At 33.3% G+C, this 922746-nt stretch carries 780 protein-coding genes, 15 tRNA genes, 5 pseudogenes and 3 riboswitches (2 of these 803 cut by a window edge); of the genes and pseudogenes, 404 read left to right on the top strand and 396 right to left on the bottom strand.

Features of this window, described 5'->3' with window-relative positions; translation table 11 throughout:
* Positions 1-722, top strand: the end of a protein-coding gene (lysS, locus tag FN795_RS11120) for a lysine--tRNA ligase (RefSeq protein ID WP_142450653.1). 982 nt of this gene lie to the left of the window's left edge; only the last 722 of its 1704 coding nucleotides appear in the window; the start codon falls outside the window, past its left edge; the stop codon is at positions 720-722.
* Between the two features lie 69 nt (positions 723-791).
* Here the strand turns inward: lysS and FN795_RS11115 are convergent, their stop codons facing one another.
* From FN795_RS11115 to FN795_RS11105, 3 genes are all read right to left on the bottom strand, one after another.
* Positions 792-1388 (bottom strand): hypothetical protein, encoded by a 597-nt coding sequence (locus FN795_RS11115; protein WP_142450652.1) that lies wholly within the window; start codon positions 1386-1388, stop codon positions 792-794.
* 67 nt (positions 1389-1455) lie between these two features.
* On the bottom strand, positions 1456-2469 hold the full coding sequence (locus FN795_RS11110) for a 2-hydroxyacid dehydrogenase (protein ID WP_142450651.1): 1014 nt from the start codon (positions 2467-2469) through the stop codon (positions 1456-1458).
* Between the two features lie 95 nt (positions 2470-2564).
* Positions 2565-3041 carry a DUF6985 domain-containing protein gene (locus tag FN795_RS11105; protein ID WP_142450650.1) on the bottom strand — a complete coding sequence of 159 codons (477 nt, stop codon included), beginning with the start codon at positions 3039-3041 and terminating at the stop codon, positions 2565-2567.
* Positions 3042-3357: 316 nt separating this feature from the next.
* Here FN795_RS11105 and FN795_RS11100 point away from each other — a divergent pair, with 316 nt between their 5' ends.
* The gene (locus FN795_RS11100; protein ID WP_142450649.1) at positions 3358-3798 is read left to right on the top strand and encodes a hypothetical protein; all 441 of its coding nucleotides are present in this window, start codon (positions 3358-3360) and stop codon (positions 3796-3798) included.
* Between the two features lie 56 nt (positions 3799-3854).
* Here the strand turns inward: FN795_RS11100 and FN795_RS11095 are convergent, their stop codons facing one another.
* The 6 genes from FN795_RS11095 to FN795_RS11070 all read right to left on the bottom strand — a co-directional run bounded on the left by FN795_RS11095 (position 3855) and on the right by FN795_RS11070 (position 10292).
* Positions 3855-6323: a zinc-dependent metalloprotease gene (locus tag FN795_RS11095; RefSeq protein WP_142450648.1), complete on the bottom strand. Its 2469-nt coding sequence runs from the start codon at positions 6321-6323 to the stop codon at positions 3855-3857.
* A gap of 168 nt (positions 6324-6491) precedes the next feature.
* Positions 6492-7778 carry a glutamate-1-semialdehyde 2,1-aminomutase gene (gene hemL, locus FN795_RS11090; protein ID WP_142450647.1) on the bottom strand — a complete coding sequence of 429 codons (1287 nt, stop codon included), beginning with the start codon at positions 7776-7778 and terminating at the stop codon, positions 6492-6494.
* A gap of 40 nt (positions 7779-7818) precedes the next feature.
* Positions 7819-8070, bottom strand: coding sequence for a hypothetical protein (locus FN795_RS11085; RefSeq protein WP_142450646.1), 252 nt, complete (start codon positions 8068-8070; stop codon positions 7819-7821).
* A 20-nt stretch (positions 8071-8090) separates the two neighbouring features.
* Complete coding sequence (locus FN795_RS11080; protein WP_142450645.1) at positions 8091-8990, bottom strand: glucosaminidase domain-containing protein; 900 nt, start codon at positions 8988-8990, stop codon at positions 8091-8093.
* The gene (locus FN795_RS11075) at positions 8983-9891 is read right to left on the bottom strand and encodes a 1-aminocyclopropane-1-carboxylate deaminase/D-cysteine desulfhydrase (RefSeq protein WP_142450644.1); all 909 of its coding nucleotides are present in this window, start codon (positions 9889-9891) and stop codon (positions 8983-8985) included. The genes FN795_RS11080 and FN795_RS11075 overlap by 8 nt, the downstream gene beginning before the upstream one ends.
* Before the next feature lie 59 nt (positions 9892-9950).
* Entirely contained in the window at positions 9951-10292 is a 342-nt protein-coding gene (locus tag FN795_RS11070; protein ID WP_142450643.1) for a hypothetical protein, read from the bottom strand.
* Positions 10293-10405: 113 nt separating this feature from the next.
* On the opposite strand from FN795_RS11070, the gene FN795_RS11065 reads away from it, so the two are divergent.
* The 4 genes from FN795_RS11065 to ilvA all read left to right on the top strand — a co-directional run bounded on the left by FN795_RS11065 (position 10406) and on the right by ilvA (position 14922).
* The gene (locus FN795_RS11065) at positions 10406-10591 is read left to right on the top strand and encodes a DUF5522 domain-containing protein (protein WP_142450642.1); all 186 of its coding nucleotides are present in this window, start codon (positions 10406-10408) and stop codon (positions 10589-10591) included.
* 337 nt (positions 10592-10928) lie between these two features.
* On the top strand, positions 10929-12905 hold the full coding sequence (locus FN795_RS11060; RefSeq protein WP_142450641.1) for a urocanate hydratase: 1977 nt from the start codon (positions 10929-10931) through the stop codon (positions 12903-12905).
* A gap of 44 nt (positions 12906-12949) precedes the next feature.
* The gene (locus FN795_RS11055; RefSeq protein ID WP_035651920.1) at positions 12950-13495 is read left to right on the top strand and encodes a DUF4136 domain-containing protein; all 546 of its coding nucleotides are present in this window, start codon (positions 12950-12952) and stop codon (positions 13493-13495) included.
* Positions 13496-13677: 182 nt separating this feature from the next.
* The gene (gene ilvA / locus FN795_RS11050; protein WP_142450640.1) at positions 13678-14922 is read left to right on the top strand and encodes a threonine ammonia-lyase IlvA; all 1245 of its coding nucleotides are present in this window, start codon (positions 13678-13680) and stop codon (positions 14920-14922) included.
* A 79-nt stretch (positions 14923-15001) separates the two neighbouring features.
* Here the strand turns inward: ilvA and FN795_RS11045 are convergent, their stop codons facing one another.
* The gene (locus FN795_RS11045) at positions 15002-17410 is read right to left on the bottom strand and encodes an RICIN domain-containing protein (RefSeq protein WP_142450639.1); all 2409 of its coding nucleotides are present in this window, start codon (positions 17408-17410) and stop codon (positions 15002-15004) included.
* A gap of 388 nt (positions 17411-17798) precedes the next feature.
* Between FN795_RS11045 and FN795_RS11040 the strand changes: the two genes are divergently transcribed.
* The 3 genes from FN795_RS11040 to FN795_RS11030 all read left to right on the top strand — a co-directional run bounded on the left by FN795_RS11040 (position 17799) and on the right by FN795_RS11030 (position 20651).
* Positions 17799-18209 (top strand): group III truncated hemoglobin, encoded by a 411-nt coding sequence (locus FN795_RS11040; RefSeq protein WP_142450638.1) that lies wholly within the window; start codon positions 17799-17801, stop codon positions 18207-18209.
* Positions 18210-18312: 103 nt separating this feature from the next.
* On the top strand, positions 18313-18756 hold the full coding sequence (locus tag FN795_RS11035; RefSeq protein WP_142450637.1) for a hypothetical protein: 444 nt from the start codon (positions 18313-18315) through the stop codon (positions 18754-18756).
* Between the two features lie 137 nt (positions 18757-18893).
* Entirely contained in the window at positions 18894-20651 is a 1758-nt protein-coding gene (locus tag FN795_RS11030) for an aromatic amino acid hydroxylase (RefSeq protein ID WP_142450636.1), read from the top strand.
* A gap of 185 nt (positions 20652-20836) precedes the next feature.
* Here FN795_RS11030 and FN795_RS11025 read toward each other — a convergent pair whose 3' ends face one another.
* The 5 genes from FN795_RS11025 to FN795_RS11005 form a co-directional block, all read right to left on the bottom strand.
* Positions 20837-21466, bottom strand: a complete 630-nt coding sequence (locus tag FN795_RS11025) for a DUF4230 domain-containing protein (protein WP_142450635.1) — start codon at positions 21464-21466, stop codon at positions 20837-20839.
* A 210-nt stretch (positions 21467-21676) separates the two neighbouring features.
* Positions 21677-23971, bottom strand: coding sequence for a translocation and assembly module lipoprotein TamL (tamL, locus tag FN795_RS11020; RefSeq protein WP_142450634.1), 2295 nt, complete (start codon positions 23969-23971; stop codon positions 21677-21679).
* 4 nt (positions 23972-23975) lie between these two features.
* Positions 23976-29078 carry a translocation/assembly module TamB domain-containing protein gene (locus tag FN795_RS11015; RefSeq protein WP_142450633.1) on the bottom strand — a complete coding sequence of 1701 codons (5103 nt, stop codon included), beginning with the start codon at positions 29076-29078 and terminating at the stop codon, positions 23976-23978.
* A gap of 174 nt (positions 29079-29252) precedes the next feature.
* The gene (locus FN795_RS11010; RefSeq protein WP_142450632.1) at positions 29253-30212 is read right to left on the bottom strand and encodes a GSCFA domain-containing protein; all 960 of its coding nucleotides are present in this window, start codon (positions 30210-30212) and stop codon (positions 29253-29255) included.
* 105 nt (positions 30213-30317) lie between these two features.
* Positions 30318-31094 carry a hypothetical protein gene (locus FN795_RS11005; RefSeq protein WP_142450631.1) on the bottom strand — a complete coding sequence of 259 codons (777 nt, stop codon included), beginning with the start codon at positions 31092-31094 and terminating at the stop codon, positions 30318-30320.
* Positions 31095-31468: 374 nt separating this feature from the next.
* On the opposite strand from FN795_RS11005, the gene FN795_RS11000 reads away from it, so the two are divergent.
* Positions 31469-33214, top strand: a complete 1746-nt coding sequence (locus tag FN795_RS11000) for an ABC transporter ATP-binding protein (protein ID WP_142450630.1) — start codon at positions 31469-31471, stop codon at positions 33212-33214.
* Positions 33215-33477: 263 nt separating this feature from the next.
* On the opposite strand, the gene FN795_RS10995 is transcribed toward FN795_RS11000, so the two are convergent.
* Positions 33478-34299, bottom strand: a complete 822-nt coding sequence (locus FN795_RS10995; protein WP_142450629.1) for a hypothetical protein — start codon at positions 34297-34299, stop codon at positions 33478-33480.
* Between the two features lie 180 nt (positions 34300-34479).
* Entirely contained in the window at positions 34480-37119 is a 2640-nt protein-coding gene (gene alaS, locus FN795_RS10990) for an alanine--tRNA ligase (RefSeq protein WP_142450628.1), read from the bottom strand.
* Between the two features lie 286 nt (positions 37120-37405).
* On the opposite strand from alaS, the gene FN795_RS10985 reads away from it, so the two are divergent.
* The 8 genes from FN795_RS10985 to FN795_RS10950 all read left to right on the top strand — a co-directional run bounded on the left by FN795_RS10985 (position 37406) and on the right by FN795_RS10950 (position 44876).
* The gene (locus FN795_RS10985; protein WP_142450627.1) at positions 37406-38383 is read left to right on the top strand and encodes a M23 family metallopeptidase; all 978 of its coding nucleotides are present in this window, start codon (positions 37406-37408) and stop codon (positions 38381-38383) included.
* Between the two features lie 46 nt (positions 38384-38429).
* Positions 38430-38762, top strand: a complete 333-nt coding sequence (locus tag FN795_RS10980; protein WP_142450626.1) for a MerR family transcriptional regulator — start codon at positions 38430-38432, stop codon at positions 38760-38762.
* A gap of 34 nt (positions 38763-38796) precedes the next feature.
* A complete protein-coding gene (locus tag FN795_RS10975) occupies positions 38797-39381 on the top strand; it encodes a LemA family protein (RefSeq protein WP_035651882.1) in 585 nt (194 codons plus the stop codon).
* Between the two features lie 45 nt (positions 39382-39426).
* Positions 39427-39864 carry a TPM domain-containing protein gene (locus tag FN795_RS10970; protein WP_142450625.1) on the top strand — a complete coding sequence of 146 codons (438 nt, stop codon included), beginning with the start codon at positions 39427-39429 and terminating at the stop codon, positions 39862-39864.
* A gap of 3 nt (positions 39865-39867) precedes the next feature.
* Positions 39868-40683: a TPM domain-containing protein gene (locus tag FN795_RS10965; protein ID WP_142450624.1), complete on the top strand. Its 816-nt coding sequence runs from the start codon at positions 39868-39870 to the stop codon at positions 40681-40683.
* Positions 40684-40761: 78 nt separating this feature from the next.
* Positions 40762-41175: an RrF2 family transcriptional regulator gene (locus FN795_RS10960; RefSeq protein WP_053470541.1), complete on the top strand. Its 414-nt coding sequence runs from the start codon at positions 40762-40764 to the stop codon at positions 41173-41175.
* A gap of 250 nt (positions 41176-41425) precedes the next feature.
* Positions 41426-43972, top strand: coding sequence for a TonB-dependent receptor (locus tag FN795_RS10955; protein ID WP_142450623.1), 2547 nt, complete (start codon positions 41426-41428; stop codon positions 43970-43972).
* 166 nt (positions 43973-44138) lie between these two features.
* Positions 44139-44876 carry a DUF2490 domain-containing protein gene (locus FN795_RS10950; RefSeq protein WP_142450622.1) on the top strand — a complete coding sequence of 246 codons (738 nt, stop codon included), beginning with the start codon at positions 44139-44141 and terminating at the stop codon, positions 44874-44876.
* A 179-nt stretch (positions 44877-45055) separates the two neighbouring features.
* Here FN795_RS10950 and FN795_RS10945 read toward each other — a convergent pair whose 3' ends face one another.
* From FN795_RS10945 to era, 3 genes are all read right to left on the bottom strand, one after another.
* Positions 45056-47812, bottom strand: a complete 2757-nt coding sequence (locus FN795_RS10945; protein ID WP_142450621.1) for an outer membrane beta-barrel protein — start codon at positions 47810-47812, stop codon at positions 45056-45058.
* 123 nt (positions 47813-47935) lie between these two features.
* Positions 47936-49243 (bottom strand): ribosome biogenesis GTPase Der, encoded by a 1308-nt coding sequence (gene der, locus FN795_RS10940; protein WP_035651868.1) that lies wholly within the window; start codon positions 49241-49243, stop codon positions 47936-47938.
* A 322-nt stretch (positions 49244-49565) separates the two neighbouring features.
* Complete coding sequence (gene era / locus FN795_RS10935; RefSeq protein WP_142450620.1) at positions 49566-50447, bottom strand: GTPase Era; 882 nt, start codon at positions 50445-50447, stop codon at positions 49566-49568.
* Between the two features lie 149 nt (positions 50448-50596).
* Here era and FN795_RS10930 point away from each other — a divergent pair.
* Positions 50597-50669, top strand: a tRNA-Met gene (locus FN795_RS10930).
* Here the strand turns inward: FN795_RS10930 and FN795_RS10925 are convergent.
* From FN795_RS10925 to FN795_RS10905, 5 genes are all read right to left on the bottom strand, one after another.
* Positions 50629-52185, bottom strand: coding sequence for a recombinase family protein (locus tag FN795_RS10925; protein WP_142450731.1), 1557 nt, complete (start codon positions 52183-52185; stop codon positions 50629-50631). The two genes, FN795_RS10930 and FN795_RS10925, sit on opposite strands and share 41 nt — an antisense overlap.
* Positions 52142-52351: a DUF2624 family protein gene (locus FN795_RS10920; protein WP_142450619.1), complete on the bottom strand. Its 210-nt coding sequence runs from the start codon at positions 52349-52351 to the stop codon at positions 52142-52144. The genes FN795_RS10925 and FN795_RS10920 overlap by 44 nt, the downstream gene beginning before the upstream one ends.
* A gap of 130 nt (positions 52352-52481) precedes the next feature.
* Positions 52482-52838, bottom strand: a complete 357-nt coding sequence (locus FN795_RS10915) for a hypothetical protein (protein WP_142450618.1) — start codon at positions 52836-52838, stop codon at positions 52482-52484.
* Positions 52828-53661 carry a hypothetical protein gene (locus FN795_RS10910; protein ID WP_142450617.1) on the bottom strand — a complete coding sequence of 278 codons (834 nt, stop codon included), beginning with the start codon at positions 53659-53661 and terminating at the stop codon, positions 52828-52830. Before FN795_RS10910 ends, FN795_RS10915 begins: the two co-directional genes overlap by 11 nt.
* An 11-nt stretch (positions 53662-53672) precedes the next feature.
* Positions 53673-54524, bottom strand: a complete 852-nt coding sequence (locus FN795_RS10905) for a hypothetical protein (protein ID WP_142450616.1) — start codon at positions 54522-54524, stop codon at positions 53673-53675.
* A 173-nt stretch (positions 54525-54697) separates the two neighbouring features.
* On the opposite strand from FN795_RS10905, the gene FN795_RS10900 reads away from it, so the two are divergent.
* Positions 54698-55105, top strand: a complete 408-nt coding sequence (locus tag FN795_RS10900; RefSeq protein WP_142450615.1) for a helix-turn-helix domain-containing protein — start codon at positions 54698-54700, stop codon at positions 55103-55105.
* Between the two features lie 74 nt (positions 55106-55179).
* Here the strand turns inward: FN795_RS10900 and FN795_RS10895 are convergent, their stop codons facing one another.
* Positions 55180-55527, bottom strand: a complete 348-nt coding sequence (locus FN795_RS10895; protein WP_142450614.1) for a hypothetical protein — start codon at positions 55525-55527, stop codon at positions 55180-55182.
* A gap of 416 nt (positions 55528-55943) precedes the next feature.
* Between FN795_RS10895 and FN795_RS10890 the strand changes: the two genes are divergently transcribed.
* The 4 genes from FN795_RS10890 to FN795_RS21545 all read left to right on the top strand — a co-directional run bounded on the left by FN795_RS10890 (position 55944) and on the right by FN795_RS21545 (position 57945).
* A complete protein-coding gene (locus FN795_RS10890) occupies positions 55944-56192 on the top strand; it encodes a hypothetical protein (RefSeq protein WP_142450613.1) in 249 nt (82 codons plus the stop codon).
* Between the two features lie 573 nt (positions 56193-56765).
* The gene (locus tag FN795_RS10885) at positions 56766-57140 is read left to right on the top strand and encodes an ArsR/SmtB family transcription factor (protein ID WP_142450612.1); all 375 of its coding nucleotides are present in this window, start codon (positions 56766-56768) and stop codon (positions 57138-57140) included.
* A complete protein-coding gene (merTP, locus tag FN795_RS10880) occupies positions 57137-57739 on the top strand; it encodes a mercuric transport protein MerTP (RefSeq protein ID WP_142450611.1) in 603 nt (200 codons plus the stop codon). The genes FN795_RS10885 and merTP overlap by 4 nt, the downstream gene beginning before the upstream one ends.
* The gene (locus tag FN795_RS21545; RefSeq protein WP_142450610.1) at positions 57739-57945 is read left to right on the top strand and encodes a GDCCVxC domain-containing (seleno)protein; all 207 of its coding nucleotides are present in this window, start codon (positions 57739-57741) and stop codon (positions 57943-57945) included. Before merTP ends, FN795_RS21545 begins: the two co-directional genes overlap by 1 nt.
* Before the next feature lie 183 nt (positions 57946-58128).
* Here the strand turns inward: FN795_RS21545 and FN795_RS10870 are convergent, their stop codons facing one another.
* Together FN795_RS10870 and FN795_RS10865 are read right to left on the bottom strand one after the other, a co-directional pair.
* Positions 58129-58527, bottom strand: a complete 399-nt coding sequence (locus FN795_RS10870; RefSeq protein WP_142450609.1) for a GIY-YIG nuclease family protein — start codon at positions 58525-58527, stop codon at positions 58129-58131.
* 229 nt (positions 58528-58756) lie between these two features.
* Positions 58757-59710, bottom strand: coding sequence for a hypothetical protein (locus FN795_RS10865; RefSeq protein WP_142450608.1), 954 nt, complete (start codon positions 59708-59710; stop codon positions 58757-58759).
* An 853-nt stretch (positions 59711-60563) separates the two neighbouring features.
* Between FN795_RS10865 and FN795_RS10860 the strand changes: the two genes are divergently transcribed.
* The 4 genes from FN795_RS10860 to FN795_RS10845 all read left to right on the top strand — a co-directional run bounded on the left by FN795_RS10860 (position 60564) and on the right by FN795_RS10845 (position 68752).
* On the top strand, positions 60564-61016 hold the full coding sequence (locus tag FN795_RS10860) for a T9SS type A sorting domain-containing protein (protein ID WP_142450607.1): 453 nt from the start codon (positions 60564-60566) through the stop codon (positions 61014-61016).
* 3 nt (positions 61017-61019) lie between these two features.
* Positions 61020-67676 carry an FG-GAP-like repeat-containing protein gene (locus FN795_RS10855; protein ID WP_142450606.1) on the top strand — a complete coding sequence of 2219 codons (6657 nt, stop codon included), beginning with the start codon at positions 61020-61022 and terminating at the stop codon, positions 67674-67676.
* Between the two features lies 1 nt (position 67677).
* Positions 67678-68388 carry a hypothetical protein gene (locus FN795_RS10850; protein WP_142450605.1) on the top strand — a complete coding sequence of 237 codons (711 nt, stop codon included), beginning with the start codon at positions 67678-67680 and terminating at the stop codon, positions 68386-68388.
* A 109-nt stretch (positions 68389-68497) separates the two neighbouring features.
* Positions 68498-68752, top strand: a complete 255-nt coding sequence (locus tag FN795_RS10845) for a GIY-YIG nuclease family protein (protein ID WP_142450604.1) — start codon at positions 68498-68500, stop codon at positions 68750-68752.
* Between the two features lie 253 nt (positions 68753-69005).
* Here FN795_RS10845 and FN795_RS10840 read toward each other — a convergent pair whose 3' ends face one another.
* Positions 69006-69803, bottom strand: a complete 798-nt coding sequence (locus FN795_RS10840) for an SDR family NAD(P)-dependent oxidoreductase (protein ID WP_142450603.1) — start codon at positions 69801-69803, stop codon at positions 69006-69008.
* Between the two features lie 21 nt (positions 69804-69824).
* Positions 69825-70628, bottom strand: a complete 804-nt coding sequence (locus FN795_RS10835; RefSeq protein ID WP_142450602.1) for a helix-turn-helix domain-containing protein — start codon at positions 70626-70628, stop codon at positions 69825-69827.
* A 262-nt stretch (positions 70629-70890) separates the two neighbouring features.
* Between FN795_RS10835 and FN795_RS10830 the strand changes: the two genes are divergently transcribed.
* A complete protein-coding gene (locus tag FN795_RS10830) occupies positions 70891-72069 on the top strand; it encodes a hypothetical protein (RefSeq protein ID WP_142450601.1) in 1179 nt (392 codons plus the stop codon).
* Between the two features lie 143 nt (positions 72070-72212).
* Here FN795_RS10830 and FN795_RS10825 read toward each other — a convergent pair whose 3' ends face one another.
* The 6 genes from FN795_RS10825 to FN795_RS10800 form a co-directional block, all read right to left on the bottom strand.
* Entirely contained in the window at positions 72213-72764 is a 552-nt protein-coding gene (locus FN795_RS10825; protein WP_142450600.1) for a GNAT family N-acetyltransferase, read from the bottom strand.
* Between the two features lie 67 nt (positions 72765-72831).
* Entirely contained in the window at positions 72832-74844 is a 2013-nt protein-coding gene (locus tag FN795_RS10820) for a M13 family metallopeptidase (RefSeq protein WP_142450599.1), read from the bottom strand.
* A gap of 208 nt (positions 74845-75052) precedes the next feature.
* Positions 75053-75700: a hypothetical protein gene (locus FN795_RS10815; protein ID WP_142450598.1), complete on the bottom strand. Its 648-nt coding sequence runs from the start codon at positions 75698-75700 to the stop codon at positions 75053-75055.
* 48 nt (positions 75701-75748) lie between these two features.
* The gene (locus FN795_RS10810; RefSeq protein WP_142450597.1) at positions 75749-76138 is read right to left on the bottom strand and encodes a hypothetical protein; all 390 of its coding nucleotides are present in this window, start codon (positions 76136-76138) and stop codon (positions 75749-75751) included.
* Positions 76139-76176: 38 nt separating this feature from the next.
* Complete coding sequence (locus tag FN795_RS10805; RefSeq protein WP_142450596.1) at positions 76177-76635, bottom strand: SRPBCC domain-containing protein; 459 nt, start codon at positions 76633-76635, stop codon at positions 76177-76179.
* Positions 76636-76723: 88 nt separating this feature from the next.
* Positions 76724-77215 (bottom strand): hypothetical protein, encoded by a 492-nt coding sequence (locus FN795_RS10800; RefSeq protein WP_142450595.1) that lies wholly within the window; start codon positions 77213-77215, stop codon positions 76724-76726.
* A 461-nt stretch (positions 77216-77676) separates the two neighbouring features.
* Here FN795_RS10800 and FN795_RS10795 point away from each other — a divergent pair.
* Positions 77677-77748 (top strand) — tRNA-Glu (locus tag FN795_RS10795).
* Positions 77749-78053: 305 nt separating this feature from the next.
* The gene (locus FN795_RS10790; protein ID WP_244289966.1) at positions 78054-79247 is read left to right on the top strand and encodes a Ppx/GppA phosphatase family protein; all 1194 of its coding nucleotides are present in this window, start codon (positions 78054-78056) and stop codon (positions 79245-79247) included.
* A 66-nt stretch (positions 79248-79313) separates the two neighbouring features.
* Here FN795_RS10790 and FN795_RS10785 read toward each other — a convergent pair whose 3' ends face one another.
* Entirely contained in the window at positions 79314-80576 is a 1263-nt protein-coding gene (locus tag FN795_RS10785) for a MutS-related protein (RefSeq protein ID WP_142450594.1), read from the bottom strand.
* Positions 80577-80913: 337 nt separating this feature from the next.
* Between FN795_RS10785 and FN795_RS10780 the strand changes: the two genes are divergently transcribed.
* Positions 80914-81465, top strand: coding sequence for a DUF4494 domain-containing protein (locus FN795_RS10780; RefSeq protein ID WP_142450593.1), 552 nt, complete (start codon positions 80914-80916; stop codon positions 81463-81465).
* 81 nt (positions 81466-81546) lie between these two features.
* Here the strand turns inward: FN795_RS10780 and FN795_RS10775 are convergent, their stop codons facing one another.
* A complete protein-coding gene (locus FN795_RS10775; protein ID WP_142450592.1) occupies positions 81547-81966 on the bottom strand; it encodes a hypothetical protein in 420 nt (139 codons plus the stop codon).
* Between the two features lie 232 nt (positions 81967-82198).
* On the opposite strand from FN795_RS10775, the gene FN795_RS10770 reads away from it, so the two are divergent.
* From FN795_RS10770 to FN795_RS10755, 4 genes are all read left to right on the top strand, one after another.
* Positions 82199-83725: an ArnT family glycosyltransferase gene (locus FN795_RS10770; protein WP_142450729.1), complete on the top strand. Its 1527-nt coding sequence runs from the start codon at positions 82199-82201 to the stop codon at positions 83723-83725.
* On the top strand, positions 83726-84250 hold the full coding sequence (locus FN795_RS10765) for a DUF4269 domain-containing protein (protein WP_142450591.1): 525 nt from the start codon (positions 83726-83728) through the stop codon (positions 84248-84250). It abuts the gene before it with no gap.
* Positions 84251-84378: 128 nt separating this feature from the next.
* Positions 84379-84451 (top strand) — tRNA-Met (locus FN795_RS10760).
* Positions 84452-84685: 234 nt separating this feature from the next.
* A complete protein-coding gene (locus tag FN795_RS10755) occupies positions 84686-85300 on the top strand; it encodes a hypothetical protein (protein ID WP_142450590.1) in 615 nt (204 codons plus the stop codon).
* Positions 85301-85696: 396 nt separating this feature from the next.
* On the opposite strand, the gene FN795_RS10750 is transcribed toward FN795_RS10755, so the two are convergent.
* Entirely contained in the window at positions 85697-86056 is a 360-nt protein-coding gene (locus FN795_RS10750; RefSeq protein WP_142450589.1) for a hypothetical protein, read from the bottom strand.
* Between the two features lie 340 nt (positions 86057-86396).
* On the opposite strand from FN795_RS10750, the gene FN795_RS10745 reads away from it, so the two are divergent.
* Entirely contained in the window at positions 86397-87749 is a 1353-nt protein-coding gene (locus FN795_RS10745) for a TlpA family protein disulfide reductase (protein WP_142450588.1), read from the top strand.
* 88 nt (positions 87750-87837) lie between these two features.
* Here FN795_RS10745 and FN795_RS10740 read toward each other — a convergent pair whose 3' ends face one another.
* Positions 87838-88431, bottom strand: a complete 594-nt coding sequence (locus FN795_RS10740; RefSeq protein WP_142450587.1) for a hypothetical protein — start codon at positions 88429-88431, stop codon at positions 87838-87840.
* 172 nt (positions 88432-88603) lie between these two features.
* On the opposite strand from FN795_RS10740, the gene FN795_RS10735 reads away from it, so the two are divergent.
* Positions 88604-89368, top strand: coding sequence for a ThuA domain-containing protein (locus FN795_RS10735; protein ID WP_142450586.1), 765 nt, complete (start codon positions 88604-88606; stop codon positions 89366-89368).
* A 69-nt stretch (positions 89369-89437) separates the two neighbouring features.
* Positions 89438-90517, top strand: coding sequence for an acyltransferase family protein (locus FN795_RS10730; protein WP_142450585.1), 1080 nt, complete (start codon positions 89438-89440; stop codon positions 90515-90517).
* Between the two features lie 79 nt (positions 90518-90596).
* Here the strand turns inward: FN795_RS10730 and FN795_RS10725 are convergent, their stop codons facing one another.
* Complete coding sequence (locus tag FN795_RS10725) at positions 90597-90902, bottom strand: hypothetical protein (protein WP_142450584.1); 306 nt, start codon at positions 90900-90902, stop codon at positions 90597-90599.
* 233 nt (positions 90903-91135) lie between these two features.
* Positions 91136-91990, bottom strand: coding sequence for a leucine-rich repeat domain-containing protein (locus FN795_RS10720; protein WP_142450583.1), 855 nt, complete (start codon positions 91988-91990; stop codon positions 91136-91138).
* A gap of 178 nt (positions 91991-92168) precedes the next feature.
* On the opposite strand from FN795_RS10720, the gene FN795_RS10715 reads away from it, so the two are divergent.
* Both FN795_RS10715 and FN795_RS10710 read left to right on the top strand, forming a co-directional pair.
* Complete coding sequence (locus tag FN795_RS10715) at positions 92169-92657, top strand: DUF1761 domain-containing protein (RefSeq protein WP_142450582.1); 489 nt, start codon at positions 92169-92171, stop codon at positions 92655-92657.
* A gap of 118 nt (positions 92658-92775) precedes the next feature.
* Positions 92776-93921: a peptidogalycan biosysnthesis protein gene (locus tag FN795_RS10710; RefSeq protein WP_142450581.1), complete on the top strand. Its 1146-nt coding sequence runs from the start codon at positions 92776-92778 to the stop codon at positions 93919-93921.
* A gap of 30 nt (positions 93922-93951) precedes the next feature.
* On the opposite strand, the gene FN795_RS10705 is transcribed toward FN795_RS10710, so the two are convergent.
* Both FN795_RS10705 and FN795_RS10700 read right to left on the bottom strand, forming a co-directional pair.
* Positions 93952-94491 carry a hypothetical protein gene (locus FN795_RS10705; protein ID WP_142450580.1) on the bottom strand — a complete coding sequence of 180 codons (540 nt, stop codon included), beginning with the start codon at positions 94489-94491 and terminating at the stop codon, positions 93952-93954.
* Positions 94492-94518: 27 nt separating this feature from the next.
* Entirely contained in the window at positions 94519-95388 is an 870-nt protein-coding gene (locus tag FN795_RS10700; protein WP_142450579.1) for a diacylglycerol/lipid kinase family protein, read from the bottom strand.
* Between the two features lie 62 nt (positions 95389-95450).
* Here FN795_RS10700 and FN795_RS10695 point away from each other — a divergent pair, with 62 nt between their 5' ends.
* The gene (locus FN795_RS10695) at positions 95451-96413 is read left to right on the top strand and encodes an App1 family protein (protein ID WP_142450578.1); all 963 of its coding nucleotides are present in this window, start codon (positions 95451-95453) and stop codon (positions 96411-96413) included.
* Between the two features lie 226 nt (positions 96414-96639).
* Here the strand turns inward: FN795_RS10695 and FN795_RS10690 are convergent, their stop codons facing one another.
* The 18 genes from FN795_RS10690 to FN795_RS10600 form a co-directional block, all read right to left on the bottom strand.
* Positions 96640-98553: an ABC-F family ATP-binding cassette domain-containing protein gene (locus FN795_RS10690; protein WP_142450577.1), complete on the bottom strand. Its 1914-nt coding sequence runs from the start codon at positions 98551-98553 to the stop codon at positions 96640-96642.
* A gap of 222 nt (positions 98554-98775) precedes the next feature.
* Complete coding sequence (locus FN795_RS10685) at positions 98776-99774, bottom strand: TerC/Alx family metal homeostasis membrane protein (protein WP_142450576.1); 999 nt, start codon at positions 99772-99774, stop codon at positions 98776-98778.
* Positions 99775-99806: 32 nt separating this feature from the next.
* Complete coding sequence (locus tag FN795_RS10680; RefSeq protein ID WP_142450575.1) at positions 99807-101318, bottom strand: helix-hairpin-helix domain-containing protein; 1512 nt, start codon at positions 101316-101318, stop codon at positions 99807-99809.
* A gap of 2 nt (positions 101319-101320) precedes the next feature.
* On the bottom strand, positions 101321-102730 hold the full coding sequence (locus FN795_RS10675) for a PP2C family serine/threonine-protein phosphatase (protein WP_142450574.1): 1410 nt from the start codon (positions 102728-102730) through the stop codon (positions 101321-101323).
* Positions 102731-102735: 5 nt separating this feature from the next.
* Positions 102736-103788: a TerY-C metal binding domain-containing protein gene (locus FN795_RS10670; protein WP_142450573.1), complete on the bottom strand. Its 1053-nt coding sequence runs from the start codon at positions 103786-103788 to the stop codon at positions 102736-102738.
* A 249-nt stretch (positions 103789-104037) separates the two neighbouring features.
* On the bottom strand, positions 104038-104499 hold the full coding sequence (locus tag FN795_RS10660) for a hypothetical protein (protein WP_142450571.1): 462 nt from the start codon (positions 104497-104499) through the stop codon (positions 104038-104040).
* Positions 104500-104507: 8 nt separating this feature from the next.
* Positions 104508-105143: a vWA domain-containing protein gene (locus FN795_RS10655; protein WP_142450570.1), complete on the bottom strand. Its 636-nt coding sequence runs from the start codon at positions 105141-105143 to the stop codon at positions 104508-104510.
* A 102-nt stretch (positions 105144-105245) separates the two neighbouring features.
* Positions 105246-105884: a vWA domain-containing protein gene (locus FN795_RS10650; RefSeq protein ID WP_142450569.1), complete on the bottom strand. Its 639-nt coding sequence runs from the start codon at positions 105882-105884 to the stop codon at positions 105246-105248.
* An 11-nt stretch (positions 105885-105895) separates the two neighbouring features.
* Positions 105896-106312: a hypothetical protein gene (locus FN795_RS10645; RefSeq protein WP_142450568.1), complete on the bottom strand. Its 417-nt coding sequence runs from the start codon at positions 106310-106312 to the stop codon at positions 105896-105898.
* Complete coding sequence (locus FN795_RS10640; protein ID WP_142450567.1) at positions 106312-106971, bottom strand: TerD family protein; 660 nt, start codon at positions 106969-106971, stop codon at positions 106312-106314. The genes FN795_RS10645 and FN795_RS10640 overlap by 1 nt, the downstream gene beginning before the upstream one ends.
* Before the next feature lie 18 nt (positions 106972-106989).
* Positions 106990-107541, bottom strand: a complete 552-nt coding sequence (locus tag FN795_RS10635; protein WP_142450566.1) for a TerD family protein — start codon at positions 107539-107541, stop codon at positions 106990-106992.
* A gap of 9 nt (positions 107542-107550) precedes the next feature.
* Positions 107551-108516, bottom strand: coding sequence for a hypothetical protein (locus tag FN795_RS10630; RefSeq protein ID WP_142450565.1), 966 nt, complete (start codon positions 108514-108516; stop codon positions 107551-107553).
* Between the two features lie 34 nt (positions 108517-108550).
* The gene (locus FN795_RS10625; RefSeq protein WP_142450564.1) at positions 108551-109636 is read right to left on the bottom strand and encodes a toxic anion resistance protein; all 1086 of its coding nucleotides are present in this window, start codon (positions 109634-109636) and stop codon (positions 108551-108553) included.
* A 6-nt stretch (positions 109637-109642) separates the two neighbouring features.
* Positions 109643-110251 carry a TerD family protein gene (locus FN795_RS10620; protein WP_142450563.1) on the bottom strand — a complete coding sequence of 203 codons (609 nt, stop codon included), beginning with the start codon at positions 110249-110251 and terminating at the stop codon, positions 109643-109645.
* A gap of 5 nt (positions 110252-110256) precedes the next feature.
* Positions 110257-110811 (bottom strand): TerD family protein, encoded by a 555-nt coding sequence (locus tag FN795_RS10615; protein WP_142450562.1) that lies wholly within the window; start codon positions 110809-110811, stop codon positions 110257-110259.
* Between the two features lie 3 nt (positions 110812-110814).
* A complete protein-coding gene (locus tag FN795_RS10610) occupies positions 110815-111621 on the bottom strand; it encodes a phosphoribosyltransferase family protein (protein ID WP_142450561.1) in 807 nt (268 codons plus the stop codon).
* Between the two features lie 2 nt (positions 111622-111623).
* A complete protein-coding gene (locus FN795_RS10605; protein WP_142450560.1) occupies positions 111624-112289 on the bottom strand; it encodes an HAD family hydrolase in 666 nt (221 codons plus the stop codon).
* 74 nt (positions 112290-112363) lie between these two features.
* Complete coding sequence (locus FN795_RS10600; RefSeq protein WP_142450559.1) at positions 112364-112939, bottom strand: TerD family protein; 576 nt, start codon at positions 112937-112939, stop codon at positions 112364-112366.
* A 465-nt stretch (positions 112940-113404) separates the two neighbouring features.
* Between FN795_RS10600 and FN795_RS10595 the strand changes: the two genes are divergently transcribed.
* The gene (locus tag FN795_RS10595; RefSeq protein WP_142450558.1) at positions 113405-113788 is read left to right on the top strand and encodes a DUF983 domain-containing protein; all 384 of its coding nucleotides are present in this window, start codon (positions 113405-113407) and stop codon (positions 113786-113788) included.
* Here FN795_RS10595 and FN795_RS10590 read toward each other — a convergent pair.
* The 8 genes from FN795_RS10590 to topA form a co-directional block, all read right to left on the bottom strand.
* Positions 113754-114842 carry an NAD(P)/FAD-dependent oxidoreductase gene (locus FN795_RS10590; RefSeq protein WP_142450557.1) on the bottom strand — a complete coding sequence of 363 codons (1089 nt, stop codon included), beginning with the start codon at positions 114840-114842 and terminating at the stop codon, positions 113754-113756. The two genes, FN795_RS10595 and FN795_RS10590, sit on opposite strands and share 35 nt — an antisense overlap.
* 75 nt (positions 114843-114917) lie before the next feature.
* Positions 114918-115907 carry a type IX secretion system ring subunit PorN/GldN gene (porN, locus tag FN795_RS10585; RefSeq protein ID WP_142450728.1) on the bottom strand — a complete coding sequence of 330 codons (990 nt, stop codon included), beginning with the start codon at positions 115905-115907 and terminating at the stop codon, positions 114918-114920.
* A gap of 166 nt (positions 115908-116073) precedes the next feature.
* On the bottom strand, positions 116074-117063 hold the full coding sequence (gene porN / locus FN795_RS10580; RefSeq protein ID WP_035651814.1) for a type IX secretion system ring subunit PorN/GldN: 990 nt from the start codon (positions 117061-117063) through the stop codon (positions 116074-116076).
* A 44-nt stretch (positions 117064-117107) separates the two neighbouring features.
* Positions 117108-118646 carry a type IX secretion system motor protein PorM/GldM gene (gene porM, locus FN795_RS10575; RefSeq protein WP_035651812.1) on the bottom strand — a complete coding sequence of 513 codons (1539 nt, stop codon included), beginning with the start codon at positions 118644-118646 and terminating at the stop codon, positions 117108-117110.
* A gap of 52 nt (positions 118647-118698) precedes the next feature.
* On the bottom strand, positions 118699-119346 hold the full coding sequence (gene porL / locus FN795_RS10570; protein WP_142450556.1) for a type IX secretion system motor protein PorL/GldL: 648 nt from the start codon (positions 119344-119346) through the stop codon (positions 118699-118701).
* 57 nt (positions 119347-119403) lie between these two features.
* The gene (porK, locus tag FN795_RS10565) at positions 119404-120807 is read right to left on the bottom strand and encodes a T9SS ring complex lipoprotein PorK/GldK (protein ID WP_035651809.1); all 1404 of its coding nucleotides are present in this window, start codon (positions 120805-120807) and stop codon (positions 119404-119406) included.
* A 262-nt stretch (positions 120808-121069) separates the two neighbouring features.
* A complete protein-coding gene (locus FN795_RS10560; RefSeq protein ID WP_142450555.1) occupies positions 121070-122221 on the bottom strand; it encodes a formimidoylglutamase in 1152 nt (383 codons plus the stop codon).
* Positions 122222-122235: 14 nt separating this feature from the next.
* Positions 122236-124752, bottom strand: a complete 2517-nt coding sequence (gene topA, locus FN795_RS10555) for a type I DNA topoisomerase (protein ID WP_142450554.1) — start codon at positions 124750-124752, stop codon at positions 122236-122238.
* 371 nt (positions 124753-125123) lie between these two features.
* On the opposite strand from topA, the gene miaB reads away from it, so the two are divergent.
* The 8 genes from miaB to FN795_RS10515 all read left to right on the top strand — a co-directional run bounded on the left by miaB (position 125124) and on the right by FN795_RS10515 (position 133914).
* The gene (gene miaB / locus FN795_RS10550) at positions 125124-126569 is read left to right on the top strand and encodes a tRNA (N6-isopentenyl adenosine(37)-C2)-methylthiotransferase MiaB (RefSeq protein ID WP_142450553.1); all 1446 of its coding nucleotides are present in this window, start codon (positions 125124-125126) and stop codon (positions 126567-126569) included.
* Between the two features lie 146 nt (positions 126570-126715).
* On the top strand, positions 126716-127972 hold the full coding sequence (locus FN795_RS10545) for a sigma-54 interaction domain-containing protein (RefSeq protein ID WP_035651801.1): 1257 nt from the start codon (positions 126716-126718) through the stop codon (positions 127970-127972).
* A gap of 100 nt (positions 127973-128072) precedes the next feature.
* Positions 128073-128591 carry an LptE family protein gene (locus FN795_RS10540; RefSeq protein WP_142450552.1) on the top strand — a complete coding sequence of 173 codons (519 nt, stop codon included), beginning with the start codon at positions 128073-128075 and terminating at the stop codon, positions 128589-128591.
* 93 nt (positions 128592-128684) lie between these two features.
* Positions 128685-130082, top strand: coding sequence for a tetratricopeptide repeat protein (locus FN795_RS10535; RefSeq protein ID WP_142450551.1), 1398 nt, complete (start codon positions 128685-128687; stop codon positions 130080-130082).
* Between the two features lie 3 nt (positions 130083-130085).
* Complete coding sequence (secG, locus tag FN795_RS10530; RefSeq protein WP_142450550.1) at positions 130086-130421, top strand: preprotein translocase subunit SecG; 336 nt, start codon at positions 130086-130088, stop codon at positions 130419-130421.
* Positions 130422-130562: 141 nt separating this feature from the next.
* Positions 130563-130838, top strand: a complete 276-nt coding sequence (locus FN795_RS10525) for a co-chaperone GroES (protein WP_012023920.1) — start codon at positions 130563-130565, stop codon at positions 130836-130838.
* A gap of 86 nt (positions 130839-130924) precedes the next feature.
* A complete protein-coding gene (groL, locus tag FN795_RS10520) occupies positions 130925-132553 on the top strand; it encodes a chaperonin GroEL (RefSeq protein WP_035651793.1) in 1629 nt (542 codons plus the stop codon).
* A 158-nt stretch (positions 132554-132711) separates the two neighbouring features.
* Positions 132712-133914, top strand: coding sequence for an alkaline phosphatase family protein (locus FN795_RS10515; protein WP_142450549.1), 1203 nt, complete (start codon positions 132712-132714; stop codon positions 133912-133914).
* A 193-nt stretch (positions 133915-134107) separates the two neighbouring features.
* On the opposite strand, the gene FN795_RS10510 is transcribed toward FN795_RS10515, so the two are convergent.
* The 4 genes from FN795_RS10510 to FN795_RS10495 form a co-directional block, all read right to left on the bottom strand.
* Positions 134108-134947, bottom strand: a complete 840-nt coding sequence (locus FN795_RS10510; protein ID WP_142450548.1) for an oxidoreductase — start codon at positions 134945-134947, stop codon at positions 134108-134110.
* 90 nt (positions 134948-135037) lie between these two features.
* Positions 135038-135946, bottom strand: coding sequence for a helix-turn-helix domain-containing protein (locus FN795_RS10505; RefSeq protein WP_142450547.1), 909 nt, complete (start codon positions 135944-135946; stop codon positions 135038-135040).
* 146 nt (positions 135947-136092) lie between these two features.
* Positions 136093-137622 carry a SulP family inorganic anion transporter gene (locus FN795_RS10500; protein ID WP_142450546.1) on the bottom strand — a complete coding sequence of 510 codons (1530 nt, stop codon included), beginning with the start codon at positions 137620-137622 and terminating at the stop codon, positions 136093-136095.
* A 60-nt stretch (positions 137623-137682) separates the two neighbouring features.
* Positions 137683-137895 (bottom strand): hypothetical protein, encoded by a 213-nt coding sequence (locus FN795_RS10495; RefSeq protein WP_142450545.1) that lies wholly within the window; start codon positions 137893-137895, stop codon positions 137683-137685.
* 677 nt (positions 137896-138572) lie between these two features.
* Between FN795_RS10495 and FN795_RS10490 the strand changes: the two genes are divergently transcribed.
* From FN795_RS10490 to FN795_RS10480, 3 genes are all read left to right on the top strand, one after another.
* Positions 138573-139811 (top strand): DUF3754 domain-containing protein, encoded by a 1239-nt coding sequence (locus FN795_RS10490; protein ID WP_142450544.1) that lies wholly within the window; start codon positions 138573-138575, stop codon positions 139809-139811.
* Positions 139812-139912: 101 nt separating this feature from the next.
* Positions 139913-140377: an Mpo1 family 2-hydroxy fatty acid dioxygenase gene (locus FN795_RS10485; RefSeq protein ID WP_142450543.1), complete on the top strand. Its 465-nt coding sequence runs from the start codon at positions 139913-139915 to the stop codon at positions 140375-140377.
* Between the two features lie 76 nt (positions 140378-140453).
* On the top strand, positions 140454-141200 hold the full coding sequence (locus FN795_RS10480) for a DUF998 domain-containing protein (RefSeq protein WP_142450542.1): 747 nt from the start codon (positions 140454-140456) through the stop codon (positions 141198-141200).
* Positions 141201-141207: 7 nt separating this feature from the next.
* Here the strand turns inward: FN795_RS10480 and FN795_RS10475 are convergent, their stop codons facing one another.
* Positions 141208-142002 carry a zinc-dependent peptidase gene (locus FN795_RS10475; protein WP_142450541.1) on the bottom strand — a complete coding sequence of 265 codons (795 nt, stop codon included), beginning with the start codon at positions 142000-142002 and terminating at the stop codon, positions 141208-141210.
* 132 nt (positions 142003-142134) lie between these two features.
* Between FN795_RS10475 and FN795_RS10470 the strand changes: the two genes are divergently transcribed.
* The 9 genes from FN795_RS10470 (at position 142135) to FN795_RS10430 (ending at position 150384) form a co-directional block, all read left to right on the top strand.
* On the top strand, positions 142135-142326 hold the full coding sequence (locus tag FN795_RS10470) for a hypothetical protein (RefSeq protein ID WP_142450540.1): 192 nt from the start codon (positions 142135-142137) through the stop codon (positions 142324-142326).
* Positions 142327-142771: 445 nt separating this feature from the next.
* Positions 142772-143242 (top strand): carboxypeptidase regulatory-like domain-containing protein, encoded by a 471-nt coding sequence (locus FN795_RS10465; RefSeq protein ID WP_142450539.1) that lies wholly within the window; start codon positions 142772-142774, stop codon positions 143240-143242.
* A gap of 176 nt (positions 143243-143418) precedes the next feature.
* Positions 143419-144510, top strand: coding sequence for an acyltransferase family protein (locus FN795_RS10460; RefSeq protein WP_142450538.1), 1092 nt, complete (start codon positions 143419-143421; stop codon positions 144508-144510).
* A 491-nt stretch (positions 144511-145001) separates the two neighbouring features.
* Positions 145002-146303, top strand: coding sequence for a phage integrase SAM-like domain-containing protein (locus FN795_RS10455; protein ID WP_142450537.1), 1302 nt, complete (start codon positions 145002-145004; stop codon positions 146301-146303).
* Positions 146304-146315: 12 nt separating this feature from the next.
* On the top strand, positions 146316-147212 hold the full coding sequence (locus tag FN795_RS10450; protein ID WP_142450536.1) for a hypothetical protein: 897 nt from the start codon (positions 146316-146318) through the stop codon (positions 147210-147212).
* A gap of 111 nt (positions 147213-147323) precedes the next feature.
* Positions 147324-147587, top strand: coding sequence for a helix-turn-helix domain-containing protein (locus tag FN795_RS10445; RefSeq protein ID WP_142450535.1), 264 nt, complete (start codon positions 147324-147326; stop codon positions 147585-147587).
* Between the two features lie 5 nt (positions 147588-147592).
* Positions 147593-148690, top strand: coding sequence for an AAA family ATPase (locus FN795_RS10440; protein ID WP_142450534.1), 1098 nt, complete (start codon positions 147593-147595; stop codon positions 148688-148690).
* A 144-nt stretch (positions 148691-148834) separates the two neighbouring features.
* Complete coding sequence (locus FN795_RS10435) at positions 148835-149740, top strand: DUF6371 domain-containing protein (RefSeq protein WP_142450533.1); 906 nt, start codon at positions 148835-148837, stop codon at positions 149738-149740.
* Between the two features lie 62 nt (positions 149741-149802).
* Positions 149803-150384, top strand: coding sequence for a YozE family protein (locus FN795_RS10430; protein WP_142450532.1), 582 nt, complete (start codon positions 149803-149805; stop codon positions 150382-150384).
* A gap of 73 nt (positions 150385-150457) precedes the next feature.
* On the opposite strand, the gene FN795_RS10425 is transcribed toward FN795_RS10430, so the two are convergent.
* Positions 150458-150700: an XRE family transcriptional regulator gene (locus tag FN795_RS10425; protein ID WP_142450531.1), complete on the bottom strand. Its 243-nt coding sequence runs from the start codon at positions 150698-150700 to the stop codon at positions 150458-150460.
* A gap of 120 nt (positions 150701-150820) precedes the next feature.
* Here FN795_RS10425 and FN795_RS10420 point away from each other — a divergent pair, with 120 nt between their 5' ends.
* On the top strand, positions 150821-151609 hold the full coding sequence (locus FN795_RS10420; protein WP_142450530.1) for a hypothetical protein: 789 nt from the start codon (positions 150821-150823) through the stop codon (positions 151607-151609).
* 86 nt (positions 151610-151695) lie between these two features.
* Here FN795_RS10420 and FN795_RS10415 read toward each other — a convergent pair whose 3' ends face one another.
* Positions 151696-153861 (bottom strand): KAP family P-loop NTPase fold protein, encoded by a 2166-nt coding sequence (locus FN795_RS10415; RefSeq protein ID WP_142450529.1) that lies wholly within the window; start codon positions 153859-153861, stop codon positions 151696-151698.
* A 32-nt stretch (positions 153862-153893) separates the two neighbouring features.
* Positions 153894-156743, bottom strand: a complete 2850-nt coding sequence (locus FN795_RS10410) for an HD domain-containing protein (protein WP_142450528.1) — start codon at positions 156741-156743, stop codon at positions 153894-153896.
* Between the two features lie 203 nt (positions 156744-156946).
* Here FN795_RS10410 and FN795_RS10405 point away from each other — a divergent pair, with 203 nt between their 5' ends.
* Positions 156947-157978 carry a hypothetical protein gene (locus FN795_RS10405; protein ID WP_142450527.1) on the top strand — a complete coding sequence of 344 codons (1032 nt, stop codon included), beginning with the start codon at positions 156947-156949 and terminating at the stop codon, positions 157976-157978.
* A gap of 193 nt (positions 157979-158171) precedes the next feature.
* Here FN795_RS10405 and FN795_RS10400 read toward each other — a convergent pair.
* The 15 genes from FN795_RS10400 to FN795_RS10330 form a co-directional block, all read right to left on the bottom strand.
* Positions 158172-158245 (bottom strand) — tRNA-Arg (locus FN795_RS10400).
* An 80-nt stretch (positions 158246-158325) separates the two neighbouring features.
* Positions 158326-158775, bottom strand: coding sequence for a GatB/YqeY domain-containing protein (locus FN795_RS10395; RefSeq protein ID WP_091492577.1), 450 nt, complete (start codon positions 158773-158775; stop codon positions 158326-158328).
* A gap of 203 nt (positions 158776-158978) precedes the next feature.
* Positions 158979-160961, bottom strand: a complete 1983-nt coding sequence (ftsZ, locus tag FN795_RS10390; RefSeq protein ID WP_142450526.1) for a cell division protein FtsZ — start codon at positions 160959-160961, stop codon at positions 158979-158981.
* Between the two features lie 94 nt (positions 160962-161055).
* Complete coding sequence (gene ftsA / locus FN795_RS10385; protein ID WP_035651770.1) at positions 161056-162477, bottom strand: cell division protein FtsA; 1422 nt, start codon at positions 162475-162477, stop codon at positions 161056-161058.
* Between the two features lie 6 nt (positions 162478-162483).
* Positions 162484-163206: a cell division protein FtsQ/DivIB gene (locus FN795_RS10380; RefSeq protein ID WP_142450525.1), complete on the bottom strand. Its 723-nt coding sequence runs from the start codon at positions 163204-163206 to the stop codon at positions 162484-162486.
* Complete coding sequence (gene murC / locus FN795_RS10375) at positions 163193-164542, bottom strand: UDP-N-acetylmuramate--L-alanine ligase (protein WP_142450524.1); 1350 nt, start codon at positions 164540-164542, stop codon at positions 163193-163195. The genes FN795_RS10380 and murC overlap by 14 nt, the downstream gene beginning before the upstream one ends.
* A gap of 54 nt (positions 164543-164596) precedes the next feature.
* A complete protein-coding gene (gene murG / locus FN795_RS10370) occupies positions 164597-165685 on the bottom strand; it encodes an undecaprenyldiphospho-muramoylpentapeptide beta-N-acetylglucosaminyltransferase (RefSeq protein WP_142450523.1) in 1089 nt (362 codons plus the stop codon).
* A gap of 45 nt (positions 165686-165730) precedes the next feature.
* Entirely contained in the window at positions 165731-167041 is a 1311-nt protein-coding gene (locus FN795_RS10365; protein ID WP_142450522.1) for an FtsW/RodA/SpoVE family cell cycle protein, read from the bottom strand.
* 77 nt (positions 167042-167118) lie between these two features.
* On the bottom strand, positions 167119-168450 hold the full coding sequence (gene murD, locus FN795_RS10360) for a UDP-N-acetylmuramoyl-L-alanine--D-glutamate ligase (protein ID WP_142450521.1): 1332 nt from the start codon (positions 168448-168450) through the stop codon (positions 167119-167121).
* The gene (gene mraY / locus FN795_RS10355; protein WP_142450520.1) at positions 168451-169683 is read right to left on the bottom strand and encodes a phospho-N-acetylmuramoyl-pentapeptide-transferase; all 1233 of its coding nucleotides are present in this window, start codon (positions 169681-169683) and stop codon (positions 168451-168453) included.
* A gap of 79 nt (positions 169684-169762) precedes the next feature.
* The gene (locus FN795_RS10350) at positions 169763-171226 is read right to left on the bottom strand and encodes a UDP-N-acetylmuramoyl-L-alanyl-D-glutamate--2,6-diaminopimelate ligase (RefSeq protein ID WP_142450519.1); all 1464 of its coding nucleotides are present in this window, start codon (positions 171224-171226) and stop codon (positions 169763-169765) included.
* Positions 171223-173232 (bottom strand): penicillin-binding protein, encoded by a 2010-nt coding sequence (locus FN795_RS10345; RefSeq protein WP_142450518.1) that lies wholly within the window; start codon positions 173230-173232, stop codon positions 171223-171225. The genes FN795_RS10350 and FN795_RS10345 overlap by 4 nt, the downstream gene beginning before the upstream one ends.
* Positions 173223-173570, bottom strand: coding sequence for an FtsL-like putative cell division protein (locus FN795_RS10340; RefSeq protein ID WP_035651754.1), 348 nt, complete (start codon positions 173568-173570; stop codon positions 173223-173225). Before FN795_RS10340 ends, FN795_RS10345 begins: the two co-directional genes overlap by 10 nt.
* A gap of 13 nt (positions 173571-173583) precedes the next feature.
* The gene (rsmH, locus tag FN795_RS10335; RefSeq protein ID WP_193745235.1) at positions 173584-174492 is read right to left on the bottom strand and encodes a 16S rRNA (cytosine(1402)-N(4))-methyltransferase RsmH; all 909 of its coding nucleotides are present in this window, start codon (positions 174490-174492) and stop codon (positions 173584-173586) included.
* Positions 174467-174940: a division/cell wall cluster transcriptional repressor MraZ gene (locus FN795_RS10330; RefSeq protein ID WP_026730580.1), complete on the bottom strand. Its 474-nt coding sequence runs from the start codon at positions 174938-174940 to the stop codon at positions 174467-174469. Before FN795_RS10330 ends, rsmH begins: the two co-directional genes overlap by 26 nt.
* Before the next feature lie 377 nt (positions 174941-175317).
* On the opposite strand from FN795_RS10330, the gene FN795_RS10325 reads away from it, so the two are divergent.
* Entirely contained in the window at positions 175318-176082 is a 765-nt protein-coding gene (locus tag FN795_RS10325; RefSeq protein WP_142450517.1) for an alpha/beta fold hydrolase, read from the top strand.
* A gap of 44 nt (positions 176083-176126) precedes the next feature.
* On the top strand, positions 176127-176747 hold the full coding sequence (gene yihA / locus FN795_RS10320) for a ribosome biogenesis GTP-binding protein YihA/YsxC (RefSeq protein ID WP_142450516.1): 621 nt from the start codon (positions 176127-176129) through the stop codon (positions 176745-176747).
* 99 nt (positions 176748-176846) lie between these two features.
* On the opposite strand, the gene gldC is transcribed toward yihA, so the two are convergent.
* Positions 176847-177182, bottom strand: coding sequence for a gliding motility protein GldC (gene gldC / locus FN795_RS10315; RefSeq protein ID WP_035651749.1), 336 nt, complete (start codon positions 177180-177182; stop codon positions 176847-176849).
* Positions 177182-178138, bottom strand: a complete 957-nt coding sequence (gene gldB, locus FN795_RS10310; protein ID WP_142450515.1) for a gliding motility lipoprotein GldB — start codon at positions 178136-178138, stop codon at positions 177182-177184. Before gldB ends, gldC begins: the two co-directional genes overlap by 1 nt.
* 99 nt (positions 178139-178237) lie before the next feature.
* Between gldB and nadE the strand changes: the two genes are divergently transcribed.
* Both nadE and FN795_RS10300 read left to right on the top strand, forming a co-directional pair.
* Positions 178238-179044 (top strand): NAD(+) synthase, encoded by an 807-nt coding sequence (gene nadE, locus FN795_RS10305; protein WP_142450514.1) that lies wholly within the window; start codon positions 178238-178240, stop codon positions 179042-179044.
* Between the two features lie 94 nt (positions 179045-179138).
* Positions 179139-179768 (top strand): response regulator transcription factor, encoded by a 630-nt coding sequence (locus FN795_RS10300; RefSeq protein WP_026730588.1) that lies wholly within the window; start codon positions 179139-179141, stop codon positions 179766-179768.
* 84 nt (positions 179769-179852) lie between these two features.
* Here the strand turns inward: FN795_RS10300 and dnaG are convergent, their stop codons facing one another.
* The 4 genes from dnaG to FN795_RS10280 form a co-directional block, all read right to left on the bottom strand.
* Positions 179853-181922 carry a DNA primase gene (dnaG, locus tag FN795_RS10295; protein ID WP_142450513.1) on the bottom strand — a complete coding sequence of 690 codons (2070 nt, stop codon included), beginning with the start codon at positions 181920-181922 and terminating at the stop codon, positions 179853-179855.
* Positions 181923-182051: 129 nt separating this feature from the next.
* Positions 182052-183101, bottom strand: coding sequence for a hypothetical protein (locus tag FN795_RS10290; RefSeq protein WP_142450512.1), 1050 nt, complete (start codon positions 183099-183101; stop codon positions 182052-182054).
* 102 nt (positions 183102-183203) lie between these two features.
* Positions 183204-183938 carry a hypothetical protein gene (locus FN795_RS10285; protein WP_142450511.1) on the bottom strand — a complete coding sequence of 245 codons (735 nt, stop codon included), beginning with the start codon at positions 183936-183938 and terminating at the stop codon, positions 183204-183206.
* A complete protein-coding gene (locus FN795_RS10280) occupies positions 183925-184485 on the bottom strand; it encodes an RNA polymerase sigma factor (RefSeq protein WP_035651736.1) in 561 nt (186 codons plus the stop codon). The genes FN795_RS10285 and FN795_RS10280 overlap by 14 nt, the downstream gene beginning before the upstream one ends.
* A gap of 201 nt (positions 184486-184686) precedes the next feature.
* Between FN795_RS10280 and FN795_RS10275 the strand changes: the two genes are divergently transcribed.
* Complete coding sequence (locus tag FN795_RS10275) at positions 184687-185820, top strand: DUF4062 domain-containing protein (RefSeq protein WP_142450510.1); 1134 nt, start codon at positions 184687-184689, stop codon at positions 185818-185820.
* 27 nt (positions 185821-185847) lie between these two features.
* Here FN795_RS10275 and FN795_RS10270 read toward each other — a convergent pair whose 3' ends face one another.
* Complete coding sequence (locus FN795_RS10270) at positions 185848-186825, bottom strand: polyprenyl synthetase family protein (RefSeq protein WP_142450509.1); 978 nt, start codon at positions 186823-186825, stop codon at positions 185848-185850.
* A 157-nt stretch (positions 186826-186982) separates the two neighbouring features.
* Here FN795_RS10270 and FN795_RS10265 point away from each other — a divergent pair, with 157 nt between their 5' ends.
* The gene (locus FN795_RS10265) at positions 186983-187843 is read left to right on the top strand and encodes a hypothetical protein (RefSeq protein WP_142450508.1); all 861 of its coding nucleotides are present in this window, start codon (positions 186983-186985) and stop codon (positions 187841-187843) included.
* A gap of 83 nt (positions 187844-187926) precedes the next feature.
* Here FN795_RS10265 and rlmN read toward each other — a convergent pair whose 3' ends face one another.
* Complete coding sequence (gene rlmN, locus FN795_RS10260) at positions 187927-188970, bottom strand: 23S rRNA (adenine(2503)-C(2))-methyltransferase RlmN (RefSeq protein WP_142450507.1); 1044 nt, start codon at positions 188968-188970, stop codon at positions 187927-187929.
* Between the two features lie 290 nt (positions 188971-189260).
* Here rlmN and FN795_RS10255 point away from each other — a divergent pair, with 290 nt between their 5' ends.
* The 4 genes from FN795_RS10255 to FN795_RS10240 all read left to right on the top strand — a co-directional run bounded on the left by FN795_RS10255 (position 189261) and on the right by FN795_RS10240 (position 191962).
* Entirely contained in the window at positions 189261-189854 is a 594-nt protein-coding gene (locus FN795_RS10255) for a YceI family protein (RefSeq protein ID WP_142450506.1), read from the top strand.
* Between the two features lie 196 nt (positions 189855-190050).
* Entirely contained in the window at positions 190051-190416 is a 366-nt protein-coding gene (locus FN795_RS10250; RefSeq protein WP_142450505.1) for a hypothetical protein, read from the top strand.
* A 110-nt stretch (positions 190417-190526) separates the two neighbouring features.
* Positions 190527-191168 (top strand): O-methyltransferase, encoded by a 642-nt coding sequence (locus tag FN795_RS10245; RefSeq protein WP_142450504.1) that lies wholly within the window; start codon positions 190527-190529, stop codon positions 191166-191168.
* A gap of 71 nt (positions 191169-191239) precedes the next feature.
* Positions 191240-191962 carry a phytanoyl-CoA dioxygenase family protein gene (locus tag FN795_RS10240; protein WP_142450503.1) on the top strand — a complete coding sequence of 241 codons (723 nt, stop codon included), beginning with the start codon at positions 191240-191242 and terminating at the stop codon, positions 191960-191962.
* A gap of 177 nt (positions 191963-192139) precedes the next feature.
* Here FN795_RS10240 and FN795_RS10235 read toward each other — a convergent pair whose 3' ends face one another.
* The 7 genes from FN795_RS10235 to FN795_RS10205 all read right to left on the bottom strand — a co-directional run bounded on the left by FN795_RS10235 (position 192140) and on the right by FN795_RS10205 (position 198204).
* A complete protein-coding gene (locus FN795_RS10235; protein ID WP_142450502.1) occupies positions 192140-192703 on the bottom strand; it encodes a phosphatase PAP2 family protein in 564 nt (187 codons plus the stop codon).
* A 1-nt stretch (position 192704) separates the two neighbouring features.
* Positions 192705-193052, bottom strand: coding sequence for a Sec-independent protein translocase subunit TatA/TatB (locus FN795_RS10230; protein ID WP_026730602.1), 348 nt, complete (start codon positions 193050-193052; stop codon positions 192705-192707).
* Positions 193053-193157: 105 nt separating this feature from the next.
* The gene (locus FN795_RS10225) at positions 193158-195404 is read right to left on the bottom strand and encodes a M1 family metallopeptidase (protein WP_142450501.1); all 2247 of its coding nucleotides are present in this window, start codon (positions 195402-195404) and stop codon (positions 193158-193160) included.
* A 66-nt stretch (positions 195405-195470) separates the two neighbouring features.
* Positions 195471-195977, bottom strand: a complete 507-nt coding sequence (locus FN795_RS10220; protein ID WP_142450500.1) for a DUF6702 family protein — start codon at positions 195975-195977, stop codon at positions 195471-195473.
* Complete coding sequence (locus tag FN795_RS10215; RefSeq protein WP_142450499.1) at positions 195974-196729, bottom strand: hypothetical protein; 756 nt, start codon at positions 196727-196729, stop codon at positions 195974-195976. The genes FN795_RS10220 and FN795_RS10215 overlap by 4 nt, the downstream gene beginning before the upstream one ends.
* The gene (locus tag FN795_RS10210) at positions 196719-197447 is read right to left on the bottom strand and encodes a carboxypeptidase-like regulatory domain-containing protein (RefSeq protein WP_142450498.1); all 729 of its coding nucleotides are present in this window, start codon (positions 197445-197447) and stop codon (positions 196719-196721) included. Before FN795_RS10210 ends, FN795_RS10215 begins: the two co-directional genes overlap by 11 nt.
* Positions 197434-198204 (bottom strand): carboxypeptidase-like regulatory domain-containing protein, encoded by a 771-nt coding sequence (locus FN795_RS10205; RefSeq protein ID WP_142450497.1) that lies wholly within the window; start codon positions 198202-198204, stop codon positions 197434-197436. Before FN795_RS10205 ends, FN795_RS10210 begins: the two co-directional genes overlap by 14 nt.
* 164 nt (positions 198205-198368) lie before the next feature.
* Here FN795_RS10205 and pepE point away from each other — a divergent pair, with 164 nt between their 5' ends.
* Positions 198369-199076, top strand: a complete 708-nt coding sequence (gene pepE / locus FN795_RS10200; protein ID WP_142450496.1) for a dipeptidase PepE — start codon at positions 198369-198371, stop codon at positions 199074-199076.
* A 130-nt stretch (positions 199077-199206) separates the two neighbouring features.
* Here the strand turns inward: pepE and FN795_RS10195 are convergent.
* Both FN795_RS10195 and FN795_RS10190 read right to left on the bottom strand, forming a co-directional pair.
* Positions 199207-199279 (bottom strand) — tRNA-Gly (locus FN795_RS10195).
* Positions 199280-199350: 71 nt separating this feature from the next.
* Positions 199351-199423: transfer RNA gene (locus FN795_RS10190), tRNA-Gly, on the bottom strand.
* 135 nt (positions 199424-199558) lie between these two features.
* Here FN795_RS10190 and FN795_RS10185 point away from each other — a divergent pair.
* Positions 199559-199996 (top strand): GNAT family N-acetyltransferase, encoded by a 438-nt coding sequence (locus tag FN795_RS10185; RefSeq protein ID WP_142450495.1) that lies wholly within the window; start codon positions 199559-199561, stop codon positions 199994-199996.
* A gap of 1 nt (position 199997) precedes the next feature.
* Entirely contained in the window at positions 199998-201590 is a 1593-nt protein-coding gene (locus tag FN795_RS10180) for a L,D-transpeptidase family protein (RefSeq protein ID WP_142450494.1), read from the top strand.
* Here FN795_RS10180 and FN795_RS10175 read toward each other — a convergent pair.
* Entirely contained in the window at positions 201579-202301 is a 723-nt protein-coding gene (locus tag FN795_RS10175; protein WP_142450493.1) for a murein L,D-transpeptidase catalytic domain family protein, read from the bottom strand. The genes FN795_RS10180 and FN795_RS10175 overlap by 12 nt on opposite strands.
* Positions 202302-202623: 322 nt before the next feature.
* Here FN795_RS10175 and FN795_RS10170 point away from each other — a divergent pair, with 322 nt between their 5' ends.
* Entirely contained in the window at positions 202624-205053 is a 2430-nt protein-coding gene (locus FN795_RS10170; protein WP_142450492.1) for a DUF5916 domain-containing protein, read from the top strand.
* A gap of 139 nt (positions 205054-205192) precedes the next feature.
* Positions 205193-206710, top strand: coding sequence for a 2,3-bisphosphoglycerate-independent phosphoglycerate mutase (gpmI, locus tag FN795_RS10165; RefSeq protein ID WP_142450491.1), 1518 nt, complete (start codon positions 205193-205195; stop codon positions 206708-206710).
* A gap of 89 nt (positions 206711-206799) precedes the next feature.
* Here the strand turns inward: gpmI and FN795_RS10160 are convergent, their stop codons facing one another.
* The gene (locus tag FN795_RS10160) at positions 206800-208053 is read right to left on the bottom strand and encodes a DUF445 domain-containing protein (RefSeq protein WP_142450490.1); all 1254 of its coding nucleotides are present in this window, start codon (positions 208051-208053) and stop codon (positions 206800-206802) included.
* 217 nt (positions 208054-208270) lie between these two features.
* On the opposite strand from FN795_RS10160, the gene map reads away from it, so the two are divergent.
* From map to pruA, 6 genes are all read left to right on the top strand, one after another.
* Positions 208271-209089 (top strand): type I methionyl aminopeptidase, encoded by an 819-nt coding sequence (map, locus tag FN795_RS10155; protein ID WP_142450489.1) that lies wholly within the window; start codon positions 208271-208273, stop codon positions 209087-209089.
* A gap of 24 nt (positions 209090-209113) precedes the next feature.
* Positions 209114-209887, top strand: coding sequence for a class I SAM-dependent methyltransferase (locus tag FN795_RS10150; protein WP_035651697.1), 774 nt, complete (start codon positions 209114-209116; stop codon positions 209885-209887).
* Positions 209888-210001: 114 nt separating this feature from the next.
* A complete protein-coding gene (locus FN795_RS10145) occupies positions 210002-212905 on the top strand; it encodes a DEAD/DEAH box helicase (protein WP_142450488.1) in 2904 nt (967 codons plus the stop codon).
* Positions 212906-212987: 82 nt separating this feature from the next.
* Complete coding sequence (locus FN795_RS10140) at positions 212988-214247, top strand: type IX secretion system plug protein (RefSeq protein ID WP_142450487.1); 1260 nt, start codon at positions 212988-212990, stop codon at positions 214245-214247.
* 79 nt (positions 214248-214326) lie between these two features.
* On the top strand, positions 214327-214713 hold the full coding sequence (gene apaG, locus FN795_RS10135; protein WP_012023834.1) for a Co2+/Mg2+ efflux protein ApaG: 387 nt from the start codon (positions 214327-214329) through the stop codon (positions 214711-214713).
* A gap of 222 nt (positions 214714-214935) precedes the next feature.
* Positions 214936-216561: an L-glutamate gamma-semialdehyde dehydrogenase gene (pruA, locus tag FN795_RS10130; RefSeq protein ID WP_142450486.1), complete on the top strand. Its 1626-nt coding sequence runs from the start codon at positions 214936-214938 to the stop codon at positions 216559-216561.
* Between the two features lie 93 nt (positions 216562-216654).
* Here the strand turns inward: pruA and FN795_RS10125 are convergent, their stop codons facing one another.
* The 3 genes from FN795_RS10125 to FN795_RS10115 are packed head-to-tail and all read right to left on the bottom strand — an operon-like array spanning position 216655 to position 220184.
* On the bottom strand, positions 216655-218394 hold the full coding sequence (locus tag FN795_RS10125; RefSeq protein ID WP_142450485.1) for a CocE/NonD family hydrolase: 1740 nt from the start codon (positions 218392-218394) through the stop codon (positions 216655-216657).
* A 12-nt stretch (positions 218395-218406) separates the two neighbouring features.
* A complete protein-coding gene (locus FN795_RS10120; protein ID WP_142450484.1) occupies positions 218407-219126 on the bottom strand; it encodes a LytR/AlgR family response regulator transcription factor in 720 nt (239 codons plus the stop codon).
* Positions 219123-220184 carry a sensor histidine kinase gene (locus FN795_RS10115; RefSeq protein WP_142450483.1) on the bottom strand — a complete coding sequence of 354 codons (1062 nt, stop codon included), beginning with the start codon at positions 220182-220184 and terminating at the stop codon, positions 219123-219125. Before FN795_RS10115 ends, FN795_RS10120 begins: the two co-directional genes overlap by 4 nt.
* Before the next feature lie 318 nt (positions 220185-220502).
* On the opposite strand from FN795_RS10115, the gene FN795_RS10110 reads away from it, so the two are divergent.
* Positions 220503-221234, top strand: coding sequence for a hypothetical protein (locus FN795_RS10110; RefSeq protein WP_142450482.1), 732 nt, complete (start codon positions 220503-220505; stop codon positions 221232-221234).
* 80 nt (positions 221235-221314) lie between these two features.
* On the opposite strand, the gene rsmG is transcribed toward FN795_RS10110, so the two are convergent.
* Entirely contained in the window at positions 221315-221944 is a 630-nt protein-coding gene (gene rsmG / locus FN795_RS10105) for a 16S rRNA (guanine(527)-N(7))-methyltransferase RsmG (RefSeq protein ID WP_142450481.1), read from the bottom strand.
* Between the two features lie 107 nt (positions 221945-222051).
* Between rsmG and FN795_RS10100 the strand changes: the two genes are divergently transcribed.
* The 8 genes from FN795_RS10100 (at position 222052) to FN795_RS10065 (ending at position 230348) form a co-directional block, all read left to right on the top strand.
* Positions 222052-223149, top strand: coding sequence for a fatty acid desaturase family protein (locus FN795_RS10100; RefSeq protein ID WP_142450480.1), 1098 nt, complete (start codon positions 222052-222054; stop codon positions 223147-223149).
* 76 nt (positions 223150-223225) lie between these two features.
* Positions 223226-224416, top strand: coding sequence for a pyridoxal phosphate-dependent aminotransferase (locus FN795_RS10095; RefSeq protein WP_142450479.1), 1191 nt, complete (start codon positions 223226-223228; stop codon positions 224414-224416).
* A gap of 364 nt (positions 224417-224780) precedes the next feature.
* Positions 224781-225236, top strand: coding sequence for a ferritin-like domain-containing protein (locus FN795_RS10090; protein ID WP_142450478.1), 456 nt, complete (start codon positions 224781-224783; stop codon positions 225234-225236).
* Between the two features lie 141 nt (positions 225237-225377).
* Complete coding sequence (locus FN795_RS10085) at positions 225378-225779, top strand: hypothetical protein (RefSeq protein WP_142450477.1); 402 nt, start codon at positions 225378-225380, stop codon at positions 225777-225779.
* 129 nt (positions 225780-225908) lie between these two features.
* Complete coding sequence (locus FN795_RS10080; RefSeq protein WP_142450476.1) at positions 225909-227777, top strand: peptidase U32 family protein; 1869 nt, start codon at positions 225909-225911, stop codon at positions 227775-227777.
* A gap of 512 nt (positions 227778-228289) precedes the next feature.
* The gene (purT, locus tag FN795_RS10075) at positions 228290-229450 is read left to right on the top strand and encodes a formate-dependent phosphoribosylglycinamide formyltransferase (RefSeq protein ID WP_142450475.1); all 1161 of its coding nucleotides are present in this window, start codon (positions 228290-228292) and stop codon (positions 229448-229450) included.
* 2 nt (positions 229451-229452) lie between these two features.
* On the top strand, positions 229453-229773 hold the full coding sequence (locus FN795_RS10070; RefSeq protein ID WP_142450474.1) for a DUF6370 family protein: 321 nt from the start codon (positions 229453-229455) through the stop codon (positions 229771-229773).
* Complete coding sequence (locus FN795_RS10065) at positions 229773-230348, top strand: Crp/Fnr family transcriptional regulator (protein WP_142450473.1); 576 nt, start codon at positions 229773-229775, stop codon at positions 230346-230348. Before FN795_RS10070 ends, FN795_RS10065 begins: the two co-directional genes overlap by 1 nt.
* Positions 230349-230429: 81 nt before the next feature.
* Here FN795_RS10065 and aceA read toward each other — a convergent pair whose 3' ends face one another.
* The gene (gene aceA, locus FN795_RS10060) at positions 230430-231710 is read right to left on the bottom strand and encodes an isocitrate lyase (protein ID WP_142450472.1); all 1281 of its coding nucleotides are present in this window, start codon (positions 231708-231710) and stop codon (positions 230430-230432) included.
* 262 nt (positions 231711-231972) lie between these two features.
* Positions 231973-233574: a malate synthase A gene (gene aceB, locus FN795_RS10055; RefSeq protein WP_142450471.1), complete on the bottom strand. Its 1602-nt coding sequence runs from the start codon at positions 233572-233574 to the stop codon at positions 231973-231975.
* 207 nt (positions 233575-233781) lie between these two features.
* On the opposite strand from aceB, the gene FN795_RS10050 reads away from it, so the two are divergent.
* From FN795_RS10050 to FN795_RS10030, 5 genes are all read left to right on the top strand, one after another.
* The gene (locus FN795_RS10050) at positions 233782-235263 is read left to right on the top strand and encodes a helix-turn-helix domain-containing protein (RefSeq protein ID WP_142450470.1); all 1482 of its coding nucleotides are present in this window, start codon (positions 233782-233784) and stop codon (positions 235261-235263) included.
* A 6-nt stretch (positions 235264-235269) separates the two neighbouring features.
* A complete protein-coding gene (locus FN795_RS10045) occupies positions 235270-235629 on the top strand; it encodes a hypothetical protein (RefSeq protein ID WP_142450469.1) in 360 nt (119 codons plus the stop codon).
* Between the two features lie 416 nt (positions 235630-236045).
* Complete coding sequence (locus tag FN795_RS10040; protein WP_142450468.1) at positions 236046-236762, top strand: pirin family protein; 717 nt, start codon at positions 236046-236048, stop codon at positions 236760-236762.
* 171 nt (positions 236763-236933) lie between these two features.
* Complete coding sequence (locus FN795_RS10035) at positions 236934-237164, top strand: (4Fe-4S)-binding protein (protein ID WP_142450467.1); 231 nt, start codon at positions 236934-236936, stop codon at positions 237162-237164.
* A gap of 162 nt (positions 237165-237326) precedes the next feature.
* Positions 237327-237860 (top strand): YceI family protein, encoded by a 534-nt coding sequence (locus FN795_RS10030; RefSeq protein ID WP_133526339.1) that lies wholly within the window; start codon positions 237327-237329, stop codon positions 237858-237860.
* 93 nt (positions 237861-237953) lie between these two features.
* On the opposite strand, the gene FN795_RS10025 is transcribed toward FN795_RS10030, so the two are convergent.
* Positions 237954-238817, bottom strand: coding sequence for a helix-turn-helix domain-containing protein (locus tag FN795_RS10025; RefSeq protein WP_142450466.1), 864 nt, complete (start codon positions 238815-238817; stop codon positions 237954-237956).
* Positions 238818-238912: 95 nt separating this feature from the next.
* On the opposite strand from FN795_RS10025, the gene FN795_RS10020 reads away from it, so the two are divergent.
* A complete protein-coding gene (locus tag FN795_RS10020; RefSeq protein ID WP_035651659.1) occupies positions 238913-239275 on the top strand; it encodes a DUF983 domain-containing protein in 363 nt (120 codons plus the stop codon).
* Positions 239276-239347: 72 nt separating this feature from the next.
* Positions 239348-240223, top strand: a complete 876-nt coding sequence (fabD, locus tag FN795_RS10015) for an ACP S-malonyltransferase (RefSeq protein ID WP_142450465.1) — start codon at positions 239348-239350, stop codon at positions 240221-240223.
* An 89-nt stretch (positions 240224-240312) separates the two neighbouring features.
* On the opposite strand, the gene FN795_RS10010 is transcribed toward fabD, so the two are convergent.
* From FN795_RS10010 to FN795_RS09990, 5 genes are all read right to left on the bottom strand, one after another.
* A complete protein-coding gene (locus FN795_RS10010) occupies positions 240313-240630 on the bottom strand; it encodes a hypothetical protein (RefSeq protein WP_142450464.1) in 318 nt (105 codons plus the stop codon).
* The gene (locus tag FN795_RS10005) at positions 240618-240818 is read right to left on the bottom strand and encodes a hypothetical protein (RefSeq protein ID WP_142450463.1); all 201 of its coding nucleotides are present in this window, start codon (positions 240816-240818) and stop codon (positions 240618-240620) included. The genes FN795_RS10010 and FN795_RS10005 overlap by 13 nt, the downstream gene beginning before the upstream one ends.
* A 48-nt stretch (positions 240819-240866) precedes the next feature.
* A complete protein-coding gene (locus FN795_RS10000) occupies positions 240867-241775 on the bottom strand; it encodes a DMT family transporter (protein WP_142450462.1) in 909 nt (302 codons plus the stop codon).
* A 76-nt stretch (positions 241776-241851) separates the two neighbouring features.
* A complete protein-coding gene (galE, locus tag FN795_RS09995) occupies positions 241852-242868 on the bottom strand; it encodes a UDP-glucose 4-epimerase GalE (protein WP_142450461.1) in 1017 nt (338 codons plus the stop codon).
* A gap of 45 nt (positions 242869-242913) precedes the next feature.
* Positions 242914-244044, bottom strand: a complete 1131-nt coding sequence (locus FN795_RS09990; protein WP_142450460.1) for a DegT/DnrJ/EryC1/StrS family aminotransferase — start codon at positions 244042-244044, stop codon at positions 242914-242916.
* Positions 244045-244178: 134 nt separating this feature from the next.
* Here FN795_RS09990 and FN795_RS09985 point away from each other — a divergent pair, with 134 nt between their 5' ends.
* Positions 244179-245420, top strand: coding sequence for a 3-deoxy-D-manno-octulosonic acid transferase (locus FN795_RS09985; protein ID WP_142450459.1), 1242 nt, complete (start codon positions 244179-244181; stop codon positions 245418-245420).
* A gap of 340 nt (positions 245421-245760) precedes the next feature.
* Positions 245761-245973, top strand: coding sequence for a PG1828 family lipoprotein (locus FN795_RS09980; RefSeq protein WP_035651649.1), 213 nt, complete (start codon positions 245761-245763; stop codon positions 245971-245973).
* Between the two features lie 129 nt (positions 245974-246102).
* Here FN795_RS09980 and FN795_RS09975 read toward each other — a convergent pair whose 3' ends face one another.
* From FN795_RS09975 to mutS, 4 genes are all read right to left on the bottom strand, one after another.
* A complete protein-coding gene (locus FN795_RS09975) occupies positions 246103-246477 on the bottom strand; it encodes a DUF1508 domain-containing protein (RefSeq protein WP_142450458.1) in 375 nt (124 codons plus the stop codon).
* A gap of 137 nt (positions 246478-246614) precedes the next feature.
* Positions 246615-246700 (bottom strand) — tRNA-Leu (locus FN795_RS09970).
* A gap of 14 nt (positions 246701-246714) precedes the next feature.
* A tRNA-Gly gene (locus FN795_RS09965) sits at positions 246715-246787 on the bottom strand.
* A gap of 162 nt (positions 246788-246949) precedes the next feature.
* Positions 246950-249556, bottom strand: a complete 2607-nt coding sequence (gene mutS / locus FN795_RS09960) for a DNA mismatch repair protein MutS (protein WP_035651646.1) — start codon at positions 249554-249556, stop codon at positions 246950-246952.
* Between the two features lie 157 nt (positions 249557-249713).
* On the opposite strand from mutS, the gene FN795_RS09955 reads away from it, so the two are divergent.
* The 5 genes from FN795_RS09955 to FN795_RS09935 all read left to right on the top strand — a co-directional run bounded on the left by FN795_RS09955 (position 249714) and on the right by FN795_RS09935 (position 255519).
* A complete protein-coding gene (locus FN795_RS09955; protein ID WP_142450457.1) occupies positions 249714-250142 on the top strand; it encodes a DUF1573 domain-containing protein in 429 nt (142 codons plus the stop codon).
* Between the two features lie 81 nt (positions 250143-250223).
* Entirely contained in the window at positions 250224-250766 is a 543-nt protein-coding gene (locus FN795_RS09950; protein WP_142450456.1) for an RNA methyltransferase, read from the top strand.
* Positions 250767-250871: 105 nt separating this feature from the next.
* On the top strand, positions 250872-252947 hold the full coding sequence (locus FN795_RS09945; RefSeq protein WP_142450455.1) for an Ig-like domain-containing protein: 2076 nt from the start codon (positions 250872-250874) through the stop codon (positions 252945-252947).
* A gap of 56 nt (positions 252948-253003) precedes the next feature.
* A complete protein-coding gene (locus tag FN795_RS09940; protein WP_142450454.1) occupies positions 253004-255166 on the top strand; it encodes a T9SS type B sorting domain-containing protein in 2163 nt (720 codons plus the stop codon).
* A gap of 2 nt (positions 255167-255168) precedes the next feature.
* Positions 255169-255519: an MmcQ/YjbR family DNA-binding protein gene (locus FN795_RS09935; RefSeq protein WP_142450453.1), complete on the top strand. Its 351-nt coding sequence runs from the start codon at positions 255169-255171 to the stop codon at positions 255517-255519.
* A gap of 95 nt (positions 255520-255614) precedes the next feature.
* Here FN795_RS09935 and folK read toward each other — a convergent pair whose 3' ends face one another.
* The gene (folK, locus tag FN795_RS09930; RefSeq protein WP_142450452.1) at positions 255615-256748 is read right to left on the bottom strand and encodes a 2-amino-4-hydroxy-6-hydroxymethyldihydropteridine diphosphokinase; all 1134 of its coding nucleotides are present in this window, start codon (positions 256746-256748) and stop codon (positions 255615-255617) included.
* A 170-nt stretch (positions 256749-256918) separates the two neighbouring features.
* On the opposite strand from folK, the gene sppA reads away from it, so the two are divergent.
* The 3 genes from sppA to FN795_RS09915 all read left to right on the top strand — a co-directional run bounded on the left by sppA (position 256919) and on the right by FN795_RS09915 (position 262402).
* Positions 256919-258676 carry a signal peptide peptidase SppA gene (sppA, locus tag FN795_RS09925; protein ID WP_142450451.1) on the top strand — a complete coding sequence of 586 codons (1758 nt, stop codon included), beginning with the start codon at positions 256919-256921 and terminating at the stop codon, positions 258674-258676.
* A 15-nt stretch (positions 258677-258691) separates the two neighbouring features.
* Positions 258692-259639, top strand: coding sequence for an alpha/beta hydrolase (locus FN795_RS09920; RefSeq protein WP_142450450.1), 948 nt, complete (start codon positions 258692-258694; stop codon positions 259637-259639).
* Between the two features lie 162 nt (positions 259640-259801).
* Positions 259802-262402 carry an AsmA-like C-terminal region-containing protein gene (locus tag FN795_RS09915; protein WP_142450449.1) on the top strand — a complete coding sequence of 867 codons (2601 nt, stop codon included), beginning with the start codon at positions 259802-259804 and terminating at the stop codon, positions 262400-262402.
* A 48-nt stretch (positions 262403-262450) separates the two neighbouring features.
* Here the strand turns inward: FN795_RS09915 and FN795_RS09910 are convergent, their stop codons facing one another.
* On the bottom strand, positions 262451-263533 hold the full coding sequence (locus FN795_RS09910) for a glycosyltransferase family 9 protein (protein WP_142450448.1): 1083 nt from the start codon (positions 263531-263533) through the stop codon (positions 262451-262453).
* 262 nt (positions 263534-263795) lie between these two features.
* Positions 263796-264590 carry a DUF2797 domain-containing protein gene (locus tag FN795_RS09905; protein ID WP_142450447.1) on the bottom strand — a complete coding sequence of 265 codons (795 nt, stop codon included), beginning with the start codon at positions 264588-264590 and terminating at the stop codon, positions 263796-263798.
* 239 nt (positions 264591-264829) lie between these two features.
* Here FN795_RS09905 and FN795_RS09900 point away from each other — a divergent pair, with 239 nt between their 5' ends.
* Both FN795_RS09900 and FN795_RS09895 read left to right on the top strand, forming a co-directional pair.
* A complete protein-coding gene (locus FN795_RS09900) occupies positions 264830-266338 on the top strand; it encodes a GH3 auxin-responsive promoter family protein (protein WP_142450446.1) in 1509 nt (502 codons plus the stop codon).
* Between the two features lie 89 nt (positions 266339-266427).
* Complete coding sequence (locus FN795_RS09895; protein ID WP_142450445.1) at positions 266428-266886, top strand: hypothetical protein; 459 nt, start codon at positions 266428-266430, stop codon at positions 266884-266886.
* A gap of 233 nt (positions 266887-267119) precedes the next feature.
* Here FN795_RS09895 and serB read toward each other — a convergent pair whose 3' ends face one another.
* From serB to FN795_RS09860, 7 genes are all read right to left on the bottom strand, one after another.
* Positions 267120-268349, bottom strand: coding sequence for a phosphoserine phosphatase SerB (gene serB / locus FN795_RS09890; protein WP_035651620.1), 1230 nt, complete (start codon positions 268347-268349; stop codon positions 267120-267122).
* A gap of 157 nt (positions 268350-268506) precedes the next feature.
* A complete protein-coding gene (locus FN795_RS09885) occupies positions 268507-268944 on the bottom strand; it encodes a VOC family protein (protein WP_142450444.1) in 438 nt (145 codons plus the stop codon).
* A 55-nt stretch (positions 268945-268999) separates the two neighbouring features.
* Positions 269000-269437, bottom strand: coding sequence for an SRPBCC family protein (locus FN795_RS09880; protein ID WP_142450443.1), 438 nt, complete (start codon positions 269435-269437; stop codon positions 269000-269002).
* Between the two features lie 2 nt (positions 269438-269439).
* Entirely contained in the window at positions 269440-269847 is a 408-nt protein-coding gene (locus FN795_RS09875) for a VOC family protein (RefSeq protein ID WP_142450442.1), read from the bottom strand.
* A 125-nt stretch (positions 269848-269972) separates the two neighbouring features.
* Entirely contained in the window at positions 269973-270377 is a 405-nt protein-coding gene (locus FN795_RS09870; RefSeq protein ID WP_142450441.1) for an SRPBCC family protein, read from the bottom strand.
* A gap of 18 nt (positions 270378-270395) precedes the next feature.
* The gene (locus FN795_RS09865; RefSeq protein ID WP_142450440.1) at positions 270396-270800 is read right to left on the bottom strand and encodes an SRPBCC domain-containing protein; all 405 of its coding nucleotides are present in this window, start codon (positions 270798-270800) and stop codon (positions 270396-270398) included.
* 19 nt (positions 270801-270819) lie between these two features.
* Positions 270820-271230 carry a VOC family protein gene (locus FN795_RS09860; protein WP_142450439.1) on the bottom strand — a complete coding sequence of 137 codons (411 nt, stop codon included), beginning with the start codon at positions 271228-271230 and terminating at the stop codon, positions 270820-270822.
* 140 nt (positions 271231-271370) lie between these two features.
* Between FN795_RS09860 and FN795_RS09855 the strand changes: the two genes are divergently transcribed.
* Complete coding sequence (locus FN795_RS09855; RefSeq protein WP_142450438.1) at positions 271371-272336, top strand: GlxA family transcriptional regulator; 966 nt, start codon at positions 271371-271373, stop codon at positions 272334-272336.
* Between the two features lie 154 nt (positions 272337-272490).
* Here the strand turns inward: FN795_RS09855 and FN795_RS09850 are convergent, their stop codons facing one another.
* The 7 genes from FN795_RS09850 to FN795_RS09820 form a co-directional block, all read right to left on the bottom strand.
* Positions 272491-273144: a murein L,D-transpeptidase catalytic domain-containing protein gene (locus tag FN795_RS09850; RefSeq protein WP_142450437.1), complete on the bottom strand. Its 654-nt coding sequence runs from the start codon at positions 273142-273144 to the stop codon at positions 272491-272493.
* Positions 273145-273275: 131 nt separating this feature from the next.
* Positions 273276-274508, bottom strand: a complete 1233-nt coding sequence (gene clpX / locus FN795_RS09845) for an ATP-dependent Clp protease ATP-binding subunit ClpX (RefSeq protein WP_142450436.1) — start codon at positions 274506-274508, stop codon at positions 273276-273278.
* Positions 274509-274673: 165 nt separating this feature from the next.
* Positions 274674-275348, bottom strand: a complete 675-nt coding sequence (clpP, locus tag FN795_RS09840) for an ATP-dependent Clp endopeptidase proteolytic subunit ClpP (RefSeq protein ID WP_142450435.1) — start codon at positions 275346-275348, stop codon at positions 274674-274676.
* Between the two features lie 316 nt (positions 275349-275664).
* Positions 275665-276987, bottom strand: coding sequence for a trigger factor (locus FN795_RS09835; RefSeq protein WP_142450434.1), 1323 nt, complete (start codon positions 276985-276987; stop codon positions 275665-275667).
* Between the two features lie 113 nt (positions 276988-277100).
* The gene (locus FN795_RS09830) at positions 277101-277445 is read right to left on the bottom strand and encodes a phage holin family protein (protein WP_081909381.1); all 345 of its coding nucleotides are present in this window, start codon (positions 277443-277445) and stop codon (positions 277101-277103) included.
* Between the two features lie 53 nt (positions 277446-277498).
* On the bottom strand, positions 277499-278263 hold the full coding sequence (locus FN795_RS09825; protein WP_142450433.1) for an alpha/beta fold hydrolase: 765 nt from the start codon (positions 278261-278263) through the stop codon (positions 277499-277501).
* A gap of 23 nt (positions 278264-278286) precedes the next feature.
* A complete protein-coding gene (locus tag FN795_RS09820) occupies positions 278287-279000 on the bottom strand; it encodes a pyridoxine 5'-phosphate synthase (protein WP_142450432.1) in 714 nt (237 codons plus the stop codon).
* 117 nt (positions 279001-279117) lie between these two features.
* Between FN795_RS09820 and FN795_RS09815 the strand changes: the two genes are divergently transcribed.
* From FN795_RS09815 to murI, 8 genes are all read left to right on the top strand, one after another.
* On the top strand, positions 279118-279777 hold the full coding sequence (locus FN795_RS09815) for a CBS domain-containing protein (RefSeq protein WP_142450431.1): 660 nt from the start codon (positions 279118-279120) through the stop codon (positions 279775-279777).
* A 99-nt stretch (positions 279778-279876) separates the two neighbouring features.
* A complete protein-coding gene (locus FN795_RS09810; protein WP_142450430.1) occupies positions 279877-280761 on the top strand; it encodes an NAD kinase in 885 nt (294 codons plus the stop codon).
* Positions 280762-280934: 173 nt separating this feature from the next.
* Positions 280935-281618 carry a type IX secretion system protein PorG gene (gene porG / locus FN795_RS09805; protein WP_142450429.1) on the top strand — a complete coding sequence of 228 codons (684 nt, stop codon included), beginning with the start codon at positions 280935-280937 and terminating at the stop codon, positions 281616-281618.
* 4 nt (positions 281619-281622) lie between these two features.
* Positions 281623-282363, top strand: coding sequence for an isoprenyl transferase (locus FN795_RS09800; RefSeq protein ID WP_142450428.1), 741 nt, complete (start codon positions 281623-281625; stop codon positions 282361-282363).
* Complete coding sequence (locus FN795_RS09795) at positions 282296-285049, top strand: BamA/OMP85 family outer membrane protein (protein WP_167498071.1); 2754 nt, start codon at positions 282296-282298, stop codon at positions 285047-285049. Before FN795_RS09800 ends, FN795_RS09795 begins: the two co-directional genes overlap by 68 nt.
* Before the next feature lie 41 nt (positions 285050-285090).
* The gene (locus tag FN795_RS09790; RefSeq protein WP_142450427.1) at positions 285091-286116 is read left to right on the top strand and encodes an OmpH family outer membrane protein; all 1026 of its coding nucleotides are present in this window, start codon (positions 285091-285093) and stop codon (positions 286114-286116) included.
* Between the two features lie 14 nt (positions 286117-286130).
* Positions 286131-286634: an OmpH family outer membrane protein gene (locus tag FN795_RS09785; protein ID WP_193745234.1), complete on the top strand. Its 504-nt coding sequence runs from the start codon at positions 286131-286133 to the stop codon at positions 286632-286634.
* 150 nt (positions 286635-286784) lie between these two features.
* On the top strand, positions 286785-287561 hold the full coding sequence (gene murI, locus FN795_RS09780) for a glutamate racemase (RefSeq protein ID WP_142450426.1): 777 nt from the start codon (positions 286785-286787) through the stop codon (positions 287559-287561).
* A gap of 2 nt (positions 287562-287563) precedes the next feature.
* Here the strand turns inward: murI and FN795_RS09775 are convergent, their stop codons facing one another.
* Positions 287564-288799, bottom strand: coding sequence for a PorV/PorQ family protein (locus tag FN795_RS09775; protein ID WP_142450425.1), 1236 nt, complete (start codon positions 288797-288799; stop codon positions 287564-287566).
* Positions 288800-290131, bottom strand: a complete 1332-nt coding sequence (locus FN795_RS09770; protein ID WP_244289965.1) for a DUF4270 family protein — start codon at positions 290129-290131, stop codon at positions 288800-288802.
* Positions 290132-290412: 281 nt separating this feature from the next.
* On the opposite strand from FN795_RS09770, the gene FN795_RS09765 reads away from it, so the two are divergent.
* The 5 genes from FN795_RS09765 to FN795_RS09745 all read left to right on the top strand — a co-directional run bounded on the left by FN795_RS09765 (position 290413) and on the right by FN795_RS09745 (position 294508).
* Positions 290413-291195 (top strand): DUF6268 family outer membrane beta-barrel protein, encoded by a 783-nt coding sequence (locus tag FN795_RS09765; protein ID WP_244289964.1) that lies wholly within the window; start codon positions 290413-290415, stop codon positions 291193-291195.
* Positions 291196-291211: 16 nt separating this feature from the next.
* Positions 291212-292219, top strand: a complete 1008-nt coding sequence (locus FN795_RS09760) for a Kelch repeat-containing protein (RefSeq protein ID WP_142450423.1) — start codon at positions 291212-291214, stop codon at positions 292217-292219.
* On the top strand, positions 292209-292541 hold the full coding sequence (locus tag FN795_RS09755) for a DUF4907 domain-containing protein (RefSeq protein ID WP_142450422.1): 333 nt from the start codon (positions 292209-292211) through the stop codon (positions 292539-292541). Before FN795_RS09760 ends, FN795_RS09755 begins: the two co-directional genes overlap by 11 nt.
* Entirely contained in the window at positions 292542-293648 is a 1107-nt protein-coding gene (locus tag FN795_RS09750; protein ID WP_142450421.1) for a sensor histidine kinase, read from the top strand.
* Between the two features lie 143 nt (positions 293649-293791).
* On the top strand, positions 293792-294508 hold the full coding sequence (locus FN795_RS09745; RefSeq protein ID WP_142450420.1) for a LytR/AlgR family response regulator transcription factor: 717 nt from the start codon (positions 293792-293794) through the stop codon (positions 294506-294508).
* Between the two features lie 64 nt (positions 294509-294572).
* On the opposite strand, the gene FN795_RS09740 is transcribed toward FN795_RS09745, so the two are convergent.
* Together FN795_RS09740 and FN795_RS09735 are read right to left on the bottom strand one after the other, a co-directional pair.
* Positions 294573-295091 carry a gamma carbonic anhydrase family protein gene (locus FN795_RS09740; protein ID WP_035651550.1) on the bottom strand — a complete coding sequence of 173 codons (519 nt, stop codon included), beginning with the start codon at positions 295089-295091 and terminating at the stop codon, positions 294573-294575.
* Positions 295092-295097: 6 nt separating this feature from the next.
* On the bottom strand, positions 295098-296087 hold the full coding sequence (locus FN795_RS09735; RefSeq protein WP_142450419.1) for a PorP/SprF family type IX secretion system membrane protein: 990 nt from the start codon (positions 296085-296087) through the stop codon (positions 295098-295100).
* A gap of 143 nt (positions 296088-296230) precedes the next feature.
* Here FN795_RS09735 and FN795_RS09730 point away from each other — a divergent pair, with 143 nt between their 5' ends.
* The 3 genes from FN795_RS09730 (at position 296231) to FN795_RS09720 (ending at position 298577) form a co-directional block, all read left to right on the top strand.
* Positions 296231-297130: a NifU family protein gene (locus tag FN795_RS09730; protein WP_142450418.1), complete on the top strand. Its 900-nt coding sequence runs from the start codon at positions 296231-296233 to the stop codon at positions 297128-297130.
* 157 nt (positions 297131-297287) lie between these two features.
* On the top strand, positions 297288-297671 hold the full coding sequence (locus FN795_RS09725) for a YtxH domain-containing protein (protein WP_142450417.1): 384 nt from the start codon (positions 297288-297290) through the stop codon (positions 297669-297671).
* A gap of 99 nt (positions 297672-297770) precedes the next feature.
* On the top strand, positions 297771-298577 hold the full coding sequence (locus FN795_RS09720; RefSeq protein WP_035651528.1) for a mechanosensitive ion channel family protein: 807 nt from the start codon (positions 297771-297773) through the stop codon (positions 298575-298577).
* Between the two features lie 6 nt (positions 298578-298583).
* On the opposite strand, the gene tsaB is transcribed toward FN795_RS09720, so the two are convergent.
* The 8 genes from tsaB to FN795_RS09680 all read right to left on the bottom strand — a co-directional run bounded on the left by tsaB (position 298584) and on the right by FN795_RS09680 (position 306684).
* Positions 298584-299258, bottom strand: coding sequence for a tRNA (adenosine(37)-N6)-threonylcarbamoyltransferase complex dimerization subunit type 1 TsaB (gene tsaB, locus FN795_RS09715; protein WP_142450416.1), 675 nt, complete (start codon positions 299256-299258; stop codon positions 298584-298586).
* 24 nt (positions 299259-299282) lie between these two features.
* Entirely contained in the window at positions 299283-299549 is a 267-nt protein-coding gene (locus FN795_RS09710; RefSeq protein ID WP_142450415.1) for a hypothetical protein, read from the bottom strand.
* Positions 299550-299555: 6 nt separating this feature from the next.
* The gene (locus FN795_RS09705; RefSeq protein ID WP_142450414.1) at positions 299556-300848 is read right to left on the bottom strand and encodes an efflux RND transporter periplasmic adaptor subunit; all 1293 of its coding nucleotides are present in this window, start codon (positions 300846-300848) and stop codon (positions 299556-299558) included.
* Between the two features lie 6 nt (positions 300849-300854).
* Positions 300855-302237 (bottom strand): TolC family protein, encoded by a 1383-nt coding sequence (locus FN795_RS09700; protein ID WP_142450413.1) that lies wholly within the window; start codon positions 302235-302237, stop codon positions 300855-300857.
* Positions 302238-302316: 79 nt separating this feature from the next.
* Positions 302317-303438 carry an efflux RND transporter periplasmic adaptor subunit gene (locus tag FN795_RS09695; RefSeq protein WP_142450412.1) on the bottom strand — a complete coding sequence of 374 codons (1122 nt, stop codon included), beginning with the start codon at positions 303436-303438 and terminating at the stop codon, positions 302317-302319.
* A gap of 39 nt (positions 303439-303477) precedes the next feature.
* Positions 303478-304743: an ABC transporter permease gene (locus FN795_RS09690; RefSeq protein WP_142450411.1), complete on the bottom strand. Its 1266-nt coding sequence runs from the start codon at positions 304741-304743 to the stop codon at positions 303478-303480.
* A 2-nt stretch (positions 304744-304745) separates the two neighbouring features.
* Complete coding sequence (locus FN795_RS09685) at positions 304746-305990, bottom strand: ABC transporter permease (protein WP_142450410.1); 1245 nt, start codon at positions 305988-305990, stop codon at positions 304746-304748.
* On the bottom strand, positions 305983-306684 hold the full coding sequence (locus FN795_RS09680; protein WP_035651510.1) for an ABC transporter ATP-binding protein: 702 nt from the start codon (positions 306682-306684) through the stop codon (positions 305983-305985). The genes FN795_RS09685 and FN795_RS09680 overlap by 8 nt, the downstream gene beginning before the upstream one ends.
* 177 nt (positions 306685-306861) lie before the next feature.
* On the opposite strand from FN795_RS09680, the gene FN795_RS09675 reads away from it, so the two are divergent.
* On the top strand, positions 306862-308268 hold the full coding sequence (locus FN795_RS09675; protein ID WP_142450409.1) for a DUF4403 family protein: 1407 nt from the start codon (positions 306862-306864) through the stop codon (positions 308266-308268).
* A gap of 18 nt (positions 308269-308286) precedes the next feature.
* On the opposite strand, the gene FN795_RS09670 is transcribed toward FN795_RS09675, so the two are convergent.
* The 30 genes from FN795_RS09670 to FN795_RS09525 form a co-directional block, all read right to left on the bottom strand.
* Positions 308287-308556 carry a hypothetical protein gene (locus FN795_RS09670; RefSeq protein ID WP_142450408.1) on the bottom strand — a complete coding sequence of 90 codons (270 nt, stop codon included), beginning with the start codon at positions 308554-308556 and terminating at the stop codon, positions 308287-308289.
* Positions 308546-309130, bottom strand: coding sequence for a DUF420 domain-containing protein (locus tag FN795_RS09665; RefSeq protein ID WP_142450407.1), 585 nt, complete (start codon positions 309128-309130; stop codon positions 308546-308548). The genes FN795_RS09670 and FN795_RS09665 overlap by 11 nt, the downstream gene beginning before the upstream one ends.
* A gap of 1 nt (position 309131) precedes the next feature.
* Positions 309132-309821, bottom strand: coding sequence for an SCO family protein (locus FN795_RS09660; RefSeq protein ID WP_142450406.1), 690 nt, complete (start codon positions 309819-309821; stop codon positions 309132-309134).
* An 11-nt stretch (positions 309822-309832) separates the two neighbouring features.
* Complete coding sequence (locus FN795_RS09655) at positions 309833-310474, bottom strand: hypothetical protein (RefSeq protein WP_142450405.1); 642 nt, start codon at positions 310472-310474, stop codon at positions 309833-309835.
* A gap of 79 nt (positions 310475-310553) precedes the next feature.
* On the bottom strand, positions 310554-310910 hold the full coding sequence (locus tag FN795_RS09650) for a cytochrome C oxidase subunit IV family protein (RefSeq protein ID WP_035651494.1): 357 nt from the start codon (positions 310908-310910) through the stop codon (positions 310554-310556).
* A 19-nt stretch (positions 310911-310929) separates the two neighbouring features.
* Positions 310930-311925 (bottom strand): cytochrome c oxidase subunit 3, encoded by a 996-nt coding sequence (locus FN795_RS09645; RefSeq protein WP_142450404.1) that lies wholly within the window; start codon positions 311923-311925, stop codon positions 310930-310932.
* Positions 311926-311967: 42 nt separating this feature from the next.
* A complete protein-coding gene (locus FN795_RS09640) occupies positions 311968-312555 on the bottom strand; it encodes a cytochrome c oxidase subunit 3 (protein ID WP_142450403.1) in 588 nt (195 codons plus the stop codon).
* 2 nt (positions 312556-312557) lie between these two features.
* Positions 312558-313460 carry a heme o synthase gene (gene cyoE / locus FN795_RS09635; RefSeq protein WP_142450402.1) on the bottom strand — a complete coding sequence of 301 codons (903 nt, stop codon included), beginning with the start codon at positions 313458-313460 and terminating at the stop codon, positions 312558-312560.
* Positions 313461-313617: 157 nt separating this feature from the next.
* Entirely contained in the window at positions 313618-315741 is a 2124-nt protein-coding gene (locus FN795_RS09630; RefSeq protein WP_142450723.1) for an energy transducer TonB, read from the bottom strand.
* A gap of 21 nt (positions 315742-315762) precedes the next feature.
* Positions 315763-316506 (bottom strand): deoxyribose-phosphate aldolase, encoded by a 744-nt coding sequence (gene deoC, locus FN795_RS09625; protein WP_142450401.1) that lies wholly within the window; start codon positions 316504-316506, stop codon positions 315763-315765.
* 109 nt (positions 316507-316615) lie between these two features.
* Positions 316616-317008: a VanZ family protein gene (locus FN795_RS09620; protein WP_142450400.1), complete on the bottom strand. Its 393-nt coding sequence runs from the start codon at positions 317006-317008 to the stop codon at positions 316616-316618.
* A complete protein-coding gene (gene gcvH / locus FN795_RS09615) occupies positions 317001-317381 on the bottom strand; it encodes a glycine cleavage system protein GcvH (protein WP_035651485.1) in 381 nt (126 codons plus the stop codon). The genes FN795_RS09620 and gcvH overlap by 8 nt, the downstream gene beginning before the upstream one ends.
* Positions 317382-317466: 85 nt before the next feature.
* Positions 317467-324732 (bottom strand): T9SS outer membrane translocon Sov/SprA, encoded by a 7266-nt coding sequence (gene sov, locus FN795_RS09610; protein ID WP_142450399.1) that lies wholly within the window; start codon positions 324730-324732, stop codon positions 317467-317469.
* A gap of 23 nt (positions 324733-324755) precedes the next feature.
* On the bottom strand, positions 324756-325337 hold the full coding sequence (ruvA, locus tag FN795_RS09605) for a Holliday junction branch migration protein RuvA (protein ID WP_035651481.1): 582 nt from the start codon (positions 325335-325337) through the stop codon (positions 324756-324758).
* A 61-nt stretch (positions 325338-325398) separates the two neighbouring features.
* Positions 325399-327690 (bottom strand): NADP-dependent malic enzyme, encoded by a 2292-nt coding sequence (locus tag FN795_RS09600; RefSeq protein ID WP_142450398.1) that lies wholly within the window; start codon positions 327688-327690, stop codon positions 325399-325401.
* A 159-nt stretch (positions 327691-327849) separates the two neighbouring features.
* Positions 327850-328275: a CBS domain-containing protein gene (locus FN795_RS09595; protein ID WP_142450397.1), complete on the bottom strand. Its 426-nt coding sequence runs from the start codon at positions 328273-328275 to the stop codon at positions 327850-327852.
* A gap of 257 nt (positions 328276-328532) precedes the next feature.
* A complete protein-coding gene (locus FN795_RS09590) occupies positions 328533-330536 on the bottom strand; it encodes an OmpA family protein (RefSeq protein WP_142450396.1) in 2004 nt (667 codons plus the stop codon).
* A 13-nt stretch (positions 330537-330549) separates the two neighbouring features.
* Positions 330550-331464, bottom strand: a complete 915-nt coding sequence (locus tag FN795_RS09585) for a PorP/SprF family type IX secretion system membrane protein (protein WP_142450395.1) — start codon at positions 331462-331464, stop codon at positions 330550-330552.
* Between the two features lie 49 nt (positions 331465-331513).
* The gene (locus FN795_RS09580) at positions 331514-339727 is read right to left on the bottom strand and encodes an Ig-like domain-containing protein (RefSeq protein WP_142450394.1); all 8214 of its coding nucleotides are present in this window, start codon (positions 339725-339727) and stop codon (positions 331514-331516) included.
* Positions 339728-340735: 1008 nt separating this feature from the next.
* Positions 340736-341662 (bottom strand): tRNA epoxyqueuosine(34) reductase QueG, encoded by a 927-nt coding sequence (gene queG / locus FN795_RS09575; RefSeq protein ID WP_142450393.1) that lies wholly within the window; start codon positions 341660-341662, stop codon positions 340736-340738.
* Positions 341659-343005 carry a cytochrome P450 gene (locus FN795_RS09570; protein WP_142450392.1) on the bottom strand — a complete coding sequence of 449 codons (1347 nt, stop codon included), beginning with the start codon at positions 343003-343005 and terminating at the stop codon, positions 341659-341661. Before FN795_RS09570 ends, queG begins: the two co-directional genes overlap by 4 nt.
* Before the next feature lie 10 nt (positions 343006-343015).
* Positions 343016-344038 (bottom strand): Holliday junction branch migration DNA helicase RuvB, encoded by a 1023-nt coding sequence (gene ruvB, locus FN795_RS09565; RefSeq protein ID WP_142450391.1) that lies wholly within the window; start codon positions 344036-344038, stop codon positions 343016-343018.
* A gap of 106 nt (positions 344039-344144) precedes the next feature.
* On the bottom strand, positions 344145-345947 hold the full coding sequence (locus FN795_RS09560; RefSeq protein ID WP_035645262.1) for a cytochrome c oxidase subunit I: 1803 nt from the start codon (positions 345945-345947) through the stop codon (positions 344145-344147).
* A 30-nt stretch (positions 345948-345977) separates the two neighbouring features.
* The gene (locus FN795_RS09555; RefSeq protein WP_142450390.1) at positions 345978-347174 is read right to left on the bottom strand and encodes a cytochrome c oxidase subunit II; all 1197 of its coding nucleotides are present in this window, start codon (positions 347172-347174) and stop codon (positions 345978-345980) included.
* A gap of 19 nt (positions 347175-347193) precedes the next feature.
* Positions 347194-348588: a DUF4779 domain-containing protein gene (locus FN795_RS09550; RefSeq protein ID WP_142450389.1), complete on the bottom strand. Its 1395-nt coding sequence runs from the start codon at positions 348586-348588 to the stop codon at positions 347194-347196.
* Between the two features lie 27 nt (positions 348589-348615).
* A complete protein-coding gene (locus FN795_RS09545; protein WP_035645270.1) occupies positions 348616-349161 on the bottom strand; it encodes a c-type cytochrome in 546 nt (181 codons plus the stop codon).
* A gap of 8 nt (positions 349162-349169) precedes the next feature.
* Positions 349170-349694: a DUF3341 domain-containing protein gene (locus FN795_RS09540; RefSeq protein WP_142450388.1), complete on the bottom strand. Its 525-nt coding sequence runs from the start codon at positions 349692-349694 to the stop codon at positions 349170-349172.
* The gene (gene nrfD / locus FN795_RS09535) at positions 349687-351090 is read right to left on the bottom strand and encodes an NrfD/PsrC family molybdoenzyme membrane anchor subunit (RefSeq protein ID WP_035645274.1); all 1404 of its coding nucleotides are present in this window, start codon (positions 351088-351090) and stop codon (positions 349687-349689) included. Before nrfD ends, FN795_RS09540 begins: the two co-directional genes overlap by 8 nt.
* A gap of 33 nt (positions 351091-351123) precedes the next feature.
* Positions 351124-354177: a TAT-variant-translocated molybdopterin oxidoreductase gene (locus FN795_RS09530; RefSeq protein ID WP_142450387.1), complete on the bottom strand. Its 3054-nt coding sequence runs from the start codon at positions 354175-354177 to the stop codon at positions 351124-351126.
* Between the two features lie 32 nt (positions 354178-354209).
* A complete protein-coding gene (locus FN795_RS09525; RefSeq protein WP_142450386.1) occupies positions 354210-355544 on the bottom strand; it encodes a c-type cytochrome in 1335 nt (444 codons plus the stop codon).
* Positions 355545-355762: 218 nt separating this feature from the next.
* Between FN795_RS09525 and FN795_RS09520 the strand changes: the two genes are divergently transcribed.
* Positions 355763-356152, top strand: coding sequence for an SPOR domain-containing protein (locus FN795_RS09520; protein ID WP_142450385.1), 390 nt, complete (start codon positions 355763-355765; stop codon positions 356150-356152).
* A gap of 85 nt (positions 356153-356237) precedes the next feature.
* On the opposite strand, the gene FN795_RS09515 is transcribed toward FN795_RS09520, so the two are convergent.
* From FN795_RS09515 to rimP, 4 genes are all read right to left on the bottom strand, one after another.
* Positions 356238-356747, bottom strand: coding sequence for a DUF4920 domain-containing protein (locus FN795_RS09515; RefSeq protein ID WP_142450384.1), 510 nt, complete (start codon positions 356745-356747; stop codon positions 356238-356240).
* Positions 356748-356881: 134 nt separating this feature from the next.
* Positions 356882-359767 (bottom strand): translation initiation factor IF-2, encoded by a 2886-nt coding sequence (gene infB, locus FN795_RS09510; protein WP_142450383.1) that lies wholly within the window; start codon positions 359765-359767, stop codon positions 356882-356884.
* 59 nt (positions 359768-359826) lie between these two features.
* Positions 359827-361080 carry a transcription termination factor NusA gene (gene nusA, locus FN795_RS09505; RefSeq protein WP_035645285.1) on the bottom strand — a complete coding sequence of 418 codons (1254 nt, stop codon included), beginning with the start codon at positions 361078-361080 and terminating at the stop codon, positions 359827-359829.
* A gap of 13 nt (positions 361081-361093) precedes the next feature.
* Positions 361094-361558, bottom strand: coding sequence for a ribosome assembly cofactor RimP (gene rimP / locus FN795_RS09500; RefSeq protein ID WP_035645287.1), 465 nt, complete (start codon positions 361556-361558; stop codon positions 361094-361096).
* Positions 361559-361734: 176 nt separating this feature from the next.
* Between rimP and FN795_RS09495 the strand changes: the two genes are divergently transcribed.
* The 3 genes from FN795_RS09495 (at position 361735) to FN795_RS09485 (ending at position 365012) form a co-directional block, all read left to right on the top strand.
* Entirely contained in the window at positions 361735-362559 is an 825-nt protein-coding gene (locus FN795_RS09495; protein ID WP_142450382.1) for a universal stress protein, read from the top strand.
* A gap of 161 nt (positions 362560-362720) precedes the next feature.
* Entirely contained in the window at positions 362721-364142 is a 1422-nt protein-coding gene (locus tag FN795_RS09490; RefSeq protein ID WP_142450381.1) for an aldehyde dehydrogenase family protein, read from the top strand.
* Between the two features lie 63 nt (positions 364143-364205).
* Positions 364206-365012: a helix-turn-helix domain-containing protein gene (locus tag FN795_RS09485; RefSeq protein WP_142450380.1), complete on the top strand. Its 807-nt coding sequence runs from the start codon at positions 364206-364208 to the stop codon at positions 365010-365012.
* A gap of 59 nt (positions 365013-365071) precedes the next feature.
* Here FN795_RS09485 and FN795_RS09480 read toward each other — a convergent pair.
* Together FN795_RS09480 and FN795_RS09475 are read right to left on the bottom strand one after the other, a co-directional pair.
* Positions 365072-365142 (bottom strand) — tRNA-Gln (locus FN795_RS09480).
* A 109-nt stretch (positions 365143-365251) separates the two neighbouring features.
* Positions 365252-365322, bottom strand: a tRNA-Gln gene (locus FN795_RS09475).
* 245 nt (positions 365323-365567) lie between these two features.
* Here FN795_RS09475 and FN795_RS09470 point away from each other — a divergent pair.
* Positions 365568-368849: a glycosyltransferase family 117 protein gene (locus tag FN795_RS09470; RefSeq protein ID WP_142450379.1), complete on the top strand. Its 3282-nt coding sequence runs from the start codon at positions 365568-365570 to the stop codon at positions 368847-368849.
* Positions 368850-368946: 97 nt separating this feature from the next.
* Positions 368947-369585: a polysaccharide deacetylase family protein gene (locus FN795_RS09465; RefSeq protein WP_142450378.1), complete on the top strand. Its 639-nt coding sequence runs from the start codon at positions 368947-368949 to the stop codon at positions 369583-369585.
* A 24-nt stretch (positions 369586-369609) separates the two neighbouring features.
* Here the strand turns inward: FN795_RS09465 and FN795_RS09460 are convergent, their stop codons facing one another.
* The 7 genes from FN795_RS09460 to FN795_RS09430 form a co-directional block, all read right to left on the bottom strand.
* Entirely contained in the window at positions 369610-369912 is a 303-nt protein-coding gene (locus tag FN795_RS09460; RefSeq protein WP_026728605.1) for a thioredoxin family protein, read from the bottom strand.
* Between the two features lie 73 nt (positions 369913-369985).
* On the bottom strand, positions 369986-371221 hold the full coding sequence (locus tag FN795_RS09455) for a metallophosphoesterase (protein WP_142450377.1): 1236 nt from the start codon (positions 371219-371221) through the stop codon (positions 369986-369988).
* A 180-nt stretch (positions 371222-371401) separates the two neighbouring features.
* Positions 371402-371587: a hypothetical protein gene (locus tag FN795_RS09450; RefSeq protein WP_035645306.1), complete on the bottom strand. Its 186-nt coding sequence runs from the start codon at positions 371585-371587 to the stop codon at positions 371402-371404.
* A gap of 108 nt (positions 371588-371695) precedes the next feature.
* Positions 371696-373033: a sensor histidine kinase gene (locus FN795_RS09445; RefSeq protein ID WP_244289963.1), complete on the bottom strand. Its 1338-nt coding sequence runs from the start codon at positions 373031-373033 to the stop codon at positions 371696-371698.
* Positions 373034-373043: 10 nt separating this feature from the next.
* The gene (locus FN795_RS09440; RefSeq protein WP_142450376.1) at positions 373044-373718 is read right to left on the bottom strand and encodes a response regulator transcription factor; all 675 of its coding nucleotides are present in this window, start codon (positions 373716-373718) and stop codon (positions 373044-373046) included.
* A 192-nt stretch (positions 373719-373910) separates the two neighbouring features.
* Positions 373911-374099 carry a hypothetical protein gene (locus FN795_RS09435; protein ID WP_142450375.1) on the bottom strand — a complete coding sequence of 63 codons (189 nt, stop codon included), beginning with the start codon at positions 374097-374099 and terminating at the stop codon, positions 373911-373913.
* 50 nt (positions 374100-374149) lie between these two features.
* Positions 374150-374347 (bottom strand): hypothetical protein, encoded by a 198-nt coding sequence (locus tag FN795_RS09430; RefSeq protein WP_142450374.1) that lies wholly within the window; start codon positions 374345-374347, stop codon positions 374150-374152.
* Positions 374348-374662: 315 nt separating this feature from the next.
* Here FN795_RS09430 and polA point away from each other — a divergent pair, with 315 nt between their 5' ends.
* A complete protein-coding gene (polA, locus tag FN795_RS09425) occupies positions 374663-377503 on the top strand; it encodes a DNA polymerase I (RefSeq protein ID WP_142450373.1) in 2841 nt (946 codons plus the stop codon).
* 71 nt (positions 377504-377574) lie between these two features.
* Here polA and FN795_RS09420 read toward each other — a convergent pair whose 3' ends face one another.
* Positions 377575-378603 carry a LacI family DNA-binding transcriptional regulator gene (locus tag FN795_RS09420; RefSeq protein ID WP_142450372.1) on the bottom strand — a complete coding sequence of 343 codons (1029 nt, stop codon included), beginning with the start codon at positions 378601-378603 and terminating at the stop codon, positions 377575-377577.
* 196 nt (positions 378604-378799) lie between these two features.
* On the opposite strand from FN795_RS09420, the gene FN795_RS09415 reads away from it, so the two are divergent.
* The 6 genes from FN795_RS09415 (at position 378800) to tsf (ending at position 383459) form a co-directional block, all read left to right on the top strand.
* Positions 378800-379546 (top strand): ferritin-like domain-containing protein, encoded by a 747-nt coding sequence (locus FN795_RS09415; RefSeq protein ID WP_142450371.1) that lies wholly within the window; start codon positions 378800-378802, stop codon positions 379544-379546.
* Between the two features lie 26 nt (positions 379547-379572).
* Positions 379573-380385, top strand: coding sequence for a ferritin-like domain-containing protein (locus FN795_RS09410; protein ID WP_142450370.1), 813 nt, complete (start codon positions 379573-379575; stop codon positions 380383-380385).
* A 193-nt stretch (positions 380386-380578) separates the two neighbouring features.
* A complete protein-coding gene (gene rplM, locus FN795_RS09405) occupies positions 380579-381034 on the top strand; it encodes a 50S ribosomal protein L13 (RefSeq protein WP_035645324.1) in 456 nt (151 codons plus the stop codon).
* Positions 381034-381420: a 30S ribosomal protein S9 gene (gene rpsI, locus FN795_RS09400; protein ID WP_035645327.1), complete on the top strand. Its 387-nt coding sequence runs from the start codon at positions 381034-381036 to the stop codon at positions 381418-381420. The genes rplM and rpsI overlap by 1 nt, the downstream gene beginning before the upstream one ends.
* Positions 381421-381593: 173 nt before the next feature.
* Positions 381594-382358, top strand: a complete 765-nt coding sequence (gene rpsB, locus FN795_RS09395; protein WP_035645329.1) for a 30S ribosomal protein S2 — start codon at positions 381594-381596, stop codon at positions 382356-382358.
* A 138-nt stretch (positions 382359-382496) separates the two neighbouring features.
* Positions 382497-383459, top strand: coding sequence for a translation elongation factor Ts (gene tsf / locus FN795_RS09390; protein WP_142450369.1), 963 nt, complete (start codon positions 382497-382499; stop codon positions 383457-383459).
* Between the two features lie 155 nt (positions 383460-383614).
* On the opposite strand, the gene FN795_RS09385 is transcribed toward tsf, so the two are convergent.
* Positions 383615-385732: a M3 family metallopeptidase gene (locus tag FN795_RS09385; protein ID WP_142450368.1), complete on the bottom strand. Its 2118-nt coding sequence runs from the start codon at positions 385730-385732 to the stop codon at positions 383615-383617.
* A gap of 245 nt (positions 385733-385977) precedes the next feature.
* Between FN795_RS09385 and FN795_RS09380 the strand changes: the two genes are divergently transcribed.
* The 15 genes from FN795_RS09380 to FN795_RS09310 all read left to right on the top strand — a co-directional run bounded on the left by FN795_RS09380 (position 385978) and on the right by FN795_RS09310 (position 403205).
* Entirely contained in the window at positions 385978-389640 is a 3663-nt protein-coding gene (locus FN795_RS09380) for a TraB/GumN family protein (RefSeq protein WP_167498070.1), read from the top strand.
* 57 nt (positions 389641-389697) lie between these two features.
* Positions 389698-390360, top strand: coding sequence for a queuosine precursor transporter (locus FN795_RS09375; protein WP_142450366.1), 663 nt, complete (start codon positions 389698-389700; stop codon positions 390358-390360).
* Positions 390361-390467: 107 nt separating this feature from the next.
* Complete coding sequence (locus FN795_RS09370; RefSeq protein ID WP_142450365.1) at positions 390468-391052, top strand: hypothetical protein; 585 nt, start codon at positions 390468-390470, stop codon at positions 391050-391052.
* Entirely contained in the window at positions 391052-391621 is a 570-nt protein-coding gene (locus FN795_RS09365) for a DNA-3-methyladenine glycosylase I (RefSeq protein ID WP_142450364.1), read from the top strand. Before FN795_RS09370 ends, FN795_RS09365 begins: the two co-directional genes overlap by 1 nt.
* Before the next feature lie 141 nt (positions 391622-391762).
* Positions 391763-391860: riboswitch (TPP riboswitch) on the top strand.
* 64 nt (positions 391861-391924) lie between these two features.
* On the top strand, positions 391925-392131 hold the full coding sequence (gene thiS / locus FN795_RS09360) for a sulfur carrier protein ThiS (RefSeq protein ID WP_142450363.1): 207 nt from the start codon (positions 391925-391927) through the stop codon (positions 392129-392131).
* A gap of 108 nt (positions 392132-392239) precedes the next feature.
* On the top strand, positions 392240-394063 hold the full coding sequence (gene thiC, locus FN795_RS09355; protein WP_142450362.1) for a phosphomethylpyrimidine synthase ThiC: 1824 nt from the start codon (positions 392240-392242) through the stop codon (positions 394061-394063).
* A gap of 74 nt (positions 394064-394137) precedes the next feature.
* Positions 394138-394740, top strand: coding sequence for a thiamine phosphate synthase (locus FN795_RS09350; protein WP_142450361.1), 603 nt, complete (start codon positions 394138-394140; stop codon positions 394738-394740).
* Complete coding sequence (locus tag FN795_RS09345; RefSeq protein WP_142450360.1) at positions 394707-395462, top strand: hydroxymethylpyrimidine/phosphomethylpyrimidine kinase; 756 nt, start codon at positions 394707-394709, stop codon at positions 395460-395462. The genes FN795_RS09350 and FN795_RS09345 overlap by 34 nt, the downstream gene beginning before the upstream one ends.
* On the top strand, positions 395452-396090 hold the full coding sequence (locus FN795_RS09340) for a thiamine phosphate synthase (protein WP_142450359.1): 639 nt from the start codon (positions 395452-395454) through the stop codon (positions 396088-396090). The genes FN795_RS09345 and FN795_RS09340 overlap by 11 nt, the downstream gene beginning before the upstream one ends.
* On the top strand, positions 396071-396847 hold the full coding sequence (locus FN795_RS09335; protein WP_142450358.1) for a thiazole synthase: 777 nt from the start codon (positions 396071-396073) through the stop codon (positions 396845-396847). The genes FN795_RS09340 and FN795_RS09335 overlap by 20 nt, the downstream gene beginning before the upstream one ends.
* Positions 396848-396999: 152 nt before the next feature.
* Complete coding sequence (locus FN795_RS09330; RefSeq protein WP_142450357.1) at positions 397000-397377, top strand: GxxExxY protein; 378 nt, start codon at positions 397000-397002, stop codon at positions 397375-397377.
* A 41-nt stretch (positions 397378-397418) separates the two neighbouring features.
* The gene (gene thiH / locus FN795_RS09325; protein ID WP_142450356.1) at positions 397419-398546 is read left to right on the top strand and encodes a 2-iminoacetate synthase ThiH; all 1128 of its coding nucleotides are present in this window, start codon (positions 397419-397421) and stop codon (positions 398544-398546) included.
* A 53-nt stretch (positions 398547-398599) separates the two neighbouring features.
* Positions 398600-399310 (top strand): HesA/MoeB/ThiF family protein, encoded by a 711-nt coding sequence (locus tag FN795_RS09320; RefSeq protein WP_142450355.1) that lies wholly within the window; start codon positions 398600-398602, stop codon positions 399308-399310.
* Positions 399311-399429: 119 nt separating this feature from the next.
* Positions 399430-401316, top strand: coding sequence for a transglutaminase domain-containing protein (locus FN795_RS09315; RefSeq protein ID WP_142450354.1), 1887 nt, complete (start codon positions 399430-399432; stop codon positions 401314-401316).
* Positions 401313-403205, top strand: coding sequence for a DUF3857 domain-containing protein (locus FN795_RS09310; protein ID WP_142450353.1), 1893 nt, complete (start codon positions 401313-401315; stop codon positions 403203-403205). Before FN795_RS09315 ends, FN795_RS09310 begins: the two co-directional genes overlap by 4 nt.
* Here the strand turns inward: FN795_RS09310 and FN795_RS09305 are convergent.
* The 4 genes from FN795_RS09305 to FN795_RS09290 all read right to left on the bottom strand — a co-directional run bounded on the left by FN795_RS09305 (position 403202) and on the right by FN795_RS09290 (position 406053).
* A complete protein-coding gene (locus FN795_RS09305; protein ID WP_142450352.1) occupies positions 403202-403999 on the bottom strand; it encodes an MOSC domain-containing protein in 798 nt (265 codons plus the stop codon). The genes FN795_RS09310 and FN795_RS09305 overlap by 4 nt on opposite strands.
* Before the next feature lie 2 nt (positions 404000-404001).
* Positions 404002-404646 (bottom strand): leucyl/phenylalanyl-tRNA--protein transferase, encoded by a 645-nt coding sequence (gene aat, locus FN795_RS09300; RefSeq protein WP_142450351.1) that lies wholly within the window; start codon positions 404644-404646, stop codon positions 404002-404004.
* 128 nt (positions 404647-404774) lie between these two features.
* The gene (locus FN795_RS09295) at positions 404775-405146 is read right to left on the bottom strand and encodes a DUF3127 domain-containing protein (RefSeq protein WP_035645378.1); all 372 of its coding nucleotides are present in this window, start codon (positions 405144-405146) and stop codon (positions 404775-404777) included.
* 31 nt (positions 405147-405177) lie between these two features.
* On the bottom strand, positions 405178-406053 hold the full coding sequence (locus tag FN795_RS09290) for a flavin reductase family protein (protein WP_142450350.1): 876 nt from the start codon (positions 406051-406053) through the stop codon (positions 405178-405180).
* 159 nt (positions 406054-406212) lie between these two features.
* Between FN795_RS09290 and FN795_RS09285 the strand changes: the two genes are divergently transcribed.
* Positions 406213-407364 (top strand): sensor histidine kinase, encoded by a 1152-nt coding sequence (locus tag FN795_RS09285; protein ID WP_142450349.1) that lies wholly within the window; start codon positions 406213-406215, stop codon positions 407362-407364.
* 42 nt (positions 407365-407406) lie between these two features.
* Here the strand turns inward: FN795_RS09285 and FN795_RS09280 are convergent, their stop codons facing one another.
* Both FN795_RS09280 and greA read right to left on the bottom strand, forming a co-directional pair.
* Positions 407407-407796: an HIT family protein gene (locus FN795_RS09280; protein ID WP_142450348.1), complete on the bottom strand. Its 390-nt coding sequence runs from the start codon at positions 407794-407796 to the stop codon at positions 407407-407409.
* 71 nt (positions 407797-407867) lie between these two features.
* Entirely contained in the window at positions 407868-408344 is a 477-nt protein-coding gene (gene greA, locus FN795_RS09275; RefSeq protein ID WP_029271926.1) for a transcription elongation factor GreA, read from the bottom strand.
* Positions 408345-408499: 155 nt separating this feature from the next.
* Here greA and FN795_RS09270 point away from each other — a divergent pair, with 155 nt between their 5' ends.
* Positions 408500-408913, top strand: coding sequence for a Rieske (2Fe-2S) protein (locus tag FN795_RS09270; RefSeq protein ID WP_142450347.1), 414 nt, complete (start codon positions 408500-408502; stop codon positions 408911-408913).
* 42 nt (positions 408914-408955) lie between these two features.
* Here the strand turns inward: FN795_RS09270 and FN795_RS09265 are convergent, their stop codons facing one another.
* The 5 genes from FN795_RS09265 to FN795_RS09245 form a co-directional block, all read right to left on the bottom strand.
* Positions 408956-411118 carry a TonB-dependent receptor gene (locus FN795_RS09265; RefSeq protein WP_142450346.1) on the bottom strand — a complete coding sequence of 721 codons (2163 nt, stop codon included), beginning with the start codon at positions 411116-411118 and terminating at the stop codon, positions 408956-408958.
* Positions 411119-411377: 259 nt separating this feature from the next.
* Positions 411378-411782: an alternative ribosome rescue aminoacyl-tRNA hydrolase ArfB gene (arfB, locus tag FN795_RS09260; RefSeq protein WP_142450345.1), complete on the bottom strand. Its 405-nt coding sequence runs from the start codon at positions 411780-411782 to the stop codon at positions 411378-411380.
* On the bottom strand, positions 411782-413896 hold the full coding sequence (locus tag FN795_RS09255) for a DUF4301 family protein (protein ID WP_142450344.1): 2115 nt from the start codon (positions 413894-413896) through the stop codon (positions 411782-411784). The genes arfB and FN795_RS09255 overlap by 1 nt, the downstream gene beginning before the upstream one ends.
* A complete protein-coding gene (gene pnuC / locus FN795_RS09250) occupies positions 413857-414480 on the bottom strand; it encodes a nicotinamide riboside transporter PnuC (RefSeq protein WP_035645401.1) in 624 nt (207 codons plus the stop codon). The genes FN795_RS09255 and pnuC overlap by 40 nt, the downstream gene beginning before the upstream one ends.
* 22 nt (positions 414481-414502) lie before the next feature.
* A complete protein-coding gene (locus tag FN795_RS09245) occupies positions 414503-415231 on the bottom strand; it encodes a geranylgeranylglyceryl/heptaprenylglyceryl phosphate synthase (protein WP_142450343.1) in 729 nt (242 codons plus the stop codon).
* A gap of 94 nt (positions 415232-415325) precedes the next feature.
* Between FN795_RS09245 and FN795_RS09240 the strand changes: the two genes are divergently transcribed.
* The 3 genes from FN795_RS09240 (at position 415326) to FN795_RS09230 (ending at position 416687) form a co-directional block, all read left to right on the top strand.
* A complete protein-coding gene (locus FN795_RS09240; RefSeq protein WP_142450342.1) occupies positions 415326-415922 on the top strand; it encodes a Crp/Fnr family transcriptional regulator in 597 nt (198 codons plus the stop codon).
* Positions 415923-416004: 82 nt separating this feature from the next.
* A complete protein-coding gene (locus FN795_RS09235) occupies positions 416005-416292 on the top strand; it encodes a hypothetical protein (RefSeq protein WP_035645408.1) in 288 nt (95 codons plus the stop codon).
* Entirely contained in the window at positions 416289-416687 is a 399-nt protein-coding gene (locus tag FN795_RS09230) for a group III truncated hemoglobin (protein ID WP_142450341.1), read from the top strand. Before FN795_RS09235 ends, FN795_RS09230 begins: the two co-directional genes overlap by 4 nt.
* A gap of 27 nt (positions 416688-416714) precedes the next feature.
* Here the strand turns inward: FN795_RS09230 and FN795_RS09225 are convergent, their stop codons facing one another.
* A complete protein-coding gene (locus FN795_RS09225) occupies positions 416715-417365 on the bottom strand; it encodes a 4'-phosphopantetheinyl transferase family protein (RefSeq protein ID WP_142450340.1) in 651 nt (216 codons plus the stop codon).
* A 306-nt stretch (positions 417366-417671) separates the two neighbouring features.
* Here FN795_RS09225 and ahcY point away from each other — a divergent pair, with 306 nt between their 5' ends.
* The 9 genes from ahcY (at position 417672) to FN795_RS09180 (ending at position 425661) form a co-directional block, all read left to right on the top strand.
* Positions 417672-418988, top strand: coding sequence for an adenosylhomocysteinase (ahcY, locus tag FN795_RS09220; RefSeq protein WP_142450339.1), 1317 nt, complete (start codon positions 417672-417674; stop codon positions 418986-418988).
* 164 nt (positions 418989-419152) lie between these two features.
* Positions 419153-419626 carry a hypothetical protein gene (locus FN795_RS09215; protein ID WP_142450338.1) on the top strand — a complete coding sequence of 158 codons (474 nt, stop codon included), beginning with the start codon at positions 419153-419155 and terminating at the stop codon, positions 419624-419626.
* Positions 419627-419811: 185 nt separating this feature from the next.
* Positions 419812-422130 (top strand): patatin-like phospholipase family protein, encoded by a 2319-nt coding sequence (locus FN795_RS09210; protein ID WP_142450337.1) that lies wholly within the window; start codon positions 419812-419814, stop codon positions 422128-422130.
* A gap of 167 nt (positions 422131-422297) precedes the next feature.
* Positions 422298-422582: a hypothetical protein gene (locus FN795_RS09205; RefSeq protein ID WP_142450336.1), complete on the top strand. Its 285-nt coding sequence runs from the start codon at positions 422298-422300 to the stop codon at positions 422580-422582.
* A 52-nt stretch (positions 422583-422634) separates the two neighbouring features.
* Complete coding sequence (locus FN795_RS09200) at positions 422635-422967, top strand: DMT family transporter (RefSeq protein WP_142450335.1); 333 nt, start codon at positions 422635-422637, stop codon at positions 422965-422967.
* 151 nt (positions 422968-423118) lie between these two features.
* On the top strand, positions 423119-423967 hold the full coding sequence (locus tag FN795_RS09195; RefSeq protein WP_142450334.1) for a bifunctional helix-turn-helix domain-containing protein/methylated-DNA--[protein]-cysteine S-methyltransferase: 849 nt from the start codon (positions 423119-423121) through the stop codon (positions 423965-423967).
* Between the two features lie 10 nt (positions 423968-423977).
* Positions 423978-424691 (top strand): 2OG-Fe(II) oxygenase, encoded by a 714-nt coding sequence (locus tag FN795_RS09190; RefSeq protein WP_142450333.1) that lies wholly within the window; start codon positions 423978-423980, stop codon positions 424689-424691.
* 129 nt (positions 424692-424820) lie between these two features.
* On the top strand, positions 424821-425066 hold the full coding sequence (locus FN795_RS09185) for an Ada metal-binding domain-containing protein (protein WP_142450332.1): 246 nt from the start codon (positions 424821-424823) through the stop codon (positions 425064-425066).
* The gene (locus FN795_RS09180; RefSeq protein ID WP_142450331.1) at positions 425053-425661 is read left to right on the top strand and encodes an alpha-ketoglutarate-dependent dioxygenase AlkB family protein; all 609 of its coding nucleotides are present in this window, start codon (positions 425053-425055) and stop codon (positions 425659-425661) included. Before FN795_RS09185 ends, FN795_RS09180 begins: the two co-directional genes overlap by 14 nt.
* A 1-nt stretch (position 425662) precedes the next feature.
* Here the strand turns inward: FN795_RS09180 and FN795_RS09175 are convergent, their stop codons facing one another.
* Both FN795_RS09175 and FN795_RS09170 read right to left on the bottom strand, forming a co-directional pair.
* Entirely contained in the window at positions 425663-425986 is a 324-nt protein-coding gene (locus FN795_RS09175; RefSeq protein ID WP_142450330.1) for an MmcQ/YjbR family DNA-binding protein, read from the bottom strand.
* A gap of 29 nt (positions 425987-426015) precedes the next feature.
* Entirely contained in the window at positions 426016-426771 is a 756-nt protein-coding gene (locus FN795_RS09170; RefSeq protein WP_142450721.1) for an NUDIX hydrolase, read from the bottom strand.
* Between the two features lie 254 nt (positions 426772-427025).
* Between FN795_RS09170 and FN795_RS09165 the strand changes: the two genes are divergently transcribed.
* The gene (locus tag FN795_RS09165; protein WP_142450329.1) at positions 427026-427283 is read left to right on the top strand and encodes a hypothetical protein; all 258 of its coding nucleotides are present in this window, start codon (positions 427026-427028) and stop codon (positions 427281-427283) included.
* Positions 427284-427332: 49 nt separating this feature from the next.
* On the opposite strand, the gene FN795_RS09160 is transcribed toward FN795_RS09165, so the two are convergent.
* From FN795_RS09160 to FN795_RS09110, 11 genes are all read right to left on the bottom strand, one after another.
* The gene (locus FN795_RS09160; RefSeq protein WP_035646784.1) at positions 427333-429561 is read right to left on the bottom strand and encodes a glycoside hydrolase family 3 N-terminal domain-containing protein; all 2229 of its coding nucleotides are present in this window, start codon (positions 429559-429561) and stop codon (positions 427333-427335) included.
* A 14-nt stretch (positions 429562-429575) separates the two neighbouring features.
* Positions 429576-431000, bottom strand: a complete 1425-nt coding sequence (locus tag FN795_RS09155) for a glycoside hydrolase family 30 protein (RefSeq protein ID WP_142450328.1) — start codon at positions 430998-431000, stop codon at positions 429576-429578.
* Position 431001: 1 nt separating this feature from the next.
* Complete coding sequence (locus FN795_RS09150) at positions 431002-431841, bottom strand: endonuclease/exonuclease/phosphatase family protein (RefSeq protein ID WP_142450327.1); 840 nt, start codon at positions 431839-431841, stop codon at positions 431002-431004.
* Between the two features lie 61 nt (positions 431842-431902).
* On the bottom strand, positions 431903-432976 hold the full coding sequence (locus FN795_RS09145; RefSeq protein WP_142450326.1) for a glycoside hydrolase family 16 protein: 1074 nt from the start codon (positions 432974-432976) through the stop codon (positions 431903-431905).
* A 30-nt stretch (positions 432977-433006) separates the two neighbouring features.
* Positions 433007-434749, bottom strand: a complete 1743-nt coding sequence (locus FN795_RS09140; RefSeq protein WP_142450325.1) for a cellulase family glycosylhydrolase — start codon at positions 434747-434749, stop codon at positions 433007-433009.
* A 27-nt stretch (positions 434750-434776) separates the two neighbouring features.
* The gene (locus FN795_RS09135; RefSeq protein ID WP_142450324.1) at positions 434777-436252 is read right to left on the bottom strand and encodes a glycoside hydrolase family 30 protein; all 1476 of its coding nucleotides are present in this window, start codon (positions 436250-436252) and stop codon (positions 434777-434779) included.
* Between the two features lie 27 nt (positions 436253-436279).
* Positions 436280-437749 (bottom strand): glycoside hydrolase family 30 protein, encoded by a 1470-nt coding sequence (locus FN795_RS09130; protein ID WP_142450323.1) that lies wholly within the window; start codon positions 437747-437749, stop codon positions 436280-436282.
* 90 nt (positions 437750-437839) lie between these two features.
* The gene (locus FN795_RS09125; RefSeq protein WP_142450322.1) at positions 437840-439291 is read right to left on the bottom strand and encodes a glycoside hydrolase family 30 protein; all 1452 of its coding nucleotides are present in this window, start codon (positions 439289-439291) and stop codon (positions 437840-437842) included.
* A 141-nt stretch (positions 439292-439432) separates the two neighbouring features.
* The gene (locus tag FN795_RS09120) at positions 439433-440311 is read right to left on the bottom strand and encodes a hypothetical protein (RefSeq protein ID WP_142450321.1); all 879 of its coding nucleotides are present in this window, start codon (positions 440309-440311) and stop codon (positions 439433-439435) included.
* Positions 440312-440335: 24 nt separating this feature from the next.
* The gene (locus tag FN795_RS09115; RefSeq protein ID WP_142450320.1) at positions 440336-441844 is read right to left on the bottom strand and encodes a RagB/SusD family nutrient uptake outer membrane protein; all 1509 of its coding nucleotides are present in this window, start codon (positions 441842-441844) and stop codon (positions 440336-440338) included.
* Positions 441845-441858: 14 nt separating this feature from the next.
* On the bottom strand, positions 441859-444972 hold the full coding sequence (locus FN795_RS09110) for a SusC/RagA family TonB-linked outer membrane protein (RefSeq protein WP_142450319.1): 3114 nt from the start codon (positions 444970-444972) through the stop codon (positions 441859-441861).
* 345 nt (positions 444973-445317) lie between these two features.
* On the opposite strand from FN795_RS09110, the gene FN795_RS09105 reads away from it, so the two are divergent.
* Positions 445318-448188 (top strand): helix-turn-helix and ligand-binding sensor domain-containing protein, encoded by a 2871-nt coding sequence (locus FN795_RS09105; protein WP_142450318.1) that lies wholly within the window; start codon positions 445318-445320, stop codon positions 448186-448188.
* Between the two features lie 36 nt (positions 448189-448224).
* Here FN795_RS09105 and FN795_RS09100 read toward each other — a convergent pair whose 3' ends face one another.
* Both FN795_RS09100 and gldJ read right to left on the bottom strand, forming a co-directional pair.
* Positions 448225-449511, bottom strand: coding sequence for a UDP-N-acetylmuramoyl-tripeptide--D-alanyl-D-alanine ligase (locus FN795_RS09100; protein WP_142450317.1), 1287 nt, complete (start codon positions 449509-449511; stop codon positions 448225-448227).
* Positions 449512-449629: 118 nt separating this feature from the next.
* The gene (gldJ, locus tag FN795_RS09095) at positions 449630-451315 is read right to left on the bottom strand and encodes a gliding motility lipoprotein GldJ (protein ID WP_142450720.1); all 1686 of its coding nucleotides are present in this window, start codon (positions 451313-451315) and stop codon (positions 449630-449632) included.
* A gap of 214 nt (positions 451316-451529) precedes the next feature.
* Between gldJ and porU the strand changes: the two genes are divergently transcribed.
* From porU to FN795_RS09050, 9 genes are all read left to right on the top strand, one after another.
* Complete coding sequence (gene porU / locus FN795_RS09090) at positions 451530-455366, top strand: type IX secretion system sortase PorU (protein ID WP_142450316.1); 3837 nt, start codon at positions 451530-451532, stop codon at positions 455364-455366.
* A 42-nt stretch (positions 455367-455408) separates the two neighbouring features.
* A complete protein-coding gene (gene porV / locus FN795_RS09085; protein WP_142450315.1) occupies positions 455409-456614 on the top strand; it encodes a type IX secretion system outer membrane channel protein PorV in 1206 nt (401 codons plus the stop codon).
* A gap of 76 nt (positions 456615-456690) precedes the next feature.
* On the top strand, positions 456691-457173 hold the full coding sequence (cdd, locus tag FN795_RS09080) for a cytidine deaminase (protein ID WP_142450314.1): 483 nt from the start codon (positions 456691-456693) through the stop codon (positions 457171-457173).
* Positions 457174-457331: 158 nt separating this feature from the next.
* Positions 457332-458330: a pyruvate dehydrogenase (acetyl-transferring) E1 component subunit alpha gene (gene pdhA, locus FN795_RS09075; protein ID WP_035645485.1), complete on the top strand. Its 999-nt coding sequence runs from the start codon at positions 457332-457334 to the stop codon at positions 458328-458330.
* A 4-nt stretch (positions 458331-458334) separates the two neighbouring features.
* Positions 458335-459981: a pyruvate dehydrogenase complex dihydrolipoamide acetyltransferase gene (locus tag FN795_RS09070; RefSeq protein ID WP_142450313.1), complete on the top strand. Its 1647-nt coding sequence runs from the start codon at positions 458335-458337 to the stop codon at positions 459979-459981.
* A 92-nt stretch (positions 459982-460073) separates the two neighbouring features.
* A complete protein-coding gene (locus FN795_RS09065) occupies positions 460074-461921 on the top strand; it encodes a hydrolase/aminopeptidase (protein WP_142450312.1) in 1848 nt (615 codons plus the stop codon).
* 504 nt (positions 461922-462425) lie between these two features.
* Positions 462426-462956, top strand: a complete 531-nt coding sequence (locus tag FN795_RS09060; protein WP_142450311.1) for a carboxymuconolactone decarboxylase family protein — start codon at positions 462426-462428, stop codon at positions 462954-462956.
* A 91-nt stretch (positions 462957-463047) separates the two neighbouring features.
* Positions 463048-463461, top strand: coding sequence for a nuclear transport factor 2 family protein (locus FN795_RS09055; protein ID WP_142450310.1), 414 nt, complete (start codon positions 463048-463050; stop codon positions 463459-463461).
* Positions 463462-463472: 11 nt separating this feature from the next.
* Positions 463473-464351, top strand: a complete 879-nt coding sequence (locus FN795_RS09050) for a helix-turn-helix domain-containing protein (RefSeq protein WP_142450309.1) — start codon at positions 463473-463475, stop codon at positions 464349-464351.
* Here FN795_RS09050 and FN795_RS09045 read toward each other — a convergent pair.
* Positions 464348-465592, bottom strand: coding sequence for a glycosyltransferase (locus FN795_RS09045; RefSeq protein ID WP_142450308.1), 1245 nt, complete (start codon positions 465590-465592; stop codon positions 464348-464350). The two genes, FN795_RS09050 and FN795_RS09045, sit on opposite strands and share 4 nt — an antisense overlap.
* A gap of 113 nt (positions 465593-465705) precedes the next feature.
* Between FN795_RS09045 and miaE the strand changes: the two genes are divergently transcribed.
* Both miaE and FN795_RS09035 read left to right on the top strand, forming a co-directional pair.
* On the top strand, positions 465706-466287 hold the full coding sequence (gene miaE / locus FN795_RS09040; protein WP_142450307.1) for a tRNA-(ms[2]io[6]A)-hydroxylase: 582 nt from the start codon (positions 465706-465708) through the stop codon (positions 466285-466287).
* A gap of 51 nt (positions 466288-466338) precedes the next feature.
* On the top strand, positions 466339-469095 hold the full coding sequence (locus FN795_RS09035; RefSeq protein WP_142450306.1) for an AsmA-like C-terminal region-containing protein: 2757 nt from the start codon (positions 466339-466341) through the stop codon (positions 469093-469095).
* A 281-nt stretch (positions 469096-469376) separates the two neighbouring features.
* On the opposite strand, the gene rpmA is transcribed toward FN795_RS09035, so the two are convergent.
* The gene (rpmA, locus tag FN795_RS09030; protein WP_012023622.1) at positions 469377-469637 is read right to left on the bottom strand and encodes a 50S ribosomal protein L27; all 261 of its coding nucleotides are present in this window, start codon (positions 469635-469637) and stop codon (positions 469377-469379) included.
* Between the two features lie 24 nt (positions 469638-469661).
* Positions 469662-470099: a 50S ribosomal protein L21 gene (rplU, locus tag FN795_RS09025; protein WP_142450305.1), complete on the bottom strand. Its 438-nt coding sequence runs from the start codon at positions 470097-470099 to the stop codon at positions 469662-469664.
* Between the two features lie 275 nt (positions 470100-470374).
* Between rplU and FN795_RS09020 the strand changes: the two genes are divergently transcribed.
* Together FN795_RS09020 and FN795_RS09015 are read left to right on the top strand one after the other, a co-directional pair.
* Positions 470375-471697 (top strand): M16 family metallopeptidase, encoded by a 1323-nt coding sequence (locus FN795_RS09020; RefSeq protein ID WP_035645514.1) that lies wholly within the window; start codon positions 470375-470377, stop codon positions 471695-471697.
* Positions 471698-471710: 13 nt separating this feature from the next.
* A complete protein-coding gene (locus FN795_RS09015) occupies positions 471711-473759 on the top strand; it encodes an insulinase family protein (RefSeq protein ID WP_208743576.1) in 2049 nt (682 codons plus the stop codon).
* A 211-nt stretch (positions 473760-473970) separates the two neighbouring features.
* On the opposite strand, the gene FN795_RS09010 is transcribed toward FN795_RS09015, so the two are convergent.
* Positions 473971-474837, bottom strand: a complete 867-nt coding sequence (locus tag FN795_RS09010) for a DMT family transporter (protein ID WP_142450304.1) — start codon at positions 474835-474837, stop codon at positions 473971-473973.
* 100 nt (positions 474838-474937) lie between these two features.
* Here FN795_RS09010 and FN795_RS09005 point away from each other — a divergent pair, with 100 nt between their 5' ends.
* Positions 474938-475315: a heavy-metal-associated domain-containing protein gene (locus FN795_RS09005; protein ID WP_142450303.1), complete on the top strand. Its 378-nt coding sequence runs from the start codon at positions 474938-474940 to the stop codon at positions 475313-475315.
* A gap of 57 nt (positions 475316-475372) precedes the next feature.
* Here the strand turns inward: FN795_RS09005 and gldD are convergent, their stop codons facing one another.
* Genes gldD through mutY form a run of 4 tightly spaced genes read right to left on the bottom strand, consistent with a single transcriptional unit; the run spans position 475373 to position 478777 of the window.
* Positions 475373-475933 (bottom strand): gliding motility lipoprotein GldD, encoded by a 561-nt coding sequence (gldD, locus tag FN795_RS09000; protein WP_142450302.1) that lies wholly within the window; start codon positions 475931-475933, stop codon positions 475373-475375.
* A 1-nt stretch (position 475934) separates the two neighbouring features.
* Positions 475935-477230: a gliding motility-associated protein GldE gene (locus FN795_RS08995; RefSeq protein ID WP_142450301.1), complete on the bottom strand. Its 1296-nt coding sequence runs from the start codon at positions 477228-477230 to the stop codon at positions 475935-475937.
* Between the two features lie 23 nt (positions 477231-477253).
* Complete coding sequence (locus tag FN795_RS08990) at positions 477254-477694, bottom strand: single-stranded DNA-binding protein (RefSeq protein ID WP_026983816.1); 441 nt, start codon at positions 477692-477694, stop codon at positions 477254-477256.
* Between the two features lie 36 nt (positions 477695-477730).
* The gene (gene mutY / locus FN795_RS08985) at positions 477731-478777 is read right to left on the bottom strand and encodes an A/G-specific adenine glycosylase (protein ID WP_142450300.1); all 1047 of its coding nucleotides are present in this window, start codon (positions 478775-478777) and stop codon (positions 477731-477733) included.
* A gap of 140 nt (positions 478778-478917) precedes the next feature.
* Here mutY and FN795_RS08980 point away from each other — a divergent pair, with 140 nt between their 5' ends.
* Both FN795_RS08980 and FN795_RS08975 read left to right on the top strand, forming a co-directional pair.
* On the top strand, positions 478918-479208 hold the full coding sequence (locus FN795_RS08980; protein WP_007805026.1) for an HU family DNA-binding protein: 291 nt from the start codon (positions 478918-478920) through the stop codon (positions 479206-479208).
* Positions 479209-479592: 384 nt separating this feature from the next.
* Positions 479593-481137, top strand: coding sequence for an Rne/Rng family ribonuclease (locus FN795_RS08975; protein WP_142450299.1), 1545 nt, complete (start codon positions 479593-479595; stop codon positions 481135-481137).
* A 147-nt stretch (positions 481138-481284) separates the two neighbouring features.
* On the opposite strand, the gene pbpC is transcribed toward FN795_RS08975, so the two are convergent.
* From pbpC to FN795_RS08960, 3 genes are all read right to left on the bottom strand, one after another.
* Entirely contained in the window at positions 481285-483660 is a 2376-nt protein-coding gene (gene pbpC / locus FN795_RS08970; RefSeq protein WP_142450298.1) for a penicillin-binding protein 1C, read from the bottom strand.
* Between the two features lie 127 nt (positions 483661-483787).
* Positions 483788-489457, bottom strand: a complete 5670-nt coding sequence (locus FN795_RS08965; RefSeq protein WP_142450297.1) for an alpha-2-macroglobulin family protein — start codon at positions 489455-489457, stop codon at positions 483788-483790.
* Between the two features lie 218 nt (positions 489458-489675).
* Positions 489676-490119 (bottom strand): nucleoside deaminase, encoded by a 444-nt coding sequence (locus FN795_RS08960; protein ID WP_142450296.1) that lies wholly within the window; start codon positions 490117-490119, stop codon positions 489676-489678.
* Between the two features lie 61 nt (positions 490120-490180).
* Between FN795_RS08960 and FN795_RS08955 the strand changes: the two genes are divergently transcribed.
* From FN795_RS08955 to FN795_RS08940, 4 genes are read left to right on the top strand one after another with little or no spacing between them, the layout of a single operon-like run.
* The gene (locus tag FN795_RS08955) at positions 490181-490945 is read left to right on the top strand and encodes an energy transducer TonB (protein WP_142450295.1); all 765 of its coding nucleotides are present in this window, start codon (positions 490181-490183) and stop codon (positions 490943-490945) included.
* A complete protein-coding gene (locus tag FN795_RS08950; RefSeq protein ID WP_244289961.1) occupies positions 490938-491795 on the top strand; it encodes a hypothetical protein in 858 nt (285 codons plus the stop codon). The genes FN795_RS08955 and FN795_RS08950 overlap by 8 nt, the downstream gene beginning before the upstream one ends.
* A gap of 51 nt (positions 491796-491846) precedes the next feature.
* Positions 491847-493634, top strand: a complete 1788-nt coding sequence (locus tag FN795_RS08945; protein ID WP_142450294.1) for a 1-deoxy-D-xylulose-5-phosphate synthase — start codon at positions 491847-491849, stop codon at positions 493632-493634.
* 39 nt (positions 493635-493673) lie between these two features.
* Positions 493674-494675, top strand: a complete 1002-nt coding sequence (locus tag FN795_RS08940; protein ID WP_142450293.1) for a DUF3078 domain-containing protein — start codon at positions 493674-493676, stop codon at positions 494673-494675.
* A gap of 75 nt (positions 494676-494750) precedes the next feature.
* Here the strand turns inward: FN795_RS08940 and FN795_RS08935 are convergent, their stop codons facing one another.
* Together FN795_RS08935 and FN795_RS08930 are read right to left on the bottom strand one after the other, a co-directional pair.
* Positions 494751-496097 (bottom strand): deoxyguanosinetriphosphate triphosphohydrolase, encoded by a 1347-nt coding sequence (locus FN795_RS08935; protein ID WP_035645548.1) that lies wholly within the window; start codon positions 496095-496097, stop codon positions 494751-494753.
* Positions 496098-496172: 75 nt separating this feature from the next.
* Positions 496173-496634 (bottom strand): Lrp/AsnC family transcriptional regulator, encoded by a 462-nt coding sequence (locus FN795_RS08930; RefSeq protein ID WP_029271860.1) that lies wholly within the window; start codon positions 496632-496634, stop codon positions 496173-496175.
* Positions 496635-496791: 157 nt separating this feature from the next.
* On the opposite strand from FN795_RS08930, the gene metE reads away from it, so the two are divergent.
* Entirely contained in the window at positions 496792-499116 is a 2325-nt protein-coding gene (gene metE, locus FN795_RS08925) for a 5-methyltetrahydropteroyltriglutamate--homocysteine S-methyltransferase (protein WP_142450292.1), read from the top strand.
* A 336-nt stretch (positions 499117-499452) separates the two neighbouring features.
* On the opposite strand, the gene FN795_RS08920 is transcribed toward metE, so the two are convergent.
* From FN795_RS08920 to FN795_RS08910, 3 genes are all read right to left on the bottom strand, one after another.
* Complete coding sequence (locus FN795_RS08920) at positions 499453-500046, bottom strand: outer membrane beta-barrel protein (protein ID WP_142450291.1); 594 nt, start codon at positions 500044-500046, stop codon at positions 499453-499455.
* A 181-nt stretch (positions 500047-500227) separates the two neighbouring features.
* On the bottom strand, positions 500228-500818 hold the full coding sequence (locus FN795_RS08915; RefSeq protein WP_167498069.1) for an outer membrane beta-barrel protein: 591 nt from the start codon (positions 500816-500818) through the stop codon (positions 500228-500230).
* Positions 500819-501006: 188 nt separating this feature from the next.
* On the bottom strand, positions 501007-501588 hold the full coding sequence (locus tag FN795_RS08910; protein ID WP_142450290.1) for an outer membrane beta-barrel protein: 582 nt from the start codon (positions 501586-501588) through the stop codon (positions 501007-501009).
* A gap of 146 nt (positions 501589-501734) precedes the next feature.
* Here FN795_RS08910 and gldA point away from each other — a divergent pair, with 146 nt between their 5' ends.
* Positions 501735-502631, top strand: a complete 897-nt coding sequence (gene gldA, locus FN795_RS08905; RefSeq protein WP_142450289.1) for a gliding motility-associated ABC transporter ATP-binding subunit GldA — start codon at positions 501735-501737, stop codon at positions 502629-502631.
* Between the two features lie 326 nt (positions 502632-502957).
* On the opposite strand, the gene FN795_RS08900 is transcribed toward gldA, so the two are convergent.
* From FN795_RS08900 to FN795_RS08830, 15 genes are all read right to left on the bottom strand, one after another.
* On the bottom strand, positions 502958-504367 hold the full coding sequence (locus FN795_RS08900; RefSeq protein WP_142450288.1) for a pyridoxal phosphate-dependent decarboxylase family protein: 1410 nt from the start codon (positions 504365-504367) through the stop codon (positions 502958-502960).
* Between the two features lie 88 nt (positions 504368-504455).
* Complete coding sequence (locus tag FN795_RS08895) at positions 504456-505679, bottom strand: dicarboxylate/amino acid:cation symporter (protein WP_035645564.1); 1224 nt, start codon at positions 505677-505679, stop codon at positions 504456-504458.
* A 78-nt stretch (positions 505680-505757) separates the two neighbouring features.
* Positions 505758-506411, bottom strand: coding sequence for a class I SAM-dependent methyltransferase (locus tag FN795_RS08890; protein WP_142450287.1), 654 nt, complete (start codon positions 506409-506411; stop codon positions 505758-505760).
* 217 nt (positions 506412-506628) lie between these two features.
* Positions 506629-507585 (bottom strand): methylenetetrahydrofolate reductase [NAD(P)H], encoded by a 957-nt coding sequence (metF, locus tag FN795_RS08885; protein WP_142450286.1) that lies wholly within the window; start codon positions 507583-507585, stop codon positions 506629-506631.
* A 91-nt stretch (positions 507586-507676) separates the two neighbouring features.
* A complete protein-coding gene (gene metH / locus FN795_RS08880) occupies positions 507677-510352 on the bottom strand; it encodes a methionine synthase (protein ID WP_142450285.1) in 2676 nt (891 codons plus the stop codon).
* 239 nt (positions 510353-510591) lie between these two features.
* A complete protein-coding gene (locus tag FN795_RS08875; RefSeq protein WP_167498068.1) occupies positions 510592-510900 on the bottom strand; it encodes a YbbC/YhhH family protein in 309 nt (102 codons plus the stop codon).
* A gap of 36 nt (positions 510901-510936) precedes the next feature.
* Positions 510937-511941, bottom strand: coding sequence for a homocysteine S-methyltransferase family protein (locus tag FN795_RS08870; protein ID WP_142450283.1), 1005 nt, complete (start codon positions 511939-511941; stop codon positions 510937-510939).
* A gap of 317 nt (positions 511942-512258) precedes the next feature.
* Positions 512259-512375, bottom strand: a riboswitch (SAM riboswitch).
* Positions 512376-512593: 218 nt separating this feature from the next.
* Positions 512594-513646, bottom strand: a complete 1053-nt coding sequence (locus FN795_RS08865; RefSeq protein WP_142450282.1) for an NAD(P)/FAD-dependent oxidoreductase — start codon at positions 513644-513646, stop codon at positions 512594-512596.
* 96 nt (positions 513647-513742) lie between these two features.
* Positions 513743-514324: a precorrin-2 dehydrogenase/sirohydrochlorin ferrochelatase family protein gene (locus tag FN795_RS08860; protein ID WP_142450281.1), complete on the bottom strand. Its 582-nt coding sequence runs from the start codon at positions 514322-514324 to the stop codon at positions 513743-513745.
* A 138-nt stretch (positions 514325-514462) separates the two neighbouring features.
* On the bottom strand, positions 514463-515236 hold the full coding sequence (gene cobA, locus FN795_RS08855) for a uroporphyrinogen-III C-methyltransferase (protein ID WP_142450280.1): 774 nt from the start codon (positions 515234-515236) through the stop codon (positions 514463-514465).
* The gene (locus tag FN795_RS08850) at positions 515229-517319 is read right to left on the bottom strand and encodes a HEPN domain-containing protein (RefSeq protein WP_142450279.1); all 2091 of its coding nucleotides are present in this window, start codon (positions 517317-517319) and stop codon (positions 515229-515231) included. The genes cobA and FN795_RS08850 overlap by 8 nt, the downstream gene beginning before the upstream one ends.
* A gap of 162 nt (positions 517320-517481) precedes the next feature.
* Positions 517482-518726 (bottom strand): sulfate adenylyltransferase subunit 1, encoded by a 1245-nt coding sequence (locus FN795_RS08845; RefSeq protein ID WP_129053185.1) that lies wholly within the window; start codon positions 518724-518726, stop codon positions 517482-517484.
* A 157-nt stretch (positions 518727-518883) separates the two neighbouring features.
* Positions 518884-519783 (bottom strand): sulfate adenylyltransferase subunit CysD, encoded by a 900-nt coding sequence (gene cysD, locus FN795_RS08840; protein ID WP_035645595.1) that lies wholly within the window; start codon positions 519781-519783, stop codon positions 518884-518886.
* Positions 519784-519913: 130 nt separating this feature from the next.
* Positions 519914-520624 carry a phosphoadenylyl-sulfate reductase gene (locus FN795_RS08835; protein ID WP_142450278.1) on the bottom strand — a complete coding sequence of 237 codons (711 nt, stop codon included), beginning with the start codon at positions 520622-520624 and terminating at the stop codon, positions 519914-519916.
* A 28-nt stretch (positions 520625-520652) separates the two neighbouring features.
* Positions 520653-521540, bottom strand: coding sequence for a sulfite exporter TauE/SafE family protein (locus tag FN795_RS08830; RefSeq protein WP_142450277.1), 888 nt, complete (start codon positions 521538-521540; stop codon positions 520653-520655).
* Between the two features lie 309 nt (positions 521541-521849).
* Here FN795_RS08830 and FN795_RS08825 point away from each other — a divergent pair, with 309 nt between their 5' ends.
* Complete coding sequence (locus tag FN795_RS08825; protein ID WP_142450276.1) at positions 521850-522632, top strand: sulfite exporter TauE/SafE family protein; 783 nt, start codon at positions 521850-521852, stop codon at positions 522630-522632.
* Between the two features lie 57 nt (positions 522633-522689).
* On the opposite strand, the gene FN795_RS08820 is transcribed toward FN795_RS08825, so the two are convergent.
* The 12 genes from FN795_RS08820 to FN795_RS08765 all read right to left on the bottom strand — a co-directional run bounded on the left by FN795_RS08820 (position 522690) and on the right by FN795_RS08765 (position 536878).
* Positions 522690-523100, bottom strand: a complete 411-nt coding sequence (locus tag FN795_RS08820; RefSeq protein WP_035645602.1) for an RrF2 family transcriptional regulator — start codon at positions 523098-523100, stop codon at positions 522690-522692.
* A gap of 133 nt (positions 523101-523233) precedes the next feature.
* Complete coding sequence (locus FN795_RS08815) at positions 523234-523734, bottom strand: RDD family protein (RefSeq protein ID WP_142450275.1); 501 nt, start codon at positions 523732-523734, stop codon at positions 523234-523236.
* Positions 523735-523804: 70 nt separating this feature from the next.
* Complete coding sequence (locus tag FN795_RS08810; protein WP_142450274.1) at positions 523805-524320, bottom strand: alpha/beta hydrolase; 516 nt, start codon at positions 524318-524320, stop codon at positions 523805-523807.
* Between the two features lie 94 nt (positions 524321-524414).
* Positions 524415-525587, bottom strand: coding sequence for a trans-sulfuration enzyme family protein (locus tag FN795_RS08805; RefSeq protein WP_142450273.1), 1173 nt, complete (start codon positions 525585-525587; stop codon positions 524415-524417).
* 114 nt (positions 525588-525701) lie between these two features.
* Positions 525702-526127, bottom strand: coding sequence for an OsmC family protein (locus tag FN795_RS08800; RefSeq protein WP_026728534.1), 426 nt, complete (start codon positions 526125-526127; stop codon positions 525702-525704).
* A 62-nt stretch (positions 526128-526189) separates the two neighbouring features.
* Positions 526190-528604: a bifunctional aspartate kinase/homoserine dehydrogenase I gene (gene thrA, locus FN795_RS08795; protein ID WP_142450272.1), complete on the bottom strand. Its 2415-nt coding sequence runs from the start codon at positions 528602-528604 to the stop codon at positions 526190-526192.
* 1 nt (position 528605) lies between these two features.
* On the bottom strand, positions 528606-529589 hold the full coding sequence (locus tag FN795_RS08790) for an alpha/beta fold hydrolase (RefSeq protein ID WP_244289960.1): 984 nt from the start codon (positions 529587-529589) through the stop codon (positions 528606-528608).
* Positions 529590-529668: 79 nt separating this feature from the next.
* A riboswitch (SAM riboswitch) is annotated at positions 529669-529777 on the bottom strand.
* 188 nt (positions 529778-529965) lie between these two features.
* A complete protein-coding gene (locus tag FN795_RS08785; RefSeq protein WP_142450270.1) occupies positions 529966-530169 on the bottom strand; it encodes a hypothetical protein in 204 nt (67 codons plus the stop codon).
* 559 nt (positions 530170-530728) lie between these two features.
* Positions 530729-531817, bottom strand: a complete 1089-nt coding sequence (locus tag FN795_RS08780) for a homoserine dehydrogenase family protein (protein WP_142450269.1) — start codon at positions 531815-531817, stop codon at positions 530729-530731.
* 193 nt (positions 531818-532010) lie between these two features.
* On the bottom strand, positions 532011-533315 hold the full coding sequence (locus tag FN795_RS08775; protein WP_142450268.1) for an O-acetylhomoserine aminocarboxypropyltransferase/cysteine synthase family protein: 1305 nt from the start codon (positions 533313-533315) through the stop codon (positions 532011-532013).
* A 78-nt stretch (positions 533316-533393) separates the two neighbouring features.
* The gene (locus tag FN795_RS08770) at positions 533394-533579 is read right to left on the bottom strand and encodes a hypothetical protein (RefSeq protein ID WP_142450267.1); all 186 of its coding nucleotides are present in this window, start codon (positions 533577-533579) and stop codon (positions 533394-533396) included.
* Positions 533580-534031: 452 nt separating this feature from the next.
* On the bottom strand, positions 534032-536878 hold the full coding sequence (locus tag FN795_RS08765) for a TonB-dependent receptor plug domain-containing protein (protein WP_142450266.1): 2847 nt from the start codon (positions 536876-536878) through the stop codon (positions 534032-534034).
* Positions 536879-537410: 532 nt separating this feature from the next.
* On the opposite strand from FN795_RS08765, the gene metK reads away from it, so the two are divergent.
* Positions 537411-538661: a methionine adenosyltransferase gene (metK, locus tag FN795_RS08760; protein WP_035645622.1), complete on the top strand. Its 1251-nt coding sequence runs from the start codon at positions 537411-537413 to the stop codon at positions 538659-538661.
* Between the two features lie 71 nt (positions 538662-538732).
* Here the strand turns inward: metK and FN795_RS08755 are convergent, their stop codons facing one another.
* From FN795_RS08755 to FN795_RS08740, 4 genes are all read right to left on the bottom strand, one after another.
* On the bottom strand, positions 538733-540199 hold the full coding sequence (locus FN795_RS08755) for a M28 family metallopeptidase (RefSeq protein WP_142450265.1): 1467 nt from the start codon (positions 540197-540199) through the stop codon (positions 538733-538735).
* A gap of 145 nt (positions 540200-540344) precedes the next feature.
* Complete coding sequence (locus FN795_RS08750) at positions 540345-542594, bottom strand: hypothetical protein (protein ID WP_142450264.1); 2250 nt, start codon at positions 542592-542594, stop codon at positions 540345-540347.
* 92 nt (positions 542595-542686) lie between these two features.
* On the bottom strand, positions 542687-545374 hold the full coding sequence (locus FN795_RS08745; RefSeq protein WP_142450263.1) for a carboxypeptidase-like regulatory domain-containing protein: 2688 nt from the start codon (positions 545372-545374) through the stop codon (positions 542687-542689).
* A gap of 30 nt (positions 545375-545404) precedes the next feature.
* Positions 545405-546319, bottom strand: a complete 915-nt coding sequence (locus FN795_RS08740) for a GLPGLI family protein (RefSeq protein ID WP_142450262.1) — start codon at positions 546317-546319, stop codon at positions 545405-545407.
* 235 nt (positions 546320-546554) lie between these two features.
* Here FN795_RS08740 and FN795_RS08735 point away from each other — a divergent pair, with 235 nt between their 5' ends.
* Both FN795_RS08735 and FN795_RS08730 read left to right on the top strand, forming a co-directional pair.
* Positions 546555-547370, top strand: coding sequence for a hypothetical protein (locus FN795_RS08735; RefSeq protein WP_142450261.1), 816 nt, complete (start codon positions 546555-546557; stop codon positions 547368-547370).
* Positions 547370-547984 (top strand): deoxynucleoside kinase, encoded by a 615-nt coding sequence (locus FN795_RS08730; RefSeq protein ID WP_035645628.1) that lies wholly within the window; start codon positions 547370-547372, stop codon positions 547982-547984. The genes FN795_RS08735 and FN795_RS08730 overlap by 1 nt, the downstream gene beginning before the upstream one ends.
* Before the next feature lie 118 nt (positions 547985-548102).
* Here the strand turns inward: FN795_RS08730 and FN795_RS08725 are convergent, their stop codons facing one another.
* From FN795_RS08725 to FN795_RS08705, 5 genes are all read right to left on the bottom strand, one after another.
* Entirely contained in the window at positions 548103-550655 is a 2553-nt protein-coding gene (locus tag FN795_RS08725) for a sodium-translocating pyrophosphatase (RefSeq protein WP_142450260.1), read from the bottom strand.
* A 112-nt stretch (positions 550656-550767) separates the two neighbouring features.
* On the bottom strand, positions 550768-551298 hold the full coding sequence (locus FN795_RS08720) for an inorganic diphosphatase (protein ID WP_035645638.1): 531 nt from the start codon (positions 551296-551298) through the stop codon (positions 550768-550770).
* 111 nt (positions 551299-551409) lie between these two features.
* On the bottom strand, positions 551410-552009 hold the full coding sequence (locus FN795_RS08715; protein ID WP_142450259.1) for a DNA-3-methyladenine glycosylase family protein: 600 nt from the start codon (positions 552007-552009) through the stop codon (positions 551410-551412).
* Between the two features lie 133 nt (positions 552010-552142).
* Entirely contained in the window at positions 552143-554647 is a 2505-nt protein-coding gene (locus FN795_RS08710) for a DUF5686 family protein (protein WP_154275310.1), read from the bottom strand.
* Between the two features lie 64 nt (positions 554648-554711).
* On the bottom strand, positions 554712-555689 hold the full coding sequence (locus FN795_RS08705) for a pyruvate dehydrogenase complex E1 component subunit beta (RefSeq protein ID WP_142450258.1): 978 nt from the start codon (positions 555687-555689) through the stop codon (positions 554712-554714).
* A 492-nt stretch (positions 555690-556181) separates the two neighbouring features.
* Between FN795_RS08705 and FN795_RS08700 the strand changes: the two genes are divergently transcribed.
* The 4 genes from FN795_RS08700 to FN795_RS08685 all read left to right on the top strand — a co-directional run bounded on the left by FN795_RS08700 (position 556182) and on the right by FN795_RS08685 (position 559713).
* On the top strand, positions 556182-556928 hold the full coding sequence (locus FN795_RS08700; protein ID WP_035645648.1) for an electron transfer flavoprotein subunit beta/FixA family protein: 747 nt from the start codon (positions 556182-556184) through the stop codon (positions 556926-556928).
* 74 nt (positions 556929-557002) lie between these two features.
* On the top strand, positions 557003-557971 hold the full coding sequence (locus FN795_RS08695; protein ID WP_142450257.1) for an electron transfer flavoprotein subunit alpha/FixB family protein: 969 nt from the start codon (positions 557003-557005) through the stop codon (positions 557969-557971).
* 162 nt (positions 557972-558133) lie between these two features.
* Positions 558134-558757: a bifunctional nuclease family protein gene (locus FN795_RS08690; RefSeq protein WP_012023551.1), complete on the top strand. Its 624-nt coding sequence runs from the start codon at positions 558134-558136 to the stop codon at positions 558755-558757.
* A gap of 104 nt (positions 558758-558861) precedes the next feature.
* Positions 558862-559713 (top strand): thymidylate synthase, encoded by an 852-nt coding sequence (locus tag FN795_RS08685; protein ID WP_142450256.1) that lies wholly within the window; start codon positions 558862-558864, stop codon positions 559711-559713.
* A 38-nt stretch (positions 559714-559751) separates the two neighbouring features.
* On the opposite strand, the gene FN795_RS08680 is transcribed toward FN795_RS08685, so the two are convergent.
* Positions 559752-560048: an isoamylase early set domain-containing protein gene (locus tag FN795_RS08680; protein ID WP_142450255.1), complete on the bottom strand. Its 297-nt coding sequence runs from the start codon at positions 560046-560048 to the stop codon at positions 559752-559754.
* 245 nt (positions 560049-560293) lie between these two features.
* Between FN795_RS08680 and FN795_RS08675 the strand changes: the two genes are divergently transcribed.
* The 4 genes from FN795_RS08675 to porT all read left to right on the top strand — a co-directional run bounded on the left by FN795_RS08675 (position 560294) and on the right by porT (position 563159).
* The gene (locus FN795_RS08675; protein WP_035645659.1) at positions 560294-560632 is read left to right on the top strand and encodes a 2TM domain-containing protein; all 339 of its coding nucleotides are present in this window, start codon (positions 560294-560296) and stop codon (positions 560630-560632) included.
* An 18-nt stretch (positions 560633-560650) separates the two neighbouring features.
* Entirely contained in the window at positions 560651-561133 is a 483-nt protein-coding gene (locus FN795_RS08670; protein ID WP_142450254.1) for a dihydrofolate reductase, read from the top strand.
* 585 nt (positions 561134-561718) lie between these two features.
* The gene (gene ubiE / locus FN795_RS08665; protein WP_142450253.1) at positions 561719-562450 is read left to right on the top strand and encodes a bifunctional demethylmenaquinone methyltransferase/2-methoxy-6-polyprenyl-1,4-benzoquinol methylase UbiE; all 732 of its coding nucleotides are present in this window, start codon (positions 561719-561721) and stop codon (positions 562448-562450) included.
* Between the two features lies 1 nt (position 562451).
* The gene (porT, locus tag FN795_RS08660) at positions 562452-563159 is read left to right on the top strand and encodes a type IX secretion/gliding motility protein PorT/SprT (protein WP_142450252.1); all 708 of its coding nucleotides are present in this window, start codon (positions 562452-562454) and stop codon (positions 563157-563159) included.
* 9 nt (positions 563160-563168) lie between these two features.
* On the opposite strand, the gene FN795_RS08655 is transcribed toward porT, so the two are convergent.
* The gene (locus FN795_RS08655) at positions 563169-563897 is read right to left on the bottom strand and encodes a TrmH family RNA methyltransferase (RefSeq protein ID WP_142450251.1); all 729 of its coding nucleotides are present in this window, start codon (positions 563895-563897) and stop codon (positions 563169-563171) included.
* 37 nt (positions 563898-563934) lie between these two features.
* On the opposite strand from FN795_RS08655, the gene tamL (FN795_RS08650) reads away from it, so the two are divergent.
* The 4 genes from tamL (FN795_RS08650) (at position 563935) to FN795_RS08635 (ending at position 569298) form a co-directional block, all read left to right on the top strand.
* The gene (tamL, locus tag FN795_RS08650; RefSeq protein WP_142450250.1) at positions 563935-566508 is read left to right on the top strand and encodes a translocation and assembly module lipoprotein TamL; all 2574 of its coding nucleotides are present in this window, start codon (positions 563935-563937) and stop codon (positions 566506-566508) included.
* 60 nt (positions 566509-566568) lie between these two features.
* A complete protein-coding gene (fbaA, locus tag FN795_RS08645; RefSeq protein ID WP_035645669.1) occupies positions 566569-567636 on the top strand; it encodes a class II fructose-bisphosphate aldolase in 1068 nt (355 codons plus the stop codon).
* 110 nt (positions 567637-567746) lie between these two features.
* Positions 567747-568601 (top strand): acetyl-CoA carboxylase, carboxyltransferase subunit beta, encoded by an 855-nt coding sequence (gene accD, locus FN795_RS08640; protein WP_026983883.1) that lies wholly within the window; start codon positions 567747-567749, stop codon positions 568599-568601.
* A gap of 82 nt (positions 568602-568683) precedes the next feature.
* On the top strand, positions 568684-569298 hold the full coding sequence (locus tag FN795_RS08635; RefSeq protein WP_142450249.1) for a hypothetical protein: 615 nt from the start codon (positions 568684-568686) through the stop codon (positions 569296-569298).
* 44 nt (positions 569299-569342) lie between these two features.
* On the opposite strand, the gene FN795_RS08630 is transcribed toward FN795_RS08635, so the two are convergent.
* Both FN795_RS08630 and FN795_RS08625 read right to left on the bottom strand, forming a co-directional pair.
* Complete coding sequence (locus FN795_RS08630) at positions 569343-570230, bottom strand: cupin-like domain-containing protein (RefSeq protein ID WP_142450248.1); 888 nt, start codon at positions 570228-570230, stop codon at positions 569343-569345.
* A gap of 89 nt (positions 570231-570319) precedes the next feature.
* On the bottom strand, positions 570320-571567 hold the full coding sequence (locus FN795_RS08625) for an ABC transporter permease (protein ID WP_142450247.1): 1248 nt from the start codon (positions 571565-571567) through the stop codon (positions 570320-570322).
* Between the two features lie 166 nt (positions 571568-571733).
* On the opposite strand from FN795_RS08625, the gene purH reads away from it, so the two are divergent.
* The 6 genes from purH to rodA all read left to right on the top strand — a co-directional run bounded on the left by purH (position 571734) and on the right by rodA (position 578990).
* A complete protein-coding gene (gene purH / locus FN795_RS08620) occupies positions 571734-573260 on the top strand; it encodes a bifunctional phosphoribosylaminoimidazolecarboxamide formyltransferase/IMP cyclohydrolase (RefSeq protein ID WP_142450246.1) in 1527 nt (508 codons plus the stop codon).
* Positions 573261-573316: 56 nt separating this feature from the next.
* Positions 573317-574345, top strand: a complete 1029-nt coding sequence (locus FN795_RS08615) for a rod shape-determining protein (protein ID WP_008466528.1) — start codon at positions 573317-573319, stop codon at positions 574343-574345.
* Positions 574346-574454: 109 nt separating this feature from the next.
* The gene (gene mreC, locus FN795_RS08610) at positions 574455-575279 is read left to right on the top strand and encodes a rod shape-determining protein MreC (protein WP_035645686.1); all 825 of its coding nucleotides are present in this window, start codon (positions 574455-574457) and stop codon (positions 575277-575279) included.
* A complete protein-coding gene (locus FN795_RS21540) occupies positions 575272-575778 on the top strand; it encodes a rod shape-determining protein MreD (RefSeq protein WP_133523327.1) in 507 nt (168 codons plus the stop codon). Before mreC ends, FN795_RS21540 begins: the two co-directional genes overlap by 8 nt.
* A complete protein-coding gene (mrdA, locus tag FN795_RS08600) occupies positions 575775-577739 on the top strand; it encodes a penicillin-binding protein 2 (protein WP_142450245.1) in 1965 nt (654 codons plus the stop codon). The genes FN795_RS21540 and mrdA overlap by 4 nt, the downstream gene beginning before the upstream one ends.
* A gap of 15 nt (positions 577740-577754) precedes the next feature.
* Positions 577755-578990, top strand: coding sequence for a rod shape-determining protein RodA (rodA, locus tag FN795_RS08595; RefSeq protein ID WP_142450244.1), 1236 nt, complete (start codon positions 577755-577757; stop codon positions 578988-578990).
* A 208-nt stretch (positions 578991-579198) separates the two neighbouring features.
* Here rodA and FN795_RS08590 read toward each other — a convergent pair whose 3' ends face one another.
* The 6 genes from FN795_RS08590 to xrtF form a co-directional block, all read right to left on the bottom strand.
* Positions 579199-579882 carry a DedA family protein gene (locus tag FN795_RS08590; protein ID WP_142450243.1) on the bottom strand — a complete coding sequence of 228 codons (684 nt, stop codon included), beginning with the start codon at positions 579880-579882 and terminating at the stop codon, positions 579199-579201.
* A gap of 138 nt (positions 579883-580020) precedes the next feature.
* Positions 580021-580362, bottom strand: a complete 342-nt coding sequence (locus FN795_RS08585) for a heavy-metal-associated domain-containing protein (protein WP_035645699.1) — start codon at positions 580360-580362, stop codon at positions 580021-580023.
* A gap of 41 nt (positions 580363-580403) precedes the next feature.
* A complete protein-coding gene (locus tag FN795_RS08580) occupies positions 580404-582410 on the bottom strand; it encodes a TonB-dependent receptor plug domain-containing protein (RefSeq protein WP_142450242.1) in 2007 nt (668 codons plus the stop codon).
* 104 nt (positions 582411-582514) lie between these two features.
* On the bottom strand, positions 582515-582913 hold the full coding sequence (locus FN795_RS08575; protein WP_142450241.1) for an HYC_CC_PP family protein: 399 nt from the start codon (positions 582911-582913) through the stop codon (positions 582515-582517).
* A gap of 45 nt (positions 582914-582958) precedes the next feature.
* Positions 582959-583405 (bottom strand): exosortase F system-associated membrane protein, encoded by a 447-nt coding sequence (locus FN795_RS08570; protein ID WP_142450240.1) that lies wholly within the window; start codon positions 583403-583405, stop codon positions 582959-582961.
* Positions 583395-583931, bottom strand: a complete 537-nt coding sequence (gene xrtF, locus FN795_RS08565) for an exosortase family protein XrtF (RefSeq protein ID WP_142450239.1) — start codon at positions 583929-583931, stop codon at positions 583395-583397. Before xrtF ends, FN795_RS08570 begins: the two co-directional genes overlap by 11 nt.
* Before the next feature lie 71 nt (positions 583932-584002).
* Here xrtF and FN795_RS08560 point away from each other — a divergent pair, with 71 nt between their 5' ends.
* The 25 genes from FN795_RS08560 (at position 584003) to rpe (ending at position 616904) form a co-directional block, all read left to right on the top strand.
* The gene (locus FN795_RS08560; RefSeq protein ID WP_142450238.1) at positions 584003-584458 is read left to right on the top strand and encodes a GAF domain-containing protein; all 456 of its coding nucleotides are present in this window, start codon (positions 584003-584005) and stop codon (positions 584456-584458) included.
* Positions 584459-584577: 119 nt separating this feature from the next.
* Positions 584578-585186, top strand: coding sequence for a toxin-antitoxin system YwqK family antitoxin (locus FN795_RS08555; protein WP_244289959.1), 609 nt, complete (start codon positions 584578-584580; stop codon positions 585184-585186).
* Positions 585187-585283: 97 nt separating this feature from the next.
* Positions 585284-586234, top strand: a complete 951-nt coding sequence (locus FN795_RS08550; RefSeq protein WP_142450236.1) for an energy transducer TonB — start codon at positions 585284-585286, stop codon at positions 586232-586234.
* 178 nt (positions 586235-586412) lie between these two features.
* Positions 586413-586679 carry a 30S ribosomal protein S15 gene (gene rpsO, locus FN795_RS08545; protein WP_007804772.1) on the top strand — a complete coding sequence of 89 codons (267 nt, stop codon included), beginning with the start codon at positions 586413-586415 and terminating at the stop codon, positions 586677-586679.
* A 167-nt stretch (positions 586680-586846) separates the two neighbouring features.
* Positions 586847-588982 carry a polyribonucleotide nucleotidyltransferase gene (locus tag FN795_RS08540; RefSeq protein WP_142450235.1) on the top strand — a complete coding sequence of 712 codons (2136 nt, stop codon included), beginning with the start codon at positions 586847-586849 and terminating at the stop codon, positions 588980-588982.
* A gap of 263 nt (positions 588983-589245) precedes the next feature.
* Positions 589246-590049 carry a hypothetical protein gene (locus FN795_RS08535; RefSeq protein ID WP_167498067.1) on the top strand — a complete coding sequence of 268 codons (804 nt, stop codon included), beginning with the start codon at positions 589246-589248 and terminating at the stop codon, positions 590047-590049.
* Between the two features lie 19 nt (positions 590050-590068).
* On the top strand, positions 590069-592831 hold the full coding sequence (locus FN795_RS08530) for a TonB-dependent receptor (protein ID WP_142450233.1): 2763 nt from the start codon (positions 590069-590071) through the stop codon (positions 592829-592831).
* An 18-nt stretch (positions 592832-592849) separates the two neighbouring features.
* Positions 592850-594022: a DUF4249 domain-containing protein gene (locus tag FN795_RS08525; protein ID WP_142450232.1), complete on the top strand. Its 1173-nt coding sequence runs from the start codon at positions 592850-592852 to the stop codon at positions 594020-594022.
* Positions 594010-595698 (top strand): hypothetical protein, encoded by a 1689-nt coding sequence (locus tag FN795_RS08520; RefSeq protein WP_142450231.1) that lies wholly within the window; start codon positions 594010-594012, stop codon positions 595696-595698. The genes FN795_RS08525 and FN795_RS08520 overlap by 13 nt, the downstream gene beginning before the upstream one ends.
* A gap of 327 nt (positions 595699-596025) precedes the next feature.
* Complete coding sequence (locus FN795_RS08515) at positions 596026-596421, top strand: hypothetical protein (protein WP_035645729.1); 396 nt, start codon at positions 596026-596028, stop codon at positions 596419-596421.
* A 292-nt stretch (positions 596422-596713) separates the two neighbouring features.
* Positions 596714-598255 carry a tetratricopeptide repeat-containing sensor histidine kinase gene (locus FN795_RS08510; protein ID WP_142450230.1) on the top strand — a complete coding sequence of 514 codons (1542 nt, stop codon included), beginning with the start codon at positions 596714-596716 and terminating at the stop codon, positions 598253-598255.
* Positions 598248-598994, top strand: a complete 747-nt coding sequence (locus FN795_RS08505) for a LytR/AlgR family response regulator transcription factor (RefSeq protein ID WP_142450229.1) — start codon at positions 598248-598250, stop codon at positions 598992-598994. The genes FN795_RS08510 and FN795_RS08505 overlap by 8 nt, the downstream gene beginning before the upstream one ends.
* Positions 598995-599185: 191 nt before the next feature.
* On the top strand, positions 599186-599437 hold the full coding sequence (locus FN795_RS08500; protein WP_142450228.1) for a hypothetical protein: 252 nt from the start codon (positions 599186-599188) through the stop codon (positions 599435-599437).
* Between the two features lie 177 nt (positions 599438-599614).
* Positions 599615-600388 carry a hypothetical protein gene (locus FN795_RS08495; protein ID WP_142450227.1) on the top strand — a complete coding sequence of 258 codons (774 nt, stop codon included), beginning with the start codon at positions 599615-599617 and terminating at the stop codon, positions 600386-600388.
* Positions 600389-600390: 2 nt separating this feature from the next.
* Positions 600391-603153: a TonB-dependent receptor gene (locus FN795_RS08490; RefSeq protein ID WP_142450226.1), complete on the top strand. Its 2763-nt coding sequence runs from the start codon at positions 600391-600393 to the stop codon at positions 603151-603153.
* Positions 603154-603165: 12 nt separating this feature from the next.
* Positions 603166-604389, top strand: a complete 1224-nt coding sequence (locus tag FN795_RS08485) for a DUF4249 domain-containing protein (RefSeq protein ID WP_142450225.1) — start codon at positions 603166-603168, stop codon at positions 604387-604389.
* Positions 604390-604409: 20 nt separating this feature from the next.
* The gene (locus FN795_RS08480; RefSeq protein ID WP_142450224.1) at positions 604410-606128 is read left to right on the top strand and encodes a hypothetical protein; all 1719 of its coding nucleotides are present in this window, start codon (positions 604410-604412) and stop codon (positions 606126-606128) included.
* A gap of 209 nt (positions 606129-606337) precedes the next feature.
* Entirely contained in the window at positions 606338-607057 is a 720-nt protein-coding gene (locus FN795_RS08475; protein WP_142450223.1) for a hypothetical protein, read from the top strand.
* Between the two features lie 19 nt (positions 607058-607076).
* Positions 607077-609815, top strand: a complete 2739-nt coding sequence (locus tag FN795_RS08470) for a TonB-dependent receptor (protein WP_142450222.1) — start codon at positions 607077-607079, stop codon at positions 609813-609815.
* A gap of 5 nt (positions 609816-609820) precedes the next feature.
* Positions 609821-611059 (top strand): DUF4249 domain-containing protein, encoded by a 1239-nt coding sequence (locus FN795_RS08465; protein WP_142450221.1) that lies wholly within the window; start codon positions 609821-609823, stop codon positions 611057-611059.
* Complete coding sequence (locus FN795_RS08460; protein WP_142450220.1) at positions 611047-612762, top strand: hypothetical protein; 1716 nt, start codon at positions 611047-611049, stop codon at positions 612760-612762. The genes FN795_RS08465 and FN795_RS08460 overlap by 13 nt, the downstream gene beginning before the upstream one ends.
* A 159-nt stretch (positions 612763-612921) precedes the next feature.
* Positions 612922-613473 (top strand): RNA polymerase sigma factor, encoded by a 552-nt coding sequence (locus tag FN795_RS08455; protein ID WP_142450219.1) that lies wholly within the window; start codon positions 612922-612924, stop codon positions 613471-613473.
* The gene (locus FN795_RS08450) at positions 613463-614926 is read left to right on the top strand and encodes a hypothetical protein (protein WP_142450218.1); all 1464 of its coding nucleotides are present in this window, start codon (positions 613463-613465) and stop codon (positions 614924-614926) included. The genes FN795_RS08455 and FN795_RS08450 overlap by 11 nt, the downstream gene beginning before the upstream one ends.
* Positions 614927-615009: 83 nt before the next feature.
* Positions 615010-615873, top strand: a complete 864-nt coding sequence (locus tag FN795_RS08445) for a sigma-70 family RNA polymerase sigma factor (protein ID WP_007804760.1) — start codon at positions 615010-615012, stop codon at positions 615871-615873.
* A 368-nt stretch (positions 615874-616241) separates the two neighbouring features.
* Positions 616242-616904 carry a ribulose-phosphate 3-epimerase gene (gene rpe, locus FN795_RS08440; RefSeq protein ID WP_142450217.1) on the top strand — a complete coding sequence of 221 codons (663 nt, stop codon included), beginning with the start codon at positions 616242-616244 and terminating at the stop codon, positions 616902-616904.
* Here rpe and FN795_RS08435 read toward each other — a convergent pair.
* Positions 616881-617669 carry a DNA/RNA non-specific endonuclease gene (locus FN795_RS08435; protein WP_142450216.1) on the bottom strand — a complete coding sequence of 263 codons (789 nt, stop codon included), beginning with the start codon at positions 617667-617669 and terminating at the stop codon, positions 616881-616883. The genes rpe and FN795_RS08435 overlap by 24 nt on opposite strands.
* A gap of 93 nt (positions 617670-617762) precedes the next feature.
* Positions 617763-619946 (bottom strand): carboxy terminal-processing peptidase, encoded by a 2184-nt coding sequence (locus tag FN795_RS08430; protein ID WP_142450215.1) that lies wholly within the window; start codon positions 619944-619946, stop codon positions 617763-617765.
* 213 nt (positions 619947-620159) lie between these two features.
* On the opposite strand from FN795_RS08430, the gene surE reads away from it, so the two are divergent.
* The 5 genes from surE (at position 620160) to FN795_RS08405 (ending at position 624968) form a co-directional block, all read left to right on the top strand.
* A complete protein-coding gene (surE, locus tag FN795_RS08425) occupies positions 620160-620939 on the top strand; it encodes a 5'/3'-nucleotidase SurE (RefSeq protein WP_142450214.1) in 780 nt (259 codons plus the stop codon).
* The gene (locus FN795_RS08420; protein ID WP_142450213.1) at positions 620932-621204 is read left to right on the top strand and encodes a hypothetical protein; all 273 of its coding nucleotides are present in this window, start codon (positions 620932-620934) and stop codon (positions 621202-621204) included. The genes surE and FN795_RS08420 overlap by 8 nt, the downstream gene beginning before the upstream one ends.
* A 67-nt stretch (positions 621205-621271) precedes the next feature.
* Positions 621272-622390: a lipid-A-disaccharide synthase gene (lpxB, locus tag FN795_RS08415; protein ID WP_142450212.1), complete on the top strand. Its 1119-nt coding sequence runs from the start codon at positions 621272-621274 to the stop codon at positions 622388-622390.
* A gap of 11 nt (positions 622391-622401) precedes the next feature.
* A complete protein-coding gene (locus FN795_RS08410) occupies positions 622402-622887 on the top strand; it encodes a C40 family peptidase (protein WP_142450211.1) in 486 nt (161 codons plus the stop codon).
* Positions 622888-623015: 128 nt separating this feature from the next.
* Positions 623016-624968, top strand: a complete 1953-nt coding sequence (locus tag FN795_RS08405; protein ID WP_317131761.1) for a ComEC/Rec2 family competence protein — start codon at positions 623016-623018, stop codon at positions 624966-624968.
* 6 nt (positions 624969-624974) lie between these two features.
* Here FN795_RS08405 and FN795_RS08400 read toward each other — a convergent pair whose 3' ends face one another.
* The 6 genes from FN795_RS08400 to FN795_RS08375 form a co-directional block, all read right to left on the bottom strand.
* On the bottom strand, positions 624975-625424 hold the full coding sequence (locus FN795_RS08400) for a thioredoxin domain-containing protein (protein ID WP_142450209.1): 450 nt from the start codon (positions 625422-625424) through the stop codon (positions 624975-624977).
* Positions 625425-625673: 249 nt separating this feature from the next.
* Positions 625674-626126, bottom strand: coding sequence for a thioredoxin domain-containing protein (locus FN795_RS08395; RefSeq protein WP_035645787.1), 453 nt, complete (start codon positions 626124-626126; stop codon positions 625674-625676).
* 224 nt (positions 626127-626350) lie between these two features.
* Positions 626351-626818: a thioredoxin family protein gene (locus tag FN795_RS08390; protein ID WP_035645789.1), complete on the bottom strand. Its 468-nt coding sequence runs from the start codon at positions 626816-626818 to the stop codon at positions 626351-626353.
* A gap of 52 nt (positions 626819-626870) precedes the next feature.
* Positions 626871-628355 (bottom strand): peptide MFS transporter, encoded by a 1485-nt coding sequence (locus tag FN795_RS08385; RefSeq protein ID WP_142450715.1) that lies wholly within the window; start codon positions 628353-628355, stop codon positions 626871-626873.
* Between the two features lies 1 nt (position 628356).
* Complete coding sequence (locus FN795_RS08380) at positions 628357-630033, bottom strand: peptide MFS transporter (protein ID WP_142450208.1); 1677 nt, start codon at positions 630031-630033, stop codon at positions 628357-628359.
* A 34-nt stretch (positions 630034-630067) separates the two neighbouring features.
* Positions 630068-632239, bottom strand: coding sequence for a S9 family peptidase (locus FN795_RS08375; protein ID WP_142450207.1), 2172 nt, complete (start codon positions 632237-632239; stop codon positions 630068-630070).
* A gap of 180 nt (positions 632240-632419) precedes the next feature.
* On the opposite strand from FN795_RS08375, the gene FN795_RS08370 reads away from it, so the two are divergent.
* Positions 632420-633733 carry a hydroxymethylglutaryl-CoA reductase, degradative gene (locus FN795_RS08370; protein WP_142450206.1) on the top strand — a complete coding sequence of 438 codons (1314 nt, stop codon included), beginning with the start codon at positions 632420-632422 and terminating at the stop codon, positions 633731-633733.
* 99 nt (positions 633734-633832) lie between these two features.
* Complete coding sequence (locus FN795_RS08365) at positions 633833-634741, top strand: GYDIA family GHMP kinase (protein WP_142450205.1); 909 nt, start codon at positions 633833-633835, stop codon at positions 634739-634741.
* Between the two features lies 1 nt (position 634742).
* On the opposite strand, the gene FN795_RS08360 is transcribed toward FN795_RS08365, so the two are convergent.
* The 7 genes from FN795_RS08360 to FN795_RS08330 form a co-directional block, all read right to left on the bottom strand.
* Positions 634743-635099 carry a hypothetical protein gene (locus FN795_RS08360; RefSeq protein WP_244289958.1) on the bottom strand — a complete coding sequence of 119 codons (357 nt, stop codon included), beginning with the start codon at positions 635097-635099 and terminating at the stop codon, positions 634743-634745.
* Between the two features lie 371 nt (positions 635100-635470).
* Positions 635471-637570 (bottom strand): peptidylprolyl isomerase, encoded by a 2100-nt coding sequence (locus FN795_RS08355; protein ID WP_142450203.1) that lies wholly within the window; start codon positions 637568-637570, stop codon positions 635471-635473.
* A 108-nt stretch (positions 637571-637678) separates the two neighbouring features.
* Positions 637679-638938: a hemolysin family protein gene (locus tag FN795_RS08350; RefSeq protein WP_142450202.1), complete on the bottom strand. Its 1260-nt coding sequence runs from the start codon at positions 638936-638938 to the stop codon at positions 637679-637681.
* 2 nt (positions 638939-638940) lie between these two features.
* Entirely contained in the window at positions 638941-639135 is a 195-nt protein-coding gene (locus FN795_RS08345) for a hypothetical protein (protein WP_142450201.1), read from the bottom strand.
* Positions 639136-639140: 5 nt separating this feature from the next.
* Positions 639141-639692 (bottom strand): LPS export ABC transporter periplasmic protein LptC, encoded by a 552-nt coding sequence (lptC, locus tag FN795_RS08340; RefSeq protein WP_035645811.1) that lies wholly within the window; start codon positions 639690-639692, stop codon positions 639141-639143.
* Positions 639693-639742: 50 nt separating this feature from the next.
* On the bottom strand, positions 639743-640972 hold the full coding sequence (locus tag FN795_RS08335) for a hypothetical protein (protein ID WP_142450200.1): 1230 nt from the start codon (positions 640970-640972) through the stop codon (positions 639743-639745).
* Positions 640965-641699: a type III pantothenate kinase gene (locus FN795_RS08330; RefSeq protein WP_142450199.1), complete on the bottom strand. Its 735-nt coding sequence runs from the start codon at positions 641697-641699 to the stop codon at positions 640965-640967. Before FN795_RS08330 ends, FN795_RS08335 begins: the two co-directional genes overlap by 8 nt.
* A gap of 104 nt (positions 641700-641803) precedes the next feature.
* On the opposite strand from FN795_RS08330, the gene FN795_RS08325 reads away from it, so the two are divergent.
* The 3 genes from FN795_RS08325 (at position 641804) to FN795_RS08315 (ending at position 643929) form a co-directional block, all read left to right on the top strand.
* Positions 641804-641879: transfer RNA gene (locus FN795_RS08325), tRNA-Phe, on the top strand.
* Between the two features lie 314 nt (positions 641880-642193).
* Positions 642194-643690 (top strand): MFS transporter, encoded by a 1497-nt coding sequence (locus tag FN795_RS08320; protein ID WP_142450198.1) that lies wholly within the window; start codon positions 642194-642196, stop codon positions 643688-643690.
* 14 nt (positions 643691-643704) lie between these two features.
* Complete coding sequence (locus FN795_RS08315) at positions 643705-643929, top strand: DUF6814 family protein (protein ID WP_142450197.1); 225 nt, start codon at positions 643705-643707, stop codon at positions 643927-643929.
* Positions 643930-644072: 143 nt separating this feature from the next.
* On the opposite strand, the gene FN795_RS08310 is transcribed toward FN795_RS08315, so the two are convergent.
* Genes FN795_RS08310 through FN795_RS08295 form a run of 4 tightly spaced genes read right to left on the bottom strand, consistent with a single transcriptional unit; the run spans position 644073 to position 652653 of the window.
* Positions 644073-646946 (bottom strand): alpha-amylase family glycosyl hydrolase, encoded by a 2874-nt coding sequence (locus tag FN795_RS08310; RefSeq protein ID WP_142450196.1) that lies wholly within the window; start codon positions 646944-646946, stop codon positions 644073-644075.
* 60 nt (positions 646947-647006) lie between these two features.
* Complete coding sequence (locus FN795_RS08305; protein WP_142450195.1) at positions 647007-648080, bottom strand: SusE domain-containing protein; 1074 nt, start codon at positions 648078-648080, stop codon at positions 647007-647009.
* 21 nt (positions 648081-648101) lie between these two features.
* Positions 648102-649700, bottom strand: a complete 1599-nt coding sequence (locus FN795_RS08300) for a RagB/SusD family nutrient uptake outer membrane protein (RefSeq protein ID WP_142450194.1) — start codon at positions 649698-649700, stop codon at positions 648102-648104.
* Positions 649701-649716: 16 nt separating this feature from the next.
* Entirely contained in the window at positions 649717-652653 is a 2937-nt protein-coding gene (locus FN795_RS08295; protein ID WP_142450193.1) for a SusC/RagA family TonB-linked outer membrane protein, read from the bottom strand.
* Between the two features lie 235 nt (positions 652654-652888).
* Between FN795_RS08295 and FN795_RS08290 the strand changes: the two genes are divergently transcribed.
* The 15 genes from FN795_RS08290 to FN795_RS08220 all read left to right on the top strand — a co-directional run bounded on the left by FN795_RS08290 (position 652889) and on the right by FN795_RS08220 (position 670983).
* A complete protein-coding gene (locus FN795_RS08290) occupies positions 652889-653920 on the top strand; it encodes a LacI family DNA-binding transcriptional regulator (RefSeq protein WP_035645827.1) in 1032 nt (343 codons plus the stop codon).
* Between the two features lie 175 nt (positions 653921-654095).
* Positions 654096-655616 (top strand): MFS transporter, encoded by a 1521-nt coding sequence (locus tag FN795_RS08285; RefSeq protein WP_142450192.1) that lies wholly within the window; start codon positions 654096-654098, stop codon positions 655614-655616.
* Positions 655609-656265, top strand: coding sequence for a beta-phosphoglucomutase (gene pgmB, locus FN795_RS08280; protein WP_142450191.1), 657 nt, complete (start codon positions 655609-655611; stop codon positions 656263-656265). Before FN795_RS08285 ends, pgmB begins: the two co-directional genes overlap by 8 nt.
* A 142-nt stretch (positions 656266-656407) precedes the next feature.
* Positions 656408-658711, top strand: coding sequence for a glycoside hydrolase family 65 protein (locus tag FN795_RS08275; RefSeq protein ID WP_142450190.1), 2304 nt, complete (start codon positions 656408-656410; stop codon positions 658709-658711).
* A gap of 20 nt (positions 658712-658731) precedes the next feature.
* Positions 658732-660846, top strand: a complete 2115-nt coding sequence (locus FN795_RS08270) for a glycoside hydrolase family 97 protein (RefSeq protein WP_142450189.1) — start codon at positions 658732-658734, stop codon at positions 660844-660846.
* Positions 660847-661013: 167 nt separating this feature from the next.
* Positions 661014-662876, top strand: a complete 1863-nt coding sequence (locus tag FN795_RS08265; RefSeq protein WP_142450188.1) for a glycoside hydrolase family 13 protein — start codon at positions 661014-661016, stop codon at positions 662874-662876.
* Between the two features lie 127 nt (positions 662877-663003).
* Positions 663004-664665 carry an alpha-amylase family glycosyl hydrolase gene (locus FN795_RS08260; RefSeq protein WP_142450187.1) on the top strand — a complete coding sequence of 554 codons (1662 nt, stop codon included), beginning with the start codon at positions 663004-663006 and terminating at the stop codon, positions 664663-664665.
* Positions 664666-664830: 165 nt separating this feature from the next.
* Positions 664831-665508: a glycerophosphodiester phosphodiesterase gene (locus tag FN795_RS08255; protein ID WP_142450186.1), complete on the top strand. Its 678-nt coding sequence runs from the start codon at positions 664831-664833 to the stop codon at positions 665506-665508.
* Positions 665505-666713 carry a BaiN/RdsA family NAD(P)/FAD-dependent oxidoreductase gene (locus FN795_RS08250; RefSeq protein WP_142450185.1) on the top strand — a complete coding sequence of 403 codons (1209 nt, stop codon included), beginning with the start codon at positions 665505-665507 and terminating at the stop codon, positions 666711-666713. The genes FN795_RS08255 and FN795_RS08250 overlap by 4 nt, the downstream gene beginning before the upstream one ends.
* A 6-nt stretch (positions 666714-666719) precedes the next feature.
* Positions 666720-667367 carry an HAD family hydrolase gene (locus FN795_RS08245; protein ID WP_142450184.1) on the top strand — a complete coding sequence of 216 codons (648 nt, stop codon included), beginning with the start codon at positions 666720-666722 and terminating at the stop codon, positions 667365-667367.
* Between the two features lie 3 nt (positions 667368-667370).
* Positions 667371-667943, top strand: coding sequence for a Crp/Fnr family transcriptional regulator (locus FN795_RS08240; protein ID WP_142450183.1), 573 nt, complete (start codon positions 667371-667373; stop codon positions 667941-667943).
* 59 nt (positions 667944-668002) lie between these two features.
* Positions 668003-668683: an MBL fold metallo-hydrolase gene (locus tag FN795_RS08235; RefSeq protein ID WP_167498065.1), complete on the top strand. Its 681-nt coding sequence runs from the start codon at positions 668003-668005 to the stop codon at positions 668681-668683.
* Positions 668684-668756: 73 nt separating this feature from the next.
* Positions 668757-669509, top strand: coding sequence for a hypothetical protein (locus FN795_RS08230; protein ID WP_142450182.1), 753 nt, complete (start codon positions 668757-668759; stop codon positions 669507-669509).
* Between the two features lie 10 nt (positions 669510-669519).
* On the top strand, positions 669520-670269 hold the full coding sequence (locus FN795_RS08225; protein ID WP_142450181.1) for a hypothetical protein: 750 nt from the start codon (positions 669520-669522) through the stop codon (positions 670267-670269).
* A 6-nt stretch (positions 670270-670275) separates the two neighbouring features.
* Positions 670276-670983 carry a hypothetical protein gene (locus FN795_RS08220; RefSeq protein ID WP_142450180.1) on the top strand — a complete coding sequence of 236 codons (708 nt, stop codon included), beginning with the start codon at positions 670276-670278 and terminating at the stop codon, positions 670981-670983.
* Here FN795_RS08220 and FN795_RS08215 read toward each other — a convergent pair.
* Both FN795_RS08215 and FN795_RS08210 read right to left on the bottom strand, forming a co-directional pair.
* Positions 670967-671947: a tetratricopeptide repeat protein gene (locus FN795_RS08215; RefSeq protein ID WP_142450179.1), complete on the bottom strand. Its 981-nt coding sequence runs from the start codon at positions 671945-671947 to the stop codon at positions 670967-670969. The genes FN795_RS08220 and FN795_RS08215 overlap by 17 nt on opposite strands.
* A gap of 55 nt (positions 671948-672002) precedes the next feature.
* On the bottom strand, positions 672003-672479 hold the full coding sequence (locus tag FN795_RS08210) for a TspO/MBR family protein (protein ID WP_142450178.1): 477 nt from the start codon (positions 672477-672479) through the stop codon (positions 672003-672005).
* A 152-nt stretch (positions 672480-672631) separates the two neighbouring features.
* Between FN795_RS08210 and FN795_RS08205 the strand changes: the two genes are divergently transcribed.
* The 5 genes from FN795_RS08205 (at position 672632) to FN795_RS08185 (ending at position 677587) form a co-directional block, all read left to right on the top strand.
* A complete protein-coding gene (locus tag FN795_RS08205; RefSeq protein ID WP_142450177.1) occupies positions 672632-673732 on the top strand; it encodes a diphosphomevalonate/mevalonate 3,5-bisphosphate decarboxylase family protein in 1101 nt (366 codons plus the stop codon).
* Positions 673733-673779: 47 nt separating this feature from the next.
* The gene (locus FN795_RS08200; RefSeq protein WP_142450176.1) at positions 673780-674718 is read left to right on the top strand and encodes a mevalonate kinase family protein; all 939 of its coding nucleotides are present in this window, start codon (positions 673780-673782) and stop codon (positions 674716-674718) included.
* 72 nt (positions 674719-674790) lie between these two features.
* Positions 674791-675381, top strand: coding sequence for a DUF502 domain-containing protein (locus FN795_RS08195; protein ID WP_142450175.1), 591 nt, complete (start codon positions 674791-674793; stop codon positions 675379-675381).
* Positions 675382-675444: 63 nt separating this feature from the next.
* Entirely contained in the window at positions 675445-676401 is a 957-nt protein-coding gene (locus tag FN795_RS08190; protein WP_142450174.1) for a geranylgeranylglycerol-phosphate geranylgeranyltransferase, read from the top strand.
* Between the two features lie 277 nt (positions 676402-676678).
* Positions 676679-677587 carry a pseudouridine synthase gene (locus tag FN795_RS08185; protein WP_035645879.1) on the top strand — a complete coding sequence of 303 codons (909 nt, stop codon included), beginning with the start codon at positions 676679-676681 and terminating at the stop codon, positions 677585-677587.
* A gap of 64 nt (positions 677588-677651) precedes the next feature.
* Here FN795_RS08185 and FN795_RS08180 read toward each other — a convergent pair whose 3' ends face one another.
* Positions 677652-678254: a DUF937 domain-containing protein gene (locus FN795_RS08180; protein WP_142450173.1), complete on the bottom strand. Its 603-nt coding sequence runs from the start codon at positions 678252-678254 to the stop codon at positions 677652-677654.
* A 284-nt stretch (positions 678255-678538) separates the two neighbouring features.
* Complete coding sequence (locus tag FN795_RS08175) at positions 678539-679039, bottom strand: DUF456 domain-containing protein (RefSeq protein ID WP_142450172.1); 501 nt, start codon at positions 679037-679039, stop codon at positions 678539-678541.
* 45 nt (positions 679040-679084) lie between these two features.
* On the opposite strand from FN795_RS08175, the gene FN795_RS08170 reads away from it, so the two are divergent.
* Both FN795_RS08170 and FN795_RS08165 read left to right on the top strand, forming a co-directional pair.
* Entirely contained in the window at positions 679085-679468 is a 384-nt protein-coding gene (locus FN795_RS08170) for a hypothetical protein (protein ID WP_142450171.1), read from the top strand.
* 49 nt (positions 679469-679517) lie between these two features.
* Positions 679518-680003, top strand: coding sequence for a hypothetical protein (locus FN795_RS08165; RefSeq protein WP_142450170.1), 486 nt, complete (start codon positions 679518-679520; stop codon positions 680001-680003).
* Positions 680004-680035: 32 nt separating this feature from the next.
* Here the strand turns inward: FN795_RS08165 and FN795_RS08160 are convergent, their stop codons facing one another.
* The gene (locus tag FN795_RS08160; protein WP_142450169.1) at positions 680036-681139 is read right to left on the bottom strand and encodes a glycosyltransferase family 2 protein; all 1104 of its coding nucleotides are present in this window, start codon (positions 681137-681139) and stop codon (positions 680036-680038) included.
* Positions 681136-682080, bottom strand: coding sequence for a lysylphosphatidylglycerol synthase domain-containing protein (locus FN795_RS08155; protein WP_142450168.1), 945 nt, complete (start codon positions 682078-682080; stop codon positions 681136-681138). The genes FN795_RS08160 and FN795_RS08155 overlap by 4 nt, the downstream gene beginning before the upstream one ends.
* A gap of 83 nt (positions 682081-682163) precedes the next feature.
* On the opposite strand from FN795_RS08155, the gene ruvC reads away from it, so the two are divergent.
* From ruvC to FN795_RS08110, 9 genes and pseudogenes are all read left to right on the top strand, one after another.
* Positions 682164-682718: a crossover junction endodeoxyribonuclease RuvC gene (gene ruvC, locus FN795_RS08150; protein WP_142450167.1), complete on the top strand. Its 555-nt coding sequence runs from the start codon at positions 682164-682166 to the stop codon at positions 682716-682718.
* A 38-nt stretch (positions 682719-682756) separates the two neighbouring features.
* Positions 682757-683611 carry a hypothetical protein gene (locus tag FN795_RS08145; protein WP_142450166.1) on the top strand — a complete coding sequence of 285 codons (855 nt, stop codon included), beginning with the start codon at positions 682757-682759 and terminating at the stop codon, positions 683609-683611.
* A 73-nt stretch (positions 683612-683684) separates the two neighbouring features.
* Positions 683685-684821 (top strand): radical SAM family heme chaperone HemW, encoded by a 1137-nt coding sequence (gene hemW / locus FN795_RS08140; RefSeq protein ID WP_142450165.1) that lies wholly within the window; start codon positions 683685-683687, stop codon positions 684819-684821.
* Positions 684822-684930: 109 nt separating this feature from the next.
* Positions 684931-685309: pseudogene (locus FN795_RS08135) on the top strand (GxxExxY protein).
* Between the two features lie 55 nt (positions 685310-685364).
* The gene (locus tag FN795_RS08130) at positions 685365-686129 is read left to right on the top strand and encodes a cyclase family protein (protein WP_142450164.1); all 765 of its coding nucleotides are present in this window, start codon (positions 685365-685367) and stop codon (positions 686127-686129) included.
* 56 nt (positions 686130-686185) lie between these two features.
* Positions 686186-686587 carry a GNAT family N-acetyltransferase gene (locus tag FN795_RS08125; protein WP_142450163.1) on the top strand — a complete coding sequence of 134 codons (402 nt, stop codon included), beginning with the start codon at positions 686186-686188 and terminating at the stop codon, positions 686585-686587.
* Positions 686584-686934: a DUF4260 domain-containing protein gene (locus FN795_RS08120; RefSeq protein WP_142450162.1), complete on the top strand. Its 351-nt coding sequence runs from the start codon at positions 686584-686586 to the stop codon at positions 686932-686934. The genes FN795_RS08125 and FN795_RS08120 overlap by 4 nt, the downstream gene beginning before the upstream one ends.
* A 6-nt stretch (positions 686935-686940) precedes the next feature.
* On the top strand, positions 686941-687312 hold the full coding sequence (locus FN795_RS08115) for an MmcQ/YjbR family DNA-binding protein (protein WP_142450161.1): 372 nt from the start codon (positions 686941-686943) through the stop codon (positions 687310-687312).
* A gap of 71 nt (positions 687313-687383) precedes the next feature.
* Positions 687384-688085, top strand: a complete 702-nt coding sequence (locus FN795_RS08110) for a PH domain-containing protein (RefSeq protein ID WP_142450160.1) — start codon at positions 687384-687386, stop codon at positions 688083-688085.
* A 134-nt stretch (positions 688086-688219) separates the two neighbouring features.
* Here the strand turns inward: FN795_RS08110 and FN795_RS08105 are convergent, their stop codons facing one another.
* Positions 688220-689320, bottom strand: coding sequence for a DUF4407 domain-containing protein (locus tag FN795_RS08105; RefSeq protein WP_142450159.1), 1101 nt, complete (start codon positions 689318-689320; stop codon positions 688220-688222).
* 235 nt (positions 689321-689555) lie between these two features.
* On the opposite strand from FN795_RS08105, the gene FN795_RS08100 reads away from it, so the two are divergent.
* Together FN795_RS08100 and FN795_RS08095 are read left to right on the top strand one after the other, a co-directional pair.
* Positions 689556-692366 (top strand): TonB-dependent receptor, encoded by a 2811-nt coding sequence (locus tag FN795_RS08100; RefSeq protein WP_142450158.1) that lies wholly within the window; start codon positions 689556-689558, stop codon positions 692364-692366.
* Between the two features lie 73 nt (positions 692367-692439).
* Positions 692440-693498: a phytase gene (locus FN795_RS08095; RefSeq protein ID WP_142450157.1), complete on the top strand. Its 1059-nt coding sequence runs from the start codon at positions 692440-692442 to the stop codon at positions 693496-693498.
* A gap of 126 nt (positions 693499-693624) precedes the next feature.
* On the opposite strand, the gene pckA is transcribed toward FN795_RS08095, so the two are convergent.
* Both pckA and FN795_RS08085 read right to left on the bottom strand, forming a co-directional pair.
* Complete coding sequence (gene pckA, locus FN795_RS08090) at positions 693625-695229, bottom strand: phosphoenolpyruvate carboxykinase (ATP) (RefSeq protein WP_142450156.1); 1605 nt, start codon at positions 695227-695229, stop codon at positions 693625-693627.
* 300 nt (positions 695230-695529) lie between these two features.
* Positions 695530-695916, bottom strand: a complete 387-nt coding sequence (locus FN795_RS08085; RefSeq protein WP_142450155.1) for a DUF423 domain-containing protein — start codon at positions 695914-695916, stop codon at positions 695530-695532.
* Positions 695917-696107: 191 nt separating this feature from the next.
* Between FN795_RS08085 and FN795_RS08080 the strand changes: the two genes are divergently transcribed.
* Entirely contained in the window at positions 696108-697472 is a 1365-nt protein-coding gene (locus tag FN795_RS08080; RefSeq protein ID WP_142450154.1) for a saccharopine dehydrogenase family protein, read from the top strand.
* Between the two features lie 203 nt (positions 697473-697675).
* Here the strand turns inward: FN795_RS08080 and FN795_RS08075 are convergent, their stop codons facing one another.
* From FN795_RS08075 to FN795_RS08045, 7 genes are all read right to left on the bottom strand, one after another.
* Positions 697676-699361: a M56 family metallopeptidase gene (locus tag FN795_RS08075; RefSeq protein ID WP_142450153.1), complete on the bottom strand. Its 1686-nt coding sequence runs from the start codon at positions 699359-699361 to the stop codon at positions 697676-697678.
* Positions 699358-699729 (bottom strand): BlaI/MecI/CopY family transcriptional regulator, encoded by a 372-nt coding sequence (locus FN795_RS08070; RefSeq protein ID WP_142450152.1) that lies wholly within the window; start codon positions 699727-699729, stop codon positions 699358-699360. Before FN795_RS08070 ends, FN795_RS08075 begins: the two co-directional genes overlap by 4 nt.
* A gap of 77 nt (positions 699730-699806) precedes the next feature.
* A complete protein-coding gene (locus FN795_RS08065) occupies positions 699807-700769 on the bottom strand; it encodes a DUF6624 domain-containing protein (protein ID WP_142450151.1) in 963 nt (320 codons plus the stop codon).
* Positions 700770-700786: 17 nt separating this feature from the next.
* Positions 700787-701209: a hypothetical protein gene (locus FN795_RS08060; protein ID WP_142450150.1), complete on the bottom strand. Its 423-nt coding sequence runs from the start codon at positions 701207-701209 to the stop codon at positions 700787-700789.
* Positions 701210-701312: 103 nt separating this feature from the next.
* Positions 701313-701750: an energy transducer TonB gene (locus FN795_RS08055; RefSeq protein ID WP_142450149.1), complete on the bottom strand. Its 438-nt coding sequence runs from the start codon at positions 701748-701750 to the stop codon at positions 701313-701315.
* Positions 701751-702054: 304 nt separating this feature from the next.
* Positions 702055-702651 carry a hypothetical protein gene (locus FN795_RS08050; RefSeq protein WP_142450148.1) on the bottom strand — a complete coding sequence of 199 codons (597 nt, stop codon included), beginning with the start codon at positions 702649-702651 and terminating at the stop codon, positions 702055-702057.
* 4 nt (positions 702652-702655) lie between these two features.
* Positions 702656-704044, bottom strand: a complete 1389-nt coding sequence (locus FN795_RS08045; protein ID WP_035645934.1) for a dipeptidase — start codon at positions 704042-704044, stop codon at positions 702656-702658.
* Between the two features lie 109 nt (positions 704045-704153).
* Here FN795_RS08045 and FN795_RS08040 point away from each other — a divergent pair.
* From FN795_RS08040 to FN795_RS08025, 4 genes are all read left to right on the top strand, one after another.
* Positions 704154-704235 (top strand) — tRNA-Leu (locus FN795_RS08040).
* Between the two features lie 305 nt (positions 704236-704540).
* Complete coding sequence (locus FN795_RS08035; protein WP_142450147.1) at positions 704541-705341, top strand: hypothetical protein; 801 nt, start codon at positions 704541-704543, stop codon at positions 705339-705341.
* A gap of 798 nt (positions 705342-706139) precedes the next feature.
* Positions 706140-706793: a 3-keto-disaccharide hydrolase gene (locus FN795_RS08030; RefSeq protein WP_142450146.1), complete on the top strand. Its 654-nt coding sequence runs from the start codon at positions 706140-706142 to the stop codon at positions 706791-706793.
* Between the two features lie 75 nt (positions 706794-706868).
* The gene (locus FN795_RS08025; protein ID WP_142450145.1) at positions 706869-707816 is read left to right on the top strand and encodes a WD40/YVTN/BNR-like repeat-containing protein; all 948 of its coding nucleotides are present in this window, start codon (positions 706869-706871) and stop codon (positions 707814-707816) included.
* A gap of 212 nt (positions 707817-708028) precedes the next feature.
* Here the strand turns inward: FN795_RS08025 and FN795_RS08020 are convergent.
* A pseudogene (locus FN795_RS08020) lies at positions 708029-708556 on the bottom strand (HAD family hydrolase); the annotation flags it as partial.
* Positions 708557-708847: 291 nt separating this feature from the next.
* Between FN795_RS08020 and FN795_RS08015 the strand changes: the two are divergent.
* The gene (locus FN795_RS08015) at positions 708848-710281 is read left to right on the top strand and encodes an MBOAT family O-acyltransferase (protein WP_142450143.1); all 1434 of its coding nucleotides are present in this window, start codon (positions 708848-708850) and stop codon (positions 710279-710281) included.
* 2 nt (positions 710282-710283) lie between these two features.
* A complete protein-coding gene (locus FN795_RS08010; protein ID WP_142450142.1) occupies positions 710284-711225 on the top strand; it encodes a hypothetical protein in 942 nt (313 codons plus the stop codon).
* Between the two features lie 4 nt (positions 711226-711229).
* On the opposite strand, the gene FN795_RS08005 is transcribed toward FN795_RS08010, so the two are convergent.
* The 4 genes from FN795_RS08005 to FN795_RS07990 form a co-directional block, all read right to left on the bottom strand.
* On the bottom strand, positions 711230-712813 hold the full coding sequence (locus tag FN795_RS08005; RefSeq protein WP_142450141.1) for an MFS transporter: 1584 nt from the start codon (positions 712811-712813) through the stop codon (positions 711230-711232).
* A gap of 1 nt (position 712814) precedes the next feature.
* The gene (locus FN795_RS08000) at positions 712815-713867 is read right to left on the bottom strand and encodes an HlyD family secretion protein (protein ID WP_142450140.1); all 1053 of its coding nucleotides are present in this window, start codon (positions 713865-713867) and stop codon (positions 712815-712817) included.
* Between the two features lie 78 nt (positions 713868-713945).
* A complete protein-coding gene (locus tag FN795_RS07995) occupies positions 713946-715295 on the bottom strand; it encodes a TolC family protein (protein WP_142450139.1) in 1350 nt (449 codons plus the stop codon).
* A gap of 178 nt (positions 715296-715473) precedes the next feature.
* Positions 715474-716295 carry a helix-turn-helix transcriptional regulator gene (locus FN795_RS07990; RefSeq protein WP_142450138.1) on the bottom strand — a complete coding sequence of 274 codons (822 nt, stop codon included), beginning with the start codon at positions 716293-716295 and terminating at the stop codon, positions 715474-715476.
* Between the two features lie 12 nt (positions 716296-716307).
* On the opposite strand from FN795_RS07990, the gene FN795_RS07985 reads away from it, so the two are divergent.
* Entirely contained in the window at positions 716308-716487 is a 180-nt protein-coding gene (locus FN795_RS07985; protein WP_142450137.1) for a hypothetical protein, read from the top strand.
* A gap of 182 nt (positions 716488-716669) precedes the next feature.
* Here the strand turns inward: FN795_RS07985 and FN795_RS07980 are convergent, their stop codons facing one another.
* From FN795_RS07980 to trxA, 6 genes are all read right to left on the bottom strand, one after another.
* Positions 716670-716906 (bottom strand): GIY-YIG nuclease family protein, encoded by a 237-nt coding sequence (locus FN795_RS07980; protein ID WP_142450136.1) that lies wholly within the window; start codon positions 716904-716906, stop codon positions 716670-716672.
* A 63-nt stretch (positions 716907-716969) separates the two neighbouring features.
* A tRNA-Asp gene (locus tag FN795_RS07975) sits at positions 716970-717043 on the bottom strand.
* 429 nt (positions 717044-717472) lie between these two features.
* Positions 717473-717546 (bottom strand) — tRNA-Asp (locus FN795_RS07970).
* A gap of 86 nt (positions 717547-717632) precedes the next feature.
* Positions 717633-718559 carry a DUF58 domain-containing protein gene (locus FN795_RS07965; protein ID WP_142450135.1) on the bottom strand — a complete coding sequence of 309 codons (927 nt, stop codon included), beginning with the start codon at positions 718557-718559 and terminating at the stop codon, positions 717633-717635.
* Entirely contained in the window at positions 718556-721129 is a 2574-nt protein-coding gene (locus FN795_RS07960) for a M1 family metallopeptidase (protein ID WP_142450134.1), read from the bottom strand. The genes FN795_RS07965 and FN795_RS07960 overlap by 4 nt, the downstream gene beginning before the upstream one ends.
* Positions 721130-721277: 148 nt before the next feature.
* Positions 721278-721595 (bottom strand): thioredoxin, encoded by a 318-nt coding sequence (trxA, locus tag FN795_RS07955; protein ID WP_012023423.1) that lies wholly within the window; start codon positions 721593-721595, stop codon positions 721278-721280.
* A 264-nt stretch (positions 721596-721859) separates the two neighbouring features.
* Here trxA and FN795_RS07950 point away from each other — a divergent pair, with 264 nt between their 5' ends.
* The 6 genes from FN795_RS07950 (at position 721860) to FN795_RS07925 (ending at position 728056) form a co-directional block, all read left to right on the top strand.
* A complete protein-coding gene (locus tag FN795_RS07950; RefSeq protein WP_142450133.1) occupies positions 721860-724325 on the top strand; it encodes an AsmA family protein in 2466 nt (821 codons plus the stop codon).
* Positions 724326-724497: 172 nt separating this feature from the next.
* Positions 724498-724719 carry a helix-turn-helix domain-containing protein gene (locus FN795_RS07945; protein ID WP_116753808.1) on the top strand — a complete coding sequence of 74 codons (222 nt, stop codon included), beginning with the start codon at positions 724498-724500 and terminating at the stop codon, positions 724717-724719.
* A complete protein-coding gene (gene dcm / locus FN795_RS07940) occupies positions 724716-725939 on the top strand; it encodes a DNA (cytosine-5-)-methyltransferase (protein WP_142450132.1) in 1224 nt (407 codons plus the stop codon). Before FN795_RS07945 ends, dcm begins: the two co-directional genes overlap by 4 nt.
* Positions 725920-727092, top strand: a complete 1173-nt coding sequence (locus FN795_RS07935) for a type II restriction endonuclease (protein ID WP_142450131.1) — start codon at positions 725920-725922, stop codon at positions 727090-727092. The genes dcm and FN795_RS07935 overlap by 20 nt, the downstream gene beginning before the upstream one ends.
* Before the next feature lie 101 nt (positions 727093-727193).
* A complete protein-coding gene (locus FN795_RS07930) occupies positions 727194-727640 on the top strand; it encodes a very short patch repair endonuclease (protein WP_142450130.1) in 447 nt (148 codons plus the stop codon).
* A 101-nt stretch (positions 727641-727741) separates the two neighbouring features.
* Positions 727742-728056 (top strand): HPF/RaiA family ribosome-associated protein, encoded by a 315-nt coding sequence (locus tag FN795_RS07925; protein WP_142450129.1) that lies wholly within the window; start codon positions 727742-727744, stop codon positions 728054-728056.
* A gap of 138 nt (positions 728057-728194) precedes the next feature.
* On the opposite strand, the gene FN795_RS07920 is transcribed toward FN795_RS07925, so the two are convergent.
* A complete protein-coding gene (locus tag FN795_RS07920; RefSeq protein WP_142450128.1) occupies positions 728195-728854 on the bottom strand; it encodes a hypothetical protein in 660 nt (219 codons plus the stop codon).
* A 176-nt stretch (positions 728855-729030) separates the two neighbouring features.
* On the opposite strand from FN795_RS07920, the gene FN795_RS07915 reads away from it, so the two are divergent.
* From FN795_RS07915 to FN795_RS07895, 5 genes are all read left to right on the top strand, one after another.
* The gene (locus tag FN795_RS07915) at positions 729031-729519 is read left to right on the top strand and encodes a nuclear transport factor 2 family protein (RefSeq protein ID WP_142450127.1); all 489 of its coding nucleotides are present in this window, start codon (positions 729031-729033) and stop codon (positions 729517-729519) included.
* 262 nt (positions 729520-729781) lie between these two features.
* Entirely contained in the window at positions 729782-731164 is a 1383-nt protein-coding gene (locus FN795_RS07910) for an ammonium transporter (RefSeq protein ID WP_142450126.1), read from the top strand.
* A gap of 140 nt (positions 731165-731304) precedes the next feature.
* Positions 731305-731982: a tRNA (guanosine(46)-N7)-methyltransferase TrmB gene (gene trmB / locus FN795_RS07905; RefSeq protein WP_142450125.1), complete on the top strand. Its 678-nt coding sequence runs from the start codon at positions 731305-731307 to the stop codon at positions 731980-731982.
* A gap of 41 nt (positions 731983-732023) precedes the next feature.
* Complete coding sequence (locus tag FN795_RS07900) at positions 732024-732662, top strand: LysE family transporter (protein WP_142450124.1); 639 nt, start codon at positions 732024-732026, stop codon at positions 732660-732662.
* Positions 732663-732746: 84 nt separating this feature from the next.
* Entirely contained in the window at positions 732747-733073 is a 327-nt protein-coding gene (locus tag FN795_RS07895) for an MGMT family protein (protein WP_142450123.1), read from the top strand.
* On the opposite strand, the gene FN795_RS07890 is transcribed toward FN795_RS07895, so the two are convergent.
* Together FN795_RS07890 and FN795_RS07885 are read right to left on the bottom strand one after the other, a co-directional pair.
* Positions 733070-734395 carry a sensor histidine kinase gene (locus FN795_RS07890; protein WP_142450122.1) on the bottom strand — a complete coding sequence of 442 codons (1326 nt, stop codon included), beginning with the start codon at positions 734393-734395 and terminating at the stop codon, positions 733070-733072. The genes FN795_RS07895 and FN795_RS07890 overlap by 4 nt on opposite strands.
* Before the next feature lie 163 nt (positions 734396-734558).
* Positions 734559-735905, bottom strand: coding sequence for a sigma-54-dependent transcriptional regulator (locus tag FN795_RS07885; RefSeq protein WP_142450121.1), 1347 nt, complete (start codon positions 735903-735905; stop codon positions 734559-734561).
* A 158-nt stretch (positions 735906-736063) separates the two neighbouring features.
* On the opposite strand from FN795_RS07885, the gene FN795_RS07880 reads away from it, so the two are divergent.
* The 7 genes from FN795_RS07880 (at position 736064) to FN795_RS07850 (ending at position 743534) form a co-directional block, all read left to right on the top strand.
* A complete protein-coding gene (locus FN795_RS07880; protein WP_142450120.1) occupies positions 736064-737308 on the top strand; it encodes an efflux RND transporter periplasmic adaptor subunit in 1245 nt (414 codons plus the stop codon).
* Positions 737309-737447: 139 nt separating this feature from the next.
* Entirely contained in the window at positions 737448-738155 is a 708-nt protein-coding gene (locus FN795_RS07875) for an ABC transporter ATP-binding protein (protein ID WP_026727034.1), read from the top strand.
* 126 nt (positions 738156-738281) lie between these two features.
* Positions 738282-740714 carry an ABC transporter permease gene (locus FN795_RS07870; RefSeq protein ID WP_142450119.1) on the top strand — a complete coding sequence of 811 codons (2433 nt, stop codon included), beginning with the start codon at positions 738282-738284 and terminating at the stop codon, positions 740712-740714.
* Positions 740715-741014: 300 nt separating this feature from the next.
* Complete coding sequence (locus FN795_RS07865) at positions 741015-742142, top strand: Mrp/NBP35 family ATP-binding protein (protein WP_142450118.1); 1128 nt, start codon at positions 741015-741017, stop codon at positions 742140-742142.
* Between the two features lie 81 nt (positions 742143-742223).
* Positions 742224-742463 (top strand): NifU family protein, encoded by a 240-nt coding sequence (locus tag FN795_RS07860; protein WP_035646036.1) that lies wholly within the window; start codon positions 742224-742226, stop codon positions 742461-742463.
* 213 nt (positions 742464-742676) lie between these two features.
* Positions 742677-743159, top strand: coding sequence for a hypothetical protein (locus tag FN795_RS07855; protein ID WP_142450117.1), 483 nt, complete (start codon positions 742677-742679; stop codon positions 743157-743159).
* A gap of 57 nt (positions 743160-743216) precedes the next feature.
* The gene (locus FN795_RS07850) at positions 743217-743534 is read left to right on the top strand and encodes a 2Fe-2S iron-sulfur cluster-binding family protein (protein ID WP_035646041.1); all 318 of its coding nucleotides are present in this window, start codon (positions 743217-743219) and stop codon (positions 743532-743534) included.
* 50 nt (positions 743535-743584) lie between these two features.
* Here the strand turns inward: FN795_RS07850 and FN795_RS07845 are convergent, their stop codons facing one another.
* Positions 743585-744268, bottom strand: coding sequence for a DUF6058 family natural product biosynthesis protein (locus tag FN795_RS07845; protein ID WP_142450116.1), 684 nt, complete (start codon positions 744266-744268; stop codon positions 743585-743587).
* A gap of 281 nt (positions 744269-744549) precedes the next feature.
* On the opposite strand from FN795_RS07845, the gene FN795_RS07840 reads away from it, so the two are divergent.
* Together FN795_RS07840 and FN795_RS07835 are read left to right on the top strand one after the other, a co-directional pair.
* Positions 744550-745071 (top strand): hypothetical protein, encoded by a 522-nt coding sequence (locus FN795_RS07840; RefSeq protein ID WP_142450115.1) that lies wholly within the window; start codon positions 744550-744552, stop codon positions 745069-745071.
* Between the two features lie 42 nt (positions 745072-745113).
* A complete protein-coding gene (locus FN795_RS07835) occupies positions 745114-745653 on the top strand; it encodes a hypothetical protein (RefSeq protein WP_142450114.1) in 540 nt (179 codons plus the stop codon).
* Positions 745654-745752: 99 nt separating this feature from the next.
* Here FN795_RS07835 and FN795_RS07830 read toward each other — a convergent pair whose 3' ends face one another.
* The 3 genes from FN795_RS07830 to FN795_RS07820 form a co-directional block, all read right to left on the bottom strand.
* Positions 745753-746742, bottom strand: a complete 990-nt coding sequence (locus tag FN795_RS07830; protein WP_142450113.1) for an aspartate-semialdehyde dehydrogenase — start codon at positions 746740-746742, stop codon at positions 745753-745755.
* A gap of 175 nt (positions 746743-746917) precedes the next feature.
* Positions 746918-747292 carry a large conductance mechanosensitive channel protein MscL gene (gene mscL, locus FN795_RS07825; RefSeq protein ID WP_035646047.1) on the bottom strand — a complete coding sequence of 125 codons (375 nt, stop codon included), beginning with the start codon at positions 747290-747292 and terminating at the stop codon, positions 746918-746920.
* A gap of 66 nt (positions 747293-747358) precedes the next feature.
* Positions 747359-749830, bottom strand: coding sequence for a bifunctional UDP-N-acetylmuramoyl-tripeptide:D-alanyl-D-alanine ligase/alanine racemase (locus tag FN795_RS07820; protein ID WP_142450112.1), 2472 nt, complete (start codon positions 749828-749830; stop codon positions 747359-747361).
* 132 nt (positions 749831-749962) lie between these two features.
* Here FN795_RS07820 and FN795_RS07815 point away from each other — a divergent pair, with 132 nt between their 5' ends.
* Positions 749963-750568 (top strand): hypothetical protein, encoded by a 606-nt coding sequence (locus FN795_RS07815; RefSeq protein WP_244289957.1) that lies wholly within the window; start codon positions 749963-749965, stop codon positions 750566-750568.
* Here the strand turns inward: FN795_RS07815 and FN795_RS07810 are convergent.
* Complete coding sequence (locus FN795_RS07810) at positions 750563-751297, bottom strand: porin family protein (protein WP_244289956.1); 735 nt, start codon at positions 751295-751297, stop codon at positions 750563-750565. The two genes, FN795_RS07815 and FN795_RS07810, sit on opposite strands and share 6 nt — an antisense overlap.
* Before the next feature lie 226 nt (positions 751298-751523).
* On the opposite strand from FN795_RS07810, the gene FN795_RS07805 reads away from it, so the two are divergent.
* From FN795_RS07805 to FN795_RS07790, 4 genes are all read left to right on the top strand, one after another.
* Positions 751524-751844 (top strand): hypothetical protein, encoded by a 321-nt coding sequence (locus tag FN795_RS07805; protein ID WP_244289955.1) that lies wholly within the window; start codon positions 751524-751526, stop codon positions 751842-751844.
* 158 nt (positions 751845-752002) lie between these two features.
* On the top strand, positions 752003-754210 hold the full coding sequence (locus FN795_RS07800; protein WP_142450110.1) for a TonB-dependent receptor: 2208 nt from the start codon (positions 752003-752005) through the stop codon (positions 754208-754210).
* Between the two features lie 171 nt (positions 754211-754381).
* Positions 754382-756490 carry a prolyl oligopeptidase family serine peptidase gene (locus tag FN795_RS07795; protein WP_142450109.1) on the top strand — a complete coding sequence of 703 codons (2109 nt, stop codon included), beginning with the start codon at positions 754382-754384 and terminating at the stop codon, positions 756488-756490.
* Between the two features lie 102 nt (positions 756491-756592).
* Entirely contained in the window at positions 756593-757588 is a 996-nt protein-coding gene (locus FN795_RS07790; RefSeq protein ID WP_142450108.1) for a Gfo/Idh/MocA family protein, read from the top strand.
* Positions 757589-757683: 95 nt separating this feature from the next.
* Here the strand turns inward: FN795_RS07790 and FN795_RS07785 are convergent, their stop codons facing one another.
* Positions 757684-758652 carry an outer membrane beta-barrel protein gene (locus tag FN795_RS07785; RefSeq protein WP_142450107.1) on the bottom strand — a complete coding sequence of 323 codons (969 nt, stop codon included), beginning with the start codon at positions 758650-758652 and terminating at the stop codon, positions 757684-757686.
* A gap of 178 nt (positions 758653-758830) precedes the next feature.
* Positions 758831-763369: a DNA polymerase III subunit alpha gene (gene dnaE, locus FN795_RS07780; protein WP_142450106.1), complete on the bottom strand. Its 4539-nt coding sequence runs from the start codon at positions 763367-763369 to the stop codon at positions 758831-758833.
* A 492-nt stretch (positions 763370-763861) separates the two neighbouring features.
* Between dnaE and FN795_RS07775 the strand changes: the two genes are divergently transcribed.
* From FN795_RS07775 to leuB, 7 genes are all read left to right on the top strand, one after another.
* Positions 763862-764665, top strand: coding sequence for an SDR family oxidoreductase (locus FN795_RS07775; RefSeq protein ID WP_142450105.1), 804 nt, complete (start codon positions 763862-763864; stop codon positions 764663-764665).
* Between the two features lie 73 nt (positions 764666-764738).
* Positions 764739-765659, top strand: a complete 921-nt coding sequence (locus FN795_RS07770) for a helix-turn-helix domain-containing protein (protein WP_142450104.1) — start codon at positions 764739-764741, stop codon at positions 765657-765659.
* 518 nt (positions 765660-766177) lie between these two features.
* The gene (leuC, locus tag FN795_RS07765; RefSeq protein ID WP_035646080.1) at positions 766178-767572 is read left to right on the top strand and encodes a 3-isopropylmalate dehydratase large subunit; all 1395 of its coding nucleotides are present in this window, start codon (positions 766178-766180) and stop codon (positions 767570-767572) included.
* Positions 767573-767721: 149 nt separating this feature from the next.
* Entirely contained in the window at positions 767722-768318 is a 597-nt protein-coding gene (leuD, locus tag FN795_RS07760; protein ID WP_142450103.1) for a 3-isopropylmalate dehydratase small subunit, read from the top strand.
* Between the two features lie 92 nt (positions 768319-768410).
* Complete coding sequence (locus FN795_RS07755; RefSeq protein WP_142450102.1) at positions 768411-768983, top strand: O-methyltransferase; 573 nt, start codon at positions 768411-768413, stop codon at positions 768981-768983.
* A gap of 47 nt (positions 768984-769030) precedes the next feature.
* A complete protein-coding gene (locus tag FN795_RS07750; RefSeq protein ID WP_142450101.1) occupies positions 769031-770551 on the top strand; it encodes an alpha-isopropylmalate synthase regulatory domain-containing protein in 1521 nt (506 codons plus the stop codon).
* 156 nt (positions 770552-770707) lie between these two features.
* Entirely contained in the window at positions 770708-771769 is a 1062-nt protein-coding gene (gene leuB, locus FN795_RS07745) for a 3-isopropylmalate dehydrogenase (RefSeq protein WP_035646087.1), read from the top strand.
* A gap of 121 nt (positions 771770-771890) precedes the next feature.
* Here the strand turns inward: leuB and FN795_RS07740 are convergent, their stop codons facing one another.
* Together FN795_RS07740 and FN795_RS07735 are read right to left on the bottom strand one after the other, a co-directional pair.
* Positions 771891-772241, bottom strand: coding sequence for an RNA recognition motif domain-containing protein (locus tag FN795_RS07740; RefSeq protein WP_035646091.1), 351 nt, complete (start codon positions 772239-772241; stop codon positions 771891-771893).
* 132 nt (positions 772242-772373) lie between these two features.
* Positions 772374-772856 carry a DUF6252 family protein gene (locus FN795_RS07735; protein ID WP_142450100.1) on the bottom strand — a complete coding sequence of 161 codons (483 nt, stop codon included), beginning with the start codon at positions 772854-772856 and terminating at the stop codon, positions 772374-772376.
* Positions 772857-773051: 195 nt separating this feature from the next.
* Here FN795_RS07735 and FN795_RS07730 point away from each other — a divergent pair, with 195 nt between their 5' ends.
* The 3 genes from FN795_RS07730 (at position 773052) to FN795_RS07720 (ending at position 774952) form a co-directional block, all read left to right on the top strand.
* Positions 773052-773621: a 30S ribosomal protein S16 gene (locus FN795_RS07730; RefSeq protein WP_035646095.1), complete on the top strand. Its 570-nt coding sequence runs from the start codon at positions 773052-773054 to the stop codon at positions 773619-773621.
* Positions 773622-773636: 15 nt separating this feature from the next.
* The gene (rimM, locus tag FN795_RS07725; protein ID WP_142450099.1) at positions 773637-774161 is read left to right on the top strand and encodes a ribosome maturation factor RimM; all 525 of its coding nucleotides are present in this window, start codon (positions 773637-773639) and stop codon (positions 774159-774161) included.
* A gap of 83 nt (positions 774162-774244) precedes the next feature.
* The gene (locus FN795_RS07720) at positions 774245-774952 is read left to right on the top strand and encodes a tRNA1(Val) (adenine(37)-N6)-methyltransferase (protein ID WP_142450098.1); all 708 of its coding nucleotides are present in this window, start codon (positions 774245-774247) and stop codon (positions 774950-774952) included.
* A gap of 37 nt (positions 774953-774989) precedes the next feature.
* Here the strand turns inward: FN795_RS07720 and FN795_RS07715 are convergent, their stop codons facing one another.
* The 9 genes from FN795_RS07715 to FN795_RS07680 form a co-directional block, all read right to left on the bottom strand.
* Complete coding sequence (locus tag FN795_RS07715) at positions 774990-775361, bottom strand: hypothetical protein (protein WP_142450097.1); 372 nt, start codon at positions 775359-775361, stop codon at positions 774990-774992.
* A gap of 64 nt (positions 775362-775425) precedes the next feature.
* Entirely contained in the window at positions 775426-777078 is a 1653-nt protein-coding gene (locus FN795_RS07710; protein ID WP_142450096.1) for a S41 family peptidase, read from the bottom strand.
* A gap of 41 nt (positions 777079-777119) precedes the next feature.
* Entirely contained in the window at positions 777120-778415 is a 1296-nt protein-coding gene (locus tag FN795_RS07705) for an HlyD family secretion protein (RefSeq protein ID WP_142450095.1), read from the bottom strand.
* A 3-nt stretch (positions 778416-778418) separates the two neighbouring features.
* On the bottom strand, positions 778419-780611 hold the full coding sequence (locus tag FN795_RS07700; RefSeq protein ID WP_142450094.1) for a peptidase domain-containing ABC transporter: 2193 nt from the start codon (positions 780609-780611) through the stop codon (positions 778419-778421).
* A gap of 218 nt (positions 780612-780829) precedes the next feature.
* Positions 780830-781024: a hypothetical protein gene (locus FN795_RS07695; protein ID WP_142450093.1), complete on the bottom strand. Its 195-nt coding sequence runs from the start codon at positions 781022-781024 to the stop codon at positions 780830-780832.
* Between the two features lie 150 nt (positions 781025-781174).
* A complete protein-coding gene (locus FN795_RS07690; RefSeq protein ID WP_142450092.1) occupies positions 781175-781357 on the bottom strand; it encodes a hypothetical protein in 183 nt (60 codons plus the stop codon).
* 364 nt (positions 781358-781721) lie between these two features.
* Positions 781722-781913 (bottom strand): hypothetical protein, encoded by a 192-nt coding sequence (locus tag FN795_RS07685; protein ID WP_142450091.1) that lies wholly within the window; start codon positions 781911-781913, stop codon positions 781722-781724.
* Positions 781914-782002: 89 nt separating this feature from the next.
* Positions 782003-782134: a hypothetical protein gene (locus FN795_RS21610; protein ID WP_262711385.1), complete on the bottom strand. Its 132-nt coding sequence runs from the start codon at positions 782132-782134 to the stop codon at positions 782003-782005.
* 136 nt (positions 782135-782270) lie between these two features.
* Positions 782271-783827 (bottom strand): vitamin K epoxide reductase family protein, encoded by a 1557-nt coding sequence (locus tag FN795_RS07680; RefSeq protein WP_142450090.1) that lies wholly within the window; start codon positions 783825-783827, stop codon positions 782271-782273.
* A gap of 260 nt (positions 783828-784087) precedes the next feature.
* Here FN795_RS07680 and FN795_RS07675 point away from each other — a divergent pair, with 260 nt between their 5' ends.
* Together FN795_RS07675 and FN795_RS21420 are read left to right on the top strand one after the other, a co-directional pair.
* Positions 784088-784228, top strand: a complete 141-nt coding sequence (locus FN795_RS07675) for an rSAM-modified peptide (RefSeq protein WP_142450089.1) — start codon at positions 784088-784090, stop codon at positions 784226-784228.
* Between the two features lie 39 nt (positions 784229-784267).
* Entirely contained in the window at positions 784268-784405 is a 138-nt protein-coding gene (locus FN795_RS21420; RefSeq protein WP_154275308.1) for a hypothetical protein, read from the top strand.
* Positions 784406-784525: 120 nt separating this feature from the next.
* Here the strand turns inward: FN795_RS21420 and FN795_RS21645 are convergent.
* Positions 784526-784768: pseudogene (locus tag FN795_RS21645) on the bottom strand (helix-turn-helix domain-containing protein); the annotation flags it as partial.
* Positions 784769-785353: 585 nt separating this feature from the next.
* Positions 785354-785521, bottom strand: a pseudogene (locus FN795_RS21640) (tetratricopeptide repeat protein); the annotation flags it as partial.
* A 918-nt stretch (positions 785522-786439) separates the two neighbouring features.
* Here FN795_RS21640 and FN795_RS07665 point away from each other — a divergent pair.
* The 6 genes from FN795_RS07665 to FN795_RS07640 all read left to right on the top strand — a co-directional run bounded on the left by FN795_RS07665 (position 786440) and on the right by FN795_RS07640 (position 792670).
* The gene (locus tag FN795_RS07665) at positions 786440-787621 is read left to right on the top strand and encodes an acyl-CoA dehydrogenase family protein (protein ID WP_142450087.1); all 1182 of its coding nucleotides are present in this window, start codon (positions 786440-786442) and stop codon (positions 787619-787621) included.
* A gap of 85 nt (positions 787622-787706) precedes the next feature.
* Positions 787707-788489 carry a DUF3050 domain-containing protein gene (locus FN795_RS07660; protein WP_142450086.1) on the top strand — a complete coding sequence of 261 codons (783 nt, stop codon included), beginning with the start codon at positions 787707-787709 and terminating at the stop codon, positions 788487-788489.
* Positions 788490-788555: 66 nt separating this feature from the next.
* Positions 788556-789317 carry an SGNH/GDSL hydrolase family protein gene (locus FN795_RS07655; RefSeq protein WP_142450085.1) on the top strand — a complete coding sequence of 254 codons (762 nt, stop codon included), beginning with the start codon at positions 788556-788558 and terminating at the stop codon, positions 789315-789317.
* A gap of 203 nt (positions 789318-789520) precedes the next feature.
* A complete protein-coding gene (locus FN795_RS07650) occupies positions 789521-790342 on the top strand; it encodes an AraC family transcriptional regulator (RefSeq protein WP_142450084.1) in 822 nt (273 codons plus the stop codon).
* Positions 790343-790411: 69 nt separating this feature from the next.
* The gene (locus FN795_RS07645) at positions 790412-791371 is read left to right on the top strand and encodes a nitrilase family protein (protein WP_142450083.1); all 960 of its coding nucleotides are present in this window, start codon (positions 790412-790414) and stop codon (positions 791369-791371) included.
* Between the two features lie 195 nt (positions 791372-791566).
* Positions 791567-792670 (top strand): sensor histidine kinase, encoded by a 1104-nt coding sequence (locus tag FN795_RS07640; protein ID WP_142450082.1) that lies wholly within the window; start codon positions 791567-791569, stop codon positions 792668-792670.
* 39 nt (positions 792671-792709) lie between these two features.
* On the opposite strand, the gene FN795_RS07635 is transcribed toward FN795_RS07640, so the two are convergent.
* The 3 genes from FN795_RS07635 to FN795_RS07625 form a co-directional block, all read right to left on the bottom strand.
* Positions 792710-793300: a hypothetical protein gene (locus FN795_RS07635; RefSeq protein ID WP_142450081.1), complete on the bottom strand. Its 591-nt coding sequence runs from the start codon at positions 793298-793300 to the stop codon at positions 792710-792712.
* A 74-nt stretch (positions 793301-793374) separates the two neighbouring features.
* Positions 793375-793461 (bottom strand) — tRNA-Ser (locus tag FN795_RS07630).
* 56 nt (positions 793462-793517) lie between these two features.
* Positions 793518-794387: a LysR substrate-binding domain-containing protein gene (locus tag FN795_RS07625; protein WP_142450080.1), complete on the bottom strand. Its 870-nt coding sequence runs from the start codon at positions 794385-794387 to the stop codon at positions 793518-793520.
* A gap of 90 nt (positions 794388-794477) precedes the next feature.
* Between FN795_RS07625 and FN795_RS07620 the strand changes: the two genes are divergently transcribed.
* A complete protein-coding gene (locus FN795_RS07620; protein ID WP_142450079.1) occupies positions 794478-795713 on the top strand; it encodes an MFS transporter in 1236 nt (411 codons plus the stop codon).
* A gap of 167 nt (positions 795714-795880) precedes the next feature.
* Here the strand turns inward: FN795_RS07620 and FN795_RS07615 are convergent, their stop codons facing one another.
* The 7 genes from FN795_RS07615 to FN795_RS07585 all read right to left on the bottom strand — a co-directional run bounded on the left by FN795_RS07615 (position 795881) and on the right by FN795_RS07585 (position 803830).
* Positions 795881-796909, bottom strand: a complete 1029-nt coding sequence (locus FN795_RS07615; protein WP_035646142.1) for an asparaginase — start codon at positions 796907-796909, stop codon at positions 795881-795883.
* Positions 796899-798035, bottom strand: coding sequence for a 1-acyl-sn-glycerol-3-phosphate acyltransferase (locus FN795_RS07610; RefSeq protein ID WP_142450078.1), 1137 nt, complete (start codon positions 798033-798035; stop codon positions 796899-796901). The genes FN795_RS07615 and FN795_RS07610 overlap by 11 nt, the downstream gene beginning before the upstream one ends.
* A gap of 63 nt (positions 798036-798098) precedes the next feature.
* Entirely contained in the window at positions 798099-798878 is a 780-nt protein-coding gene (locus FN795_RS07605; RefSeq protein WP_142450077.1) for a TatD family hydrolase, read from the bottom strand.
* Between the two features lie 193 nt (positions 798879-799071).
* Positions 799072-800736 (bottom strand): S41 family peptidase, encoded by a 1665-nt coding sequence (locus tag FN795_RS07600; protein ID WP_142450076.1) that lies wholly within the window; start codon positions 800734-800736, stop codon positions 799072-799074.
* Positions 800737-800760: 24 nt separating this feature from the next.
* A complete protein-coding gene (locus FN795_RS07595) occupies positions 800761-802407 on the bottom strand; it encodes a S41 family peptidase (protein ID WP_142450075.1) in 1647 nt (548 codons plus the stop codon).
* A 112-nt stretch (positions 802408-802519) separates the two neighbouring features.
* Positions 802520-803242 (bottom strand): tetratricopeptide repeat protein, encoded by a 723-nt coding sequence (locus FN795_RS07590; RefSeq protein WP_142450074.1) that lies wholly within the window; start codon positions 803240-803242, stop codon positions 802520-802522.
* A gap of 6 nt (positions 803243-803248) precedes the next feature.
* Complete coding sequence (locus FN795_RS07585) at positions 803249-803830, bottom strand: RNA polymerase sigma factor (RefSeq protein ID WP_035646154.1); 582 nt, start codon at positions 803828-803830, stop codon at positions 803249-803251.
* A gap of 126 nt (positions 803831-803956) precedes the next feature.
* Here FN795_RS07585 and FN795_RS07580 point away from each other — a divergent pair, with 126 nt between their 5' ends.
* The 6 genes from FN795_RS07580 to FN795_RS07555 all read left to right on the top strand — a co-directional run bounded on the left by FN795_RS07580 (position 803957) and on the right by FN795_RS07555 (position 816715).
* Positions 803957-804256, top strand: a complete 300-nt coding sequence (locus tag FN795_RS07580) for a hypothetical protein (RefSeq protein ID WP_142450073.1) — start codon at positions 803957-803959, stop codon at positions 804254-804256.
* 187 nt (positions 804257-804443) lie between these two features.
* Positions 804444-805427: a hypothetical protein gene (locus FN795_RS07575; protein ID WP_142450072.1), complete on the top strand. Its 984-nt coding sequence runs from the start codon at positions 804444-804446 to the stop codon at positions 805425-805427.
* 111 nt (positions 805428-805538) lie between these two features.
* Entirely contained in the window at positions 805539-807491 is a 1953-nt protein-coding gene (locus FN795_RS07570; protein ID WP_142450071.1) for a PKD domain-containing protein, read from the top strand.
* 31 nt (positions 807492-807522) lie between these two features.
* Positions 807523-810183, top strand: a complete 2661-nt coding sequence (locus FN795_RS07565) for a CHAT domain-containing protein (RefSeq protein ID WP_142450070.1) — start codon at positions 807523-807525, stop codon at positions 810181-810183.
* On the top strand, positions 810135-810572 hold the full coding sequence (locus FN795_RS07560; RefSeq protein WP_142450069.1) for a retropepsin-like aspartic protease: 438 nt from the start codon (positions 810135-810137) through the stop codon (positions 810570-810572). The genes FN795_RS07565 and FN795_RS07560 overlap by 49 nt, the downstream gene beginning before the upstream one ends.
* Before the next feature lie 104 nt (positions 810573-810676).
* On the top strand, positions 810677-816715 hold the full coding sequence (locus FN795_RS07555) for a T9SS type A sorting domain-containing protein (protein ID WP_142450068.1): 6039 nt from the start codon (positions 810677-810679) through the stop codon (positions 816713-816715).
* A gap of 52 nt (positions 816716-816767) precedes the next feature.
* Here the strand turns inward: FN795_RS07555 and FN795_RS07550 are convergent, their stop codons facing one another.
* The 6 genes from FN795_RS07550 to FN795_RS07525 form a co-directional block, all read right to left on the bottom strand.
* Positions 816768-818018, bottom strand: coding sequence for a TCR/Tet family MFS transporter (locus FN795_RS07550; protein ID WP_142450067.1), 1251 nt, complete (start codon positions 818016-818018; stop codon positions 816768-816770).
* Positions 818019-818126: 108 nt separating this feature from the next.
* Complete coding sequence (locus tag FN795_RS07545) at positions 818127-821303, bottom strand: efflux RND transporter permease subunit (RefSeq protein WP_142450066.1); 3177 nt, start codon at positions 821301-821303, stop codon at positions 818127-818129.
* 139 nt (positions 821304-821442) lie between these two features.
* Positions 821443-822510 (bottom strand): efflux RND transporter periplasmic adaptor subunit, encoded by a 1068-nt coding sequence (locus tag FN795_RS07540; RefSeq protein WP_142450065.1) that lies wholly within the window; start codon positions 822508-822510, stop codon positions 821443-821445.
* A gap of 9 nt (positions 822511-822519) precedes the next feature.
* A complete protein-coding gene (locus tag FN795_RS07535; RefSeq protein WP_142450064.1) occupies positions 822520-823851 on the bottom strand; it encodes a TolC family protein in 1332 nt (443 codons plus the stop codon).
* 20 nt (positions 823852-823871) lie between these two features.
* Positions 823872-824471 (bottom strand): TetR/AcrR family transcriptional regulator, encoded by a 600-nt coding sequence (locus FN795_RS07530; protein WP_142450063.1) that lies wholly within the window; start codon positions 824469-824471, stop codon positions 823872-823874.
* Between the two features lie 107 nt (positions 824472-824578).
* The gene (locus FN795_RS07525) at positions 824579-825100 is read right to left on the bottom strand and encodes a YceI family protein (protein ID WP_142450062.1); all 522 of its coding nucleotides are present in this window, start codon (positions 825098-825100) and stop codon (positions 824579-824581) included.
* A gap of 265 nt (positions 825101-825365) precedes the next feature.
* On the opposite strand from FN795_RS07525, the gene FN795_RS07520 reads away from it, so the two are divergent.
* The 3 genes from FN795_RS07520 to FN795_RS07510 are packed head-to-tail and all read left to right on the top strand — an operon-like array spanning position 825366 to position 827489.
* Positions 825366-826340 carry a polyprenyl synthetase family protein gene (locus FN795_RS07520; protein WP_142450061.1) on the top strand — a complete coding sequence of 325 codons (975 nt, stop codon included), beginning with the start codon at positions 825366-825368 and terminating at the stop codon, positions 826338-826340.
* Positions 826341-826354: 14 nt separating this feature from the next.
* Entirely contained in the window at positions 826355-827125 is a 771-nt protein-coding gene (locus tag FN795_RS07515; RefSeq protein ID WP_142450060.1) for a hypothetical protein, read from the top strand.
* 10 nt (positions 827126-827135) lie between these two features.
* Complete coding sequence (locus FN795_RS07510) at positions 827136-827489, top strand: hypothetical protein (protein ID WP_142450059.1); 354 nt, start codon at positions 827136-827138, stop codon at positions 827487-827489.
* 29 nt (positions 827490-827518) lie between these two features.
* Here FN795_RS07510 and FN795_RS07505 read toward each other — a convergent pair whose 3' ends face one another.
* Together FN795_RS07505 and FN795_RS07500 are read right to left on the bottom strand one after the other, a co-directional pair.
* Positions 827519-828085: a hypothetical protein gene (locus FN795_RS07505; RefSeq protein WP_142450058.1), complete on the bottom strand. Its 567-nt coding sequence runs from the start codon at positions 828083-828085 to the stop codon at positions 827519-827521.
* Between the two features lie 51 nt (positions 828086-828136).
* On the bottom strand, positions 828137-828688 hold the full coding sequence (locus tag FN795_RS07500) for a hypothetical protein (RefSeq protein WP_035646188.1): 552 nt from the start codon (positions 828686-828688) through the stop codon (positions 828137-828139).
* 116 nt (positions 828689-828804) lie between these two features.
* On the opposite strand from FN795_RS07500, the gene FN795_RS07495 reads away from it, so the two are divergent.
* From FN795_RS07495 to FN795_RS07465, 7 genes are all read left to right on the top strand, one after another.
* Positions 828805-831579 (top strand): 2-oxoglutarate dehydrogenase E1 component, encoded by a 2775-nt coding sequence (locus tag FN795_RS07495; RefSeq protein ID WP_142450057.1) that lies wholly within the window; start codon positions 828805-828807, stop codon positions 831577-831579.
* Between the two features lie 79 nt (positions 831580-831658).
* On the top strand, positions 831659-832900 hold the full coding sequence (gene odhB / locus FN795_RS07490) for a 2-oxoglutarate dehydrogenase complex dihydrolipoyllysine-residue succinyltransferase (protein ID WP_142450056.1): 1242 nt from the start codon (positions 831659-831661) through the stop codon (positions 832898-832900).
* Between the two features lie 217 nt (positions 832901-833117).
* On the top strand, positions 833118-835598 hold the full coding sequence (locus FN795_RS07485) for a TonB-dependent receptor (RefSeq protein ID WP_142450055.1): 2481 nt from the start codon (positions 833118-833120) through the stop codon (positions 835596-835598).
* A gap of 57 nt (positions 835599-835655) precedes the next feature.
* A complete protein-coding gene (locus FN795_RS07480; protein WP_142450054.1) occupies positions 835656-835988 on the top strand; it encodes a hypothetical protein in 333 nt (110 codons plus the stop codon).
* Positions 835989-835999: 11 nt separating this feature from the next.
* Positions 836000-836302, top strand: a complete 303-nt coding sequence (locus FN795_RS07475; protein WP_142450053.1) for a hypothetical protein — start codon at positions 836000-836002, stop codon at positions 836300-836302.
* A 3-nt stretch (positions 836303-836305) separates the two neighbouring features.
* Positions 836306-837856 carry a PepSY-associated TM helix domain-containing protein gene (locus FN795_RS07470; protein ID WP_142450052.1) on the top strand — a complete coding sequence of 517 codons (1551 nt, stop codon included), beginning with the start codon at positions 836306-836308 and terminating at the stop codon, positions 837854-837856.
* 64 nt (positions 837857-837920) lie between these two features.
* Positions 837921-839030, top strand: a complete 1110-nt coding sequence (locus tag FN795_RS07465) for a PepSY-associated TM helix domain-containing protein (protein ID WP_142450051.1) — start codon at positions 837921-837923, stop codon at positions 839028-839030.
* 54 nt (positions 839031-839084) lie between these two features.
* Here FN795_RS07465 and FN795_RS07460 read toward each other — a convergent pair whose 3' ends face one another.
* Together FN795_RS07460 and FN795_RS07455 are read right to left on the bottom strand one after the other, a co-directional pair.
* Entirely contained in the window at positions 839085-839432 is a 348-nt protein-coding gene (locus FN795_RS07460) for a toxin-antitoxin system YwqK family antitoxin (RefSeq protein WP_035646207.1), read from the bottom strand.
* Positions 839433-839643: 211 nt separating this feature from the next.
* Complete coding sequence (locus tag FN795_RS07455; RefSeq protein WP_142450050.1) at positions 839644-840642, bottom strand: TlpA family protein disulfide reductase; 999 nt, start codon at positions 840640-840642, stop codon at positions 839644-839646.
* 159 nt (positions 840643-840801) lie between these two features.
* Here FN795_RS07455 and aspS point away from each other — a divergent pair, with 159 nt between their 5' ends.
* The 18 genes from aspS (at position 840802) to FN795_RS07365 (ending at position 861132) form a co-directional block, all read left to right on the top strand.
* Positions 840802-842553, top strand: a complete 1752-nt coding sequence (gene aspS, locus FN795_RS07450) for an aspartate--tRNA ligase (protein ID WP_142450049.1) — start codon at positions 840802-840804, stop codon at positions 842551-842553.
* A 307-nt stretch (positions 842554-842860) separates the two neighbouring features.
* Positions 842861-843055 carry a cold-shock protein gene (locus tag FN795_RS07445; RefSeq protein WP_007137066.1) on the top strand — a complete coding sequence of 65 codons (195 nt, stop codon included), beginning with the start codon at positions 842861-842863 and terminating at the stop codon, positions 843053-843055.
* A 243-nt stretch (positions 843056-843298) separates the two neighbouring features.
* Positions 843299-843664, top strand: a complete 366-nt coding sequence (locus FN795_RS07440) for an NADH-quinone oxidoreductase subunit A (RefSeq protein ID WP_035646215.1) — start codon at positions 843299-843301, stop codon at positions 843662-843664.
* Between the two features lie 148 nt (positions 843665-843812).
* Entirely contained in the window at positions 843813-844361 is a 549-nt protein-coding gene (locus tag FN795_RS07435; protein ID WP_116751528.1) for an NADH-quinone oxidoreductase subunit B, read from the top strand.
* A gap of 1 nt (position 844362) precedes the next feature.
* A complete protein-coding gene (locus FN795_RS07430) occupies positions 844363-844884 on the top strand; it encodes an NADH-quinone oxidoreductase subunit C (protein WP_142450048.1) in 522 nt (173 codons plus the stop codon).
* Positions 844885-844909: 25 nt separating this feature from the next.
* The gene (locus FN795_RS07425) at positions 844910-846148 is read left to right on the top strand and encodes an NADH-quinone oxidoreductase subunit D (RefSeq protein WP_142450047.1); all 1239 of its coding nucleotides are present in this window, start codon (positions 844910-844912) and stop codon (positions 846146-846148) included.
* A 193-nt stretch (positions 846149-846341) separates the two neighbouring features.
* Positions 846342-846872, top strand: coding sequence for a complex I 24 kDa subunit family protein (locus FN795_RS07420; protein ID WP_142450046.1), 531 nt, complete (start codon positions 846342-846344; stop codon positions 846870-846872).
* 1 nt (position 846873) lies between these two features.
* On the top strand, positions 846874-848244 hold the full coding sequence (nuoF, locus tag FN795_RS07415) for an NADH-quinone oxidoreductase subunit NuoF (RefSeq protein ID WP_142450045.1): 1371 nt from the start codon (positions 846874-846876) through the stop codon (positions 848242-848244).
* A 171-nt stretch (positions 848245-848415) separates the two neighbouring features.
* Positions 848416-849447 (top strand): 2Fe-2S iron-sulfur cluster-binding protein, encoded by a 1032-nt coding sequence (locus FN795_RS07410; RefSeq protein WP_035646230.1) that lies wholly within the window; start codon positions 848416-848418, stop codon positions 849445-849447.
* Positions 849447-850505, top strand: coding sequence for an NADH-quinone oxidoreductase subunit NuoH (gene nuoH / locus FN795_RS07405; protein ID WP_208743575.1), 1059 nt, complete (start codon positions 849447-849449; stop codon positions 850503-850505). The genes FN795_RS07410 and nuoH overlap by 1 nt, the downstream gene beginning before the upstream one ends.
* 84 nt (positions 850506-850589) lie before the next feature.
* On the top strand, positions 850590-851135 hold the full coding sequence (locus FN795_RS07400) for a NuoI/complex I 23 kDa subunit family protein (protein ID WP_035646235.1): 546 nt from the start codon (positions 850590-850592) through the stop codon (positions 851133-851135).
* Positions 851135-851674: an NADH-quinone oxidoreductase subunit J family protein gene (locus tag FN795_RS07395; RefSeq protein WP_035646238.1), complete on the top strand. Its 540-nt coding sequence runs from the start codon at positions 851135-851137 to the stop codon at positions 851672-851674. Before FN795_RS07400 ends, FN795_RS07395 begins: the two co-directional genes overlap by 1 nt.
* A complete protein-coding gene (gene nuoK / locus FN795_RS07390; protein ID WP_012023318.1) occupies positions 851674-851994 on the top strand; it encodes an NADH-quinone oxidoreductase subunit NuoK in 321 nt (106 codons plus the stop codon). The genes FN795_RS07395 and nuoK overlap by 1 nt, the downstream gene beginning before the upstream one ends.
* Before the next feature lie 6 nt (positions 851995-852000).
* Complete coding sequence (gene nuoL, locus FN795_RS07385) at positions 852001-853884, top strand: NADH-quinone oxidoreductase subunit L (RefSeq protein WP_142450044.1); 1884 nt, start codon at positions 852001-852003, stop codon at positions 853882-853884.
* Between the two features lie 10 nt (positions 853885-853894).
* Complete coding sequence (locus tag FN795_RS07380) at positions 853895-855334, top strand: complex I subunit 4 family protein (RefSeq protein ID WP_142450043.1); 1440 nt, start codon at positions 853895-853897, stop codon at positions 855332-855334.
* Positions 855335-855391: 57 nt separating this feature from the next.
* Entirely contained in the window at positions 855392-856783 is a 1392-nt protein-coding gene (locus FN795_RS07375; RefSeq protein WP_142450042.1) for an NADH-quinone oxidoreductase subunit N, read from the top strand.
* 163 nt (positions 856784-856946) lie between these two features.
* Positions 856947-857717 carry a Bax inhibitor-1/YccA family protein gene (locus FN795_RS07370; RefSeq protein WP_035646250.1) on the top strand — a complete coding sequence of 257 codons (771 nt, stop codon included), beginning with the start codon at positions 856947-856949 and terminating at the stop codon, positions 857715-857717.
* 568 nt (positions 857718-858285) lie between these two features.
* Entirely contained in the window at positions 858286-861132 is a 2847-nt protein-coding gene (locus FN795_RS07365; RefSeq protein WP_142450041.1) for a pectate lyase family protein, read from the top strand.
* Positions 861133-861226: 94 nt separating this feature from the next.
* Here the strand turns inward: FN795_RS07365 and FN795_RS07360 are convergent, their stop codons facing one another.
* Complete coding sequence (locus FN795_RS07360; RefSeq protein ID WP_142450040.1) at positions 861227-861970, bottom strand: hypothetical protein; 744 nt, start codon at positions 861968-861970, stop codon at positions 861227-861229.
* Positions 861971-862082: 112 nt separating this feature from the next.
* Complete coding sequence (gene amaB, locus FN795_RS07355; RefSeq protein ID WP_142450039.1) at positions 862083-863636, bottom strand: L-piperidine-6-carboxylate dehydrogenase; 1554 nt, start codon at positions 863634-863636, stop codon at positions 862083-862085.
* A gap of 182 nt (positions 863637-863818) precedes the next feature.
* On the opposite strand from amaB, the gene FN795_RS07350 reads away from it, so the two are divergent.
* Entirely contained in the window at positions 863819-864775 is a 957-nt protein-coding gene (locus FN795_RS07350) for an MBL fold metallo-hydrolase (RefSeq protein ID WP_142450038.1), read from the top strand.
* Positions 864776-864884: 109 nt separating this feature from the next.
* Here FN795_RS07350 and FN795_RS07345 read toward each other — a convergent pair whose 3' ends face one another.
* Positions 864885-865424 (bottom strand): 3-hydroxyanthranilate 3,4-dioxygenase, encoded by a 540-nt coding sequence (locus tag FN795_RS07345; protein WP_142450037.1) that lies wholly within the window; start codon positions 865422-865424, stop codon positions 864885-864887.
* A 106-nt stretch (positions 865425-865530) separates the two neighbouring features.
* Positions 865531-866625 carry an endonuclease/exonuclease/phosphatase family protein gene (locus FN795_RS07340; protein WP_142450036.1) on the bottom strand — a complete coding sequence of 365 codons (1095 nt, stop codon included), beginning with the start codon at positions 866623-866625 and terminating at the stop codon, positions 865531-865533.
* A gap of 210 nt (positions 866626-866835) precedes the next feature.
* Here FN795_RS07340 and FN795_RS07335 point away from each other — a divergent pair, with 210 nt between their 5' ends.
* The 11 genes from FN795_RS07335 to FN795_RS07285 all read left to right on the top strand — a co-directional run bounded on the left by FN795_RS07335 (position 866836) and on the right by FN795_RS07285 (position 882585).
* Positions 866836-867735, top strand: coding sequence for a S66 peptidase family protein (locus tag FN795_RS07335; RefSeq protein ID WP_142450035.1), 900 nt, complete (start codon positions 866836-866838; stop codon positions 867733-867735).
* Between the two features lie 165 nt (positions 867736-867900).
* Entirely contained in the window at positions 867901-868272 is a 372-nt protein-coding gene (locus FN795_RS07330) for a YraN family protein (RefSeq protein ID WP_142450034.1), read from the top strand.
* A gap of 119 nt (positions 868273-868391) precedes the next feature.
* Positions 868392-869048, top strand: coding sequence for a hypothetical protein (locus FN795_RS07325; RefSeq protein ID WP_008466087.1), 657 nt, complete (start codon positions 868392-868394; stop codon positions 869046-869048).
* Positions 869049-869434: 386 nt separating this feature from the next.
* Positions 869435-869998: an RNA polymerase sigma factor gene (locus FN795_RS07320; protein ID WP_142450033.1), complete on the top strand. Its 564-nt coding sequence runs from the start codon at positions 869435-869437 to the stop codon at positions 869996-869998.
* Between the two features lie 230 nt (positions 869999-870228).
* Positions 870229-871416: a FecR family protein gene (locus FN795_RS07315; RefSeq protein WP_142450032.1), complete on the top strand. Its 1188-nt coding sequence runs from the start codon at positions 870229-870231 to the stop codon at positions 871414-871416.
* Positions 871417-871608: 192 nt separating this feature from the next.
* Positions 871609-874821, top strand: a complete 3213-nt coding sequence (locus tag FN795_RS07310) for a TonB-dependent receptor (protein ID WP_244289954.1) — start codon at positions 871609-871611, stop codon at positions 874819-874821.
* A gap of 8 nt (positions 874822-874829) precedes the next feature.
* Positions 874830-876338 carry a RagB/SusD family nutrient uptake outer membrane protein gene (locus tag FN795_RS07305; RefSeq protein ID WP_142450030.1) on the top strand — a complete coding sequence of 503 codons (1509 nt, stop codon included), beginning with the start codon at positions 874830-874832 and terminating at the stop codon, positions 876336-876338.
* Between the two features lie 14 nt (positions 876339-876352).
* Positions 876353-877432, top strand: a complete 1080-nt coding sequence (locus FN795_RS07300) for a SusE domain-containing protein (protein WP_142450029.1) — start codon at positions 876353-876355, stop codon at positions 877430-877432.
* A gap of 105 nt (positions 877433-877537) precedes the next feature.
* Positions 877538-878920, top strand: coding sequence for an alpha-amylase family glycosyl hydrolase (locus FN795_RS07295; protein ID WP_142450028.1), 1383 nt, complete (start codon positions 877538-877540; stop codon positions 878918-878920).
* Between the two features lie 48 nt (positions 878921-878968).
* Complete coding sequence (locus FN795_RS07290) at positions 878969-881149, top strand: glycoside hydrolase family 97 protein (protein WP_142450027.1); 2181 nt, start codon at positions 878969-878971, stop codon at positions 881147-881149.
* Positions 881150-881301: 152 nt separating this feature from the next.
* Positions 881302-882585 carry an IPT/TIG domain-containing protein gene (locus FN795_RS07285; protein WP_142450026.1) on the top strand — a complete coding sequence of 428 codons (1284 nt, stop codon included), beginning with the start codon at positions 881302-881304 and terminating at the stop codon, positions 882583-882585.
* A gap of 204 nt (positions 882586-882789) precedes the next feature.
* On the opposite strand, the gene mfd is transcribed toward FN795_RS07285, so the two are convergent.
* Entirely contained in the window at positions 882790-886155 is a 3366-nt protein-coding gene (mfd, locus tag FN795_RS07280) for a transcription-repair coupling factor (protein ID WP_142450025.1), read from the bottom strand.
* Positions 886152-886751: a hypothetical protein gene (locus FN795_RS07275; protein ID WP_142450024.1), complete on the bottom strand. Its 600-nt coding sequence runs from the start codon at positions 886749-886751 to the stop codon at positions 886152-886154. Before FN795_RS07275 ends, mfd begins: the two co-directional genes overlap by 4 nt.
* Before the next feature lie 321 nt (positions 886752-887072).
* On the opposite strand from FN795_RS07275, the gene FN795_RS07270 reads away from it, so the two are divergent.
* Positions 887073-888011: an L-threonine 3-dehydrogenase gene (locus FN795_RS07270; RefSeq protein ID WP_142450023.1), complete on the top strand. Its 939-nt coding sequence runs from the start codon at positions 887073-887075 to the stop codon at positions 888009-888011.
* A gap of 75 nt (positions 888012-888086) precedes the next feature.
* On the opposite strand, the gene FN795_RS07265 is transcribed toward FN795_RS07270, so the two are convergent.
* Positions 888087-889967, bottom strand: a complete 1881-nt coding sequence (locus FN795_RS07265) for a M1 family metallopeptidase (RefSeq protein ID WP_142450022.1) — start codon at positions 889965-889967, stop codon at positions 888087-888089.
* 61 nt (positions 889968-890028) lie between these two features.
* On the bottom strand, positions 890029-891663 hold the full coding sequence (locus FN795_RS07260; protein WP_142450021.1) for a S8 family peptidase: 1635 nt from the start codon (positions 891661-891663) through the stop codon (positions 890029-890031).
* A gap of 292 nt (positions 891664-891955) precedes the next feature.
* Between FN795_RS07260 and FN795_RS07255 the strand changes: the two genes are divergently transcribed.
* The 4 genes from FN795_RS07255 to FN795_RS07240 all read left to right on the top strand — a co-directional run bounded on the left by FN795_RS07255 (position 891956) and on the right by FN795_RS07240 (position 904220).
* Positions 891956-898960, top strand: a complete 7005-nt coding sequence (locus FN795_RS07255) for a leucine-rich repeat domain-containing protein (RefSeq protein WP_142450020.1) — start codon at positions 891956-891958, stop codon at positions 898958-898960.
* Between the two features lie 165 nt (positions 898961-899125).
* Entirely contained in the window at positions 899126-902365 is a 3240-nt protein-coding gene (locus FN795_RS07250) for a leucine-rich repeat domain-containing protein (RefSeq protein WP_142450019.1), read from the top strand.
* A 2-nt stretch (positions 902366-902367) separates the two neighbouring features.
* A complete protein-coding gene (locus FN795_RS07245) occupies positions 902368-903063 on the top strand; it encodes a fibronectin type III domain-containing protein (protein WP_142450018.1) in 696 nt (231 codons plus the stop codon).
* A gap of 137 nt (positions 903064-903200) precedes the next feature.
* On the top strand, positions 903201-904220 hold the full coding sequence (locus FN795_RS07240; RefSeq protein ID WP_142450017.1) for a DUF481 domain-containing protein: 1020 nt from the start codon (positions 903201-903203) through the stop codon (positions 904218-904220).
* Positions 904221-904290: 70 nt separating this feature from the next.
* Here FN795_RS07240 and FN795_RS07235 read toward each other — a convergent pair whose 3' ends face one another.
* The 4 genes from FN795_RS07235 to FN795_RS07220 all read right to left on the bottom strand — a co-directional run bounded on the left by FN795_RS07235 (position 904291) and on the right by FN795_RS07220 (position 909244).
* The gene (locus FN795_RS07235; RefSeq protein ID WP_142450016.1) at positions 904291-905934 is read right to left on the bottom strand and encodes a hypothetical protein; all 1644 of its coding nucleotides are present in this window, start codon (positions 905932-905934) and stop codon (positions 904291-904293) included.
* 6 nt (positions 905935-905940) lie between these two features.
* On the bottom strand, positions 905941-907095 hold the full coding sequence (locus FN795_RS07230) for a hypothetical protein (protein WP_142450015.1): 1155 nt from the start codon (positions 907093-907095) through the stop codon (positions 905941-905943).
* A gap of 288 nt (positions 907096-907383) precedes the next feature.
* Entirely contained in the window at positions 907384-908241 is an 858-nt protein-coding gene (locus FN795_RS07225; RefSeq protein WP_142450014.1) for an MBL fold metallo-hydrolase, read from the bottom strand.
* 82 nt (positions 908242-908323) lie between these two features.
* Complete coding sequence (locus FN795_RS07220; protein WP_142450013.1) at positions 908324-909244, bottom strand: hypothetical protein; 921 nt, start codon at positions 909242-909244, stop codon at positions 908324-908326.
* Between the two features lie 363 nt (positions 909245-909607).
* Here FN795_RS07220 and FN795_RS07215 point away from each other — a divergent pair, with 363 nt between their 5' ends.
* From FN795_RS07215 to FN795_RS07185, 7 genes are all read left to right on the top strand, one after another.
* A complete protein-coding gene (locus FN795_RS07215) occupies positions 909608-909937 on the top strand; it encodes a HesB/IscA family protein (RefSeq protein ID WP_026727150.1) in 330 nt (109 codons plus the stop codon).
* 84 nt (positions 909938-910021) lie between these two features.
* A complete protein-coding gene (sufB, locus tag FN795_RS07210; protein ID WP_026727151.1) occupies positions 910022-911470 on the top strand; it encodes a Fe-S cluster assembly protein SufB in 1449 nt (482 codons plus the stop codon).
* Positions 911471-911477: 7 nt separating this feature from the next.
* On the top strand, positions 911478-911966 hold the full coding sequence (locus tag FN795_RS07205; protein WP_142450012.1) for a flavodoxin family protein: 489 nt from the start codon (positions 911478-911480) through the stop codon (positions 911964-911966).
* Positions 911967-911977: 11 nt separating this feature from the next.
* A complete protein-coding gene (sufC, locus tag FN795_RS07200; protein ID WP_008466070.1) occupies positions 911978-912724 on the top strand; it encodes a Fe-S cluster assembly ATPase SufC in 747 nt (248 codons plus the stop codon).
* Between the two features lie 85 nt (positions 912725-912809).
* On the top strand, positions 912810-913199 hold the full coding sequence (locus FN795_RS07195) for a four helix bundle protein (RefSeq protein ID WP_142450011.1): 390 nt from the start codon (positions 912810-912812) through the stop codon (positions 913197-913199).
* A 108-nt stretch (positions 913200-913307) separates the two neighbouring features.
* Positions 913308-914624: a Fe-S cluster assembly protein SufD gene (gene sufD, locus FN795_RS07190; protein ID WP_142450010.1), complete on the top strand. Its 1317-nt coding sequence runs from the start codon at positions 913308-913310 to the stop codon at positions 914622-914624.
* Positions 914625-914642: 18 nt separating this feature from the next.
* Positions 914643-915191 (top strand): hypothetical protein, encoded by a 549-nt coding sequence (locus FN795_RS07185; protein WP_142450009.1) that lies wholly within the window; start codon positions 914643-914645, stop codon positions 915189-915191.
* 259 nt (positions 915192-915450) lie between these two features.
* On the opposite strand, the gene FN795_RS07180 is transcribed toward FN795_RS07185, so the two are convergent.
* Positions 915451-916800, bottom strand: a complete 1350-nt coding sequence (locus FN795_RS07180; RefSeq protein ID WP_142450008.1) for a serine hydrolase domain-containing protein — start codon at positions 916798-916800, stop codon at positions 915451-915453.
* 220 nt (positions 916801-917020) lie between these two features.
* Between FN795_RS07180 and FN795_RS07175 the strand changes: the two genes are divergently transcribed.
* The 6 genes from FN795_RS07175 (at position 917021) to FN795_RS07150 (ending at position 921121) form a co-directional block, all read left to right on the top strand.
* Positions 917021-918235: an aminotransferase class V-fold PLP-dependent enzyme gene (locus tag FN795_RS07175; RefSeq protein ID WP_142450007.1), complete on the top strand. Its 1215-nt coding sequence runs from the start codon at positions 917021-917023 to the stop codon at positions 918233-918235.
* A gap of 11 nt (positions 918236-918246) precedes the next feature.
* Complete coding sequence (locus tag FN795_RS07170; protein ID WP_142450006.1) at positions 918247-918672, top strand: protein kinase family protein; 426 nt, start codon at positions 918247-918249, stop codon at positions 918670-918672.
* A gap of 2 nt (positions 918673-918674) precedes the next feature.
* The gene (locus FN795_RS07165; RefSeq protein ID WP_035646333.1) at positions 918675-919100 is read left to right on the top strand and encodes a SufE family protein; all 426 of its coding nucleotides are present in this window, start codon (positions 918675-918677) and stop codon (positions 919098-919100) included.
* A 78-nt stretch (positions 919101-919178) separates the two neighbouring features.
* Positions 919179-919502, top strand: coding sequence for an SUF system Fe-S cluster assembly protein (locus FN795_RS07160; protein ID WP_017494560.1), 324 nt, complete (start codon positions 919179-919181; stop codon positions 919500-919502).
* Positions 919503-919581: 79 nt separating this feature from the next.
* The gene (locus tag FN795_RS07155) at positions 919582-920091 is read left to right on the top strand and encodes a DUF2480 family protein (protein WP_142450005.1); all 510 of its coding nucleotides are present in this window, start codon (positions 919582-919584) and stop codon (positions 920089-920091) included.
* A 79-nt stretch (positions 920092-920170) separates the two neighbouring features.
* Entirely contained in the window at positions 920171-921121 is a 951-nt protein-coding gene (locus tag FN795_RS07150) for a DUF3078 domain-containing protein (protein ID WP_142450004.1), read from the top strand.
* Between the two features lie 172 nt (positions 921122-921293).
* Here the strand turns inward: FN795_RS07150 and FN795_RS21415 are convergent, their stop codons facing one another.
* From FN795_RS21415 to hflX, 3 genes and pseudogenes are all read right to left on the bottom strand, one after another.
* Positions 921294-921449: a hypothetical protein gene (locus tag FN795_RS21415; RefSeq protein ID WP_167498064.1), complete on the bottom strand. Its 156-nt coding sequence runs from the start codon at positions 921447-921449 to the stop codon at positions 921294-921296.
* A pseudogene (locus FN795_RS07145) lies at positions 921436-922019 on the bottom strand (zeta toxin). Before FN795_RS07145 ends, FN795_RS21415 begins: the two are co-directional and overlap by 14 nt.
* A gap of 120 nt (positions 922020-922139) precedes the next feature.
* A protein-coding gene (gene hflX, locus FN795_RS07140) for a GTPase HflX (RefSeq protein WP_035646341.1) crosses the window boundary here: on the bottom strand, positions 922140-922746 show its end. 623 nt of this gene lie beyond the right edge of the window; only the last 607 of its 1230 coding nucleotides appear in the window; its start codon lies beyond the right edge, outside the window; the stop codon is at positions 922140-922142.

Here is a 922746-nt window from a genome sequence, read left to right as displayed (position 1 = left end):
AACATTTTACTGGTTTTGATATTTCTGGAAAAACTGAACAGGAATTGTTTGAAGCTGCAAGAGGAATGGGAATCGAGGTTGACGAAACAATGGGTAAAGGAAAATTAATTGATGAGATTTTTGGAGCAAAATGCGAAGGAAATTATATTCAGCCAACTTTTATTACTGATTATCCAAAAGAAATGTCGCCGCTTTGTAAAGAGCACCGTGATAATCCAGATTTGACTGAGCGTTTTGAATTAATGGTTTGCGGTAAAGAAATTGCAAATGCATATTCTGAATTAAATGACCCAATTGACCAAAGAGAACGTTTTGAAGATCAAATGCGTTTGGCTGCAAAAGGTGATGATGAAGCAAACGGAATTATCGATGAAGATTTCTTAAGAGCGCTTGAATACGGTATGCCCCCAACTTCTGGAATGGGAATTGGAATGGATCGTTTGATTATGTATTTGACAAACAACGCTTCTATTCAGGAAGTTTTATTGTTCCCGCAAATGCGTCCGGAGAAAAAATTAGCTCAGATTGAATTGTCTGACGAAGAAAAAATTATCATTACTTTATTGAAAGGAAATGAAAATAAAATGGAATTAGGACAACTTAAAGTTACGGCTAACTTAAGCGGTAAAAAATGGGATGCATCTATGAAAAACCTATCAAAACATGGTTTGACTAAAGTTATCGTTGACGGCGAGTTTAAATTTGTGGAATTGGTCGGATAATTTAAAAAAAATCCAAATTAACTAATATTCAAACCCGACAGCTTTTAAAAACCTGTCGGGTTTTGTATTTTAAAAAGAATATTTCTCCATTTTTTTATCTGTAATATCCAGAACCTTTGCACTTTCTTTTGGAGTTACTCCTTTCCAAATTTCCTGAACTGATGGATTTGATGGGTATTTCCCGTCTTTCATTCTTACAATATGAAACTCACGGTTGCTTTCTATTATTAAATCAAAAAAATTTTCAGTGGATGTATTCGCTATAAGAATTGGATAATCCGTTACTGAAAAGCGATTTATTAGACTTCCATCATTATTTAAAATATAACCAGAACAGCCGCCGCTTCCGCAGAAATACGAATTTGAAAAGCCAACAAAATATTCATTTTTATCATCATTGTTTAAATCAAAAGCTTGATAATAAAAAAATCGGTCTGCTTTTGTCATCGCAGGCAAATCTTTCTCCAGCAAAATATTCAACTGCTTTCTGATCAATTCAACTGCTTTATCATCTCTTGAAGGCGCATCGCTTAAATTAGCTGTTCCGCCAACAGTTTTTGACAAAGTATCCTGAACAATAGTTTTAATTATATTTTTTGATTCGTTTTTATTTTGGCAGGAATAAAATGCCAGAATTCCGATTAAAATTAGAATTTTACTTTTCATAATCTGAAATTTTTAAAATCTACATTTTCCTTAACAACTAATTAAATTACGAAAAATATTTGACAATTTAAACCAACAATGCAGCTTTGTTTTCAATGTCATTTTTCTCCAATAGCGATTTTATATTATTAAAAGTCACTAAAGCAATTTGTGTCAAAGCCTCGTTGGTAAAAAATGCCTGATGCGCTGTTACCAAAACATTCGGGAAGCTCATTAATCGCTGAATCGCATCATCCTGTATAATGTCTGCTGATAAATCTCTGAAAAACAGTTTTTCTTCCTGTTCGTAAACATCAATTCCTAAATAACCAATTTTTCCTTCTTTTAAACCTTCAATAACAGATGACGTTTCAATTAATCCGCCACGGCTGGTATTGATTATCATCACGCTTTCTTTCATAAAAGAAATTGAAGTTTTATTGATTACATGCTTCGTCTGATCGTTTAACGGACAATGAAGCGAGATAATATCACTTGATCTAAAAATCTCTTCTAAACTAACAAACGAAACTCCATCTTTAATCATTTCATCATTTTCGACAATATCATATGCCAAAACTTTACAGCCAAAACCTAATGCAATTTTAGCAAATGCCTTACCGATATTTCCCGTTCCAATAATTCCGATTGTTTTTCCGAACAAATCAAAACCTAACAAACCGTTTAATGAAAAGTTTTGCTCCCGAACTCTGTTATAAGCTTTATGAGTTTTTCGGTTTAAAGTTAAAATCATTGCCATTGCGTGTTCGGCTACAGCCTGCGGTGAATAAGCCGGAACACGGCAGACTTTTATGTTGTATTTTTTTGCCGCTTCTAAATCGACATTGTTAAAACCAGCGCATCTCAGAGCAATAATTTTTACGTTTTTTTCTGCCAATTGTTTGATTACGGCTTCGTTTACAATATCATTAACAAAGACACAAACTATTGTAGCATTTTCAATTAAAATCACAGTTTGCGGATTCAATTGTGTTTCGAAGAAATCTAATTCAAAACCAAAATCGGCATTGTATTTATTGAAAAACGCTTTATCGTAAGGCTGTGTGGAAAAAAAGGCGATTTTATTGTTGGATGAAGTCATGAAATCTGATTTTGAATAGTTTCTTAAAATTAAGGAATTATTTCAAAAAAGGTTTCATAAAAATTACTTTTATCCGTGTACCTGTTTTAATCGATTTACAAAACAATATCTTGAAGACCAGTTTCCACAACTTTTTCATTTTCAATTTTAATTCCTAATCCATGTTCTGTTTCCCAAGTACAATCGCATAAAATACCTATTCTTCTAATATCATCCCCAAAATCATATTGAATTAATATAGATAGTGGAATCACCAATTTTTTCAATTCTTCAATTGTCGAAATTTTAGGAGCGACTTTATCGGCATCATCAATACTTGTTCTCATCGCCCGATAATCTTCAATGTTTTGTAAATAATATTTAAAAATATGACTTTCAACTTGCCTCATAATTTCTGGCATTTTTTCGGTAAACTTTACAAATGCTTCCTTTTGTATAAAATCTATTTCCGCATCTTCTTCTCCGTAAATATCCAAACTCACCTTGTAAACTTCATCAAACATGCTTATTTGAGTGAATCCTTTCCAAAGTTCATCATACATAATTTCACCAAATATTTCATCTTTTTTCATTTTCATCTAATTTTTTTTTTGCAATTTTAAATTAATGAACTTAATCTAATAACATCAATAAGTCATAAATATGGCATTTTAAGTTTTAATTATTTGATTATATTTCTAAACTGCCATTTGAAAACAATAAAATTATCCATAAAAACAACAAAAAATCAAAGCGTTTAAAATCAGACTTTTTCATAATTATTTTTTTATTTGATTTCATTATTTGCTCTTTCTCAATTTGTTAAATAAACTATAATTCTCACAATCCAATTAAACCTATTTAATTTCAAAAAGTCTTATTCCTATAAACAATTAAAAAAACTTAATCATGAAAAAACTATTTATCGCCGCTATGTTATTTGTTGGAGTAGCATCTTTTGCACAAGACATGGATCAAAAGCCAGCACGTGACCAAAGAGAAAGAATGACGCCTGAACAGCGTAATGAAAAACAACTGAAAAAATTAACTTCTGAATTAAACTTAGATGCTAATCAGCAAACTCAGGTGAAACAGCTTTTAGCTGACAGAAGCGCTAAAGCAGAAAAACTAAGAGAAGCTCGTCAGGCAAATAAAGAAAATGGAACTAAACTAACCGCTGCTGAAAGAGAAACCTTTAAAAAAGATATGTTAGCTGAAAGAGACGCAAACGACGCTAAAATGAAATCGATCCTAAATGCTGACCAATACACTAAATGGAAAAAAATTCAGGAGGAAAACAAAGACAAGGCAAGAGAAAAAATGAGAGAATACAAAGAGGAAAGCAACTAATTTACTTTCATAAAAAAAGAGGCTTTAAAAGCCTCTTTTTTGTTTTTATATTATAATTATTTAATTGGATTTAAAATCAAATCAATTCGCTTGATGCAATCCTCATAATGGTATTTTGTTTCTGTATTTACTGCTGTCGCTTTTGCCGTTACAAGTGATTTTTTCAAAGCATTTAATTCTCCTCTAACCAAAGCTCTAAGATCAGATTGTGCAGCATTATAATAGGTTGCAGATCGATCATTTGGCTTAATTTCTTCTGTCATTAAGCCGCCCATTCGATCAATATAAGCTCTTTGCAGATTTCTGCGATAAATAGTGACATTGGTTGATGAAGCAGCTTCTTTCCAAATTCCTTTTCGAAGATCTTTGAAGAAATCCAAAGCTTTATAAGTATCCGCGCCAAGAATTTCATTATCCATTAATCTTCCAATACGAGGCAGACTCAGCAAATTGTTCAAATGTCGAACCTGAATATTTCTAAAAGTCTCCGTATAACCTGCATATCCTGTATTTTTTAATGTATTGATATTGACAATCCAAGTTGGTGATGCAAAAGCATTTGCCTGAAGCCAGTTCATTGCTTCAATTTGTTTTGCTTTTGGAACAACTTCATATACATTTCCTGTCTGATTTGGGTTTTTCGTATTTTCATAAACACCTCCAACATTGGTTACAACATGCCCGACATATCTTCCCCAAACATCTAACATTTCTTTGTATAACTCGCTTAAATCTTCATAATCATTTGTCACTTTACTAGTCCATTCACTCAAATGATTTGCCACATATTCCAGATTTTTCATTCCGTATGTGCTGGCTTTCATTGAATTATTTCCGATATCTTCTGTTTGAGAAGAAGGATCAAACGTACTGCTCTGCTTTCCAAATTTATAAATTGGATTTCCGGCTTTGTCTAAAATCCATTTATCTAAAGTTGCTTTTTCATCTTGAGGAGATTTCGCATTCGGAATTACTCTGTACCCCCAATTAAGCGCATAATGATCATAAGCCCCCATTTTACGAATAAAACGAATATTTTGATCTCCAGGCTGTGCAATATAATTATAGCGTGCATAATCCATTATACTTGGAGAAATACCATTTTCCTGTGTGAAAGCTCCGTTTCTGTAACTTTCACAATCATATGATGAACTTGCTCCCATATTGTGTGGAAAACCTAGTGCGTGACCTACTTCGTGCGCAATTACCATTCGCATCATTTCGCCCATTTCTTCATCGCTTGTCTGCAAAGTTCTTGCCGATGGATTTGCCGCTCCAGTTTCAAGCAAATAACGGTTTCTGTATGAACGTAAATGGTTGTGATACCAAATTACATCACTTTCGATAATTTCGCCTGTTCTAGGGTCGGAAACGCTTGGTCCGACTGCATTTCTTGTCGTGCTTGCCACATAACGAATCACAGAATAACGAATATCTTCTGGACTAAAATCTGGATCTTCTTCTTTTGTCGGTGCGTCTTTTGCAATAATCGCATTTTTAAATCCAGCAGTTTCAAAAGGTTTTTGCCATTCTTCAATTCCTTGTTTGATATATTTTTTCAATTTTTCAGGAGTTGCAGGATCTAAATAATAAACAATTGGTTTTATTGGTTCAACCAATTCTCCTCTTGCGTAAGCTTCTGGATCTTTTGGTTCTAATCTCCAGCGTCTAATATAGGTTTTAAGATCCGATTTCAATTCATTGCTTCCATAATCGTATTGGCTAACTGTAAAGAAGCCCACACGAGGATCGGCTAATCTTGGTTGCATTGGAACTTCTGGCAATAAAATCATCGATTGATTCATCTGAATGCTGATTGATTCTGTATCCTCCAACATTGATGGTTTTGAAGCATTATAAGTCATATCCTGAATGACTTCAATATTCATCGGAAAGCTTTTAATTTTATTGATAAAACTTCTCGAATCATCCAATCCTTTTACCTTGTACGTTTCGCGCATTTCCGCTGAAATTCCGCTGATTGCTTTCACATCTGTACTGTAAAATTTGGTTACATCAATTACAGTATTAGCCGAATCTTTGCTGAAAGCTACAATATCAAAAGCAAATAATGTTGGTTCATAATTGTTTGACTTTACTGAAATACTTATAGGCAAAGCATCATTTGCAACCGAATTATATGATTTTGATTTGATTAGAATCTTATCTTGAAAACGTTGCCAAACAATTAATTGCTCATTCGTTTCAGATCCAGCATTTACATAACCTCCTCCTAAATTCGAAGGTAGTTTCGCTAATCTGCTTACCAAGAGCATATCTTTATCTAAATATTTATTCGGAATTTCGAAGTAGTATTTTTTATCCACTTTGTGAACCGTAAAAAGTCCTTCATCAGAAACAGCATCTTTTGTAATTACTTTGCTGTATTCTTTAATTGTTGATTCCGGTTTCTTTTCTGGCGGAGCAGTTTGAGTTTCGTCTTTTTTCTTTTTCGATTGGGCAAATTGGTTTGTTGGAAATAGCGCAAATGCCGCTATTGTAGATAAAATGAAAAATTTCTTCATTTATTGCAGGTTTTATGGTTATTTGATAAACAAAAATAATTTTTGATTACAATAACACAAGACAATACAGCTTCATTAACTTTTTATTAACTACAAAATAAGTATTATAATAATAAAAAAAGGTTCAGCTGATAAAACTGAACCTTTGATAAATATTTTTTAATTGATTTAAAATGTTTTCGAAACTTTGTCGATTGCATTAATTGTAAAATCTAAATCTTCATACGTCAAAGCATCTGTAATAAACCAAGTTTCGTATGCTGATGGCGCAATATATACTCCTTCCTGCAACAATCCGTGAAAGAATTTCTTAAACGTTTCGTTATCTCCTTTTGCAGCAGTTTGAAAATCTGTAACTGGATTTGCATCAAAGTGAACAGAAATCATAGAACCTACTCTATTGATCGTAAAAACAACATTATTGGCTTTCAAAACTCTGTCGATTCCTGCTTCTAAATACGCTGTTTTTTCTTCTAAACGGGTAAAAATTTCACGATCATTATTTAAAGCCTGCAACATCGCTAATCCCGCAGCCATTGCAAGCGGATTTCCAGATAATGTTCCTGCCTGATAAACAGGTCCAAGAGGCGCTAAATAATTCATGATTTCTTCACGTGCAGCAAAAGCTCCAACCGGAAGTCCTCCTCCAATTACTTTTCCGAAAGTTACAATATCTGCATTGATATTATACAATTCCTGAACTCCTCCGCGCGCTAAACGGAAACCGGTCATAACCTCATCAAAAATCAATAAGATTCCGTTTGCTGTACACAATTCTCTCAAACCTTCTAAGAAACCTTTTGCAGGCGGAATACATCCCATATTTCCTGCAACTGCTTCGATAATAATTGCAGCAATTTCGCCTTTATTAGCTTCGATTAACGTTTTTACGTTTTCTAAATCATTGTATTTTGCCAATAAAGTATCTTTTGCAGTTCCTTCGGTAACACCTGGACTATTTGGCGAACCAAAAGTTACGGCTCCACTTCCTGCCTGAATCAAAAATGAATCAGAATGTCCATGATAACATCCTGCAAATTTGATAATTTTATCTCTTTTTGTAAAGCCACGAGCCAAACGAATCGCACTCATACAAGCTTCTGTACCTGAATTTACAAATCTGATTTTATCAATATTCGGAACCATAGAAACTGCTAAAGCTGCGATTTCTGTTTCCAATTCTGTTGGCATTCCAAATGAAGTTCCTAGTTTTGCTTTTTCGATTACGGCATCAACAACTGGCTGATAAGCGTGACCTAAAACCATTGGTCCCCAAGAGTTGATATAATCTATTAATTTATTTCCGTCTTCATCATACAAATAAGCACCTTTCGCACTTTTTACAAAAATTGGAGTTCCGCCAACTGCTTTAAATGCTCTTACTGGTGAATTTACTCCTCCCGGAATTACTTTTTCTGCTTCAGCAAAAAGCTGACTACTTCTTTTATATAACATTCTTAATTTTTGATTTTAGAGTTTAGATTTTAGATTTAATTTATCGACTTAAACCTTGTTCTAAAACAAACTCATTAAAATATTTTTGTTCTCTTTTTTCTTCTTCTGAAAGCTCTTCAATCTTTTTATCCGACATTCCAATTGGCGAATAAAAAGTCCATTTCCAAGTTGGCCTATGTTTTATAAAAAAATGTTTTTCAGGAAATTCATCATGCTGATAGATTCCACAAAAACATCTAATTGTTGCAACTATTACCAAAATAAAAATTCCAATTGAGATTTTGCTTTTCATTAATAATTAACAATGAATAATTATTTCACCTTAAGCCTCTGTCCAATTGAAATCGCATTATCAGTGAGATTGTTTTTTTGTTTTAAATCATCGACCAATAAATTGAATTTTTTTGAAATTGAATATAGTGTATCTCCTTTTTGAACTTCGTATAAATTCGGGTCGTTTGAGTCTAAATTTATCTTTGGATCAGAATTCACATCATAAGATGATTTTCTTGGTGGAGCCGTTTTATTGATTGCAACATAATTTTTTCCCGTAATCTGGCAGTCATATTGATGCAGATTATAACGCTCAATATAACTTATCAATTTGTCAGGATAATTTGGATCTGTTGCATAACCACAAGCTCGAAGTCCTTTTGCCCAAGCTTTGTAATCGTCTTTTTCATAAGTAAACAAAGATTCATATCTCTTTTTTCCAACTAAAAACAAAGCGTGATCGCGATACGATTCTGAGGCTTCTTTATATTTTCTGAAACATTCTTGTTCTGCATCGTCATCATGGCGAACACTTTCTCCAAGCCAATCTTTATGACATTTAATTCCGAAATGATTATTGGCATCGACAGCCAAATCTCCTTTTCCTGCACCCGATTCTAATATTCCCTGAGCCAAAATTATACTCGCAGGAATACCATATTTTTGCATATTTCCCATTGCAATATCTTTATATTGCAAGATGTAAGAATTCACTAAATCGCTGGTTACGACTGTTTTTGAAGTCGATTGAATAACTTCAGTTGTATTATTTGTAGAAGGATAATTTTTTCCGATTGGCTTGGCAGGAGTATTTCTTTTAACTGAAGCTGTTCTGGCTTGAACTGCTGCCGCTTTTTTAGTCGTCGCTATGGCAGGCTTGCTAGATGAGCAGCTTGCTAAGGCTAATATTACGAGAAGTAATACAGTTTTTTTAATCATTGGTTATGAGTATTGGTAATTTCTTCTGCTTCAACTTCATATTCATTCCATCAATTCCCTGTAATCCGCCGGTGTGAATGAGTAAAATTTTTGAATGTGCAGGAAAATAATTTTTGCTTATTAAATCTATAACGCCAAAAACCATCTTTCCTGTATAAATTGGATCTAATGGCACTTTTGTTTCTTCAAAAAAAGCATTTATAAATTCGATTAATTCCAAATTTATTTTGCCATAACCTCCAAAATGATAGTCAGAAATTAAATCCCAGTTATCTTTTTTTGCAAAAATACGAATTTCATCGTTTAAAAAGTCACCTTTTAGCGCCGGAAACCCTAAAATTTTCTGATTTGGCAACGCACTATTTATTAATCCGGAGATTGTGCCGCCCGTTCCAACAGCGCAGCAAACATAATCAAAAACCGAATCTTCATTGGTTAAAATCTCTTCACAGCCTTTCACAGCGAGTTCATTTGTGCCGCCTTCGGGAACTAAATAAAAGTCTCCAAACTTGTCTTTTAGTTTTTCAATAAAGAAATCTTCGTTTTTTAAACGATACTCTTCTCTTGAAACAAATTCAAATTGCATTCCGTTTTCCTGAGCGAATTTCAGCGTTGGATTTTCTTCGATTTTATCAAAAAGTTCATCCCCACGAATGATTCCGATAGTTTTAAAACCTTGTTCTTTTCCCGCAAATGCTACTGCTGCAATATGATTCGAAAATGCCCCTCCAAAAGTCAGTAAAATGTCTTTTTTTTGGGCTTTCGCCTGAAGCAAATTGTATTTTAATTTTCGGAATTTATTTCCCGAAACAAAAGGATGAATAAGATCTTCCCGTTTTATTGTCAGTGAAATATCATTCGGAAAATCAATCGAAATATGTTGATTGAAAACTGGATTCATTTTTTAAAGTTGAAAGTCGAAAGTCAAAAGTCGAAAGTGATAATTCATGTCTTGATATCTTAAAGCTTATTGTGTTTGATATATTTCAGAAACTGAAAAAATGATCGGTTTTTCAAATAATTTAAATCATTTTCTTTGGCGTAAGCTTCTCTTTCAAAACTGATATTCCGATACGCCAAAGCGCCATTTTTATATTGAATTAGACGAATTAGATATTCTAAAAAATACCAGATAAAAAACGGAATTACCAAAAGTTCTAATTGCTGCTTTAAATGGATTTTTTCATGATTGACAAAAACTCCATTTGTTTTATCAAAATCATATTTTACCAAAACAAACGGAAAAACAGCCATCCCGCGATATCCTTTCGGAATTAAATATTTGGCAACAATCAGAAACATTGGCTGTAAAATTTATAAATTTGTAGCTATAAAATTATTTGATTTCATTAAAATCTCAATCAAATACTTATTTTTGATTTTTGAATAATGAAACAAAAACCCGAAGCAGATTTATGAAAGAGCAAAGTAATGAAAATAAATTAATCGAAGGAGAAGATTTTTACTATACGTCTGAAGGTTACAAGTGCTTTACTGAAAAACACCACTTAAAACGTGGTTACTGCTGCAAAAGCGGCTGCCGTCATTGTCCTTACGGATTTGATAAAAGAACAGGAGAAATAAGAAAAAAAGCAAATTAGATAATTTGGCAATTTGAAAATGTGTCAATCAGATAATTCTAAAATCTAAAATATCATATGGATATCCATTCACGAAAATTCAGGATTAAAATCCACAAGTCTTATCATAGGTCGGATATCCGTTATCCCTAGTTTTTTAATTAGAAAATGTGCCAATTTGAAAATTAGATAATTTAAAAAAAAATCCCATTTCCAATTGCACTCAATAAAATGTTGGTCACATTTGAGCACCAGTGGAACGACAAAATCTAAAAAAAACAAAAAATTAATCTGTTGTTAATCTAAGCACAATACCTTAGTAGCTTAGAATCTCAGCATCTTAGAATCTTTAAAAAAAATGACTTTCAAAGAACAAATACAACAAGGAATTCCAAATATATTACCTCAAAAGGCAGCGTATGATCCTGCTATTAATCACGCTCCAAAGAGAAAAGAAATTCTTTCGACAGAAGAGAAAAAACTTGCTTTAAAAAATGCGTTACGCTATTTTGATCCAAAACATCATGCTGAATTAATTCCCGAATTTTCAGAAGAATTAGAAAAATACGGACGAATTTATATGTATCGTCTTCGTCCTGATTACAGAATGTACGCGCGTCCTATCGACGAATATCCAGGAAAATCTTTGCAAGCGAAAGCAATCATGCACATGATTCAGAACAATTTGGATTATGCTGTGGCACAACATCCACATGAATTGATTACTTATGGAGGAAACGGAGCCGTTTTCCAAAACTGGGCTCAATATTTATTGACGATGCAATATTTGTCTGAAATGACAGATGAGCAAACTTTAACGATGTATTCAGGACATCCGATGGGACTATTTCCTTCGCATTCAGAAGCTCCAAGAGTTGTCGTAACAAATGGAATGGTTATTCCGAATTATTCTAAACCGGACGATTGGGAAAAAATGAACGCTTTAGGAGTTTCACAATACGGACAAATGACAGCCGGAAGTTATATGTACATTGGCCCGCAAGGAATTGTACACGGAACTACGATTACAGTTTTGAACGGTTTCAGAAAAATAAAACAAAATCCTGAAGGAAGCTTATTTGTGACTTCTGGATTGGGCGGAATGTCAGGCGCGCAGCCAAAAGCAGGAAATATTGCAGGTTGTATTACGGTCTGCGCCGAAGTAAATCCGAAAATCACTAAAATCCGTCACGAACAGGGATGGATAAATGAAATTGTTACTTCGACTGAAGAATTGGTTGCCAGAGTAGCTTTGGCGAAAGCCAATAAAGAAACGGTTTCCATTGCTTATTTAGGAAATGTAGTTGACGTTTGGGAATGTTTCGATAAAGAAAACATCAAAATTGATTTAGGTTCAGATCAGACTTCACTACACAATCCTTGGGCTGGTGGCTATTATCCAGTTGGGATTTCATTTGAAGAAGCCAATGAAATGATGGCAAATAATCCTGATTTATTTAAAGAAAAAGTTCAGGAATCATTGCGCAGACAAGCTTTGGCAATCAACAAACACACCGCAAAAGGAACTTACTTTTTTGATTACGGAAATGCCTTTTTGTTAGAAGCTTCCCGTGCAGGCGCTGATGTTATGGCCGAAAATAAAATTGATTTCAGATATCCAAGTTATGTTCAGGATATTATGGGACCAATGTGTTTTGATTATGGTTTTGGACCTTTTAGATGGGTTTGTGTTTCTGGAAAGCCTGAAGATCTGCAAAAAACCGATGCTATTGCTTCTCAAATTTTAGAAGAAATGGCAAAAACAGCACCAAATGAAATTCAGCAACAAATGCAGGATAATATCAAATGGATTAAAGGTGCGCAGGAAAACAAACTTGTCGTAGGCTCTCAAGCTAGAATTCTTTACGCTGATGCAGAAGGAAGAATTAAAATCGCTGAAGCATTCAACCAAGCAATTGCAAAAGGGGAAATTGGTGCAGTTGTTTTAGGACGTGATCATCACGACGTTTCAGGAACTGATTCACCTTACAGAGAAACTTCAAACATTTACGATGGATCACGTTTTACAGCCGATATGGCAATCCATAACGTAATTGGAGACAGCTTTAGAGGTGCTACTTGGGTATCGATTCACAACGGCGGTGGAGTTGGCTGGGGAGAGGTTATAAATGGCGGATTTGGTATGGTTCTTGATGGTTCTAAAGAAGCTTCAAAACGTTTAGCATCAATGCTTTTTTGGGATGTCAACAACGGAATTTCAAGAAGAAGCTGGGCTCGAAATGATGAAGCTATTTTTGCCATAAAAAGAGCCATGCAAGTTGAGCCTTTACTAAAAGTAACTTTACCTAATATTGTTGACGAAAGTCTGCTGTAAACAAAAGTTACTCATAAAACAGAGAACATTAAATTTCTAATAACATGAAAACATTCAAATTAATTCCGATTTTTTTGCTTTTGATACTTGCTGCGTCGTGTGACACGGTTAGTGCTTACTCTGACTACGATAAAACCGTAGATTTTACGCCTTATAAGACTTATGCTTATTTTAAGCCCGGAATTGATAAGGTTGAAATATCTGATTTGGACAAAAAAAGAATTCTTCATGCAATTGACGATCAAATGCAAGCTAAAGGTTTTACCAAAAGCGAAAATCCTGATATCCTAATAAACATTTTTACCAAAGCCAAAGAACAAGTTGATGTAAATCAATTTTACGCTGGATACGGTTATGGATGGGGTTACGGATGGGGATGGGGATACAGTCCTTATATGTACGGAGGAACATCAGTATCAAGATACACCGAAGGAACTTTGTTCATTGATTTCATTGATGCTAAAAAGAAAGAAATGATCTGGCAAGGCCAAGGCATTGGTACTTTATACAAAAACATAGATAAAAAAGATGCCAGAATTACTGAATTTGTGACCAAAATTTTAGCACAGTATCCACCAGTAAAAAAATAATTAATTACATTTGCTTTTCAATCAGCTAAAGAATGACAAATTTTAATAACATTATTATCGCTATTATCAGCATTATTGCAATTCAGCAATAATGGCGAGGTGTTATATAAATAAGTAAAATATATTTTATGAAAACCTCCCAAAACGGGAGGTTTTTTATTTTAAGAAAAAAAACAGCTATTATGGATTTATTTAATGAAGTACTTAATGCGAAAAAGCAACTTGGAGATGTAGTTGCCGCAACTCCGCTTACGCAAAATTTGAATCTTTCAGACGAATTCAAATCTACGATTTTATTAAAACGAGAAGATTTACAAATTGTTCGTTCGTATAAAATCAGAGGCGCTTACAATAAGATTTCTTCATTAAACGAAAAAGAAAAATCAAACGGAATTGTTTGTGCCAGCGCAGGAAATCATGCTCAGGGTGTTGCTTATTCTTGTAATCTTCTTAAAATAAACGGCAAAATTTATATGCCGAAAACCACTCCGAAACAAAAAGTAAAACAAGTTCAATTATTCGGAAAATCATTTGTTGAAATTGTTTTGACCGGAGATACTTTTGATGATGCTTACGCTTCGGCAACTGCAGATGCTATCAAAAATCACAAAACATTTATTCATCCTTTTGACGATGAAAAAGTAATTGCCGGACAAGGAACTGTTGGCTTGGAAATTCTCGAAAGTTTTAAAGAACCAATCGATTATGTTTTTGTTCCAATTGGCGGTGGCGGACTGGCTTCTGGCCTATCCGAAGTTTTTAAACATTTAAGTCCGCTTACAAAAATCATCGGCGTTGAGCCAAAAGGAGCTCCTTCAATGAAAACTTCAATAGAAGAAAATAAAAATACAGCTTTAAAAACAATCGACAAATTTGTTGACGGTGCCGCTGTAAAACAAGTTGGTGATAAAACTTTTGAAATCTGTCGTTATAATTTAGAAGATATTATTCTGGTTCCTGAAGGAAAAGTTTGTACCACAATTTTGCGATTATACAATGAAGAAGCCATGGTTGTAGAACCTGCCGGCGCTTTGACAATTGCCGCTTTGGATTTTTATAAAGACAAAATAAAAGGTAAAAATGTAGTTTGCATTGTCAGCGGAAGCAATAACGACATTGAAAGAACTGCCGAAATAAAAGAACGCTCATTGCTTTACGAAGGCTTGATGCATTATTTCATGATCCAATTTCCACAACGTCCTGGAGCATTGAAAGAATTTGTAAACAATATTTTAGGTCCAGACGACGATATCACCTATTTTCAATTTGCAAAGAAAAACAGTCGTGAAGTTGGTTCGGTAGTTGTTGGTTTGGAATTAAAAAACAAAAACGACATTATGCCAATTAAATTAAAAATGACTCAAAACGGCTTTGAATTTCAATATTTGAATGATAATCAGGATTTATTCACACAATTGATTGGATAAAAATAAAAGGCTGTCTATTAACCGTAGACAGCCTTTAAAATCAAATATAAAATTACTAATTGAATTCTAGATTTGTAATTTATTGTTTCAACACTTTCTTAGAATACGATCCAGTGTTGTCATTTACCCGCACTACATAAATGCCTTTTGGTAATCTCGAAATTTCAATTTCAGATTGACGACCTTCAAAATTTACGCTTTTCTTCAGCACATTTTGACCTTCAAGCGAGTACACTTCAACCTCAGCACTTCCTTTATGATTAGTATCAATTTTTAAATAATCATTCGACGAATTAATAAAAATCACCATATCATTTGGATTTTCTTCTTCTGCCGAAACTGTTGGTGCCAACGCTTTTTTTGCAGTTGATTCTACCTGAACAAATTGCCATTGCTGATTTAATCCGCCAGTATAATCCCAAACCTGGATATTAGCACCATTTGCTGTCGAAACATTTTCGACATCAAGAGACTTTCCGGTATTTACATTGGTAATTTTATAATATCCGCCACTAAGACTTGCAACCGTCCATTTAAATTCATTAGAATTAACAAAAGTTCTTTGCTGTACTTTTAGTCCATTTGCAGTTCCATTATTTTCAACTGCCAGATACATTCCCGTTGATTTTACAATAATGTAATAATTTCCACTTCCGTCTGAAACAAATTTCCATCTTTGGTTGCTTCCTCCTCCGCTGGTAACATCGTATTGCTGAATTCTTCCTCCGCTAGTTGTGGAATTATCAGCCACATCTAGACCTTTATTACTGTTTCTTGAAATGATATTATAATATCCCGGAAATCCAGTACTTGATGCATTTACTGTAATTGTACTTGTCGCCGTTTTTGCTCCGTCTACAGTTGTAACAGTAATTGTTGCATTTCCTGCAGCTACTCCTGTAACCAAACCGTTTGAGTTTACAGTTGCAACCGAAGTGTTGCTTGAACTCCAATTTACAGCTGTATTTGTCGCATTACTTGGAGAAACTGTCGCTGTCAACTGCTGTGTTTGTCCTGCTGTAATTGTTGCCGAAGTCGGGCTTACACTCACTCCCGTTACAGCAACCGTACCTCCTGTTCCCCAAGTAAAAGTAACCGCAGATGATCCTGGAACTGCATAATTAAATGCCGATGATCCTGAAACCACTTTTATCGTATTTGATGATCCAGAAGTATTATAAAGCACCAAAGCAATTGATCCATCAGGGTTTTTAAATCCAACTGATACAATACTTCCGCTTGTGCTAGAAGAACTAATTCTTACTGCACCCGGCTTCACATATTTAGAAATTTGGCCAATAATATAATACGCTACATTTTTAGTATAGCTTGTACTATTATTTACTGTAATCGCTCCTAAACAGCTGTTACAACCGCCAGGCGTATGCGGTCCCATGCTTGAATTATTGGCAGCATTCCATTCCAAAACTGTTTTTGACCAGTTATTTGTACTACCAATAACAACGTTTTGCATGTGCCAACCAAAATCTCCAGCGAAACTTCCTCCAGAACCTGTATATTGCTCTGTAAAATAAACGTTTTTATTGGTCTGTGTTTTTACAGTTGACATTGCAGAGATATTTCCTAAATACAAATGAAACGCTGCGCCATCTACATAACTACTGTTGTTTAAAACATCAATTGGATATGCTGTATTGTCGCAATTGTGGTCAAAAGCAATAATTTTAACACCACCGTATCCAGCAGCAGCCAATTGAGGTCCAAGTTGTTGATTGATAAAATTCTTTTGCTCTGTAGAATTCATCAGCATACTTGGCTCGTTGTTTGGATTTTCAGGTTCGTTTTGTGGCGTGATAGCCCAAATCGAAATTCCCTGCGCCTGCATAGCTTGAATGTATTTTACAAAATATTTGGCGTAAGCTGCATAATATTGTGTTTGTAAACTTCCGCCAACCCAAGAACCATTGGTTTTCATCCATCGTGGTGCTGTCCAAGGAGTTGCCAATATTTTAATATTCGGATTGATCAACTGAATCTTTTTGATAATCGGAATCAAATAAGTCAAATCCGGACCGTTTAAACTGAAGTTATTCATATTAGTATCTCCCGAAGTTTCATTATAACTATAAGAAGAGCTGCTCAAATCTGAAGCCGCTATACTAATACGAATCACACTTGCATTTAATCCTGTAGTTGGATTATACAAATCATTCAATAACTGGTTTTGCTGTGTTGCTGCCATTCCGCTTATCACTTCGGCACTACCTTCTGTAAGCGTATAACCGAAACCGTCCATTGTTTGATAGGTTGTTCCTGCATTAACTGTAACTGTAGATGGATTTGTTCCTGAGTTTGTTCCGAAACTTACAGTTGCCTGCTGTTGAAGTAATTTTGTCTGATCGCCTGATGTTATAAAAGGCGTAACCGTCTGAGCATTTGTTTTTGTAATACATAAAAGCATTATTATAATGACTTGTGTCATAAAAGCTTTTACCTGATTTGTAGGTTTTTGAGTAGTTTTGTGCATTTTTTTTGTGGTTTTTGAGGTTTGTTGATAGTTAAATTTTTCTCATTTTATTATGATTATTTTTATTAAAACGCATCAAAAATATATCAATTTTAACGAAATCGATATAATTGAAACTTTACAAATACACATCATTTGTAAAATTTACCTTAACAAAAACTTATCTAATCAAAATTCAAAATATTGATTATCAAATAATTAATTAAAAATAAAGCACAAAAAATCTTACTTTTTATTTTACTGCATCTACAAAATTTCAAAAACACGTATTTTACAACCTAAATTTGATTGTTTTTAGGGTTGAAAAACCACTTGTTAAATGACAAATATCATGGATTAGTCAAGAAGTTATATCGTATTTTTGCAATTCATTTTAGAAAGAAAAACAATGAATCCCCTTAAAGATATTTCGACTTTAGAAGATATTAAACAAATGGTGAACAGCTTTTATGACAATGTTAGAAAAGATGATCTCATAGGTCCAATATTTAATGATAAATTACAAGATCGATGGGAACCTCATTTGCAAAAAATGTACGGTTTTTGGCAAACCATTTTATTTGATGTCCGTGCCTATTCTGGAACTCCGTTTCCTCCTCACAAACAATTACCAGTCGATAAAACTCATTTTGATCGTTGGATCGAAATTTTCAACACAACAATTGATTCCCAATTTGCAGGTCCATTGACAGAAGAAGCAAAAATGCGTGCTACAAATATGGCTTTTATGTTCAATCATAAAATTGAATATTTCAGAAATGCTGAAAATGAATTGAGAAATTCGATCAAGAAATCTTAAAAGTAAATTTCAAAATTTAGATGATGTTGTTATTTTTTAAATAAATTTGGTTCAGCACAAACCCTATCTTAACCAAATTAAAAACCTACTAAAAGTTTTTCGAATGAAAAAAATAATGCTCTTCTTTATAATTTGTTTCTCTTTTTTGAATACAATTCAAGCTCAAACGGCTCCAACATCAAATCTATACAAAGGAACTGTGGATGGAAAAACGCCAATAACGGTTTACATCAAAACAGAAGAAAATCCATGCACAGCCGATTTAATGTACACTTCAATGTATCGTTACAACAAATCAAAGAACTGGATTCAGTTGAATATCACTCAGAATAGAAAGGCTGAAAATGAATTTGTTCTTGTAGAACATGGTTTTAGCGGCTTATTAATTTTGAAGAAAATCGAAAATACTTTTTCCGGATTATGGATAAGTCCTGACACTAAAAAACAATTAAAAGTTGAATTGAAAGAAGCTCCAATGACAAAAAAAGAGTTGGCTGACTTTGAAAAAACAATGGAAAAAGTCAATTACGAGAATAACGACTGTTAAAATCCATTTTCTTGCTAAGCTCTAAAAAACTATAAAAACGCAATAAAACACACTTTCGAATAAAAATTTTGTGATGAATAGCAAAAATTAGCAGTCTAAATTCGTAATTTTACATTCTAATCTACAACGTTTTCGAAATGAATGCATCTATAGAAACAAACCCATTATTAGAGCGATTGCCTAAACATTTAAAGCAATTTATTAAACCTCAGGATTATAGCGATTACACACCTATTAATCAAGCGGTTTGGCGCTATGTAATGCGTAAAAATGTAGATTATCTTTCTAAAGTTGCTCATCACTCCTATTTAGAGGGATTGAAGAAAACCGGAATCGAAATTGATTCTATTCCGAGTATGTACGGAATGAACCGTATTCTTACCGAAATTGGCTGGGCTGCCGTAGCCGTTGACGGATTTATTCCGCCAAATGCCTTTATGGAATTTCAGGCTTATAATGTTTTGGTTATTGCTTCGGATATCAGACAATTAGAACATATTGAATACACGCCCGCTCCGGATATTATTCACGAAGGTGCCGGCCACGCTCCTATTATTGCTAATCCTGAATATGCAGAATATTTAAGACGTTTTGGCGAAATTGGATGCAAAGCGATTTCTTCGCATAAAGATTACCAAATGTATGAAGCGATTCGTTTGCTTTCGATTTTGAAAGAAGCCGAAGATACGCCTCAAGAAAAAATTGACAAAGCTGAAAAAGCCGTTGCCGATTTACAAAACAACATGGGCGAATTATCTGAAATGGCTCAAATTAGAAATTTACATTGGTGGACAGTTGAATACGGATTAATTGGAACTGTTGAAAATCCAAAAATATACGGCGCCGGATTACTTTCTTCTATTGGTGAAAGCGCTCACTGTATGACTGATAATGTAAAAAAAATCCCTTATGATATTTCGGCAGCAAATCAGAATTTTGATATTACACAATTACAACCTCAATTATATGTAACGCCAACTTTCTCTTATTTGAGTTTAATTTTGGAAGAATTTGCCAATAAAATGGCTTTACGTACTGGAGGGCTTTCTGGAATTCAGAAATTAATCCAGTCGAATGCTTTGGGAACAATTGAATTAAGTACTGGCTTGCAGATTTCGGGCGTTTTCACGAATGTAATTGAAGAAGAAGGAAAACCGGTTTACATTCAGACAACTGGAAAAACAGCTTTGGCATACCGCGAAAAAGAATTAGTTGGCCATGGAACTTTAACACATCCACACGGATTTGGAAGTCCGATTGGGAAACTGAAAGGCTTTAATTTAGCGATTGAAGACATGAGTCCGAAGGATTTACAGGCTTATAGTATCGTTGAAAATGAAACAGTAAAACTGGAATTTGAGGGAAATATTATTGTTGAAGGTGAAATCATTACAGGTTCAAGAAACTTACACGGAGAAATTATCTTGATTAGTTTTAGAAATTGTACCGTAACGCATGGCGAAACAATTTTGTTTCAGCCTGATTGGGGAAATTACGATATGGCAATTGGTAAAAAAGTGGTTTCCGCTTTTTCGGGTCCAGCCGATGTGAATAGTTTTGATTTGATCAATATTGTTCCGTCAACTAAAACTATTAAAGCAAAACATACTGACGAACGCGATGAATTAGAAATTCTATACGCTACTGTTCGAAACATCCGAAATAATAAAGATTCTAAAACGGAATTAAAATCTGTTTTTGGAAAATTAAAAAACAATCACCCAAATGATTGGCTTTTAACCGTTGAAATTGCTGAACTTTTGAAAGATTCTGACGATAAACAATTACTGCAAGAAGTATTGGTTCATTTGGATCAATTGAAAATAAAACGTCCTGAAGTGGCGCATTTAATTTCTGGCGGTTTGGATTTGATTTTTGATAAAGAAATAGTTTAGTTTTTAAGTTTCAAAGTAACAAAATGACAAAGGTTACTCCTCATTTTATGTCATTTCGAGGAACGAGAAATCTCCGCGAGAAGCTCTACAAAGATTGGATTCTCGTTGCGGAGTTACTTGCGGAGATTTCTCGTTCCTCGAAATGACAAGATTGTAAAAAAAACTTTGTTCCTTTGAACCTCAATCTACAATTTCAGATCTTGGTTCAACTCAGTCTCTGACTCAATAGTTTTCCCGTTATACTGCAGTTTCCAGCCCATTGAATTTGTCATAATTAAAATCTTAGACAATTCGCTGATTAAACGGTTTTCGGCGTTTGTTTTTAATGAAGATGTTTCGATTTTCTTAGCCAAATTCGCTTTTACTGATTTGTTGATTTTATTGTAATCATCGCCAGTAAACGGATTCAGTTTACTTTGCTCAACATCATAAAACTGAATATCGGGATTGATAGTAATTTCTTCTTTTGGAATATTTAAAATCGTAATGGTTTTATTTTTTTCGTCGATGTCGTATTTCATTTTATGCAAATCATAAGCTACAGTCACATTCGCATTTACAACAACAAGTGCTTTCTTTTCAAAAGAAATCATGTCCATGAAATATTTCTGCTGATTTTTATAGGTGATGACTTCTGAAAAATGTCCTTCGGTGACAACCAATTTCCCAACATTTAGAATTTGTTGCTGAATTAAATTGGTATTATATTGAATATCAGAATCGTCGTCTTTTTTGAATTGGCAATATTTAAAAGCCAAAATAATGACTAAAACAATAACACTGATACCGATAATTCTTTTGACTAAGTTTTGCATTCTTCTAAAATATTTTAGACCAATTTACTGCTTTTTTCCTTTTTTTTCGCCACGAATTCACGAATTATATTAATTTTCTGAAATGCTTAAAGTTGAATTATTCGAATTTTAATTTGTGAAATTGATTAAAAAAATCAACGCCAAGATTAGATAAAATTTGCGAATTGCTTTGCCTGTTCGCTATCGCTCGAGTCGTGGCAGAAAAAAACCTTAAAACGGATATCCAATTGCAATATTCAAAATCAGGTTTTCTTTTCTCCAAGGTCCACTTCCAAAATCGATGTCTTTAATTACCCATCTTTGACCGTCTGGCAAATACGGTTTTCTAAGCGGAAAAGCCAAATCAGTTCTTAGAATAAAAAAAGACACATCAAATCGCAAACCTACACCTGCGCCTACTGCGATTTCTTTCATAAAATCTTTAGAAAATTCTGCTCCCGGTTTATTGGGATCGGCATTTACTAGCCAAATATTTCCTGCATCAATAAAGGCTGCGCCTTTTACAATACTAAAAAGCTTCGTCCTGTATTCGGTGCTGAATTCTAATTTCAAATCTCCTGATTGATCTGGCAGATAATCATTTGTTGTTGCTGTGTTTACATAACTTCCGGGTCCAATTGATCGTGCTCTAAAAGCTCTGATACTATTTGTTCCTCCAACCACAAACTGTTTGGATGTTGGCAAAACACTAGAATTCCCATAAGGAATACCAGCTCCAACAATGATTCGACTGGCCAATTCACTTTCTTTCCCCAATTTTAAATAATGCCTGAAATCGCCTCTTATTTTTGCATATTGACTAAAAGGGACATCAAAGATTTTAATTGTATCGTTCTTTTTGATATTCGCGCCAGTAATCAAACCCGTTACGTTTCCAGCCAAATCCAATTCTCCGCTAAAATAAAACGTATTCTTTTTACGCTTCTGCATAGTATTCGTGTACGTGTAGGTGTAAGTGGGTCCAAAAATCAATTGTTTCTCAATTACTTTTGCTAAAGATGAATCTGCTTTAATATCATCGCGATATTCCTGTGTTACATGATTCGGACTTACATACGTAATATCCATGACATTCAATTGGTGTTCTTTTCGGGCATTTTCTTTCCACAAGTAACCAAAAGAAGTTTTAAACGAATTCAAAGCATACAATTGTGTTCTGTTTTGATATTCATACCGAAGCGTTGCTTTGGTTCTTGGAACATATTCACTCGATCCATCAATATGAAATGGCGTTATAAATCTTGGCCAGGTCAAACTCGTTTCGGTTCCTAATTTATAAATATTCTTGCCTTTATTCACTCCCGCAAGCTGAAAATCAGCACCGCCAAAAACAGAAACAGTCAGCAATTCTGCTCCACGAAATAAATTTCGATTGTTCCAATTTACATTGAGTTCTGTACCTGTGTAACTTGCTGAATTTGTTTTCCCCAAAACCTCAACGCGAATGAATTTCTTTGGTAAAAGCGTCAAATAATAATAGGAATCCAGTGCGTTTTTTATGCTGTCTGATGTTCTAAATTCATTTTTAACAAAACTGAAAGTACCAAGATTTACAAATCGGTTTAAAGTCAAATTGTGATCTTTTCTATTGTATAAATCTCCTTTTTTGAAATAAATTGTTCGGTCAAAAACTCTTGGTTTAAAAGTATTTGCCGTGTCAATAATGGTGAAATCTTTGTACTGAACAATATCTTCTGGTTTGTATTTTACACTGTCTTTTGAAATGGAGAAATTCGGATAAACAATAATTTTATCAATTTTATAAGCTGTCAATGCTTTTGGCGGAGTATCATCTTTTATTACCAATCTGATTTTTACTTCGTGATCGCCTTTACTGCTGTCTACTTTTGCCAAAATATAATCTGGATTAAAATAATAATAGCCTTTTTCTTTTAGTCTTGCGTCTATTCGTTCTCTTTCGGCTTTTATAACATCCAAATCATACGGATTTCCAACTTTCAGCAAACTTCTTCGACTTGATCTTCCAATGATTCTTGACATTGCCAGTGAATCATCTGGGAAAGTCACGCTTTTGATGATGTATTGCTTTTTTGGTATAACGATATATTCTGCAGTAACTCTTTTATTGCTAACCGTAGAATCGGCACTGACACGGGTTTTAAAATAGCCTTTGTTCTCCGTAAAATTTCTTAAAACAGAGGTATTATAATCTAAATCTACTTTGCTAAAAAGCACAGGTTCTTCACCTACTTTTGTTCGAAGCCAATACCGAAACCCTTTTTGTTTTTTAGGTTCGCCAGCAATATTATAAATCCATAATTTCGGGCGAAGACCCAAAAATTGCTTATTCGGTTTTGGGCGAAGCAAATCTTCAAGCTGATTTTCTAAAGCTTTTCGGTCTTTCTTTTTAATAACCGAATCTTTCACTTTTACTGAAGCGCCAGTATAAAGCAAATCACCTTCGGGTAAATATTTAGTATTACTGCATCCAAAAACAAAAAATAAGGACAGCGTAATAAAATATTTTATATATCTGTTTTTCATGTCCTTATGTTTTTATATCAGTGCCTTTAATTTGATTTTCCTCTTCTTTTTTCTCTTTTTCTTTCGTTTCTTTTTCCTTTTGTTTTTGTCGTTCCTTACGCAGTTTTTCTTCTCTAATCATTTCTTTTTCTGCTTCACTGCGATGAAAAAGTTCACGGAATTTATTGTAACTCATGGTAATAATAAAAGCAATTCCGGTTTCGATTACCTGACCTTCAACTGCCACTTGATATTCGTTTTTTCGATACGCACGAAGCATATAACGACCGTCTTTCGTTAGCTGATAGTCTAAAGCAACATCGCCTGCAATATTGGTGCTTTGCTCGTTGGCGCGCTCCTGTCCTTCAACTGCAAAACTGCTTCCAACAGTAACTTTCAATCGGTCATCTAAAAGTTTTTTAGAAACACCAACATTCAAATCGGTTCTGTTTTCCATCGTTCCTGTGGTGTAATCTTCTGTTGATTCCAAATCAAACTCCAATTGTACACCGCTGATCAATTCTCCAGCAAAATCATTTAATTGTTGAGAGAGAATTTTGCTCACACTTTGTCTCGCCAAAGATTCTGCACTTGTACCGCCACTTTCACTCGCAAACGGATTTTCGCCAATAAATCTATTCAATAATAACAGTGCAAAAACCTGTTTGTTTAATTCGGCTGGTTCTTGACGCAATTGTTCTAATTTTGTACGAGACAACTCTACAATATTAGAAGAAACCCCATAATTACCCTCTGGAAGTACAATATCAAAAGTGATTTCCGGCTTTAATAATTCACCATTCATTTTTAGATGTGTCTCAAAAGGTATTTTTTGTTTATAAGTGTTTTTTTCAGCCTGAGTTTTATCTCCTAACTGATTTCCAAGCAAATCAATAGGTGCGGTTTCTACTTTATAAATTGCCGTAATATTCAAACTTGCCATTGTCGGCTCTCCATTCCAGGTAATTGAACTTCCTTTCTGAATATTGAATTTTCTTCGGATCATGTTGAAATTCATTTCATATGCTCCATCTGTAAATTCATATTTACCCGTTAAAGTTGTTTTTCCCGAAGGGTCAATTCCGCCTGTTAACTGCGCTTCGCCTTTTAAGTTCAAATAATCTCCGTTTCCTTTATCGATAATCAATGTCAATTCCGCTTCTTTATCAATCGAAATATCAACGCTGACATCCATTCCAATTAATTCTGACTGATTTAGTTTTTTCTCCATCTCAGCCGTTTGTCTCAAGTATTGATTGTCTTCATCTACAAATTCCACAATTCCTTCTCTGTCAGCAATCGAAGGATCTGATTGTGGCAAAACAACCGTAAACTTAGTTTCTTTATTTACTTTAATATTTCCGCCAATAACAGGATTTTCAAGCGTTCCTTTTACATTTAATTTGGTGTCCAAAAACAAATCTCCATAAAACAAATCATTGTCGGGTGCTTTAGAATGAATCGCTCTAAAATCATCAGCCACAATTGTTAAACCGAAATTATATTTCTTGAAATCTGGTGACTGAATGGTGCCATCAACCGTTAATTCGTTGTCATTTTCATCGTGAAGCGTAAACTTGTCAAAAGCGATTATGCCGTCATTAAACGTGATTTTTTCCTGATCCATTTTAAAGTACGAATTCAGCTGTGTAACTCTGAAAGCCGTATCATTAAAATTAAGTTCTCCGTTAATTTTTGGCGCATCGGTTGTTCCCTGAATTTTAAAATTACCTGATAAATAGCCTGTTCCTTCAGAAATATTATCCATACTGAAACCCTGAATGCTTTTGATATTCAGTTTGTTTATCGCCACATCAAAATCAAAAGTTCCGCCCTCAATTACATAACCTCCTGACAGTTTTACATCGTTTCCTTCATCGCTCAATTGTACATTCGCAGTAAGAATATTGGCTGTTTTATTATCTACTTTTATTTCTAAATCGCCAACTTTATCACCTTTAAAAATAAAGTCGTCAATTTTTAAATCTGACGTAAATGTTGGTTTTGTCATTGCGTTTTCGACAACTGCATTTCCATTAATTAAACCTTGCATGAGCAATTTGTCTTTTTTGACAATGTTCATGATAGTTTCGATTTTGAAGTTGACAAAATCAACCTGAATTGGCGCATTATTTTGTGTTCCTCGCGATTGAATTTTCAATTCATTTCCGTCATTTTCAAGAAAGAATTTGTTGATATAAAGCTGGTTTTTTCCAAATTCAATGGCGTTTTCCGGATCGATTTTCCATTTGTCATAATTTAAAACGAAATTTTCAGCATCGATTTTGAATATGTTTTTAGAATCTTCGGCTTTGAATATTCCACCAACAAAATATTGTTGTTTATCTTTTGCATCTTTTATTTCGAGTGCATAATCCAGAATATTGTTTTCTACTTTTCCTGACAAACTCGTAAACGGAATTTTTAAAGAACCGCTTTCAATTGTAGCAAAAGAAATAGCATATTCTAAAGCATTTTCTTTGGCTTCAATATTTATTTTTCCGTCAGAAATGGTATTATCTGCATAAACAATTCTTGGAATTGAACCTTTTATTTCTAAAGAATCAGCAACATTATTATATTTTCCAGTAATTTTAATAGGCTCTAAACCTGTCAGTTTTGGAATTAATTGAAACAAAATCGGATCGTTATCAACCGTTAAAGTAAAAGCCAATCTTTGTTCGTCAGATTCTCCATTTACTTTCGGATTTTTTAAATCAATATATTTCGATAATGATTTTTTTACTGATGCAATTAGCGTTGTCAATTTGTATTTTCCGTCAACTTCGGCTTTTAAAAACTGTGATGAAATTTTGATATTATTTCGGGTATTATCTGAAAATGCAATTACACGAACCGAGTCTAAAACAATTGGTTCTTTGTCTTGCAAAATCTGAATGTTTGAAAGAAACACTTTTCCGTTTAGAAAATCAGGATTACTGTTGGCAATATCGGCATCAACGTTTCCACGAAGTTTCATTGGTCCGGCGTGAAGATTCAATTTTTCTAAATCGGCTATATCTAAATTTAATTTTAGTTTTACAGCCGGATATTTCTCTTTTGTATTTCCGCTGGCTACCAAATCGAAATTCAAATTTGGATCTTTCATTCCTGATCTTACAGCAAAAGATCCATTTTCAATATTTCCTTTTAATGCTAAATCTCTGTAAGTATATTTATTAAAAACCGCTTTTTGAACCAATCCGTCCACTACTGCATTTGCGGTTTTTGAGTCTAAACCAGTTCCTTTGACTTTCGCTTTAAGCGTAATTTTTCCAATCGAATCATTTTTGATTAATCGTCCAACATTAAAATCCAATAAATAAACCGTGGCATCGTATTTCTCTCTTTTTTTGATGCGCTGATCAAACAAAGCATCGATTTTTGCATTTCCGAAACTGCTGTTCAATGCCAAATTTGTTTTGAAATTCTGCACCGAACCTTTAAATTTCCCAACTAAACTCAACTGTGAAGGAATTTGAATATTCGTCGGAATTGTTCCTTTTGGCACAAAACCATAAATATCTTTTGAAGTGCTTGATAGTTTTTTGATATTCAAATCGTAATACGCTTTTTGAGCATCAGGCAAGCCTTTTATCTTCCCCGAAAGGGAAACTTTTGTAGTTCCGATTCCGCTCATTTCGAATAACGGAATATTCAAATCTTTTACTTTACCGCTCAAACGTGTATTAATCGCCAAAACAGCATTTGGATTACTTTTAAATGGATTTGTTTTTTGTAAATCTGGCGCAAACAATAAAATGTCTTTGAAACCAATTTTTGAATTCTTTACATTAGCTTCGATCGAAAGGTTCGCAAGATCTTTTTGAAGCGCTTTGAGCGATTTATACTCTACTTTAATTTTATCCTGAAGAAGCGTTTGTGGTGTTTTTAAATATAGATTATTCAGATACGCATTTTTTGGACCATAGAAAAAGTCGGTTTTTAAAGCCTGAATATTTAAACCGCTTTTTTCATTTGCTGTAAGCGCTTTAATGTTTCCTGAAATAGTATCATTGGCATAGTACAATTTCTCGGCCTGAAAATTAAACTTGTTCAAATCCAAATGACCATAATCTAAACCTTTTGCAACAGCTTTTGACTGCATATCATCAAACTTGAATGCAACATTTTCAATATCAACTTTATTTAGTTTTGCTTTCCAGCCCGCTTGTTTTATGGCTGTTGTATCTAAATCTGGCGCGTCAATTTGTTTGTCTTTTACTCCTAATCTTAAATTTCCGCTAAGATTTTTTAGTTCGAAAGTATCGAAATCTAAAAACTGTTTGTTTAGATCAATTTCATTGAAAGACAAATTCAGATTTCCGAGTTTTATTCCCGAATCTAATTTTGAATCTTTATTATCATAAGCAATATCAATTTTTGACAAACTGATTTTTCCGAGTTTCAATTTGAAGTCTGGTCGCTTGGAAATTGTATCGACTGCTTTTACTGAAACTTCGGCAATTTTCTCTACAACATCTTGATTCAAAACTAATTTCAATCCGTCAAGATCGATATTCGGAATATCAAAATTCATTTTATCCAAATCAAATTCTTTGAATTTTGTGTCAAAATGAGTCAATTTTACGCGAATATCATTTTTAGAGAAATCATCTTTAAAATTGAATTTGATATTATCTAAATTGACTTTTACAACCGAAATTTTAAAAGGTTTTGCATTTGGATCTTCGACTTTTGGTTCTTTTGATTCGAATGCTTTTATAATGTAATCGAAGTTGAAAACGCCGTCTTTATTTCGGGAAATGTTAGCTGTCGTATTTTCTAAAGAAACTGAATTGATTTCGAGTTCACTGCTAACCAATTTAAAAAGATCAACATCGAGTTCTAATCGTTTACCAGACAGTAAAGTATCTTTTTTTTGATCTTCAAAATAAAAACCTTCCAGCACTACATCTTTTGGAAATTTAATCGAAATATGATCTAACGAAACTTTGGTTTTTATCTTTTTATGAAGGTAAGAAACCGCTTTGTCCTTAACAAAATTCTGAACTGACGGAACCTGAATTAAAACAATTAAAAGCAATAAAAGCGCAACCACAGAACCCACGCACCAAAGGAGTACACGAAGTGTTTTTTTTAGAAAATGAATTGATTTCTTATTCATACGTCAGCAAAACACGATTAGATTAAAGTTGCAGTTTTATAAGGCTGTAATTATACAGTCTACAAAATTGTGGATTTTAAACCTTAACAATTTACACAATTATCTGCAATTATTCTAAAATTTTACTGTAAAATAGTTAATTTCTTACTTTATACGAAAAGAAGATTTGGCAAATTAAAAGTTGATTTGTGGCAATTTTTCTCCTAAAAGATTTATTTTTTGCTGAAGTTTTGCTAAAAATTTTTGATGCTGTTCTGATTCTGGATTGAAACTTCTGTGACGCAGACTTTTTTGGATTTCATCAACTTCCTGCATTACCGAAATGCTTTCCTGAGCAATATAATTTTCACTGAAAAGTTTCCAGATATAATCAATCGCAATTTGGTTGGGATGAAGCATATCTTCGGTATAAAAACGATAATCGCGAAGTTCATCCATCATGATTTCGTACGAAGGGAAATAATTATGAGTTATGAGTTTTGAATTATGAGTTTTTAAAACTTGATGAAGCGCCGTGAATAAATGTGATTTACTTAGTTGATTTTCTACGAAACCATCTTTTATGTGACGAACTGGGGAAACGGTGAAAATGAAATTTATGTTTGGATTTAATGTCTGAATTAAATCAATTGTGTTTTGAATGCTTTTCTGAATTACTTCGACAGATAATAACTCTTTTGAGAATTGTTTTTGTGGCACTTTATGGCAATTGGCTACAATTTCTTCGCTTTCGAGATTTCTGTAAATCCAGGAAGTACCGTATGTAATGATGATATGTGATGCTTCTTTTAATTGTTTATTGGTTTCTGTAATTGCTTTGTTTAAAGTTTCAAGCAATTCTTGTCGGTCGGAATTACTTAAATCGGAATGCACTTCATAACTGTGCCAACGTTCGTTGTGAAAGAAAACATCTTTCTCCTCGAACATTTCTTGTTTAGAAATTCTCTCAAATAATTTTTCAATTGAAACCGAATTAAAAATAATCCCAAACGGATTGGTTTCATTCTGAAATTTAAAATAATCAAATTTCTCCGCCATATTTTCTGCAAAACAAGAACCAAAAGAAAGTACTTTCGAATTATAATCGATTGGAGCTTTACTTTTTGAAATTGGTATTTGGGTTCTAAATTGCATGGTTTTTTTATTCAAAAATACAGTTAAATCCTCATTTATGCTCAAAAAAATCCCCAATTAACTGATTTGCTAATTGGGAATTTTTTTTATTTAAAAACTAAATTATTAGTAAGCAATTTCTAATTTGAAAGAATTTTTTGTGTCTCCAGAAAAATATTCCGTAACGTAATTGCTGCTATTGTATTTATTAGTAGTTTCTACAGTTGCTGTTTTAGTAACCTTACCGTCAGAACCATAAGTAGTTGTAACATTTTTTACTGTGTTATTTGCAGAATAGAAGTCAAAATCACTATCTAAATCTAATAATGCCTTTAAACCTGTAATGTTGATAAAAGGGCTTTTCTTATTATCGTAAGTACTTGTTATTTTCTCCATCAATACTCCATCGATTAATTCAGAAGACACCATATTTCCGTTCACCAAAGTATAAAGTGTAGTGGTATCATACTTAATCTCTTGTTTATTGATGATTTGAGATTGGTTAACATTAACTGTTCCGTTTGCATTATACACAAAAGTTAATTTCTCTTGAGTACTTTTATTAGCTTCCCATGTTGAAATTTTAGAAACTAATTTTGTTCCTTCATAAGCATAAACATCTGTAGATTGTAAAACACTAGAAGCATACTTTTCTACTTTAGTGATAAGATCTCCTGTGTACGTATATACAGATCTAGACGCATCTGAACCAGCAAGTTCTTTCAATTTGTTTCCATCATACGTTAAAGTATAAGTATAACTTCCTGATTGTCCTTCAATGACTTCTGTTTCAGTAATTTTTTTAGGCAATAAAACTGCATCTGTAGATTCTGATGAATCATCACTTGAACATGAAGTTAATAATAGAGACAAAGCTCCGAAAAGACATAGAATTTTTTTCATTTTGTTTTTGTTTAATATGTTATTTATAGCAAACATACTGCAACCACAAATCAAAGCATTACGGAAATCCACATCTGAAATAAAATAAAACCTAAACAATTGTTAATGCACTATTATTAAGTAAAATAGGATTAATTATTTTAGAGAAAAAAAATGTCCAAAAGTCAAAAGACAGAGAAGAACAGATTTTTCGGTGTCTTTTTTATTGTCTCGATATTAAAAAATCTGTTGTACAAAAAATTAAAACATACTGACTTTAAAAAAACATTTCGCTTATTTCATTTGTAAAAAAATTACATTTTAAATAACACAAACTAAGTCCACAAACTAAAACAATTGCTTACTTTTGCATCTTCCACTTTTCTAAAAATCATATGAAATTATTATATTCTTATATAATCAGACACAAAATGCTTTTGCTTTTTGCGCTGATTATGGCTTCGATAAACATTTGTTTCAGTTTATCAGATTCTATTATTACAGGTAAATTAATGCAGGACTGCGGTGTCGGGCTCCATAAATATGACGGCAACGCAACTGGTTTTATCAAATCATTGTCATTTTGGCTTGGGCTTTCGCTTGGAGCAGCAATGATTTCCCGAATTACAAAAAACTTTCAGGATTATTTTACCAATGTTGTCATTCAGCGAACTGGCGCTCAAATGTATACTGACGGAATTAAAAAATCTTTGGATTTGCCATACGCCGAATTTGAGGATCAACGAAGCGGTGAAACTTTAAGCAAACTAACCAAAGTTCGTTCTGATTCTGAAAAACTGATTACACTTTCGATTTCGTTAATCTTTCAAACCATTATCGGATTCATATTCGTTATTGTTTATGTTGCCCGAATCGATTATCGTATTTCAATTATCTTTTTAATTACGGCGCCAATTATTGCTTTGGTAAGTTCTTATTTAGGAAAAAAAATAAAAGTAGTTTCTAAAAAAATTGTAAACCAAACAAATGCTTTGGCCGGCTCAACAACCGAAAGTTTGCGAAACATTGAGCTTGTAAAAAGTCTTGGTTTGACTTATCAAGAGGAAAAACGTCTTAACTTAAATACTTTTAAGATTTTACATCTCGAATTAGAGAAAGTTCGTTATATCAGAAGTTTGAGTTTTATTCAAGGAACAACGGTTCACTTTTTAAGAACTTGTGTGGTGTTTACTTTGTATTATTTCTTGTTTGGAGGTAAAATTATTGTGGGCGATTTATTGACGATGGTATTTTTTACTTTCTTCATTTTTGGTCCGTTGCAAGAACTTGGAAACTTTATTATTGCGGTTAATGAAACGAAGGTTTCTATGGAGAATTTCAGAACATTATTAAATGCTCCAAAGGAATTTCGTCCTAAAAATCCAAAACATGTAGGTGCGATTCAATCACTTTTATTTTCAAATGTTAGTTTCAAACATAAAACGGCAAAATTTAAAGCCGTAGAAGATATCAATTTTGAAATCAAGCAAGGCCAAACTGTTGCATTCGTAGGTCCGTCTGGATCTGGAAAAACCACTTTAGTAAAATTATTAGTTGGATTATACACGCCTGCAGAAGGCCAGGTTTTTTATAATGATATCGATTCGGCCGAAATTGATTTACTAGATCTAAGAAAGCAGTTAGGTTTTGTAACACAAGACGCTCAATTATTCTCCGGAACTATCCGTGAAAACTTACTCTTTGTTAAACCAAATGCAAGCGATGAAGATTTATACGACGCCCTAAAAAGGGCAAGCTGTGAAAAATTGTTAAAACGCGCTGAAGATGGTTTGAACACCACAATTGGTGAAGGCGGAATTAAAGTTTCGGGTGGAGAAAAACAGCGTTTATCTATTGCCAGAGCGATTTTAAGAAATCCGAATTTATTGATTTTTGACGAAGCAACTTCAGCTTTGGATTCTATTACCGAAGAAGAAATTAATGCAACAATTAGAAATATTTCGGACAAAAACAGAATCACAGTTTTAATTGCACACCGTTTATCGACTGTAATGCATGCTGATAGAATATTTGTCTTGGAGCAAGGTAAAATTATCGAGCAAGGTAAACACGATGATTTGATTGCTGAAAAAGGATTGTATTACGCAATGTGGCGCCAGCAGATTGGTGAGCGTAAGTAATTTTTGAGCTACTAAGATGCTAAGGGACTAAGGTACTAAGTTTTTTTTAATCGCGTCCAGCTTTAGCTGGATGATGTGTAACGATTTAAAGTTGAAGGGCTTTAGCCAAACGGAATAGTTTGGCTAAAGCCCTTTCTAGTTCTTAACTTTTTCATCCAGCTAAAGCTGGACGCTATTAAATTAAACACAAAACCCGACAGATTTTAAAAACCTGTCGGATTTACGTTATGTTTAATAAAATCAGCTATGATCTTTTATGCTTATTAATAAATATATTCAGTGGTTTTAAATCTTTCTGATACTTTTACAGGATAACCTTTTTCATTATAAATATAATCTATTTTAGAAGAATTTGAATTTAAATAATTTCCATTCCATAAAACAGATGAAGTAGTCGTGTTAACTACATTATTTACAAATACATCCTTCATTAATAAATCAAACCCTAAAACATTTTTAAAAGGCGTGCTATTTGCATCATATTCATATAAATATTCTGTCGTGTCTGTATCAGAATAAACCAAATATGAACCCTCACTAATCTTCGAAACTCGTTTTGTCAAATTCCCATTAACAAAAGTAAGCTTATCAACATTACTCTCTAACTCAATGTCTCCTAATTTCTCTACTTCAAAGAATTCTGAATCTTTATAATATGTTTTCATTATAGCACTGCCATCAGCATTATATGTGTAAACACTTCTTTCTTTATAGCTTCCATTTGGATATTTAGTCGTGAAATTTTTTGAATAAGCTGTAGAAACCAATTTGTTTTTTTCATAAGCATATGTATATTCTTCTTTCTTTACATCACTACCACTTTGAGTATTATACGTAACTTCTTTTACAATAAAATCACCTTCATAAGTAAAATCTGTTCTTTCGTTTTGACCAGTAATGCTCTTAATTTTATTTCCATTATAAGTAAAATTAACTGAGCTCACTATAGAAGATCCTGTACTACTGTATTTTGCTGTTTTCGGCAAAATAATTTCTGATTTACTCGTGCTCACGACTGCATCGTTAGAACACGAAGTTAGCAATGGCAAAGCAACTGCTAAAAAATAAACTAAATTCTTTTTCATAACATTCTTGTTTTAAAATTAATCTGCAAAATAATATGGTTTTTATTTTACTCATTTCCCCTAAAAGTTATAAAAATGACATTTTAAGTTATTTCATGTAAATGTAAAAACCCGACAGGTTTTAAAAACCTGTCGGGTTTAATTTTATAAAAAACTTAGAACCTTAGTAACTTAGAATCTTTATTTAACGAAATCCACAGCCTTAGCCAAAGCTTCTGCAATTCCATCAACATTTTTACCTCCTGCAGTTGCGAAGAAAGGTTGCCCTCCACCTCCACCTTGGATGTATTTTCCTAATTCGCGAACTACTTGTCCAGCGTTTAAGTTTTTCTCTGCTACAATTTCTTTAGAAATATAACAAGTTAACATTGGTTTTCCTTCGTGAGCTGTAGCAAAAACTACAAATAGATTATTATATGAGCCTCCCAATTCGTAAGCCAAATCTTTTGCCCCCTCTGGGTTCAAATCTAATTGTTTTGCTAAGAATTGAACTCCGTTGATCTCTTGTAATTCTTTAGCTAAATCAGCTTTCATATTTTTAGCTTTATCTTTTAATAAAGCTTCCACTTGTTTTTTCAATTGAGTATTTTCATCTTGTAATGCCTGAATCGCTTTTACAGGATCCTGAGCATTTTTAAGCACTTCTTTAATTTCATTAAAAGAAATTGCCTGAGATTCAAAATATTCTTTTGCTGCTTCGCTTGTAATTGCTTCAATTCTTCTAATTCCAGCTGCAACTGCACCTTCTGAAACAATTTTAAAGTGCCAAATATCTGATGTATTTGCAACGTGTGTTCCTCCACATAATTCGACAGAATCACCAAATTTAATTGTACGAACTAAATCACCATATTTTTCTCCAAATAAAGCAATTGCTCCATCTTCAAGCGCTTGTTCTTTCGGAATTGCTCTTTTTTCAATTAATGGCAAACTCTCACGAATTCTTGCATTTACAAAATTCTCTACTTCTAGTAATTCTTCATCAGAAACTTTAGAGAAATGAGAAAAGTCAAAACGAAGTGAAGCATTACGAACCATCGAACCTTTTTGCTCAATATGAGTTCCTAAAATCTTACGCAAACCTTGGTGCAATAAATGCGTAGCGGAGTGATTTGAAGAAGTTTTAGCTCTTTGAATTGCATCAACTACAGCATTAAAAGTTCCCGTAATATTTTCCGGTAATGATTGTGTTAAATGTATCGTTTGGTTATTTTCTTTTTTCGTATCAATGATATAAATAATATCTCCGTTTTGAGCTTCCAGATATCCTTTATCTCCAGTTTGTCCTCCGCTTTCTCCGTAAAATGGTGTAGCATTGAAAACTAATTGGAAAATTTCTCCATCTTTTACACTTTCTACTCTTCTGTATTTAGTGATTTTAACTTGCTGAGATAATCTGTCATAACCAACAAATTCCTGAATATCATCTTCAACAATTACATTCCAGTCACCAGCAGTTACTTTAGATGCTGCACGTGATCTTTCTTTTTGCAATTGCAATTGTTCCTGGAATCCTTTTTCGTCTAATTTCAATCCTTTTTCTGAAAGAATCAAAGCTGTTAAATCGATTGGAAAACCGTAAGTATCATACAATTCGAAAGCTTTTTTACCATCGATTGTGTCACCTGCATTATTTAAAATTACAGCATCCAAAAGAATTAATCCCTGATCTAATGTTCTTAAGAAAGAGTTTTCTTCTTCACGAATAACATTCGAACAAAGTGCTTTCTGCGTTCTGATTTCCGGGAAAGAATCTCCCATTTGCTCGCTTAAAGTTTCAACTAATTTGAAAATAAATGGCTCTTTTGTTCCTAAGAAAGTAAATCCGTAACGAATAGCACGACGTAAAATTCTACGAATTACATATCCTGCACCCGTGTTAGAAGGCAATTGTCCATCAGCAATAGCAAATGCTACTGCACGAACGTGATCTGCAACTACACGAATAGCAATATTCATTTTATTTTGTTCTTCACTAATGCCTGTTACGTCATTAGTGGTATATTTTGCACCTGTAATGGTTTCGATTTCTCTGATCAATGGCATGAAAACATCTGTGTCATAGTTTGATGTTTTTCCTTGTAAAGCCATACACAAACGCTCAAATCCCATTCCGGTATCTACGTGTTGTGCTGGAAGTTTTTCAAGAGAACCATCCGCTTTACGGTTGAATTCCATGAATACGTTATTCCAGATTTCAACTACTTGCGGGTGATCATTGTTTACCAAGCTCTTTCCAGAAACTAATGCTTTTTCTTCTGCAGAACGTAAATCAACGTGAATTTCAGAACAAGGTCCGCATGGTCCTTGATCTCCCATTTCCCAAAAATTATCTTTTTTATTTCCAAGAATAATTCGATCCTCGTCAATTAATGTTTTCCAGATATCCCAAGCTTCTTGGTCAAACGGAACATTATCTTCTTTGCTTCCTTCAAAAACAGAAACATAAAGATTTTCTTTTGGGATTTTATACACTTCTGTCAATAATTCCCAAGCCCAGTTGATAGCCTCTTTTTTGAAATAATCACCAAAAGACCAGTTTCCAAGCATTTCAAACATAGTGTGGTGGTAGGTATCAATACCAACTTCTTCAAGATCGTTATGTTTTCCTGAAACACGAAGACATTTTTGTGTATCGGCTATTCTTGGACTTTTTGGAGTTCCGTTACCTAAGAAAAATTCTTTAAACTGGGCCATTCCCGAGTTATTGAACATAAGGGTTGGATCGTCTTTAAGAACAATAGGAGCTGAAGGAACGATAGTATGTCCTTTACTCTCAAAAAAATCTAAAAATTGTTTACGTACGTCTTGTGATTTCATATTTTAATTAGAAAAATGTGTCAATTTAATGTGTCAATTTGATAACTAGATAATTAGATAATTAGATAATTAATTCATTTGATGATGCATCAAGTTTTTTATAATGAAATTAAAAAACTTATAATTTAAACAATAAATTGTCTATTTTGCGCATTATCTAATGATAAAATAGTCCCCAATATCTAATCATTAATCCTCTTAAAAAAAGTGTCGGATAACTGAAACATTTAGCAGTTTTATTCGACTAACCTATTTTACAAGGTGCAAAAATAGCGTATTTTAAAATATGGCGAAAGTAAAATATTATTACGACTCAGAAAATCTGGCTTATACAAAAATAAAAACCAGAAAAAGAATAAAAATAGGTTACGCATTATTGTTTTTAGTGGCTTCAGCATTGTTTGGTTTTTTAGTTTTTGTTCTTTTAATTAATACGCCTTATTTCGAAACTCCAAAAGATCGTTTACAGGCACGTGAAATTGAAAATTTAAAACTTCAATATTCAATTTTAAATAAAAAACTAGACGAAATTGATGATGCTGCAGACGCATTAGAAGAACGTGACAATAATATTTATCGTGTATATTTTAACAAAGCTGAAATTCCAGATTCGATTCGGAAAGCTGGCTTTAGAAGTTCTAACAAATACAAAGCGCTAGAAGGGTACAATAATTCTCAACTAGTTTTAAATACGACAAAAAGAATAGATAAACTTTCGAAGCAACTGGCCATTCAGTCGAAATCTTTAGATGAAATTTTAAAATTAGCTGGAGCCAAAGAAAATTTATTATTAGCCATTCCTGCCATTCAACCCGTTCGAAATGAGAATTTAAAACGTGTTGCTTCGGGTTTTGGATATCGTCTTGATCCTTTCACGAAAGTGAGAAAAATGCACAACGGAATGGATTTTACAGCAAACACAGGAGCTCCCGTGTATGCAACCGGAGACGGCATAGTGAGCAGAGCTGACAATACAGCTTCTGGATATGGAAATCATGTTGTAATACGGCACGGATTTGGATATGAAAGCCTTTATGCTCATTTAAGCAAATACAATTGCAGACCAGGCCAACACGTTAAAAGAGGTGACATTATTGGTTATGTAGGAAGTACCGGAAGATCTGAAGGACCGCATTGTCATTATGAAGTGCACAAAGATGGAAAAGTCGTGAATCCGTTGAATTTTTATTACGGAAATATTTCAGCTGCCGAATATGTTGCAATTTCGCAAATGGCGAACCAGGAAAACCAATCATTAGATTAATACTTTAAAAAGTGTTATTTTTGAAATAAATTAGAAATACAAAAACATGCATATTGAACTTTCAAAAGATAAAAGATATTACAGTATTGGCGAAGTTGCCAAGGCTTTTAATGTCAATGCATCATTGATACGATTCTGGGACAGCGAATTTGATATTCTGAAACCAAAAAAGAATGCTAAAGGAAACCGAATGTTTACTCCGGAAGATATTACAAACCTGCAACTGATTTATCATTTGGTCAAAGAAAGAGGTTTCACGCTTGACGGTGCTAAAACGCATTTAAAAGAGGGACAGAAGAAAACATTAGATAAATTCGAAATAATACGTAAATTAGAGACCATAAAAACACAATTGAACGACATCAAAAACGAATTGTAATTAAAAATAGAAATAAACTTAAATCAAAACAAATATGAAAAAGTGGTTAATCCCTGTAGGAATTCTTATCGCATTTATTGCTATTATCGCATTTTGGTCAATTGGAATTAAAAATACTGCCTTACAGCACAGTCAAGCTGTAAATAAAGAATGGGGTAACGTACAAACAGCTTACCAAAGAAGAAATGACCTTATTGGAAATTTAGTAAACACGGTTAAAGGTGCTGCTGATTTTGAAAAATCAACTTTAACAGCAGTAATCGAAGCTCGTGCAAAAGCAACTTCTGTAACTATTGATCCAAGTAATGTGACTCCAGAGCAATTGGCACAATTCAACCAAGCTCAAAGCGGTGTAACTTCTTCATTATCAAAATTATTGGTTTCTGTAGAACAATATCCAACTTTGAAAGCAAACGAGAATTTCTTGAAATTGCAAGACGAATTAGCAAGTACAGAAAATCAGATTTTAACGGCTAGAACTCGTTTTAACGAATCTGTACAAACTTATAACGGATATGTTTTAAAAATTCCAAACAACTGGTTCTTGAGCGAATACAAAGAAAAACCATACTTCGAGGCTTCTACCGGAGCAGACAAACCAGTTGAAGTAAAATTCTAAAATCTAAAATCTATCCCGATAGCTATCGGGACTAAAATCATTTCCATGTCACAAGTAGAAGATTTTTTATCCAAAGAAGATGAACAAGAAATTGTTGAAGCTATTCGCGTAGCCGAGAAAAATACTTCTGGCGAAATTAGAGTTCATATAGAAAAAACAACTTCTAAAGCTCATTTTGATCGAGCTTTAGAAGTTTTTCATGAATTACGAATGGATGAAACCAAACTAAAAAATGGCGTATTGCTCTATTTCGCAGTTGAAGATAAAAACTTTGTAATTTGTGGAGACAAAGGAATTAATGATTTGGTTTCTGATGATTTTTGGGATTGTACCAAAGACATCATGAGCAATCATTTTAAATCTGGAAATTTTAAACAAGGAATTGTAGATGGAATTACAAATGCCGGAGAACAATTAAAAAAATACTTTCCGTGGTCGGAAGGCGACACAAACGAATTATCTAACGAAATCTCAAAAGGATAAATAATGAAAAATTCCAAAAATACAATCTCAAATTCCAATAGAATTTTTCAGTTTACTTTTTTGTTTATCGCGTTTTTTGTTTGCAATACTATTTTTGCTCAGTTTGACATTCCTAAAAAACCTGATTTCCAAACTTCTGTTTACGATTATGCCAATGTTTTAAGTGCTTCTGAAAAAACACAATTAGAAGAAAAACTAATTCGTTATTCTGATTCAACTTCCACTCAAATTGTTGTCATTACTATTGAAAGCTTAAAAGGCGAAGATATTGGAATTCTTACTCCAAAATGGGCTCATGCATGGGGAATTGGACAAGCAAAAGAAGATAACGGGGTTTTGATTTTATTGGCTAAAGCCGAAAGAAGAATCTGGATTTCTCCTGGTTATGGATTAGAAGATCGTTTAACAGCAGGAATTGGAGGAGAAATTACCCGAAATATTATTATCCCGGAATTTAAAGCAGGAAGTTATTATCGCGGACTTGATAAAGGTGCCGATGCTCTTTTTGATGTGTTTAAAGGCAAATATAAAAGCGAACGCAAGCAATCTAAAGGAAAAGACTTTCCTATATTTCCATTTATCGTCATTGTGGTAATAGTATTAATTTTACTTTCCCGCAATAAAAGAGGTGGCGGAGGAAATTCTGGAAATAGCGGCGGAGGTCCTAGCCTACTTGATGTTATCATTCTGAGTAATCTTGGAAGAAGTAGCGGAGGCGGTTTTGGAGGGTTCGGCGGTGGATCATCTGGCGGCGGCGGTTTCGGCGGTGGATTTGGCGGAGGCGGATTCTCTGGTGGAGGTTCAGGCGGAAGCTGGTAATTTATTTTGTTTCTAATTTCAAGTTTCAGGTTTACTAAATTATTTTAGTTAAATTTACAATTCATAATTCAATCATAGATGTTATCACATAAAGCAAAATACGCCCTTAAGGCCTTACTTTATTTAGCTGAACAAGACGAAAATCACATTTCTAGAACTATAGAAATTGCTGATGGCGCTAACATTCCTAAAAAGTTTTTAGAGCAAATTTTATTGGATCTAAAACGAGGACGTTTTGTGAGCAGCAAGCAAGGAAAATTCGGCGGATATTATCTGATAAAATCTAAAAACGACATTACTTTGGCAGAAATTCACCGATTATTTGACGGTGCAATTGCACTTTTGCCATGCGCTTCTTTAAATTTTTACGAGCCTTGTTCTGATTGCAAAACCGAGTCTGAATGCAGTCTGCGTCACGGTTTAATGCTTATCAGAGACAAAACTTTGAAGGCAATGGAAGGCATCACAATTGCCTCATTAGTAAATAAATAAAAAAATATTCCCTAAACCCTATCGATTTAATAGAATTTGTATATATTTGCCAAAAATAATTAACAAACCAATTACAAATTTTTAACTCATGAAAGAACATTTCAGTTTATTAGGCGTAACCAAAAGTCTTTTGCAAACAAATTCCAATAGTCAGTTCAAAACTGCAAAAAGCATTTCCTGTATGATGTGTATGTGTTGATAAAAAAAATTTTATTATAAACTCTACTAATCATATATACTTAATATAAAAATGAAAAATTCGATTAAAAATATACTTACAATATTATCTGTTTTAACTTTTTCAATCTCATTTGCACAAAAAATAGAAGGTGTCGTTAAAACAACTGAAAATACTCCATTAGAAGCTGCAAATGTTGTAATTAAAGGAACTACTATAAATACAATTACTGACGCTTCAGGAAAATTTACTATCGATACTAAAGGAAAACTTCCAGTAACACTTTTAATTCAATATGTTGGTTATAAAACTACTGAGTTAGAAATCGATGATTTGCCTGCAACTCCATTACAAATTGTTTTAAATGAAGAAAATGCTCTTGTTGAAGTTGTTGTTTCTTCACGACGCAGAATCGAAAAAGTTCAGGATGTGCCAATTGCAATTTCTGTAATTACAGGAAAACAAGCAGAACAAACAGGAGCTTTTAATGTTAACCGTATTAAAGAACTTGTTCCTTCAGTACAACTTTATTCTTCAAATCCAAGAAATACAGGAATCAACATTCGTAGTTTAGGTTCTCCATTCGGATTAACAAATGACGGAATCGATCCAGGAGTTGGTTTTTATGTTGACGGTGTTTATTATGCTCGTCCGGCAGCAACAACTTTAGACTTTATTGATGTGGAGCAAATTGAGGTTTTACGTGGGCCACAAGGATCATTATTTGGAAAAAACACTACTTCTGGTGCTTTCAATATTACTACAAGAAAACCAAGTTTTTCAACAGGAGCAGATTTTGAAGTTAGTTACGGAAACTATAACTTTTTACAAGCTAAAGCATCTGTAACAGGTGCCTTAGGTAAAAAAGTTGCTGGAAGAATCTCTTTTTCAGGAACACAAAGAGATGGATTGATTGACAACGTAGCAACTGGAAGACCAACAAATACATTAAACAACCAAGGTATTAGAGGTCAATTGCTTTGGACTCCATCTGTAAATACTAATATTATTTTAGCAGCAGATATTACAACACAGCGTCCTGATGGATATGCGCAGGTTGTAGCAGGCGTTGCTCCTACTCAAAGAGCCGCTTACCGTCAATTTGATGCTATTATCAAAGATTTAAATTATCAATTACCAAGTTTAAATGCTTTTGACCGTAAAATTGATCAAGATACTCCTTGGAGATCTAATCAGGATATGGGAGGTATTTCGCTTAATATTGACACAAAAGTTGGACCAGGAACATTAACTTCAACTACAGCTTGGAGATTCTGGAACTGGGATCCATCAAATGACAGGGATTTTACAGGATTGCAAGTATTGGCAAAATCTCAAAATCCAACAAGACAAACTCAGGTAACTCAAGAGGTTCGTTATGCAGGTCAATTAACTTCTAAAGTTAGTGGTGTTGCGGGAGTATTCTTCATCGATCAAACTTCTCAAACAGATGGAACAGAAGAATCTGGAAATGCACAATGGAGATTCGCACAAAGTTCTACTAGTCCATTATGGAAAACTCCAGGTCTTTTTGAAGGTTACGGAATCAAAACTGATGCTAGAATCAGAGCTTCAAGCGCTGCAGTATTTGGACAAATTGACTGGGCAATTACAGAACGCTTGCATGTTTTACCAGGTTTAAGATATAACTTTGATAAAAAAGATGCTCATTACAGCCGTTTAACTTACGGAGGTTTACAAACTAATGATCCTGCATTGATTGCTTTGAAAAAATCAGTTTACTCTGACCAGGCTTTTGATTCAAGTACAGACAATACAGATTTCTCAGGAAACTTGACTTTAACTTATAAGGTTACAGATAAAATCAATGCTTATGCAACTTATGCAAAAAGCTACAAACCAGTTGGTGTAAACGTTGCCGGACTTCCAACAGATTCAAAAGGAAATCCGCTACTTGATCTTGCTGTAATCAAACCTGAAAAAGTAAATCATTATGAAGTTGGAGTAAAAACTTCTCCTTTTAAAAATTCGATTTTCAACTTGACGTTCTTCAATACAGATATTAAAGATTTCCAAACAAACGTTCAGGCTGCTGAATTAGGTGTAAACCGTGGATACCTTGCAAATGCTGATAAAGTACGTGTAAGAGGTGCAGAATTAGATGCAAGTTTCGTATTTAGCTCACACTTAACAGTAAATGCTGCTGCAACTTATACTGACGGAAAATATGTGAAATTTACAAATGCGCCGCTTCCACTAGAAGAAACTGGTGCATCGGTATCTTTCAAAGATGTTTCTGGAACTGATTTGCCAGGAGCTTCAAGATGGGCAGGATCATTGGGTGGAGAACTTTCAGACAATGCAACATTCTTTGGAAATAGAGGAAAAATATTTGTAGCTGTTGATTCTTATGCACGTTCTGAATTCTCTTCAAGCCCTTCGGCTTCAAAATATTTAGTTGTACCAGGATATGCTATTTTTAATGCACGTTTGGGTTTCCGTGCTTCTCAAGGTTTATCTGTTCACTTCTGGGGACGCAACTTATTCAATAAAGATTACTACGAGCAATTATTGCCTGCAGGTGGTAACGCAGGACAATATGCAGGAGTTATTGGTGATCAAAGAACTTACGGAGTTACTTTAAAATATTCGCTGTAAGCGGTTAAGTTAGTTTGTTTAAAATTATTATAACGAGGCCGGTTTAAAAAACTTGCCTCGTTTTTTTATGCTTTGAAATCACAAAATAGTATTGAAACCAAATTTTAATCTGCACTGAATCAACCCTGATTTCTATATATTCGCAACCTGAATTTATGGAGATTAGATGAAGTTTTTCAAATTACTGTTCCTACTTGGCTTAATTAGCACAAATTTATCGGCGCAAAATGAAAAGAAAACCGACCAGCAGACTTTAGCCTGGATTCGTTATTATAACATTTTGCCTTTATCCGAAAAATGGGCACTCCATTCGGAATTTGATAATCGGGCTTTTTTAAATCCGGTTCATGAAAATCTTTTTGTTGTCAGAGTTCAGGGTCGATATCGAGCAAGCAAACTTGTAGATTTAGGAGGCGGACTTGCTTTTTTTAATGTAAATACACAAAATCCCAATATTGATCCTGATTTCTCGATTCCAGAATATCGAATTCAGCAAGATATTACTTTGATTAACGATATTGGGAAAATCACTTTCCACAATCGTTTTCAGCTTGAAGAACGTTTTATCGAAAAGGCTTCAAGAACAGAATTCCTAGTTGATTTCTCTTTTGCCTTAAGGTTTCGTTATAGATTGCAGTCGACTTTTGATCTTTGGAAAAAAGAAAACAGAAGTTTAAAAGGCACAATTTCTGACGAAGTTATGTTCAATTTTGGAAAAGACAACAAACTGAATACTTTTGATCAAAACAGATTTTACGTAGCACTTCGCTATCATTTTAATCCAAATATCGGACTAGAATTGGGTTATCTAAAAAACTTTCAAAGACGTGCCAGTGGTGTAGATTTTTATGACAGGGATATTATTCGTTTTACTGTTTATCATCGAATAGACAGAAGGTTCTAAGGTGCTAAGCTTCTAAGATGCTAAGGCTTTATATGTAGTGATAAAAAAAAAGCGTATAAATCAAATAAAGTTTGATTTATACACTTTTTCAAAACCTCAGCACCTTAGTACCTTAGCATCTTAAAAAAAAAAGCCTTAAAAGAGACGCGCCAACACACGTCTCTTCAGAAAGACAAAACCTACTCCTCTCTTTCTCGGCCTCTTCTCTTACTCTTTTCATTTCCTGCAAAATTTCCAATTTTATAGGCCAATGAAAACATGATATATCTTTTTAAAACGGTGTTTTCTTCATCTCGGATCGATGTTGCCGAAATCGTTCTGGTAGCACTTAGATTTTGATTCAAAACGTCATAGACTTTAACTTTTGCATAAAGTTTTTTATCCAAAAATCCGTAAGACAAACTCGTGTTCCATAAGTAGAAGTCCTTTTTGAAATCACTCGAAATATTAGAATTATAAGTGTATCCAAAGTCATTACCAAAAATAAATTTAGCCGGCCAATAACTCGTCGTCTGCAAATTGATTCGGTGTACGACATTTGAAGTTGCATCGCGAGTGTAGTTTTCATATTTTGTTTCATTGTATGACAAACTGTACGAAGGCGCAATAACAAGCAATTCTCCATATTCATATGACAAATATACTTTTGGCGTTACTGCAGTACCTTTTGCATTGTACATAACTCCATTTGTAAAACCTTTATCAAAACTGTAAGTTCCGTTCAACTGCAAACCATATCGAAAAGTATTTGCATCTTTCTTAATCGATTGATTCCAGTTTCCGCCAACAGTAAAGGTGTAGGTATCTGATATATTCACGTATGTTGTCGTTCTTTTCCCACTGTCATCATAAAATGAAGTAGAAGAAATATCATTAGAATAATAATCTCCTCTTGCATACACGCTGTAACCAGAACGTGTTCGGAAATCAAAATTTCTGAAACTAAAATTTGCACTGCTTTTTTCTATTGGCGTCAGATTCGGGTTTCCTATAATCGTATTCAATGGATTGCTCAAATTTGCAACTGGCAATAAAAAGCTCGAGGCCGGAAGCGCATTCGAATAATCGTATTTAAAAGTCATATTCTTTGAACGGCTGAACTTATATCGAAATTGAGCTGTCGCATATGGCAAAGCATATTTCTGATTCAAATCTGTTGGTTTACCCAAATAAAAAGCATGATTATCATAATCAATAATCGAGGTTTTTGTATCCAGATTTATGGTGTATTTGTTCTTTTGAAGCGTAATTCCAACTTTCGGGCTCACCGAATTTTGTTTCGACGTTGTATAAGTCGTCAAAGACTCATTTACTTGAGAATACGATTGCGTATCAGCATCATAATCAAATGTTTTTTGATCTTTTATTTCGTTTTGCCAATCAAAATCAGAACCAAATCTGATTCTTAAAGAATCTGTAATCGGCTCCGTATATTCAATATCTAAAGAATAAGCATCATTGACATTATCATTTCTTGTCGTCTGATTTCGTTTATCATTTGGTTTATTATCCTGATAAAAAATTGTTTCTGAAACATTCAATGCATCCGTAATAGCATCTGTATTGTTATTATCAAAAACGAAACTCAGGTTACGATTTTTTTTCTCAAATGCTTTATTGAAATTTAAAGTATTGGCAAAATTAGTCGTTGTGTTTTCTCGGCGAGAAACGGCCGTACTTTCATTTAATGCCTGGCCATTTTCATCTTGAGAAGAGCTTGATGAATCTGAATCACTATCAACTCGTGTCTGATTAAATTTTGGCGTAAAAACAATTCGCGTACTCGGATCAAGTTTGTACTCGAACTCAAAATTGGCTTTATTTCCGGTATTTTCAGTTCTCGTTTTGGCATCTGATTCCGTCACAATATTTCCTGTCGGCAAAAAGCTCAATTGATTTGCTTTGCTGTCATTGTTCGTTATATTATTTGAAAAATTATAACTCCCAGAAGCTGAGAAATCCTTAAACCATTCATCAGAATAATTAATTCCAGCCAGATTTGACTGAATAATTCCTTTTCCACTTGTAGTACTTCCTTGATTGGCGTTATTATTTCGTCCACCTCCCATATTATCAAAAACATCATCCATCGAAAAACCAGTCGAATTGATATTATTAGAAGAAGCCAAAACGCTAATTTTCTGATTATTATTGAAGAAATTCATAATCAGACTGCTTTCATAACGATCATCAGAACCGTAACCCGCAAGCGCTTTTCCAAAGAAACCTTTATTTTTCTTTTCGTCAATCGTGAAGTTAATAGAGGAATTATCTGAACTTGATTCCTGTTTTGCCAGTTCTTCTTTTTTGGTTTTAAAATCTGAAACCTGAACTTTTTTAATGATTTCGGCCGGCATATTTTTCAATAACATCTGTCCGTCTTTATCAAAAAATGCTTTTCCGTTGACTAAAAACTGAGTGACTTCCCGCCCATTTACCGTGACTTTTCCGTCATTATCAACATCAACGCCGGGCAATTGTTTTAATAAATTTTCGACATTGGCATCTGGCCTTACTTTAAAAGCCGAAGCATTAAATTCTAAAGTATCTTTTTTAACGGCAACTGGTGGCGCTTCGGTTTTAATGACAACATTTTCCAAAGCATTAATATTTTCGGCCAAATATAATTTCCCGAAATCCTTGCTTTCAACAAGTTCTTTCTGTTCTTCAACAAAAGTCTGATATCCCATATAATTGACTTTCAGGAAAACAGGTTTGTTGATTTTTTTTGTATTTATTCTGAAAACTCCGTTTTTATCAGTAGTAGCATATTCGATTACAGCAGAATCTTTAACGGTTGTAAAATATACGGTCGCCATTTCAAGCGGAACTTGTGTGTTAAGATCAACAACAGTTCCTTTAATGATAATATCATTTTGTGCATTAGCGACGACGCAAAAAAGAAAAAACAATAAATAAGAAAAATACCTGGTCATAATTGGTTGGTTAGAACTATTAAGACCTGAAAGCAACTTAAAGGTTTAATTATAAATATAACATTTACTGCTCATTTTGTTTAGAAGCAAAAAAAAATCCCCTTTTTACAGGGGATTTCAGTTTTATTTTTCTCTAATATAAATATCAATCGGCACTCCGGCAAAGTCCCAATTTTCTCTAATTTTATTTTCAAGATATCTTTTATAAGGCTCTTTTACGTATTGTGGCATATTGGCAAAAAATACAAACTGAGGTGTTGCAGTTGGCAATTGCATACAATATTTAATTTTCACATATTTACCTTTTGTCGCTGGCGGCGGATAAGCCTCAATAACTTTCAACATATATTCGTTGAATTTTGAAGTAGCAATTCTTTGTTTTCTGTTTTCAAAAACCTGAACTGTAGCTTCTAATGCTTTCAACAAACGCTGTTTTGTTAATGCCGAAACGAATAAAATTGGCACATCTGTAAAAGGCATTAATTCTTTTTTGATTTTCTCTTCATAATCGCGGGTTGACATAGTATCTTTCTCCACCAAATCCCATTTGTTTACTAAGATTACAACACCTTTTCGGTTTTTCTCGGCCAACCAGAAAATACTTTGATCCTGACCTTCAAATCCGCGGGTTGCATCGATAACCAATATACAAATATCTGCATGCTCAATTGCTCTAACAGAACGCATTACAGAATAAAATTCTAAATCTTCCTTAACTTTTGCTTTACGACGAATTCCCGCAGTATCAACTAAATTAAATTCAAAACCAAAACGATCAAATTTAGTATCAATTGCATCACGAGTTGTTCCTGCAATGTCAGTTACAATATATCGATCCTGTCCAATCAAAGCATTGATAAAACTAGATTTTCCAGCATTCGGGCGTCCTACAACAGCAAAACGAGGCAAATCTTCTTTAACCTCAACAACTGGCTTCTCTGGGAATGCATCAATTAAAGCATCTAATAAATCTCCTGTTCCGCTTCCTGAAATACTTGCGAAAGTGTAATAATCTCCTAAACCAAGATTATAAAACTCAATCGCATCTTTTTCACGCATTGCGTTATCTACTTTATTTACAGCCAATAAAACCGGTTTTGTTACTTTACGCAACAATTTAGCCACCGTTTCATCCATTGGTGTAATTCCTTCTTCAACATCAACAACAAAAATAATAACATCGGCTTCGTCGATAGCAAGCTCAACTTGTTTACGGATTTCACCTTCAAATACGTCATCAGATCCGCGAACGTATCCACCCGTATCAATAACAGAAAACTCTTTTCCGTTCCACTCGCTTTTACCATAGTTTCTATCACGGGTAACCCCAGATACTGAATCTACAATAGCTTCTCTTCTTTGTATCAGCCTATTAAAAAGGGTTGATTTCCCTACATTAGGTCTTCCTACTATCGCAACAATGTTATTCATTTTTTTGAATTTTAGATCTCAGATTTACAATTTAAGATTTCGTTTTTGACTAAATCACAATAAATTATAAACCAAAAATGCTTTATTTAAATTTTTTGCAAAGGTAGTTAAAAAAAGTTGCTGAGATGCTAAGTTTCTAAGTACCTAAGTTTTTATTCTAATTTGTATAATTTTCAGGAGCTTAATCCAGCTGTCCACTATATCTTTTGTGGTGAACCCCACCACAAAAGGATGCCGTTCCCATCTGGGCTAGGGCACCTCGGTTTCAACAACTTTTCGTTTAACGATTAAACAAATCAACGATTAACCGATTCAACAAAAACTACTGATTATACCCGAATCGCTTCAACATATTGGCATTGCTTCTCCAATTTTTATTCACTTTTACGTAAAGTTCAATGTGAATTTGTTTTCCGAAGAATTTCTCTAAATCAGCACGGGCATCGGTCCCTACTTTTTTAAGTGCAGCACCTTTATGTCCGATGATAATTCCTTTTTGCGTGTCACGCTCCACCATAATTACCGAACGAATTCTGATAATTTTTTCGTCTTCGTGAAATTCTTCTGTCACGATTTCAACCGCATACGGAATTTCTTTACTGTAATTCAATAAGATTTTCTCGCGGATTGTTTCGTTAACAAAGAAACGTTCTGGTTTGTCTGTTAATTGATCTTTTGGATAATAAGCTGGAGATTCTGGAAGTAGTTCGATAATTCTTCCGAAAACTTCTGGAACATTGAAATTCTGCAAAGCCGAGATTGGGAAAATTTCAGCATTTGGTACTTTTTCTTTCCAAAAAGAAACCTGTTGTTCTAATTGTTCCTGGTGCGAATTATCAATTTTATTTAAAAGAAGTAAAACCGGAATTTTAGCATGAATGATTTTCTTGAAGAAATCCTCATCTTTTAGATCCTGCTCGCCTATTTCGACCATGTAAACTAAAATATCAGCATCTTCAAAAGCCGATTTTACGAAATTCATCATCGATTCTTGCATTTCGTATGCTGGTTTTATAATTCCAGGAGTATCTGATAATACAAGTTGAAAATCTTCTCCGTTTACGATTCCTAAGATTCTATGACGTGTAGTTTGTGCTTTTGATGTAATGATTGACAATCGTTCTCCAACGAAAGCGTTCATTAGTGTCGATTTCCCAACATTTGGATTCCCGATGATGTTTACAAAACCTGCTTTATGTGACATTTGCATAATATTTAATTTTACTGCGTACAGTTCGACCTGTCGGTCTCGGGTGCAAAGGTAGTCATATCAACTCAATAGAGAAAATAAAACATTTTTTAATATTTTCGTTGGAATTCTCAAAAATCGCCGTATCTTTGCACCCGAAACATCGCGGGATAGAGCAGTAGGCAGCTCGTCGGGCTCATAACCCGAAGGTCACAGGTTCGAGTCCTGTTCCCGCTACTACTTGGGACAAAGAAGAAATATTCTTCTTTGTCCCTTTTTTATTGGATTGTATTTGCTTGTTTATATAGTAGATCAGCCACACAACTTCATTAATTCTAGTGGTTCGAAACTCGTTTTCTGAGATCGTGAAATTTTCAGGATAAATCGAACCTATTAAATCTCGGGAGTCTGTCCAATCTCCATTATCATAGTATTCATTGAGCTTTAGTAGGTTTTCAATGCCTGTTTTTAAAAGCTCTTCAATATCATAAGCATCTTCATTAATTGCTGATAATTTAAGTTCCAATCTGTTTATTATATCACAATAATCCGATTTCATATCTCGATAGTCCGAAGCATCAATCTGTTTGGTAGACAGCAAATCTCTTGCGTGGGTGATTCTCATTTCATAATCCTTAAGCTGGGCAATTATTTTGTCTTTCTCTTCAAAGACTTCTTTTGTCTGCTCTTTATAACATTCAGATAAAACCTTCGCGTAAACGTTTTTTATCTCAGGGATTGGAATGTACTCCTTTAAATTATTTGTAAATATCTCATTAGCTTTTTCTGAGTTTATTCTGTATCTACAGCCCGCACTGCAATGATAGTATGGATAATATTTGTGGCGACCTTTCGAGATGCTTCCAGTTAATATTTTCCCACAGTCAGGACAGATAAAAAACCCTCTAAGCGGAAAAGGTTTTAACGCAACTGCTTTTGGCAAATAGGTGCGAGACCTGCCGTCTAATACATCCTGCACTTTATAAAACAATGTCTGCGAAATTAATGCCTCATGCTGTCCTGTTACGTATCTCAGATCTTCATCTTTATATTTAGGAACTGCTATTTTTCCACAATAAAGAGGATTACGGATTGCTCTCCAAAAATGGTTTTTGCCAGCTTTAAGCCCTTTTTCTTTTGCCATATAAAGAACTTGTTCCGTATTGAAGATTCCTTTAGAAAGTTCTTCAAAAGCCCATTTTAATATAGAAGCTTCAGGTTGATCAAATGTAATATACTTTGTTCCGTCTTCCTTGACTCTGTTAACATAGCCTACGGGAGCATAGCCCATGTATCTGCCCTCTTTTCTAGCCCTACGCATACCATGAAAAGTATTCAGGGCTCTCCTGTCATTTTCAACCTCAGGAGCCGCAAGATAGAATGCCAGCATCATCTTGTTCTCTGGTATAGACAAATCAAGAGGCTGTTCGATTGCCTGAGGTTCAACACCTAATTTCCTTAAAATACTTATCATCTGATAAGCATCCCCTGCGTTTCTGCTGAACCTGTCCCATTTGGTAAATAAAACCAGTTCTGATTTGTTTTTTAATTTCTTTAGGTTCAGCAACAGCTTTTTCCATTGTGGTCTGTTAAATGTCTTGGCTGAATGATCCTCATAAATAATATTCCTTATTTCAATAGAATTAATATCACAATACTTAGTAAGCATTTCCTCTTGATTTCTTTGTGAATAGCCACGGTCTGCCTGTTCATCTGTACTCACTCTCACGTATAAGTCTGCTATTTTTTTCATCTTTTTTGTTTAAATAATTAGAAACTGTCATATTGCCCATTTTCCTTAAAAATTCTAAAATCATTCCCGCTTGTTCAAGCGTTACATCTACTCCTTCGTCCTTTAACATTTTTAATGTTTCTTCTGCCGTAATCCTTCCCTTCTCGTTTCTTTCATCGTTTTCCATTTGACATCTCTCTTCATTAAAAAAAGACCATCACTGGTCTTTTTTGTTCTACAATCATTTATCGCTATAAAGATAGACCGTATTATTGATTTGATCATAAGTAAAATATAGCTGTGATGGCTGTAGAATGTTATTTCTCGAGAACAGTTTCGTTCTCTTTTTCAGAATCTACAGCAAATAATATGTTGATTTCATTTAAGAGCTCAAATTCATCAATTGGAAATAATTGCAGAGCGATCCCTAGAATTAGCCCCACATCAATGGACTGGTTTTCTATTGTAATGGGAATTTCAGCACCGTCATGATCCAAAGCAACAATACATAACTTCATTAAGTTTCTAATAACCGACGCAAGTTCATAATAATCATATACTTTTATTTCAGCAGTGTGAATTTTGTGTTTGCCCTCTGTAGATCTCAAAGCAGTGAAACAATTAGAAGTTAATCTTTTAATAGTCTTTAGGATTTCAATTTCATCAGTTTCCATAATCTTCAAATATTAGTTTGGTTTTCTTCATACATTCCTGAAACAGTTGTCCAGCTTCAGTTCTAAACACGTCTATCTTTTCAGAAGCAATTACAATTGTGTCTGATGTTATGGGCTCAATTTTATGACCGTATTGAATGGCTTCACGCGCATTATCCAACTGTTTCAAAACTGACCATTCTTCTTCTTTGAGTGAATCAAATATCTTATTCGGGAATTGGCAAAATTTGACCAAATGCCTGTACTGATCCTGAAGACTGTGAGCAATTACATATTCTCCTGTCAAGAACCACGAAACACTTATAAACATGTATCTGAACTGCTGATGCAGATTATAAGCTGACATAAGGTAATTATCAGAGTTGATGTAATAACGCAGATCACGGCTGATGGTTCGGCTCTCCGCAATATCATCTGTATATCTTTGATCAAATTTCTGAATAAGCTCATTGCCGTTCATTTTTCTGATGTCAAAGACACCTTTTTTACTGGCTTTGTTATAGATCAATTTATTCTCATTACAATGAAGTATAAAAAAAACATTCCCTTCTTCAAGTTCTTCTTTTACCCAACTTTTATCAGCGAGACAAAATGAGAATTGCGGGTAGCTTTTGAAAAATTTCCACAAAAATTCGTAAACCTCATCGTAATAGTTTGGGCTTTTTTTACTGATAATAACCGTAATGATGCTGATATCAGAACCTTCGATTTGCTTTGAAAAATAGACAGTGTCGATTTCCACAAAAAGCCGAAGACTCTTTACCACTTTTTTAATTTGGACGTATTCAGGATAATCTTCCTGAGTTAAAATATTGTAATACATAATTCAGTTGTTCAGGATTCATCTTTATTTTCATTTTCGACACGCACCAATTCAGCTTCAACAAGTGCACAGGCTTTATCATAAAAAAGACTGCATCTTCTCTCTAAATGCTCTGTATCTAATAAAAGGGAATCTTTAACTTTAGTCCATCGCAGTGAACTTGGATTCGTTTTTAAAAGATCAAACAGCCTTTTATCTTCGCTGGTTGCTCGTGGGAATAAATCGGAAGTCAGCGGTGTAAAAATTTCGCAGATATCAAACAGATAAGCCAATGAAAAATGATCTGGATAAAATCCCAAGAAGACATTGATAAGACCTAAGCAAATCTGCTCCACTGCAGTGTGCGCCATTGATTCCTGTACAAATCCATATCTTGTATAATCAACTTGATTCATACTACTTAAAAAATTCTCAGCTATTATGGCTCTGTTGTTCCAATAGGAACGTACATAAGCGACTTTGCGTTTTGGTATTTCATTAAAGATTATATTCAGTGGCATATCTGCCCGTTCATAGATTTTATAACCTTTGGTAATAGCCTGATGGTAAATGTATAATTGAGTATGTGTAAGATGGTGACCATATTTTGCTTTACAGAACACCAGCGTTGCGGTATAACGACCTTCCGTTTTGGTTTTTATAATATCACTAATATCAGCAACGGCATTAATAATATATTCATCTGTCAAAACCATTAGATATAGATGAGTATGCTTGCTCTTTTTTGAGCTGTTTTCTGAAAAAGGATTTACAACGGATTGCATATTCTTTTTTTCTCCAAAGCAGTAAATACTGCTTGTACTGATACATTCAACAATAATGTCACTAATTGTCTGTAATCCTGTGTTCTCAATTGCTTTCATAATTTTAATTTTTTTAATTAATACTTGTCCGAAAAATTGTATTTTTGTTTAATACACAGCAAGTAAGCAATAGATTGTACCGTACCGAACTAATGGAAATTGTATCTTACCAAAGCAGTATTGTTTTTTACCAAACCTTATTTTTTTAAAACATTTTTAAATACCTTTGAGTTATGAACACAGCCACAAAACCAAAACATATCGGGAGAAATATAAGCCGAATCAGAGAGCTTAGAGGTATGAAACAGGAAGCTCTTGCTATCGCAATTGGCGTTAGTCAGCAGTCCGTTTCTAATATTGAAGGAAGCGAAATAGTTGATGAAGAAAAATTAAATGCTATTGCGGAAGTATTGGGAGTATCTCCTGAAGCAATCAAAAATTATAGTGATGAAGCAGTATTTAATATTATAGGGAACACGTACCACAATACAAGTAGTGATAACTCTACTTTGATAGCAAGTTCAATGAATTTTCAACCAACTTTTAACACGGTTGAAAAAATAGTTGAATTATATGAACGACTAGTTCAAGCTGAAAAGGATAAGGTCGAATATTTAGAGAAATTACTAAAAGGAAAATAGCCTTTTATAAAAGATATATTAATTCAAAAAAAGAGACTTTCGAGTCTCTTTTTTATTTAGAATATGATTGGTTTTTATTTCAAATGATACTTTAATCTCATCCAACTTTCACCTACAATTAAACGATTATTTAAAGCATTTCTCTCTAATTGAAAGCCTAAAAATTCAGAATTAAAATCAAACTCAAAATTCTTATAAAAATCATCATTTTCAGAAATTATTATTTTTGTTTCTGCAATTATTTTTGGCATAATTTCATTCGTATATTCGATACAAATATCTTCTGTCATTATTAAATTTGGAATAAAAGTGAGCCTTATTGGTTCAGTGTATTCCCCACTTTCATAAACCGAAATATCTTGCGAATTATCACAATAACCAATTACTAAAGTACCTTTCTCAAAACTTAATTTCTTTTGCATTTTCTTTGACCTTTTAAAATTATATTACAAAGATAAGTATAAACTTAATGCACTTATTTTTAGCATAATTGTTCAAGTTTACATTCGTTACTTTAAAGAAAAAAAGAATAAAATCTATATCAAAAAAAATAAAAAGTAAGCTAAGATATTGGACATCGACAAAAAGTGTGCATAATGACAAAGTCTCGTTCCTCGATTTGTCACCCTTCGGGACTTATAACACTTTCATTGTCTAACTGTCCATTTTTTAATTGCTTTCTTTTTCTCTTTTTTCTTTTGAAATATATAAACTGACAACGATCTATACACATAAACCATATATGATTAAACATTAACATGTTGCGAAATTTAAAATCGAAAAAATGCTATATATTTAACTGAGTTTAAAAAAATATACTGCCTCTAATATAATCGCTATGACACCAGCATATAAAATAGATTTTCAACTTATTTTATATATCCTTTTTTCGATCAGTTTTTTAATTTTAATACCAACTTTTTTTGTAGATCATCATAAAAAGACCGTGGCATTAGAAAAAAAACTTATTGAAATAGAGGAAGAAATCAATTCAAAAGAAATCACTTATAAAAAAAATAAAATGGAATTTGAACAGCGAGAATTAAAACACAAGAAAGAAATTGAGAGATATAAATCTGACTTGTAATTAATAGTTTTTCCTTTTAAAAAATGTCAAAGATTGCCACGTTCCTGCAATCTGCAAGATGTCCGGTTGTATCACAACCGATATCTTGCCACCCTATTGCCTCGGAACTCGGCGGTGGAGAAACTGCAAGGATTTAAGAGTCTGAAAATATTGAAAGATTTCGTTCATAATTTAAAAAATCATCATTAGGTTTAACATATCAAACCTAATTTATGATTAAAACAATCATAATATTTGTGCTACATTTATTAGAGGTTAGAAAATGAACTTCAACATTTAAAGCAAATAATTTAGAAAATCTAATTATTATCAAATATTATTATTTTTTGTTTTTATATGCTTAATACTATCGATAATTTTCTACATAGTTAATTATAAAAAAACAATTGCTTTAAAAAATGAACTTAATCAATTAAATGTAGAAGTTTATAGAAAACAGCTTATTTATGGTAAGAAAAAAAACAATTTATTGAACAAGAAAAGATTATGTGTTACAATCCAAAAAAAATAGAAAAAATATTTTACTTGTATTTTAGAATTTGCTTAAATAAACAAATTAATTATCTTTGCATTATGGATAACACTTCTTGCATAAGACAACAGGCAGACATTAAACAAATTAATCGTTGCAAAGAACGAGTTTCAGAACTCAATAATTCCTTTGACTATTTATCAAATGGACTCGAGTTGGCAGGGAATAATGTAAGGCTGAGAATTTTGTTTCTACTTTATGAAGAAAAACGACTTTGTGTTTGTGATTTAAGCGATATACTTGGTATGACAATTTCAGCAGTTTCTCAACACTTGCGAAAACTCAAAGATCGAAAGCTTATTGTAACTGAAAGAGAGGCACAGACCATTTTTTACTCATTGACAAAAGAGTATGAAAATATGTTGAACCCATTTTTTAAAATACTTAACGATAACAAAATTGTAGAAGCAATATGAAAACGGAGAACAAACTAATCGGGACAGGACTTTTGACAGCAATTGCATCTTCATTGTGCTGTATTACACCTGTTTTGGCTATCATCGCAGGAACAAACGGACTCGCTTCAACTTTTTCTTGGCTCGAACCTTTTCGACCATTTTTTATCGGTTTAACAGTTTTAGTGCTTGGTTTTGCCTGGTATCAAAAGTTGAAACCACAAAAGAAAATAGACTGTAGTTGTGAAATAATTGAAAAATCAAATTTTATGAAGACAAAATCATTTTTAGGAATTATCACCGTTATGACGGTTTTACTTTTATCATTTCCAATTTATGGCCATATCTTTTTTCCAAAGACTGAAAGCATAGTAATTATTACCCAAACTTCTAAACTTCAGAAAGTTGAGTTTACAATTAAAGGAATGACCTGCTCAAGTTGCGAACATCACATTAAAACAGAAATTAGTAAACTAAAAGGAATTGTAGAAGTTGTGGTTTCTTATGAGAAAGGCATCGCTATTGTTAAGTTTGACAACAAACAAACAAGTATCGAAGAAATCGAAAAAGCTATCAATTCGACAGGCTATAAATCACTAAAAAGTAAAACTATATCATAATGGAAATAAAGTTGCAATCAATAATAACTTGTCCAAACTGTGGTCACAATAAAGAAGAGACCATGCCAACAAATGCTTGTCAATATTTTTACGAATGTGAAAAGTGCAAGACAATCTTAAAACCTTTACAAGGTGACTGTTGTGTCTATTGTAGTTTCGGCTCTGTAAAGTGTCCACCAATTCAAGAAAATAAAAAATGCTGTTAAGTGCCAAATAAGCATTTTTTATGTCAATTTAAATGCTCTTTTCATACTTTAAAAAAAATTACTAATTAATTAAATAATACAAAAAAAGTCGGGGGTTATAACCAAAAGCTAAACCTCTTAAAAAGATTGTAAATTGTTGTCATAATAGTTGGTATGACATGGGTAGATATTGATGGTAAGTCTTTATTTACTTCCATTTAGCGGTGGAACTTCTCCGTATAATTGTCTATAATTTTCAATTATTGATTTCTCATAAATTTTCGCCATACTGTTTTCTTCAAACTCAATTGCTAAAGTACCTAATGGAAAAGCATCCTGAATAACTTGTAATGACTTATAGTTCATTCCAAAAGTATGTGCGGTTGCTCTATAATTTGGTTGCAAAACTCTCCAAAGCATTCTAACTCTTTCATTAAGATTTTCGGATTTCCCAATATACAAAACACCTTTTACGTCAATTCCGAGTAATCTTTGCAAATGTCGTGGATTATCATTTTCGTCTAACGAATAGATTTTGTAAATCCCTGCGCGAGATGGAATGTTGATGTGAAAATCTCTATTTGTAATTCTAATTAAAGGCATAATTGTTTAAGTTTTTTTCAGTGGTGTTTTTGAAAAAATTATATTTTTAATGTATTTTCTTGCCATATTTTTCAATTTTGATGGTCGCTTACCACTAACGTTCTGGCACTACAGCGGGTTTGGGACTAAATTAAGCCCTATTTTCGGATTTGCCAAATCATCCAAATACAAACCATCTTTCCATTAAGCCTGTAACCCAAATCCGTTGTAGTGACTGTTACAAGAAGTTTTATTTTATACTTCTAATGTCAGAAATATAAATAGGCTTATATTTTGTACAATAGACTTCAATTCCAAATTTCATTACCAATGCAACTATTGACGATGCTATCATTGATATACCAAACCCAATATTCACTAAACACGATACGACTGCGCTTTTGATATAACCTTTACTTAAAACCATTTGCATTCCATTGTCAAACCAAGTTTTGTAAATTTCACTTTCTGGATTACATAATGAATTGTAAATAACTCTTTTTACAGATTCAAATACAGTAATACCCACTTCCTTATCCATTATCATTTGATTGGGACTTGGTAGTGCTAATCTTTCGGCTGATGGTAATTGTTTAGTAGAAAAATCGTGAATTTGAAAAATTAAATCTTTAGTTGCTTTCGGAGAACGTTGACCAATTTGACTAAAAATTTCATCGTCTGTTAAAGTTTGAATAATTCTTATCGCTTCTCTTTCAATTTCATCTTCGTCTAAATGCACTTTCTGATTTGAGGTTAAAGTTGCCATTGCAACTTCTTCATTAAATCTACTAATAATTTCTGAATGAAAAATAGATCTTGTTCTTTCAGTCTTAATGACAGAATGATTTTGTAAAACTTTTCGAATATATTCTTGAGCTGATGGAATGTTTTTGGTTCTTAAGTAGCAAATTGCTATTAGCGAAATTGTCTCTAAATATATACGAGTATTTTCGTTTAAAACTTTTTCATTAGAAAGTAATCCGTTAATTGCAAAATCAGCTTTATTTAATTCAATTGCTAATTCATAAAGTTTATTTTTAGATTGGATCAATCTAACTAAATGATTTGTTGGTCTTAACAATGTTTGTAAATCCAATACAATATCTTTTGCAATCTCAAAATTTTGTTCTGTGATTGCATTTTTAAGTTTAGGTTCTAAAATTCGTAAGCGTTCTTTTTGCTTTTCTGAAAGAGGTTCGTTCATTTCTCTCGGGCTTTTAAAATTTCTTGTAACTTGTATATATGTCTGACGATGTTCGACTTATCTACCCTAAATTGGCGACCTATGTCTGACAATTGTCAGTGTTTATTTATTTTCAAAAATAGGATTTTTATTTCATAAATCATTAAACTGGCTTTTTATTGTTGAGTACATTTAGTAAATATGTGATTGTAAATTAGAATAATTTCACACCTAGTAATCCTTCTTTTATAACCCAAATTAGTTGCGCTTTCTTATCATAAAAAAATTAAATACGCATACTATTTCAATATTGTAAGCAGGTAGGATGTAATTTAAACAGAAATCAATATAAAAAGATATTTATTTTTTTTAAGTCATCGACAAAACGGTTCGAGAATTGTCCCGTTAGGGCTACTAATAATTTTAAAAGCCAGAGAAATCTAGATTTCTCTGGCTTTTTTTGGTTCGATAAATTAAACTTTCATTTATCGGAAACACTGCACCCCAGTAATTTCAACAGAACTTGGTTCGAGTCCTGTTTAGTTATCATAAACATAATACTTTACAAAAATTAAATTATTGATATTCTATAAATTTTATATTTCAAATAATTTGTAGAAAATATTACTGGATATTTTTTTCTTGCTTAGATACACATAGGTTTTAAAAAAAGTAAAAAATACTTACAAAAAAATATGTTAATATTTTAACAATTTGTGATTTACATAATCATGAAAAATAGTTTCATCGATAAAATCATACATTTTATCGATGTAATTGAAGATTTAATAAAAATTACATAGGCATAATATTACATTTAAATTTTTTATTTATTTGTAATGAATTAACAATTATTTAACAAAAGATAATCAATATGAAGAATGTCCTAATTTTTCTCTTTTTATGCTTCATTACTTTTTCGACAGCACAGAATAAATTAAAATTCACTTATGACAATTTAACCGGTAATCAAATTAACCGAACTCTATGTATTAACTGTGCATCTGCAAAACCATCGAAAGACAATAATGCAATACAGGCTGTCAGTGACGAAGATTTGTTAAAGTTTTCTCCAACTGATGTCATTTCATACTATCCCAACCCAGTAAAAGAAGAACTGTTTATTAAATGGGATCTTATTGATGAAAACTATGTAACGTCAATACAGGTAATTGGCATCAACGGACAGGTACTCACATCATACAATTGTAAAAAAGAAATCAACTCTCAAAACATTCCTTTCCAAAATTTGCCGACAGGCGTTTATATAGTATCGCTGGAATATAATAATCGAGAACAGAAAACCATAAAAATCATCAAACAATAACATATGAAACAGTTTTACTTTTCAATTTTATTCTTTATAAGCTTAAGCACTTTTATTTGTGCCCAGACCAATCCAACAGGATCATCTTCTGAAGTTGGGACTACTGAAGGGGATCTTTCTGTAACTCTTTCCGGTGGCGCATCATATTCTTTGCCTATTGCCCTCCCTCCAGGAATCAATGGTGTTGAACCACAGATAAGCTTGTCCTATAACAGCCAGGGCAGTGTCGGCATAGCTGGATACGGATGGAACATTTCTGGCATATCTTCCATATCCCGAATCCCTGCAACAAAATTCCATGACGGAGCCATTGACGCTGTAGATTTCAATGTACTAGACCGCTTTGCAATAGACGGCCAGCGTCTTGTCTTAAAAAACCCCTTGCAGGCTTATGGAGGTGATAATATTGAGTATGAAACAGAAATATACTCCAATCTAAAAATAAAATCCTACGGAATTCATCCAAACGGAGTCAATTACGGCCCCGCCTTTTTTACTGTAGAATATCCTGACGGATCAAAGGCCTACTATGGCAATTCAGCTGATTCACGATCTATAACCGAATGGTCAATCACATCATGGGAAAACGCACAGGGAGTAAAGATCTTGTACAGCTACAATTCTTCTAACAATCTCCTTGAAATTGCTTCAATCAAATACGGGTCGCTTGGATCGGCATCCCCCATAAATGAAATAAAATTTACCTATGAAGCCAGCTCTCGAGACGAAAATTATTACGTTGGCGGACAAAATATAATCAGAAGCAAAAGGCTGGCAAAAATCAGTTCCTTGAGCAATAATATAGGATTTAGAAACTATGTCTTGGAATACACCTTAACAACGCAGAGATATGATCGAGTTTGGAAAATAACGGAAAAAAATGGCGATGAAAGCAAAAACCTGAACCCGACGGTTTTCTCATACGATAGCACAGACAGCAGCATTAATTACATCTCAAATCCCACGATTTTAAGCGTTGACAATGTATCTTCACTAAATGCATCAACAATTGCTGGAGATTTTGACGGTGACGGATTCATGGATTTCATTTTATATCCGCTGACGGGCACAAAAGCCAAAAAAAAGATATGGATGTTCAGCGGCATTAGCCCCAATGTCAGCGCCCAAACCATTCCAAGTTTAGCCAGTGCTACAGAATTTGCGAACGTATTTGACGAAATTTTCCCTGTAAACTATATCAATTACCAAAATTATTTGATGCCTCTGCAAGGCTGGACTGTAGTACAGGGAAGCACTTTTACAACTTATGCCTACACGCCATCAGGAGCAGTTGTACAGCAGGATCAGAAATCTTATACATTTCCAAGATTTGTTCTGGATTACGACAATGAATGCGGAGGGGAAACCCCGGATGTAATCTCCAACCCAACAGCACGTATAGCAAACGTAAATACAAACGCAACAACTGCCGGATCAGGCTCTATACATTATCATTATGAAAGCGATATCCAGCATGCCTTTATCAGCGGGGATTTCAATGGAGACGGCTTGACCGATATGATTGCGGTTGAAAAATCGTTCACCTACCCTTTCACCTCTGGCTGTTCCACTTCTGAACGCACTTATTATGGGGGGCAGACTTTCTTTATCAACTTGGACAAAAGACTTACCAGCAATTATGTAAACGATGCGGGAAACATTTACTTGAGTTCCAGCGGCAAAATCTTCGTTGCCGATTTTAATGGAGATGGAAAATCAGATGTGTACGTTTTCGATAATGGATCCTTGAGCGTATTTACACTAAATGCCAACAATCAGTTTGTTTTAATGACGCAGTCCCTATATGATTCGAGCATTAACGTCAGCAGGCCAATACTTATCGGAGACTATAATGGAGATGGAAAATCTGATTTCTTGCTCCCTGTCGTTTCGAACAATGGATGGCTTCTATACAAATCTACTGGTTCTGCATTTAGCATGGAATTCAAAAGCATGGGCAACTTTTATCTTAACGACCCATATAATACATACAATTATTTTGCATCGGATTACGACAATGACGGTAAATCCGACTTGATAGTAGTGCAAAACAGCAGAAGTGGCAGCACAGGCACAATAAAAATAACTGCCACTTCTAATACCAGAACTTATGACTATACAGTGCAAAGCGCAATAACTTCAGCACAATCAAATATAGATATCTATGCATTGCCTATATATCTTCCTTCAACTGACAGACAGCGCCCTCATTTTGAAATTGCATTCATCAATAACAACAGGCTTCACTTTTTTAATTCCCCAAAGAATACAAATAAAGACCGCTTGCTGAAAAGCATAACCTACGGAAACGGGGTTCAGCAGTTTATCAATTACCAGCCATTGGACCCGATTTACGAATACAGCTATTATAGCATTTACAACTCGAGCTTGACAACAGAAAAATATCCTTTTTTTGATATTGTTTCTTCTCCTGATTTCCAGATTGTGACATCATTGGAAAAGAAAAGCGCTTCTGTGTCAAAGATAAAACGCTACGGTTATTACGGAGCGGTAACAAACTTAGAAGGCCTCGGTTTTCAAGGATTCAGGTCGATAATGGAAACGAACTGGCATGACAGCAACAATCCGATAACATGTACAATCAGCAACAGAAATATCAATTTGAGAGGAGCAGAAACTGACTCTTACTTTCTGGCATACTTGGCTTATCCATACCGCAATTTTGTACCTTCAAGCTACACTGTAAAATCTAATTCAACGTACACTCCGACGACTGCAGATTTGGCTCTTCAACCAAACAAAGTTTTTAAGTTGCAGAATACTGGCTCGAGCATACTAAACACTTTGGAAAATTCAAGCGTTGAGACTATTAATACATTTGACTCATTCAACAATATAACATACTCTCAAACCGATACCAAGGAAGGAAACAGTGTTATCCAAACAAATACATCAAATCTGACATATGAAACTCCTGTAACAAATCCAAGATATATATTGGGCAGGCTTTCTTCTAAAAACGTAAGCAGTACGGTTCCTGGAAGCCCTGCAATGACCAGCAACGAAGCGTACAGGTACGATTCATATCAGCTTTTGTCGGAAATTGACAGAAGTGCTGCAGGGACATCGACGGTTACTGAGCATCATGATAATAATGCTTCTGGAAATATAACGAAAATATCAATAATCACTCCCTTGTCTACAAGAAACACTTGGTTTGAATATGATCCTTCAGGCCGTTTCCTAGCCAAAAAGACAGACAATGACGCTTTGGTCACTAGTTATGAATACTACGATACAGGGATGCTGAAAAAGGAAACGAGTCCGTACGCCCAGACTTCCTACACCTATGATTCATGGCTTAAATTATTGACAGCTACTGATGACAAAACAAACAAAACAGTTACAACTTCATATGCTGGAGCTTACAGTGTCCAAAACGGTTTTGAAACAACTGTTACGACTACTACGGATGTATTGGACGGCAGTGCTACTGAAGAAAAATATGATGACTTGGGAAGATTAACGCGATCAGGCAAAAAAAACATCAACGGAACATTTTCTTATACCTCTTTTTTATATGATATTTATGATCGAAACTATAAGATAAGCGAGCCATATTTCGGCGCCAGTCCATCGCAATGGAATGAAACCAAATATGATATTTACGGCAGGCCTACAGACAATATATCATTCAACAATAGGACATCTACTGCATCATATGTCGGGCTTGCTACAACATACACAAACGGGGGAAAATCGAAAAAATTGACAAAAAACGCCATCGGAAACATAATTTCTTCCGAGGAGCCATCAGGCGGGACTATAAGCTATTCATATTTCGCTAACGGAAATCTGCGCCTGACAAATTATAATGGCGTTGATATAATAATGGATCAAGATGGCTGGGGACGAAAATCAAAAATTACAGATCCTTCGGCTGGTATTTTTGATTATAAAAACAATGATTTTGGTGAAATTACCGAAGAAAAATCACAAAATGGTAATGTGATCACGACTATTACCCGTGATGCAAACGGAAGGCCCACTAACAAAAAAATTGTGGGAGGCGGATCCAATAGCGAGACTGTCTATACTTATAATTCATCAAAATTGCCTCTAACCATAAGCTATGAAGACAAGAATGAACCGACAGGCTACAATAAAACGATAACAACTATAACTTATGATGCTACATTCAATCGACCGATCGAAATTTCTGAAGAAAAGATTGGGGTCTCAAAATTTACACGTTCATTTGAATATGATGCGTTGGGAAGAATATCATCTGTAACTAAAACCGCCCAAGTTGGAGGAAAAACAAGCGCAGTAAAAACTAAAAATGAATATAAAAATGGTGGCCTCTATAAAATCTTGGACGCAAACGACAATGTATTATGGCAGGTGAATACATTGAATCCGAAAGGGCAGATATTGGAAAGTGTTTTCGGGAATGGAATAAAAATGACAAATACATATGATTCGGATGGTTATCTGTCAAAAATACAGCATGACAAGACCACCACTCCCACATCAAACATCATAACCCTTACAACCCAATTCGATAAGAATACGGATTATTTGGACGGCAGGACCAACAGCGCTTTTGGTAACTATACTGAAGCATTTAGTTATGATGCATTAGGTCGCTTGAAGACATTCACGAACAAGTTGGGAGCAGTAGAAACACAGAATTATGATGCATCAGGCAAAATAACCAGCAATAATCTGGGAACTTATGAATATGACCCATCAAAACCGTATCGAAATACGGCTATAGCATTGACAAATGAAGCGACTGGCTATTACTCTAACAGGGAAGGGATTTTTAATGATAGCATGGAAAGCCAATCAGGATGGCAGACCTATGGCTCAGGAATTTTTTCATACGACAAAACTGTACCGGCACATTCCGGCAATACTTCATTAAAGATCACCAATACAGAGGTCCACGAAAAAGTTATTAATTCTTCTTATTGGACAAGAATTGATAATGCGGAACCAACACAGTATACCTATTCTGCATGGGTAAAAAGTGATGGACCACAAGCGGAATTATTCCTTTTCATGAAAACTGAAACCGAACAGTCTGGTTGGACTATTGTCAATAGTAAAGTCAGTAATGTCGTCAATGAGTGGACAGAGATAATAGGAACATTTACGGTTCCCGCTAACATTAAAAAACTGAATATCAGACTGGATAATAATGGAACGGGTAATATTTGGTTTGATGATGTGAAAATCCGCAAAACAAGCAATGCGCCTACAGGTGAACGACAACTGATAACCGCATACAATGGTTTCAAAAGTCCGATACAGATAGAAGAAACTGGTGTTGATAAAATAAGCTTTCTTTATAATGACGATAACCAGCGAACCATGATGTACTATGGTGGCCTACAGACCGAAAAAAATGACAGGCAGTTTCGAAAGTACTATTCGGCTGACGGGAGCATGGAAGTAAAACAGAATACTTACACAGGAAATATTGAATTTGTAACTTATATTGGTGGCGATGGATACACTGCTCCGATAGCAGTAAAAAGCGATGGGGTTAGTAACATAACTTCGGCAAATTTCCTATATTTACACAGGGACTACCAGGGCAGTATTTTAGCGATAACAGATTCTAATGGATTTGTAGTAGAAAAACGTCTTTTTGATGCTTGGGGAAGTGTTATAAAAGTTCAGGATGGCGCTGGAAATATTCTAAATGGTCTGACTGTTCTTGATCGTGGCTATACAGGGCATGAGCATTTGCAGAGCGTAGGGCTTATAAATATGAATGCGAGATTGTATGACCCAGTCATACATAGGTTCCTTCAAGTTGACAATTATATACAGGATCCTACCAGCACACAAAATTATAATCAATATGGTTATGCTATGAATAACCCACTATTGTTTATTGACCCAAGTGGCAATACTAATATTATATATGAGGTACAAACAGGCAATAGAACTCCTATTGGTACTGAAAACGGAGAATTTACTGATGGTCAACAGACATTGCTTGGAAGTCTGATCGGAACAATAGTAAATAATTGGGACACATGGGGAATCAAAGATTGGGCAAATAAAAATATTAACGGTGACAAGTTTAGCAAATGGTGGAAAGCTAAGATTAATACCCATAATCTTTTTGGCAGAGATAGTAAGAATTCAACTCCTCCTCCTCCTCCTAACATGAGCAGTTATGTAAATTTGAATAATAATTCAACAACATTAGAAGGAAGATCGCTTCTGTCTAGATTTAAATCGTATAATAATAAATATATAATTGACCCCAACGGAAAACCCGACTTTACTGCAGAAGGAGCAAGTAGACTTACCCAAGCAGTCGAGGGACTACCGACGGCTTTTGGTATTGGCGGAAGACCAGCAATTACTTTTGGTGAAATTTATAAGGATGTTGCCCATACTGTATTTGGTAATGTCAAAATTGATTCACGAAAAATTAAAACTAACTTGCAATATGCAGCTATACTTTTTCATGAATACAGACATTCTTGGCAATATGAAAGTGGTAATTACTACTACTGGGCCAACAATTTTGGCTATGGTTCAGTTGAAGATTATCAAGAAAGAGATGCCTATTGGTTTCAAATTAAAATGGGTGCAGGTTCTTTCTACGAAGGATATCAACGATATTCACATTACAAATTTTTAACAAAAAACATAACTTATAAAAAATACTAATATGAAAATATCTTTGTTCAATCTTATTATTTTGATTATACTATATTCCTGTAGCCAAAAAAATGAAACAAAAAATAATTTAGAATTAGAAATTTTAAACGATACCTTATTCGCTTATCCTTACAATAGCAATAAAGATAAAATAAATATTTTAAATTATTCCATTGAGAACAATTCAAATCAAACATATTATTTCAAACAAGGTTTAGGTGACGATTCTCAATTGAGAAAAATTTATAAAAATGGAATTTACATCTCTGTATATGAAACAACATCAAATAAAGAAGTTAAGTATTCAGAAAAATTTCCTTTCGAGCATTTTAAACGAAGTGATTGCGATTCTTGTTCTAATTCTCGTAATTCAATTAGAATAATTAAAGAATTGGAAAGATTAAAGGATGACAACAAAACCAGTTATTATAGTACAAAAGACAAAAGACACTATTTTTTTATACACCCAAAAGAAAAGTTATTTTTTAAACAATACATTAATTTAACCGACTCTATGAGGTATGAAGATACTAGAATGAACTATGCGCATCTAAATAAAAATATTAAATATTATTCTAGTTTTATTATACCTAGCGACTCAAGTACTTACAAAGAAGATCTACCTGATAATATTTTAAATACAATTAAAGAAAATAATGTAAAAGTATATCATGGTAATCTAAAAAGTAAAAACAAAGTGCCTATAAAAGTTTTAAATTAATTCTACTTAAATCATCAAGAAAACGGTTCGAGAATTGTCCCGTTAGGGCTACTAAGTAAAAACACCACTTCAACAAGTGGTGTTTTTTTTGTTTATAACATTTTGTATTATGGAAGAATTTGTAGTTTACATTCTTTATTCTGAAAAATTCAATAAAAATTACACAGGTTATACTTCTAATCTAATTGAGAGATTCAAATCTCACAATCTTCTTGGAACAAAAGAGTACACTTTAAAATTTAGACCTTGGAAAGTGATTCATGTCGAATTTTTCAATTCAAAATCTGAGGCAATAAAAAGAGAAAAATATTTAAAAACAGGAATTGGAAGAGAATTTATTAAAAATCTAATTCTTAACATTTAGCTCTTCGGGCTTATATCCGCCGCGGCGGACACAGGTTCGAGTCCTGTTCCCGCTACTAAGACAAAAAGCTTCAGAGAAATCTGGAGCTTTTTTTGTTTCGCATTACATCTTAAAAAGTTACAAAACTTTTATCACATTTACATTTTCTAAGACAAAAAAAATCGCAAAATCAGAGACATTTGCGATCTTTTTCAAAAACGAACACTTCCCATATTGGAATCTCTGCTTTATTAGACGATTTTAGAAGAATATTTTACAAGCATTTAATGGTCCCGCCATCTACCCTAATGGTAGCTCCACTAATATAATTAGCATAAGTACTACAAAGATATGCAACTGCCCCAGCAATTTCCTCAGGTTCTCCAAACCTTCCCGTGTCATTTGGAATGAGCTGCTGAACTGCCTTAGATTTTATCTCCTCTAAATCGGTTCCCCAGTTAAATTTAGGTGCAGCATTCACTAGCCAATCTTCAACCATAGGATTTATGATTGCCCCAGGAGAAACTACATTTGAAGTTATTCCGGTTTCTTGCAGTGTTCTAGCAAGTGAGATTGAAAGATTATGTCTTGCAGCAAGTGTCGCATTATAATGTGGCTGCTCTTTAATAGGCTGTATAGCAAGACCTCCACCTATATGAATAACACGTCCCCAACCTAATGTTTTCATTTGTGGCACTATACGCTGAATCATTCTCACATACGAAACGACATTGTTATTATAAATTTCAGCCCAATCAATTGCAGTTGCTTCACCCCAGGATTTATGTGATGTCACACCCGCATTATTAATTAAAATATCGATCTGACCATTTTTAAGCGCAGCTGAAGCAACCTCATCAGCTCCATTATCTGTACTGAGATCACCTAAAGCTATTTCTGCCATTCCTCCATTGTTAATAATTTCCTGACACACTACTTTGGCACGATCTTCATTTCTGCCATGAACTATAACAGTCGCACCTTCATTTGCCAGCATTTTAACTATTGACTCTCCCAATCCCGAACTCGAACCGGTTACAAGTGCTCTTTTTCCTTTTAATTTTAAATCCATTTTATCTATAATTAACTATTCTTATTTTTTTTGTAGAGGCGAAATGCCAAATTCTTTTTTATATGCATAAGAGAAATGGGACATATTAACAAAACCTATTTCTAAATAAATATCACTTGGGCGCTGCTTGCAATTTTCTATCAAATATTTTGCTTCATAAAGCCGTTTTTTAGTAAGCCATCTGCTTGGAGTAATCCTAAACAGTCTCGCAAAATCTCTTTTGAAACCTGACAAACTGCGTCCTGTGAGAAAAGCAAATTTTTCCAATGGAACATTATACCTATAATGACCATTCATAAATCCCTCCAAATCCAGTTTTCCAGGATCGCTAAATTCAAATAGCATTTCCTTAATTTCCGGATCAATATCTGCCAATATTAAAACCAGCTCCTTAATTTTAATTCGTAAAATTTCAACATCAGTATCTCCTCTTTTAGCATATTCATTAAATGCAACTACAGATTTTGTCAACATACTATTGGTCTTGATAGCCTTAACACCCTCTCCGTGAAACCTCTCTGACTTGAAACCGAATTCTTTCGAAATCTCCATAAGCGTATTTTGGTCAAAATGAACAGCTATAGACTTGAAGCCTTCAGATTCAGTATGTTTAATTGATTTTGTTAATTGATTTCTTCTAAAGAAGCGGTAATCACCAGCGATAAAAGTATATTTCTTGCATCCTATCCATACATCATGCCTGCCACTTATGATATAACTAAAGATGTGATCGGATACGAATGCTTCACCTTCAACATTATCTCCAAAATAGAGATTTTGTATTAGCTTTGGCTCTGAAAGAGTTTGAACTTTTTTTGATTCCATTTTCTTTGCATTTTTATCTGATACAAATTTCTTAAATATATCAATCCACAAGTTTGTTCAAACGTCCAAACTTTTTTATCACTAAAAAGTAAATCTTAATTGGTTGGATGATTCTAATATTTAGATTGGTTATTTCAAAGCAACAATCGTCAGTTTAAAAAATGTTCTATTTTAGTTTAGAAAAAGTTATTTTTATAATCACAATGTTTCTGAAATCTATACAGTTAATTCGTATGAGAGGCATTTTTTAAGGAAATCAATTATGAAACCAAGAGTACCTAATTTTTATGAGATCTTAATTCTGCTTTTATTTCCTTTATATGGATTTACTCAGCCTTCTCGTATGGCAGAAGTTCACTTCATATTTTATGATAAATCGCAAGAGGTTTCAAAAGAAGTTTTGACTGACCAATATAAATTACTTACATCTAGTTCTGGCAATTACAATCCAGCAAACTATCGCTATGATAACCCGAGCAAAACAAGTATAATATCAGAAACTATTGTTTATAATGATGTTCATCTGTTGATTGTCCATCAAAAAGACACCATGCAGCTTATCTTTAAAACAAAAGGAGCCAAAAGATTAAAATTTAAAGTGGATCGTTTAGACTTTAAACAAGGAACTTTTGTTATCGATAATGAAGCAACAACGATGTTAGATTTTAAAAACAACAAGTCAACTTACTACAATTACATCCTTTCAATATTACCTAAAAATATTTATAACATCGAGGAAAACCATATTTATGCTGAATTAAAAAAATTAAAATTAAGATATGGTATCAAAGAAGATGATCTTAGTACGAAAAAGGAAAACCAGCTGGTCGAAATTTCAACTCTAAGTGAGCCTTTAATTTTAAAAAAATATAAGGCCTATTTGTCTGAAGCGGACGCTGGCGAAAATGATATTATTGACGATGGAAAAGTTTATCACTCGCCTGATCATAAAATCAGAATATTTGTTTTCGAACGCGAATCGTGCGGAGCACATTGTAACATTTATTACAACTCTTTCATTCATTTCAATCTTGACAAGAAAATTCCAAATTCTTTAGCGACAGCTTTTTTTCCAATTGATGCTATTTTGAAACTCAATAATGATAACTATTTAGTTTTACAAACTGGTGTTGATGGTGGCGGAATAGACATAAATGAGAATAAGATAGCAACACTCATACAATTTAAAAACGAAAAGATCAGCATTGGAAAAACGTATGTTCTTCCTGATTTACCTACTTCAGAAAAATTAAAAAGCATAAGTGTTATCAGAGATACAATGTCTGAAGCCGAAAAAAACAAGGATTATTTTTTAAAATTTGATCCAAAAACAAATATTCTACAATATAGATATTGGAGATATTTAAATGATGAGCAAACAAAGAAAAAGGTTTACTCAGGAAAATTTATTTTTGATGGAGATTGCTTTCGTGTTCTTTAAAATTAAGTACCACTTTAAGAATACATTCATTCAAATGGATAAAGTATTCTGTATTTGGAAACATTAAATTAAGAAATAATCATTTATAAAAATATCAATAAAAAAAGCTTCAGATTTCTCTGAAGCTTTTTTTATTGGATTTCTTATTCAGGCCTTATTAAATTATCTTTTAATTTAGCATAAATATCAAGACTTATAAACTTGCCATTTTTAATTTCACAATCTCTCATAGTCCCTTCATGCTGAAAGTCAAGTTTAGCCATTACGCTTTTGCAATTCTTATTTTCCGACTCAACAAATCCTTCAATCCTGTTAAGTTCTAAATCGTCAAATCCATAATTACAAATTAACGGTATTGCTTCTTTTATAATTCCATGTCCCCAAAAATTTGAAATTAACCAAAAACCGATTTCTGCTTTTTTGTGTTCTTTACTTAAATTGTTTAATCCACCCGCTCCGTAGAATGTTCTGTTATCAGCCGAGCAAATAGCAAACCAAATTCCTGTACCGTTTTTTTCAAGATCAGCAAAAAACAACATTTGTTCTTTAGTTGCTTCCAATGTTTGAAAACTCACTCCATAATATTTAATAACTTCTGGATGTGAAAGTCCTTTAAAAACATTTTCAAGATCACTATCTGCAAATTGTCGCAGTAAAAGTCTTTCTGTTTTTATAGATGGAAATTCTTTTTTCATGATTTTTTGTTCGTTTCGGATCATCAGTTCTCTTCCCTCTTTTCATGAAAAAATTTCGGCAAGATTATTACCAAATTGTTATCCTATCCTTCTTCGGTAAAAACATTTTATCGCCTTGTTTTACATTAAATGCATCATAAAAAGGTGTAGTGTTCATTAGCGGACCATTAACACGCCAGTTTGGTGGAGAATGCGGATTATTGTTAATCCACAAACGCAGGAACTCATCTTTCATTTTTACTCGCCATATTTTGGCTATAGAAATAAAGAAGCGTTGATCTGGAGTAAAACCGTCTATTTTTGTGTTTCCTTTTCCTTGCTCGGTCATTTTAAAAGCATCGTAGGCAACTGCTATTCCAGCAATATCAGCTGTATTTTCACCAACTGTCATAGCACCATTAATGTGTAAATCTCCTAAAACAGTATAGGTACTATATAAATTAATAACCTGTTGTATTCTTGACTTAAACTGTGCATAATCCTCTTTTGTCCACCAGTTTTTTAGGTTTCCATCCTTGTCATATTGAGCACCTTGATCATCAAACGTATGTGTGATTTCGTGACCTATAACCATTCCGATACCGCCATAGTTAAGTGCATCATCTGCATTATTATCAAAATATGGAGCTTGTAAAATACCTGCCGGAAAAACAATTTCATTTGCAGTAGGATTATTATATGCCGTAACTGTTGGAACTGTAGTATACCATTCTGATTTATCGACTGGTTTGCCCAATTTTCCCAATTGAAATTGATATGCTGCAGTAGCCGCCGAAATCATATTCTCAAAATAGGCATTTCTAGCTATATGTACATTGCTATAATCTTTCCATTTATCCGGATATCCAATTTTCTTCGTAATGGCGAACAATTTTTCTTTGGCCTTTTGCTTTGTAACAGGGCTCATCCATTCCAATTTATCAATTCTTTTGCCATACGCTTTTTGCAAATTATTCACGAGGATTAACATACGTTTTTTGGCGTCTTCTGGAAAATATTTCTTTACATACAATTCGCCCAGTGCGTCACCTAAGTAATTATCAACCACATTAGCCATTTTTTCTCCACGTGATTTTTGAACTGCCTGACCAGAAAGCACTTTAGTATACTCAAATGAAGCATCTACAAAAGGTTTGCTTAAATCATCTGCATATCTTTCTAAAGAATTTGCTTTCAGGTAAATTTTCCAATTATTAATTGGGATGGTTTTTAAAAGCTTATTAAGAGCATTGTAATAGGCAGGTTGGCCTACATTAATAGAATCCGTTTTAGCACCTAAATTTTTTAAAAAAGTAGTCCAGTCTATGTTAGGATGTCTTTTTACAAGATCTGTCACAGCCGTTTTGTTATAATTTGCCTGCACATCTCGAAGTTCAACTTTTGTTTTATGTGAAGTGGCTAGTTGTTTGTCAATATCGTAAACCAAATCGGCATTCTTTTTAGCCTCTTCGGCATTACTGCCTGTTTGCTGAAATAATGTAGCAAGATATTTTTTGTATGATTTTTGTATGCCAACAGTTGATGAATCTGATTTGAAATAATAATCTCTATCTGGTAAACCGATACCCGTTTGATAAAGTTGTCCAATGTTCATACTGCTGTTTTTATCGTCAGGTGATACTCCAAAAGCAATAATAGAATAATTGCCAGCTTTTGATTCATTAACTACCAAGTTCATTAAAGAAGGTACATCGCTGATTGCTTCAATTTTGGCAAGCAGGGGCTTGATAGGCGTATAACCGCGTTTGTCAATAGTTACCGTATCCATACCTGATGCATAAAAATCTCCAACCTTTTGTGCTATACTTCCTGCTGGATTCTCGCTTTTCGAAATACTGTCCAATATTCTTTGCAGACGCATTCGTTGTGGGAAATTCATAAACATATAAGCCCCTACTCCGGCTTGAGATGCAGGTATTGATACAGAATCGTACCATTTGCCATTTACGTATTTAAAAAAGTCATTACCAGGTGTCAATGTGGAATCTATTCCAGTGATGGCAACATTTTTTTTCTCTTGATGTTTTGAACACGCTGTAAAAGCTAAGAATGCAATAAAGAGCACTAAGGATTTTTTCATAATCTAAATGATTTCTATTAAAATGAACTGAAAGTAGTTTGGAAGCAAAGTCAATTTTAGCAGAACAATATACGAATTCAGTTTTTAATTCTGAAGTTTTTGTGAGAATTACTACTTATAAAAAACAGAATTATAAGCAGTTATTTACCATTAATGTAGTAATTCAGTATACGTTTTGAAGCTACATCGCTTTTTACAAATTCGTTGCTTATACTTTTTGTTCCCCTGATTTAATTGCTATAAAGTCCTCATATTTCGTAAAATACTCCAGTCCTAAAACTAATAGTATCGAGCTGGCATTATATACTTTCTGCATTATGATGGCTGAACTCAAATAACCAAACCCAAACAGGAAAAAAAAGCAGTAAAAAGTCAACAAGCAAATAATACAGCAAATTTTAAGTAAATGAAGTTTTGACTTTAGGATCAATACAGTAATAATAAATAAACCGATTAATGTTAAAACGATCGATATGGTTCCCAGATCATGTAAGGGTGTTGCAATTAAGAAAATAAATAATATGTTGGCAACGCCTATAAATTTTAAAATTTTAGCCCATTGTCTTAAAGCTATTTTTTTTGACATATGGATAAAAAAAACACCATAACCAACCGATTGGAATGCCATTCCGATAATGGCCCAAATCCTGCCTGGGTTTTCTGCCCCATTTATTGCTTTTGCAGCAAACAAATTACTGATGAAATTTTTTGACCAACCAAATCCAATAGAATTTTTATCAAGCAATGATCCGCCTGGATACAATAAAGTTGCTATTACAATTAAAATCACGGAAATGACCAAACATATCAAAACCGAATGTTTCTGAACGATTTGCTTAATTGTTAAACTTTCCATTAAGTTAATTGCTTAAATTCATTGTAGCAGCTGTTTATCAAGAGTATCTTATATTTTTTCAAACTCCTTTTTAGCTTCTTTTCTTGACTTCTCAAATACATCAACGCCAAATTTCTCCAAAACTAGCTTTTCCATTGTTTCTTTATAACATTTTATTGAACCAGTAATAACGCAGCCCTTTTTTACAAATTTTATACTGTATTTTTCAAGCATGTAATTGTCATAAAATTTATAAAACTCTTCTTCGGATTTAAATGAAAAAGTAAGTCCTGTTATAAATATATTATACTTACCATTATTAAAATCTGTTTGTGCTTTCTCCGTTCCATTTTCGCATGTTGCTTCATACCAAAAAAGATTATCATCACCTTTTTGGCTTTCCTGAGAAAGTCCAACTAAGCAACTTAGAAAAAATATAAATGTCAAAATTTGCTTCATAAAGGTAGTTACCAAAATATGTCTTATATGTTCATTTATTATTGTTCTGCAACTTCTTTTAATTTATCCATTGCTTTTGGATAATTATCATTGAAATAGCCTAAATACTCATCAATAACATCGATATCAACGATTACGGTTGTAATACCGCTATTTTCCTGAAAAGTGTAATTTTCATGTCCGCCGGCCCATTTTTCTACCTGTTCGCCTGTGGTTACTTCGGTATCTCCGTCTAAAAATCCGTAATGACGAATGGAAACAAAATCGGCAGGTTTGTGTTCTGCTATTTCCGAGACCATTCCTCCTTTTTTACCATTTTCATCTACTCCTACAAAAAGGATTTTACTTCCTTTGTCCCAACTACCTTCATAAGTAGATGTAGGATTAAAAGTTGCTGTCCAATATTCGTAAGTGGCTTTATTTTTTAAGCCAAGCATCGTTTCATATACCTTTTGAGCTGATGCTTTAATTTCTTTTTTAAATTGTAATTTTTGCATTGCTTTCTTTGTTTTAAAATTTTTAAATCAGTTTATATCTATTGCTATAAACATTTTGAGCATACACAACATTTCTTAAAATACTAATTTACAATAATTTATTATGCTTTAATATTTCAGTTGTACTTTCATTAAAAGGCAATCGTATAATTTTTCTCCACTTTATCAATGTAGATTGATCGAGTTGATTTTCAATATCACTTATTAAAATCTCTTTTTTTCCAATGTAAAACTCGTCAAAATATTCTTTTTTGTCCAATGTCTTTACATACTTGTCTTTTATTATTAGTTCAACATTCAGGGATTTAATGTTTTTCCATTCTATATAGTGAGAAAAGTACAAACTGTTTTTCAATATACCTCTCTTATTTACTATAACTACTGTTGAAAAATAATTCATTAAACCCATTACTAAAATAGTACCTGACGCATATAAAAAAATCAACAATTTCCTTAATATACCTTCTCCAAATCCAACATTAAAAGCACACCAACCTACAAAAAACACAAACATTAAAGGTCCTCCCAAATTCCAAATATTTTTGAATGTCAAGTTTTTAATTGTAAGTTCTTTGCTCATTTTTTGATATAAAATTATATTTCGAATTAATCAATCGTTTCTGAAAATCTATTTCACACTAAATGTTCACGTAAATTTAGTCTTTATTTCCAGATCCAAATAAATCAATTGAACTTGTGGAGCATTTAGCATTGTAAAACTTCTTTTTGTTTACAAACAAGGTGATAATTCCAACATAAGGGAATCATAAACTCAGGAGAATATTCTTTCAAAATAAAAAATCACACATAAAATTTTTATTTTTTTTAAATTTTTATTCTAAGAAAAAGAACTCCTTTATTTCATTCTTCACATAAAACAATCAATTACGAATCAAACAAATAAGTCTTAATCAAACAAATTATTCCAGGCTTTTCTGCTTCCAAATTTGATGCTTTCAAAATAATTTCAAAAAGTTTTTTCAAAAAACTGTTTGCGTATTCCAAAATTATTTGCACTTTTGCACCCGCAATAGCAAAACAGGTCCGTTCGTCTATCGGTTAGGACGCCAGGTTTTCATCCTGGTAAGGGGGGTTCGATTCCCCCACGGACTACTTAGCAAGACAAAAGCTTCAGAGAAATCTGGAGCTTTTTTGTTTTACACGGTTTGGGAAAAATATTAGCAGATTTTATCCATTAACTATTGTATCAAAAATTGACGGAAAGAGTGTGAAGTTTTATGACATTCTCTAAAAAAAATTATCAAACTCAATAATCCTTCAAAAAGTAACAATAAAAAAACATGTAAGTTCTTTTTTCTTCAAACAAATTATCGGATTTTTGCAAAAATTAATTAAAACCCAAATACCATAATCCTAATAACCTATAATAAACTCGTTCGATTTTTAAATGACGTATAATGCAAAAAATCCCGAGTACACTTTCTTTACAATTTACACAATCAAATCAATATCGTACATCATTATTCACAACTATATTACAACAACAATTAAATCCAATGATTAAAAAAAACAAACCCCAAATTTTATTTTTTATTCTTTTAAATTTATTTTTTTCCCTAAACGCATTTTCTCAAAAAAGTGTTTACGCTGGAATTGAAATCGGAAGAAGAGCGATAAAAGTTTCTGTTGTCGATGTAAACAACATCAGAAAAGCCGACTATAAAATTCTTTATTTTGCAACAGACAGACTTGATTTTGCTGCACATATTGCCGAAAAAGGTGAACTTCCTCAAGAAGACATCAACAAAATTGGCGTTACAGTTGTCGATCAATTAAAAAAAATAAAAACTGATTTTAAACTTCTTGAAGAAAATATCTTTATCGTAGCGGCTCCCGTTTTTTCACAAGCACGTAATATTGATGTCTTAAAAGCCAAAATTAATACGTTAACTAATAAAAATCTTGACGTTTTAAACGTTAACGAAGAAGCAAAAACACTTGTTAAAGGTGCAATGCCTCCAGTTGATTTTGCTAATGCATTCTTACTTGATATTGGTGCTCAAACTACTAAAGGTGGCTATATTGATGAGCTTGAGGACGACAAATTAGAATTTATTCCTTTAGAACTTGATTTTGGAACAATGACTCTTACTGACGCAGTAAAAAAGACAGTTGTCAATCCAAATCAGGCAAATGACATGGCTACTTATCAGGAAAAAGCATTTGACTTTAATCCAGTTTTGCGTAAAAAAGTAAAAGCATTGCTAGATGCAAATCCTCCTTTGGCTAAAAAGAACAAAATATATTTGTCCGGCGGCGCTGTATGGGCTTTTGCAACGTTATACTATAACGACGAAATAAAAGAGCATTATATTCCTTTAACTTTAGAAGATGTTATCAATTATGACGCTATTTTGAAAAATAATTTTGTGAAGTTTACCAACCAGGCAAAAACCAACAAAGAAGTTGCTAGAGTTTTAAGTACTTATGACCAGCAATATCTTATTTCAGCAAATAATATATTACAGACTTGCCTTGAAAGTATTCCAAATTTACAATCGAAAAAAGTACTTTTTGTAAAAGAAGGACAAGTAATCTGGTTGATCTCTTATATCGCAGACCGCTCTAAAAAAGTAAATACTAATTTTTAAGGTATTATTTTAAATAAAAAAAAGCTTCAGAGAAATCTGGAGCTTTTTTTATTTAAGATGAAAAAATTAATTAGCCTGCAAAAGTTTATTCAGTCCTTCTTTTTCAAACAAAATTCTTCCCACTTTAATATCCGACCATCCTTTCTTTAGTTTATAAGTAAATGTCGGAATGTTATCTATCAGCTCGCAGTCGAGATAATAAGTCGAAACCGTATCATTGGTCAGGTTTTTTAATTCCTGAATATGCGTCGAAATTAAAAAATAAGAATTCGAATAAATACTAACACCATTTATGGTTCGGGTACAAATTTCTAAAGCGTCTTCAACATTCGTTCCGCTAAAAAGCTCATCAAAAACAACAAAACATCTTTTGCCGTCAGCCGCTTTCAAAACGACATCTTTGACATTGATAACTTCAGTCATAAAATGACTATAACCATTTAAAATATCATCGCGCTTATTTATTCCGATTGAAAAATCAGTACAAAATGGAATTTCTGCTGAAGAAGCCGGAATACCAAAACCCAAATTCCCTAAATAAAGACACAAACTTACCGATTTAAGAAAAGTAGATTTTCCAGACATATTTGGGCCATTTAATACAACTACATTGTTAATTGCCTTAAAGCTGTTTTTGATTGGATTTTCAACTAATGGATGGTAAAATTCATTTATATTCAGCGTTTTTTCTGTAAGAACCGGAAAAACAAATTCACGTTTTATGATTGCTTTACTAATCGACAAATAGGATTCAAACAAAAATAAATCGTCCCAAAATTTTTCGATTTTTCCTTCTTCCTGCAATGCAGAAATTTTAGCTGTTATTTTCTTGAGATGCTTGCTTTTTAATTGCTTTTCCCTAATTATATATTCGTATTTTCTCAATTCAAAAAAAGAAAGAAAAGACAAAATTCTATTCAAATCCTTTCTATATGATTCAGGAAAATGAATAAGATTTAATCTTGTAAAACAAGTTGACTCTAGTCGATAAAAAAATAATATTAATAAATGGATTTTATTGTGCGTAAGAATTTCATCAGCAGTTGGACCAAAAAACAAAAAGCGTTTCCAGTTGATTTCTTCTTCCCTAAAATTATTTAGAAAAAAATGAACTTCATTTAAATACAAAACAGTATAAGAATATTTTTCCAGAACCTCATTATTCAAAGCAAATCCTTTAAGAATATTTTGCCTCTCAACAATTTGACTTTCGGTCGTTAAAGGCGTTTCTAACAAATAAAGAATCCTTTTTTTAGTGAAGCTATTCAGTGAAAAATCAAAAATAGGCAACACTTCTTCTTTTATGTTTAAATCCTGAATATTGTTCATACGCTCTAATTATACTTAATAAATACGATAGGCAGATAATAAATTTTGTTTAAGCTAAAGTAATAAAATACTTTCAAAAAACATTATTTAAAATCTATTAAATATAAAAATTTTAATAATTTTTAACAAATAAAACACACCATGTTCAATAATAATCGATGAAATACAATATTTAAATATTTGTCGTTAAAAATCACTCAAAAACCATCTCGCAACAAAAAGTTAAACAAATCATAATAAATCATTAGTTATTTTAAATTGTGAATATCTATTTGATAATTTGAAGCATATTTTCTCTTTAAAATCTATCTTTGACATCCTTAAAAATTACAAGAAAATGAGCGCAATTTGGTACGAATGCAAAGTAAAATATAGAAAAACAGATGAAACTGGAGGACAAAAAGTTTTAACCGAGCCTTATTTGGTTGATGCTTTATCTTATACAGAAGCTGAAAAAAGAATGACCGAAGAAATGGCCGCTTATACTAGTGAAGAATTTAAAATCACAGCTATCAAAGTGGCAAATTATGCCGAAATTCATCCTTTTGAAAATGCAGATAGATGGTTTAAATCTAAAATCACTTTAATTGCTTATGATGAAGAAAGCGGCAAGGAAAGAAAAACAAGCATGTACATGCTAATTCAGGCAAACGATGTTCGCGAAGCTTTTGACAATACACTTCACGTAATGAAAAATACAATGGGAGAATATTCTATTCCGGCCATTTCAGAAACAGCAATTATGGATGTATTTCCTTATTTCAGCGGTGAAGAAGGCGAAACAGAAATGTTGGAAAGATTCAATACACTGAAAGCTTCTAAACCCGTAACTGCCGAAGTTCCGGATACAAATGAATTTGATCCTGCTTATTTAGAGGAAAGTCTTTAAATCAGAGGTATTTTTTAATAAATTGAAAATAAAAAAAGCAAAATAGAATTCTATTTTGCTTTTTTTATTTTTTACGCTAATTCAATAAAGCATTTTTGCCAGCGGCGTTACTGCCGACGCTGATTTTGGCAATAAAGATGTAAGTGCATCAAATTGTGTTGGACTTATATTTTTTTTCATTTTGGCTATAAAAGACTCTCTACTGGCTGTCATTTTAGAAGTATAACCCGCCTTATCTGTTGCCATTGTAGGCAAAATGTTCTTCTTTTTATTTAAAGTTTCATTTACCAGTGAATTCACAATCGGCTTTTGTGCCTCAGTTAATTTTAATTTTGGAGATAATACGCCCATAACCTGATTCGAGATACTGGCAACATCAAAAGCAGGAACTGCTGTTGTCGACGCCTTACTCGCCGCTTTTGTAATTTCTCCTACACTTTGCGCATTTGCAAATGAAATTGCCCCTAAAAGGACAGCCGCAATCAATAATTTCTTTTTCATGGTTTTTTTCTTTTAAAGTTATTGCTGGGTATTAAAGGTAATAAAAATGTCAATTCAACTGACATCAAATAACTATAAACATCTAAATATCTGATATTTACAATATCCCATTATGAAATATTCTGAATATTCAAAAATCAAAATAAATCCTATCTTAGCTACAGAATTACACGTTGATTTAAAACCACTTACAACACAAAAGCCGAACAAACCTAAAAAAACCGAAATCTACATGACCAAAAAGACATTTATTTTAATTGGGTTTATCATTTTAAAATTTGCACTTCAATATATTTTGCTGAGTCCGGAGTATGATTTGCAGCGTGATGAATATCTGCATCTGGATCAGGCGCATCATTTGGCCTGGGGATACTTATCGGTTCCTCCTGTAACTTCCTGGTTTTCGTATATCATTTATCTGCTAGGAAATACTGTTTTTTGGGTCAAGTTCTTCCCTGCCCTTTTTGGCGTTTTGACACTTTTAGTTGTCTGGAAAACAATTGAGGTTTTAAAAGGAAGTTTATTTGCTTTGATTTTAGCTTCAACTTGCATTTTATTGTCATCGCTTTTACGATTAAACATGCTTTTTCAGCCAAATTCGTTAGACATTTTATGTTGGACCACTTTTTATTTCACAGTTATTCAATACATCAAAACCGAAAAAACAAAATGGCTTTATACAGGTGCCATCATTTTTGCTTTTGGTTTTCTGAATAAGTACAATATTCTTTTCCTTTTAATCGGATTTTTGCCTGCACTTTTGCTTTCAAAACAAAGAAAAATTGTTGCCGAAAAAAATCTTTATTTTGCTCTTATTTTGGGATTAATTTTAATTCTTCCGAATCTTTTATGGCAGTACAACAATCATTTTCCGATTGTGCATCACATGAAAGAATTAGCCGAAACACAGCTGGTAAATGTTGATCGGGCTGGATTTTTAAAAGAACAATTATTGTTTTTTATTGGCGGATTTATCGTTATTCTCTCCTCCTTTTATGCGCTACTTTTTTATAAACCTTTTGCAAATTATCGATTCTTTTTTCTTTCGATTGTTTTTACTCTTTTAGTTTTTATTTATTTCAAAGCTAAAGCGTATTATGCTATTGGCCTTTATCCAATTTATATTGCATTTGGCGCCGTTTTTTTAGGAGAAATTTCAAAATCAGGATGGAAACGATTCTTACAACCAGTTTTAATCCTTATTCCACTTTTGCTTTTTATTCCAATTTATAAAGTTGCTTTTCCTAATAAAACACCACAGGAAATAGTTGCAAAACCTGAAAAATATAAAAAATTTGGAATGCTTCGCTGGGAAGACGGAAAAGACCATGAATTGCCTCAGGATTTTGCCGATATGTTGGGCTGGAAAGAACTGGCGCACAAAACTGATTCGGTTTATGCTTTGTTTCCAAAATCAGAAAATACCTTGGTGCTTTGCGACAATTACGGTCAGGCAGGAGCAATAAATTATTACACCAAAAAAGGAATTAAAGCCGTTTCTTTCAATGCGGATTATGTCAATTGGTTCAATTTAGATATCTATTATACGAACCTCATCAGAATAAAAGAATTTGAAGAAAAAAGCACTGAATTTGCAGAAACAAGTCCGTTTTTTGAAAAAGCTTCGATTGGCGGAGAAATAACAAACAAATTTGCCCGTGAATACAAAACCACAATTTTTGTTTTTACTAAAGCTAAAATCAATATCAACAAAAGATTAGAGCAGGAAATTAAAGAAGAGAAAAATTACGACAAATAAATGATCGACTTCAGCACAATTGAATATTTAAAGTATGGAAATGAAAGACAAATTCTGGCTTATGAAATTTTGACAAAAAACAAGATCTTAGAAGTTTTGGTTGAATTTGATCCAATTCTTGTTGGCACAATTCCAATAAATATTGACATTGAAAACAGTGATCTTGATATTATTTGTTATTGGCAGAATAAAAATCATTTTGTCGAAAAAGTCACTTCTCTTTTTAAGAATAAATCCGATTTTAAAATCAGAGAAACTATAATAAATGAGAAAGAATCTGTAATTGGAAATTTCAAACTAGATGATTTTGAGATTGAAATATTCGGACAAAATATTCCAACCAAAAATCAAAACGGCTACAGACACATGATTATAGAACACCAAATTCTGGAATCACGAGAGGAAAATTTTCGCCAAGAAATCATAAAACTCAAACAAAACGGCTACAAAACTGAGCCTGCTTTTGCCAAATTATTAGGTTTAAAAAGTGATCCTTATTTAGAATTATTGAATTATAAAATCTAATTGCAAAACCAAAACAATCGCAATTCACTACACAACAAACAGTTACGATCGAGATTTATTAAAATAAAAATATTTCACTAATTCCTTTGAAAAACTGTATTTAGTGCTTATCTTTGCACCCGAAACATCGCGGGATAGAGCAGTAGGCAGCTCGTCGGGCTCATAACCCGAAGGTCACAGGTTCGAGTCCTGTTCCCGCTACTAAGACAAAAAGCTTCAGAGAAATCTGGAGCTTTTTTTGTTTTGGTTTACTTTGAAAAACTTTGCATTCACAAGCGGGATGCTCGCGCTAGCAGTTGGGAAAAGTAACAGTATTTCCTCGTTTTGCAATTTAATTACAGGAAATTAAATAACTTCGCTTTAAACAAAATCAACATGAAAATTATCTCTATCACATTATTGCTTCTCATATTTTTGGGGTGCAAAAAAAATCTAATGGAAAAAGAAATAAATTTAATGACCGAAATGGATTTCGTTCCAGCCAAAAGCATGAAAATAAAAAATTTGTTGCCCTTTAAAAACCACGATGTTTGTATTGGTTCTTATATATTAAAGAATGACTCAATTATCTCACAATATGAAATTGAATCAAAATACTCATTAATGGTCATAAAACTTAAAAATATTTCTCAGAATTTTACTTTCAATAATCATCAATCAACTAATTATCCAACACCAGGTTATTTTTCTACTATTAACGAAGGTTTATTCGAAGTTAATTTGAGTCCCGAAATATTTAAAGATGACTATAAAATTAATCGTATAGATTTTTTTTCAGATAATGCAATAAATTACCAAGTAAATAATGACACTATAAAAAGCTTTAATCTAAATTTCAGCAACTATGTCATCAAAATCAACAATCAAGATTCTAAGGTAATATATAGCAAAATAGAATATTATGGATTAAAAAACATTAATGCTAACATAGTACTTTATAATAATGAAGATAAGCTATATATCTTCATCATGACACCTCTGAAGAAAAACGCTCCTATAGATAAAAATAAATTGTACGATCATCTTTTTGGAAATAATTTATTAAAATAAAATTTCTAATTTGTAATTAATTCTAAATAGCTCGAGAATACTAGTTCAACTTATCAAGAAAAGCTTCAGCGAAATCTGGAGTTTTTTTGTTTTTACCTTTCTGATTCTCTTTGCGGACACAGATTACAAATCTGCGCTATCGTTGTATGTATCTGAGCAATCAGTTTTTATTTATTATATGATAACTTTTCCAGCTTCTGATAATCGCCACTTTGCCCAAATCCTTCTGTATTCGATTTTGTTTCTAAAATTATGTTGTCTGTGCCCTTGTATTGGCTGTTATGCTGGGGTATTTTGTCGAAATTGCAATTAACCGTAAATTTTTCACGTTTCTGATTGCAAATTCCAACTTATTGATTTTAGTTTTAATTGTTGTTTTCAATGAATTTCATCTTCTTAAAATTCATCTTCTTCATTTCCAAAATCTTCAATTTTATCATTTTCATCCTCAATTTCATCAATTTCATCATCTCCATATGACTTTTTAATACGGTATTGAATAATGATTGTTACAAATAAGATTAAAGTAAATAATATCGAAAAATTTATAAGTCCAACTAGTGGCATCCCACAAGTATTATTGTTTTTTTCAAGATAATAAACAATAATGTTAAATTCTAAAATGGTAAATATGATTTGGCTAAAAAAACTAATTAAGCAAATTGTTGCAAAGCTCACTTTAATATCTCCTCCAATAGCTTTTCTGCCAAAAATAATTTGAAATAATAGTGGTAAAACAATTAAAATTAGGTGCATTTTTTAAGATTCTATTTGTTATTAGTTTCTATTTTTCAAGTTTCCGCTGGCAAGTTCCAACTGTCACGCTTCTACTTTATAAACATCTTACGGAAACAAATACTTGTTTTTCTGATTGCTTTTATCTGCGTAATTTCGGCACAACTCCCGTATAACTTGTTTATATATGTATGACGATCTACACAACACCATCAAGATCTGAGTGATATACGTGAAAAATTTCACACATTATTTATTTCCAAATATATAATTTTTCATTACTACAAATTCATTCTCAAAAAAATAATCCCTATTTTTAACAAGATTTCATTTAACTTTTTAACTATCTAACCACCAAGAAATGAAAAAAGTCCTTCTTTTATTGCTAATTATAGCTTTCTACTCTTTCACAACTTCTGAAGAGATTGTAACTGTTTCTGGCAAAATCACGAATACCGAAAATGGAACAATCAAAATCAAAGGGGAATTATTTGAGAAAGAAATCAAGCTAAAACCAGATGGAAGTTTTTCAGAAAATCTAAAAATAGAATATGATGGCATTTATAAAATTGAAACTACTAAAAATAGTTTCCAAATATACCTAACTAAAGATTCCAAATTAATTATATATGCTGATGATGCGAACTTGACACCAACTTTAAAATTTACAGGCAAAGGAAACATAGAAAATCAATATTTAGCCCAAAAACAGCTTATAACTTCGGTTATTGATTGGGAATTTTACAAACTTGAAGAAGACGAATTTCTGAAAAAACTTCAGTCAATAAAAACTTCAGTCGATAATTTGTACGCCAAAACAAAATTTACTGACGCCAGTTTTAAAGAAAAAGAAGCCAGAAGTATTTATTATTTAGAACAAATTCATCTGTTTTCGTATAAAAATTACCACTCTTCTAACATTTCTCAAAAATATCCAAAGATTGATGAAACAATAGATCTGGATAATAATTCTGATTTTTTATTTTCAAATGATTATCAAGCACTTGTGATAAGCAATTTTTATAAAAATGTTAGAGACAATTTACCTAAAAATACTGAAGGAGATGATAGCGTTTCTTTCATTACAGCTAAAGATGCAATTCCGGAGATAAAAGCGCTGAAGAGTCAAAGTATAAAAAATCGATTAATCGAATTTTCGGCAGGAGATATTGTTATTGACAATACAAATTACGAAAAAATATATGAGGAATTTTTATTGCTTACAAACGATCCGCTTATCAAACAAACATTGACTTTAAATTATAATTTTGCAAATGCAATAAAGCCCGGAAAACCATCCCCGAAATTTAATTACGAAAATCAAAAAGGAGGAAAAACTTCTTTAGAAGATCTAAAAGGAAAATATATTTATATTGATTTTTGGGCAACGTGGTGTGGTCCTTGCGTCAAAGAGATTCCATTTCTTCAGAAGGTGGAAGAACAGTACAAAGGAAAAAATATTGAATTTGTTAGTATTTCAATCGATGCGATGAAGGATCAGCCTAAATGGAGCAAATTTGTTACAGAAAAACAATTAGGTGGCATTCAATTATTGGCAGAAAATGAATGGAATTCAAAAATCATGAGAGATTACGGTATTCATGAAGTTCCAACATTTATTCTTCTGGATCCTAATGGCAATATTGTTTCTGCACGCGCACCAAAACCTTCTGACCCTAAACTTATTGATTTATTCAATAGTTTAAAAATATAACCTTAAATTTCAAACAATAAAAAAACTGCACAATTCTGAAAATTTCAGAATTGTGCAGTTTTTCATTTTAGCATTTCCAAAAACAGAATTACAACGCTTTTCTAGATTGCAACAAAAGATTTGTAGCTGTTTCAAAAACATCATACATCTCTTTGTTTTTCTTAAATTCATTGATTTTGTTTTCATAAACATACTTGCCGTCTGCAGTTAAAACATATACTTTTACCTGATTCTGTGCCGGTTCAGTTCTTTCGGTTGCTGGCGTACATGACGATAATGCTTTTTCAGCTTTTTCTATTAATGAAGTTGAAAGCGAATTAAAAGACTGAGGATTCATTTCAAATTGAATATCAATACCATTTAAAAGAATACTAGCTTCTCCAGATTTAAAAGCAACAAGCGAATTTTTATTACTGCTTAAAGTCCAATCGACGATAACAGCATAGACTTCTTTGTTTTTCGGAACAGAATCTTTACAGTAGATTTCACTTGGTTTTAATTCAAAAGCTTCTTTTGCGGTAACTTGATTTAATGACTTTGGCGTCGCTGGTTTTGCTTCAACAGAGATTTCTGCAGAGCCAGTATTTTCTGCAGCAACAGCAGTATCATTTTGCGTTTCATTTTTACAACCAATTGCCATTAATAGAAAAGAAATCAAAAGTAATTTTGGGGCATTTTTCATTTTAAATTTTAGTTTTTATGGTTAATTATTAATCTTAATTCTGAAAAGTATTCTCTGCATTTAAACAAATATAGACTAAAATCAATAACATTTGGAAGTCTCTCATGATGCGAAATACCTTCATAAAGAATAAATTATTTTTTCTATCTTCCCAAAATAAAATTCAAGCGAAATGACCTTTCTTCCTTCAATAAAAAAATCAGTTTTATCCAATTTAATTCTACTGGCAAGTTTTTTTCTATTTTCTTTTTATCCAAAAAGCACCGAACAAATCAATTTTAAAAAAGAAAAAAAAGTTTTGATTTTCTCCAAAACAAACGGTTTCAGACATGAAAGCATTGCTGCAGGAATTGCCGCAATCAAAAAATTGGGAACCGAAAATCATTTTATTGTAGATGCTACAGAAGATTCTCTTGCAATTAATTCAAAAAATTTAAAACAATATCAGGTCGTTATATTTCTTAGCGCTTCGGGGCATGTTTTGGGAGAAGAACAGAAATTGGCTTTGCAAAAATTCATTGAAAAAGGAAATGGTTTTGTAGGGATTCATTCCGCCACAAACTGCGAACCAGACTGGCCTTGGTATACTAAAATGATCGGCGGAATTTTTGAAGGTCATCCAGAACCTCAGATTGCAAAACTTGTAATTGTGAATAAGGAGCATCCATCAACCAAACATCTTCCTGAAATTTGGGAAAGAAAAGACGAATGGTACAATTTCAAATATATAAATCCAGATGTAAATGTTCTTATAAAAATTGATGAATCATCTTATAAGGGCGGCAAACATGGTGATAATCATCCTTTGGCATGGTATCACGATTATGATGGAGGAAGAGCGTTTTATACAGCCTTAGGCCATAGTCCTGAAAGCTACAGTGATCCGCTTTTTGTACAACATTTGCTTGGAGGCATCAACTATGCATTTGGCAATTAAATACTTCTAAAAAGAAAGCAAATATCAAATAATTCATCAAAATCCAACTCCTATACAAATAATATTTACATGACCAATTTTGAGACAATTAAGCCTAAACAACATTTTAAAATTCTTGACGGACTAAGAGGTGTTGCTGCTATAGCCGTTGTAATTTATCACTTTTTAGAAATAGCAATTTCCGATTACAGCAAGAATTTATTTGCTCACAGTTTTCTCGCTGTAGATTTTTTCTTTTGTCTTTCGGGTTTTGTAATTGCTTACGCCTATGATGACCGAATCGCAAAAATTGGCATTGTTGAATTCTTCAAATTACGCCTTATCAGATTACATCCGCTTGTTGTTTTAGGATCAATTCTGGGTTTGATTGGGTATTTTGTTTTGCCATATGGCGACATTGCAAACAGAAGTATTTCTGAAGTTCTGCTCTTATTTATATGTTCATTGTTATTAATTCCGCTTCCCATAATGAAAGAACGTTATTACAATAATTTTGGATTAAATGCTCCTGCCTGGTCTTTGTTTTGGGAATATATTGCCAATATTTTTTACTCCATATTCCTATATCGTTTGTCTCGTAAAATGATTCTTTTGCTAACTTGTATTGCAGGAATTGCTTTGGTATATGTTTCTTATCATGCAAAAGGCATTTCAGGCGGTTGGGGCGGCGACACTTTTTGGCATGGCGCTGCACGTATTTCATACTGTTTTCTGGCGGGAATGACCGTTTACAGATTCAAATGGATTATCCCTTCAAAAATTGGTTTTTTAGGACTCTCCCTACTTCTATTCCCTACATTTATATATCCATTCAACCAGGAATTCAATTTCATTACAGAACCTCTTATTGTATTGTTTTATTTTCCGTTTATAATTGCTTTGGGAGCTGGCACCGAAACTTCAAAAAATACAGAAAAAGTTTGTGTCTTTTCAGGAAACATATCTTATCCGTTATATATGACACATTATTTCGCAATGTGGATATTTGCTTCTTACAATCAAACTTATAAGTTTACTGGGCCGACATTATATACAGTCGTTTTTATAGGAACACTGCTTTTAATTGGATTCGCTTATCTTGTTATGACCTATATAGATGTTCCGATTCGGAAATATTTGACAGGAAAAAATAAAGTGCAAAAAGCTTAATTTTTCTTTAAACTAGACTTCTTTACAAAAAAAGACCGTTCATTTTGAACGGTCTTTATATTTTTATTAAGCGCGAAACTTAAGCTCTGAACAAAGCATATTTATTATAGTTGAACAAAACTTTGTCATAAGGAACATACAGTGAAACAATTTTTTCTGAAGATGCATCAAATTGGATTCCGTGATGTTTTCTGAACAAATAAATTTCTTTCAGGCAATTAGAAAGACTTTGATGAATTTCAGTTGTAAAAGTTGGAACTTTTTTATCTCCCACCAAAAGATCAATTTGATAATTTGAACTACTTTTTGATAAGTTGTTCCCAATGATTCTCAGTGTAAATGTTGTTTTTTTTCCGTATTCTTCGCCTTGATATTGCAGTGTCATAATTTTAACATTAAAGGTTAATTATTTTTCTCTTTCGGGCTTCAGCCAAAAGGGCCGAATCTAATTTTAAAATTAAAGAAAAAAACTAAAAGTCTTTTAAATATTTTCACAAAATTAAAGCAATAATCCTAAAAAAGGAAATAAAAAAAACCGTAACGAATTACGGTTTTCAACAATTAACTAAATATATTTAATCAACTTTTTTCAGAGTAAAATTCATTCCATAAGCACGATTAATTTTTGGTAATATTTTTTTGTCTTTCAGCATTTATTTCTAATAAAAATGGATTCCCATTTTCATCAAACATTGTCATATTTAAAGCGTCTAATAAAGCTATTTTTCTTGAAACTCCTCCCTTGAATTTGTTGTAAGAAAGATTCATTTCAGAAAGTTTATTCAGCTTTCCAAGTCCCTCCGGAATTTCTCCTTCAAAACTGTTGTCAAATAAACTCAGATTCTCCAAAGCTCTAAAATTCACGATTTCTCTGCTCAAATTCCCTGATAATTTATTGCCATTTAAAAGCAATACTTTTAAAGTCGAAATTTTATAAATCGAACTTGGTAGCGAACCCTGAATTTCATTATTAAATAATGCAAGAACTTCTAATTCTTTTAATTTTCCAAGATCAGTAGGCAATTCTCCAGAAATTTTATTTTTAAAAAGCTCCAGATCTTTCAGTTTTTGCAAATCGCAGATTTCTGCTGGAATTGTTCCTGAAAATTTATTATCAGAAACATTTAAAACTTCAAGTTCTTTGAGATTATTAATGTTGTTTGGCAAATTTCCTTCTAATTTATTCTTCTGAAAATTTACCTGAACCAAATTTATCAGTTCAAAAAATTCTGCAGGCAATTCTCCTTGCAAATTATTGTCTGACAAATCTAATCCTATTACTTTTCCATTTTCGGCACGAACTCCATACCACGTTGACACAGAAAGAGATAAATCCCATTTCACTTTCCATTGCGGACCATTTGTGGCGTGATATAATTTTATCAGAGCATCTTTCTCTTTATCTGAAACAGTATCTGCAAAAGAATTGATAGAAAAAGCAAGTGCTATAAAAAAAGTAAATAAGCTTTTCATAACAGATTTGGGGTTTGTTACATTTACAAAATTATGCATTTCATAGACATAATACATCAAATGTCGATAAAGTGTTAATAAGTAAATATTTAACAGCTTTTTTAGTACTTATTATAAAAATGTCAGATTTGCATTTTTTTGACTAAATTTGACTCAACTAATCTAAAAACCTCATATTATGGAAATTAACTTTGTTGCACTATTAGCAGCTGCTGTCGTTACTTTAGTAACTGGATTTATTTGGTATCATCCAAAAGTATTCGGAACAATCTGGATGAAAGAAAATAATTTCACTCAAGAACAATTAAGAACTGGAAATATGCTAAAAATCTTCGGATTAACGTATGTTTTTTCTTTAATGATTACTGTGATTTTAATGGCTTTGACTATTCATCAGTCAGGTGCAGTTGGAATGGTAGGCGGGCCACCAAAGTTAGCTGAAGCAAAACCATCATTCGCCGCATTCATGGCAGATTACGGAACGGCATACAGAACTTTTAAGCACGGTGCACTTCACGGCTTTATGTCTGGATTATTTTTTGCTTTGCCAATTGTGGGAATCAATGGTTTATTTGAAAGAAAATCCTGGAAATATATTTTAATACACGCAGGCTATTGGATGCTGACACTTATGCTCATGGGCGGAATTATCTGTGCATACGCATAATCAAAATATACAAAAACCCGTTTGAAACTAAAACTCAAACGGGTTTTTCTTAATAATAACTTAAAGGAAGTAAGTTATTGCAAATATTATCTAATTTTGAAGAAATTAGCGCACACTTTTGAATACAACTTATTCTTTTCAAATCTACAATCGCACGTCATTGCTCCCTTCAGAATGGAACTCGCTTGCTGCAGAAAACATTTTTTTGACACGGGAATATCTCGAAGTACTGGAAAATTCTTGTCCGGTAAATATGATTTGTCATTTTATTGGAATTTTTAAAAATGAAAAGCTAGAAGGAATTGCTTTGACTCAATTTTTGTTTGCCGAAAAACTTGAATCTTTTGGCGAACGCGATCAATGTTTAAAAACGTCGGTGCGTAATTTTGCTTTCAAAAATTTTGCTTCACACGTATTGTTCGTTGGCAATAATATGCTTACAGGACAAAATGCTTTTGTTTTTTCTAAAAATACAGAAACCCCAAAAGCTGTAAAAACACTTCATAAAGCTATAAATCAGCTCAAAAAAGATTTAAGATCTTCTGGTAAAAAAGTTCACATTACTAGTATAAAAGATTTTACTTCGGAAGAAATTAAACCGCTTCAAGCTGAATTCAAAAACAATTATACGTTTTCGACACAGCCCAATATGATTTTTGAAATCAATGAAAATTGGAAAACCGAACAAGATTATATCGATGCTTTATCGAAAAAATACAGAGATCAATATAAACGGGCACGCAAAAAATCAGACGGAATTATAAAAAAGAAAATGCCTTTGTCTGATATCAAACAGTATGAAGATGTTATTTATGATTTGTATTTTCATGTGGCAAAAAATGCTCCGTTCAATACCTTTTTTCTAGCGCGAAATCATTTTAGTTTTTTCAAAGAAATCATGAAAGATAACTTTCTATTTTATGGCTATTTTTTAGATGAAAAACTTATTGGATTCAACACATTAATAAAGAATGGAAATGTAATGGATACTTATTTTCTGGGTTATGATGAAAATTTGCAACGTGAAAAAATGCTGTATCTGAACATGCTTTACGATATGATTGCTTATTCAATCAATCAAGGCTTCAAAACAATTGTATTCGCGAGAACAGCGCTCGAAATCAAAAGTTCTGTTGGAGCAAAACCTTTAAAAATGTATGGTTTAATTACGCATAGCAATGCTTTGATTAATCATAATATTGCAAAATTATTCCAGTATTTGGAACCAAAAACAGAATGGCAGGAACGAAATCCTTTTAAATAATTTTACTGTCAAATTTTCAATTATTAAGATTTATTCTCTGTTTTGTTCAAGATATAGGAAATTTGGAAATATAGAATCTTTATTAATGCTATTTATTTCTTTTGCCCATCCTGAAAAATTATATTTAACATGGATAACAGAATCATTAACTAACTCGAATTCACAAAATCTATCTCCTGCCTTAGGAGATTCATTTTTTGTATCAGAAACATTGAAAATATTCTTCTCTGACAAACAATCTGTCTTGTAGGACCAAATTAATTCAATTTTATCTGTTCCTGTATAATAATGATTGGTAAAAAAATAATACAAACATTGCCTGTTAAATTCATATATAACAAACTCTTTTTGAAAAACAATTTTCACATCACTACTTACCGAATTTCCTTGCTTTACACTCCACGTAAAACCCTCATTATCTGACATAAAATCACCAATTTTCTTCGTTTTTATAACGTTTTTATTAATTACCTTTTCTTTCGTTTTTAGGTTCCTCTTTTTGTCGTCATCGTTATTTTTACAACTAAAAAAAAGTAAAAGCAATAATGTCAATAAAATTTTCTTATACATATTTCGATTAAATTTCAGAGATAATTTTTAAGGCACAGCCATTTTCATTTGTTTGTGCAGAATGTAAATTTCTAAATTGGTCTGTGCACCGCAATATTCACCATCAATTTGAAAATTTACCGGATAATCTGTTTCTATCGTGGCTTTGTCTGTTGAAATAATGACAATATCTTCAGAATCAATTGGCATATTTCCGGTGATGATTTTTCCAATTAAAAGCAGATCTAAACTTTTTAAAATGACCAATTCAAACTTTCCGTCGTTCATAGCTCCATTCGGATTAATAATTACCCCTGTTCCATACTTCTGTGAATTGGCAATAACAATCATTCTCGCTACATGATTTACCGTTTCATTATTAGCAGAAATCGTGGCGACAAATGGTTCTTCAGATTCTGTTAAAGTTGTAAAAGCCTGCAATGCATATCCCCAAAAACCGCGAATATCACTTTGTTCATAGTTTTTAACCAAATTGGCATTCAGACCTAAATCGCTTAAATGAATGCTTTTTTTTCCGTTGATACAAATCATATCCATTTCGATATAATGATTCAAAAAAGCTATTTTTAGGTTTTCTTCTATTTCAACAGGCAAATTCAAATCGACTGACAATCCGTTTGCTGATCCAGCTGGCAAAATCCCGATAATGATATCGTAGTTTTCCATTGCTTCTGCCACCATTTTGATTGTGCCGTCGCCGCCCGCAACAATAATTCGCTCAGGAAGAAGTTCATTATAAATCGCCTGAATTTTATTTAAATCATTTTTTCCGTTTGTTTCATACACTTCAAGATTAAAATAATTAATAGTCGCAAATTCCTGAACTGTCTCGATTAAATCAGTTTTATCAAGGTCGCCAGAAATGGGATTTACAACGAATAGAATGTTCTTTTTCAAAATTTTATCTTTAGAAATCAATTAAATTAAGTAATTTACAGTTACATAAATATACGTAATAAATGAAACCAATCTTACAATTATATCGAGGTTATGCCAATGAAGAAGAATTAATTGTAATGGGACATGTTTTTAAAAGAATGTATGATTACGACTTTCAGAAGAGAAATTTAAAAAATGCAAAATCCATAATCAATCAATTTCGGATAAAAACGATTCAGAATTTTGATGTTTATCTGAAATATGGAAATCAGGAAATTCACACTAAAACATTAGACGACGGGCATTTTAAGTTTTGTATTCCGTTTGAAAATGAAACGCATTTTGGGTGGATGAATTACGATGTCAGCATTAAATACAATTCGGAAACGATTACTTCAAAGGGAAGTTTTATACATCCGCACACGGGAAAATTAGGTATTATTTCTGATATTGATGACACTTTTTTGATTTCGCATACGCAGAATATCTTCAGGAAAATTTACATTTTGTTATTTAAAAATGTGAATGACCGAAAAGTTTTTAAAGATGTTGTAGCGCATTATCAAGCCTTGAGTTCAGCTGGAAGAAAGAATAAAGAAGAAGTTAATGCCTTTTTTTATATTTCAAGCAGTGAATGGAATTTGTATCGTTTTATCGTACAGTTTACCAAAATCCATCATTTGCCAAGAGCTGTTATTTTATTAAAAGACATTAAAAGAGGCATTACCGATTTTTTCATGAGCGGACGTGGCAATCATGATCATAAATTTGATAAAATAAAACATGTTTTAGAATTTTACCCCAACTTGAAATATATTTTATTAGGAGATGATTCTCAGCATGATCCAGTTTTATATGAACGAATCTGCAAAATATTTCCCGTTACAGTTATTGCCGTTTACATTCGACAAACAGGAAAAAAACAAAAAGAAGAAGTCAAAAAAATCATGAAAAATTTAGAAACTCTGGATGTTTCTGTTTGTTATTTTAAAGAAAGTAGCCAGGCAATTGAACATTCAAAATCAATTGGAATTATTAAATAGTTTTGTTTCAGATTTCAGGTTTCAGGTTTGAGCTGAATGAATATTTAACCGCAAAGCACGCTAAGTTTTTGATCTATGAGGCTCCATAAAACGCAAAGTTCGCAAAGCTTTATCAATATAGCTTTGCGAACTTTGTCCATTATAAATGCAAACTAAAAGAAAACTTAGCGTGCTTTGCGGTTAAGTTTACTCGTCGAGATTACAACTTGAAACCTGAAACATTTCTTTATGCATTAAAATTATCGATCTCTTCCTGAACGATTTCCCAATCCAGAAGTAATTGCTCTAAATCGGCTTTCTTTTTGTTGTATGCTGTAAAAAATGACGCGTCTTCAATGTGTTTATCATAATTAGTTTCCAACATTTTATCGTTATGCTGAATGTCTTTTTCTAATTGCTGAATCTGGCTTTCGATTTTGCTTAGCCTGTTTTGAAGCGCTTTTCCTTTTTTCTGATCTTCGTATGAAGTTTTGGTATTTTCTTTTACTGGCGCGGCTTTAACAACATCTTTTTTCTCTACTTCACGCATATTCTCAAGATTGCGTTGCTCTAAGAAATAGTTGATGTCACCTAAATATTCTTTGATTTTTTGATCCTTGAATTCGTAAACGATATTCGACATTCCCTGAAGGAAATCCCTGTCGTGAGAAACCAATAATAAAGTTCCGCCAAATTTTTGAAGTGCCGCTTTTAAAACGTTTTTAGATTTGATATCTAAGTGATTCGTAGGCTCATCCATCAGCAAAACATTAATTGGCTGAAGCAATAATTTACAAAGTGCCAAACGGTTTCGCTCGCCTCCAGAAAGTACTTTTACTTTTTTCTCAACATCATCACCACGGAATAAAAACGAACCTAACATATCACGAACCTTCATACGGTTTGTGTCGGTTGCGGCATCTTCCATAGTTTGTAGTAAAGTAATTTCTCCATCTAAATATTCTGCCTGATTTTGAGCAAAATATCCCAATTGAACATTATGTCCTAATTTGATATTTCCTTGGTATTCAAACTCGTTTACAAGCGCTTTGATGAAAGTCGATTTACCTTGTCCGTTTTGGCCCACAAAAGCGATTTTACTTCCTCTTTCGACAAGCAAACTAATATCTTTTAAAATTGTTTTGTCTCCGTAAGCTTTAGTTACATTTTCAGCTTCGATTACCACTTTTCCTGGTTCTTTTGAAACTGGAAACGAAATATTCATTACTGAATTGTCGTCTTCATCAACTTCAATTCTTTCTACTTTATCTAATTTTTTAATCAACGATTGCGCCATTGAAGCTTTTGAAGCTTTTGCACGGAATTTCTCGATTAATTTTTCTGTTTCTTCAATTTTTTTCTGCTGATTCTTCTGCGTAGCTAATTGCTTTTCACGAATTTCATGACGCAATTCTAAATACTGCGAATAAGGCTTATTGAAGTCGTATGCTTTCCCTAACGAAATTTCGATTGTACGGTTGGTTACATTGTCCAAAAACATTTTGTCGTGCGATACAATCACCACAACGCCCGGATAACTGCGAAGGAAGTTCTCTAACCAAATGATACTTTCGATATCTAAGTGGTTGGTTGGCTCATCCAGCAATAAAACGTCATTTGACTGTAACAAAAGCTTTGCAAGCTCGATACGCATTCTCCATCCACCTGAAAATGTTTCTGTCTGATTATTAAAGACTTCTCTTTTGAAACCAAGACCTAAAAGAATTTTTTCAGTATCTCCAACATAATTATAACCTCCAAGAAGTTCAAAACGATGTGTATAATCAGATAAATCTTCAATAATCTGACCGTATTCTTCGCTTTCATAATCGGTTCTTGTAACCAATTGATGATTGATTTCTTCTAATTTTTTCTCTACAACTTTAATTTCTGTAAAGGCTTCATACGCTTCTTCAAGTACTGTTCTTCCATGTTCGAAATCAATATCCTGACGCAAAAATCCCATTCGGATATCTTTTTCCTGAGAAATAACTCCAGAATCCGGCGCAAAATCCCTTGCCAGCATTTTAAGCATTGTCGATTTACCTGCTCCGTTTTTACCAACAAGACCAACGCGGTCTCCGGCGCCTAAACGAAAAGTAACTTCTTCAAATAAATAAGTTCCACCAAAAGAAACAGAAAGATTGTGTATATTAAGCATAATGTATTGCTGAAAAACTAGAAATTAAAATCATTGCAAATAAGCCACTTGCCTTTGCAATTTTGAAAGTGCAAAAGTATAACTTTTAATCGAAGTTTTTATACTGAAAAACAATAGCTTTTACATATTCCAAAATAAAAATCGGATTGAAAATTTTATTAGATTTTCAATCCGATTTTTTAATCTTTATTTCCTTTTTTAAGTTTTACAAAACTTTTAAAATTATGCCTCTTTTGGTTCTGGCATTAAAATCGAAGCCAAGACAGAAATTAAAAGTACGCATCCAATTACCAATAATGAATAAATAGATTCTATATGATAGAATGGAGAAATAATCATTTTTATTCCGATAAATGACAAAATAATTGCCAAGCCATATTGTAATTTACTAAACAAATGAATAAAATTATCTAATAAAAAGAATAACGCTCTAAGTCCTAAAATGGCAAAAATATTTGATGTATAAAGAATAAACGGATCACTTGATATTGCAAAAATTGCAGGAATCGAATCTACCGCAAACAATAAATCTGTAAACTCAATTACCGCTACAACTACCAAAAGTGGTGTTGCTAATTTTTTTCCGTTTTCAATTGTAAAAAATTTATCTCCATCATATTTATCACTTACGCTAAAGAACTTTCGAATCAATCTTGCCCCTCTTGTATTGTTGTAATCTTCGTCATCGTCCTCATCTCCAGAAGACCATGATTTAACACCTGCATAAACTAAGAATAATCCAAAAGCAGTCATGATTAGGTTGATATCATATTTGAATCCTTCTAATCCTGCTAGACTTAAAAGTTTGTTCAAATAAGTTAATTCGATTAGGAAAGCGCCTGAGAAAATAAATATTGCTCTTAGTACCAATGCTCCAATAATTCCCCAAAACAATACTTTATGTTTGTTCTGATTGGCAACATCAAAAAACTTAAATACTAAAATAAATACGAATAGGTTATCTACAGAAAGTGCTTTTTCGATCCAATATGCTGATTGAAATTCGTAGAATTTAGCTGCACCTGCAAAATAGTACACTAAACCACTAAAAATCATTGCTAAACTGATCCAAACTAATGACCAAGTTACAGCTTCTTTATTTGTTACTACGTGGCTTTTTTTGTTGAAGATTCCTAAATCCAGCAATAGCATAATGACTACTGCAATCGCAAAAACGACAATTAAGCCTGGATGTTCTGAAAAGATTGGGTGTTGATTCATTTTTAGATATTAATTAAGTTAAAATTTTAAAATTATGTATTGGCCATTGTTACCACGATTACTCTTCCACCTTCTTCATTAGAGAGAAGTATTTTTTTTCCGTGAGTCAGTTCAACCATTGTTCCAATTGGAATTTCTTTGTCTTCAGTTAAATCTTTGAGCGAAGTCAGTTTTTGATTGACCAATACCCATTTATCATTAAAAAAAGTAAAATAACCTACTGGAACTTTATACTGTGGCGCTAATTTCTCATTTCTGACAACATTACGATTAACGTGCCATTGAAACAAATATTGATCATTATAAACCATCAATCTATGATTTTCGGGTTTCCAGGTCGTTTCCTGAAATTGATAATATAAATCTAAAATTGGGAGACTTCCTTGATGTGAAGTACCACAAAAAGGACATTTTGGAGTATTCGTATTATCAAAAACATACCATTTTTGCTCACATGTCGGATTATGACATTTCTGCATTAAATCGGTTGTTTTTAATAATGCTATTTCCCACTCTTCGGCATTTGGGCGTTGCATCGGATTGTGTAATCCATCTACAAAAACTTTATCAAATAATGTTTTTAGGTAGGGCCCTGTAATCGTATAAGGCAATTTAGTTATATCTGCCCAAGGCAAGTCCCATTTAGAAACCTGATTAAGTTTAGGTCTGTTCATGTCATCTGTTGGATGCTCTATAAACATCGCCTTCTCTCCCATTGACAATAAATCGTCTTTTTCGGTATCCAAATCGTGTACTTTTCCTCCTTTTAATGGGTGTCTGTGCAACAGAAACATATAAATTAAAACTGGTAAAGCATGCAGATCTGTAAGCCTATTTGGCAATTTTCTGTTTGGATCATTTTTATCCAAATGTTTTGTTGAGAGTACTTCTGGAGCAATAAATTCTGCCGTACCAATTACTTCTGCTGGAAATAAACCTGGCACAACCAAACCATCAAGATCTATCATACAAGCTGATCTTTCTATCGGATCTATTAATACATTATTGTATGATAAATCAGAATGAGCAAGCCCCATAGCGTGCATCTTTTTTACTCCTCTTGAAAGATTGACACAAACTTGAAAATAGCTTAACCAATCTCCTAATTCTGAATTTGCAATTCGGAGCGGAAAATGCGGATTTCTAAATTTCGCACCTGCAAACCATTTTCCGTTTTTTTCTTTACCTTGAATTAATTCGCTTGTTTGATATCCTTTTCTAAAAAAGAATTTTGGTTTATAAAGAGGAACAATTATCCCCGTCAGATTATTATGTTCTATAACATCTGTCGGCCATCTAAAAACTTCATTTAGATAATATTCTCCTGCTTCTCCGTTTTGAATTTGCGTGTAGTATTTATTAGTAATTTTTTGAAGCCTTTCTTTTTGATTAAAATCTAATTTGTCTCTAAAAATAGCGACTACATATCTTTTATCCGGACTAAAATATACATCTTTAACACCTCCGCGCATAGGTTCGCCGTTATCAACAAATTGATACGTTTTTAGAGGGTCGTTTATTGATTTTACTGTAACTGTACTCATGTTTAGTAAATTATAGCAAGGGTTCTGTCATCATGATTTCCCGGACTCCAGAAATCCATCCATTTTAAAAGCTGTCCGGCAACATCTTCATTTTCATTTTCAAAATTAACTTTTGAATCGTCCTCATTATTCCCTTTTAAATCTGATAAAAATTGATTCCAGTTTTCTATTTTTTCCAAATTAGCTTCAACCACAAATTTTGGATCATAAATTCCGTCAGTCATTAACATTAAATAAGAGAAATCATCCACTAATTTAAATCCGAAACGGGAAGAAAGTTTATCACTCTGGAAAATTTCAGGCATTGTAATAAAACGTGTTCCGCCTCCAAATTCACCAACATCAATTGTATTCATTAATGAAATTTCAGTTAAATCTTTGTTCAGTAAACCGATCGGGCAATCGCCAACTCCAAAAGTTAAAACTGCGTAACCGAAATCGTATTTTTTTACCAAAGCAAAAATCAAAGTTGCGTGGAATTTTTTCAGCTCTTCGTTATTGGCAATTGCAAATTCTTCAATTTTTTGATTTACAAAATGGGCAGCTTTTAATAAAGCATTATAAACAAAATGACTTATTTTTTTTGATGATTCCGGATCTGTTTTTTTGTAATGATTGAATAAAATTTCGTCAAATTCTTTTAAATTTTCCTTATCTAAATTTTCTTCAAAATATTCAACCAAAGTATTGCAAGCCAGTTGCGAACCTTTTCTGGATAAAGCCGCTGAACCTGCTCCATCTGAAACTGCTAAAACGCTCCATCCGTTAGTTGTAAAATTATTGAAAGCAAAATCATCTTCTCGAAAAGAACCCACATTTGCATGACTGCGCCCACGTTTAGAGGCTGCAACAATTTTTTTGTTTAAAAAAGAACCGCAAATCGCAACATTATCTTCTTTAGCGAAAGGAGCATTTTTATCACTTTCCAAATTCTTCCAAAGCGATTTTGGATCAGGATTAATAATAACAGTCATAACTTTTTCATTGAAAGAAGATTCTTCAGATTCACCTTCAATTTTAAAAAGCAATTTTATTTTTAAATCACCACTTATTTCAGGATTTCCCGAAAGAAGTTCTTTCTCTTCATCAAATGAAAGTCCGGTGTTTTCTAAATTTTGAATTTCGTAAGAAACAATATCATTCCAGCCTAATTGAATAAAATCAATTTTTGCTTCGTATGATTTGTTTACTGTACCATTTGGCAGAAAAACAGATTGATTTGTAATATCATCTATTCGATTTATTAAATCCCAATTTTGCATAATCATCTGCTGTTTTTCCTTAATTATTTTTACTGCCGTTATATTCGTTTCATTAGTAATAAAATCTTCAAAAAGCGATTGTTTGCTTCTTGGAATATCGATTTTATTCTGGAATAAAAAAGACTGAAGATATCTTTTGGTCTCTTCCATGCGTATTATCCTTGTGTTCTGTTTACATCAAAACCACCTTCACCATATCCATAAGAACCTTGATTGTTGCACCAAGGACAAGTGCTTATTTGTTCATCTCCAATACAATGTATTTTTTGACAAACGCATACAGCAAAAGCAATTTGATTACCGCAACACGGACACGTTGGTGCTCCAAACAATTCTTCTGTATTTACTTTAGTATTGAAATTAGTATTGTCTGCCAGTTCAAAATAATTATTATCAACCTGATAAGCGCCAACCAGCTTGTAGTTTTTTGAAGCCAATTCAATTCCTGCATAAATAGACGGCGCAATATTCTTGCGATATTTCATCAAATAAGGTCTTTTTGTATTTTGACATTTTCCGCTTAGAACCACGTAATTATCATCAACATATTGTTTATTTGGAGTTTCTTTTGTTAAATCAATTTTAGAAAGTGTTTCTCCGTCTAATTTTGCCAATTCAAAACCAGAGGAATTATTTTCTACACTGATACTACTAGTTTTAATAGAATCTGTCACCCATTTAAAAAACTCTTTATACGATTGTACATTTGTGTTTTTAAAATGAAGCACATTTTCTGTCAATTCACCCAAAAGTTTTGTATCGGTTTCATTTCCAAACGAGACAGCAATTAAATTAGCAGTTCTCTGCCAATTATTCTTCCATTCGTTTATCGCCGCCTGAGTATCATCTGTTGGAACTCCGTCAGTAAATAAAAACACTATTGGTTTCCAATCTCCTTTTACTTCATAAGTCGTTTTAACGATATTACTTCTTAATTCATACATCAAATGCCCTAGCCCTTTACTTAGTGATGTTCCGCTTCCTATTGGAAATTTAGGAGGATAAAAACTAACGATTTCCTGTAATGGAACCAATGTTTTCGGTTGACCAGCAAAAACTATAATAGATACATAAACAGTTTCCAGCGCATGTGGATCTGTTTTTAATGCCTGAATTATAGTTGCTAATCCTTCCTCAACCTGCTGGATTGGTTCACCAACCATTGACTCAGAAATATCAATTAAAAAATATATCGGTAATCTTCTCATTTTAAAGGAATTTTAATAGCATTAAAAAAATAATTAATAGTATAATTTGTGTCATGTCAACCGCAAGTCCAACACCAACCTGAAAAGGTTTTACAAAGGATTTTAGGAAATTAAATATGGGAGAAAATATACTATTGAAAAAATCAAAAATTGTTTTGTACTGAGGATTCAATTTGTCTTTATAAGGCAATAACTTTGAATACAAAAACAGACCAACAATTAAAATATTAATAAAGATTTTAGCTAACATCATTTTGAAAGAGCGGCTAATAATTCAATAGATATAGATTTGAAAGCCACTTTCTCATCAGAATTTTTAGTTGGATATCCATAAATAGAAACTCCATTATTAGGTTCCATAAAATTTATTGAGAAACAAGCTCCATAACATTTATTTCCTCCATTGAATGGTATACTATGGATAACTTTTACATAAGCACAATTTCTACGAACAATTACATGCTGAATATCAAATACTTTTCCTGTATAGTTTTGTTTTAAAACATGTTCTGTATTTTTAATATTAAAGCCTTCAATACTGGTAGTTTTATAACATGATGTAATATCATCAATATTCATTGTTTCCAATATTTGATCGGAGGTTAATTCTATATTTTCAAGCTCATTTTCTTGTCCTTCCTGATAAGCTTCATCAATTGCTGTTGCTACATGAATTAGAGCTTTTGAAAATGTAAATAGCATATCGAGCATCTTTTAAATTAAATCACAACTGTTATTTCACTTGGAGGCGGAGGTAGTGTTACGCTTTCTCCTGTTCCCTGGCTTTTATTCCCTTGTTCGATAGTTTCAGAAACCCATTTAAAAAACTGCTTTAAAGTCGAACTGTCTGCCGAATCTAAATGAACTACGCTATCGGTAAGTTCTTTTAAAATACTATCATTTGCCATATGACCCGCAGCACAGCCTACAACGGCTCCAAAATTCAATGCTTTTACTTCCTGAATTTTTTCTCTGTAAAATTGAATATCTGAAGGTTTTCCATCTGTAAAAACAAAAAGTAATGGTTTCCAGTCTCCTTTTATAGTTGCAGATCCTGTTATAACTTCTCTTTTTACCTTTTGAATAACAAAATCCAAACCTGCACCTGTATTTGTAGGACCGCTTTGAGGACAAGTTATTTCTGGAAGCTGAAAATGAACCAATTCTGTCAAAGGAACTATTTCTTTTACTTCTCTATCAAAAGTTATAATACTTATCCAAAGCGAATCTAACGCCTGTGCATCTGATCTCAAAGTATTAATCATACCGCTCAAAGCATTATTAAGCGCCTGAATCGGTTCTCCATACATTGATCCGGATGTATCTAATAAAAAATATACTGGTAATCTTCTCATATAACTTTTAAAAACGAGTAAATAATCAATTAATTCTTAACATTTTACAGCAGCTTTCTTTTAATTTTCTATAAAAAACAAAAGAACTCCTCTTGTCTAAAATTAAACTACTATGTTCAATTCAGATGGCGGAGGAGGTAGTTCTTTTACGTTTGTAAATTCTCTGCCTAAATCTTCAATTTTAGTTGAAGTCACTCCAATTGAAGCCGTCACCCATTGAAAAAACTTTCCAATACTAGAACTGTCCGCATTTTCAAGACTCACTACTGTGTCTGTAATTTGCTTTAAGACATTGGTATCTGCACCTCCACCAGCAGCACATGCAACTGTAAAAGCTGTTTTTACTTTTTTAAATTCTGCAAGACCGCTTTCCCAATTATCTGTTGGAACTCCGTCAGTCATAATAAATACTAATGGTTTCCAATCTCCTTTTTGCTCTGTAGTTGTTTTTGCAACTTCAGTTTCGATTTTGTTTGCGGTTAATTTCAATGCTTCGCCAAGAGCTGTAACTCCGGTTGCTTTTAAATCAACCATTTGAAAAGAAGCCAAATCGGTCAACGGAATAATTTGCTGCGCAGTAGTATCAAAAGTGATCACGCTTAAATATGCTGTTTCAATTGCTTGTGGATTTTGACGTAATGAACTAATCATCATTTGTACGCCATTTTTAACGGCTTCGATAGGTTCGCCAGTCATTGAACCAGATGTGTCTAATAGTAAGTATACGGGCAGTCTTCTCATGGTAGAATTATTTACACAGGAATATTATAAGTTGGAGTTTCAGAAATACTGTTGTTTCCTTGATTGGAACTTTCAACACCATCTATGTTATAAGAACTTGTATTTGCCTCAGGATCATGTTGCGTCAAATGACTCATAACAACTGCTGTTAGATCTTTTCCTCCCACTACATGATGATATGCAGAACCAATTGTATAGATTGGTCCCCAAGGAATTCCCCACCATCCAATGATTAAATTTAGAAGTGCATATCCATAAGAGTACTTAAAAGTATTTTCATCAGGTCTGATAAAATAAATATCAGAACTTCTTTTTAAAGTCATGATTACAAATGAAATTGTATACGGAAAAACAACAAATTTACCGCCTTGCCCAACTAGGTCTCTTACCTGAGAAACTCTTAGTCCTTCTATGTTTTTAATTTGCATTATAGATACGATTTTACAATTTTATGAATCGTCTGTCCTAAAAATGTATCATCAGTTGGATCTCCAATTGCGCTAAATTTCCACTCCCCATTACGTTTGTACAATTTCGCCATAATAATGGAACGTTTGTTTACATATTGGCTTTCTGCAGCAACATTATATGAAGCAAATTCCGAAACCACTCTTGTTGGGGTTCCTTCATACATTCTGATTTTTGCATAAGGAATTTGAGAGAAATCCTCTTTACCTGCATTATTTAAAAAGAAAAATATCTGATTTACTTTAGCATCAACTTTAGAAAGGTCAACCGTAATAATTTCATTATCCAAACCGTCGTCTCCGCCTGTATCTCCAGCAAGATCATCTCCAGTGTGCTTTAAAGCACCATCAACACTTATTAGTTTTCCTTTTGGTAAACCAAATTGCTGTAATACTTCTACTCTGTATAAAGGTGAGTATAAATGATCGCAAAGTCTATTTTGATCATCAATCAAAACACAGCTTAAATCTAAGTCAATGTCTATTACATTTTTTGATAATCCTAAGAAACCTTTTGTTTCAATTGCACCCCAGTTTACTCCGATACAGAAGTTCGTTAATGTTTCACCAGTTGTTTTTCTTAAATCAATTTTTTGACCTTTGGTTAAGTTAATTGCCATTTGAGATAATGTTTTAAATTAATTATATTTATTTAAGTAATCTTGTAAACCGCCCTTCATTCCGATACCAACAGCTTCAAATTTCCATTCATCATTTCTTTTGTAAATTCTTCCAAACTCTACTGCAGTTTCTATAGAAAAATCTTCATCAAGTTCGTATTTCACCAACTCAACATTAGATTCATCTAAAATTCTAATAAACGAATTTCTGATCTGCCCAAAATTTTGTCTTTTGGTATCGGCATGGTGAATTGTAACTACAAAACAGATTTCAAAAACATCTGGAGAAATTTTAGACAAATCGATATAAATTTTTTCATCATCTCCGTCACCATCTCCAGTTAAATTATCTCCTGCATGAGCAACAGCTTGATCTGGAGATTTTAAATTATTGTAATAAATAAAATGATTGTCATTTGGAATTTTTCCATTTGCACCAACTAAAAAAACTGAAGCATCCAGATCAAAACTTGATCCAGTGTTGCTTGAATTGCTATCCCATCCTAATCCTACAGTAAATTTAGGAGCAGCTATACTCTGTCTCTGCCCTTTTTCTAAGTTAATTGCCATTTTATTTTTTTAATTAATATTAATATTCAACATTGTTTTTAAGATATTCGTCTGTTCGTCAACATTCTGTAATTCGTCCAGAAAATCAACTGACGAAATCTTTTCAAAATATTCTTTCAACACTTCTAAAACATTTTCAGGCAGTGTTGTTTTTATGGTACTGAGCTCATTTTTAAGTTCAGCATTTTTACTTTTAAGTCCTTTTATAATAATTTGTTTTGAAGAGTCATTTTTAGAAAGATTAATTCCTTTCACTGCTTCTTCATTTAAAAAATAGAATGCTTTTTCGTTAGCTACAAAAACAAATTTATCATTAGAGTCTCTGAATTCATAAATCTCTATTATCTCATTGTTACAGACCAATCCGCAAGAGAATTTAATTTTAAAATTCAAAATGTTTAACCGTCCTAAAAGTTTTCTTTCAAATTTAGCATGGGCATTTTCATAAACACTTTTGTTAAACTGCGAAAGCTTTTCATATTGATCGATTGTTATTTCTCTGTAATATTCTGCCTGAATGCTTTGTGAAAAAGTCAGATAGTCATTCCAATTAAAAAAAACATCTTTTTCTGAAACAAATAACTGATAGAGTTCTTCTATCTTTCTTGACATATTTTGTGCATGCAATTGCAGTTGTTTTGACAGTTTTGTTTCTCCTATTTCCTGTTTTAACTTTGATAAAATATCTTCGTTAATATATATCTCATCAGAAATCAAAACGTACTGCTGTTCTTTTGATTTTTTGATTTTTTGAAACAATGCCACAAGACTATCTGTATACTGAATATGAAACAGTTCCAGTTTATTTATATCTAATATTCGGTTATTTTGAAAGAGTGTATGAATGATTTTTGTCCTTACCAAAACCCCGACAAGATCCTTGTGATTAAAGAAATTGGTTAACAATTCTAAAACCACCAGTTTTTTATTACTTTCTTTTATTATCTGAAGATATCTATCCTCTTCTTCTTGCATTTATGTTGTTTCAAAAAATTATTCTCTCAATAGCCTAGCTTACAACACCTTTTTTCAATTCTTGCTCCAGACTTTGTAATCCAGCATCAAGCTGTCTTCTGGTTTCTGTACCTTGCTCATGAATTTGTTTCACTTCTGTCAGAGTATCGATTAAAGATTTTGTTGTCATTCTAAGAGTCTCCAGAGAAACGATTGTGTTTTCATTTTCTTTAGCCACTTCGATACTATTTTGTTTTAGCATTTCTGCATTTTTCTGTAAAATAGTATTTGTAGTTTCTGATACTCTTCTCTGTACTTCAATATTCTGTTTTTGTCTTTGTAAAGCAACCGCCAGTGTCAATTGGTTTTTCCAAACTGGCAATGTTGTAGTCAAAATTGACTGTGCTTTCTCTGCAATTGAAGTATTGTTATTTTGAACTACTCTAATTTGCGCTAAAGATTGCAACAAAATAAAACGTACAATTTTCATATCGGCAAGACGTTTGTCTAATCGATTTATGAAAGTTCTTTTATCAGAGATTTGATAATCCTGATATTGTGCACTGTTTGCTTCCATTACTGCAAGTTCTTCGTTTAGTTCTTTAAAACGAATTTGTCCTGCAATAATATGTTTTTCCATTTCTTTGATAAGATTCACATTACCATCAAACATTGTTTGAAGCGCACTATTATCTTTAACAGAATTGATCATTCCTGCTTTAACTTTATTACTGATTTTTTCAATATTTACAGTAATTCTGTCATATTCCTGGAATAACTTTTTTACATCTGTAATCAGTTTATTAAGCAATGGAATTTTTGATAGAAATCTTTTAAACGGACTTTGCTCTAATTGATCAACGTCTACATAATTTAGTTCTGTCAATAAATCATTAATCAGAGTTCCTACTTCTCCTGAATTGTAAGTTCTTACGTTTGTTAAGAAAGTATCACTTTGTTTAGCTATAGAGTTTTGAATATCTGCTCCATAATTAAGAATCGAATTAGCATCGTTCTCATTCAATTGGTTCGAAATACTCTTATAACTACTTATTTCTGCTTCGGTAATTGAAGTTAAATTTACATTTCCGTCTTTATCAATCAAAGCAGTATTCTCTTGAGTAACTAATTGATTTTCCATAAATTTTTATAGATAATTCTGTTGAATTGTAACAATTGTTTGTTCTAGTTTTTTATCATTTGTTGGAACACCAACTGCGCTAAATTTCCAATCGTCGTTTCTTTTATAAAAAACTCCTAAAACCATTGATACGTTACCCGCAAAAGAAGCATCGTTTGCTACATCATAACGAGCAAATTCCTGACTTACTCTCGTTGGAGTTCCTTCATATATTCTGATAGAAGCAAAAGGAATATCTTTAAAATCCTGACCTCTAAAACTGTTTATAAAAAATGCGACATGACTTGCCGAAGGCGTTAATTGAGAAAAATCTAAAGTAATTACTTCGTTATCTAAACCGTCGTCACCGTTTAAATCTCCAGTTAAATCATCTCCACTGTGTTTGATTGCACGGTCACTAGAGATTAACTTTCTAAAATTTACTGAATCAATATGATTTTTTTTATCATCATAAACAGCACAGCTAGCGTCTAAATCTACTGCTTCTTTTTTCGTACCAAAGAATCCTTTTTTCTCTATCGCTCCCCAGTTTACACCTACACAAATGTTTACTAATTTTGAACCATTACTTTTTTCAAGATTAATACGTTGTCCTTTTTCTAAATTAATTGCCATATCTCTTAATTGTATTTATTTAAATAATCTTCTAATCCGCCTTTCATTCCAACTCCCATCGCCTCAAATTTCCATTGTCCGTCTTTGTCGTAAATCCTTCCAAATTCAACTGCTGTTTCTATTGAAAAATCTTCTTCCAATTCATACTTAACCATTTCAGTATTATTTGAATCGTCAACGATACGGATGAATGAATTGCGAACTTGTCCAAAATTTTGTTTTCTTCCTTCAGCATCATGAATTGTAACAACGATGCAAATTTCTTTTACAGCACTATTGATTTTAGTTAAGTCTATTTTAATTTGCTCATCGTCTCCGTCTCCGTCACCTGTTAAGTTATCTCCTGTATGAATAACAGACTCATCCGGAGCTTTTAGATTATTGTAAAAAATAAAATGAGAATCAGATAATATTTTTCCATTTGCTCCAACGATAAAAGCTGAGGCATCAAGATCGAAACTAGAACCAGTGCTGCTGTTGTTTGTATCCCACCCTAAACCAATTGTAAATTTGGGTGCATTTATATTTTCTCTTTGTCCTTTCTGCAAATTAATAGCCATAATCTAATCTATTTTTATTACGTTAATATTGTTTTTGTATTCTAAAATCTGATGATAATTATTACTTATCGCAAGGTGAAATAGTTCATTGCTTTTTTTTCTCGAAATATTAGAAATTAAATAGGCAAACTGTTTATCATCGAGACTTAATATAAATTTCACGATTCTTGTATTGTACTGAAAATCTTCACTATTGACAATAGAAACTATATCTTCTACATTTTTAACCGCAAAGTAATTGTAGTGATTTTCAATTTTTGGATGAATTTCTTTATTTTTCAACTCAGCGTAGTAAACAAAAAGAAAATCCCCGTTAACATCATATTGGTCTAGAATTTTATTCACCGTATGTTCATGACTTCCTGTTATTTTAATGTCATCTACAAAAATGCATAGCTTCCCTTCAATAAAATTTCGATCAATATAATAAGTGTCATTTGATATCAATTTTACTCTTTGTTCAAAATCTAGGTTGCCGTAATCAGTAACATAAGTTTGATTTCTATAAATTTTAGATTCTATACAAGCTTTTTTACCATTCCTAAATAAAAAGCTATTTAGCTCTTTTTTAAAATAGTAACATAGAAAATTTGATGCTGTGGGAATAGATAAATAAGGACTTGGCAGAATAACAATATCTTTATCGGATAAAATTAAATCTCTATACTCTTCAACAAATCCATCGAAGAGATCTTCAGCAAATTTCTCTGCATAGAATTTATCTCCAAATTTAAATCGGCTGTACTCCGCTTCCTTAAAAGGACAGATATCCTGGTTAGTAATTTTGTGTAAGCTATAACTTTTGTTCACTTTTATATTTTTAGCAGATGTGCATTAAAACCAAATTGTATTGCTCCATTATAATCTGCAACACTATTGTCTCCTATATGCAAAACATCTTTTTTATCTATCTTTTTATATTTATTAATTTCATCAAATACTAGCTGAAAAATTGCCATATTTGGTTTTGAGAACCCTACTTCATCAGAATAAATTTGAAATTTGAAATATTCTGCTAAATCATAATACTCTAATAGTTTTCTTAAAACCTTTCCTTTTATAAATGCTGTATTGCTTAAAATACTAACTGATTTATCCTGATTTGTAACTTCTTTAAATACTTTCTCTATATCAGAATAAATTAAAACCGGTTTGTAATTCAAAAACAATTCTTCTGTCTGTTTATAGAACTCAAATAAACGATGTGTGTCATTCTTTTCAAGATCAACATCTAAAGCTGATAAAATGAGGTAATATATTTCGTAAGTATCAATATTTGATCCTGTTTTCTCGTTAATATTATTGCATAATACATCGTAATACCTTACCACTTCGTTTACTTTATCAATTCCATGTTCTATTTCAAAAAAATCCTTAAATAATAAGTTTCTTTTTTGTTTAAACTCTGGATTTGATTTTATTAATGTAAGCCACAAATCAAAAGAAAGATGGCTGTAATTTTGATAATTAATTTTCAAAAGTTCGCATTTAAAATTTGCGTTGTGAATTATAAAAATTCACCAGCAATTGTGATTTAAGAAATTCTAATCTTTTATTTTATGATTTCGCCTGAGTAATATTTTTCCAGAAAATAGCTCAGGTCTGCTCTGTAACCGATTCCTGAAGCTTCAAATTTCCAGTTGCCATTACGTTTATACAATCTTCCAAATTCGACACCAGTTTCAATAGAAAAATCTTCCCCTAATTCGTATTTAGCGATTTCTTGTCCATTTTCATCATTAACAATTCTGATATAAGAATTTCTAACTTGTCCAAAATTTTGTTTTCTTCTTTCGAAATCTTCAATAGTTACTATAAAAAGGATTTCCTCTACATTAGAATCAATTTTATTCAAATCGACTTTTATAGCTTCATCGTCATCACCATCACTATTTCCTCCTGTAGGATCATCTCCAGTATGTACTAATGCGCCATCAGGCGACGACAAATTATTATAAAAAATAAAGTAGTTTTCTCCTAGAAGTTTTCTACTTGCATTAATCATGATTGCAGAAGCATCTAAATCAAAATCATGGCCAGTACCTTCATTTGGATCCCAACCTAATCCAACTGTAATATTAGAGAGTCCAATATCTATTTTTTGTCCCTTTTGTAAATTTATAGCCATTACGACATTTTATTTTAAAAATTAGCCTACACAATGATAAAAAAAGAATGCCACTAAAAATTACGGGATTCCGTAAAAGGGGAAAATATTTATAGACAAATACGATAAAACAAATAAATTTATATTAAATTCATACTTTGCTAACATAAATATTGATCATATAAACAGTAAGACAATTTCCAAACAATGTATTGTTTTACTTATCGATAATTCTTTTTTTTTGCATTTAAACAGAAGGGAGCAATATTATAAAGTGTATAGAAATACAAAGGCCTTAAAAAGACACAATTCTAATAAAATAAGTCTTTCTATATCATTAAATCACGCAAAAAAGATTGGTTTTAGCTTCTACAAATAAAAACAAGAAATTAAAAATAGATTATCTTTGTCTCATTAATTTTTTTTCAAAAAGTTTAAGATTCAACAAGACTTTTGATTGTTCAAATAAAAATATCCAACACAGTAATGTTTAAAAAAGGATCTAAAATAAACAGCATTTTCAGCGGAAGCTGCCCAAGATGTCAAAATGAAAGCATGTATGAAGATAAGAATCCGCTTCATCTGACTAAAGTTCTTAAAATGAATGAAAATTGCAGCCATTGCGGTTTAAAATATCAAATTGAACCTTCCTTTTTTTATGGCGCGATGTATGTAAGTTATGGCCTAAATGTGGCTGTCGGGATTGCAGCTTTTATAGTTTCATTTGTTTTTTTTGGAAGTACTGTTGAGCAATCATTCATTGCAATAGTAGTTACTTTAATTGTATTATTTCCTTTTGTTTTAAGACTTTCCAGAAATTTATATATCAATATGTTTATTTCTTACGACCCGAAGGCTGTTCAGAAGTAAGAGTTCGTAAATATCTTTTGTGAAATCGTTTAATATCAGCTTCTTTATCTAAAGGAACCTGATTTTCAATATGATCGTATAAAGCTTGTGCCATTGCAGGTCCAAGCATTACTCCGCGTGTACCCAAACCGTTGAGAATATGCAGCGACTTATAAACTTCATGAGTACCAAGCAAAGGTCGTCTGTCTGCAACCGTTGGACGAACACCCCCAAAATGTTTTACAATTTCAAAATCACAGGTTATAATTTCTTTTATTTTTTCCAAAAGCTCCTGTTTGCCTTCTTCTGTAGGCGCATCAGTTTTATCAAACCAATTATAAGTAGCCCCTACTTTGAATAAATTCTCACCTAATGGCAAAATAAAAACACTTGTATTAACGATAAGATCTAAATTTAAATCAGGTGCTTTTATAATAAACAATTCGCCCTTGGTACCATCTAAAGGCAAATAATTAAAAAATGGATTTTTATGCATTCCAAAGCCTTCTGCAAAAATGATATGTTTAGCCTGAATATTTTTATACTGAATTCCAGAATCCAAAAATTCAATATTGCTGCTATCGAAAGATTCTTCTAAAAGCAAATTGTTTTCAAGAAGATATTTATGGTAGTGCTCTAACAGTAAAGCAGTATCAACATAGCCCGTGTGCAGTACTTCTCCGTAATCATATGGCGACTCGATTCCATTGAATTTTCTAGTAATTAGTTTACAAGATAAAAAAGGAGCTAAATTTATCTTATCTGAAGCTGCAAACCAGTTATTTTGCTCTTCTATTGAAAAGAACTTTCGCAAGATTGGCATTTTATAGTTGAATTTCTCCTTCAATTTGTCTTCTACGCGATTGTAAAATTCATTCATCAAAATCAATTGCTCCTGAGAATTCCACACTTCACTAAAACGCTTTAAAATCACCGGATTATATAGACCACCCGCAACTCTTGAAGAATGTTGTGACTTATCATCAATAAGTAAAATCGTTTTATTGTTTTTAAGCGCCACTTCGGCAAAAGAAATTCCGGCCAATCCAGATCCGACAATTAAATAATCAAGCATTGTGTAATGTATAGATAAAATAAAAACTCTTACCACAAAGATAGTAAGAGTTTGTCTTAATAAAATTAACTTGATTTAGTAATTCCACATATCTTCCTCAAAGTTGCGAATCTTTTCTTTTACTCTTTCAGATTCCAGCAATTGATTTTGTGCATTATCTTTCATGTAATCTTTTATTTCACGATCACCATACATATTTTCTTCTTTATAAATAATTGCATTAAAACGTCTGGAATTTAAAATCTGATCAAACGAAATTGATGCTGCGGAGTTTACATCATTAAAAGCTTTTGCTTCATGTAATACCGTGCGGGCATCGGGAAAGAAAACCCAAAATAACTCAATATAATCTTTCTCGTCACTGTTCATGGTATAAACATCTGGAGTAACCGGACAAATACCAATTAAGCGATACTTCAATTCTCCTTGACGTTTATCAAAATACCAATATCCTTTGATCTTATATTGTGTAACATCCTGAGCAGTTAAATCCTGTTTTAAAATATATTCTGCAGGAACTGTACGTGTAGGCCCAACTGTTTCTTCTTTGTAGCTCACATTTTTTTTCTTACCAGTGCCTGTAACAACCTTTTTCTTTACAACATGCGACCTATAATCATCTGGATTTTGATTGATTAATTCTCTACCAGCATCTGTAGTATCTACACGAGATAATGACCCCTCAATATCTTTCATGGTCTTTTTGGTATTAAAATAACTATCTGAATACACTTCGGTTATTTTACCATTTCTAATCGCTTTGGTCAAAACATCATAAAGCGATCGTCTGTCAGAACCAATGTTTGCAGTATCCACAGGAAAATAATAAGGAAAATTAATTTTTTCATTTAAATCAATAATTTCCCATGTCATTTTCCCCATTAAAATATCTCTGTCTTCAACGTAGCCATATGCTAAAGGCTTATCATTGTCCGCAATGCGTTGAGCAGGTGTCTTAATTCCAATTTGGGAAACGGTTTTCGCATTTAGCAAATTAGATTGCGCTATAGAAACAAAACTTCCCGCAACAAAAAAAATAACGATCAAAAAATTTCTCACTTTCATCATAATTAATAGTATAAGAAACCAAACGTAACATTTTATAAAATATTATAAATTTTCTTACAAAATTAAAATCATAAAGATTTTATTGTCCATCAAAAAGTTTAAGGCAAAAAAAAACTCTTACTACAAAGGTAGTAAGAGTTTTTATATAATGCTATGTTTCAACTTAGTAGTTCCACATATCTTGTTCGAAATTACGAATCTTTTCTTTTACTCTTTCAGATTCTAATAATTGGTTTTGAGCGTTATCTTTCATATAATCGCTAATAGCTCTGTCTCCATAAAGGTTCTCCTCTTTGTAAACAACCGCATTAAAACGTCTAGAATTTAAGATCTGATCGAATGAAATTGGTAATGCAGAATTATTGTCATTAAATGCTTTTGCTTCATGCAAAGCTTCTCTTGAATTTGGGAAGAAAACCCAAAATAACTCAATATAATCCTTTTCATCACTATTCATAGTGTAAACGTCTGGAGTTACAGGACAAATTCCAAGCAAACGATATTTCAATTCACTTTGACGTTTGTCAAAATACCAATATCCTTTGATTTTGTATTGTGTAACATCCTGAGCAGTTAAATCTTGTTTTAAGATATATTCTGCAGGTACAGTTCTTGAAGCTGGTACCGTTTCATCAACATAAGTAACAACTTTCTTTTTACCAGTTCCAGTTACCACTTTTTTCTTCACAACACGTGATCTATAGTCGTCTGGATTCTGGTTGATAAGCTCTCTACCAGCATCAGTTGTATCAATACGAGATAATGATCCTTCGATGTCTTTCATTGACTTTTTAGTGTTAAAATAACTATCAGTATAAACTTCAGTTATCTTACCTTTTTTGATAGCTTTTGTTAAAACGTCATACAATGAACGTCTATCAGCACCAATGTTAGCTGTATCTATAGGAAAGTATAAAGGAAAATTGATTTTTTCATTCAAATCAATAATCTCCCAAGTTGTTTTTCCCATCAAAATATCTCTATCATCAACATAACCGTAAGCTAAAGGCTTATCATTATCTGAGATAAGTTGCGCAGGAGTTTTAAGTCCTATTTGAGCAGGTGTTTTCGCGTTAAGCAAATTCGATTGCGCATTAGAAGCAAAACCTCCAGCAATAGAAACAATGGCTATTAAAAAATTTCTTACTTTCATCGTGGTATCATTATAAGATATTGAACGTAGTATAAACTACTTTATTATTGTATTTCGAAAATTACTGGAGCAGTTCTTGGTAATAAATAACTTCCAGCTCCAACAAGTTTAGTTTTAATTTCAGAAATAGTAACCTGATCCCCTCTACCAGCTCTTGCAAGAACTGATTTACATTGAGCATTTAATTTGTTTCCTGTAACAACAACTGTAGGTTGTCCAGCAATTTTCAAGTTAAATCCAACAACATCTAAACCAACTTCGAAATCAAAATCCATTAATTTTGCTCCGATAGTAGCAACTTCTAGGTTAGATTTAGGTCCTTTAACAACACCATAATCACCTCTAATTGTACCTGTTGGTCCAGGAATACCTTTAATTCTGAATGTTTTCTTATCTGAAACTTTGTCTCCATTTGGTAATGTACCAGTAACTGAAATTGTTGTCTCAGTACCTGTACCTGGGCTCATGTTATATTTACCTGGTTTACCAGCTGAACTCAATCCAGGAGCACTAGCAACAACTTTATTGTCAGCAACACCAGCGAATGATACAGAGATTGGGTTAACAACACCTCTATATACTACATTCATTTTGTCTGCAGAAATTGTAGCAGAGTTTGGTCTTGGAACTACAACATACTTTCCAGCGAATTTAAGTGGAATGTTTTTTCCATCTTCTAAGAAAGTAAATTGTCCATTAATATTTTGTTCTCCTACTCCACCAGCAGTTAATGAGATAACAGCTTGTCCATTTACGATTTGTCCAGGACCTTGGAAAGAAGTTGGTTTAGTATTTTCGTCATAACGACCTAAAACTACCTTACCTGTAACTTTTTCACCTTGGAAGTAAGCGTTTTTATCTAAAACTACAATTGCTTGGTAATTGCTATAAGAAGCAGCAGCAACTGCAGCTTTTCCTAAAGCAGCACTGTAAACATCAGATTCAGCTTTTTGAACGTCATTTTGCCAAGCAGAAAGTTTAGCTAATGAAGCAACCGCAGGGAAACCTTTAAAGTGGTAAGCTAAATATTTATCTTTTAAACCTTCTTTATTTTTAACATCTGAAACATCAAATTTCTTTTCAATCTCAGCTAAGATTGCAGCGTATTTTTTGTCTGACAAAGCAGCTTTCATGTCTGCTTTATATTTTTCAATTTTAGAAATGATTTCATTTCCTTTTTTAGTGTATCCTTCACCAGTAAACCAGTTGTCGATATTATCACCTTTGTCCATTGCCTCATATGGCAATTTTCCTGTTTCTTTATCAGTTTCAAAACCTTTTAAAACATCAGCTTTTAATGAACCAATGTATGCATAAAATTCTTTTGAAGTTGTTTCAACTTTGTGAGCCGTTACTGCTGCTGTTGCAAATTCTCCTTTTGCCTCGGCTGCTTTTTGATCTAACGACATCAACAAACCTGCATTTGATGTTTCTGAAGACGTGTTAGCACTTTCAAATTTTTCATTCATTAATCCAAAAGCAGATAAAACTTCTTTGGACATGTTCATTGCTAACATCGCGATGAAAACCAGATACATCAGGTTAATCATCTTCTGTCTAGGGGTTAATTTTCCTCCTGCCATTTTTTTCTAATTAGTTCTTATTAATAATTTTAATATAATAGTTAAAAACTAATTATCCTTTGTTACTCATTGCAGAAAGCATTCCACCATAAACGCTGTTTAAAGAAGCAATATTAGCAGTCATAGATTGCATTTGCTCTTTTAATTTAGCAGCATTTTCAGCGATTTCACTATTAGCTTGTGCGTTTCTTGAAGCGCTTTCTAATTGTACTTTATATAAACTGTTTAATGATTCCATTTGTGCAGCAGCCATAGACATTTCTTCAGCATATTTCTTTTGTCCTGCAATTGAATCAACTGTTGGAGAGATTGCTTTAGCAGCACCTTCGAAATTTTTGATAGAGTTTCCTAAGCTTGACATTAATTCACCATCAATTTTAGCTTCTTTTAATAATGAATCTAATTTTTGAGATAATAATCCTTGAGCATCAGTTGGAGTATCAGCTTTAGCTTCTTTTTTTCTAGCTTGTCCGTTAGCTAATTCTGGGTAAACAAGAGTCCAATCTAACTCATCATCAACTGGTTCGAAAGCAGAAAGTGCAAAGATTAACGCTTCTGTAACTAATCCAACAGAAAGCATCAATGTTCCTGTCAATGGCCCAATTTCAAAGTGAGTAATTTTGAATAAAGCTCCAATAATTACTACTGCCGCTCCCATACCATAAGCGAAATTCATTGCTTTTTTACTTAATAATGCCATAATACTTTTTTTTTAGGTTTTAAAATAGATTTGTTGGTTATTGAATTTAATTATAATTTACTTTCTTTTTTTACTGCTTCCTGTTACTTGAGTTCCCATGTAATCTTGTACAGTTCTGAAACCAATATAACTTCTAGCTGAATCAGCATATTCGTGATCACGAGTACTTACCTGTAGGAAGTAAGCAACATCTTTCCAAGATCCTCCACGAACTACTTTTCTTTGATTGTTTCCGTCAATAACATTTGGGTTCATTGTAGAAACATATTCGTATGCATTTGGATTGTAAGCTGAATCCGTCCATTCTGAAACGTTTCCTGCCATATTATATAAACCATAACCATTTACCTCATAAGACTTTGCTTCAACTGTGTATAACGCTTCATCAGCAGCATAATCTCCTCTGCTTGGTTTGAAGTTTGCCATGAAACAACCTCTATCACTCTTAGTGTAAGGACCTCCCCATGGGTAAGTTGCTGATTCCAGACCTCCTCTTGCAGCATACTCCCATTCAGCCTCTGTTGGCAATCTGAAAGCATTTACTAAGTCACGTCCTTTTTTCTTAGATTTAATATAACTGTTTTTGTTTAAAGTTCTCCAAGCACAGAAAGCTTTTGCTTGTTTCCAAGTAACACCTACTACAGGATAATCACCGTAAGCTTTATGCCAGAAGTAATCATTATGCATTGGCTCATTATATGAATAAGCGAAATCTTTAATCCAAACTGTAGTATCAGGATAAACACTTACTTGTTCCGTTTTAACGAAATCTTTTCTTTTTCCTACTTTAGCTTTTGCTGCAGCCTGAATATCCATCCAAGAATAACGGAATTTCAATTTATTTACATCAATTGTTCTCAAACCATTGTAAGATTCTTCAATTGGCAAATACATAGAGTCCATTACTTCAGTGTAATATTCATCTGGATAAGCTTTCGTATCTTTAATTAACTTTACTTTTTTGTTTAATTTTCTACCAGCATATGGATCATCTTTTGTTCCTACACTGTAGTAGTTATCATACATATATTTATCATAAGCCGTCATTTTATCTGGCTCAGAATCATTAAATGCATAATCAGCAATACTGCCGCCTTTTTTACCTTTACCATCACCTGTAGCTTTTTGACCAGTTTCATCTGCCAAAATTGCTAAACGAACTCTCATTGTAGAGTCTTTTACCCACTCCACAAACTGACGATACTCGCTATTAGTGATCTCAGTTTCATCCATATAGAACGAACGAACTGTTACCGTTTTAGTTGGAGCATCTTCTACATTAGCTAAGTCAGCATCAGATTTACCCATAATAAAAGATCCGCCTGGAACCAAAGTCATTCCATAAGGTTTTTCAGGATGCCATTTCCCTCCTGTAACACCAACTAATTCACCTTTGTCACCTGACTTACCACAGCCAATTACTAGTGTTAACATTGCTGCAAATGCAATAAACTTCTTCATATAAATTTGGATTATCTATTCATTATTAAAAGTCCGTAAACGTATTTATTATTTATCTAAAAAACAATACTACTTGCGAATTTTATTTTACCGTTCAAAAATAATGTTAAATAAAATAAAAAAAAAATATTTCATCGATAAACTAACGTAAAAAATCGACCAAAAACATCAAATTTTATAATATGTAATCTACTTCTTATTAATATTTCTTAAATAATTTTTTAAAATTTTAAAAAATTAAGATTTTAATTGAAATTTTCTTCTACAAAGCATTTTTTCGCTGTGCTTTCCACCATCTTTCTGGCAATTCTTGATTGCAGGCGCATAAATATTCGTCGTATGAACACGGTAATAACGTATTTCTTTTCAATTTATTGCTACCATTTGAAACAAATGGAATTTCGATCCACCAACGATCTGTTTTATCACTTTTGTAAAAAATAAGCTCCTCTTCTTCTAAAGGAACAATATATTTCAAATAATTTGTTCGGCTTCCAAATGGATATTCTTTTGAACGATAGTGATACCCCTCAATAAAATACCAAACTATTTGTGCTATTAATACAGCTTCATGCACCGTACTATTATGATTAAAAATTCCGAATGCGGAAACTTTATCACTGATTCCTGAATATCTTGCTAAAGAACAAATCTCCTTTCCATTAAAACCATTTGGTTCAAATGAAACTAAATTTCCTGATTCTGAAGACTTTACAGAACTCAAATCAATACTAACCAAATCTGCATCTCTAAAAACAGGTTCCGCCAATGCAATATTAGTTGAAATTTCTCCTAATCGGTAAGCATCAAAAAATAGTTTTTCGATCAAATCAATTTCTTCCTGAGAATTATAATAGGTTTGATATCCTATATTACAATAATTAAACAGGTTATTTGGTTCATCTATAATGATTTTGGTCAAATAGGAATTAGCCGAAACTGATTCATTTTCTTTACCAAAATCAAATCGGTTGTCTACCGAAACCAAATTTACCATTTGCTCCAAATCGTCATAAGCGCGATACAAAGCATATGTTAAATCCTGAGAACCTCCTAGGACTATAGGAATGATTTTATTTTTAATTAAAGAAGCTACAACTTTTTTAAGTGCAAAATAAGTATCATCAACTGAATCTCCAGCCAGAATATCACCTAGATCTGCAATAGATGCGTCCCAATTACCAGGAAACATACCATAAAGCTTCTTACGAATTGCAGTCAGATTAACTTCATTTACCATATTAATGTTTCGTCTGTCCTCTAAAACACCAATAATGGCAATATTTATTTTACTTAAATCAGGAAATTGATCGTGGGTATGCAAAACTATTTTACTACCCAATTCTTGAGAAGACAACGAATTGATAAAATTTACAATTCCGTCGTTAACTGGTTCTAGAAAATCAAATTCCATTTATTGTACTTAAATTATTTCTTTTTAGCTGCTGCTTTTTTAGCCGGAGCTTTCTTTGCTGTTGTTGTTTTTTTTGCCGTAGCTTTTTTAGCCGGAGTTTTTGCTGCAATCATTTCCTGAACCTGAGCCAATGTCAATTTTGTGGCATCAACATCTTTACTTAGTTCGATTTTGATTTTACCTTTTGTAATAACAGATCGGCCCCAGCGTGCTTTTTCAACCAAAATTCCTTCTTCTTCCCAATTGTGAAGCACTTTATCAATGTTCTTCTGCAATTTATCTTCAATCAATTCCTCAACATCAGCCTGAGATAAATTATCAAAATTGTATTTTTTGCTCACATTTACAAAAAGGCCATTCCATTTGATGAACGGACCAAAACGTCCTACACCTTTTTGAACTGCTTCTCCTTTATATACAGCAATTGGCGCATCAGCTAGTGCTTTCTCATCAATTAATTCCTGAGCTCTTTCTTTAGAAACACCTAAAGGATCCTCTCCTCTTGGCAACGAAATAAAGACACTTCCGTGACGAACATAAGGACCATAACGTCCATTACTTACTTCAACTTCTTCTCCTTTATAATCACCTAAACTTTTAGGAAGCAAAAATAAATTTAAAGCTTCTTCAAGTGTAATGTTTCCAATATTTTGATCTGCCATTAAGCTGGCAAACTTTTTATCTTCGTCGTCTGCTTCTCCAATTTGAGCCATCGGCCCAAATTTTCCTAAACGAACAGAAACTTGTCTTCCGTCAGCATCTTTACCAAGAATTCTTTCACCGCTTTCGCGTTCCGCATTTGCCTCAACTTCTTTTACATTTGGATGAAACTGATTGTAGAAATCCTGCATCATTTTTGCCCAGTCAATATTTCCTTCGGCAATTTCGTCAAAATCCTGCTCTACTTTTGCAGTAAAATTGTAATCAAGAATGTTTCCGAAGTTTTTAACTAAGAAATCAGTAACAATTGTTCCTATATCTGTCGGAACTAATTTTCCTTTATCAGAACCTGTGTTTTCTTTTAAAACCTTCTCTCCTACTTTACTGTTTTGCAAAGTAAGCTGTGTATAATTACGCTCCTGACCTTCCAAAGTTCCTTTTTCAACATAATTTCTGTTGATGATTGTTGAAATGGTTGGTGCATAAGTAGAAGGACGTCCAATTCCAAGTTCTTCTAGTTTTTTAACTAAAGAAGCCTCAGTATAACGTGCCGGCGGTCTTGAATATCGTTCTGTGGCTGTAATATAGTTGTTAGCCAATTTTTCGTTTACTTTTAAAGCAGGAAGCATTCCTTCTTGTTCTTCCTCATCATCATCATGTCCTTCCAAGTAAACTTTTAAGAAACCTTCAAAAAGCAACACTTCACCAGAAGCTGTAAAAACTTCATTGTGATTATCGGCTTCAATTTTTACGTTTGTTCTTTCTAACTGCGCGTCGCTCATTTGCGAAGCCAAAGTTCTTTTCCAGATCAAATCATACAAACGAGCCTGATCACGATCGATATTTACACTATGACGCGACATATCAGTAGGACGAATTGCTTCGTGCGCTTCTTGTGCTCCTTTGCTTTTGTTTGCAAAAGTTCTCGGTTTTGAGAATTCTTTTCCGTAAGATTTTATAATTTCAGCTTCAGCAGCATCCATTGCATCTTTTGAAAGATTCACCGAGTCCGTTCTCATATAAGTAATAAGTCCGGCTTCGTATAAACGCTGTGCTAACTGCATTGTGATTCCAACTGGCAAGTATAATTTTCTTGCTGCTTCCTGTTGTAACGTAGACGTTGTAAAAGGTGCTGTTGGCGATTTTTTGGTAGGTTTAGTTTCTAAATCAGCTACCTTATATTTAGAACCGATGTTTTTATTTAAAAAATCTTCGGCTTCTTTTTTAGTATTGAAGTTTTTTGGAAGTTTTGCTTTGAAAGCTTTTCCAGCTTCATTTACAAATTCTGCAACAATAGAGTAAGTTGCAACTGCATTAAAACTTTGGATTTCACGTTCTCTCTCTACAATTAAACGAACTGAAACTGATTGTACACGTCCGGCAGATAGTCCGCCTTTGATTTTTCTCCATAAAACCGGAGATAATTCATAACCCACTAAACGGTCTAAAACACGACGTGCTTGCTGAGCATTTACTAAATTATAATCGATTTCTCTTGGATTATCAATTGCTTTAAGTATCGCAGATTTTGTAATCTCGTGAAAAACAATTCGTTTAGTTTTTTTTGTATCCAATTTTAATTCTTCCGCCAAGTGCCATGAAATAGCCTCTCCCTCGCGGTCCTCATCGGATGCTAACCAAACCGTTTCAGCATTCTTAGATAGTGTTTTAAGTTTACTTACCAAGGCTTTTTTATCCGGAGAAACTTCATATTTAGGTTTAAAACCATTCTCTACATCTACTCCTATTTCCTTTGATGGTAAGTCGGCTATGTGACCATAACTTGACTCCACCTGAAAATCGCTTCCGAGAAATTTCTCGATCGTTTTCGCCTTTGCAGGTGACTCCACTATAACTAAATTCTTTGCCATTGCTCTTATTTTCTGCAACAAAAGTATCTATTTTTTTTAAATATTAACCTTATCGGTGCATTTTTGAGTTATTTTAATATTATGTTTCTCAAAATTGCAGATTTATCTGTAATCCTACCTATTATATATATAGGTATAAATTTTAAATGATTATGACCGAGAAATTCCTTTATTTTAGATTACAGATTTTAGATTTTAGATTTGTCACCACCGTATTTAAACTTTTCTCCAATACATATCAATTGAAAAAATACCTATAATCTACAATCTAAAATCTGCAATATAAATTTTTTAAAACATTGTTAATTCTTTCCCTGCCATCTTGTCATATTAATCTCAATTAACCTATCTTTGCACTTTGAATTTTTACAATGGAAAAGATTATTGAAGAAAGCAAACAGGGCGAAAGTCTTGTTTTAGAAAATAAACCTGAGAATACTAAAAAACTATTTATAGAAAGCTACGGATGTGCGATGAATTTTTCGGACAGTGAAGTTGTAGCTTCCATTTTATCTGACGGAGGATATAACACTACTTCTGTTTTAGAAGAAGCTGATTTGGTTTTGGTAAATACTTGTTCAATTAGAGATAAGGCCGAACAAACGATTCGTAAACGTCTAGAAAAATATAATGCGGTAAAACGTACGAATCCTAAAATGAAAGTAGGCGTTTTGGGTTGTATGGCTGAACGTTTGAAAAGTCAGTTTTTGGAAGAAGAAAAAATAGTCGACCTTGTTGTTGGTCCTGATGCTTATAAAGACCTTCCGAATTTATTAGCCGAAGTTGAAGAAGGACGCGACGCTATTAATGTAATTTTATCCAAAGAAGAAACTTACGGAGATATTTCGCCAGTTCGTTTAATGAGCAACGGAATTACCGCTTTGGTTTCTATAACTCGTGGTTGCGATAATATGTGTACGTTTTGCGTTGTTCCTTTTACACGCGGACGTGAGCGTAGTCGTGAACCTCAAAGTATCATGAATGAAATCAAAGATCTTTGGGAGAAAGGTTTTAAAGAAATTACACTTTTAGGTCAAAACGTTGATAGCTATCTTTGGTACGGCGGCGGATTGAAGAAAGATTTCGTAAACGCTTCTGAAATGCAAAAAGCAACAGCTGTTGATTTTGATCAATTGCTGGAAATGGTTGCGGTTGGTTTCCCAAAAATGCGAATCAGATTCTCAACTTCAAATCCTCAGGATATGCACGAAAGTATTTTGCATGTTATCGCAAAATATCCAAATATCTGTAAACACATTCACTTGCCAGTTCAGTCTGGAAGTAACCGAATTTTGAAAGAAATGAATCGTCTGCACTCTCGTGAAGAATATATGGCTTTGATTGATAAAATCAGAGCAATTGTTCCGGATGCTTCGATTTCGCAAGATATGATTGCAGGTTTCCCAACAGAAACTGAAGCAGACCACCAAGATACTATGAGCTTAATGGAATATGTGAAATATAATTTCGGTTATATGTATTCGTATTCTGAACGTCCTGGAACTTTGGCCGGAAGAAAAATGAAAGATGATGTTGAAGAAGAAACCAAAGCAAGAAGATTGCAGGAAATTGTCGATTTACAACAAAAACATGCTTGGTTTAGAAGTGAAGAATTTGTTGGAAAAACAGTTGAAGTTTTAGTAGAAAAAGTTTCTAAAAAATCTAAAGACGAATTTTCAGGAAGAAACTCTCAGAGTATAACGGTAGTTTTCCCGAAAGAGAATTACAAAATTGGAGATTTCGTAAACGTAAAAATCACAAGCTGTACTTCTGGAACCTTAAAAGGTGAAGCGGTTGGATTGAGCGAAATGAATTAAAATTGTTTGAAGTTTCAGGTTTCAAGTTTCAGGTTATTTCTGTAACTTCAAACTTGGAACAAAATTATAAGCCAAATTTTAAAGTTTAGGGTCAAAGTTGAAAAACCTGAAACCTGAAACAATTAAAAACTTGAAACAAAATCGATATGGAAACAGTTCAAGCAATAAAACAACGATTTGAGATTATTGGAAATGATCCAAAATTAAATCGTGCTATCGAAAAAGCCATTCAGGTTGCTCCAACTGATATTTCGGTTATGGTGACTGGGGAAAGTGGTGTTGGTAAAGAAAATATTCCTAGAATTATACATTCGCTTTCACATAGAAAGCATGGAAAATATATTGCCGTAAACTGTGGCGCAATTCCGGAAGGAACTATTGACAGTGAACTTTTCGGTCACGAAAAAGGAGCTTTTACTGGTGCAACAAGTACACGTGAAGGTTATTTTGAAGTAGCTGACGGTGGAACAATTTTTCTTGACGAAGTTGGTGAATTGCCATTGACAACTCAGGTAAGATTACTTCGTGTTTTGGAAAATGGCGAATTCATAAAAGTAGGTTCATCTCAGGTTCAAAAAACGAATGTCAGAATTGTTGCTGCAACAAACGTGAATTTATTTAATGCAATCGAAAAAGGAAAATTCCGTGAAGATTTATATTATCGTTTAACAACAGTAGAAATTACATTACCTCCTTTGCGTGAACGAAATGACGACATCCATTTATTATTCAGAAAATTTGTTGCCGATTTTGCTCATAAATACAAAATGCCGCCTTTAAGACTAGATGACGATGCAGTTCAGCTTTTGCAAAAATTCAGATGGAGCGGAAATATTCGCCAGCTTCGAAATGTTGCAGAACAAATTTCTGTTTTAGAAACCAATCGCGATATTAGCCTTGCAACTTTGCAATCGTATTTACCTGCTGAAGGAAGCAACTTGCCTTCTGTAATTAGTGACAGTAAAAAAGAAAGTGATTTCAGTACAGAAAGAGACATATTATATAAGGTACTTTTTGATATGAAAAGCGATCTTAATGATTTGAAAAAACTGACACTGGAACTAATGAAAAATGGTTCTTCAAAAGTACAGGACATCAATCCAAATTTAATTCAGAAAATATACGGGAATCAAGAAAACGACAGCGAAATTGATTTTGAAGAAGAACCAAGAACAGCAGTTATGACGCCTGCAAGCCGTGAAGACAATTATCAAATGCAGGATGATAATTATTTATTTGCTGAAACAATCGAAGAGGAAGAAATTTTACGTTTGGAACAAAAGGAAATCGAAATGATCAAAAAATCATTAGAAAAAAACAAAGGAAAACGTAAAGCTGCTGCCGATGAATTGGGAATTTCTGAAAGAACCTTATATCGAAAAATCAAACAATTCGACTTATAAAATAATTAAATTACAATTTCAAATTCCAAAATCCAATTACCTATATTTGGACACAATTGGAATTTGGATTTTATAACATTGGACTTTTCTAATAATCATTATGAAAAAAATATATTCTCTATTTGCATTTTTAAGTCTGTTCTTATTAAGCGGATGCAATGTTTACAACTTTACAGGAACTGGGCCAATTGACGCCAAAACGTTTCAAGTAAATTTTTTCCAAAATAATGCCGATTTAATTGAACCTGGAATCGACCGACAATTCACATTGGCATTACAAGATTTGATTATGAATCAAACCAACCTGAATTTAGTAAGCAACAGTGGCGATTTAGTATATGAAGGAGAAATAGTAGATTACAGAATAAGTCCGATGACAGCAACAGCTGTTGCAGCAGATGGTAGCGTAGGAGCTGCACAAAACCGTTTAACAATTCGTGTAAATGTTCGTTTTACAAACAAGAAAAACGAAAAGGATGATTTCGAGAAACAATTTGAATTTTATAATGACTTTGCAGGAACAGATTTACCAACAGGAACTGTTTTAAACAATGCAATTCAAACTATTTTTGAAAGAATCACTCAGGATATTTTCAATGAGTCATTGGCCAAATGGTAGTAATGTTGAATTGTTGAATCGTTTAACCATTTAATCGATTTAACAGTTAAACGAATAAACGATTAAACAATAAAAAACGATTAAACAGTAAAAATGAACGTAACCGATTATACATACTTAATAAACAAACCTGATACCGTTACAGAAAAACAGGCCGAAACATTAGGTAGTGTTTTGAATGAATTTCCGTATTTTCAAAGTGCACGCGCATTGCGATTAAAAGGTCTTTACAAACAAAACAGCTTTAAGTATAATTATGCTTTAAAAGTAACAGCAGCACATACTACAGATCGTTCGGTTTTGTTTGATTTTATTACTTCAGAAGAGTTTACTCCTATTCAGGGCGCGTATTATAATAGAAAACTGAGAGACCTTTTGAATATTACGGTTTTTGACGTTGAAATTATCTCGGCCGAAGAAAAAAAGAAAATTGCTGAAGTTAGAATAGACCCTATTGAAAAATCAATTTTGGATTCTATTAAAGAAGCGACAACTGTAACTTTTGAAGAACCAGTCAAAACGGAAGAAAAACCAATTGAACCTGTTTTTGAAGAAGAAATAATTCAATCTGAATTCCAAGAACCAGCAGTTGAACTTTCTATTAAAGAAGAAACACCTATTATTAAGGAACCAAGCCGAACTTTTCTGGAAGACAGATTAGAAGATGAAATTCCGAATATACATATTGATCCGATTGAAAAATCAGTATTCAATGCTATTAAAGAAGCAGAGAATGTAATTTTTGAAGAAGTAAAAACACCGGAGGAATCCGTTTCGATTGAAATTCCAGAAACAATAATTATTACGGAAGAAACTATAACTTCAGAAAATCCCGAAGCAATTGAAATTCCGGAAACAATATTGATTCCCGAAGAGACAATAACTATTGCAGAACCAGAAAAAATCGAAATACCAAAAACGGTAATCGAAGCTGAAGAAACCGAAACACTTCCAGATCCAATAAAAATTGAAATTTCAGAAGCAGTAAAAACTGCAGAAGAGAATTTAGAGATCGGAAAACCATTGGATTTTTCAGGAAATGAAAAACATTCATTTCAGGAATGGCTACAATTAGCTAGAACAGAACCTATTGACAGAACCATAGACGCGCCAATGGAAGAAAATCTAACAGAAAATGCGATTGAAAAAGCAGAACAAACATTAGGAACAGTCGCTACAGAAGAAAAAATAGAAGACGAAAAAAAGAAAAAAGCCGAAATAATCGACCGTTTTATTGAAGCAAACCCAAAAATTTCTCCAATAAAGCAAACTGCAATAACAGCAGCGGCTCAGCTCGACATCAATAAAGACGAGAGTTCTTATCTAATGACAGAGACTTTAGCCCGAGTATATTTGGAACAAAAAAAATATACAAAAGCAATTCAAGCATATGAAATATTAATTTTGAAATATCCAGAAAAAATTACTTTCTTTGCAGACCGCATATCGGATATAAAGATTTTACAACAAAATAACAATAACAATAATTAAGTAATGAGCACATTTTCAATTTTTTTAGTTTTAATCACAATAGTTTGTTTTCTATTGATCGTCGTAATTATGGTACAAAACCCTAAAGGAGGCGGATTATCTTCTACTATCAGCGGAACACAAATGTTAGGCGGTGTACAAAAAACAACTGACTTTTTAGATAAAAGTACTTGGACATTAGCTACTGTTTTGATTGTTTTAATTTTACTTTCAAGCTTAAGCTTTACAGGATCATTAAACGACACAGGATCTAAGATTATTGAAAAAACAGAAGCTCCTGCAACTACGCCAGCAGCTCCTACTCAAGGAACTCCTGCACCAGCAGCACCAGCAAAATAATAATTTTGATATAAATTAAAATGCCAGCCTGTCAAAGCTGGCATTTTTTTTAAGAAATAATGTCAGTTTTTATAGCATGGCATAATTTCTGAAAGTTCATAGAACATTAAAAAACGTAATAACTTATAATAATATAAAATCATGGCATTAAACATTAAACCCCTTTCAGACCGCGTACTTATTGAGCCTGTTGCAGCTGAAACTAAAACTGCCTCAGGTATTTTTATTCCAGATACTGCCAAAGAAAAACCACAAAAAGGAACTGTAGTTGCAGTAGGAAACGGATCTAAAGATCATACTATGACTGTAAAAGTTGGCGATACTGTTCTTTATGGCAAATATGCTGGAACAGAATTAAAATTAGAAGGAACTGATTATTTGATTATGCGTGAGGATGATATCCTTGCAATTATCTAAAAAAAACATATTGTATTAAGTTAAGGACTATTAAGAATTAAGAACTTCATTAACTTGAAACAACTCAAACTTTAAACAAAATTAAAATGGCAAAAGATATAAAATTTGATATTGAAGCACGTGACGGTTTAAAACGTGGTGTTGATGCATTAGCAAATGCTGTAAAAGTAACACTTGGACCAAAAGGTCGTAACGTAATCATCGGAAAATCATTTGGTGGACCAACTGTTACTAAAGATGGTGTTTCTGTTGCAAAAGAAATCGAATTAAAAGACCCATTAGAAAATATGGGCGCGCAAATGGTAAAAGAAGTTGCTTCTAAAACCAATGATTTAGCGGGTGACGGAACTACAACTGCTACAGTTTTAGCTCAGGCTATCGTAAAAGAAGGTCTTAAAAACGTTGCTGCGGGTGCAAATCCAATGGACTTGAAACGTGGTATTGACAAAGCTGTTGAAACTATTGTTGCTGACTTGGCAAAACAAGCTAAAGTGGTTGGAAGTGATTCTGACAAAATTCAGCAAATTGCTTCTATTTCTGCTAACAATGACGAAGTTATTGGTGAATTAATCGCTACAGCTTTCGCTAAAGTTGGAAAAGAAGGTGTTATCACTGTTGAAGAAGCTAAAGGAACTGACACTTTCGTGGATGTTGTTGAAGGAATGCAGTTTGACAGAGGATATCTTTCTCCTTACTTCGTAACAAATCCAGAGAAAATGGAAGTTGAATTAGACTCTCCATACATCTTATTATACGACAAAAAAGTATCTTCTTTAAAAGAATTACTTCCAGTTTTAGAGCCAGTTGCTCAATCAGGAAAACCATTGTTGATTATCGCGGAAGATGTTGACGGTGAAGCGCTTTCTACATTAGTAGTAAACAAATTAAGAGGTGCTCTTAAAATTGCTGCTGTAAAAGCGCCAGGTTTTGGTGACAGAAGAAAAGCAATGTTAGAAGATATAGCAATCTTAACTGGTGGAACTGTAATTTCTGAAGAAAGAGGTTATACGCTTGAAAATACAACTATCGAAATGTTAGGAAACGCAAAAAGAGTTTCTATTGACAAAGACAATACAACTATCGTAAGTGGTGCTGGTGAAGCTGATATCATCAAAAATAGAGTAAACCAAATTAAAGGTCAGATGGAAACTACTACATCTGATTATGATAAAGAAAAATTGCAAGAGCGTTTAGCTAAATTAGCTGGTGGTGTTGCTGTTCTTTATGTTGGTGCTGCTTCTGAAGTTGAAATGAAAGAGAAAAAAGACAGAGTTGATGATGCTTTACACGCAACTCGTGCAGCTGTAGAAGAAGGAATCGTTGCCGGTGGTGGTGTTGCTTTATTAAGAGCTAAACTTGCTTTAGCTGACTTAAAAGCTGACAATGCTGACGAAGCAACAGGAATCCAAATTGTTTCTCGCGCTGTTGAAGCTCCATTAAGAACTATCGTTGAAAACGCTGGTCTTGAAGGTTCTGTTGTTGTGGCAAAAGTTGCTGAAGGTTCTGGCGATTTTGGATACAATGCAAAAACTGATGAATATGTAGACATGCTTAAAGCTGGAATTATCGATCCTAAAAAAGTAACTCGTGTTGCATTAGAAAATGCTGCATCTGTTTCTGGAATGATCCTTACTACAGAATGTGCATTAATTGATATTAAAGAAGAAAGCGCTGGCGGAATGCCAATGGGTGGCGGAATGCCAGGAATGATGTAATCGTTCTTAACTTCTTAAAATTTAAAAGCCGAATAGAAAATTCTATTCGGCTTTTTTTATAATTAATCTGTATTACATTAAAAATACAGTAGTTTAACATTCTCATTTTCTTTTAAAAAACGTTTATCAGTAAATTTACAACGTTAATAAATTTTAAAATGAAAAAACATTTCACTCTATTCCTTTCTTTATTTTTCTTTATACTTTCAATCTCTTTACAAGCCCAAAACAACAAAGACAATTACGTCGTTTTAGTTTCTATGGATGGATTTCGCTGGGATTATCAAAAACAATTTAGCCTTCCAAATCTGAAGCAAATTGAAAAAGAAGGCGTTCATGCCAAATCAATGAAACCATCTTATCCAAGCAAAACTTTCCCAAATCATTATTCAATCGTAACCGGACTTTATCCGGATCATCACGGAATTATTAATAATGTTTTTTATGACTCAGCTTTGAATGAATCATTTTCATTATCATCTGATGCAAAAAATGATTCAAGATTTTATGGCGGAAATCCGATTTGGAATTTAGCGGAACAACAAGGCGTAAGAACGGCTTCATTCTTTTGGCCAGGTTCTGATATTGACAATAGAAATCCAAGTATTTATAAAAAATACGACAATAAAATCCCATACGAAACCAGAATAGATACAGTTTTAAAATGGCTTCAGCTTCCAGAAAAGCAGCGTCCGCATTTGATTACTTTATATTTTGACGAGCCAGATCATACGGGACATAATTTTGGTCCGCTTTCGCCAGAAAATAAAAAAATGGTCATTAAAATGGATTCAATTATGGGAGAAATATCCCGAAAACTGGATCAATTGCCAATAGGAAAACAAATCAATTTGATTATTGTCTCTGACCATGGAATGGCCGATATAAGTAATGATAAAAAAGTAGCCGTTTTAGATTATGTAAAATCAGAATGGTTGGGTTACAAAGACGTAATTAATCCAATTATGAGTTTACAAGCAAAAGCTGGATTTCAGGATTCGATTGCAAATGCGTTAAAAAAAGTCCCTCATATTCATTTTTGGAAATCAACTGAAGTTCCAAAAAGACTGCATTACGGAACCAATCCTCGCGTACATGATTTCGTGATTGAAGCTGACAAAGGTTGGAGTTTGGTAAGCAAAGAGTCTCAAAACATAAAAGGCGGAACTCATGGTTATGACAACAATGAAAAAGATATGCATGCTATTTTTTATGCAAAAGGCCCAGCTTTTAAAGTAAACAAGAAAGTAAAAACATTCCAGAATGTTTCGGTTTATCCGTTAATAGCAAATATTTTAGGATTACAAGTTGGTGAAATTGATGGGAAACTTAGTGATGTAAAGTCAATGCTGGTTAATTAGATAATTTGTCAATTAGAAAATGAGATGATTTGAATAATCAAATAAATTGAGTTACCTCTAGATTTATCTGGAGGAATATATTAGATCAATAAGAAAAGGCTTCAACCGAACTATAAGTCTGGCTGAAGCCTTTTTCTGTTTCAATAATTGGATAAAATAAATTATCTCATTTTCTAATTGACAAATTATCCCATTAAAATCCAGTCGAAACAGAAACTGATTTCCATTTTTCCAATTCGCCTTGAACACTCATTATTTTTTGATTGGCCATATTATAGGCATCTTCACCTAAAAATAAATGCAAAGGCGGGTTTTGATCTTGACTTACTTTGATTAAAGCTTCAGCCAATTTTACAGGATCTCCAGGCTGATTTTGATTGATATCATCCTTGTGTGCATTTTCAGATTGTCTTACTTCTATATAATCTGCAATTGGGTTTTGAGGCAATAATAAAGAACTATCTTTTAAGAAATCCGTTCTAAAATAACCCGGATAAACGATTGTCGCATGAACTCCAAATGATTTTACTTCGGCGGCTAAAGATTCTGTTAAACCGGCAACTGCAAATTTCGTTGAGCAGTAAATTCCCCAGCCTGGAAATTCTCCATAATAACCTCCAACAGAAGAAATATTAAAAATGTGTCCAGATCTTGCAGCACGCATATAAGGCATGGTGTTTCTGATTACATTCAACAATCCGAAAACATTCACCTCATAATTTTTTCTTGATTCCGCATCAGTTAATTCTTCCAATGCTCCTAATAAACCGTAACCGGCGTTGTTTACTAAAACATCAATTGTTTTAAAATGGCTTATAGTTACTTCAATAGCATTTTTAACGCTTTTTTCATTAAGTAAATCCATTTCAAGAGGTAGAAAATTTTCAGATGGATTCCCTAAAGCTTTTATTAAAGCCTCTTCACTTCTTGATGTTGCTGCTACTTTATGACCTTCTGCTAATATTTTTTTTGCTAATTCTAATCCGATGCCTTTTGATGCACCTGTGATAAACCAAACTTTGTTATTTTCCATGATTTTAATTTTTTACGTTTAAATACAGGACAAAGGTATTGGCGAATCACTTCTGAAAAATTAAACTAATCAAGCAAGAAGTTGCAAAAATCAAACAATTTCCGCTAAACGATAGTTTTTAGGTGAAACCTGAACATTTTTCTTGAAAAAATTGATAAAATGAGACAACTCTTCGAAACCCAAGCACCAGGCAATTTCATTAATATTCCAATTGGTTTGTTTTAGCAAAATCATTGCTTCCTGAACAATTCTTTCAGAAATAATCTGGGAAGTCGTTTTTCCTGTCGTTTCTTTTAATGCTTTATTTAAATGATTCACATGCACATTTAATTGATTTGCATATTCTGAGGGAGAACGAAAATTAATTTGCTGCGTAATCGATTCAATTGGAAACTGGCGTTCTAACAATTCCAAAAATAAGGAAGAAATTCGAATCGTAGCATTTGATTTACTGTATAATGAAGCCGTTACAGTCTGCGTTTTTAGTGCAAGATGAATAATTTCGAAAACCAAATTTCGCAATACATCATATTTAAAAGCGTAATCTGAGTTGATTTCTTCTAACATTTTTAAATAGACTGTCTTTAAGGATTCTGCTAATTCTGCAGAAATCGGAACAACCGGATTACCGCCGGGTTGAAATAAAGGATATTCTTTTAAATTCCCAAACTGATTAAAAAAAGCATCTGTAAAAATGCAGAAAAATCCAGTTTGACTTTCATCAATATGTTCCCAACTATACGGAATCTGAGGATTTGCAAAGAACAAAGCTTGATCCTCTATCGTTACGACTTTATCGGCATAATGCACTTTGTTTTTCCCGATAATCAAACTTATTTTATAAAAGTCTTTCCTGGTATAAGGCAAAGGATTACATGTACTACCAATATAATCATCCAATTTAAAAACATTAAAATGACCGATTTCCTTTTTAAGATTTTCGGGCATTCCTTGTATTTTTACAGTGTAAAAATCCTCTAAAGTTTCTGTTAGTTTCATTTTGTAAAGTTACAAAAATCAATCTTTAGTTAATCAGATAATTCATCAATTAGAAAATAAGGTAATGATTAACACTATGACTATTTAAAGATACATTGCAGTGCGTCTTTACTGAACATTGCAATTGATAAATCAATTCACAATTATTAAGAAACCACTTTATAAGTAGGATCTTCAATTATATTTACTTTAATAACAGCATCGGCATTTTTTAATAATTGTCTGCAGTCTTCGCTTAAATGTTTTAACTCAACTATTTTATTTTCTTGACTGTATTTTTTGGTCAGATTATTTAAAGCCTCTATTGCCGACATATCTGAAACCCGACTCTCCTTAAAATCAATAATCACATGATTTGGATCATTTTGAATATCAAATTTTTCCATAAAAGCAGTTATCGATCCGAAAAATAACGGGCCATAAATCTCGTAATGTTTTATTCCCTTGTCATCAATATAATTTCTGGCACGGATTCTTTTAGCGCTTTCCCAGGCAAAAACCAAAGCTGAAATAATTACGCCAATCAAGACAGCTAAGGCGAGATTGTGCAATACAATTGTGATTACAGCAACCAGAATCCCCACAAAAATATCGTGTCTTGGCATTTTGTTGATAATTCTGAAACTTGCCCATTCAAAAGTGGTAATAGCTACCATCATCATTACGCCAACTAAAGCTGCCATTGGCAATTTCCCAATTACTGGCGCGCCAAAAAGTATAATAATCAAAATAGTCAGCGCAGCAATAATTCCCGAAAGTCGTGCACGTGAACCTGCGCCAAGATTTACCAAAGTTTGCGCAATCATTGGACAACCTCCCATTCCGTAGAAAAAACCGTTTAAGATGTTCGAACTTCCTTGTGCAATACATTCACGATTACTGTTTCCTCGGGTTCCGGTGATTTCGTCGACTAAATTAAGCGTCAATAAACCTTCCGTCAAACCAACCGCAGCAACAATAACCGAATACGGAAATATGATTTTAAAAGTTTCAAAAGAAAGCGGAATATTAGGAATATGAAAAGGAGGAAATCCACCTTGAACTGAGGCAATATCTTCAACCGTTTTGGTTTCTATATTAAAAACAATCACCAATGCAAAAACCACCATAATGGCTACCAAAGAAGCTGGAACCGTTTTTGTAATTTTAGGAAAAATCAAAACAATAGCAATCGTCAGCGCAACCAATCCTAGCATAATATAAAGAGGTGTTCCCTGAAGCCAGGAAACCTGACCGTTGACAATAGTTTTAAACTGTTCCAGTTGTGACATAAAGATCACTACTGCCAGACCGTTTACAAAACCAAACATCACAGGTTGTGGCACTAACCGAATAAATTTTCCAAGTTTAAAAAGCCCAATAGAAATTTGAACTATGCCGCCAAATGCGACAGCAGCAAAAACATATTCGATTCCATGCGATTTCATTAAGGCAATTAAAACAATTACAGTTGCTCCCGCCCCACCCGAAATCATTCCGGGTCTTCCGCCAAAAATTGCCGTTACCAATCCCGCAATAAACGCCGCATACAAACCTACTAAAGGCGGAAATCCAGCCAAAATTGCAAACGACAACGATTCTGGAATCATGGTCATGGCGACAGTTAAACCGGCTAAAATTTCATTTTTGTAATTGACTTTTTGAGTAAAATCGAAGAGTTGGAATGCTTTTTTCATAGGACACAAATGTAAAAAATAATACCTAGAAGGAACCCAAGCTTTTCTATTCTATACATTCTATTCCAACCTCACACAAGTATACCCCAAACAATGTACATAATCAATTATATTATCACATTCAAGATCAACACCTTCAACCCTTAATATCTTATCACAGTCTTCGAGATCAAAATTGATTTTGTAATCTGGAAACTGAGTCTGAATAACAGCAATAACATAATTTTTATCTGCCTCTTTCTGAACATTTGTTTTAAAAACTTCCACTACCATAACCATCTAGATTTGAGTAATTTAAAGTTAAATAAAAACTTTCAGAATTGAAATTTTTATTTAAGTAAATTCTCCTACTTTTTATTATGAAGAAATTGATTTTGAACAGAAAACAATATTCAGTATATTTTTAGCTATAAAACACGATTACTCTTCCTTTCTACTATAAACAGCCATTTTATCCTCCAAATACATAATTTCCTTTTAAGAATTCTATTTTCTAATTTAAAGATAGAAATCAATGGTTATTTAAGACCAAATCCCGAAGCTAATGCAACGGAATTTATTTTTTTATTTGGATCTGAAGGCAAAATCTATTTACAGACTAATAATTCGCATACATTCACTAAAACAGGTATAAATACCTATAGCCATTATTTTATTTATTGTTAAAATTGTGATGAATAATTTTTAATGCTATAAGAATTAAAATACATTTTCCGCAAGGAAGGTGGGGGTAAATTTTGTCACTTTTTTTTGAAACAAAGTGGGATTTGAAATCGCTGGAACCGATTTCGAAATCTCACTTTTTTATTTTTAGAATTTCTGCGAAATCAGTAAAACTTAAAATTTGAAGTTAAAATACTGTTACTAACCAAAAAAACTTTTTCGAAATCGAATTTCAGGCAGTATTTTTGCGTTCTTTAAACGCCACGCATAAAAGCCCAAAAATCGACATGATCCTAGAACATTATATTCCGTTCAACAAAGAATTCTTATTAGAGCAGCAAATGAATGCTTTCTCTGAAGATCAGGAAAAAATAGCTGACTTTAAGAAATTGTTTGATATAATTGAGCATTACTATCATTACGAATCTTTTAATCTGAACAGGAATTTAAAGCAGAATTACGCTTTATTTGATCCCGATTTGAGCAAAAAAGAACGCAAACAATTTATTGGTAAAAGTGACTTTTCTGTTTTCAAAGAAACACTTCTTACTGTTTTAGAACGTGGAAATTACTACAGAATCGACCAAAAAGCATTAGATGAGGCTTTCAACGATTCGGATTTGATCGGGTTAAATCTTTCTATTGATTTTAATGCTTTCAAAGATTTTGAACTCTACGCGCGCGGACATCATAAAGCAAAAGAAAAAGTCAAAAAATATTTTTTCTGGAAAAAAGAAATCGAAATTGAATATTATGATCGTGTTTTAGTTTATTTAAACTACAGCGATGAAGATTTTCTAAATAAAAAGAAAGTCAAATTAGGCAAAATGCCAATTGATCCGGGTTCAATTGCACTGAAAATCTTTAAGCGTGTTCCGAAAAACGATCTTGAAACGATTTTCCCAAATGCAATTCCGAAAATGTCTGTCAAAGACAAAATGCTACTTTGGGTTCCGGGGATTTTTGGTGGAATTTCGTTATTAAGTGCTAAAGTTATTCCGGCTTTAATAAACATGTATAATGCCTATGAAACGGGCGAAACTATTGACTTATTAAACAGCAAAACCTCACTAAATCAGGGATTAATTGCTTTAGGAATTTTGTCTGCCTATTGTTTCCGCCAATACAATAATTTCATAAACAAAAAAATCCGATATTCTAAAATGCTTTCTGATAGTTTGTATTTCAAGAATCTCGGAAATAACAGTGGCGCATTTTATTCGCTTTTGAATTCGTCTGAAGAAGAAGTAATGAAAGAAACGATTTTGGCTTATTCATTTTTACATAAAAGTGACAAGCAATTAAGTGCAGAAGAACTCGATTCTAAAATCGAATCCTGGTTTAAAATCCAATTAAAAACCGATTTGGATTTTGATGTCAATGATGCTTTATTAAAATTAAAAAGCATTGGTCTTGGCATTGAAAATAATGGAAAATGGCACGTTATTCCAGTTAAAGAAGCACTTGTCACGATTGATGAACTTTGGGATAATGTTTTTGAATATAATGTGGCTCAAAAAATCTAAAAAAATAAATCGGCATAATCTGCGGGAGAAATTTTATTCCGTAATAACTAAAAAGATTTTTCATTAGATTTACAGTAACCTAACTATTAAAACCACAAAAAATGAGAACATTAGATCAATGGTTTGCTGAATATGCCGTAAGTCATCAAAACCCTAAAAACAAGGCGATACATTACATTTGCGTTCCCGCAATTTTCTTTTCGATTGTTGGTTTATTAATGAGTATTCCGAGCGGAATTATCGCTAATACTTTAAAACTGAATGCGCCAATTATTGAAAACTGGGCTTTTGTAGTTTTACTTTTTGTTCTTGTCTTTTACATTCGATTATCGATTGCAATGGCGGTTAAAATTGCCATTTTTTCTGGAATTTGTTTAATTGCAAATTATTATATCAGTCAGTTTGTGCCTTTGTGGATGTTCTCCATTGGTGTTTTTGTAATCGCTTGGATTGGGCAATTTTACGGACACAATATTGAAGGCAAAAAACCTTCTTTCTTAAAAGATCTTCAGTTTTTATTAATTGGCCCGGCTTGGGTTGTAGAGAATATTTTTTCGAAGAAATAAAAACAACACCAAATACTAATTTTCAAATAGTTACAAAATATTCTCATAACTTTATCATTGCATAAATGAAATCGTTATGAAGATAAATAACAAAGAAGTTAAAATTGAAAGCTTTGATATTTTTACTTATCGAAGAATCAGACGTGCGATTGGGTATTTAGGAATAAGTCTGCCTATTCTTTTAGTTGGTTTTTCTCTAATTTCTTTTTTTCAGACTCAGATTCAGCCTTCGATCAGCGATTATTATTATACTAATCTAAGAGAAATTTTTACTGGAACTTTATCTGCTGTCGGTTTGTTTTTAATTCGGTACAAAGGCCACGGAAATACTTCTGTCTGGAAAAATGATAATTTGCTAACCAATATTGCCGGAATCATGGCAATCGGTGTGGCCTTAGTTCCCACAAATCCAGCTGATTTTTCACAAAAAATATACACCTTTATTCCGTCAACAAAAATTTGGCTGGGATGGCTTCATTATAGCTTTGCCGGAGTTTTCTTTTTAATATTGGCTTTACTCGCTATTAATGTTTTTACGATTGGTCAGACAGACGAAACCAGAACTCCAAAAAGCATCTTAAATGAAAATAACATTTATAAATTTTGCGGCTATATCATTTTGGCTTCATTAATTCTGGTGCCCATTTCAGAAAAATTTAAGTTGTTTACATATTCCACTTTGGTTTTCGAAACTATTGCTCTTTTTGCCTTTGGATTTGCCTGGCTGATAAAAGGTCGCGCCCTTGGTGATACGGGAAAAATTGGCCAAAAATTATATCAGGAAAACAATGCTGTAGATACCGAAAAAATATTGGAAGAATAATCAGCCTCTACAATTCGTTATAATTGATCATTAGTTTGACACGCTCAAACAACTCTGGAAATTCTTTTTTAAAAATTTCAGGCGTTTCAAAAAAATGCTCTAAAATTACAGCCAAAAACTCAAATTTATTGGTATAAGCGTAATCTCTAAAATAATTTCTTTCTTTAAGCTTATTCGTTAAATATTCGTCATCAAAATACTTTTCGATTTCGGTAAATTCATCATAGAAAATCACAGCTCCAGGATCTGAGCTTTTTCTGGAATAAAAATGAAGGACATGCGTAAATTCATGTAATCCAAGATTAATATTATCCTGTGTTTTGTGTCCGCTCTGAAAATCTTCCCATGAAAAAACAACCGCTTTCATTCGTGGATTATATTCCCCTTTGTGATACGCCTGATTAATTGTCGAATAATAAGCTTTTGGGTAAATTATAATATTTTCAAATAGTTCAAGCAGGTAATTTCGCATTCCGAAAGTCAACATTACATAAGTTCCGGCAATGATTAATTTCATCTCCTGAGTGACTTCAATTTCTTTTCCTTCAAAATTGTAATGATCAATAAAACTCCCTACCCGATGTTCAAAATATCTTTTCTTTTTATCCGATAAATTAAAATAATACGGAAATTCACGCCCTAAAATGGTCTTATCTCTCGGATCAATTTGTTTTAAAATTGGGTACCAAAATAAAAATAATGGCTTATTGAACATCAACAGATAAATGGGTTCAATAATTCTGAATACAATTACCATCAATACTAAAGCAATCAAAATCCCGATAAAGAAGAAAACAAACATATTTTAAATTTGATTTGGGATAGAAGAACTTGTTGCCCTCTACTTTGCTAAAATATGAAATCGGAATTAAAATATTTCATTATATTAGCTTTATAACCAGAAAAGAATTACTAATCATAATCAAACATAAATATGGAAAATAAAAGCGCATTACGATTTACTTTTTCGACTATCGCAATCATTTTAGGCGTAGTATTATTTAAACAATTCGACTTTGAAACGCTAAAATTTGAGAAACCAGCTTTGGCGGTTATTTATATTGTTGTCTTTTTATTTTCGGTTTTTGTACTGATTAAGAATTATAAGAAGAAAACCGAGAAGTAATTAAACAGTTATTTCTTTATCCATAAAATTGTCTTATAGATATTGGACAATTGCAGAATAAAAAAGCGCAAGCCTTAAGAATAAGACTTGCGCTTTTTTATAGTGACCATTACGGCAGAGAATTCATACCACTTATTACACGATTTAAAGATTTTGAATGATGGCTAATTTTGTTATATGAGGCTAATAATAATTATTGGTTGGAGTTGTGTTACCACCAATTCATCTATATATCAAGACCAACAAAATTCACACTCATGCTAGCACTAATAGTATTCAATAAATAAAAGTGCTTTTGATAGTTTATGAGATAAAAATTCTATTTTTGAATACAAATAAAGATCTACATTTTTCAGATATGACGACGTAATTTAGATGTGGATAAGTCTAAAATCGTTAGAAATATATACCAGTAAGCTTTTATTTTACCAGAACGGCAAGAAAAATGAAAAAATCAACCAAAATTTTCTTTTTAATCTTTCTAATTTTAATAATTGGAATTTTCATTCATCCCCAGAAAGTAATCTATGAGGCAAATGTTGAAGGAAAGGTAATGGACGAAAGTAATAATCCTGTTATAAATGCAACTGTTTACAGAATTGAAAAAGAATATTATATAAATGAGAAGATTGGCTCGAATGAATCAAGAGATTTAAGAACTGAAAGTGTTAAAACTGACACAAATGGAAACTTTAAGTTTTATGAAAAATCAAGAATAGATTGGTTTCATACTCCACTAGATTTGCCAATTGGATACTGTTATGCGGAATTTGAAATTGAAAAAAGTGGATACAAATTTTATAAAACAAAGTTTGGTGATTTTGAACAATACAGAATTAAAAATTGTTACGCTTGTGAAAAAGTATTATTTAAGCCAATCATTACTTTGAAAAAGTTAAAAAAAAAACTGAATTAAAAACAGAACAAGAAAATTAAAACAACGGCTAACGCTCACTACAAGCAATTTGGGCAATTAACTTAAGGGAAAATGGTTCTATTTAGAATGAAATAACCAATCCGAAGAATCACTTAGTTTAATGTCAAACTCGCTATAACACCAGAACGTTAGTAGAAATAATAAAAATCAAATAAATGACGAAAAAATATCTTGATAGAGTTGATGCAATAAGAGGTCTTGCCATCTTATTAGTATTATCATATCATACTTTATTATGCCTATATCCAAATTATGAAGCCAAAACTTACTCAGACGATGGAATTCTTATAATTAATAATACAAAAACTGCTTTTCTTAATTTTAATCCAATCGGACAAGGTTGGATAGGAGTCGAATTATTTTTAGTAATAAGTGGATTTTTAATTCATTTTATTTACTTACAAACTCAAAATGAATTTAAATGGAATGCCTTTTTTAGTAAACGATTTTGGCGAATATACCCACCTTATTTCATAGTTTTATTATTTTTCTTTATCAAAAGTATCGATTTGTCTCAATCAGGACTAATTGATTTTTTCTCTCACGTATTTTTAATCCATAATTTAAGCGACAAGACTTTTTTTTCATTAAATCCTAGCTTTTGGAGTATCGCCCTTGAGGTACAATTATACTTAATATATCCAATTTATATTGTTTTAATAAACTATCTTGGTTCAAAAAAAACAACAATTCTATTATTGCTGACTACAATTTTGTTTTGTATTATAGCAAATCTATACAATATACATACATTATCATTTGGCACTTTTGTTTTAAATTTTTGGTTCACGTGGGCAACAGGAGCATTTTTAGCTGACAGATATTATCAGAACAAAAGAGTTTTTAAAAAACCGTTTATATGGTTTTCGCTATTTTATATTCTATTCTTTGTCTTTAAATTATTCCATTTTACAAGTTCTTTTATTCTTATCCCAGCAACACTATCTTGCTTAGCGTTAATGGAGGTGATTTTGTATGGTAATTTTGTAGACAAATTCGCCGTCAATAAAAGAATATTCAAGTTGTTATCTCATATCGGACTTATCAGTTACAGTGTATATTTAATTCATCAACCTTATCTAAATGACTTGCTGAATTTCTATAATCCGGGAACAAGTTTGCCTCACTTAAATAACTTTGTGAAAATTGCATTTACATATATAACAATTTTTCTAATATCTTATTCTTTACACAAAATAATTGAGCTAAAAAGTATTGAATATGGTAAATATATTAGAAAAAGATAATTTACTTCTACTAACACTCATTTTGCGTTAGTAGGAATTGCGTGTAAACCCGAAGCTTCGTCGCGAGTTCAATGTTTATCGACAATGTTGTGTTGTGAAAATCAAAACGTTACCAGCTACTTTCATATCAGTTAGCAATTTGTAAAAATGAAATATTGCAGTTTAAGTCCGAATGAAAATTTTCCAAACCTTAGCTGTAGAATCTCAAAGAGAATCGTGAAACTTAACAGATCCACGACGGATTTCGAACCATAAAAAAAGCCTGAGAATTTAAATTCTCAGGCTTTCAAAATTTATAGTGACCCCGGAGGGGACAGAACCCATGTATTTAACTAAATTTCTATATTTCCAAAAATACTAACAAACAAAGAGTTTATAGAGATTATGATTTACTTAAAAACGACTAAATTCATATAAATTTACTTTTGGTTGACTAATTGTTGACTAGCTATCTTTTTTGCTCTATATTTGATTTCTTCAAAATCATATGAATGGCAACTATTAAATACCTCCTTCAAAGTAAAAGCGAAACCTCAAATATTTACGTTCGTTACTCAATTAATCGAGAAACTGTATTAAAAAGAAAAACTGGTTTAATAATCAACGCTAAGGATTGGAGTACAGATAAGGCACTTCCAAAAACTGGAAGAGATGATTTAAAAGCTCTAAAAACGAAATTAGAAAAGCTGGCTACTTTCATAAATGAATCGCATAATGATGCTGTAAGCAAAGGTGTTGAATTAACTGGCGATTGGCTTCAAACTCAAATCGACATATTTAACAACAAAACGCCTGTTATAGAATTGGATATATTTACAAATTATATTCAAAAATATATTGATGAAGCCCCTTATAAATCAAACGCAAAAAAAGAACTTGGATTAAGTAAAGGTCGTGTTCAAAATTTAAAACTTTTCAAAAACACAATCGAAAAGTATCAAACCGAAGCTCTAAAGAATAAAAGCATTATAATTCGGGACATCAATCTTCAATTCGTTGAAAAATATAAAAGTTGGTTATTCAACAAAGGCTATTCTATTAACTACGTAGGAAAGAATATTGCAAACATAACTACCATTTGTATTGATGCATCAAAAAATGATATTGAAACCTCAACACAGCTAAAAAGTATTAAAGGAGTTTCGGAAAGTAAAGAACCTGAAGAAATAGTATTTCTTAGTGAAGAAGAACAAGAACTAATAGCAGAGGCTAATCTTAAAAGAGAATCACTTATCAATGCTAGAAAATGGCTTTTGTTAGGCTGTTTAATTGGACAACGAGGAGGCGATTTACTCAACATTAACGAAAAAAACATAAAAGAATTAAACGGTATGAAAATAATCGAACTCAAACAACAAAAGACAGGCAAACTTGTTGCAGTTCCATTATTACCAAAAGCAATTGAAATTATTGAAACTGGATTACCTTATAAAATATCATTAGTTCGATTTAACGAATATATTAAAGATGTTTGTGAAGAAGCTGGATTAACAGAGCCAACAATAGGACGCGAAAAATTAAAAGCCAGTATGGCAACAATCAAAAAAACTTTCCCAAAATATAAGGTGATTAGTTCCCATGTCTGTCGTCGTTCATTTGCAACAAATTTCTACGGAAAAATTCCGACTCCTGTATTAATGAATATTACAGCGCACGGAACAGAGCGAATGTTTTTATCATATATAGGAAAAACAACTTATGACAATGCTTACCAAATGCTAGACTATTTTAGTAAGTTAACCCCAAAAACAAAAGAGCCTCAATTAGAAGTTATAAGAAATACTGCTAATTAAAGAATAACTATTATGCATAAATCATTTTTTAAAAATTTAGATCTCCAATCAAATAACGTTGAACAGGTGTATAACGAAAATTTAAAGAAGTGGAAAATATACAATACAAATCTTAGCGACAAAGACTTTGTTATTCAAGAGATAGAGCATTTGTTAAATATAAACCTAGAAACAATATCCGAACTAGACTTAGAGAAGAGACGAATTTATAGCGCTTACCTAAGCAAAATTAAATCCCAATTTCCATGGGACTTGGAAGATCATTACAATCGTTATAAAGACATTAAAAAGTTTTACATGGTAAAACTTAATCTAAATCAAACAATAAGCTATGAAGACTTCAAGTATACTTTATATGAATATAAAATACAATACTATTATATATGGGATAAGCTAGACGAAGATGAAAAAGTAGAACTTAAATGTGATTTTATTGATCAATTAAAACACATAGGCAAAAAGAAGGAAGCAACAAAGTACAAAGAGCTCATTAAAGAAGCTAGAAAGGAAATAAAATCAGCCTATAAACAATATAGGGAAAATATAATATCCAACAGAGAAAAAAGAATTGATAAAAAGAATCCCTCTCGGAAATTAGAAGATAAATTTTTAGGGCTATCCTCAAACCAAAAAGCAGATTTTCTTTTTAAATATCTTTGTGAACATTACAGAAAAAGTAAGAGAACGTCACAGGTCAAATTCATCAATATTCTTCATTTTTTAAAAAATGATGCCGACAAAAATGAATATATATTTACGCTTACTCAAGATGAATTTAATAAAATTATAGAAGATGAGTATAAAATCAAGATTTCAAAATTCGCAAAATCTGCAAAATATCATGATGTTGAAATTCAAATTTTAAATAAACTTGAATACGCTTTTAGAATGAGTTATGAGGCAACATAATTCACTATACCAATTATACCTTTTTAATACTATTATTATACCATTTTGACCCATTGTAGTTGTTTTTAGAGTTCATTTACTTTGTCCTTTCTCAGTAACAAACAACTGCTTATGAATCAAATACTATTAAACGGCATAACAATTGAGCAATTAGCCGAAGCTCTTATTCCATTATTAAATATTGCTAAAAAAACGAATGAAAACACGCAAAATGATCTACTAACGCGTGATGAGGTTTGTAAACTTTTATCAATAAATAAAACTTCTCTGTGGAAACACACTAAAAGCGGAAGGCTAAAAAGTTTTGGCATAGGAAACCGCGTTTACTATAAACGTAATGAAGTTCTAGAAGCAGTTAAACCTCTTAATGTTTAACTGCAATGGAAAATATTAATTTATCCCAATTAGGAGGTATAATTGACAACGCAATGTTATCTCATGAATCATCTCATGAAATTGAGAGAGAAAAGTATAAAATAGACGTTAAGGAAGAAATTTCACCTCCTCAAATAGCTTGGAGCTTAGACAATATCAAAGAAAAAGGAGATGCTATTTTAGGAACTCTTGGAAACTTTGGACTTATAATAGGTAAAGCAAAGGCTAAAAAATCATTTTTTGTAAATATTGCGATATCTACTGCTTTGAGCGATGACTATTTATTAGGACGCTTTAAGAGTAGCTTACCCGACGATCAAAGCGAAGTCTTATATTTCGACACCGAACAAGGTAAATACCATGTTCAAACTGCGATTAAACGTATTTGCAATCAAATAAAAGTTGAAGAACCTACAAACTTACATGCATTTCATTTGAGAAGTCTAAGCCCTTACGAACGCTTAGAGTTTATTGAAAAAGAAATCTACAGAAATGAAAAAATTGGATTTGTCGTTATCGATGGAATTAAAGATTTAGTTACCTCAATAAATGATGAATCAGAGGCTAGCATGATAACAAGCAAATTACTCAAATGGACAGAAGAAAGAAACATTCATATTTTAACTGTTTTACACCAGAATAAAGGCGATAATAACGCGCGCGGACATATCGGAACAGAACTAATCAACAAAGCTGAAACTGTCCTATCTGTGACTAAATCCGAAAGCGATTCTAGAATTTCAATTGTTGAACCTCAACAATGCAGAAATATTGAGCCAGAAACTTTTGCTTTTGAAATTATTAACGGATTACCTGTTATTGCTGAAAATTTTGAGCTAAGGACAGAAACTAAAAGAAACAAATTCGATGTTATTGACTTAGAAGATAGTAAGAAGTATGAATTACTAACTAAAGTATTTACTATAGAAGAAAGTTTTACTTATTCAAATTTAGTAATCCAACTTCAGTTGGCATACAAAAATTCTTTTGGAAAAAAAATAGCCGATAATAGTACTAAAAAACTTATAACTGATTGCAAAAACAACAATTGGTTAATTCAAGCAAGAAATAAAGCACCTTACACTTTAGGCAAATTCAATTAAATTAACATCAATTAAATTCTAAAATCCGTCAGTTTAAGCATTCCTTACTTTAATAGTTTAAGGTTGAGTTTAAGCGTATATATACGCTATAAACTATAAACCTATATTAATCAAAGTTTATAAACTGGTTTAAACTTTAAACCTATGAAAAAATTCAAATATATCTTGGACAAAAGCAGTAAAAAATTTATTTGTCCAAAATGTCATAAAAAAACATTTGTAAAATTTATAGAATCTGAAACTGGGAATTATTTATCAGAAGATTTTGGAAGATGCGATAGAGAAACCAATTGTAGTTATTACAATTCCCCAGAAGGAAATCAGATTCATAGCTTTGAAAAAAATCAAATTCCAAAACTTCAAACAAGTTATCACAACATTGATTTATTAAAGCAATCATTAAGAGATTATTCCAATAATAACTTCATTGCTTTTTTAGAAAAAATCTTTTCTTCTGACAAAGTAAAAATTGCCATAGAAAACTATAAAATAGGCACTTCAAAAAACTGGCAAGGCTCAACAGTCTTTTGGCAGATTGACAATTTAAACAGAATCCATGCAGGCAAAATACTGCAATACAACCCTATAACAGGAAAACGAATTAAAGATGAAAACAATAAGGCTTTAATAAATTGGGTACATAGTATATTAAAAAGGAGAAGACAACTAGAAAACTTTAATCTTAGTCAATGTTTATTCGGGTTACATCTAATAAGACAAAACACAAAAAAGGTTGCAATTGTAGAAAGTGAGAAGACAGCAATTATAATGAGTTTATTCAAACCACAATATTATTGGTTGGCAACTGGGAATAAACAAGCTTTCAAATATGAGATGTTAAATCCAGTAAAAGAATTTGAAATTATAGCCTTTCCAGACAAGAGTGAATACAAGGACTGGAATCTAAAAGCGATCGAATTAAACAAAATTGGTTTTAGAATTCATGTTTCAAAAATATTAGAACATACTAATTATCCTACTGGATTTGACTTAGCCGATTTAATTACTTTTCATCGAGAAAAAGAGAAATTATTCAACAATAGTACGTAAATTAACATATCCATACTTCAAATGAGAGCATTAAAAAATACTTAAATTAAATTTTACACTTTATGAAATTATTAGAATTTATAAAATCAAAACTATCAGAAGATAGCCCAATTGGCACGCTAGCTAATGACATTAAAGACAGTTCAGACTTTCCTGTAGATAAAACAGAAAAAGAAATATTAAGCTATCTTGATTTTCAAACCAGAATGGGAGGGACTAATGATATCTATAAATCTTTTTTAAAAGAATACAAATCACAAGCTGTAAATGATACAGCAGAGAATAATATAGAGAAAATTCTAGATGAAACGAAAATTTTAAAATCTGAAAGATGGCGATATTACAAAGAATTCTTTTCTGTGGATAAAGTTTATCTAATTGGCAATTCTGATAACATTTATAAAGTTTATTGCTGTGACTCCAAAAGAAAAACCGCACTTCTTTTTAGCCTAGAATCTAATAGCCATTTAAACGATATAGGTCTAGTAGAAGAATGTAATATATACATTGGGGATTTAACAAACATTACATCCGTCTCCAACGCTCTTGATTCTCTATCTAATGAAAAATATATGAACGACCATCTCATAAACAAACCAAAACTAACCGAACTACTTGACTTTTTAAAAAGAAACAATAAATAATTGTGAGTGTTTTATAATTTCAGTAATAACGAAAATGGGGTTTTAAACCCCATTTTTGTTTGCACATAATATTTTACTCTTCTATTAAAGATAAATCCTTTATCAAATCACTAGCGCTAATATCTAAAGCAAATGCTAATTTAAATAATAGATTAAGTGTCATACCTTGACCGAAATCTAAAAGTAACCTTATCGTTTTTTCATCACATCCAGCTTTCTTAGCAAACTGCCTTTTGTTCCCTTGAAATTTCTTTTCAAACTCCAAGCGAATCCTTTTAGTGACTTCTTTTTTGATTTCTTCTAGCTGATTTTGCATTTAACAAATTTCAGTATCAAAAGAATAAATCAAGATTTATTCTTGCGGAGTTTTATCCGAATTTTAATATCTTAGCAATCTATAATATCATACTAATTAATAATCTTTAATCATTACAGAATGAAAAGAATTGCTACTTTATTATTGTTTATGACCTCATTTGTCGCTTTAGCCCAACAACAATTTTTCGTTGGGAAAGATTCAGATTTGCTTACAGGTAAAAGCGTTACTATAAAAGAAGGAAAATCGTCTTACAGCGGATTTTACAAAGATTCAGATCTAACAAAAATCTTATTTAAGAAAGGAATTGGAAGCGACCCTGAGAAATTAAAGGGTCTAATTTTCGAAGTAAAGGGATCAATGAAACATCCTAAATCTTACATGGATGAAATTGTTCTTGTTCTTGAAAACAAAGATCAAGGAACAATTTATTATTCATACATGTCAAAATACGAAAGTACATTTCTACTTGATGTTGTTGGAGGGCTAACACCACCAGAAGGTTTTTTATGTAGTCGTTTATCTCCTATGAAAGATAAATTCTCTTCAAAAGTAATTACTGATACTCCTACTAATTTCGAATACTCAATCACTAAAATAGAAGAAAATGGAGCTAACAGAATTTACTTAAGACTTCAATTATACGGAACAACTTTAAACATTGGCAAAACTGGATTAAAAATCTTATTCTCTGACGGAACAGTATTAGAAAAACCAGATGTAAAAATCAATTCTAAAGTTGATACTGCTGGATATGTTTATTCATGTTTTATCAATTTGAGTAAAGGAGATATTGAAATTCTGAGTAATAAAACTATAACTGATTATTCCCTTTATATCTATGAAAGAAAGATAAAAGATAATAATGCTTATGAATTAAAAGACTACTTAAAGTGTCTTTCTAAATAAAAATAAAAGGTGTCTCTTAAAAAAGACACCTTTTTTATATAGGGTAAATAATATACGCGCGCGTATATTACTTTAACCTCACACATCTAATACTCCATAATATCTAAAGTCCTTATATTATAGTATCTTTTTTCTTGAAAACCATCTTTATAAGCCTTCAAAAATAATTGAATTACAGTTTTTTCATCTTCAGGCAAGCTGTCTATATCCATTTTACTAATTCTAGATTTAATCTTTTTAATATTCATTCCTGGGAAAAATTGATATGTAGCCAACTGATAGCCAATTTGATCATTAGCGGTCATATAACTCCTCTTAATTGACATCCATAAAAGTTTTATTAAATCTTCATCCCTAGTTATTAATAAAGGGAAATTTTCATTATAAAATTTACTATGGTTTTGCTTAACAAAATCTAAAATGCAAGCAAGCTCATCCTCATTTAAAAAATCATTATCCAAAACCTGATTTTGAAGAAGCGATTTACTACTCAAATTTTGAACTCTTTTTATTTCTTTTACAAATTTTTCTTGTTGCTTTTCATCAAGAGGCTCAAAACCATTATCAAATAACACATGCCAAAAATCGCTATTTGACAGCCCTTTATCGTCTAATTTATTTTTAGTATACTTAAGCGTGTCTGATATATAAAAAGCAGAAAACGAAAAGTCACTTTTAAAAGTTTTAAAATAATTGAATATTACTTCTCGGCGATCTTTTAAATCAGGGATTCTTTTAAGCATTTGTGCAACAAACCTTAAAATTGTCATATAATCTGAATCACGTGCCCAAATAGATTCTTTATTAAATTTGACTGAATTAGAAAATTCTAGATATAGATTAGTTATTTTTTTTATTTTACCTACATCTGAATTTTTACTCTTAATTTCTACCCAATTTAAAAAACCAAACAACTTTTTTTCTGCCAAGACTTTATCTAAAGTTAATAAACTGGATTTTAAATCATCGCCATTTATAAAATTTTCAAAAACTACTTCCTGTATGTCAAATGAGCTTAGTTGAAGATTAAAATATCTATCAAAATAATTGGTATTACATACTCTCTTCCCTCTTATTAATTCATGTGGATCAATTGAATTGAAAAAACCTGAAATATTATATGCAAAAAGGTTATTTAAAATTTGTTTTGTGATATCATCATAAGTTAACTGAGCTATAAAATTAGAAACTGATCCTTTATCCGAAGGGGTATTCAAACGAACAGTTCCTTTTTCTTGATAGACAAAAGTTTCTTTATTTAGAATAACAAATTCATAAGCATCATAATTAAACATTCTTAAAGATTCGACTAATAAAAAATCAATTATATTTAAATCATTATAAATTGATGGAAGCCTTAGTTTTAAACTATTATTAAATCTATAAACATCTCTTAATGAAGTAAAAAAACCTATGAAGGGTGATAATTTTATAGTATCAGAAAACTCATTTATTTTTTCTTTTAGCTCAGCTTCAGAAAATAAAGAAGATAAACTATCTATAAAGATTCTTGAAAGATTTTGTTTAGAAATTGAAGGAAGAGTGTAATCAACTTGCACAATTTTCTCTATATACTTTTTGCCATTTTCTCCAAATTGTCGCTTTAATGCGTCTGCAACAATTCCTTGATCATAAGCTAAAATAAATACTGTATTGGCAAAATTACCATTCAATTTCACTAATTGAAAAATATCAGTTATTTCGGAAGGTGTTAATCTATCAATGTCATCAATAGTTATATATAGTTTAACATCTGCTTTTATTAATATCTGATCAATATCTTCTTTTAATTTTGAAACATCTTTTTCCTTACCCAATCCTTCTAGAAATGTTTTAGCATCTGCCACTATTTCACCAGCACCCGAATGAACATATTTTAACCAATTTAAATGAACTAAAAAGTCAGCAATCTTAGTAGATATTCCTTTTAATTTTTCTTTATTATTTTCAAGTTTTAAAATAAGTTCTTTTAAAAATATACTTTGAAGTTCTTTTTGTCCTGAAAACATCCATGGATTGAACCTAAGAACGATAATTTTTGAACTATTTTCATCTGATAATCGTTCTATTTCACTAATAATAAAATTAATTAAAGTTGACTTTCCAGATCCCCAATTACCATTAATTCCTAGTACAATACTTTCATTATTATCTTTAAATGATTTCACTAATCCTGAAGCAATTTCGGTCGCAAATGAAAATCTTCCTAACTTATCGTCTTCACTATTTACTAAAGGCAAATCTGAGTTCATACAGTTTTTTTTTAAATAATCATGAATAAAACTTATACAGTATATTTTTTCATATACCTCTCCAATTCCTTAAAAGCAAGTGGAAATTTTTTCTTTCTTTCTTCAAGTGAAAAGGGTATGACAACATCATCCCCAATATATTTTTGCAATAAATTATTTAGAATTAAACTTCCTTCATACTGACAATTTATATTGTATTCTCGTATAAAATGCACATTACTTGAATTTTGCTCAAAGAAACTTTCATCAAAAATACTTTTTTTCTGATTACCCATATTTAAACATGTAAAGTCTTTAATCTCAAATTGAAATTTACATCTAGCTTTCAGCCAAGTTGTAAGCCTCTTAATTTTTTTATCAAATAAATAATGATATTTTTCGGTCTTTAAAAAAACACGTGCATCAAATGAATCCCATTTAGACGCTTCTTCATTCCAACAATCTGCCTCTAAAACAATGCCGTAATCTTGAATAGAATTAGTCTTTTCATCAGTAAACAAAATAAAATTATCTTTAAGATCAAAGTAGAAACCACCTTCAGGAAAATCATTAAGTTGCATTAAAATCGCTTTAACCCCCTGTAGTTTTCTTATAAAATAATTGTATTTTAAAATATACCCTTTCTTTGATACTAGAATTGTATTCAAAAATGAGGACATATAATAACCATTTAAATATTTTCTAGTTCCATATCCCATTGAAAAATAAGAATTCTTTAAACTGGAATGATTCAACCTCGATTCTTTTATTATTATTTTCTTATCTTCAACAATACTATTATTTTCAAATACTAGAAGATAGGCAATTAAATCTTTATATATATCTTCTAATAATTCATTAGAGAAACTCAATTTATCAGATATCGAGTTTCGATCTAATGTCAATGGTAAAATTGCATTATTATCAAAAACACTTATTTGAGGCTCTTCTCTAATTAAGCCATTTAAAATTCCATCCCTAACATTAGTAGGGATAACAATACCATTACAAGTCAATTTAACATTAGTAAAGTTATTGCTATACGTCCATAAAATCTTATTATAGCCTATGGAATCTATTGAATTCCATGTTATTGGCAATGAATCATTATTGTCTGGATTTGGTTGTTTATAAGGTATAATTTCATTTCCAAATAAAAAGTACTTAACGACAGGCGTTGATAATGTATACCATTTTGTCCATCCATAATCATCTTTTTCAAACTCGCAGATTTTTTCCTCATCAATTCGAATTTTTATTAAAGTCCCATCCTCAATCCCAAAACTTTTTACAACATTAATTTGTTCTGTATTAAGATTAGCACTGAATTTATATCCGAATTCATTTTTTGCACTTTTTGTTTGCACAAAAATTTCTTTGCCAATTAAAAAAGCTGATAAAATTCCAACTCCAAACCTTCCACTCCTCCTAACTATGGCTTTACCTTCATCATCAATAAAATCCTTCTGCCAATCTAAACTTTTTCTATATGACGCGCCTGCACTCAAAAAATAGTTTTTAATAATTTCAATATCCATCCCCAAACCGTTATCGAAGATTTTAAAATATGTATTTCCATCATCTTCCTTTTCAACAATTACCTTTACTTCTGGAATATAGTCAATATTTGAAAACGTCTTTTCTAAAAACTCACGCTCTTTACATGCATCGATTGAATTTTGCAATAGTTCCCTAACACCAAAGGTAATATCATCACCATATAATGGCGCAACTAATAACTTAATGATTTCATCATTAGTTTTAAATAAAAAACTATCGGCTACATAATCTTGTTGCTGAACAAAAAGATTTGTATCTAGGTTAGAAGTTATTCTCCTATACTTGATTTTGGGTTTTTCGCTATCACCAACATACCCATACAGTTCACCTAAAACTGCCCATGATATATCCAGTTCATATTGTATATCTTTAAATAGTTTTTTTAATTTCAAAAACATTGGGCTATCTTTTGGAGAAGCCGTAACAAAAATCCTCTCAGGATCGTCTTGCCACTTAAAATCAATATTGTCAATCGCTAAATGAGCTTTATGTTCTATTGAAGAAACTGGGCTAGAAAAAGTCTTTGATTTCAGCGAAGTTTTATAAACTCTAGTATTATCAATCTGTATATAATCCGCGATTCTTAATAATATCATTAAATAAGTAGCATGAACTCCGAAAGGGCATCTTCTTCCTTCTCTCCCATAAATACTTTCTATATAATCAACACATTTTCTCAAATCTTTACCATGACTTCTTGCAATTAAGCCAATCATTGATCTTATTTTTATATCAATAGAATTAGCAAAAGGTATTATTTCAGGTTTTGCAGGAAATCCTTTGATAGCAATTTCATGAGCAAGTCGTGGATGATGTCTTCTAATAAACTCACCTATTAGCTTTTTATCATTTTCCGTTATATCTCCCGAATTGCTTAATGGTGGACTACGAACTATTATATCATCTTTCCCAAAAATCGCCTTCAGCTGTTTCCCACTAAATTTTTTAGCTTCATTTAAAAAATCTAACCACAAATCTGACCAAGTCAAATTATCTAATTCACTTATACGAATATCATCATAATCTCCATCTATCAAACAATTAAAGCCGTTTAGATCTATATGCATCCCAATATCATGTAATATCACTGATAAAATATAATAACCAATATCTTCATTAGTTAACGCATTTGAAAAAGTATCATCTGTTATTAAAGTATCTGATGCCCGCAAAACTTGTTCAATATGCTTTTTTCCGTGATCAGTATATTCATAAAAAAAATATAATTTGTTTTCCTCTAGAATCTCACCGAAATAAAAAAGAGTCGTTTTTATAATTCCATCTATTTCTTGGTTATTTTGAAGTTTTGTTACAAATCTTTGCGGTAATGATATGTTAGCCATTGAGTAGTTAATAGTATTACGGTGAGTTTAAAACTTTAATAATTTAAAATACTAATATAGTATTTTTTTAAAAAGTTAAAACTGTTCCTTATTAGCTATTTTCTCATAAAATAAACTAACAAGAAAATCTTAATACCAACCTGAAGTGTTAAATACTTAAGAAATATTTTATATTTACAGCACAAACAACTAATTTCTAAAAAATGAGTAACGATTACATATCTTCTTTTTTTGACAACATAAAAGATAAAACAACAAACCCCTTTTTTGGAACTTTGATCTTTGTATGGCTAGTTCGAAATTGGGATTTAGTTTATACTATATTCAATTTCGATAGTGATTGTACTTTACTAGATAAAAAAGATTTTATTAGAAATTACTATGCTGAAAAAGTTGCATGGCAAGAAATTGGTTATAATATCATAATAGCATTTGGGGTAATGCTTTTAAGTTATGGATTAATTATTATATCTCGTTTAGTTGTTAATGTAACTAATCATAATATCATTCCTAGAATGAATGAAAAGACAGTAAGTAAGCTTGTCGTCAATAAAAACAGATTTGAAACTGTAAAGAAAACACGAGATGAATATTTTATTAGAATTCAAGAAATTGAAGAGCAAGTGGTAACATTAGAGCAAAAAAATACTCTTTTAAAAAAACAGAATATTGAAGATACTGAAAGAATCAACGGTCTTAATAAAACAATAGAAAGACATGAAAGTAATTCGATTGAATCTATGTCTAAAATTTCGGATTTTAAATCTAAATTAGATGATACAGAAAAAGATTTGGCTTTTAGTAAAATAGTTCTTTTAAAAAGTGAGGAAACAATTAAAAAGAACAATAAAGATTTAACTGATCTTTATAATTTAATATTTGGGTTTCTTGATCAAAAGTTCGAAACATTAAAAGTATCTCCTTATCAAGAATTCGATATACCTTTAGAAATTAAAGATGTATACTCAAACTTACATAAAAATTCTTCAGACTTGCAAGATTTCGATGCTGTGTTTTTCGATGTTGGAAGACATTTAACAGGAGAAACCAAAGATAGAGCAAGCTTTATTTCACACTATATAGATAAATATATAGATTTAGGATTAGTTGCCAATAATGGAAAGAATGAGAAACATAAAGGATTGGGGGGAAATTTAGAATTAACTGCTTTAGGTAGTATTGTTTTTAATAGTCAAGAACTTTACGAGTTATTTAAAGAGTTCAATATAATTTAATAAGCTCTAACTCTTCTTACTGTATGTTCCTATACTTAAGCGCTTTTAATTTCTAAAGTAAATCTCTTTTTAAAACTTTCATTTAGTCTAATAAAATATTAAATAAAAAAAGGTTTTAATCTCCATTATTCAAAATTATTGACTAAATGTTGACTAAAACCCTTTAAAAATCCTTTAAAAACAAGGCTTTTAGTGACCCCGGAGGGGTTCGAACCCCCAACCCTCAGAGCCGAAATCTGATATTCTATCCAGTTGAACTACGAGGTCAGTTTATTGATGATTTTAGACTGCAGATTTTAGATTTCAATTGGCAATCTAAAATCTACAGTCTGAAATCTAAAATTATATTACGAAAGTAATTTCTTCACAATTGTAGAAATAGTTTTTCCTTCAGCAGTTCCGCCTAATTGAGCAGATGCCAATCCCATAACTTTACCCATTGAAGCAATTCCAGAAGCTCCTGTTTCAGCGATAATTTTTGCAATTACAGCCTCTACTTCCTCTTCGCTTAATTGAGCTGGTAAAAACTTCTCGATTACCGCTACTTGCGCCAATTCTGGCTCAGCTAAGTCAGGACGATTTTGTTCTGTAAAGATTCTTGCGCTTTCTTTACGAGTTTTTACTAATCTTTGAAGTAATTTAATTTCTTCGTCTTCTGACAATTCTTCTTTAGATCCTGAAGCTGTTGAAGCTAATAATAATTCAGATTTAACTGCTCTTAATGCTTCTAAAGCTACTGTATCTTTTGCTTTCATAGCCGTTTTTATTTCGTCCATGATTTGTGTCTGTAAACTCATCTTTTATTTTATTTGAATAAGCAACGCTTACTAATTGATATATTAATTTGGAATTTGTTCTCGACTTCGCTCGAACTGACAATAAGATTCACTTTAAAAACCTATTTAGGAAGTCAAATTTCTAAATTCTGTGCGAAGATAAAAAAAATAACCCGAAAATTAAATCCAATTTTCGGGCTATCCTAATATTAAGATTTTGAAAACTAATCTACATTGTCATGCAAAAATGAATTATTTGAACGCAATTGCAAATCGTTGTTGCTGTCAGTTCCAACTGAAATTCTCGAATTGTTGTTATTTGACTGAGAATTCGACAAATCGATTCCTAATCTTTTGTAAGCTGGCTCTTTTTCCAACTCATCAATTCTAGAAACATTATTATGGAATTTATAATTAAATTCTTTTAGCTTCTTTCTTCTTTCTTCGGCACGTAAACGCAATGTTTCTTCAATTGTCAATTCCATTGGAGAAACTTCTGCAGTTGTTGTAAAATCAGCCTGACTTGCAAAATCAACTCTTGGTTTCAAAGTAATGTTTAGTTCTTCAGGAATTGTATCTTCAACCACTTTTTCAACTGGTTTTGAAGCTGTCAATTCATTTTCAACTTCCATATATTCTTCTAACGAATATTTGATAATACCGTTATCAGAAAGTTCAGTTACCGGAACAAATGAAACCGGATCATTTACTTTAATATTGCGAGTTTCGTTTGTTAACTCAAACATGATTTTAGTTTCCTGCTCAGCAACTGGTTCTTTTTTAACTTCAGGTTCACTTCTAAAAAGAGGCAAATCAAATGAGAAAGTCGTTTGTTCTTCTTTTTCAAAAGTTCTTTGCTGTACTGGCTTTACTTCTTGGTAAGCTGGCACTTCTGGTGCAGAAATTTTAAAATCGATATCTGTAATTGGAGAAACGATTTCAAAAGTCACGTCAAGATTTTTAATAAACTCAGACATCACTACCAATTCTTCCTGATTGATTGTTGGCGGCGTAACCGGAGCAACAGGTGCTTGAATTACGGGAGCAACCGTATCTTCCATTAAATCAAAAACAACTTTATCTTCTGATTTTGCAGTAGGTGTTTCAGCATTCAAATCAAAAGAAGTAAGCGGTCTATTTGTTAAATTATGAACACTTCTTTGCTCATCTTCTAACGTGTGAATAATTTTCTTTGGCTCTGTATTAACAATTTCGTTTTGCTGTTCAACATCAAAACCAGTAGCAATAATAGTTACAGCAATAGCCTCACCAAGAGCTTCGTCTTCACCAACTCCCATGATAATATTTGCATTGTAACCAGCCTCAGCCTGAATATGATCATTGATCTCTCCGATTTCATCAAGCGTTATTTCATTAGATCCAGAAACGATAAGCAACAATACGTTTTTGGCTCCTGTAATTTTATTATCGTTTAACAACGGAGAATCCAATGCCGATACAATCGCATCTTTTGCTCTGTTTTCACCTTCTGACACAGCAGATCCCATAATTGCCGTTCCGCTGTTTGCTAAAACTGTTTTAGCATCGCGTAAATCGATATTTTGAGTATAGTGGTGCGTAATTACTTCAGCAATACCTCTAGAGGCAGTTGCCAAAACTTCATCTGCTTTAGAGAATCCGGCTTTGAAACCTAAATTCCCGTAAACTTCTCTTAATTTATTATTATTAATTACGATCAAAGAGTCAACTTGTTTACGTAATTTTTCGATTCCTAAAAGCGCTTGCTCCTGACGTACTTTCCCTTCAAACTGAAACGGAATTGTCACGATACCCACTGTTAAGATTTCTCTTTCTTTTGCTAATTGTGCGATAACCGGAGCAGCACCTGTACCAGTACCACCACCCATACCAGCGGTAATAAATACCATCTTGGTACCACGATCTAACATCTTTTCGATATCGGCAATACTTTCAATAGCAGACTGCTGTCCAACGTCAGGATTTGCACCTGCTCCAAGACCTTCTGTCAAATTCATACCCAACTGAATTTTGTTAGGTACCGAACTGTTCTGCAGTGCTTGTGAATCGGTATTACAAACGATGAAATCAACGCCTTTAATACCTTGTTTAAACATATGGTTGATAGCATTGCTACCTCCTCCACCTACACCTATTACTTTGATTACATTTGATTGGTTTTTTGGCAAATCAAATGAAATGCTTCCAAATTCTGAGTTGCTCATCATCTTTTTGGTTTTTTAATTCTTATTTAGTACATTTTTTACTTCTTGACTTGGGGCAAAAAGTAATCCTTTTCTCTTTTCTCTATTCGGCTTATATTTATTCAGCGTTGTCTAAAAAATCTTTGATTTTATCGACGTATCTGTCAAAAAATGATCTCCTAATTTTGGTTTCTGTAGATTCTGCTTCTACTTTATTTGTTCTTGTTTCTCTTGGTTCTTCAATAGTTTCTACTCTTTCAACGTAATTTTCTTCTACTTCGTATCGCTGCTGTACTGGTGGCTGTTGCTGAACTGGAGCATTTCTGTAAACAACTTTTGGTTGTTCATTTACAATTTCCATTCGAACAGCACTTTGAGTACTGTTTTCAATACTGTTCATTACTAAACCAACAGCTGTTGCAAACAATGGACTAGAAATTTCTTCGCTTGAATTTCCGGCTAAATGCTCGTTTGGATATCCAATTCTTGTGTCCATTCCGGTAATATACTCTACTAATTGTTTAATATGTTTTAGCTGAGCTCCACCACCTGTAAGAACAATTCCTGCAATTAATTTTTTACGAGGATCTTCGTGTCCGTAAGCTTTAATTTCAGCAAAAACCTGCTCTATAATTTCCACTACACGTGCGTGAATAATTTTCGAAAGGTTTTTAAGCGAAATCTCTTTTGGCTCTCTTCCTCTTAAACCAGGAATAGAAACAATTTCGTTGTCTTTATTTTCTCCCGGCCATGCTGATCCGAATTTAATTTTTAAAAGTTCAGCCTGTTTTTCGATAATTGAACAGCCTTCTTTAATATCATCTGTAATTACGTTTCCTCCAAAAGGAATAACTGCTGTGTGACGAATAATTCCATCTTTAAAAATGGCTAAATCCGTAGTTCCACCTCCGATATCGATCAAAGCTACACCTGCTTCTTTTTCTTCCTGACTTAAAACTGCATCTGCCGAAGCTAATGGCTCTAAAGTCAATCCAGACAATTCAATTCCTGAACTCTGAATACATCTTCCAACATTTCTGATTGAAGATGCTTGACCAACTACAACATGAAAACTAGATTCTAATCTTCCGCCGTACATTCCGATTGGCTCTTTAATCTCAGATTGTCCGTCAATTTTAAATTCTTGTGGCAAAACGTGAATAATTTCTTCACCCGGCAACATAGCCAGTTTATTTACCTGATCAATCAAAAGCTGAATATCTTTTTCGCCAATAACTTCCTCTGGATTATTACGGCTGATGTAATCTGTATGCTGTATACTTCTGATGTGCTGTCCGGCAATACCCACAACCACATCTTTAATTTTATAACCTGAATTGTTTTCTGCTTCAAGTATTGCTTGCTGAATTGACTGAATAGTTTGCGTAATGTTGTTTACAACTCCTCTCGCAACTCCCAGACTTTTGGATTTTCCAATACCCAAAATTTCCAATTTACCATACTCATTCTTCTTGCCTATCATGGCAACTATCTTTGTCGTTCCAATATCTAGACCTACTGCAATGTTATCTTTTTCCATTTTCTATTATTTTGTGCAAACTACTTGTTCCGTAAACCTAAGGTCAATCTTATTGTATTTGTATAACGAACTATCTAAAACTGCTTTTTGAAAAAACGCTTTATAGTTTCTAAATTTTTTATCAACATTCATCGTTCTGCCAAAATCTATGACATAATCATAGTTTCGATTAAACATTTTTAGGCTGCCATTAGGCATAATTTGTATTGCAATGATGTTTTTTTTCAAAAACGCATCGTCATAAATTGTGCGAAATAAAGCAGCTAAATCTTCGTTATTTTTTTCATTTATTGCCCCCGAAACAAGAGGAACTCGCGCTGTAAAATTGTCTGACAAGGGCATTTTATTACCCTCATAGTCAATATAAAAAGATCGATCACCATCGTAAACTCGCGCTACTGGTGTCTTCTGTTTTACTACCGCTTTTAGAACTCCATCGATACTTACAAAAACATCTGACTTCTCAATCATGTCTTGCGTATCAAGGGTTTTTTCTATCTTATTCAAATCTAGTTCATCTTTTCTAATACTGGAAGCGTCTCTTTTATTTTCTATCAACAATTTATTAACCGTTTCAGCCTTTACAAAAAGCGCATTTTCTCCTACAAAAACAACCATAGATTTCTTCAATTTTCTATCTCCATTTCGATGTTGTGCGAAGGAATATAGAAAAAGAACTAATCCGAAAATAAGTACTAATCTAATATTTGTCCAATTAAATATTTTCATTTAATATTTGTTTAATTGACGGTACCATTTCTCCAATATCACCTGCTCCTATTGTTACAATTATTGGCGCATCATTAGCTTTTATTTTTGCCAATAAATCTTCTTTTGCAACAATTTGTTTGTTCGAATTTGTCATTTTGCCCAACAGCCATTCTGAAGTCACTCCTTCCATCGGAAGCTCTCTTGCAGGATAAATATCCATTAAGAATACTTCATCGAATTTTGACAAACTTTCTGCAAATCCATCGACAAAATCTTTTGTTCTGCTGAATAAATGCGGCTGGAAAATCGCCAGAACTTTCTTTCCTGGATACAATTCTCTAACTGCCTGATGAACAGCATTAATTTCTGTTGGATGATGTGCGTAATCATCTATATAAACTAACTTATCCGATTTAATCTGATAAGAAAAACGTCTTCTAATCCCTCTGAATGAAGCAATGGCTTTTGCAATAGAGTCGGTCGGGGTGCCGTACGTTTTAGCCATCGCAATAGCCATCAGTCCATTCATTAAATTGTGTTTTCCAGGCAATCCAAAATGAAGATCTTTTATAATTTCTGATGGTGTCTGTACATCAAAAACATAACTTCCGTCTTCAATTCTAACATTATAAGCCTTATAAACTGCATCTTCATTTATAGCGCATTGAATGCCTTCTAAAGGCAATTCTTTTGTTATAAAAAGATTGTTTTTATCTTCAACTTTTGAAGCAAATTCTCTAAAAGAATCTTCAATAGCATCACTTGTTCCATAAATATCCAAATGATCTGCATCCATTGAAGTTATACAGGCAATATTTGGATGCAAATGCAAGAACGATCTGTCAAACTCATCTGCTTCAACAACTGTTACCGTTTTTCCAGTTCCAATTAAATTCGAATTATAATTTTCTACTATCCCACCTACAAATGCCGTAACATCAGCACCACTTTCATATAAAATATGTCCTAAAATACTAGATGTTGTTGTTTTTCCGTGCGTTCCTGCCACTGCGAAACTAAAAGTGTCTTTGGTAATAATTCCTAAAACCTCTGCACGCTTTTTAATTTCGAAATTTCTTTCTATAAAATAATTCCACTCTGAATGTGATTTTGGAACGGCAGGCGTAAAAATCACCAATGTATTTTCTACAAAATAATCAGTCGGAATTAGATTAATATTATCTTCAAAATGAATATCTATACCACTTTCAATTAATTCACTTGTTAGCATTGACGGCGTTTTATCGTAACCTGAAACCTGTTTTCCGATATATTTGAAATAGCGGGCCAGGGCACTCATTCCGATGCCTCCAATACCAATAAAATAAACGTTTTGTATTTGATTTAAATTCATTTCTTTTTTGCTTTAAGCTGTAAGCTTTAGGCTTTAGGCCTTCATCTTATTTTATTATTTAATTAACTTAACAATCTGTGCAACGATATCTTGTGTTGCTTTAGGCATTGCTAATTTTTTAATATTCGCACTCAATTGTTTTTGTTTTCCTTCATCTTTCAGAAGCGCTTCAAAAACAATACTGAATTCATTGTCCAATTCTGATTCTTTCAATAAAATAGCGCCTTTAGCATCAACAATTGCCTGCGCATTTTTAGTTTGATGATCTTCAGCAACATTTGGCGACGGAATAAAAATTACTGGTTTTCCAACAATACATAATTCCGAAACCGATGATGCTCCAGCACGCGAAATAATCACATCGGCCGCTGCATAAACAAAATCCATTCTTTCAATAAAATCAACCACTTTTACATTTGGCTGATTGTATTTTTTATAATCTTCAAAATATAATTTTCCGCATTGCCAGATTACCTGAACGTCCTGCGAAAGAAAATTTTGCAATTCTTTTTCAATTAACTGATTGATTCTTCTAGCGCCTAAACTTCCGCCTAAAACCAATAATGTTTTTTTATTCGAATCTAAACCATAAAACGCAATTGCTTCATCACGTTTACTTTCAATATCAATTAAATCCTGACGTACAGGATTTCCTGTCAACACAATTTTTTCTTTTGGAAAAAAACGTTCTAAATTTTGATAAGCAACACAAATTGCATTTGCTTTTTTACTCAATAATTTATTTGTAATTCCTGGAAAAGAATTCTGTTCCTGAATAACAGTTGGAATTCCCGCTCCGCCTGCTGCTTGCAATAAAGGTCCGCTGGCAAAACCTCCAGTTCCAATTACTACGTTTGGTTTAAACTTTTTAATAATTCTTCTTGACTCTAATAAACTTGATGCCAGTTTCAATGGAAACATCATATTCTGCAAAGTCAGTTTTCGTTGCAAACCTGCAATCCAAAGACCTTTTATTTCGTAACCAGCCTGAGGCACTTTTTGCATTTCCATTTTATCTTTGGCTCCTACAAAAAGAAATTCTGCATCAGGAAATTGTAATTTTAATTCATTTGCAATCGCAATTGCAGGATAAATGTGTCCTCCTGTTCCTCCTCCGCTAAGTATGAATTTATACTTTGTCATCTTTCTAAAAATTACAACTTTTTAAAAAATCTTTATATTTTAATCTTATCTATTTAAAACTGCATTCATCGGATTTCTTGAATTGTCTTCGATTGAATACATCGCTTCTTCTTCATATACTTCATCAGCTGGCAAATCCTCTTCTGCTAATTCTTTGTCAATTAATCTTTGAAGCGCTTCTTTTCTTCGTTCTTTCTCTATTTTTTCTTCAGCAATTTCTTCCTCTTTTTTTGTAACGCTGATGATAATTCCGAGGCCTAAACAGGTCATCCAGATCGAACTTCCTCCTGAACTTATCAGCGGTAAAGTTTGTCCTGTAACCGGCAACAATTCAACCGCAACCGCCATATTGATCATCGCCTGAAATATCATTGGAAACCCAAGTCCGACGACGACTAATTTCCCGAATAATGTATTTGCTTTGTGCGATGCTATAACAAATCGGAACAAAAGCAATAAATACAAAATCAATATTGCAACTCCGCCCACTAATCCGTATTCTTCAACAATAATGGCGTAAATAAAATCGGAAGATGATTGTGGCAAAAAGTTTTTCTGAACACTTTTCCCTGGACCTAAACCGCCTAATTTCCCAGATGCAATTGCTATTTTAGCTTTTTCAATCTGATAATCATCTTCATCAGGTTTATCTGTTGTAAAGTTCATAATACGACTTTCCCAAGTTGAAACCCTGCTGAAAAATCTTGAATCCGGAAAAGCTTTTGCAACCAAAAGGAAAAATGCCAACATGGCAATTCCAGAACCGATAATAATTCCAATATGTTTTAATGGATATTTTCCAATGAACGTTAACATCAAAACCATTGCAAAAATCAATGCTGTGGTCGAGAAATTCGCAGGCAAAATCAATGCCAACGTAATAAACACTGGAATCCAAAGCTGTATAAACGATACTTGGAAAGGCTCATTTTCTTCTTTCTTTTTTGACAAATATCGTGCTACAAAAATAAATAGAACGATAGAAGCCAATGTTGAAGTCTGGAATGTAATTCCGATAAACGGCACCTGAATCCAACGACTCGCATTTGCACCTGCAATAACAGTTCCTTTAAGCAATGTATAAAGTAATAAGAACCAAACTATTGGCAAAGCAATTTTTGAAATCGCTCTGAAATAATGATATGGAACTTTATGAACCCAATAAATAATCAGGAATCCGATACAAATGTGAGCCAAATGTTTTACCAAATATCCCAAAGTATTTCCGGTTCCGTGACCTATGTATGCCAAATTACTACTCGCACTAAAAACAGGCATAAACGAAAACAGCGCCAATAAAGCCACGAATGACCATATTACCCTATCTCCTTTTAATTTGTTTACTAGCTCTTTCATTTTAATTTTATTTCAGGTTTTCTTTGTTTCAAGTTTCAAGTTTCTCCTAACGTGAAACTTGAAACTTGAAACCATTTTTACAGATTATGTACTGCTTGTTTGAATTGTTTTCCTCTGTCTTCGTAATTTTCGAATAAATCAAAACTTGCACAGGCCGGAGACAATAAAACGGCATCACCTTTTTCTGTTAATCTTTGAGCAGTTTTAACTGCATCATTCATATCGTTCACTTCAACCATAATGTCAACAACATTTCCAAAAGCATCAATAATTTTACGATTATCGATTCCTAGGCAGATAATTGCTTTTACTTTTTCACGAACTAATGACATTAATTCGTTGTAATCATTTCCTTTATCAACACCTCCTACAATCCAAACCGTTGGAACATTCATGCTGTCTAAAGCAAAGAAAGTTGCGTTCACATTTGTTGCTTTTGAATCGTTAATATACTGTACATTCTGAATTTTTAGTACTTTTTCTAAACGATGTTCAACACCTTGAAAATTAGATAAACTTTCGCGAATTGTTGCATTTCTAATTTGCATCAATTTTGCTACAGAGCTTGCTGCCATTGCATTTTTCATATTATGTTTTCCTTCTAACGCAATGTGTTCCGTGTCCATTGTAAACTCTTCTTGGTTGATCTTTATTTCCATTTTGTTGTTATTTATAGAAGCCCCTTCGTCAAATGATTTAGTCAATGAAAAAGGAATTAATTTTGCTTTTGTTTTGTTATTTTTTAACCATTCTGCGCTTGCCTCATCGTCTGCATCATAAATAAGATAATCACTTTCGGTTTGGTTCATCGTTATTCGAAATTTCGAATTGATATAATTTTCATATTTATATTCATATCGATCTAAATGATCCGGACTGATATTCGTTATTATCGCGATATCCGGTCGGTAATCTATTATTCCGTCTAACTGAAAACTACTTAATTCTAGAACGTATGCATCAAATTTATTTTCGGCTACCTGCCAGGCAAAACTCTTTCCTATATTACCTCCTAAACCAACATTCAATCCAGCTGATTTTAACAAATGATAAGTCAACATTGTTGTGGTTGTCTTACCATTACTTCCTGTGATTCCAATTGTAAGAGCTTCTGTAAAAGGCTTTGCAAATTCAATCTCCGAAATCACTTTTACTCCAGCCCCAATTAGTTTTTTCACGATTGGTGATTTCTCAGGAATACCCGGGCTTTTCATTACCACATCGGCATTCAGAATTAAATCTTCTGTGTGCTGTTCTTCTTCCCAGGCGATTTTATTAATTATAAGAACTTCTTTATAGCTTTCTTTTATCTTTCCGAAATCAGACACAAAAACATCGTATCCTTTTTTCTTCCCGAGGATAGCAGTACCTACACCGCTCTCTCCTCCTCCTAAAACTACCAGCCTCATCTATCTTAACTTTAAAGTAACGATTGATAAAATGGCTAACATAATTGCAACAATCCAGAAACGAGTCACAATTTTACTTTCGTGATATCCTTTTTTCTGATAATGATGATGCAGTGGCGACATCAGGAAAATTCTTCGTCCTTCGCCGTAGCGTTTTTTAGTGAATTTGAAATAACTCACCTGTAAAACCACTGAAAAATTTTCTACTAAAAAGATTCCACATAATAACGGAATCAATAATTCTTTACGAACGGCAATTGCCAAAACAGCAATAATTCCTCCAATAGTCAAACTTCCTGTATCTCCCATAAAAACAGATGCCGGGTAAGAATTGTACCAAAGAAATCCAATCAAAGCACCAACAAATGCAGATATAAAAACTGTCATTTCCCCCGAATTAGGAATGTACATTATATTCAGATAATTAGAGAAAATAATATTTCCCGAAACGAATGTAAATATCCCGAGCGCGAGTACTGAAACTGCGGAGGTTCCGGCGGCGAGACCATCGATTCCGTCAGTTAAGTTTGCTCCGTTAGAAACTGCAGTAATAATAAAAATAACAACTGGAATAAAAATCAACCAAGCCCATTTTTCATATCCATCGCCCGTCCAAGCTAATAATTCGGCATAATCAAATTCGTTGTTTTTTACAAAAGGAATTGTAGTCGCAGTTGATTTTTCTTCAACAGGAGCCGGCAAAACAATGGTTGTATTTTGCGATGCTTTAAAAACATCCGTTTTTCCTGTATCAGTACGAACAGTTACTGCTGGATTAAAATAAAGAACAGCTCCTACGATTATTCCCAAACCAACTTGACCAATTACTTTGAAAATTCCTTTAAGACCTTCTTTATCTTTTTTGAATATTTTAATATAATCATCAATAAAACCAATTGTTCCCATCCAAAGTGTAGTCACAATAAGCAATACAATATAAATATTATGCAAACGAGCAAACAACAAAACAGGCACAAGAGTTGCAAAAATGATAATCAGGCCTCCCATTGTAGGTGTTCCCGCTTTTTCATTTTGCCCTTGAAGACCTAGCTCACGAACTGTTTCACCAACTTGCTGATTACGCAAAAAGTTGATAATACGTTTTCCGTAAATCGTAGATAAAAGCAACGAAAGCATTAAAGCCAAAGCCGATCTAAAAGTGATATACTGAAAAACTCCTGTTCCAGGTATATCTAATGTTTTGTCAAAATATTCAAATAAATAGTATAACATATTTTTCTATTTTTTAAATTCTAATTTTGAAACTCCAAATTCCAATTGTCTAGTGGTATTTGAACTTAAAAATTTATTATTATTTGTTTAGTTGCTCCAAGATTTCTTTTACAGTTTCCATATCATCAAAATGATGGCGAACACCATTTATTTCTTGATATGTCTCGTGTCCCTTCCCTGCAATAAGAATAATATCATTTGGCTGAGCCAATTGACAAGCTGTTTTTATAGCCTGTTTTCGATCCGTAATTCTTAATATTCTTTTGTAATTATGAGGTTCAACTCCTTTTTCCATTTCATCTAAAATCACTTCAGGATCTTCGTTTCTTGGATTGTCAGAAGTTAAAATTGCTTTATCGCTTAAATCCGAAGCAATTTTTGCCATAATTGGTCTTTTTGTTTTATCTCTGTTTCCGCCACAACCAACAACTGTAATCAATTGTTCATTTTTGGTACGAATGTCATTAATCGTTTTTAATACATTATCTAATGCATCCGGCGTATGAGCATAATCAACAACTGCTGTTATGTTTCCTGCCGAAACAATATATTGAAAACGTCCCGAAACACTTTCTAAATCAGACAGTAAGCGCAACGCCTCAAGACTATCCATTCCTAGTTCGATTGCTGTTCCGTAAATCGCTAATACATTATATGCATTAAAAGTTCCGATTAGCTTTACCCAAACTTCATTATCATTTACTTTTAACAGTAAACCAGATAATTGACTCTCTAAAATTGTTGCTTTAAAATCCGCATATGATTTTAATGCATATGTAAACTTTCTAGCCACTGTATTTTGCAACATTACAGTTCCGTTTTTATCATCAATATTCGATAAAGCGAAAGCCGTTTTTGGTAATGAATCAAAAAATGATTTTTTTACATCTCTGTATTCGGCAAAAGTTGGATGATAATCCAAATGATCATGAGAAAGGTTCGTAAAAATTCCGCCCACAAAATGCAACGCTTCTGTTCTTTTTTGATGAATTCCGTGTGAACTTACTTCCATAAAACAATGCGTCACACCTTCTTCAATCATTTCATTTAAAAAATGATTAATCGTAATAGAATCTGGTGTTGTGTGCGTTGCAGGATATTCAGTTTCATCAACCATTATTTTCACAGTTGACAACAACCCAACTTTAAAACCTGCTTTTTTAAACAACTGAAACAGCAATGATGCAATCGTTGTTTTTCCGTTTGTTCCGGTTACACCAACTAATTTTAGTTTTGCAGATGGATCTCCAAAATAATTAGCAGCCATAAAAGCCAAAGCCGTATTGGTATCTTTTACCTGTATATATGAAATTCCTTTTTCAATATTTTGAGGAAGCGTATCGCAAATAATAGCTGTTGCTCCTAACTGAATTGCTTTCTCAATATAATCATGTCCATCAGAAAGAGAGCCGCGAATGGCCACAAAAATATCATCTGCCTCAACTTTACGTGAATCAAATTCAATTTTTTGAATACCAATTTCTGTCGAACCTGTTACTGATTCGATAGCCACTTTGTATAATATGTCTTTAAGTATTTTCACGATAATTCTAATACTATAATTGCGTTTTTACTAATATTTTGACCAGCCTGAATCGATTGATTCTTCACTTTTCCAACTCCATTTACTTTAACTTTCAAACCTAAATTTTCAAGTAAAGCAATTGCATCCATTCCTGGCATTCCTTTTAAATTCGGAATTACATTTGTTTTTGTATTTGATTCCTTCTCAAATTTTGCGTAACTGATTTCTTGTTTTGGAATTTTAGAATCCAGCTGCTTTATTTTATTTGTTGAAGGCGCATCTGTAAATATTTTTTGAGCGATTCTTTTAAAAACCGGTCCCGCCACATCTGCACCGTAATAATTATTTTTTGCTGTATTTGGTTTATGAACCACTACAATACAAGAATATTTCGGATGATCAGCAGGAAAATACCCAACAAAAGAAGACGCATAATACAATGCCGATTTCCCTTCTTTTCCTCCATAATTCATTTGAGCCGTTCCTGTCTTTCCTGCCATCGAAAAATCTTTCGAATACAATTTAGAACCTGTTCCTTTTTTAACCACGTTCTGCAAAACAGCTTTTAATTTTTTAATTGTTTCCTGTGAACAAACCTTTGGATTAATTACTTCTACATCGAATTTCTTAATCGTTTTGTTCCATTCTTTAATTTCAGATACAAATTGCGGTCTTACCATTACACCATTATTTGCAACCGAATTATAAAATGCCAATGTTTGCATTGGTGTAACTGAAACATTATACCCAAAAGCCATCCACGGAAGCGTAGTTCCTGACCAATGTTTGTCTCCAGGTTTTGGAATATATGGTCTTCCTTCTCCTTTAAAATGCAATCCTAAAGGTTTATCCAAACCAAAATTTCTGATATGATCTACAAATTTTGACGGATTGCTTTTATAATTGTCATAAACCGCCTGAACCATTACCGTATTGGAAGAAAGTTCAAATCCGCGCGCTAATGAAACTTTTCCGTAACCACCATGATGCGAATCATTAACCGGACGTCCGTAATATCTAACTTGACCTCCGTGACTGTCAAAAACCGTACTTGTATCAGCTACTTTATCTTCTAAAATTGCCATTAAATCAACCAATTTAAAAGTCGATCCTGGTTCGTGAGACTCTGCTACAGCATAATTTGTAGTTTCGGTATACGATCCGTCTTCACCTCTTCCTAGATTCGAAATTGCTTTTACATGTCCTGTTTCTGTTTCCATAACAACAACACAACCGTGATCCGCTTCGTAATCCTGAAGTTGTTTCAATAAAGCGTGATGTGCAATATCCTGAATAAATACATCTATTGTTGAAATCACATCATAACCATCAATCGGATCTACTTCATTTACATCACGAATTGGTTTCCATTGACCTTTTGCAATTTTTTGCTTTAAGATTTTTCCATCTTTTCCGTTCAAATAACTTTTAAAAGCCCATTCGATTCCTTTTCCAACTTCGATTCCGGTAGCAGGATCAATTCGGTCGTAACCAATTGTTCTTTCAGCAATTTGCCCTATTGGATGCTTTCTAACTGTTTCTTGTTCCACTATAATTCCGCCTTTGAAAGCGCCTAAATTGAATAATGGAAAACCTTTTATTTTTACATATTCAGTATAACTCAATTTTCTGGCAATTAAATAATAGCGATTTTTATTTGCTCTCGCTCTTCTTAATTCCTGTTCATAGTAACCTGCTGGCCTATCCAAAACTGTAGCTAACGAATCTGATAAAGCTTTTACATGCTTTTCAAAAGTTTCAGTTTTTGGTGCTTTTGCATCAAATCGAATTTCATAATTCGGGATTGAAGTCGCCAATAAACTTCCATCAGCAGAATAAATATTTCCTTTGTTAGCCGGAATGATAAAATTTCTAACCGTACGCTGTTTTGCTAATTGTCTGTAATGATCTCCGTCAACCCATTGAATATTGGTTAATTTAACGACAATAGCAATTGCCATCAAAAAGATGAAAACTGCTACGAGGTAAATTCTGTAGGATATATGTTTATCGTCTACTGCCATATTCTTTTAAAGAAACTTTTTTCTTCTTCTTTTTTAACTTCTATTTTTATTGGAGGAACCGTTGATGGAAAAATCTGTTTTTCAAGCATTTTATCCGAAATCGTTGATTCCATTTTTAATTTCATTAATTCTGAACGTCGGTCCACAAACTCTGATCGCAATTCTTTTACTTCATTGTTCAGTTTTGCAATTTCAAAAACCTTTTGTTCGTATCGCTGTGTATTTGCAATCATCAAAATGGCAAGCAAAATGATAAAAACAATGAAACGCCAGTTTTTAATTGCGTCATCATTGATTAGAAATCTTGCTTTTAATATGCCAAATACTCCACTTTTCATTTCTACCTATATATTATATCTTTTCAGCAATCCTTAATTTTGCGCTTCTTGCTCTGTTATTGATTTTGATTTCAGCGTCATCAGGAACAATCAATTTTCCGATGGTTTTAAATGGAACCGAAAAATTCCCATAAAAATCACGCTCTGGTTCTCCTTCAAACATTCCATTTTTGATGAATCTTTTTACCAGTCTGTCTTCTAAAGAATGATAAGAGATTACTGAAAATCTTCCGCCCGGATTCAAAATCTCCAATGATTGCTCAATAAACTCTTTTAGAACATCCATTTCCTGATTTACTTCGATTCGAATTGCCTGATAAATCTGAGCCAATACTTTATTTCGAACCTTCTCAGGTAAATATTTCTTTAAAACTTCTTTCAGTTCATCTGTTGTTTTGATCGGATAATCTCTTCTCGCTTCAACGATTGTTCTGGCTAAAGCTGGCGCGTTTTTCAACTCCCCATAATCAAAAAAAACACGACGTAAATCCTGTTCTTCATATTCGTTAACCACTCGATAAGCACTCAAATCATTTTTTTGACTCATCCGCATATCCAGATCGGCATCAAATCTTGTAGAAAAACCTCTTTCAGGAACATCAAACTGATGTGATGAAACTCCTAAATCTGCCAAGATTCCATCAACTCCTCTTACACCATGAAAACGCAAGAACCTTTTTATAAATCTGAAATTCTCATTAATTAAAGTAAACCTTTCATCCGGCAATGCATTTGCAAGCGCATCTTCATCCTGATCAAAAGCAAACAATTTTCCATTTGGTCCTAAGCGTCTCAAAATTTCTTTTGAATGGCCGCCGCCTCCAAAGGTCACATCCACATATATACCATCAGGCTTAATATTTAAACCATCAACTGTTGGATGAAGCAAAACCGGATTATGATATTCCATTGTCGTCGTCATTAATATTTCCCATTACCTCCTCGGCTAAATCAGCAAAATCCATATCTTCGCCGCTTATTGATTTTTCATATAAATCTTTATCCCAAATTTCCACAATATTAACCGCAGAAGAAAAAACAACATCTTTAGAAATACTTGAAAAAGCCACCAAATCTTTCGGCACCAGCAATCTCCCTAATGCATCAATCTCTACCATTTTAACACCAGCAGTAAATCTTCGAATGAAATCATTGTTTTTTTTCACAAAGCGATTAAGCTTGTTGATTTTTTGCATCATCAAATTCCATTCTTCCATTGGATACAATTCTAAACACGGCTGAAAAACGGAACGTTTCAAAACGAAACCATCCTGAAGCGATGAAGCCAATTGCTTTTTCAAAGGTGCAGGCATCATTAGCCTTCCTTTAGCATCAACTTTACACTCATATGTTCCAACAATTGTGTTCAAAAAAATCAATTAAGATGTTATAGGACAAAAATATAAAAAAAAATACCACATTTTACCACAATATACCACTTTGTTAATAAGTTTAACCACTTTTCTACCACCTTCATTAAACAATAGACAATCAATACGTTAACTTATTATTAGCGTTTTCTTAATAACGCTAATCATTCAAAAAAAATAAGCACTAATTTTCTTAAAAAAATGCTTTTTCTCTTGATTTCTTAACATTTCAAGCTTTTGCCTAAAAACACCATAAATTCTGATTTCTAAGCACTTAGATATTCTACAAAAATTATCTAGTTAAAAATCATCAGCAAAAATTCATTTTTATTTATTTAACCCTATATTTGTCCAAATTGAAATTGGCATTAGATTAAATGGACAAACACTACAAAAAAGAAGGCAAATACAGCTATTTTGAAGCTGGAGAAGGAACTCCTATCGTAATTTTGCATGGGTTAATGGGAGGCCTTAGTAATTTTGATGGTGTAGCGCAATATTTCCCATCAAAAGGATACAAAGTTGTTATCCCGGATTTGCCAATCTACACGCAAAGCATTCTAAAAACTAATGTGAAAAGTTTTGCCAAATACGTAAAAGACTTTATTACTTTTAAAGGTTTTGACAAGGTTATTCTTCTTGGAAATTCTCTTGGAGGGCATATCGCTTTATACCACACAAAACTTTATCCTGAAAAAGTTGCCGGACTTGTAATTACCGGAAGTTCTGGACTTTATGAAAGTGCAATGGGAGACAGTTACCCAAGAAGAGGTGATTATGAATACATCAAAAAGAAAGCTGAAGATGTATTTTATGATCCAAAAATTGCAACTCCTGACCTTATCGATGAAGTTTATGCAACTGCAAATGACCGTATCAAGCTGATTAAAACCTTAACGATTGCCAAAAGCGCAATTCGTCATAATATGGCTAAAGATTTACCAAAAATGACAGTGGAAACCTGTATTATTTGGGGTAAAAACGATTCTGTAACACCTCCAAATGTTGCCGAAGAATTTGATAAATTATTGCCTAATTCAACTTTGTATTGGATTGACAAATGTGGACACGCTGCTATGATGGAACATCCTGATGAATTCAACGAGATTCTGGAGAAATGGCTTACTGAGCAAAAATTATAGCATTCTAACTTTCGATTTTAAGGAGGTTTTAAAAATAAAAAAATATGAAAATTAATACCGCCGAATTTATTGTCAGTAATTCTGATGCTTCAAAATGCCCGGCTGAATTTCTTCCGGAATACGCTTTTATAGGCCGATCAAATGTGGGAAAATCCTCTTTGATCAACATGATTACCAATCACAAAAATTTAGCAAAAACTTCAGGAAGACCAGGAAAAACACAATTAATTAATCACTTTAAAATCAACAACAATTGGTTTTTAGTCGATTTGCCTGGTTATGGTTACGCTAAAGTTTCTAAAAAAACTAAATCTGTTTTTCAGCAATTTATTACAGATTATTTTGAAAACAGAGAACAGCTTGTATGCGCTTTTGTTTTGATTGACATTCGTCACGAAGCTCAAAATATTGATATTGAATTTATGTCTTATATGGGAGAAAGCGAAATTCCGTTTTGTATTATTTTCACCAAAGCCGACAAAATCAGCAGAGTAAAAATTGACTCACATATTGCCGCATACAAAAAACAAATGTACGCTAACAATTGGGCCGAAATGCCTCATTATTTTGTTACCTCATCTACAGAATCAATTGGAAAAGAAGAGCTTTTGACCTATATCGATGAAGTGAATCAGGAAGTTTTTAAAAACAATTCAGGGTTTTAAACTTCAACAAAGAAGTTCCAAGCTATAAAAATACCCAATAAAAAAATCCCAAATTTCAATCATACAATTGGAATTTGGGATTTTATTTTTAGAATCTAATTACTTCGTAAGTTCTAGTTTTTCTGCAAAGTAATCACAGAAATCTTTCATTGTATCCGACATTTTTTCGTCGTCAGTTGCACGTTTGAAAGTATCTGCCATTGCAACTAATGTCTGATGAAAAAAGATTTTCATTTCGTCAACCGGCATCTCTTTCGTCCAAAGATCAATTCGCATAGTTTCTTTTGCTTTGCTGTCCCAGATAGACAACATAATTGCTTTTGCTTCTTCAGCCTGCACACCACCATCCTGCGCACTCCACGTTAATTTTTCCGGAACACGGTTTTCGTCTAATTCTATATTGAATTTAATTTCTGAATTTATTGTATTTGACATTATTTCTTAGGTTTATATTTTGACTTCTCGAAAATCTCTTTCGAATTAACTTTTAATAATTCCGGCAAAGTTACGTTGTTATTTTTCATATACGAACGCACAATCTGCCATCCAATCCATGCGCCCACTCTTCCTGGCGAATCATTGTCGATTTCTAAATAAAATTTAGAAAACGGCGCCGGAGCAATAAATCGGGTTGTAAGTTTTGGATCGTCGCTGTATAGCATTTCTTTTTCCATAAAATAACGCCACATATAAGCTTCGTTTTCCTCACACCATTTTATTTGTTCTGGCGTATATCCAATTTTATCAGCATCTGTATATTCAGGCAAAAGCAAATCTTTTGCATACAATTGTTTTCCTTCAAAAATCATTTGAGAAACTAAATTTCTATCTGGAAAAGCAGGAATATTTCGGTATGTAAAACTCGAAACTACATCTGGCATGATTTGTTTTTCTTCAAAATTCTGTTTCAGATAGTTCGGGAATTCATAAAACTTATGTTCTTTTCCCAAATATAGTTCCAGAGCGACAATAACTAAACTGTCAGCATAAATTGCTTTGGCCGTATAATCCATTTCACCAATTACAGTAATTACTTTTGGCGTTTTCGCTTTAGGAAAATAATATTTTACATGCTGAAAAAGCGAATTGAATTCCTGACGTACTGGCTCAAAATTGGAGTATTTCTTCTGCACCTCACTGTACACTTCTCGCCAAATTGGTTCCTGCATTTTTTGAAGCCAGACAGCATCATTATTTCCTGCTGGAAAAAAATACGGATATTGCTTTTTTAATTTCCCAAGATCTTCTGGTTTAGCTTCAAAAAACGCCTTATCAAAACGTTCTACTTTAATGTCAACCGGAATTTCTTCAACTTCTTTTTCGACCTTGCTTTTTTGTTCACAGGACAAAAAAAACACGCATAGAAGCAACGTAAAGCGATATAATTTCATTTTATTTTAATTAGATTTGTGTTGCATAAATTTAAATAAATCAATACTTAAAAATATTTGTGCAAATATACATCCCTGTATCTTAAAACTTGAACTATTATGGCTAAAAAAAGTACTATTCAAACAGAAAAAGTAAATATCCACATTGTAGAGTGGCTAAAAAATTATGCTGAACGCGCAAAAGTAAATGGTTTTGTAATTGGAATTTCTGGCGGAGTTGATTCTGCCGTTACCTCAACTTTATGTGCTCAGACCGGTTTACAAGTTTTATGTGTTGAAATGCCGATTCATCAAGCCGAAAGTCAAGTTTCAAGAGGAAGAGAGCATATTGAGCAATTAAAAAAACGTTTTCCTAATGTTTCAAGCGTAGAAACCGATTTAACAGCCACTTTTGAAGCTTTTAAGGCATCAGTTCCAAAAACTGATGACGAAGCAAAGGTTAATCTTTCTTTAGCCAATACACGCGCTCGTATTCGAATGACTTCTTTATATTATTTAGCAGGAATTAATGGTCTCTTGGTTGCCGGAACTGGAAATAAAGTAGAAGATTTTGGAGTAGGATTTTATACAAAATATGGAGACGGAGGTGTCGATTTGAGTCCGATTGCTGATTTAATGAAATCGGATGTTTATGCTTTAGGAGAATTTTTAGCAATTCCGCAATCAATTTTAACAGCTGCTCCAACAGATGGATTATTTGGCGATAATCGTACCGATGAAGACCAATTAGGTGCAAGTTATGATGAACTTGAATGGGCGATGTTAGCCGCGGAGTCAGGAAAAACGGCAGTTGACTTTGATGGGAGAGAAAAAACTGTCTTCGAAATTTATAAACGATTAAACACCAGCAACAAGCATAAAATGGATGCAATTCCGGTATGTTTAATACCAAAAACGTTAAAATAAAACTTTTTAACATTTGTCAGCTATAAACTACAGAATTTATTTATTAATTTTACCGTTCCAAAAACATGATAACAATTCTAAAAAGGTAAAAATTATGATTAAAGTATGTCTAGCAGACAATCATCCTGTGACGCACTTTGGCGTTAAGTCTTATTTCAAAGACCACGATCAAATTTCAATTGTTGCCAACGTAGGCAATTTTTCAATGGTTAGAGACATTCTTCAGACGAAGGAGATCGACATCCTAATTCTAGATCTAGAGTTAGAAGGTCTTTCGAGCATCTTTGAAGTTAAATCGATCCTGAAAAACTTCCCAAAAACAAAAATTGTAATTTTTAGTGACCTCGCTGAACAAATGTATGCTCCAAACGCAATTAAAGCAGGAGTTTCAGGGTATGTACACAAAACAGAAAAACTTGAAACATTAGGTCTTTCTATTATTAAAGTACATGAAGGAAAAATTATTATCAATGAAACAGTTCGCAAAAACATGGCCCTTATTGCTAAACAAAGCAAGAGCGAACGTTTGTACAGAAAACTTTCTAATCGCGAGATTGAAGTTTTACGTTACTTAAGTGACGGAAAGAAAAACAATGAAATTTCTAAAATCTTAAATCTGAACGAAAAAACGATCAGTACTTACAAATTAAGATTATTGACTAAATTAAACGTAACTAATTTAGTTGACTTAGTAAACAAAGCTAAGACTTTAGAAATTATTTAATTTAATGGTTGATTTGCTTCGGCAAAACCATCAGTCATAAAAAAAAGCTCTATATTGTTTATCGATATAGAGCTTTTTGAATTTTTAGTGATAAGGAACTACGACTCGGCCAAGTTTCTTCGAAAAATTATTGAGCAGTTTCGAATAATCTACCACCATTGACAATACTTCTGAATTATCTTCCTGCGGATCTGTCATCAATGAATTTTTCAAATCATGAATAATTTTTGAAACCAAATACCAGCGCAATGAAAATATAGTGTCTGAAACATTTTGTTCGATAGTTACATTTTTATGTTTCGGAAAAATATTCTGTCCTTCCCAGTCATGAATGACTACTTTTTCATCTTCCATTAAAATATTTGTCACTTCCTGAGCAAATTCTGGAGGTAAATGCATTAAATATTTATCTAAACTGAATGTTTCATTTTGGTTATAAAAATCAATTAAACCGCTGAAGATATTTTGAAATAATGAATTTGATAACTCAATCTCATCTTCCTGCAGACTTAAATATATTTTTTCGAATACTTTATATTCTCTTTTTTCAGAAACCTCTTTTATATTTCCTTCTTCGTCAGCTTTTAAGAAAACATCTTCAAAATTTTCAACAACACTTCCATACAAAAGAAGAATTTCAATGACTTTTCTTTCGAACTCATATAAAATATCTACTTTTTGTTCCTGTACTGCTGAATAACCCTGATCTCCTGGATAATCATAACCTTCCGGCGGTCCAGTTCTTGGATCTTCTGGATCTCCTCCTGAATAACCTGCATTTTGAGGAGGCTGATTTCTATGAACTTCAAAAGGTTTTTGTTCTTGCTTTTGCTTTTTATTAGCTTCTGCAATATCTTTTTGAATCAGCTGTGCCAAAGTGCTCACCAAAACCTGCTCCGAAATATCCATTATTCGAGCACATTCCTGAACATATACTTCACGCTGGATGCGATCTGGAATTTTCGAAATACTGACAACCATATCCCGAATCAAATCGGCTTTTTTTATTGGATCGTTTTTAGCTTCGTTCATTAAAATAGAAGCCTTAAACTGTATAAAATCTTTACTGTTATTTTCTAAATAAGCGACTAATTCATCATGCGAATTTTTTCGGGCGAAACTGTCTGGATCTTCTCCGTCAGGAAAAGAACAAACTCTCACATTCATCCCTTCTTCCAGAATTAAATCGATTCCTCGAATAGACGCACGTAAACCAGCGGCATCACCATCAAAAAGTACGGTAATATTTCTGGTCAAGCGATTAATCAAACGAATTTGATCTGGCGTTAAAGCTGTTCCAGATGAAGCCACAACATTTTCAATTCCGGCCTGACTAAACTGAATTACATCGGTATAACCTTCTACCAAATAACAATTGTTTTGTTTAGCTATCGATTGTTTCGCATGATAAATTCCGTAAAGCACTTTACTTTTATGGTAAATATCACTTTCTGGCGAATTCAGGTATTTTGCCGCTTTTTTGTCATTGGTCAAAATACGTCCTCCGAAACCTAATACACGACCCGACATACTTTGAATAGGGAACATTACACGCCCTTTAAATCGGTCAAACGGACGATCTTCTCTTGGAATTGTTAAACCTGTACTTTCTAAAAATTCTAATTTATATCCTTTCCCTAATGCTTCTTTAGTCAAAGCATCCCAGGTTTCTGGAGAATATCCTAAATTGAATTTTTTGATGGTTTCATTCGTAAATCCTCTTTCTTTAAAATAAGATAAACCAATTGCTTTTCCTTCTTCAGAATTTAACAAAACATCCTGAAAATATTTGGCCGCAAATTCAGAAACCAAATACATACTTTCGCGAATATCTGTATTTGCTTTTTCGGCTTCAGATTGTTCGGTTTCCTCAATTTCGATGTTGTATTTTTTGGCTAAATATCGAATGGCTTCCGGATAGGTAAACTGAGAATGCTCCATCAGGAATTTAACAGAATTTCCGCCTTTTCCTGTACTAAAATCTTTCCAGATTCCTTTTGCAGGCGAAACCATGAACGAAGGAGAGCGCTCATCTGAGAACGGACTCAAACCTTTAAAGTTACTTCCTGCACGCTTCAAATTCACGAAATCGCCAATAACCTCCTCAACTCGAGCAGTTTCAAAAACAGTGTCAATTGTATTTTGTGAAATCAAAACGTAAATTTATTTTTTAAAGTTGAAAGCCTGTAAAAGTACATAAATCCATCCTGAAATTTATTTTAAAACTAAAAAAAGTGCCTCTCACGAAGCACTTTTTCTACTAACTAAACTTAACGCTGTAACTTAATTAAAATCAAATCGAAGTCCCATCGAAATATTGTTTTCCTTAACTAAATTGTCCTGAAACAACGGATTCAAATCGTATTTCACATATAAGCTTAATTCTCTGTAACCAATGTAAGAACTCACGCCGTAAATGAAATTATTTACATTGTATTCGCCTTTTATGGTGCTTTTATATTTTAAATCTTCTTCTTCAAATTTTAAAATCTGTTTTGATTTTACGTTAATTCCGGCATAACCTCCAACTCCAAAACGAAAGCTTTTATGTGTTTTAAAATACGTTTTTCCATCTTTTACTGTTGGTCTTGTAAAATCAAATTCTAAATGCGCAGGAAGCACTAAATAAACATTTCTAAAACGTGATTCAGTCAAATTTACGGCATTGGTTTCAAGATTTGTCTGATTGCCATTTACTACAAAATAGCGATTGTCTGTCGGACGAATATTATTGTACATCAATGAAAGTCCGTATTTAGCATGCAGCAAATTATCGTTTTTCATTAATCTTGAATTATACGTAAAACCCCATTCGTAAAAATGCGAACCTATAAAACTGTAATTAGAATCCTGATATTTACCATCGATCATCGTATTATTTAAACCAAGCGCAAAAACAAATTGAGATGTCGTTCTTCTTTCACCTCGAATAGAATCTTTGTGTTTATTATTATTCCAGTCGTTTTTGTCCCAGTAAATAACGATCTTGCCTTTCTTAGTAGAATCCTGCTCTTTTAGTTTTCCGTCTACTTTTTGCTGAACCAAATCGTTGAGTTCATTTTGTGCCAAAGTCACTTTTTCTTCGATAATTATTGCTCTGGCTTCTGCCAATTCTTTTTTGCGTTTATCAGCTTGTTCCTGCGTAATTTTTCCTTCAGATAATTGAACGTTTACAGCTTCAACTTCTTGTTTTAAAGTTTCTTTTTCTTCTTTGGTAACTTTCTCGATTTTATTGGCAATTTTCTTGGCTTTGGATTCAAAAGTTTCTTGCCCCATAACCTTGCTTACAAATAAGAAAATTAAAATTACGAGATGAATGGTAAAATTTTTCATGATTGATTTTTTAAATTGATTGTGATTGATGATGATTATTTAATTGTGATTGTTAATGGTAAATTGTAAATTCTTGCTTCTTGTTTTTTTTCTCTCAGCTCTTTACTCCTGCTGATTTCTATTTGCCAAAGCCACTTTAACCGTTTGATAGTTTTTATTGACTTTTGTGATTACTTTTTCTCGAAACGATTGTTCTAATTCACCGTCGACTTGATTCAGTAAATCATTGGCATTTACTTTAATTTTTGCTTTTGGTTTCGTCGAATTTTCCGCTACAATTGTTTTTTCAGCCGAATCCAGCAATTGATCCACGTTTTCTTTTTTAGGCGTTTCAGCAATTGTTGTTTGATTATTAATTGATTGTTTTTCTTGATTGTTTTTGATGATGATTGAAGACTCCGCTATTTGATTTGATTCATTTTTATTGATTTTATCTGTTTTTTGATTATTGCTTTTTTCTTCCTTATTTGAAATTTCGTCCGAAGTTTTTTCCGAAACTGCGATTTCTATTTTAGAAGAATTCATGTCATTTAAAATTGGCTTTTCAGCTGAATCTTTTGCAGTTTCTTTTACAACGACAGTATTTTTTGGAGTTTCAACTGCATTTTCTTTTTGATTAAAAAAGAAAGTTCCAACCAATAAAAATCCCACAACACTCGCTGCGATATAAAGCCATTTTTTGCTTGAATCTTGCAGTGAGCGAAGTCGAACTGTAGGTTTCTTTTCTTCGGCAACACTCAACATCGCGTCTAATCTGTCCCATGCTTTGTTGCTTGGTTCAATCTCACGTTTGTTTAGTTTTTCACGGAAATCCTTTTCAAAATTATTCGGTTCCATTATCTTGTTTTTTTAAAATAGTAATTTGTGTTTGCAGCATTTTTCTAGCGTGCGATAATTGCGATTTTGATGTTCCTTCATTAATTCCTAACATCTTGGCAATTTCATTGTGTTTATAACCTTCAATCGCATATAAATTGAAAACCATTTTATAGCCATCAGGCAAGGCATCGATTAAAAACTGAATCTGTTCTACAGTAAACTGGCTGTCGATTTCGTTGAAACTTTCTTCAACAAAAAATTCATCTTCGGCAAATTTTACTTTTTTCTGAACTCTTAAATAAGAAATGCATTCGTTAACCATTATTCGGCGGATCCAGCCTTCAAAACTTCCTTTATGTTCAAAGTTTTTTAAATTCGTAAACACTTTCATAAAAGCCGTTATCATCACATCTTCTGCCAATTGAATGTCCTTTATATATTGTCGGCATACGCTTAACATTTTCGAAGAATACTTACCATAAATCTGCTGCTGCGCCTGACGATTGTTTTCGACAGCCAGCTTTATGATTTTGGTTTCTTCTTGATGTAACGGAATAATTTTCATTAATAAGCTTTCGGTTTTTGGTTTTAGAAACAGACTTCTATTAGCATAGACGATTGTCGATTTAAAATGGTTGCATGAGGGTAAAAAAAAATATACACAAATTAACAAATCATTTAAGATCAATTTTTTACGCTTTTTTTTACAAATAAAGGTAATAGTTCCTGAAATATTTTATATTTACCTTAAATCTAAAATTAAAAAATGATTCCAAGAGTTTTTATAAGTTCAACATATTACGACCTTAAACATGTAAGGGAAAGACTTGAAAAATTTATTGAAAATTATGGTTTTGAACCTGTTCTCTTTGAAAGTGATAAAATAACATATCAACATGGAAGTCCCATTGATCAGTCGGCTTATTATGAAGTTGGACTATGTCATATAATGATATTAATTATTGGTGGACGATACGGAAGTCCTGTAAATTCTTCTAATATTGAAGAAGAACGAAAAAAGTACGATGACGAGTTCATATCCATCACGAGACGAGAATTTGAAACTTCTATTGCCAACAACATACCAGTTCTTATATTCATTGATAAAAATGTGAATTCAGATTATGAGACTTATAAAGAAAATCAAGATTTTTTTGATGATTTATATGCCAAACAAAAAACAGAGAATAAAAAATTCAAATTTGCACATGTTGACCATATAAATATTTTTAAATTCTTAGATATTGTAAAAACTAAACCTATTAAAACATTTGATAAAGTTGAACAAATTGAAAACTATCTAAAAAATCAATTTTCAGGGTTATTTTATTTATACTTAGAAGGGTTAAAAAAACAATCTTCTGATACCAAAATTTTAGATACGATTTCTGAGCTAAACAATATATCCCTTAGAATGAATGAAATGTTGACTTCTGTAGGAAAACAAATTCTTGGTAATGACAAAGAAGAATACGAAAAAGTTATAAAAAAACAATTTGAAATAATGCTTGATTTTTATACTGAGAAATTTAGCTCTTCAATATCCTTTGTTAACACTCTAAGCTCAGAAGAATTAAAAGAGATTGATCTTTTCAAAATTCTTATGGTAATTTACAATGAAGCTTTACTTCTAGAAATTCCTCGTCTTAAAAACTGGACTAAATATGAAGAATGGGCTGATTACAATAAAAATATAGATCAACAAATTTTAAACAAGGTACAAAGTGACATATCAACAGTTGACCCTAGAATTATTTTAAAAAGATTTGATTACCGTAAATTAAATCAAGAATTAAAACAAAAAGTACTTCCTTTTATAAAAGATGAACTAGATCAACAAGAGCTTTTTAAACGTTTAATTAATGCTTTGACTTCAGAACTTGACGAATTACCCTTTTAATAATTAAATCTCATTAATTATTAAAAATTATTTCTTCCTTTCAATAACGTAATTAACCATCAAAGTCAAAGCGTCTTTATACTCAGAATCTTCGAAGTTTTGAAGTAATGAAAGTGCTTCTTGTTGGAATTCGACCATTTTGTTTTCGGCGTAAGCCAAACCATTATTGTCTTTTACAAAGGCGATAACTTCTTTTACGCGCTTTTTGTCTTTGTTGTGATTTTTAATGGAGTTTATCAGCCATTTTTTTTCTTGTGGCGTACAAGTATTTAAAACGTGAATTAAAGGCAAAGTCATTTTTTGCTCTTTAATATCGATTCCTGTTGGTTTTCCGATGGCTTCTTCGCTATAATCAAATAAATCATCTTTTATTTGAAATGCCATTCCGATCAATTCGCCGAATTTACGCATGTTTTCAACCTGAGCATCATCTTCAATTACAGCTTTCGCGCCAAGCGCACAACAGGCTGCAATAAGTGTCGCCGTTTTTTTTCGGATAATTTCGTAATAAACATCTTCGGTAATATCAAGTCTTCTTGCTTTTTCTATTTGAAGCAATTCACCTTCACTCATTTCCCGAACGGCAACAGAAATGATTCGAAGTAAATCAAAATCGCCATTATCAATAGAAAGCAGCAAGCCTTTTGAAAGTAAATAATCTCCAACTAAAACGGCAATTTTGTTTTTCCAAAGCGCGTTGATCGAGAAAAATCCGCGACGGCGATTACTATCGTCAACCACATCATCATGAACTAAAGTTGCAGTATGGATCAATTCGATTACCGAAGCACCACGATACGTTCTTTCGTTTACAATACCTCCAGAAACCATTTTTGCGGTCAAGAAAACAAACATTGGGCGCATCTGCTTTCCTTTTCGATTTACGATATAATACGTAATTCGGTTCAGCAGTGCAACCTTTGAAGTCATCGATTCATGAAACTTTTTTTCGAAAAGTTCCATTTCGTTAAAAATAGGCTGTTTTATTTGGGAAGTAATATTCATTTCGATTTCAAATATACTATTTTTAATAAAAAAACGTTGTCTATTTTATGTTAGTATATCAACAATTTGCTTACTAATATAAATTCACCACCAAAAAACATTCTAGTTAAAGCCTAATTTGAGTTCATTAATTAAAATCACACAAAACTAATTTATTATGAAAACAAAAATTTTCTTTATTGGAACATTAGCAGCTTTATCTTTTTTTGTCAGCTGTAACTCTGATGAAAAAACAAATGACGGATCATCTGCAGCAATTACAAAGGATGAAATCATCAAAAATTCAAAAATTGACGCCTCAATTGATGATGTTACAAATATTGCCGAAGATCAATTTAGCGCACAACAAAACGTAACTGCAAAACCAAGCGGACCGGTAAAAAATTTCCTTCCGAGTTGTGCTACGATTACAACAGTCTTAACAAACAATACCTGGACAAGAACTGTCGATTTTGGTGTTGAAGGCTGCACACTTGAAAACGGAAATACAGTAAAAGGAAAAATGGTTATTTCTTTTTCTAATGATTTTTCGACTTCAACACAAACCATTAGTTATACTTTTGATGGATTTTATCATAATGGCAAAAAACTTCAAGGAAGCAAAAGCATAGTAAGAACTGTAAAAACAACCGATTTACTTGCAACTGCACATCCGGTTTTTACTGCCGCAATCGATATGACAATTACTTTTGATGACGGCGGCGTTTATACTCGAAAAGGCACACTGGTTAAAGAACAGGTCGAAGGTTTTGATACTTGGTTCAACTGGGATGATAATGCTTATTTAGTAACTGGAAGCGGAACAACAACTTTCCCTAACGGAGATACTTTTTCTGCTGAAATTACTACCCCATTGCAATTTAAAGCATCATGCAAAAAATCTATTCCTGTAAAAGGAGTTTTATCTGTAACCAAAAACGGAGCTACAGCTGTTGTTGATTATGGCGACGGAACATGTGATACACTTGCAACAATTACAAAAGATGGCGTAACAGAAGAAGTTGATTTGAAAAAATAATCCTTTTTGCCCAAAGAAAAAGCATTAAAAACAAGAATATTTCTCGTTTTTAATGCTTTTTTAATTATTAAAAAAATATAAAATTAAGCTTCTTTATTTGCCAATTGCCCGCAAGCTGCATCAATATCTTTTCCTCGGCTGCGTCTTACTTTCACCACAACTCCAATATTCTCTAAAGCTTTTATATAAGCCATAATTGATTCTTCTGAAGCTTGTTGAAATTCTCCGTCATCAATTGGATTATATTCGATTAAATTGACTTTACAAGGAACATATTTACAGAATTTAACCAACGCATCAACCGAAGCTTTATCATCGTTGATTCCTTTCCAGACAACATATTCGTAGGATATTTTGCTTTTTGTTTTTCGGTACCAATATTCTAATGCTTCACGCAAATCTTTCAAAGGGAAATTTTTACTGAAAGGCATAATCTTCGCACGAATTTCATCTATTGCCGAATGAAGTGAAACAGCTAATTTGAATTTCACTTCATCATCGGCCATTTTTTTGATCATTTTCGGAATTCCTGAAGTCGAAACCATAATACGTTTTGGCGACATTCCTAAACCTTCAGAAGATGTAACCATATCGATTGCTTTAATGACATTGTTGTAATTCATCAAAGGCTCACCCATTCCCATAAAAACAATATTTGAAAGCGGGTGATTATAATATAAACGGCTTTCTTTGTCAATTGCCAGAATCTGATCGTAGATTTCTCCAGGTTCCAGATTTCGCATGCGCTTTAATCGCGCAGTAGCACAGAAATTACAATCTAAACTGCAACCCACCTGACTCGAAACACAGGCTGTTGTTCTGGTTTCTGTCGGAATCAAAACTGATTCTACCACCAAACCATCGTGCAAACGAACAGCATTTTTTACTGTTCCGTCACTGCTGCGTTGCATCGTATCAACCTTAATATGATTGATTACAAAATTTTCTTCAAGCATTGAACGCGTTGTTTTGGCAACATTGGTCATGTCTTCAAAACTATGTGCTCCCTTACTCCACAACCATTCATAAACCTGATTTCCGCGGAAAGCTTTGTCATTATTTGCGACAAAAAAATCGCGCAATTGCTCTTTTGATAAGGCTCTTATGTCTTTTTTCTCCATTTGCATGGTGCAAAGTTAAGTTATTTGTTCATTTCTAATGTTATAAACTATAGTTCAATCTTGAAAAATCAAACAACAAAAGGTTAAAATTGATTGTAAACGACATTCTATAAAAAAAATCAACTTTATGAATATTGCATTTTAATTATACGTTTTTAATAAAATCCTAACCATGATTTTTATCAGCTCTTGCCCGATTTGTTCGTAATACATTTGATCCAAGAAAAAGATAGTATTTATAATTAAAGCCAAACTGAATTATAAACTATCAAGATTTAACTAAATACCACATACAAATGAAAACGATCAAATCAATTTTATTAGCCGTAGTTATTACATTATCAATACAAGCAAACGCTCAAAAAAGATATTCTTTGACAAAATCAACTTTTGAAGTAGCTGGAACATCTAATATACACGATTGGGTAATGCGATCTTCAGATGGAACCGGCAGTGCAATTTTAACTATTACCGATTCAAAATTAACAGACATCAAAAACTTATCTATAACATTACCAGCCGAAAGCATAAAAAGCAGCAAAACGAGCATGGATGACGTGGCTTATGAAACTTTGGACACGAAAACACATAAAAACATCAAATATGTTTTAAAATCTGCTGATAAAGTAAATGAAACAACATGGATTTTAATCGGGACTTTTACTATTGCAGGTGTTAGCAAGGATTTTAAAACTCAGGCAAAAGTAATGACCAATGACAACGACACTTTTGTACTTCAAGGATCAAACCGAATGAATTTTACTGATTTTGAAATGACTCCTCCATCAGCAGCGCTTGGAGTTGTAAGAGCTGGTAAAGAAATTACTGTTCTTTTTAATATTACATTAACTGATTTTGCAAGAAATGAAAATGTTTTGGTTATAAAATAAGATGTTTAGCAAGGAGTTAAAAAAATCTTAAAGTAAATTGGTTTCAGTCCTAAACAGAAAAATTTGGCACAGGAATTGTCTTGCACCTAAAAGAAATATAATCTTACAAAGCGCGCAACAATTTTAAAATTTGTATTTTTATTATTTCAACGATATAACCTTTTATTTTTTAATAAACCTAAAAAGACAATTCATTATGAAAAAACAAATTTTAAGCTTAGCTGTTGTTGCTTTATTAGCTTTCGCTGTACAATCATGCGAGAAAAAAGAACCAAAACCTGCAGATGAAGAATTAACTCTTGGAAACAAAGTTGACTCATTGACAACAGATATTGAAGAAGTAAAAGACAGCGCAGTAAGCAAAACTGAAAGTGCCGCTCAGGATGTTAAAGACGCAACAAAAAAAGCAGCAGATGATGTTGAAACTGCAACCAAAAAAGCAGCCGACGATGTAAAAGATGCCACTAAAAAAGGCGCTCAAAAAGTTGAAAATGCAGCAAAAGCAGCAAAAGACGGAACTGTAAAAACAGCAAAAGAAGTAAATGAAGCATTGAAAAAATAATTTCATTTAAAATTGAATCGAAAACCATTCGCCAAAACGAATGGTTTTTTTATGTCCAAAAAAGAGCTATTATTTTTGTATTTTTGCATCAAATTTATAAGACTTTACAAATGCATTTTATTTCACAGGAACTTGAAGATTATATCGAACAGCATTCAGAAAACGAACCGGCTTTATTAGCAAAACTTAATAAAGAAACGTATCAAAAAATTCTTTTGCCAAGAATGCTGAGCGGGCATTTTCAAGGGCGTGTTTTGAGTATGTTGTCTAAACTGATCCGTCCTGTGAATATTCTTGAAATCGGAACTTATACAGGCTATGCAGCTTTATGTCTATGCGAAGGAATGCAGGAAAATGGGCAACTTCATACTATTGATATTAAGGAAGAATTAGTTGATTTTCAGAGAAAATATTTTGATGCCTCGCCTTGGGGAAAACAGATTTTTCAGCATTTGGGCGAAGCGATTGATATTATTCCGACTTTGGATGTAAAATTTGATTTGGTTTTTATTGATGCCGATAAAGAAAATTATCTGAATTATTGGGAAATGATTGTTCCGAAAATGAATAAAGGTGGTATTATTTTATCCGACAATGTTTTGTGGAGCGGAAAAATTCTGGAACCAGTTCATCCAAATGATATCAGTACAAAAGTTCTTTTAGAATACAATCAGCTTTTAAAAGATGATCCTAGAGTTGAAACGGTTTTATTACCCATTCGTGATGGATTGACAGTAAGCAGAGTACTTTAAAAAAGATTCTAAGTTTCCCAAGATACTGAGACACTAAGTTTTTCTTTTTACATTTTTTAAAATCTATTTAAATGAAGTATTCAAACGAAGTAGAAAATGAGGGTTTCTCAATAATAAATAATGTTTTTACAGAAAATGAAATTGAAAATCTAATTTCATTGATTGAAAATAAAACAGAAAACAATCCTGAAAATGATACTTTCAGGAAATCTCAGGATTTATTTGCTATCAGACAATTTCATAAAGAAATTCCTGAAACATTGCCTTATATTTTTAACCAAAATTTGCAGAACATTATTGAGCCAATCTTTGGAAAAGGCTATTTCATAACCAAATCCATTTATTTTGACAAGCCTGAAAAATCAAATTGGTTTGTTGCTTATCATCAGGATTTGACAATTTCGGTTGATAAGAAAATTGATGTTGAAAATTTCGAAAATTGGACAATAAAGCAAAATCAATTTGCAGTACAGCCTCCTACAGAAATTTTAGAAAACAATTTCACTATCAGAATTCACATTGACAAAACGACCAAAGATAATGGTGCTTTAAAAGTCATCAATAATTCTCATTCAAAAGGAATTTTGAGAATTGAAAATCTTGATTTCAAAAAAGAGAAAGAAACTATTTGCGAAGTTGAAAAAGGTGGCATTATGATTATGAAACCGCTATTGTTTCATGCTTCAAACAAAACCACAAATAATGAAAGACGAAGAGTCATTCATATCGAATTCAGTAAACAAGAACTTCCTAATGGATTGGAATGGAGTGAAAAAACAATAATCCAAAATTGATTCTACATAAAACAAGTCCTAGCCCAGATTGAAGTGAAAAGCCCGGAACTAAAAAAATAATTTTTGTTGCCAAAAAACAGCGACCAACGGAAGCTCGTTTTATGGTTTAGAAAATATTTTTTTTAATAATCCCGATAGCTATCGGGATGAAATGGAAAGCTGGAAAAGCTGCTAAAGCTATCCTGGAAAATATTGTGGTTTCAATTTTCTGTACACTAAATAAATCAAAGACCCAAAAAGTGCTCCGAAGAAATATCCAGCCAAAATATCACCTGGATAATGCAATCCTAAATAAATACGGCTGTAAGCAAAAATTAACGGCCATAAAAAGATAAATCCTAAATACTTGAAACGACTTTTTAAAACCAAAAATAAAAAGGTTGCAACAGCCATAGTATTTGCAGCATGTCCAGAGAAAAAACTATAGGATTGTCTAACCTGAACAATACGAATAATCGATTTTAATTCAGGATTATTACATGGACGCAAGCGCTCAAAAGTATGTTTGAATAAATTACAAGTCTGATCTGTGAAAGCGATCAAAACGGCAATAAAAAGCAATAAATACAAGGTTTGTTTTCCTCCTATTTTTTTATAAATAAGATAAAACATCAATAGAAAAAGTGGTGTCCAATACAACTGCTGTGTAATAATCAGCCAAAGTTTATCGTATGTTTCAGAACCTAAACCATTCAGATACACAAAGAGATTGGTATCTAATTCTTGTATTTTTTCAAGCATATTACATTTGACGTTTTATAGGTCCCGAAAGTGAATCAATATCTTCTTTTACTTTATCAATTTCTGTGGCAGTATCTCCTAAAAGATTTCCTGAATCTCCTATGATATTGGATTTTGCCTCATTGATCTGAGCATTGATATTGCCTGTTATACTATTAAGCGATTTGGTGTCAAGACCATTTGCCTCGGCTCCTTTTTGAATCTCGCTTTTAATATCGTTAGTTGCATTTTTTAATTGCGCCATAGCTTTTCCCATTGTACGGGCAATTTCTGGCACTTTATCTGAACCAAAAAGCATTAGCACTATAAACAGTATGAAAACTAATTCTCCTCCTCCTATACCGAACATATCTTTTATTTTTACGTGGTCACAAAGATATTAAATTTTGCTGCGTAGAGTTTTAAAATTTACTTAAAAAAAAAGACTCTTTTCAGAGTCTTTTTCGTTTTATTCTTAATCAAATTTTGATTTTTCTTCTGTTTTTGGCCAAGCATTGTTTGTTACATCAATATCAGCAGTCATTAATTTTGGGTCAATCTGGATACTTTTGATTGCTTTTGAAGTCGCATAAACTTTTTTAGCTGTATCATTATTCTTTCTCCAAATTTGTGCTGGATATTGGTAATTATCTTTTGAACCATCCTCGTAAGTAATCTCTACTAAGATCGGCATAATCATTCCTCCTGGTTTATTGAACTCTACTTCGTAGAAATATTTGGGAGATTTTAAACCTGCTTTTTCTTCTGCTGTAAAAGACTGATTTACGTAATCAGATAATAATTTTACGTCATCAACTTTTAATGCTTTTTTGCTAGAAGCGTTAACTTCTGCATTATCTCCAGAAACTAAGTAAACAAAAGGTCCTTTGTCTAAACCAAAACGTCCTTTTCTAACTTTAACATCTTTTAAATCAGCAGTTGGAGTTTCAGAAACATAATATTGTTTTACGTCTTTAATTCCAATATCTACGAAATCAGTTGAGTAAAACCATCCTCTGAAAAACCAATCCAAATCAACAGCTGAAGCATCTTCCATTGTTCTGAAGAAATCTTCTGGAGTTGGGTGTTTGAATTTCCATCTGTTTGCGTATGTTCTGAATGCATAATCAAACAATTCTCTTCCCATAACCACTTCTCTTAAAATATTAAGACCTGTAGCTGGTTTTCCGTAAGCGTTATTTCCAAATTGAGCAATTGTTTCAGAGTTTGACATAATTGGCTCTAAAAACTTTTGGTCACCGCTCATGTAAGGAACAATATTTTTAGCTGGCCCACGTCTTGATGGGAAATTTGGATCTAATTCTTGTTCAGCTAAATATTCTAAGAACGAGTTTAAACCTTCATCCATCCAAGTCCATTGACGTTCGTCTGAATTTACAATCATTGGGAAGAAAGTGTGTCCTACTTCGTGAATAACAACACCAATCATTCCGTTTTTCACCTCTTTGCTTGTTACTCCATTTTCGTCAGGACGACCAAAATTCCAGCAAATCATTGGATATTCCATTCCTTGATCTTCTGCCGAAACAGAAACTGCTTTTGGATAAGGGTAATCAAATGTGTGAGATGAATAGCTTTTTAAAGTATGTGCAACTGTCATTGTTGAAGTTTCTCCCCAAAGCGGATTAGCTTCTTTTGGATAAACAGATTCAGCCATAACAATTTTACCGCCTAATTTTACCGCCATTGCATCATAGATGAATTTTCTTGAAGATGCAATTCCGAAATCACGTACGTTTTTAGCGCTGAATTTCCAAGTTTTTTTCTTTTCAGAAAAACCTTTTTCAGCTGCTTCAGCTTCAGCCTGAGTTACAATTACAACAGGTTTGTCAAAAGATTTTTGAGCCTGCTCGTAACGCTTAACTTGTTCTGCAGTAAAAACTTCGCTTCTGTTCATTAATTCTCCTGTTGCATCAATTACGTGATCTGCAGGAACTGTAATATTTACATCGAAGTTTCCGAAAGGAAGAGCAAACTCTCCGCTTCCCCAAAACTGCATATTTTGCCAGCCTTCAACATCATTATAAACTGCCATTCTAGGATAGAACTGTGCAATTACATATAATTTATTTCCGTCTTTTTCGAATAATTCATAACCAGAACGTCCGCCTTCTTTTCTATAATTATTAACGTTGTACCACCATTTAATAGCTAAAGAAATTTTTTCTCCTGGCTTTAAAGGCGATGCAAGATTAATACGCATCATTGTTTCGTTGATGGTATAAGACATCGGATTTCCTTTAGCATCTTTTACCTGCTCAATGTTGAATCCACGCTCTAGATCTTTTTTAAGGTATTTATTTGCAAATCCTTCAAGCGGCAAAACCTGATTAAGTTTTTCTCCTTCTGCTAAAGAAGTTTGTCCGTTTGCTCTTGCCTGATTTTGATCCAGCTGAATCCATAAATATTCTAAACTGTCTGGTGAATTATTAGAATAAGTAATAACCTCAGAACCTGTTATTTTAGAATTTTTATCATCAAGTTCGATATCAATCTTGTAATCAGCCTGTTGTTGGTAATACGCTGGTCCTGGTGCTCCAGATGCCGTACGAAACATATTTGGAGTTGCCAGCAAATCATACATTTGACTGAATTTGTTTGTGTCGTACTTTCCTTGTTGCCTTGGAACTGTTGGTGTATTTGCTTTTTCCTGAGCAACTAGCATTGCAGGAAAAAGTAATAATAATGAAAGTTTTTTCATAAAAGCTTAATGGTAATTTTATCAGGGTGTGAAAATAACAATTAAAATGATAATTTCACCCTCCCATTAATACTTTAACACTTCTTTCCTTGAAGATTCTGTAAAAAGCACACTCTTTTTGGTACCAAATGCTGAAATATGTGTAATGTTTTGTTGTTCAGCATTCCAATCAACCAAAATAGAGTTTAAAATTTCGAGTGTTTTAAATTTATCAATATCTTTTATTCGGGAATAACAAACCAACACATCATCTGACTCCACTTCTTTAGATAAAAAAGTTATTGCTTTTGACTGACCGTTTACTTTAATAATAAAATTTTCAGCCAAATATTTTTTTAAAAGCTCAACATCTTCAGGAGTTTCCTTATCAGTACCGACAAATGTTTTTTTATGGTATTTTTTTTCTAAACCCTTATTCAAATCGTCTACAAAAATGCGGGAAGTGATTTGAATCATTTTTTTTTCAGAGGCATAATTCACCTGAAAAACACCCATATAAAACTTATGAAATGCGAATGCAGAAAGCGATAAAAACAATATCCCAATTAAAGGATAAATTAATCTATTTTTCATTTTTGAACAACGTTCGATTTTTTAAATTCTTTATTCTTATTGATTAAAAAGTCAATCAACTCAAATTTTTGATCAGGATTAACGTGTCTTTTAGATTCTGGATCATTAGAGCAATACATTAAAAACAAATCTATTTCATCTTCTTTTAATTCTAAGGTTTTAGTGAAAAAATCAGGTTTGAAATTATCTTTGGTATAAGCAACAAAAGCAATGTCTGATATTTCTTCTTCTTTTACATCGTCCTTTTTCCTCAAAAGTTTTTTGACATCTTTAAAAATTCTAACAAAATCAGTTCCATATTTAATAGTCTGATCAGAATACATGACCGTATTTTTCGCCGTCGACTGTTTGTCATCTTCAAATTGCATATCCACAATTGCCTGCGACCCTACCCCTAACGTTTTAACTTTTAACTCTTTATGAACAACAACTTCTTTCAGTTGGTTGTTTACCAAATCTAATGGCACAACAAAAAGAATTTGAGCACAATCTTTTTCAGTCAATACAATTTTTTTTGACTGAAAAGCCATTCCCGTAAACACTAAAGTGTCTTTTGGTCTTGCCAAAATATCAAACAAACCTCCAGCCCCTATAAACGTTCTGGTGTTCGCATTAATATTCATTACATGACCACTTTCTATTGATAATGATGTATTTACCACTTGTCCATGAAGTGGTATCCTGGCCGTATTTTGCCCCAACGCAATTTGACAAAACAAGCAAACAACGAATACTGATAAACTATTTTTCATTTTCGAGGATAATTAGATATTTTCTGGCTAAATCTGTGATCAAAAACATACTCATTGTTTTGTTCTTTGTATTCAAAGATACGGCAAATTGAGCATCATCCACACAAAATAATTGAAATCCTTTGATGTCATCGACAGGAATTTTCAATCTTTCCGTATAATAATTCTCTTCAAAAAGATATTCTAGTTTCCTAAAAAGCATTTCTTTTTTCTCCACAACCACTTCTTTTTTGAGCATTGCAGTACGTCCAGAAATTTTATTCAATATTTTATCAATTGAGGTCGAAGTGGCTGTGTAAACTTTTCTCTCTGCAGGCGTGTACGTTTTTTGTCCTTGCGGAACAATTCCAAGGTTTTCAGTAGTAATAGAGGGATTTTCATTTACAACAACCTCCTTCAACTCAATTTCTTTAGCTGTCATTTTGATCTGAAGTTTATCCAGAGCCAAATCTTCGACAGTAATTCTATGTTTAAGCGGATCTAAATTTACAGATGAAAAAACAAGCACATCGCCTTCCTTAACAGCAATAGAAAACATTCCGTTTACATCTGAAATTGTCGAAACCTGCGTTGTGTTATTGATAATATTCACGCCATCAACAGAAGTTGATTGTTCAAAAATTTGCCCGAGAATTTCTTTTCTGACCAAATTTTGACCAAAACCAAACTGAATCAAAAACAAAAAGAAGATTATATGTAAAGTATTATTTGATTTCACTTGCAATCATTTCTTTATATTTAGTAGCCAATTCTGCTAGCAAAAATTCGGTTGATGTTTTATTTTTTGAATTTAAAATAACGGTAAACTTATCATTCTCAACTGCGTAATATTCAAACCCTTTTACATATTCCAAAGGAATTTTCAATCGGTCAACAAAATGCTCTAAACTGAACATTCGCTCCAAAAGTTTCATAAAAGCTTCTTTTTTCTCTACTTCGGCTTCTTTTTTAAGCATAGCTGTTCTTCCCGAGAAAAAATTCAGCAATGGATCTGCCGAAATAGATCCTCCTGCCATACCATTGCTACTGTTCGCTTCAGGATTTAAAGCTGTCGCCGTATGCAATCTTCTTTCGGCCTGAGTATATGTTTTTTGTCCATATGGAACAATCCCTAGTGACTCCGCATTTATTCCATTATAATTCCTGACCACAACTTCTTGTAATTGATGCATAACCATACTCAATCTAACAGTAAAATCAATATCAGAAAAATTATCCACAGTTAATAAAATTCTTTTTTCTTTAAATTGAATTGATGAAAAAACCAGCGTATCACCTGCATTTGCTAAAATCGAAAAACTCCCTAAAGCATCAGTCACAGTCATTGCTTCAGTCTGAGCATTAACCACGTAAACACCTTCCAGGTCAGAATTGCCGGAAGCGATTTTTCCACTGATTAAAGTTCGTTCCTGAACTTGCGAGCTAACATTTTGCCCCCAAACAACAAGTAAAAAACAAGCAATTTTATTTATCAAAATAATGAAAATTTAAAATTATTCTTAAAGCCGTAAAAATATCTTAATGTATTCCAAATTTAGTATTAAGGACTTGGTAAAAATATGTTAATTAAAGCCTGATAATCATCATCAAAATCAGAGTTTTTAATATCTTTAGCCTACAGAATCTGATTTTAAAAATTATGAAAAGCGTTATTATTGCCAGCACTTCTACCCTCCACGAAGGCAGTTACTTAGAGTATTTATTACCGACATTACAATCTCATTTTAAAAATTGCAAAAATCTTTTATTTATTCCATATGCGCGTCCTAGCGGCATTTCGCATGACGATTATACTCAAAAAGTTTCTGAAGCTTTTGCAAAAATCAATATTACCGTAAAAGGAATTCACGAATTTGAAGATACTCAAGAAGCTATTAAAAATGCAGAAGGAATTTTTACAGGCGGAGGCAACACTTTTTTACTGGTAACACAATTATATAGACATAACATTATGCAGCTTCTTTCTGAAACTGTAAAAAATGGAACGCCATATTTAGGGACTAGTGCCGGAAGCAACATTTGCGGACTATCAATGCAAACAACAAATGATATGCCTATCATTTATCCTCCAAGTTTCCAAACTTTAGGATTAATTCCATTTAACTTAAATCCGCATTATTTAGATCCAGATTTACAGTCAAAACATATGGGAGAAACGCGCGAAACCAGAATCAAAGAATTTCATGCTTTCAATTCGATTCCCGTTTTAGGTTTAAGAGAAGGAAGCTGGCTAGAAGTAAAAGGAGAAAAAATCACTTTGAAAGGAAATCTTACGGCGCGTTTATTCAAACAAAACGAAACCCCAGTTGAATTAGAAACTGAAAGCGACTTAAGCACTTTGAAATAATTTTTCCACCATATAAACTATATAAGTTCATTCAATAAAGCTTTTGCAGAAAACTTACTTATTAATTTATATGGTTTTAAAAAAGAATAAAAACAAAAAAGCCTCAAAACAATGTTTGCGGCTTTTGAAGAGCGAAAGACGAGGCTCGAACTCGCGACAACCAGCTTGGAAGGCTGGAGCTCTACCAACTGAGCTACTTTCGCATTAACAGGGTGCAAATATAAATAATTTTAATTTCTAAAAAAATAAAAATCTAAAAATTATTTATTTTTAGAGCGAAAGACGAGGCTCGAACTCGCGACAACCAGCTTGGAAGGCTGGAGCTCTACCAACTGAGCTACTTTCGCATTGGTGGTGCAAATATAAAAAGAAAGTTAAGTTCAAAACAAGCTTTTGGGCAAAAAAATTCAATAAAAAACAACAATAATTTATAACACATTTAAAATTAAAAAGTTATAAATTGAAAAAAATTAAAAAAAATCATGAGTATTATTAAAGAAATCCCATCAAAAGAAACTTATATCGTTCGTCAACCTGTTTTAAGAGCAGGAAAACCTATAGAAAGTTGCATCTTTGAAGGTGATGATTTAGAGACAACCCATCATTTTGGTTTATTTGAAAACGATAATTTAACAGGAATTATTTCGTTATTTTATAAAATCAATACTATATTTGCCGAAAAAAATCAGGCTCAAATTCGCGGGATGGCCGTTTTAGAAACATATCAAAAAAAGGGATTTGGAGAAGCTTTAGTCAAACATTGTGAAACCTATTGCAATGAAAATAAAGTCGAATTGATTTGGTTTAATGCAAGAACCGCCGCTGTTGGCTTTTATAAAAAAATGAATTACCAGACTCTGGGTGAGGCATTTGAAATTAAAGATGTTGGCGAACACTATTTGATGTATAAAAAATTATAAAATGAAGAAACTTTACTTTTTTTTGGCAATATGCATATTTATCGGTTGTAAAAAAGAAGAGCCGAAAATTATTCCTATTGTCAAAAAAAAGGCTCCGGCAATTATTCTTACAGACGAAAGATCAGTCGAAATTGACACCGCAATAATTGGTTCATATAAAAGTGAAACACTTAAACAATTTTATAATTCATCTGAAAATAAAACTGTTTGGGGTAATCTAAAAAAAAGAACTTATGTTTTATCACAGTTGCAAAATTCAGATAAATTAGGCTTAGAACCAGAAGATTACAAAGCTTCACAATTACAAAAATTTGAAAAAAGAATTGGTTCTCTAAGTGATAAAGACTTGGCAACTTATGACATTTTACTAACTTATAATTTTGAAAAATACCTAAATCATCTTTTCAAGGGAAAGTTAGATCCTAAGAAATTATACACGGATTGGGATTTGGACGAAAAAATTCTTGACGTGAATGATGTTCTTATTAAGGCTTTCAACAAAAACAAATTAGATAGTATTGTCGATAACATTCAGCCAAAATCAGAAACTTATAAAGAATTACTTAAAGCGCTAGAAATCATTGATACTTTTCCGGATGACAATATTGAAAAGATAACTACTGATTCTTTGACAAAAAAAATAAGTTTAAATGAGAGCAATGCTGCGCTAATCAACATCAAAAAAAGATTGCTTTTTTGGGGAGACATGACTGGAAAAGATAGTTTGACTACCATTTACAACAAAAAAACATTTGAGTCAATTAAAAAATTCCAGGAACGACACGGTTTAGCTTCTGACGGAGTTATTGGCCAGGGAACAATCAGAGAGCTCAATTATTCAAAAGAAAAAAGAAAACAACAAATCATTGCCAATTTAGAACGTTGGAGATGGTTTACAACCGATTTTGCCGAAAATTATTTCATAATCAACATTCCGGATTATAGCTTAAATGTTGTTGAAGTTCAAGATACTACTTTAGTAAGAAATATTGTTGTTGGGACAAGCAAAAGAAAAACTCCTATTATAACATCAACATTAAGAACAGTCGTTTTTAACCCAACTTGGACAGTACCACCGACTATTTTAAAAGAGGATGTTGTTCCCGCAATGAAGCGTAATCGTAATTATTTAGCCAATAAAAACATTACTATATATGATACTTCAGGAAACGTTGTTGAGCCAAATTCCTGGAACGAAAACAAACCTAACAATTATCGATACGTACAAAGTCCAGGCTACACTAATTCATTGGGCGTTATGAAAATTTTATTTCCAAATCATCATAGTGTTTATTTGCATGATACCAATCATCGCAACTATTTTGGAAGAAGCAACCGTTCTTTAAGTTCCGGATGTGTTCGAATAGAAAATCCTTTAGAACTGGCGGAACATATTTTAAACGATACAGTACGATTTTCAAAAGTAAAAATTGACACTATAATTGCTTCTAAAAAAACAGTGAGTTTCAAGATCACAAAAAAATATGCTTTATATCAATGGTACTGGACAGCTTGGAGCAAAAAAAATCAGCTCATTTTCAGAGCTGATATTTATAATCTAGATTCGGATTTGTATGCTAAATTAAGAGATTAACCTTTCTTCCATCGAGAAACTTCTTGATGGATGATAAATATACAAACACGATTTGCCTTTTATAGTTTCAATTATTTCGTCTCTCAGTTCAAAAGGAATAGCAGGACAACCTTGGCTTCTGCCTAATCTTTTATGATTTCTTATAAAAGATTCTGATACATAATCAGCACCATGCATTACCACTCCTCTTTCACGGGCGTTGCTGTTATATCCTCTTTCTAATCCATCCAGACGTAATGATGCTCCATGTTTTCCCTGATAAATTTCACCTGTGGCATAAAAACCAAGACTGCTTTTATAAGAAGAATTATTATTAGAAAATGAAGAAGCAAATTCTTCTCCGGTATTTCTTCCGTGAGCCACCAATGACTGAAACAGTATAGTATTAGTCGACAAATCAATCACCCAAAGGCGTTTACTATTTGATGACATACTAAAATCAATCAGCGTTAAAATGTCTTTTTGAACTATTCCTCTTTCTTTTAAAAGGTAAAATCCTTTCAAAGCTTCAGAAAAAGTTTTAAGTTCTGGCAACTGAAAATGGTTTGCGTTTAAATTGTCATACACATTTTCAATTTTAGCATCAACTGTAAGTTTTGCAACTTTAGCAATACTTTTTGTTGCTGTAGTTTTAATTTCGGGAGTGCTTTTTGAATCTTTACCAAAAGACAACAGGAAAAACACAAACAAGGGATAAATTTTGTAAATCATTGAATTTCTTTAGGTTAATACTTAAATTTGGGTAGGGCAAAAATATAAAAAAATTAAAGCGTCTGAAACTCAACACAGTGAATCCATGCTTTTTTACTGAAATTTTAACAGTATAACAGTAAAAAATTTGCATTTTATAAGAAAAACTGATTTTTTTGTAAGATATTTACCACTGCAAAAAATCTAAACGTTTTAGAGCATTTTCTTAAAGAAAATACAATTAAACATTATTTTTGACGCTTAAAACTGTAACAATTGAAACAAATCGAAGTCTATTAGTGCAGTAATATCATTTTGATCAGCCATTTTCCTTTAAAATTTCATGAAAAAATTAATTTTCTTAAGTCTTCTTTTATCCACTTTTTGGAGTTATAGCCAAAAGAAAATCCTTCAGGCTCAATCAACTGTGGAATCTATTTCGATTGATGGGAAATTAGATGAAGCGGCTTGGGAAAATGCGCCAATTGCAACTAATTTTATCATGTTTGAGCCAGATAATGGCAAACCAATTCCGGAAGGAAAGAAAACAGAAATCAAAGTTCTTTATAATAATGATGCTATTTATATTGGCGCCATGATGTATGATGATGAGCCAAATAAAATTTTAAAAGAAATATCACAGCGAGATAATTTTGGAACTGCCGATATTTTTGGAGTTTTTGTAAATGGCTTTAATGACGGACAGCAAAATTTTGAGTTTTTCGTTTCTGCTGCCGACGTTCAGGGCGATTGTATTATGACAGACGCAATTGGAGAAGACTATTCTTGGGATGCTGTCTGGCTGAGCAAAGCCCGTATTACAGACAAAGGCTGGATTGTCGAAATTAAACTTCCTTATGCGGCGCTTCGTTTTTCTGCAGAAAATAAACAAACCTGGGGAATCAACTTTTTTAGAGAAGTAAAACGCGAACGCAAAAAATACACGTGGAATCTAATTGATACTAAAATTGGAACTTTTACCCAGCAAAATGGAGAATTGGCCGGAATTGAAAACATTAAACCTCCTACTCGATTGTTCTTTTTGCCGTATGCTTCTTATTATTTAAATGCTGCTGACGGCCAAAAAACGTACGGTCAAATGAAAGGCGGAATGGATATTAAGTACGGAATTAATGATGCTTTTACACTTGATGCCATTTTAATTCCAGATTTTGGACAAACAAAATACGACGATCGAATCTTAAATTTGAGTCCGTTTGAACAGCAATTCAATGAGAATCGTGCTTTTTTTACAGAAGGAACTGATTTATTTAATAAAGGAAACATTTTTTATTCGAGAAGAATTGGAGGAAGCCCATCAATTGATCCCGAACTAAATGATAATGAAAAAATCATTGAAAATGTTCAAAATGTGAATCTTGTAAATGCATTAAAAGTTTCAGGAAGAACAAAAAAAGGTTTAGGAATTGGCGTTTTGAATGCTGTTACCGAAAAAACTTTTGCTACAATAAAAGACACTATTTCAAATGAAACAAGACGCGTAATTGTTGAACCTTTGACAAATTACAATGTTCTCGTTTTGGATCAGCGTTTTCGTAAAAACTCATCGGTTACTTTTATTAATACGAATGTTACGAGAAATGGACATTATAGAGATGCAAATGTCACAGGTCTGGCTTGGGATTTAAATACTAAAGCAAACACTTATAGTTTATATGGAAATGCAAAATACAGTCATATTAATACAGAAGAAGATAAAAATGGCGTTTTTACAACAATCGGTTTTGCAGAAACTAGCGGAAAATACCGCTACAGTTTTGGTTCTGATTTTGTGACGAAAGGTTACGATCCAAATGACCTTGGAATTAATTTCTACACCAATTATTATAACTTTTATGGAAATGCAAATTATAGAATCCTAAATCCAACGAAACTTTTCAACAGCTTTAGAGTCAACTATAACATGTATGCCGAATTCAATAAAGAATCTGGAAAAGTACAGGACAATAGCATTAATGCCAATGTAAATTTGACAACTGTAAAAAATAATTATTACGGAGGAGGATTTACCATTTATCCTTTAGAATCTCATGATTATTACGAGCCAAGAGCTGACAACAGATATGTCATTATTCCGAGAAAAATCGAGGCTTGGGGAAGCGTTTCAACTAATTACAATAAAAAATTTGCACTGGACCTTAATCCGTCTATTGTATTTGCAGACGAACCAGGAAGAATGGCTTATGGCTTTGATGTAGGTCCGAGATATCGTTTTAACGACAAACTGCTTATGACGTATTATTTTAGCTTTTTCAGAAAAAACAACAATAAAGGATATATTGACAACGTAGATGGCGATGACAATGAAAACACTCCTGACAACATTGTTTTTGCAAATAGAAATGTTATTACTTACTCTAATACTCTCGGAGGAAAATATGCCTTAAATAGCACAATGACGTTTAATTTATCGGTGAGACAATATTGGTCTTATGCTGAAAATAAAGATATTTTACAATTGGAAGAGGACGGCACATTGACACCATATCCAGAATACACAGACAATAAAAATTCAAGTTTTTATTCCTGGAATGCCGATTTATCGTACTCATGGTGGTTTGCTCCAGGAAGTCAGGTTTCTGTATTGTACCGCAATAATGCTGATAATTTTGAGCGCGTTATTGATAAACAATATAAGGATAATGTAACGGCTTTGCTAAATAATGATGCATTAAAACACGTTTTTTCAATCAGCGTCAAATACTTTATTGACTATAATGCTGTCAAAAATAAGATAAGAAAAAGAGCTTAGCGTGAATTAATTTTAAAAAAAAAGTCCTTCTTTAATTAAATTATTATTTTTTAATACGCTTCATTTTATTAAATATAAATGTACCGTGACTTTCTTGCAAAGTATAGAAATGACTTATCTTTGTAGAAAACAAAAAGTAATGAACAAGAAAGTTATCCTTATGATTTTAGACGGTTGGGGAAAATCTCCTGACCCTAAAGTATCTGCAATAGACAATGCAAATGTTCCTTTTATAAACAGTCTTTACAAAAATTACCCAAGCGCTCAATTAAGAACTGACGGATTAAACGTTGGTTTGCCTGAAGGACAAATGGGAAATAGTGAAGTTGGCCACATGAACCTTGGCGCCGGAAGAATTGTGTATCAGGATTTAGCCAAAATAAATTTAGCTGTAGCACACAAAACACTTGCTAAAGAACAAGTTTTAATTGATGCTTTTACTTATGCTAAAGAAAACAATAAAAAAGTACACTTTCTAGGATTAGTTTCTGACGGAGGTGTTCACTCTCATACTTCTCACTTACGTGGTTTAATTGATGCTTCGCAAGAATATGGTTTAGATCAGGTTTATGTTCACGCATTTACAGACGGACGTGATGTTGACCCTAAATCTGGAGCAAAATACATTCATGATTTGGATGAATATATTAAAGATACTCCTGTAAAAATCGCTTCAATCGTTGGTCGTTACTATGCAATGGATCGCGACAAACGTTGGGAACGTGTAAAATTAGCTTACGATTTAGTTGTAAACGGAGTTGGAACGCCATCTAAAAATGCTGTTGCAAGTGTTCTTGCAAGCTACGAAAAAGATGTTACAGACGAATTTATCGAACCAGTGGTTATTGTTGATGAAACTGAAAAACCGCTTGCTACAATTGTTGAAGGTGATGTCGTAATTTTCTTCAACTTTAGAACAGATAGAGGACGTGAACTTACTGAAGCGCTTTCGCAACAGGATTTCCACGAACAAAATATGCATAAACTAAACTTGTATTATGTAACATTGACAAACTACGACGAAACGTATCAAAACGTAAAAGTGGTTTACAATAAAGATAATATTACAGAAACACTTGGTGAAGTTTTAGAAAAAGCGGGCAAAAAACAAATCAGAATTGCTGAAACTGAAAAATATCCTCACGTAACTTTCTTCTTCTCTGGAGGTAGAGAAACTCCTTTTGAAGGTGAATCTAGAATCTTAAGAAACTCACCAAAAGTTGCAACTTACGATTTACAGCCAGAAATGAGCGCTTACGAACTTGCGGATGCTCTTGTTCCTGAATTGAACAAAGGTGAAGTTGATTTTGTTTGTTTAAACTTCGCAAACGGAGACATGGTCGGACATACCGGAATTATGGAAGCTGCAATTAAAGCTTGTGAAGCGGTTGACGCTTGCGCGAAAAAAGTAATTGACGCTGCTCTTGCAAACAATTACACTACAATTGTAATTGCCGATCACGGAAACTGCGAAACGATGATCAATCCTGATGGAAGCCCAAATACGGCGCACACAACAAACCCTGTGCCGATTATTTTGGTTGACAAAGAATTGAAAAATATTCAGAATGGTGTTTTAGGTGATATTGCTCCAACAATTTTAGAATTGATGGGAGTGGCTCAACCAAATGCAATGACTTGTCATTCGTTATTATAGAAAAACACTTTTATTTATAAAAAAGAGGCTAATTTAAAAATTAGCCTCTTTTTATTTACGTTAGTTTTGTCATTTCGAGGAACGAGAAATCACATTATAAAATAATGATAAATCTGTTCAACTCCATAAATCACCAGCCCAATAACTCCTCCAACCAAAGTTCCATTGATTCTGATATATTGAAGATCCTTGCCGATTTCTAATTCCAATTTTTCAGAAACTTCTTTTCCGTCCCAGCTTTTTACGGTTGATGAAATTAAATCTCCAATTACTTTTTTATTGTTTAAAAGAACCGAAAGCATATCATCTTTAATGAAATTATTGATTTTGTCAATCATAATTGCATCTTCTTTAATTCCGTTTCCGAAAGTCTGAATTAAGTTTGAAATACTGTTTTTTATTGACGAATCGTCTCCTTTTTCCAAGTCATTTGTAATAGATAATTTTATTTCGTCCCAAATTCCGTTGATATAATCCTGAACCTCTTTTTTTCCGACAAAACTTAAAATCATATTGTTGATTTTAATTCGCATTTCTTCGGAGTTTTTAATTTTTTCCAGAAAATCAAAAACATATTCGTCGATTTTAACTCTTACTGCGCTACCAGGATTTTTCGCCTCATTTAGAAAATCCTGCAAACCATTAAAAACACCTTCTGTAATACTTTTATCGGCGAGGCCAAAACTCAAAAGCGGTGTTGACGCTTTTACTTTTTTCCGAATTAAATCTTTATTGTTTGTCAGTTCTGAACTCATAACTTCTAAAAGATTGGTCAGTAACTGATCTTTCACATTTCCTTTTTGTAAAGGCTCTAATGCCAATGCGACCCAATCTCCAAAGTTTATTCCCTCTAGTTTTTCCTTAAACTGAACCTGAATAAACCGCTTTATATCTTCATCTTTAATAGCTTTTAAAATCCCCGGAATAATATTTACCGAAACTACATTGGCAATTTTATTGGCGTTTTCTTCCTGCGAAAGCCAATCTGAAGCTTTGGTTGCAAAATTGAATTCGTCAAGTTTTATTTCTAATTTTTCCCGATTCAGAAATTCTTCCGAAACAAAATTTCCCAAATTCTCTCCAATTTCATTTTTCTTGGTCGGAATAATAGCGGTATGCCAAATCGGAATTCCCATCGGATGACGAAAAAGCGCTACAACAGCAAACCAATCGGCAATTCCACCAACCATTGCTGCTTCACTAAAAGCCTGCAACATCGGAATTTTAAAATAAATAGCAATTATAAAAAGAAGCACAGCAAAACCTAAAAGCGACAAAGCTGTTGCTTTCATTTTTTTTAATGCTTTTACTTTTTCTATATCCTGATCCGTCGAAATTTCCATGATTTTGACATTTTACTACTAATTTATGGCTTTTTTCTGAGATAATTGCTTGTTCTTATACTTTAGACAGCCACGAATTCACAAATTTCTTTTAAAAATTAATTAATTGATTTGTGTAATATGTTTTTTAAAAATTTTGTTTTGAGATAATTCGTGAATTCGTGGCGAAAAATTTTAATTAAAAATTGTACTTTTGCGAACTGAAAATGGGAAAAATATGATTATCCAAAAAACTAGAGAGGAAATCGAATTAATGCGCGAAAGTGCTTTGATCGTATCTAAAACATTAGGAATGATTGCTTCTGAAATTAAAGAAGGAGTTACTACATTATATCTTGACAAATTAGCCGAAGAATTTATTCGTGATCACGGTGCAGTTCCAAGTTTCCTTGGATTGTACGATTTCCCGAATTCGCTTTGCATGAGTCCAAATGCTCAGGTAGTTCACGGTATTCCTAACAATACACCTCTAAAAAGCGGTGATGTTATTTCTGTGGATTGCGGTGCTTTCAAAAATGGATATCACGGCGATCACGCATACAGTTTTGAAATCGGAGAAGTTGCTCCTGAAGTTAAAAGACTTCTTCAGGTAACTAAAGAATCTCTTTACGTTGGAATTAGAGAATTTAAAGCAGGAAATCGCGTTGAAGATGTTGGAAATGCGATTCAAAAATATACTGAAGCTCACGGTTACGGAGTTGTTCGTGAATTGGTTGGACATGGTGTTGGGCAAAAAATGCACGAAGAACCGGAAATGCCAAACTACGGAAAACGTGGACGTGGAAAGCTTTTTGTTGAAGGAATGGTTGTAGCAATTGAGCCAATGATCAACATGGGAACCAAAAACATTAAACAACTTAAAGACGGCTGGACAATCTTAACTGCTGACGGAAAACCTAGTGCGCATTTTGAGCATGACGTTGCCTTAGTTGATGGAAAACCAGAATTATTATCGACTTTTCAATACATCTACAAAGCTTTAGGAATCGAAAGTAATGAAGAAGATGAATTTAGAAAAGTCCCATTGGTTCTATAACAAAAACAACCCGAATCTATTCTTGTGAAAAAATTATTTAAACTTGTACTTAATACAATCCCGCGTCCATTATTAATTCGTTTGAGTTATGTGGCGCGTCCAATTTTAGCATTATCTTTAAAAGGAAGTAAATATACTGACCCTATCGACGGAAAAAGTTTTAGATCTTTTCTGCCTTACGGATACGGAAAACAACGTAATAATGTGCTTTCACCAAGCACGCTTTCTTTAGAGAGACACCGTTTGCTTTGGTTGTATTTAAACGATCAGACTGATTTTTTTACAGCACCTAAAAAAGTATTGCATTTTGCTCCGGAACAAGCTTTTTACAAAAGATTCCGCAAGCAGAAAAACTTAGATTACACTACAACCGATTTACTTTCGCCTTTGGCAGATGTAAAAGCAGATATCTGTAATTTGCCTTTCAAAGACAATGAATATGACGTTATTTTATGTAATCATGTTTTAGAGCATATTCCAGACGACACAAAAGCGATGCAGGAATTATATCGTGTTTTAAAACCAGGCGGAATGGCGATTTTACAGATCCCACAAGATTTATCACGCGAAGTTACTTTTGCAGATGACTCGATTACAGATCAAAAAGAGCGTGCTAAAATCTTCGGACAATATGACCACGTTCGTGTTTACGGACGCGATTATTTCGATAAATTAAGAAGTATTGGCTTTATTGTAATTGAAGAAGATTATACTAACAAAATTGCACCAGAATTAGTTGAGAAATACTGTTTGGCAAAAGGCGAAATTATTCCGCTTTGCTTTAAACAGGAAAACTAATTTTTTCACCATATAAGTTCATTTATAAAGAGTTTTCAAATTATTGATATTTTGAAAACTCTTTATTTTTTTAGCCCAATTCCCAAAATACAAGCCTAACCAAATCCCTAAACCTTGGAACCTACAAAATCATTTCAGTTCTGTTTTGACATCAGTTTTGAAAAAAATCTGAATGCTTATATCCCAACTGCGTATATTGTTGAAAATACCAGCGAAATCAAATATCTGAACAAAAAAGCAACAAAAACTATAATTGAAAGTTTCGGAATTGATTTCGAAAATTTAGATCCTAATTCAAAAAGAATTCTCAATATTTGCGAATCTTTAAAACCTGAATTTATATTCAAAAAATTCGGTGCAAAAATCAAATCAGCGAAAACCATTGCCGATTTGCAGAAAGATTCCAAAATTGATTTCGCCATTCGCCAGCATTTAAAAATCAATTTAAGTCCGTTTTACGATCTAATTGTAAAGGAGCAATTTCCTTTATCCATTAATTTAGGACCAGAAAAAGATTTTTATCGTTCAAGAGTTAGCATAGAACCTCTAGATTTTGAGCCTCAAATTCAATTCGACAAACATGCTGAAGGCATCACATACACTCTTTCATTAAAAGAAAATGAAAATACTTTTTTACCAATGAATAAAAGTGTTGACATCCTTTTAGATGAACCAGGCTGGCTAATTATTGATAAAAAGCTAGGGCAGTTAAAAGAATTAAATGCTAAAAAACTGACTCCATTTTTAAAGAAAAAATCAATTGAAATTCCTTCAAAATTGGTTGATGATTATTTTAAGAATTTCATTCCGGAAATTGCTAAAAAAATCGACATTGATGCCAATGGTTTTGAAATTGAGCTTCGCGATCAAATCGTTTCCTACACGATTCAGCCTGTTTTTGATTTCTTTAAAAACTGTTATTATCTCAATGTTTATTTTGATTATAACGGATATGTTTTTGACGGAAGCAAAACTAAAAAAACACATTCTTTTGTTGATTTCAGCGTAGCAAATGAGCCGAGAATAATTCAATTTAAACGAAGCTCAGATGAAAATTCATATACCGATAAGTTACTCGAAATTGGTTTAGAAAAAATTAAAAATGAGTTATTCGGATTGAAATCGGATGTTGAAACTTCTGATCCTTATCTTAATATTCAACTCATTATTGATAATAAGGAAAAACTGGAAAGCTTAGGTTTTACCATTCAAAATTTAAAACTTGAAAGCAAAGAAATCATTACAGAAAGCAATACAATTTCGATTGCAAAAGAAACAAAAGCAGATTGGTTCGACATCAAAATCATTATTACAATTGGTAATTATAAAATCAATTTCAGTGAAATTATTCCGAATATAAAAAGCAAAGAAAGACTTTTCCAATTGCCTGATGGAAACTATTTTTTGATTCCGTTAGAATGGTTCAGCAAATATGGTTCTTTGGCAAAATTGGCCAAAACAGAAAACGGAGCAATCCTTTTGCGTAAGAGCAATTTCACGGCTCTGGACGGAATTTCAGAAATTGACAATGATTTAGACCAAATTTATCAAGCCGAATTTACGGCTTCAGATTTAATAAAAGCCACTTTAAGACCTTATCAAATCGATGGTGTAAAATGGCTTTTGAAGCATTTTAATTCCAATATGGGTGCGTGTCTCGCTGATGATATGGGACTTGGGAAAACATTACAGACATTGTCTGTTTTGGTTTCCGTACAGGAACAATTAGGTTTTACAACCAAAACCACCAATTTTGATTTGTTTGCCAATGAAACTACGATTGAGAGAGAACCACTTAAAGCTTTAATTGTTCTTCCTTCTTCGTTGGTTTTTAACTGGTTTAATGAAGCTGGAAAATTCACACCGCACTTTTCTAAAATGCAATATGTTGGCAATGACCGAAAATTATTGGCGAGCAGAATAAATTCAACGGACTTAATTTTCACAAGTTATAGTATTGTTCATCGTGATATTTCTATTTTAGAAAAATACGATTTCCGTTATTTGATTTTGGACGAAAGTCAATACATTAAAAACAAAAATTCTAAGATTTTTAAAGCTATTAACAAAATCAGTACTGGGCACAAAATTGCGTTAAGTGGTACGCCGATCGAAAATTCGCTTGACGATTTATGGTCACAAATGCAGTTTATTAATCCGGATATTTTGGGTAGTTATGCTTTTTTCATGGAAAATTTCAAAAATCCGATTGAGAAAAAACAGAATGAAGAAGTTTTAAGCGAATTAAAAAACCTCATCGCTCCTTACATTTTAAGAAGAACGAAAGAACAGGTTTTAAAAGATTTACCAGAATTGACAGAGCAGATTTACTATTGTGATATGGATCCTGAACAGGAAAAATTATACGAGAAAGAAAAATCAAAAGCTCGTAATTTCTTGCTTAAAACAGACTCAAGTCCAGATAAAATTAGTATCATCAATACTTTGATGAAGTTAAGACAACTGAGCAATCATCCAAAAATGGTCGATCAAGAATCTGAAATTGATTCAGGAAAATATATTGCTGTTACCAATTATCTTGAAAATTTAGTCAAAGCGAAACAAAAAGTAATCATCTTCAGTTCGTTTGTTACGAATTTGAGTTTTTATACCGATTGGTGCAAAGAACATAAAATAGAATTTTGTGAAATTACAGGAGAAACTCCAGCAAGCAAAAGAGAACAAGAAGTAAAACGTTTTCAGGAAAAAGAAAATCCATTGTTGTTTTTTATTTCGCTAAAAGCGGGAGGCGTTGGATTAAATATTACCAAAGCTTCGTATGTTTTATTTTTAGATCCTTGGTGGAATCCTTTTGCCGAAAAACAAGGTATTGGACGAGCGCACAGAATCGGGCAAATGAATAAAGTCAATGTAATTCGTTTTATTTCGAAAAATACAGTCGAAGAAAAAATCATTAAACTACAGGAAAATAAAAAACTATTATCTGATTCTCTTTTAGAAGAAAGTTATATTAATGATGAAATTGAAGGCAATTTAGAATATATTTTGGGTTCATAATGAATTGTTTCGAAAACCAATAAATTGGCATCTTATTACGTTTAATAAAATTCTTATATTTACAATCTTACAACGTAATACGATGCCAAAATTTTTATTTCAAAGCCTACTGTTGCTCTTTATTTTTACTTCGGCGAAAGCCCAGGAAGTACAAAATGAAATAGATCCTCCTTATAATATAAAAACGGCCTCGTTTGTTCAAAATGATACCAATGTTGTTCCGATATTTGAATTAGGATCTGTATTTTCATTTCAGTTTGATGATTTATTTGGCAACGAAGCGAATTATTATTTTGAAGTGGTGCATTGTGATTACAATTGGATTCCGAGTGATATTCCAAAAACAGATTATGTTCGAGGTTTTGACAATCAAAGAATTACTGATTATTCAAATTCTTTCAATACACTTCAAGGCTATTCGCATTATACGTTAACTTTTCCGAATCAATTTACAACTCAGCTTAGAATTTCAGGTAATTATATGCTGAAAATTCTCAATGAAGACCGGGAAGTTGTTTTTTCCAGAAAGTTTGTTTTATACGAAAATCATTCAACAGTTGCCTGTTTAGTAAAACGAACAAGAAATCTCAGCAATATTGACTTTAAGCAAAATCTTGAATTTACGATATTATCAAATGATATTGTTTTTCAAACACCTTTGCAAAACATAAAAGTACTTTTGTTGCAAAACGGAGATTTTAAAACTAGTATTAAAAATGTTCCGCCACAATATACCATTGGAAATCAAATGGTATACAAATATGATAAAGAAACACAATTTTGGGGTGGAAATGAATTTTTATATTTTGAGAATAAAGACATTCGCGCTGCCAGTAATAATGTTGCCAGGATGGGTTCTAACAATGATGTTTACAGCTCCTATTTATACACCAATCACGCAAGAGGCAATCAAATTTATACGGTTTATGAAGATGTAAACGGAAATTTTGTTGTGAAAAACATCAACGGATTTAAACAGGAAATTGAGGCCGATTATGCCTGGGTTTATTTTAGTCTTTCGGCGCCAGCTTTTCAATTAAACAAAGACATTTATATTGCCGGAATGTTCAACAACTACAGCCTTTCACCAGAATATAAAATGGATTATAATTCAGATAAAGGAATTTTTGAAAAAGCCGTTATGATCAAACAAGGTTTTACCAATTATCAATATAGAACAGTAGATAAAAAAGGTAATATTGATTATGAAAATGCTGTTGATGGAAATTTTTATCAGACTGAAAATGAATATACCATCTTGGTTTATTACAAAGAAAGTTCTGATCGTTATCAAAGAGTGATCGGAAAAGGAAACGGAAACTCAATAAACATCGTTAATTAAAACAATGTTAACGTTTTCACTTCAATCATTTTTTTTCGTAGATTTGCAACTATAACGTACACATATATACTACTTTAGTATGGTTTCTCAGATTACAAGAGGCATAAAAATATCAGTTTTAACTAGTTTTGAAGGAACTTACTTCAAAAACTACAAGATTCATTTTGCTTTTAGTTATGTAGTTACGATTGAAAACCATAGTAAAGACTCTGTACAATTAACTTCGCGTCATTGGGAAATTTTTGATTCTTTAAATGATTTGGATATTGTAGACGGTGAAGGCGTTATTGGTAAAAAACCGGTTTTAAAACCAGGTGAAAACCACACTTACAGCTCTGGTTGTTTATTGTCATCTCCTTATGGCGCTATGAAAGGTCATTTTAATATGATCAATTTTACTACAACTAAAACGTTCAAAGTTATTGTTCCTACTTTTAGAATGTGTGCTCCTTTTGCATTGAACTAATTTAAGGTTCGTTTCTGTTTTTTTTATTTTTCAAAATTCAAGTAAACATTTTTTTTGTCTAAATCTTTTTGATTTTAAGCAATTAAATATTGATTATTTTACAAACTAAATCATTCCCTTATTAAAATTCAACTTTTTAATATTGTATTGTGATAAATTCAGATTATCATTTGTACTTTTGTAAAAAATTAAACAAATCGTAATTTTAAAATAATTTATCCCATGTTAAAAGGATTCTTTCATGTACCAAAAGCGGTAAACGAGCCTGTAAAAGGATACGCACCGAACTCACCAGAAAAAGCAGCTGTACAAGCAGCTTACGCTACAATGTGGAACTCTCAAATTGATGTTCCTTTACACATTGGAAGTGAAGAAATCAGAACTGGAAACACAAGAAACATTACAGCACCACATGATCACCAACACGTTGTTGGAAAATATCATTTAGCTGAAAAACAACATATTGAAAAAGCAATTGCAAATGCTCTTGAATCAAGAAAAGCGTGGGCAAATATGGCATGGGAACAACGTGCTGCTATTTTCTTAAAAGCTGCTGAATTAATCGCAGGACCATACAGAGCTCGTATTAACGCAGCAACAATGATTGGTCAGTCTAAAAATATTCATCAAGCAGAAATCGATGCTTCTTGCGAATTAATCGACTTTTTACGTTACAATGTTGAGTTCATGACTCAAATCTACAACGATCAGCCAAAATCAGATTCTTCTGTTTGGAACCGTGTAGAATACAGACCTCTTGAAGGTTTTGTTTATGCTATTACTCCATTCAACTTTACTGCAATCGCTGCTAACCTTCCTGCAAGTGCTGCTATGATGGGTAACGTTGTAGTTTGGAAACCAAGCGACAGCCAAGTATTTTCAACTAAAATCATTTTGGATGTTTTCAAAGAAGCAGGAGTTCCTGATGGCGTTATCAATGTAGTTTTTGGAGATGCTTTAATGATTACTGATACTGTTTTAGCGAGCCGTGATTTTGCTGGTGTTCACTTTACAGGTTCAACTCATGTGTTTAAAGATATCTGGGCTAAAATTGGAGCTAACATCCACAATTACAAAACTTACCCAAGAATCGTTGGTGAAACTGGAGGTAAAGATTTTATCATCGCTCACCCAAGCGCAAACGTAAAACAAGTAGTTACAGGAATTACTCGTGGAGCATTTGAATTCCAAGGGCAAAAATGTTCTGCGGCATCTAGAGCTTATATCCCACAAAGTTTATGGCCAGCTGTAAAAGAACAATTAATCGCTGATGTAAAATCTATGAAAATGGGTTCTCCAGAAGATTTCGGAAACTTCATTACAGCAGTTATCCACGAAGGTTCTTTTGACAAATTAGCTAGTTATATCGACCAAGCTAAAAAAGATGCTGATGCTGAAATTATTGTTGGTGGTAACTACGATAAATCTGTTGGATACTTTATTGAACCAACAGTTATTGTAACTACAAATCCAAAATATACTACAATGGAAACTGAGTTGTTCGGACCAGTTATCACGATTTATGTTTACGAAGATGCTAAATGGGAAGAAACTTTAGAATTAGTTGATACTACTTCTGAGTACGCTTTAACTGGAGCAGTTTTCAGCCAGGATCGTTATGCTATTGAAGTGGCTACAACGAAATTACAAAACTCAGCTGGTAACTTCTATATCAACGATAAACCAACTGGAGCTGTTGTAGGAATGCAGCCGTTTGGTGGAGCAAGAGCTTCTGGAACTAACGATAAAGCAGGTTCTGCATTGAACTTATTACGTTGGGCTTCTCCAAGAACTATAAAAGAAACTTTTGTAACTCCAGAAGATTACAGATATCCTTTCTTAGGTTAATTTTTAGTTTCAAGTTTAGAAATGTTTCAAGTTTCAAGTTAGAAACTGTATCTATAAAAAAGCCGAATCTTTAACAAGATTCGGCTTTTATTTTTATTTCCAGATTGGAATTTTTACAAAACTGTCGTTATACCATTTTATTTTTAATGGTTCTTTGGCGTCTTTGATACTTTCTTCGGTGACTGTTTTTCCGGTTCCGTAATTTATTTCTGAAAATGGATTTTTATTTACATTTAATGTGATTAATAATCTACTTCCTTTACTTAATTGTTTGCTTACTAAGTGTGTGTTTGAAAAAGGAATCGTTTCTATCGTATCTGGTTTCAACAGATTTCTTTGGGTAATATCTTTAGCATAACTGGCTCGGCCAATAAAATAAGCCAAATGAAAATAAGTTCCATCAGGCATTACCTCGTACAAAGTCACGCCGATATCCATATCTTTTTTATTGATACTGGCTTTGATTTCTCCTAAAAATGAACCATTTACCAACAAAGGCTCTTTTATTGGATCGCTTATAAAAACATATCCGTTTGTTGTATCGACTTGGTCATTAATAATTGGATCTGGGTAATAAAAGTTGTTGCTATTCACTCTATCAGCAAAATCAACCTCTTGTGGCAAATAGCCTTTTTTAGCAGGTTTCTTGTTATCCAATGAATAAAAATCACCCAATTTATCATTGCTCAGATAAAATGTTAGAAAGCCGTTATTCATTTTATCTATAGAGGGAGCGCTCCTCCATTCATTAGCTCCCATCACTTGGTAATTAACTCTATCTTTTAAAATTTCTGGTTTGGGTTTATTTTTAAAAATATAATCAAACCATTGATAGGTTATTTTGTTGGTATTTATCAAAGCATCTGCATCAACTTTATAACCATTCAGTACAGCAATTCCTCCTCTTTGCGCACCAAAATGACTATATGGACCGATAATTAAATAAGAATCAGCTTTAGGATTATATTTATGAAGTTCTCTTAAATAATATAAACTCGAATTCTGAGAATCATTGTAATAGCCATCGATTGCCAAAATAGGAATATTTATTTGAGCGAAATCTTTTTTGTACGGTCCCATTTTTTGCCAATATTCGTCAAAAGAAGGATGTTGAATCCATCGTTGAAAAAGCCTATTTGGACTTCCATCAATACTATCCATTTTTTTATAAGCTACTCCGCTTTGCCACCAATTAAACTGCATTTTTCTAAAACGCTGTCTATCATTTCCTACTAGAGTATCCAAATATTTATTATTTCCAACGTAAAACGACCATTCATAATTAGGGTTTATAAATACATTGTTTTCCATGGGCAAACCCATTCCTGCTTTATTAGCAACATAAGGAACTATCGTTTTAAGTGCCGGATGCATTTTTTTACAGGCGGCCCATTGTGTTAATCCATTATAACTTCCTCCATACATTCCTACTCTTCCATCGCACCATTCTTGCTTACTGATCCAGTCGATAACATCATAAGCGTCATTAGCATCATTTTCGTACGGAAATATTTCTCCAGGACTAAATCGCTTTCCTCGTGAATAAGCAATTACGCCAACATAATCATTGTCTGCGGCAGCTTTTAAAGATTTCAAATCTCTTTCTTCTGAAACATAAATAGTAAATTGAAGTATAACAGGTTTTGGAATCATAATTCCTTTTTTTCGCACTACTATTGCCGATATAAAAGCTCCATCTCTAGTCTTGATCATTACACTATCCTGAATATTATAAACGCTTTTTAAATCTTCAGATTTTGTTTTAATTGTTTGCTGTGAGAATACATTTGATATCAATAAAATAAGAAATATAAAATTTAAAGTAGTTTTCATATAATCGTTCTATTAAATTCCGTTGCTGTTTTTAAATTTTACCGATTGACGTTTTGAAACTTTTAATAGTTCTCCGGTTTTTAATTTTATTTCCAATCCGCCATCAATTGTTTTGTTTAGATCTTGTATGTATTTAATGTTTACAATTTCGGTTCTGTTAATTCTCAAAAAGACATTCTCATCCAACATTTCTTCCCACTGACGAAGCGATCGCCTTTGCATTGCTTTTTTGTCCTGAAAAAAAAGTCTGGTGTAATTTTCCAGCGATTCAATCAAATAAATTTCATCTAACGCAATAAAAAATCGCTTTTCTCCATCTTTAATAAAAATTCTTCGGTTTTGTTCTGCCGAATCATTTACAGAAGATTTTACACTTAAAGTGTTTCTTATTTTTTCGATCGCTTTCAAGAAACGTTCCTCTCTTATCGGTTTCATTAAATAATCTAAAGCATTTACTTCAAATGCCTGTACAGCATATTGATTGTACGCTGTAATAAAAAGTACTGTTGGTACATGATTCAAAGATTCTAATAAATCGAATCCCGACTTTTCAGGCATTTCAATATCCAAAAAAATCAAATCAGGCATTTTTGTTTCGATCAAATCCTTGGCATCATCAGCATTTTCAGCCTCGCCAATAAGAATAAAATCTTCATATGATTTTAAAACTTGCTTGAGTTCTTCTCTTGATAAGCGTTCATCATCTATTATTATAACTTTTATCTTTTTCATTTCGATGGAATTAAAATTGTCGCCAAAACCGTTTCATTATCCATTTCTTTAATTTCAAAAAAAGCGTTTCCATTATATTGTAACAGCAATCGCTCTTTCAGGTTTTTTATCCCAATACCTGAATCTTTTATTTCTTTGCTGAGTTTGCCTGAATTTTGAACCGTAATTTTCATAAAATTGTTTTCAAGCTCAATTTTGATCGCTATAAATCCGCCGTTTTTTCTTTTTTCAATTCCATGTTTTACGGCATTTTCAACCAATGTCTGAATACTAAAAGGCAGAATTAAATGAGTCAATTCATCTTCATTTGTTTCAATTTTGATTTGCAATCGTTCTTCAAAACGTATTTTTTCTAATTCGAGATAATCCTTAACCAGATTTATTTCGTCACTTAAAGGGATTAGCTTTTCAATATTGCTATTTAAAGAATTCCTTAATAAGTCGGACAAAAGATCAATTGCTCTTCTGGCTGCATGCGGATTTTCTAAAACCAGAAATTTTATATTATTCAGGGAATTAAAAAAGAAATGCGGATTAAGTTGCGCGCTTAGGTTATTAAGTTGCGCTTCTTTTAGTATGACGGATAATCGAGCGTTTTCTTTTTCAGTTTGCAATTCAAGTCTTGAATAATGATAAAGATGATAAGCCAATACCCAAATAGCCATTAATCTTGTACCTGTAATGAATATTTGCAACTTTATCGATTTAAAAAACAATATAAATGGCAAAGAATTGCTTTTTAGAATAAAGAGACGAACAAGGTATAATTTGCCGGCAATTAAAACTGTATATATCACTGAAAGTATTAAAACGCCGATAATAATTTTTGGAATTAATGTTTTTAGATTCAATTTATTCCATTCCTTTTTTAAAACAAAATTCCTATAAAGATGCGTCAGCAAAATACCAATTGAAACATCCAGTATCAAATCTGCAATACCAATTTTCCATATAAAATTACCACTAAAAAAGGCCTGAAATCCCCAATACAAAGAAGCTGTACTCCAACCTATGATCTGAATTTTCCAGTAAGTCGATATTGTTTTTGTTATTTTCAAAATATAAAGATATTTAGTACTGAAGTAAAGGTATTTCTCTAATACAGATTGAACAAATAAAAGTACATGAAAGAAAAATAATAGGTGATGAATGAGATTTATTCTTGATTGCAATAAAATATACGAGTCTAAATTGGCAAAAATGAGACTTACATTTTAGCATTATACGATTTGTAATCTTTTTCTTATTTAATTAAAAATCAGCCGACTAAAAAAACAAAAAAGCTTATTTTAACATTAATAAAACTTCTTATTCCCTTCAAAAAAACAACACCCATATAAATTTGCTGAAAAATAGGAAAACTTAAATAACAGCATATGAGAAACTTAAACAACGTACCGAAAATAATTCTACAATCAAAAAGTGTTGGATATCCTATCGATTTTAAATGGAATAATAAAAAGATGGAAATGTTTTTAGATCCATTAGAAGGAAATGAAGAATTAGAAACCATACTATCTCAAATTAGCCATAAAGCCTGCATAGGACTAACAGCAGCTTTATTAGAATGGTTTTCATGGCGCTTTAATGGCTATTCTATGGCAACAAATGACATTCAAAAACGTATAGAAGCACTTTGGTGTTCTGTTCGCGATAGCCATGAAACAGATCCTCTACTATTTGATACTGAACTAGACATTCCGGATTCTGGCTCAGTAAACGGACCATTATGGGTTGCACTTATGAATGTGAGAATGATTGATGTAAGATATAGAAAAGGTTCTTATTTTCTTCAAAGCGAGCTTATTGGACTAGTATTGCTTGCACGTTATATTACTCCAAAGAAAAAGTTTTTTGACAAATGGCTTGACCAAACAATTACAGCTTTATTAGAGTCATATCCGTGTACATATAACTCTAGGGAGGCAAATCAAAGTGATGAAGACTTTTATGATTCATCTGACGAAACTGTTATATGCCGAGAATTTTTCTTTGATTCAAAATTTCATTATACTCCTGAAGCCTGTGAAGCAGCATTGAATAATTTCATCAACAATTTAGATCATAAAGCGAATCCGTTTTTGCATTTATCAAAAAAAGCATCTTAATTTTAATTACTATTAATTCAAAAAATAACCCGGAAGAATTTTATTAATTCTATCCGGGTTATATATTTTAAATCTCTAATTTAAGGTTTAAACTTTAAAGGCAGATGCACGACTTTTTTGGTTTCAAAAAATTCATCTTCAAAATGATCTGCCAAATCATATAAAGTCGCATTTGGGAAATCTTTTAATTCTTCATTTAAATCACCGCCTTTCAAATACAAAATTCCGTTTTTGAGAGTATGTTTATGCTGTTTTTTGATTTTATCATGTATCCAGGAAACAAAATCAGGCATATTCGTTACAGCTCGGCTTACAATAAAATCAAAATCGCCTTTTACCAATTCAGCACGTTTTTGTTCCGCTTTTACATTCTTCAATTCTAATGCATCGGCAACTCCCTGAACTACTTTTATTTTCTTTGCAATAACATCAATTAAATAAAAACGAGTTTCAGGAAAAAGAATCGCTAACGGAATTCCCGGAAAACCTCCACCAGTTCCAACATCCAAAACAGTTGTTCCAGGCTCAAACTTCATGATTTTAGCAATTCCTAACGAATGTAAGATGTGTTTTGTATATAATGAATCAATGTCTTTGCGCGAAATCACATTGATTTTCTCATTCCAATCGTGGTATAAAAAGTCTAATTGTTGAAATTGTTTGATTTGAATATCAGTCAAATCAGGAAAATATTTCAATATCTCATCCATTGCTCTAAATTTTTAACAAAAGTACTACTTTACGATTGAAATATTTAACTCAATTTTGCAAATTGAAAATTTATAATAATTACCTTTGAAAACTATTTAAAATAATTATGAATAACCCTGCACCTACATTTGCAAGACAAGATAATCTGAAGTTTTTCAGAACGCTTAACTCTCGCGTAAACAATTACTTCAAAGAAAACAATATCCAGAAAACTGGAAATTGGAAACTGCATTTAAAAGCTGTTATTCTTTTTGCGGTCTTTTTAACACCTTATTTTTTAATCCTCACTCTTAACATGCCTTTTTGGGTAATGTTGTTGTTATCTATCGTAATGGGTATCGGAATGGCCGGCGTTGGAATGAACGTAATGCACGATGGGAACCACGGTTCTTATTCGAACAAAAGCTGGATAAACAAATTAATGGGTGGAACTATTTATGTTCTGGCTGGAAATGTTTACAACTGGCAAGTTCAGCATAATGTACTGCACCATACTTACACTAATATTCCTGGACATGATGAAGATCTTGATGCAGGAAGAATTATCCGTTTTACAGAACATGCAGAATGGCATAGTTTTCACCGTTTTCAACATTATTATTCTGTTTTCTTATACGGATTACTGACTTTCAATTGGGCAATTACAACCGATTTTAAGCAAATGCGTAATTACCTAAAAAGAAAATTATCTTACGGAGAACCAAAAAGCCCAAAAATCCTTTGGACAACTTTAATTATCACAAAAATCATCTATGTATCCATCTGGATTGTATTGCCAATCGTAATTGGAATTACATGGTGGAAAGTGGTTCTTGGATTTTTTGTAATGCACTATACAACAGGATTAATCTTAAGTATTGTATTTCAACTAGCACACGTTGTTGATCACACTACTAATCCAGAGCCAAATGAATTAGGCGAAATGGACAACACCTGGGCTATTCACCAATTGTATACCACAACTAATTTTGCTCCAAAAAATGCAATTGTAAACTGGTACACAGGTGGATTAAACCATCAAATCGAACATCATATTTTTCCACATATTAGTCACATTCACTATGGCAAAATTGCAAAAATCGTGAAGGAAACTGCAAAAGAATGCAACCTGCCATATTACGAATACAAAACTATGCGAAGCGCTATTGTAGCTCACTTCAAACATTTACGTGACTTAGGAATGAAGCCAGAATTATCAGTTTAAAAACTAAAAAAAAATCTATTAATAATTAACCTTCCTTAAACAACACAGCAAATTTAAGGACATCAAAAATTTTATAATGAATCATATTCTTTCGGACAGAATCAACAATCTTGCTACTTCACAGACATTAGCAATGGCTGCATTGGCACGCGAATTAAAAGCACAAGGAAAAGACATTATCAGTTTAAGTTTAGGCGAGCCTGATTTCAACACGCCAGACTTCATTAAAGAAGCAGTAATAAAAGCAGTAAACGAAAATTATAGCACTTATTCTCCAGTAGAAGGTTACCTTGAATTGAGAGAAGCAATCTGCAGAAAATTCAAAAGAGACAATAATTTAGAGTACAAACCAACCCAAATCGTAGTTTCTACAGGAGCAAAACAATCTTTATACAACATTGCGCAAGTAATGTTAAACGACGGTGACGAGGTTATTTTACCAGCACCATACTGGGTTTCTTATTTCGAAATCGTAAAACTTTCTGGCGGAGTTCCAGTTGAAGTTCCAACTTCTGTTGAAACAGATTTCAAAATCACTCCAGAACAATTAGAAGCTGCAATCACACCAAAAACAAAAATGATGTGGTTTTCTTCTCCATGTAATCCATCTGGGTCTGTATACAGCAGAGAAGAATTAACAGCTTTGGCAAAAGTTCTAGAAAAACACCCAAATATTTACGTAGTTGCTGACGAAATTTATGAGCATATCAATTTCTCAGGAACTTTCTGCAGTATCGGTTCAATTCCGGGAATGTTAGAAAGAACAATCACTGTAAACGGAGTTGCAAAAGCATTTGCCATGACAGGTTACAGAATTGGATATATTGGCGCACCAGAATTCATCGCAAAAGCGTGTACAAAAATTCAGGGACAAGTAACATCTGGAGCAAACTCTGTAGCACAACGCGCTACAATTACAGCTGTAGATGCAGATCCAAGTGTTTTAAACCACATGGTTCAGGCTTTCCACGGTCGTAGAGATTTAGTTGTTGGATTATTAAAAGAAATCCCAGGAGTAAAAATCAACGTTCCAGAAGGTGCATTCTACGTATTCCCAGACGTTTCTTCTTTCTTCGGAAAAACTTTAAAAGGACACGAAATTAAAGATGCAAATGATGTTTCTATGTATCTTTTAGCTGAGGCAAATGTTGCGACTGTAACAGGAGACGCTTTCGGAAATCCAAACTGTATTCGTTTCTCTTACGCAACAAGCAACGATATTTTAACAGAAGCATTACGCAGAATCAAAGAAGCTTTGACTGCATAATAATATAATAAGTTTTATTAAAACGGCTTAAGGTTCAAAAGTTTCATCACTTTTATACTTTAAGCTGTTTTTTTATGTCAGTATTTTGGGCGTGTCCCTCCGGGTCGGGCTATTCGCTACAAGTCCTCGCACTTCCTTCGTCAGGCTGTGGGCTTTCCACTGCTATCCCTCACGCAAAACGGTAAACGAGAAAATTCATTTTCAAAAGAAAAAAATCTAAAAAATCTGCCAAATCTGCGAGAGCAAAAAAAACACTTTCAAAATTCCCATTCCACAATATTGTAAAACGACAGTTATAATCCTGTAAAACATAACGTTTTAGAAATCGTCAACTTTGTAATGTATTAATTAAAAACTATTTATCATGACAAATACAGATGTAAACACAGATGAAACCGTAAAAACTTTAAATGGATTAATTTCAATTCTTGAAGACGGAAAACTAGGATATACAAACGCCGCTGAACACGTAGAAAATCTAGCCATGAAAGCCGATTTTCTTGATTACGCCCGCGAACGCGCCTTATTTATTGTAGAATTACAAGACGAAATCAATAAACTAGGAAAATCAACAGACACTTCTGGCGGAGGACCATTAGGCGCTTTACACCGCACTTGGATTGATATCAAATCATCATTTACCGGAGGCGACACAAAAGCAATCATCAACGCTTGCGTTACAGGTGAAGAAGCTGCAATTGAAAAATACAAAATGGCACTTGACGAAAACCATTTTGAACACAGTCAGGTTTATATTGTTTCAAAACAATTGAACAGCATTCAAAACACTTTATCACAAATTAAAATGAGAGCAAATTAATATCATTCTAGCTTTTTATTTTGAGAAAAACTGCTTAGTTTAAATAACTGGGCAGTTTTTTGTTTATTTTTAAGACCATTCTCAAAACTGAAACTACAAATATTTTTAATACTGTTAATCTCAAACCAACCTCGACAATACATGAAACATATTTTTTTTAATTTAATAATTCTTCTTTTATTCACCAGCTGTGAAAAAAAAGAGCCCAAAAACATTAATATTAAATTCTCATCTGAAGAAGCTTTTGATTCTGACTATTTAAAAAGAAACGAAAGTCAAACTGCAGAATTAATTACTCATAAAAAAACAGAAAAAGGTATTGAAATCATAGTTGAAAAATATGAAACGGGAGGCCTTATATATTACGGAGATTCAAAAATAATGAATGACACTTTATTTCTTTACTATTGGATAAATACAGATCCAATGGATATATCAGCAGTTTTAATCCCAAAAAGATTTAAATACGAAATTAAAAATGTATCGTACAAACAAATAAAATTTGAATACTTAGGAAATAAATTCAAAAACAACACAGAATAAACTATAAATTCATTCCATATTAAGTTAACAATTTCAAAAAAATCTCTCTATCACTAGCAAACTCAAATAATTTATTAGACCTTTGCACACTTTTTTTCGGGAATACCACAAAAGTCTAAAGTTTTAGAAATGAAGAAGAAAATCGAAATATTAGCTCCTGCTAGAGATTTAATTGGAGGAATCGCAGCCATAAACAGTGGTGCCGATGCAGTTTATATTGGTGCGCCACAATTTGGTGCACGTTCTAATGCCAACAATTCTATTGAAGATGTTGCAGAACTAGTGAAATACGCGCACTTATTTAACGCACAGGTTTTTGTGGTTATGAATACCATTTTGTACGACAACGAATTAGAAACGTGTCGCGCAATGATCTGGGAGTTATACGATATTGGTGTTGATGCCTTGATTATTCAGGATATGGCGATTATGGAAATGGAGCTTCCTCCTATCGTACTTCACGCCAGTACACAAGCCAATAATCGTGATGCCGATAAAATCAAATTCTTAAAAGATGCCGGAATTAAACGTGTAGTTTTAGCACGTGAATTAAACCTGCATCAAATTAAAACGATCTACGACGAAGCTGATGTTGAATTAGAGTTTTTCGTAACTGGAGCTTTATGTGTTTCTTTCAGTGGAAACTGTTATATGAGTGTGGCAAATGGAGAACGAAGCGCTAACCGTGGTTCTTGCGCTCAAAACTGTCGTTTACCTTATAACTTAATCGACGGAAACGGAGATACTTTAATCCGAAACAGTCACTTACTTTCGATCAAAGATTTAGATGTTTCAGATCAGATTCCAAATTTGATCGAAGCTGGAATCGTTTCTTTTAAAATTGAAGGAAGATTAAAAGATGTAGCCTACGTTAAAAATAACGTTTCCTATTTACGTCAAAAATTAGACAGTTATCTAGAAGGAAGCGATAAATACACAAAAGCTTCTTCTGGAAAATGTACTTATACTTTTGATTCTACTTTAAGCAGAACTTTCAATCGTGGCTATACCGATTATTTCGTAAACGAAAGACACAGCTCGATTGGTTCTTGGGAAAGCCCAAAATCAAAAGGTCAATATATTGGTAAATTAATTAGAACTGTTGGAAACGCTTACGAAATCGAAAACGGCGAATTACTAAACAACGGCGACGGACTTTGTTTCATAAACGAAAATAACGAAGCTGACGGAATCTACGTAAACAAAGCTGAAAACGGAAAAGTATATCCAAATGTTTTAAAAGAAATAAAAGACGGGACTTTCATTTACCGTAATAATGATATCGCTTTCATCAAAATTGTAGAAAGAGAAGATAGTGCCATCCGTAAAATCGGAACGACTTTATTACTTACCGAAAACGAAAACGGTTTTGAATTAATCGCAACCGACGAAGACGGAAACGTAAGTACAGTCATTTTGGAGCATTCAAAAGAACAGACAAAAACAGGCGAATCAATCGAAGAAAACATAAAAGTTCAATTGGCTAAAACAGGTTTTACACCTTACAGCGCTGACGAAATCAACATTATGTTTTCTCAAAACTGGTTCCTTCCTATTTCAAAAATCAACGAAATGAGAAGAACAGTTTACGAGCAATTATCAGAAATTCGTTTGGCAAATTACAAACGTGAAGAACACCAATTAGTAAAAACGTCACATCCGTATCCAGAAACCAAATTGGATTTCATGTACAACGTTTCGAACAAAACGGCTCGTAAATTCTACGAACGCCACGGTGTAACCGAAATCGAAAAAGCATTCGAATTACAATGGGATCCAGGAAAATCTCGTGTAATGACAACAAAATATTGCATCAAATACGAATTAAAAAAATGCCCAATACACCAAAAAGACATAGTTGGTGTTAAGGTAAAAGAGCCATTAGTATTAAAACAAGGCGAGCTTGAATACAAACTAAAATTCAACTGCAAACCCTGCGAAATGGAAATCTGGGAAAAAGATGCAGAATTCGAGATTGAAGAAGATCATTTTCACTAATATACAAACCGATGCTTTTTTAAAGAAGTATCGGTTTTTTATTTTGGGCGTGTTTCGCCGCGGCGAACCGGGCTATCCGTTTCAAGTCCTCGCCTGTTCGTTCCTCACGACTGTGGGCTTTCCTCTTCTATCCCTCACGCGAACGGTTTTATAAGAACTTTTACGTTTATAATTTCATTTCATATTTTCCTCAATCTTGTCATTCCGAGGAACGAGGAATCTCCACAAGTGGCTCCACAAAGATTGGTTTATTGGAACGGAGTTACTTGCAGAGATTCCTCGTTCCTCGGAATGACAAACTATATGGTTACTTTATCTAAAAGGCAAGTTAGTTATTAAATTAAATCGCCCAAATCTCCAAAATCTGCGTGAGGAATTCTTTGCGCTCTAATTTAACTTAAAAGCAAAACCTTAGCGTTCTTCGCGTAAATCTTTGCTCCCGATAGCTATCGGGATTGCGGTTAAAAACATTTTTCCCTACTTTTACTACTCAAACAATACAACATTCCAAAATGAAAATACTACTCCTAGGTTCAGGCGAATTAGGCAAAGAATTTGTCATTGCCGCACAACGAATCGGACAAACCATAATTGCAGTTGATAGTTACGAAAATGCACCGGCAATGCAAGTTGCTCACGGTTTTGAAGTCATCAACATGCTCGATGGCGAAGCGCTTGACAAAATCGTAGCCAAACACAAACCCGATTTTATTGTTCCTGAAATAGAGGCCATTCGCACTGAACGTTTTTACGATTACGAAAAGCAAGGAATCACCGTTGTTCCTTCAGCGAAAGCGGCAAACTTTACAATGAACCGTAAAGCAATTCGCGATTTAGCAGCTAAAGAATTAGGTTTAAAAACTGCTAAATATCAATACGCAACTTCAGCCGAAGAGCTTCAAAAAGCTGTTCAGGAAGTTGGAATTCCGTGCGTCGTAAAACCTTTAATGTCTTCATCAGGAAAAGGACAATCGACTATAAAAACCGAAAGCGATATCGAAAAAGCATGGCAATATGCCGTTGCTGGCTCTCGTGGCGATGTTATTGAAGTTATTGTAGAAGCTTTTGTGAATTTTGATTCGGAAATTACGCTTTTAACGATTACTCAAAATAATAATCCAACTTTATTTTGCGCTCCAATTGGTCACAGACAAGAAAGAGGTGATTATCAGGAAAGTTGGCAACCAGCTTCGGTTTCTGAAAAAGACTTATACGAAGCGCAGGATATGGCTGAAAAAATTACCGAAGCGCTTGGCGGTGCTGGACTTTTTGGCGTTGAATTTTTCCTAACAAAAGAAGGCGTTTACTTCTCTGAACTTTCTCCGCGTCCGCATGATACTGGAATGGTAACTTTAGCTGGAACGCAGAATTTCAACGAATTCGAATTGCATTTACGAGCCATTTTAAGTCTTCCTATTTTTGAAATTACTTTAGAAAAAGCCGGAGCAAGTGCCGTAATTTTAGCGTCAGAAGATTCTACAAATCCAACTTTTACCGGAATCGAAAAAGTAGCAGCTTTACCAAAAACCGATTTTAGGATTTTTGGAAAACCAACTTCAAGACCCTATCGCCGAATGGGTGTTGTTTTAAGCCATGATACACTTTCAACTCCAATTAATGAAGTAACCGAACGCGCCAAAGAAACCGCAAAATTAATAACTGTAAATTCTTAACTATGAAAAATATACTTTTAGCGACTTTCCTTTTTATTGGAATCGCAGTGCAGGCACAAGACAAAAAGAAATTTGACAAACCAACAGTGGTTGAAGCTTCGTGCGGAGAATGTCAATTTGGAATGAAAGGTAAAAGCTGTGATCTAGCGGTTAGAATCGACGGAAAATCGTATTTTGTTGACGGAACAAAAATCGATCAGCATGGTGATGCGCACGCAAAAGATGGTTTTTGCAACGCTATCAGAAAAGCTTCTGTTACAGGTTCAATTGTAAAGGATCGTTTTGTAGCAACATCATTTACCTTAATAGAGGAGAAAAAATAATGGCATTAATCCTTGAAAATATTGCCAAACACGTTTCTCTGACAGCAGAAGAACAAAATCTTTTTTTATCAAAACTAGAAACGCATACTTATAAAGCCAAAACGGTTTTATTAAATGCCGGCGAAGTCTGTAAACATTCTTATTTCGTTAATTCAGGAATTTTAAGAAGTTTCAATATCAACGATAATATTGTTGAACATGTACTTTCATTTGCCTGCGAAGGCTGGTGGATAAGCGATATGTACAGTTATTTTTCGGAAAAACCGGGTCAGCTTTTTATTGAAGTTCTGGAAGAAGCCGAAGTTGTTTCTTTATCTAAAGAAAGCCAAGCACAATTGTATCTTGAAATTCCAAAACTTGAACGCTTTTTTAGGATTTTAATTGAGAATTCGTTAGTTGCCAATCAACAAAGATTAATGGATAACTTGAGTTTACCTGCAGAAGAACGCTTTGAAAAATTCACTAAAAAATACGGAACATTAGTACACAAAGTCCCGCAAAAACAAATTGCTTCTTTCATTGGCGTAACACCTGAATTCTTCAGTAAAATGAAAGCTAGGCTTTTGAAAAAGTAAAGTTTTCCGCCACGAATTCACGAATTTTTATCCTCAAAGATTATAAAAAAAATAATTCGTGAATTCGTAGCGAAAAAAAAATTAAAATTGCTCAACCTCAGTAGAATGTTCCATTGCCGTTATTGCTGATTTTCCTAGCATTACCGTGTTTTGAACCGCATCAAAATAAGAAGTACCAACAAAAGCCTGGTGTTTTACGGCTCTGAATCCAGTTTTTTGTAAAGCAAATTCGCGTTCCTGCAATTCAGAATATCCTGCCATTCCGCGTTCTTTATACGCTCTTGACAGTTCAAACATACTTGTATTCAAAGCATGAAATCCTGCCAAAGTGATGAATTGGAATTTATAACCCATTGCTGCTAAATCTTCTCTAAACGTTTCCATTTCGGCAACTGTTAATTTTGCCGCCCAATTAAATGACGGCGAACAATTGTACGCCAACATTTTATCTGGAAATTCTTTTTTCATTGCTGTTGCAAACTTTCTAGCGAATTCTAAATCCGGATTACTGGTTTCCATCCAAATTAAATCGGCGTAAGGCGCGTAGCTCAAACCTCTTGCAATTCCCTGTTCGATTCCGTTTTTCACATAGAAGAAACCTTCAGCCGTTTTTTCACCGGTTAAAAATTTTCTGTCTCTTGGATCTGCGTCACTCGTTAATAAATTAGCCGCTTCTGCATCTGTTCTTGCAACAATTAAAGTTGAAACCCCCATAACATCTGAGGCCAAACGCGCTGCTATTAATTTATTAATTGCTTCTTGCGTTGGAACCAAAACTTTTCCGCCCAAGTGTCCGCATTTTTTAGCAGAACTCAATTGATCTTCAAAATGAACTCCAGAAGCTCCCGCTTCAATCATCGATTTCATTAATTCGAAAGCATTTAGGTTTCCCCCAAAACCTGCTTCGGCATCAGCTACAATCGGAACTAAGTAATCTTTTTTATCTTCAATGTTATTTACGGTCTGAATTTGATCAGCGCGCAATAAAGCATTGTTGATCTTTTTTACCACTATCGGAACGCTGTTTACAGGATAAAGCGATTGGTCAGGATACATTTCACCCGCCAGATTTGCATCAGCAGCAACCTGCCAACCGCTTAAATAAATCGCTTCTAAACCTGCATCGACTTCCTGAATCGCTTGATTTCCAGTCAACGCCCCCAAACCAGCTACATAATCCTGACTTTTTAACTTTTTCCATAATTTTTGCGCTCCCATTTTAGCAATAGAGTGCTCAATGTGGTACGAACCCTGAAGCGTCACTACTTCACTCGCAGTATAAGGACGTTCAACACCTTTCCATCTCGGGTTCGTAATCCAATCGTTAATCAATTCCTGAATTCTGTCTTCTGTTGTTTTCATAAATAGTATAGTTAAAGTGGTTAGTAAAGTTTATAGTTTTCAGTCTCAGTTTTTAGTTTTTAGTTTTTAACCCAGACTCATTTTTTTCTTTGAGATTAATTTTTAAGCACATAGAAACATAGTCTTTCTTTGTGGTTAAAGGCATTTCACTTGTTTCAATGCACATAGCACTATGTGTGAAAACTAGTTTTTTCTTTTACCTTTTTTATTTAAAAATCAAAATCTATGTTTCTATGTGTTTAAATAAAACTCAACGTTTTCTTTATAAATATTTGTAACATGGAATCGTCAAGAAATCAACGAAATCAGTATTTACAACTAATCTTTCCAGTACTTTTTCAGCCAGCGGAAATTGTTGTTTTTCGTGATTTTCTTCACCTAATTCTTCTTTGATTTTTCTGAATTCATCTAAAGCCAATTCATGATAATAAGCCAAATCTAATTTTCGCCCATTATCCAAAAGCACTTTATTTTGAAGCCACTGCCACAATTGCGATCTCGAAATCTCGGCTGTTGCAGCGTCTTCCATCAAATTATGCAAAGCTGCGGCGCCTTGTCCGTTCAGCCATGAAGCCAGATATAGAACTCCAACATTGATATTTTTTCGAACGCCACTTTCAGTAATGATTCCAATTGGTGGTTCAATTAAATCAGCTTCTGTAATTTTTCGGTGTTCTCTTTTAATGTGAATCTGATTTGGAGTTGGCATTCCTTTATCAAAAATTTCTTTTGCTATTGAAACCAAATCCGGATGCGCTACCCAGGTTCCGTCGTGACCATTTCGAACTTCACGTTCTTTATCCGTTTTTACTTTTGCGAAAGCAACTGCATTGGCTTCTTCATTATTTCGAATCGGAATTTGAGCGGCCATTCCGCCAATCGCATGAATTCCTCTTTTATGACATCTTTGAATAACCAAATTAGAATACGCATTCATAAAAGGCGAAGTCATGTTTACCTGATCGCGATCTGGCACAATGAATTTTGAATTTTTTCTAAACTTTTTGATGTAAGAGAAAATATAATCCCAACGCCCGCAATTCAAGCCTACGATATGTTCTTTCAATTCGTAAATGATTTCATCTAATTGAAAACTTGCTGTAATCGTTTCAATTAAAACCGTCACTTTTATAGTTCCGCGTTTTAGTTTTAAATAATCCTCAGTAAAATCAATTACATTATTCCACCAGCGCGCTTCCAGATAATGTTCTAATTTCGGAATGTAGAAATAGGGTCCTGAATTGTTTTCTAAAAGTCGTTTATGATTATGAAAAACATATAATCCAAAATCTACCAAAGAACCCGAAACTTCATTTCCTTCAATTAAAACATGCTTTTCTGGCAAATGCAAACCTCTTGGGCGCACAATTAGCGTTGCTATTTTTTCGTTTAAATGATAGGACTTTTGTTTCACCAAATCAGTATACGTAATGGTTTTATTAACCGCATCGATTAAATTTACTTGCCCGTCCATTAAATTTTGCCAGGTTGGCGAAGTACTGTCTTCAAAATCGGCCATGAAGGTTTTTGCTCCAGAGTTTAGCGCATTGATAATCATTTTGCGATCAACTGGCCCGGTAATTTCAACTCTTCGGTCTAATAAATCTTTCGGAATTTCACCAGCCACCCAATTACCTTCTCTTACACTTTTTGTTTCTGGAATAAAAGTCGGCATGATTCCCTGATCAAAAGTGACTTGTTTTTGTTCTCTCTGCAAAAGCAATAATTTTCGTTGTGATTCGAATTTTCTATGCAATTCGGTTATAAAAACAATCGCTTCTTCTGTCCAGATTTTTGGATAACGAAGCTTCTTTTCGGCTAAAAATTCCATCGCCGTTTCGGTAATTTCTAATTGGTTTTTCATAGCTGTGGTTTTATTTTTTATTAGAAGAAAATCTCATCGTTGCATCATTGTCTATTCATTTCAGAATATCAAAATCGTAACGTTTTGATTTTTAATAATTTCTACATGACAATATTATAAAAAAGTTTTTTACAAAACAAGCGAACGTTCGCTAAATATTAAAAATAATTTTTTGGCGATTATTTTTATAATAGTTATATTTGGTTCATGGATATCGAAAAAGACTATATAAAGCTGATCTTCGGACTAAAATTGAAGCAAGTCAGAACGCAAAAAAATCTGTCGCTTTTTGGCTTAGCCAAATTGACAAATCTTTCAAAATCGTATTTAAACGAGATTGAAAAGGGAAAAAAATATCCAAAAACAGATAAAATTTTATTGCTCTGCGAACATTTGGACGTGACTTACGACCAAATGGTGTCTTTAAAACTCGACAACAACCTCGCTCCGATTGGTGAAATATTAAAATCCGGAATTTTAAAAGAGATTCCGCTAGAGCTTTTCGGAATTCAGGAAGCCGATTTAATTGATATTATTGCGAATGCTCCAGCCAAAGTCAATGCGTTTATTAGTACTATTATCGAAATTGCGCAACATTACAATTTAAGCCGTGAAAGTTTCTTTTTAGCCGCTTTACGTTCGTATCAGGAAGCGCACAGTAATTACTTTGAAGATTTAGAAGAAAAAGTAATTGCGTTTTCAAAGTCGTTTCAGATTAATTTAGATTCAAAAATTACCATAGAAGAATTAGAAGCAATTTTAAAAGAAGAATACGAATACATTATAAAGGAAATTGCATTTGCAGACCAAGAAGCCTTGGACGATCTGCGTTCGATTTATGTTCCAAAAAGCAAAACTTTATTGCTTTCTACAGAACTTGACGCTCCGCAGAAAGCTTTTATTTTAGCTAAAGAAATTGCTTATAATTATTTAAAAATCTCCGATCGTTTGCTCACTTTCAGCTGGATTAAGTTTGAAAATTTTGATCAGGTTTTGAATAATTTTTACGCTTCTTATTTTGCCGGTGCTTTATTGTTACCAAGAAAATTGGTTGTAGATAAAATCAATTCTTTTTTGGAAAATGAAAATCCGAAACCGGAAGAATTTGTTTCTTTAATAGAAAGTTTTGAAGTTTCACCTGAATCTTTTTATCAGCGATTAACGAATTTATTACCGAAAGATTTTCAGCTGAAAAACTTATTCTTTTTAAGATTATCCCATAAAATAGGTTCCGATTTTTATCAGATAAATAAAGAATTGCACATTACGCACCAACAAGAACCACATGCCAACGAAACCAACGAACATTATTGCAGAAGATGGGTTTCGGTAAAAACAATTGACGAAGCCATCAAACAAAATAAATCTCATTTTTTTGACGCACAAATATCTAGTTATGCGAATAGCGGAAACGAATATTTAGTATTTTCATCGGCCACAAAAGATCCTTTTGCAGAAAATTATATTCGCAGTATTTCAGTTGGAATCTTGATTAATCCGACAATGAAAAAGAAATTCAAATTCATTGACGGAAAACCTTTGGTGAAACGAATTGTTGGTGTAACTTGTGAGACTTGTTCAGTAAAAGATTGTTTGGAAAGAAGCGCTCCGCCGACTGTTTTGGAGAAAGAGAAACGCCATGAAAATACGGATGCAGTTGTTCAGCAGTTTATAAATCAATATAGTTAAACCATTATGAAATATTTTGCCTTATTAATAACCTTGTTTTTTATCAACTTCAACCAAAAAACGGACAAACTTACTGGTCGTTACAATTATTTGATTGAAGACGAAAATTCCTATATTCAAAAAGATAAAATTACTTTTAAGGATAGCGTTTTTGCTTTTGATAACAAGTATTTGCCAAAAGGAAAAATTTCTTATGGCAATGTAATATTATTGGATCATTTCATTAATCGAGATTTAATTATAAGTATTCCGAAAGATCAAATTGCAAAAGATACTATTGATTTTTTTATGCATGACAAGCAAAGTCCCGTTTCTAATTACCTTGATGTAGTAACTGGAAAAGGGAAATTGATTAGGATTAAATAATTTATTCCTTTCTTTTTTATCACGTATTATTTGTCATTCCGAGGAACGAGGAATCTCCTTAAGAAACTCTACAAAGATTGACGACATACTATGCGGAGCTACTTACGGAGATTCCTCGTTCCTCGGAATGACAAACTATGTGGTTACTTTTTTGAGCTAGATATAGAACGACTCATGAAAAAGATTCTTCTAGTATAGCCCCGATAGAAGTGGAAATCCTTTTATGGTGGGGTTCACCATAAAAGATTGAAACGGATAGCGGGACTAAACGTCTTTTGAAAACTATATTTCTGCTCCAGAAAAACCTTAGCATCTTAGTCACTTAGAACCTCAGAACCTTTCTTAACCTAGATTAAGTGCTTTTCCTCGACCTTGACCGTATCTTTGTACTATAAAATTAACAAAAGGACAAAATCATGGAAAATATAGTATTGCACAAAGCAGACACAAGAGGAAATGCAAATCACGGTTGGCTAAACGCTTATCATAGCTTTAGTTTTGCGAGCTGGTATAATCCGGATAGAATTCAGTTTGGAGCGCTTCGTGTTTTGAACGATGATACGATTGCGGGCGGAATGGGTTTTGGAACACATCCGCACGATAATATGGAAATCATTACGATTCCGTTAGAAGGTGATTTGGCACATAAAGATAGTATGGGAAATACTGAAATCATCAAAAATGGTGATATTCAGGTGATGAGCGCAGGGACAGGAGTTCAACACAGTGAGTTTAATCCAAATGCTGATCAACAGACTAAATTGTTGCAAATCTGGTTATTTCCAAACAAAAGAAATGTTACGCCACGTTACCAACAAATCACTTTAAATGTTGCTGACAGACATAATAAACTGTCTCAAATTTTATCTCCGAATGCTGATGATGAAGGAGTTTGGATTCACCAGGATGCTTGGTTTAATATGGGGAATTTTGATGCTGGAATTGCAACAGAATACAAAATTAAAAAAGAAGGAAACGGGGTTTACGCTTTCGTTTTGAAAGGAAATATAACCATCAACGGTCAGGAATTAAACTCTCGTGATGCGGTTGGAATTTCAGGAGTTGATGCTTTAACTATTAAAGCAAATACAGATGCTGAATTTTTATTGATGGATATTCCGATGAATTACTAATTCAAGATTACAATTAATATTTTTTTCAGAAACGATATTTAAGTTGGTTTTCAGCTTATTATCGTTTCTTTTTTTATTCTAATTTCATCAAAACTCAAAAAGAAAATGTAATTTTATTTGACGAAAATCGGTCTTAATTTACTTAAAACGAACTATTTAAAATCTTCAATTATGAATCCAAATAACCTAACTAAAGAATACACAAACGGCGAAGTAACGATTGTTTGGCAATCAGGAAAATGCATACATTCGGCCAATTGTGTAAAAAATAATCCGGATGTTTTTCATCCAAAAGAAAAACCTTGGATTTTGCCTGAAGCTTCAACTACAGATAAAATTATAGAGACAATTCATAAATGTCCTTCGGGAGCTTTGAGTTTTTATATGAATGATAAAAAATAATCCTTCGACTTCACTCAGGGCGACAATATTAAAAATGTGATAATCAAAAAATTATCACATTTTTTATTTCTTAATCTAGGTTAAGTGCGTTACGCTTACTACCACCGTAACTTTGTCCTATCAAAATGAAACAAATAAATTAATTATTTAAAAAATAAAATTATGGCAACTACAAAATGGTCAATTGACCCAACACATTCAGAAATTGGTTTTAAAGTTAAACACATGATGTTTACAAATGTTTCAGGTAAATTTGGAACTTATGACGCTACAATTACTACAGAAGGAGATGACTTCGAAAATGCAGATATCCAGTTTTCTGGCGATATCGCTTCTATCGACACTGCAAACGCAGACAGAGACGGACATTTAAGAAGTGCTGATTTCTTTGATGTTGAAAATAATCCGAAATTGACTTTCAAAGCTTCATCTTTCAAAAAAATTGATGCTGGAGACTATCAATTAACTGGAGATTTAACAATCAAAGGAATTTCAAAAGAAGTAAAATTCCCAGTAGAATATAGCGGAATCTTAACTGATCCTTGGGGAAATACAAAAGTTGGTTTAAGCATTGAAGGAAAAATCAATCGTAAAGATTGGGGTTTAAACTGGAACTCAGCTCTTGAAACTGGAGGTGTTTTAGTTGGAGAAGAAGTAAAATTAAACATTGAATTACAATTTGTAAAACAAGCTTAATACTTTAAAATAGGTTTTAATTTGGTTGGTTAAGAAGCCTGTACTTTTTTTTAGGAAGTGCGGGCTTTTTTTGTTTACCACGAATTACACTAATTATCGCACTGTATTTCGAAATTCTGTTGGTGATGTTCCCGTTTGTTTTTTGAAGAATCTGGAGAAATACGAATAATCTTCGTAGCCAACTTTGAAAGCTACTTCGTTTACAGCTAATTGTTTGTCGATTAGCATTCTTTTTATTTCCAGGATTACGCGGTCCGTGATCACTTCTGTGGCTGTTTTTTGGAGGATTTCATTGCAGATTCTATTTAAATGTTTTAGTGTGATATTTAGTTTTTCCGCATAGAATGAGGGCAGTTTTTCAGTTCTGAAATATTCCTCTAAAAGCGATTCGAACTTATTGATTTTAATGTTGTATGAATGCGTTTGATGCGAATAGGTTTCACTGTATTTTCTGGAAATTTCGATATGAATGGAATCTAATAAATTCAGCATTTTATCGAGTTGATATTTATTATTTTGATTGTTTTCCTGAATCAGCAAATCAAAACATGGAAGGATCTTCGGGATTTCTTTTTCTTCAAAAACCATTTCCGGCCGGTTATGAATCGAATGATAAAAATTATAATCATTGATGTTTTTTTGTCCGAAATATAAATTATATAATTCCTGCGAAAAGATAATTACAAAGCCTTCAATATCTTCAGATAAACTCCAATGATGCATTTGTCCAGGTTGTAGCACAAACAAACTGCCTCTTTTTATTTCGAATTGATCAAAATCAACTTCGTGTTTTCCTGAGCCTTTTGTAAAAAAAACCATTAAATAAGAATCATGACGATGCGGTTCTTCGACAAAGCTGTGACTTTTTAAATGTTCTTTAAAAGTATTCACATAAAAATCACGATGAATATCGTTACAGCTAAAATTCTGAACACTATAAACGGGGTATTTCTTCATAAAAATGTCTTTATTGTGCTATAAGTAGCGAAGATACTAAAAAGACTTTTATGCAACTCTGAATTACCTTTGTATAAATAAAAAACATCAAAGTCATGTCAAATGCATTAACTCATATTTTAAGCAACGAATGTCCGATTTGTCACAAAGGAAAAGTATTTACAGACAAAAGTATTTTTTTGACTTTTGGTCTTCCAAAAATGAATGAATATTGCAGTCATTGTAATTACAAGTTCCAAAAAGAACCTGGTTATTTCTTTGGCGCTATGTACGTAAACTACGGATTAACAGTCGCTCAGGGAATTGCAACGTATTGTATTGCACAGTTTTTCTTTGAGAAAAATTTCGATTTAAGAATCATTCCGATTATTGCTGTTGTGATTACTTTGCTCACTTCTTTTAATCTAAGATTTTCTAGGTTAGCATGGATTTACATGTTTAAGGATTATACGAAATAAAAAAGTGTTATTTTTGCCTTTCAATTGAAACTAATTTTCAATTCCAAAAAAATAAAAAAACAAATTAGACAAATGAAAGCATACGTATTTCCAGGTCAGGGCGCACAGTTTACAGGAATGGGCAAAGACTTATATGAAAACTCGGCTTTAGCCAAAGAATTATTCGAAAAAGCTAATGAAATTTTAGGTTTTAGAATTACAGATATTATGTTTGAAGGTACTGCCGAAGAACTAAAAGAAACCAAAGTTACCCAGCCAGCTGTATTTTTACACTCGGTTATTTTAGCAAAAACTTTAGGAGAAGATTTTAAGCCAGAAATGGTTGCAGGACATTCTTTAGGAGAATTTTCAGCTTTGGTTGCTAACGGAACTTTATCTTTTGAAGATGGATTAAAATTAGTTTCTCAGCGTGCTTTGGCGATGCAAAAAGCATGTGAAATCACTCCATCTACAATGGCTGCTGTTTTAGGTTTAGCTGATAATGTTGTAGAAGAAGTTTGTGCTTCTATCGACGGTGTTGTGGTTGCAGCAAATTACAACTGCCCAGGACAATTAGTTATTTCTGGTGAAACTTCAGCTGTTGAAAAAGCTTGTGAGGCAATGAAAGCTGCCGGAGCAAAACGTGCTTTAATTTTACCTGTTGGAGGTGCATTTCACTCTCCAATGATGGAACCGGCAAGAGAAGAATTAGCTGCAGCAATTGAAGCTACAACTTTCTCAACTCCTATTTGCCCAGTGTATCAAAACGTAACTGCAAATGCGGTTTCTGATGCTAATGAAATTAAAAAGAACTTAATCATCCAATTAACTGCTCCTGTAAAATGGACGCAATCTGTACAGCAAATGATCGCTGATGGCGCTACTTTGTTTACTGAAGTTGGTCCAGGAAAAGTTTTAACAGGCTTAATTAATAAAATTGACAAAGAAGCTGCTACGGCTAATGCTTAATTAGTTTTCAGTCGCAGTCTCAGTTTTCAATTATTTACTGTATAAATACAAATCCTCATAAACTTATCAAAGTATATGAGGATTTTGTTTTATAACTCTTTTGCTTCTTCGCTGTAATTATTTAGAATTCCGGTAATCAAATAATTTTGATTTCTTTTTTCAAAAAACACATACCAAGTTGTTCTGGCGTTGGGTTTATAAAAAATATATTCTGAACCTAAGTATTTAAGAGGTTTTGGAGTCTTCCTATGTGAAAAAGTAAAAATACTGAAAAAAATAAACTCGGAAATATTATTAACATACTTCTCTGCTGATTCAGGAAAACCAAAATAATCCTTTTCAAAAAGAGTAAAAACCAAATTATCAAAATAGTCTAAAACTTCTTTACTAAAAATTATTTTTTCCAAGGATAAGCTTTTATTCTCTTAGACATTTCAGCTTTAAATTCCTCAAGTGTCAATCCTTTTGAAAACTCGGCATCAAAATCAAACGTTTCTACATCTATTCCTTTGAATTTCGGTTTTTGCGTTTCGTATTCCACTCTTGGTTCTTCAACCTTATCTTTCTTTTTATTTTCTTTATCCGAATCCATCATTCCTACATTTTTAATTCTTACAAATTTACGAAATAAAATGAATCAAATTTATACAACTTTCTTTTCCTTCTTCTTATAATTTACGATAAAAACTCCAAGTATAATCAATGCTGTAGCAATAATAAAATCAATTGTAATTACTTCATCTAAAAGCAACCAACCTAAAAAAACAGCAATTATCGTATTTATATAAGCTAAAATAGAAACCTGAACCGCTGTAACATGTTTTAAAGCATAACTATAACTAAAAAAAGCAATTACTGATCCAAAAATTGACAAATACAAAGCCGCCAAAATACTTCTGGAAGTCCACGAACTGAAATCTGGATTTGGTGAAAAAATGGAAGCCAAAACCAACTGAATACAAGACGCCGTTGTAAATTGATAAAATAAATTAAGCACGATATTGTTCGATTTATTGGCGTGTGTTTTGGTATAAATTGTTCCAATAGCCCAAGCCAAAATTGCAAACCCCATGAACATCATTCCGGTTCGGTAATCAGCATCTAAAAATGATCCAAGCCCGTCTTTGAATATAAAAACAACTCCCGAAAATCCAATTAATACTCCAACAAAACCTTTAAAACTCATTTTTTGCAAGCCAACTAAAATGCTTCCAAGAAATATCAATATTGGAGATAAAGCACTTATTACAGAAGCCAATCCGCTTGGCAATGTCTTTTCTGCAATTGTGGTAAAACCATTTGCAATTACAATCATCAAAACCGAAGGAATAAGTTGCTGTTTGAAATTTCCCCAACCAATCCATTTTAATTCTTTTTTGAACAGCAAAATCGTCATCATAATTAATCCCGCCAATCCTTGACGAATTGAAGTAACAAACCAAGGCGGGATCGTTTCAACCGCAACCCTGATTCCTAAAAATGTTGTACCCCAGATAATTCCAACAGCTGCCAGAGCAAAAATCAATTTATAATCTAAACTTTGTTTCTTCATAATATCATCTAAAAAAATCCCAAACTATATTGCTATAATTTGGGATCTTAAAATTTTATAATTTTAATGTGAAGAATTATTTATTCCTCACTTTTTGTTCCCATTTCCATGCACTCGCCATTGCTTCGTCTAAACTTAGTTCAGCTTTCCATCCTAAGACATTATTTGCCTTATCAGTGTTTGCATAAGCCTCAGTAATATCACCTTCACGACGTGGCTTAATTACGTATGGCAATTTTTTGTCACTCACCTTTTCAAAACTATGAATTACTTCAAGTACAGAACTTCCTTTTCCTGTTCCTAAATTAAAAGTTTCAACTTTTGCTAAATTCTTTTTGTTCAATAAACGCTGTAAAGCAATTACGTGTGCTTTTGCCAAATCTACAACGTGAATATAATCACGAACTGCAGTTCCGTCTGGCGTTGGATAATCATCTCCAAAAACAGATAATTCCTGACGAAGTCCCACTCCCGTTTGCGTAATAAACGGAACTAGATTTTGAGGAACTCCTAATGGCAATTCTCCAATTTCTACTGATTCGTGTGCTCCAACCGGATTAAAATAACGCAATAAAATAGCACTGATATTTGTTACTTTAGCGGTATCAGTAATAATTTCTTCTCCAATTTGCTTAGTATTTCCATAAGGCGACATTGCAGTTTGCACTGGAGCATCTTCTGTAATTGGCATTTTTTCGGCTTGACCGTAAACCGTACAAGAAGAACTGAAAATAAAACTTGCCTCAGGTTTTTGCTGCAATTCCTGTAAAAGATAAATCAAACTGCTAATATTGTTTTCATAGTACAATAATGGCTGTTCAACGCTTTCCCCTACTGCTTTTGAAGCTGCAAAATGAATCACTCCTGTAACATCATTATGTTTTTTAAAAAAATCCCGAACAGACGCTTTTTCTCTTAAATCTAATTTTTCGAATAAAGGTGTTTTGCCTGTTATGGCTGCAATTCCTTTTAAAACATCTTCTGAAGAATTTGAAAGATTATCAATTATCACCACTTCGAAGCCTTCATTTTGCAATTCGACTACGGTGTGAGAACCTATAAATCCTAAACCTCCTGTTACTAATACTTTCATTATTTGGTTGTTTTTTGTTGTTTTTTGGCTTATAATTTTGATTTCTTATTTCAAGAATTCAATTACGCTGTCAGTAATAAATTTAATCTGCTCATCATCAAGCTCTGTATGCATTGGCAAAGCAATTACCTCTTTTACTAATTGATTTGTTACCGGAAATTGTTCTTCTTTATAACGAGGATCTAAATATGCTTTTTGAGAATGAAGCGGAATTGGATAATAAATTGCACAAGGAATTCCCTTATCCAATAAATACTGCATTAAAGCATTACGATCTGCATCGATAATCCTTAAAACATATTGATGAAAAACGTGATCATTTTCGTTTGCGTCAAAATCTGGCGTAATAATATGTTTGTTTCCTGCAAAAGCAGCATTATATTTTGTTGCTGCTAAACGACGTGCTTTATTATATTCATCAAGCAAAGGCAATTTTGCATTCAAAACTCCAGCCTGAATACTGTCTAAACGTGAATTCACTCCCACAACATCATGATGATAACGCTCATACATTCCGTGATTTACAATTCCTCGGATAATGTGTGCCAATTCATCATCATTTGTAAAAATTGCTCCTCCGTCTCCATAACACCCTAAGTTTTTAGAAGGAAAGAATGAAGTTGCAGCCACATGCCCGATAACTCCAACTTTAGTTTTTGCACCCGATTTAGAAATATAATCAGCTCCTATTGCTTGTGCATTATCTTCAATTACATATAAATTATGTTCAGCAGCTATTTCCATAATTGCATCCATATTTGCTGCGCGTCCAAATAAATGTACTGGAACAATTGCTTTTGTTTTTGGTGTAATCGCTTTTTTGATTGCATCAATATCAATGTTCATATTTACCATATCAACATCAACCAAAACTGGAGTTAACTGCAACAAAGCAATAACCTCAACAGTTGCGGCAAAAGTAAAATCGGCAGTGATAACCTCATCACCAGGTTTTAAACCTAACCCCATCATCGCTATTTGCAAAGCATCAGTTCCGTTTGCGCACGGAATAACATGTTTTGCACCTAAATAATCTTCAAGATTCTTTTGAAACTGATGAACCAAAGGTCCGTTTATATAAGTATTAGTATCTAAAACTTCCTGAATTGAAGCGTCAACCGTAGATTTTATTTTTTCATATTGACTCTTTAAGTCAACCATTTGTATTTTTTTCATTTTGAATAACATTTAAAATAAAGACCTGATTTTTAAACATAATCTTTAAAAGGAGCAACAAAAATAGTTATTTAATACCTGCAAACCAATGAAAATAATCGAAAGAAATGTAATTTAGCCACAAAAATAAACAGATGCTTTTTTTATATAATTTAGTTGTTTCTATTGCGGGGTTTTTTCTGAAAATCGTGGCACTTTTTAGTCCGAAAATTAAGCTTTTTACAGAAGGCCGAAAAGATGTTTTCTCCATTTTAAAAGAAAAAATCAAACCTGAGGACAAAACAATTTGGTTTCATTCCGCCTCTTTAGGCGAATATGAACAAGGCCTGCCTGTTATCGAAAAAATCAAAGAAAAACATCCATCACATAAAATTATTGTAACCTTTTTTTCACCATCTGGATACGAAGTGCGTAAAAATAACACAGTAGCAGACATCACTATTTACCTTCCATTAGATACAAAAAGCAATGCAAAAAAATTCATAAAATTAGCACATCCCGAACTTGCGTTTTTTATTAAATATGAGTTTTGGCTTAACTATTTAAAAGAATTAGAAACAAACAAAATCCCAACCTATTTGATTTCTGGTATTTTCAGAGATAATCAAATGTTTTTTAAATGGTACGGAGGTTTTTATCGAAAAGCGCTAAAAGCATTCACCTATTTTTTTGTTCAGAATGAAAAATCAAAAGAAAAAATCAAAGCTATTGGATTTCAAAATGTAATCGTATCAGGCGACACCCGTTTTGATCGTGTTGCTGCCATCTTAGAAAGAGACAATACGGTTGATTATATTGAAAAATTCAAAAATAACCAACCAATTATAGTTATAGGAAGTTCGTGGCCAAAAGATGAAACATTATTAGCTGAATATATCAATCAGGCTTCAGAAAACGTAAAATTCATTATTGCACCTCACAATATCAAAGAAGATCAGATTTCAAGCTTAAAATCTCAAATCACAAAATCAACTGTATTATTTTCCGAAAAAGACCAAGCTGGTAACTTATCAGATTACAATGTTTTTATTGTAGATACTATTGGACTGCTGACTAAAATTTACAGCTACGGAACAATTGCTTATGTTGGCGGCGGTTTTGGAAATCCCGGAATACATAATGTCTTAGAACCCGCTACATTTGGAATTCCAATTTTAATTGGACCAAATTATTCGAATTTCGCGGAAGCCGTTTTATTGGTAAAACTTGGAGGTTGTATTTCTATTGCTGATGGCAACCAATTAAAAAATCATTTTGATCGATTACTTACAGACGAAAGCTATTTAGAAGAAAAAAGCAAAATTTGCAAAACCTACATTCAAGACAATAAAGGCGCAACTGATTGCATTATGAAAATAGTTTCAGAAACGACCTAAAAGACCTCAAAACCTATTCAGCAACGTTATTATCTTAAAAAGGCTTTAAAAGAGCCTATTTTAAGCCCAACACATTAAATGCTTTTTCCCAAAAAACAAAACAAACCACTAGTAATACAAACTCAAACGTTATTTTTATTGCCGAATCAGCAACAAAAAATAATTTCTTCGAAAAATACAATAATATAATATTTTTTTACTATTTTGGCATGTTTTTTGATAACTAGAATAATCGTGAGCGATGAAAATATTTTAAAAAAAAAGTGAAAAAATATTTTACATATTAAAAAATTTATATCTTTGCCACGAATTAATAATTAACCTTTTATAATAAAGTAAGATGAAAAAAGTATTTTTAAGTTTAGCTGTTGTTGCTGTATTAACTGTTGTATCTTGTAAAAAAGCTGACGCTGCAGCTACTGAAACTGTAGATTCTACTGCTGTTGCTGTTGATTCTGCTGCTACTGTAGTTGATTCTGCTGCTGCAACTGTTGATTCTGCTGCTGCTAAAGTTGATTCTGCTGCTGCTAAAGTAGAAGAAGTAAAAAAATAATTAGAACCTAAGTTCTAAAAATTTTAAAACCATCATAGCGATGGTTTTTTTTTATGCAGAAATTTAAGCTTCTGCATAAAGCACAAAAAAAGTGTTTGCGATCGCAAACACTTTTTTTTTTATTTTACACTAATCCATTTCCTCTTCCTCAACAACCTCATCTTCAAAAATCGATTCATTTGACGAAAAATCCAAAATTTCCGATTTTGAAGCATAAGTCACAATCTCCCTAATACCTTTCTGCAAAAGCAACTCAGTACTATATTTACGACTTGTAGCAAAATGAACTTCCCCAAGCATCAATTTAAAGAAATACTTCCCTCCTGATCCTTTAAATTTCAAAAACCTAGCAAGATCAATAGACGATTTAAATTTCTCAATATCCTCCTCACACTCAAATCTTAATTCATAACTTAAACTCGTAAAAATCACTTTTCCCTTCCTTGAGGTAAACGTGAATTTATATTCATCATTAAATCGCCTGCTGATTACAAAAGCACCCATTTATAAATATTAGATTTTAGATTGTTGATTTTGGAATTCTTAGATTCTCAGAGCTTTAAAAGAGATTTACTTTGCCAATTTCTTTTAAACGAAGTTTTGCATAATAAAAAAAGCCTCTTCAAAAGAAGAGGCTTCAGTACTCAGAGCGGGACTTGAACCCGCACGAACATTGCTGTTCACTGGATTTTAAGTCCAGCGTGTCTACCAATTTCACCATCCGAGCATTATATGGTTTTGAGCGAAAAACGGGGCTCGAACCCGCGACCTCGACCTTGGCAAGGTCGCGCTCTACCAACTGAGCTATTTTCGCATTTCAAATTTTTCTTAAAGAACTTGCAACACTTGATTTGTTTCGTATTGCGAGTGCAAATTTAGGACATTTATTCAATTACACAAGCGTTTTTTAAAAAAATATTTTAGTTATTCTATAACATTCTGATAACCTAAACTTTAAACTTGAAAATTTTTATTTTTATTTTTTAACTAACATTCTTTTGATCTCATTCAGCTTCATCAGTGCTTCGACTGGCGTTATAGCATTTATATCAAGACCTAGAATTTCTTCTTTTATCTCTTCCAATAGAGGATCATCCAAATTAAAGAAACTCATCTGCATTTCATCATTAGCTGATTTTATTCCGTTTAAAGCTTCACTGGAATGATTTTTTTCCAATTTCTTTAAAAGCTTTTGCGCTTTTGAAATTACCAACTGAGGCATTCCGGCCATTTTTGCAACATGAATCCCAAAACTATGAGCACTTCCTCCTTTTACTAGTTTACGAACAAAAAGAACAGTATCTTTTAATTCTTTGACGGCCACATTAAAATTCTGAATTCTCGGAAGCGATTCTGTCATTTCGTTTAATTCATGATAATGCGTTGCAAATAATGTTTTAGCCTTTGAAGGATGTTCGTGCAAAAATTCAGCAATAGCCCAAGCAATCGAAATTCCGTCATAAGTACTGGTTCCTCTTCCAATTTCATCCAACAGAACCAAACTTCTATCTGAAATATTATTCAAAATCGAAGCCGTCTCATTCATTTCCACCATAAAAGTAGATTCGCCCATCGAAATATTATCAGAAGCCCCTACCCTTGTAAAAATCTTATCTACAATTCCCATTCTAACGCTGTCTGCCGGAACAAAACTTCCCATTTGAGCCAATAACACAATTAAAGCTGTTTGTCTCAAAATAGCCGACTTACCTGACATGTTTGGACCGGTAATCATTATGATTTGCTGGGTTTCCCTGTCCAAATAAACATCATTAGAAATATACGGCGTACCAACTGGCAATTGTTTTTCAATTACTGGATGTCTTCCTTCTTTGATTTCTAACTCAAATGTGTCATCAATTTCCGGGCAAACATATTTATTTTCTATTGCCAATTGCGTAAACGAACACAAACAATCTAGTTGCGCAACCAAATTAGCATTCATTTGAACCGGTTTGATATAAGTCGCAATCCAGGCAACTAATTGTTCAAAAAGATCTGCTTCAATTTTATAAATTCTTTCTTCGGCTCCTAAAATCTTGGTTTCGTACTCTTTTAATTCTTCTGTAATATAGCGCTCTGCGTTAACCAATGTTTGCTTACGAATCCATTCTGCAGGCACTTTATCTTTATGTGTATTTCGAACTTCAATATAATATCCAAAAACATTATTGAAAGATATTTTCAAAGAAGAAATTCCTGTACGTTCTGATTCCCTTCTTTCAATTCCTTCCAAATATTCTTTTCCAGAAGTTGATATTGCACGAAGTTCATCCAATTCTTCATTAATGCCGCTTGCAATAGCATTTCCTTTTGCAATGGCAACTGGCGCATCTTGATTTAAGGTTACTTTTATTTTCTCTCTTAATAAATCACATGCATGCAGACTGTCTCCAATAACTTTTACAGCTTCTTGCGGACTTTCAAGCGCCAACGTTTTAATTGGAATAATAGCATCTAGTGATTCTTTCAAATAAACAATTTCACGAGGCGAAACTTTTCCTGCAGCAATTTTAGAAATCAAACGCTCCAAATCTGAAATTTGCTTAATCTGATATTGAATGTTATGTAGAACCTCCGAATTGGATTTTAAATACGAAACCACATCATGACGTCCTTTTATTTTATTACTATCTTTTAAAGGAAGAGCCAGCCAACGTTTTAACAATCGCCCTCCCATTGGCGAAAGCGTTCGGTCTATTACATCTAAAAGCGTAACGGCATTTGGATTGTAGCTGTGATACAATTCTAAATTTCGAATCGTAAAACGATCCATCCAAACATATGCATCTTCTGCAATTCGCTGAATTGCCGTAATATGCTGAACACGATTATGCTGTGTCTCTGATAAATAATACAAAATTGCTCCAGAAGCAATGATTCCTTCTTTTAATTCTTCGATTCCAAATCCTTTTAAAGAATTCGTCTGAAAATGTTTTGTCAGCGTTTCTAAAGCATAATCTTCTTTATAGATCCAATCTTCTAAGTAAAAACTATGAAAATCTTCTCCAAAAGCAGCTTTAAAATCACCTTTGTTATTCTTCGGAACTAAAACTTCACTCGGATTAAAGTTCTGCAACAGCTTATCAATATATTCCGCATTTCCTTGTGCCGTCAAAAATTCTCCTGTTGAAACATCCAAAAAGGAAATTCCTATATTTTTATTAGCAAAATAAACCGATGCTAAAAAGTTGTTCGATTTAGATTGCAACACCTCATCGTTTAAAGAAACTCCCGGAGTTACTAACTCCGTAACACCTCTTTTCACGATAGTTTTTGTCATTTTTGGATCTTCAAGCTGATCGCAAATTGCTACGCGAAGGCCCGCTTTAACCAATTTTGGCAAATACGTATTAATAGAATGGTGCGGAAAACCTGCCAAAGCGGTTTCAGTATCTGAACCTGCACCTCTTTTAGTCAATGTTATTCCGAGAATTTTAGAAGCTCTAATGGCGTCTTCTCCAAATGTTTCATAAAAATCCCCTACTCTGAAAAGCAGACATGCATCAGGATATTTTCTCTTGATTTCGTTGTACTGTTTCATTAAAGGTGTTTCTTTCACCACTTTTTCTTTAGCTGCCAAATCGATATATTTTTAAATGAAAATTAAGACAGCGAATTTATAATTTTTTAACCGCATATCGAAGGCTTCAAAAATTAAAATATTTTAAGAGATTTTTAAGTTGACATTTAAGAATTTTACATAGATTTGTTCTATCATTTAAACAAAGACTATAAAAATGAAAAAAATAATTTTATTTGTTATGCTTGCTGTAGCTGGAGTTACGGCTTCTAACGCGCAATCTGCTAAAAAAGGAACTGCAAAAGTTGCTAAAGTAGAAGGAGCAGGAATGCTTTTTGAAACAGAAACTATTGACTATGGAACAATTGCTCACAATGCTGACGGGAAACGTGAATTCGTTTTTGTTAACAACGGAACAAAGCCATTGATCATTACAAACACGCAAGGTTCTTGCGGATGTACTGTTCCTACTACGCCAAAAGAGCCAATCGCACCAGGTGCTAAAGGAATTATTGGTGTAAAATATGCTACTGACAGAGTTGGACAATTTACAAAAACTGTAACTGTTACTTCTAACGCTGAAGGACAGCCAACAAAAGTACTTACAATTAAAGGTACAGTTTTGCCAGATCCAGTAAAAAGCTAATCTGAAAATAAAACAAAATAAAATAATTGAAAAAGCTTCCTTATCTTTGGAAGCTTTTTTTATGATTAGAATACAGCAAAAATGAGAAAACTTGAAAATAGCGAATTGGACCGCAAATCGATTGAAGATTTTAAAAAATCAGACAAAACACCTTTAATTTTAGTTTTGGATGACATTCGCAGCTTACATAATATTGGCTCTGTTTTTAGAACAGCCGATGCTTTTTTGATTGAAAAAATCATTTTATGCGGTATTACAGCTACTCCACCAAATAAAGAAATTCACAAAACTGCTCTTGGTGCTACAGAAACCGTAGCTTGGGAGCATCATGAAAATGTTTTGGAAGTTATACAAAATCTTAAAAAAGAAAATGTTCTAACTCTAGCTATAGAACAAGTTGAAAGTGCTATTTTTCTTCAGGATTTTAAAACAGAAAAAAATCAAAAATACGCTTTGGTTTTTGGCAATGAAGTTTATGGCGTTGCGCAAGAAGCTGTAGCTATTTGCGATGGCTGTATTGAGATTCCGCAATTAGGAACTAAACATTCTTTAAATATTGCTGTAAGTGCCGGAATTGTAGTTTGGGATTTATTTCAAAAACTGAATTGGCCAGCAAACAATTAAGAATATTTTTACTTAAAAATTGTGATTATTACCTAATTTTTAGACTTTAATTGTTAGAAATTGAAATATTTTTTTTTATTATTATAAAAGTGATACTTTTATAAAATGAAAAAAAATATTTCTCTTAATATATATATCTTATTTATTTTATTGCTGTCCAGTTCTTTTGGATTTGCTCAAGTTACGACAACTGCTCCTGTTGTTAAAGCAACCGGAGATCAGCTTTATTGTCCTCAAAATACAATAAAAATTGTAACTGATTTCTCCATTACACACGACCCTTTAGAAACAGGAACTAAAGGCGTTTTTATTCAGGTTTCATCTGGTTATTCAAGCGGCTTTGATCAGCTTGCCCTTTCAAATCCAGCTTCACATCCAAACGTAATAACAAGCTGGGATTCAACAGCAGGAAAATTAAGCATAACAAGTTCAACAGTTGGTGATGTTTTATATTCCGACTTAGTTGCTGCAGTAAAAGATGTGGTTTTCACAAATCCTTCGACTTCAGCTTCGGGAACCAGAACGTTCTCAATAACAATTGGTAATGCCAATTATTTACCATCAACGCAGCATTTTTATTTATATGTACCAAGTACTGGCATTACTTGGACTTCCGCACGAGATGCTGCTGCTGCAAGCACTTATTACGGGCTTAAAGGATATTTGGCTACCATATTATCAGCAGATGAAGCTAAACTAATTGGCGAACAAGCATCAGGAACGGGATGGATTGGCGGTAGCGATGCAGAAACCGAAGGAGTTTGGAAATGGGTAACAGGTCCTGAAGCCGGAACTCTAATGACTTATACTTTCTGGAACAATGGCGAGCCTAATAATCAAGGAGATGAAGATTATGCGCATATTACACAACCGGGAGTGGGCATAAGAGGTTCATGGAATGACTTATCAAATACGGGATCATTAACACCCGGAGATGCTTATCAACCTAAAGGGTATGTTGTTGAATATGGCGGATCTGCAGGAGAATCGCCATTAGAAATTGCAGCAAGTACTAAAATTACAATACCTGAAGCAAATGTATTGACACCAAATCCAATTTGTGATTCGGGGAGTTTTACCATAAATGCAACTGCTACGGCTGGAGCGACAATCAGCTGGTACAATCAGGCAACTGGAGGAACGGCAATTGCCACCGGAAGTTCTTATACAACACCAGTAATAAATACCACCACAACTTATTATGTAGATGCTGGTTGTGAATCCAACCGAAAATCAGTTACAGCTGTAGTGAATAAAACCCCTAATACACCAACTGTGGCTTCATCAAATGTTTCACGTTGTGGGCCAGGAAGTGTCGACCTTCAAGCAACAACTAATGTTGGCCTTATTAATTGGTATACTTCTTCAACAGGAGGAACAAGCATTTTTACAGGAAATAATTTTACAACACCAACAATTACGACATCGGCTATTTATTATGCCGAAGCATCAAATAGTGGTTGTTTAAATACCAATCGTACACCTGTAAACATTACTATTTACACACCACCGGCTGTTACGGACGAAACTGTCGTGTTATGCCAATCTAAAAAGAAAATACTTAATGCTGGAATAGCTGGTATGACATATTTGTGGTCAACGGGAGCTACAACTCAAACTATTGAGATAGGAACTGGTGGTACATATACAGTTGATGTAACAAGTCCAGCTCCTCAAAACTGTACAAGCCGCAAAACAATTATAGTTGAAGAACACGAAATTCCGCAAATAGATCGTATTGATGTTGAAGGAACCAGAGCAATAATTTATCTTAAAAAAGAGCAGCCTTATTTTGAATATTCTGTTGATGGTTCAAATTTTCAAGATTCTAATATTTTTTTCGATGTTCCAGGCGGATTGCAAACTGCTTATGTAAGAGAAAAAGGTGGTTGTGGTGCTACTGCAAAAAACTTTGTGGTTTTAGTTTTTCCAGCTTTCTTTACTCCAAACAACGATAGCTATAATGATGTCTGGGAAGTAACAGGAATGGAGAATTATCCTCAGGCACAAGTCGCCATTTTTGATCGCTATGGAAAACTATTAGCGCAATTAAGTACTTCAAGAATGAGTTGGGATGGAACTTTTAATAAAATACAACTTCCTGCATCAGATTATTGGTATGCTTTAAAAATTGATGATACGCACCCTATTTTAAGAGGTCATTTTTCATTAAAAAGATAAAATTCATTTTTTGTTGTTTCCAAAACAGTTTTCAATTAAAAAATGTAATTTTAAATATGAAAACCAAATTCTCTTGTGGCTATACTATGGCAATTGCACTACTATTTTGTAATGCGTTATTTGCCTTTAAAAACACGCCTTTGTATGAATGGGAATTTAAAAAAGAAAACAAACCTAAATCTTCCACAGCTGCGTCTATAATCACTGCAACTGGAAATCAAGTTTATTGTCCGCAAAGCAGTATAAAAATTGTAACAGACGTTACAATCAATGCAACAGAAGAAATTAATGCAGTTTATATTCAAATTTCTTCCGGATACATAAACAATGAAGATCAATTAAGCCTAATAGGCACTCATCCTAATTTAATTTCAAACTGGGACTTCAACTCAGGTACACTTACCATTTCAAACGATACAGGAAAAAAAGCCTCACTTTCTGAATTCATTTCTGCTATAAAAGCAGTTGAATTTAGAAACAGTTCCACAAGTCCAAGCGGAATCAGAAATTTTTCGATAAGCTTGGGACAAGCCAATTATTTACCTTCATCAAAACATTATTACCAATTTGTTTCTAGCCCAGGGATTTCTTGGGGCAACGCTAAAAGAGCTGCAGCTGCGAGCAAATATTATGGGCTTCAAGGCTATCTCGTAACTATCACAACTTTAGATGAAGCAATATTTGTTGGAGAACAGCTTTCAGGCACAGGATGGATTGGTGGCAGTGATGCCCGAAAAGAACCTTATTGGATATGGGAAACAGGCCCTGAAGAAGGAACTCAATTTTGGTACGGACGAGAAAGTGGCTCTACTACAACTTTTGCTTATTGGAATGATTTCAAAGAACCAAATAATGGTGGTGAACTAGCCCTGATAGGAGTTGAAGATTATGCCTATATCACACCGCCCGGAAATGGTCAAAAAGGAAGATGGAATGATACTTCTCTCTATGGAAGTTCTGATCCAACCAATGTAAATTATCCTAGAGGATATATTGTAGAATATGGCGGAATGCCAGGAGATGTTTATCCTCAAATAAGCGCCAGCACTTCGCTCACCATGCTTTCAATTACCGAAACAAAAGCTCCAGACATCTGCGGATTTGGGACTACTCTATTAGAAGCCAAAAGCTCAGCAGGAATAATAAATTGGTTTTCCGATGAAACAAGCACTGGCATAATAGCAACCGGAAATAATTTTACAACTCCAGTTTTAAACGCAAGTCAAACGTATTATGTTGCAGCCGAATTTGAAGGCTGTCTCACAAAAAGAACTGCTATTGTAGCAAGAGTAAATGTAGTTCCAGAAGTAACTTCTGTTTTAAATCCCGAGCCTGTTTGCGGTTCTGGAATCTTCTTTTTAGAAGCGACTGTTTCTGCAGGCGAAGCAAACTGGTACGACTCAAAAACTGGCGGATCGATTTTAGGAACTGGCTCTTTGTTTGTCACTCCTAATATTTCAGCAAATACAATTTATTATGCCGAAGCCAATAATAACGATTGCCGTTCTGTTACGCGAACCCCAATCGAAATAAAAGTCTATCCACTTCCTGAAGTACAAGATGAAGTAGTCGTTTTGTGCGCTCCTAATTCGGTTACATTAGACGCTGGAATCAGCAATATGAGTTATTTGTGGTCAACAGGAGAAACGACTCAAAAAATCAACGTTTCGCAATTAGGAACATATTTTGTCGTTGTAACTGCTTCTACTTTGGGTAATTGTACAAATCAAAAAAATATCAAAGTAATTGAACTTCCTGCACCTGAAATTCAAAAAATTGAAGTTGACAATAGAACAGTGACTATTATTCTCAGCAATCCTGAAAGCTATTTTGAATATTCTATTGACGGAATAAATTTTCAGAATTCTAATGTTTTTGAAAATGTTTCTGGTGGTTTGCAAACTGCTTATGCGAGAGAAAAAAGTGGTTGCAAAACGGTTTCAAAAAGTTTCGTTGTTCTGGTTTTTCCCGCATTTTTTACTCCAAATAATGACTCTTTCAATGATGTTTGGGAAATAACAGGATTGGACAATTATCCTAAAGCCCAAATTACTATATTTGATCGCTACGGAAAATTGTTAGCACAGTTAAGTGCTGCGAAAATGAGCTGGGACGGGACTTTCAACAAAATACAGCTTCCGGCATCCGATTATTGGTACACTTTAAAAATTGACGAAAATCATCCTGTTGTAAGAGGACATTTTTCATTAAAAAGATAAAAATGGATATAGAAACAATTCGCGAAATATGTCAAAAACTGACTGGAACAACAGAAGACATAAAATGGGATCATGATCTTGTTTTTTCAGTAGGAACTAAAATGTATTGTGTTGTTGGTCTTGACCAAAATCCAACTTCGGCTTCTTTTAAAGTTTTGGATGAAGAATTTGAAGAAATGAGCACCAGACCTGGATTCAAACCTGCTCCGTATGTTGCCAAATACAAATGGGTTTTGATTGATGATATTTCAAGAATGAAAAAATCAGAATGGGAAAAATACATTCAACAATCGTATCGTCTGGTTAACGAAAAATTATCTGCCAAACTGAGAAAACAACTCGGAATATTATAATTAGACAATGAGTCAATTAGAGAATTAGGAAATGCTCTCAAAACCGCATAAAAAATTATCTAATTTTCTAATTGGCATATTTCCTAATTAAGGTATTACCCTATTTTTTTCTTGATTTCATTTAAAATAAAAAGATAATCTTCATGTTTTTTCACAAAATCGCGATCTGAAACATCGATAATCAAAACATTCAAGTCGGTTTGTGATTTTATGTAATCCAAATATCCCGTATTGATTTTTTCCAAATAACTAGCTTCTATATTTTGTTCGTAGCTACGGCCACGCTTTTTAATATTCTGAAGCAAGCGTTCTGTGTTTTGATACAAATAAATATACAAATCGGGTTTTGGCATTTCTTTGTAGATAATATCGAACAGATTTCTGTACAAACGATATTCATCTTCTCCAAGTGTAATTTTAGAAAAAATCAGTGATTTAAAAATATGATAATCGGCTACAATAAAATCTTTAAACAAATCAAATTGTTTTAAATCATCGGCTAATTGCTGGTAGCGATCGGCCAAAAAAGACATTTCTAGCGGAAAAGCATATCGGTTTTGATCTTTATAAAACTTAGGTAAAAACGGATTATCGGCAAAACCTTCCAATACTGTCTTAGCATTAAAATCTTCAGCAATTTTATGAACCAATGTCGTTTTTCCTGCGCCGATATTTCCTTCAAAAGCAATATAATTGAAGTTTTCTAATGCAATTTCCTGCAACGGACTTTTCAAATTCTGAACGGCTGTACAAACGCTATCATCTGGAGAAACGGCAATTAATTCGGGAATCGTCTTTTGAAGAACAGGATGTTTCCAATCTAACTTTAAATCCTGAACCGGCAACAATACAAAGTTTCTGTTTTGCATCAACGGATGCGGAATCTGCAATTTTTCAGTTTCTATAATTTCATTATCAAAAGCAATTAAATCCACATCGATAATTCGGGATTGATATCCTTCCTGATTGGATCTGATTCTTCCTAATTGTTTTTCAACTTTTAAAACCTGATTTAATATTTTTTGCGCCGATGAAGTACTGTGCAAAAGAAGCGCACAATTATAAAAAGCATCACTTTCAAATCCCCAGGCAGGAGTTTCATATAGTTTTGAAACCCTGATAACAGTTCCTACTTCCTGATGTAGTAAAGCAATACAACTTTCAATATTTGCTAATCTGTTTCCCTGATTGCTTCCTATAGATAAAACGACTTGATGCTGTGACTTCATAATTAATGCAAAGTAACTAAAACTATTTTAGAATTGAATACATTATTTAGTTGGTTTAAAAAATGTAAAATCAACAAATATTTAATAAATCGTATAACGGAGTTAATTCGTATTTAGATATATTTGTAACGAAGCAGTCTTTTTTGCTACTTATTAAAAAAAATATACTTATGAAGTTTTTAGGAAATGTAATTGCCACTGTGATTGGTATTTTTGTATTTATCATGTTATTCTTTTTCGGAGTAATCCTTATTGGGGCTATTTTTGGAGGAGATGATGCGGTTTCCGTAAAAAGTGATTCGGTTATCGAACTGAATTTAAAAGATATTAAAAATGACTACGCTGGAAAGTACAAAGATCCTTGGGTAACTGTTTTTTCAGAACAAAAAGGAATCGGCATCTCCGATGTTATCAACGCTATTGAAGCTGCAAAAACAGATGATAAAATTAAAGGAATTTCTATTTTAAACGATGAATCTTCGCTTGGTCTTGCTCAATACAAAGACTTAAGAAATGCGCTTGAAAGTTTCAAAAAATCAGGAAAATTTGTTTGGGCTTACGCCAATACTTATTCGCAAAAAGAATACTATTTGAATTCTGTTGCGAATACTGTTTACTTAAATCCTGCTGGTGATTTAGATTTCAAAGGTCTTTCCTCTGAAGTAATGTTTTTTAAAGATTTCCAGGACAAATCTGGAATTCATATGGAAGTTATTCGTCACGGAAAATATAAAAGTGCAGTAGAGCCATTTTTAGAAAATAAAATGAGCGATGCCAACAGAGAACAAGTTACAGCTTTATTAAATTCTATTTGGGCGACAGTTTCTGCTGATATTTCAAAAAGCCGAAATATTCCGCTTCCGAGATTAAACGAAATCGCAAATGGTTTGCTTGCAAGAACTCCGGAATTGGCAAAAGCAAATGGTTTGGTGGATATTATAGCTTATGAAGATGTTTATCATAACGCGATCAAAAAACAGTTAAAAGTAACTGGCGATGATGATTACAACAAAATTTCAATTGAAGATTATACTCAAAACAATGTTACAACAGCGTTAACTAATACAGCAACTGACGAAATCGCCATCATTTACGCTCAAGGCGAAATTGAAAGCGGCGAAGGTGATGTTAATGTTATTGGAGAAGGTTCAATGCGACGCGCACTTCAGGAAGCCAGAAAAAATGATGACGTAAAAGCAATTGTTTTAAGAATTGACAGTCCGGGAGGAAGCGCTTTAACTTCAGATTTAATTTGGAGAGAAATTGAAATAACTAAAAAAGTAAAACCTGTCGTGGTTTCAATGGGTAATTATGCAGCTTCTGGCGGTTATTATATTGCCTGCAACGCAAATAAAATTTTCGCAGAAAGCAACACGATTACAGGTTCTATTGGAGTTTTTGGAATATTGCCAAATTTCAGTCCGTTAGCAAATAAATTAGGAATTAACACTGAACAAGTAAAAACACACGAAAACTCAGCTAATTATAGTCCGTTTGTTCCTGTTGATGAAAAATTCAAAGCTTTCACTTTAGAAGGCGTTGAACATATTTACAAAACTTTTGTAACGCATGTTGCCGAAGGACGAAAAATGACTTTTGCTCAAGTTGATGCTATTGCTCAAGGAAGAGTTTGGTCTGGAAGTGAAGCGCTTAAAATTGGTTTGGTAGATAAAATCGGTGGTTTGAATGATGCTATTACTGAAGCTGCTAAAATGGCTAAAATAAAAACATACAGCACTCAAAATTATCCAGAATACGAAAAAACATTTGGTGATATTTTATCAAAAATGCCTTTTGCAAAGTCCAAAGAAGCTTTTATTAAAGAAGAAATTGGCGAAGAAAATTATCTGATGATTGAACAGATTAAAAAACTTCAAAAACAAAAAGGAGTTCAGGCGATGATGCCTTTTGGAATTAATATTAAGTAATTCAAATCTTAAAAAATGAAAAAGATATTTTTGTTTTTGAGTGTTCTATTTCTTTCTGCAGTAAATGCACAAAATGCAAAGCAAGACACTTTTAAAGAAACCAATGTAACTTTAAAAATCAATGTCGACCAGCTTTACGGAACATTGACCGTTCCTGATGTTACAAAAAAATGTCCCGTTGCTTTAATCATTGCAGGTTCAGGACCAACAGATCGAAACGGAAATAATCCGATGATGAAAAACAATTCACTGAAAATGCTGGCGGAAGCTTTAGCAAAAAACGGAATTGCATCTTTAAGATATGACAAAAGAGGAATTGGCGAAAGTAAAGCCTCAGCTCCAACAGAATCGGCTTTGGTTTTTGAAAATTATACCGAAGATGCCAAAAGCTGGATTAATTTTTTAAAACAAGACAAACGCTTTTCTCAATTGATTGTAATTGGACATAGCGAAGGATCGTTAATTGGAATTATAGCCGGAGCAAAAGCAAATAAATTCATTTCGATTGCCGGTGCCGGCGAATCTGCTGACAAATTATTGAAAGAACAGATTTCTTCAAAATCAAATAAACAGATTGAAGACATGACATTTCCGATTATTGACAGTTTGAAAAATGGAAATAAAGTAAACAAAGTTGATCCTCTTTTAAATTCACTTTTCAGACCAGGCATTCAGCCCTATTTGATTTCGTGGTTTAAATATGATCCGCAGACAGAAATAAAAAAGTTAACGGTTCCTGTTTTAATCATTCAGGGAAATAAAGATTTACAGGTAAATGTTACAGATGCTGAAAGTTTATCAAAAGCAAGCAAAAATGCTGAGTTGGTAATTGTTGACAAAATGAACCACATTTTAAAAATTATTGACGGCGACAATAAAGCCAATTTTGAAAGTTACAACAATGAAAACCTTCCTATTTCGGAGGAATTGACCAATAAAATTGTTTCGTTCATCAAAAAATAAATAACATTAAAAAGTAAATCCGTTTGAAATTATCAAACGGATTTTTTATTTCCACAAAAATAATCTATTTCTTACTTTTTAAGAAAACTTTATCTTCACCCTTTGGCAAAAAAAACTATTTTTGCAATATTCGATTTTAAGTAAACCCTCAAATCTATAAATATGTTAAAGAAAATTTTAAAAATAACCGCCATTGTAATTGTGGTTTTTGTGGCCGCCCTATTCGCCATTCCTTACTTCTTTAAAGACCAAATCAAAGCAAAGATTTCTGAAGCAATTAACGAAAGCGTTGATGCCAAAGTAAGTTTTGCAGATGCCGATTTAAGTTTGTTCCGAAACTTTCCAAACGCCGCAGTCGGGATTGAAAAACTGGTGATAATCAACAAAGCTCCTTTTGAAGGTGACACTTTGGTTTCATTAGGTCAATTAAATCTGAAAATGAGCATTAAAGAGCTTTTTAAAGGAAAAGATGAACCTTTAAACATTCAGGGAATTACCTCTGAAAATGGTTTGATCAATATTATTTTCAATAAAGATGGTGTTGGAAACTTCGATATTGCTTTAAAAGACAAAAAAGAAGAAACCAAAGATGAGAATAGCAAGCCGCTTTCTTTAAAAATCCAGAATTACAAAATTGAAAATTTTACCTTCAGATATATCGATCAGGGATCTAAAATTAAAATGGTAATTGACAGTTTGAACCACGAAGGAACAGGAGATTTTACTAATTCAAAATTAGATTTGACTACAAAATCTACCGCAAAAGTATCTTTGGATATGGATAAAGTAAATTACATGAAAAATGTAAAATTGACTTTAGATGCTGTTTTAGGAATCGACCTTGATAAGAGCAAATATACTTTTAAAGAAAATAAAGCTTTAATTAATCAATTGCCTTTAGAGTTTGACGGATTTATTCAAATGACTGATAAAGCTCAGATTTATGATTTAAAGTTTAAGACTCCTACATCTTCATTTACAAACTTCTTAGGCTTAATTCCTTCAGCTTATGCTGCCGGTTTGGATGGCGTAAAAACAACTGGAGATTTTACCGTTTCAGGTTTTGCAAAAGGAGAATTGACAGATACAACAGTTCCAAAATTCAATATTGCGATTGCTTCAAACAACGGTTCATTTCAATATCCGAACTTGCCAAAATCAGTTCAAAATATCGTAATTGATACAAAAATCATCAACGAAACAGGAATTCTAAATGATACCTACGTCAATTTAGACAAACTGACTTTCAGAATTGATCAGGATGTTTTCAGCGCTAAAGCGAATATTAAAAATATTACGGTAAACCCAATTGTTGATGCTGCATTAAAAGGAACAATCAACTTGGCTAATCTTTCAAAAGCATATCCAATTAAAATGGATAAACCGCTTGCAGGTATTTTAAAAGCTGATGTTACGACGAATTTTGATATGGCTTCTGTAGAAAAAAGTCAATATCAAAACATTAAAAATGCAGGAACGATGAGTTTGTCAGGATTTAAATATACTGATGAAAACAATAAATCGATGAACATCAGTATTGCGCAGGTTGAGTTTAATCCGAGTAAAATCAACTTAAAACAGTTCAATGCGACAACAGGAAAAAGTGATATTGCCATCAACGGAATTTTAGAAAACTTCTATGGTTTCATGTTTAAAAAACAGGAATTAAGAGGAAACTTCAACATGAGTTCAAATCAGTTAGCGGTTGATGATTTTATGACGGCTGGCGAACCTGCAAAAGAAGAAACAAAAACAGCTGCAAAACCAGCTGAAGCAATGAAAATTCCAGCTTTCCTAAACTGTACATTAAACGCAAAAGCAAATACCGTTTTATATGACAATTTAAAACTGAAAGATGTTTCTGGAAAATTGATTATTAAAGATGAAAAAGCCCTTTTAGAGAACTTTAAAACATCGATTTTTGGAGGAACAATTGGTTTGACCGGAGCTGTTTCTACAAAAGAAAAAGTACCAACATTTGATATGAACTTAGGTTTCAATCAAGTTGATATTGCGCAGACGTTCACGCAATTAGATATGATGAAAAAAATTGCACCGATTGCAGGAATCATTAATGGTAAATTAAATTCGACTATAAAATTAAATGGAAACCTGGATGCAAATGAATTGACTCCGGATCTGAAATCTATTTCAGGAGATTTAATTGGACAATTACTTTCGACAACTGTAAATGCTAAGAACTCAACTTTACTAAATTCTCTTAGTTCAAACATTAAGTTCTTTGACATCAACAAAGTGAATTTAAATGATATTAAAGCTGCTTTGACTTTTGATAACGGAAAAGTAAATGTAAAACCTTTTGACATTAAATATCAGGATATTAAAGTTACAGTTGGTGGAACTCACGGTTTTGACCAAACAATGAACTACAACTTGAAATTTGACGTTCCTGCTAAATATTTAGGAAGCGAAGCAAATGCTTTCATTGCAAAAATGTCCCCTGCAGATGCTGCAAAACTGGAAAATATTCCAATTAATGCCTTGATCACGGGTAATTTTTCTAGCCCAAAAATCAGTACTGATATGAAAGCTGCTGTTAGCAGTTTAGCGACTCAGGTTGCAAATCAGCAAAAAGAGAAATTAACGCAGAAAGGAACTGCTGCTTTAACGGATTTAATCAATAAAAACACAAAAGCAAAAGATACTACGCAAGCTGCAAAAACAGAAAAAGAGCAAAAAACTCAGGAAGTAACCAAAAAAGCAAGTGACCTGCTTAATGGATTATTTAAGAAGAAGAATTAAACAAAAAAAGGCATCCGAATGGATGCCTTTTTTTTATGTTTTAGTTTTTTATATTGCTTTTGAATAGCTATTTAATTTACCGTTATTCAAAATCGAATTTATGGTTTTTGTATATTCTCTTTCTGTACAAGTATTGATATCTATTGCGATGCTGCAATTATCATAGGGTTCATATTTTTTAATATTTGCGCCCGAAAACAATCCTATAGTTGGAGTTTGAACTGAACTTGACAAGTGCATAATACCGCTGTCAGCACCGATAAATACATCTCCATTTGCAATCACAGATCCTATCTCACGAATATCTTTACTATAAAATGTTGGCGCTTTAAATCCAATTTGTGAAACATTTTCGACTGGCAAAACCTCAACAATATTGTAATCTTTATATTCCTTTGTTATTTGTTCATAGAACTTCTCCCACCAATCTTCAGAAAGACATTTTGCTCCGGTTGCATAAGTAAAAATAAAAATTGTTCTTTTATCATTCTTTACCAATTCATTTAAAATCTTTCTTCCATTGGCAACCTCAGAAGCTGACAATTTTAAATCTAAAGGAGCAATTATTTTATTGCTGTTTGTAAATAATCGCAATTTTGTTAAATAATGACGGAAATTGTAAACCGGATATTTTGCAATATGCTCAAAATCCTTTTTTTTCTCAGCCTGTTGATCTATTGCGTCTCCAAAGAATTTATATTTTGCATTTGAAAACTGAACCGCCAATCTTCCCGACGAAGAGTTCTGATCCACATTGATCACCATATCATAGGATTCATTTTTTATTGAAATCCAAACCTTTAAATATTCAAATAAACTTTTAAAAGGCTTTTTAGGCAAATGAATTGTTTTATTTACGACAGAATAATTTTCAAAAATAATAGGTGCTAATGTGCCTTTTACGAATAAATCGATTTTACAATTTGGAAACGTTTCAGCAACTTCCTGAACGAGAGGTGTGATCAATAAAAGATTACCTAATCTTCCGTTGGGTCTGCAAATCAGGACTTTTTTAATTTCAGCTTTATCAACCAAAATGAAATCATCCTGCATTTTTGGTTTCCCAATGTTCTTAGTCAAATTGCGCATTATATTGCGTCTGTAAACATTTACTTTGCTTAAAACACTCATCTATTAAATAATTTACGAATTATTAAATCTTAAATTTAATTTTAGAAAATAAAGCCTGAATTGATTCGACTCAAATCTAAGGTCTTTTACTTTCTAAAAGTAAATTCTTCCAATAAGCATTTGTTACAAAATTGTAACCAAATGTATTAACATTCACATATTTATGTTCTTGGAAATCGACTTAAAATTACAGCAAATTATTTAATAATCAACAACTTAATATACTATTAAGCAAAAAACAATCGACGATTAAGGAAATTCTCTAGACGTTTATTGTGACGACATAACCTTCAGAACCGCGAACATTAAAAACAGTTCCGTTCTCAAATAATAAATACTGCCCTTTAATTCCGACAAGTTTCCCTTGAAAAGAAGGTGTTTTATCTAAATTCAGACTATTAATTTTTGCAGGGTAATTTAGTACCGGATAATTTAATTCGTAAACATCATTTTTTTGGCTGTAAAAATAATCCTTTACTTCAGCTGGAATTAAGTTCTCCACTTTTGCTTTCTCAACAATAAGATCGCATGATTCTGAGGTAGCTTGAAGCATTTTTCTCCAGTTTGTTTTATCTGTATAATGGTCTTTTAGAGCGACTTCGGTAATTCCGGCTAAATATCTATTTGGAACCTCAACGATAGAAATTGCCTGAGTTGCGCCTTGATCAATCCATCTTGTCGGAACTTGAGTTTTTCTTGTTACTCCTACTTTTACTTCAGTTGAAAAAGCCAAATACACGATATGCGGCTGTAATTGTACTTGCGATTCGTATTCTAAATCACGATCGGCAATTCCTAAATGAGCAGTACTCAATTCAGGTCTCATAATCCAATCACCAACTGCGGCGCTCGAATAAAAACAATCGTAGCAAAAACCTTGTCTGTATATTTTTTTCTTTTTCCCGCAATTTAAACATTGAAAACCCACAAAATTTATCTCAATCTCTTTATTCAATAATTGATTCATACTTAAGAAACTATCTTCGAAAACCAAATAATATTGAATTGGATTTCCCATTTCAGTCTGCATTTTTGTAAGTACTCCTTGATATTGCATGTGATTTTTAATTTTAAATTGCTAATTTTAGATTTGTAACAACTCCGAGAAATTAGAGTTTTTATTGTTAAATATCCAATTTATACATTGGAATCTTTGTCTCAAATAGGACTATTTTTGCAAAAAAATACTATTTTTGATACAAGGACAAAGTTAATGTTTGTCTGCCGATATTCAAATCTTAAATTTATGAGTTTTGCTTTTTGAGCAAAAATTCAAAATCTAAAATAAAAATCTTCATGCCTGTATCTATCATAAATTCTTTCGCATCTTGGGTCCTTAAACAAAGGATACACCAAATCGAGCTTTTTCTAAAATACCCGAATGAAGTTCAGGAAGAGCTATTGCATAATTTATTGACGGCTTCAGAAAATACTGTTGTGGGGAAAAAATATGATTTTGCATCGATAAATTCATACAGAACTTTTGCCGAAAGAGTTCCCATTTCGACGTATGAAGAATTACAACCTTTAATTGAGCGCACGCGTCAAGGCGAACAAGGCGTTTTTTGGGAAACACCAATAAAATGGTTTGCAAAATCAAGCGGAACTACAAATGCCAAAAGCAAATTTATTCCGGTAAGCAACGAAGCTCTTGAAGATTGCCATTATAAAGGAAGCAAAGATTTGCTTTGTTTGTATTTGAATAATAATGAAGATTCTGAATTGTTTTTAGGAAAAAGTCTTCGCTTGGGCGGAAGCTCTCAGATTTACGAAAACAATAATACTTTCTTTGGCGATTTATCGGCAATTTTGATTGAAAACATGCCGATTTGGGCTGAATTCAGCAGTACACCAAGCAGCAAAACTTCGCTTATGAGCGAATGGGAAAGCAAAATCGCAGCTATTATAAATGAAACCAAAAACGAAAATGTAACCAGTTTTGCCGGAGTTCCATCCTGGATGCTAGTTTTAATGAATAAGGTTTTAGAAAATACCGGCAATCAAAATTTACTTGAACTTTGGCCAAATCTTGAAGTTTACTTTCATGGAGGCGTAAGTTTTTCTCCTTATAAAGAACAATACAAGAAAATTTTGCCTAGTTCTGATTTTAAATACTACGAAATTTACAATGCTTCCGAAGGCTTTTTTGCTATTCAGGATTTAAATTATTCTAGCGATTTATTACTGATGCTGGATTACGGAATTTTCTATGAATTTATTCCGATGGACACTTTTGGAACTCCCAACCAAAAAGTGGTGCGTTTAGCCGATGTTGAATTGAATAAAAACTACGCCATCGTTATTACTACAAATTCTGGTTTATGGCGTTACTTAATTGGCGACACCGTTCGCTTTACGTCATTAAATCCGTACCGAATTCGAGTTACCGGAAGAACCAAACATCATATTAATGTTTTTGGCGAAGAATTAATGGTCGAAAACACTGACCAAGCAATTGCGAAAGCCTGTCAAATAACGCAAACTGAAGTTATCGATTATACGGTTGCTCCTATTTTTATGCACGACAAAGAAAAAGGCGCGCACGAATGGATGATCGAATTCAAGAAAAAACCGGCTGATGTTGGTCTTTTCCAAAAAGTGCTGGACGAAACTTTGCAAACCTTAAATTCTGATTACGAAGCAAAACGCTACAACAATATGACTTTAAATCCTTTGGTGATTAATGTTGCGCGTGAGAATTTGTTTTATGATTGGCTGAAAGAAAGAGATAAACTTGGTGGGCAACATAAGATTCCGAGACTTTCGAATCAGAGGGATTATTTGGAGCAGTTGAAGGAGATGTAATTTTTTAATAGAATATTTTACGATTTTTTACTCTAATTCCATACTAACAATCAATTAAATCATAGATGAAACTATTAAAATTATTAGGATTGGAAGTAGAATCTTCAAATCAATATGCCAAAAAAATCGAACTAAACAGCAATTATAATTTTATTCATGATAATTTCATTATCTCTAGTCAAAACGATCTCTTCCTTTTATTAGAAGAAAAAAATGATATAATAAAAGCATTAAATTTTAAGTTCAAAATTTACAAGTATGGATATCCAAATGATGAGATTGGAATGCCTAATTACATAACTGGAATTGAGTTATATGGTTTCTATCAAGTTTACAACTCTGAATGGATTCATGAATTAAAAAGTAATAATCGCCAACATCATCAACATTTAGATATCCATTATTCAAATTATAAACATTTTGTCATTCGCTTCAAGGACGTAACATTAGAAGTTATCTCAGAAAATTATTCTGATATTAAAATGACGAGAGAAGAATTAATGAAGATTGTAAACAAGCAACTTTCATTCATCACCGCAAAAGAGTAATTACCTATTTTAAATTAAAAACCTCTAATTCCACTAAACTCGCATGAGGGATAGAAGTGGAAATCCTTTTGTGCCCGGGTTCGGCACAAAAGATTGAAACGGATAGCCCGACCCGGAGGGGCATGCCCATATAAAAAAACCTCAGCTCTTTGAAAAGACTGAGGTTTTGTTTTTTATTCTGATTATAGAATTTCTAGTGTGATTTCTCCTTCGTCGAAATGACAAACTAAACTTTACATCATATCAATATATCGATCGTGATATCCTAAAAGATATAAAACGCCATCAAGACCTAAACTAGAAATTGATGTTGAAGCACTTTCTTTTACTTTTGGTTTTGCGTGGAAAGCGATTCCGAGACCGGCTAAGTTTAGCATTGGTAAATCATTTGCTCCGTCTCCAACTGCGATTGTTTGATTGATGTGAATTCCTTCTTTTTCGGCAATTGCTTTTAGTAATTCGGCTTTCTTTTCTCCGTTTATAATATCACCTAAATATTTACCGGTTAATTTACCGTCTTTAATTTCCAGTTGATTGGCGTGAACATAATCGATTCCTAATTCTTTTTGCAGATAATCTCCAAAATAAGTGAAACCTCCTGAAAGGATTGCAGTTTTATATCCGTAATACTTAAGCGCTTTCATCAAGCGATGTGCGCCTTGGGTAATGGGTAAATTTATGGCAACATTTTGTAAAACTTCTTCACTCAAACCTTCCAGTAAAGCCATTCGTTGTTTGAAACTTTCGTTGAAATCAATTTCACCATTCATCGCCGACTCAGTAATTGCACGCACCTGATCGCCTACGCCATTTAATTCTGCCAATTCGTCAATAACTTCGGTTTGGATTAAAGTCGAATCCATATCGAAGCAAACCAAACGGCGGTTTCTTCTGTAAATATTATCTTCCTGGAACGAAATATCGACATTTAAAGTTCTTGAAATTTCCATAAAACTTGCCGTCATGACAATTTTATTTACAATTTCGCCTGTAACCGATAATTGAATACAAGAACGCGGATATTCTTCTTTTTCAACAATTGAAGTTCTTCCTGTTAATCGTATAATCGAATCAATATTCAGATTTTGATCTGACATAATTTTAGTTACTGCAGCCAATTGAGAAGCAGCCAGTTTTTCGCCTAAAATATTGATTATATAACGTTGTTTTGATTGCGATTTCACCCATGTTTCGTAGTCTTCGATAGAAATTGGAATAAATTTCACTTTAATTTCTAATTCGTAAGCCTTGAACAATAAGTCTTTTAAAACGGGTGCTGAAGATGAACCTGCAGCAATTTCAAACAAAATTCCTAAAGAAAGTGTATCGTGAATATCGGCCTGACCGATATCTAAAATATTAGCATCATAAGCCGCCAATACAGCTGTTAAACCTGCTGTAACCCCTATTTTATCATGTCCTGAAACTTTTAATAAAATAATTTCTTTATCCTCTATTGCCATTTTTTCTTTATTGATTTTGAAGCGACAAAAATCGGCAATCTATTGGTGATAAAAAAGAATAATCTTTGTTTTTTTTGCAAACAAAAAGCGCATATACATGCGCTTTTTAAAGTAATTTAACAATTATGTTCCGCTTTTAGAATAACATAACTTATTGTTATTTAGCTGGCTGATTTTCGTCAAAGTTTACCATCCAGTTGATTCCAAACTTATCTTTGAACATTCCGAAATAAGCGCCCCAAAATGTTTTATTCAAAGGCATTTCTACTTTTCCGCCTGCTGAAAGTCCGTTGAAAATTCTGTCTGCTTCTTCAGTACTTTCTGTATTGATCGAAATTGAGAAGTTTTCTCCAAAAGGCAAATCGCCAAATCGTGTCGAACTATCACTTCCCATTAAAATAGTATTGCCTATTGGCAATGAAACGTGCATAATTCTTTCAGCATCTGCTTCAGAAACTTCGTCACAGCCTTCTTCTTTAGGCATGTCTTTAAATTTTCCGATATATGGAAATTCACCTCCAAAAACGGATTTGTAAAATAGAAATGCTTCTTCGCAATTTCCATTAAATAGTAAATAAGGGTTTACTGCTGCCATGATTTTTTTTATTTAATTGTTGATTGTTAATTATAATTTTTTGATTCTCTCTATTCTATTTCTCTGCTAATTCTTTTACTTTCTCTAAACCTTTTGGAAAAGCTTCTTTAAAATAATCAATATACTTTTCGACAACATCGACTTGAGCCGTCAAATCAGTGAATTCATTATCTGACTTTAATCTATAGGTTTCCATTGCTCCGCTCCATTTTTTGGTTTCTTCGTCAAGAGGCAATTCTTTAAAATCTTTGATCTCTCCTATATGTTTGAAAGCCATATATTCATTTGGAATTTTAGTTTCGATAATGCTGTTCATTCCTTCGCCGCTTGGTGACATAAAATGTATTTTGTCGCCTTCATTCCAATCACTTATTGCATACGAACCCTCGCAAAAAGCGCCCGTCCATTCTCTATAAGTGGCATCGTTCCATAAAACCTCCCAAACTTTTGGAGAAGGAGCTTTAATTCTAATTTTAAATTCCAATTTTTCCATAACTACGATAGTTTACTAAAATCCATAAACAAAACATTCCAGCGATGTCCGTCTAAATCTGCAAATCCACAGCCATACATCCAGCCTTGGCTTTCTTCTGGTTGTGCAAAAACAGTTCCGCCGGCTTCAGTCACTTTCTTGGCTAATTCGTCAACTTCTTCTCTGCTTTCGGCATCAATTGAAATCAAAACCTCAGAACTTGATTTTGTATCTGTAAGAGCATTTTGAGAAAAACTTGAAAAAAGCATTTCTTCAAAAAGCATCACTACAAAATGTCCTTCACCAACCACCATGCAAGTAGAACTTGGCGTATCGTGCTGTTCATTGAACGAAAAACCTATTTTCCAGAAAAAATCTTTCGCTTTTGCAATATTCTTAACAGGCAAATTCAACCATATTTGTTTTGTCATTTTTTTGATTTTTTTGTGTTAAACAATTTATTTTAAAACATATAAGTTATGTAAGTCAATTCTAAGTTTAATCTGTATTATAATCTTTGAATCTATGCACCTTTGAAACTTTGCACCTAAAAAAACTAATTATTCTCAATATAATTTTTAAAATTATCCAAAATCGCCTGCCAGCCTGCACGCTGCATTTCTTCAGGATTTACTGTTTCGGGATCAAAACTTTCAACGATTTCAACACCTTCTGCCGTTTGGGTAAAAGTAATTTCAACTTTTCTTCCGTCAGCCATAACATACGAAAGCGCTTCATTTGGTTTCACCAAAGTAAATTCACCTTCAAAATCAAAGCTAATGCTTCCGTCTTTTGCCGCCATTGTCGATTTGAATTTTCCTCCTTCTCTCACATCAGCTTCTGCGTAAGGCGTATGCCAGTCTGGAGAAGCAAAACTCCATTTTGTAATATGTTCCGGCGTATTCCAAAACTTCCAAACCTTTTCTGCAGATGCATTAACTGTGCTTTTTATTGTTATCATTATATATTAAATTTAGTTTTAAAATTTTTCTGTATATTTTTTAAAGTTGTCAATTACATCTTGACACCATTGCTTTTGCATGCTTTCAGAATCCGTTTTATTTGGCTCAAATATTTCAGTGATTTTTACGCTTTCTCCAAAATCCTCAAAATGAATACTTCCAATTCTGTTATCCGAAAGTTTGTATTCTATTAATCGAAACTTTTCGACTTTTATATAGATTCCCTCAAAATCAAAATGTTCTTTTTTGTCTTTTGATGTCATTTCATACCTAAACTTTCCTTCCGCTTTCAAATCATTTTCAGCATAACTTGTATACCAATTATCAAAAGCAGTATTCCAGTTTTCAATGTGCTTTGGTGTAATCCAAAAATCCCAAACCTTTTCTATTGATGCATTAATTATATTTTGAACTGTTATCATTATTGTTCAATTAAATTGATTACATCTCATTTGGTATTTTGCTTTCATCCATATAGAAAACTTCCCAATGATGTCCGTCAACATCTAAAAAAGTTCTTTGATACATCCATCCATAATCTTTCGCCGGAATATAATCTACTCCACCCGCTTTAATCGCTTTTTCTATCATTTCATCTACTTTTTCGCGAGAGTCCAAAGAAATTGAAATAAGAACTTCGCTAGTTGTAGCCGTATCGCAAATTTGCTTTTTGGTAAACGTTTTATAAAACTCTTCGACCAAAATCATTACATTAATATTTTCGTCAATAACTATGCAAGCTCCTTTTTCATTTGTGAATTGTGAATTGACTGAAAAGCCAATTTCAGTAAAAAAGGAAATCGCCTTATTTAAATCTTTTACCGCAAGATTTAAGAATATCTTTGTTTTCATCTTTATAAAATTACAAATTAATAAAAACAAATTTAAAATTTTAGGATTAACTTAAAGTTACATAAAAAGTCATTTTTAGGGTCATTTGAGACAAATTATCTACTTTTGTAAGAATGTAAATCTTTCAAAAAGAAAAAATCATGAACAAGAAAACAGGTTTAATTGTGCCCCACGACTATAAATTGTTGAGCATAGCAGCTATTTTAGAAGTTTTTGAAACGGCTAATAAATTGACTAAAGAACATGAAAAACCTTTCGAAATTATGGTTTTCCAATCGGCTAGACAAATTACTCAGGAACAATTATTTGGCTACAAAGTTCATGCTATTGAAAATTCAGACATTGCTTTAGACTTGATTTTGATTCCGGCTTTTACCACAGATAATATGAGCGAAATGATTGCAAAGAATAAAGATTTTATTCCGTGGTTAAAAAAGCAACATCAAAACGGAGCTGAATTAGCCAGTTTTTGTACCGGAGCTTTTTTGTTTGCCGCTTCTGGATTATTAAATGAAAAATTAGCAACAACGCATGTTGACGCCTGCAGTGCTTTTACAAAGGCTTTTCCGTTAGTAAAATTAAAACCTGAAGAAACTTTAACAGCCGATGGAAGTTTATATACCAGTGGTGGCTCAACCTCAACATTTCACTTATTGATTCTTTTGGTTCAGAAATATTGCGGAAACGAGATTGCAGTTCAAATCGCCAAAATTTTCTCAATCGACTTGAATCGATACAAACAGAGTTATTTTAGCACTTTTAGACCAAATCATTTGCACAACGACACTTTAGTCGCGATGTTGCAGCAAAAAATCGAAAGCCAATATCATTCAATTGAAAAACTAGAAGAAATCACTAAAGATATTCCAACCAGCGCTCGAAATATGACACGCAGATTCAAGCAAGTAACCGGAATTCCACCGATTGAATATCTGCAAAATATTAGAGTCGAAAGTTCAAAAAAATATTTAGAACAGACACAGCTTTCAATTTCAGAAATTATCGAAAAAACCGGTTATAATGATCCAAAAGCATTCCGAAAAGTGTTTTATAAAATGGTCGGAATGAAACCTATTGAATACAGAGAGAAATTTAGAGTTCAGTAATTTTTTTAGGAGCAGAAATATTTCGTTTCAAGAGAAATTCTGTCCTGCTCTCCACTATATCTTTTACTGTCTCGTTAGAAAAAAACGAGACAGTAAAAGGATGCCGCTTCGATCAGGGCTAAACGAGAAGTTTCGTTTTCATGACATCCGTAAATTAGGATTTAATAATCCACATCAGAACTTTTTTGTTCGTTTTCAAAAGTTCATCGATTTCTTTCATGCTTTCGTTTGAAACTGCCGGACAACCCCAGCCTTCAGGAGTTCCTTCTGGATAAACTTCGTTCTCAGAAACTGCCTCCCAGGAATGCAAAACGATTGCACGATTTCTCGCATTTGAATTGGTCTTCTCTTTTCCCTGCAAAATGTAATTAACTTTTATTCCCCATTGACTTACGCCTCGATCTAAAATAACATATTTACCCAGCGAAGAACAATGTGAATCAAATTCATTACTGATCTGGACTTTTTCTTTTGTTGTTGTCGCGCCCCATCTATTATCGCCACAGCCGTGACTAACCATACAAGATTTTATAACTGTATTCTTTTTAAAGTCATAAATAAAAAATCTTTTATAACCAGAATGCAAACTCAAATCGATCAAGATAAATTTATCTTTATTTAAATTATTTTGAAGCGTATACTCTTTTGCCTCTTTGTAAAATTTACTGTAATCAACTTCGACTCGGTTTTTGGGTTCTCCAATTATTTCAGTTTTATTTTCATTTTTAGAAACCATCGTTTCTTTTTTATCTTTTTGATTACAAGATAAAAACAACGCTAAACCAATTACAAAAATCATATTTTTCATGCTTACAATGTACATTAAATCTGAAAGGAAAAACTTATTTAAATGTATAAAAAAAACCTGTTCAAAATAAATGAACAGGTTTAATCGTGAACTTTGTCAAAGTTTTAAACTTTGACAAAGTGGTATAAAATTTATGAAGCAATTTCCATACGCTTCAATAAGTTTTTACTCAAAGTATGTTCTGCATATTCTTTGTCGATTGTCAAAGTTGTATCATCAGAACTTGGCAATTCGTACATCGCATCTGTTAAGATAGCTTCACATAACGAACGCAATCCACGAGCGCCTAATTTGTATTCTAAAGCTTTATCAACAATAAAATCCAATGCTTCATCAGTAATACTAAATTCAACATCATCCATTAAAAATAATTTCTGATATTGTTTTACCAATGCATTTTTAGGCTGTGTCAAAATTGCACGCAAAGTTTCTCTGTCTAAAGGATCCATATGCGTCAATACTGGCAAACGACCAATAATCTCCGGAATCAAACCAAAGTCTTTAATATCTTTTGGAATGATATATTGCAATAAATTGTTTTTATCAATATTATCGACATTTTTAGAAGTTGAATAACCAACTGCTTGACGATTCAAACGTTTTGAAATAATACGTTCTACTCCGTCAAAAGCACCACCGGCAATAAACAAAATATTTTGAGTATTAACTTCAACAAATTTCTGATCAGGATGTTTACGTCCTCCTTTTGGTGGTACGTTTACAACTGTTCCTTCTAATAATTTTAATAAAGCTTGCTGTACACCTTCACCAGAAACATCACGAGTTATTGACGGATTATCGCTCTTACGGGCAATTTTATCAATTTCATCAATAAATACAATTCCTCTTTCGGCTTTAGCTACATCATAATCTGCTGCTTGTAGTAAACGTGTCAAAATACTTTCGACATCCTCACCAACATATCCAGCTTCTGTAAGTACCGTCGCATCAACAATTGCCAAAGGAACGTCTAACATTTTTGCGATAGTTTTTGCTACCAATGTTTTTCCAGTTCCGGTTTGACCAACCATGATAATGTTACTTTTTTCAATCTCAACTTCGTCATCTAATTGCTGTTGCATTAAACGTTTGTAGTGATTGTAAACCGCAACCGACATAACCTTTTTTGTCTGATCCTGACCAATAACATATTGATCCAGAAAAGCTCTGATTTCTTTTGGTTTCTTTAAAATCAAGTCCCCAATAAGTTTTGCATTTCCGCTAGACTTTAATTCTTCTAATACAATTCCGTGTGCTTGTTCAATACACTTATCACAGATATGTGCATTAATACCCGCAATCAATAAATTAGTTTCTGGCTTTTTTCTTCCACAAAACGAACATTCTAATACTACTTTTGCCATTCTTTATTTAAGTTACTAAGCTGCAAAGATACTAAGTTTCTAAGCTTTTTAATTAAAACTTTAAAACTTAACTCCTTACAGCTTAATATTTTTTTGTTTAAAGTTTAAAGTTTCAGGTTCCGGATTCGCCAAAGCAACTTGAAACATGAAACCTAAAACTAATTTTTAGCTTCTTCTTAATATTTCATCAATCATTCCGTATTCTTTTGCTTCATCTGCAATCATCCAGTAATCACGCTCACTGTCTTTGTGCACTTTGTCAAAAGTTTGTCCTGAATGGTGTGAAATGATGTTGTATAATTCATCTTTCAATTTCAACATTTCACGTAAGTTGATTTCCATATCTGTTGCAACACCTTGTGCTCCTCCAGATGGCTGGTGAATCATTACTCTTGAGTGTGGTAATGCTGAACGTTTTCCTGCTGCTCCTGCACATAATAAAACTGCTCCCATAGAAGCTGCCATTCCTGTACAAATTGTTGCAACATCAGGTTTAATGAATTGCATTGTATCATAAATTCCTAATCCTGCGTAAACGCTTCCTCCTGGAGAATTTAGATAAATTTGAATATCTTTTGAAGCATCAGCGCTTTCTAAAAATAATAACTGCGCCTGAACGATATTAGCGATTTGGTCATCGATACCTGTTCCTAAAAAGATAATTCTGTCCATCATTAATCTTGAAAAAACGTCTAATTGAGAAACGTTCAACTGGCGCTCTTCGATAATATATGGAGTCATGTTTGTTGGGTTCATCGCTGCTATGATTTTATCATAATACATTGCGTTTACTCCTTGGTGCTTTGTAGCAAATTTTTTGAATTCTTTACCGTAGTTCATATGTATCTGTTTTACGTTTATTTGGTGTATATCTTTTTATTCTCCGCAAAGGTCATACCTTTTTAAAAAGGATGTCAATTTGTCTTATTTCTAGCCCAGATAGCAGTGAAAAGTTTTTTGAAATGGCAACTATTTTTTGTTGGTAGAAAAAAGCGACCAACGGAAGCTCTTTTTATGCCTTACAAAAAAAGGCAGCAATGAAAAAACTTGTAACGGATAGCTGGATTAGCTCCTGAAAAGTAATCAAAAATAAATTAAAACAAAAGAGCGTCAGGAAAAAAATCCTGACGCTCCAATATAATTGTTTTCTTAGAAATTATTCTCCGTAAGACGCAGCGATAAATTCTTCGTAAGTAACCTCTTTAGTTGTTGGGTTAGCTTTTTCTTTGAAGATATCTAACATTTTAGCTGCTACAACTTGCTCAGAAAGTCTTTTTACTTCTTCTTGGTTAGATAAAACTCTAGCCACGATTCCTTGAACTTCTTCGTCAGTTGGGTTTGTTTGTCCAAATTGAGCCATTTGTTGTCTGATAGCACCAGAAGTAAACTCTTTCAAGTCTTCAAATGTAATTTGGATATTGCTTTGAGCTAATGCTTTTCCTTCGATTAATTGGAAACGTAAACCTTTTTCAGATCTTGCGTATTCAACTTCAGCTTCTTCTGCAGAAAGTTTTTTCTCTCCAACAGTTTGCAACCATTTTTTCAAGAATTCAGCTGGTAAATCAAATTTAGTGTTCTCGATCAAGAAATCCTGAACATCTAATAATAATTTTTGATCTGCTTGTTGTGCGAATTGAGATTCAGCATCTTCTTTAATTTTAGATTTTAAATCTTCTAAAGAAGCTACTTTTCCTTCACCAAAAAGTTTATCAAATAACTCTTGGTTTAATTCCGCTAATTCAGCACCGTTGATAGCTTCGATAGTAAAGTTTACTTCGATATCTAAACCGTGAACGTCATCATGAGCTACTTTTAAGTAATCCATTAATTGGTGATCGTCTTCGAATAAACCTTTTGTGCTAACTGTAACAACGTCTCCAACTTTTTTACCGATGAATTTATCTCCAGCTTTTTTGTTGAAAGTAGATACAGAAATTGTAGTTGTATTGTTGATTCCTTTTTCTTCGTTTGTGAAAGTTCCAGTTAAATCTGAATCAGCTTCAACTTTATCCTGAGGAATTGCTTTTCCAAATTGTTTTTGGATACGCTCAACTTGTCCGTCGATTAATTTATCATCAGCAGTAACGATATATTTTACGATATTGTTTTTAGCTTCTAAATCAATTTCGAAGTTTGGCACTAAACCAATTTCGAATTCAAAAGTTAATTCTTCTGCATCCCAGTCAAGGTTTTCATTTTCTTTAGCAAGAGGAGTTCCTAAAAGGTTTAGTCTTTCAGATTGAATGAAACGCTCTAAAGCCAAGTCAACTACTTTCTTGATTTCTTCTTGCTTAATACCTTTTCCGTATTGTTTTTCAACAAGATCTTTAGGAACTTGTCCTTTTCTAAATCCTTTTACTTGAGCCAAAGGCAATTTTTCATTGATTCTTTTTGCCACTTGACCTTTATAATCCATATGAACAACGTTCATAACAATTGTCTCGTTTACAGCGTCTATTGCTACTCTTTTAATATCCATCTTCTTCTTTAATTTACATAATAAAATTGGGTTGCAAAATTATAAAATTTTTGCAACCCAACCAAGTTTTTAATCTATTGTATTAGAAGCAGTTTTAATCTGCTCAATTTACTTTATTTATCGTCTCCAAGTATCTTATAGGTGATAGATTGCAGAATTGACAAAATAACACTAAAAATTAAGGCCGTCCAGAATGAATCGACAGCAAAACCTCCGACAATTTTAGTACAAGCCAAAATCATTAAAGCATTTATGACAAGTAAAAACAAACCTAATGTAACAACAGTTACCGGCAATGTTAGCACTACTAAAATAGGTTTTATAAAAACATTCAGCAAGCCTAAAACTACTGCAACAATTACAGCTGTTCCAAAACTAGTAACCACAACCCCCGTTAAAAGGTTAGATAATAACAAAACCAAAGCAGCTGTAACAAGAAGTCTGAGTAATAATTTCATAGTTTTTCAGGTTTAAAATTTAATTTAAAAATAATAATTTTTTATCAAAAGTGCTATTCTTTTAAAAACCCCGCCGTAATTTCAAAAAACATTTTAGGGTTTTCGGCATGAAGCCAATGTCCGGCATTTGGAATCGTTTCTAATTTTAAATTCGGGAAATGTTCTTTTATCGCATCAATATCTTCATCCTGAATATAGCCCGATTCTCCTCCTCTGATAAATAGTGTCGGTTTATCAAAAACCAGACCTTCTGCCAAAGGTTTTCCAATTGCATCCAGATTATTATTAAAAACTTCCAGATTAAATCTAAAAGCTAATTGTCCTGGTTCTTTCCAATATAAATTCTTTAACAAAAACTGACGTGTCCCAAAATCAGGAACATATTGCGCTACAATTTCCTCAACATCAGCTCTGCTTGGTTTTACTGAAAAATCAACAGCGTTTAATCCTGCCAAAATATCCTGATGATGCTGTTTGTAAAATCTCGGACCAATATCTGCCACAATTAATTTATCTACAATTTCGGGATGAGTTGTTGCAAAAAGCATTGCTACTTTTCCGCCCATCGAATGTCCAAGAATATCAATTCTCGTTAAATTATTTGCTTGGCAATATTCGAACACATCCTGAACCATTGCTTCGTAACTCCATTCATCGGAATGAAAACTACGTCCGTGATTTCTTAAATCTAAAATATGAACCTGAAATCCAGCTTCTACATATTGTCCTGCGAGTGTTTTCCAATTGTCTGACATTCCCAGAAATCCATGCATTATAACAAATGGTTTTCCTTCGCCTTCTATTTTTGAGTAAAGCATACTTTTATTTTTACTTTGAAGATTTATTTCAATTTATTCAAATACATATTTACAACATTATCTAAACCTAGATAAAGTGCTTCAGAAATTAAAGCATGCCCTATTGACACTTCAAGCAAACCTGGAATATTCTCTTTGAAAAATTTGATATTATCCAAACTCAAATCATGTCCGGCATTGATTCCTAAACCTAATTCATTTGCCAGTTTTGCAGCTTCAGCATAAGAATCAATTCCTCTTTCGTTCCCTAAACTATATTGATGCGCAAAAGCCTCGGTGTATAATTCAATTCTGTCAGTTCCAGTTTTTTTTGCTCCTTCAATAATTTCCAAAACCGGATCAACAAAAATCGAAGTTCGGATTCCATTTCTTTGAAATTCCTGAATTACTTCTGTCAAATATTCCTGATTTTTAATTGTATCCCAACCTGCTGAAGATGTAATTGCTCCAATAGCATCTGGAACTAAAGTAACCTGATCTGGTTTGCATTCTAAAACCAAATCAATAAAATTATGCTGTGGATTTCCTTCAATATTATATTCAGTTGTAACAATTGCTTTTAAATCGCGAGCATCCTGATAACGAATATGGCGCTCGTCTGGACGAGGATGAATGGTGATTCCCTGAGCTCCAAATTTCTGAATATCGGCAGCTACTTTTAATAAATCAGGAACATTCCCGCCACGTGCATTTCTTAAGGTTGCAATTTTATTGATATTTACACTTAACTTTGTCATATAAATAGATAATTAATTCTAGTAACACTATATTTGTAATGACAAAAATACAAAGTAAAACGTCGTAGTTTTTGGTATTTTTTGATTATTTTGCAAGGAAATATCTTCAATTGATTTATGACAGAAATTACAAACTATATCACCAATGATTTCAGAGCGATTGATAGCCTGGAAACGATAGCATCTGTTCAGGACTTTTTTGCTGATGTCGATTTTTCACATTTCCCGGTTTTAGAAGACGGAATCTTTATAGGAAGTATTGCCGCTGACGATATTGAAACTTTCGATACAGATAAAAAAGCAATTGACTACAAATATACTTTAGAACGTTTTTTTGCCCGAAAATCGATGATCTGGCTTGACGTTTTAGAGGTTTTTGCTAAAAATCATACTAATACAATTCCGGTATTGGATGAAAACAACGAATATATTGGATACTATGAAATGGAAGATATCATGCGATTCTTTCAGGAAACTCCATTTCTAAAAGAACAAGGAGGTATTATAATTGTTCAAAAAGGCCTTTTGGATTATTCTATGGGTCAGGTAACACAGATTGTGGAAAGCAATAACGGAAAAATCCTGGGCTGTTTTATTTCTGAAGCCGATTTGGAAAATGTTCAGATTACAGTCAAAATCGGTGTTGGGCCAATGAATGAAATCATTCAGACTTTCAGACGATATAATTATGAAATTATTTCTGAACATCAGGAAGATGCTTATATCAACAGCCTTAAAGAACGTTCTGATTATTTAGACAAATACCTTAATATATAAATTACGAATGTGCCAATGAGGAAATTAGTTAATTAGACAATTTTCACATTTGCAAATTATCTAATTGACACATTGACAAATTATCTAATTTAAAAAATAATGAAAATAGCCATTTACGGACAATATTATCAAAACAGCACCGAGCCAATCATAAAAGACATTTTCTCGTTTTTAACCTCCAATAATGTTGAAATCGTTATTGAGGAAAATTTTCTTCAGATGCTTTATGAAAAACAACTCGTAAAAAAAGACTATAAAACATTTTCGTCGAGTACGATTTTAGACAATAGTTTTGAAATGCTGATCAGTATTGGTGGCGACGGAACCGTTTTGAGATCTGCCGCTTTAGTACGTAATTCAGGCGTTCCTCTTTTAGGTATTAATGCGGGTCGATTAGGATTTCTTGCCAAAGTTCAAAAAGAAAACATAGACGGTTTATTGCAATATGTTATTGATCAAAACTACACAACATCTGAAAGAACTTTGCTTGGTTTAACTTCTGAACCAAACAATGAGGCTTTCAAGGAACTAAATTTTGCAATGAACGAAGTTACTGTCAGCCGTAAAGACACTACTTCGATGATTACTGTAGAAACGTATTTAAACAACGAATACTTAAATTCCTATTGGGCTGATGGCCTAATTATCTCCACGCCAACCGGATCTACAGGTTATTCTTTAAGTTGTGGCGGGCCAATATTAACACCAGATGTAAAAAGTCTTGTTATCACACCAATCGCGCCACACAACTTAACGGCACGCCCTCTTGTGATTCCTGATGACACTGAAATAACATTACGAGTTACAGGAAGAGAAGATCAATATTTAGTTTCTTTAGATTCCAGAATTTCATCTGTAAAGAACGAATCTATCTTAAAAATCAAAAAAACAGATTACAAAATCAAAATGGTAGAGATTCCAGGCGAAACTTTCCTGAAAACTTTGAGAAATAAATTGCTTTGGGGAGAAGACAAAAGAAATTAAGTCTTTTTCTGACGGCTGACTATACGATAATACCACTTTTTCTCGTTCTGCATGTATCGAATCCGCATTAAATGTCTCAAAATCATAATGTAAATTGAAAAAAAAGCACATTTAATCAAAGCAACGTTGATTCGTATCGATAATTATTATATTTGCACGCAATTTTGAATTAAATGAAGAAAATTTTTAATTTATTGTTATGTTTTTTCCCCTTTATTACACTAAATGCTCAGATCAATGAGATTGGTGTTTTTCTAGGTGGAAGCAACTTTGTTGGAGACGTCGGAAGTACGACATATATCAATCCAGACAAACTGGCTTTTGGCGTATTGTACAAATGGAATAAAAGTCCGCGTCATGCGTATCGCTTTTCTTATACACAATCAACAGTTGCCGGAAATGATTTGGACTCAGATGAGACAGGTAGAAGCAAAAGAGGATATCGCTTTAGAAACAACATCAAAGAACTTTCGGCTGGTTTAGAATTCAATTTTTTTGATTTCAACCTACATGATTATCATACAAAATTTACTCCTTATATATATTCAGGTTTAAGTTACTTTTTTTACGATGATTTATACATAAATGGAGGAGAAACGAGAAAGTACAAAACCTCGAGTTCGATCGCTATTCCGATGACTTTGGGAATTAAATCGAATGTAACACCTCATTTTGTTATAGGAGCAGAAGTTGGTGCCCGCTATACTTTTACTGACAATATTGATGGAAGTAATCCGTCAAGCAGCAATTTTTCGAATTTGCGTTTTGGAAATTTAAATAATAACGATTGGTATGTCTTTTCTGGAATTACATTAACGTATACCTTTGGACAAAAACCGTGCTATTGCGCAGAATAATACAATGAATTTACTAGACTCTATAGATCGCTCAAACTTACCAAAACATCTGGCCATTATTATGGACGGAAACGGACGTTGGGCAAAACAACAAGGATTTTTACGTGCTTTTGGTCATGAAAACGGAACGAAATCAGTAAAAAAAACAATTACCAACTGTGCCAAACTCGGCATCGAATATTTAACGCTATACGCTTTTTCAACAGAAAATTGGAATCGCCCAAAATTAGAGGTTGAAGCGTTAATGAAAATATTAATCAATTCATTGAAAAAAGAGCTTGTTACTTTACAAGAAAACAACATAAAACTTAATGCAATTGGAAATCTTGAAAAATTACCTAAATCAGCCCAAAAGGAACTTTTAGATGTTATTGAGAAGACCAAAAACAATACACGCCTCACTCTTACATTGGCTTTAAGTTACGGATCGCGAGAAGAATTGGTAAATGCCGTGAGAATCATCAGCGATAAAGTTAAAAATAATATAATTTCATTAGACACTATTGACGATTCAATTATAAATGAGCATCTTTACACGCAAAATTTACCAGACGTAGATTTATTAATACGAACAAGTGGAGAACATAGAATAAGTAACTTTTTGCTGTGGCAGATAGCCTACGCAGAATTGTATTTTACGAATGTCTTGTGGCCAGACTTTAAAGATCAAGATTTATATGAGGCTATCATTAGTTATCAAAAAAGAGAACGTAGATTTGGAAAAACCAGTGAACAAATTAAATAATTTTTTAGTGTTACAAAAAAGAGTACAAATAGTCCTTACCCTACTACTTTTGGGTAGTTTTTCACAAATAAAAGCACAAGATCGAGTTCCTTTTGATCAAGGAAAAAAATATATTCTTGCTAAAGTTTCTGTTGTTGGTAAAATAAGCTTCAATGAACAAACAGTTGTCACCTTTTCTGGCCTTCAAAAAGGACAGGAAATAACAGTTCCTGGTGAAGAAATCAGTAGCGCAATTAAAAAATTAGGCAAACTTGGCCTTTTTGATGAAATTGCATTTTATGTAAATAAGGTAGAAAATGACAGTATTTATCTGGATTTAGATATCGTAGAACTTCCTAAATTAAACGAAGTTAAAATCGTTGGTGTAAAGAAAAGCAAAGTCGAAGGACTTATTAAGGACAATAATTTGACAAAAAATAAAATTGTCAATGAAAACTTAATTACGACAACGAAAAATTACATTGAAAATAAATACAAAAAAGAAGGCTACTATAACACAAAAGTTATCATTACAAATACACCTGACACTCTTGCCGGAAACCAAGTAAATATGCTTGTCCGAATTGACAAGGGTGATAAGGTAAAAATTAGCAGCATTGACTTCATCGGAAACCAACAACTTACTGATACTCAATTAAGAGCTGCAATGAAAGACACAAAACAAAAGAATGTCCTACGTGTCTTAAAAGCTTCAAAATTCATACCTGAAAAATACAAAACCGACTTAGAAAAAGTAGTTGCTGCTTATAAAGAAAAAGGATATCGTGATGCACGTATTATCTATGATTCTGTGACTTATAACAAGCAGAAGAATATGCTTGCCATTAAAATTAATGTAGAAGAAGGAAACAAATATTATTTCGGAAATATTAAATTTTTAGGAAACACTGTTTATTCTGATCAGCTTCTTCACCGTTATTTAGGAATCAAAAAAGGAGAAACTTACAACGGAGTTTTACTTGAAAAACGTATTGCTGATAAAACAAAACCAGATGCAGAAGATATTACAAACTTGTACCAAAACAATGGTTACCTATTCTCTAATATTAATGCCGTAGAGGTAAAAACAGTAAACGACACAATTGATTTTGAAATTAGAGTGACAGAAGGTCCTATTGCTTATTTCAACAAGATATATGTTACTGGAAACGACAAAACAAATGATCACGTAATTTACCGTGAGCTAAGAACTAAACCTGGAAACAAATACAGTAAAGAAGAATTAGTTAGAACAATTCGTGAAATTGGTCAGTTAGGTTTCTTTGACCCGGAATCTATCAAACCAGAATTTAGAAATGTTGATGCCGGAGCCGGAACAGTAGATATCGAATATCAACTTGTTGAAAAAGGATCTAGCCAGGTTGAGCTTCAGGGTGGTTACGGCGGAGGTGGTTTTATTGGAACCTTAGGTCTTTCGTTCAACAACTTCTCGGCAAGAAATATTTTTAACAAAGAGTCATACAAACCGCTTCCGATGGGAGATGGTCAAAAAGTAGCACTTCGTTTACAAGGAAGTACCTACTTCCAAACGTATAGTTTATCATTCTCTGAACCTTGGTTTGGCGGGAAAAAACCAGTACAATTTAGTTCTGCGATTTCCTACAGTAAACAGTTCAATAACAATTATGCAACAAGAACTGTTGATAAAAGCAAAAGTTTTAATATTTTTACAGTACAAGTTGGTTTAGCAAAACGTTTACAAGTACCTGATGATTTCTTTGTATTATCACAATCTGTAAGTTACCAGCACTATGACTTAAATAATTATTACACTGGATTGTTTACATTTGGTAATGGAGCATCACGAAATCTTGCTTATACTATTGGTCTTACAAGAAATAATAAAGGAACAAATCCTATTTTCCCAATTTATGGTTCGGAATTTAGTATTTCAGCAAAAGTAACACCTCCATATTCTTTATTTAACGGAATTAAATATGGAGATCTAGAAAACCAAAAAGAATACAAAACACAATATACTGGAGCACCTGACTCTGGAGTAGATGGTCAACCATTAAACACGGGCGATTATGTAAAAACAGAAACAGTTAATGGAAAAACTGGATATGTAAGTGTTGGATCTGACTATGCAAGCGCTGATACAGATGTTGCTAAGGTCGATCAAAAGAAATACAATTGGTTAGAGTATTATAAAATTAAATTTAAAGCAGACTGGTATACTAAAGTTTATGGTAAATTAGTTTTAAGAACCCTGACAGAGTTTGGTTTCTTAGGAGCTTACGATCAATCAAGAGGTGTTGTACCGTTTGAGCGTTTTTATTTAGGTGGAGACGGAATGGCGCAATACTCAATGGACGGTAGAGAGACGATAGGTCTAAGAGGTTATCCTAATGGATCATTGACTCCAACAAATGCAGCAGGTCAGCAAATTGGAGCAACAATTTATAACAAATTCTCTATGGAATTACGTTATCCTATTACATTAAAATCGTCAGCATCAATTTATGCATTGACTTTCTTAGAGGCAGGTTCATCATATCCAACATTTAAGGATTATAATCCGTTTGATTTGAGTCGTTCTGCAGGTGTAGGTTTACGTGTTTTCATGCCGGCATTCGGATTATTAGGGATTGATTTCGGTTACGGTTTCGATGCTCTGCCTAATTCTGTTACCAATAAAGCAAATGGATGGGAAACTCATTTCATTATTGGACAACAATTTTAGACAATTAGCGTTTGGTTAAAAATCATCAATAAAGTTATGTTATGAGAAAACAGTTTTTATTTTTATTTTTAGCCTTGATTGTAGCAAATACAAGTCAGGCACAGACACGAACGACAAGAATTGGCTACATCGATATGGAGTATATTCTTGAAAACGTTTCTGACTATAAAGAGGCAACAGCTCAATTGGAGCTAAAGGCTCAAAAGTGGAAACAAGAGATTGAATCCAAAAAAATAGAAATAAATAAACTGAAAGAAAGTTTAAAAGCTGAAAAAGCGCTTTTGACGAAAGAACTTATTGATGAAAGAGAAACAGAAATAAAATTCATGGAAACGGAGATGATGGATTATCAGCAGAAGCAATTTGGCTCTGATGGAAATCTAATTCATCAAAAGATGGCATTAGCCAAACCAATCCAGGATCAGGTTTTTACTGCGGTGCAAGATATTGCAGAAGCTAAAAATTATGATTTTATTTTTGATAAATCTTCTGATTTGACAATGCTTTTCAGCAATAAAAAATTTGATATAAGCGATCAGGTTATACGAGTCTTGAACAGAACTGATAAAAGAGAGCAATTGACTAAAAAACAATTGAAAGATCAGGAAATCAAAGAAACTCGTGAAAATGAAATTGACGAAAATCCAGCAATGGCTGATCGCCAAAAAGCACTTGACGAAAAGAGAGCTGCCAGAGAAAAACTAATTGAAGACAGAAGATTAGAGCAGGAAGCTAAGAAAAAAGAATACGACGACAGAAGAAAAGCTATTCAGGCAGAAAGAGAAGCTAAAAAAAATGGCACGGTTTCTGAACCTGCAAAAACAACAGAAGCAGCAAAAACAACTGAAACCAGTAAAACTGATGCAACAGCTAAACCTGCAGGAGGAACAGAAACTTCACCAGCAGCAACTGAGCCACCTGTAGACAAAGCAGCCGAAAGACAAAAACTGTATGAACAGCGTAAAAAAGAGTTAGAAGAGAGAAGAAAGAAAATAATAGAAGAAAGGGAAGCGGCTAAAAAAGCAAAAGAAGCCGAAACACAAAAACCGAATACGACCAATAATTAATTAATATTTTAAAAATGATGAAACAAATCAAAACTTTACTAATTGCTGCCGTTTTAATTTTAGGCGCAAGTAACACAATGAATGCACAGGCTAAGGTTGCCCATGTTGATGTTAGCGAGATTATGTCGAAAATGCCTGCTATGCTAGATGCTCAAAATCAACTACAAAAATTAAGTGGTACATACGACGCAGAATACAAAAAAATGGTTGAGGAATATCAAACTAAAATCAAAAAGTACGAAACTGAATCTACTACAGCAACTGAAGCTGTTAACACAGAACGTGCTAAAGAAGTTCAGGATATGCAAAAAAGAATTGTTGATTACAGAGACAATGCACAAAAAGAACTACAACAAAAAGATAATGATATCATGAAACCAATTATGGAAAAAGTGAAAGCTTCTATCCAAAAAGTTGGAAAAGCTAAAGGTTTCCAATATGTTTTAGATGGTTCTACTCTTATCTTAGCTGATGGTCCAAACATTACTGCTGATGTTAAAAAAGATTTAGGATTCTAATAAACGAATTTCTTCTTATTAAAAACTGCTCAACACTAAAAGTTTGAGCAGTTTTTTTTTACAATAAATTAAAATTAAAAAAGAAAATAATTCGTGGATTTCAACTAAATTCAAATAACAATTTATTTCAAAAAATACTAAATTTGTATTATGACAAACAATAATCCTATAGGCGTTTTTGATTCTGGAATTGGAGGGACCTCGATCTGGAATGAAATTCACAATCTCCTTCCAAACGAGAAAACCATTTATTTAGCAGACAGCAAAAATGCACCTTACGGTCAAAAAACCAAGGAAGAAATTGTAGCGCTCAGTAAAAAGAATACAGATTTATTAATTGAAATGGGCTGTAAATTAATTGTTGTTGCCTGTAATACTGCAACAACAAATGCAATTAGAGAACTTCGTGCAGATTATGATATTCCATTTATAGGAATTGAGCCCGCTATTAAACCAGCAGCAAATAATTCTAAAACTCAGGTTATTGGAATTTTAGCTACAAAAGGAACTTTAAATAGCGAACTGTTTAACAAAACTGCCGAAATGTTTCAGCACACCACTATAATAGAACAAGTTGGTCATGGGTTAGTTCAGCTTATAGAAGACGGAAATTTAAACTCACCTGAAATGACTCAGCTGTTAGAATCTTACTTACAGCCAATGATCGATGCCAATATTGATTATCTTGTTTTAGGTTGCAGTCATTATCCATACTTGATTCCTCAGATAAAAAAAATTCTGCCGGACCACATCCAGATCATAGATTCTGGAGAAGCGGTGGCCCGTCAGACTCAAAATATTTTGCGTGAGAAAGTTGGTTTTTCTGAACTTAAACAAAGCGCACCTGAATTTTATGTCAATTCAAATCCGGCAGTGTTAGAATCAATTTTAGACTATAAATATCCTGTAATTCACAAGGATTTTTAACGTTATTCAATTTTTCGCTTGACGAACCAAATTCCGTCTAACGATAAATTCAACGACAATTTATGGTAATTTTCCTTTATTAAATCATCTGCTATTCTTCCTTTTTGTCCATATGAATAGGAGATATTCAGAGTAGTTAATGTATTTTCTATCGGAAGAGAAAGTCCAATGGAAAATGCAGCATTATTTACGCGCTTTCCATCCACTTCAAGATAACCATTGTCAAAATTGGCTCCCATTGCGTATTGAACTCTATCCCAGTATTTTCGGAAATCTTTTTTTGCACGATATGTAAATCCAAGGGCAAAACGATCCTGATTTACAAAATTCCCGTATAGCTCAGATTGATTGGTTCCGTTCCAAAAGCTTTTTTCATAGTCTAAAGTCATATTCAAATTATTCTTAAAGCGTTTACTGAACCCCACTCCTATTTCCAGAGGCATATAATAATCATCAACATCTGAAGCTACATTAGACTGGACAGTTGTAATCACCTCATCTGCAATAACTTCAACACTCTGTACTTTTGACGCTTTGACTTGAGCTGGCAATTTAATCACTGGAGCAATTGTAAAGGTCGAATCAATTTTGTACTGCGCTCCAAGTGTTGCTCGAAGGCCGTTATAACTCGTCTTTTTGGTGACTGTTGTGAGTGTATTTTGAATCAGGAAATTTCGTTCATCGGCCGTACTTCCAAATAATACTGAGCCAGACAAGCCAACAGAAAGTTTCTTCCCAAATCTATATCCGTATGAAAAATCAAAATTATTTAATCCTCCAGACCCAACTGCTGTTAAATAGTAATATTCCTGACTATTTTCTATAGGCAATTTTAGATTTGAAATTTTAAAAGCACCACTTGAATAAGGGCGTAATGCTAAACTAAATCCTGAATTTTTAGTTAGAGGAAAAGCAAAAGCCAGATGCGAAAACTGAAAATTGTTTCTTTTTTCTGAGCGAGAACTGCTTTGATAAGTTGTTGCAATAGCTCTTCCTCCAATATCAAACATAAAATGATTTAATGAAGTAAAACCTAACGATGCAGGATTTAAGTTATTGATAAAAGTGTCTGAAGGCAAAGCCATCCCTGATGACCCAATTGAAGGAAGAATTCCAAAATCAGACTCATAAACGCTTCCAACACCATAAAGAGAATATGGTGAACTTGAAATACTTTGAGAAAATGAAGTCAGCGACAATAAAATAGCGCCACATAAATAAATTATTTTACTTTTCATTTAATATGATATATAATAAATTTTCACTTGAATTTTGTTATTCAAATGCTTTTGATCGCCTAAGACTATTCGATTTACGGTTTTATAAATTCCGGGAAGGGCTAAAATCAAAGACGATCTTGCATCAGATTTTTTCAGCATTTCCCGCTGCAAAAAATTACCAACCGGAATTGAATACCCTACATCTTCATTGAACTCATCACTCTTTTTATTTAAAATACCATAAACAGTTGTTCCTGCAGAATTTACTAATGAGGCACTTATTCGGTTTAGATTATCTGCTACAAATACAGACAAAGAATCTGCTAGAGGATATTTAGAAGAATACGTATTGTTTACTGGCTTTAAAATAAGTTCTGCATTGACAATCGCACCATTATCTGAAATACTCTTCAATTGTTTTATATTTGGAAAATCAATTCTGCAGGCTACACCAGTTCCTGACTGAATGAAGCCTTGCCGATCAGTGAGCGAACTGGATAATTTACTACTGGAAATAGGCAAATTCTGGAGCAAAGTTCCCGTTTTATCTGACGAAATAGCATTGAACTGTCTTTCTGGATCTGTAATTGTAAAATCTACGACATAAGATATCTCCTCAGTATCGGCCTGATATTTTGAATAATACAATCGTACTTTACTAGTTCCCACATGAAAACCAATCATACTCGATGAATTTGAAGTTGAGGGAACAATAACAAGTCCTCTGAGATATTCTGAAAAACTATCAAAATCTGTAATTTCTCTTTTTTTAAGTTTTTGAAAAAGCGCCGAACCAAATGCATCACTCATTTTTATTGTAATAGAATCTTTTTCGATTGGTCTTGGTTTGTATGAAATGCTTCCGATACTTTCACTGTTATAGGTCAGTGAAGAATTATTATAAAAATTCTCATCTTCAGAATTTGGCTTTACTGTTTGCATCACTCTATGAATATCCAACGTCTGGACTTTTGTTGTATCTCCATAATAGTAATTATCATATTTTAAAATCATGGCAATCGAATCGAAAACATAATTGACATTTTCTGTATCTGATCCACCTCCTGAATTCAAAGAATATGAGTTTCCAGCTAATTGAAAATAACTGTTTGATTTTACTTTTCCAAAAACAGGATCGTCATAATTTCCAACTAAAATTCTGCTTTTGTTTGAAGTAATCAATGAATCAAAATTTATTGTTGCCATATCCACTGTAACAGTATCAATTAAAATCACTTTGTTGTTGACCGCTAAGTAATCTGATCCAACAACAAATTCACCTGCATCAGTATCAGTTCCACATGAAAGTATCGTGATAGCAAAAAAGAACATCAATATAAACTTGTGCATAATAAAATTTTTCGGCAAATATAGAAGGCTGTAATCTGCACCACACTATAACATATACAGCCACTGTTTTTTGGACTACAAACAGCAAAAAAACATCTATGATACAGCAACACAAACCAATCTCCGATTCAACCTCTAAAAAAGGGATTTAGTCTATCAAAAAACGCCATACATATATATTCTTTTTTTTTAAAGCATCAGCCATCTACTTTTGAGCCAATAATTAAGTAATGAGAATAAGGCTTTTAATATGTTCGGTTTTTACAATTTCATTTTTTAGTATGAAGGCTCAAGAAACTTTTTTGGCAGATGTGAATTTAAAAACAGAACCTACTGATAAAATTGATTTTAATGAAAGCAATATTTCGGTAGTATTCAACAAAAAAATACGCACTAAAAATCAGTTCACTAATACATCTGAGTATTCTAATCTGAATGTAAATTATGAGTTTTCGGAATTTGAAAATCTAAATCGGTTTAATCAATTTCAAAACAAAACAGACTATATACTTAAGGCTTCAGATAAAACAAAATTGAAATTTTCGCTTACGCCAATGTTCAGTTTTCAGGACAATTTAGACTGGTCTGATTTTACTTTGTTAGGTAGTTTTGAAATTAGCCAGCAAGTAAATTCCAGAACAAATATCACTATTGGCGGTGCGCGATCAGCCATTTTTGGAGCTGCGAAATTTATTCCAATAGCAACAATAAACTATACAATAAGCGACAAAAGCATGGTTTCAGTTGGTTTTCCGGATTCAAAGATTTCATATTCAAATAATATCCGAAATACATTCAGTTTAACAAACAGTTTCAATGGGAGTTTTTATCATTTAGATCAAAAATCAGCTTTAGATTATGCTGCTTCTAAAATGAGTTTATCGCAAATGACATCAGCTTTTGAATATGAAAGAAACGTAGATTCAAATTGGTTTTTGGATTTTAAAGCAGGCTATGATTTTAACAAAAAATACAATCTTACTGATTCTGAAAACCATACTGTATATAATTTTAATACAGGAAATGGATACATTTTTGGCATTGGCATCAAATACAAACAATAAATAAATTTAATACATTATGAATAATTTGAAAAAAGGAATATTATTCGCGACTCTATTTTCGGCTCTCGTTTTTGTAGGCTGCAGTAATGATGATAACGATGATGATTTGATTGGAAACTGGATTAAAAAGTCGGCATTTGATGGCCCGGCAAGATCTAGCGCCACAAGTTTTGTTATTGGCGATTATGCATATGTAGCAACTGGTTATACTGGCGATGTGTATTTAAAAGATTTATGGGCTTATAATTCTAATGGAGATTACTGGGAGCAAAAAGCTGATTTTACAGGTGTAGGAAGAAGTTCTGCTTCGAGTTTTACCCTAAATGAAAAAGGATATGTTGGTCTTGGTTATGATGGAACTAATAAATTAAAAGATTTTTTTCAATATGATCCAACAAGCAACAGTTGGACTCAAAAAGCAGATTTTGCCGGAACAGGTCGTTATGGTGCACTTGGATTTCAAGTGGGCGGAAAAGCTTACTTTGGAACTGGTTATGATGGAAATTATCTGAAAGATTTCTATCAATATAATGACCAGACAAACGCCTGGACATTGGTAAATGGTTTTAGCGGAAATAAAAGACGTAATGCAACTGTTTTCGTAATTGGTGACAAGGCTTATTTAGGAACAGGAATCAATAATGGTGTTTATCAGGAAGATTTTTGGGAGTTTGACCCAGCTACAGACGTTTGGACAAGAAAACGCGATATTGACAAAGATACTGATGATGATTACTCATACAATGATGAATATGCTGTGACACGCTCAAATGCATCAAGTTTTTCTATGAATAGTCTAGGATATGTTGTGGGCGGCGATGGTATAAAAACGGTGTGGGAATACAATCCTTCAACTGATCTTTGGACAGAAAGAACTTCTATGGAAGGTGCAACCAGAACTGATGCTGTTGGTTTTGCCATTAATAACCGTGGATTTTATATGTTAGGCCGAACAGGTTCAACTTATTTTGATGATGCCTGGGAATTTAAACCACTTGACGAACAAAGCGACGATGACAATTAATACCAAAAAACAATTCTTCTGGAGTAAAATCCAGAAGAATTTATTATTTATTTTACTTGTTTTACAATTCACCGCCTGTACAAAAAAAGAAACATTTAAAATTGATTCTTTTCAAACCAAAACAGGCTGGGGATATACTATTTCAAACAAAGACAAAATTTTAATAAAACAATCTATTATTCCGGCAATTAGCAATACAAAAAGCTTTTCAACAGAAGAAGAAGCTTTAAAAACAGCAGAATTAGTGGTTAACAAACTAGACCAGAATATGTCGCCTACTGTAACGAAAAATGATTTAATTTTATTAAAAATAAAATTGTAAATGAAGATTGACGCCATTAAAAATACAAATTCAAACAAAATTCTATTTCATTGTATCATATGGATTTTCTTTATATTGACTTCTTTAATTCAATTTTACGAAAGTCCTTTCCGAATCAATAATGATTTTTATGCACAATGGGTTACTGGAATTATATTGTTTTATCTAAACTATTTTTACTTGGTTCCGGTTTTGCTTTTAGAAAAAAAATATTGGCTCTACTTTGTTTTTGCACTTTCGCTAATCATCTTGTTTATGATTATCCGAACAAATTATTTTATTCCGGAATTCAGACATCTGAGACCTGAGAACATGCGTCCACCAAGAATGATGCCTGATCCACAATTTTTCCCAAAAGGCGCACATTTTAGAACTCAAATAAGACAGCCTTTCTTTTTTAAAGTTGCTCCTTCTTTTTTCTATATTTTAATACTTACGATAAGCGCAATTATTAGAACGCTGACTGAATTTTACAATAATCAGCAAAACAAATTAATTGCCGAAACACATAGAACAAGTACTGAATTGATTTATTTGCGAAAACAAACTAATCCGCATTTTTTATTCAATTCCTTAAACAGTATTTATTCATTAGCACACAAGAAATCTGATTTGGTCCCTGATGCCATCGTGACATTGTCTGAACTCATGCGATATATGTTGTATGAAACTGACAATAAAACGGTGGCTTTAGAAAAAGAAATCAACTACATTCAGAATTATATTGAATTGCAAAAATTGAGACTTAATAATATTGAGGATATTATTATAAATGTTCATGGCGACACAAAAAACAAGTTCATTGAACCTTTATTGTTGATTTCGTTTGTCGAAAATGCTTTTAAATATGGAACCGATTATAAAGGTGCAGCTCATGTTAAAATCAAAATTTTCATTCATGAAAACAGCCTTGATTTCTGGATAGAAAACACAATCGAAAACTATGTTAAAGATCCCGAAAACTCAGGAATTGGACTGGTAAACATTCAAAACCGACTTGATCTTCTTTATCCAAATGCACATCAGCTTGCTATTACACAAGACAATCAATATTACAGAGTTCATCTTCATTTAAATTTAGATGAAATTCAAACAGCTATTAGTTAAAATGAGATTGTGATTGTGATTAAACGTTAAGAGATAATTATAAAATAAACGCTTATTTTATGAAAATTTTAAAACTTAATTGACTGATTTCAAAGTACTTTTGAGCACCAAAACAAAATTTTTAAAAATCTAATTTACAACAGATGAAATGTGTAATTATTGACGATGAACCTTTAGCAGTTGAATTATTAGAAGATTTTGTCAAAAAAGTAGACTATCTTGAATTGATAAATACTTTCAATAATGCTATTGATGCTGTATCTTTTATTAATCAAAACAGTGTTGATTTAATTTTTCTTGACATTCAAATGCCTCACTTCTCTGGAATTGATTTTTTAAATACAATTGAAAAAAAGCCTTTGGTAATTTTTACAACCGCCTATTCTGATTATGCGGTCGAAGGTTTTAATCTTGGTGCCGTTGATTATTTAGTAAAACCTATTCCGTTTCATCGCTTTTTAAAATCGGTTGTGAGAGCGCAGCAAATTATAAATCCTGCAACTGCAATTCAAACCATTTCTGAAAATACGACTGTACCCGAATTAGAACAAGATTTTATGTTTGTAAGAGCGGAATACGAAAATGTGAAGATGAATTTTGCAGACATCCTATTTATCGAAGGACTGAAAGATTACGTGAAAATTTACACTACAGATAATAAATTCACGCTGACTTTAATCAGTTTAATAAAACTTGAAAATTTTCTTTCCAGCAAAGGATTTTCGCGAATTCACAGATCTTATATCATTAATATAAAACATGTCAAATCGATACAAAAAAATAAAGTTTTGATTAGCGATAAACGAATTCCTATCAGCGAAAGCTATAAAACTGCTTTTTTCGAAAAAATCAATTTATAGTTTATTAAATTCCAAAATAATCCCGATAGATAGCTATCGGGATTATTTTATTATTTTAAAAATTTTATTCTTCGTTTTTAAACCAACCCGAATACATTACATAATTATTTGAAATGCGTTCGATTTCTCCAGCAAAATCAGATTGATTGATGTCTTTCACCTTTTTCGCCGGTACGCCAGCGTAAATGCTTCCTGATTCGACAACGGTATTTTGAGTTATAACCGCTCCTGCAGCAATAATTGAATTGCTTTCTATTACACAGTTATCCATAACGATCGCCCCCATTCCGATTAAAACATTATCTTTTACAGTACAACCGTGAACAATTGCATTATGTCCAATTGAAACATTGTTTCCAATAATTGTTGGATGCTTTTGATAAGTACAATGAATAATCGCTCCGTCCTGAATATTTACTTTATTACCAATTTTAATAAAGTGTACGTCACCACGAATAACAGCATTGAACCAAACGCTGCACGAATGTCCAAAAGAAACATCACCAACAATTGTAGCATTTTCAGCAACATAACAATCCTCTGGAATCAAAGGAGATTTTCCGTTTACAGATTTAATCAACATAGTAAATTAATTAATAGCAGGACAATTACAATCGTAACGTTCTTTTTTACAAAATAAATTGATTCCTAAAGTAATTTGGTGATAAGCACCAGTATCAAATTTTACATCACCCATAACTTGTGAGTACGTATAAGCAAACATAAAATTATTGAAATTGACTCCAATTATCGGCGTAAAATATTGCAACTTTTGAGCCTTCACACCGCTTCCAGTGCTGTATTGTGCACCATCAAAACTTCTTCTGTATGAAAGTGCAGCCCATAAACTTCCAAAGTCCATGTTTTTATAACCTTTAAAGTTCAAATCAATTGTTTTTTCCTTTGTTTTGTCAAAAACCTGAAGCAATACCGAAGGTTCCCAGGTGTAATTATCATTTTTGCCAAAAACATATCCGGTACTAAACAAAAACTTCCTCAAATTATCACTTTCATAATCTGTATACAATTCTCTTCTTGTTTCTAACAATCCCTGAACTGTAGCATGTGCATAAAAGTTCAAATAATTATACGAAGCTCCAACATCAACATTGAAATAAGAATCTTTTTGAATTGAACCAAAAACAATCGGGTCAAAAGTTCCTCCAAATTTAGTTTCATCCAACTGACTTTGAATAACGCCTCCGCTGATACCAAATGAAAGCTGATTTAAATCTAGCTCGTCTCTCGAAAACATAATATGGTGTGCATACGTAAGTTTCAATCCTTTTTGAGAATGGTATCCGTTTTTATCATTAAAAACAATAATTCCGGCTCCAGAACGTTCTCCTATTCTTCCATTAAAACTTAAAGTTCCTAGCGATGGTGCGTCGTCTTCTCCAAACCATTGTTTTCTTGCTGTTAATCTAACTTTGGCACAGTTTGCTGCACCAGCCATTGATGGATGAATCAAATAAAGGTTATCGGATAAATAATCAGAATAAACAGGAATTCCTTCTTGTGAATACGAGTAAAATGAGGTAACCAAAAAAATAAATAAAACCTTGATTCTAAATTCCATAAAGGCAAATTTGTTTAAGTAAATTTCCGACTCTTCTAATTTAATACGATTTATTTGTAAAGAGTCTTAATTATTTTATTAAAAAACCAAATATAGGTATTAGTAGAAAATAACTTTACTAAATTTGCAAAAAATATATGACCATGACAAAAATCACTATAAAAGAAACGCAAAACCCTACCATCCTTAAGTTTGAGTTTGATGATTTCATCACTCAAAATCAAAATTTTGAGTTCAAAAACATTGATGAAGCGAAATCTTCACCTCTTGCACAGCAATTATTTTATCTTCCGTTTGTAAAAACAGTATATATTTCAGGAAATTTTATTGCAATTGAGCGATTCAGCATTGTGGATTGGGACGATGTAAAAGATGCTGTAGCAGAACAAATAGAAGCCTTCGTTGATAAAGGTGGTGTAATCATTACTATTGACGAAAACACTCCTAAGAAACAGCCTATAACGGTTTATGGAGAAACAACTCCAAATCCGGCCGCTTTAAAATTTGTTGTTAGCAGAATGTTGACCAGAAATGCAGTTGAATATAAAAACATTGATCAAACTGCTTCTTCTCCACTAGCACAGGAATTATTTAAATTTCCTTATGTAAAAGAGGTTTTTATTGATGAAAATTACATTTCAGTAACAAAATATGAAATCAATAACTGGGATGAAATCACATTAGAATTGAGAACTTTTATCAAACAATTTATCGAAAACGGAGGAACTGTTCTAGATGAAAGTTTGATTGAAACTAAAGCTAAAAATGAAGCTTCAAAAGATGAAGCATTTGACAAATTAGATGTGACTTCGCAACAAATCATCAATATTTTGGAAGAATATGTGAAACCAGCAGTTGCGGCTGATGGTGGAAATATTGCTTTTGACTCCTACAATGAAGACAACAAAACTGTAAAAGTAATTTTGCAGGGTGCTTGTAGCGGTTGCCCGTCATCGACTTTTACTTTAAAAAGCGGTATCGAAAATATGTTGAAAAGCATGCTGAATGATGAAGCAATTACAGTTGAAGCTTTGAATGCTTAATTCAAATTACATACATAAAGAAAAACGTCCGCATAATGCGGACGTTTTTTTTACTTAACCTTATAGTAATCTTATTTTCAATAAATTATCAACACAAGAACATTTTTATTCTGCAAAAAAGTTTAATATTGTATTCTTAACCAATCAATATAAAACTATGGGATTATCATCTTTTTTCAAAAATTTATTTGGCTCGACCAAAGAATCTGTAACCGAATTGGCAAATAATGCCGAAAGTACTTTTGAGCAAGCAAAAGAAGCTGCTGCTCCATATATTGAAAAAGCTGAAACTTTAGCAGAAGAAACCATTGCAAAAGCAAAAGAGGCATCAGAACCGATAATCGAATCTGCTACAGAATATGCACATCAGGCTAAAGAAGTTGTAAGCGAATATGCTGAGAAAGCATCAGACGCTATTAGCGATGTTATTGAAACCGTAAAAGAGAAAACTGCTGAAGTTGCTGACGATACGAGAGCAATCGCTTCTGAAACTGTTGTAGACGCAAGCGAGCCAGCAATTGAAGAGGCTGACAAGGAATAAAACTGCATTCTTTTCTTATAAAAACAAATATTCTTTATATTTGCAAAAATATTTCGCCTTCTCTTTTGAGAAGGTTTTTTTTATTCTTAAAATACAATTATGAGCCCAGAACAGTTAGCAAGTTACACCACAAGATTAGTCAATTTATTAGTAGATTATTCTCCAAAATTATTCTCAGCATTCCTGATTTTATTTGTTGGTTTATACGCCATTCGATTAATAAACAGATTGATCCGAAAAATAATGGTAAAGCGAAATTTAGACCCTACCCTGACTAAATTTCTCGCCGATATTTTATTGTGGGCGCTCCGAATTTTATTGTTTGTAACATTTATTTCAAAAATCGGAATTGACACTTCTTCTTTTGTTGCTATTCTAGGAGCAATGGGACTTGCAGTTGGTTTATCACTTCAAGGTTCGCTTTCTAATTTTGCAGGTGGAATGCTGATTATTGTTTTCAAACCTTTTAAAGTGGGAGATACGATCGAAGCACAAGGCGTAATTGCAACAGTATTAGAAATTCAGATTTTTGTAACTAAAATGCTTACTGGAAACAATCAGACTGTTTTTGTTCCAAATGGGGCTTTATCAAATGGAACAATTATCAATTATTCTATGCAAGGAGAAAGAAGAGCAGATTTGACTTTTTCAATCGCTTACGATTCAGATATCAAAAAAGCAAAAGATATACTTTTAGATGTTTTGAATAAAAACCCAAAAGTGCTTAAAACACCTGCACCAGAGGTTTTTGTAAAAAACTTATCAGCAAGTTCAGTTGATTTCGCAGTGCGTCCTTGGGCAAAAAACACCAATTATAGTGCTGTTTTTTCTGAAACATTAGAAAATTGCAAAACGGCTTTAGATCAGGCAGGAATTTCTGTTCAGCCGTATACAATCCAAAAATAAAATTGATTATTGTTTTTTTGATGGCAATGTCATCATAAAATCTTTTAAATAATAAGGTTCAAAATAAGCGACATCAACAGTGTCGCTTTTTTGATATTTATCATAACTGATTTTACTCATTTCGCGTGCCGAAGGATATTTGATTTCCTCTAAAAAGATAAAGTTTTCTTTCGTCAAAACTGGTTTACATTTATCAGCACAATCACCAACAAAATAAAGCGGCTCATTATATTCTGCAAAAGAATCTTCGGTAATAATTTCTGCCTGAATAGCTCTTTCTGCTTTTAAATCAGCCGTAAAAATTTCACTATACACTTCCATTCTTCTGGCATCAAGCATCGGAATAATTTTCCCTTCTGAAACTGAAACTCTTGAAGCCAAAGTTTCCAGCGTATTAACAGCTATCAGCGGAATATTTAAAGCATAACATAATCCTTTTGCCGCAGAAACCCCAATTCGCAATCCTGTATAAGAACCCGGTCCCTGACTTACAGCAATCGCTGCTAAATCCTGAACCGAGATATTTGATTCTGCAATTGTCTCTTCAATAAAAACATGAAGTTTTTCGGCATGCGAATATCCTTCTTCAGCTATTTCTTTACAGAAGATGGTTTCTCCATTTTTTGCAATTGATACTGAACAATTTTTGGTTGCTGTTTCGATATTGAGAATAAAAGACAAAATGTTTATTTTTTTAAGTTAAAATTATTTTCGAACTGCGACAGCTATCCCGATAAAAATGAATGACAATATCCAAAACAATGCAACTGCAATGAATAAACTGACAATCAAAAAACCTATATACAAGAATAGCTTTTTCCATGATGAAAAATAAACGTATTCTTCATTATAATATTCTGATCTATATACACGATAATGCATGTAAATAAGAAATACAGCAATCGTTATTAATGCGGCGCCGAATCCATAAAGCATTTCTATTGAAAATCCGCCATGCAGTGCAATAATCATAGCAACTTATTTCTTAGGTGTTTCGGCTTTTTTAAGTTTCACTTTATCGCCAGAATTCAAATCTTTAGAAACGGTTGTATAGGGTCCTGTAATTACCACATCACCTGGTTTTAATCCAGACATTACTTCAATATTAGTATCATCCTGGATTCCAGTTTTAATGATTCTGATTTTAGCTTTATCACCTACTTTTACAAAAACACATTCGTATTTTTTATCGCTTTTTGGCGCTGCTTTTTTATCTTCATTTGGGTCTTCAACTTTAAAATCTTTTACAGCTGTTGTGTCAGATTTTACAACAACAGAACTAATTGGCACTGCCAGAACATTCGTTTTAGTTGTTGTTATGATATCAACCGTAGCCGTCATTCCAGGCCTGAAAGGTGAATAAGCTGCTGGTTTTCCTTCTAATAACTCTTTATAAGAATCTTTTAAAATTCGAACTTTAACCTTAAAGTTAGTAACTTGGTCTGAAGTCAAAGCTGTACTTGCCGAATTAGAAATACTAGTTACTATACCTTTGAATTTCTTTTTCAAATAAGCATCTACTTCAACATTTGCTTCGTCTCCAATTTTAATTTTTACAATATCATTTTCGTTGACATCAACTTCAACTTCCATGTTATTCAAATTGGCAACGCGCAAAAGTTCTGTTCCAGCCATTTGCTGCGTTCCTAAAACACGCTCTCCTAATTCAACATTTAATACTGAAATGGTACCATCTGCAGGTGAATAAATAGTAGTACGCCCTAAATTATCTCGAGCTTCGGTAACAGATGCTGTAGCGCTTTGAACATTATAATATGAACTTTGTTTTGTTGCTTTTGCCACTTCATAAGTTGAAATTGCCTTGTCCCAATCTGATTTTGAAATTACACCTTTATCGTACAAGGTTTTGTTACGTTCATAATTTGCTTTAGCCTCTCTAAAACTGGCATCGGATTGTGTCAAACCTGCTTTAGTTCCTGCCAAATTTGCAACAGAACGCTCTAAGCCTGAAGTGTACAAATCAGGATTTATCTTTACCAATAAATCTCCTTTTTTAACAACCTGGCCTTCTTTTACATTTAGTGCTATAATTTCACCTGAAACCATTGAAGCGATTTTAACTTCAATTTCTGGTTGAATTTTTCCAGTTGCAGATACAGTTTCAACAATTGTTGAAGATTCAACTTTTGAGATTTCTACTTCTTTTCCTTCATCCTTATTTCCTATAACTCCTTTTTTCGACAGAACTATTAAAGTGGCAATTAGTATAACTGCGCCTCCGACTAAGAAATAAATTGTTTTTTTTGACATAGTAAATTATTTTGCAGGAATTGGAACAATTGGAATTCCGAAATAGAATTCAAGAATTTTTATTTTAAATATATAATCGTATTTCGTTCTGATAACTTCTGATTGTGCATTTGTCAATAACGTTTGAGCCTGTGTAAAATCAAATGAATTCATCAATCCTACATCATACTTTTCTTTAGCATAATTGTAAGCCTGCTGTCTTGCTTCTAAAGTTACTGTTGCAGATTCGTATGTATTTAACGCTCCTTTTGCATTTGTAAAAGCAGTGTAAACGTTACGTTGCAAATCTAAACTTTTTTGTTCTAAATCTATTTTAGATTTCTCTAAACTTACTTTATTTCGTTCAACATTATTTCTAACTGAGAATCCATTGAAAATTGGAACATTCAATTGTAAACCAAAATTATGTCCTTTATTATCGCTAAACTGTTGGAATATTGGATCTGGTCCTGTAGTGTAAGGCTGATTTTGATCATCAAATTTCACTTGATCACTATAACTTGCTCTGGTATTAAAACCATAAAAACCACTAAGAGTAGGCTGAAAAGCACCTTTAGCAATTGCCACATTCTTTTCGGCAATTTCAAGATTGGTTTGTGCCAGTTTTAACTCAGTTCTAGTTTCTTTTGCTTTATTATAAATATCAGTCGGGCTTTGTGCCATGATATTATTTTCATCTTTTGCATTTGTATCATCAACAACATCAAAATCTGCAAATTCTTTAAGCTGTAAAAGCTGTGCCAAACTCAATTTTGAAATAAGTAAATTATTCTCAGAAACTGCAATATTTTGCTTATCTGTTGCGATAGTAGCTTTTAAATCATATAAATCACCACGTGGAATTGTTCCTGCACTAACCATTTCTTCTGAACGTTTTAAACGTTTTTCATCAATAGAAAGCTGCTCTGTTTTTATTTTTAGATCTTCTTTATAACCCAAAATCTGAAGAAAAGCATTCGCCACATTCAAAGAAATATCTTCCTGCATTTTCAATAATTGATACTGTGATGCAATAATAGCAAGTTTTGTTCGTCTGTATGTATTTTGATTTTGAAGACCTCTGTAAATATCAACTCCAGCATTTAAACCTACAGATGAGTATTGAGTTGTCTGATTACGCAAAACACCTGTAGTTACATCTTGATTTAAACCAATATTCCAGGAATGTGATGCATTTCCGTTAACCGATGGAAGGTATTTCCCAAAAGCATCCTTTTTATTTATTTCAGCATTTTCAACATCTAATTCTGAAAGTTTTATAGTGATATTATTATCTAATGCATATCGAACGCATTCCTCTAATGTCCATTGTTTTGTCTGCGCTTGACCTGATAAACCAAATCCGAAAAGCATGGCAAAAACTAAACTATTTATTTTATTTATTTTCATATATTTTGAATGAAGCATAGCAAACAAGCCATGCAAATTTAACATTTTAAAAACCCAAAAACTCCTTTAAATAATCAAATTATTTTTTATTCTTATCCCCTTCATTGATCAAACCTTGATTCCAGATTTTGATTTTATCAGAATCTTTAACACCGCTTTTGATCTGAACATAAATTCCATCACTAACACCTAAAACTAAATCTCTTCTTTGAAATTTTTGTGGCGCCGTTTCAACTTCTACATAAGGTTTTTGAGTTTTTTTGTCAAACTGCACAAGTGATTCTTTAATAGCCAAAACTTTGTCTGCTTTTTCTAATATAATTGATGCGTTTGCACTTAATCCAGCTCTGATGAAAGTATCACCTTTATTTTCTAATTTGGCTTTAATTTCAAACTGAATAGCGCCATTTTCTACAACACCTTTTGGTGCAATATCTGTCAAAACCGCATCAAATTTTTTATTTTCAATTGCACCAACTGTAATCTCAATAGGCATTTTTTCTTTAATTTTACCTACTTCGGATTCATCAATTTTCCCAATAAAAATCATTCTTCCAACATCGGCTACGCTGGCAATTGTAGTTCCTTCGTTAAAATTATTACTTTCAATAACTTGATTTCCAACTTTTACAGGCACCTGCAATACCATTCCGTTAACAGTTGAACGGATCAACGTATTTGCATAATTCCCTAAAGATGTTGTTGTTCCTGTTTTAACAATATCTAAACTTTGCTTTGAAGCCAAATAATTTTGTTTTGCTTGTTTATAAGCTAATTGAGCAGCATCAAAATCATTGGCAGAAATCACCTCTTTTTCAAAAAGTGTTTTTTGTCTCTTATAAATCTTCTCCTGATTATCTAATGCAATTTTGGCAGTCTGCACTTGGTTTTGCGTACTGCTTACATTCGACACATTGGCAACAACTCTAATTTTCGCAATCATATCACCGGCTTTGATTTTTTCTCCGGCTTTAATGTAAACTTCTTCAATAATTCCTGAGATGTTTGGTTTGATTAAGACCTCTTCATCAGGCTGAATATTACCTGTTGCGATTGTGTTTTTTACGATCGTTTTAATCTCTGCCTTCTCCGTTTGAAAAACTATTGGCGACTCTTGATTTTTAGCATACAAATAATAAAGTGCACCAAAGAAAATTATAGCAATAAAGATTAAAATGGTTACGGTTACTCCTTTTTTCATTTTGTTTTTGGTTTAATCGATTATATTTTGATTGATAATTTATTCTGTTCGTAAAGCGTCAACTGGCTTTACATTAATTGCGGTCTGGGCTGGAATAAATCCGGCAAGCAAACCTGAACCCACTAATATTAATAAGGCAACAAATACAACTCCCAAATCTACGCTTGGGCTGGCAAACATAGTATTGCTATCTGGCGGCATGGAATCTAAAATCATGTTTAAAATGGCTATTATTCCAGTGGCGACTGCTATTCCTAACATTCCCGAAATAATAGTCAAAAAGATAGATTCTGATAAAATTTGCCCACGAATTGCTGCAGGAGTTGCTCCTAAAGCTCTTCGAATTCCTATTTCTTTTGTACGTTCTTTAACTACAATAAGCATAATATTCGAAATCCCGATTACTCCCGAAATCAGAACCAGTGTTCCAACAAAATAAGCAATGATTTTCAGGATATTAAACAAACTCTGAACTTTATTAAACTGCTCGTATAAATCAAAATTACCTACTGCTCTATCGTCTGCAGGATTTATCGAATGCAATGCTTTAATTATTTCAAGGATTTTTGGCTTTAAATCGGTAATCGAAGTTTCATCTTTTGCTGTAATTGCCATCCAACCAACTTTATCTCCATAATTAAATGCCTGCTGAAAAGTCGTAAACGGAATAAAAATATTTTTTTGCTCCTGCTCTGCATTTCCGCCTTGTTGTTTTGATTTATAAACCCCAACAACCATGAAATTTATTCCATTGATTTTAATGTACGTTCCAATGGCTTCCTCCTCTTTTCCATAAAGTTCACTGATAACTCCTTTACCAATTACAGCTACTTTTCTTTTGCCTTCAATATCCTGCTGATTTACAAAGCGGCCTTTAATAATGTCCATTGGCTGTTGTTTGATCAGCTCAGGATAATCTCCGTAAATGGTGAATGACGAAGTTTTTGTACCTCGAACCACGTTATTTGTTCCATTAAAATCACCTAATTGATTTCTTGGCGAAACATATAATAAATCTGGCAACGCAGCTCTTAATGCTGCAACGTCGCTGTTTCTAAAATCATATCGGCGTGTTTTAGGCAAACCTTTATACGCTTTAGACGTCGTTTGGCTCCACATAAACATAGTGTTTGTCGCAATTCCGTCAAAACCTTTTTTAATTCCGTTTTCCAGACCATTTCCAGCTGCAAGCAAAATCACCAAAATGAAGATTCCCCAAAAAACTCCAAATGCAGTCAGAATAGTCCTGAAAGGATTTGCAGTCAATGCCTGTAAAATTTCGTCCCAATTATCTTTCTTAAACATAATTATTCGTCTCTAAGTGCTACAATAGGTTTGATTTTGGCTGCTCTGTATGCCGGAAAAAACCCAGCCATTGCGCCCGCGAATACAAGTAAAACAAGTGTTGTCAATGCTACACTGAAATCTACTTCAGGGTTTCTGAAATATTCGCTCTGTACCATTGGCCCGACCAATTCTAACAATAACAAACTCATCAACAATCCAACAAAACCAGCAATTGTGGTAATAAAAATAGATTCATGAAGTATCATTGTAATAATAGAAAATGGCGATGCGCCAAGCGCTTTTCGAATTCCAATTTCTTTAGTTCTTTCTTTAACTATGATAAGCATAATATTACTTACACCAACAACTCCGGCGATAATGGTGCAAATACCAACCCACCAAAAGAATAATCTGATGTATAGATTCAAATCATAAAATTGCTTTGCATCTTTAACCGAATTGTAAACACCTACTCCACTATCATCATCAGGAGCAACCATGTTTTTGCTTTTCAATAAATCCTTTAAATCCTGAGTAAATTTTTCAGACTGCGCCAATGCTTCATCATAATCATTTGTTTTTTTCAATGTAAAAAACATATTACTGATTTTGTCGCCTGCTCCAAAAGCTCTTTGTACTGTGGTCAAAGGCAAATAGGCTCTTGCTTCTTCTCTTTCTCCTCCTGGATCTGTAAAAACGCCTATTACTTTAAAATTGATATTATTGATTTGTATTTCTTTTCCAAGAGCATCCTGATCTTTAAATAAATCAGTTTTTATTTTCATACCAATCGTAGCAACCTTTTCGTTGTTTTGTAAGTCTTTGGCATTGACATATCTTCCTTGAACAATAACTATATTTTCAACTGCGCCATAATCAGGATCGACACCTCTATATTGATAATTTCCATTTTCTTTACCGTAAGCAAATTGTGCTCCCCAATAATTCTGTGTTGAGGCTCTTAAATCCAGTTTATCTTCAAATTTTTGAACAGATTGATTGTAATCACTATTTCTAAACTGAATTTGTCTTCCCGGGTTAAGTCCTTTGTACTCCTTTGTTGTTGTACCTGACCAAACTTCTATAATCCCAGCGGCATCGCGTTCAAATTGTTTTTCAATTCCATTTTGAAGGCCTTTTCCCGCTCCAAGCAAAATCACCAAAATAAAAATCCCAGACGCTACCGAAACTCCGGTCAAAAATGTACGCAGCCGGTTTTTGGAGATTGCTTCAAATATTTCTTGCCAACGCTCAATATTAAACATAAGATGAAGCTCTAACTTGTTCTACTTTTTTATCATCGATAATTAATCCGTCTTTCAGGACCACATTTCTCTTGCACATAGCGGCAATATCGGGTTCGTGCGTAACGATCAAAATAGTTTTACCTTCATCGTTAATTCCTTGAATAAGCTCCATAACTTCATAAGAAGTTTTAGTATCCAAAGCTCCTGTAGGCTCATCTGCAAGCAAGACCTTCGGATTTGAGGCCAATGCTCTTGCGATTGCGACACGTTGTTTTTGACCTCCTGAAAGCTCATTTGGCAAGTGGTGCGAGTGAGAACCCAAACCAACTTTCTCCAAATATTTCATAGCAATGTCATAACGCTCTTTTCTTTTTATTCCTTGATAATACAGCGGCATTGCTACATTATCAAGTGCACTTTTATAGTTAATCAAGTTAAAAGACTGAAAAACAAACCCTAAAAATTTATTACGATATTTAGAAGCTATAGTTTCGTTTAGTTTTTTAATTGGAGTTTTATCTAAAGTATAACTTCCAGAATCAGCCTCGTCTAAAATTCCTAATATATTAAGAAGCGTCGATTTACCAGATCCCGAAGATCCCATGATAGCTACAAGCTCACCTTCTTCAATATTAAAATTAATACCTTTTAACACATGCAGTTCTGAACTTCCCATTTTATAGGATTTATGCAAATCTTTGATTTCAATCATGGTATTGTTAATTTTTTAAAACAATAATAATATTTTTTATAAGTAAATTATGATAACAAAACGTTAATAATTACATTTTAATATTTAAATAAGACGGCACACTTTTGTAATTGTTACACTTTTTCACAATTATTTAATTGTTTTCTTAATTTTGTATCACTCAAAAAAATTGTAACGATGAAGTTCACTTCAATTTTCGCTCTATTTACAGCAACTGCATTCCTTGCCAGCTGTTCCACATCTCAAAAATTAGAAACTCTAAAACCCGAGCCAGACGATGCGAGTCCTTTGGTTTATGATGCGAATCCATCTTTTATCAATTTGCCGATAACGGTAAAACTGACTGATATTGAAAATCAAACCAATGCTCTTTTAAACGGATTGATTTATGAAGACAACAATATCGAAGATGATGATATTGAAATGAAAGTTTGGAAGCAAGCACCGATAAAAATTCAGAATGACCCTTCAAACCCTGATAAAAAAATCAAAACAATTTTGCCATTAAAAGCAACTGTCAAATACAGAATTGGCACTAAAAAACTAGGCGTCGATCTATACGACACGCGTGAATTTAATTTAAACGGGGTTATCACATTATCGAGTGATGTTGCGCTCACCAATTGGAAATTAAATACTAAAACAGAATTCAAATCATTAGATTGGAACGAAAGTCCAACTATGATGGTTTTCGGAAAAAGTATGCCAATTACGTATTTGATAAATCCAGCAATTTCTATTTTCAAATCAAAAATCGAAAAGAAAATCGACGAATCAATTGAAAAATCAATGGATTTTAAACCGAATGTTTTAACTGCATTAGAAAAAATTTGTACGCCATTTCAAATGAGCGAAACTTATGAAAGCTGGTTAAGAATTGCTCCAATTGAAGTTTATTCAACGAACGCAAAACTCAAAAGCGATTCCTTTTTACTAGATATGGGAATGAAATGTAATATGGAAACTATTGTTGGGAAACAACCGGAATCTAAATTCAATGCCAATAAAATTGTTTTGAAACCTGTTGCTAAAATCCCAAATCAGGTTAGCGCCAATATTGCTGCAATCTCAACTTATGCGGATGCTTCAAAAATAATGACGAAAAATTTTGCCGATCAGGAATTTGGATCTGGAGGCAAAAAAATTACTGTTAAAAATGTTTCTATTTGGCACAAAGACGGAAAAATGGTTATCGCGCTGGATGTTTTAGGATCAATAAATGGAACATTATACCTAAACGGATTTCCGCAATATAATCCTCAGACAAAAGAAATTTATTTCGACAAACTGGATTATGTTTTAGACACCAAAAGCAAATTGATGCGAACTGCAAGCTGGCTTGGACAAGGCTATATTTTAAGAAAAATGGAAGCAAGTTGCCGTTATTCAATTCAGCCAAATTTAGAAGAAGGCAAAAAAAGTATGGCTTCTTATTTAAAAAATTATTCTCCAATGCCCGGAGTTTTTGTAAACGGAAAAATGGAAGACATTCTGTTTGATAAAATACAATTGACTAATCAGGCGATTATCGCTTTTATTAAAATAAATGGAACAGTTAATGTTTCCGTTAATGGACTAAAATAATAAAAAAAGCAGTCTAAATTAGACTGCTTTTTTCTTTTTAGATTGGTACATTCTGTAAATCAGAACGCCAATTATACCTACTAGTAAATAAGGAATTACCATTAAATATACAATTCCGTCATTTACAGCCTCCGCTTTTTTTACATTAGAATCTCCTGCAAGTGCCGCACGGCACATAGCACATTGCGCATTTGCCGAAATTCCAATTAAAAAGAAACAAATTCCAAAAAACAAAGTTTTAAATTTTGGTTTCAAACCTTGAATATTATTTTTTTTACTAATTAGCATAATACGGAGAAATCATTAAAAATACTACAACGCCAGTTACAGCAACATATAGCCAGATTGGAAAAGTGATTTTAGCTATTTTTTTATGTCTGTCAAATTGCTGTCCAAGTGCTCTTACATATGAAATAAGAACAAGTGGAATAATTGCGATTGAAAGTAAAATGTGAGTTATTAAGATGACAAAATACACCAATCGAAGTGAGCCAACTTTTGCACTCTCTACCGCATCAAGAATACCATCATGATTTAAATCTCCAAATTTAGTAGAATCTGCTGTCATATGATACGCAACATACATTACCAAAAAAGCAACAGACAAAGCAATAGCAAAAGTCATTAGGCGCTCATGCAATAAACGTTTCCCGTTTTTAATAGCCATTACAGCCGCAATAAGCACAACCGCTGTTATACCATTTATCGTTGCATAAACTGGAGGTAACATAGATAATGGTTCAACATTATATCCAAAATCTTTTAGTTTTACACCAAATAAAATTGCAACTACAACCGGTATTATAATTGAAACCGCAATTATAAATTTATTATATTTTTTTTCTATTGAATTATCTTCCATTTTATTCTTCTAATAACACTTTAATATCTTCCTGAATTTCTCTAACTCCTTTTTTGTCTAAACCATCGTAATACAAAATAGGATTTCCAAACTCATCTTTTCTGCAACGGATTTTTCCATCTTTATCAATTAAAGCAAATAAACCCGAGTGCTCAAAACCTCCATTCACCTTATCATTTTCTCCTGCATACAAATTGAAACCTTTGTTAGACAAATCCATAATTGTTGCCTTATCACCAGTTAAGAAGTTCCAATTTGAAGATTTCACACCTAATAATTTTGCATGATCTTTTAAAACTGCCGGAGTATCATGAGCAGGATCAATCGTGATTGAAACGATTCCGAAATTAGGATTTCCAAAGAATGTTTTCTCAATTTCCAGCATACTCAAATTCATCTTTGGACAAATTGAAGGACAAGTAGTAAAGAAAAACTCTAAAACATAAACCTTTCCTTTATAAGTGCTATTAGAAACTTTAGCACCATCCTGATTTGTTAATTCAAATTTAGGAGCTGGCCCAATAGTTAATAATTTAGCTGAATCTTTTGCACCTTTCAAACCAACATTATCTAAACGATTCCCTTTTACAACTTCGCCGTTTTGAATTCTGTCAACAATTTTTGGCACTGCATAAATTCCGAAAATCAAAACGATAAACGAAATTCCGATATATGATTTATTTTTAAACATGTAGGTAAAAATTAAAGTTGTTTAGTGGCATTGTGATTCTTTTTAAGAGCCGCACGATATTCGTATAAAATGATTTTAAAATCATCCAGCATTTCATTGCTGAGCTCAGAAGGATGAAAAGTATTGTATCCCTCTTTGTATTCCTTTTTATCTTTTCTTCCTCTAAGATTTCTTTCTTTATCAACAATATAAACATTTGAAGTTTCAAGATTCTTATTTAGTTTTTCTTTTAGATGAAGTCCATCATAAAACTTTTGAATTTCTTCATTTGAAGCAAATACAAAATTCCAATTTTTAACATCTGTAAAAGGAGATAAAGCATCAACTATTTTTTGAGCTTGTTTTTCAGTTCCAAGCGGACATAGAATTACAAACTGAAGATCTTCAAAACCATTATAACGTTTGTATATTTTTTCATTTAGATTAAAATAATTACCTCGGTTTTCTAAAATATTTGTACCTCCAAAACCAAGTACAGTAATTTTTTTATTGAGAGAGATTTTCTTCCCGTTTAATGAATTCCAATTTCCAAAGTCAGCTACTTTAGGTGTTATTACAGGAAGAGTTGTAAAACTATTTACACCAGAAGCAAAAAACAAATAAGCTACAATAGGCAGAACAAAAAGGACAAAGAGAACTATATTTTTTTTCATTGTTTATGCGGGAAAATATTGAGGTACAAAAATAAAAAAAGCTCCGTTAATCGGAGCTTCTTTTCGAATTAATATCATGTTAAAAATTCCATTTAATAGTAGAATCTTTAAAAACCCCATAAATATAATGTCCTTCTGTCAAAAGAATAAACAATAAATATAAAACTAGGAAAATAACTGGTGATACAACAGACCATCTAAGGCTGCTTTTTTCACCTTCCATGTGCATAAATGCCCATACAATATAATATGCTTTGAATATTGTAAGGATATAAAATATCCAGTTCAATAAATTCAAACCTACAAAATGATTACCTTCTAAAACTGCAGGTTTGTAGATACCAAGAATAACCTCTACTGTAGTTACTACTGATAATAATATAAAAACAAACCAGATTCTTCTTGTATTTGATACGTATTCGTGACCGTGTGCCATAATAATAAATCTTAAAAAATTAAACTAAGTAGAAAACTGTAAATACGAATACCCAAACTAAATCTACAAAGTGCCAGTATAATCCAACTTTCTCTACCATTTCGTAGCTTCTTCTTTTCTCGTAAGTTCCTAATAATACATTAAAGAAAATAATGATATTAATGATAACTCCAGAAAATACGTGGAATCCGTGGAATCCAGTAATAAAGAAGAAGAAATCAGCAAATAATTTGCTTCCGTATTCGTTTCTTGTAAGGTTTGCGCCTTCTACTACATATTTTGCAGTTGCTAAACGAGTTTCAGCTTCTGCTCTAGTCAGAACTTTTTTACTCTTTTTTCCGTTATTTTCAATAATCTGTTCTGTTCTAATCAACAATTCAGGATGTGCTTTAAATCCAGCTTGTACTTCAGCAACTGTGTATGTAGCCTGCGTTTCAGCATCTTCCATAAACCAAGTTGAATGACTTCTTGTTAAAGCCTCTCTTTGTTCTGGCAATTTTACAGCAAACTCTTCAAGAGCAACTCTTTCTCCTTTTGCGTTAACAAACTGCAATAAACTTCCACCTGCTGTTTCTACTGCACCATATTCTCCTTTTATGAAGTTTTTCCACTCCCAAGCTTGAGAACCAACGAAAATTAAACCTCCAATAATAGTTAAGAACATATAAATAGCAACCTTTGTCTTTTTTAATTGATGACCTGCATCAACTGCTAAAACCATTGTTACAGATGAGAAAATCAAAATAAAAGTCATTAAGGCTACATAATACATAGGAGCCGAAACGCCATGCATAAATGGGAAGTGAGTAAACACTTCATCAGCCAATGGCCAAGTTTCAATAAATTTAAATCTAGAAAAACCATAAGCAGCAAGAAATCCAGAGAATGTCAAGGCATCTGATACGATAAAAAACCACATCATCATTTTACCATAACTTGCTCCTAATGGCTGGATATCCTCTCCGCCTCCCCAAGTTTTTTCGTTGTTATTTGCAGTAGTAACTGTCGCTTCCATAAAAGATATTCGTTAAAAAGTTCCCAAATTTACGTTTTTTTCTTATTTAAAGAAATATAAAAATAAAAATAAATATACCCATAATAAATCCAAAAAGTGCCAATACATCGCACCTAGTTCTATACCAAGAGTTTGAGTCGAATTGTATTTTTGTTTAAAATGATTATAAATTATAATTAAAAGCGAAATTAATCCGCCCGCTAAGTGCAATAGGTGTGTTACAGTAACAACATAAAGAAAAGTTGTAGTAATTGAGCTACCTTGTCCTGTAAAATAATATCCTTTTTCAACGATTTGTCCAAATCCCTGAAATTGCAATACAACAAATAAAACCCCTAAAGCTAAAGTTCCTAAAAGCAATCCTGTAACAGCGCTTCTATTGTCTTTCTGAATGGCTTTTTTTGCTAAATAAAATGTAACGCTACAGCCAATAATTACTGCTGTACTATAATAAAATGCTGTTGGCAATTGAAAATCCTTCAACCAGTCAGCTCTTGATTTACTAACCACAAATGCACTTGTAAGTCCTGCAAACATCATGGTCATACTTACCATTGCGAATAACAAAATCAGTTTTGCCGATTTTGATTTTCTTAATTGTTCATCACTTGCTTTAATTGTCATTTCCATAACTATCTTAAAAATTTATCTACTATAAATACAATCTGCAATAGTGAAATGTATGAAACACTCACCAGCATTAAAGTTCTTGCAGACTTTGCCGTTCTCAACTGATACAATTTTACAGCATAAAAAAGCATCCACAATCCTAATAAAAACACTAAAACTGCTGCAATTGGAGAAATAAACAATTGCCCTGTATACCCCAAAACTGGAAGTAATGAAGCTATGATCAGCCAAATTGTATACAGAATAACCTGCAAAGCAGTGCCTTTATCTTTCTTTCCTGTCGGAAGCATAAAGATTCCTGCTTTTTCATAATCTTCATATAAAAACCAGCCGATAGCCCAAAAATGAGGGAATTGCCAGAAAAACTGAATTAAAAACAAAGTTCCTGCTTCAATTCCGAATTCGCCTGTAGCAGCAACCCATCCTAACATAAAAGGTATTGCTCCAGGAAAAGCACCAACAAATACAGATAACGAAGTAACCGTTTTTAGTGGCGTATAAATACTTGTGTATAAAAATATTGAAATCGCAGCAAACATTGCTGACTTGGCATTAATGGTATAAAGCAAGCTGATTCCGACAATAGTCAACAAACTTGCTACAAACAAAGCCATTTTTGGAGACATGCGTCCTGAAGGAACGGGGCGATTTTTTGTTCGGTCCATTAAAGCATCTATATCTTTTTCAATGACCTGATTAAATGCATTTGAAGCACCAACCATGCAGTAACCGCCAATTGACAAAACAAGCAAGACACTCCATTTAAAAGGATGTTCGGCATTTACACCTAACAAATATCCAGCTATTGAAGAAAACAAAACACTGATAGCCAAACCAGCCTTTGTAATCTCTTTGAAATCCAGAAATATTGATTTTAGTGAAATTGTATTTTTAGTAGCGTTCAAACCTCTATTGTTTGTATATTTTTTTTGAGTGGTGCAAATGTACAAATTAGATTGTAGAATACAGAACTATAAATTTAGATTTTTTTCAATAAAACCTTTACAAAATAAGGACTTGCAAATCTTTAACACAATTATTTCGAAAAATCTTATAAAAATCCTAGTAATCGAAATACCAATTAAAAATATCTGAACGTAATCCGATACTAAACCAAGTCGTACTTTGCTTAAAAGTTGTAGCCGTATCCTGAGTCGGATCAAAGTTTCTGTAAATAAAACTTCCAAACAATTTCAGATTTGTCATTGGGTTTATCAAATAACCTCCTTGAATATCTGCAATAAAAACATCTGTTTTATTTCCCTGACCAACTTTTACCCCTTTGTCATATGGACGTTTTACATCATAACTTTTATAAATGTCACCACCATAATTATAAGTATCCTGAGTGGTATTAAAATCAAGTCCTCTTGTCCCAACAGTAAATTTTGCATCACCAAAAATACGCCCTTTATGATAACGTCCAATTACAACTAATTCATTAAAATTTCCGCCCCATTGGTGACCAAGACTTTGATTATTGTGCCCATAATTTGTAATTACGGCACTATGTGAATACACATAAGGACGAACATGATTATACTCGACTTGCAACAAAAGATCTTTTACATCGAATGCATTATAATATTTTCCTCCAATTTGAAAACCAAATTTATTTTTCCAGCTTTTATCGCCCGCCTTTACATCTGAAACTGAAAATTCATCGATTAAAAACTGAGAATATAAATTTATACTGTTATTCCATTTATATTTTCCAGTAATACCCAACATCGCATTTCCACTTCTTGAAGAAGAAGTAAATTCAACTGTACGATAAAAAATAATTGGATTCACAAAATTGACATCAAATCCTCTATTATTGGTATCTGTCCAAACAACAGATTCGAAGAAACCTAAATTCAATCTGTTTGAAACATTCCAGCTTAAATAGTGATTCGCCATGAACTTTGTGGCATATGTTTTATCAACTGTAACTTCTGGTCGAACATCTTTCAACCACATATAAGTATTCGTATATTTTATTTTCCAGAAAGTAGTATTAATTTTAAAATACGGATATGGGCTCGCCCCGTCACTTTCGATTAATGAACGATAACCGTCACCAATAAAATTTCTTCCGTAACCTAACTGAAGATCGAAAAATTTATATGGCGTATAAGTAATATTTGCTTCCGCCAAAGGAAAATCATATGCATCTGTTTTAAAACGTTTTGCAATTCCAATTCCAGGAATAATCGCTGGGTTTCCTCCAGAAGGCTTTAATGATTCAGCATAATCATTGAAATATCCGGCAAATCGGCCTTGACTTTCAAAAATTGTTGTTGTAAAATTTATTTGTTTCCCTAAACCTCCTCTGAAATTTAAAGCACGCGTATTAACATAGGTATAAGAAGCGTCAAGATCTGAAGCTTTTCCCATCTGCAAATCAACAATCGGATTTAAAGCCAGCCAGTAATCTTCTCCCTGAATCTGGACTAAATTCTCATTCCACCATTTTCTTCCAAGCCATGTTGAAGTCTTTTTTTGAAGTGACTCATTTACAGCTTTCAAATTATAATATTTTGAAACCTCAGCGTAGGTATAAGGTTTTGAAGAAGTATGACTATTACTTCCAACCTGATTCATTGCACCATCAAACTGTGCGTAATAACTATGAGAAAAGGGAATATTTAAATGGCTTTCAAATTCTGGATTATTGTATTTTTTATAAACAATACTATCCAATTCTGTCATTGGTTTTTCAGTTGGTTTTAAAATTTGTGCTGCCGCCGCGGCTTCCGCTGCCATTTGATCCGTACTTTTTAACGGAATATTTATTGTGATGGTGTATTTTGAATAAGTCGGCTTTCCATTGTAAGTTGACGGCTTAATTGTTGGAAACTTACCAAAAACACGTTTCGCCTCATTAGACAAATCTTCATTTGCCGTATTTACATAAATCACCTTAAAAACACCAGTCGCATCTACTTCAAAAAGTACTTTAACTTCTCCTTTATAATTATTTTGTTTTAAATTTTCCGGAACTTCAAAATTTTGAAAAACAAAATCCTGAACTTCTTTATAAAAGCAGTTTTCTAATTTTTTATCTATTAAATTTTCGCAATTCTGAAAAACAGGAAATTGTTCACTTGTGAATCCAGATTTAACCGAGGAAGTATTATTTTCTTGTGCAAAAGCAATTAAAGAAGTTAGCATTAAAATAAAAGTCAGGGCGCTTTTATTCATTACGTAGGTTTTGGTTTTCATTTAATATTGATTTGTGGTATTCTCTCCGTTAACAATTGCTTTTGCTGCCGAAGTTCCGATTCGTTTAACTCCTAAACGAATCATTTCTATTGCGTCTTCATATGATCGAACACCGCCCGCAGCCTTAACTGGCAATGGTGATGCATTTTCTAACATTATAATTATCACTGGAACAGTCGCCCCATTAGGCAAATCATTCTCCGTTTTAAAAAAACCTGTAGATGATTTTACAAATACTGATGCGTAATTCTCCTCTTTAAAATTAGAAATCACAACATTTTTTATCAAAGCCGAAAGCTGAATAATTTCTTTATCAGTCAATGCGGCTGTTTCAATAATCCATTTTACGGTTTTATTGTGTGCTAATCCAATTTGGGTACCTATTAAAACTTCATTTTTAACTAATGCAATTTCGCCGTTTTTGAAAGCTTCATAATTACAGACAAAATCCAAATCATCTGCTCCGTTTTCAATTGCTTCATTTGCTTCTTTAATTTTGCTTTCCAAATCTGATTTGCCTTCCGGAAAATCAATAACAGTACCAACAAGCAAAGGCGAGCTGGCTTTCAAAATCATTTTTTTAGCCAAGCTGACATGTTCTGGCCGAATCATAATTAACTTAAAACCTTCTGCAATCGCTTCTTCTATTGCATTTTTTACAACAATATTATTTTCTGCTTCAGAAAGTCCAGCTTGCGAGGCAGTTTTAAGATACGTTGAATCAAGGTATTGCTTAATGTTCATGATTTTACTATTACATCAGATCGGCACAAAAATACATTTAAAATTGAAAAAAAAGCATTATTTATAAGGGTTCATTTTATGATAATAAAAAACCCACCGAAGTGGGTAATTATATTCCTATTATTTTATCAATCAGTTTCCTAAATCCTATAGCAGAAAATACTCCGGCAGTTGCTCCGATTGTATTTGCCAAGACATCTGTTACATCTGGAGTTCTTGTAGTTGTTAAAACACCTTGAAGAATCTCGATTGTAATTCCAAAGAAAACTGAAAATATAAATGAAATCAAATATGCTTTATAATCGTTTGCATGCTGACCTTTCAATTCTTTTTTAAAGAACAGAATCCATGAAATTGTAAATCCAAAATGAAAGCAAAAATGAACGATTTTATCTATACTTGGAAAATCTATTGCCGGAATATTACTTGAATTTGTCAAACAAAGATAAGTAATGATACCTGAACAAATAATCGCCCAAATTAAAAGAAGTTGTTTAGGCACCGATAAGTTGTTTGTAAGCTGCATCAGACAATAACGAATCAATTTCTGAAGCATCAGCAATTTTTATTTTGATCATCCATCCTGCTCCGTAAGGATCAGAATTTACTGTTTCTGGTGCGCTTTCCAAACTATCATTGAAAGCAATAATTTCTCCTGTTAAAGGCAAAAATAAATCCGAAACTGTTTTAACAGCTTCAACCGTTCCAAAAACTTCGTCTTTATCTAATGTCTGATCTAAAGTTTCTACCTCAACATACACAATATCCCCTAACTCTTTTTGTGCAAAATGAGTAATTCCTACAGTCGCAACATCTCCTTCGATGCTAACCCATTCATGATCTTTTGTGTACTTTAAATTTGCTGGTATGCTCATAATAGTATGTTTGAAAATTGATAATTTAATAATTAAGTCACAAATGTAATAATCTTCTAATAAAATCTAGTTTAGAAATCTAAATTTAATTTCCGAAATTATACCTGAGTGTAAATCCTGATCTAATATTTGTTAGCGGGAAAGAAGTCGAAATAACTGCTTTCGAGAATGAATGGTCATAATAAAATATAGCTGTCAGATTTTTGCTGAATGCATAATCTGCGGTTAATTTTAATGCCCAAATATTTTGTCCTGCTGCCAACTGGTTATTGTCATAATCTAAATAACGTACCAATGTTTGATTATTACGATATGAAAAATCAGCTTTTATATTAATATCACTTTTAATAATTCCCGTTGGATTATCCGCTAAACGAGATGAAAAAATAACATCTTTAAATCGGTAACCCATTCCTACAACGTACTCTACACCTCTTACTTCGGTCAGTAAGTTATTATCGAAACTCATTGACAATGCTCTGTCTCTTTTTATTTCAGTCAGTAAACGGAAAGAACTTTTCAGCTCAAAATCAACACGAATCAACGGGCTAAACTGCTCTACTAAATTGACATTTGACATTATCGTTTGATTATAGAAATTCGAGTTTATATCTTGCCCGTTTGGATTTTGATAATAATCAAAATTAGACCTAAATTGGTTAATAGTATAGGATGCACGGTAATTGTGCTGCAATGAAAAACGTCTAAAGTGATCTTTAAAATACTTAAGGCGCATCAACCCGTTATATTTAATCGACCAGTTTGGAATAGGAAAACTTCTAAAAATACTGGTCGAAGCATTCGACGCATCTTTTCCTGTATATGCCGCTAAAAAGGACGGAAGCAATACCGCCTGATTGCTTTTACCATAACCTATCGGATAACCGTCATTTGACTGAATTAACTTTCTCTGACTATTATTTGGATTTGAAAGATCTTCTATAGGTGCATTAGGATTTTCAGGAGGAAGTGCTGTTGCATCATATCGCGGAATCGCTGCGCCTGTACCATAATGATCCTCTGCCAAACGATTCGCAATTACCAAACGATTATTTCTAAAATCATCAAATGCTGCAGATTCATTTTCATTGCTTGTCGCAAAAGATGTTTTAATCAGCACAGTTGAAATTGAAAACATTCCATAAGTATAAGGTGACAAAGGCTTATAAAATAATTGTCCTATTGAATCTCTAACACTATATTGCTCTGATGAATTTTCAGAATAAGCACGATCCATCGCTAAATCAATTTTTAGATCTGGCAATAAATCCATGTTCGCAGTTATTTTTAAAATCTTATTTTCTACCTGTGTAAAATTTTGGTTGAAATTATCATAATTCGTCAACCACCCATTTTTTGCTGATTCATATCGAACGTCATCCTGGCTTCCAAAAATAAATCCTAATGAAGGCTTTGCTGTACCAAAGAAACCTACACTTGGAGTATAACCCGGTAAAACTGTTCCGCTATTTTTAGTATAATTAACCTGAATGTTTTTTACACTTGTTAAAACTCCAATTAAACCATCATAAAACGGACTATTTTTTTCTACTGGTTTAGCAGTATTCACCACTTTTTCTCCAGGTTTTGGAGGTCCGGCTGGTTTAGGTTTTGCAGCTGTTTTTGAACCTGGCGTCAATCCTAAATATTTATATAATAAATTCATATTTAAGGTTGTCGTCAATGTATTTGAATTTGCATTCTGAATTGTATTCCCTAAATTATATGTAACTCCGTCATCAGCAGTAAATTCAGACATAGCTGTAGAAGCACGTTGCCAGCTATAATCAGCTGTATACGAATAACTCGCTTTTACAAAACTCAGAACAGGAATTTTATACAGCGGAATTTCATAATTCAATACTAATTGCTGTAAATGCTGATTTGGTGTACCAATATCTAAATAATCATCCCAAATATTAAAATCTTCTTTTGGCGTTTTATCTTCATTCAAATAATTCTTCACAATATTATTTGATGCCGCTGTATAATTTAATTTTAATGATTTAGTCAGATTGAAACCAAATCCATATTGGTAATTAAAAGCAAAATTTCTTCTGTAAAGCGGATCAAGTCCTATACCTTCAACCTCAACCTGTCTATATTGTTGACGATTGCTTTGTCTTAAAATATTTGTATTAAACGTAATATTCGAAGGCAAATAATTAAAATTGAAATCACTCAACATTTTCCAATAATCACTTTTTTTCATGAATTTGGTCTGCTTGAAAGGCACAACTTCTTTTGGCTGAAAAGTATAAGCATAATTTACAGCAGAATTTGATTGTTGATCTCTATAATCTTCAACTTCATAATCATGGCGTGCCACCTCATTATATGATTGTGAAAAAGTGAAATTTTCAACATCATAAACATGCGGTTTTTGTTCTGGAGCCCTATCTTTTCTTACACCTATAAAGTTGATGCTTTTACGCTTTGTATAATCTATTGCACGAGTCCTGATATTATCTTTTTCTGCCTCATCGGTAGTTTCTCTAAGTAGCTGATCTAATTTAATATCCTGATTAAAAGGATCATATTCTGGCGTAATAACTTCTTCACCAATTGCATAATTAAAAGGCAAATTGATTCCCCATTTATGTGGTAATAATTTTCCTAAATTCAAATTGGTCACAATATTATATTGCTGAATATCTTCACGATCTCTCTCGTTTGCTCCTTGTTCCAGCGATCCAAATCCAATTGTACTTTTTCTTCCAGTTGCAGAAATGGTTGCAAAATCAGCCATATTGGTATCGATATTTAATAATGCCGCCATACCACCTTTATTGTCCAAATCTGACATACGAAGCTCATTGAACCAAACCTCTCCTTTTATATCCTTATGATCGGCCCTGCTCTTAACTCCTACCATTAAATTTCGAACCAAACCAAAGTTTGGATTTCCTTTAATACCTAACTTTAATTTGCTATCACCATCACCTCCTTCAGGAATTAAATCTGGATCATCATCAGGATAATAAACCCCATTAATATCTCTTTTAGGAGAATTAATATCCAATGGCATTGCCTTAATTTTCATTTTTGTCAATAAATCCAGGGCTAAATCAATATTATTCTCTTCCATCCAAACCAAATCCGGGCTTATCGTACAAGACCCTCCTGTTTGTGTAACTTTTAAGGGAATCTCAACTTGATAATAGTTTTGAGTAAAATCATTACCAAAACGAATAAAACCAACCATTTCATCGTCTCTTAAAGTAGCTTCATTAGGAAGAGATTCAGCGTGCAAGAACATTTTCAGTTTTTTGTATTGACGCATATCAACACTTACATTCTTGAAAGCAGCTCTAGAATCTAAATATTGCAATCCTGCCCCTCCAATTCGAACTGCCAAAGCCTGCTCATTTTGATTGATTATCGTATTGTTGTTATACAATTGTTCTCGCTGAACACCTGGCGGAATAACGTAATTTACTGGACATTTTGTTCCGTTTTCCTGAATATTAACTGCGGCAACATCAAACTGAACTCCGTCATCATCTGGATTTGGATCATTTGCATCAAGTGTACCAGTATATTTTCTCCATTCACCTCTAACTAAATCCAAAGCTCCAAAACGAACTGTCATCTGATCATTAAAGCCAGTCATAAACATACGCATGAAACGAATCGATCTGAAATCAGATATGTTTCCAATTGTATTTTGAGGCGATGCTACTGGAATCTTAAATTGAATCCATCTTGCATTAGTTGTACCTCCGTTTGGAAGATCCACAGTAGTTGGACGAATATCTGTAATATAATTTTCTCCGATCTGCATTCCCGGCTTAATATCAATACTATATTCGTAATATGCATTAATCGTACTCATGGTATTATCACGATTAATATCCTCTACATCTGGCAGTGTTGTTGACCCACGATTAGGATCATTAATACTAACAGCAGAGTTGCCTTCTGTACCATTGTATTTTTTATAACGATTGATAACTCCTCCATCTGTATTTAGATAATACGTATAGTTATCAGCTGCGGGATCTTGTTCCCCTGCATAATTATTATAAATCGCGGCTTCTTTAGCATCTGGCAAACCATCTAAACCAACGTCTTGATTTTTACGATTATCCGGGTTAGTATCAAATGCATAAATCAATGATTGAGAAGCTGGAACATCACCCCAAATAGGTTGCGGATTTACCATTACCTGATCTGGACCTAAACCATTCTCATATTGTTTTCTTCCATCTTTTAAAACATCTTCAGAAACTTCCCCTAAGTTGAAATAGATTTTACCAGTATTATTTGCTGGAGCTTCTCCATTTCCAACATAAGGATCCAATACCCAAAACTGAATATATTCAACATTTCCTTGTTCAAAATTTGTTGAATTCAGCGCACGCATAATTCCTCCAAAATTAGACGAAGCTGCACTTGAACTAAAATTTGGGTTATTGTTGTAAGGCCCTCTGTCAGACGGAAAATAAGTTAAATCAAGTGTATTAACCACTTGGATCTGACCTTGGGCAATATCTGTATTTGGATATAACTCTTTACTATAAATTCTTCTTGTAGAATTTAATGACAAATCATCATTTGAAATACCGGATGGTTTTGAGGAGTAAAAAACTGGATCGATTGTATACCAAGCCAATTTTGCTCGCTTAAATCCGTAATCAAGCGTATTTGAATTGGCATTGAATGTATTATCATTAATCGAATTTACAAATGGAGTTGACGCTAAACTCCATGCATATGCAGATCTCATATCAATTGTTGACTGAGAACCTTCAAAATCATCAATATAAATTGTTGCTTCGCCTTCAAAATCACTTGCTTTTGGAGCATCCGGTTTTAAAAAAGCAACTTCACCTCGTATCGAAAGATTTGACGGAACATCAGTATCCATATTTGGAAGCTTATTCACTAACCTGGTAAGGAATGGAACTTCTGTAGCATAATTACCATTGAATCCAAAAATTGTATTGTTTACTGATTCCTGGCCGTAACTTGATTTTTGAGTAAACGGTTTTTCCGTCATTTTTAAATATGTACCGCCGACAACAAATTTGTCTGAAATTTTATGTTCGATATTAAATCCTATAAATCTTCGTGTTTGTTGTCCGAAAATAGAATTGTTTTCTAATGAAACTTCAATTGGAGTGTTTGAAGCCTGAAGCGATGGATCTAAAATTTGAACTCGTCCTAATTGATAATCAACGCTGTAATCGATACCTTCAACAAGTCTACGTCCGGCTGCCATTACAACAACAGAACCTTGAGGAACGTTAAAGGCTCCAATTGGGATTCCGTTACTGCCTGAAGATTTATATTTTCCTCTAAGCAAAAACTTATTCTTGTCACTATCCTGCAATGCACCAGATTGTGTATTGCGATACATGCTTCTAAAAACGTATTTCTGCTGGTTCGGATTATATGTACTTGGATCATTGTATGTTTCTGCAGAATTTGAAATATGCAATTTGTTAAACAATATTTCTCCAAAAGGCTCCTTTGAAGTAAATATAATTCTACCATTTTGAACATCAACTGTGATCCCTGGCAGGTAATCAAAAAATCCATCACCTCCTGTTTGCGGATCATTATTGTAGTTTAATTTGTCCAAATCAAAGACATTCAATAATGGTGTTTTTGTAATATAATGTGGAGGAGGATTTGGATTAGTAGGATCATCATCAGGAAAAGTAGTTCCTGTAACTGGTGTAATATAATTTATAGGGGAAGGATCTGTATATAAAATATTTAACCTAAAATCATCTTGTTTAATTTGATAAGCTTGCGGAATTTGATAAACGTTTTTCATCATCAGATTCCAAACTGGATTCTGCACATTTGTCAAATTGCTTTTAAGCATTTTCAAAATCAAACTTTGCGTAATAATCGCCTGATTTGAATTATTATTATTTCCGGTCACAACTGTAGCGTCAACACCGTCGCTTCCAAATTCCCCAACCTGATAAACTTTGCCTCCTTCTGTATATTCATAAGCTACAGCCAAAATTTCATCATTTGCCAAACGTTGCTGTAATGATATATATCCTAACTGCGGATTGAAAGTAAATTCGTTTGCTGTCAATTTGCGGGCATTCTCTAATATTGAGTAATCCGTTCCTTCGCTTACATTTGTATTATTAAATCCAGACTTTGCTGTAACGATTTCTCTAATATTCGAATTTAAAAATGATCCCGCTTGACCAATTGCTGCAGGATCGTACGCATTATTCTCATTATCAGCAGGTGAATCAACAGACTTATTAAAAAATCCTGCAGTTGAACTGATAACAACAACTTCGTTATCAGGAACACCACTAAGAGGTCCTTCACCTAAATCCTGAAGCGCAATAACATTACGAAGGTTGTTACTTGTTGTGCTTACTCTATTTTGCTTATTGGTTACCCATACCTCTATTCGTGTTACTTGAACACGGCTATTGATAACGGGATAACTTTTTAACGAAGCATCATACCTGTCTCTAAAAAACTGAGACAAGAAAAAGTGACGGTCATTGTCATAATCTAATGCATACAAATCAAAATTTTGCACCGTACCACCTCCTTCGGCTACAACACTCTTTGTTTGTGATTTTTGCTCGGAGAAAACACCCGTTACCGTTGTTTTTCCAAACTGTAATTGTGTTTTTACACCAAATAAACTCTGCGCACCACGAATTAAAGTACTGTTTAAAGGCATGCTGACATTACCCACTTCGACTTTCTGAATAATATCATCTTCAGAAGGGGTGTAAGCCAATTTAAATAAGTTTTGAAAAGCAAATGTAGACTGAGTATCATAATTAGCATTTACTTCTAATCGTGTTCCTACTTTTCCCATCAAACTCATACTGATTCTTTGATCAAAATCAAATGTGAGGCTGGATCTGTTTCGGGGTGAAAATGATGGATTGTCTTGCTTTGTATATCGTATTCCCAAGTCCATTTCAACAGAACCAGTGGGTTTTACGTCAATTGTATTGCTTCCGAAAATACTTTCGAAAAAGCTTGAGTTAACATAATATCTTGGTAGTAAATTCTTTTTTGCAGCCTCGCTTCCTGCTTTTTTTCCATCAATAGCATCAGCTTTTTTTCTGAAATAATCTCGGCGAGATTCTTTCAGAACTAAATCTTCATATTCTTTAGGAGTTAAAATAATAGGATAGTTTACGGGAAAACCATCAACTGAATTAGTATAAATATATCGATCTGATATTGGATCATATTTATAGGCCGAAAGTATGCTTGGAGGATCTTTCAACTCTAATTTCCCTTTGGAAAACTGAGTTTTAGTTGTATCTTGAACTGCCTGATTTACTTGCGATTGCAAAACATTACCGCAAAATAAAACCAGTAAAAAAATACAAATTTTACGCATACAATTGGTTTATGTTAGTTGAGTTACAAGCTTTTTAATGCCCTTTTTATGATGGTTTCTGCTGTAGCTTCCGGATCTTCTTTTACGATCTTTTCGACTACTTTTTCAGAAGCTTTTCGAACAAATCCTAAAACTTCCAAAGCAGATAACGCTTCATCTCTGTTTGTATTGTTTTGAACTACTGAAACTTCATCCAAATCATACAATTTTAACACTTTTTCTTTTAAATCAAGTATAACTCTTTGAGCTGTTTTGCTTCCAATTCCCTTAATTGACTGGATAACTGCTACGTCTCCAGATGCAATCGCATTAATAATTTGTTTTGGTTCGATCGAAGACAACATTGTTCTTGCAATATTAGCTCCAATACCAGAAACAGATAATAACATTCTGAATATTTCGCGTTCTGACTTTTCAACAAAACCAAATAAAGTATGCGCATCTTCTTTAATTTGAAGATGCGTATACAATTTTATAAAATCAGCATTAGGAATTAACGAAAAGGTATGCAAAGAGATATTTACATGGTATCCCACTCCACCACAATCAATTACAACTTCTGTGGGATTCTTTTCAACTAATTTCCCTTGCAAATGTGCTATCATAAATATAATTTATAGTACCAAATATACATAAAAATAAGATTTTTCTCTTTTCTATATTGGACTATTGTGCTAATTTATTTTTTTTAATTTCTTTTTCCTGAGCATCGATAACTGCAATTGCAGCCATGTTAACCATTTCTTCAACACTTGCTCCTAACTGGAAAATATGTACAGGTTTGTTAAGTCCCATCATAATTGGGCCAATTGAACCTGCTTTATTCAATTCTTTCAATAGCTTATAAGTAATGTTTGCCGACTCTAAGTTAGGGAAAACCAATGTATTTACTTTTTTTCCTGCTAATTTAGAGAATGGGAATTTTTCTTTAAGCATTTCTGAATTTAAAGCGAAATCTGCCTGAATTTCTCCATCTACAATCAATTCAGGATGATTTTTATGCAGATAAGCAACTGCTTCTCTCACTTTTGATGCATTTTGATGTGTTGATGAACCGAAGTTTGAATAAGAAACCATCGCAATAACAGGCTCAATACCAAACATTTTTGCTGTTTTAGCAGTCATCAATGCAATATTAATTAAATCTTGAGCAGACGGATTAATATTGATTGCAGTATCAGATAAAAACATTGGGCCACGTGCTGTAAGCATCATATTTGCAGTTGCAACAAGTGAAGCTCCCGGCGCTTTTTCAATTAATTGGAGCATTGGTTTTACAACACTTGGATAACTTCTTGAATGACCAGTTACAACAGCATCTGCTTCACCTTCATTTACCATCATGGCTGCAAAATAGTTTCTTTCGCGCATGAATTTCTGAGCATCAAGTAATGAAACACCTCTGCGTTCTCTTGTTTCCCAATATGAATTTGCAAATCTGTTACGTCTTTCTTCTTCTTCGTTTGTTTTAGGATCGATGATTTCAAGATCAGCATCAAAACCTAATTCAGCTTTTAATTCTAATATAATTTCTCTGTTTCCTAATAAAATTGGGAAACCGATTCCGTCTTCATAAACAATCTGAGCTGCTTTTAAAACATTTAAATGATCCGCTTCAGCAAAAACAATTCGTTTTGGATTTAATTTAGCGCGATTAGTAATTAAACGCACCATTTTATTGTCATTACCCATACGTTCGCGAAGTACATCTTCATAAGCTGCCCAGTCTGTAATAGGGTGTTTTGCTACTCCAGATTCCATCGCTGCTCTTGCAACTGCAGGGGCTACAACTGTAATCAAACGTGGATCGAATGGTTTAGGAATGATATATTCTTGTCCGAAACCTAATTTTGTCGCGCCATAAGCAACATTAACCTGCTCTGGAACTGGCTCTTTTGCCAAAATAGCTAAAGCTTTTACAGCCGCCATTTTCATCGCTTCGTTAATTTTTGTAGCTCTTACGTCAAGTGCTCCTCTAAAAATATATGGAAAACCAAGAACGTTGTTAACCTGATTAGGAAAATCAGAACGTCCTGTAGCCATAATAACATCTTTACGAGTTTCTACAGCCAAATTATAATCGATTTCAGGATTTGGATTTGCCATTGCAAAAACAATTGGATTTTCAGCCATTGTCAATAACATTTCTGGCGACATAATATTTCCTGAAGAAAGTCCGATGAAAACATCAGCACCTTTTACAGCTTCTGCTAATTCAATTTTAGCGCCGTCAACAGCATATTTCAATTGTAAATCAGATAGTGAAGGATTATCTTTCGTTAAAAGTCCTTTACTATTATACATCAAAACGTTTTCAACTTTTACGCCTAATAAAACGTATAAGTCTGTACAAGCAATTGCAGCCGAACCTGCTCCTGAAACTACAACTTTAACGTCTTCAGCTTTTTTTCCAGCCAATTCTAATGCATTGATTAAAGCTGCTGCAGAAATAATTGCAGTTCCGTGCTGATCATCGTGCATTACCGGAATATCTAATTCTTCAATTAGCCTTCTTTCGATTTCAAAAGATTCCGGTGCTTTAATATCTTCAAGATTGATACCTCCAAAAGTTGGAGCGATATTTTTTACAGTCTGGATAAACTCTTCTACGTTTTTTGTATCAACTTCGATATCAAAAACATCAATATCAGAGAATATTTTAAATAATAAACCTTTTCCTTCCATTACAGGTTTTGAAGCTTCAGGACCAATATCCCCAAGTCCTAAAACGGCTGTACCATTTGAAATTACAGCTACTAAATTTCCTTTTGCTGTGTATTTATAAACGTCTTCAACGTTTGCTGCAATATCTAAACATGGCTCTGCAACACCTGGCGAATAAGCCAGTGATAAGTCTCTCTGGGTTGCGTATTTTTTTGTTGGAACTACCTGAATTTTTCCTGGAGTCGGCTCTGAATGATACAGCAGCGCTTCTCTTCTTTTACTCTCTTTGTTCATTATTTTTAGCTTTTATTCTAGCTTACAAAGATATAAGTCTTAGTTTAAAATGGGGCGTTTTTAGTGCTTTCTTTTGTTAAAATAACAATTTACGGCATCAAAAAAAAATAGTCCTTCAAAATCAGGACTATTTTTACAACTATATATTTTGGCTTTTTTTTATTGCGAAATATAAGAATTCAAGTGATTTATAGTGTCTTTTTGAATTTCGATAATTGCTTTTACAACATCGCTTATGGAGATAATTCCAACTACAGTTCCATCTTCTAAAACTGGCAAATGTCTGATTCTTTTTGTGCTCATTAGCTCCATACAATCTTCAATATTATTTGAAAGATTTACTGAGAAAACATTGCTTTCCATAATTTCATGAACAAAGGTTTCTTTTGACGATTTGTCTTTTAAAACAATTTTTCGTGCATAATCTCTTTCAGATAAAATTCCTTTTAGGTCGCTTCCATCAATCACAAGGATAGCCCCTATGTTTTTTTCACCCATTACTTTCAATGCTTCATAAACTGTTGTAGTTGAAAGTACTGAAAAAACATTTCTTCCTTTTGCGTTTAGTATTTGATTTACAGTCATATCTGAAAAAATTTAGTTTTATAAAGTTATAAAAAAATTGACACAATTTATTATCCAACCAAACTTTTTAAAAAGCTAATTCATTCATTTTAAATAAAATACAGTACATTTCAGTTTTTCAAAATTATTCAATAAAGAATGAAATCAATTGAAGAAGTTTTTTGTGAAAAATTTGTTTTTTTAACGCTTTCTATGGTTCCATAAAAAAAAGCTCTTTTCATAATTAGAAAAGAGCTCTTTTTTTGATTGTTTCTTTTTTACAAACCAACGATGATAAACTCACTTCGTCTGTTTTGCTGATGTTCTTTTTCGGTACATTTTACACCATCAGCACATTTATTTACTAATTTAGTTTCACCGTATCCTTTTGCTGTCAATCGGCTTTCATCAATTCCTTTGCTGATAAACCAATCTTTTGTTGATTGTGCTCTTTTATCAGATAAAATTTGATTGCTTTCTGAAGAAGAACGACTGTCTGTATGTGAACGAATATCTAATTTTATATTTGGATACTGATTTAAAACATCGACAACTTTATTTAAATCAGGTTCCGATGTTTTTTTGATTGTTGCTTTTCCTAAATCAAAAAAGTTCATTGGAATATGAAGTAATTTGGCTAAATCTGTTCCGAGTTTTATTGGTCCGAGTTTAACTGGTTTTACAACTGTTTTTTTGATTTCGATTGCTTTAGTTGCTAAAGGTTTGAACATTTTTTGCATTGTAAAATCCAAAGTTGTTTTGCCATTTGCTTTTTTAAGTGTTGTCGAAATATCTTTGATTCCGTAATCACTTTTTGAAGCACGAATTGAATATTTTTTACCACATTTTATTTTTGGAAAAATATAATTCCCTTTATCATCTGTTACGATTGTCGAAAGAGGATTAAAATTTTCATCGAATAAATTTAAACTTACATTCGACAAAACCTCATTCGATTCAGCATCAGAAACTGTTCCCATTAAATCTTGTTCGCAAACCAATCTTTTAGTTTCTGCAAAACGATAAACATCGTCTAAACCGTGGCCATTATCTCTATTAGAAGAAAAATATCCGGTTCTATTTTTACTGTCAATTGTAAATCCGAAATCGTCTTGTTTACCGTTTACTGGTTCTCCAACATTTTGCACATCATCTTCAATTGTGCTGTCAGGATTTATTTTTGTAACAAAAATATCAAGCCCACCAAGTCCCGGGCGTCCATCTGAAGCAAAATAAAGCTCATTTTCAGTTGAAATGAAAGGAAAAGTTTCTCTTCCTTCCGTATTAATTATTGGCCCTAGGTTTTGAGGTTGACCAAAAGTTCCGTCTGTATTTATGGCAACTTTAAACAAATCTGACTGTCCTAAAGTTCCCGGCATATCTGATGCAAAATATAATGTTTTTTCGTCCATGCTTAATGCAGGATGTGCCGTACTGTATTGATCGCTATTAAACGGAAGTTCTTTTTCATTCACCCATTCATCATTAACAAATTCAGCTTTATAAAGTTTTAAAAGCGTTACTTGCTTGTCATTTTGCCCTCTTTTTCCATCGGTGAAATTATTTCTGGTAAAATACATTGTTCGGCCATCCTTTGTGAAAACTGGCGTCGATTCATTGAATTTTGATTTCTGTTTTTTACGAAATAATTCCGGCTTTCCGACACTTCCGTCAGGCATTAAATCAGCTATATATAGTTTAGAAAAAGACTTGTTTGTCCACTTAAAACTTGTTTTTGCAATTCCGCCCGTATCTCTTGCTGAAGTGAAAACAATTTTTTTATCCAAAATAAAGCTTCCATAATCAGAATAAGGTGAATTAATTCCGGCATCTGCAATTTCATAACGACCCGAATTTAATTTAATTTGTTCCAAATAGTTTTTATCATTTCGAATCAAAGAAGCTCTTTGTTGTGAATTTGCTTTTTGATTGAATTTTTCTAAAACTTCATCGGCTTTTCGATAATTTCCTGATGCTTTTAAACATTGTGCATATCGGTACAAGTATTCTGGTTCCTGTTCTTCATTCATAATAAACAACTCATTGTACCATTGCAAAGCCGACTGTAATTCGCCTATAAAATAATAGGAATTACCTAGTCTTTGTATTATTTTTTCATCTTTAGTTCCTTTTTCTATAAGACTTTCGTATGCTTTTATAGCATCTGCGAAAGCATAATCATCATACTTTTTATCTGCGGAACTTATTTTTGTTGTCTGTGCATTTACTTTAAAAAAAAGAAATACAAACAAAACAGAAAAACTTATTATTTTAATTCTCATGACAGGTATCGAATTAGAAGAATCTTGGAGATATCATTTTTTTATAACTATTGAAAAACTCGAATCGAAGGAAAATCTCATGAGATCCGGAGTTGTATCGTCTTAAATTGGTAGTTTCATGATCGTATCCATATCCAACATACATACCTTTTGATACTTGAAAACCTGCCATTGCACTTACTGATGCACTCCAGCGATAAGCAAGTCCGACTACGAATTTATCATAGAACATAAAATTCCCCGAAACATCGACTTGCAACGGTGCTCCCTGAACCATTTTAGTTAATAAAGCAGGTTTAAATCGGATATATTCTAATTTGTCCAGATTAAATACATAACCCGCTATGAAATAATAATTTATTTTTTCTTTGAAAATAGCTGTATTGTTGTCATCATAACGATTTGTCTCAATGAAATTTGGAACAGAGAATCCTAAATATGCTCTATCAGAATGCCAATAAACTCCTGCTCCAATATTTGGCGAAAATTTATTATCTAAATCCTGAAATTGTTCATCTCCTTGATTTTCAAAACTTAGTTTACTGACATCAAGATTAAACATATTTGCAGTAGCTTTTATTCCAAAAGAAAGTTTAAATGATTCAGAAGTAGGAATACTATAAGACAAATCAGCCGATAAAGTATTTTCAACCGTTGGCCCAATTTTATCGTTGACCAAAGAGACACCTAATCCTAATTTGCTATTATTGCTTAAAGGTGTGTTTAATGAAAATGTGCTTGTCTCTGGAGCACCATCAAGCCCGATCCATTGTGTACGATACAATCCAAATACATTCAATACCCCCCTAGAACCAGCATAAGCAGGATTCACCGAGATTGTATTGTACATATATTGTGTGAACTGCGCATCTTGCTGAGCCGAACACACAACTGAAAAAAACATGAAAATTAAAATTAATTTTTTCATTTAGTAAGCTTTTAAAACGGCTTGGCTAAATCAAGCCGTTTATCATTTTTTATTTATTTAGATACAAGTAACCTGACTGTTCGTGCTGATTTGAATCGCTATCTTTATATTTCAAAATATAGAAATAGGTTCCTACTGGCAATCCATCTGATTCTTTGATCGTCGCGCGTCCTGCTGAAACTCCCACAAAAACTCGGTCTTCATTATTGTAATGATCAATATCAAATACTAAAACTCCCCATCGATTATAAATTTCAACTGTATTATCAGGATAACACTCTATTCCTTGAATATAGAATCTTGCATTTTTTGAATCTCCATTTGGAGAAAAAGCATTCAGTACTTTTATTTTACAACCATCTAAGCTCAATACCGTAGGACGATCTCCTGAATTGCTTTCATCATCAGATTTATCCTCAACTTCAACTCCTCTTGCACTTTTTCCAAAAGCTGTTGCCTGATTACTTACTGTACCTGAAATAATATCACTTTGCGTAATTTTATATTTCGCTGTGAAATTATTGTCATTTGATTCGCCAACTCCAAGATTAATTGTTTGTCCAGAAACAACTACACCTGGCAGAGGATCTGAAACGCTAACATTTGTCAATGGAACATTTCCTGTGTTAGTTACTTTAAATTTATAAGTGATTGTTTCACCTGCATTTGCAAATCCATTTCCGTTTTCATCATTGAATACAGCTGTTTTAATAATCGCAATGTTTGGCACTTCAACAAAAACATTCAATGTTGATGAGCTGCAATTAGAAGAATTTGCTTTTTCACATACTTGATAAACTAAACTATAACTTCCACCTGGTGTGTTTGGTTTCACATTTACGGTTCCGTCTGCATTAAATTCAAAATATGGACTTTTTGGCGTATTAGATATCACAACATTTGCCGGATCAATTGGCAAGCCATTCACTAAATCATTGTCTAAAACATTAATAAATTCAAGCTGTCCGTTAATTCCATCAACATTTACCTGCAGATCGTCTTTTGTAATAATCTGTGGTGCAGGTGCTGGATCTTCTGAGTTGACAACGGTAACATTTACAACCGCCTGACTGCAATTTGATGAATTTGAAGCTTCACAAATTTGATAAGTCAATTGATAAGTTCCTGATGGTGTTCCCGTTTTAACATCAACAGAACCATCCGCATTTAAAATCAAATTAGAATTTGGAATAACTGTAGTTAATACAACTGCTGTTTGGTTTACTGCTGTTCCATTTAAACGGTCATTACTAAATATATTCAATGCTGTGCTGATACCTTTTTTTGCATCAATTGGTCCAGCAGCGTCGTTGTTTGCTTTAATTTCAAATGTTGGTCTTGCATTACATTGAGGTGTTGCTGGCGGATAACTCACTATCGTACTTACAGTAGGATTTAATGAAAACTCCATTGTAACACCAGTTCTTGTTTTTTCAAATCCATCAGCACCTTCTGTCCATTGTCCATTTGCAAATAACCATCCTGGCCAGTCAACCCCAATTCCGTTACTGTCTACAATTGCTCCCGGCCATAAAATGCTTCCGCTCAATGGCAAATTAGTTTGTGTTGCTACAACATTATTATCACTGTCTATCCATTTTACAGTCAATAAATTATTGGTTGTAAAATTATCTGGTGTTACATTGTATGATACGTACGGAACATTATTAGAGCAATAACTATTCGTAGTTACAGTCATTGTTGGAAGAACAACTGTTACTTTAACATCGGCTGTTTTGCAATTTGTTGTGTTCAATTCACAAACCTGATAAGTTAGTCCATAAGTTCCTGCTGGTGCATTTTCTTTTAATATGATTGTTCCATCAGGATTCAATGTTAAATATCCAGCTGGATCAGCAATTGTTACTGAAAGGTTTACATCAGAAGACGTAATTGGCAATCCATTTTTAGTATCATTCCCTAAAACATTTACAACTGTCATCGGATGATTAACTCCTGCAATTGGACCTACTAAATCATCTTTCAATACTAATAAGTCTCCCGTCACCTGGATATAACTCTTAACCGTATCGCAGTTAAGCGCATGGTCGTTGTCACAGATCGTGTATTCCACTTCGTAGTTTCCTGAAGCGGTACCCGAAGCCACTGTGATGGTTTTGTCTGCGTTGATTGTTAAGCCTGCAGGAAGCGTGCTTACCAATGTGAACGTTACTTTTCCTGCTCCTGTCCCAACCGTTACCGGTGTTCCGTTCAATGTATCATTGGCGGTAAGTGAGATCGTCGTGCCTCCGTTGTTGCTGTTGATCGCTGTGGTGGTTTCTGTCACAGCGTCGATTACAGGAATCACAACCGGAGCTGTTACTGTCAGGTTTACACTCGCAGTCGAGCAGTTCGATGCATTGGCCTTGTCGCAGATCGAATACGTCAAGCTGTAGGCTCCCGCCGGTGCATTAGCACCAAGGGTTGCAACTCCAGTCGTCGGATCAAGGGTCAGATAGCCTGAAGGGTCCGCAACTGTCGTCGTTATTTTTACTTCCGATGCCGTCAATGGCTGTCCGTTTCTGGTATCGTTGTCCACAACCGTGATGATCGTCTGGGCTGTTGCCGACTGTGTCACTGCGGTCGGATTGTCCGTATTGGCAACAAGTACATCGCCCGTCACCTGGATATAACTCTTAACCGTATCGCAGTTAAGCGCATGGTCGTTGTCACAGATCGTGTATTCCACTTCATAGTTTCCTGAAGCTGTGCCCGGAGCTACTGTTATCGTTTTGTCAGCGTTAAGCGTAAGTCCTGTTGGAAGCGTGCTTACCAATGTGAAGGTTACCTGGCCTGCTCCTGTGCCCACTGTTACCGGTGTCCCATTCAGCGTGTCATTGGCAGTAAGCGAGATTGTCGTGCCTCCGTTGTTGCTGTTGATCGCTGTTGTGGTTTCTGTCACAGCATCGATCACAGGTCTTTCAACTACTATATCTACCGTTGCAGAATCACAAACACTTGCATTTGCAGACATACAAATAGTGTAAGTAATTGAATATGTTCCCGCAAAAGTGTTTGGAGCAACTGTTATTGTTCCATTTGAATTAAAAACTATTCCAGTTGGAAGTGGACTAGTTGAAACAGTAACATCGGTCGATAAAAATGAAGCTCCATTTATTTTGTCGTTTACAAAGACAGTTGAAATAGTTCCACCTGCCGCACCATTAATTATTGATGGTGTATCATCTTCTGCACAAATATAATTTGAAACCGCTACGTTTGCAGAAGGTACCGATTGGCATCCTAAAGAGTCTGTAACCGTATAATTATAAACATTACCACCAATTAAACCAGTAATTGTTGTTGCTGCAGTATTTCCAGTTATATTTCCAGGATTAATAGTCCACGATCCCGTTGGCAAACCACTTAATTCAACACTAGCAGTTGAAGATAAGCATGTTGGCTGCGTTATTAATCCAACTATTGGACTTGCAACATTGATTACTGTCAAGTGTAATTCCTGATCTGCTGTACAACCGTTGTTAACTATCGGGTAAGTACCCGAAACTGTATAATCAACTGAATTTACTGACCATTTATAAATATCACCAGAACATATTGTAGCTGTCGTGATTACTTTGGCTGGTTTCGAAGTTATAGTAACAGTTACTGCTGTTCTATTACTTTCACAGTCATTTGTAGTTTGACTTACATAATAAATTCCATCAGTAAGAGTTTCTGTTCCTAAATATAATGATCCTCCCGTAGAGGCATTGTACCACTTTAAATTACTTCCCACAGCAACTAGATCATTAACTATTTTGGCATCAACTGCGCAAAATGTTTGAGATGAGGCCGTCGGAGCCGATGGAGCCGTTTTAGGCGCAGCCGTTCCAGATCCTGAAGCGCTTGTGCAGCCGTTTACTGTTTGGGTAACGCTATAATTTCCTGGTATTGAAACCGTGATGGATGAAGTCGTCTCTCCTGTGCTCCACAATAAAGTTCCAGTTGCAGTTGTCGATAATGTCGATGTGCCGTTGCAGTTGTCCGCAACACTTACAGTCGGAGCCGATGGAGCCGTTTTAGGCGCAGCCGTTCCGGATCCTGAAGCGCTTGTGCAGCCGTTTACTGTTTGGGTAACGCTATAATTTCCTGGTATTGAAACCGTGATGGATGAAGTCGTCTCTCCTGTGCTCCACAATAAAGTTCCGGTTGCAGTTGTCGATAATGTCGATGTGCCGTTGCAGTTGTCCGCAACACTTACAGTCGGAGCCGATGGAGCCGTTTTAGGCGCAGCCGTTCCGGATCCTGAAGCGCTTGTGCAGCCGTTTACTGTTTGGGTAACGCTATAATTTCCTGGTATTGAAACCGTGATGGATGAAGTCGTCTCTCCTGTGCTCCACAATAAAGTTCCGGTTGCAGTTGTCGATAATGTCGATGTGCCGTTGCAGTTGTCCGCAACACTTACAGTCGGAGCTGAAGGAATAGTATTTACAGTTACCGTCACAGGAGTAGAAGAAGCACTATAGCAACCAGAAGCATTTGAAACCTGAACACTATAGTTTCCTGAATTTGAAGCTGTAATAGATTGAGTTGTTGCTCCGTTTGACCATAAGTAACCTATTCCGCTACTTGAAGTCAGAACAACATTTCCACCTGTACAGAATGTTGTTGAACCTCCGGCAGAAATACTCGGTGTTGCTGGCGTAGGATTTACCGTGACTGCAACTAAGATTCTGCTACTTTCACAATTATTAAGCGTCTGACTTACATAATAATTTGCTGATGCTAAAGTTTCCGTTCCGTTATAAAGTGTCCCACCTGAACTTGCACTATACCATTTTTTTGTTGCACCTGAGATTAAAGTAACCGCCAGATCATTAACTGTTTTATTATCAATAACACAAAATGTTTGAGAACTAGCTATTGGAGCTGCTGTATTGTTTACCGTAACAGCTACTGCTGTTCTTGTACTTTCGCAGCTATTTAAAATTTGACTAACATAATAAGTTCCTGAAAATAATACCTCGTTTCCAACATATGCTGTTCCACCCACACTGGCATTATACCATTTTTTACTCGCACCTGAGGCTAAAGTAACCGCCAAATCATTAACTGTTTTACTATCAATCGCACAAAATGTCTGAGCTGAAGCAGTTGGTGCAGAAGTGGTGTTTACTGTTACCACTACTGGAGTTCTTGTACTCTCTCCACAAGCATTTGTCTGGCTTACATAATAAGTTCTTGTTGTCAATAATTCAGTTCCGCTATATGCTGTACCGGCTGTTGACGCATTATACCATTTTTTAGTAGAGCCTGCATTTAATGTAACTGCTAAGTCATTAACTGTTTTTTCATCATTAACACAAAAAGTCTGAGATAAAGCCGTTGGTGCCCCTGGTACATTATTTATTGTAACTACTACTGCAGTTCTTGCGCTTTCTCCACAACTGTTTGCAGTTTGGCTTACATAATATGTTTTTGAGGTCAGAACTGTAGTTCCCGCTAAAGCTGATGACGAACTATTTGTATCATACCATTTAATTGTTGGTCCTGATGGTGATAAATCACTTATTTTTTTATTATCAGCAGCACAAAATGTTTGGGCTGACGCAATTGGCGCTGATGATGTATTATTTATAGTTACTACTATTGCAGTTCTCGTACTTTCACAATTATTTGCTGATGTTTGACTTGCATAATAATTATAAGTGCCTGCTGTAGTTGGTAAATTTTGATTAGTCGAAAGAGCCGTACCTCCGCTATTTGCACTGTACCATTTTATATTACTTCCAGTAGCCACTAAATCACCAACTTTTTTATTCTCAGAAGAACAAAATGTTTGATTAGAAGCTGTTGGTGTCGCTGGAGTAAGTGTTACAGTTATCGACGCTGAGCTATTACTTACACAACCAGAGCTATTAATTATTTTAAGAGAATAAACTCCATCGGTAGTAATTGTGATACTTCTAGTGTTTTCTCCTGTTGACCATAAATAACTACTACCACTACCCCCGAGTGTATTTGCAGAACTAGTCGATCTCAAAACTACACCTCCAGAGGTACCACAAGAAGCCTGTCCTGAGTTAACATTAATTGTTGGTGTAGTTGGCAATGCATTCACTGTTACTACAACAGGTTTTACGAACACACATCCATCAGACGAAACTGCTTTTATATAATAAGTTCCCGCAACTGCAGCAGTTGGTGTTGAATAAGATGTAGTCGCTGTTGAATTCGTCCAATATGAGAGAGTCAAATTAGAGCTACTGCCTGCTGTAATAGCCGAAGCTGTTAAATCTACTGTCAAAGGTGAACAGACAGCCACAGGATTTGTTATAACAAGATTTGACAATTTTGGATTAACAGCTGCACTAGCCGAATTATTTGCTGTATTTATATCTATTGAAGCGGGTAATGACGCCGTATTTGTATAATTACCAGTTGCTTTTACAGTTGCCGTAATTTTTAATGTAACCGATGTCTGAGCATCAACATCACCAATACTCCAAGTTCCTATTGAAGAATCATAAATACCAATTGAAGATGTTGAACTTACATATGTATATCCTGAAGGAAGCAAATCGTTTACTGAAACTCCAGAAACATTATTCCCTCCTAAATTAGTCACTTTGACAGTAAATTCTACATTTGACCCTATACATGGCGTTGCATTATCAACTGTCTTTGTAATTCCTAAGTCGGTACATAAAGTAACCGTAACTGGCTTTGATTGTGTTTGAGCTCCACATGCCAAAGTTGATGATACAGAATAATTCCCCGTTTTAGTAGCTGTATAAGTTGATGAATTAGCACCACTGATAGCCGTTCCATTATAATACCATTGGTATGGAGCAAAATTTGGTGGAGTTGTAAGTTCTGCCGTATTGTTAGTACATCCACCACCTGAAATATAAGTTAAAGTTGGTTCATCAGGCTGAGCGGCAAAATTAGAGAAAAACCCTGCCATAGAAAATCCTCCTGCCTGCTGCACGATCGAAACAGTCAGCTTGGCATTACTGGCAATAGAAAGAACATCTGGACTTCCTATTTGTACACTATTAAAATTAATCAAATACCATCCTGTTGTACCTATTTGGTAACGAGCACCAATACCAGATATGTTTGCAATATTATTACCATTGACAGTTACAATTTCTGTAGCGCTTCTTAAAAGAATATACCCAAAGTAATCTAGTGTTCCCTCCTGGTAATTTTTAAATTTTGCAGTTTCTATAAAATTAGACCCCCCACATTCAGAGACTGGTGCAATTGTTGAAATATCAACCTCGCAAGATTGTGCTGTACCTGAATAAACTGCAACTCTTTTATCTGCAAACACACGTGATGATGTGAAACTTGTAACAGAATTACCATTATTAGGAACACCATTTTTAAAAGTATAAAACTTACCTGCTTGTGGTAAATTTACATTAATAGTAGATACTAATGCTCCTGTAGTTGAATATCCATTTATTGTTAAATTTGTATCATCTTTTGTAGCAACAACTGTAGTTTGCTCTGCTGTATCATTCCCTGTTCCTCTTACAAGAAAATATTCAGTTCCTAAAACTGCTTCGGGAGGTATTTGGTTGTATGCTCCATCTCCACATCCATCTGGCGTATCTATTCCAGCAGCTGTGTTCATTACAGCAGGATTTGAAGTTTCTACGAGAGTTCCTATTGGTGCCTTAAACAAATAACTTTGTCCAGCATTTAAAGTCGCTGTGATAGTATTATCTATTTTCACAGTCGTGTTGTCTACCGTAGCCATAACACTGTAAATAGGACGTTGATCACCCAAACCTCCAAAATTCCCTAAGGAACCATCTCTATAATAACCTACTCTAAAACGAATACCTAAACCTGCATCACCAAAACTAGTTAATGCTGCATTTCCTTTAATATAGGCATCGGCATTTTCTCCTCTTATATAATCATCTGAGGCAACATTCCTTAAGTTCACAGCTGTAGGACCAGTACTTGTAATAATTAGACCAACACCATTTAGAACGGTATTTAAAGGATTCATCGGAAGAGTAGTTGCATTAAGTTTAAACCTATAAACTGCCGGAGCTCCTTTTGTTGCTTTCAAAGTAGCTTCAAAAGTACCGTCACTTTTGGTTAAAGTTATAGTTACTTCGGTAAGCGAATTGGTAGAAATTACAATTTCGTTTGCCTTGCTAAAATACTGCCAAGGTGCTGGCGCTATATAATGTTTTGTATAAAACTGAGCCGAAGCACTGAAACTAATCAGGAATAAAAATGCAATAAAAAGGTTTAGTCTAGAAAATCTAGACTGATTAGAAGTAGAGTTACGCATACGCAAGTGAGATTTGAGAAGTGCAAATATTGTCAGCTGAAAAAACTACCACAGTTTTCAGCATATAGGACAAATACGAAAAAATATAGAGATTGGATTTTGAAAAGAAAACAAAATCTTCCTTAAGATTTTTATCAAAATCAAAATTCATTTGAACCTTTTTTAGTTCAAGACATAAAAATTGTGTCATAGGTTATTTGGGTAGTTTTGGTGTCGCGAAAGTATATAAACACCTAGTAATTAGCTACATTAGTCGACAAACTACCTATAAAAACGTTGAATAACATCTTTTTTCGACTAAATTCAATTCCAAAAATCTACAAAATTGATTTTTTCACAACAAAACAGAAGAATTTTCTTAAATTATTATCAATTACTCATAATAACCAAATATTTAAAACAAAAACAGCAAAATATCTTACAAAACAAACAGTTTTAAACTACATTAAAATTTTTAACATTTGTTCGTTATTTTTTACTTGTGTGCAGAAACAAACTTAATTTTTATAAATCTATTTTTATCATAGCAATTTTTCTTTAAGAGATTTTATCCGATAAAGAAGAAATAGTGTTCTATTATTAGAATTATTTTATCGTGAAGTCTGACAAATCAAAACAAAATACTGATTATCAATAATTTAAAGACTAAGAATAAATTACATTTAAAATCAGTAAATTTTTACTCATATTTTGAAATCATATTTATTTGTAGAGAACTGAATCGTCACACATATATTTAAGAAGGAAAAAATTTACAATAAATTTACTACGAATAATAACTAGAAAATTAAACTTAAAAATATACCATGAAACAAATCATGATCAAACATGTCTTTTATCGATAATTATTATCGACTAACTGCTTTAGGTGTATTTTATTTCTTACATTGCTAAAAAGACACACGTATTAAACTAGAATATAGCCTCTTACAAAAAATGTGTCTTATTAAAGTGGAAATTTATAAATAAAAAAAGGAATAAAATTAGCTAGAATTTTATCTTATTATGTCATTTTAAAAACGAAATATTTCGTTTTAATCCCTCAAATTTGGTTCTTTTAATGGGAGAATTTTTAAAAACGGTGCGAAAAGTTTCTTCAGTAATTTCAGTCCAATCTTTTTTAGAGAAAGAAAGCAAGTCAGGATTCGGATTAAATAAAGGTTCTGAATGAGGTTTTGAAAAACGATTCCAAGGACAAACATCTTGACAGGTATCACAGCCAAACATCCATTCATCAAATTTTCCCTTCATTTCATATGGAAGATTTTCTTTTAATTCAATCGTGTAATAAGATATACATTTACTACCATCAACAATATATGGCGCCAGAATTGCCTGAGTAGGACAGGCATCAATACAAGCAGTGCAAGAACCGCAATGATCTGTTGTTTTGTAGTCGTATTCTAAATCAAGATCTAAAATAAGTTCTGCAATAAAATAAAAAGAGCCTACTTTTTGAGTTATTAAATTGCTGTTTTTCCCAATCCAGCCTAAACCACTTTTCGCAGCCCAAGCTTTGTCCAAAACCGGGGCCGAATCTACAAAAGCACGACCTGAAACTTCACCGATATTCTCCTCGATAGAATGAAGCAATTCTTTTAGTTTTTCTTTAATAACAAAATGATAATCTTGACCGTATGCATATTTTGATATTTTAAAGCTATCTTCATTTTGAGATTCCGATGGAAAATAATTAAGAAGAAGAGAAACAACGCTTTTAGCATCATCAACCAGTAAAGTTGGATCTAAACGTTTATCAAAATGATTTTCCATATAAGCCATTTGGCCATTATGGTTGTTATTTAACCACTTTTCAAGTCGAGGAGCTTCTTCTTCCAGAAATCCAGCTTTAGAAATTCCACAAGAGAGAAAACCAAGCCTTTTAGCTTCGTCTTTTATAAATTTTGAATATGTCTCTTTCGCATTTATACTCATCTTCGAGAAAATGAAACTTCAACATTAACCGGTTTTAAAGTCACCAATGGATTAAATTCTATTGTATCTGTATTCGATTCAATAACATAGCGTTTCACAATCTGCGAAATTGCCAAACACATTTCATAAATAGCAAAACCTGCTCCAATACACATTCTTGGCCCAGCTCCAAAGGGATAAAAATATTGCATAGATTGTTTCTTTTGTTCACCAAGAAATCGTTCTGGAATAAATTCATCAGGATTTTCCCAATACTTAGGATTTCGATGCAATTCAAAAAATGAAATTCCAATTAAGGTGCCTTTTTTAATTTTAAAATTGCCAACAACATCATCTTCTACATTTTGTCTATCAGTAATCCATGCAGGCGGATATAAACGCATCGATTCATTTAAAACAGCATTTAAATAAGACATTTTTTGTAATTGCTCAATAACATCATCAGTCTGTGATTCGATTTCAGTAATCTCATCAAAAACCTTTTGCTGTACATCCGAATGCTTCCCTAAAAAGTGAAGTGTAAAGGTTAATGCATTAGCGGTAGTTTCATGGCCTGCAATAAATAAAACTTTAATTTCATCAATCAACTGCTGCATCGACATACTTTCACCAGTATCTTCATATCTGGTATCCATAAGCATATTAAGCAAATCATTAAAATCCTCATTAGAAGAATCCCTTTCCTCGATAATTTCTTGGATAATTTGATTATTCTCTTGAGCTAATTTTAAATGTTTTTCAACCTGACCGCTTAACGAAAACCATAAAGCTTTATGAGGAAGTCTAATTTCTTTCACTAAAAATTTTTGAACTTCTTCTATAATAAACTTTATTCTATGCAGTTTTACTTCTGAGATTGAAAATTCAAATAATGACTTAGCTACAACATTAAATGCTAGCTGGCTCATGGCCGGAAAAGCATTAAAGATTTCATTTACTTTTAAATTATCAATTTCAGAACTAATCGTGTTATTCATATTATCGACCAGCATATTCATTTTCTGTTTATGAAATGCAGGCTGAATAAGTCTTCTTTGTTTCAGCCAAAAATCACCGTCACTAGTTAAAAGTCCTTTTCCTAAATACTTAGAAAGATAAACCGACTGAAACTTTGACTTATGATAATTTTTCTGGTTTTTAACTAAAATATACTGTGCAATTTCATTGTCTCTGGACAAAATCAAATACTTAGAAAAACCGATTTTCAAAGAAAAAGAATCACCCAACTTTTCAAAATATCTTTTATGAAATGGTATTGGATTTCTCCTTACACCTTCCGAATCTAAAAAGAATCTGAAAATCGATAATTGATTAGGATAATTATATTTTGTGCCTGCAGACATAAAAAAGAAATTAAAACAAACCGCCTTGAATGTTTGTATTTATTTTTCCTAAATGTTTATAGGCTTTATCAGTCACTTCACGTCCACGAGGCGTACGCATAATAAATCCCTCCTGAATTAAAAAAGGTTCATAAACTTCCTCAATGGTTTCACTACTTTCAGAAACAGCAGTTGCCAAAGTTGAAAGCCCAACTGGGCCACCCTTAAATTTATTTATAATAGTCAATAAAATTTTATTATCCATTTCATCTAATCCGTGTGCATCAACATTTAATGCTTTTAAAGCATATCTTGAAATTTCTAAATCAATTCTACCATTACCTTTTATCTGTGCAAAATCACGAACACGTCTCAATAATGCATTTGCAATACGAGGCGTTCCACGGCTTCTTCCTGCAATTTCAATTGCAGCTTCAAGATCAATAGGCATTTTTAAAATAGAAGCACTTCGTTCAACAATTGTAGTTAAAAGTTCTGTCGTATAATATTGTAATCGAGATGAAATTCCAAAACGCGCTCTCATTGGAGCGGTTAATAAACCAGAACGTGTTGTAGCACCAATCAATGTAAACGGATTCAAATTGATCTGCACTGTTCTCGCATTTGGACCAGATTCGATCATAATATCAATTTTGAAATCCTCCATCGCTGAATACAAATACTCCTCAACAACAGGACTTAATCGATGAATTTCGTCAATGAATAAAACATCACGTTCATCCAAATTAGTCAGCAAACCAGCTAAATCACCAGGTTTATCCAATACAGGACCAGAAGTTATTTTAATTCCAACTTGAAGTTCATTTGCTAAAATATTTGCCAATGTAGTTTTTCCAAGACCTGGAGGGCCATGAAAAAGGGCATGGTCAAGTGCTTCACCACGTTGATTAGCCGCTGCAACAAAGACTTTTAAATTTTCCAAAACCTGATCTTGTCCGGCAAAGTCATCAAATGAGAGCGGACGCAATCTTTTTTCAAGATCTAATTCTTCTGAGTTGTATCCTTTAGTAGTAGGATCTAGATTTTCATTCATCCTACAAAGATATAGAAACTAATCAGTTTGTAAAACAGTAAAACTGAACGTTTAAAATTTTAACTAACAAAAAAGGCTATCATTTCTGATAGCCTTTTTAATATTTTTAGTGGTGTAAAACTTCTTCACCTTCTTTCATTGGTACATTTTGAGGTACAAAATCTACATCATGATTTGGATTACTATAGTCATACGGCCAACGATATACATGAGGAATTTCACCTGGCCAGTTACCATGAATATGTTCTACTGGTGTAGTCCACTCTAATGTTGTTGATCTCCATGGATTCTGAACTGCTTTCTTACCGTAGAAAATACTACTAAAGAAATTGTATAAGAATACTAATTGGAATGCACCTCCTACAAGAGCAAATGTTGTAATTAAAACATTCACATTTTGCAAATCATCAAATAATGGAAAGTTTGTGTTTGTATAATAACGTCTTGGTAAACCAGCTAATCCAATAAAGTGCATTGGGAAGAAAACTCCATAAGCACAAACTGCAGTTACCCAGAAGTGAATATAACCTAAGTTTTTATTTAACATTCTTCCGTACATTTTAGGGAACCAATGATAAATACCAGCAAACATTCCATAAAGCGCAGAGATACCCATTACTAAGTGAAAGTGAGCAATTACGAAATAAGTATCATGAACGTTAATATCTAAAGTACTATCTCCTAAAATGATTCCAGTTAAACCTCCTGTAATGAAAGTAGAAACCATTCCGATAGAAAATAACATTGCAGGGTTAAATTGTAAATTACCTTTCCATAAAGTTGTAATCCAGTTGAACGCTTTTACAGCAGATGGAATCGCAATCAATAAAGTTGTAAAAGTAAATACAGATCCTAAGAAAGGATTCATACCAGAGATAAACATGTGGTGACCCCAAACAATAGTTGATAAGAATGCAATTGCAAGAACTGACATAATCATCGCTCTGTATCCAAAAATTGGTTTACGAGAGTTCGTAGCCATAATTTCAGATACAAGACCCATTGCAGGCAAGATTACGATGTAAACCTCAGGGTGACCTAAGAACCAGAATAAGTGTTCGAACAATACTGGAGAACCACCTTGGTAATGTAAAACTTCACCAGCAATATAAATATCAGATAAGAAGAATGAAGTACCAAAACTTCTATCGAAAATTAACAATAAAGCTGCAGACAATAATACTGGAAATGAAATAACACCAATAATAGCTGTTACAAAAAATGTCCAGATTGTAAGAGGAAGTCTAGTCATAGACATTCCTTTAGTTCTTAAGTTAATAACAGTTACAATGTAGTTTAATGATCCCATTAAAGAAGATGCAATAAAGATAGCCATTGAAACTAACCATAAAGTCATACCAGTTCCTGATCCAGGGATCGCTTGTGGTAAAGCACTTAATGGAGGGTAAATTGTCCAACCTGCAGAAGCTGGTCCAGCTTCAACAAATAAAGAACATAACATTACTACAGCAGATAAGAAGAACAACCAGTATGAAATCATGTTCATAAATCCAGAAGCCATATCTCGTGCTCCAATTTGAAGTGGAATAAGTAAGTTACTAAAAGTTCCACTCAAACCAGCTGTCAGTACAAAGAATACCATGATGGTACCATGAATTGTAACTAAAGCCAAGTAAATATCATTGGCCATTACACCATCAGGTGCAAATTTGTCTCCTAATAAAACATTGAATATTTTAAAAGACTCTTCTGGCCACGCCAATTGCATTCTGAAAAGCAAAGACATTACGATACCGATAATTCCCATAATAATACCAGTAATTAAGTATTGTTTGGCAATCATTTTGTGATCAATACTAAAGATATATTTAGTAATGAACGTGTCTTTATGATGATGTTCGTGCTCGTGATCGTGTCCGTGATCGTGACCGTGCGCTTCTGCTGACATATATGTGTACTTTAAATTTTCTTAATAATATTATTTAATAGCAACTTTAGCTACAGTTGCTTTTACAGTGTCAATAACCGCTTTAACAGTATCTATTACTTTTGCAGTTGTATCTGTTGTTGGTGCAGTTGCTTCCGCTGCTTTTGCTTTTTCAGCTTCTGCTGCTGCTTTAATATCCTGAGCTAAAGTAGTTTTTTCGCTTAACCATTTTTTATAATCTTCAGGAGTATCTACAACAACTTTCATTTGCATATTGTAATGAGAAGCTCCACAAATTTTATTACATAATAATAAATAATCAAATGTATAAGGATCTAAAGCTGTTCCACCTTTTGCAACTAATTCTACACTTTTTTCTGCTCTCAGTTTATTGATGTTAGCCACCTTTTCTTTCATAAAGTCTAACTCTCTATATTCAGCAGTTGTGTAAGTAGGAACAAAAGCAAATTCAGTAACCATTCCAGGCACACAGTTCATTTGTGCTCTAAAATGAGGCATATAAGCTGAGTGTAATACGTCTTGAGAACGCATTTTGAAATGCACTTTTTTCCCTTTTGGGATATGCAATTCCGTAACTACAATATCATCTTGAGCATTAGGATCAGACATATCAACACCTAATGTATTAATACCTTCAATTAAACGTACGTTAGCTTTTCCTAAAACATTATCTTGTCCAGCATATCTTGCAGTCCATTTAAACTGCTGTGCGTATAATTCGATCTCTACAACATCTTCATCTTTATCAACAAACATAATATTGTTCCAAGCATATAATCCATAAAGAATTAAACAAGCTAAAACTACAGATGGAATAATACTCCAGATTGCTTCAAGTTTATTACTATCAGCAAAAAACAAAGCCTTTCTATCTTTATGTCCTCTGTTTTTAAAAGAGAACCAATATAACAAACCTTGAGTAATAACTTGAACTGTGAAAATCAAAACCCAAGTAATATTCATTAAGTTATCTACTAAAAGTCCATGCTCAGAAGCAGGAGTATGAAGTGCTAAATTACCCCATTTCAGTAAACCATAAATCGTAAATATATAAATGAAAGCCAAAAAGCCAAACATAATATATCCTTGAACATTATTATCATTATCTGATGCAACTTGCGAATCGTCCGAAGATGAACCTACCTGAGTAAGGTCAAATATCTTCGTCAATTGCCATAATGCAACTGCTAATAAAACTACAACTATAATTACCAACAAACTTGTCATCTGTTTACTTCTTTAAATATTAATAATGAAAATGTTTACTTTCTTCAATGAAAGGATTTCTTTTTGCTAACAAAGGAGCTTTAGTTAATGCGGTAAATACAACAAAAATAAATAAACCTAAGAAGAAAAGAATAGATGCAATTTCAGGAATACCAATAAACCATTTATCTCCAACTGTACCAGGCATAATCATATTAAAGAAATCAACATAGTGACCTAATAAAATAACAGTACCAGCCATTACAATAACCCAATTTAGACGTTTGAAATCTGTATTGATTAATATTAACAATGGAAATACAAAGTTCATAACTACAGCACCAAAGAAAGGCAAGTTATATAATTGAATTCTTGTTACAAAGTAAGTTACCTCCTCTGGAATGTTAGCATACCAGATTAACATGAATTGAGAAAACCATAAATAAGTCCAGAAAACACTGATACCAAACATAAATTTAGCTAAATCGTGAATATGACTTGTGTTTACGTACTCTAAATATCCTTTAGATTTCAAATAAATTGTTACCAATGCAATACTTGTAATACCACTTACGAAGAAAGAGGCAAATACATACCATCCAAACAAAGTACTGAACCAGTGTGGATCAAATGACATAATCCAATCCCAAGACATAATAGACTCAGAAACGATGAAGAATACAAGAAATCCAGCAGAAACTTTGAAATTCTTTTTGTAGTAAAGATCATCATTAGCTTCGTCTTGTGCTAAACAGTTTTTTCTTGAGAAATAACGGTAAGCATTCCATCCTGCTAAAAATACAGCAGCTCTTGCAATCCAAAAACCAAAGTTTAAATAACCTGATTTCCCAGCAATAATAGCATCATAGTTTGGACTTTTTGGATCAGTAACTCCTTCACCTAGCCATACAAAAATGTGGTTAAAATGCAATCCGCATAAAACTAAAATTATAAAGAAAATTATTGAACCAGCTGGTAAATAAGCTGTAATACCTTGCATTACTCTAAATAAAACTGGAGACCAACCTGCCTGAGCAACTTGCTGAATAGCATAAAATGCTAAAACCCCCATTGAAAGCAGTAAAAAGAAAATACAAGCTACATACAATGCAGACCAAGGCTTGTTTTGCAATTGGTGTAAAACATGCTCTAAATGTTTTTCGTGTTCATCAGCACCAGAAACTTCTGCATGCTTTGCACCTTTATGTTCTTCATGTGAAGCTTCAGAAGTTTCATGATGACCTACCTCTTTATGCGAAGCCTCTGCTGACTCTTCATGTGCAGCTCCATGAGAACCATGAGCATCTGCTGCTAGTATTTTTTCAACTTCTTGAATATCTTTAGGTGCACTTAAAAAACCATACCCAATTCCTAATAGTCCAAGAACCATTAAGATGATAGAAAAAGTTTTTAATTTACTTGAAAATGTATACATATCTATTACGATCAGTTTGTTCAACAATTATAATTGGCTTTTTAGTTTTAGAACATAGTCAGCAACTAACCAACGTTCGTGGGCACTTAATTGATTTGCGTGTGAACCCATTGCATTTAAACCATAAGTTTCAACGTGGAATACACTTCCTTCTGTGATAACCCTGTCTTTATAACTAGGTACACCAAGAAATTTTTCTCTTTCAACCAATTTACCTTTACCGTTACCAGCCGCACCATGACAACTGATACAATAAATTTCGAAAAGCTCTTTTCCTTTGCCAGAATTTCTTTCTGCTTCAGTCAAAGGTGATTTCAAATTAGCTTTTGCTAATTCATAACCTGCAGTCGAATTTTCATACTCATAAGGTTCAAAACCTCTATTAATAGTTCCTTCAACAGGAAGCTGACCTTCTTTTCCTCCCTTAAATACTTTTGCTTCTGCGTAAGGCTCATAACCTACAGACTCATACATATTTGGGAAATACTGATAGTTTGGTGCCGAATTATTGTGGCAAGATGAAACTAAAATAGTTATACCAACTAAAAGTGTTATTTTATATATCCTTTTCATAGCTACAATTAATTCTTTTCAATTACTTTAACTTCAACAGCTCCTGTACCTTCGAAGAAAGAAACTAATTCAGCTTCATTATCGCTTACAGCAACTTCCATTAAGAAGTGGTCATCTGTTGTTCTTACATCAGGATTTTCAGCTTGCTTAAATGGCCATAATCTACTTCTCATATAAAAAGTAATAACCATTAAGTGTGCAGCAAAAAACACAGTCATCTCAAACATAATTGGCACAAAAGATGGCATATTTTGAATGAAACTAAAACTTGGTTTTCCACCAATGTCCTGTGGCCAGTCATGAATCATGATATAACTCATCATTGTAGTGGCAACAGAAATACCAACACATCCATATAAGAAAGCACAAATTGCTAATCTTGTTGGCGCTAAGCCCATTGCTTTATCCAATCCGTGAACAGGAAATGGAGTAAAAACCTCTTCAATATGATGGTGAGCAGCTCTAGTTTTCTTTACTGCGTCCATCAAAATATCATCGTCATTATAAATGGCGTATATTACTTTATTACTCATGATGTGAATCTTTACTATTTGCTCTTTCTCTAATGTAATTATCTCCTGTTCCTTTCAAAATTGTTTTTACCTCTGCCTGAGCAATTACAGGGAATGTTCTAGAGTATAATAAAAACAACACAAAGAAGAAACCAATTGTTCCGATGAAAATTCCAATATCCACAAATGTTGGTGAGAACATTGTCCAAGAAGATGGAAGATAATCTCTATGTAAAGAAGTAACAATGATTACGAATCTTTCAAACCACATTCCGATGTTCACAACAATCGAAATAATAAATGAAAACATGATACTTGTTCTTAATTTTTTGAACCACATAAATTGTGGAGAGAAAACGTTACAAGTCATCATTGACCAATATGCCCACCAGTAAGGTCCAGTAGCTCTGTTTAAGAATGCATATTGCTCATACTCTACACCTGAATACCAAGCTACGAATAACTCAGTGATGTAAGCCACACCCACGATCGAACCAGTAATCATAATAATGATGTTCATTAATTCAATATGTTGTAATGTGATGTACGCTTCAAGGTTAGAAACTTTTCTCATAACAATCAACAATGTATTTACCATCGCAAATCCTGAGAATACCGCTCCAGCAACGAAGTATGGAGGGAAGATAGTTGTATGCCATCCTGGAATTACAGAAGTAGCAAAGTCCATAGATACAATCGTGTGTACAGAAAGTACAAGAGGAGTAGCCAAACCAGCTAATACTAAAGATACTTCTTCAAAACGTTGCCAGTCTTTTGCTCTACCGCTCCATCCAAAACTTAAAATAGAATAAACTCTTTTGTTAAATGGAGTTATAGCTCTATCACGAAGCATTGCAAAATCAGGTAATAAACCAGTCCACCAGAAAACTAATGATACTGAAAGATAAGTAGAAATTGCAAATACGTCCCAAAGCAACGGAGAGTTAAAGTTCACCCATAAAGATCCAAATTGATTTGGAATAGGCAATACCCAGTACGCTAACCATGGACGTCCCATGTGAATAATTGGGAATAAACCTGCTTGAACTACTGAGAAAATAGTCATAGCTTCCGCAGAACGGTTAATAGCCATTCTCCAACGTTGACGGAAAAGTAATAGTACTGCAGAAATTAATGTTCCGGCGTGACCAATACCAACCCACCAAACGAAGTTCGTAATATCCCAAGCCCAACCAACTGTTTTATTTAATCCCCATGTTCCAATACCGGTAGATACGGTGTAAATGATACAACCTAACCCCCAAAGGAAGGCTGTTAATGCGATTGAAAATACAATCCACCATTGTTTATTTGCAGGTCCTTCAACAGGCGCTGCCACATCTACAGTTACATCGTGATAAGATTTATCACCTATAACTAAAGGTTTTCTAATGGGTGCTTCGTAGTGAGACGACATAATCCTTTATATTGTTTCTTAATTAATAATTTACTAAGTATTTCTAACTTTAACGTGGTAAACCACATTAGGTTTTGTTCCTACATGCTCTAATAAGTGGTAAGATCTTTCGTCAGCAGCTAATTTAGCAACTTTACTTTCTTTATCATTTACATCACCAAAAATCATCGCTCCAGAAGAACAAGCACTAGAACAAGCAGTTTGGAATTCACCATCTCTAACTGGGCGACCTTCGTTTTTAGCTTTTAATTTAGTAGCTTGTGTCATTTGAATACACATAGAACATTTTTCCATTACTCCACGAGAACGAACGTTTACGTCTGGATTCAATACCATACGACCTAAATCGTCATTCATATGATAATCGAATTCACTGTTTTTGTTGTACAAGAACCAGTTGAAACGACGAACTTTATATGGACAGTTATTAGCACAGTAACGAGTACCAACACATCTGTTATATGCCATGTGGTTTTGACCTTCACGACCGTGAGATGTTGCAGCAACTGGACAAACTGTCTCACATGGTGCGTGATTACAGTGCTGACACATTACAGGCTGGAATGCTACTTGTGGATTCTCTCCAGCTTTCTCCATTTCATTAAATGTAGACAATGAACTAGACAAACCAGCAATTCCTTCTTTTCTCTTATTATCACCTTCGAAAGTACTTTCAGAAGAATAGTATCTATCAATACGCAACCAGTGCATATCACGACTTCTTCTAACTTCAGCTTTACCAACAACAGGTACATTGTTCTCTGCGTGACATGCAATAACACATGCTCCACATCCCGTACAAGCATTTAAATCAATAGAAAGATTAAAATGATGGCCAGTCGAACGATCGAATGATTCCCATAAGTCAACAGTTGTAGCTTCAACTTCTTGGTGATCTAAAGATACCATTGGTTTTTCGTTCCAATGCTCAGCATCTTCAGAATTAAATATTTCTAGAGTAGTTTCCTTAATGATATCTCCTCTACCCATTAATGTCTTTTGTCCTTGAACACAAGCAAACTCATGAACACCATTAGCTTTAGCTAATGTTATAGACTGAACATTATTAAAGTTTTTATATAAAGAGTATGCATTTAAACCTACTTGCATTTCTTCTTTTAAAGCCGCTTTACGACCATATCCAACTGCAAATCCAATTGTTCCAACAGCTTGTCCTGGCTGAACAATAACTGGAACATTTTCGATTTTTACACCATCAGCAATTGTGATTGTAGCATAACTACCGTTCAAACCACCATTAGCAACAATCTCATTTGATAAATCATACTTTTTAGCATCTGCGTTTGAAACAGTGATGTAGTTATCCCAAGAAACTCTTGTGATTGGATCTGGGAACTCTTGCAACCAAGGATTGTTTGCATGTTGACCATCACCCATACCTGTTTTAGTATACAATACTAATTCAAGACCTCCTGCAGATTTTGATTTAGAAAGCGCACTTGCAGCACTAGCCGAATCAAAAGCTCCACCAGATAAAGCAACTGAACCAGTTACTAAAACACCATCATGTAATACTTTATTCCAAGAAGAACCAGCAATTAAACTAGAAGAATTAGCTTTAAGGTAATCGTAGAAAGTTCCACCAACACCATTTAAAGACAATAAAACATCTTGAAATTGTTTCGTATTAAAGATTGGGCGAATTGTAGGTTGCGTTAAACTATATGTCCCGCTTGTGATTTCAACATCTCCCCAAGACTCTAAATAGTGAGGAGCCGGAGCAGCAATTTTAACTATTGATGCAGTTTCATCTTCTTTTAATGAAAAAGCAACAGATTCTTTTACTTTTTTCAATCCAGATACAAAAGAAGCTGATTCAGCTAAAGTGTAAGCAGGATTAACACCACTCATAATTAAAGTATGAACACTTCCAGCATTCATATCTTTTAACAATTGAGTAACAACTGCATTAGAACCTTTTCTAATTTGTCTAGTACCAACAGTACTAAAAGCCTCACTTGCTAATTTTTGATTAATAGCCAAAACTAACAACTGAGCATTTTTATCTTCGATTCCAGATACTAAAACTCCTTTTGAACCAGCAGCATTTAATTGCTGAGCAGCTTTTACTACTTCAGCTTTAAAAGCGCCATCCAAAGAAACAGGAATAGAAGCACCTACAATTATATTGTAAATTTGAACTAATGCTTGTTTTTGATCAGCAATAGTCATCGGAACACGCTTATCAGCAGCAGCTCCAGATAAAGTCATATTAGATTCAAACTGGAAGTGACGAGACATTTTTCCATTTTGTGGAATACGCCCTTTTGCATACCCAGAATCATATCCTCCACCTTGCCAGTCCCCTAAGAAATCAGCACCAACAGATACAATTAATGAAGCTTTTGAAAAATCATAATCAACTAAAGCTCTTTGACCATAAACAGATTCAAATGCATCTAAAGCCTCAGATGAAGAAACCGCATCATAAACAACGTGTTTAGCGTTTGGATTTTTTGCAATAAACTCAGCAATTAATTTTTCTGAAGATGGACTTGCTAAAGTATTTGTTAACAATACCACTTGTCCTCCTTTAGCTTTTGCATCAGCTAAACTTGATTTGATTCTCAAATCAACAGCTGACCAAGTAGAATTTTTACCATCTACCTTCGGCTCTTTTAAACGAGCACTATCATACAACCCTAAAATAGAAGCGTGAATTCTTGCGTTCGCTGCAAATTTAGCTCCTTCAATAGTATTGTTTTCAACTTTAATTGGACGACCCTCACGAGTTTTTACCAAAAGATTTGCAAAATCAAAACCATCAAAAACTGTAGTTGCATAATAATCTGCAACACCAGGAATGATTTGCTCTGGTTGTAAAACATAAGGGATAGACTTGTGCACAGGACCCTCACAAGCAGCAAGTGTAACAGCAGCTGTACTAAATCCTACGTACTTTAAAAAGTCACGACGTGAAGTTCCAGATGAAGCTAAAGCTTCAGCATTTCCTAAGAATTCATCAGTAGGAATTTCTTCAACAAATTCGTTATTTCTAAGCGCCTCAACAATAGAACCATTCTCTAGTTCTTCAACACTTTTCCAGTATTTTTTGTTTGATGACATTGTATATAAATATTAAAATCTTAATAATTCGATTAATAGTGGCATTTACCGCATTCTAAACCTCCCATTTGCGCTGCAGTTAATTTCTCTACACCGTATTTTTTAGAAAGTTCAGCATGAATTTTATCATAGTAAGCGTTTCCTTCCATCTTAACATCAGTTTTTCTGTGGCAATCAATACACCACCCCATTGTTAATTTAGAATATTGCTTCATGATTTCAAATTCTTGTACCGGACCATGACAAGTCTGACACTCAATTCCTGCAACAGAAACGTGTTGTGAGTGATTGAAATATACAAAATCAGGAAGATTATGAATACGAACCCATTTTACAGGTTGCGTTTTTCCAGTATAAGCTTGTTTAGTTTTATCCCAACCAACAGCGTCGTATAATTTTTGAATTTGAGCATCATAGAACGCTTTGCTATATTCAGCAGTAGCAGTAGTTTCAGCAACTTCAGAAATATTTTTATGACAGTTCATACAAACATTCAAAGAAGGAATACCTGCAGTTTTACTAACACGAGCAGCAGAGTGACAATATTTACAATTGATCTCATTATCTCCAGCGTGAATTTTATGAGAATAATGGATTGGCTGAATTGGCTCATAGTTTTGATCTACACCAACTTGCATTAAATATCCATAAACGAAATAACCACTTGCCAACAATAAGAAAATTGAAGTAACTAGTACTAAAAATTGATTTCTAGCGAATGCTTTCCAAATTGGCAATCTGCCTTCTTTAGGAGCAACTTCAATACCATTATTACTCGCTACTTTAGTCAACACTTTGTTCACCATGAACAACATCACAACCAAAATAGCCATTACAAGAGCAAGAGCTCCTAAAATAACATTATTAGAAATAGCACCGCTTTCAACAGCTGTACCTGGAGGTGTAGCAGCTCCACCAGCCGGAGCAGCAGCTTCAACTTTTTTCTCAGAAGTATAAGCTATAATATTATCGATATCACCCTCAGACAACTGAGGAAAAGCAGTCATTACTGCTTTGTTGTTTTCTTCAAAAAGCTTAACAGCAGCAGCATCTCCTGATTTAATCATATCAGAACTGTTGTGCACCCACTTGTAAATCCAAGCCATTTCATGCCTGTCAGCAACCCCTCTTAATGCAGGACCTGTTGATTTAGCATCTAATTTGTGACATGCAGCGCAATTTGCATTAAATAGTTCTTTCCCTTTTGCTGGATCACCACCTACAGTTGCAGCTGGAGCAGCAGCAGCTTCAGGCGCCGCAGGAGCAGCAGCATCTTGAGCAAATGAAGTTAGGGAGAAAATCAGCGTTAGCGATAAGCTAAGGAGCAATTTTCTTGAGATCGAATTATGGTTACCCACCTTTTTCATATAGTATAATAATTATCTACTAATTTTTGGTATGATTTTTACTGTATTAAAGCTGTAAAAATAAATACCCTCTTTTAAAACTTGCACAAAAATACGACTTATGAACTATTCTCAAAACCTTAAAATAGTCTTAAATATCAATTTATATCAATTCTAAATAATATTAAAATTTTCCATACAAACTTTAAATACTATTTTTGCATAAAAACCATCACATTATGAGAATTTTAACCCCTTCAAAAAGAGTTTTCTTAACACTGACAGTATTCATGTTAGCATATAACATTAACGCTCAGGATCAAAATTTAACAGTAAATCAGGACCCGAAATTTGAGCAGCTACTAGGTGAAAAACGTAAAATTAACACATCAATAAGTACAAACGACACATACAGAATTCAAATTTTTAGCGGAAAAAGCGAAGAAGCAAAAAAAACGTTATCGGATTTTAAAAGAGAATACAGCAACATTGATGGAACAATCATTTTCAACACTCCAAACTACAAAGTGATAGTGGGAAATTTTAAAACCAGAATTGAAGCAGAGCGAAATTTAGCCGACATAAAAAATAGATACAAAAGTGTCTTTTTACTTAAACCAGGCAAATAAAAAACACTGCATTGCACATAAAAAAAGCGAGATTAAATATCTCGCTTTTTTTACATCTAAACTTTGCTACAACATCAATTTAAGCCTAATTCACCACCTTAATTCCACTTGCAACAAATCGAATTTCTTCTTTTGGTAAAGTTATCGCATTTATTTCTGTTTGGGATTTTTTAGCATCTTTAGCATAATGCTTTAACTCATCAACAGAAGTGATTTTTTTCTCAGCAGTACCTTCCAAAACAACATTTTTTCCTTTCAGCGCTGTTGGCACAAAAAAAGCATAATCTTTCATCTTTACAAAAAAAGAAGAACCATTTTCCGTTTTAATAGTCACCCAGCATCCTCTTTTTTCGCAAACATCTGTCACTTCTCCTTTGACCGCAATATTCTCAACTTTCTTCTGATCATTAAATTTATTCTCTAAATTTTCAACCGAGACAGCTTTTTCAACTGCAATACTAGAAACGTCTGCCCCATAATAATCTCCCACTACAGCGTTACCCGCTGGCGGAGCGCTTTTTTCTACAGCTTCCTGAGCAAAAGAGAAAGCAGAAATACAAATCGAAAGAACAGCCGTGTATAGTAATTGTTTCATAATTAAATAATTTTACTCAAAAATAATAAATTTTAAACAATTATGACACAGCCAAAAACCACACTTCTCTTACTATAATTACACAAAAAAAAGCCTCAATTTTCATTGAGGCTTTTTAATATATTTATTGAAAATTATTTCAATTTCTTTTTGATTGCAACTTCGTGGTATGCTTCAATAACATCTCTTTCTTCAATATCATTAAATCCTTTAATCTGAATACCACAATCATATCCTTTCGTTACTTCTTTAACATCATCTTTAAATCGTTTTAAAGCAACAAGTTCACCTGTATGAACAACAACTCCTTCTCTGATAACTCTAATTTTAGAAGTTCTCAAAATCTTACCATCTGTTACCATACAACCAGCGATTGAACCCACTTTAGAAATTTTGAAAATCTCACGAATTTCAGCAGTTCCTAAAACTTCTTCTTTCATTTCAGGGGCTAACATTCCTTCCATTGCATCTTTTAAGTCATCGATTGCCGCATAAATAATAGAATAGTAACGGATATCAATTTCTTCTTTATCTGCAAGCTGTCTTGCATTTCCAGCAGGACGAACATTAAATCCGATAATAATAGCATCTGATGCAGAAGCCAAGTTAACATCGGTTTCAGTAATCGCACCAACTCCTTTATGGATAATATTGATTTGGACTTCTTCAGTAGAAAGTTTAGAGAATGAATCTGATAATGCTTCAACAGATCCATCAACGTCTCCTTTAAGGATTACATTCAATTCTTTAAACTGACCAAGAGCAATACGTCGTCCAATTTCATCAAGCGTAATATGTCTTTGCGTACGTACAGACTGCTCACGCATTAATTGAGAACGTTTAGATGCAATTTGTTTTGCCTCTTTTTCATCTTCAAAAACATTGAACTTATCACCCGCTGTAGCAGCTCCATCTAAACCTAAAACAGATACTGGAGTTGAAGGTCCTGCCTCTAACACAGTATGCCCTCTTTCATCATGCATCGCTTTAACTTTTCCGTGGTGCTTTCCGGCCAACATATAATCTCCAATTTTCAAAGTACCTTGTTGTACTAAAATTGTAGATACATATCCTTTTCCTTTATCTAAGAACGCCTCAACTACAGTTCCCTGAGCCGCTTTATTTGGATTCGCTTTCAAATCTAAAATCTCAGCTTCCAATAAAACTTTCTCTAATAATTCTTTTACTCCTGTTCCAACTTTTGCAGAAATATCATGTGATTGAATTTTTCCACCCCAATCTTCAACAAGTAAATTCATACCAGCCAAACGCTCTTTGATTTTATCAACATTTGCATTTGGTTTGTCAATTTTATTGATTGCAAATATAATTGGTACTCCCGCAGCTTGTGCGTGAGAAATTGCTTCTTTTGTTTGTGGCATGATATCATCATCTGCCGCAACAACGATAATAGCAATGTCTGTAACCTGAGCTCCACGTGCACGCATTGCGGTAAACGCCTCGTGACCCGGAGTATCTAAAAATGCAATTTTTTGTCCATTATCAAGAGTCACTCCGTAAGCCCCAATGTGCTGTGTAATACCTCCAGATTCACCAGCAATAACATTTTCTTTACGAATATAATCCAGTAAAGATGTTTTACCGTGGTCAACGTGACCCATTACTGTAACAATTGGCGCTCTAACTACTAAGTCCTCTTCTCTATCTTCAACTACCGCGATAGCTTCTTCGATATCAACAGTAATAAACTCAACTTCATAACCGAATTCATCTGCAACGATTGTTAATGTTTCAGCATCTAAACGCTGATTCATCGTTACCATGATCCCAAGAGACATACAAGTTCCAATTACTTTTGTAATAGGCACATCCATCATGATAGCAATTTCACCTACAGTAACAAATTCAGTAACTTTAATTGTCTTACTTCCTTCATCAAGTGCTCTTTGCTCGTCATCAGATTTTTGACGGTGTGTTTCCCTTTTATCTCTTCTATATTTAGCCGCTTTAGATTTACCTCCTTTACCTTGAAGTTTTTCAAGAGTTTCTCTAATTTGGTTTTTTACTTCTTCTTCTGTAGGCTCAACTTTAGCTACAATTGCAGGACGGTTCCCTTTTACGAAACCAGGTCTTTGACTTCTGTTAGCATTAAAACCTCCACCTCCATTATTTGGAGTGATTTTATTAGGATTTGGTGTTCCCGGTGCGTTTCCTGTTGCAGGTTTTGGCGCGCCCGGCGCACCTGGTTTAGGAGCGATTCTTTTACGCTTATTTTTATTAGCGTTATTATTATTGTTTCCAGCTCCTGGAACTCCTGGTTTATTTGGAGTAATTTTCGGATCTTCTTTTTTCTTCTTAGGTTTATTAAATTGAGATAAATCAATTGTTTGCCCAGTAAGAGTAGTTCCAGATAATTTTTGATATTGAGTAGTGATTGTTTCCTCTGCAGTCGCAGGATCAGTCGAAACGATTGGCTCCTGTGCTGTTTTAGAACTTTCAACTTTTACTTCTTTTTTCTCAGTAATAATAGGCGCTTCAACCTTTTTTTCTTCCGAAACCACAGGAGCAACAACTGGCTCAGGCTGTACAATTTCTTTTTCAACAGGTTTTTCTGGCTGAGCAGGAGTAACAACTGCTTTTGGTTCACTGGTTTTAACCGCTTCCTCAACAGGGGCAGAAACTGCAGGTTTCTTTGGATTCAAATCAATTTTTCCGACCTGAACTGGTCCGCTTACAACAGCTCTCGCTTTTATAATTTCTTGCTGCTTCTGACGTTCTTCGTCTTGTCTGCGTTTGTCCTCAATTTCTTTCTCACGTTCAACACGCAATGCTTCTTTTTCTTTTCTTTTCTCTTCTCCTACCTCTTTAGAAGCTTCCTTATTCCCCTTATCGCCCGCAAATTGGCTTTGCAGAATATTAAATTCACTATCAGAAATTTTAGCGTTCGGATTTGCATCAATAGCAATTCCCTTATCTTTTAGATAATCAACAGCTCTTTCTAACGAGATATTTAATTCCCTTAAAACCTTGTTTATTCTTATTACTCTCTCTTCAGACATATAACCTTTTTATTATTACCTTTTTCGTTGTGTTGTTAGAGCAGATATTCAGCTATTTTCTAGCTGTCAAACTCTTCTTTTAGTATTTTCATAACATCTAGAATAGTTTCCTCTTCTAAATCTGTTCTTCTTACTAAATCTTCTACTTCTTGTTTCAAGATACTTTTTGCAGTATCTAAACCTATTTTAGCAAATTCTTCGATAACCCATTCTTCGATTTCATCTGAAAACTCTGTTAATTCAACATCGTCTTCATCTGCAACTGTACCAGCAACATCACCTTCACGAATAACATCTAATTCATAACCTGTCAATTGACCCGCTAATTTGATATTATGACCTCCTCTACCGATTGCTTTAGAAACCTCTTCTAATTTTAAGAAAACTTCAGCTCTTTTACTTTCTTCATCAATCTTGATTGAAGAAACTTTTGCAGGGCTTAAAGCTCTTGTAATAAACAATTGAATATTATTTGTATAGTTGATTACGTCAATATTTTCATTTCCTAATTCACGAACAATTCCATGAATACGAGAACCTTTCATACCAACACAAGCTCCAACAGGATCAATTCTATCATCGTAAGAATCAACAGCTACTTTTGCTTTTTCACCAGGAATACGTACTACATTTTTAACTGTAATTAATCCGTCGAAAACTTCAGGAATTTCTTGTTCAAATAATTTTTCTAAAAACTTCTCAGAAGTTCTAGACATAATAATTTGAGGTTTATTTCCTTTTAACTCAACACTTTCAATGATTCCACGAACATTATCTCCTTTACGGAAAAAGTCAGACGGAATTTGTTTTTCTTTCGGAAGTACAATTTCGTTTCCTTCATCATCAACTAAGATAACTACTCTAGGACGTACGTGATGTACTTCGGCAGTATAAATATCACCGATAATATCTTTAAATTGCTTGTAAAGATTTGTATTATCGTGTTCGTGAATTTTAGATATTAAGTTTTGACGTAAAGCCAAAATAGCTCTTCTTCCTAAATCAATCAGCTTAACTTCTTCAGAAACCTCTTCACCAATTTCAAAATCCGCTTCGATCATTCTTGCTTCTGTCAAAGTAATTTCTTCATTTTCAAAATCAAGATCTTCGTCAGCAACGATAACTCTTCTTCTCCAAATCTCCATATCTCCTTTATCAGGATTTATAATGATATCGAAATTATCATCAGAACCGTATTTTTTCTTCAATGCATTTCTAAACACGTCCTCTAAAATTGCCATAAGCGTTACACGATCAATAAGCTTATTGTCTTTAAACTCTGAGAATGAATCGATTAATGCTAAATTTTCCATGCGAATTCTTTAATTAAAATGTTACTGTAACAATTGCCTCTTTAATTTCTGTATAAGGTATTTGTTGCTCTTTTTGAACTGTTTCTTTTCCTTTTCCTACTTTTTTCGGTTCTCTTGCTTCCCAAGACAAAATTATAAAAACATCGTTAGCTTCTACCAACTCTGCTTCAATTTTTTCTGTATTTGTAGTAACAATCAACGTTCTACCAATATTTTTTTTGTATTGTCTTGTCATTTTTAAAGGAGATCCTACTCCAACAGATGCTACTTCTAGCGAAAAATCCTGCTCTTCACGATCCAGATTATTCTCTATTGCACGACTTATATCAATACAATCCTGTAGCGCCACTCCATTATCTCCGTCTAAACCAACACTAATTTTAAAAGAATCTGAGACAGCCAAATCAATCAAAAAGATAGATGGCTTTTCCAGAAGAGCTTCTTCAATTAATCCGTTTACTTTTTCTTTAAATGTCATAATTTTATAAAAAGAGGGGACAATTAGTCCCCTCATTATTTAGATTTTAATAAATAACGATGCAAATATAGTGATTTTTTTATAAATCAAATAAAATTGATTGCTCTAAAAATATTTCTTATCTTTATAGTAGCATTCAAACAACAAAATATCTAAATAATTTAACCCAAAGAATTATGAAACGAATTTTAGTTCCTACTGACTTTTCAGAACATGCCGAAGATGCCCTAAAAGTTGCTGCGCAAATTGCTAAAAAAAATGATTCCGAAATTATCATTTTACACATGCTTGAGCTGCCGCACCAAATGAACGACGCCATACTTGGCGGCGCAAGTATTCCTGAAACTATGCTTTTTATGAAAAAAGCAAATGAAATGCTTGACGAAATATCTTCAAAACCATATCTGGATGGGATTTCAATTACCGAAATTGTAAAAATGGACAAACCAATCCATGGAATTACACAAGTAAGCAAAGACTATGAAGTAGACTTAATCATAATGGGATCGCATGGCTCTTCTGGCATTGAGGAGCTCTTAATTGGTTCAAATACTGAAAAAGTAGTTCGAAATTCTGAAATTCCTGTTTTAGTAATCAAAAAAGATATTTCTAATTTCAAGGTTGAAGATATTGTGTTTGCTTCTGATTTCTCAGATGAAACTAAAGCACCTTTTGACAGACTCTTAAATTTTATCCAATTCTTTGATGCAAAAATTCATCTTGTAACAATTTGCACACCAAATAGCTTTAAACCAACACATGTCATACAAAAAGCGATGGATCATTTTGTAACTCATTTCAATATTAAAAATTATTCCACTCATATTTACAATGACACCAATATTGAGAAAGGAATTATCAATTTCGCAAACAGCATTAACGCTGACTTAATAGGAATGTGCACACACGGAAGAACGGGGTTTGCTCACTTCTTCAATGGAAGCATAAGCGAAGGATTAGTCAATCATACCGTGAGACCTGTCATTACCTTAAAGATTTAAAAAACACAAATAATTTATTTCACAAAATAGCTTCTCATGAGAAGCTATTTTTTTTATTAAAATATGAGCTTTTTAACAAAGTATTTTTGAGCTTTACAACAAAGCCCTACGCTTCATTAATTCTGAAATTTGTCAAATAAAAATTCATTAAATCTTACAACATGAAAACAATAGACAAAATTTACATTAATGGGGAATTTGTTTCTCCAAAAGGAACTGAATATTTCAATCTAATCAGCCCAACAACAAATAAACAACTAGGAAAAGTTCGCCTAGGAAACACAGAGGACACACAAAATGCGATAGAAGCCGCCAAAAATGCTTTTAAGACTTTCTCCAAAACTACAACTTCAGAAAGAATTCAATATTTAAAAAACATAAAAATCGCTGTTGAAAAAAGAAAGACAGACTTCATTAATATAATGATTGAAGAATATGGAGGCACATTTCAATTTGCATCAGTAAGCTACGAATATATGCTCAAAGGCTTTGACTCAGCAATCAACTTATTGAACTCTTACGATTTTATTAAAACCATGGGCGAATCTGAAGTTCAAATGACACCAATTGGCGTAGTTGGCATCATTATCCCATGGAACTCGAGCAATGGCTTTATCAGCAGCAAATTATCAACCGTGATTGTTGCCGGATGCACAACTGTTATAAAACCAAGCGAAATGAGCGCGCAACAAACACAATTAATGATGGAATGCCTGCATGACGCAAACCTTCCAAAAGGATTAGTCAACATTGTTAACGGATTAGGAGAAGTTGTGGGCACTGAAATAAGCCGCAATACTGATATTGCAAAAGTCTCTTTTACCGGCTCAACAACTGTCGGAAAAATAATAGCCAAAGAAGCTGTCGACACAATGAAACGCGTTACCTTGGAACTTGGAGGAAAATCACCAAATATTATTTTAGATGACGCTGATTTTTCAAAAGCAATTCCGCTTGCCATAAGTGCCGCTTTTATGAACAACGGACAAGCTTGTATTGCCGGAACAAGATTATTAATCCCAGAAAACAAATTAGACGAAACAAAACTAATCATCAAAGAAATTCTAACAAGCATTGAAGTTGGCGACCCAAAAAACCACACGACAGCCGTAGGACCAATGGTCAGCACAAAACAATTTCAGCGCGTTCAGGACTATATTCAAATTGGAATTAACGAAGGAGCCGAAATCCTGGCTGGCGGATTAGGAAAACCAGAAGGTCTAGAAAATGGAAACTTTGTAAAACCGACTGTTTTTGTCAATGCAAATAATCAAATGCGTATTGCCCGCGAAGAAATATTTGGTCCCGTTTTAACTGTCATCACTTATAAAACAGATGAAGAAGCTGTTGAAATTGCAAATGACACTACTTATGGACTTCAAGCATATGTAAGTTCAGCCAGCAATGAAAGAGCACACAAAATCGCCTCACAAATCAACGCCGGGAGAGTTCAAATAAATGGAATCGGCCACGATCCCATGGCTCCTTTTGGTGGATTCAAACAATCTGGTATTGGCCGAGAATTTGGAACAATCGGACTTGAAGCGTATTTAGAACCAAAAGCATTGATTCAACCAAAATAATCACTTGAGATCCGGAAGTCTTTTCATAAAAAGATTTTCCGGATCTTTTAGTATTTTTACATTATGAATACAAAAGCAAATCCAAAACCAAAAATACTCTACTCCTGCTATTATGCACGCAGCCGAGAAGGAGAACATTTTATTCCGGAACACGTTTTTAGCTATCAAATTTCAGGCGAAATGATCGCTTCAGACAGCAAAAACACTTACCATACAAAAGCTGGAGATTTTCGTTTCAGCAAAAGAAATCATTTAGCCAAATTCACCAAGATTCCACCAGAAGAAGGAGAATTCAAAACAATTTCTCTTTTTTTAGATCAGGAAATTCTTCGCGAAGTGAGTAAAGAATATGATTTTAAAGCAACAAAAAAAGCAGATACAAAAGCCATGATTACGCTTGCTCCAAATCCGCTTTACAAATCTTTCATGGAATCATTGATTTCTTACCTTGAAATTGAACAAGAAAATAACGAAGCTTTATTTAATTTAAAAATAAAAGAAGCCATCCATCTTTTATTAAAAGTAAATCCCGAATTAAAAGATATTTTATTCGACTTTAATGAACCCGGAAAAATTGACATTGAAGCTTTTATGAACAAAAATTTTCATTTCAATGTTCACTTGCATCGTTTTGCATATCTAACAGGACGAAGTTTAGCAACATTTAAAAGAGATTTTCAGAAAACATTTCAGCAAACTCCTGGAAAATGGCTATTAAACAAGCGACTTCAGGAAGCTTATTATTTAATCAGCCAAGGAAATCCTCCATCAGAAGTCTATATTGGCGTTGGTTTTGAGGATTTATCTCATTTTTCATTTTCATTTAAAAAGAAATTCGGAATAGTACCTTCGTCTTTAAAAGAAAAATAAAAAACCTTTATTTCAATTTATTGCATAAAAAAAGCCTCTCATTTCTGAGAGGCTTTATGTTGGTCTACTAGGACTCGAACCTAGAAAGACGGCACCAAAAACCGTAGTGTTACCATTACACCATAGACCAGCAGTGCTGTTAAGCGGGTGCAAAATTAAAACTTTATTTAATTTATGCAAATTTTTTAAGCAATCTTTTTTAAATAAAAAAAGCCTCTCATTTCTGAGAGGCTTTTATGTTGGTCTACTAGGACTCGAACCTAGAAAGACGGCACCAAAAACCGTAGTGTTACCATTACACCATAGACCAGCAGTGCTGTTAAGCGAGTGCAAATTTAAGGCTTTATTTAGTTTCTGCAAACTTTTTGCTCAAAAAAAATCACTTTTTTGCTTTTTTTTCAATTAAAAAAACGCATCAACATCAGAATCACCTCATTGACAACATATTACTTTTCAAAGATAGTTTTATAGAATTTTTTGTTAATGCTCGTTTCTTTACGTAAAAAAACATTTTCTTTGTAGGATAGAAAACATACAAAATTTTAACACCTAAATATGGCACAATTCAATTTCAATAAATGGAATACAATTATTGGTTGGTTTGCATTTGCAATCGCTTTAATCACCTACACATTAACTGTCGAACCTACAATGAGCTTTTGGGATTGTGGCGAATATATTGCCACAGCAGCTAAACTAGAAGTTGGCCACCCACCAGGAGCGCCTTTATTCCAAATGATGGGTGCTTTTTTTGCAATGTTTGCCATAGATGCGCAACATGTTGCGGTAATGGTTAATATGATGTCTGTTTTTTCTAGCGCATTCACAATCTTATTTATGTTTTGGTCTTCATCTATGATTTTGAAAAAAATTGTAGCACGTTTTGCCGAAATTGATCAAAACAATTCAGTTGTTATTTTAGGAAGTTCCTTTGTTGGAGCATTAGCTTATACTTTCTCTGATAGTTTTTGGTTTAATGCAGTTGAAGCAGAAGTTTACGCGATGGCTTCCCTATTAATTGCATTGCTTTTCTGGCTTGGTCTTCGTTGGGAACAAGACATGGACAAACCAAAAGGAAACAAATGGCTTTTGCTAATTTCATTAGTTGTCGGGCTCTCATTTGGTGTGCACTTTATGGCATTATTGACAATTCCTTCAATAGGTTTTCTATACTATTTTAAACACTACGAAAAAGTTACCATAAAAAACTTCCTGATTGCTAACGTAGTTGTTATTGGAATTTTATTATTCATTTTTAAATTATTACTGCCTTTGACTATGGCATTTTTTGGTAAAACCGAAATATACATGGTTAACAGTTTAGGACTTCCTTTTAATTCAGGAACCATTTTTGTGGCATTACTTTTTATCGCTTTCTTTTATTTTGGTTTAAAATTCACCAAACAAAAAGGGCTAATTTTTTACAACACTATTATTCTTTGTATTTTATTCATCCTGATTGGTTTCTCTACTTGGATGATGCTTCCTGTCCGCGCAAATGCAAATACAGTAATTAACGAAAATAAGCCATCAGATGCTATTGAAGTTTTAGCTTATTATAATCGTGAACAATATGGTGTAAATCCTTTATTTTATGGTCCGCAATACACAGAATTTTTTGCTGGGCTTGATGAAAAAACACCTTATTTAGACAAAAAACCAAACTACGAAAGAGATTATAAAACTGGTAAATATATCATTACCAATAATTATAAAAACGCAGATCAAAATTCTGATGACAATCAAAAAACGATTCTGCCAAGAATGTGGAGCACTGAAATGGGACATATTCAAAATTATATCAACTTTACAAATCCGCCTAAATTCAAAATCAACCCAAATTACAATTACGAAGAAGATTTAGGAGAATACGGAATTGACGTAAGCCAATTAAGTGAAGATGAATACAATAAAGCTACAGCTCAATTAAGAAATGAAGTTGAAAAAACGGTTTCTGAGTTCAGAAAAGCATATGCTCAAAAACAAATTGATAACGAAGGTTATGTAAAATTCTTAAAGAGCTATGGAAAATACTTAACAATTGAAAAACCAACAACTGTAGATAATTTCAGTTTTATGTTCGAATACCAATTTGGATATATGTACTGGAGATATTTGATGTGGAATTTTGTTGGACGTCAAAGTGATGTTCAAGGAAAGTATGACAATTTAGATGGAAACTGGATCAGCGGCATCAAACCACTCGATTCCCTACATTTAGGTTCTCAAGACAATCTTCCATCAGACGTTTTAAATAATAAAGGCCGAAATGTTTACTATTTCCTTCCTTTTATCTTAGGTCTTATCGGAATAATGTATCACGCCAACAAAGATCTTAAAAGCTTTTATGTTCTTTTAGCATTATTCTTATTTACGGGAATTGCCTTAAAAATTTATTTGAACGAAAGACCATTTGAACCTCGAGAGAGAGATTATGCACTTGTAGGATCATTTTATGTTTTTGCCATTTGGATTGGATTTGGGGTTTACTCTTTATATGAAAGTATTCAGAAATATATTGCACCAAAAATTGCAGGACCAGTAATTATTGCAGGAAGTTTGTTAGCAGCTCCTATTTTAATGGCTTCTCAAAACTGGGATGACCACGACAGATCAGGAAGATATACAGCAGTTGCAATGGCAAAAGCTTACTTAAGTTCTTGCGATAAAGATGCAATTCTATTTACTATTGGTGATAATGATACATTCCCTCTTTGGTACGCTCAGGAAATTGAGCATTTTAGAACCGATGTAAAAATCGTAAATACAAGCTTATTCATGACGGATTGGTATATTGATCAAATGAAAGCCAAAGCCTATGAATCTGATCCATTGCCAATATCTTTCACACATGATGATTATGTGGGAGATAAATTGGATTATGTTGCTCATATTCAAAAAATAGACACTCGATGGAACATCACTGATTTTATCAATTTTATTAAAAATCCAAAATCAACAGTTGGTCTTCAAAACGGACAAACAATTCATTTTTATCCAACAAATAAAATCAGAGTTCCTGTTGACAAAAATATCATTGTTAAAAATAAGGTCGTAAATCCAAAATACAACGACTCTATCGTTCCTTATTTAGATATTGATATCAAAGGAAGCGCATTGTACAAAAACCGTTTAATGATGCTTGATATCTTGGCCAATAACAATTGGAAACGTCCAATTTACTTCAGCGGAGGTGCATTTGACGATGAAGATTATTTATGGTTAAAAGATTATTTACAATTAGATGGAATGGTTTACAAATTAGTTCCTATCAAAAATGTTCCTTCAAAAGATGGTGGACCAATGGATATGGGACAAATTGATGCAGATAAAATGTATAATATCGTAATGAAATGGGATTGGGGCAACAGTGAAAGTGATAAAATCTATCATGATCCTGAAACCCGAAGAAATAGCATTACTTACCGCACTAACCTATCTCGTTTAATGGATCAGCTTATCGCTGAAGGCAAAATTGACAAAGCTAAAAATGTTATCAATTTAGCAATGACAAAACTGCCATTAGACAAATTTGGTTATTATTCATTAGTAGAACCTTTTACAAATGGATACTACAAAGTAGGAGAAACTGCAAAAGCACAAGATTTGCTTAATAAACTGGTAAAAAAATACAATGAAAACCTAAACTATTACGCAACATTACCTCCAAACGACCAAACTGATCTTGCAATGGATATTATTACTGATATCGAGCGTTACAGAAGTCTTTTACAAGTAATGAAGCATAATCACGATGAAGCTTTTTATGAAAAACACAAAAAGACTTTCAATACGTATGTAAATGTATTCGAACGTTTTGGACGTGAAAAAGAATAATAATATACGAAAAATATACTGATTAAAAAAATGCAGTGCTGTTAGATAAATAGCACTGCATTTTTTAATTTTACAGTATATGTAAATCCATTTCAAAATGAGCTTTTATTGGGTAAAAACAAATTCTTTTATCAAAAGGGTATTTTCTAAATATTGTTGGGATATTCCGAACAAGGAAAAGAAAATATACCTCACTTTTGATGACGGCCCTACGCCAGAAATCACAGACTGGGTTTTATCTGAACTGAAAAAATTTGACGCAAAAGCCACTTTCTTCTGTATTGGGAAAAATATAAATGCAAACTCAACTTTATTCGAAAGGTTAATTGCCGAAGGACACGCTATCGGCAACCATACTATGAATCACATTAATGGATGGAAAAGCCAAACTAATGATTATATTGAAAATGTAAAAAACTGTGCTTCGATTTTAGCAGATGAAAAAAAACTGAACAGCTTATTATTTCGTCCTCCATATGGAAAAATAAAAAAAGCGCAGTCTAAAATTCTGCGAAACCTTGGTTATAAAATAGTAATGTGGGATGTTTTGAGTGCCGATTTTGATCAATCAATCACGCCAGAAAAATGTCTTGAGAATGTGACCAAAAATGTAACTTCGGGAAGTGTCATTGTTTTTCATGACAGTATTAAAGCATCACAAAATTTAAAATTTGCTTTACCTAAAACTTTACATTTTTTAAAAGAAAATGGATATGCTTTTGATGTTATTCATTAAAAAACAACATCAACAAAAGTTTTATTATTGATTAAATTGTTCTTGAACAATTCCTATAATTGTATTTGCATCAAGTTCTCCTGATTGTCTCCAAATCATTTGACCTTCTTTATAAATCATAAGTGTTGGAAGTCCTTTAATACGAAGAGCCTCAGCTAGTTCCTGATTCTTATCTACATCAATTTTGATTACTTTGGCTTTATCACCAAGTGCAGCCGCAACATCTTTAATTACAGGATGCATTGATACTGACGATTCATTCCAATCTGTGTAAAAGTCAATTAACACAGGGACTTGAGCATTTATTAGTTCTCCAAATTTTGACATAAAACCAAAAATTTAAATTTTTTAATTTACTACAAAGAGGCAAATATTCTACAAATGTAGCATTTTTAACGAATTAAGCCACATTCTTGCCCTTTTTTAGTTCTATCACTGTTATTTCTGGCATAATACCAACTCGGCCTGGATAGGCATGAAAACCAAATCCGCGGTTAACATAAACGTATCTTCCGGCTGTTTCGTACAAGCCTGCCCACTGTTTGTAAATATATTGTGCCAAACTCCATTTAAAATAACCTGGAATTTCGATTCCAAACTGCATTCCATGTGTATGTCCTGCCAATGTCAAATGGAAATTTTTAGGATGATCTTTAATTTCGGCGTCCCAATGACTTGGATCGTGACTCATTAAGACTTTAAAATCCTCTTTTGCTACATTTTCAGAAGCTTTATTTAAATCTCCGGCTTTCTTGAAATTAACGCCCCAGTTCTCTACTCCAACTAAAGCAATTTTATCATCGCCTTTTTGAATGTATGTATGTTCGTTCAATAACAATTTGAATCCTATTTGACCATAAAGACTCTTGATTTCATGAAAGTTTTCATCTTTTTCTTTTTCTGATGGCCAAGTCACATATTCTCCATAATCGTGATTTCCTAAAACCGAAAATTTACCGTATTTATAATTTTTGATTCGGCTAAAAGTTTCTAGCCAAGGATGCATCTCTTTTGCATGTGTATTTACGATATCTCCGGTAAATAAAATCATATCTGATTCTTGTTCATTGATCAAATCAATAGCGTAATTTATCTTTTCCGGATTATCAAAACTTCCGCTGTGAACGTCTGAAATCTGGGTAATTTTGAAACCATCAAAAGCATCTGGAAGATCTGGAAAAAAAATCGTTTGCTTAATGACTTTAAAGTTATATTTTCCTTCAAAAATTCCATATATCAAAGATAAAAAAGGAACTGCCGCCAATCCTAATGCAATTTGACTGATAAACTTTCTTCTATCTGGCATCATTTCTTTTCTCGGAGCGTTGTACATGAAATAATTCAAAAGACTGGCTCCAATTCTAAAAATGTCTTCACCAAACATTACTAGCGTAAGAACGATTTTTGGAACATAAACCAACAGCATAAGTCCCATTGTAAACATGGTTTGCTTGGTTTGTCCTACTGAACGGTCAAATTGAGTAAATGAATAAATGATAAATGCTAAAAGCAGAAAACTTATAATCTGATAACTTATTAAAGCCCATCTTACTTTGATAAGAGTTCGGAAAGCTTGATAGGAATAAAACTCGATAAGCAGAAAAAGGGCACAAAGAATTACAAAACGAAAAATCATTAGTTATAGTTTTAAGCAAAGTAACAAAGAATGAAAATTTTATTGCTTTTTATTATCAAAAATTTAACTCAAAAATAAAGAACAAAAAGCTGGCAGATTTCTCTGCCAGCTTTTTCTCTACCAAATTTTTTAAAACCTTTTATAAACCAAAACATTGTTTGCTGAGCAAACTTGTGCTTTTTATTTTTGAGTTTTTGCTGCTTCTGGCTTAGCTGCCTCTGCTTTTTTAGCTTTTTTATCTGCTTTTTTCTCTTTTTTAGGAGCTTTAGCTTCTTTTGCTGGAGCGGTTTGAGCTGGAGTTGTTTGAGCGTTTACCATAGCCACTGTTCCTAGAACAGCTACTGCTAACATTATTACTTTTTTCATAATTAAAATTTTTTGCTGATTTGTTAATTACTTCATTATTATACTTCAAAGATAGAATCACAAAATGAAGATTAAATGAAGATTAAACCTGTTAGGAAAAATTAACTTTTAATTGTGTTTTACAGCTTCCGGAAGCACTAATGTGAAGGTTGTTCCTTCATTTATTTTTGAAACAACTTTGATTTCGATATGGTGAAAAGAGGCTATACTTTCAGCAATAGCAAGTCCCAAGCCTTGACCTTCCTGATCTGAATTAATTCTGGCAAATCTGTTAAATATTTTTTCCAAATGAGCTTCACTCATTCCCAATCCTGAATCGGCAATTGAAATAAAATAGCGTTCTTTTTCAAATCCATCTGAAATTATAATATTCCCTTTTGGACGATTATACTTTATGGCATTGGTTACCAAATTATAAATCAAAATATGAATCAGTGTTTTATTTCCGATAAAAACATAATCAAACTCCATCTGATTTACAAAATCAATTTCACGATCCTCCATACGATCCTGAAAATCTTCCTGCAAATCATCTATAATTTCATGGAAATTAATATTTTCGGTTGCTTCATACTGGTTGTTTTCAATTCGGGAAATCAAAAGCAAGTTATTGATGATTTTTTTCAGCATATCCAGCGTCTTCAATGAACCTGCAATTTTATCAACAGCATTATCATCTAGAGAATCATTCTGAAGTAAGTTTTCGAATTTGTTTTTCAGCAGCGCAATTGGTGTTAACAATTCGTGTGAAACATTCGAAATAAATTGTTTTTCTTTTTTGAAAAGTTCTGAGATTCGATCCATCATTTGGTTCAGAACCAAATCTAATTCTCTAAAATCTCTCGAATTTGCTTTTATCGGAGTATGATCAAAAGCTTCCGGTTCGTTAACGCGCCTTATTTTTGTATCGATGATTTTATAAAAAGGTTTCAGCAGATATTCAATATAAACGGTATCTGCCAAAAAAGTAACCAGCAAAATAACAACTAAAACAATAATTATAAAAAATCGGATAATAAAAGTAAGGTCATTCACTTCACTCAAACTGCTCCCGATTTCCAGTTGATAACCTTGATTTTCGTAGGTGAAATGATATTGCAGAATTCTATATTCATTTTCTTCTCCTTCGATAATTCGGTATTCATTCGTGAAAATCGCTTTTTTATCTTTTTCCTTTACCCGGATTTTAGATAATACTAAAAATTCACTGTGAAGCGTAGAAAATTGAGAATATGTTTCAGTTGAATCATCGGCATTTTCAATAAAATCATCAATTTCTTTTTTATTCAAATGATCAATAAATTTTTTCTTTTTTTCAATCAAGCCATTATTAATATGTCGGTAAACAACATTTTCAACTAAAATGGGCAGCATTAGCCATAAAATCAAAATCACCAACAATCGCGTCAGTGCATTAAAAATAGCTAACTGGTGTTTTATCTTCACAAATTTATTTTTATTCGTTTATGCGATAACCTACATTTCGAACGGTTTCAAACCAATCTATAGATCGATGTTTGTCTAATTTTTTTCGAAGATTTCGGACATGAACATCTATAAAATTGGAATCAGAATTAACTTCAAGAATATCTCCCCAAATATGCTCCGTTAACTGAAGTCGGGTGATAACTCTGTTTTTATTCAAAACCAAATACTGAAAAATATCAAATTCCTTTTTAGTCAGACTAAGCGGTATATCATTATAGCTGACTTTATAATCCTGCAATTGAAGCAAAAACCCGTGAATGCTTAAATTATTTAATGTAAAACCATGAATTCTGCGAATTACGGCAAACAATCTGGCACTTAGTTCTGTTAATGCAAAAGGTTTTGTCAAATAATCATCGGCACCTAAATGAAGACCATTTATTCTGTCATCTAATTCTCCGCGGGCTGTGAGAACAATTACAGCCATTTTTGATTGCGTTTTTCGTACGGTTTTCAAAACCTCAAAACCGTCTCCATCCGGCAAGCCAAGATCAAGCAGCATGGCATCATAATCATTACTGCTGACTTCTTCCAAAGCATCATTACAACTATGGGCAATTTTACATACATAACCCGCATTGCACAGAAAATCATAAACTTCTACTGCTAGCTCTCTGTTATCTTCAACAATTAAAATATTCATAAAAACAGCTATTAAGCGCAATTAAATTTAAGCAATTTTAAAAAATCTTGTTACGCATTATTAAAAAATTAACGAATAAAAAAAGCTGATAAATTTCTTCATCAGCCTTTTCCAACCGCATTCTCCATAATCATTATTCCTGTTTTGTTTTTGTTTACCATGATAAAAAACAAAACTCAAACAATCTTTATTTTACTTTTTTGCAGCTTCTGCTTTTGGAGCTTCACTTTTTTCTGATTTTTCTTTTTTACCAGATTTGTGATTATGGTGTTTAGTTGCTTTTACCTCTTTTGCCGGTGCAGCCTGAGTTGGTGCAGTTTGAGCATTTACCATTACACTTGTTCCTAAAATCAATACTGCGGCCATCAATAAATTTTTCATGATTTCTAATTTTTTAAATTAATGTTTTTTATTCTCTTAAATTCTTTTTCTTATTTTTTTACTTTTGCTGTCTCTGCTTTTGGAGCTTCAGTTTTTTCTGATTTCGCTTTTTTATCAGATTTGTGTTTCGGGTGTTTTGTTGCGGTAACTTCTTTAACTGGAACTGTTTTACCATCTTTTGCAGGAAACGCATGAACCATTGCGCTTGTTCCTAAAACTGCTACTAATAACATCAATAAATTTCTCATGATTTCTAAGATTTAAAAATTAATTACCTTTTATTTTACAGATCAAAATTACCTCTGCAAAATGAAGCCAAAATGAAGAAATCCCTGAATAAAAATTTTTAACTTGATATTAACTCTTTCTCGCTTTTTACCATATAAGTCATATAAGTTCATTTCAACATTCAGCATAAATAATATTCGCAATAAATATTTTAGAACCATTGCAGTGCCTCTCTACTAAAATCAACTTATATAACTTATATGTTGGAAAAAAAATCTTGTTACGATAATTTTTAAGAACCCAATTGTTTATTTTTACAGACTAATATTTTTTATATGTCAACTCAAAAACGCCTTTTTCTTCTAGATGCTTATGCATTAATTTTCCGCGGTTATTATGCTTTTATAAAAAACCCGAGAATCAACTCAAAAGGAATGGATACATCTGCAATTATGGGTTTTATGAACTCACTTCTGGATGTTATCAAAAGAGAAAAACCAGACCACTTGGCCGTTGCTTTTGACAAAGGCGGAAGTCAGCTACGAAATGAAATCTTTCCAGAATACAAAGCCAATCGCGACGTAACGCCCGAAGCCATAAAAATTGCGGTACCTTATATATGCGAATTACTAAAAGCAATGCACATTCCGATTATTGAAGTTGAAGGTTTTGAAGCCGACGATTTGATTGGAACTATTGCCAAACAAGCAGAAAAACAGAATTACAAAGTTTTTATGGTAACGCCTGATAAAGATTTTGCTCAGTTAGTTTCTGAAAATATCTTTATGTACAAACCGGCCCGAATGGGTAACGGAATCGAAATATGGGGTGTTCCCGAAGTTTTGGCAAAATTTGAAATCGACAGACCAGAACAAGTAATTGATTTTCTTGGAATGATGGGCGATGCTGCCGATAATATTCCTGGACTTCCCGGAGTTGGAGAAGTTACAGCCAAAAAACTTTTGAAAGAATTTGGTACAATGGAAAACCTTTTGGCAAATACCGACAAGCTAAAAGGCAAAATGAAAGAAAACATTGAAGCCAATAAAGAAAAAGGTCTTCTTTCTAAAACATTGGCAACTATATTATTAGATTGTCCAGTAACTTTTGATGAAACTGATTACGAATTAACACGTCCGGATATTGAAAAAACGGATGCTATTTTTCAGGAATTAGAATTTAGAAGAATGGCAGAACAGTTTGACAATTTATTCAAAACAGACGGAACTCAAACTGCAGCTCCAGAAGTTTCTGATGCTAAATTGTACAAAAAACCACAACCTAAAAATGACGATCAATTTGATCTTTTTGGAAGCGCTTCCGCAGATGAAAATGCCGAAACTCCAAGAACTTCTTTTTACAATACATTATTAGATACACCTCACTCCTACCAGATTATTCAAGGAGATTTGGGTGTAAAATTGCTTTTGCAGAATTTACAAAATCAGACTTCGGTTTGCTTTGATACCGAAACAACTGGAATTGATGCTTTGCATGCAGAATTAGTCGGAATGTCTTTTGCTTTTGAAAAAGGAAAAGCATATTACGTTCCGTTTCCGGAAAGCCAGGAAGAAGCTCAAGTTTTAGTTGACAAATTTGTCCCATTTTTCGAAAATGAAAACATCGAAAAAATTGGACAGAATTTAAAATATGATCTAAAAATCCTTGCTAATTATGGTGTTACCGTAAAAGGAAAACTTTTTGATACCATGATTGCACATTATTTGATCAATCCGGATATGCGTCATAATATGGATATTTTGGCCGAAACATATTTGAAATATTCTCCAAAATCAATTGAAGACTTAATTGGAAAAAAAGGAAAAAATCAGCTTTCAATGCGCGATGTTCCTTTAGAAGACATTAAAGAATATGCTGCCGAAGATGCTGATATTACTTTACAATTAAAAGAAATCTTTACGACCGAATTAGACAAAACCGAAACTAAAAAGTTATTTGATGAAATCGAAATTCCATTAGTAAGCGTTTTGGCTGCAATGGAAACCGAAGGAATTCGTTTGGATGTTGATTTCTTAAAAGGAATGTCATCTGAAATGGATGTGGAAATCAAATCTTTGGAACAACAAATTTATGAAACTGCCGGAGAGAAATTCAATTTAGCTTCTCCAAAACAGTTGGGGGATATTTTATTTGACAAAATGAAAATTGGCGGTGCCAAACAAAAGAAAACCAAGACCGGACAATATGCAACCGGAGAAGAAGTTTTAACTTATTTAGCCAATGACAACCCGATTGTAAAACAAATTCTGGACTGGCGCCAAATGGTGAAATTGCAAAGCACTTATATTTTGGCTTTGCCGGAACAAGTAGACAAAAAAACATTGCGTGTTCATACCGATTATATGCAAACAGTTGCTGCAACAGGTCGTTTGAGTTCCAATAATCCGAACTTGCAGAATATTCCGATTCGTACCGAAAGAGGACGCCAAATTCGTAAAGCTTTTGTTGCACGCGATGAAAATCACACTTTAATCTCTGCCGATTACTCGCAAATTGAATTACGAATTATTGCTGCTTTAAGTGGTGAAGAAAATATGATTAAAGCTTTCCAGGATGGAGAAGATATTCATAAAGCAACAGCTGCAAAAGTATTTAATGTAGCTTTGGATGAAGTTTCACGTGAACAGAGAAGCAATGCCAAAACAGTAAACTTCGGAATTATATATGGTGTTTCTGCTTTTGGATTGAGCAGTCAGACTTCATTGTCGAGAAGTGAAAGCGCCGCTTTAATTGAAGCGTATTATAAAACCTATCCGAGATTAAGATCTTACATTAACGAGCAAATAGAATTTGCACGCGAAAAAGGATATGTACAAACTATTTTAGGACGTCGTCGTTATTTAAAAGATATCAACTCTGCAAATGCTGTAGTAAGAAGTGCTGCCGAACGAAATGCTGTAAATGCTCCAATTCAGGGAAGCGCTGCCGATGTAATCAAAATTGCGATGATTAATATTCATAAAAAATTACAAGACGAAAACTGGAAATCTAAAATGTTGCTTCAGGTACATGATGAGCTTGTGTTCGATGTTCATAATGATGAACTCGAAAAAATCCAGCCAATGATTAAACACGAAATGGAAAACGCATTTAAAATGGCGGTTCCTTTAGAAGTTGAACTTGGGTTAGGTAAAGATTGGTTAGAAGCGCATTAATCTAATTTTAGAGCTTTCGAATTAACTTTGAAACATAAAAAAACCACCAGTTGTTGCTGGTGGTTTTTTAATTATTTTACTTTTCTAGTCGATTCTCTTTCTTTCAAAACTGTCTTGATAACGATTGTTTCATAATCTGAAGTTTCTTCTTCGGTTTCTTCCAATCTTTTGATTAATCGTTTTGCAGCAACTTCGCCAATTTCGATTCCGTGTTGGCTTACTGTTGTCAAACTTGGAGACAAACGTCTTGAAGCTAAAATTCCGTCAGCAAAACCAATAATTGAAATATCTTCCGGAACTCTGTATCCTTTTTTCAGACTCACTCTCAAAGCAGCAACCGAATCATTTTCATCTAAAGCAAAAATTGCATCTACTTTATTATCAAAAATAGCATCGATTTTAGCTTTCATATCATCTTCAGAATCAGTTCGAAGAATGATTTTTTCGTTCACCGGAATATTATTGTCTTTTAAAGCTTTTAAATATCCATCGGCTCTTAATTTTCCAACGCTTAAATTATCTACTGACGAAATCAACGCAATATTTTTACATCCTAAATTAATTAAATGCTGTGTTGAGTTTAAAGCAGAGTCAAAATCATCAACCACAACTTTATCACAATCAACTTCATCAGCAATACGGTCGAACATTACAATTGGAGTTCCGTCATTAATAATTTCCGAAAAGTGATTGTAATCCTGAAGTTTTTGCGCTTCCTCAGAAACTGAAAGAATAAAACCGTCAATAGTTCCGTTGCTCAACATTTCAAGCGTATGAATTTCTTTTTCTAAAGATTCATTAGAAATACAAGTAATTACATTATATCCTTTCTTGTCGGCTACTTTTTCGATCCCGCTAAAAACTTTAGCAAAAAAAGAGTTCAATATATTAGGTATAATTACACCAATGGTTTTGGTTTTTCTGTTCTTCAAATTCAGACCAATAACATTCGGTTTATAATTTTTGAGTTTGGCATACTCCTTAATCTTCACCTTCGTCTGCTCACTAATTTCCGGACTATCGTTCAATGCTTTAGACACTGTAGACACAGAAACACCTAGTTCTTTCGCAATTTGTTTAAGAGTTGCTTTAGCTTTCATCTATTAAAATTTTATGTAATTAATACAAATATAGTAGAATTACCTAAAATAAAACAAAAAAGCCCTACCACTTATTAAAAATATAAGGTCTTTTGAAAATAAAAGCAAGATAACCCTGATTTTTAAAACCGCATCTCCTTAAATCTCGTTAATACTCTAATATACGCTTTATTAACCTTAATAAAAACCTTTGATTATGAAAAACGAAGTTAAAATTCAGGAAGTTAATCCTTCCCTAGATAGCAGAAGAAGCTTTCTAAAGCTCAGCGGCTTAACGCTAGTTAGTGCAGGTTTGGTTCTGGCTGGCTGCAGCAACAATGATGATGATAACAATATGCAGGATAATACCCTGCCAGGCATAAAGAACGGAGTGTTTGATTTAGGTTCAGGAGACTTTGGTGTACTTACGTACGCGTATGCACTTGAACAATTAGAAGCCGACTTTTACACGAAAGTCGTAAACGCCTCAAATTTTAACTCTACTTTTAATGATATTGAACGTCAGGTTTTAACCGATTTATATCATCACGAAGTAATTCACAGAGATTTTTTCAAAGCCGCTTTGACTGGAGCACTTCCAGATCCTAGCTCACAACTGCTTCCCTCCTTGGCATTTAACTATGGCTCTATGAATTTCAACAGTCGTAACGAAGTTCTTGCAACTGCAAAAGCACTAGAAGATACAGGAGTTGCCGCGTACAACGGTGCTGGAAAATTAATTAAAAGCGCAGATTACTTGTTATTGGCTGGAAAAATTGTTTCTGTCGAAGCAAGACATGCTTCAGCTATAAGAAGCTTGATCAACCCTAATTCCAAAGATTTTGCGGGTGACGATATTGTAAATACATCAACAGGATTAGATGTCGCAAAAGATCCTTCCAAAATTCTGCCAATTGCTGGAGGATTTATTACTACAAAATTTACTGCCAACTATTTACCTTAATCTTAACTAGCTAAAACTTAGAAATTATGAATATTTTAAAATTTATAGAAACCTTCACTGATGATAGTTTAATGGCAAGAACCGGCTCTAGAAGAGACAGTTTTAATCAGTTTGGAAATATGGGAAGAAATCTGGCATTGGCATCAATCCCATTCGGATTATCAGCAATGGCAAACAAAGCACTTGCAAAAGATATAACAGTAACTCCTGCTACACCAATTGGAGCATTACAATTTGCACTTACTTTAGAATATCTTGAAAACGAATTTTATGCAATGGCATTAGATTCTGGAGTAATTCCCGCTTCTGAAAATGGCGGACGCGATTTGAAAGTTTTTCAGCAAATCGCAGATCACGAAGCTGATCATGTAAAATTCTTAATTGCAGGATTGGGCGGAACAATGAGTCCAAACTTTGTTGCAAAACCTACTTTTGATTTTACCGTTGGAGGCGCATTTGATCCTTTTCATGATTATCCGACCTTTTTAGCATTGGCGCAAGCTTTTGAAGATACAGGCGTTAGAGCTTACAAAGGTCAAGCTGCGAATTTAATTTCAACTCCCGATTTATTGACAGCTGCCTTGCAAATTCATTCTGTCGAAGCTCGACATGCATCTGAAGTTCGACGCTTACGCGGATTAAAAGGCTGGATTTCAAATGCAGAAAGAGGTGCCGGAATGCCAGCAGCCACTCAGGCAGTTTATGATGGTGAAGGTGTCACTATGCAGGCCGGCTACAATACTGCCAGTTTGTTTGGAGCGGCCGCAGGATCAGAAGCTTATGATGAACCGCTGAATACACAACAAGTTGTTGACATTGCAAATTTATTTATTGTTTAACACAAAAAAAACAAAATATTGAACCATCTTCGCGTTATCGTGAAGGTGGTTTTTTTTTAATGATTTAAATACAAAACTGAGAGCCTGATTTTCAGGATATAAAATATTCTTTTCAGGTATTTGGTTTTAAAATAATTAATTGTACTTTTGCATCCCCTTTATTGGGGATGGAATGTTTAATTAAAATAATATTATGGACGCATTAAGCTACAAAACAGTTTCAGCTAGCAAAGCCACTGTAACTAAAGAGTGGATTGTTGTTGACGCTGAAGGTCATAACTTAGGACGTCTTGCTTCTAAAGTTGCAATGATTTTAAGAGGTAAGTACAAGCCAAGTTACACACCGCACGTTGACTGTGGAGATAACGTAATTGTTATCAACTCAGAGAAAATTAACCTTACAGGTACAAAAATGAATGACAAAATTTACATGCGTCATACAGGTTACCCAGGAGGACAAAGAACTTTAACTGCTAAAGTATTGCAATCTAAAAACCCTGCATTATTAGTAGAAAAAGCGGTAAAAGGTATGTTACCTAAAAACAAATTAGGAGCAGAACTTTTCAGAAATCTAAATGTTGTTGTAGGTGCTGAGCATACTCACGGAGCTCAAAAACCTAGAACTGTTAACCTAAATGATCTTAAGTAATGGGAGTTATTCACAAAATCGGTAGAAGAAAAACCGCTGTTGCACGTGTATACGTTTCTGAGGGAACTGGAAACATCACTGTAAACAAAAAAGAATTCGCAACTTACTTTCCAACTGCAACTTTACAATACAAAGTTTTACAACCATTATCTATGACAGAAAATGCTGGTAACTTTGATGTAAAAGTAAACGTTTACGGAGGTGGTACAACTGGTCAGGCAGAAGCTGTAAGAATGGCGTTAGCACGCGTAATGTGTGAAGTTAACGCTGAAAACAGAGGAATCCTTAAACCAGAAGGTTTATTAACAAGAGACCCAAGAATGGTTGAACGTAAGAAATTCGGTCAGAAGAAAGCTCGTAAGAGATTCCAGTTCTCTAAACGTTAATATTACCTGTCTTGTACATTGGTACAAGACTATCAATTATTTATTGAAATTAAAAAACACAGTTATTGTTGCTCTCCTATCGAGGTAGGAAATAGTTTAGCATCTAAATGTATAAAGCCAGAGAAATCGCCATTTATACATTGCTAATCAACAGAACGTAAACTAGTACAAAAATGGCAAACAAAATAGAAGTAAAAGAATTACTAGAAGCAGGTGTTCACTTCGGACACATGACTAGAAAATGGGATCCAAACATGGCTCCTTACATTTATATGGAGCGTAATGGTATTCACATTATCAATCTATATAAAACTGCAGCTAAAATTGAAGAGGCTAATGAAGCTTTGAAAAAAATCGCTGCATCAGGTAGAAAAATCTTATTCGTAGCTACCAAAAAACAAGCAAAAGACATCGTTGCTGATAAAGCAAAAGCTGCAAACATGCCTTACATCACTGAAAGATGGCCAGGTGGAATGCTTACTAACTTCGTAACTATCAGAAAGGCAGTTAAAAAAATGTCTTCTATCGATAAAATGAAGAAAGATGGTACTTTCATGACGTTATCTAAAAAAGAGCGTTTGCAAGTTGATCGTCTACGTGCTAAATTAGAGAAAAACTTAGGTTCAATCGCTGACATGTCTAGACTACCAGCTGCATTGTTCGTAGTAGATATCAAAGCTGAACACATCGCAATAAAAGAAGCTCAAAAATTAAACATTCCAGTTTTCGCAATGGTTGATACGAATTCTGACCCAAGAGAGGTTGATTACGTGATTCCTGCAAATGATGACGCTTCTAAATCAATTGACAAAATTTTATCTTTAGTGACTACTGCAGTAATCGAAGGTCTTTCTGACAGAGGTGCTGAAAAAGAAGTTGAAGCTGCTGAAGAAGCTCCTGCTGTTGAAGCTGAAGCTGCTCCTGCAACTGAAGAATAAATCAAATTTTAAATTCCAAATTTTAAATTCCAAATTCCAAATACAAAATTAAAAACGTTATGTTGATAATTTAATAAAATTGGAGTTTGGGATTTAGAAGATGGAATTTTTACTTTTAACATTAAAATTCAAAATATTATGGCAACAATTACTGCTGCAGACGTAAATAAATTAAGACAATCTACAGGTGCCGGAATGATGGACTGTAAAAAAGCTTTAGTTGAAGCTGAAGGAGATTTCGATAAAGCTATACAAATCCTTAGAGAAAAAGGACAAAAAGTTGCTGCTAACCGTTCTGATCGTGAGTCTTCTGAAGGAGCTGCTGTTTCTTTTATCAATGCAGACAACACTAAAGGAGCTATCATCACTTTAAACTGTGAAACTGACTTCGTAGGTAAAAATGAAGCTTTCGTAACTTTAGCTAAAGATTTAGTTGAAAGAGCTATCAACTTCTCTTCTAAAGAAGAATTCTTGGCTTCTGATTTCAACGGAATCACTGTTGCTGAAAAATTAATCGAGCAAACAGGTGTTATCGGTGAGAAAATCGAAATCGGTGGTTTTGAAATTTTAGAAGGTGCTTTCGTTGGATCTTATGTTCACGTTAACAAAATTGCTGCTTTAACAGCTATTTCTTCTCCAATTGCTAATGCTGATACTTTAACAAAAGACGTATCTATGCAAGTTGCTTCTATGGGAGCTGATACATTATCTTACAAAGATTTTGATCCTGCTTTCGTTGCTTCTGAACTTGCTGCTCGTATTGCTGTAATCGAAAAAGAAAATGAAGAAGCTGCACGTTTAGGAAAAACTTTAAAAAATGTTCCTAAATATATCTCTTTCTCTCAATTAACTCCTGAAGTTATCAAACAAGCTGAAGAAGATGCTAAAGCTGAATTAAAAGCTGAAGGAAAACCAGAGCAAATCTGGGATAAAATTCTTCCAGGAAAAGTTCAACGTTTCATCTCTGACAATACTACTTTAGATCAAGAAAAAGCTTTATTAGATCAAAACTTTATCAAAGATGATAGTAAAAAAGTTGGTGATTATGTTAAAGGATTCAATGTTGAAATCACTGGTTTCAAAAGAGTTACTTTAGGTTAATCCAATTCTTTTTTGATATTTTAAATATCATTACTTTATTATATAAGCCCATTTGTTAGACACAAATGGGCTTTTTTTTATGGATAATTGTTTTTAGATGGTACAAAAAAAAGACTGCCATTTCTGACAGTCTTAATTTTATAAATAATTCCGAATTATTTTTTACTCTTAATTGGGAAGTTTCTTGCACGCATCAAAGCATCTGATTTCGGAGCTCTTCCTCTGAAATTCTCATAAGCTTTTTCCTGATCAATAGTGTTTCCTACGCTAAAAACAGTATCATAAAGTCTTTTTGCAACAGCTTTATCGTAAGCACCTTTTCCTTCTGTAAAAGCTTCCCACGCATCTGCATTGATAACATCAGCCCATAAATAACTGTAATATCCTGCAGCATATCCATCGCTTGAGAAAATATGTCCAAATTGCGGAATACGGTGACGCATTACAATTTCTGAAGGCATATGAAGCGCATCTAACGTTTCTTTTTCAAATTTATGTGGATCAATAGGCTGTGTAGCCAAATGAAGCTTCATATCAACTAAAGAACTAGAGATAGTTTCAACAGTTGAAAAGCCTTCACCAAAGTTTGCTGCTTTTTCAATTCTGTCAACTAAAGCCTGAGGCAATGGCTGATTTGTTTTATAATGCAAAGCGAATTTGTTCAATACTTCTGGAGTTGCCAACCAATGCTCTAATAATTGTGACGGGAACTCAACATAATCTCTTGCAACAGCTGTTCCTGCTAAACTTGGGTATGTTACATTTGAACATAATCCGTGAAGTGCGTGACCAAATTCATGGAATAAAGTCGAAGCGTCTTCCCAAGAAATTAAAATTGGCTCATTTGGAGCACCTTTAACAAAATTACAGTTATTAGATACTATTGTAAGTACATTTCCTTCTAATTTTTGTTGATCGCGGTAAGCATTCATCCAAGCTCCAGAACGTTTTCCTGCGCGAGCGTAAGGATCAAAATACCATAAACCTACAACTTTACCTGTTACTTTATTGCTTACTTCCCAAACACGTACATCTGGGTGATAAACTGGAACATTTGTAATTTGTTTGAAGCTTAAATTGAATAATTCTCCTGCAACCCAAAACATACCTTCACGTAAATTTTCTAACTGAAGATATGGTTTAACTTCGTTTTGATCTAAGTCATATTTTGCTTTTCTAACTTTCTCAGCATAAAAACGGTAATCCCAAGGCTGGATTTTAAAATTCCCTCCTTCAGCATCAACAATTTTTTGCATTTCGGCAACGTCTTTATGAACTTGCTCAACAGCTGGTTCCCAAACTGATTCCATTAAAGCCAAAGTCTTTTTAGGATCTTTTGCCATTTTGTTAGACAAACTCCAATCAGCAAACGTTGGATAGCCTAATAGTTTTGCTTTTTGAGTACGCAACTCTAAAATAGAAACAAGTGTTGCATTATTGTCATTTTCGTTTCCGTTATCACCACGTTTCACAAAAATATCAAATGCTTTTTCTCTTAAATCTCTGCGAGTTGAAAAAGTCAAAAATGGCTCAATTGAAGAACGTGTATTAGCAATACAGCCCATAACATCCAATTTTCTTTCTTTTGCTTCAGCAATTGCAGCATTTTTAACTTCTTGTGGCAAACCATCAAAATCGCTTTCTGTTTTTAAAGCAACGTATTGATTATGCTCTTCTGCTAATAAATTTTGGCTAAAACGTGTAAAAAGTGTTGCCAATTCTTTGTTTATTCCTGCAACTTTAGATTTATCAGCATCGTTTAACTGAGCGCCTTGACGCACAAAATTGGTATAATACAACCAAATTAAACGTTGTTGCTCGCCCGTAAGTTTGCTTTTTTCTTTTGAATTATAAACCGTTTCGATTCTGGTAAATAATTTTTTGTTTTGATTGATTTTATCTGAAAATTCAGAAAATTTAGGTGACAATTCTCTGTCAATTGCGCTAAATTCAGGGCTACTTAAGTTTGATCTGTAAATTCCATAAACAGTCAGAATTCGTTCAATTGTCCCTCCTGAACGCTCTAAAGCAACAATAGTATTTTCGAAAGTAGCTGGTTTTGGATTATTCGCAATAACATCTATTTCGTTTAATTTTTCCTGAATAGCAAATTGAATTGCCGGTTTAAAGTCGGAAACTTTGTACTCATTGAAGGCAGGAACTCCTCCGTAAGGACCTGACCAAGGTTTTAGCAACGGATTATCAGAATTGCTTTGTGCGGAAGCCGCAAAAAAAGTTGTACTCATGATAAAAATTGACATTAATTTTTTCATTCTCGTTAATTTGATTATAAATAATAGAAACTTGTTCTTCTCCAAAAATACCTAAAATTTACGAATCACAAACCATTCACAGAATGTTAAAAAAAATGATTTCTTCTAAAACGCCTTTAATCTAGAAAAGCATTCGGGGTTGTTCAGAAAATCCTTTATAAAAAAACGCATAAAAACGGGAAACCGTAAACATCCGAATCTATTCTGCTTTATATTTGTTTAGCAAAACCTTTAATCTTTTTCTTTTGAAAAAACTCCTTTACATCTCATTATTAATAACTTCAGTTATTCAGGCACAAAATAAAAGTCTTTTTTGGGAAATATCCGGAAACGGTTTAACCAAAAATTCTTATTTGTACGGAACTATGCATGTCAATGAAAAAGTATCTTTTCATTTATCAGATTCTTTCTTCAAAAATCTTTTAGGATCAGATATTGTGGCAAATGAAAGCAATCCGGAAACCTGGGGAGAACTGAATGGTTTAATGAAAAATGATGACTATAATTTTTCGCCAAGTTTTTATTCGGAGTTTTATTTGTTTCCTGCAAGCAAAGAAAATATTAAGACCATTTTTGTAAACGATAATGCCAAATATTTCAAAAACATGTTGTCAGGAGCCGAAGGAGATCAGGCTGATTTTCAGGAAAACACCGTTCTTGACATGTTTATATTTCAGACCGGAAAAAAATATAAAAAGAAAATCGCCGGACTTGAAGATGCAAAACAATCTATGCTTTCTATACTTAATGTAATGGATGAAGATGCTGTTGCGAAAGACGAAAACAAAACTGCCTTGCTTAAAATTTTAAAAAACAGGAACCCAACAGAAGTGCTTAAAGAATATTATAGGGAAAAAGATATTATTATGCTCGACTCTATTTATAAACTAATGTTTTCTAAAAAAGCGCATGATGCTCTTATTGTAAACCGCAATAAAGTGATGACCAAAAGTATTGATTCTATTGCAAAAACAGGAAGTTTATTCTCTGCCGTAGGTGCGGCACATCTTGGAGGAAACGAAGGCATTATTGCACTTTTAAGACAAAAAGGTTACACCGTAAAACCTATAATTGACACTTTTACGGAAAGTGGAAAAAATCAGAAAAAAACAATTGAAGCTTATTTTCCAAATCCAAATTTCAGCGTTACAACTACAAAAGACAAAATGCTGCAATTGCCTTTGTATAAAACAACTATTGACGAAAATGAAAATTTAGGTTCGCCAGATTTTACAAACGGCGGCGCGATTACAATCAAAAGAATTCCGTTAAATTATTTTTTGAAAAAAAATGATATTCCGTACAATATTAAATCTTTAGACAGTTTATTTTTTGAAAACATAGCCGGAGACATTATTGAGAAAAAGTATTTTGAACAAAATAATTACGCTGGTTATGACATAAAAAATGTGACCAAAACAGGAAATAGTCAGCATTCTAAATTCTTTGTTACGCCTCTTGAGATTATTTCGGTATCAATGACAGGTCCTGCAAATTATGTTCGTCAATATGAAAATGAAGTTTTTGAAAACATCAAAATAAAGTCTTTTAAAAATGACTGGGAAAAAATAAAACCATTAAAAGGCGGATTTGAAGCTGAAATTCCTTCCTTCAATTTTGTCTTTGGAAATAATGCTGAAAAGGCTGTCGATATTAATATTCAGGCTTTTGACAATCAAGAAAAAGGTTATTATTTTTTAAGAGAAAAAACTTTAAATGATATTGAAACTTTAGAAAATTCAGAGTACGAGCAAAAACAAATTCATTATGAGTTTTATTTACAACAAGATCAGGATTCGACGAATGTTCAGTATAATAAAACAGAAAACTCTTTGGTTTCTTTCTCAAAAATAGGAAACAGAAATATGAGGCTAAAAACGGTAATTGCAGGAAATAAATATTATTTACTTGGAACCGTAAATGCATCTGAAGAAAATACAAACCGCTTTTTTAAATCGTTTTCAATTTCGCCTTTTGTTTATTCGTCAAAATCGAAAATCTATGTTGATTCAATTGCAAACTACAAAATAGAAATTCCGGAAAAAGAAAACGAAAACTTATTTTTAAATCTTAATCCTGATAAAAAAATACGAAAAAACACTTTTAATTCGTCTATAAAATTTCAGCATTTTAATTCTGAAACAGGTCAGAAAATTATTCTGAAATATTATAAATATCCAAAATATGAGCGCAATCTGTCTATTGATTCCATTCAGAATAAATTCAGAAAAGAATTTTTAAAGCAAGATTATGAAGATTTCACTGAAACCTATTTTGACGATGAAAATTTCACTGATAATCTGACTTCTTTATTAAGTGCCGAAGTATATACGAAGAATGGTTTTTCAGCATCGCTTTGGAACAAAATGCTTTTGAATAAAAAAGACAATTATGAGTTTATAACTGAAAATACTACTTACAATAAAGAGGATAAAAGCTATATTATAAACGCAACAGTTTCTAAACCAAATGCCGTTCAAGCCATAAAATATAAAGTTTTATACAAGGACAATACAACGTATTTGTTGAGCGCTCTTGTGGGCAAAAATTATAAAAATGAAGATGCTTTTATTGAAAAAACTTTCAATTCACTCTTTTTTGTAAAAAACAACCAAACTGAAAGCAGTGAGGATAAAGTGAAACTTTTTATTGAAGATGCAAAAAGTAAAAGCGATACAATTCGTTACTCGGCTTTAAAATCAATAAACACGCTGGATGTTTCAGATAATGATTTTGAAAGTCTGACCAATTTTATTGATACTTTCAATTTTAAAGAAAATGAAACCGATGCCATTACTAGTCTGTTAGAAAAAATAGGCGGAATGAAAGACGAAAGAGTTATTTCGTATTTGGAAAATTATTACAAAAAAGAAGCCGTTAAAACAGATATTCAAATTAGTATTCTAAAAGCGCTTTCGAATCAAAAATCAAAAACGGCTTACAAAAAAATAAATGAATTGTTCGATTACGATTTGCCAATTCCGGATAATCAATACGCGATTGCAAACTTGTTTTCGGCATTTGAAGAAGATTCAGAAAACAGCAAAGAATTGTTTCCTAATGTTTTTCAGTATTACAGCATTAAGGAATATCACAATCCTGTAATAACTTTTTGCAACTCGCTTTTTGAACAAAAATTAATCTCGGTTAAAAAATTAAAAGCGTTTAAAAAATTAATTCTGACCAATACAAAACTAGAATACAAAAGAGTTGCAAGTTGGAATCAGAAAAATAAAGCAAAACAAAACAATGATAATCTGGAAGCAACAGCAGTTTATTTTGACACTAATGAATCTCTGGCTGATTTGCTTACTTATACAACTTTAATCTACAATTATGCTGAAGAAAAGCCAGTTAAAGATATTTTGGACAAAATCAGAAAGCTTGATATTCTGGAATTGAACATTGAATTGGCCCGATTAGGAATTGTAAACAACAAACTAAATTCAACAGAAATTGAAAGCTTCTTAAAAGACCCGAAAACACAATTTACTACAATTAATCTTTTATTAAATCAGAATAAAAAAGAACTGATTCATTTTTCGGATGAAGAAATTTCAAAAGCTGCCGCAATCAATCTTCTGAGCCTTTCTGAAAAAGACAGCATTTCATTGATGAAAAAGAAAATCATTGAGAAAGATGGTCACGAGATTTCACTTTTCTATTACAAAGTAAAAGCAAAAGATCTGGAAAAAAACCAGCTGTACACAATTGGTTTTATAAACGAAAACGGAAAAATAAATCCGCTTGCTTTCAATATAATCGATTCAAAACAACTTAATGACGAAGAGGATTTAGAAAAGAAATACGATTTAATAGCTACAGAATATTTAAACAAAGAACATTTGAGATCGAGTTTTGAAAAACAAAAGATCGAAGATGAAAATATTCTTGATGGAGAATATTAATTTATTTTAAGCTTAAAATAATTAACTTTGAAAAAATAGATTTTATAATAAGCTTATATGTTTAAAACCAAAAAAGAAATTGTCTTTGTAATTCTGGCAGGTATATTTATAACAAATGCAGTCGTAGCCGAATTAATTGGCGGAAAACTCATTCAGATTGGCCCTTTTGTAATGAGTATTGGGATTTTGCCCTGGCCAGTTGTTTTCTTGACAACCGATTTAATAAATGAATATTTTGGTGAAAAAGGAGTAAAAAAACTCTCCTTTATTACGGCCTGTTTGATTGCTTATGCTTTTCTAATTTTGTTTATGGCTATTGTAATTCCTGCTGCAAAAGGAATAAGTCCTGTAAATGATGACCAATTTCAGGCTGTTTTTGGCCAAAGTATGTGGATTATTGTTGGTAGTTTGATTGCTTTTATGGCATCTCAATTAATTGATGTCTGGATTTTTTGGTTTTTCAAAAGACGTACAGGTGAAAGAAAAATATGGCTCAGAACAACGGGATCAACCGTAATATCACAGTTATTTGATTCGTTTATTGTTCTTGGAATTGCATTTTGGTTACCAGGAAAAATCAATTTTGACACGTTTATATCTTCTGCTTTAATTGGATATACTTTTAAATTATCGATTGCCATATTGCTGACGCCTTTAATATATGCCGGACACCATTTGATTAAAAAATATTTAGACGAAGATCCTCATCATCAAGAATAAAAAATAATCGGGTTATGAAAAATGTTAGCTTACTTATTTTATTCGCATTAACATGTTTCTCTTTTAGTTGTGGCCGTGACGAAAAAAAGCCACCTAAAAAAATAATCATGCCCGTCAATATGCTAAAACCAGTTCCTGTTAAAACTGGTGTAAAAATAGCATCAAAAAGTATCAAGGCTCCACAGGAAATTAAAACAAAAAAAACTGCTGCAAATCAAAAGAATTTTGCTGTAAAAAAAGACATTGCCATAACTCCAGCTCCTAATCTTGAAAGTAAGCCCAAAAATGAAAATATTGATATCAAAAAAGAAGCAAACGACAAATTGCTGAATTTCGTTAATATTAGGAAAATCCTTAACAACTGTAAAATGGGTCAAACAATGACACAAGAACAGCTCACACAAAACTTTGAAATTCCTGAAGAAGCAGTTAAACTAGTTAAAAGCGTTACCAAAACCGCTGAAAATGAGTTATCCGTGAAATGGAAATCAACTTGGCTTGTCGAAAAAGTATCAGATGCAGAACTTGAAGACGGCAAAATGAAAGTAAAATTCAAAGCCAATAAAATGTATATGTCCGGCAATGCTATCGGTATTAAATACAATCGGAAAATTTATAATAATTTAGTCATTGTAGGTCGTTCAGCATATATTCCGAGTGTTAAAGGATACAGCTGGCAAATTGGAAGATAATGGAAGACACAACTCTTATAAGATGCAGCTGGTGCAATTCCAGTGATTTATACAAAAAATATCATGACGAAGAATGGGGCGTTCCGGTTTATGACGATCCTACTTTATTCGAATTTTTAATTCTGGAAACTTTTCAAGCCGGTTTAAGCTGGATTACGATTTTGAACAAAAGAGAAAATTTCAGAGCTGCTTTCGATCATTTCGATTATAAAAAAATAGCCCAATATTCAGAAGATAAAATCGAAGAATTGATGCAGAATACCGGAATTATCCGAAACAAGCTAAAAATTAAAGCTGCAGTTTCAAATGCTCAGGCTTTTATGAAAGTTCAGGAAGAATTTGGCAGTTTCTCCAATTATATTTGGAAATATACAGATGGAAAACCGATTATAAACAATCTAAAAACTTCAAAAGAAGCTCCTGCCACTACTCCACTTTCAGATGAAATCAGTAAAGATTTGAAAAAAAGAGGTTTTAAATTTGTCGGTTCAACTGTAATATATGCGCACATGCAAGCTACCGGAATGGTCAATGATCATGCGGAAGATTGCTGGACGAGAACAAAATAAAAGTTTTGTTTCAGGTTTCAAGTTTCAGGTTTCAGGTTTCATTTCGATTGTAATAGAGACAAAAAATTCTGTTCGAGTACAACCTAAAACTTGAAACTTGAAACTTTTTTAAACTCTCAAACAAAAATTACATATATTTGCTTCACACTTTAGGGGTGTCTACAACATTGTAGGCTGAGATTTTACCCTCTGAACCTGATCTAGTTCATACTAGCGTAGGGAAAAGTAAGATGACTTCTGCACGCATTTTATGCGTTCTTGTAGCCATTCCTAAAGTATATCTATATACTAAATTCAAAAGGAATGGAACTAAAAATCAACCAACAAACTAAACATTTTAATGCTGAATCGCTAAGCGTTCAATCATTGCTCGATCTCGAAATTCCGCACAAACAAAACGGAATCGCTGTTGCTATCAACAATACCGTTGTTCCAAAAACCAAATGGAGCGAATTCCTCGTACAAGAAACTGACGAAATTCTAATTATTTCTGCCACTCAAGGCGGTTAAAATTCCAATACAATCCCGTTAGCTATCGGGACCAAATTCCAATTTATCGTTGCGAATAAATACAATTCAATCTGAAACTTGAAACTTCAAACCTGAAACAAAAAAATTATGACAAACGAAGAACAAATATCCAGAACCCCGTTTCCGAATTCTAAAAAAGTATATATCGACGGAGAAATCCATCCAATAAAAGTAGCAATGCGTGAGATTCATTTAAGCGACACCAAACTTTCAAACGGTGGAATTGAAAAAAATCCTCCTGTAACGGTTTATGATACTTCCGGTCCATATACAGATCCGAATGTTGAAATCGATATTAGAAAAGGCTTGCCACGTTTACGTGAAAGCTGGATTCTTAACCGAAATGATGTAGAAATCCTAAACGAAATTACCTCAGATTATGGTCAAAGCCGATTGAAAGATGAAAGTCTGAATCATCTTCGTTTTGAATATTTGCATCAGCCCAAAAGAGCTAAAAAAGGTGCAAACGTAACGCAATTATATTATGCAAAACAAGGAATTATTACGCCTGAAATGGAATATATTGCAATTCGTGAAAACCAGAGAATTGAGCTTTTAAACGAACAAACCAAAGCGATGCAATGTCAGCATGGCGGTCATAGTTTTGGAGCGAACACGCCAAAAAGTAAAATTACTCCAGAATTTGTTCGTTCTGAAGTCGCTTGCGGAAGAGCTATAATTCCAAACAACATCAATCACCCAGAAAGCGAACCGATGATTGTGGGACGAAACTTTTTAGTAAAAATCAATGCTAATATTGGAAACAGCGCTGTGACTTCGAGCATTGAAGAAGAAGTCGAAAAAGCTGTTTGGGCTTGCCGTTGGGGAGCTGATACAATTATGGATTTGTCAACGGGAAAAAACATTCATGAAACCAGAGAATGGATTATCAGAAATTCTCCGGTTCCAATTGGCACGGTTCCTATTTATCAGGCTTTAGAAAAAGTAAAAGGAGTTGCCGAAGATTTAACTTGGGAAATTTTCCGTGATACCTTAATCGAACAAGCAGAACAAGGTGTTTCGTACTTTACAATTCATGCTGGAGTTTTGCTTCGCTATATTCATTTAACCGCCAATCGTGTGACAGGAATTGTTTCTCGAGGCGGATCGATTATGGCAAAATGGTGCTTGTTTCATCATAAAGAAAACTTCTTGTACACCCATTTTGAAGAAATCTGCGAAATCATGAAACAATATGATGTTGCTTTTTCTCTCGGAGATGGTTTACGTCCAGGTTCGATTGCAGATGCGAATGACGCAGCACAATTTGCCGAATTAGAAACGTTAGGCGAACTGACAAAAATTGCCTGGAAACACGATGTTCAGGTTTTTATTGAAGGTCCGGGACACGTTCCGATGCACATGATTAAAGAAAACATGGACAAACAATTAGAACATTGTCATGAAGCGCCATTTTACACTTTAGGTCCTTTAACTACTGATATTGCACCTGGTTACGATCACATTACTTCTGCAATTGGAGCAGCAATGATTGGCTGGTACGGCTGCGCGATGTTGTGTTATGTTACGCCAAAAGAGCATCTTGGTTTACCAAACAAAAAAGACGTTAAAGACGGGGTAATTACCTATAAAATTTCTGCCCACGCTGCCGACTTGGCAAAAGGTCATCCGGGAGCACAATATCGCGATAATGCGTTGAGTAAGGCACGTTTTGAATTCCGTTGGGAAGATCAGTTTAATTTGGCTTTAGATCCAGATACAGCTCGAGAGTTCCATGATGAGACACTTCCTGCTGATGGCGCAAAAGTGGCGCATTTCTGTTCGATGTGCGGACCAAAATTCTGTTCTATGAAAATATCTCAGGAAATTAGAGATGTAGCCGCTGCTGAAAAAGGAATGCAGGAGAAATCAGAGGAATTTATTGAGCAAGGGAAAGAGATTTACATATAGTGAGATGAAATTTGTAAAATGTGAAAATTAAAGCATTTCACATTTTACATCTCACAAAAAACATTTTACAAATTATGATTGTAATCTCTAATCCTTTTGCTGTCGCAGATGAAATCAGAATAATTCATTCTTTATTTGAAGAAGGATTATCGTTGCTTCATATTCGGAAACCTGATTTTTCAGAATTAGAAATGACGCAATTTATCCATCAGATAAAATTGGAATTTCGGACAAATTTGGTCTTGCATAATCATCATCATTTAGCTGAGGATTTTGGTATTAATCATCTGCATTTTTCTGAAAAAGAAAGGAAAAGCAATTTTGATCATCCTGCAAGGTTTTCAAGACCTTGTAGGTATAATTCAACATCAACACATTCTATTGAAGATTTTAATTCACTAGAAGGCAATTTTCAATATGCTTTCTTAAGTCCCGTTTTTAAAAGCATTTCAAAGGAAAATTATCATCCAAAAAAGGATCTATTCGAAGAAATAAAATCAAGAACAAATCACAAAACAAAAGTTGTCGCTTTAGGCGGAATTACTTTAGAAAACATTAGCGAAACTTTAGAAAAAGGTTTTGATGATATCGCTCTTTTAGGCAGCATCTGGAATAATACAAATCCATTAAATCAATTTAAATTATGTCAGCAAATCGCCCAATCGTACTCGCTATAGCAGGTTTTGATCCTTCGGGAGGCGCTGGTGTTTTAGCCGATGCCAAAACTTTTGAAATGCATCAGGTCACTGGATTTGCAATTACAACAGCAAATACCATTCAGACTGAAAATAAATTTTATGAAATTCAATGGACAAATTTAAGCTTCGTGATTCGTTCTCTTGAAACAGTTTTTTTAAGTTATAAAATTGAAGTGGTAAAAATTGGAATTGTTCCAACTCTTCATTATTTAAACCGAATTCTTTCGACCATAAAACTTTTATCTCCTTCAACAAAAATTATTTGGGATCCGGTTTTAAAATCGACTACCGAATTTGAGTTTATGACAATTGAAGATCATTTGAACTTAGACAAAATTTTGTCCAAAATTGATTTGATAACACCCAATTACAATGAAATTGAAATACTGTTTCCTGAATTTTTTCCAAACAAAATTTGGCAGGAAAATAAAATTCCAACTTCCATTTTATTGAAAGGCGGACATTCTACTTCAGAACCTGGCACAGATCGTCTTTTTCTAAAAAATAAAATAATTGATTTATTGCCCTCCGAAAAAAAATGCTTTGAAAAACACGGTTCCGGTTGTGTTTTATCTGCATCAATAGCCTCAAATCTTGCGTTAGGACAAACTTTGCCTGAAGCTTGTCACAATGCCAAAACCTACATAGAAAAATATCTAAGTTCAACCTCAACCTTAATAGGATATCACTATGTACAATAAACTGCAATACATTTCACAAGGAAATACAATCGAAGAACAATTGTATAATATTCATCAGGCGCTTGATGCCGGCTGTGATTGGATACAAATGCGATTTAAAAACCAGACCGCCAAAGATACTTTTGCCCTTGCAGAAGCTGTAAAGTTTTTATGCGAAGAATATCTGGCGAATTTTATTGTAAATGATGATTTACATCTTGCCGAACTAATTGCAGCAGATGGAGTACATCTTGGTTTAACCGATATGAAAATTGACGAAGCCAGAGCTATTTTAGGAAACACAAAAATTATTGGAGGAACGGCAAATACTTTTGAAGACATTCAAAACCATGCAAAAAATGGCGCTGATTACATTGGTTTAGGCCCTTTCCGATTTACAAATACAAAAGAAAAACTAAGTCCGATTTTAGGTTTGTCAGGGTATTTTGAGATTCTCCAAAAAATGAAGAAAAATAAAATCACAATTCCCGTTTTTGCCATTGGCGGAATTACTTTAAAAGACATAAATCCATTGATGGAAACCGGAATTTACGGTATTGCCGTTTCTGGACTTATCACAGAAAATGATGAAAAAGAAAAATTAATTCAACAATTAAACGAAAAATTATATGCAAAAGTCATTGTTTAATATTGGTGATAAAGCCTTTATTTCCCGACTATTTTTAGGAACGGGGAAATTTGGTTCAAATGAAGAAATGGAGAAAGCCATTTTAGCCTCAGAAAGTGAATTGGTTACAGTAGCTTTAAAACGCATCGATTTAGAAACCGACACTGATGTTATTTTATCTCATTTAAAACATCCGAATATTAATTTATTACCTAATACTTCGGGCGCAAGAAACGCCAAGGAAGCTATTTTTGCTGCACAATTGGCTCGCGAAGCTTTAGAAACCAATTGGATAAAACTAGAAATTCATCCTGATCCAAAATATTTAATGCCAGATCCAATTGAAACTTTAAAAGCAACAGAAGAATTGGCTAAACTTGGTTTTATTGTGCTTCCGTACATTCATGCTGATCCTGTTTTGTGCAAACATTTAGAAAACGCTGGAACTTCTGCCGTAATGCCTTTGGGTTCCCCAATTGGAAGCAATAAAGGTTTAAAAACAATTGATTTTTTAGAAATTATAATCGAGCAAAGTACGGTTCCGGTTATTGTTGACGCTGGAATTGGAGCTCCGTCTGATGCTGCAAAAGCAATGGAAATTGGTGCCGATGCTGTTTTGGTAAATACCGCTATTGCCGTTGCCGGAAATCCGAGTTTAATGGCTGAAGCGTTTAAGGAAGCTGTAATTGCAGGAAGAAAAGCTTTTGAAGCTAAAGTTGCTAATCAACAAAATTATGCTTCGGCTTCTAGTCCGCTGACATCATTTTTATATAAATAATTTTTAATCTCTCGCAGATTTCGCAGATTGAACAGATTTATTTGAATTAAAATACGGAAAAAAATTGTTCAATCTCCCTAATTTGCGAAAGAACGTATTGTAAGAAAAGTATGAATTTTTATTAAATTTGATTTTAGATTAAAATCATTATTATGTCAGAAAATGAAATTTCATATAAAGTTAGAGGAGCAATTTTTAAAGTTTATAACAATCTAGGTCCTGGACTATTAGAATCTGTTTATGAAAGTGCCCTTTTTTATCAATTAAAAAAAGATGGATTAGCAGTAATTAAACAAATTGATTTACCCGTTAAGTACGATGACATTTACTTAGATATAACTTTCAGACTGGATATTTTAGTGGAAGACAAAGTAATTATTGAATTAAAATCAGTAGAAGAGATAAAATCTATTCACTTTAAACAATTAAATACTTATTTAAAATTGACAAATAAAAAACTTGGATTATTGGTCAATTTCAACTGTTCTAATATCCTTGAAAATATTCATCGCGTTGCTAATAAAATTTAATCCGGTTAATCTGCAAAATCTGCGAGAGACAAAATAAAAACATGAACACATTTAAATCTATTTTTGAACAATATAATTGGGATGAAATCCAATCCAGAATATACAAAACCACATCAAAAGATGTCGAACGAACTTTATCCAAAACCAAATACAATCTAGATGATTTTCTGATTTTGATTTCTCCTGTTGCTCAAAACTATTTAGAGCAAATGGCTCAAAAATGTCATGAAATAACTAAAAAGCGTTTCGGAAAAACTATTCAAATGTATGCGCCGCTTTATTTGAGCAACGAATGTCAAAATATCTGTACGTATTGTGGTTTCAGTTTAGACAATAAAATCAAACGAAAAACGCTTTCTGATTCCGAAATAAAACTCGAAGTTGAAGCTTTAAAAAATACTGGTTTTGATCATGTTTTGCTGGTTACAGGCGAAGCGAATTATACGGTAAACATCAATTATTTTCTGAATGCTATTAATTTAATCAAAGAAGATTTTTCAATTATTTCTGTTGAAGTGCAACCGCTTTCTACAGAAGATTATGAACATTTACATAACGCTGGAGTTTATTCGGTTTTGGTTTATCAGGAAACCTATCATCAGGAAGTTTATAAAAAGTACCATACAAAAGGCAAAAAATCAAACTTCGATTATCGATTGGAAACTCCCGACCGAATTGGAACTGCGGGAATTCATAAGATAGGATTAGGCGTTTTATTAGGTTTGGAAGACTGGCGAACGGATAGTTTTTTCAATGCACTTCATTTAGATTACTTGCAGAAGAAATACTGGCAAACGAAATATTCGGTTTCTTTTCCACGCCTTCGTCCCGCTGAGGGAATTATCGAACCAAATTTTATTATGGACGACAAAGATCTAACCCAATTAATTTGTGCTTACCGATTATGGAATGAAGATTTAGAAATTTCCATTTCAACAAGAGAAAACGAAAAATTCAGAAACAATATCATCCCAATTGGCGTTACGAGTATGAGTGCAGGCTCCAAAACAAATCCGGGCGGTTATGTTGTCGATCCGCAGTCTTTGGAGCAATTTGAAATCAGCGACGAACGTTCTGCCGAAGAAATTTCAAAAATCATAAAAAATGCAGGCTACGAACCTGTTTGGAAAGATTGGGACAGAAGTTTTATTTCAGATTTTAGATTTTAGATTTCAGACTTGGAAACTTAACATTTTTATAATTCATAATTCATAATTAAGAAATGAGTATTATTCAAGAATTTCTCCGTTACAACAGACAAACTATTCTTCCTGAAATTGGTGATGAAGGTCAGGAAAAATTAAAAAAAGCACGCGTTTTAGTAATTGGTGCAGGCGGTTTAGGCTGTCCGATTTTACAATATATTGCTACTGCCGGAGTGGGTTTTATCGGAATTATGGATTTTGATACAATTGAAATTCACAACCTTCATCGACAGATTTTATATACCGAAAATGAAATTGGCGAACAAAAAGCGATTATTGCACAAAAAGTAGTTTCAAAATTAAATCCTTTGATTGAAGCTGTCGCGATTAATGAAAAATTAACCACCGAAAATGCATCACAAATTATAGAACAGTTTGATATTATTGTCGATGGCTCTGATAATTTTTCGACTCGTTACTTAGTGAATGATACTTGTGTTCAGCTAAAGAAAACTTTGGTTTACGGGAGTATTTTAAAATTTGAAGGACAAATTGCGGTTTTCAATCATAACGGAAGTAAAAATCTTCGGGATTTGTTTCCAGAAATGCCAGATCCGAAAGATGTTCCAAACTGTAATTTAAATGGCGTTCTCGGAACGTTGCCTGGAATTATAGGCAATATGATGGCACACGAAACACTTAAATTGATTCTAGATTTACCAACTCTAAAGAATGAATTGGTAATTTTTAATACTCTAAATTGGAACTTTATGAAGCTAAATTTCTAAGTAAGAAAATTATTTAGGTAATTTGAGAAAACTTACGGAAAATGACTGTTTTAAATTAATTTAATTTGTTAATATTGTCATTAAAACTATCGTAGAAAGCCTCAAATTATATTTCTTAAATGATCAAAAAATTACAATTTCTTTTCCCTCTTTTATTTCTTGTTTATTTTTCAGGAACGGCCCAAAGTACAAAACCAAAATCGTATATAGCTGAAAAGAAAGACTCTTATGAAATTACTGTAAAAAATAATCTTCCTTCGATTATTCTTTCTTCGGCTGAAAAAAAATGGATTGGCGACAAAGACGACAAATCGATTTTAGGAAACAGAATAAGCTATATAGATTCTTTTGAAAGAGTTTTTGACATTGAAGCTTACAGCATTTCTCCAGCCAATAAAAAACAAAAAATTGGATATGTTGGAACCGGAGACCGTGAAATCGATGAAGTTTTTGTTCATGACATGAAATTCAAATATTACAATTTTTTAAATCTTGAAGAGGGTTCTCAAACTTATTCTTTTTATAAAAAAGAGTTTAAAAAACCGCAATATCTTGAAAGCTATTATTTCAAAGATTATTTAGAATGCAAATCATCTAAAATAGTTCTGAAGGTTTCAAAAGATGTAGAAATCGGGTACATTATTCAGGGAAATCCAAATAATGAAAATATTGAGTTTCATACAGAAACCGAAGGTGATTTTACAGTTTATTCGTGGCAGATGCTAAATACTGAAAAAGAAGAAAAGGAAAGTGATTCTCCTAGTTTTTCCTATTTCAGTCCGCATTTAATTTTCTATATTAAAAGTTATAAAAATGCCTCTGGAACTCAGAATGTCGTTGGAAACATTGACAACCTTTATCGCTTTTATGCACAAACAATCAAGGAAATAAACAAAGAAGACCAAACAGCTGTAAAAGAAAAAACAGCAGAATTAATTACAGGATTAACTAAAGACGCTGACAAAGCCAAAGCTATTTTTGATTATGTCCAAACCAAAATAAATTATGTTGCATTTGAAGACGGAATGGGAGGTTTTGTTCCGAGAGACGCCGCAGCTGTTTTGCAAAAAAAATATGGCGACTGCAAAGACATGGCAAATTTGCTAAACGAAATGTTGCATTATGCCGGTATAGAGTCTAACATTGCATGGATTGGTACGCGTCATAACAATTATACATATGAAAATGTGCCAAGCCCAATTGTGGACAATCACATGATTACTGTTGCTAAAATCGACAACAAAGAACTGTTTCTAGATGCAACTGGTCATTATTCCTTATTTCCAAATGCCACTCCATTTATACAAGGAAAAGAAGCTTTAATAAAAATTGATGATGAAAAATATAAAATCATCAAAGTTCCAGTTGTTTCTTCAGATCAAAATAAAACGAACGGAAAATTTAAAATAAAATTCGAATCAGATTTATTGATTGGACAAACAAATTTGAATTTAAACGGATATTTAAAAACGCAATTTATCAGCGTTTACAACAAATCAACCGACAAAAGCGAAATGCTGAGAGCTTATTTTGCTTATTTTATCCAGAACATCAAAACATCAAATGTTACTATTAAAAATGATGATCTATCTCAAAATCCGCTTGAAATTCAATACCAATTTGAACTAAACAAATGGATAAAAAAGACAGACAATCAATTGCTTTTTAAGCCAATTTTATTTTTTCCTTATTCTAATGCAAGAATCAATGTCGAAAAAAGAAAAACTCCGCTAGAAAATGATTTTAAAAAATCATATGATTTCGAATATGATTTTACAATTCCCGACGGATATGCTATAGATTATCTACCTGAAAACTTTACTTTCAGCAATGATTTTTTTACCGCGGCCATTACCTACAAAAAAGTAGACAATACGATTATTATAAATCAAAAAATGGCAATGAATGCCTTACTTGTTGAAAAAACCAATTTTGAAGCTTGGAACACTGCCATCAAAAACATCACAAAACAATACAACCAAAATATTATTCTTGTAAAAAAATGAAAAAGCTAATTTTCTTCATCACCGTTTTACTTTCACAAATTTCATTCTCTCAGGAAGAAGAGGTAAAAAACTATAAATGGGATGAAAGCCCAAAGTTTAAAGAAATTCCTGCTGAATTCACTTCGTATCCGGCTGTTGTTTTAAAAGATTACAGGCTTTATGAAAATAAAGTTGGCGGCTATGCTTATAAAGCTTTTATTGTAAAACATCAGGCAATAAAAATCTTATCTGAAACCGGAATTAATGAATACAATAAAGTATCAATAAACAACCGCTATGTCAGAGATTACAGAGATTTAAAAGTTCGCGTTATTAAACCCGATGGAAAAATTGAAGAACTGCCAAAAGAAAAAATTATCGAAAAACAAGGGACGAACGAAAAGCAATTTGTTTTTGAAGGTGTCGAAAAAGGAGATATAATTGAATACTATTATGTAATTAAGGACTTTCCAGAATTTAGTGGCGCAGATTATTTTCAAAGAGACATTCCGGTGATTGATGCTAAATTTCAAATCAACAAAATTTCGCAGGCACAAACTTACACAGCTGCTTATAATGGAATGAAAAATGAAAGCGTAGGCACAATTACTATTTACACTGCATCAAATTTGCCTGCTTATAAGTTTGAAAAAAATGCTACAAATGTGGCAAATCTAGCAAAGGTTTATTATTTCCTAAACACTTCAAAAGCATATAATTATATAAGCTATTACAACTCACTTTACAATTTTGCCGATGGTGTAAGTGCCAAATCAATGATCAAGGATTTTGTCGAAGATTATAAATTAAATGATCCTGCACTTACAACAGATGAAAAAATAAAAATCATGGATATATTTTTAAAAGAAAATATTGAACTTGACAAACAATATGTTTATAAAAAAGCACTGGAAACAAAAAAAATGTCACGAAATATGGTTTTGTATTTTTACAAAGACGTTTTAGATTTTCTTAAAATCAAATATCAATTTACAGCTTCCACAGATAAATTTGATGACAAATTTGATAAAGAAAATGTAGTTCCGGATGCATTGTCAGAAATATTAATTTACATTCCCGAAACCAAAAAATACCTCTCTCCTTTTCAATTCTGGATGCCTTATGGTCAGCCAAACGCACTTTCTGTAAACAATGATGCCGTTTATTTTGACCAGGAGCCTAAACAACAGGTTACTTATGAATTCAAAAAGATCGAGAATGTCTTAATGAATGACAATGTTGTAAAAGCAACAAGCGATATTACTATTGAGGATGATATGGAAACGGTTTTAGTAAACAAAAAAAGTACTTACGCTGGCTATCTTGCTGCTTACTTTAGATATGTTGTAAAGTATATTTCGCCAGAAAAAATCAATGATTTTGTAAAAAATAACACTTTTAGCGATGTTGATGTTGAAGTGCAGAAGTACACTTTTGAAAACAAAGAGTACAAAAACAATTATGACGCTGAAAAACCTTTTACTATTAACAGCGAAATAAAAGTAAAAGAATCCTGGATTGAAAATGCCGGAAAAAATAATCTAATAACAATTGGAAAAGTATTAGGAAAACAGATCAGCTTGCATCAGGAAATCAATAGAACAAATCCTATTGTATTATCTTATCCTAAGAAAAATGTAAATTATATTAACTTAAATATTCCGGCTGGTTACAGCATTAAAAATGTTGAAAATCTTGCTTTCAACAAAGAAATTAAGAACAATAATAATGAAGTTATTGGCTTATTTAAATCAAGCGCAAAAATTGAAGGGAATATTGTTAAAATAGCTGTCGAAGAATTCTATAATTTCACCTATTTAGAAAAAGAAAAATACTCTGAATACAGAGATTTAGTCAACGCTTTATATGATTTTAATAATGCTTCGGTACTTTTAACTAGAATCAACTAAGAAAAAACAATCTCATCGCCTACGCTGATAATTCCTGAATTCAGACTCACAATATTGGTTCCGAATAAAACCGAATTATCGACATTTCTGTATTTGCTCAGCGTTTTTAGTGGTTCTTTTTTTACAATTCCTCTCTGCGGATCATTATTTACCATAATACATCTTCCGCAGGGCTTTATATTTTTAAATTGAACTTCCCCAATTGTAAAAGTCTTAAAATCATCTTCTTCATGAGCGTTTTGAGTACTTACAACAATGTTTGGACGAAATCTTTTAATGGTGATTTTTTCTTCCAACTTTTCATTTAAAAAATCAAGGCTTTCTGTTCCAATTAATAAATACGGATAACCGTCGGCTAGACTTACATTGAAAGTTTCTTTTAATCTGGAACTTTCATGTTTCCTGTCACCGTTTTTTAGAATTTTTACCAGTCTGCACCCAAAACCTAATTTATCACTAAACCATTTTGACGAGTTTTTATTTACTTCGAAAACTTCGCTTTTATCATCCCAAACCTGTGATTCTATAGCACTTCCTGAATGTTCATTAATAGAAAATTCATGAGTTTCTCCTTCAAAAGTAATTTTAATTTTATCTCCTGAAATTTCAGGATAAAACTGACTCATGATTGGATATTCTCTTTGCGTAACGTGAACATTTTCAGCATTAATAAGCATCCATCGACGGTCGTTTTCAAAACCCATTTCTTCAGCATTGGCGCTTTTTAAACTAATTCCTGCCAAACTTTTTATCGGATAAATATAAATTTCTTTTACACTGTAAACTGCACTCATTTTTATTTACTTTTTAAAATGGACATAAATTCCTCGCGATCAATTTCCCGACAGCCTAAACTCTCTAAATGCGCATTATAAACTTGACAATCCAATAATTTGTAATTTTCTTTTTTCAAATATAATGCTAAAGCAATAAAAGCTGTTTTTGAAGCATTTGAAACTTTAGAAAACATACTTTCTCCGCAAAAAACATTTCCTTTTCCCAAATCTATTCCATACAAACCACCAACTAGAACCTCATCCTGCCAAACCTCAACCGATTTTGCAAATCCTTCTTCATTCAGTTTGCAATAAGCTTCTATCATTTCATCAGAAATCCAGGTTCCATTTTGTCCATCTCGTTTTATTTGCTGGCAATTCGAAATTACTTCTCTGAAATTTTTATTGTAAGTCACCTTGAACATTTTCTGGTTCAGAATCTTTCGCATACTTTTGGATATTACGAGTTCATCAAAAAACAGAACCATTCTCGGATCTGGCGCCCACCACAAAATCGGCTCTCCTTCATTAAACCAAGGAAAAATACCGCTTTTATAGGCTAATTGTAAACGTTCTGAACTTAAATCGCCACCAATTGCCAAAATGCCTTCTTCATCAGCCTCGGTTACTGGAGGAAAAAATAAATCGTTGAATAAATAATACATTTTTTTAGTATTCAATAATGAAAAACCTAAATTTCAGGTTATTGAAATTTCAAACAAAAAATTCCAAATCCCAAATTCAGTCGAATGAATTGGAATTTGGAATTTATCTTTTCGATTTTAAACCTTTATTAGAACGGTAAATCGTCTGGTTCGTCTTCGTTTATGCTTGTTGCTGGTGCAAAAGTTTCTGCAGCTGGCATTGGCGCGCCTTGTGCAGGACCTTCTGGTGCTAATCTTTCGATTCTCCAACCTTGAATACTATTGAAATATCTAGTTTCTCCTTGTGGATTAACCCATTCTCTTCCTCTTAAATTGATAGAAACTTTTACTGCTTCACCTAGTTTATAGCTGCTTAACAAATCGCATTTATCTTGTGTAAATTCGATTAAAATATGCTGTGGATACTGCTCATCTGTAGTTACTACTAATTCTCTTTTTTTGAATGAAGCACTAACTTGTTGCTCAGGATTTACCACTTTTACTTTTCCTATAACTTCCATCTTCGTCTATAATTAATTATTGTTTCTATTCTTATTTTTTGGCTAAAAGCACTTTCCAAGCCGAGGCAATATCGTCATTATTAAGATATTTTTTGGCTTCTAAATGAATTTTTTCCTGATCATCTGAGCTTAAAACGCCTTTCACAGAAAAATTTTCTTTCACAAATATACTAACTTCTTCCGTTGTAGGCAAGGCTTCTATATTTCCTAATTTTCCGAGGTCATTCCCATTAAACACAGGGCTTTCCTTCACAAAATTCGGAATTGCATCTACTCCAACTCCTAAAGTTGTAAGCGGTTTTGGCACTTCAAAAAGTCCTTCATTCGATCTTGAATACCAATTTGCTCCCAATCTTGAAACCAAATCAATTTTGTGCTGATCGATTGCTCCGTTTTCATCTAAAATTGATTCGTGGATATGCATTTTCACTACTTCGCACAAAACCAGATTTCCAGCTCCTCCTTCTGTTCCTAACGGAATAATCTGCGTAACCTTGCATTCAAACTGAACCGGAGATTCTTTTACACGATACGGCTTTACAATATCAGACGGAATTTGAGTCAAACCCGCTTTTATAAATTCGTTTACGCCTTCTGCATATTCTGTACTTGCCAGCGAAGTCTGTTGTACAATATCAAAATTAACCACATTTATTACAACTTCTTTTGTTGCTTCAACGTTGATTAATGTGTGTTTTACCGTATTGTCGCGAACACGTCTTGCAGGCGAAAAAACCAAAATTGGCGGATTAGCACTAAACACATTAAAGAAACTGAAGGGAGATAAATTAGGAATTCCTTTTGCACTAATTGTACTCGCAAACGCAATCGGACGTGGCCCTACTGAACTTTGCAGATAACCATGTAATTTTGCCGTTGGTATCTCTTTTGGATCGATGCTAATCATATATTTTCTTTTTAACCAAACCTCATTTTGGTAACTGCAAAAGTATAGAAATCGTTTAATTCGGAGAAATACTTTAGGACATAAAAACAAAAATCTTTCAGGAACTGCAAAATATAAAATGCGTATATTTCGTTATATTTATACCTCAAAAATTAATTTATGCATTTTTCTGAACGCAGAAATACAACTCGCTGGGTTATAATTCTTATTTCCTTTTTAATCATCACTTTGATTCTTTGGAATACTTATACTTTCTTCCAAATTTTCAAAAATGAAGAGCGTCTGAAAATGAAGCTTTTTGCCAATGCGCAGATTACAATCGTAAATGCCGATGAAAATACTGATGTAGAGCTTCCGCTTCAGATTTTCAGCAACAATACTTCAATTCCTGTTGTATTGATGTTGTATGATAACGTTGTTAGTTCTAAAAATGTTCCTGAAGAAATTTTAAATGACCAAAAAAAATTAAAATCGTTTTTAAACAATTTAAGAAACGAAAATGAACCCATAACTTTTGAATATGCTCCGGGAAAATACCAAATCCTATATTATGGTAATTCAGCGCTGCTCAATAAACTGAAATATTATCCAATTGCACTTTTGTTAATTGTATTTCTTTGTGTTGCATTGATTTACAACTTTTACAAAAGCACAAAAATGGCCACACAGAACAAACTTTGGGCTGGAATGGCAAAGGAAACAGCGCATCAAATTGGTACGCCTTTATCATCTTTAATTGGCTGGATTGAGATTTTAAAAACTGAAGATATTGATTCATCGATAACTTCTGAAATCGAAAAAGACATTAACCGATTGCAAACGATTACGGATCGTTTTTCTAAAATTGGTTCTGTACCGGTTTTAGAAACTCATGATATTGTTTCAGAAACCTTAAATGCATTTAAATACTTGCAATCGCGTTTTTCAAAACAAGTTGCTTTTTCATATCATACTCCTAACGAACCAATTATGGTTCAGATAAATCCAATTCTTTACAGTTGGACAATTGAAAATTTAGTAAAAAATGCTATTGATGCAATGAAAGGAAAAGGAAATTTGGAACTTCAAATTGAACAAGATCACTATCATGTAAAAATAAATGTGAAAGATTCTGGAACCGGAATCCCAAAAAAACAATTCAAAACCATTTTTGAAACTGGTTTTACAACCAAAAAACGAGGCTGGGGCTTGGGACTTTCATTAACTAAAAGAATTGTTGAAGAATATCATAGTGGCAAAATCAAAGTTTTACATTCTGAAATTGGAAAGGGAACTACATTTCAGATTTCTTTAAATAAAAAAATGCAGTAGATAATTTTACTGCATTTTTTATATTTTATAAAAAGTCAAACTTTACAAATTCGACTGAATACTTTTAGCCAAAGCTTCAAACTCTTCTTTTGAAAGTGAAACTTTATCTATAAAACGCATTTCATCCATATGATTCAGCGGAATCAAATGCACATGCGTATGAGGAACTTCTAACCCAACAACGGCAACTCCTACTCTTTTGCACGGAACTGTTTTTTCTAAAGCAATTGCAATTTTCTTAGAAAATTTCATTAAGCCTAAATACAGTTCATCATCCATATCAAAAATCTTGTCGATTTCTTGTTTCGGAATACAAAGTGTATGTCCTTTTGCGTTTGGATTTACATCTAAAAAAGCCAAGAAATTTTCATCTTCAGCGATTTTATATGCAGGAATTTCTCCGTTTACTATTTTAGTGAATATTGATGCCATTTTTTCGGGTTAATCGTTTAACTGTTTATTCGTTTAACCGATTAAACAGTTAAACGATTAAACTAAAATATTTAGTCTCTTGAAATTTCAAGAATTTCAAATTTCAAAACACCATTTGGAACTGTAATTTCGGCTACTTCTCCAACAGATTTTCCTAGTAAGCCTTTTCCAATAGGAGAAGTCACTGAGATTTTTCCAGTTTTCAAGTCGGCTTCACTTTCAGCAACAAGTGTATATTTCATTTCCATTCCGTTGCTTTGGTTTTTAATTTTTACATTAGATAAAACCAATGCTTTCGAAACATCCAATTGTGATTCGTCAATTAATCTTGCATTAGAATACACTTCTTCCAGCTTAGCAATTCTCATTTCTAATAAACCCTGTGCTTCTTTTGCTGCATCATATTCTGCATTCTCAGATAAATCACCTTTATCTCTCGCCTCTGCTATATCTTGAGATGCCTTTGGACGCATTACACTTTTTAAATGCTCCAATTCATCTTTCAACTTTTTTAATCCTTCTGCTGTATAATAAGATACTTTACTCATAACTTCATCGTTTATATAAATACAAAAAATCCCATCGGGACGGGATTTTGTATTACAAATATACTATTATTTTTAATAGAACATAATTATATGTTAATCATATAAAAATCAAAACTAAATATTTTATTTTTGTTTCATTAATCCTTACTAAAAGAATGAAAAAAATCTGGCTCTTAATCGTCTTTGTTTGTGCACTTTCTGCTTGTAGCGACAGTCAACGCAGCAATAAAAACCCTTACATTCCTAATTACTCTGTTAATTTGTCTGTAGATATGAATTTGCCTGCATATTCAAACCTTAAATTTGTAAGTAATGGAGTGATTGTTCCAAATTTTGGAGCAAAAGGGATTATCATTTTTAATGCTGGAAACTCTTATAATGCTTTTGATGCTGCGTGTCCAAATCAGGAAATTAATTCTTGTGCCGCAATGACAATTGACGGCATATATGCAGTTTGCTCTTGTGACAAAGTACAATACAGCTTATTTACAGGACTTGGTTCAAAAGAATATCCTCTTAAACAATATAAAGTCGAAGTTGTAGGATCTGTGATTCATGTATATAATTAAAATAAAAAAGCCTGAAAATTAAATTTCAGGCTTTTTCTTTTTTTAGAATTTCAAAGTCAATCCGGCTAAGAAATTAATTCCTGCCTGCGGATAGTAATACGGATAAACATCCCACATGTATCCGTTTGAAACATATTTCTTATCCAAAATATTATTTACCATACCTGTAATCATAATCGATTTGAAAACCGATTTTGGCTTAATTTCATACGAAACATTCAAATCGTTTACAAAATAATCTGCCAGTTTTGCTGATGGCAATTCAATATTATTCATGTATTGTTCTCCAACATATTTCTGTAATAATGAAATATGCAGATTTTGAATCGGACTGTAAACAATTATATTTCCGGCAATAACTTCTGGTGAATAAGCAATTTTAGTTGTTCCGTAATTTTGACCTTCAACAGCCAAATCAACATTTTTATTACTGCTTAAAGTAAAGTTTGGTCGAAGAATAAATTGTTCCGAAAGTTTAATTGTAGCATCAAATTCAAATCCTAAACGGTAACTTTTGTCTGTATTAGAACGAATTGGCGCTCCAACATCATCTAATGTTCCCGTCAAAATAAGCTGATCTTTATATGCCATATAATAGAAATTAGAATTCAACTGAAAATTCTCTGAGTTAAATCTCCAACCTAATTCAAAATCATTTAATTTTTCTGGTTTTACATTTCCACCTTCATAATCGGTTCTGTTTGGTTCGCGGTTAGCGCGTGCATACGAAAAGTACAAAGTATTTTTTTGATTGATTGCGTAGTTCAAACCAGCTTTTGGATTAAAGAAATTGAAATTATCATCAACAACTCCAGTTTCATATGAATTCGCTTTATACTTTACATTTCTATATTGCAAATCGCCATAAAAACTTAATTTTTCAGTGAATTGATAATTGGCTTTCGCGAAAATATTTCCGTCTGTTTTTGTCGAAAAATCATCATAATAATGATCTCCCAATTCTGAGTTTGAAGCATATCTCGCCCAAATCACTTTTCCATAATGATCTCCTTCGTATTTATTCCAGCCTCCTCCAAAAATAACATCCAGTTTTTCATCTTTATATTTTACAGAAAAAGTAGTTCCGTAAAAATCATTATCTAACCATTTTTGACGCACCAAATCTGTCGTTGTAACTGCTCCAACTGGATTTAAATTATAATCGGCCATATCGGCATCTTCCTTATAATTTTCGTAGTAACCTTTTCCTTTTGTATAATGAACAGCCAAATTGCTGCTCCATTTATCCGAAAATGATTCACTCCAATGCAGCTGATAATGGTCTTGCTGATAATTATCGGTTTCATTGTCGTAAAAACGAACATTTCCAGATTCATCTGTATACATTCCTGCTGAGTTGAAAGTACGGTTTTCGTTCATAGTTTCACCGTCGATTCCGTTCCAGGATTGATATGTTTTTTCAGTTCCGCCAAAAACCAAAGCTTTAATCAATGTTGTTTTTCCAACATAAGTTCCTTGAAGAAAATACGATTTCAAATCAGAACTTGCTCTGTCTATATAACCGTCAGATTTAATTCTAGACAAACGTCCAGCCAATTCAAAATGATCGTTTAGCAAACCTGTACTGAATTTTACTGTGTTTTTCTGAGAATTAAAACTTCCAAAAGAACTTGAAATTTCTCCATTAGCTTTTGAAGCGTAGTTATCCGTCAACATGTTTAAACTTGCTCCAAAAGCTCCAGAACCATTTGTTGAAGTTCCTACTCCTCTTTGCAATTGCAGACTTTCTACAGAAGAAGCAAAATCGGGCATATTTACCCAGAAAGTTCCTTGGCTTTCGGCATCATTATACGGAATTCCGTTGATTGTAACATTCACACGAGTTGCATCGCTTCCGCGGACTCTGATTCCACTATAACCAATTCCGTTTCCAGCATCAGAAGTTGTAACTACCGAAGGAAGATAATTCATCAAAGTAGGAATATCTTGTCCCAGATTTCTGAATTTGATTTCTTTTTTATCCATGTTACTAAAAGTAACCGGAGTTTTTGAAGTCACACGAACCGCAGAAACCAAAACATCATCAAGCTGATTAACTTTAGTAGAATCCTGTTCTTGCGCGAAAGAAAATAGTGTGAAGAAACCAGAAGAAAGAAGAAAGAAAATAGATTTGGTTCTGCTCATTTTTTGAACCTTAGAACCTTTGTAACTTAGTACCTCAGTACCTTTAAAAATAGTTTTCATTCGTAAAAAATTACGAATAAAAGGGGGAATTATTCTTTGTTAAATTAATAAATTGTTTCACGACAAAATAAAGTGTGCACGCTTGATAGTGTCGTTTTTTCCCTTAGCAACATTACTCGCTCAGGTTCTTTGGGTATGATCTCAGCTCGTTATTTAGAGCACCCCTTTGAGACAATGCAAATGTAATGTTAAAAAATCAAACTCCAAAAAAACAAATTCCAAATTCCAGAAATCAAAATGACTTTTTGGAATTTGGAATTTAATCTAAGTTTGGTTTTCTTCTCGATTGTTTTATTTCAGAAACATTCTTCTTGTCCTTAATTCTTTTCTTAATTACAGATTTAGGAACTTTTGTAGCTTTACGAACTTTCGGAACAAACAATCCTTTTTTTATGATTTCCAAAAAACGTTTTGTAACAATATCTTTGTTTTTAAGCTGGCTTCGATCTTCATCACAATTTAAAATTAAGATATTTTCAGAAGTTAAACGTGCTGTAATATTAGTTTGCAAAAGCAGTTTTTCTTCATCAGACAAAGCTTGTGAAGCATTCAAATCAAAAGACAAAACTACTTTTGATGATACTTTGTTCACGTTTTGTCCGCCAGCTCCACTGCTGCGAACGGCTTTAAAACTTAATTCTGATATAATTTTATCAATATCCATTATTGTGGCTGATGTGGTGCTTTTAATAAATCGTTTACCGTTTTCACCGGATTAAAAGTTATTAACGGAACAGCAACAAAAATAGTTAACCAATGTGCCATTGAGCCATTCCACAAACCTGGAAGTTCGTAATTCTTTACCGTTTTGCCTTCAACACTTTTCTCAACTATAAAACCTGCTTTATGATCTACAAACTGCTGTAAATCAAATTTTTGATTTTTATAATTTCTAATTCCGCAAACTAAATCTACTGGATTAAAGTGTGTCGATTCAGCTAAAATCTTAGCCTGTTTTTTATCCGATAAATCAACTTGAGAAGTTTCAACAATCTGAAGTGATTTTATTCCTTTATTGCTCATAACCCAAAACGGTCCTCCACCTGGTTCTCCTTCATTTTTCACCATCCCACAAACTCTGATCGGGCGATTTAAAAGTTCTTTTACTTTGTTGATTTTATTCTCAAAAGTAAACATATTGAAATCACTTGAGATTTCGATATTTAACTCTTTAGTCAGAAAAAGAACTATTTCATTTAATTCTTTTTCTCCTATTTTTTGCGCATCAATCGCATTCAAATAGCCAAAAACCTTTTGTTGTGCTTCAATCAAAATTCCCGCCAGCGCTTTTTTATACAAAGTAATTTTGTCAATATGATTCTGAATCACATTGTCAATATTTTTAATAAAAATAACATCTGCTTCTAATGTGCTTAAATTCTCAATTAACGCACCATGTCCGCCTGGCCTGAAAACCAAGGCTTCATTTTTATCTCTTACCAATCTGTTTTTTGTATCAACCGCAATCGAATCAGTGCTTGCATTTTGATATGAATAACCAATATTTATCTGAATTCCAGAAGCCTTCTCTACTTTTTCTTTAAGAACCTCAATTTCTTTTTCAAATAATTCCTGATGCGCCTCAGTTACCGTGAAATGAAGGTTCGAAACTTGATTTGAAGATGCATAATGTACACATTCGTTCAAATGTTCTTCAATCGGATTTGCGATATGATCTTTATATTTATGAAAAGGCAATACTGCTTTTGGCTTATCTGCGAACGCAAAATAATCCTGTGAAAGCAACGTTTTTATGAAATAATAATTCTTGTAGTCTTGCTCTAAATTTTCAAAATCAGGATAAATTGATCTCAGCTTTTTATCAACTGCCTTAAAAAAAGGAAACTTGTCCATTCCAACTATAAAAATCGAAAGTTCTTTGTCCTTTTGTCTGTTTATATAAGCGTTTATTGTTTCTTTTTCAATATCAAAGTCATTCAAAAAGGCTCTTAAAAACTTAAACATTCTTGTTGCAGCTCCAGAAGCGGGAACAAATTTTTTAATTTTCAGATTTTCTTTTTGAGCGTCAAAATAGGCTGCTTTCTCTTCAAATTCAATTTCTGAAAAAGCCAAAATCCCATTTTCTGTTGTTGCCGGACTTATTAAATTGCTTTTTGTAATTCCTCTTTTGAAAATTTTTAGTTGTTTCAAAACACTTTCAATAGAAATTCCTTGCTCATAAAGTTGCACAAAATCTTCTGACGAAAAACCACGTTCTTTAGCAATAGTAAGCTCTTCAATAATTGAAGTTGCTTTTGCTAAGCGACTTTCTTTATTTCCTGAAAGAATTATAAAGGGCTTTTTTGTTTGTATCAAACTTTGTTTAAAAACAGAAAAAACAGTTTCTCTTCCGTCTGGTGTATCTCTAATATCATCTTTTTCCCATGGAACATCAATATCGGTCAGGAAAAACAGATCATATTCGTGTTCCAGTGCTGCTTCATTTAAAAGCGGATCACAGAAACCATAATACATTTCAGAGAAAACTTTGGTCACCATCAAATTCGTATCGCAGAACAAATATTTTTTTGCCTGAGAAAGTTTTTCATTTTCCAAAGCGGTTTGTCCGTATGCAATAGGCATCATATCATCGGCCACGCAAATGTGCTGATTTTCCTCCCATTTTTCTTGTAAATAGTCGCGTGCAAACTCAGGAACCCATTCGGTTTCGTAATATTCTGCAAGTTGTTTTGCTAAAGTTGTTTTTCCTGTACTTTCAGGCCCAAACAAAGCAATTTTTATGATAGTTGTTTTTTGCTGTCTAAGATTTTTCTCCATTCTAAATAAGCTGAAATAGCCAAAATTGTAAAAATTAAATATTGAAGTGACAGCATCCCTAAGCCGCGATAAGCATAAAGAGGCACAACAATTATATCGCCAATAATCCAAAGTGTCCAGTTTTCGATTTTTTTCCTGGCCATGTACCACATTCCCGCAAAAAATATTCCCGACGAAATCATATCGACATAATTGTCTGGATTGATTGTATAGTCAAAATATTTATAAATGCCGAAAACTACAAAAACGGTTACAATAAATAGTACGATTCCGATTATTTTTTCATTAAAACTTGTACGAGTTATAGGTAAATTATCCTCAACGGAGCCGCCACGCGCCCATACATACCAACCATAAATACTCATAATGGAGAAATAACCATTGATAATCATATCGCCAATATAACCCGCAATGTATAGCAAATACACCGAAATTACTGTTGCGATAAGTCCTGTTGGATACACCCAGATATTTTCTTTTTTAGCAAACCAAACGCTTAAAATCCCGCAGACAAAAACTAAAAATTCTAAAATAATATGCCATAGTGGAGCATTCTTATAATTTTCGAAAAAAAAATCTATCATTTGGTTAAACTGTTTTTGGTTTTTATGATTCAAAAAAGTGGCTGTCGTTTTCAAAAGCAGTTCCAATAACTACTAAATCAGCGCCAGCTTTATACGCATTTTGAATTCCGTGCAAATCTACAATTCCTCCGCCAACAATTATAGGAATTTCTATATTTTGCGCAATTAACTGTATCATTTTCAGAGGAACTGCATTTTTAGCGCCGCTTCCGGCTTCTAAATACACTAATTTATTTCCTAGCATTTCACCCGCTTGTGCAGTAGCCAGAACCAAATCGAAATTTTCACGGTTAAGCGGTTTTGTTTTACTAACACGTGCAACCGCAGTTTCATTCCCGCTTTCGATCAAAATATAGCCTGTAGAAATTACTTCAAGATTTGTTTTTTTCAGAATTGGCGCCGCCTGAACCTGATATTCAATCAAATAATCCGGATTTCTGCCTGATAGTAATGATAGAAATAAAATAGCATCGGCTTGAGGTGAAATCTGCGACGGATCGCCTGGAAATATAACAACCGGAAGTTTTGTTTTTTGTTTTAACTGGGCAATCAGATCTTCTAAAATTGTAGCTTGCACAATACTGCCGCCAACAAAAATATGTGTAGCTGGAGACTGATTTATTTTATCAATTAAATGATCCAAGTTTTCCAAAACAATTTTATCAGGATCTAAAAGAACTGCCAGCAATTTGCGGCCCTCTTTTTTGGCTTCTAAAATCTGTTGATGGATATTAAATATTCTTTGCTGCATAATGGCCGTAAAAGTAAAAGTTTTTAATGTAGAAGAACTATTTTGAATAAATTATATTTGTATAGCTGCTTTTGATAACCAATGAAACAAATGTATGATTGCTCCTGAATTATTAGAAAAATATGGCGTTGTAAAGAAGTCTTTCGACAAAAATGAAATTATTTTTGAAGAAGGAATTTTTCCTGCAAATTATTATCAGGTTCTTTCTGGCGAAGTCAAAATGAGCAATTATAATGATGAAGGTCGCGAATTTATTCAGGGAATATTTTACAAAGAACAATCTTTTGGCGAACCTCCTTTGTTTTTAAACCAAAAATATCCTGCAAATGCAATTGCGGTTGATAACAGCGAAATTCTTCTTCTTCCAAAATCAAACTTTATGAAACTGCTGGAAGAAAACCCAAAAATCAGCATTAAAATCATTGAGAATTTAGCACAGCGATTGTACTATAAATCCGTTATGGCTGCCGAGATTTCAACGCAGGAGCCAGAACATCGAGTTTTAAAATTAATCGATCACGGAATTGCTTATTTCAATTTCAAAAAAGATGCAAATGGCTACCTCATCAATTTTACCCGTCAACAAATTGGAGATTTGACCGGACTGCGTGTTGAAACGGTAATCAGAACAATAAAAAATTTGGAAAAAAAAGGCGAATTGAAGATTATAAACCGAAAAGTATATCGATAAAAAAGTTCTTGTTTTATGATTAAAATCATAAAACCGAGCAGTATTGTGCCTGTACCTTTGTTGGTATAAAAATCACAATATCATGACACTATATCAATCAACATTCGACATTTTTAATAAAAATTACATGGGTTCTGCTGCAATGGCAGTAATTGGTCAAAGCTGTTTAGGCGGCGCTGCAGCAATGTACGTTTTATCTAACGGAACTTCTATTTTTCAAATGATTCAGCTGGCTATTATCGTTTTAGCTTGTATCTTTGTAAACACTTCAATTTTGGCACAAATGAAACACAAGGTAGTTTTTAACCTTTTGATTCTGAGTTCAGTTTTAAGTGTATTGTTTATTTTATTAAATACTCTCATTCTGTGAAAAAGCAAATAGAAAATAGAGATGATGTTTCTTTTCTAGTGCATCAGTTCTATGCTAAAATAAGAGCCGATGAAGAAATCGGCTTTTATTTTAATAAAATGATTTCTGATTGGGATGCGCATCTCGAAAAACTGACTGATTTTTGGGAAACTAATTTATTTGCGATTCGCAAGTATAAAGGAAATCCGCATGCAGTTCATAATGAAGTTGATGCTCATTTTGATGGAAAAATCACAACAAATGAATTCGGAATCTGGCTGAATCATTGGTTCCAGACTATCGACGAACATTTTGAAGGCGAAAATGCTGATACATTAAAAAGACGCGCCCGAAAAATGACTACTTTTTTATATATGAGTATGTTTCAGCATCGAAAAAAGGAAAACGAAGCTTAAATTGAAAACTGCTACTGAAACTAAAATCTATTTTTCAAAAGCATAAACCAAAGTAAACTTACCTTCAAAATTATCTGATTTTATTTCTTCATAATGCACATTAAAATCTTTTATCAGATTATCAAAATGAAGACTTGCCTCAGTTTGGCTTTTCTTTAAAGAAAAATCATTAACGTTGATATGATCTTTAAAACTGATTCCTTTTTCGTTTCTGATTTTAAAGATTGCTTCTTTGGCTCCCCAAATTACGGTAAGCTTTTTTATGTATTCTTCTTTTGACGACGGATCTAAATATTCACTTTCATAATCCGTAAATTTATCGCCTATTCGAATAATTTTTTCACGCTGTAATTCCATGTCAATTCCTACCGTTTCATGGCTTATGATAATAGCTGCAAAATGGTACGAATGCGTTATTGAAATGTAATTGTGACAATCAAAATAAGGTTTCCCGAATTCGTCATAATGCAAATCTTTATCGGTAAAACCCATTTCCTGAATAAGCATTCGAACACTCAAAAAAGCACGTTGATGCATTTGTGATTTCATTCCGTCTAGTCTTCGCTGCGTTTTTTCTTTTAAAGTTACGCGACTATACAATTCCTCAAAAGACTCGGTTATTTCCCAAATTAAAATTTTAGTGGTTTCGTTGAACTGTATGGTTTGAAATAAAGGCATTACGTTTTTAATTATGAATTATGAGTTGTGAATTATGAGTTTTAAACCATATAAGTGATATAAGAAAATATAACTGCTGGTTCAAAAAAATGCATTACGTAAATTTAAGCAATTCAAAACGAAGCACATTACAAAGAATCCTTTTTTAAATGAACTTATAACACTTATATGGTTTAAATCGTTTTATAAACTAATGTTCTAAAAATTAAGAAATTAAAGATTTCACAAATCTGACAGAAATTAGTAAAAATAAAAAGGTATTCCGTAAATTTGCAAAAAATTTACAATTATACAAATATAATATAAATGAGTACTACAACTACGCCATATGTGGCTTACAAAGTAAAAGACATTTCTCTAGCGGCTTGGGGAAGAAAAGAAATTGAACTAGCAGAAGCTGAAATGCCAGGTTTAATGGCACTTCGCGCTGAATATAAAGACGAACAACCTCTTGCAGGTGCTCGTATTGCTGGATGTTTGCACATGACGATTCAAACTGCTGTTTTGATCGAAACTTTAATTGCTCTTGGTGCAGAAGTTACTTGGTCTTCTTGTAACATTTTCTCTACTCAGGATCAGGCTGCTGCTGCTATTGCTGCTGCCGGAATTTCAGTTTATGCTTGGAAAGGTCTTGACGAAAAATCATTTGACTGGTGTATTGAGCAAACTTTATTCTTTGGTGAAGACAGAAAACCATTGAACATGATTCTTGATGACGGTGGAGATTTAACTAATATGGTTATTGATCGTTACCCAGAATTAGTTCCTGGAATTAAAGGTCTTTCTGAGGAAACTACAACTGGTGTTCACAGACTTTACGAAAGAGTAAAAGCTGGAACATTACCAATGCCTGCAATCAACATTAATGACTCTGTTACTAAATCTAAATTTGATAACAAATACGGATGTAAAGAATCTGCTGTAGATGCTGTACGTCGTGCAACTGACTTAATGTTAGCTGGAAAAAGAGTTGTAGTTTGCGGATACGGTGACGTTGGAAAAGGAACTGCAGCTTCTTTCAGAGGTGCTGGATCTATTGTAACTGTTACTGAAATCGACCCAATTTGTGCTTTACAAGCTGCAATGGACGGTTATGAAGTTAAAAAATTAAACACTGTAATTGCTAATGCTGACATCATCATTACAACTACAGGAAATAAAGATATCGTTCTTGGAGAGCACTTCGAGCAAATGAAAGACAAAACTGTTGTTTGTAACATCGGACACTTTGATAACGAAATTGATATGGCTTGGTTGAACAAAAACCACGGTGCATCAAAAATCGAAATCAAACCTCAGGTTGACAAATATACAATCGCTGGAAAAGATATCATCATTTTAGCTGAAGGTCGTTTAGTAAACCTTGGTTGTGCTACAGGTCACCCAAGTTTTGTAATGAGTAACTCATTTACAAACCAAACTTTGGCTCAAATCGAATTATGGAAAAACAGCGCTGCTTACAACAATGACGTTTACATGTTGCCAAAACATTTAGATGAAAAAGTTGCTGCTTTGCACTTAGCTAAATTAGGCGTTGAACTTGAAGTTTTAAGAGAAGATCAAGCTGCTTACATTGGTGTTGAAGTTCAAGGTCCATTCAAACCAGAGTACTACAGATACTAAATAATTTAAGATTTTAGTCCCGATATCTATCGGGATTAGATTTTTAAATTACATATTCAAACCCGACAGATTTTAAAAACCTGTCGGGTTTTGTTTTTAATTTAAATTAATTAAGCTGTTTTTCTTAAATATAAATATATTTTTGGGACATCAAAAACCAATTAATGAAAACACATTTTATTCTATTACTATTATTGATCTTTGCTTTTCCTTTTTTTGCAATTGCCCAAAATTCTGATATGTCTAAACCTGAATTGCAACATACGTTGTATCCTTGGATGGAACCAAAGCTTCCTAAAAAAATAGATAGCAACAAAAACCTTTATAAAGGTAAAGTGCAAAGAGCAAAAAACAGACTTGCAAGAGAAGAACAAAGACTTATAAAACTTGGACAAAAAGAATGGGAAATAGAATTAGATTTAAGAGCGCAGCTTGAAAATCTGAAACAACTTGAAAATTCTACAGAAAAAAGTGGCGATCCCGATCATCAAAAAAATATTGAAAAAGCCAAAATACAAATAGCTAAATCTCAGGAAAAGTTAAATAAGGCTAAAACTGAAGTAGAATTAAGCACCAAAATACTTAATGACTGTGAAATAGCCTTAAAGGATGCCAGACTTGTAAAATACGGTTCTTAAAAAATATCTCAAACCCGACAGATTTTTAAAATCTGTCGGGTTTTCTGTTTTTAAGTAATAAATGAAATCCCTATTTATGAACAGAAAAAAGATTTCTTTCAAAAAATATACTTTGTAAAGAATAACTGCTTAATTTTAAGAATTCAAATAAGTTACTATTTATCAACTACATAAATACTGTACTATTGAAAAAAACATCTTATTTATTCGTCTTCTTATTTATATTGTGTCTCCCGCACATTATTTTTTCTCAGGAAAAAAAACCTAAAGTTGTTTTGGTCTTAAGCGGTGGTGGAGCAAAAGGAATTGCTCATATTCCGCTTTTGCAAAAACTGGATTCTCTGCACATTGTTCCAGACCTTATTGTTGGAAACAGTATGGGAAGTGTTATTGGAGGTCTGTACGCTATGGGATATTCTGGTGACAGTATTGAAAATTTAACCAAAAGTATAAATTGGGACAAACTACTCGGTGGAGGTCAATCATTACGATCTGTAAGTGCCGAAGAAAAAAGGGAATTTCAGAGATATGTAGTAGGAATAGGCGTTAAAGACGGAAAACTCAATAGCGTTGGTTCTCTGCTAAATGATCAGAATCTAAGAGAATATCTTTCTGAATTGACCTTTCCTGTTTATAATGTTAGGGATTTTGACAGCCTTCCGATACCTTTTAGGGCTATGGCTACAGACTTGGCAGAGGGCAAAGAAGTCATTTTAAGCAAAGGCAGTTTAGCTTATGCCATGCGGGCCAGTATGTCCTTGCCTGCGATTTTCAAACCGATGCCTTATGAGAAAACAGTATTGGTAGATGGAGGTGTATTAAATAATTTCCCGACTGACGTTGCTAAACAAATGGGTGCCGATATCATTATTGGAAGTGACGTAGGAGGCGGAATGGAACCAACGGATAAACTCAACAATCTGATGACGATTTTGATGCAAACGAGTATGTTTCCGAGCAACATTAAAAATCCAGCAAATCGTGATCTTTGTACAATATTGGTCGATCACTTACCCAACTTGCGCTTCTCAACCGCCGATTTTGCAGACAGCAACGAAATATACAAAGATGGCAAAATAGCAACAAATCAAAATCTTCCGGCATTAATTGCTTTATCAGAAAAACTTAAAGCATTTCCGCAACGAACTCATGGATTGCCTGATATGCCTAAAGAATTTGTTCTAGATACTATAGTTTATAAAAAAATAAGTCCAGAAAACCTTCCTTTAGTAGTAGGAAGAGCAAACCTTAAAACACACGTAAAATACACTACCAAAGATTTAATAGCAGGAATTAACAGAGCCATGGGAACCAATCTTTTTGATGAAATTACATACAGCTATTTCGTCAAAGACGGGAACAAACTCGGAATTACCTTGTTTGGATTTGAACGCGCCAAAAATCAACTCAACACCTCTATACATTATGATACTTACAGAGGTGTCGGAATCATTTTTAATTACACAGGCAGGAATATTCTTGCTGATGCATCTCGCCTACTGGTAACGATCGATATTGCCGAACAACCAAAAGCCAGAATCAATTATCAAAAGAATTTTGGCGGCCACAGAGAATGGTGGTGGGCAACTGAAGCATATGGCGCCTTATTGCGACAAGAAATTTACATAAATGGCAAAGCCTCAGACAATATCCTTTATAATGCTTTTGAATTCAACAATGAAATAAACAGAAATTTAAATTCCCTGAAAAGTTATTTTGGTTTTGGCCTAAACTATCATTACACCAATTTAAAGCCAAAATACGATCGCGAATACAATCCAAATTCTATTTCACTAACGAATTACAGTTTTAATAACATTGAATTCAACATGCATTATTCTTATAATGATATGGATAAAGTTTTCTTTGCCACAAATGGAACCATAATAAAATCAAATGTAGCACGATCATTTCTTACCGATATTAATTCTTCATATTCTGACCCAGATATAACCGACATTTCCGGCTCAACAAATGGATACACAAAATTTGGCTTTAGTCTTGAAAAGAGACTGCTCTTAAAAAAGAAAATTACCGGAATTGTCGGGTTTGATTCTTATTTTATTTTTCAGGATAAACTTAAAAATCATCAAATTCCGTTTTCAGATTTTGGTTATGCTTCAAAATATTTTATAGGTGGAATTATTCCGAGTTCTGGCAGTAATCGTTTTTCCTTTGCAGGTCTGCACGAAGACGAACTCAATGTCACACAATATATGGATCTTAAACTAGGATCTCAAATAAATATTACCGGAAAAATTTATCTGACGCCTCATTTTAATATTGCAAGCGTTGGTTTTGGCACTTTTGATGAATATATAAAGCACGCATTTAATCCAAAAGGAAATTGGGATGAAAATTTAGAATCTAGTCTCGTAATATCAGGAGGAGCTGCAATTTCTTATCAATCTATTTTAGGTCCAATTCATTTTGATACTTCCTGGATAAATAATATTGACAAAGTTAGATTGTTTTTTAGCGTTGGATTGTCACTAAATCCGTAATAGTTTTCAAAAGCTTTTTTTTTATAATGTCGGGCTATCCGCTCCGCCGCGGCGGACTGCTCCTATCCCTCACGCACACGCAGACCAAGAACTTTAAATATTCTAATATTATTTATGGCTCCTAAAATTTTAAGTTTAAATTTGAAACTCAAGAACATCAAAAAATTATGATCGAAAAAGTTTTATGTGAAATACATGGTTCAAAAGAAATGACTTTTGCCTGCATTCACATTGCGATGGCAATAGATTCAAAAGAAAAAGTAGGTTTTTACTATTCAGAAGTCAAAGAAGATCTTCCGCAAATTGCCTGGTGCGGGCAGTGTGAACAATGGCTTCTTGATAACGGTGAAGAATGGACTAGCGTTTTTCAAGCCAAAGCCGATTTTAAAATGTTGTGCCTTGATTGTTTTGATGAGGTAAAAAACAATGAAACAGAAATTCATATTCGATAAATAAATTCTTTTCCGTTTCAAACAAAGCTTAACTTTGTAAAAAACGTTAACCATGAAGAACTTTTTATTTTTATTCATTGCCATCATCTTCGAAATCATAGCGACTTCGGCATTAAAAAAATCTGAAGAATTCACTAAATTAATTCCGAGTATTATTACCATTATTGGTTATTGTGGCGCATTTTATTGTTTGAGTTTTGCCATTAGAACTATTCCTGTTGGTTTTGCTTATGCAATTTGGTCTGGCGTTGGAATTGTTTTAATTACCGCAATTGGCGCTATTTTCTTCAAAGAAATTCCAGATTTACCAGCCATAATTGGATTGAGTTTAATTGTAATTGGTGTTATTATAATTAATGTTTTTTCTAAAACTGTAGCGCATTAGAATTGAAGTTTCAGGTTTCAAGTTTCAAGTTACGCTGGAACGTGAAACTTGAAACCTGAAACCTGAAACAAAACAAAAATCTATTTCCGCAAGTTTCGGATTTTATGCCCGCAAAAACCAATCGATCTTTGCCTTATAAAATGGAATAAAAATGAACACACAAGAAACCATTAATTATAATCGTATCGCCGAAGCTATCGATTATATCAAAGCAAATTTTAAAGATCAACCCAATCTTGATGAGGTTGCGGAGAAAGTGCATTTGAGTCCGTTTCACTTTCAGAGGCTTTTCAGCGATTGGGCAGGCACAAGTCCGAAGAAATTTTTGCAGTACACAAGTTTGGAACATGCCAAGAAATTACTCAAAGAAAATCAGGCAACCATTTCTGAAACCGCTTTCGAAACCGGACTTTCAGGAACCAGCCGACTTCACGATTTATTTGTAAATATCGAAGGAATGACTCCGGCAGAATATAAAAACGGAGGAAAAAATCTGGAAATAAACTACAGTTTTGCCGAAAGTCCGTTTGGGAATATAATTGTTGCATCAACTCAAAAAGGCGTTTGTTTTATGGCTTTCGCCGAAGAAGAAGCAATCGGATTTGAAGATTTGAAACATAAATTTCCGAATGCCTCTTTCTCTCGAAAATTAGATTTGGCACAACAAAATGCACTCTTTATTTTCCAAAATGACTGGAGCAAATTATCCGAAATTAAACTTCATTTAAAAGGAACTGATTTTCAACTTAAAGTCTGGGAAACCCTGCTTAAAATTCCGATGGGACAACTTTCTACTTATGGAAATATTGCACATCAAATTCAAAAACCCAATGCTTCACGCGCAGTCGGCACAGCAATTGGCAGTAATCCTGTTGCGTTTCTAATTCCGTGTCATCGCGTGATTCAATCTTCGGGAATATTTGGAGGTTATATGTGGGGAAATACCCGAAAAACCGCCATTATTGGTTGGGAAGGTGCGCAGATAAATTCAGATCTCTAAATTTAATTTCATGCAAAATATACAACAAAAAATTGCTTCTCAAAACTGGGAAAGCATCACCGAATCTATGCACGAAAATGGCTTCGCAATAATTCCAAACGTACTTAATAACGAACAATGCGAGGATTTAAAATTCGATTATGATAATCCGAATTTATACCGAAAAACGGTTGTAATGGAGCGCTATCGATTTGGCTTGGGCGAATACAAATATTTCAATTATCCGTTACCCGATTTGATTCAGAACTTACGTTCTTCTATCTATCCGAAGTTGGCTCCAATCGCAAATGCATGGATGAAAGCACTGAATATTAATACTGTTTTCCCAGAAAAACATGAAGAATTATTGAAGCAATGTCACGACAATAATCAGTTAAAAGCAACAGTTTTGATTCTTAAATACGGTAAAAGTGGATTCAATACTTTGCATCAGGATTTATATGGTGATGTGTATTTTCCAATTCAAATTGTGCTTTTTCTTTCTGATCCTGACGAAGATTATTCTGGTGGAGAATTTGTTTTGACACAACAAACACCAAGAGCACAATCAAAAGCAATTGTATTGAAACCAAAAAAGGGGGATATTCTCGTTTTCACAACCAATTTCAGACCTGTAAAAGGAACAAAAGGTTATTATCGTGTAAACATGAAGCATGGTGTTAGCGAAATTCATTCGGGCGAAAGATACACGCTGGGAATTATCTTTCATGATGCTCTTTCGTGAATATTTTTTCCGCCACGACCCGAGCGATAGTGAACAGGCGAAGCAATTCACGAATTAAACTAATTCTATCCACATAGATTTTAAAAATAATTCGTGAATTCGTGGCGGAAAAACAAAACACAAAACAATATGATTCAACATCAAAAAATATCCGATTCAGAATTGCTTCGTAAAATTAAAAATGCAGAAATTTGTTTCGGTGGAAACCAAAAATTAAAAATCTTCGGAATGCTAAAATGTTCTTCGGGAAAAAGAATGAAACGTAAAAATCGGGTTTTCTTTTCTTCTGAAAATGAAGCCAGACAAAATGGTTTCAGACCTTGCGGACATTGCATGAAAACCGAATATCAAAACTGGAAAAATGGACTTGTTTAATCCTGAAACTGACGAAAACACCAATTTACTTCCGAAAGACGGAACTGTAAATTATTACGGAAAATTGTTTTCCAGAACAGAAGCAGATTTTTATCGCGATACTTTATTAAATTCCATTGAATGGAAAAATGACGAAGCAATCATCTTTGGAAAATTAATTTTAACTAAACGAAAAGTAGCTTGGTATGGTGATCAGGAATTTGAATATACCTACTCAAATACCACAAAAAAAGCACTTCCGTGGACGCCGGAATTATTAAAATTAAAAGCTTTTATTGAAGAAAAAACGGGAGAAACTTTTAATTCTTGTCTGCTAAATTTATATCATTCCGGAGAAGAAGGAATGGCTTGGCATAGTGACGCCGAAAAAGATTTAAAAAAGAATGGCGCGATTGGTTCTGTAAGTTTTGGCGCGGAAAGAAAATTTGCTTTTAAACATAAAGAATCGAAAGAAGTTGTTTCTTTGATTTTAGAACATGGAAGCTTATTAGTTATGAAAGATGAAACGCAAACACATTGGTTACATCGTTTGCCTCCAACAAAAACAACACAAAAACCTAGAGTGAACTTGACTTTTAGAACTATTGTGCGATAAATTATTTCTTCTTTTCTGGAGCTACATTTTGGTAAGAAAGCAACAAAGCATCTTCAAACATTTCTGTTCTTACTTTTGAAAGTTCAACAATTGTCCAGCCTTGTTTTCCCCATTTGTTCGGAATTGGATAAAAAATCATTTCGCTTGAAGCACAAAAAACAGATTGATCGATTTCATTTAATTTCAAAACTGCGTGATTATTTTTTTCATCAAAAGTGGCAAATATTTTTTTGTTTATGCGAAAAGACGTTTTCTCGAAGTGTGGTTCTTCAGTAGCATTTTCAAATGATAAAGCTATTTTTCTAAAATTTTCAAAAGAAACCATAATCGTAAATTTTAAAATTAAACCTTATTCTACCAGCCTTGATTTAATCCATTTTTTAAGACTTCATCATATTTTTCTTTATCAAAAGAATATAAGTTTGGGGCTTTGTGTGCAACATTACTTTTCTTTTCGTCGAGCTTTTTCAGGATTCCAATGTTGGTTATTTTTCTGAGAAAATTTCGGCGATCCAGCTTTTTATCCAAAATCGTTTCATACAATTTTTGAAGTTCTGGAATCGTGAATTTCTCCGGAAGCAAATTATAACCAATTGGCATTAAATTTAATTCTGTTCTCAAAGTGTTCAATGCTTTATCCAGAATTTCTTTGTGATCTAAAATAAGTTCAGGAACTTCTTTATGATCTATCCACTCCACAATTTCACGATCGCTCGAAGGTTTTGGAATCGTTTTTAAAAAATCGACCAAGGCATAATAACCAATTGTAACAAAACGGCGCATAAGCCATTTGCCTTTTGCTTCTTCTATTTCTAAATATTCTAAAACCTTTTTATCAAAGTGCTGATCGTTTCGTTTTACCTTTCCAAAAGTCGCAAACTGTCTTAAAAAAATGCCGTCAACACCAGTTCTATCATTTAAAATAGTTACTGCTGCGGTGTCAATATCTTGATCAATTGGGATAAATCCGCCAGGCAATGACCATTTTGGATTTCTGTCTACTTTGATCAACAAAACCTTTAACTGGTTGTCGTGAAAACCAAAAATGACACAGTCAATCGACAGCCCGGGCTGATAATTTTCATTATTTTCTATGATGTCTTTTAACATTTTTGACATTTAATTGCCTCTTTTCATTATTAAATAACGGTGCAATTTAGTGCATTTTTATAAAAACAAAACAATTTGGCAGTTGTTAAATAAGTGTGTGTGTCACAATTTTAACTTAAAATTAAAATCAAATATAAAAAAAATAAGTACATTGCGTCATAATAACACATTTAAATAAATTTGTTATTATTTTAAGATAAAAGAAAGTAAATTATTACAATTGTTTTGTGATTCAGTAAATCAGCGTGAGAGATATGAGCACTAATCCATTAAAAGATATAAACAAAAAAATACGAACTAAAATCTGGACTTCTTTCGGATTTGTTTCGAAAACTTATTTATTGGAAGAATCAATAAAATACAGCCAGCAACAGGAAAAAATTTTCAATCAAATGATTGTCGAAACTGAAGCTAAAGACAAAAAAGCAAAACGCGAAGCTTTTGATAAAGCATTGTACGCATCATATAAAGGAATTGGCGCTATGGATTTTATAAATACTGTTTTGAAATAATTCAAAACCTTTTATAAAATCCATAACGCCAATTTAAAATTGACTTCTACTATTGTACTAATTCAAAGTCTGCTCTAAGTTTTATATCTGCTGACGAAGCTCCAATCATTACTTCGAAATCTCCTGGCTCAGCACCCCATTCTAATTTATTATTGTAGAATGATAATTTTTCTTTATCAATTGTAAATTCAATTGTTTTAGATTCTCCTGCATTTAATTTCACTTTTTGGAAATCTCTTAATTCTAAAACTGGGCGAACAACAGAACCAAATTTATCTTTCAAATACAATTGAACAACTTCTTCACCCGCTACTTTTCCAACATTTGATAATTGGAAAGAAACTTTAATTGTTTCATTACTTTTGATTTTTGCTGAAGATAATTTCAAACCTGAATAATCGAATTTTGTATAACTCAAACCGTATCCAAATGGGAATTTAGGTGAGTTTTTCAAATCAATATAAGCTGAAACATAATTTTTTGAATCTTCATTTTTAGCTGGTCTTCCAGTACTGAAATGATTGTAGTAAATTGGAATTTGACCAACTTCTCTTGGGAAAGTCATAGGCAATTTTCCTGACGGATTGTAATCTCCAAATAAAACATTTGCGATTGCATTTCCTGCTTCTGTTCCTAACCACCAAGTATATACAATTGCCGGAACGTTGTCTGCTGTCCAGTTAAAAATAAGAGGACGTCCTGCATTTACTAATACAACAACCGGTTTTCCTGTAGCCTGAATCGCTTTTACTAAATCTTCCTGAACACCTGGCAAGTGCAAATCGCTTCGGCTCTTTGCTTCACCGCTCATGTCACGTCTTTCACCAATACTCAAAATAACAACATCAGCTTGTTTTGCAGTTGCAACCGCTTCAGCAAAACCATCTTTATTATCGCCATCTACTTCACAACCTTTAGCATAAAGCAATTTGGTGTTTTTTCCTACTTTATTTTGTAAACCATCCCATTGCGATACAACCCATTTGTCATAATCAACATCTGGAAGTTCTACAGACCAAAATCCCATATTAGCTTTGTATTCTTTTACCATTGGTCCAATGAATGCAATAGTTTTTAAGTTTTTGGAAAGCGGTAAAGTCTGGTTTTCATTCTTTAATAAAACAATACTTTTTTGTGCTACTTCAAGTGCAGCTTTTCTGTTCTCCGGATTTGCTAAAACTTTCTCTGCTCTTTTATCATCAGAATATTTATAAGGATCATCAAATAAACCTAATTCAAATTTCTTGCGTAAAATACGTTTTACTGCATCGTCAATTAAGTCAACAGAAACTCTTCCTTCTTTTACTAACTCTGCTAAATTTTTACGGTATGCATTACTTTCCATATCCATATCACTTCCTGCGGTAATTGCAGAATAAGCAGCTTCTTTAAGATCTTTTGAATAACCGTGTGCTACCATTTCTCCAATTGATCCCCAGTCTGAAACTACGAAACCTTGAAAATTCCATTTTCCTTTTAAAATATCGCGTTGCAAATGTGCATTCCCCGTTGCTGGAATTCCGTTTAAATCATTAAATGAATTCATAAACGTTGCCGCACCAGCATCTAAAGCCGATTTAAAAGGAGGTAAATACGTCTCCAACAACATTCTTTCACTCATATCAACTGAGTTATAATCTCTTCCGCCAACACCTGCGCCATAAGCCGCAAAATGTTTTACGCAAGCCATAACAGAGTTTAAATCGCCTAATTTATTTCCTTGAAAACCTTTTACACGTGCATAAGCGATTTTAGAACCTAAGTACGTATCTTCTCCGGCACCTTCCATAACTCTTCCCCATCTTGGATCGCGGCCAATATCAACCATTGGCGCAAATGTCCAGTGAATTCCACTTGCTGCAGCCTCTGTCGCCGCAACTCTTGCCGCTAATTCAATTGCTGCTAAATCCCAACTCGCTGCTTCAGCTAACGGAATTGGGAATGTTGTTTTGTAACCATGAATAACATCCTGACCAAATAACAATGGAATTTTAAGGCGAGATTGCATCGCTAGTTCCTGATATTGTCTGGTATATTTTGTTCCGATGATATTCAGCATCGAACCAATTAAACCTTGTTTAATTTCAGATTGTTTATTCGGATTTATCGTAATTGGTCCTGTTGCCTGATTATCGCCTGTGTATTGATTCAGCTGGCCAATTTTTTCTTCAATAGTCATTTTCTTCAACAGATCATTCACTTTTTGATCTATTGTCTGCTGTTGTGCTGTCGCAAAAAACGTAGCCATCAGCAAGGCAAATGTGGTTAATTTCTTCATGAATTTAATTTTGATTACCAAACGTAAGTTGCTACAGCACCTTCGTTTAAAGTAGTTGAAATTTGTTTTTGATTGTATTTGATATTGAATGTTTCTGCTGAAGTTCCATCATTTTCTACAATTAGAACAATTTGTCCCGACGGAGTTTTGAAAGCAACGTTGTGTAAATTACCGGCAATATTACTTCCAATTCTTACTGATCCTTCAGGAACAAATTTTGAAGCGTGACCAATTAAGTAATAACCTACTTCTCGTTTAATATTCTGGTTTTGGTCAATCATCAAAGCCCCTTTACAAGTTGAACAACCTCCTGGAGTAAATGGCTTATAATATTCATCATTTGCCAATCCCCATGAAAGCGCAATTTTACTCCAGTTTCTCATTGAACCAATAACAACATTTTTCACACCCCATTTCAAATCATTTTCAAAACTGCTTTTTGATCCTGTGTATTGTTCTGTAAAGTATAAATCTTTGTCTGGAAATGCATTGTGTACTGTTGTTAAAGCACTGATATCACCTTCGTACAAGTGAAACGCAGAACCAGTCACAAAAGGATTTGCTTTTGTATCTTTTAAAATAGTCAAAGGATATTCTGGTTTGTTGCAATTGTGATCGTAAACAATAATTTTAGTTTTAATTCCCGCTGCTTTAAAAGCTGGCCCTAGATTATTTCCAATAAAATCTGCTTGTTGTTCAGCCAACATCAACATACTCGGATTATTTCCTGGGTGTAACGGTTCGTTTTGAGGTGTAATTGCATCGATTACAATTCCTTGTGCTTTCATTGCCTGAATATATTTCACAAAATATTCAGCATACACCTGATAGTATTTTGGCTGTAAACTTCCACCTTTTGAGCTTCCGTTATCTTTCATCCAAACGGGTGGCGACCAAGGCGAGCCCATAATTTTGATTTTCGGATTTATAGCTAAAATCTCTTTTAAAACCGGAACCACATCTTTTAAATCTGGACCAAGATTAAAATGTTCCAATTTCAAATCTGTTTGTCCTTCTGGCATATCATCATACGAAAAAACTACTTCATTCAAATCTGAAGCACCAATACTGATTCTTAAATAACTTATACCTACAGCATCATTTTTTCTGGAAAAAAGTTCTTGAAGCAATGCTTCTCTTTTTGCTTTATCCAATTTCAAAATCGTCTGAGCGCTTCCTCCAGTTAAAGAAAATCCAAAACCTTCAATGGTTTGAAATTTTTGAGAAGCGTCAACAGTGATAGTTTGATTTGAATTTACATCAGAATTAAAAACCAAATCTGGCTGTTTTTTCAATTTTGATGATTCATCTGTAGTTGTAATCCAAGATTCAGCTTTTCCAGAATTGGAAGCTGTGCTTTTTGAAGAACCGCATTTTATTTGAACTGCGATTAAAGGCAGTAAAAGTAAAATTTGGAGTTTTTTGTTGATGTTTTTCATTTTAATCTATTTCTATTAAAACAGGTAAATGATCCGATGGATATTTTAAATCTTTAGAATCACTTAAAACTGCGTGTTTATAAATCTTAAATCCGCTATTTTTTGAAACAAAAATGTAATCAAGCAATAATGTTACAGGTTTGTCGTGTTTAAAATCATTGAATGTTCCTGATGGTCCGAAAGGTTTTTCTATTGAAACAGCTTTCGTGTCATCCATAACTTTTTTTATTTCGGAAATTTGCTTTGTGTTTGGTTCCGAATTAAAATCTCCCATTAAAAAAACAGGATATTTTTTAGTGTTTATTGCTTGAATTTTTGACAAAACAAGTTCAACACCTTTCATTCTTGCTACTTCGCCCATATGATCCAGATGCAGATTAAAAACATAGAATATTTTTTTAGTTTTTAAATCTTTAAAAAGACCATACGTACAAATTCTATTACAGGCTGCATCCCAACCTCTGGAAACTACATTTGGTGTTTCTGACAACCAAAATGTATTGGATTCCTGAACTTGAAAACTGTCTTTTTTATAATAAATAGTACATGCTTCGCCTAGTCCTCCTTCTTCTCTTCCAATTCCAAATTTGTTATATTTTGGCAAAGCAGATGCAATATCAATTACCTGATTTGGAGTTGCTTCCTGAACCCCAAAAATATCAGGACTATAAAATTGTATTTGCGACGCGAAATAATCTTTTCGATTTGGCCAGGCATTTTCTCCATCTGAAGCAACGTCCAAACGAATATTGTAGGTCATAATTTTTAGGTTTTGACCGTAAAATGAATTACCAGCAAAAAGCAGGAATACCGCTACACAAACTTTAATTATCTTTTTCATATTTAAAAAATTTTAATCTGTAAAGCTAATGTTTCCGAAGCTTTACAGAAAAAAATTTATGTTAATTGTATACTCTTACGTAATCAACTTCGAAAGTTGCGCTAGTAAAATTAGGGTCAACTTTTCCTCCAAAGTTTCCGCCCATAGCTAAATTCAAAATCAAGAAAAAGTTGGCATTAAATGGCGTCGAGCTGCTGTTTGCGTAAGTGTAAAACAAATTATCATCTACATAAAACTTGATGCTTTCTGCACTCCATTCTGCTGCATAAACGTGAAATTCTGTTGCTGAATTTGGAACTGTCGTAGTAGCCGTATCAGGCGTATTTCCAGAACGTCCAGGCGAATGCAAAGAAGAATGATTTACATTTGGATTATTTCCAACTGATTCTAAAATATCAACCTCACCGCAAGCTGGCCATGGCGCCGTATCAATATTGTCACCAAGCATCCAGAAAGCTGGCCAGGTTCCTCCGCCCACCGGCAATTTTGCACGAACTTCGGCACGACCATATTTAAATGAAAACTTTCCTTTTGTAAGCATTCTTGTAGAGGTGTAATGACTTCCCATATACTCTTCTTTTATTGCTTTGATTTTTAGCGTTCCGTTTGAGATAATTACATTTTCAGGACGAGTAGTATAATATTCTAATTCATTATTTCCCCAACCGTCACCGGTTCCTGTATTATAACCCCATTTAGCGCTATTAGGAGCTCCGTCTACATCAAACTCATCTGCCCAAAGTATTTTTCTTGCAACAAAAACATTTACAGAAGTTGTTGTGCTTACAAACTGCGATCCGTTATAGGCTGAAACAATAATTGGGTATGTTTTAGTTCCGGAAGCTGTAAATTCATAAGTAAAATCACCAGTTGAAATTTCTTTTAACTGACTATCAATCACTACCTTATAAGATGTAGCATTTGATGCTGAAATGGTAAGTTTTACCTTTCCGCTTCCGTCGCCATTAGGCTTTTCAGCTGTTTTTCCAACTACGTCCACCTGAACAGAAAGATTTGACGGACCAGTTACAACAGGCGCATCGCCTCCGCCATCATTACCGCTACTGCAAGACTGACAGACGAATAACAAGGCTATTAAAAAGCTTGCTTTTTTTATTAAAGTATTTAGTTTCATTGGTTTTGGTTATTTAGTTAGTTTTTTAGCTTATTTTTTTCCTTCCGAAAAATCCAAATAATTCAAATTGAAGCCTCCTTTTTCAAAAACTGCTTTTATTTTATTTGTTCCAGCCTCTAATTGAACTCCAGTTAATACAACTGTTTTCCATTTGTCGTTTCCTCCGGTTGCAGGAAGCACAATTGATTCTGATTTTTTTCCGTTTGCAGTTTCAAAATGAAGTTTTCCTTCTGCTTTTTCGCTTGAATAACGAATCGCTACTTTATAACTATTTTGTTTTTTGACTTCAGAAGTAAATTGCACCCATTCACCATCTTCAATAAAAGAAACCTGATAACCATTTGATCCAGAATCCTTGCATGGCAAAATATCTACACCATCATTTCGCATGGTATTTCCTTTATTCCAATCGTCAAATTTTCCGGTTTCAACTCTGTAGTTTATAAAATCTTTATCTGAATAAGCGTATCCATTTGTTCCAAGATCATATTGCGTTGCAGCAATTTTCCCAGGAATTACATGTTTTTTATATGGTTTTGTATCATTTGTTTGTACTTGTCTGAACATTGCATCAATTACATCTGGCTTAACCGTTACGTTTTCCATTTTGTAATTTTCGGCCATTTTCATTAAGGCTCTTTTTGCAAATTCCGGACTCGGTTTTTGTCCGCCATCTTTCCAATATTTTAATAAAACATCATATTCAGGAATTTTTGTTACCGAAGTTACTCCCGCAATATTTTCTATTTTTTTCATTGGCCAAAATGCCCATCCAATGTTGTTGTTTTCTACTAAAGTCAAAGCATCTTTAAACCACACATTTGAGTTTTCTCCACTTTCTCCCATCCAAATTGGCACATTATATTCTTTTCTGTAATCCAGCATTTTTTGGATAGAACCTTGAGTCGTATAATTCCAATATTTGTGGAAACTCAACGCCATATTATCATCCCACAAAGGAAAAATTCCGTTATAATTATTACCCCAGCAATTTCCTTCGATAATTACCATATGGTTTGGATCTACTTCGCGAATGGCTTTTGTTACTGCAACCATCAAATCTCGCAATGGTCCGTTTGAATTTTCATCACAGCCATTTTTATTGGTTCCGGTAAAATTCCAGTTTGGTTCGTTGATAATATCATACGCACCAATCCATTGATTGTCTCTATAACGAGAAGCTAACTTTTTCCATAAAGCAATCATTTTTTTCTGATTGGCTTCGCTGTTCCAAAGTGATGGTTTTGTAGTATCATAATCCGAAATTGCGGCGTCATTTCCCTGACCTCCAGGTGCGGCGTGCAAATCTAAAATCAAATACATTTTATTTTCGGCACACCATTTCAATAGATTGTCGGTCATTGTGAAACCCTCTTCAATCCAAGTTATTTCACCATTTTTTTCTTCCTGAATTGATGGCGTATAAAGATTATAATGCATTGGAAGACGAATTGAATTGAATCCCCATTTCGCCAATGAATCAATATCTCTTTTTGTGATTCCGTTTGCTTTGTAGACGGCATAAAATTCCTTAGTTCCTTGTTCTCCAACAACGTCCTGAATTTTTTGTTTGATTTGATATTGCGGACTAGCAAATGGCTGTGTCTGCAACATATATCCTTCCTGAACCATCCAGCCTCCTAAACCAAGACCTCTTAAGATTATATTTTTGCCGTTTCCGTCAACAATATTCTGTCCGTCTCTATGTAAAAAGCCTTGTCCGAAAGAAGCGATTGAAACCAAAAACAGGAATGCTATAATTATTTTTTTCATTTGAAAATTGATTTTATTTTCTTTTGATTATTTCCAAGTATAAGTTCCAACTGCTCCAGCATCTAGAGACGATGTAACCCATTTATCATTGAATTTGATATTGAAAATTTCATTAGTTGTTCCATCATTTTCAACAATTAAAACTTTTGATCCAGATGGCGTAATGAAAGCAGCAGTTTGAAGATTTCCACTGTTATTACTTGCAATTCTAACAGAACCAGCCGGAACAAATTTTGAAGCGTGGGCAATAATGTAATAAGCAACATTACGTTGAATGCTCTCACTCGAATTTATCGTTAAAGCACCTTTACACATGCTGCATCCTCCATCCGTATGAGGTCTATAACCACCATCATTAGCTAAATTCCATTCTAGTGCATTTCTACTGTAATTACGCATTGAACCGATAATTACATTACGAACATGCCATTTTAAATCGCCACTAAAACTTCCTTCAGAAGATGTCCATTGTTCTGTGAAATACACATTTTTAGTTGGATAAGAACTGTAAACATTCGTTAACGCACTAATATCTCCAGCATATAAATGGAATGCTGAACCGTCTACGAAAGGAAAAGCATCGGCGTCAGCCAAAATTGCTTTTGGATAATTTGGATTATCACAATTGTGATCGTAAGCAATAATTTTTACATTAAGATTTGCTGCTTTAAAAGCTGGACCTAAGTTGTTTTTAATAAAAATAGCCTGATCTGCCGCAGACATATACATACTCGGATTATTTCCGTCATGCAAAGGTTCGTTTTGAGGTGTTACGGCATCAATTGTAATTCCTTCAGCTTTCATTTGCTGAATATATTTTACAAAATATTTTGCATAAACATCGTAGTATTTTGTTTGTAATTTTCCTCCTTTAAAACTATCTACATCTTTCATCCAAACTGGAGCTGACCAAGGTGTTGCCAAAATCAAAATCTTCGGATTGATAGCCAGGATTTCTTTCAAAAGAGCAATTACACCCGCTTTGTCTTTATCTAAACTAAATTTTGCAAGTGTTAAATCTGTATCTCCTGTTGGAAGATCGTCGTAAGTAAAAGGAGTTGCATTCAAATCTGATGCTCCAATACTTATTCTTAGGTAACTTATGCCTATTGAGCCTTCGCCAGAACCAAATAATTCCTGTAAAAGAGCACTTTTTTTAGCTGCAGTCAATTGATTAATCATGTCAGCGCTTCCACCTGTTAAAGTATAACCGAAACCATCTATTGTTTGGTATTTTTGGGAAGCATTAACTTCGATATTGGCATTAGTATTTACTGTTGTTCCAAAGCCTAACGTTGTTGCTTGTTTGGCTAAAAGAACACTCTGATCTCCTTTTGTCAACCAGAAATCTACGTCATTTGTAACTGTCACAGGAGGAGTTACAACTGGAGGAGTTACAGGTGGTGGATCAGTTGCATCGTTTGAAGATGAACATTTTACCTGAGAAAATACTGCTAAAGCAAAAAATAATGCTTTTATAGTGGTTTTAAAATTAAGATTCATTTTTATAGTTTTTTAGTTAATAGACGGCTAGTAAACAATCGTTTGTATAGCGTGTGCCGGAATAGTAATAGTAGTTTTTAAAGTGCCGTTAGTTAAATTATAAACAACATCTTTATCGGATTGATTCATAACAATAGTGGCAATTTTTCCGTCAGTATTTTTAAACGACGTACTCAAAAGGGTTTTATCACTAATGGTCTGAGTTATGCGTTTGGCATTTGCGTGAATGAATTTTGAGAAATGTCCAATGTAATAATACATTGGCGTATAGATTAATTCATCTTTTGTAACATCGGCGTGAATTGGTGCAAAACAGAAATTACCAACATGATTTGGACCTCCGTTTTGATCTAAAAGAATATTCCAATCTGTCCAGCCTACAGTTCCGTTATTAAAATCATTAATCATATTAAGTCCGTAACGTTCTGCATTTCCCCAAAACTGAAATCTTGAAGCATCAAATTTTTCGACGCAGCCTTCAGTAAACAAAAGTCCTTTATTTGGAAAAGCTTTGTGAACTTCACCAACAGATTCAAATCTTGGTGGGCCGCCGCTCCAAGTTTCATACCAGTGGAAACCAATTCCCCATGCAAATTTTGAAACTTCAGGATCAGAGAAAACCAGGTTAGCTCTTTTTTCGAGCATTTCGCCACGATTGTGATCCCAAATAATTACATTTTTAGAAGCAAGTCCTTCTTTTTGTAAAGTTGGTCCAAGGAAATTTTTCAAGAAATCTCTTTCGGCTTCAGGTGTATAAATACAAGATTCCCATCTTTGTTTTGCCGCTGGTTCATTTTGAATGGTTAATCCCCAAACCGGAATACCTTCTTTTTCATATTCTCTAATAAATTTCACATAGTAATTTGCCCATGATTGTGCAAATTCTGGCAACAAAACGCCGCCGTGCAAAATATCGTTATTGTCTTTCATGAAAGCTGGGGGACTCCACGGACTGACAAATAAGGTTAATTTCCCGCCGGCAGTTTCGATTGCTTTTTTAAGAAGTGGAATTCTGTATTTTCGATCGTGGTCAATGTTGAAGGTTTTCAAGTCTTTGTCACCTTCTGCAATATAAGTGTAGCTATCACTACTAAAATCACAGCTATGTATGTTTGTTCTGGCTAATGAGTAGCCAATTCCTTTAGTTTTATCGTAATAAGCGTTTAGAAATTCCTGTTGTTTTTTTGGAGATAATTTGGCAAAAACTTCTGCACTTGCGTCTGTAATTGCGCCACCAATTCCGAGGAAAGTCTGATCTGTTTGTTCAGCATTTACATTAATAGATACTGATGATGTTGTTTGTTGTGATGTGTTGTTTGAAATGAAATTATTTGATAATGATAATTTCAAATCGGTATTTTCGGCTGTAGTGTAAACCTGAATTTTTTTATTTGATTTGGAACCAGAAACCGCAGAAGCATCTGCAATTTTTGATGAATTACAACTAAATTGCAGTAATAGTATTGGGGCGATTAAAATGCTGCTTATGGCTTTCATTGTACTTTCAAAAAAATGATTTAATTAAAAAGTAAATTGAGGGTCGATACGGATGATTCAAATCAACCCTCATCATTTACAAATAAAATATTAATATACAAGCGTTTGGATTGCGTGTGCAGGAATCTTAACTACAGTCTTTTCAGCAGCTATAATTAAGTTGTAAGTAATCTCTTTATCTGACTGATTCATAACAATTGTTGCCATTGTACCATCAGTGTTTAAAAATGAAGTGCTCAATAATGCACTTCTGCTCACTGCAGTACTAACTCGTACCGCATTTAGGCGAATAAATTTTGAGAAATGTCCGATGTAATAATAAGACGGTGTATAAATTAATTCACCAGTCGTTGTATCAGCATGGATTGGAGCGAAACAAAAATTACCAACATGATTAGGACCTCCATTTTGATCTAAAAGAATATTCCAGTCAGTCCAACCGGCTGTTCCGTTATTAAAATCATTAATCATAGAAATACCGTATCTTTCGCCGTTACCCCAGAACTGATATTTTTTGGCATCAAATTTTTCAACACAGCCTTCTGTAAACAAAAGACCTTTGTTTGGATAAGCTTCATTTACTTTCCCAACATTATCAAACATTGATGCTCCTCCAGACCAGTTTTCGTACCAGTGAAAACCCATTCCCCAAACATATTTTGAAGCTTCTGGATCAGAGTAGATAACATTGGCTCTGTAATTCATCAAATCACGATTGTGATCCCATGCAATAATTTTTACATTGCCTAGCTTTTCTTTTTTCAAAGTTGGACCAAGGAAATTTTTGATAAAATCTCTTTCCGCCTCAGCAGTATAAATACATGATTCCCAAGTTTGGACCGCCATTGGCTCATTTTGAGTTGAAGTTCCCCAAATTGGGATCCCCTCTTTCTCGTAAGCTTTTATGAATTTTGCATAAAAATTTGCCCATGTCTGATAATATTCAGGCAATAATTTTCCGCCTTTAAGAACATTTTTGTTGTCTTTCATGAAAGCATTTGGTGACCATGGAGCAAGGTAAGTTGTTAGTTTTCCACCTGCTTTTGCAATTGCTTGTTTGATTAACGGAATACGAAATTGTCTGTCATGATCAATAGAAAAAGTCTTTAAATCTTTATCGCCTTCTTCGATATAAGAATAGCTTCCACTGCTAAAATCAGAACTTTGTATTGTTGTTCTTAGCAAAGAATAGCCAATTCCTTTTTGTTTATCGTAGTAAGCATCTAAAAATTCAGCTTGTTTCTCTTTTGAAAGTTTAGCAAAAATTTCTGCACTCGCATCTGTGATAGCTCCACCAATTCCCATAAAAGTCTGGAACTTTTTTGATGGCTCAACAAAAACTGAAGATTCTATTTCAAGAGGCTGTTTTGATGCTGAAAAAGTCAAATTATCAGTAGAGGTTAATCTTAAATTAGAATTCTCAGCTGTAGTATATACGGTTACTTTTTTTCCGTTGGTTGTAAATTCATTTTTTGCTTTGGGCTGGGCAAAAGCTGCCACTGAAAACAAAAAACATAGAATCTTAAAACTATTATTTTTCATTCTTTCCTTGTTATATTAATTCTAAATACAAGTTCTCAGAAACTCATTTTCTGACAGCTTAAGGAAGGATTTAAAAAATAGCCCATACTCATAACGATTATGGGCTATTTACAACCAAACTTAAACTTAACTTAAACTTTATTATTTTCCTCTCATTTCTATTTTGCTTACAGTAATTCCGTCTTTAGTAAACGTATTACCACCACATCTGATAAGAAGATAAATTTTTCCTGTTGTATCAAATTTAACAACATTTTTAACTGTCCCTGTAGCATCATTTTTAACACAACCTACAGATGATAGCCAACCTGAAAATGCTGCTTTTGCACAACCATCCCACGTGCTTAATCCCATAACTTTATTGTCTTTGTACTCTACGCCAGACTTAGGAACTGATTTACCTGCATAAACTTCAAACCAAGTTTCATCAGAACCGCTAGGGCAAGAAACTAACATGTCAATTGTGTATTCTTTATCCTTAACAACATCAATTGCCTGATAAATTCCTTCTTGAGCCCATCCTCCAGGTGAATGAATTGTAGCGCTTTTGTTAGCGTAAGACCAAAAAGCTGATCCATTTGCACTAAGATTACATACTGTCCATTGTGCCTGATCAGCTGTAGTTTCAAATTTACCTCCTTTTACAAGATTACCTTTAACTGGATCAGAAGTAGCAACTACAAGTGGCAAAGATGCTTTCCCTGTTGCTCCTCCAGCACCAATTGCTGTATGTGTTATCGTATAAGCTCCTGCATCTGGTAATGAAATAACTTGAGTATTTTTTCCAATCAAAGCACCGTCTCCTGTGTCCCATTTCGAACCAATAACACCTTTAGTCTGTGCAGTCATAAGATAAGTATTTACTGCACCAGCAACTGGAGTAATAGTAAATGAAGCATCAACACTAGATGCTGTTAAACCATTTCCGCTTCCAGCGTCATCATCACAGCTTGATAGTGTTCCTAATGCTACTGCTAGCATTAGGAATACATTTTTCTTTAAATTTATATTTAGGTTCATTTTTTTTGATTTTTGGTTAATGGTTTATTGGTAGTTAGGATTTTGTTTCAATTTAGTACCTGTCAATTCCACAAAAGGTATTGGGAAAATTTCATCTGTACCAGCATTGAAACCTCTGTCAGCTAAAGCTGCAGCAGCATCACCCCATCTTACTAAGTCAAAGAATCTGTGTCCTTCTCCAGCAAGTTCCATTCTTCTTTCGTTTTTGATAGCAGCTAATGTTACAGGAACAGGTGCTAATCCAACTCTTGCTCTAACTGCATCTAATAATGCTTGTGCTCTTGGTCCAGAGCCTAACGCTTCAGCTTCCAATAAATAAGTATCAGCAAGTCTGATGATATATGAATCTTGTTTGTAGTTTAACTCTGCAGCTCCACCACCAGTACGAACGTCAGACATTCTAGGCAAGAATTTGTTCAAGAAATATCCCGTATCCTGGTTAGCAGCAATGTAATCAGCTTTTCCAGCAGCTTTTAACGCTTTTACATCTAAGATAGTTGCAGCAAATCTTGGATCATCTTTCATTGCATCATATAATTTTTGCGTTGGAACGCTAAAACTCCATCCTGAAGGAAGGTCTGGCGCATCAGAATTTGCTGCTCTTGTATAACTTCTTGGCCCTACCATTACGTTCAATGAGTTTCCTTCGTCTCTTCCAGATCCCCAGAATCCCCAGTCAGAGTTACCAGCACTACTGTGGCTTACCTCAATAAGTGATTCTGTATTGAATTTATTAGAAACAACCCATAAATCACTGAATTTAGCTAACAACTTATTACCATATTGGTTAGTAGCACCTGGCGTACCATTTACTTCTGCAAGAACTGCAGCTGCTTCAGCCTTTTTACCGTCATATAGATATACTTTTCCTAATAAAGCCTGTGCACCACCTTTAGTCATACGTCCAGCTTCTGTAGTAGCAGGAACAGTTCCAGGTAAAACCGGAATTGCTTCTCTTAAATCTTTTTCAATTTGAGCGTATACATCTTCTGGTTTAGCCTGCTCTGGACTGTAAATATCTGAAGATGTTAATGGTTGTAAGATTAGAGGAATATTTCTAAACATTCTAACCAAGTTAAAATAATACAGTGCACGTAGCGATTTAGCTTCTGCTGTAAATCTAGCTCTTACAGCATCAGACATTGTAGCGCTTGGCAACTTAGACAATAAAACATTTGCTCTGTAAATACCCTGATAATGATCATTCCAGAAACTTGCTGGGATGAAAAGAGCTGTAAGAGAATGGCTTGAGAAATTTTGAATACCCTGACCGTCAGTAGCACTACCTCCTCCTGCCCAGAAATCATCTGAACCAGCATTCATCATTGCCACAATGTTTTCGAATCCACCTGTATTTTTTCTCATCGGATCATATACTCCTACTAATGCAGCATAAGTTTCTGACTCATTTGAGTAATACGTTTCTGCATTTAATTTTCCCTTTGGAGTAGTTGTTACAAAATCTTCTGAACAAGATCCTATTGCAGCCATAGCGACCGCACAGAATATATATTTAAATTTTATTGTTTTCATAATGCTAATATTTATTAAAATTGAACGTTAACTCCGAACATTATCGTTCTTGCTTGTGGATAAACTCCTTTATCTACACCGAAAACTTGTCCTCCAATTTCTGGATCGTAACCTGTGTATTTAGTAAATGTGATAAGATTTTCACCATTTAAGTAAAAACGAATTTTATCAGCTCCAACATTAGATGATATTGTCAATGGTAAAGTATATCCTAATTGAACAATTTTCAAACGCACATAATTACCGCTTTCAAGATAGAAGTCTGACATTGAACTAAAGTTTCCATTAGGGTCACTATTAGTCAATCTTGGATAATCATTTGATGTACCTTCACCTGTCCAACGGCCTAAAGCAGTTGTTTGATAGTTAGCATTCAATATATCTAATCTTCTTAATCCTTGGAAAATTTTGCTTCCTGCAGAACCTTGAGCGAAAGCCATGAAATCGAAGTTTTTGTAATCAAGATTTACAGTAAGTCCAAATGTAGATTTAGGAATATTTGTTCCTAAAAATTCTTTATCCTTGTTACGATCAATTACACCATCTCCATCAACATCAACCCAACGGAAATCCCCTGGTTTAGCATTTGGCTGAAGTAAAGCACCAGCTGAATTTTTGTATGCTGCAACTTCTGCTTCATTTTGGAAAATTCCATTAGTTTTCATACCATAGAACTCATTGAAAGAGTGTCCAACTTGTATTCTTGTAACAGGTCCCATTGATTGAAAACTTGCATCTCCATTAATGAAATCAGTATTTGTGTTAATATAAGTCACCTCATTTTTCAAGGTAGCGAAGTTTCCAGTAATACCTAAATTAAAATCTCCAAGTTTCTTTTTATAGTTTAATGAAATTTCAAAACCACTATTGTTCATATCAGCAATGTTAGCAGAAGGCGATTCAGCTACACCAACATAACCAGGAATTACAACATCTCTTAAGATTCCGCTAGTTTTCTTTTTAAAGTAATCTAATGTTAAATTGAAATCGTTAAATAATCTTGCATCAAGACCAACAGTTGCCTGAGAAGTCTCTTCCCATCCTAAATCTGGATTTGGTAAAGTTGAGTTAGCATAACCTGTTGTAATGTTACCTGAATTTCCAATAGTATAGTTGTATCCTCCAACAACAACAGGAAGATATTTATAAGGATCAATATTATCATTTCCTACAACTCCGTAGCCACCGCGTAATTTCAAACTATTTACTGATTCGTTTTCTTTCCAGAATCCTTCTTTTGAAATTACCCATCCTACTGAGAATGAAGGGAAAACTCCCCACTTTTTATTTTCTCCAAAACGGTTAGAACCATCACGACGAACAATACCAGTAAAAAGATATTTTTCTTTGTAATCATAGTTTGCACGTGCAAACAAAGAAGCTAATTTATGAACATCTTTGTCACTAGACCAGCTTATTCTATCTGTTTGAGGTACATCAAAACTAAAAGATGCATCACGATAATTTGTAATTGGTAAACCATACATTGTAGTACCTATTGCACCACCAATGTTTTCAGATAAAGCTTCCTGTCCAAGTAAAATATTTACATTGTGATCTCCGAATTTATTCGAATAGTTAAGTGTGTTTTGAAGTGTCCATGCAAATGTTTTCTCATTGTTTTGCGTGTAATTATTTCTCGCCGAATTAACGTTATTGCTTAAGAAAAATGAAGGTGTGAAACCTTGGCTTCCCCAGTAAGAAATTTTTCCTCCAAGAGTCGTTCTGAATTTCAAATGACTTGTTATATTAGCTTCCATATAAGCATTACCAACTAAATCATCAGACCAGTTATAACCGCCTAATCTTGTTTGAGTATATGCGATTGGATTTGTCATCTCCTGACCTACCCATGGTGAAATACCATAAGGATGACCATTTGCATCACGAATAGCCAATGGGTTATTGTATGGAGCTGTTGCTGCAAGTGCAGGATCTGTTACAACTAATGGAGTTGTTGGATCTAAGTTAATTGCAGAACTTAAAGGTCCTCCAAACTCACTGTTAGTATTTCCTAAACTTTGTGATTTTTGTCTTGTAAATCCGAAAGTTTGTCCAAACGTAAAATAATCCGAAATCTTGTGAGTCGAGTTTAAACGGAAATTCTTTTTGTTATAACCAGAAATGTCTGTTGTAACAATACCTTCTTGGTCTTGAATACCAAACGAAGCGTAAAAAGTAGATTTTTCACCACCACCACTAATACTTAATTCGTGATTGTATCTGAATGCTTGATTATTAAAAATAGCATCTTGCCAATCAGTACCTTTTCCTAAGGCAGCAGGATTTGCATATCTGATAGGATTTCCATCAGCAGCTAGTTTTTCATTCATTATTGTTGCATATTGCTCTGCATTTAATAAATCTAATTTTTTAGAAGGTGCAGAAACTCCAGCAAAACCATTATAGTTTACAGTAATTTTACCTGATTTACCTTTTTTAGTTGTTACCAAGATAACTCCTGTTGCAGCACGAGTTCCGTAAATTGCAGCAGAAGCAGCATCTTTAAGAACCTCAATAGACTCAATATCAGACTGATTAATAAAACCAGTAGCTCCAGCATCAATTACAATTCCATCAACTACCCAAAGTGGATCATTACCACCTTCTCTAAAAGTAGTTATACCTCTAATACGTACTTTTGCAGTAGATCCTGGCTGACCTGATGTTGAAGCTACAGAAACACCTGCTGCTCTACCTTGTAAAGCTTGCTCAACACGACCATTTGGAACTTTTTCAAGATCTGCAGCTTTTACACTAGAGATTGCCCCAGTAACTACTGATTTCTTTTGAGTACCGTATCCAACCACCACAACTTCATTTAATGATTGAGATTCTGGCTTTAATTGAATTGTAATTTTTGATCTGCCATTTACAGCTTCACTAACTGTAGTGTATCCAATAAAAGTAACTGTCAAAACACCATTTGAGGGAGCTTGGATTTGAAATTTCCCATCAAAATCTGATGCAGTTGATTTATTAGACCCTTTTAATGCAATAGTTGCACCTGGAACTGGCATCCCACTTTCATCATTAATCATCCCGTTTACTGTGACATCCTGAGCCACAGCCATAACCGAGAATAACAAAGATGAAACACAAAAAACAAGTAATTTTGTTAATTTCATTTTTCTAAAAATTTTGGTTAATTAATTAGTAATTTGATGCAATAATAATGTTATTTTTTTACTATCAACAAGTAAATTTCACTACAAAAACACATCAAAACAATTTTTTATACATTACAAAAACACATCATTTTTTTTTTATTTATTTGATTTATAATAATTTAAAAATTAAATTTAAGATGTTAGCAAAATGTTAATTATAAAAATAAACACTACAGTTGTATAAGATTGCTTATTTTTATGAATAATATCGCTTTCTACAACGAAATAGTAGTGGAAAAACTATTGTAAAACACTACAAACAAAGCATTTACCATTCAAAATTTAAAAAATCTAAAAAATTTTATGAAATTGACAAAATCATATTTTATTATTACTTTTTTTACATTATTCACAATAACTTTTTTTGGCCAAGTCAAGAACATTGGGCTTCCAGAGGTAAGAAATTACAAACGAAATGAATATAAAGGAGGAACACAAAACTGGAATATAGGACAGGACAAGAACGGAAACCTATATTTTGCAAACAACAATGGGCTTTTACAGTTCGATGGCTCCTCTTGGAGAAAATATCCGCTTCCTAATTTAACTTCTGTAAGATGTTTAAAAATTGCAAATGATGGAAAAATTTATGTAGGCGGGTATAATGAATTTGGGTACTTCAAACCAAATGAAAAAGGAAGACTTAAATACACATCATTATCGCAGCAAGTAGACAAAAACAAAATCAAAATAATAGATTTCATCTGGAAGATTCATTCATTTGAAAATCAGACCATTTTTCAGTCATTTGCAAGAGCTTATATTTTTAAAAACAACAAGCTTACTATATTAGAAGCTCCAAAGCGCTTTCAGTTTTCTTTTGTCGTTAATAATAAACTATATTTTCAAGACATTGAAAAAGGAATATTAGAATACAGAAACGGAAAGCTTTATTCACTCCCAAATACTACAAGCCTAAACAATACAGAGATTTGGGGAATGTATAATTTAGCAAAAGGTAAAACATTAATTATAACCTTAGAAAAAGGATTATTCGTTTACGAAAACAACACTGTAAAACCTTGGGACACCGAAGCCAATAATTTTGTCAAAAAAAACAACTCACTTGGAGGGGTAACAATAAATAATAACTTCATCGTTTTAAATTCGGTATTAGACGGAATTGCAATTTGCGATTATAATGGCAAAATAATTCAGCATCTTAATCGCAAAAAAGGTCTTCAAAACAATACTGTTTTAACTTCTTTTATAGACAACAAAAACAATCTTTGGCTTGGTCTTGATAATGGTCTCGCATTTGTGAATGAAGGCTCTCCTTTCACTTATTTCGGTTTCAGTTATGACATCAGTACCGTTTATGCTTCAGTAATTCATCAGGGAAATCTATATGTAGCAACAAATCAGGGGGTATTTTATCACGCGTGGAACAACAGTTTTAAAGAAGACACTTTTAAGCTTGTTCAAGGAACAACAGCACAATCTTGGAACGTTCAAATAATTGAAAACGAATTAATTTGTTCCAATAACCGAGGAGCTCTGGTGATTAAAGGAGGAGCTGTTACGAATGTAATTGATTCAAAGGGATATTTTGGATTTAAGAAGATTCCAAATCATCCTGGATTTTATATTGGCTCTAATTATGACGGATTTGCTGTTTTCCAAAAAACGCCAGCCGGATTAGTGCATAAAAATCAAGTAATAGGATTTGATAAATCTTCAAACAACTTCGAGCTTGACGATTCGTATTTATGGCTTAAAAAAGATGAATCAATCTACAGAATGGCTTTAAGCAATGATTTAAAACGGTTTTCATCTATTAAAAAAATCGATCGATTAACATCAAAATATAAAAACATCGGAAGTATCCAAAAAATTGATGACCAACTGTACTTTCAAACCAATAATCATTTTTATAAATATTCAAAAGAACAGGATTTATTTTATGAAGATAAAAACTTATCTAAGTTATTTAGAAACATTCCCGTCATTAATAGTTTAAGTGAAGATTCGCAATCTAACTTATGGTATGCTTTTGACGAATCTATTGGGGTTTTAATGAAAAAAAACAACTACTATACTAATATTGTAGCGCCTTTTTCAAACCTAACAGGAAATTTGGTAAGCAACTATTTATCTGTCAACACAATCGACAAAAAAAATATTTTTATTGGATTAACCGATGGACTGGCACATTATGATTCTGAATTACTAAATAATTCTGTGACGAAACCAAAAGCCTTTATCCGTAGTTTCTCCTTTCCTGGCGATACTATTATTTTAGGAAATAATCAGAACAAAATTGAGAATATCAGAGTTCCGTATTCTTCCAATCATGTGCGTTTCACTTTTTCGTCACCAACTTATGAGAATCTAGAAAATGTCGAATTCTCCTATCAATTGGAGCCTTTCGATGATAAATGGAGCAATTGGTCTACAATTTCTATAAAAGAGTACACAAACCTTCGAGAAGGCGAATATACAATGAATGTGAAGGTCAGAAATAGTTACGGAATCCAATCAGAACCATCAACAATTTCATTTATCGTTTCTCCACCTTGGTACCGACATTTTTTAGCGTTGATGATTTATTTTATTTTAATAATTATCGCCATCTATGTGATTTCGGATAGAATTAAAATGAAAATCCGAAAAAACAAATATTATGAAACCATCGAACAACGTCGTTTATACTTAGAAAAAGAATCCAGAATTAGACAGGAACAATACGATCTTGAAAAAGAAATTGAAAAACTAAAAAACGACAAGCTTCAAATTAAAATTTTAGCAAAAGATAAAGAGCTTGTAAACAATTCGCTTCAAGTTGTAAAAAAGAACAAAATTTTAAATGGAATTATTCACAAATTGAAAGAAATTGATGTTGAAGCTCTGGATGATTCAACTAAATTCCAAGTAAGCAAACTCAACAAAAGCATTGTAAAAGAAGTAAATACAGATAAAAGCTGGAAAGATTTAGAAAAACACATTAAAAACGTTCATTTTGAATTTTTAAAGCGACTAAAAGAAAAATATCCAACTATTTCACCTCGTGAACTGGATCTTTCAACTTATTTATTGATGAACATGTCCACTAAAGAAATTGCCGAAATTATGAATATTTCGACGGGAGGTGTCGAACTAGCGCGATACCGTTTGAGAAAAAAGCTCGGACTGAATAAAAAAGAGAATCTAATTGGATTCTTAATGAGTATCTAAACGAAAAAAGCCATCAACCGCGGTTGATGGCTTTTTTTATGAAATATATTCTAATGTTCGTTCCAAAGCCATTCCTCTGGAGCCTTTTATCAAAATGGTGTTATCATTAAACTTAAGCGTTTTCAAATAGACCGAAAAATCATCAAAAGTTTCATAAAAATGAAGATTCTCACTTGAAATTTTATTTTCGTAGAATGATTTTCCAATTAAATAACAAACAGATTTATCCTGACTAGATAAAGAATCAACAATCGCTTTATGTTCTTGTGGACCTTCAGCACCTAATTCAAACATATCACCTAAAATCATTACTTTATTCTGACTATCTAACTGCAAAAAGTTAGCTATAGCAACAGCCATACTACTTGGATTTGCATTATAAGCATCCAGAATAATTTGGTTTGAGCCTTTTTTTAATAATTGCGATCTATTATTCTCCGGAATATAATTCTCAATTGCTTCTTTAATTGCCGCATCAGTTACTTTAAAGTAATGACCTATAGAAACTGCTGCATTTATATTATTCGAATTATACAAGCCAATTAAATGCGACTCTACACTAAAGTTTTCATAATCGATCACCACAAAAGGATTTGCTTCAATCTTTTTGATATTTAAATCTGCTTGTTTATTATTTAATCCAAAAGTAAACGAATTTATTCCTACCGATTTTTCAATTTGAATTGGATCTTCAAGATTTACAAATACAGCTTTATCATTTTCTGCAAGATATTTATACATCTCACTTTTTCCTTTTATAACTCCTTCTACTCCACCAAAACCTTCTAAGTGCGCTTTTCCGAAATTGGTAATATAGCCATAATCCGGTTGTGCGATTTCACATAAAAACTCAATTTCTTTTTGATGGTTTGCTCCCATTTCTACAATCCCAATTTCGGTTTCTTTTGTAAAAGACAACAAAGTCAATGGAACACCAATATGATTGTTTAAATTCCCAATTGTAGCTTTTGTTTTGTATTTTTTAGACAAAACAGCATTAATAAGCTCTTTCGTTGTTGTTTTTCCGTTACTTCCTGTTAAAGCAACAATAGGCAATTTCAAATACGAACGGTGAAATTTAGCTAATTCCTGAAGCGTCTCCAGACTGTTTTTAACCAAAATCGTTCTTTCGTCTATAAAGTATGATTCATTGTCTATAACAACGAATAACGCACCTAATTTTAATGCCTCTTCAGCAAAAGTATTAGCGTCAAAATTTTCTCCTTTAATAGCAAAAAACATAGAATCTTTTTCAATTTTTCTGGTATCAATTGAAAGCGATTTACATTGCAAAAACAGATTATGAATGTCTTGAATATTCATTTATATTATTTTTAATAGATGATAAAAGTAGAAAAAAACAATAAAAAAATTCCAAATTCCAGACTGAATATTCAGCTTTTGGAATTTGGAATTTTTTTTATAATGGAATTTCTAAATCTTAATTCCTTGGTGATTTTCTTCTTTCAGATTTAGATCCTACTCTAGACATTGCACATCTGAAACCAATGTAGTCAGTTGCCATATCCTGAGGGAAATATCTTCTTTGAGCTGGATCTAACCAGTAAGCTCTATCTCTCCAAGAACCTCCTTTGTAAACTCTTACTTTATCATCGATTAAAGTAGTACGTTTACTAGAGCTGTCATATTTTCTAATCATTTTTCCTAAACTGTCAGTTGTAACATTGTGTTTAGGCGAGTTGTACATTGCTTGATCAGCTTTTGGTCCAGACTCTGAATCTCCGAAGTCAAAATATCTAGAAGATTGTTTATCACCATCTCTATAATTGATATTGTCGCTTGTACTAAAGTTTTGTCTTAAGTATGTTTCTTGCTCATCAACCGGAACCTGCGCAATCTCTCCTGGAAGGTTTCTTGCTACAACTTTACCGTTGCTTAAAGTATCATATTTAATGTTAGAAGTTGAAACGATTTCAATTTTACCATCTTTGCCAATTTTATTTTTAGCATAAAGGTTACCTCTAAAGTAGTTGAAGTCATTTGCTTCGTTATCAATAATAGGTCTGTAAACATCGGCTACCCATTCTGCAACGTTACCTGCCATATCATACAATCCGAAATCATTTGCAGCATAGCTTTTTACCTTATTAGTGATATCAGCTCCGTCATCAGACCATCCAGCAATTCCACCGTAATCTCCGTTTCCTTGCTTAAAGTTAGCCAATTGATCACCTCTGTTTTTACGTTTAGCTGAACGAGTGTAATCTCCAGACCAAGGATATTTCTTTTGTCCTTTATATATATTGTATTCTCTTTGTCCAACATCAGCTGCTGCTGCATATTCCCACTCAGCTTCAGTAGGAAGCCTATATTCAGGCAAAATAACTCCTGAAGAACGTTGTGCATATACGTTTTTCGCCTCTGGAACTACACCATCTTTACCTGCTTTTGGTCTTCTTCCGTTAGGATTTTTCTTTAATACAATTTCTTCGCTTCCTCCATACTGTGTAGAAGGAGATGCCAAGTAAGCCTCAGTATTAAACAAACTTTCAGCAGTAACATCGTTAGTTTTAGCACCTCTTTTAATGTATCCGTCTTTTTCTAAAACAGCTTCGTTTACACGGTCTGTTCTCCATTTACTGAACTCAACAGCCTGAATCCAGTTTACACCAACTACAGGATATTCAGCATAAGAAGGATGTCTTAAATAGTTATTAGTCATCGTTTCGTTATATCCTAAACGATTTCTCCATACTAATGTATCAGGAGACGCCCCGGTGTAAATGTTTTTGTAATTTTCTTCTGTTGGAGGGAAAACTTTTTTCAACCACTCTAGGTATTCTAAGTACATACCATTAGTAACTTCGGTTTCATCCATGTAGAATGACTGAACGTGTTGTTGGGTTGGTGTGTTATTCCAATCGTGCATAACATCATCCTGTACTTTACCCATTGTAAATGTACCTCCTTCAACAAAAACTAAACCAGGACCAGCCTGTTGTTTTTTTCCTGCATTTCTAGCAGCCGTTCCATTCTGACTATCTACATCCCAACCTGTCGCTCGAGAAGCGTGAGAGGAACTCGATTTTTTGCTACAACTAGCCGTGCCCAACATCAATACCATTGACATCATTAATTGCAGGACTACAATTTTGTTTACTTTCATACTCATTCTTAGGTGATAAATTTAGGTGTTGCAATATAATAATTAACATTTAATTAGCAACATCTGTTCTAATAATTTTATTTAGCTGTTTTTTTACCAGAAAATAACCTATAGTTACGAACGCAAAAATATACTTTTTATTATTTACTATAACATGAAATACTATATTTTTACTTAGTAAAATAATTTGTTAACAATTTCGTTTTCTTAACCTATGAAACAAGCCCTAATCTTATACTTTTTTTTAGTTCCAATCCTTGGATTTTCCCAGATAAATGGGAGCTTCGCAATAGATTGGCAAGGTAAAAAAGAAATGAGTTTCGGTGATTTCAAAACCACAGTTCCTTATTTTTCCGGAAGCAGTTTTCGATACGATACTACTAAAAAAAGCCTAACACTGCTGCTTAACATCTCCCAATCGAGCTCTGGAACCAACAATTCTGTGCAACTTTTTAATGTTGTTTACGAAACAATTTCAACTAATGATCTTGGCGATTTAAATCCGGAAAACCTTCCTGAAAAACCAAATGAAACGTTAAAAATTGCTTTTTCAAGAGATCAAAAGCAACTTTTTCTTTCGCTTTCGCCGATTCTTAAAGATGGAAATGGCTTTAAAAGAATCCGATCTTTTTCCTATTCTTCAAACGGTTCAACATCAAAAAACAACAACACTTCTGCTTTTCAAAAATCAAGCGTAATTTCTAATTCTGTTTTAGCATCAGGAGATTGGTATCGTTTTTATGTAGAAAAATCAGGGGTTTATAAAATATCAAAATCGTTTTTACAAAGTTTAGGCTTTGATCCAAGCAAAACAGATCCAAAAAGAATCAAAATATACGGAAACGGAGGACGAATGCTTCCTTTAGCAAACAGTACTTATTATCCATATGATTTAACTGAAAACGCAATACAGATTATTGGCGAAAGCGACGGAATCTTTAACAATGAAGATTATATCCTTTTTTATGCCGAAGGAGTCGAAAACTGGAATTCAGAAAGTCAGACCAACCTTAATTTATTTGACTCAAAATCGTATTATTACATCACAACGACTGGCGGTGACGGAAAAAGAGTTCCGATTCTAAATCAGCCTTCAGGAAATACGACTTTAGAACTAAACACGTTTGATGACTATCAATACCACGAAATTGACCAGACTAATATAGCTCATTTAGGCCGCCAGTGGTTTGGAGAATCATTTGACATCAATCAGGAACAAGAATTCACTTTTACATTTCCGAACATAGACAACTCTGTTCCTGCAAAAATAGAAGTTGTTGGCGCTGCTGCTGCATTTACTCCGACATCTTTTGCTATAAGCGCAAACGGACAAAATATTGGGAATATTAACTTCAATTCCCTCGTTTCTAGTTCCGACATTAAATTTTATACTGGAAAATTACCTGCAAATTCAACATTTACAGGCGCCGAAAGTGTAAAAATAAAACTTACCTATAATAATAATGGTGTACCAGGATCAAAAGGTTATCTTGATTACATTAATATTATCGCAAAAAGAAAACTGCTCGGAACCGGAAAACAATTCAAATTCCAATATGATCTGGCCGGCTCAACACCTGGAATTGCAAATTATACCATTGGAAACGCTGCAGGAATATCTCAAGTTTGGGACGTCACAGATCCTTATAATGTTTCCAAAATTGAAAATTCAAATCAGGCAACTTTTAGCTTTAAAGCTTCATTGGGAGAAATCAGAAAATATATCGCCATTGATGCTTCAGATTATTTTACACCTTTAAAAGAAAGTCAGTCAAAAGTTGCTAATCAAAATTTAAAAGGAACACTTTTTAGAAATGCTCAAAATAGTATTCAAGATATTGATTATGTAATTATCTCTCCTAAATCTCTTGCCTCTCAAGCTGAAAAATTAGCCGCGTTTCGTCGCACCTATTCCAATTTAAATGTAAAAGTGATTACTTTAGAAGACATCTATCAGGAATTTTCATCAGGAAAGCAAGATATTGCCGCGATTAGAAATTGTATACGATATATTTACGAAAACGCTTCTTCGCCAGACAAAAGAATCAAGTACGTAAATTTATTTGGAGATGCGTCTTATGATTATAAAGATCGAATTTCAAACAATACCAATATTGTACCTATATATCATTCCTTAATTAGCAGCACAACAGGAGAAGCTTCTTTCGCTTCTGATGATTTCTACGGATTAATGGATGCTGACGAAGGAAACATCACCAATTTCTTTGGCGGAATTGACATTGCCACAGGCAGAATGCTTGTTTCTGACAATACACAGGCAAATGAAATGGTAAATAAAGTTTTAGAATATCACGACACTAAATCTTATGGAAATTGGAGAAATAATTTTGTTTTAGTGAGTGATGACGCAGATCAAAGTTCTGATGCATCGCTTCAATCACGTCAAAATGCCCTCGCAGATGTTATTGCAACTCAAAAACCTTTTTTTAATATCGATAAAATCATTTTAGACTCTTATACTCAGGAAGCTTCTGCGGGCGGATCAAGATATCCTAAAGCCCGTACCGATTTATTTGATGCTTTTGAAAAAGGCGCTTTGGTCTTTAATTATTTAGGACACGGAGGTGAAGATGGATTGGCCAGTGAAAGAATTTGGGAAAAATCAGATGGACAAAATCTGAATAATCAATATAAGTATCCTTTATTTATAACAATCACCTGCGAATTTTCAAGATTTGATGACCCAACCCGACCAACAGCGGGAGAATATACTTTTTGGAATCCAAAAGGTGGCGCAATTTCAATGTTGACCACCATTCGATCAATTGGTCAGTTTAATGCTGAGAATTTCAATGACAGCCTAAGCAAAAATTTACTTTCTTACGGATCAAACCAATACACCACTATTGCAGAAGCACTTCGAATTTCAAAAAATGAAAACCCGAGCTCATCCAGCAACGTTATATTTTACATTGGAGATCCAGCGCTTATGCTTGCAATTCCAAAACCGAAAATTAATTTAACAAAAGTAAATGATGTTGTGATTTCTCAAACCATTCCAGATTTAAAATCACTTTCAAAAATTAAAATTTCAGGAGAAATTACAGATGAAAACAATACTCTTTTGAGCAATTACAACGGCGAATTAGCAACTGCAATTTTTGACAAATTAATCACAACATCGACTCTTAATAATGATGGATTCAGTCCGCCAATGTCATTTAAAACTTTGGGAGAAACTATTTTCAGAGGCAACGCTTCAGTCACAAACGGCCAGTTTGAATTTAGCTTTGTTGTTCCAAGAGACATTCGAATTAATGTCGATTATGGCCGAATCAGTTTTTATTCAAAGAAAAATCAGGCTTTGGAAAATCAATCAGGTTATAACACCACTATTAAAATAGGAGGCATAAATGAAAATGCACCTCAGGACAATATTAGTCCAAAAGTGAAGTTATATATGAACGATGAAACATTTGTTTCTGGTGGTATTACAAATGAATCGCCTTTTCTTTTGGCGTTTCTGGAAGACGAAAACGGAATCAATACAGCTAGTGGAATTGGGCATGATATAGTGGCAGTATTAGACGGAGACGTAAGCAATCCGTACATTTTGAATGATTATTATCAGACAAAATTAGATGATTATACAAATGGAAATTTACGCTTTCCGCTTCGAAATTTAAAAGCTGGACTGCACACTATAACTTTCACAGCATGGGATGTTTATAATAACCCTGTAACAAGTGAAATACAATTTATTGTAGTTGGAGATGAATCATTATCTTTAACCCACGTTCTTAATTACCCTAATCCATTTTCAACCTACACACAGTTTTGGTTTTCGCACAATAGGCCTTATGAACCACTGGAAGTTCAGGTACAGGTTATGACTATTACAGGAAAAGTAGTCTGGACAACAAACCGAATTATTACAACTGAGGGATTTCTTTCAAGAGAAATTACTTGGGACGGGAAAGACGATTTTGGAGACCGGATAGGTAAAGGAGTTTATATTTATAAATTGACTGTAAAATCAAATTTAACAAATAAAAAAGCAGAAAAGTACGAAAAGCTTGTCATTCTATAATAATATATATAATTTGCACCACCCAAAACATTAGTCCCATAAATGAAAAAAATATCACTTTTATTAATTTGTCTTTTAATTATTTCATACGCAAAAGCACAAGAAACTCGACCAATCACCACAGGAGTTCCTTTTTTATTAGTTGCAGCTGATGCAAGAGCCGCAGGTTTAGCAGACCAAGGCGTAGCTACATCATCTGACGTTTTCTCTCAACAATGGAATCCTGCCAAATACGCATTTGCCAAAGATGCACAAGGACTTTCTATTAGTTATACTCCTTATTTAACTGATTTAGCCAATGACATTTCACTTGGGCAATTAACTTATTACAACAAAATAAGTGACCGAAGCGCCTTTGCAGGAAGTTTTCGCTATTTTGGCTTTGGAGATATCGAGTTAAGAAAAACTGGAGACCCAAATGAAATTCCGAATATCGTATCGCCAAACGAATTTGCTTTAGACGGATCTTATTCGCAAAAATTAAGCGAAACCTTTTCAATGGCAGTGGGAGCAAGATATATCCGCTCTAACTTAAGAGTTGCCTCAGAAGATGTAGATGCAACTGCAGGAACATCGTTTGCTGTAGATGTTGCAGGATTTTATCAATCTGAAGAAATTGCTTATAGTGATTTCAACGGAAGATGGAGAGCTGGTTTTAATTTTCAGAATATTGGACCAAAAATCAGTTATGACAATGACGATTTAAGTTCTAACTTTTTGCCTGCAAATATGCGTTTGGGAGGCGGTTTTGACTTTATTCTTGACGACTATAATAAGTTTGCCGTTAGTCTTGAATTCACAAAACTACTTGTACCAACTCCTCCAGGACCTGGAACACCAGTAGATTTAAACGGAGATGGCGATTATACTGATGCGGGAGAAACCACACAAGAACAAGCAAACACCATTGCATACAATAAATACAATGACATAGGTTGGTTTCAAGGCATTTTCAAATCCTTTGGAGATGCACCAGGAGGATTTAGCGAAGAAATAAAAGAAGTAACTTATAGTCTTGCCGGAGAATATATGTACCAAGATTCGTTTGCATTTCGTGCAGGATATTTCCATGAAAGCCCTCAAAAAGGAGCTCGACAATTCTTTTCTTTAGGTGCTGGTTTCAAATACAACATCGTAAAAGTTGACGTTTCATACTTATTCTCAACTTCAAAAGTTAAAAATCCGTTAGAAAACACGCTTCGTTTTTCTTTAACGTTTAACTTTGGCGACAAATACGAAGAATATTAAACGATCTAAATAAAAAAAACAATAACAATCCAAATTTCTATTTTTAGGAATTTGGATTTTTTTTCCCATAAAAACAATGAAAGAAATAAATATTACGTCATCCTTTTTAGTTTACAGCGGCATTGAAGAACTTTCAGAAGAAATTCAGAGCTTAATGGCCCAAGCTGTGGAAATTCGGAAAAAAGCCTATGCTCCCTATTCGCAATTTAAAGTTGGAGCTGCTTTATTATTAGATAACGGAAAAATAGTTTTAGGCTCTAATCAGGAAAATGCAGCATATCCATCAGGATTATGCGCAGAACGCGTGGCGATTTTTCATGCGGGAAGTATTTATCCTGAAGCTAAAATCTTAAAAATAGCAATTACAGCTGCTTCAGACACCAATCAAACCACTGCTCCTATTCCGCCTTGTGGTTCTTGCCGCCAATCAATTGCAGAATACGAAATCAAACAAGACACCCCTATAGAAATCTATTTTATGGGCGAAATAGGCGAAGTTTACAAATCGGCATCCCTGAAAAATTTGCTTCCTTTTATGTTCGACAAAAAGTTCTTGTAAAAAAAAGCCAAAAAGTAGCCATTAAATTTTAGTTCTTAAATGTAATGTCTTATTTTTGCATCCCGACCTTTCGGGCGCAAATTTGTGGGAGGAAACTATTTTGCGTTATAGGCAACAATTGATAACACAAACAAACTTTAGCAAAAGAAAGAATTCAGATGAAAGAAGTTACAAAAGAAGTATATTTAAAGTGGTACGAAGACATGCTACTTTGGAGAAAGTTTGAAGACAAACTTGCAGCGTTATACATTCAACAAAAAGTTAGAGGTTTTTTACACCTATATAATGGTCAAGAAGCTGTATTAGCAGGTGCATTGCACGCTATGGACTTGACTAAAGACAAAATGATTACTGCTTACAGAAACCACGTTCAGCCAATTGGTATGGGCGTTGATCCAAGAAATGTAATGGCTGAGCTTTTAGGAAAAGCAACAGGAACTTCTAAAGGTATGGGAGGTTCTATGCATATTTTCTCTAAAGAACACCGTTTTTACGGAGGACACGGAATCGTAGGTGGACAAATTCCAGTTGGAGCAGGTTTAGCTTTCGCTGATAAATATTTCAACACTGGTGGTGTTACTATGACTTACTTTGGTGACGGAGCTGCTAGACAAGGTTCTCTTCACGAAGCTTTCAACATGGCTATGTTATGGAAATTACCAGTTGTATTTATCGTTGAAAACAACGGTTATGCAATGGGAACTTCTGTAGAAAGAACTGCAAACCACACTGATATCTGGAAATTAGGTTTAGGTTACGAAATGCCTTGTGGACCTGTTGACGGAATGAACCCTGTAAAAGTTGCTGAAGCAATGCACGAAGCGATCGAAAGAGCGCGTCGCGGAGATGGACCAACTTTCCTTGAAATGAAAACGTACCGTTACAGAGGACACTCTATGTCTGATGCACAATTATACCGTTCAAAAGAAGAGGTTGAAGAGTACAAAAAAATTGACCCAATTACACAAGTTCTTGATGTAATCCTGGATCAAAAATATGCTACAGAAGAAGAAATTGAAGTTATTGACCAAAGAGTTAAAGACTTAGTTGAAGAATGTCAGAAATTCGCTGAAGAATCTCCATATCCAGACTTACAACAATTATACGATGTAGTATACGCACAAGAAGACTATCCATTTACACCTCATAAACTATAACATCATGGCGATTAAAGTAACAATGCCTCGTTTGAGCGATACTATGACGGAAGGAACGGTAGCGACTTGGTTAAAAAAAGTAGGCGACAAAATTAGCGAAGGAGATATCTTAGCTGAAATTGAAACAGACAAAGCAACAATGGAGTTCGAATCTTTTAACGAAGGAACTCTTTTACATATCGGAATTCAAGCTGGAGAAACTGCTCCAGTTGATTCATTATTAGCAATCATTGGTAAAGAAGGAGAAGATATTTCTGCTCTTTTAGCTGGTGGTGACGCTCCTGCTGCTGAAGCTCCAAAAGCGGATGCTCCTGCTGCAGAAGCAAAAACTGAAACTGCTGCTCCTGCAAAAGCTGCAACTGAATTACCAAAAGGTGTTGTAGTAGTAACTATGCCACGTTTGAGTGATACAATGACTGAAGGTACAGTAGCAACTTGGTTGAAAAAAGTGGGTGATGCTGTATCAGAAGGAGATATTTTAGCAGAAATTGAAACAGACAAAGCTACTATGGAGTTTGAGTCATTCAATGCTGGAACATTATTATACATCGGAATTCAAGAAGGAAACACAGCTCCTGTTGACAGTTTATTAGCTATCATCGGGCCTGCAGGAACTGACATTTCTGGAATCGCTGAAAATTATACTGCCGGAGGCGCTGCAACTGCAAGTGCTCCTGCTGATGAAGAAACAAAATCTGCTCCTGCTGCTGAAAAAGCACCAGAAGCTGTAAACAATACTTCAGACGGAAGAATTTTAGCTTCACCTTTAGCTAAGAAAATTGCTTCTGATAAAGGAATTCAATTGAACCAAGTTAAAGGTTCTGGAGAAAACGGACGTATCGTGAAAAGCGATATTGAGAACTTTACTCCATCTGCGCAAGCACAACCAGCCGCAGCTGCAACTTCTACTGCTCCTAAAGCTGAAACTGCTGCTCCTGCCGCACCAAAAGTATTTGTTCCTGCTGGTGAAGTTTTCACAGAAGAGATCAAAAACTCTCAAATGCGTAAAATCATTGCAAAACGTCTTGCAGAATCTTTATTTACTGCTCCTCACTACAACTTAGTGATCGAAGTAAGCATGGACGAAGCAATGCAGGCAAGAGCTGCTATCAACAGCGTTCCAGATACAAAAGTATCTTTCAACGATATGGTAATCAAAGCTTGTGCTTTAGCATTGAAAAAACACCCAAAAATCAACTCTACTTGGAAAGAAGATGCTATTATCATCAACCACCACGTAAATATTGGTGTTGCTGTAGCAGTTGAAGACGGATTAGTAGTTCCTGTATTAAGATTTACAGATGCTATGAGTTTATCTCAAATTGGTGGATCAGTAAGAGATCTTGCCGGAAGAGCTAAAAACAAAAAGCTTGGTCCACAAGAAATGGAAGGAAGTACTTTTACAGTATCTAACCTTGGTATGTTTGGTATCACTGAATTCAATTCAATTATCAACCAACCAAACTCTGCAATCCTTTCTGTAGGTGCAATTGTTGAAAAACCAGTAGTTAAAAACGGTCAAATCGTAGTTGGAAACACAATGATGTTATCATTAGCTTGTGACCATAGAACAATTGATGGTGCAACTGGCGCTCAATTCTTACAAACATTAAAACAATACATCGAAAGCCCAGTTACAATGTTGGCGTAATTAGTTGTTAATTTTATAATTAAATCCCGTTTTGTTTATTCAAAACGGGATTTTTTGTTTAATTTTCATCCTCTAATTCAATACCTCACAATATGAAGAAATTAATTCTTGCAGCTTTATTTCTGACAGCAATTGCTTGCCAGAAAAAAGAACAAACCGAAAAAGCAACAGCCATTGTCGATGAACACAGTTATTCGAAACCAGAACTTGCTGTTGTAAAACATCTTGATCTTGATATTAAAGTTGATTTTGATACACAAACTATTTCAGGAAAAGCATCTTGGCAGATCGATAATATCAGCAAAGGAAATGAAATCATTTTCGATGAAAACACTTTAAATATTACAAAAGTAACTTTAGGTGACGACGAAAAAGAAACAAAATTCAAACTTGGCGCAGACACAGAATTTCACGGAAAACCACTTCATATTACTATTGAACCAAATACAACCAAAGTAAACATTTACTACAACACAACTAAAGATGGTGTTGCGCTACAATGGCTAAAACCAGAACAGACGGCAGACAAAAAGAAACCTTTTGTTTTTTCTCAAGGAGAAAGCGTTTGGTCAAGAACTTGGATCCCTTGCCAGGATTCACCAGGAATTCGTTTTACTTATAATGCAAAAGTTACAGTTCCTAAAGATTTATTAGCGGTTATGAGCGCCGTAAATCCGCAGAAGAAGAATGATACTGGCGTTTATACTTTCAAACAAGACAAAGCAATTCCGTCTTATTTAATGGCAATTGCAGTTGGAGATATCGAATTTCAAGCAATCGACAATAGAACTGGTGTTTATGCAGAACCATCAATGCTAAAAAAATCGGCTTGGGAATTTGCAGAACTTGGAAAAATGGTAAATGCTGCTGAAAAACTTTATGGACCATATCGTTGGGGACGTTATGATGTTTTGGTTTTACCTCCAAGCTTCCCTTATGGCGGAATGGAAAATCCAAACTTGACTTTCTTAACTCCAGGCGTTATTGCCGGAGATCGTTCGTTAACAAGTTTGTTGGCACACGAATTAGGACACAGCTGGAGCGGAAACCTAGTTACAAACGCAACTTGGGATGATATTTGGCTAAACGAAGGTTTCACAACTTATGTTGAACACAGAATCGGAGAAGCAATCTTCGGTAAGAAAGAATTTGAAATGCAAAATGTTATCACAAACAAAGAATTAACTGATAACGTTACGGAATATGGCGATACAAATCCAGACACAAGATTAAAAGTTAGTTTGACAGGAAGAAATCCGGATGACGGAATCAGTCAAATTCCTTATGTTAAAGGATATGCATTTTTAAGAGTTATTGAAAACGCTGTTGGACGCGATAAATTCGATCCGTTTATTAAGAATTATTTCGATTCTCATGCTTTCAAATCAATCACAACAGAAGATTTTGTAAAATATTTGAATGAGAATTTGATTAAAGGCGACAAAGCTCTAGCAGATAAAATCAAATTAGAAGACTGGATCTACAAACCAGGAATTCCATCAAACATTCTTCCGGTAAGTTCTGCTGATTTTGATGCAATTGATGCAATCCAAAAAAGCTGGAGAGAAACTGGCGTTACTGGTTTAAGCAAAAAAATCACTACAACTGCAGAAAAACAACATTTTATAGACCATCTTCCTGCTGATATTACAATCACAGAAATGGACGCAATTGACAAAGAATTCAACTTTACAAAAGGCGGAAACTTTATTATCAAGCGTCAATGGTTTGTTCAAGCATTAAAACATCAATACAAACCAGCGTATCCAGCAATTGAGCAATTTTTAATTGGAATCAGTAGAACTGGATCTGTAATGATGCTTTACAAAGAAATGGTTAAAACTCCTGAAGGAAAAGTTTGGGCGAAACAGGTTTTTGATAAAGCGAAATCTGGTTATCATGCTACAACTATTCAGGCTGTTGAAGGTGTTTTGAAATAAACTTTTCAAAAATATAATTTTAAAAACAGGTTGCCCTCAAAAGTGCAATCTGTTTTTTTTACGCAATATTTGTCATTCCGAGGAACGAAGAATTTCCGTAAGTAGTTCCACAAAGATTGTCGATTCTGAGTACAGAGTTTCTCGCGGAGATTCCTCGTTCCTCGGAATGACAAACTAGACGAAAAAACTTTTTAAAATTTACACCCAATATTTAAACGAAAACCTTCTTATGAAAACGAGTGCCCTAGCCCCGATAGAAGTGAAAATCCTTTTGTGCCTCGTTTCTTTAACGAGGCACAAAAGATTGTAACGGATAGCGGGATTAGCTCCTAAAAAAATCCCCCATCATTGAAATCTAAAAAAAACCAAAATTTCATCCAAAAATAGAAGAGGGAAAATTATCCATCACATAGCGTACATTCTCCATGTTCTAAAATCTGTAATCGTCGCAACTTTGTAATGTCAAAAGACAACAACAAATAACAACTTAAAAAATTAAATAAAATGACACGATTAACAGCATTAAACCCAGACGAAGTAACAGGAAAAACTAAAGATTTATTCAACGCAGTTCAAGCAAAATTAGGCGTTGTACCAAACATGATGAGAACAATGGGAAATTCTCCAGCAGTTCTTGAAGGATATTTGAATTTAAGCGGTGCTTTGAGCCACGGGAAATTAAGTGCAAAAACTGGCGAATTAATCGCCTTAGCAGTTTCAGAAAGCAATTCTTGTGATTATTGTTTAGCAGCCCACACTTTTATTGGAGAAAAATTAGTAAAAGCAGATCCAGCTGTTTTAAAAGCAGCAAGATCAGGAAATTCTACAGATGCTAAAACAGAAGCTATTTTACAATTGGCTAAAACATTAATCAGCAAAAATGGTTTAGTAAACGACGAAGATGTAAACAAAGCTAAAAATGCAGGAGTTTCTGATGCCGAAATTGCAGAAACTATTGCTCACGTTGCCTTGAATGTTTTAACAAATTACTTCAACAACGTTGCCAACACTGAAATTGACTTTCCAGCAGTTTAATAAAGAAGTACGCAATCACTATAACAAAAAACAATTTATAAAGATAGTTGTGAATTCTTTTCATGACTATCTTTATCATAAAAAATTGATCATGGAACCACAAAGACATCCTTTACCTCCATTTACAATGGAAACTGCTCTTCAAAAAGTTCAAATAGCTGAAGATGCATGGAATACAAAAGATCCTGAAAAAGTAGCTCTCGCTTATACTATTGATACCGAGTGGAGAAACAGAACCGACTTCATCAATGGACGCGAAGAAGTTAAACAATTTCTTACTGCAAAATGGCAAAAAGAACTTCACTACAAACTCAAAAAAGAATTATGGGGTTTTCGTGAAAACAGAATGGCTGTTCGATTTGAATATGAGTGGCAAGATCAGTCAGGACAATGGTTTCGTAGTTATGGCAACGAAAATTGGGAATTTGATGAAAACGGTTATATGCAAAAAAGATTTGCCAGCATTAATGATTTGCCAATTAAAGAAGAAGATCGTAAATTATAAAACAGTACTTAATGAACTCTCAAAATGTTTCCACTTTAATAAATCCGCAAACTGGCAATTTAGCCTTTAAAATTCTTCCGTTTGAGGATAACATTCATTTTGATCATTTGCAACGTAATAATTATTATTCGTTAATCTGGGTAACAAAAGGAAAAGGCAAAGTAAAAGCCGATTTTGCAGAACATCATTTTGAAGAAAACTCACTCCTTGCTTTTTCTCCGTATCAGCCTTTTATGCTTTGCGTAAGTGAACCAATTGAAGGAATTGCAATTCATTTTCACCCTGATTTTTACTGTATTCACATGCATCAGAAAGAAGTTTCATGCAACGGCGTTTTATTCAACAACATTTATCAGCCGCCTTATGTAAAGGTTACAGAACAAGCTGAGCAAACTTTCAAAATGGTTTTAGAACAAATGAAAGCCGAAATTCAAAATGCTGAATTGGCACAATATGAATTGCTTATTTCGTATTTGAAAATATTTTTAATTACAGCTTCAAGATTAAAAACAGAACAATTAGAAGAAATGAAATCGGTTCCGGATGCTAAAGAACCTATTATTCTTCAAAACTTAAAAGATGCGATTGAATTGAATTTTAAAACAAAACATTCCGCCGGAAATTATGCTGATTTGCTGAATATTTCGCCAAAAGCATTGGCCAAATTATCGAAGAATTATTTCAATAAAACCTTAACTGATTTAATTTCAGAAAGAATAATTATCGAAGCTAAAAGAGAATTATATCTCACCAACAAAACCGTCAAAGAAATTGCATACGAATTAGGTTATGATGACGAACATTATTTCAGTCGTTTCTTTAAAACCAATGCTGATGTTTCGCCTCAAATGTATCGCGAAACGGTAGGTTTTGGAAAAATGCAAGCTTAATTTTTGTTTTTCGCTTCAATCCATTTTGACATATACATGGTGCTTTTATACGCGTGATGTTGCAGCAAATTTCCCATAAAATTATGAAGACGATGATTTTCAGGATCTTCTAAAAGTGAATTTGTCAACGAAATCAGCTTCTCTGAATAATCATTTTTTTGGTAACATTTATTAATAATTGTAATTCCGTTTTTTTGCGATTCTTTCCAGAGATTTTCATTTTGATAAAGTGCAATTGCCTTTTTTGCAAACTCCTCTGGATTATCTTCAATAAAACCATTCCAGACTAAACCCTCATGCATTCCTTCAGAACCAATATAAGTTGTTATACTTGGCGTTCCGCATTGCATGGCTTCTAATAATTTTCCTTTTAAACCTGCACCAAACCGAATTGGAGCTAAAACAACTCTGGATTTTTTCACCACTTCATTAGCGTCTTCCGCCCTTCCCATTATAAAAAATCCATTTTTAGGCTGATGCAATTGTAATACTTTCTGTGACGGATAAGCGCCGTAAACTTCTAAAACTGCTTCTCGAAAATTCTTTTTTATTAAAGGCCAAATGGCTTCTTTTAGATATTGAACGGTATTCCAATTCGGTTCATGAAGAAAATTTCCAATGAAAACAAAGTTATTTCGATTCTCAAAAGAAGGAAGCTTCAACAGCTCTTCTTCATTCATTTTTTCGACCAAAAACGGAAGATAAAACAACAGATCACTACTTATTTTGAAAACATCTTTTAGAATGTTCATTTCAAATTCGGAAATAATCAAAGATAAATCACACCTCAAAATGCTGGCGATTTCACGTTTGGCAACTTCTTCGGACAATAAATCATGAATTTCAAAAGCTCGATTTTCTTTAAAAGCTTTTTGCCTTGCGGTTCTCAAACAATGCAAATCTTCAGTATCTAAAATTCGGATTGCATTTGGACATTTTTCAACAACGCGCCAGCCAAATTGTTCCTCAATCATAAAACGATCAAACAAAACAACTTCTGGATTTAACTCGATTACAAAATCATCAAAACTTGTCGAATTGAGTTCGATGCTCTTTTTCGTTACCTCAAATTCAGCTAAATCAACCATAAAATCACTGTCTTGCGCGGCGCTGACAAAAGTAATTTCGAATCCGTTTTGCTTAAAAATCGAAATCAATTGCATCATTCTTCCGCCCGCAGCAGAAGAATTTGGCTCAGGCCAAACAAACCCAATAATTAACAGTTTTTTTATCTGATTCATAATATTTGTTTCATATTACAAAATAATGCTTTTTTCCGCGGATTTGCACCCAATTTCCCGAGATTCGGTTGTAAAAAAACACTAATTTTGCAAAATCTAAATGCTGGAAAATTATGTTGGGATTAAAATTAGCTACAGACCCTCGATGGGTAAATATCGTCGAATCGAATATCGAAGAAATTTTAACAGATCATGCCTGGTGCGAACAAAAAGCGGCTTCAAACGCGATCAGTATCGTAACGTATAATTCTGAATTAGAGGAGTTAGTCACAGAAATGCTCGTAATTGCCAGAGAAGAATTAGAGCATTTGCAAATGGTTCACGATGTAATCAAAAAACGCGGACTCACTTTAGGACGCGAAAGAAAAGATCATTATGTAAATGAACTTTTTAAATTCATGAAAAAAGACGGAAGCCGAAGAGACGCCCTTTGCGACCGATTATTGTTTTCAGCCATGATTGAAGCCAGAAGTTGTGAACGTTTTAAAGTGCTTTCAGAAAATATCAAAGATGAAGAATTAGCAAAATTCTATCGTGATTTAATGATTTCTGAAGCTGGGCATTATACTACTTTTCTTGGATTCGCCAGAAAATATCAAGACAATATTGACATTGACAAACGCTGGAAAGAGTGGATTGAATATGAAGGTTCTATCATTACCAATTATGGTAAAAATGAAACTGTTCACGGATAAAACAACTTCATTTTATCATTTTTACCCTTTTTCTAATCTAAATATTTTATCATGTCCAAAAGCAAAACCAAATCCATTTTATTAAAAATCGCAAAGTATCTTGGAATAACTTTCGCCGTTATTATTGCCCTGCTTTTTTTAACTCCGATTATTTTTGCCGATAAAATCAAAGAACAAATTAAAAAAACAGCCAATGAAAAGCTTAGCGCAGAATTGAATTATTCTGATGTTTCGGTTTCATTTTTCCATCATTTTCCTTCACTGACTTTAACATTAACCGACTTACACCTAAATGGATCAGCTCCTTATACAAATGAAAAATTCATTACAGCAAAAGAAGTTTCGTTTGGAATAAATGTTGCCAGCCTTGTTTTTAGCAAAGCCGTAAAAATTGATCAAATCTATTTATCGGATTCTTTTATTAATGTAAAGGTAAATTCAAAAGGTGAGGCAAATTACAATATCTATAAATCTAAAGCCACTTCAAAACCCGAAAACAGTACAGAAACGGCTTTAAAACTAGAACGAATTGAGATTTTAAATAGTAAAATAATTTATGACGATTTGTCGACAAAAGTTCATTTTGATGCATTTGGTTTTAACTATTTAGGAAAAGGTGATTTGAACAAATCGGTATTTGATTTGTATTCGAAAGCTAAAATCGAAAAACTGAATGTCGTTTATGATGGTGAACCGTATTTGATGAACAAAAAGGTTGATGCAGATTTGATTACCAAAGTAAATGTAAACTCGCTTTCTTTCTTTTTTCAACAAAACAACTTAAAAATCAATCAACTTGTAGTCGATTTTAAAGGGAAATTTGATTTCCTTAAAGATGGCTACAATATGGATTTTGTTATAAAATCAGAAAACAGCAAACTTAATGACGTTTTCACTGCATTCCCGCCAAAATATATAACTTGGCTTTCTAAAACCGAACTAAAAGGAAACACAAATCTTCTTTTGACGCTAAAAGGAGATTATATCGCGTCTCAAAATATTGCACCAGAATTAGATTTGGACGTAAAAATTGATAGCGGATTTGTAAATTATAACAAAAGTGCATTTCCGGTTTCAAACCTTAATTTAGATATTAAAACCAAAGTCCCAAATTTAAATCCGGATCTTGCAGATATTGAGGCTAAAAATCTCTCATTAAATATTAATAAAGATTATTTGAAATCGAAATTTCATGTAGTCGGTGTAAATACTCCAAATATTGACGCGGATTTAAAAGCAAAAATAGATCTCGGAAAATTGATGTCAGCTCTTGGAATTCCAAATATCGAATTAAAAGGAAATCTTGACGGAGATGCTGTTGTAAACGGAAAATTCGACCAAAAAAACAGACTTTTCCCAAAAACGCAAGGAACTATTAATTTAGAAAACGGTTATTTAAAAACACCTTATTACCCAAATCCAATTACCAATATAACTGTTAAATCCAGAATTGACAATCAAAAAGGAACCTATGACGATTTGAAAGTAAAACTAAAACCGGCGCAATTTACTTTTGAAGGAAAACCCGTTTTTGTAGAAGCAGATTTAAGCAATTTTGATGATTTAACATATGATATCAAAGCAAAAGGAGAATTGGATGTCAATAAAATTTACAAAGTTTTTTCTCAAAAAGGTTTAGATTTAGATGGGTTTGTAAAAGCCGATGTTGTTTTAAAAGGAAAACAAAGCGATGCCGAAAAAGGAAATTACAGCAAACTTCATAACAAAGGAACGCTTGAACTGCGAAACATTGGAATTACATCTGAATATCTTCCTAAAAAATTTATTATAAAAGAAGGGATTTTCAAGATTAACCAGGATAAAATGTACTTCAATAACTTTTTAGCTACATACGGAAAATCTGATTTTACAATGAATGGTTATTTGCAGAATGTCTTTAACTATGCGACCACAAATACAGGCGTTTTAAAAGGTTCTTTTAAATCTTCATCACGATATATCAATGTTGATGAATTTATGTCCGAAACCACAACTGGAACTTCTGTAACACAAAATTCGACTCCAAAACCGGAAGCCAAAACAGGAAATACGCAAAGTGGCGTTATTATTATTCCGACAAATCTGAATTTGCAATTTACAGCCAATGCTCAAAAGGTTAATTTCGACAAATTAAATCTTCAAAACGCAACAGGAAATCTAAGCATGAACAAAGGAAAACTGACGATGCAAAATACAGGTTTTGATTTAATAGGTTGCAAAGTAACTATGAACGCCAATTATCAGGCTGTAACGCCACAAAAAGCAAATTTCGATTATGCCATAAAAGCAACAGATTTTGACATAAAACGAGCTTATAATGAAGTTGAAGTTTTCAGAAAAATGGCCAGCGCAGCTGAAAAAGCACAAGGAATTGTTTCTTTAGATTACCAATTAAAAGGACGTTTGAACGGGAAAATGGAACCTGTTTATCCTTCATTAACAGGAGGCGGAACACTTTCTGTAAAAGATGTGAAAGTTCGAGGCCTGAAAATGTTTAACGCAGTAAGCAAAGAAACCAATTCGGAATCGATGAAAAATCCTGATGTTTCTAAAGTTGACATTAAAACTACAATCAAGAACAATATCATGACCGTAGAACGCTTTAAATTTAAATTTGCAGGCTTTAGACCTAGAATTGAAGGCACAACAAGCTTAGACGGAAAACTGAACTTAAAAATGCGCTTAGGATTACCTCCTTTGGGAATTTTCGGGATTCCTCTTATGGTTACCGGAACTCAGGATAACCCAAAAATAAAAGTCGGAAAGAAATCTCAGGAATTGGAAGAGACTAAAGATACTGAGGAATAAAAATTTCAAACTCCAAATCTTAAATTCCAAATTCCAATTATTTCTAATAACATAAAAACCTTTGTCAAAGTTTTAAACTTTGACAAAGGTTTTTTCTTTTTTGTCATTTCACGAAAGGAGAAATCACACTTGTATTTCGACAAGTATTGACAATTCTCCTTGGGAAATTTACTGGGTGTGATTTCTCCTTTCGTCGAAATGACATACTTTGTCTTTGTCCTATAAAACAAAAAACCCGATCATTTCTGAACGGGTTTTTTATAAAAAGTAATCTATGATTATTATGCCTCAAATGGGATAATAGATACATAAGATTTGTTATCTCTTTTCTTTTGGAACTTAACAACTCCAGCTACTCTTGCGTGTAGTGTGTGATCTTTACTGATGTAAACGTTTTCACCTGGATTGTGTTTTGAACCTCTTTGTCTAACGATGATGTTACCAGCAATAGCAGCTTGACCACCATAAATCTTAACGCCTAAACGTTTTGATTCTGATTCTCTACCATTCTTCGAACTACCGACACCTTTCTTGTGAGCCATGACGTATGAGTTTAAATATTGTTATTATTCTTTAGTAGTCTCTTTTTTTGCTTTTGGAGCTGCTTTTTTTGCTTTTGGAGCTTCTACTTCTTCAGTAGCTACTTCTTCTGCTACAACTGCTTTTTTAGCTGCTGCTTTTTTAGTTCCTCCTGCTGCAGTAATACCTTCAATTACAATTTGAGTAAGATATTGTCTGTGACCATTTCTTTTTTTGTATCCTTTTCTTCTTTTCTTTTTGAAAACGATAACTTTATCACCTTTTAAGTGTTGTAACACTTTAGCTTCTACTGAAGCACCTTCTATAGCTGGGGCGCCTAAAGTTACATTTCCATTATCGTCTAACAAAAGAACTTTGTCAAAAGAAACTTTTGAACCTTCTTCGTTAGCTAAACGGTGAACATAAACCTTTAAGTCTTTGCTTACTTTAAATTGTTGCCCTGCTATCTCTACGATTGCATACATATCAAATTGATTTATTGATTTTTAAGGTTGCAAATATACAACTAATAATTTACTACGCAATCCCTTGTGACAAAAATATTTTTTTCCTGTTTAACGGCTGTTTTTCAACTCTTTTTAATGTTTTTAAAATCAAAATTATAAGTAAATTTCTATTAATTTTTAACGATAAATGCATAAGTTCTAAAATAATACACAAAAAACACTATTTTTGGAGTAACTATATTCAACTTTTTGCTACCTACTTATTTTAGGTATCATAAATTTATTAATCTTATATGAAAAATTCGATAATGATGTTAAGTGCAGCACTAATGCTTGGCGGAGTAGCACATGCTCAAAAGGTGGCTTTTGAAGAATACAATCTAGATAACGGAATGCATGTAATTTTGCATAACGATCCATCGGCGCCTGTGGTTATTACATCTGTAATGTATCACGTAGGCTCAAAAGACGAACGTCCTGACCGAACGGGTTTTGCACATTTTTTTGAACATTTATTATTTGAAGGCACTCAAAATATCAAACGCGGTGAATGGATGAAAATCGTTACTGCAAACGGAGGTGTCAACAATGCCAATACCTCTGATGACAGAACGTATTATTATGAAGTTTTTCCATCAAACAATTTAGAATTGGGTTTATGGATGGAATCAGAACGATTAATGCATCCTATTATTAATAAAATTGGAGTTGATACGCAGAATGAAGTCGTAAAAGAAGAAAAAAGAATGCGCTACGACAATCAGCCTTACGGAAATATTCTTCCGGAGGTTAAAAAGAATATGTTCAAAAATCATCCGTATCGCTGGACAACTATTGGTTCAATGAAAGATTTAGACGCTGCAACTCTTGAAGAATTTCAGGCATTCAATAAAAAATTCTATACGCCAAACAACGCTGTTTTAGTAGTTGCCGGAGATTTCGATAAAGCTAAAGCTAAAGAATGGGTTCAGAAATATTTCGGACCAATTCCAAAAGGGGAAACAGTAAAAAAACAAGTCTATACCGAAGAACCTATTACACAAACTATAAAAGCAACATACGAAGATCCAAATATTCAAATTCCGATGGTTGTTGCTTCGTATAGAACGCCGTCAATGAAAACGAGAGACGCAAGAGTTTTAGACTTAATCTCTTCCTATTTAAGTGACGGAAAAAGTTCTAAACTTTATAAAAAAATCGTTGATGATAAAAAGATGGCGCTTCAAATTGGTGCTGTTGGTTTTAGTCAGGAAGATTATGGAACTTATATATTATATGGATTGCCAATGGCTCCAAATACAACAACAGACATTTTAAAAGAAATGGATGAAGAAATCGTGAAAATCCAAACCGATTTGATTTCTGAAAAAGATTACGAAAAATTACAGAATAAATTCGATAATAATTTTGTGAATGCGAATTCAAGCGTAGAAGGAATTGCAGAAAATCTTGCTTCTTATTATTTGCTTTATGGAGACGTAAATTTAATTAATACTGAAATTGATATTTACCACTCTATAACGAGAGAAGAAATCAGAGAAGTTGCAAAGAAATATTTGAACCCGAACCAACGCTTGATTTTAGATTATATTCCAACTGCAAAATCTCAAAACTAAGAAGTATCGAATCATGAAAAAAATATATCCTTTTTTAATCCTTTTTTTCCTAACAGGAATTATGATAGCACAAGATCGTCCACAACCAAAACCAGGAAACGCCCCAGTAGTCAACATTAAAAAGCCGCAAACTTTTGTGTTGGCAAACGGCATGAAAGTTTTAGTTGTCGAAAACCATAAATTACCAAGAGTTAGTTTCAACTTAACTCTAGACAATGCTCCTTTTACTGAAGGCAACAAAAAAGGTGTTGATGAATTGACCAGCAGTTTAATTGGAAACGGAACCAAAAAAACAACTAAAGAAGCTTTTAACGAAGAAATTGATTTCTACGGCGCAAGCATCAACTTTACATCACAAGGCGCTTTTGCTAGTTCGCTTTCTAAATATTCTGGACGTGTTTTAGAGCTTTTAGCAGAAGGCGCTTTACAGCCAAATTTCACTCAAACTGAATTCGACAAAGAAAAAGCAAAATTGATTGAAGGATTAAAGGCAGAAGAAAAAAGCGTTCCGGCAATTGCAAATCGCGTTGTTGATGTTTTGGCTTTTGGAAAAAACCATCCTTCTGGAGAATATCTTTCTGAAGAAACAGTAAAAAATGTAACTCTTGCGGATGTTCAGACAAATTACAATACGTATTTCGTTCCAGAAAATGCTTATTTAGTTGTTATAGGAGATGTGAAATTTAAAGATGTAAAAACCTCAGTTGAAAAACTTTTTGGCGGATGGAAAAAACAGTCTGCTCCAAAAAACACCTATCCGAATCCAGAAAACGCTTCTAAACTTCAAATTGATTTTGTAGATGTTCCAAATGCGGTTCAGTCTGAAATTTCGCTGGTAAATACAGTAAACTTGAAAATGAGCGATCCTGATTTTTTTCCTGCTGTTATTGCAAATCAAATTTTAGGAGGCGATTTCAACAGTTATCTGAACATGAATTTACGTGAACAACACGCTTGGACATATGGCGCTAATTCAAGTATAGGAACCGGAAAATACGTTGGTAAATTCAAAGCTTCATCTGCCGTTCGTAACTCGGTTACAGACAGCGCTGTTGTTCAATTTATAAAAGAAATCAAAAGAATCAGAACAGAAAAAGTTTCTGAAGATGTCTTGAAAAATGTAAAAGCCGGATATATTGGGCGTTTTGTAATGCAGGTTGAAAAACCTCAGGCTGTTGCGCGTTATGCTTTAAATATCGAAACAGAAAAACTTCCTGCGGATTTCTATGAGAAATACATTCAGACCATAAATAATGTATCGGCTGATGATATTTACCGTGTTGCAAACAAATATTTCCTACTTGACAATATGCGAATTGTTATTGTCGGAAAAGGTTCTGATGTAATTTCAGGTATCGAGAAACTTCAAATTCCGATTTATTATTTTGATAAATACGGAAATCCGGTTGAAAAACCAGCAACTAAAAAAGAAGCTCCTGCGAGTGTTACTGCAAAAACAGTTTTCGAAAATTATATTAAAGCAATTGGAGGCGAAAAAGCAGTGACTTCAGTTAAAACGCTTTATATGAATGGAAGCACAACGATTCCGCAAGCTCCTACTCCATTGACTTTTACTTCAAAATTGGATTCAAAAGGCAAAATGATGGTTTCGCTTGCTATGGGAGCTATGAGTTTGATGAAACAGGTTGTAAATGAAAAAGGTGCTTATATTGAACAGCAAGGTCAGCGCAAAAATTTAGAAGGTGATGATTTAAAAGAAATGAAAGCAAATGCTGCTCCTTTTGAAGAACTTCAATTAGCAAAAAGAACCGATTTAAAAGTTGATAGCATCGAACCTATCAACGGAAGTGATGCTTATGCAATTAAAGACGGCAAAACAACTTATTTCTACGATATCAAATCTGGATTAAAAGTGGCAGAGTCAAAAGTTCGCGAGCAAGGCGGAAAATCGGTTACGCAAATCACAAACTTCAATGATTATAAAGAAGTAAAAGGTGTAAAAGTTCCTTTTAATTTAATTCAGAATGTTGGTTTTGAATTGGATATCAAAATGTCCGATATCAAAATAAACGAAGGAGTTTCTGATGCAGATTTTCTTTAAGAGATGCTAAGATTCTAAGGCGCTAAGTTGCTAAGGTTTCTTTTCTAATAGGCTTCGTCAAAGTTTAAAACTTTGACGAAGCTTTTTTTTATCGATACGTTTGTCAGGCTGAGCGAAGTCAAAGCTCCGGTCCAATTGGAACGCCCTTCGACTTCGCTCAGGGTGACACTTTATCAATTTGCAAATCACATTTTACATTTCACATTAAAAACTATTTCTTAGCCGATAAATAAACTCCAATCAAAATAATAAATGCTCCAAAAAACTGAATTGGCGTCAGCATTTCATTATCTAACAATCCCCAGAAAAAAGCTACTATCGGAATCAAATAAGTTACCGATGTTGCAAATACAGGCGATGACATTTGGATTAATTTAAAGAATAAAATATTAGCAATTCCGGTTCCCAAAATCCCTAAAATTCCAACAAAAAATATAGAATGTTGTGTTTCTGCAAAATGTATTTTTTGACCAATATCAGTTGTGCTCAGGATGATTAATGCTGGCAAAAGCAAAACAGCAAAATTCCCTGTAGTTATGCTGACCGAATTTAAATCGTGTAAATATTTTTTAATCAAATTCACATTGATTGCATAACTAAGCGTTGCAATAACTACCAGCAAAACATATAAGTAATTCTGAGTTCCTCCTGCGGAATCTCCGCTTAAAACCAAAAGCAAACACCCTAAAAGCCCCACAAAAACACCTAAAACTTGTCTTTTTTGAAATTGAATACCAAACGCTATAATTCCTAAAATCAATGTGTTTAATGGTGTAAGAGAATTTAAAATCGCCACAATCGAACTATTGACCTGAGTTTCTGCAATGGCAAAAAGATATGCTGGCATAAAAGTCCCGAAAAGCGAGGTTATGGCAACAAATTTCCATTGACGACGCGAAATCTTTTTCAAACTATTGAAACCTACAATCAACAAGAACAAAGCTGCAAAAATAATTCGGAACGAACCTACCTGAATCGCAGTTAAACCAATCAATCCCTTTTTTATCAGAATAAAAGAACTTCCCCAAATAAGAGAAAGAATTGCCAAGTAAATCCACTTTAACTGTTTTGTTTCCATAAATTGCATTTTACTGCAAATTTGTAATAATTTTACGAACTTACCTCTTGGTTTTTATTAATTTTGCAACAAACATATTGACAATTTAAAAATCATAAATATGAAATTCAGTAAAGTATTCACATCATTAGCTATTGCCGGTTTAGTATTAGTTGGCTGTAAGAAAGAAGAAGATAAAAACCTGGCTAACATAAAGCCTTTAGAAACAACTTCAAAAGAACACAAAGCAATTGCTGCTGAAAATGTACAAACAGCAAGTTTCGAAATTGAAGGAATGACTTGCGCAATGGGATGTGCCAAAACTATTGAAAAAGAATTATCAAATCTTGACGGAGTTGAAAAAGCCGCAGTTGATTTTGATAAAAAAACAGCAACTGTAACTTTTGACAAAACAATACAAAATGCTGAATCTTTGACTAGAGTTGTTCAAGGAACTGGAGACGGAAAAACATATAAGGTTTCGAATTTTAAATCTTAAATTCTCAAATCATATAATAAAAAAGGCGTTCAAATTGAACGCCTTTTTTAATGTCTTTTATTTCCATTTTATCGTTTCCATCAACCTCTGCATATCATTCTTTATATAACTCGCCGCTGGCATAACTGAGTCAAAATTAGGTTTTGCATAAAAATAAACTGAACCTATTAAAAAGTGTTTTGTACTATCTGTAACGTAAAATTGTGAGTTTGTAGCTGCGTTTCCATCAACTTGGTAAAACATTCCGAAAACCTTTTTTTCAGGGTTTAAATAGGGTTGTTCTAAAATATCATCGGCTTTGATAACATGCTCGTATGTCAATTTTTGAGCATCTTTTAAAAGCTTATTAATATCTCCGCGGACAGGTTTGTAAGTCAGATAAATTGTGGCTTTCATTTTTGGGTATGTAATGGCAAATCCGCAATCTTTTTCGCCTTTAATAATTGCCGCTTCATTCATATCAAAAGCAAACGGGCAAGTATTTTCAAAATGAACATATTTTGCTTCCGGATAATCTAAACGCAGAAAACTTGCCGGTTTTGGCAATACATCATCTTTACAACTTACTACAGTTAGAGTCAATAAAATTACTGCTGTTGAAATTATCTTTTTTAACATCTTAATCTATCGTTACTTTTATTTGTTTTACACGCTTTTTGTCAACTGTTTCTATTGTAAAAACACAGTTCTCAAAAGCTATTTTTTGATCTTTTTTCGGAAAATTTCCTAAGATTTCCAGAATAAATCCTGCCAATGTTTCGGCTTCGCCTTTGTGCGCATCAAAAACATCTTCATCAACATCTACAATTCTGTAAAAATCTTTCAGGTTTATTTTTCCTTCAAAAAGAAAATTCTTCTCATCAATTTGCGAAAAGTTCAGGTTTTCATCATCAAACTCATCACTGATATCTCCTACTATTTCTTCTATAACATCTTCTAAAGAAACCAACCCTGATGTTCCTCCATATTCATCGACCACAATGGCCAAATGGCTTTTAAGACTCTGAAAATCCTTTAATAAATTATCGAGTTTTTTATTCTCAGGGACAAAAAAAGCTTCACGCATTAATGACGTCCAATCAAATTCTTCTTTATCAATATGAGGCAGTAAATCTTTTACGAACAAAACGCCTTCAATTTGATCAATATTGTCTCTATAAATCGGAATTCTTGAAAAACCACTTTCAATAATTTTAGGATAAATTTCTGCAAATGTTTCTGAAATTTCCAAAGCAAAAACATCAATCCTCGGACTCATAACTTGTTTGGTATCCGTATTTCCAAAAGAAACAATTCCCTCTAATATTTTCTGTTCTTCTGTTGATGTTCCTTCAGAATCTGTAAGCTCTAGAGCTTGCGAAATCTGATTTATTGAAAAACTGTTCTTCTGTTTTCCTAATTTACGTTGCAAATATAAGGTAACAGTGCGCATCGGCAAACTTATTGGCGAAAGTAATTTGTCTAAAAAAGCAATAGGATAAGCGACACGTTTTGCAAACTTTAAATTGTTTCGGCTGGCGTAAACCTTCGGCAATACTTCTGCAAATAATAATATCAGAAAAGTGACCAAAACTACTTCTAAAAAGAATTTAAAAGCAGGCGAAGTGATATGAGAAAAAATATTTCTGCCAATAAACGAAAACAGAATAACAACCCCGATATTCAGAAAATTATTAGCAACTAAAAGCGTTGCCAGCAATTTCTTCGGCTTATCTAAAAGATTTGAAATGATTTTTCCTTTTGAGAGATTTTCATTCAGTGCTTCATCGATATCTTTTTGAGACAAAGAAAAAAGAGCGACTTCGGCACCTGAAACAATGGCTGATAAAAACAGCAAAATAAATATTCCGACAAAACCAATTATTAAATTGATGTCTAAAGTTGTAGATAAAAGTAAACTGGGCTCTGGGTCCAAATTAAAAAAGATTAGTTAAACAATCAGAAAGGCAAGTCGTTTATAGGCAAGCTTTCGTTTGAAGCGTCAAAGTTAGTGTTTTTTGCCGATTCCTGATCCTGATGTGGCTTATGATTTCCGGTTTCTTTTTTGGTAGTCAGGAAAGTAAACTCTGTAACCTGAATTTCTGTAGTATATTTTGTCGTACCGTCTTCTGCCTGCCATTGACGGGATTTTATACGTCCTTCGACATAAATTTTATCCCCTTTTGATAAATATTTTTCACAAATTTCAGCAGCTTTGTTGCGTACTACTAAATTATGCCACTCCGTCGAAGTTATTTTTTCATTAGTGGTTTTATTAATGTAAACCTCATTTGTAGCTAACTGAAAACGTCCTATGCAGTTTCCTCCATCAAAATAATGCATTTTTACATCATCACCTAAATGGCCAATTAGCATCACCTTATTTAATGTTCCGTTCATAGTTTTTGGTAGTATTTCTCCCAAAGATACATTTTTTTAGCAATTTATTTCTTGCTTTTCAATAAAATTATAAATCACAATTGGAAAAGGAAACGTTTTTAACTCACTGGAACTCAAACCATTCTCTATTTCAGAATTAATTTTAACTTTCCAGAACTGTATATGAAGGTGTTGGTGTGAAAGTTTGTGCACAACAGTAGTTTCTGCACATTCTTCTATACCTATAATAGTATAAGAAGGAAAAATATCTTTTTGCACCGCTTTTGATACTGCTTCAAAACCTACAATTTCATCAGTTTCCAAAAGAGGGAATTCATATAAATTATGCCAAATTCCTTTAGCTGTTCTTTTTTGGATTAATGTATTACCTATAACATCTTCTAAAACCAAATAATTAAAGTAACGATTTGTCACTTTTGTCTTTTTTAGTTTTACTGGCAAATCGGCTACTTTCTTTTTTTGCAATGCTGCACAGCTTTCGTTAAAATCACAAACCATACAATTAGGACTTTTCGGCACACATTGCAAAGCGCCAAATTCCATTATCGCCTGATTGAAGATTGCCGGATTATCTTTCGGCATTAATTCAGAAGCCAATTCGGCGAACTCTTTTTTAGTCGCCGGCAGTGCAATATCGGACTCTATATCAAAATAACGAGAAAGTACTCTGAAAACATTTCCGTCAACAACAGGAACAGCCTCATTATAGGAGAAAGATGCAATTGCGGCGGCGGTATATTCTCCAACTCCTTTTAATTGTAATAAACTTTTATAGTTTTCCGGAAAAACGCCATTGAGCTCATTTGCCACGTATTGCGCTGTTTTATGCAAATTTCGAGCACGAGAATAGTACCCCAATCCCTGCCAAAGTTTCAAAACTTGCTCTTCTGAGGCATTTGCCAAATCAAAAACAGTAGGAAATTCCTTTGTAAATGCAAAAAAATAAGGCATTCCTTGAGCGACACGAGTCTGCTGAAGCATAATTTCTGAGAGCCAAATCAGGTAAGGATCGGCCGTTTTACGCCATGGCAAATCGCGTTTGTTTTGTAAATACCAATTTATCAGTACGTTATAAAAATCCATTGAAAAATACTTAGAAAACAAAAGTAAATGTTTATGTAATTAAAATTTAACGATTTAGCTTGATTAATTATTTTTTTAATTCCTATATTTGCAAACTCAAAAAAATAGTACATCATTTATAAAATAAAATAGGAAAGAAAATGACGAAAGCAGATATCGTAGCGAAAATTTCAGAGAAACTTGGTCTTGAAAAAGGAGATGTTCAAGCAACAGTTGAAACTTTTATGGAAGAAGTTAAGACTTCATTAGAAACTGGTGACAATGTTTACCTAAGAGGTTTCGGAAGCTTTATCGTTAAAACAAGAGCTGAAAAGACTGGTAGAAACATTTCTAAAAACACAACTATCAAAATTCCAGCACACAACATCCCTGCGTTTAAGCCTGCAAAAGTTTTTGTAGAAGGAGTAAAAACGAACAACGAAGCAAAATAATACTATTAATTAACATAAAATCTGACACGATATGCCAAGTGGTAAAAAAAGAAAGAGACATAAGGTAGCTACTCACAAACGTAAAAAAAGAGCGAGAGCTAACCGTCACAAAAAGAAAAAGTAGTTTTAAACTACTTTTTTCTTTTTAAACGTTCATTGAAATTGAAAATTAGTATTCAGTCATCAGTTTTTAGTATTCAGTCTACTGATTACTCGCAACTGCAAACTGCCAGCTAGTTTTCACCGGGTTAATACCTGTTAAAAATATTGTTTAATCCATCCTTACAATTCAGTTATGAGTTATGAGTTATAAGTTATGAGTTGCAAAACTTGAAACTTGACATCTAAAACCTGAAACTAAAAGTCTGGATAAAAATTTACAGTGTGAATAAAGAATTAATCATTAGATCTAGTTCTGAAGCAGTAGATTTTGCCTTATTAAAAGATGGAAAACTAATTGAATTACATAAAGAAGAAGAAAAAAGTAACTTTCAGGTTGGTGATATTTTTATTGCCAAAATCAGAAAACCAGTTGCTGGACTTAACGCTGCTTTTGTAAATGTAGGCTTCGAAAAAGATGCCTTTTTACATTATCATGATTTGGGTCCAAATTTAGCTTCCCAACTGAAATTCATAAAACTTGTAAGCGCAGGTAAAATAAAAGATTTCTCCCTAAAAACCTTTCAGTTTGAAAAAGAGATTGACAAAGATGGCATCATTACTGATATTTTAAGTGCCAATCAATCTGTCTTAGTTCAAGTAGTTAAAGAACCTATATCGACCAAGGGCCCAAGAATAAGTGCTGAGCTTTCTCTTGCCGGAAGATTTATCGTTCTAGTTCCTTTTTCTGATCGTGTTTCTATTTCTCAAAAAATAGAAGACAAAAAAGAAAAGGATCGTCTAAAAAAACTTGTTCTATCGATCAAACCTAAAGGATTTGGTGTTATTGTTCGTACAGTAGCCGAAGGCAAAAACGTAGCCGAATTAGAAAAAGATTTGCAGAACCTGCTTGGCAGATGGTCTGCAATGTGTAAAAAATTACCAACTGCTCATCATCCATCAAAAGTATTAGGAGAGCTTAACAGAGCTTCTTCAATATTAAGAGATGTATTCAATGATACCTTCAGCGGTATTCAAATAGATGACGAAGAGTTGTACCATCAAACGAAGGAATATCTGCAAGAAATTGCACCTTCAAAACAATCGATTGTTAAGTTTTATCAATCAAATGACACTCCGATTTTCGAGAAATACAATATAGAGAGACAAATCAAAACTTCTTTTGGCCGAACTGTTTCGATGAGTAAAGGTGCTTATCTTATCATTGAACACACTGAAGCGTTGCACGTTATTGACGTCAACAGCGGAAACCGTTCAAACAAAGCAACTAACCAGGAAGATACAGCCATGGAAGTGAATATGATTGCCGCAGCAGAAATCGCCAGACAACTTCGTCTGCGAGATATGGGCGGAATTATAGTTGTTGATTTTATCGATATGTCTAATCCTGAAAACAGGAAAGTTTTGTTCGACTTCTTGCGAGAAGAAATGAGCGACGATAAAGCAAAGCATAAAATATTACCGCCGAGTAAGTTTGGTTTGGTCCAAATTACAAGACAGCGCGTAAGACCAGAAGTTAATATTAAAACTAGAGAAGAAGATCCAGATAAAATTAATGGCGAAATTGAAGCGCCAATATTAATAATTGACAAGATCGCCTCTGATTTAGAAAGACTTTTAAAAACCCACAATAAAGTTGTGTTAAACACACATCCGTTTGTGGCTGCATACCTCAGCAAAGGTTTTCCATCATTACGTTCAAAATGGTTTTTTGAACATAAGAAATGGGTGAAAATCATACCTCGTGACGCTTACACGTACTTAGAATACCATTTCTATGATAAAAAAGGAAATGTTATTTCAGAATAAAAAAACAAAACCGCCTTTCGTAAGATTGGCGGTTTTTTTGTGCTTTTTTTATATTTAAAAAAACGAATATGAATGTCACCCTGAGCGAAGTCGAAGGGCATCCCAATTCATTTGGACTTCGACTTCGCTCAGCCTGACAAGTGGTTATTATTCCCTTATAATCTCAATTTTTCTTCTAATCTCATTCCCAGAAGCATCTACAACTGTAATATAATGTAATCCTGTTGTTGGCGTAATTGGTAGTTCATGAAATGTTTTTGTGGTGGCTTTATAAACATCATCAACGTACCAAAACAATTCTTTATCTCTTTCAGAATAAGCTACTTTTAAAATTACAGGCTGAACATTACTGTTAAAATCCTTCGTTAAATATATTTTACTATTTGCTTTTGGATAAATAAAATCCATTGTGATGGTTTGTGTTCCTTCACAACCTTCTTTAAATGGCGGTAAAGGCAAATATTCAATATGTTGACTTTTATAATACCAAGCCATAACCGGAGGCAGAACAAACCAATTTTTAGTCACAATATTATCTATACTTTCGCAGCTGCTATTTACTTGAAACTGTTCTGTTTTATCTAAATGAACAGCCTTATGATACGGACAAACTTTAGTCGATTTTCCTTTTGTAGGAATCCATTGTTTGATTTTTGGACAATTGTCTTTTGCTAAATAACCGCTCAATCGACAAACCTCAACCTCGGCTAAATCCTTATACGGAGTATCAAACCATCTTTGTCTTGGCAATAAATTAAAAACATCGAATAAAATTGGCGCGGCACTTGTAACTCCAGTTAAAGTTGGCCTTCCTTCTCCAGTTGCATTTCCAACCCATATTCCAACCACATATCTTGAGTTAGTTCCAATAGCCCACGCATCTCTATTCCCAAAACTTGTTCCTGTTTTCCATGCAATTTTAAGTGAACTATCGTAAAACTTCCAGGCTTCATCTCCTTCAGGTCTGTTGACTTCTTCCATTGCATTATATGTCAACCAAATTGATCCTGCCCCCAGAATATTCTTTTGATCAGTTTCTGATCCAAAATCCGGTTTAAAATCGTTTTTATAATTGAGTTCGGCAAATTCATTCGTACGATATTTGCCTCCATTTTTATTGAAATAATTAACCGTAGAAGAAAGGTTTGCATAGGTTCTACATAAATCCCACAAATTACTTTCAGCACCTCCCAGAATAAGCGATAAACCATAATGGTCAGGTGTTTTGTTGATGTTCTTTAATTTGAATTTCTGCAATTCTTCATAAAATTTATTTACGCCAAAATCCTGCAACATCAAAACCGCTGGAATATTTAATGACCGTGATAATGCCCGATGTGCCGGAACTGCGCCATCAAAAGTAAGATTAAAATTTTGCGGTGTATAACCAGAAATTTGTGTTGGGATATCGGCAATTAAAGTATTTGGTAATAATTCACCGTCATCTAGCATTGCACCGTACAAAAGCGGTTTCAAAATACTTCCTGTACTTCGTGGCGCATCAATAATATCAACATCTTTTTGATGATCTGAATCTGCAGGAGAATTTCCAACATAACTCATTACATTTCTGTTTTGAACATCTATTACCAAAATAGCCAGATTATGCACTTCATTCTGTTTGTATTGATTGTAATAATATCTTGCAATCTGATTAACTCTATTCTGCAAGGCATAATCAATTGTTGTTTTTACTCTTGTACCTTCTTCATTTTTAGCCACTCTTTGAAGCAAATGTGGAGCAATTTGAGGTAAATCATATGGTTTTTGAGGAAGAGGCTCTTCTATCGAAAGTTCATATGTCTGCTTATCGATTATCCCTTCCTGATGTAATTTTAATAAAAGTCGGTTTCTCTTGTTCAGTAATTTTATCTGATTTTTTCCAGGATAAATTAAACTTGGAGCATTTGGCAATACAGCCAAAACAGCATTTTCTGCCCAAGATAATTGATTGGCCTGAACGCCAAAATAACGCCAAGAAGCCATTTCTAATCCCACAACATTTCCTCCAAACGGCGCATGAGCAGCGTACATTTCGAGAATTTCATTTTTAGAATAACCTAATTCTAATCTTGTCGCGAGAATAATTTCTATCAGTTTTTCAAAATACGTTCTGTTTTTTCCTTTTCGGGAAAGTCTTATAACTTGCTGCGTTAATGTACTTCCACCTCTAACTACTTTTCCTGCCTTTTTGTTTTGTTTAAAGGCATTGATCATCGCTCCGGGATTAAATCCGGGATGTTTATAGAAATATTCATCTTCAAAATAAACGATACATTTTTTGAATTTATCAGGAACACTATCTTGTGCCGGAAAACGCCATTGCCCATCACGAGCGATTTTAGCACCGAGCAATTCTCCTTCTTTGCTTTCAATCACAGTTGAATAAGGTTCTTTAAACAAAGTTCTCGGTATAGAAAAATAGTAAATCAGCAAAAGCAGAAATGCAATTGCCGATTTAATTTTATTTCTTTTAATCCAGTTTATGATGCGTTGAAGAAACGCTTTTAATTTATTTTTCAAGACTTTTGAATTTTAGCCCGCGGATCACACAGATTTATACGGATTTACACCGATCTTTTTTTATCAAATCTGAAAGCTAAAACCAGTGTAAATCTGTGTAATCCGTAACATCCGTGGACCATCTATTTTACTTTACAACCTCAACCCAGAATCCTTTTGTTCTTGCTAAGAAAGTATTATCATACATGGCTTCACACTGCAAGCCTGGTAAATAATAATTCCCTAAATAAGATGCATTTAACAGAATTCTGAAGACTTTGGTTTCTCTAGATTTCATTCCAAAGTAGAAATTAGTCCTGTCGTCACGAATATCGATATAATCTGCAATGTTGTTTACTGCGTCTCCATAATCTGTGAAACGCGTATTTACAATTTCAAATCCTGAAGGAAGAATTTGTGATAACGCAACATTTTGAATACTTTCTCCTCTTTGGTTTTTAATCGTAACTTCAGCAACAAACTCTGTTCCTTGACTAATTTTAGAAACATTGATTACACTTCCTTTTCTGTTTTTGAAAACAATAGTTGCAGAAACATCATTTTGAACCACATTTTCCTGTCCGATTGGTAGTATTCCAGTATTCAGCACACGAACATAAACAGTATTCGCTTTATTGTTTTTCAATGTAATACTGTTTGTACCAGAAGCAACAGACAAACTTCGATCTGCAACCGATTTATTTGTATTTATTAATTCTCCTTTTCCGTTTTTACTAAACTGAATATTGATTCCTTTTGGACCATTACTTACTGCAAATTTCGACATTGCATACAAGCAATACGCCGTTGTCTGTGTACTCATCCATTGATTAGCCGACATTTCTTTGGCTAATTTTGTCGCTGTTGCAAATGCTTTTTGTTTCTGATCTAAAAGAAGCATCGTCTCTAAAGCCATAGCTCTATTTCTTTCGTTTGAACCATAATAGTAATAGCTATAGCCGTCTAAATCATTGTCAATACTTGTTTTCAAGAACAAACTTTGTCCCGCCGATTTCTGGCCAGCTAAAACATAAGCTGCTGCTAAACGAAGCATACTTTCATTCGAAATACCTTTAGTTTCACGCAATCTGTTCATTGACGATAAATCGGCATTTCCGGCTAAAGCCAATGTGTATAGACGATACGCCTGTGCCAAATCATTTCCATATTTCGGTTCAAAACGCCATTGTTTCGCTTCTTTTTGTTGATATGACAGCCATTTTGATTTGAAGTTTATTGGCAACACATATCCTTTTTTCTCTGCTTCAATCAAGAAATGTCCAGCATAGGATGTTCCCCAATCATCAGCGATTGCATTTCCTTGCCAGTAAGGCATTCCTCCGTTCGACAATTGGAAATTACCTAATCTGGCAATTCCTGCAGTTACATTCTTTTGAATTAATCCTTTACGAATAGCATCAATATCAGCAACATCGCCTAAATACAATTGTGGAAAAACAGATGAAGTTGTTTGTTCCACACAACCATGCGGGTACTGGATTAAAAATTGCAATCTTCCATTTAGATTCATTGATGGCATTGACGAAACTTCCAATCTTGCTTTATTGCTTCCGGCAATTCCAAAGGTTTTCCATGAAATTGTTTTTGAACTATTTGGTGTTAAAACAACATCTGTAAAAGTACTCGTAACCGGATTCGGATTTGTCATATCAATTTCAACATCATAAACTGATTTTTCATTTCCTGAAGTTGCTATTACCTGCACTTTTGCAATTCCGGTTGCAGCGCCTACAACTAAATTAAAATAAGCCATCTTTTCATCTGGTTGTGCAAAATTTAATTTTTGAATCGCGCTTCCCATTACTTGCAAGCCATTGCTTGTTTTAATCTGAACCGAAACATTTTTTATTTTATTCTCCGTTGCAAAAACAGTCACAGGAAGTGTTACTTTTTCTGAAGGTGAAATTTTTCTCGGTAAAGAAGCCAAAACCATTAACGGACTTTTAACCGGAGTTGCTTTTTCAACACTTCCATAAGCACTTGTCGCGGCATCTCCAGCAACAACCATAGTTCGAACAGAACCAATATATTTTGGTAATTTTAATTGATGTGATTTTGTTTGCCCTTTTTCCAATTTAAATGGTCCATAATACAATACAACAGGTTTAAAGCGATTTGCTTTCTTCGCTTTTCCACCGCCTAAATCCTGATCTCCACCAATACTGAAAATCTGATTTATTTTTCCGCCGTAAGCGCCAATTACATCATCGTAAACATCCCATGTTTTTACGCCTAAAGCTTCACGAACATAAAAACTATCCCATGCATTTGGTGTTTTAAAACGTGTTAAATCTAAAAGTCCTTCATCAACAACAGCAATGGTATACGTCATTTCTTTTCCGGTTTTTTCACCAACTTTCACTGTAAAAGCTTGTTCTGGTTTCAAAACATCTGGCATTGAGATTGTCGGCGCCAGAATCGTATTTTTGTCCACAACTTCAATTGGAACAATTCCGTACATACGAATTGGGGAATCATTTTTGGTTGAAGCATGAGGCTGTAATAATGTAATATTGAAATATACGTTTGGTGCCATTGCTCCCGTAATTGGAACTTCAACTTTGGTTTCTCCATTTTTAGTTTCAGCCCAAATTGTCTGTACTACTTTTGATCCGTTTTCAATTGAAATCAATGCACGCCCGCCTTCGCTTGAAGGGAAAGAAATCTGCGCTTTTTCTCCAACTGCATAATTTTTCTTATCAGTAGAAAACACCAACATATTTGCTGTTGAAGCATCTCTATTGCGCGTTTTTCCAGACCAGATTGGCCAATCAATATTTACCGTCAAAGCAGTTGCGTGTCCATCTGGATTATCAGAAACACGAATTAAATAGCGTCCCCATTCTTCATCAGTTAAAGCAAACTGAATATTTCCTTTTCCATTTGAATCCGTATTGACTATAAAAGTTTTATACGAAGTCGTTGCGTTCGAAGAATTATAATTCGATAAATTATCGCTTGAAGCATCCCACCACCAGCGCCAATCAACTTTAAACACTTTTACTTCTAAGTTTCGCACTGATTTTGGTCTTCCGTTTTCATCAACGGTCACAATATCAAAACGATTATTAGTTCTTGTTTCAAGCATATTATACTTGTTTAATTCTGGTGCTTTAATTCCAACATAGGTTTTATACGGAGAATAAGTCGTAGAAATTACATCAGTACTGAAATCTCCTCCTTCTTCATATACTTTTGTGATGAATGAAGCACGAAGCATTCCTGGCGCCTGACCTTGCAGTTTTGGCTGAATGTTTACAGACGCTTTTCCGTTTTCATTCAATTTTCCTGAAAAAACATTAATTTCTTCGGTATTGAATTGACGAACCAAATCATCAAAAGTAAATTTTTCATAACCTTTGAAAGTAGTTGTCTGCTGAGAGAATTTCGCTTGCATTTCAACATTCAAATTCTTCGCAATTGCACCGTGAAGCCAAGTCACTTCAAGATTATCTGTGTTTGGATACGATGAAGAAAGTGTTTTTCTACTAAACGTATTTTTGATTTTTAAACGGTTTGGTTTAATGGTTTCGATCTTGATGCTTTTGTAAAATTTAGCTCCACCAACACTCACCATTGCTTCCCAGTTTCCTGTTGGCGCATCTTGGTTTGTTGGAACTGTGAAAGCATAATGATTCAATTCGTTTGTTTTTTGAATCGTCTGATAAACCGTTTTTCCATTCGGGTCGTTTAATCTGAATTTAATCGGATGTGATTTTGGCAACTTATTCGACGCATCATTTAAAATAAAAGACAAATACAAATTATCGCCCGGACGCCAAACGCCTCGTTCGCCATAAATAAATCCTTTTAGTCCTTTTTGCAAAGTCTCACCCGCAACATCAAAATTACTGACAGACAATGAAAGTCCGTCGTCAAGTTTCACATAAGTAGATTGCTGGCCTAAAGTTACAATCGCAAAATAAGCAAACTTATCTAATTGAAAAGAAGCAATTCCTTCACTGCTTGTTGCTTGTGTTGCAATTTTCTGTTGCTGAAAGTTGTACAAATCAACTCTTGCATTCGAAACAGGTTTTGTCGTCACAATATTATTTACAGCAAATAAATACGACTTGTTTTCACCTCTTTTGGCGATCACACCTAAATCTGAAGCTAAAATATTTGTTGCAATTTTTGCGCTGTAATAATAAGAACTTGAGCAAGGATCCTGACTTTCTCTCCATTCATAATCATCATAATAATAATCGTCGTAAGAGTTGCCGCTGTAATTCACATCATTTTCGTCAACTTCTTCTTCCTCTGTTTCATCATCATTTCCTTCAGAAGTTTCACATTTATACAAAGAGTATTTCTTTTTAAAAACAAATTCTACTCTATAAATTGCCCCTGGTTCCGGAGTAATTATTTTGGATAAATCCAATGCAAAAGTGTTCCATTTACTCGGATTTATAAGTTTGCTTTCAATTAAATTCAGCGTTGTCTTCGCGATGGGTTGTGCGACTTTCTTGAGATTTTGGCCTCCATTCAATTCATTATACTGAAGAAACTGAAGAATATTGTTTTTGTAAATTTTGTACACTTTTACGTCAACTGCACTTAAATTTACGGCTTCAAAATTCAGTTTCAAGTTGTTTGAACTCGGCAAGATTGTTCCATTTTTAATAAATCGGACATTTGGTTTTATCTGATCAAAAGAAATTTTTTCAGAATAATTGGCATCCATTTTTTTGCCATACTGACTTTCGATTCCCTGAAAAACTTCAATCAATAAATCTCCCACCGTAATTTGTTCCGGTTCGGCTTCTTCTTCCTGAACCACTTCTACTGGTTCAGAAACAACTGCCGCAGCACTGTCTACCATAACAGCCGCCGAATCAACAAGTGAAACCGCCGTTTCTTCAACTGGAACTACAACTTCTTTTTTTGCCGGAGCTTCTTTTTCATTATTAAAATAAACTTTCAGCAAATTTCCCTGAGTTGAAAATTTTAAATTATTGGTATTCTGAATCGAAACCAAGCCTTTAAAATCTTGTCCTTTTTCCAATGGTTCAGAAAAATTAATTAAAACCGACTGATTACTTCCATCCGGAACTTCAACTTTTACGATTTTAAATTCATTTATATTGGTAATCGGAAAATCGATTTGTCCTTTTTGTTCGATATCAAAATCGCTCCCATCATATAAAATTTCCAAATTTGAAGCTTCAGAATAACGCTGAATACTGTCGATAATAAAACGAAATTCTTTAGCAAAACCTGATTTTTGCTCAAATTTGACTTTAAGATTATTCCCTTTTTGTTTTGCCTCGACTAATTTTTTAGCCGTTTCAACATCAATATTATCAGCTGTTTTTAAAACACAGTTTAAATACTGATATTCTTTACTGTATGATTGAATATCAGCCGTATTGATTGTAAAATCCTGCTTTATGGTTTTGACTGTAAAATTGAATTCAGAAAGTGTTTTTTCTTTCTCTTTTGGAAGTGTAATAATTTTGTCCAGTCTCAAAGTCACCTGATATTCTGTTCCCGGTTTCAACTTTTTTTCTGGAATAAAAGCAATTGTATTTGACGAAAGTGCAACGACTTTTCCATCGACGCTTGGCGAAATATCAAATAAATCGTTGTCTAAAACCTGATTGGCTTTCCAATCTTTTTTATCAAAAGCCAAAACTACCCTAATATCTGATTCCGCCGAGACTATTCCTCCCGTGAAACTGACTATATACTCTTTAAATAATGAAAAATCGGAATTAAAATCGGCTGCTGATTTTCTGCCGCAAGATTGAAAAATAAAAAACACACAAAACACGAGAACTAATCCTTTTGCTTTCACTTTTATTTAGAGTTAATGGGTTACAATTTTTAAAGAAATCAGAGAACATTTTAACATTTGACTGTTACATCCTATAACTATCAAATGATTAATATATTGTAGTAAATATAAAATAATTTCTGAGCTTTTTTAAGAAGAAATTTCTTTAGTAAAAATATTTAACTTTTGTTGAAGTTTAAAAGCAATTTTGAGATTAATTAAGCGTAAATTTCAAAAGATTACTTACGTCTTTCCAGAAAAAAACGTTTCATTAAATCTGCTGCTTCATTGGCCATTATACCAGAAACAACGGTAGTTTTTGGATGCAGTTTAGTTCCCATAGCAATGAAACCACGTTGCTCGTCACGCGCTCCAAAAACAATTTTTGAAATCTGACTCCAATACAAAGCTCCTGCACACATTTGACAAGGCTCGAGCGTAACATAAAGTGTGCAATCTTTTAGATATTTTCCTCCAAGAAAATTTGCTGCTGCAGTTATGGATTGCATTTCGGCATGAGCCGTCACATCATTTAATAATTCCGTCAAATTATGACTTCTTGCGATTATTTTATCCGCAACGACAATGATGGCTCCAACAGGAATTTCGCCTTTTTCAAAAGCCATTTCAGCTTCCTGCAAAGCTTTTTTCATAAAATATTCGTCGGTAAAAGGATTTTCCATAAATGCAAAAATAAGATTTTAGAACTTATTTTTTATTACATTTATTTTTTGATATTTGAATATGGAAAGAAAATACAAAATAACAATTCCCGAACCCTGCCATGAAAACTGGGACGAAATGACGCCAAAAGATAATGGTCGTTTTTGTATGAACTGTTCTAAAACCGTTGTTGATTTTACTTCCATGCTTCCTGAAGAAGTTCAACATTATTTCATTCAAAATCAAAATAATAAAATTTGCGGTAGATTTAAAAATGAACAATTAGATTCTGTTATAGTTCAAATTCCAAAGCAGATTTTACATACACAAACCAATTATTATAAAATGTTTTTGTTAGCATTATTTCTAACAATGGGAACCACTTTATTTAGCTGTCAAGATCAAAATGGGAAAAAACAGAAGATTGATAAAGTTGAAATTGTCGAAGGTAATCCTGATCGTCATACTATGCTAGGTGAGCCTGTCGCTCCTGATAATAATCAGATAAAAGATGAAACTATTGATCATAACGCTATTTACTCTCCGGCAGCTTTAGATGTACCACCAAAGCAAAAAATGGGAATAAAAAAGTTCTTTGAATTTATTAATGATAATTATGTTATTCCTGATAAAACTGAAAAATATGTTCGAAAAATATATGTTTCATTTGTTATAGAAAAAGATGGCAGTTTAAGCACTTTCAAAGTATTACATGATGCCGGACCCGGAACTGGAGAAGAGGCCATTAGAGTTTTAAAAATGACTCCAAGATGGATTCCTGGAAAATTTGGCAATCATAGTGTTCGAACATCTTATAATTTACCAATTACAATTAAAAATGAATAAAAAACATATAATAACAGTTCCCGAACCATGCAATGAAAACTGGAACAAAATGACTCCAAATGAAAACGGCCGTTTCTGTTTAAGCTGTTCTAAAACAGTTGTTGATTTTACTTCTATGTTTCCTGATGAAATTCAGCATTTTTTCATTCAAAATCAAAATAATAAAATCTGTGGAAGATTTAGAAAATCGCAATTAGATTCGATAACCGTTCAAATTCCGAATCGCGTTTTGTATGCGCAAACTAATTATTATAAAATGTTTTTGCTGGCTTTGTTTATTGCTATGGGAACGACTTTGTTTAGTTGCGCTGATAAAGAAGGAAATAAGAAGAAAATTGATAAAGTTGAAGTTGTAAAAGATACTATTAAAACAGAACAAATTGCTGTCGGAAAAACTCGAATCGGTCCAAATGATTCTCTTAAATATCCACCTCCACCTCCGCCAAAAGTTGATCAGGTCAAATTTGTAAAAAATCCTGTAGAAAATACCAAAAAAGAGAAATCTTCAAATATTGATTCTAAAAAGAAAACAGAGGAACCAGTCTATAATGGTGGAATCGCTGTTGAAACCAATGCAGAATTTCCTGGCGGAATTGATCAATTCTACACTTTTTTTGAGAAAGAATTTAAAAAACCAGAGAGCTCAAATATTGGAAAATTGAAAATCATTCTCGCGTTTGCGGTAGAAAAAAACGGTTCTGTATCTTATCTTCAATCACAACCAGCTATTGATGAGCCTTTGGAAAAAGAACTTATCCGAGTTTTAAGTTTATGTCCTAAATGGCAACCGGGAGAAATTAATGGCAAAAAAGTAAAAAGACAATATTCTTTACCAATAGTATTGCAATAGATCTCACAATAAAATTAAATTTAAAACCGTAAATTTGCTTTTTGCCATACAATGAAAAGCGATTTACTTTCAAACATATACAATCCTGCCGATTTACGTCTTTTAAAAGAAGAACAACTAATTCAAGTTGCTCAGGAACTGCGTCAATTTATCATTGATATAGTTTCTGTAAAAGAAGGACATTTGGGTGCGAGTTTAGGCGTTGTAGAACTTACAATTGCTTTGCATTATGTTTTTAATACTCCAGACGATTTATTGGTTTGGGATGTTGGACATCAGGCTTACGGCCACAAAATCCTAACCGAAAGACGAGAAAACTTCCATACAAACAGACAAATAGACGGCGTTTCTGGTTTTCCAAAAAGAAGCGAAAGCATTTATGATACTTTCGGAGTTGGACATTCTTCGACTTCTATTTCTGCAGCGCTCGGAATGGCGATTGCTTCTAAACTAAAAGGTGATTTTGAGAAAGAACATGTCGCAGTAATCGGCGATGCCTCGATCGCTAGTGGAATGGCTTTTGAAGGCTTGAATCACGCCGGAGTTACTGATGCCAATATTTTAGTCATTCTAAACGATAATGCTATCGGAATTGACCCAAGCGTCGGTGCTTTAAAAAAATACTTGACTGCGGTTAAAAATGGAAAAAATCCGAAGCAGAATAACATTATAAAATCTTTGAATTTTGATTATTCGGGACCAATTGACGGGCATGATTTTCCGACATTGATCAAAGAATTAAATCGCTTAAAGAAAATAAAAGGCCCAAAATTTCTTCATATTGTAACCACAAAAGGAAAAGGTTTACAGCAAGCTGAGGAAAATCAGGTAAAATATCATGCTCCAGGAAAATTTGATGCTTCAACCGGAGAAATTCATTTAAAATCAGAAGAAAATCTTCCTCCGAAATATCAGGATGTTTTTGGTTTGACTATTTTGGATTTGGCAAAAAAGAACGAAAAAATAATTGGAATCACGCCTGCAATGCCATCTGGAAGCTCTTTAAAATTCATGATGGATGAATTGCCGGAACGCGCTTTTGATGTTGGAATAGCAGAACAACATGCCGTAACACTTGCCGCTGGAATGGCGACTCAAGGCATGATCGTATATTGCAATATTTATTCGACTTTTTTACAGCGCGCCTACGATCAGGTTATTCATGATGTAGCGCTGCAAAATTTACCCGTAATTTTCTGTTTAGACCGAGCTGGTTTAGTTGGGGAAGATGGCGCAACGCATCATGGTGTTTTTGATATTGCTTATTTAAGAGCCATCCCAAATATCATTATTTATGCTCCGCTCAACGAAATTGAACTTCAAAACATTTTATATACGGCACAATTAGGATTAAATCATCCGATTGCGATACGATATCCTCGCGGACGTGGCGTTTTGCCTAAATGGGAAGTAGAAAATTTCGGACATTATGAAAAAATTGAAATTGGTCCCGCAAAATGTTTAAAAGATGGTACGGAAATTGCTGTGCTTTCGACCGGAACAATTGGAAATAATGTTATTGAGGCCTTAAAAGAATGCAGCAATTCAGATTCTTTTGCTCATTACAGCTTCAGCTTTATTAAACCATTAGACATCAATACATTAAAACACATATTCTCAACCTTTGAACAGATTATTACAATCGAAGACGGGGTTAAAAATGGTGGTTTTGGAAGTGCTGTTTTAGAATATGCAGCAGCAAATAATTTTAAAAACAACATTGAAATTTTAGGCATTCCAGACCATTTTATTGAGCATGGAAGCGTGCTGCAACTGCAACATTTATGTAAAATTGACGTTAAAAGTTTGATAAATCTTTTTTCTAATCGTTCAAAATAATTATTTTGCACAACCAAAAAAAAACCAAAATTAAGCCTAATGAAATTATTACGTTCTGCCCTTTTGCTGTTGTTATTATTGAGTACTTCAAATAATTTTGCTCAGATTATACAAACGACTTTGGATCCAAATCAGATTCCAAAACTTCCTTCAAACTGGACTGCGAAAAACAAATTGGGTTTTGATATTTCTGAAATTGCTTTTGTCAACTGGAGCGCCGGGGGAACCAGCTCAATTTCGGGGCTTTTTAAGGGTGAATTTGGAAGAAATTATATCAAGGGGAATCACAAATGGGTAAATGAACTTATTGTAAAATATGGTTTAAATAAACAGGATGGAATCGAATTACGAAAAACAGACGATGCTGTTCAATTCAACTCAACTTACGGTTTTAGAAAAGATACCCTTTCAAACTGGTATTACTCAGCAAAATTAAATTTCAATACGCAGTTTACAAACGGTTATAACTACCCAAATCGCGATGTTGCCATTTCGAAACCATTTGCACCAGCTTATATTTTCCTTGGAGCCGGAGCTGAAAACTCAAATAAGAAAAAAGACAGAGTATTTTATTTCTCACCTATAACTTTAAAGACAACTTTAGTTCTTGATCAGTATTTGGCAAATCAAGGAGCATTTGGGGTTAAAAAAGCAGTTTATATAACTGATCCTGTTGACCCAGCAAATCAGATTTTGGTTGAAGAAGGTCAAAAAGTAAAAGCCGAGTTTGGTATTTTGTTTACAGCTTACATGAAAAACGAAATTTACAAAAACGTGTTTTATGAAAACAGACTGAGCTTGTACACTGATTATTTAAACAAATTTGGAAACGTAGATATCGACTACGACACAAAACTTGATCTTGTTGTTAATGCTTATGTAAAAGCAAATATTGGCGTTCATTTAGTATATGACGACGATATTAAAACAAAAAAAGACGTTATTGATCCTGCTACAGGAGCAAAAACACAAGTTAATGACGGCCCTAGAATGCAGTTACGTCAGGTTCTTGGTGTAGGTTTAGTTTATGCTTTTCAATAAATAACTTTTCATCTTATAAAAACAGCCGATAAAACAAATGTTTTATCGGCTGTTTATTTTATAACAAAAGGAATATTATCTCTTTTTTCGACCGCTGATCATTTCATATAATTCAAGTGCATTTCCATCTGTTAAAAGGGAAACATAATGACAAATATGAAGCAGACGTTCGTATAAGTTACCTTTTTCTAAATGATGTTTTTCAGGAAGCATTTTAAGAATCAGCTTATCGTAATTTGATGCTGTTCCTTCATATTTATTGTTGAATGCCGTAATAAATTTATCTAATAAAGTCTGGATGATTTGATAGCCTACAATTTCTTTCTCAATAACTTCGCGACTTTGATAAATTTTGTCAACACTTAATTTGATGATATCATTCATCTGTGCTTTGTATTTGCTTTTATCAGTTAAAGCAAAAGGGAAATTTCCAGCCAAAATTGCTTCTTCATTTTCAATAAAAACATCAACAGCGTCATTGATTAAGGCGCCAATTGCAAGAGCTCGCAAATAACTGATTCGGTCTTCTTTAGTCTCTAATAATTTATATTTAGCAACACCAATATTATCTTTTACCAGTTTGATCAGATATTCTAAAGCGTAATCTTCAGAAACCAGACCTAAATTGATTCCGTCTTCAAAATCAATAATGGTGTAACAAATATCATCAGCAGCTTCTACTAAATAAGCTAAAGGATGTCTTTCAAAACCAATATCGCCATCTTCTTTATTGGCAATCAAGCCCATATCCTGAGCCACTTCTTCAAAAAATAATTTATCCGATTGGAAAAAACCATATTTTTTATCCGAAATATTGTTTGTTGGCTTTTTGGGAAGACTTTCTTTTGGATATTTCATAAAAGCACCTAAAGTTGCGTATGAAATTCGAAGTCCACCTTCAATTCCCGGACGACTTGCAGTTAAAACAGAAAATCCATTTGCATTTCCTTCAAAATCAATTAAATCCTGCCATTGCTTTGCTGTTAATTTATCTTTGTATTTCAATCCTTTTCCGCTTGAAAAATATTCTCCGATTGCTTTTTCACCTGAATGTCCAAAAGGCGGATTCCCAATATCATGTGCCAAAGAAGCTGCAGCCACAATCGCACCAAAATCATTCATCTGATAACCGTGAATTTCTTTTAAATAAGGATATTTCTCGAGAATTTTCTTTCCAACCAAACGTCCTAATGACCTTCCAACAACCGAAACTTCCAAACTGTGTGTCAATCTGGTATGCACAAAATCTGTTTTTGAAAGTGGAATAACCTGGGTTTTATCCTGTAAACTTCTAAATGCAGACGAAAAAATAATTCGGTCATAATCAACCTCAAAACCTAAACGTGTATCATCTTGTTCTACTCGTAATCTTTTGCTTGTATCGCCTTGACGTTTTAATGATAAAAGTTGTTCCCAGTTCATTTTAATTGTTGATTTCTGATTTTAGATTTTAGATTCACTTCAAAAATACATTTTATTTTAAGATTTTCTTTCTCTTTAAAACTCTAATGCCGTACTATGCTTAATTTCTCCCATAACAAATATGCTATTCGTATTTCCTATGTTTTCGATCGTTGATAATTTATTCATAACAAAATCCTGATAACTAGCCATATCCTGTACTAAAATCTTCAGCATAAAATCATAATCACCGGCAATATTGTAGCATTCTATAATTTCAGGAAGTGCCACAATATCTTTCACAAAATTACTTCCAACATTTTTTGCATGTTCTTTTAATCGGACGTTGCAAAAAACTGTCATACCACGATTCATCTTTTTTCTATCCAGCAACGCTACATATTTGGTTATAAAACCATCTCTTTCTAATCTTTTAATTCGCTCATAAACTGGTGTAACAGTCAGAAATAATTTACTTGCGAGATCTTTTGTGTTGATATTTGAGTTTTCCTGAAGGTGTTTCAGTATCAATAAATCGGTTTTATCTAGATTTTCCATAGTTTTTTTTACTGCTAAAGGTTCGTTTAAAAGATTTTTACAGTAATTAAATCTTTAAATAACACATTTAAAAACACATTTTACTGAAATAGAACCCAAATATAAGTTATAAAAACCAATAACATAAATTTGTTCAGTAAAAAACACTGAGCCGAAAATGAAGACAAACAACTTAGGTTATCCAAGAATTGGAAGCAACAGAGAACTTAAAAAAGCATCTGAATTGTATTGGGCAGGAAAAATTTCTGCAGAAGAGCTTATCACAGTCGGAAAAGAAATTCGCAGCAAAAACTGGCATTTGCAAGCAGCTGCAAAAGTTGACTTAATTCCATCTAATGATTTCTCTTTTTACGATCAGGTTCTGGATCTAACTTTGACTGTTGGAGCGATTCCTGTACGTTATCATGAATTAGCAAAAAACAATTCTTCTTTGGATTTGTATTTTGCAATGGCAAGAGGATCTCAAAAAGAAGATCAGGATGTTGTAGCTATGGAAATGACAAAATGGTTTGATACGAATTACCATTATATTGTTCCTGAATTTACGAAGAACCAAAAGTTTGAATTGTTTTCTGAAAAAATAATTGATGAATTCAAAGAAGCAAATGCAATCGGAATTAAAACGAAACCGGTTTTAATTGGCCCTGTTTCTTATTTATTATTAGGGAAAGAAAAAGAAGAAGGCTTTCATAGAATTGATCTTCTTGATGCGCTACTTCCGGTTTATTTTGAAATTCTGGAAAAACTACAAGCTAAAAATGCCGAATACATTCAATTAGACGAGCCGTTTTTAGCACTTAATTTAACCGATAAAGAAAGAAGCGCTTTCACAAAAGTATACAATGAAATCAATAAACGTTTTCCTAAACTTAAAATTGTTTTAGCCAACTATTTTGATTGTTTTGGAGAAAATCTTGAAACAGCTTTGGCTTTGCCAGTTAACACTTTCCATTTAGACTTGGTTCGTTGTCATTTGCAGTTAGATGATATTTTAGAATCTGGAAAACTGGCTTCAAACGTCAATCTTTCTCTTGGAGTTGTTGATGGAAGAAATATCTGGAAAAATGATTTCAAAAAATCTTTAAAAATCATCAAAAAAGCGGTTGATGCTTTAGGCGAAAACCGAATTTTGATTGCACCATCTTGTTCCTTAATTCACAGTCCGTGCGATTTAGATTTAGAAACAAATGACGAAACACTTACGCCGGAAATCAAACAATGGTTGGCTTTTGCAAAACAAAAAATCAACGAGATAATAATCTTAAAACAATTGTCTGCTTCTAATGAAATCGACGTTAAAGACTCGATTGATTACGAAAGAAATGTTATTGCAAATGAAAACCGTAAAACATCAAAATTAATCCATAATAGCGAAGTAAAAGCTCGAGTTGCAGGAATTACAGCTTCAGATGACAAACGTAAAAGTGTTTTTGCTGCGAGAAGAAAAACCCAAATTGAAGCTTTAAATCTGCCTTTATTTCCAACAACAACAATTGGATCTTTCCCTCAAACAGCTGAAGTGAGAAGCTGGAGAGCAAAATTCAAAAAAGGTGAGCTAACAACTCAGCAGTACAACGATTTAATCGAAAAAGAAACCGAAGCAACAATCCGTTTTCAGGAAGAAACCGGAATCGACGTTTTAGTTCACGGAGAATTTGAACGCAATGACATGGTAGAATATTTTGGAGAACAATTAGCAGGATTTACATTTACCAAAAATGGCTGGGTTCAGAGTTATGGAAGCCGTTGTGTAAAACCGCCCGTTATTTACGGAGACGTTTCTCGTCCAAATCCAATGACTGTAAAATGGTCTGAATTCGCACAATCTTTAACTCCAAAATGGGTAAAAGGAATGTTGACTGGGCCTGTAACCATTTTGCAATGGTCATTTGTACGTAACGATCAACCGCGTTCTGAAACTTGTACGCAAATCGCTTTGGCTATTCGTGATGAAGTAGTTGACTTAGAAAAAGCCGGAATCAAAATCATTCAGATCGATGAACCTGCAATTCGCGAAGGTTTGCCTTTGAGAAAAGAAGAATGGGCGAAATATTTATACTGGGCTGTAAAAGCGTTCAGAATTTCAGCAAGCGGCGTAAATGATGATACGCAAATTCACACGCACATGTGTTATAGCGAATTCAACGACATCATTCAAAGCATTGCTGACATGGATGCTGATGTCATCACAATCGAATGTTCACGCTCGCAAATGGAACTTCTAGATGTTTTCGCCGACTTTAAATATCCAAACGAAATTGGCCCTGGAGTTTACGACATTCACTCGCCTCGCGTTCCTTCAAGCCAGGAAATGGTGAAATTACTAGAGAAAGCTTCTGCTGTAATTCCGGTAGATCAATTGTGGGTAAATCCAGATTGCGGTTTAAAAACACGCCATTGGGACGAAACTAAAAAAGCTTTAATCGAAATGGTAGCAGCGGCTCAGGAAATGAGAACTACTATACAAAATCCCGTGAGTTAATACTTTTTATTTAAAATATAATTTTTGTTTTTTTTTATGTCAGCAAGTGGAGTCGGAAATTAGTTATGATTCGTTTCGGCTTCACTTCTGTTGACATTTTTTTTACTTAATCAGCCTTAGGTTCTAAAATTTAGAAGCAGAAATTCTTGTTTTCAAAACAAGTATAGTCCCGCTATCCGCTATATCTTTTCCTTGTCTCGTTTATAAAAACGAGACAAGGAAAAGGATACCGCTTCTATCGGGGCTAAACGAGAAATTTTTAATTTCAAAAGATCTCGATCCAACAAAAAAGCATCCGTGTGGGCGGATGCTTTTTTTTTATATATAATTTCGAGATTAAAAATTCTTTGAAATTCCAATCGAAACAGATTGACCAAACGTAACGTTAAAGCTTTTCGCAGTAGTTGCACCACTTCCTCCATCATAATCTATAACGCCGTAATCAATTCCTCCAATGTTGAAATTCAAACCAAAACCTTTATGAACATTAATAAAAATTGCTGGCGTAACACCTACATAAAACCCATTTCCTTTATTAATTGTATTTGTCGGAAGTGGATTATTGCTATAAACTGATTTAGTATTTTGATAACCCGCGCCAAAATCTGCATAAGCCGAAAAAGTCTGATTTAAAGTTTTTGTGTATCGCAAAAAACCACCTATTCTGAAAGAATTTATCTTGCTTGAATAAGTCGAAACAATCTTGTCTTCGGTTGAATTAACTGATGATTCAATACCAGCAATCCAATTTTCATGAAATTGATATCCAATCTTTGGCGAAAAACTAAAATTGTAATACTTATTCTCCGCAGGAATATTTGATCTTTTTTGAGAATTATAACCAACACTTCCCATTACCAAAACCGACCCTTTTTGGGCATTTGCAAAACTGAACATCGCCAGTGCAACAATAACTAGAATTTTTTTCATTAGTGATATTTGTTAAATTTTGTAATCTATTTAACGAGAAAGATGCCAAGGAACTATTTTGTTACATTCTAAACAAAAAGAATTCAATTACAATACATTAAAAACTTCTTTGCTTATAATAAAAACAAAAAAAGCATCCTCATTGGATGCTTTTTAGAATAAAAATTATATGATTTCAAAATCAAAAATTCTTTGAAATACCAACCGAAAATGCTTTACCGAAAGAAAAATTAAAGTTCTTAGAATCGTTGTAGTTATCATCTTCATTATTAAAAGTATTATATCCTAAACCTCCAATATTAAAGTTCAAACCAAAACCTTTATGAACATTGATAAAAATTGCTGGAGTAAGACCAACATAAAATCCGTTACCTTTATTAACCGTCGAAATTGGCCCGTTGATACTTGTATTTTTTTGATTCTGATATCCAGATCCTAAATCCACATAGGCAGAAAAAGTTTCATTTAAAGGTTTAGAATAACGCAAAAAACCTCCTACTGAAAAAACATTTGATTTGTTTTCAGAACTTTCAGCATATCTGGATTCATTTTTTGAAGTTCCAATTCCTCCTTCAATACCTGCTGTCCAGTTTTCATGAAATTGATATCCAACTTTTGGCCAAAAAACAAAAGAATTAGATTTAGTTTCTGAATTCGTGGCTGATGCATTTTGAGAATTATATTCAATACTTCCCATAACTAAAACAGATCCTTTTTGGGCATGCATGGCGCCAAAAACAGTTAACATTGCAATAAGTAACATTTTTTTCATAATGGTTTGAGATTTAAATTTAAGCTATTGTTTAACAAGAACAATGCCGCAGCTTTTAAAAACCCCATGCAAAAAGTAAACTTTTTATTACCAAATCGTTAAGAATAAAAAATAATGCCCAAAACAAATACAATAAAAAAAAGCATCCGCTATGGCGGATGCTTTCTGAAATTGAATAAAAATTAAGATTAGAAGTTTTTCGAAACTCCAATATTAAAAGTTTGACCAAAGTTGAAGTAAAACTTACTGTAATCAGGACCATTATTGTCATAACTTAAAGTTTCGTATCCTAAACCACCAATGCTGAAGTTCAAACCAAAACCTTTTTTCATGTTAATAAAAAGAGCTGGAGTAATACCTACATACACACCATCAGCTTTGTCTTTTGAAAAAGCATTTCCAGGACCGTACGTTTTATTTTTTAAGTTTTGGAAACCTGCTCCCATATCAGCAAAAACAGAAAACGTTTGGCTCAATGGCACTGAATAACGTACAAATCCTCCTAATCTGAATCTGTTGTCTTTTTCTTCAATGTTTCCATTGTCTGTAGTAGCTGAACTAACTGTAAACTCTCCACCTACTGTCCAGTTATCATTAAATTGGTAACCTACTTTTGGAGAAAAGCTAAATGTGCTTGCTTTTGCTTCACTAAATTGGAATTCTGATTTTTCAGAAGTGTAGCCAATGTTTCCACCTACTAAGATTGTTCCTTTTTGAGCGTTTGCAAAACTGCAGATAGCTAGGGCAGCTATCACTAAAATTTTTTTCATGATTTGGGTATATTTTAATTTAGCAATCCTTTAACAATAACGATGCCGCGAATAAAGGGCTCTCCTATTTTTTATCATTATTTTTAAAAGACAAAATGTAGTAATCGAAACTATTTCTCGTTACTTTTGCAGTAAATAAAAAGTCCATGTCGATAGAAGTAAACAGCATATCAAAAAGTTACGGAGAGCAAAAAGCTTTAAATGAAATTTCTTTTAAAATTGAAAAAGGAGAAATCGTAGGATTTCTTGGTCCAAACGGAGCTGGAAAATCTACTTTAATGAAAATTTTGACTACGTATTTACTTGCCGATAGCGGTTCAGCCCTTGTAAATAGCCACGATGTCATGACAAACACTAAAGAGGTACAGCGATCGATCGGGTATTTGCCCGAACATAATCCGTTGTATTTAGATTTGTATGTTCGTGAATATTTGGCTTTTAATGCCGATGTTTATAATGTTCCTAAATCAAGAATCGAAGAAGTTATTCAACTGACAGGACTGACACCGGAAAGCCATAAAAAGATAAGCCAATTGTCAAAAGGATACCGCCAGCGTGTGGGCCTTGCGAATGCTTTACTGCATAATCCAGACGTTTTAATTTTGGACGAACCAACTACCGGACTGGACCCGAATCAGTTAATGGAAATTCGAAATGTAATCAAAAATGTAGGGAAAGATAAAACCGTTTTTTTATCAACACACATTATGCAGGAAGTCGAAGCAATTTGCGATCGTGTCATAATTATTGACAAAGGACAAATTGTTGCCGACAATAAATTAGACCATTTAGTTGCTACAGATAAAGAGCAAGTTATTGAAGTTGAGTTTGATTATCAAGTTGAACAGCAACTTTTGGCGAAACTAGAAAACATCAGTTCATACGTGAACACGCATGACATGACATGGGAACTGACTTTTGTAACCGAAAAAGATATGCGCCCTGCAATATTTGATTTTGCTAATGAAAATGGCTTGAAAACACTTCAACTAAATCAGAAGAATAAAAATCTGGAAGCTGTTTTCAGAGAAATCACCAAATAATATTTTTCATAAAAACATATAAAGCCAATTTATTCTTTTCACAGAATAAATTGGCTTTTCTTTTTTAAATAAGTCCGAAAAAAGCTTTTCTAACCTTTTTATTTTTTAAGCACAGCTTGTCAACTCGTTTTCAGCCGATTAAAATTTTATTGCTTATTTTTAACTATTTTTATTTAGACTTGATATAAATAGTATTATATTTGCACACGGAATTATAATAATTTCATGATTTAATCAACCTTTCGATTCTTGTTTTTTTGTTTTTTTTTGTGTTAGTAAAGAGCCTGCTTGTAGTTAACAGGCTCTTTTTTATTTTATTGAGACTATTATATTTCTAAATCAAGAATTGAAATTTTCATTTCTTCTATAATGATTTTAATATCTTCTTCTGTTGTACGCCAATTCACAAAAGAAGCCCTGATTCCTTTTCGGCCTTCGTAAACTGTTGGTGTCATAAAGACTTTTCCTTTATCATTTAGGATCGTCAAAAACTCATTTACTTTTTCCTGATTATGATTACCTTTTAAAGTGAAGCAGACATTGTTGAGGCGAATTGGTGCCATCAATTCAAAATTTCCTTCTGCGATAAGTTCATTCGCAAAATGCAAGGCCAGCGATACACTATTTTCCACTATATCCTGATAACCTTCTTTACCATAAGCCACCAAAGAAAACCAAACCGGCAAAGCTCTTAAACGTCTAGAATTTTCGGGCAAGACGTTCAAATAATTAAAATTCTCCAAGGGATTTCCTAAATAAGGCGCATTTGAATTCTGGAAAGTTTCGATCTGCAAATTAACATGTTCTTTTTTAATCAAATAAAAAGCACTTTCATACGGAACATTCAACCATTTATGACAATCAATTGTAATACTGTCTGCATCTTCCCAGCCTTCAACCAAATGTTTAAACTTTTCCGAAACGGCTGCAAATCCACCAAAGGCGGCGTCGATATGCCACCAGAAGTTGTATTTTTTTCTTAGTTCAGAAATCGCTTTAAAATCATCAAAATCAGCTGTGTTTACAGTTCCTGCACTTGAAATTAAGACAAAAGGTTTTCCGTTTAAATTCTGAATGTTTTTCTCTAAATCAGAAATATCAATTGCTTCTCTATTTCCTTCGATAGTTTTGACAGTTGTATAATTTTGACTTCCAATTCCGAGCATCGCCAAACATTTAACGGAAGAAGAATGTGGCGTAGCTGTTAAAATATTAATTGTTGCCGAAATTCCATCTTTGGCGAAATCTTTCCCGAGCTGTTTCCCAAACCATTGTCTGGCAACTCCCAAAGAAGTAAAATTCGACATGGTTGCGCCGGTTACAAATCCGCCTAAAAAAGTATCCGGAAGTTCTAATAATTGAAGCAATAAACTAATGGTTTCAAATTCTATTAAAGCAGAATTTCCACCTTGCGAAGTTACCGATTGTGTGTTTTGATCGTAAACTGATGTAAGCCAGTCGCCGACTATTGAAGCTGGTGTTGATCCGCCGGTTACAAACCCTAAATATCGCGGTCCTGGAGACGAAACCATTAATGGCGCTAATCTTTCATTAAATTCGGTTAAAGCTCCTTCAGAACCCAAACCTAATTCGTTTAAATGACGATTTATATCCACCTTAATTCTAGTTGAAGTTGGAATATTATCAAGATTATTCAAAAAATTTATTCCTTGCTGTTTTGCTTTTTCTAAGATAACTTCGAAATTTTTCAGATCATGTTGTAGTATTGAATTCATATTATACAATGTTGATTCTCATACTGATTTTTCAGTAGAAAACAGGTTAATTAATATTTAATGTGAAAATGTAAAACTTAGCTAAAAGCTACCATTTTGTTTTTTCCGAGAATCTGGAAACCAACATCGAGCATATTACATCTCCATTGGCATTTAATAAAGTAGCGATTGGATCGACCAAAGTTCCTAAAATCATGGCAACTGGCAAAGCTTGCTCCATCGGGAAACCGTAAACCGTAATCGCTAAAACTTCTCCAATATAACCTCCGTTTGGAATTCCTCCTTCAACAATAGAAACGATTACAGTAATTCCTAAAGCCAAAAGAATAGTTGACGGCTCTGTAAAATCCTTCCCAAACATGGCAAACAAAAAGGTTATTTTTAAGATGGATGACATACTTGAACCATCTTTATGCAAAGGCGCTCCAAGCGGAATCACCAAATTACGAACATGTGCCGGAATTCCCATTTTTTGCGCTGCATCAAGATTTGCAGGAATCGTGGCAATACTGCTGCATGTTCCTATTGCGGTTAACGAAGGCGTGATATTGTTACTCCAAAAAACTTTAAAAGCTCTTTTTCCTCCAGCCACAAGCGCATACAAACTAAAAAATAAAAAGAAATAAAAGATGCAAGCTGCATAATAAACGGCCATTGGTTTTGCATAAACGCCAAACAATTGCGGTCCGAAAATACCAACCTGATAAGCAAAATATGCTCCCAAACCAATTGGAGCGAATTTCATTATAATGTTCAAAAGCTGTTTCATAACCTCGTTTCCTGAATCTAGAAAACTCTTAAATGCATTTCCTTTTTCACCTGATTGCAATGTTGCAAAGCCAATTAAAAAAGAAAAAACAATAAGGGCCAGCATACTTTTTCGCGAAAGCAATTCAAAAAAATCATTTGCTGTGAGCAATTTTGCAATTTGATCTCCAACTGATCCTGATTCAATCTTTTCAAACGGAATTTTAGTAATCGCTATATCTTGATGAATGGGAAAAAGATAAACAGCAAAAATCATTACAATTGCTGAAATAAGAATTGTGGTGAGAAAAACCAAAATCATTACAACGAATAGTTTTCCTAATTTTTCTGTCCTTTCCAAATTGGCAATCGAAGAACCGATTGTAAAAAATATAAGTGGAATAATCGCTGTAAAAAGTAAATTCAGAAATATATCGCCAAGCGGTTTTATGATCAAAACATCTTCTCCAAATACTAATCCGAAAATGCTTCCTACTATAATTCCGCCCAAAAGCAAAAGTATGCTGCTATAATTCTGTAAAAAATTGATTTTTTTAACTTCCATAATTGCTAGGATTATAATTCAGAAAGATTAGTAATAAAGAATGAAAGTACTCAAAAAAAGATTGCGGAAATTGATTTGTTATTTTTCCAAAACAATCGTCGTAAAAACCCTGTCGGCAAATTCGCCTGTTTTGCTTTTTACTTGTTCTGTCTGACTTTCAATGTAAACAATTTTAAAAGCTGTTTTTTCAATTAATTTTTGTGCTTTTTCAGTGTTGTAAAGCTCAAATTCAAATTGAGTAAACGGAAGTTGTTTCATGAAATCTTCCTGAGCAAAAGTTACACAGAAATTCCCATTTGGATTTAAAACCCTATAAATTTCTGAAAGTAATTCTTCAGGCTTCTGCCAAAAATAAATTGTATTTACAGTAAATATTTTATCGAAAGATTCATCTTCAAACGGAATTTTATTTCCGTCATAAAGTGAAAAGAAAGCTTGTTTTTGAGAGACAAAATTTCGGTTAATCTGGCGCGCTTCCTGAAACATTAATTCCGACATTTCTAGTCCGTAATATTTTAGGTTTTCGGCTTGTTCCATCAAAAATTCAAGGTGTCCGGCATTTCCGTGGCCCAATTCCAGAATTTTATTTTCTTTGGAAATATTGAGATTCTGAATCGAATGTTTGGTCATATTGATGTTCGTCTCGTTCATCATATTGGCCATTTCGATTCCTTTTTCCCCTGTTGGATGTTTTAATTGAGAGGCTATGGCTTGTAGTTCTTCTTGTTTCATGATCTTTAAAGTTAAATTCCAAATTAAAAAAATCCAAATTCCAAGCCTCGTTTATCATTGCGAGGAACGAAGCAACCTCACTAACGGCTTCAATGTCATTTTTGTCATTCCGAGGAACGAGGAATCTCCGCAAGAAACTCGACAAAGATTGGCAATTCACTGGTTGAAGCTACTTGCGGAGATTCCTCGTTCCTCGGAATGACAAACTGCATGCAGATTAAAAAACCTGACTCGCGATCTGGCGGATATTCTCCGATTTACCCATTGAATAATAATGCAAAAATGGAACTCCAGCCGCTTTTAATTCTAATGACTGCTGAATCGCCCATTCGATTCCGACTTGTTTAATTTCAGCGTTGTTTTTGCATTTATCAACGGCATCGATTAAATCTTCCGGTAAATCGATTCTGAAAATCTGTGGTAAAACTTGTAAATGTCTTTGAACAGCAATTGGCTTAATTCCAGGTATAATCGGAATTGTGATACCCATTTCTCTTGCTTTTTCTACAAAGGCAAAATATTTTGAGTTGTCAAAAAACATTTGCGTTACCACGTAATCAGCTCCCGCGTCTACTTTTTCTTTTAATCTTTTTAAATCTGATTGTAAAGATGGTGATTCCAAATGTTTTTCAGGATAACCCGCAACACCAATACAAAAATCAGCTTTGTTATCAATATCCATTACTTCATGCAGATATTTTCCGCAATTCAAATCTTTGATTTGACGAACCAAATCAACTGCGTAATGATTTCCTCCTGCTTTCGGTACAAAAGATTGTTCATCTTTCATTGCATCACCGCGAAGTGCCATTACATTGTTGATTCCTAAATACTGACAATCAACCAACATATATTCAGTTTCTTCTTGTGTAAATCCACCACAAAGCAAATGCGGAACGGTATCTACATTGTATTTATGTTTTATAGAAGCGCAAATTCCAAGCGTTCCTGGACGCATACGAGTCAGTTTTTTGTCCAAAAGTCCGTTACCACGGTCAATATAAATATACTCCTCACGAGAAGTCGTTACGTCTATAAACGGTGGATTAAACTCCATTAACGGATCAATATTATCGTATAACTCCTGAATACTTTTCCCCTTTTGGGGCGGAATAATTTCAAATGAGAATAATGTTTTTCCTTTGGCGTTTTCTATATGTTCTGTTACTTTCATTTTTTGTTTTTTGTTTCAAGTTTCAGGTTCCATGTTTCAAGTTCTCTACTGTAACTTGAAACTTGAAACCTGAAACCAAAATAACTTTTCGTTAATCTGCGATATTAGGGTTTAACCACTTCATGGCGTAATCCGTTGGAACATTGCGTCGTTTGGCGTAATCTACTACCTGATCTTCTTTTATTTTTCCGAGTCCGAAATATCGGCTTTTTGGGTTTCCGAAATAATATCCTGAAACCGAAGAAGCTGGCCACATCGCCATACTTTCTGTCAAAGTCACTCCAATTTCTTCGGCTACATTTAAAAGCTTCCAGATTGTTGGTTTTTCCAAGTGATCCGGACAAGCAGGATAACCCGGAGCCGGACGGATTCCTTTATAATTTTCTTTAATCAATTCTTCGTTGGTTAAAGATTCTTCACTATCATAACCCCAAAAATCTTTACGAACTCTCTCGTGAAGATACTCGGCGAAAGCCTCAGCAAAACGATCTGCAAGCGCTTTCACCATAATCGAATTGTAATCGTCTAGATTCTTTTCATATTCTGCTGCCCATTCATCTACACCAAAACCTGTAGTTACGCAGAAAGCTCCCATATAATCAGTCACGCCGCTATCTTTTGGCAAAATAAAATCGGCTAAAGCGATGTTTGGAGCACCTTTTGTTTTTTGCGACTGCTGACGAAGCGTTAAGAATTTCTCTAAAACTTTTCCGTTTTCATCACGCAATTCGATATCGTCATCATCAACCTGATTCGCAGGGAAAATTCCGTAAATACCTTTTGCTTTCAGTTTTTTCTCTTCTAAAATCACTTTCAGCATCGCTTGAGCATCTTTAAAAACAGAAGTTGCTTGTTCGCCCACAACCTCATCCGTTAAAATTGCCGGATATTTTCCGTACAATTCCCAAGTCTGAAAAAATGGCGTCCAGTCAATATACGGAACCAAAACATCTAGTTCTATTTCGATGGTTTGCGCTCCAATTACTTTTGGTTTAGTCGGTGTGTATTCCGACCAATCCAATGGCAATTTGTTTTTACGGGCATCTTCAATCGTTAAGAAATTCTTGTCTCTTGAACGATTTAAAAATGTTTCTCTAAAAGAATCATATTCTGCACGAATATCTGCCGCATATATTTTTCGGTTATGATCTAACAGGTTTCCTGCAACAGTAACGGCTCTTGAAGCATCGTTTACGTGAATTACAGTTTCTCTGTATTGAGGTGCAATTTTCACGGCTGTATGCGCACGCGAAGTTGTTGCCCCACCAATCATAATCGGGATTTTAATTCCTTGTTTGTCTAATTCTTTAGCCAAATACACCATTTCGTCAAGCGAAGGCGTGATCAATCCACTTAATCCGATAATGTCTACATTATGCTCAATAGCAGCCGAAATAATTTTTTCCGGAGGCACCATCACACCAAGATCTACAATCTCGTAATTATTACAAGCCAAAACTACCGAAACGATGTTTTTACCAATATCGTGAACGTCACCTTTTACGGTTGCCATCAAGATTTTTCCGTTTCCTTGTTTATCTCCGGCTTGTTTACTTGCTTCGATAAATGGTAATAAATATGCCACCGCTTTTTTCATTACACGAGCCGATTTCACCACCTGAGGCAGGAACATTTTTCCGCTTCCGAATAAATCTCCAACGACATTCATTCCCGTCATCAAATTAATTTCGATAACTTCGATTGGTTTTGTGGCTGCCAAACGAGCTTCTTCAACATCTTCTTCAATAAAAGCATCAATTCCTTTTACTAATGAATGTGTAATTCGTTCCTGAACGGTTCCAAAACGCCATTCCTGAACTACTTTTTCATCGCTCTTTGCTTCGCCTTTTACATTTTCTGCAAAATCTAAAAGTCGTTCTGTCGCATCATCGCGTCTATCTAAAATTACGTCTTCAACGTGTTCTAATAAGTCTTTCGGAATATCATCGTAAATCGTCAACATCTCCGGATTTACGATTCCCATCGTCATTCCGTTTTTAATCGCGTGGTATAAAAACACCGAGTGCATCGCTTCACGAACCGTATCATTTCCTCTAAAAGAAAACGAAACGTTACTCACTCCACCGCTAATATGCGCGTGCGGCAGGTTTTCACGAACCCATTTTGTTCCTCTAAAGAAATCCAAAGCGTTCAATCTATGCTCTTCCATTCCCGTTGCAACCGGGAAAATATTCAAATCGAAAATAATATCCTGCGGAGGGAATCCTACTTTGTTCACCAAAATATCATACGAACGCTGACAAATCTCCACTCGACGATCGTAATTATCTGCCTGACCAACTTCGTCAAATGCCATAATAATTGCTGCCGCTCCGTAGCGTTTGATTAATCGCGCGTGGTGAATAAAAGCTTCTTCGCCTTCTTTTAACGAAATCGAGTTTACAACGCTTTTTCCTTGTACTACTTTTAGACCAGCTTCAATGATTTCCCATTTCGAACTGTCGATCATAATCGGCACTCTCGAAATATCTGGTTCTGCAGCAATTAAATTCAAAAATTTAGTCATTGCAGTAACACCGTCAAGCATTCCTTCATCCATATTAATATCGATGATCTGCGCTCCACCTTCTACTTGTTGTCTTGCAATATCAAGCGCCTCGTCATATTTCTCTTCCTTGATTAATCTTAGGAATTTTCTAGAACCTGTTACATTTGTACGTTCCCCAACGTTTACAAAAACACTTTCGGGCGTAATAATTAATGGTTCTAATCCTGATAATACAAGGTCTCTTCTTTTTTCTGTCATTTCTTTCTAAGTTACTAAGATCCTGAGATACTAAGGTTCTAAGTTTTTTATTCTATATTTTTAGGTTTCTAAACCTATAATCTTTTTAATATTTTGGGCGTGTTTCGCCGCGGCGAACCGGGCTATCCGTTACAAGTCCTCGCTCTTCCTTCGTCAGGCTGTGGGCTTTTCACTTCTATCCCTCACGCAAACTCGGGTTCACAAGACGATTTATTTTATTTTACTTTTCAATCACCTTTCTACTTTCCATGCATCATGTAAAGAACTTTACCGTTTTTTGCAGAAATTTTAATATCAAAAACACCTCCAAAACCAATACTATTAAAAGTCCCTTCAATATGCCAAATAGAATCATTTTCTATTGTTACTTTGTAAGGTCTTTGATCTTCTATTTGATCTTTACCATATGATTCAAATAAAATTGGTTCTGCTATTCCAACTGCTGTTTCTTCTTTTGTAACTAAACAATCTTCACATTTAATGCTTTTCTGAAAAACTGTATTAGTTGTGTAATTACAGCTAACAAGCATCAAACTAATAAGAAACAAAATCTTCTTGTTCTTTATTGAAAAACTCATCATGAGTTACGCAATAACCGGCGCAATCCTCGGCTTATAATCCTTCGCAACCTCAGCCATTAATCTAATATGATCTGGAGTTGTTCCGCAACATCCGCCAATGATATTAATCAAATTATCATCTAAATATTCTTTAATGAAGGCTTGAGTTTGTTCTGGCGTTTCATCATATTGTCCGAAAGCATTTGGCAATCCTGCATTTGGATGCGCCGAAACATTAAAACTTGTGTTATGTGCTAATGTTTTTAAATACGGTTTCAGCAAATCGGCACCAAGGGCGCAATTGAATCCAACACTTAATAATGGAATATGCGAAACTGAAATCAAAAACGCTTCAACAGTCTGTCCAGAAAGTGTTCTTCCCGATGCATCTGTAATCGTTCCTGAAACCATGATTGGAATATCGATGTTGCGTTCTTCTTTTACTTCTTCGATCGCAAAAAGTGCTGCTTTTGCATTTAATGTATCAAAGATCGTTTCTACTAAAAGCAAATCACAGCCACCATCCATTAAAGCTTCTGCTTGTTGTTTGTACGCAATTCGTAAATCGTCAAACGTTACGGCTCTATAACCCGGATCGTTTACATCTGGCGACATACTTGCTGTACGGTTTGTCGGTCCGATTGAACCGGCTACGAAACGAGGCTTTTCCGGATTTTTTGCGGTAAACTCATCGGCTACTTGTCTTGCGATTTTTGCCGATTCATAGTTTAACTCGTAAACCAAATCTTCCATGTGATAATCGGCCATACCGATTGTCGTTCCTGAGAAGGTATTGGTTTCTACAATGTCAGCGCCTGCTTCATAATAAGCGGCATGTACATCGCGGATTGCTTGTGGTTGTGTTAGGGATAGTAAATCGTTGTTTCCTTTTAACGGATGTGGGAAATCTTTGAAACGCTCTCCTCTGAAATCTTCTTCTGAGAAATTATAGCGTTGCAACATTGTTCCCATTGCTCCATCTAGGATTAGGATATTTTTTTTTATTGCTTCTTTTATCGTAATTGCCATGTTCTTTTGTTTTAGCTTCTAAGATCTATCCGATAGCCATCGGGGCTAAGATGCTAAGTTTTTTTTTATTATGATTGTGAAGTTTAACCTTCGATATTTTTTATTCACATTAATTCCAAAAGTGTACTATTGCTGACTCATTAGCCCCGATTGAAGTGGAAATCATTTTGTCCGCCGCGGCGGATAAAATGATTGCAACGTAAAGCGGGAACTATTGACGGCAAAAATGCACCAATGATTCGCTCCTGATACAGAATCTGTTTCAGTAAATATTGTATGTTGTCTGGAAAAGTTTTGAGAAATACGAGTATGTATTTGTGTTATCTATCTTTAATACTGGAAAATGTCGTATAAAGTAGAATTTAGCACCTTCTTTATGATAAAGGGTTGCTAAGGTTTCATCGGGTCTATCCCTCCGCCTTTCGTGATAACTGACAATAATTTTAAGAACAGTGCAAAGGTATGAAATAGGGTTTCGATTTGCAAATGTTTTTTTTTGTAAGGTTCTGAGGTACTTAGGTGCTAAGGTTCTAAGGTTTTTTTGAAGGAACTAAGTTTAAAATTTGGTTCAATAAAAAAGCCCAAACTAAAAGTTTGAGCTTCTATATAAAAACCTTAGCAGCTTAGTCCCTTAGAACCTCAGCACCTCAGATTAAACAATCGCTTTCACAACCGCTTTTGGTGCTTCTTTACGAGTTCCGTCGAAACCATCTACACCAGAAACTGTTGTATATTTTAATACGTATTTTTTACCTGGATTGATGATTCCGTATGCAGCCTGGCACATTAAAGTTGCTTCGTGGAAACCGCAAAGGATTAACTTTAATTTCCCTGGATATGTGTTTACGTCTCCAATAGCAAAGATTCCTGGAATATTCGTTTGGTAATCTAATGCATTGTTTACTTTGATGGCATTTTTCTCGATTTCTAATCCCCAGTCGCCGATTGGGCCTAATTTTGGCGTTAATCCGAAAAGTGGAATGAAATAATCACATTCGATTTTACGGTGCGCTCCGTTTTCTTCGATATCTAATGATTCAACGTGCTCTGCACCATTGATTCCGATAACTTCTGCTGGTGTAATTAATTTAATTTTTCCAGCTGTTTTTAATTCCTGTACTTTTTCTACAGAATCTAAAGCGCCTCTAAATTCGTTTCTTCTGTGAATTAAAGTTACTTCTGAAGCTACATTTGCCAAGAAAATACTCCAGTCTAAAGCTGAATCTCCTCCTCCTGCAATTACAACTCTTTTATCTCTGAATTTCTCAGGATTTTTGATGAAGTATTTTACTCCTTTATCTTCATAAAACTCGATATCTTCGATAAGTGGCTTACGAGGCTCAAAACTTCCTAAACCTCCAGCGATTGCTATTACAGGTGCGTGAAATTTAGTTCCTTTATTTGAAGTTACGATGAAAGATCCATCTTCTTGCTTTTCAACTGTTTCAGCACGTTCTCCTAAAGTAAATCCTGGCTCAAACTGTTTAATTTGCTCCATTAAACCATCAACTAAATCTCCGGCTAAAACTTCTGGAAAACCTGGAATATCATAAATAGGTTTCTTAGGATATAATTCTGAAAGCTGTCCTCCTGGTTGAGGCAAAGCATCTAAAATGTGACATTTTAATTTTAATAATCCTGCCTCGAAAACGGCAAATAAACCTGTTGGGCCTGCTCCAATTATAAGTATATCTGTTTTAATCATTATGGTTGTTGTTTATAATCATTCTTAATAATACAAAGAAACGAATAATTTATTCTACTAACAATGATTTTTATCATTATTCATTTCTCTGATATGCTACTCTTTATTTTTCAAAGAAGCTGTTATTTCGTTCATCTTCTTTACTTTATCTTCAAAATTACCTTTTAAGGTTTTTCTGTATTGGTTTAGGTTCTCAACCATCTGATTGATATCCTCCGGAATTACTTCTTCAAAAAACTCACGCAATCTCTTTGCTGTTGTCGGTGATTTTCCGTTGGTTGAAATGGCGATTTTTACATTCCCTTTCGTTACGATTCCGCCTAAATAATAATCACATAAATCTGGCGTATCGGCGATATTGCAAATCAAATAACGTTTTCTCGACAATTCGTAAACTCTTTTGTTCACTTTCAAATCGTCTGTGCATGCAATTACCATATGCCGTTTTTTGAGCATTTTCTTTTTGAACTTCGCTTCCGTCAATTTAATTGAAGGATGATTTTCGGCTAAAACTTTGATTTCTAAATGAAAATCTGGCGCTACGACCTCAACATTTGCATTTGGACTCGACTTTAGCAAAAAAGAAAGTTTCTCCAATCCTACATTTCCTCCGCCCACAATTAAAACGTTCAAATTGTGAAGTTTTAAGAATATGGGATATAATTCGTTTTGTTCCATTTTAATTTAATTTCATCTAAACAAAATTAGATGATTTTTCTATTGTCTTTGGCAAAATTGGGTTAAAATCCAACGTCATTGCCGCACGTCCATCTGGTTAAAACCCGACGCTACAATATGAATCGTTCCTTCGGAACTTTATCGAGAGATTTCTTTTGATAGAAATTCTTCGTAAAATCCTTTTAGTTTATTGCTTTCTCTTACAACTTCGCCTAAAACAATAATGGCTGGTGAACCTAAATCTTTTTCTTTTACAATATTTAAAATCGAATCTACAGTTCCAACTCCAACTTTTTCTTCTGCTGTTGTTCCGTTTTGGATGATTGCTACAGGTAAATTTCCTTTATCTTCTTTTTGAAACAAATCGATGATTTGAGGTAATTTGTGCATTCCCATCAAAATCACAACTGTTGCAGAAGATTGTGCAGCTAAAGCTACGTCTGACGATAATTTTCTATCCGATGTTGTTCCTGTTATTACCCAAAAGCTTTCTGAAACGCCGCGTTTTGTAATCGAAATTCCCTGACTTGCAGGAACGGCAACTACAGATGAAATTCCTGGAACTACGATTGTTTCTATTCCGAAACTTTCTGCAAAATCAATTTCTTCTCCTCCTCTTCCAAAAATGAATGGATCTCCGCCTTTTAATCTTACTACATTTCCGTAAGTCAAAGCATTATCAACAATCAATTGATTGATTTGATCCTGCGTATAGGCATGATTTCCAATTCGTTTTCCAACAAAAATTCGGATGGCATTTTTTGGTGCGTAATCCAAAATTTCTTCATTGGCCAAAGCGTCGTATAAAACCACATTAGCTTCAGCCAATGCTTTTACAGCTTTCAGCGTAAGTAAATCGGGATCGCCCGGACCTGCACCGACTAAAGTTATTTTGGGTTTTATATTAAGCATTTTCTAATTCCTGAGCTCTGAAAGTTTCGATTTTATCAAAGAAAACGACTGCCTGAGCAATGTAATCTTTAGCGAAAGCTTCTGATGGTTCGTTTTTATTGATTTGGTAAACCAAGTCTTTAAAAGTTGAGTTTAATTCGATTTTATTATTTTCAACAAAAACAGTATCAAACAAGTCTACAATTCCTGCGTGGTGATTTGTTTTTTGATTTTCTGACAACAACAATGCTTTTGCACCATTTACAAATCCAGCATAAGCGTGATAGATTGCATCTGACCATTTTTTCTCGTCGAAAGATTCCTGAGCCAAGATTAATTTTTCTTTAGCTTCGAATAATAAAGTCGCTACTAAATCGATCACAACTCCAGCACATTCTCCAACTCCAACTGCTTTTACATAGTTGTCTGCATTACCCCAATCCACAAAATCTGCTTCTGTTAAATTGGTAACATCTGCATAAGGTTTTAAGATTTCGTAGAAATATTTTTCTCCTTTTGTATCATAATAATCAAGGAATTTTTGTCCGCTTCCGTTAGTATCAAAATCATTTAAGATGGTACGCAATGCATCAGGACCTCTACGACTCGGTACTTTAATTACTTTATCAGCAAAACGTCCTGCTCCATTTCCTAATCTTCCTCCTCCTAATAATACTTGCAAAGCCGGAGCAACTAGTTTTCCTGAGTTGATAGACATTCCCTGGAATCCAATGGCAGACATATTATGCTGTCCGCAGGCATTCATACAACCTGAAATTTTAATTTCGATTTCGCGATTGTTTAAATACTGAGGATATTCTGCCGTTAAAACTCTTTCTAATTCTTCTGCAATACCGGTACTACTTGCAATCCCCAAATTACAAGTATCAGTACCCGGACATGCCGTAATATCTCCAACTGAATTATATCCTAGTTGAACAAAATCCAACTTCGCTAATTCTTGATAAAAGAATGGTAAATTCTCTTCTTTTATGTGACGTATTACAATATTTTGACGCAATGAAAAACGTAATTCATTTGCTCCGTAATTCTTAATTAAAGCGGCTAGTAATCTCGCTTTATCAGTATAAAAATCTCCTAATAAAACTTTGATTCCGATAGCATAATAACCGTCTTGTTTCTGCTTGATTACATTCGAATTTTTCCACGCTTCATAAGCTTTTGTATCTTCGATTGTAACTTGTGGAACTTCTAATATTGGCTCTGTAATTGGACCATCAAAAGCGGTTGTGTCAATTTCGTAGGTTTCAAAAGCGATAGCTTTTTTCTCTTGTTCAACCAAATCAAGGAAAACATCTCTTCCCATTTCTTTGATTAAGAATTTCATACGCGCTTTCATTCTTTTGGCACGTTCTCCGTATCTGTCGAAAATACGAATGATTCCTTCTGCTGTTGGAATGATTTCGTTTACTGGAACGAATTCTGAAAGTAATTCAGCATGTGCTGGCTGAGATCCTAAACCTCCTCCAAACATGATTTTGAAACCTTTTTGTCCGTCTTTAATTTTCGGAATAAATCCTAAATCGTGTAAATAACTCAAAGCGGTATCTTCGTCTGAAGAAGAGAACGAAATTTTGAATTTACGTCCCATTTCCTGACAGATTGGGTTTCTCAACAAATATTGAAAAAGTCCGTGTGCATAAGGCGAAACATCAAATGGTTCGTTTACGTCAACTCCAGCCAATTCGCTTCCTGTAATATTTCTAACGGTGTTTCCACAAGCTTCACGAAGTGTAATATCGTCTTTAGCCAAATCTGCCCAAAGTTCTGGTGTTCGGTCTAAACTCACATAGTGGATCTGAATATCCTGACGCGTTGTAATATGCAAACGTCCTGTAGAATATTCATCAGAGACTTGTGTGATACGCACTAATTGTTCGCTGGTTACTTTTCCATAAGGCAATTTGATACGAATCATCTGAACACCTTCTTGGCGCTGACCGTAGATTCCACGCGCTAAACGAAGACTACGAAAACGCTCATCATCAATTTTTCCTCCACGGAATAAGTGAATCTTTTTTTCTAATTCGATAATCTCCTTCTGAACTACCGGATTTTCTATTTCTGTTCTAAAACTTTCCATTTTTCTTTCGCTTTAGGCTTTAAGCTTTAGGCTATAAGCTTTTTAACTTTGTGTTTTTCTTGCTTTCGGCTTTAGACAATAAGCTTTAAGCTTTCTTGCATGCCTTTTATACGTTTTTGCTAAAAGCTTACAGCCTATAGCTTATTGCTTACAGCAGTGAAACTACCTAATGAATCCTACTCCTGCTGTTGTGTTTGTTGCTGTATCAATTAAGATGAAAGCTCCGTTTGATTTGTTTTCGTTGTATGAATCAAAATATAACGGCTTACTTAATTTGATCGTTACTTCTCCAATTTCGTTGATGGCTAATTGTGAAGCTTCTGTCGTTCCAGAGTAATCTGTTGCAATTGTATTTTTGATGCTTTCTACTTTTGCTAAAACTCGGTTTGTATTGTGTTGTACCAAATATTTAGTTCCCGGAACCAGTTTTTTACTGTCCATCCAGCAAACTGTTGTGGTAATGTCTTTTTCAATTTTTGGAAGTTCATCCGATTTTACAATCATATCACCTCTCGTTACATTGATATCATTTTCTAATTCGATTGTGATCGAAGAACCTGCAACGGCTTCATCAAATGTTTTATCGAAAAAGTGAATTTTAGATACTTTTGATTCTGTTAAAGAAGGAAGAACTGTTACAGCATCTCCCACTTTTATTGAGTTTCCGTATAATTTTCCAGCGTAACCTCTAAAATCGTGATATTCTTCTGTTTTTGGACGAATTACGGTTTGAACCGGAAAACGTGCTTTTCCTGCTTCAAAAACATCAGAAGCATGTAATCCTTCTAAATGTTCCAATACAGTTTGTCCATCGTACCAAGGCATGTTTTCTGATTGGTCAACCACGTTTCCGCCGTTGATCGCACTTAACGGAATATAACTTACATTCTGCTCTTTGAAAGTACTTTTTGCATTTAATGCCTGAAAATCGGCTTTGATTTTATTGAAAACTTCTTCTGAATAATCAACCAAATCCATTTTGTTAATCGCAACAATTACCTCTTTTACTCTCAACAAATTATTGATAAAAAAGTGACGGTAAGTCTGCTCAATAACTCCTTTTCTTGCATCGATCAAAATGATAGAAACCTGAGAAGTCGAAGCTCCTGTAACCATGTTTCTTGTATATTCAACGTGACCCGGAGTATCGGCAATAATGTAACTTTTCTTTGCAGTCGAAAAATAAATATGCGCAACGTCAATCGTGATTCCTTGTTCTCTTTCTGCTACTAAACCATCTGTTGCTAAAGAAAAATCAAGATAATCGTATCCTTTTTGTTTACTGCTTTTTTCGATTGCTTCTATTTTATCAGTCGTCAATGATTTTGTATCGTACAATAATCTTCCGATCAAAGTACTTTTTCCGTCATCTACACTTCCTGCTGTTGCTATTTTTAAAACGTCCATTCTGTAATATTTTGTTTCAGGTTTAATTTTTGTTTCAAGTTTCAAGTTGAAAAACTTTGTCTAAAATTTAAATCTGTATGTTTTTGTTTTCTTGATTTCACTTTTAAAATTCAGTTCCGAATTGCATTCATAATTCACAATTCATAACTCATAATTATTAAAAATATCCTTGTTGTTTTCTTTTCTCCATTGCGGCTTCAGAACGTTTATCATCGATTCTGGCTCCTCTTTCAGAAATTGTTGATTCTCTAATTTCGCCTACAACTTCTTCGATTGTTGCTGCGTAAGACTCAACTGCTGCGGTACAACTCATATCTCCAACGGTTCTGAAGCGAACAATTCTTTCTTCGATTTGTTCGTCTTCTTCCTGATACACAAAAGGAGAATGCGACCAGATTAAACCGTCTCTCAAAAAAACTTTTCTTTTATGTGAAAAATAGATTGATGGAATTTCGATATGTTCTTTTTCGATATAACTCCAAACATCTAATTCTGTCCAGTTTGAAATTGGGAAAACACGAACGTTTTGTCCATTTTCAATCTTTCCATTCAAAATATCAAACAACTCAGGTCTCTGATTTTTTTCGTCCCATTGTCCGAAATCATCACGAACAGAAAAAATACGTTCTTTAGCTCTTGCTTTTTCTTCATCACGACGTGCTCCACCAATACAAGCATCAAACTTAAATTCTTCAATTGCATCTAAAAGTGTTGTAGTCTGCAAGCTGTTACGGCTTGAGTATTTTCCAGTTTCTTCAACTACTTTTCCTTCATCAATAGCATCCTGAACATTACGAACGATCAACTCTAAACCTAATTCTTCTACCAATTTATCTCTGAAAGCGATTGTCTCAGGGAAATTGTGTCCTGTATCAACGTGCAATAGAGGAAACGGAATCTTAGCAGGGAAAAATGCTTTTTGCGCTAAACGCACTAATGTAATAGAATCTTTTCCTCCTGAGAAAAGTAAAACCGGTTTGTCAAACTGTGAAATTACTTCTCTGAAAATGTATATCGCTTCACTCTCTAAAGCGTTTGTTTTTAATACTGAACTCATTGTTTTTTTGTTTGATATTTTGTGAGTTTCAAGTTTTAGGTTTCAAGTTGTCACCTCATCTAAAAATCTCTACTCTTTATTCTATATTCTATTCTCTAGCAGAAGTCTTGCTTCTTGCTTCTTGTCTCTTCTACTCTTTCTTAGCACTATGCAAACCACACTCTTTATGGCTTGATTCCCACCACCATCTTCCGGCTCTGATATCTTCACCTGGAAAGATTGCTCTTGTACAAGGTGCGCATCCAATGCTTACGAAACCTTGTTTGTGCAATGCATTTTGCGGAACATTATTTTCAGATAAATACGTTTCAACTTCTTCTAAAGTCCATTTTAGTAACGGATTAAATTTTATGATTTCGAAGTTTCCATCATATTCAAACAGATTTAAATCGTGTCTGTTTTCTGATTGTTCGGCTCTTAATCCCGTAATCCAAACTGAGTTTCCTGCCAAAGCTTTTCTTAACGGAACAACTTTTCGAATAAAACAACATTCTTTTCTGTTTTCAACTGAATCGTAAAAGCTGTTTGGACCTTTTGTTTTTAGAAGATTTTCTACCGCAGTCGCTTCTGGGAAAAAAACTTCAATAGGTCTTTTATATTTTTTTAATGTTTTGTGAAAAACATCGTAAGTTTCCTGAAATAATCTCCCTGTATCTAAAGTAAAAACGGTAATATCAGTATTACTTTTTGCAATGAAATCTGTAATTACCTGATCTTCCTGACCAAAAGAGGTCGAAAAAATTACTTTTCCTGGAAATTTTTCTGCTAAAAAAACTAAGGTTTCGTCAAGCGAAAAATCTTTTGTTTTATCTAATAATTCTTGTACTATAATCGCACTCATAATCTCTCTTCCTTTCTAAAATTATTTTTTACAATAATTTAGATAATGTTTTTAAACTCAATAATATAATTAGAATCCCAACCGCAACCATCATTGGTTTTCTTTTGATTTTATTTACCAAATATGCTGCTAATGGCGCTGAAATGACTCCTCCCAAAATCAATCCGATGATTACCTGCCAACCGTGGATTCCACCAAAAAGCATGAACGTTATACCACTTGCAAACGAAATCGCAAACTCAGCTGCATTTACCGAACCAATAGTATATCTTGGATTTCTTCCTCTTCCCAATAAAGTTGAAGTCACAATCGGTCCCCAGCCTCCGCCTCCAACAGAATCCATAAATCCGCCGAAAACAGCTAAAACACCTAATTTTTTCGTTTTCTTCTTTTCTATATTTTTCTTTAATGCTTTTCTAATAATGATAACCGCCAAAACGATCATATACACTGCAATAAAAGGCTTAATAACATCCCCATTTATAACATCTGACAATAAATAAGCTCCTGTAATTGACCCTAAAACACCCGGAATCAATAAATGTTTTACTAGTTTTTTATTAATGTTTCCGAATCTATGATGTGAAAGTGCCGATGCTCCAGTAGTAAACATTTCAGAAACGTGAACTGCCGTACTACTTACAACTGGCGGAACTCCATAAGCCAATAAAAATGATGTAGAAGTTGCTCCATATCCCATTCCTAAAGTTCCATCAACTAACTGAGCAAAAACTCCAATAGCAAAAAACACTAAAAATTCTTCATTAAAACCATTTACAAACCCGCTCCACGAAAACTCAGCATGATGATTATAAATTAATACAGATAATAAACCTACTAGCAAAACAACAGGAATTCCGATCCAAAGCTTTTCTTTGAACGAATCTGCACTATTTATTTTCAGTTCTTTCTCCATATTAAATAATTGAATTTGTTTTCAAAACCTATTACCCTATCGGGTTAATAGATTACTTTGCAAAAATACTACTTATTTAGAATAATCAAAACATTATTTTGATTTTTTTAAAGCTCATTTACACATTCATTACATTATAAAAGAACTATTTAAGATTTTGATAAATTAATTTCACAAATAATATCATTTCACAACATATTTGAACAATATAAATAGTAAAAAAGCTTGTTTATTAAATACGTTTTTTAATCTCTACAATATCTATAGGATAATTATAAAAATGTTGTATTTTAGCGCCAAACTTTTTTTATGGATTTTCAAATTGGTCTTGTAATTGCCGGATTAGCAGTCGGTTTTATTGTTGGTTTAACTGGCGTAGGTGGTGGTTCTTTAATGACTCCTATTTTGTTGTTTTTTAATATTCCGCCAACAACTGCAGTCGGTACAGATTTGCTTTATGCCGCTTTTACGAAAGCTGGAGGAATATTTGTTCATCATAAAAAAGGAAACATAAACTGGAAAATTACAGGCTGGCTTACATTAGGCAGTGTTCCAGCAGCTTTAGTAACTTTATGGATTCTAAACAGTATTAAAACAGATATTGAGACCATTAATCATGTTATAAAGTTTAGTTTAGGTTGGGCATTATTATTTACATCAATTGCTATTATATTCAAAAACAAAATTTTGAAATTTTCTCAAAAACATGCAGGAGATAAATTCCACAGCGAAAGCCACACTCAAAATATGCTGACTATTGCAATTGGAGTATTACTTGGTGCGACCGTGACCGTAACATCCATTGGCGCTGGCGCTTTGGGAACCGTAACTTTATTTTTTCTTTATCCTTTATTACCGCTACCTCGCTTAGTGGGAACCGAAATTGCTCATGCAGTTCCATTAACGCTTGTTGCTGGAATCGGACATGCTTCAATGGGAAATCTTGATTTAGGATTACTTGGCCAGCTGTTAATGGGATCACTTCCTGGAATATATATGGGAAGTATGCTGAGCGGAAAAGTTCCGGATCAATTTCTTAGAAATGCTATCGCAGTAATGTTATTCTTTACTGGATATAAATTGATTTTTTAACTAAAACATTATTATAAAAAAAGACCATTTCTATTTTGAAATGGTCTTTTTTATTTCTTAAAAAGCAATATCTGCTAAAGAATTACTTTCTAATATTTTAAGTGTATTATCTCTAACTTCAGTCATTAATCTTCGGGCTGCACAGGTAGATTCGTCATCACAGTCGTCACATCTTTCATAAAAATTATGACTTGCGCAAGGCAATAATGCAATTGGCCCTTCTAAAATTCGATAGACTTTTGCCATGCTTATATCTTTCGGATCTTTGATTAGATAATAGCCGCCGCCTTTTCCTTTTTTGGCTCCAAGAAAACCGGAATTCCTTAAAAGCAATAAAATACTCTCTAAAAACTTAATCGAAATATGTTCGTTTTTCGCGATTTCGGCAATTTGAACAGGATCATTATTTTCTCGTCTGGCCAAATAAGTCAACGCTTTTATTCCGTATTTTGTTTTTTTTGAAAGCATCTTTAAATTTTAAATTGCAAAATATTTGTTTCGAAATTAATGCCCCGAAAACGATTACATTTATTTCTGCAACAAAAATAGGCTTTTTAAATGAGAATAATAACAGAAAGGAAATTATATTCTACTTGTTCTATCAGATTACTTCGTTACTTCCGATTAAATTAAACTCGTGAAATGTTTTTATTTCTTCAACCAAGGCTTTTTTATTCACCACATAAGTATCGGAAAGAGAATCGTGCCAGCCTCTTGATCCTAAGTATGAAAACATATCAAAAGGTATAAATCGACAAAAACATCTTTTGACAATGTCAGCAAAATCAGCTTTTTCACCATATTCATTAACAACAATGGTTCCTGTTATAAACTTCGCAAGCGATCTTCCAAACAATCCTTCGGTAATTAAAAAGTAAAAAAAGTAAATCGCAAATATTACCAAATTCCAGCCCCAATTCCCTAAACTGTCCATCCACTCACCAAGCCCCGTCAATTCAAATAAACCAATAAGAACTCCGGCAAAAAGACAAAGTCCCATAAAAATTGCAATTACAAATACAGTATCTAAAATATAATTTAAAAAACGGATTCCTACGGAAGCCAGCAGTCGATCATCAAGTATGTATCCAGAGTTACTCATAAACTAGTTCGTGGTTTTTATTATTAATTAGATTTTGGTTATAACAAAAGTATAATTTTTGACGAATGAATTACAACAAATTACTACAAATCAAAATAACATTCTTTTCGTCTAAATACAATTGGTGTTTTTGATTTTCGAGAATATGTTTTTCTATTTTTAATTTTGAAAACCATTCACTGCTGGGCGAATTTAGATCCTGCTCGCCAAAATAAAGTTTGGTTTCACAATTAGGAACTTCCGTTTCAAATCTTAATCTTGTTGAGGAAATTGCAATTAGCTTTGTTATTTTTAAACCTTTTAATGATGCTTTCCAGGCAATTGTACCACCAATGCTAAAAGCTAAAACAGCAACCTCGCTTTTTTCTGAAGCCAATAAATTATCAACAGCTTTTTCAATTCCTCCATTTAAAAATTGATTGTGAATATCTGTCTCTAATAAATTAGATGAATCAATATCAGCCAATTGAAGAACATCATAATATTGAATTTCAAATTTTGGCTCTAATATCTGAATATAATATTCAATCCATTCCGGATTGCCTCCAAACAAATCAGATAACAAAAGTAATCTTGGTTTTATCATATTTTCAAAACTAAAAATTATTTCAAAAAAAATCCTTGATATACAAAAAAGGGCTATTTAAAAAAACAGCCCTTAATTTTATTATATTTTGGTTTTAAGCCAACGCTTGCTTCAAATCAGCAATTACATCTTCTACGGTTTCTAAACCTACAGAAACACGAACTAAACCTTGCGTGATTCCAACAGCTAATTGATCTTCTTCAGATAACTTGCTGTGCGTTGTAGAAGCTGGATGCGTAACAATTGTTCTTGTATCTCCAATATTTGCTGATAATGAACAAAGTTGAATTGAATTCAGGAATTTTCTTCCCGCTTCAATTCCGCCTTTGATTTCAAATGCGATGATGTTTCCACCAGCTTTCATTTGTTTTTTAGCAATTTCATATTGTGGATGCGATTTTAAGAACGGATATTTAACGCTATTCACATTTGGATGGCTTTCTAAAAATTCAGCTACTTTTAAAGCATTTTCACAATGTCTGTCTACACGAACCGCTAAAGTTTCTAAACTTTTTGACAAAACCCATGCATTAAACGGAGATAAAGCCGGACCTGTATTTCTTGAAAACAAATAAATCTGTCTGATTAAATCTGCATTTCCAACCGTAACTCCTCCTAAAACACGACCTTGTCCGTCGATCAATTTTGTTGCAGAATGTATTACTAAATGCGCTCCAAATTTAATTGGTTGCTGTAAATAAGGCGTTGCAAAACAGTTATCGATAATTAAAATCAAGTTGTGTTTTTTAGCAATGTCTCCTAATAATTGCAAGTCAATCACATCAACTCCAGGATTTGTTGGCGATTCTGCGTATAATATTTTGGTGTTTGGCTTGATGAAACTTTCGATAGTTTCTGGCTTATTGATTTCAAAATAAGAAGTTTCGATATTCCATTTTGGAAAATAAGTCATAAACAAAGCGTGCGTAGAACCGAAAACGCTGCTTGCAGACACAATATGGTCTCCCGAATTTAATAATCCGGCAAAAGTAGAATATACCGCAGCCATTCCGGTTGCGAATGCGTAACCAGATTCAGCGCCTTCCATTTTGCAAATTTTCTCCACAAACTCAGTCGTATTTGGATTGCTGAAACGGCTGTAAATATTTCTTTCTTTTTCTTCTGTAAAAGAAGCTCTCATATCTTCGGCATCTTCAAAAACAAAGCTTGACGATAGGTACAAAGGCACCGAATGTTCTAAATACTGAGATCTTTCTAATTGTGTTCTAATGGCTTGTGTTTCAAAACCAAATTCTTCTGTGTTCATTGTGTTGTTTTTTGTTTTTTTGTTTAAAGTTTAAAGTTTCAGGTTATTACTGAACTCAAAATTCAAACTGTTTAGAGAAATTATCTAATTCTCTATTTAACTCATTTTCTAATTTTATAAAGCCTCGTTGTTGAGAACAACTTTGTATTTGATTGTTGCAGTTGGCTCAACAGTTTTCGCAACTGAGCAGTATTTCTCAAAAGAAAGTTGTGCTGCTTTTTTTGCTTTTTCAGGATTGATTTCTCCTTCTAAATAGAAAACCACATCGATTTCTTTAAAAGGTTTTGCTTCTTCAATCTGAACTCGTGTTCCTTCAACCTCAGCATTAAAAGAAGTGATTTCCTGACGCTGTTTTTTCAAAATTGAAATCATATCAATTGCGCTACATCCTGCAACGCCCATTAAAACCAATTCCATTGGGCTTGCGCCTAAATCGCTTCCGCCAAATTCAGCTCTGCTGTCAACGTCAACTACGTGTCCGCGTTCATTTTTTACTTTAAAATGAAATGCGTCATTTACTCTGTTTAAAGTTACTTTCATTGTGTTGTTATTTTTTTGTTTTTGTTTGAATTCAAATCTAAAATCTGAACTCTAAAATTCTTTTATCCTTTATCAGACAATCTCAAAATATCTCCAAAAACTCCTCTCGCTGTTACCGCAGAACCTGCACCAGCTCCCTGAATAACTATTGGACGATCTCCGTAAGATTCTGTGTAAATTTCGAAGAAAGAATCTGAACCTTTTAATCCGCCTAATGCAGTATCTTTTGGTACTGAAACTAATTTTACTTCTAAATTTCCTTTATCATTCTGCAAATCACCAGACAATTCACCAATGTATCTTAAAACGTGATTTGGTTGTTGATCTGCTTTTATTTTCTCGTAAATTGGATCGAATTCTTTTAACTTTGTCAAGAAATCAGAAACATTTCCTTCTCTTAAATGTTCCGGAATTAAATTCTGAATTGAAATTTCTTCAAACTCATTCTGCAAATCTAATTCTCTTGCCAAAATCAATAATTTTCTTCCCACATCATTTCCGCACAAATCCTCACGCGGATCTGGTTCTGTATATCCGTTATCAATTGCTTCCTGCAGAATTTCGCTGAAAGGCGCATCTTTTGCAGAGAAATTATTGAATAAATAACTCAGTGTTCCAGAGAAAACTCCCTTAATTTTTGTGATGTTTTCACCAGAAAGATGTAGTAATTTAATTGTATCAATTAACGGTAAACCTGCACCAACATTGGTTTCATATAAATAATTCTTTTGGTTTTCTGCCAAAGCTTTTCTCAGTTCTTTATAAAAACCATACGTCAATGTATTTGCTACTTTATTCGAAGAAATCAAATCGAAACTGCTTTCTACAAGCGGAATATAATTTTCTACGAATGATGCACTTGCCGTATTATCAATTGCGATTAAATTCTCTAAATGATGCTCATTTGCATAAGCAATAATATCATTGATTGAATATTCTTCACCTTTTGTCTGGATATCATTTTTCCAGCTTGAAGTTACGCCATTTCTGTTTAATAAAAGCTTTTTAGAATTTGCAATTGCAAAAACATTCAGCTTAATATCTTTACGTTTTTCAATTGAAGATGCAGATTCCAAAATTTGATTAATCAACGTTCCTCCAACTAATCCGTGGCCGAAAATCGCAATGTTGATTTTTTTAGAAACTCCAAAAATTTCTCCATGAATTACGTTTAAAGCTTTGTTTAGTTCTTCTTTCTTTACAACCAAACTCACGTTTTTACCCGTAACTGTGTTATTAAATAAAATCGGAACTATTTTGTTTTTGATTAAAGCGGTGTAAGGTTTATGAAAAGTACTCAAATCTTGTCCAATAATCGAAATTACAGAAACATTATCTGTAACCGTAATTTGGTTTACATCTTTAGAATAAAAGTCATTTTCAAACTCTTTTTCTAGCTCAACCATTGCAAGGGTCGCTTTGTCTTTGGCCACAACCAATCCAATTCCTCTTTCTGAAGAACCTTGCGAAATGATACTTACACTGATATTGTGATCGCCCATTACTTTGAAGATTCTGGCATCAACTCCGGATTTTCCAAGCAATCCGCGTCCTTCAAGATTTACTAAAGAAACATTTTCTAAAACAGAAAGCGTTTTAATTCCTTCTTTTTGAGAATTTGAAGTGATTAAAGTTCCGTGATTTTCGTGATTAAATGTATTTAAAATACGAAGCGGAATATTTTTTTCCAATAAAGGAATAATAGTCTTTGCATGTAGAATGGTTGCGCCAAAATTCGCTAATTCATTTGCTTCGTTAAACGATAAATATTCGATTTTTTTAGCATCGGCAACTAAATCTGGGTTTGCTGTGTAAATTCCGTCAACGTGCGTAAAGTTTTGAAGTTCTTCAGCATCTAAATAATTTGCAATTAACGAAGCAGTATAGTTACTTCCGTTTCTTCCTAAAGTTGTAGTGTCGTTGTTATTATTTGAACCAATGAAACCTGTAACAATATTTACAGTTTCGCCGTTATGAAGCTTAAAATAATTGATTACGTTTTTCTTTGAAAGTTGTTCCAAAGGCTGAGCATCACCAAATTTTGAGTCTGTTTTAAGCAATTCTCTTGTATCAACAAAGTTGGCCGGAATTCCTTTTTCAATTAAAATTGACGTCAATAATTTAGCCGAAAGCAATTCTCCTTTCGACAAAATCTGATCTTTGATTTTGTTGCTATAGTCGCCAATCAAACTAACTCCCTCAAAAAGTTTATCCAAAATATTGAATTCTTCAGACAAATCAACTTGACCATAGTCTGAAGTCTGATAAGCTTTAAAACTTTCTAAAAGAGGTTTGTAGTTTCCGTTTTTAGCGGCAATTCTTAAAATATCTTCTAATTCATCTGTCGCGTTACCACGCGCAGAAACAACTACGGCAATTTTTTCGCCTTGATTTACTTTATCTAAAATGATTGAAACTACTTTATTAAGCCCTTCTCCGTTTGATAACGATTTACCTCCAAATTTTAATACTTTCATTTTATTTTGCTATTGTTTCTGCCTTAAAAATATCGGCAAGTAAATGATCTAATTGTTTGTACTCGATTAAAAAAGCGTCATGTCCGTGAACCGAATCAATTTCGCTGTAAAAAACATTGTTTTTAAATTTCTTTAATTCATTGTAAGTTTCCAGATTTTCCTGTGGTGTAAAAAACAAATCTGAATTGATTGCAACAATATGAATCGCTGCGTTTGATTTTGATATTAAAGTCTCGAAATCCTCACTATTTCTTGTAATATCTATGGTTTTCAGCAATTGGTTCATCAATTTGTACGACGATAATTGATAACGTTTTTGCAATTTATTTCCGTGATGCGCCAGCCAGCTTTCGATATTAAAAATGGAAAGTTCAGAATGAACAGTTCGCTTAAATTTCGCTTTGAATGATTCTGGAGATCTGTAACAAAGCATGGCATGAATTCTGGCATCTTCAATTGGTCTGGACGAATTGTTCAAAATTTGTTCCTGAAGGTAACAATTTGCAATCATCCAATCGGTCGATTTCCAGTCGGTTGCAATTGGAATTAAATGTTCTGTGATGTTTGGTTCCAATGCCAGGATTTCCCAGGCAATTCCGCCTCCAACAGAGCCTCCAATAATTGCAAATACTTGCTCTATATTCAGCGTTTTCAAGCCTTTGATAAAAATTCTTGCGATATCTCTGGCCGTAAAATCCTGATAATTTTCAATTACAAACGAATCATTACCATTTCCTGGAACATTAAATGCTAAAACGGTATATTTATTTGTGTCGATTGTTTTTTCGTCTCCAATCAAATCATTCCACCAACCGTTTTCTCCGGTCACTTGTGCATTTCCTGTCAAAGCATGATTGACCAAAACAATTGGAGCGGCATGCAAAGGCAAACCAGAAAGCGTAAAACTTAACGGTAACGATGAAAATACTGCACCACTCTCTGTGATGAAATTATTAATTATGATGGGATTTGGTATATTTTCCAATTTCAAATCTTTTTATTATTGATTTGTATGTGGAAATATTAGAAAGAAAGTCTAGAGTTTGAAACTAGAAAAATTCTTGTTGTTATCTTTCCACGTTTGGGCGTGGTAGAATGCAGCACCTTCTTCGAATTAACGAAGGGTTGCTAAGGATTCATCGGGTCTAATCCCTCCTCCTTTCTTTATAACATTTCAATACGTTTTTGAACTTAAAGGTGCAAATTAACTACTAATTTCTTAAACAAACAAATTTTATCGAAACTGATTCCGCAATTTCTTAAACATACTTCAACGAGAATTTATTATACGCAAAAAATTACCGAACAAATTGCCCAGTAAAATTAAGCCGGTTTTACCCTATTTTATACTGCTTTTTGATTTAGATAAAAAGCGTTTCATTCTCTTTTGAATACATCAAGAATAATAAAGAATTTGGTTCTTTTCTAACTTCTTTTTTATTATCTGTTTCCGTTATTCCGAAGCTTGGATGAATTAATTCATTTGTTGGCGGCGGATTGTTTCTTTCATTTTTGATGTTTTTGAAAGTTGAGATTTTTTTTCTTAAGTAGTTTAATGTGCTCATGATATTTAAGTTTAAGTTAGTTTGCGTTTTATAATATTTACTTTTTCTTTAAATTTTTGTTATGCTAATCAAAATGAATAAAAAAACCCTTTTGGGTTTTTAATACCAAAAGGGTTTAAGTTTTTATAGAACTTATATATACTTTTAGTATCAACAGACGCGTACACAAATACGTGCGACGTTAAACATCTTGTTCATCTGTAGGGATTTATTCATCTGTGATTTGACTTTTATTTTAAAAAAATTCTGCATTTAATTCTCTTTAATAAGCTTTCAGATTTGATTAGGATCTAAAAGGCGATAAATCATTTATTTAACATTTAAGCATCTGTTTTTAACAGATCTTACTTGTCTTACAAATTTGCAACTTTTTTTTTAATATTCCAAGTTACAAAAGCCTAATTTTTCTAAAAAAACGTTAAAAAACGCCTTTTTATCGTCAAAAAACATCTTACAAAATGAAGATTTGATAAAAATACAGTATTAACTTACAAAAAATAAACTAACTTTTTCTGTTTCAATCTGTCAAAGAACTTTTTTCTTAATATTAAAAAACCACTTATAGCCAGACTGCTTCTTTATTTTTGATTTTGTCAGCTACTTTTAAAATATCGGTTATAATTCCTCTCGAAATTGCCTGTTTACATGGTGACGCACCTTGTATCACAATTGGAACATCAGCATAAGATTGGGTATAAATTTCGAAAATCGCATCTGAACCTTTTAATTGTCCAATTGGAGATGTTACAGGTTCTGAAACCAATTTTACTTCCAGAGTATTTTTTTCGACATCAAATTCGCCCACATATCGCAAAACATGATTTTCTGCCTGAGTGATTTTTGCAATTTTATAAGATCGCTCGACTGCTTCTTTATTTAGTATTCCATTTTTTTCCAGATGCTCTTCTCTTATTATAGAATTAATTTTTATATCTGATAATTCAAATTCTTTCCCGATTTCACGTGTCAGAATCAGTAATTTTCTGGCTGTATCATTTCCGGATAAATCTTCTTTAAAAGTCGAACGCATTAATCCGAGAAGGCTGGCATCTTTCAAAATTGATGAAAAAGAATTTTCTTCTGCCGAAAATCGGTTAAATACATAACTTAAATGATCTGAAAACACTCCTCTGATCTTCGTGATTTTTTCACCCGAATAATACAAATCTCTCAATGTCTGCAAAACCGGAAATCCTGTATCAACTGATGTTTCATACAAAAACTCTTTGTCGTATTTTTTTAGATTTTCTCTCAGCTGTTTATAAAGATCTATTGGGAGCGTATTGGCTTTCTTATTTACCGCAACAATATTAAATCCGTTTTCGATCAATGTATTGTAATGACTTATTAGTTCGTCGCTTGCAGTAGCATCAACGGCTATTAAATTTTCGAATTCATTTTCTTTTGCAAACGCTATAATATCTTCCACTCTGAAAGGCACGGCTAATTCTCTGAAATTGGTTTCCCATGAATAACCCACGCCTTCTTTCTCGAAAAAAGCAACTGTTGAATTCGTTATTATCGGGAAATGAAAATCGACATTTTTGCTTTGAAGAAAAAATTCCTGACTTTCAATAATCTGATTGATCAGTGTGCTTCCGATATTTCCAATCCCAAAAAGAATAATATTTATTTTAAGCTTTGACATAATTTCTCGCATTTTAAATATTTAACCATATAAGTATATAAGTTCATTTCAGCATATACCTTAATACATTACTTCTATTTACTTATATACCTTATATGGTTTCATTTTTTATTTATAGTTTTTTTTCATAAAAAATCACCCTTAGCAGCACCACACTGCTAAAGGCAATTTTTCAAACAAAAAACAAAAAAACCTAATTTTTATTGATACTGTATTGCGCTAATGTCACGCTTTCAAAAACCGCTTTTAAATCGGCGATTAAATCTTCAATATCCTCGATTCCAACAGAAAGTCGGACTAAATCTTTAGAAACACCTGTTGCCAATTGATCTTCTTCAGACAATTGTTGGTGTGTTGTGCTTGCTGGATGTATAATCAATGATTTTGTATCACCAATATTGGCTAATAATGAGAACAACTTCGTTTCGTCAACCACTTTTTTCGCCGCATCAAAACCTCCTTTTAATCCAAAAGTGATAATACCACTTTGTCCCGCAGGAAGATATTCCTTCGCTAAATCATAATATTTATTCGATTTCAAACCTGGATAATTTACCCAAACCACCTCATCTTGTTTTTCAAGCCATTCAGCCAAGGCCAAAGCATTTTCGCTGTGTTTTTTAATTCGGATTGGCAAAGTTTCTAATCCCTGAATAATCTGAAAAGCATTAAACGGACTCAAAGCTGCGCCAAAATCACGCAAACCTTCAATTCGTGCTTTTGCAATAAAAGCTGCATTTCCTAAAGCTTCGTGATAAACTAATCCGTGATATCCTGCAGAAGGCTCTGTAAATTCAGGGAATTTTCCGTTAGACCAGTCAAAACTTCCGGCGTCAATAATAGCGCCTCCTAATGACGTTCCGTTTCCGGCAATATATTTTGTTAAGGAATGAATTACAATATCGGCACCATATTTAATAGGGTTTAATAAATAAGGTGTCGCAACTGTATTATCTACTATAAAAGGCACTTTGAATGCTTTGGCTTCCGCCGAAATTCCTTTTAGATCCAATACATCTAATTTTGGATTTCCTAATGATTCTACAAAGAAAGCTCTGGTATTTTCTTTCGCTGCTTTAGTGAAGTTTTCTGGTTTTGAAGGATCTACAAAAGTCGTTGTAATTCCTAATCGCGGTAATGTTACACTTAATAAGTTATAAGTTCCACCGTATAAACTGTTTGAAGCTACGATATGATCGCCCGCTCTTAGCAAAGTAAGCAAAGTTGTTGAAATTGCCGATGCTCCAGATGCCGTAACTACAGCTCCAATTCCGCCTTCGAGCGCTGCAAGCCGTTGTTCTAAAACATCATTTGTTGGATTATTTAATCTTGTGTAAATAAATCCGGCTTCAGCAAGACCAAATAAGTTGGCCGCATGATCAGCATTATTAAATACATATGATGACGTTTGATAAATAGGCACTGCTCTTGTTCCTGCATTTTTAGTAACATCGTGTCCTGCATGTAGTGCGTTTGTTGCAAATTTTTGTGTACTCATGATTTCTTAATTTTTTAAATATTGTTGATACTATATATTATATTGATATTGTTTTTTGAAATTGATGCTGAAACTCCTTTAAACAAAAAAGCTTTCTTGTTCTTCGAGATCATACATTTGGAATAATAATGATCTTTGAGCTTTTATCTTCTGCTCTGCATTTATTCGTATAACTTCTCTAGTTATGTCTTCTGATTTATTATTGTTTTTTTGAGAATCGTTTCTCAATAAATACTCTATCGCGATTGAATTTAGTGTTTTCATAATTTGAAAATTTAAGTGTTGAAATTAAAAAAGCCCTTTCGGATGGCTACCAAAAGGGCTTTTAGTTCTAACTAAAACCAAGATTTAACTTTTACTTTTGGCAACAACAAATTGGGATGCACATTTGCATCATCTGACAACACATCACCATATTATTTGCTATTGTTTTCATTTATATTTAATAATTGAATTGTTTCTTTTTTAAACTCGACTAATTCGATAGAGTAAATGTAATATTTATTTATTTAACAGCCAAATAAAATTTTGATATTTAACAATTAAATTTTTCATGTCACTAAAATCAAGTAATAACAGCTGATTAAGTTATTGTGAAAAGTTAGCCACTTCCGAAAGCTATCGGGATAAAAGATTACATTGATTAAAAAAATCAATGCTAATTCGTTTAATCTTTATATCCCGATAGCTATCAAGAGTAGCCGATTCTTTAATTTTTAGAATTTAAAGCTCAAACGTGCAAAACCAAATCTTCCGTTCAATCCAAATTGCGATACTGCTCTTGAATATGCAAACTGATTTGCATTGCTCAAATCTGTACTTGGTGCCGGAGACAACGTTGGAGTTGTATTTGTAAAGGCCGGAGTTGCTGGATTATTTCTGTCCGGATAAACATCTCCTATATTATTAAACCCAATTGTTGCTCTAAAATGCTCGTTGATTTGATATCCTAAAGATAAATCTGTAACTAATTTTGCGCTGTATTCTGGGTGCTCATACACTGATGAAAATCCATCTAAATTCACATCTGTTGCCCCTGGATCTGTCACTTTTCCAAAATAGCTGTTTCTTAAATAAATGTCCAGTTTCTTAATACTGAAAGTTGTCATTAAATTAGCTTTCAATCTCGGAATTGCTTCTTCTAAATACACGCGACTTGACTCTGGAAAAAACGAATATTTATAAGGTTCGCCACCTGCATCAATAATAGATTGTGGTACATTTAAATCGCCAACTCTTTTCGTTTCATTGTAGCTTAAAGCCAAATCATTTCTGATAATAAAATCTGGGATAACATCATATTTCTGAGAAATTACCAAATCAATTCCTTTTGTTTCAGAGTTGATTCCGTTCGTCCAAAATGACGCTCTTTCCACTCCTTTTGTGTCAAATGCCTGTTGGAATAAAGTCAATGCTTCGGCTTGTTCGGGACTTGTAGCTGCAGCAATCTGCGCATCTGTTGGTCTTGAATATTGGCCAGTCAATACAATTCTGTCATCGATTCTGGTAAAATAAGCATCTGTTGCAATTGTTATATTTGCTTCAGGAATTTTAAATGTAAATCCTGTACTAATGCTTTTTGATTTTTCAGGCTTTAAATTTTCAACACCAATACTTTTTGCCGCTTCTGAATCATTTGTAAAATAACCCACCTGATATGGCGATCCATTTATAAATTGAGTTGAGCTTGATTCAAAATATTTTTGCTGTAATGATGGTGCTCTAAAACCTGTTTGTCCAGAAATTCTCCAGTTAATGTTTTCATTCAACTTTAAAAGAGAAGCTAATTTGAAGATAGTTGTACTTCCAAAATCAGAATAATTTTCATAACGCAAAGCTCCGTTTACTAACCATTTTTCGGTTACATTTAATTCTAAATCAAGATATGCCGCGCCACTATTTCTATTTTTTTCTTTCGCATCTGAAGGCTGAAATCCTGAAAATCCCTGTGCTCCTGCTCCACGTTTGTTTCCAAAAAAGTCGGTAACAATTAATGGCGAATTACTTGGCAGAATTCCCGAAACCAAAGCTCCATTTACGTCATACAATCCATAAGAAGCTTCTTCTCCTTGTTTTATTTGATAATTTTCATATCTAAATTCCCCTCCGAAAGCAACATTCAAACCAGCAAGAACATCATACTTTCTGGTAAAATCTAAATTGGTTGTACTTTGCAAAAATGAAACTTTTCCTGCATCAAAACTAAAAGGAGAATTGGTTCCCAAAGTCGCATTGATTGTATTGTTTACATCATATTGAAAAGAATTTGTTCCGAGGTTTGTACTTAAATCAGTATCAAATCCGAATAATTCTGCATTCACTCCAACGGCAGCAGAAGCATCTAAAATCTTTGACTCAATTTCTGGCAGAAATCCGTTTTGATACACCTGAGTAAAAGTTCCTGAACCATTTGGAAGTCTGTTGAAAGCATACGATTTCCCGTTTCTATATGATATTCCCCCAAAAGAATACAGAGAAGTTGTTTCTGTCAAAGGATATTTTGCGTTATAATAAGCTTGACCCGATGCCAATTCTGACTGTCCCACACTCATATTATAGTCGCTTCTCTGCTGACCTCTGTATTGAAGTTCATTATTGGTTACATCAAAATTCAGCGCTGTCTGCATTTGTGTAATTGTTGTTGCGCCCGCAATCGCATTTTGCTGTGCAGCTGTAAAATAACTTACTTGTGGTGCATATTGTTTTAAAGAACTTAAAATTTGTGCCGAATTTGGAGTTGAGTTAATATTACTGAATAATGAGTTGATTTGAACACCAGCTTGCGCAGCTCTATTTTCAACTGCATTGTAAGCGTTAAAAATAGCATTACTTCTAATTCCGGCTCTGCTTGTTGCTTCTCTAGTTACGGCACTTGCTGTAACATTCAGGAAACTTCCAGGTTTTCCTAATGAGGTTCCGTAGTTTAAGTCAACTTGTAATGTTTGTCCATCGGCTCCTCCTTTAAAATCATTAGATCCAGATGATAAGTTGGCTCCATATTGGATTCCCCCTGAAATAAAATTAGCATTCTTTTTAAGGACAATATTAATTACTCCCGCAATTGCATCAGAACCATATTGCGCTGCTGCTCCATCTCTTAAAACTTCGATTCGGTCAATGGCGAAAGACGGAATTGCATTTAAATCTGTACCAACAGAACCTCTTCCCGGCGAACCATTTATATTTACCAAAGCACTTGTATGTCTTCGTTTTCCGTTCACTAAAATCAAAACCTGATCTGGTCCCAATCCTCTTAACTGAGCCGGATCAACGTGATCTGTTGCATCTGCCGTTGATGTAGGATTACTGGTAAATGAAGGGGCAACATAATTTAAAATTTGAGTTACGCTCGTTTGCGGCGCTCCTTTTGTAATTTCAGTAATACTAAAAACATCAACAGGAACCGGAACATCGGTTTTTACTCTGTTTTTACTTCTTGATCCTACTATCGTAACTTCTGATAATTCATTATTTTTTAGCGTATCCTGCTCAGTTTTATTTTCCTGTGCATAAATTCCTGAAAATGTCAAGATACTTAAAAAGGCTAGTACATTTTTTTTCATTTCTTTTTACTGGATTAGTTAATGTTTTGGCTTAAAAAAAAATTAAAGTTTTTCATTTTGAGCAAAAAAAAACCTCTGCGATCTGCAGAGGTTTCTATATCTATTTTTGAAAAAAAATTACAACAGAGTCTCTGCGGAAAGTTCCGGCATCATACAAGACATCATATTGCAAACTGTTAATTTCATTTGTTTCTGTTATTTTAACGAGGCAAAGTTGCGAACTATTTTTTAATCAGCCAAACAAAAAGCAAAATATTTTCTATTATCCTATCAAACTAGTATGCTACTGTTAAATTTCTCTTTAAAAAAATAAAAAAAGTTGAACTTTAATTTGCAAATCAAAATGGTTTTATACCTTTGCACCCGAATACAGAGGAAAAATTTGAACTGATTGCAACCTCTTCATAATGAAATGGTTCGTTATGAGTGCCGGGAGATTAATTTCGGCAGTAAAAAATGCTAAAGCAGAAACTCTCCTTTAGCCCTTTTTAGCAATTATTTTCCTCGCTTAATTTTAATTTAATACATTATTATGGCTTATTTATTTACGTCAGAATCTGTTAGTGAAGGGCATCCAGACAAAGTTGCAGATCAAATTTCGGATGCATTAATTGACAACTTTTTGGCATTTGACGCTGATTCAAAAGTAGCTTGTGAAACATTAGTTACAACAGGTCAGGTTATTTTAGCAGGTGAAGTAAAATCGAATACTTATCTTGATGTTCAGCAAATTGCACGTGAGGTAATCCGTAAAATTGGATATACTAAAAGTGAATATATGTTTGAAGCGAATTCTTGTGGAATTCTTTCAGCAATTCACGAGCAGTCTGCAGACATTAATCAAGGTGTTGACAGAGCTAAGCCAGAAGAACAAGGTGCAGGAGATCAGGGAATGATGTTTGGTTACGCTACAAACGAAACGGAAAACTTCATGCCATTGGCACTTGATTTATCTCACAAATTATTACAAGAGTTAGCTATTTTAAGACGCGAAAACAAAGAAATCACGTACTTACGTCCAGATGCTAAATCTCAGGTAACTTTAGAATACAGCGACGATAACAAACCAACTCGTATTGATGCGATTGTTATCTCAACTCAACATGATGATTTTGATGAAGAAGCTACAATGTTAGCTAAAATCAAAAAAGATATTATCGAAATTCTTATTCCTAGAATTATCGCTAAAAACCCAGAACACGCGCATTTATTCAACGATAAAATCAACTACCATATTAATCCAACAGGGAAATTCGTTATTGGAGGACCTCACGGAGATACTGGTTTAACAGGAAGAAAAATCATTGTTGATACTTACGGTGGAAAAGGTGCTCACGGTGGTGGTGCATTCTCTGGAAAAGATCCAAGTAAAGTAGATAGAAGTGCTGCTTATGCAACGCGTCATATCGCTAAAAACTTAGTTGCTGCAGGTGTTGCTGATGAAATCTTAGTTCAGGTTTCTTACGCTATTGGAGTTGCTGAGCCAATGGGTATTTTCATTGAAACTTACGGAACTTCTAAAGTAAACTTAACTAACGGTGAAATCGCTAAAAAAGTAGAAGCTATCTTTGATATGCGTCCTTATTTTATCGAGCAACGTTTGAAATTAAGAAACCCAATTTATAGCGAAACTGCTGCTTACGGACACATGGGACGTAAACCAGAAACGGTTACTAAAACTTTCTCTGCTCCAGGTGGAAATGAAAAAACAGTTACTGTTGAATTGTTTACATGGGAAAAACTTGATTTTGTTGACCAAGTTAAAGCTGCATTTGGATTGTAATTCAATCTAAATCTTAAACATAAAAAAACCCGATTTCAATTTGAAATCGGGTTTTTTATTTTATTATGAACTTATCTTTCTAATTGTACATTTGGCAATGTTTTCGGGCGATTAGCATCATTTGACAAAATCCAGCCTGTGCGGTACATCCATTCTGTCATTTTGCGAAGTTTTACGTAATCAATATTTTCAGATTCATCCATTGGCGTGTGATATTGACTGTGCAGTACACTTGTAAAGAAAACCGCAGGAATCCCTTTTCTCGCATAAGGCAAATGATCGGAACGGAAGTAAAAATACTCTGGATGTTCTGGTCTGTCCCAAAGTTTGTCCAAATCAAATTTCGGTCCTTCATCATTTGCTTTTTTAGCAATTGCTACCAAATCAGATGAATTTTCATGAGGAGAACTCGAACCCAGCAATGCTGCCTGATTTACATTGTTTCTTCCAATCATATCACCGTTTAAAACTGCTACAATATCTTTTTCTGGAACTGTCGGATGCGCTGCATACCATCTCGATCCTAACAAACCACGCTCTTCAGAACCATGAAATACAAATAAAGCGGTTCTTTTCCCTGGCTGCTTTTTATAAGCTCTTGCAATTGCCAACATCGCTACACAAGTACTTGCATTATCATCGGCTCCGTTATAAATTGAATCTTGTCCGTATTTTTGACGTACGCCGTCATGATCTTGATGTCCACTGAAAAGCACATATTCATTTTTTAACTTAGGATCTGTTCCTGCAATTGTACCCACAACATTTACTGAAGGATATTTGTATGTTTCAGAAACTACTTCAGTTGACAAAACATCTTTAGTCGTTTTTAAATATTCTAATTGATCGCCATGTACCCAAAAAACTGGCATTGTTGCTCCAATTTTATCGCGAAATCCTTCAATTCCATAAATACCTCTTGTCATTTGTGGTTCAACTTGAGACCAACTCTGTTCTGCTAATTCATCAGCAACCATAATCAATGCTACTGCACCTTTTTTTACAACAAGATCGTAGTATTTGTTTCGAACTAAACCAGGATAACGTCTGTCAAAAAGCGAAATATCATCCGCAATTCCTTCTTTTGAAGCTAATAGAACAACCGCTTTTCCTTTAATATCAGCTTTTTCTATTTCCTCTTTTGTTGCTGCTCCTAAATAAACTAATGAACCTTCAACTTTTATGTTAGTCGTTTCTGCAACCAAAACTTCTTTCCATAATTTATATTCTTTTTGGCCAATTTTAAACTTTGTATTTGGTGTTACCTGATGCCTGTACAAATCAAAAAACTGAAAATACGTTCCGTCATCTCCCGCTGGAGCCATTCCGGCTTCTTTAGCTTTATTGGCAAGCCACATTGAAACTTTTAATTCATCAAGTGTTCCAGCTTCACGACCGTTGAAGTGATCGCCAGCCATTTGATACATATCGGTTCTAAGATCTTTATCAGTTATTGCCGCAACTAATGGTTTTTTAACTGCCTGTGCAAAAGTCATTGCTCCAGAGACAAGTAAACCAAGGATCATTTTGTTTTTCATACTTTTTAATTTTATAATCCAAACTTAATCATTTCGAGGCAAAATCTTTGATTTTTTAACATCAAAAACAGCGAATAGCAATGATTAATAAACAAAAATGGCTGTCAATCAAGACAGCCATTATATTTTTCACAACTATGAAATTTTAATATGTTCCGTTTTGCATTTTCGTCAAAGTATCTTTAATATCAGCTGCTGTTTCAGGCTCTGTAACCGAATTCAAGTATTTAACTGCCAAAGTCTGTGTTTCAATCGCCTTTTGTTTCTGACCGTCTTTATAATACAATTGTGCCAAAGTATCTAAATAGTAAGGATTGTTCTTAGTCACAACTAAACTATATTCTGACCATTTAATAGCTTCTTTTAAAAAATTAGCATTTTGTGGTTGCAACACAACTGACCATGCAGCATTATTACAAAGATTTGAATGATAATCTTTAAAAGAATTCCATCCATCATAAGCATATGACGAAGATGAATCTAAAGCCGAAAACATTGAATCTAATTTTTCAATTGGGCTCGATGATACTAAATTAGAATCAAAATAGATGCTGAACTCTTTTAAGAAATCGATGTTTGAAGTGGTTGCATCTTCTGCATTATTTAAATATTGGAAATAATTGCTGTACGATTCAAAATTTCCTTTTCCTAAAGCAATTATCTTTTTATAAATCGAAATATTCTTTTCCTTATTTATATCTGAAGAAGATTTTTCCTGAGCAATATAAGTATTAGCCTGTAATGCTGAAGAAATTTCAGAAATCACATTTCCTAAATTATGAACTTCACCTTCTTTATTATTAAACGCTGAACGATTCTCTTCAATTTTATCAGCATGCTTTAAAATGTAATCGATAGAAAGAAAGTCAGTATCATTCAAAACTCTTTCTTCATTAAAAAGTTGCTTCGTAAAACCTTGATTTTTGATTTCTCTTAAAATGGTTTCAACCAAATACATATCTGGTTTTGAATCTTTTTGGTGCGATTCGATCAAGTTTTTCCAAGTTTGAGCAACTTCTTTTTTATCTGATGAAATTTTGGTCAGTACAAATTCTGTAGAATTGGCAACTTCTGCTCCAGAATCTGAATCGTAATCGTATGAAATTTCTAAAACCGCTGCTCTATTAAATGCTCTGATCAAATCTGCATCCGTCGCTTTTTTATTTTTGAATGTCTTATTTATGTATACAAAAGCATTCGCACGCTGGAGTTTTTTATATAAATCACCATAATATCCAAACTGATAACTCTTGTCTGATAAATCAGATTTTGCCGATGCCAAAATATCACCGTCTCCATTTAAAACTACAATGCTTGGGTCATTTGTTATCTTATTGTTTTTAAGCCATTTTTTATCATCGGCTCCAGCTAAATAATAATTGTAAACATCATATACAGGATTATATGCATCATACATATTATAAGCTATTTGCGTTTCCTGATCTTTTACAAAAGCATCAAAACTTTCTTTTCCGACAGTTTTATTTGCATTAGAATAAAATACCAAAAATTTCAATTTAGCTTCTTTTGTCGCTGCTAATGCGCTTTTTAAATTGTTCTCTATTTTGAGTTTAAAATCATATTGCAAAGGAACTGCGGGAGGAGCTACAGAATAATCAGCTACAGCAGCGCTATCCACTACCGCGGCAGCGGGATCAAATTCTTCAATTGGAGAAATTGTTTCTTTGCCTGGATAAGTCCAATTTGAAATTATTTGACTTTCAAGAGGAATCACTTTTTTTTCCTTTACAGGTTGTGGATCTTTTTCGTTTAAAAACACCAAAGGATCTTTGCCGGCAGGCTCCGAAATTTTCAATTCATTTGTTTTTCTGTCAAAAAAACCGCCAATTTTCAAATCACCCAATGGCGCAAACTCATAAGTGACCGTGACTTCAGAAACATCTTTTGGCAAAGCATATTTACAAACGTTGCTTTTTCCATCATAATCCTCATAAACCAAATACAAATAATTTGTTTTTTCGATTTCAAATTCTAAATCAGTTTTTTCCCAATTTGGATCTGTTTTGGTTTTTATATCTGATAATCTTTGATAAACAACATCTTCACTTCCATTTTGAGTTCCCATATAAAAGGAATAATATGACGAATCTGGAAACTTGATTTTAATTTTTTTTGCCTTTTTATCGGTTGCAAAAGCAAGATTAAAATTACTTTCTGATTTTTCTTTTTGAATAAAAATTAAAGAATCTCCTTTGATTTCATAATTACCTGTATAAAAAATCAACTCATATTTATTATCGTCTAATAAATTCAGTTTGATTTTTCCGCCTTTATTTGTCGATAAATAAGTTCCTTTTTCTATTCCTTTCACTTGACAAAATGAATAGGAAATTCCTGTAATCACGAGTAATACACTCCACACAAATTTGCGCATGACTAATTTTTTTGCTGTTAATAATCTCAAGCAAAGATATTCGATTCTTATCGAAACAAGTCATTAAAATTAATGATTTAGCAATTAAAATACTACAAATTATATTTCATTGAAAAGATGATGTACCGAGGCTGGACAGTGTATTGTGAAACTCGGGTAGAAAACTGCGAAAAACTGTCATCATTCAAATAAGTTGTATTTAATATGTTCGTCGCCGAAATTTTATATTCCCATTTGCTATCCTTTTTTTGATAAACCAAACTAGCGCTCAAAAAGTCGTATTCGTTATCAACTGTTTTGTTTCCATTATAATAATGATAAAATTCATACTCTGAAACAAATGAAAAACTATTCCAAAAATAATAATCCAATCGTGCAAAAGGCTTATCTGTATAATAAGTCGAACCGCTATATTGATTAATTAAGGCATTATATCCAAGTTCTAAATTGGGCAAGTTTTTATAGTTTGTAGCTGCTTTTACAGTATAACTCTGCACAAAACTTTCTGTTGTTGCCAAAACATTATTCTGAATATTATTGAATTTTGACCAATTCAGACTTGCAGTTGCTGATGCTTTATAATTTTTCAAGAAAGAACGTCCATAACTTCCCATTCCGCTCAATGTTTCATCGGCTAAATTAGAATTGTACGGAACCGAAGATTGATTAATTCCATCAAAATTAGCTTTCGTTTTAATTGCATCTACTTTTTTAGTGTATGTCGCATTGGCAAAAATATTTTCAAAATTGAACATATTGTATTTAAAATAACGAAGCGAATGTACTTGTGAAGTTGCATTTTCCAAGAAACGATTTCCTCTGAACAAACTGCTGTAATCAGACAAAACATAACCTGCCGCCAATTGATTTATATCTGTAAAATCATTTGATAAAGAGAAATTATAAGTCAATGTTTCTGATTTTTTGATTTGATATAAAGCAAAGAAATCAGGCAGTACTTTTGTAAAACTTTGAGAATAATCGGTTCCCAGTTGTCCGTTTGTCATTTGATAAGTATGCAAACTTACTCCTGGAGTCAACGTAAATTTTCCTGTCAATATTTTATAATGAAATCCAATAAAAGCATCATTAAATCTGTAATCGACATCATTGTTGTTTTCTGCGGCATTTAAGTCATTTTTATTGCCATTATCGAGCATCTGAAAAATATGCGAATTAAAATTTTGGTATGAATATGTATTTCCCAAAGTAACATTGAAATTGCTTTTTGGCGTTACCATATAATAGTAATCCAGTTTTGCATCGAGTTTGTTTGTTTTCACAAAACGATCCTGATTCAAATCATTTCGGTTTTGTCCTGAAATATATCCGGCCAAATCAAAAGGTTGCGAACGAAGATTTGCATTATAAAACGGATTTTCGTCCTGATACAAATGTTGTGCCTCAAAAGCAAAAATGTTTTTGTCGCTTTGCGTATAATACAAGCTCAAATTCTGATTTACTGAAGTTGGATCTTGCTTTTTCTGAGTCAAGATGGTTTCAACTGCCGAAACATTATTAACAACCGATTCTCGAAGCAAATCGGTATCTTCATTTTGTTTTGACAACTTGGTTAAAATATCGTAATCGAACTGAAATTTATCACTTGGTTTGTAACTCGAACTCAATTTAAAAAGTCCCAAGTTATTTTTTTGATGCGTCATCTCATCACGTTTCTGTTGATCTCCAGAATCTAAAATTGTAGTTTGCGATTTGGTTTCTAAATCTGTTTTTGAAACTGAAAGAATTCCGAAACCGCTAATATTCCAAGCTTTTGTGGGATTGTACGAGAAATTCGTTGCGCCAAATTTAGTTTCAATTTCCTTAGCACGATTGTTTCTTAAAACCGAAATTCCTAAATCATTTGACGAAACATTAAAATTACTTCCGCCTTTTTTCATCATATTTTTGAAACCTCCGGTGAATTTAAAATAATCCTGAGCCGTAAGTGGTAATTCGCCAATATTATTAAAATTAGTAATTAAATTGATACTGTATTTTGGACTGTAATAAAATAATTTCGGATTAATTATATAACGGCTGTCGAGCTCTGCAACGCCTACGCCGGCAGTAACATCTCCAAACCAGAAATTCTTTTTACCCGATTTCAGTTTAATGTTCATGGCCACATTATCCTGATCATTTTCGAGACCTTTTAACTGACTTACTTCATTGTAATTTCTCAGGACTTGAACTTTATCAATCGCATCAGCCGGAATGTTTTTTACGCCAAGTTTAGTATCTCCGTCAAAAAAATCTTTTCCTTCAACCATTAATTTGCTGACTTTTTTTCCTTCAACTTCAATTTCTCCATCGGCATTTACCTCAACGCCGGGCAATTTTTTCAAAACATCTTCCAGCTTTTTTTCTGTTCCCGATTTAAAAGAATCGGCATTGTAAACAATTGTGTCGCCTTTTATAGAAACCGGCATTTCACGAACAATTTCAACACCTTCAAGTTCTATTCCGGCGCCGTCCATAACAATATTCTGAACAATATTTTCCGTATTGGTCGAAATCGCCATTTCTTTAGATTTCATTCCCAGATAACTTATTTTAACTGTGTAAGAAGTATTTGGTTTCAAAGTCAGCTGAAATTTTCCTTTATCATTCGTAATTCCGTACGAATCCATTGCTTTTGTGCCGTTATTTACAGCCATGATATTAGCCATTTCCAACGGATTTTTTTGTTCGTCCTGAATAACGCCGTCAAAGCGGACACTTTGCGCAAAAGATATCGAGGTCATTAAAAAAATGACAAAAAAAAGTATATTTTTCATGGAGAAAATCTAAAAGATGAAATACAAAAATTATCGTCTGATCATTACCGGACCACCTCCTGGACCACCTTCACGACCGCGGTTCATTTCTCTAAACTCTTCCATTTTTTTGATTACGGTTTCGTCATAATCTTTCTGAGAAATAGTTTTTCCTTTTGTAGGCGCTTTTATTTCGACTTTATCTTTGGCATTCAAAACAATTTTAGAACATAAAATAGTTGTTCTTCCGTCATTTACTTCCAAAATCAAACCAGGCAGACCCCAATAATTTTCTGGCCCTTGGTTAACTGGAATTTCCGGAGAATACCACGCTGTTATAATAATTTCTTTAGGAATTTCGAAGTTATCCTGAAAGTTCGTTTTAGTTTCACCTGAAGTTTTCTTTGCGTCATCTTTTTTCTCTTCCGGTTTTTTATCATCAACATTTTTTGGTCTGAAATTTCTAAAATCAGTTTTACTTGCTTCTTTCACCGCTGTTGCTTTGTAACAAGTATAACCGCCAATTTGTTTGGTTTCAGATTCCATTTTCCAATTTAATTTTGGCAAAGAATCAATCACTAAAAATTCTTTCCCCATAAACTCTTTGTCAACCGTATACGATTTACTTTTTACATTTTTATAAAAAGTTCCTCCGCCTCCCATGAAGGAATTCATCATAATACGCATTCCTCCTCCTTGTTGTCCGGGAGTTTCTAGTTTTTCTTCTTCTTTATAAATTGAAGCCGATTTGTCAAAATTTAAAATAAAGGTTTTTTCGAGCATTTTTTTCATTCGCTCTTCCATGTTTTTTTGCATTTCAGGCGTAATGTCTCTATTGGCACGCATTCCGTCCATTTTTGGTGCCTGCGTTTTTGACTCATAAACAGCCATTCCCTGAAAATCCTTTTGCGCTTGCATTTGAGTAAATACAAGCATCAAAGACATATAAAAAATCACTTTTTTCATTTTCATTTTATTTAAAATTGAGCAAATCGGATAAACTTACATTCAAATGTATTATTATTTTTAAAATAGTAAAAATATAATATATCAATGCTTTTAAGACATAGACAGAACACGCTATTTTTTAGACTATTACAACTAAAAAAGGTTTAAACAGTAAATTCTCCAAAATTTGCTGTTTTTAGACTTTTTATCGTAAGGTTTTTTGTAATTTGGCTCGACCGAAACCCAAAAAATCATGACTAAAACAGCAATAAATATTTTATTTTTCCTTTTAATTGCTGCTTTTCCGACTCTTCTTTCGGCACAAAATCCCAAGATAAATGCCATCCAAATTTCACATGCAAATAATACTGCTGATGAATATTTAGGCCAAGATTCATTCGGATTTAATTACCAAATCAGTAATAATGTTTTCAGTAAATTTAAAGGAAGTGAAGTTTTTGAATACAAAAATGTTTCTTTAGGAAGAATCACAAAAACTGACTTGCAAAATCCGCTGAAAATAGTTTTGTATTATGAAGATTTCAACACCGTGGTTTTACTTGACAATCAGCTGAACAAAATTACCGAAATCAATTTTTCATTAAATGCAACTCCAATTGTCGTGAGTGCCATCGGAATGTCGACTCAAAATCAATTATGGATTTACAATGCCCTTAATCAGCAAATTGGGTTGTTTGATTATTTAAAAAATGAATACAAAACAGTTTCTATTCCATTGACAGAACCTATAAAACATTATCAGACAGATTTCAACACTTTTTATTGGATCGATAAAAAAAACAATTGGTTTTCCTGTGATATTTTCGGAAAAATCACAAGTCTGGGAAATGTTTCGGATTTTGATAAAATCGAAATAATTGATGCTCAAAAGTACATTTTCAGCAAAGGTAATGAGTTGTATTTAAGAGACATTAGTAAAGAGAAAACATCCATTATTTCTCAAATTGAAATTTTAGAAAAATCGTTTGACAATTTCTATTACAAAGACCAAATTTTATCTATTTTTACAGCTAAAGAAATTGTAAATTATAAAATCGTAACACCGTAATGCACATAGCAATAGCAGGAAATATAGGCGCAGGAAAAACCACCTTGACCAAATTATTAGCCAAACACTTTAAATGGGAACCTCATTATGAAGATGTGGTTGATAATCCGTATTTAGACGATTTTTATCACCAAATGGAACGTTGGTCATTTAATTTACAAATCTATTTCTTAAATAGCCGTTTCCGTCAGGTGCTGCAAATCCGCGAAAGCGGTAAAAAAATCATTCAGGACAGAACGATTTATGAAGATGCCTATATTTTTGCTCCCAATTTATATTCAATGGGTTTGATGACGAGCCGTGATTTTGAAAACTATACTTCTCTATTCGAATTGATGGAATCTTTAGTAAAAGCTCCGGATTTATTGATTTATTTAAGAAGCTCTATTCCAAATCTTGTTGGGCAAATTCACAAACGCGGACGCGAATACGAAAACTCGATTTCGATTGATTATTTAAGCCGTTTGAACGAAAGATATGAAGCCTGGATTCAGACTTATACTAAAGGAAAACTATTAATTATTGACGTTGACAATATTAATTTTGTTGATAATCCCGAAGATTTAGGAAACATTATTAATAGAATTGATGCTGAATTGAATGGTTTGTTTTAAAAACAGATTTCATAGATTTATACGAAATACAAAATGCCTCTAAAAAATTTTTAGAGGCATTTTTGTTTCTAAAAGCTTTGTCAAAGTTTAAAACTTTGACAAAGCTATCAAGTTATACTTATTTTACAGCGTCAATCTTAGCTTTCACTTCTTCTTCCGTTCCTTCATAAACTTCAGTTGTAGTTTTACCATTTTCGGTTTTAGTTACGGTTCCGGTAGTTTTTCCGTTTATATTTTTCAGTTCAACACGAACAGATTTTTTCTCGTATTTGCTTGTATCAAAACAATCTGTTTTTTGGTGAACAAATTTTCCGTTTGCGTCATAATGCGCTAAGCATTTTGCAGTTTCTTCTGCTGTGCAACCTTTTTCTTTGCACATTTTAGCACATTCTTCTTTAGTCATTGTTGATAAATCACCGCATTTAGAAACTCCTCCTGCATGCATTTCCATTTTAACACAACAAGAAGCTTTTTCTGCCATTCCCGAAGATGAATGTCCTTCACCTAAAATTGGCGCAACAACTAGTCCAATCAAACAAGTCAATTTGATTAAAATGTTCATTGATGGTCCAGAAGTATCTTTAAACGGATCTCCAACTGTATCTCCAGTTACTGCAGCTTTATGCGCATCAGAACCTTTATACGTCATTTCGCCGTTGATCATAACTCCAGCTTCAAAAGATTTTTTAGCATTGTCCCAAGCACCTCCGGCATTGTTTTGGAAAACTGCCCAAAGAACTCCAGAAACTGTAACTCCAGCCATATATCCACCTAACATTTCAGCTATTAATTGATTGTTATCTGAATAAACCAATTTTCCTAAAAGTACGATTGCAATTGGAAATCCAATCGTTAAAATTCCTGGAAGCATCATTTCACGCAACGCGGCTTTTGTCGAAATTTCAACACATTTTCCGTATTCCGGTTTTCCGGTTCCTTCCATAATTCCTGGAATTTCTTTGAATTGACGACGCACTTCATAAACCATATCCATTGCTGCTTTTCCAACTGAATTCATTGCTAAAGCTGAGAAAACCACCGGAATCATTCCGCCGACAAATAACATTGCTAAAACTGGTGCTTTGAAAATGTTAATTCCATCAATTCCTGTAAACGTTACATATGCAGCAAATAAAGCAAGTGAAGTCAAAGCTGCAGAAGCAATTGCAAATCCTTTTCCAGTTGCAGCAGTTGTGTTTCCAACTGAGTCTAAAATATCGGTTCTTGTACGAACTTCTTTTGGCAATTCACTCATTTCAGCGATTCCTCCGGCATTATCAGAAATTGGTCCGAAAGCATCAATTGCTAATTGCATTGCCGTTGTAGCCATCATTGCTGAAGCCGCTAATGCAACTCCATAAAATCCTGCCAAAGCATACGAAATCCAGATGGCGCCTGCAAATAATAAAACTGTTGGAAAAGTAGAAATCATTCCGGTTGCAAGACCTGCAATTACGTTTGTTCCCGCTCCTGTTGAAGATTTTTGAACAATTGCCATAACTGGTTTTGTCCCTAATCCTGTATAATATTCTGTTACTGATGAAATTGCGCCACCAACAACTAATCCTACTAATGTAGCATAGAAAACACGCATTGAAGAAATTTGCTGTGAACCTTCTCCAAAAAATTCCATTGTCATAACTTCCGGCAACATGTGCTGCACCAAGAAATAACAAGCAATCGCAGTAAATCCAATCGAAACCCAGTTTCCTATATTTAATGCTTTTTGAACTTGAGCTTCTTTAGCATTATCATCTGAAATTTTCACTAACATTGTTCCGATAATCGAAAACAAAATTCCGAAACCAGCTATCGACATTGGAAGCAAAATTGGGCCAATTCCGCCGAAAGCATCATTAATACTTCCGCCCATATCTTTTATAACATAATTCCCTAGAACCATTGCAGCTAACACTGTCGCAACATAAGATCCGAATAAATCAGCTCCCATACCTGCAACGTCACCAACATTATCTCCTACGTTATCTGCAATTGTTGCTGGATTACGAGGATCATCTTCTGGAATTCCAGCTTCAACTTTACCAACTAAATCGGCACCAACGTCAGCTGCTTTAGTGTAAATTCCACCTCCAACTCTCGCAAAAAGCGCAATTGATTCTGCTCCTAATGAAAATCCTGCTAAAGTTTCTAAAACAACAGTCATTGTCTCAGTATCTTTCCAAACTCCGCCAGATAATAAATTAAAGAAAATTATAAAGAAGGCTGTTAAGCCTAAAACTGCTAATCCTGCAACACCAAGTCCCATTACGGTTCCTCCACCAAAAGAAACTTTTAAAGCTTGCGGCAAACTTGTACGTGCTGCCTGTGTCGTTCTAACGTTTGTTTTGGTTGCGATTTTCATTCCTATATTTCCTGCATAAGCTGAAAATAACGCTCCAAAAATGAATGCAATTACTATAAATAAATGTGTTTTTACTCCCGGAATAAAAGTAATTCCTGCCAAGGCTAAACTTGCAATAATTACAAAAATGGTTAATAGTTTATATTCGGCTTTTAGGAAGGCTAAGGCTCCTTCGTAGATGTAATCTGAAATCTCTTTCATCTTACCGTCTCCGGCATCTTGTTTTAAAACCCAAGTCCTTTTTATTCCCATGAAAAGTAATCCTAAAACTGCCATAACTATTGGCAGGTAAATCATAAATGCATTCATAATATTTTAATGGTTTTGGTTAATAGTCAACAATCTAACTAAAACGAATTTAAACAAAAAAGCAATACTCCTAACGGAGTATTGCTTTTTTTATAAAATATGAATGCTAAAATTATTTAATGCTAAATAATCCCTCTGGTTTATTTTCAATATCATCAAAACGCTTCGTGCACTCAGCAATAATTGCATAAGCTTCGTTTACGTCTCCCCATCCTTCAACATCAACTTTTTTGTTTTCAAGATCTTTATAAACTTGGAAGAAATGCTCGATTTCTTTTACTAAGTGTGGGTTGATATCTGAAAGATCATTTAATGAATTCCAGATCGGATCTGAAACTGGTACACAAATAATTTTTTCGTCTGGTCCTTTGTCATCTGCCATGTGGAAAACACCAATTGGTTTAACTTCCATTACACATCCAGGGAAAGTTGGTTCGTTTACTAAAACCAATACATCAAGAGGATCTCCGTCAAGTGCTAAAGTTTCTGGAATAAATCCATAATCAGCTGGGTACATCATTGAAGAGAATAACATTCTGTCGAAACGCATTCTTTTGATCTCAAAATCGTACTCGTATTTATTTCTGCTTCCTCTTGGTATTTCGATTAATACATCGAAAGTCGTTAGTTTGTCTGCGGTCATTTTCGTTTTTTATTATATCTATAATTTCGGTTGCAAAAGTAACCAAACATTCTATTTTTACAATAAAAAAACAGGTTAAATTATCTGCATTATCTATTAAAAAACAAGCATTTAATAAGTAATTGTTCTATTTCGCTTTTTTAGGTAATGATGCCAAAGCAAATAGGTTGCATAAGATCTGTACGGACTCCATTGTTTGGCATGAATTTCCATCTCCTGTTTATCATGAATATTGAACAATTCTTTCATCGTATTTACGACTGCAATATCGCCAAGCGGAATCAAATCTGGCTCTTCCAAACAGAACATCAAATAAATGTCAATCGTCCAGTTTCCTATTCCTTTCAGTTTGATAAGCTCTTCCCTGACTTGTTTTGCTGATTTTGAATGCAGGCTTTCAATATCTAATTCTTTATTTAAAACGGCTTCCGCCAAAATCTTAATGTACTTTGTTTTTTGTCGGCTTACGCCAAGACTTCTAAATTCTTCATCAGACAAAACAGCCATATTTTCTGGATTACAGGTTTTATAAGCTTTGATTTTTAAAAATGTCGCTTTCGCCGAATCTACAGAAACTTGTTGTTCCAATATCAGCAATACCAAAGTCTCAAAACCCTGAGGTCGTTTCGGAATTGGAGGCAGTCCATACTTTTCGATTATTTCCTGAAATATCGGGTTTTGATTGGTTAGAAAATCGATGGCTTCTTGCATGAGTTATTTAAGTGTTTATTCAAAATTAAATAAAAAAGAATCTCGCAAAGACGCAAAGTTTTATTTCACAAAAAAAGTCGCAAAGAATTAAACCTTTGCGACTTTGTAACTTTGAACCTTTGCAACTTAAAAATTAGAAATAGAACCCAAAAGATCCTTTTACTGCAAATTTGTTGGCATCCGGCATGTTTAAATAACTTCCTCTCCATGAGAAATCAATTCGGAAAACTTTGAAGATATTTCCAATTCCGGCATTGTATTCCCAATAAACATTCTCAGGAGCATTATAAGGCTGGCCTGAAGCATTTATGGCTCGGTTAGCATCAGAAATAGTTCCGTGAACCGCTTTTATTCCAACAAATTCTCTCCAGTTCAATTTTCGCATGAATGGAACTCTCGCGAATAATCTTCCTCCAAAATCATGATTCCACTGCAAAGTTGTGTATTGATCTGTAATGAATTCGTAAAAATTCAAATTACTGAATGTATTTTCAATAGTCCAATAGGTCTGATTTCCAGGAACAACACTCATTAACCCTAACGGAATTGTACCAAATGTTTTACCCGTTTCAAGAATAATATTTGACCTTCCTAAAGGTCCAATAATAATTGGCTGTTTGTAATAAATTTGAATTTTTTCATAAGCAAAATCACTATTCAAAACTCCCTTTAAACCATAACTAAAATTAACAAAGAAATGACTAAATGGACTATCAACTAAATCTCTCTCAACTCCAAAACCAATCGTTTTGCGATTTGGCATATATTCAAACTGAATATTGGCTTCAGACTGTGTTACCTTGCTTTCAATAACTCCGGCAGGATTTGCTGCAGAAGGTAAAGTCGTATAATAATCCAGACTAAATGTCGGAGAAGCCGATTCTAATGTTCGGTAAGAAAGTCCGGCCTGGACAATAAAATTCTTTTTAGGTTCAATCTCAAAAGAAACATTACTCAGATTAATGTTTGTTAATTTCCCATTACTGCTTGTTGTAAATAAAGCCGAAGAAGCAAAACTTCGTCCTAAAATATCGTTTGTTGTGGTTAAACTTGCCCCAATCTGCTCAATATCACGCCTATTTCCTCCAGAAATTATGATTCGATTTTTCTTGTCGATCATCCATTTTCCAGAAACTCCGTACTTAAATTTATTGTCGTTAAAACCGTAAGCTGTATAAGCTTGTATACGCCATGGATCATTTGGTCCAAAATAAGTTCGCCCGCCGGCACGTATCCTTAAACCTTCGACTTCATTATAACCAAAAGTTGAAAATATGGGTCCAAAATCGAAATTTTTAAACTCGACATAACCGCTTCCTAGTATCGAGACGAGACTGTACAACTGCTTAAATCGCTTGACCGTCTGCAGTGTATCCAACATTTTATAAATTCCGGCTTCGTCTTTATTTAATTTTTCAAAACGATTTTCATCCCAAAACTCGGGCGGTCTATCGTAAACAGCATTGTCTATAAAATTGACTTCTTCTTTATAAAACTTCTCTGGTTTTTGAATGTTGAATTTATGATTTCGATATAGAGTTGTTCGTTTTCCATAAACTCCTTTTGATTTTTCTTTCTTATTCAAAGCAAAATCAGACATCATATAATCACGCGTCAAAAGGAAAACCGAATCATTTTCTACTTCAAATTCCTGTTCGATATAAATATCTTTTACCCAGTTAATATTGGCGCTTTTTGTTACACCCATATTAATTTTTTTGATGGCAAAAGTAGAATCGTTAACCCAAAAATCTCCTTTAAAAGTCAATTCGTTCTTTCTTCTTGGGTAAAAAACAATATTATAACACCATTTTTTGTCAATATAAGCACTGTCTTTCAATACATAATTATAGACATCAATTCCGGTTTTTGAAAGTGGACTTGTAAAACTTTTATCGAAAAACTTAAGGTGATTATCGTAAATATTATAATCAGAATAAAGATCTTTTACGAAAGATAAAATTTGTTGATTTCCATTGAAACCAGACATTTTATTTCCAGTCAGATTTTCTTTTACTTTCTTTAATTTATTGTCGCCATAAACATCATATACCGATTCGTTGATGAAAATTGGCAGATACGTTTTTCCGGTAACATCAGAAGTATCAACATGTTCAAATACAAACTCCATTCCTTTGAAAAGTTTGTTCTTCATAAAAGCACTATCAATCGTGTTCATGTCGAACTCGACTTTTTCATACTTCTGCATTTGATATTGACTGAATTGATAAAGTCCGTTTTTACGTTTTCTCTCCCAAATTTTCCTCAAAATATCTAATGCCGGATTATTCTTCTTAGAAGTTTTTCCGGTATAAATTACAACTTCGTTTAGCACTTGTTCTTCAAATAAAACAATTTTGAAATTGTAATTAACTGCTTTTTCCAGAGGAACTTCCTTATCTGAAAATCCTGCTGATGTAACTAATAATGCTGTATAAGTATTAGGCGATTCCAGATAAAAACGGCCGTCTTCATTAGAAACGATTCCGGTATTAGAACCTTTGAAAACAATATTTGCAAAAGGTACTGGCTGATTTGATTTATCCAAAACAATTCCACTCACTTTTGTTTGTGCAGTTCCAAGATTCACAAAGGCGAATACAAAAAATAGGCTGAGTAAAATTATTCTTTTTATCATTTGGCAAAAAAAAACTTCATCAATTAATATGACTGATGAAGTTTTATAAGTATTGTTGATTTTTTTATTTGTACATTACTTTCTTTACTGCTTTTACTACATCACCAGCGTTTGGCAACCAGTCTTTAAGCAATACAGGAGAGTAAGGTGCAGGAGTATCAGCAGTTGTGATACGCTGAATTGGCGCATCAAGGAAATCGAAAGCCTGTTCCTGAACGATATATGTAATCTCAGAAGAAATACTTGCAAATGGCCAAGCTTCTTCAAGAATTACTAAACGGTTTGTCTTTTTAACAGAAGCCAAGATAGCGTCTTTATCCATTGGACGAACTGTTCTTAAATCGATAATCTCACAAGAAATTCCTTCTTTAGCTAATTCATCAGCAGCGATAAAAGCTTCTTTGATGATTTTTCCGAAAGAAACGATTGTTACATCTTTTCCTTCACGCTTAACATCAGCAACTCCTAATGGAATTGTATATTCTCCGTCTGGCACTTCACCTTTGTCACCGTACATTTGCTCAGATTCCATGAAAATTACCGGATCATTATCGCGAATTGCAGATTTCAAAAGTCCTTTTGCATCATATGGAGTTGAAGGCACAACAACTTTAAGACCTGGTGTATTAGCAAACCAGTTTTCTAAAGCTTGAGAGTGAGTTGCTCCTAATTGACCTGCAGAAGCAGTTGGTCCACGGAAAACGATTGGCACATTAAATTGTCCTCCAGTCATTTGACGCATTTTAGCAGCATTATTTATGATTTGATCAATACCAACTAAACAGAAGTTGAATGTCATATATTCTACAATCGGTCTGTTACCATTCATTGCAGAACCTACTGCAATTCCAGTAAAACCAAGCTCAGCAATTGGAGTATCGATTACTCTTTTTTCACCAAACTCAGCAAGCATTCCTTTTGAAGCTTTATATGCTCCGTTGTATTCTGCAACTTCTTCGCCCATTAAATATATGGATTCATCGTGACGCATTTCTTCGCTCATCGCTTCACAAATGGCCTCTCTAAATTGTATTGTTCTCATATTTATATTGTATGTTGAATTTTCTGAAGAGCAAAAATAAATATTTTAAATCACTTAAAAGCATAAATTAAATTTAAAATCACAGGAACTTTCTTCTCTTCTTCTGCTTTTAACTTTTTAAAACGTGTTGTGGTATTTACGAAATCGATATAATTGTTATTATTCTATCTGTAAAAACACTTTTTATACAAATACACTCTTATTTGTGTAATTCTGATTTTCAATCTAGGTTCTTTTAAACGTAAAAAATTAAAATCTAGTATAAATCCCGTCCGATTTTAACACTTGAACAGCTTTTCACGATTACGAAATTCCTAAGAATCAGACAAAATAGCTGAATTTTCATTTTTGAAAAACCCAAAAAGACGTGTCAAATTTCAGAATCTTCGAAAACGTAATAGTTTTTAAAAAATATTATGCATGCATAGTATATTATTCCAATTTTAATTTCTAAATTTGTCAAAGCATATTACAAATTCAAAATATATACTTATGAAAATATTGGTTTGCATCAGCCACGTGCCTGATACTACTTCAAAAATTAACTTCTCCAATGGTGATTCAGAATTTGATACCAATGGTGTACAATATGTAATAAACCCAAATGACGAATTTGGTTTAACACGTGCAATTTGGTTTCAAGAACAACAAGGAGCAACTGTAACTGTTGTGAATGTTGGAGGACCAGATACTGAGCCAACTTTACGTAAAGCATTAGCAATTGGCGCAAACGAAGCGATTCGTGTAAACGCTAATCCAACTGATGGTTTTTTCGTTGCAAAACAATTAGCAGAAGTTATTAAAAATGGTGGTTACGATCTTGTAATTGCTGGAAAAGAATCTTTAGATTATAATGGCGGAATGGTTCCTGGAATGATTGCTGGAATTTTAGGTTCCAACTTTTTAAACTCTTGTACAAGTGTTACTGTTGACGGAAACAATGTAAAAGCAGTTCGCGAAATTGACGGTGGAAAAGAAACTGTAAGCACTACGCTACCTTTAATTATTGGTGGTCAAAAAGGTCTTGTTGAAGAAAAAGATTTACGTATCCCGAACATGAGAGGAATCATGACAGCAAGAACTAAAGCTTTAACTATTCTTGAGCCAGTTGATGCTCCTGTAAATACAAAAGCAGTGAAATTTGAAAAACCAGCTCCAAAATCAGCAGTGAAATTAGTTTCTGCAGATAATTTAGACGAGTTAATCAATTTATTACACAACGAAGCGAAAGTAATCTAGTAATCAGTTTTAGTGTTCAGTTTTCAAACTTGAAACTTGAAACCTGAAACATGAAACCTCAAAACAAAAACATCATGTCAATATTAATATATGCAGAATCTGCAGAAGGAAAATTTAAAAAAGTTGCTTTCGAATTAGCTTCTTACGCTAAAAAAGTAGCTGAATCATTAGGAACAACAGTTACAGCTTTGACTGTAAACATTAGCGATGTTAGCGAATTAAGCAAATACGGAGTTGATAAAGTTTTAAAAGTAAACAACGATAAATTAGCTGGTTTTACTGCTAAAGCTTACGCCGATGTAATCAAACAAGCTGCTGAAAAAGAAGGAACAAAAGTAGTTTTACTTTCTTCTACAACAGATAGTATTTATCTTTCATCATTAGTTGCAGTAGCATTAAATGCTGGTTTTGCTTCAAATGTTGTAGGATTGCCGTTAAGCACTTCTCCTTTTCAAGTAAAAAGAAATGCTTTTTCTAACAAAGCTTTCAATATTACACAAATCGATACAGATGTAAAAGTTCTTGGTTTGGCTAAAAACTCTTACGGAATTTTCGAAAGCGCAGGAGCTGCAGCTGCAGAAGATTTCAATCCAACAATTGGAGATAATGACTTTGGTGTAAAAGTAGAATCTGTTGAAAAAGTGACTGGAAAAGTTTCTATCGCTGATGCGGATATCGTAGTTTCTGGCGGACGTGGATTGAAAGGTCCTGAAAACTGGGGATTAGTTGAAAATTTAGCCGAAGTTTTAGGTGCTGCAACTGCATGTTCTAAACCGGTTTCTGACTTAGGATGGAGACCTCACAGCGAACACGTGGGGCAAACAGGAAAACCAGTTGCAACAAACTTATACATTGCAATCGGAATTTCTGGAGCAATTCAGCATATTGCAGGGATCAACTCTTCAAAAGTAAAAGTGGTAATCAACAACGATCCTGAAGCGCCTTTCTTTAAAGTTGCTGACTACGGAATTGTTGGTGATGCATTTGAAATTGTACCTCAATTAACTGAGAAATTAAAAGCTTTTAAAGCACAACATTCTTAATCTAAGAATTCTTAATATTATAGCTGCCTAAAAACAAGATAATCGTATCTTTGTTTTAAGGCAGCTTTTTTGTTCCATATTTTTTGATTAAAATTGCACCTTTATTTTCCAATCAAAAATAGTATTAAAATGCGGCGCTAAGTGCCCTTTTTACAATCATATATGAGTCTAGTAAAATTATCCATAAAAGGAATTTCATACAGTCAAACTCAAAATGGCGCTTATGCCTTAATTTTGAATGAAGTTGATGGTGAAAGAAAATTGCCTATCGTAATTGGCGCATTTGAAGCCCAGTCGATTGCTATTGCCCTAGAAAAAGAAATAAAACCTCCTCGCCCATTAACGCACGATTTATTCAAAAATTTCGCAGAAAGATTTGATATTGTCGTAAAACAAGTAATCATTCACAAACTTGTTGATGGTGTTTTTTACTCCAGCTTAATATGCGAAAGAGATAAAATCGAAGAAATAATTGATGCCAGAACTTCAGACGCAATTGCTTTGGCATTACGTTTCAACGCACCAATTTTCACATATAAAAACATTTTGGATAAAGCCGGAATTTATTTAAAATCAAATACTGCCGATTCTGATCAGGGTTCACAGGAAATTGACGATGTACTTTCGAATCCGGAAACTTTTGGGCACGAAGAAGAAACCAATCAATCTGGAGATGTATATGCAAAACACAGCCTTCAGGAATTGAACGAACTTTTAGACCAAGCCGTTTCACAGGAAGATTACGAAAAAGCCGCTAAAATTAGAGACGAAATCTCTAGAAGATAATTTTTAGGCTATAAGCTATAAGCTTAAAGCATAATCATAAAAAAAAACAAACTTTAAGCATTAGGAAAAAGCCTAAAGCTTAAAGCCTAAAGCTTAAAGCAAAAATGAAACAATACTTAGATTTAGTAAAACACGTTTTAGAAAACGGCAACCAAAAAGGAGACAGAACCGGAACCGGAACTAAAAGCGTTTTTGGTTACCAAATGCGTTTTGATTTAAGTGAAGGTTTCCCGATGGTTACGACCAAAAAACTGCATTTAAAGTCAATTATTTATGAATTGCTTTGGTTTTTAAAAGGCGACACCAATATTAAATATCTACAAGAAAACGGAGTAAAAATCTGGGATGAATGGGCTGATTCTAACGGAGATTTAGGACCTGTTTACGGACATCAGTGGAGAAATTGGAACAGCGAAGAAATCGATCAAATCTCAGAATTGATTACCGAATTAAAAACAAATCCAAACAGTAGAAGAATGCTCGTTTCAGCATGGAATCCTTCTGTTCTTCCTGATACAAAAAAATCTTTTGAAGAAAATGTAGCAAACAACAAAGCTGCTTTGCCTCCTTGCCACGCCTTTTTCCAGTTTTATGTTTCGAGTCCCGATACTGAAAAAGGAGAAACAAAGGGCAAACTTTCTTGTCAGCTTTATCAACGCAGTGCAGATATCTTTTTAGGAGTTCCGTTTAATATTGCTTCTTATGCATTATTAACCATGATGATTGCGCAGGTATGTGATCTTGAAGCTGGAGATTTTATCCACACTTTTGGAGATGCACATATTTACAACAATCATTTTGATCAATTGGAATTACAGCTTTCGAGAGAGCCAAAACCATTACCAAAAATGATTTTAAATCCAGCGATTAAAAATATTTTTGATTTTGACTACAATGACTTTACCCTTGTCGATTATGATCCACATCCTGCCATAAAAGGAAGTGTTGCTGTATAAAAACATAAAAAATCCGCTTAAAATTTAAGCGGATTTTTTTATACTGTCACAACACTATTTTCGCTTCCGGCAAAATCATTCCATTTATAAGAATCTGCTTCAGGCTCGTTCACATAAACACCGTCAATTAAATACTTAAATTCGTAAATGGCATCTTTTACTAAGTCATAAGTAGCTTTAAAAGTTCCGTTTTTTAATTTACTCAAAGTTCCTTCTTCCGGATTCCAATTATTGAAATCTCCAACTACAGCAGCTGTACTTGCATCTTTAGCTTCGACAGAAAAGGTAACTTTTACTACTGGTTTTGTTTTGATAAATTGTTTCTTTAAAGACATAACTATTTAGTTTTTAGATTGATATACCTAAAATTACGCAAAATCAGCTGAAGTTTCAGCATCTCCATATCCGATTTACGAGAATAGCAAAAATGCTTATTTATTTTAATCATATCCATAAATTAATCCATGATAATTTTTTGATTTCAAATTCTTAACTTATTCAACAACAAATATTATAGGATCAAAATTCCTTCTTTTCAAAATAAATTTTAACTTTATAACCTCATTTCATTTAAGATCCTATGGAAAAAGAAGTACAAGAACAGTATGAATATGCCAGAAGAAGAATTAGACAAAAGAAAATCCTATATTTTCATTTTGTGCTGTTCCTGATAGGAAGTTTATTTTTATTTGTTGCTAATAGATTTTTCGGTTTTGGAGCTGGAACAAATCAAAATTGGTGTATTTGGGGAATTACGATATGGCTCTTTTTATTCATTTTACATTTTATAAAAGTCTATATTACAGATCGATTTATGAACAAAAAATGGGAAAGAGAACAAATTGACAGACTTGTTGCACTACAACAAAAAAGGATCAGTCAATTGGAATCCAAAATAAATGAGGATACTCAGAAATAATTTTTAGTTTAGAATGCCATGATTATAATGATAGCGGCTGTAGCCGAAAACAATGCCCTTGGAAAAAACAATGATTTAGTCTGGCATTTGCCAAATGATTTTAAAAGATTCAAATCGCTGACAACAAATCATCATATTATAATGGGAAGAAAAACTTTTGAAAGCTTCCCGAAACCTTTACCAAACAGAACCCACGTTATCATAACCCGACAAAATGATTACAATCCTGAAGGTTGTATCGTAGTCGACAGCATTGAAAAAGCTATTGCTGTTTGTCCTGAAAACGAAGATTCTTATATTATTGGTGGAGGCGAAATTTACAATCTTGCTTTACCATTCACTGATATTATTGAAATAACAAAAGTTCATCATACTTTTGATGCGGATACTTTCTTTCCAAAAATCAATGAAAATGAATGGCTTTTAGTAGAATCTGAAGAAAATTTTAAAGATGATAAACATCTTTATGATTATACGTACGAAACTTATATCCGTAAATAAAAAAACATCCTCTTTTGAAGGATGTTTTTTAAAAAGATTGATTTTAGATTTTGACTCTTTCGAGAAATAGTTTTGGTAAAAAAATCACAAATGTTTAAAAACATTTGAAATAACTGAATAACATAAATGTTGATTGAGAGCAAGTCTCAAAAACGCCTCTAATAACAAATACCACTAAGATATTAAAGGCAAGAAAATTAAAATTTCCAAAAACAAATTTAATCCTAAGAACGTACTTTGCACTTTAAAAAGAATGTTACTTTTAAGAGCAACATTTCAAAACTACTTACAAGAACAAATAGATTACCAGCGCAAAAAAAGCAATCATTTGATTTAAGTCATCATCTAATCAATCATCAAAATTTCATCATTTTTATCTTTGACAAAATTGGACATAAAACCAGCATTGTACAATACCCACTTTTAGTGATTTTAAAAAAATACCCGTTTTTGGTGATGCCTTAAATCAGCAAAACAAGAAGGCTTACAACAATAAAAGTCCTTCTTTTAAAACATTTGATTTACAATTTAAAAAAGCCAATTACAGTTAAGTCAGATTGTATTATATTTGCCTAAATAAAAAAAATGTCTGAAAAAATAACTCCATATAAAGACTCTTCTTTAGGGAAGAAAGAACAGGTTGCCCAAATGTTTGACAACATCTCTGGTAATTATGATAATTTGAACCGTGTCATCTCGTTTGGGATTGATGTTAAATGGCGAAAAAAAGTATTAAAAATAGTTTCTGATACTAAGCCAAAAATCATTCTTGATATTGCTACAGGAACTGGTGATCTTGCTATTTTAATGGCGCAAACCAAGGCCGAAAAAATAATTGGTTTAGATATTTCAGCCGGAATGCTTGAGGTTGGAAAAAAGAAAGTCGAAGAGAAAAATCTTTCTGGTGTTATTGATTTAGTTTTAGGCGATTCTGAAAATATTCCTTTTGAGGACAACTATTTTGATGCTATAACTGTTGGTTTTGGTGTTCGAAATTTTGAAAATTTAGAAAAAGGATTTGCTGAAATTTTAAGGGTTTTAAAACCAAATGGTGTATTCGTTATTCTAGAAACTTCAGTTCCAGATAAAACTCCATATAAACAAGGATATAAATTTTACAGCAAAAATATACTTCCTATAATCGGGAAATTATTCTCTAAAGATAACTCGGCTTATGGCTATTTATCAGAATCTGCTGCTGTTTTTCCTTACGGAGAAGCATTAAACAATATTTTGAGAAAAATTGGGTTTATAGATGTTGTGGCTATGCCTCAAACCTTTGGAGTTGCAACCATTTATTCTGCTTCTAAAAAATAGTATGAAAAAAACAGTAATCTTAATTTTATTAGTCTTATCGACAAAAGGATATTCGCAATTTGCTAAAAGCATGTTTAGCAAAGATCCTATCATTAATCTTGAAAACTGGCAAAAGCAACGCCTTTATTTTGGGTATTATTTGGGCTTCAACAGCTTTGACTTTAAATTTGACTATAAAAATGTTGTGAACCAAGATATTCAGGTAAAAAAAACTACCGGATTTAATGTTGGTGTCGTAGCAGATTTAAGATTGCAGGAATACATAAATTTGCGTTTTGAACCAGGTTTGTACTACACAAAACGTGATTTATATTATCCAAATTTTACTGCTCAAAATGACTATTTGAGAGAAGTGAACAGTACTTACATTCATTTCCCTTTATTATTGAAGTTCTCTTCGCTGCGCACAGGAAATATACGTCCGTATTTAGTTGGCGGAATGTCAACTACGCTGAATTTGTCGAGCAATTCAAAGTCTCAAGATGATAATTCGCAACAGAAATTCAGAGTAAAACCTTGGACAGCCGCTTATGAAATGGGTGTTGGTATTGATTTCTTTACAGAATATTTCATTTTTTCTCCTTCTATTAGAGGAATGTTTGGAATAACTGATGAATTAGTAAGAGACAATGATCCGAATAGCCCGTGGACAGGAAACATCGATTCTATGAAATCCCGAGCTATTTTAATAAATTTTACTTTTCACTAAAACAAATAGCTAACAATTTCGTTTAAATTCACTAAGAATAATTGCTGTTGCAGTAGCTACATTTAAACTTTCGGTTTTTTGTAACTCTCCAAATCTAGGAATTGTGAGTCGGCTTGTGACCATTTTTTCAATTTCTGCTGAAATTCCGTTGGCTTCATTACCCATGATAATGATTCCGTTTTGAGGCAAATTTGATTTATAAATGTTTTCGCCGTCCATAAAAGTTCCAAAAATTGGTAGTTTTGTTTGAGCGATAAAGTTTTTCAAATCAACATAATTAACATTTACTCTGGTTATAGATCCCATTGTAGCCTGAACCACTTTTGGGTTATAAATATCTACAGTCTCTTTAGAGCAAATAATTTGGTTGATGCCAAACCAGTCGCAAAGACGTAAAATTGTTCCCAAATTTCCAGGATCACGAATATCGTCTAAGGCTAAAATCAAACCTGAATCGATTATTTTATTTTCGGCAGGGATTTTGAATACAGCCAAACAAGAATTAGGAGTCGACAAAGCACTTATTTTCTTTAACTCCTGTTCATTAATGAGAGTTCGTTTTGAAGACTGAACTGCTTCAAAATCATTTTGCGTGGTGTACAAATGCTCTAATTCAAAATTGGATTGCAACAATTCTTGAATTACTTTTACTCCTTCAGCAAAAAATAATTGATTTGCAAAACGTTGTTTTTTTTGATGTAAGCCTGAGATAAGTTTTATTTGGTTTTTACTAACCATAAAATAATGTACTTTTGAATTAAATATTTATAAACACTTGAAAAATAATTCCACAAAAATAACAGCATTTATTCTAATAGCAACACTTATTTGTGCTTGTAATGCTGTAAAAAGAGTTCCAGATGGAAAAAACCTTCTTGTAAAAAATAATATTCTTGTAAACGGAAAGTCTTCAAATGACGAAACTGCTTCAAATCAAATGTATCAAAAGCCAAACGGAAAGTTACTTGGCTTTAAATTACGCTTAAATTTATACAATTTAGCCAATTTAAACCCAGATTCTACTTATCAGGCAAAATTTGACAATCATCCTGGAAGGTATGAACGTTGGTCAAAAGTACTTTCAGCAAAGCAAGTTGATCGTCTTGGTCAATCTTTTATAAATAAAGGACTGAATGATTTCTTAAAAAATACAGGGGAAGCACCAGTAATTATTGATACAGCAAAAACAAAAAAAACGTTGCTTCGCTTAAAATACTACTATTTAAATAACGGCTTTTTCAAAGTACAAACAGACTATACTATTGATACTGTCGGAATTAAAAGAGCTAAAATTAATTACAATATTACGACTGGACCCGCATATACATTAGATTCTATCAGAACTACGATTTTAACGCCGGCATTAGATTCACTTTATCATACAAGCAGAGAGCCTTCGATTTTAAAATCTGGGAATCAATACAAAACAACAGATTTTGAAGAAGAAAAAAATCGTATTACAACTTATTTCAGAAATAATGGGGCTTACTATTTTCAACCTACTTATGTTACTTTTGATATTGATACAATTGGAAAACAAAATAAAGCTGATGTAAACTTAATCATCAACAACAATAGCATACAAGAGAAAGATTCCAGCAGAACAGAACCTTTTAAATTGTACAAAATCAGCGACGTGAATATTTATACTGATTATTCAGCGGCTAATTCAAAATCAAAAATCAACGATAGTATTTCGTACAACAACTTTAATTTGTATGGCTATAAAAAAATCAAATACAAACCGAGAGCTATTACCGACGCTATTTTTATTACAAAAGGAAGTATTTTCTCTGATACAAGAACAACGCTTTCTTCTCGATATTTGAACAATTTAAAAATCTTCAATTATCCTTCCATACAATATGAAGTTGATAAAAGAGACTCGACCGCACAGTCTTTAATTGCGAATGTCTATTTGACACCAAGAAAAAAATACAGTTTTGGAGCAACCCTTGACGTGACACACTCTAATATTCAAGATTTTGGTATTGGGGCAAGTGTTTCTGAAACCATCCGAAATGTATTTAACCGTGCTGAAACACTTGAAATTTCAGCAAGAATGAATATTGGATCATCAAAAGACATGGCGAATCCAAATAATAATTTCTTCAATGTTTCAGAATATGGACTTGATATGAAATTAAATTTCCCAAGAATTTTAATGCCTTTTGGAACTGAAAAAATTATTCCGAAAAGGATGATTCCTTCTACTTCAATCTCAAGCGGTTTTTCTAAACAGCGAAATATTGGTTTGGATAAAGAGAATTTTACTGGAGGAATCGCCTATAATTGGTCTCCAAAGCGTCATAACACTGCAAAATTAGAATTGTTAAACGCACAATATGTTCGAAACTTAAATCCAAACAACTATTTTAATGTTTATACGTCTTCATATGATGAATTAAACGGTATTGGTAAAGACTATAATACCAAACCTATCAACTGGGGAGATACCCCAGAAGAACAAGCGAGAAAAGATCTGACTATACCTAAAGGAACTACAGGATTTACTAATGATGTATTAACCGGGCAAACAGCCTTGCTCCCTGGAGATCCTCTGTATAGAGATGTCGAAAGTATTGAGGAACGAAGAGTTCGTCTGACTGAAAATGATTTTATTTTAGCCACGAGCTATACCTTTACTAAAACAACCAAAAAAGATCTTGCCGACAATAATTTCTATCAGTTTAAAACTAAAATAGAATCGGCGGGGACTTTATTGTCAGCCATTTCAAACATTGCGAGTCTACCAAAAAACACAAATGGCAATTATGAAATATTTAATTTAGAATATTCAGAATACATCAAAACCGAATTCGATTATATCAAGCATTGGGATTTTGGAAAAGAAAATGTGCTTGCGGTACGAAGCTTCTTCGGGATTGCAATTCCTTTTGGGAACTCAAATTATATTCCGTTTTCAAGAAGTTATTATTCAGGAGGTTCAAATGATAATCGTGCATGGCAACCTTACTCTTTGGGTCCTGGAAGTACAGACGCGATGGATGATTTTAACGAGGCGAATATGAAAATTGCATTTAGTGCCGAATATCGTTTTAAAATTCTTGGCGATGTTAAAGGAGCTGTTTTTGCAGACGCCGGAAATATCTGGAATGTGCTCGATAATGTCATCGATGAGAAGGCAAAATTTTCTGGCGTAAACGATTTAGCTGAAATTGCTTTGGGCTCAGGATTTGGATTACGATACGATTTAAGCTTCTTTGTTGTTCGATTAGATTTAGGCTTCAAGACCTATAATCCGGCACATGAGAAGGGAGACAGATGGTTTAAAGAATACAATTTTGGTCACTCGGTTTTAAATTTTGGAATAAATTATCCATTCTAATGCTAATTAATTCTTATTTTTGCAACCTAAAAACTAAAAACAACTATAAAAAAAATTACAATGGCACACAATATCAAACCAGGAGTTGCTACAGGAGACCAAGTTCAGGAGATTTTTAACTATGCAAAAGAAAAAGGATTTGCACTTCCTGCAGTAAACGTTACTGGATCAAGCACAATTAACGGTGTACTTGAAACTGCAGCAAAACTTAACGCACCAGTTATTATTCAATTTTCTAACGGAGGAGCACAATTCAACGCTGGAAAAGGATTATCTAACGCAGGTGAAAAAGCGGCTATCGCTGGAGGAATCGCTGGAGCAAAACATATTCACACTTTAGCTGAGGCTTACGGTGCAACTGTAATTTTACACACTGACCACTGCGCAAAAAAATTATTACCTTGGATTGATGGTTTATTAGATGCTTCTGAAAAACATTTTGCAGAAACAGGAAAACCATTATTCAGTTCTCACATGATCGATTTGTCTGAGGAGCCAATCGAAGAAAACATCGAGATCTGTAAAGAGTATTTAGCAAGAATGAGCAAAATGGGTATGACATTGGAAATCGAGCTTGGTATTACAGGTGGTGAAGAAGATGGTGTTGACAACTCTGATGTTGATAGCTCAAAATTATACACTCAACCAGAAGAAGTAGCTTATGCTTATGAAGAATTATCTAAAGTAAGCCCTAAATTTACAATTGCTGCTGCTTTCGGAAACGTTCACGGTGTTTACAAACCAGGAAACGTAAAATTAACTCCAAAAATCTTAAAAAATTCTCAGGATTTCGTACAAAACAAATTCAACACAGGACATAATCCTGTTGATTTCGTTTTCCACGGAGGTTCAGGTTCTACACTTGAAGAAATCAGAGAAGGAATTAGCTACGGAGTTATCAAAATGAACATCGATACAGATTTACAATTTGCATACACTGAAGGAATTCGTGATTATATGGTTAAAAATCTTGACTATTTAAAATCTCAAATTGGTAACCCAGAAGGTGCTGATGCTCCAAACAAAAAATATTACGATCCAAGAAGATGGGTTCGTGAAAGCGAAGTAACATTCAACGCAAGACTTGAACAAGCTTTTGCTGATTTAAATAACGTAAACACGCTTTAAAATTTAGATTTCTGATTTTAGATTTCAGACTTCTAAAAAAAGCCTGAAATCTAATTTTTGAAATAGGATTGAAATCTAAACTTTAAAATCTACATTCTAAAATTAAAAAAATGGCTTGGTTTAAAAGACAAGAAAAAGGGATTACGACCGCTACAGAAGATAAGATGGACGTTCCGAAAGGATTGTGGTACAAATCTCCAACTGGAAAAATTATTGATGCAGACGAATTAGCGAGAAACTTATTCGTAAGCCCTGAAGATGATTTTCACGTTCGAATTGGAAGCGCAACCTATTTTGAAATTTTATTCGACAACAACGAATTTGTTGAGTTAGATAAAAACATGACATCAAAAGATCCTTTGCATTTTGTGGATACAAAGAAATATGCAGAAAGATTGAAAGATGTAATGGAAAAAACTCATCTTAAAGACGCTGTACGTACGGGAGTAGGAAAATCTAAAGGAAGAGAACTTGTAATTTGCTGTATGGATTTCGCTTTTATTGGTGGATCTATGGGGGCAGTTGTAGGTGAAAAAATTGCAAGAGGAATTGATCACGCGATCAAAAACAAATTACCTTTTGTAATGATTTCTAAATCTGGTGGAGCTCGTATGATGGAAGCTGCTTATTCTTTAATGCAATTAGCAAAAACTTCTGTAAAACTGGCTCAATTAGCGGAAGCTAAATTACCTTACATTTCTCTTTGTACAGACCCTACAACGGGTGGAACAACTGCATCTTACGCAATGTTAGGAGATATCAATATCTCTGAGCCAGGCGCTTTGATTGGTTTTGCTGGTCCACGTGTTGTTCGTGATACTACAGGAAAAGATTTACCAGAAGGTTTCCAAACTGCTGAGTTTCTTTTAGAGCACGGTTTCTTAGACTTTATCACGCCTAGAAAAGAATTGAAAGATAAGATCAACTTATATATCGATTTGATTCAAAATAATACTATTAGATAGTTTTAAAACTTCTAAATATATAAAATCCCATTCGCTTTTGCAGATGGGATTTTTTTATATCTTTATTTTAAATCTGATTTCTATGGCGAGAGTTTTTATCGGCTTTATGGCTTGTTTGTTTTTTGTTAATTGTACCAAGAAAGAAGGTGAAATTGAAAAAAACATTCCTTATATAATTTCGCAAGAAAACAAATCAATAATACGAAATAATGATACTGTTTCACCTCCTCCACCTATACCTGGCTGGCTAACTTACGGAACAAATACATTCATCATCAACTCAGATTCCACTGCTTATTATTTGCAAAATAAAGGATTAGGAATGATCTGTGGAACACCAAATACCGACACAATTCCATATTTCGCTGATTTAGATCCAAGAGATCTAATTGAAATTTCAAATAAAAATATTTATGATTTTATTAAATTGAATTACAAAGATGATTTTAGAAATGCAACTTTCATCGCATCTCAATCTGACACTTTAAATTCTAAAATATTTTTTGATTTAAATAAATTTTTAAATTATTTCAAGAAAGGCAGAGATTTTATCGTTATTAGAAGAACAACACAGGAAGAAGACACAATTATTTATTATAAGAGAAATAACAAATATTACAATTCTGCCGATATTAAATGGGATAAAACAAGAATCAAATTTCCCGAACTTGTCAAATTTGTAAAAAAACCCAAATAGTACATATAGTACTTACAGGGTTTTTATATTTTTAGACTAAATTATTATCCCGCTTTTTTCAAATCCTTTTTTAATTCTTTTTCAGCGATTTTAAAGACTAATTTTTCACGCCAGATTGCATAACGCTCTCTAAAAACAACTTTAATAGCACTATCAACTGCACCGTGCATAAACAAACTCCAAACACTGGCAATTTTACGGGAAATTGATTGATCCCATGCGCGAAGTGTAAGTGAAAAAGAACCATCTATATAACGCATCCAGTGCCACATTCCAGTCGGCATGAATAACGTATCTCCGTGTTCCAGAAAAACCTCATATCCTTCTACTCCTTTTAGCGCAGGAAATTTTTCAAAATCGGGATTGGCTACATCATAATCTTCTAAAGCATAAGTAGTGTTTGGAAGACAATACAATCTTTTTTTCCATTTATTATCGAATAATATAATGTGCTTTCTTCCGCCAAAATGAGTATGAAAAAGATGCGGCAAATCAATGTCATAATGCAAAAAAGTAATCGCTTTAGAACCTCCAAAAAACATGGCTGGCATGCTTTCTATAAAACCACCCATTAATTCTTTCGGAATTTTTACATCGTCAATTAATTCGGGTCTGTGTTTGAAAAGATTGAAGAAAAAAATACGCAATTGTGTTGGCTCGCGTTTTATCAAATCCAGATACTCGCCAAATTTCATGCTTGCAATCGATGCGTTGATTACTTTTTTCGGATCTGCTTTTGAATTATCTACCAATTTAACCTCAATATCACCTGCAATCTGCTTAAAATATTCTGTTGACCATTTTTCTCTTGCAGGCCAGTCTTTTGTAAGTCCTTTGATGATTAAAGGCTTTCTTTTATCCAAATAATTCTTTTTAAAATCCTCTTTGGAAATAGACTCAACAGTATCAACAGATTTAAGGTTAAAGCTCATTTATTTAGCGATTTAAGTTCTTACTCTATCAAAAGTATCTAATTATTTTTACGCATCAAAATTTACAGTAAAATAACACAAAAACAATATTACATTCCGGTTCTAATCGCTTCAACCGGATCAAGATTTGCTGCTGAAACTGCTGGAAGAATACCCGAAAGCACACCAACAAAAATGGACAATCCTGCTCCAATAACTACATTCCAGAAACTTAAAACAAATTCGAATTCTAATAAATTAGTCAAAAGAAGGGAAAGAAGCCAAACAATAAACAAACCAATTATACCTCCTATCAAACAAAGCATAACAGCTTCAAATAAAAACTGAAATAATATAAAACGGTTTTTTGCTCCTAATGATTTTTGAATTCCAATTAAATTAGTACGTTCTTTAACAGAAACAAACATGATATTCGCAACTCCAAAACCACCAACTAAAAAGGAAAAAATACTGATAAAAATTCCGGCAGTTCTTAAAGTACCCAAAATTCCATCAATAAAATCGGTAAAACCAGAAAGCACATTTACAAAGAAATTATCCATTTCGCCTGCTTTCATGCCACGAATGGCACGAAGTTTTTGCGCAACTTCAGCTTTATAAGCATCCATATCTACGCCTTTAACGGGTTTCAAAACTATTACAGGAGTCATAGAATCACTATCACCATACATTCGTCGAAGAAAATTGGCTGGCAAATAAACCGAAGTATCATTACTATCTCCAAAGAATCCAGCTCCTTGTTTTGCAATTACACCAATAACCGTAAAACGCTGTCCGTATAAACGAATATTTTTCCCAAGAGGATCACTTGTTCCAAAAAGACCTTCAGCAATATCATATCCCAAAACAATTACAGCCGTTCCTGAGTTAGATTCTGATTCGTTGTAAAATCTTCCTTTATCAAAACTTAATCCGTCAATATCGACCATTTCAAATGAAGATGGAATAATGTTCACATCGGCAACAGTTTTCGAATCGTACTTTAAACTTTCTCTGGCTACAAAAAGCTGATAACCCACCTGATCAGTATTATTTAGTGAATTTTTCAAACCAATATATTCATCATATTTTACATTTGGGAACTGTTCTCTTTTCCATTGTGGAATTTCAGATGGACCAAAGCAATATTTCATTAAATAAATCGTATTTTTATCTAAACTGCTCAAATCTTTAGAAATTTTTCTATCTAAAGAATCGACGGCAGCCAAAACAGCAATAATCGAAAAAATACCAATTGTAACCCCAAGGAGCGACAATAAAGTTCTTAATTTATTATTTCGTAAAGCATTTATAGCAAAGCTCAGACTTTCTTTTAATAATCGAAGGTAAAGAAGCATATAGTAGTATTTTTCAATAAAGTAAAATTCAATAATTTAAAATCAAAAACCTAATAAAAGTTAACTTACTCATCAGTAGATTTTTTTAGCATAATGTTACATTAATTTTCTTTAAAATAATATTTAAAAAAACTACTTTTGCAGTCTCAAAAATCATAACTACACAATGAGCACAACTAAAAAAATACAATCAGCATTAATTTCTGTTTTTTCGAAAGATGGATTAGAGCCAATCGTTAGAAAATTACACGAACAAAATGTAACACTTTACTCAACTGGAGGGACAGAAGATTTCATTAAAAACCTTGGAATTCCTGTAGTTCCTGTTGAAGACATTACTTCTTTTCCTGAAATCCTTGGAGGAAGAGTTAAAACTTTACACCCGAAAATTTTTGGAGGAATTTTGAACCGTCAGGATAACGAAAGTGATGTTCAGCAAATGAAAGAATTTGACATTCCTCAAATTGATTTAGTAATTGTTGATTTGTATCCTTTTGAAAAAACTGTTGCTTCTGGTGCAAGCGAACAAGATATTATTGAAAAAATTGATATTGGCGGAATTTCATTAATCCGCGCAGGTGCAAAAAATTTCAAAGACACTGTAATTGTTGCTTCGGTAAATGAATACAGCTTGCTTTTAGATTTAATTACAGAACAAGACGGAGCAACAACTTTGGAAAACAGAAGATTGTTAGCTACTAAAGCATTCCACGTTTCTTCTCACTATGACGGAGCTATTTTTAATTATTTCAACACTGACGAAACTATTTACAAAGAAAGCATTGCAAATGGTCAAGTTTTAAGATATGGCGAAAACCCTCACCAAAAAGGATTTTTCTTTGGAGATTTTGACGCTATGTTCAACAAAATTCACGGAAAAGAATTATCATATAACAACTTGCTAGATGTTGACGCTGCAGTTAACTTAATTGCTGAATTTAAAACTGACGGACCAACATTCGCAATTTTGAAACACAATAATGCTTGCGGATTGGCTTCTAGAAAAACAATCAGCGAAGCTTATTTAGCAGCTTTAGCTTGTGATCCTACTTCTGCTTTTGGAGGAGTGTTAATTTCTAACACTAAAATTGATTTAGAAACGGCTCAGGAAATCAACAAATTATTCTGCGAAGTGGTAATCGCTCCAGCATATGATGATGAGGCAGTTACTGTTTTACAAGAGAAGAAAAACAGAATCATTTTAGTTCAAAATGAAGTTGAATTACCAAATCGTCAAGTAAGAACTTGTCTTAATGGTTTGTTAATTCAGGACAGAAATAATATTACGGATAATAAAGAGCATTTAAAAACCGTTACAATAACAGAACCTACTGCTCAGGAGATCGAAGATTTGATCTTTGCTTCTAAAATCTGCAAGAATACAAAATCAAACACTATTGTATTTGCTAAAAACGGAACATTGATTTCATCAGGTACAGGTCAGACATCAAGAGTCGATGCATTAATGCAGGCTGTTGACAAAGCGAAAGCATTTGGATTTGATTTAACTGGAGCTTCAATGGCGAGTGACGCATTTTTCCCATTTCCGGACTGTGTAGAATTAGCTAAAAAAGCAGGAATAACTGCTGTAATTCAGCCAGGAGGTTCAATAAAAGACGAATTAAGCATAAATTATTGCAACGAAAATAATCTTGCAATGGTATTTACAGGAACACGTCATTTTAAACATTAATTTGTTTAACTTTGTTCGATAAATAATTTATAACATTTTAAACCCCTAAAAAACTTATGGGATTTTTTGATTTCATGACTGAGGATATTGCAATAGACCTTGGTACCGCAAACACTTTAATCATTCATAATGATAAAGTTGTTATTGACAGCCCCTCTATCGTAGCACGCGACAGAGTTTCAGGCAAAATCATCGCTGTTGGTAAAGAAGCCAACATGATGCAAGGTAAAACGCATGAAAACATCAAGACCATAAGGCCTTTGAAAGATGGAGTAATTGCCGATTTTGATGCTTCTGAAAAAATGATCAATATGTTCATTAAGAGTATTCCTGCATTGAAAAAAAGAATGTTTACGCCAGCTTTAAGAATGGTTGTATGTATTCCATCTGGAATTACTGAGGTTGAAATGCGTGCAGTAAAAGAATCTTGTGAAAGAGTAAACGGAAAAGAAGTTTATTTGATTCATGAGCCAATGGCAGCAGCAATCGGTATCGGAATCGACATTATGCAACCAAAAGGAAACATGATTGTGGATATCGGAGGTGGTACAACTGAAATTGCAGTTATCGCTTTAGGTGGAATTGTTTGCGACAAATCTGTAAAAATTGCAGGTGACGTTTTCACAAATGATATCGTTTATTACATGCGTACACAACACAACTTATTTGTTGGAGAAAGTACTGCTGAAAAAATTAAAATTCAAATTGGAGCGGCTATCGAAGATTTAGACGGACCGCCAGAAGATATGTCTGTTCAAGGTAGAGATTTGCTTACTGGTAAACCAAAACAAGTTGATGTTTCTTACCGTGAAATCGCAAAAGCTTTAGACAAGTCTATCCAGCGTATCGAGGATGCAGTAATGGAAACATTATCTCAAACTCCTCCTGAATTAGCTGCTGATATTTACAATACCGGTATTTATTTAGCTGGTGGAGGATCTATGTTAAGAGGTCTTGACAAACGTATTTCTCAAAAAACTGATTTACCAGTATATATTGCTGAAGATCCGTTGAGAGCTGTTGTTCGCGGTACTGGAATGGCACTTAAAAACATTGCAAAATTCAAAAGCATCTTAATAAAATAAGATTCAAAACAAATAATTATACTTTTTATTAGAGTTAAATTCCAATATTTAACTCTAATAAAATTTTGAAACTTTAAGCATATCCTGAAACAAAATAACCAGACAAGAAATGCAGCAAATATTTAATTTCATTATAAGAAACAGTAATCGATTGCTGTTTTTGCTGCTTTTAGGTATTTCGTTGACGCTCACAATTCAATCACATTCTTACCATAGAAGCAAAATAATCAGTTCTGCCAACTTTTTAAGCGGAGGTGTTTATGAAAGAATTAATCGCATAGACGAATATTTGAATTTAAGAGCTGAAAATGAAGAACTTGTACTCGAAAATGCAAGGTTAAAAAGTCTTTTATTCAATAAAGAAGACACTACAAAATTGCCTTTACCTGATACAATTAAAGGAGTAAAACCGGCTGACATTATTGTATCAAAAGTGATTCACAATACATACAGTACACACGAAAACTTTCTTACTTTAAATTCTGGATCCAATGAAGGTGTAAAACCAGATATGGGAGTAATAAATAGCTTAGGAATTGTTGGAGTAATTGACAACACTTCTCCAAGATATTCAACTGTGGTTAGTATTTTGAACATGAAATCACAGATCAACGCCAAACTTAAAAAATCAAATCACTTTGGTTCTTTAACATGGGACGGAAAAAGTACTGGTTTTGTCCAACTGAAAGATGTTCCAAGATTAGCTTCTGTTAGAAAAGGCGATACTATCGTAACAGGAGGGCAATCTGTAATTTTCCCTGAAGGAATAAACATTGGAACCGTTGAAACCGTTTACAAAGAGGAACAAACCAGTTTTTATGTTATAAAGGTTAAGTTATTTAACGATATGACAAACCTTGGGCATGTTTACATTATCAAAAGCAAAGACAGAGAAGAACTTATTAATTTAGAAAAAAAGGAAAAAGATGAATAGCGCATTGTTAGTCAATATTTTTCGATTTATTATGTTACTGGCAATTCAGATTGTTATTTTCAACAATATGAATTTTTTAGGGTACATAAGTCCTTTTCCGTATATTCTGTATATCATTCTTTATCCTGTAAACAGTAATAAATCAGGATTGATTATTTCAAGTTTTTTACTCGGATTAACAATGGATATGTTTTGTAATTCAGGAGGAATACATGCAACATCGTGTGTAATTCTTGCTTACTACAGGCCTTATATTTTTAAGTTTTCGTTTGGACTGAGTTATGAATATCAAACCATCAAATTAAACGAATCCTTAACACCCGAAAGGTTTTCATTTATTTTGGTATCCGTTTTGCTACACCATATCATACTGTTTGTACTCGAAGCGTTCCAATTCAAATTCATTTGGGACATTTTACTTCGAACGCTGTTTAGCTCAATTTTTACAATTATAACCTCTATCATAATCATTTATCTTATTAAGCCCAATAAACGATGAGAAAAGTTCTGCTACCCGCTTTAATTATCATTGCAGGATCTTTACTGGTGATCAGGGTATTTTATTTGCAAATTGTAGACGATTCATTTAAGCTAAAATCAGAAAACAACGCAATAAAAAAACAGTACGACTATCCTGAGAGAGGTTACATTTACGACAGAAACGGCAAACTTTTAGTTGCCAATCAGGCTTCTTATGATATCATGGTTATTCCGCGCGATATCAAAGAAGATTTGAATGTTACTGAATTTTGTTCTTTGCTAAACATCACAAAAGAAGAATACGACAAAAGAATTGCGAAGGCTAAAGTATATAGTCCTCGTCTTCCTTCTGTATTTTTGGCTCAATTAAATAAAAATGAATTTGCCGCTTTTCAAGAAAAAATCAGAAAATTTGAAGGTTTCTATTTCCAAAAACGTTCACTTCGTGATTACGAAGTAGATTATGGCGCCAATATATTTGGTTTTATCACTCAGGTAAATGAAAACTTAATTAAAAAAAATCCATATTATAATAGTGGAGATTTAATTGGACAGCAAGGGGTTGAACAAAGTTACGAAGAAGTTTTACGCGGTATAAAAGGTGTAAAATACATTCAGAAAGACAAATACAACCGAGAAATTGGTTCGTATAAAGATGGAAAATACGATACAATTGCTGTTGCCGGAGAAGATATCAATTTAACTATTGATGGCGAACTTCAAAAGTATGGCCAAGAGTTAATGATCAATAAAAGAGGTGGAATTGTTGCTATTGAGCCTAAAACCGGTGAAATTCTAGCATTAGTGACCGCTCCATCTTTCGATCCTGGAATTTTAGTAGGAAGACAAAAATCTAAGAATTATACACTTTTATATCGAGATTCGATAGCAAAACCTTTATACGACAGGGGGCTTTTAGCAGAATATCCACCAGGATCTCCATTTAAAATTTTAACTGGACTTGTTGCGCTTCAGGAAGGAGTTATTGATGAGCATACGACTTTTATGTGTCATCACGGTTTTAGCTACGGACGAGGACGCTTTATGAAATGTCACGGCTTTGGGCCTCATCAATTAAATAACGGGATTTACAATTCTTGTAATACTTATTTTGCACAATCTTACATGCTAACGATAAACAAATATAAGAATCCTGGGTACGCAGTTGATGTTTGGAGTGGGCACGTGAAAAGTTTTGGTCTTGGTCAATTTATGGGATACGATTTGCCAACGGGAAGAAAAGGAAACATTCCAACTTCTAAAACTTACAAAAAAATATACCCAAATGGTGGCTGGAGAAGCACCACAATTGTATCTAATGCTATTGGTCAAGGTGAAGTTTTGATGACCCCTATTCAATTAGCGAATATGATGGCGACAGTTGCAAATCAAGGTTATTATTACACTCCTCATATTATTAAAAAAATCGAGGGTAAAAAAATAGATGCAAAATTTACAACTAAACACGAGACTACAATTGACAAAAAGTATTTTCCACCGGTTATAAATGGCTTATTTGACGTTTACAACAAAGGAACGGCTTATGCTCTGAGAGTAGAAGGTATTGATATTTGCGGAAAAACAGGTACCGCTGAAAATTATGCAAAAATTGACGGAGTAAGAACAAAACTAAAAGATCACTCTATTTTTGTGGCTTTTGCTCCAAAGGATAATCCTAAAATCGCAATCGCGATTATGATTGAAAATGGAGGTTTTGGTGCAAACGTAGCCGGACCTATTGCGAGTTTGATGATTGAAAAATATTTAAGAAAAAAAATCACAAGAACAGATTTAGAAGTTCGTGTTTTGAATAAAAGTCTGGTTGCTGAATATGCTAAATTAGGCGGAATAAGTGAAGCAAGCGCAATTGAATCTACACCAAAAGATTCGATTTTAAAAGCTAAAATCGTTACTCCTAAGCCAGGTGTTCCAAAAACAGAAATGAAGAAAATAGCAACCGATACCACTAAAGAAAACTAAGAAAGATTATTTCAAATGAAAAATCAAAGTGTAAAAAATAATATTGACTGGATAAGTGTTTTTATCTACATCACGTTAGTAATATTAGGGTGGTTGAATATTTATTCGTCTTCATTACTATCTACAGAAGGAACGTATCAAAAACAGCTGATTTTTATTGGCTGTACAATACCATTAATTTTTGTGGTGCTTTTTGTTGACGGAAAATTTTATGAGAAATATGCCAGTATAATATTTGGAGTTGCACTATTATCGCTTGCCGGATTGTTTCTTTTTGGAAAAACAATTGCCGGACAACGATGCTGGTATGCTATAGGAAGTTTTACTTTACAACCTTCAGAATTTGCAAAAGCAGCTACGTCATTAGCGCTGGCAAAATATCTGAGCGACACACAAATCAACCTCAAGGATGTGAATAGACAGATACAGGCGCTTGCTATTGTATTTTTGCCTGTCCTGCTGATTTTACCTCAGCCTGACCCTGGAAGTGCTTTAATTTATAGTATTTTTATTATTGTTTTATACAGAGAAGGTTTACCTTCTTGGTATGTCTGGACCGGTTTTATTACTATTTTATTATTTGTATTAACACTTATTCTTGAACCTTATGTTGTTATTATTATAGCTGCGGTTGTCTTAGCAATTATACATTTCAAAGGCCGAGTTGTCGACAGGAATTTATTGATGAGTAGTATACTTTTGGCTATTATTTCTGCTTTTGTTTTCTCTGTTGACTATGTATTTGACCATGTTTTCAAACAACATCACAGAGACCGTTTTAATATTTTACTTGGAAAAACAGTCGATATGAAAGGTATTGGTTACAACACTAACCAATCAGAAATTGCAATTGGATCAGGCGGATGGCTTGGAAAAGGCTTTTTACAGGGAACACAAACAAAAGGAGGTTTTGTACCTGAACAACATACCGATTATATTTTCACAACCGTTGGTGAAGAATGGGGTTTTGTAGGTTCATTAGTTGTAATAGCGCTTTTTGTCGGTTTATTTTTAAGAGTAATTTATTTAGCTGAAAGACAAAAAACTAAATTTAGCCGTGTTTATGGTTACTGTGTTGCAGGAATCTTATTCATTCACTTTTTTGTAAATATTGCTATGGTTATCGGTATTTTCCCAACTATTGGAGTTCCTTTGCCTTTCTTTTCATATGGTGGCTCCGGACTCTGGGGCTTCACAATTTTGTTGTTTATCTTCTTAAAAATGGATGCTAACAAAGTAAACGAATGGTAATCTGTTTAATTTCAAAATAAAAAATACCTTTTACAATCTGAAAAAAAATCATTAATTGTAAAATCATAACGATTCCTAACATAGGAATCATGTTGAAGAAATGACTGTTAAATAAAATTATTTTACGTACACAATCACACTAGTATAAGAATAAAAAAAGTCCGAAGTAAATAACTTCGGACTTTTTTTATTTCTTTATATATCTAATTTATATCTTTTCTCCACTAGTTCTCTTTTTGATAAGCTTTAAGAAGACTGGAAATGTTGACACAATTATTATTCCTATTACAATAACTTCAATGTGTTCTTTTAAATCAATTCCGTGTTCTAAAAATACACCGTATAAATAATGTCCTGAAAAGATTAATACGAAAGACCATAAAAATGAACTTAAAATATTATAGAACATAAATTTCTTTTTATCCATTGAAACTATCCCTGCTATAATTGGTGCAAAAGTTCTAAAGATTGGAAGGAAACGAGCATAAATAATTGCTTTTCCTCCATATTTTTCAAAAAAGTCTTTAGATTGTAATAAGTATTTCTTCTTGAACCAAAACGTATCTTCTTTTTTAAACAGATAATAACCACTTTTTGCTCCAAACCAATATCCGGTCATATTTCCTAAAACTCCCATAATAGCAACTAAAGTTGATAGAATGAACACATTTACAAAATCGCTTGGAATAGAAACAACATTTTCGATTAAGTCACGGCTGTAAATCCCTGATAAAAAAAGAAGACTGTCACCAGGAAGGAAAAAACCAGCAAAGAGTCCGGTTTCTGCAAAAACAATAAACAGCACGATGTATAAACCAATTTGAAAACCGCCGATACTTAATGTGATATAAAATTCAGGGTTGACTAATTGTGTCCAATCAAAATTATTCATAAAAATGGTTTGGTTATACTTTATTTAAGTTCGTGAAAGTAACAATAATTTACTTCAACCACAATAAAATGCGGTATTTTAAAGATAAATTAACTATTAAAAAAAGCCCTAAGAATAAACTTAGGGCTTCAAATATTATTATTCTCTTACATACTTGCAACAGCTGTGCAAATTATCATAATCAGCCTGAGTAGCTTTAACCTCCTTTGTATCATGGCCTACTTTAGCAATAGCATTATTTAAGTCGGCTGGCGATGATTTTTCTTCATTCAAAATCACAGCAAGCTGATGCGACGTAATGTCCCAAGTTGCAGTTTTTACACCAGGCACACTGAAAGCTGCTTTTTCAATACGTTTCTTACATTGCTCGCAATTACCGTTAACTTCTGTTGTGTATTTTAGATTCTTATTCTTTTTAGTTTGGGCTTGCGCCGAAAAACCTAAAAACCCAATTATTGCTATTAAAATTATTTTTTTCATTTTATTTAAATTTGATATTGTTATTTAAATTTGTTTTGCAATTATTTTATTTTAAATCGTAATCCTGCATAATACATTTGTCCAAAAATTGGAGCATACGCAACAGAAGCATCAAAATTTGGTCCAAATGGATCATCAGCGCCTAAAATCGCTTTTTGCTGTTTATAGTTTCCGATATTCTCTCCGCCAATATAGACTTCAAAAACATCAGAAAAAACTCTTGTCACCTGTGCATTCATAACGGCATATGCAGGAGAAAAATCAGGAAACTGATCTTCTGTTGGATTTGATGCTGTATAAGGCAATTGTTGATTTCCTGTCCAGTTGAACGTATAATCAAACTTCCATTGTTTTCCATTATCTGAAGTCGTTTCATATTCCAGATTCCCCAGAAAACGATGTTTGGCCTGCAACGGACGCTGAAAAGTTCCTCTCAAATAATCTGTTTGAATGTCATAATATTTATAAGCTGTTCTTAAATTCAAATTATGAATAAGCTCATAATTAAACTCTAGTTGAAAACTATTTGCAAATGAACTTCCTTTTAAATTATAAAACAAAACATCTTGCGGACTTTGCATTAAATCGACAACGGCCTGATTCTGAAAATCAGTTCTGTAGAAATCAAATCCAGCTTCGGCGTTTTTATTAAAAAGTCTAAACTTTTGCGAAAAGCTGATTCCGTAATTCCACGCAATTTCCGGATTTAATCCATAGATTTTTCCATTTGTATCCAAAATTGAAAATGTTCTGGAACTAGCAAAAAGTTGTTGATTTTCGGCAAAAATATTAGCAGAACGTTTTCCTCTTCCAGCAGAAAAACGAATTACTCCATTTTTCCAAGGATTATATCTCATGTGCAGACGTGGCGTCACAAAAAAACCCAATCGATTATGATTATCAACTCTTCCGCCTAAAATCAAACTGAAATTATCAGTATTGTCATAAGTATATTCAAAGAATGCGCCGACAGAATTATCAATTCGGCTGTAATCATTTACATTCACAAATTCCTGATATTGATCGTATGTAAAATTCAATCCGGTTGTAAATTTATGTTTTGTATTATTGATAATCGAATTGAAAATCAAATTCGAATAAAAGCTATTCTGCTTAATATCATATAAATTCAAACCGAAATAAGAATTTTGCTTATGACTATTAAAAGCATTTTGAAAACCAATACTTTGATAAGGCATATCTTTAAAAACATAACCTATTTTAGTTGACACATCAAAACGTTCTGTGTTGATTTCTGAGCCCCAGTGATTTGTAGTTCCGCGATCAATATCTTTATCAAAATCAACTTCTCCGGTTTGTTTCTTATCATTCATATATCTGAAATTGATAAAACTCACCAAACCGCTTTCAGGATCATAATATTGATAACGATTTAAAATGTTGATTTGTTTTCCTAACGGATTATCCAAAAATCCATCATTATTCATATCGTTTTTTGCGACACGAGTATTTCCATGAACAAACAAGCTTGTCGCCCACTTATCAGATAATTTTTTATTGAAATGTGTATTCAATTCAAAACGCGCATCTGTAGAGCCGTAAGCATTTAAGAAAAATGGGATATCGCTCAAAGGCTTCAAAAGCTCCGTATTTATTTGTCCCGAAATACTTTCATAACCGTTAATAACACTCCCCGCTCCTTTCGTAATCTGAACACTTTCAATCCATGTTCCGGGCGTAAAAGACAATCCGTAAGCTTGAGAAGCTCCACGAACTGAAGGAATATTTTCTTCGGTAATCATCAAATACGGACTTGTTAAACCTAACATTTTTATTTGTTTGGTTCCCGTTAAAGCATCTGAAAAATTGACATCGATAGAAGGATTCGTTTCAAAGCTTTCGGCCAAATTACAGCATGCCGCTTTTAGTAATTCTTTACTTGTAATAACAGTTGTATTGGATGTAAGTGTATAGGATTTTTTAATTCCTTTTTGCTTTTTGGTGACCTTTACTTCCTGCAAATCTTCCTGCGAAAAAGCAGTAACAGACAGCAAAATCATACTCAAAAGCATTATATTTTTGTGCATATAAATAATTTTAATGTTATTAGAAAAGCTGTTTCTAATTCTTCTTTTTAGAAAAAACAGCAAATTTCAAGCGCAAAAAATTGGCTTGATTCTAAACATTAAAATCAGGAATAAAAAATGTATTGATTGTATAATTTGAATAAAGGCGGCGCATTAGCATCAGCATAATACGAAGTGATCTGACTGCTTTTAAAATTTGGAACAGCTAAAAAAGCAATTGTTTTATATTCCTGAATTACAGCTGGAAAATCAAACTGAAAAAAGAATATTTTGACAGTAGCATTATCTGATTTCTTTTCGAAATGAACGACTTTGTCTTTACAGCAAGAAGATTTCTTTTCATTTTCTCCGCAGCATTTCTTTTCTGGAGCAGCGTGCGTTGTTGTATTTAAAGAAACAGAAGCTATTTCGCCTCCGCAATAATGCACATCAAAAGCAAACCCGATGTTGGAAACCAACAATAGGAAAGCTAAAAATAATCCTGTGCACTTTTTTAAATTCATACTGCAAAATTATTTAAAAAGACCGAAAAAAGATTTAATGATTTGTTATTTTTTTAAATTTTGCTGCTGATAATAAAATGCCGGGATAAAAAGCAGTACAAATATGGGCTGAATTATAAATCTTCGGACGTAGAAAAGAAGCCAATTTGCATTTGGAAAATAATCCAAAATAACAAAAAAGGCAACAAACAGAATGACCAGAAAAAATGCGTATAAAAAAACACTAAACTTAAAAATGTCAGCATTTCTAAAAAGCACATAAATCAAAGCTAAAGACAAAATTGTATTTAAAAAATACCTCAGGATAAGTCCGAAAAAAAGTTTCAGAATATTGACTTCCGGATAAGGCAAATTTTTAAAATCGGCCTCAAAATATTCTAAAAAGGGATCATAGAAAAGACTATTTTCAAATGCCCGAATAACACCAAAACACATCACAATACAAACCGCAAGCAAGATTTTGAATTTATGTTCTAGCAACTTACTTAGCATATTTCGAAAATTTATTCACCCAAATCACCCACAAAATAAAAACCAATCCGTAAATAATCAACGGAAAAAGAACGCCGTGCAAAAAGTGTTCATTCTCAGGATATTTAAATAGTAAAACCGTTAAAAAAGCAATTCGGAGAACATTTAAAACATAAATAAAAAGAGAACCAAATAAAATAAAAAGCAAAGTCGTTTTGAATTTTCCTGAAAAAGCAATCACAAACGAAACAAACAATATAATAACGCTGACAGCATTACAACCTTCTACTATTCTGATTGTAAATCGTTTATTATACCAAACCTCTAAAGAAGGCTGAGAAAGACTTTTCACAATACTAATGTCAAAATTAAAAAAATACATTAACTGTTCTACATTTCGCCCAACAATTCTTGAAATTCCGTCAATTTCTAATGAATCAAAACTGTTCAGATAGTATTTATAAATTATCGTCAGTAAAATATAAGCGAAGAAAAAAGTGCCTATAAAAATCAGAAAAGGTTTAAATTGTATTAAATATTTTTTCAACGGATTTTTTTTTCAAATTTATATATTTTTTAACTCCGGCTTTAAATACTTTTGTATAAAATTTATTTATCATGACTTTTCAAGAATTACAACCAAAAATAAGCGCTATTGTTGCTGATACAAACATAGTTAGAGACGAAAAATTATTAGCAATCTGTCAATTGTTAAACGAAAATGTAGAATATTACAACTGGGTTGGTTTTTATTTTGCCAATCACGAAAACAAAACACTTCATTTAGGACCTTATGTTGGTGCTGAAACAGATCATACGGTTATCCCATTTGGAAAAGGAATTTGCGGTCAGGTAGCAGAAAGCAATGCTAATTTTGTCGTTCCGGATGTTGCCGCACAAGACAATTATATTGCCTGCAGCTTTACTGTAAAATCAGAAATTGTGGTACCATTATTTGTTGATGGAGTAAATATTGGCCAAATCGACATTGACAGCCATGTTATTGATCCGTTTACTGAAGCAGACGAAAGATTTTTAGAATTTGTAAATCAAGAAGTTGCTAAATTATTCTAGAAGAACTATTTTTAGGTAAAAAATAGAACTGAATGAAAAGAAACATCTTCATTTTTCTGCTTCTTATATTCTCAGTTAATCTCTTCGCACAAATTAACATGGTCTCAAAAAAAATCTTTTTGGACTCGTTAAATAATGAATGTACGCCTGAAAAACATACTTCCACGAGAGTAATCACCAATTATTCCCAAAAAAGCGTTCGCTACGTTGTAACCGATTTTTACAAAAACGGAAGAAAGAAAATGACTGGCACAACTTTAGACAAAGATGTTCTAAAAAAGGACGGAGAATTTATTTGTTATTATAAAAACGGCGCAAAAGAATCTGTGGTGAATTATTCTCAGGATCATAAAGAAGGCAAAGAGATTAACTGGTATGAAAACCAAAATAAAAAATCTGAAAAACAGAATATCTGGAATCCAAAAACTAAAAGTGTTCAGACTTTAATACTTAATGCCTGGAATGAAGATAAAAACCAGACCGTAATTGATGGCGAAGGAGATTTTGAAGAAACTGACAAATTCATAATTCAAAAAGGAACCCTAAAAAATGGTTTAAAACAGGGACTCTGGAAAGGAAATGATAGTGCTCAAAAAATTACTTTTATTGATAATTACGACAAAGGAATTTTAATCTCTGGAGAAAGCATAGATCAAAACAATGTAAAAACTACCTATTCTTCTTTGGCTGAAAAATACGCTTTTAAAAAAAGCTCAAAATTAAAATAGCAATTAAATTAAAAGCAAAGATTACTTTAAGCTAACGCTGAATCTTTGCTTGTTTGTGTTAAAAATACTACTTTAGCTTTTTATTAACTAACCTAATATGAAAGCTATTTTACGCGTATTATTTTTTCTTTTAATTTCTACTCAACTTTTTTCTCAATCACTTCTTTCAGAAAGTAAAGTAATATTTCTGGACTCTTCCTATGTAGAAAGTTCAGCGGTAGACTATAAATATATTAGGATTATTGAAGATTATTATACTGATAAGAAATCGTACAATTATAAAGAATATTACAAATCCAAAGCAATTAAATGCATAGGAACAACTTTAGATAAAGATGTTATTAGACTAGACGGCCCATTTATTTCATATTATGAAAATGGCAACAAAAAGTCGACTGTAACTTTTGCAAAGCTCAAAAAAATAGGAAAAGAATTCAAATGGTACGAAAACGGAAATATCAAATCGGAAATTGAATATTTCGAAAGTAAAAAAGGTGAAGTTGAGTGCAAGCTCAACAATTTCTGGAATCCTCAAAAAGAACAAATCGTAACTTACGGCAATGGCGACTATACATATGCGAATGAATATTCCGAAGAAAGCGGAAAGATAAAAGATGGCTTGCCTGACGGTATCTGGAAAGGAAAGTATCTGGAAAAGAAATCAAGTTTTACTGAAACTTATGAAAATGGCAAATTAGTTTCAGGAATTAGTTTGGATTCTTTAAATGTTGAGCACCCTTATACGATAAGAGATCAGCCTCCAAGTCCAAAAAAAGGAATAAATTCTTTTTACACGTATGTTGGAAGATCAATGGTTATACCAGTTGAAGCAAGAAATAAGGTTTTTGGAAAGATATATTTAACTTTCACTGTAGATGAGGAAGGAAATCTGGTTGAGCCAAAAATATTAAAAGGACTGGGCTACGGATTAGACGAAAATGCGATTAGTGTAATTAAAGGTGCAAAAAAATGGAATCCAGGTATAAGAAGAGGTATTCCGGTAAGGGTTCTTTATTCATTGCCGTTGACGATAGCCCCACCAAATTAGCACTTTTTAGCAAAAACCAAATCCTTAAAACATTAAAAAAGAAATATTTTTAGCTTAAATTGTTTAATCTTTAAATTTTTCAAGTTTTAAATTTATTTTTTCGGAAAAAAGATGTATTTTTGCACCCGTCTTACAAAAGTTGTAAAGACATACATAAAAATCATTAAATAATATTGGAATGTATTTAACTAAAGAAAAGAAAGAAGAGATTTTCGCACAACACGGTGGTGCAACAAACACTGGAAGCGCAGAAGGTCAAATTGCATTGTTCACTTACAGAATTTCTCACTTAACTGAACACTTGAAAAAAAATCGTCACGATTACAACACTGAGCGTTCTCTTGTACTATTAGTAGGTAAAAGAAGAGCTTTGTTAGATTACTTGAAAAAGAAAGAAATTAACAGATATCGTGAGATTATCAAAGTATTGAATATCAGAAAATAATCAATATAGAAAAGAGGTGCGAAAGTGCCTCTTTTTGTTTTTACATTGCATGCATAATACAAGAAAAAAAGTTTGGTTTTTCATTGGGTTTTAGATAACAACAACTACACACAACAACAACTACAACACAACTAAAACCCATTGTATAATCAATAAGGAAAAAATTTATGATTCCACAATTATTTGTAGAAAAGATCGATTTAGGTGATGGCAGAAGCATCACAATCGAGACAGGACGTTTAGCTAAACAAGCTGATGGTTCTGTAGTAGTAAGAATGGGCGACACTATGATTCTTGCAACAGCAGTTTCAGCTCGCACATCAAACCCAGGCGTTGATTTTTTACCATTAACGGTAGATTACCGCGAAAAATTCGCAGCAGCAGGTCGTTTTCCAGGAGGTTTCTTCAAAAGAGAAGCGCGCCCAAGCGACAGCGAAGTATTAACAATGAGATTAGTTGACCGTGTATTGCGTCCGCTTTTCCCAGACGATTACCATGCTGAAACACAAGTTATGATTCAGTTAATGTCTCATGACGAAGAAGTTATGCCAGACGCATTAGCTGGTTTAGCTGCATCTGCAGCATTAGCAGTTTCAGATATTCCATTTTACAACTTAATTTCTGAAGTACGTGTTGCACGTATCGACGGAAAATTAGTGATCAATCCAAGCAGAGAAGAATTAGAAAAATCTGATATCGATATGATGATTGGAGCTTCTATGGATTCTGTTGCAATGGTTGAAGGTGAGATGAAAGAAATTTCAGAAGCTGAAATGATCGAAGCTATTAAGTTTGCTCACGAAGCTATCAAAGTTCAAATTGAAGCTCAATACCGTTTACAAGCTGCTTTTGGTAAAAAAGAAATTCGTACTTACGAAGGTGAGAAAGAAAACGAAGAAATTTACAAAAAAGTAAAAGCTGCAGCATATGACAAAATCTATGCTATTGCAAAAGTAGGTTCAGCTAAACACGAAAGAGGTGCTGCATTTGCTGAAGTAAAAGAAGAAGTAAAAGCTTTATTTACTGAAGAGGAATTAGCTGCTGATGGTGATTTAGTTTCTAAATATTTCTACAAAACAAACAAAGAAGCTGTTCGTAATGTAGTATTAGAATTAGGTGTTCGTTTAGATGGTAGAAAAACTACAGACATCAGACCAATCTGGTGTGAAACTGATTATTTACCAAGAGTTCACGGTTCTTCTTTATTTACACGTGGAGAAACCCAGGCTTTGGCAACTGTAACTTTAGGGACTTCTAGAGAAGCAAACCAAATCGACTCGCCTAGCGAGCAAGGTGAAGAGAAATTCTACTTACACTATAACTTCCCTCCTTTCTCTACTGGTGAAGCAAAGCCACTAAGAGGAACTTCAAGAAGAGAAGTTGGTCACGGTAACTTGGCTCAAAGAGCATTAAAAAATATGATTCCTGCTGATTGTCCTTATACAATTCGTGTTGTTTCTGAGGTTTTAGAATCTAACGGTTCTTCTTCTATGGCAACAGTTTGTGCTGGAACAATGGCATTGATGGACGCTGGAGTTCAAATGGTAAAACCAGTTTCTGGAATTGCTATGGGATTGATTACTGACGGTGAGAAATTTGCTGTATTGTCAGATATTTTAGGTGATGAGGATCACTTAGGAGATATGGACTTTAAAGTAACTGGAACTGCTGACGGTATCACTGCTTGTCAAATGGACATCAAAATTGATGGTTTACGTTATGACATTATGGAGCAAGCTTTAGCTCAGGCTCGTGATGGACGTTTACACATTTTAGGAAAATTAACTGAGACAATCGCTGCTCCAAGAGCTGATGTAAAAGCTCATGCGCCAAAAATCATCACAAGAACTATTCCTGGAAACTTTATTGGAGCATTAATTGGACCTGGTGGAAAAGTAATTCAGGAATTACAAAAAGCTACAGGAACAACTATTGTTATCAACGAAGTTGACGAACAAGGTGTTATCGAAATTTTAGGTACAGATCCTGCTGGAATTGAAGCGGTATTAGCAAAAATTGCTTCTATTACTTTCAAACCACAAATGGGAGAAGCTTATGAAGTTAAAGTAATTAAAATGCTTGATTTTGGAGCTGTAGTAGAATATACTGCTGCACCAGGAAATGAAGTATTGCTTCACGTATCTGAACTAGCTTGGGAACGTACTGAAAACGTTGCTGATGTAGTTAAAATGGGAGATATTTTCCAAGTGAAATACTTAGGAGTTGACCCAAAAACTAAAAAAGAAAAAGTGTCTAAAAAAGCACTTGTTCCAAGACCTCCACGTGAGGAGAAAAAAGAGTAATCAGATCTTAGTTTACTAAAGGTTTATTCATAGCAAAAACCCCGTTTCATAATCATGAAACGGGGTTTTTCAGTTTTTACATCTACTCTCCAACCTAAAACAATATAGTTAAAATACTAAACTACAACGTTTTCAGAAAACACATTATAGATTAATTAATGTTGTTGGTTTAAAAAACAACGTTGTTGGTTTAATTTATTTTTAAAAAGAACGCTATTAACATAGTTTTATATAGAAAATAACTACACAAAACTAAAATATTGATGAGAAAGGATATTGCAAGGTCAAGAATTAAAACAATATTATTTATTATTGTTTCTTTTAAATTTGAACAATATTGCAAAAGCCTACCATTGAAAATCACAAATTACTCAACAGTAATTTTCATCCTACTATTACTTTCAATCAACTGTTTTTCTCAAACTAATGAAAAAAAAGAAGTCTCCAATTATTTTGACAAAATAGTTGGTGAAGAAATTTCAAACATCAATAACGGCAAAATTCATGTTGATCCATATAATTTAAAAAATGGCAACACGAATTATTTAAATAAAAACTTCGTTAAAGGATCTGTTTTTTATGATAATCAATTATATGAAAACATCTTGATAAAGTATGACATTTACAAAGATCAACTTGTTAAATCATTTGAAAACAACAACTCATTCGGGATAACGCTCATAAATGAAAAGACCGATTACTTTATAATTGACGATAAGAGATTTGTCAATATTGACAATAAGTATAAATATCCGAAACCCATCACAGGCTTTTTTGAAGAAAAATATTTAGGAAAAAATATCTCCTTATATATTAAGCACTTTAAAACTGCTAAAGAAACCATTATTGAAACTACTTTATACACAGAATTCAAAGAGTATATTGATTACCAACTTCTTTATAATTCAAAATTTACAGCTGTCAATACGCAAAAAGAAATCCTCACAACATTTCCTCAACTAAAAAAAGAAATAAAAGATTTTTACAAAAAAAATAAAATTCTGGAAGAGACAAATCCGTACCAGTTCAAAGCAGATTTAATAAAATTTATTGATAACAATTTATAAGCTCTATTCCAAAATCTAAATGAAAAATCACTTTATCTTCTATTTATTTTTCTTACTGCCAATCGTTCTCTTTTCGCAAGAAAAAAACATTTCTATACAATATTCGAATGTAACTCGAAAAAAAGCCATTGAATTAGTCGAGAAAAACACTTCTTTTCATTTCTATTTTGATGACCAATGGCTATCTGATACTCAACTTATTTCAGGAGAATTTAGCAATACCTCTATTTCTGTAATTTTAGATGCAATTTTTAATAACACTACTATAAATTACATTATTGACGGAAACAATATTATTTTGAGCAATGGCCTTTTAATATCAAACGCTATAACGGAGGATTATTTTAAAAATGCTGATAACATAAACGTCAATAAAATTCCAAATTCACAAATAGTTCCAATTTACAATAAGCAATATCTGAATGATTCTAAGAAAGATTCAGATTCCATTATTTCCCTCGGAAAACAATCTCTAATAAACGCATCTCAGTCTTATACCCTCTCTGGATATATTAGAGACAGAATTTCAGGAAAACCAGAATATAATATTACTGTTAAAGTAAAAGACAAAGATATAAGTACAACAAGTGATGAAAGTGGTTATTACAGCTTTAGAGTTCCTGCTGGTATTAATATAATCGAAACTCAATCTATCAAGCATGGATCAAAGACTAAAAAAATTGTGCTTTACAGTAATGGAAAAGTAGATTTTAATTTAGATGAAAATGTAAATGCCCTGAAAGAAGTTGTTATCGAAAATAAAAGAACAAAAAATACAACCTCAGCAGTTGCAGGCCTTACAAGTATTAATATCGAAAACATCAAAAACGTACCTTTAATTTTAGGCGAAAGAGACATTTTTAAAGTTGCTACAACTCTGCCAGGTATAAAAACAGCAGGAGAAGGCTCTGCGGGCTTTAATGTTCGTGGAGGAAAAGACGATCAAAACTTGTTTTTACTAGACAATGCTTCTTTATACAATCCATCTCACTTTTTAGGTTTCTTTTCTTCCGTAAATCCATTTACAACAAAATCGGCTGATATATACAAAGGAAGCATTCCTGCAGAGTTTGGAGGGCGTCTTTCTTCGGTTTTTGACATTAAATCTAAAAATGGAAATACCGAAAAAGTTTCTGGTGAAGCAGGAATTGGTCCGGTAATGAGCAATGTTACGCTCGAAATTCCGATAGTAAAAGGAAAATCAAGCTTGTTATTTGGCGGTAGAGCAAGTTATTCTGATTGGATTCTGAAAGCTATTAAAGATCCTGAACTTGATAATAGCCAAGCTTCTTTTTATGATTTGCTTTTGAAATACAATCATAAAATCACAAAAAAAGATGATCTGGAAACCTCTTTATACTATAGCCATGACAAATACAGCATCAATTCCGACTCTATTTACAAATACAGTAATTTATTAGCAACAGTAAAATGGGATCATGATTTTAATGCAAAAAACAAATCTTCCTTAATTATTACTAATAGTCAATATAAATTCAACATCGATTACGATTCACAACCTCAAAAATCATTCGATTACGGCTATAAAATCAATGAAACTCAGTTTGTTTTTAAAATGAAGTACATTCTGAATGAAAAGCATTTATTTAATTATGGCATCAGCAGTAAAATTTACAATGTTAATCCTGGTTTTCTAGAACCAACAAGCAGTGATTCTCAAATTAAAAACAAAACTTTGGAAAAGGAAAAAGCTTTAGAATCGGCTTTGTTTTTTACCGAAAATTACAAGGTCAATGACCAACTTTTAATCAATTTAGGTTTGCGTTATTCTTTTTATTCTGCACTTGGTCCTGCGACTCAGAACATTTATCAGGATGATCTTCCTAAATCTGAAAGAACTGTTATTGATACTAAAACTTATTCAAATAATGAATCTATAAAAACGTATGGAGGTTTTGAACCTAGAATTTCTGCTCGTTATTTTATACTTCCAGATTTATCTGTAAAAGCAAGTTTTGACAGAACCTATCAATACATGCATTTGCTGTCGACCAATACGACTCAATCTCCAATGGATGTTTGGAAGCTTTCAGATTTAAATACCCAACCACAATCGTCTAATCAATTTTCGTTAGGGCTTTTCAAAAATATAATTGAAAAATCATTAGAACTGAGTGTCGAAGGTTATTATAAACGTTCAAAAAATATTCTGGATTATAAAGTTGGTGCCGAATTATTTTTGAACGAAAACATAGAAACTGAACTTCTTCAAGGAGAAGGAAAAGCTTACGGAGTTGAATTTCTGATCAAAAAAGAAAAAGGCAATTTTAATGGCTGGCTAAGCTATACCTATTCGAGAGCATTAATAAAATTGGACAGCCGATTTGACTCTGAAAAAATAAATAACGGCCAATATTTCTCAACGAATTATGACAAACCGCATGATTTTAGCGCCATTTTAAATTATAAATTTACAAAGAGATATAGTTTATCAACTAATTTTGTTTACCAAACCGGCAGACCTGTGACCTTTCCAATTGGGTCGTATGATTTTGCCGGAGAGAATGTTACCTTATATAGTAATCGCAATCAATATAGAATTCCAGATTATTACAGATTGGATATTGGTCTTAATTTTGAAGGAAATCATAAAGTAAAAAAGCTCGCTCATAGTTTCTGGAATCTTTCTGTCTACAATGTCCTTGGAAGAAATAATCCTTATAATGTTTATTTTGTTACTGAAGATAAAAAAATCAAAGCTTATAAAACATCGATTTTTTCTGTTCCAATTCCAACGATAACGTACAACATTAAATTTTAATTCATTTATCACATCAATATGAATTTATCAAGAATCAAAAAATCGACATTGGCTCTTTTTGCATTTGCTGTTTTGACAAGTTGCACGGAACAATATATATATCAAAATCAAGATTTTGAAGATGCAATCACTGTTGAAGCCACACTAACAAATGAATTAAAATATCAGGAAATAAATATCGCGAGAACAAGAGTTCTAAATGACACCGTAAAAATTCCAGAATCTGGAGCTGATGTTACTGTTGTTGATAGTGATAAAAATGTTTTTCATTTTAACGAAAAAGATGGAAAATATATTTCTGTAATTGAATTTAAAGTAGAACCAAATAAAAATTATCAATTAAAAATAACAACCAAATCAGGAAAATCATATGTTTCTTCACCACAAGTTTTAACTACACAAAACACGATTGATCTAGAAACAACAGTTGAAGATAAAAATGGCGTTAGAGGCATTCAGGTAAGTGTTAAAAGTTTCGACCCAACAAATACATCCAAATATTATCGTTATGAATATGAAGAAACCTATAAAATAATAACGCCGCATCCTATTGAAACACGTATTAATTTAGTAAAGCAAAACGGTTACTATAGCTACGTAAAAGTTCCTGCACCACCTAACATTCAGACTTGTTTCACTACAAAACACTCCACGGGAATTAGACAAACCAATACGACCGCTTTGACTGAAGACCGTGTAAAATATCCTATTCGTTTTATCGCCGATACAGATTACATGCTAACAAATCGCTACAGCATAATGGTTTCTCAATACACTCAAAGTCAAGCTGCTTATGATTATTATTATACATCCAAAAAAATGTTTGATTCAGGAGAATTATTATCTCCAAATCAGCCTGGATATGTAGTAGGGAACATAAAGTCAACATCAGATTCAAATGAAAAAGTTGTTGGTTATTTTGAAGTTGCATCGGTTGCCAAAAAAAGAATCTTTTTTAGTTTCAAAGATTTTTTTCCTTCTGAAAAACCAACCGAGTATTTTACAACTTGCAATGCCAGACTCTACTATTTTAATGAAATCGAACAAAATGATTATGACTTAATTAAAACACATGATTTTATTGGAGATGGTCCAGGAATGATTCCTTCTGGATTCTATATGGTTGAAAAAGAATGCGGAGATTGTACATCATTTTCTTCTAACGTAATACCTTCATTTTGGGAAAATTAAACATAAAATTAGCTTTTTTACTGTTATTAGTAAATTTCACTTATAAAAGTACCGCTCAAAATAATACTGCTTTTGGTACAGAATCAGTATTAGTCAAAACCAATACCTCGGTGGTATTAACTGGCGAAACGCTATACTATCAATTATACTGTTTAAACAAAAACACTGTATTTTCAGATATCAGTGAGGTTGCCTATTTAGAAGTAATTAACGATCGTAAAGAAAGTGTGTATAAAACTAAAGTTAGTTTAAAAAACGGAATAGGATCTGGAGATTATTTTATTCCAACAACATTAACAACAGGAAATTATAAACTTATTGCTTATACGAATTGGATGTTAAACAACAATCAAAATAACTTTTTTGAAAAAGACCTTACCATCGTAAATCCATTTCAAGAACATATCAATATGGTTATTGATAGTACTTCTAAAAAATCTGAGGCTTATAAAAATGAAACAGAAAACACATCTGAAAACATTCCCTTAAACCTTGACAAGGGAAAATATTTGAAGAGGGAAAAAGCGACACTTTTACTTCCAAAAACATTGGATAGAGGAAATTACTTTTTAAATATCAGAAAAATAGATTTTATACCTGAATACCCAAATAATGAAACTATCAATGCTAATATAAATTTAAAAGAAAATATAACGGTTCTTCCAGAAACAAGAGGTGAAATCATAACTGGCTTTATAACACCGAAAGTTGCAAATTCTGATTTAAACGCCAAAATAGTTACACTTTCTATTCCGGGAAAAAATTTCATTTTCAAAACGACCAAAACAAATAGCAACGGAAAATTTATTTTTTTGATAGACAAACAAACCAATACATCAGACTGTTATGTTCAATTATCAGAATCTGACAGAGAAAATTACAGTATTACAATAGACAAAACGCCAAGTCCGGATTTATCAAATTTAATTTTCTCCAACAAGACATCTATTTCTAGTAGAAATTTAAAAGCGATTCAAGAACGCTCATTGGCATCGCAGGTAGAAAACGTTTATTTTTCGCAAAAAAAAGATAGCCTGATTGAAACCAGCAATACCGACTTCTTTTTTCAACCTACAGAAAAAAAATACAATCTAGATGATTTCGAAAGATTTAGAACATTTAAAGAAACCATAGTAGAAATTGTTACCGAACTTAATTTTAAAGATTACAATCAAGTTCCTTCACTATATTTAAGAGATATCAAATACAATATAACACAATCGCCTGAACCGTGTCTCGTTTTGGTTGATGGATTGCAAATTCAGAATATAAATGCATTACTTAATTACAATGCTTTTCAAATTGAAAGCATTAGCGTTGTTGACAGACCTTATTGTTATGGTCCTAAAATATTCAACGGAATTGTTAGTATCATTACAAAAAACAAAGATTTTGCGACTATTTATATTGACAAAAATATTCTAAAAACGACCATCCTTAGACCAGAACCTGCAAAAGTATATTTTGAACCGAAACATGAAGCTCCTAATACACGCAGCCGAATTCCTGACTACAGATATCAATTACTTTGGAAACCTAATATTGCTTTTAAAAATAGCGAAATGAGCATCCCATTTTATGCCTCTGACATATCTGGAGATTATGAAATCATATTGGAAGGACTCACAGAAACGGGAAAGAATGTTCGTTTTTATAAAACATTCAAAATTGAATAAGTGAATCAAATCTGTTAAAATTGAATTTTTAACCTTACCAAAATTATTAGCCAAAAAACCCCAATTGATGTAGTGGAATTGGGGTTTTTGGTTTTAATTTCTATACTCTTTCTTATTCGTTAAACTGTCAAGTGAATAGGGGAAGTTTCTTTTTTATTCAATTTTGTTTAAGCTTTTGAATGCTTTCTGAAACAAATATTTTTTCAATTTTTAAATAAAAGAATATCTAAAAGTGCTAAAAATCAAGGTTTTTATAGTGCTAATTGGAAGAAAAAAAATATCTTTAACACACCAAAAATAATAGTATTAATCTTAAAAACCATTCTTATGGCTTATACCGTTTTACAGAATACCAAAATTAATACCGGTGATTTTATTTTTCTACACCCAAAAACAGTTAGCTATCCCGTTTCCCCATTAGTTTCTGCAAGATTCTACACACCTCCAGGAGGAGAACTAACATTAAAAATCAGAGCAACCTTATATATCAACTCTGAGGATCCAAACAACCCAAAGGTTGAAGAACCTACAGAAAATGGCAATTCGCTGCAAATATTTTTTGATTACAATTTTTCAGAAGAAACCCCAGAGAGCTGTGATGTTTGGTATGTTGAAGTAGACTATACTTCTGCCACAATCAGCAACATCACCGAAGTAGTTTCATTCTTAAAAGATATTGACCCTGAAACATCAAGAGGAACAGTAACAGGAGTAGATAGTTAATTCCTGACCATAATACAAGTATCTATTTTAGCAATTACGATTGTTAAAATAGATGCTTTTTCATTCAAATTATCGAAACAACTCAAGAGATAAAATGTGTAAACTAAAAACAAATTTGGTTTTTATTCTGTGTTTATATTCAATTTTACTGTATCCTCAAAACCAAACCGTTAAAAATTCATTTAACGAAATATTGAAGAAAAAGGCAGCTCAGTTTGATCAAGAAAGCAACTTTAACAAAGCTCAATACTTTTTTATCAATAAAAAATGGGATTCAACTTTGGTATATTCCATGAAACAACTGAGTTCTGGCAATAACAAAGAATTATCCGATTACTGCCATTATATAAGAGGAAATTCTTTCAGACAATTAAAACTTTTTAAAGAAGCCCAAAAAGAACTTAATCTGATTTCAAAAGATTTTCCGTTTTATTATTTGGCTGATAAATATTTAGGCGAAATTTATCTGGAACTAAAAGAGTTTGATAAAGCAATTTCCCATTTTGAAAAATTAGAAAAACGAACTCCTGCACAAACTCCCGATTATAAAATAAGTGTAATTTATCAAAACTTAGGTCTTTGCTATTTGCATCTTCAAAAGTTTGACAAAGCAGAAGAATATCTTTTTAAAAGCAAGGAATTAAAAGAAAAAGAAAATGACAATGCTTCTTTAACTTATCTCTACATGAATATTGCTAATTTGTATTACACACAATACAAAGACGACAAGGCCATTACTTATTTTGAAAAATCATATTCACTTTCAAAGCAAATAAAAGATTTTGATAAAAAAAGAGACGCAGCATTAAACATGGCAGTTGTTGAAGAAAACAGAGGTAACTTCAAAAAATCTTTAGTTTACAGAAAAGAATTCGAACAATGGAAGGATTCACTAACGAATCAAAATAAGATTTGGGCGCTCGCCGATTATGAGAAAAAATTTGCTGTTGCTCAAAAACAAAAACAAATCAAAGTTCTTGAAGTTGAAAATCAACTAAAAAATACGCAACGTAATAGTTTATTTTTCTCAGCGATTGGGTTGTTAATAATCCTGACAGGTGGCGTTTATTTATATGCTCAAAAAGCTAAAAACAGCAAAATCATACTGACTCAAAAAAATAAGCTCGATCAGCTAAATAACACGAAAGATCAATTATTTTCGATTGTAAGTCATGACTTGCGCTCTTCTGTAAATGCATTAAAAACGAGCAATTCCAAATTATCTACGACACTCGAAACTAAAAATTATGACGAATTAAACCAGCTTATTATTCAAAATAGTGCTATTGCAAATGGTGCATACAGTTTATTGGATAATTTATTGCACTGGGCAATGCTGCAAACAAAACAGTTGTATTTTCATAAAGAATCTGTTCATTTAAATTCTATTGTTCAGCAGATAGAGTACAATTACAAACCTTTGCTACTCGATAAATCGATTACTTTTGAAAATTCAGTCCCAAAAAACATCTTTATCTTAGCAGATATTGATTCTCTAAAAATTATATTCCGAAATTTATTGGACAATGCTATAAAATTTTCAAATGAAAACGGAAAAATTAGTTTCTATACAAGAGAAAACAACTCAGAATATTGCGAGCTTGTAATTGAAGACAACGGAATTGGAATGAGTCAGGAAACTATTAAAGAATTACTTGCCGACAATGATCTTTTAGCTAAAAAAAATGATTCTGAAATTATCGGGACTGGTTTAGGAATGCAACTTTGCAAACAAATGATCAAGAAAAATAACGGCACATTTACGATCGAAAGCGAAATTAATATCGGGACGAAAATAATATTGACATTTCCAAAAATAACAAACAATGGATAATATTCATGTTTTAATCATAGAAGATACACCAGAACAAAGTGATGCATTGGAAAAAGTATTGCTTCAACACAATTATACAGTTGTTGGCGTTGCAAGAAATTTTACTGATGCATTGAAACTTTTTTACGAAAACACGATTGACATTATTATTATTGATGTTTTTCTGAACGGAAAACCAGACGGAATTACTTTTGCCGAGTCAATTAATATTATTCCAAATGCCTCAAAACCTTTTGTGTTTTTGACCAGTTCACAAGATCGTCAAATTTTTGAGCGAGCCAAACTAACAAAACCTTTCAGCTTTTTGATGAAGCCTTTCAACGAACTCGAAATTTTGTACGCAATTGAAATGGCTGTCGAAAAATTTTATGATCAAATCAACGTTTTTTTAAGTGAGGAACAAAATACTGTTATCAGCAATAATCATTTATTCATAAAAAAGAAAAACGCATTAAAAAAGGTTTCTACAAATGACATTCTTTATATTGAAGTCGAAGAACGTTACTGCAATATTATTACTGAAAAAGAAAAATTTGTAATCCTTATTTCATTGACAAAAATCAATGAATTGCTGGATAAAAACAAATTCATAAAAACACATCGAAATACGATTGTAAATTCAGATAAAATTGAAGAAATTATACTGGCTGATAATCTTATTATTTTAAAAGGAAATCATAAAATAAATCTAAGCGATACTTATAAAGATTTCATCAAAAAGATGAATATTTTATCATAAATCCCAATCTTAAAACGTTTCGAAATCCTCTTTTTAAGGGGATTTTTTTTTGTTTTTAAGAGCTTTATTTTAAAACCATTCTCATTTTTCAGGATTTCATGACAAGAAAAATGGCTTTCATGACATTTTCAGACCAAACAAACCAAATCGAAATTATTTTTGCCCCAACAAATAAACCAAAATAGTTTTAAATGAAAATTGCGCTAACCAACAAACCAGAAATGAAATTTTTATCACTTTTAAAACAATTCATAACAAATCCCTGGATTGGCGCCTTAGCGTCACTAGCGATAATAATTCCAAGTTTATATATCATTCTGGATGATGTTACTGTTTTGAGAAAAGAATACATTTTGCTAATTATTTCATTTCCAATTTATTTAAAATCGCTGAAAAAAATATTTGATGAAATTTTGGACACCCCAGATGACACCTTGAATTAAAAATAAATTTTGCCCCTTTTTATTTAAAAACACTTCAGTTTCTTCGCAAATTGAGGTGTTTTTTACTTTAAAATATAATCATTTTATTACATTTTAACAGTTTAAAGTGTTATTTGTAACTTTTTTTTTAATATTTTTGAATTCAGCCGAAAACAAATTAAAAAATCCACCGATCCTTTGAAAAATTCCCAAAAAAAGAATACCATATTCATCTTATTTGGTTTATTCTTAAACATTATATCCACCTATAGCCAAAATAACAGCAATACGATATCGATTCATAATCTATTTGACAAGACTGTAGAAAATGAAAATTTACCGATATTCAATGGACCTCGTTATATCAATTATTATAGATCTTTAGACAATACACACTGTTATTACATATCTGGTAATTTTATTTCAGGAGATTTAAACTATCAAAATCAAAGCTATTACAATGTAGATTTAAAGTATGACATTAATAATGATGTTTTAGTACTTAAGCCTATTGGCAAATTCGATTATTTAGGCATTAGTCTTATAAAAGATAATGTTGGTAGTTTTAAAATCTATGACAAACAATTCATTAATATCAATTTTAACAATCCTTCATGTCCCGCTTTTATGAATGGATATTATCAGGAAATTATATTTTCTAAAGACAACATTTTGTACATCAAGCATCATAAAAACAGAACAAAAGTTATTGACAACAAATCAATTGCGGAAGGCTCTAATCAATCTACAACAGATTCATTTATAGAAAAAAATGAATTTGTATTGAAATATAAAAACGCTTATTATAAAATAGCATCAAAAAATGATGTCATCAAAATTTTCCCCGAATATAAAAGTAAAATAAAAGATTTTTACAGTAATAACGATCAATTAGAAGAATCAGATAACAAAGTCTTTATTGAAAATTTAATAAAGGAAATCAACAATTTTCTAGTCCCTGAATCTAATTAAAAATGAAAAAAATTATACTTACATTATTTTTATTCGCCTTTTATACAATATCATTTAGTCAGGAAAAAAGCAATAAAATATCTATCGAATTCAACAATACTAATCTAAAAACTGCTTTAGAAAATATTGAAAAAACCACCGGTTATAAGTTTTATTTTGATGAAAACTGGCTAACAGCCGAAACTGTTTTAATTAATAAGACCTATAACAATATTTCTATTGAAGATTTGCTAAATAATCTTTTTGAAAATACTTCTTTAAATTATATCATAAGAAATAATGAAATAATTTTAACCAAAAACAGCAAAATCCACAGTTCATTGCCTGAAGGTTATTTTGAAACTACGGTACCACAATCAGATAATACTGTAGCAAAACCACTATTCCATCAGCAGTATGATGCAATAGCGCAAAATAGCAGCGTTCCAGGAATTATCTATATAGGTAAAGAAAAAAAAGGAGGCGAATTAAAATCTTACACGCTTTCTGGTTTTGTAAAAAATGTAAAAACAAAAAATACGCTCTCGAATGCTACTATAAGAGTCCGTGGAAAAAATAGCAGCACCGTTACCGATAATGAAGGTCATTATAAAATTGTAGTGCCTTACGGCCTTAATTATATTGACATTGAATTAGTAAATCACAAAAAAACCACAGAAACGATAATGGTTTATGACGATGGAAAACTTGATGTGTCTCTGGAAGAAAGCTTCAATGAATTAGACGAAGTTGTTATTAAAACCAGCGCAAACAAAAACGTAAAAGATGTTATTTCCGGAGTTTCAACTATCGATGTTGAAAAAATAAAAACCATTCCGCTTGTTCTTGGCGAAAGAGACATTTTTAGAGTTGCGACGACTTTACCTGGAATCAAAACTACTGGTGAAGGCTCTGCAGGATTTAATGTGAGAGGAGGAAAAGATGATCAGAATTTAATTCTTTTAGACAATGCTGTTCTTTACAATACTTCGCATTTCTTAGGTTTTTTCTCTGCTGTAAATCCGTATACAACAAGCAAAGTTGATATTTACAAAGGAAGCATTCCGGCAAGATTTGGGGGTCGATTATCTTCTGTTTTCGATATTGCTTCTAAAAATGGTAATCCTGAAAAATTTTCTGGAGAAGGTGGAATTGGATCTGTGACCAGTAATTTATCTATTGGAGCTCCAATTATAAAAAACAAAGCCAGTGTATTAGTTGGATTCAGAACTACTTATTCAGAATGGATTTTAAAAAAAATAGACAACGAAGACCTAAATAATAGTCAGGCCGCATTTTTTGATGGTATCATAAAATACAATCACAAAATAAACGCTAAAAACAACATTGAATCAACTTTGTATTACAGTAAAGACCGTTTTAGTATTTCTTCTGATTCTGTTTATAAATACAGCAATGCGTTAATTTCATTAAAATGGAATCATGCGTTCAGCGAAAAAACTAAAGCCGATTTTATTTTCACTAATAGCCAATATAAATTTAATATTGATTTTGATAACGGAACTCCAAACTCTTTTGATTATGGATACAAATTAAACGAAACTCAATTTATTGCAAATGCAAATTATTCATTAAACAGCAAACACGCTTTTAATTATGGTTTATCGAGCAAGCTTTACAATGTTGAACCTGGTTATTTAAATCCAAAAACTACAGATTCTAAAATTATTCCAATAAAAATTGACGATGAAAAGGCTTTGGAATCTGCTCTATATTTTTCCGATAATTATACTTTAAATGATAGAATATTAATTAGTCTCGGACTTCGATATTCGACCTATTCGGCATTGGGAGAATCCACACAGCGCGTTTACCAGCCAAATGCTCCAGTCAATGACAACAATGTAATTGGTACAAACTATTACAAAAAAAATGAAGTCATAAAAACCTATGGTGGATTTGAACCAAGAATAGCAATGCGTTATCTATTTACAGATGATTTTTCTGTAAAAGGCAGCTATGACAAAACATATCAGTATATTCATTTATTAACAAACAACACAACACAATCTCCTACTGACGCCTGGAAATTATCCGATTTAAACATTAGGCCTCAGGAAGCGCATCAATATTCTTTAGGGTTTTATAAAAATCTAGATAACGACAATTTAGAATTAAGCTTAGAAGGTTATTATAAAAAATCATACAACCTTCTGGACTATAAAGTAGGTGCTGAATTAATGTTGCAGGAAAACACTGAAACACAGCTTTTACAGGGAGAAGGAAAAGCGTACGGAGTTGAGTTGCTATTGAAAAAAAATGCCGGAAAACTTAATGGTTGGTTAGGTTATACTTATTCACGAACTTTTATAAAATCAGACAGTCAGTTTCTTGATGAAAAAGTTAACAATGGTCATTATTTTCCAACAAATTTTGACAAACCGCACGAAGTAAGCGCCGTACTCAATTATAAGTTTACACAACGATACAGTTTATCGAGTAATTTTGTATATCAATCAGGACGACCTATCACCTTCCCAATTGGAAGTTATATTTATAATGGCATGGAATATACACTGTACAGTGACCGAAATAAATATAGAATTCCTGATTATTATCGATTAGATATTGGTTTTAATATTGAAGGCAATCATAAAATAAAAAAGCTGTCGCATAGCTTCTGGAATATATCAATTTATAATGTTTTAGGCCGAAATAATCCATACTCGATCTTTTTTGTAACGACAAATGGACAAATAAAAGCATACAAAACTTCTATATTTTCTGTGCCAATTCCGACTATAACATATAATATTAAATTTTAATCATTAAAGTAAATGAAATTTAAAACCCAGCATATTAATCCTTTGTACAAGATATTGTTTTTTGCAATTTTCTGTCTTTCTGTTAGTAGCTGTACGGAGCAATATATTTTTCAATCAAACACATTTGAAAGTATACTGGTCGTACAAGCTAATATCACAAACGAATTAAAGAAACAAGAAATAAAAATTAGCCGCTCTTACCGACTTGGAGAAAATGAACAAGCATTTGAAAAAGGAGCAAATGTTTATGTGACGGATAGTGAAAAAAATAATTACGATTTTGAACTTGAAGATTTTTCAGGTCTTTATGTTTCAAAAAACCCTTTTCAGGCAGTTCCAGGAAGATCGTATCAATTAAACATTACTACAAATGATGGTAAATCCTATTCATCTGCTTTACAAACTTTAACTTCAGTTAGTGAAATTAATGTAGAACCAAAAATTGAAACAGTTGATGGCATTAAAGGAGTGCAAATAGTCGTAACTAGTAATGATCCTACTGCAAGCTCAAAATTTTACAGGTTTGAGTACGAAGAAACATATAAAATTATACCGCCTTACTGGAGCCCTAACAAACTTAAGGTTGACCCACTTAGCAGCTCAATTGAAGAGCCTAATTTTTTAGTTGTTCCAAGAGAAAAAGAAACAAGAGTTTGCTACACCACAAAAAAATCAGATGATTTAATTTTAATCAGCAATGTGGGCAAAAGCGAAGATCGCATCAATTTCCCTATACGTTTCATAGATATGGGCAGTTCTATACTAAATGAGCGATATAGTATTATAGTACGCCAATATGTGCAAAGTTCAGAATCTTATACCTACTATGAAACGTTAAAAACGCTTTCTACTTCCTCTAGTTTATTTTCACAAGTACAACCTGGATTTAATTACGGAAATATAAAAAACAATGATGATCCTGAAGAAAAAGTAATAGGCTATTTTGAAGTTTCATCTGTTTCTTCAAAAAGAATCTTTTTCAATTTTAGAGATATCTTCCCAGTAGAGCCATATCCGCCATACTTTATGGAATGTTATCCAGTAGAACTAAGAAATTGCTGGGATGCAAAAGGCTGTGCTGGCGCCACTATATTGGCTCTGGTTAAAGCTCAAGTACCTGAAAAAGTATATTATGGTAATCGCCAAAATATGGATATAGTAGTCTTTGTTGAGTCTCCATGTAGTGACTGTACCAGCGTTTCATCTAACATAAAACCTTTATTTTGGATAGATTAAAAAAAATTATACGCACAATTATGCTGATAACTGCAAATACAGTTATTGCACAAAGTGGTTCATTGGCTAAAAATGAAACTACTGAATTAAACATCGAAAATATATTTGTTCACGCCAACAATACAACATTAGTTGCGGGAGAAACCCTGCATTGCAAATTTTATTGTTTAAATTCACCTAAGAATAATTTTAGTTCTATTAGTAAAATTGCACATGTGGAACTTGTAAACAAAGAAAATCAGGTAATTTTTGCCAATAAAATATATCTTGAAAATGGCACTGGCGAAGGTGATTTTTTTATTCCAACAACAATCGAAACAGGCAATTACAAATTAATTGCTTATACAAACTGGATGCTGAATAATAAGAACACCAAAACAGCTGTAACCGATCTTATCATTATAAACCCTTACATTGTTAGTACTATAAAAAAGCCTGTTTCTCAAACTCAAAATGGCCAGGAGAAAAATGAGGAAAATCAATCAATTACAACAAACTCTTCGACAAAAGATCAATCTTTTGCTTTAGAATTAAACAAAAAAGCTGCCACAAAAAGGGAACAAATTTTACTTAAAATAAAATCCTTAAATGGGATTGCCAACAATGGAAGCTTTTCTCTTTCGATAAGAAAAACGAATAGTTTACCTTCAAAAAAACAGATGAATTCATATGAATTCACAAAATCTTATAGTGGTGAAACGATAAATAATAATTCACTTTTTCTACCCGAACTTCGTGGAGAAGTCATATCAGGATCTATTAAAAACAATAAAGATCCAAAACAAATAGCTGACAAAAACATTGCGTTATCATTGCCCGGTAAAGATTTTGCTTTTAAAGTTGTTAAAACAAATGAGGACGGAAAATTTAATTTCATATTAGAAAAGAGCCCAAATTATTCTAATGCAATTATTCAGGTTGTCGGAGAAGACAAAAATGATTATGCGGTTGAACTTGACAAATACCAAGGATACAATCTATCTGAATTAAAACAAGGTGAAGAATTTTATCTTAGCTCTGATTATAAGGCTAGTCTTGAAGAAAGATCGATTGCAAATCAAATAGAGAATTCCTATTATCATTTAAAAAAAGACAGTATACAGCCGGAGATTAAAAAGTTTCCATTCTATCATCCTCTTGAAAAAGAATATATTCTTGGAGATTATACCAAATTTCCAACCTTGAAAGAAACAACGATAGAAGTAGTTAAGGAAATGTATTATCGAGAAGAAAATAAAAATTTCACATTACATGTTAGAGACATAAATTATGATCTTAATTTTTTCTCGGAACCTTCATTAGTGTTGGTCGATGGTGTATTAATTCAAAACACAAATGAATTAGTTGATCTTAAAATGGATGAAATTTACAAAGTTAGCCTAGTTCCAGGAGTGTATATTTATGGACCAACTGCGTTTGATGGCATCATCAATTTTACTTCAAAAAACCATGATTACAGTACCAAAGAAAAAGGTGCTCATATTTTAAAAACGGATATTCAAAGGCCTCTGAACAAAATAACATCTTTTAAACAAGATTATACGAACAAAAGCAAATATGATCGTGTTCCTGATTACAGATACCAATTACTTTGGGAGCCTGAATTGTTATTAGATAATAATGAAAAAACAATTTCATTCTTTACTTCTGATGTTCCCGGACAATATGAAATAAATTTAGAAGGATTTACAAAAGATGGAGTTCCAGTATCGCTAAAAGAAAGTTTTGAAGTAAAATAATCCAAAAACACATATTTATTAAGATCATCCACAAGGAAGAAAATCTATGAAATCTGATTTCCCTTTTTTGAATTTGTTTAAACATTGGGAGATTTTTTAAAACAAAACATGAACATTTTATCGCATTTTAACAGTTTTAACTGCCATTTATAACTTTTTTTTAATACTTTTGAAATTAACCGAAACTAAACCAAAAATCCACCAATCCTTTGAAAAATTCCAAAAAAACGATACTATTACTATGCTTATTTGGATTATTATTAAACATTCCTTCGATACACAGCCAAAGTATCAAAGAAACCGAAATCTTCAATTGGTTTGATAAAAATGCTGGAATAGAATCCTTAGACATTAAAAATGGTCCTGCGCATTTAAACTTTGACAGAACAATTGGCAATCAGCACAGATACTATGGTGCTGATGAATTCAAAAAAGGAAGCATTAACTACAATGGTCAAGATTATTTTGATGTATACTTAAAATATGACATCTTCGCTGATCAACTTATTTTACGCCCTTATGATCTGCAAAACACCACGAAAATAGAACTCATAAAAGCGAACATTACTCATTTTAAGATTGGTGATGAAAACTTTGTAAAACTAAAAGACTTGAACAATTCTTCTTTTAAAGGCGGTTATTACAACGAAACTATAATCAAAAATAATCAAGCGCTTTATATTAAATATTACAAAGAAAAAAAGAAAAATATCAAGGAAGAATTAGACTTGATCGACTATAAACCTCGGTATGAATTTATTTTATGGAAAGACAGCAAATTCAATTTAATCAATGAAAAAAAAGAAATTATAGCTCTATTCCCTGAAAGTAAAAGAAATATAAATGATTTCTATCTCATGAATAGAAGTTTACGAAAAGAAAACCCTCCATTATTCATGAAAAACCTGATGAAATACATTAACAATTAAAACCCGAAGAAACATACAAATGAGAATATTTACTATCCTTTTATTATTTTTCGGTTTTAATCAGATTCTGCATTCACAAGGCGAAAAAAAGACAATAAACCTTACGTTCAACAATATAAACAGAGTGGCTGTTTTGGAGAAAATTGAAGCTTCAACTTCATACAAGTTTTATTTCCAAGACAATTGGTTTGATAAAAACGTATTAATTTCTGGAGATTATCAAAACAAAACTATTGAAGAAATTTTGTCAAAAGTTTTACAGGACACGGAACTTAATTTTTACGTTAGTAAGAATAAAATCATATTGACAAAAAACAGCATCATTTATGATAAGTTTCAAAACAATAAAAAAGATGCAAATGCCCCAATCTTTTTCCAGCAATATGATTCGGTCAAAAAAGACAAATCTGGAACAACAGCTCCAATTGCATTAATTGGAAAAGAAGCTGTTGATTCAGAAGTTGATTTATATACTTTATCTGGTCATATTACTGACCTGAAAGATGGAAAACCTTTGGCCGATATTAATGTCAAAGTAAAAAACACCGCTATAATTTCGACCACCAATGCTGAAGGTTTTTATAGTTTTAAACTTCCAACAGGACTGAGCACGATTGAAGTTGAATCATTATTTTACAACAGTACTTCTCGAAAAATAATGATTTACAGTAATGGTACATTAGATTTTTCTGTTATTGAAAAAATCAATCAGTTGGATGAAGTTTTGGTAAAAGGAAAAGACAATCAAAACATTAGAACCGCCATAACAGGAGTTACAACAATTGAAGCTGAAGGCGTAAAAACTATTCCTTTAGTTCTTGGAGAGCGAGACGTCTTGAAAGTTGCATTAACGATTCCTGGTATCAAAACGGCAGGCGAAGGATCTTCTGGATTCAATGTCAGAGGTGGAAAAGAGGATCAAAATTTAGTATTACTGGACAATGCTACGATTTACAATCCTATGCACCTTTTTGGCTTTTTCTCTTCAATAAATCCTTATACAATCAACAAAGTTGATATTTACAAAGGAGGAATTCCTTCTGAATTTGGAGGGCGTTTATCTTCTGTTTTCGATATTGTTTCTAAAAATGGAAATACCGAAAAGATTTCTGGAGAAGGAGGAATTGGACCAGTAACCAGCAATCTTACTCTTTCTGTACCTGTTGTAAAAGACAAAGCAAGTTTGTTAGTTGGCGGACGCGCAACCTATTCAGATTGGATTTTAAAAACCTTAGATGACGAAAGATTAAAAAACAGTCATGCTTCTTTTTATGACCTATTTGCCAAATACAATCATAAAATCAACAAAAACAATTCGGTTGAAGGAACAGGTTATTACAGCAAAGATTCTTATACCTTGACTCCAGACTCGTTATTTAAATACAGCAACAGATTAGTTTCATTGAAATGGAAACATGCCTTCAACGAAAAAAATAATAGTGAATTCAATGTTACAAATAGTGAGTACAAATACAGCATTAAATATCAATCTATTAATCCTGAGTCTTTTCTTTTAAAATATAAAATAAACGAAAGTCAGGCCGTTTTAAAATTTGGCAGCGAGCTTAATGCGAAACATAAATTAACTTATGGAGTTTCGACTAAACTTTATAAAGTAAATCCGGGAGAATTGTCTCCATACGGAGAAACCTCAATAGTCACTCCAATTACTATTGAAAATGAAAAAGGATTGGAATCAGCCGCTTTCTTATCTGATAAATTTCAAATTTCTGAAAAAATATTATTAGATATTGGAGCCCGATATTCTTATTACATGGCTCTTGGCCCATCAACACAAAATATTTATCAGGAAGGAGTGCCTAAAACGCCTGCAACAGTAATTGAGCAAAAAACATATGGTAACAACGACGTAATTACCCGAAATGGTGGTTTTGAGCCAAGAGTCGGTTTGCGTTATATTTTTAATGAAAGTCTTTTTGTAAAAGCTGGTTTCGACAAAAACTATCAATACATCCATTTGCTTACAAACAATACGACTCAAGCACCAACTGATACTTGGAAATTATCTGATTTGAATGTAAAACCTGAAAGCGGTTTACAATATTCGTTGGGTATATTTAAAAAACTGGAGTACAATGATCTTGAATTAAGTCTTGAAGGATATTACAAAACTTCAAAAAACATTTTAGATTATAAAGTAGGATCGCAGCTTCTTTTAAATCAAAATTTAGAGACCGAATTACTTCAAGGTGATGGAAAAGCGTATGGAATTGAGTTTTTATTAAGAAAATCGATTGGAAGACTTAATGGCTGGATTGGTTACACCTATTCAAGATCATTCATAAAATTAGACAGTCAGTTTAATGATGAAAAAGTAAATAACGGTGAATATTTTCCAAGTAATTTTGATAAACCACACGATTTCAGCATTGTAATGAATTACAAGTTTACACATCGTTACAGTTTTTCTTCTAATTTTGTATATCAAACAGGAAGACCAATCACTTATCCTATTGGAAAGTATTATTACAGTGGTGCAGAATACACCTTATATACCGACAGAAACAAATTCAGAATACCTGATTATTACCGTTTAGATATTGGATTAAACATTGAAGGAAACCATAAGATTAAGAAATTAGCACATAGTTTCTGGAACATTTCTATCTATAATGTATTGGGCAGAAACAACCCGTATTCAGTCTTTTTTGTAACCAAAGATGGTCAAGTAAAAGCTTATCAAACCTCAATCTTTGCAGTTCCAGTACCAACTATTACTTATAATTTTAAATTTTAACCGTTATGAAAAAAGTCTTTATAGTTAGATTTCTAATAATAACTTTATTTTTATCGGTATTGGGTTGTACAACGCCGTATGATTACCAATCGAGTAGCGCTTATGAAGATGTTATTGTAATTGAAGCAACTATCACAAATCAAAATAAAACTCATGAAGTAAAAGTTACAAGAGCCTATAAGCTTGATGAAAAAACGCCAACTTTTGAAACTAATGCTACTGTTTTTGTTACCGATAATATGGGCAATAAATACGATTTTAAACAAAATGCTGAAAATTATACTTCTGTTGCTCCGTTTCAGGCTGCTCCAGACAGGCAATATCAATTGCATGTTCGTACTAAGGATGGTAGAGATTATGTTTCAACCACTGAAAAATTACCACAACAAACTGATATTGAAAGTGTAGAAGCCAAAGCAAAAACCAAAAACAATCAGCTTGGTATTGAAATCACTGTAAATAGCACAGATCCTACAAATAGCTCGCACTACTACAGATATGAATATGAAGAAACTTATAAAGTTGTGGCACCAAAATGGTATCCTCAAAAAGCTGTTTCTGTTTTTTATGCTCCCGGTTCTAATCCTCCAGGAAAAGTAGTTTTTGAAGACAGAACGACTGAAGCAAGAATTTGCTACTTAAGTCAAAATTCAAACGACCTGATTTTAACTAGTACAAGCGATTTATCCGAAGATAAGGTGATCAATTTCCCTGTTCGATTTATTGCCAGTACTGATCCTATTATAAGAAACAGATACAGCATATTGGTAAAACAATATGTGCAAAATCTTGCCGCGCACACTTTTTTCGCAACATTAAAAGAGATATCTAATATAGGAAGCATCTTATCACAAACGCAGCCAGGATTTTTTTACGGCAACATTCAATCAGTTGCCAATCCAAAGGAAAAAGTTATTGGTTATTTTGATGTGTCGTCATATTCTGAAAAAAGGATTTTTTTCAATTTCACTGACTTACTAAATGGCCAGCCATTCCCAAACTACCAATATGAATGCCCTTCTCCAATTCCAGATATTTCTAAAGGAGAATATGTGTTCAAATACTGCTTTAGCCAAGATCCATTGCTAGAATGTCAAGGAGATGTAATATTAAATTTATTGGCCAGCGGTATTAAAGTCTATTATCCGACAGAATTACCCAATAACTATATTTTGTATCCAGTAGAATGCGGAGACTGTACTTCATTTTCATCAAACATAAAACCACCATTTTGGATAGACTAAAATACATATTATATCTAGCGCTCGCTTTTAGCAGCCAGCAGATTGTATTTGCTCAAAAAAACAATTCTGTAAATGAACTGAATGAAGTTGACAAAAAAATTAATGAGTCAATTTATATCAGCACAAATGCAAATTCTTTTTTGACAGGCGAAACTTTGCAATACAAATTATTCTGTATCGACAAATTAGCTAATACTGCTTCAATTTTTAGCAAAATAGCTTACGTACAATTAATTGACAACAATAAAAAAACGGTTTTTGCACATAAATTGTTTCTTGATAAAGCAACAGGAAATGGTGACTTTTTTATTCCAACAACATTGGAAACCGGAAGCTACAAATTGATTGGTTATACAAACTGGATGCTTAATAAAACTGTACCTGATTATTTTTCTACCGATATTTACATTGTAAATCCGTATAAAGAAAATCCAAGTGGCAGTACAGTTTCGTACAATTCCGTTTCTTCAGAAACTGTAAACAACAGCAATATTTCATTTGATATAAAAAACAAATCATACAATACACGAGATTTGATTGAACTAAATGTCAAATCAAATTCTGATGAATTTACAAAAGGAAATTATACTTTGTCCGTTAGAAAAACAGATGGTTTTTTAGTTCAAAACAAAGCAATTTTTAGTGGTAAAACCAATCAAAATGGCGAAATCACAAACAGTCAATTTGTATTGCCTGAATTGCGAGGTGAAATCATAACAGGAAAAATATCTTCGGCAAATGCTGAAATTAAAAACAAAAAAGTAGCACTTTCTATTGTTGGGAAAAATGCCGACCTGAAAATTGTAAAAACCGATGATCAAGGCAAATTCATTGTTATTTTAGAAAAAGAGAACTCAAATTCAAACATTATTGTTCAAGTCCTTGAAAGTGGCAAAGAAGATTATATAATTGAAATTGATAAACAAAAGGACGTAGATTTTTCTAATTTGACTTTTCCTGTCGTTCAATTCAATTCAGATTTCAAACAAAATATCACTGACCGATTAATTTCGACTCAAGTTGAAAATGCTTATTATGATGTCAAAAAAGATAGCGTAATATCACCGGCAATAGCACTTCCTTTTTTCGGAGCATCATCTGAAGAATATATATTAGATGATTTTACACGATTCCCAAATATCGAGGAAACAGTTACAGAAATCCTAAAAGGTGTTTACTATCGAAAAAACGATAATATTTATTCCATTCATGTTTTTGACAATAATGATAATTATGAATCGGCATTGCCAACTATGATTATCGTTGATGGATTAATTATTGAAGACTTAAATGAGTTTTTTGCCTTTAATCCTAAAAATCTTTTTAAAGTAAATGTAGTGCGAGGAATTTATTATTATGGCTCAAAATCTTTTAATGGAATCGTTTCCTTTACAACAAAAAATGGTGATTATGATACTAAACTCAAAGGCAAGTTTATCGTTAGACCCGAAATTTTAAGACCTCAGGTAAAGAAAAATTATTTTAGTCCTGATTACACAAGCAATAAGAACGTAAGAATTCCAGATTATAGACACCAACTTTTATGGCAGCCAAACATTGATTTGAGCAAAACATCAAATAGTAAATTTTATGCTTCTGATGTATCAGGAAAATATGAAGTGTCACTTGAAGGATTTTCAGCTTCTGGAAAACCCGTTTTTATAAAAGATTTCATAGAAATAAAAGAAGAAGCCAGCAATTAGTTTTATTCTGATCAAAACATCCAAATAAACCTCTGTTTCTAAATTTGAAATAGAGGTTTATTTTTTTCTTATTTAACGCAACCTTTTTCTTTTTTTTACACTATTAATTATAAACCGAAGATCACCTTACAACAATACTACAAAATCAAAAGATAAAATTTGAATTTAGACGAACTCATAAAGAAGTGCATTAAGCAAAACCGAAAAGCGCAAGAAGAATTATACCAAGAGTATAAGAAAATGCTTTATGTGTTATGTCTTAAGTATTGTACCAATGAAGTTGAGGCTGAAGACAATCTTCATGATGCTTTTATAGAGATATTCAGCAATATAAAAAATTATAAAGGAAGAGGAAGTTTTGAAGGATGGATCAAAAGAATAACAATCAACAAAGCAATAGCCCGCTATAAGCAATCTTATCTTTTAACAGCAATTAAAGATGAATATCCCGATGATGATTTTATTAATGAAAATGAAATCGATTTGTCGCTAGATACAATTTTGTCTTTTGTTCAGGAATTGCCACATCAATATCGATTGGTTTTCAGTTTATACGAATTAGACGATTATTCACATCAGGAAATTGCCGAAATGCTATCAATTTCTGAAAACACTTCAAAATCAAATTTGCATCGGGCAAAACAAATTTTAAAGGAAAAAATTAAATCAAAAAGTACATTTTATTATTCTAAACAAAAAAATGGAAAATAGAACTGAAATAGGAAAAGCAATCCGAGATCACTTAAATAATTTGGACAAAAGTCCGAATGACGCTTTGTGGTCAAGAATTGAAGCAGATTTAAATCAAAAAAGACGCAGACGAGTTTTGGCTTGGTTAATTCCGAGTTTAATCGCTGTCGTGCTTTCTTGTTCATTACTTTATCTTAAATCTGATTTTCAGGAAAAAAATCAAACACAGCAAACACAATCAAAAAGCGAAGTCAATACAAAAAATCAGACTTTAAAATCAAGTAAAGTTCCAAATCCAAAATCTATATTATTAAAAACAGAACCAGACCAAATTACTACGGTTTCAAAAACCAAAAATGTTAAACTTATAAAAGAATCCAGTAAGTTAATTACCTCTACAAATGAATATGAAGAATATGAAGTGGTAAAAAAATATAAAGTAGTTATTAGAAAAGAAGAAAGAAATACAAAACCTATAAAACCAGAAGTTGTCAAAAAAACAGCTAAACCAGGTTTTTCGGCAAACTTAAAAAAGGCATCAAAAGGAAAAAATGCAAAAGTAGATTCAAAAAAAACAAATAAAAACCAAAGCACTAAACAGAACAAAGGGAAAATTAAAAAATCTCCTTTTAAACCAACTCCACAAAAAAGTATTGAACAAAAAGACACTTTAATAATCGTAAAAGCTGAAACATCTCCAAAAATTACGGAAATAAAAAAAGACAGCATTATAACTATTGATAGTCTAAAAACCCCAGTAAAAGCAACAGCAAAAAGAGAATACAAAAAAACAATTTACAACACTAAAACAAATGAATTGAATCCAGATGTAAGTATTCATGCTTTTTATGGTCCGGCAATTTTTGGCTCTTTGAATGGCAAGTCATTGATTAACGCAACTATGGACGATCTTTCAAAAAGCCATCCTGTAAGTTCGCATTATGGAGTTTATGTCAAAACTATGTTTGACAAATTCGGCTTCCGAGCTGGTTTTTCAAAGATTAATTTAAAAATTACGACGGAACTCGGTCAAAATTTAATTACGAATTATAATAACATCGATTTAAAATCGGACGTTAATATAAAAGATACTTTTGCAAATGCAAGCGACATTGAATTGCATCAAAAACTTTCTTATTATGAAATTCCACTGGCCTTTGATTATGCACTAAAAAAAGACGATACTAAATTTGGAATCGATGCCTTTACCGGATTCAGCTTTTTAATATTAGACAAAAATGAGCTTTATTTAAAATCTGAAAAAGTTGAAAAACAAACGATTGGAGAAGCAAAAAATATTTCTGGAGTCAATATTTCCTATGATCTCGGAATAGGCTTCACATACAAATTAACAGATAAAATTGGCTTAGATCTAAACCCTATTTTCAAATATTATCTCAATACTTTTAAAGAAAATGGAGAAGCAAAACCCTATAGTTTATCGCTGCAAACAGGAATAAATTATAAATTTTAAAAATATTTTTTACTTCGTTGTAACTTTTTTGACACTTCATACGTATAACTACTTGTACACTTAAAAATTGAGGAGACAAAAACATGAGACAACTTAAAATCACCAAGCAGGTAACCAATCGTGAAACTGCATCGTTAGATAAATATCTACAAGAAATCGGAAAAGTTGACCTAATTACCGCTGATGAAGAGGTAGAATTAGCACAAAGAATTAAGGCGGGTGATCAAAGAGCATTAGAAAAATTAACAAAAGCCAACCTACGTTTCGTTGTATCGGTTGCTAAACAATATCAAAATCAAGGATTAACTCTTCCTGACTTAATTAACGAAGGAAACTTAGGTCTTATCAAAGCTGCACAACGTTTTGATGAAACTCGTGGTTTCAAATTTATCTCTTACGCAGTTTGGTGGATTCGTCAATCGATCCTTCAGGCGTTGGCAGAACAATCTCGTATCGTTCGTTTACCTTTGAACAAAATTGGTTCTATCAATAAAATCAACAAAATGTACGCATTATTAGAGCAATCTAATGAGCGCCCACCTTCTGCTGAGGAAATTGCAAAAGAACTTGACATGACTGTAAATGACGTAAAAGAGTCTATGAAAAACTCTGGTCGTCACTTATCTATGGATGCACCTCTTGTTGAAGGTGAAGATTCTAACCTTTATGACGTTTTACGCTCTGGAGAATCTCCAAACCCAGACAGAGAATTAATTCACGAATCATTACGTACTGAAATCGAGCGTTCATTAGAAACATTAACTCCAAGAGAGGCTGATGTAGTTCGTTTATATTTTGGTCTTGGCGATCAACACCCAATGACTCTTGAGGAAATTGGAGAAACTTTCGACTTAACTCGTGAGCGTGTTCGTCAGATTAAAGAAAAAGCAATCCGTAGATTGAAACATACTTCTAGAAGTAAAATCCTTAAAACTTATTTAGGATAAACAATATTTGTTTCAGGTTTTAAAGTTTCAGGTTGTTTTTGTAACTTGAAACATGAAAACATGAAACCTTGTAAAGCAAACAACAGTTTGATTGACTGTTCGTTTTTTGATTGATGATTGAAACTCCGGCTGATTACCGGAGTTTTTTATTTTGCATTTTTAAAATTTAACCACAAAGCACGCAAAGATTTACGCAAAGTTCGCCAAGTTTTTTTATTGTTTTTTTATTGTTTTTTTTAAGCACACAAAGCTTTGCGAACTTTGCGTTTTTTTAAGAACCTTATAAACCAAAAATCTTTGCGTGCTTTGCGGTTAAATTACCATGCAGTGCATAAAAAATTTATCTTTGCATAAAACACTACTACACAATGAAAAATACACTTATAGCTCCTTCAGTTCTTGCTGCCGATTTTGCAAATCTGCAACGTGATGTCGAAATGATAAACAACAGTCAGGCTGACTGGTTTCATATCGATATCATGGATGGAGTTTTTGTTCCGAATATCTCTTTTGGAATGCCCGTTTTAGAAGCAATTTCGAAACACGCCAAAAAAACAATCGATGTACATTTAATGATTATTGATCCGGATCGTTATATTAAAACTTTTGCCGACTTAGGAGCCAACATCTTAACAGTGCATTATGAGGCTTGTACACATCTGCACAGAACACTTCAAGCCATTAAAGCAGAAGGAATGAAAGCTGGAGTTGCGATCAATCCTCATACTAACGTCGACTTATTGGAAGATGTGATAAACGATATCGATTTGGTTTTAGTAATGAGTGTAAATCCAGGTTTTGGTGGACAATCATTTATTGAAAACACTTATACTAAGGTGCAAAAACTAAAAGCTTTGATCACTCGTAAAAATGCTTCAACTTTAATTGAAATTGACGGCGGAGTTACCAGCAAAAATGCAAAACAATTAGTAGAAGCCGGAGCTGATGTTTTAGTTGCAGGAAGCTTTGTTTTTAAAGCCGAAAATCCAACTCAGACTATTCAAGAATTAAAAGTCCTTACTGCTTTTTAAGTTTTTCAAATTCGGAAAGAAATCAATTCCAGTCATTTTTTCTAAAGTTTCAATCGGAACAACGAAATCATAAATAGACTTGTCACTGTCTTCATTCGGAACCAAAAAAGCAATTACTTTATGTTCTTTCCCAGATTTGGTCAGAACGATTTTATAAAAATATTTAGGGACAGCAACATTTTCTGTCCCTATTTTTTTGTCTGAATCTTTCAGAATTCCTCCCGTTACTACATAAATATCATTGTACTTTCCGGCCCAATAACGTGTTTTTTGTTCTATTCTGTTCCAAATTCCGCTATTGAAATCGTGTTTTTGAGGAGAAATATTAGAGGTATAAAAAGTATCATTATAAGCATCTTTATTGAATTCCATATCGCCGGCAGGACAAAGATGCCCTTTATCATAACCTGATTTTTTATAATTTCTCCAATCTGCAGAACCCGTTGTTACTTTTGGATCTTCAATAAAATAAGGACGCTTGTATTCATTATTTTTTAAATATTCCTTTTTTAATTCGTACGCAACCCATTCTGCCTGTTCGAATTTTTCATTATAAGAAAGCGTATAATATTTATGCTTTACAATTTGCCCTGTGGTTGAAGTTGGCAAATAGGAAACAGTATACAAAGAATCTGTAGTGTTTTGCGTCGAAGCCGAAGTAAAAGGTGTCGGTTTTTCTGGCAACTCTTCTACTCTTTCTGAATTCTCTTTTTTACAAGAAAACAATACCAACCCGATCAAACCTAAAACAATATAATTCTTCATCTTTTATTTTATTACGAAATAAACTTACAAAAAAATGCTCCATAAATAGTACATCTATGGAGCATTTTAATAACAAATTAATTCTTTAACGAACTAAGATTTTACCAGTTTATCCTTTTTCATTTTTGGAGTAACTGTATTTTTTACATAACTTTTAGTTTGCAAATCATCTAAAACATTCAAAGCCTCTTCTACATAAACATCTTTAGCTAATGCCTGGTGCCAAGCCTCTCTTTTTTCTTTTAATGTAGCATCATTATTCATTTCAAGCTCCTCATAAGGTAATGATCTAAAAACCAGATTGTTTTTATAATCAGCAATTGGTTTGTATTTTTTACCTTCACTTTCAACTTGTTCCTGAGTCGCTTTAAAGTTTTTAATATTTAAACTATAAGTGTTCTCTTTATTTTTAATATCAATCCATTTTGCATTGTCTTCAATTAATTTGAATTGATCATTATTAGCGATTCTGTTACGGCTGTTATTGATTGCCTGATTGAATTTCTCGTTAGAAGTCCAAGTACTATAATCAGCTGGATCAATTTTGTCCCAAGGCATTGCGTTATCAATATCGCGCTCACCCATTTTTAAATAAGCGTAACGATCTGGCATCACAACATCACTGTGAACACCTTCTAACTGAGTTGAGCCACCGTTGATTCTGTAGAATTTTTGCCCTGTAATTTTCAAAGCTCCAAGATCACCATAATTTGCATTACGAACAAACTGATTCAAATCAAGAACATTTTGCACTGTTCCTTTTCCGTAAGTTTGTTTACTTCCAATGATAACTCCACGTTTGTAATCCTGAATTGCAGCAGCCAAAATCTCTGAAGCCGAAGCTGAGAAACTGTTCACCATAATTACTAATGGTCCGTCCCACTCGATTTTTTTATCTTTATCGTATAAAACTTCTTTCTTTTTTCCAGCAGATTTTACCTGTACAATTGGTCCTTCTTCAATGAATAAACCAGCAATATCAACAACTGTAGAAAGAGATCCTCCTCCGTCATCACGAACGTCAAGAACAATACCGTTGATATCTTCTTTTTTCAGTCTTTCTACTTCAAGTGCAATATCTTTTCCGGCGTCACGGCCATCTTTATTTTCAAAATCAATATAGAATTTTGGTAAATAAATTACACCGTATTTCAGTCCGTTTCTTTCAACAATACTAGATTTAGCATATGTTTCTTCAATTTCAACAACATCTCTGATAATTGAAATTACTTTAATAGTACCGTCAACTTTTTTAACTGTAAGTTTTACTTCAGTCCCTTTGTGACCTTTAATTTTTTTCACAACATCATCAAGACGCATTCCTACAACATCTACTGGCTCTTCGTTTCCTTGTGCCACTTTCAAAATCATATCACCTGCTTCAAGTTGTTTTCCTTTCCATGCTGGTCCGCCAGAAATTAGCTCATCAATTTGAGTGAAATCATTTTTCTTAGTTAAACGAGCTCCAATTCCTTCTAATTTTCCGCTGATATTAACATCAAAACGATCTTTTTCTTCAGGAGCAAAATAACTTGTATGAGGATCAAAACGAGTCATGATTGAATTTACGTAAACAGAAAACCAATCTCCTTTATTCAAATCTTTAATCAAACTAAAATTATCATCTAACGATTTTAAAGAACTCTCACGAGTTTCTTTCTCTAAAGTCTCAAATGATTTTTCTTTATAAGCAGGATCTGCTTTCTTTTTATCATCTTCTAATTTTTGTTTTGTAACCAATGAAGAAAGTGTAGATAATTTAATCTGTTTTCTCCATCTTTCATTGATTTCAGTTAGATTTTTAGCGTAAGGAAGATGCTCATAATCGGCATTAAAAGTCTCGTCAACATTATAGTTGAAAGGCTGTGCTAAAATTGTTTTGTAACGTTTTTTACTTTCTTCCATACGTTTCATCAATCTTGTATAAGTAAGATTAAAAAACGTAAGATCTTTGTTTAAAAACTGGTCATCAAGCTGTAATTCGTACTGCTTAAATTCATCAATATCTGATTGCAGGAAAAACCTTTTTGAAGGATCCAGTGCATCAATATAATCTTTAAAAATTCCTTTAGAAAATTCATCATTTATCTCAGCCGGACTATAGTGTCCTTTTTCAATAACAAAGGCAAGCAATTCTAAAAGCGTTTTGTCTCTATTTGGATCCGGATCTTCAGACTTATCAGCATTTATTTTAAATGCAAACAGGGTAACAGATAAGCATAATACGGCTATAAGTATTTTATAATTTCTTTTCATAAACTTAATAATAGCATTCATCAAATTTTTTAATCTAAGTTACGGTAAAAACTGTGCCAACAAAGCCAAGCTCACTATAATTTTTTGTTAAAGATATAAAATTGTTTGTTGTTCAAAAGTCCTTTAAGATTTAGTTTAGAATTTTTATTTATTTGTTAGAAATCTACCAAAATCTGTTACTACATTTGCCTAAAGAAGCTTTAATTTTGATAAAACAAAAAATTCAACCATAACATGAAAGACGAAAAACCCTTAATATTAGTAACCAATGACGATGGAATTCTGGCACCCGGAATCAGAGCCTTGATTAGTGTTATGGAAACTATTGGAGAAGTTGTGGTTGTTGCACCTGATAAACCACAAAGTGCAATGGGGCATGCCATAACAATCAACAACACTTTGTTTTTAGATAAAATTTCTAAAGATGATGATTCTATAACGGAATACAGCTGTTCTGGAACTCCCGTAGATTGCGTAAAACTAGCCGTAAATGAAATTTTGAAAAGAAAACCAGACCTTTGCGTTTCGGGAATAAATCACGGCTCAAACTCTTCGATCAATGTAATTTATTCCGGAACAATGAGCGCCGCTGTCGAAGCTGGGATTGAAGGAATTCAGGCAATAGGTTTTTCTCTATTAGACTTTGACTGGAATGCCGATTTTGAACCCGTAAAATCCTTCGTTAAAAAAATAGTTCTTGAGACGCTTGCCAATAAATTACCCACAGGCGTCGTTTTAAATGTAAATTTTCCGAAATTAAAAGAAAACGAAATAAAAGGAATTAAAATTTGTCGTCAGGCGAAAGCCTATTATGCACAGAAATTTGACAAGCGACAAACTCCTTTTGGAAAAGATTATTACTGGCTGACCGGAAAATTCACAAACGAAGACAAAGGCGAAGATACAGATGAATGGGCGTTGGAAAATGGCTATATTTCTGTAGTTCCCGTTCAATTCGATTTAACGGCCCATCATTCAATGCAACAACTTAATACATGGAAATTAAATGAATAAATTAGACATGCTGATTGGTTTTATTATCGGAATTATCACTTCGCTTATAGGAAGTTATCTTTTCATTAAATTATTTACCTCTTTTGATCTTTCAAATGGGATTCAAACCATAAAACAATACGGATATTTAGGAAAAGTAATCACTTTAGGAACCGTTTTAGATCTTCTTTTATTCTTATTTCTGTTAAAAAGAAACAAAGAATTAATGGCCAGAGGTGTTGTTTTTGCTGTGATTTTCTTAGCAATTTCGACTTTGTTTATTTAAATCTTATCTTTGTTCTGCAAAAAAATGCTGTGCTTTTAAATTACTGCACATTTTTAAAAAACTCAATATGAAATATTACATAATAGCTGGTGAAGCTTCTGGAGATTTACATGGTTCGAACTTAATGAAAGCTTTGTATGAGGAAGATCCACAGGCTGAAATCAGATTTTGGGGTGGTGATTTAATGCAGAAAGCGGGTGGAACCTTAGTAAAACACTATCGTGACTTAGCTTTTATGGGTTTTGTTGAAGTTGTTTTTAACTTGAAAACAATCTTGAATAATATTAAAATCTGCAAAAAAGACATTTCTGAATTCAAGCCAGATGTATTAATTTTTATTGATTATCCAGGTTTCAATATGCGTATTGCAAAATGGGCGAAAGCTTTAAATTACAAAACGCACTATTATATTTCACCGCAAATTTGGGCTTGGAAAGAAAATAGAATTACGGCAATTAAGCAAGATGTCGATAAGATGTTTGTGATTCTTCCTTTCGAAAAAAGTTTTTATGAAGACAAACATCATTTTCCCGTTGATTTTGTTGGGCATCCATTAATTGATGCAATCCAGAACCAACCTGCTTTTGATGAAGCAACATTTAGAAAAGAAAATCAATTAGGCGAAAAACCAATTATTGCCGTTTTGCCGGGAAGCCGTAAACAGGAAATCACAAAAATGCTGAGCGTAATGTTGAGCGTTGTAGATGATTTTCAGGATTATGAATTTGTAATTGCCGGCGCTCCAAGTCAGGATTACGAATTTTATCAGCAGTTTATAAAAAATAAAAACATTGCATTTGTTTCGAACAAAACTTACGATTTGCTTCGTTCATCTACTGCTGCATTAGTTACTTCTGGAACAGCAACTTTAGAAACAGCTCTTTTTAAAGTTCCCGAAGTTGTATGTTATAAAGGAAGTGCCATTTCGTATCAAATTGCAAAACGCATTATCACTTTAAAATACATTTCGCTTGTTAATTTAATTATGGATCAAGAAGTTGTAACCGAATTGATTCAAAGTGAATGTAACACAAAACGAATCAAAGAAGAACTTCAAAAATTATTAGAACCTGCTTACCGCGAAAAATTATTGAAGAACTATGATATTTTGGAACAAAAACTTGGCGGAGTTGGTGCCAGCAAAAAAACAGCAAAACTTATTGTCGCCGACTTAAAGCAAGCTTAAACTTTTTGATTTTGAAAAAAATAATTGTTTTACTGCTTTTAGCAATCACTTTTGTCTCTTGTAAATCTTCTTCGGCTGCAGTCAGCAAAAAAGAGGAAAAACGAGAAAACAAATATATTGTCAATCATTTGATCGAAACTGCATCAGAAAATATTGGCGTAAAATATAAAGCAGGCGGGACTACTAAAAATGGTTTTGACTGTTCCGGACTTGTTTATACTACTTTTGAATCTGAAAACATTAAATTACCTAGAAGCTCGTTCGAACAATCAAAAATAGGCATTGTTATTCCGCTAAAAGACGCTCAAAAAGGTGATTTGATTTTCTTTAAAACCAACAAAAGCAAACAGATAAATCACGTTGGATTAATCACAGAAATAAATTCAAACGAAATTAAATTCATACATTCCTCTACTTCAAAAGGCGTGATTATTTCTTCTACAAAGGAACCTTATTATCAAAATTCTTTTGCTCAAATCAATCGAATTATAGAATAATAAATTATATTCTTTTTCTTACAAAATTTTAATACTTTTAGAACATGAAAGTATTTGATTTTCCCTTAGTCAGAATTACCATTTGGTTTCTTCTCGGTATTTTATTTTTTTATTATCAACAGATCACAATGCTCTTTTCAATTATAGCAGTGATTTTTGGTTTCGTTATTTTTCTGATTTTATATTTTTTAAGCAAAAAACACAAACTATCCATTTCTCTATTTGGCATAAGCGCTTATTTTATTTCGTTTTTCATCGGCGGAATCAGCTTACTCGCACACACAGATTCACTTCAAAAATCAAATTATATTCATTGCAAAAAAGCTTTTGAAAATCCGTGTCAAATTACATTTACAATCCGCGAAAAACTAAAAAGCAATTTATATAGCGATCGCTGTACTGCAATAATGCATTCTGTAAATGGGAAAATACAAACTGGCAAAATCATTGTCAACATTGCAAAAGACAGCACAACTAATCGCATTTTAATTGGCAATCAGATTAAAGTAAAAACAACTTTAAAACGTAACAATTCAAATAAAAACCCAAATCAGTTTAATTATGACAAGTATTTAGCCGATCGCCAAATTTATGCACAGGTTTATATCAATAAATCCGAAATAAAAATAAATAGAGAAATCACCAAAGACATTTGGTATTATTCAGATTTCCTGCATCAACGTATTATTCGAAATTTGGAAAAAGCACATTTCAACCCTGCCGAAATGAATGTCGCGCTTGCTTTAATTTTAGGACAGCAACAAGAAATCTCATCCGATATTATCCAGGATTATCAATATTCTGGTGCAACACATATACTATCTGTTTCCGGACTGCATGTTGGTTTTATTATGCTTCTTATCAATTTTTTATTAAAACCAATTCCAAACACTAGAAAAGGTTCGTTTATAAAGTTAATTTCCGTTTTAACAGCTTTAAGTTCTTTTGCAATAATTTCTGGTTTATCACCATCAGTTTTGCGCTCAGTTGTAATGTTCTCTTTTCTGGCCGTTGGAAACCACCTTAGAAGAACAGGAAATATTTACCACACTCTTTTGGTTTCAATGCTTTTGATCTTACTTTTTGAGCCTTATTTTCTATTTGATGCGGGATTCCAATTAAGCTATATCGCTTTATTTTTTATTCTTTGGCTGCAACCACTATTAAAGAAAATCTGGAGTCCGAAAAATAAAATAACACTTTATATATGGGATGCCCTGACCGTATCATTTGCTGCTCAAATAGGAGCTTTCCCTTTATGTTTATATTATTTTCACCAATTTCCTGGTTTGTTTTTCATTACAAATATTGCCATCATTCCTGTTTTAGCATTTGTAATGGTAGCCGGAATTATCGTAATGGTATACGCCGCTTTTGATGTTCCACCAGAATTTTTAGCTCAAATTCTGGAGAAAAGCATTTATCTTTTAAATCAGATTATTCACGCTGTTGCTTCGGTAAAATCTTTTGTAATACTTGACATAAGTTTTAATTTTTACTTCTTAGTTACTTTTTATCTTTTAATATTTACATCAATTATTTGGCTTAAAAAGCCTGATTATCCAAAATTTGTATTCTTTGTCCTAGCAATAATTACAACTCAAATTTCCTTCATTTACACAAAAAAGGAAACAGAAACTAAGAAAGAAATGATTGTTTACAACGTAAAGAAAAAAACGCTGATTACGATCGTTTCAGGAAAAAATGTTGATTTATTTACAACTAATAAACTTCTTTTAGCTAACCCAAAAAACAATATTTTGAAATCTTATTTGGTTGGAAATTTCAGCAAAATAAAATCGATTACTACAATTAAAAATGTAATGTTCTACAATGGAAAAAAAATATTCATCATAGACAGTTCCGGAATTTATAAAAATAATATGCAACCCGATATTTTGTTACTCATCCAATCTCCAAAAATAAACTTAGAACGCGTGCTTTCAGAAATGCATCCAAAAGTTATTATTGCCGATGCCTCAAATTCCAATTCAATCCAAAAAATTTGGAAAGAAACCTGCAGCAAAAAAAATATCCCTTTTCATGCTACTGCCGAAAAGGGATATTATCAATTAAAATAAGTTTTATTACTCTGGATTCATCATAATATTAGCTTCAGCAATCCATGATTTTGCACTTATTGGTTTGTAAGGAAGCCTACCAAGCAAATTAAAAGTTGTTTTTGTTTTTCGAACAGTAGCTATAGTCAAACAAGCCTGTGGCAATTCAACAACACCAAGTGCCGATTTTAAACTTACATTTTGCTCTTTTTCAGCATCAGATATTGTAGTATCTGATAAATCCAATTTTACCAAAACAACATTGTCACGAGCCCATACGACAAAATCTGGCGTATTAAAAATTTCGTTTTGAAGTTTTGTTGGTGCGCCCGCAATTGTAAAAAATATAAATAGCGGTCTTTTTTGTTCCATACTTGCAGCAACAGCATCAGTCATTGTAGTTTTCCAGACTAATCCCTGTGAATGCAGAAAAAACGACCCTAGAAAAAATAGCAGGGTAAGTAATTTTTTGTTCATAATCTTTGGGGTTTTAGGAGTAGGTTAATTTCGACTAAAGTAATATAATATCCTTCTAAAATTCCCAAGTCTAAACAAAAAAATGAAAAAAAATTAAAGAAAATCGAATTTGCTAATTAAAAGTTAAAAAAATACAAAAATGAAAAAAAAAGGCATTCTAAATTATTAAACTTTTGACTCGTGTCATAAAAAAATTCCCTTTCTACAATGTAAAAAGGGAATTTTTAAACTATTAAATGCTGTTTACGCCTATTCACTTGGATGTAAAATCCCATTAGATTCGGCAATCCATGCTTTTGCCCCGCCAGGTTTATAGGATATTTTTCCTAGAGCGCTAAAAGTCGTTTTTGTCTTTCTAATAGATGCACTGGCAAAACAAACCTGAGGTAGTTCGTCAACACCAAAAGCATTTTTTAATTTAAGATTTTGTTCTTTATCACCGTCAGACGCAGCGTTATCAGACAAATCAAGCTTAACGAGAATTACGTTATCACGGGACCATACAGCAAAATCCGGTGTTTTAAATATTTCATTCTGAAGATTCTCCGGTACACCTGAGGCAGTGAAAAGAATTAACATTGGTTTTCTTTGTTCATTACTAAGTGCAATTGCGTCTGTCATATTTGTTTTCCAAACAAGATTCTGAGCCTGCATAAAAAATGAACCTAAAAAAAACAGTAGGGTAAGTAATTTTTTAGTCATACTATATTGGTTTTGGTTAGATAGAGTGACGAAATTAACATATTATTTTAATTTTCCAATTTTTATTAATACAAAAAATAAATAATATGTTTTTTTATACCTAAATAAATATCAAATACTCAATTGTACTTCAATTTAAATAAAAACTTTCCTACTAAAGAAAAAAGCTCCTTGTGCAAATTAGCACAAGGAGCTCTTCAATTTTATTTGTATTTTTTTAAATCTTACGACTTCTTCGGGTTAACTATTCCATCTGCTACAGTAAGCCAGGCAGTTGGACCACCAGCAACGTAACCAGTTTGACCAAGGCCTTTAAAATTTACTTTTCCGTCTTTTGTTTCAGCACTTGTGAAAAAAATAGTTGGAAATCCCTGGATTCCAAAAGCTTGTTGCAATTCGTTATTCTGATTTTTTATTTCAGGAGTTTGAGGCGTTCTTCTTGGATAATCCAATTCAACCAAAACCACATTATCAGTAGCCCATTTTTTAAATTCAGGCGTTTTCAAAACTTCATTTTGTAAACGTATGCACCAACCGCACCAATCACTACCAGTAAAAAACATAAGCATAGGTTTATGGACATTATTACTTACTGTAATTGCTTCTCTAACATCAGTGTACCATTTTAATTCTTGTGCCTGAGATACAAAACCTCCAATTACGAACAATGTGATTATGTATAATTTTTTCATCTTAGTTTTATTTTGCACAAATTTAAACAAAAAAAGAATCGCTCTATAAGATCTATTTTACTTCTTGCATTAATTTTTTGATCAAAGAAGTTGATACGATCAAAACGATACCAGCAATTAAAGAATATAACGCTAATTGATAATATCCATCTGTATAAGCGATAAGTTTAGACATTAAAGTAGTTCCCGTATTTGCATCTGACATTTCTGACCCAAGTTTCCCTGCTGCCAATTGTCCAAAAGCACTTGACAAGAACCAAAGTCCCATCATCATTCCGAATAAACGTTTTGGTGCAAGTTTTGTAATTACCGACATTCCAATTGGTCCGATACATAATTCCCCAAGCGTATAAACTAAATATCCTAATGCAAAAACATTTAAAGAACTTAGCCCTTCCGGGTTAACAAAAAATCTTGCGCTATAGAAAATGAAAAAACCTATTGCCAATAAAACAAATGAGAATCCAAATTTTATTACGGTGTTTGGCTCAATTTTTTTCTTTGCCATAAATATCCAGAGTAAACCAACAAGCGGACTAAAGATAATTACATACAAAGAGTTTATACTATTATTGACAACATTTGGATCGATATTAAAAAACAACAAATTGTTAGTTAAATTATCTTTTGCAAACAATGACAATGATCCTCCAGATTGCTCAGAAATAGCCATGAACATAAAATACCCAAAAATGAAGATAAATGCCGCCAATAATTTATATTGCTGATTTCTATCTTTAATCATCACCAATTCAAATATAAAATAACCAACCGCAATAGCTCCAATTGTGTACATAAAATAATCTGTAAAATCAGAGTTAATCACCATGATATATATTAAAGGAATGACCAACAATGAACCTACATAAACTGCTATTTCGTATGTTTTTCTTTTTGAAGGCAAAGCATCTGCCAAAGGAGAATTTCCGATTGGTGCTAAATGTTTTTTAGTCAACAAAAATGTCACAACTCCAATAATCATTACAATTGCCGAAGACAAGAAACAAAGGCTCCACGAATAGTTTTTCCCTAAATAAATAGGAATCGCTCCACCCAACATTCCTCCAATATTGATTCCAGCGTAGAATAATCCGTAACCGGCATCTCTTCTTCCGTCCTCTTCGTGGTACAACTCACCAACCATTGAAGAAACATTTGGCTTAAAGAAACCTGTTCCGATAATAGAAAGTGTTATTCCGTAATAAAAGAAATCATGTGGAGAAGCCGCAATCAGCAAATTCCCCAAAATCATGATAATTCCTCCAAAAAGAAGTGATTTTTTAAATCCTAAAATTTTATCAGCAAAAATTCCACCAATAAAAGTAAACGCGTAAACAAACGCCTGAATGGCACCGTATTGAAGATTTGCTTTTCCTTCAAGCAAACCTAATTGGTCAACCATAAAAAATGCTAAAACCCCTCTCATTCCGTAGAAGCAAAAACGCTCCCACATTTCAACTAAAAACAAGTACCACAATTGTTTTGGATACTTGCCTTTAAAATTTTGAATTTCTTCTAATGTAATTGTATTCTCCATTTTATCTAACACCATGCATCATTTTTTTCAATAATGGAGTCAAAGCAAATAATAAAATTGCTGCAGCACCAGTAAGAACAACAAATACCATAAAGAATTCATTCAAATTATGAATTTCAAATCCTGCGAAAATCGGGTTTTCAGCACTAATTTGATGTTTATCCAACAATGCTAATTGTTCAGCTGTTGGTGTAATTGTTTTGTTTAACACTGCATGAAGATCAATTCCTAATTCTTTTGCTTTTGCGAATTTATCTCCAGTTGCCGGCAAAATTGACCCTAGAGTTCCTCCTAATGCATATCCTGAAGCATTAGACAAGAAAAATACTCCGTATAAAAGAGATGCAAAACGTTTTGGAGATAATTTACCTACCAATGACAAACCAATTGGAGACAAACATAACTCAGCACATGTATTTAAGAAATATAATAAAATCAACCACTTAACTAACAACAATCCTGTAGTTCCAATATAAGAAACCTGAGTTGCAATCATGAAGAAACTTATCGAAATAATAACCAATCCTGCAGCTAATTTTACTGGAGAAATTGGCTCTTTATCTCTAGCTCTTAAGAAATCCCAAAGAATACTAAATGGAACCGCCATTACCACAACAAAAAGTCCGTTAAAAATTTGAACCATTGAAGGTGGCATTTCCCAACCAAAAAAGTGACGATCTGTTTGATTATCTGCAATAAAAGTTAATGAAGAACCAGCCTGTTCAAAAGCAGCCCAGAAGAAAATAATAAAGAAGGAAACAATGTAAATTACAAAGATTCTGTCTCTCTCAACTTTTGTCAGCGAAGTATCAGAAATGATTAATCCCGCTAAAGCTAATCCGCTTGAATAAATTAATGTGTAGATTAAATTCTGTCCAACTACATAGTGAAAAAATAATCCCAAAGCTAGGAATGCAATTCCAGCAATAACTAAAGATTTTGTAGAGAAATTTGCTTTTTGAGCTTCACCTTCTTCAAAATCAGCAGCTTCATTTTTAGAAGGCAAACCACCTAATGGCCTTCCTTCAGGAGAAACTACATATTTGTTTTTTAAGATATAGAAAAGAACTGTTCCGATAAGCATTGCAGCAGAAGCCGCCATGAATCCCCATCTGAAAGCATGAATATCTCTGATACCACCTGCATCTTTAACATCTCCTAATAGCGGACAAATTGACTGCCCTAAGAAAGCACCGATGTTAATTCCCATGTAAAAAATAGTGAAAGCAGTATCTAATTTCGTTTTTTCTTGTTTTGGATACAAGCTTCCTACCATACTGGAAATATTTGGTTTAAAGAATCCGTTTCCGAAAACAATAACCCCTAATCCACAATACATAATTGTTTTTGCAAGTCCTAAATTAGACTCAAAAACGCTTCCACTGGTAAACAACAACATTTGTCCTGTTGCCATTAACAATCCGCCTAACAGAATACAATTTCTGTTTCCTAAAAAACGGTCTGCAATAAATCCTCCAAGCATTGGAGTCAAATAACAAAGTCCTAAGAAACCTCCATAAATCAATGAAGCTTCCTCTTCCTTCATTAATAATGAGTTCACAAGAAATAAAGTCAATAAAGCTCGCATTCCATAAAAATTGAATCGCTCCCACATCTCCGTTCCAAACAATACCCAAAGTCCTTTTGGATGCGCAGTTTTTACTTTAGTTTCTCCCATATTTTCGTTATTATTTAGGTTAATATTTTTTAGATTATAAATTTTCTTTGATAAAGTTACTCATTTTATTATAAAGCTGAATTCTGGTATTTCCGCCAGAAATCCCATGATCTTTATCTGGATAAATCTGAGAATCAAATTGTTTGTTTGCCTGAATCAAAGCTTCCATCATTTGCATTGAATTTTGCACGTGAACATTATCATCGCCAGAACCGTGAATCAATAAAAACTTACCTTTTAATTTTTCAACATGGTTTATCGGAGAGTTTTGATCATATCCGTTTGGATTTTCCTGTGGAGTTTGCATGTATCTTTCTGTATAAACGCTGTCATAAAATCTCCAGTTTGTAACCGGCGCAACAGCAATTGCCATTTTGAAAACATCATTTCCTTGGAAAATACAGTTCGAAGCCATGAATCCTCCATAACTCCATCCCCAAATACCAATTCTTGAAGCATCAACATAAGGATAAGATCCAATTACTTTTGCTGCATCGATTTGATCTTCAACTTCATATTTACCTAATTGTAATTGTGTTACTTTTTTGAAATCTGCACCTTTATATCCAGTTCCTCTTCCGTCAACACAAGCAACGATGTAACCTTGCTGTGTAAGCATCATGAACCAATATTCGTTAGAGCTTCCCCATCCGTTTACAACTTGCTGTGATCCTGGACCAGAATACTGAATCATAAATACTGGATATTTTTTTGAAGCATCAAAATCTTTTGGCTTCATAATCCATGCATTTAATTCATTTCCTTTGGCCGTTTTTAAAACAAAAAATTCTTTTGAAGGAAGATTAAATCCTTTTAATTTATCTGCAAGAGCTTGATTATTTTCAATAACCTGAATTTCTTTTCCAGCTTTTGCATCGTTTAAAGTATAAACCGTTGGCTGAGAAGCGCTAGAATATGTATTAATAAAGTATTGGAAATTTGGACTGAATGTCGCTTTATTTGTACCTATTTTACTTGTCAAAGCAACTTTGTTTTTTCCGTCTAATGAAATGCGGTAAACTGCTCTGTTTATAGAACCATTTTCTGTAGACTGATAGAAAATAGTTTTTGTTTTTTCGTCGAAACCGTAGTATGAAGTAACTTCCCAGTTTCCTTTTGTAACCTGATTTTTAAGTTTTCCCATTTTATCATACACATAAATATGATTAAAACCGTCTTTTTCACTTGTCCAGATAAAACTGTTGTCTTTCAGAAAAGTCAAATTATCTGTAACATCAACATAAGCCTTATCTTTTTCGTTTAAAACTACTTTTGCTGCAGCTGTAGTTCCGTCGATAAATAGTAAGTCCAAATTATCCTGATGACGGTTTAAAACCTGAGCCGACAATACATTATTATCATTTGTCCATTGCATTCTCGCAATGTAGAAATCATTGTAATTTCCTAAATCAACTTTTTTCGAAGTATTTCCTGCAGCATCATATATATGTAATGAAACTACTGAATTTTTTTCTCCTGCTTTTGGATATTTAAATGTTTCAATTGTTGGATATAAATCTTTGTGAAAGATTGACATTGAAAACTCCGGAACCTGGCTTTCGTCAAAACGAATATAAGCTAATTTTTTACTGTCTTTACTCCAGTCAAATGCCCGCACAAATGCAAATTCTTCTTCGTAAACCCAATCCGTAATACCGTTTATAACAGCATTTTTCTTTCCGTCTGTTGTAACTGCAGTCGCTTTTTTTGAAGCTACATCATAGATATAAAGGTTATTTTGTTTTGCATAAGCGATTTTTGTTCCGTCAGGCGAGAAAGTTGGCTCCTGAATTTGAGAATCAACCAATTTTGTCAAAGTTTTTCCTGCGATATCATAAATGAAATAATCGGCAGTGAAAGAGTGACGGAAAATCTTGTTTGAATTACAAGCAATCAAAATCTTCTTTTCTGAAGCATCAAAAGTATAAGCATCAATTCCTTCTGCAAGTTCTTTGAAGTTTTTTGTATCAATTAAATTGGAAACCTTTTTTAAAGTTGCAAAATCATACAAATCCACTTGCATACTTCTGCTTGCCTGATCGACATTTAAAACAGTATATTGATTGGTATTTTTTAAGGATTGCATTTGGTCCATTCCTTTAGCGCGAAATGTACCTCCAAAAATGTTTTCGACAGTTATTTTCTGCTGTCCAAAAACAACCGCAGTTAAAAATAAAAGTACTGCAGTAAATTTACTTGTATTCATTATAATTATTTTAAATATAAAAAGAGCCCAATTTTAGTAAAAAAAATAAACATAATACACATTTTAAGTGTTAAATGTTAAAAAAAATAACGATTGCGTACTTTCATGTCTGAAATAGATTGCAATAAAAACTCTTAAAATAGTATCTTTGTACCCACAATATTATTTAATACATTGAGAATGAACAACGCTGTTGCCGGATTTTCTAAATTATCCAAAAAAGAAAAAATAAACTGGATCGCCAATGAATATTTTTCTACGCCTGAAGAGGCTCTAAATATTATAAGAAATTACTGGAATTCAGACGAAAAGCTTCAGCAGCTTCATGACGAATTTATTGAAAACACAATCACCAATTTATATATTCCACTTGGAGTTGCCCCTAATTTTTTAATTAATGGAAACTACAAAACCATTCCAATGGCAATTGAAGAAAGCTCTGTTGTTGCGGCAGCATCAAAAGCGGCAAAATTCTGGTCAACACGAGGTGGTTTCAAAACGACTATAATTAATACCGAAAAAATTGGTCAGGTTCATTTTACTTTTAACGGAAATGCCGAAAAACTTCAATCTTTTTTTACGGCAATAAAACCAAAATTTTTCTCTGAAACGCAAAGCATAACTAAAAATATGCAGCAACGAGGCGGCGGTATTTTGGACATTCAGCTAAAAGACAAAAGAAATCTACTTGAAAATTACTTTCAACTTCATGCGACTTTTGAAACTAAAGACAGCATGGGAGCCAATTTCATTAATTCATGCCTGGAACAGTTTGCTTCGACTTTAAAAGAGGAATTTCAAAATTCTGATTTGTTTTCTGAAGAAGATTCACTTCAGGTAATCATGAGCATTTTATCGAATTATGTACCGCATTGTCTTGTAAGGGCTGAAGTTTCTTGCCCAATCGAAGATTTAGCAGAAAAACATATTACAAATCCGCAGGAATTTGCAGAACGTTTTGTTCAGGCTGTTCAAATTGCCGAAGTAGAGCCTTTTAGAGCCGTAACGCACAACAAAGGAATTATGAATGGAATTGATGCTGTTGTTCTAGCAACTGGAAATGACTTTAGAGCAATCGAAGCCGGAGTTCACGCGTATGCATCAAGAAACGGACAGTATTCAAGTTTATCACACGCAAAAATCGAAAACGGTATTTTTACTTTCTGGACAGAAATCCCTTTGGCTTTAGGAACAGTTGGCGGTTTGACTTCATTGCATCCATTGGTAAAATTGTGTTTAGAAATTCTTCAAAAGCCTTCGGCAACAGAATTAATGGAAATTACAGCTGTTGCAGGTCTTGCGCAAAATTTTGCTGCATTACGTTCTTTAACCACAACTGGAATCCAGGAAGGACACATGAAAATGCACCTTAATAATATCATCAATCAGTTTGAAGCAACTCATGAAGAGCGTCAGTTAATTAAAGCACATTTCAAGAAAACAGCAGTTTCACACAGTGCTGTCGTTGAGTTCATCGAAAATTTAAGAAAATAATTAGGAGCTAATCCCGCTATCCGTTACAATCTTTTATGTCTCGTTAAAGAAACGAGACACAAAAGGATTTTCACTGCTATCGGGGCTAAAAAATCACGTATGTCAACAACATTTTACAGTAACGGAAAATTATTCATCTCTGGAGAATATCTAGTTTTAGACGGTGCAGAAGCTTTTGCATTGCCAACTAAATTTGGACAGAACTTAATTATTGAAAATGCCAAAGACAAAATCATTGATTGGAAAAGCTACGATTACGATAATACACTTTGGTTTGAAAATACCTTTTCTTTTGACGAGGTTATCAATAATGTTGAATCAGAAATTGAAACTGTAAAAACAACTCTTATAAATATTCTTCATGAAGCTTATTTATTAAATCCAGACTTTATTAATCAATCTGAAGGATACAAAATCACTACAAACCTAACTTTTCCGAGAAATTGGGGATTAGGCACTTCTTCGACTTTGATCAATAATATAGCGCAATGGACAAAAATTAATGCTTTTACCTTGTTGCGAAACAGTTTTGGAGGAAGTGGCTACGATATTGCGTGCGCTCAAAACGACACTCCAATTCTTTATAAAATAGAAAACAATAGTGTTGAACCAGTAATTTTCAATCCTGATTTTACAAAAAATATTTTCTTTGTTTATCTAAACAAAAAGCAAAACAGCAAAGCGGCGATTCATGCTTATAACAAACATAAGGATCAAAATCTAGCCAAAAGTGTCGCCGAAAACAACAAAATTACCAATGCAATCCTGCACTCTAAAACATTAAAAGAATTTACCCGCGCAATTGAAAGACATGAAAATCATTTGAGCGACATACTTGAAATCCAAACCATAAAAGAAAAGGCATTTCCTGATTTCAATGGTGCAATTAAAAGTCTTGGAGCTTGGGGCGGGGATTTTGTAATGGTAGTTGCAGAAGAAAATCCAACAGCGTATTTTCAAACAAAAGGATATGAAACCATTCTTACTTACGAAGAAATGATTTTATAATTTAAGTATTGGCTTTTTTATCTTCAGCAAATTCTGGTTCTGATTGCAAATGGCGAACTTTTTGATTTTCTAGTTCATTCGATTCGATAAGTGTATTATGAAGTCGTTCTGCCATTTTTTCAATACTATTATTGATTGAATCATAGACAAGTTCCATTCTTCGATGTTTTTCTTCTTTTACAGCTTTTAAAACATCCTCAACAAATCCTTTGTCGTATTTTTCAGCAACAGAGTCTCGCGTATTCGTTAATCGAATCACATAGTCATTACTCAAGATTGTAACTTTAAAGTGCTGCTCCTCGTTACTCAAGTAGTATTTGCCACCTAATTCATCAACATTGATATCAGTACTGCTCACTTTTAAAAGCTCAATAATGATCCCGTAAATATGATTCTCAATTTTGGAATATATTCTCGGTTTTCTTCTAAAAAGTTTAAACGCAAAAAACATTAACGATCTGATTATTAAAGTACTTATTCATTTTTCTCTCACTATTTTTAAATATCGTACAAATAAAATTTATTCTGTTTAAATAAAAATTTTAACAAATTAAGTGCAATAATTCTAATAACCCAAATTTTTTAAATTATATTTCTATTATTCCTATATAACTTACAAAAAAATAGACGATATGGATTACAAAACATAATTTTTATGGAATTTTCTTCAATAAAAAAACCCGAAACATTACTGTTTCGGGTTTTCTATTTTTGATTTAACTTCTAAAATTAGTAGTTAAATTGTAATCTATTGTCTTCAATTTTAGCATTGTTTTTCAAAGCTGGTAAAACTCTGCTTGAATCAGATGCACCTTGAGATTTTAATTTTGCAACATATTCTGCGTGGTTAGCAATTGCAGGAGCTTTTACTGTGCTAATATTTTTAACTACATAAACTCCAGTATTTCCTTCAATTGGAGCAGAAACTTTATTTGCTGCTAAAGCAAATGCATTTCCAACAACTTTAGGCTCTTGTCCAACTCCACCTGGTAAAACTGGGTTATCCATAGTAACATTAGTTGCTTGCTGAACTGCTACACCAGCGCTCTTAGCGATAGCTTCGATTGTAGAACCAGTTAATTTAGCTTTTAAGATCTCCGCTTTTTTCTTGTTTTTCAAGATTGACTCAACATAAGGTCTAGCCAAAGTTACAGATACTAATCCTGATTTGTTTTCGCTTTTGTATTGAGCAATTACGTGACCAATATTAGCTAATTCAAAACGTTTTACATCACCAATACTAGTTTCTTTATCAAATGCCCATCTGATGATATTACGTTGGTTTCCTAAAGGACCAAATGCTTCATCCATAGCTTTTGCAGTTACTGGAGCAGCAACTTTTAATCCTAATTCTTTTGCTGTAGCAGCAAAATCTTTATCAGCAGCATCCATTTCGAATTTAGTTGCTAATGTAAATACTTTATCAGAAGTAGCTTCAGAAGGCTCGATTTTTTGAGCAATTGTAGCTAAACGAATTCCGTCTTGTTTGTCAGTAATTTTGATAATGTGGAAACCGAATGGAGTTTCAACCAATCCAACTTTACCAATTCCGTTATTGAATACAAAATCATTGAATGGTTTTACCATTTGGCCTTGACCAAAATATCCTAAATCACCACCTTGTTGTGCAGATGAATCATCAGAACTTGTAAAAGCAAGCATCATGAAACTATCTGGATTTGCCTGAACTTGAGCTAAAATCTCTTCAGCTTTAGCTTTAGCTTCTTCTTTAGTTCTTTTTTCTTTTGCGTTTGGAGTTTGTGATCCGTCATAAGCAATTAAAATGTGGCTTGCTTTTGCGTTAACACCAGCTTTGAATCCTAAAGATTTAGAAATAGCATAGTATCTTCCGTAAACATATGGTCCGTAAATTGCTCCAGCAGGCAAACTGAATAATTTATCAGCATCTACAGCAGGTAAAGCATTTTTAGGAACATAAGTTGAATCGTAAGGAACGTCAGAATTTGAGTTTACAAATTCAGCAATGTTTGTAGCATTTTTAAAACCAGCTAAAGTATCGTTTTTACCAGTTTTTGCATTGTAAACAACACTTCCGTTTAACAATCCTGTAATTTTAGCTTTGATTTCAGCCTCGTCTTCTTTTGAAGCTTTATCTTCAACTAAAACGTATTGAATTTCACGAGTTTCATCCGCTTTGAATTTTTTCTCGTTTTTCTTCATATAATCTACGATCTCATCATCAGAGATTTTTACTTCACTATCTTTGATAGAAGAATATAAAGCAGCAGCATAACTAAAGTTTACTTTATTAGCTTCCATTTCATATTTCAACTTTCCTTCACTAGCAGTTGTGTAAAGTCCAGATTTGATTAATGTATTGTAGATTTGGAATTTTGCGTTTAATTCAGCATCTTTTTCTTTTTGAGAAATATATTGTGCTGCTTCAGGATTGCTTTTGAAATAGTCTTTGAATTTTACTACATCAAACATTCCTGCTGCATTTAAAAACATTGGATTTTTACCAATATTTGGATCTGCTTTTAAAACTTCAATTAAATGTTTTTCACCTACTCTCAATCCTAATTTATCAAATTGAGCAGATAACAACGCGATTGAAACCTCTTGATCCCAAACTCTGTTTGCAGCTTCAGTGGAAGTAATTCCTTGACCACTTTTTTCAACATTACTAACTTTAACTCTAAAGTCTTCAAATGAAATATCTTTTCCGTCGATGCTTCCCACATCTTTTGAACTTTGACTAAATGTTCCTTTATTAAATAGATCTTGTATTATAAATGCAAATAATGCAAGTGCAATAACTCCTATCAATAACGCGGAACGTTGTCTAATTTTTGCTAAAACTGCCATTTTTATTATCGTTAATTTTATATTCAGTTTGCGAAAATACAATTATCTAGTTAATAACAATACAACTAGCGTTTTATTTTCAACAATTTTTTTAATTATTAAAAAAAATCAGTCTTTTATGGACATTTTCACTAATTCAATTTTCTTATTTGTTGCCTCTTCTATCACAAAATGATAGTTATCGATTACAATTTCGTCTCCTTTTTGCGGAATTTTCTTAGTGGAATTGACTATAAATCCGCCTAAGGTTCCGTATGAGTCTTCTTCTGGAATTTCTAATTTATAGGTTTCGTTTAGATATTCGACATCTAATCGGGCTGAAAACAAATATTTACCTTCTCCTAATTCCTCTTCCACAAGTTCTTCATCAAGATCGTGCTCATCTTCAATTTCACCAAAAAGCTCTTCGACAATATCTTCAATTGTAATAATTCCAGAAGTTCCTCCGTATTCATCGAGAACAACCGCAACATTTTTTCTTTTTTTGATGAGCAGATTCAATGCATCTTTGATCAAAATTGTTTCCGGGACAAATTCAACCGTCATTAAAACCGATTTGATCGTTTTAGGCTTTTTGAACAAATCAAAAGAATGCACGTATCCTACAATATCGTCAAGCGAATTTTGACTTACAACTATTTTAGAATAACCGGTTTCAATAAAAAGCGCTTTTAAGTCTGAAACGCTTTCAAATAAGTCGATATCTACAATTTCTGTGCGAGGCGTCATAATATCACGCGCTTTTACTCCTGAAAATTCTAATGCATTCTGAAAAATCTGAATTTCAGAATCAACTTCTTCATCATCTTCAACAGCGTTCATCTGTTCAGTAATATAATTACCTAATTCTACCTTACTAAAATACAACTGCACCTGATCGCCTTCTGTTTTAAAAAATTTCCTTAAAACAAAATCTGAAATCCAAATAAAAAATGTCGAAATATAATAGAATAGCTTATAAAAAAGATAAGCTGGAACAGCAAAAAACTTAATTAATGAATTTGCATAAATTTGGAAAAACACTTTCGGAAGAAATTCGGCTGTTATTAAAACAATAAAAGTCGAAAGCGTAGTTTGAACAAGCAGACTTGTCAAAGCAGAAAATTGAAATCCTAATCCAACAAAACATTGAAGAATTAAATCTCCCATGTAAAACCCATAAATAACCAGCGCAACATTATTGCCAATAAGCATTGCGGCAATAAATTTTGAAGGATTTTGAGTTAGTCTGGTTAAGATTCTTGACAAAAAGTTATCTTGTTTTTTTTCGATTTCAAGATAAATTTTATTGGAGGAAATAAAAGCTATTTCCATTCCAGAAAAAAAAGCTGATAGTATTAAACACAATATTATAATACTAATTTCCATTTTTACTGTTTTTTATTTCGGTCGTCAAATTTTTTGACAAATTTTCTCCTGAAGAAAAACATAAATATTGCCATTCCTGCAATCACAAAACTCAACGGATAAGATTCGGCACCTTCATTCATTTTTGTAACTCCATCATAAATGAAGTAAACTGCAAATGCAATATATACGTATTGTGTGTATTTTAAATAACCCATAATTTCTACTCGTTCGATTCAATTTCACCGCTTATACGCTGTGAATTAATCATTTTAAAATCTTTACTAAAATCTATTCCTTGTCCGGTTGACACTCCTTTAGCATCTGTAAGCTTAAATTTTCTTTCCGTGTAAAACCATTCATTTTTCTGATCGAAATAAAGTTGTTCGGTTTCTAAAACCTGGCCAGCTTCTGAAGTGATTTTTACATTTCCCTGCAAATCAATTATTCCGGTATCTTTATAAGAAACTGCGTAATTTGATCTGATAAAAGTACGCTTTTGCTTTTTATCATATAAAGTTACATCTATTCCTTTTGGGAAATCTGTAAATGGAAATTCAAGATTCGAATAATCCAGCATTTTAGGACTTATCAAAATACCTGTTATACGACCTGAATCAGTATATTTGATATTTACAGTATCAACATCACTTCCTGGAACAAATTCTGCAAAATTACTTCTTTGCACTTCCTTAAAGTTACTTTCGCACCCAAAAAACAGCGTCACAGCAAGAACTGTGACAACGGTTATAATATATCTTTTTGGTAAATTCATTCGCCAAAAGTAGTAAATTGTAATGAGCTTATAAAAATATAACTGAGGTATTACTCGATTTTACGCTGTTTAAACCATCTGTCATTGAAAGAGAAACTTGCACTGAAGTTCAAATAATTTTCCTGAATCAAACCTGCAGAAGTAGTACCTCTTTTACCAAATTCGATTCCGATATTTACATTTGAAAAAGATCCTGTGATTGGGAATCCAGCACCAATAGTCATTCCAACATCATTAATAGACTCATTATTAATAACCAATCCTGTTTTTTCATATTTCAGACCAGCTCTGTAGGTAACTCTACTAAAATAATTTGTAAATGATGTATAGTTAGGAATATAATATCCTCCAAGAGCATATTTTGAATATTTTTCGTAGCGAACGTCATCGCTTGAATTGTAATAATTTTCAAATTGACCCGCTCCCTGAAAAGCAAGTGTTGTTCCAACAAGCCATTTTCTCGGCAAACCAACTCCTGCTCCTAATGTCACTTTATTACCCATTTTTAATTTTGCATCAAATGGATCTGATGTTATTGGATCTGGGTCGCCATCTACTGCGATAGTTCTTACATTATGTGCATTTAATGTAGTTGCAAATGTGTAATTCAAACTCGTGAACAACATCATTTTTTTATCGATTTTTGTCTGATACATTGTTCCGATGTTAAAATTAACACCTGACAATTCCGACTTATTTGTCTCTTTAGTTGCATTTTGAACTCCGGTAATTGCCTCAATACTTGTTGTAGTAATTGATCCAAAGTTGTATTGAACATCAGCACCAATATTCCAGTTTGGTTTGATCTTATAACCTAAACCAAAAAATACTTTATTAACTCCCCCTTTTCCTTCAAACTGATTGTTTGTAGCTCCAGGAGTATCTGTATTATCATTTAAGATTTTATATCCAACAGAAGTTAAAGGAACCAAACCAAAAGACGCACCCAATTTCCCCATCGGAATTCCTACAGCTAAGTAATCGAAAGTTGCTCTCTGCGCTTTTTCAGATTGTGCATCATTTTTTAAAGTAGAAGTACCAAAACTTCCTCCAACTGTAAACGTAGTTTGTCTTAAACTCGCATAACTTGAAGGATTATCAACATTCAAGTGAATACTATCTTGTTCTATTGAAACACCAGCCATAGATCTGTTTTCCAGAGTACCTTTGAATCTTGCATCTCCAATTCCGTAGAAAGAATATGGTGAAGCTGTACCTTGCTGAGCAAATGAAACGAACGAGATAAGTAAACAAGCACTTATTATAATTTTTTTAATCATTGTCGATTTTATATTGAAATGTTTGGTTCAAACTTTCTAGTAGGAAATTTGAATTGGCAAATATGGTATTTTTTAATCGTTTAGCCAAAAATTCTGCATCACCTCCCGTTAAAATTATTATAAAATTTGAAAATTCTGCTCGATATTCATCGATAAAACCGTCAATCTCATAGACGAACCCATTGACAACGCCTGAATGAATCGCTTGTTTAGTAGAGTTTCCTACATAATTTTCGGGCTCTTCAAAAGTCAACAAAGGCAGTTTGGCTGTGAATTGATGCAGAGATTCATATCGCAATCTAAGTCCTGGTGAGATTGCGCCGCCCAAATAATTGTCGTTTTCGTCGATAAAATCGTAGGTAATGCAAGTTCCGGCATCAATAACTAATCTGTTTTTTTTAGGAAACTGCAAAGTTGCACCCGCAGCCAAAATCATTCTGTCAATTCCCAAAGTTTTTGGGGTCGCATATTGATTATGGAATGGAAAAACATCTTCGTGGGTAAAAAAATGAACATTCAATCGATTTTCGAAAGTCAAAAAAGATTCTTTTTCAATATTTCCGACTGAAGCCACAACTAAATCAGAGCAATTTTGAAATTTTTCTAATATTTTTTTAATTTTTTTTTCGAGTTCATTTTTCTCAAAAACAAAATTCTCCAACACATTATTCTCCTCAAAGACAGCTGCTTTAATTCGTGTATTACCAACATCGACAGTTAAAATCATATCTATTTTTTTTCCATTGCGAAGATACGAATTGATTTTTTTAAAAAAATGTTTTGGATAAACGAAAAATGATTCTATCTTTGCACCCGCATTGAGCACAATACGGTACCTTAGCTCAGATGGTAGAGCAATGGACTGAAAATCCATGTGTCCCTGGTTCGATCCCTGGAGGTACCACCAAAACCCGAATAGCAATATTCGGGTTTTTTGTTTTTGTTACTTTTCAATATGTAACCGCAAAGAGCGCTAAAATTTACGCAAGGTTCGCAAAGCTTAAAATAAACCTTTGCGAACCTTGCGTTTTTTTCTTTGCATGTTTTGCGGTTAATTTTACTTTTTCTCAGACTTTATAAAGCATATACTACTAAAAAAACAAAAGTCAATAAATAGTTTGTTTTTGTTAAAAAAGTACTAACTGAATAACAAAATATCTTATATATTCGTAAAACTATAATTTTATTATTTAATCATTATTAAGTACACAAAACAGTTTTATGAGCAAAACTTCTACTAAAGGTATTTGGAAAGTTATTTCGGCTTCCTCAATGGGAACAATGATTGAATGGTACGATTTTTATATTTTCGGAAGTTTAGCTGTTGTTATTTCAACAAAATTTTTCCCGAGTGATAATCCAACTGCAGCATTTTTATCAACTTTAGCTACGTTTGCCGCCGGATTTGTTGTAAGACCTTTTGGTGCTTTATTTTTTGGAAGACTAGGCGATATTATTGGCCGAAAATATACTTTCATGGCCACTTTATTATTAATGGGTGGTTCTACTTTTTTGATAGGCTGTATTCCGAGTTATGAAACCATTGGCTTCTTAGCACCTTTATTAGTCCTAATACTTCGCTTACTACAAGGATTGGCACTAGGTGGAGAATATGGTGGCGCTGCGACTTATGTAGCCGAGCATTCTCCAGCGGGACAAAAAGGATATTGGACATCCTGGATTCAAACTACAGCGACTGTCGGTTTGTTTATATCATTAATGGTTATTTTGGCTACCAAGAATATCCTCTCTACTGAAGATTTTGATACTTGGGGATGGCGTGTTCCGTTTTGGGTTTCTATTGTAATGGTTGGCGTTTCGTATTTAATCCGAAAAAACATGGATGAATCTCCGGTTTTTGCAAAAGCCAAAAAAGAAGGAACTACTAGCGCAAATCCATTAAAAGAAAGTTTTGGAAACAGATACAATTTGAAATTTGTTTTGCTGGCACTTTTTGGCGCCACAATGGGACAAGGCGTAGTTTGGTACACTGGACAATTCTACGCTATGAGTTTCATGAAAACAGTCATGAATATTGATTCTTCTCAAGTTGATGAACTTTTAGGAATTGCTTTGCTACTAGGAACTCCGTTTTTTATTGTTTTTGGATGGCTTAGCGATAAAGTTGGCAGAAAATATATCATGATGTCAGGAATGCTTTTGGCTATTTTGTTTTACAGGCCGATCTATAAAATGATGTACAATACAACTGACGTCACCTATAAGACAGAAATTACTGAAAAAACAATTCAAAACACTGAAACAAAGAAAAATAACGATATTGTAACAACAATTTCTAAAACCTATACGGACGGTACTTCGTATATAGAAAAGAAAACTGCTTTTGCAGATAAAAAAGAATCGCAAAGCAGCGTTACAGTCAAAATAAATTCTGAAAACGAATGGACATTAATTTTCCTTGTTTTCATTCAGGTTTTATTTGTTACAATGGTTTACGGACCAATTGCAGCGTTTTTAGTTGAGATGTTTCCAACTAAAATACGATACACTTCAATGTCACTTCCTTATCATGTTGGGAATGGGATTTTTGGAGGTTTGTTGCCTGCAATCTCAACATATTTCGTAACACATGCAAAATCTAATGGAAAACCAGAATTTTATCTTGAAGGTCTTTGGTATCCAATTATAATTGCTTCGATCTGCTTTGTAATTGGAATGGTTTACATTGACAATAAAAACAAAACGAATCACCTTTAATACCTACATATAATATGAATACAGTTAAGAAAATTTTAGGTGTTTTGTGGATCATACTTTCCATCGCTGCCGCTTATTTCTGCATCTTTGAATTTGGCTTGCCTAAATTCTTATCTGATCAACAGGACGATTTGGTTTTTGGAATTATCATCCTTTTCATTCTCACCCCATTAATCGTTTTAGGCCTAGGGACTTTTGGCTATTTTTCTTTGATTGGAGAATACAACGAGAAAAAATAACCAAAACAAACTTAAACAAGAAAAGGGCTGTCTAAAAATAGACAGCCCTTTTAACTACTAAAAAACCAAAATTTAAATACCTATTAAAATTTTAAACCTAAAAGCAAACATTTACTTTTCGGCTAAATTTTAAAATGACGTATTTATTTCTTTATAAATTTCATGACCTGAATTTTATCGTTCTCGTCATGTGCTTTTACTACATATAATCCTGTTTTCAAATCGCTTACATTATATTGAAAATCTACATTTCCATTTGAAGTAAAACTCTTTACCAATTGTCCTGATATTGAATACACCTGAACTTTAGATACCGCTACATTTATGGTGAAATAATTTGAAACCGGATTTGGATATAGGTTTACAGCACTTGTTTTTCCGAAATCCGGAATCGCTAAATTGGCTGTCTTATTTCCATAAATTCTATATTCTCCCGGAGCTAAATTTACCGTAGCATTAACATCGGTTACATTTATTGAAGAATTATCCATCAAATTATACCATGTTCCAGTATATTGAAAACCAGTGGCAACATTTTGCGCAGACACATCAAAATTGGCTAAAATCAAAACATCTTTTAATTGCGTTGCAGCCAAATTGCTATTTGTAATTTTAATATTTACTGTCAGTGTATTTGCACTTGCCATTGTTGCTGTTCCTAAAAATACAGGTTCAGTCACTTTCATGTTGATCATTTTTGCCCAATCGTAGTAAATTTTATTACGATTTGTATCGCCTAACCAGTTTTCTGCCCATTGAGGTTGTGGCTTAGTATCTAATTTACAATCTCCAGAAATCGTTGCCGAATTATCATTTACAGTTCCGTCATTACAAGTATAGATTGAATCATCCCAGCCTAATTCTCCAAAATGCCAGATCATTTTTGGACCAGGAATCAAAAGCGAAACGGCACCAATAGCAGACATTCTAGATAAAGCTGTATTCAAAGATTTTACATTATAAGTTCCAGATGTATTTCCGTATTGTACATTTTTATACATCAAGCGTTCTTCATCGTGACTTTCAGCATAACCCATTAAACGATTTGCAGTAAAACCACGGCTAGAACTCATCATTCTTGAAATATTGCTGCTTGATGAGTATCCCATTGACAATTGATTGTACTGATCTGTCATTTTCCCCCACATCATAACTCCTTTGCTAGGTGTTTCGCCAACACGGTAATTTGCCCATTGTTGTTCTTCAGAATCAGACCCTAAATGTTCAAAAATCGTGTAATGTGTTGGATCAAGACTCCATGAATAATCAGCATATTTTTTCAAAATATCAACTCTGTCCTGCTGATAAGCATTTGTACAAGATTCATCTGAAGCCGTACAAGCCTGTGTAAATCCTTTTGTCAAATCCCAGCGGAAACCATCAATTTTATATTCTTGAATCCATTGTTTTACCACTCGTTCTACATAATACTGTGTTTTTAAAGATTGATGATTAAAATCTTCACCTACACTATAAGTATGTTTTGCTACTGTATTGAAATAAGGGTTTTCTGAAGTTGGTGATCCAAAACCGTCTCCGTCAGGATCGTTCATCCACATTCTTACCATTGGATTTCTTCCAAAAGCGTGATTTAAAGCCACATCCAAAATCACTGCGATTCCGTTTTGATGACACAAATCAATAAATTCTTTTAATTTATCTGAAGTACCATAAAATTTATCCAAAGCCATGTGAAACGAAGTGTTATAACCCCAGCTTTCATTGCCTTCAAACTCCATTACCGGCATTAATTCGATCGCATTTATTTTAAGCGTTTTAAAATAATCGATTCTGTCAATTAAGGTTTGATAATTTTTCTTAGCATCGAAATCTCTAACCAAAACCTCATAAACAACTAACTTATCTTTTTCAGGTTTCGTAAAGTTTGTCACTTGCCAATTGTATGGCGTTTGTCCCGTTTTTAAAACTGTAACTTCAAAATTTTGTCCAGCAGGATATGCTGGCAAATTTGGATAAGAAGCTGCAGGAATTCCACTATCATCATAAGGAGATAGAACCAAAGTTGAATAAGGATCAGCCGTTTTTACTAATGCAGGAGAATTTGCTAATGGAGTACTCTCTCCCACCCAATATTGATAGGTATTATTTGTTCCCGAAACTAATCCTGTCAATTCCAGCCAAAATTTATCAGAAGATGGATCTTTTTTCATGGCATAAGCCGTTGTAGGTTGCCAATTATTAAAACTTCCGGCAACGTAAACAAAATCTTTTAAAGGTGCATCTAAAACCAAAGTTGCTTTTGTAGCATCTGAAGCATTGTAATTTATTCCATCAACTAACCCTGCAGGAATAGCAGCTAAAACTGTATTTGGATTTACAACAACCGAAAACTTTTTTGAGATTGTAACAGTTCCCTGAACCACTACTAACTCATAACTTTGATTGTCTGTAACATTATTTGCTGTGTAAGAATAACTTGCCGTACTTGCATTCGTATTAACAATAGTTCCGTTTGCTTTTAGTGTATAACTAGCCACTCCGTTTGTATTTGTTGCAGCAATATTAAAATTAGAACCTGATGCTAATATTGTAGTACTGTTTTCTACTGGAGAAGTTAAGGTTACCTGAAAAGAACCAACTTCGACTAAAATGTCTTGCGATTTTTTGTCTCCAGTTCCGTTTTTCGCTTTAATCAAAAAACCAATTTTTCCAATTCCTGTTGTATTGTAATAAGTAGTTGGAGTAATGGTTTTAGTATAAGTATCTGTTCCTGCATTGTAAGTAAATTTACTTTCCTCGCTTGAAGATTCCCATGTACCATTGTTTGGTGTTCCTTTTTGAGTTGTGTCATTAGTATCAAATGCCCAAGCCCACATGTATAAAGCATTTCCAGTAACACCCCATGTACTCTCGTTTATACTACTTCCGTTTATTGTAATTGTGATAGAAGTAGTTTCCTCAAAAGTAGATGGACTTACCGAATAAGTTGCAGTTTGCTGTTGTCCAAATGAAATTGTCGACAACAAAAAGAAAAATAATAGTAAAGTTTTTTTCATAATTAATATGGTTATTAAAAAAGGCTATCCGTAGATAGCCTTTTTTTAGGTTTCAACTTATTATTGTTTTACCATAGTATAAGTGTAATTTCTTGGATTACTTAAGTCTAAAGTAATTAAGAATTTTCCAGCAGTAGTACCAATATTTGTTCCTCCTTCTTCTAGAGTACCATTAGCTCCAGTATCTCCATAGTTTAGATCCCAATTATTGTTTGCTCTAAATTTCAAACCATTATCTGGAGCCGACTGAGCAGTTAAAGTTACAGTAACTGTCCATTTTTTAGTAGCAGGATCATACGTCATTGGAGTATCAGTATCCCATCCTCCTGGAGTTGCATTACCAATAATTCCCCAAGTAGTTTTTAATGTAGAAATTGTTAATTTCTTAGGATCAGTATCAGCTTTGATTCTATAGTAACCAGCTGCATCAATTTTAAGGTTATCACTTCCATTGTAAAGTATCGTTCCAGCAGTAGCGCCTTTTGTATATTTATTATCAAAATTTGAAGCAGGAGTCAATAAATACTCAGCAGCAGCAGCGAAATACACATAACCATCAAAAGCCGTTTTTCCATAACCTTCAGCTATTAATGTAGGAGCAGAAGATGGCGTCCAATCATTTCCATATCCGCTTGCTTTTTGATATCCACCAGGAATCCATAATTTTGGAGTTTCTGTAGTATAAGGAGTTACAACAATTCCAGTAACATTTGAATATTGAGTTTCAGTACCTACAGTAGATTTAACTCTAACTTCAAAATCTCCAGGCGCAAATGGAGTCGCTCCTAAAGACAATACAGCACCATTCATTTTTTCTACAGAAACCGAAACTTGATTTTGAGATTTAGCAGTTCCTAACTCTTGAGGAGTTTTGAATGCATTTCCTTTTTTATCAATCTGTACTTCATAGTTTACTACAACACTTCCGCCGAAATCTGCAGAAGCCCAAGTAAAACGTTCTGCTTGATTTGCAGCTGCATCTGGAGATAAAACATATGCTGTACCACTTTGAGGAGCAGTTAATACAGGGGCAGTAACTGCCTCGATTACAGGTCTATCTTGTACATCTTCAACGTTGCATGATACTGCAACTAATGCTAATAAAGCTATTAATGATTTCGTTATATTTTTCATTTTTGGTATATTTTTAGTTAATTAGTATCCAGGGTTTTGTTTTAAATTTTGATTTGCTCCTAAAGCTCCTGCAGGAATTGGGAATAAATCTCTGAAAGATTGTGTAGAAGTACCTCCAGCCACATTTCCTTTCCAAGGCCATAAATATGAACCTCCGCTGAATTTCCCGAAACGGATCAAATCTGTTCTTCTGTGTCCTTCCCAGTGAAGCTCTCTTCCTCTTTCATCTAAGATAAAATTCAAAGTAAGATCACCTTGATTAATTGTATTCGCTTTTGCTCTTGTTCTTAAAGCATTTACGTAATTAGTCGCAGTTGCTAAACTTCCGCCTGCACCTCTAACAACACATTCCGCATACATTAAGTAAGCATCTGCAAGTCTGAAAATTGGAAAATCAGTATCTGCAAAGTTTCCTGCCTTATCTGATCCCTGAACACCATTTACATCAACATTTTTGAATTTCTGAATAGCATAACCATCAGTAAAACTTCCTATGTCAGCAATTTCTTTTGCTTGTCCGTTAGTATAAAACTGACCGCGAGTATCAGTAGTATTAGCATCAAATTTATTTACAAAAGCAGAAGTTGTTCTAATACCTCCCCAGCCTCCATTGATACCATATTGAGACGCGATCATGCTTCCACCTACAGGAGCATGAACTAAGAATGTTGTACCTCCATAAGTTTGTGTGTGAATACCATCGAAAGCAATTGTAAAAATAAATTCTTTCTGTGCACCATTTTTATCATTATCTGCCAAGAATAACTGGTTGTAGTTATTATGGATAGAATAACCTGAATTGATCACTTTATCAATTAAAGGAAGCGCTTCAGCATAATGATCTGTACCAATATAAACTTTAGCATTCATGTATAATTTAGCATGCAACATCCAAGCTGCTGCCTGATCGATACGGTAAGCTTCGTTTGTTTTTGGAGTTTTCAATAACGGTTCAATAGCAGTAAGCTCCTCATCAATAAATTTATAAATCTGTGCTCTTGAAGCATATTCTGGGTAATAGAATGTAGATGGCGAATCTTCTGTTACGATTGATCCCGCACCAAAAGTATCTACTAAATGCCAGTATGTCATTGCACGTAAAAAACGAGCTTCTGCACGATATGCTTTAATATCTGCCAATAGGGCTGCATCTGTCACTCCTCTTCCTGCTAATTTTGCATCTGTAGTTTGTCTTAAAAACTCATTACAGTTTACAATTTGGAAAGAAAAACGTGCAAATGTTGCTGCAATAAAAGTATCTGATGATGACCAAGTCTGTGAATGGAAATCTTTAATTGTTCCGTCATTCCAAGCAATAACAGCTTCATCAGTTGTTAGTTCCTGCATCATCCAAAAACCTCTGATATATTGACTTGTTCCCTCATCAATTCCAGAAATATCTGCATTTCCTGCTGGTCCTTGCTGACCAGTTGTAGCAAAACCTGCATATAATTTTGCTAAATTTCCTTTATAAGCAGCTGGATCTTTAAAAAGCTCATCACTAGTTATAAGATCTCCGTTGTCAGGGGGTGTTATATTTAAGTCATCTGTACATGATGAAAACAACATCGTCATCATAAACAAAGAAATACCCATTAATTTTATTTGTATCTTTTTCATTTTCTTGTTATTTGAATTAGAAGTTAGCGTTTAACCCTAACATGAAAGTAATTGGTCGCGGATAGATATTATTATCGATACCTCCTGAAATTTCAGGATTTAAGCCTTCATACTTAGTGATTGTTAAAACATTTTGAGCTGATGCTGTTAACTTTAGCATTGAGATCCCTTTTATTTTTTGATTAAAAGTATATCCAACTGTAACGTTATCTAATTTTACGAAAGAAGCGTCTTGTACATAGTAATCAGATTTTAACTGAAAATCACTTGCTTTTTTAAATCCAGTTTCTAAAAGATTTTCTACACCATTTGACAAATCAGTTTCTCTAATTTTAATAGTACTGTATGTGCCGTTTCCAGAATCTACGTTATTGTACATATAATTACCCCATGAACCTCTCCAATTCATAGAAAAATCCCAGCTTTTGTATGTCAAACTTGTGTATAAACCATAAAAAATGTCTGCTGCCGGTTTATGAAAACGATACATATCATCTTGATTTACTATACCATCTTTATTACGATCTACAAAAACACCGTCTATAGGTTTTCCATCTGCTCCGTAAGCCTGCTCAAATACATAAAATGAATATGGAGCATAGCCCACTTGGTTATTTTGAATTGTATTTCCTGTTCCTCCAGAAATACTACCTGCTTCAAGACCTGGTGTATTATCTTGTGCAGTAGTTAACGCGGTAATTTTTGAATCCTGGAAAGTGATATTCCCTCCAATTCTCCACTCTAAATTTTTATTTTGAACTGGAATTACTTCACCTGAAATTTCAAGTCCTTTGTTTTTCATACTTCCAACATTATAATCACCTCTATTTGAGAATCCAAAAAAAGCAGGATTTAATGTATTCAACAATAAATGATCTGTAGTTCTTTGGTAAGCATCCACTGTACCTGTTACTCTGTTATTGAAAAGTGCGAAATCAACTCCAACATTTATAGTACTTGTCTCTTCCCATCTCAAGTTACTATTATATTGTTGTGGTCTGTAAGTAGTATAAAAGGTATTTCCCAGTTGATATTGAGCTGCACTGTTTGCAGCCAAATACAAAGGAATAGATGGATAAGCATTTCCTATATTTTGCTGTCCTGTAATACCCCAACCTCCTCTTAACTTTAAGGAGTTAATGCTAGTAACATCTTTCAAAAATCCTTCTTCATTCAATTTCCATGCAACAGAGACTGCCGGGAAATTTGACCATCGGTAATCCTTTGTAAATCGAGAAGTACCATCACGTCTGATAGAAGCAGTTAATAAATACTTATCTGCAACAGTGATATTTGCTCTACCAAAAAAGGATTGTAAATTAATATGAGTTGGTAATGATAATTCTACAACCGTGTTATTAGTATCATAAGAATAATTTGATTTCGTTTTTTCTTCTCTAAAATCCTGATATGTATAACCTCCAGTTACATCAAATTGAGTATTAATAGATTCAATCTTTTTATTATAGTTAAGATACAAATCCATCAATTTGTTATTTCTTTTTTCTATATTTTCATATTCATTATGCCCAGATCCTTTAAGACCATATAAATACTCCCCATTTATTCCACCATAACCTCTACCGCTCATTTGGTCATAACCTAAATTTGCCGTAGCCTTTAATTCTGGCAAAAAGTGCATTTTATAATCCAATTGAACATTCCCTATACTTCTATTAAAGGTACCTAAATTATCTTGTTGCTCAATCATAGCAACTGGATTTTTTCCAGCTAATTGATTAAATTCAGTAGCATTTGTCATCCATTGAAAGTAAGTTCCATCAGGATTTTTAACAGATTGAGTTGGGTCAAAACCTACAGCTGCACCAACAGCTCCTGTAGTACTGTAATTACTTTTAATTACAGATGTATTATTATTTACCTGAACTTTTAAATGTTTGTCAAAAAAGTCACCAGTTAACGAAACTCCTAACGTAGTTCTTTCAAAATTATCTCTTAATAAAACACCATTTAAATTTGTGTAACCTACAGAAGCTCTATAAGAAACATTATCAGATCCTCCACTTGCAGAAACGTTTTGATCTGTCCCTAAAGCAGTTCTGTAAATTTCATCTTGCCAGTTGGTATTTGCTGTACCCACTAAAGCTTTCTGTGCCGCAGTTCCATTTGCATTAATAAAATCTCTAAACTGCCCGCTTGACAAAGCGTCAACTTGTTGAGTTATTTCTGAAACTTGGAAATTACCGTTATAACTTACTTTGATATCACCTGATTTACCTTTTTTAGTAGTAATAATGATTACACCATTTGAAGCTCGTGAACCATAAATTGCAGTTGCAGATGCATCTTTTAAAACTGAAACAGATTCAATATCATTTTGGTTGATTGTAGACAATGGGTTTCTTCCACCTTCTACTCCACCATTTGCAACAGGAATACCATCAATTACATATAATGGATCATTGTTTGCACTAAGAGAAGATCCGCTACGGATTCTTACAATCGGATCAGCTCCTGGAGAACCTCCACCATTAATAATCTGCAAACCAGCCACTCTACCTTGAATCATTTGATCTGCAGATGCCACCGGTCCTTTATTAAAATCTTTTGCGCCTAAAACCGTTACAGCTCCTGTTGCATCTTTTTTCTTAACGGTACCGTAACCTACTTGTACAACAACCTCTTTAAGTTGGTTTGTATCTTCTTCCAGAGAAACGCTTACTGTTTTTTGTCCAGAAAAAGTAACAGTAGTACTTACATAACCAATAAATGACACGACAACTTTATCGCCATTTTTTAAATTTGGCAATTGAAATTTCCCGTCAAAATCTGTTGAAGTACCTCCTTTTGAGCCTTGTACATTTACATTTACTCCCGGAATCGGCTGTCCTGTTGCCTTATCGACAACAGTTCCATTTAATGTGCTTTGAGCTAACACAGTAAACGGCAGCAGTAGGAATAAAAATAACAACTTTTTGTAAATTGTTTTCATACTTTTTGTTTAAATTAGTTTGAGTTTGTGATTGTTAGTTAAGTTTTTAATTTTACTTCGAATTTCAAAATTATGAATTTATTAACACGAACAACCGGTGGCAATTTTTATTGGTTTACGAAAACGTGGTAGTGTTGAAAACTTTCTATTTTTTGTAATCTTTTAAGTCAAAAATTGCCAATACCAAAAATATTAACCAACTTTATTATCAATTAGATTTTTTCCAAAAAACACTATGAAACGCAAAATAACCCTAAAACAGATAGCAAAGGAACTTGACGTATCTATTTCAACTGTCTCAAAATCACTTAGAAACAGTCTTGAAATAGGTGAAGAAACGCGTCTAAAAGTTCAGGCTTTTGCTAAGTTTTACAACTATAAACCCAACAATATTGCTCTTAGTTTAAAAAACCGAAAAACCAAAAGTATTGGCATTATCATCCCAGAAATTGTACACCATTTTTTCTCTACTGTAATCAATGGTGTGGAGCAAGTTGCCAATGAACATGGGTATAGTGTAGTAATCTGTTTATCAGATGATTCTTTTGATAAAGAAGTATTAAATATGGAGATGTTAGCCAACGGAAGTATCGATGGTTTTATCATGTCACTTTCTAAAGAAACACAATTTAAAGGCGACTTTCACCATATTACTGAAGTCATAAATCAAGGAATGCCAGTGGTTATGTTTGATCGTGTAACCAATGATATTTTATGCGATAAAGTTATAATTGATGACAAAGCTGCAGCATACGAAGCCGTTCAGAGCCTGATTGACAACGGACGAAAAAAAATCGCTTTGGTAACAACTGTCGATTATGTAAGCGTTGGAAAACTAAGAACAGACGGTTACGAAAAAGCACTTTTAGACAACGGAATTCCGTTTAATGAGGATCTAATAATTAAAATTGAAGATGTAGACACTTGCGAAATAACTATTTCTGAACTTTTACACGCCAGAGCTTTCGATGCTGTTTTCGCAGTAAATGAGCTTTTTGCAGTAACAATTATCAAAACGGCATCAAAAATGGGGCTTAAAGTTCCTGAAGATTTAGCCGTAATTGCTTTTACGGACGGAATTATTTCAAAATACTCCACTCCAAGCATTACAACCGTAAGTCAGAGCGGAGAAAAAATGGGAAATAAAGCAGCCAAAATGCTTATCGAAAGGCTTGAAGCCGAACATGACGATGACGAAGAAGAAAACGAAAATTATACTACAGAAGTAATAGAAACTCATCTTATAAAAAGAGAATCTACTGACTAATTTTCTTAAAATCAACACATTCTAAAGCCATAAAAAATATTTATGGCTTTTTTATTAGCTTAAATAAAAAAATAATTTATACTTTTACGCCCGTCAAGGCTTTTAGTTTTACTTCGAAAGAAACAAAGTTTTGATAAGCAAAGCGCTTATCGTATAATTTTTTCAAATTACGATAATGGAAAAGCGTAAATTAAGTTTCTGGGAAATTTGGAACATGAGTTTCGGTTTCTTAGGAATACAATTTGGTTTTGCACTGCAAAACGCAAATACTTCAAGAATTTTTGAAACCCTTGGTGCTAAAATAGATGAAATCCCAATTTTGTGGATTGCTGCGCCTGTTTCAGGTTTAATAATTCAGCCCGTTATTGGTTATTTCAGTGACAGAACCTGGACTCGTTTAGGAAGACGTCGCCCCTATTTTTTAATTGGAGCCATTTTGTCATCCATTGCATTATTCGTTATGCCCAACTCTCCTACTCTGTGGATTGCGGCAGGAACTTTATGGATTATGGACGCGTCGATAAATGTTTCAATGGAACCATTTCGCGCTTTTGTTGGCGATAATTTGCCCGACCATCAGCGTGCATTAGGTTTTGTAATGCAGAGTTTCTTTATTGGAACAGGAGCTGTTGTTGGTTCGGTTTTGCCTTATCTCTTCACAAATGTTTTTGATGTTAGCAATGTTGCGCCTAAAGGAATTATTCCGGATGCAGTAAAATGGTCATTCTACATTGGCGGAATTGTTTTCCTCCTTTCTGTTTTATGGACTGTTTTTAAAACAACCGAATATACTCCGGAAGAACTTCACGCATTCGAAGCTAACAGCAAAAAAGATTTAGAAAATGAGGGTCAAAATTCAGAAACAGAATCTGGCGTTTCTACAAAAAAACAATTGCTTTTAGGGGTATTGTTTGCTGGTATTGGAGGATTAATTTCGTTTTTAATTTTCGAAAACAGCCTTGCTAAAGAATTATATATTCTTTTTGTAGGTCTAATTTTTATGGGTGTTTTATTTGTAATTGCATCACAATTACGTACAAAAAAAGTTCAGAATGGTTTTACCATAATCATGACCGATTTATTGAATATGCCTAGAACAATGCAAAAATTAGCCTGGGTTCAATTTTTCTCTTGGTTTGCGCTTTTCTCGATGTGGATTTACACCACACAGGCCGTTACACAGCATATTTTTGGTACCACCGATACAACTTCAAAAGTATACAATGATGCTGCCGACTGGGTTTCTGTTTTATTCACAGTTTATAACGGTGTCGCTGCAGCTGTAGCTTTCTTATTACCAGTTATTGCAAAAAAAGTAGGCGTTAGAGCAACACATTTATTGGCCTTATGTGCTGGAGGTGTTGGTTTAATTTCAATTTATTTTATTGGTGATAAGCAGCTACTTATTCTTCCAATGTTGGGAGTTGGTATTGCCTGGGCAAGTATTTTATCAATGCCTTATGCCATGTTATCTGGTGCTTTGCCAGCTGCAAAAATGGGTTATTACATGGGAGTTTTCAACTTTTTCGTAGTAATTCCACAAATTGTAGCCGCTACAATATTAGGATTTGTAATCAAACAATTCTTTAATAATGAACCTATTTACGCTCTAATAATTGGAGGTGTATCAATGATTTTCGCAGGATTATTGACTCTTAGAGTAAATAGTAAAACTAAAATTGAAATCCATGAATAATAAAAAAGCATTCATCTTCGATCTTGATGGAGTGATCGTTGATACCGCTAAATACCACTTTTTAGCTTGGCAAAAAATTGCCCAGTCATTAAATATAAATTTTACACATGAAGACAATGAACTTTTAAAAGGCGTTAGCCGAGTTCGTTCTTTAGACATTATACTTGGATTAGGAAATGTTCAGGCTTCTCAGGAAGACAAAGACAAATGGCTGATTCAAAAAAACGAAGATTATTTGTCTTATTTAGTTGACATGGATGAAAGTGAGATTCTTCCAGGAGTTTTTAAAATTCTACAACTATTAAAAGATTTAAATCAAGGAATTGCATTGGGCTCTGCCAGCAAAAATGCAAGACCAATTTTAGAAAAAACTGGAGTTCTATCTTACTTCGATGTTATTGTTGACGGAAATGATGTCAGCAATGCAAAACCAGACCCAGAAGTTTTCTTAAAAGCGGCTCAATTATTACATATTGATCCAAAAAATTCAATTGTATTTGAGGATTCTGTTGCCGGAATTCAGGCAGCAAATATTGCAGAAATGGTAAGTGTTGGAATTGGTGAGGAAACAATTTTACATGAAGCTGATCACATTTTTAAAGATTTTACCCAAATCACACCAGGCTTTATTGAGAAATTAATCAGATAATTAGAAAATATGTCAATGAGATAAATAATCTCACTGACAAATATTCTAATGCTGCAATTACTCAAATGAATGTAAAAAGTTAATAAGAACCAAGGCAATTATCTAATTATCAAATTGCCGTATTTTCTAATTTAAAGAAAAGATGAACCAAGATTATATAAAACCAGACAATTGGTCTATTATTGAAGAAGGATTTGATGCGGAGCGAGTAAAATCTTCTGAGAGTCTTTTTAGTATCGGGAACGGCGCTATGGGACAACGCGCCAATTTTGAAGAAACCTATTCAGCTGAAACTTTTCAGGGAAGTTACATCGCCGGAATTTATTATCCAGACAAAACAAAAGTGGGCTGGTGGAAAAACGGTTACCCGAAATATTTTGCAAAAGTACTTAACGCTCCAAACTGGATTGGAATTGACATTGAAATCAACGAAGAAAATCTTGATTTGAATACTTGTACCGAAGTTAGAAACTTCCGCAGAGAATTGAATATGAAAGAAGGTTGGTACAATCGTTCTTTTGAAGCAATTCTTAAAAACGGAACAGAAATTTCAGTTAACGTTCGTCGTTTTCTTTCCTTAGATTTAGACGAAGCCGGAATCATTAAATACGATATTACACCTTTAAACAAAGATGCAAAAATCGTTTACAAACCTTATGTTGACGCTGGTGTTACTAATGAAGATGCGAACTGGGAAGAAAAATTCTGGGAACCGCTTGAAGTGAAAAAAGGCACAAACGAAGCTTTTGTTACGGCTCAAACGTTTAAAACGCATTTTAAAGTTACGACTTTCATGCACAATACGATTTTGGCAAATGGAGAAAACATCAACGTTTCGCCATCGACAATCGATTCAACAACAGATAAAGTTCAGTACACATACGGAACTATTATTGCAAAAGGACAAACCTCATCCATTCAAAAAATTGGTGGATATACGGTTTCTTTAAATCACGAAAATACTTTGGCTGGAGCCGAAAAAGTAATCAAATCTGCTGTTGCTTTAGGATATGACGCTTTACTTCAAAATCAAATTGAAGCCTGGGCAAAAATCTGGGAAATGTCAGATATTACAATTGATGGCGATGTAAAAGCACAACAAGGAATACGTTTCAATATTTTCCAATTAAACCAAACGTATTCAGGAAAAGATTCTCGTTTAAATATTGGTCCAAAAGGATTTACCGGAGAAAAATACGGCGGATCAACTTATTGGGACACTGAAGCATATTGTATTCCATTTTACATGGCAACAAAAGATCAGCAGGTTGCGAGAAACTTATTGACTTACCGTTACAATCAATTGGATAAAGCAATTGAAAATGCCAAAGATAATTTAGGTTTCAAAAATGGCGCTGCATTGTATCCGATGGTGACCATGAATGGTGAAGAATGCCACAACGAATGGGAAATCACGCACGAAGAAATCCACAGAAATGGTGCGATTGCTTTTGCGATTTACAACTATTACCGTTACACGGGTGATTACTCTTATATTCCAGAAAAAGGATTAGAAGTTTTAATCGGGATTGCACGTTTCTGGCACCAAAGAGCTTCTTTCTCAAAAGATAAAAATCAGTACGTAATTCTTGGTGTTACAGGTCCAAACGAATACGAAAACAACATCAACAATAATTTCTATACCAATTATATTGCAAAATGGTGTATCGATTTTGCTGCGGAACAAATTGAAAAAGTAGCTTCAGAATATCCTTCAGATCACAAACGCATTTTAGAAAAAGTAAATCTTTCTGAGAATGAAATTCAGGAATGGAAAAAAGTAGCTGATGACATGTATTTCCCAATTTCAAAAGAACTTGGAATCTACTTACAGCAAGATGGTTTCTTAGACAAAGATTTAGTTCCGGTAAAAGATTTAGATCGTTCACAACGTCCAATTAACCAAAAATGGTCTTGGGATCGCGTGTTGCGTTCGCCATACATCAAACAAGCGGACGTTTTACAAGGTTTTTATTTCTTCGAAGATCATTTTTCTAAAGAAGAATTAAAACGCAATTTTGAATTTTATGAATCGTTTACGGTTCACGAAAGTTCGCTTTCGCCTTGCGTGCACTCGATTCAAGCTGCAGCTTTAGATAAAATGGACATGGCATATACATTTTATTTAAGGACTTCTCGTCTGGATTTAGATGATTATAATAAAGAAGTAGAAGAAGGTTGTCATATCACGTCAATGGCTGGAACTTGGATGAGTATTGTAGAAGGTTTTGGTGGCATGCGAGTGAAAAATGATCAGTTACATTTCTCTCCAAAAATTCCAAAAGAATGGAAAGGTTACTCTTTTAAAATTAATTTCAGAAACCAAATTTTAAAAGTAACTGTAAATCACAACGAAACAACTTTTACTGTAGACGGCGATCAAGATTTAACAATTGTGGTTAACGGAAATCCTGTAATTGCAAGTAAATTTGTACAAATAAATTAAATTACATAAAACTAAAAAACATGAAAAACTTATTTTTCGCAAGTTTAATCTTGTTTGCTTTTAGCTCAATTGCAGAAGCACAACAATTAAAATCACCCGAAGGCAAGTTCGTAATGGAATTTTCTCTTCAAAACGACGGAACTCCAACGTACAATCTAAAATACAAAAACAAAGAAGTTGTAAAAACCAGTAAACTTGGTCTTGAACTTAAAGATGACAAAAAATCTTTATTGAATGACTTTACGGTTGTTGACACTAAAACTTCGACTTTTGATGAAACTTGGAAACCGGTTTGGGGAGAAGTAGACAACATTAGAAATCATTATAATGAATTGGCTGTAACTTTAAACCAAAAAGGAACTGACAGACAAATAATTATCCGTTTCCGTTTATTTGAAGACGGACTTGGATTCAGATATGAATTTCCAGCACAAAAGAATCTTACTTATTTCGTAATTAAAGAAGAAAGATCTCAATTTGCAATGACTGGAGATCATACTGCTTTCTGGATTCCGGGAGATTATGATACTCAGGAATACGATTATACAAAATCTAAATTATCCGAAATCAGAGGTTTATCTCAAAAAGCATATACTGCAAACGTTTCGCAAAAATCTTTTTCACCAACAGGAGTTCAGACTTCTTTGATGTTAAAAACAAACGATGGAATCTACATCAACTTACACGAAGCGGCTTTGATTAACTATTCTTGTATGCACTTGAATTTAGATGATAAAAACTTAGTTTTTGAATCTTGGTTAACGCCAGATGCAAAAGGAGATAAAGGTTATATGCAGGCGCCAAGCCACTCGCCATGGAGAACAATTATGGTAAGCGACGACGCTAGAGAAATCTTAGCTTCAAAAATGACTTTAAACTTAAATGATCCATCAAAAATTGATGATACTTCTTGGATTAAACCAGTAAAATACGTTGGTGTTTGGTGGGAAATGATCACAGGAAAAAGTTCTTGGTCGTACACAAATGATTTTCCAACGGTTCAATTGGGAGTTTCTGATTTCTCAAAAGCTAAACCAAGCGGAACGCACGGTGCAAACAATGCTAACGTAAAAAAATACATTGATTTTGCTGCTGCAAATGGTTTTGACGCTGTTTTGGTTGAAGGTTGGAACGAAGGCTGGGAAGACTGGTTTGGACATTCAAAAGATTATGTTTTTGATTTCTTGACGCCTTACCCGGATTTTGATGTGAAAGGTTTGCACGAATACGCGAAATCAAAAGGTGTAAAAATTATTATGCACCACGAAACTTCAGGTTCTGTTCGTAACTACGAGCGTCATATGGATGCTGCCTACAAATTCATGAAAGACAACGGATATGATGCTGTAAAAAGCGGTTACGTTGGAGATATTTTACCTCGTGGTGAAAATCATTATGATCAATGGATTGTAAACCATTATCAATATGCAATTGAAAAAGCAGCTGATTATAAAATTATGGTGAACGCTCACGAAGCCGTTCGTCCAACAGGAATTTGCAGAACATATCCAAACTTAATTGGAAACGAAGCAGCAAGAGGAACAGAATATCAAGCTTTTGGAGGTTCTAAACCAAATCACGTTACAGTATTGCCATTTACACGTTTAATTGGAGGTCCAATGGATTACACTCCTGGGATTTTCGAAATGGATATCAGCAAAATGAATCCGGACAACAAATCGCATGTAAACAGTACAATTTGTAATCAATTGGCTTTATATGTAACAATGTACAGCCCGTTGCAAATGGCGGCTGATACTCCAGAAAACTACAACCGTTTTCCAGATGCTTTCCAATTCATTAAAGATGTAGCTGTAGATTGGGCAGAAAGTAAATATATTGAAGCTGAGCCAGGAGATTTCATCACAGTTGCCCGTAAAGCAAAAGGAACAAACAACTGGTTTATTGGAAACGTAAACGGAGAAACTCCACGTACATCAAACATCGATTTCGGTTTCCTTGAAAAAGGAAAAAAATACACAGCAACAATTTATGCTGATGCAAAAGATGCGCATTATAAAACGAATCCGCAAGCTTATACAATCAAGAAAATTGCTGTAACAAGCAAATCAAAATTATCGCAGCTTTCTGCTCCAGGCGGAGGATATGCAATAAGCGTTATTGAAACCAAATAACACCCTAAAAAGACAAGTAATTTCCCCCAGAATTGCTTGTCTTTTTTTTAATCTACTATAGTTTTCCTGCAAGGTTTTCAAAACCTTGTTGGTCTTCTAAAACTTCACCCAATTTATACCTACAAGGTTTTGAAAACCTTGCAGGAAATGAACTAAAAAGAAAAACTATGAAGAACCTAAAAATAAACTGCACATTCTACAAATTAATCCTAATGGTTTTGTTGTTTTCCGCTTCCGCGAAAGCGCAAATCCAAAAAGTAGAACCGCCATTTTGGTACGCCGGAATGAAGAATCCGGAACTACAAATTATGTTCTACGGAAAAAACATCTCGCAATACGAAGCTTCGGTTTCAAATAATGTTGTGATTAAAAATGTAGAAAAAACAGAAAACCCAAATTACCTTTTCGTAACTATTGATACGCAAAATATCAAAGCATCTGAATTGGTTTTCTCTTTCAAAAACAATAATAAAGTAGCTTTCACGCAGAAATATTCTCTTAAAGAAAGAAGAGCAAATTCGGCAGACAGAAAAAGTTACGATGCATCGGATTTGATTTACTTAATCATGCCGGATCGTTTTGCTAACGGAAATCCTAAAAATGACAGTGATCCAGTTTTAACTGAGAAAGGAAATCGCGCAGAACCGGGCGGACGTCATGGCGGTGATATCGAAGGAATCATCAAAAACTTAGATTATATTTCGTCTCTTGGTGCAACTACAATTTGGAGCACGCCTTTATGCGAAGACAACGACAAACAGCATTCGTACCACACTTACGGACAATCGGACGTTTACAAAATCGATCCGCGTTACGGAACGAATGACGATTACGCTCGTCTTTCTTCAGAAATGCACAAAAAGAATATGAAACTGGTTATGGATTATGTTACGAATCACTGGGGAATTACACACTGGATGATGAAGGATATTCCAACCAAAACATGGTTCAACCAATTCGAAACTTTCACACAAACACATCACCGTCGTGAAGTAATTACAGATATTCATGCTTCTAAAACAGATCAGGAAGTTTGCGTTGACGGTTGGTTTGTACCTTCAATGCCTGATTTAAATTTAAGAAATCCTCTTGTTGCAAAATACTTAACACAAAACGCCATTTGGTGGATAGAATTTGCCAATCTTGACGGTTTTAGAGTTGATACTTATAATTATTCGGATAAAACTGCCATGTCAAATTGGGCAAAATCAATTACAGATGAATATCCGAATTTTAATATCGTTGGTGAAATCTGGATGCACAACCAGGCAAATTTATCTTTTTGGCAGAAAGACAGTAAAATTGGTGCTATTGAAAACTATAATTCGAATTTACCAAGTGTAATGGATTTTACGCTTCAAAGTCAAGTTACTTCTGCTTTCAACGAAGATACACCAAACTGGGACAGCGGATTGATTAAATTCTACAACAATTTTGCAATGGATTTTTTATATCCAAACACTAATAATATTTTAGTTTTTGCCGAAAATCATGATACCGATCGTATGAACGACAAGTTCAAATATGATTTACCAAAATACAAACTGGCGATGACTTTATTGGCAACCATTCGTGGAATTCCACAAGTTTATTACGGTTCAGAAATCGGAATGGGCGGTGACAAAAGCAAAGGCGATGCCGATATTCGTCAAGATTTTCCTGGTGGATGGGCCGGTGACAAAAACAATGCTTTCACAGCAGCAGGAAGAACAGCTGAACAGGCAAAATATTTCGATTTTACTTCAAAATTATTCAACTGGAGAAAATCAAATGAAGCAGTTCATTTCGGAAAAATGACACATTATATTCCGGAAAATAACACATATGTTTATTTCAGATATACTGATGCTAAAACTGTAATGGTCGTTTTTAATAACAATGCAAAAGAGCAGGTTGTAAAAACTAATCGTTTTAAAGAAAACATCAAAAATTTTAAATCAGGAAAAGATGTTATTACAGGAAAAACATTCGATTTAGCTACTGAAATTACTTTAGAACCAAAATCAGCTTTTATTTTAGAATTGGAATAAAAATTTAAACGCAAAGTTTTTTCTGCCACGAATTCACGAATTATTTTTTGACAATCTTTGAGAATAAAATTCGTGAATTCGTGGCTATTTTTTTTCAACACAATCCATCCTAAAATAATCTAAAATAATGAAAAAATACACTTCCCTTTTTTTATCTTTAGTATACTTAACAATGAGTTGTTCTGGCTCAAAATCAGTTACAATGGATAATACTTCGAAAACACCTTTCGTTTGGGAAGGCGCAAATGTTTATTTTTTACTTACAGATCGTTTTTACAACGGAGACACTTCAAACGATTTAAATTTCAACCGAACCAAAACTCCCGGAAAATTACGTGGTTTTGAAGGCGGAGACATCATCGGAATTACCAAAAAAATCGAATCGGGATATTTTGAAAAATTAGGAATAAATGCCATTTGGCTTACGCCGATTGTCGAACAAATCCACGATGGCGTTGACGAAGGAACCGGATTGAGTTATGGCTTTCACGGTTATTGGGCAAAAGACTGGACAGCTTTAGATCCTAATTTCGGAACTAAAGAAGATTTAGCAAAACTCGTAAAAAAAGCACACGAAAAGGGTATCAGAATAATTCTTGATGGCGTAATCAATCATACTGGACCAGTAACTCCCGAAGATCCTGTTTGGCCTTCGGATTGGGTAAGAACGGGCGTTGTCTGCGATTATAAATCTTTCGAAAATACAACAATGTGTACTTTGGTTGACAATCTTCCAGATGTTAGAACTGAAAGTACTCAGGAAGTTGCACTCCCCTCTTTTTTAATCGAAAAATGGAAAAAAGAAGGCCGTTATGAAAAAGAAATTGCTTCTTTGGATGAATTTTTCAAAAGAACAAATTACCCAAGAACACCAAAATATTACATCATAAAATGGCTTACCGATTACATTGTAGAATTTGGAGTTGACGGTTACCGAGGCGACACTGTAAAACATACCGACGAAAACGTTTGGGCCGATTTTAAAAAAGAATGTGAGTACGCTTTTGAAACTTGGAAAAAACATCATCCACTTGAAGTTTTAGACCAAAATCCGTTTTATACAATTGCCGAAGTTTACGGTTACGGAATCAGCGGTGGACAGGATTATGATTTTGGAGACCGAAAAGTAAATTATTTCCAAAATGGTTTCAACAGCATGATCAATTTTGAGTTTAAATGGAACGCTGCTCAAAACGATTACGAAGGTTTATTTTCTAAATATTCGAATCATTTAAATAATGATTTGAAAGGATTTTCAGTTTTAAACTATATGTCTTCGCATGATGACGGTCAGCCTTTTGACGCAAACAGAACAAAAGGTATTGAAGCCGGGACTAAATTGTTGCTTTCTCCAGGAATGTCTCAGATTTATTATGGCGACGAGTCAAATCGTTCTTTAGTAGTTGAAGGCACTCAGGGCGATGCAACTTTACGTTCGAATATGAATTGGGATGCTATTCAGAACAATCCTGAAACTCAAAAAACACTTTTGCATTGGCAGAAATTAGGACAGTTTAGAAAAAATCATCCCGCGGTTGGAGCAGGAATTCACAATCTAATTAATGCCAATCCTTATACTTTTTCGAGAATATTTACAAAAGGAGTTTTTACAGACAAAGTAATCATGGGAGTAGATTTACCAAAAGGAAGAAAAGAACTTCCTGTTGGCGATATCTTCCCAAACGGAACTAAATTAAAAGACACCTACTCCAATCAAAATACAGAAGTTATTGACGGTAAAGTAATTATTGACACTGATTTTGATATTGTATTATTGGAGAAGATTTAACTGCAAGAGTGCAAAGTTTTTTAGCCACAGATTATTAGGATTAAAAGGATTATTAAAAATCTGTGCAAATCTTTTAATCTGTGGCTAACTTTTTTATGATATTTGCTCCCGATAGCTATCGGGATTGCGTAAAACTTTGCGACCTTTGCGGTTAAACTTTATACAATGTTAAAGATTGCACATCGAGGCGCAAAAGCTTACGAACCTGAAAATACTTTACAAGCTTTCCAAAAAGCATTAGATCTAAATTCAGACGGAATTGAACTCGATGTTCACTTAAGCGCTGACGGACACATAATCGTAATTCACGACGAAACCATCGACAAAATGACCAACGGAAAAGGCGCTGTAAATTCATTTTCTTTGAAGGAATTAAAGTGTTTTTCAACTGCTGAGGGACATCAAATTCCTACTTTAAAAGAAGTTTTCGATTTAGTCAACAAAAAATGTTTCATCAATATCGAATTAAAAAGTGCTGCTGCTTTAACAAAAGTAGTTTCTTTAATAGATGAATATGTTTCAGAAAAAAACTGGAAATATGAACATTTCATTGTTTCTAGTTTTGATTGGAATGCGCTTTTAGAAGTTCATAATTTAGATTCGAAAATTCCAATTGGAGTTTTAACAGAAACTGATCTTAATTTAGCTTTGGCTTTCGCCGAAACTATAAAAGCAAAAGCGATTCATCCTTATTATCATTTATTAAATCAAGAAAATGTTCAGGAAATGCAGCAAAAAGGTTTTCTCGTTTTGCCTTGGACAGTGAATATTGAGGAAGACATTCAAAAAATAAAAAGTTATAACGTAAACGGAATAATCTCTGATTTTCCAGATAAAATATGATCAAAAATTTCGACATAATCATCGTTGGCGGAGGCGCTGCAGGTTTTTTTACGGCGATTAATATTGCTGAGAAAAATCCGAAACTAAAAATTGCCATTTTAGAAAGAGGAAAAGAAGTCCTTTCTAAAGTCCGCGTTTCAGGAGGCGGACGTTGCAACGTTACACACGCTTGTTTTGAACCCAACGAATTGGTTAAATTTTATCCGAGAGGCGAAAAAGAACTTCGTGGACCATTTCATCAATTTTGTTCCGGAGATACAATCGAATGGTTCGAAAAACATGGCGTAGAATTAAAAATTGAAGAAGACGGCAGAATGTTTCCGGTTTCAAATTCATCACAAACCATAATTGATTGCTTCTTAAAAGCAACTGAAAAATTAGGTATAAAAGTACTAACTGGTCAAAGTGTACAATCTATTTTCAAAAAAGAAAATCATTGGAAAATTGATACACAAAACGACAATTTCGCTACCGAAAAATTGGTAATGGCAACAGGAAGTAATCCAAAAATCTGGGAAATGCTTCAACAACATGGGCACGCAATTGTAAGCCCTGTCCCTTCCCTATTTACTTTCAACATCAAAGATTCCAGAATTAAAGAATTACCCGGCGTTGCAGCACAAGTTACTGTAAACGTAAAAGATACAAAACTCGAATCTACTGGCCCTTTATTAATCACACATTGGGGAATGAGCGGACCAGCAATTCTAAAACTTTCGGCTTGGGGCGCTCGTATTTTGCATGACAAAAATTATCAGTTTACCATTTTTGTCAATTGGTTAAATGATGTTGATTTTGAAGATGCCGAAAAAATCCTCAAAGATTTAAAACAGGAACATGCTAAAAAAGCCGTTTCTAAGAAATCTCCTTTTGACTTTCCAAATCGTTTATGGGAAAGTTTGGTTTTGGCCTCAGGAATTGAAGTTGAAACAAAATGGGCAGATTTATCTAAAAATCAATTGCAGAATTTGACTTCACTATTGACAAAAGCCGAATTTAAAGTAAACGGAAAAAGTACTTTTAAAGAAGAATTTGTAACCGCTGGTGGAATCGATTTAAAAGAAATCAACTTCAAAACCATGGAAAGCAAAATTCACGAAAACCTTTATTTTGCTGGCGAAATTGTAAATATCGACGCTATTACAGGCGGATTTAATTTTCAGAATGCTTGGACAAGCGGGTTTATTCTGGCTCAAAATATTTAATAAAAAATGAAATTTAAAGGAATTATTTTTGATTTGGACGGAACGTTAGTAAACTCTCTGCACGATATTTCGGATGCAATGAACATCGTTCTTAAAGGTCTAAATTACCCAACTCATACATACGATACTTATCAATATTTTATTGGAAGCGGATTACGAAATCTTATAAGCAAAGCTTTGCCCGCATCAAACAATGATGAAGAACAAATTGAAATTTGTTTTGAGTTGATGATCAATGAATATCGAAAAATCTGCACACTAAAAACAAAACCGTACGACGGAATTATCGAATTATTAAACAATTTGAATTCACAAAATATCAAATTAGCGGTTTTCTCCAACAAGGCTGATGAGTTGACTAAAAAAATAGCATCAGAGATATTTCCTGATTATTTTGATACTGCAGTGGGTTTAAGCACAGAAGAACTTAAAAAACCAAATCCGTTTGAAGCTATAGAAATAAGTAAAAACTGGAATTTGAAACCTGAGGAAATTCTTTTTGTAGGCGATTCTGACATTGATATGCAGACGGCAGTAAATGCGAATATGTTTCCAGTTGGAGTTTCATGGGGTTATAGAACTGAAGATGAATTGAAAACCAGCGGGGCAAAATTGGTCATTAACAATGCTTCAGAATTAATTGAAATTCTATAAATCGTGAATTCTTCATTACAAAAACAAATACTATCGATTGCTTCGTTTTCTGAAAATGAAATCGAAAAGATCGATTCTTGTTTTGAATATGAAAGTTTTACGGCTAAAGATTTTCTTTCTTCAATGGGAAAAATCAGCAGTAAAATCTTTTTTATTGTTGAAGGTTTAGCACGAGTTTATTACTTAAAAGATGGAAAAGAAATCACCACTTATTTAAGTTGTGATGAAGGTTTCATTGCTTCGTATTCCAGTTTCATTAATCAGACAAAATCTTTTGAAAATATTCAATGTATTGAAGATTGTGAAATCCTTTCGATTACTTACGAAAAAATGCAATATTTATACTCCGAAATTCCAAATTGGGAACGCATTGGAAGAATCCTTGCTGAACAAAATTACCTTTGCATGGCAGATCGCGTTTTAAAATTGCAGATGATTCCGGCAAAAGAAAAATATCTCACTTTTCTGGAATCGGCGCCAGCCAAAATAATCCAACGCACTCCTTTAATTTATATCGCTTCTTTTCTCGGAATTACGCCAGAATCTTTGAGCCGAATTCGCCAAAGTATTTCTTAACATTTATCAAGTAGATTAAGAAACCGAATTCAAATCTTTGCCAATATAAAATTCAAGAAATGATGAAAAATATTGCCAAAGACGTTTATCAAATTCCTTTGTTTCCGCGAAACGCCATCAATTGTTATGTAATTGAAGATGTTTTAATTGATGCCGGAATTCGAAGTTCTGCGAACATAATTCTAAAAGCTTTAAAAGATAAGACGATTACCAAACACGCATTGACTCACGCACATGCAGATCATCAAGGAAGCAGTAAAATAATCTGCGAAACGCTAAATATTCCGCTTATATGCAGTGAACTTGAAAAAGAATTGGCTGAAAACGGAAATGTAATTAAAGAATATCCAAACCCAAATCATGTTATTTCTAAATTTCAAAAACATTTTTGGGCAGGAAAAGGTCACCAAGTTTCTGAAATCTTGAAAGAAGGAGACAAAATTGGCGGATTTATGGTTATCGAAACTCCCGGACATTCAAGTGGACATCTATCTTTTTTCAGAGAAAAAGACGGCGTATTAATTGTGGGAGATGTTATGACGAATATGAATTTATTGACTACAAAAGTTGGACTTCACGAACCACCAAGTCTGTTCACGACAAATCAAGAAACAAATAGAAAATCTATTCTAAAATTGGCTTCGCTAAAGCCAAAAATACTTTGTTTTGGCCATGGTCCTGTTTTATTTAATAACGGAGAGTTTGAAGCATTTGCTAAAAAGATTCAACAACATAATTAACAAGAATTTACAGATTTCACAAGTTTTCGTTAAGACTATTCTAATAATTTTACTCTCAACTAAATACCATTAAATGAAAGTAAAATTACTCACCACAATTTCTTTTTTCACTTACCAAATTTCTATTTCTCAAACAGAAAAGCTACTTCAGGGGAAAGTTACTTCAAACAATATTCCCCTTAATAAAGTAGAAGTAATAAACAAAACTGCAAAAACAAGCACTACCACAAACGCTTTGGGAGAATTTGCCATTTCAGTTAGCGTAAAAGATAGTCTGATTTTTTTCTCCAAAGACTTTTTCTTTACAAGATTAAAAATCACAAAAGAAAATCTTGAAGCCACTAGTTTAATAGTGAACATGATTCCGAGACCGGAAGAATTGGATGAAGTCGTAATTACAAAAATTAACTTTCCGAAAAAAATTGAATACGATGCAGAAGCCATAAATAAGATCAATATAGAAAGAGCAAATAACGATTTAACTCGATATATACCAGGTTTTAACAATAGTACTATTGCAAACGGAATGAATATTGGCGCTATTGGTGGCGGTCTGTTTGGTTTATTCAAAAGAGAAAAAGAAGAGCCTAAAAAGAAAGTACCTGAAATGGATTTTAAAAAACTCATTGCAACATCAATTCCGCTGGATTTTTTCTCAAAAGATTTAAAATTAAGCCTTGATGAAAAAGAATTATTTCTTCAATTATGCGAGTCTGATCCAAGATCCAAGACACTTTTAGAGCATCCAAATATCCTTTCAACTATGGATTTTTTATATACTAAAAATGAAGAGTTTAAGAAAATAAATTCTGAAAATAAAAACTAAATACCATTACATGAAAGTAAAATTACTTACCACAATTTCTTTTTTCACTTACCAACTCTCTATTTCCCAAACAGAAAAGCTTCTACACGGAAAGGTCTCTTCTAATAATGTTCCACTTAACAAAGTAGAAGTAATAAACAAAACCTCTAAAACAAGCACGACAACAAATTCTTTGGGAGAATTTTCAATTGCAGTAAAAGCACAGGATAGCTTGATTTTTTTTGCCAAAGATTATTTATTCACACGATTAAAAATTACGGCAAAACAAATCGAAACCAATAATCTTATCGTAAATATGATTCCGAAAGCGGAAGAATTAAACGAAGTAATTATTTCAAATGTAACAGCAAAAGATATTTTCTTGACCAAAGAAGATATAAAACAAATAAAACTAAACGATCATAAATCAAGACCAGGGTTAAAAATTGAAGGTTTTAATGAGGTAAAAGGAAGTCCGTTAGACATCGATTTCATTTATTTGGGCAAACAAGTTTACAACTTATTAAAAAAAGACGAAGAGTCTAAAAAAGAAATTCCGAAAATTGATTTTAGAAAATTAATCGCAACAACTTGTCCTGAAGATTTTTTTCTCAAAGAACTAAAATTGAATTCTGAGGAAAAAGAGCTTTTTCTTCAATTTTGTGATGCCGATCCAAAATCTAATATACTTTTAGGAAATCCAAATATTCTGGCAACAATGGAATTTTTATATGCCAAAAATGATGAGTTTAAGAAGCTGAAATCCGAAACTAAAAACTAAACTTTAATGAAAGCACGACTACTTACCACAATTTCCTTCTTTACTTATCAGCTCAGTATTTCTCAAACGGAAAAATTAGTACACGGAAAAGTTCTTTCAGAAAATATACCACTTAACAAAGTGGAAGTAATTAATAAAACCGCTAAAATCAGTACTAAAACAAATGAGTTGGGAGAATTTTCAATTTTAGTAAAAGCGCATGACAGTCTTATTTTTTTCTATAAAGATTCTTTTTTCTCGAGGTTGAAAATTTCTCAGGAAAGTATTAATCAGAATAATATAATTGTGAATACAGTTCTTAAACCTGAAGAATTGAAAGAAGTTGTCATAACTAAGGTCGCATTTGACAAAGTCAAGGTTGATGCTGATGCTGTTGCAGATGTATTGATTGATAAAAATGTCAAAAACTTATTTTGGAATACGGGAGTTAGTGATAATACAATTAGAGAAGCTCTTCGAGTTTCATTTCCTTTAAAAGGCAAGCCGAACAAAAAAATTGAAGTTGCCGACGATCGTTTTAAAAAACTGATAATGGCTTATTGTCCTGCTGATTTTTTCATCAAAAATCTAAAACTAAAACCCGAAGAAAAAGAACTTTTTATTGATTTTTGCGACTCAGATCCGAAATCGAAAACGCTACTGGAAAATCCAAATGTTTTGGCTATTATGGATTTTCTTTATGCTAAAAATGAAGTGTTTAAGAAACTGAAGTAGCTTTTTTTAAGTTTTTCCATTTTAGGAAGAATACAATTAAAGCAATCAATAAAATTATTATTAATCCAGAAAGAATAATCAAACTCGTTTCAATTTGGTATATATAATCTGAATTTATATCCTTTTTGCTTTCTCTTAAATCCCGAAGTTGAGAACCATATTTTAAAGCTCTTTCTCTATAATAATCAATTTCGCCTTGGGCGCTATTAATCATTCGTTCAACAATCAAATCACCATCGTAACCATATTCTCTGGCAGTTCTGTACGTATCAAGTGCGCTATTATTCTCTCCCAATAATGTTGCAAGATTGCCAAGTTCAAAAAGTAGAATTGAAATGATTTTATCTTTTGGCTCTATAAATGACATTCGTTCATTTACCTGGAAATAAATTGATTGTGCTAATTCCTCAATTTCTTTTTTAGACAATTTTGTTTTAGGCTCACGTGAAGTTCCAAAATTTGTATTTATTAAAAACTCACCTGATATATCTTTTAAGTTTTTAATTTTAGCTTCTAATATTTTCAAATGAAGCCATTCTGATCCTTCATGAGATTTTGGATTAATAGCGATAGATTTTTTAATCCAGTTATAGGCTTTTTGGTTTTCACCCATTAATTCGTAAAGTGTTCCCAAATTAGATGCAGTAGAATATCTGTTGGGCTTAATTTTTTCAATGTTCAAATATAATTTTAAAGCTTCGTCATATTTTTTCTGAACAATTAAAAGATATCCTTTATCAGATAAATAATCCAAATCTCTTGTCTTTTTGTATAAACTATCAAGTTCAATTATCAATCTTGGAAAATCTCCCTCGAAAAAAAAATGGCCTTTAGGATTAATTCCATCATAATCTTGATATGCATAAGCTCCATTTTTTAAAATTTTAGTTTCCCCATTTAAACAAGCAAAACTTTTAAACGAAATCAAAACCAAAACAATTAGAAAAAACTTAAATCTATTCATAAAGCATATAACGTAAAGAATTAAACTTGAAACCTGAAACAAAAGAAACTTTAAACTACTTATTCAACCACCAAATACTAGCGTTCAAAATAGCAGCAAAAGCAACCCAAGCTAAATATGGAATCAATAAATAACCGGCAGTTTTATTAATTTTGATAAACTTTATATACGTTTCATAAATGAACAACCATAAAAGCGCAATTTCTATCAAAGCCAACATCGGATTTTTTAATCCGAAGAATAAATAAGACCAAATCGCATTCAATGTCAGTTGAATTAAAAAGAATCCTAACGCTTTTTTAACTTCCTCATTTTGCTCTTTGATTTTATCCCAGACTAATCCGGCAGCAACAGCCATAAAAATGTACAGAATTGTCCAAACCGGCATGAAAATCCAATTCGGCGGATTAAAAGCTGGCTTTTCTAACGTTACATACCACGTCTCAATACTGGGTCTGGTTACCGTACTGGCAGAATATCCAACTGCTAGACAAACCATTAAAGCTATAGCGATTTTTACAAACTTATTCATTACATCAAATTTTGGATTCAAAAATAGTCAAAAGAAAAGTTTAAACCATGTAAGTAGAGTAAGTTCATTTTGACAGAACAGATTTATATTTTCTTATATTACTTATATGGTGAAAAAATTTAAAAACTATCTTTGCCAAAATTTTACAATTCATGTTTACAGCAACTGATTTTATTCCAACTCCATATACTTCAACAATTGAAAAAGGAAACTTTGAATGGAGTGCTCCAAGCAACATTGCATTAGTGAAATACTGGGGGAAAAAAGACAACCAGATTCCGGCAAATCCATCCGTAAGTTTTACTTTAAACAATTGCAAAACGATTACGAAATTAGGTTTTGAAAAAAGAGACATTTCGACTTCGCTCAATGTGACAAATTCTTTTTCATTTGATTTACTTTTTGAAGGAAAACCAAAAGAAGATTTCAAACCAAAGATTCAAAAGTTTTTAGAAAGAGTCGAAGTTTATTTGCCGTTTTTAAAAGATTATCATTTTACAATCGATACTCAGAATACTTTTCCTCATAGTTCCGGAATTGCATCTTCGGCATCTGGAATGGCGGCGCTGGCAATGAATTTTATGAGTTTGGAAAGAAACCTAAATCCCGAAATGACCGATGAATATTTCTTTCAAAAAGCTTCATTTTTGGCTCGTTTAGGTTCGGGGAGCGCTTGCAGAAGTGTAAAAGGAAATGTTGTAGTTTGGGGAAATCAGGCCAATATTGAAGGAAGTACCGATTTATTTGGAATTGAATTTCCGTATGCTATTCATGACAATTTCAAAAATTATCAAGACACGATTTTACTGGTTGACAAAGGCGAAAAACAAGTTTCGAGCACGGTTGGACACGATTTAATGCACAATCATCCATATGCTGAAAGGCGTTTTGCCCAGGCACATGAAAATTTAGATCAACTAATTTCTATTTTCGAAAACGGAAATTTAGATGAATTCATCAAAGTTGTAGAAAGTGAAGCTTTGACACTGCACGCCATGATGATGACTTCAATGCCGTATTTTATTTTGATGAAACCAAATACACTGCAAATCATAAATGCAATTTGGAAATTCAGAAGCGAAACTCAGATTCCGGTATGTTTTACACTTGATGCTGGAGCAAATGTGCATGTGCTTTATCCCGAAAACGTTAGCGAAAAAGTATTACAATTTATTAAGGACGAATTAGTTGTATTTTGTCAGAATGGTCAGTACATTTGCGACAAAATTGGAGCGGGATCAATTGCATTATAATTTTCCGTATCTTTAATTAAATTTTTAAGAAAGACATAAAATAAATCATGAAAGGACCACTATTTTACTCAAAAATATTACTCTTTGGAGAATACGGAATTATCCGCGACTCTAAAGGACTTTCTATTCCTTATAATTTTTACAACGGTGCTTTAAAGAAATCTGAAGCTCCTACTGAAGAAGCAATTTCTTCAAACAGAAGTCTAAGAAGTTTTGCTTCTTACCTTCAAGTACTTCAAACGCAACAGCCAGAATTAGTTACTTTCGATTTACAGACATTACAGAATGATGTCGAAACCGGAATGTATTTCGATTCTAGCATTCCGCAAGGATACGGTGTTGGAAGTAGTGGTGCACTTGTTGCGGCTATTTATGACAAATATGCTAACAACAAAATCACTGTTTTAGAGAATTTGACACGTGAAAAACTATTACAGTTAAAAAATATATTTTCTCAAATGGAAAGTTTTTTCCATGGAAAAAGTTCAGGATTAGATCCGTTGAACAGTTATTTAAGCATTCCAATCTTAATTAATTCTAAAGATAATATTGAAGCAACGGGAATTCCGACTCAAAGTTTTGACGGAAAAGGCGCTGTATTTTTGTTAGACTCAGGAATTGTTGGTGAAACGGCTCCAATGGTCAACATTTTTATGGAAAACCTGAAAGACAAAGGTTTCCGCACAATGCTTAAAAACCAATTTGTTAAATATACAGATGCTTGCGTAGAAAACTTTTTACATGGGGATATGAAGTCTTTATTTACAAATACTAAAAAACTTTCTAAAGTTGTTTTAAATAATTTCAAGCCAATGATTCCAGAACAATTTCATGGAATTTGGCAACACGGAATTGACACTAACGATTATTACCTAAAACTTTGCGGTTCTGGCGGAGGCGGTTATATTCTAGGCTTCACCGAAGATTTAGAACGCGCGAAAATATCTTTGAAAGATTATAAGCTAGAAGTAGTCTATCAGTTTTAAGTTCAAAAACTCCTAAACAGTCTTTATTTGAATATATTTTTCTAAAATCTTAATCCTAAAAAATTATTGCCTATGAAAAGTATTTTAAAGATTATCAAAGCAACTTTTTTAGGCGGAATTCTATTCTTAGTACCGTTGGTTGTTTTACTGATTTTTCTGGAAAAAGGATATGGTATTGTTCAAAAAACCACACTTCCTATCGTAAATAACTTTCCAAAAATTAATGTTTTGGGAATTGCAATTCAGGAACTTATTGGAATATTAATTATTCTTGTTATTTGCCTAATTGCTGGATTATTAGCAAAAACTGTAGCTGCTAAAAATTTGGTTCAGAAATTAGAAGATGGTATTTTGAGTTTTGTTCCGGGTTATTCGTTTATGAAAAGCATGAATGAAAATATTCTGGGAATTGAATCTAAAGACGACTTAAAAGTGATTTTGGTTCCAACAGATGCCGGCTTGCAGTTTGCTTTTTTAATAGAACAAATAAGTGAAGAGAAATTTACTGTTTTTATTCCGGATGCACCAAATCCGTGGAGCGGATCGGTGGTTTTTGTAGACAAAAAAGACATTCAGGATATTGATATTACACAAAAACAAGCTTTGGCCTGTATTCGAAAATTAGGCTATGGCTCTAAAGAATTGTTAAAAAACAAGCTCTAAAATATAGAATAAAAAAAATATATTCTAACTTCCCATAATCTAATCCATCACACTTTATAACCTATGTTAAGCAGACAGCACAAACTTGTAGTAATGAAAATTGTCAGTTTGTTTTCTGTCGTACGCGGTTATAATATTCCTATTATTGTTCTAGCACAATATTTATCGGCGATTTTTATTTTGGCTCCAGAAAAAAGAGCGCTTGACATCATTTTGGATTTTTATTTGTTTCTGATTGTTTTTGCTTCGGCGATTACCATTGCTTCGGGTTATATTATCAATAATTTTTATGATAGTCAGAAGGATTTGATCAACAGACCAAACAAGTCGATGCTTGATCGTTTAGTTAGTCAGAAAACAAAATTAACCGTTTATTTCAGCTTGAATTTCTTAGCTGTTTTAATGGCTTCAATTGTTTCATGGCGTGCGTTTTTATTTTTTTCTGCTTACATTTTTCTGATTTGGTTTTATTCTCATAAAATAAAGAAATACCCTTTTATAGGCAATTTGACGGCTGCACTTATGGCTGTAATTCCGTTTTTTGCGATTTTATTATATTTCTACAATTCGATTTCGTTTGAAGAAATTGAAAATCATATGAGCCATTTTATGGTTATTTCGGCGCATGCGGTTTTCTTATTTTTGCTGTTGCTGATTCGGGAAATGATAAAGGATTTAGAAAATCTGAAAGGTGATCTGGCGAATGATTACAGAACAATTCCGATACTTTACAGCGAAAAGATTTCTAAACAGATTATTACCGTTTTGACATTTTTGACTATTATTCCGGTTTATATTTTAGTCAATGTTTATGATGTTGGTTATATGGATATTTACTTTTATGTATGCTTTGTTGTGTTGCTTTTTTTTCTGCTTTATTTATGGAAATCGAATTCTAAAGAGCAATTTTTAATGCTTCATAATGTTTTGAAATTTCTGATTGTGGCAGGCGTATTTTGTATTGTTCTGATTAATCCGAGTGTTTTGTGGCATGGGAAAGAATTGATTTCCAACTATTAATTTGCCCGAGGATTTTTCGCTTTGAATCTTTTTTAAAAAATCAAAATGTTTAAAAGAAGCCAATTGTTTGAATTCTAGCCCCGATTGAAGTGGAAATCCTTTTATTTTTTTCCTTTAAAAAAATAAAAGATTGAAACGGAAAGCGGGAATTATTGCCTGAAAAAAAGCCAATTGCGATGCTTCAAAATCCTTTTATAATTTTTGCTATTAATCTAAGAACATTGAACTTAGGTTTATTTGGGCAGAAAAAACTATCTTTGCACAAATTAATGATTTTATGAACAACAAGGAAGGCAATAATAAAAGAGGCGGATCAAGACCAAATAGCTCAAGATCAAACTCTAGTAAGCCAAAACCACCAATGGCAAAACGCGCGCAAGGGCCGAAAAAAGAAAAGCCGGAGGTTAAAGCGGCGAAGGAAGCTGCTGAACAAAAATTTAAGAAACAAAATCAGGCACCAAAAAGACAAAAGGCTTCAGATGAAATTCGTCTGAACAAATACATCGCAAATTCTGGCGTGTGTTCACGTCGTGATGCTGATATATATATTCAGTCTGGAAACGTGAAAGTAAATGGCGTTCCGGTTACTGAAATGGGTTATTTAGTAAAATTAAATGACGTTGTAAATTTTGACGGCGTTGTTTTGACTCCTGAAAAGAAAGAATACATTTTATTAAACAAACCTAAAAACTTTACTACTGCCTTTGATGAAGGACAGGAATATCGTAATGTATTGGAACTTGTTCGTGGATCTACAAATGCAAAAATTGCAGCTGTTGGAAGAATGGACAAGAATACAACAGGTTTATTATTGTTTACAAATGATACTGATATGATTCGTAAATTTACTTTACCGAATCAGAAATCATCTAAAATTTATCAGGTTTCTTTAGACAAAAACTTGAAATTTGAGGATTTGGAAAAAATCAGCAAAGGTTTAGTTCTTGACGGACACCGTGTGTTTGTTGAAGAAGTTAGTTATATTGAAAAAGAAGCAAAAAGCGAAGTTGGTCTTAAATTAAAATCATCTAACGTAAAAGTAGTTCGTGCTATTTTTGAAAGCTTTGACTACGATGTTTTGCGTATTGACCGCGTTTCATTTGCTGGTTTAACTAAAAAGAATCTGCCGAGAGGGAACTGGCGTTTCCTGACAGACCAAGAGATTATCAATTTGAAAAACGCATAATACGTTTCAAATTTGATTAGATATCAAATCCTGTTTTGCCTTGTGTAAAATGGGATTTTTTTATTTAGAAACTGAAAAAGTTATGTCCAAAAAGTGTGAAGATTGATCTTCCGATGTTTTGATTTTTGTCTTCCACTGTTTCGTAACATGCAAATCCTAAAATGATTTTGATTCCAGGCTGGATGCTGTTTAGGATTTCTCTTTTTTGTTCTTCTAAAAGCAATTTTAAACTGTCTAAAAGCTGGATATTGTTTTTAAGATAAGAAACAACAAGTAGTGCAGAAAAATTTAGGATTTCGCGGGCTGTTTCACTTTTGATTCCGACTTCGTTTGAAATCATTTCAGAAATTCTGCCTTTTTTGTTGGTAAAGATTTCTTTTAAGATAGCGTTTCCTTCGATGCGATAACAGTCGTCAACTGATAAAATTCGTCCAGAAGCAAAATCGACTTCCTGATAAAAGGTTGAATTGTCTTCGATCAATGAGATGATTTCTTTATAAAAGCCCAATTCTTCGGCTTTGTTATAAAGGCCCATTAAAACTGTGCCAATCGAAACATCAATTCCCTTGATTAAAAGAGCATCATTTTCAAAATAAAACTTGTTTAGCTTAGAAACAACATTAGAAGAAATAAAACGTCTAAGTTCAATTTGTAGGTTTGGGGTCATACTCATAACTTAAAATAAATAATTATTTATACTTGTTAAAAATAATCGATAAAGTGAGGCTTTTTATCGTTTATCAGGATAAAAATATAAAATATTTTAACATTTCCAAAAAATAAGTTAAGAATATACATACCCGATTAACAGCTTATTAACACTAATTCCGCTCAACATCAATAAACATAACGCTTTCGTTATCAAAAGAAAATAAAAATATGTTTATGAAATTTTTAATATTTTTTAAAAACATGCAAAACATAAGAAAAATCCTAAGTACTTTTACACAATTAAAATAATATGTTTCGATATTCCCATGTTAGATGTAAAAAAATACCAAGAAAAATAATACAAAACATAAAGTTAATGAAGCTCGAAGCCAGAAATCCAAGCAATGATCCAGTTGCTGCTTTTAATGCCCGCTGATGGTTTTTTGAATCGTAAATGAGTTCTCCTAAAAATGCGCCAACAAAAGGTCCAATTATGACTCCAAAAGGTATCGGTGCCAAAATTCCAACTATTAAACCAATATTAGTACCCCAAACGCCGTAAGAGCTTCCGCCAAACTTTTTTGTTCCCTTTGATGGAATTACATAATCCAAAATGGTAATAACAATCGTAATCAATAATGTAATACCTAAAACCCAATAATTATTTTCGACCGCTTTTGTGAGATATAAAAGCAATAAGCCGACCCAACAACTCGACAAGCCAGGCAAAACGGGCAAGAAACTGCCAAAAATACCGATAATCATACAGATAAAACCGAGCAACAACAATACTAAATCCATATTTTTTTTGTAAATTGTATTTGCAAATCCTTGATAAAATAAGCCATGACACGATTTTTGAAAATATTTGCATTTTTCTTATTGATACATTTTATCAATCCGAATTTATATGCTCAGACTCAAAAACTTCCCTTAGATGATCTTTTGCTTCAGGACAGCATTTATAAAAGTAATAAGAAAAAAGTATTAAATTTTTCATTAAAAGAATTTGACATGCTTTTTCTTGAATTCTTTAATCGCAAACAAGATCCAAATATTGTTTTAACGAAAGCAGAATTTTATACTTACACAGTGCAGATTGCAACATTCTCCGACCGACTTGCCTCCTTATATCCTGACCAAAAGGAACTTGCTGCAGAAAATAAACAGGAATGGCTCTCTGAAAACTATCAAGATTATTTAGAATACAAAGGTTCTCAAAAAAAATAATCGTATTTTTATACCATAATTTCTCTTTATTCAACTCAACCTCAAAATCTTGAAGCAGTTTTCTATTTTTTTAATTTTTTTATTTTTCGGTTCTTGTCAATATTTTGAGAAGAAGGTTCCGTCTGAAAAAGAATTACTTCGAAAGGAACTAAAAGCCATCAATTGGAAAGAAGTTGATGAATATCCAAGCGTCGCAGAATGCGAAACAATTGCCGATGAAAAACAACGTCAAAAATGTTTTTTTGATGTAATGTCGCAGCTTGTTCAGGAAAAACTACAAATTGATAGTCTTTCTATTTTGTACCCTGAATGGGATACAATTTCGGTAAAAGTGACCATTTTTCCGAACTCAAAAATGAAATTCGAACCGCAATTTCCTAAGGATTCCGTAGCTTATGACACCATCAAAGTGGACAGTATTCTTCATGCACGCCTGATTGATTTTCCAAAAGTAAATCCGGCAATCAAACGAGGAATTCCGGTAAAAACACAGTTTATACTACCTGTTATCATAAAAGCAAAAGAAGCAAAATAAATTCTATTTCATTAGTCTCAATCTTGTCATTATTATTTACTAAACTTCCTATCTTTCCATGTATAAGAACCAAACAAACTGTACAAAGCTACTGCTGAGCTGAAAAACGGATACAATAAACTACTCAGCAAAAGACTTTTAATTCTGTTTTTTGTCAAAAACTGATTGGTTATAAAAAGCAAAACAAAATCAATTATAAATTTAGAAAAGGCAAAAAACACAAAAATTGGATACGACCATATTCCGAAAAGGAGAAAGAAAAATCCAATTACAAAACTCAAATTTCCGAAGAAAACGATCAAACCTAAAATTTTCCCGAAAGTACTTTTATACGAACTTGTCTTTGCCGCCCAGCGTACTCTTTGATGAAATAATGATTTCCAATTTTCCGTTGGTTTTGTAACAACAATTACTTCTTCCGCTTTTAAATAATGAACTTCTTTGTGGAACTTTTCGATTGCTTTTTGAAGTAAAAAAACATCATCTCCGCTGGCAATTTTCTCATTTCCTTCAAAGCCATTTATACTTTCAAACAATTCTTTTCTGTAAGCAAAATTGGCTCCATTGCACATAAACCCTTTATTTAAACCAAAACTTCCAATTGTTGCACCTTGCAGGCTCGTGAAATCCAATTGCTGAAAATGATCTAAAAAAGAGTTTTCGGTTTTGTATGTTACAGCGCCCGCAAGCATCGAAACTTTGTTTTCCTGAATATAATTATCAAAAGTTAAAAGCCAGTTTTCCGAAACTACACAATCAGCATCTGTAGTAATTACCCAATCGGTTTTTACGTGCTGCATTGCGGTCGAAATCGCATCTTTTTTTGGAGAATTTGAAACACGAATATTGTCTATTTGTGAAATGTCAAATGTCAAATGTGAAATGTGAAATTTCTCGTCTGAATTATCGTCTACCAGAATCACTTCAAATAAATCTTTTGGGTAATTTAGGTTTGACAAACTTTCTAAAAGTAGTGGAAGATTTTCTTTTTCATTCCGAAACGGAACTATAATCGTAAAACTTGTTTTGGGCTTTAAATCTGTTTTTTGATATTTTTTTATTCTGAAAAAACCATAAACAAGCAAACTGATGCTACAAACATAAATTGCTAATATGGAGAATAAAACAAATATCATTCTGCGGTTTTGGTTTTAAAATTCAGCACAAAATAGCTTCCTAAAACTACTGGCAAAACTACATTTAAAAACCACATTAAAGTGCTGATAAAAATGACAATCCATTCGTTTACGCCTAAAATTCCGAAGAAATAAATGGCAACACTTCCTTTTACAGCAAAATCCAAAAACTGAAAAGTTGGTAAAGAAGAGGCCAAAAAATAAACAGAAGTTATAGCCGCCATTAAAGTTAAATAAGATAAATCAACATCAAAACCTAAAAACAAAAAGTAATACTGATGTGAAAAAACCAAATAACGACAGATTCCTAAAAAGATGTTTTTTTGATGAATTGATTTCGGAATTTCATTGATTTTGTGAATCAGTTTTTCAATTGAATATCCTTTGACTTTTATCTTTTTTATTGAAAACAAAACAATCAGAATTAGTACAAATCCGCCAAAAAGAATCAAAACAGTTTTGCTTGTAATGACGTTGAATTGTGCATTAAAATACAGCAATCCGAAAATTCCGAAAATTATGGTTAGAATCATCTGAATTCCGTTGCAGATTAAGTTCAGAAAAACCACTTTTTTAGCATCTGATTTTGGATAATACAACGCTTTTCCGGCGTACTCTCCTACTCCATTTGGCGTAAATATTCCGGCAGTCAAGGCCGCTAAAACCTGTTTTGTAGATTCGTAAACCGAGATTTCATGAATTACTTTGGCAAGATTCTGCCATTTCAAAATCTCAAAATAACGATTCAGAACACTCAAAAGCAAGATAAACGAAATCCCTAAAACCGATTGATTTTTTCGGAACAAAACAATAAACTTCTGCCAATCCAATTTATCATTGTTTGCCAGTTGATTATAAATAAAATAAAATGCGCCGCCAACAATCAAAAGTTTGGCCAGAAGAACAAGGAATTGCTTAGCTTTGTGAGGAATTGAAATCATGCCGCAAAAGTAATCAAATGTGGCAATTAGAAAATTAGAAAATGTGGCAATTTTCTAAACCTTAAACTTGAAACAAAAATCTCTTGACAAAAGAACGCATCATATTAGGTATTGACCCCGGAACTACAATCATGGGTTTTGGATTGATTAAAGTCACCAATAAAAAAATGGATTTTTTGCAGTTAAACGAATTGCAATTATCCAAATACGATAATCATTACCAAAAACTAAAAATCATTTTTGAAAGAACGATCGAATTAATCGAAACGCATTGTCCGGACGAAATTGCAATTGAAGCACCTTTCTTTGGCAAAAACGTTCAATCGATGCTGAAATTAGGACGTGCGCAGGGCGTTGCAATGGCAGCAGGACTTTCAAGAGGAATTCCGATTACAGAATACGAGCCGAAAAAAATAAAAATGGCAATTACCGGAAACGGAAATGCCAGCAAAGAACAGGTTGCTAAAATGCTGCAACAGCTTTTAGGATTAAAAGAATTACCTAAAAATCTCGATTCAACAGATGGTTTGGCGGCTGCGGTGTGTCATCATTTTAATTCGGGAAAAGTCGTAGCTGGAAAAAGTTATTCGGGCTGGGATGCATTTGTGAAACAAAATGAGGATAAGATAAGAAAATAGCTATATTTGTTAAAAACAAATCTTAATCTTAACCACAAATGACAAAAATTAAATTTATTGCATTTATTTTATTTGCAGCAATTATTTCTTCATGTTCTTCTGATAATAGCGACGAAAGCCGATCAGACAGTTTTTTCAAATTTACCTATGACGGTAAAGCCCAAAACATTAAAACCTGGCAAGCCCAAAAACAAGGTGATTTCATAGAAGTAATGGGAACGTCAGAAGAAGGAATTGCAATTGATTTTAAATTTAATTCTTATGGGAATCTGTATCAGGCTCTTACAAATCCTGTAACAAACAACAATAATATCCCTTGGTTGCAGGCTTCAGAAAATTTCACTTCCAATACTTTTACCTTCACTTTAGAGAACCTGAATACCACAGATAAAACAGTTCAGGTAAAATTTTCCGGAAAAGTATATGAAGATGGTTACGATTACGAATCAGATTTCGTTAATGTGAGCGGTTCATTTAAAGTTTCTTATGAAGAAATCACTCCGCAAGTTGAAGGACTTGGTACTTTTGCTAAAATTGATGGAAAAGATTGGCATGGCTTATCATTTGATGGCACTATTGAAAACCAGACAACAAAAATAATTTATGCAGAGAACGACGGTGAGTACACAATTGGTATTGCTTTTCCTGATTATAATGCAAAAACAGGAACTTATAATTTTACCAGCAATAATAGCGCTTACAAAATTTCTTTTCAAAAATACGATGTGGCAACGCACGAAAACATTACATATGATGTTTCAGGAACTGTCAATTTTACAACTCTGAATACTGTTTTAGCTGCAGGAACATTTAGTTTAACCGCTACACATCCCACAACCAAAGCAAAAATTGTAATTTCGAATGGTACTTTTAAAGAAAGTGCCGCATTCTAATAAAAAAACATAATTTATCATTAATTAATATTGATAATTGAAGAGCAAGATTTACCTTGCTCTTTTTTTTATTATGTCCGGCATCTACATTCATATTCCTTTTTGCAAACAGGCTTGTCACTATTGCGACTTTCATTTTTCGACTTCAATGAAAAAGAAAGACGAAATGGTTTTGGCATTAGCCAAAGAAATCACTTTACGCAAAAATGATTTTGAAAATGAGATTGTAGAAACCATTTATTTTGGTGGCGGAACTCCTTCTGTTCTATCAAATGACGAAATCAACTTTTTAATTTCGGAAGTTTATAAAAATTATAAAGTTGCTGAAAATCCAGAAATTACGCTTGAAGCAAACCCAGATGATTTATCTGCCGAAAGAATTTTTGAATTATCCAAAAGTCCGATAAATCGATTAAGCATCGGAATTCAGTCTTTTTATGAAGATGATTTGAAAATGATGAATCGCGCTCATAATTCGGCAGAAGCCAAAAAATGCCTGGAAGAAGCAACTAAATATTTTGATAATATTTCACTCGATTTGATTTATGGAATTCCGGGAATGAGCGATGAAATGTGGCGACAAAATATTCAAACGGCTTTAGATTTCGGCATTCCACATATTTCAAGTTATGCTTTGACAGTTGAACCGAAAACAGCTTTAAGCAAATTAATTCAAACCGGAAAAATTGCTGAACCTCAAGATGAAGTGGCTTCAAACCATTTTATGATTTTGGTTGAAATGCTTCAAAAAAACGGTTTTATTCATTATGAATTATCCAATTTTGGAAAAGAGAACTATTTCTCCAAAAACAATTCGGCATATTGGCTAGGCAAAAAATACATCGGAATCGGACCTTCGGCACATAGTTATGACGGCGAAAAACGAGGCTGGAATATTGCTAATAATTCGCTTTATATAAAATCAATTCAAAACGATAAACTTCCTATTGAAACTGAAGTTTTAACTATTTCAGATCGTTATAATGAATATATTATGACAGGTTTACGAACGATTTGGGGCGTTTCTTTAAATAGAATTGAAAAGGAATTTGGTTTGGAATATTTGGATTATCTGAAAAAACAAGCTCAAAAATTCTTAAGCGATGATTTGCTTTCCATCGAAAATAATATTCTGAAACCAACTCCGAAAGGAAAATTTCTGACGGATGGAATTGCTTCAGATTTATTTTATTTAGATTCTGAAGTTTAACCGCAAAGTTCGCTAAGAATTACGCAAAGAACGCTATTTTTATTTTGTAGGAATAAAATTATACTTTTGAGATTTTCAAATATTACATTTGAGTTTTAATATTGATTTTATGTCAGAGAATGATTTATCCCGAATTGTATTTAATTTAGCTTTAAAAGTTCATCAAACTTTAGGTCCTGGACTTTTAGAAAGTGCTTATGAAGAATGTTTATTTTATGAGTTAAGAAAACTTGGTTTATCTGTTGAAAAACAAAAAGCTTTGCCTCTAATTGTATGAGGAAGTGAAATTAGATGTTGGTTATCGATTAGATATTTTAGTAGAAAATAAACTAATTTTGGAAATAAAAGCAGTCGATTGTTTAAATGAAGTTCATTTTGCACAACTATTGACTTATTTAAAACTGACAAATTGCAAACTAGGATTATTGATAAATTTTAATGTCGCATTATTAAAACATGGAGTTAAAAGAATAGTAAACAATCTTTAATAAAATCCTAGCGCCCTTTGCGTAATTCTTAGCGAACCTTGCGGTTAAATAACGTATGAAAGCAAAAATCAATAACTTCGAAATCGACTTATCAAAACCTATTGATATCTCGATTCCATTAACTAATACAGACGAAAACCCAATTGCCTGGTACATCGAAAAACCAGTTATTGAACCAGTAGTTTTTGGCGATTGGATTGGGAAAGTTTCTGAAGGAAAATCATCTACGAACTTTAATAATATCTTCTTCAATCCGCATGGGCATGGAACGCATACAGAATGTTTGGGACATATTACGACCGATTTTTACAGCATCAATCAATCACTGAAACAGTTTTTCTTTTTTGCAAAATTGATTACGATTGAACCTGAAAAAATTGGAGATGATTTTGTGATTACGAAAGAACAAGTTTCAGCTTTAGTAAATGATAAAACAGAAGCTTTAATAATTCGAACGCTTCCTAATCAAAAGGAAAAAAAGTCACGAAAATATTCAAATACAAATCCGCCGTATTTATCTGAAGAAGCTGCGATTTTCATCCGCGAAAGCGAAATTAAACATTTATTAATCGATTTGCCAAGTGTTGACAAAGAACATGATGAAGGTAAATTATTGGCACATAAAGCGTTTTGGAATGTAAAAAACACTGTAAATCTAAATTCTGATGCAAGATTGAACGCAACAATCACCGAAATGATTTATGTTCCAGACGAAATTGAAGATGGAAATTATATACTAAACCTTCAGATCGCTTCGTTTGAAAATGATGCAAGTCCGAGCAAACCTATTTTATATAAAATTTTAGATTTTAGAATGTAGATTTCAGATTATTCTACTACAATTCTAAAATCTGAACTCTAAAATCTACAATTAAAATGATTAGCGTCTCAACAGATAAAACCAAACTTGATGTTCCGTTTATACAGAACTTTTTAAAAGATATTTATTGGGCTGCCGGGCGAACTTTAGAAGAAGTTCAGACGACAATTGATGCTTCAGTTTGTTTTGGAATTTATCTGGATGACAAACAAATTGGCTTCGCCCGCGTAATCACCGATTATGTGGTTTTTGCTTATTTAATGGATGTTTTTATTGATGAAGAACATCGCGGAAAGGGTTATTCGTCAATTCTAATTGAAGCGATGATGAATGAACCACAGCTTCAGGAAGTAAAAATCTGGCGATTGGCGACAAGCGATGCTCACTTTTTATACGAGAAATTCGGATTTACAAAACTGAATCATCCTGAAAAGATGATGGAAAAAATTGTCAAATGAAAACAGTCTTAAAACTAGAAGAAGCAGCTTTATTTATTCTTGGAATATTCCTTTTCAACCATTTAAATTATGAATGGTGGTGGTTTTTGGCCTTAATTTTAACGCCTGATTTATCCATGATTGGTTACACATTTGGAAACAAAGTCGGGGCATTTTCATATAATTTGTTTCATCATAAAGGAATTGCCGTTCTTTTATATGTTTTAGGCTTTTATTTGAAAAATGAATTATTGCAGTTAGCAGGAATTATTTTATTTTCACATTCGGCAATGGATCGAATTTTTGGTTACGGCCTGAAATATGAAAAAGGTTTTAAATACACACATTTAGGTGAAATTGGTAAATAACGAATTATGAATTTAGAAACGTATTACGAATATTGTCTTTCAAAAAAAGGTGTCAGCGAGCATTTTCCTTTTGATGAAGATACTTTGGTATTTAAAGTTGGCGGAAAAATGTTTGCTTTGTCTTCTCTTTCACAATGGGAAAAAAATGAAGCATCGGTCAATTTAAAATGTGATCCGGACCGCGCAGAAGAACTCAGAGCTGAATATGACGAAATAAAACCCGGATTTCATATGAGCAAAGTGCATTGGAATACCGTGGCTTTAAACGGAAATTTGCCGGACAAATTTGTCAAAGAACTTATAGATCATTCGTATGAATTGGTTTTCAAAAGTTTGACAAAGAAAATTCAGAGTGAAATTATCGAATTAGAAAATTAGGCATTACATTTGCATCGTTAGAAAAAAAACTTAGCTGTTTGGCAGCTTTGAAACTTAGCAACTTAAAAGCAATGAAAGAACAATTTAAAAAATTTCTGAACGAAGAACAAGATCCAAAAGCGATTGAAAAAATCACTTCGAAACTTACAGACTTATTAATGAAAGGCGAAGAAGTTGGATACATCGCAGTGCAAAAAAAGCCTGCTCTTACTGTTTTTCCTGATAGCATTGTATTAACAAACAAGCGTATCATCATCTGTAAGCCTAAAAATTTAGGTCTTTCTATGGATTTTACAGATTATACTTGGGATGATATTGCAAGTACTTTTGTAAAAGAAAACATTTTGGGTTCTGAGTTTTCATTTGGAACAAAAACTGATTTAGCAGTTTCTATTGATTACATTCCGAAAATTCAGGCTAGAAAAATTTATACTTACGCTAAAGAACAATTAGATTTATTAAAAAATCCTGTTCAGAGTGCAACTTCTGTTCAAGAAACAACTGAAGCTGTTTTTGAAGAAGAAGAGGAAGAAATTGAAGAAGTAGAAACAGAAGAAGTAACAAGCTTTGCTGAAATTTTACCTGCTGCTCCAGCTGTTACAGAAACGTATGAACCGCTTCCGACTCAACCAACAGGAGAGCGCAAATTAGGCGATTTATCTAAAGAAGAACTTTTCGATAAATTACAGAATTACAAAAAACTTCTTGACAACGGTTTAATTATGCAAGGAGAATATGATGCTTATAAAAAAGAGATTTTAAGTTATATGTAAGTCTTAAAGTCAAAAGTCTTAAAGTTTTTGACTTTGTCCAAATAATAAAAGCCAGAAATAGAAATTCTATTTCTGGCTTTATCTTTTTAAGTCTGTAATTCGACTTTATGACTTTTGACTTTCCAACTTTCGACTTATAAAGTCGCTTTCTGTTTTTCTACAAAACTATTCGATTGAAGTTCTAGTAATTCTTTTGCATTTTTTCGCTGTAAATCGAATAATCCTTTATCTTCTGCAATATCAGCGTAAACTTTATCATGCATTTCGGCGCTGGTTTTTACTAATAAATCGCGTTGGTATTTATTTTGTGCTAAAGTCGCTTTCATTGCGGTTTCGGCTTCTTCTTGTTTGAAATCGAATTCACCTTTTGGTGCCAATAATTTGGCAATAATTGGAGATGTTTCGATTGCCAAAAACAACAGCATAATGAAAAATGACGGAAGCCAAGGCAGTTTGTTCAACGCATTTATACGCGCCATTAATCCGTCGAAACCTTCAATAATTGGCTGTGTTTGCGAAACTTTCTTGTCTAAATCGGCTTGCAATTGTTTTCCGATTTTTTCTTTCTCGGCAATTTTAGCTTCGTTTGTAGTTTTTAAAGTTTCGTATTCTTTAAGAGAGGCATCGTGTTTTTCTCGTTTTTCTTTATAAACTGGGCCTTTTCCAAGTTTTTTAGTTCCTGCAGTTCCTTCAGCTTCTGTAATATAAGTTGAATATAAAGCGTTTACCTCTTTTTCTTTCTTTACAATATCAGCTTTTAAAGCGGCAATTTCTGCTTTATTCTTATCTAAATCGGTTTTGAAATAGGTTCCAATTTGTTTTTTATTGGCCAATTCCATTTCATTTTTCTCTTTCAATAAAACGGTATTGATTTCTTTTTCGAAAATTTTAATTTCTAAAGGCTTCGAAATTACAATCGCAATAATAATAGCCAAAGCAATTCGCGGAGTTGCCTGCAGGAATTCATCCATAAAGCGGTCTCTTTTTTTAATGGTAGAAACGATAAATCGGTCTAAATTAAAAATCAGCAAACTCCAAACAAATCCAAAAATTAAAGCCGGATAAATAGAATCGAAAACGGTAAAAAGCGCATAAGCACTGGCCAGAAAAGCCATAACTGCTGTAAAGAAAACGGTAGCTCCAATACCAACATATTTGGTTTGTTCGCCTTCTGAACAGTCTTTCAAGAGATCACGGTCGGCTCCTGAACATAGGATAAAAAATTGTTTTAACATGATTGATGATTTTTGATTGTGATTGATATGGCAAATTTAGCGCCAAAAATTTAATTCTGAGGTAAATAGTTGATTTGTTTTCATTTGCACTTTAAATTATTTTAAATAAATAAGTGTTAGTTTAACATTAATAAGTTCGTTTTTTGTCAGAGGAATCATAACATTATGTTAATTTCTTTCAACTTTTTAAATAACATAAAGGTTCTAGTTTCGCAGGAAATCAAACTAAAACACAATGAGAAAAATTTATTTATTAGTAACATTTATGCTATTGGCCTTTTCAGGTTATGCTCAAAAAGCAATAATTTCCGGAAAAGTATTAGATATTGACGACAAACTTCCTTTGCCTGGAGCGATGATTCAAATCGTAGGCGAAAACAAATACACGGTTTCAGATTACAACGGCCGTTTCGAATTATTAAACATAAATGCTGGAACATATAAACTTGAAGTAAAATATATTGGATACACTTCTATAACAAAAGAAATTACGGTAGAACAAGGAAAAAACAACGTAATTGATTTTGCACTAAAAACTTCAGGAACTGAGTTGAATGAAGTTGTGGTTGGAGACATTTTGAAAGGTCAGGCAAAAGCGCTGAATCAGCAAAAAAACAATAAAAACATCGGAAACGTAATCTCTTCAGATCAAATGGGGCGTTTTCCTGATGCCAATGTTGGAGATGCTTTAAAACGTGTTCCGGGTATCACGATGCAAAATGACCAAGGTGAAGCGCGTAACATTATTATTAGAGGTCTTGCTCCGTCTTTGAACTCGGTTACTTTAAATGGAGACCGAATTCCATCGGCTGAAGGAGACAACAGAAACGTGCAAATGGACTTGATTCCGTCTGATATGATTTCGACTATCGAAGTAAACAAAACATTAACTTCTGACATGGATGCAGATGCAATTGGAGGTTCTGTAAACTTAATTACAAGAGCAACTCCAAACGGCGAAAGAATTTCTGCAACACTTGCCGGAGGTTACTTGCCAATTCGTGAGCACGCTTCATACACTGCGGGTTTAGTTTATGGTAACCGATTTGCAAATGACAAATTAGGAGTTGTTTTCAGCGGTTCTTATAATAATGTAGATTATGGTTCTGATAACATCGAAAACGAATGGGTAAAAGATGATTTTGGAAACGAATATCTACAAGCTTCAGAAATCAGAAAATATGATGTTCAACGTATTCGCCGAAGCGCTTCTGTAGCTTTAGATTATAAATTTGACGAAAACAATACCATTTTTGCCAATGCAATTTATAACTGGAGAGATGATCGTGAAAATCGTTTCAGAACTACTTATGATGATATCGAACCAATTTACAACGGCGAAGAAATCACCGGTTTTGAAGGCCGTGTAAAACGCCAGACAAAAGGTGGAGTTGACAACAATAGAAACAAAAACAGAAGATTAGAAGATCAGCGCGTGCAGAATTATTCGCTTCGTGGAGAGCATTTAATCAATTCAACTTTAGATTTGGATTGGTCTGCCAATTATGCAAAAGCGCGAGAATATCGTCCGCAAGAGCGTTATATTGAATATCGTCAGAAAGGTTTGGAAATGATGGAAGATTTATCTGATCCAAGATTTCCTTTAATGACAACTGTTGGCGAATCTGTAGACGAATTCAAATTTGATTCGGTTACCGAAAATACAGATGAAACCAGCGAAAGCGAATTTGGTGCTAAAGTAAATATCCGTTTTCCATTCTCTGTAATTGCAGGAGAAAAAGGAAGATTGAGAACTGGTCTTAGACTTCGTTTAAAAGAAAAAGAAAGAAACAATTCATTCTTTTCTTACGAGCCAATCAACGACGGAATGGAATTATTATCTGAAGTTCCAACCAGTTATTACGACGGAAAAAACTTTAATCCGGGAAGTAAATATGTACCGGGAACTTTTGCTTCGGCTGCCTTTTTAGGAGGTTTAGATTTAAACAATCCAACTTTATTTGACAAAGAAGCAGATCCAGCAGAATACTTGGCGGTTAATTACAATGCAAAAGAAAGAATTACTGCTGCCTATGTAAGATGGGATCAGGATTTCAACGATAAACTTTCAATGGTTTTAGGTTTCCGTGTTGAGAATACGCACATTGATTATACAGGAAACCGCGTATTGGATGAAGAAGAATTAGAAAGCCAAATCAATACAAAAAACTCCTATACTAATTTATTGCCAAGTATTTCATTTCAATATAATGCCACAAAAGATTTAGTTTTAAGAGCTGCTGCAACGACAGCTTTGGCACGTCCAAATTATTATGCATTGGCGCCATATGTAAATAATATTGCTGCTGATAAAGAAATTACTGCTGGAAATCCAGATCTTGACGCTACTTACTCATACAATTATGATTTTATGGCCGAGAATTATTTCAAATCTGTTGGTTTGATTTCTGGAGGTGTTTTCTACAAAAAATTACATGATTTCATTTATAATTATAGTGATAATCAATATACAGATGCAAAATTTGCTGCTGATTTTCCAAATCAGACAAACCCGATTCCGGCTGGCGAAAACTGGTCTTTTGTACAATCCAGAAATGGTGATACTGTAGACGTTTACGGATTTGAAGTGGCTTTTCAGCGTCAGCTAGATTTCCTTCCAGGGAAATTCCTTAAAGGTTTTGGAATCTACCTGAACTATACTTACACAAAATCAAAAGCTAAAGGTATTTCTGATGAAGATGGAAACGAAAGAAACGACATCAGTCTTCCTGGAACAACGCCACACATGTTCAACGGATCTTTATCTTGGGAAAACAAACGTTTTTCTGCAAGAATCTCGACCAACTTTACTTCTGATTATTTAGATGAATTGGGTTCAGAATCTTATAAAGACAGTTATTATGACAAGCAATTCTTTTTAGATGCAAATGCTTCTTATAAAATCACGCCAAAACTTCGTCTTTTTGCTGAAGCTAATAACTTGACAAATCAGCCATTACGTTACTACCAAGGTGTTGAAGCGCACACAAAACAAGCTGAATATTACCAGGCACGTTACAATTTCGGATTGAAACTAGACTTGTAAAATCTGTTTTTTAAAATTCTTAAATTAGACAGAGTTTAGCGCTCTGTCTAATTGCATTAAAATATATAACATAATGAAAAATAAATCTTTAGTTGCTCTTTTGTTTTTAGCGGTTTCATTTACCGCTTGCAAAGATGATAAATTAGCGCCAATTCAGCCAAATGCATTAAAACCGACAACCGTTACTCAAGCTTTGCCTCACGATACAGATGATCCATCGATTTGGATTCACCCAACTGACGCTTCAAAAAGTATAATAGTTGGAACTGATAAAGATACAGACGGCGGATTATATGCTTTTGATTTGAAAGGGAAAATCCTTAAAAAATCAATTCCATTAAAACGCCCAAACAATGTTGATATCGCTTACGGATTACTAATTGACGGAAAAAAAGTGGACATTGCCATTACCACAGAACGCGAAAGCAACAAAATCAGAATTTTTAGTTTACCCGATTTAGAACCAATTGACAACGGCGGAATTCCAGTTTTTGAAGGCGATGTAGAAAGAGATCCGATGGGAATTGCACTGTATACACGTCCAAGCGATAAAAAGATTTTTGCGATTGTAGGAAGAAAAACCGGGACTTCAGGAAGTTATTTATGGCAATATGAACTTTCCGGAAATGGAAAATTCGCTACGGCAAAAGTGGTTCGCAAATTTGGAACTTACAGTGGCAAAAAAGAAATCGAAGCCATTGCTGTTGATAACGAATTAGATTTTGTTTACTATTGCGACGAACAAGTTGGAATCAGAAAATACAAAGCTGATCCTTCTTTAAACGATAATAAAGAATTGGCTTTCTTTGGTCAAAAAGATTTCAAAGCTGATCATGAAGGAATTGCGATTTACAAAAAAACTGATTCTACAGGATATATTTTAGTTTCAAATCAGCAAGCAAATTCTTTTATGGTCTACCCGAGAGAAGGCGCAAAAGGAAATCCGAACAATCATCCATTATTGGCTGAAATTCCAACTTCTACTATCGAATGTGACGGTGCTGATGTTACAAATGTAAATTTAGGTGGAGCATATAAAAACGGACTTTTCGTAGCGATGAGCAACGGAATGACATTTCATTATTACGCTTGGGATTTGATTCAGAAACGTATTGACGAAGCAAAAAAATAAATATATAAATCTCAGTTTCCGGTCGCAGTTTTCAGTGTTTATTTTATTTTTTTTTCTGCGATTGGAAACAAAAAAAGCTGTTCAAATTGAACAGCTTTTTTAATTTTGAATTAGTAATTGCCCCCTTTATTCTGTAATCGGTGCTCCTGCTAAAATTTCAGCATTCGCAAATTCTTCAAATTTGGCAAAATTAGCTTTGAATTTCTGAGCTAATTCTAACGCTTTTTTATCATATAAATCTTTGTCTGCCCAAGTATTTCTTGGATTTAAAATTTCCTCTGGAACGTTTGGACAAGATTGTGGTTTTGCAATTCCAAATACTGCGTGATCTTTGTACTCTACATTATCCAGTTCTCCGTTTAATGCGGCAGTAATCATAGCACGAGTATATTTTAGTTTCATACGGCTTCCTGTTCCGTAAGGTCCGCCAGTCCATCCTGTGTTGATCAACCAAACTTTAACTCCTGCATCTTTCATTTTTTTGCTTAACATTTCAGCATATTTTGTTGGATGCAAAGGCATAAATGGCGCTCCAAAACAAGCAGAGAAATTTGGCTGTGGTTCAGTTACACCAGCTTCAGTTCCAGCTACTTTTGCAGTATATCCAGAAATAAAATGATACGCTGCCTGACCTGGAGTCAATCTTGAGATTGGAGGCAAAATTCCAAAAGAATCTGCCGTCAAGAAAAATATATTTTTAGGATTGTGACCAATCGAACCTGGCTGAATATTGTCAATATGTGTTATTGGATAACTAACACGTGTGTTTTGAGTGATTGAAACATCATCATAATCCACTTCATTAGTTCCAGCTTTGAAAACCACATTTTCTAAAAGCGCACCTTTTTTGATTGCTCTGTAAATGTCTGGTTCATTCTCCTCAGATAAGTTGATTACTTTCGCATAACAACCTCCTTCAAAGTTGAAAACTGAATTCTCGCTTGTCCATCCGTGTTCATCGTCTCCAATTAATTTACGTTCTGGATCTGCTGATAAAGTTGTTTTCCCTGTTCCTGACAATCCGAAAAAAATCGCAGTATCACCGTCTTTACCAACATTAGCACTACAGTGCATCGGAAGTGTATTTTTGAAAACTGGTAAAATGAAGTTTAATGCAGAGAAAATTCCTTTTTTCATTTCTCCTGTATAACCAGTTCCACCAATAAGAGCGATTTTTTTAGTAAAATCCAAAATTGCGAAGTTAGATTGGCGCGTTCCATCAACAGCAGGATCTGCCATAAAACTTGGAGCACAAACTACTGTCCATTCTGGAGTAAAGTTTGCCAATTCAGATTCTTCTGGTCTTAAGAACATATTGTAGCAAAACAAGTTTGACCAAGCCGTTTCAGTTACAACACGAACATTTAATCTGTACTTGTCATCAGAACAAACGTATGAATCACGAACAAAGACTTCTTTGTCTGATAAAAACTTTGTTACCTTATTATATAGTTTTTCAAAAGCTTCTGGTGCAAAAGGAATATTTACATTTCCCCACCAAACTTTATCTTCTGTAATCGAATCTTTTACAATAAAACGATCTTGTGGAGAACGTCCTGTAAATTCACCTGTATTAATAGCCAATGCTCCTGTTGAGCTTTCGACACCCTGGCCTGATTGTAAAGTAATGGCATGCAATTCATCTGGGGATAATTGATAGCGAACTTTAGCATTTTCAATTCCTAATTCTTTTAACGAAATCGATTGCGAGAAAAGTGTGTTAGTGTCCATAAATTTTAAGTTGTGTGTGATGTTTGATAGAATGCAAAATTACAGATTTATTGTAAATCCTTTAAAAATATTTCAATTTCACTTTTATTTATATCAAAAAAGCAAAAAATGAACTTTAAATTCAATAAAATAAAAAAATAAGAGCTTCTAATTTGTTATCTTATAACCTTTTGTGTCAATTTGTTATATTTTTCTCTTTTTAAAGTCAAAAACAAAATAAATTCACACAAATAAGATTATATGTTATTTATGAGACAAAATTAAATATTAATTTTTAGATAGAATTTTTTATTCGGGATTTTATGATTTTTGCCTCAAAATAGTAACAAATAAGGTCAACCAAGCGAAAATTAATAGCATTCCGCCTAAAGGTGTTGCGAATCCTATAAATTTAAAATCGAATAAAGTGAAGTTTTTTGTAGCCAATAAATAAATCGAACCGCTAAAAAGAATAACACCTCCAAGAACCAAATTATAAATTGTTTTTAAAGTCTTTTCAGCGATATCTTTTCTTGTCGAAACAAAAAATAAAAAGAAAGCATGATACATTTGATAACGAACCCCAACTTCAAAAGTATTTAGTTCTTCTACAGATAAATATTTTTTTAATAAATGAGCTCCAAAAGCGCCTAAAATAATAGCTAACATTCCGATAAAAGCTCCCGTCAAAACTATTCTTCTTTTCATGTTTTTGTTTTCTAATTACTATGCAAAAATACTCAATACAATTAGAAAAAAGCGTTTGCTTTTTGCCAAAAAATAGCTCAGAAACTTAAATATTTACATTTTAACTTATTTCAAAAATAAATTACATTTTTTCCTATTTCACATTGTTATATTTATAACATTTTAATATATTTGTGTTATAAATATAAAATATGAGAAGCATATTAATTTTTGGAGCTGGGCGCTCAGCGTCGTCATTGATTTGTTATTTACTTTCAAAATCGGAGAGCGAGAACCTTCATTTGGTTGTTGCAGATCTATCTTTGGCCTTGGCCGAAAAAAAGACACAAAAGCACCCAAATGCGACTCCAATTGCTTTAGATATTTTTAACGCTGAAGAAAGAAAATCGGCGATTGAAAAAGCTTCTATTGTGATTTCAATGCTTCCGGCTCATTTGCATATCGAAATTGCAAAAGATTGCCTTCAATTCAAAAAACATCTTGTTACAGCTTCTTATATAAGTGATGCCATGCAGGCGCTTGATGAAGAAGCCAAGAAAAACAATTTGATTTTCATGAATGAAATTGGCCTTGATCCGGGAATTGATCATATGAGCGCCATGAAAGTAATTGATGAAATTCGATCAAAAGGCGGTAAAATGCTTTTGTTTGAATCTTTCTGCGGCGGACTTGTAGCACCTGAATCTGACAATAATCTATGGAATTACAAATTTACCTGGGCACCAAGAAATGTAGTTTTAGCTGGACAAGGCGGTGCGGCTAAATTTATTCAGGAGGGCACTTATAAATACATCCCGTACAGCGCCTTGTTCCGCAGAACTGAATTCCTGGAAGTAGAAGGCTATGGAAAATTTGAAGCGTATTCAAATCGCGATTCGCTTAAATACAGATCGGTTTACGGACTTGATGATGTCCTGACTTTATATAGAGGAACAATTCGAAGAGTTGGTTTTTCAAAAGCCTGGAATATGTTTGTTCAACTCGGAATGACAGATGACAGTTATATTATCGAAGATTCTGAAAACATGAGTTACCGTCAATTTATGAATTCGTTTTTGCCTTACCATCCAACGGATTCTGTTGAAATAAAAACGAGATTTATTCTGAAAATTGATCAGGATGATATTATGTGGGATAAACTTTTGGAACTGGATTTATTCAACCCAAACAAAAAAGTGAATCTTCCAAATGCAACTCCAGCTCAAATTTTAGAAAAAATACTGACTGACAGTTGGACTTTGGAAACTGAAGATAAAGACATGATTGTCATGTATCATAAATTCGGTTACGAGCTAAACGGCGAGAAAAAACAAATCGATTCAAAAATGGTTTGCATTGGCGACGACCAAACTTACACCGCAATGGCAAAAACAGTTGGACTTCCGGTTGCGATGGCAACATTATTGATTTTAAACGGAAAAATCACAACTCCAGGCGTTCAACTTCCAATTAAAAAAGAAGTTTACGAACCCATTTTAAATGAATTAGAAGAATACGGCGTAATTTTTAATGAACAAATCGTGCCTTATTTTGGATATAACCCGGACTTGTTTTAGTCTAAGTTTTTTAATTTTTATTTTTTAGAATTTTTTTTTAGTTTATTTTATCCGCTTCTTAGATGCAAAAGAAGCGGATTTTTTTTTGAAGGGACAAAGTGACAAAGGTTCAAAGGTTTTTCTTCCTTTGAACCTCAGTATTTAAAAATTTATTTTTCCGACTGAATTGTTATAGGCAAAGTTACCTGCTTTTTCATTTCATCTTATTTGGCTGTATCTTTATTTTGAATAGTTATTGGCAAAGTATAAAGCACACGAACTGGCTGTCCTTTTTGAATTCCTGGATTCCATTTTGGAGAAAGTTTTAAAACACGAATTGCCTCATCGCCTATTCCAAAACCTAAATCTTTTACTACTTGAAACTCTGAAAGCGAACCATCTGTTTCAATCATAAATTCTACTATAACTTTTCCTTGAATTTTGTTTGCTGCCTCTTCCGAAGGTACTTTGAAATTCTTCCCTACAAATTTGTAGAACTCCAATATGCCGCCTGGATATTCAGGTTGTCTTTCAACATCGTTTATAGTTGCTGTGGTTTCTTTTTCTGGCGTTTTTTGAATTTTACTTTTACGCGTGTCTTCACTAGCCATAATTGTTATGGTTCCGGCATCTCGTATTTGATTTTTACCATACGCTTTATCATAACCTTCAGCAGTAAACAATGTCACTTGATACCTTTGCGGAAACTTCTTACTTCTCGCATTTTTATGCACAATACTATTAAAATAAGAAACAAAATTACTTGCCTGATATTCATTTAATTCTGAATTAGAAACATGTTTTCCATCAATCCAAACAGCATAATTTTCACTATTTTTGAAACCTTCATATTCCTTTGAATCAGGAGATTTTTTTGCAAGAGATGGCACAGGCGGAATAAGCTTTTTTTCCTGTTCTGTTAATTCAGAGTACTTTTTTTCAACAAAAACTTTACTACTTTTACTTTTGAAGACAAAAGCAGTATTTGCGTAGTATTTATCGAAAGACGAAGCATTCTGTGCTTTTTGATTTTTTATATCCGTTTTTGTTTCTTGGGCAATAGTTTCCACACATAAGAGGAACATTAAACCAATGACAACGGGCAAGGCAGCAATTTTCTTTAGAAACGCTGTGTTTTTTGATGTTCTTTTTTTCATCATAATTAATCGTTTTTTTGTTACTAAATAATTCAAATTACTGGCCAAGTAAATCGTTTGAGTTCCACTTGCTTTATTTAAAAGCAGATTTTGATAAAATGGAACATCATTATAAGTTTTCACAATTTCCTGATCGGCAAGAAATTCGTGGTTAAGTTGTATTGCTTTTTTATAAAATAAAAAGAGTGGATTAAACCAAAAAATAGTCTTTAAAAACTCCACAAACAAAATGTCTAATGTGTGTTTTTGACTTACATGAACTAACTCATGCATGTATAATTCAGCTTCAATATTTTGAGTTTTATAGTCATCAGCGTTGATAAAAATGTAATTCAGAAAAGTATGCGGAAGAATTTTTTCTTCTACCAAAATCAATTTCGAATTTTTAAAATCAACTGCAGGATTACTGCTTATTTTAGACTTGAAGTTTTTAATGTTTCTTCCAAATCTTAACGCTAATATTAACGTCACCAACGCATATAAACTCCATAAGAAAATCAATTTATAATTGGTTTTCTCGACAACAGTTTGCATCTGAATTAGTGGCTGATTTACAACTTGCAGATTCGAAGAATTTACCGGAATTTCTTTGATAATTTCAAATGAAACAAAAGGAACAACTAACGAAAATACAATCGCAAAAAGCAAAAAGAATCGATTAAACTGATGCATTTTTTCGCGCTCTAATACAAAATGGTAAAAGGCAAGAAAAGAAGCCAAAGCAATAGCTGATTTTATAAGAAAGTCTGTCATTTTTTCTTTTTTTGAATTTCCGAGTCGATTATTTTCTTAAGATCTTCCAATTCTGAAGCGCTCAAATTTGTTTCAGTTGTAAAAAACGAAGCAAATTGTGATGCCGAGTTATTGAAGAAATTACTGATCAATCCTTTTACGTGTTTCGAAAAATAATCTGTTTTCTTCACCAATGGATAATATTCTCTTGAATTCCCGAATTCGTTATATGCGACAAATTGCTTGTCAATCATTCTTTTCAAAAGCGTTGCAACTGTTGTTGTTGCAGGTTTTGGTTCTGGATATGCTTCTAGCAAATCTTTCATGAAAGCTTTTTCAAGTTTCCATAAATGTTCCATTAATTGTTCTTCTGAGTTTGATAATTGCATTTTTTTAAGGTTCTAAGGTTCTGAGATTCTAAGTTTTTTGTAGCAGATTCATTTTGATTAATATGCCTCTTTATTCTTTATTCTTTAATATTTTCAAGTTTTTCCAATTCTGGCAATTCTTTCTTATACTCTTCCAAATTCCAGTCTATATTCATTTTTACTGCATAATCTGCTATAGGACCAAGCCCGACTTCTGCGCGCCTTTTATCTACATTATCTGGATCAATCAGAGGCGATATGTACCATTTGTTCGTTTTTTTATTCTTTGCGCTTTGGCTTCCATAAATTTGATGCCTTCCTTCTCTCAACGCCACTCTATCTTCCAAATACGCCAAATTTATTGGACTTGCATTGCCATTTTTAACCGCCTGTCTCAGCATTGGCAAATACTTTTGCTGGTATTTTAAATTAGAATGCTGAATAACCAAAAACAAAGTCTTATTTCCCTGAACACCAACAACATTTTTTCCTAACCATCCTCTTTCGTCTAGTATTTTCATAACCTTGATAAGGTTAATGCTGTCCTTTCTTAACATGATTTTACCAATACTGTCAATTTTTTTCTTATCCGATTTTGGGGATTTATAAACATTCATAAATTCTCCACGAATTTCCTGATCTTCAATATAAATTTCCGATAATTCTTTTTCCAGCACCTTATCGTAACTTACTCCGATAATCTCTAACTTCTTTTGCAGTTTCTCAATTGTTTTTTTCCATTCTTTTTCTGAATGCAACACCATTAAATCCCTATCAACTTGAAGTTTATCCATGTTTTGAAATCCATTGTCAATGGCTAAATTCAACCATTTAAATGCCTTTTTATTCTCTTTTGCCATAGACGCAGAACAGCCTGCATTGTAAAAGTTTTTCGCAGATTTTTGCTCAATTTTAAAAGCTTTTTCATAAAAAGCAACAGCCATTTTATAGTTTTCCTTCCCGTAGCAAGAATCTGCTTTGCGAACCCATTCTTTATAAGTCTGCGCTTTCGCGGAAAGACAAATCATGACAATAAAACTAAAAACAATTATTTTTTTCATGGCTGAATGTTAGCAGTTTATTTAATATTTTGTTCCGAGATTAATTCGCCTTTACTATAATTTTTGATGCTTTTTAATTTTCCTTTATCCGAATAGAATTTCCATTCTCCAAAATAAAACCAATGTGTTTCAACCGAATTGGTTTCTAATTTTGTTTTTCCTTTAGATTCTAATTTTCCGTTTTCGTAATAACTTCTTACAATACAAATTCCGTTTTTATATTTTTCTGTTTTATAAATTTTTCCGTTGATATAGGATTTCCACTTTTTTACCGGAACATCGTGTTTGTAATATTCATACGATTTATAAGTCGTGCTGTCTTGTACATAATTATCAATCCAAACGCCTTCTTTCTTATGATCAATTTTCTGATTGACCGGTTGGCTTTTACAACTTAATAGCAGTAATCCACAAAAAAATAATAAAAAATGATTTTTCATAAAAATTATAATTTCTACATTTATAGACATTGCTCTACAAATGTAGAAATAAAAATCAAACGTACAACTTTTATAGCAAAATTTTTATTTAATTAAAATTTTACTATTGCTTATCAGGTTCTTGAATAGAAATTGGAAGATGAAATTCAGCCGGCACCACTTTGCCGTTTAGTTTGCCAGGTATCCATTTTTGGGACAATCGTAGTACTCTTAAAGCCTCTTCACCAGTGCCGTAACCAAGATCTTTGACAACTTTCATATCCGTTAGTGAGCCATCTTTTTGAACAATAAAAGTAACCTTTATGGTTCCTTTTAACACAATTCCGGTTGGCGTTGATGGCACTTTATAAAAATGGCCGGCAAATTTATAAAACTCCGGCATTCCTCCTGGATAAGTTGGTTTCTCGGTCAAATCTGCTGTTTGATAATAACCTACTTGGGGTTTTGTTTCTTGCGCAGTAGTTCTGAGATTATAAAACAAAATAAAAGCAAAACACAAAACTATTTTTATCTTGGAAACCGAATTTAATTTTGAGATCATAGCGGTATTTTTTTAGTTATTTCCTTATAAAAATACTAAATTAATTTAAACGCATTAACTTCAATCTTAAAACATTAAGTAGCCTGAAAGAAATCAAAAACTCGAAATCCTGAATATTCAATAGTATTTCTGAGCGTTAGGGATAGAAGCGGTATCCTTTTTATTTTTTCTTTAAAAATAAAAAGATATAGCGGATAGCCCGTTCGCCGCGGCGAAAACGCCCAAATATTACTTAAACTTCAAAAACACTGGAAACAAAAAAATCCGCTCATTACTGAACGGATTTTTATATTGAAATAAAGATTTATTTAGTCTCTTTAGGATAATTATCTATCACACACTCCAGAAGTAAAGTATCATGATTTTCAATTTCTTTAGTTGTCATATTTCTATATTTTTTACCAAGACAATCAATCACATCATCCAGAACAGGTCCAGAAATGCTTTTTACTTTCGCCTCTTTGAGTTCTTTTTTTATCCTGGCTTTTACAGTAGGTTTGGTACCAACAAAATCGCCATTTTTAGTGTAAAAATAGAAATCGGGTTGTGCTTTTCTTTGTTTTTTCAAAAGTGCACTACATTTATTTAGACCTTCAAGAAAGATAGAATCACTATCTTTTGTATTTCTCATTTGCTCGATAAAACAATTACAAACAAATTCACTTTCTTTTTTAGATAGTTCTGCAATTTTATAGAGTGCCCTTTTCTTTAACATCGCTATAAGACTGTCCTCTGTACCTAAAAATTGATTATCAGCCGTGAATACCTCATTCTTTTTCGGAATTGCGACCTCTTTCTGATATGGTCTAGGTTCGGGAATTTCTATAATGTTCGATTTTTCCGATCTCTGGCAACCAAAAAGAGCAATTAGAACGAGAAATAAAATAGTTTTAAATCTCATTTTCTTATTTACTCAATTCTACAAAATACTTGTAAAACAACGGAATAGTCTCAATTCCTTTCAAGTAATTAAAGATTCCGAAATGCTCATTTGGCGAGTGAATTGCATCGCTGTCCAAACCAAATCCCATAAGGATTGTTTTGCTTTTTAATTCTTTTTCAAACAAAGCCACAATTGGAATACTTCCTCCAGAACGAACCGGAATTGCAGGAACTCCAAACGTTTCTGTATACGCTTTATTTGCTGCCTGATAACCGATGCTGTCAATTGGCGTTACATAACCTTGTCCACCGTGATGAGGCGTTACTTTTACCGTAACTCCGGCCGGAGCGATACTTGTAAAATGTTTTGTAAACAATTCTGTAATCTCTTCCCAATCCTGATTTGGAACCAAACGCATTGAGATTTTAGCAAAAGCTTTGCTCGCAATAACTGTTTTTGCTCCTTCACCAGTATAACCACCCCAAATTCCGTTTACGTCTAATGTCGGACGGATAGAATTACGTTCGTTTGTTACATAACCTTTTTCGCCGTAAACATCATTTAAATCTAAGGCTTTTTTATATTTTTCTAAGCTGAAAGGCGCTTTTGCCATTTCTGCTCTTTCTTCTGCAGATAATTCCTGAACTTTATCGTAGAATCCCGGAATTGTAATATGATTGTCTTCGTCGTGAAGCGAAGCGATCATTTTTGCCAAAATATTAATTGGGTTCGCCACTGCTCCTCCGTATAAACCTGAATGCAAATCGCGGTTTGGACCTGTAACTTCTACCTCAACATAACTTAAACCTCTTAAACCAGTCGTGATAGATGGTTGTTGATTTGAAATCATTCCGGTATCAGAAATTAGGATAACGTCGTTTTTCAGTTTTTCCTGATTGCGTTCTACGAACCAAGCCAAACTTGCAGAACCAACTTCTTCCTCGCCTTCAATCATGAATTTTACGTTACAAGGCAAAGTATTGCTTTGAACCATTAATTCAAGTGCTTTTACGTGCATGTACATTTGACCTTTGTCGTCACACGCTCCACGCGCGAAGATTGCGCCTTCTGGGTGAATGTCTGTAGTTTTGATAACAGGTTCAAATGGTGGTGAAGTCCATAATTCTAATGGATCTGGCGGTTGAACATCGTAGTGTCCGTAAACTAAAACCGTTGGAAGATTTGGATCTATTATTTTCTCTCCGTAGATAATTGGGTAACCTGGAGTGTCGCAAGTTTCGACATAATCGCATCCTGCTTTTGATAAACTTTCTTTTACAGCCTCTGCTGTGTCAATAACATCTTGAGAATATGCAGTGTCAGCACTTACCGACGGAATCTTTAATAATTCGATCAATTCATTGATAAACCGATCTTTATGTTGTTGAACGTAGGACTTAATATTTTCCATTTAAATTATTTTTATAGAAACCCAAAAGTACCAAAAAGAAAATTAATATTTTTTTTGAAATTTTTCTTTGAATATTCGAAAGTATGCTTATCTTTGCACCCACAATTACGCGGATATGGTGAAATTGGTAGACATGCCAGACTTAGGATCTGGTGCCGCAAGGCGTGTAGGTTCGAGTCCTATTATCCGCACTTAAACAAAGCTTCTGAAAGATTTTTTCAGGAGCTTTTTTTTTTTAATACCTTATCCACAATTCGTCAATAATTAAAAAAACTAAAGACAAAATGCCTATTAGTTTCAAAAACAATTTATATTTGATGGTCTTTACAATATCATGTGTCATCAAAAATAAATTGGCTATCATATTATTTTATTTAAAATAAAAAAAACATACACCAAAAATACAATTGTACAAATAATCTTATTTTTTCTTTTTTTTAATTAAAAAAAATCTTACTTTTGAGTATACATCAAACTTAATTTTAATTTTTTTTTTATGATTCCACAGTTACTCAACGCTAAGAAAATTATTAATCTTACGAAAAATGCTATATTACCAGCTTTAGTTTTAATTACAACTTTTACAAGTTGCGATAATGACAATCAAATCGAATACACAAACAAACAAGTTAATTCAGAAAACCAAATTAAAATTTTAGCTGAAACTTATGGTTACACCATAGAGAACTCAAATATTAAAAAGCCAAGCTATAAAGCGGCAAATTCAAAAGAACTAGAAGCTACATTAAAATCACTCAAAACTAATTTTGAAAGCTCTAAAATGATAAGCTCAAATGGAGTTTCTATAGAAGATAATTTAGGATCTCAAAAATGGAGACAAATATTATACAATAATTTAAAAAACAAAAAAGCTAGTAAAAACGCTTTAACCAATGATGACCCACCATACAAATATTCCTCAACACTATATTTTGACAACACTTTTCCTGCAGCTAATATTGCTGTTCGAGTCGATTATAATCTAGACGCTAATGGTAATGTTAGCGAATCTTCTGTGACAACTTACAAATATGGTATTGATATGGCAGGAGATTACTCTCAGACAACAGTAAACATAAGTACCTATGGCAATACGATTGTTTTTGAAGCGGTTGGTCAATTTTCAAATTCATTAGGCATCGGCTCATTTACCCTTAATAACACAAATCATGTAACATATACTGGATATCTTCAAACAAATAAGTTTGGTGGTGGAAGCCCTACGATGCAAATTTGGCAAGAACCATATATGGGACCGCGTGGTAATGACGATCAAAACACACCTAAAAATCAATAATTCTTTTTATTATGAATAAAAACCAAAATCATATAAGGTTCTTTTTGAGAATAATCGGTACAATATCCATTACGATTTTTTTTATTTCAAAAATATTTGAAATAGATAACAAACTTACTGACGGTTTATTGATTTTAAGCGTGTCATGTTTTTCAATAATTATACTATACACTTTAATAAAGTACTTAAAAAACAATTACTTTGTTAAATAAAAACATATAATGATTTTTCCCATTTGCATTCTAATTTTTCATCCATAACAATCCCGATGCGAAAGGATTTACAGATTGAAAAGATTTTTTAAATGTTCTTAAAAAAGTAAAACAATAAATAATTATTGTTTTACTTTTTTTTTCATATATACTACTCACGATGAAAAAATGAAGAGATGTGACAAAGACTTCGGCCAAAGCCTTTTCCATTTTCAAACACAAAAAAACCTCCAGCTAAAGCAGGAGGCAATTCATTTAACTTTATTATTCAATGAAGTAAATTCGTCTAGTTTGTCATTCCGAGGAACGAGGAATCTCCACAAGTAGCTCTACAAAGATTGTCGATTTAGATTGTCGAGTTTCTCGTGGAGATTCCTCGTTCCTCGGAATGACAAAAAATGACGATTCTGATTCCGAAGATGGATTAAAATCCATCCCTACATAATGTTCCGTTCCTCCGGAACTCTTTTTAAAATTTCAAAACAAAAAAAACAGAACTCCGCATTTTTATATTATTCGATATAATTATTTTTACTTTTGAAAAATCGTCAATCAAACGAATCAATTTCGTTCCAAACTTATAATCATGTTAAAAAAATCAACTTTTGCTTTTGGTCTTCTTTTTATTCTAAATTCATGTCTTGTTCAGCAAAAAAGTTTAGAAATAAACGATTGGTATGCTTTTACAAAATCTAATACCGCACAACAAGAGCCTTCAAATGTTTATGAGTTCACAGACGGAATGATTCGCATGCACGGAGAAGATCCAAGTTGTTTGATGACCAAAAAAAGCTATAAAAACTTTGAGCTTGCACTTGAATACAGATGGAATATTGACGAGAAATACAAAATGAAAGGCGTGAAAAACAGCGGCGTGATGTATAATATTCCGTTAGATGCTTCTGATAGAATCTGGCCAAAAGGAATTCAGTTTCAAATAAAAGAAAAAACTACCGGAGATTTTATCTTTTTGGATAACGTAACGGCAAAAGTAAATGGAAAATTAGTTGAAGCCGGCGCAAGTGTGGTTTCGCCTAAATTTTTAGAAAATGAAAAACCTTATGGTGAATGGAATTTGGTTGTCATTAAATCTTTCAATGGAAAAATCAAGCAATATTTAAACGGAAAATTAATAAATGAATGCACGGAAGCTTCTGCTACAGAAGGTAAAATCTCTTTAAACTATGAGCGTTCACCTATTGATTTTAGAAATATCCAGATAAAAAATATCTCTAAATAAATTTAAACAAAAAAATTCTTCCCAATTTTACGCAACCATTTTGATATTCAAACATCTATTAAAAAAAAGATTGTTATGAAAAAAATGATTTGTTTCCTGATTCTTAGTTTAGGAATTATTGGCTGTTCTTCTGATGAAGGCAAAAATGGAGATTCATTTGAGAAAATGGATGCCTATACCACTCAAGGCTTAACTGACATTTCCTTTATAAATAAAAATCAAGGAATAATTTGTGGCACATTAGGATTTTTAGCAAAAACTAATAATGGCGGAAAAACATGGAATGTACTTAATGTAGGAGATAAGCAAACCTTTATGAGTGCTTTTATGGTAAATGAACAAAAATTCTATACTGCAAGACTTGATATGTTTGTTACTACAAATTCAGGTACTACATTTAGTAAAGTTCAAAGCCTTTCAAGCGGTTCAACTATTTTTGCCATTAAGTTTTTTAATCCTTCAAAAGGCTTGCTTGTAAGAAATGGTTCGATATTAAAATCAGATGATTCTGGAAATACTTGGACGAAAATCTATGATGGCCCTAGTGTCGATAACTTAGAAATAACCTCAGATTTAGTTTCATATGCTTACGGTGGCTATACTGCAAATGGCTTTACCGGAGGAGGTGCTATAGATAATGGAATAATTATCAAAACTATTGATGGAGGTAAATCCTGGACCAACACATTGAATTCGGATTCAAACATTCATTCCATTTCTTTTATTTCAGACAATATTGGTTATTATATTAATTCCAGACATGAATTACATAAAACTATTAACGGATCAACTAGTTGGACAAAAGTATCAAACTTGTCTGGCTCTACATCGTCTGTTTGTTTTATTAATGAAAAAACGGGATATTATTCAACAGATGACGGGAAAATTTACGAAACTAGAGATGGTGGCTTAAATTGGAAAATAGCTTATAATAAAAATACAGAACGAATCTTTAAAATTATTACTAAAGATGGCGCTGTATATGCAATAGGAGACAATGGATTGTTTCTTAAGAAAAAATAAAAACCTTTGTCAAAGTTTAAAACTTTGACAAAGGTCTCCTATAGTTTTGGTCCCGATAGCTATCGAGAGGAATTTTAAGAATTGGTATTTAACAATTCAATTATCTTATCCACATTAATCTCACTATAATCATTAATATAAAAATCGCATGGCGGCAGCTGCTCTTTTGTATGCGAACTCAAAACGCCAACCACTTTCATTCCTGCATTTAATCCTGCCGTAACGCCCGAAAACGAATCTTCGAAAACCACACAATCCGACGGTAAAACTCCAACACGCTCAGCCGATTTTAGATAAACTTCTGGATTTGGTTTATGAAACGTAACGTCTTCACTTGACATCATCGAATCCATTTTTTTGCCTAGTTTCAACGCATTCGCAATTAAATCCAAATTGGCACGTGGAGCAGATGTTCCAACGGCCGTTTTAAATCCGCGGGATTTTAACTCGTTTAAAAACTCCAAATAATGCGGAATCGTTTCGACTTTGTCTTTATAAATCTCACGAAACATTGCTTCTTTTTCATCTTCAAGTTTGGTCAATTCTTCTCCAGTAATTGGACGTTTGAAGAAATGTGTCATGATATATCCGTTATGTTTTCCATACATATGCTCTTCAAATTCTTTCTCTGAATGAGGAATCTGATATTTGTCAAAGAATGCTTGAAAAGCTTTTGCATGATCGGGGTTGGTATGGCAAATAACGCCGTCCATATCAAAAATTACACATTGCTGGCTCATATATTTATTTTATTTTTTTAACGGCTGCAAGATACTTATTTTTTACAGGGTTACGGGAGGTTTCTCGCAGAGTTTTTTTTGAATCTCGCAGTCCTGATAGCTATCGGGATAAACGATTTAAACAGATTTGCTCAGATTTTTTATTCGTTAAATCTTATAATCGGTGGCCGAATTTTTCACTTCATTCTATAAATAGAAAAGTTATGCCAGATAACAGAAAAAGTCGTTATTTGCACCCATATTTTAAATCGTAAAACAACTCAGAAGAGTAACCCCAAATAAAACAGTACAATGCTTTTTAACTCGATTGATTTCGCGATATTCTTGCCTATAATATTTATCCTTTATTGGCTTATTGGCAAAAAATCACTTCAGTATCAAAACATTTTACTATTGGTTTCCAGTTATTTCTTTTATGCTTTCTGGGATTGGCGTTTTTTATTTCTTTTAGTATTTTCTACGCTGCTGGATTATTTTACAGGATTAAAAATGCAAAACACATTGAATCCTGTCACAAAAAGAAATTGGTTTTGGATTAGTATTTCGATCAATTTGGGCTTTTTGGCTGTCTTTAAATATTATAACTTTTTTGCTGATTCCTTCGCCAAAGCAATTTCAAATTTTGGGCTTCATGTCAATCCTTGGACTTTAAAAGTTATTCTTCCTGTTGGGATTTCGTTTTATACTTTTCACGGCTTATCGTATGTAATTGATATTTATAAAAACAGAATTAAAGCCGAAGAAAGCTTTATCAATTATTCGGTTTTCGTTTCTTTTTTTCCATTACTGGTTGCCGGACCAATTGAAAGAGCAACGCATCTTCTGCCTCAAATTAAACAGAAAAGAAAATTTGATTATCTGCAAGCAATTGACGGATCACGACAAATTTTATGGGGATTATTTAAGAAAGTTGTCATTGCAGATTCTTGTGCGGTTTATGCAAATTCTATTTTTAATGATTCTGCTAGTTATTCCGGAAGTACACTTTTATTGGGAGCAATATTCTTTGCTTTTCAAATTTACGGAGATTTCTCAGGCTATTCTGATATCGCATTAGGAGTTGCTCGCCTTTTAGGGATTGATTTACTAAAAAACTTTTCGTTTCCTTATTTTTCAAGAGATATTGCAGAATTTTGGAGACGCTGGCACATATCGCTTTCAAGTTGGTTTAAAGACTATTTGTACATTCCACTGGGAGGAAGTAAAGGCGGAATGTGGAAAACAATTCGAAATACCTTTATTATTTTTATTGTAAGTGGATTTTGGCATGGCGCAAACTGGACATTTATCGCCTGGGGATTTTTAAATGCCTTATTTATAATGCCTTCGATTATTTTTAAAACAAACAGAAACAATCTTGATATAGCTGCGCAAGGTAAAATACTGCCGAGTTTAAAAGAATTCTTCTCAATTGTTGTCACTTTTGGGCTGACGGTTTTTGCTTGGATTTTCTTTAGATCAGAAAGCATACGACATGCGTATCATTTTATCGCTAAAATATTCTCGCAAACACTTTTTACCAAGCCACAAATACTGCCAAAAAAATTGATACTGATTATACTTCTATTTATGATTATCGAATGGCTAGGCAGAGAAAATGAGTTTGCACTATCTAAATTACCAATCAAGAGCAAAGCAGTCCGCTGGGGATTTTATTACATTTTAGTAATAACAATATTGTATTTTTCTGGTTCAGAACAACAATTTATTTACTTCCAATTTTAGTTATGCGAAAATTCATTATAAACAGCATCTTTTTCTTATTCCCTGTATTTCTGGGCTTGGCGTTTATGGAATTAATGCTTACCAATATTCCAAATGACTATTTATTCAAAAATAAATACCTGGACGAAAATTCGGCTGAAATTGAAACTTTGATTTTAGGAAGTTCGCATACTTATTATGGCGTTGATCCTCAATTCATGAAACACAATGGCTTTAATAGTGCGGCTATTTCACAATCATTGGATTATGATTATGAGATTTTAAAAAAATACGAATCAAGACTTAAAAAACTAAAATATATTATAATCCCTGTCGATTATTTTTCTCTTTTTTCTAAACTGGAAACCGGAATTGAAAGTTGGAGAATAAAAAACTATATTATTTACTATAATATAAATACAGGCAACAATTACAACCCTTCAAATCATTTCGAATTATTTAATGGCAAAATTAGCGACAACATTGAACGCATCAAAGAATACTACATCTATCACAAGGTTAAAAATATTACATGCAATAAATATGGATCGGGCGTAATTTCCAGCTCAACTACGAAAAAAGATTTAATCGAAACAGGAAAATCGGCTGCCAAAAGGCACACCAAAAATATACATGACAGTTTATATTTTCAAGAAAATACCGAAATCCTTAAAAACATTGTACAATTAGCCAATTCAAAGAATGCAAAAATAATTTTCATCACATGTCCGGCTAATAAAACATATGTCGAAAATTTAAATGCTGCACAGCTTTATGCTACTATTAATTTCATGAATCGATTTGTTAAAAACAATCCAAATGCATCTTACTATAACTTTTTAAGTGATAAATCATTTGAAGATGCTGATTTTTATGACGCCGATCATTTAAACAAAATTGGAGCTAAAAAACTATCCATGAAAATTGATAATTTACTAACCGGGAAAGAAAACAAAATTCATTAAGCTATTAGCCAATCCAAATCTTACTTTTCACCAAAGTCATCGTTTGTCTCAAATGTTGATTACACGCAATCAGAATAATCAAAACCACTAAACCATATCCAACAATCGTATAAATTTCCATATCGGCTAGTAAAGTTGATTGTTTAGCAACGGTTCCGAAAATCTTTTTCATGGCTAAAACATTCGCATTGTCTGCCGAATAACCTTTGGCAATAAAACTTTGTGTTGTACTTGCAATTGTTTGTTGCGCTTCTGTATTTTCTCCCGTTACGAATTGACTTAGTTTCAAGAAGTGTTTTTTATTCAAGAAAACCATCGCATTCTGCATTACACAGAAACCAATCGTACTTCCCCAAAAACGCCCCGAAACGCCTACAATTCCTGAAGAAACCGCCATATTTGCCGGAACCGATGATGTGGTAAATAAGATGAGCGGAACAAATAAAAACCCAACACCGATTCCTTGCAAAATATAGGGAATGATAATATCGCTCAACGCAACATCTGGCACAAAAAGAAACGTAAACCAGAAGTGGAAAATAGCAATAAGCGTAAAACCAATCATGAAAATAATTTTAGTCGAAACGGATTTCATCAGAAAAAAAGCAGCTAAAACCAAGCCGATTACATTTCCTAATCCGTTGATGTATTGTACTCCAGCAACACGTGACGGATCCCAATTCCAAATCGAAAACATCGCCGAATGACAAAGACTCAGCGTTGCTCTGCTGATATAAAAAAGGAAAAACAATAAAAACCCAATTCTAAGATTGGCATATTTTAGAACTTCAAAATTGAAACTTGGTCTTTTTACCAAACGTTCTTTAAAGATGAACAATCCGCCTGTAATGAGTGAAATCATCAATATTAAAACCATTTCAGAAGACTGCAACCAATATTTTTTCTCTGCATAAACAAAAAAGTAGGCACCGCAAAGAATTGAAATTAAAACCAAAAAATAACTCATCCAATCAATTTGATATAACGGGATTTTCTTTGTGATTCGGTGCCCTCTGAAAGTAACTAAGATTAAAAAGACGTTTAAAACCTGAAGTCCGCCCGAAACATATAACATGTATTTCCAGTCGTAATGATCGAGAAACCAAACGGCAATATTCATAATAAACGGCGTAGACAACAACAGCGCGCCGTAGTAAAATGAAAATCCAATAATAATGGCATTTTTAGTATTGAACTGCTCAATAAGCAATTGTCTGATTGTAATTACCGGAAGCGCCATCAGAATTCCTTCGGCAACTCTCATCAATAAAAAAACTGGAAAACTGGTAATATACGCCGATGAAACAATCGTAATCCCGATTAAGGAATAAACTGCCATCAGGTAATTTTTTGCAGGAAAAAAACTCGAAAATCGGCTTTCTATCAAGATTGTAGCCAGTAAAGTTCCGTACGTTACGCACATCGCAAACTGCAAATCTTCAGGCTCAATATCCAGAAAACTTGCCGCATACGTTACGTTCGACGTATAAACTCCCAATAAAATCATAGAATGCAAAAGACAAACGAACAAAATAATAATGATCGCCCACTTTGGCACCCAGGATTTAAATATACTTTTATCTTCCATTTTATTTGTGCGCAGCAACAACTGTAATGTTCATTCCTGCTCTTAAAAAATCGGTTTGTTTGTCTTGTTCTTTTAACTGAATTCTAACCGGAATTCTTTGTTCAATTTTTACGAAGTTTCCTGTCGCATTATCTGGAGGAAGCAACGAAAATCTAGCGCCACTTGCAGGCGATAGCGAAGCAATTGTTCCCACAAAAACCTTGTCGTTTACCGCATCAGCTTTGATTTCAACCTCTTGACCAACCGTTAAATATTGCAATTGTGTTTCTTTAAAATTAGCGGTAATCCATTTTTCTCTACTCACGATAGAAAGCAAAGACTGACCTTCTTTCACCATTTGTCCTGGCTGTAAAGTTCGTTTTCCAACCCAGCCATCATAAGGCGCCGTAATTACCGTATACGAAAGAAACAATGCAGCATTATCAGCGACAGCTTGTTTCGAAGCAATATTCGTTTGTGTAGTCGGAACATTTGCTTCGGCAACAGAAGTACTCAAAGTAGCCGAATGAATTCTGTTTTTCATTTCCGAAAAATGCGCTTGCGCCGATTCATAATCGGCGCGGACTTTTTCTAATTGCTGAGAAGTTGCCGCTTCTTCACTTACCAAAGCTTTGTATCTTTCGTATTCCAATTTTGTTTTCCAAAGATTTGATTTTGCAGCGTCCAATTGCGATTCATTAATAGCCGTTGCGCTTGCTGTATTAACTGCATTTTTCTCGGCCACAACACTATTCTGTTTAGCGTTCTGAACATCGGCCAAAGCCACATTCAATTTCGATTTGTATTCCCTGTTATCAATCACAACCAAAGTATCGCCTTTATGTACAAACTGGTTTTCATCAAAGCGAACTTCCTGAACATATCCTGTAATTCTCGACATAATTGGCGTAACGTATTGCTCCACCTGCGCATCATTGGTTTCTTCGTGATTTCTGTTAAACACATAAAACCAAATTCCTAAAATAATACCGCTTACTACTAGCGTACATGCAATAATTGTTATTAGTATATGAAACGTTCTATTTCTTCTAGTTTCATTTTTTATCTTGACCATATCTTCTTTATCTCTTTAATCTTAGTTCTTTCTTTAAAATCTCGCTTCTTGCCTCTTTCTTCTATCAAGTCTAAACAATTAACTCTGAGGCATTATCCCAGCCGTATGAAGTAACTCATAATGTTTCAAAACCGCATCCAAATGGGTAGAGATTTTGTTGTATTTTGCCTGAAGCAAAGCATTATCAGCATCCACCATTTCGGTAATTAAAACCAATTGGTTTAAGTATTTCAGTTTTACGATTCGGTAGTTTTCTTCAGCTAAATCCAAGGCTTTGTCAACGACCACAAACTTTTCAAGGATTTCCTGATATTGTGTATGCTCTTTGTAAAGTTGATCCTGAATTTCATCTTTTATGATTTCAGATTGCATTTCCTGCCATTTGATTTTGGTATTTGCCTGATCTGTCTTCGTTTTGTTTTTATACAAAGAAGAAAGATCAAAAGAAGCCTCAATTCCAACCTGACCTAAAGTGTACAAATATGGATTTGGCGGAAAGAATTTATAGTTTGGATAATAAAAACCATAATTCCCGAAGAAGTGGACGCTTGGCAGATAGTTTGCTTTTGCCAATTTCAGTTCCGTTTTGCTGATGTTTAATTCCTGGCTTGCAATTCGCATTTCTTCGTTTTGCATTGCCTTATTCATATAAAAATCATACGGATCTAAACCATTCATTTCGTCTAAACTTGATGTGGTATCAATCGCGATTTCCTCGTTTTCTGGAATCTGAATCAAAGTTTTCAAATCGTGAAGCGCTATTTTTATGTTTTTGGAATTTGTAAGCGCGTTCAATTCACGATCTGAAAGTTGCAATTCGGCACGAATAACTTCGTTTTTGGTTACTGTTCCGTGTTTCTGTAGCGATTGTACCTCTTTTAATCGGCTTTTTTCTTCTTTGATGTTTTCTTCAAATATTTTTTGAAGTTCCATCATTTTATAAATCGCCAGATAATTTGCCACTACTTCCAGTTCAATATCGTTTTCTGTTTTTTCCGATTTAATTTTGGCAATTTCGTTTTCCTGATTTGCAATTTTAATCGCGTTATTAATCTTATTTCCAACGTAAATTGGCATTTTAAAAGTCGAATTCACCTCGTAGATTTCCGGAATTGCTTTCGTAACTTCTTTTCCATTCAAGAAACCATTTCCTTTAAATTCGGTAATATTGGTAATTCTCGAATACATGCCTTTTAATTCTACATCCGGCAATCTAAGTTCTTTTCTTTCTTTGATGTTTTGCTCAGCGAGCGTAATCTCTAGTTGAGATTTAAGTACTTTTTTGTTGTTTTCCTTCGCTAATTTCATCACTTCTTGTAAAGAAACCGTACGAATCTCTTGCGCTTGTAAATTACTGAATGTCAAAACAATTATCAGCAACCAAAAGCTTCTGGGGAAACAATCTTCTTTTAAATTTGTAAGGAACATGAATACATAAATATTTTATGGTGCAAAGTTCCTTCATTTTTTTCTTGGCAGATGATTCTAAAAAGTCAATAACATATTCATTTCGGACAAATGTTAAAATTGAATTTTCCGAAAACGTTATATTAAAACACTGAAAAACAATTTGTTGTAAAATCAAATGAATTATGAAATACAAAAATTATTTTCGTTCCAAAATCTCTTCTCCATTTAAGTAATCGGAAGGTCTTTGTCCTAAAATCTTGAAAAAAGTATTACTGAAAGTCGGAACACTATTATAACCAACTTCTTGAGCTACCTCTTTTACCGAAAGCTTTCTTTCTAACAGAAGCTCAATTGCTTTGAGGATTCTTCGAATAGTATAATATTGAATAAATGACATTTTAAGATCTTTTTGAAACAAGCGATACAAAGAGCGTTCGCTGAAACCAAATTCATGTGCAACATCAGCAAACAGAATTGTTTCGCCAAGATTATTCTCAACATAACGCAGAATTTTCCCTAATCGTTTGTCTTTTGGCTGTGGTAACTCTAAAGGTAAATTATTAGTGCAAATTTGAGGCAGAATCGCTTTTATGGCTTTTGCAATTGTAAAACTCGGAGAACCTTTTTTTAAATCTCCGTTCCATTGATTGGTAAACATCATCATTTGGAGCAACAAATTATTAACCGGATAAATGCCTTCTCTTTTGTAGAATTCATCTTCATTTTTTTCAACCGGAAAATATAAATTTCGCATCATCACATGTTCCGATTTTGGCTCGATGCTGTGCTCCAATCCCGCCGGAATCCAGATAAAATGTCTTGCAGGCAAAAAATAAGATTTTGTTTCAGTTGTCACAAAAACCACATCGCCTTCTGCGTACAGCATTTGAGCTTTATCGTGTTTATGCCATGGAACAAACAATTCGCCCATTATATCATGATGACAGTAAATGCTTTTTTTATCTGCATCTACTTTCTTGATGTAATATTTGTCTACTTTAAAGGTTGTTTGTTCCATTTAAATGATACGATGATTTCGTATTATAAAGATACTGAAGAAAAAGAAATTAAAATTCCAATTCACCACACAGTTTGTCATTTCGACGAAGGAGAAATCTCCGCGAGAAACTCTACAAAAATTGGCGATATTCTGTACGGAGCTACTCGCGGAGATTTCTCCTTCGTCGAAATGACAAAACAGACTGAGTAAAAAACTTTGCGAACTTTGCGTAAATCTTAGCGCCCTTTGCGGTAAAATTTAAAAACAAAAAAGCCTTTCCGTTAAGAAAGGCTTTTAACAACTTAGGCGGTCTGGACGGGACTCGAACCCGTCTCGTCCCTAGACGAGATGCCAGACATGTATTCTAACCAACTTTATCTTTCTTATTTATATTATTTAATTAAAGTCTCTATTGATTTTCTATTTAACTTTTTCAATCTCAATTCTTCAATCAAAGCTTCTTTTTTAGTTTCGAATGATTTCGAATAAACCAACTCCCATGGTCCTTTATCTGAAGTATACCTGCTTCTATTCTCATTATGATATAATAATCTTTGAGCAACATCTTCACTAAATCCTTTGTAATAAAGATCAAGAGTTTTAGAATAAATTATATAAACGTAAAACATAAATCAAAATTTAATGTAAAAAAAAATGCCTATCATAATGATAGGCATTTTTAACAACTTAGGCGGTCTGGACGGGACTCGAACCCGCGACCCCATGCGTGACAGGCATGTATTCTAACCAACTGAACTACCAAACCCTGCGTTATTGCGAGTGCAAAAATACAATAGAATTTCGTTTCTGCAAGCGTTTTTGCGAATAAAAATTGAGAAATTTTTAATTGGTTAAATTCCAATATTTTAAAAATCGATAATAAATTTAAAAAAGAAGGATTTTCTTTCTTTTTAACCGCAATCCCGATAGCTATCGGGAGCAAAGTTAAAAGTGCAAAGGGCGCAAAGCTTTAAAAAAAAACTTTGCGCCCTTTGCGTAAATCTTTGCGGTTAAAACAAAAAACCAAAAGTGTCTTAAATCAAAAAAGCCATCCACAAAAGTGGAAAGCTTTTCATTGGTCTAACTACTAAACCAGCTACGAGTTACAAAGTCGTAGCAAAACAACACAACTAATCTTAGATACCGTTTTTGGGCAAAAAAGCCTTTCTTAATAGAAAGGCTTTTCCCAATATTGCGGTCTGGACGGGACTCGAACCCGCGACCCCATGCGTGACAGGCATGTATTCTAACCAACTGAACTACCAAACCTCTGCGTTATTGCGGTTGCAAAGATATAACAGAATTTCGTTTCTGCAAGTGTTTTTGTAAAAAAAAATAAATATTTCTTTAAAATATTATCCAAAGTTTTGTTTTTCAACTAAATAAGTAGTCAATATTTTTTCGAAATTATCGCCCACATTTACCGAAACGTACTTAATTTGGTTCTTCGCACAGGTTAAAGCCAGGTTTTTAAAATAGGCTTCTACCCTTTTTTCATATTCTGCTTTTACATTATCTGCAAAAATTGAAACCTCTTCTCCTGATTCTAAATCGATAAATTTTCTTGGTGCATTATCAAAATCAAATTTCATTTCGGTTTGATTATCAACCACATGAAACAAAACCACTTTGTGTTTGTTGTGTTTTAAATGTTGTAAAGCGTTGAATAATTTCTCTTCATCTTCCGTTTGAAACATATCGGTAAACAAAATAATCATCGAACGACGGTGCATTTTCTCCGCAATTTGATGCAGATAAGTGATCGTATCGGTAGTTTTTTTGACTTTTGGCTGAACTAATAATTCTTCCAGTTTGTTCAAAAGCATTCTGTGATGACGATCGCTTCCTTTTTCTGGCGCGTAATATTCGTATTTATCTGAGAAAACGCTCAAACCAACAGCATCGCGCTGTTTCTTTAAGATATTCATTAAAACCGCCGAAGCCAAAACCGCAAAACCAATCTTCTTTTCATAAAAAGGCTGATTTGATTTTAGTTCAGGATAATGCATCGACGAAGAATTATCGACAATCAAATGACAGCGTAAATTGGTTTCTTCCTCAAAACGTTTTGTGTACAAACGATCGGTTTTTGCGAATAATTTCCAATCGATATGTTTGGTGCTTTCGCCTGCGTTATAGACTTTATGCTCGGCAAATTCGGCCGAAAATCCATGAAACGGGCTCTTGTGCATTCCGGATATAAAACCTTCCACAACCTGATTTGCCAGCATTTCAAGATGCTGAAAACTCGAGACTTTCTCTATTTCCGATTCAATTTTCATTCGGTTTCTTTTTTAATATTTTGCGCTTTATAAAGCAAATCTGTCGCCATAAATAATTTACGCTTCAAGATCGGACTAAAATTAGGGTTTTCTTTTAAGAATCGCTGTACTTCATCAAAAGCATATTTCGACGAATATCTTCCAACTGTATTATCAAGCCAGTCTTTTGGAAAGAAAATATCTCCTGTGCGCTGGATTTCTTCTATCAAATCTAGTGAAAATCTAATATATTTTTGTGCATTTTCCTGACGAAGCGGATGATTTACATTCGCCAATCCCACAGAAACCCATGCTTCTTTTTCACGATTTGCATCGTCTTTTAACGATTCTATAAAGGTATTTCGAACGGATTCGTCTTTTGATAAAGATGGAAGCAAAAATTCAAATCGCTTCTTTTTATCCGGATTTGTGATTGTGGTTCTAGTTTTCTCTAAAATTTCATCGGCTTTTTCATGTTTGAAAATCGCGAGATTCATTGCCATATTGGTAAAATCATCTTCATTCAATTTCAAATTCTGAACTACAACTTCTTTGTTCCAAATCTGATATAATTTGGCTTTCGCCGAATCTGAATACGCAATCGAACTAAACAATCCGAATAATGTCTTTTTGATATTGCTTGGTGAATTTGATTGTAATTCCGCATAAACGACACTTTCAAGAGTTGTGTGAACTCTATTTTTTTGTTCTTCAGTTAAAAATTTCCAGAAAACATTACTTGCTTGATTGGCTATTATTTTTAAAACTAACTCATTTTTTTCAACTTGAATTCCTTTCAAGAAAACGGCAAAAACGTAACTTGGCACAATATTTCCCGCCAACATATTCTCATATAAATTCACATAAGCTGAGGCTCTTGCAACTTCATCATCTAAACTTGAAATTGTATTCATATTATTTGCGCCAAGCGGAAAAACGCCGTATCCAAAACCATTATAATTGTAAATAATAGTAAGCGGTTTTTCAAGTCCGATAGCTTCTTTTACAATCAGGTTTCTATCTTTAATATTTAGCGATAAAACTTTTACTTCGTTAGAATAAACTAAACCAATCTGAAAAATCTGAGGCCAAACATTATTGGACTTATCCTCTGCTTTTTGAAAAATCTCAAACTTTTTGATTTTGTTTTGCGCGTCATATTCAATTTTATCTGAGAAAATAGTTCTTCCCGATTTGTTTACCCAAACCTCGCTCCATTTCTTCATGTCCAAAGGCGTTTCAGCATCCAGAATTTCTACCAAATTATTCCAATCGGCATTGTCGTTGGCGTATTTCTGAATGTATTTTTGGATTCCTTTTTGAAAAGCTTCTTTTCCCATCGAAGCTTCTAACTGACGCATCATAATCGGCGCTTTATTATAAATCATAGCGCCATAAAGCGAACCGGCATCCTTTAAATTTGCTAAATGTTGTCTTATCGGATGTGTTCCCAAAGATCGGTCTTCCGCGTAAGCGCTGGCATAATGCGTACTAAAAAACTGCAGATTATGATTGATTTTCGGAAAAATCGGGTTCATGATTTTGTCTGCCATAAAGTTGGCAAAAACCTCTTTCATCCAGACATCATCAAACCATTTCATTGTTACCAAATCGCCAAACCACATGTGTGAGGTTTCATGTGCGATTAGTTTTGCTCGGTTTAATTTTTCGCTGTCGGTTGCGCTGTTGTCCAAAAATAAAGTTGATTCTCTGTATTGAATTGCTCCAATATGCTCCATTCCACCATATTGAAAAACGGGAATTGAAGCGAAATCCAACTTCTGAAAAGGAAATTTATAATTGGTATATTTTTCTAAAAAGTCCAAAGATTGCTGATGCAAATTGAAAATTGTATCAGTGCTCATTTTTATCTTTTCTTCATTATTTTCACGATACAGCATTGTCATTTCTAAACCTGGCTTTTCCGTAACGCTTTTGAATTTTCCTGCTACAAACGAAAACAAATACGTGCTCATTTTATCCGATTCTCCAAAAGTATACGAAGTAAAATCGCCTTTTTCGACTTTCTCTTTTACATCGGCTCCAGCCAAAACCGTCCAATCTTTCGGGACAGAAAGACCGAGTTTATAAGTTGCTTTGATATCTGGCTGATCAAAACAAGGAAATAAAGTGCTTGCGCGATCCGGAACTAAAAGCGTATAAAGAAAATCATCATTTCGATTTAAAGACAAATTTCCAGCAATAAATGAAACTGAAATTTTATTTTTTCCTGAAATTAAATTTTCAACAGGAATAACAATATGTCCATTTTCATGAATGATTGATATGTTTTTCCCGTTTGCCGAAACTGATTTTATATTTTGAGATTTCTCTTTAAAATCAAAAACAAGAGGTATAGTTACGTCTGATAAATTCAGATTTACCGTTAAACCGGAATTAATATCTTCATTTTTCTTATTCGGGATTTCAAAAGACAATTCGTATTGAACATCTGAAATTTGTTTTTTACGAAATTGAGCCAATTGCTCTGAAACGCCATTTTCTATACTAAAACTTTCTTTTGGTTTCGATTGAGAAAAACCAATCGTCGTGATTATAAAAAAGGCAAAAAAGCGGTGAAGAATTTTCATTTTCAAGGAATATAAGATTCGTTAAAAATAAAGATTCCGCCACGAATTCGCGAATTATTTAAAGCAAAATTCGCAAATTGGTGACAGAAACAAATAAAAAAGGCTTGACTTTCGCCAAACCTTCTTTATATAAATCATAATCTTACGATTACAACAAAGCGTCTAAACTATCTGCGTAGGTTTGTTTTGGAGCTACTCCAACTTGTTTTCCTACTACTTCACCGTTATGAAACACCAAAACGGTTGGTATGTTACGCACACCATATTTTGCAGCGAATTCTTGGTTAGCATCTACATCTACTTTACCAACAACTACTTTACCAGCGTACTCGTCGCTTAATTGGTCAATGATTGGACCAACCATTCTACAAGGACCGCACCATGCTGCCCAAAAATCTACCATTACTGGTTTATCTGACTTTAAAACTACTTCGTCAAAAGTAGCATCTGTTATTGCTAATGCCATAATAATTTGTCTTTAAATGTTATTTCAGCTTTAGTCCCTAGAGACCCGTTTTTTGTTATTTCCTAAACTGAGGTACAAAGTTAAAAATTAAAAACTAATCAAACACCATTCATAAATTAGTTTTGATTATAAAAGTATTGTAAATAATTATATCATAAATTTAAGTTTGATATTGCAAATTTAACACTGCAGTAATTTGAAAATCAGAAATTTAAATATGATGGTTTTTTGTAGTATCTTTAATCAACCATTAAAATTTTCCAGATGAAAGAAACTTTACATCGCATAAAAGTCTTTTTACAATCGGCTGGTTTTAAAAAATATGCCAAGCGTTTTGGATTTTTTATTTTAGGAGTAATAGCGCTTTTGCTGATTGCGTGCGGAGGTTTGTCGATTTATTTCAACAGAAACAAAACCGAAATCATTGCTAAAATCAACACCAAAATCAACGAAAACATAAATGGAAAGTTTCATATTGGCGATTTTCAGTATAAATTTTTGACTGGTTTTCCGAATTTTACTTTGGCTTTAAAAGATGTCGAGCTAAAAGATAATAAGTGGAATATGCACAAACATACTTTATTGAAAGCGCAGGAAATTGAAGTGCGCTTAAACGTAGTGAGTTTGCTTCAGAAAGAAATCAACATTCATAAAGTCCTGATTAACGACGCTCAAATTTATATTTACAAAGCGCCAGATGGTTATTCAAATTCCAATATTTTTAAACCAAAAAAGGAAAAAACGCCCGAAAACAAAGAGAAACCCGAAACTACAATCGGACAAATTGACCTTAACAATGTTCGGTTTACGATAGACAATCACGTTGGACATAAATTATTTGATTTTGATGTTGCCAGTTTAAAATCAAAAGTAAATTATGACGGTGATAATTGGCAGACGGATCTTTTTCTGGACACGCAAATCAACAGTCTTGCTTTTAATACCGTTCACGGAAGTTTTGCCAAACAAAAACGCCTCAAAGGAACATTGGCTGTTTCTTTTAATGCTGAAAAAGAAAAAATCGATGTTAAAACAGACGGCTTGAAAATTGGAACCGACTCTTTTGATATCGTTGCTTTCTTCAATTTGGGAAAAAGCAATTCTTTGTTCGGAATCAACATTGGAACAACCATTTTATGGCAAAATGCCTCTAATTTATTGTCTGGAAACATCAGCTCAAAACTGAATCGCTTTAATCTTAAAAAGCCAATTGACGTAAATTGTGACATAAAAGGCGATTTGAATGCCGAAGGTGATCCGAAAATTGTTGTTCAGGCGATTATTAAAGACAACGAATTGAGCATTCCCGACGGACAGCTGAATGATTGCAATTTCAAAGGAATTTTTACCAATAATTTCAAACCGAAAGAAGGTTTCACCGATGCTAATTCGGCTGTAATTTTGACCCGATTTTCAGCAACTTATCAAAATATTCCTTTGAAGATTCCGCAATTGTCGATCAATAATCTTGAGAAACCGCTTGCTACAGGAACCGTAAGTTCTGATTTTGATGTCAGCAAACTCAACGAAATCAGCAACGACAAATGGATTCAGTTTACTGAAGGACACGCTACGGCCAACTTGCAATTTCAGTTTGATATTGTTGATTTGTATATCAATAAGCCAAAATTTATTGGAAATGTAAACGTAACCAATACTTCATTTGATTTTATTCCGAAGAATGTTCATGCCGAAAAAGTAAATATACAGCTTGAATTTACACAACAAGCTTTACTGATTAAAAAAATCGCCTATAAACACAAGAAAAACACGATTTATATTGAAGGTAAAATTGATAATTTCCTCAACCTGTATTATGATGCGCCCGAACAAATGGTGGTAAATTGGAAAATTTATTGCCCGAATATCGATATCAAACAATTTCTGGGTGTTTTGGCTTCTTCCAAAAAACAAACCGTTGCAAAAACCAATAAAAAACCAACTATTTCGAATCACTTACGAACTGTAATCGAAAAATGTTCGGTAGTAATTGACATCAAAGCTGATAAAATAACCTACAACAAACTCACAGCCACAAATACCACAGCAAGAATCCAAATGCTGAATTCTAAATTGGTTATAAAAAATGGTTCGCTGCAAACTTCAGGAGGCGGCATTACTTTTAATGCAGAAGTTTCGCCAAGCGGAAAAAATTTCGCTTTTGGTTCTAACGCGCAGGTAAATCGGGTGGATATTGCGAGTTTTTTAAAATCGTTCAACAACTTTGGAATCAAATCTTTTACTCCAAATAATATTCATGGAAGACTCTCCAGTTCCGCCAATGTTACTGGCTTAATGAACAGCAATGGCGAACTCATAACAAATTCTACTCACGGAAGTTTAGTGTTCAATGTTACTCAGGGCGCTTTAGTCAACTTTGAGCCTATTATGAAAGTGGGGAAATATGCTTTTCCGTTTCGCGATGTTAAGAATATTACGTTCAGCGATTTGTCCGGCGATTTTAAACTGCGCGGCGAAATGGTCGATATTAATAAACTAACGATCAGTTCGAGTGTTTTAAATCTTGATGCAAAAGGTGTTTATTCCTTTGGCCGAGGTACGAATTTAGCCCTGACAATCCCACTCCGAAATTCTAAAAATGATGCTAAACTCGCTACTAAAGCGGAACGTGATGCTGTTAGAGAAAAAGGTATTGTACTACGTTTGGTTGCTTATGATGATAATGGGAAGATGAAGATTAAAAAGGGGAAAAAGGAAAAGGAGAAGTAGTGTTTTTAGCTTCTTATAAAGCCTAGGAATTTATATATACGCCGATCAGAAATGATTGGCGTTTTTTATTTCTAAATATTTAGAAACGGTTAATATTAAGTTGAAAACTTTAAGTCTAGTGAGGCCAATTGTACTCGGGTCAATTGTACGCACAAAACTACTTTTATAAACTATGAATATCAAAGAAAAATTCGGATTCAAAGTCAAAGAACTTCGAGAACAAAAAGGATACTCAATCGAGTATTTAGCCAATATTTCCAACGTTGACAGAAATTATATTTCAGACATAGAAAAAGGTCAACGCAATGTTTCCATAGAAATAATAGAAAAAATAATAATAGCTCTAGATTCTGATTTTGGAGCTTTTTTTAATGATAAGGATTTTAAAAAATGAAGAACGTAAAAAAATATTCTGAAATCAGGCAAAAACTTCAAATTGATATTGATAAGAAAACTGATAATGGATTAGCTAAATTAACTCATTATCTACAAAATCATAAAAATGGCGTTTCGGAATATTTCAAAAACGATGCGGAAGATTATCTTATAGGCTTACATGAAAAATTAAATATCCTAGAAGAACCTAACTTTCAATATTATCTACCTATAAAATGGGATATACCATTTCCATCTCCTGAAAAACCAAAATTTAAATTTATAGATTTATTTGCCGGTATTGGTGGAATAAGACTAGCATACCAAAACTTAGGTGGAAAATGTGTTTTTACCAGTGAATGGGATACTTATTCAAAAAAAACTTATGAAGCAAATTTTGGAAAAGTTCCATTTGGAGACATAACTCAAATTAAGGAAACGGAAATTCCTGATCATGACGTTTTACTTGCAGGATTTCCATGCCAACCCTTTTCTATTGCTGGAGTCTCAAAAAAGAATGCATTAGGCAGAAATCACGGTTTCCTAGACGAAACACAGGGAACTTTGTTTTTTGACATTGCCAGAATTCTTAAACATAAAAGGCCTAAAACTTTTATGCTAGAAAATGTAAAAAATCTCGTATCTCATGATAAAGGAAATACTTTTAAAGTTATTCAAAACACATTAAAAGAATTAAATTATACTATTTATTTTAAAGTTTTAGATGGTAAACATTTTGTTCCTCAGCATAGAGAAAGAATTATAATTGTTGGATTTGATAATGAGTTTTTTCAAGGAAGAGAAAATTTCAAATTTCCCGAAATGAGTGAGACAAAATTTGCATTAAAAGATATTCTTTTGCCAGAAGTTGACCCTAAATATACATTGTCAGACAAACTTTGGAATTATCTTCAAGAATATGCAAAAAAACACAAAGCCAAAGGAAATGGTTTTGGATTTGGTTTGGCAGATTTGAATGGAATTTCAAGAACAATGAGCGCAAGATATTACAAAGATGGAGCAGAAATATTAATTCCTCAAAAAGGCAAAAACCCAAGACGATTAGTCCCTAGAGAATGCGCCAGACTTCAAGGTTTTCCTGATAAATTCATAATACCTGTATCTGATAATCAAGCATATAAACAATTTGGAAATTCTGTTGTTTCGCCTTTAATGCAAGCAGTTGGAGAATGTTTAATAAATGAAATATCAGCATTCAATGGAAAGCATTCTAAGTAAAGTCATCGAAACGGTTCAAAACTCTGAAATTTCTTTTAGTAAATATATTACCGCAAATGACACCGGATCAACTGGAGGGCATCAATCTGGCTTTCATATTCACAAAAATTCATGGAATCTTTTTTTCGATGAAGAAGGACAAAAAGGGACCAATAAAGACAAATTCATAACTATTAAATGGCAAAATGACTTTGAAACCACTAGCCGCTTTATTTATTATGGCGTTGGAACCAGAAATGAATATCGTTTAACAAGATTCGGAAAAGGTTTTCCTTTTTTAAACGATGATAATATTGGTGACGTATTAGTTATTTGCAAAAAAGATAATGAATATTATGAAGCTTTTGTATTATCCCATGATGAAGATATTGATAGTTTTCTAAACAATTTAAACATTTCTTCAACAGACATAAATGGAATTATTCCTAAACAAAACGAACTTTCTTCAGAGGATAAAATTTTAAATTGCTTTTGGGCATACATAAACACTTTACAATCAGATTTCCCTTCAACATATGAATTAGCATTAAACTCTAGGAATTGTCATATAAATTCTTTTGCAACTACAAAAACAATAATTCAAAATAACCCAGATCGAGAATTATTAAATTGGTTAAGCACAGAATTTAACCTATTTAAAGTTATTGAGAATAACAGATATGAAAACATCTTGAAAAATCATTTTTCATCTGTAGAAGATTTGATTACAACTGCCAACACCATTTTGAACAGACGTAAAAGCAGAGCAGGAAAATCATTAGAACATCATCTATCCGAAATTTTTAATAATTTTGAAATTAAATACAGCACTCAATCTGTAACAGAAGACAATAAAAAACCAGATTTTCTTTTCCCCGATCTAGACTCATATCACAATCCGCATTTTGACAATAATAAATTAATCACATTAGCCTCTAAAACAACATGTAAAGATAGATGGAGACAAATTCTAAATGAAGCAGACAAAATAAAAACAAAGCATTTATTTACACTTCAACAAGGAATCTCCAAAAATCAATTACAGGAAATGTATAAATATAATGTTTGTTTGGTTGTTCCAAAACCTTATTTAACAAGCTTTCCCATAGAATTTAGAGACAAAATAATGTCTCTTGAAAATTTTGTTAATCACGTAAAAAGAACTCAAATTTAATTGGTCATTAAATAAAAATTCTGAACTTTAACCCAACAAACCTATAAATAAATTAAATACCACTAATTATTAAATTTCAAACCTTTAATAATTAAATTTCCATGGACTGTTTTACTCCAGAACAACGTTCCAAAGTCATGAGTATGATTCGTGGCACCAATACCAAAGATGAAGTTCGTTTGGCAAAAGCGTTATGGCATATAGGTTTGCGTTATCGAAAAAACAACAAAAAGGTTTTTGGTACTCCAGATTTGACATTTAACCCTCTTAAAATTGCCATTTTTGTTGACGGCGAATTCTTCCACGGAAAAGATTGGGAAACTAGAAAAAAACCAGAAACAAATTCAGAATTCTGGATCAAGAAAATTGAGAGAAACATGCAAAGAGATATTGAAGTCAATACATATTTAGAATCTCAGAATTGGAAAGTTTTACGTTTTTGGAGCAACGATATCAAGAAGAATCTAGGCTCTTGCATTATGGAAATTCTAAATATGATAAATTTCAGAAAAGAGCAATTATCGAAAATTCCTCCTTCATGGGAATAACCAAAAACTAAGCAAAACTTTTCATAATCTTTCCTTAACTCCCTTGCCTATTTCCGTCAAAAAAGATAGCTTTGAGAGACAATCATAAAATTTAAACCATTATGAAGATTCAAATCAACACCGACAAAAACATTGATGGACACGCAAGATTAGAAAGCTATTTTTCTGGAGAATTAGAAAAAGGTTTAGCACGTTTTGAAGACAAAATTACCCGCATTGAAGTTCACTTTGGGGATGAAAATGGAGAGAAATTTAGTTTGCAGGACAAAAAATGCGTAATCGAAGTTCGTCCTCAAAAATTACAGCCAATCACTGTTACAGAACACGCCGAAACATTGGAAAAAGCTTTTAGCGGTGCTTTAAGCAAAATCAAAAAATCACTAACTACAACCTTCGAAAAACAAAAAGCTTTTTAAATTTCAAAATAAATAAAAAAAAATACGCTTCGAATTGAAGCGTATTTTTTTTTATTTATTCTCAAAAGATACAAAGTAGCAAAGCTTAAAATCTATGAAACTTTGCTACTTTGTATCTTTGTTACTTTGTCACTTTCTTTACGATTTCGGTAAAGGTGCTCCAACGGCAATATCGCATCTGTGTCCTGCTTGTCCGTGTGGCGGATTCATTCCTTCTGCAACTGTCTGTGTTGTTTCTGTGCTTAACAAAGCCGGAGTTGGATTATTTGCTGGTGGCGTTACGGTAAACGATTGTGTAGCGGTTCCGCTTTGTGCTGTATTTGTGGCAGGTTTTGCAACAGGAGAATTCAAAGGAGCTCCCACTGGAATATCACATCTGTGATTTGGCTGTCCATGTGGCGGATTCATTCCTTTCGCTACTTTTACGGGAGCAGTTGTTGTTACTACATTTTTCTGGTTCGGATTTACTTGAACCACTTGTGGTGTTTGAGTTGTTACTACTTGACCTTGCTGTGGTGGTGCCGAATTCAGTGGCGCTCCAACGGCAATATCACAACGATGTCCAGGCTGGCCGTGAGCAGGATTCAATCCTTTTGTTTCTCCTAAAACTGTATTTGGATTTGCAGTTTGCGTTTGCACAACTGGTGCAGCTGCGGCAGGTTTTGTAGTATCTTTTGCAAGTCCTAGTCGAACCAATTCTGATGTTGCTGTATTTTGTTGTGGCTCTAATTCCTTTTTACAAGAAATAAAAAGCAAAGACGAAAAAGCCAGCGAACTTATAATGATTTTCGGATTCATAATTGTGGTATTTTAAAGCTCTCAAATATAAAAATTTTAAACCATATAAGTAATGTAAGATAATTTAAGTTTTGTAGACATTTTACCTCAAAAAGACAACGATCTCAAAGTTTTTTTTCGCGCAAATTTTACTTGTCCAAAATGATTCTTACCTTTAAACTTAAATAACTTATCTCATGAAAAAAACTATTCTACTCCTTTTATTCGTTGTTTCTTTTGCAAATGCTCAAACCGACAAAGACAAAATCAATCAAACTTTAGATACTTGGCACAAAGCTGCAGCCGATGTTAAATTTGAACCCTATTTTGCCTTAATGGCTGATGATGCAATTTTCATTGGAACAGACGCTACCGAAAACTGGACCAAAAAGGATTTCAAAGTTTGGGCAAAACCACATTTCGACAAAGGAAAAACCTGGAATTTCACTGCTTTGGAACGTCACATATTTTTTGATAAAACAGGAAAAATTGCCTGGTTTGACGAATTACTGAATACTCAAATGAAAATTTGTCGTGGTTCTGGTGTTTTGGTCAAAATTGGAAAAGAATGGAAAATCCAACATTATGTATTATCGATGACGATCCCGAATGAAGAAGTTGATTCGGTTACTAAAATAAAAGCGCCAATTGAAGATGCCTTGATTGCTAAGCTTCAAAAAAAATAAACTTTTTTCAGCTTTATTATTATAATCCTAACTTTTAGAGCGGTTTACAGCAATAGCTGTCAATTTAATTATAACATATTTGACAAAAACAGCCTCTTTTAGAAAGCAAAAAATGGAATACTCTTAAAAAAACAGAACGAATTTTAAAAAATTAGTCAAAATAAAACAACAACCTCTATTTTAACAGCCTTCAAAACAAGAATCTTTATTTTTTTTTAACTTTGACCCCAAAAAAAATAGGGTTAAACAAAGTATTTTAAAAATGAAAATAGAAAAACGCTGGATTATTTCCTTTATCATGATAAGCATTGTTTGCATCACGGGTGCGTTTTGGCCTACAATGACCGAAAATAGTTATGTGTTGTCTGAATTTGGAACTACTGATCATATTGTTCCTGCCGATGTTGCCTGGATGCTGACTTCTTCTTGTTTGGTTTTGATTATGACGCCTGGATTATCTTTCTTTTATGGCGGAATGGTAGGCAAGAAAAATGTAATCTCGACTATGCTTCAAAGTTTTATTTGTCTTGGAGTCGTAACACTTTTATGGGTTGTTGTAGCTTTTAGTCTTGCTTTTGGTGAACCGGTTGGTTTTGGTTCTGGCGATCATTTTTATAGTTTCTTCGGAAATCCTACCACTTTTGCATTTATGGATTATGTGGGCGTTTTGCCTCATAAAAAATTGGCAAGTACGATTCCGTTTATGCTTTTTGCTTTGTTCCAAATGAAATTCGCCATTATTGCTCCGGCAATTATTACAGGTTCATTTGCTGAGCGTGTTCGTTTTATATCTTATTTAATTTTCATCAGTTTATTTACACTTTTTATATACGCTCCTTTATGTCATGCCGTTTGGTATCCAACAGGTATTTTAGGAAGTTATTTTGGAGTAAAAGATTTTGCCGGAGGAACTGTAGTTCACATGAGTTCTGGTTTTGCGGCTCTGGCAGGAGTTATTGTTTTAGGAAAAAGAAAAAACAGTCAGCATATTCCAACTAATATTCCTTTTGTATTATTAGGAACTGGAATGCTTTGGTTTGGGTGGTTTGGTTTCAACGCCGGATCTGCTCTTGCTGCCAACGGAACTGCCGCTATGGCTTTTGCAACCACAACAACTTCATCTGCTGCTGCAATGTTAACATGGATTTTCTTTGACCGAGTGAACGGAAGAAAAGTCTCTGCTCTTGGTGCCTGCATTGGTGCTGTTGTAGGCTTGGTTGCCATTACGCCAGCCGCAGGATTTGTTTCTGTTCCGGAAAGTATGTTCTTCGGATTTGTAACGGCTTTGGTTTCTAACACCGCAGTAAATTGTAAATATTCAAAAAAATTCGACGATACGCTTGACGTTTTTGCTTGTCACGGTGTAGGCGGAATTATGGGAATGATTTTAACAGCTATTTTTGCTCATGGCGAAGACGCTAGTTTACTTCACGGCGGATGGAATGTTTTCGGACACCATATGATGGCATTAGTTTTAGTTTCAATTTTTACTTTCTTCGGAGCTTATTTCTTGTTCAAAGTGACCAACTTTATTATTCCGCTGAGAGTTTCTGAAGAATCAGAACATATTGGTCTGGATTTATCACAACACGACGAAACGCTTGACCCAAAAACAAAAGCAATTACAGAACCACATTACGGTTAAAAAATATTTTTTTTTCGCCACAAATTCACGAATTTTCATTTTAAAATAATTCGTGAATTTGTGGCGGAAAACTTTTTAAACCTAATTACACTATTTTCATTCGTTTATATTCCTTAATTTTGCGGAAAATTTTTGTAAAAGTGGGAAGTAAAAATAAACTTAAAAGATTCAGAGAAAACGAAACATTTCAAAACGTTTTTCAACCAACCAGAGAAGAAGTTGTAGGCGATTTAATGCCTTTAAAGGGAAAATGGAATTCTGATTTCTTTAAAAATGATAATCCATTAGTTTTAGAATTAGGATGTGGAAAAGGAGAATACTCTGTTGGATTAGCTGAAAAGTATCCTGACAAAAATTTTATCGGAATTGATATTAAAGGTGCTCGTTTCTGGAGAGGCGCTAAAACGGCTGTTGAAAACGGTCTTCATAATGTGGCTTTTGTTCGAACTCAAATCGAATTAATCAATCATATTTTTGCTGAAAATGAAGTGGATGAAATCTGGATTACTTTCCCAGATCCGCAAATCAAATATAAAAGAACAAAACACAGAATGACGAATTCTGAATTTCTTCAATTGTATAAAAAAATCCTGAAAAAAGACGGTGTCGTAAACTTAAAAACCGACAGCGAATTCATGCACGGCTATACACTTGGGTTGCTTCACGGAGAAGGCCACGAAGTTTTGTATGCCAACCATAATGTTTACAAAAACGAAGGAAGCCCTGAAGTTGTGACTTCTATCCAAACATTTTACGAAAAACAATATTTAGAAATTAACAAGGCAATTACGTATATTCGTTTCAAAATTAAAGACTAACTTTAATTTTGAAACCTTTATCTAACCGATTTAATAACTGAATGACCTACCTTACTCCATTACTTTCAGGTTTTATTGCCGCTGCTATTGGGACAATTCCGCCGGGATTACTCAACATGACCGCTGCTAAAATAAAAATGAAAGAAGGGAAAAAGAATGCTTTATCGTTTGTAATCGGTGCTGTTTTCGTTATTTTTTTTCAGGCTTATGTCGCAGTATTATTTGCTCGTGTCATAGACAATCGGCCAGATGTTATAACGTTATTGCGTGAAGTTGGTTTTGTCATTTTTTCGATCTTAACTATTTACTTTTTGTTTATTGCCAAAGAACCAATAACAAAGAAAAAAACGAAGATTAAAAAGAGCAGCAAAAAAAGTCGTTTCTTTCTTGGGATGCTGCTTTCCGGACTGAATTTTTTCCCGATTCCGTATTATGTTGTAGTAAGCGTAACTTTGGCTTCATACAATCTTTTTGTATTCGAAAACACCATAATTGTCACCTTTGTATTAGGTTCTGTCCTTGGCGCTTTTGGAATTTTATACAGTTATATTGCTTTTTTTGGAAGAATAGAAAAGAAAACCGATTACTTCATGCGCAATATGAATACTATTATCGGAAGTATTACTGGTTTAGTAGCTGTTGCAACACTTTTTAATATTCTGAATTATTATTTCAAATAAAAATTCCACACTGATTTTATTGAATTAAGCAGATAAACACTAATTTTAAAATCCTTAAAATCTTTTTAATTAGTTGCAAAAAATATGGCTGAAGAAAATTTTTTCGAAAGAGTTTATGCCGTTGCAAGACAAATTCCGTACGGAAAGGTAACTTCTTATGGTGCAATTGCAAAAGCTTTAGGAACCGCTCGCTCTGCCCGAATGGTCGGCTGGGCAATGAATGCTTGTCATAATATGGATGATGTTCCTGCGCACAGAGTCGTAAACCGAAAAGGACTTTTGACAGGAAAACATCATTTTGACGGAACAAATTTAATGCAGCAACTTTTAGAAAACGAAGGCATTGAAGTTATTGACAACCAAATTATAGATCTCGAAAAACATTTTTGGGAACCTGAAGTTGACTTTTAAATCAAACAAATCACAAAACTTGTTCTATCTTCATCGGTTTGGTAGCTTAAATAGCCACCATGCGCTTCGATAATATTTTTAGAAAGTGTTAAGCCAATTCCGGCGCCATCTTTTCTGGTAGTGAAAAATGGAAGGAATACCTTATCCTGAATTTCTGGAGCGATTCCTTTTCCGTTATCTGAAATCGAAATGAAAAAACGATTATTTTCAGTATAACTCGAAACATACATTTTCTTTTCGGATTTTTCTTTTAATGCATGAATACTATTGGTAATCAAATTAATAATCACTTGTTCCATTTGATTTTTATCAATCATAATCGAGCGCGAACTATGACTTTCATTAATCAATTCGATATTTTCAGCTTTTAAAATCGGACTCATAATACGAAGACAATCGTCAAAAAGCGCATTTATTGACGTCATTTGTTTTGTTGGAGTCGGCAACATCGCCAATTTTCGGTAGTTTTCAACAAAAACCTGCAAATGATCACTCCTATTTATAATCGTCGAAATACTGCTTTTGATGTCTTCAAAATCGTCTTCTTCCAATTTTTCCTGATCGACAATGTGGAGTAAATTCTGCGAAAGCGCACGAATTGGCGTCAACGAATTCATTAATTCATGCGAAATAATTTTCATCAGATTGATCCAGGCTTCTTTTTCCTTTTTCTCAATAACGCGCTGAATGCTGTCCAATAAAATGATGAAATATTCTCGATTATAACTTTGCGTTCGCGAAGTCTGAAGCATAAAAGTCTGCAAATCCTGCTCTTCAATTTTTATTGAAATTGCCGATTTTAATTCGCTGAAATCAGTTTTCTCAATTTCGAAACAAAGCGACGGAAGATAATTTTTAAGGTATTTCCAATGACTCACTTTTGGCACTTTAAACAAATCTGAAAAACAGTCGTTCATCAAAAAAATATTCCAATCGTCATTTTCTTTTTCCAGAATCAAAGCGGCACTTTCAATATTGTTTAAAAGTGAACGATAGATTAATTCTTTCGAAATCTGTTCTTGTTGTTGTACTTTCAGTGTTTCATACAAAAGATAGAGACTTTCAAAATTGTCTTTTCTATTTTCTTCGGGAAAATTGGTTGTAAAATCATTTTGTAAAATCGAAAGCAAAGTTCTGTCATAAAACTGCAATTGATTTTTGACATAAAAATACATTTCGGCCAGCATTATAAAAACAAAAACACCAACCAAAATTGCGTTATAATAAAACATTTTATAAATCAGAAAAACGCAGAAAAAAAAGAGCATCATTACAAACAAGACTCTTACGAATAAAGCGTTATAAAATTTCCAGTTTTTCATTGTTTTTATTTTTTTATACTTAAATGATGATGAAAATTTAACCGCAAAGGTCGCAAGGATTTTACGCAAAGAACGCTACACATAGCTTTGCGAGCTTAATAAAGCAATTACAAACTGTACAAAAAATTACTTTGCGCGCTTTGCGGTTAAATTACACTCTAATTTAAATATTCTTCAAATCATATTTTTCAATTCTTCTGTACAAAGCAGCTCTCGACAATCCTAATTCTTCGGCTGTTTTTGAAATATTTCCGTGATGCTTAAAAAGCGCTTTTTCAATTGCTGTTTTCTCCAATTCAGACAATGGATTTTCATCATTTTCCTGAATTTCTTCAAAATCCAAAATATCAAGATCCTGAACTGAAATTATATTATTGTCGGCCAAAATCAACGCGCGTTCAATCTTATTTTGCATTTCACGAACATTTCCTTTCCAAGGATATTTTTCCAAATAAGGCGCTACATTATCTGCAAAACTCCAATTATCCTGATTGTACTTTTCAGCAATTTGATCGAGAACAAAATTTGCCATCGGAACAATATCTTCTTTTCGCTCGCGCAAAGGCGGTAAATTGATTTCCATTGTATTGATTCGGTACAGCAAATCTTCTCTGAAAATCTTGTTTTTTACCTCGGCTTTAATATCATTATTAGTTGCCGAAATTATTCGGACATTCAAAGGTCTTGCTTTGCTTTCGCCCAAACGCGTTACGGTTTTTGTCTGTAAAACGTGCAGTAATTTGGATTGTAAATGAAGCGGAATATTCCCAATTTCGTCCAGAAAAATAGTTCCGTTTTGAGCATTTTCAAATCGTCCTGCTGTATCTGTTTTTGCATCAGTGAAAGCACCTTTTGCATATCCAAAAAGTTCACTTTCAAACAAATTATCACTTAACGAACCTAAATCAACATGCACAAAAGGCTCATTTTTTCGATCTGAATTCTGATGAATAAACTCTGCAAAGACATATTTTCCGGTTCCGTTTTCACCTAAAATCAACACATTTGCGTCGGTTCTCGCAACTTTTTCAGCAATTGAATAGGCTTGTTTTATTTTTTGGGAAGTTCCGGTAAAATATCTTTTTTCGACTTTTTCAACAATCGGTTTTTTATTGTTTTTTCGGCTTTCGGCGACAGCCTTATCAATTGTTTCGAGCAATTTTTCGTTGTTCCAAGGTTTCAAAACATAATCAAAAGCACCCATTTTGATTCCTTCAACAGCAGTATCAATTTTCCCAAAAGCAGTCATTAAAATCACAATAGTATTTGGCGAAAGCATTTTTATTTCTTTCAGCCAATGAATTCCTTCGCGCCCATCTTCAAAACCAATTCGGTAATTCATGTCTAACAAAACCACATTTATGTCATTTTCACTTAAAGCCGTAATGATTTTTCTGGGACTATTTTCGGTAAAAATCGTTTCAAAATGCTTTTTGAGAATCATTTTTGCCGAAAAAAGAATTTCTTCCTGATCATCAACAACTAATATTTGGGCTTGTTTTTTTCTCATGCTTTCTTTTTTTGTTCGATTTTGAACGGTCAACTGTTCATTATCGAACACTCATTTTTTGGACTGTTTTCAGAACCTTCTTTAAAATCAATGCTTTACAAAAAATAAATTTTGTGGCACAATATTTACCTATTGGTAATCAGTAAATTATTTAAAAAATGGATAAGGTAATTCCTCGTAAAAATAGAAAATTTAGATATCTCACAATAGCAATTGGAGTTTTTTTAGTTTTGGCCGCAATCGTGTTTTTCTCGTTTAATACAAAAAGAAGTTTAAACGTAAAAGCCGAAGAGCTTTCGATCCAAAAAGTTGAAAAAGCTTTTTTTGAAGATTTTGTGGTTTTTCAGGCAAAAGTTGAGCCGCTCAACGTAATGCTTGTGAACGTTACAGAAGGAGGGTCTGTAAAAGAGATTTTTGTTGAAAACGGCGCAATGGTGACCAAAGGACAATCGCTGGCACGTTTGTACAATCCAAACACAGAATTGAATTACTTGACTCAGGAAACTGCAATTATTGAGCAAATCAACAACTTAAATACTGGAAAACTGAACATCAGAAATCAGGAATTGAATTTGAATAAAGATTTGGTTTTAATCGAACACGATTATAACGACGCCAAAAGATTATACGACATGAATTCGAAATTGTACGATAAAGATGTGATTTCGAAAAACGACTGGAATACTTTTAAGGAAAGTCTTCGTTTTCAGGAAGAGCGAAAAAGAACGATTCAGCAGAGTATTCAAAAAGAAAAACAATCGAATCAAGTTCAGATTTCGCAAATCAACCGTTCGATTCAGACTATGGAAAAAAGTTTGGATATTTTGAGAAACAACAAGAAAAACTTCTTGATTACTGCTCCAGAATCTGGCCGATTAACTTCATTTGAAGCTGTCTTAGGGCAGAATTTTCAGGCAGGTCAAAGCATCGGGAAAATTGATTCAAAACGTGGTTACAAACTGGCTGCCGATGTAGATGAGTTTTATTTGGAAAAAGTTCGCGAAGGCTTAAAAGGACAAGTAGAATTTAAAGGAAAAAACCTTGAAGTTATTGTCACCAAAGTAATTCCGGAAGTAAAAGGCGGACATTTTACAGTAGAATTGGCTTTTACATCTAAAGAAAATATCACTTTACAAGACGGACTTAGTTTTGGCGTAAAACTGATTTTATCAGAAAGAAATAAAATTTTAGTGCTGCCAAAAGGAAGCTTCAATCAGGAAACTGCAGGGAAATGGATTTTTGTAACAAAAGGAAATAAAGCCGAAAGAAGAAACATAAAATTAGGCAGAGAAAATCCTTCTTATTATGAAGTTCTGGAAGGATTAAAAGAAGGCGAATCTGTAATTACTTCATCATATACAGATTATAAAGACATTGAGGAGCTTTCTATTAGTAATGAATAAATTGTTTCAAGTTTCAGGTTTCAAGTTTCAAGTTTTACGTAACGAAAGAACCTGAAACCTAAAACTTCAAACAAAAAAAATAAAGTTTCAATCATCAATCAAAAAACGTAATTAACAACATTTAACACCTTTACAAAAAATGATAACAATTCAAAATTTAACCAAAGTTTTTAGAACAGAAGAAGTAGAAACATCAGCATTGAGCGGTATTTCTTTAGAAATTAAAAAGGGTGATTTTTTAACTATCATGGGGCCTTCAGGTTGTGGAAAATCGACTTTATTAAACATCATCGGGCTTTTAGACAGCGCTACTGATGGAAGTTATAAATTATTAGATCAAGAAATGATTGGTCTTAAAGAAAAAGGAAGAGCGCAGGTTCGCAAGGAAAATATCGGATTCATTTTTCAGAATTTCAACTTGATTGACGAACTTTCTGTTTACGACAATATCGAATTGCCTTTGCTTTACAACAACGTAAAAGCATCAGAAAGAAAACAAAAAATCGAAGCTATTGCTGAGAAATTGAATATTTCACATCGTTTGAAACATTTTCCGCAACAACTTTCTGGAGGTCAGCAGCAAAGAGTTGCCGTTGCAAGAGCTTTGGTTAACGATCCAAAAATCATTCTTGCCGATGAGCCAACAGGAAACTTAGACAGTAAAAACGGTAATGAAGTAATGGAACTTTTAACCGATTTACACGCAAAAGGCGCAACAATTTTGATGGTAACCCACTCTGATTACGATGCTTCGTTCTCGCAAAGAACTATTCATATGAAAGATGGTGTGATATTCTCTGAAAAATTAAACCAGAGAAATGTAGATGTTTTTATGGACGCTAAATAAAGAAAAGATGGTAAAATTTATCGTAGCAGCAATTGTAATTCTGGTAGAATTCGTCTGCAAAATATGGGCTTTGATTTAAAAAACTAATCGGGTTGCAAAACCTAAATAACTACAAAAAACACTACCATGATTTCTAACTGGTTTAAAATATTTATTTATCATTTGAAGCAAAACAAAATGTTTTCGTTTTTGAATGTTTTAGGATTAAGCATTGGGGTTGCCAGCGTAATCTTTGCGATTTTGTATTGGAACAATGAACATGCTTATGATCAATGGAATCCAAACAAAGAAAACGCTTATATGGTCTTGAACAAAATTGGCGCAACGGGCGATACTTGGGGATCAAATTCGATTCCGTTTGGAGAAACCTGTAAAGCAACAATTTCTGAGATTGAAAAAATCTGCTTCTTTAATACTTGGTATGACGAGGATATCATCAAATATCAAGGTCAAAAATTGATGGCGAAAAAGATTACCGTAAGCGACGAAAATTTCTTTGATTTTTTCCCTTTCGAAATCCTAAAAGGTGCTAAAACCAATATTTTAAAAGAAAAAAACAGCGTTGCACTCTCTGAAGAGCAAGCAAAATTGATTTTTAAAGACGACGATCCTATTGGAAAAGCGATCACATACAATACCGGAACGTATACTGTAAAAGCTGTTTATCGTATTATTTCGCCTTCGTCAATGGAGCCAAATTATGTTTTTAGCGGTGTAAAACGTGAAAATGATATTAACAGTTGGGGAAATTTCAATTACGGTTTATTAGTAAAGATCAAAAAAGGTGCTGATCCGGTTGCTGTTTTGAAGAAAATGCAAAACGTAAATTATGTAAACCGAACTTTAAAAGATGCCAAAGAAAACGGTCAGACTCCAGAACAATATGTAAAAGAAAATGGCGAAATCACAGTTATTTTAGACCAAATGCAAATGTCTCGTTTGCACGGAACAAAAAGTTCGGCAGGACAAAATTTTCCTGAAGGTGTAGGGAATCTAAAATTGCTTTACATCATGGCCGGCTTGTCTATTTTGATTTTGGTTTTATCATTGGTAAACTACATCAATTTAGCGACTGCATCGGCAATCAAACGTGCTAAAGAAGTTGGTGTTCGCAAAATTGTGGGCGCTACCAAAAACCAAATTATTACTCAATTTATATTTGAAACTGCAATAATTGTCGTACTTGCCATAGTGTTTGCACTTGCAATTGTAGAGCTTTCGTTGCCGTATTATAATACATTTTTGAAAAAGACTTTAACCATGAATGGGAGCGAATTTTACCTGCAACTTATTATGATTTTTGGATTAGTAATCATTCTTGCAGGTATTTTCCCAGCCATTTATATTTCAAATTTTGAGACTTTAAAAGTACTTAAAGGGAATTTTTCTAGAAGCAAAAGCGGTATCTGGATTCGTAACTCGATGCTTATTTTTCAATTCGGAATTGCAGCGTTTTTTATCATTGGCGCTTTGATTGTCAATTCGCAGGTTAATTATATGATGAACAAAGATCTTGGTTTTAGCGGAGATCAGGTAATTTCGATTCCGTACAACAAACCAGACAGACAAAAAAGAACGCAGCAATATGGCGTTGATAAACCAGAAATCAAAAAAATACCAGGAGTTTTAGACGTTACTACATTTGCAGGAAGCTTTGGTGGAAGCACAAATTCAAGTTCTGGATTTACGCATAACGGAATTTTTGTTCAGCCAAGAAATGCAGAAATCGATTTTGGTTTTCTGGAAATGATGAAAATCAAAATTGTTGAAGGACGTGATTTATCTCCAAAATTTGCTTCCGACACCGTGAGCAGTATGTTGATTAATGAAACACTTGCTAAAACTTTGAATTTAAAAAACCCAATAAATACCATAATTACTTCGGGTTGGTCTAAAAACGATAGTGGGAATTTGAAATTTAAAATCGTAGGTGTTGTTAAAGATTTTCATATTACAGGTTTACAAAACAAAGTTCCTCCAATGGTTTTTATAAACATCAAAACCTTGGGATGGAACAACTTCAATAATATTTTTGTAAAAGTATCACCAAATAATTTAACAGAAACGTTAGAAAAATTGAAATCATACTGGGCAAAAAATGTAAACCCAGATTATCCTTTTGAATATGAATTTGTTAACAAAGGATTTGCAAGAACATATCAGGAACAAATCAAGCAAAAAAACTTGTTTTTCATTCTAAATTTAGTCGTAATTATAATTGCTGTGTTCGGATTGTTTGCTTTGGCATCATTTTCGATGGAAAGAAGACTGAAAGAAATTGCAATCAGAAAAACATTGGGCGCAGAAACTGACATTTTGCTTAAAGAATTATCTAAACAATATGTCTTATTCTGTTTGCTTGGATTTGGAATCGGAATCGGTCCTGCTTATATTTTATTACAAAAATGGCTAGAGGATTACGCATTCAGAATCAATATTTCGACTTTGCCATTTTCAATCGCATTAGTTTCATTACTGTTTTTAACTTTGTTGATTGTTTTGACAAAAGCATATCAAGTAACTAAAATCGATGTTTTGAAATACCTAAAATACGAATAACTTGTAGACCATTTTTTTTAAGAAACCCACCAAATCAAATCTTGGTGGGTTTCTTTTTTCTATTTTTAAATCAAATTCTTTGCTTCTTTAATCTAAAAATTGTTTCTAATTATTTTCTGCTTTCCTCTATCTCTTTCAAAAAATCACAACTCCATCATTTTGAATAATTTCAATATCAATAAATACGATTCAAAAAAAGTAAGAATCCGAACTTAATCTGTTATCTTTGCAGTCTGAAACAAGTTTAAATAAACATAGTACTTAAATAAGTTTCATCATTAGAAAACACCTACATTAAAAATGAAATTAGATAGAAAAGAAATTCTTAAAGCTTTAGAAACCATTACTATAGCTGGAGAAGGAAAAAATATGGTTGAAAGCGGTGCTGTTGCCAACGTGATTACATTTGGCGATGAAGTTGTAGTCGATTTAGTACTTCATACACCTGCAATGCACATCAAAAAAAGAGCAGAAGACGATGTTAAAAAAACAATTCACGAATTGATCTCTGCCGATGCAAAAATCAAAGTAAACATTAAAGTTGAAGTTCCTGAAAAAGTCGAAATCAAAGGTCGTGCTATTCCTGGAATCAAAAATATTATCGCTGTTGCCTCTGGAAAAGGAGGAGTTGGAAAATCAACTGTTACCGCAAATCTTGCCGTAACACTTGCAAAAATGGGATTCAAGGTTGGAATTTTAGATGCTGATATCTACGGGCCTTCAATGCCAATTATGTTTGATGTTGAAAACGAAAAACCAATTTCGATTACAGTTGATGGAAAATCTAAAATGAAACCAGTTGAAAGTTATGAAATCAAAATACTTTCTATTGGATTTTTTACTGCACCAAGCCAGGCAGTAATTTGGAGAGGGCCAATGGCAGCAAAAGCTTTAAACCAAATGCTTTTTGATGCTGATTGGGGAGAACTTGATTTCATGCTTCTTGATTTACCTCCAGGAACGGGAGATATTCACCTTTCAATTATGCAGTCGCTTCCTATCACAGGTGCGGTTGTGGTAAGTACACCACAAGCTGTTGCACTTGCTGATGCTAAAAAAGGAGTTGCAATGTTCATGCAGGACAATATCAATGTTCCGGTTTTAGGAATTGTTGAAAACATGGCCTACTTTACTCCAGAAGAATTACCAAATAATAAATATTATATCTTTGGACAAGAAGGAGCAAAAAATCTTGCTGCTGACTTAGATGTACCGTTTTTAGGTGAAGTTCCAATTGTACAGTCTATTCGTGAAGCAGGAGATTACGGTCGTCCGGCAGCTTTGCAAACAGCATCAGTAATTGAAACTGTTTTTGAAGAAATCACTCGAAATGTTGTACAGGAAACAGTAAACAGAAACGAAAGCTTACCAGCAACAGAAGCCATTAAAATTACAACGATGGCAGGATGTTCAGCAGTGAAAAAATAATTAGATAATGAGATAATGTGCCAATTAGATAATGAATTAAATTTTCTAATTGACACATTATCTAATTGACACATTAATATTATGACAACAGAAGAATTAACAAATAACGTTTTATTAGCTTTAGACGAAATAAGGCCATTTTTAAAATCTGATGGCGGAGATATTACGCTAGTTTCGATTGACGAAGATAAGCATGTAAAAGTTCGTCTTGAAGGCGCATGCATTAGCTGCAGCGTAAACCAAATGACTTTGAAAGCCGGAGTTGAAACTACAATTAAAAAATATGCACCACAAATTGAAACTGTGGTAAATATCATGTAGTGAATCGTTTTTTCTTAGCATTTAAGATTTTTAATTATTAACAAGAATAGTATTTCTTTTGCGTGTTTTTCTTATTATTTTTAATAAAAACACGCAAAATTAAATCGAATATTGCGCATTTAACAAAAAAGAACATAAAGATTTAAGAGTTTTAGTTGCGTTGTTTTTACTTATTTAACTTAAATTTGTAAAATAACCCTAAATCATAAATTTATGAAACACTATTACACTTTATTTTTATTGTTGTTTTTTGTATCGGTAAATTATGCTCAGCAAGCACAAACTTTAATTGTTGACAAGGCTTGGGTAAATGAAGCAGAAGAATGGTCGGATTTTAAATTTTCAGGACAAATAGTTTTTAACACTAGCACGACTAATGAAGAAGGCAGCTTAAGAATTGGAAACTATGATTTTTTATATGATTTTGCCGAAGGGAAAGCGAAATTTGCTAATAAAGCAACTTACAGCACAGCTGAATTTTCACATCCAAGAAAAGTCTCTGTAACAACAGACAAACAAGGAGTTGTAAATTCTACATACGAAGGAACATTAATCTTTCAAGGTGACAGAGATTATTATTCTGTCATTGCTGTAGTAACGCTACTTGAAAAAGGCGGTACTATGCTGGGGGTAAAAATGCATCTTAAAGATAATGCACAAAAAGAATACGCATTTAGCATAAAACCAACAAGTTAAAATAAACCAGGATTTTTTCACGTTATAAAATCCTACATTAAAATTCCCATAATTAAAATGGATGTATTAATAAAGATTAAGGATCGAGAAGGAGTTATTCATGAATTACAGGCTCCTACTGATATGGCAATGAATATAATGGAGTTATGCAAAGCATACGAACTTCCTGTTGAAGGAACTTGTGGTGGAATGGCCATGTGCGCTTCTTGCCAGTGTTATGTTCTAAATGATATTGCATTACCTGAAATGGGAGACGAAGAAGAAGCCATGCTTTCGGAAGCATTTTACGTTAAATCTAATAGTCGTTTAGGCTGTCAGATACCAATTACTACAGATTTAGAAGGACTTGAACTAGAACTTGCTCCGGAATATTAAAAAATAGAAAAGCGAGAATTTATTGATTCTCGCTTTTTTTATATTGTATTTTAATCATATTTCTTAATCAAATCTTCCAGAGAAAATTCTCTAAGTAACTTATCCAAATATTTCCCTCTGCTACTCAATTCTCTTTGATACGGTGCAAAATTACTCGTTGATTTGTTTAATTCGATATTTAATTCTCTCAAGTACATTTCATCCTCTTTCGTCAATAGTGAAGATTTTTGCTCAATAAATTTTAAAATCTTTTTAATAGCAATTTCTTTCTCTATTATAGCAACCTCATCATTGTTTAAAGTACAGATTCCGTAAACACCTTTACAGAAGTAATCCCATTCTTCTTCTAATGCCTTTTCAATTTTTTCATTATCAATATTTTGATTTTCATCAAAAACATTTCCGTATGCAAATGTTTTATAGTCATGGTTTTTCAGATTTGACAATAAATTTTCTTTAAACTCTTTTTTAAATTTTTCACGATTTAAATTATTCGAATTAACTTCTATAAGTCGCAAAACGCTTGGATGAAAATAATTCTTTTCAATTATAATTTTATGATTGTCGTTTAAAGAAGAGCTTATTGTAATTTCTGAATTTATAACATAGGAAGGATGTTGAACAAGCTTGCTTTCAATTAATTCATTCAATTTTTCCGAAGAGATATTTGTTGTTTTAATCACTTCTTCAAATTCTATATAATTGTCTTCAATATATTTTAGATTCTTATCCATTTTTTTTTAGCAAGATACAAATGCTGTTGCAAATAATCGTTTTCTATTAAGCTGAAGTTTAGTTCCATATATTTTCTGCTATACAAAATTAATTCGGTAGTAAAACTTAAATAATCATTACAAGTTTTAAAACTATCATATTAAGCTATTTTAAATGCCTTATTATATTATTCTTTTGTCTCTCAAAGCTATTTGCTAAAACACTTTAAAAATACTTTTGCAGAAATTCTAAGGATATAAAAATAAATCTATTCTTCATTTAATCAATAATCTAAAACAAAATGAACAAATTTCTAAATTACATAAGTATTGCAATTTTAGCTTTCACATTATTTTCATGCAACAAAAATGAATGGACACCAGAAAAAGAAGCCGAGTTTAAAAAAGATTTAAAAGACAGTTTACAAATTAAAGCAAAAGGATTAGCATCAAAAGATCAAATAAATTCGATGGTCGATTGTTATGTTGAGAAGTTGAAAATAAAAGGCTTAAAACCTAATATTGATAAAACACCTGAAAATTCAAAAATAGCGAAGCAACTGAGTCAAGAATGCTACCAAGAAGTAATGAAAAGCACATGGAATTCAAAAACGGAAGAGTTTTTCAAAACGGGCTTAAAAAAAAGCTACATCCAAAATGGTTTTAAAAACGATGAGGCTTCTATCCTTACAGATTGTATCATTGCAAAACTAAAAGAACAAAATATATCACCTGTAGATTTAAAAAAAGATCCCAAAAAAATTATTGTGGCTAAAAAAATCGTACTGGCTTGTGAAGAAGAATTAGAAAAAGAGAATAATTAAAAAACAACTATAGCTTATCAAATCTATTTAATATTCAATTAAATGAACAAATTTCTAAATTACATTAGTATTGCAGTTGTAGCTTTCACATTATTTTCATGCAATAAAAATGAGTGGACACCAGAAAAAGAAGCCGAGTTTAAAAGAGGATTAAAAGATGGCCTGGAGGAGAAAGCAAATGGAATGTGCACCAAAGAGCAAATTGATTTTATAGCTGATTGTTCTTTTGAAAAAATCAAGAGTAATAACTACAAACCAAAGGATCTTAAAACACCAGGGATTGTATTACATATCAAACAACTAACACAAGAATGTACAAAAGAGGTGTTTTTAAAAAACAAATCAAAAACAGGAGAAAGTGCTTGGACCCCTCAAACAGAAAAAGGATTTAAAGCCCTTATAAAAGATAAATTTATAAATAGTGGTACCAACATTAAAGATGCTATATTTATGGCAGAATGTACCATGGCTAAATTAAAAGAACAAAATTTAGGACCTGCCGAAATACAAGATCCAAAAAATGCTACTATTGCTTTTGAGGCAGGAAAATCTTGTAGGGAAGAGTTAATGAAAAAGAAATAATTTTTTCAAATTAGAGATTTATAGTATTCAAAAAAGCCGTAATCACATCACTGCAATTACGGCTTTTTCTTTATAACAATTTTCTTTAATCTCTCAGATTTAAACCAAACCCGCTTGAATTAAATATTCAGCAATTTGGATTGTGTTTGTTGCTGCACCTTTTCTTAAGTTATCAGCAACAATCCACATGTTTAATGTGTTTGGCTGGCTTTCGTCACGACGGATTCTTCCAACAAAAACATCATTTTTACCTTCAGCATATAATGGCATTGGGTATGTGAATGTATCTAAATTATCCTGCACTACTACTCCATCAGTATGGTGCAAAATTTCACGAACTTCGTTCACATCGAAATCATTTGTAAACTCAACGTTTACAGCTTCACTGTGTCCGCCAACAACTGGTACACGAACTGCAGTAGCCGTAACTCTAATAGTGTTGTCACCAAGAATTTTTTGAGTTTCGCGAACTAATTTCATTTCTTCTTTAGTGTATCCGTTTTCTTCAAAACTGTCGCAATGTGGAATCGCATTTCTGTGAATTGGATATTTGTAAGCCATATCGCCTTGAATTCCTGCGTACTCATTTTCTAATTGTTTTACTGCTTTTACACCAGTTCCAGTGATTGATTGGTAAGTCGAAACAATAATTCTTTTAACGTTGTATTTTTTATGCAAAGGCGCCAATGCCAATACCATTTGAATAGTAGAGCAGTTTGGGTTTGCAATAATTTTATCTTCTTTAGTTAAAACTGAAGCATTGATTTCAGGAACTACTAATTTCTTAGTCGGATCCATTCTCCAAGCTGATGAGTTGTCAATAACAGTTGTTCCTGCAGCAGCAAATTTTGGAGCCCACTCTAATGAAGTATCTCCTCCAGCAGAAAAAACTGCGATGTCAGCTTTCATATCTACAGCAGTCTGTAAACCAACAACTTTATATTTTGTTCCCTTATATTCAATTTCTTTTCCAACTGATCTTTCTGATGCAACAGGAATTAATTCTGTAACAGGAAAATTTCTTTCTGCTAAAACTTTAAGCATTACTTCGCCAACCATTCCGGTAGCACCTACAACTGCAATTCTCATTTTTATATTTTTAAATAATTTTATAATCAAATTTGTACTGCAAAAATAAGTATAATAAAAGTCTCGGCAAGGCGATTCACAAAAAATAACAAAATGTTATAAAACAAACATTTTGTAAAAAAACCGTCTCTTTAGAAGACGGTTAAGTTAGACTTAGTGTAGCGGTATTATATTTTTATTTATTTTTTAATAAATCTCTAATTTGAGTAAGCAATTCTTCTTGCGTTGGTCCGGCTGGCGGAGCTGGAGCTTCTTCTTTTTTAAGTTTATTTACTCCTTTAATTACTAAGAATAAAACAAAAGCAACAATAACAAAGTTAATTACTGCCGACAGAAAGAGACCGTATTTTACACCGCCAAAAGCGGTAAGGTCTTGAATTTTTTCTAAATGCGCAGCTTCTAAAGCCGGTTTTAATACTAGTGGCGTAATTACATCTTCAATAAATGAACTTACAATTTTACCAAATGCCGCTCCAATAATTACTGCAACAGCAAGATCAACCACGTTGCCTTTTATTGCAAATGCCTTAAATTCAGAAAAAAATCCCATAATTGTTCCTTTTTAGTTTATAATAATTATACCGAAAATACGTAATTTTCCTGAAAGTTCTTAAAATTATCTGAAAAATACCCGTTTAACACGTTGCGAAATACTGGTCATAATCTCGTATGGAATTGTTTTTAAAGCTTCCGCCATTTCAATAACAGTTGGGCTTTCGCCAAAAATAATCACTGAATCACCTTCTTTACAATTGATATTACTCACATCGACCATTAACATATCCATACAAACACTTCCGACAATATTGGCTTTTTGATTTTTGATCGTTACAAAACCTATTTCATTTCCCCATAATCTGGAAATTCCGTCAGCATAACCTATTGGAATTGTGGCAATTTTTGTTTCTTTTTCGGCCATAAAACGGCGTCCGTAACCTACGCTGTCACCACTTGGAATTGTTCGGATTTGAGAAATAATTGATTTTAATGTTCCAACATTTTCCAAATATTTTTGTTCCGATGAATCGTTAGAAACTCCGTACAAGCCAATTCCCAAACGTACCATATTATATTGTGCATTCGGGAAATTACTGATTCCCGAAGTATTCAGAATATGACGAATCGGGTTTATATTTAATTCCGACATTAATTTGGATGATAATTTCTCAAATAAACCTATTTGCTTTTCAACAAAACCAAAATGTTTTGGATCATCGCTTGTTGCCAAATGCGACAAAATACTTTGCACCCGAACGCTTGAATTGTTTTTCAAAGTCTGAATCAATTCGTCGATTGTATTTTCTTCAAAACCCAAACGATGCATTCCTGTATCCATTTTAATGTGAATCGGGAAATCTTTTAAATTCTTTTCTTTGGCAATTTTCAAAAAGGCATTTAATCCTTTTAAACTATAAATTTCTGGTTCTAATTTGTATTGAATAATCGACGGAAAGCTTGTAGATTCGGGATTCAGAACCATAATTGGTAATTTGATTCCGCCGTTTTTCAGCGAAATTCCTTCATCGGCGAAAGCCACACCTAAATAATCCACTTTATGATGTTCCAGTAATTTGGCAATTTCCAAACCTCCATTTCCATAACCGAAAGCTTTTACCATCACCATGATTTTTACATCATCTGCGAGTTTTGATTTGTAATAATTCAAGTTATGACTGATGGAATCCAAGTTGATTTCCAAAACCGTTTCATGCGTTTTTTCTTCAAGAAGTGAAACAATTTCTTCAAACTGAAAAGATCTTGCGCCTTTAATCAAAATCGTTTCATTGCTGAAATTCAAACTTTCAAATGCTTCAATAAATGATGCTGTATCCTGAAAGGCAATACAATTTGAAAATTTGTCCTTAAAAGAAGAAATCGTTGGCCCGATACCAATTACGCGATTGATTTTATTAGCTGAAACCAATTGTGAAACTTTAGAATATAATTCTTCATTTGAAAATCCGCTTTGAAAAATATCCGAAAGAATTACTGTTTTTGTTGCGTTCTTTTTTTGCTGACTTTCCAGAAAATCCAAAGCAATTTTAAGCGACTGAAAATCGGAACTGTAACTATCATCAATTATACTGCAATTGTTGATTCCGTTTTTGACTTCAAGACGCATTTGAACCGGATACAACATTTGTACGCGATTTTGAATGGTTTTGGAATCATATTTAAAATAAAGCAAAACCAACAAACATGAAATCGCATTTTCAACTGAAGCCGAATCATTAAATGGAATTTCTAAATCGGAAGCTTTATCTTCATATTGATATTGAATAATTGTTAATTCGTTTTTAGTTTCTTTTTTCAGAATAAAAACATCGGCAGAATTATCTTTAAAACTCCATGAAAAAAATGTTCTGTCTGGAATTGGATTCTCTGCAGAAAAATCGGCGAGACATTTATCAACAAGTTCGTTTTTTTGATAAATAATGACATTGGTATTTTTGAAAAGCAAAAGCTTCTCCTTTATTTTTTGCTCCAAATTCTCAAAACCTTCATCGTGCGCAGAACCAATGCTTGTTAAAACACCAATATTAGGTTTGATGATTTTTTCAAGCTTTTCCATTTCATTCACCGTTGAAATACCGGCTTCAAAAATGCCCAGATTGTGTTTTTCATTTATCGCAATAACAGATAAGGGAACACCAACCTGAGAGTTGTAACTTTTAGGACTTCGGATAATATTATAATCGGGACTTAACAGAAAATTAAGCCATTCTTTTACGATTGTTTTTCCGTTGCTTCCGGTTAAACCTATGATAGGAAAGTCAAATAAATCTCTGTAGTAACTGGCAAATTGCTGCAAAGCGTTTAAAGTGTTTTTTACCACCAAAAAATTAGCTTTGCCTTTTACACTTTCAGGAATGTATTGAACAGCAAAATTTTGAACTCCTTTTTCAATAAGTTCTTCAATATATAAATGAGCATCATTGTTTGAGCCTGAGAGAGCAATGAACAAAGTTTTAGATCCGTTTTGCAGTGAACGGCTGTCAATTGAAATATGATCGATAAAAACATCTGTATTTGATCCAATCCATTCAGCATCAAAAACCGGAATAAGACTTTTTAAATTTATGCTCATTTTGAAATTCTTTTTGTCAAATTTAAAACATTAATGGTAGAAAAAAGTTGTTATTTTCTTAAAAAAACTGCCTCTTCACAATCTATATTTATATTTGTTTATATTTGTTTTTAGACCACAAAAAACCACGTTTTGAAAAAAATACTGCCTTTATTCTCCTATATATTGCATCCGATTTTTATCTCGATGTATGCCACTTTATTTTATCTTTTTTGCAAAGAAGATGCTTTTACTAATCAGGAAAAATATTTCGTTTTATTTCAAATTCTGATTATTACGGTTTTGGTTCCGGTTTTATTTTACTTACTATTAAAATCAACAGGACATGTGACTTCTGTTATGGTTCATGAAACTTCGCAACGAAAAATCCCATTGATACTGCAGTGTTTTTTGTACATTTTATTAGTAAAACGAAGCATTATAATTACTCGTTATCCAGAATTACATTTCTTCTTTCTTGGCGCATTGTTTAGCACAATTTTAGCCTTGGTTTGCTCTTTATTTAATATAAAAGCAAGTCTTCATGTAGCGGCAATTAGCGGTCTTGCGATTTTTGTAATTGGTCTTAATATGCATTTGCAAATGCAAAATCCGTATTGGTCGGCACTTTTAATTTTACTTACTGGTGTTGTTGCTTCTTCCCGACTGGAAATGCAGGCACATACTCCTAAAGAAATTTTGATTGGATTATTGGTTGGCGTTGCGCCGCAGGTTCTCTTTCTATTTTTATGGCTATAAAATGTAGAAAATCAACCCAACATTCATTGCTTTCATATGTACCTTTTCGCCAGAAACTGTAGAAACCGAATTAAACAAAGGATTTAAGCCGTAATACGCGTAAATATTCCATGTATTATAACCTGTTGCGAGGTAAATTCCGTATTGAAAGGTATTGACATCCGGATTATTAGATATTTTATAAGTGTTTTCTCCATCGTCTAAAATCGATTTGCTGGAGAAAATATAACTCATTTTTACGCCTCCGTAAATTCGCCAGAATTTAGTGCTTTCATAAGTTGAATTTCGCCATCTGAATTCGATCGGAAGATCAACAGAATATTGTCTATATCGGTTTGAAACAAATTCACCGTAATCATTTACACCATAAATTGGAGCTCCTTGCGTATCTTCAGAAACCGTGAAATTCTGGTAAAAGTTCTGATAGCTCAATCCTAATCCGGCTGCAATGGCAATCGTTCTGCTTTTATTTATTGGCATATCACGCAAGAATCCGGCAGAAAGTCCGGCAGAAAATTTATCTTGTTTCAAACGCTCCGGTGTATTTACCAAAAGATTGTATGCAATAGAAAAATAAAACTGATCTTCACGATATAAAGAATCGATTTTAATCACGGGTTTGATTTCCGGCTTTACTTCAGTTTGTGAAAAAACGTTCAAAAACGAAACAAAAAACAAACAAGTAAAGAATAATCGCATATCGAATTTTGGTTTTAAGGAGGTTTTCAAGTTCAAACGTTTTTTGCTGTAAATTTATTTCACATACAAATATAATATAATGCCAGCTGAAGATATGATTTGAAAACAATTATTCTCTTTTTCAGGCAGAACAAAAGCATTTGTTGCACTTTTTTCAATAAATCTGCAACAGAAACTAAAAAATGGCCCATTTTTTCAATCCGCTTTTATACCTTTGTCCTGTATGAAAAGAAAACAGCTCATAATAAGTCTTTCCATGACGCTGACAATATTGTTCTCAATATTGTTTCAGTCCATACACAGTTTTGAGCATATTGTAAAACAACTTTCAGAGAAGCAATGTCACCACGATTATAATGATCCAAGTGGCGAAATAACGCATCAGCATCACAATTACGACTTATGTTATGTTTGTAATTTTGCTTTTGGAAGTTATACTATTGCTGAAACTTTTTCTTTTCAATTTCGTGTCTTTCATAAAGAAATCCCTTATTTCTTTTCGTATTCAGAAAATATCAGCTCGTTTTCAGAAACAGCTTATTTACTTCGGGGACCTCCTGCTGCTATAGTTTCTTAAGTTTCGATTATTCGAAAAAATCACATTTCTTTTAATTTAAAATTCAAATTACATTGAGTTTCCTAATCCTATTTAAATAATCAGGATTAGAATGCTTTACTGTTTGTTTTGTTTTTTCCATGTGAAAGAAAATAAATTAACTATAGCATCATTACCAAATGAAAAAAATACTATTAGCCCTAATCTTGGGTTTTTCGAGCATGCTTTCTGCTCAAAATTCGGTTTCAGGAATTGTAACCGACAATCAAAATCAGCCAATGCCAGGCGTTTCAGTATATGCGCCCGAATTACATAAAGGAACAACAACAGACGCAAACGGAAAATATGAAATGAACAATCTTCCGAACGGAAGTTTACGCCTTGCTTTCAATTTCGTTGGTTATGCCAATCAAAATCAAACTATTGCAAAACTTGCAAAAGAAAACACTTTAAACATTACACTTTTACAATCAATTATGGAAATGGATGAAGTAGTCGTTTCTACTCCATTTAACAAATTGCAATCGCAAAACGTAATGAAAATTGAGCACGAAAGCATTAAAACATTACAGCAAAAAGGAACCTCAACTTTAATTGAAGGTTTGGCTACAATTCCGGGAGTTTCTCAGATTTCGACCGGAACTTCTATCGGAAAACCAGTAATTCGCGGACTAAGCGGAAATCGTGTTTTAGTGTATTCACAAGGCGTTCGAATAGAAAATCAACAATTTGGAGACGAACATGGTTTGGGCTTAAATGATGCCGGAATTGAAAGTGTGGAAGTTATAAAAGGGCCAGCTTCTTTATTATATGGTTCAGATGCTTTAGGCGGCGTTTTATATTTCAATCCAGAAAAATTTGCTGATGCTGGCGATTTTAAAGCTAATTTCAGTCAAAAATATTTCACTAATACACAAGGAAGCAATTCGTCTATCGGATTAAAAACTTCAACAGATAACTGGAAATTTTTAGCACGCGGAAGTTACAACACGCATTCAGATTATAAAATTTCAGGAGGCGATCGCGTAACGAATTCACGTTATAATGAAACCGATTTTAAAACCGGAATTGGTTACAGCAATTCAACTTTTTCAAGTGTTTTAAGATACAATTACAACAAACTTGATATTGGAATTCCAGAAGAAGGAATTGCCGAACAATCGTCAAGCAAAGACACTGAATTTCCGAGACAAGGTATTTTCAACCATTTATTAAGTTTGAACAATACCGTATTTTTTGAAAACTCAAAACTGGATGTTGATTTAGGTTATATCTCCAATGACCGAAGCGAATTTGAAGACAGCAACGAAGCTTCTCTTCACATGAAATTGAATACTTTCAATTACAACGCAAAATATCATTTTCCGAAATTTGGAAAAATTGAAACTATTTTAGGTGTTCAGGGAATGCATCAAACGAATACAAATTCGGGTGAAGAGTATTTGATTCCAGATGCCACAACTAACGATTTTGGTGTTTTTGGAACTGCAAATTACGAATGGAATAACAGCGTTTTACAAGCAGGATTACGTTTTGATAACAGAAATATCAACTCCATTGCGCACGGAACAGAAGGTGAAGAAGGTTATTTTCAGGCATTAGACAGATCATTCGACAGTTTTAATGCTTCATTAGGATATAAAACAAAATTAGCTGAACCATTGACGCTTCGTTTGAATGTTGCTTCAGGATTTAGAGCACCGAATTTAGCCGAATTGACTTCAAATGGAGTTCATGAAGGAACAAACCGTTACGAAATTGGAAATGCTGATTTGAAAACAGAACAAAATGTTCAAACTGATTTAAACCTGGAATACAAAAATTCGCATTTTGAGTTTTTCGTCAACGGATTTTACAATCACGTAAACAACTACATTTATACTTCGCCAACTGGAGAAATTTTAGATAATAATGATGTTTTTGCTTATGTTCAGGATAATGCTAAATTATTTGGTGGGGAAGCTGGATTGCATATTCACCCACATCCGTTAGACTGGCTTCATTTTGAAACTAGTTTTGAAACCGTAACAGGCAAAAAAGAGAATGATGATTATTTACCTTTGATTCCTGCAAACAACTGGAATAATACGCTTAGAACAGAATTCAATATCAAAAATTGGTTAAGTGAAGGTTTTGCTTCTTTGAATGTTTCTTCTACTTTCAGTCAAGATAATGTTAGTGGTTTTGAAACGGCTTCGAAAGGTTATACTTTGGTAAATTTAGGTTTTGGAGGAACTGTTAAACTAGGAAAAACGGCTTTTGATGTAAATTTAAACGGAAACAATTTATTCGATAAAAAATACATTGCACACCTTTCAAGATTAAAAACAGACGGTATTCCAAATATTGGAAGAAACATCGTTTTGGGAGTTAATTTCAATTTATAATTTTTATTTAACCGCAAAAACGCTAAGAGAAAGCGCAATCCCGATAGCTATCGGGAGCGAAGTTTTAATTTGCTTTGCGTGCCTTGCGTAAAACTCCTTGCGTGCTTTGCGGTTAAATATTCTCCACTCTCACAAAAAGTGCTATTTTTGTTAAAACCGACAAACTTAAATATGAAAAAAACATTTTTACTAATGGCAATTACAACTGCAGGAATTTCATTTGGACAAAATAAAATTCAATATCCTGAAACCAAAAAAGGCGAAACTGTTGATGTTTATTTTGACACAAAAGTAAGCGATCCTTACCGCTGGCTTGAAGACGACAAATCGGCTGAAACCGGAGCTTGGGTTAAAGCTCAAAATGAAGTTACTTATGGTTATTTAGATAAAATTCCGTTTAGAAACGAGCTAAAAACTCGTATGGAAAAACTTTGGAATTATGAAAAAATAGGTGCTCCGTCTAAAGAAGGAAAATTTACTTATTATTCAAAAAACAACGGACTTCAAAACCAATCTGTTGTTTACAGAAAAGATCAAAATGGCAAAGAAGAAGTTTTCTTAGATCCGAATACTTTTTCTAAAGACGGAACAACTTCCCTTGGCGGACTAGATTTTTCTGAAGATGGTTCAAAAGCTGCTTATGCAATTTCTGAAGGCGGAAGCGATTGGAGAAAAGTAATTATCATTGATGCCGTTTCTAAAAAAGTTTTGGAAGATACTTTGGTTGATGTAAAATTCAGCGGGATTTCTTGGCACGGAAATGAAGGTTTCTATTACTCAAGTTACGACAAACCAAAAGGAAGCGAACTTTCAGCAAAAACAGATCAGCACAAATTGTATTTCCACAAATTGGGAACTTCTCAAAAAGAGGACAAAGTAATTTTTGGTGCCGATCAAAAAAGAAGATATGTGGGCGGTTATGTTACTGAAGACAATCATTATTTAGTGATTTCTGCAGCGAATTCGACTTACGGAAATGAATTGTACATCAAAGATTTGACTAAACCAAATAGCCCGATTGTAACAATTGTTGACAATTTCAATAGTGACAATAGTATTATTGAAAACGAAGGAAGCAAGTTATTCATTGAAACCGATTTTAACGCTCCAAACAAACGTGTTGTAACAGTTGATGCAGCAAATCCAAAACCGGAAAACTGGAAAGATTTCATCAAAGAAACGCAAGATATTTTATCGCCTTCAACAGGTGCAGGATATTTTTTCGCTAATTATACGAAAGACGCCGTTTCATTTGTACAACAATATGATTATAACGGAAAATTAGTTCGTGAAATCAAACTTCCTGCAATTGGAACTGCTAGCGGATTTGGCGGAAAAAAGAACGAAAAAATCTTGTATTACACTTTTACTAATTATACAACACCAGCCAGTATTTACTCATTTGAACCAAAATCTGGAAAATCTGAAATTTATCAAAAACCAAAAGTAGATTTCAAAAGTGAAGATTATGAGTCAAAACAAGTTTTTTACACTTCAAAAGACGGCACAAAAGTTCCGATGATTATTACTTATAAAAAAGGAACAAAATTAGACGGTAAAAATCCAACAATCCTTTACGGTTACGGCGGATTCAACATTAGTTTAACTCCAAGTTTCAGCATTTCAAATGCCGTTTGGATGGAAAACGGAGGTGTTTATGCAGTTGCCAATTTAAGAGGTGGCGGTGAATATGGAAAAAAATGGCACGATGCAGGAACAAAACAGCAAAAACAAAATGTATTTGATGATTTTATCGCTGCTGCTGAATATTTAATTGCTCAAAAATATACCTCATCTGATTATTTAGCAATCCGTGGAGGTTCTAATGGAGGTTTATTAGTTGGCGCAACTATGACACAACGCCCTGATTTAATGAAAGTAGCTTTACCAGCAGTTGGAGTTATGGATATGCTACGTTACAATGCTTTTACTGCGGGTGCAGGATGGGCGTTTGATTACGGAACTTCTCAGGACAACAAAGAAATGTTCGAATATTTAAAAGGATATTCTCCAGTTCATAATGTAAAACAAGGAACTCATTATCCTGCAACAATGGTAACAACTGGAGATCATGATGATCGTGTAGTTCCGGCGCACAGTTTTAAATTTGCTTCTGAATTACAAGAAAAACAAGCTGGAGAAAATCCGGTTTTGATTAGAATTGATGTTAAAGCTGGTCACGGCGCAGGAAAATCTGTTGCTGCTACAATTCAGGAAAATGTAGACATTCAGGCTTTCACACTTTACAATATGGGTTTTAAAGCTTTGCCAAAAAAGTAAGACTTTAAACTGATTTTTTTTTAGCCACGAATTCACGAATTTATTTTTGTGAATTCGTGGCTAACTTTTTTCCTCAAATTTGAATAACTAAAAAACCAAACAATGAAAATTATAAAATGGGGAATTATCGGCTGTGGTAATGTGACCGAAGTAAAAAGCGGGCCTGCTTTTCAGAAGGCATCAAACTCTGCTTTAGTTGCTGTTATGCGCAGAGATGCTGCGCTTGCCGAAGATTACGCTAAACGCCATAATGTTCCCAAATGGTATTCAAATGCTGAAGATTTAATCAATGATCCCGAAGTTGATGCGGTTTACATTGCTACGCCTCCATCTTCTCATAAAGAATACACTATCTTATGTGCCAAAGCAGGAAAACCGGTTTATGTCGAGAAACCTATGGCACTGACTTTCGAAGAATGCAACGAAATGATTTCTGCCTGCAAAGAGCATAATGTTCCTTTATTTGTTGCTTATTACAGAAGAGCATTACCTCGATTTTTAAAAATCAAAGAAATAATTGATCAAGGAAAATTAGGAAACATTCGACACGTAAATTGCGTTTTATATCATCCTTTTGAAGAACGTTATGATGATGAAATCAACCTTCCGTGGACTGTTTTACCTCATATTTCAGGAGGTGGAATTTTCGTCGATTTAGCCTGTCATACTTTAGATTTTCTGGATTTTGTTTTAGGTCCGATAAAATCTGTTCGTGGACATGCGACTTCCCAACTATTAGCTTATCCAGCCGAAGATTCAGTTTCAATGTCGTTTTTATTCGAAAACGGAATTCACGGATCTGGAATATGGAACTTTGCGAGTTTTGAGCGTTATGACAATACTGAAATTGTCGGAGATAAAGGAAAAATCTCGTTTTCGACTTTTGGAAATGACCCTATTCATATTCAATATACAAATGGAGAAAAAGAAAGTATTTTGATTGAAAATCCGCTTCATATTCAGCAGCCATTTATTGAAACTGTGATTGCTGAACTTTTAGGAGAAGAAAATGCTTCACCATCAAAAGGAATTTCTGGAGCTAGAACAACTTGGGTTATTGATGAAGTTTTAAAGGAGTTTAGGAATTCTTCCAAATAGTTATTGTTTCGTTTCTTTTAATAACAAAAGTGAGCATAAAAAAAGAGGATATTCTTCCGAATATCCTCTTTTGAAAATATAAAAACTTTGGAAAATTATAGGCTGTATTTAAGACCTACTGTTAATCCTAAACCTGAAATACCAACGTAAGAACTTAACTCATCCATTGGTTTTGACTGATCAACTCCATTTGGATTTGTTAAAGCATTATTAGAAGTTGTATCTAAATGATCAACATAATGTGTATGGTTTGAAGCTGTAGAACCAACTCTAAAGTTTGTATTAGTATTTAATTTATCTACACCATTTTCAGTATAAATTGTTGTTTCTTTAGATTTTCCGTGTACTGTAAAGTTACGGTACTCTAATTCCGCAAACGCAGAAATATGTTTTCCTAATTTATAAGAAGTTCCTAAAGCTGCCATAAAACCAAGTGTAGCATTAGGCTTAACTACATCTTTTGAGTAAGCATCTGTTGCTGCAACTTGATTAGCACCTGCAAATGAAGTGTATTGTCTGTCAGTTTTAATATCTAAAGTACCATGAATAGGAACAATAACTCCAACTTTAGTATAAGGCTCAAAACCGTGAGCTTCTCCTAAGAACATTACAATTGCTGGAGCTAAATCAAAAGCTTTGATTTGTCCTTCAGCTGTAAAGCTTACATAGGTAGCAACTGGGCTAGTAGCCGGGTTATATGAAATAAGTCTGTTTGTAGTTTGAGCCATTGTTTTCTCATTACTGATATAGTAATTAGCAGACATTTCAACTCCTAAACGTGTAGAAAAACGATATCCAGCAGTAATTCCACTTCTGAAACCTTGTCCAAAAGATCCTGTTACACTTTCTCTCGAAACCAATTTATTGTTTGCTAAAGTACCAGCATAAACATCTCTGTTAGGTAACTGTCCTCCAACAACTGGAAATTCTGTAGAAGCTGTTTGGTTAAAATAAGATCCACCTAATTTAAAATACCAGCTTTCTGGTTTGTCTGCTTTTTCTGTCTGCGCCATTGTAGCCATAGAGCAAACTAATAATCCTAATAAAAATAGGTTCTTTTTCATAATTCTGATTTAATTAATTTATACAAACTTAGAATATTTTAACATATTCTTTTGGTCTGCATTGTTAGACTTGGAACGAAATCGTTGTAATTTCGGGCAATATTACTAAAAAAGTAGTATGCATGCATATTTTTAACATTAAAATTTTACATTCTATTAAATTTTAACTGTTAAATTTTTAGTTCAGTTTAAAATTGATTTGCATTTTCTCCAATTCCTGTAATAACTCAGCAGAAATTTTGATTTTTAATCGTCGGCTTGGCATGCTTAATTTAGTCACAACTTTGACTTCTTCGACCTCTTTTACTTCCTGCATTTTAGCTTCTCCTGCGCTTACTTCATTATCATCATTATCATCTTCAAAAACAGCATTTTCGTCATCTTCAAATTCACTTGTTGTTTCAACTTCAACGAGACGTTTTATATTTTCAATTTCCATAATCTCAAAACTCACAGTATTATCGCCTTTATTTTCATTAAATAAATGACTTAATTTATGAATGAATTCTGATTGGAGATCTTTAATATTCAATAATACAATCAATTTTTTAGCGAAAGCCTCCAAAATATCCTGCAATTGACGAATCTCAACAAACTGCATTCTCGGATCTGATTTTTTTCCTGTGTCATGATTTACCCAACCATCTTTTATCAAAATTTTGAGGTATGCAAAATTATTCTGAATCAAGAAATGGCGGAACTTTAAGTATTCTTCTCCAAAAATTTTAAACTCATAACTTTCGTCATATCCTTCAAGATTGAATACCGCCCAGCCTTTTCCGTTTTTAGCAACTCGATGTTGTACGTTGTTAATGATTCCGGCGAAGTTTAAATTTTTACCTACATATTCGTTCATACTTTTCAAGGCTTCTAAACGAGCATTGCAGAAGTATTTCATCTCAAACCTAAAATCGTCCAATGGATGTCCGGAAATGTAGATTCCGACAACTTCTTTTTCTTTCGCTAGTTTTTCCATCGTGCTCCAATCTTCGCATGGAGGCACGACTGGTTCAGCGATTTGTACTTCACTAGTTTCTCCAAACAAACTTACCTGAGACGAGTTTTCATTTTCCTGAAATTTCGATCCGTAACGCATCGCTTTTTCGTAGAATGTAATTCCGTCACCGTCGTCGTGGAAATATTGTGCTCTTGTTGTTCCTTCGAAGGAGTCAAAACCTCCGGCAAGTGCCAAATTCTCAATTGCTTTTTTGTTGGCCGCACGCAAATCAATTCGTTTAGCCAAATCAAAAATCGATTTATATCTTCCGTCTTTTCTATTTTCTACAATGGTTTCTACAGCTCCAGAACCAACACCTTTAATCGCTCCCATTCCGAAACGAACGGCATAATCATCGTTTACGGTAAATTTATAGTACGATTCATTTACGTCTGGACCCAAAACCTGTAATCCCATACGTTTACATTCTTCCATGAAGAAAGAAACTTGTTTGATATCGTTCATGTTATTCGAAAGTACCGCAGCCATGTATTCGGCAGGATAATGCGCTTTCAAATAAGCCGTTTGATAGGCAATCCAGGCATAACAAGTCGAGTGCGATTTGTTGAAGGCGTAACTCGCAAAGGCTTCCCAGTCTTTCCAAATTTTCTCCAGAACTTTGGCATCGTGACCTTTTGCAGCCGCTTGTTCAACAAACTTTGGCTTCATTTTATCTAGTACATCTTTTTGTTTCTTACCCATCGCTTTACGCAAGACGTCGGCCTCACCCTTTGTAAATCCTGCCAAAGACTGAGACAAAAGCATTACCTGCTCCTGGTAAACTGTAATTCCGTAGGTTTCTGATAAATATTCGGCACAGGCATCTAAATCGTATTTGATTTCCTCATCACCATTTTTTCTTCGAACGAAAGACGGAATATACTCCAAAGGTCCCGGACGATAAAGTGCATTCATGGCAATTAAATCTCCGAAAACTGTTGGCTTAAGATCTTTCATGTATTTCTGCATCCCGGGTGACTCATATTGGAAGATTCCAACGGTTTCACCTCTTTGGAAAAGTGCATACGTTTCTTCATCATCAATTGGAAACGTGTCTGGATCCAGATCAATATTTGTTCTGTATTTTACCAGTTTTACGGTATCTTTTATCAACGTCAGGGTCTTCAGACCCAAGAAGTCCATTTTCAGCAATCCGGCACTTTCTGCAACCGAGTTATCAAACTGTGTTACATATAAATCGGAATCTTTTGCTGTCGTTACGGGAACGTAATTCGTAATATCCGATGGCGTAATGATAACCCCACAGGCGTGAATTCCCGTGTTACGCATCGATCCTTCAAGAATTTTTGCCTGCTGAATGGTTTCTCCCGCCAAATCATCTTCATTGGCAATCGCAATCAATTCTTTTACATTATCAAATTCGTCTGAACGAAGGGCTTTTTTAACTTCCTCTTCACTTTCTGAAATAAAACGCGCCAAATTCCATTTTGACGGCATCATTCCCGGAATCAATTTGGCAATTCTATCGGCTTCAAATAATGGTAAATCCAGTACACGCGCCGTATCACGAATTGCCGATTTGGTAGCCATTTTACCATACGTGATAATCTGCGCAACCTGTTTTTGACCGTATTTGTTGATTACATAATCCATTACACGACCACGACCCTCATCATCAAAGTCGATATCAATATCGGGCATGGATACACGGTCAGGATTTAGGAAACGCTCAAAAAGCAAATCGTATTTAATCGGGTCAATATTGGTAATTCCGAGACAGTATGCAACGGCAGAACCTGCTGCAGATCCACGGCCTGGACCTACGGATACATCCATTTTTCTGGCTTCGGCGATGAAATCCTGTACAATCAAAAAGTAACCTGGATATCCTGAATTCGAAATTGTAAGCAATTCAAAATCCAAACGTTCTTGGATAGATTCGGTAATTTCACCGTATCTTCTTTTAGCACCTTCCATAGTAAGATGGCGCAAGTACTTATTTTCACCACGAACACCTCCGTCAGCTTCATCCTCAGCAACTATAAATTCTTCCGGAATATCAAATTTTGGAAGCAATACATCACGGTAAAGTGAATATCCTTCGACTTTATCAATAACTTCCTGAATATTGATAATGGCTTCTGGTAAATCGGCGAAGAGTTTTTTCATCTCTGCTTCCGACTTGAAATAATATTCCTGATTTGGAAGTCCGTAGCGATAGCCACGTCCACGCCCAATAGGTGTTGCCTGCTTTTCACCGTCTTTTACACAAAGTAAAATATCGTGCGCATTGGCATCTTCTTTATTTAAATAATAGGTATTGTTAGTTGCAATTAATTTGACATTGTGTTTTTGCGAAAATTCAATCAGGGTTTTGTTTACACGATTTTCATCTTCCTGATTATGGCGCATTACTTCCAGATAGAAATCTTCACCAAATTGTTCTTTCCACCAAATCAAAGCTTCTTCGGCTTGGTTTTCACCAATGTTCAGGATTTTACTCGGAATTTCTCCGTATAAATTCCCAGACAACACCATGATATCTTCTTTATATTGCTCGACAATCTTTCGATCAATTCTCGGAACATAATAAAATCCGTCTGTATAAGCAATCGAAGCCATTTTAGCCAAATTGTGATAACCGGCTTTGTTTTTAGCCATTAAAACAACCTGATAACCGTTGTCTTTTTTGCTTTTATCTAAATGATTTTCGCAGATATTAAATTCACATCCTACAATTGGTTTTACTTCGGTTTCTGTTGGTTCCTCTCCCGCTTCGACTAAAGCTTTATTTTTTCCAGAAGCCGCTTTATTATGGTTCATAACGGCACTCACAAAATGGAAAGCTCCCATCATGTTTCCAGTATCGGTCATAGCAACGGCAGGCATTCCGTTTTTGGCTGCAGCCGCAACAATATTCCCAATTCCGATAGTCGATTGAAGTACCGAAAACTGTGTATGATTGTGCAAATGCGCAAATTTTGCTGCTTTGAAATCAGCTTTATCTTCTTCAGAAACAACTGTCTCTTTACCTTCTCCAGCTAAAGCTTTAAGTTGTTCTCTGATTTTATCAGAAGCTGCTTTTAAATTGATGTGTTTTAAACCAATAAGCTTAAACGGCTCCGCATTTCTTTCCTGAAAATTTTTGAAATATTCCTTCGGAACGTCTAATTCTTCTTTGGTAAAAACCTCTCTTCTAACCAATTCCAAGAAACAACGCGTGGTTGCCTCAACGTCGGCAGTTGCGTTGTGCGCTTCCGCGAATGGCTGATCGAAAAGATAGCTGTGTAATTCGGTCAAAGTTGGAAGTTTGAATTTTCCCCCACGACCTCCAGGAAGCTGCAATAACGAAGCCGTAACTTCGGTACAAGTATCCAGAACGGGCATTGAACTCATTTGAGATTCCACTCCCATTCTATGGAATTCGGCTCCCATAATATTAACGTCGAAACCTAAATTTTGTCCAACAATAAATTTGGTTTTGCTTAAAGCGATATTGAATTTCTCTAAAACTTCGGCCAGCGCGATTCCATCAGCTTCCGCTAATTCAGTAGAAATTCCGTGAATACGTTCGGCATCATACGGAATATTAAATCCTTCTGGTTTTACCAAATAATCCTGATGTTCGATAAGCTGTCCCATTTCGTCATGAAGCTGCCACGCAATCTGTATACAGCGCGGCCAGTTATCTGAATCGGTTATCGGGGCATCCCAGCGTTTTGGTAATCCGGTTGTTTCGGTATCGAATATTAAATACATAGAGTTGTAAAAAGTCAAATTTTAAAGTTCCAAATTCCAAATCTTACACATTGCAAAACATTGACAACATGAAACATAACAAAATGCGAAATGAAAAATCGGAGGAATTCAAATTTACGCTTTTTTTACAGAAATAACGAAACTAAAGTTGTTAACAAAAGCATCCAATAAAACTATCAAATGCAATTCTTAAAATTTTAAACACATAGAAACATAGATCTCAGTTTTATAAAAAGAAGCCTAAAAAAAATCTAGATTTTTAACACATAGTCCTGATAGCTATCGGGATGTATTTTAAAAAGTGAAACGCCTTTTTCATAATTACAAATCTTATGTTTCTATGTGTTAAAATAACTATATCCAAAGTCCTTCATCCTAAAAAACTCCGATTATTCATTTTGGATACTCATTAGACCAAAATGAACACTTTTAAGCTGCAGTGTATCCTGAACTTTGCTTCATCAAATTATAACAATTAAAAAAATAATAATCATGAAAACAATTTTTATCACAGGCGCATCATCAGGTTTAGGAAAAGCAACAGCAAAATTATTTCAAGCAAAAGGATGGAACGTAATCGCAACAATGAGAACTCCGGAAAAAGAAACAGAACTTTCTCAATTAAAAAACGTAACGCTTTTACCTTTAGACGTTACCAATTTTGATCAAATACAAAGTACGGTTCAAAAAGCGATTTCATTAAGCAATATTGATGTCGTTTTTAATAATGCTGGTTATGGATTGATTGGCCCTTTGGAAAGCTTTTCAGATGATCAAATCACAAAACAATTAAACACTAATTTATTGGGAACTATTCGTGTCACAAATGCTTTTATTCCTTATTTCAGAGAAAAAAGAAATGGATTATTTATCTCAACAACTTCTATCGGCGGATTGATTTCTTTTCCTTTAGGATCTGTTTATCACGCTACAAAATGGGGATTAGAAGGCTGGAGCGAAAGCATGGCGTTTGAACTAAATCAATTTGGAATAAACATTAAAACGGTTTCTCCAGGCGGAATTAAAACAGAATTTCTTCACGGTTCTCTTGATACCGGGGTTAAGCCAGAGTATGAAGCAATGGCAAACAAAATGTTTGAAAATGTAGATGTTATGTTTGAAATGGCATCAACACCAGAACAAATCGCCGATGTTGTTTACGAAGCTGCAACAGATGGAAAAACCAAACTAAGATATGTTGCCGGAGAAGACGCAAAAGCGCTTTATCAACAAAGACTGGAACAAGGCGACGAAGTTTTTCGTGCAGCATTCGGTAAACAGTTTTTAGGAGCATAATGAGTTAGATTTCTACCGTTTAGTTTTTTAAAACCTGAACGGTAGAAATCTTTTAATTTCATACTTTTATATCATGGAAAACAAGAAAAACAATCCTGCAAAAATTTCGTCTATATCACAGTTTCATGACCTGCTTAGACTGCCAAAACCACTTCATCCAATGGTTAGTTTGGTAGACAATACACAATTGGTCGTAAATGAAGATTTAGCCAACTATGCTTTTTTGCTTGATTTTTATAAAGTATCGTACAAGTTTTCTACCAATGGAAAAATGGGTTATGGACAAGGTTATTATGATTTTAATGAAGGCGGATTGATGTTTTCTTCTCCAAATCAGTTAATCTTTACTGAAAACGAAGAAGGTGCCGAATATGGTGGTTACACACTTCTATTTCATCCTGATTTTATTCGAAATTATCCTTTAGGAAAAAGCATCAAAAAATATGGTTTCTTTTCTTATGATACCAATGAAGCACTACATCTTTCTGACAGCGAAAAAACAACCATTTTAGGATTATTGAATAGTATTGAAAACGAGCTTCATACGGCGATTGACGAAATGAGCCAGGATGTAATTGTTTCTTATATAGATGTTTTGCTTAATTACAGTAATCGTTTCTACAAACGTCAATTCATTACCCGAAAAACGATTAGCAATGATTTATTGCTGAAAGTAGAAGATACTTTAAATGATTATTTCAATAATGCCGAAACGTTAAAAAGAGGATTGCCAACAGTCGATTTTCTTGCTTCACAAATCAATGTTTCCAGTCATTATTTAAGCGATATGCTTCGCAATTTAACTGGACAAAATGCACAACAGCATATTCATTCCAAACTAATTGAAAAATCAAAAGATTTCCTGATGACTACCAATCTTTCGGTGGCGGAAATTGCCTATCAATTAGGTTTTGAATATCCGCAATCGTTCAGTAAATTATTTAAAAAGAAAACGAGTCTTACGCCATTAGAATTTAAAAACTCGTTGAATTAATCTTCCAAACTATTATCTTCAAAAAATCAGTTTTTGCCTCAAAAAAACATAAAATTTCATAAAAATACACTTCTTGGATGTCGTAGTATTTAGATAGTTTATTGAATCTAAATAACGTCCGAAAAACTCCTTTAAAAGCTTTAAAAAACTCAAAAAGCGCACTTCCTGCAAAGAAATCAAAACTGATAATTATTACTATTTTTATTCAATTTGTTAGATTTTTTCAATTAAATTCTTATATTTTATAGTGATTTTGAGATAAATTTGCAAACTATTAAAACAAAAAACAATCAAAGAAAATTAAAGCCGAAAAAGAAAAACAAAGTCATTTTCTAAATCATTTTTCTGCCAAAATTTAACTTGCAAAAGCTTGTTGGCAATTTGTAATTCGGTTTGGGTATCGTATATAATGAAATATCGAAATTGACGCTTTTGTATCTTTTTTTACTTTTGTTTTGCTATTATAATGAACAGGAAATTGCTGTGGTTATAGAAATTACAATTAAAAAAAATAAAAAATGAGTAAGACATTATTTGACAAAGTATGGGATTCACATGTAGTGCGTAAAATTGAAGATGGACCAGATGTGTTTTTTATTGACCGCCATTTCATTCATGAAGTTACGAGTCCTGTTGCTTTTTTAGGATTAAAATCAAGAGGCGTTAACGTTTTATACCCACAACGTACTTTTGCTACTGCCGACCACAATACACCAACTATAAACCAACATTTACCAGTTCAAGATCCGCTTTCTGCTAATCAACTTCAAGCTCTTGAAGACAATGCTAATGAATACGGAATCTCTCACTGGGGATTAGGTCACCAAAAAAATGGTATTGTACACGTAGTTGGTCCTGAAAACGGAATTACTTTGCCAGGTGCTACTATTGTATGTGGAGATTCTCATACGTCTACTCACGGTGCTTTTGGAGCTATTGCTTTTGGTATCGGAACATCTGAGGTTGAAATGGTGCTTTCTACACAATGTATTATGCAACCAAAACCAAAGAAAATGCGTATCAACGTAAATGGTCAATTAAGCAAAGGTGTTGGTCCAAAAGACGTTGCACTTTATATTATTGCTCAGTTGACTACTTCTGGAGGAACAGGATATTTTGTTGAATACGCTGGTGATGTTTTTGAAAACATGACTATGGAGGGCCGTATGACAGTTTGTAATTTAAGTATCGAAATGGGTGCTCGTGGAGGAATGATTGCTCCTGACCAAACAACTTTCGATTTCCTTGAAGGAAGACTTTATGCTCCAAAAGGAGAAGCTTGGACAAAAGCTGTTGAATATTGGAAAACTTTAAAAACTGATGCTGATGCTGTGTTTGATGCAGAATTAAACATCAAAGCTGAAGATATCGAACCAATGATTACTTATGGTACAAACCCTGGAATGGGAATTGGTATCACAAAACATATCCCAAGTGCAAACCAAGTTGAAGGTGGTGAGGAAACTTACAAAAAATCTTTGGCTTACATGGGCTTCCACGAAGACGACGTAATGATTGGAAAACAAATCGATTATGTTTTCTTAGGAAGTTGTACAAACGGACGTATTGAAGATTTTAGAGCTTTCGCCGAAATTGTAAAAGGAAGAAAAAAAGCAGATAATGTTACGGCTTGGTTAGTTCCGGGTTCTCACGTTGTTGAAGCACAGATTAAAGAAGAAGGAATTTTAGATATTCTAACGGAAGCTGGTTTTGTATTACGTCAGCCTGGTTGTTCTGCTTGTTTAGCAATGAACGATGATAAAGTTCCTGCTGGAAAATATGCGGTAAGTACTTCAAACAGAAACTTTGAAGGCCGTCAAGGTCCTGGTTCAAGAACGCTTCTAGCAAGTCCAATTATGGCTGCTGCAGCTGCTGTTACAGGAAAACTGACAGATCCAAGGGAATTATTCTAATTCCTGCTGTAAGCTTTAAGCAATAGGCTTTAAGCTTTTAACAGCATCTTAAAAAGGCTCACAGCTTATAGCTTAAAGCCTAAAGCAATTAAAAATAAACACTGTGGGAAAAGCCTAAAGCTTACAGCCTACAGCCTAAAGCAAAAAAAATGGCATACGATAAATTTACTATACTTACCAGCAGTGCAGTGCCACTGCCAATTGAAAACGTTGATACAGATCAAATCATTCCAGCTCGTTTCCTGAAAGCTACAAAACGTGAAGGTTTTGGAGACAACCTTTTTAGAGATTGGAGATACAACGGAGACGATACTCCAAAAGCTGATTTCGTTTTAAACGATGCTACTTACTCTGGACAAATCTTAGTTGGAGGAAAAAACTTTGGTTCTGGATCTTCAAGAGAGCACGCTGCGTGGGCAGTTTACGATTACGGATTTAGAGCTGTAGTTTCTAGTTTCTTCGCAGATATCTTTAAAGGAAACTGTTTGAATATTGGTGTTTTGCCAGTACAAATCAGCCCTGAATTTGCTGAAACTATTTTCAAAGCAATCGAAGCTGATCCTAAAACAGAATTAGAAATCAATCTTCCAAACCAAACGATTACTTTATTGGCAACTGGTCAACAAGAATCTTTTGCTATCAACGGATACAAAAAGAACAATATGATCAATGGTTTTGACGACATTGATTATTTACAAGATATGAAGGAAGATATTAAAGCTTTTGCTGACAAACTTCCTTACTAAACACAACCAACTCTAACGCAGTTACGCAAGTTTCAACCTTATAGTTGGACTTCGTAACTGCTTTTAATTTAATTCTGATAAAAATCTTTAAGATGAATGACAACAGCATTGTTTTACCAAAATTTTATTCGGAAATCAAAAGTGATTCTGAGAAAATTTCGTTTTCAATGCCGTCCGATTTACAGACAGGAAGTTTTCTTAGAACATTGTCAGCAACAAAAAAAAACGGTCATTTTCTTGAATTAGGAACCGGAACAGGATTATCACTTGCGTGGATGATTGAAGGGATGAGTGAAAATTCGAATTTGATTTCGATTGACAATTCTTCAGAATATCAAAACATTGCAAAAAAGTATTTTCAAAAATCAAACATTTCATTGATTTGTGACGATGCTGAAAAATGGATTTTAGAATACAAAGGCAAAAAATTCGATTTAATTTTTGCCGATGCCTGGCCAGGTAAATATGCAGTTTTAGAAGAAACATTGCAATTATTAAATCCAGGCGGAATTTATTTGATTGATGATATGTTGCCACAAAAAAACTGGCCAGCAAATCATGATAAAAATGTCGAAAAACTTGTTCAGGAATTAGAAAGTAGAACCGATATTCAATTAACAAAAATGTGTTGGTCAACAGGTTTAATTCTGATCACAAAAATATAAGACATTAAGATTACACATGCTTATTATAAAAAGCAAACAATATAATAATGGAAAAAAGAAAAATTGAAATAATGGATACGACGCTCCGTGATGGTGAACAAACCTCAGGAGTATCTTTTTCTGCTGCAGAAAAACTGACCATTGCACAATTATTGTTGGAGGAATTAAATATTGATAGAATCGAAATTGCTTCGGCACGTGTGAGCGAAGGAGAATTTCAGGCCGTAAAAGGCATTACTTCTTGGGCCGAAGAAAGAGGCTACATTAACCGAATTGAAGTTTTATCTTTTGTTGATGGAGGAGTTTCCATTGATTGGATGAAAAAAGCCGGCGCCAAAGTACAAAATTTGTTGACGAAAGGTTCAATGAATCACTTAACACATCAATTAAAAAAAACTCCTGAACAGCATTTTTCTGAAATCGCTCAAATTATTGCTTTAGCAAAAGAAAATAATATTGAAACCAATGTTTACTTAGAAGATTGGAGTAACGGAATGCGAAATTCTCCAGACTATGTTTTCCAATTTCTGGATTTCTTGTCTACGCAGCCAATCAAAAGAATTTTACTTCCAGATACTTTAGGTGTTTTGATTCCGTCTTTAGCTTTTGAATTTATTTCAAAAATCAGAGCAAAATATCCAACCATTCATTTTGATTTCCATGCACACAACGATTACGACTTAAGTGTTGCGAATGTTATGGAAGCTATAAAAGCCGGTATCAACGGACTTCACGTAACGGTAAACGGAATGGGAGAACGCGCTGGAAATGCACCACTTGAAAGTACTGTCGCAGTTATAAACGATTATTTACCAGAAGTTAGCATCAATATCAAAGAAACATCTTTGTATTCTGTAAGCAAACTGGTGGAAACTTTTACAGGATATAGAATTCCTGCTAATAAACCAATTGTCGGTGATAATGTCTTTACACAAACTGCCGGAATCCATGCTGACGGAGACAATAAAAACAATTTATATTTTAATGATTTACTTCCGGAACGTTTTGGAAGAAAAAGAAAATACGCTCTCGGAAAAACTTCTGGAAAAGCCAATATCGAGAAAAATCTTCAGGAACTAGGTTTGAAACTAAATCAGGAAGATTTGAAATTGGTTACTCAAAGAATTATCGAATTGGGCGACAAAAAGGAAACCGTTACTAAAGAAGATCTTCCATACATTATTTCAGATGTTTTGGACAGTCATACTTACGAAGAAAAAATTACTATTGTATCGTATATGTTGGTTCATTCTAAAGGAATGCGACCATCAACTACTTTATCCTTAAATCTAAACGGAGAAATAATTGAAGAAAATGCACAAGGAGACGGTCAATTTGATGCTTTTATGAATGCTTTGTCCAAGATTTACAAAAGCAAAAAACTAACGCTTCCAAAATTAATTGATTATGCAGTTAGAATCCCGCCAGGAAGTAGCTCTGACGCTTTATGCGAAACGATTATAACCTGGACAAACAACGGAAAAGAATTTAAAACAAGAGGATTAGATTCAGATCAAACCGTTGCTGCTATTATTGCAACACAGAAAATGTTGAATGTAATAGCCTAAGGTTCTAAGATGCTAAGATTCAAGTTACTAAGATTTTTTTCTTTGAACTTAAAATCGAAGCAACTCAGAATCTTAAAAAAATAAAATTAAGCCACTAAGAAGAAAAACTTAGAACCTTAGCAACTTAGAATCTTAGAACCTTTTTAAAAAATAAAAATGAAATTAAACATAGCCCTTTTAGCCGGAGACGGAATCGGACCAGAAGTAATAAATGAAGCTGTAAAAGTATCTGATGCTATTGCAAAAAAATTCAATCACGAAATAACTTGGACTCCTGCTTTGACTGGAGCTTGCGCAATTGATGCAGTTGGAGTTCCTTATCCAGATGAAACGCACGAAATTTGTATGAAAGCCGATGCAGTTTTATTTGGAGCAATCGGTCACCCAAAATACGATAACGATCCAAGCGCACCAGTTCGTCCGGAACAAGGTTTATTGTTGATGCGTAAAAAATTAGGTTTATTTGCTAACGTACGTCCAACGTTTACTTTCCCTTCTTTAATTGACAATTCTCCTTTAAAAAGAGAAAGAATCGAAGGAACTGATTTGGTTTTCTTAAGAGAACTAACAGGCGGAATTTACTTTGGTGAAAAAGGAAGAAAAGATGGCGGAGAAACTGCTTTCGATAATTGTGTTTATACAAGAGCTGAAGTACAGCGTTTAGCTAAAAAAGGTTTTGAATTAGCGATGACACGTAGCAAAAAATTATGTTGCGTTGATAAAGCAAACGTTTTGGAAACTTCACGTTTATGGAGAGAAACAGTTCAGGCAATGGAAAAAGATTATCCGGAAGTTACGGTTTCTTACGAATTTGTTGACGCTGTTGCAATGCGTTTGGTTCAATGGCCAAACTCTTATGATGTATTAATTACGGAGAATTTATTTGGAGATATTTTAACTGACGAAGCTTCTGTAATTTCTGGCTCAATGGGATTAATGCCTTCCGCTTCTGTTGGAGAGCACACTTCATTATACGAACCAATTCACGGATCTTACCCACAAGCAACAGGATTAAATATTGCTAATCCTTTAGCAACTATTTTATCTGCAGCCATGATGTTCGAAGATGCATTTGGATTAAAAGCTGAAGCTGACGCTATCAGAGCTGTTGTAAACAAATCTTTATCAGAAGGTGTGGTTACGGAAGATTTAGCTTCAAAAGGAGCAAAAGCTTATAAAACAAGCGAAGTTGGAGACTGGCTTGTAGCGAATTTATAATTTATTTTTTTGTTTCAGGTTTCAAGTTGTTGCAATGTGAAACCTGAAACTTGAAACAAAAATTTACCACAAAAAAAGGGATCAATTTTCATTGATCCCTTTATATATTTAGAAAAAAATATTAATATCCTCCTCTGTTACCACCACGGTCATTTCCACCACGGTTGTTTCCGTAACCTCCGCGAGAATCACCTCCACGGTTGTTATTGAAGCTTCTTCTTTCACCTTCAGGTTTTGGTTCAGATTTATTAACAACAATTGAACGACCTTGAACAGTAGCACCGTTCAATTCATCAATTGCTTTTTGAGCTTCCGCATCGTTTGGCATCTCTACGAAACCAAAACCTTTGCTTCTTCCAGTAAATTTATCAGTGATAATTTTAACTGAATCTACTGCTCCATAAGCCTCGAAAGACTCTCTTAAATCTGCTTCCTCAATACTGAATGGAAGGCTTCCAACAAAAATGTTCATATGTACTTATTTATAATATGTAGCAAATGTAGTCTTATTTTTCTGTAATCTACTATATATTAGTTTATTTATGTTTTTATTTAGATTTCAAAACCTATAGCAACAAAACCAAATAAACTTTAAACAAAAAACTTAAAATAATGCACTTGGGCCAATTGGAACTTTGTAAAAAACACCTTCTGTAAAATTAACTTTCGGATTATCAACATCCGTAGTATTCGAATTTATGGCAGTAAATTTAAATGTACCCGAAACAGTATTGTTTTCAGCATCATAATCAGTAATTACAATTTGGCCGCTTCCTTTTTTTGTTCCCGTCGAAAAATCACTTAAACGTTCTGGAAAAGTATTTGCATAAGATGCTTTCGAAACATCATTTACACCTAAAATATACGTTTTTTCTAAATTAGAAGGCACTTGTAATGTAACTTTTTCATAACCTAAAGAACCTTCAATGATTAAATTACCATTTGTAGAAAAATAAGCTTTATGAGCGACAGCTCTCCAAAAAACATTGTCTTTTAAGCCTTGAAATGCGGGATTATTAAATTTTATATCTTCAGTACAAGAAGTAACAACAAAAAGAAGTGATAAAAAATAAAAGTATTTTTTCATGTTTCGTGGATTTGATGCAAAAGTATTGCATTTGAAATAAATATCTAAAATTTCAACTCAAAAACAATAAAAAAAGGACTGAATTTCTTCTTAAAAAGAATTAATACCTTTTAAAATGTTTAATTCATAAAAAAATTATATCTTTGCGCCCTTAATTAACAGAGGTCGAGTACCTCAAAATTTAATCATAAGATTATGTCAGTAAAAATTAGATTACAAAGACACGGTAAAAAAGGAAAACCTTTTTACTGGGTTGTAGCTGCAGATGCACGCTCAAAAAGAGATGGTAAATACTTAGAGAAAATCGGTACTTACAATCCAAACACTAACCCAGCAACTGTTGAGTTAAACCTTGACAGCGCAGTTAAATGGTTACACAATGGTGCTCAACCAACTGATACTGCAAGAGCTATCCTTTCTTACAAAGGTGCTTTATTGAAACACCACCTTGATGGAGGTATCCGTAAAGGAGCTTTAACTCAAGAACAAGCAGATGCTAAATTAGCAGCTTGGTTAGAGGCTAAAGCAGGAAAAGTTGATGCTAAAAAAGATGGTTTATCAAAAGCGCAAGCTGATGCTAAAGCAAAAGCTTTAAAAGCAGAAAAAGAAGTTAACGCTAAGCGTTTAGCTGCTGCAGCTCAGGCTGAAGCTGATGCTATCGCTGCTGCATCTGCTGCTGAGGCTACTGAAGAAGTTGCTGAAGTTGAAGCTGCAACTGAAGAAGCTCCGGCTGCTGAAGAGAATAACGAAACAACTGAAGCATAATTTTACTTAGCGATAATGCGTAAAGAAGAATGTTTTTATTTAGGTAAAATCGCTAAAAAATTTAGTTTCAAAGGTGAAGTTCTGATCTATTTAGACACAGACGAACCTGAGTTATACGAAAATCTGGAATCAGTGTTTGTTGAACACAACAAACACTTGGTTCCTTTTTTTATTGAAACAAGCTCTTTACACAAAGGCGACTTTTTAAGAGTTCGTTTTGAAGATGTAAATTCTGAAGAAGATGCAGACGCATTAGTTGGCAACTCCGTTTATCTTCCTTTAACAATGTTACCAAAACTTACCGGTAACAAATTTTATTTCCACGAAGTTATTGGTTTTGAAATCGAAGACCAACGCCTAGGTGTTTTTGGAAAAATAACTTCTATAAATGACTCATCTGCGCAACCACTTTTTGAAGTTTTAAACGGTGAAGTAGAAATTTTAGTTCCAATGATTGACCATTTCTTGGTGAAAATTGACCGAGAAAACAAAAAAGTAATCATGAACCTTCCTGAAGGTCTTGTGGAAATGTACTTATAAAAAATTTATTTGTTTAATCGGTTAATTATCTAATCGAAAATAAATACTTCTATTAAAATTCCTATTTATTCAATAAACTAACAATGTTTAAGTTTAAGCAATTTACAATAAATCAAGATCGTTGTGCAATGAAAGTTGGCACTGATGGTGTTTTACTTGGTGCATGGACCCCCGTTCATCACAATCCATTTAGTATTTTAGATATTGGTACAGGAACTGGAATTATTGCTTTGATGCTTTCACAAAGATGCAGTGCTGAACAAATTGATGCTCTTGAAATTGATGAAGACGCTTACGAACAAGCCGTTGAAAATTTCGAAAATTCTCCCTGGGGCGATCGTTTATTTTGTTTTCATGCTGGTTTAGATGAATTTACTGAAGAGCCGGAAGACGAATATGACCTGATTGTTTCCAATCCGCCATTTTATGCTGAAGATTATAAAACCGAAAATGAGCAACGTGATTTAGCAAGATTTCAAGATGCAATGCCTTTTGAAGAAATTGTTGAAGCTGCCGATTTATTACTTTCAGAAAACGGACTTTTAGCAATCATTATTCCTTTTAAAGAAGAAGAAAAATTTATCGCTCTAGCTAAAGAATCAGAATTGTTTCCAATAAAAATTACTCGCGTAAAAGGAACTCCAAAATCAGAAATCAAACGCAGTTTATTGGCTTTTAGCCGAAATGAAATTTCAGAAATTGAAATCGATGAATTAGTTATCGAAATCGATCGTCATGTTTATACTCCTGAATATATTGAGTTGACGAAGGATTTTTATTTGAAGATGTAGAAAAACCTTCATGCCTATTTTGGATTTTAAACAGAATTTATTCCAGAATACAAAAATCTCTTTCTATAGCCATTGTTTTTTCATTTTCTTCATTAAAAAAATATACTTGAAAGATATAACAATCTCCTTTTATACCAATAATTTCATATATACATTTGCAGCCAACCCTTGCAAATGGTGCATCAAAATTTTTAATACAAACTGCTTCAAATTTACAATCACTTAACCATTTTACACTCCAAACATTTTGAAGTTTCTCTTTCAGGTAAATTTCCTGAATGGAATCTTTCATTTTACTATAAAAATCTGGTCGCCCAAACTTTGCATTTTTAAATTTGCTACAATTTAATTCTTGCGAATGGCAAAAAGCTGTAAATAACAACAAAATAAGACAGAGTCCATTTTTCATGATTTAGTATTTTATATAAAAATCTTTGACAAAGTTTAAAACTTTGACAAAGATTAATAATTTATTATTTACCATTTTTAGCAAAAAGAATCGCTCGATCCAGAATCTCATCTTTTCCTCGCTGAATGCCTAAAATAGTTGGTTTTACTTCAATATCAGGAACAATTCCGATACGCTGTACTTCTTTTTTGTTTGGATAAAAAACACCATAACAAGTAAATGATGAAGAAAATCCTTTAATGATCAAAAATTTAGCATTTGCGCCATCTGCACCTCCTGTTTGAGAACCAATAACAGTCGATTTAGGAACTGTCTGAAGCGCCATCGCAGTATGTTCAGCATGACTAACTGCATTTTCATCAATTAAAACAATTACTTTCCCTTTATAATTATCCGGGCTAACCTTTCCTATTTTTTCTTCTTCTTTTCTCCAAATATAACGACCAGGATAATTAACGTCTGGATCAACATACTTCACGTATTCTACTGGTTCAGTATTAAGCCAATCTGCAAGAGAATATATAATATCATGAGGTCTTTTCCTGTCATCAAAAATTATAGCATTTGTATTTTTAAGCGCAGCTATCAAATTTGGAAGATCTTCTTCGTTAACTCCTCCAAAATTTACGTAGCCAATATTTCCTTCCAGAATTTTCCATTTTTCCTGTTCAGGAAATTGAATTTTTAAATCTTGATATTTATATCGATTTATTGTTTTTACTGTTGTTTTTCCATCTCGGATGAATTCAATCTCAAAAGTTGGTGTTTTTCCATTAAAGATTGTCCAATAGGCATTTTTTAAAACCGAAGGCTCATTTGACCCTTCTACATATTTTGAATTTTCTTTTAAAAGTTGAGCAATTGTTTTTCCTTCTACTTTTGTAATTACATCGCCTATTTTAAGATCGTTTATTTTTGCCAAAGAATCATTTTTCAAACCTATAACAACAGCTTTTTGATCAATAATTTTAACATCAACAGGAATAAATTTATCGCCAAAATATTCAAACAATTGAGCCATACTAGTCGCAGCGTGAGTATCATTTAACTTTACAGAGATTTCGCGCATTGCCAAATTAAAGTCCTTTTCAGATTCTGGCGTATAATATCTTGGCAGCATTTCATTTAATACTTTATCCCAATTTTGATCCATTTGATATTTATAAGGGAAAAAATATTCAATGTAATTCCAATATCTGAATAAAGCCAAAAGACGAAGATTTTTGTCTGTCCATTTAAAATCTGCATATTTTACCTCATTTTTAAATTGTAACGGAGGGCCATTACTGCCAAATTCGTAAGCAACATAATACTGTTTTTCCTGAATTCTATTTTCTTCGATAAATTTCAATTTTTTCGAAAGTGATTTCGAGAACAATTCTTTATTATTAACCCACGACAAATCGAAGTTTTTGTCAAAATATTCTTTTTTTACAACAGACTTTAAAGCTTCCTGTTTTTTAATTTCTCCCAAAGAATCAATCCAATTTTCTATAACAATAGAAAAAGCTTCGGAAGTCTGAGCCTCTTCTACTTTTGGCAAAATTTGAAACAATTGTTCGTCCCAATTCTTGCTTCCATTGGCAACATTAGGGTGATAATATTTTAGAAATCCCCAAACTTTACAGGTTGCTACTAACTTTTGGGCTTCATTTATAGGTTTTGAAAACGAATTTTGAAGTAATAATAAAAAAGCGACTAGAAGAATTTTCTTCATTTAGTAAATAGTTTAGGTTAGTTAGTGATTTCCAGGTTGGTTTAAACTTGTTCAAAAATATTTTTGAACTGATATAATATTCTTTCGATTAATCTTAAATCTTCTGTTACGATTTCAGCTCCTCCTTTCATTTCTTGCTGAAATACTATCTGCTTTTTATATGAAGTTTCGAGTCCGTTTGGCAAAGCGACATCAAGCAGTAAATTTCCATCTTTGTCCGGCACAAGCGAAATATTTTTGATTTCTCCTTTTAAAACTCCAAATTCACGATCAGGATAATTTGCCAAACGAATATTTACGCGTTGTCCCACTTTTATTTTTCCCGAATTCAAGGCTGGTGCTTTTACTTTTCCGATAAAACCATTTTTTGCATCAGGAATAATCGAAAACACATTATCGCCCACATTAATTGTTTGGCTTTCATTCCAAACCTGCAAAAAAGTAACCACACCGCTAATTGATGATTTCAGTGTATAAGCCAGCTCCCAGTCTTTGATGACTTTTTTTAGCTGATAAAAAGACTGCGCCACGTTGCGTCCTAAATTCACTTCTTCCTTAGTTCCACTTATCTGTGACGTCTGGCTCAATTTTGTATTATCAATCAAAGCCGATTTTAACTGCGAAATCGAAGATAAAAGTCCCTTGTAACTTTTCTGGGCCTGTAAGTAACCTAATTTTTTTGCTTCCATTTCCTGCGCCGAAATGATTCCTTTATTGAACAAGGTTTCAAATCGAGCTACTTCATTCTTTTGAAGCTGCAATTCGCTTTCATTGATTATTTTTTGCTGTTGGAGAATTTCAAGTCTTTCCTTGATTTGGATTTTTTCAGAAACCTGTGCCCTGTTTTCGACTTCAAAAGGTTTAAGATTTTCATTCAGCTTTTCTGCTTCATAATCTTTCTGAAAAACACCAAAAGCGCTTTCAATTTCACCAAGCTGAACATTTTTCAATAAAGCAAATGGGAATTCTTTATTTGAATCATTAATATTATAATTATCGATAATGCTTTTTAACAAAAAAACATCTTTGTAATTTGCCGTGTTCTCAATAATGGCAAGAGTTGTGTTTTTAGCCACTACAGCCTTATTTTTGACCAAAATAGCTTCAATACGGCCCGATGACTTGGAAACAATTTTCTCTGGCGGAATATTAGTCGTAATTATGATTTCGGTATTTACTACATCTGGGTATTTTACAAACCAGGAAACAAAAAACAACATCAGTATGATTGCAAAAATGAGAACCGTCCCCCATCTGATCATCCAGTGTGGCACTTTGGTGAGAATGTCCTGAACTTCCTCGCTTCTTAATTCTATTGCATTATAATCTTCTGCCATAATTTAATTCCCTAATTGCAGTTGGTTTTTAACTAGTTCAAAATAATTTCCTTTTTGCTCGACAAGCGCAGAGTGATTTCCTATTTCAATGATTTTTCCTTTATCTAAAACTACAATCTGATCTGCGTTCATCACTGTACTTAATCGGTGTGCGATGACAATAACGGTTTTATTTTTAAAGAAAATATCCAATTTTCCCATAATCTCTTTTTCATTATTAGCATCCAAGGCCGATGTTGCTTCATCAAAAAACAATATTTCCGGATTTTTATAAACCGCCCTCGCAATGAGCAAGCGCTGTTTTTGTCCCGTGCTCATTCCTGTCCCTTCAGCACCAATTTTTGTATTGTATCCAAGCGGAAGCTCGCTTACATACTCTTTAATATTGGCAACATCTGCGGCATAAAGCAAACGTTGCTTATCAATTTTATCAACACCAATAGCAATATTATTGGCAATTGTATCACTAAAAATAAAGCCTTCCTGCATGACTGCTCCTATATTTGAGCGCCACGCTTTTTGCGAAATATTTCTCAATTGAGCATTACCAATTGTGATTTCTCCTTTTTCAGGTTCATAAAATTTCAAAAGAAGCTTCATTAAAGTTGTCTTTCCGCTGCCACTTGTACCCACAATCGCCGTTACTTTATTGGCCGGAATTGTCAGGTTTAAATCTTTCAAAACAGGAGCATCTGATCCTAAATAGCGATAATTGAGATCCTTGATGTTAATGTCACCATCATACGGAACATCATTTGACTGATGATGTTCCTGCTGGGTTTCATCTTCCTTTTCATGAATTTCAGACAATCTTGCTAAAGATATTTTAGCATCCTGAAGTTCTCTCACAAATTCAATAAGCTGTGAAATTGGTCCATTCAAACTACCAACAATTGAACTGATTGCTAGCATCATTCCTAATGTTATTGAGCCGTCAATCACCAATTTAGCCGAAAGAAAGATGATGAAAATATTTTTCAATTCATTAATTACCGACGAACCAATAGTTTGCGTTTGCTCTAAAATCAATCCTTTTATCGAAACCCTAAATAATCTTGCCTGTACATACTCCCAGCCCCAGCGTTTTTGCTTCTCGGCATTGTGAAGTTTGATTTCCTGCATCCCGTTAATAAGTTCCATTACTTTGCTTTGTTCCTGAGAAACTTCTGCAAAACGTTTGTAATCCAAAACTTCTCTTCTTTTCAAGAAAAGTGTAATCCAGCCAAAATAAAGAATACTTCCAGCAAAAAAGACTAAAAAAATCTGCCAATTGAAGTACGCCAAAACTGCACCTAAAACAAACATATTTATAACCGAAAATAAAACACTCAGAGAAGATGTAGTAAGAATTTTTTCGATTCGGCGATGATCATTAATGCGTTGCATGATATCTCCCGTCATTCTTACGTCAAAAAATGAAATTGGAAGATTCATCAACTTGATGAAAAAATCTGAAATTAGCGAAATATTGATTCTGGTTGAAAGATGCAACAATATCCAACTTCTAATGAGTTCCAGACCTGTTCTTCCGGCAAAAAGAAACAATTGCGCAAAAAGAATCAGGTAAATAAAATGAAGATTTTGATTTTGTATCCCGACATCAACAATACTTTGTGTCAAAAAAGGCACAATTGCCATTATCATACTGCTTGCCAGCAATCCGATGCTCAACTGCATCAAATACGATTTATAACGCAAAACATATTGCGACAACAAACCAAAACCTAAGCCTTTATTGTCTTCTTTATCAAATTCAGATTGAAAGAATTTTGGAGTTGCTTCCATCAATAAGGCAATTCCTTCACGCGTAGAATCATCAGCATTATTGCCGATCCAGAATTTTAAGAAGTCCTCTTTGTTGTAATCAATCACTCCAAAAGCAGGATCTGAAATATAATAAATTCCTTTTTTTATTTTATACAGTACAACATAGTGGTTTTTATTCCAATGCAAAATAGCAGGTAACGGCGCTTCATCTAATTTTTCAGCACTTAATTTTACGCCCAATGTTCGAAAACCAATTTTCTCGGCGGCATCGCTCAAAAAAAGCAAATTACTTCCTTCACGAGTTGTTTCACTTCTGTCGCGCAACTCCTGAATATTGACTGACTTCCCATAATGTTTGGCTACTATCTTTAAACATGTCGGTCCGCAGTCTTTATGATCTGCCTGTTTATAATTGGGGAATTTTTTCAATTCTAGTATTTGAGTTTGTTTATAGCAATATTATACAAAAATTCTTAAAAAAAAATAAAAAGCAACGACTAAATTATGTTGATTCGCTTTGAAATTATTAATGTTTTTATTTTCTTAAAACTCTTTTACAAAATAGATTTATTTATCGATTTAAGCTATAAAAACAAAAAAGCTTTGCTAAATAAATAACAAAGCTTTAGTATTATTTAATATAAAATCTAAGAGTCTGCTGGGCATTTTTGATCAATAAGCGTTTCACAGCTTTCGCCATCTCTAGTATGTATAATTCCTAAAAGAATCTGTGTTCCTGGACAATAACAAAGTTCAGTGCCTGGATCTCCTCCTCCGAATATGTTTTTTCTTTCATTAATACTTAAAATTTCAACCCCGGCTAAGTTTTTTAATTTTTTCATAATTGATTTTTGTTTGATTTTTAATAGGTTAATTCATTTTGAACAATATAATTATACTTACTCTCTCTTAGATTTTAAAGAATTTGCCAAAATTTAAAACAATATCAAAAAGACATCTTTATTTTAACAAATTCACTTTATCTAAAATGCTTATTCACATGGTTCGTTAGGATCTGTCACGCAAATCCAATAAGCTGGTGAAGTTGCTGTTCTCGGACATCTTTTAGCCGTAGTGTTTTCTTCGCAAACCGGTGCATTACCACCTTTAAGTCCTAGTTGCTCTTCTTTACTTAATTCAGTAGCTCCATGTAATTCAAAAATTTTCTTTAACATAATGTGGTTTTTTTTGGGTTTTGTTAATGCTTCAATCCTTTTAAGACATTTGAAGCTTCTGTCTTTTTTTTAAATCGTATTTTAGATGAGATAGTTTTATAATAAAAAAAAGCAGCTAGAAATGTTTTTCTTACTGCTCAAAGTATTTCAATTATTCGATAATTTTAATTTCTCTAGGATCTGCCACTGGTTAACCTAACCAAATAAAATCAACGCAGCGGCCAATTTCCTGAGAATCCCAACACCAATCATCAATATTGGGATATTTGCTCAATGTTCCACGATCGAGCGCCTACAAATTCAAAAAAAAACATGACTAAATTTTTGATAAGGCTTTATATTGTTTACTTATAAAATTTAATATTTAACAGCACAAACGGCTTGTCTGGCAAATTCCTGGTAAAGTATCCATCGGACAAATCCCACCGGCCGGTATTAAAACACAGCCTGCCTCGATTGCATGAATCCAACATTCAGGAATACCTCCTTTTATTGTTTTTTGCTCCGTTTTGCTGATTTTCTGAGCAAGTTCTAGACTTAAAATTTTTTTTATCATAAATCTTGAATTGTTTTTGATTTTCTCTTTCTAAAACATCTTGCTTTCAATAATCAACTTCGTTTTAGCCCTTTTACGGCCCGAAAATATTAGCCCATTACCAAAGCGTCAGAATAATTCATTTCTAGCGCAAAATAATCCGTACAGTCTTCATATGACATGGCTGACACATAATCCCATGCGTTACATCTTGACGCAGTTTCTTTTGCATAATTGCCCATGATCAATTTTTGTTCGTTGGCAGTTATTTCCTGTGTTCCTTCTAGATTTAAAATATTTTTTAACATAACTCTATTTTTTTGGGGTACTACTAAAATCTTTTTAAAGACATTTGAAATTGCTCTTATTTCTTGAATCTTATGCTATTTTTTCAAGTACTTCTACTTCTTCAGCAAAATCGTTTAAGAAATATTTCAGTTCGCTCAGCTCATATTCGTTTGGAAATAATTTTTCGTTAACGATTTTGACTGGTGTGTAATTAAAATTATTTTTAGAACACCATTCGTACTGTTTGTTGATTTCTTGACTTATTAAAATGCTGACAGGTTCAACGTGCCATTTTTTAAGCCATTTTTTAAGGCTCATTTTTTTAATATGCCAATCTGAAATCGCTTCAACCGTTTTTCCAGGTGTTGCTCTGTTGATTGTCAAAATTCTTTCGACAATTATTTTATATGGATTTTCAGTATTTTCCGGATTAATATTGAATAATACATTCAAATAAATTTTATCTGGAAATCTTAAAACTAGATCAAATGCCTCGTGAAATGTTTTATGACAATGCTCACAGCTTGGGCTAATAATTATTGATAATTTTATAGCTGCACTTCGGCTTCCAAAATTCAAACCTCTTAGCTCTTCCAATCCATCTGGATAAGGCACTTTTTTAGCTAGAAAGTTTAATAGTGAATAATTTCTTTTGAATTTTTTCAGTTCTTTTAGTGAATTTTCGCTGTTTAAAACATTTTTAATCATTGGTTTCACTGCCAACCAGATTGGTACAAGGAGTGCCAAAGAGAAAACAAATGGAAAAATACTTTCGAAACTGAAACTCAAAGTGAATAAATCTGATGAAAACCAGATGAAACTCTGCATAAAAATCAAAAATGAAACTATTAAACACATTACGCACCATTTTTGAAGTTCAAATTTTTGAATCCAAATAGATGATACTATAATTGGTATTGCAAGCAAGCTTAAAAAACCAACGAAAATCGCTGAATTTAAAGGCTGAATTAATATTGCTATTAAACTTGATGTAAAGAACATTAGTGGCAAATCAGAGAAATTAAATACCTTGTTTTCTGTTCCTTCACTAGAATTAATTACAGAGTTGCAGGATGAATTTGAACTTAAGCTGCAAAATTTCGATATAACGCTGCTTTTAAAACCTAATTTTTCCTGAGCAATAAAAACACTCACAATAAATCCTAATGTTGATGTTGTTAGGAAAAACACGCTAAAAGCATCATATGTATTATAGAAGAACGACAATCCGATTACGAATACGAACGGAAGACAATACTTCAACCAGCTCAATTCTACTTTTAAACTATCTCTTGCTATAACATTATTAGGTTCAATAGCTACAATTACTCCATTCCAGTCTAAAAGGAATTTTTCATACGCTATTTTTTGTGCTCCTTTTTTAATTGTAGTTATACGAACATAATTTTTAGCCTTTTCTACTAATGCTAGTTCTTCTTTAAAATAAGCTAGAAAATTTGAAGGCAAATCTACTATTTGTTCTTTCGGAACTCTGATGGCTGCATTTTCTATTGATAATAAATCTAACGAATCTGTTATCGCAAATAAACTTGGATAATTAGGATGAGACAAAAACAAATCCTTGAACTCATTTTTGATGTCTGAGTATCTATTTATTTGTAGAAATTTTTGGACTAGTTTTAACATCGTTTTCGATTGCTTTAAATCATAATTACAGTACAAATATTGTGGTTTTTATCGAGAAAAAGTGACCTTTGGTAGACATTTTATCAATTATACTACATACAATTTATAAATTATACCAGTCATAGATAAACTTACAATTTATTGAAAATCAAATATTTACAACGATTTTTTTTGTTCTAAAATTGTCAAAACCCAAATCTCGACAAAGCGTTTTCCTTTTTATCTAGCTTTGAATATCAATAATCCTAATAAGTAAAATCATGGCAAATAAGACATTAAAATTCGAAGATTTTGAAGCCGAAAAATTATCAAAAAATGAACAAAAAATAGTTCACGGCGGTGATGGTGAAGATTATCCTCCACATGAACCTGGAAAAGATGGAAAAGGAGGAAACGGATAATACTTTTTAAAAATCAATTATACTTAAATTAAAAATATCATGAAGAATACAAAAATGAAAATTGAAGATTTTGAAACTTTAAAATTATCTTCAAATCAACAAAAAGCCGTTCGCGGAGGAGAAGGTGAAACGGATTCTAAAAATGAACCAGGAAAAGGATCAACCGGAAATGGATAAAACCATTTTTTATAACGAAATGAAATATTTACAGCTAAACTAAAATATCCAGTTTAGCTGTATTTTTTTTTAGAATCAGAAAATAGCACTAATTAACTTTTATCAAGCTAAATATTATTTCTAAATATTACTTGCAAACTGAGCTGGAGAAACGCCTGTTCGTTTACGGAATGATTTTGCAAATGAAACTGCATTTTTAAAACCAACACTTTCGGCAATAGCTTGTGTAGAATATTTGCGGTACATATGATTGGTAATCATTTCATTGATTACATAATTAATTTTAAGCTCATTTGAATATTCTCCAAATGATTTGCCAAATCGTTTATTCACTACATAAGACAAATAAGTTGTATTGGTTTTGATTTTCTTAGCCACATAAGGCAACGTAAAATCGGCATTAAGATATTCGAGTTTATTTTCAAGCGCCAATAATTTTTCGACAATTTTATTTTCCTTGGCTTCGTCAATACTTAAATTAGCATTTTCCTTTTTGAGCTGAATTTCTTCAGTCTCTAAGTTTTCAATAGCTTCTACTAAAATTGGAGGATTTTCTTTTTTCTCCAAATTAGCTTTAAACTCCTCAATTAAAGCATTCATTTTTTTATGCGCCTTATTCTTGTCTCGAATGTTTTTTATCAGAAAAAATACAATTCCTAAAACAAGAAGCACATAAAACACTTTTAGTGCTTTACTTATTAAAACGTCGTATTTATATTTTTCCTGAATAGTAAGCATTTCCGCGCTCAAATCTTCTACACCTAATTTATAATTTACTTCTTGAGCTTCGTCTCTAAATTTTGTCTGAGATTTTTCATAAGCATTCAAGTAAATTTTAGAATGTTTATAAGCTTCTTCTGGTTTGTTGAGTGCGCTGTAGATCTTAGCCTGAAGGTAATTTGATTTCAAAAAACTTTCATCCAAAGTATTATTTTTCAACGAAATAGAATCTACTTTTTTTAAGCAAACTAAAGCCTTCTCGTATTTTCCCATATAAAAATACAAGTCTCCTAAATTATAATTAGCAGTATGATAAAAGCTTTCCGAATTATTTTGCTTTGCCAAAAACAAAATATCATAATAGATTTTTTCAGCATTTTTATTGTCACTTTTCATTAGGTAAATATTCCCTAAACTCATTTTAGCGGCAATTTTATTACTAGTGAAATTTTGAGAATAAGTAACGGCTTTTTTATAAAAATACTCAGCCGAGTCAAGCAAATACTTTTTATCTTGATTTTTCATAAAATAGCCCTCGTAAGAACCACCTAAATCCAAATTAATGTTGCTTTTACTATTTTGAAACTGATCCCTTGCGTAAACCCTTTCATTTTTATCAATGAAATCGTTGTTTTGCCTTAAATTTTTAATAGACAATTGATAATTTCCAACCTGTTCATTAACAATTGCAATATTGCTTTTGAATTTAACAATTTGAATAACGTCTTCAACTTTAATAGAGAACTTAATACCTTTTTGATAATTTTCAATTGCAGCACTTAAATTGCCTCTTTTCCATTCGGTCAATCCTCGAAAATTATAAAGATAAGCTGTGAGTTTAGTTTTTTCTGAAGATTCAGGCATTTTGTCTAAATACTGAAATGCTTTTTTATAACTTTCGTCAGACTTAGGAATATTGCCCTTCATTTGGTACAAATAACAAGCTGCACCATTAGCAAATGCCAGGTGCTTATTATCGTTTGATTTCATCAATTCTCTAGTATATGCAAGACCTCGATCGACATTGTCATTAAAACTGAATCGAATTTTGTCTTGCAGGACTAAGTATTCCTGTTCGCTAATTTGAGTTTGTTGGGCAAAACTCGTATTAAGAACAAGAAAAAATAAAAAAGAGATGATTAGCCTCATTAATTTGTTTTTGGATTCCAAAAATAACGCATATATTTTCAATATACTAAAATTTATTTGCCATAGTCTTGTTAATTTTACAACAAAATTAAAAAAATATAACAATTTAGCTTTGTTTTGTTATATTTTTATTACGTAAATTTGTTTTTGTAAAACATATCAAAAATGAAACCAGATTTATTTCAAGCACCAGATTACTACAACCTTGACGATTTGTTAACTGACGAACATAAACTAGTTCGTGAGTCGGCACGCGCATGGGTTAAAAGAGAAGTTTCTCCTATTATTGAGGAGTATGCACAAAGAGCAGAATTTCCAAAAGAAATTATTAAAGGACTTGGAGAAATTGGAGGTTTCGGGCCCTATATTCCAGTTGAATATGGCGGTGCTGGTTTAGACCAAATTTCATACGGTTTGATTATGCAGGAAATCGAAAGAGGCGATTCTGGAGTACGATCAACCTCATCTGTACAATCTTCTTTAGTAATGTATCCAATTTGGAAATACGGAAACGAAGAACAACGAATGAAATATTTGCCAAAACTGGCAACCGGAGAATTCATGGGATGTTTTGGCTTAACTGAGCCAGATCATGGTTCTGATCCGGGAAGTATGATTACCAATTTTAAAGATATGGGCGATCATTATCTTTTAAATGGTGCCAAAATGTGGATTTCTAACGCTCCATTTGCTGATATTGCTGTAGTTTGGGCAAAAAATGAAGAAGGAAGAATTCACGGTTTAATTGTTGAACGCGGTATGGAAGGTTTTACAACTCCTGAAACGCACAACAAATGGTCGCTTCGTGCATCATCAACAGGGGAATTAATTTTTGATAATGTAAAAGTTCCAAAAGAAAATCTTTTGCCAAACAAATCTGGATTAGGCGCACCTCTTGGCTGTTTAGATTCAGCTCGTTACGGAATTGCGTGGGGAGCAATCGGTGCGGCGATGGATTGTTATGATACTGCTTTAAGATATGCTAAAGAAAGAATTCAGTTTGGAAAACCAATTGGAGGAACACAATTACAGCAGAAAAAATTAGCTGAAATGATCACTGAAATCACAAAGGCGCAATTATTAACCTGGCGTTTAGGTGTTTTGAGAAACGAAGGAAAAGCAACAACAGCTCAAATTTCAATGGCAAAACGTAATAATGTTAATATGGCAATTGAAATAGCTCGTGAAGCAAGACAAATGTTAGGCGGAATGGGAATTACAGGTGAATATTCAATTATGCGTCACATGATGAACCTTGAAAGTGTAATCACGTATGAAGGAACTCATGACATACATTTATTGATTACCGGAATGGATGTAACTGGAATTCCAGCATTTAAATCATAAACAATTATTAAAGTATATACAAAATCAATTTAAAAAGCTTCTCTTAATCGAGAAGCTTTTTATCTTTGCAGCAAAATTTACATAAATGAATATTGAAACTATAAACAATAGCATTCAACCTCAAAAAGACCAGCTTTTAAACCACTCTTTATACGGCAAAATTCAAAACATTGATGACTTGCACAGTTTTTTAGAAAATCATGTTTTTGCTGTTTGGGATTTTATGTCATTGCTAAAAGCTTTACAAGCCAAACTTACGTGCACAACAACACCTTGGTTCGCAACAAAAAACCCTGAAACAAGATATTTAATCAACGAAATTGTTCTTGCAGAAGAGACCGATTTAACGATTGACGGAAGAAGACAAAGCCATTACGAAATGTATCTTGAAGCAATGGAAGACTGTGGTGCTGATACAACTGGAATCAATAAATTTTTAGCCGAAGTACATTCGCTTCACAATATTTTTGTTGCTATCAAACAAAGTTCGCTTCATCCTGATGTAAAATCCTTCTTAGACTTTACTTTTAGAGTAATTGAAGAAGGAAAACCACACCAAATCGCTGCAGCATTTACTTTTGGAAGAGAAGATTTGATTCCGAGTATGTTTACCGAAATCCTGAAAAACTTTCAAAAAAATCTTCCAGAAGTTGATTTAGCAAAATTGCTTTATTATTTTGAAAGACATATTGAACTTGATGCCGACGAACACGGACCAATGGCAATGAAAATGATTACAGAATTGTGCGAAGACGATGCTCAAAAATGGAAAGAAGTTGAAGAAGTTTCCATTTTAGCCTTAGAAAAACGAATCGGACTTTGGAATGCCATTGAGGAAGAAATTCTTTTAAAAGCTGAAATGGTCTAAAACCGAATTCAAATATTTAACGTAACTATTTGTTTAAGATGTTTACAACCCTAATTTCCCAAAATTATGAAACTGCATTTCAAACAAATAGTTATTGTTATCTTCTCAATATTTGTGAGTTGCAGCGCTGATCAATCAGATTCAGGGAATACCACAGTTCCGCCGACAACAACTCCGCCAACGCCAGAAGTTCCAACTACGCCAATTTCATCATCTATAAAGTATCTCGCCTTAGGTGACAGTTATACCATTGGCCAAAGCGTTTGTGAAACTTGCCGATATCCTGAACAGCTCAAAACCAAATTACAAACAATTTATACCGAAACTGTTTTTTCATTAAAAATTATTGCCCAAACCGGTTGGTCAACAAGTGATTTAATTTCGGCAATAAACACTCAAAATCCCGATTCCAATTATGATTTGGTTACACTTTTAATCGGTGTAAATAATCAATATCAGCATCAGGATTTCTCGGTTTATGAAAAAGAATTTCCGCAATTACTCAACAAAGCAATAGCGCTTGCAAAAGGCGACAATAAAAATGTAATTGTTCTTTCAATTCCAGATTACGCCTACACACCCTTTACCAAGAATTATACGGATGAAAACCGAATGAAAATTTCAAACGAATTAAATAATTATAATTCTTTTGCGGAGCGTTATTGTATCACAAAAAATGTTGCATTTATTTCAATTACTGATATTACAAGACAAGGTCTTAACAATCCAAGCTTAGTAGCTTCAGATGGGCTTCATCCTTCTGAAACTGCTTATAAAATGTTTGTTGAGCGAATGCTGCCGAAAGTCAAAATGGTTTTGCAGGATTAGTATTTATATCTTTAGAAGCAGAAAAATCAGTTTTCAAAACACGTTTAGTCCCGCTATCCGCTATATCTTTTATGGTCTCGTTAAAGAAACGAGACCATAAAAGGATACCGCTTCTATCGGGGCTAGACTAGATTTTTTTGTTTTTTCGAGAAAAATATTCCTACTTTAGCAAAAACAGATTAGCCTCAGAATAGATTAAATTCATGCAAGTTTCACCTCCAAAAGAGTTATCACCTTACATCAAACATTATCTTTTTTTAGATAATACAGAAACTGCTGTGCAAAAATTTCGTCTGTTTTCTGATGGCAACACTGGCCTTGTATTCTCCGTAAAAAGCAAACTGATTTCCGGAATTAATAAATTTGATGCAAAAGATTATCTGCCAACTTCTTTTTTATACGGGCAACTAAATGGTTTTAAAGATCTTTATTCTGAGAATGAAATAACGTTAATCATTGTTGTCTTTCAGCCCAACGGAATCCATCAATTATTAGAAATTCCAGCCAATGAATTTCACGATGCTATTATTCCTGTTGAAGATATATTTGACCAAAAAATTACTGTACTTCAGGAAAAATTATCTCAACAAAACAATCAAATGCGGATTGAACTTTTAAATCATTTTTTTAGATCAATGATTAATTCTAAACCGATTTCAAATCAGTTCATAATAAATAATTCATTAGATTTTATCATCGCAAATAAAGGTCAATTCTCTATAAAACAATTGATTGAACACACAGGTTATACTGAAAGACATCTTGAAAGGAAATTCAAAGAATGCATCGGATTAAATCCAAAGAAGTTTGGTAATGTTGTAAGACTGCATCACTTCTTAAAATTATTAAAAGACAAAACCGACGATACTAATCTAACAACAATTTGTTACGATGCCGGGTTTTCAGACCAATCACATTTAATAAAAGAATTTAAAAAACATACAGGAATAACTCCGAAGGAATACTTATACACCGGAAAATTAACCAATAATCTTATAAAAAAATTTCATGCTTCGACATTTTAAAATGTCGGTTTTGTACAATTTTTAAAATATTGCCGATGCTATTTTTGACTGAAATTAATAGCATGCAATATGAAAAATCTAAAAATAGCCACAGCTCAGTTCGAAAATAAAAGCGGCGACAAAAACTATAATTTATCTGTAATCGAAAAACTTTCTCAAAAAGCATCTCAGGAAGGCTGCGATGTGATTTCATTTCATGAATGCTCAATTACTGGATATACATTTGCAAGAAATTTATCAAAAGAACAAATGTTGGACTTGGCAGAACTAATTCCTAGCGGAGAAAGTATTTTAAAATTGATTCAAATTGCCAAAAAAAATAACATCCTAATACTAGCCGGGCTCTTCGAAAAAGATGAAAATGACAATCTATTCAAAGCTTATGTTTGTGTAGATAAAAATGGTTTAGTGGCCAAATACCGAAAATTACATCCGTTTATAAATCCGTATTTAACGCCTGGAGATCGTTATTGTATTTTTGAAATTGAAGGCTGGAAATGCGGAATTCTAATTTGCTATGACAATAATATTATAGAAAACGTTCGTGCGACGAAACTTTTAGGAGCCGATATTATTTTTATGCCTCACGTTACAATGTGTACTCCTTCTACCCGACCTGGCGCAGGTTTTGTTGCACCTCAACTTTGGGAAAACCGCGAAACAGATCCAACTTCTTTGCGATTAGAATTTGACGGAATGAAAGGCCGCGATTGGTTAATGAAATGGCTTCCGGCAAGAGCTTATGACAATGCAGTTTATGCGATATTTTCAAATCCTATAGGAATGGACGATGATCAATTAAAAAACGGCTGCTCCATGATTATTGATCCTTTTGGAGATATTCTAGCAGAATGCAGAACTTTTGACGATTCATTCGCAACGGCTGTAATTACTCCGGAAAAATGCATTCAGGCTGGAGGAAATCGCTATATAAAAGCTAGAAGGCCTGAATTGTACAAAGATATTATTGGTCAAAATCACCAATCAGAACAAAATGTTGTTTGGCTGAACCCAGTTGTAAAAGAATAAAATCAAAAACAACTAAATTTTTCACCACTTAAAAACAAAATTTTTAATTACAAAAAAGAAAGAAAAAACTTACCGATAAACAGGTTTGCGTTTTCAGTAATAACGCTAGTTTTTTTATTATAAACACACTTATAACATTTAAAACAAACACTTTAAATTTAGTTAGGTTATATTTGAGTAAATGCAATAGAAAACATGAGCGAAAAAAAAAATATTCCTACTGATGGTTTTGCTCTTCCAGAAAAAAATAAAGCAAATCATAATGACGAATTATTGTTCGTCAATAAAAAACTTTCCCAGCAAATAGAAGAGCGGAAAAAACGTGCCGCAGAACTAATTATTGCTAATATCGAATTAGCTTACCAAAATAAAGAGAAAGAAAATCGCGCCGCAGAATTAGTTATAGCAAACACTGAACTTGCATACCAAAACAAAGAAAAAGAAAAACGAGCTGCCGAACTTGTTATCGCCAATACTGAACTGGCATATCAAAATCAGGAAAAAGAAAAACGTGCCGCAGAATTGGTTATTGCTAATGCCGAACTTACTTTTCAAAATAAAGAAAAAGAAAAACGAGCAACTGAATTAATATTGACAAATAATGAACTTGAAGCTTTTACCTATATTTCAAGTCATCATTTACAAGAGCCTTTAAGAAAAATCCAGGTTTTTACAGACAGAATAAATACCGATGAGCACCAAAATTTATCTGATAAGGGGAAATTCTATTTAGAACGTATCGAAGTCGCAGCCTCTCATATGCAAGGACTTATAAATGATCTATTAACGTACTCGCGCACAAATGTAACCGAAAAGAAATTTGAAAACGTTAGTATTAATGAAGTCATAAATAAAGTAATAGAAGATTTAAGTGAAGAAATCGATCTAAAAAAAGCCATTGTAAAAGTATCCGGAAATTGCAGTGCCTATATAATACCATCACAATTTCATCAACTTATATGCAATTTGATAAGTAACTCTCTCAAGTTTTCAAAACAAGGAGAAATACCTCGTATTACGATAGAAAGCATTTATACCAAGCAAAAAACAAAGAATCTTCCATCATCATCTGATTACTGTCATATAACAATCAGCGATAATGGTATTGGGTTTGAACAGCAATTTGAAAGTCGTGTTTTCGAAATGTTTCAGCAACTTCATAGCAGAGCAGAATATAAGGGAACTGGAATTGGTCTTGCTATAGCAAAGAAGATTGTAGAAAACCATCAGGGAATCATTACGGCAAAAGGCAAATTAAACCATGGCGCCAAATTTGATATTTATATTCCAGTACTATAAAAAAAACCTCCTGCAAAAATCGCAAGAGGTTTATTTATTTTAAAAAGTATATCCTAATCTTATATGAAAATAAGGTGTGTATTGATTTCTGTTTGTCGAATTACCATCTGCATTTGTTGCATGTCCGTTATAATAATTCGATTTTAGGAAAACGATTCGGTAACCAAGACCTGCTCCTCCTTCGTAAGTAAAATGTTCACCAACCACACGTCTGAATCCCCAAGTTGGAACAATGGCTAAATCAGCTGTTTTTGTGATATTATCATCCAAATTCAATACAAACCAATCTGGGTGATAACTTGTTTTTAATGATACGTAATTACCGCTGTTTTTTGATATATTTTTCCCGGTACGGCTTCTTTTACTCAAATTGTAATACAACTTCGGCTCTAAAGTCAGCACAGGTTGAAAAATAAAACCTGCACCATCATACTGATCTCCTACTGCAATATCATGCTCAATTCCAATTTCGCTTCTTAATACAAAGTTATTTACAAGTTGGCTTTCATTGTTAGCCCAAAGACCTATAAATCCTGTCTGCACTCCGAAAATCGATTTTTCAGCGGTCGCATTTTGTGCGCTTAAATTTAAATTTACTCCTAAAATTATTAGTAAGAAGATTTTTTTCATTTACAATTTACGTTAAGGTTTAGACATTAAAAAACCTGTAAAAATTAATCTACAGGTTTTAATTTGAAATTCAGCAGAAAGGAAGGGATTCGAACCCTCGATACAGTTACCCATATACTAGCTTTCCAGGCTAGCTCCTTCAACCACTCGGACACCTTTCTTTGTTGGTCTGCAAAGAACACAAAAAAAAATGGTTTTTAAAAACAAAATCTGCAACTTAAATGCTTTTTCTAAATTCTTCCATAAACAGCTTTACGGCTTTTTTTTGATAACCCCCTATTGTCAGCATAAAAGCTTCTCTTTTGGTTGCCACTCCTGTAATTTGTATCGCCTTTAGCTGATCCCAGCCTTTTAGAGCCATTTCAGCAACAATTGTCGCCCAATCACTGTTCTCTACCATTTGCAATAATGCGTGTATCGAATGCAACTCTATTGAGATTTTAGGCTTCATGTTAAATTTTTGAAATAATTCTTCAACGAATTCTCTTGAATTTGATCCTTTTCCGGGCAAAACCAGCGGAATTTCTTCTATCTTTTTAAAAGCTATTTTATCTAAAGTTGCTAAAACATGTGTTCTCGAAACTGCCAAAACCATATGAGAGGTAAACAAAGGGATTTTCTGAATGGGTAGCTCAATTTCATGTGATGAAATAACCAAAACTACATCTAATTGATTATCAAGAAGCTTTTGTTCTAAAGCTTCTGTAGTCCCGTATTCAACCACAATTTTAAGGTTTTGATATTTTTTAGCAAATGCATTGACAACAGGAAGAATCAATAAACCAAAAATATATGTAACGCCTATTCGCAGTTCACCTCCAATCATTTCATTTAAATCTTCTATTGCCTGTTTTCCGTTTTCTACATTTTCGACTACTTTTTTGGCGTGAATCAAAAAGACAGAACCCGCTTCTGTCAACTGCACTTTTTTGCCAATTCGCTTAAACAAAGGCAAACCAAGCTCTTCTTCCAGTTTTTTAATTTGCTGCGAAAGCCCGGATTGGGTTACAAAACACAATTCGGCTGCTTTTGTAAAATGCAATACTTCAGCCGTTTTAATAAAATATTCAAGTTGATATAATTCCATATTGATAAGTTTAAATACTTATTATAAGTAAAATTATTAATTTTTCTAATGTAATCATAATTCCGACCTTTGTATTAAATATTACAAATCATGTTTAAAGCATTAAAATCTAGAAACTTCAAGCTCTTCTTTTACGGACAATCCGTTTCTATTGTCGGAACCTGGTTGCAGAAAACCGCTGTCAGCTGGATGGTTTATAGTATAACTGGTTCCGTATTTTTATTAGGTTTGGCTACATTTTTAAGCATGATTCCGTCTTTATTTCTTGCACCATTGGCTGGAAGTGTTATCGGAAGATATGACCGACATAAAGCCATGATTTTATTGCAATCATTAGCCATGCTTCAGGCTGGGGCTTTAGCTTTGCTACTTTATCTAAAAATCTACAATATCAATTTTATTTTGGCATTAAGTCTCTTTCAGGGAATCATAAATGCATTCGACATGACCTGCAGACAAACCATGATGATTGACATTGTCGACAATAAAGAAGATTTGCCGAATGCAGTAGCCTTAAATTCAACTTTGAATAATTTCGCCCGAATTGCAGGTCCAGCACTTGCCGGAATTATTTTGCACAATTATGGTGAAGACATTTGTTTCATTGGAAATTTCCTGAGCTATATTCCGGTTTTAGTTTCTCTTTTAATGATGAAAATCACGCCTCACATCAAAGCTGAAGATAAATTCAAAATGCTTGATGATTTTCTTGAAGGTTTAGATTATGTCAAAAAAGAAACCGAAATGGCAAGAATGCTTTTAATGCTAATGTGTAGTAGTTTGTTCGTTATTTCATTCAATACTTTGATGCCAGTTTTTGCCAAAGATATTTTTAGCGGAAATGCACAAACCTTCAGTTGGTTTGAAAGTGCAGCCGGAATTGGTTCAATTGTATCAGCAATATATTTGGCGAACCTTAAAAGAGCCGACAATATGAATAAAATAATGATCGCTGCGAGCTTATTATTAGGTTTCAGCATTATTATACTTGCTTACTCAAATAGTTTGACTATAGCGCTTATTTGTATGGCTTTGAGTGGCGTAGGAATGATGGCGCAAACCTCATCTATAAACATTTATGTTCAGACACAGAGCTCTGTAAATATGCGTTCCAGAAGTATCAGTTATTATTTAATGGCTTATCAGGGAATGATTCCTGTGGGAAGTTTGATCATTGGTTACGTATCTCACATTATTGGAACAAGAAATACCGTTGCAATTCAAGGAATAATATGTATTGTTTCGGTAATTGTTTATGTGTATTATAAAAAACATACTACTTCTGAAGATTTAGAAACTTGCCCGGTTCGTTATAAAGATTCCTAATTATAGACAATCTTGTCATTTCGAGGAACGAGAAATCACACTAAAAATTCCGCAAAAGTATGCTGTCAATCTTTGTCGATTTACGAGTGTGATTTCTCGTTCCTCGAAATGACAAACTTTGTGGATATAGTATACCCGACAGGTTTTTATGTAAACTTTTTGTTTTTTTACGAAATCTCGCCTCTCAAAGCTGTCTCAAAAATATCTTTAAACTCATTTTGTGGAATATTATGTCCAAGCAAATACATCAATTTTGTAATTGCGGCTTCTGTAGTAATGTCTTTCCCCGAAATTACTCCTAAAGATTTCAAGGCTGTACTTGTTTCGTATTGTCCCATATTCACGCTTCCACCTGAACATTGTGTTACGTTTACGATATGCATTCCAGATTTGATCGCTTTTTCAATTAAATTTAAAAACCAATCTTCGGTTGGTGCATTTCCTGAACCGTAAGTTTCCAGAACAATTCCTCGCAAACCTTGAGTTGACAAAATTGAAGCCAAAACAATTTCGCTCATTCCCGGGAACATTTTGATGATGGCTACATGATTGTCTAAGTTTTTATGAACAATCAGTTTTGCATCTTTATTTACTGGAAGAAATAAATGTTTATTTAATTTTAAATGAACTCCAGATTCTACCAGTTCAGGGTAATTTGGCGCTGTAAAAGCTCTGAAATGTTCCGCATTTACTTTAGATGTACGATTACCTCGGTATAATTTGTATTCAAAATACAAACAAACTTCTGTGATAACCGGTTTTCCATTCTCTAAAAGAGATGCAATCTGAATTGCTGTAATCAGGTTTTCTTTTGCATCGGTACGTAAATCTCCAATTGGCAATTGCGAACCTGTAAACACAACTGGTTTGGCTAAATTCTCCAGCATAAAACTCAATGCCGAAGCCGAATACGACATTGTATCTGATCCGTGAAGGACAACAAACCCGTCAAAAGAAGCATAATTTTCCTCAATCATTGTGGCAATTTTTGTCCACATTTGAGGATTCATATTTGAAGAGTCAATTGGATGTTCAAATGAAATCGATTCGATTTCGCAGTCCAATTGTTTAATTTCTGGAATTTTCTGAATTAATTTACCAAAATTGAAGGCTTTCAGCGCTCCAGTTTCAAAATCTTTGCTCATACCGATGGTTCCTCCGGTATAAATCAATAGTATTTTAGCTTTAGATGACATCTTGGTATTTTAATTTATTGACAACAGGATTCGCATACATGGCTAAAAATCCTTGTCTTGTAACAGGGTTATCGCTTCCGATTCTCATTTCTAAACGACGCTCAAAAAGCTGTTTTTCGTTCTCTTTGTATTTGTGAGCAAATTTGTCTGTTTCGTTTAAAATATCGTAAGCAATAAAATTAGTTGGCCATAATTGATAGTTTTTCAAAATCACATCATCAATAGTTTGTGCCAAAGCCTGAACTTGCTTGTTTGCATTGTCATTCTCAGCCACAATCTGGTCGATTTCTGTGTCTAAAACATCGCCAACAGAAATATGTATTCGTTTTTTAGTTCCCATGATACCACTCAAAATGGTCATGAAATCTTCATTTTTATCTTTTACGTAAACTTCGTTGTTTGCTTCTGCCATTAATTGCGGCATTTTCAAAACATCAGTCGGATCATATTCATAAGAAATAGAAACCGGAACGATTTTCAGTTTCTTAAAATAATTCATTAAATTTTCTTCATCAGAACCCATTCCTATCATTTTCAAAACTCCTGGATTGGTTTCGTCATTTCCGTCTTTTGTTCTTCCTTCTCTTTGAGCAATCCAAACCGAACGATTTTCGCGAAGCAATAATTGCCCCATATATTCCGATAATAATTTAGAACTCTGCAGCATTTCACGAGGCGTTAATCCTCTTAAAACCAAAAAGTTTCTGTTTAATTTTGCTAAAGTTGCCAAAAAAGCTTTCTTTACTAAATTATCTCCAATTGCTGAAGCTGTCATTACTAAACCATGTTCGAACAAGCAAACATTTAGTAAAGTAGTATCCAAAAGAATATCTCTGTGATTTGAGATGAATAGGTAAGAAGTATTTGGTTCCAATTTTTCAAAACCTGAAGTCGTTAAGCCTTCAGAGCTTTTTTCTAAAACCTTTTGGATTGTATTGTAAATAAAATTGCATTGAAAATCACGAATAGAATGTGTTTTTCTTAATTGATCCTTCCAAACCTCATCTTCTACTTCCGGAAAAGTAAAGTTCATCATGGTTTTCATCATAGGATGATTTACAACATCATGAAGGGCTTCATTTATTTCGGAATCATAAAACGGTCGAATGGCATCAAATCTCTGCATTATTTATTTGGGTTTAAGTGGGCAAAAGAACAAAAAAAAAATTAAAGTTTTGTAAGGCGTGGGTTAAATCCCAAAAACGTCTTTTGAATTTTGAGTCGTAATTACTGCAATTTCTTCGGCAGAAACTTCATAAATGTCGCTTAATTTGGCAATAACATTGACTAAATAACTACTTTCATTTCGTTTTCCTCTATATGGAATTGGCGCTAAATATGGCGAATCTGTCTCTAATACGATATGTTTTAAATCAATTTGGCTTAAAAACTGGTCGATTTTTCCGTTCTTAAAAGTGACAACTCCACCGATTCCCAACTTCATATTGTAAGAAATCGCGCGTTCCGCTTGCTCTAAAGTTCCGGAAAAACAATGAAAAATCCCAAATAAATCATCAGATTTTTCTTCCTCAAGAACATCAAAGATTTCATCAAAGGCTTCTCTACAGTGAATTACAATAGGAAGTTTGTATTGTTTTGCTAACTGAATTTGTCTTTTAAAAGCAATTTGCTGCTCTTTCAAATGTGTTTTATCCCAATACAAATCAATTCCGATTTCGCCCACAGCGTAAAATTTTCTTTTTGATAATTCAGTTTCAACATGCGCAAGTTCTTCTAGATAATTATCTTTTACATAAGTAGGATGAAGTCCCATCATTAAAAAGATATTTTCAGGATAGTTTTTCTCCAAATCGTACATAGACTGTGTTGCAGCAGCATCGATTGCAGGAATAAAAAAACGTGTAATTCCGGCATCAATAGCGCGTTGAATCATTTCGTCACGATCCTGATCAAATTCCTCAGAATATAAATGCGTGTGGGTATCGGTAATAATGGGTGTTGAATTCAAGTCTGTAATTTTAAAGTGCCAAAATTACGACAATATTAAAAGAATAGCAATTTCGTGGTTGAGACACGAATGAAAGTGTTTTTTGTCATTCTAAGGAACGAAGGATCTCACAAGAAGCTTCACAAAGAAAACCCCCAATTTTTCTCGCGATCAGCTCGTGCGATCCCTCGTTCCTCAGTACGACAAACAATTTTTACTTCCCGGTTTCAATAAAAAGCAAAGCGCGGTCTAAAACCTCATCTTTTCCTTCCTGAATACCTTTTATTGTTGGTTTTACTTCAATATCTGGAACAATTCCGATTCTTTGTGTTTCTCTTTTATCTGGATAAAATACTCCAATTCCTGAGAACTGTGTATTAAACCCTTTAAAATCAAAAATAGATATATTCCCATCTGCTCCAGCGGTCTGACTTCCAATTATGGTAGTATTTCCTGATGTTTGAAAACACATTGCTGTCCATTCTGCTTGACTTTGCGTTTTTTCGTTAAGTAAAATAATTACTCTTCCCTTGTAATTATCCTTATTCTCAAAACCGCTGTCACTTCCGCTGGTCCATTTAAATCTTCCTGGATAACTTAAATCTGGAATTGTGTAAATAGCAAATTTCTTTTCATGAGGATTTAAAAATTTTGATATTTCTTCAAAAGTACCGTTAGGGTAATTTCTCATATCAAAAACAATAGCTTTGGTATTTTTTAGGGCATCAACCATATCGGGAATATTTGTGATTTTTATTATTCCCATATTAACATAACCAATATTATTATCTAATAATTTAAATTTTTCTTTCTTTTTCCTTGCTCCTTTTTTAAATTCATTTCTGTGAGAATCATGATAATCAAACCATGTCATTGTTTTGGTAATATATTTATTGTCTTTAAGAAACTCTATTTTCACAGTATCTGAATAGCTACTTAAAATTTTCTCAACTACTTTATCAAAATATGAAGCTTCATTTGATGCACAAATTAATTCTCTATTTTCTGAAATAATCTCTTTTATCGTTTTATCATTTATTTTAGTGATTATTGTCCCAATTTTTATATCATCAGCTTGCGCGAGACTATCTCCCAAAATTTCTGTAACGACCAATTTCTCTTCAATAATTCTTCCTTTCGCGGGAAAAAACAACCTCTGTTTACGAACGGCTGAAGGCGAAGGATATAAATAAAACTCTGTATGACTGTCATTAATTCTTGAAACTAATCTCCTCATTACTAAATAAAAATCATCGTAATTCTGAGATTGGATCGCAAGAGGTATTATTTTTTCTAAAGTTAAATCCCATTTCTGATCCATTAAATATTTATTCGGAAAAAAATATTCTACTAAATTCCAGTACATGAATACCATTCTCAATTTTGAATTCTTATTCGTAAAATCAGGATGTTCAAAACTTTCATTTTGCAAAAGAATATTTCCAGCACCTTCTCCAGTATAAACGTAGAATTGTTCTCCTTGAAATCTATTTTGTTCTATAAATCTTAATTTCTTCGTAAGCTTTTTTGAAAACAATTTATTGTTGTTTATCCAGGTTAAATCAAAGTTCTTGTCAAAATATTCTACATCTTTCGGCGGAGCAATTGGTGCAATTTCTTTTACCGGACCAAGATCATCTATCCAGTTTTCCAGAATCAATGAAAACTCATCTTTCGTTTGTGCTTTTTCTATTTTAGGAAGTTTTTCTAAAAGCTGATTGTCCCAATTCGTTTTTCCTCCCGCAACTTCTGGATGATAATATTTCAAGAAACCCCAGACTTTACAGATCGCGACCAACTTTTCAGTTTCCGTGATTTTTGTTGTGCAGAAAATGGTTTGAGAAAATAAAACAAGAAAGAACAGGATAATCTTTTGCATTGCGATTATAGGTTACATTGATGATTATTTTCCGGTTTCAATAAATGCCAAAGCGCGGTCTAAAACCTCATCTTTTCCTTCCTGAATTCCTTTTATTGTTGGTTTTACTTCAATATCTGGAACAATTCCGATTCTTTGGGTTTCTCTTCCGTCTGGATAGTAAACGCCAATTCCTGAATATCTAGTATGAAATCCTTTAAAATCTAATTCTGTTACATTTCCATCTGCACCAGCAGTTTGACTACCAATAATTGTTGTATTACCTGCCGTTTGAAAACACATTGCTGTCCATTCTGACTGACTTAAAGAATCTTCATTTAGCAAGACAATAACTTTCCCTTTGTAATTTTCCTTATTTTCAGAACCACACACTGATCCTTTTGTCCAATAAAATCTTCCTGGATAACTAAAATCAGGATACGTATAAATTGCAAAAGTTTTTTGTTCCGCATTTAAAAATTTAGCTATTTCTGCATACGTTCCCTTAGGGTAATTTCTTAAATCAAAAACAATCGCTTTAGTAGATTTTAATGCTTCAATCATACTGGGAACATTTGCGGATTTTAGTATTTCCATGTCAACATATCCAATATTGTTGTCTAAAAGCTTAAATTTTTCTTTCTTTTTCTTTGCTCCTTTTTTAAATTCATTGCGATGTGAATCATGATAATTATGCCAAACCATCGCTTTTGTTGTATACTTCCCCTCTTTTAAAAACTCAACCTTTACATTGTCTGAAGCAGAAACCAAAATTTCCCTAAGTACCTTCTTTAAATAAAAAGGCTCATTAGACGCACAAAACAAATCTCTATATTCTGTAATTAACTCTTTTACTGTTTTATCATTTATTTTGGTTATTACATCTCCCACTTTTATATCATCTGCTTGTGCAAGACTGTCCGCTAAAATTTCAGTAACAACTATTTTGTCCTCAATTATTTTGCAATTTGCTGGAAAAAACTTTCCGCCTCCTTCATATTTTTTATTACTATAAATAACGAATTCAACGTGACTATCATCCAACTTTGATGACATTTTCCTTATAACTTCGAAAAACTCATCTTCGTTTTTTACATCAAGAACGAGAGGAAGCGTTTTATCTAAAGTGATATCCCATTTCTGATCCATTACATATTTATATGGAAAACGATATTCGATCAAATTCCAATACATAAACATCCATAATATTCTTGAGTCTTTATTCTCAAACTTAAGATTAAAATAATCCCCATTTTTTAGAGGATTATATCCGGGGCCAATTTCTTCAGTCGTTTGAAATCTATTCTCTTCAATAAATTTGAGTTTCTTAGAAAGCTTTTTTGAAAACAGTTTATTACTGTTAATCCAGCTTAAATCAAAGTTTTTATCAAAGAACTTAACGCCTTTTGGTTCAGGAATTGGCGCAATTTCTTTTACCGGACCAAGTTCGTCAATCCAGTTTTCGAGAATTAATGAAAACTCTTCTTTGGTTTGTGCTTTTTCTATTTTAGGCAATTTTTCTAAAAGCTGGTTGTCCCAATTCGTTTTTCCTCCCGCAACTTCTGGATGATAATATTTTAAGAAACCCCAGACTTTACAGGTTGCGACCAATTTTTCGGTTTCGGTGATTTTTGCCGAGCTGAAAATGGTTTGAGAAAATAAAACAAGTACTAATACAGTAATTCTTTGCATTTTAGGTTCAAATTTGGATAGATTTTTGGGCTGTTTCTTTAAAAAAGAAAACCGAATTTAGAACTAAAATTCCAAATTCGGTTACGGTTTTACGTAAATGCAGTTTTTTTTATTAATCTAATTCATCCAAAAGCAATTGAACTTCGTCATAATCTTCATAATCTTCTGAAATACCCTGCAATATTTTTTTGCATCCTTCATAATCGCGTTGTTTCAATTTAGACAACGCCAGATACCAAGTTGCTTTTTCTTTATATACCGAATTTCCTGTTTTCAATTCATCAAAAACGGCTTCGGCTTTTAAATAATGACTTTCTTCTAAAAGTGAAACGCCATAATAAAATTGAATTTCTGGTGTTTTTCCTTTTGCCAGAACTGCTTCAAAATGCGGAATTGCTAATGAATATCTTTTCGCATTAAATTCTTTTTCAGCATTTTTTAAAGGACCATCTTCGCTTCCTCTTTCAGCAAAAGAAGCTTGCTCGGGATGGTTATAATCTGCGAAAGCCGGATATTGGTTGTAATTAAAAAAGAAAAGTCCGAACAAAACTGCAACAGATGCAGCAGCAGCAAAATACCAAGGTTTAAGACCAATGACTTTTGGTTTTTTATTGAAATATTCTTCCGCAATCTGATTCAGATTTTCTTTAAATGCTTCTCTTTCTTCTTCAAAACCAAATTTATTTTGTAATTGAAGCTGTACTGATTTGAAAGTTTCAAATTCTGAAGCAAATTGAGCGTCTTCTGTCAATTGTTTTTCAAAGTCATTTTTTTCTTCGACAGCCAGTTCGCCTTCAAGGTATTGATCGAATAATATATAGCGTTCTTCGTTCATGGCTAATTATTTTTTTAGAGAATTAAAATTTTTTGCTTCCTGAATCCACTGTGTTAACTGCCCAATGCACAACGATTTTTTCTTGCGCACATAACCATAAGTTACGTTTAGTTTTTCGGCAACTTCTTCCATTGATTTAACAGAAAAACTCAGCTTCAGCAATTCTTGGCATTTATCTCCTAATTTTTGAAACATAGTATCAAAAAGTTGCTGTTTTTCATCAAATTCCTCAGTTTGAGCTATTAATTCAAGTGCAGATTCATTTATAGATACCACATCTTCATGAATTGTTACCCCTTTGTTTGAAATTTTTTTGAATTCGTTAAGCCACTTTCTTTTACATAATAGAAAAAAGTAGGCATCAAAAGGACAAGTCAACTTTAAAGTGCCAGCTTTCGCCTGATTGTAAAGCAAGATCATAACCTCCTGAACAATATCCTGCGCCTGATCTCTGTCGCCTGAATTATTCAGAACGAAAAAAACCACTTTGGGAACGAACTTTTTATAAATAGATTCAATAATCACCGAATCATTTGCTGCAAGTCCGTCAATATACATTTGGTCATGATGTATTTTAATTTTCTCCATAAAAAAACTTTTGATTAGTTAAAGTTAAAAAAGAATCTCAAATAATTTCAAAATACAGGGTAACAATTACAAAATCAATTTGATATAAAGCTGTAATACTCTTTTAAACCAAAAAAATTAAAAGGAATGGAAACGTATCAATTTACTAAAGAAAAAAGTCTAGATCAGTTTTACGAAATGATTTCGGCCAAAAAACGAAATGGTTTTGTTGTGATCGAGCATAATGAAAAACTGCCGTATGTTGTTTTATCCAAAGAAAAAAAAGCCATCAAACATTCTTTTCATCTCTTTTTGACCTGCATCACATTCGGGCTTTGGGCAATTGTCTGGCTGTATTTAATTGTTTCGCTTTCGCGGAAGCAAAACATTCTGCTGGCTGTTGACGAAGATGGAAACCTTTTTGAAGACATATGTTTATCGGCCTAAATAAAAAAATAAAAAACAGGGGTAACAAATTTTAAACCGAATTGATATAGTGTTATACAAGTCTGAAAAAATATTTTGAAAACAAGGGTAACAATATCAAACCCAAATTGATATAAGAATGTAAATAACAACCAAAATCTGAAAACCACTTGAAACATTCAAGACAGATTTTTAAAAACTAGAAATCATGAACACAAAATTTAAAACTATCAGTCTATTATTTTTACTAGTAATCACTTTAGTAAGCTGCGACAACAGCGACGGAGACGACATTAAAATTACACCGCCAACTTCGGCTACTTTTAAAAGCATCAGTGAAAAAGGAGTTAAGGGAAATACACAAAAATTTACTGCAACTGCCGGAACCGGAACAATTACAATAACTTCGGCAAAAGGCGTTAAACTTAACATCAACGGAAACTGTTTAACTAAAAACGGAAATGCTGTAACAGGACAAATCGACATTGAATATATCGAGCTTTTTGATAAAGGAAATATGTTGATTACCAACAAACCAACAATGGGAATTACTGCTGACGGAAAGAAAAACCTTTTAATTTCTGGCGGAGAATTCTTCATCAAAGCAACTCAGGGCGGTGTTGAACTTCAAACTTCTTGTTCGATGAGCATGATTGTTCCGACTACTTTAACTGATGGCTTAGACAATGCAATGACTTTATGGACTGGCGTAGTTGATGATGCTGGAGAATTAGCCTGGAGAGAAGCAAAAGCCGGAGCTGACGGAGCAAACGGAAAAGGCGGCGTTCAAGGTGAAGGAAACAATTATTATGTCACTTTTGGAAACTTTGGATGGACAAACGTAGATCGTTTTTATAGCGATCCAAGACCAAAAACTACAATTCTTGCCGATGCTCCTGATGGTTACGACAACAACAATAGTGCAATTTATTTGTCATATGACGGCGAAGGAAACAATGCACTTGCAAAATTAGATACTTATACCGCTGCAGGATTATTCAGCGAACATTATGGCCAAATCCCGATTGGTCTAAAATGCCACGTGATTTTTGTTACCGAAGACAATGGTCAATGGCGATATGCGATCAAAGCTGTAACTGTTGCTGCCAACGATATTTACACCTTTACTCTTGCCGAAACAATAGTCGGTACAGAAGCGCAATTGGTAGCTGCAATTAATGCTATCCAATAACTTAGAAATGCTTTTTTAAGAAAAAGTGGTGATTTGCTCATCACTTTTTTTTACATTTAATCCTGTTTTAAAATTGATTCTGAAGATTTTAAGACCCAAAACTATCTAGTTATGAAGCCACAACTGTCTATTTTCTTTATTCTCTTCTCTATTCTCTCGATAGGTCAAACCAAAGTAAAAGACACCATAACCCGACGAGCCAATATTGGTTTTATCCAGAACGGAAATGCTGTAAATTTCAAGCCTGAAACGCCGCCTTTAATTCCGATTGCAGGTGCTCCAAAACCCAGTTATTCTTATTTGTGGGAACTCGGTGACGGCCATTATAGCAAAGAAGCAGAACCCAAACATGTTTATAAAAACAAAGGAACTTACACCACGCGCCTTGCCGTAACCAACAATTATGACAACGGAAAACCTCCGGCAACACGTCCTAAAAAAGTGGCCGTAAATGATATTACAGACAATAGTTACAAAGACATTGCATCAATTGCTGATCAAAACGGTTTTGCAATAATTAAGAATTGTGATCCGATTCCTGATCAGGAAATGATAGTTGTAGTAAGTTATCAAAATCTGGAGAATTATGTTGCAAACGGAAAACTGTATTTGTTTTATAATGAGAAACAATTCAAAAACAATAATTTCGAATTAAGCGATTTCAGAACTTATGCGAATGAGCGCGAAGTAAAAGAAAATCTCGTAGCTTCAGTTGACGATATTGATGATTCTAAAAATTATTTGGCTTCCGCCGAAAATACAATCAAACGTAAAAATTACCGAGATACAACTGCTGAAGAAGATTTGGACGCATCTTTATCAGACGCCAATAAAACGTATCATAATGTTTCGATTTTAGAATTTGATGACGCTAATCCGGGTGAAACACGCAATGTTTTTTATACGTTTAAAACTACTCCGGAAATGATTAAAGATACCAGCGCGACGGTTACGATGCGTGGAATTTTTGTTCCGAACAGAAGTTATAAAAACCATAAAATCAAAAACCTCGAAATGGAAATTGTGACTTCTCATGATCCAAACAAAATGGGATCGAACGGAAGTTTTATGAATTACAGATTGGTGCGTTTTAAACGAGTAAATTTTAAAACCCGTTTTCAGAACAATGGCGAAGGTCCGGCGCGAAAAATTCGTTTAGAAACTGATGTTCCGGATATGTTCGATAAAAAGACTTTTCAGATTGAAAGCATGTATCCTGAATGCCCGATTTGCCCAAAAGGCGAAGAACCAACTGTAAGCTGTCTAGATACTATCATCAAACAAAAACAAATTATTTTTACTTTTAAGAATATCTATTTGCCGGGAAGCGAACAGAAAAATGTTCAGGAAAAAGATTCTACAAAAGGTTTTGTAAAATATTCGATGAAGTTTGCAGAAGACTTTCATAAAGTAAAAACCAAAAGCCGAACTGCGATTATTTTTGATAAAAACGAACCCATAATTACCAATTACGCCACTACCCGATTCTTGCCCGGAATTTCGATTGGCGCAAAAGCAGGTTACAATATTTATCCGGATTTGGACAAATCAACAAGTTATTTTGTGGGAGCGACAATTTCTCCGTTTAAATCATATCGTTTTTACTGGCAAGCTGAATGGTTGAATGCTTTGAATCAATACAATAGTGAAGTTAAAGTCGAAGAAGAATTTTTGACAAACCCCAACGGAGTGCGACAATTACAACGAACAACAACGTCAACAGAAAACAAAAATATTAATTGGGAAATTCCTGTTTTGATTCGGTATAATATTAATAATTACATTGGAATTGGAGCCGGAGTTCAATTCAATGTAAATATTTCTTCGGAGCAAAATCAAAACATTCAAACTGATCTTTACGAAGGAGACAAGGGAAATTTTTTAATTGACTCCAAAACAACATCAAATACCGTTAAAAATTCCTTTACAGATTTTAAAACCGGATTATTGTTTGATTTAACGGCTGGTTTTGCCAGAATTGGTCCGAGTTTGGGTGCGCGTTATGTGATTAATTTTGAACAGAATTTCAATTATATTCAGCTTTACGGAATTTGGAAGTTTTAAGATTACACTGCAGAGATACACAACCTTTAATATGAACTTACATCGCTTATATAGCTTAATTTTCTTTTTTCTGAGCCTAACTATTTTTGGGCAAAATCAGGAAGATAAAATATATAACGCTGTTGATGTTTTTGTTGCTCATCCTTCCGCGAAAGCGTTGCAAAATTTAACCGACACTGAAACTGATTTTTGGAAAAATCCCAAACCAAAAACCAAAGATGAATTATTAGCAATTGTCGTTCTAAACTGCAATAAAGCGTATTACGAAAACCAATTTGGGCAAACACAAAAAGCCATTTCGAGTTATGAAAAAGCCTGGCAGATTTATCAGAAAAACAAACTTTCTAATTACGATATAATTGAATTCTGTTTAAAACCGCTTGGCAATTTATATACGGTTTTGGGCGATTATGACAATGCCGAAAATACCATAAAACAGTATTTTTTTATTGTAAATACTTCTAAAAATTATCCTGATGCGCAAAGGCAAAAGTTTGCAGCAATTTTAAATTTATCAAATGTTTATCAAAATTCTGGCAAGATTTCTTTGGCGATCGAGCTTTTGGAAAACACTTTAAAAACAACTCAATTATCAAATTCCCAAAAAGGGATTTTACTGAATAATCTAGGAAACAATTATTTATTAAGTTCCGCAGGAAGTTTAATGCGTCCCGAAATTCATCAAATTGCAACAAAAGCATTTGAATCTTCAATAAAATATTTAGAAAACGAAAAAGAGCAAACCGAAACTTTATCAAATTCTTACCGAAATCTTTCGGTTCTTAATCGTCAAAGACAAAACTACGAAATGGCCAATTCCTATTTAGAAAAAGCCGAAAAACTACTTTTAAAAACAGCAAATCAGCAACCGAGAAAACTTGCAAAACTCTATTATGAAAAAGCTTTACTTCTTTTTGATGAACGAAAATATGAAGAAAGCAAAAAACAGATTTCGGCAGTTTTTAAAACTCTGATTCCAGATTATGATTCGAGTAATTTTCTTCCCAATCAAAACCAATTGTATGCAGAAACCGTTTTAATTGATGCGCTCGATTTAGAGGCTGAAATGCTGGAAATAAAGCAACCCAAAAAAGCTTTAAAATCTTTTGAACTTTCTTTTTACATTGAAGATTTATTGATGAATTCATTAGTTTATGAAAACTCAAAAATCATCTCGCAAATACGATCTCGAAACCGAACTGAAAAGTGCATTTCAATCTATAATAATTTATATGAAAAGGAAGGAAAAGTCGAATATCTAAACGAAGCTTTTCAATTGTCTGAAAGAACTAAATCGGGAATTTTGCAACGTTATCGTTCAAATATTAAAAATGCTTCCGCAGAAGAAAAACAGCTTTTACAGGGAATTCAAAATTTAAATAATGCCATTTTAAAAGAACAGCAAAAAGGAAATTTAGCCGCTATTTCAAAAATAAACCAGCTTATAAAAAAGCAAAATGAAGTGATGCTTTCGCTAAAGAAAATACAATCTCAAAGACAAGATTATCTTCCTGAAAAATGCGATTTAAAAGCATTGTTCAAAAAATTGGAAAATGATAAAGCGATGATGATTTATTATTTTATGGGAGCTGAAAGACTGTATTATTTCATTTTACAAAATAATCGAATTTCATTAGACGAAGTTCCTATTGGTGATGGAAAAATAGTTTCTATTCTGTTTTTTCTAAATTACTTTAATAGCGCAGATGCCATTACAAATGACATTTCGGGCTATAATCATTATGGAAAAAAGGCTTATGATTTATTAAAATTACCTGGCAATACCGTGTATCAAAACCTCATCATTGTTCCTGATGGAATTTTGAATTTTCTTCCTTTTGAAGCGCTGATTACGTGGGAATCAAAAACGACAAATTTTGCCAAAATGCATTATTTGCTCAATGATTTTAAGATTGCTTATAACACTTCTGCGAATATTTATTTGAATTCAAAAACAATTCAGAAATCAGAAAAAACGGTTTTAGGTATTTTTCCGGTTTTCGAAAAAACCGCTTTTGAGTTGAGTTATTCGAAGAAAGAAATGGAATCAATCAAAAGTTATTTCAAAGGAAAATATTTAGAAAATTCGAATGCAACATTTTCTAATTTCAAAAATAATGCACCAAATTATTCTATTTTACATTTGAGTACACACGCTTCTTCTGGCGATATTGAAACTCCGGCGAGCATTAAATTTTATGATCAAGAAATCTTCTATTCTGAATTGTATAATTTGCATATCAATCCCGATTTAGTGGTTTTAAGTGCCTGTGAAACCGGAATTGGAAAATTGTACAAAGCCGAAGGCGCGATGAGCGTTGCTAGAGGGTTTCAGTTTGCCGGCGCCCAGAATTTGTTGTTTTCTTTATGGAAAGTAAATGATTTTACGACTTCGGTTTTTATGGCTGATTTTTATAAAAATAGTAAAAATGGTGCTTCTTATTTTGAAGCCAATTCAAATGCAAAACTGGAATATTTAAACGATAAATCAATTCCGAATGCCAAGAAATCACCTTATTATTGGAGTTCTTTTGTGTATTACGGTTCGCTTTCGGCAGAGGAAAAATCAGTAAATTATATCTATTATATTGTTAGTTTATTGGCCTTAATTGGTTTATTTTTGATATTCAATCTGAATAAAAAATGGAAAATCTTCACGAATACCTCAAAAAAGAGAATTACAAAAAAATAAAATTCAACCTTACCAGAACACAACATCTTGGTATAAAAGCCAAAATCAATGGCATTTCCGGAAATTTTATTTTAGACACCGGAGCTTCAAATTCCTGCGTTGGTTTTGAAAGCATTGAACGTTTTGAACTAACGGCAAAAAAATCAAAAACCAAAGCTTCGGGTGCGGGTGGAACAGGAATGAAAACTCAAATTTCATCTGAAAATAAATTGCAATTAGGAAGCTGGAAAAGCAAAGATTTTAGTATTGTTATTTTTGATCTTTCACATGTAAATGAGGCATTGGAATCACACAAAGCAAAACCAGTTCATGGCATTATTGGCGCTGATGTTTTATTAGAAGGAAAAGCAATAATTGATTATTATAACCATTATTTGTATTTAAAATGAAAGTTTTACTTTAGGTTCAAATTTTTACGTCTTTACGGGAAACCGCAATTTTAACAATATTTATTGTATTATATTTGTTAGGCCATTTTAACAAATCTAATACTATGAAAAAAACTCTACTTTGTTTTCTTTTATTATTTTCCAACTTTTTCTATGCCCAAGTAACTTCAATTACAATTTGCCCTAGTGAGTCTTTTAATTTAAATATACTTAAAGCAGATTTTATAGGCAATTTGAATCCAGCCGAAACCACTGTAACTTATTTTTTAAGTGAGGCTGATGCATTAAATAATACAAATGCAATTGCTAATCCAACAAATTATCATGGCCCTGCTGGGACAATAAAAATTTATGGAAGAATTGATAATAATGGCACCATTACTTCCAATTATTTTAATCTGACTACGTTTCCATCTACAAATGTTAGTGCTTCAAATAAACCCATTTTATGTAAAGGTGACACTGGAACGCTATCAATAAATGCGTCTGGTGGAAGTGGTTCATATTCTTATTCAATAAATGGCGGACCGTTTACAAATCAAGATTATTATCCTATTATGCCTGCTGGCTTTTATAGTATAAGTGTTCTAGACAACGTATATGGCTGTAAAACTTCAATTAATTATACGATTACTGAGCCATCAGTTTTAGTAGCAACAGCTTTGGTTGATCGTCAAAATGTTATTGTTACTGCCACTGGCGGTACTGCACCATATCAATATTCTTTAGATGGAATTAATTTTCAATCGGCTAGTTTTTTCTCAAATTTATCACCCGGATCTTATAATATTAGAGTACGAGATTCTAATGGATGTGCAACATTAGTAAGCACAACTGTAAACTATGCATTAACTTCAAATTTGACAATTGTAAAAATGATAGATTGCATAAGTAATGGTATTCTCGCCGCTTATGCCATTGGAGGTCAGCCTCCTTATCTCTATTCTATAAACGGAGGTGCTTACTCTCCAACAAATGGTTATAATGATTTACCGGCCGGAACTTACATTGTAACAGCAAAAGATGCAACAAATACGATTTCATATTCAAACACAATTACACTAGCTCCGCCTGCTCCTGTTGATTTTAATGTCGTAAATACACCAATATTATGCTCGGGAGGAATGGCTTCTTTAACAATTACAGCTTTTGCAGGACAAGCTCCCTATCAATATGCTATTAATGAGGGGGCGAGTACAAATAACAATGTCTTTAATAATCTTACAGCTGGAAACTATACCATTAAAGTTACCGATGCTCTAGGTTGTGTAAAAATACGTCCGTACACAATTACAGAACCAATTGCCTTAACTGCGACTTCAAGTACGTTTGGTCAAAATATTGTAATCAGTACTACTGGTGGTAAGGCTCCTTATTTATATGCTTTAGATGGGGTTAATTTTCAAGACAGCAATGTTTTTTCTGATGTAGTTGATGGCACATATTCTGTAATAATAAAAGACGCTCAAGGGTGCAGTTTTACACTTTCGGTGAAACTTTCAGCTGCGGAACAACCTTTAAGTTCTGGAGCGATGATTGTTAAACAAGTAGATTGCAGAGGAAATGGTGCACTTCGTGTTATTGGTTACGGAGGACAACCTCCGTACTTATATTCAATAGATGGAGCACAGACGTTTCAAACAAGCGATACTTTTAATAATTTAGTTGCGGGAGTTTATCCTGTAGCAGTAAAAGATGCTCAGAACACTGTTGTTAATAATCTTTCAATGGGATTGAAAGCATTTGTTCCGGTAACTGGTAACGCTGTAGTCACAAATTCTGCAAGTTGCCTAAACAATGGCAAAATAGAAGTTTCTGGAAATGGAGGCCAAATACCGCTTTACTATTCTATTGATGGAGGAGTAACCTATAAAGCAAACAATACTTTTACTAATTTGCCAGCCGGTAATTATACTATTCTTGTAAAAGATAGTGGTGATTGTATTTCTCCTGCTATATCTGCAACAATACAACAACCTGCGCAATTAGGCGTGACAGCTACAAGTACTTCAATACTTTGTCATAATGGTGCGTCAAACTTAACGATCAGTGTGACTGGAGGACAAGTTCCTTATCAATATGCAATAAATAATGATTCTTATACAAGTATTAATGTATTTACTAATCTTAAAGCTGGAAATTATGTCATCAAAGTAAAAGACGCTCTAGGTTGTATAAATGCACTTCCTTACACAATTACAGAACCATCAGTTGTAGATGCAGAAATGGTGATTGATGATAACACGATATCACTACTGGACGTAAAAGGAGGAACTGGAACTTATTTTTATGCCTTAGATAACAGTAATTTTCAAACCAATAATGTTTTTACAAATGTTTCTACGGGAACGCATACTGTAAGAGTAAAAGATTCAAACGATTGTGAACCTGGTGTATTTACAGCTATTATTCCTGTAAAACTTACAACAATCGCCTCAATTACAAAACCATTAGAATGTACTAGTAAGGCAGAAATTACGGTTACAGCGACAGGCGGATTTACTCCATATGTTTATTCCATCAATGGAGGAGCAACTTTTCAGGCAAGCAATATTTTTACTAATGTAGCTGCCGGAAATTATACTATCATTACAAAAGATAATGACAATAAATTATCTTCACAATCAATTGTAATAGATCAACTAATGCCTATTTATCCTGATATTATTATTGACGGATCAACCATAACAATTAACGGACAAGCAGGAACGGCTCCTTACTTATATTCTTTAGATCTTGGTCCGTTCCAATCTAATAATGTTTTTACAAATTTAAGTACTGGCCAACACCATGTTTATATAAAAGATTCTAAAGGCTGCGAATCTTTCGGTTTTATGGTACATATTGAAAATGTAAATCAATTAGTAGCTACGGCAGTCCTTACTAAAGAAATTGATTGTATGAGCAATGCAGTAATAGTTGCTAATGCGATCGGAGGAACGGCTCCATATACTTATTCTATAAATGGAGTAAGTTTTCAGTCGGCTAATGTTTTTAGCAATTTAAGTGTTGGAACTTACTCGATTACTGTAAAAGATGCTAATGGTAATTTAGCTACTACAAGTAATTTAATGGTTGTGCCGGCAAACCTTCCGGTGATTTATACTACCCAAACTAATGTAAGTTGTTTCCAAGCTACTGATGGAATGATATCCGTACTTGCAACTGGTGGAAAAGCACCTTTTGTTTACGCGTTAGACAATTCTGCTTTTTTTCCAACAAATGTTTTCGCAAATTTAGCTGCTGGTGATTATAATGTAACTATAAAAGATGCGAATGGCTGTTTGAGTTCTTCTTACGTACGCATACTCCAACCTAATGCTATAACACAAACGGTAAGCGTTAAAAATTCAACAACTGTTGGTTCTAATGATGGTCAAATAACAGTTACTGCAATAGGAGGATTTGCTCCATATGTTTACGCATTGACAGATGCAAGTGGACCACCAGCTGTTTCTTTTCAAGCTTCAAATACTTTTGGCGGTTTAAAAGCAGGATCATATAATGTTCAGGTTAAGGATGCTAATGGATGTATGTCTATACAAACAGTTTTGATTGTTGATGGACCAGCTCCACTTTTAGCAACTGCTACAGCAACTCAAATCACTTGCACTAATCCTAGCGGAATTATAACAGTTACTGCAACAGGCGGAACACCTCCTTACACATATTCTTTCGATAACGGAATTACTTATAGTGTTTCAAATACTTATAACGGATTCCCAGGAAATTATTTGATCAAGGCTAAGGATGCTCAAAATACTGTAGCAACTACAACAATTACTTTAGTAACTCCTACACCTGTAGTATCAACAGCAATACTTATAAAAGCAGTAGATTGTACAAGCAATGCCACAGTGATGATAAATGCTGCTGGCGGGACAGGAGCTTACGTATATTCTATCAATGGAAGTCCATATTCACCTAACAGCGTCTTTACTAATTTAGCCCCGGGAACTTATCAATTTAATGTAAGAGATAATGGTGATTGCGTTTCTACAAATAGTTTAGTAATTGAGCCTCTAGTTTCCTTAACCGCAACGGCAACAAATACGCCTGTATTATGCCGATTTGAGACTAGCTCAATAACAATTACTGCGTTGGGAGGTAAAGCTCCATACCGATATTCACTAAGTAGTGATGTTTATACAAATACCAACACATTTACCGAAGTTTCAACTGGAACTTACAATATCAAAGTGAAAGATGCCAACGATTGTATTTTCACTTTGCCTTACACCATAGCAGAACCAACAAAAATTAGAGGACGAGTTGCTTTTGATGGAACCACGGCAACTGTTCTTGATGTAAGTGGCGGAAGTGGTACTTATCTTTATTCTCTTAACGATGGCGAATTGCAAACTAGTAATGTTTTTACCAATATTGGTAGATCAGGTCAAATATTGGTTTATGATTCCTTTGGCTGTTTTGGATTTGGAGTATCTTTCAATAATCAAGAGCCTAATGCAATAAAAGCACAAATTACTATTGTTAAAACAATAGATTGTGTATCTAATGGGAGTATTTCCATTACCGCATCAGGAGGTGAGTCTCCTTATGAATACTCTATTAATGGGGGAACAAATTACCAAACAAGCAATATTTTTAGCAATCTAACAGCAGGAACTTATACTGTTTGGGTAAAAGATGCCAAAGGCTCCATCAATTCAGAAAACAGTGTGACCATATTACAGCCAACACTGTTATCTTTATCTAATGTTGTAGCAAATAGCAAAACACTTAACAGCGTTGACGGAAAAATTACAATTACAGCTTCAGGCGGAACAGCTCCTTATCAATATGTACTGAAATATGAAAACGGCTCACAAATTGTTGGTCCTCAAACTTCTCCTATTTTTGAAGGTTTATCAGTAGGAAAATATACTATAGAAGTAACAGATTCTGCAGGATGTAAAACCAGCAAATCTGGTATACTTGTCACTTCAGATACTATTTTCGGTACTCTTATGACAACACCGATTACTTGTACATCTTTAGGACGTATAACCATAAATGCGGCAGGTGGTAAATATCCTCATCAATATTCTTTTGATAACGGAATTACTTACGGCACATCTAATATCGCTTCAAATTTACAAGCAGGAACTTACAACATAAAAGTTAAAGATGCGGGCGGCGATATACTTGCGCTTTCTACCACTCTAACTGGTGTAAATCCATTGATTGTTACGGCAGCTATTACTTCTCCAATACATTGTAAAGGAAGCAATGATGCTGTAATCCAAATAGCAGTTTCTGGAGGAAAAGCTCCATACCTTTACTCGTTAAACAGAGGTTCTTATCAAGCTAACAGTATTTTTTCTAATCTGCCTGCTGGCACTCATGAAATAGCTGTAAAAGATAGCAATGAGTGTTTATCCATTATGATGCTTACTATAACTGAACCTATTGCATTGATAGCTACAGTTGACGTTGTAAATCAAAACATCACGGTAAATGCGACTGGGGGAGCTGGAGGTTATAGATATGCAATATCTCCTAATTTAAATCAGTTTTCAGTAAATAATATTTTCTCTAATTTATCACCTGGAATCTACAGTGTTATCACTTCTGATCTAAATGGATGTTATGTAATAATGGATGTTGTTGTTGATCCAATTGCTCCAACAATAAACGGACAAAGTAATAAAATGACTGTAGAATTTAAATCGGGACAGACTTTAGCCGATTTAACTATTGACGGACAAGACATTAAATGGTATAGCACTCCTGGAAGTTCTTCAAGTGGAAAAACAAACAAATCAACAGCTGAAACTCCTTTGCCTCTAACAACTGTTTTGGTTGACGGAACTACTTATTATGCTTCACAAACCATAAACGGAATTGAAAGTAAAGAACGTCTTGCAGTAACAGCTAAAGTAAATGGTTCACTTTCGGCACCAGATTTTAATCTGACTACGTTCCAATTTTATCCTAATCCGGTGATTGATATTTTAACTATTGAAAACAATTCAGTTATTGATGATGTAGAAATTATTGATGTCTCTGGAAAATCTGTTGTCTTTAAGAAAATCAATGATCTTCATTCGGAAATTGATTTATCAAACCTTTCTAGCGGAGTTTATATCTTAAAAGTAAAATCTGAAAATAGGCAGAAGACCGTAAAATTCATTAAAAAATAATTTTCCAAAGCAATAAAAAAGCCTTCATTCTAACAATGAAGGCTTTTTTATTTTATTCGATTTCCTGAGGATTTATTTCTGCTTTTAGAACGGAATGTTTTTTCAATGAAAAATAAGCGACAAGAGTACTCAATAACATTAAGAAACCGCCTAAAATAAATGGCGCTCCTGCGAATTTAAAAGGAGCATCACTATGAGTAAAAAAATAAAATGTATTAGCCATCATTGGCGGACCAATGATAGAAGATGCACTCATCAAACTCGTCAAAGTTCCTTGAATTTCTCCTTGTTCACTTGGCGATACTTTACTTGCCACTACAGATTGCAAAGCAGGTCCGGCAATTCCTCCAAGGCAATATGGAATCAAAAACACGAACATCATCCAGCTTTCTGTTGCAAAAGCAAACAATAACATTCCGATTGTGTATAAGGCTAATCCAACATAAATACTCTTCTCGTTTCCTAATTTTGGATTAATAAAGCGAATTAATCCTCCTTGTACAACTCCGACTAAGAGACCAATTATTCCTAAAGAAATTCCAATCATTCTTTCATCCCAATTAAACTGATAAATAGTGAAGAAACTCCAATTACTCTGAACGGCATGCGAACCTACATACAAAAGAAATATCGCTGAAATCAATCCGATTAATTCCGGATGCTTTTTTAAGCCTAAAATTGCTCCAACAGGATTCGCACGTTTCCAATCAAAAGGTCTGCGGTTTTCTTTTTTAAGAGATTCAGGCAAAATGAAAAATCCGTAAAGGAAATTTACCATACACAAAATGGCTGCAGCATAAAAAGGAACTCTCGATCCGTATTGACCTAATAAACCTCCAATAACAGGTCCGATGATAAATCCTAATCCGAAAGCAGCTCCAATTAAACCAAAATTTTTAGCTCTGTTTTCGGCTGTACTTACATCAGCAATATAAGCAGAAGCTGTTGTGATACTTGCTCCTGTTACTCCAGCAATTATTCTTCCAATAAAAAGCCACAGAATTGTTGGTGAAAAAGCCAATAAAATATAATCTAATGAAAATCCGAAAAGGGAAATCAGAATAATAGGTCTTCTTCCAAATTTATCGCTCAAATTTCCAATAACTGGTGCAAACACAAATTGCGTTATCGCATAGGCAAAAGTCAGCCAACCGCCAATTTTAGCCGCTTCACTAATGTCGCCGTGAATCAATTCTTCAATTAATTTCGGAATAACAGGAATAATAATTCCCCATCCGGTAATGTCGATTAACATGGTTATGAAAATGAAACCAATCGCTGCCGATTTATCTTTTTGTAGCATAATAATTTTAGTAAGGTGATGCAAATAAACATATTTTTCAATTAACAATAAAAAAATCCCAAATTCCAATTAAGGAACCTGGGATTTACAAATCAAAAATTAAATCTATTAATGCGTATGTTTCGGATTAAAACCGTCTTCGCTTAATTCAGTTGGCGTATAATCAGCCACCATTTCAGCTTCGTAATCGATTTTTTCTCCTTTAGAGAATTTCTGAATTAATTTCTCCATGATATTATAAATTACAGGAACTACAATCAAGGTAAGGAATAAAGAAGAAATCAAACCTCCAATAATTACCCACGCCAAACCGTTTTTCCATTCAGCTCCTGCTCCTTTTGCTAATGCAATTGGGAACATACCAAATACCATCGCAATTGTTGTCATCAAGATCGGACGCAAACGAGCGTGGTTTGCCTGAATTAACGCCGTTCTGATTGATTCTCCTGCAGCTCTTCTTTGGTTCGTATAATCGACAAGCATGATCGCGTTCTTACACACCAGACCAATCAACATGATGATACCTAAAATCGTAAAGATATTTAATGAGTTATTTGTCAATGCCAGCGCTAACATCGCCCCGATAAACGAAAGCGGAATCGCAAATAATACTACGAATGGATGCGCGAAACTGTCATACAAACTCACCATTACAAGGTAAACCAAAATAATAGCGGCTAATAATGCAATTCCTAAAGTACCAAATCCTTCAGATTGGTTCTCTTGGTCACCACCCCAGATGTAGTTTACTCCAGCTGGTTTTTTCAATTTATCCAATTTAACCTGCCATTGCTGAACGATTGTTCCTGATGGAACCCCAACGTTTTGTCCTTTTACAGTTACAGACGCAGATTTATCTCTACGCTCTAACTGGCTAGGTCCAGAACCTTCAGTAATATCTGCAAATTGAGACAATTTAATTTGCTGACCAGCATTGTTGATAAAAATTAAATTACTAACGTCAGTAATACTTTTTCTGTCAAAAGCATTATATCTAATGTTGATGTCATACTCGTATTCTCCAGCTCTGTATTTACCGTCAGTGTTACCACTAAAAGCTGTCTGCATTGTCAAACCAACAGTTTGAAGTGTCAATCCTAAAGCAGCCATTTTATCACGATCTACTTTTACGTTAATTTCAGGATTTCCGTCTTCAACCGTTAATTTAATCTCTGTTGTTCCAGGAATTGTGCGTAATTCTGCTTCAGCTTGTTTAGCAAATGCCATAGCCGCTTCTGTTGAAGGACCAGTTACAATTAATCCTAAAGTTGCATCTTCAGCAGTACCCAAGATACCAACCGGAACTGTTTTTACTTTTGCTCCAACTAATACTTTTTCAAGTTTACGTTTGATTTTTGCAGCATATACGTTAGCATCATCTGTACGGTCTTTTTGCTCGATCATTTTTACGTCGATCTCTGCTTTATAAGCCGTAGCCTGAGATGCTCCAAAACCTTCAGAAGTTTGTCCAACAGTTGTAATTTGGCTGTGAACATATTCTTGTGCTTTTAAGAAAGCTTCTGCTTTTTGCGTCATAAAGTTCGTTTGTTCTAACGAAGCATCTTTTGGCATTTCGATTTGTACCAAGAACTCTCCACTATCAGAAGAAGCAAAGAACTCTCCTCCAATGAAACCTCCGCCCATTAATCCAATGGTTGAAGCGAAAAACAATACAATTACAACAACAAAAGTTTTAATATAGTGATCCAAACACCAAGTCAATAAATGAGAAACCCAATCAGTGAAACGTGTTAAATAGCTTTCGAAACCAAGAATGATTCTTCCAAATAAATTCTTTCCTTCAATATGCTCTAATTTCCCGAAACGAGAAGACAACCAAGGAATAATAGTAAATGAAGCCAACAATGATAACATCGTAGAGATAATTACCGTAACACAGAACTGCGTAATGATATTAGAAACCAATCCAGAACTCATCGCAATCGGCAAGAATACTACAACAATTACCAATGTAATCGACGTTACAGTTCCACCAATTTCAGCTGTTCCATCATAAGAGGCACGGATTCGGCTTTTACCCATTTCCATGTGCCTGTAAATATTCTCCAAAACCACAATCGCGTCATCCACAAGAATACCAACAACAAGAGATAATCCAAGTAAACTCATTAAGTTCAAAGTATATCCCATTAAATAAATTCCGATGAAAGTTGCAATTAACGATGCAGGAATAGATACCATTACAATCAATGAGTTTCTAATACTGTGAAGGAAAAACAACATTACAAATGCTACCAGAATTACCGCAATCAATAAATCGTGAACAACAGAATCTGCTGCTTCAAGAGTAAAGATTGTACTATCTTTTGCAACTTCTAATTTAAGCTGGTTTTCTTTATAATCTTTTTCAAGAGTTGCAATTGTTTTTAATAAATGCTCACTTACCGCAACCGCGTTTGCATCAGATTGTTTGATGATTTGCAGTACGATGGCACTTTTTTGATCTACACGTGATATTTTTTCAGCAATTTTCTGCGTATCCTGAACATCGGCAATATCACTTAAACGAATTTGAATTCCGTTTTGAGAAGAAACCACCAAGTTTCTTAATTCTTCAACACTTTTATATTTACCTGCTAAACGAATTAATATCTTTTGATTTCTTGTTTGAATGTTTCCTGTTGGGAAATCCAAGTTCGAAGTCAAAATATTTTGCTGTACCTGAGGAATAGAAAGTCCGTAACCCTGCATTTTTACAGCATCAAGATTCACCTGAATTTCACGCTCAGAACCACCAATAATGTTTACCTGCGCCACACCTTGTACACGAGATAAAATAGGCGCTACTTTTTTGTCAATTAAGTCATAAAAGGCAGCTTCGTCCATTTTACCATTGGCGCCAAGCGTCATAATTGGCAAATCACTCAACGAGAATTTGGTCAATGCCGGCGTTTTCACGTCATCTGGCAAATCACTAATAATCGCATTAATTTTACGCTGTGCATCGTTCAAAGAAAAATCGACTTTAGCATTTGATGTTAATGTAATCGAAACGATGGATAAACTTTCGTACGATTTAGAGTCAATCTTTTTTACGTTCTCTAAAGACGCAATCGCATCTTCTATTTTTTTGGTTACGGTATTTTCTACCTCACTCGGAGAAGCTCCAGGATAAATAGTAGAAATTGTAATAACATTTTGTTCAAATTTTGGGATCAGCTCGTAGCCTAATTGGCTGTAACTGAACAATCCACCAAGAGTCAGAATTGTAAACAATACAATTACCAGCGACGGACGTTTTATGGATATTTCGGCTAATTTCATATTTTTTTTATGCTATAGGCTTTAGGCTGTAGGCTTTAAGCTTTAAGGTTTAATTTCATATTTTTTTTCAGGCTGTAGGTTTTAAGCTATATGCATTAGGCTTTTAAAAGCTTATTGCTTATTGCCTATAGCTTAAAGCTTACTTAATAATTTCTACTGTATTTCCGTCTTGTAAATTGATTTGACCTGTAGTAATAACCTTTTCGCCATCAGATAATCCGCTTAAAATTTCTACTTGATCTCCTAAAATTCTTCCAGCAACAACTTTTTTCAATTTTGCAACACCGTTTTCAGCTACAAAAATTTCATTACTGCTTACACTTCCAACAAATGCATTTCTAGGAACAACTGTTAAGCTTTGTTTTTGCTGTTTAGATGCAAAATTTGCTGTTCCGTACATACCTGCTTTTAAGTCGTTGTTAATATTGTTTGCAATTTCAATTTCAACTGGGAAGTTTAAACTTGCATCAGCTTTTGCAGCGATAAAAGTGATTTTTCCTGGGAAAGTTTTATCAGGATAAACACTTGCTGTTACATTGATATTATCATGTAATTTCAAACTTGCTACTTGATTTTCGTTTACAGTAACTGTCAATTTTAATTTTGCCGTATTTACAATATCAAATAATGCAGTTGCAGGCATTCCTGTTAAGATAGAACCTGGCTCAATATATTTTTTATTGATAAATCCGTTGATTGGTGCTTTTACTTTTGTATCACCAACATTAATGTTTGCTTGAGTTAAATTTGACTGAGCATTTGTTAAAGCCAATTTTGCCTGATCTAATTGTTGTTTTGTAACACCGCCAGTTTTAAAAGCATTTTCATATCGAGCATAATCAGATTTTGCATTATTATAAACTGCCTGAGCTTGCTGAGCATTTACATTGATGATATCACCTCTCATTGTCAATAAAGTCTGACCTACTCTTACGTAATCACCTTCTTTAGCTAAAACACTAATTACTTTTCCAGATTTTTCAGCAGAGAAAGTCAATTCCTGAGTTGGAGCAAAGTTTCCGTTAGCAACGAAGTCTAATGAAACAACTTCAGTTTTAACCGGAGTAACCTTAACTGAAACTGCAGCATTTTTCTCAGCTACGATATCTGTTTTTTCCTTATTCTTTTTCTTATTGTTATTTAAAACATATCCAATCACACCCAAAGCTGCGATTATGATTACGATTGTTATAATAGTTTTCTTCATTGTAATTAGTTATTTAATAAGAGTTTTTAGTTCGCCTTTTGATTTGATTAATGCCACTTCGGCAATTTTATAATTTAAAACAGCTCTTGTGTAATTATTTTGAGCTTCTTGGTGAGCATTTTCAGCATCCAATAAATCGGTTAAAGATGCTAAACCTTGCAGATAATTATTTTTTGTATTGCTCAAAATTTCACGAGCCAAACGCATATTTTCTTGTTGGTTTTGGATGGTTACCATGTTATTATCGATTTGCGCCATTGCGTTTCTGTAATCCAAGTCAAGAGAAAGTTTAGTGTCTTTGATATCTTCCTGAAGTGATCTGATTTCTATATCGGCTTGTCTTACTTTAGCACGAGTTCCAAATCCTGTAAAAATTGGTACGTGTAAGTTTAGTCCAATGGCAGCGTAATCTGACCAATACACACCATCTGAAGGTTTTGCAAACCAAGGCATTTGCGGCCCCTGACCAATATAATTGTAACCAGCAGTTAAAGAAAGTGTTGGATAATATCCCGCTTCAACAGCTTTTTTATTGAATACTAAAAGCTCTTCTTGTTTTTTCAAAAGCAGATATTCTGTTCTGTTTTCTACATTTGGAACTTCAGTTAAAGACGCTGGTACAGCTTCAAATTCTTCTTTTGGGATAATAATTTGAGTTTCAATTGGCATACCCATATAAAACTTCAAAGCATTTTCTTGTAATTCAATTTGATTTTTAACTTGCTGACGATCTGTATCAATATTTGACAATTTTACAATAATACGGTCTAAATCAATTTTCTTAGCTAAACCATTATCAAATTGCCCTTTTACAACATCATGAACTTTTGTAGTATTAAAATAAGTACTGTCTAGCAATTTTAATCTTTCACGTTGTACATATACAGAATAGTAGTTATTTGCTACTCTTTCAATAACTTGTTCTTCTGTTAATTGATCATTGATTTGATAAAATTCACGAGTAGATTTTGCAGCTCTTAAACCTGTAAAAACAGATTGATCGAATATCGCCTGAGTTAATGAAAGTCCAGCGTTTGAAGTCCATTTTTGACCAAATGCTGCCTGAATTGTAGTTCCTGGCTGACCAAAACCTGCTCCATCAATAACAGTTGTCTGAATTATCGGATTATGAGTTAAGTTTCCGTTTGCAGAAATCTGAGGTAACGCTCTAGAACGTATTTCCTGAATTTTGTACTCACTATTCTCAACCTCTAATTTTGCCTTTTTAGCATCGGCTTTATTTTGAAGCGCATAAACAAGCGCGTCTTTCAAGGTTAAAGTGACTTGTGCATTGGCAGACAAGCCAACAGTGCACAGTAGTATTACAATTATTTTTTTCATAAAATTATATATATTGGCGATTAAGCGGTGATTTTTTTAAGTTGTTTTTCGAGTTCCTGTATTCCCTTTTCTGTTGCCATTGCTCTGGTGTGATATTCCAAAGCTTCCAACTCTATTTTTTGAGCTTCTCTTTCTGAAACTGTCGTTTCATTGATATGAAAAATCAAAGTGTAGTAAAATTTCACATAAATATCGATATTCAGATCTGCTCTGTATAAGCCTTCTCTAATGCCTTTTAAAATATTATCTTTAAAATAATGATTGCATTGTTCGATTTCGTGCGTCATTACATTTTGATAAATTTCAGGATAATGCTTTTTCAACTGATAAAGAGGAGAAGTGTCTGTTGCATTTTTAAACATATCACGAAACATTTCTCTAATTTCAAAGTTTTCATGAATCGCATTATAATTTTTTGCTACAATAGTATCGATGACTTCATGTACCTGTTTATGAACCATCGAAGTACTTTCTTCAATTAAAACTTCTTTATTGCAGAAATATTTGTAAATCGTTTTTTTTGAAATACACATTTCTCCGGCAATATCATCCATGGTCACGCTTTTAAAACCAAGTCTTAAAAACAGCTCACTAGCTTTTGATATAATTTTCTCTTTCATTTTAACTTTCAAGTTGCATTACAAATATACTTAGGAAACTAAAATCAGAAAAATAGTTTCCATTATATTTGTAATAATTTTACATTAATTTATTCATTATGTAAGATTTATATGCTGAATTCTAAATTGGCAATAAGTTTAATATCTCTTCCAAGCGCTAATCCTCCGTTATGATTAAATGAATTGTAGTCCAATCCAAAATCCTGACGCTTGATATCTCCTTTTATTTCAAAAGCAACTTTTTTCTCGCCGTTGTAATTATTAATACCAATAAATTCTGCATCAAGTTCTACAACTTTGGTCACATCTTTTATCGTTAAATCGCCTTTAAAAAAATTAATATTATTATTTACTTTCTGAAAAGAAGTCGACTTAAAACTGATAATCGGATGCTCATCTACATCAAAAAAATCCTGAAGCTGCAAGTTGGTGTCAATTTGCTGAAAGCTTTCATTTTTGTTATTAATATCAAATGAAAATTCTACTGACGCATCTTCAATCTCATTATCTTCAATATTCACATAACCGCCAAATTTATTTGTAGTTCCTCCTAAATAAGCAATTATAGAATGTCTCATTTTAATTAAAACATCTGATTGTGTAGAATCTAAAGTCCATGTTGTTTTCATAATTATCTGATTTAATTGAGTTTATAAATTACTCAAAATATTCAGGAAACTTTTTTAGTGTTCTTAGTTTCCAAATTCGGATGCAAATATATACAGGAAACTCTGAATACCAAAAAAGTTTCCAAGTTTTTTTATAATTATTTTAAGGAAACATTTTATGCCCTTTAAAAGCAATCATTAAATGTTTCTTAGCATTTCGCATTTACAAAGCAATAATTCATAATTGAATTGTATCTTTGAGCCTCGTAAATCAGAATTTCATTTTATGCACGATATAAGTCAGTACCAGGATTTTTTTATTAGTTATTTAAAAAAACAAAGCATACAAAAAGAACCTAAAAATCTTTATGAGCCTATCGAATACATTTTAGGACTTGGCGGAAAAAGAATGCGTCCGGTGCTTACTTTAATGGCTGCAGAAGTTTTTGATGCCGATTACACAACAGCTCTTCCGGCTGCAATGGCAGTTGAAGTTTTTCATAATTTTTCACTTGTACACGACGATATTATGGATGACGCTCCACTACGAAGAGGAGAAGAAACCGTTCATGAAAAATGGAATATCAATACCGGAATTTTATCTGGAGATGCGATGCTGATTCTGGCTTATCAGTATTTTGAACAATACGAACCAGCCGTTTTTAGAGATTTAGCCAAATTATTCAGCAAAACCGCGCTTGAAGTCTGCGAAGGCCAGCAATGGGATGTTGATTTTGAAGAAAGAACAGATGTTACTATTCCGGAATATCTAAAAATGATTGAATATAAAACCGCCGTTCTAGTTGCAGCAGCAATGAAAATGGGCGCAATTGTAGCTAAAACTTCAGAAAAAGAAGGCGATTTGATTTATGATTTCGGATTGAATTTAGGATTAGCTTTCCAATTGCAGGATGATTATTTAGATGCTTTTGGAGATCCCGAAACTTTTGGAAAACAAGTTGGTGGCGATATTATTGAAAATAAAAAAACCTATTTATATTTAAAAGCCTTAGAATTTTCAACTCCTGAAAAAGCAGCCGAATTAGAAAAATTATTCCGTTTGCAATTGGATGAAAATTCAGAAAAAATCGAAACTGCAAAAGCAATTTTTAACGAATCAGGCGCTTCAAAAGCAACACAAGACGCGATAGAAATGTACACTTTTAAGGCTTTTGAAACTTTAGAAAAAATGGATATTAATTCTGAAAAGAAAAATATCCTGAGGACATTTGGCGAAAACTTAATGGGACGTAAAGTTTAAACATATAGGACTTTATGAATCAAATAATAAATGTTCTTTTCTTTAATGACAAAAATTACAATGCAAAAATGCAATTGTTTTTTGCAGTCTGTTTTCCTTTTTTTACCATTTTGGCTTTAGGAATCGACAGTGTTTCTTTTACCGAACATTATTTTGATGGACGTCAGATTACAAACATCTTGTCCATACTATATTTTTGCTTTTTCTTCTGGTCTTCAGATGCTTATTTGAGAAAATTAATGTTTGCAATGGTATTTTTGTCCTATTTGGGTGAATTTATTTTTTGCACTTTGCTCGAAATGTACGATTACCGAACCGCATTTATTCCAATATATGTTCCTTTTGGACACGCTATTGTTTTTGCTTCAGGCTATGTTTTTGCCCACACACAAATAGCCGTTAAAAAGGATAATTTATTTAGAAAATGTTTTGCAGCAGCTTTTACTACATTGTTTTTAGCTGTCGGATTCTTTCTAAAAGATATTTTTTCGCTTATTTTTGGGATATTTTTCTTTTTGCTTTTAAAAAGAAAAAAATGGCAAAATTTATATTATTTCATAGCCCTTTGTGTTATATTTATTGAATTGGCCGGAACCTACTTTAAATGCTGGAAATGGGCACCCAAAACCTTCGGATTAATTCCGACATCCAACCCGCCAATGGGAGCTGTTTTTTTCTATGCAGGAGGCGATATTTTGCTGACTAAAATTGTTGATTATTGGAAATCAAAAACAACAAATAAACGCATTGAAATTATTATTGACTCAGAAAATTGCCATTTCTAATTTTTAAATTATGTATGTTTCGCCATTAAATACAGAGTTATTATTTGAAGAAGCCCAAAAGGAATCTTTGTACTTGAAATTAATCGAGCAGATTAATAAAGATTTTAATTTGGCTAATGAAGGAATCGATTTCCCTTTGAGTATTTCGCCCGAAGAATTGAAAATTCAGCTTCACGAAAAAATCTACCGAATGATTCAGTACAAATTTGCTGAATATTTAAATCTCTTATACATAATCGACGTTCCAGAAAACGAAATCAAACAACTCGATGGCTCTGATTTAGTTATTCTAGCTGAACAAGTTGCCTTTTTGATTTTAAAAAGAGAATGGCAGAAGGTTTGGTTTCGGAATTATTATAAGTAAAGATTCTGAGGTGCTAAGGTACTAAGATTCTAAGGTTTTTTCTCATTGGAACGAACGATATTGTGCAATTTATCTAATTCAGACCAAAGTCCAAATCCTTCAGTATCAATTTTATTCCCCACAAATTGAACACGGCCACATTTGAAACAAATCTTTACTATCCCTACTGTTTCTTTTTTCTTTTTAAAAATAAAAATATCTCGGTATTCTGCTGCACAGGCGGCAAAAGTATCTTGCAATGAATCTTTTTCACTAAACACATTTTCAATTTCTTTCTGCTGTTTATGTGATAAATTTGATTTTTTATAACTATAATTTAATAGAATTTTTTCAAAATTTTCTTTTGGAATTGTATCTGGAAAATGATGAACGAATAAATCTATAAATTCTAGTTCTTTCGGTGTATTCTTTTCTTTCATCAAAATTTCTGTAAAATCTTCTTCCGAAAAATTCAAGTAATAATGATCAATTTCATCAGAATCAAAAAAAGGTCGCAATTCTTTTTTCGCAACCTTTTCCTTATTAACATCTAATTTCTTCGAATTGTTACAGCCAAAAACTATAATTGCTGTAATTATAAAAATAACTTTCTTCAACTATTCGCTTTTAAAAACCTTAGAATCTTAGCACCTCAGAACCTTAGCACCTTAGAAATAAACTCTCACAAAAGGCATAAATCCAGATCCGTAAAGACTTTTGTTTGGATTATATAAAACGTCGTAACGCCCACCAATAGTAACATTTCCTGTTCTATAACCCGCTCCCAAATACAAGGCAGTATTCCAATAAGCATCAGAATAACTTGGCTGATTGTAATATTGTTCATAATCTGTATCTACTCTTACCTGTTCTAATTCGGCAGATAATTGAACTTGAGGAATCGGGTTTACGAGTACAATTGCGCTTCCACCCCAAACGAAAGATTCATAATAGTTTTTTTGATATAAATAACCAAACTGCAGTCCAGCACCTACTGAAACTATGGGATTTATGTTATAAATAGCACTTGGCATAACCGAAATATTGGTGTAACCTGATCCAAAACCCAATCCAAGTCCACCACCAAACTGAACCTTATCCCAAAAATGATTGCTATTGTCAATGACATAATTTTGTTGTGCATTTCCAACGTTGAAAAATAATACAGCCAAAATCACAAAAAAAGAATTGAAAACGATTGAATTTTGATTTTTACTCATAGTTAACGTTTATTTTAACAAATTTTTACGTAAAAGTACGTAAAAAAAAGATTTAAATAAATGTGATTGTTGTACTTTTGCGTTTCTATTTAACAAAAAGTATATTCACTAATATTATGGATAGGTTTTCATTTTTAAATGCAGCGCATACCGAGTTTTTTGCACAATTATACGATCAATATTTAGTTAACCCAGACAGCGTTGAGCCTAGCTGGAGAAGTTTTTTTCAAGGTTTTGACTTTGGAATGACAACTTATAACGACGAAAATCCAGTGCAAACGATCGTTGAGTACGTGACTAGCGATAACACAGATTACAGTCAGATTTCTGAAAAACTAAAGAAAGAATTTAATGTTCTTAAATTAATTGACGGATACCGTACACGTGGGCATTTGTTCACTAAAACAAACCCTGTTCGCGACCGCAGACAATCTTCTCCAACTTTAGATATCGAGAACTTCGGATTATCAGCAGCTGACCTTTCAACTGTTTTTGATGCTGCGCAGACAATCGGAATGGTACCTTCATCTTTGCAAGATATCGTAAATCGCCTAAAAACTATTTACTGTCAGCATATCGGTATTGAGTATATGTACATCAGGAATCCTGGTGTTGTAAAATGGATTCAGGACAAATTAGCTGTAAATACGAATCAGCCTAATTTCTCTACAGAAGAAAAGAAAACAATCTTAAATAAATTAAACGAAGCTGTATCTTTTGAAAATTTCCTTCATACTAAATATGTTGGACAAAAACGTTTCTCATTAGAAGGTGGAGAATCTATCATCCCGGCTTTAGATGCTTTAATCGAACAAGCTGCTGAAAAAGGTGTTGAACAATTCGTAATGGGAATGGCACACCGTGGTCGTTTGAACGTTTTGGCAAACATCTTCGGAAAATCAACTCAGGATATTTTTGGTGAGTTTGACGGAAAAGATTACGATCAGGAATATTTTGATGGTGACGTAAAATACCACTTAGGTCTTACTGCCGACAAAAAAACAAGATCAGGAAAAAGCATCAACATCAATTTAGCACCAAACCCTTCTCACTTAGAAACGGTTGGAGCTGTAATTGAAGGAATCACAAGAGCAAAACAAGATAAATATTATGCTGACGATTTCTCTAAAGTATTACCTATCGCCGTTCACGGAGATGCTGCAATCGCAGGTCAGGGTATTTTATATGAAATCATTCAAATGGCTCAACTTGACGGTTACAAAACTGGAGGAACAATCCACATTGTAATCAACAACCAGGTTGGATTTACAACTAACTATTTAGATGCTCGTTCATCAACTTACTGTACTGACGTTGCTAAAGTAACTTTATCTCCAGTATTACACGTAAATGCTGATGACGCGGAAGCTGTTGTACATGCAGTATCTTTTGCATTAGACTACAGAATGCAGTTTGGACGTGACGTATTTATCGATTTATTAGGATACAGAAAATATGGTCATAACGAAGGTGACGAACCTCGTTTCACGCAACCAGTTTTATACAAAATCATCGCTAAACATAAAAACCCAAGAGACATCTACGCAGAGAAATTACTTTCTGATGGCGTAATCGATGCTTCTTATGTTAATGCTTTAGAAAAAGAATATAAATCTGCTTTAGAGGAGAACTTAGAAGCTTCCCGTAAAAAAGATTTGACAATCATTACTCCATTCATGAAAAACGAATGGGAAGGATTTGTTCAGGTAACTGACACACAAATGCTTCAAAAAGTTGATACTACTTTCGACAAAAAAGGATTAGATTCTATCATCAATACAATTTCAACTTTACCAACTGATAAAAAATTCATCAGTAAGATAACTAAAATTGTTACTGATAGAAAAACAGGATATGACAACAATACTCTTGATTGGGGAACTGCAGAAGCACTGGCTTACGGTTCGCTTTTAACAGAAGGATTTGATGTTCGTATTTCTGGTCAGGATGTTGAACGTGGAACTTTCTCTCACCGTCATGCGGTAGTTAAAGTTGAAGATTCTGAAGAAGAAGTAATTCTTTTGAATGGAATTGAAAACAAAAAAGGAAAATTCGGCGTATTCAATTCACTTTTATCTGAATACGGAGTTTTAGGTTTTGATTACGGATATGCATTAGCAAACCCGAAAGCATTAACAATTTGGGAAGCACAATTTGGAGATTTCTCTAACGGAGCTCAAATTATGATTGACCAATACATTTCATGTGGTGAAGATAAATGGAACAACCAAAATGGTATTGTTTTATTATTGCCTCACGGATATGAAGGACAAGGTGCAGAACACTCTTCTGCAAGAATGGAACGTTACTTACAACTTTGCGCAAGACAAAATATGTATGTTGCTGACTGTACAACGCCAGCAAACTTCTTCCACTTGTTGAGAAGACAAATGAAAACAAATTTCCGTAAGCCATTAGTAGTTTTCTCTCCAAAAAGTTTGTTACGTGATCCAAGATGCGTTTCAACTGTTGATGAATTAGCAACCGGAAGTTTCCAGGAAACAATTGACGATAATACAGTAGATAAAAAGAAAGTAAAAACTTTGGTTTTTGTTACTGGTAAATTCTATTATGACATCGTTGCTGAAAGAGAAAACAACGGAAGAAATGATGTTGCTGTTGTTCGTATTGAGCAATTATTCCCTTTCCCAGTTGAGCAAATCAAAGAAATCATTGCAAAATATCCAAATGCAGATGATTATGTTTGGGCTCAGGAAGAACCTAAAAACATGGGAGCTTATAGCTTTATGTTAATGAACTTTGATCTTGTAAAATGGAGATTGGCTTCATTAAAAGCTTATGCTGCGCCTGCATCTGGAAGCTACACACGTGCTAAACGCCGTCATGCAGATGCAATTAGAATGGTATTCGATAAAAATTTATTCAGATAAAAAAATGTTTCAAGTTTAAAGTTTCAGGTTTATCATTGACATGAAACTTTAAACGCTACAACCTTAAACAAAAACAAAGATGATTTTAGAAATGAAAGTCCCATCACCAGGGGAATCAATAAAAGAAGTTGAAATTGCAACTTGGTTAGTAAAAGACGGAGATTATGTAGAGAAAGATCAGGCTATTGCTGAAGTTGATTCAGACAAAGCTACTCTTGAGTTACCTGCTGAAATGAGTGGTGTAATTACACTAAAAGCTGAAGAAGGTGATACAGTAGCTGTTGGTGCTGTAGTTTGTTTAATTGATACAGATGCTGCAAAACCAGCAGGAAGTGCTCCAGCTGCACCAGCAGCAGAAGCTCCAAAAGCTGAGGCCCCGAAAGCAGAAGTAAAAGCTGAGGCTCCAAAAGCAGCTCCGGCTCCGGCAGCAGCACCAAGTTATGCAGCTGGAACTCCATCTCCTGCAGCAAGAAAAATATTAGATGAAAAAAATATTGCTCCAGCAACTGTTTCAGGAACTGGTAAAGGCGGAAGAATCACCAAAGATGATGCTGTAAATGCAGTACCTTCTATGGGAACTCCAACTGGTGGAAGCCGTGGAACTGAGCGTACAAAATTATCTATGTTACGTCGTAAAGTAGCAGAAAGACTAGTTTCGGCTAAAAACGAAACAGCTATGCTTACTACTTTCAACGAAGTAAACATGACGCCAATCAACCAAATTCGTAATGAATACAAAGATGCATTCAAAGCTAAACATGGTGGTTTAGGCTTAGGTTTCATGTCATTCTTCACAAAAGCAGTTACAAGAGCTTTAGAATTATATCCAGATGTAAACTCAATGATGGACGGTGATTACAAAATTGCTTACGATTTTGCTGATATCTCAATCGCAGTTTCTGGACCAAAAGGATTAATGGTTCCTGTTGTTCGTAATGCTGAATTATTAACTTTCCGTGGAATTGAAGCTGAAATCAAAAGATTAGCTTTAAGAGCTCGTGATGGTCAAATTACAGTTGACGATATGACTGGAGGAACTTTCACAATCACTAATGGTGGAGTTTTTGGAAGTATGTTATCTACTCCAATCATCAACCCTCCTCAATCAGGAATTTTAGGAATGCACAATATTATTGAGCGCCCAATTGCTGTAAACGGAAAAGTTGAAATTCACCCAATGATGTACGTTGCTCTTTCTTACGATCACAGAATTATCGACGGACGTGAGTCTGTTGGCTTCTTGGTTGCCGTTAAAGAAGCTTTAGAAAATCCAGTAGAATTATTGATGAATGGCGACGCTAAACGTGCTTTAGAGTTGTAATTTTAAGTAATTTTTAAAAATAATAAAAAGCCTGTTCATCAATTTGAACAGGCTTTTTCGCTTAAGATTAACTTAATTTTAGCTTAAGATGTTAATTTTTTGAAGAAATGTAAATTTTACCCTTTAAAAAAAATTTAATTTAGAATAAATAAAAATAGCTTGTATAGTTGGCTTTCAACAATTAAATTTGCACTATTAAAATCAATTCTAAATAAAAATGAAATATAAATTTACAATTTCACTTTTGGCTTTGTGTTTTGTTTTGCTTTCAGGAACATCAACTTGGGCGCAACAAAAAGCAACTATTAAAGGTCAAATCAGCTTAGCAAATAATCAAGCGGCAGATAATGTTTCTATAGTATTAAAAGGTACAAAAATTGGAACCAACACAGACAGCAATGGTAACTATGAAATCAAAAACATTAAGCCAGGAAATTATGTTCTTCGCGTTTCTGCTGTAGGTTTCACCTCTAAAGAAAAAAGCATTACACTTAATAGTGGAGATGAAATTATAGAGAATTTCACAATTACTTCAAATTCAGAGCAATTAGACGAAATTGTAATTAATGGAGGAAATAAAAAAAATCCGTTAGCTCGTAAAGAAACACAGCAAGTATCAAGATTACCACTTAAAAATCTTGAAAACCCACAAGTTTACACTACAATTACAAGCGACCTTTTAAAAGAGCAAGTTGTTACAAATATTGACGATGCTCTTAAAAATGCGCCAGGATTAACACCGCTTTGGGCTTCAACTGGACGTGGTGGTGATGGTGCAGGATATTTCTCTCTAAGAGGATTTGCTGTACAGCCAACAATGATCAACGGATTACCCGGATTAACAAACGGAAGTTTAGATCCAGCAAACATTGACAAAATTGAAGTTATTAAAGGACCATCTGGAACTTTATTTGGAAGTAGTTTAATCTCTTACGGAGGTTTAATCAACATGACTACTAAAAAACCTTACGATCACTTTGGTGGCGAAGTAAACTATACTGCTGGAAGCTACGGTTTAAACAGAGTTACTGTAGATGTTAACACTCCTTTAGACGAAGAACACAAAATAAACTTCCGTTTAAACACAGCTTACCATACTGAAAACAGCTTTCAAGATGCTGGATTCAGAAAATCATTTTTCTTTGCTCCATCATTATCTTACCAAGTAAATGACAAACTTTCGTTTTTCATCAATACAGAATTCATGAGCAATGAAGCAACTAACCCAACTATGTTGTTTTTAGACAGAGGTGCGCCACTTAGAGTTCACAATATCGACGAATTAGGTTACGACAACAAACGTTCTTACACTAGCAACGAATTGGCAATCAAAACTCCATCATATAACCTTCAGGGACAAATGATGTATAAATTCAATGATCAATGGACTTCACAAACTGTTGTATCTAGAGGTTCATCAAAATCAGATGGTTATTATTCATACTTATATGAAGGAACACAATACTATCCTGGAATTACAGAAGGAATTGTTTTAGGCCGTTATATGAACTACCAAAACTCTACTACTCTTACAACTGACATTCAACAAAACTTCATTGGTGATTTCGTTATCGGAAGCATGAGAAACAGAATTGTTGCTGGTCTTGACTACTTCAACAGAGGTGGTATCGATAATGGTTCAAGTTATGTTTCAAATGGTGGTATTTACATTGGAAACCTTGACACAAAAACAGTAAACGAAGAATTTTTCGGAATTACTGATCCTGCTAAATATGTTACAAACGGTGATAGCGGAAAATTAACAAAAGCTGGATCTGATGCGCTTTTAGCTGATGCTACTATGACAAACGCTAAAACAAAACAAGAAGTTTACAGTGCTTATTTTTCTGATGTGATCAACTTTACTCCTGCTCTATCTGCAATGGCAAGTTTACGTGTTGACCGTTTTATGACTGCTGGTGATGTATCAACCAAAGATGATGATTTTAACCAAACTGCATTTTCTCCTAAATTTGGATTAGTTTATCAGCCAATTATTGACAAAGTATCGATTTTTGCAAATTACATGGATGGTTTTGCAAACTCTGCTCCTGTAACAGAAATTTTACCTGACGGAAGCAGACGTCCAAGAACTTTTAAACCAGAACACGCTAATCAATTTGAAGTTGGAACTAAATTAAACATCTTTAAAGATAAACTTTACGCTACATTCAGTTACTATGACATTCAGGTAAAAGATCAGGTTTATATCGTTTACACTGCAACAACTCAAACAGCTTTCCAAGATGGAGCACAAAGAAACAAAGGTTTCGAGGCTGAATTTATTGCAAATCCTATTGACGGATTAAACATTGTTGCAGGATACAGCTATGTTGATGCTGTCTTAAATGCAGGAGATCCTTCTTTCGTAGGACAAAGACCTGAAAGCTCTGGACCAAGAAACTTAGTAAACTTCTGGGCTAGCTATAAATTTCCAGAAGGAGACTTAAACGGTTTTGGTTTAGGTTTTGGAGGAAACTATGCTGACAAGAACTTAATTATGAACAGAAATGTTGTTGGTCAATTTACAATTCCGTCTTACACTGTTTTAAATTCTTCTATTTTCTACGGAACAGAAAAATATGTATTGACTCTAAAACTTGACAACATTGCTAACGTTGATACTTATGACGGATGGTCTACAATCCACCCAAGAAACATGAGAAGCGTAGCAGCAAGTTTCTCTTATAGATTCTAATTAATAAAAAAACACCTTTCTGCTAAACCAGAAAGGTGTTTTTAAATTCTATAAATCATGATAACACTAGCCAGCCTTATCGTTTTTTTAGCTTTTTACACACTTTATTACACTTCAAAAAGAGCTGTTTTATCGTATGATTTTGGGTTTGAAAAATGGATGCAACAAAATCCGAAACAAACTAAAATCACTGGTTTATTTTTATTGGCGACTGCATACGCAATGTGGCTTTTTACAAAGTCATTGTGTTGTGGCACGTTGATGTTTTTTATTCAGTTAATGACTGTTGGAAGCTTAATCATTATTCTGACTCCATTAAAAAAAGTAAACAGTAAAGCGCTTTTAGCAATCTTGCTGTTTGTTGCGTTTTTGGAATCTTATTACAACTAAACCTTAATTACATGCCAGCAAATCCAAAATATCTAACTCCAGCTTTTTTGCCTCGTTTTCTCAAAATTACAGCGGCGATTTTAGGAGGTTACTTTGTATCTGTCACTTTTCATCTGGCTTTAGCTACTTGGTTCAATCGTGCAGATGTATTGATTACAATGGCTTTCAGCGGATTCATTCTTTGGGTAGCATTAATGGTAATTGCTTTTTTAGCCAAAAGTGGCTGGAAAATCTGGCTCATTTACATTCTTTTAAGTCTTCTTTTTTGTCTTTTTATCTACCTGGGTCAAACCTATAATCAAACGGCGCATTAATCTATGAACAACCGTCATTATAATATCTATTTTCATACACATACTGTCAGCGGAATTGTAATCAGCGTAGTGCTATTTGTGATTTTCTTCGCTGGATCTTTTTCTTTTTTTAGAGATGAAATTGTCAATTGGGAAAGAAGTGAATCTACAGCACAAACAAAAGAAATTCAGTTAGACTACAACAACGCCCTGCAGCATCTTGACAAAAAATATGTTTTGCACGCAAGAAATATTACTATTTCTAAACCTTCAATAGAAAATCGAGTTGCTGTTTCACTTGAAGGAACAAAAGACTCATTGGCTCCAAAAAAACAACGTCTTGGAGATTTCTTTTATCTGGACAACAAAAGTTATAAATCCTATACTTACGAAGAAGCTTATTCTTTGGGAGAATTATTATATCGTCTACATTTTTTGGCTCAAATCCCTTATCCGGCCGGATATTACCTTTCTGGATTTACGGCTTTATTTTTCCTATTCGCAATTATAACAGGAGTTTTATTGCATTGGAAAAAAATTGTATCGAATTTTTATATTTTCCGTCCAAAAGAAAAATTAAAAACACTTTGGACAGATGCGCATACAGCTTTAGGAATGATTGGTCTGCCTTTTCAGTTTGTTTATGCTGTAACGGGAGCATTTTTCATGATTAAACTCTTAATTGTTGCGCCAGCTGTAAAGGTTTTATATAATGGCGATCAAAATAAATTGTATAAAGAACTGGAGTATACAGACGCTGATTATAAGTTTGAAAAAAAGAAATTAGCAAATCCGTTTAACATAAATCAGCTGGTAGCAAAAGCAAAAAGCAATTGGTCTGATTTTGAAGTTACACGCGTATATATCCAAAATTATGGCGATGTTAATATGCATGTTTTGGTTGAAGGTGAAATGCTGAATCACAAAAAATTTACAGGAATAGGAAAAATTGATTATCGTGTTTCTGACGGAAAAATAATTGCTAAAAAAGATCCTATAGCACAAACAAGTTATCTTGACGTAGTGAAAAATGTTTTGTACCGAATTCACTTTGGCGATTATGGCGGTTATGCATTAAAAATTATCAGCTTTATTTTAGGAATTATAACTTGCTTCGTAATTATTTCGGGAGTGATGATTTGGTTGGTTGCAAGACAAAAAAATAATCTTCCAGAAAAGAAAAGACGTTTCAACGCCGCAGTTGTTCGAATTTATCTGGCAATTTGTTTGAGTATGTATCCTATTACGGCTTTGGCTTTTATTGGAAGCAAAATCTTTTATCCATTAAGCCAATCTAATTTATTTACACTTTATTTTGGCGGATGGTTATTGCTTTCCATCTTTTTTATCATCAAAAAGAACGATTCTTTTACCAATAAATTCTGCCTGATTTCCGGAAGCATTTTAGGATTCTTAATTCCAATTACTAACGGAATTGTTTCTGGAGATTGGTTTTGGACTTCATTCATGCGTAACAAAGTTCAGATTTTCTTTATCGATGTTTTCTGGATTTTCCTGGCTTCAATTTCATTATATGTAGCTTACCATTTAAAGCCTAAAAAAGTTGTTTCATAAAAATTAGCTTAAATAATTTGTCCTCTATTGATTTTGGGTATAATTTTACGCTTTTAATCAAAAAATGGGATTTAAAACGAAAATACGTTTTCTGCATAAATGGCTCGGATTAATTTCCGGGCTTATTGTTTTTATAGTTTGCATTACAGGCTGTATTTTCTGTTTTCATGATGAAATAAAAGATATTACTCGTAAAGAATGGCGTTTGGTTGAACCGCAAAACAAACCTTTCCTTCCACCTTCTGTTTTAAAAGAAAAAGCAAACGAAATTGTTCCTAAGAATAAAACAAGCATGGTTGCCTATTACGGAAAAAACCGTTCGGCTATTGTTTACACGTATTCAGATACAGAGAACTTATATCTTTATTTTAATCCGTATACAGGTCGATATTTAAAAACCGAAAATCCTGAAACTGACTTTTTCATTATTGTCGAATACATTCATTTGTATTTGCTTTTGCCCGATTATATAGGAAAACATATTATTGGAGGCGCAACAATCATTTTTATTTTATTATTAATTTCTGGAATTATTCAATGGTGGCCAAAACGAAGAAGTGACATTAAAAGAAGTTTTACCATTAAATGGAATGCCAAATGGCGTCGTGTCAATTATGACTGGCACAATACTTCTGGGTTTTATATTTCGCTGATTGTACTTATTCTCGCTATTACTGGTTTAACTTTTACCTACGAATGGGTAGGCGATGGCATTTACAAAACATTCAATTTTGGCGGAGACAAGGCAGTTGAAACAAAATTACCAGTAATTGATACCACAAAATTCAAAACCGCTTCAGTTACTGCAATTGATAAAGCTTTCATTCAAACGATGAAACTTCAGCCAAAAGCCGAAATGTTTTTTGTTATGGTCCCACAGCAAAAAACTGATATTGTGAGTACAGGTGCTTATCCGCATACGTTACGATATGATCAGCAAAGCAATTATTACTTTCATCCTTCTGACGGAAAATTAATTCAGAATCAGCCTTTTGATAAAAAAACTTTAGGACTTCAGATAGTCGAAATGAATTATGGCATTCACACAGGACAAGTTTTAGATCTACCCGGAAAAATAATAGCTTTTACAGTCAGTTTACTTGCATCGGCATTGCCTGTAACCGGTTTTGTAATTTGGTTTGGACGCCGCAAAAAATCTAAAAAAAGAGCATAAAAAAACCGTCTCGTTTTTTAACAAGACGGTTTTTTTATAATTTGTCGAAATCAATTAATTTCTGTTTGCTAAAGCATTTTTCTGTAAATTTTTCACTGAGCTAACTTTACTGTCAACATAAGCTACTTCTTTTAGACTGTCTTCATTAAAGAAAATCCATTTTCCAGTTTTTACTCCGTTTGTGTATTCTCCAACGGCTTTTTTATTTCCTTTTTCGTCATAAGATACCCAAACACCATCCAACTTACCATCCTTAAAAAAACCTTCTTGTTGTACTTTACCATTTTCATAGTAATAAGTAGCTTTTACTGTATTTCCAACGGCTTCTAATTCAGGTTTAGTTTCCTGCGCAATTAACATTCCAGAGAACAACAACGCAGCTAAAATTACACTCTTTTTCATATCTGTAGGTATTTAATGTTAAGAAATCTTTATCAAATATAATCAAATGTTTACATTAAAAAAACTTTTGCTTAACAATTTGGTAACATTGAATGAAAACTTAACATTGGAAATTTCCATAAAACAATAAAACCAGCGCTTAGGCACTGGTTTTATTGGTAATTTATGAAAATCAAAATGTTACGATAACGTTATCGATTTCGTAAATAAATTAGTTCAATAATGAATCTAACTGTGTTTGAAGCGTTTGATCAGATGGTCTTGTAGCATTTGAATTGACAACTTTACCTTGTGGATCAATTAAAATAAATCGTGGAATTGAAACTACATTGTAACTTGTTGCAAAATCAGATTTCCATTCATTATCAGCCATAAGCTGGATTCCTCCAAGCTTTTTATCGGTTACGAATTTTTGCCATTTATCATGATCTTTTGGCGCATCTATTGAAATACTAACAAACTCAATATTTTTGCCATGATATTTTTCTTCGACTTTTTGAAGAAAAGGAATTTCAGCTCGGCAAGGACCACACCAAGTTGCCCACATATCAATATAAACATATTTACCTTTTAAATCTGAAAGCTTGGTTTTTCCTCCTTTATGATTTTCAAATTCGAAATCTGGTGACGTTGTATTATTCAATTTTGCCATTTTCAACATTTGATCACGATGTTCTGTAATTTCAGCAATTGCTTGCTGCCCATTTTCAGTTTCAATCTTCACAAAATCAGGATCTAATTTCTTATTGCTTAATCGAGCTGCATCAGCTGCTTTTTTGTCATCAACTAATTTATTAAAAGCGGCGTCATCTAAATTTGCAACATTCTTATCATAAAGCTTTTCATCAGCCAGAATACGCTGTGCCAAAATATTGTTTTCTAAACTTCCTTTACCTTTATAAACAATCGTTTCATCAAATTGCTTAGCATCCATTTTAAGCTTTATATCATAACCATTTTTCAGAAACAATTCAGTTGATTCAACACCGTCATACATTTGGCCTCTTCCTCCATTCAATACTAAAGTATCTTTAAAAATGCCTTTTGCATTAACATTAATCTTTTTGACAATCTTTCCGTCATTAAAAATGGTAATAACGTCGCTATTTCTATTAGCAATATTTGCCTCAAAAGTGACATATTTTTTAGACTGTCCAACGGCATTAAAGGTGCTCAAAAGGATTATTCCAGCAATAAAAAGTTGTTTCATAGTTTATTAAGGTTTGTTTTTAGTATCTCAAATCTAAAGAAATAAGTACTTCAAAATTTCAGAATTAACAAAATATTTAAAAATTAATATGCATCAGCTTATCACTTTGCTATTTTAATTTGAATTTTGTGTTTACTTTTGCAGTCTAAAATTGAGATCATGTATAGAAGTCATAATTGCGGCGAATTAAACGCTTCAAATATTAATACCGAAGTTACGCTTGCGGGCTGGGTTCAAAAATCACGCGATAAAGGATTTATGAATTGGGTCGATCTACGCGACCGTTATGGAATTACACAACTTATTTTCGACGAAAGTCGTACCGATAAAACCGTTTTTGAATTGGCCAAAACTCTTGGTCGTGAATTTGTAATTCAGGTAAAAGGAACTGTTATTGAGCGTGAAGCCAAAAACAAAAACATTCCGACTGGTGAAATTGAAATTTTAGTTTCTGAATTAACTATTCTAAATTCAGCTTTAACTCCTCCATTTACAATTGAAGATGAAACGGACGGTGGAGAGGATATCAGAATGAAATACCGTTATTTGGATATCAGAAGAAATCCTGTAAAAAACAGTTTATTATTTCGTCATAAAGTAGCAATGGAAGTTCGTAAATATCTATCTGATTTAGATTTCTGCGAAGTTGAAACGCCTTACTTAATCAAATCGACTCCGGAAGGAGCAAGAGATTTCGTTGTACCAAGCCGAATGAACGAAGGACAGTTTTATGCATTGCCACAATCTCCACAAACTTTCAAACAACTTTTGATGGTGGGTGGAATGGATAAATATTTCCAAATCGTGAAATGTTTCCGTGACGAAGATTTACGTGCAGACCGTCAGCCAGAATTTACTCAGATTGACTGCGAAATGGCATTTGTAGAACAAGAAGACATTTTGAATGTTTTTGAAGGTTTGACAAGACATTTATTAAAAGAAATTAAAGGCATTGAAGTAGAGAAATTCCCAAGAATTACCTACGATTATGCTATGAAAACATACGGAAATGACAAACCGGACATTCGTTTCGGGATGAAATTTGGTGAGTTAAACGAATTTGCACAGCACAAAGAATTCCCAGTTTTCAATTCGGCAGAATTAGTTGTCGGAATTGCAGTTCCGGGAGCAGGAAATTACACTCGTAAAGAAATCGACGGATTAATTGACTGGGTAAAACGTCCTCAAGTTGGAGCATCTGGAATGGTTTATGTAAAATGCAACGAAGACGGAACATATAAATCATCTGTAGATAAATTCTACGACAATGATGATTTAGCAAATTGGGCAAAAGCTACGGAAGCAAATCCTGGAGATATGATTTTTGTACTTTCTGGTCCGGCTAACAAAACTCGTGCGCAACTTTCTGCACTTCGTATGGAATTAGCAACTCGTTTAGGATTACGTAATCCTGAAGAATTTGCGCCATTATGGGTTGTAGATTTCCCATTATTGGAACTTGACGAAGAAAGCGGTCGTTACCATGCAATGCACCACCCATTTACTTCTCCAAAACCAGAAGATATGGCTTTGTTAGAAACAGAACCAGGAAAAGTTCGTGCAAATGCTTACGATATGGTTTTAAACGGAAACGAAATTGGCGGAGGATCAATTCGTATTCATGATAAAGCAACACAGCAATTAATGTTCAAATATTTAGGATTCACCGAAGAAGAAGCAAAAGCGCAATTCGGATTCTTAATGGATGCTTTCCAGTTTGGAGCACCACCACACGGAGGTTTAGCTTTTGGATTGGATAGATTGGTTGCAATTTTAGGAGGTCAGGAAACTATTAGAGATTTCATTGCTTTCCCAAAAAACAATTCTGGACGTGACGTAATGATCGATGCTCCAGCAGCAATTGATGATACGCAATTAAAAGAATTGCACATTAAAATTGATGCTATTTAAATCTTAAAAAAATTAAATCATACTAAAAAAGCAGTTGAAAATTTCAGCTGCTTTTTTTATTTCTAAATCTTTAAGAATAATTGCAAATTTTACACTTATCAAGATAAAAAATTCCTACAATTCGGTTTTTCGTATATTCCTACAATTAACAATTCTCAAATAAGGGTATTTCATATAAAAATAGATGCAATAAACCACGTAAAAACACTGTAAATCAATAATTTTTACAAAAAATTAACACGTACATGTCTTTTGTATTAGTTAATATGTTACATTTGCTTTATTATAAATTATTATTACAATTACAATGCGTACAGGTACAGTAAAATTTTTCAATGAATCTAAAGGTTATGGATTCATTACAGACGAAGAAACAGGAAAGGACATCTTCGTTCACGCTTCAGGAATTAACGCGGAAGAATTACGCGAAGGTGACCGTGTAAGCTATGAAGAAGAAGAAGGAAGAAAAGGGAAAGTTGCTGCTAAAGTAGCAGTAATCTAAGAAAAATATAGCAATTTATTTTTTTTGCCTCTGAATGGTTTTAAAAACGTTTCGATTAATTTCGAAACGTTTTTTTTTGCTCATTTCTTAAAAAAATATTAAAAAAAGACCTTCTTATTTATAATCAATAAAAATTAGATATAAACCTCGTTTCGCAACATACTTATATCCCTCTTTAGTTTGTGATTTACATAGTTGAAAGTTATCTTTGTGGCTTATTCTTTAAGTAAAAACCCTAAGTTTATGCAATCTGATCAATACAGTTACATTCCAATTTTAATGCAGTTCATTCTGGCTGTTGGTTTTGTAGTAGGAACAATTATTATTTCTGGAAAATTAGGTCCAAAAAGAACCTCTGAAGTTAAAGACAAAAACTTTGAGTGTGGGATCGAATCTGTCGGAAATGCACGTATCCCTTTTTCGGTAAAATACTTTCTTGTTGCTATTTTATTTGTTTTGTTTGACGTAGAAGTAATTTTTCTTTATCCTTGGGCAGTAAACTTTAAAGATTTAGGCATCGAAGGAATGCTTAAAATGATTGTTTTCATGGCTTTGCTTTTAGTTGGTTTCTTTTACATCATCAAAAAGAAGGCTTTAGAGTGGGAATAAATTAGAGATTTTAGATTTAGACTTCTAATCTTTAAAATGATTTAGAATTAAAAATCTAATCCTCGAATAAAAAATTGATTTAAAAAATTGATTTTACTTTTCAAGATTTCAAAAATCTAAAATTTAAAATCAGAAATCTAAAATAAAAATGAGCGATTCAAAAGTAAATATGGTTGCACCGCCAGAGGGAGTTGTAGGAGAAGGATTCTTCGCTACAAAACTTAACGATGTTGTTGGTTTAGCAAGAGCTAACTCATTATGGCCGCTTCCTTTCGCGACTTCATGCTGTGGTATCGAATTCATGGCAACAATGGCTTCACATTACGATTTGGCACGATTTGGTTCTGAACGTGTGAGTTTCTCTCCTCGTCAGGCAGATATGTTATTAGTAATGGGAACTATTTCAAAGAAAATGGCTCCAATTTTAAGACAAGTTTACGAACAAATGTCTGAGCCACGCTGGGTAATTGCTGTTGGAGCCTGTGCTTCTTCTGGCGGTATTTTCGATACTTATTCAGTTTTGCAAGGAATAGATAAAGTAATCCCGGTTGACGTTTATGTTCCAGGATGCCCTCCAAGACCAGAACAAATCGTTGATGGTGTAATGAGATTACAAGATTTGGTAAAAAGCGAATCTGTTAGACGCAGAAGCTCTCCAGAATACCAAGAATTATTAGCTTCCTATAACATTTCATAAGATGGCTTTAGAAAATACCCTGATTCAAGATAAACTTATTGAAACATTTGACACGAATGTTTTCAACTTTCAACAAGAAAGAGATATTTTTTCAATAGAAACAAGTGCTGACAAAATCACAGCCTTGATTCTGTTTTTAAAAAATGATGCTGATCTGCAATTTAACTTTTTAACTGATTTATGCGGGATTCACTATCCGGATAACGAACTAGATCGTCAGTTTGCAGTAGTATACCATATGCACAATTGGATCGAAAACAAACGCATCAGAATTAAAGTTTATTTAGATGGTGAAAAGCCAGAAATTAAAACTATTTCAAATATTTTCTTAAGTTCAAACTGGATGGAAAGAGAAACTTACGATTTCTTCGGAATCAATTTTATTGGTCACCCACAATTGAAACGTATTTTAAATATGGACGAAATGGTGTCTTTCCCAATGAGAAAAGAATTCCCAATGGAAGACAGCGGAAGAACTGATAAAGACGACAGATTCTTTGGAAGAACAACAACAAATTGCTAAAAAATAAATAATTCAACATTATAAAATGTCAGAACTATTATTACCACCAGAGCATCGTTATGCTAAAATAATTAAGGAGAAACTAAACGAAGACGGAAGCGAGCTTTCAGTACTGAATTTAGGTCCAACTCACCCTGCGACTCACGGTATTTTTCAAAATATCCTATTAATGGATGGTGAAAGAATTCTAGAGGCCGAACCAACTATTGGTTACATCCACAGAGCTTTCGAAAAAATCGCCGAAAATCGTCCTTTCTATCAAATCACGCCTCTTACAGACCGTATGAACTATTGCTCCTCTCCTATTAATAATATGGGATGGTGGATGACATTAGAGAAATTACTAGGTGTTGAAGTTCCAAAAAGAGCACAATATTTAAGAGTTATTGTAATGGAGCTTGCTCGTATTACCGATCACTTAATTTGTAACTCGATTCTTGGTGTTGATACTGGTGCGTATACAGGTTTCTTATACGTTTTTCAATTTAGAGAAAAAATCTACGAAATCTACGAAGAAATTTGTGGAGCTCGTTTGACTACAAATATGGGAAGAATTGGTGGTTTTGAAAGAGACTGGTCTCCGGAAGCTTTCAGAAAACTAGATCTTTTCCTTGAAGAATTTCCAGTTGCATGGAAAGAATTCGAAAACTTATTCGAAAGAAACAGAATTTTCCTTGACAGAACTGTAAACGTAGGTGCAATCTCAGCTGAAAAAGCAATGGCTTATGGATTTACAGGTCCAAACTTAAGAGCTGCAGGAGTTGATTACGACGTTCGTGTTGCACAACCTTATTCATCTTACGAAGATTTTGATTTTATTGTTCCTGTTGGAAAATCAGGTGATACTTATGATCGTTTCTGTGTTCGTAACGCTGAAGTTTGGGAAAGTTTAAGTATTATTCGTCAGGCTTTGGATAAAATGCCAGCCGGAAACGAATATCATGCAGAGGTTCCAGATTATTACCTTCCTCCAAAAGAAGATGTTTACAATAATATGGAATCTTTAATCTATCACTTTAAAATTGTAATGGGAGAAGTTCCTGTTCCGGTTGCCGAAATTTACCACCCTGTTGAAGGAGGAAATGGAGAGATAGGTTTTTATTTAGTTACAGACGGAAGTAGAACTCCATATAGATTACATTTCAGAAGACCTTGCTTTATTTATTACCAAGCATATCCAGAAATGATTAAAGGATCGTTGCTTTCTGATGCAATTGTTATTTTATCAAGTTTAAATGTAATTGCAGGAGAATTAGACGCCTAAAAAATTTTAGATTGAAGATTTTAGATTTTAGATTGCCGAATGGCATATCTAAATTTAGATTGAAAATCTAGACTTATATAGAATTGAAGAATTCAGATTGAAAAATCTAAAACTAAAACAAAGATTGCAGAATACGGATTATGGACAAAGATTGAAAAAATCTAAAATCTAAAATCTAAAATCTAAAATAAAAATGGAACGTAAACATTACAAACAAGAAATAAATATGACTGAAGCATTGATCACTCGTATCAATGAATTGATTAGTCATTATCCTGAGGGCAAACAAAAATCGGCTTTATTGCCTGTTTTGCATGAGGTTCAGGATGCTCACAACAACTGGCTTAGTATTGAACTACAAGATAAAGTTGCTGAAATCCTTCAGATCAAACCAATTGAAGTTTATGAAGTGGTTACTTTTTATACCATGTTCAACCAAAAGCCAATTGGAAAATACATGTTTGAATTTTGCCAGACTTCTTGTTGTTGTTTAAGTGGTGCCGAAAATTTAATGGATTATACTTCTGAAAAATTAGGCATCAAAATGGGCGAAACAACTCCAGACGGAATGTTTACTATTGCTGGTGTAGAATGTTTAGGTGCTTGCGGATATGCTCCAATGATGCAGTTAGGCGATTTCTACAAAGAGAAATTGACAGAAGAAAAAATCGATCAGTTAATCGCTGATTGTAAAGATGATAAAATAATATTACACGATAAATAAGATGTCACAAAAAATATTATTAGATAAAATCAATATTCCTGGAATTAAAACCTACGAAGTCTATCGTCAAAATGGCGGTTATGCTTCTGTAGAAAAAGCTTTAAAAACACTTACGCCGGATGAAGTTACTGAAGAAGTAAAAAAATCAGGTCTTCGTGGTCGTGGTGGCGCGGGTTTCCCTGCCGGAATGAAATGGAGCTTTATTGATAAAAAATCAGGAAAACCAAGACATTTAGTTTGTAATGCCGATGAATCTGAACCGGGAACTTTCAAAGATCGTTATTTGATGGAATATATTCCTCACTTATTGATCGAGGGAATGATTACATCTAGTTACGCTTTAGGAGCAAACCTTTCATATATCTACATTCGTGGAGAATATATGTGGGTTTTCAAAATTTTAGAAAGAGCAATCGCCGAGGCTAAAGCTGCAGGTTGGTTGGGAAAAAATATATTAGGTTCAGGTTACGATCTTGAACTTCACGTTCACTGTGGAGCTGGAGCTTATATCTGTGGAGAAGAAACAGCATTGATTGAATCATTGGAAGGTAAGAGAGGAAATCCTCGTATTAAACCACCTTTCCCAGCGGTTTCAGGGCTTTGGGCAAATCCAACAGTGGTAAACAATGTTGAAACTATTGCAACTGTGCCATGGATTGTAAACAATTCTGGTGATGATTATGCTAAAATTGGTGTTGGCCGTTCTACTGGAACTAAATTAATTTCTGCTTCAGGGAACATTAAAAATCCTGGTGTTTATGAAATTGAATTAGGCTTAAGCGTAGACGAGTTCATGAATTCTGACGAGTATTTAGGAGGAATGTCTTCAAGCCGTCCATTAAAAGCATTTGTGCCTGGAGGTTCTTCTGTGCCAATTTTACCGGCTGAATTGATTTTCAAAACAGCAAACGGAGAAGATCGTTTAATGACTTACGAATCTTTAAGTGATGGTGGTTTTGCTACCGGATCAATGTTAGGTTCTGGAGGATTTATCGTTTATGATGACACAGCTTGTATCGTTAGAAACACTTGGAACTTTGCCCGTTTCTATCACCACGAATCTTGTGGGCAATGTACACCTTGCCGTGAAGGAACAGGATGGTTAGAAAAAATCTTATGGAGAATCGAAAACGGTCAAGGTCGTGAAGAAGATATCGAATTGCTTTGGAGTATTCAGAGTAAAATTGAAGGAAACACAATTTGTCCGCTTGGTGACGCCGCTTCTTGGCCAGTAGCAGCAGCGATTCGTCACTTTAGAGATGAATTTGAATATCACGTTCGTTTTCCAGAAAAAATTAAAAATAGAGATCACTTTGTTGCTGAACCTTTTTCACAAGTAAAACATTTAGTAGGCGGTAAAGTAATCGTATAAAAATAAAAAGCAGAAAGTTATAAAGTTCATAATGTTAAAAAGGACAGCAATTCTTTTCAATATTCCGACTTTCAACAAAAAAGTTTAAAATAGTTTAAAGTTTCAAGTTTTTTTAGTTTCAAGTGTAAACGTGAAACCTGAAACCTGAAACTAAAAAAACAAAATAAAGACATGAAAGTAACCATAGACGGTCAAAGTATAGACGTAGAGCCAGGAACAACGATCCTGCAGGCTGCACGTATGATTGGTGGAGATTTGGTTCCGCCAGCCATGTGCTATTACTCAAAATTAAAAGGCAGCGGCGGAAAATGTCGTTGTTGTTTAGTTGAAGTTTCTAAAGGTAGTGAAGCTGATCCAAGACCAATGCCAAAATTAATGGCATCTTGTGTAACAGGATGTATGGACGGGATGGAAGTAAACAGTAAATCTTCTGCCAGAGTAACGGAAGCCCGTAAATCTGTAACAGAATTTTTATTGATCAACCACCCATTAGACTGCCCTATTTGTGATCAGGCTGGTGAATGTGATCTTCAAAATTTAAGTTTTGAGCACGGAAACCCAAAATCACGTTTTATTGAAGAAAAAAGAACATTTGAACCAGAAGATATTGGTCCGAATATTCAACTACATATGAACCGTTGTATTTTATGCCAAAGATGTGTACAAGTTGCAGATCAATTGACAGACAACAGAGTTCACGGAGTATTAGATCGTGGTGACCACGCTAATATTTCAACTGGAATTTCTAAAGCAATCGACAACGAGTTTTCTGGAAACATGATTGACGTTTGTCCGGTTGGAGCTTTAACAGACAAAACTTTCCGTTTTAAATCAAGAGTTTGGTTTAATAAACCTTATAACGCACACAGAGAATGTACTACTCCAGGATGTTGTGGAAAAACAACAGTTTGGATGTTTGGTGGAGAAATTCAACGTGTAACTGGTCGTAAAGACGAGTACCATGAAGTTGAAGAATTCATTTGTAACTCTTGTCGTTTTGATCACAAAGATGTAAATGACTGGGTTATTGAAGGACCAAGAGAATTTGAAAAAGATTCTGTTATCAACCAAAACAACTACACTCAAAAATTAGAGAAAGTACAAATCGATACTGAAAAGAATATTCTTATGGGTAGAGATATTGACCGTAAAAAAATTAGTATGGCTGAAATTCCATTAAACACTAACAACAAAATTTCTTAATGATGGTAGATGGTGCGTTTATTATAGAAAAAAGTGTTGTAATTGTTGTAGTTTTTGCTGTAACAATGATTATGGCGATGTATTCTACATGGGCTGAGCGTAAAGTTGCAGCTTTCCTTCAGGATCGTGTTGGACCAAACCGTGCTGGATGGGGAGGTTTATTACAACCTCTTGCTGATGGTATGAAATTATTCTCTAAAGAAGAATTTTTCCCAAATACTCCTAACAGATTTTTATTTGTTGTAGGTCCCGCAATTGCTATGAGTACTGCTTTAATGACAAGTGCTGTAATTCCGTGGGGAGATCATTTAGTGATCTTTGGAAGAGAAGTTATTCTTCAGGCAACCGATGTAAATATTGCTTTATTATACATTTTTGGAGTTCTTTCTGTTGGAGTTTACGGTATCATGATTGGTGGATGGGCTTCTAACAATAAATTCTCATTAATGGGAGCTGTTCGTGCAGCCTCTCAAATGGTTTCTTATGAAGTTGCAATGGGATTATCAATGATTGCATTATTGATGATGACCGGAACAATGAGTTTAAGAGAAATGTCATTACAGCAACAAGGAATGAACTGGAATGTTTTCTACCAGCCTTTATCATTTTTAATTTTCCTTATTTGTTCATTTGCTGAAACTAACAGAACGCCTTTTGACTTAGCAGAATGCGAAAGCGAATTAATTGGAGGTTATCATACAGAGTATTCTTCTATGAAAATGGGATTCTATTTATTTGCTGAATATGCAAGTATGTTTACTTCTGCTACTATTATTTCTGTATTATTCTTTGGTGGTTACAACTATCCTGGAATGCAATGGATGGTAGAAAATGTTGGTGTAAATACGGCTAACTTATTAGGAATTGCGGTATTATTTGTAAAAATATGTTTCTTCATATTCTTTTACATGTGGGTACGTTGGACAATTCCAAGATTTAGATATGACCAATTAATGAACTTAGGTTGGAGAATTTTGATTCCGCTTTCGATTATTAATATTATGATTACGGGTGCTGTTATTTTAAGACACGATATCGCAGCAGCTTTAGGGTTCTAAAAACCATAATTACCTTCAAATAAAAAACAAAATAGATTTGAGTTTGAATGATCAAATTTTGAATCATAAATTATAATAGTAAAAATGTCAATAGAAACTATATCATTATCGGGTAGAAAAAAAGTGGTGTCAAATAAGGACATGACTTTTTTGGAACGATTGTATCTTGTGGCGATTGTAAAAGGTTTGGCTATTACGCTTAAGCACCTTTTTAGAAAAAAAGTTACGATTCATTATCCTGAGCAGGTTCGTACAATGAGTCCTGTTTATCGTGGTCAACACATGTTGAAACGCGATGAGCAAGGTCGTGAGAACTGCACTGCTTGTGGATTATGCGCATTATCTTGTCCTGCTGAAGCAATTACAATGAAAGCTGCAGAACGTAAAGCGGATGAAAAACATTTATACAGAGAAGAAAAATATGCTGAGATCTATGAAATCAACATGCTTCGTTGTATTTTCTGTGGTTTATGTGAAGAAGCTTGCCCGAAAGATGCAATTTACTTGACAGAATCTAAAGTATTAGTTCCTGCCAGTTATGAAAGAGAAGATTTCATTTTTGGTAAAGACAAATTAGTGATGCCTTTAGAAATGGCTATCAAAAATTCACAACTTAACAACGCTAACTAATGATACACATTCCTGATCTTGCAAACGCAACTCCTGTGGGAGTGATATTTTGTATCTTAGCGTTTATCACAGTAATCACTGCTTTCTTGACTATTTTTAGCAGAAACCCAATTCACTCAGCTATTTACTTAGTGATTTGTTTCTTCTCTATCGCTGGTCATTATTTATTATTAAACTCTCAATTCTTAGCAATTGTTCACATAATAGTTTACGCCGGAGCCATTATGATTTTGTTCCTGTTTACGATTATGTTGATGAACTTAAACGAACAAAAAGATGTACACCGACCAAGAATTACACGCTTGGGCGCCATTGTTTCTTTTTGTTTGATTGTTATAGTTTTGATTACAATTTTCATCAACTCTAAGCCAATTGTGGGTGAATACGATTCAACTGGTGAAGATTTCCAATCGATTAAAGTTTTGGGTAAAATATTATTGAACGAATATATGGTACCATTTGAATTTGCTTCAATTTTACTTTTAGTTGCGATGATTGGAACTGTATTATTGTCTAAAAAAGAAAAATTAAATAAATAATGGGTAATATATTAAATCAAATAGGTATTGAAAATTACATCTTTTTAAGTGTTGTACTTTTTTGTATTGGTGTTTTTGGTGTGTTATACAGACGAAATTCTATTATCGTTTTTATGTCGATCGAAATCATGTTGAATGCTGTAAACCTTTTATTTGTGGCTTTTTCAACATATCATCAGGATGCACAGGGGCAAGTATTTGTTTTCTTTTCGATGGCCGTTGCTGCAGCCGAAGTCGCAGTTGGGTTAGCTATTCTGGTTTCTATTTTCAGAAACATTGGCTCAATTAGTATCGATAACTTAAAAAATTTAAAAGGATAAAAAGAAATGGATATTAATTTAGCTTTACTTTTAGTATTAACTCCTTTTTTAGGATTTCTAATCAATGTTTTCTTTGGAAAAAGCTTAGGAAAAACAGTTTCTGGAGCAATCGGAACTGTTGCCGTTGCGATTTCTTTCATCGTTACTCTTATACTTTTTAATCAAATTACTTCGACTGGAAAAGCAATTGAAGTTACTTTATTTGATTGGATTCAAATTAGCAACTTAAAAATCAATCTTGGATTTTTATTAGATCAATTATCTGTTCTTTGGCTGCTTTTCGTAACCGGAATTGGATCTTTGATTCATTTATACTCTATCAGTTACATGCATGATGATGAGAATATGCACAAGTTTTTTGCGTATTTAAATCTATTCGTATTCTTTATGATTACGCTTGTAATTGGAAGCAACTTATTAGTTCTTTTCATCGGATGGGAAGGTGTTGGACTTTGTTCTTACCTATTAATTGGATTCTGGCATAAAAACCAGGATTACAACGATGCTGCGAAAAAAGCTTTTATCATGAACAGAATTGGAGATTTAGGTCTTTTAATCGGAATGTTCATCATTGGTTCAATGTTCTCAACATTAGATTATGCAACTTTAAAAACTGCAATTGCTGGAGCTTCAAACTTAGATTCATCAATGCTTTCTTTAGCGGCTTTATGTTTGTTTATTGGAGCTTGTGGTAAATCTGCTCAAATTCCGTTATACACTTGGTTACCTGATGCGATGGCCGGGCCAACTCCAGTTTCTGCATTGATTCACGCAGCTACGATGGTTACGGCTGGTATCTTTATGGTTACAAGATTAAACTTTGTTTTTGATTTAGCTGTTGATGTACAAACTGTCATTGCAATTATTGGAGCAATAACTTCATTAGTTGCTGCTACGATTGGATTAGTACAAAACGATATTAAAAAAGTATTGGCTTACTCTACAGTTTCACAATTAGGTTTAATGTTTTTAGCATTAGGATTTGGAGCTTATGAAGTAGCTGTTTTCCACGTAATCACACACGCTTTCTTTAAAGCTTGTTTATTCTTAGGATCTGGATCTGTTATTCACGGATTACATGGTGAGCAGGATATGCGTAAAATGGGCGGATTGCGTAAAGCAATGCCAATCACATTCTGGACTATGTTAATTTCTTCATTGGCGATTTCAGGAGTTCCATTTTTCTCAGGTTTCTTCTCAAAAGATGAAATTTTAATGACTGCATTCCACCACAGTATTCCATTATATGTTGTTGGATCTATTGCTTCAATCATGACGGCTTTCTATATGTTTAGATTAATGTTCCTGACTTTCTTCAAAGAATTTAGAGGAACTGAAGAGCAAAAACATCATTTACACGAGAGCGGTGCTTTAATTACTATTCCACTTATTATCTTGGCTATATTGGCAACTTTTGGTGGATTGATTAGTTTACCTGGAAACAGCTGGTTAAATGAATATCTTGCTCCTCTTTTCACAAAAGCAGCTGGCGAAGAACATCATTTAGGAACAACAGAATATACTTTAATGGGTGTTGCTGTTTTAGGTGGATTATTAGGAATCTTAATTGCTTACATTAAATATTTCAAACAAGATAATGTTCCTGAATCAGATGATAATATTGTAGGTTTGAACAAGCTTTTATATGATAAATATTATGTAGATGAAATTTATGATTTCGTATTTGTTCGTCCTGTAAACTTTTTATCAAAATTCTTTAGAGACAAAGTTGAAACTGGCTTATCAGCACTTGTTTTTGGATTAGGGAAAGCAGCAAATGAATTATCATTTCAAGGAAAAAAATTACAAACAGGAAGTATCGGATTATATCTATTTGCTTTCGTGTTAGGTCTTTGTGCCATTGTATCTTATATATTTTTAGCTCAATAATTTTATAACTATGAACGTTTCTCTTATATTAATTATTCTTTTAGTTGGTGCATTTGTCACTTATTTTGTTGGTGACAAACTCGCTTCAAAAGTAGCTTTGTTCTTTAGTTTAGCAGCTTTGGGCTGTTCGGTTGTATTGTTGAATCATTTTTCAGCTGGTGAAAATATCAGCTTAATTAATGCCTGGATTACACAGCCTAAAATTTCATTTGCTTTAAATGCTGACGGATTAGCACTTGCAATGCTTTTATTGACTACAGCTTTGACTCCAATTATTATATTCTCTTCTTTTGGAAACGAATATAAAAATGCTAAAGGTTTTTACGCATTAATCTTATTTATGGCATTTGCAATGACAGGAACATTCCTTGCTGCAGATGGCCTTTTATATTATATTTTCTGGGAATTAGCGCTTATTCCAATCTACTTTATTGCTTTGATTTGGGGTAACGGAGATGCTGAAGAGAGAAGAAAAGCAGTGGTTAAATTCTTTATTTACACACTTGCAGGATCTTTATTCATGCTAACTGCTTTTATCTATTTATACACAAAAGCACACAGTTTCTTAATCGAAGATTTATACAAATTAGATCTGTCTGCTGATGAACAGCTTTGGATATTCCTGGCTTTCTTCTTGGCTTATGCAATTAAAATTCCAATTATTCCTTTTCATACATGGCAAGCAAATGTTTACCAAAAAGCACCAACTGTTGGAACAATGCTTTTATCTGGTATCATGTTAAAAATGGGATTGTACAGTGTTATTCGTTGGCAACTACCAATTGCGCCTCTTGCTGCAAAAGAATACATGAATATTTTTATTGCTTTAGGAATTGCCGGAGTTATCTACGGGTCAATCGTAGCTTTAAGACAAAAAGATTTAAAGAAACTATTAGCCTATTCTTCTCTTGCTCACGTTGGATTAATTGCTGCAGGAACTTATACTTTAACAGTTGACGGTTTCCGTGGAGCAGTTTTACAAATGATCGCTCACGGTTTTGTTGTAGTTGGATTATTTTATGCTGCAGAAATTATCTATAGAAGATTTGAAACAAGAAATATTTCAGAATTGGGCGGAATTCGTACTCAATCTCCAAAATTCACTTCAATGTTTTTAATTTTGGTTTTAGCTTCTGTTGCTTTGCCAACTACGTTTAATTTTGTTGGAGAATTTACAGTTTTGTATAGCCTTTCTCAAATTAATATCTGGTTCGCTCTTTTAGGCGGAACAACAATTATTTTAGGAGCTTATTATATGTTGAAAATGTTTCAAAATGTAATGTTAGGCGAAACAAATTCTAAAACTTTTGCAGATGTATCTGTAAATGAAGGGATTTCTATGGTAGCAATTATTGCTGTATTGATTTTCTTCGGATTTTATCCAAAACCAATTACAGATTTGATCACACCAAGTTTAGAAACTATTTTAAACGTTATCAATAAAAATTAATATTTTAAATAAAAATAAATTAGGGCGTTTTAGATTTCCTAAATCAAAAAAACAAAAATGAATACATTAATAGCTATAACAGGATTGGGTATTTTTTGCCTATTGTTTGAAATTCTAAATTTTAGAAAAGCCATTGTTCCATTTACCATTGTTGGTTTATTAGGAGTTTTGGCACTTAACTATTATGAGTTTGGATCAACAGCAAGTTATTACAATAACATGATTGTGGTGAGTAAATTCTCGACTGCATTTTCATCATTGTTTATTATTTTGACTATTTTCCTTGTAGCATTAAGCCATAATTTCTACGAAAACCATCAGACAAAAATCTCCGATTTTATTGCAATAAAAATATTTTTATTAGCGGGTGCAGTTGCTATGGTATCTTTTGGAAATTTAGCAATGTTTTTCCTTGGAATCGAAATCTTATCAATTGCACTATACGTACTTGCAGCGAGTGATCGTTTGAACATAAAAAGTAATGAAGCTGGTATGAAATATTTCTTGATGGGATCTTTTGCATCTGGAATTATTTTATTTGGTATTTGTTTAATTTACGGAGCAATGGGAACTTTTGATGTTACTGAAATTTTCGAAAGCTCTTTATCTGCTGAATTGCCAATCTGGTTTCCAATCGGAATGATTTTAATGACTATTGGAATGTTTTTCAAAATTGCTGCAGTTCCATTCCATTTCTGGGCTCCTGATGTTTACGAAGGTTCACCAGCATTGACAACAGCATTAATGAGTACTTTAGCTAAAGTTGTGGCAGTTGCAACACTTTATAAATTAGTAGCTGGATTAAACTTAATTCCATCATTAGAAAATCAAGATCTTTTAGGAACATTTGAAAATATTGTTGTTATCATTTCTATTGCCTCAATGACAGTTGGTAATATTATGGCTCTTCGTCAGACAAATGTAAAACGTATGCTGGCATTCTCAGGGATCTCGCATGCAGGTTTTATGTTAATGACATTTTTAACTATTGCAACATCAGCCGGCGTTTTATTATATTATGCTGCGGCTTATGCATTAGCAGGAATTGCTGCATTTAGTGTGATTTTATATGTTTGCAAAAATCAGGATAATGAAGATATTACGAACTTTCATGGTTTAGGAAAAACGAATCCTTTATTGGCTGCAATCTTAACAGGTTCATTGTTATCAATGGCAGGAATTCCAATTTTTTCTGGATTTTTTGCTAAATTATTCTTGTTCAGCCAAACAATCCAATCTGGTTATATTGCTTTAGTTATTGTTGCTGTTATCAACTCTATTATTAGTGTTGGCTATTATTTCAAATTAATCTTGGCAATGTATTCAAAAGAACCTAACGAAGAACGTACAGGAAAACCATTTCTTATTTATGCAGTTGCAATTGTTTCAATTAGTTTGAACATCGTTTTAGGTTTATTCCCTTCTTTAGTTTTAGATTTATTGAGCTAAAAAAACTCACCCAAAATATTTAAAGCCCATCAAATATTCTTTTGATGGGCTTTTTATTTACGGTCTATTTTATCAAGAAAAACTCGTGTTAAAAATTTAACGCAAATCTGCAGACTTAAAAAAAACTTCCTATATTTGATTTCACCTAAATGTATTTTAAACTATGGCTTTCAATTCAAAAAATCCATTTTTAAACAGCAAACGTTTTTCATCAAATGCTGTTTCTAGAGCTGAAGAAGTGCACGAAGCGCAAATTATTGATTATGATCAGGAAATGACCGTTTCAGGTACAATTAATAAAACAGCTATCTTATTTTTAATTCTATGTGGAGCAGCCATGGTAACTTGGTGGATGGCTTTTAATGGAATAAACATCATGCTTCCGGCAATGGGAGGAGCAATCGTTGGACTAATTTTAGTATTAATTTCAGCGTTCAAACCACAATATTCGCCTTATTTGGCTCCCGGTTATGCATTATTTGAAGGTCTGTTTATTGGAGGTATATCTGCAATTTTTGAAGCAATGTACCCTGGAATTGTAATTAATGCTGTTGCTGCTACGTTAGTAACATTTTTAGTTTGTCTGGGTTTATATAAATTTGGAATCGTAAAAGTTACTGAAACATTCAAATCAGTAGTAGTTGCTGCTACATTAGCGATTGCAACTTATTATTTATTTTCTTGGTTAGCTTCTCTGATATTCAATTTCACTCCTGTTCATTACGGAAACGGAATGATGAGTATTGGAATCAGTGTTTTTGTAATTATTATTGCAGCTTTGAACTTATTCTTAGATTTCGATCAAATTGAAAAAGGTGCGCAGCAAAGAATGCCAAAATATATGGAATGGTTTGGCGCTATGGGATTAGTAATCACATTAGTTTGGTTATATATCGAGTTCCTAAGACTGTTATCAAAATTATCAAAAAAATAATTTTTCCTACTTCATATAAAAAAAGCCTTTTTGAAATTCAAAAAGGCTTTTTTTTATGCTATTATCAAGATTAAAAACTTCTTCCTTCCTATAATCTTTCTCCTCTAAAAACTCGCTAAAAAATAATTTTGTTGATTTAAATTCATCCCTTTTACGCTTTTAAAATAAAAAATCATATGCCAAACTATTTATTCAAAGCAAAATTCTGAATTGAAAAACAATAAAAAGTAATCCATTTCTTATTTTATTATAATTGACCTAAATTTTAATAAATCTGCAAAAATTTAGCGCATATTGAACTATTCTTCAATCTCTAAAAATAAAAAAACGTAGTAAAAATAGGACTTCACTAAAAGTTTATTTATTATGTAATAAATTACAATTAATGCAATTTATTACATATTACCTAAATTATATTTTAATTTTTTAAGTAATATGTTTTTTATAAACGAAATAATTACGAATATCAAAAATTTGTATATTTTTGTGTAATCGATTACAATTAACCAATGTAAAAGATAATCAAAACCACAATTAACTATTACTAACTTTATTAACCTAAACAATTATGAAAAAAAACCTACTTTTTATTTTCGTTTTACTTGCGAGCGCGCAAATCTGGGCGCAACAAGTTTCAATTACAGAAGCATCCGGCTGGCTTGAATCTGCTTTTGTAAAATGGCAGCCTGTAAGTGGCGCACAAACTTACAATGTCTATTATTCTGGAAATGGAATAACTGACCAAAAAATTGATGACCAACTTATCAGAAGCTATGGAAGTTATTTTCGTGCTGACATTCCTGGATTAAAAGCTGGATCTTATACGATTAAAGTAAAACCTGTAATTTCAGGAGTAGAAGGATCTGGGTCAACAACCAGCACATTAACTGTTTCTGCACACGATCGTAATGGATTTGCATTTGAAAGCGGAAGAGTTCCCGGTGGTTATAAAGCAGATGGAACTCCAAAAGATAATGCCGTAATTCTATACATTACACAGAATACAAAAAATACGATTTCAATGAATATTACTGGAGCAAGTGCAAACCCTTGCGTTGGTCTTCAGAATATTTTGTACGCCATTAAAAAAGGAAAAGATACTCGTCCTTTTATTATTAGATTAATTGGAAATATTACTGATATGACTGTAATGGAAGGTGGTGATGTTGTAATCGAAAACGCAAATAATGCGGCAAGTTATGTAACGATAGAAGGAATTGGAAACGATGCTGTTGCTAATGGCTGGGGCGTTCGCCTGAAGTCAGCTTCAAATATTGAAGTAAGCAATCTTGGATTTATGAACTGCAATAGTACAGCAGGCGATAATGTCGGAATGCAACAAGACAACGATCATATCTGGGTTCACAATTGCGATTTATTTTACGGAAATGCCGGAAGTGATGCGGATCAAATTAAAGGAGATGGCGCTTTAGACAACAAATCTTCAACTTATATCACTTTGTCCTACAATCACTTTTGGGATAACGGAAAAGCAAGTCTTTTAGGACTTAGCGAAGGAACAACAACGGGTTTATACATTACTTATCATCATAACTGGTTTGATCATTCTGATTCTCGTCATCCACGCGTTCGTTACTATTCAGCACATATCTACAATAATTATTACGATGGAAATGCCAAATATGGCGCTGGATCAACTATGGGATCATCTCTTTTTGTAGAAGGCAATTATTTCCGTAATGCGAAACATCCAATGTTGACTTCATTGCAAGGAACGGACATTTGGGATGAAGCAAATCAAGTTAATAATGCCGGAACTATGGGAACATTTTCTGGTGAAGCTGGCGGATTTATTAAAGCTTTTAATAATACTTTTGATGCTTCAAACGGAACAAACAATATGCGTTTTGTTGCTTATAATGATCCAAATCCGCTATATAATATTTCAGGAAAAATAAGTTCTACAACAGATTTTGATGCTTATGTAGCTACAACAAGAGGCGAAACTGTAAGCAGTTCTATCAAATCAAAATCGGGCGCAAATTCATATAATAACTTTGATACTGACGCTTCATTGTACGTTAAAAACTTAGTTATTGATCAGCCTGCAACAGCAAAAACAAAAGTAACTCAATATGCAGGACGTATTTCTGGAGGAGATTTAAAATGGACGTTTGACAATAGTGTCGACGATACATCTTCGCTTGTTATTGTGGCACTTAAATCGACTTTGACAAACTACACTGGAACATTAGTTGCTGTACAAGGAGAAGGAAATCCTCCAGCGAGTTCGCAAACACTAACCTCAACAGGAAACGAAAACCAAACCGTTACAAGCGGAACTGCAATTGCATCAATTGTATTTACTTGGGGTGGAGATGCCACAGATGCAACTGTAACTGGTTTGCCAGCATCTGGATTAAGTTTCGTAAAAAATACAACTGCAAAAACAATCACGATTACAGGAACTCCAACTGGAACAGTTTCTTACTCGATCGCAACAAGCGGAACAGGAACTCCGGTAACTGCTTCAGGAACAATAACAGTTACAGCAGCCGGAGCTCAAACTTTGACTTCTCCAACAAACAATAATCAAACTGTTGCCAGCGGGACAGCGATAACTTCAATTGTATTCACTTGGGGAGGAACTGCTACAGATGCGACAGTAACAGGTTTGCCGGCATCTGGAATTAGTTTTGTAAAAAATACAACTGCAAAAACAATTACAATTACTGGAACGCCAACAGCAACTGTATCTTACTCAATTGCAACTACTGGAACGGGAACACCGGCAACAGGTTCTGGAACAATTACGGTTACTACCGGAACACCAAGCGGAGATGAAATTCATAATTTTACCACTTCTGGAAAAACAAGCTCATTTTATACAATTACCGGAAATATGAACTCTACAGATGGTTCTGTAACATACAACGGACTAACCTTAACTAAACGCTTAAAAATTGAGACGAGCACGTCTATTTCATATACAACAACAAGCGCTTCAACTTTAACTTTAGTATTCGATTCAAATTTTACAGGAACAATCAAAGTTGATAATGTTTCTTATACTGCATCTGCCGGAATTGTAACAGCATCAATAACAGCCGGTTCACATACTATTACAAAAGGTTCTGTTGCTAATTTATTTTATATTAGTACAGCGTATAATTCAGGAAGTACTTTGCGAATGACGAAAACTGCTGAAGTCACTGCAGAACCAGAAACGTCGAAAGTTGTTTTATATCCAAATCCAGTTTCTGATATTTTATATATTTCTAAATCAACTCAAACTATAGAAGAAGTTTTGATTTACAATATGTCTGGAACATTAGTAAAAAGTGCAGGAAAAGATACTGAAAACATCGATTTGAGCGCATTAATATCTGGAACTTATTTAGTAAAAGTTAATACTAACGATGGCTCATTCAATCAGACAATTCTGAAAAAATAAACTACACCCTTAACTAACTTAATTTTAAAGTAAAAGGCTTCCAAATTTGGAAGCCTTTTTATCTTTTAAAGTCTCAAATATATACTTTAAGAGTTTACCAATTAGCATGTGGAAGTGTTTCTACAATTGTATCCGGATTATCATTTGCAAATAACATTTGTCGTTTCAATTTAAACTCTCCTATTTGATGTTCGCTAGGCACACTATCGTGCAATGTATTTGTCACTTCATGATCATATTTACCAGAAATAAGGTCATATTCACTTGAGAGCCACGAACCGGCACCAGTATGAAAAGTCCCTATATTAACAAGAACTAATTTATCATTTATAAATTTATATGTAGCTTCTCTATTTCCAACAGGTCCCGTTCCCTCAAGTAAAATATGTAATTTCCTTTCAGCATCTATAGAAATCTCACCGAGTCTTTGGTAATCCGGATATTCCGGACCTACTGCCTCCCATGAAAGTTCCTGCAATTTATATCCCCCTACTTCTTGTTGCAAAAGAACTAAAGTTGCTCGTGAGTCTTCCCTATTATCTCTATTCTGCAAAACAATTACAATATCTTTAAGGTTGTCATCATTTAAAAATCCTTCTACTTTCATTTTTATTTCACAAGGTTCTAAAACAAAAGCTTCAACATTTTTTCCTGTTTTTGGAAATTGAAGTTCTTTTAAACTCACTCCAAATCCCTCTCCTTCAGACTCTTCATATTCATCCTGAAAAGCGTTTTTATTCAAAGTATCTTTAACTGACACTGTCTTTTTTTCATCTGATTTTTTATTACAACTCAGTATGGAAATTGCCACAAGCAAAAAAAATATTTTTCGATTCATCTAATACAGGTTTTTCAATCAAAAATAAGTAAACCACTACAAATTCGATATAAAAAAACCGCCAATTTCAAATAAATGAAATTAGCGGCTTTCAATAAAATTATTTAAATCATTACAAATCAAATTTAATTCCTTGAGCTAAAGGAAGATTTGTAGTATAATTAATTGTATTCGTCTGACGTCGCATATAAATTTTCCATGCATCAGATCCAGATTCACGTCCGCCTCCGGTTTCTTTTTCACCGCCAAAAGCACCACCAATTTCAGCTCCAGAAGTTCCGATATTTACATTCGCAATTCCACAATCAGAACCTGTAACCGATAAAAATCTTTCTGCTTCACGTAAATTATTCGTCATAATTGCTGAAGATAAACCTTGAGCAACTCCATTTTGAATTTCGATAGCATTATCAACTTCCCCAGAATATTTAATTAAATATAAAACTGGAGCAAAAGTTTCGTGCTGAACAATTGCAAATGAATTTTCAGCTTCAGCAATTGCTGGTTTTACATAACAACCACTTTCGTAACCTTCACCTGAAAGCACTCCGCCTTCAACCAAAATTTTTCCACCTTCAGCAACAACTTTATTTAACGCAACTGCATACTGTTCAACTGCATGTGTGTCAATAAGCGGACCAACATGATTATTTTCATCAAGCGGATTTCCAATTCGTAATTGCTTGTATGCTGCAACCAGCGCATCTTTTACTTTATCATAAATACTTTCGTGAATAATCAGTCTTCTCGTTGATGTACATCTTTGTCCTGCTGTTCCTACTGCCCCAAAAACAGCTCCAATAACCGTCATTTTAATATCTGCATCCGGAGTAACAATAATGGCATTATTTCCTCCTAATTCTAATAAAGATTTACCTAATCTTCCTGCAACTGCCTGAGCAACAATTTTACCCATTCTGGTAGAACCTGTCGCAGAAATTAACGGAATACGAGTATCTTTTGTCAACAATTCTCCTATTTGATAATCTCCATTTATTAAACAAGAAATTCCTTCTGGTAAATTATTTTCCTTAATCACCTGAGCAATTATATTTTGACAAGCGATACCACAAAGAGGTGTTTTTTCAGATGGTTTCCAAACGCATACATCACCCGAAATCCAAGCCAAAGCAGTATTCCAAGACCAAACCGCAACTGGGAAATTAAACGCCGAAATAATTCCAACAATTCCCAACGGATGATATTGCTCATACATTCGATGTCCTGGTCTTTCAGAATGCATCGTCAATCCATGCAATTGACGCGATAATCCAACTGCAAAATCACAGATATCGATCATTTCCTGAACTTCTCCATAACCTTCCTGAAGTGATTTTCCCATTTCATAAGAAACCAATTTACCCAAAGCTTCTTTGTTTTGACGCAATTTTTCTCCAAACTGACGCACAATTTCACCACGTTGTGGCGCAGGAATTAATCTAAAAGTTTTGAAAGCCTCAGTCGCCGAACGCATTACTTTTTCATAATCTTCAAGAGTTGAAGTTTTTACTGATGCAATTAATTTTCCATCTACAGGTGAAAAACTATCTAAAATTTCTCCCGATGAAAAGTTCTCTACTCCTGTTGAAGTTCCTTCATTGACTAGTTTGATTCCTAATTTTTCCAGTGCTTCATTCATGCCAAATTGTGATGCTATTGTTGTCATTGTAACTTTTTTAGTTAAAATTGTTATATTTTTTATGTAAAGATATTCTTTTAGAATTAATTTCAAATTGAAGTGTCTTTATAAATAAAAGTAAATTTAAGATTATTTAAAAGTATTAACAGAAATGAAGCCTTATTTATTGGATTTATTTAGTGAAATTTGCATTACTCAAAATAACAATTATGACCATTTTCAGTAGGCTTTTACTTTGTTTGCTTTTAATTTCAACGAATGTTTTTTCTCAAAAAGAAAAATCTTCTTTTCAAGTAGTTCCTTTAGGAATAAAAGGCGGAATTGATGAAAAAAATCTTTCAGCCTATTTAATAGCACCTTCAAATACAAAAGATTTTATTTGTCTGGATGCCGGAACTGTAAATGCCGGAATTGAAAAAGCAATTGAAAATAAAGTTTTTAAAGTTTCAACTAGCGAAGTTTTACGCAAATACATCAAAGGATATTTAATTTCACATGCGCACTTAGATCACGTTTCTGGTTTAATTATCAACTCACCTGCCGATTCTTCAAAAACCGTTTATGCCACTGAAAAATGTATGGAAATGATGGAAAACCATTATTTTAACGACCAGACTTGGGCAAACTTTGGAGATAAAGGTGTGGGATTTCCACTAAAAAAATACCATTTTCAAACCTTGAATTTAGGTGAAGAAACTCCTATTTCAAATACAAAAATGACAGTAAAAGCTTTTCCTTTAAGTCATGTTAATCCGTTTGAAAGTACTGCATTTTTAATTAAATTTGATGATTCTTATGCCTTATACTTAGGCGATACTGGCCCAGATTCTGTAGAAAAAAGTGATAAGCTAAAAAATCTATGGACTGCAGTTGCGCCTTTAGTTCAAAATAAAAAATTAAAAGGGATTTTTATTGAAGTTTCTTTCCCGAATGAACAGCCTGACCAATTTTTATTCGGACACTTAACTCCAAATCACTTAATGACCGAGCTTCATATTTTAGAAGAATTAGCTGGAAAAGGCTCTTTAAATAATTTCAAAATTATTGTTACGCATTTAAAACCACCAACTAAAAATATTGCAAAACTTAAAGAACAAATTAAGAATCAAAATGACTTAGGTTTGAAGATTATTTATCCTGAACAAGGGAAGAAATTTGAGTTGTAAATCATTTAAGACCACCAATATCTTAGATAAAAATATCCTTTAAAATTATATAATAAACCCGACAGGTTTAAAAACCTATCGGGTTTACTATTTGTATTCAATATATAAATTACTTTTTAGCCGTAAACCTCGGATCTGTTTCCATAACTGTTCCGCAATTATCGCAAGTTCTTAATTCTTCTGAATTGTAAAAATGCTCGAAATGAGGAAGGAAATCTTTTTCGATATTATGAAGTTCAAAATACACTTCATAAAGTTTATGATTGCAATTATCACAATGCCAAAGCAAACCATCTGTATAGCCCAGCCCAGCGCGCTTTCTTTCAATCACCAAACCTATTGAACCTTCAGAACGAACTGGAGAATGTGGTACTTTAGCAGGATGAAGATACATATCTCCTGCATTTAATTCCATTTCCTTACGCTCGCCATCTTCCTGAATTACCACTTTTATACTTCCTTCTAATTGGTAAAAAAGTTCTTCAGTTTCATTATAATGATAATCTTTTCGGGCATTTGGTCCGGCAACAATCATCACAATATAATCACCAGAATCAACATAAAGATTTTTATTTCCAACTGGCGGTTTCAATAATTGTCGGTTTTCTTCAATCCATTTGGTAAGGTTGAAAGGTTTTGCTATAGCCATTTTTTTCAGAATTTATGAAAAGCTAAGGTAGTGAATTTGTAGAGATGCTACGCAGTGCATCTTATAGGTTTTGATTATAGAAACGTAGACACACTGTAGTGTGCCTCTACAATTTCTCTCGTATCAAATAAATATAAACCGGAAAATGATCACTAAAACCTACTTCATTGAGGGAATTTCTTAACGGATATCCTTTGTATTTTCCAGAAGTCTGAATTAAATACGGTCGATTAAAAATTCCAGCTTTCCAAAATTTAAAACTTGAAAAATCTGGTTGTATTAAAGTCTGAGTCATAATAATTTGGTCAAAAATATCCCAGGAATCCCTAAAAGCCAAAGTTCCCATTCCTTTTTCGGCCATTTCTTCGAATGGATTATAAACTCCGAATTCGGGAACTTCGATTTTCTTGGATTTTGCTCCCAAAGCCATTTTTAAACTTTTATTAAATGGTCCGTCGTTTAAATCGCCCATTGTTATAATTTTTGCCAATGGATTTATTTGTTGCAATGAATCGATAATTTTTCTGTTCAATTTTCCGGCGGCTTCACGATACGGACTGCTTGCTTTTTCTCCACCTGATCGCGAAGGCCAATGATTAACTATAACATGAATTTCTTCATTATCAAGAAATCCCGTTACCAAAAGCTGATCTCTTGTAAACACACGATTTTTATCAACTTTTATTTCAACATCGCCTAAATCTTCATTTCCATTTTCCTGAACGGCAGTTTTATTCTTATAAATTATTAAAGGAATATTTGAAAAAGAAGTTGGTCTGAAATGTTTTTTCTGATACAAAAGCGCCACATCAATTCCACGTTGATCTGGTGAATCAAAATGAATAATTCCATAATCGAAATCGATAATTTTTTCTTGTTTAATCAAATCTTCGAGAACGCCTCTATTTTCAATTTCAGAACAGCCAAGCAAAGTTGGTGCATTTAAATTTTCAGGAGTTCCAATTTCAGAAATTACTCTTGAAAGATTCTTTAATTTTTGTTCATATTTTTCTTTTGTCCAATGCTGCGCACCCGCAGGCGTCCATTCATCATCATTTGTACTTGGATCATTAATGGTATCGAAAAGATTTTCAAAATTGTAAAAAGCTACTGTATGGATATTATATTTTTTGGATTGACCATTTATAATAGAAATTGTAAAAAAAACAATCAAACAAAAATGAAATTTAATAATTTGCATAACTTTAAAAAATTAAATGACCAATTTAAACAAATTGTAAGAAATTTAAGCTATTTATTGACTTAGATACTTAAATTTGTTGCTGACTAATATTAAACAGCAAAAGAAACCATGAATAACCTCCTTACTATCAAGAAACGTTTTACTTTTTGTAAAATAGCATTTCTTACTTTTGCTTTACATACATTCACTTGTCAATCTCAACAAATCATGATAACACCGCCTTATTTACAAAAAGGAGATACAGTAGCTCTTTTGGCAACAGCCAGAAAAAACATCGACGACAATTTAAAACCAACTATTGACTTATTACACAGCTGGGGATTAGAAGCTGTTGTGGGAAGTACAATTGGTCTTGATTATCATCAATTGGCTGGAACAGACGAACAGCGCGCGGCCGATTTTCAAAAGCAATTAGACAATCCAAACATCAAAGCAATTTGGTGTGTGCGTGGCGGATATGGAACTGTTCGAATGCTTGATTTATTAGATTTTACCAAATTCAAACAACATCCAAAATGGGTTATTGGCTTTAGCGATGTTACTGTTTTGCACAATCATTTTAATACAATGGGCTTTAAATCGCTTCATGCTATAATGCCGGTTACGGTTCCGCGTGCAACACCAGAAGCAGTGAGTTCTTTAAAAGCAAGTTTATTTGGAGAACCTGTTTCTTATTCAGTTGCTCCAGACCCAATGAATCGTTTTGGAAAAGCTACAGGAGAATTAGTTGGTGGAAATTTATCTATTTTATATAGTTTATTAGGTTCACCATCGGCAATTGACTGTAAGGATAAAATATTATTTATCGAAGATTTAGATGAATACCTTTATCATATTGATCGTATGATGATGAATTTAAGACGAAACGGCTGTATCGAGAATCTAAAAGGAATCGTTATTGGGGGAATGACAAAAATGAAAGATAATGAAGTCCCTTGGGGCAAAAACGCTCTCGAAATTATCGACGATGTAACCAAAAAATATAATATTCCTGTAATTTTCAACTTCCCGGCAGGTCACATTAGAGACAATAGAGCTTTAATAATGGGAAATACGGTTACAATTGATGTGAATGCTTCTGGAAGTACTTTAACTTTCCAAAAATAATATCGAATTAATTCCTTTTAGGAAAACTCAAAATACCACATAAAAATCTCGCAATCCCGATAGCTATCGGGAGCAAAGTCGCAAAGTGTTTGTAACCTTTGCGACTTTGTGTTTTTATATGCAAAAAAACTTCAAACCTGAAACTTTAAACTTTAAACAAAAACTATGGCAGAACATAATGAACTTGGAAAACTCGGAGAAGATCTTGCTGTCTCTTATCTCGAAGAAAATGGTTATGAAATTTTAGAAAGAAACTTTATTATTCAAAAAGCCGAAATTGATATTATTGCCCAAAAAGGATCCATTTTGGCCATCGTTGAAGTCAAGACAAGATCGAGTTTGGATTTTGGTTCTCCGCAGGATTTTGTCAAGCAAAAAAAAATTCAGCTACTCATAAAAGCAGTAAATGCCTACATAAACGATAGGGAAATAGATTTTAATGACGATTTAAATATTCGTTTTGACATAATTGCAGTCCATAAAACCGAGGAAACATTTGCAATTGAGCATCTTACTGATGCTTTTTATCATTTTTAACATATTTTTTTATTGTTATAATTGTAACAATTTGTTTTTTTATTTATCTTTGTCAAGATTTATAACATCAAATTAACTAAACCAACACAATTAAGTTACAAAAAAAAAGAAAAAAAATTATGAAAACCGTTTCATCAATCGTCGAAAATTACATCAAAACAAAACCTTTTTTATTGAATGCATTATCGCTCGGAATTATCAATTTGACTTCCCTATCCCGAAACATTATGACGGAGCTGGAAAGTGAATTTGGAAAAGAGGTAAAACAAGGTGCTGTTGTAATGTCTCTTAAAAGACTGACTGAAGAATTAGATTTTAAATTAAACCACAAAATCAATAAAGTAATTAAGAATATCGGAGAAATTACAGTTCGTTCTGAATTGACAGATTACACTTTTGCTGCATCTGAAACAGTTTTGAACAAACAAGCCGATTTAATTTCTGATATTAACGCTTTATCTGATATTTTTTATACCTCATCTCGTGGTGTAAATGAAACTAATATTGTTGTGAGCAGCAGTGTTAATCACTTAGTTGAAAAACACTTTATGAGAGAAAAACTAATTCAGAAATTAGACAATTTAGCTTCAATTACAGTAAAACTTCCAAAAGAAAACATCGTCGTTCCTGGAATTTACTATTTCATTTTCCAGCGTTTGGCGTGGGAAGGAATTATCATCAACGAAGTAATTTCGACTTCAAATGAATTTACAATTTTAGTTGGCGAAGATCAAGTTGACGTTGCTTTCAAAGTAATTAAAGACTTGAAAAACTAAGTTTAATTTTAGAATTATTAATATTTCAATTTCTACAATCCTTTTGTCTTTTTTAATTAAAAGATGAAAGGATTTTTTTATTCAGATCAATTGAAAAATTAGTACTTTATCTTTCCAACAATAAGAATATTCTCAAAAATAGAAATCCAGAATAGTTAATTTTTAATATTTCAGCCAAAAAGTTATCAACTTGATAAAAAGCATTTTAACCACGTATTTACTGAGATTTAAACAATCAGAAAGTTGAAAAAACACAAATAAGTGTAATTTTTGACTTTTTAATGCGAATTATATTTTTATATATTTGCTAACCACTCAACACATTAGAGTATCGATTTTGATAGTATCGTAATATAATTAGATTTAAATACAAACTAATTAATTTAATGTTGGAAGCCAAAGATCATAACGACAAATTATTGGTAAGCGAACTAAAAAATGGCAACGAAAAAGCATTTCGTTCCCTTTTTGATTTGTATTATCAGGATATCTATGGCTACAGCATAAGTCTTTTGAAATCGAAAGAAGCTGCTGAGGAAAATGTTCAGGATGTTTTTATGAAAGTTTGGCAGCATCGTGAAAATCTAAATCTGGAACAATCATTTAAAGCCTATATTTTTACAATTGCAAGAAATCAGGCTTTCAACACGCTAAACAAAGCTGCAAATGATCAGATTTTAAAAGAAGCTGTTTTTTATGAAAGTCAAAAATCTCATGAATATGGCGATTATTCGATTCGCGAAGAAGATTGCAAAAAACTTCGCAAACAAGCTATAAAACAATTACCACCAAAGCGAAAGCAAATTTTTAAAATGTCCCGAAAGAAAGGCATGAGTTACGAAGAAATAAGTCAGGAACTCGGCATCTCTATAAATACTGTCAGGAACCAAATGAGCAAAGCACTGGAATCCATGCGAGTCTTTTTTCAGGTTCATGATGAAATTATCTAACCAAACCACATGTTAACCAATTAAATCACTTCTTTCGGAGTGATTTTTTTTGCTTTTTTTTGAAAAAAAATATTTTCTAAAAACCCTAGTAAAATCAATACTTCACATCGTTTTTTAACAAATTAAAAACTGTTTTAAATGTTAAAATTGAAAAAATTATAACGTTTGAGTAGTACTCAACTTTAGTTCAGCTGTATTATATCAGAACCCCGACCTAAAAACAATTCGTAATGAATTCAAATTCTGAAATAAAAAGTCTTTTACAAAAGTTTGTTTTGAACCAATGTACGCTCGAAGAAACAAACGAGGTAATTGCTTATTACAAAAAAAATCAGCTTACAGACGATTTTCCAACCGTAGAAGATATTCAAAATCTATTATCGGAAATGCCGAAAATGGAGAAACAAACTGCCGACGATATTTTCATGAATATTTTATCTGCTTCAAAAGAGGAAGAAAAAGAGGAAACTGTAATTGAAATGACGGCAAGAAAATCGAATTACAGAAAATACATTTCAATTGCTGCTTCAGTTGTTATTTTATTGGGAATTGGCTTTTTCTACAAACAAAATCTTTCGAATAAATCTGCCGAAAAAGAATTCGATTTCAAAAGTACTGATATCGTTCTCCAATTAGAAAACGGAGATATTCAGATAATTTCTGAAAACAATTCTTCTCAGGTAAAAGATGCAAACGGAAATATTGTTGGAAATCAAACTGGCGACAAATTAGTTTATGAAAACAGTTCAGATCCTGAAAAATTGGTTTACAACACCATCAAAATTCCATACGGCAAAAAATTCCGTCTTCAGTTATCTGATGGAACATTTGTTCATTTAAACTCGGGAACGACTTTAAAATATCCTATAAAATTTATCAATGGAGAAAACCGACAAGTGTTTCTTGACGGAGAAGCTTTTTTTGATGTTGCCAAGGACAAAAAACATCCGTTTATCGTAAATGCCGACAACTTAAATGTTCGTGTTTTAGGAACACATTTCAACGTTTCAAATTATCCTGAAGATGCTTTAACCGATGTTGTTTTAGTAGAAGGTTCTGTTGGAATGTACAACTCAAATGAAGAATTTGATGCCTCAAAAAATACTGTTTTGAAACCTGGTTTTAAAGGAAGTTTCAATAGAGAAAATGCTAGAATTTCGACTAAACCTGTTCTTACAGATATTTATACTTCATGGATAAATGGCGGTTTAACTTTCAGAAATATGACTTTCAAAAACATTATTACAAAACTGGAAAGACGCTATAATGTTACAATTGTAAACAAAAATGAAAAATTAGCCAACGAAAAATTCAATGCCAGCTTTAAAGAAGAATCTATTGAAAATGTTATGAGCTATTTCAATGATATTCATGGTATTAATTACACCATAAAAGACAATCAAATACTAATTAAATAACCACTTAAAACCAATTACAATCTATGAAGAACTAACATTACGGGAATAAAAAAATCGGAAAGAGCTGCGAACAATTTCCGATTAACTAAGTGATTGAATATAACGAATTAACTACAATCAATTAACAAAATTATGAAAAAAAAATCAAAGAATACTGGGTTTCTATACCGAGTGTTCCAAAATGACCTAAAATTGAAACTAACTACACTACTTATTTTGGTCGCCATGTTTAATATTAGAGCGAATTCTTATGCCCAAAAGACAAAAGTAACGCTGGAATTAAACAATTCTACCATCGAAAAGGTTATTGAGACCATAGAACAAAAAACGGATTTCAGGTTTATTTACAAACTGAATGATATCGATTTAGATCGAACGATTTCAATTTCGGTAAAAGATCAATCGATTTATGTAGTTTTAGATAAGCTTTTTAAAGGAACTCCAACCGAATTTAAAATTCGAGATACACAGATAATCTTAAAAAAACCGGAGCTTAAAACCGAAGCAATCCTGCTTCAAAAACAAACCGTTTCGGGTGTAATTACCGATGAAAATGGTCTGCCTTTACCTGGAGCTTCAGTTATTGAAGAGGGAACTAAAAATGGTATGGTAACCGATTTTGACGGAAAATACAAGCTTACGGTTGAAAGCAATCAATCTGTAATTATTGTGTCTTTTGTTGGATATAAAGAGAAAAAAGTTGTCGCTAATCAAAGCGTAATAAATATTCAGCTTGTTCCAGATGCTACAGACCTTCAGGAAATTGTAGTAGTTGGTTATGGAACTACAGCTAAAAAAGATGTAACTGGAGCCGTTTCTTCAATTGCTGCAAAAGATATGAACCAAGGCGCAATCGTAAATCCTTTGCAATTGATTGCAGGAAAAGCTGCTGGTGTTAATATCACACAAATTGGTAGTGAACCGGGTTCAGGACCGAGTGTTCGTATTAGAGGAATTGGTTCTTTAATTGGGGGAAATGATCCATTGGTGGTCGTTGACGGAATTCAGGGAAACATGGATTTGTTAAACCAGGTTCCACCAAGCGAAATTGAAACTATCGATGTTTTAAAAGATGCTTCTGCAACTGCAATTTACGGTTCAAGAGGAGCTCCCGGTGTAATCATTGTTTCTACTAAAAAGAATAAAGCAGGAAAAACAACAATGGAATATATTGGATCTACATCTGTCGATTTTATTCCAAAAAAATTAGATATGCTTGATGCCAATCAGTGGTGGGAAACTGCACAAAATTATGGTGTTCCTGCATCTGCGAATCACGGTTCAAGTACAAACTGGTATGGTCTTTTAACTCAAACCGGAATTACGCAAACGCATACATTATCTTTTGGCGGAGGAACAGATAAATTTAATTACCGAGCTTCTATAACGGCTATTATGCAGGATGGAGTTGTAATTAATTCAAGCAATCAAAAATACATTGGCCGAATTCAGGCGACACAGTTAGCTCTTAATGATAAATTAAAATTAACTTTTAATCTAAATACTGGCGTAAATAATGTTACAAGCAGTATTGGGAATATTGGAACAGTTGCTTATCAGTCAAATTTAATCACAAATTCATTATTGGCCAGACCAACAGATCCTGTTTTTAATACTGATGGAACTTATTTTACTGATGCTGCCGTATTTCATTATTTAAATCCTTATGCAGCTGCTCAGGAAGTTACAAATGAAAGACAGGAAGATAATTTATTTGGAAGTTTAAAAGCCGATTTAGATTTAGGAAAAGGTTTTTCTGCAAACTGGTTTGGAAGCTGGAGAAAAACAAACTTTACGGCGGGTTATTACATGCCAGAAGAATCAACCGATAATAATGCAATCGAGCAACATGGTTTTGCTAATATTGATAATAAAAGACAAAACGAAAAATTAACCAATGTAAGTCTTACGTATAAAAAGACTTTTGGAATTCATAGTTTTAATGCCTTGGCTTTATACGAATGGCAAAACCAAACTTATCAGGGCAATTACACTCAGGTAAGAGGTTTTATTAGTGATGAAGCAACTTACAATGCGCTACAATTTGGTGATTTCTCTAAAGTAAGAGCCTACGACATACGATCTTATAAAAATGACAGATCATTAGTTTCCTATTTAGGAAGATTAAACTACTCTTTACTGGATCGTTATTTATTGACTGCAAGTATCAGACGAGATGGTTCATCTGTATTTGGTGCAAACCACAAATGGGGAAATTTCCCTTCAGCATCTGTGGCTTGGCAAATCAACAAAGAATCATTCATGCAGAATCAAAATTTGTTTAATGAATTAAAATTACGTGTTGGATATGGTGTAACTGGTAATCAGCAAGGTCTTCTTCCACAAACTTCATTGCCATTAGTTGACAGTGCGGGAAATATCTATTTTGGAGGTTCTATCATCACCAATTTTACTATTGCGCAAAATGCAAATGCTGATTTGAAATGGGAAACTAAAAAACAAACCAACATCGGACTTGATTTTGGTCTTTTCAATAATAGATTAAGAGGTAGCGTGGATGTTTACGATTCCAGAACAGATAATCTTTTATTCGATTACACTGTACCTCAGCCTCCTTATCCTTATAACAAAATCAAAGCTAACGTAGGAAGTATTTCAAACAAAGGTTTAGAAGTTGCTCTTGCTTATGACGTTATCAAAACTGACAACAGCACATTAACACTAGCAGGAAACGTATCTTTTATGAAAAATGAAGTACTTAACCTTAGCGGAAGTATTAATGGTATTCCTTTAAATACTGATTATGTAGGTTGGGGAGCTCCAAACTCTTTATTAGTACAAGGAAAACCAGTAGGTTCATTCTACATTTTACAGAGTACAGGAAAAAATGGAAATAGTGTTGAAACAGTTGCAGACCGCGATGGAAACGGATTAATTGATCAGGGTGTCAGAAGTGCAGATCGTTATTATGCCGGTTCAGCATTGCCAACTTACACTTTTGCATTTAATCCATCTTACAGATACAAAAACTTTGACATTTCTATGTTATGGAGAGGCTCTGGAGGAAATAAAATTTACAACAATCTTAATCAAAGGTTAAGTATGTTGGAAAACACTGGTAGCTCAAATGTTCTGCAAAGTGCTGTTGATAAAGGAATTTTCTCTTCTCCATATGCATCTGATTTATGGTTGGAAGATGGTTCTTTCATTCGTTTAGAAAATGTTACTGCCGGATATAGTTTCCGTTTCACTGACAAATATGTAGACTCTATTCGACTTTCTCTTACAGGAAACAATTTACTGCTAATTACAGATTACACAGGTGTTGATCCGGAATTGAACATAAGCGGAAGTGGTGATCCTAATGATAATTTTGGCGGCGATAAAGGAATTTATCCGCGTACCAGAAGTATTGCATTTGGCTTGACTGTAAAATTTAAATAGTAAAAGAAATGAAAATTAAAAATATAGTATTAGCAGGAAGCGCATGTTTCCTTACCCTTTTTAGCTGTACAGATATCAACGAAAATATTTACGACAAATATCAGCCAGACACTTTTTACGGAACTCCAGAAGGAGCAAATATTGCTTTGGCAAGTGTTTATGCAGAAATTCCAGGTGACTTTGAACGTAAAAATGTTCCGGGAGTTGGATATGCAGGTGCTGATAACGGTTGGTATGACATGAACTGTATGTCTTCTGACGAACAAGTAATTCCGCATAGAAATGACGGTAACTGGCAACAAGATTTTGCCCGTTTGCACAAACATGAATGGCTTCCTTCTGAATTCATTATTAACAATACATGGAACTGGTTATACAATAGTATTTTCAAAGCCAATTTAGCTGTTGAGTTATTAGAAAAATCAAAAGCAGATGCTTCAAAAATCGCTGAAGCAAAAGTATTACGTGCTTTCTTTTATTATTTATTGATTGATGATTTTGGAGATGTGCCTTTTTATACTGACAACAATATTACTGTTGATAAAATTCCACAAGCAAGTCGTGCAGCCGTTTTTGCTTTTATTGTAAAAGAATTAACTGAAAATGTAGAATCACTTTCTGTTACAAAAGGCGGAAATTATTACGGGAGATTCAACAAATGGGCAGGATACACCTTATTAGCAAAAGTATATCTAAATGCTCAGGTTTATACAGGAGAAGCAAAATGGGCTGAATGTTTAGCGGCTTGTAACAAAGTAAGCGAAGGTGGTTTTTCATTGCATTCTGGTGCAGAAAATCCTTCTAGCCCATTAGGAAATAAATATTATGAATTGTTTGGAGATGTACTTCCGGACGATGAAACTATTTTGCCAATTTTCGCAACTCTTGATGTAGTTTCAAGAAATGTTTACGCTGTTCGCAGTGTATACGGACCACAGGGTACAAAAATGTTTGGACTTGCTGGATGGAACGGAACTATTGTACCTACAGATTTCTTCCTGAAATATGCTACAAATGATATCCGAAGAAAGCAATTCTTATTTGGAGAACAACCAGGCGGATTTAATTACACGCTTGAAGTGGGTTCTTTAGACAATCCGGGTGCGGCTCCTCAGGCTGGAGTTCGTAATGTCAAATTTTATCCGGCAGGAGCGCAAACTGGTGGTGGAGCTTCAAATGACTTTCCAATTTACAGATATGCTGATGTAATCTTAATGATGGCAGAATGTAATGTGCGTTTAGGAAATCCTACAGCTGCAAAACCTTTTATAGATCAAATCAGACAACGTGCAGGTTTAGATCCTTTGGCAGCAAATCCAACTCTTGATGATATTTATAATGAAAGAGGTTTTGAATTAAACTGGGAAGGTCACAGAAGACAAGATATGATTCGTTTTGATAAATTTTTATTGGCAAATCAATTCAGACCAGCTTCTCCTGCTTACAGAAAATTGTTCCCAATTCCAACATCTGCTTTAGATGCAAATCGTGGACTTAAACAAAACCCAGGTTACTAAAAACAAAAACTATTATGAAAAAATATATAGATAAATTATTCGTATTAGGCAGTTTGCTTTTTTTAGCTACTTCCTGCGAAACCGAAGGACAATTAACAACATTAGCAACGGTAACTTTTCCTTCTGCAATTGAAGTTTCATCGAGTACGATTGTACTTAAAGAGGATGTTTCAGATCAACCAGCTTTACTTGTTTCATGGCCAAAAGTAACCTATCCTATTTCGGCTCCGGTTACTTATGCTGTACAATTTGATATGCCTAGCGATATCAAAGGAAGCGAAGCTTGGGGAAAAGCCATACGTATTGTAGCTGGAGAAGATGTTTTAAGCAAATCGTTTACAGGAGCAGAATTAAATAAAATTGTTACCGATTTAGGACTTAAACCTAACGTGGCCGCAGATGTAGTAATTCGTATCGAATCTACAATGGATCATAGAATTTATTCAGACCCTATCATGATTAAAGTAACACCTTACCTGAAAACTGTTGTTATTGGCGAAATATTTATGCCTGGAAGTTATCAGGGATGGGCTGTAGAAACGGCAGCAGCCTTAACAGAAATCCAGATAGGAGTTTATCAAGGTTATATGACTTTACCTGTGGGTGCAGGTCCTGGATTTAAGTTAAATAGAGGAAGAAACTGGGCTCAATTCTTCGGTGCAGGGGACACAAATGCTGATATGAAAAACATGAGTGACACTGATTTCACACTTCCGGGAGCAGGTTCGTACCAAATTAAAGCAAATTTAAATACGCTGAAATGGAGCGCTACGCCTTATTCTTGGGGAATTGTTGGAACTTCACAACCTGGCGGATGGGACAATAGTACTCCTATGAGTTACGATCACCAAACTAAAACTTGGAAAATTACGACCAATTTGGTAACAGGAGCACTAAAATTTAGACTAAACAATAGTTGGACTATTAATTATGGTCCTGCAGATCCTTCAACAAATACAATTAATCTTGATAATGGAAATGCTTATGACATTCCTGAAGCAGGTCTTTACGAAGTAACTTTCAAGATTAATGAAATAGATCCTACAAGCAATGGCTATCCAAAAACAGCAACTTGTACGATCGTTAAAAAATAATCTAACATTGTAATAAAGCTAGATTAGTTTGAGTGATACCTGCCTTTTTTGAGCGAAAGGCAGGCTATCTTTCAGCTCTGGATTTATTAAACTAAATCAAAAAATATGAAATTTAATACAAAACTCGTTTATACATTTCTGCTGGCTTTGGCATTTGTTTCATGCAGTTCATCTGATGACAATGAAGCAGATCCAGTTTCTCCTTACACGCAATATGGAGCATCTTTCGATAAAATGCCAAAAAAGGAAGACGCCATAATTTATCAGGTAAACATACGCGCTTTTAGTCAGGCTGGAACATTAAAAGGTGTTCAGGACAGATTAACACAAATTCAGGAACTTGGTGCAAATGTGGTTTATTTAATGCCTGTTTATCCTGTTGGAAAAGTAAAAGCTTCAGGTGAACTTGGCTCGCCTTATGCGGTTAAAGATTATAAAGCTGTAAATCCTGATTTTGGAACTTTGCAAGATCTTCAGGTTTTGGTCGAAGAAGCACACAAAAAAAACATGGCTGTAATTCTTGACTGGGTTGCCAATCATACAGCGTGGGATAATGCATGGATTACACAACATCCAAATTGGTATCAAAAAAATGACAAAGGAGAAATTATTATTCCTCCGGGAACTAATTATAATGATGTTGCACAGTTGGATTTCAATAATACTGAAATGAAAGATGCAATGATCGACGCAATGTCTTACTGGGTTTACAATACAAACATTGATGGTTTCAGATGTGATTATGCCGATTTAGTTCCTCAAAACTTTTGGACTGATGCTATAACAAAATTGAGAAAAATCAAAAAAAACCAAAACATCTTGATGCTTGCTGAAGGTTCAAAAGCAAGTCATTTTGTTTCTGGATTTGATTACACATTCGGATTTAACTTTTTCTCCGCTTTAGAAAAAGTCTTTAAAGAAAATAAATCAGCTCTTTCTATTCAGGAGTCAAACGCAACCGAATACGCAACCATTTATAGACCAGAAAACAGAATTGTAAGATACACCAGTAATCACGACGTTAATCTTGCTGAAGGAACGCCTTACGAGCTTTTTGGAGGCAAACAAGGTTCAATCGCTACATTTGTTGTTGCCGCTTATTTAAAATCGGTTCCAATGATTTACAACGGACAAGAAGTAGGATACAATAAAAGAATCAATTATTTTGCAAAAACGCCAATTGACTGGTCTACTGCTGATGCTTCTGTTTTAACGGAATACAAAAAAATAATCGCTTTCAGAAATTCCAGCAGTGCCATTAAAAAAGGAACTTATACCGGATATAGCAATGATGCTGTAAGTGCTTTTACAATGGTTAACGAAAGTGAAAAGGTTTTGGTTCTTTCTAATTTGACCAGTAGCGCTGTAAAATATCTTGTTTCACCTGCTTTAAAAACAACTTGGAAAGATGCTTTTACAGGAGCTTCCGTTACACTTGGTTCTGATATAACATTACAGCCATTTCAATATTTAGTATTGAAAAATTAATTCCAATACAGATTTAAATAGATCTAAATTTGTACAAAACCAAATAACATGAATTTTCAATCCAAAAAAATGCTGCTTCAAATTCGTTTGAGCAAAACAATAATGCTTTTATTTTTCGTGTGTGCGAACTCATTATGGGTTCGTGCGCAGGAAATAACCTCGCCAGACAAAAATCTTTCTTTAAAATTTGAATTGAAAGAAGGCGGAATTCCTTCATATCAATTATCATACAAACAAAAACCTATTGTCAAACCAAGTTCATTAGGATTAGAAACTCAAAACGGAGCTTCTTTCATGGACGGTTTTACGGTTACCAACTCCGCACAAACTTCGGTTGATGAAAGCTGGAATCCTGTTTTGGGAGAAGAAAAAACGATTCGAAATCATTATAACGAATTGGTTGTGACTTTAGCGCAAGCGAAAAACAACAACCGCTTTATCCGAATCCGTTTTCGTTTATTCAACGACGGATTAGGTTTTCGATATGAATTTCCAAAGCAAAATGATCTGAGTTATTTTGTTATTAAAGAAGAACGTTCTGAATTTAATTTGGCTGGAAATCATAAAATTTTCTGGATTCCGGGAGATTATGATACGAATGAATATGCGTACACCACTTCGAAGATTTCGGAAATTCCTTCTTTGATGAAAAAAGCGACAATTGAGATTAATGCACAATATCCAATCAAAGAATTATCGGTTCAAACGCCTTCTATGATGAAATCTGATGATGGTTTGTATATCAACATTCACGAAGCTGGATTAATTAATTATCCCGCAATGTACCTTGAAGTTGATGCTGCAAACAATAAAATGATAAGTCATTTGGCGCCAGATGCACTTGGAGCAAAAGGTTATATGCAAACTGATGCACAATCGCCTTGGAGAACAATTGTAGTAAGCGACAAAGCGACTGATATTTTGGCTTCAAAATTAATTCTGAATCTAAACGAACCAACAAGTTATAAAGATGTCTCATGGATTAAACCGGTGAAATTTATCGGGATTTGGTGGGAATATTTTGTTGCAGGAAGAAGTACTTGGGCTTTTGGAAAAGAAAATAATGTTAAGCTAACTGATGATTTCACCAAGCTTACGCCGAATGGAAAACACGGAGCGACAACAGAACGAGCAAAAGAATACATTGATTTTGCTTCTAAAAATGGTTTTGATGCAATTTTGATTGAAGGTTGGAACATTGGCTGGGAAGACTGGATTGGAAACTGGAAAGAAGAAGTTTTTGATTATGTAACGCCTTATCCGGATTTTGATGTAAAAGCGGTTCATGAATATGCCGCTTCAAAAGGCGTGAAAATTATCATGCATCATGAAACTTCAGGCTCGGCAACGAATTATGAAAGACGTTTGGATCGTGCTTTTCAGTACATGAATGACAACGGTTATGACGCTGTAAAAACAGGTTATGTTGGGAAAATTATTCCGCGTGGCGAACATCACGACGGACAATGGATGGTCAATCATTATATAAATGTAGCCAAACGTGCTGCCGATTATAAAATCATGATTGACAGCCACGAAGCCGTTCGACCAACTGGATTAAACCGAACTTTTCCAAACTGGATTGCACAGGAATCTGCACGTGGAACTGAGTTTGAATCAATGGGCGGATTAGCTCCAGATCATACAACGATTTTACCTTTTACAAGATTAATGGGCGGACCAATGGATTATACACCTGGAATTTTCCAAACCGATCTTTCGTATTATGGAACAGGAAGTACACAACGTGTAAACACAACTTTAGTAAAACAATTGGCTTATTATGTAACCATGTACAGTCCTTTGCAAATGGCAGCTGATATTCCGGGAAATTATGAACGTTTTCCAGATGCTTTTCAATTCATAAAAGATGTCGCGGTCGATTGGGATAACAGTTATATTCTCGAAGCTGAACCTGGAGATTACATTACGATTGCCCGCAAAGCAAAAGGCAAAAACGAATGGTTTATTGGCGGAATTACAGATGAAAATGCAAGAACAGCCAACATTTCTTTTGATTATTTACCGGCCGGAAAAAGCTATATCGCTACTATTTATGCTGATGCGAAAGAAGCAAATTGGAAAGAAAATCCACAAAAATATACGGTTACAAAAGTTATTGTAACCTCAAAAAGCAAATTAAAGCAATATCTAGCTCCTGGAGGTGGTGTTGCAATCAGTATTAAAGAAGGGAATCCTTCTGAATTAAAAGGATTGAAGAAACTATAAAATTTTGGTTAATTAGGTAGTAAGTAAAAATGGCGCATGAAATTTTCTTGCGTCATTTTTTATATATAAAAATAAGCCATAAATGAGGTTTCCCGTAGTGATTTCTCCATATAATTTCATTTTTTTACAGGAGAAAATCTAATTCCTAAATAATGAAAAGAAAATTACTTTTAATTACCATTCTCTTAGTCGGAGGATTATTTGTTTCGTGTTCTAGCGATGAATCCGGTGAAAAAAAAACCGAAACTCCCGTTATAATTACTCCGTCACCAATTACAATTACAAGCACTTCTACTGAATTTCTTTTTGCAGGGGAAGATTTAGAACTTACAGGATCTAATTTTGTTAATAAAGATTATCCAACTAAAATTTTTATAAATGAGGTAGAAGTAACTCCTAAAGAAATTACAAATACCAAAATTGTACTTGCTGGTCCAAATGTTAAATCTGGAGTAAATATCTTAAAAATACAAATTCAAAATATAAGCAGTAGCCCTTTAAATTTTAACGCCATAGCGAAAGGTTGGAATAAGATAAATGCTCTCGGAACATTAAATATTTATAGATCCACTGTTTTAGAAAACAGTAAAACTATATTTTCACTCCTAGATAGTGGAATTCCTAAAAAAATAGAAGCTAAATCAACAGGATACACGCAAACTACTATAAGTTCGTCTTCTTTTGAAGAGTTTCAAATGATTGATGATAAAACAGGAATTCTAGTATCTACTCCTAATGCTAGTTTTACAGATAATGCTTTTGAAACAACCACTAAAATTACTACCGAATATCGATTTACTAGAAGTGATTTAAGCATAGGATTTTTAGAAAACAATAACTGTATCTTAAATACAATGGTTGGGGGGCAAGTTTACACCAAAGATAACGGCAAAACTTTTATTAAAAATGAACCTCCTGCTTGGGCTATAGATAGTAAAAGTGACAAGGTAAAACTACATGTTAAAGCTTTTGGCAAATCAACTTCTAATGGTAAGTTTTATCAACTAGGTTTAATTTATGATTCAAATTATAATTACGATAAAAATGCAGTATTAGAATCTCCAACCGGTTATAGTGATTGGACTATTAAAGATACAATTTCCAAAATAAATAAAAACATCCTTCCTCTTTATAAGTTTAAAAACATTAACCAAATCCTGTCAATAAATGAAAATGACCATACATTAGTGCAATCTACTGATATGCTTAAATCATGGACTGTAGTAAAAACAAACGTGACTTCAGTATTTCTTAGAACGGAAACAGAATGGTACATTCAGTCAGGAGATAAATTATTGGTCACAAAAAATTCCGGAGCATCATGGGAGTTAGAATTGGAATTACCTGCTGATTCCTACATACTCGATATTTCTTTTTCTAAATCTAAAATTCTAATTTCTGGTTTTAAAGGTTTACAATATCTAAAAATTGAATAAATTTAATTGTTTCAAAAAAATTGGCCTGATAACTATTTATCAGGCCAATTTTTTAATTTTAAAAAAGGAAAATAGAAGCACTAATCGTCTAATCTAGCACCTATAGAACTGAAATCCTTTTGTGCCGGGGTTCGGCACAAAAGATTGTAAGGGATAGCGGGACAGGTGTTTTTTTGAAACTACAAATTTCTGCTTCTAAAAATCTTACTCCTCAAACAATTCCATCAACTCCAAAGCACGTTTTATTGACTTCACATTTTCAAAAGTCAACAGCAAACGTAATCCATTTACGGTTTGTTTTTCTTTCATTTTGCAAAGTGAATTTTGTTTTTGAACAAAATTCAAGACATTTCTAAACTTCACCGATTGATAATAATCTGATTGTTGGTCTGAAACAAAATAACCAATCATTTTACCTTGTTTCAAGACTAATTTCTCAATTCCAACTTTTGTTGCAATCCATTTTATTCGGATGCTGTTTAATAAAGAAACCGCTTGTTTTGGTAACGGCCCGAAACGGTCTATCAGTTTTTTCTCGAATTCCTGTAAACCAGCTTCGTCTTTTATTGCGCCCAATTCATTATATAAAACCAAACGCTCTGAAACGTTATTGATATATTCGTCTGGGAATAAAAGCTCGAAATCGGCATCGATCTGAATGTCTTTTACGTATTCTTTGGTATCGATATCATTTTCTTCCGGATACAAATCTTTGAATTCGTTTTCCTTCAATTCTTCAATCGCTTCGTTCATGATTTTTTGGTAGGTATCAAAACCAATTTCGTTGATGAAACCGCTTTGTTCACCACCTAATAAATCTCCAGCGCCACGAATTTCAAGGTCTTTCATCGCAATATTGAAACCGCTTCCCAATTCGCTGAATTGTTCCAATGCCTGAATACGTTTTCTTGCATCTTCTGTCATTGACGAATACGGCGGGCAGATGAAATAACAGAATGCTTTTTTGTTGCTTCGTCCAACTCGACCACGCATTTGATGCAAATCTGATAATCCGAAATTATTGGCGTTGTTGATGAAAATCGTGTTCGCATTTGGAACATCCAATCCACTTTCGATAATTGTTGTTGCCACCAAAACATCAAAATCTCCGTTCATGAAACCTAACATCAATTCTTCGAGTTTCGCGCCGTCCATTTGTCCGTGGCCAATTCCGACTCTTGCATTTGGAACCAAACGCTGAATCATTCCGGCCACTTCTTTTATATTTTCAATTCGGTTATTGATGAAAAAAACCTGTCCGTTTCTTTGAATTTCATACGAAATCGCATCACGAATTATTTCTTCATTAAAACCAACCACATTCGTCTCGATCGGATAACGATTTGGCGGAGGCGTTGTAATTACCGATAAATCTCTTGCTGCCATTAACGAAAACTGAAGTGTTCTCGGAATTGGCGTTGCAGTCAATGTCAACGTATCAACATTTGCAGCAATCGTTTTTAATTTATCTTTTACGTTCACTCCAAACTTTTGTTCCTCATCAACAATCAATAAACCTAAATCTTTAAAAACTACATTTTTGTTTACTAATTGATGTGTTCCAATAACAATATCAAGTTTTCCTTCGGCTAGATCTTTTAAGGTTTGCGTTTTTTGTTTTGCGGTTCTGAATCGGTTTAAATAACCAATTGTCACCGGCATATCTTTCAAACGTTCTGAAAAAGTTCTAAAATGTTGATACGCCAAAATAGTTGTCGGAACTAAAACTGCGACTTGTTTACTGTTATCAACGGCTTTAAAAGCAGCACGAATTGCAACTTCTGTTTTCCCAAAACCAACGTCACCACAAACCAAACGATCCATTGGGCGATCGCTTTCCATATCGGCTTTTACTTCTGCTGTCGATTTAGTTTGATCTGGCGTATCTTCATAAATAAACGAACTTTCTAATTCGTTTTGCAAATAACTATCCGGCGCAAATTGAAAACCTTTTTCTAAACGGCGTTTTGCATACAACTGAATTAAATTGAAGGCAATATGTTTAACACGTGCTTTGGTTTTTTGTTTTAAAACTTTCCAGGCGTTCGATCCTAATTTGTAGATTTTCGGAGGCGTTCCGTCTTTTCCGTTGTATTTCGAAATTTTATGAAGCGAGTGAATGCTCACATAAACGATATCATTATCGGCATAAACCAATTTTATTGCTTCCTGCGTTTTGCCTTCTACCTGAATTTTCTGCAATCCGCCAAACTTTCCGATTCCGTGATCAATGTGCGTTACATAATCGCCAACCGAAAGTGCAGTTAATTCTTTAAGCGTAATGTTCTGCTTTTTCGAATATCCGTTTTTGATATTGAATTTATGATAACGCTCAAAAATCTGATGATCGGTATAAGCCGTTATTTGATTTTCTTCATCAATAAATCCCTGATATAAAGGCAATACAATTGTATGATATTGTTTTCGAATATTCTCTGAATTGGCTTCATCCAAAGATTCAAAAATATCATGAAAACGTTTTGCCTGAGTGTCATTCGAGCAAAACAGATAATTCACATATCCGTTAAAATGATTTTCGCTCAGATTATTCAGCAATAAATCAAATTGTTTATTGAAGGATGGCTGAGGCTGAATGTGAAATTCAAATTTCTTAGTTGTTTTATAAACTGGTCTTGAAGCCAATTCTACAACTGAAAAATCCAAAGATCTTTTTATAAATGACGCCTGATTTAAAAATAATTGTTCTGGCGTGGCGTGTTTTATTTCTTTCGAAAGTTTCTCAAAAGCTTCTTCTGCTCTTGCGAATTGCTTGTCCAGCTGACTAAAAAGCCCTTCTGTATTTTGAATAAAAAGAACGGTTCTTTCAGCAATATAATCTAAAAAGCTTTCGCGGTTTTCCTGAAAAAGTTTGTTTTCAACATTCGGGATAATCGTGATTTTTTTATGTGTCTGAACTGATAATTGTGTTTCAACATCAAAAGTTCTGATGCTGTCTACTTCATTTCCAAAAAACTCTATTCTATAAGGATGATCATTTGAAAAAGAAAAAACATCGACAATTCCTCCACGAACCGAAAATTCGCCAGGTTCTGTAATGAAATCTACTCTTTTGAATTCATATTCGAACAAAACTTCGTTGATAAAATCGATCGAAATTTTATCATTCAATGCGACTTTTAAAGTGTTTTTATCGAGTTCTCTTCTTGTAACTACTTTTTCAAAAAGAGCTTCTGGATAGGTAACAATTACCGCTGGTTTTTTTCTAGAATTAATTCGGTTTAAAACCTCAGCGCGAAGCAAAACATTCGCGTTATCCGTTTCATCAATTTGATACGGACGACGAAATGAAGCGGGATAAAATAAAACATCCTGCTCGCCGATCATTTGTTCCAAATCGTTCAAATAATATGCTGCTTCTTCTTTATTGTCTAAAACAATTAAAAAAGGCAATTCGGTTTTCTTAAAAACAGAACGAATTATAAACGAAACCGAAGATCCAAGCAATCCGCTAAGGTTCATTTTTATCTGATTCCCTTCTAGCAAACTTGCAGCAATCTGCTCTGCTTTGGGCAAATTATCGTAGGTAGTATATAAGGCGTTTTTACTCAATTTATTGATAAATTTGGATCTACTTTAGCATTCGGAATTGCTCTTGTTGTATCTAACATTCTAAGAAAATCTTCTTCTCCTTGCTCTTTCGGGATTTTGGCTTTCTCAACAATTTTATCCATTTGTCTTTCCAATGAAATAATTTCTTTGTTGATTTCGCCTATTAAAAAAGTCACTTTATCATCTGGAACGGTGCTCAGATTGATAAACAATTCCATCATTTTGACTTTGGTAATCAAAATTGAAATTCGGCTTTTGATTGCAGGCTGATTAAGTTCGGCTGGAATATTGTTGTTTAAAGCCAATGCTTTTTTTGAAATCGCTTTTGACTTTTTTTGAAATGCTCCGATTGTTCTTCGTGGTTTTTCTCCAATTTCTTTTAAAAATTCGCGCCATTCATTCCAAGTGCTCACATTTTTCTCTGCAGCTTCATTAATTGGCTCATCTATAAAAGTCCACGCTTTATTTATATTATTGAAGATTTTCTCATTCTTTTTGGCTACTTTTTGTTGTTCTGCAAGTCGTTTTGCATTTTCATCCTGACAAGATTGCAACACAAAAACCAAAAGTAAAAAAAGAGATATTTTAAATTTCATCTGATAAAACATTAAGCTACAAAGTTACAAAGTAAATTTACAATTACGAAGGCTGTTTTTTGCCAAAGATTCTATAATTCTATTAACGTTCAGAATCACAAAATAAGATCCTTTTTTGAGTGCTTATCATCAATAAAAATGATTTTTAGGAACAATTTTTCAAAGGCACATAAGCACACTCTTATAGACACAAAGACACACCCTTGAAAAAGAGAATTATCCAACAAAAAAACTTTTTCATTACTGAATTTATAATTTATGATTCTAAAAAACATACGTAATTGCGAAAACGTTATATTTGTATCTCTAAAAAACTACAAAATGAATCCAAAAATTTTGATCATTGGTGCTTGCGGTCAAATTGGGACAGAATTAACCCAGAAATTGCGTAAGTTATACGGAACAGAAAATGTAATTGCTTCTGATATTCGAAAATTAAATACTGACGTTGTTAATTCAGGGCCTTTTGAAGTCGTCAATGCTTTAGATTTTAACCAAATCGAACATTTGGTTGAAGTTCATCAAATTACAGATATTTATTTGATGGCTGCGCTTTTATCAGCAACGGCAGAAAAAAATCCAGCTTTTGCATGGGATTTGAATATGAATTCTCTTTTTCATGTTTTGAATTTAGCGAAAGCAAAAAAAATTAAAAAGATTTTCTGGCCTTCAAGTATCGCTGTTTTTGGCCCAACAACTCCAAAAGAAAATACACCTCAATATACGATAATGGAACCTTCAACTGTTTACGGAATTAGTAAACAAGCTGGAGAAAGATGGTGCGAATACTATCATAATATTTATGGCGTTGATGTGCGTAGTATTCGTTATCCGGGCTTAATTAGCTGGTCTACGCCTCCAGGTGGCGGAACTACAGATTATGCTGTAGATATTTTTTACAAAGCAATCGCCGATAAAAAATACGAATGCTTTTTATCATCTGAAACCAAAATGCCGATGATGTATATGGATGATGCAATCGATGCAACAATCAACATCATGAAAGCGCCGACTGAACAGATTAAAATTCACTCTTCATACAATTTAGCGGCAATGAGTTTTACACCAACTGAAATCGCTGCCGAAATCAAAAAACATATTCCGGAATTTGAAATTACTTATAATCCAGATTTCCGTCAGAAAATTGCGGACAGCTGGCCAGCAAGTATCGACGACAGTTCTGCCAGAGAAGACTGGAACTGGAAACATACTTTTGATTTGGAAACAATGACAAAAGATATGATTGAGCATTTGAGTTAAGCTTCAATTATTCTAAAATAAAAAAGTCCCGTTTATTAATTTAAACGGGACTTTCTTTTTATTATCTTTTGAAAATTACTTCACTTCAAAAACATTATTTGCAGCTTTAATATCAGCCATTAATCCGCTTGGATCGATAGTGATTTTTTTGATTGCAGTTTTGTTTTTATCAATTGAAAAACTATAGTTTGACTGCGCCCAAGCCCAATCTTCTAGAACTGTTCTTTTCTCGTTTGGATTTGGATTTGGTTTGATGAAATTCATCATTCTTAAAGGAATGTAGAACGTCTCAGAAGTTCCATCAGTGTAATCCACTTTTAAATCGATTGGCATTGGCATTCTTCCAATTCTTTCTAAAGTAACAGTTGTTTTTCCAGCATTATCAGCAACGTCTTTAATTCCGTAATCAATTGTGTTTGCTGTTTGTGCCCAATCTACTAAATACCAATCTAAATCAGCACCAGAAACTCTTTCTGCCGTTCTTTTGATATCATTTGGCGTTGGATGTTTGAATTTGAAATCGTTGAAATATCTTTTTAAAGTTGCATCAACATTTTCTTTTCCAATTACATATTCTAACTGAGAAAGGAAAATACTTCCTTTTACATAAGATGAAATACTGTACGGACGGTTTTCATCATAACGGTCACCATGTGTAGTTTGAGGTTGTTCTTTTCCAGAATTTACTAAATTGTAATAAGCTGTATAATTTCCTTTAAATGGATTTACTTCTTTTTTGTCTCCTTTTAATTCATTCAAAGCACTGTCTTCGATGTAAGTTGTAAAACCTTCGTCCATCCAAGGATGTTTTGATTCGTTTGAAGCCAAAATATGCTGAAACCAAGAGTGACCTAATTCGTGCGTTGCAGTTCCTAGAATTCCCTCAAGAGTTCCGCTTCCTAACATTAAAGTACACATTGCGTATTCCATTCCGCCATCACCACCTTGAATAAATGAATATTGTTTGTACGGATATTGTCCAACTCTGTGGTTGTAATAATCCATAACTTTTACCATTAAAGGCTCTAACTGTTTCCAGTTTCCAGTAGTTTTTTCATCATTTTTATAGAAAAAGTGTAAATCAACATCGTTTGGTCCTTTAACAATATCATGCGTATATGCTTTATCAGCTGCCCATGTGAAATCGTGAACATTTGGCGCGATAAAATGCCAAGTCAAAGTTTTTGCTTTTTTCGGATAAACAACTGTTACACCAGCATCTTCATAACCGTGTCCAATTGAATTTTTATCTTGCAAATATCCTGAACCTCCGATTGTGTAGTCTTTATCGATTGTGATTTTTACATCAAAATCTCCCCAAACACCGTGAAATTCTCTTGCTACATAAGGATCTGCATGCCATCCTTCAAAATCGAATTCGGCTAATTTTGGATACCATTGTGACATTGAAAGTTCAACACCTTCTTTATTATTTCGTCCAGAACGACGAATTTGAACCGGAACCTGACCATCAAAATCTAACGTAAAAGTAGTTTTTGAACCTGGTAAAATTGGTTTAGCCAAAGTTACTTCCAAAATCGTTGAAGAAAGTCTTGTTTGAGCGGCAACACCATCTTGCTTAAAATTGCTAACTTTTAAGAAACCAATTTCATTTGGCTTTAAAGTTTCAATTCGGCTTTGTTTAATTTCTTTTCCTTCAGCATCTTTTACTTTATTCACCATTCTTGCATCTGGATCTTTTATAGAATGCAAACGAGCGTCCATTTCGCTTCCTGGCTGAAATGCATTTGGATACAAATGATAAAAAACTTTTCGTAAAGTATCAGGAGAATTATTAGTATAAACTAACTCTTGTTTTCCTTTGTATTGATAGCTTTTTACATCCATCGATACTTCCATTTTGTAATCTACGTGTTGTTGCCAGTAAGGAGCACTTTGCGCAAAAGCAGAGTTTAAACCCAAACTCAGAAAGGATAATAGTATTATTTTTCGCATGGTTATTTTAATAAAATGGAAGGGCTGCCACCCTTCCACCGGATTAGTATATTTTACTTGATTATTTTTTTGACATTTTTTCAGCCATTAGCAAAGCATTATAAGCATTTACCATTTTGGCTGTTTTTGAAGATTCTGCCGAAGAAACCGCAGCTGGTTTTTCACCTGGATTTTCGCCTTCGCCCAAAACTACTTTTGATGGAAGCGCCACTCCAGAATCCATTAAAATTTGTTTTACCTGAACCGCTTTTAGTTTTGGATAATATGAACGAATCAATGCCGCTACTCCTGCTGCATTTGGAGCCGCCATTGAAGTTCCTTGCAAATATTTGTATTTATTGTTTGGAATTGTTGCATAAATTTCTTCACCCGGAGCAAAAACGTCTACATTTATTTTTCCGAAATTCGAGAATCCTGCCACTACATTTTCTCCGTATTCTTTATTGATTGCACCAATTGTAATAACGTTGTTTGTAAATTCTTTTACGTTGTCTTTAGAATCATTTGGATAATTGATGTTTTTAGTTTCATCAATATTATAGCCGTCATTACCTGCTGCATGCACGATTAAAACATCTTTTTTTGCTGCATAGCTTAATGCATCGTAAACCCAGTCTTTGTGCGGAGAATAGCTTTTTCCAAAACTTCCATTGATTACTTTTGCTCCGTTGTCAACTGCATAACGAATTGCCAATGCAATATCTTTATCATATTCATCTCCATCAGGAACTGCTCTTACAGTTAAGATTTCAACATTGTTTGTTATTCCGTCTCCGCCTAAATTATTCCCGCGAACCTGCGCAATAATTCCGGCAACGTGAGTTCCGTGAAGTGCTTTTTCTTTATCTGGGCCAAAAACAACATTATTTCCGTAATGGTTGTTTTTGATATCATCAGGATTATCGCCTACGACTTTTCTTCCGTCGTATTCTTTGTTTAAATTATAATCCAATTCATCATAAACTTGCTCTCTGTATTCTTCAAAATCAGCCTCTGGATCAAAAGTTGGGCCTGCATTTGTAAAAACCTGGGTCATTACTTCCTTACTATTTAAAACATTTTGATTTGTCGAAGTAATAGCAGCTAAATCTTCTATTTTATAAGTCTTTTTATTTAACTCTTTTTTGATTGTATTATGAACATTTAATAAAAAATCGACTTGTCTCTTATTTCTTAAAGCTTCTTCATATTTCTCATTATATTGTGCTAATGCAGCTTTATATTGCGCAGAACCATCATCACCCTTTTTCACAATACGCGTCAGTTCAAGATTTTCGTGAACGGCATTTCCAAGAAAATTCCAACCATGAACATCATCGATAAATCCGTTTTTATCGTCGTCAATTCCGTTTCCTGGAATTTCTTTTGGGTTTGTCCAGATCATTCCTTGCAAATCTTCGTGTTCGATATCGATACCAGAATCTACAATTCCTACAATCACTTTTTGACCTGTTTTTCCTTGCAATAACTCAGCGTAAGCTCTGTCAACACTCATTCCCGGAATAGAATCTTTTACCAAATCAAGATGACTCCATCTTTTCAATTCATTTTCAGTAACCGGTGCTTTTTTAACAACAGCCAAAGGTGCTTTTATAAACTCTTTAGAAGCAGAAGATTGTGCTTGTAAAGTTGTTCCGCAACCTGCTAAACCTAGCAAAGCAAAAGCAGATAATTTAATAGGTTTATTATAACTCATGTAATCTTAATTTAATATCAAAGTTAAAAGATGCGCCTAAATTAGGATTTTTTGTTACAAAAAACTAACGATTAACACTGTCTTATGATTATTTAAATTTACTTTAAGGAAACAGAAAGCTAACAAAAGAAGCTTTGTATCAAATACTTAAAAATATTCTTATAAAATATAAAGGCTTTCTACTTCTGGAAATTTTAACGAAATGTCAAAAAACAACATCACTACGGTTTTCCGTAAGGATTCTCTGCAGAAATTATTTATACTTGCGCGACCAAAAACCTAAATCTATTCTATGAAGACAAAACTACTTTTGTTGCTTTTATTAGCTAACTTTTCAATTTATGCGCAGTATACTGCAATTCCTGATGTTAATTTTGAAAAAAAATTAATCGCTTTAGGAATTGATTCTGGTGTTGTCGATGGACAGGTTCTAACCTCTAAAATTTCTAATTTGACGGTTTTAGATGTTCAAAACAGTTCAATTACCGATTTAACTGGTATTCAAGACTTTGTTAGTCTAGAAAAACTTATCTGCCGTGATAATTACATTACCACACTAGATATTACAAAATTGACGGCTTTGACCACTTTAACTCTTTACAATAATAAATTAACAACAATTGATCTCTCAAATAACACTAAATTAGATTGGTTGGATATTCAAAGTAATCAATTGACCAGTTTAGATGTTGCCAACAATACTGCATTAAAGACTTTTTATTGTACTTCTAATAAGATTACCAGTCTTGATATTTCTAAAAATATATTATTAACAGATTTTTCTTGCACTTTAAACCAAATAACAAGCTTAGATATAACTAACAATACTGCATTAAAAAATTTAAACTGTTCTAGTAATGGTCCATTAACCGCTTTAGATTTTTCTAAAAACACCAATTTGATTGCTCTTGACTGCTCTGCTACAGGCATCAAAAGCATTGATATTTCTAACTGTCCAAAATTAACTTCTTTCAAATCTAGCGATGCGAGTTCTTTGATTTCTTTAAATGTGAAAAATGGAAATAATACCAATTTTACAACTTTTGATATTAAAAGAAGTTATGCTATAAAATGTGTGCAAGTAGATGACCCAACATATTCTGATCGTTATTGGTTAAGTTTAAAAGAAGCTACAGCATCTTTCAGCACTAATTGTTACGGTTATACTGCTATTCCCGACCCAAATTTTGAGAACAAATTGATTTCTCTTGGAATTGATAAAGACGGAAAAAATGGAAAAGTCCTGACATTCGATATCTCAAAAGTTTCATCGCTTAATATTGCGTCAAGTTCTATTACTGACTTAACCGGAATTCAGGATTTTGTTGCTTTGAAAGTTTTAAATGCTTCCTATAATAAATTAACAAGCATAAATGTTTCCCAAAACTCACAGCTAGAGGTACTGCAGGTATATAACAATCAACTAGCTGTTTTAAATGTTTCGGCGAATAGTAAATTAAAGGAATTGGATTGCCAAAGTAATTTATTGACAGCTTTAAATGTCTCGCAAAATACGGCACTAGAACAATTATATTGTTTCAGCAATCAAATTTCTACATTAGATGTTTCTAATAATTTACAGTTACGCGGGTTAGAATGTGGTCAGAACAAATTGACTTCTTTAGATCTTTCTAAAAATACGCTTTTATATTATCTTGAATGTTACTCAAATTCTTTAACAACTCTTGACATTAGTAAAAATAGCGCATTAACGACTTTAAATTGCGAACAAAATCAGTTACTAAATCTGAATGTTTCTAAAAACACTTTGCTTGATGCAGTATATTGCGCAAAAAATAAAATCACCAATTTAGATTTTTCCAAAAATACCGTCTTGACTGATTTAACTTGTAACGATAATAATCTTTATACACTTAATCTAAAAAATGGAAATAATACAAATTTAAAAAAGGCTTCAACAAAGCTTAATAACAATCCTAATTTAGCATGTATACTAGTAGATAACACATCTTATTCAACAACAAACTGGTCAACTATAAAAGATGTTTCTGCAACTTTTAATGAAACTTCATGTCCGCCTAGCCCTTATACTTTAATTCCTGATATCAATTTTGAGAAAACTTTAATTGCCAAAGGAATTGATTCTGGAACTCCTGACGGACAAGTCTTAACGTCAAATATTAGTTCAGTAACTACTCTGAGCCTTTATGATTACCCTATATCAGATTTAACCGGGATAGAAAAATTCACATCATTGACCAGCTTATACGTATCTAACAGTCAATTAACTAGTGTAAATCTATCTCAAAACACAAAACTAAAAATTTTAAATATTGGAAATAATAAGTTGACTAGTCTAGACATCAGTTCTAACACTTTATTAGAAGCACTTGATTGCTCAAGAAACAAAATAACAAACTTAAATCTTTCAGCTAATAGTAAATTGACCAATTTAAATGTATTTAATAATCAAATTACAAGTTTAGATTTATCTCAAAATACACAATTACTGGATTTAAATATTAGTACTAATAAAATTTCTAATTTAAATATTAGCGCTAACATTTTATTACAAACACTTGACAGTAATCTAAATACATTAACCGTTTTAGATGTTTCAAAAAACACTAATCTGACCAACTTAAACGTAGCTAGGAATCAATTGGCAAGTTTAGATGTATCTCAAAATACGCAATTAAAGGATTTAGCTGTTAGCAGTAATAAATTAACAAGCTTAAATATTGATAATAATGTTGCTTTAACAGATTTAAGATGTGACAATAATATGTTGACGAGTTTAAATGTATCAAAAAACACACTTTTAACTTCTCTAGTTTGTCATTACAATCAAATAGCCGTTCTGGATGTTTCGAAAAATATTGCATTAGAGCAATTAATGTGTCATGGCAATAAATTATCTGCTTTAGATGTATCATTAAATCCTCAATTGAATTTACTGGATTGTTTAGATAACAAATTAGTTTCGCTTGATATTTCTAAAAATCCTAAAATAACTGAATTGGCTTGCCAAAATAATCAGCTGCAAACCTTAAACTTAAAAAATGGCCATAACGATATTTTAGATCTAACTTTTTCAGATTTTAAAAATAACCCTAATTTGCTTTGCATTGAAGTTGATAATGATGCGTATTCTAACACAAACTGGATGAGTGTAAAAGATGCTACAGCTACTTATAATACAAACTGTTCCTCAATATTTACACAAATACCTGATGTGAATTTTGAAAATAAATTGATCGCTTTAGGAATTGATTCCGGAACTGCAGACGGAAAAGTTTTGACATCAAAAATTGCCGCTCTAACTTCATTAGACATTACAAATTCTTCTATTAAAGACTTAAAAGGAATTGAAGCATTTAAGGCATTAACCGTACTATCTGCAGCTAAGAATCAATTAACAACTTTAGATCTTTCTTCGAATAAAAGTATGATTTCAGTAAATGTAGCAGAAAATAAACTGAAAGATGTAAACATTCAGTCAAACGATTTATTACGCAGTATATCTTTGAGCAAAAATGAATTAACAACTTTGGATGTAAGTCAAAACATCAATCTTATTGATTTATTTGCTGATAATAATCAATTGACTGCTTTAGATGTATCAAAAAACCCAAAGCTAATTAATGTAGTTGTTTTCAGTAATCAATTAAACACATTAGATTTATCTAAAAACAATGCTGTGGCTTTTGTTCAATGTAACTCCAATAAATTAACAAGTTTAAATGTAAAAAACGCACCAAATATAAATGTTCTAAATTGCCATGATAACTTATTAACCTCATTAGATGTTTCCGACAATATTGCTTTAACAGACTTAACTTGTCAAAAAAACGCTTTAACTAATCTTGATGTTACAAATAATATTAAATTAGGTTTTATAATTTGTTCTGAGAACAAGCTTACTTCTCTTGATATTTCAAAAAACACAAAATTGTATGGCCTTAATTGTGAGATAAATCAATTGACTGCTTTAGATGTATCAAAAAATATATTGTTAACCAACTTAACTGTTTTTGATAATTCTTTGACAACCATCGATGTTTCGAAAAATACTGAATTGAATATTTTTTACTGTTATTCTAATTTATTAACAAACGTTGATATTTCTAACAATACTAAACTAACTCGTTTACAAGTCGATCTGAATAAATTAACTTCATTGAATCTAAAAAACGGAAACAATACTATTTTAGACCGTAAGTACACAAATTTCAACAATAACCCAAATTTAACTTGTATTCTTGTTGATGACGTTGCTTATTCTAATACAAATTGGTCAAACCTAAAAGATGCAACAGCAAAATATAGCCTGGATTGCTCTCCTGAATTTGTTAAAATTCCAGATTCAAATTTTGAAAAGAAACTAATTGATTTAGGAATTGATACAGGAAATCCTGATGGTCAAGTTTTAAAATCAAAAATTTCAACTTTAACGTATCTTAATGTTGAAAAAAGTGATATTACAGATTTAACAGGAATTGAAGATTTTACAGAATTACAATACCTTATATTCAGTTCTAATAAAGTAAGCTCTGTTGATTTGAGCAAAAATCTCATGCTTGAAACTTTATGGCTTGATGATAATAATTTAACAACTCTTGATATTTCTAAGAATATTAAACTTCGCATGCTTATCAGCCAAAAAAATCAAATAAGTTCAATTGATTTATCTCAAAATATAAATCTTTCAAATTTAGGGATTGACAATAACAAACTCACAGAATTAAATCTTTCTAATAATAAGCAACTAAAATATTTAAACGCTTCTGCAAATCAATTAACGAGCCTGGATTTATCTCAAAACAATAAATTAGAAGTTGTATACATAAATGATAATCAACTTGAAAGTGTTAATTTAAAAAATGGAAATAACACTTTAATTCCCGGCCAAAGATCAAGTTTAGATTTAACTAATAATTTAAACCTAAAATGTATACTTGTAGACGATACTAAGTATGCTGACAACAATTGGTCGAATTCAAAAGATGCTACAGCCTCATTTTCAACAGACTGTTTACCTACATACACCTTAATTCCTGATGTTAATTTTGAGCAAAAATTAATTTCTCTAGGTTTAGATTCAGGTCCAACAGATGGAAAAGTTTTAACATCGAATATTTCTACTGTAAAAGATATGAATCTTTACTTTAGCAATATTTCTGATCTTACAGGAATCGAGAATTTTAAGGCTTTAGATTCATTAAATGTAATGTCAAATAAATTGACACGCTTAGATGTTTCAAAAAATTTGGCATTAAAATATCTTGTTGCCAATTATAATAATTTAACAACTATCGATCTTTCCAAAAATGTCGCTCTTGAATACGTAATTATATCTAATAATAGCTTAAAAGCCATAGATGTTTCAAAGAATCTTAATTTGCAATATTTTACTTGTTCATCAAATCAAATAACAGATATTGATGTTTCAAATAATAAATCATTAATCTTGTTTAATTGTGAAACAAACCAAATAACAAAAATAGATGTTTCTAAAAACAAATCTCTTACTAATTTTCGTTGTTCGGATAACCCGTTGCTGACCAACGTAAATTTAAAAAATGGAAACAATGGCTCAATGCAATTGGAATCTTATGTTATTAACTTCACAAAAAATCCGTTATTAACTTGTATCTTGGTTGACAACGCGATTTATTCTAATGAAAAATGGTCTGCTTTCAAAGATGCTACAGCATCATACTCAACTGTAGACTGCGCTGCCGTAACTGCAATACCAGATTCTGCATTTGAAGACAAATTAATTGCTTTAGGAATCGATAAAGATGGTAAAAACGGAACTGTTTTAAATAGCAGTATTTCAAGCGTAACTTCTTTAAATGTCTTGAATAGTACTATTAAAGACTTAACAGGAATTAAAGGTTTTACAAGTTTACAAACTCTTAATTGTAGCGGAAATCAATTATCAGCGCTGGATATTTCGCAAAACAAAAATTTGACCTCTCTTGATTGTAGTAGCAATAAATTAGTTTCTCTTAACCTGAAAAATGGGAACAATAAAAACTTTACGAACAATTCTAACTTTACTAAAAATTCAGATTTAAGCTGTATTCAGGTTGATGATCAAACTTACTCCAACCAAAACTGGACAAGTTTCAAAGACAATACGGCAAATTACAACATAGATTGTACACCTTACACAACACTTGTCGACACTAATTTTGAACAAAAATTAATTGATTTAGGAATTGATAAAGATGGTCTTAACGGAAAAATAGCCACCGCCGACATTAGCAAGATTACATATCTGGATCTTTCTGGCTCTAATATTACAGATATATCAGGAATCGAGTATTTTACTGCCTTAACTTACTTAGATCTTTCTTCTAATAACTTGACATCAATAGATGTAAGTAAAAATACGGCTCTTACTAAACTCGATTTATATAATAATCAATTAAAAACTTTGGATGTCACGAAAAACACTAAGCTGTTAAATTTAGGTGTAGAAAAAAACCAAATTACAAATCTGGATATTTCTCAAAATAAAGAACTACTTTTTGTTAATGTTGCTGATAATTTACTAACGAATTTCAACTTAACATCAAATACAGCATTAACAATGATTGATTGCAGTAAAAATAATTTAACGCAATTAAATGTTTCAAATGCACCAAATTTGACATTTTTAGTTTGTGGGCAAAATAATATTGCTTCATTAGATCTTTCCGCAAATACAAAACTGGAAAATTTATATTGCTATAATAACGTATTAACTATTTTGGATCTTAGCAAAAATGTTCAATTGAAAACATTGAATGCAGCGTGGAATCAATTGACAAATGTCGATTTATCTCACAATCCTAAATTAGAACTTGTTTTCTTAGAATTCAATCCACTAACGTCGTTGAATGTTCAAAATGGAAATAATAAAAACTTTATCCTTCCATCTCAAACTGGCAAAAAAACAGTAACCGAAATTTACACGAGTTTTCTAGGAAACAAAACACTTACGTGTATCAAAGTTGATGATGTCGCCTATTCTAACCAAAACTGGTCTAAAATAAAAGAAACTACAACAAGTTATTCTGAAACTTGCACACTTGGCCTTGAAGATTCGGTTTTTGACAAAGCTGCAATTTATCCAAATCCGACAAAAGGTGAAGTTAACATTCTAAATGTTGCTGTAGAAAAAGTAACCGTTTATAATTCAGCAGGTCAATTAGTTAAATCGTTTAAATTAAATGCATCTGATACTAATAATCAAATCGATTTATCTGGACTGCCAAGAGGAGTTTACTATTTATATCTGATTAATCAAGATGCTTCTTCGGCAAAGAAAATTGTAGTTGAATAAAAATTTTAAAACAATAACTTAGAATGTCCCATTTTCAATTTTAAGAAAATGGGACATATTTTTTATTGCAATTTTTTCCATTAAAAATTCATGTCTTTACGCTTTCCCGTAAGGAATCCCGGCTTAATTTAACTATTCTTGCACGACCAAATTTAAATTTACTCTATGAAAACAAAACTACTCTTGTTGCTGTTTTTAGCAAATTTTTCAATTTATGCCCAAACCAACTTAGTTCCAAACGGAAACTTTGAAATCTGGACTTCATCATCACAACCTGATAATTGGTATCGTTATTTTAGCGGATTTGTTTCTCAAAATTCAGTTGCACAAAATGGCTCGTCAAGTACCAATATGATGGTGGCCAGCGGCACATTCAATTACATTAACAGCGAATATTTTCCAGTTGTGGCTGGCAAAACTTACCGAGTAACTTTATACCACAAATTGGCTAAAGGAACTTTTTCGTCTATTGATTTTAGTTTGTATCATAAACCTGGCACTTTCAAAGAAGAAATAATCAAAAAATCAGATGTCACTTTTTCTACTTCAGAATGGAGAAAAATTGAATTTGATTATACGCCAACTGTCTCTGAAAATGTTGAAGTTGATATTTGGACTACCGGTTCTCTTAATTCTGAGATATTAGTAGATAATATTTCTATGGTAGATGTCAATGAAGTTCCTGTACAATATACATTAATTCCGGATGTGAATTTTGAGAAAAAACTTATTGCTTTAGGAATTGACTCTGGTGCAACTGATGGTAAAGTATTAACCTCTAAAGTTGCTACTCTTACTACATTATCAATTAGCAATAGTTCGATTACTGATCTGACAGGTATTCAGGATTTTAAAGCTTTAACTTATTTAGATGTTACAAACAATAAACTTGGCTCTATAGATGTGTCTAAAAACACAGCTTTAAAACAATTGAGAACCTCATGGAACCCAATAAAAACCCTTGATGTTTCTAAAAACGTTTTATTATACGAATTAGGCTGTTATTCAAACGATCTGACCGTTTTGGATCTTTCTGCAAACATCAATCTTACAAACTTACAATGTAGCCAAAATGCACTGACAACGTTAGATGTTTCAAAAAATACAAAACTTACTGTCTTAATTTGTTCATCTAATAAACTTCAAACTGTTGATACATCAAAAAATCCTGATTTGCTTTCTTTTGAATGTTATCAAAATCAGATTACAAGTCTTGATGTTTCTAAAAACACAAACCTTAATACTTTTAGATGTTTTTCAAACAAGTTGACAAGTTTAGATTTATCAGGAAATCCAAAATTAAGAATACTTGAATGTGAATACAACAACCTGAGCGCTTTAGACGTATCTAAAAACCCAGAATTGACAAAACTTGAAGCAAATAACAATAGCAATCTTAGCCAGGTAAATCTAAAAAACGGAAAAAATACACTTATAAAAGCAAGTGATTTAATTCTTACTTCTAATCCGTCTTTGACTTGTATAATTGTTGACGATGTTACTTACTCAAATACTAATTGGGCAACAAGTAAAGAATCTTCTGCTGATTTTTCAACTACAGAATGTGCTGCTCCTGCTTACACGCTTATTCCTGATATAAACTTTGAAAGAACTTTAATCAAAAAAGGAATTGACGCTGTTGAAGATGGAAAAGTATTAACTAAAAGAATCGCTTCAATTACAATTTTGAATCTAAGCGACTACTATACTAATTTAAAAATTGAGGATTTAACCGGACTTCAGGATTTTGCTGCTCTTGAAGAATTAACATTACCGAATAACGGAAATGGTATCTTAACCAGCATTGATGTTTCCAAAAATTTAAAATTGAAAAAATTAAATTGTAATTCTAACAAACTTGCCAGTTTAGATGTTTCTAAAAATTTAGCTTTAACAGACTTAAATGTTTATTACAATAATTTAACGACATTAGATGTATCAAAAAATCTAGAATTAAAAACCCTTACCTGCTCTCTTAATAGATTAACGACATTAGATGTATCAAAAAATCTAGCTCTTAAAGAGTTATATGCTGAAGGATCAAACAAAGAAGGCTCCTATTCATCACAACAAGGTTTGCTGACAACTATAGATCTTTCTAAAAATCTGGAATTAGAAAGACTGAGCTTGGCCTCGAATGAAAAAATAGTTAATCTTGATGTTTCTAAAAACATAAAATTAAAACATATTTCGGTAAACGGAAATGGCTTAACTACAGTAGATTTCTCTGCAAATCCACTTTTAGAAAGTCTGTATTGCAGCACAAACAAGCTAACTAGTTTAGATCTTTCTAAATACCCGGCTTTGACGACATTAGACTGTTCTTATAATCAAATCAAAACTATTGACGTATCTCAAAAAACAAATTTGAAATTTCTAAATGTTTGGTCTAATGAACTAACCTCTTTAGATGTTTCTAAAAACACTGCGTTAGAGCGTATTTATTGTCCTTATAATAAGCTTACTACATTAGATTTGTCTAACAATCCTAATTTGCTTCAGGTTCTTTGTACTGGTAACAATTTGATGAAGTTAAATTTAAAAAACGGTGGAAACACAAAAATGACAAATCAGAGTTCCAGTTTATTTGGAGGCAATCCTAATTTGACTTGTATATTAGTCGATGATGTTGCCTATTCTAATGCAAACTGGTCTAGCTTTAAGGATCAATTTGCAAATTATAATACAGAATGTGAATTTAGCTTAGGTCCAAAAAATTTCGCTATCGAATCTAAAGGAGAAACTTGTACTGGAGAAAACAATGGACAAATCACTGTTACTGCAACTGCTCAATTACCGTATACAGCAACCGTAAACGGAACTTCAAAAACATTTGTAAATAACAGTTTACAAATCACAAACCTTGCTCCTGGAACTTATACTGTAATTATTGCCGTTACAGGAGAAACTTATGAGCAGACTTTTAATATTGTAATTCCAAAAGCGGCAACTATAGCAGGAAAATCAACTATCGCTTCTAAAAAAGTAGAAGTTGAAATTACTGAAGGAACAGCTCCATTTACTGTATTTGTTAATGGTGAAGCTCAATTTCAAACAACTGATTCTAATTTTAGTTTAGAATTAGATCAGGCTGGATTAGTCGAAGTTGCAACTTCAAAAGCCTGCGAAGGTATTTTTGCCAAAAAAGTTTCTTCTTCAGAATTAGGAACAATGCTTTCTGCATATCCAAACCCAACTTCTGATAATGTCGAAATTGAAATCCCAAACAGCAAATCAGAAACTGTAATCGAAATTTTCAACTTCGGAGGGCAAGTAGTTTCTAAAGGAACTTATAATACAGAAAACGGAACCGCATATCTAAATCTTGCTAATCTTCCATCTGGAATTTATGCTGCAAAAATTTATCTTGAAACTCCGGAATACGTTAAAATTATAAAAAAATAAAAATGAAAAATTTTATATATCTATCAATAATCAGCGCTTTGTTTATTTCTTGTGGAGGAGGTTCAGATGACCCAAATCCAACACCTGCAGAAAACGTAGCGCCAAGTGTACCAGTATTAACTTCTCCGGTTGACAATAAATTATGTTTAGAAAACACGGTTTCTTTTTCATGGAACAGATCTACAGATGAAAATAAAGATGCCATAACCTATCAAATTCAAGTTGCAAAAGACAATGCTTTTACACAAATCGTTAAAACATTTGATGGAGCAGAAAATTTAGCTTCATTTGTACTGGATAAAAACACTGCTTTTTATTGGAGAATAAAAGCAACAGACAGCAAAGGTCTTGCGAGTGCTTATTCATCGGTTTTTAAATTTTATACTGCTGGAGATGCGGTTGTAAATCATCTTCCATTTGCTCCAGAATTGGTTGCTCCATTTTTAAATTCTGCTTTAAATGCAGGAACTGTTTCTTTAAAATGGAACGCTTCTGACGTTGATACCGCAGATGCTTTAACTTATGATGTTTACTTTGGAACAGCAAATCCGCCAACAGCTAAAATTGCCGAAAACAAATCAGAAAAGACATTTGATACCACAATTGAATCTGGCAAACAATATTTCTGGAAAGTTGTTGTAAAAGACAACAAAGGAGGAGAAACTGTTGGTCAAGTGTGGAAATTCAAAACCAACTAAAAAATAAAATCAACTAACCTTAAAAATCCCATTTTCGATAAACTGAAAATGGGATTTTTTTATAATTGCGCATCACATTGCATTTTTATTTCTAACTTTAATCTTACAAGCTGACAACCAAAGAAATAAAAACCGATATGAAGAAAATCATACTTTTATTTTTTCTTTTATTTTTCTTCAAAACCAGTGCGCAGACCTCTGATACATTAGTACTGAAAAACAATGATATTCTTGTTGGCGAAATAAAAATAATGAATAAAGGCGTGGTCCAAATTGAAACCGATTACAGTAAAGATGATTTTAAACTGCAATGGAAACATGTAAAAAATATTGGATCAGAAAGAATTCACATTATAAGCCTTATTAATGGTGTTTTAATGAATGGGAAAATTTCGAAAATTAATGCGCCCTATAAATGCGAAATTACAAATGTCGAAACGCAGACCAAATCCATAATCGACCTTGCCGATATTGTATATATAAAACCTGTCGACGAAAGTTTCTGGGACAGACTTGATGCTAGTTTTGATGTGGGAATAAAAGTAACTAAAGCGCAAAACTTACAGCAATTAACTGCAAACGTAAACTTAGGCTACACGTCCAAAAGATGGTACGGGACGGCAATGTACAAACATCTGCAATCGATTCAAGATGATAGTGAACCTATTAGAAGAATTGATTCTGAACTAAGCTATGTTCATTTGCTTCCAAAAGATTATTTCATTCCATTATCGATTACTACTTTATCTAATACCGAACAGGACATTGATTTGCGTGTCATATCAAAAGCAGGATATGGAAAATTTCTTATACACAGCAATAAAAAATATTGGGGAGTTGCCTCTGGCCTATCCTTTAACCATGAAAAATTTAAAGACACCAGCGAACCCAATAAAAGTTTGGAGCTTTTCATTGGAACCGATTTTAACCTGTACGATATTGGCGATTTCAGCATTCAGACAAAAGCAACTGTTTTTCCAAGTATTACAGAAAGCAAAAGGGTTCGTACCGATTTTTCTTTAGATACAAAATATGATCTGCCATTGGATTTTTTCATCAAGCTTTCGTTTGTTTATAACTACGACAATAAACCTAAACCTGGTGCATCAAAAGATGATTATGTTTTCCAAACAACCTTTGGGTGGAAATTAAACTAAAACTTAAGCACAAAAAGAAAGAGCTGTCAAAAACTGACAGCTCTTTCTTCAATTGTAATTAAAAAGTAAATTATGAGTTACCGCACAATGCAGTATAATCATCAAACATTTTGATGTAAGTCTCTTTGTTTTCGTGATCGTAAACTCCTTTTTCGATGTTCTCGATCATTTTTGGACAATCAGAGAAATATTCTTTTAATGCTTTTCTTCTTCCTAAGAAAACTGGCGGAATAAAGAATTCATCCTGAACATGTTTTTTCAAAGTATAAGCATCTTGTGGGAAGAACTCATGATATAAAGAAACTTTTCCTCCTTTTTTAACTTCTTCAAACATTGAATATCTTTTTGAGCTTGTTTCTTGCTTGTTCATGTCAAATGAAACCAAAGAAACTCCTCTTCCTGTTTTACCTACAATGTACATTCTTCCTTCTTCGTCTTTGATATTAACTACTTTTTTCAAGTTAGTTCTTTCTGGTTTTTTCTGTCCTTCAACATAGATATAAACACTGCTTTTTTCAGAACCAATACCGTCCATCATCGATCTCAATCCAGATACTGTTTGCTCTGTTCTCAAATCTACCAACTCTGGGTAATCACTGATAATTCTAACTTTACCTTTCCAAACTTTAGAATCTGTATCTAAAACTTCACCTGGAAATTCTGCATATCTAAACGCTGTTGGCGCTTTTTTGTATGATGCCAAAACTGGTTCTTGAGGAATTGCCTCGATAGTAAATGTCTTTTCAGTAAGTTTTTTGTATTTTTCAATATCCTCAACTAAAGTTGACATGTATGGATAATCATTTCTCATACCCAAAAAGCTTTTTTCATTTTCTTTTACTCCAGGTAAATATTTTGAAGCTTCTTCAACATTTCCTAAAAGAATATAAGTTGCCGCCAAGTTGTAGTTAGCACTGAATCTAATTTGTTTTGCTAAATCTTCATCATCTTTATCTTGAAAATTCACAAGGTCTTTCCAGAATTTTTGAGCTTCTCCAAACAAATCAGCCCAGTTTTCTCTGTCAACATCAACTAAAGTTGGCATTACTTGAAGTGACTGATTGTATTCTTCAATATTAAATGTTGATTTTGATTTTTTCTTTTTCTCAATATCAGAATATCTCAGCTTTGTAATTTTTGGTCCATACAAATAGAAACCTTCAAATTCTTCAATCATACTGTAGAAATTGTCAGTCAATATCTTATACGTCAAATTCTCATAAGTCTCTGTTGGGTTTGTAACATACATACAAACTTTAGGAGTTGTATATCTTTTATAGATTACTTTTCCAGTTTTATCTGTAATTTCCAAATTAGACTCTAAACCAATATAATAAGCCGGTGCTTTTTGGTAATAAGTCTGTACATATTCTTCATCGTTTACAAGTTCAAAACGAGTCAAATTGTATTTTACTTTAAACTCACCTTCTTTTTGTTTTTTCAAACCTGAAATCGAAAAAGCTTCATAAAACTTCTCTGAAGAGTATGGCGCTTTTTTGTTATTCATACTACTTTCCAAACCTGGTGCAAGATTCAAAATCATTTCATATGATTTGTAATTTCCGTATTCAGGATTTGTTGGAGGTACAGGACCTCTTAAATTTAGTGGGTTACTTATAGTAGCTTTACCAAACCAGCCAGTAGATTGACCACTAACAATTTGATTGATACCTGTAAGCATTAATAATAAAACAACTTGTGTAATTTTTTTCATAGTATTTTATTTAAGAACTGGATTATGCGTAGTATTTGTTTTTGCCGCTTTAAAACTTGCAATTAATTTATTCGCTTTTTCAATAATTGCTTTTCCATCACTTTTGTCATAATCATTCTCGATTAATTTTTCAGATTCAGTAATAGCTTTTTCTGGCTGATCTAACATTAAGTAAATAACAGCTAAATTAAAGTAAGCTGAATATCTCATTTTTCGAGATGGTTTATTGTCTTCAGTATATTTTGTTTTCAATGAATCAAAATACTCAATTAAAGGTTGCATATTAGATTTCAAATCATCTATTGGCTCATCAGCTTTCATAGTAGCAAATAAAGCTTTTACAGCCTGAATTGCTTCAATTTGTGTTTTTCCTTCATCACTTTTAGCATCCAAAATCCAAAGAATTTCATTGTCGCTTTTAGCTCTATAACCATAAGTTGAATTAACATTTGAATTGAAAGTACTCATTGAATTATCTGAAAAACTTCTCAGCATTTGATCACGAATAGCGCCTTTATTGATATAAAAATCTTTTAACGCAGCTGATGAAGTTTCATATTCTGAAGATTTATACTCCAATTCTCCGTTAAAACTTAAGTTAAAACCTTCAGTTGCTGCCGCAACTACTGATGCTGAAGTTGTATCTTTTTTGATAACTGCATTTTTCAAAAACCTATTTGTTGTTGGTGGTGCTTCTGCTGGTTTTGCCTGCTCAACTGGTTTTGCAACTACGGCTACAGGAGTAACTGGACCTTTTACCTTAGCATAACCTCTGGTTGCATATTTTGCTGTAACAAAATGGTAATCTTTTCTGCTAATTACTTTACCGTCTTTATCTCTTTTCTCGTCAGTTCTTATTCCTGGAGTAGCTCCTTTTTCAACAAAATCTTCTAAGTTAAGTTCAATTTGTACGGTACCGCCACTCTCTACTTTTTTCCAGCCAGAGATACGAATTTTATCATTAAGAGTAGCCGGATCAACGTAAGATTGTATCGCCCCTCCACATTTTACAGTTGAAGAATAAGTTCTTTTTTCATAAGGAACTCCTTCTTTCGGAAGAATTTGATAATTCACATTAAAATAAAAACGATCCAAATCTACTTTTTGTGCTTTTACACCAAAAAAAGACATGAACAAAACGAATAGTATTGCTTTTTTCATAGGTTAAGTATTAATAAATTTTGATGCACAAACCTATTTATAATATTTCTAAAAAACAACTTTATATGACTATCAATTGAAGAAGATTGTGTTAAATTTCACACATTCTAAAACTTTGGGGGAATGACAGTTGTAAGAATTTACTTCAACTAAAACATGTAATAAAATTAACCAAAAATAACCTACTCTGTAGTTATACGACTACAGACTTTTCTTAACTAAACATAATGAAAAAACTCCTGCTCTTTCTGTTCAAAAAGCAGGAGTTTTTATTTTTTTATAAAAAGTCTAAAGAATATCTTCGCAGGTAAAAATTTCTTTCAGACGAACACCTTTTTCAGTATGTTCAACCGTTATAATTTGGTTATGAGCATCGTGCTCTAAGAAGAGATAATAATTTTGATCTGCAGCTGCATTCAATAATTTGGCTTTTTCAGGCATCGTAAGCAATGGCCTTGTGTCATACCCCATTACATACGGAAGCGGAATATGTCCGGCTGTCGCCAACAAATCAGCACAAAAAACAATTGTTTTATCTTGATATTTTATATGCGGAATCATTTGCTTTTCAGTATGTCCGTCAACGTAATAAACATCAAAACCTAATTCTTTTGAAAAACCAAAATCGCTTTCTGGTCTTTCAACAAAATTCAATTGTCCGCTTTCCTGCATTGGCAAAATATTTTCTGCTAAAAATGAAGCTTTTTCTCTTTGATTTGGTTTTGTTGCCCATTCCCAATGATTTTCATTCGTCCAGAATTTTGCATTTCTAAAAGCAGGTTCATATCCCGTTTTATCAGAATTCCATTGAACACTTCCTCCACAATGGTCAAAATGCAAGTGCGTCATGAAAACATCGGTAATATCATCTCGGTGAAAACCGTATTTTGCAAGTGATTTATCTATGGAATGCGAACCCCAAAGCGAGTAATATCCAAAAAACTTCTCTGATTGCTTGTCGCCCATTCCGGTATCAATCAAAATCAGGCGATTACCATCTTCAATAAGTAAACAACGCGCTGCAATATCAATTAAATTATTGGCATCAGCAGGATTGGTTTTGTTCCAGATTGTTTTAGGAACAACGCCAAACATGGCGCCTCCGTCTAACTTAAAATTTCCAGATTCGATTGGATAAAGTTTCATAAAAATAATTTCTAGTAAGCAAACAAAGCTAGCAAATCCTGCTGCTTTAAACTAAAAATTCGTTGTAAAACTTTTTGAAGAGCTATTCTAAAGTAATTGAAGAACTGCCCATTATTTCTTGTTTATCAAAGAAATTGACAAAATAAGTTCCTTTTTTAAACTTGGCTAAATCATTATTCAAAACACCATAAACATTGGCCATTTTCCCTTGGTAATCAACACCAACTAAAAAACTATAAACCAAGGCTTTATCATTACCAAATTCGATTAATTTATTTTCGCCTAAAACAGTATTTTTTTGATCTAAAACCTGAATATAGTAAACTCTTTTGCCTGTTTTTGCAACAGAATTTCCGTTAACAGAAAAACTAATTTTAAGCTTATCTGTGTTTTTTGCTTTAGTCGTTTCCTGTTCTTTCCCCGAACTTTTCTCATTAAAAGCAGTCACTTTAAAATTACCTAAAGAAAGTCTTGAAGCATCTTTTAAAGTAGATTCCAGCTTTTTTTGTTTTGAAATAAGCGTGTCATTTTCTGCTTTTTGCTTGTACATTACGACATTCTGACTTTCAATTTCAGTAAGCAGGTTTTTATTTTGAGATTTCAATTTTTTAATTTCCGCAACTTTAAGATCCAATGAAACTTTTAAATCTGATAGTTGCTTACGGTAAATTTTAATCTGTTCTCCCGAAGGATTCTTAGAAGCTTTTATGATTTCCATCAAATTCTCAATATTCTTTTTTTGGAGCTCCAATTCTTCAGAAAGTGTAGTTTTTTCAAAAATGGCAACATCATAAGCCAGTTTCAAATTATTCAAAGAATCCAATATATTTTCCCGATCTAGAGTTTCTGGGCTCGATCCCGTTATCTCTAATCTACTGTTAGAAGGCTGTTCTATGATATCATTTGGTTCGTTGCTAAAGATCAAATATGTGGCACCTATTCCAAAAATAAAAATTATTGCAAAAAGGGCCTTAATCCAGCTATCTTTGTGATTTTTCTTCATGATTAATCATAATTTTCTGCAAAAGTACCAAAAATTTAAAACCAAGAACAAGTAAAAATACGGTATTTTAACGCTTTGTTACAACAATTAATAATTTAGAAACATACAAACTACATTTTTGTAAGTTTCTTTTTATTTACTTAAGAATTTGGCATTTTTAAAAGAATTTTTGAACACAAAATAACTTCTATCTATTTTAACATTTGTTATAATAATGTGAACCGTTATGGAAAAAGGTTTTTAAGTCGTATCTTTGCAGACAATTTCATTTGAACATTGATAGACAGCTCTTTAAATTGTAATAATTTAATTACTTTTTAAACAGTTTTCATCAATAAAAGAAAATTAAAAACTATAAACACAATGATAAAAGTTTCTGATACAGCCAAAAAGAAAATCATCGATTTGATGACAGACGATGGTTTTGACGCCGCACATGACTACGTACGTGTGGGAGTGAAAAGTGGCGGATGCTCTGGTTTGTCATACGATTTGAAGTTTGACAAAACCAAAGGCGATGATGACAAGATATTCGTAGATAATGATATACAAATAGCAGTTGAAAAAAAATCATTCCTGTATTTAGCCGGAACAATTCTTGAATTTTCAGGCGGATTAAACGGAAAAGGATTTGTTTTCAATAATCCAAATGCAAGCAGAACTTGCGGATGCGGAGAATCATTCTCTCTTTAGTCAAAAGCCGAAAGTCGTAAAGTCATAAAGACTAAATTGACTTCAAACTTTGGACTTTAAAACTACTTAGACAATAAAAAAATAATGAGCAAATACACAGAAGACGATTTAAAAATCGAACTCGAAACTAAAGAATACGAATACGGATTTTACACCAATATAGAATCTGAGACGTTTCCTATTGGCTTAAACGAAGACATCGTGAGAGCTATTTCTCTTAAAAAAGAAGAACCTGAATGGATGACCGAATGGCGCATCGAGGCTTTCCGTGCCTGGAAAGAAATGATCGAGCCAGAATGGGCAAATGTTCGTTACGAAAAACCAGATTTTCAGGCGATTTCTTATTATTCAGCTCCAAAACAAGTAGATCCTAACAAAACTTTGGACGATGTTGATCCGGAATTGCTAGAGATGTACAAAAAACTTGGAATTTCTGTTGATGAGCAAAAAATGATGAACAATGTCGCTATGGATATTGTTGTCGATTCTGTTTCTGTAGCAACAACTTTCAAGAAAACTTTGGCTGAAAAAGGAATTATTTTCTGTCCAATTTCTGAAGCTATTAAAGAACATCCTGAATTAGTAAAAAAATATTTAGGAACTGTTGTACCTCAAAAAGACAACTTCTACGCAGCATTAAACTCAGCGGTTTTCTCTGACGGAAGTTTCTGTTATATTCCAAAAGGCGTTAAATGCCCAATGGAACTTTCAACTTATTTCAGAATCAATCAAGCAGGAACTGGACAATTCGAAAGAACTCTAGTTATTGCTGATGAAGGAAGTTACGTTTCTTACCTTGAAGGATGTACTGCTCCAAGCCGTGACGAAAATCAATTACACGCTGCCGTGGTTGAATTGATCGCTTTGGATGATGCTGAAATTAAATATTCTACTGTTCAAAACTGGTTCCCTGGAAACAAAGAAGGAAAAGGTGGAGTTTATAACTTCGTAACCAAAAGAGGTTTATGCGAAACAAACGCTAAAATTTCTTGGACACAAGTTGAAACAGGTTCTGCTGTAACTTGGAAATATCCTTCTTGTGTACTTAAAGGAGATAATTCGGTAGGAGAATTTTATTCGATTGCTGTTACAAATAATTTCCAACAAGCTGATACTGGAACTAAAATGATCCATTTAGGCAAAAACACTAAATCGACTATTATTTCTAAAGGTATTTCAGCTGGAAAATCACAAAATAGTTACCGTGGTTTAGTGCAGATTTCGCCAAGAGCGGAGAATGCAAGAAACTTTTCGCAATGTGATTCATTGTTAATGGGTAACAATTGTGGAGCGCATACTTTTCCTTATATTGAAAGTAAAAATCCATCGGCTAAAATCGAGCACGAAGCAACTACAAGTAAAATTGGAGAAGATCAGGTTTTTTATTGCAACCAAAGAGGTATTCCAACTGAAAAAGCGATTGCCTTAATTGTAAACGGTTTCAGTAAAGATGTATTGAACAAATTGCCAATGGAATTTGCAGTTGAAGCGCAAAAATTATTAGAGATTTCTTTAGAAGGTTCTGTAGGATAATTTAAAGATGGGAAATAAAAAAGTCATCATTTTAGGTTCTTCCAGAAAAAACGGAAACACAACAAAAATTGTGGATGAAATTTCTAAGGAGCATCACTTCGATGTAGTGAATCTAAGTGATTACAATATTTCGTATTACGATTACGAAAGCAAAAATATAGACGATGATTTTCTTCCTTTAATAAGAAGAATACTGGAAGAGTACGACACCTTAATTTTTGCAACGCCGGTTTATTGGTACAATATGAGCGGTATTATGAAGGTCTTTTTCGACAGGATTTCAGATTTAATCCGAATTGAAAAAGAAACCGGAAGAAAACTAAGAGGAAAGAAAATTGGAGTGATTACAAATTCACACGATAATGAAATCGAAGATAGCTTTTACATCCCGTTTCAAAAATCAGCCGATTATTTAGGCATGGAATATTTAGGACATGCGCATTTTAATGCCAATATCCTAAACCAACAAACAAAAATAGAATTGACATTTATATAAAATAAAAAACAATGTTATCAATAAAAAACCTTCACGCCGCGATTGGTGATAAAGAAATCCTGAAAGGAATTAATATAGAAGTTAAAGCTGGAGAAGTTCACGCTATCATGGGACCAAATGGTTCTGGAAAAAGTACACTTTCTGCTGTTATTGCAGGAAACGAAAACTATGAAGTTACAGACGGAGAAGTTATTCTTGACGGAGAAGATCTTGCTGATTTAGCTCCAGAAGAAAGGGCACATAAAGGTGTTTTTCTTTCGTTTCAATATCCGGTAGAAATTCCTGGAGTTAGCGTAACTAACTTTATGAAAACTGCCATCAACGAAACTCGTAAAGCAAACGGACAAGAAGAAATGCCGGCAAACGAAATGTTGAAAGTAATTCGTGAGAAATCTGAATTATTAGAAATCGATCGTAAATTTTTATCTCGTTCTTTAAATGAAGGTTTTTCCGGAGGAGAGAAAAAAAGAAACGAAATTTTCCAAATGGCAATGTTAGAGCCAAAATTAGCAATCCTTGACGAAACCGATTCTGGTCTTGATATCGACGCTTTAAGAATTGTTGCTAACGGAGTGAACAAATTAAAAAGCGACAAAAACGCTATTATCGTTATCACGCACTACCAACGTTTGCTAGATTATATCGTTCCTGATTTCGTTCACGTTCTTTACAACGGAAGAATCGTAAAATCTGGTGGAAAAGAATTGGCTTACGAATTAGAAGAAAAAGGATACGACTGGATCAAAGCAGAAAATTAAAATTTGTTTCAGGTTTCATGTTTTTTTAGTTTCAAGTTAAACTGTATTTTGTAAGTTTAAACTTAAAATTATTAAACTAGAAATTATGGCGACAATAACTCGATTTGAGGATTTAGAAATTTGGAAAGAAGCTCGACGATTAGCAAAAGAAATTCATCTTATTGCAGTTCATAGAGAGTTAAGGTCTGATCTCAGATTCAAAAATCAGATAAAAGATTCTTCGGGTTCAGTAATGGATAATATTGCTGAAGGATTTGAAAGAGATGGGAATTTAGAGTTTAGACAATTTTTATCTATCGCAAAAGGTTCAGCCGGAGAAACAAGATCTCAATTATATCGCATTTTTGATTTTGAATATATTTCGGAACAAAAATTCGAAGCTTTAAAAACAGATTATGAAAATTTAAGTGGTAAAATAAAAAACTTTATCACTTACCTAAATAAAAAAGATTTCAAAGGAAATAAGTTTCAGTAGAAAAACCTGAAACAAAAAACCTGAAATAAAATGGATTTCAAAGGAATTAAGTTCCAGCAGTCAACCTGAAACTTGAAACCTGAAACACCGAAGGAAACAACAACGAAAATGGATTTAAAAGAAAAATTAGTATCGTCTTTTATGGCTTTTGAAGAGCGTGTCGATGTACATTCAGATTTACATGACATACGCACAAATGCTTTAAAAAACTTCGAAAATAAAGGTTTCCCAACCAAAAAAGAAGAAGCTTGGAAATATACATCGCTAAATGCCATCTTAAAAAATGACTTTACGGTTTTTCCAAAGCAGGAAAATGCAATCGAATTTAATCAGGTAAAAAAATACTTTTTACACGAAATTGATACGTACAAATTAGTATTTATCGATGGCGTTTTCAGTTCGCATTTGTCTTCTACAACGCATGACGGAATCGATGTTTGTTTGATGTCATCAGCATTGACCAAACCAAAATATAAAATGGTTATTGATACGTATTTCAACCAAATTGCAAGTAAAGATGATAGTTTGACTTCATTGAATACTGCTTTTGCAATGGAAGGTGCTTTTATCAATATTCCGAAGAAAAAAGTAGCAGATAAACCAATTGAGATCATGTATTTCTCAACAGGAAACGAATCGGCTTTAATGGTTCAGCCAAGAAATTTGGTTATTGTAGGTGAAAATTCACATGTTCAAATTATTGAGCGTCACCAAAGTTTGAATGAAAATCCGGTTTTAACAAACTCTGTTACAGAGATTTTTGCTCAAAAACGCGCGATTGTTGATTATTACAAAATTCAGAACGACAATAGTGAAGCCAATTTAATTGACAACACTTACGTTTCTCAACAACAGGAAAGTCATGCTTACGTGCACACTTTCTCTTTTGGTGGAAATTTGACTCGTAACAACTTGAACTTTTACCATTTTGGTGAAAGATTGACAAGTACGTTAAACGGAATTTCGATCTTGAACGACAAACAACACGTAGATCATTATACTTTGGTAAACCACGCAACGCCAAATTGCGAAAGTTTCCAGGATTATAAAGGAATCTTCTCTGATCGTTCGACAGGAGTTTTCAACGGAAAAGTTTTGGTAGAAAAAGAAGCTCAAAAAACAAATGCGTTCCAAAAAAGCAACAACATTTTATTGAGTGACAAAGCGACTATCAACGCAAAACCACAATTAGAAATTTTTGCTGATGACGTAAAATGTTCTCACGGATGTACAGTTGGACAGTTAGATGAAACAGCAATGTTCTACATGCAATCTCGTGGAATTCCACAAAAAGAAGCTAAAGCTTTACTGATGTACGCATTCTCAAATGCCGTTATCGAAAGCATCAAAATACCGGAATTAAAACAAAGAATTACTAAAATCATTGCCATGAAATTAGGCGTGAATTTAGGATTTGATTTGTAAAAAGTAATTAATTCGACTTTGAAGAAATCTATCCGGAAAATTCTTTTTTCATCGATATTTGTTTTATTTGGAGTTCAATTTAGCCAAGCTCAATTTTTTAAAAAATATGTTTATACCGAAGGCGAGCTTGGCGTAATAAGCTCCTTTTTTGTAACTAATTCTGAAGGGGAAGCTGTTCCTTTTGCTTTGGGCGGATTAAGCCTTAGAGGTGGTTTAGGAGTTCATGACGAAGAAAATAATTTATTTTTAGGAATATACTCAGGATTTGAAGGTAATTTTAGACATTCTATTGGTATACTTCCGGTTTATTTAAACAGTAAACTTGCTTTAAATATAGCTGACGATAAAAAATTGTTTTTTTCGTTTGGTTATGGAAGAAGCTTTCAAATGGGACCGGAAAATCTAAGTGGATATTTGAAAAAATATTCCATCGCGTATGGAAGAGTTACCAGTAGAGAAAACATTCAAAGTTTTTTTATAGAAATAGACAATCATGGATATAATTTCCCTGATGATGGAATTTCAGTTGTAACGTTAAACTTTGGTTTAACCTATACGTTTTTATAAAAGAAATATTTAATCGCAAAGTCCGCAAGGTTTAATTTTAAACTTTGCGGACTTTGCAATTTTTACTTGGCGTCTTTGCGGTTAAATATCATCCTCTAATTTTTATTATAGACAATATAATCCCTAAGAAAAACAATCCCAATCCAAGTAATAAGCAGATCGTATTAAGTGGATGACCAATACTAGTAGACCATGCAAATCCATTTAAAACAAAACCGATTATTAATAAAATAATTGGATGAAATAGTTTCTTCATAATTTATTTTTTCACAGAAGAAATTATCCCTTTCAAAAACCCATTAAAATCAAAACCAGGTTCCTCCTCCTTCACTCCCATTCTAACAATAACCATATCCAAAGACGGAATAATCGCCACCATTTGTCCTTGATATCCACTGCAATAAAACATATCACGCGGAACATCCGGGAATTTTCCTCCGGCATTCAACCAAAATTGCGCTCCGTATTTCCCTTCAGAAGTATTCGTGGGTGTTGCTGTATATTTTACCCAACTTTCATCCAAAATCTGTTCACCATTCCAGTTTCCTTTATGTAGATATAACAATCCAAATTTTGACCAATCTCTTGGTGTGGCCCATCCGTAAGATGAACCTACGAATGTTCCCGACATATCTTGTTCAACAATCATCGAGTTCATTCCGATTTTGTCGATTACGGCGCTGTACCAAAAATCAAGATATTCTTGTTGTGTTTTAAATTGGCCTCTTAAAATTCTGGATAATAAGTTTGTCGTTCCTGACGAATAATACCAATGCGTGTTTGGCTTGTATTTCGCTGGCTTATCCATTTGAACTTTTCCCATATCTTCAGACTGGAAAAGCATTTGTGTTGCATCACAAATCGTGCTGTAATTTTCTTCCCATTCTAAACCGGAATTCATGTGAAGCAAATCGTTTATGGTAATATTTTTACGCTCATCATTTTGCCATTCTTTAATTGGCGCTGGTTTGTAAATATCAATTTTCCCTTGTTTAGCCAAAACTCCAAATGCCGAACTTGTGATACTTTTTGTCATCGACCAGCCTAAAATTTTACTGTCTTTATTAAAACCTGTATCATATTTTTCGCCGATTAATTTGTCTTTATATAAAACGACAACGGCGCGTGTGCGTTTTGCTTTTCCACCATCTTTATCGAAAGAATCATCAATTGCCTTTTTTAATTTTGCGTAATCCACATTCGCGAAAGCGGTATCTTTTGGTTCATTATTTCCGTAAGGAAAAGGAAGATTGTTTACCAATTTTGTTCTTTTTGGAAGCAAATATGGTTTCGAAATATCGTAATCATCATTAATCAACAAAGCACCTAAACCATCTCTGTAAATTGCTTTTCTTTCTTTCAAACCATAAACTGCCGATGTTGCAAATTTTCCGGCATCATCAATCGTGTTTGTAGCAAGATCCAATAAATGAATATCATTATCTGTTTTCTGAATTAAATCCAGTGATCGATGATCCATAAAATGCCCGGATGCGACACTTTTGGCAGAAAATCCAGAAATCAAATCAAGTTTCGGATAAGTTGTAAATCCGAAATACAAAAAGGCAAGAACAAGGACAAGCGCCAGTACTTTTAGAAATTTTCTCATGATGCGTTAGATATTTTTAATGCAATATAAATAATTTATGTTCACGATTTTAGAACTCAAATTATAAATATGATTCGGATAATGCAGAAAACCGAATTGATTTTTACGGAATCAGCATTTACGCCTTGTAACAATGGCGCCATAAAAGGAAATTATAGAATTCCTCTATAAACAAATTTAGTTTTAGTACTTTTGTAAATAGATTTTTTCTAAATAAGACATGCTAGATATTCAAAAAATAAGAGCTGATTTTCCGATACTTTCACAAACTGTAAACGGAAAACCTTTAGTATATTTCGACAACGGAGCCACTTCGCAAAAACCACAAATCGTGATTGATGCTGAAGTAAAATATTATCAGGAAATCAACGCCAATATTCACCGTGGCGTTCACACTTTAAGCCAGTTAGCCACTGATGCTTACGAGGTTGCTCGCGGAAAAGTAAAAGACCATATCAACGCAAAATTTGCGCACGAAGTGCTTTTTACTTCAGGAACAACGCACGGAATTAACTTAGTTGCAAACGGATTTGTTTCTATTTTAAAACCTGGTGACGAAGTGGTTGTTTCTTCATTAGAACATCATAGTAACATTGTGCCTTGGCAAATGTTATGCGAAAAAACGGGGGCTATTTTAAAAGTTATTCCAATCAATAACAATGGAGAATTAATCATTGAGGAATTTGACAAACTGCTTTCAGATAAAACGAAAATTGTTACTGTAAATCATATTTCAAATGCATTGGGTGTAATCAATCCAATTAAATATATTATTGATAAAGCACATACTGTAGGTGCTGCAGTTTTGATTGACGGCGCGCAAGCAGTTCCGCATTTAAAACCAAATGTTCAGGAATTAGATTGTGATTTTTATGCTTTTTCGGGACATAAAATGTGCGGTCCAACTGGAACCGGAATTTTATACGGAAAAGAAGAATGGCTGAACAAACTTCCTCCTTATCAAGGCGGAGGCGAAATGATCAAAGAGGTGACTTTCGAAAAAACAACTTATGCTGATCTTCCTCATAAATTCGAAGCCGGAACACCAAATATCGCGGGCGGAATTGTTTTAGGAACTGCAATTGATTATTTAAACGAAATCGGTTTTGATAAAATTCATGAATATGAAAATGAATTATTAGAATACGCCACAAAACGTCTTAACGAAATTGAGGGTATCCGAATTTACGGAAACACTAAAAATAAAGCATCAGTAGTTTCGTTTAATATTGATGGAATTCACCCTTATGATATTGGTTCTATTATCGATAAATTAGGTATTGCAGTTAGAACCGGACATCATTGCGCACAACCAATTATGAATTTCTTCTGTATTCCAGGAACGATTCGTGCTTCGTTTTCTTTCTATAATACCAAAGAAGAAATCGATGCAATGGTTGAAGCCGTGAAAAAGGCGCAAACCATGTTAAGCTAAAAAAACATTTTATGAGACTATTATCTTTTTTATTCTTCACAATCTTCATCGCAACTGGCTGTTCAAGCCAAAAATTAGCAGATATGACAACTACAAAAATGGAATATTCTGCAGTTTCAAGAGGTGTTTTTAAAAAGATAATTGTTCAAAATAAAACAGCAGCAGTCACAAACGGCAGAAACGCAGAACCTGTAGAAAAGAAAATTGACGACGCAAAATGGAAACAAATTGTAACTGAATTTTCAAAAATAAATTTAGAAAATATTCCAAACTTGAAAGCTCCGACAGAAAAACGTTTTTATGACGGCGCAGCAATTGGAAATTTAAAAATAACTCAAAATCAAAAAACCTACGAAACAAAAGGCTTCGATAATGGGTTTCCTCCAAAGGAAATAGAAAAACTGGTAAATTTGCTGGTTGATTTTGCTAAAGAATAATTATGACAATAAAAGAAATACAAGACGAAATAATAGACGAATTTTCAATGTTCGACGACTGGATGCAGCGTTATGAGTACATCATCGAACTTGGAAAAAGTCTTCCGTTAATTAAAGAAGAATACAAAGTCGACGAGAATTTAATCAAAGGCTGCCAGTCGAAAGTTTGGTTGCAAGGCGAACAAAACGACGATAAAATTGTTTTCACAGCAGATAGTGATGCGATTTTGACTAAAGGAATTATTGCAATTTTAATTCGCGCTTTCTCCAACCAAAAAGCATCAGATATCATAAATGCTGATACTGAATTCATTGACGAAATCGGATTAAAAGAACATTTATCAGCAACTCGCGCCAACGGTTTGGTTTCGATGATTAAAAACATCAAAATGTATGCTTTGGCTTTTGATGCAAAAAACAAAAATTAAAAAAATTTAAACCATTAAGACATTAAGGTTCATAAAGTGTTAAGCTTAATATCTTAATGGTAAAAACAAAAAATAAAAATGGAACAAGAAATCGATACAAACGAATTAGGAGAATCAATCGTAAAAGTTTTAAAAGGAATTTACGATCCTGAGATTCCTGTTGATATTTATGAATTAGGATTAATTTACGACGTAATGGTAAATACCGATTACGAAGTGAAAATCTTAATGACACTTACATCTCCAAACTGCCCAGTTGCAGAAAGCTTACCAAGAGAAGTAGAAGAGAAAGTAAAAACGATCGAAAACATCAAAGATGTTGACGTAGAAATCACTTTCGATCCACCTTGGAGCAAAGACTTAATGAGCGAAGAAGCTAAATTAGAATTAGGAATGCTTTAAAAATATTTGTTTCAAGTTTAAAGTTTCAAGTTTTTCATAACGTGAAACCTGAAACTTTAAACTTGAAACCCTTTTTCATATGGAAGAAATCATCAATAAAGTTGCCAATAGTGCTTTAGAAGTTTTTGATCTTGAGGATTATTATCCAAAGGGAATGCGTGTGCAAATTGACATTTCGCAATGGCTTTTGGAAGGATTTCTATTGAAAGAAAAAGACTTTAGAGAACACTTAAAAAATCACGATTGGTCACAATATCAAGATCAATATGTAGCAGTACATTGTAGTACAGACGCCATTATTCCGGCTTGGGCTTTGATTTTAGTAAGTGTCCACTTAGCGCCTTTTGCTAAAAAAGTGGTTAACGGAACCATAGAAGATTTAGACGCTAGTTTATACGAAGAAATCTTAAAAAACATAGATTATTCAGCTTACAAAAATAAACCTGTAATTGTAAAAGGCTGTTCCAAAAAACCAGTTCCAATGCGTGCGTATATTTTAGCTACAACCTATTTACAGCCATTTGCAAGAAGCATAATGTATGGCGAAGCTTGTTCTGCAGTACCTTTATACAAAGAATCTAAGAAATAACCTGCTTTTACAATCAATTAACGCTTAAGCTTTTATCGGTTTTTAGTATATTTGTTTATACACTTCTAAACTAAAAACCATGAAAAAGCTAACCCTATTACTTTTCGTTTTAGTAAACTTCACATTTTTACAAGCCCAAAATTCAGAAAAAGAGTTAATTCAGAACACTGAAAAAGCAGTGAAAAAAATTAACGACACCATCGAAGGAGAAGGCTGGAAAACAAAAGGAACTGTCTCACTTTTATTAAATCAGTCGAGCTTCAACAACTGGATTGCCGGTGGAGAGGACAGCTTTTCAGGAACTTTAGGAATCAACTACGATTTTAATTACAAAAAGGACGATCTAACTTGGGACAACAAAGTTTTAGCATCATACGGTCTTCTACAAACCAAAAATGACGACTTTACAAAAAAAACAGATGACCGCTTAGAATTCAATTCCATTCTCGGAAAAAAGGCTTTTGGGCAATGGTACTACTCTTACTTCCTGAATTTTAGAACACAGTTTTCTACTGGTTACATTTACGGTCAGGACGTCAACGGAAAACAAATCAGGACAGAACAAACGAAATTCATGTCTCCTGGTTATCTTACAACAGGTCCCGGTATTTATTGGACAAAAGATGATAATCTTAAAATAAATTTCGCACCACTAACTTCAAAATTCACTTTTGTAGACAATGCTTATACAACCGGAGTCGATAGATTTACCGGTCTGCCGTATGTCGATGGCGCTTATTTTGGTGTTGATGAAGGCAAAAGTATGCGATATGAGTTGGGTTTTTACGCTTCAGTTTATTACAAACTGGCAATCATGACCAATGTAACAGCCGAAAACACATTAAATCTTTATTCAAACTATCTGGAAGATCCTCAAAACGTCGACATCAATTATTCGCTGAATATTATCATGAAAATCAACAAATTTTTATCAGCCAATTTATCATTCCAAGCTATTTATGATGATAATGCATTTGCAGGACTCCAAACCAGAGAAGTTTTTGGTTTAGGAGTTAATTTCGGATTCTAATTTTCAGAAGCATCGCAAAAGACATTTTAACAAACATGGTTTCCCGCTCTCGGCTATATCTCGCTGTTGCCCTCTCGGGCCAGCAAGGATAACGCCTCCATCGGGGCTAGATTCAAACAATTGGCTTCTTTTAAACATTAAAAAACCCTCTAAATAAAGAGGGTTAACATTTTTATAATGACTTAGCTTTTATTTTTACTATTTTATCATCTTTCATAATAACTAATTCGCTATTTGATTTCTTCTTGAACTCAATTAATTTCTCATAAACAAGATCCATTGAATCTAAAATTTTAGTTTGAGTAGCCGATCTTTTATATGTTTTCATTGTAAAACTTTTTAAGTCTATTGTATTTAATTTCGTTGATTATATCAATCTCAGTATCAAACATTTTTTCTGCAATTAATTCAGGTTTACCGAATGAATTATCAAAAATCATCGCTTCATCAACTATAGGCAAATATATATTAAATAAATTATTTATTCCATTTATATATCTACGCTTAATTACATCATTTTCAATATTATGCCCACCTTCCTTAACTCTGGTTTTCACTCTTTCAATTGCTAAATCAACATCTTGCAACCAAAAAACAAAAGTACTACTTTATACTTTTTGTCTTGAGCAATTTTGACTTTAGACTTATAACTTTTAGTGGCAAGAGTCGTTTCAAAAGCAAAAACTTCATTGTTAATCAAAAGTTCATTTATTCTGTGAAGCATAATTCTGCCCGCTTCAAAAGCAACTTTTTCTGGCTGAAATGGAGAGAGGCCTTTTGCAATTTCATCTGCATTTACAAACTCTTTACAATCTAAAATTTCAGGTAATATTGTAAAGGATGCAGTAGTTTTACCTGCTCCATTGCAACCAGCAATTATATATAAATTCTTACTCATTTAAACAAAGATATGAAATATCCATTTTAATAAATCTTATGGAAAAGCTAAATTGATATATCCTTAAATCTATGGCAAAACAAAAAACGGCTTTTGAATGTATCAAAAGCCGTTTCCATTTTATTCTTCTTCTTTTTCAATTGCATCTTTATAATCCGGATACAAAAACTTATTATAAGGGAATCTCGTGATATGAATTTGGCGAACAGCCTCATAAACCATTTCTCTAAATTCCTCAAAATTTTGTTTTTGTGTCGCCGAAATAAACAATGTTTTATCATGACCAACATTACTCATCCAGGTTTGTTTCCATTCATCGAGCGTCCAGTGTTTTCTGGTTTTCTCTGTAATCAAATCATCTTCCTCTATTGTCAAATGTTTGTAGGCATCAATTTTATTAAAAACCATAATAACCGGTTTTTCATGCGCCTTAATATCCTGCAAAATTTGATTTACAGATTCAATATGATCTTCAAAATCCGGATGCGAAATATCTACAACATGCAATAACAAATCAGCTTCACGAACCTCATCCAATGTACTTTTAAAAGAATCTACTAATTGCGTTGGCAATTTTCGAATAAATCCAACAGTATCCGAAAGCAAAAATGGGAGATTTTTAATTACCACTTTTCGAACTGTTGTATCTAAAGTTGCAAACAATTTATTCTCAACAAAAACTTCACTTTTACCAACTGCATTCATCAACGTTGATTTCCCAACATTT

The sequence above is a fragment of the Flavobacterium resistens genome (genome assembly GCF_900182645.1).
Taxonomy (GTDB): domain Bacteria; phylum Bacteroidota; class Bacteroidia; order Flavobacteriales; family Flavobacteriaceae; genus Flavobacterium; species Flavobacterium resistens.
Note: the sequence above shows the minus strand (reverse complement) of the source record. Positions and strands in the feature narration are given on the sequence as shown.

Bases quoted from the DNA above. Each gene is read 5' to 3' on its own strand.
- FN795_RS11115 (WP_142450652.1), bottom strand. From the start codon at position 1,388: ATGAAAAGTAAAATTCTAATTTTAATCGGAATTCTGGCATTTTATTCC.
- FN795_RS11110 (WP_142450651.1), bottom strand. From the start codon at position 2,469: ATGACTTCATCCAACAATAAAATCGCCTTTTTTTCCACACAGCCTTAC.
- FN795_RS11105 (WP_142450650.1), bottom strand. From the start codon at position 3,041: ATGAAAAAAGATGAAATATTTGGTGAAATTATGTATGATGAACTTTGG.
- FN795_RS11100 (WP_142450649.1), top strand. From the start codon at position 3,358: ATGAAAAAACTATTTATCGCCGCTATGTTATTTGTTGGAGTAGCATCT.
- FN795_RS11095 (WP_142450648.1), bottom strand. From the start codon at position 6,323: ATGAAGAAATTTTTCATTTTATCTACAATAGCGGCATTTGCGCTATTT.
- hemL (WP_142450647.1), bottom strand. From the start codon at position 7,778: ATGTTATATAAAAGAAGTAGTCAGCTTTTTGCTGAAGCAGAAAAAGTA.
- FN795_RS11085 (WP_142450646.1), bottom strand. From the start codon at position 8,070: ATGAAAAGCAAAATCTCAATTGGAATTTTTATTTTGGTAATAGTTGCA.
- FN795_RS11080 (WP_142450645.1), bottom strand. From the start codon at position 8,990: ATGATTAAAAAAACTGTATTACTTCTCGTAATATTAGCCTTAGCAAGC.
- FN795_RS11075 (WP_142450644.1), bottom strand. From the start codon at position 9,891: ATGAATCCAGTTTTCAATCAACATATTTCGATTGATTTTCCGAATGAT.
- FN795_RS11070 (WP_142450643.1), bottom strand. From the start codon at position 10,292: ATGTTTCTGATTGTTGCCAAATATTTAATTCCGAAAGGATATCGCGGG.
- FN795_RS11065 (WP_142450642.1), top strand. From the start codon at position 10,406: ATGAAAGAGCAAAGTAATGAAAATAAATTAATCGAAGGAGAAGATTTT.
- FN795_RS11060 (WP_142450641.1), top strand. From the start codon at position 10,929: ATGACTTTCAAAGAACAAATACAACAAGGAATTCCAAATATATTACCT.
- FN795_RS11055 (WP_035651920.1), top strand. From the start codon at position 12,950: ATGAAAACATTCAAATTAATTCCGATTTTTTTGCTTTTGATACTTGCT.
- ilvA (WP_142450640.1), top strand. From the start codon at position 13,678: ATGGATTTATTTAATGAAGTACTTAATGCGAAAAAGCAACTTGGAGAT.
- FN795_RS11045 (WP_142450639.1), bottom strand. From the start codon at position 17,410: ATGCACAAAACTACTCAAAAACCTACAAATCAGGTAAAAGCTTTTATG.
- FN795_RS11040 (WP_142450638.1), top strand. From the start codon at position 17,799: ATGAATCCCCTTAAAGATATTTCGACTTTAGAAGATATTAAACAAATG.
- FN795_RS11035 (WP_142450637.1), top strand. From the start codon at position 18,313: ATGAAAAAAATAATGCTCTTCTTTATAATTTGTTTCTCTTTTTTGAAT.
- FN795_RS11030 (WP_142450636.1), top strand. From the start codon at position 18,894: ATGAATGCATCTATAGAAACAAACCCATTATTAGAGCGATTGCCTAAA.
- FN795_RS11025 (WP_142450635.1), bottom strand. From the start codon at position 21,466: ATGCAAAACTTAGTCAAAAGAATTATCGGTATCAGTGTTATTGTTTTA.
- tamL (WP_142450634.1), bottom strand. From the start codon at position 23,971: ATGAAAAACAGATATATAAAATATTTTATTACGCTGTCCTTATTTTTT.
- FN795_RS11015 (WP_142450633.1), bottom strand. From the start codon at position 29,078: ATGAATAAGAAATCAATTCATTTTCTAAAAAAAACACTTCGTGTACTC.
- FN795_RS11010 (WP_142450632.1), bottom strand. From the start codon at position 30,212: ATGCAATTTAGAACCCAAATACCAATTTCAAAAAGTAAAGCTCCAATC.
- FN795_RS11005 (WP_142450631.1), bottom strand. From the start codon at position 31,094: ATGAAAAAAATTCTATGTCTTTTCGGAGCTTTGTCTCTATTATTAACT.
- FN795_RS11000 (WP_142450630.1), top strand. From the start codon at position 31,469: ATGAAATTATTATATTCTTATATAATCAGACACAAAATGCTTTTGCTT.
- FN795_RS10995 (WP_142450629.1), bottom strand. From the start codon at position 34,299: ATGAAAAAGAATTTAGTTTATTTTTTAGCAGTTGCTTTGCCATTGCTA.
- alaS (WP_142450628.1), bottom strand. From the start codon at position 37,119: ATGAAATCACAAGACGTACGTAAACAATTTTTAGATTTTTTTGAGAGT.
- FN795_RS10985 (WP_142450627.1), top strand. From the start codon at position 37,406: ATGGCGAAAGTAAAATATTATTACGACTCAGAAAATCTGGCTTATACA.
- FN795_RS10980 (WP_142450626.1), top strand. From the start codon at position 38,430: ATGCATATTGAACTTTCAAAAGATAAAAGATATTACAGTATTGGCGAA.
- FN795_RS10975 (WP_035651882.1), top strand. From the start codon at position 38,797: ATGAAAAAGTGGTTAATCCCTGTAGGAATTCTTATCGCATTTATTGCT.
- FN795_RS10970 (WP_142450625.1), top strand. From the start codon at position 39,427: ATGTCACAAGTAGAAGATTTTTTATCCAAAGAAGATGAACAAGAAATT.
- FN795_RS10965 (WP_142450624.1), top strand. From the start codon at position 39,868: ATGAAAAATTCCAAAAATACAATCTCAAATTCCAATAGAATTTTTCAG.
- FN795_RS10960 (WP_053470541.1), top strand. From the start codon at position 40,762: ATGTTATCACATAAAGCAAAATACGCCCTTAAGGCCTTACTTTATTTA.
- FN795_RS10955 (WP_142450623.1), top strand. From the start codon at position 41,426: ATGAAAAATTCGATTAAAAATATACTTACAATATTATCTGTTTTAACT.
- FN795_RS10950 (WP_142450622.1), top strand. From the start codon at position 44,139: ATGAAGTTTTTCAAATTACTGTTCCTACTTGGCTTAATTAGCACAAAT.
- FN795_RS10945 (WP_142450621.1), bottom strand. From the start codon at position 47,812: ATGACCAGGTATTTTTCTTATTTATTGTTTTTTCTTTTTTGCGTCGTC.
- der (WP_035651868.1), bottom strand. From the start codon at position 49,243: ATGAATAACATTGTTGCGATAGTAGGAAGACCTAATGTAGGGAAATCA.
- era (WP_142450620.1), bottom strand. From the start codon at position 50,447: ATGTCACATAAAGCAGGTTTTGTAAACATCATCGGGAATCCAAATGTT.
- FN795_RS10925 (WP_142450731.1), bottom strand. From the start codon at position 52,185: ATGAAAAAAATAGCAGACTTATACGTGAGAGTGAGTACAGATGAACAG.
- FN795_RS10920 (WP_142450619.1), bottom strand. From the start codon at position 52,351: ATGGAAAACGATGAAAGAAACGAGAAGGGAAGGATTACGGCAGAAGAA.
- FN795_RS10915 (WP_142450618.1), bottom strand. From the start codon at position 52,838: ATGGAAACTGATGAAATTGAAATCCTAAAGACTATTAAAAGATTAACT.
- FN795_RS10910 (WP_142450617.1), bottom strand. From the start codon at position 53,661: ATGTATTACAATATTTTAACTCAGGAAGATTATCCTGAATACGTCCAA.
- FN795_RS10905 (WP_142450616.1), bottom strand. From the start codon at position 54,524: ATGAAAGCAATTGAGAACACAGGATTACAGACAATTAGTGACATTATT.
- FN795_RS10900 (WP_142450615.1), top strand. From the start codon at position 54,698: ATGAACACAGCCACAAAACCAAAACATATCGGGAGAAATATAAGCCGA.
- FN795_RS10895 (WP_142450614.1), bottom strand. From the start codon at position 55,527: ATGCAAAAGAAATTAAGTTTTGAGAAAGGTACTTTAGTAATTGGTTAT.
- FN795_RS10890 (WP_142450613.1), top strand. From the start codon at position 55,944: ATGACACCAGCATATAAAATAGATTTTCAACTTATTTTATATATCCTT.
- FN795_RS10885 (WP_142450612.1), top strand. From the start codon at position 56,766: ATGGATAACACTTCTTGCATAAGACAACAGGCAGACATTAAACAAATT.
- merTP (WP_142450611.1), top strand. From the start codon at position 57,137: ATGAAAACGGAGAACAAACTAATCGGGACAGGACTTTTGACAGCAATT.
- FN795_RS21545 (WP_142450610.1), top strand. From the start codon at position 57,739: ATGGAAATAAAGTTGCAATCAATAATAACTTGTCCAAACTGTGGTCAC.
- FN795_RS10870 (WP_142450609.1), bottom strand. From the start codon at position 58,527: ATGCCTTTAATTAGAATTACAAATAGAGATTTTCACATCAACATTCCA.
- FN795_RS10865 (WP_142450608.1), bottom strand. From the start codon at position 59,710: ATGAACGAACCTCTTTCAGAAAAGCAAAAAGAACGCTTACGAATTTTA.
- FN795_RS10860 (WP_142450607.1), top strand. From the start codon at position 60,564: ATGAAGAATGTCCTAATTTTTCTCTTTTTATGCTTCATTACTTTTTCG.
- FN795_RS10855 (WP_142450606.1), top strand. From the start codon at position 61,020: ATGAAACAGTTTTACTTTTCAATTTTATTCTTTATAAGCTTAAGCACT.
- FN795_RS10850 (WP_142450605.1), top strand. From the start codon at position 67,678: ATGAAAATATCTTTGTTCAATCTTATTATTTTGATTATACTATATTCC.
- FN795_RS10845 (WP_142450604.1), top strand. From the start codon at position 68,498: ATGGAAGAATTTGTAGTTTACATTCTTTATTCTGAAAAATTCAATAAA.
- FN795_RS10840 (WP_142450603.1), bottom strand. From the start codon at position 69,803: ATGGATTTAAAATTAAAAGGAAAAAGAGCACTTGTAACCGGTTCGAGT.
- FN795_RS10835 (WP_142450602.1), bottom strand. From the start codon at position 70,628: ATGGAATCAAAAAAAGTTCAAACTCTTTCAGAGCCAAAGCTAATACAA.
- FN795_RS10830 (WP_142450601.1), top strand. From the start codon at position 70,891: ATGAAACCAAGAGTACCTAATTTTTATGAGATCTTAATTCTGCTTTTA.
- FN795_RS10825 (WP_142450600.1), bottom strand. From the start codon at position 72,764: ATGAAAAAAGAATTTCCATCTATAAAAACAGAAAGACTTTTACTGCGA.
- FN795_RS10820 (WP_142450599.1), bottom strand. From the start codon at position 74,844: ATGAAAAAATCCTTAGTGCTCTTTATTGCATTCTTAGCTTTTACAGCG.
- FN795_RS10815 (WP_142450598.1), bottom strand. From the start codon at position 75,700: ATGGAAAGTTTAACAATTAAGCAAATCGTTCAGAAACATTCGGTTTTG.
- FN795_RS10810 (WP_142450597.1), bottom strand. From the start codon at position 76,138: ATGAAGCAAATTTTGACATTTATATTTTTTCTAAGTTGCTTAGTTGGA.
- FN795_RS10805 (WP_142450596.1), bottom strand. From the start codon at position 76,635: ATGCAAAAATTACAATTTAAAAAAGAAATTAAAGCATCAGCTCAAAAG.
- FN795_RS10800 (WP_142450595.1), bottom strand. From the start codon at position 77,215: ATGAGCAAAGAACTTACAATTAAAAACTTGACATTCAAAAATATTTGG.
- FN795_RS10790 (WP_244289966.1), top strand. From the start codon at position 78,054: ATGCAAAAAATCCCGAGTACACTTTCTTTACAATTTACACAATCAAAT.
- FN795_RS10785 (WP_142450594.1), bottom strand. From the start codon at position 80,576: ATGAACAATATTCAGGATTTAAACATAAAAGAAGAAGTGTTGCCTATT.
- FN795_RS10780 (WP_142450593.1), top strand. From the start codon at position 80,914: ATGAGCGCAATTTGGTACGAATGCAAAGTAAAATATAGAAAAACAGAT.
- FN795_RS10775 (WP_142450592.1), bottom strand. From the start codon at position 81,966: ATGAAAAAGAAATTATTGATTGCGGCTGTCCTTTTAGGGGCAATTTCA.
- FN795_RS10770 (WP_142450729.1), top strand. From the start codon at position 82,199: ATGACCAAAAAGACATTTATTTTAATTGGGTTTATCATTTTAAAATTT.
- FN795_RS10765 (WP_142450591.1), top strand. From the start codon at position 83,726: ATGATCGACTTCAGCACAATTGAATATTTAAAGTATGGAAATGAAAGA.
- FN795_RS10755 (WP_142450590.1), top strand. From the start codon at position 84,686: ATGGAAAAAGAAATAAATTTAATGACCGAAATGGATTTCGTTCCAGCC.
- FN795_RS10750 (WP_142450589.1), bottom strand. From the start codon at position 86,056: ATGCACCTAATTTTAATTGTTTTACCACTATTATTTCAAATTATTTTT.
- FN795_RS10745 (WP_142450588.1), top strand. From the start codon at position 86,397: ATGAAAAAAGTCCTTCTTTTATTGCTAATTATAGCTTTCTACTCTTTC.
- FN795_RS10740 (WP_142450587.1), bottom strand. From the start codon at position 88,431: ATGAAAAATGCCCCAAAATTACTTTTGATTTCTTTTCTATTAATGGCA.
- FN795_RS10735 (WP_142450586.1), top strand. From the start codon at position 88,604: ATGACCTTTCTTCCTTCAATAAAAAAATCAGTTTTATCCAATTTAATT.
- FN795_RS10730 (WP_142450585.1), top strand. From the start codon at position 89,438: ATGACCAATTTTGAGACAATTAAGCCTAAACAACATTTTAAAATTCTT.
- FN795_RS10725 (WP_142450584.1), bottom strand. From the start codon at position 90,902: ATGACACTGCAATATCAAGGCGAAGAATACGGAAAAAAAACAACATTT.
- FN795_RS10720 (WP_142450583.1), bottom strand. From the start codon at position 91,990: ATGAAAAGCTTATTTACTTTTTTTATAGCACTTGCTTTTTCTATCAAT.
- FN795_RS10715 (WP_142450582.1), top strand. From the start codon at position 92,169: ATGGAAATTAACTTTGTTGCACTATTAGCAGCTGCTGTCGTTACTTTA.
- FN795_RS10705 (WP_142450580.1), bottom strand. From the start codon at position 94,491: ATGTATAAGAAAATTTTATTGACATTATTGCTTTTACTTTTTTTTAGT.
- FN795_RS10695 (WP_142450578.1), top strand. From the start codon at position 95,451: ATGAAACCAATCTTACAATTATATCGAGGTTATGCCAATGAAGAAGAA.
- FN795_RS10690 (WP_142450577.1), bottom strand. From the start codon at position 98,553: ATGCTTAATATACACAATCTTTCTGTTTCTTTTGGTGGAACTTATTTA.
- FN795_RS10685 (WP_142450576.1), bottom strand. From the start codon at position 99,774: ATGAATCAACACCCAATCTTTTCAGAACATCCAGGCTTAATTGTCGTT.
- FN795_RS10680 (WP_142450575.1), bottom strand. From the start codon at position 101,318: ATGAGTACAGTTACAGTAAAATCAATAAACGACCCTCTAAAAACGTAT.
- FN795_RS10675 (WP_142450574.1), bottom strand. From the start codon at position 102,730: ATGGAAGAGACCAAAAGATATCTTCAGTCTTTTTTATTCCAGAATAAA.
- FN795_RS10670 (WP_142450573.1), bottom strand. From the start codon at position 103,788: ATGAGAAGATTACCGATATATTTTTTAATTGATATTTCTGAGTCAATG.
- FN795_RS10660 (WP_142450571.1), bottom strand. From the start codon at position 104,499: ATGCTCGATATGCTATTTACATTTTCAAAAGCTCTAATTCATGTAGCA.
- FN795_RS10655 (WP_142450570.1), bottom strand. From the start codon at position 105,143: ATGAGAAGATTACCAGTATATTTTTTATTAGATACATCCGGATCAATG.
- FN795_RS10650 (WP_142450569.1), bottom strand. From the start codon at position 105,884: ATGAGAAGACTGCCCGTATACTTACTATTAGACACATCTGGTTCAATG.
- FN795_RS10645 (WP_142450568.1), bottom strand. From the start codon at position 106,312: ATGCAAATTAAAAACATAGAAGGACTAAGAGTTTCTCAGGTAAGAGAC.
- FN795_RS10640 (WP_142450567.1), bottom strand. From the start codon at position 106,971: ATGGCAATTAACTTAACCAAAGGTCAAAAAATTGATTTAAGAAAAACA.
- FN795_RS10635 (WP_142450566.1), bottom strand. From the start codon at position 107,541: ATGGCAATTAACTTAGAAAAAGGGCAGAGACAGAGTATAGCTGCTCCT.
- FN795_RS10630 (WP_142450565.1), bottom strand. From the start codon at position 108,516: ATGCAAGAAGAAGAGGATAGATATCTTCAGATAATAAAAGAAAGTAAT.
- FN795_RS10625 (WP_142450564.1), bottom strand. From the start codon at position 109,636: ATGGAAAATCAATTAGTTACTCAAGAGAATACTGCTTTGATTGATAAA.
- FN795_RS10620 (WP_142450563.1), bottom strand. From the start codon at position 110,251: ATGGCAATTAATTTAGAAAAAGGACAACGTATTAATCTTGAAAAAAGT.
- FN795_RS10615 (WP_142450562.1), bottom strand. From the start codon at position 110,811: ATGGCTATTAATTTGCAGAAAGGACAAAGAGAAAATATAAATGCACCC.
- FN795_RS10600 (WP_142450559.1), bottom strand. From the start codon at position 112,939: ATGGCTATAAATTTACAAAAGGGACAAAAAATAGATATTGGACTCTCT.
- FN795_RS10595 (WP_142450558.1), top strand. From the start codon at position 113,405: ATGTTTAAAAAAGGATCTAAAATAAACAGCATTTTCAGCGGAAGCTGC.
- FN795_RS10590 (WP_142450557.1), bottom strand. From the start codon at position 114,842: ATGCTTGATTATTTAATTGTCGGATCTGGATTGGCCGGAATTTCTTTT.
- porN (WP_142450728.1), bottom strand. From the start codon at position 115,907: ATGAAAGTGAGAAATTTTTTGATCGTTATTTTTTTTGTTGCGGGAAGT.
- porN (WP_035651814.1), bottom strand. From the start codon at position 117,063: ATGAAAGTAAGAAATTTTTTAATAGCCATTGTTTCTATTGCTGGAGGT.
- porM (WP_035651812.1), bottom strand. From the start codon at position 118,646: ATGGCAGGAGGAAAATTAACCCCTAGACAGAAGATGATTAACCTGATG.
- porL (WP_142450556.1), bottom strand. From the start codon at position 119,346: ATGGCATTATTAAGTAAAAAAGCAATGAATTTCGCTTATGGTATGGGA.
- porK (WP_035651809.1), bottom strand. From the start codon at position 120,807: ATGAAGAAGTTTATTGCATTTGCAGCAATGTTAACACTAGTAATTGGC.
- FN795_RS10560 (WP_142450555.1), bottom strand. From the start codon at position 122,221: ATGGAATTTGATTTTCTAGAACCAGTTAACGACGGAATTGTAAATTTT.
- topA (WP_142450554.1), bottom strand. From the start codon at position 124,752: ATGGCAAAGAATTTAGTTATAGTGGAGTCACCTGCAAAGGCGAAAACG.
- miaB (WP_142450553.1), top strand. From the start codon at position 125,124: ATGGAAAAGATTATTGAAGAAAGCAAACAGGGCGAAAGTCTTGTTTTA.
- FN795_RS10545 (WP_035651801.1), top strand. From the start codon at position 126,716: ATGGAAACAGTTCAAGCAATAAAACAACGATTTGAGATTATTGGAAAT.
- FN795_RS10540 (WP_142450552.1), top strand. From the start codon at position 128,073: ATGAAAAAAATATATTCTCTATTTGCATTTTTAAGTCTGTTCTTATTA.
- FN795_RS10535 (WP_142450551.1), top strand. From the start codon at position 128,685: ATGAACGTAACCGATTATACATACTTAATAAACAAACCTGATACCGTT.
- secG (WP_142450550.1), top strand. From the start codon at position 130,086: ATGAGCACATTTTCAATTTTTTTAGTTTTAATCACAATAGTTTGTTTT.
- FN795_RS10525 (WP_012023920.1), top strand. From the start codon at position 130,563: ATGGCATTAAACATTAAACCCCTTTCAGACCGCGTACTTATTGAGCCT.
- groL (WP_035651793.1), top strand. From the start codon at position 130,925: ATGGCAAAAGATATAAAATTTGATATTGAAGCACGTGACGGTTTAAAA.
- FN795_RS10515 (WP_142450549.1), top strand. From the start codon at position 132,712: ATGAAAAAACATTTCACTCTATTCCTTTCTTTATTTTTCTTTATACTT.
- FN795_RS10510 (WP_142450548.1), bottom strand. From the start codon at position 134,947: ATGGAAAATAACAAAGTTTGGTTTATCACAGGTGCATCAAAAGGCATC.
- FN795_RS10505 (WP_142450547.1), bottom strand. From the start codon at position 135,946: ATGAAACTAACAGAAACTTTAGAGGATTTTTACACTGTAAAAATACAA.
- FN795_RS10500 (WP_142450546.1), bottom strand. From the start codon at position 137,622: ATGAAAAAAGCATTCCAACTCTTCGATTTTACTCAAAAAGTCAATTAC.
- FN795_RS10495 (WP_142450545.1), bottom strand. From the start codon at position 137,895: ATGGTAGTGGAAGTTTTTAAAACAAATGTTCAGAAAGAGGCAGATAAA.
- FN795_RS10490 (WP_142450544.1), top strand. From the start codon at position 138,573: ATGATCCTAGAACATTATATTCCGTTCAACAAAGAATTCTTATTAGAG.
- FN795_RS10485 (WP_142450543.1), top strand. From the start codon at position 139,913: ATGAGAACATTAGATCAATGGTTTGCTGAATATGCCGTAAGTCATCAA.
- FN795_RS10480 (WP_142450542.1), top strand. From the start codon at position 140,454: ATGAAGATAAATAACAAAGAAGTTAAAATTGAAAGCTTTGATATTTTT.
- FN795_RS10475 (WP_142450541.1), bottom strand. From the start codon at position 142,002: ATGTTTGTTTTCTTCTTTATCGGGATTTTGATTGCTTTAGTATTGATG.
- FN795_RS10470 (WP_142450540.1), top strand. From the start codon at position 142,135: ATGGAAAATAAAAGCGCATTACGATTTACTTTTTCGACTATCGCAATC.
- FN795_RS10465 (WP_142450539.1), top strand. From the start codon at position 142,772: ATGAAAAAATCAACCAAAATTTTCTTTTTAATCTTTCTAATTTTAATA.
- FN795_RS10460 (WP_142450538.1), top strand. From the start codon at position 143,419: ATGACGAAAAAATATCTTGATAGAGTTGATGCAATAAGAGGTCTTGCC.
- FN795_RS10455 (WP_142450537.1), top strand. From the start codon at position 145,002: ATGGCAACTATTAAATACCTCCTTCAAAGTAAAAGCGAAACCTCAAAT.
- FN795_RS10450 (WP_142450536.1), top strand. From the start codon at position 146,316: ATGCATAAATCATTTTTTAAAAATTTAGATCTCCAATCAAATAACGTT.
- FN795_RS10445 (WP_142450535.1), top strand. From the start codon at position 147,324: ATGAATCAAATACTATTAAACGGCATAACAATTGAGCAATTAGCCGAA.
- FN795_RS10440 (WP_142450534.1), top strand. From the start codon at position 147,593: ATGGAAAATATTAATTTATCCCAATTAGGAGGTATAATTGACAACGCA.
- FN795_RS10435 (WP_142450533.1), top strand. From the start codon at position 148,835: ATGAAAAAATTCAAATATATCTTGGACAAAAGCAGTAAAAAATTTATT.
- FN795_RS10430 (WP_142450532.1), top strand. From the start codon at position 149,803: ATGAAATTATTAGAATTTATAAAATCAAAACTATCAGAAGATAGCCCA.
- FN795_RS10425 (WP_142450531.1), bottom strand. From the start codon at position 150,700: ATGCAAAATCAGCTAGAAGAAATCAAAAAAGAAGTCACTAAAAGGATT.
- FN795_RS10420 (WP_142450530.1), top strand. From the start codon at position 150,821: ATGAAAAGAATTGCTACTTTATTATTGTTTATGACCTCATTTGTCGCT.
- FN795_RS10415 (WP_142450529.1), bottom strand. From the start codon at position 153,861: ATGAACTCAGATTTGCCTTTAGTAAATAGTGAAGACGATAAGTTAGGA.
- FN795_RS10410 (WP_142450528.1), bottom strand. From the start codon at position 156,743: ATGGCTAACATATCATTACCGCAAAGATTTGTAACAAAACTTCAAAAT.
- FN795_RS10405 (WP_142450527.1), top strand. From the start codon at position 156,947: ATGAGTAACGATTACATATCTTCTTTTTTTGACAACATAAAAGATAAA.
- FN795_RS10395 (WP_091492577.1), bottom strand. From the start codon at position 158,775: ATGAGTTTACAGACACAAATCATGGACGAAATAAAAACGGCTATGAAA.
- ftsZ (WP_142450526.1), bottom strand. From the start codon at position 160,961: ATGATGAGCAACTCAGAATTTGGAAGCATTTCATTTGATTTGCCAAAA.
- ftsA (WP_035651770.1), bottom strand. From the start codon at position 162,477: ATGGAAAAAGATAACATTGCAGTAGGTCTAGATATTGGAACGACAAAG.
- FN795_RS10380 (WP_142450525.1), bottom strand. From the start codon at position 163,206: ATGAAAATATTTAATTGGACAAATATTAGATTAGTACTTATTTTCGGA.
- murC (WP_142450524.1), bottom strand. From the start codon at position 164,542: ATGAATTTAAATCAAATACAAAACGTTTATTTTATTGGTATTGGAGGC.
- murG (WP_142450523.1), bottom strand. From the start codon at position 165,685: ATGACAAAGTATAAATTCATACTTAGCGGAGGAGGAACAGGAGGACAC.
- FN795_RS10365 (WP_142450522.1), bottom strand. From the start codon at position 167,041: ATGAAAGAGCTAGTAAACAAATTAAAAGGAGATAGGGTAATATGGTCA.
- murD (WP_142450521.1), bottom strand. From the start codon at position 168,450: ATGAGGCTGGTAGTTTTAGGAGGAGGAGAGAGCGGTGTAGGTACTGCT.
- mraY (WP_142450520.1), bottom strand. From the start codon at position 169,683: ATGTTATACTATTTATTTGAATATTTTGACAAAACATTAGATATACCT.
- FN795_RS10345 (WP_142450518.1), bottom strand. From the start codon at position 173,232: ATGGCAGTAGACGATAAACATATATCCTACAGAATTTACCTCGTAGCA.
- FN795_RS10340 (WP_035651754.1), bottom strand. From the start codon at position 173,570: ATGAAAAGTGGAGTATTTGGCATATTAAAAGCAAGATTTCTAATCAAT.
- rsmH (WP_193745235.1), bottom strand. From the start codon at position 174,492: ATGACGACGACAATGGAATATCATAATCCGGTTTTGCTTCATCCAACA.
- FN795_RS10325 (WP_142450517.1), top strand. From the start codon at position 175,318: ATGGACAAACACTACAAAAAAGAAGGCAAATACAGCTATTTTGAAGCT.
- yihA (WP_142450516.1), top strand. From the start codon at position 176,127: ATGAAAATTAATACCGCCGAATTTATTGTCAGTAATTCTGATGCTTCA.
- gldC (WP_035651749.1), bottom strand. From the start codon at position 177,182: ATGTCAAATACAATAAATTCAGAAATTAAATTCAATATAGAATTAGAC.
- gldB (WP_142450515.1), bottom strand. From the start codon at position 178,138: ATGAAATTATATCGCTTTACGTTGCTTCTATGCGTGTTTTTTTTGTCC.
- nadE (WP_142450514.1), top strand. From the start codon at position 178,238: ATGGCTAAAAAAAGTACTATTCAAACAGAAAAAGTAAATATCCACATT.
- FN795_RS10300 (WP_026730588.1), top strand. From the start codon at position 179,139: ATGATTAAAGTATGTCTAGCAGACAATCATCCTGTGACGCACTTTGGC.
- FN795_RS10290 (WP_142450512.1), bottom strand. From the start codon at position 183,101: ATGAAAAATTTTACCATTCATCTCGTAATTTTAATTTTCTTATTTGTA.
- FN795_RS10285 (WP_142450511.1), bottom strand. From the start codon at position 183,938: ATGGAACCGAATAATTTTGAAAAGGATTTCCGTGAAAAACTAAACAAA.
- FN795_RS10280 (WP_035651736.1), bottom strand. From the start codon at position 184,485: ATGAAAATTATTCCGTTACATCAAGAAGAAACCAAAATCATAAAGCTG.
- FN795_RS10275 (WP_142450510.1), top strand. From the start codon at position 184,687: ATGATTCCAAGAGTTTTTATAAGTTCAACATATTACGACCTTAAACAT.
- FN795_RS10270 (WP_142450509.1), bottom strand. From the start codon at position 186,825: ATGAATATTACTTCCCAAATAAAACAGCCTATTTTTAACGAAATGGAA.
- FN795_RS10265 (WP_142450508.1), top strand. From the start codon at position 186,983: ATGAAAACAAAAATTTTCTTTATTGGAACATTAGCAGCTTTATCTTTT.
- rlmN (WP_142450507.1), bottom strand. From the start codon at position 188,970: ATGCAAATGGAGAAAAAAGACATAAGAGCCTTATCAAAAGAGCAATTG.
- FN795_RS10255 (WP_142450506.1), top strand. From the start codon at position 189,261: ATGAAAACGATCAAATCAATTTTATTAGCCGTAGTTATTACATTATCA.
- FN795_RS10250 (WP_142450505.1), top strand. From the start codon at position 190,051: ATGAAAAAACAAATTTTAAGCTTAGCTGTTGTTGCTTTATTAGCTTTC.
- FN795_RS10245 (WP_142450504.1), top strand. From the start codon at position 190,527: ATGCATTTTATTTCACAGGAACTTGAAGATTATATCGAACAGCATTCA.
- FN795_RS10240 (WP_142450503.1), top strand. From the start codon at position 191,240: ATGAAGTATTCAAACGAAGTAGAAAATGAGGGTTTCTCAATAATAAAT.
- FN795_RS10235 (WP_142450502.1), bottom strand. From the start codon at position 192,703: ATGCTTGAAAAAATACAAGAATTAGATACCAATCTCTTTGTGTATCTG.
- FN795_RS10230 (WP_026730602.1), bottom strand. From the start codon at position 193,052: ATGTTCGGTATAGGAGGAGGAGAATTAGTTTTCATACTGTTTATAGTG.
- FN795_RS10225 (WP_142450501.1), bottom strand. From the start codon at position 195,404: ATGAAAAAACTTTCATTATTATTACTTTTTCCTGCAATGCTAGTTGCT.
- FN795_RS10220 (WP_142450500.1), bottom strand. From the start codon at position 195,977: ATGAAAAATAGATTAATTTATCCTTTAATTGGGATATTGTTTTTATCG.
- FN795_RS10215 (WP_142450499.1), bottom strand. From the start codon at position 196,729: ATGAAAAATAGTTTATCAGTATTCGTTGTTTGCTTGTTTTGTCAAATT.
- pepE (WP_142450496.1), top strand. From the start codon at position 198,369: ATGAAAAGCGTTATTATTGCCAGCACTTCTACCCTCCACGAAGGCAGT.
- FN795_RS10185 (WP_142450495.1), top strand. From the start codon at position 199,559: ATGAGTATTATTAAAGAAATCCCATCAAAAGAAACTTATATCGTTCGT.
- FN795_RS10180 (WP_142450494.1), top strand. From the start codon at position 199,998: ATGAAGAAACTTTACTTTTTTTTGGCAATATGCATATTTATCGGTTGT.
- FN795_RS10175 (WP_142450493.1), bottom strand. From the start codon at position 202,301: ATGATTTACAAAATTTATCCCTTGTTTGTGTTTTTCCTGTTGTCTTTT.
- FN795_RS10170 (WP_142450492.1), top strand. From the start codon at position 202,624: ATGAAAAAATTAATTTTCTTAAGTCTTCTTTTATCCACTTTTTGGAGT.
- gpmI (WP_142450491.1), top strand. From the start codon at position 205,193: ATGAACAAGAAAGTTATCCTTATGATTTTAGACGGTTGGGGAAAATCT.
- FN795_RS10160 (WP_142450490.1), bottom strand. From the start codon at position 208,053: ATGGAAATTTCGACGGATCAGGATATAGAAAAAGTAAAAGCATTAAAA.
- map (WP_142450489.1), top strand. From the start codon at position 208,271: ATGATTATCCAAAAAACTAGAGAGGAAATCGAATTAATGCGCGAAAGT.
- FN795_RS10140 (WP_142450487.1), top strand. From the start codon at position 212,988: ATGCCAAAATTTTTATTTCAAAGCCTACTGTTGCTCTTTATTTTTACT.
- apaG (WP_012023834.1), top strand. From the start codon at position 214,327: ATGGTTTCTCAGATTACAAGAGGCATAAAAATATCAGTTTTAACTAGT.
- pruA (WP_142450486.1), top strand. From the start codon at position 214,936: ATGTTAAAAGGATTCTTTCATGTACCAAAAGCGGTAAACGAGCCTGTA.
- FN795_RS10125 (WP_142450485.1), bottom strand. From the start codon at position 218,394: ATGAAAACTACTTTAAATTTTATATTTCTTATTTTATTGATATCAAAT.
- FN795_RS10120 (WP_142450484.1), bottom strand. From the start codon at position 219,126: ATGAAAAAGATAAAAGTTATAATAATAGATGATGAACGCTTATCAAGA.
- FN795_RS10110 (WP_142450482.1), top strand. From the start codon at position 220,503: ATGAGAAACTTAAACAACGTACCGAAAATAATTCTACAATCAAAAAGT.
- rsmG (WP_142450481.1), bottom strand. From the start codon at position 221,944: ATGGATGAGATATTGAAATATTTTCCTGATTTGACTGATATTCAAATC.
- FN795_RS10100 (WP_142450480.1), top strand. From the start codon at position 222,052: ATGAATAACCCTGCACCTACATTTGCAAGACAAGATAATCTGAAGTTT.
- FN795_RS10095 (WP_142450479.1), top strand. From the start codon at position 223,226: ATGAATCATATTCTTTCGGACAGAATCAACAATCTTGCTACTTCACAG.
- FN795_RS10090 (WP_142450478.1), top strand. From the start codon at position 224,781: ATGACAAATACAGATGTAAACACAGATGAAACCGTAAAAACTTTAAAT.
- FN795_RS10085 (WP_142450477.1), top strand. From the start codon at position 225,378: ATGAAACATATTTTTTTTAATTTAATAATTCTTCTTTTATTCACCAGC.
- FN795_RS10080 (WP_142450476.1), top strand. From the start codon at position 225,909: ATGAAGAAGAAAATCGAAATATTAGCTCCTGCTAGAGATTTAATTGGA.
- purT (WP_142450475.1), top strand. From the start codon at position 228,290: ATGAAAATACTACTCCTAGGTTCAGGCGAATTAGGCAAAGAATTTGTC.
- FN795_RS10070 (WP_142450474.1), top strand. From the start codon at position 229,453: ATGAAAAATATACTTTTAGCGACTTTCCTTTTTATTGGAATCGCAGTG.
- FN795_RS10065 (WP_142450473.1), top strand. From the start codon at position 229,773: ATGGCATTAATCCTTGAAAATATTGCCAAACACGTTTCTCTGACAGCA.
- aceA (WP_142450472.1), bottom strand. From the start codon at position 231,710: ATGAAAACAACAGAAGACAGAATTCAGGAATTGATTAACGATTGGATT.
- aceB (WP_142450471.1), bottom strand. From the start codon at position 233,574: ATGAAAAACCAATTAGAAATTACCGAAACGGCGATGGAATTTTTAGCC.
- FN795_RS10050 (WP_142450470.1), top strand. From the start codon at position 233,782: ATGGATATCGAAAAAGACTATATAAAGCTGATCTTCGGACTAAAATTG.
- FN795_RS10045 (WP_142450469.1), top strand. From the start codon at position 235,270: ATGAAATATTTTGCCTTATTAATAACCTTGTTTTTTATCAACTTCAAC.
- FN795_RS10040 (WP_142450468.1), top strand. From the start codon at position 236,046: ATGGAAAATATAGTATTGCACAAAGCAGACACAAGAGGAAATGCAAAT.
- FN795_RS10035 (WP_142450467.1), top strand. From the start codon at position 236,934: ATGAATCCAAATAACCTAACTAAAGAATACACAAACGGCGAAGTAACG.
- FN795_RS10030 (WP_133526339.1), top strand. From the start codon at position 237,327: ATGGCAACTACAAAATGGTCAATTGACCCAACACATTCAGAAATTGGT.
- FN795_RS10025 (WP_142450466.1), bottom strand. From the start codon at position 238,817: ATGAAGAAATACCCCGTTTATAGTGTTCAGAATTTTAGCTGTAACGAT.
- FN795_RS10020 (WP_035651659.1), top strand. From the start codon at position 238,913: ATGTCAAATGCATTAACTCATATTTTAAGCAACGAATGTCCGATTTGT.
- fabD (WP_142450465.1), top strand. From the start codon at position 239,348: ATGAAAGCATACGTATTTCCAGGTCAGGGCGCACAGTTTACAGGAATG.
- FN795_RS10005 (WP_142450463.1), bottom strand. From the start codon at position 240,818: ATGATGGATTCGGATAAAGAAAATAAAAAGAAAGATAAGGTTGAAGAA.
- FN795_RS10000 (WP_142450462.1), bottom strand. From the start codon at position 241,775: ATGAAGAAACAAAGTTTAGATTATAAATTGATTTTTGCTCTGGCAGCT.
- galE (WP_142450461.1), bottom strand. From the start codon at position 242,868: ATGAAAGTATTAGTAACAGGAGGTTTAGGATTTATAGGTTCTCACACC.
- FN795_RS09990 (WP_142450460.1), bottom strand. From the start codon at position 244,044: ATGAAAAAAATACAAATGGTTGACTTAAAGAGTCAATATGAAAAAATA.
- FN795_RS09985 (WP_142450459.1), top strand. From the start codon at position 244,179: ATGCTTTTTTTATATAATTTAGTTGTTTCTATTGCGGGGTTTTTTCTG.
- FN795_RS09980 (WP_035651649.1), top strand. From the start codon at position 245,761: ATGAAAAAAGTATTTTTAAGTTTAGCTGTTGTTGCTGTATTAACTGTT.
- FN795_RS09975 (WP_142450458.1), bottom strand. From the start codon at position 246,477: ATGGGTGCTTTTGTAATCAGCAGGCGATTTAATGATGAATATAAATTC.
- FN795_RS09955 (WP_142450457.1), top strand. From the start codon at position 249,714: ATGAAAAAAATAATTTTATTTGTTATGCTTGCTGTAGCTGGAGTTACG.
- FN795_RS09950 (WP_142450456.1), top strand. From the start codon at position 250,224: ATGAGAAAACTTGAAAATAGCGAATTGGACCGCAAATCGATTGAAGAT.
- FN795_RS09945 (WP_142450455.1), top strand. From the start codon at position 250,872: ATGAAAAAAAATATTTCTCTTAATATATATATCTTATTTATTTTATTG.
- FN795_RS09940 (WP_142450454.1), top strand. From the start codon at position 253,004: ATGAAAACCAAATTCTCTTGTGGCTATACTATGGCAATTGCACTACTA.
- FN795_RS09935 (WP_142450453.1), top strand. From the start codon at position 255,169: ATGGATATAGAAACAATTCGCGAAATATGTCAAAAACTGACTGGAACA.
- folK (WP_142450452.1), bottom strand. From the start codon at position 256,748: ATGAAGTCACAGCATCAAGTCGTTTTATCTATAGGAAGCAATCAGGGA.
- sppA (WP_142450451.1), top strand. From the start codon at position 256,919: ATGAAGTTTTTAGGAAATGTAATTGCCACTGTGATTGGTATTTTTGTA.
- FN795_RS09920 (WP_142450450.1), top strand. From the start codon at position 258,692: ATGAAAAAGATATTTTTGTTTTTGAGTGTTCTATTTCTTTCTGCAGTA.
- FN795_RS09915 (WP_142450449.1), top strand. From the start codon at position 259,802: ATGTTAAAGAAAATTTTAAAAATAACCGCCATTGTAATTGTGGTTTTT.
- FN795_RS09910 (WP_142450448.1), bottom strand. From the start codon at position 263,533: ATGAGTGTTTTAAGCAAAGTAAATGTTTACAGACGCAATATAATGCGC.
- FN795_RS09905 (WP_142450447.1), bottom strand. From the start codon at position 264,590: ATGCAATATCAAGGAGTACTTACAAAAATGCAGACTGAAATGGGAAAT.
- FN795_RS09900 (WP_142450446.1), top strand. From the start codon at position 264,830: ATGCCTGTATCTATCATAAATTCTTTCGCATCTTGGGTCCTTAAACAA.
- serB (WP_035651620.1), bottom strand. From the start codon at position 268,349: ATGGCAATAGAGGATAAAGAAATTATTTTATTAAAAGTTTCAGGACAT.
- FN795_RS09885 (WP_142450444.1), bottom strand. From the start codon at position 268,944: ATGGCAGCAGTAAACCCTTATTTACTATTTAATGGAAATTGCGAAGAA.
- FN795_RS09880 (WP_142450443.1), bottom strand. From the start codon at position 269,437: ATGGAAAAATTGGAATTTAAAATTAGAATTAAAGCTCCTTCTCCAAAA.
- FN795_RS09875 (WP_142450442.1), bottom strand. From the start codon at position 269,847: ATGACAAAACAAATATGGTTGAATTTGCCTGTTAAGAATATTGCAAAA.
- FN795_RS09870 (WP_142450441.1), bottom strand. From the start codon at position 270,377: ATGATAACAATAAAAAGCACAGTTAATGCATCTGCAGAAAAGGTTTGG.
- FN795_RS09865 (WP_142450440.1), bottom strand. From the start codon at position 270,800: ATGATAACAGTTCAAAATATAATTAATGCATCAATAGAAAAGGTTTGG.
- FN795_RS09860 (WP_142450439.1), bottom strand. From the start codon at position 271,230: ATGAAAACAAAGATATTCTTAAATCTTGCGGTAAAAGATTTAAATAAG.
- FN795_RS09855 (WP_142450438.1), top strand. From the start codon at position 271,371: ATGAACAAGAAAACAGGTTTAATTGTGCCCCACGACTATAAATTGTTG.
- FN795_RS09850 (WP_142450437.1), bottom strand. From the start codon at position 273,144: ATGAAAAATATGATTTTTGTAATTGGTTTAGCGTTGTTTTTATCTTGT.
- clpX (WP_142450436.1), bottom strand. From the start codon at position 274,508: ATGGCAAAAGTAGTATTAGAATGTTCGTTTTGTGGAAGAAAAAAGCCA.
- clpP (WP_142450435.1), bottom strand. From the start codon at position 275,348: ATGAACTACGGTAAAGAATTCAAAAAATTTGCTACAAAGCACCAAGGA.
- FN795_RS09835 (WP_142450434.1), bottom strand. From the start codon at position 276,987: ATGGATATTAAAAGAGTAGCAATAGACGCTGTAAACGAGACAATTGTT.
- FN795_RS09830 (WP_081909381.1), bottom strand. From the start codon at position 277,445: ATGAAATTATTACTCAGACTTCTTGTTACAGCTGCTTTGGTTTTGTTA.
- FN795_RS09825 (WP_142450433.1), bottom strand. From the start codon at position 278,263: ATGCTTTACTCAAAAATAGAAGGCGAAGGAAAACCATTTGTTATAATG.
- FN795_RS09820 (WP_142450432.1), bottom strand. From the start codon at position 279,000: ATGACAAAGTTAAGTGTAAATATCAATAAAATTGCAACCTTAAGAAAT.
- FN795_RS09815 (WP_142450431.1), top strand. From the start codon at position 279,118: ATGACAGAAATTACAAACTATATCACCAATGATTTCAGAGCGATTGAT.
- FN795_RS09810 (WP_142450430.1), top strand. From the start codon at position 279,877: ATGAAAATAGCCATTTACGGACAATATTATCAAAACAGCACCGAGCCA.
- porG (WP_142450429.1), top strand. From the start codon at position 280,935: ATGAAGAAAATTTTTAATTTATTGTTATGTTTTTTCCCCTTTATTACA.
- FN795_RS09800 (WP_142450428.1), top strand. From the start codon at position 281,623: ATGAATTTACTAGACTCTATAGATCGCTCAAACTTACCAAAACATCTG.
- FN795_RS09795 (WP_167498071.1), top strand. From the start codon at position 282,296: ATGAGGCTATCATTAGTTATCAAAAAAGAGAACGTAGATTTGGAAAAA.
- FN795_RS09790 (WP_142450427.1), top strand. From the start codon at position 285,091: ATGAGAAAACAGTTTTTATTTTTATTTTTAGCCTTGATTGTAGCAAAT.
- FN795_RS09785 (WP_193745234.1), top strand. From the start codon at position 286,131: ATGATGAAACAAATCAAAACTTTACTAATTGCTGCCGTTTTAATTTTA.
- murI (WP_142450426.1), top strand. From the start codon at position 286,785: ATGACAAACAATAATCCTATAGGCGTTTTTGATTCTGGAATTGGAGGG.
- FN795_RS09775 (WP_142450425.1), bottom strand. From the start codon at position 288,799: ATGAAAAGTAAAATAATTTATTTATGTGGCGCTATTTTATTGTCGCTG.
- FN795_RS09770 (WP_244289965.1), bottom strand. From the start codon at position 290,131: ATGCACAAGTTTATATTGATGTTCTTTTTTGCTATCACGATACTTTCA.
- FN795_RS09765 (WP_244289964.1), top strand. From the start codon at position 290,413: ATGAAGGCTCAAGAAACTTTTTTGGCAGATGTGAATTTAAAAACAGAA.
- FN795_RS09760 (WP_142450423.1), top strand. From the start codon at position 291,212: ATGAATAATTTGAAAAAAGGAATATTATTCGCGACTCTATTTTCGGCT.
- FN795_RS09755 (WP_142450422.1), top strand. From the start codon at position 292,209: ATGACAATTAATACCAAAAAACAATTCTTCTGGAGTAAAATCCAGAAG.
- FN795_RS09750 (WP_142450421.1), top strand. From the start codon at position 292,542: ATGAAGATTGACGCCATTAAAAATACAAATTCAAACAAAATTCTATTT.
- FN795_RS09745 (WP_142450420.1), top strand. From the start codon at position 293,792: ATGAAATGTGTAATTATTGACGATGAACCTTTAGCAGTTGAATTATTA.
- FN795_RS09740 (WP_035651550.1), bottom strand. From the start codon at position 295,091: ATGTTGATTAAATCTGTAAACGGAAAATCTCCTTTGATTCCAGAGGAT.
- FN795_RS09735 (WP_142450419.1), bottom strand. From the start codon at position 296,087: ATGGAATTTAGAATCAAGGTTTTATTTATTTTTTTGGTTACCTCATTT.
- FN795_RS09730 (WP_142450418.1), top strand. From the start codon at position 296,231: ATGACAAAAATCACTATAAAAGAAACGCAAAACCCTACCATCCTTAAG.
- FN795_RS09725 (WP_142450417.1), top strand. From the start codon at position 297,288: ATGGGATTATCATCTTTTTTCAAAAATTTATTTGGCTCGACCAAAGAA.
- FN795_RS09720 (WP_035651528.1), top strand. From the start codon at position 297,771: ATGAGCCCAGAACAGTTAGCAAGTTACACCACAAGATTAGTCAATTTA.
- FN795_RS09710 (WP_142450415.1), bottom strand. From the start codon at position 299,549: ATGATTATTGCACTGCATGGCGGATTTTCAATAGAAATGCTTTATGGA.
- FN795_RS09705 (WP_142450414.1), bottom strand. From the start codon at position 300,848: ATGTCAAAAAAAACAATTTATTTCTTAGTCGGAGGCGCAGTTATACTA.
- FN795_RS09700 (WP_142450413.1), bottom strand. From the start codon at position 302,237: ATGAAAATAAATAAAATAAATAGTTTAGTTTTTGCCATGCTTTTCGGA.
- FN795_RS09695 (WP_142450412.1), bottom strand. From the start codon at position 303,438: ATGAAAAAAGGAGTAACCGTAACCATTTTAATCTTTATTGCTATAATT.
- FN795_RS09690 (WP_142450411.1), bottom strand. From the start codon at position 304,743: ATGTTTAAGAAAGATAATTGGGACGAAATTTTACAGGCATTGACTGCA.
- FN795_RS09685 (WP_142450410.1), bottom strand. From the start codon at position 305,990: ATGTTTAATATTGAGCGTTGGCAAGAAATATTTGAAGCAATCTCCAAA.
- FN795_RS09680 (WP_035651510.1), bottom strand. From the start codon at position 306,684: ATGATTGAAATCAAAGATTTGCATAAATCCTATAAAATGGGAAGTTCA.
- FN795_RS09675 (WP_142450409.1), top strand. From the start codon at position 306,862: ATGAAGTTCACTTCAATTTTCGCTCTATTTACAGCAACTGCATTCCTT.
- FN795_RS09670 (WP_142450408.1), bottom strand. From the start codon at position 308,556: ATGCTAATTAGTAAAAAAAATAATATTCAAGGTTTGAAACCAAAATTT.
- FN795_RS09665 (WP_142450407.1), bottom strand. From the start codon at position 309,130: ATGGAAGATAATTCAATAGAAAAAAAATATAATAAATTTATAATTGCG.
- FN795_RS09660 (WP_142450406.1), bottom strand. From the start codon at position 309,821: ATGTTTAAAAATAAATCATATATCGGAATTTCGTTTATCGTTTTGATT.
- FN795_RS09655 (WP_142450405.1), bottom strand. From the start codon at position 310,474: ATGAAAAAAAATATAGTTCTCTTTGTCCTTTTTGTTCTGCCTATTGTA.
- FN795_RS09650 (WP_035651494.1), bottom strand. From the start codon at position 310,910: ATGGCACACGGTCACGAATACGTATCAAATACAAGAAGAATCTGGTTT.
- FN795_RS09645 (WP_142450404.1), bottom strand. From the start codon at position 311,925: ATGGAAGCGACAGTTACTACTGCAAATAACAACGAAAAAACTTGGGGA.
- FN795_RS09640 (WP_142450403.1), bottom strand. From the start codon at position 312,555: ATGGAAATGACAATTAAAGCAAGTGATGAACAATTAAGAAAATCAAAA.
- FN795_RS09630 (WP_142450723.1), bottom strand. From the start codon at position 315,741: ATGAATAAAAGCGCCCTGACTTTTATTTTAATGCTAACTTCTTTAATT.
- deoC (WP_142450401.1), bottom strand. From the start codon at position 316,506: ATGAACATTAAGCAATACCTTGATTCAACGTATCTTAAAACTGCCTCG.
- gcvH (WP_035651485.1), bottom strand. From the start codon at position 317,381: ATGAGCATACCAGCAAATTTAAAGTACACAAAAGATCATGAATGGGTT.
- sov (WP_142450399.1), bottom strand. From the start codon at position 324,732: ATGCGTAAAATTTGTATTTTTTTACTGGTTTTATTTTGCGGTAATGTT.
- ruvA (WP_035651481.1), bottom strand. From the start codon at position 325,337: ATGATAGCACATTTGCAAGGGAAATTAGTTGAAAAGAATCCCACAGAA.
- FN795_RS09600 (WP_142450398.1), bottom strand. From the start codon at position 327,690: ATGAACAAAGAGAGTAAAAGAAGAGAAGCGCTGCTGTATCATTCAGAG.
- FN795_RS09595 (WP_142450397.1), bottom strand. From the start codon at position 328,275: ATGACTGTAAATCAAATACTAAACGCAAAAGGAAGAAATGTTTTTTCA.
- FN795_RS09590 (WP_142450396.1), bottom strand. From the start codon at position 330,536: ATGAGAATTAAAATAATAAGTTTTTCTGTTTTGTTTGTATTTCTTTTT.
- FN795_RS09585 (WP_142450395.1), bottom strand. From the start codon at position 331,464: ATGAAAAAATTAATTTTAATTTTCATGTTTTTTTCAGTTGTGTGTTCG.
- FN795_RS09580 (WP_142450394.1), bottom strand. From the start codon at position 339,727: ATGCGTAACTCTACTTCTAATCAGTCTAGATTTTCTAGACTAAACCTT.
- queG (WP_142450393.1), bottom strand. From the start codon at position 341,662: ATGAGTATAAATGCGAAAGAGACATATTCAAAATTTATAAAAGACGAA.
- FN795_RS09570 (WP_142450392.1), bottom strand. From the start codon at position 343,005: ATGTCTGCAGGCACAAAATATAATTATCCTAATCAATTATCGATTTTC.
- ruvB (WP_142450391.1), bottom strand. From the start codon at position 344,038: ATGAATGAAAATCTAGATCCTACTACTAAAGGATACAACTCAGAAGAA.
- FN795_RS09560 (WP_035645262.1), bottom strand. From the start codon at position 345,947: ATGTCAGCAGAAGCGCACGGTCACGATCACGGACACGATCACGAGCAC.
- FN795_RS09555 (WP_142450390.1), bottom strand. From the start codon at position 347,174: ATGACAAGTTTGTTGGTAATTATAGTTGTAGTTTTATTAGCAGTTGCA.
- FN795_RS09550 (WP_142450389.1), bottom strand. From the start codon at position 348,588: ATGTATACATTTTCAAGTAAATTAAAAACTTTTTCTATCATCTTAATG.
- FN795_RS09545 (WP_035645270.1), bottom strand. From the start codon at position 349,161: ATGAAAAGGATATATAAAATAACACTTTTAGTTGGTATAACTATTTTA.
- FN795_RS09540 (WP_142450388.1), bottom strand. From the start codon at position 349,694: ATGAGTAATAAAGTAATATACGCCATTTATAATGACGATGATATTTTG.
- nrfD (WP_035645274.1), bottom strand. From the start codon at position 351,090: ATGTCGTCTCACTACGAAGCACCCATTAGAAAACCTTTAGTTATAGGT.
- FN795_RS09530 (WP_142450387.1), bottom strand. From the start codon at position 354,177: ATGTCATCAAACAAAAAATACTGGAAAAGTGTTGAAGAACTAGAGAAT.
- FN795_RS09525 (WP_142450386.1), bottom strand. From the start codon at position 355,544: ATGAAAAAGGTGGGTAACCATAATTCGATCTCAAGAAAATTGCTCCTT.
- FN795_RS09520 (WP_142450385.1), top strand. From the start codon at position 355,763: ATGAGAATTTTAACCCCTTCAAAAAGAGTTTTCTTAACACTGACAGTA.
- FN795_RS09515 (WP_142450384.1), bottom strand. From the start codon at position 356,747: ATGAAACAATTACTATACACGGCTGTTCTTTCGATTTGTATTTCTGCT.
- infB (WP_142450383.1), bottom strand. From the start codon at position 359,767: ATGTCTGAAGAGAGAGTAATAAGAATAAACAAGGTTTTAAGGGAATTA.
- nusA (WP_035645285.1), bottom strand. From the start codon at position 361,080: ATGGAAAATTTAGCATTAATCGATTCATTCTCAGAGTTTAAAGACAAT.
- rimP (WP_035645287.1), bottom strand. From the start codon at position 361,558: ATGACATTTAAAGAAAAAGTAAACGGATTAATTGAAGAAGCTCTTCTG.
- FN795_RS09495 (WP_142450382.1), top strand. From the start codon at position 361,735: ATGAAACGAATTTTAGTTCCTACTGACTTTTCAGAACATGCCGAAGAT.
- FN795_RS09490 (WP_142450381.1), top strand. From the start codon at position 362,721: ATGAAAACAATAGACAAAATTTACATTAATGGGGAATTTGTTTCTCCA.
- FN795_RS09485 (WP_142450380.1), top strand. From the start codon at position 364,206: ATGAATACAAAAGCAAATCCAAAACCAAAAATACTCTACTCCTGCTAT.
- FN795_RS09470 (WP_142450379.1), top strand. From the start codon at position 365,568: ATGGCACAATTCAATTTCAATAAATGGAATACAATTATTGGTTGGTTT.
- FN795_RS09465 (WP_142450378.1), top strand. From the start codon at position 368,947: ATGAGCTTTTATTGGGTAAAAACAAATTCTTTTATCAAAAGGGTATTT.
- FN795_RS09460 (WP_026728605.1), bottom strand. From the start codon at position 369,912: ATGTCAAAATTTGGAGAACTAATAAATGCTCAAGTCCCTGTGTTAATT.
- FN795_RS09455 (WP_142450377.1), bottom strand. From the start codon at position 371,221: ATGATTTTTCGTTTTGTAATTCTTTGTGCCCTTTTTCTGCTTATCGAG.
- FN795_RS09450 (WP_035645306.1), bottom strand. From the start codon at position 371,587: ATGAAAAAAGTAATAATGTTAGCAGTAGCTGTTCTAGGAACAGTGGCT.
- FN795_RS09440 (WP_142450376.1), bottom strand. From the start codon at position 373,718: ATGAATATTTTAATTGTTGAAGATAACAGAGAGCTAGCAGTAGAAGTT.
- FN795_RS09435 (WP_142450375.1), bottom strand. From the start codon at position 374,099: ATGAAAAATTTATTGATGGCCGCAGTATTGATTTTAGGAACAAGTGTA.
- FN795_RS09430 (WP_142450374.1), bottom strand. From the start codon at position 374,347: ATGAGAAATTTATTGATGTTATTAGTAGCAGTTTTAGGAACAAGCGCA.
- polA (WP_142450373.1), top strand. From the start codon at position 374,663: ATGTCAACTCAAAAACGCCTTTTTCTTCTAGATGCTTATGCATTAATT.
- FN795_RS09420 (WP_142450372.1), bottom strand. From the start codon at position 378,603: ATGAAAGCTAAAGCAACTCTTAAACAAATTGCGAAAGAACTAGGTGTT.
- FN795_RS09415 (WP_142450371.1), top strand. From the start codon at position 378,800: ATGAAAAACGAAGTTAAAATTCAGGAAGTTAATCCTTCCCTAGATAGC.
- FN795_RS09410 (WP_142450370.1), top strand. From the start codon at position 379,573: ATGAATATTTTAAAATTTATAGAAACCTTCACTGATGATAGTTTAATG.
- rplM (WP_035645324.1), top strand. From the start codon at position 380,579: ATGGACGCATTAAGCTACAAAACAGTTTCAGCTAGCAAAGCCACTGTA.
- rpsI (WP_035645327.1), top strand. From the start codon at position 381,034: ATGGGAGTTATTCACAAAATCGGTAGAAGAAAAACCGCTGTTGCACGT.
- rpsB (WP_035645329.1), top strand. From the start codon at position 381,594: ATGGCAAACAAAATAGAAGTAAAAGAATTACTAGAAGCAGGTGTTCAC.
- tsf (WP_142450369.1), top strand. From the start codon at position 382,497: ATGGCAACAATTACTGCTGCAGACGTAAATAAATTAAGACAATCTACA.
- FN795_RS09385 (WP_142450368.1), bottom strand. From the start codon at position 385,732: ATGAAAAAATTAATGTCAATTTTTATCATGAGTACAACTTTTTTTGCG.
- FN795_RS09375 (WP_142450366.1), top strand. From the start codon at position 389,698: ATGTTTAAAACCAAAAAAGAAATTGTCTTTGTAATTCTGGCAGGTATA.
- FN795_RS09370 (WP_142450365.1), top strand. From the start codon at position 390,468: ATGCCCGTCAATATGCTAAAACCAGTTCCTGTTAAAACTGGTGTAAAA.
- FN795_RS09365 (WP_142450364.1), top strand. From the start codon at position 391,052: ATGGAAGACACAACTCTTATAAGATGCAGCTGGTGCAATTCCAGTGAT.
- thiS (WP_142450363.1), top strand. From the start codon at position 391,925: ATGGAACTAAAAATCAACCAACAAACTAAACATTTTAATGCTGAATCG.
- thiC (WP_142450362.1), top strand. From the start codon at position 392,240: ATGACAAACGAAGAACAAATATCCAGAACCCCGTTTCCGAATTCTAAA.
- FN795_RS09350 (WP_142450361.1), top strand. From the start codon at position 394,138: ATGATTGTAATCTCTAATCCTTTTGCTGTCGCAGATGAAATCAGAATA.
- FN795_RS09345 (WP_142450360.1), top strand. From the start codon at position 394,707: ATGTCAGCAAATCGCCCAATCGTACTCGCTATAGCAGGTTTTGATCCT.
- FN795_RS09340 (WP_142450359.1), top strand. From the start codon at position 395,452: ATGTACAATAAACTGCAATACATTTCACAAGGAAATACAATCGAAGAA.
- FN795_RS09335 (WP_142450358.1), top strand. From the start codon at position 396,071: ATGCAAAAGTCATTGTTTAATATTGGTGATAAAGCCTTTATTTCCCGA.
- FN795_RS09330 (WP_142450357.1), top strand. From the start codon at position 397,000: ATGTCAGAAAATGAAATTTCATATAAAGTTAGAGGAGCAATTTTTAAA.
- thiH (WP_142450356.1), top strand. From the start codon at position 397,419: ATGAACACATTTAAATCTATTTTTGAACAATATAATTGGGATGAAATC.
- FN795_RS09320 (WP_142450355.1), top strand. From the start codon at position 398,600: ATGAGTATTATTCAAGAATTTCTCCGTTACAACAGACAAACTATTCTT.
- FN795_RS09315 (WP_142450354.1), top strand. From the start codon at position 399,430: ATGATCAAAAAATTACAATTTCTTTTCCCTCTTTTATTTCTTGTTTAT.
- FN795_RS09310 (WP_142450353.1), top strand. From the start codon at position 401,313: ATGAAAAAGCTAATTTTCTTCATCACCGTTTTACTTTCACAAATTTCA.
- FN795_RS09305 (WP_142450352.1), bottom strand. From the start codon at position 403,999: ATGAGTGCAGTTTACAGTGTAAAAGAAATTTATATTTATCCGATAAAA.
- aat (WP_142450351.1), bottom strand. From the start codon at position 404,646: ATGTATTATTTATTCAACGATTTATTTTTTCCTCCAGTAACCGAGGCT.
- FN795_RS09295 (WP_035645378.1), bottom strand. From the start codon at position 405,146: ATGGAAGTTATAGGAAAAGTAAAAGTGGTAAATCCTGAGCAACAAGTT.
- FN795_RS09290 (WP_142450350.1), bottom strand. From the start codon at position 406,053: ATGATTAGCATCGATCCAAAAGAGATACCAACGGCAAAATTACATGGT.
- FN795_RS09285 (WP_142450349.1), top strand. From the start codon at position 406,213: ATGCATTTTTCTGAACGCAGAAATACAACTCGCTGGGTTATAATTCTT.
- FN795_RS09280 (WP_142450348.1), bottom strand. From the start codon at position 407,796: ATGGCATCAATATTCACTAAAATAGTAAACGGAGAAATTCCTGCATAT.
- greA (WP_029271926.1), bottom strand. From the start codon at position 408,344: ATGAGTAAAGTATCTTATTATACAGCAGAAGGATTAAAAAAGTTGAAA.
- FN795_RS09270 (WP_142450347.1), top strand. From the start codon at position 408,500: ATGAAAAAAATCTGGCTCTTAATCGTCTTTGTTTGTGCACTTTCTGCT.
- FN795_RS09265 (WP_142450346.1), bottom strand. From the start codon at position 411,118: ATGAAAACTATTTTTAAAGGTACTGAGGTACTAAGTTACAAAGGTTCT.
- arfB (WP_142450345.1), bottom strand. From the start codon at position 411,782: ATGGATATTGATAAAATTATATCAGAATTAAGTTTTAAAGCCGTTCGC.
- FN795_RS09255 (WP_142450344.1), bottom strand. From the start codon at position 413,896: ATGGAGAAAAATCTTAGACAGCAAAAAACAACTATCATAAAAATTGCT.
- pnuC (WP_035645401.1), bottom strand. From the start codon at position 414,480: ATGATAGATTTTTTTTTCGAAAATTATAAGAATGCTCCACTATGGCAT.
- FN795_RS09245 (WP_142450343.1), bottom strand. From the start codon at position 415,231: ATGCAGCAAAGAATATTTAATATCCATCAACAGATTTTAGAAGCCAAA.
- FN795_RS09240 (WP_142450342.1), top strand. From the start codon at position 415,326: ATGATTGCTCCTGAATTATTAGAAAAATATGGCGTTGTAAAGAAGTCT.
- FN795_RS09235 (WP_035645408.1), top strand. From the start codon at position 416,005: ATGACACTATATCAATCAACATTCGACATTTTTAATAAAAATTACATG.
- FN795_RS09225 (WP_142450340.1), bottom strand. From the start codon at position 417,365: ATGCCTTTATTTCAAACCATACAGTTCAACGAAACCACTAAAATTTTA.
- ahcY (WP_142450339.1), top strand. From the start codon at position 417,672: ATGAGTACTACAACTACGCCATATGTGGCTTACAAAGTAAAAGACATT.
- FN795_RS09215 (WP_142450338.1), top strand. From the start codon at position 419,153: ATGAAAACACATTTTATTCTATTACTATTATTGATCTTTGCTTTTCCT.
- FN795_RS09205 (WP_142450336.1), top strand. From the start codon at position 422,298: ATGATCGAAAAAGTTTTATGTGAAATACATGGTTCAAAAGAAATGACT.
- FN795_RS09200 (WP_142450335.1), top strand. From the start codon at position 422,635: ATGAAGAACTTTTTATTTTTATTCATTGCCATCATCTTCGAAATCATA.
- FN795_RS09195 (WP_142450334.1), top strand. From the start codon at position 423,119: ATGAACACACAAGAAACCATTAATTATAATCGTATCGCCGAAGCTATC.
- FN795_RS09190 (WP_142450333.1), top strand. From the start codon at position 423,978: ATGCAAAATATACAACAAAAAATTGCTTCTCAAAACTGGGAAAGCATC.
- FN795_RS09185 (WP_142450332.1), top strand. From the start codon at position 424,821: ATGATTCAACATCAAAAAATATCCGATTCAGAATTGCTTCGTAAAATT.
- FN795_RS09180 (WP_142450331.1), top strand. From the start codon at position 425,053: ATGGACTTGTTTAATCCTGAAACTGACGAAAACACCAATTTACTTCCG.
- FN795_RS09175 (WP_142450330.1), bottom strand. From the start codon at position 425,986: ATGGTTTCTTTTGAAAATTTTAGAAAAATAGCTTTATCATTTGAAAAT.
- FN795_RS09170 (WP_142450721.1), bottom strand. From the start codon at position 426,771: ATGTTAAAAGACATCATAGAAAATAATGAAAATTATCAGCCCGGGCTG.
- FN795_RS09165 (WP_142450329.1), top strand. From the start codon at position 427,026: ATGAGCACTAATCCATTAAAAGATATAAACAAAAAAATACGAACTAAA.
- FN795_RS09160 (WP_035646784.1), bottom strand. From the start codon at position 429,561: ATGAAGAAATTAACCACATTTGCCTTGCTGATGGCTACGTTTTTTGCG.
- FN795_RS09155 (WP_142450328.1), bottom strand. From the start codon at position 431,000: ATGAAAAACATCAACAAAAAACTCCAAATTTTACTTTTACTGCCTTTA.
- FN795_RS09150 (WP_142450327.1), bottom strand. From the start codon at position 431,841: ATGAAAAAGATAATTAAAGTTTGTGTAGCGGTATTCCTGCTTTTTGCT.
- FN795_RS09145 (WP_142450326.1), bottom strand. From the start codon at position 432,976: ATGAAACTAAATACTTTAATAAAAAAAGCAAGCTTTTTAATAGCCTTG.
- FN795_RS09140 (WP_142450325.1), bottom strand. From the start codon at position 434,749: ATGAAAAAAATAATTATAGCATTCCTGTTTTTGGTTTCAATCGCTTCT.
- FN795_RS09135 (WP_142450324.1), bottom strand. From the start codon at position 436,252: ATGAATCTTAATTTTAAAACCACTATAAAAGCATTATTTTTTGCTTTA.
- FN795_RS09130 (WP_142450323.1), bottom strand. From the start codon at position 437,749: ATGAAAGCCATAAGCAGCATTTTAATCGCCCCAATACTATTACTGCAA.
- FN795_RS09125 (WP_142450322.1), bottom strand. From the start codon at position 439,291: ATGAAAAATAATAGTTTTAAGATTCTATGTTTTTTGTTTTCAGTGGCA.
- FN795_RS09120 (WP_142450321.1), bottom strand. From the start codon at position 440,311: ATGAACCTAAATATAAATTTAAAGAAAAATGTATTCCTAATGCTAGCA.
- FN795_RS09115 (WP_142450320.1), bottom strand. From the start codon at position 441,844: ATGAAAACAATAAAATTTAAATATATATTCTGTGCGGTCGCTATGGCT.
- FN795_RS09110 (WP_142450319.1), bottom strand. From the start codon at position 444,972: ATGAAATTAACAAAATTACTTGTTTTTTGTGTTTCATCTTTGTTATTC.
- FN795_RS09105 (WP_142450318.1), top strand. From the start codon at position 445,318: ATGAAATTGACAAAATCATATTTTATTATTACTTTTTTTACATTATTC.
- FN795_RS09100 (WP_142450317.1), bottom strand. From the start codon at position 449,511: ATGAATATTCAAGACATTCATAATCTGTTTTTGCAATGTAAATCGCTT.
- gldJ (WP_142450720.1), bottom strand. From the start codon at position 451,315: ATGAAAGTAAACAAAATTGTAGTCCTGCAATTAATGATGTCAATGGTA.
- porU (WP_142450316.1), top strand. From the start codon at position 451,530: ATGAAACAAGCCCTAATCTTATACTTTTTTTTAGTTCCAATCCTTGGA.
- porV (WP_142450315.1), top strand. From the start codon at position 455,409: ATGAAAAAAATATCACTTTTATTAATTTGTCTTTTAATTATTTCATAC.
- cdd (WP_142450314.1), top strand. From the start codon at position 456,691: ATGAAAGAAATAAATATTACGTCATCCTTTTTAGTTTACAGCGGCATT.
- pdhA (WP_035645485.1), top strand. From the start codon at position 457,332: ATGAAAGAAGTTACAAAAGAAGTATATTTAAAGTGGTACGAAGACATG.
- FN795_RS09070 (WP_142450313.1), top strand. From the start codon at position 458,335: ATGGCGATTAAAGTAACAATGCCTCGTTTGAGCGATACTATGACGGAA.
- FN795_RS09065 (WP_142450312.1), top strand. From the start codon at position 460,074: ATGAAGAAATTAATTCTTGCAGCTTTATTTCTGACAGCAATTGCTTGC.
- FN795_RS09060 (WP_142450311.1), top strand. From the start codon at position 462,426: ATGACACGATTAACAGCATTAAACCCAGACGAAGTAACAGGAAAAACT.
- FN795_RS09055 (WP_142450310.1), top strand. From the start codon at position 463,048: ATGGAACCACAAAGACATCCTTTACCTCCATTTACAATGGAAACTGCT.
- FN795_RS09050 (WP_142450309.1), top strand. From the start codon at position 463,473: ATGAACTCTCAAAATGTTTCCACTTTAATAAATCCGCAAACTGGCAAT.
- FN795_RS09045 (WP_142450308.1), bottom strand. From the start codon at position 465,592: ATGAATCAGATAAAAAAACTGTTAATTATTGGGTTTGTTTGGCCTGAG.
- miaE (WP_142450307.1), top strand. From the start codon at position 465,706: ATGTTGGGATTAAAATTAGCTACAGACCCTCGATGGGTAAATATCGTC.
- FN795_RS09035 (WP_142450306.1), top strand. From the start codon at position 466,339: ATGTCCAAAAGCAAAACCAAATCCATTTTATTAAAAATCGCAAAGTAT.
- rpmA (WP_012023622.1), bottom strand. From the start codon at position 469,637: ATGGCTCACAAGAAAGGTGTCGGTAGTTCGAAGAATGGTAGAGAATCA.
- rplU (WP_142450305.1), bottom strand. From the start codon at position 470,099: ATGTATGCAATCGTAGAGATAGCAGGGCAACAATTTAAAGTAAGCAAA.
- FN795_RS09020 (WP_035645514.1), top strand. From the start codon at position 470,375: ATGAAAAATTCGATAATGATGTTAAGTGCAGCACTAATGCTTGGCGGA.
- FN795_RS09015 (WP_208743576.1), top strand. From the start codon at position 471,711: ATGAAAAAAATATATCCTTTTTTAATCCTTTTTTTCCTAACAGGAATT.
- FN795_RS09010 (WP_142450304.1), bottom strand. From the start codon at position 474,837: ATGGAAACAAAACAGTTAAAGTGGATTTACTTGGCAATTCTTTCTCTT.
- FN795_RS09005 (WP_142450303.1), top strand. From the start codon at position 474,938: ATGAAATTCAGTAAAGTATTCACATCATTAGCTATTGCCGGTTTAGTA.
- gldD (WP_142450302.1), bottom strand. From the start codon at position 475,933: ATGTTAAAAAAGATAATTTCAACAGCAGTAATTTTATTGACTCTAACT.
- FN795_RS08990 (WP_026983816.1), bottom strand. From the start codon at position 477,694: ATGAACGGAACATTAAATAAGGTGATGCTAATTGGCCATTTAGGTGAT.
- mutY (WP_142450300.1), bottom strand. From the start codon at position 478,777: ATGGATTTTTATAACGTACTGATAAATTGGTATTTACAAAACAAACGC.
- FN795_RS08980 (WP_007805026.1), top strand. From the start codon at position 478,918: ATGACGAAAGCAGATATCGTAGCGAAAATTTCAGAGAAACTTGGTCTT.
- FN795_RS08960 (WP_142450296.1), bottom strand. From the start codon at position 490,119: ATGGAAAATCCTTTTACCGACGAATATTTTATGAAAAAAGCTTTGCAG.
- FN795_RS08955 (WP_142450295.1), top strand. From the start codon at position 490,181: ATGGAAAGAAAATACAAAATAACAATTCCCGAACCCTGCCATGAAAAC.
- FN795_RS08950 (WP_244289961.1), top strand. From the start codon at position 490,938: ATGAATAAAAAACATATAATAACAGTTCCCGAACCATGCAATGAAAAC.
- FN795_RS08945 (WP_142450294.1), top strand. From the start codon at position 491,847: ATGAAAAGCGATTTACTTTCAAACATATACAATCCTGCCGATTTACGT.
- FN795_RS08940 (WP_142450293.1), top strand. From the start codon at position 493,674: ATGAAATTATTACGTTCTGCCCTTTTGCTGTTGTTATTATTGAGTACT.
- FN795_RS08935 (WP_035645548.1), bottom strand. From the start codon at position 496,097: ATGAACTGGGAACAACTTTTATCATTAAAACGTCAAGGCGATACAAGC.
- FN795_RS08930 (WP_029271860.1), bottom strand. From the start codon at position 496,634: ATGGAAAATCTAGATAAAACCGATTTATTGATACTGAAACACCTTCAG.
- metE (WP_142450292.1), top strand. From the start codon at position 496,792: ATGAAGACAAACAACTTAGGTTATCCAAGAATTGGAAGCAACAGAGAA.
- FN795_RS08920 (WP_142450291.1), bottom strand. From the start codon at position 500,046: ATGAAAAAAATTCTAGTTATTGTTGCACTGGCGATGTTCAGTTTTGCA.
- FN795_RS08915 (WP_167498069.1), bottom strand. From the start codon at position 500,818: ATGAAAAAAATGTTACTTATTGCAATGTTAACTGTTTTTGGCGCCATG.
- FN795_RS08910 (WP_142450290.1), bottom strand. From the start codon at position 501,588: ATGAAAAAAATTTTAGTGATAGCTGCCCTAGCTATCTGCAGTTTTGCA.
- gldA (WP_142450289.1), top strand. From the start codon at position 501,735: ATGTCGATAGAAGTAAACAGCATATCAAAAAGTTACGGAGAGCAAAAA.
- FN795_RS08900 (WP_142450288.1), bottom strand. From the start codon at position 504,367: ATGAATTCAATACTACAACATGATCTGAAAAATTTCGAAGTTATCTTA.
- FN795_RS08895 (WP_035645564.1), bottom strand. From the start codon at position 505,679: ATGGAAGTTAAAAAAATCAATTTTTTACAGAATTATAGCAGCATACTT.
- FN795_RS08890 (WP_142450287.1), bottom strand. From the start codon at position 506,411: ATGAAACAAGAAGAACTACAAGCCATAGCCTCTCAATTAAAACATCCA.
- metF (WP_142450286.1), bottom strand. From the start codon at position 507,585: ATGAAAGTAACAGAACATATAGAAAACGCCAAAGGAAAAACATTATTC.
- metH (WP_142450285.1), bottom strand. From the start codon at position 510,352: ATGACAGAAAAAAGAAGAGACCTTGTATTATCAGGATTAGAACCATTA.
- FN795_RS08870 (WP_142450283.1), bottom strand. From the start codon at position 511,941: ATGGCAATTACGATAAAAGAAGCAATAAAAAAAAATATCCTAATCCTA.
- FN795_RS08865 (WP_142450282.1), bottom strand. From the start codon at position 513,646: ATGATTAAAACAGATATACTTATAATTGGAGCAGGCCCAACAGGTTTA.
- FN795_RS08860 (WP_142450281.1), bottom strand. From the start codon at position 514,324: ATGGAACAAAACGAATTATATCCCATATTCTTAAAACTTCACAATTTG.
- cobA (WP_142450280.1), bottom strand. From the start codon at position 515,236: ATGCTTAATATAAAACCCAAAATAACTTTAGTCGGTGCAGGTCCGGGC.
- FN795_RS08850 (WP_142450279.1), bottom strand. From the start codon at position 517,319: ATGGAAAGTTTTAGAACAGAAATAGAAAATCCGGTAGTTCAGAAGGAG.
- FN795_RS08845 (WP_129053185.1), bottom strand. From the start codon at position 518,726: ATGGACGTTTTAAAAATAGCAACAGCAGGAAGTGTAGATGACGGAAAA.
- cysD (WP_035645595.1), bottom strand. From the start codon at position 519,783: ATGAGTTCAGTATTAAAAACAAACGCTTTAGAGAGTGAAGCGATATAC.
- FN795_RS08835 (WP_142450278.1), bottom strand. From the start codon at position 520,624: ATGAGTGCGATTATAGTACAAGAATTATTAGATAAAACAAAAGATTTT.
- FN795_RS08830 (WP_142450277.1), bottom strand. From the start codon at position 521,540: ATGGAGAAAGAACTGAAAATAAATAGTGCAGATTCGTTCAAAGAAAAG.
- FN795_RS08825 (WP_142450276.1), top strand. From the start codon at position 521,850: ATGGATTTTCAAATTGGTCTTGTAATTGCCGGATTAGCAGTCGGTTTT.
- FN795_RS08820 (WP_035645602.1), bottom strand. From the start codon at position 523,100: ATGCTTTCAAAAAAAACAAAATACGGAATAAAAGCGTTGACTTATTTG.
- FN795_RS08815 (WP_142450275.1), bottom strand. From the start codon at position 523,734: ATGAGTAACTCTGGATACATACTTGATGATCGACTGCTGGCTTCCGTA.
- FN795_RS08810 (WP_142450274.1), bottom strand. From the start codon at position 524,320: ATGATAAAACCAAGATTACTTTTGTTATCTGATTTGTTTGGAGGCAAT.
- FN795_RS08805 (WP_142450273.1), bottom strand. From the start codon at position 525,587: ATGAACACAGAAGAATTTGGTTTTGAAACACAAGCCATTAGAACACAA.
- FN795_RS08800 (WP_026728534.1), bottom strand. From the start codon at position 526,127: ATGAAAGTAACTTTAAACAGAGTAAATGACGCATTTCATTTTAAAGTA.
- thrA (WP_142450272.1), bottom strand. From the start codon at position 528,604: ATGAAAGTATTAAAATTTGGAGGTAAATCGTTATCAAACGGAGAAGGG.
- FN795_RS08785 (WP_142450270.1), bottom strand. From the start codon at position 530,169: ATGAGCACATTAAACTACTTAAGAAAAAAAATCTCAACTTTCAAAAAC.
- FN795_RS08780 (WP_142450269.1), bottom strand. From the start codon at position 531,817: ATGTCAAAGCTTAAAATAAATATTATTCTTTTTGGGATTGGAAATATC.
- FN795_RS08775 (WP_142450268.1), bottom strand. From the start codon at position 533,315: ATGAGTACACAAAAATTTGCAACAAACGCACTACATGCAGGACACGAT.
- FN795_RS08770 (WP_142450267.1), bottom strand. From the start codon at position 533,579: ATGAAAACACTAAATTCAATCGCGATAGAGTATTTATTGAGAAACGAT.
- FN795_RS08765 (WP_142450266.1), bottom strand. From the start codon at position 536,878: ATGAAAAAAAATGTACTAGCCTTTTTAAGTATCTTGACATTTTCAGGA.
- metK (WP_035645622.1), top strand. From the start codon at position 537,411: ATGGCTTATTTATTTACGTCAGAATCTGTTAGTGAAGGGCATCCAGAC.
- FN795_RS08755 (WP_142450265.1), bottom strand. From the start codon at position 540,199: ATGAAAAACAAAATGATCCTTGGTTTACTTGTCTCTGGAGCAATGACT.
- FN795_RS08750 (WP_142450264.1), bottom strand. From the start codon at position 542,594: ATGCGCAAATTTGTGTGGAGTGTATTACTCGTGATTACAGGAATTTCC.
- FN795_RS08745 (WP_142450263.1), bottom strand. From the start codon at position 545,374: ATGAAAAATATACTTTTTTTTGTCATTTTTTTAATGACCTCGATATCT.
- FN795_RS08740 (WP_142450262.1), bottom strand. From the start codon at position 546,319: ATGAAAAAAGTGATTTTTTATATGTCTTTGATGCTTGTATTTACTCAA.
- FN795_RS08735 (WP_142450261.1), top strand. From the start codon at position 546,555: ATGACTAAAACAGCAATAAATATTTTATTTTTCCTTTTAATTGCTGCT.
- FN795_RS08730 (WP_035645628.1), top strand. From the start codon at position 547,370: ATGCACATAGCAATAGCAGGAAATATAGGCGCAGGAAAAACCACCTTG.
- FN795_RS08725 (WP_142450260.1), bottom strand. From the start codon at position 550,655: ATGAATGCATTTATGATTTACCTGCCAATAGTTATGGCAGTTTTAGGA.
- FN795_RS08720 (WP_035645638.1), bottom strand. From the start codon at position 551,298: ATGACCGCAGACAAACTAACGACTTTCGATGTATTAATCGAAATACCA.
- FN795_RS08715 (WP_142450259.1), bottom strand. From the start codon at position 552,009: ATGCAAGAAGCCATCGATTTTCTAACCAATCAAAACCCGATATTTCAG.
- FN795_RS08710 (WP_154275310.1), bottom strand. From the start codon at position 554,647: ATGATAAAAAGAATAATTTTACTCAGCCTATTTTTTGTATTCGCCTTT.
- FN795_RS08705 (WP_142450258.1), bottom strand. From the start codon at position 555,689: ATGAGAACAATACAATTTAGAGAGGCCATTTGTGAAGCGATGAGCGAA.
- FN795_RS08700 (WP_035645648.1), top strand. From the start codon at position 556,182: ATGAAAATATTGGTTTGCATCAGCCACGTGCCTGATACTACTTCAAAA.
- FN795_RS08695 (WP_142450257.1), top strand. From the start codon at position 557,003: ATGTCAATATTAATATATGCAGAATCTGCAGAAGGAAAATTTAAAAAA.
- FN795_RS08690 (WP_012023551.1), top strand. From the start codon at position 558,134: ATGAGTCTAGTAAAATTATCCATAAAAGGAATTTCATACAGTCAAACT.
- FN795_RS08685 (WP_142450256.1), top strand. From the start codon at position 558,862: ATGAAACAATACTTAGATTTAGTAAAACACGTTTTAGAAAACGGCAAC.
- FN795_RS08680 (WP_142450255.1), bottom strand. From the start codon at position 560,048: ATGTCTTTAAAGAAACAATTTATCAAAACAAAACCAGTAGTAAAAGTT.
- FN795_RS08675 (WP_035645659.1), top strand. From the start codon at position 560,294: ATGGAAAAAGAAGTACAAGAACAGTATGAATATGCCAGAAGAAGAATT.
- FN795_RS08670 (WP_142450254.1), top strand. From the start codon at position 560,651: ATGATTATAATGATAGCGGCTGTAGCCGAAAACAATGCCCTTGGAAAA.
- ubiE (WP_142450253.1), top strand. From the start codon at position 561,719: ATGTCTGAAAAAATAACTCCATATAAAGACTCTTCTTTAGGGAAGAAA.
- porT (WP_142450252.1), top strand. From the start codon at position 562,452: ATGAAAAAAACAGTAATCTTAATTTTATTAGTCTTATCGACAAAAGGA.
- FN795_RS08655 (WP_142450251.1), bottom strand. From the start codon at position 563,897: ATGGTTAGTAAAAACCAAATAAAACTTATCTCAGGCTTACATCAAAAA.
- fbaA (WP_035645669.1), top strand. From the start codon at position 566,569: ATGGCACACAATATCAAACCAGGAGTTGCTACAGGAGACCAAGTTCAG.
- accD (WP_026983883.1), top strand. From the start codon at position 567,747: ATGGCTTGGTTTAAAAGACAAGAAAAAGGGATTACGACCGCTACAGAA.
- FN795_RS08635 (WP_142450249.1), top strand. From the start codon at position 568,684: ATGGCGAGAGTTTTTATCGGCTTTATGGCTTGTTTGTTTTTTGTTAAT.
- FN795_RS08630 (WP_142450248.1), bottom strand. From the start codon at position 570,230: ATGAGCTTTAACCTTAAATCTGTTGATACTGTTGAGTCTATTTCCAAA.
- FN795_RS08625 (WP_142450247.1), bottom strand. From the start codon at position 571,567: ATGCTTCTTTACCTTCGATTATTAAAAGAAAGTCTGAGCTTTGCTATA.
- purH (WP_142450246.1), top strand. From the start codon at position 571,734: ATGAGCACAACTAAAAAAATACAATCAGCATTAATTTCTGTTTTTTCG.
- FN795_RS08615 (WP_008466528.1), top strand. From the start codon at position 573,317: ATGGGATTTTTTGATTTCATGACTGAGGATATTGCAATAGACCTTGGT.
- mreC (WP_035645686.1), top strand. From the start codon at position 574,455: ATGCAGCAAATATTTAATTTCATTATAAGAAACAGTAATCGATTGCTG.
- FN795_RS21540 (WP_133523327.1), top strand. From the start codon at position 575,272: ATGAATAGCGCATTGTTAGTCAATATTTTTCGATTTATTATGTTACTG.
- mrdA (WP_142450245.1), top strand. From the start codon at position 575,775: ATGAGAAAAGTTCTGCTACCCGCTTTAATTATCATTGCAGGATCTTTA.
- rodA (WP_142450244.1), top strand. From the start codon at position 577,755: ATGAAAAATCAAAGTGTAAAAAATAATATTGACTGGATAAGTGTTTTT.
- FN795_RS08590 (WP_142450243.1), bottom strand. From the start codon at position 579,882: ATGAATAATTTTGATTGGACACAATTAGTCAACCCTGAATTTTATATC.
- FN795_RS08585 (WP_035645699.1), bottom strand. From the start codon at position 580,362: ATGAAAAAAATAATTTTAATAGCAATAATTGGGTTTTTAGGTTTTTCG.
- FN795_RS08580 (WP_142450242.1), bottom strand. From the start codon at position 582,410: ATGCACAAAAATATAATGCTTTTGAGTATGATTTTGCTGTCTGTTACT.
- FN795_RS08575 (WP_142450241.1), bottom strand. From the start codon at position 582,913: ATGAATTTAAAAAAGTGCACAGGATTATTTTTAGCTTTCCTATTGTTG.
- FN795_RS08570 (WP_142450240.1), bottom strand. From the start codon at position 583,405: ATGCTAAGTAAGTTGCTAGAACATAAATTCAAAATCTTGCTTGCGGTT.
- FN795_RS08560 (WP_142450238.1), top strand. From the start codon at position 584,003: ATGACTTTTCAAGAATTACAACCAAAAATAAGCGCTATTGTTGCTGAT.
- FN795_RS08550 (WP_142450236.1), top strand. From the start codon at position 585,284: ATGAAAGCTATTTTACGCGTATTATTTTTTCTTTTAATTTCTACTCAA.
- rpsO (WP_007804772.1), top strand. From the start codon at position 586,413: ATGTATTTAACTAAAGAAAAGAAAGAAGAGATTTTCGCACAACACGGT.
- FN795_RS08540 (WP_142450235.1), top strand. From the start codon at position 586,847: ATGATTCCACAATTATTTGTAGAAAAGATCGATTTAGGTGATGGCAGA.
- FN795_RS08535 (WP_167498067.1), top strand. From the start codon at position 589,246: ATGAGAAAGGATATTGCAAGGTCAAGAATTAAAACAATATTATTTATT.
- FN795_RS08530 (WP_142450233.1), top strand. From the start codon at position 590,069: ATGAAAAATCACTTTATCTTCTATTTATTTTTCTTACTGCCAATCGTT.
- FN795_RS08525 (WP_142450232.1), top strand. From the start codon at position 592,850: ATGAATTTATCAAGAATCAAAAAATCGACATTGGCTCTTTTTGCATTT.
- FN795_RS08515 (WP_035645729.1), top strand. From the start codon at position 596,026: ATGGCTTATACCGTTTTACAGAATACCAAAATTAATACCGGTGATTTT.
- FN795_RS08510 (WP_142450230.1), top strand. From the start codon at position 596,714: ATGAAACAACTGAGTTCTGGCAATAACAAAGAATTATCCGATTACTGC.
- FN795_RS08505 (WP_142450229.1), top strand. From the start codon at position 598,248: ATGGATAATATTCATGTTTTAATCATAGAAGATACACCAGAACAAAGT.
- FN795_RS08500 (WP_142450228.1), top strand. From the start codon at position 599,186: ATGAAAATTGCGCTAACCAACAAACCAGAAATGAAATTTTTATCACTT.
- FN795_RS08490 (WP_142450226.1), top strand. From the start codon at position 600,391: ATGAAAAAAATTATACTTACATTATTTTTATTCGCCTTTTATACAATA.
- FN795_RS08485 (WP_142450225.1), top strand. From the start codon at position 603,166: ATGAAATTTAAAACCCAGCATATTAATCCTTTGTACAAGATATTGTTT.
- FN795_RS08480 (WP_142450224.1), top strand. From the start codon at position 604,410: ATGCTGATAACTGCAAATACAGTTATTGCACAAAGTGGTTCATTGGCT.
- FN795_RS08470 (WP_142450222.1), top strand. From the start codon at position 607,077: ATGAGAATATTTACTATCCTTTTATTATTTTTCGGTTTTAATCAGATT.
- FN795_RS08465 (WP_142450221.1), top strand. From the start codon at position 609,821: ATGAAAAAAGTCTTTATAGTTAGATTTCTAATAATAACTTTATTTTTA.
- FN795_RS08450 (WP_142450218.1), top strand. From the start codon at position 613,463: ATGGAAAATAGAACTGAAATAGGAAAAGCAATCCGAGATCACTTAAAT.
- FN795_RS08445 (WP_007804760.1), top strand. From the start codon at position 615,010: ATGAGACAACTTAAAATCACCAAGCAGGTAACCAATCGTGAAACTGCA.
- rpe (WP_142450217.1), top strand. From the start codon at position 616,242: ATGAAAAATACACTTATAGCTCCTTCAGTTCTTGCTGCCGATTTTGCA.
- FN795_RS08435 (WP_142450216.1), bottom strand. From the start codon at position 617,669: ATGAAGAATTATATTGTTTTAGGTTTGATCGGGTTGGTATTGTTTTCT.
- FN795_RS08430 (WP_142450215.1), bottom strand. From the start codon at position 619,946: ATGAATGCTATTATTAAGTTTATGAAAAGAAATTATAAAATACTTATA.
- surE (WP_142450214.1), top strand. From the start codon at position 620,160: ATGAAAGACGAAAAACCCTTAATATTAGTAACCAATGACGATGGAATT.
- FN795_RS08420 (WP_142450213.1), top strand. From the start codon at position 620,932: ATGAATAAATTAGACATGCTGATTGGTTTTATTATCGGAATTATCACT.
- lpxB (WP_142450212.1), top strand. From the start codon at position 621,272: ATGAAATATTACATAATAGCTGGTGAAGCTTCTGGAGATTTACATGGT.
- FN795_RS08405 (WP_317131761.1), top strand. From the start codon at position 623,016: ATGCTCTTTTCAATTATAGCAGTGATTTTTGGTTTCGTTATTTTTCTG.
- FN795_RS08400 (WP_142450209.1), bottom strand. From the start codon at position 625,424: ATGAACAAAAAATTACTTACCCTGCTATTTTTTCTAGGGTCGTTTTTT.
- FN795_RS08395 (WP_035645787.1), bottom strand. From the start codon at position 626,126: ATGACTAAAAAATTACTTACCCTACTGTTTTTTTTAGGTTCATTTTTT.
- FN795_RS08390 (WP_035645789.1), bottom strand. From the start codon at position 626,818: ATGAAAAAATTATACATAATCACATTGTTCGTAATTGGAGGTTTTGTA.
- FN795_RS08385 (WP_142450715.1), bottom strand. From the start codon at position 628,355: ATGGAGAATACAATTACATTAGAAGAAATTCAAAATTTTAAAGGCAAG.
- FN795_RS08380 (WP_142450208.1), bottom strand. From the start codon at position 630,033: ATGGGAGAAACTAAAGTAAAAACTGCGCATCCAAAAGGACTTTGGGTA.
- FN795_RS08375 (WP_142450207.1), bottom strand. From the start codon at position 632,239: ATGAATACAAGTAAATTTACTGCAGTACTTTTATTTTTAACTGCGGTT.
- FN795_RS08370 (WP_142450206.1), top strand. From the start codon at position 632,420: ATGAACAACGCTGTTGCCGGATTTTCTAAATTATCCAAAAAAGAAAAA.
- FN795_RS08365 (WP_142450205.1), top strand. From the start codon at position 633,833: ATGTCAACAACATTTTACAGTAACGGAAAATTATTCATCTCTGGAGAA.
- FN795_RS08355 (WP_142450203.1), bottom strand. From the start codon at position 637,570: ATGGCAGTTTTAGCAAAAATTAGACAACGTTCCGCGTTATTGATAGGA.
- FN795_RS08350 (WP_142450202.1), bottom strand. From the start codon at position 638,938: ATGGAAATTAGTATTATAATATTGTGTTTAATACTATCAGCTTTTTTT.
- FN795_RS08345 (WP_142450201.1), bottom strand. From the start codon at position 639,135: ATGGGTTATTTAAAATACACACAATACGTATATATTGCATTTGCAGTT.
- lptC (WP_035645811.1), bottom strand. From the start codon at position 639,692: ATGAATTTACCAAAAAGATATATTATAACCGTTGTCACAGTTCTTGCT.
- FN795_RS08335 (WP_142450200.1), bottom strand. From the start codon at position 640,972: ATGATTAAAAAAATTATAATAAGTGCTTGTTTACTTATCTCGTTCGTT.
- FN795_RS08330 (WP_142450199.1), bottom strand. From the start codon at position 641,699: ATGATTTTAACTGTCGATGTTGGTAATACACGAATTAAAGCAGCTGTC.
- FN795_RS08320 (WP_142450198.1), top strand. From the start codon at position 642,194: ATGAGCAAAACTTCTACTAAAGGTATTTGGAAAGTTATTTCGGCTTCC.
- FN795_RS08315 (WP_142450197.1), top strand. From the start codon at position 643,705: ATGAATACAGTTAAGAAAATTTTAGGTGTTTTGTGGATCATACTTTCC.
- FN795_RS08310 (WP_142450196.1), bottom strand. From the start codon at position 646,946: ATGAAAAAAACTTTACTATTATTTTTCTTTTTGTTGTCGACAATTTCA.
- FN795_RS08305 (WP_142450195.1), bottom strand. From the start codon at position 648,080: ATGAAAAATATAACGAAATCATTAATAGCTTTATTAGCATTAGTTGCA.
- FN795_RS08300 (WP_142450194.1), bottom strand. From the start codon at position 649,700: ATGAAAAAGATACAAATAAAATTAATGGGTATTTCTTTGTTTATGATG.
- FN795_RS08295 (WP_142450193.1), bottom strand. From the start codon at position 652,653: ATGAAAACAATTTACAAAAAGTTGTTATTTTTATTCCTACTGCTGCCG.
- FN795_RS08290 (WP_035645827.1), top strand. From the start codon at position 652,889: ATGAAACGCAAAATAACCCTAAAACAGATAGCAAAGGAACTTGACGTA.
- FN795_RS08285 (WP_142450192.1), top strand. From the start codon at position 654,096: ATGGAAAAGCGTAAATTAAGTTTCTGGGAAATTTGGAACATGAGTTTC.
- pgmB (WP_142450191.1), top strand. From the start codon at position 655,609: ATGAATAATAAAAAAGCATTCATCTTCGATCTTGATGGAGTGATCGTT.
- FN795_RS08275 (WP_142450190.1), top strand. From the start codon at position 656,408: ATGAACCAAGATTATATAAAACCAGACAATTGGTCTATTATTGAAGAA.
- FN795_RS08270 (WP_142450189.1), top strand. From the start codon at position 658,732: ATGAAAAACTTATTTTTCGCAAGTTTAATCTTGTTTGCTTTTAGCTCA.
- FN795_RS08265 (WP_142450188.1), top strand. From the start codon at position 661,014: ATGAAGAACCTAAAAATAAACTGCACATTCTACAAATTAATCCTAATG.
- FN795_RS08260 (WP_142450187.1), top strand. From the start codon at position 663,004: ATGAAAAAATACACTTCCCTTTTTTTATCTTTAGTATACTTAACAATG.
- FN795_RS08255 (WP_142450186.1), top strand. From the start codon at position 664,831: ATGTTAAAGATTGCACATCGAGGCGCAAAAGCTTACGAACCTGAAAAT.
- FN795_RS08250 (WP_142450185.1), top strand. From the start codon at position 665,505: ATGATCAAAAATTTCGACATAATCATCGTTGGCGGAGGCGCTGCAGGT.
- FN795_RS08245 (WP_142450184.1), top strand. From the start codon at position 666,720: ATGAAATTTAAAGGAATTATTTTTGATTTGGACGGAACGTTAGTAAAC.
- FN795_RS08235 (WP_167498065.1), top strand. From the start codon at position 668,003: ATGATGAAAAATATTGCCAAAGACGTTTATCAAATTCCTTTGTTTCCG.
- FN795_RS08230 (WP_142450182.1), top strand. From the start codon at position 668,757: ATGAAAGTAAAATTACTCACCACAATTTCTTTTTTCACTTACCAAATT.
- FN795_RS08225 (WP_142450181.1), top strand. From the start codon at position 669,520: ATGAAAGTAAAATTACTTACCACAATTTCTTTTTTCACTTACCAACTC.
- FN795_RS08220 (WP_142450180.1), top strand. From the start codon at position 670,276: ATGAAAGCACGACTACTTACCACAATTTCCTTCTTTACTTATCAGCTC.
- FN795_RS08215 (WP_142450179.1), bottom strand. From the start codon at position 671,947: ATGAATAGATTTAAGTTTTTTCTAATTGTTTTGGTTTTGATTTCGTTT.
- FN795_RS08210 (WP_142450178.1), bottom strand. From the start codon at position 672,479: ATGAATAAGTTTGTAAAAATCGCTATAGCTTTAATGGTTTGTCTAGCA.
- FN795_RS08205 (WP_142450177.1), top strand. From the start codon at position 672,632: ATGTTTACAGCAACTGATTTTATTCCAACTCCATATACTTCAACAATT.
- FN795_RS08200 (WP_142450176.1), top strand. From the start codon at position 673,780: ATGAAAGGACCACTATTTTACTCAAAAATATTACTCTTTGGAGAATAC.
- FN795_RS08195 (WP_142450175.1), top strand. From the start codon at position 674,791: ATGAAAAGTATTTTAAAGATTATCAAAGCAACTTTTTTAGGCGGAATT.
- FN795_RS08190 (WP_142450174.1), top strand. From the start codon at position 675,445: ATGTTAAGCAGACAGCACAAACTTGTAGTAATGAAAATTGTCAGTTTG.
- FN795_RS08185 (WP_035645879.1), top strand. From the start codon at position 676,679: ATGAACAACAAGGAAGGCAATAATAAAAGAGGCGGATCAAGACCAAAT.
- FN795_RS08180 (WP_142450173.1), bottom strand. From the start codon at position 678,254: ATGACCCCAAACCTACAAATTGAACTTAGACGTTTTATTTCTTCTAAT.
- FN795_RS08175 (WP_142450172.1), bottom strand. From the start codon at position 679,039: ATGGATTTAGTATTGTTGTTGCTCGGTTTTATCTGTATGATTATCGGT.
- FN795_RS08170 (WP_142450171.1), top strand. From the start codon at position 679,085: ATGACACGATTTTTGAAAATATTTGCATTTTTCTTATTGATACATTTT.
- FN795_RS08160 (WP_142450169.1), bottom strand. From the start codon at position 681,139: ATGATATTTGTTTTATTCTCCATATTAGCAATTTATGTTTGTAGCATC.
- FN795_RS08155 (WP_142450168.1), bottom strand. From the start codon at position 682,080: ATGATTTCAATTCCTCACAAAGCTAAGCAATTCCTTGTTCTTCTGGCC.
- FN795_RS08145 (WP_142450166.1), top strand. From the start codon at position 682,757: ATGACAAAAATTAAATTTATTGCATTTATTTTATTTGCAGCAATTATT.
- hemW (WP_142450165.1), top strand. From the start codon at position 683,685: ATGTCCGGCATCTACATTCATATTCCTTTTTGCAAACAGGCTTGTCAC.
- FN795_RS08130 (WP_142450164.1), top strand. From the start codon at position 685,365: ATGAAAGCAAAAATCAATAACTTCGAAATCGACTTATCAAAACCTATT.
- FN795_RS08125 (WP_142450163.1), top strand. From the start codon at position 686,186: ATGATTAGCGTCTCAACAGATAAAACCAAACTTGATGTTCCGTTTATA.
- FN795_RS08120 (WP_142450162.1), top strand. From the start codon at position 686,584: ATGAAAACAGTCTTAAAACTAGAAGAAGCAGCTTTATTTATTCTTGGA.
- FN795_RS08115 (WP_142450161.1), top strand. From the start codon at position 686,941: ATGAATTTAGAAACGTATTACGAATATTGTCTTTCAAAAAAAGGTGTC.
- FN795_RS08110 (WP_142450160.1), top strand. From the start codon at position 687,384: ATGAAAGAACAATTTAAAAAATTTCTGAACGAAGAACAAGATCCAAAA.
- FN795_RS08105 (WP_142450159.1), bottom strand. From the start codon at position 689,320: ATGTTAAAACAATTTTTTATCCTATGTTCAGGAGCCGACCGTGATCTC.
- FN795_RS08100 (WP_142450158.1), top strand. From the start codon at position 689,556: ATGAGAAAAATTTATTTATTAGTAACATTTATGCTATTGGCCTTTTCA.
- FN795_RS08095 (WP_142450157.1), top strand. From the start codon at position 692,440: ATGAAAAATAAATCTTTAGTTGCTCTTTTGTTTTTAGCGGTTTCATTT.
- pckA (WP_142450156.1), bottom strand. From the start codon at position 695,229: ATGGACACTAACACACTTTTCTCGCAATCGATTTCGTTAAAAGAATTA.
- FN795_RS08085 (WP_142450155.1), bottom strand. From the start codon at position 695,916: ATGAAAAGAAGAATAGTTTTGACGGGAGCTTTTATCGGAATGTTAGCT.
- FN795_RS08080 (WP_142450154.1), top strand. From the start codon at position 696,108: ATGAGAAGCATATTAATTTTTGGAGCTGGGCGCTCAGCGTCGTCATTG.
- FN795_RS08075 (WP_142450153.1), bottom strand. From the start codon at position 699,361: ATGACAGACTTTCTTATAAAATCAGCTATTGCTTTGGCTTCTTTTCTT.
- FN795_RS08070 (WP_142450152.1), bottom strand. From the start codon at position 699,729: ATGCAATTATCAAACTCAGAAGAACAATTAATGGAACATTTATGGAAA.
- FN795_RS08065 (WP_142450151.1), bottom strand. From the start codon at position 700,769: ATGAAAAAAATAATTGTTTTTAGTTTTATTGTCATGATTTGTCTTTCC.
- FN795_RS08060 (WP_142450150.1), bottom strand. From the start codon at position 701,209: ATGAAAAATCATTTTTTATTATTTTTTTGTGGATTACTGCTATTAAGT.
- FN795_RS08055 (WP_142450149.1), bottom strand. From the start codon at position 701,750: ATGATCTCAAAATTAAATTCGGTTTCCAAGATAAAAATAGTTTTGTGT.
- FN795_RS08050 (WP_142450148.1), bottom strand. From the start codon at position 702,651: ATGAGATTTAAAACTATTTTATTTCTCGTTCTAATTGCTCTTTTTGGT.
- FN795_RS08045 (WP_035645934.1), bottom strand. From the start codon at position 704,044: ATGGAAAATATTAAGTCCTACGTTCAACAACATAAAGATCGGTTTATC.
- FN795_RS08035 (WP_142450147.1), top strand. From the start codon at position 704,541: ATGATTCCACAGTTACTCAACGCTAAGAAAATTATTAATCTTACGAAA.
- FN795_RS08030 (WP_142450146.1), top strand. From the start codon at position 706,140: ATGTTAAAAAAATCAACTTTTGCTTTTGGTCTTCTTTTTATTCTAAAT.
- FN795_RS08025 (WP_142450145.1), top strand. From the start codon at position 706,869: ATGAAAAAAATGATTTGTTTCCTGATTCTTAGTTTAGGAATTATTGGC.
- FN795_RS08015 (WP_142450143.1), top strand. From the start codon at position 708,848: ATGCTTTTTAACTCGATTGATTTCGCGATATTCTTGCCTATAATATTT.
- FN795_RS08010 (WP_142450142.1), top strand. From the start codon at position 710,284: ATGCGAAAATTCATTATAAACAGCATCTTTTTCTTATTCCCTGTATTT.
- FN795_RS08005 (WP_142450141.1), bottom strand. From the start codon at position 712,813: ATGGAAGATAAAAGTATATTTAAATCCTGGGTGCCAAAGTGGGCGATC.
- FN795_RS08000 (WP_142450140.1), bottom strand. From the start codon at position 713,867: ATGGTCAAGATAAAAAATGAAACTAGAAGAAATAGAACGTTTCATATA.
- FN795_RS07995 (WP_142450139.1), bottom strand. From the start codon at position 715,295: ATGTTCCTTACAAATTTAAAAGAAGATTGTTTCCCCAGAAGCTTTTGG.
- FN795_RS07990 (WP_142450138.1), bottom strand. From the start codon at position 716,295: ATGGAACAAACAACCTTTAAAGTAGACAAATATTACATCAAGAAAGTA.
- FN795_RS07985 (WP_142450137.1), top strand. From the start codon at position 716,308: ATGATTTCGTATTATAAAGATACTGAAGAAAAAGAAATTAAAATTCCA.
- FN795_RS07980 (WP_142450136.1), bottom strand. From the start codon at position 716,906: ATGTTTTACGTTTATATAATTTATTCTAAAACTCTTGATCTTTATTAC.
- FN795_RS07965 (WP_142450135.1), bottom strand. From the start codon at position 718,559: ATGAAAATTGAATCGGAAATAGAGAAAGTCTCGAGTTTTCAGCATCTT.
- FN795_RS07960 (WP_142450134.1), bottom strand. From the start codon at position 721,129: ATGAAAATTCTTCACCGCTTTTTTGCCTTTTTTATAATCACGACGATT.
- trxA (WP_012023423.1), bottom strand. From the start codon at position 721,595: ATGGCATTAGCAATAACAGATGCTACTTTTGACGAAGTAGTTTTAAAG.
- FN795_RS07950 (WP_142450133.1), top strand. From the start codon at position 721,860: ATGAAAGAAACTTTACATCGCATAAAAGTCTTTTTACAATCGGCTGGT.
- FN795_RS07945 (WP_116753808.1), top strand. From the start codon at position 724,498: ATGAATATCAAAGAAAAATTCGGATTCAAAGTCAAAGAACTTCGAGAA.
- dcm (WP_142450132.1), top strand. From the start codon at position 724,716: ATGAAGAACGTAAAAAAATATTCTGAAATCAGGCAAAAACTTCAAATT.
- FN795_RS07935 (WP_142450131.1), top strand. From the start codon at position 725,920: ATGGAAAGCATTCTAAGTAAAGTCATCGAAACGGTTCAAAACTCTGAA.
- FN795_RS07930 (WP_142450130.1), top strand. From the start codon at position 727,194: ATGGACTGTTTTACTCCAGAACAACGTTCCAAAGTCATGAGTATGATT.
- FN795_RS07925 (WP_142450129.1), top strand. From the start codon at position 727,742: ATGAAGATTCAAATCAACACCGACAAAAACATTGATGGACACGCAAGA.
- FN795_RS07920 (WP_142450128.1), bottom strand. From the start codon at position 728,854: ATGAATCCGAAAATCATTATAAGTTCGCTGGCTTTTTCGTCTTTGCTT.
- FN795_RS07915 (WP_142450127.1), top strand. From the start codon at position 729,031: ATGAAAAAAACTATTCTACTCCTTTTATTCGTTGTTTCTTTTGCAAAT.
- FN795_RS07910 (WP_142450126.1), top strand. From the start codon at position 729,782: ATGAAAATAGAAAAACGCTGGATTATTTCCTTTATCATGATAAGCATT.
- FN795_RS07900 (WP_142450124.1), top strand. From the start codon at position 732,024: ATGACCTACCTTACTCCATTACTTTCAGGTTTTATTGCCGCTGCTATT.
- FN795_RS07895 (WP_142450123.1), top strand. From the start codon at position 732,747: ATGGCTGAAGAAAATTTTTTCGAAAGAGTTTATGCCGTTGCAAGACAA.
- FN795_RS07890 (WP_142450122.1), bottom strand. From the start codon at position 734,395: ATGAAAAACTGGAAATTTTATAACGCTTTATTCGTAAGAGTCTTGTTT.
- FN795_RS07885 (WP_142450121.1), bottom strand. From the start codon at position 735,905: ATGAGAAAAAAACAAGCCCAAATATTAGTTGTTGATGATCAGGAAGAA.
- FN795_RS07880 (WP_142450120.1), top strand. From the start codon at position 736,064: ATGGATAAGGTAATTCCTCGTAAAAATAGAAAATTTAGATATCTCACA.
- FN795_RS07875 (WP_026727034.1), top strand. From the start codon at position 737,448: ATGATAACAATTCAAAATTTAACCAAAGTTTTTAGAACAGAAGAAGTA.
- FN795_RS07870 (WP_142450119.1), top strand. From the start codon at position 738,282: ATGATTTCTAACTGGTTTAAAATATTTATTTATCATTTGAAGCAAAAC.
- FN795_RS07865 (WP_142450118.1), top strand. From the start codon at position 741,015: ATGAAATTAGATAGAAAAGAAATTCTTAAAGCTTTAGAAACCATTACT.
- FN795_RS07860 (WP_035646036.1), top strand. From the start codon at position 742,224: ATGACAACAGAAGAATTAACAAATAACGTTTTATTAGCTTTAGACGAA.
- FN795_RS07855 (WP_142450117.1), top strand. From the start codon at position 742,677: ATGAAACACTATTACACTTTATTTTTATTGTTGTTTTTTGTATCGGTA.
- FN795_RS07850 (WP_035646041.1), top strand. From the start codon at position 743,217: ATGGATGTATTAATAAAGATTAAGGATCGAGAAGGAGTTATTCATGAA.
- FN795_RS07845 (WP_142450116.1), bottom strand. From the start codon at position 744,268: ATGGATAAGAATCTAAAATATATTGAAGACAATTATATAGAATTTGAA.
- FN795_RS07840 (WP_142450115.1), top strand. From the start codon at position 744,550: ATGAACAAATTTCTAAATTACATAAGTATTGCAATTTTAGCTTTCACA.
- FN795_RS07835 (WP_142450114.1), top strand. From the start codon at position 745,114: ATGAACAAATTTCTAAATTACATTAGTATTGCAGTTGTAGCTTTCACA.
- FN795_RS07830 (WP_142450113.1), bottom strand. From the start codon at position 746,742: ATGAGAATTGCAGTTGTAGGTGCTACCGGAATGGTTGGCGAAGTAATG.
- mscL (WP_035646047.1), bottom strand. From the start codon at position 747,292: ATGGGATTTTTTTCTGAATTTAAGGCATTTGCAATAAAAGGCAACGTG.
- FN795_RS07820 (WP_142450112.1), bottom strand. From the start codon at position 749,830: ATGAGCATAAATTTAAAAAGTCTTATTCCGGTTTTTGATGCTGAATGG.
- FN795_RS07805 (WP_244289955.1), top strand. From the start codon at position 751,524: ATGACGCTGACAATATTGTTCTCAATATTGTTTCAGTCCATACACAGT.
- FN795_RS07800 (WP_142450110.1), top strand. From the start codon at position 752,003: ATGAAAAAAATACTATTAGCCCTAATCTTGGGTTTTTCGAGCATGCTT.
- FN795_RS07795 (WP_142450109.1), top strand. From the start codon at position 754,382: ATGAAAAAAACATTTTTACTAATGGCAATTACAACTGCAGGAATTTCA.
- FN795_RS07790 (WP_142450108.1), top strand. From the start codon at position 756,593: ATGAAAATTATAAAATGGGGAATTATCGGCTGTGGTAATGTGACCGAA.
- FN795_RS07785 (WP_142450107.1), bottom strand. From the start codon at position 758,652: ATGAAAAAGAACCTATTTTTATTAGGATTATTAGTTTGCTCTATGGCT.
- dnaE (WP_142450106.1), bottom strand. From the start codon at position 763,369: ATGTATTTAATATTCGATACCGAAACAACCGGATTACCAAAACGCTGG.
- FN795_RS07775 (WP_142450105.1), top strand. From the start codon at position 763,862: ATGAAAACAATTTTTATCACAGGCGCATCATCAGGTTTAGGAAAAGCA.
- FN795_RS07770 (WP_142450104.1), top strand. From the start codon at position 764,739: ATGGAAAACAAGAAAAACAATCCTGCAAAAATTTCGTCTATATCACAG.
- leuC (WP_035646080.1), top strand. From the start codon at position 766,178: ATGAGTAAGACATTATTTGACAAAGTATGGGATTCACATGTAGTGCGT.
- leuD (WP_142450103.1), top strand. From the start codon at position 767,722: ATGGCATACGATAAATTTACTATACTTACCAGCAGTGCAGTGCCACTG.
- FN795_RS07755 (WP_142450102.1), top strand. From the start codon at position 768,411: ATGAATGACAACAGCATTGTTTTACCAAAATTTTATTCGGAAATCAAA.
- FN795_RS07750 (WP_142450101.1), top strand. From the start codon at position 769,031: ATGGAAAAAAGAAAAATTGAAATAATGGATACGACGCTCCGTGATGGT.
- leuB (WP_035646087.1), top strand. From the start codon at position 770,708: ATGAAATTAAACATAGCCCTTTTAGCCGGAGACGGAATCGGACCAGAA.
- FN795_RS07740 (WP_035646091.1), bottom strand. From the start codon at position 772,241: ATGAACATTTTTGTTGGAAGCCTTCCATTCAGTATTGAGGAAGCAGAT.
- FN795_RS07735 (WP_142450100.1), bottom strand. From the start codon at position 772,856: ATGAAAAAATACTTTTATTTTTTATCACTTCTTTTTGTTGTTACTTCT.
- FN795_RS07730 (WP_035646095.1), top strand. From the start codon at position 773,052: ATGTCAGTAAAAATTAGATTACAAAGACACGGTAAAAAAGGAAAACCT.
- rimM (WP_142450099.1), top strand. From the start codon at position 773,637: ATGCGTAAAGAAGAATGTTTTTATTTAGGTAAAATCGCTAAAAAATTT.
- FN795_RS07720 (WP_142450098.1), top strand. From the start codon at position 774,245: ATGTTTAAGTTTAAGCAATTTACAATAAATCAAGATCGTTGTGCAATG.
- FN795_RS07715 (WP_142450097.1), bottom strand. From the start codon at position 775,361: ATGAAAAATGGACTCTGTCTTATTTTGTTGTTATTTACAGCTTTTTGC.
- FN795_RS07710 (WP_142450096.1), bottom strand. From the start codon at position 777,078: ATGAAGAAAATTCTTCTAGTCGCTTTTTTATTATTACTTCAAAATTCG.
- FN795_RS07705 (WP_142450095.1), bottom strand. From the start codon at position 778,415: ATGGCAGAAGATTATAATGCAATAGAATTAAGAAGCGAGGAAGTTCAG.
- FN795_RS07695 (WP_142450093.1), bottom strand. From the start codon at position 781,024: ATGAAAAAATTAAAAAACTTAGCCGGGGTTGAAATTTTAAGTATTAAT.
- FN795_RS07690 (WP_142450092.1), bottom strand. From the start codon at position 781,357: ATGTTAAAGAAAATTTTTGAATTACATGGAGCTACTGAATTAAGTAAA.
- FN795_RS07685 (WP_142450091.1), bottom strand. From the start codon at position 781,913: ATGATAAAAAAAATTTTAAGTCTAGAACTTGCTCAGAAAATCAGCAAA.
- FN795_RS21610 (WP_262711385.1), bottom strand. From the start codon at position 782,134: ATGGGCAATTATGCAAAAGAAACTGCGTCAAGATGTAACGCATGGGAT.
- FN795_RS07680 (WP_142450090.1), bottom strand. From the start codon at position 783,827: ATGTTAAAACTAGTCCAAAAATTTCTACAAATAAATAGATACTCAGAC.
- FN795_RS07675 (WP_142450089.1), top strand. From the start codon at position 784,088: ATGGCAAATAAGACATTAAAATTCGAAGATTTTGAAGCCGAAAAATTA.
- FN795_RS21420 (WP_154275308.1), top strand. From the start codon at position 784,268: ATGAAGAATACAAAAATGAAAATTGAAGATTTTGAAACTTTAAAATTA.
- FN795_RS07665 (WP_142450087.1), top strand. From the start codon at position 786,440: ATGAAACCAGATTTATTTCAAGCACCAGATTACTACAACCTTGACGAT.
- FN795_RS07660 (WP_142450086.1), top strand. From the start codon at position 787,707: ATGAATATTGAAACTATAAACAATAGCATTCAACCTCAAAAAGACCAG.
- FN795_RS07655 (WP_142450085.1), top strand. From the start codon at position 788,556: ATGAAACTGCATTTCAAACAAATAGTTATTGTTATCTTCTCAATATTT.
- FN795_RS07650 (WP_142450084.1), top strand. From the start codon at position 789,521: ATGCAAGTTTCACCTCCAAAAGAGTTATCACCTTACATCAAACATTAT.
- FN795_RS07645 (WP_142450083.1), top strand. From the start codon at position 790,412: ATGAAAAATCTAAAAATAGCCACAGCTCAGTTCGAAAATAAAAGCGGC.
- FN795_RS07640 (WP_142450082.1), top strand. From the start codon at position 791,567: ATGAGCGAAAAAAAAAATATTCCTACTGATGGTTTTGCTCTTCCAGAA.
- FN795_RS07635 (WP_142450081.1), bottom strand. From the start codon at position 793,300: ATGAAAAAAATCTTCTTACTAATAATTTTAGGAGTAAATTTAAATTTA.
- FN795_RS07625 (WP_142450080.1), bottom strand. From the start codon at position 794,387: ATGGAATTATATCAACTTGAATATTTTATTAAAACGGCTGAAGTATTG.
- FN795_RS07620 (WP_142450079.1), top strand. From the start codon at position 794,478: ATGTTTAAAGCATTAAAATCTAGAAACTTCAAGCTCTTCTTTTACGGA.
- FN795_RS07615 (WP_035646142.1), bottom strand. From the start codon at position 796,909: ATGTCATCTAAAGCTAAAATACTATTGATTTATACCGGAGGAACCATC.
- FN795_RS07610 (WP_142450078.1), bottom strand. From the start codon at position 798,035: ATGCAGAGATTTGATGCCATTCGACCGTTTTATGATTCCGAAATAAAT.
- FN795_RS07600 (WP_142450076.1), bottom strand. From the start codon at position 800,736: ATGCAAAAGATTATCCTGTTCTTTCTTGTTTTATTTTCTCAAACCATT.
- FN795_RS07595 (WP_142450075.1), bottom strand. From the start codon at position 802,407: ATGCAAAGAATTACTGTATTAGTACTTGTTTTATTTTCTCAAACCATT.
- FN795_RS07590 (WP_142450074.1), bottom strand. From the start codon at position 803,242: ATGAACGAAGAACGCTATATATTATTCGATCAATACCTTGAAGGCGAA.
- FN795_RS07585 (WP_035646154.1), bottom strand. From the start codon at position 803,830: ATGGAGAAAATTAAAATACATCATGACCAAATGTATATTGACGGACTT.
- FN795_RS07580 (WP_142450073.1), top strand. From the start codon at position 803,957: ATGGAAACGTATCAATTTACTAAAGAAAAAAGTCTAGATCAGTTTTAC.
- FN795_RS07575 (WP_142450072.1), top strand. From the start codon at position 804,444: ATGAACACAAAATTTAAAACTATCAGTCTATTATTTTTACTAGTAATC.
- FN795_RS07570 (WP_142450071.1), top strand. From the start codon at position 805,539: ATGAAGCCACAACTGTCTATTTTCTTTATTCTCTTCTCTATTCTCTCG.
- FN795_RS07565 (WP_142450070.1), top strand. From the start codon at position 807,523: ATGAACTTACATCGCTTATATAGCTTAATTTTCTTTTTTCTGAGCCTA.
- FN795_RS07560 (WP_142450069.1), top strand. From the start codon at position 810,135: ATGGAAAATCTTCACGAATACCTCAAAAAAGAGAATTACAAAAAAATA.
- FN795_RS07555 (WP_142450068.1), top strand. From the start codon at position 810,677: ATGAAAAAAACTCTACTTTGTTTTCTTTTATTATTTTCCAACTTTTTC.
- FN795_RS07550 (WP_142450067.1), bottom strand. From the start codon at position 818,018: ATGCTACAAAAAGATAAATCGGCAGCGATTGGTTTCATTTTCATAACC.
- FN795_RS07545 (WP_142450066.1), bottom strand. From the start codon at position 821,303: ATGAAATTAGCCGAAATATCCATAAAACGTCCGTCGCTGGTAATTGTA.
- FN795_RS07540 (WP_142450065.1), bottom strand. From the start codon at position 822,510: ATGAAGAAAACTATTATAACAATCGTAATCATAATCGCAGCTTTGGGT.
- FN795_RS07535 (WP_142450064.1), bottom strand. From the start codon at position 823,851: ATGAAAAAAATAATTGTAATACTACTGTGCACTGTTGGCTTGTCTGCC.
- FN795_RS07530 (WP_142450063.1), bottom strand. From the start codon at position 824,471: ATGAAAGAGAAAATTATATCAAAAGCTAGTGAGCTGTTTTTAAGACTT.
- FN795_RS07525 (WP_142450062.1), bottom strand. From the start codon at position 825,100: ATGAAAACAACATGGACTTTAGATTCTACACAATCAGATGTTTTAATT.
- FN795_RS07520 (WP_142450061.1), top strand. From the start codon at position 825,366: ATGCACGATATAAGTCAGTACCAGGATTTTTTTATTAGTTATTTAAAA.
- FN795_RS07515 (WP_142450060.1), top strand. From the start codon at position 826,355: ATGAATCAAATAATAAATGTTCTTTTCTTTAATGACAAAAATTACAAT.
- FN795_RS07510 (WP_142450059.1), top strand. From the start codon at position 827,136: ATGTATGTTTCGCCATTAAATACAGAGTTATTATTTGAAGAAGCCCAA.
- FN795_RS07500 (WP_035646188.1), bottom strand. From the start codon at position 828,688: ATGAGTAAAAATCAAAATTCAATCGTTTTCAATTCTTTTTTTGTGATT.
- FN795_RS07495 (WP_142450057.1), top strand. From the start codon at position 828,805: ATGGATAGGTTTTCATTTTTAAATGCAGCGCATACCGAGTTTTTTGCA.
- odhB (WP_142450056.1), top strand. From the start codon at position 831,659: ATGATTTTAGAAATGAAAGTCCCATCACCAGGGGAATCAATAAAAGAA.
- FN795_RS07485 (WP_142450055.1), top strand. From the start codon at position 833,118: ATGAAATATAAATTTACAATTTCACTTTTGGCTTTGTGTTTTGTTTTG.
- FN795_RS07480 (WP_142450054.1), top strand. From the start codon at position 835,656: ATGATAACACTAGCCAGCCTTATCGTTTTTTTAGCTTTTTACACACTT.
- FN795_RS07475 (WP_142450053.1), top strand. From the start codon at position 836,000: ATGCCAGCAAATCCAAAATATCTAACTCCAGCTTTTTTGCCTCGTTTT.
- FN795_RS07470 (WP_142450052.1), top strand. From the start codon at position 836,306: ATGAACAACCGTCATTATAATATCTATTTTCATACACATACTGTCAGC.
- FN795_RS07465 (WP_142450051.1), top strand. From the start codon at position 837,921: ATGGGATTTAAAACGAAAATACGTTTTCTGCATAAATGGCTCGGATTA.
- FN795_RS07460 (WP_035646207.1), bottom strand. From the start codon at position 839,432: ATGAAAAAGAGTGTAATTTTAGCTGCGTTGTTGTTCTCTGGAATGTTA.
- FN795_RS07455 (WP_142450050.1), bottom strand. From the start codon at position 840,642: ATGAAACAACTTTTTATTGCTGGAATAATCCTTTTGAGCACCTTTAAT.
- aspS (WP_142450049.1), top strand. From the start codon at position 840,802: ATGTATAGAAGTCATAATTGCGGCGAATTAAACGCTTCAAATATTAAT.
- FN795_RS07445 (WP_007137066.1), top strand. From the start codon at position 842,861: ATGCGTACAGGTACAGTAAAATTTTTCAATGAATCTAAAGGTTATGGA.
- FN795_RS07440 (WP_035646215.1), top strand. From the start codon at position 843,299: ATGCAATCTGATCAATACAGTTACATTCCAATTTTAATGCAGTTCATT.
- FN795_RS07435 (WP_116751528.1), top strand. From the start codon at position 843,813: ATGAGCGATTCAAAAGTAAATATGGTTGCACCGCCAGAGGGAGTTGTA.
- FN795_RS07430 (WP_142450048.1), top strand. From the start codon at position 844,363: ATGGCTTTAGAAAATACCCTGATTCAAGATAAACTTATTGAAACATTT.
- FN795_RS07425 (WP_142450047.1), top strand. From the start codon at position 844,910: ATGTCAGAACTATTATTACCACCAGAGCATCGTTATGCTAAAATAATT.
- FN795_RS07420 (WP_142450046.1), top strand. From the start codon at position 846,342: ATGGAACGTAAACATTACAAACAAGAAATAAATATGACTGAAGCATTG.
- nuoF (WP_142450045.1), top strand. From the start codon at position 846,874: ATGTCACAAAAAATATTATTAGATAAAATCAATATTCCTGGAATTAAA.
- FN795_RS07410 (WP_035646230.1), top strand. From the start codon at position 848,416: ATGAAAGTAACCATAGACGGTCAAAGTATAGACGTAGAGCCAGGAACA.
- nuoH (WP_208743575.1), top strand. From the start codon at position 849,447: ATGATGGTAGATGGTGCGTTTATTATAGAAAAAAGTGTTGTAATTGTT.
- FN795_RS07400 (WP_035646235.1), top strand. From the start codon at position 850,590: ATGTCAATAGAAACTATATCATTATCGGGTAGAAAAAAAGTGGTGTCA.
- FN795_RS07395 (WP_035646238.1), top strand. From the start codon at position 851,135: ATGATACACATTCCTGATCTTGCAAACGCAACTCCTGTGGGAGTGATA.
- nuoK (WP_012023318.1), top strand. From the start codon at position 851,674: ATGGGTAATATATTAAATCAAATAGGTATTGAAAATTACATCTTTTTA.
- nuoL (WP_142450044.1), top strand. From the start codon at position 852,001: ATGGATATTAATTTAGCTTTACTTTTAGTATTAACTCCTTTTTTAGGA.
- FN795_RS07380 (WP_142450043.1), top strand. From the start codon at position 853,895: ATGAACGTTTCTCTTATATTAATTATTCTTTTAGTTGGTGCATTTGTC.
- FN795_RS07375 (WP_142450042.1), top strand. From the start codon at position 855,392: ATGAATACATTAATAGCTATAACAGGATTGGGTATTTTTTGCCTATTG.
- FN795_RS07370 (WP_035646250.1), top strand. From the start codon at position 856,947: ATGGCTTTCAATTCAAAAAATCCATTTTTAAACAGCAAACGTTTTTCA.
- FN795_RS07365 (WP_142450041.1), top strand. From the start codon at position 858,286: ATGAAAAAAAACCTACTTTTTATTTTCGTTTTACTTGCGAGCGCGCAA.
- FN795_RS07360 (WP_142450040.1), bottom strand. From the start codon at position 861,970: ATGAATCGAAAAATATTTTTTTTGCTTGTGGCAATTTCCATACTGAGT.
- amaB (WP_142450039.1), bottom strand. From the start codon at position 863,636: ATGACAACAATAGCATCACAATTTGGCATGAATGAAGCACTGGAAAAA.
- FN795_RS07350 (WP_142450038.1), top strand. From the start codon at position 863,819: ATGACCATTTTCAGTAGGCTTTTACTTTGTTTGCTTTTAATTTCAACG.
- FN795_RS07345 (WP_142450037.1), bottom strand. From the start codon at position 865,424: ATGGCTATAGCAAAACCTTTCAACCTTACCAAATGGATTGAAGAAAAC.
- FN795_RS07340 (WP_142450036.1), bottom strand. From the start codon at position 866,625: ATGCAAATTATTAAATTTCATTTTTGTTTGATTGTTTTTTTTACAATT.
- FN795_RS07335 (WP_142450035.1), top strand. From the start codon at position 866,836: ATGATAACACCGCCTTATTTACAAAAAGGAGATACAGTAGCTCTTTTG.
- FN795_RS07330 (WP_142450034.1), top strand. From the start codon at position 867,901: ATGGCAGAACATAATGAACTTGGAAAACTCGGAGAAGATCTTGCTGTC.
- FN795_RS07325 (WP_008466087.1), top strand. From the start codon at position 868,392: ATGAAAACCGTTTCATCAATCGTCGAAAATTACATCAAAACAAAACCT.
- FN795_RS07320 (WP_142450033.1), top strand. From the start codon at position 869,435: ATGTTGGAAGCCAAAGATCATAACGACAAATTATTGGTAAGCGAACTA.
- FN795_RS07315 (WP_142450032.1), top strand. From the start codon at position 870,229: ATGAATTCAAATTCTGAAATAAAAAGTCTTTTACAAAAGTTTGTTTTG.
- FN795_RS07305 (WP_142450030.1), top strand. From the start codon at position 874,830: ATGAAAATTAAAAATATAGTATTAGCAGGAAGCGCATGTTTCCTTACC.
- FN795_RS07300 (WP_142450029.1), top strand. From the start codon at position 876,353: ATGAAAAAATATATAGATAAATTATTCGTATTAGGCAGTTTGCTTTTT.
- FN795_RS07295 (WP_142450028.1), top strand. From the start codon at position 877,538: ATGAAATTTAATACAAAACTCGTTTATACATTTCTGCTGGCTTTGGCA.
- FN795_RS07290 (WP_142450027.1), top strand. From the start codon at position 878,969: ATGAATTTTCAATCCAAAAAAATGCTGCTTCAAATTCGTTTGAGCAAA.
- FN795_RS07285 (WP_142450026.1), top strand. From the start codon at position 881,302: ATGAAAAGAAAATTACTTTTAATTACCATTCTCTTAGTCGGAGGATTA.
- FN795_RS07275 (WP_142450024.1), bottom strand. From the start codon at position 886,751: ATGAAATTTAAAATATCTCTTTTTTTACTTTTGGTTTTTGTGTTGCAA.
- FN795_RS07270 (WP_142450023.1), top strand. From the start codon at position 887,073: ATGAATCCAAAAATTTTGATCATTGGTGCTTGCGGTCAAATTGGGACA.
- FN795_RS07265 (WP_142450022.1), bottom strand. From the start codon at position 889,967: ATGCGAAAAATAATACTATTATCCTTTCTGAGTTTGGGTTTAAACTCT.
- FN795_RS07260 (WP_142450021.1), bottom strand. From the start codon at position 891,663: ATGAGTTATAATAAACCTATTAAATTATCTGCTTTTGCTTTGCTAGGT.
- FN795_RS07255 (WP_142450020.1), top strand. From the start codon at position 891,956: ATGAAGACAAAACTACTTTTGTTGCTTTTATTAGCTAACTTTTCAATT.
- FN795_RS07250 (WP_142450019.1), top strand. From the start codon at position 899,126: ATGAAAACAAAACTACTCTTGTTGCTGTTTTTAGCAAATTTTTCAATT.
- FN795_RS07245 (WP_142450018.1), top strand. From the start codon at position 902,368: ATGAAAAATTTTATATATCTATCAATAATCAGCGCTTTGTTTATTTCT.
- FN795_RS07240 (WP_142450017.1), top strand. From the start codon at position 903,201: ATGAAGAAAATCATACTTTTATTTTTTCTTTTATTTTTCTTCAAAACC.
- FN795_RS07235 (WP_142450016.1), bottom strand. From the start codon at position 905,934: ATGAAAAAAATTACACAAGTTGTTTTATTATTAATGCTTACAGGTATC.
- FN795_RS07230 (WP_142450015.1), bottom strand. From the start codon at position 907,095: ATGAAAAAAGCAATACTATTCGTTTTGTTCATGTCTTTTTTTGGTGTA.
- FN795_RS07225 (WP_142450014.1), bottom strand. From the start codon at position 908,241: ATGAAACTTTATCCAATCGAATCTGGAAATTTTAAGTTAGACGGAGGC.
- FN795_RS07220 (WP_142450013.1), bottom strand. From the start codon at position 909,244: ATGAAGAAAAATCACAAAGATAGCTGGATTAAGGCCCTTTTTGCAATA.
- FN795_RS07215 (WP_026727150.1), top strand. From the start codon at position 909,608: ATGATAAAAGTTTCTGATACAGCCAAAAAGAAAATCATCGATTTGATG.
- sufB (WP_026727151.1), top strand. From the start codon at position 910,022: ATGAGCAAATACACAGAAGACGATTTAAAAATCGAACTCGAAACTAAA.
- FN795_RS07205 (WP_142450012.1), top strand. From the start codon at position 911,478: ATGGGAAATAAAAAAGTCATCATTTTAGGTTCTTCCAGAAAAAACGGA.
- sufC (WP_008466070.1), top strand. From the start codon at position 911,978: ATGTTATCAATAAAAAACCTTCACGCCGCGATTGGTGATAAAGAAATC.
- FN795_RS07195 (WP_142450011.1), top strand. From the start codon at position 912,810: ATGGCGACAATAACTCGATTTGAGGATTTAGAAATTTGGAAAGAAGCT.
- sufD (WP_142450010.1), top strand. From the start codon at position 913,308: ATGGATTTAAAAGAAAAATTAGTATCGTCTTTTATGGCTTTTGAAGAG.
- FN795_RS07180 (WP_142450008.1), bottom strand. From the start codon at position 916,800: ATGAGAAAATTTCTAAAAGTACTGGCGCTTGTCCTTGTTCTTGCCTTT.
- FN795_RS07175 (WP_142450007.1), top strand. From the start codon at position 917,021: ATGCTAGATATTCAAAAAATAAGAGCTGATTTTCCGATACTTTCACAA.
- FN795_RS07170 (WP_142450006.1), top strand. From the start codon at position 918,247: ATGAGACTATTATCTTTTTTATTCTTCACAATCTTCATCGCAACTGGC.
- FN795_RS07165 (WP_035646333.1), top strand. From the start codon at position 918,675: ATGACAATAAAAGAAATACAAGACGAAATAATAGACGAATTTTCAATG.
- FN795_RS07160 (WP_017494560.1), top strand. From the start codon at position 919,179: ATGGAACAAGAAATCGATACAAACGAATTAGGAGAATCAATCGTAAAA.
- FN795_RS07155 (WP_142450005.1), top strand. From the start codon at position 919,582: ATGGAAGAAATCATCAATAAAGTTGCCAATAGTGCTTTAGAAGTTTTT.
- FN795_RS07150 (WP_142450004.1), top strand. From the start codon at position 920,171: ATGAAAAAGCTAACCCTATTACTTTTCGTTTTAGTAAACTTCACATTT.
- FN795_RS21415 (WP_167498064.1), bottom strand. From the start codon at position 921,449: ATGAAAACATATAAAAGATCGGCTACTCAAACTAAAATTTTAGATTCA.